747 protein-coding genes, 1 tRNA gene, 10 pseudogenes and 1 riboswitch (1 of these 759 only partly in view) are annotated in these 860494 nt (G+C 64.6%); of the genes and pseudogenes, 409 read left to right on the top strand and 349 right to left on the bottom strand.

The window, feature by feature from the left end; translation table 11 throughout:
• The first annotated feature begins 410 nt into the window (after positions 1-410).
• From P2869_RS31090 to P2869_RS31065, 6 genes are read left to right on the top strand one after another with little or no spacing between them, the layout of a single operon-like run.
• Entirely contained in the window at positions 411-2609 is a 2199-nt protein-coding gene (locus tag P2869_RS31090; RefSeq protein WP_277599010.1) for a VTT domain-containing protein, read from the top strand.
• Between the two features lie 35 nt (positions 2610-2644).
• Complete coding sequence (locus P2869_RS31085; RefSeq protein ID WP_277599884.1) at positions 2645-3430, top strand: endonuclease/exonuclease/phosphatase family protein; 786 nt, start codon at positions 2645-2647, stop codon at positions 3428-3430.
• Between the two features lie 50 nt (positions 3431-3480).
• Positions 3481-3690, top strand: coding sequence for a hypothetical protein (locus P2869_RS31080; protein ID WP_017774181.1), 210 nt, complete (start codon positions 3481-3483; stop codon positions 3688-3690).
• Between the two features lie 32 nt (positions 3691-3722).
• Positions 3723-5318 carry a DHA2 family efflux MFS transporter permease subunit gene (locus P2869_RS31075; protein WP_277599009.1) on the top strand — a complete coding sequence of 532 codons (1596 nt, stop codon included), beginning with the start codon at positions 3723-3725 and terminating at the stop codon, positions 5316-5318.
• Between the two features lies 1 nt (position 5319).
• Positions 5320-7143: an efflux transporter outer membrane subunit gene (locus P2869_RS31070; RefSeq protein ID WP_277599008.1), complete on the top strand. Its 1824-nt coding sequence runs from the start codon at positions 5320-5322 to the stop codon at positions 7141-7143.
• Positions 7140-8240, top strand: a complete 1101-nt coding sequence (locus P2869_RS31065; protein WP_277599007.1) for a glycosyltransferase — start codon at positions 7140-7142, stop codon at positions 8238-8240. Before P2869_RS31070 ends, P2869_RS31065 begins: the two co-directional genes overlap by 4 nt.
• Positions 8241-8258: 18 nt before the next feature.
• Here P2869_RS31065 and P2869_RS31060 read toward each other — a convergent pair whose 3' ends face one another.
• From P2869_RS31060 to P2869_RS31050, 3 genes are read right to left on the bottom strand one after another with little or no spacing between them, the layout of a single operon-like run.
• Complete coding sequence (locus P2869_RS31060; RefSeq protein WP_277599006.1) at positions 8259-8759, bottom strand: YetF domain-containing protein; 501 nt, start codon at positions 8757-8759, stop codon at positions 8259-8261.
• Positions 8760-8815: 56 nt separating this feature from the next.
• On the bottom strand, positions 8816-11881 hold the full coding sequence (locus P2869_RS31055) for an ATP-binding cassette domain-containing protein (protein ID WP_277599005.1): 3066 nt from the start codon (positions 11879-11881) through the stop codon (positions 8816-8818).
• 20 nt (positions 11882-11901) lie between these two features.
• Entirely contained in the window at positions 11902-13713 is a 1812-nt protein-coding gene (locus tag P2869_RS31050; RefSeq protein WP_277599004.1) for a thiamine pyrophosphate-requiring protein, read from the bottom strand.
• Between the two features lie 438 nt (positions 13714-14151).
• On the opposite strand from P2869_RS31050, the gene P2869_RS31045 reads away from it, so the two are divergent.
• From P2869_RS31045 to P2869_RS31010, 8 genes are all read left to right on the top strand, one after another.
• Positions 14152-15474: a glycosyltransferase family 1 protein gene (locus tag P2869_RS31045; protein WP_277599003.1), complete on the top strand. Its 1323-nt coding sequence runs from the start codon at positions 14152-14154 to the stop codon at positions 15472-15474.
• Positions 15471-16115, top strand: coding sequence for an HAD family hydrolase (locus P2869_RS31040; RefSeq protein WP_277599002.1), 645 nt, complete (start codon positions 15471-15473; stop codon positions 16113-16115). Before P2869_RS31045 ends, P2869_RS31040 begins: the two co-directional genes overlap by 4 nt.
• Positions 16112-17428, top strand: a complete 1317-nt coding sequence (gene waaF / locus P2869_RS31035; protein WP_277599001.1) for a lipopolysaccharide heptosyltransferase II — start codon at positions 16112-16114, stop codon at positions 17426-17428. Before P2869_RS31040 ends, waaF begins: the two co-directional genes overlap by 4 nt.
• A 17-nt stretch (positions 17429-17445) precedes the next feature.
• Entirely contained in the window at positions 17446-19209 is a 1764-nt protein-coding gene (locus P2869_RS31030) for a carbamoyltransferase C-terminal domain-containing protein (RefSeq protein ID WP_277599000.1), read from the top strand.
• A gap of 209 nt (positions 19210-19418) precedes the next feature.
• Positions 19419-20405 (top strand): glycosyltransferase family A protein, encoded by a 987-nt coding sequence (locus P2869_RS31025; RefSeq protein ID WP_277599883.1) that lies wholly within the window; start codon positions 19419-19421, stop codon positions 20403-20405.
• A gap of 107 nt (positions 20406-20512) precedes the next feature.
• Complete coding sequence (locus tag P2869_RS31020) at positions 20513-21718, top strand: glycosyltransferase family 9 protein (protein WP_277599882.1); 1206 nt, start codon at positions 20513-20515, stop codon at positions 21716-21718.
• Entirely contained in the window at positions 21708-22679 is a 972-nt protein-coding gene (locus tag P2869_RS31015) for a glycosyltransferase family 4 protein (protein WP_199540642.1), read from the top strand. The genes P2869_RS31020 and P2869_RS31015 overlap by 11 nt, the downstream gene beginning before the upstream one ends.
• A gap of 64 nt (positions 22680-22743) precedes the next feature.
• A complete protein-coding gene (locus P2869_RS31010; RefSeq protein WP_277598999.1) occupies positions 22744-23724 on the top strand; it encodes a UDP-glucuronic acid decarboxylase family protein in 981 nt (326 codons plus the stop codon).
• Positions 23725-23740: 16 nt separating this feature from the next.
• Here P2869_RS31010 and P2869_RS31005 read toward each other — a convergent pair whose 3' ends face one another.
• From P2869_RS31005 to P2869_RS30980, 6 genes are all read right to left on the bottom strand, one after another.
• Positions 23741-25357, bottom strand: coding sequence for a cytochrome c (locus tag P2869_RS31005; RefSeq protein ID WP_277598998.1), 1617 nt, complete (start codon positions 25355-25357; stop codon positions 23741-23743).
• Complete coding sequence (locus P2869_RS31000; protein ID WP_277598997.1) at positions 25342-25935, bottom strand: hypothetical protein; 594 nt, start codon at positions 25933-25935, stop codon at positions 25342-25344. The genes P2869_RS31005 and P2869_RS31000 overlap by 16 nt, the downstream gene beginning before the upstream one ends.
• A 76-nt stretch (positions 25936-26011) precedes the next feature.
• The gene (locus P2869_RS30995) at positions 26012-26653 is read right to left on the bottom strand and encodes a cytochrome c oxidase subunit 3 (protein WP_126875538.1); all 642 of its coding nucleotides are present in this window, start codon (positions 26651-26653) and stop codon (positions 26012-26014) included.
• Positions 26650-28686: a cytochrome c oxidase subunit I gene (gene ctaD / locus P2869_RS30990; RefSeq protein ID WP_277598996.1), complete on the bottom strand. Its 2037-nt coding sequence runs from the start codon at positions 28684-28686 to the stop codon at positions 26650-26652. Before ctaD ends, P2869_RS30995 begins: the two co-directional genes overlap by 4 nt.
• 102 nt (positions 28687-28788) lie before the next feature.
• Positions 28789-29760: a cytochrome c oxidase subunit II gene (gene coxB, locus P2869_RS30985; protein WP_233411380.1), complete on the bottom strand. Its 972-nt coding sequence runs from the start codon at positions 29758-29760 to the stop codon at positions 28789-28791.
• A 494-nt stretch (positions 29761-30254) separates the two neighbouring features.
• On the bottom strand, positions 30255-31490 hold the full coding sequence (locus P2869_RS30980; protein WP_277598995.1) for a zinc-dependent alcohol dehydrogenase: 1236 nt from the start codon (positions 31488-31490) through the stop codon (positions 30255-30257).
• A 260-nt stretch (positions 31491-31750) separates the two neighbouring features.
• Here P2869_RS30980 and P2869_RS30975 point away from each other — a divergent pair, with 260 nt between their 5' ends.
• The 3 genes from P2869_RS30975 (at position 31751) to P2869_RS30965 (ending at position 34030) form a co-directional block, all read left to right on the top strand.
• Positions 31751-31984, top strand: coding sequence for a DUF2795 domain-containing protein (locus P2869_RS30975; RefSeq protein WP_017774160.1), 234 nt, complete (start codon positions 31751-31753; stop codon positions 31982-31984).
• 92 nt (positions 31985-32076) lie between these two features.
• A complete protein-coding gene (locus tag P2869_RS30970; RefSeq protein WP_017774159.1) occupies positions 32077-32607 on the top strand; it encodes a PRC-barrel domain-containing protein in 531 nt (176 codons plus the stop codon).
• 100 nt (positions 32608-32707) lie between these two features.
• Positions 32708-34030 (top strand): cation:proton antiporter, encoded by a 1323-nt coding sequence (locus tag P2869_RS30965; RefSeq protein ID WP_277598994.1) that lies wholly within the window; start codon positions 32708-32710, stop codon positions 34028-34030.
• Positions 34031-34119: 89 nt separating this feature from the next.
• Here the strand turns inward: P2869_RS30965 and P2869_RS30960 are convergent, their stop codons facing one another.
• Positions 34120-34536: a response regulator gene (locus P2869_RS30960; protein ID WP_017774157.1), complete on the bottom strand. Its 417-nt coding sequence runs from the start codon at positions 34534-34536 to the stop codon at positions 34120-34122.
• Between the two features lie 388 nt (positions 34537-34924).
• On the opposite strand from P2869_RS30960, the gene P2869_RS30955 reads away from it, so the two are divergent.
• The 3 genes from P2869_RS30955 (at position 34925) to P2869_RS30945 (ending at position 36844) form a co-directional block, all read left to right on the top strand.
• Entirely contained in the window at positions 34925-35494 is a 570-nt protein-coding gene (locus P2869_RS30955) for a DUF4142 domain-containing protein (protein ID WP_277598993.1), read from the top strand.
• Between the two features lie 131 nt (positions 35495-35625).
• On the top strand, positions 35626-36306 hold the full coding sequence (locus P2869_RS30950; RefSeq protein WP_277598992.1) for a UdgX family uracil-DNA binding protein: 681 nt from the start codon (positions 35626-35628) through the stop codon (positions 36304-36306).
• A 391-nt stretch (positions 36307-36697) separates the two neighbouring features.
• Positions 36698-36844, top strand: a complete 147-nt coding sequence (locus P2869_RS30945; protein WP_017774154.1) for a hypothetical protein — start codon at positions 36698-36700, stop codon at positions 36842-36844.
• 249 nt (positions 36845-37093) lie between these two features.
• Here the strand turns inward: P2869_RS30945 and P2869_RS30940 are convergent, their stop codons facing one another.
• The 8 genes from P2869_RS30940 to P2869_RS30905 form a co-directional block, all read right to left on the bottom strand.
• Positions 37094-38506, bottom strand: coding sequence for an MFS transporter (locus tag P2869_RS30940; protein ID WP_277598991.1), 1413 nt, complete (start codon positions 38504-38506; stop codon positions 37094-37096).
• Between the two features lie 94 nt (positions 38507-38600).
• A complete protein-coding gene (locus tag P2869_RS30935) occupies positions 38601-39548 on the bottom strand; it encodes a hydroxymethylglutaryl-CoA lyase (protein WP_277598990.1) in 948 nt (315 codons plus the stop codon).
• Positions 39545-40738: a CaiB/BaiF CoA-transferase family protein gene (locus tag P2869_RS30930; protein ID WP_277598989.1), complete on the bottom strand. Its 1194-nt coding sequence runs from the start codon at positions 40736-40738 to the stop codon at positions 39545-39547. The genes P2869_RS30935 and P2869_RS30930 overlap by 4 nt, the downstream gene beginning before the upstream one ends.
• Positions 40739-40853: 115 nt before the next feature.
• Complete coding sequence (locus P2869_RS30925) at positions 40854-41786, bottom strand: LysR family transcriptional regulator (RefSeq protein ID WP_126875528.1); 933 nt, start codon at positions 41784-41786, stop codon at positions 40854-40856.
• Positions 41787-42142: 356 nt separating this feature from the next.
• Positions 42143-43501: an MFS transporter gene (locus P2869_RS30920; protein WP_126875527.1), complete on the bottom strand. Its 1359-nt coding sequence runs from the start codon at positions 43499-43501 to the stop codon at positions 42143-42145.
• Positions 43502-43681: 180 nt separating this feature from the next.
• Positions 43682-44197: a hypothetical protein gene (locus tag P2869_RS30915; RefSeq protein WP_277598988.1), complete on the bottom strand. Its 516-nt coding sequence runs from the start codon at positions 44195-44197 to the stop codon at positions 43682-43684.
• 300 nt (positions 44198-44497) lie between these two features.
• On the bottom strand, positions 44498-44977 hold the full coding sequence (locus P2869_RS30910; protein ID WP_199540632.1) for a nuclear transport factor 2 family protein: 480 nt from the start codon (positions 44975-44977) through the stop codon (positions 44498-44500).
• Positions 44974-45654: a TetR/AcrR family transcriptional regulator gene (locus P2869_RS30905; RefSeq protein WP_277598987.1), complete on the bottom strand. Its 681-nt coding sequence runs from the start codon at positions 45652-45654 to the stop codon at positions 44974-44976. Before P2869_RS30905 ends, P2869_RS30910 begins: the two co-directional genes overlap by 4 nt.
• A gap of 234 nt (positions 45655-45888) precedes the next feature.
• Between P2869_RS30905 and P2869_RS30900 the strand changes: the two genes are divergently transcribed.
• Positions 45889-46590: a YceI family protein gene (locus P2869_RS30900; protein ID WP_277598986.1), complete on the top strand. Its 702-nt coding sequence runs from the start codon at positions 45889-45891 to the stop codon at positions 46588-46590.
• Between the two features lie 48 nt (positions 46591-46638).
• Here P2869_RS30900 and tdh read toward each other — a convergent pair whose 3' ends face one another.
• Positions 46639-47667, bottom strand: coding sequence for an L-threonine 3-dehydrogenase (tdh, locus tag P2869_RS30895; RefSeq protein ID WP_017774144.1), 1029 nt, complete (start codon positions 47665-47667; stop codon positions 46639-46641).
• 17 nt (positions 47668-47684) lie between these two features.
• Complete coding sequence (locus P2869_RS30890; protein WP_277598985.1) at positions 47685-48884, bottom strand: glycine C-acetyltransferase; 1200 nt, start codon at positions 48882-48884, stop codon at positions 47685-47687.
• Between the two features lie 180 nt (positions 48885-49064).
• Between P2869_RS30890 and P2869_RS30885 the strand changes: the two genes are divergently transcribed.
• The 3 genes from P2869_RS30885 (at position 49065) to P2869_RS30875 (ending at position 51338) form a co-directional block, all read left to right on the top strand.
• On the top strand, positions 49065-49703 hold the full coding sequence (locus tag P2869_RS30885; RefSeq protein WP_277598984.1) for an XRE family transcriptional regulator: 639 nt from the start codon (positions 49065-49067) through the stop codon (positions 49701-49703).
• A gap of 120 nt (positions 49704-49823) precedes the next feature.
• Positions 49824-50222, top strand: coding sequence for a DUF2471 family protein (locus P2869_RS30880; RefSeq protein WP_126875523.1), 399 nt, complete (start codon positions 49824-49826; stop codon positions 50220-50222).
• A 111-nt stretch (positions 50223-50333) separates the two neighbouring features.
• Positions 50334-51338 carry a tyrosine-type recombinase/integrase gene (locus P2869_RS30875; RefSeq protein WP_277598983.1) on the top strand — a complete coding sequence of 335 codons (1005 nt, stop codon included), beginning with the start codon at positions 50334-50336 and terminating at the stop codon, positions 51336-51338.
• 175 nt (positions 51339-51513) lie between these two features.
• Here P2869_RS30875 and P2869_RS30870 read toward each other — a convergent pair whose 3' ends face one another.
• Positions 51514-52719 (bottom strand): DNA-binding protein, encoded by a 1206-nt coding sequence (locus P2869_RS30870; protein WP_277598982.1) that lies wholly within the window; start codon positions 52717-52719, stop codon positions 51514-51516.
• A 2184-nt stretch (positions 52720-54903) separates the two neighbouring features.
• Here P2869_RS30870 and P2869_RS30865 point away from each other — a divergent pair.
• Positions 54904-56256, top strand: a complete 1353-nt coding sequence (locus tag P2869_RS30865; protein ID WP_126875520.1) for a replication initiation protein — start codon at positions 54904-54906, stop codon at positions 56254-56256.
• A 120-nt stretch (positions 56257-56376) separates the two neighbouring features.
• Here the strand turns inward: P2869_RS30865 and P2869_RS30860 are convergent, their stop codons facing one another.
• Positions 56377-57438 carry a ParB/RepB/Spo0J family partition protein gene (locus P2869_RS30860; RefSeq protein WP_126875519.1) on the bottom strand — a complete coding sequence of 354 codons (1062 nt, stop codon included), beginning with the start codon at positions 57436-57438 and terminating at the stop codon, positions 56377-56379.
• Between the two features lie 24 nt (positions 57439-57462).
• Positions 57463-58125, bottom strand: a complete 663-nt coding sequence (parA, locus tag P2869_RS30855) for a ParA family partition ATPase (protein ID WP_017774135.1) — start codon at positions 58123-58125, stop codon at positions 57463-57465.
• A 1363-nt stretch (positions 58126-59488) separates the two neighbouring features.
• On the opposite strand from parA, the gene arsC reads away from it, so the two are divergent.
• Entirely contained in the window at positions 59489-59848 is a 360-nt protein-coding gene (gene arsC, locus P2869_RS30850) for an arsenate reductase (glutaredoxin) (RefSeq protein ID WP_017774134.1), read from the top strand.
• A 285-nt stretch (positions 59849-60133) separates the two neighbouring features.
• Entirely contained in the window at positions 60134-60424 is a 291-nt protein-coding gene (locus P2869_RS30845) for a DUF1272 domain-containing protein (RefSeq protein ID WP_277598981.1), read from the top strand.
• Positions 60425-60427: 3 nt separating this feature from the next.
• On the opposite strand, the gene P2869_RS30840 is transcribed toward P2869_RS30845, so the two are convergent.
• A complete protein-coding gene (locus P2869_RS30840) occupies positions 60428-60631 on the bottom strand; it encodes a zf-HC2 domain-containing protein (RefSeq protein WP_126875516.1) in 204 nt (67 codons plus the stop codon).
• On the bottom strand, positions 60618-61229 hold the full coding sequence (locus tag P2869_RS30835; protein WP_017774132.1) for an RNA polymerase factor sigma-70: 612 nt from the start codon (positions 61227-61229) through the stop codon (positions 60618-60620). The genes P2869_RS30840 and P2869_RS30835 overlap by 14 nt, the downstream gene beginning before the upstream one ends.
• A 750-nt stretch (positions 61230-61979) precedes the next feature.
• On the opposite strand from P2869_RS30835, the gene P2869_RS30830 reads away from it, so the two are divergent.
• Positions 61980-62129: a hypothetical protein gene (locus P2869_RS30830; RefSeq protein WP_017774131.1), complete on the top strand. Its 150-nt coding sequence runs from the start codon at positions 61980-61982 to the stop codon at positions 62127-62129.
• Positions 62130-62196: 67 nt separating this feature from the next.
• Here P2869_RS30830 and P2869_RS30825 read toward each other — a convergent pair whose 3' ends face one another.
• The gene (locus tag P2869_RS30825; RefSeq protein WP_017774130.1) at positions 62197-62415 is read right to left on the bottom strand and encodes a hypothetical protein; all 219 of its coding nucleotides are present in this window, start codon (positions 62413-62415) and stop codon (positions 62197-62199) included.
• Between the two features lie 428 nt (positions 62416-62843).
• Here P2869_RS30825 and P2869_RS30820 point away from each other — a divergent pair, with 428 nt between their 5' ends.
• Positions 62844-63398, top strand: coding sequence for an NADPH-dependent FMN reductase (locus tag P2869_RS30820; protein WP_126875514.1), 555 nt, complete (start codon positions 62844-62846; stop codon positions 63396-63398).
• Positions 63399-63467: 69 nt separating this feature from the next.
• On the opposite strand, the gene P2869_RS30815 is transcribed toward P2869_RS30820, so the two are convergent.
• From P2869_RS30815 to P2869_RS30805, 3 genes are all read right to left on the bottom strand, one after another.
• Complete coding sequence (locus P2869_RS30815; protein WP_277598980.1) at positions 63468-64547, bottom strand: hypothetical protein; 1080 nt, start codon at positions 64545-64547, stop codon at positions 63468-63470.
• 274 nt (positions 64548-64821) lie between these two features.
• Positions 64822-66981 carry a hybrid sensor histidine kinase/response regulator gene (locus P2869_RS30810; protein WP_277599881.1) on the bottom strand — a complete coding sequence of 720 codons (2160 nt, stop codon included), beginning with the start codon at positions 66979-66981 and terminating at the stop codon, positions 64822-64824.
• Positions 66982-67079: 98 nt separating this feature from the next.
• Complete coding sequence (locus P2869_RS30805) at positions 67080-67358, bottom strand: hypothetical protein (protein ID WP_277598979.1); 279 nt, start codon at positions 67356-67358, stop codon at positions 67080-67082.
• A gap of 418 nt (positions 67359-67776) precedes the next feature.
• Here P2869_RS30805 and P2869_RS30800 point away from each other — a divergent pair, with 418 nt between their 5' ends.
• From P2869_RS30800 to P2869_RS30750, 11 genes are all read left to right on the top strand, one after another.
• Positions 67777-68145 carry a response regulator gene (locus P2869_RS30800; RefSeq protein WP_017774126.1) on the top strand — a complete coding sequence of 123 codons (369 nt, stop codon included), beginning with the start codon at positions 67777-67779 and terminating at the stop codon, positions 68143-68145.
• On the top strand, positions 68138-68761 hold the full coding sequence (locus P2869_RS30795) for a chemotaxis protein CheC (protein ID WP_017774125.1): 624 nt from the start codon (positions 68138-68140) through the stop codon (positions 68759-68761). Before P2869_RS30800 ends, P2869_RS30795 begins: the two co-directional genes overlap by 8 nt.
• Positions 68758-69702 carry a sensor domain-containing diguanylate cyclase gene (locus tag P2869_RS30790; RefSeq protein WP_017774124.1) on the top strand — a complete coding sequence of 315 codons (945 nt, stop codon included), beginning with the start codon at positions 68758-68760 and terminating at the stop codon, positions 69700-69702. Before P2869_RS30795 ends, P2869_RS30790 begins: the two co-directional genes overlap by 4 nt.
• A gap of 269 nt (positions 69703-69971) precedes the next feature.
• The gene (hpnD, locus tag P2869_RS30785; protein ID WP_277598978.1) at positions 69972-70820 is read left to right on the top strand and encodes a presqualene diphosphate synthase HpnD; all 849 of its coding nucleotides are present in this window, start codon (positions 69972-69974) and stop codon (positions 70818-70820) included.
• Entirely contained in the window at positions 70820-72121 is a 1302-nt protein-coding gene (hpnE, locus tag P2869_RS30780) for a hydroxysqualene dehydroxylase HpnE (RefSeq protein WP_277598977.1), read from the top strand. The genes hpnD and hpnE overlap by 1 nt, the downstream gene beginning before the upstream one ends.
• Positions 72118-74196: a squalene--hopene cyclase gene (gene shc / locus P2869_RS30775; RefSeq protein WP_026121300.1), complete on the top strand. Its 2079-nt coding sequence runs from the start codon at positions 72118-72120 to the stop codon at positions 74194-74196. Before hpnE ends, shc begins: the two co-directional genes overlap by 4 nt.
• 5 nt (positions 74197-74201) lie before the next feature.
• Positions 74202-74942 (top strand): phosphorylase, encoded by a 741-nt coding sequence (locus P2869_RS30770; protein ID WP_199540620.1) that lies wholly within the window; start codon positions 74202-74204, stop codon positions 74940-74942.
• 278 nt (positions 74943-75220) lie between these two features.
• Entirely contained in the window at positions 75221-76099 is an 879-nt protein-coding gene (locus P2869_RS30765; RefSeq protein WP_205702991.1) for an AraC family transcriptional regulator, read from the top strand.
• 148 nt (positions 76100-76247) lie between these two features.
• Complete coding sequence (locus tag P2869_RS30760) at positions 76248-76646, top strand: cupin domain-containing protein (protein ID WP_033350785.1); 399 nt, start codon at positions 76248-76250, stop codon at positions 76644-76646.
• The gene (locus P2869_RS30755) at positions 76637-77146 is read left to right on the top strand and encodes a DUF2000 domain-containing protein (protein ID WP_277598976.1); all 510 of its coding nucleotides are present in this window, start codon (positions 76637-76639) and stop codon (positions 77144-77146) included. The genes P2869_RS30760 and P2869_RS30755 overlap by 10 nt, the downstream gene beginning before the upstream one ends.
• Positions 77147-77316: 170 nt before the next feature.
• On the top strand, positions 77317-77820 hold the full coding sequence (locus P2869_RS30750) for a hotdog domain-containing protein (protein WP_277599880.1): 504 nt from the start codon (positions 77317-77319) through the stop codon (positions 77818-77820).
• A gap of 261 nt (positions 77821-78081) precedes the next feature.
• Here the strand turns inward: P2869_RS30750 and P2869_RS30745 are convergent, their stop codons facing one another.
• Both P2869_RS30745 and P2869_RS30740 read right to left on the bottom strand, forming a co-directional pair.
• Positions 78082-79110, bottom strand: a complete 1029-nt coding sequence (locus P2869_RS30745) for a VacJ family lipoprotein (RefSeq protein WP_277598975.1) — start codon at positions 79108-79110, stop codon at positions 78082-78084.
• Positions 79107-81740: an MMPL family transporter gene (locus P2869_RS30740; RefSeq protein ID WP_277598974.1), complete on the bottom strand. Its 2634-nt coding sequence runs from the start codon at positions 81738-81740 to the stop codon at positions 79107-79109. The genes P2869_RS30745 and P2869_RS30740 overlap by 4 nt, the downstream gene beginning before the upstream one ends.
• A gap of 178 nt (positions 81741-81918) precedes the next feature.
• On the opposite strand from P2869_RS30740, the gene P2869_RS30735 reads away from it, so the two are divergent.
• Positions 81919-82524 carry an ABC transporter substrate-binding protein gene (locus P2869_RS30735; RefSeq protein ID WP_026121297.1) on the top strand — a complete coding sequence of 202 codons (606 nt, stop codon included), beginning with the start codon at positions 81919-81921 and terminating at the stop codon, positions 82522-82524.
• A 9-nt stretch (positions 82525-82533) separates the two neighbouring features.
• Here P2869_RS30735 and P2869_RS30730 read toward each other — a convergent pair whose 3' ends face one another.
• From P2869_RS30730 to ispH, 5 genes are all read right to left on the bottom strand, one after another.
• A complete protein-coding gene (locus P2869_RS30730) occupies positions 82534-83187 on the bottom strand; it encodes a response regulator transcription factor (protein ID WP_126875504.1) in 654 nt (217 codons plus the stop codon).
• Complete coding sequence (locus P2869_RS30725) at positions 83184-84713, bottom strand: cache domain-containing protein (RefSeq protein WP_277598973.1); 1530 nt, start codon at positions 84711-84713, stop codon at positions 83184-83186. The genes P2869_RS30730 and P2869_RS30725 overlap by 4 nt, the downstream gene beginning before the upstream one ends.
• A gap of 121 nt (positions 84714-84834) precedes the next feature.
• Positions 84835-85572, bottom strand: coding sequence for an ATP-binding cassette domain-containing protein (locus P2869_RS30720; RefSeq protein WP_277598972.1), 738 nt, complete (start codon positions 85570-85572; stop codon positions 84835-84837).
• 316 nt (positions 85573-85888) lie between these two features.
• Positions 85889-87040 carry an adenosyl-hopene transferase HpnH gene (gene hpnH, locus P2869_RS30715; RefSeq protein ID WP_199540613.1) on the bottom strand — a complete coding sequence of 384 codons (1152 nt, stop codon included), beginning with the start codon at positions 87038-87040 and terminating at the stop codon, positions 85889-85891.
• 12 nt (positions 87041-87052) lie between these two features.
• Complete coding sequence (gene ispH / locus P2869_RS30710) at positions 87053-87997, bottom strand: 4-hydroxy-3-methylbut-2-enyl diphosphate reductase (RefSeq protein ID WP_126875500.1); 945 nt, start codon at positions 87995-87997, stop codon at positions 87053-87055.
• A 488-nt stretch (positions 87998-88485) separates the two neighbouring features.
• On the opposite strand from ispH, the gene P2869_RS30705 reads away from it, so the two are divergent.
• On the top strand, positions 88486-89658 hold the full coding sequence (locus tag P2869_RS30705) for a glycosyltransferase (protein ID WP_277598971.1): 1173 nt from the start codon (positions 88486-88488) through the stop codon (positions 89656-89658).
• A gap of 176 nt (positions 89659-89834) precedes the next feature.
• On the opposite strand, the gene P2869_RS30700 is transcribed toward P2869_RS30705, so the two are convergent.
• Both P2869_RS30700 and hpnA read right to left on the bottom strand, forming a co-directional pair.
• Positions 89835-90407, bottom strand: a complete 573-nt coding sequence (locus tag P2869_RS30700; protein WP_277598970.1) for a hypothetical protein — start codon at positions 90405-90407, stop codon at positions 89835-89837.
• Between the two features lie 135 nt (positions 90408-90542).
• A complete protein-coding gene (gene hpnA / locus P2869_RS30695; RefSeq protein WP_017774105.1) occupies positions 90543-91556 on the bottom strand; it encodes a hopanoid-associated sugar epimerase in 1014 nt (337 codons plus the stop codon).
• A 172-nt stretch (positions 91557-91728) separates the two neighbouring features.
• Between hpnA and P2869_RS30690 the strand changes: the two genes are divergently transcribed.
• The gene (locus P2869_RS30690) at positions 91729-92025 is read left to right on the top strand and encodes an acylphosphatase (protein WP_017774104.1); all 297 of its coding nucleotides are present in this window, start codon (positions 91729-91731) and stop codon (positions 92023-92025) included.
• 100 nt (positions 92026-92125) lie between these two features.
• Here the strand turns inward: P2869_RS30690 and egtD are convergent, their stop codons facing one another.
• From egtD to P2869_RS30635, 11 genes and pseudogenes are all read right to left on the bottom strand, one after another.
• Positions 92126-93094 (bottom strand): L-histidine N(alpha)-methyltransferase, encoded by a 969-nt coding sequence (gene egtD / locus P2869_RS30685; RefSeq protein ID WP_017774103.1) that lies wholly within the window; start codon positions 93092-93094, stop codon positions 92126-92128.
• A gap of 325 nt (positions 93095-93419) precedes the next feature.
• Positions 93420-94298: a FoF1 ATP synthase subunit gamma gene (locus tag P2869_RS30680; protein ID WP_277598969.1), complete on the bottom strand. Its 879-nt coding sequence runs from the start codon at positions 94296-94298 to the stop codon at positions 93420-93422.
• Complete coding sequence (locus tag P2869_RS30675) at positions 94295-95848, bottom strand: F0F1 ATP synthase subunit alpha (protein WP_277598968.1); 1554 nt, start codon at positions 95846-95848, stop codon at positions 94295-94297. The genes P2869_RS30680 and P2869_RS30675 overlap by 4 nt, the downstream gene beginning before the upstream one ends.
• Entirely contained in the window at positions 95832-96584 is a 753-nt protein-coding gene (locus P2869_RS30670; RefSeq protein ID WP_277598967.1) for a F0F1 ATP synthase subunit B, read from the bottom strand. Before P2869_RS30670 ends, P2869_RS30675 begins: the two co-directional genes overlap by 17 nt.
• Before the next feature lie 28 nt (positions 96585-96612).
• Complete coding sequence (locus tag P2869_RS30665; protein ID WP_017774099.1) at positions 96613-96858, bottom strand: F0F1 ATP synthase subunit C; 246 nt, start codon at positions 96856-96858, stop codon at positions 96613-96615.
• The gene (locus tag P2869_RS30660) at positions 96855-97589 is read right to left on the bottom strand and encodes a F0F1 ATP synthase subunit A (RefSeq protein WP_277598966.1); all 735 of its coding nucleotides are present in this window, start codon (positions 97587-97589) and stop codon (positions 96855-96857) included. The genes P2869_RS30665 and P2869_RS30660 overlap by 4 nt, the downstream gene beginning before the upstream one ends.
• Before the next feature lies 1 nt (position 97590).
• Positions 97591-97863: an ATP synthase subunit I gene (locus P2869_RS30655; RefSeq protein ID WP_277598965.1), complete on the bottom strand. Its 273-nt coding sequence runs from the start codon at positions 97861-97863 to the stop codon at positions 97591-97593.
• A pseudogene (locus P2869_RS30650) lies at positions 97856-98140 on the bottom strand (AtpZ/AtpI family protein); the annotation flags it as partial. The gene P2869_RS30655 and the pseudogene P2869_RS30650, both read right to left, overlap by 8 nt.
• Positions 98141-98193: 53 nt before the next feature.
• Positions 98194-98658, bottom strand: a complete 465-nt coding sequence (locus P2869_RS30645) for a F0F1 ATP synthase subunit epsilon (RefSeq protein ID WP_026121295.1) — start codon at positions 98656-98658, stop codon at positions 98194-98196.
• Positions 98659-98690: 32 nt separating this feature from the next.
• A complete protein-coding gene (gene atpD, locus P2869_RS30640; protein WP_233425691.1) occupies positions 98691-100106 on the bottom strand; it encodes a F0F1 ATP synthase subunit beta in 1416 nt (471 codons plus the stop codon).
• A gap of 234 nt (positions 100107-100340) precedes the next feature.
• On the bottom strand, positions 100341-100901 hold the full coding sequence (locus P2869_RS30635) for an Mpo1-like protein (RefSeq protein ID WP_277598963.1): 561 nt from the start codon (positions 100899-100901) through the stop codon (positions 100341-100343).
• Positions 100902-100988: 87 nt separating this feature from the next.
• On the opposite strand from P2869_RS30635, the gene P2869_RS30630 reads away from it, so the two are divergent.
• The gene (locus P2869_RS30630) at positions 100989-101768 is read left to right on the top strand and encodes a Crp/Fnr family transcriptional regulator (protein WP_277598962.1); all 780 of its coding nucleotides are present in this window, start codon (positions 100989-100991) and stop codon (positions 101766-101768) included.
• 71 nt (positions 101769-101839) lie between these two features.
• Here the strand turns inward: P2869_RS30630 and P2869_RS30625 are convergent, their stop codons facing one another.
• From P2869_RS30625 to P2869_RS30610, 4 genes are all read right to left on the bottom strand, one after another.
• Complete coding sequence (locus tag P2869_RS30625; protein WP_126875488.1) at positions 101840-102223, bottom strand: hypothetical protein; 384 nt, start codon at positions 102221-102223, stop codon at positions 101840-101842.
• Between the two features lie 160 nt (positions 102224-102383).
• On the bottom strand, positions 102384-102644 hold the full coding sequence (locus tag P2869_RS30620; RefSeq protein ID WP_126875487.1) for a hypothetical protein: 261 nt from the start codon (positions 102642-102644) through the stop codon (positions 102384-102386).
• A complete protein-coding gene (locus P2869_RS30615) occupies positions 102637-103401 on the bottom strand; it encodes a DNA/RNA non-specific endonuclease (protein WP_277598961.1) in 765 nt (254 codons plus the stop codon). The genes P2869_RS30620 and P2869_RS30615 overlap by 8 nt, the downstream gene beginning before the upstream one ends.
• Positions 103402-103534: 133 nt before the next feature.
• On the bottom strand, positions 103535-104509 hold the full coding sequence (locus P2869_RS30610; protein WP_199540600.1) for a helix-turn-helix domain-containing protein: 975 nt from the start codon (positions 104507-104509) through the stop codon (positions 103535-103537).
• A 103-nt stretch (positions 104510-104612) separates the two neighbouring features.
• On the opposite strand from P2869_RS30610, the gene P2869_RS30605 reads away from it, so the two are divergent.
• Positions 104613-105869: a DUF1479 domain-containing protein gene (locus P2869_RS30605; RefSeq protein WP_277598960.1), complete on the top strand. Its 1257-nt coding sequence runs from the start codon at positions 104613-104615 to the stop codon at positions 105867-105869.
• Positions 105870-106019: 150 nt separating this feature from the next.
• Here P2869_RS30605 and P2869_RS30600 read toward each other — a convergent pair whose 3' ends face one another.
• A complete protein-coding gene (locus P2869_RS30600) occupies positions 106020-106379 on the bottom strand; it encodes a DUF3564 domain-containing protein (protein ID WP_126875484.1) in 360 nt (119 codons plus the stop codon).
• A 276-nt stretch (positions 106380-106655) separates the two neighbouring features.
• Between P2869_RS30600 and P2869_RS30595 the strand changes: the two genes are divergently transcribed.
• The 3 genes from P2869_RS30595 to P2869_RS30585 all read left to right on the top strand — a co-directional run bounded on the left by P2869_RS30595 (position 106656) and on the right by P2869_RS30585 (position 109193).
• The gene (locus P2869_RS30595) at positions 106656-107078 is read left to right on the top strand and encodes a rubrerythrin family protein (RefSeq protein ID WP_017774084.1); all 423 of its coding nucleotides are present in this window, start codon (positions 106656-106658) and stop codon (positions 107076-107078) included.
• Between the two features lie 154 nt (positions 107079-107232).
• Positions 107233-108573 (top strand): heterodisulfide reductase-related iron-sulfur binding cluster, encoded by a 1341-nt coding sequence (locus P2869_RS30590; RefSeq protein WP_277598959.1) that lies wholly within the window; start codon positions 107233-107235, stop codon positions 108571-108573.
• Positions 108574-108611: 38 nt separating this feature from the next.
• Positions 108612-109193 (top strand): DUF3501 family protein, encoded by a 582-nt coding sequence (locus P2869_RS30585; RefSeq protein ID WP_017774082.1) that lies wholly within the window; start codon positions 108612-108614, stop codon positions 109191-109193.
• Positions 109194-109202: 9 nt separating this feature from the next.
• Here the strand turns inward: P2869_RS30585 and P2869_RS30580 are convergent, their stop codons facing one another.
• Positions 109203-109670 carry a GNAT family N-acetyltransferase gene (locus tag P2869_RS30580; RefSeq protein WP_017774081.1) on the bottom strand — a complete coding sequence of 156 codons (468 nt, stop codon included), beginning with the start codon at positions 109668-109670 and terminating at the stop codon, positions 109203-109205.
• A 489-nt stretch (positions 109671-110159) separates the two neighbouring features.
• On the opposite strand from P2869_RS30580, the gene P2869_RS30575 reads away from it, so the two are divergent.
• Positions 110160-111620 carry a PLP-dependent aminotransferase family protein gene (locus P2869_RS30575; RefSeq protein WP_277598958.1) on the top strand — a complete coding sequence of 487 codons (1461 nt, stop codon included), beginning with the start codon at positions 110160-110162 and terminating at the stop codon, positions 111618-111620.
• 38 nt (positions 111621-111658) lie between these two features.
• Here P2869_RS30575 and P2869_RS30570 read toward each other — a convergent pair whose 3' ends face one another.
• The 3 genes from P2869_RS30570 to P2869_RS30560 all read right to left on the bottom strand — a co-directional run bounded on the left by P2869_RS30570 (position 111659) and on the right by P2869_RS30560 (position 115191).
• Complete coding sequence (locus P2869_RS30570; protein ID WP_277598957.1) at positions 111659-112756, bottom strand: FAD-dependent oxidoreductase; 1098 nt, start codon at positions 112754-112756, stop codon at positions 111659-111661.
• Between the two features lie 167 nt (positions 112757-112923).
• Positions 112924-114075, bottom strand: a complete 1152-nt coding sequence (gene yiaY, locus P2869_RS30565; RefSeq protein ID WP_277598956.1) for an L-threonine dehydrogenase — start codon at positions 114073-114075, stop codon at positions 112924-112926.
• Between the two features lie 135 nt (positions 114076-114210).
• Positions 114211-115191, bottom strand: coding sequence for an aldo/keto reductase (locus P2869_RS30560; RefSeq protein ID WP_277598955.1), 981 nt, complete (start codon positions 115189-115191; stop codon positions 114211-114213).
• A 272-nt stretch (positions 115192-115463) separates the two neighbouring features.
• Here P2869_RS30560 and P2869_RS30555 point away from each other — a divergent pair, with 272 nt between their 5' ends.
• From P2869_RS30555 to P2869_RS30540, 4 genes and pseudogenes are all read left to right on the top strand, one after another.
• Positions 115464-115820 carry a YciI family protein gene (locus tag P2869_RS30555; RefSeq protein ID WP_017774075.1) on the top strand — a complete coding sequence of 119 codons (357 nt, stop codon included), beginning with the start codon at positions 115464-115466 and terminating at the stop codon, positions 115818-115820.
• Positions 115821-115957: 137 nt separating this feature from the next.
• Positions 115958-116383, top strand: coding sequence for a YciI family protein (locus tag P2869_RS30550; RefSeq protein ID WP_277598954.1), 426 nt, complete (start codon positions 115958-115960; stop codon positions 116381-116383).
• Positions 116384-116397: 14 nt separating this feature from the next.
• Positions 116398-116799 (top strand): annotated as a pseudogene (locus P2869_RS30545) (VOC family protein); the annotation flags it as partial.
• 92 nt (positions 116800-116891) lie between these two features.
• Positions 116892-118226 carry an RNA polymerase sigma factor gene (locus tag P2869_RS30540; protein ID WP_277598953.1) on the top strand — a complete coding sequence of 445 codons (1335 nt, stop codon included), beginning with the start codon at positions 116892-116894 and terminating at the stop codon, positions 118224-118226.
• 1 nt (position 118227) lies between these two features.
• Here the strand turns inward: P2869_RS30540 and P2869_RS30535 are convergent, their stop codons facing one another.
• A complete protein-coding gene (locus P2869_RS30535) occupies positions 118228-118947 on the bottom strand; it encodes a winged helix-turn-helix domain-containing protein (protein ID WP_277598952.1) in 720 nt (239 codons plus the stop codon).
• Positions 118948-119109: 162 nt separating this feature from the next.
• Here P2869_RS30535 and P2869_RS30530 point away from each other — a divergent pair, with 162 nt between their 5' ends.
• Positions 119110-120534: an MFS transporter gene (locus P2869_RS30530; RefSeq protein WP_277598951.1), complete on the top strand. Its 1425-nt coding sequence runs from the start codon at positions 119110-119112 to the stop codon at positions 120532-120534.
• 382 nt (positions 120535-120916) lie between these two features.
• On the top strand, positions 120917-121390 hold the full coding sequence (locus P2869_RS30525) for a hypothetical protein (protein WP_277598950.1): 474 nt from the start codon (positions 120917-120919) through the stop codon (positions 121388-121390).
• Positions 121391-121569: 179 nt separating this feature from the next.
• Here P2869_RS30525 and gstA read toward each other — a convergent pair whose 3' ends face one another.
• From gstA to msuE, 9 genes are all read right to left on the bottom strand, one after another.
• Positions 121570-122181, bottom strand: a complete 612-nt coding sequence (gstA, locus tag P2869_RS30520) for a glutathione transferase GstA (RefSeq protein ID WP_126875474.1) — start codon at positions 122179-122181, stop codon at positions 121570-121572.
• A 153-nt stretch (positions 122182-122334) separates the two neighbouring features.
• Positions 122335-123252, bottom strand: coding sequence for a LysR family transcriptional regulator (locus P2869_RS30515; RefSeq protein ID WP_277598949.1), 918 nt, complete (start codon positions 123250-123252; stop codon positions 122335-122337).
• Between the two features lie 252 nt (positions 123253-123504).
• Positions 123505-124287 carry an ABC transporter ATP-binding protein gene (locus tag P2869_RS30510; protein ID WP_277598948.1) on the bottom strand — a complete coding sequence of 261 codons (783 nt, stop codon included), beginning with the start codon at positions 124285-124287 and terminating at the stop codon, positions 123505-123507.
• Positions 124284-125657, bottom strand: coding sequence for an ABC transporter substrate-binding protein (locus tag P2869_RS30505; protein ID WP_277598947.1), 1374 nt, complete (start codon positions 125655-125657; stop codon positions 124284-124286). Before P2869_RS30505 ends, P2869_RS30510 begins: the two co-directional genes overlap by 4 nt.
• 69 nt (positions 125658-125726) lie before the next feature.
• On the bottom strand, positions 125727-126782 hold the full coding sequence (locus P2869_RS30500) for a branched-chain amino acid ABC transporter permease (RefSeq protein ID WP_277598946.1): 1056 nt from the start codon (positions 126780-126782) through the stop codon (positions 125727-125729).
• A gap of 8 nt (positions 126783-126790) precedes the next feature.
• Positions 126791-127672, bottom strand: a complete 882-nt coding sequence (locus P2869_RS30495) for a branched-chain amino acid ABC transporter permease (RefSeq protein WP_277598945.1) — start codon at positions 127670-127672, stop codon at positions 126791-126793.
• A gap of 16 nt (positions 127673-127688) precedes the next feature.
• On the bottom strand, positions 127689-128510 hold the full coding sequence (locus P2869_RS30490) for an ABC transporter ATP-binding protein (RefSeq protein ID WP_277598944.1): 822 nt from the start codon (positions 128508-128510) through the stop codon (positions 127689-127691).
• Positions 128507-129610, bottom strand: coding sequence for a dimethylsulfone monooxygenase SfnG (sfnG, locus tag P2869_RS30485; protein WP_017774061.1), 1104 nt, complete (start codon positions 129608-129610; stop codon positions 128507-128509). Before sfnG ends, P2869_RS30490 begins: the two co-directional genes overlap by 4 nt.
• Before the next feature lie 34 nt (positions 129611-129644).
• Entirely contained in the window at positions 129645-130250 is a 606-nt protein-coding gene (gene msuE, locus P2869_RS30480; RefSeq protein ID WP_277598943.1) for an FMN reductase, read from the bottom strand.
• 539 nt (positions 130251-130789) lie between these two features.
• Here msuE and P2869_RS30475 point away from each other — a divergent pair.
• Positions 130790-131854: a sigma 54-interacting transcriptional regulator gene (locus P2869_RS30475; protein WP_277599879.1), complete on the top strand. Its 1065-nt coding sequence runs from the start codon at positions 130790-130792 to the stop codon at positions 131852-131854.
• A 36-nt stretch (positions 131855-131890) separates the two neighbouring features.
• Here P2869_RS30475 and P2869_RS30470 read toward each other — a convergent pair whose 3' ends face one another.
• The 12 genes from P2869_RS30470 to P2869_RS30415 form a co-directional block, all read right to left on the bottom strand.
• Positions 131891-133150, bottom strand: coding sequence for an acyl-CoA dehydrogenase family protein (locus P2869_RS30470; protein ID WP_277598942.1), 1260 nt, complete (start codon positions 133148-133150; stop codon positions 131891-131893).
• A gap of 248 nt (positions 133151-133398) precedes the next feature.
• On the bottom strand, positions 133399-134700 hold the full coding sequence (locus P2869_RS30465; RefSeq protein ID WP_277598941.1) for an FAD-dependent oxidoreductase: 1302 nt from the start codon (positions 134698-134700) through the stop codon (positions 133399-133401).
• On the bottom strand, positions 134697-135992 hold the full coding sequence (locus P2869_RS30460; RefSeq protein ID WP_277598940.1) for an FAD-binding oxidoreductase: 1296 nt from the start codon (positions 135990-135992) through the stop codon (positions 134697-134699). The genes P2869_RS30465 and P2869_RS30460 overlap by 4 nt, the downstream gene beginning before the upstream one ends.
• Positions 135993-136074: 82 nt before the next feature.
• Positions 136075-137625 carry a DUF3138 family protein gene (locus P2869_RS30455; RefSeq protein ID WP_277598939.1) on the bottom strand — a complete coding sequence of 517 codons (1551 nt, stop codon included), beginning with the start codon at positions 137623-137625 and terminating at the stop codon, positions 136075-136077.
• A 65-nt stretch (positions 137626-137690) separates the two neighbouring features.
• Positions 137691-138605, bottom strand: a complete 915-nt coding sequence (locus tag P2869_RS30450) for an ABC transporter permease subunit (RefSeq protein WP_277598938.1) — start codon at positions 138603-138605, stop codon at positions 137691-137693.
• Positions 138602-139573: an ABC transporter permease subunit gene (locus P2869_RS30445; protein ID WP_026121291.1), complete on the bottom strand. Its 972-nt coding sequence runs from the start codon at positions 139571-139573 to the stop codon at positions 138602-138604. The genes P2869_RS30450 and P2869_RS30445 overlap by 4 nt, the downstream gene beginning before the upstream one ends.
• Positions 139570-140724 carry a polyamine ABC transporter ATP-binding protein gene (potA, locus tag P2869_RS30440; RefSeq protein WP_017774051.1) on the bottom strand — a complete coding sequence of 385 codons (1155 nt, stop codon included), beginning with the start codon at positions 140722-140724 and terminating at the stop codon, positions 139570-139572. Before potA ends, P2869_RS30445 begins: the two co-directional genes overlap by 4 nt.
• A gap of 217 nt (positions 140725-140941) precedes the next feature.
• Positions 140942-142063 carry a polyamine ABC transporter substrate-binding protein gene (locus tag P2869_RS30435; RefSeq protein WP_126875461.1) on the bottom strand — a complete coding sequence of 374 codons (1122 nt, stop codon included), beginning with the start codon at positions 142061-142063 and terminating at the stop codon, positions 140942-140944.
• Positions 142064-142155: 92 nt separating this feature from the next.
• Positions 142156-143598 (bottom strand): aspartate aminotransferase family protein, encoded by a 1443-nt coding sequence (locus P2869_RS30430; RefSeq protein WP_277598937.1) that lies wholly within the window; start codon positions 143596-143598, stop codon positions 142156-142158.
• Positions 143599-143626: 28 nt separating this feature from the next.
• A complete protein-coding gene (locus P2869_RS30425) occupies positions 143627-144961 on the bottom strand; it encodes a glutamine synthetase family protein (protein ID WP_017774048.1) in 1335 nt (444 codons plus the stop codon).
• Between the two features lie 31 nt (positions 144962-144992).
• Entirely contained in the window at positions 144993-145793 is an 801-nt protein-coding gene (locus P2869_RS30420) for a gamma-glutamyl-gamma-aminobutyrate hydrolase family protein (protein ID WP_277598936.1), read from the bottom strand.
• 307 nt (positions 145794-146100) lie between these two features.
• A complete protein-coding gene (locus P2869_RS30415; protein ID WP_232833271.1) occupies positions 146101-146322 on the bottom strand; it encodes a hypothetical protein in 222 nt (73 codons plus the stop codon).
• Positions 146323-146708: 386 nt separating this feature from the next.
• Between P2869_RS30415 and P2869_RS30410 the strand changes: the two genes are divergently transcribed.
• The 3 genes from P2869_RS30410 (at position 146709) to speB (P2869_RS30400) (ending at position 149934) form a co-directional block, all read left to right on the top strand.
• Positions 146709-147278 (top strand): cupin domain-containing protein, encoded by a 570-nt coding sequence (locus P2869_RS30410; protein ID WP_026121288.1) that lies wholly within the window; start codon positions 146709-146711, stop codon positions 147276-147278.
• An 82-nt stretch (positions 147279-147360) separates the two neighbouring features.
• Positions 147361-148851 carry an aldehyde dehydrogenase gene (locus P2869_RS30405; RefSeq protein ID WP_277598935.1) on the top strand — a complete coding sequence of 497 codons (1491 nt, stop codon included), beginning with the start codon at positions 147361-147363 and terminating at the stop codon, positions 148849-148851.
• Between the two features lie 120 nt (positions 148852-148971).
• Positions 148972-149934: an agmatinase gene (gene speB / locus P2869_RS30400; RefSeq protein ID WP_277598934.1), complete on the top strand. Its 963-nt coding sequence runs from the start codon at positions 148972-148974 to the stop codon at positions 149932-149934.
• Between the two features lie 49 nt (positions 149935-149983).
• Here the strand turns inward: speB (P2869_RS30400) and P2869_RS30395 are convergent, their stop codons facing one another.
• Positions 149984-151804, bottom strand: a complete 1821-nt coding sequence (locus tag P2869_RS30395) for a sensor domain-containing diguanylate cyclase (protein WP_277598933.1) — start codon at positions 151802-151804, stop codon at positions 149984-149986.
• The gene (locus P2869_RS30390; protein WP_033350758.1) at positions 151801-152829 is read right to left on the bottom strand and encodes an extracellular solute-binding protein; all 1029 of its coding nucleotides are present in this window, start codon (positions 152827-152829) and stop codon (positions 151801-151803) included. Before P2869_RS30390 ends, P2869_RS30395 begins: the two co-directional genes overlap by 4 nt.
• Positions 152830-153587: 758 nt before the next feature.
• Between P2869_RS30390 and P2869_RS30385 the strand changes: the two genes are divergently transcribed.
• Positions 153588-154082 (top strand): cupin domain-containing protein, encoded by a 495-nt coding sequence (locus P2869_RS30385; protein WP_199540574.1) that lies wholly within the window; start codon positions 153588-153590, stop codon positions 154080-154082.
• Positions 154083-154150: 68 nt separating this feature from the next.
• Here P2869_RS30385 and P2869_RS30380 read toward each other — a convergent pair whose 3' ends face one another.
• From P2869_RS30380 to P2869_RS30365, 4 genes are all read right to left on the bottom strand, one after another.
• Positions 154151-154612 (bottom strand): SRPBCC family protein, encoded by a 462-nt coding sequence (locus P2869_RS30380; protein WP_277598932.1) that lies wholly within the window; start codon positions 154610-154612, stop codon positions 154151-154153.
• A 186-nt stretch (positions 154613-154798) separates the two neighbouring features.
• Positions 154799-155890 (bottom strand): TAXI family TRAP transporter solute-binding subunit, encoded by a 1092-nt coding sequence (locus P2869_RS30375; RefSeq protein ID WP_277598931.1) that lies wholly within the window; start codon positions 155888-155890, stop codon positions 154799-154801.
• Positions 155891-156032: 142 nt separating this feature from the next.
• The gene (locus P2869_RS30370; RefSeq protein WP_277598930.1) at positions 156033-157100 is read right to left on the bottom strand and encodes a zinc ribbon domain-containing protein; all 1068 of its coding nucleotides are present in this window, start codon (positions 157098-157100) and stop codon (positions 156033-156035) included.
• Between the two features lie 345 nt (positions 157101-157445).
• The gene (locus tag P2869_RS30365) at positions 157446-157874 is read right to left on the bottom strand and encodes a PPC domain-containing DNA-binding protein (RefSeq protein ID WP_277599878.1); all 429 of its coding nucleotides are present in this window, start codon (positions 157872-157874) and stop codon (positions 157446-157448) included.
• A 245-nt stretch (positions 157875-158119) separates the two neighbouring features.
• Between P2869_RS30365 and P2869_RS30360 the strand changes: the two genes are divergently transcribed.
• Positions 158120-158824: a glutathione S-transferase N-terminal domain-containing protein gene (locus P2869_RS30360; RefSeq protein WP_126875450.1), complete on the top strand. Its 705-nt coding sequence runs from the start codon at positions 158120-158122 to the stop codon at positions 158822-158824.
• Positions 158825-158950: 126 nt separating this feature from the next.
• On the opposite strand, the gene P2869_RS30355 is transcribed toward P2869_RS30360, so the two are convergent.
• From P2869_RS30355 to P2869_RS30280, 16 genes are all read right to left on the bottom strand, one after another.
• Positions 158951-159079 carry a hypothetical protein gene (locus P2869_RS30355; protein WP_017774035.1) on the bottom strand — a complete coding sequence of 43 codons (129 nt, stop codon included), beginning with the start codon at positions 159077-159079 and terminating at the stop codon, positions 158951-158953.
• 95 nt (positions 159080-159174) lie between these two features.
• Positions 159175-160575, bottom strand: coding sequence for an OFA family MFS transporter (locus P2869_RS30350; protein ID WP_017774034.1), 1401 nt, complete (start codon positions 160573-160575; stop codon positions 159175-159177).
• A 300-nt stretch (positions 160576-160875) separates the two neighbouring features.
• Positions 160876-162078 (bottom strand): amino acid aminotransferase, encoded by a 1203-nt coding sequence (locus P2869_RS30345; RefSeq protein ID WP_277598929.1) that lies wholly within the window; start codon positions 162076-162078, stop codon positions 160876-160878.
• A 106-nt stretch (positions 162079-162184) separates the two neighbouring features.
• Positions 162185-162514, bottom strand: a complete 330-nt coding sequence (locus P2869_RS30340; RefSeq protein ID WP_017774032.1) for a hypothetical protein — start codon at positions 162512-162514, stop codon at positions 162185-162187.
• A gap of 63 nt (positions 162515-162577) precedes the next feature.
• The gene (locus P2869_RS30335) at positions 162578-163399 is read right to left on the bottom strand and encodes an alpha/beta hydrolase (protein ID WP_277598928.1); all 822 of its coding nucleotides are present in this window, start codon (positions 163397-163399) and stop codon (positions 162578-162580) included.
• A gap of 61 nt (positions 163400-163460) precedes the next feature.
• Positions 163461-163877, bottom strand: a complete 417-nt coding sequence (locus tag P2869_RS30330) for a DUF488 family protein (RefSeq protein WP_042300758.1) — start codon at positions 163875-163877, stop codon at positions 163461-163463.
• 186 nt (positions 163878-164063) lie between these two features.
• Positions 164064-164372, bottom strand: a complete 309-nt coding sequence (locus P2869_RS30325; RefSeq protein WP_277598927.1) for a hypothetical protein — start codon at positions 164370-164372, stop codon at positions 164064-164066.
• Positions 164369-164731 carry a hypothetical protein gene (locus P2869_RS30320; protein ID WP_277598926.1) on the bottom strand — a complete coding sequence of 121 codons (363 nt, stop codon included), beginning with the start codon at positions 164729-164731 and terminating at the stop codon, positions 164369-164371. The genes P2869_RS30325 and P2869_RS30320 overlap by 4 nt, the downstream gene beginning before the upstream one ends.
• A complete protein-coding gene (locus tag P2869_RS30315; protein WP_277598925.1) occupies positions 164731-165951 on the bottom strand; it encodes a divalent metal cation transporter in 1221 nt (406 codons plus the stop codon). Before P2869_RS30315 ends, P2869_RS30320 begins: the two co-directional genes overlap by 1 nt.
• Positions 165952-165978: 27 nt before the next feature.
• The gene (locus P2869_RS30310; protein ID WP_277598924.1) at positions 165979-166359 is read right to left on the bottom strand and encodes a hypothetical protein; all 381 of its coding nucleotides are present in this window, start codon (positions 166357-166359) and stop codon (positions 165979-165981) included.
• A gap of 243 nt (positions 166360-166602) precedes the next feature.
• Positions 166603-167238 (bottom strand): isoprenylcysteine carboxylmethyltransferase family protein, encoded by a 636-nt coding sequence (locus P2869_RS30305; RefSeq protein WP_277598923.1) that lies wholly within the window; start codon positions 167236-167238, stop codon positions 166603-166605.
• A 171-nt stretch (positions 167239-167409) separates the two neighbouring features.
• Positions 167410-168267 (bottom strand): sigma-70 family RNA polymerase sigma factor, encoded by an 858-nt coding sequence (locus P2869_RS30300; protein WP_277598922.1) that lies wholly within the window; start codon positions 168265-168267, stop codon positions 167410-167412.
• Positions 168264-168737, bottom strand: a complete 474-nt coding sequence (locus P2869_RS30295) for a carboxymuconolactone decarboxylase family protein (protein ID WP_277598921.1) — start codon at positions 168735-168737, stop codon at positions 168264-168266. Before P2869_RS30295 ends, P2869_RS30300 begins: the two co-directional genes overlap by 4 nt.
• Positions 168738-168862: 125 nt before the next feature.
• A complete protein-coding gene (locus tag P2869_RS30290) occupies positions 168863-169312 on the bottom strand; it encodes a nuclear transport factor 2 family protein (RefSeq protein WP_017774022.1) in 450 nt (149 codons plus the stop codon).
• Between the two features lie 181 nt (positions 169313-169493).
• On the bottom strand, positions 169494-170567 hold the full coding sequence (locus tag P2869_RS30285; RefSeq protein WP_277598920.1) for a phytoene/squalene synthase family protein: 1074 nt from the start codon (positions 170565-170567) through the stop codon (positions 169494-169496).
• 299 nt (positions 170568-170866) lie between these two features.
• Complete coding sequence (locus P2869_RS30280; RefSeq protein ID WP_277598919.1) at positions 170867-172687, bottom strand: NPCBM/NEW2 domain-containing protein; 1821 nt, start codon at positions 172685-172687, stop codon at positions 170867-170869.
• A 148-nt stretch (positions 172688-172835) separates the two neighbouring features.
• On the opposite strand from P2869_RS30280, the gene P2869_RS30275 reads away from it, so the two are divergent.
• From P2869_RS30275 to P2869_RS30255, 5 genes are all read left to right on the top strand, one after another.
• On the top strand, positions 172836-173021 hold the full coding sequence (locus P2869_RS30275; RefSeq protein WP_026121287.1) for a glycine zipper 2TM domain-containing protein: 186 nt from the start codon (positions 172836-172838) through the stop codon (positions 173019-173021).
• A 236-nt stretch (positions 173022-173257) separates the two neighbouring features.
• Positions 173258-174646 (top strand): ATP-binding protein, encoded by a 1389-nt coding sequence (locus tag P2869_RS30270; protein ID WP_277598918.1) that lies wholly within the window; start codon positions 173258-173260, stop codon positions 174644-174646.
• 12 nt (positions 174647-174658) lie between these two features.
• Positions 174659-175027 (top strand): response regulator, encoded by a 369-nt coding sequence (locus P2869_RS30265; protein WP_017774017.1) that lies wholly within the window; start codon positions 174659-174661, stop codon positions 175025-175027.
• Positions 175020-175631 (top strand): chemotaxis protein CheC, encoded by a 612-nt coding sequence (locus tag P2869_RS30260; protein WP_042300765.1) that lies wholly within the window; start codon positions 175020-175022, stop codon positions 175629-175631. The genes P2869_RS30265 and P2869_RS30260 overlap by 8 nt, the downstream gene beginning before the upstream one ends.
• A 36-nt stretch (positions 175632-175667) precedes the next feature.
• Complete coding sequence (locus tag P2869_RS30255; protein ID WP_277598917.1) at positions 175668-177101, top strand: HD domain-containing phosphohydrolase; 1434 nt, start codon at positions 175668-175670, stop codon at positions 177099-177101.
• A 49-nt stretch (positions 177102-177150) separates the two neighbouring features.
• Here the strand turns inward: P2869_RS30255 and P2869_RS30250 are convergent, their stop codons facing one another.
• Together P2869_RS30250 and P2869_RS30245 are read right to left on the bottom strand one after the other, a co-directional pair.
• Positions 177151-177405 (bottom strand): hypothetical protein, encoded by a 255-nt coding sequence (locus P2869_RS30250; RefSeq protein WP_277599936.1) that lies wholly within the window; start codon positions 177403-177405, stop codon positions 177151-177153.
• Positions 177406-177633: 228 nt separating this feature from the next.
• Positions 177634-178215 (bottom strand): Lrp/AsnC family transcriptional regulator, encoded by a 582-nt coding sequence (locus P2869_RS30245; RefSeq protein WP_277598916.1) that lies wholly within the window; start codon positions 178213-178215, stop codon positions 177634-177636.
• A 200-nt stretch (positions 178216-178415) separates the two neighbouring features.
• Between P2869_RS30245 and P2869_RS30240 the strand changes: the two genes are divergently transcribed.
• Positions 178416-179432 (top strand): 1-aminocyclopropane-1-carboxylate deaminase, encoded by a 1017-nt coding sequence (locus P2869_RS30240; RefSeq protein ID WP_017774012.1) that lies wholly within the window; start codon positions 178416-178418, stop codon positions 179430-179432.
• Between the two features lie 37 nt (positions 179433-179469).
• Here P2869_RS30240 and P2869_RS30235 read toward each other — a convergent pair whose 3' ends face one another.
• A complete protein-coding gene (locus P2869_RS30235; RefSeq protein ID WP_277598915.1) occupies positions 179470-179982 on the bottom strand; it encodes a DUF1697 domain-containing protein in 513 nt (170 codons plus the stop codon).
• A 265-nt stretch (positions 179983-180247) separates the two neighbouring features.
• Here P2869_RS30235 and P2869_RS30230 point away from each other — a divergent pair, with 265 nt between their 5' ends.
• The gene (locus tag P2869_RS30230; RefSeq protein WP_277598914.1) at positions 180248-181396 is read left to right on the top strand and encodes a porin; all 1149 of its coding nucleotides are present in this window, start codon (positions 180248-180250) and stop codon (positions 181394-181396) included.
• Positions 181397-181562: 166 nt separating this feature from the next.
• On the top strand, positions 181563-185474 hold the full coding sequence (locus P2869_RS30225) for an enterotoxin A family protein (protein WP_277598913.1): 3912 nt from the start codon (positions 181563-181565) through the stop codon (positions 185472-185474).
• Between the two features lie 100 nt (positions 185475-185574).
• Here the strand turns inward: P2869_RS30225 and P2869_RS30220 are convergent, their stop codons facing one another.
• Together P2869_RS30220 and P2869_RS30215 are read right to left on the bottom strand one after the other, a co-directional pair.
• Positions 185575-187053 carry a DHA2 family efflux MFS transporter permease subunit gene (locus P2869_RS30220; RefSeq protein ID WP_277598912.1) on the bottom strand — a complete coding sequence of 493 codons (1479 nt, stop codon included), beginning with the start codon at positions 187051-187053 and terminating at the stop codon, positions 185575-185577.
• 15 nt (positions 187054-187068) lie between these two features.
• Positions 187069-187500 carry a VOC family protein gene (locus P2869_RS30215; RefSeq protein WP_126875432.1) on the bottom strand — a complete coding sequence of 144 codons (432 nt, stop codon included), beginning with the start codon at positions 187498-187500 and terminating at the stop codon, positions 187069-187071.
• Between the two features lie 279 nt (positions 187501-187779).
• On the opposite strand from P2869_RS30215, the gene P2869_RS30210 reads away from it, so the two are divergent.
• The 9 genes from P2869_RS30210 to P2869_RS30170 all read left to right on the top strand — a co-directional run bounded on the left by P2869_RS30210 (position 187780) and on the right by P2869_RS30170 (position 194929).
• Complete coding sequence (locus P2869_RS30210; protein ID WP_017774005.1) at positions 187780-188034, top strand: hypothetical protein; 255 nt, start codon at positions 187780-187782, stop codon at positions 188032-188034.
• Positions 188035-188278: 244 nt separating this feature from the next.
• Entirely contained in the window at positions 188279-188830 is a 552-nt protein-coding gene (locus P2869_RS30205; RefSeq protein ID WP_277598911.1) for an SUF system Fe-S cluster assembly regulator, read from the top strand.
• A gap of 28 nt (positions 188831-188858) precedes the next feature.
• Entirely contained in the window at positions 188859-190316 is a 1458-nt protein-coding gene (gene sufB / locus P2869_RS30200) for a Fe-S cluster assembly protein SufB (protein WP_277598910.1), read from the top strand.
• A 17-nt stretch (positions 190317-190333) separates the two neighbouring features.
• Positions 190334-191149, top strand: coding sequence for a Fe-S cluster assembly ATPase SufC (gene sufC, locus P2869_RS30195; protein WP_051061976.1), 816 nt, complete (start codon positions 190334-190336; stop codon positions 191147-191149).
• Positions 191150-191183: 34 nt separating this feature from the next.
• On the top strand, positions 191184-192509 hold the full coding sequence (gene sufD, locus P2869_RS30190) for a Fe-S cluster assembly protein SufD (RefSeq protein WP_277598909.1): 1326 nt from the start codon (positions 191184-191186) through the stop codon (positions 192507-192509).
• The gene (locus P2869_RS30185; protein WP_277598908.1) at positions 192506-193759 is read left to right on the top strand and encodes a cysteine desulfurase; all 1254 of its coding nucleotides are present in this window, start codon (positions 192506-192508) and stop codon (positions 193757-193759) included. The genes sufD and P2869_RS30185 overlap by 4 nt, the downstream gene beginning before the upstream one ends.
• Complete coding sequence (sufU, locus tag P2869_RS30180) at positions 193756-194211, top strand: Fe-S cluster assembly sulfur transfer protein SufU (protein WP_126875426.1); 456 nt, start codon at positions 193756-193758, stop codon at positions 194209-194211. The genes P2869_RS30185 and sufU overlap by 4 nt, the downstream gene beginning before the upstream one ends.
• A gap of 27 nt (positions 194212-194238) precedes the next feature.
• Positions 194239-194595, top strand: coding sequence for an SUF system Fe-S cluster assembly protein (locus P2869_RS30175; protein WP_277598907.1), 357 nt, complete (start codon positions 194239-194241; stop codon positions 194593-194595).
• 1 nt (position 194596) lies between these two features.
• On the top strand, positions 194597-194929 hold the full coding sequence (locus tag P2869_RS30170; RefSeq protein ID WP_126875424.1) for a non-heme iron oxygenase ferredoxin subunit: 333 nt from the start codon (positions 194597-194599) through the stop codon (positions 194927-194929).
• Positions 194930-194953: 24 nt separating this feature from the next.
• Here P2869_RS30170 and P2869_RS30165 read toward each other — a convergent pair whose 3' ends face one another.
• The 3 genes from P2869_RS30165 to P2869_RS30155 form a co-directional block, all read right to left on the bottom strand.
• A complete protein-coding gene (locus P2869_RS30165; RefSeq protein WP_277598906.1) occupies positions 194954-195799 on the bottom strand; it encodes a carbohydrate ABC transporter permease in 846 nt (281 codons plus the stop codon).
• Complete coding sequence (locus tag P2869_RS30160; RefSeq protein ID WP_026121284.1) at positions 195796-196695, bottom strand: sugar ABC transporter permease; 900 nt, start codon at positions 196693-196695, stop codon at positions 195796-195798. The genes P2869_RS30165 and P2869_RS30160 overlap by 4 nt, the downstream gene beginning before the upstream one ends.
• A gap of 227 nt (positions 196696-196922) precedes the next feature.
• Positions 196923-198155 carry a sugar ABC transporter substrate-binding protein gene (locus P2869_RS30155; protein ID WP_017773994.1) on the bottom strand — a complete coding sequence of 411 codons (1233 nt, stop codon included), beginning with the start codon at positions 198153-198155 and terminating at the stop codon, positions 196923-196925.
• Between the two features lie 250 nt (positions 198156-198405).
• Between P2869_RS30155 and P2869_RS30150 the strand changes: the two genes are divergently transcribed.
• The 4 genes from P2869_RS30150 (at position 198406) to thiM (ending at position 202248) form a co-directional block, all read left to right on the top strand.
• Positions 198406-199179 (top strand): SDR family oxidoreductase, encoded by a 774-nt coding sequence (locus tag P2869_RS30150; RefSeq protein WP_277598905.1) that lies wholly within the window; start codon positions 198406-198408, stop codon positions 199177-199179.
• A 98-nt stretch (positions 199180-199277) separates the two neighbouring features.
• Entirely contained in the window at positions 199278-200369 is a 1092-nt protein-coding gene (gene ugpC, locus P2869_RS30145; protein ID WP_277598904.1) for a sn-glycerol-3-phosphate ABC transporter ATP-binding protein UgpC, read from the top strand.
• Between the two features lie 20 nt (positions 200370-200389).
• Entirely contained in the window at positions 200390-201268 is an 879-nt protein-coding gene (locus tag P2869_RS30140; protein ID WP_277598903.1) for a MurR/RpiR family transcriptional regulator, read from the top strand.
• Positions 201269-201429: 161 nt separating this feature from the next.
• Complete coding sequence (thiM, locus tag P2869_RS30135; RefSeq protein ID WP_277598902.1) at positions 201430-202248, top strand: hydroxyethylthiazole kinase; 819 nt, start codon at positions 201430-201432, stop codon at positions 202246-202248.
• Between the two features lie 21 nt (positions 202249-202269).
• On the opposite strand, the gene P2869_RS30130 is transcribed toward thiM, so the two are convergent.
• From P2869_RS30130 to P2869_RS30115, 4 genes are all read right to left on the bottom strand, one after another.
• Complete coding sequence (locus P2869_RS30130; RefSeq protein WP_017773989.1) at positions 202270-202446, bottom strand: DUF1328 domain-containing protein; 177 nt, start codon at positions 202444-202446, stop codon at positions 202270-202272.
• A gap of 103 nt (positions 202447-202549) precedes the next feature.
• Complete coding sequence (locus P2869_RS30125) at positions 202550-203986, bottom strand: cytochrome P450 (protein ID WP_277598901.1); 1437 nt, start codon at positions 203984-203986, stop codon at positions 202550-202552.
• Entirely contained in the window at positions 203986-204969 is a 984-nt protein-coding gene (locus P2869_RS30120) for a helix-turn-helix domain-containing protein (protein WP_277598900.1), read from the bottom strand. The genes P2869_RS30125 and P2869_RS30120 overlap by 1 nt, the downstream gene beginning before the upstream one ends.
• A complete protein-coding gene (locus P2869_RS30115; protein ID WP_277598899.1) occupies positions 204957-205889 on the bottom strand; it encodes a helix-turn-helix domain-containing protein in 933 nt (310 codons plus the stop codon). Before P2869_RS30115 ends, P2869_RS30120 begins: the two co-directional genes overlap by 13 nt.
• A 325-nt stretch (positions 205890-206214) precedes the next feature.
• Between P2869_RS30115 and P2869_RS30110 the strand changes: the two genes are divergently transcribed.
• The 4 genes from P2869_RS30110 (at position 206215) to P2869_RS30095 (ending at position 210740) form a co-directional block, all read left to right on the top strand.
• Positions 206215-207174 (top strand): MBL fold metallo-hydrolase, encoded by a 960-nt coding sequence (locus tag P2869_RS30110; RefSeq protein ID WP_017773985.1) that lies wholly within the window; start codon positions 206215-206217, stop codon positions 207172-207174.
• Between the two features lie 113 nt (positions 207175-207287).
• Positions 207288-209027 (top strand): FAD-dependent oxidoreductase, encoded by a 1740-nt coding sequence (locus P2869_RS30105; protein ID WP_277598898.1) that lies wholly within the window; start codon positions 207288-207290, stop codon positions 209025-209027.
• Between the two features lie 11 nt (positions 209028-209038).
• Positions 209039-209296 (top strand): DUF2783 domain-containing protein, encoded by a 258-nt coding sequence (locus P2869_RS30100; protein WP_017773983.1) that lies wholly within the window; start codon positions 209039-209041, stop codon positions 209294-209296.
• Between the two features lie 97 nt (positions 209297-209393).
• Positions 209394-210740, top strand: coding sequence for an MFS transporter (locus P2869_RS30095; RefSeq protein WP_277598897.1), 1347 nt, complete (start codon positions 209394-209396; stop codon positions 210738-210740).
• 185 nt (positions 210741-210925) lie between these two features.
• On the opposite strand, the gene P2869_RS30090 is transcribed toward P2869_RS30095, so the two are convergent.
• The 6 genes from P2869_RS30090 to P2869_RS30065 all read right to left on the bottom strand — a co-directional run bounded on the left by P2869_RS30090 (position 210926) and on the right by P2869_RS30065 (position 219880).
• Positions 210926-212068, bottom strand: coding sequence for a porin (locus tag P2869_RS30090; protein WP_277598896.1), 1143 nt, complete (start codon positions 212066-212068; stop codon positions 210926-210928).
• 472 nt (positions 212069-212540) lie between these two features.
• The gene (locus P2869_RS30085; protein ID WP_277598895.1) at positions 212541-213512 is read right to left on the bottom strand and encodes a DUF2242 domain-containing protein; all 972 of its coding nucleotides are present in this window, start codon (positions 213510-213512) and stop codon (positions 212541-212543) included.
• 104 nt (positions 213513-213616) lie between these two features.
• Positions 213617-213922: a HigA family addiction module antitoxin gene (locus tag P2869_RS30080; RefSeq protein ID WP_017773979.1), complete on the bottom strand. Its 306-nt coding sequence runs from the start codon at positions 213920-213922 to the stop codon at positions 213617-213619.
• Positions 213923-214050: 128 nt separating this feature from the next.
• Complete coding sequence (locus P2869_RS30075) at positions 214051-215292, bottom strand: polysaccharide pyruvyl transferase family protein (RefSeq protein WP_277598894.1); 1242 nt, start codon at positions 215290-215292, stop codon at positions 214051-214053.
• 62 nt (positions 215293-215354) lie between these two features.
• Positions 215355-217991 (bottom strand): 2-oxoglutarate dehydrogenase E1 component, encoded by a 2637-nt coding sequence (locus tag P2869_RS30070; RefSeq protein WP_277598893.1) that lies wholly within the window; start codon positions 217989-217991, stop codon positions 215355-215357.
• Positions 217992-218233: 242 nt separating this feature from the next.
• Positions 218234-219880, bottom strand: a complete 1647-nt coding sequence (locus P2869_RS30065; protein WP_051061967.1) for a methyl-accepting chemotaxis protein — start codon at positions 219878-219880, stop codon at positions 218234-218236.
• Between the two features lie 467 nt (positions 219881-220347).
• Between P2869_RS30065 and hisN the strand changes: the two genes are divergently transcribed.
• The gene (hisN, locus tag P2869_RS30060) at positions 220348-221193 is read left to right on the top strand and encodes a histidinol-phosphatase (protein ID WP_277598892.1); all 846 of its coding nucleotides are present in this window, start codon (positions 220348-220350) and stop codon (positions 221191-221193) included.
• Between the two features lie 66 nt (positions 221194-221259).
• On the top strand, positions 221260-221925 hold the full coding sequence (locus P2869_RS30055; RefSeq protein ID WP_277598891.1) for an ABC transporter substrate-binding protein: 666 nt from the start codon (positions 221260-221262) through the stop codon (positions 221923-221925).
• 107 nt (positions 221926-222032) lie between these two features.
• Here the strand turns inward: P2869_RS30055 and P2869_RS30050 are convergent, their stop codons facing one another.
• A complete protein-coding gene (locus tag P2869_RS30050) occupies positions 222033-222566 on the bottom strand; it encodes a GNAT family protein (RefSeq protein ID WP_277598890.1) in 534 nt (177 codons plus the stop codon).
• 274 nt (positions 222567-222840) lie between these two features.
• On the opposite strand from P2869_RS30050, the gene P2869_RS30045 reads away from it, so the two are divergent.
• From P2869_RS30045 to P2869_RS30035, 3 genes are all read left to right on the top strand, one after another.
• Positions 222841-224298, top strand: a complete 1458-nt coding sequence (locus P2869_RS30045) for a diguanylate cyclase (protein WP_277598889.1) — start codon at positions 222841-222843, stop codon at positions 224296-224298.
• A 108-nt stretch (positions 224299-224406) separates the two neighbouring features.
• Complete coding sequence (locus P2869_RS30040; RefSeq protein ID WP_277598888.1) at positions 224407-225135, top strand: dienelactone hydrolase family protein; 729 nt, start codon at positions 224407-224409, stop codon at positions 225133-225135.
• A gap of 194 nt (positions 225136-225329) precedes the next feature.
• On the top strand, positions 225330-226856 hold the full coding sequence (locus P2869_RS30035) for an acetyl-CoA hydrolase/transferase family protein (RefSeq protein ID WP_277598887.1): 1527 nt from the start codon (positions 225330-225332) through the stop codon (positions 226854-226856).
• Positions 226857-226874: 18 nt separating this feature from the next.
• On the opposite strand, the gene P2869_RS30030 is transcribed toward P2869_RS30035, so the two are convergent.
• The 3 genes from P2869_RS30030 to P2869_RS30020 form a co-directional block, all read right to left on the bottom strand.
• Positions 226875-227420 (bottom strand): cytochrome b, encoded by a 546-nt coding sequence (locus tag P2869_RS30030; protein WP_277598886.1) that lies wholly within the window; start codon positions 227418-227420, stop codon positions 226875-226877.
• On the bottom strand, positions 227417-228523 hold the full coding sequence (locus tag P2869_RS30025) for a catalase family peroxidase (protein WP_277598885.1): 1107 nt from the start codon (positions 228521-228523) through the stop codon (positions 227417-227419). The genes P2869_RS30030 and P2869_RS30025 overlap by 4 nt, the downstream gene beginning before the upstream one ends.
• An 89-nt stretch (positions 228524-228612) precedes the next feature.
• Positions 228613-228882 carry a DUF4148 domain-containing protein gene (locus P2869_RS30020; protein ID WP_277598884.1) on the bottom strand — a complete coding sequence of 90 codons (270 nt, stop codon included), beginning with the start codon at positions 228880-228882 and terminating at the stop codon, positions 228613-228615.
• Positions 228883-229249: 367 nt separating this feature from the next.
• On the opposite strand from P2869_RS30020, the gene P2869_RS30015 reads away from it, so the two are divergent.
• From P2869_RS30015 to P2869_RS30000, 4 genes are all read left to right on the top strand, one after another.
• The gene (locus tag P2869_RS30015; protein WP_277598883.1) at positions 229250-230044 is read left to right on the top strand and encodes a transcriptional regulator; all 795 of its coding nucleotides are present in this window, start codon (positions 229250-229252) and stop codon (positions 230042-230044) included.
• Positions 230045-230154: 110 nt separating this feature from the next.
• On the top strand, positions 230155-230676 hold the full coding sequence (locus P2869_RS30010) for an RNA polymerase sigma factor (RefSeq protein ID WP_017773964.1): 522 nt from the start codon (positions 230155-230157) through the stop codon (positions 230674-230676).
• Complete coding sequence (locus P2869_RS30005; protein WP_017773963.1) at positions 230673-231542, top strand: anti-sigma factor; 870 nt, start codon at positions 230673-230675, stop codon at positions 231540-231542. Before P2869_RS30010 ends, P2869_RS30005 begins: the two co-directional genes overlap by 4 nt.
• A 190-nt stretch (positions 231543-231732) precedes the next feature.
• Entirely contained in the window at positions 231733-233571 is a 1839-nt protein-coding gene (locus tag P2869_RS30000; protein WP_277598882.1) for an IlvD/Edd family dehydratase, read from the top strand.
• 20 nt (positions 233572-233591) lie between these two features.
• Here P2869_RS30000 and P2869_RS29995 read toward each other — a convergent pair whose 3' ends face one another.
• Both P2869_RS29995 and P2869_RS29990 read right to left on the bottom strand, forming a co-directional pair.
• The gene (locus P2869_RS29995) at positions 233592-234830 is read right to left on the bottom strand and encodes a serine hydrolase domain-containing protein (RefSeq protein ID WP_277598881.1); all 1239 of its coding nucleotides are present in this window, start codon (positions 234828-234830) and stop codon (positions 233592-233594) included.
• Positions 234831-234915: 85 nt separating this feature from the next.
• On the bottom strand, positions 234916-235782 hold the full coding sequence (locus tag P2869_RS29990; RefSeq protein WP_277598880.1) for a phytanoyl-CoA dioxygenase family protein: 867 nt from the start codon (positions 235780-235782) through the stop codon (positions 234916-234918).
• Between the two features lie 1118 nt (positions 235783-236900).
• Here P2869_RS29990 and P2869_RS29985 point away from each other — a divergent pair.
• Positions 236901-238232 (top strand): sigma-54 dependent transcriptional regulator, encoded by a 1332-nt coding sequence (locus P2869_RS29985; protein ID WP_126875402.1) that lies wholly within the window; start codon positions 236901-236903, stop codon positions 238230-238232.
• Positions 238233-238302: 70 nt separating this feature from the next.
• Here the strand turns inward: P2869_RS29985 and P2869_RS29980 are convergent, their stop codons facing one another.
• The gene (locus P2869_RS29980) at positions 238303-239940 is read right to left on the bottom strand and encodes a mannose-1-phosphate guanylyltransferase/mannose-6-phosphate isomerase (protein WP_126875401.1); all 1638 of its coding nucleotides are present in this window, start codon (positions 239938-239940) and stop codon (positions 238303-238305) included.
• Between the two features lie 264 nt (positions 239941-240204).
• Here P2869_RS29980 and P2869_RS29975 point away from each other — a divergent pair, with 264 nt between their 5' ends.
• Positions 240205-242118: an alpha/beta hydrolase gene (locus P2869_RS29975; RefSeq protein ID WP_277598879.1), complete on the top strand. Its 1914-nt coding sequence runs from the start codon at positions 240205-240207 to the stop codon at positions 242116-242118.
• A 50-nt stretch (positions 242119-242168) separates the two neighbouring features.
• Here the strand turns inward: P2869_RS29975 and P2869_RS29970 are convergent, their stop codons facing one another.
• Positions 242169-242807: a phosphatase PAP2 family protein gene (locus tag P2869_RS29970; protein ID WP_161978058.1), complete on the bottom strand. Its 639-nt coding sequence runs from the start codon at positions 242805-242807 to the stop codon at positions 242169-242171.
• Positions 242808-243615: 808 nt separating this feature from the next.
• On the opposite strand from P2869_RS29970, the gene P2869_RS29965 reads away from it, so the two are divergent.
• From P2869_RS29965 to P2869_RS29950, 4 genes are all read left to right on the top strand, one after another.
• The gene (locus P2869_RS29965) at positions 243616-244428 is read left to right on the top strand and encodes a Crp/Fnr family transcriptional regulator (RefSeq protein WP_033350732.1); all 813 of its coding nucleotides are present in this window, start codon (positions 243616-243618) and stop codon (positions 244426-244428) included.
• Between the two features lie 159 nt (positions 244429-244587).
• The gene (locus P2869_RS29960; RefSeq protein WP_277598878.1) at positions 244588-245751 is read left to right on the top strand and encodes a polysaccharide biosynthesis/export family protein; all 1164 of its coding nucleotides are present in this window, start codon (positions 244588-244590) and stop codon (positions 245749-245751) included.
• Positions 245752-245893: 142 nt separating this feature from the next.
• The gene (locus P2869_RS29955; RefSeq protein ID WP_277598877.1) at positions 245894-248134 is read left to right on the top strand and encodes a polysaccharide biosynthesis tyrosine autokinase; all 2241 of its coding nucleotides are present in this window, start codon (positions 245894-245896) and stop codon (positions 248132-248134) included.
• A 19-nt stretch (positions 248135-248153) separates the two neighbouring features.
• Positions 248154-249173 (top strand): acyltransferase, encoded by a 1020-nt coding sequence (locus P2869_RS29950; protein ID WP_017774707.1) that lies wholly within the window; start codon positions 248154-248156, stop codon positions 249171-249173.
• 53 nt (positions 249174-249226) lie between these two features.
• Here the strand turns inward: P2869_RS29950 and P2869_RS29945 are convergent, their stop codons facing one another.
• Positions 249227-249475 carry a hypothetical protein gene (locus P2869_RS29945; protein ID WP_277598876.1) on the bottom strand — a complete coding sequence of 83 codons (249 nt, stop codon included), beginning with the start codon at positions 249473-249475 and terminating at the stop codon, positions 249227-249229.
• Positions 249476-249916: 441 nt separating this feature from the next.
• Between P2869_RS29945 and P2869_RS29940 the strand changes: the two genes are divergently transcribed.
• From P2869_RS29940 to wbaP, 8 genes and pseudogenes are all read left to right on the top strand, one after another.
• On the top strand, positions 249917-251404 hold the full coding sequence (locus P2869_RS29940) for a hypothetical protein (RefSeq protein WP_277598875.1): 1488 nt from the start codon (positions 249917-249919) through the stop codon (positions 251402-251404).
• An 11-nt stretch (positions 251405-251415) separates the two neighbouring features.
• Positions 251416-252408, top strand: a complete 993-nt coding sequence (locus P2869_RS29935; protein ID WP_277598874.1) for a glycosyltransferase — start codon at positions 251416-251418, stop codon at positions 252406-252408.
• Positions 252405-253049: an acyltransferase gene (locus P2869_RS29930; RefSeq protein WP_126875395.1), complete on the top strand. Its 645-nt coding sequence runs from the start codon at positions 252405-252407 to the stop codon at positions 253047-253049. The genes P2869_RS29935 and P2869_RS29930 overlap by 4 nt, the downstream gene beginning before the upstream one ends.
• Positions 253046-254197 carry an NAD-dependent epimerase/dehydratase family protein gene (locus P2869_RS29925; RefSeq protein ID WP_277598873.1) on the top strand — a complete coding sequence of 384 codons (1152 nt, stop codon included), beginning with the start codon at positions 253046-253048 and terminating at the stop codon, positions 254195-254197. The genes P2869_RS29930 and P2869_RS29925 overlap by 4 nt, the downstream gene beginning before the upstream one ends.
• A gap of 18 nt (positions 254198-254215) precedes the next feature.
• A complete protein-coding gene (locus P2869_RS29920; RefSeq protein ID WP_017774713.1) occupies positions 254216-255154 on the top strand; it encodes a glycosyltransferase family 2 protein in 939 nt (312 codons plus the stop codon).
• Positions 255151-256053: a glucose-1-phosphate thymidylyltransferase RfbA gene (gene rfbA / locus P2869_RS29915; RefSeq protein ID WP_277598872.1), complete on the top strand. Its 903-nt coding sequence runs from the start codon at positions 255151-255153 to the stop codon at positions 256051-256053. The genes P2869_RS29920 and rfbA overlap by 4 nt, the downstream gene beginning before the upstream one ends.
• Positions 256054-256174: 121 nt before the next feature.
• Positions 256175-257257 (top strand): annotated as a pseudogene (locus tag P2869_RS29910) (glycosyltransferase family 4 protein); the annotation flags it as partial.
• 334 nt (positions 257258-257591) lie between these two features.
• The gene (gene wbaP, locus P2869_RS29905; protein WP_199540716.1) at positions 257592-258995 is read left to right on the top strand and encodes an undecaprenyl-phosphate galactose phosphotransferase WbaP; all 1404 of its coding nucleotides are present in this window, start codon (positions 257592-257594) and stop codon (positions 258993-258995) included.
• A 15-nt stretch (positions 258996-259010) separates the two neighbouring features.
• Here the strand turns inward: wbaP and P2869_RS29900 are convergent, their stop codons facing one another.
• Positions 259011-260687, bottom strand: a complete 1677-nt coding sequence (locus P2869_RS29900) for a cellulase family glycosylhydrolase (protein ID WP_277598870.1) — start codon at positions 260685-260687, stop codon at positions 259011-259013.
• A gap of 58 nt (positions 260688-260745) precedes the next feature.
• Positions 260746-261954, bottom strand: coding sequence for a hypothetical protein (locus P2869_RS29895; protein WP_277598869.1), 1209 nt, complete (start codon positions 261952-261954; stop codon positions 260746-260748).
• A 285-nt stretch (positions 261955-262239) separates the two neighbouring features.
• On the opposite strand from P2869_RS29895, the gene P2869_RS29890 reads away from it, so the two are divergent.
• Together P2869_RS29890 and rfbC are read left to right on the top strand one after the other, a co-directional pair.
• Positions 262240-263490 carry a glycosyltransferase family 1 protein gene (locus tag P2869_RS29890; protein ID WP_277598868.1) on the top strand — a complete coding sequence of 417 codons (1251 nt, stop codon included), beginning with the start codon at positions 262240-262242 and terminating at the stop codon, positions 263488-263490.
• Between the two features lie 26 nt (positions 263491-263516).
• Entirely contained in the window at positions 263517-264068 is a 552-nt protein-coding gene (gene rfbC, locus P2869_RS29885; protein WP_026121417.1) for a dTDP-4-dehydrorhamnose 3,5-epimerase, read from the top strand.
• A gap of 313 nt (positions 264069-264381) precedes the next feature.
• Here rfbC and P2869_RS29880 read toward each other — a convergent pair whose 3' ends face one another.
• A complete protein-coding gene (locus P2869_RS29880) occupies positions 264382-264702 on the bottom strand; it encodes a high-potential iron-sulfur protein (protein ID WP_126875387.1) in 321 nt (106 codons plus the stop codon).
• A 503-nt stretch (positions 264703-265205) separates the two neighbouring features.
• Between P2869_RS29880 and P2869_RS29875 the strand changes: the two genes are divergently transcribed.
• Positions 265206-265385 (top strand): hypothetical protein, encoded by a 180-nt coding sequence (locus tag P2869_RS29875; protein WP_126875386.1) that lies wholly within the window; start codon positions 265206-265208, stop codon positions 265383-265385.
• A 53-nt stretch (positions 265386-265438) separates the two neighbouring features.
• Here P2869_RS29875 and P2869_RS29870 read toward each other — a convergent pair whose 3' ends face one another.
• The 5 genes from P2869_RS29870 to P2869_RS29850 form a co-directional block, all read right to left on the bottom strand.
• On the bottom strand, positions 265439-267700 hold the full coding sequence (locus P2869_RS29870; RefSeq protein ID WP_277598867.1) for an LPS-assembly protein LptD: 2262 nt from the start codon (positions 267698-267700) through the stop codon (positions 265439-265441).
• Between the two features lie 136 nt (positions 267701-267836).
• Entirely contained in the window at positions 267837-270131 is a 2295-nt protein-coding gene (gene bamA, locus P2869_RS29865) for an outer membrane protein assembly factor BamA (protein WP_277598866.1), read from the bottom strand.
• Between the two features lie 23 nt (positions 270132-270154).
• On the bottom strand, positions 270155-270538 hold the full coding sequence (locus P2869_RS29860) for a hypothetical protein (protein WP_277598865.1): 384 nt from the start codon (positions 270536-270538) through the stop codon (positions 270155-270157).
• A gap of 41 nt (positions 270539-270579) precedes the next feature.
• On the bottom strand, positions 270580-270957 hold the full coding sequence (locus tag P2869_RS29855; protein WP_042300818.1) for a hypothetical protein: 378 nt from the start codon (positions 270955-270957) through the stop codon (positions 270580-270582).
• A gap of 444 nt (positions 270958-271401) precedes the next feature.
• On the bottom strand, positions 271402-273009 hold the full coding sequence (locus tag P2869_RS29850) for an SH3 domain-containing C40 family peptidase (protein ID WP_277598864.1): 1608 nt from the start codon (positions 273007-273009) through the stop codon (positions 271402-271404).
• 324 nt (positions 273010-273333) lie between these two features.
• Here P2869_RS29850 and ftsH point away from each other — a divergent pair, with 324 nt between their 5' ends.
• The 13 genes from ftsH (at position 273334) to P2869_RS29785 (ending at position 287241) form a co-directional block, all read left to right on the top strand.
• Positions 273334-275274: an ATP-dependent zinc metalloprotease FtsH gene (ftsH, locus tag P2869_RS29845; RefSeq protein ID WP_277598863.1), complete on the top strand. Its 1941-nt coding sequence runs from the start codon at positions 273334-273336 to the stop codon at positions 275272-275274.
• A gap of 207 nt (positions 275275-275481) precedes the next feature.
• On the top strand, positions 275482-276711 hold the full coding sequence (locus P2869_RS29840) for a 4Fe-4S dicluster domain-containing protein (RefSeq protein ID WP_277598862.1): 1230 nt from the start codon (positions 275482-275484) through the stop codon (positions 276709-276711).
• Positions 276698-277156, top strand: a complete 459-nt coding sequence (locus P2869_RS29835; protein WP_277598861.1) for a cyclic nucleotide-binding domain-containing protein — start codon at positions 276698-276700, stop codon at positions 277154-277156. The genes P2869_RS29840 and P2869_RS29835 overlap by 14 nt, the downstream gene beginning before the upstream one ends.
• Positions 277143-278024, top strand: a complete 882-nt coding sequence (locus P2869_RS29830; protein WP_017774731.1) for an FAD/NAD(P)-binding protein — start codon at positions 277143-277145, stop codon at positions 278022-278024. Before P2869_RS29835 ends, P2869_RS29830 begins: the two co-directional genes overlap by 14 nt.
• Position 278025: 1 nt before the next feature.
• Complete coding sequence (locus P2869_RS29825; RefSeq protein ID WP_017774732.1) at positions 278026-278829, top strand: oxidoreductase; 804 nt, start codon at positions 278026-278028, stop codon at positions 278827-278829.
• Positions 278819-280108, top strand: coding sequence for a Ni/Fe hydrogenase subunit alpha (locus P2869_RS29820; protein WP_277598860.1), 1290 nt, complete (start codon positions 278819-278821; stop codon positions 280106-280108). The genes P2869_RS29825 and P2869_RS29820 overlap by 11 nt, the downstream gene beginning before the upstream one ends.
• Positions 280105-280629: a hydrogenase maturation protease gene (locus tag P2869_RS29815; RefSeq protein WP_277598859.1), complete on the top strand. Its 525-nt coding sequence runs from the start codon at positions 280105-280107 to the stop codon at positions 280627-280629. The genes P2869_RS29820 and P2869_RS29815 overlap by 4 nt, the downstream gene beginning before the upstream one ends.
• Entirely contained in the window at positions 280622-280909 is a 288-nt protein-coding gene (locus P2869_RS29810; protein WP_277598858.1) for a hydrogenase maturation nickel metallochaperone HypA, read from the top strand. Before P2869_RS29815 ends, P2869_RS29810 begins: the two co-directional genes overlap by 8 nt.
• Complete coding sequence (gene hypF / locus P2869_RS29805) at positions 280906-283296, top strand: carbamoyltransferase HypF (RefSeq protein WP_277598857.1); 2391 nt, start codon at positions 280906-280908, stop codon at positions 283294-283296. Before P2869_RS29810 ends, hypF begins: the two co-directional genes overlap by 4 nt.
• Positions 283296-283547: a HypC/HybG/HupF family hydrogenase formation chaperone gene (locus P2869_RS29800; protein ID WP_277598856.1), complete on the top strand. Its 252-nt coding sequence runs from the start codon at positions 283296-283298 to the stop codon at positions 283545-283547. Before hypF ends, P2869_RS29800 begins: the two co-directional genes overlap by 1 nt.
• A complete protein-coding gene (gene hypD, locus P2869_RS29795; RefSeq protein ID WP_277598855.1) occupies positions 283544-284683 on the top strand; it encodes a hydrogenase formation protein HypD in 1140 nt (379 codons plus the stop codon). Before P2869_RS29800 ends, hypD begins: the two co-directional genes overlap by 4 nt.
• Positions 284680-285732, top strand: coding sequence for a hydrogenase expression/formation protein HypE (hypE, locus tag P2869_RS29790; protein WP_277598854.1), 1053 nt, complete (start codon positions 284680-284682; stop codon positions 285730-285732). The genes hypD and hypE overlap by 4 nt, the downstream gene beginning before the upstream one ends.
• Positions 285733-286074: 342 nt before the next feature.
• Positions 286075-287241, top strand: coding sequence for a porin (locus P2869_RS29785; RefSeq protein ID WP_026121423.1), 1167 nt, complete (start codon positions 286075-286077; stop codon positions 287239-287241).
• Between the two features lie 121 nt (positions 287242-287362).
• On the opposite strand, the gene P2869_RS29780 is transcribed toward P2869_RS29785, so the two are convergent.
• The 4 genes from P2869_RS29780 to P2869_RS29765 form a co-directional block, all read right to left on the bottom strand.
• Entirely contained in the window at positions 287363-287950 is a 588-nt protein-coding gene (locus P2869_RS29780; protein WP_017774741.1) for a hypothetical protein, read from the bottom strand.
• 52 nt (positions 287951-288002) lie between these two features.
• Positions 288003-288446, bottom strand: a complete 444-nt coding sequence (locus P2869_RS29775; protein ID WP_277598853.1) for a hypothetical protein — start codon at positions 288444-288446, stop codon at positions 288003-288005.
• Between the two features lie 308 nt (positions 288447-288754).
• Positions 288755-289441, bottom strand: a complete 687-nt coding sequence (gene gph / locus P2869_RS29770; RefSeq protein ID WP_277598852.1) for a phosphoglycolate phosphatase — start codon at positions 289439-289441, stop codon at positions 288755-288757.
• A complete protein-coding gene (locus tag P2869_RS29765) occupies positions 289438-290265 on the bottom strand; it encodes an HAD family hydrolase (RefSeq protein ID WP_277598851.1) in 828 nt (275 codons plus the stop codon). Before P2869_RS29765 ends, gph begins: the two co-directional genes overlap by 4 nt.
• 447 nt (positions 290266-290712) lie before the next feature.
• Here P2869_RS29765 and P2869_RS29760 point away from each other — a divergent pair, with 447 nt between their 5' ends.
• Positions 290713-291810 carry a beta-propeller fold lactonase family protein gene (locus P2869_RS29760; RefSeq protein ID WP_277598850.1) on the top strand — a complete coding sequence of 366 codons (1098 nt, stop codon included), beginning with the start codon at positions 290713-290715 and terminating at the stop codon, positions 291808-291810.
• An 87-nt stretch (positions 291811-291897) separates the two neighbouring features.
• Here P2869_RS29760 and P2869_RS29755 read toward each other — a convergent pair whose 3' ends face one another.
• Positions 291898-294333 (bottom strand): TonB-dependent receptor, encoded by a 2436-nt coding sequence (locus P2869_RS29755; protein WP_277598849.1) that lies wholly within the window; start codon positions 294331-294333, stop codon positions 291898-291900.
• A gap of 226 nt (positions 294334-294559) precedes the next feature.
• Between P2869_RS29755 and P2869_RS29750 the strand changes: the two genes are divergently transcribed.
• Positions 294560-295597, top strand: coding sequence for a histidine kinase (locus tag P2869_RS29750; protein ID WP_017774747.1), 1038 nt, complete (start codon positions 294560-294562; stop codon positions 295595-295597).
• Here the strand turns inward: P2869_RS29750 and P2869_RS29745 are convergent.
• The 12 genes from P2869_RS29745 to P2869_RS29690 all read right to left on the bottom strand — a co-directional run bounded on the left by P2869_RS29745 (position 295567) and on the right by P2869_RS29690 (position 307409).
• Complete coding sequence (locus P2869_RS29745; protein ID WP_017774748.1) at positions 295567-296238, bottom strand: response regulator transcription factor; 672 nt, start codon at positions 296236-296238, stop codon at positions 295567-295569. The genes P2869_RS29750 and P2869_RS29745 overlap by 31 nt on opposite strands.
• Positions 296235-297467 carry a pyrroloquinoline quinone biosynthesis protein PqqE gene (gene pqqE, locus P2869_RS29740; protein ID WP_277598848.1) on the bottom strand — a complete coding sequence of 411 codons (1233 nt, stop codon included), beginning with the start codon at positions 297465-297467 and terminating at the stop codon, positions 296235-296237. Before pqqE ends, P2869_RS29745 begins: the two co-directional genes overlap by 4 nt.
• 4 nt (positions 297468-297471) lie before the next feature.
• Positions 297472-297735, bottom strand: a complete 264-nt coding sequence (gene pqqD, locus P2869_RS29735; RefSeq protein ID WP_017774750.1) for a pyrroloquinoline quinone biosynthesis peptide chaperone PqqD — start codon at positions 297733-297735, stop codon at positions 297472-297474.
• Positions 297732-298472: a pyrroloquinoline-quinone synthase PqqC gene (gene pqqC / locus P2869_RS29730; protein WP_017774751.1), complete on the bottom strand. Its 741-nt coding sequence runs from the start codon at positions 298470-298472 to the stop codon at positions 297732-297734. Before pqqC ends, pqqD begins: the two co-directional genes overlap by 4 nt.
• A 51-nt stretch (positions 298473-298523) precedes the next feature.
• On the bottom strand, positions 298524-299450 hold the full coding sequence (pqqB, locus tag P2869_RS29725; RefSeq protein ID WP_017774752.1) for a pyrroloquinoline quinone biosynthesis protein PqqB: 927 nt from the start codon (positions 299448-299450) through the stop codon (positions 298524-298526).
• Complete coding sequence (locus P2869_RS29720; protein ID WP_277598847.1) at positions 299447-300472, bottom strand: alpha/beta fold hydrolase; 1026 nt, start codon at positions 300470-300472, stop codon at positions 299447-299449. The genes pqqB and P2869_RS29720 overlap by 4 nt, the downstream gene beginning before the upstream one ends.
• Positions 300469-301038, bottom strand: a complete 570-nt coding sequence (locus tag P2869_RS29715; RefSeq protein ID WP_126875368.1) for a cytochrome b — start codon at positions 301036-301038, stop codon at positions 300469-300471. The genes P2869_RS29720 and P2869_RS29715 overlap by 4 nt, the downstream gene beginning before the upstream one ends.
• A gap of 82 nt (positions 301039-301120) precedes the next feature.
• Positions 301121-301945, bottom strand: a complete 825-nt coding sequence (locus P2869_RS29710) for a formylmethanofuran dehydrogenase subunit C (RefSeq protein ID WP_277598846.1) — start codon at positions 301943-301945, stop codon at positions 301121-301123.
• Positions 301942-302922 (bottom strand): formylmethanofuran--tetrahydromethanopterin N-formyltransferase, encoded by a 981-nt coding sequence (fhcD, locus tag P2869_RS29705; RefSeq protein ID WP_277598845.1) that lies wholly within the window; start codon positions 302920-302922, stop codon positions 301942-301944. Before fhcD ends, P2869_RS29710 begins: the two co-directional genes overlap by 4 nt.
• Before the next feature lie 111 nt (positions 302923-303033).
• Positions 303034-304785, bottom strand: coding sequence for a formylmethanofuran dehydrogenase subunit A (locus P2869_RS29700; protein WP_277598844.1), 1752 nt, complete (start codon positions 304783-304785; stop codon positions 303034-303036).
• Positions 304782-306164 (bottom strand): formylmethanofuran dehydrogenase, encoded by a 1383-nt coding sequence (locus P2869_RS29695; protein WP_277598843.1) that lies wholly within the window; start codon positions 306162-306164, stop codon positions 304782-304784. The genes P2869_RS29700 and P2869_RS29695 overlap by 4 nt, the downstream gene beginning before the upstream one ends.
• 327 nt (positions 306165-306491) lie before the next feature.
• Positions 306492-307409 carry a HisA/HisF-related TIM barrel protein gene (locus P2869_RS29690; RefSeq protein WP_277598842.1) on the bottom strand — a complete coding sequence of 306 codons (918 nt, stop codon included), beginning with the start codon at positions 307407-307409 and terminating at the stop codon, positions 306492-306494.
• Between the two features lie 14 nt (positions 307410-307423).
• Between P2869_RS29690 and P2869_RS29685 the strand changes: the two genes are divergently transcribed.
• From P2869_RS29685 to P2869_RS29675, 3 genes are all read left to right on the top strand, one after another.
• Positions 307424-308530, top strand: coding sequence for an ATP-grasp domain-containing protein (locus tag P2869_RS29685; protein ID WP_277598841.1), 1107 nt, complete (start codon positions 307424-307426; stop codon positions 308528-308530).
• 14 nt (positions 308531-308544) lie between these two features.
• The gene (locus P2869_RS29680; protein ID WP_277599877.1) at positions 308545-309666 is read left to right on the top strand and encodes a hydantoinase/oxoprolinase family protein; all 1122 of its coding nucleotides are present in this window, start codon (positions 308545-308547) and stop codon (positions 309664-309666) included.
• A 102-nt stretch (positions 309667-309768) separates the two neighbouring features.
• Entirely contained in the window at positions 309769-310359 is a 591-nt protein-coding gene (locus P2869_RS29675) for an aspartate/glutamate/uridylate kinase (RefSeq protein WP_017774762.1), read from the top strand.
• On the opposite strand, the gene P2869_RS29670 is transcribed toward P2869_RS29675, so the two are convergent.
• From P2869_RS29670 to pqqA, 3 genes are all read right to left on the bottom strand, one after another.
• Positions 310322-311065 (bottom strand): (5-formylfuran-3-yl)methyl phosphate synthase, encoded by a 744-nt coding sequence (locus tag P2869_RS29670; RefSeq protein WP_199540493.1) that lies wholly within the window; start codon positions 311063-311065, stop codon positions 310322-310324. The two genes, P2869_RS29675 and P2869_RS29670, sit on opposite strands and share 38 nt — an antisense overlap.
• On the bottom strand, positions 311062-311697 hold the full coding sequence (locus tag P2869_RS29665) for a DUF447 domain-containing protein (protein WP_277598840.1): 636 nt from the start codon (positions 311695-311697) through the stop codon (positions 311062-311064). The genes P2869_RS29670 and P2869_RS29665 overlap by 4 nt, the downstream gene beginning before the upstream one ends.
• A gap of 117 nt (positions 311698-311814) precedes the next feature.
• On the bottom strand, positions 311815-311889 hold the full coding sequence (gene pqqA / locus P2869_RS29660; protein WP_081601853.1) for a pyrroloquinoline quinone precursor peptide PqqA: 75 nt from the start codon (positions 311887-311889) through the stop codon (positions 311815-311817).
• A gap of 465 nt (positions 311890-312354) precedes the next feature.
• Here pqqA and P2869_RS29655 point away from each other — a divergent pair, with 465 nt between their 5' ends.
• The 8 genes from P2869_RS29655 (at position 312355) to rpe (ending at position 321588) form a co-directional block, all read left to right on the top strand.
• On the top strand, positions 312355-313854 hold the full coding sequence (locus tag P2869_RS29655; RefSeq protein ID WP_017774765.1) for a form I ribulose bisphosphate carboxylase large subunit: 1500 nt from the start codon (positions 312355-312357) through the stop codon (positions 313852-313854).
• 70 nt (positions 313855-313924) lie between these two features.
• Complete coding sequence (locus tag P2869_RS29650; RefSeq protein ID WP_017774766.1) at positions 313925-314353, top strand: ribulose bisphosphate carboxylase small subunit; 429 nt, start codon at positions 313925-313927, stop codon at positions 314351-314353.
• A 78-nt stretch (positions 314354-314431) separates the two neighbouring features.
• Entirely contained in the window at positions 314432-315505 is a 1074-nt protein-coding gene (cbbX, locus tag P2869_RS29645; RefSeq protein ID WP_277598839.1) for a CbbX protein, read from the top strand.
• A gap of 21 nt (positions 315506-315526) precedes the next feature.
• Positions 315527-316621, top strand: a complete 1095-nt coding sequence (locus tag P2869_RS29640) for a class 1 fructose-bisphosphatase (RefSeq protein WP_277598838.1) — start codon at positions 315527-315529, stop codon at positions 316619-316621.
• Positions 316622-316728: 107 nt separating this feature from the next.
• On the top strand, positions 316729-317601 hold the full coding sequence (locus tag P2869_RS29635) for a phosphoribulokinase (protein WP_277598837.1): 873 nt from the start codon (positions 316729-316731) through the stop codon (positions 317599-317601).
• 49 nt (positions 317602-317650) lie between these two features.
• Complete coding sequence (gene tkt, locus P2869_RS29630; RefSeq protein ID WP_277598836.1) at positions 317651-319714, top strand: transketolase; 2064 nt, start codon at positions 317651-317653, stop codon at positions 319712-319714.
• 40 nt (positions 319715-319754) lie between these two features.
• Positions 319755-320792: a class II fructose-bisphosphate aldolase gene (gene fba / locus P2869_RS29625; protein WP_199540711.1), complete on the top strand. Its 1038-nt coding sequence runs from the start codon at positions 319755-319757 to the stop codon at positions 320790-320792.
• Positions 320793-320853: 61 nt separating this feature from the next.
• Entirely contained in the window at positions 320854-321588 is a 735-nt protein-coding gene (gene rpe / locus P2869_RS29620) for a ribulose-phosphate 3-epimerase (RefSeq protein ID WP_277598835.1), read from the top strand.
• Between the two features lie 61 nt (positions 321589-321649).
• Here rpe and P2869_RS29615 read toward each other — a convergent pair whose 3' ends face one another.
• From P2869_RS29615 to P2869_RS29605, 3 genes are read right to left on the bottom strand one after another with little or no spacing between them, the layout of a single operon-like run.
• The gene (locus P2869_RS29615) at positions 321650-323032 is read right to left on the bottom strand and encodes a DUF6513 domain-containing protein (RefSeq protein ID WP_277598834.1); all 1383 of its coding nucleotides are present in this window, start codon (positions 323030-323032) and stop codon (positions 321650-321652) included.
• The gene (locus P2869_RS29610) at positions 323011-323610 is read right to left on the bottom strand and encodes a flavoprotein (RefSeq protein ID WP_277598833.1); all 600 of its coding nucleotides are present in this window, start codon (positions 323608-323610) and stop codon (positions 323011-323013) included. Before P2869_RS29610 ends, P2869_RS29615 begins: the two co-directional genes overlap by 22 nt.
• Positions 323607-325697 carry a sigma-54-dependent Fis family transcriptional regulator gene (locus P2869_RS29605; RefSeq protein ID WP_277598832.1) on the bottom strand — a complete coding sequence of 697 codons (2091 nt, stop codon included), beginning with the start codon at positions 325695-325697 and terminating at the stop codon, positions 323607-323609. The genes P2869_RS29610 and P2869_RS29605 overlap by 4 nt, the downstream gene beginning before the upstream one ends.
• Positions 325698-326067: 370 nt before the next feature.
• Here P2869_RS29605 and P2869_RS29600 point away from each other — a divergent pair, with 370 nt between their 5' ends.
• The gene (locus P2869_RS29600; protein ID WP_277598831.1) at positions 326068-326589 is read left to right on the top strand and encodes a dihydroneopterin aldolase; all 522 of its coding nucleotides are present in this window, start codon (positions 326068-326070) and stop codon (positions 326587-326589) included.
• Between the two features lie 226 nt (positions 326590-326815).
• Here the strand turns inward: P2869_RS29600 and P2869_RS29595 are convergent, their stop codons facing one another.
• From P2869_RS29595 to P2869_RS29555, 9 genes are all read right to left on the bottom strand, one after another.
• Positions 326816-327277 carry a hypothetical protein gene (locus P2869_RS29595; protein ID WP_126875351.1) on the bottom strand — a complete coding sequence of 154 codons (462 nt, stop codon included), beginning with the start codon at positions 327275-327277 and terminating at the stop codon, positions 326816-326818.
• A 163-nt stretch (positions 327278-327440) separates the two neighbouring features.
• Positions 327441-327950 carry a formaldehyde-activating enzyme gene (fae, locus tag P2869_RS29590; protein WP_017774778.1) on the bottom strand — a complete coding sequence of 170 codons (510 nt, stop codon included), beginning with the start codon at positions 327948-327950 and terminating at the stop codon, positions 327441-327443.
• A 144-nt stretch (positions 327951-328094) separates the two neighbouring features.
• A complete protein-coding gene (locus tag P2869_RS29585; RefSeq protein WP_277598830.1) occupies positions 328095-329060 on the bottom strand; it encodes a triphosphoribosyl-dephospho-CoA synthase in 966 nt (321 codons plus the stop codon).
• Positions 329061-329117: 57 nt separating this feature from the next.
• Positions 329118-330104 (bottom strand): RimK family alpha-L-glutamate ligase, encoded by a 987-nt coding sequence (locus tag P2869_RS29580; RefSeq protein WP_277599876.1) that lies wholly within the window; start codon positions 330102-330104, stop codon positions 329118-329120.
• A gap of 101 nt (positions 330105-330205) precedes the next feature.
• Positions 330206-331228, bottom strand: coding sequence for a methenyltetrahydromethanopterin cyclohydrolase (mch, locus tag P2869_RS29575; protein ID WP_277598829.1), 1023 nt, complete (start codon positions 331226-331228; stop codon positions 330206-330208).
• The gene (locus tag P2869_RS29570; RefSeq protein ID WP_277598828.1) at positions 331203-332441 is read right to left on the bottom strand and encodes an ATP-grasp domain-containing protein; all 1239 of its coding nucleotides are present in this window, start codon (positions 332439-332441) and stop codon (positions 331203-331205) included. Before P2869_RS29570 ends, mch begins: the two co-directional genes overlap by 26 nt.
• A gap of 35 nt (positions 332442-332476) precedes the next feature.
• Positions 332477-333427: an NAD(P)-dependent methylenetetrahydromethanopterin dehydrogenase gene (locus tag P2869_RS29565; protein ID WP_126875348.1), complete on the bottom strand. Its 951-nt coding sequence runs from the start codon at positions 333425-333427 to the stop codon at positions 332477-332479.
• A gap of 60 nt (positions 333428-333487) precedes the next feature.
• Positions 333488-334513, bottom strand: coding sequence for a beta-ribofuranosylaminobenzene 5'-phosphate synthase family protein (locus P2869_RS29560; RefSeq protein ID WP_277598827.1), 1026 nt, complete (start codon positions 334511-334513; stop codon positions 333488-333490).
• 405 nt (positions 334514-334918) lie between these two features.
• Positions 334919-335311, bottom strand: a complete 393-nt coding sequence (locus P2869_RS29555; RefSeq protein WP_017774785.1) for a 4a-hydroxytetrahydrobiopterin dehydratase — start codon at positions 335309-335311, stop codon at positions 334919-334921.
• A gap of 465 nt (positions 335312-335776) precedes the next feature.
• On the opposite strand from P2869_RS29555, the gene P2869_RS29550 reads away from it, so the two are divergent.
• The 6 genes from P2869_RS29550 (at position 335777) to P2869_RS29525 (ending at position 341539) form a co-directional block, all read left to right on the top strand.
• Entirely contained in the window at positions 335777-337603 is a 1827-nt protein-coding gene (locus P2869_RS29550; protein ID WP_026121427.1) for a methanol/ethanol family PQQ-dependent dehydrogenase, read from the top strand.
• A gap of 209 nt (positions 337604-337812) precedes the next feature.
• Positions 337813-338235, top strand: a complete 423-nt coding sequence (locus tag P2869_RS29545) for a c-type cytochrome (RefSeq protein WP_026121428.1) — start codon at positions 337813-337815, stop codon at positions 338233-338235.
• Positions 338236-338279: 44 nt separating this feature from the next.
• Positions 338280-339188 (top strand): substrate-binding domain-containing protein, encoded by a 909-nt coding sequence (locus P2869_RS29540; protein WP_026121429.1) that lies wholly within the window; start codon positions 338280-338282, stop codon positions 339186-339188.
• 53 nt (positions 339189-339241) lie between these two features.
• Complete coding sequence (locus P2869_RS29535) at positions 339242-340081, top strand: hypothetical protein (protein WP_277598826.1); 840 nt, start codon at positions 339242-339244, stop codon at positions 340079-340081.
• Positions 340082-340135: 54 nt separating this feature from the next.
• Positions 340136-340474, top strand: coding sequence for a carboxymuconolactone decarboxylase family protein (locus P2869_RS29530; RefSeq protein ID WP_026121430.1), 339 nt, complete (start codon positions 340136-340138; stop codon positions 340472-340474).
• Between the two features lie 78 nt (positions 340475-340552).
• Positions 340553-341539 (top strand): LysR family transcriptional regulator, encoded by a 987-nt coding sequence (locus P2869_RS29525; RefSeq protein WP_017774791.1) that lies wholly within the window; start codon positions 340553-340555, stop codon positions 341537-341539.
• Positions 341540-341561: 22 nt separating this feature from the next.
• Here the strand turns inward: P2869_RS29525 and P2869_RS29520 are convergent, their stop codons facing one another.
• Together P2869_RS29520 and P2869_RS29515 are read right to left on the bottom strand one after the other, a co-directional pair.
• A complete protein-coding gene (locus P2869_RS29520; protein ID WP_277598825.1) occupies positions 341562-343778 on the bottom strand; it encodes a glycoside hydrolase family 3 C-terminal domain-containing protein in 2217 nt (738 codons plus the stop codon).
• Between the two features lie 262 nt (positions 343779-344040).
• Positions 344041-344967 carry a LysR family transcriptional regulator gene (locus P2869_RS29515; protein ID WP_277598824.1) on the bottom strand — a complete coding sequence of 309 codons (927 nt, stop codon included), beginning with the start codon at positions 344965-344967 and terminating at the stop codon, positions 344041-344043.
• Positions 344968-345197: 230 nt separating this feature from the next.
• On the opposite strand from P2869_RS29515, the gene P2869_RS29510 reads away from it, so the two are divergent.
• From P2869_RS29510 to cyoD, 7 genes are all read left to right on the top strand, one after another.
• Positions 345198-347225, top strand: a complete 2028-nt coding sequence (locus tag P2869_RS29510; protein WP_277598823.1) for a TonB-dependent receptor — start codon at positions 345198-345200, stop codon at positions 347223-347225.
• Between the two features lies 1 nt (position 347226).
• Positions 347227-347760, top strand: coding sequence for a YfiR family protein (locus tag P2869_RS29505; protein ID WP_199540481.1), 534 nt, complete (start codon positions 347227-347229; stop codon positions 347758-347760).
• Positions 347757-349721: an EAL domain-containing protein gene (locus tag P2869_RS29500; protein WP_277598822.1), complete on the top strand. Its 1965-nt coding sequence runs from the start codon at positions 347757-347759 to the stop codon at positions 349719-349721. The genes P2869_RS29505 and P2869_RS29500 overlap by 4 nt, the downstream gene beginning before the upstream one ends.
• Before the next feature lie 226 nt (positions 349722-349947).
• Positions 349948-350838 carry a ubiquinol oxidase subunit II gene (gene cyoA, locus P2869_RS29495; protein ID WP_033350867.1) on the top strand — a complete coding sequence of 297 codons (891 nt, stop codon included), beginning with the start codon at positions 349948-349950 and terminating at the stop codon, positions 350836-350838.
• Positions 350839-350841: 3 nt separating this feature from the next.
• On the top strand, positions 350842-352854 hold the full coding sequence (gene cyoB / locus P2869_RS29490) for a cytochrome o ubiquinol oxidase subunit I (protein WP_277598821.1): 2013 nt from the start codon (positions 350842-350844) through the stop codon (positions 352852-352854).
• Between the two features lie 2 nt (positions 352855-352856).
• Positions 352857-353465 carry a cytochrome o ubiquinol oxidase subunit III gene (gene cyoC, locus P2869_RS29485; protein WP_126875337.1) on the top strand — a complete coding sequence of 203 codons (609 nt, stop codon included), beginning with the start codon at positions 352857-352859 and terminating at the stop codon, positions 353463-353465.
• A complete protein-coding gene (cyoD, locus tag P2869_RS29480; RefSeq protein ID WP_017774800.1) occupies positions 353466-353798 on the top strand; it encodes a cytochrome o ubiquinol oxidase subunit IV in 333 nt (110 codons plus the stop codon). It begins immediately after the preceding gene.
• A 91-nt stretch (positions 353799-353889) separates the two neighbouring features.
• On the opposite strand, the gene P2869_RS29475 is transcribed toward cyoD, so the two are convergent.
• Both P2869_RS29475 and P2869_RS29470 read right to left on the bottom strand, forming a co-directional pair.
• A complete protein-coding gene (locus P2869_RS29475) occupies positions 353890-354804 on the bottom strand; it encodes an alpha/beta fold hydrolase (protein ID WP_277598820.1) in 915 nt (304 codons plus the stop codon).
• A gap of 76 nt (positions 354805-354880) precedes the next feature.
• The gene (locus P2869_RS29470) at positions 354881-355438 is read right to left on the bottom strand and encodes a TetR/AcrR family transcriptional regulator (RefSeq protein ID WP_277599875.1); all 558 of its coding nucleotides are present in this window, start codon (positions 355436-355438) and stop codon (positions 354881-354883) included.
• A gap of 153 nt (positions 355439-355591) precedes the next feature.
• Here P2869_RS29470 and P2869_RS29465 point away from each other — a divergent pair, with 153 nt between their 5' ends.
• From P2869_RS29465 to P2869_RS29455, 3 genes are all read left to right on the top strand, one after another.
• Entirely contained in the window at positions 355592-355744 is a 153-nt protein-coding gene (locus P2869_RS29465; protein ID WP_277598819.1) for a hypothetical protein, read from the top strand.
• 389 nt (positions 355745-356133) lie between these two features.
• A complete protein-coding gene (locus P2869_RS29460) occupies positions 356134-357684 on the top strand; it encodes a methyl-accepting chemotaxis protein (protein WP_277598818.1) in 1551 nt (516 codons plus the stop codon).
• A 145-nt stretch (positions 357685-357829) separates the two neighbouring features.
• On the top strand, positions 357830-359641 hold the full coding sequence (locus P2869_RS29455; protein ID WP_277598817.1) for a methyl-accepting chemotaxis protein: 1812 nt from the start codon (positions 357830-357832) through the stop codon (positions 359639-359641).
• Between the two features lie 93 nt (positions 359642-359734).
• Here P2869_RS29455 and P2869_RS29450 read toward each other — a convergent pair whose 3' ends face one another.
• Positions 359735-360469 (bottom strand): GntR family transcriptional regulator, encoded by a 735-nt coding sequence (locus P2869_RS29450; protein WP_017774804.1) that lies wholly within the window; start codon positions 360467-360469, stop codon positions 359735-359737.
• A 277-nt stretch (positions 360470-360746) separates the two neighbouring features.
• On the opposite strand from P2869_RS29450, the gene P2869_RS29445 reads away from it, so the two are divergent.
• From P2869_RS29445 to P2869_RS29420, 6 genes are all read left to right on the top strand, one after another.
• On the top strand, positions 360747-361733 hold the full coding sequence (locus P2869_RS29445) for an ABC transporter substrate-binding protein (RefSeq protein WP_033351014.1): 987 nt from the start codon (positions 360747-360749) through the stop codon (positions 361731-361733).
• A gap of 120 nt (positions 361734-361853) precedes the next feature.
• Complete coding sequence (locus tag P2869_RS29440; RefSeq protein WP_277598816.1) at positions 361854-363365, top strand: sugar ABC transporter ATP-binding protein; 1512 nt, start codon at positions 361854-361856, stop codon at positions 363363-363365.
• Positions 363362-364300, top strand: a complete 939-nt coding sequence (locus P2869_RS29435; RefSeq protein WP_199540476.1) for an ABC transporter permease — start codon at positions 363362-363364, stop codon at positions 364298-364300. Before P2869_RS29440 ends, P2869_RS29435 begins: the two co-directional genes overlap by 4 nt.
• Positions 364297-365352, top strand: a complete 1056-nt coding sequence (locus P2869_RS29430) for an ABC transporter permease (protein WP_240658653.1) — start codon at positions 364297-364299, stop codon at positions 365350-365352. Before P2869_RS29435 ends, P2869_RS29430 begins: the two co-directional genes overlap by 4 nt.
• A gap of 60 nt (positions 365353-365412) precedes the next feature.
• Positions 365413-366336: an SMP-30/gluconolactonase/LRE family protein gene (locus tag P2869_RS29425; RefSeq protein WP_277598815.1), complete on the top strand. Its 924-nt coding sequence runs from the start codon at positions 365413-365415 to the stop codon at positions 366334-366336.
• A complete protein-coding gene (locus P2869_RS29420) occupies positions 366333-367889 on the top strand; it encodes an altronate dehydratase family protein (protein WP_199540474.1) in 1557 nt (518 codons plus the stop codon). The genes P2869_RS29425 and P2869_RS29420 overlap by 4 nt, the downstream gene beginning before the upstream one ends.
• Before the next feature lie 65 nt (positions 367890-367954).
• On the opposite strand, the gene P2869_RS29415 is transcribed toward P2869_RS29420, so the two are convergent.
• The 3 genes from P2869_RS29415 to P2869_RS29405 form a co-directional block, all read right to left on the bottom strand.
• The gene (locus P2869_RS29415) at positions 367955-369610 is read right to left on the bottom strand and encodes an amidohydrolase (protein ID WP_277598814.1); all 1656 of its coding nucleotides are present in this window, start codon (positions 369608-369610) and stop codon (positions 367955-367957) included.
• Between the two features lie 31 nt (positions 369611-369641).
• Positions 369642-371258, bottom strand: coding sequence for a DUF3138 family protein (locus tag P2869_RS29410; RefSeq protein ID WP_346833754.1), 1617 nt, complete (start codon positions 371256-371258; stop codon positions 369642-369644).
• Positions 371259-371434: 176 nt separating this feature from the next.
• Positions 371435-372544 (bottom strand): extracellular solute-binding protein, encoded by a 1110-nt coding sequence (locus tag P2869_RS29405; protein WP_277598813.1) that lies wholly within the window; start codon positions 372542-372544, stop codon positions 371435-371437.
• 212 nt (positions 372545-372756) lie between these two features.
• Between P2869_RS29405 and P2869_RS29400 the strand changes: the two genes are divergently transcribed.
• From P2869_RS29400 to P2869_RS29350, 11 genes are all read left to right on the top strand, one after another.
• A complete protein-coding gene (locus P2869_RS29400) occupies positions 372757-373602 on the top strand; it encodes a helix-turn-helix transcriptional regulator (RefSeq protein WP_126875328.1) in 846 nt (281 codons plus the stop codon).
• 391 nt (positions 373603-373993) lie between these two features.
• Complete coding sequence (locus P2869_RS29395; protein WP_277598812.1) at positions 373994-376507, top strand: type VI secretion system Vgr family protein; 2514 nt, start codon at positions 373994-373996, stop codon at positions 376505-376507.
• Positions 376508-376510: 3 nt separating this feature from the next.
• The gene (locus P2869_RS29390) at positions 376511-378460 is read left to right on the top strand and encodes a DUF3274 domain-containing protein (RefSeq protein WP_277598811.1); all 1950 of its coding nucleotides are present in this window, start codon (positions 376511-376513) and stop codon (positions 378458-378460) included.
• On the top strand, positions 378450-379181 hold the full coding sequence (locus tag P2869_RS29385; RefSeq protein ID WP_277598810.1) for a hypothetical protein: 732 nt from the start codon (positions 378450-378452) through the stop codon (positions 379179-379181). The genes P2869_RS29390 and P2869_RS29385 overlap by 11 nt, the downstream gene beginning before the upstream one ends.
• Before the next feature lie 24 nt (positions 379182-379205).
• Entirely contained in the window at positions 379206-379691 is a 486-nt protein-coding gene (locus P2869_RS29380) for a DUF3274 domain-containing protein (protein ID WP_277598809.1), read from the top strand.
• A complete protein-coding gene (locus P2869_RS29375; protein ID WP_277598808.1) occupies positions 379691-380419 on the top strand; it encodes a hypothetical protein in 729 nt (242 codons plus the stop codon). Before P2869_RS29380 ends, P2869_RS29375 begins: the two co-directional genes overlap by 1 nt.
• 39 nt (positions 380420-380458) lie before the next feature.
• On the top strand, positions 380459-380617 hold the full coding sequence (locus tag P2869_RS29370; protein ID WP_277598807.1) for a PAAR domain-containing protein: 159 nt from the start codon (positions 380459-380461) through the stop codon (positions 380615-380617).
• A 95-nt stretch (positions 380618-380712) separates the two neighbouring features.
• Positions 380713-381357 carry a hypothetical protein gene (locus P2869_RS29365; RefSeq protein WP_233425708.1) on the top strand — a complete coding sequence of 215 codons (645 nt, stop codon included), beginning with the start codon at positions 380713-380715 and terminating at the stop codon, positions 381355-381357.
• 39 nt (positions 381358-381396) lie between these two features.
• A complete protein-coding gene (locus tag P2869_RS29360) occupies positions 381397-381654 on the top strand; it encodes a PAAR domain-containing protein (protein ID WP_277598806.1) in 258 nt (85 codons plus the stop codon).
• Positions 381651-383216 (top strand): hypothetical protein, encoded by a 1566-nt coding sequence (locus P2869_RS29355; protein WP_277598805.1) that lies wholly within the window; start codon positions 381651-381653, stop codon positions 383214-383216. The genes P2869_RS29360 and P2869_RS29355 overlap by 4 nt, the downstream gene beginning before the upstream one ends.
• Before the next feature lie 47 nt (positions 383217-383263).
• Complete coding sequence (locus P2869_RS29350) at positions 383264-384817, top strand: methyl-accepting chemotaxis protein (RefSeq protein ID WP_277598804.1); 1554 nt, start codon at positions 383264-383266, stop codon at positions 384815-384817.
• A 36-nt stretch (positions 384818-384853) separates the two neighbouring features.
• Here P2869_RS29350 and P2869_RS29345 read toward each other — a convergent pair whose 3' ends face one another.
• Together P2869_RS29345 and P2869_RS29340 are read right to left on the bottom strand one after the other, a co-directional pair.
• Positions 384854-385891, bottom strand: coding sequence for a LysR family transcriptional regulator (locus P2869_RS29345; protein WP_277598803.1), 1038 nt, complete (start codon positions 385889-385891; stop codon positions 384854-384856).
• 71 nt (positions 385892-385962) lie between these two features.
• Entirely contained in the window at positions 385963-386715 is a 753-nt protein-coding gene (locus tag P2869_RS29340; RefSeq protein ID WP_277598802.1) for an SDR family oxidoreductase, read from the bottom strand.
• 168 nt (positions 386716-386883) lie between these two features.
• On the opposite strand from P2869_RS29340, the gene P2869_RS29335 reads away from it, so the two are divergent.
• From P2869_RS29335 to P2869_RS29325, 3 genes are all read left to right on the top strand, one after another.
• Positions 386884-388428 carry a PLP-dependent aminotransferase family protein gene (locus tag P2869_RS29335; RefSeq protein WP_277598801.1) on the top strand — a complete coding sequence of 515 codons (1545 nt, stop codon included), beginning with the start codon at positions 386884-386886 and terminating at the stop codon, positions 388426-388428.
• Between the two features lie 229 nt (positions 388429-388657).
• The gene (locus tag P2869_RS29330; protein ID WP_161978144.1) at positions 388658-388801 is read left to right on the top strand and encodes a hypothetical protein; all 144 of its coding nucleotides are present in this window, start codon (positions 388658-388660) and stop codon (positions 388799-388801) included.
• Positions 388802-388806: 5 nt separating this feature from the next.
• Positions 388807-389211, top strand: coding sequence for a cupin domain-containing protein (locus P2869_RS29325; protein ID WP_277598800.1), 405 nt, complete (start codon positions 388807-388809; stop codon positions 389209-389211).
• On the opposite strand, the gene P2869_RS29320 is transcribed toward P2869_RS29325, so the two are convergent.
• Positions 389178-390161, bottom strand: a complete 984-nt coding sequence (locus tag P2869_RS29320; RefSeq protein ID WP_277598799.1) for a LysR family transcriptional regulator — start codon at positions 390159-390161, stop codon at positions 389178-389180. The genes P2869_RS29325 and P2869_RS29320 overlap by 34 nt on opposite strands.
• Before the next feature lie 138 nt (positions 390162-390299).
• Between P2869_RS29320 and P2869_RS29315 the strand changes: the two genes are divergently transcribed.
• Positions 390300-391064 carry an SDR family oxidoreductase gene (locus P2869_RS29315; RefSeq protein WP_026121441.1) on the top strand — a complete coding sequence of 255 codons (765 nt, stop codon included), beginning with the start codon at positions 390300-390302 and terminating at the stop codon, positions 391062-391064.
• 101 nt (positions 391065-391165) lie between these two features.
• Here P2869_RS29315 and P2869_RS29310 read toward each other — a convergent pair whose 3' ends face one another.
• Both P2869_RS29310 and P2869_RS29305 read right to left on the bottom strand, forming a co-directional pair.
• Positions 391166-391978: a methyltransferase domain-containing protein gene (locus P2869_RS29310; RefSeq protein WP_277598798.1), complete on the bottom strand. Its 813-nt coding sequence runs from the start codon at positions 391976-391978 to the stop codon at positions 391166-391168.
• A 230-nt stretch (positions 391979-392208) separates the two neighbouring features.
• Positions 392209-393915 (bottom strand): hypothetical protein, encoded by a 1707-nt coding sequence (locus tag P2869_RS29305; protein ID WP_277598797.1) that lies wholly within the window; start codon positions 393913-393915, stop codon positions 392209-392211.
• A gap of 283 nt (positions 393916-394198) precedes the next feature.
• Between P2869_RS29305 and P2869_RS29300 the strand changes: the two genes are divergently transcribed.
• From P2869_RS29300 to P2869_RS29280, 5 genes are all read left to right on the top strand, one after another.
• Complete coding sequence (locus P2869_RS29300; RefSeq protein WP_017774829.1) at positions 394199-395461, top strand: MFS transporter; 1263 nt, start codon at positions 394199-394201, stop codon at positions 395459-395461.
• A gap of 179 nt (positions 395462-395640) precedes the next feature.
• Entirely contained in the window at positions 395641-397152 is a 1512-nt protein-coding gene (locus P2869_RS29295) for a sugar ABC transporter ATP-binding protein (RefSeq protein ID WP_277598796.1), read from the top strand.
• A gap of 30 nt (positions 397153-397182) precedes the next feature.
• On the top strand, positions 397183-398217 hold the full coding sequence (locus tag P2869_RS29290; RefSeq protein WP_017774831.1) for an ABC transporter permease: 1035 nt from the start codon (positions 397183-397185) through the stop codon (positions 398215-398217).
• Between the two features lie 106 nt (positions 398218-398323).
• Entirely contained in the window at positions 398324-399271 is a 948-nt protein-coding gene (locus tag P2869_RS29285) for an ABC transporter substrate-binding protein (protein ID WP_277598795.1), read from the top strand.
• 137 nt (positions 399272-399408) lie between these two features.
• The gene (locus tag P2869_RS29280; protein ID WP_277598794.1) at positions 399409-400707 is read left to right on the top strand and encodes an L-fuconate dehydratase; all 1299 of its coding nucleotides are present in this window, start codon (positions 399409-399411) and stop codon (positions 400705-400707) included.
• Positions 400708-400722: 15 nt separating this feature from the next.
• Here P2869_RS29280 and P2869_RS29275 read toward each other — a convergent pair whose 3' ends face one another.
• Positions 400723-401661: a LysR family transcriptional regulator gene (locus P2869_RS29275; protein WP_126879018.1), complete on the bottom strand. Its 939-nt coding sequence runs from the start codon at positions 401659-401661 to the stop codon at positions 400723-400725.
• Between the two features lie 123 nt (positions 401662-401784).
• Here P2869_RS29275 and P2869_RS29270 point away from each other — a divergent pair, with 123 nt between their 5' ends.
• Entirely contained in the window at positions 401785-403206 is a 1422-nt protein-coding gene (locus P2869_RS29270) for an MFS transporter (RefSeq protein ID WP_277598793.1), read from the top strand.
• 32 nt (positions 403207-403238) lie between these two features.
• Here P2869_RS29270 and P2869_RS29265 read toward each other — a convergent pair whose 3' ends face one another.
• Both P2869_RS29265 and P2869_RS29260 read right to left on the bottom strand, forming a co-directional pair.
• Complete coding sequence (locus P2869_RS29265) at positions 403239-404249, bottom strand: response regulator transcription factor (RefSeq protein WP_277598792.1); 1011 nt, start codon at positions 404247-404249, stop codon at positions 403239-403241.
• A complete protein-coding gene (locus P2869_RS29260) occupies positions 404212-407649 on the bottom strand; it encodes an ATP-binding protein (protein WP_277598791.1) in 3438 nt (1145 codons plus the stop codon). Before P2869_RS29260 ends, P2869_RS29265 begins: the two co-directional genes overlap by 38 nt.
• A 207-nt stretch (positions 407650-407856) precedes the next feature.
• Between P2869_RS29260 and urtA the strand changes: the two genes are divergently transcribed.
• The 9 genes from urtA to P2869_RS29215 all read left to right on the top strand — a co-directional run bounded on the left by urtA (position 407857) and on the right by P2869_RS29215 (position 416687).
• The gene (urtA, locus tag P2869_RS29255) at positions 407857-409131 is read left to right on the top strand and encodes an urea ABC transporter substrate-binding protein (protein ID WP_042300195.1); all 1275 of its coding nucleotides are present in this window, start codon (positions 407857-407859) and stop codon (positions 409129-409131) included.
• 54 nt (positions 409132-409185) lie between these two features.
• Positions 409186-410103 (top strand): urea ABC transporter permease subunit UrtB, encoded by a 918-nt coding sequence (gene urtB, locus P2869_RS29250; protein WP_017774839.1) that lies wholly within the window; start codon positions 409186-409188, stop codon positions 410101-410103.
• Positions 410104-410164: 61 nt separating this feature from the next.
• Positions 410165-411355 carry an urea ABC transporter permease subunit UrtC gene (gene urtC / locus P2869_RS29245; protein ID WP_017774840.1) on the top strand — a complete coding sequence of 397 codons (1191 nt, stop codon included), beginning with the start codon at positions 410165-410167 and terminating at the stop codon, positions 411353-411355.
• Between the two features lie 3 nt (positions 411356-411358).
• Positions 411359-412102: an urea ABC transporter ATP-binding protein UrtD gene (urtD, locus tag P2869_RS29240; RefSeq protein WP_017774841.1), complete on the top strand. Its 744-nt coding sequence runs from the start codon at positions 411359-411361 to the stop codon at positions 412100-412102.
• A 25-nt stretch (positions 412103-412127) separates the two neighbouring features.
• Entirely contained in the window at positions 412128-412817 is a 690-nt protein-coding gene (gene urtE / locus P2869_RS29235) for an urea ABC transporter ATP-binding subunit UrtE (RefSeq protein WP_126879022.1), read from the top strand.
• Positions 412818-412852: 35 nt separating this feature from the next.
• On the top strand, positions 412853-414091 hold the full coding sequence (fmdA, locus tag P2869_RS29230) for a formamidase (RefSeq protein WP_277598790.1): 1239 nt from the start codon (positions 412853-412855) through the stop codon (positions 414089-414091).
• Positions 414092-414116: 25 nt separating this feature from the next.
• Positions 414117-414461 (top strand): zinc ribbon domain-containing protein, encoded by a 345-nt coding sequence (locus P2869_RS29225; RefSeq protein ID WP_277598789.1) that lies wholly within the window; start codon positions 414117-414119, stop codon positions 414459-414461.
• Positions 414462-414540: 79 nt separating this feature from the next.
• Entirely contained in the window at positions 414541-415566 is a 1026-nt protein-coding gene (locus P2869_RS29220; RefSeq protein ID WP_199540453.1) for an aliphatic amidase, read from the top strand.
• A 263-nt stretch (positions 415567-415829) separates the two neighbouring features.
• Positions 415830-416687 (top strand): hypothetical protein, encoded by an 858-nt coding sequence (locus P2869_RS29215; RefSeq protein WP_277598788.1) that lies wholly within the window; start codon positions 415830-415832, stop codon positions 416685-416687.
• A 33-nt stretch (positions 416688-416720) separates the two neighbouring features.
• Here the strand turns inward: P2869_RS29215 and P2869_RS29210 are convergent, their stop codons facing one another.
• Positions 416721-418505: an AAA family ATPase gene (locus tag P2869_RS29210; RefSeq protein WP_277598787.1), complete on the bottom strand. Its 1785-nt coding sequence runs from the start codon at positions 418503-418505 to the stop codon at positions 416721-416723.
• A 144-nt stretch (positions 418506-418649) separates the two neighbouring features.
• Between P2869_RS29210 and P2869_RS29205 the strand changes: the two genes are divergently transcribed.
• Positions 418650-418910: a hypothetical protein gene (locus P2869_RS29205; RefSeq protein ID WP_277596575.1), complete on the top strand. Its 261-nt coding sequence runs from the start codon at positions 418650-418652 to the stop codon at positions 418908-418910.
• Positions 418911-418919: 9 nt separating this feature from the next.
• Here the strand turns inward: P2869_RS29205 and P2869_RS29200 are convergent, their stop codons facing one another.
• The 5 genes from P2869_RS29200 to P2869_RS29180 all read right to left on the bottom strand — a co-directional run bounded on the left by P2869_RS29200 (position 418920) and on the right by P2869_RS29180 (position 422461).
• On the bottom strand, positions 418920-420542 hold the full coding sequence (locus P2869_RS29200; protein WP_277596574.1) for an IS66 family transposase: 1623 nt from the start codon (positions 420540-420542) through the stop codon (positions 418920-418922).
• Positions 420543-420641: 99 nt separating this feature from the next.
• Positions 420642-420995 (bottom strand): IS66 family insertion sequence element accessory protein TnpB, encoded by a 354-nt coding sequence (gene tnpB, locus P2869_RS29195; RefSeq protein ID WP_055347105.1) that lies wholly within the window; start codon positions 420993-420995, stop codon positions 420642-420644.
• Positions 420995-421459 (bottom strand): transposase, encoded by a 465-nt coding sequence (locus P2869_RS29190; RefSeq protein ID WP_277596573.1) that lies wholly within the window; start codon positions 421457-421459, stop codon positions 420995-420997. The genes tnpB and P2869_RS29190 overlap by 1 nt, the downstream gene beginning before the upstream one ends.
• An 81-nt stretch (positions 421460-421540) precedes the next feature.
• A complete protein-coding gene (locus tag P2869_RS29185) occupies positions 421541-421792 on the bottom strand; it encodes a hypothetical protein (RefSeq protein WP_277598786.1) in 252 nt (83 codons plus the stop codon).
• 30 nt (positions 421793-421822) lie between these two features.
• Positions 421823-422461 (bottom strand): hypothetical protein, encoded by a 639-nt coding sequence (locus P2869_RS29180; protein ID WP_277598785.1) that lies wholly within the window; start codon positions 422459-422461, stop codon positions 421823-421825.
• Between the two features lie 904 nt (positions 422462-423365).
• Between P2869_RS29180 and P2869_RS29175 the strand changes: the two genes are divergently transcribed.
• Both P2869_RS29175 and P2869_RS29170 read left to right on the top strand, forming a co-directional pair.
• On the top strand, positions 423366-424769 hold the full coding sequence (locus P2869_RS29175; protein ID WP_277598784.1) for an FRG domain-containing protein: 1404 nt from the start codon (positions 423366-423368) through the stop codon (positions 424767-424769).
• A 370-nt stretch (positions 424770-425139) separates the two neighbouring features.
• The gene (locus tag P2869_RS29170) at positions 425140-425742 is read left to right on the top strand and encodes a hypothetical protein (RefSeq protein WP_277598783.1); all 603 of its coding nucleotides are present in this window, start codon (positions 425140-425142) and stop codon (positions 425740-425742) included.
• A 297-nt stretch (positions 425743-426039) separates the two neighbouring features.
• On the opposite strand, the gene P2869_RS29165 is transcribed toward P2869_RS29170, so the two are convergent.
• A complete protein-coding gene (locus P2869_RS29165; RefSeq protein WP_277598782.1) occupies positions 426040-426294 on the bottom strand; it encodes a hypothetical protein in 255 nt (84 codons plus the stop codon).
• A gap of 106 nt (positions 426295-426400) precedes the next feature.
• Here P2869_RS29165 and P2869_RS29160 point away from each other — a divergent pair, with 106 nt between their 5' ends.
• Complete coding sequence (locus tag P2869_RS29160; RefSeq protein WP_277598781.1) at positions 426401-427852, top strand: IS1182 family transposase; 1452 nt, start codon at positions 426401-426403, stop codon at positions 427850-427852.
• A 298-nt stretch (positions 427853-428150) separates the two neighbouring features.
• On the opposite strand, the gene P2869_RS29155 is transcribed toward P2869_RS29160, so the two are convergent.
• Genes P2869_RS29155 through P2869_RS29140 form a run of 4 tightly spaced genes read right to left on the bottom strand, consistent with a single transcriptional unit; the run spans position 428151 to position 430630 of the window.
• Entirely contained in the window at positions 428151-428945 is a 795-nt protein-coding gene (locus P2869_RS29155; protein WP_126879028.1) for an SDR family NAD(P)-dependent oxidoreductase, read from the bottom strand.
• A gap of 5 nt (positions 428946-428950) precedes the next feature.
• Positions 428951-429448 (bottom strand): SRPBCC domain-containing protein, encoded by a 498-nt coding sequence (locus tag P2869_RS29150; protein ID WP_277598780.1) that lies wholly within the window; start codon positions 429446-429448, stop codon positions 428951-428953.
• Positions 429449-429475: 27 nt separating this feature from the next.
• Positions 429476-429970, bottom strand: coding sequence for an SRPBCC domain-containing protein (locus P2869_RS29145; RefSeq protein WP_277598779.1), 495 nt, complete (start codon positions 429968-429970; stop codon positions 429476-429478).
• 60 nt (positions 429971-430030) lie between these two features.
• Positions 430031-430630 carry an NADPH-dependent F420 reductase gene (locus tag P2869_RS29140; protein WP_277598778.1) on the bottom strand — a complete coding sequence of 200 codons (600 nt, stop codon included), beginning with the start codon at positions 430628-430630 and terminating at the stop codon, positions 430031-430033.
• A 131-nt stretch (positions 430631-430761) separates the two neighbouring features.
• Here P2869_RS29140 and P2869_RS29135 point away from each other — a divergent pair, with 131 nt between their 5' ends.
• Complete coding sequence (locus tag P2869_RS29135; RefSeq protein WP_277598777.1) at positions 430762-431643, top strand: LysR family transcriptional regulator; 882 nt, start codon at positions 430762-430764, stop codon at positions 431641-431643.
• A gap of 648 nt (positions 431644-432291) precedes the next feature.
• Here the strand turns inward: P2869_RS29135 and P2869_RS29130 are convergent.
• The gene (locus P2869_RS29130; protein ID WP_277598776.1) at positions 432292-433254 is read right to left on the bottom strand and encodes a LysR family transcriptional regulator; all 963 of its coding nucleotides are present in this window, start codon (positions 433252-433254) and stop codon (positions 432292-432294) included.
• Between the two features lie 82 nt (positions 433255-433336).
• Between P2869_RS29130 and P2869_RS29125 the strand changes: the two genes are divergently transcribed.
• From P2869_RS29125 to P2869_RS29115, 3 genes are read left to right on the top strand one after another with little or no spacing between them, the layout of a single operon-like run.
• Positions 433337-434557 carry an MFS transporter gene (locus P2869_RS29125; RefSeq protein ID WP_233411427.1) on the top strand — a complete coding sequence of 407 codons (1221 nt, stop codon included), beginning with the start codon at positions 433337-433339 and terminating at the stop codon, positions 434555-434557.
• A 7-nt stretch (positions 434558-434564) separates the two neighbouring features.
• The gene (locus tag P2869_RS29120; RefSeq protein ID WP_277598775.1) at positions 434565-436022 is read left to right on the top strand and encodes a D-aminoacylase; all 1458 of its coding nucleotides are present in this window, start codon (positions 434565-434567) and stop codon (positions 436020-436022) included.
• On the top strand, positions 436019-437263 hold the full coding sequence (locus P2869_RS29115; protein WP_277598774.1) for a D-amino acid dehydrogenase: 1245 nt from the start codon (positions 436019-436021) through the stop codon (positions 437261-437263). Before P2869_RS29120 ends, P2869_RS29115 begins: the two co-directional genes overlap by 4 nt.
• Before the next feature lie 446 nt (positions 437264-437709).
• Here P2869_RS29115 and P2869_RS29110 read toward each other — a convergent pair whose 3' ends face one another.
• Entirely contained in the window at positions 437710-438636 is a 927-nt protein-coding gene (locus tag P2869_RS29110) for a LysR family transcriptional regulator (protein WP_277598773.1), read from the bottom strand.
• Positions 438637-438931: 295 nt separating this feature from the next.
• Here P2869_RS29110 and P2869_RS29105 point away from each other — a divergent pair, with 295 nt between their 5' ends.
• The 10 genes from P2869_RS29105 to P2869_RS29060 are packed head-to-tail and all read left to right on the top strand — an operon-like array spanning position 438932 to position 448234.
• Positions 438932-439846 (top strand): transporter, encoded by a 915-nt coding sequence (locus P2869_RS29105; protein ID WP_277598772.1) that lies wholly within the window; start codon positions 438932-438934, stop codon positions 439844-439846.
• A 55-nt stretch (positions 439847-439901) separates the two neighbouring features.
• Complete coding sequence (locus P2869_RS29100; protein ID WP_277598771.1) at positions 439902-441065, top strand: prolyl oligopeptidase family serine peptidase; 1164 nt, start codon at positions 439902-439904, stop codon at positions 441063-441065.
• A gap of 27 nt (positions 441066-441092) precedes the next feature.
• Positions 441093-442043 carry a VOC family protein gene (locus P2869_RS29095; protein WP_277598770.1) on the top strand — a complete coding sequence of 317 codons (951 nt, stop codon included), beginning with the start codon at positions 441093-441095 and terminating at the stop codon, positions 442041-442043.
• Positions 442044-442055: 12 nt separating this feature from the next.
• The gene (locus tag P2869_RS29090) at positions 442056-442415 is read left to right on the top strand and encodes a Rieske 2Fe-2S domain-containing protein (protein WP_277598769.1); all 360 of its coding nucleotides are present in this window, start codon (positions 442056-442058) and stop codon (positions 442413-442415) included.
• Positions 442416-442446: 31 nt separating this feature from the next.
• Positions 442447-443589, top strand: a complete 1143-nt coding sequence (locus tag P2869_RS29085) for an FAD-dependent oxidoreductase (RefSeq protein WP_277598768.1) — start codon at positions 442447-442449, stop codon at positions 443587-443589.
• Between the two features lie 14 nt (positions 443590-443603).
• Positions 443604-444830, top strand: coding sequence for an MFS transporter (locus P2869_RS29080; RefSeq protein ID WP_277598767.1), 1227 nt, complete (start codon positions 443604-443606; stop codon positions 444828-444830).
• The gene (locus P2869_RS29075) at positions 444827-445642 is read left to right on the top strand and encodes a cyclase family protein (RefSeq protein WP_017774866.1); all 816 of its coding nucleotides are present in this window, start codon (positions 444827-444829) and stop codon (positions 445640-445642) included. Before P2869_RS29080 ends, P2869_RS29075 begins: the two co-directional genes overlap by 4 nt.
• Positions 445639-446235 carry a cupin domain-containing protein gene (locus tag P2869_RS29070; RefSeq protein ID WP_277598766.1) on the top strand — a complete coding sequence of 199 codons (597 nt, stop codon included), beginning with the start codon at positions 445639-445641 and terminating at the stop codon, positions 446233-446235. Before P2869_RS29075 ends, P2869_RS29070 begins: the two co-directional genes overlap by 4 nt.
• On the top strand, positions 446232-447269 hold the full coding sequence (locus tag P2869_RS29065) for a fumarylacetoacetate hydrolase family protein (RefSeq protein WP_277598765.1): 1038 nt from the start codon (positions 446232-446234) through the stop codon (positions 447267-447269). Before P2869_RS29070 ends, P2869_RS29065 begins: the two co-directional genes overlap by 4 nt.
• Positions 447266-448234 (top strand): NAD-dependent epimerase/dehydratase family protein, encoded by a 969-nt coding sequence (locus P2869_RS29060; RefSeq protein WP_277598764.1) that lies wholly within the window; start codon positions 447266-447268, stop codon positions 448232-448234. Before P2869_RS29065 ends, P2869_RS29060 begins: the two co-directional genes overlap by 4 nt.
• Positions 448235-448438: 204 nt before the next feature.
• On the opposite strand, the gene P2869_RS29055 is transcribed toward P2869_RS29060, so the two are convergent.
• From P2869_RS29055 to P2869_RS29045, 3 genes are all read right to left on the bottom strand, one after another.
• A complete protein-coding gene (locus tag P2869_RS29055) occupies positions 448439-449458 on the bottom strand; it encodes an aldo/keto reductase (RefSeq protein WP_277598763.1) in 1020 nt (339 codons plus the stop codon).
• Between the two features lie 80 nt (positions 449459-449538).
• Positions 449539-450405: an NmrA family NAD(P)-binding protein gene (locus P2869_RS29050; RefSeq protein WP_277598762.1), complete on the bottom strand. Its 867-nt coding sequence runs from the start codon at positions 450403-450405 to the stop codon at positions 449539-449541.
• A 64-nt stretch (positions 450406-450469) separates the two neighbouring features.
• The gene (locus tag P2869_RS29045) at positions 450470-451783 is read right to left on the bottom strand and encodes a serine hydrolase domain-containing protein (RefSeq protein WP_346833763.1); all 1314 of its coding nucleotides are present in this window, start codon (positions 451781-451783) and stop codon (positions 450470-450472) included.
• Positions 451784-452000: 217 nt separating this feature from the next.
• On the opposite strand from P2869_RS29045, the gene P2869_RS29040 reads away from it, so the two are divergent.
• The 8 genes and pseudogenes from P2869_RS29040 (at position 452001) to hutG (ending at position 459334) form a co-directional block, all read left to right on the top strand.
• Complete coding sequence (locus P2869_RS29040; RefSeq protein ID WP_277598760.1) at positions 452001-452933, top strand: LysR family transcriptional regulator; 933 nt, start codon at positions 452001-452003, stop codon at positions 452931-452933.
• Between the two features lie 596 nt (positions 452934-453529).
• Positions 453530-454279: an IclR family transcriptional regulator gene (locus tag P2869_RS29035; RefSeq protein WP_026121448.1), complete on the top strand. Its 750-nt coding sequence runs from the start codon at positions 453530-453532 to the stop codon at positions 454277-454279.
• 40 nt (positions 454280-454319) lie between these two features.
• Entirely contained in the window at positions 454320-455093 is a 774-nt protein-coding gene (locus P2869_RS29030; RefSeq protein ID WP_277598759.1) for a transporter substrate-binding domain-containing protein, read from the top strand.
• 17 nt (positions 455094-455110) lie between these two features.
• Entirely contained in the window at positions 455111-455779 is a 669-nt protein-coding gene (locus tag P2869_RS29025; protein WP_017774876.1) for an amino acid ABC transporter permease, read from the top strand.
• Positions 455776-456540, top strand: coding sequence for an amino acid ABC transporter ATP-binding protein (locus P2869_RS29020; RefSeq protein ID WP_017774877.1), 765 nt, complete (start codon positions 455776-455778; stop codon positions 456538-456540). The genes P2869_RS29025 and P2869_RS29020 overlap by 4 nt, the downstream gene beginning before the upstream one ends.
• A pseudogene (locus tag P2869_RS29015) lies at positions 456537-457090 on the top strand (HutD family protein). The gene P2869_RS29020 and the pseudogene P2869_RS29015 overlap by 4 nt, the downstream one beginning before the upstream one ends.
• The gene (locus P2869_RS29010; RefSeq protein ID WP_277598758.1) at positions 457087-458487 is read left to right on the top strand and encodes a formimidoylglutamate deiminase; all 1401 of its coding nucleotides are present in this window, start codon (positions 457087-457089) and stop codon (positions 458485-458487) included. The pseudogene P2869_RS29015 and the gene P2869_RS29010 overlap by 4 nt, the downstream one beginning before the upstream one ends.
• A gap of 28 nt (positions 458488-458515) precedes the next feature.
• On the top strand, positions 458516-459334 hold the full coding sequence (gene hutG, locus P2869_RS29005) for an N-formylglutamate deformylase (protein WP_277598757.1): 819 nt from the start codon (positions 458516-458518) through the stop codon (positions 459332-459334).
• 474 nt (positions 459335-459808) lie between these two features.
• Here the strand turns inward: hutG and P2869_RS29000 are convergent, their stop codons facing one another.
• From P2869_RS29000 to P2869_RS28990, 3 genes are all read right to left on the bottom strand, one after another.
• Positions 459809-460258: a hypothetical protein gene (locus tag P2869_RS29000; RefSeq protein WP_277598756.1), complete on the bottom strand. Its 450-nt coding sequence runs from the start codon at positions 460256-460258 to the stop codon at positions 459809-459811.
• 123 nt (positions 460259-460381) lie between these two features.
• Positions 460382-460843 (bottom strand): DUF6882 domain-containing protein, encoded by a 462-nt coding sequence (locus P2869_RS28995; protein WP_277598755.1) that lies wholly within the window; start codon positions 460841-460843, stop codon positions 460382-460384.
• Positions 460844-460951: 108 nt separating this feature from the next.
• Positions 460952-461578, bottom strand: a complete 627-nt coding sequence (locus P2869_RS28990) for a tyrosine-type recombinase/integrase (RefSeq protein ID WP_277598754.1) — start codon at positions 461576-461578, stop codon at positions 460952-460954.
• A 119-nt stretch (positions 461579-461697) separates the two neighbouring features.
• Here P2869_RS28990 and P2869_RS28985 point away from each other — a divergent pair, with 119 nt between their 5' ends.
• The gene (locus P2869_RS28985; protein WP_277598753.1) at positions 461698-462492 is read left to right on the top strand and encodes a hypothetical protein; all 795 of its coding nucleotides are present in this window, start codon (positions 461698-461700) and stop codon (positions 462490-462492) included.
• A 240-nt stretch (positions 462493-462732) separates the two neighbouring features.
• Here the strand turns inward: P2869_RS28985 and P2869_RS28980 are convergent, their stop codons facing one another.
• The 7 genes from P2869_RS28980 to P2869_RS28950 all read right to left on the bottom strand — a co-directional run bounded on the left by P2869_RS28980 (position 462733) and on the right by P2869_RS28950 (position 469434).
• Positions 462733-463287 carry a hypothetical protein gene (locus tag P2869_RS28980; RefSeq protein WP_277598752.1) on the bottom strand — a complete coding sequence of 185 codons (555 nt, stop codon included), beginning with the start codon at positions 463285-463287 and terminating at the stop codon, positions 462733-462735.
• A gap of 411 nt (positions 463288-463698) precedes the next feature.
• A complete protein-coding gene (locus tag P2869_RS28975; RefSeq protein WP_199541019.1) occupies positions 463699-464667 on the bottom strand; it encodes a quinone oxidoreductase in 969 nt (322 codons plus the stop codon).
• A 49-nt stretch (positions 464668-464716) separates the two neighbouring features.
• A complete protein-coding gene (locus P2869_RS28970; RefSeq protein ID WP_199541020.1) occupies positions 464717-465283 on the bottom strand; it encodes a TetR/AcrR family transcriptional regulator in 567 nt (188 codons plus the stop codon).
• A 477-nt stretch (positions 465284-465760) separates the two neighbouring features.
• Positions 465761-467551 carry an FAD-binding oxidoreductase gene (locus P2869_RS28965; protein ID WP_277598751.1) on the bottom strand — a complete coding sequence of 597 codons (1791 nt, stop codon included), beginning with the start codon at positions 467549-467551 and terminating at the stop codon, positions 465761-465763.
• Positions 467552-467754: 203 nt separating this feature from the next.
• Positions 467755-468129 (bottom strand): SDR family NAD(P)-dependent oxidoreductase, encoded by a 375-nt coding sequence (locus P2869_RS28960; protein WP_277598750.1) that lies wholly within the window; start codon positions 468127-468129, stop codon positions 467755-467757.
• A gap of 29 nt (positions 468130-468158) precedes the next feature.
• Positions 468159-468812 carry an SDR family oxidoreductase gene (locus tag P2869_RS28955; RefSeq protein ID WP_277598749.1) on the bottom strand — a complete coding sequence of 218 codons (654 nt, stop codon included), beginning with the start codon at positions 468810-468812 and terminating at the stop codon, positions 468159-468161.
• A gap of 4 nt (positions 468813-468816) precedes the next feature.
• On the bottom strand, positions 468817-469434 hold the full coding sequence (locus tag P2869_RS28950; RefSeq protein WP_277598748.1) for an NAD(P)H-dependent oxidoreductase: 618 nt from the start codon (positions 469432-469434) through the stop codon (positions 468817-468819).
• Between the two features lie 109 nt (positions 469435-469543).
• On the opposite strand from P2869_RS28950, the gene P2869_RS28945 reads away from it, so the two are divergent.
• Positions 469544-469978, top strand: a complete 435-nt coding sequence (locus P2869_RS28945; protein ID WP_277598747.1) for a helix-turn-helix domain-containing protein — start codon at positions 469544-469546, stop codon at positions 469976-469978.
• 586 nt (positions 469979-470564) lie between these two features.
• Here P2869_RS28945 and P2869_RS28940 read toward each other — a convergent pair.
• Positions 470565-471479, bottom strand: coding sequence for an alpha/beta hydrolase (locus P2869_RS28940; RefSeq protein WP_277598746.1), 915 nt, complete (start codon positions 471477-471479; stop codon positions 470565-470567).
• Between the two features lie 289 nt (positions 471480-471768).
• On the opposite strand from P2869_RS28940, the gene P2869_RS28935 reads away from it, so the two are divergent.
• The 4 genes from P2869_RS28935 to P2869_RS28920 all read left to right on the top strand — a co-directional run bounded on the left by P2869_RS28935 (position 471769) and on the right by P2869_RS28920 (position 475728).
• The gene (locus P2869_RS28935) at positions 471769-473412 is read left to right on the top strand and encodes a histidine kinase (RefSeq protein ID WP_277598745.1); all 1644 of its coding nucleotides are present in this window, start codon (positions 471769-471771) and stop codon (positions 473410-473412) included.
• Positions 473413-473426: 14 nt separating this feature from the next.
• The gene (locus P2869_RS28930) at positions 473427-474068 is read left to right on the top strand and encodes a response regulator transcription factor (RefSeq protein ID WP_026121453.1); all 642 of its coding nucleotides are present in this window, start codon (positions 473427-473429) and stop codon (positions 474066-474068) included.
• A gap of 153 nt (positions 474069-474221) precedes the next feature.
• Positions 474222-474809 carry an AraC family transcriptional regulator gene (locus tag P2869_RS28925; protein WP_126879058.1) on the top strand — a complete coding sequence of 196 codons (588 nt, stop codon included), beginning with the start codon at positions 474222-474224 and terminating at the stop codon, positions 474807-474809.
• 127 nt (positions 474810-474936) lie between these two features.
• On the top strand, positions 474937-475728 hold the full coding sequence (locus tag P2869_RS28920) for an SDR family oxidoreductase (protein ID WP_017774891.1): 792 nt from the start codon (positions 474937-474939) through the stop codon (positions 475726-475728).
• 238 nt (positions 475729-475966) lie between these two features.
• Here the strand turns inward: P2869_RS28920 and P2869_RS28915 are convergent, their stop codons facing one another.
• The 3 genes from P2869_RS28915 to P2869_RS28905 all read right to left on the bottom strand — a co-directional run bounded on the left by P2869_RS28915 (position 475967) and on the right by P2869_RS28905 (position 479211).
• Complete coding sequence (locus tag P2869_RS28915) at positions 475967-477151, bottom strand: methyl-accepting chemotaxis protein (RefSeq protein WP_277598744.1); 1185 nt, start codon at positions 477149-477151, stop codon at positions 475967-475969.
• Between the two features lie 20 nt (positions 477152-477171).
• On the bottom strand, positions 477172-478275 hold the full coding sequence (locus P2869_RS28910) for a porin (RefSeq protein ID WP_126879060.1): 1104 nt from the start codon (positions 478273-478275) through the stop codon (positions 477172-477174).
• A 201-nt stretch (positions 478276-478476) separates the two neighbouring features.
• Positions 478477-479211 (bottom strand): GntR family transcriptional regulator, encoded by a 735-nt coding sequence (locus P2869_RS28905; RefSeq protein ID WP_277598743.1) that lies wholly within the window; start codon positions 479209-479211, stop codon positions 478477-478479.
• A 164-nt stretch (positions 479212-479375) separates the two neighbouring features.
• Between P2869_RS28905 and P2869_RS28900 the strand changes: the two genes are divergently transcribed.
• The 9 genes from P2869_RS28900 to P2869_RS28860 all read left to right on the top strand — a co-directional run bounded on the left by P2869_RS28900 (position 479376) and on the right by P2869_RS28860 (position 489362).
• Positions 479376-479801: a heme-binding protein gene (locus tag P2869_RS28900; protein ID WP_126879061.1), complete on the top strand. Its 426-nt coding sequence runs from the start codon at positions 479376-479378 to the stop codon at positions 479799-479801.
• Positions 479802-479814: 13 nt separating this feature from the next.
• Positions 479815-480843, top strand: coding sequence for an amidohydrolase family protein (locus P2869_RS28895; protein WP_277598742.1), 1029 nt, complete (start codon positions 479815-479817; stop codon positions 480841-480843).
• Between the two features lies 1 nt (position 480844).
• On the top strand, positions 480845-481768 hold the full coding sequence (locus P2869_RS28890) for a VOC family protein (protein ID WP_277598741.1): 924 nt from the start codon (positions 480845-480847) through the stop codon (positions 481766-481768).
• Positions 481769-481833: 65 nt separating this feature from the next.
• Positions 481834-482700: a fumarylacetoacetate hydrolase family protein gene (locus P2869_RS28885; protein WP_277598740.1), complete on the top strand. Its 867-nt coding sequence runs from the start codon at positions 481834-481836 to the stop codon at positions 482698-482700.
• Entirely contained in the window at positions 482697-484310 is a 1614-nt protein-coding gene (locus tag P2869_RS28880; RefSeq protein WP_277598739.1) for a bifunctional 3-(3-hydroxy-phenyl)propionate/3-hydroxycinnamic acid hydroxylase, read from the top strand. The genes P2869_RS28885 and P2869_RS28880 overlap by 4 nt, the downstream gene beginning before the upstream one ends.
• A 108-nt stretch (positions 484311-484418) precedes the next feature.
• The gene (locus P2869_RS28875) at positions 484419-485828 is read left to right on the top strand and encodes an MFS transporter (RefSeq protein ID WP_277598738.1); all 1410 of its coding nucleotides are present in this window, start codon (positions 484419-484421) and stop codon (positions 485826-485828) included.
• A 53-nt stretch (positions 485829-485881) separates the two neighbouring features.
• Complete coding sequence (locus P2869_RS28870) at positions 485882-486829, top strand: PDR/VanB family oxidoreductase (RefSeq protein WP_026121455.1); 948 nt, start codon at positions 485882-485884, stop codon at positions 486827-486829.
• A gap of 92 nt (positions 486830-486921) precedes the next feature.
• Positions 486922-487983, top strand: coding sequence for an aromatic ring-hydroxylating dioxygenase subunit alpha (locus P2869_RS28865; protein WP_017774904.1), 1062 nt, complete (start codon positions 486922-486924; stop codon positions 487981-487983).
• 293 nt (positions 487984-488276) lie between these two features.
• Positions 488277-489362, top strand: a complete 1086-nt coding sequence (locus tag P2869_RS28860) for a porin (protein ID WP_233425715.1) — start codon at positions 488277-488279, stop codon at positions 489360-489362.
• A 68-nt stretch (positions 489363-489430) separates the two neighbouring features.
• On the opposite strand, the gene P2869_RS28855 is transcribed toward P2869_RS28860, so the two are convergent.
• The 5 genes from P2869_RS28855 to P2869_RS28835 all read right to left on the bottom strand — a co-directional run bounded on the left by P2869_RS28855 (position 489431) and on the right by P2869_RS28835 (position 495415).
• Positions 489431-490348 carry a transporter gene (locus P2869_RS28855; RefSeq protein WP_017774906.1) on the bottom strand — a complete coding sequence of 306 codons (918 nt, stop codon included), beginning with the start codon at positions 490346-490348 and terminating at the stop codon, positions 489431-489433.
• Between the two features lie 80 nt (positions 490349-490428).
• Entirely contained in the window at positions 490429-491892 is a 1464-nt protein-coding gene (locus P2869_RS28850; RefSeq protein ID WP_026121457.1) for an aldehyde dehydrogenase, read from the bottom strand.
• Positions 491893-492052: 160 nt separating this feature from the next.
• Entirely contained in the window at positions 492053-493537 is a 1485-nt protein-coding gene (locus P2869_RS28845; protein WP_277598737.1) for a carotenoid oxygenase family protein, read from the bottom strand.
• Positions 493538-493564: 27 nt separating this feature from the next.
• The gene (locus P2869_RS28840) at positions 493565-494224 is read right to left on the bottom strand and encodes a glutathione S-transferase family protein (protein WP_277598736.1); all 660 of its coding nucleotides are present in this window, start codon (positions 494222-494224) and stop codon (positions 493565-493567) included.
• Positions 494225-494242: 18 nt separating this feature from the next.
• Positions 494243-495415: an MFS transporter gene (locus P2869_RS28835; protein WP_277598735.1), complete on the bottom strand. Its 1173-nt coding sequence runs from the start codon at positions 495413-495415 to the stop codon at positions 494243-494245.
• Positions 495416-495599: 184 nt separating this feature from the next.
• Between P2869_RS28835 and P2869_RS28830 the strand changes: the two genes are divergently transcribed.
• Positions 495600-496535: a LysR family transcriptional regulator gene (locus P2869_RS28830; RefSeq protein WP_017774911.1), complete on the top strand. Its 936-nt coding sequence runs from the start codon at positions 495600-495602 to the stop codon at positions 496533-496535.
• Positions 496536-497715: 1180 nt separating this feature from the next.
• On the opposite strand, the gene acpA is transcribed toward P2869_RS28830, so the two are convergent.
• Positions 497716-499305 (bottom strand): acid phosphatase, encoded by a 1590-nt coding sequence (acpA, locus tag P2869_RS28825; protein WP_126879073.1) that lies wholly within the window; start codon positions 499303-499305, stop codon positions 497716-497718.
• A gap of 413 nt (positions 499306-499718) precedes the next feature.
• On the opposite strand from acpA, the gene P2869_RS28820 reads away from it, so the two are divergent.
• From P2869_RS28820 to P2869_RS28810, 3 genes are read left to right on the top strand one after another with little or no spacing between them, the layout of a single operon-like run.
• Positions 499719-501797, top strand: a complete 2079-nt coding sequence (locus P2869_RS28820; protein ID WP_277598734.1) for a hypothetical protein — start codon at positions 499719-499721, stop codon at positions 501795-501797.
• 12 nt (positions 501798-501809) lie between these two features.
• On the top strand, positions 501810-502109 hold the full coding sequence (locus P2869_RS28815) for a hypothetical protein (RefSeq protein ID WP_277598733.1): 300 nt from the start codon (positions 501810-501812) through the stop codon (positions 502107-502109).
• 37 nt (positions 502110-502146) lie between these two features.
• Positions 502147-504282 (top strand): phospholipase C, phosphocholine-specific, encoded by a 2136-nt coding sequence (locus P2869_RS28810; protein WP_277598732.1) that lies wholly within the window; start codon positions 502147-502149, stop codon positions 504280-504282.
• A 17-nt stretch (positions 504283-504299) separates the two neighbouring features.
• Here the strand turns inward: P2869_RS28810 and P2869_RS28805 are convergent, their stop codons facing one another.
• The 3 genes from P2869_RS28805 to P2869_RS28795 form a co-directional block, all read right to left on the bottom strand.
• Positions 504300-505292, bottom strand: coding sequence for a LysR substrate-binding domain-containing protein (locus P2869_RS28805; RefSeq protein WP_346833753.1), 993 nt, complete (start codon positions 505290-505292; stop codon positions 504300-504302).
• A gap of 101 nt (positions 505293-505393) precedes the next feature.
• Positions 505394-506821, bottom strand: a complete 1428-nt coding sequence (locus tag P2869_RS28800; RefSeq protein WP_277598731.1) for a PLP-dependent aminotransferase family protein — start codon at positions 506819-506821, stop codon at positions 505394-505396.
• 171 nt (positions 506822-506992) lie between these two features.
• On the bottom strand, positions 506993-507214 hold the full coding sequence (locus P2869_RS28795; protein ID WP_126879078.1) for a hypothetical protein: 222 nt from the start codon (positions 507212-507214) through the stop codon (positions 506993-506995).
• A gap of 26 nt (positions 507215-507240) precedes the next feature.
• Here P2869_RS28795 and P2869_RS28790 point away from each other — a divergent pair, with 26 nt between their 5' ends.
• Both P2869_RS28790 and P2869_RS28785 read left to right on the top strand, forming a co-directional pair.
• Entirely contained in the window at positions 507241-508473 is a 1233-nt protein-coding gene (locus P2869_RS28790; protein ID WP_126879091.1) for an FAD-binding oxidoreductase, read from the top strand.
• A gap of 64 nt (positions 508474-508537) precedes the next feature.
• The gene (locus P2869_RS28785; protein WP_199540972.1) at positions 508538-509686 is read left to right on the top strand and encodes a branched-chain amino acid ABC transporter substrate-binding protein; all 1149 of its coding nucleotides are present in this window, start codon (positions 508538-508540) and stop codon (positions 509684-509686) included.
• 212 nt (positions 509687-509898) lie between these two features.
• Here the strand turns inward: P2869_RS28785 and P2869_RS28780 are convergent.
• The 4 genes and pseudogenes from P2869_RS28780 to P2869_RS28765 form a co-directional block, all read right to left on the bottom strand.
• Positions 509899-510079: pseudogene (locus P2869_RS28780) on the bottom strand (hypothetical protein); the annotation flags it as partial.
• A 268-nt stretch (positions 510080-510347) separates the two neighbouring features.
• Positions 510348-510740: a hypothetical protein gene (locus P2869_RS28775; protein WP_277598730.1), complete on the bottom strand. Its 393-nt coding sequence runs from the start codon at positions 510738-510740 to the stop codon at positions 510348-510350.
• 82 nt (positions 510741-510822) lie between these two features.
• Positions 510823-513702 carry a filamentous hemagglutinin N-terminal domain-containing protein gene (locus tag P2869_RS28770; RefSeq protein WP_277598729.1) on the bottom strand — a complete coding sequence of 960 codons (2880 nt, stop codon included), beginning with the start codon at positions 513700-513702 and terminating at the stop codon, positions 510823-510825.
• 10 nt (positions 513703-513712) lie between these two features.
• A complete protein-coding gene (locus P2869_RS28765) occupies positions 513713-515275 on the bottom strand; it encodes a ShlB/FhaC/HecB family hemolysin secretion/activation protein (protein ID WP_277598728.1) in 1563 nt (520 codons plus the stop codon).
• A 280-nt stretch (positions 515276-515555) separates the two neighbouring features.
• Between P2869_RS28765 and P2869_RS28760 the strand changes: the two genes are divergently transcribed.
• A complete protein-coding gene (locus tag P2869_RS28760) occupies positions 515556-516659 on the top strand; it encodes a helix-turn-helix domain-containing protein (RefSeq protein ID WP_277598727.1) in 1104 nt (367 codons plus the stop codon).
• Positions 516660-516733: 74 nt separating this feature from the next.
• Here P2869_RS28760 and P2869_RS28755 read toward each other — a convergent pair whose 3' ends face one another.
• The 3 genes from P2869_RS28755 to P2869_RS28745 form a co-directional block, all read right to left on the bottom strand.
• A complete protein-coding gene (locus tag P2869_RS28755; RefSeq protein WP_277598726.1) occupies positions 516734-518032 on the bottom strand; it encodes an SUMF1/EgtB/PvdO family nonheme iron enzyme in 1299 nt (432 codons plus the stop codon).
• Positions 518033-518217: 185 nt separating this feature from the next.
• Positions 518218-518874, bottom strand: coding sequence for a helix-turn-helix domain-containing protein (locus P2869_RS28750; protein ID WP_026121459.1), 657 nt, complete (start codon positions 518872-518874; stop codon positions 518218-518220).
• Between the two features lie 201 nt (positions 518875-519075).
• The gene (locus P2869_RS28745) at positions 519076-519540 is read right to left on the bottom strand and encodes a universal stress protein (protein WP_017774914.1); all 465 of its coding nucleotides are present in this window, start codon (positions 519538-519540) and stop codon (positions 519076-519078) included.
• 312 nt (positions 519541-519852) lie between these two features.
• Between P2869_RS28745 and P2869_RS28740 the strand changes: the two genes are divergently transcribed.
• Together P2869_RS28740 and P2869_RS28735 are read left to right on the top strand one after the other, a co-directional pair.
• Positions 519853-520545 carry a FadR/GntR family transcriptional regulator gene (locus tag P2869_RS28740; RefSeq protein ID WP_033351039.1) on the top strand — a complete coding sequence of 231 codons (693 nt, stop codon included), beginning with the start codon at positions 519853-519855 and terminating at the stop codon, positions 520543-520545.
• 228 nt (positions 520546-520773) lie between these two features.
• Positions 520774-522294 carry an MFS transporter gene (locus tag P2869_RS28735; protein ID WP_277599873.1) on the top strand — a complete coding sequence of 507 codons (1521 nt, stop codon included), beginning with the start codon at positions 520774-520776 and terminating at the stop codon, positions 522292-522294.
• Positions 522295-522357: 63 nt separating this feature from the next.
• On the opposite strand, the gene P2869_RS28730 is transcribed toward P2869_RS28735, so the two are convergent.
• Positions 522358-522948: an acyl-homoserine-lactone synthase gene (locus P2869_RS28730; protein WP_026121461.1), complete on the bottom strand. Its 591-nt coding sequence runs from the start codon at positions 522946-522948 to the stop codon at positions 522358-522360.
• 162 nt (positions 522949-523110) lie between these two features.
• Here P2869_RS28730 and P2869_RS28725 point away from each other — a divergent pair, with 162 nt between their 5' ends.
• Positions 523111-523428 carry a hypothetical protein gene (locus tag P2869_RS28725; protein ID WP_017774918.1) on the top strand — a complete coding sequence of 106 codons (318 nt, stop codon included), beginning with the start codon at positions 523111-523113 and terminating at the stop codon, positions 523426-523428.
• Here the strand turns inward: P2869_RS28725 and P2869_RS28720 are convergent.
• Positions 523412-524116: a LuxR family transcriptional regulator gene (locus P2869_RS28720; RefSeq protein ID WP_017774919.1), complete on the bottom strand. Its 705-nt coding sequence runs from the start codon at positions 524114-524116 to the stop codon at positions 523412-523414. The two genes, P2869_RS28725 and P2869_RS28720, sit on opposite strands and share 17 nt — an antisense overlap.
• 575 nt (positions 524117-524691) lie before the next feature.
• On the opposite strand from P2869_RS28720, the gene P2869_RS28715 reads away from it, so the two are divergent.
• From P2869_RS28715 to P2869_RS28660, 12 genes are all read left to right on the top strand, one after another.
• A complete protein-coding gene (locus tag P2869_RS28715) occupies positions 524692-525645 on the top strand; it encodes a dihydrodipicolinate synthase family protein (protein ID WP_277598725.1) in 954 nt (317 codons plus the stop codon).
• Between the two features lie 262 nt (positions 525646-525907).
• On the top strand, positions 525908-527488 hold the full coding sequence (locus tag P2869_RS28710; protein ID WP_277598724.1) for an aldehyde dehydrogenase (NADP(+)): 1581 nt from the start codon (positions 525908-525910) through the stop codon (positions 527486-527488).
• A gap of 213 nt (positions 527489-527701) precedes the next feature.
• Entirely contained in the window at positions 527702-528643 is a 942-nt protein-coding gene (locus P2869_RS28705; RefSeq protein WP_026121463.1) for an SMP-30/gluconolactonase/LRE family protein, read from the top strand.
• Positions 528644-528936: 293 nt separating this feature from the next.
• Positions 528937-530115 carry an extracellular solute-binding protein gene (locus P2869_RS28700; protein WP_199540966.1) on the top strand — a complete coding sequence of 393 codons (1179 nt, stop codon included), beginning with the start codon at positions 528937-528939 and terminating at the stop codon, positions 530113-530115.
• 193 nt (positions 530116-530308) lie between these two features.
• Positions 530309-531388, top strand: a complete 1080-nt coding sequence (locus tag P2869_RS28695) for an ABC transporter ATP-binding protein (RefSeq protein WP_277598723.1) — start codon at positions 530309-530311, stop codon at positions 531386-531388.
• A complete protein-coding gene (locus P2869_RS28690; RefSeq protein ID WP_017774925.1) occupies positions 531385-532272 on the top strand; it encodes a sugar ABC transporter permease in 888 nt (295 codons plus the stop codon). Before P2869_RS28695 ends, P2869_RS28690 begins: the two co-directional genes overlap by 4 nt.
• Before the next feature lie 227 nt (positions 532273-532499).
• Positions 532500-533279, top strand: coding sequence for an ABC transporter permease (locus P2869_RS28685; protein WP_240658946.1), 780 nt, complete (start codon positions 532500-532502; stop codon positions 533277-533279).
• Complete coding sequence (araD, locus tag P2869_RS28680; protein WP_277598722.1) at positions 533276-535018, top strand: L-arabinonate dehydratase; 1743 nt, start codon at positions 533276-533278, stop codon at positions 535016-535018. The genes P2869_RS28685 and araD overlap by 4 nt, the downstream gene beginning before the upstream one ends.
• A gap of 258 nt (positions 535019-535276) precedes the next feature.
• Positions 535277-535510 carry a hypothetical protein gene (locus P2869_RS28675; protein ID WP_017774928.1) on the top strand — a complete coding sequence of 78 codons (234 nt, stop codon included), beginning with the start codon at positions 535277-535279 and terminating at the stop codon, positions 535508-535510.
• 146 nt (positions 535511-535656) lie between these two features.
• Complete coding sequence (gene epsC, locus P2869_RS28670) at positions 535657-536586, top strand: serine O-acetyltransferase EpsC (RefSeq protein WP_126876930.1); 930 nt, start codon at positions 535657-535659, stop codon at positions 536584-536586.
• A 19-nt stretch (positions 536587-536605) separates the two neighbouring features.
• Positions 536606-537427: an AraC family transcriptional regulator gene (locus P2869_RS28665; protein ID WP_277598721.1), complete on the top strand. Its 822-nt coding sequence runs from the start codon at positions 536606-536608 to the stop codon at positions 537425-537427.
• Positions 537428-537552: 125 nt separating this feature from the next.
• Positions 537553-538542: a DMT family transporter gene (locus P2869_RS28660; protein ID WP_277598720.1), complete on the top strand. Its 990-nt coding sequence runs from the start codon at positions 537553-537555 to the stop codon at positions 538540-538542.
• A gap of 45 nt (positions 538543-538587) precedes the next feature.
• Here the strand turns inward: P2869_RS28660 and folE are convergent, their stop codons facing one another.
• The gene (folE, locus tag P2869_RS28655; protein WP_126876933.1) at positions 538588-539259 is read right to left on the bottom strand and encodes a GTP cyclohydrolase I FolE; all 672 of its coding nucleotides are present in this window, start codon (positions 539257-539259) and stop codon (positions 538588-538590) included.
• 115 nt (positions 539260-539374) lie between these two features.
• Complete coding sequence (locus P2869_RS28650) at positions 539375-540298, bottom strand: LysR family transcriptional regulator (RefSeq protein WP_017774933.1); 924 nt, start codon at positions 540296-540298, stop codon at positions 539375-539377.
• A 137-nt stretch (positions 540299-540435) separates the two neighbouring features.
• Here P2869_RS28650 and pobA point away from each other — a divergent pair, with 137 nt between their 5' ends.
• The 6 genes from pobA to pcaC all read left to right on the top strand — a co-directional run bounded on the left by pobA (position 540436) and on the right by pcaC (position 546130).
• The gene (pobA, locus tag P2869_RS28645) at positions 540436-541626 is read left to right on the top strand and encodes a 4-hydroxybenzoate 3-monooxygenase (RefSeq protein ID WP_277598719.1); all 1191 of its coding nucleotides are present in this window, start codon (positions 540436-540438) and stop codon (positions 541624-541626) included.
• Positions 541627-541949: 323 nt separating this feature from the next.
• On the top strand, positions 541950-542660 hold the full coding sequence (locus P2869_RS28640) for a 3-oxoacid CoA-transferase subunit A (protein ID WP_017774935.1): 711 nt from the start codon (positions 541950-541952) through the stop codon (positions 542658-542660).
• A 16-nt stretch (positions 542661-542676) separates the two neighbouring features.
• Positions 542677-543336: a CoA transferase subunit B gene (locus P2869_RS28635; protein WP_026121465.1), complete on the top strand. Its 660-nt coding sequence runs from the start codon at positions 542677-542679 to the stop codon at positions 543334-543336.
• Positions 543337-543533: 197 nt separating this feature from the next.
• Positions 543534-544937: a 3-carboxy-cis,cis-muconate cycloisomerase gene (locus P2869_RS28630; RefSeq protein WP_277598718.1), complete on the top strand. Its 1404-nt coding sequence runs from the start codon at positions 543534-543536 to the stop codon at positions 544935-544937.
• Positions 544938-544955: 18 nt separating this feature from the next.
• The gene (pcaD, locus tag P2869_RS28625) at positions 544956-545744 is read left to right on the top strand and encodes a 3-oxoadipate enol-lactonase (protein ID WP_126876936.1); all 789 of its coding nucleotides are present in this window, start codon (positions 544956-544958) and stop codon (positions 545742-545744) included.
• Positions 545741-546130, top strand: coding sequence for a 4-carboxymuconolactone decarboxylase (pcaC, locus tag P2869_RS28620; RefSeq protein WP_042300228.1), 390 nt, complete (start codon positions 545741-545743; stop codon positions 546128-546130). Before pcaD ends, pcaC begins: the two co-directional genes overlap by 4 nt.
• A gap of 69 nt (positions 546131-546199) precedes the next feature.
• On the opposite strand, the gene P2869_RS28615 is transcribed toward pcaC, so the two are convergent.
• Complete coding sequence (locus P2869_RS28615) at positions 546200-546448, bottom strand: hypothetical protein (protein ID WP_199540952.1); 249 nt, start codon at positions 546446-546448, stop codon at positions 546200-546202.
• A gap of 171 nt (positions 546449-546619) precedes the next feature.
• Between P2869_RS28615 and P2869_RS28610 the strand changes: the two genes are divergently transcribed.
• Positions 546620-547147, top strand: coding sequence for a DUF6496 domain-containing protein (locus P2869_RS28610; protein ID WP_277598717.1), 528 nt, complete (start codon positions 546620-546622; stop codon positions 547145-547147).
• A gap of 76 nt (positions 547148-547223) precedes the next feature.
• Here the strand turns inward: P2869_RS28610 and P2869_RS28605 are convergent, their stop codons facing one another.
• A complete protein-coding gene (locus P2869_RS28605) occupies positions 547224-548552 on the bottom strand; it encodes an aspartate aminotransferase family protein (protein WP_277598716.1) in 1329 nt (442 codons plus the stop codon).
• Between the two features lie 203 nt (positions 548553-548755).
• Here P2869_RS28605 and P2869_RS28600 point away from each other — a divergent pair, with 203 nt between their 5' ends.
• Positions 548756-550159 (top strand): PLP-dependent aminotransferase family protein, encoded by a 1404-nt coding sequence (locus P2869_RS28600; RefSeq protein ID WP_026121466.1) that lies wholly within the window; start codon positions 548756-548758, stop codon positions 550157-550159.
• Here P2869_RS28600 and P2869_RS28595 read toward each other — a convergent pair.
• The 17 genes from P2869_RS28595 to P2869_RS28510 form a co-directional block, all read right to left on the bottom strand.
• Positions 550140-551750, bottom strand: coding sequence for a methyl-accepting chemotaxis protein (locus tag P2869_RS28595; RefSeq protein ID WP_277598715.1), 1611 nt, complete (start codon positions 551748-551750; stop codon positions 550140-550142). The genes P2869_RS28600 and P2869_RS28595 overlap by 20 nt on opposite strands.
• Before the next feature lie 321 nt (positions 551751-552071).
• A complete protein-coding gene (locus P2869_RS28590; RefSeq protein WP_017774945.1) occupies positions 552072-552686 on the bottom strand; it encodes a LysE family translocator in 615 nt (204 codons plus the stop codon).
• A 123-nt stretch (positions 552687-552809) separates the two neighbouring features.
• Positions 552810-554573, bottom strand: a complete 1764-nt coding sequence (arsA, locus tag P2869_RS28585) for an arsenical pump-driving ATPase (RefSeq protein WP_277598714.1) — start codon at positions 554571-554573, stop codon at positions 552810-552812.
• Positions 554574-554582: 9 nt separating this feature from the next.
• Positions 554583-555428 (bottom strand): arsenite efflux transporter metallochaperone ArsD, encoded by an 846-nt coding sequence (arsD, locus tag P2869_RS31150; RefSeq protein ID WP_346833752.1) that lies wholly within the window; start codon positions 555426-555428, stop codon positions 554583-554585.
• A gap of 18 nt (positions 555429-555446) precedes the next feature.
• Complete coding sequence (locus tag P2869_RS28570; protein WP_277599872.1) at positions 555447-555977, bottom strand: aspartate carbamoyltransferase; 531 nt, start codon at positions 555975-555977, stop codon at positions 555447-555449.
• Positions 555978-555996: 19 nt separating this feature from the next.
• A complete protein-coding gene (gene arsB / locus P2869_RS28565) occupies positions 555997-557079 on the bottom strand; it encodes an ACR3 family arsenite efflux transporter (protein ID WP_199540942.1) in 1083 nt (360 codons plus the stop codon).
• A 22-nt stretch (positions 557080-557101) separates the two neighbouring features.
• Positions 557102-557596: an arsenate reductase ArsC gene (locus P2869_RS28560; protein ID WP_277598713.1), complete on the bottom strand. Its 495-nt coding sequence runs from the start codon at positions 557594-557596 to the stop codon at positions 557102-557104.
• Between the two features lie 13 nt (positions 557597-557609).
• Positions 557610-558083 (bottom strand): ArsI/CadI family heavy metal resistance metalloenzyme, encoded by a 474-nt coding sequence (locus P2869_RS28555; RefSeq protein WP_017774951.1) that lies wholly within the window; start codon positions 558081-558083, stop codon positions 557610-557612.
• A gap of 12 nt (positions 558084-558095) precedes the next feature.
• Complete coding sequence (locus tag P2869_RS28550) at positions 558096-558419, bottom strand: helix-turn-helix domain-containing protein (RefSeq protein ID WP_017774952.1); 324 nt, start codon at positions 558417-558419, stop codon at positions 558096-558098.
• 139 nt (positions 558420-558558) lie between these two features.
• Positions 558559-558750 carry a Flp family type IVb pilin gene (locus tag P2869_RS28545; RefSeq protein ID WP_026121470.1) on the bottom strand — a complete coding sequence of 64 codons (192 nt, stop codon included), beginning with the start codon at positions 558748-558750 and terminating at the stop codon, positions 558559-558561.
• A gap of 222 nt (positions 558751-558972) precedes the next feature.
• Positions 558973-559890, bottom strand: coding sequence for an ABC transporter ATP-binding protein (locus P2869_RS28540; protein WP_042300237.1), 918 nt, complete (start codon positions 559888-559890; stop codon positions 558973-558975).
• 50 nt (positions 559891-559940) lie between these two features.
• Positions 559941-560912 (bottom strand): ABC transporter permease, encoded by a 972-nt coding sequence (locus P2869_RS28535; RefSeq protein ID WP_277598712.1) that lies wholly within the window; start codon positions 560910-560912, stop codon positions 559941-559943.
• Between the two features lie 54 nt (positions 560913-560966).
• Positions 560967-562034, bottom strand: coding sequence for an ABC transporter substrate-binding protein (locus tag P2869_RS28530; protein WP_277598711.1), 1068 nt, complete (start codon positions 562032-562034; stop codon positions 560967-560969).
• An 84-nt stretch (positions 562035-562118) separates the two neighbouring features.
• Positions 562119-564008 carry an allophanate hydrolase gene (gene atzF / locus P2869_RS28525; RefSeq protein WP_277598710.1) on the bottom strand — a complete coding sequence of 630 codons (1890 nt, stop codon included), beginning with the start codon at positions 564006-564008 and terminating at the stop codon, positions 562119-562121.
• Positions 563999-567724 carry an urea carboxylase gene (gene uca / locus P2869_RS28520; protein WP_277598709.1) on the bottom strand — a complete coding sequence of 1242 codons (3726 nt, stop codon included), beginning with the start codon at positions 567722-567724 and terminating at the stop codon, positions 563999-564001. The genes atzF and uca overlap by 10 nt, the downstream gene beginning before the upstream one ends.
• Positions 567724-568377: an urea amidolyase associated protein UAAP2 gene (locus P2869_RS28515; RefSeq protein WP_277598708.1), complete on the bottom strand. Its 654-nt coding sequence runs from the start codon at positions 568375-568377 to the stop codon at positions 567724-567726. Before P2869_RS28515 ends, uca begins: the two co-directional genes overlap by 1 nt.
• An 11-nt stretch (positions 568378-568388) precedes the next feature.
• Positions 568389-569171 carry an urea amidolyase associated protein UAAP1 gene (locus P2869_RS28510; RefSeq protein WP_277598707.1) on the bottom strand — a complete coding sequence of 261 codons (783 nt, stop codon included), beginning with the start codon at positions 569169-569171 and terminating at the stop codon, positions 568389-568391.
• Positions 569172-569226: 55 nt separating this feature from the next.
• Positions 569227-569366, bottom strand: a riboswitch (guanidine-I (ykkC/yxkD leader).
• A gap of 465 nt (positions 569367-569831) precedes the next feature.
• Between P2869_RS28510 and P2869_RS28505 the strand changes: the two genes are divergently transcribed.
• Together P2869_RS28505 and P2869_RS28500 are read left to right on the top strand one after the other, a co-directional pair.
• Positions 569832-569996 carry a hypothetical protein gene (locus tag P2869_RS28505; protein ID WP_017774961.1) on the top strand — a complete coding sequence of 55 codons (165 nt, stop codon included), beginning with the start codon at positions 569832-569834 and terminating at the stop codon, positions 569994-569996.
• Between the two features lie 16 nt (positions 569997-570012).
• Complete coding sequence (locus P2869_RS28500) at positions 570013-570249, top strand: hypothetical protein (RefSeq protein WP_277598706.1); 237 nt, start codon at positions 570013-570015, stop codon at positions 570247-570249.
• Between the two features lie 25 nt (positions 570250-570274).
• Here the strand turns inward: P2869_RS28500 and P2869_RS28495 are convergent, their stop codons facing one another.
• Positions 570275-571027 carry a response regulator transcription factor gene (locus P2869_RS28495; protein ID WP_277598705.1) on the bottom strand — a complete coding sequence of 251 codons (753 nt, stop codon included), beginning with the start codon at positions 571025-571027 and terminating at the stop codon, positions 570275-570277.
• Positions 571028-571281: 254 nt separating this feature from the next.
• Between P2869_RS28495 and P2869_RS28490 the strand changes: the two genes are divergently transcribed.
• The 6 genes from P2869_RS28490 to P2869_RS28465 all read left to right on the top strand — a co-directional run bounded on the left by P2869_RS28490 (position 571282) and on the right by P2869_RS28465 (position 578012).
• Positions 571282-571929, top strand: a complete 648-nt coding sequence (locus P2869_RS28490; protein ID WP_199540932.1) for a glycine zipper 2TM domain-containing protein — start codon at positions 571282-571284, stop codon at positions 571927-571929.
• 91 nt (positions 571930-572020) lie between these two features.
• Complete coding sequence (locus P2869_RS28485) at positions 572021-572506, top strand: SRPBCC family protein (RefSeq protein ID WP_277598704.1); 486 nt, start codon at positions 572021-572023, stop codon at positions 572504-572506.
• A gap of 459 nt (positions 572507-572965) precedes the next feature.
• Entirely contained in the window at positions 572966-574489 is a 1524-nt protein-coding gene (locus tag P2869_RS28480; protein WP_017774966.1) for an oligopeptide:H+ symporter, read from the top strand.
• Between the two features lie 229 nt (positions 574490-574718).
• Positions 574719-576245, top strand: a complete 1527-nt coding sequence (locus P2869_RS28475) for a PLP-dependent aminotransferase family protein (protein ID WP_277598703.1) — start codon at positions 574719-574721, stop codon at positions 576243-576245.
• A 238-nt stretch (positions 576246-576483) separates the two neighbouring features.
• The gene (locus P2869_RS28470; RefSeq protein ID WP_017774968.1) at positions 576484-576924 is read left to right on the top strand and encodes an HU family DNA-binding protein; all 441 of its coding nucleotides are present in this window, start codon (positions 576484-576486) and stop codon (positions 576922-576924) included.
• Between the two features lie 182 nt (positions 576925-577106).
• Positions 577107-578012, top strand: coding sequence for a proteasome-type protease (locus P2869_RS28465; protein WP_277598702.1), 906 nt, complete (start codon positions 577107-577109; stop codon positions 578010-578012).
• Between the two features lie 125 nt (positions 578013-578137).
• Here P2869_RS28465 and P2869_RS28460 read toward each other — a convergent pair whose 3' ends face one another.
• Positions 578138-579310, bottom strand: coding sequence for a porin (locus tag P2869_RS28460; RefSeq protein ID WP_017774970.1), 1173 nt, complete (start codon positions 579308-579310; stop codon positions 578138-578140).
• A gap of 374 nt (positions 579311-579684) precedes the next feature.
• The gene (locus P2869_RS28455) at positions 579685-581112 is read right to left on the bottom strand and encodes a YhjD/YihY/BrkB family envelope integrity protein (RefSeq protein ID WP_277598701.1); all 1428 of its coding nucleotides are present in this window, start codon (positions 581110-581112) and stop codon (positions 579685-579687) included.
• Positions 581113-581524: 412 nt separating this feature from the next.
• On the opposite strand from P2869_RS28455, the gene fdnG reads away from it, so the two are divergent.
• From fdnG to selB, 6 genes are all read left to right on the top strand, one after another.
• Entirely contained in the window at positions 581525-584596 is a 3072-nt protein-coding gene (gene fdnG, locus P2869_RS28450; protein WP_277598700.1) for a formate dehydrogenase-N subunit alpha, read from the top strand.
• A 9-nt stretch (positions 584597-584605) separates the two neighbouring features.
• On the top strand, positions 584606-585541 hold the full coding sequence (fdxH, locus tag P2869_RS28445; protein ID WP_277598699.1) for a formate dehydrogenase subunit beta: 936 nt from the start codon (positions 584606-584608) through the stop codon (positions 585539-585541).
• Positions 585528-586154, top strand: a complete 627-nt coding sequence (locus P2869_RS28440) for a formate dehydrogenase subunit gamma (protein WP_126876960.1) — start codon at positions 585528-585530, stop codon at positions 586152-586154. The genes fdxH and P2869_RS28440 overlap by 14 nt, the downstream gene beginning before the upstream one ends.
• A 141-nt stretch (positions 586155-586295) precedes the next feature.
• Entirely contained in the window at positions 586296-587231 is a 936-nt protein-coding gene (gene fdhE / locus P2869_RS28435) for a formate dehydrogenase accessory protein FdhE (protein ID WP_277598698.1), read from the top strand.
• A gap of 95 nt (positions 587232-587326) precedes the next feature.
• Complete coding sequence (gene selA / locus P2869_RS28430; RefSeq protein WP_277599871.1) at positions 587327-588805, top strand: L-seryl-tRNA(Sec) selenium transferase; 1479 nt, start codon at positions 587327-587329, stop codon at positions 588803-588805.
• Positions 588802-590724, top strand: a complete 1923-nt coding sequence (gene selB, locus P2869_RS28425; RefSeq protein WP_277598697.1) for a selenocysteine-specific translation elongation factor — start codon at positions 588802-588804, stop codon at positions 590722-590724. Before selA ends, selB begins: the two co-directional genes overlap by 4 nt.
• Before the next feature lie 3 nt (positions 590725-590727).
• Here the strand turns inward: selB and P2869_RS28420 are convergent, their stop codons facing one another.
• Positions 590728-591123, bottom strand: coding sequence for a cupredoxin family copper-binding protein (locus tag P2869_RS28420; protein WP_126876964.1), 396 nt, complete (start codon positions 591121-591123; stop codon positions 590728-590730).
• Positions 591124-591210: 87 nt separating this feature from the next.
• Positions 591211-592224: a metallophosphoesterase gene (locus tag P2869_RS28415; protein ID WP_277598696.1), complete on the bottom strand. Its 1014-nt coding sequence runs from the start codon at positions 592222-592224 to the stop codon at positions 591211-591213.
• Between the two features lie 206 nt (positions 592225-592430).
• Here P2869_RS28415 and P2869_RS28410 point away from each other — a divergent pair.
• Positions 592431-592523: transfer RNA gene (locus tag P2869_RS28410), tRNA-Sec, on the top strand.
• Positions 592524-592731: 208 nt separating this feature from the next.
• Here the strand turns inward: P2869_RS28410 and P2869_RS28405 are convergent.
• Positions 592732-593160, bottom strand: coding sequence for a hypothetical protein (locus P2869_RS28405; RefSeq protein WP_277598695.1), 429 nt, complete (start codon positions 593158-593160; stop codon positions 592732-592734).
• Between P2869_RS28405 and P2869_RS28400 the strand changes: the two genes are divergently transcribed.
• From P2869_RS28400 to P2869_RS28365, 8 genes are all read left to right on the top strand, one after another.
• The gene (locus P2869_RS28400; protein ID WP_277598694.1) at positions 593155-593538 is read left to right on the top strand and encodes a GNAT family N-acetyltransferase; all 384 of its coding nucleotides are present in this window, start codon (positions 593155-593157) and stop codon (positions 593536-593538) included. The two genes, P2869_RS28405 and P2869_RS28400, sit on opposite strands and share 6 nt — an antisense overlap.
• A gap of 162 nt (positions 593539-593700) precedes the next feature.
• Complete coding sequence (locus P2869_RS28395) at positions 593701-594015, top strand: hypothetical protein (protein ID WP_152495030.1); 315 nt, start codon at positions 593701-593703, stop codon at positions 594013-594015.
• A 33-nt stretch (positions 594016-594048) separates the two neighbouring features.
• A complete protein-coding gene (locus P2869_RS28390) occupies positions 594049-594663 on the top strand; it encodes a tail fiber protein (RefSeq protein WP_277598693.1) in 615 nt (204 codons plus the stop codon).
• 49 nt (positions 594664-594712) lie between these two features.
• Positions 594713-601864, top strand: coding sequence for a DUF4347 domain-containing protein (locus tag P2869_RS28385; protein ID WP_277598692.1), 7152 nt, complete (start codon positions 594713-594715; stop codon positions 601862-601864).
• 50 nt (positions 601865-601914) lie between these two features.
• Positions 601915-603480 (top strand): TolC family protein, encoded by a 1566-nt coding sequence (locus P2869_RS28380; protein WP_277599870.1) that lies wholly within the window; start codon positions 601915-601917, stop codon positions 603478-603480.
• Positions 603477-604322 (top strand): efflux RND transporter periplasmic adaptor subunit, encoded by an 846-nt coding sequence (locus tag P2869_RS28375; protein WP_033350876.1) that lies wholly within the window; start codon positions 603477-603479, stop codon positions 604320-604322. The genes P2869_RS28380 and P2869_RS28375 overlap by 4 nt, the downstream gene beginning before the upstream one ends.
• Before the next feature lie 14 nt (positions 604323-604336).
• Positions 604337-605800 carry an HlyD family efflux transporter periplasmic adaptor subunit gene (locus P2869_RS28370; protein ID WP_277598691.1) on the top strand — a complete coding sequence of 488 codons (1464 nt, stop codon included), beginning with the start codon at positions 604337-604339 and terminating at the stop codon, positions 605798-605800.
• A 39-nt stretch (positions 605801-605839) separates the two neighbouring features.
• Positions 605840-607951, top strand: a complete 2112-nt coding sequence (locus tag P2869_RS28365) for an HlyD family efflux transporter periplasmic adaptor subunit (protein WP_277598690.1) — start codon at positions 605840-605842, stop codon at positions 607949-607951.
• Positions 607952-608143: 192 nt separating this feature from the next.
• Here P2869_RS28365 and P2869_RS28360 read toward each other — a convergent pair.
• Positions 608144-608581 (bottom strand): annotated as a pseudogene (locus P2869_RS28360) (amidase family protein); the annotation flags it as partial.
• Positions 608476-608868: a transporter gene (locus P2869_RS28355; protein WP_277598689.1), complete on the bottom strand. Its 393-nt coding sequence runs from the start codon at positions 608866-608868 to the stop codon at positions 608476-608478. The pseudogene P2869_RS28360 and the gene P2869_RS28355, both read right to left, overlap by 106 nt.
• 211 nt (positions 608869-609079) lie before the next feature.
• Here P2869_RS28355 and P2869_RS28350 point away from each other — a divergent pair, with 211 nt between their 5' ends.
• The 9 genes from P2869_RS28350 (at position 609080) to P2869_RS28310 (ending at position 619167) form a co-directional block, all read left to right on the top strand.
• Complete coding sequence (locus tag P2869_RS28350) at positions 609080-609946, top strand: MoaF C-terminal domain-containing protein (RefSeq protein WP_277598688.1); 867 nt, start codon at positions 609080-609082, stop codon at positions 609944-609946.
• Between the two features lie 183 nt (positions 609947-610129).
• Positions 610130-610867 (top strand): LuxR C-terminal-related transcriptional regulator, encoded by a 738-nt coding sequence (locus P2869_RS28345; RefSeq protein ID WP_017774993.1) that lies wholly within the window; start codon positions 610130-610132, stop codon positions 610865-610867.
• A 41-nt stretch (positions 610868-610908) separates the two neighbouring features.
• Complete coding sequence (locus P2869_RS28340) at positions 610909-611355, top strand: hypothetical protein (RefSeq protein WP_199540913.1); 447 nt, start codon at positions 610909-610911, stop codon at positions 611353-611355.
• Between the two features lie 194 nt (positions 611356-611549).
• The gene (locus P2869_RS28335; protein WP_277598687.1) at positions 611550-613049 is read left to right on the top strand and encodes an aldehyde dehydrogenase family protein; all 1500 of its coding nucleotides are present in this window, start codon (positions 611550-611552) and stop codon (positions 613047-613049) included.
• A 99-nt stretch (positions 613050-613148) separates the two neighbouring features.
• Positions 613149-614087 (top strand): helix-turn-helix domain-containing protein, encoded by a 939-nt coding sequence (locus tag P2869_RS28330; protein ID WP_017774996.1) that lies wholly within the window; start codon positions 613149-613151, stop codon positions 614085-614087.
• Between the two features lie 387 nt (positions 614088-614474).
• Positions 614475-615923, top strand: a complete 1449-nt coding sequence (locus P2869_RS28325; RefSeq protein WP_277598686.1) for an APC family permease — start codon at positions 614475-614477, stop codon at positions 615921-615923.
• Positions 615924-616077: 154 nt separating this feature from the next.
• Entirely contained in the window at positions 616078-617292 is a 1215-nt protein-coding gene (locus tag P2869_RS28320) for a porin (RefSeq protein ID WP_277598685.1), read from the top strand.
• 171 nt (positions 617293-617463) lie between these two features.
• Entirely contained in the window at positions 617464-618765 is a 1302-nt protein-coding gene (locus tag P2869_RS28315) for an FAD-binding oxidoreductase (RefSeq protein WP_277598684.1), read from the top strand.
• A gap of 33 nt (positions 618766-618798) precedes the next feature.
• Positions 618799-619167: a cupin domain-containing protein gene (locus tag P2869_RS28310; RefSeq protein ID WP_277598683.1), complete on the top strand. Its 369-nt coding sequence runs from the start codon at positions 618799-618801 to the stop codon at positions 619165-619167.
• A gap of 72 nt (positions 619168-619239) precedes the next feature.
• On the opposite strand, the gene P2869_RS28305 is transcribed toward P2869_RS28310, so the two are convergent.
• The gene (locus tag P2869_RS28305; RefSeq protein WP_277598682.1) at positions 619240-619845 is read right to left on the bottom strand and encodes an undecaprenyl-diphosphatase; all 606 of its coding nucleotides are present in this window, start codon (positions 619843-619845) and stop codon (positions 619240-619242) included.
• A 350-nt stretch (positions 619846-620195) separates the two neighbouring features.
• Positions 620196-621323, bottom strand: coding sequence for a sensor histidine kinase (locus tag P2869_RS28300; RefSeq protein ID WP_277598681.1), 1128 nt, complete (start codon positions 621321-621323; stop codon positions 620196-620198).
• 459 nt (positions 621324-621782) lie between these two features.
• On the opposite strand from P2869_RS28300, the gene P2869_RS28295 reads away from it, so the two are divergent.
• The 3 genes and pseudogenes from P2869_RS28295 to P2869_RS28285 all read left to right on the top strand — a co-directional run bounded on the left by P2869_RS28295 (position 621783) and on the right by P2869_RS28285 (position 625465).
• Positions 621783-623480 (top strand): methyl-accepting chemotaxis protein, encoded by a 1698-nt coding sequence (locus P2869_RS28295; protein WP_126877086.1) that lies wholly within the window; start codon positions 621783-621785, stop codon positions 623478-623480.
• 98 nt (positions 623481-623578) lie between these two features.
• Positions 623579-623777 (top strand): annotated as a pseudogene (locus P2869_RS28290) (hypothetical protein); the annotation flags it as partial.
• A gap of 500 nt (positions 623778-624277) precedes the next feature.
• The gene (locus P2869_RS28285; RefSeq protein ID WP_017775005.1) at positions 624278-625465 is read left to right on the top strand and encodes a porin; all 1188 of its coding nucleotides are present in this window, start codon (positions 624278-624280) and stop codon (positions 625463-625465) included.
• A gap of 371 nt (positions 625466-625836) precedes the next feature.
• Here P2869_RS28285 and P2869_RS28280 read toward each other — a convergent pair whose 3' ends face one another.
• The 4 genes from P2869_RS28280 to metC all read right to left on the bottom strand — a co-directional run bounded on the left by P2869_RS28280 (position 625837) and on the right by metC (position 630603).
• Complete coding sequence (locus tag P2869_RS28280) at positions 625837-626988, bottom strand: branched-chain amino acid ABC transporter substrate-binding protein (protein ID WP_277598680.1); 1152 nt, start codon at positions 626986-626988, stop codon at positions 625837-625839.
• Between the two features lie 110 nt (positions 626989-627098).
• Positions 627099-627941, bottom strand: a complete 843-nt coding sequence (locus P2869_RS28275) for a VOC family protein (RefSeq protein ID WP_277598679.1) — start codon at positions 627939-627941, stop codon at positions 627099-627101.
• 9 nt (positions 627942-627950) lie between these two features.
• On the bottom strand, positions 627951-629270 hold the full coding sequence (locus tag P2869_RS28270; protein WP_277598678.1) for an FAD-binding oxidoreductase: 1320 nt from the start codon (positions 629268-629270) through the stop codon (positions 627951-627953).
• Between the two features lie 115 nt (positions 629271-629385).
• Complete coding sequence (gene metC, locus P2869_RS28265; protein ID WP_277598677.1) at positions 629386-630603, bottom strand: cystathionine beta-lyase; 1218 nt, start codon at positions 630601-630603, stop codon at positions 629386-629388.
• On the opposite strand from metC, the gene P2869_RS28260 reads away from it, so the two are divergent.
• Positions 630585-631052, top strand: a complete 468-nt coding sequence (locus P2869_RS28260) for a hypothetical protein (protein ID WP_277599935.1) — start codon at positions 630585-630587, stop codon at positions 631050-631052. The two genes, metC and P2869_RS28260, sit on opposite strands and share 19 nt — an antisense overlap.
• Before the next feature lie 6 nt (positions 631053-631058).
• Here the strand turns inward: P2869_RS28260 and P2869_RS28255 are convergent, their stop codons facing one another.
• Both P2869_RS28255 and P2869_RS28250 read right to left on the bottom strand, forming a co-directional pair.
• On the bottom strand, positions 631059-631706 hold the full coding sequence (locus tag P2869_RS28255; protein ID WP_277598676.1) for a protein phosphatase CheZ: 648 nt from the start codon (positions 631704-631706) through the stop codon (positions 631059-631061).
• A gap of 136 nt (positions 631707-631842) precedes the next feature.
• On the bottom strand, positions 631843-632172 hold the full coding sequence (locus P2869_RS28250; RefSeq protein WP_277598675.1) for an EAL domain-containing protein: 330 nt from the start codon (positions 632170-632172) through the stop codon (positions 631843-631845).
• A 970-nt stretch (positions 632173-633142) separates the two neighbouring features.
• On the opposite strand from P2869_RS28250, the gene P2869_RS28245 reads away from it, so the two are divergent.
• Both P2869_RS28245 and P2869_RS28240 read left to right on the top strand, forming a co-directional pair.
• Positions 633143-634816 (top strand): methyl-accepting chemotaxis protein, encoded by a 1674-nt coding sequence (locus tag P2869_RS28245; protein WP_277598674.1) that lies wholly within the window; start codon positions 633143-633145, stop codon positions 634814-634816.
• Positions 634817-634832: 16 nt separating this feature from the next.
• The gene (locus P2869_RS28240; protein ID WP_017775014.1) at positions 634833-635375 is read left to right on the top strand and encodes a chemotaxis protein CheW; all 543 of its coding nucleotides are present in this window, start codon (positions 634833-634835) and stop codon (positions 635373-635375) included.
• A gap of 89 nt (positions 635376-635464) precedes the next feature.
• Here the strand turns inward: P2869_RS28240 and P2869_RS28235 are convergent, their stop codons facing one another.
• Genes P2869_RS28235 through P2869_RS28200 form a run of 8 tightly spaced genes read right to left on the bottom strand, consistent with a single transcriptional unit; the run spans position 635465 to position 644007 of the window.
• Positions 635465-636541 carry a chemotaxis response regulator protein-glutamate methylesterase gene (locus P2869_RS28235; protein WP_277598673.1) on the bottom strand — a complete coding sequence of 359 codons (1077 nt, stop codon included), beginning with the start codon at positions 636539-636541 and terminating at the stop codon, positions 635465-635467.
• Between the two features lie 12 nt (positions 636542-636553).
• Positions 636554-637363, bottom strand: coding sequence for a protein-glutamate O-methyltransferase CheR (locus P2869_RS28230; protein ID WP_126876991.1), 810 nt, complete (start codon positions 637361-637363; stop codon positions 636554-636556).
• Between the two features lie 58 nt (positions 637364-637421).
• The gene (locus tag P2869_RS28225) at positions 637422-639443 is read right to left on the bottom strand and encodes a methyl-accepting chemotaxis protein (RefSeq protein ID WP_277598672.1); all 2022 of its coding nucleotides are present in this window, start codon (positions 639441-639443) and stop codon (positions 637422-637424) included.
• 52 nt (positions 639444-639495) lie between these two features.
• Positions 639496-640029: a chemotaxis protein CheW gene (locus tag P2869_RS28220; RefSeq protein WP_277598671.1), complete on the bottom strand. Its 534-nt coding sequence runs from the start codon at positions 640027-640029 to the stop codon at positions 639496-639498.
• 18 nt (positions 640030-640047) lie between these two features.
• Positions 640048-642120, bottom strand: a complete 2073-nt coding sequence (locus tag P2869_RS28215; protein WP_277598670.1) for a chemotaxis protein CheA — start codon at positions 642118-642120, stop codon at positions 640048-640050.
• The gene (locus P2869_RS28210) at positions 642117-642533 is read right to left on the bottom strand and encodes an STAS domain-containing protein (protein ID WP_277598669.1); all 417 of its coding nucleotides are present in this window, start codon (positions 642531-642533) and stop codon (positions 642117-642119) included. The genes P2869_RS28215 and P2869_RS28210 overlap by 4 nt, the downstream gene beginning before the upstream one ends.
• Positions 642467-642835 (bottom strand): response regulator, encoded by a 369-nt coding sequence (locus tag P2869_RS28205; protein WP_017775021.1) that lies wholly within the window; start codon positions 642833-642835, stop codon positions 642467-642469. Before P2869_RS28205 ends, P2869_RS28210 begins: the two co-directional genes overlap by 67 nt.
• 8 nt (positions 642836-642843) lie before the next feature.
• Positions 642844-644007, bottom strand: a complete 1164-nt coding sequence (locus tag P2869_RS28200) for a methyl-accepting chemotaxis protein (RefSeq protein WP_277598668.1) — start codon at positions 644005-644007, stop codon at positions 642844-642846.
• A gap of 588 nt (positions 644008-644595) precedes the next feature.
• Between P2869_RS28200 and P2869_RS28195 the strand changes: the two genes are divergently transcribed.
• A complete protein-coding gene (locus tag P2869_RS28195; protein ID WP_277599869.1) occupies positions 644596-645723 on the top strand; it encodes an aminotransferase class V-fold PLP-dependent enzyme in 1128 nt (375 codons plus the stop codon).
• Between the two features lie 91 nt (positions 645724-645814).
• Here P2869_RS28195 and P2869_RS28190 read toward each other — a convergent pair whose 3' ends face one another.
• Complete coding sequence (locus tag P2869_RS28190) at positions 645815-646702, bottom strand: SDR family oxidoreductase (protein WP_277598667.1); 888 nt, start codon at positions 646700-646702, stop codon at positions 645815-645817.
• Between the two features lie 98 nt (positions 646703-646800).
• Here P2869_RS28190 and P2869_RS28185 point away from each other — a divergent pair, with 98 nt between their 5' ends.
• The 24 genes from P2869_RS28185 to P2869_RS28070 all read left to right on the top strand — a co-directional run bounded on the left by P2869_RS28185 (position 646801) and on the right by P2869_RS28070 (position 669889).
• A complete protein-coding gene (locus P2869_RS28185; RefSeq protein WP_277598666.1) occupies positions 646801-647676 on the top strand; it encodes a helix-turn-helix transcriptional regulator in 876 nt (291 codons plus the stop codon).
• A 74-nt stretch (positions 647677-647750) separates the two neighbouring features.
• Positions 647751-648338 carry a TMEM175 family protein gene (locus tag P2869_RS28180; protein WP_017775026.1) on the top strand — a complete coding sequence of 196 codons (588 nt, stop codon included), beginning with the start codon at positions 647751-647753 and terminating at the stop codon, positions 648336-648338.
• Between the two features lie 134 nt (positions 648339-648472).
• The gene (locus P2869_RS28175; protein WP_277598665.1) at positions 648473-648886 is read left to right on the top strand and encodes an ester cyclase; all 414 of its coding nucleotides are present in this window, start codon (positions 648473-648475) and stop codon (positions 648884-648886) included.
• A 10-nt stretch (positions 648887-648896) separates the two neighbouring features.
• Entirely contained in the window at positions 648897-649376 is a 480-nt protein-coding gene (locus P2869_RS28170; RefSeq protein WP_277598664.1) for a MarR family transcriptional regulator, read from the top strand.
• Between the two features lie 45 nt (positions 649377-649421).
• Complete coding sequence (locus tag P2869_RS28165) at positions 649422-649691, top strand: MoaD/ThiS family protein (RefSeq protein ID WP_017775029.1); 270 nt, start codon at positions 649422-649424, stop codon at positions 649689-649691.
• A 73-nt stretch (positions 649692-649764) separates the two neighbouring features.
• The gene (locus P2869_RS28160; RefSeq protein ID WP_277598663.1) at positions 649765-650925 is read left to right on the top strand and encodes an exo-alpha-sialidase; all 1161 of its coding nucleotides are present in this window, start codon (positions 649765-649767) and stop codon (positions 650923-650925) included.
• Positions 650926-651255: 330 nt separating this feature from the next.
• Positions 651256-651933, top strand: coding sequence for a GntR family transcriptional regulator (locus tag P2869_RS28155; protein WP_126877001.1), 678 nt, complete (start codon positions 651256-651258; stop codon positions 651931-651933).
• Between the two features lie 136 nt (positions 651934-652069).
• A complete protein-coding gene (locus tag P2869_RS28150) occupies positions 652070-652855 on the top strand; it encodes an ABC transporter substrate-binding protein (RefSeq protein WP_277598662.1) in 786 nt (261 codons plus the stop codon).
• Positions 652856-652931: 76 nt separating this feature from the next.
• The gene (locus tag P2869_RS28145; RefSeq protein ID WP_026121495.1) at positions 652932-653630 is read left to right on the top strand and encodes an ABC transporter permease subunit; all 699 of its coding nucleotides are present in this window, start codon (positions 652932-652934) and stop codon (positions 653628-653630) included.
• A complete protein-coding gene (locus tag P2869_RS28140) occupies positions 653627-654352 on the top strand; it encodes an ABC transporter permease subunit (protein ID WP_277598661.1) in 726 nt (241 codons plus the stop codon). The genes P2869_RS28145 and P2869_RS28140 overlap by 4 nt, the downstream gene beginning before the upstream one ends.
• An 11-nt stretch (positions 654353-654363) precedes the next feature.
• Positions 654364-655128 carry an ATP-binding cassette domain-containing protein gene (locus P2869_RS28135; protein ID WP_026121496.1) on the top strand — a complete coding sequence of 255 codons (765 nt, stop codon included), beginning with the start codon at positions 654364-654366 and terminating at the stop codon, positions 655126-655128.
• A 25-nt stretch (positions 655129-655153) separates the two neighbouring features.
• Entirely contained in the window at positions 655154-656560 is a 1407-nt protein-coding gene (locus P2869_RS28130; protein WP_267880074.1) for an aspartate aminotransferase family protein, read from the top strand.
• Positions 656561-656573: 13 nt separating this feature from the next.
• Positions 656574-658166 (top strand): gamma-glutamyltransferase family protein, encoded by a 1593-nt coding sequence (locus P2869_RS28125; RefSeq protein ID WP_277598660.1) that lies wholly within the window; start codon positions 656574-656576, stop codon positions 658164-658166.
• 46 nt (positions 658167-658212) lie between these two features.
• Positions 658213-659187: an agmatinase gene (gene speB / locus P2869_RS28120; RefSeq protein WP_277598659.1), complete on the top strand. Its 975-nt coding sequence runs from the start codon at positions 658213-658215 to the stop codon at positions 659185-659187.
• A 159-nt stretch (positions 659188-659346) separates the two neighbouring features.
• Positions 659347-660468, top strand: a complete 1122-nt coding sequence (locus tag P2869_RS28115) for a porin (RefSeq protein WP_277598658.1) — start codon at positions 659347-659349, stop codon at positions 660466-660468.
• Between the two features lie 362 nt (positions 660469-660830).
• Positions 660831-662390, top strand: coding sequence for an acetolactate synthase large subunit (locus tag P2869_RS28110; RefSeq protein WP_277598657.1), 1560 nt, complete (start codon positions 660831-660833; stop codon positions 662388-662390).
• Positions 662391-662431: 41 nt separating this feature from the next.
• On the top strand, positions 662432-663244 hold the full coding sequence (locus tag P2869_RS28105) for an SDR family oxidoreductase (RefSeq protein ID WP_017775041.1): 813 nt from the start codon (positions 662432-662434) through the stop codon (positions 663242-663244).
• A gap of 18 nt (positions 663245-663262) precedes the next feature.
• Positions 663263-664300 carry a sialidase family protein gene (locus tag P2869_RS28100; protein ID WP_126877009.1) on the top strand — a complete coding sequence of 346 codons (1038 nt, stop codon included), beginning with the start codon at positions 663263-663265 and terminating at the stop codon, positions 664298-664300.
• 19 nt (positions 664301-664319) lie between these two features.
• Positions 664320-664835 (top strand): VOC family protein, encoded by a 516-nt coding sequence (locus P2869_RS28095; protein WP_017775043.1) that lies wholly within the window; start codon positions 664320-664322, stop codon positions 664833-664835.
• A gap of 54 nt (positions 664836-664889) precedes the next feature.
• A complete protein-coding gene (locus tag P2869_RS28090) occupies positions 664890-665495 on the top strand; it encodes an amino acid synthesis family protein (RefSeq protein WP_277598656.1) in 606 nt (201 codons plus the stop codon).
• Between the two features lie 27 nt (positions 665496-665522).
• Positions 665523-666401: an alpha/beta hydrolase gene (locus P2869_RS28085; RefSeq protein ID WP_277598655.1), complete on the top strand. Its 879-nt coding sequence runs from the start codon at positions 665523-665525 to the stop codon at positions 666399-666401.
• A gap of 3 nt (positions 666402-666404) precedes the next feature.
• Complete coding sequence (locus tag P2869_RS28080) at positions 666405-668042, top strand: bifunctional 3-(3-hydroxy-phenyl)propionate/3-hydroxycinnamic acid hydroxylase (protein WP_277598654.1); 1638 nt, start codon at positions 666405-666407, stop codon at positions 668040-668042.
• Positions 668032-668361, top strand: a complete 330-nt coding sequence (locus tag P2869_RS28075) for an NIPSNAP family protein (protein WP_017775047.1) — start codon at positions 668032-668034, stop codon at positions 668359-668361. Before P2869_RS28080 ends, P2869_RS28075 begins: the two co-directional genes overlap by 11 nt.
• A 58-nt stretch (positions 668362-668419) precedes the next feature.
• Positions 668420-669889 (top strand): NAD-dependent succinate-semialdehyde dehydrogenase, encoded by a 1470-nt coding sequence (locus P2869_RS28070; protein ID WP_277598653.1) that lies wholly within the window; start codon positions 668420-668422, stop codon positions 669887-669889.
• A gap of 21 nt (positions 669890-669910) precedes the next feature.
• Here P2869_RS28070 and P2869_RS28065 read toward each other — a convergent pair whose 3' ends face one another.
• Positions 669911-670636, bottom strand: a complete 726-nt coding sequence (locus tag P2869_RS28065) for an IclR family transcriptional regulator (RefSeq protein WP_017775049.1) — start codon at positions 670634-670636, stop codon at positions 669911-669913.
• Between the two features lie 301 nt (positions 670637-670937).
• On the opposite strand from P2869_RS28065, the gene P2869_RS28060 reads away from it, so the two are divergent.
• The gene (locus P2869_RS28060; protein WP_277598652.1) at positions 670938-672395 is read left to right on the top strand and encodes an APC family permease; all 1458 of its coding nucleotides are present in this window, start codon (positions 670938-670940) and stop codon (positions 672393-672395) included.
• Positions 672396-672421: 26 nt separating this feature from the next.
• On the opposite strand, the gene P2869_RS28055 is transcribed toward P2869_RS28060, so the two are convergent.
• Together P2869_RS28055 and P2869_RS28050 are read right to left on the bottom strand one after the other, a co-directional pair.
• Positions 672422-673525: an ATP-binding protein gene (locus P2869_RS28055; protein WP_277598651.1), complete on the bottom strand. Its 1104-nt coding sequence runs from the start codon at positions 673523-673525 to the stop codon at positions 672422-672424.
• Complete coding sequence (locus P2869_RS28050; RefSeq protein WP_017775052.1) at positions 673525-674214, bottom strand: response regulator; 690 nt, start codon at positions 674212-674214, stop codon at positions 673525-673527. Before P2869_RS28050 ends, P2869_RS28055 begins: the two co-directional genes overlap by 1 nt.
• 135 nt (positions 674215-674349) lie before the next feature.
• Between P2869_RS28050 and P2869_RS28045 the strand changes: the two genes are divergently transcribed.
• Together P2869_RS28045 and P2869_RS28040 are read left to right on the top strand one after the other, a co-directional pair.
• Positions 674350-674721 carry a hypothetical protein gene (locus P2869_RS28045; RefSeq protein WP_277598650.1) on the top strand — a complete coding sequence of 124 codons (372 nt, stop codon included), beginning with the start codon at positions 674350-674352 and terminating at the stop codon, positions 674719-674721.
• A gap of 244 nt (positions 674722-674965) precedes the next feature.
• The gene (locus P2869_RS28040) at positions 674966-676726 is read left to right on the top strand and encodes an ABC transporter ATP-binding protein (protein WP_277598649.1); all 1761 of its coding nucleotides are present in this window, start codon (positions 674966-674968) and stop codon (positions 676724-676726) included.
• Between the two features lie 60 nt (positions 676727-676786).
• Here P2869_RS28040 and P2869_RS28035 read toward each other — a convergent pair whose 3' ends face one another.
• Entirely contained in the window at positions 676787-678286 is a 1500-nt protein-coding gene (locus P2869_RS28035; protein WP_277598648.1) for a flagellar hook-basal body complex protein, read from the bottom strand.
• Positions 678287-678568: 282 nt separating this feature from the next.
• On the opposite strand from P2869_RS28035, the gene fliD reads away from it, so the two are divergent.
• A complete protein-coding gene (gene fliD, locus P2869_RS28030) occupies positions 678569-679984 on the top strand; it encodes a flagellar filament capping protein FliD (protein WP_277598647.1) in 1416 nt (471 codons plus the stop codon).
• Between the two features lie 96 nt (positions 679985-680080).
• On the opposite strand, the gene P2869_RS28025 is transcribed toward fliD, so the two are convergent.
• Positions 680081-680899 carry a flagellin domain-containing protein gene (locus P2869_RS28025; protein WP_017775057.1) on the bottom strand — a complete coding sequence of 273 codons (819 nt, stop codon included), beginning with the start codon at positions 680897-680899 and terminating at the stop codon, positions 680081-680083.
• Positions 680900-681468: 569 nt separating this feature from the next.
• Between P2869_RS28025 and P2869_RS28020 the strand changes: the two genes are divergently transcribed.
• The 4 genes from P2869_RS28020 to P2869_RS28005 are packed head-to-tail and all read left to right on the top strand — an operon-like array spanning position 681469 to position 688420.
• Positions 681469-682728, top strand: coding sequence for an efflux RND transporter periplasmic adaptor subunit (locus P2869_RS28020; protein WP_277599868.1), 1260 nt, complete (start codon positions 681469-681471; stop codon positions 682726-682728).
• 7 nt (positions 682729-682735) lie between these two features.
• On the top strand, positions 682736-685897 hold the full coding sequence (locus tag P2869_RS28015; RefSeq protein WP_277598646.1) for an efflux RND transporter permease subunit: 3162 nt from the start codon (positions 682736-682738) through the stop codon (positions 685895-685897).
• On the top strand, positions 685894-687441 hold the full coding sequence (locus P2869_RS28010; protein ID WP_277598645.1) for an efflux transporter outer membrane subunit: 1548 nt from the start codon (positions 685894-685896) through the stop codon (positions 687439-687441). Before P2869_RS28015 ends, P2869_RS28010 begins: the two co-directional genes overlap by 4 nt.
• A gap of 22 nt (positions 687442-687463) precedes the next feature.
• A complete protein-coding gene (locus P2869_RS28005; RefSeq protein ID WP_277598644.1) occupies positions 687464-688420 on the top strand; it encodes a DUF535 family protein in 957 nt (318 codons plus the stop codon).
• Positions 688421-688494: 74 nt separating this feature from the next.
• On the opposite strand, the gene P2869_RS28000 is transcribed toward P2869_RS28005, so the two are convergent.
• The 7 genes from P2869_RS28000 to P2869_RS27970 form a co-directional block, all read right to left on the bottom strand.
• On the bottom strand, positions 688495-689496 hold the full coding sequence (locus P2869_RS28000; protein WP_277598643.1) for a YCF48-related protein: 1002 nt from the start codon (positions 689494-689496) through the stop codon (positions 688495-688497).
• A gap of 8 nt (positions 689497-689504) precedes the next feature.
• Positions 689505-691892, bottom strand: a complete 2388-nt coding sequence (locus P2869_RS27995) for an efflux RND transporter permease subunit (protein ID WP_199540873.1) — start codon at positions 691890-691892, stop codon at positions 689505-689507.
• A 38-nt stretch (positions 691893-691930) separates the two neighbouring features.
• A complete protein-coding gene (locus P2869_RS27990) occupies positions 691931-693583 on the bottom strand; it encodes a DUF1302 domain-containing protein (protein ID WP_277598642.1) in 1653 nt (550 codons plus the stop codon).
• A gap of 56 nt (positions 693584-693639) precedes the next feature.
• On the bottom strand, positions 693640-694956 hold the full coding sequence (locus tag P2869_RS27985; RefSeq protein WP_240658952.1) for a DUF1329 domain-containing protein: 1317 nt from the start codon (positions 694954-694956) through the stop codon (positions 693640-693642).
• A 303-nt stretch (positions 694957-695259) separates the two neighbouring features.
• Positions 695260-695934: a cytochrome b gene (locus tag P2869_RS27980; RefSeq protein WP_017775066.1), complete on the bottom strand. Its 675-nt coding sequence runs from the start codon at positions 695932-695934 to the stop codon at positions 695260-695262.
• Positions 695935-695966: 32 nt separating this feature from the next.
• Positions 695967-697421, bottom strand: a complete 1455-nt coding sequence (locus tag P2869_RS27975; RefSeq protein WP_277598641.1) for an aldehyde dehydrogenase family protein — start codon at positions 697419-697421, stop codon at positions 695967-695969.
• A 38-nt stretch (positions 697422-697459) separates the two neighbouring features.
• Positions 697460-698803 carry an aspartate aminotransferase family protein gene (locus tag P2869_RS27970; RefSeq protein ID WP_277598640.1) on the bottom strand — a complete coding sequence of 448 codons (1344 nt, stop codon included), beginning with the start codon at positions 698801-698803 and terminating at the stop codon, positions 697460-697462.
• A gap of 426 nt (positions 698804-699229) precedes the next feature.
• Here P2869_RS27970 and P2869_RS27965 point away from each other — a divergent pair, with 426 nt between their 5' ends.
• From P2869_RS27965 to P2869_RS27945, 5 genes are all read left to right on the top strand, one after another.
• A complete protein-coding gene (locus P2869_RS27965; RefSeq protein ID WP_277598639.1) occupies positions 699230-700222 on the top strand; it encodes a helix-turn-helix domain-containing protein in 993 nt (330 codons plus the stop codon).
• 280 nt (positions 700223-700502) lie between these two features.
• Positions 700503-700823: a DUF4148 domain-containing protein gene (locus P2869_RS27960; RefSeq protein ID WP_277598638.1), complete on the top strand. Its 321-nt coding sequence runs from the start codon at positions 700503-700505 to the stop codon at positions 700821-700823.
• 289 nt (positions 700824-701112) lie between these two features.
• On the top strand, positions 701113-702156 hold the full coding sequence (locus P2869_RS27955; protein ID WP_277598637.1) for an alpha/beta hydrolase: 1044 nt from the start codon (positions 701113-701115) through the stop codon (positions 702154-702156).
• Between the two features lie 14 nt (positions 702157-702170).
• Positions 702171-702695 carry a cytochrome P460 family protein gene (locus P2869_RS27950; protein WP_277598636.1) on the top strand — a complete coding sequence of 175 codons (525 nt, stop codon included), beginning with the start codon at positions 702171-702173 and terminating at the stop codon, positions 702693-702695.
• 149 nt (positions 702696-702844) lie between these two features.
• Positions 702845-703558, top strand: coding sequence for an alpha/beta hydrolase (locus tag P2869_RS27945; protein WP_277599867.1), 714 nt, complete (start codon positions 702845-702847; stop codon positions 703556-703558).
• A gap of 136 nt (positions 703559-703694) precedes the next feature.
• Here P2869_RS27945 and P2869_RS27940 read toward each other — a convergent pair whose 3' ends face one another.
• From P2869_RS27940 to P2869_RS27910, 7 genes and pseudogenes are all read right to left on the bottom strand, one after another.
• Positions 703695-704741, bottom strand: coding sequence for an ABC transporter substrate-binding protein (locus P2869_RS27940; RefSeq protein WP_277598635.1), 1047 nt, complete (start codon positions 704739-704741; stop codon positions 703695-703697).
• Between the two features lie 12 nt (positions 704742-704753).
• On the bottom strand, positions 704754-705890 hold the full coding sequence (locus P2869_RS27935; protein WP_277598634.1) for an FAD-binding oxidoreductase: 1137 nt from the start codon (positions 705888-705890) through the stop codon (positions 704754-704756).
• Positions 705883-707313: an FAD/NAD(P)-binding oxidoreductase gene (locus P2869_RS27930; RefSeq protein ID WP_277598633.1), complete on the bottom strand. Its 1431-nt coding sequence runs from the start codon at positions 707311-707313 to the stop codon at positions 705883-705885. The genes P2869_RS27935 and P2869_RS27930 overlap by 8 nt, the downstream gene beginning before the upstream one ends.
• A 125-nt stretch (positions 707314-707438) precedes the next feature.
• Positions 707439-707735 (bottom strand): annotated as a pseudogene (locus P2869_RS27925) ((2Fe-2S)-binding protein); the annotation flags it as partial.
• Positions 707736-707785: 50 nt separating this feature from the next.
• Positions 707786-708580, bottom strand: a complete 795-nt coding sequence (locus P2869_RS27920; protein WP_017775078.1) for an ABC transporter permease — start codon at positions 708578-708580, stop codon at positions 707786-707788.
• Between the two features lie 26 nt (positions 708581-708606).
• Complete coding sequence (locus P2869_RS27915) at positions 708607-709428, bottom strand: ABC transporter permease (protein WP_277599866.1); 822 nt, start codon at positions 709426-709428, stop codon at positions 708607-708609.
• Positions 709429-709528: 100 nt separating this feature from the next.
• Positions 709529-710620 carry an ABC transporter ATP-binding protein gene (locus P2869_RS27910; RefSeq protein ID WP_277598631.1) on the bottom strand — a complete coding sequence of 364 codons (1092 nt, stop codon included), beginning with the start codon at positions 710618-710620 and terminating at the stop codon, positions 709529-709531.
• A gap of 352 nt (positions 710621-710972) precedes the next feature.
• Here P2869_RS27910 and P2869_RS27905 point away from each other — a divergent pair, with 352 nt between their 5' ends.
• The 7 genes from P2869_RS27905 (at position 710973) to P2869_RS27875 (ending at position 733165) form a co-directional block, all read left to right on the top strand.
• Complete coding sequence (locus P2869_RS27905; RefSeq protein ID WP_126877035.1) at positions 710973-711809, top strand: IclR family transcriptional regulator; 837 nt, start codon at positions 710973-710975, stop codon at positions 711807-711809.
• A gap of 262 nt (positions 711810-712071) precedes the next feature.
• Entirely contained in the window at positions 712072-712461 is a 390-nt protein-coding gene (gene gspI / locus P2869_RS27900) for a type II secretion system minor pseudopilin GspI (protein ID WP_277599865.1), read from the top strand.
• Positions 712462-712471: 10 nt separating this feature from the next.
• Complete coding sequence (locus P2869_RS27895) at positions 712472-713161, top strand: prepilin-type N-terminal cleavage/methylation domain-containing protein (protein ID WP_346833762.1); 690 nt, start codon at positions 712472-712474, stop codon at positions 713159-713161.
• Between the two features lie 258 nt (positions 713162-713419).
• Positions 713420-715687, top strand: coding sequence for a tetratricopeptide repeat protein (locus P2869_RS27890; protein ID WP_277598629.1), 2268 nt, complete (start codon positions 713420-713422; stop codon positions 715685-715687).
• A gap of 85 nt (positions 715688-715772) precedes the next feature.
• Positions 715773-718019: a tetratricopeptide repeat protein gene (locus P2869_RS27885; RefSeq protein ID WP_277598628.1), complete on the top strand. Its 2247-nt coding sequence runs from the start codon at positions 715773-715775 to the stop codon at positions 718017-718019.
• On the top strand, positions 718016-720313 hold the full coding sequence (locus tag P2869_RS27880) for a tetratricopeptide repeat protein (protein WP_277598627.1): 2298 nt from the start codon (positions 718016-718018) through the stop codon (positions 720311-720313). Before P2869_RS27885 ends, P2869_RS27880 begins: the two co-directional genes overlap by 4 nt.
• A 243-nt stretch (positions 720314-720556) precedes the next feature.
• Positions 720557-733165 (top strand): filamentous haemagglutinin family protein, encoded by a 12609-nt coding sequence (locus P2869_RS27875; protein WP_277598626.1) that lies wholly within the window; start codon positions 720557-720559, stop codon positions 733163-733165.
• Positions 733166-733292: 127 nt separating this feature from the next.
• Here the strand turns inward: P2869_RS27875 and P2869_RS27870 are convergent, their stop codons facing one another.
• Complete coding sequence (locus P2869_RS27870; RefSeq protein ID WP_277598625.1) at positions 733293-734624, bottom strand: substrate-binding domain-containing protein; 1332 nt, start codon at positions 734622-734624, stop codon at positions 733293-733295.
• Between the two features lie 319 nt (positions 734625-734943).
• Complete coding sequence (locus tag P2869_RS27865; protein ID WP_277598624.1) at positions 734944-736260, bottom strand: substrate-binding domain-containing protein; 1317 nt, start codon at positions 736258-736260, stop codon at positions 734944-734946.
• A 755-nt stretch (positions 736261-737015) separates the two neighbouring features.
• Here P2869_RS27865 and gspD point away from each other — a divergent pair.
• Together gspD and gspF are read left to right on the top strand one after the other, a co-directional pair.
• Positions 737016-739373 (top strand): type II secretion system secretin GspD, encoded by a 2358-nt coding sequence (gene gspD, locus P2869_RS27860; RefSeq protein WP_277598623.1) that lies wholly within the window; start codon positions 737016-737018, stop codon positions 739371-739373.
• Positions 739373-740590, top strand: coding sequence for a type II secretion system inner membrane protein GspF (gspF, locus tag P2869_RS27855; protein WP_199541036.1), 1218 nt, complete (start codon positions 739373-739375; stop codon positions 740588-740590). The genes gspD and gspF overlap by 1 nt, the downstream gene beginning before the upstream one ends.
• A gap of 47 nt (positions 740591-740637) precedes the next feature.
• On the opposite strand, the gene P2869_RS27850 is transcribed toward gspF, so the two are convergent.
• Positions 740638-741072, bottom strand: a complete 435-nt coding sequence (locus tag P2869_RS27850) for a general secretion pathway protein GspC (RefSeq protein WP_277598622.1) — start codon at positions 741070-741072, stop codon at positions 740638-740640.
• Between the two features lie 128 nt (positions 741073-741200).
• Here P2869_RS27850 and gspG point away from each other — a divergent pair, with 128 nt between their 5' ends.
• From gspG to P2869_RS27810, 8 genes are all read left to right on the top strand, one after another.
• Complete coding sequence (gene gspG, locus P2869_RS27845) at positions 741201-741686, top strand: type II secretion system major pseudopilin GspG (protein ID WP_017775092.1); 486 nt, start codon at positions 741201-741203, stop codon at positions 741684-741686.
• 142 nt (positions 741687-741828) lie between these two features.
• A complete protein-coding gene (locus P2869_RS27840; protein ID WP_277599864.1) occupies positions 741829-742308 on the top strand; it encodes a GspH/FimT family pseudopilin in 480 nt (159 codons plus the stop codon).
• A gap of 43 nt (positions 742309-742351) precedes the next feature.
• Positions 742352-744025: a type II secretion system protein GspL gene (gene gspL / locus P2869_RS27835; RefSeq protein WP_277598621.1), complete on the top strand. Its 1674-nt coding sequence runs from the start codon at positions 742352-742354 to the stop codon at positions 744023-744025.
• Positions 743980-744501: a type II secretion system protein M gene (locus P2869_RS27830; protein ID WP_277598620.1), complete on the top strand. Its 522-nt coding sequence runs from the start codon at positions 743980-743982 to the stop codon at positions 744499-744501. Before gspL ends, P2869_RS27830 begins: the two co-directional genes overlap by 46 nt.
• Positions 744502-744739: 238 nt before the next feature.
• Positions 744740-745486 carry a secretin and TonB N-terminal domain-containing protein gene (locus P2869_RS27825; RefSeq protein WP_277598619.1) on the top strand — a complete coding sequence of 249 codons (747 nt, stop codon included), beginning with the start codon at positions 744740-744742 and terminating at the stop codon, positions 745484-745486.
• Positions 745487-745492: 6 nt separating this feature from the next.
• On the top strand, positions 745493-746041 hold the full coding sequence (locus tag P2869_RS27820) for an RNA polymerase sigma factor (protein WP_017775097.1): 549 nt from the start codon (positions 745493-745495) through the stop codon (positions 746039-746041).
• A gap of 11 nt (positions 746042-746052) precedes the next feature.
• Positions 746053-747063: a FecR domain-containing protein gene (locus tag P2869_RS27815; protein ID WP_277598618.1), complete on the top strand. Its 1011-nt coding sequence runs from the start codon at positions 746053-746055 to the stop codon at positions 747061-747063.
• 306 nt (positions 747064-747369) lie between these two features.
• Positions 747370-747621, top strand: coding sequence for a DUF4880 domain-containing protein (locus tag P2869_RS27810; protein WP_277598617.1), 252 nt, complete (start codon positions 747370-747372; stop codon positions 747619-747621).
• Positions 747622-747854: 233 nt separating this feature from the next.
• On the opposite strand, the gene P2869_RS27805 is transcribed toward P2869_RS27810, so the two are convergent.
• Positions 747855-748703, bottom strand: a complete 849-nt coding sequence (locus P2869_RS27805) for a hypothetical protein (RefSeq protein ID WP_277598616.1) — start codon at positions 748701-748703, stop codon at positions 747855-747857.
• A gap of 94 nt (positions 748704-748797) precedes the next feature.
• On the opposite strand from P2869_RS27805, the gene P2869_RS27800 reads away from it, so the two are divergent.
• Entirely contained in the window at positions 748798-750534 is a 1737-nt protein-coding gene (locus P2869_RS27800; protein WP_277598615.1) for a type II toxin-antitoxin system Phd/YefM family antitoxin, read from the top strand.
• Positions 750535-750557: 23 nt separating this feature from the next.
• Here P2869_RS27800 and gspK read toward each other — a convergent pair whose 3' ends face one another.
• Positions 750558-751559, bottom strand: a complete 1002-nt coding sequence (gene gspK, locus P2869_RS27795; RefSeq protein WP_277598614.1) for a type II secretion system minor pseudopilin GspK — start codon at positions 751557-751559, stop codon at positions 750558-750560.
• A 32-nt stretch (positions 751560-751591) separates the two neighbouring features.
• On the bottom strand, positions 751592-752185 hold the full coding sequence (locus P2869_RS27790; RefSeq protein ID WP_277598613.1) for a hypothetical protein: 594 nt from the start codon (positions 752183-752185) through the stop codon (positions 751592-751594).
• A 561-nt stretch (positions 752186-752746) separates the two neighbouring features.
• On the opposite strand from P2869_RS27790, the gene P2869_RS27785 reads away from it, so the two are divergent.
• From P2869_RS27785 to P2869_RS27715, 15 genes are all read left to right on the top strand, one after another.
• Positions 752747-753895: a TIGR03032 family protein gene (locus P2869_RS27785; protein WP_277598612.1), complete on the top strand. Its 1149-nt coding sequence runs from the start codon at positions 752747-752749 to the stop codon at positions 753893-753895.
• Positions 753896-754024: 129 nt separating this feature from the next.
• Positions 754025-754666, top strand: coding sequence for an adenylyl-sulfate kinase (cysC, locus tag P2869_RS27780; RefSeq protein WP_277598611.1), 642 nt, complete (start codon positions 754025-754027; stop codon positions 754664-754666).
• A gap of 193 nt (positions 754667-754859) precedes the next feature.
• Positions 754860-756503 (top strand): ShlB/FhaC/HecB family hemolysin secretion/activation protein, encoded by a 1644-nt coding sequence (locus P2869_RS27775; RefSeq protein ID WP_277599863.1) that lies wholly within the window; start codon positions 754860-754862, stop codon positions 756501-756503.
• A gap of 83 nt (positions 756504-756586) precedes the next feature.
• The gene (locus P2869_RS27770; RefSeq protein WP_277598610.1) at positions 756587-758410 is read left to right on the top strand and encodes a MotA/TolQ/ExbB proton channel family protein; all 1824 of its coding nucleotides are present in this window, start codon (positions 756587-756589) and stop codon (positions 758408-758410) included.
• A gap of 19 nt (positions 758411-758429) precedes the next feature.
• On the top strand, positions 758430-758840 hold the full coding sequence (locus tag P2869_RS27765; protein WP_042300407.1) for a biopolymer transporter ExbD: 411 nt from the start codon (positions 758430-758432) through the stop codon (positions 758838-758840).
• Between the two features lie 9 nt (positions 758841-758849).
• Complete coding sequence (locus tag P2869_RS27760; RefSeq protein ID WP_277598609.1) at positions 758850-759551, top strand: energy transducer TonB; 702 nt, start codon at positions 758850-758852, stop codon at positions 759549-759551.
• A 123-nt stretch (positions 759552-759674) separates the two neighbouring features.
• Entirely contained in the window at positions 759675-761486 is a 1812-nt protein-coding gene (locus tag P2869_RS27755) for a putative porin (protein ID WP_277598608.1), read from the top strand.
• Positions 761487-761497: 11 nt separating this feature from the next.
• Complete coding sequence (locus tag P2869_RS27750) at positions 761498-762163, top strand: hypothetical protein (RefSeq protein WP_277598607.1); 666 nt, start codon at positions 761498-761500, stop codon at positions 762161-762163.
• A gap of 40 nt (positions 762164-762203) precedes the next feature.
• Positions 762204-762848 (top strand): YbjN domain-containing protein, encoded by a 645-nt coding sequence (locus P2869_RS27745; RefSeq protein ID WP_277598606.1) that lies wholly within the window; start codon positions 762204-762206, stop codon positions 762846-762848.
• Positions 762849-763000: 152 nt separating this feature from the next.
• Positions 763001-763321, top strand: a complete 321-nt coding sequence (locus P2869_RS27740) for a hypothetical protein (protein WP_277598605.1) — start codon at positions 763001-763003, stop codon at positions 763319-763321.
• 46 nt (positions 763322-763367) lie between these two features.
• Entirely contained in the window at positions 763368-764282 is a 915-nt protein-coding gene (locus P2869_RS27735) for a peptidyl-prolyl cis-trans isomerase (RefSeq protein WP_277598604.1), read from the top strand.
• A gap of 24 nt (positions 764283-764306) precedes the next feature.
• Entirely contained in the window at positions 764307-765182 is an 876-nt protein-coding gene (locus P2869_RS27730; protein WP_277598603.1) for a hypothetical protein, read from the top strand.
• Complete coding sequence (locus P2869_RS27725) at positions 765179-765610, top strand: hypothetical protein (protein ID WP_277598602.1); 432 nt, start codon at positions 765179-765181, stop codon at positions 765608-765610. Before P2869_RS27730 ends, P2869_RS27725 begins: the two co-directional genes overlap by 4 nt.
• Positions 765611-765664: 54 nt before the next feature.
• Positions 765665-767092, top strand: coding sequence for a Do family serine endopeptidase (locus tag P2869_RS27720; RefSeq protein ID WP_277598601.1), 1428 nt, complete (start codon positions 765665-765667; stop codon positions 767090-767092).
• A gap of 81 nt (positions 767093-767173) precedes the next feature.
• Positions 767174-767680, top strand: coding sequence for a YbaB/EbfC family DNA-binding protein (locus P2869_RS27715; RefSeq protein WP_277598600.1), 507 nt, complete (start codon positions 767174-767176; stop codon positions 767678-767680).
• 144 nt (positions 767681-767824) lie between these two features.
• Here P2869_RS27715 and acnB read toward each other — a convergent pair whose 3' ends face one another.
• Both acnB and P2869_RS27705 read right to left on the bottom strand, forming a co-directional pair.
• On the bottom strand, positions 767825-770410 hold the full coding sequence (gene acnB, locus P2869_RS27710) for a bifunctional aconitate hydratase 2/2-methylisocitrate dehydratase (protein WP_017775119.1): 2586 nt from the start codon (positions 770408-770410) through the stop codon (positions 767825-767827).
• A 184-nt stretch (positions 770411-770594) separates the two neighbouring features.
• The gene (locus tag P2869_RS27705; protein WP_277598599.1) at positions 770595-772034 is read right to left on the bottom strand and encodes a sigma 54-interacting transcriptional regulator; all 1440 of its coding nucleotides are present in this window, start codon (positions 772032-772034) and stop codon (positions 770595-770597) included.
• 314 nt (positions 772035-772348) lie between these two features.
• Between P2869_RS27705 and P2869_RS27700 the strand changes: the two genes are divergently transcribed.
• The 6 genes from P2869_RS27700 to P2869_RS27675 all read left to right on the top strand — a co-directional run bounded on the left by P2869_RS27700 (position 772349) and on the right by P2869_RS27675 (position 778319).
• On the top strand, positions 772349-773230 hold the full coding sequence (locus P2869_RS27700; RefSeq protein WP_017775121.1) for an MBL fold metallo-hydrolase: 882 nt from the start codon (positions 772349-772351) through the stop codon (positions 773228-773230).
• Between the two features lie 51 nt (positions 773231-773281).
• Positions 773282-774937: a bifunctional protein tyrosine phosphatase family protein/NAD(P)/FAD-dependent oxidoreductase gene (locus P2869_RS27695; RefSeq protein ID WP_277598598.1), complete on the top strand. Its 1656-nt coding sequence runs from the start codon at positions 773282-773284 to the stop codon at positions 774935-774937.
• Between the two features lie 37 nt (positions 774938-774974).
• On the top strand, positions 774975-775778 hold the full coding sequence (locus tag P2869_RS27690) for a sulfite exporter TauE/SafE family protein (protein ID WP_017775123.1): 804 nt from the start codon (positions 774975-774977) through the stop codon (positions 775776-775778).
• Positions 775779-775889: 111 nt separating this feature from the next.
• On the top strand, positions 775890-776666 hold the full coding sequence (locus tag P2869_RS27685; RefSeq protein ID WP_277598597.1) for a c-type cytochrome: 777 nt from the start codon (positions 775890-775892) through the stop codon (positions 776664-776666).
• Positions 776663-777589, top strand: coding sequence for a c-type cytochrome (locus P2869_RS27680; protein ID WP_277598596.1), 927 nt, complete (start codon positions 776663-776665; stop codon positions 777587-777589). The genes P2869_RS27685 and P2869_RS27680 overlap by 4 nt, the downstream gene beginning before the upstream one ends.
• Before the next feature lie 262 nt (positions 777590-777851).
• On the top strand, positions 777852-778319 hold the full coding sequence (locus tag P2869_RS27675) for an MEKHLA domain-containing protein (RefSeq protein ID WP_126877065.1): 468 nt from the start codon (positions 777852-777854) through the stop codon (positions 778317-778319).
• A gap of 74 nt (positions 778320-778393) precedes the next feature.
• Here P2869_RS27675 and mhpT (P2869_RS27670) read toward each other — a convergent pair whose 3' ends face one another.
• The 4 genes from mhpT (P2869_RS27670) to P2869_RS27655 form a co-directional block, all read right to left on the bottom strand.
• Entirely contained in the window at positions 778394-779650 is a 1257-nt protein-coding gene (gene mhpT, locus P2869_RS27670) for a 3-(3-hydroxy-phenyl)propionate transporter MhpT (RefSeq protein WP_277598595.1), read from the bottom strand.
• Between the two features lie 274 nt (positions 779651-779924).
• On the bottom strand, positions 779925-780539 hold the full coding sequence (locus tag P2869_RS27665; protein WP_277598594.1) for a DUF5666 domain-containing protein: 615 nt from the start codon (positions 780537-780539) through the stop codon (positions 779925-779927).
• Positions 780540-780614: 75 nt separating this feature from the next.
• Positions 780615-781406, bottom strand: a complete 792-nt coding sequence (locus tag P2869_RS27660) for a molybdopterin-dependent oxidoreductase (RefSeq protein WP_277598593.1) — start codon at positions 781404-781406, stop codon at positions 780615-780617.
• A 2-nt stretch (positions 781407-781408) separates the two neighbouring features.
• Positions 781409-782002 (bottom strand): cytochrome b/b6 domain-containing protein, encoded by a 594-nt coding sequence (locus P2869_RS27655; RefSeq protein WP_277598592.1) that lies wholly within the window; start codon positions 782000-782002, stop codon positions 781409-781411.
• 230 nt (positions 782003-782232) lie between these two features.
• On the opposite strand from P2869_RS27655, the gene P2869_RS27650 reads away from it, so the two are divergent.
• Positions 782233-783741 carry an HD domain-containing phosphohydrolase gene (locus P2869_RS27650; protein WP_277598591.1) on the top strand — a complete coding sequence of 503 codons (1509 nt, stop codon included), beginning with the start codon at positions 782233-782235 and terminating at the stop codon, positions 783739-783741.
• Positions 783742-783840: 99 nt separating this feature from the next.
• On the top strand, positions 783841-784287 hold the full coding sequence (locus P2869_RS27645) for a YaiI/YqxD family protein (protein ID WP_277598590.1): 447 nt from the start codon (positions 783841-783843) through the stop codon (positions 784285-784287).
• Between the two features lie 19 nt (positions 784288-784306).
• Here P2869_RS27645 and P2869_RS27640 read toward each other — a convergent pair whose 3' ends face one another.
• The 8 genes from P2869_RS27640 to P2869_RS27605 form a co-directional block, all read right to left on the bottom strand.
• Complete coding sequence (locus P2869_RS27640) at positions 784307-784711, bottom strand: DUF4440 domain-containing protein (protein WP_277598589.1); 405 nt, start codon at positions 784709-784711, stop codon at positions 784307-784309.
• Between the two features lie 105 nt (positions 784712-784816).
• A complete protein-coding gene (locus P2869_RS27635; protein ID WP_277598588.1) occupies positions 784817-785134 on the bottom strand; it encodes an H-NS histone family protein in 318 nt (105 codons plus the stop codon).
• 621 nt (positions 785135-785755) lie between these two features.
• Entirely contained in the window at positions 785756-787126 is a 1371-nt protein-coding gene (locus P2869_RS27630; protein WP_277598587.1) for a cytosine permease, read from the bottom strand.
• 229 nt (positions 787127-787355) lie between these two features.
• A complete protein-coding gene (locus tag P2869_RS27625; protein ID WP_277598586.1) occupies positions 787356-788351 on the bottom strand; it encodes a biotin-dependent carboxyltransferase family protein in 996 nt (331 codons plus the stop codon).
• A complete protein-coding gene (locus P2869_RS27620; protein ID WP_277598585.1) occupies positions 788341-789216 on the bottom strand; it encodes an allophanate hydrolase subunit 1 in 876 nt (291 codons plus the stop codon). Before P2869_RS27620 ends, P2869_RS27625 begins: the two co-directional genes overlap by 11 nt.
• Positions 789213-790673: an acetyl-CoA carboxylase biotin carboxylase subunit gene (locus P2869_RS27615; protein ID WP_277598584.1), complete on the bottom strand. Its 1461-nt coding sequence runs from the start codon at positions 790671-790673 to the stop codon at positions 789213-789215. Before P2869_RS27615 ends, P2869_RS27620 begins: the two co-directional genes overlap by 4 nt.
• Complete coding sequence (locus tag P2869_RS27610; protein ID WP_277598583.1) at positions 790670-790915, bottom strand: acetyl-CoA carboxylase; 246 nt, start codon at positions 790913-790915, stop codon at positions 790670-790672. The genes P2869_RS27615 and P2869_RS27610 overlap by 4 nt, the downstream gene beginning before the upstream one ends.
• A 46-nt stretch (positions 790916-790961) precedes the next feature.
• Complete coding sequence (locus P2869_RS27605; RefSeq protein WP_277598582.1) at positions 790962-791741, bottom strand: 5-oxoprolinase subunit PxpA; 780 nt, start codon at positions 791739-791741, stop codon at positions 790962-790964.
• A gap of 271 nt (positions 791742-792012) precedes the next feature.
• Here P2869_RS27605 and P2869_RS27600 point away from each other — a divergent pair, with 271 nt between their 5' ends.
• Positions 792013-792930: a LysR family transcriptional regulator gene (locus P2869_RS27600; protein WP_026121527.1), complete on the top strand. Its 918-nt coding sequence runs from the start codon at positions 792013-792015 to the stop codon at positions 792928-792930.
• A gap of 66 nt (positions 792931-792996) precedes the next feature.
• Here P2869_RS27600 and P2869_RS27595 read toward each other — a convergent pair.
• The 3 genes and pseudogenes from P2869_RS27595 to P2869_RS27585 all read right to left on the bottom strand — a co-directional run.
• Positions 792997-793257 (bottom strand): annotated as a pseudogene (locus P2869_RS27595) (LysR substrate-binding domain-containing protein); the annotation flags it as partial.
• A 9-nt stretch (positions 793258-793266) separates the two neighbouring features.
• Entirely contained in the window at positions 793267-794028 is a 762-nt protein-coding gene (locus P2869_RS27590) for a glucose 1-dehydrogenase (protein ID WP_277598581.1), read from the bottom strand.
• Positions 794029-794068: 40 nt separating this feature from the next.
• Entirely contained in the window at positions 794069-794911 is an 843-nt protein-coding gene (locus P2869_RS27585; protein WP_277598580.1) for a DMT family transporter, read from the bottom strand.
• A 149-nt stretch (positions 794912-795060) separates the two neighbouring features.
• On the opposite strand from P2869_RS27585, the gene gcvA reads away from it, so the two are divergent.
• On the top strand, positions 795061-795951 hold the full coding sequence (gcvA, locus tag P2869_RS27580; protein WP_277598579.1) for a transcriptional regulator GcvA: 891 nt from the start codon (positions 795061-795063) through the stop codon (positions 795949-795951).
• Between the two features lie 61 nt (positions 795952-796012).
• Here the strand turns inward: gcvA and P2869_RS27575 are convergent, their stop codons facing one another.
• The 8 genes from P2869_RS27575 to P2869_RS27540 all read right to left on the bottom strand — a co-directional run bounded on the left by P2869_RS27575 (position 796013) and on the right by P2869_RS27540 (position 806176).
• On the bottom strand, positions 796013-796777 hold the full coding sequence (locus P2869_RS27575) for a lipoate--protein ligase family protein (protein ID WP_277598578.1): 765 nt from the start codon (positions 796775-796777) through the stop codon (positions 796013-796015).
• A 72-nt stretch (positions 796778-796849) separates the two neighbouring features.
• Positions 796850-797923 carry a 2,3-butanediol dehydrogenase gene (locus P2869_RS27570; RefSeq protein ID WP_277599862.1) on the bottom strand — a complete coding sequence of 358 codons (1074 nt, stop codon included), beginning with the start codon at positions 797921-797923 and terminating at the stop codon, positions 796850-796852.
• A 236-nt stretch (positions 797924-798159) separates the two neighbouring features.
• Positions 798160-799281, bottom strand: a complete 1122-nt coding sequence (locus P2869_RS27565; RefSeq protein WP_277598577.1) for an acetoin dehydrogenase dihydrolipoyllysine-residue acetyltransferase subunit — start codon at positions 799279-799281, stop codon at positions 798160-798162.
• Positions 799281-800318 (bottom strand): alpha-ketoacid dehydrogenase subunit beta, encoded by a 1038-nt coding sequence (locus P2869_RS27560; RefSeq protein ID WP_277598576.1) that lies wholly within the window; start codon positions 800316-800318, stop codon positions 799281-799283. Before P2869_RS27560 ends, P2869_RS27565 begins: the two co-directional genes overlap by 1 nt.
• 75 nt (positions 800319-800393) lie before the next feature.
• Complete coding sequence (locus P2869_RS27555; protein ID WP_277598575.1) at positions 800394-801380, bottom strand: thiamine pyrophosphate-dependent dehydrogenase E1 component subunit alpha; 987 nt, start codon at positions 801378-801380, stop codon at positions 800394-800396.
• Positions 801381-801404: 24 nt separating this feature from the next.
• Positions 801405-802610, bottom strand: coding sequence for an NAD(+)/NADH kinase (locus P2869_RS27550; RefSeq protein ID WP_277598574.1), 1206 nt, complete (start codon positions 802608-802610; stop codon positions 801405-801407).
• Between the two features lie 208 nt (positions 802611-802818).
• Entirely contained in the window at positions 802819-804951 is a 2133-nt protein-coding gene (locus P2869_RS27545) for a sigma-54-dependent Fis family transcriptional regulator (RefSeq protein ID WP_277599861.1), read from the bottom strand.
• A gap of 322 nt (positions 804952-805273) precedes the next feature.
• Positions 805274-806176, bottom strand: coding sequence for an NAD(P)-dependent oxidoreductase (locus tag P2869_RS27540; RefSeq protein ID WP_017775153.1), 903 nt, complete (start codon positions 806174-806176; stop codon positions 805274-805276).
• Positions 806177-806452: 276 nt separating this feature from the next.
• Here P2869_RS27540 and P2869_RS27535 point away from each other — a divergent pair, with 276 nt between their 5' ends.
• The 4 genes from P2869_RS27535 to P2869_RS27520 all read left to right on the top strand — a co-directional run bounded on the left by P2869_RS27535 (position 806453) and on the right by P2869_RS27520 (position 810812).
• Positions 806453-807451, top strand: a complete 999-nt coding sequence (locus tag P2869_RS27535; RefSeq protein WP_277598573.1) for an ABC transporter permease — start codon at positions 806453-806455, stop codon at positions 807449-807451.
• 50 nt (positions 807452-807501) lie between these two features.
• Complete coding sequence (locus P2869_RS27530) at positions 807502-808467, top strand: sugar-binding protein (protein ID WP_277598572.1); 966 nt, start codon at positions 807502-807504, stop codon at positions 808465-808467.
• Positions 808468-808587: 120 nt separating this feature from the next.
• Complete coding sequence (locus P2869_RS27525; RefSeq protein WP_017775156.1) at positions 808588-810090, top strand: sugar ABC transporter ATP-binding protein; 1503 nt, start codon at positions 808588-808590, stop codon at positions 810088-810090.
• A gap of 62 nt (positions 810091-810152) precedes the next feature.
• Positions 810153-810812, top strand: a complete 660-nt coding sequence (locus P2869_RS27520) for an aspartate/glutamate racemase family protein (protein WP_017775157.1) — start codon at positions 810153-810155, stop codon at positions 810810-810812.
• Here P2869_RS27520 and P2869_RS27515 read toward each other — a convergent pair.
• Positions 810798-811568 carry a Crp/Fnr family transcriptional regulator gene (locus P2869_RS27515; protein WP_017775158.1) on the bottom strand — a complete coding sequence of 257 codons (771 nt, stop codon included), beginning with the start codon at positions 811566-811568 and terminating at the stop codon, positions 810798-810800. The genes P2869_RS27520 and P2869_RS27515 overlap by 15 nt on opposite strands.
• Before the next feature lie 268 nt (positions 811569-811836).
• The gene (locus P2869_RS27510; protein WP_026121530.1) at positions 811837-812868 is read right to left on the bottom strand and encodes an AraC family transcriptional regulator; all 1032 of its coding nucleotides are present in this window, start codon (positions 812866-812868) and stop codon (positions 811837-811839) included.
• Positions 812869-813026: 158 nt separating this feature from the next.
• Here P2869_RS27510 and P2869_RS27505 point away from each other — a divergent pair, with 158 nt between their 5' ends.
• The 5 genes from P2869_RS27505 to P2869_RS27485 all read left to right on the top strand — a co-directional run bounded on the left by P2869_RS27505 (position 813027) and on the right by P2869_RS27485 (position 817602).
• Complete coding sequence (locus P2869_RS27505; protein WP_017775160.1) at positions 813027-813965, top strand: 3-keto-5-aminohexanoate cleavage protein; 939 nt, start codon at positions 813027-813029, stop codon at positions 813963-813965.
• 136 nt (positions 813966-814101) lie between these two features.
• A complete protein-coding gene (locus P2869_RS27500) occupies positions 814102-815445 on the top strand; it encodes an MFS transporter (protein WP_017775161.1) in 1344 nt (447 codons plus the stop codon).
• A gap of 61 nt (positions 815446-815506) precedes the next feature.
• Positions 815507-816505: an SMP-30/gluconolactonase/LRE family protein gene (locus tag P2869_RS27495; protein WP_277598571.1), complete on the top strand. Its 999-nt coding sequence runs from the start codon at positions 815507-815509 to the stop codon at positions 816503-816505.
• Between the two features lie 52 nt (positions 816506-816557).
• Positions 816558-817349 carry an SDR family oxidoreductase gene (locus P2869_RS27490; protein WP_277598570.1) on the top strand — a complete coding sequence of 264 codons (792 nt, stop codon included), beginning with the start codon at positions 816558-816560 and terminating at the stop codon, positions 817347-817349.
• Positions 817350-817443: 94 nt separating this feature from the next.
• A complete protein-coding gene (locus tag P2869_RS27485; RefSeq protein ID WP_017775164.1) occupies positions 817444-817602 on the top strand; it encodes a hypothetical protein in 159 nt (52 codons plus the stop codon).
• Here P2869_RS27485 and P2869_RS27480 read toward each other — a convergent pair.
• Complete coding sequence (locus tag P2869_RS27480; RefSeq protein ID WP_277598569.1) at positions 817599-818537, bottom strand: LysR family transcriptional regulator; 939 nt, start codon at positions 818535-818537, stop codon at positions 817599-817601. The two genes, P2869_RS27485 and P2869_RS27480, sit on opposite strands and share 4 nt — an antisense overlap.
• 150 nt (positions 818538-818687) lie before the next feature.
• On the opposite strand from P2869_RS27480, the gene P2869_RS27475 reads away from it, so the two are divergent.
• The gene (locus P2869_RS27475; protein ID WP_277598568.1) at positions 818688-819401 is read left to right on the top strand and encodes an SDR family NAD(P)-dependent oxidoreductase; all 714 of its coding nucleotides are present in this window, start codon (positions 818688-818690) and stop codon (positions 819399-819401) included.
• Positions 819402-819458: 57 nt separating this feature from the next.
• Here the strand turns inward: P2869_RS27475 and P2869_RS27470 are convergent, their stop codons facing one another.
• Positions 819459-820568, bottom strand: a complete 1110-nt coding sequence (locus P2869_RS27470) for a lysozyme inhibitor LprI family protein (RefSeq protein WP_277598567.1) — start codon at positions 820566-820568, stop codon at positions 819459-819461.
• A 56-nt stretch (positions 820569-820624) separates the two neighbouring features.
• The gene (locus tag P2869_RS27465; RefSeq protein ID WP_277598566.1) at positions 820625-821512 is read right to left on the bottom strand and encodes a LysR family transcriptional regulator; all 888 of its coding nucleotides are present in this window, start codon (positions 821510-821512) and stop codon (positions 820625-820627) included.
• A 168-nt stretch (positions 821513-821680) separates the two neighbouring features.
• Here P2869_RS27465 and P2869_RS27460 point away from each other — a divergent pair, with 168 nt between their 5' ends.
• The 3 genes from P2869_RS27460 to P2869_RS27450 all read left to right on the top strand — a co-directional run bounded on the left by P2869_RS27460 (position 821681) and on the right by P2869_RS27450 (position 825919).
• Positions 821681-823207 (top strand): MFS transporter, encoded by a 1527-nt coding sequence (locus P2869_RS27460; RefSeq protein ID WP_277598565.1) that lies wholly within the window; start codon positions 821681-821683, stop codon positions 823205-823207.
• A 306-nt stretch (positions 823208-823513) separates the two neighbouring features.
• Positions 823514-824452: an MBL fold metallo-hydrolase gene (locus tag P2869_RS27455; protein WP_233425741.1), complete on the top strand. Its 939-nt coding sequence runs from the start codon at positions 823514-823516 to the stop codon at positions 824450-824452.
• A gap of 282 nt (positions 824453-824734) precedes the next feature.
• On the top strand, positions 824735-825919 hold the full coding sequence (locus P2869_RS27450) for an arabinogalactan endo-1,4-beta-galactosidase (RefSeq protein WP_277598564.1): 1185 nt from the start codon (positions 824735-824737) through the stop codon (positions 825917-825919).
• A 27-nt stretch (positions 825920-825946) separates the two neighbouring features.
• Here P2869_RS27450 and P2869_RS27445 read toward each other — a convergent pair whose 3' ends face one another.
• The 6 genes from P2869_RS27445 to ugpC (P2869_RS27420) all read right to left on the bottom strand — a co-directional run bounded on the left by P2869_RS27445 (position 825947) and on the right by ugpC (P2869_RS27420) (position 833599).
• Entirely contained in the window at positions 825947-827284 is a 1338-nt protein-coding gene (locus P2869_RS27445) for a sugar efflux transporter (protein ID WP_277598563.1), read from the bottom strand.
• Between the two features lie 3 nt (positions 827285-827287).
• Positions 827288-829246: a beta-galactosidase gene (locus P2869_RS27440; RefSeq protein WP_277598562.1), complete on the bottom strand. Its 1959-nt coding sequence runs from the start codon at positions 829244-829246 to the stop codon at positions 827288-827290.
• Between the two features lie 60 nt (positions 829247-829306).
• Positions 829307-830158: a carbohydrate ABC transporter permease gene (locus P2869_RS27435; RefSeq protein ID WP_277598561.1), complete on the bottom strand. Its 852-nt coding sequence runs from the start codon at positions 830156-830158 to the stop codon at positions 829307-829309.
• Between the two features lie 10 nt (positions 830159-830168).
• A complete protein-coding gene (locus P2869_RS27430; RefSeq protein WP_277598560.1) occupies positions 830169-831086 on the bottom strand; it encodes a sugar ABC transporter permease in 918 nt (305 codons plus the stop codon).
• Between the two features lie 64 nt (positions 831087-831150).
• Complete coding sequence (locus P2869_RS27425) at positions 831151-832392, bottom strand: extracellular solute-binding protein (protein WP_277598559.1); 1242 nt, start codon at positions 832390-832392, stop codon at positions 831151-831153.
• A gap of 49 nt (positions 832393-832441) precedes the next feature.
• Complete coding sequence (gene ugpC / locus P2869_RS27420; RefSeq protein WP_277598558.1) at positions 832442-833599, bottom strand: sn-glycerol-3-phosphate ABC transporter ATP-binding protein UgpC; 1158 nt, start codon at positions 833597-833599, stop codon at positions 832442-832444.
• A 254-nt stretch (positions 833600-833853) separates the two neighbouring features.
• Here ugpC (P2869_RS27420) and P2869_RS27415 point away from each other — a divergent pair, with 254 nt between their 5' ends.
• The 6 genes from P2869_RS27415 (at position 833854) to P2869_RS27390 (ending at position 842897) form a co-directional block, all read left to right on the top strand.
• Positions 833854-834879, top strand: a complete 1026-nt coding sequence (locus P2869_RS27415; RefSeq protein ID WP_277598557.1) for a LacI family DNA-binding transcriptional regulator — start codon at positions 833854-833856, stop codon at positions 834877-834879.
• A gap of 238 nt (positions 834880-835117) precedes the next feature.
• Positions 835118-836296, top strand: coding sequence for a glycosyltransferase family 9 protein (locus P2869_RS27410; RefSeq protein ID WP_277598556.1), 1179 nt, complete (start codon positions 835118-835120; stop codon positions 836294-836296).
• A gap of 335 nt (positions 836297-836631) precedes the next feature.
• On the top strand, positions 836632-837459 hold the full coding sequence (locus P2869_RS27405; protein ID WP_114814455.1) for a p-hydroxycinnamoyl CoA hydratase/lyase: 828 nt from the start codon (positions 836632-836634) through the stop codon (positions 837457-837459).
• A gap of 63 nt (positions 837460-837522) precedes the next feature.
• Positions 837523-838974 carry an aldehyde dehydrogenase gene (locus P2869_RS27400; protein ID WP_277598555.1) on the top strand — a complete coding sequence of 484 codons (1452 nt, stop codon included), beginning with the start codon at positions 837523-837525 and terminating at the stop codon, positions 838972-838974.
• 176 nt (positions 838975-839150) lie between these two features.
• Positions 839151-841040 (top strand): feruloyl-CoA synthase, encoded by a 1890-nt coding sequence (locus tag P2869_RS27395; protein ID WP_277599860.1) that lies wholly within the window; start codon positions 839151-839153, stop codon positions 841038-841040.
• A 21-nt stretch (positions 841041-841061) separates the two neighbouring features.
• Positions 841062-842897 carry an acyl-CoA dehydrogenase family protein gene (locus tag P2869_RS27390; RefSeq protein WP_277598554.1) on the top strand — a complete coding sequence of 612 codons (1836 nt, stop codon included), beginning with the start codon at positions 841062-841064 and terminating at the stop codon, positions 842895-842897.
• 110 nt (positions 842898-843007) lie between these two features.
• Here the strand turns inward: P2869_RS27390 and P2869_RS27385 are convergent, their stop codons facing one another.
• The 3 genes from P2869_RS27385 to P2869_RS27375 form a co-directional block, all read right to left on the bottom strand.
• Positions 843008-843967, bottom strand: a complete 960-nt coding sequence (locus P2869_RS27385; RefSeq protein WP_277598553.1) for a PDR/VanB family oxidoreductase — start codon at positions 843965-843967, stop codon at positions 843008-843010.
• A 127-nt stretch (positions 843968-844094) separates the two neighbouring features.
• Positions 844095-845141: an aromatic ring-hydroxylating dioxygenase subunit alpha gene (locus tag P2869_RS27380; protein ID WP_277598552.1), complete on the bottom strand. Its 1047-nt coding sequence runs from the start codon at positions 845139-845141 to the stop codon at positions 844095-844097.
• Between the two features lie 182 nt (positions 845142-845323).
• Positions 845324-846091 (bottom strand): GntR family transcriptional regulator, encoded by a 768-nt coding sequence (locus tag P2869_RS27375; RefSeq protein ID WP_126879145.1) that lies wholly within the window; start codon positions 846089-846091, stop codon positions 845324-845326.
• Between the two features lie 260 nt (positions 846092-846351).
• On the opposite strand from P2869_RS27375, the gene P2869_RS27370 reads away from it, so the two are divergent.
• From P2869_RS27370 to P2869_RS27360, 3 genes are all read left to right on the top strand, one after another.
• Positions 846352-846861 carry a MarR family transcriptional regulator gene (locus tag P2869_RS27370; protein WP_017775187.1) on the top strand — a complete coding sequence of 170 codons (510 nt, stop codon included), beginning with the start codon at positions 846352-846354 and terminating at the stop codon, positions 846859-846861.
• 324 nt (positions 846862-847185) lie between these two features.
• Positions 847186-848391 (top strand): 3-(3-hydroxy-phenyl)propionate transporter MhpT, encoded by a 1206-nt coding sequence (mhpT, locus tag P2869_RS27365; RefSeq protein WP_277598551.1) that lies wholly within the window; start codon positions 847186-847188, stop codon positions 848389-848391.
• 193 nt (positions 848392-848584) lie between these two features.
• The gene (locus P2869_RS27360; RefSeq protein WP_126879142.1) at positions 848585-849730 is read left to right on the top strand and encodes a porin; all 1146 of its coding nucleotides are present in this window, start codon (positions 848585-848587) and stop codon (positions 849728-849730) included.
• Here the strand turns inward: P2869_RS27360 and P2869_RS27355 are convergent.
• Complete coding sequence (locus tag P2869_RS27355; RefSeq protein WP_277598550.1) at positions 849714-850058, bottom strand: hypothetical protein; 345 nt, start codon at positions 850056-850058, stop codon at positions 849714-849716. The two genes, P2869_RS27360 and P2869_RS27355, sit on opposite strands and share 17 nt — an antisense overlap.
• Here P2869_RS27355 and P2869_RS27350 point away from each other — a divergent pair.
• From P2869_RS27350 to nfsB, 5 genes and pseudogenes are all read left to right on the top strand, one after another.
• Positions 850042-851601: pseudogene (locus tag P2869_RS27350) on the top strand (methyl-accepting chemotaxis protein); the annotation flags it as partial. The gene P2869_RS27355 and the pseudogene P2869_RS27350 overlap by 17 nt on opposite strands.
• Positions 851602-851805: 204 nt before the next feature.
• On the top strand, positions 851806-852705 hold the full coding sequence (locus P2869_RS27345) for a LysR family transcriptional regulator (protein WP_277598549.1): 900 nt from the start codon (positions 851806-851808) through the stop codon (positions 852703-852705).
• 184 nt (positions 852706-852889) lie between these two features.
• Positions 852890-853216 (top strand): antibiotic biosynthesis monooxygenase, encoded by a 327-nt coding sequence (locus P2869_RS27340; RefSeq protein WP_017775193.1) that lies wholly within the window; start codon positions 852890-852892, stop codon positions 853214-853216.
• 50 nt (positions 853217-853266) lie between these two features.
• Entirely contained in the window at positions 853267-854328 is a 1062-nt protein-coding gene (locus tag P2869_RS27335) for a zinc-binding alcohol dehydrogenase family protein (RefSeq protein ID WP_277598548.1), read from the top strand.
• Positions 854329-854389: 61 nt separating this feature from the next.
• Positions 854390-855043, top strand: a complete 654-nt coding sequence (nfsB, locus tag P2869_RS27330) for an oxygen-insensitive NAD(P)H nitroreductase (protein WP_277598547.1) — start codon at positions 854390-854392, stop codon at positions 855041-855043.
• An 83-nt stretch (positions 855044-855126) separates the two neighbouring features.
• On the opposite strand, the gene P2869_RS27325 is transcribed toward nfsB, so the two are convergent.
• The 3 genes from P2869_RS27325 to P2869_RS27315 all read right to left on the bottom strand — a co-directional run bounded on the left by P2869_RS27325 (position 855127) and on the right by P2869_RS27315 (position 857801).
• Positions 855127-855609, bottom strand: a complete 483-nt coding sequence (locus tag P2869_RS27325) for a RidA family protein (RefSeq protein ID WP_026121537.1) — start codon at positions 855607-855609, stop codon at positions 855127-855129.
• Positions 855610-855680: 71 nt separating this feature from the next.
• The gene (locus P2869_RS27320; protein ID WP_277598546.1) at positions 855681-856946 is read right to left on the bottom strand and encodes a leucine-rich repeat domain-containing protein; all 1266 of its coding nucleotides are present in this window, start codon (positions 856944-856946) and stop codon (positions 855681-855683) included.
• A 75-nt stretch (positions 856947-857021) separates the two neighbouring features.
• Positions 857022-857801, bottom strand: coding sequence for an SDR family oxidoreductase (locus P2869_RS27315; protein ID WP_277598545.1), 780 nt, complete (start codon positions 857799-857801; stop codon positions 857022-857024).
• 183 nt (positions 857802-857984) lie between these two features.
• On the opposite strand from P2869_RS27315, the gene P2869_RS27310 reads away from it, so the two are divergent.
• Positions 857985-858893 (top strand): AraC family transcriptional regulator, encoded by a 909-nt coding sequence (locus P2869_RS27310; protein WP_277598544.1) that lies wholly within the window; start codon positions 857985-857987, stop codon positions 858891-858893.
• Between the two features lie 40 nt (positions 858894-858933).
• On the opposite strand, the gene P2869_RS27305 is transcribed toward P2869_RS27310, so the two are convergent.
• Both P2869_RS27305 and rbbA read right to left on the bottom strand, forming a co-directional pair.
• Entirely contained in the window at positions 858934-860046 is a 1113-nt protein-coding gene (locus P2869_RS27305; protein ID WP_126879133.1) for an ABC transporter permease, read from the bottom strand.
• Position 860047: 1 nt separating this feature from the next.
• Positions 860048-860494, bottom strand: partial view of a ribosome-associated ATPase/putative transporter RbbA gene (gene rbbA, locus P2869_RS27300; protein ID WP_277598543.1) — the final stretch only. 2340 nt of this gene lie beyond the right edge of the window; 447 of the gene's 2787 nt are visible here — the last part of the coding sequence; the start codon falls outside the window, past its right edge — the gene reads right to left on this strand; it ends in the stop codon at positions 860048-860050.

Raw genomic sequence — 860494 nt, 5'->3', positions numbered from 1 at the left:
GCGAGTCTCCTTGGCCTCGATGGGCGGCAAGCGTTGGGTGTCACGCGTGGGTGTCACGCGGGGTGTCACGTGTTGAGTGCACCCGTCATGTCACGCAGATCGCCTCAGCAAGGCGTGTTCCCTGCGTACCTCCCGTACCGTCTTCACGACCCCACGTGCTGTGCCGAATGCACGCCTGGGCCGTATCCAGGCAATGCCCGCGCTTCATCGTCTCGCGACACCTTCAGTGCCTGCGCCAGCGCCATTGCGAACCCCGCGATCGTGCCCGGGTTGCTGGGGTTACGCCGCACACCCACCCGCAGCACAGCGCATACCCGCCCCTGCCCACCCCGCATGCGAGGAACGCCCCTTGCAACGCGCGCTTTATCTGAACCCCAACGGAACCCTTCGACGGACCCTCTGGAGCCTTCATGCCCTCGTTGTTGCAGCCCGGCACGACCTGCCGTTGCATTCGCCGCGCGCACCGCCTGCGCGTGCTGGTGGACGCCGCCGCGTATTTCGCCGCCGTGCGGCACGCCATTGCGCGTGCAGAGCACAGCGTCTTTATCGTCGGCTGGGACATCGATAGCCGATTGCAACTTGTGCCGTGCAACGGCCACGAACAGCCGCCCGACGGTCTGCCCGCGCCGCTCGCCGACTTCCTCTGCGCGGTCGCAGAGCGCAATCCGCACGTGCGCATCCACGTGCTCGCCTGGGACTTCGCGATGCTCTATGCACTGGAGCGCGAGTGGCTGCCGTCGTACCGGCTCGGCTGGCGCACGCATGCGCGCGTACGGTTCCGGCTGGACGGGCAGCATCCCGTGGGCGGCTCGCATCATCAGAAGATCGTCGTGGTGGACGACCGGCTCGCGTTTGTGGGCGGCATCGACCTCACGCGTTCGCGCTGGGACACACCCGCCCACGCGCCGGACGAACCGTTGCGCCGCAACGCCCATAGCGGACGCAAAGGCCGCCAACGGCGCGCGCAACCCTACGCGCCCTTCCACGACATTCACACCATGTTCGACGGCGAAGCGGCAGAAGCCATTGCCGAACTGGTGCGCGAGCGCTGGCTGCGGGCCTTCGGCAAAACGAAGGCGCAGGCGGCAACGCCAGATTCGCCGCCCGTCGCACCCGCGTCTGCGCACACGCCGCAGCAACACGATGCGTCGTCCAACGCCTGGCCGCCCTTCGAGCCTGCCGACTTCGAGAACGTGGACATCGGCATCGCCCTCACCGAACCCGCGTTCAGCGGCCGGGCGCCGGTGGGAGACATTCGCGCGCTCTATCTCGCGGCCATCGCCGCGGCGCGCGAGAACATCTACATCGAGAACCAGTACTTCACGGCGAGCCCCGTGGGCACGTCGCTGGTCGCACGGCTCACGCAACCCGAAGGGCCGGACGTGGCTGTCGTCGCACCGCGCGCGCAGACCGGCTGGCTTCAAACCATGACGATGGGCGTGCTGCGCGCGCGGCTCTACCGCATGGTGAAGGGCGCCGACGACCACGGCCGCCTGCGCCTCTACTACCCGCACGTCGACGGCCTGGGCGACGGCTTCGTCAACGTGCACAGCAAGCTCATGACCGTGGACGACGAACTGCTCTTCGTGGGCAGCGCGAATCTCAACAACCGGTCCATGGTGCTCGACACCGAATGCAACATCGCGCTCGAAGCGCGCGGCGACCCGCGCATTCGCGCCGCCATCGCGCAGGTGCGCAACCGGCTGCTTGCCGAACACCTCGACGTGTCTCTCGCCGACGTCGAGCGCGCCTTCCAGACGCACGGCCGCCTGCACGCGGTAATCGAAGCGCTGCGCCACGAAGGGCGCGCGCTCGTGCCGTTCGACCCGGAAGTGGAGCCCGAGATAGACCGCCTCGTGCCCGAAGAAGCGCTCATCGACCCCGAAAAACCGGCCTCGCCCGACGAACTCATGCGCGAGTTCGTGCCCGGCGGCCAGAGCCGTTCGCTCTCCGCGCGCCTGTTGGTTCTGGGCGGCCTCGCGCTCGGCGTCGTGGCGCTCGCGCTGTTGTGGCACTTCACGTCGCTGCGCCATGACCTAAACTTCACGGCGCTCACGCAGACCGCCACGGCCATCGGAGACTCGCGCTTCGGCCCCGTGCTGATCGTGGGCGCGTATGCGCTGGCGGCCATTGTGTCGGTGCCCATCACGGTGCTGATCGCGCTGGCCGGTTTCGTGTTCGGTCCCGGCGCGGGCAGCGCCTATGCGTTGACGGGCACGCTGATCGCAGCGCTCGTCACCTACGGCGCAGGCGTCTGGCTGGGGCGCGACGCCGTGCGGCGGCTCGCCGGCGCGCGGCTCAACCGGCTCTCGGAACGGTTGGGGCGCCAGGGGCTGGTCGCGGTCGTGATCCTGCGCGTGCTGCCGCTTGCGCCGTTCACGCTGGTGAATCTGGCTGCGGGCGCCTCGCACATCGGCCTGCGCGATTTTCTGGTGGGCACCGCACTCGGCATGGGGCCGGGCATCGTGCTCGCAACCTCGTTCGCGCATCAGTTGGTGGCCACCGTGCGGCATCCCAGCGCGGGCTCCATCGGGCTGCTCGCGGCCATCGGCGTGGTGCTGGTGGCGCTTTCGTTCGCGCTGCAGCGCTTCTTCACGAGGGGCCGATGAAAGCCGGCACGGAATCGACCCCGCTCGCTGCACCCATGCGCGACGATCCCGCCTCGCTCGCGGGCAACGACGACCACGCACGCGCCGCCGAACTGCGCATCGCCACCTGGAACATCCACGGCGCGACCGGCGCGGACCGCGTGCAGTCGGCCGAGCGCATCGCGGCTGTGATCAGCGAACTGGACGCGGACATCGTCGCGCTGCAGGAAGTGCCGCTGGGCGACGCCAGGGCGCCGAACGCGCTCGACGTATTGCGCGCCGCCACGGGCCTCAACGCGGTGGAGGGGCCGACGCTCGACACACCGCGCCGCCGCTTCGGCAATGCCGTGCTTTCGCGGCTGCCGGTGCACGCCGCACGCACGCTGGACCTCTCGTTCGGGCAGCGCGAGCCGCGCGGCGCGCTCGACGTGGACCTCCGTCATCGCGGCGAAACGCTTCGCGTGGTGGCCACGCACCTGGGCCTCTCGGCGCGCGAGCGGCGCGCGCAGATCCACCGTCTGCTGTCCGCGTTCGACCGCCCCGACCTGCCTGTCATCCTGCTCGGCGACATCAACGAATGGTTCGTGTGGGGCCGCGCGCTTCGCATGCTGGTGGAGCACTTCCGCGCCGCACCCGCGCCGCGCACGTTTCCGGCGCGTTGGCCCGTGTTCGCACTGGACCGTATCTGGATGCACCCGGGCGAACGGCTCATCGACGTGCGCGTGCATGCCAGCCCGCTCGCGCGCATTGCGTCGGACCATCTGCCGCTCGTTGCACGCATCGTGGCAAGCCCGGCGCGCTCGGCTAAGCAACCCGACGAAGCCGGGCGCGCCGCTTGCTGAAGCAACGTCGGGCTTCATTCGTAGACCCGTTCATTTGAAGGAGCGCTGTCATGGCCAATCGCCAATCGAAAGCTGACGAAAACGCACCGCTGCAACCCGGCACCGACAAACAGACCGGCACGGGCACGTTCAAGACCGACGTCTCCGAAACGGACGACGAAGGCACGAACGTGCGCGAAGCCGAAGTGCGCGAGGACGATCTCTCCGAAGTCCGCCCCTCTGAAGGCGAACGCGACGGCGGATCGAGCCAGTCGCATTGAGGCGGCTTGTGATCTCGCGCTAGTTAGAGCGGATGAGTGACGAGCACAACCCTGGACAAAACCAGGGCCACGACGCATGGCGACCCGCTGCGAACCCATGGGTGATCGCCATCGTCGTCACGCTTGCGGCGTTCATGGAGGTGCTGGACACGACCATCGTGAACGTCGCGCTGCCGCACATTGCGGGCACGATGTCGGCGAGCTATGACGAGGCCACGTGGACGCTTACCTCGTACCTCGTCGCCAACGGCATCGTGCTGCCCATTTCGGCGTTCTTTGCGCGGCTGCTCGGCAGAAAGCGCTACTTCCTGATCTGCATTGCGGCCTTCACGGTGTGCTCGTTCCTGTGCGGCATCGCGACGAACCTGGGTCAGCTGATCGTCTTTCGCGTCTTGCAGGGCTTCTTCGGCGGCGGGCTGCAACCGAACCAGCAGTCCATCATTCTCGATACGTTTCCCCCCGAAAAACGCGGGCGGGCGTTCTCGATCTCGGCGGTGGCCATCGTCGTCGCGCCCGTGCTGGGGCCGACGCTGGGCGGCTGGATTACGGACAACTTCTCGTGGCGCTGGGTGTTTCTGCTCAACGTGCCGGTGGGCATTCTCACGACGCTCGGCGTCATGCAACTCGTGGAAGACCCGCCGTGGGAGCGGCGCGCAAGCGGCCGACTCAGCATCGACTACATCGGCATCGGGCTCATTGCGATTGGCTTGGGGTGCCTGCAAGTCATGCTGGACCGCGGCGAAGACGACGACTGGTTCAGTTCGCCGTTCATTCGCATCTTCGCAGCGCTGGCGGCGGCCGGCATGGCGGGCGCGGTGGCGTGGCTCTTGTACACGAAGAAGCCGGTGGTGAACCTGGCCTGCCTGCGCGACCGCAACTTCGCGCTAGGCTGCGCAACGATTGCGGCCTTCGCGATGGTGCTCTACGGCAGCGCGGTACTGGTGCCGCAACTCGCGCAGCAGCAGCTTGGCTACACGGCTACGCTTGCGGGTCTCGTGCTCTCGCCGGGCGCGTTGCTCATTACGATGGAGATACCCATCATCAGCCGGCTCATGCCGCACATCCAGACGCGCTGGCTGATCGCAACCGGCTTTCTGTTGCTCACGGTGGCGCTCGCGTATTCGCACATGCTCGTGCCGAACGTGGACTACGCCACGCTCGTGAAGATGCGCAGCGCGCAGTCCATTGCCATCGGCTTTCTGTTCGTGCCCATCACGACGCTCGCGTATCAGACCGTGCCGCGCGAACTCAACAACGACGCCTCCGCGCTGCTCACCATGTTCCGCAACGTGGCGGGGTCCATCGGCATTTCGCTTTCCACGGCAATGATCCGCGAGCGGGCGCAGGCGCGCATGGCGCATCTTTCTGAACATCTCTCGCCGTTCTCGCAGGACTACCAGGACGCGTTGCAGCGCTCGGCCCACACGATCACGGACCTCACGGGCCAGCCTCCTGCTCAGGCGCTGCAAACCGCCACGGGCCGCCTTTACGAGACGTTCGTTTCGCAGGCCACGATCCTCGCGTACCTCGACGTATTCGCGATGCTCGCCGTGTTCTGCCTGCTGTGCCTGCCGCTGTCGTTCTTCTTCTCCCCGGTGAAAGCCGCCGGCGGGGCGGGTGGGCACTGACATGACGCGGCACCGTTCTTTCAGCGGACAACGAGCGCGGACAAGCGCAGCGGCATGCACGCTTGCAGTTGCCACGTTGCTGCTCGTGAGCGCCTGCACGGTGGGCCCCGACTTCAAATCGCCAACAGCCAACGTGCCCGGCCAGTGGCACGACGTGCAGCGCGAGGCGTCTGCTACGTCGGCGACCTCTGCGGCTTCAGCAACAGCGCCAACCTCGCAGACACCCGACCCGCCGCATGTCGAAGGCGCGCATCCCCATTCGTCGCCCACCACGGATTCGGACCCTGACCCGCGCTGGTGGCACACCTTCCAGGACCCGACGCTCGACGCGCTGATCGATCGCGCTGTCCGCGACAACCCCGACCTCCAGCAAGCCGTGTTGCGCATTGCAGAGGCGCGCTCGCAAGCGCAGTCCGCCGCGGCGCAGGGCCTGCCGAACGTGCGCGCAACGGCCAGCTACACGCGCGAGCAACTCGGCATCAAAGGCCTGCTCGAAGAACAGAACGCCTACAGCGCCGTGAACCGGCTCGGGCAGCGCGGCGGCCCTTCGGTGCAACGCGGCGCGAACCAGTTCCTCGATCAGCTCACGTCGCCGGTGAATCTCTGGCAGGTGGGCTTCGACGCCTCGTGGGAAGTGGACCTGTTCGGCCGCGTGCGGCGGTCTTTGGAAGCCGCGAACGCGCAGACCGAAGCCGCGATGGAAAGCCACAACGACGCACTCGTTTCGCTCGAAGCCGAGGTCGCGCAAACCTACGCGCAATTGCGCGGCGCGCAGCAGCTTCGGCAAATCACGAGCGACCTCGTGAACCAGCAGCGCGAAATCGTGACGCTCGTGCAGAGCCAGGCGAGCGTGGGCATCACGAGCCAGATGGATGTGCAGAACGCTTCGGCGCAACTGGCGCAGACCGCAGCGCAATTGCCGCTCTACGACCAGCAGATTGCGCAGGCGCTCAACGGTCTCGCGTATCTGGCGGGCGAGGCGCCGGGCGCGCTCGATGCCGAATTGCAGACGCCCGGCGCGGTGCCGCCCGTGCCGCCCACGGTGCCGGTCGGCCTGCCCTCCACGCTTGCGCGCCGCCGCCCCGACGTGCGCCGCGCCGAAGCCGAATTGCACGCCGCCACCGCGGACGTCGGCGTGGCCGTCGCGCAGTTCTACCCCGACATTTCGCTCACCGGCCAGGTGGGCACGCGCGCGGGCCACGCAGACAACCTCGCCCGCTGGTCGCATCTGTTCTATTCGTTCGGACCGGCCATTTCGCTGCCTATCTTCGAAGGCGGGCAGCTCGTGTCGAACCTGCGACTGAGCGAGGCGCGCCAGGCGGAAGCGGCACTCGCCTGGCGCAGCGCCGTGCTCGTGGCGCTGCGCGACGTGGACAACGCACTCGCCGTCTATCGCACCGACCAGGCACGCCGCGACTCGCTCAACGACAGCGTGGCGGCCCAGCAAGCCGCATTCGACCTGGCACGCGATAGCTATCGCAAAGGTCTGGTCACGTTCATCAACGTGCTGGACGCGGAACGCCAGCTCGCCCAGGGCAGGCAGCAGGCCGCTCAACAAACCATGCAGGTGACGACGGATCTCGTCGCGCTGTACAAGGCGCTCGGGGGCGGGTGGCAGACGGCGGCGTCCGCGGGTTCGGCGGCGTCAGCAGATCCGGTGCCGTCAGCGCACGCGCCGCAACCAGCGGGCTCGCCGCTGTCGTCACTCTCCGCTTCGCCGCCGCGGGCGGCACAGCCTCCACGCTTCGCGCGATCCATGCCGTCCGCGCAGGCCGCACCGTCCACGCAATCCGCACCGTCTCTCGCATCGAAACCGCAGCCATGACCCTGCCTTCTCCCTCAACGTCGTCCGTGCCGCGCATCACGGTGGTCGTGCTCACGCACAACCGCGTGCACGAAGTGACGGAAACCGTGGCGCGGCTGCTTGCGCTGCCCGAACGTCCGCCCGTGATCGTCGCGGACAACGGCTCCACGGACGCCACCGTCGAAACCCTGCGCGCACGCTTTCCCTCCATGCGAGTCGTTGAGTGCGGCGCGAATCTGGGCGCTGCGGGCCGCAATCACGCCGTGGCCGTCGCCGAAACCGACTACGTCGCCTTCAGCGACGACGACACCTGGTGGGAACCGGGCTCGCTCGCCCACGCAGTGCGCGTGCTGGACGAATCCCCGCAGGTCGCCGTGCTCAACGCGCGCGTGGTGGTGGGCGAAAACGAACGCGCCGACGCCACCTGCGAGCGCATGAGCGCGAGCCCGCTCGACAGCGCGGGCTTACCCGGTCCGCTGCTGACGGGCTACATGGCAGGTGCCTGTGTGTTCCGGCGCGCGGCGTTTCTCGAAGTGGGCGGCTATGAGCCGCGGCTTTTCATCGGCGGCGAAGAAGAACTCGTCTCGCTCGATCTGCTCGCGCGCGGACACGCCATGGTCTATTGCGACCGGCTCGTGGTGCATCACCATCCGTCGCCGGCACGCGATGCGGGTTTGCGGCGTCGCATGCTGGCGCGCAACGCGGCGTGGGTGGCCTGGCTGCGCCTGCCGCTGCCGATAGCGCTCAAGGCCACGCTGAAGGCGCTGCGCGTGCTGCTGCACGAGCGGGCGTTGTGGCGCGATGCGCCGCGGCTCGTGAGCGGCATTGCGTGGGCATGCAGCCGCCGACGCGTGGTGCCGCCCCACGTGCTCGCCATGCGGCGCGCAGTGCGCAACGCCGAACGCACTGCGGACTGGCTCGCGAGCCGCAACGCGGCGTGGCTGCGCACGCGCCGCGCGGCGGGCGGAGGCGCTTCGGATGCTTCGGGCGTTTCGGACGCTCCGAGCACTTCGGGCACTTCGGGCACTTCGAGCACTTCGAGCACTCCGAGCACTCCGGGCGCTCCCAGCACTTCGAGCCATTCGGGCACTTCGACCGCCCCGCACCGGCGCGCCTGATGCCACACGTGGTCTGCGCTACGACGCCTCTTCGTCCTTTCGAATCACGCTGAGCTGGCCGTTACGTTCCAGGATCGCGGCCTCCACGCGCGCGAGGTCGCGTGCGCCGAGCGACTGCCGCACGCTCTCGTAGATATCGGTTTCCGTGATGAGCGCCGCGCCCATCTGCTTCTCGTCGAAGCGCCCCTGGTGGAACACCTCGCGCTCGACGCCTACCACCAACCGCTCCAACGCACGCGAATGCACGCACAGCCAGGCCAGCACGCGATGCAGCACCACGATCACGAGCGACGCCACCGCGGTGGGCACGAACGGCGACGCGCCCACCACGGCGCGGCTCAGAATGGCGCCCAGCAGAATGCCCACCACGTAATCGAACGGCGAGCGCTGGCCGAACGAGCGACGGCCCGAAATGCGCACGAGCACGAGCGCCAGCACGAACACGACGAGCGAGCGCATGCCCATCTGCAACGCGTCGAGATTCCGGCCCTCGCCGAACAACGCCACGAGCGTATTCATATGCCGCCTCCCTTTGCCTCGTTCGAATGGGGTTGCGTGCGTGCTGAGCCGGCACGCTACGCGGAATGCGATACGGGGCGTGCGGTGTGTGCGACGCGCCGTATCGCCTCGATGAGCTGATCCGCGGGCACGGGCTTGGTGAGGTGCGCCGCGAAGCCGGCAGGGACGGCGTTGTCGCTCGGCGTGCCATTCGGCGGCGCATTCTGCGAGCCATTCGGCGAGCCGTTCTGCGTGCCATTCGATGCGCCATTCCGTGTGCCGTTCGACCCCATGCCATTCGACACCATGCCATTCGATGCCGCGCCATGCCCCGCCGTACCCCGCGTACGCGCCGCCATCCCGGCACCAGGAAGCGGCACGGGTGCCTGCACCGCGCCGTCTTCCGTGAGCGTATAGCCCGTTAGCGCGATAGCTGGCAGGCGAGCACCGGCGCGCAGTCCGCGCCGCGCTTCGAGTTCGCGCACGCGGCGCAGCACGTCGAAGCCGTCTTCCCGTTCGAGCACGATGTCGCAGACCAGCACGTCGGGCCATGCGTCCATGTCCTCGCCTTCGAGCATCGCGAGCGTATCGTCGCCGCCCTGCGCGGTCTGCACGCGCGCGCCCATCGAGGAAAGCATGGCCTCCAGTGCGTCGCGCGTCTCCTCCTGGTCGTCGATGGCAAGTACCGCAATACCCTCCAGGGGCTGGGCGTCGAGATGCCGTGCCGTTCCCGAAGGCGCGGATGGCGCCGCCGCCGCGCCCGGAACGCCCGGCACGGCTGTCGAAACTGACGAAGCCGATGAAGCAGACGAAGCCGGCACACCGCCCTGCACGACCGAAGCAACCGAGGTAGCCGACGCCGACGAAGCCACCGGCACATCCACCACCGGCCGCAACGGCAACGTGACCACGTAGGCCAGCCGCGTCTGCACCGGCATCACCGTAAACCCGCCGCCCGCCGAGACGATGGTGGCTTCCAGCTTCCGCGCGCGCTCCTGCGAGAGCTCCGCGGGCCGATCGCCCGCACCCACCACCGTGAGCCACGCCTCGTTGCCGAAGTGGTCCGCGCGCAGTTGCACCCGGCCGCCGCGCGGCGCGTGAGCCAATTCGTTGCGGCACAGTTCGGCCACCACGCCCGCCAGCTTGTCGCGCTCGCCGGTAATGAAAAGGCCCGGCTCCGCCACGAGCGTCGTGAAGTCGGCGCGCTGGCGTGCGGCGTCGGTGCGCACCATCGTCGCCACGTGGGCCACCAGTTCGTCCAGTTCCACCGGCTGCGCCACGAGCCTGCGTTGCGCGCGCTCCAGTTCGCCCTGTTGCTGTTGCAGCGACCACATCTTCATGTACACGCCTTCGCGCGCGAGCAGTGCCTCGTGCGTGCCCTGCTCCACGATATGGCCGTGCTCCATCACGAGAATGGTGTCCGCATCCACCACGGTGGAAAGGCGGTGCGCAATCGTGATCGACGTGCGCCCCTGCGCGAGGCGCTGCAATTCCAGCTGGATGGCGCGTTCGGAGCGCGTGTCGAGCGCCGAGGTGGCCTCGTCGAACACGATGATGCGCGGGTCTTTCAGAATGGCGCGCGCAATGGCAATGCGCTGGCGCTCGCCGCCCGAAAGCCGCACGCCGCGCTCGCCCACCTGGGTGTCGTAGTGATCGGGCAGCCGTTCAATGAAACCGTCCAGCTGCGCCGCGCGCGCGGCGCGCACCACGTCCGCGCGCGTGGCGCCGGGCCGGCCGTAGGCGATGTTGTAGGCAATCGTGTCGTTGAAGAGCACGGTGTCCTGCGGCACGATGCCAATCGCTTCACGCAGGCTGGTCTGCGTGACGTAGCGCAGGTCCTGGCCGTCAATACGCGCCGTGCCCGACGTAGGCTGATACAGCCGGAACAGCAGCTTCACGAGCGTGGACTTGCCCGAGCCGCTGCCGCCCACCACCGCCATCGACGTTCCGGCCCGCACGCGAAAATCGATGTCGTGCAGCACCTGGCGCTGCGGGTCGTAGCCGAAGTCCACGTGGTCGTAGGCGATCTCGCCCGCGTGTATGGCAAGCGGCTGCGCGCCCGGTTCGTCCAGGTCTTCGCCCACGCGCCCTTGCGCCGCGAGAATGCCGAACATGCGCTCCACGTTGACCATCGCGTCGTTGGTCTCGCGAAACACGAAGCCCAGCGAATTGAGCGGCAGACACACCTGGATGATGTACGCGTTCACGAGCACGAGGTCGCCCACGCTCATGCGCCCCACCATCACGTACTGCACGGCGAGCAGCATCACAGAAGCCACGCCGAACGCAATCACCGCACTCTGCCCGATGTGCAGCGTGGAAAGCGCGCGCTGGTTCGCCATGCGCGCCGTAATCCAGTGACCCAGAATGCCCGAGAGCCGCCGCGTCTCCAGCGCTTCCGTGGCGAAGTATTTGACCGTGTCGTAGTTGAGCATGCTGTCCACGAAACGGCTGTCTGTCTGCGCTTCCAGCCGGTTCACGGCACGCTGATGCACGAGCCGCCGCCGCGTGAAGATCACCGTATAGATCGCGTAGACCACGAACGTCATACCGATGATGGCTGTGAACGTCGCGGCATAGCTCGCCATCATGATCGCGATGACCGAGCCGATTTCGATCAGCGTGGGCACGATCGTGAAGATGGCGATGCCGAGCAGATAGCCGATGCCGTCCGTGCCCTTCTGCACGTCGCGCACCACGGCGCCCGTCTCGCGCGTGGCATGAAAGCGTGCGCCCAACCGATGCAGATGCGCGAAGGTGCGCTCCGTGAACGACGCCACCGTGCGCTGCGTCACCACGCTGAACACCACGTCGCGCACTTCGTTCAGCGCGCCGCTGACGAAACGCAGAATCGCGTACGCCAGCACCAGAAAGACGGGAAAAAGCGCAAGCGGCGACGGGTGACTGACTTCGTCCACGATGCGCTTGAGCACGAGCGGCACGCCCACCGCGGCGAGCTTCGCCGCGACCATGAGCGCGACGGAAACCAGCGTGACGTTGCGGTACTGCCAGATGGCGTGGCCGAGATCCACGAAGATGCGGCGGCGCAGGGCGCGCTCCTGCGAGGGCGTGCGCTGTGCCGCCGCGGCGAGCCCCGGGGTGGGGCCCGGCTGAGGAGGGGTGCGCGTACTGTCGCTCGCCATGCCGTGGTCCCGCGCCGGCGTCAGCTGTCGCCGTTATCCTTGTGCCCAGGCAGCACTGAGGCCAGCACCTGCTTCGCCGTGCCTGCAATCACGCTGGCCTCGCGCGGGTCGCCCTTCAGCAGCGTGTGCGCGAAGTGGCGCGCCTGTTCCAGCGTGACGTGCGGCGGCAGCGGCGGCACCTCGGGGTCGCTCTTCACTTCGAGCACCACGGGCCGGTTCGACGCGAGCGCCTCTTCCCAGGCGGGCGCGATCTGGTCGGGCTCCGAAACGTAAATGCCTTTCAGCCCGATCAGCTCCGCGAAGCGGTGGTACGGCACGTTCGGCACCTGCTGCGAAGCGTCGAACTTCGGGTCGCCTTCCATCACGCGCTGCTCCCACGTGACCTGGTTCAGGTCTTCGTTGTTGAGCACCATGCAGATCCAGCGCGGGTCGGCCCACTGCTGCCAGTACTTCGCCACGGTGATGAGTTCGGCCATGTTGTTCATCTGCATGGCGCCGTCGCCCACCAGTGCGATGACGGGCCGCGACGGATGCGCGAACTTCGCCGCAATCGCATACGGCACGGCGGCGCCCATCGACGCGAGGCCGCCCGAAAGCGAGCACATCATGCCGCGGCGAATCTTGAGGTCGCGCGCGTACCAGTTTGCACAGGATCCCGAATCGCTCGTGATGATGGCCTGATCGGGCAGGCGCGGCGAAAGCTCGGTGAAGGCGCGCTGCGGGTTCACGCCGCGGCTCGACTTCGCCGGCTCCAGCGCGCGCTTGTGCAGCGTCTTCCACCACGAGTCGGTCCAGCGTTCGATGCGCTTGCGCCACGTCGTGTCTTCGCGCTCGTGCAAGAGCGGCAGCAGCGCGCGCAGCGTTTCGGCCGTGTCGCCCACCAGGTTGACCTCCATCGGGTAACGCAGGCTCAGCATGTCGGCCTTGATGTCGATCTGCACGCCGCGCGCCTGGCCTTCTTTCGGCAAGAACTCGGAGTACGGGAAGCCCGAACCCACCATCAGCAGCGTGTCGCAGTCGGTCATCATGTCGTAGCTCGGCAACGTGCCAAGCAACCCGATGGGACCCGTGACCCACGGCAACTCGTCCGGCAACACGGCCTTACCGAGCAGCGCCTTCGCCACGCCCGCGCCCAGGCGGTCTGCCACGGCGATCACTTCGTCCGTGGCGCCCAATGCGCCTGCGCCCACCAGCATCGCGACTTTCTTACCGGCATTGAGCACATCCGCCGCGCGTTGCAGGTCGTCTTGTTGCGGCACGACCTTGGGCCGCGAATAGCCCACGCCCGAATGTACCGTTCCGTGCTTGCGGCCCGGCGGCTCGTACGGCAATTCCTGCAGATCGTTCGGCAGCACGAGCGCGGTCACGCGCCGCTCGGCCACCGCGATGCGCACCGCGCGGTCCACGAGGTGCCGCACCTGGCCCGGCACCGTGGCGAGTTGCACGTAGGAGCCCGCCACGTCCTTGAACATCGACACCAGATCCAGCTCCTGCTGATAGTGCCCGCCCAGCGAGGCGCGCGCCTGTTGCCCGGTAATGGCGAGCACGGGCATGTGGTCCATGCGCGCGTCGTAGAGACCGGTGATGAGGTGCGCGGCGCCTGGCCCTGACGTGGCGATGCACACGCCCAGTTCGCCGGTAAATTTCGCGTGCGCGCAGGCCATGAATGCGGCCATTTCTTCGTGTCGCGCCTGAATGAATTCGATCTTCCCGCCCGCGCGATTCAACGCGCCGAACACGCCGTTGATGCCGTCGCCGGGATACCCGTAGATGCGGCGCACGCCCCAGTGATAAAGCCGGTCGACGATGAAGTCACCCACAGTAGCAGCCATGAAACGCCTCCTTTGCCTGACCCAAGCGGCGGGGCAAGAAGCGCTCCCGGTCCTCGCGCGGCATGGCGGGCGCACGGCGGGCGCGGGTGTTTTCGCGGTCGGACAAAACCGGTACGCCGCCCGCTCCTTATTTACACGTGGCGTGTAAGAAGCTCAGCAGCGCAACACGCGCGGTGGAGAGACACGGTGCAAACCGGCGATGGCCTGCGTAGTACTTCGCAGTGACATGCAGGCGTACCGCGTTCATGCCTTCCTCCATGCAGCGATGGGCACACGCCGTGCTGAATCCCTATCCATACACGGCCGTCGATTTCCAAACGCGCGGCGCCGAGCCAAACGTCCCAACGTCCCAACGTCCAAGGGTTCGATAAGGCCCGGCCCGCGCGCTCAAAGCCGGTCCCGTTCGAACACAAGAGAGCCATCCGCGAAGGAGATTCGATGAAAGTCGCCCTCATCAGTGAACACGCTTCTCCGCTCGCCGTAGCCGGCGGTGTCGATAGCGGCGGTCAGAACATCTACGTCGCGCACGTGGCCCGCCAGCTTCACAAGGCCGGCCACCAGGTCGACGTGTTCACGCGCCGCGACCGTGCCCTGCTGCCGCTCGTCTCGAATATGGACGGCGTGCGCGTCGTACACGTGCCGGCCGGGCCGCCCATGCAGTTGCCGAAGGAAGAACTGCTGCCGTGGATGGGCGAATTCGCCGATTTCCTGACAGGTTTCTGCCGCGGCGAGAGCCGGCCCTACGACGTGCTGCACGCGAACTTCTTCATGTCAGGCCTCGCCGCGCTGAAGACAAAGGTCGCGCTCGGCATACCGCTCGTCATGACGTTCCATGCGCTCGGCCGCGTGCGCCGCCTGCATCAAGGCGCGGACGACGGCTTTCCCGACGAGCGCTTCGCCATTGAAGACGAACTCGTGCGCGAGGCGGACACGATCATCGCCGAATGCCCGCAGGACGAGGCCGACCTGATCGACCTCTACGGCGCAGACCCGCAACGCATCGACGTGATTCCGTGCGGCTTCGACACCGCCGAGTTGCGGCCGGTATCGCGCCGCGCCGCGCGCGAAGCGCTGGGCTGGCCGCAGGACCGCTTCACGGTGCTGCAACTGGGACGGCTCGTGCCGCGCAAGGGCATCGAAAACGTGGTGCGCGGCATGGGCGTGCTGCGCCAGCGTTATGAATCGGACGCGCACCTCTACGTAGTGGGCGGCAACGCGGATGCGCCCAACGAAATCGCGACGCCGGAAATCGCGCGGCTGCGCGGCATTGCGCACCAATGCGGCGTGGAAGACAGCACGACCTTTGTGGGCCGGCGCGGGCGCGCGCAACTGCGCTACTTCTATAGCGCCGCGGATGTCTTCGTCACCACGCCGTGGTACGAGCCGTTCGGCATTACGCCCGTGGAAGCGATGGCCTGCGGCACGCCGGTGATCGGTGCGGACGTGGGCGGCATCCGCTCCACCGTGCTCGACGGCGAAACCGGCTTCCTCGTACCGCCACGCGACCCCGATGCGCTCGCGGCACGCATCCATACGCTCGTGCGCAACCCGGCGCTCGCGCGGCGCATGGGCGAAGCCGGCATGGCGCGCGCCAAGACGCAATTCACCTGGCGCGGCGTGAGCGACGCGCTGCTGCGCGTGTACCGCCGCGTGGCCGAACTGCCCGGCGAAGCCGAGCACGTCGGGGCGTCGCGCGAAACGGCCACGCGGGCGATGGCCCAGGCTATGACCCAGGCTGCCAGCGGAGGCTCATTCGCGTGAACGGACTCGATACGCGCCACGCGGCGGTGTTTCTCGACAAGGACGGCACGCTGCTGGAAGACGTGCCGTACAACGTCGATCCGTCGCACATGCGCTTCACGAGCGGCACGCGCGAAGCACTCGCGCTGCTCGCCGCGCATGGGTTCAAGCTGATCGTCGTCAGCAACCAGCCCGGCGTGGCGCACGGCATGTTTGCCCTCACGGCGCTGCGCGGCGTGCAGATGCAGTTGGCCCGCATGTTCGGCACCTGCGGCGCCGAACTCACGGCCGCGTACTGGTGCCCGCATCATCCCGACGGCATCGTCGCGCGCTACACGCGCCACTGCCGTTGCCGCAAGCCCGCGCCGGGCATGCTGCTGCGGGCCGCGCGCGAGCACGCCATCGACCTTGCATCGAGCTGGTTCGTGGGCGACATCCTGGACGACGTGGAGGCCGGCAATCGCGCGGGCTGCCGTTCCATCCTGCTCGACAACGGCCACGAAACCGAGTGGCGGCCCGGCCCTCATCGCGTGCCGCATGCCCGCACCCGCGACCTCTACGGCGCCGCACTCACCATCGTGGAAGCGCGCGCCCGCCAGGAACGCGTGGCGCCGCTTGCAGACATAGCGGACCGCGGGCTGAGCCTGGGGAGCGTGGGATGAACCGCGCGAAGACGTTCACGTTTTCCGTGCTGCCCACCGCGCCGCACGCCTTCGCGCCCGCAGCGCGGCCGGCTGCCGTCTGGGGGCCGGAGGTGCGGCGCATTCTGTGTGTGCGGCTCGACAACCTGGGCGACGTGCTCATGACCACCCCGGCCATGCGCGCGTTGCGCGAGGCCGGGCCGGGGCGGCAGCTCACGCTGCTGGCGTCGTCGGCAGGCGCGCAGATGGCGCCGTATCTGCCCGACGTGGACGAAGTGATCCGCTACGACGCGCCCTGGGTGAGCGGCCAGGCCGAGCCTTCTGCGCAGACGGACCTGCAGATGCGCCGCGCGCTGGAAGCCGGCCGCTTCGACGCCGCCGTGATCTTCACCGTCTATAGCCAGAACCCGTTGCCGGCCGCGCTGATGTGCTACCTCGCGGGCATTCCGCGGCGGCTCGCCTGGTGCCGTGAGAACCCCTACCACCTGCTCACGGACTGGGCCCAGGAAAAAGAGCCCCAGCAGCACGTGCGCCACGAAGTGGAGCGGCAACTCGCGCTGGTCGAGCACGTGGGCGCAACGGCCGCCACCACCGCCACCGCCACCGACACGCGCATGCGCTTCGCCGTAGCGGACGAAGACCGCCACGCGCTCGATGCCCTGCTCGCCACGCACGGCGTGCGTGCCGGCACGCCGTGCGTCGTGCTGCATGCGGGCGCGAGCAGCGCCTCGCGTCGGTATCCGCCGGAGCGTTTCGGCGAAGTGGCCTCGCACATCGCGGCGCAACTGCGCTGCCCTGTTCTGCTCACGGGCGGCGTGGAAGAACGCGAGACGGTGCAGCGCGTGGCGAGCGCCACGCGCGCAAGCGTGCGCCGCTATCTCTGCGATCTCTCGGGCCTGCTCACGCTCGGCCAGCTTGCGGCGCTGCTGGAACGCGCCGCCGTGCTGGTCTCGAACAACACGGGGCCCGTGCATATCGCCGCGGCACTCGGCACGCCGGTGGTGGATCTCTACGCGCTCACGAATCCGCAGCACACGCCATGGCAAACGCCGAGCCGCGTGCTGTTCCATGACGTGGCGTGCCGCTGGTGCTATCGCAGCGTCTGCCCCGAGGGACACCACGCGTGCCTGCTCGGCGTGCCCGCCGCCGAAGTGGCCGAAGCGGCGTTGCAGCTCGCGGCGCCGCGTCTCTCCCCTCCGTCGCCGCCGTCCCCTCCGTCGCTGGCTTCGGCTGCGCGCCCCGCGCCGCGCGACACCACCGGGCCGCTGCCCGTCAAAGCCACCCGCTGGCCCGGCGAAGCCGCCGTGCTGGCCCGGTTCCCGAAAACCTCCTGAACGTCCGGACTCGCGCCATGTACACACTCGGAATCAATGCCGTCTATCACGACAGCGCCGCTGCGTTGCTGCGCGACGGCGTCGTGCTCGCCGCCGCCGAGGACGAGCGCTTCACCCACGTGAAGCATGCCAAGCGCCCGGTGCCTTTCTCGACGTGGCAATTGCCCTACGACGCCATCGACTTCTGCCTCAAGGAAGCCGGCATCACGCTCGCCGACGTCGATCACGTGGCGTACTCGTACGACCCCTCGCTCTTTCCCGGCATGCCGAAGCAAGAGGCGCTCACCATCGAGCTGCCGTTTCACCCCACGAAGCGCAAGCTCACGAACCCGTCGGAGTCCCCATGGGACCCGCTGTTTCTGAGCTACATCGTGAACGCGAAGGCGCAATTGCTCGACGGCGCGCCGCATCACCTCATGAAGCGCTTCAAGGGCGTGGACCGCGAGAACGACTTCCAGTGGCACTTCGTGGAACACCACCTCGCGCACGAGGCCAGCGCATTTCTCGCCGCGCCGTTCGAAGACTCCGCCGTGCTCACCATGGACGGCCGCGGCGAAGGCGTCACCACGAGTCTCGGCAAATTCGTGGACGGCGAATACACGCGTCTGCGGCAGGTGGAGTTGCCTCACTCGCTGGGGCTGCTCTATGAAGCGGTCACGAGTTGGCTCGGCTTCCTGCACTCGTCGGACGAGTACAAGGTGATGGCGCTCGCCGCCTACGGAAAGCCCGCCTATGTGGACTATTTCCGCGGCATCGTGCGTTACCGCAGCGACGGCACGTACACCGTGGACGCGCCGCGCCTCGTCGAACGCTTCGGCCCAGCGCGCGAGCGCGGCGGCCCGCTCGAGCAACGCCACTTCGACATTGCGTGCTCGTTGCAGCGCGTGCTCGAAGAGACCGTATTGCAGCTTGCGAACTGGCTGCATCAGCAGACCGGTTTGCCGAATCTCTGCATGGCGGGCGGCGTGGCGCTCAACTGCGTGATGAATTCGAAGGTGCGTGACCAGGGTCCGTTCAAGGAAGTCTGGGTGCAGCCCGCGGCGGGCGACGCCGGTACGGCGCTGGGCGCTGCGCTCTGGACCGACTGGCGCGAACGCGCCGGCAAGGGGAACGCTGGCGGCGCGGGCAACGAGCGCCGCCACTGGCGCATGGATCACGCGTACCTGGGGCCTGCATGGCCCGACGACGAGATCGAACAATTTCTGCGCTGGAGCAAGCTGCCGTTTCGCCGCCTCGATGACATTGCGGGTGAAACCGCCGCACTGCTCGCGGACGGCAATGTGATCGGCTGGTATCAGGGCCGCACGGAATTCGGGCCGCGTGCGCTGGGCGCGCGCTCCATTCTGGCTTCGCCGCTCGACCCCGGCATGCAGGCCAAACTCAACGAGATCAAAGACCGCGAAGATTTCCGCCCCGTGGCGCCCGTCGTGATGGAAGAGCACGCGGCGGACTGGTTCGTGGGCGCGCGCGTGGCGCCGTTCATGCTGTTCGTGTTCGACATCCGGCCCGACCGCGCCGACCGCATTCCCGCCGTGCGCCACGTGGACGGCACAGCGCGCGTGCAGACCATCAACCGCCGCCAGCATCCGCTCTACTACGACCTGCTCGATGCGTTCCGTCAGCGCACCGGCGTGCCCGTGCTCGTCAACACGTCGTTCAACACGCGCGGCGAGCCGATGGTGAATTCGCCGCGCGATGCGGTCGAATCGTTCTGGACGTCGCCGCTGGATGCGCTTGTGATCGGTCCGTTCCTCGTTACCAAGAACGGGGGCCAACGATGACGCCGCCCGCACGCGGCGCCGTCGCGCCGGTTCAGTTGCGGGCGGTGGAGGCCGAGGTTCAGCCCGGCGTTCGTGCCGAAGCTGGAGCCACAGCCGAGACGGTGCCCACGGCAACGTCGCATGACGCGGCCGGGACGCTTGCAGCCGAGATGCTTGCAGCCCCAACGCCCGCCGCCACCGCAGAACCCCTGCGCCCCGCCGAGCAGGCCATGCCCGCGCGGCCCGACCTCTCGGTGGTCGTGCCCACCTTCAGGCGCGCGGCGTTGCTCGAAAACTGCCTGAACGCGCTGGTGGCGCAAGACTACGATCCCACGCGCTACGAGATCATCGTCTGCGACGATGGGCCGGACGACGACACGCGCGCGCTCGTCGAACGCACCGCCGACGCGGCACGTGCACGCGGCCTTGTGGTGCGCTACGTGCCGGTCACGCGAACCCAGGGCCCGGCGGGCGCCCGCAACGCGGGCTGGCGCGCGGCGCACGCCCCGCTCATCGCCTTCACCGACGACGACACCGTGCCCGACCCGCACTGGCTTTCGGCGGGCCGCGAAGCCATGTCGGCGAGCGGCGCGGCGGCTGCCTGCGGCGACATCGTGGTGCCGCTGCCCACGCGCCCCACCGACTACGAAGCGGACGCAGCCGGCCTCACCGTGGCCGAGTTCGCCACGGCCAACGCGTTCGTTACGCGTGCGTTCCTTCATCAAACCGGCGGCTTCGACGAGCGTTTCACACAGGCCTGGCGCGAAGACTCGGACCTGCAGTTTTCGATCATGCGCGCGGGCGGGCGCGTGGAGCATGCGCGCGGCGCCGTGGTCGTGCATCCCGTGCGGCCCGCGCCCTGGGGCGTGAGCATCGCGCAGCAGCGCAAGGCGCAGTTCGAAGCGCTGCTGTACAGCAAGCATCCGCAGCTATACCGGCAGCGCATTCGCCGCTGGCCGCCGCTGCATTACTACGCGATTGCCGCGGGCGCATGGCTCGCCCTGGCGGGCGCGCTGGCAGGCGTCGTGGAATTGGCGGCTTGCGGCGCCGCCGTGTGGTTCGCGTTCACGCTCGCGTTCTTCGTGCGTCGGATGAACGGCACGAGCCACCGCTGGCGCCACATCGCTGAAATGGCGTGGACGTCCGTGCTCATTCCGTTCCTCTCCCTCTATTGGCGCTTGTACGGCGCGTTCAGGTACCGCGTATGGTTTCTCTGACTCCGCCTGGCTCTTATCGCTCCAGCGCGCAAGCCTCCAGAACGCTCGCGCTGCGTGCTGTTGCACCGCGCCGCGTGGCCGTGTTTCGCGCGCTGCAACTGGGCGACATGCTGTGTGCCGTGCCCGCGCTGCGCGCCATGCGGCGTGCGTGGCCTTCTGCGCAGATCACGCTGATCGGCCTGCCGTGGGCGCGTGCGTTTGCCTCGCGCTACGCGGAACTCGTCGATGAATTCGTGCCGTTTCCGGGCGCGCCCGGCTTCGTCGAACAGGAGCAGACCAGCACCGCGCTGCCCGTCTTCTACGCGCAGATGCGCGCGCGCCACTTCGATCTGGCCATCCAGTTGCACGGCAGCGGCAGCCGCTCAAACGGCGTCGTGTTCAATCTGGGCGCTACCGCGTGCGCGGGCTTCGTGCCGCCCGAAGAAACGCATCAGCTGGCCGGCTGCTTCATTCCGTGGCCCGAGCAGTTGCCGGAGCCGCTGCGTTATCTCGCGCTCATGCATGCGCTCGGCCTGCCCGCCGACGACGCCGCGCTCTCCATTCCCGTGACGCACGCCGACCGCGACGAATACGCGGCGCTGGCCGCAAGCTGCCACATCGAGCCCGAGCGGCTCGTGCTGATTCATCCCGGCGCACAGTTGCCGTCGCGGCGCTGGCCCGCCGTACGCTTCGCCGCGGTGGCCGACGCGCTGGCCGACGCCGGCTACCAGGTGGCCATCACGGGCAGCGGAGCCGAATTGCCGCTCACGGGCGAAGTGCTCGGGGCGATGACGGCGCCCGCGCTGCATCTGGCGGGCAAAACGTCGCTCGGTGGTCTCGCTGTGCTGGTGTCGCGCGCGCGACTCGTGGTGTGCAACGACACGGGCATCTCGCACGTGGCCGCGGCGATGAAGACCGCGAGCGTGGTGGTGGCGTCAGGCAGCGATACGCGGCGCTGGGCGCCGCTCGACAGCGAACGCCATCGCGTGCTCGCGGACTGGCCTGCCTGCCGGCCCTGCATGTATCGCGACTGCCCGTACGGTCATCCGTGTGCGCTCAATGTTTCGGTGGAGAACGTGGTGGATGCGGCGCGCGAACAGCTTGCGCGAGCGGCGCAGGCGCTAGCGGGCGATGCATGGCCCGACGCCGCTGACGCGCAGGATACGGGCGACGATGCAGCGAACGCAGCGACTCCCGCCACCTGCGCCCCGGCATGCGATGCATCCACGCCGGCGACCGAGCGGCTGCACGCGGGCTCGCTGCGCGCAACGTCCACCGCGCTCGTTTCAGCGGCGTCGCCCGCCACCACGAAGGAAGCCCGCCATGTCCGATAACAGCGTTCACCGCGCCGAAAGAAGGCTGCGCGTGCTGACCTGGCACGTGCACGGCAACTACCTCTACTACCTCACACAGGCGCCGCACGACTTCTATCTCGTGACGAAGCCGGGCAACCCGCCCGGCTACGCGGGCCGCGTGGGCGTGCTGCCCTGGGGGCCGAACGTGCACGAGGTGCCGGCCGGCGAAGTGGCGGCCCATCGCTTCGACGTGGTGCTCTACCAGCATCGGCTGCACTGGCAAGACGATCGGCACGCGCTGCTTTCGGGCGAGCAGCAGGCGCTGCCGCGCATCTATCTGGAACACGATCCGCCGCAGACGAATCCGTTCCAGCAGCCGCATTGGGTGGACGATCCGGGCACGCTGCTCGTGCACGTCACGCACTTCAACCGGCTCATGTGGGACAGCGGCAGAACGCCCGCGCGCGTGATCGAGCACGGCGTCGTGGTGCCGCCGCACGTGCGCTACAGCGGCGAGCGCGCGCGCGGCATCGTGGTGGTGAACCACCTCGCGAAGCGCGGGCGGCGCCTCGGCGCAGACGTGTACGCCGCGTTGCGCGAGGAGGTGCCGCTCGACCTGGTGGGCATGCAGTCCGACGAATTGGGTGGCCTGGGCGAGATCGGCAACCTCGATCTGGCGGCCACCATTGCGCCCTATCGTTTCTTCTTCAACCCCATCCGCTGGACGAGCCTGGGCCTTTCCGTCGTGGAGGCCATGACGATCGGCATGCCCGTGATCGGCCTTGCCACCACGGAACTTGCCAGCGTGATTCGCAACGGGGAGAACGGCTTCGTGCACACCGACCCTGCGCAGCTCGTGCAGGCCATGCGCGTGCTGCTGCACGACCCGGCCGAAGCGAAGCGGCTGGGCGACGGCGCGCGTCACACGGCGCTGGAGCGCTTTTCCATCGAACGCTTCGCGCGCGACTGGGACGAGGCGTTGCGCGCCGTGGCGGCGTAGAAGCGGCTCGCTTTAGCGAGAGAAGGCACACACGCGGCGCGTGCCGCGAGCAAGGAGCATGTCGATGAAAGATCCGTTGCGCAAACGCATTCTGGTCACGGGCGGGGCCGGGTTTCTCGGCTCGCATTTGTGCGAAAAGCTTGTGACGCAAGGCCACGACGTGCTCTGCGTCGACAACTTCTACACAGGCACGCGCGAAAACGTGGCGCATCTGCTGGACTGCCCGAATTTCGAATTGATGCGCCACGACATCACGTTCCCGCTCTACGTGGAGGTGGACGAGATCTACAACCTGGCGTGCCCGGCCTCGCCGGTGCATTACCAGCACGACCCGGTGCAGACCACCAAGACCAGCGTGCACGGCTCCATCAACATGCTGGGGCTCGCCAAGCGCGTGAAGGCGAAGATCTTTCAGGCCTCCACGAGCGAGGTGTACGGCGACGCACGCGTGCATCCGCAGACGGAAGACTACTGGGGCCACGTGAATCCCATCGGCCCGCGCTCGTGCTACGACGAAGGCAAGCGCTGCGCGGAGACGCTCTTCTTCGACTATCACCGCCAGCACGGGCTCTCCATTCGCGTGGCGCGCATCTTCAACACGTACGGGCCGCGCATGCATCCCGCGGATGGCCGCGTGGTCTCGAACTTCATGATGCAGGCGCTGGCAGGCGTCCCGCTCACGGTGTACGGCGACGGATCGCAGACGCGCTCGCTCTGCTACGTGGACGACATGGTGGACGCGTTCATCCGGTTCATGAATGCACCCGACGACCTGTGCGGTCCGGTGAACCTCGGTAATCCCGAAGAGATCACGATGCTGCTGCTGGCCAGACGCGTGATCGCGGCGACAGGGTCCACGTCGAAGATCGTCTACCGTCCGCTGCCGGCCGACGACCCGTGGCATCGCCAGCCCGACATCTCGCTTGCTGCCGCGAAGCTCGGCTGGCAGCCATCGACGCCGCTCGAAGACGGCCTGGGTGCGACGGCGCGCTATTTCCGGGCGTGCATCGAAGCGGCACGGGAGATGGGGTCGCACGTGGTTTAAGCGATGGGTCTCGACGTTACTTATGAATCGCCGCGCGCACGGAACGCACGTCGCGCGGCGTTACGGGCGGCGCGTCGTTACCCCACGCGGTGCGCACGAACGTGAGCACGCGGGCCATCTCCGTGACCGTGAGGTGTCCGGCGAACGACGGCATGCGGTGCGGCTGCGGACCCTCTTGCGTGTCCGGGCTGCGTCCGCCTTCCACGAGCAGCCGCACGAGCGACGTCACGTGCGGCGACAACACGACCGGGTTGCCCGCAAGCCGCGGATACTTGTTCGCCACGCCCATGCCGTCCGCCTGGTGGCAGCGCGCGCAGTACGACTGATAGAGGCCCGCGCCGGGCCGCTCGATCTCGCCCGTCTTCAGTGCGCGCACCGACTGCTGCGCGGCGATCGACTGCGGGCTGTAGCGGCCATAAGACTGCCGTGCGGGCAGGCTCTTCAGATACGCGGCAATCGCGTCGAGGTCTTCGTCGTCGAGGTACTGCATGCTGTCTTCCACCACCTGCACCATGCTGCCGAAGGGCGATAGCCCACCGCCGTGGCCTGCTTTCAGAAACGCCGCGATCTGCTCGCGGCTCACGCGGCCCAGCCCGGAGCCCGGGTCGCCCGTGAGGTTCGGCGCGAACCAGTGGTCGTTGGTGCCGCCCGTGAGGTACAGCGGATCGCCTTCGTTGTAGCCGCGTTCCTCGTAAGCCGGCCCGCGCGGCGTGTGGCACGCGCCGCAGTGACCGAGCGTCTGCACGAGATACGCGCCACGGTTCACGAGCGCATCGCGTTGCGGTTGCGGCGCGAAGCGCGAACGCGGCGCAAAGGCCCACGACCACAAACCGAGCGCCCAGCGTTGATTGAACGGAAACGGCAGGCGCGTTGCGGGCGCGGGTAGGGAAACGGGCTGCACGCCGTGCATGAAGTAGGCGTAGAGCGCGTGCATGTCCTCATCGTTGATGCCCGAGAACGAGGGGAACGGCATGGCCGGATAGAGCCGCTTGCCGCCCGGCGCCACGCCTTCGCGCACGGCGCGGGCGAAGTCGTCGTAGGTGTAGCGGCCAATGCCCTCGTTCGGGTCCGGCGTGATGTTGGACGAGTAGATCGTGCCGAACGGCGAGGCCATGCCGAGGCCGCCTGCGAACGGGATGGGCTGCGCGGGCGCGTGGCCGTGCTGTGCGGGCGCTTTGCCCGGCGGCGCGGTGTGGCAGCCGGCGCAGTCGGCGGCTTTGGCGAGATAGGCGCCGCGGGCGATCAGTCTGGTGTTAGCGTCGTCGGCTGGCGTGGACGCTGGGAGAGATGCGGAGGCGGGTGCAACGGTTGAAGCGACTGAAGCGGCTGAAGCGGTTGAAATGGCTGTCGGGACTGCGGATGCATGAGTTGAAGTGTTCTGCGCGGCATCGGCATGGGGCGCTACGGTCGTCGTGAATCCGATCGCCACAACCGCAGCCGCCCGCGCCATCGCACTGCCGCTGTGGCGCAGTGCATCCACGGTCACGCACGGCAATCCGGCACCCTTCGACGAGCACCCACCGCGCGAACGCTGCCGCACGCCGCATGTGCCGCCCACACCCGCACGGCGCCGCGTGCCCTCGCCGGGGTTGCCGGGGTTGTGATTACGCGCCCGCCCTACCACGTCCTGCATGGCGCAACCACCACAACGGCAACGTCTGTCGCTATCAGCGCGAACAGGAACAGCGTGCTCGACAGCGCGCCCACGCGCGCAAGGAACCAGTCGCGCTCGGCCCAACGCGGCGGCATGACGCGGCCCGCGTCGCTGCCGCTCGTCGGTGTCGACGGCGCTGTCGCATATCGCACGGCGTCGTTGTTACGCCGCCAGTTTCGCCACGCCACGAACGTGCCCACTGCGCCGAGGACGAAACACACCACGCTCAGCACCACGACCGCGGCCGACGCCCACCGCATCGACGACGCCACGCCGAGCCCGCCCGTGTAGGGATCGCAGCCCTGCGCCGCGAGCGCCTCGGAAATGCAGGTCTGTCCCACCCACGCCAGTGGCGCTGCGAAGATGCCGACCAGCCACGCGAGCAGGCCGGTGCCGCGCTGTTCACGCGGTGCGCCGCGGCGAGGTTCGTGCCGTTCGCCGCCTGTCATGCCGCTGCCCTGCGCCTGCGTCTGCGTCTGCGCAGCCCCAGGTCTCGCCTTGCCGTGCTGCCGCGGCGGAAACAGGCTGGAGCCATAAGAACCGGTCTTGTCCGACATCACCGTCCCTCCTCCGTGGATGCACCGGCCGCCGCGTGCGGCGCGTCAATGCGCAAATGAAATGCTTGCGGACCGTTCATGTCGCCCCCCTGAACAGATATGGCGTGAGATAGATCGTGCTGAAGATGAAGAGCCACACGGCATCCACGAAGTGCCAGTACAGCGAGCCGATGGTGAGCGGCGCGCAACGCGCGTCGTCGAAATAGCCGCGCGCCGTCCACAGCAGCAGAAATGCCAGCACCACGATGCCCACCACCACGTGTGCCATGTGAAAGCCCGTGAGCGTGAAATAGAGCGAGCCGTAAAGGTGCGTGGTGAGTCCGTACGGATGGTCGTGCCACTCCTTCAACTGAATGCCCGTGAAGACGAGGCCCAGCACCACCGCCACGCCGAGCAGCACGCTGCCCGTTCGCGGACGTCGGCGCCGCACGCAGCGCTCGGCGAACCACACCACGCCGCTACTCGCGAGCAGGATGACCGTGTTCAGGCTGCCAAGGCCGAGCTTCGGCAGGCCCTCGGGCGGCCACGGTCCTTTGTCCAGCACCGCGAGATAGAGATACGAAAAGATCAGATAGCCGAAGAGCGACGCCTCGGTCACGATCATCGTGAGGCAGCCCCACCAGCCGCTCGCGCGCGTGCCGGCGCTGCCCACGGGCAACGTGAGCGGCACGGGAGGCTCGGGCGCGTGCGTGTGCGCGTCTTGCAGCGTGTCGCTCATATCGCGCTCCCGCCGCTGCCTGCGCCCATGACGCGATACGGCTCGCGCTGCACGAGTTGCCGGCGCGGCCACAGCCACACGACGATGGAGACCGCACAGCCCAGCGCCATCAGCCCCGTGAACACCCACGCGCGGAACCCCATGCCCGCGAACACGAGCGCGACGAACACGCCTAACGCAAACGGCGCGTACGAGTCTTCAGGCATCTTGAGGATCACGTCGGGCTGGGCGTCGAGCGCTGTCGTGCCCAGCGCCTCGCGTCCCTCGGAGAGCACGTAGCCGGTTTCGAGTTGCGAGCGTGAGTGACGCGCGTCCGGTTCCTCCATGCGGCTTTCCCACAGCGGATGCCGGCTCGCCACGAAGGGAAGCACCGCGAAGTTGTACGGCGGCGGCGGCGAGGTCACGCTCCATTCGAGCGTGGGCGCGTCCCAGGGGTTGTTGCCCGCGCGCTGGCCGTGACGCAGGCTCACGAATACGTCGATGAGAAAAAGCAGCACGCCCGCTGCGAACAGGAACGCGCCGAGCGACGTGATGAGGTTCACGGTGTTCCAGCCCATGTCCGGCGCGTAGGTGTAGATGCGCCTCGGCATGCCGAGCAGCCCCGCCAGATGCATCGGGAAGAACGCGATGTTGAAGCCCGCGAAGAGCGTCCAGAAACCCCAGCGCCCCAGCCGCTCGCTCATCATGCGGCCCGTGAATTTCGGAAACCAGAAATAGAGGCCGCCGATCACCGGAAACACGTTGATGCCCAGCAGCACGTAGTGCAGATGCGCGACCACGAAGTAGGTGTCTGTGAGTTGCCAGTCGAGCGGCACGGCCGCGGTGAGCACGCCCGATACGCCGCCCACCACGAACAGGAACACGAAGCCCGCGAAATACAGGAACGGCACGCGAAACACGGGGCGGCCGGTCCAGATGGTCGCGATCCACGCGAAGGTCGCCACCGCGCTCGGAATGGAGATCACCATGCTCGCCGTGCCGAAGAACGACAGCGCGAGCGGCGCGATGCCCGTGGCGAACATGTGATGAATCCACACGACGAAGCCGATCACCATCGTGATGACGGTGGAAAGCGCGACCGGCGTGTAGCCCACGAGCGGGCGGCGACAGAACACGGGCAGCGCGTCCGAGACGATGCCCATGGCGGGCAGCACCACCACATACACCCACGGATGCGCGAACACCCAGAACAGGTGTTGCCACAAGAGCGCGTGGCCGCCGTTCAACACGTCGAAGAAATGCGTGCCGATGCGGCGGTCCATCCAGAGCATGAAGAACGCGAGGCTCACCGACGGCACCGCGAGCAGATTGCCCGCCGACGCCGTCAACGTGCCCCACACGAGCACCGGTATGCGGTTGAGCGACATGCCGTGCGCGCGCATTCGCATGAGCGTGACCACGAAGTTCGCGGCGCCCACCGTCGTGGAGATGCCGAGCAGCACCATGCCAAGCGCGTAGACGTCGATGTTCGGGCCGCTTGCGTATTCGAGCCCGGAGAGCGGCACGTAGTTGAACCAGCCGGCGTCCGGAGCCTGGCCCAACGGGAAGCTCGAATAGAGGAAGAGGCCCGCGAAGAGATACAGCCAGTAGGAGAGGGCGTTGAGCCGCGGAAACGCCATGTCGCGCGCGCCCAGTACGAGCGGCCACAGGTAGTTGGAGAAACCGGAGAGCACGGGCGACGCGTAGAGAAAGATCATCGTCACGCCATGCATCGTGAAAAGCTGGTTGTATTGCTCCGGCGTGAGCACGTGCATGTTGGGCTGCGCCAGTTGAACGCGCATGACGAGCGCCTCCACGCCGCCCAGCAGCAGGAACACGAACGCCGTCACGATGTAACGCAGACCGATGGTCTTGTGATCGACGGTGGAAAGCCAGCCGCGCCAGCCGGGCCGCGTTTCCCAGAGTTCAAGCAGACGCTTCTCGCCTGCGCTGCCCGCCTCGATGCGGCCGCGCAGCAGCGGACGCTCGAGCACGGGCGCCGACGTGGCGGCGAACACCGTGGCGCGAGACGCGTGATCGGGCGGGTTTGGCATCGTGTTGCGGCTCCTTCGGGGTGCTTCGGTTTGTGCTTCGGTGTGTGTTTCGTGTTGCTTCGGTTTTGCGTCAGTTGGGTGCCGGGTTACCTGCGTCGTTCGTCATTGCAGCGTGGCGAGATACGCCGAGAGCGCCTCGGCCTCCTGCGCATTGAGCGCGATGGAAGGCATGAGCCCATCCGGCTTGATGCGCTGCGCGTGGCGTATCCAGTCCAGTTGATGCTCGGGCGTGTTGCTCAACGCACCCGCGGCGATGAGCCGCCGCGAACCGAGGTGCGTCAGGTCCGGCGCCTGCGCGCCCGCTGAGGGTGTACCGCGCACCGTATGGCAGCCGGCACAGCGAGCCTCGAAGAGGCGCGCGCCCGCGCGGGCCGCTGTGCTCGTTGCCGCGGCGTGCGGCGCGGCTTGTGCGGACCACCAGGCGTCGAACGCCGCGCGATCTTCGGCCACCACTTCGAACGCCATGTGCGCGTGCTGCGCTCCGCAGAACTGCGAGCACTGGCCGCGATAAACGCCGGGCGCATCGGCTTCGATCCACTGCTCGTTGAGACGGCCCGGAATCGTTTGGGTCTTGCCTGCGAGTTGCGGCACCCAGAACGCGTGGATCACGTCGGCGCTGCGTAGCTCGATCTTCACGGGCTCGCCCACCGGTATGTGGATCTCGTTCGCCGTCGCGAAGTCGCGCGCCGGGTGGGCGGGATCGCGGTAGTCGACCTTCCACCACCAGTCGTAGGCGGTGACCGAGACGGTGAGCGCGGGCGGGCGCGACGGCGCGGCCACGGAATCGAGCGTCACGAGCATGTAGACGAGCGCGCCGAACAGCGCCACGGCCGAGATGCCGGTGCCGATGTAGATCCATTGCATGCCGCCCGCGTCGGGTGGCAAGCGGTTGTTGGCGGCGGGCGCGCGGCGTTTTGCAACGCCGACGACGAGCAGCGCGGCCACAATGACCATCACCGCGGTGACGAGCGCCGCCAGCGCCCAGCCGAGGTACATCGTCGGTCGCGCCGCCGGGCCTGCCGCGTGCAGAAAATAGTTGAGCGGGGCCGCTCGCGCATCGCGTGCGGCCGTCATGCACAGTGCGCTGATTGCGGCGGCAGCAGCGGGAGTTGTGGCCGCCGCAGCCGTTGCGAGCCTCGCCGGTAGTCTGCGTGGCTTGCGACGCACGAGGCGCACCGCTGCGAAGCCACGCACGAAAGCGATGCAGCGCAGCCGCTGCGCACCGCCGTCGCATGCCCCTGCCGTGTTGCCCGTTTGCTTCACTCGCTCCTTCATGCCGCAGCGCCCTCAAGCTTGCATCTCGCTTGCTGCGTTCGGCTCGACGGGGCAGCGCGCATCGCGGCGTGCCGCCGCGTGCCGCCTCTTCATTGCAGCAATTCCCGATGGCAGAGCAAGATTCGGCCCACGGTTGTTGTGCGGCGCGAAGACGAACCGAAGTGCCGCGCGACTCCAGAATTCCCTGTGGCTTGCCGCGCCAACCGGCCGATTTTTCTCGCACGGCGCACGGAAGGATTTGCAAACGGGCAGTACGCGTTACGCGGCCTGCCCGCTCGCGCTTGCCCGGGCTGTCACGGCTCCAGCTTCACCTTGATCCAGCCGGGCTCGCGCACGTCGAAGGCGCGATAGGCGTCGATGGCATTCAGTATCGGCTCGCGCTGCGTGAGCACGCTCACGGGGTCGATGCTGCCGTTGCGCACCAGCTCCACGAGATGCGGCGTCACCGTACGATGGTTGCAGTTGCCCATGCGCACCGTGAGATTGCGGTTCATCGCCTCGCCGACAGGAAAGAAGCGGTCCGAAGGCGGATACACGCCGATGATGGCCACCGTGCCCGCCTTCGCCACAGACGACACCGCCCACACCAGCACCTGCGACGGTCCGCTGCCCGGCCGCCATTGGCGCTTTTCGCCTTCCTCACCGTTCTCACGCCGGGCGGACGCACGCTGCGGCGCGATCTCGTGTACTTCCTCGTCGAACTCCAGCGCGCGATCGCGTTGCGCTTCGGCAGCGGGCCCCTTCTGCGCGCGTTCGGCATCCACGCCTACCGCGTCGATCACGCGGTCCACGCCGATGCCGCCCGTCAGTTCGCGAATCATCTCCACGGGGTTCTCGTTGTCGAAGTTGATCACTTCCGCGCCTTGCGCCCGCGCCATGTCGAGCCGCGATTCGATGCGGTCCACCGCGATCACGCGGCCCGCGCCCATCAGCCTCGCGCTCGCAATCGCGAACTGGCCGACAGGGCCCGCGCCGAATACCGCGACCGTATCGCCGGGACGCACACCCGCCAGTTCCGCGCCGAAGTAGCCGGTGGGGAAGATGTCGGACATGAGAATGGCGCGGTCGTCGTCGATGTCGTCGGGCAGGCGGATCAGGCTTGCGTGCGCGAGCGGCGTGCGCGCGTATTGCGCCTGCAGCCCCTGGAACGGACCCGTGGTTTTCGGGCCGCCGAAAAATGCGGTGCCCGCAAGGCGTCCGTTCGGATTCGCGTTGTCGCACTGCGCCGTGTAGCCCGAGCGGCAGTACGAGCAATAGCCACACGAGATGGTGGATGGAATCAGCACGCGGTCACCCCTGCGCAGGTTGCGCGCGCCGCTGCCCACTTCCTCCACGATGCCTACGCCCTCGTGGCCCAGGATCGTGCCCGGCTGCATGCCGCTGAAAGTGCCGCGCACCATGTGCAAGTCCGTGCCGCAGATGGCACTCGACGTGAGCCGCACGATGGCGTCCGTGGGTTGCTGCATGCCGGGGTCCGGCACGGTATCCAGCCGGATGTCGCCTATGCCGTGAAATACCACTGCTTTCATGATCGCTCCTCCTCGTGAGTGCGGGGTGGTTCATGTTTCGGGTGCAGGTTTCGTGGTGAGGCGAGCAAGCGCGGCTCCTGAAAGCATTGCAATGGGAAGGCGGTTTTGTACCGGCATGGGTGCGCTTCTGTGGCCGCATCAGTCGTCTCTTCAGTGGCCCCCCTCAATGGCGGCTTCGGTGCGCGCGCGAGGTCCTCGTGCAAGGCACGCCCGTTGCTGGATAACGGGTGAGTCCGTCAACTCGACACAAGGAGGCAAGCATGTCCCAACACCCGGCTCAATCGCAGGATCATCGCCACCCCGGACGGCCCAGCCCGATCGCGGTACAGAAAGCACTTGGCGGCGTCGACTACCCCACCACGCGCGAGAAGCTCGTCGAGACGGCCCGGCACCACGGCGCAGGGCAGGACGTGATGGACCTGATCAGCCGTCTGCCGGATCGCAACTACGACAGCCCGGCGTCGGTATCGAAAGAGATTGCGCGGCTGCATTGAAGCCGCAGCCCAGCGAGTACGAAGGCACGAGGTCCAGTGCGGTGCCGCATCACCGCAGCACAGGCGCGGACCCGCAACGTAAGGAGGACATCATGAGCACACTCAATCCACGCGGAACCCACGACGGACCGGGCGCACGCATTGTCGGCAAGGGCAGCGAAACGGCGGAAGGCCCGGGCCCGGAAGTCATGGCCGCCGACACGCTGGAAGGCAACAAGGTCATTAGTTCGGATGGCGAAGATGTGGGCAAGGTGAAGGACATCATGCTGGACGTGCGCAGCGGGCGCATTGCCTATGCGGTGATGTCGAGCGGGGGTTTTCTCGGCATCGGCGACAAGCTGCTCGCCATTCCTTGGAACGCGTTGACGCTCGACACGGACAGCAAGTGCTTCCAGCTCGCCATGCCCGCAGAGCGCGTGAAGAACGCGCCTGGCTTCGATAAGGACCACTGGCCTTCCATGGCTGACCGCAGCTGGGCGAGCTCGGTACATCAGTTCTACGGCCGCGAACCGTACTGGAGCGGTTATGGCGGCTACGGAGGTGTAGGCTCGGACGCCCTCGGCACGGGCGATCTCGGACCGGGTTCGTCGGACGCACCGGAAGCAGGCGGAGTGAAGCTGTAACCGGTGGCGGGCGCCGGCCGGGCTGCGCACGTGGGGTCGTGTGCAGCCGACCGGCGCTTTTTTACGTGCGTGCGGCCCGCGCCGCGCGCTTACCCCGCATATGCACGAAACAGTCTGGTTTCTGATTGTGGGCGGCGTGCTCGTGTTCATGGGCATCGCGACGTCCACGCTCAAACGTCTGCCTGTCAGCGCGGCAATGGTCTACCTGCTGATCGGCTTTCTGCTCGGCCCGCCTGGCATCAATCTGCTGCAACTCGATATCGTGCGCGACGCGCATGTGCTGCGCGTGCTCACGGAGATCGCGTTGCTCGTGTCGCTGTTCGCTATCGGCCTGAGACTGCGCGTGCCGTTCAACAGCGCCATGTGGGTCCTGCCGTTGAGGCTCGGGCTGATCGCGATGATCGTCACGGTGCCGCTGCTCGCGTGGTTCGGCGTACAGGTGCTGAACCTGGCATGGGGACCGGCGCTGCTGCTGGGCGCCATGCTGGCCCCCACCGACCCCGTGCTCGCGCACGACGTGCAAGTGCACAACCCAGGCGACCTGGACCGCGTGCGCTTCTCGCTCTCGGGCGAAGGCGGCGTGAACGACGGCGTCGCGCTGCCGTTTGCACTGGCCGCTCTCGCGCTGTGCGAAGCCGGCGACATGCAGCGGCATGCGCTGCCTTCCATGCCGTTGCTGGTGGGCGAAGCGTTGTGGGGCGTGGCTGGCGCGGTGGTGACAGGCGGTGTGCTGGCGTGGGCGACCATGCATACGGTGGCGTGGCTGCGCACGCGCTACGCCAAAGCGCTGGGCCTGGAAGGCTTCTTCGCGCTGGGGCTGATCGAACTCGCTTACGGCGCCGCGCAGCTTGCGCACACGTATGGCTTCATCGCCGTGTTCGCGGCAGGCGTGACCATGCGGCGCGTCGAGCACCGTGCCAGCGGCGAGCGGCCGCCGCGCGAAGTGATCGGCGCAGTGGATTCGGACGACGTGGATGCCACGGCATCGGACCCGCAGAAAGCGCATGCGTACATGGCCGAATCGGTGCTGGGCTTCACGATCGAAATGGAGCGCATCGCGGAAGTCTTCGTGATGACGGTGGTGGGCAACGTGGTGGCCAACCTGCGCGAGCCGCTCTTCACGTGGCCGTGCCTCGCCGTGGTGGCGGCGCTGTTTTTCGTGGTGCGGCCGCTCGCGGTCATGCTCTCGCTCGCAGGCGCCAAGGCCACGCCCGCGCAACGCCGCTTGATGGGCTGGTTCGGCATACGCGGCGTGGGGTCGTTCTATTACCTCGCCTATTCGCTGGAGCAAGGGCCGGTCAAAACCATTCTGCCGCTCGTGCCGTTCGTGATCGCCACCATCGTGGCTTCGGTGATCGTGCATGGCATATCGGCGACGCCGTTGATGAACTGGTATCGACGGTTGCGGCATGCGTCGCGTTGACGTGCCCGCAAGCGCCTGAATGGCGCGTGGCGGGCGCTTGCGTCACTTTTTCAAAGGCGCTGCAAAGATTCTCAGAACCGGGACGCACGTCATGGCGCAGGCACGCCATCCTGCATGCCGTTGCCGTCACCGGGCGGTGCAGTGGCGCATTCCAGCACGCGCAGCAGAAGGCCCGGCGTAAGGGGCTTCGCGCAATGCGCGTCGAAGCCGGCAGCGCGGGCGCGGAAGCGATCTTCGCTCGATGCGAACGCACTGAAGGCGATCAGCAGCATGTGCCCCGTTTCAGGGTGCGCCCGCAGCCGGCGCGCGAGTTCCAGGCCGTCGAGGCCCGGCATCGCGATGTCCAGCACGACGGCGAACGGCTGCCAGTTCGCTGCGATATCGCAGACGCTCAAGGGGTCCGTCACGGCGCGGCATTCGAAGCCGTCCGCATCGAGCAGCATTTGCAGCGCGTCTGCCGCCTCGCGGTAGTCGTCCACGACGAGCACGCGGCGATGGCTCGCCATGGCCGGACGAAACGCCCGCCACAGAACGACGTCCTCGCCTGCGGCTCTCGCGTGCCCTGGCTGCCGGGTATCCCTCGTGTCTCCTGCCTCTCTTGCGTGTCTTGCGTCTCTTGCCCCGGGGTCGTTCACCTTGGGTCTCCTGCCGGACGGCGTCCGGTTGCTTGTGCGGCAGGCGGCACCGCGTGCCGCTCCGATCGCGTCGGCCTGGGTGCGCAAGCGCCGCGCCCGCGCGAAGAGAGGGCCCGTGCGGTACGACGCTTGCTGTTGCTCATATCGAAGCGCCGCGCGGCTGCTGCGTGTCTGCGGCTCGCCTGCCGTTTTCGACACGCTGCCGTGCCGGCCGTCCGGTCACCTCTCTCGACTCTTAACGCTTACCGCAGGAGGACTCATGAAGCGTCACCTCGCTCTCGCCGCCGTCGCCGCCATATGCGCTACCCCCGTGCTGCTCGACGCCACGCCGGCCTGGTCGCAGACCACCCAGGCGGCATCCACCACGGCCGCCAATCCGCTGCCCGAACCAGACCAGCGCTTCGTGCAGGCGGCCACCCTGTCCAGCTCGACCGAAATCGACGCAGCCAAGCTCGCTTCGGACCAAAGCCAGAACAAGGACGTGAAGTCGTTCGCACGCCACATGCGCCTCGACCATACGAAGCTCACAGTGCAGCTGAAGATGGCGGCACCGCATGGCGTGCAGGTTCCGAAGGACAACAGCGATACGTCCATTCTCGACAGCCTGAAACCGCTGAAGGGCGCGGAGTTCGACAAGGCATACGTGGAGAAGGTGGGCCTGGAAGGACACAAGCAAACCATTGCGGCCTTCAAGGACGAAATCGCGAACGGCCAGAACGCGGACCTGAAGCGCGCGGCACAAAAGGCGCTGCCGACCATCGAGCGACACTACAAGATGGCGCAGGATCTCGCGCAGAAGCTGGGCGTTTCGACGGCGTCGGCACAATGAGCCGCAAACGGCCGCAGGCCGGTTCGCGAACGAGGGGCGTTTGTGCCGTGGATGCGCTCATAGGTCGCGGCGGTGGGGGCAACCTCGCGAGCGGTACGAGCGGCTTGGGCCGCCTGGCCAGGCCCTGAAACATGGCCTCCGGCAACGATGGACCCAAGCCCGCGCAACGTGCTGGGCGCAGCGGCGTGCAAGTGGATCGCGAGCAGCAGCCCGATACGCTCGACGCATGCCGCCGCTGCGCGCTCTGGCACGACGCCACGCAGCCCGTGCCGGGCGCCGGGCCCGCTCACGCGCCCATCATGCTGGTGGGCGAGCAGCCCGGCGACAAGGAAGACCAGCAGGGCATGCCCTTCGTGGGCCCGGCCGGCGCGCTGCTGGACGACGCGCTACAGGCGGCCGGCGTGGCGCGCGACGCCGTCTATGTCACCAACGCAGTGAAGCATTTCAAATGGGAACTGCGCGGCAAGCGGCGCATGCACAAGACGCCGGCGCAGCGCGAAGTGGAGGCGTGTCACTACTGGCTGGAAAGAGAACTCGCCGACGTGAAGCCGGCCGTGCTGGTAGCGCTTGGCGCAACGGCCCTCTCCGCGCTGATGCAGAACGCACACATGCGGCTGCAGGATGCGTTCGGCCGCGTGATGGAGCACGACGGGAAGCTCGTGATCGCGACGTGGCACCCGTCGTATGCCCTGCGCGCGCCAGACCCGGCGACTCGCAAGCGCGCATTCGACGACATCGTGGAAGCGCTGGCGAAGGCGGGCAAGCTGGCGGCACAGGCGAAGGACCAAGGCAAGGGCAAGGGGGGCCGATGAAGGGGCCGCCTTCGGCGCGCTGCATACGGTTTGCACGCGTGTCCGGCGGCAGGCATCCAGGTCCAAAAATCCGGCATCCCGAAAACTCTCACCTCTAGCGTCCGGGCGACCCGGTTTGAACACCGCTCAGGCCCGCCGCGCAAGGCTGTGCGGCGCTCAGCTCCTGGAACGGCTCACCGGTCCCGAAAACCTTCACCTTTGCCGCCAACAGGGCTTCGGCATCACCCACGAAATTTACGGGGGAAAGAACGCGTAAGGCGGTACCGATTCGCCGCTCTTTTCAGCCGACGGTGTGCCGCGCGGCGGCCCTACTCTGCTGAAGCGCGGCTTTGCCCGTTCACCCGCAATGCGGGCATCCACGCGCTTTCGCAACACGCCTCATGGAGATGTCATGCGCCGACTCGTCATTGTTCTGACGTTCGCGGGCCTCACGCAGCTGCAAGCCTGTGCGAGCACCGTGGGCAACCTCGCGCTGGGCGCGGGCATTGGCGCGGTCGCCGCGGTTTCGGCCATGGTGTGCGCCATCGGTTGCCATTGACCTGGCTGTCGACGCATAAAGGAGAACGGGTGCCGGCCGAATCGCCACACCCGTTTCGATCACGCTTCAGGACGCCACCGCGTTCGCTCCGGCGTCACGACGCCCTGAACGATGACGCGCGTCGGAAGCGCACGCGTCTGCATGCCGCCGCCTGTGGCGCGCGCTGATCGACGCAATTCGCACAGGGCGAAGCCAGGAAGCGCGGCACACACAGCGCGCCTCCCGCAAACGCTCACCTTTGCTTCTCTCTCAGGTTCTTCTCGCCGTGCTGGGTGACGCCATGGCGGTGTGTGCGTGCTCTTCGGTTCCTTCGTTCAGGGCGCGGTCGGTACGGTCAGCGTGGTCCGTGCGACGCAGCGTGTGCGGCAGGCCGTACAGCACGATGCCCGCGCAGACAAGACTCATTGCGCCGATCACATAGAGCGCCGGTGTGGTGCTGCCGGTGAGATCGCGCACGCGGCCCACCATCACCGGACTCACGATGCCGCCCAATTGCCCCAGCGTGTTGATGAGCGCAATGCCGCCTGCGGCGCCCGCGCCCGTCACGAGCCTGGGCGGCAAGGCCCAGAACGCGGGAATGGAAGCGATCACACCCGCGCCCAGCACAGCAAGCGCCGCGACGAGCAACGCAGTCTGGTGATCGAAGAAGCCCGCCGCGAAAAATCCCACCGCCGACATGGCAAGCAATGCCGCCACGAACTTGTGGCGTTCGCCGCTCACGTCCGAAAGACGCCCCACGATCACCATGCACGCCGCGCCGCAAATGTACGGCACCGCCGTCAGCAGACCGATGAGCGTGGGGTTGTGCGTGCCCGCGCTGCGAATCAGATGCGGCGCCCAGAAGTTGAGCCCATACGACGCCACCTGAATCAGGAAATAGACGAAGGCCAGCGTGAGAAAGCCCGGCGTACGGATGGCCCCGAGCAGGGAATGACCACTGCTGCCGGGCTGCCGCTGCTGCGCGATGGCCTCGGCGAGTTGTGTCTTTTCGGCGGGCGAGAGCCAGCTTGCATCATCGATACGATCCTTCAGCACGCGCAGCACGAGAAGGCCCAGCGCGATGCAAGGCAAGCCACCCAGCAGAAAGAGCCAATGCCAGCCGCGTACGTTCAGCACACCGTCCATGTGACCCAGCACGAGGCCCGACAGCGGCGCGCCCACCAGCCCCGAAAACGCGGAAGCGAGAAACAGCAGCGACGTGATGCGTCCGCGATGGCTCGCGGGAAACCACAGCGTCAGGTAATACAGCACGCCAGGCGCGAAGCCCGCTTCCATGGCGCCGATAACGAACCGCAAACCGTAGAACTGCCACTCGTTGCTCACGAACACCATGGCCGCCGTTGCAAGACCCCACGAAATCATGATGCGGGCAATCCATCGGCGCGCGCCCACCTTGTAGAGCAGCATGTTGCTCGGCACCTCGAAGAGCACGTAGCCGATCACGAAGAGACTTGCGCCGAGCCCATACGCGGTGTCGGACAAAGCGAGGTCCGTCTGCAGCTGGAACTTCGCAAAGCTGATGTTGATGCGGTCGAAGAATGCGAACAGGTAGCAGAGCATGATGAGCGGCATCAGCCGCCATGCCGCCTTTCTGACGATGTCTGCTATGGCTTTTGCGTGGTGGTCGACGCTGTGTGCGGCAACCGGGCTGGAATGATTCATGGTGTCTCCTTGCCGTACCCCGCGATGCGGGGCGGCTATGCGTGTCGTTATCGGAAAGCGTGTGATGCGTCGTGGTCTCCCGCTGTGGCCTTCATCAAGCGGGCACGGCGTGTGGAACGGGATGCAGGTCGCAGTTGCGGCCGGCCTTTGCGACGTGGCCCGGCACGTCATGCCCGAGCAGCGCAGGCAAGGTGCGAGACAGGGCGATCAGCTTCGGAAGATCGATGCCGGTTGGAATGCCCATCTGCTCGCACATGTTCACGAGGTCTTCGGTGCAGATGTTGCCCGACGCACCCGGTGCAAACGGACAACCGCCCAGGCCGCCGAGCGCGGCATCGAAGCGGCGCGCGCCAGCCTCGTAGGCCGCGAGCACATTGGCGAGACCCAACCCGCGCGTGTTGTGGAAGTGCAGCGTCAGCGCGTGGGCAGGCAATCGGTCGAGCGCGCGTCGCACCATGCGCGCGACCTGGCGCGGGTTCGCCATGCCGGTGGTGTCGGCCAGCGTCACGCCTTCGATGCCCATCTCGCAATACGCATCGACAATCGCGAATACGCGGGCTTCGTCTATCGAACCCTCGAACGGACAGCCGAAAGCCGTGGCCACGGTCGCGTTCAGACGCACGCCGGAGCGCTTTGCGAGCGCCACGATGTCGCCGAATGCTTCGAGCGACGCTTCGCAGCTCATGCGCATGTTGGCGCGGTTGTGCGTCTGACTTGCGGACATGACGAGATTGAGTTCGTCGGCGCCTGATGCCAGCGCACGTTCGGCGCCCTTGAGGTTCGGCACCAGCGCCACGACAATCACGCCGCTATGCCGCCGGATGCCCTGAAACACGGCCTCGCCGTCACGCAGTGCCGGCACGGCTTTGGGCGATACGAACGAGCCCGCCTCGATGCGCGTGAAGCCCGCAGTGGAAAGCGCGTCGATGAGCGCAATCTTGTCGGCTGTTTCAACCCATGTGGGCTCGATCTGCAGACCGTCGCGCGGTGCGACTTCCTGCACGATCAGCGTGTCGTATTGCGCGCTTTCGTAGGCGTTCATTGCACGGCTCCTTCGCGACGCAGCCGCTCGATGTCTTCCTGCGCGAAACCGAGGCCCGCCAGCACGCTTTGGGTGTGCTCGCCAAGCGACGGTCCGCTCCAGCGCATTTCGCCCGGCGTGTCGGAGAGCTTCGGCACGATGCCGGGCATTCTCACCGTGGCGCCGCCCGGCAGCGTCGTGTCCAGCAACATGCCGCGCGCCTGATAGTGCGGATCGCTAACGATATCGGCCACGGAATAGATGCGGCCCGCCGGTACCTCGGCGCGTTCCAGCACGGCGAGCACGTCGGCAATCGAGTGATGCGAAGTCCACGCGACGATCGCGGCATCCAGTTCGGCGCTGCGTGCCACGCGTCCGTCGTTGCGGGCGAGTGCGGGGTCGTCGGCGAGATCGGGTCGACCGATGGCGTTCATCAGCCGCTTGAAGATGGGATCGCTGTTGCCGGCGATCACGACGAATGCGCCGTCTTCGGTGCGATACGTGTTCGACGGTGCGATGCCGGGCAGTGCGCCGCCGCTGCGCTCGCGCACGTGTCCGAGCAGATCGTATTCGGGCACGAGGCTTTCCATGAGATTGAACACGCTTTCCACAAGCGACACGTCCACTACCTGCCCGTCGCCCTGCCCTGTCTTCACGCGCAGCACCGACATCAGGGCGCCGATCACGCCATGCAACGACGCGAGCGAATCGCCCAGGCTGACGCCCGCGCGGGCCGGTGCGCCGTCCGCGTCGCCGGTGGTGTAGCGGATGCCGCCCATCGCCTCGCCGATGGCGCCGAATCCAGGACGGTCGCGGTACGGGCCTGTCTGACCGTAGCCGGAGATGCGCACCATGGTGAGCCGCGGGTTGAGCGCGTGCAGCACGTCCCAGCCGAGCCCGAGCTTTTCGAGCGCGCCAGGACGCAGGTTTTCCACGAGGACGTCCGCTTCGGCAAGCAGGCGCTTGACCACCTCGACGCCGTCGTCGGACTTCAGGTTCACGCAGATCGACTTCTTGTTGCGTGACTGCAGGTACCACCAGAGCGAGGTGCCCTCGTGCAGCTTGCGCCACTTGCGCAGCGGGTCGCCACCATCCGGGGCTTCTATCTTGACGACCTCCGCGCCGAATTCGGCGAAGAGGCGCGCGGCGAACGGTGCCGCGATGAGCGTGCCGATTTCGACCACGCGTATGCCGTGCAACGGACCGGCCATATTGCTGTCTCCCGTGTTTCATCGATGTTGGGAGAGAGACTAGAAGCGCGGCGCGGGTGTGTCCAACCGCAATTCGGCAACGGGCTTTCGCGTTTGACGAACGCTCAGTGAACGCTCAGTGGGCGTTCGGACCTGCGTTGGCTTCCACGGTGCGCAGATGGTCGTACAGCGCGCGGGCCACGGGCGAAAGCCCCGCTTCGTCGCGCACCACGAGAACGAGTTCGCGCTTTGCCCATTCGTCGCTGAGCATGACGGCCGTGAGACCCAGCGGCCGGCCCATGATGCCGTACACGTTCGCCGGCAACACGCCCACGCCCATGCCGGCCTGCACCATCCGGCAGACTGCATCGAAGCCCGGCACGTGAATGCGCAGCTTCAGCGGCTTGCCGCACGCACGCGCCGCGGCATGCGTGCGCGCGTTGATCGAACTCGCGGAATGCAGGCCGACGTGGTCGCTCTCGAGCGTATCGGCGAATGCAATGCGTTCCAGTCCCGCAAGCGGATGGTCTTGCCGCATCACCACGCAAAGTTCGTCGTGGCGGTAGTGCGTGGTGTGAAGTCCGCGCGCATCGGTCTCGCCCGCGCAAATGCCGAGATCGACCAGACTGTCGGCCACTGCTTCTACAACGCCTGCACTGGGGCGCTCCTCCAGATCGATCTTGACCTGCTCGTTGAGCGCCAGAAAGGCGCGCAGATCTTCGGGAAGGAATTCGACGATGGCGGAGAGGTTGGCCATCATCCGCACGTAGCCGCGCACGCCGCTTGCATAGCCGGCCAGTTCGATGCCGATGTTCTCGATGCCTCTCATGACGAGACGCGCGTGGTGCAGCAGCGTCTCGCCGGCGGGCGTAAGCGTCATGCCGCGCGCGGTGCGCTGGAACAGCGTCGAGCCGACCGCCTGTTCCAGTTCGAGCAGCCGCTTGCTGGCGGCGGAGACCGCAATGGCTTCGCGGTCCGCTGCACGTGTGAGGGTGCCTTCCTCATACACGGCAATGAAGAGTTGCAGCGTGGTGAGGTCGAGCCGCTTCAACAGGTTCTTGGGCGCCATGGCGGTACGGATGCGCAACGCGCTTCGGTTCGGACGATGACGCGCATTGTGCACCGGGTTGCCGGCGCGGGTGGATGGAGTGGCGCGGTGGTGCGCGTTCAGAACTGCACTCAGGCTCGCGCGCACATCGCAATGAGGCCCGATTCGCGGGTCCCGAAAAGCCTCACCATTCAATGGGATTCAGGACGTGCCGGCGCGCGTGAATGGTATGGGAGAGAGTGCGTTAACCCCTGAATTTCCAGGGGTTTCCATTGCGGCATGCCGTTGAGGTGAACGCATTTCAGGGCGCGCACCGCACGCTCCCGAAAACTCTCACCTCTTGCCGAAACGGCGCGGGGCACGCGCCGTTGTCGGCCTCAATGCCCCAACGACTCCACTTCGCGCGGAGCCGCTTCGATGGCATGCGGCCGCGCCATCTGTTTGATCAGCAATGCTGCACATGCCAGCAGGCCGGCCGCCGCGATGGTGGCGAACACCCCGGCGAACGTGAAGTGCCGGCGCGTGAGTTCGGCCACGAGGAACGAGCCCGCAATGCCGCCGAAGCGGCCCACGCCCAGCATCCAGGCCACGCCGGTGCCGCGTCCTTCGGTGGGATAGAAGGCGGCGGCGAGCGCGGGCATAGACGATTGCGCAGTGTTCATCAGCACGCCGGCTACGAACACGACCAGCACGAGCAGCCCGATATTGCCCACGGCCTGGCCGATGCAATACACGCTCACAGCCGTGAGCGCGTAACAGGCGGCAACCATCCGGTTCGGATTGAAGCGGTCCATCAACACGCCAAGCAGCACCGCGCCCACCCCGCCCAGCGGGAACAGCGCCGAAATGAGCGTCGCACTCCTGGGCGTGAGGCCAGCGTCCTTGAGCAGGATAGGCATCCAGTTGATTGACGCGTAGAAGATGACGAGGCCCATGAAGTAGGCGAGCCACAGCATCACGGACCCAAGCAGGTACGAGCGCGAGAGCACGACGCCCAGGCCCTTGCCGCCCGTTTGCGGCGCCGCTTCGGTCATCACGAACGACGAGGCGTGCAGCGCATCCGGCGAAATGCGGGCCAGCGCTGCCCGAATGCGTTCGGCAGGACGCCGGTTCGCCACCATGAAGCGCACCGACTCCGGCATCTTGAGCATAAGCGCAACCGCGAGCAGCAGCGGCGCTACGCCGCCCAGCACGAGCACACTGCGCCAGCCGAATTGCGGAATCATCCATGCGGCGAGAAAGCCGCCCAGCGCGGCGCCGAGCGGGAAGCCGCAGAACATCAGGTTAATGACCGTGGCGCGCCGGCGATCGGGACAAAACTCGCCCATCATCGTGACCGCATTCGGCATGGCCGCCCCCAGACCGACGCCTGTGATGAAGCGCAGCACCGTGAGTTGTCCGATGCCGGACGAAAACGCCGAGGCAAGACAGACGAGGCCGAACACGCACACCGAACCGAGCAGCAGCGCCCGGCGCCCCAAGCGGTCCGACAGCGGACCCGAAACGAGCGCGCCGCACGCGAGGCCGAACAGCGCGGCGCTCAGCACGGGCGCGAGGTCCGGTTTGGTCAGGTGCCACTCGGTGAGCAGCGCGGGTGCAATGAAGCCGATGGCCGCGGTGTCGAAACCGTCCAGCAGGACGATCACGAAACACATGAGGAAGATGAGCCACTGAAACCGGCCGAACGGCTGCTCGTTGATGAAGGTCTGTACGTTGACGACCGAGGTGCGATTCATCGCGTGTCTCCCGCTATAGTCGGCGCGGCGGGGCTGCCGCGTCCTTTTTGTGACTTCGCATCAAGATCCGCGTTGCGCGGATTTGATCAGCGTCAAAGTCTCGCATCGGCCGCGGTCTGGAGCAACGGGAAAGCCCGGATAGGGCCTATCCGGAAAAGCGATAGTGCGCGCGCGGTGGCCCTAGAACTTCACCCTCAACTGGAAGCCGAGGGTAAACGGCAGGTCGTCCGAGGGAATGGGCGGAATCACGATGACGTTGGCGCCCACACGCCGGTATTCGAACATCAGCAGCGGCGCCACCACCGGGCCGATGGTGTGGTCGCGCCCCAAGCCCCAATTGCCGTAGTTGTAGCCGGAGATGATGCCGCCCATCACGGCGACGCGCACGAAACCCCAATGCGCGAACTCCGGTGCCCAGACAGCGCCGCCGTACCACGACGGGCGACGCAGCGAGTTGCGAAAGCCGCCTGCGGTGAGCGCCCATTGCTGCCCGGGCCAGCATTCGATGCCGAGGCCGGGGTTGAAGTCCTCGAAATGCTTGTCGGGGTTGATGTGGTAGGAGCCCACCATTGCATCTACCCAGAGGCCGTTCGCGCACCAGCTGGCAGCGCGGGCGCCGCTCGCGGCCAGCAGCAACGTAGCGGCCAGCGCGGCGGCGAGGTAGGTGGGCTTCTTGTTGTTCCGCCTCGAGAGCATGTCTTCTCCATCGCCGGTCTGGTGCCGGCGCGATTCGTTTGTTGTCCGTCAGGGTTCTGTGCCCGAAAAAGAAGGGCGCCAGCTAGCCAACCCAAGTCGCGAACTGTACCGCAACAGGCGGAAAACGCAGTGGAAGACGTGCTCGGGCAAAGCGGCACGCGCGTTGCGCGGCGGTACAGACCTGGGCGCAACCATAAGGGAAAGCGGCGTCAATTCCGTGAAAATCGCTGCGCCGCAACGTGATGTGCTGGTGGGATGCGAGAAAAGCCGCGCGCGGATGAGGCGCGCGCGGAGGCAGCGTTACAGCCCCAGGTCCGACAAGCCGGGGTGGTCGTCGGGGCGACGGCCGAGCGGCCAGTGATAGAGCCGCTCGCTCTCGCGAATGGGCAGGTCGTTGATGCTCGCGTGGCGACGCGCCATGAGGCCGTTTTCGTCGAACTCCCAGTTCTCGTTGCCGTATGAGCGGAACCAGTGGCCGGAATCGTCGTGCCATTCGTAGGCGAAGCGCACGGCAATGCGGTTGCCGCCGAACGCCCACAGTTCCTTGATGAGCCGGTAATCCAGCTCGCGCGCCCATTTGCGGCGCAAGAGTCCCACGATCTGCTCGCGGCCCGTCACGAACTCGGCGCGGTTGCGCCAGACGCTTTGCGGCGTGTAAGCGAGCGAGACGCGCTCGGGGTCGCGCGTGTTCCACCCGTCTTCCGCGGCGCGGACTTTCTGGATGGCCGTTTCCTGCGTGAAGGGCGGAACGGGCGGGCGAGTTTCGGCGGACTGGGTCATGGCGTTTCCTTAGGGGAGGTGGAACGGGCAAGCCGCCGCGACGACGGCTTCGATGGACGTGCGGAACTCGTACTGGTGTCAAGCAGACGTTCGGCGGCGGCACGGGCATCGAGCGCCGTGTCGGCGCTGCCGCTCACGAGCGCCACGCCGATTGCGCCGTCGATCAGAATCAGCCATTGGCGCGCGAGGCGCGCCGCATGGCGACGGTCTCCTGCAATGGCTGCGAAGTAATCGTCGCATTGCTCGCGCACGAAACGCAGTAAGCGCTCCTTGTGATCGCGCGCGACGACGCGGATGGGATCGTCCGGCGAGCCTATTTCTCCGGCCGCATTCAGGAACGCGCAGCCGTGGAAGTCCGGCGAAGCAAACCATTCGCGCAGCACGTCGAACATGGCGAGCAGCCGCGTGCGAGGTGTGCGTGCGCGGCTTAGCGTGCCGTCCACGAACCAGCGCATCCAGCGCTCGTCGCGCCGCGCGAGCGCGGCGGCCACCAGCGCGTCTTTCGATTCGAAATGCGTGTAGAAGCTTTTGCGCGCCGTGCCGGACTCGCGCACGATCGCATCGACGCCCGTGGCGTGAATGCCGCCGGCGTAGATCAGCGCCTCGGCTGCATCCAGAAGGCGCTCGCGAGCGCCTGCCTGGGATGCGGATGGGTCATCGAGCGGTGCGGCTGGCATCTGTGGGTCCTTGCAAGTGTTTCGCTATCTTGATTCGCCACCTTGTTTCGCTACCTTGCATTTCAGGTGGAACGATCATTCTCCATGTGCGCAATGTAGAACGATCATTCTCCGGCGTCAAGTGCCTTGAATACGGAAGGGGATGGGACGGGGTGGTGGCCACGCGGGCGGGCGTCGAGCAGTTGCGCTATGGTGTTGCCCATCACGTCGTTCATAACCGGGATGGAGAAAGGAATGGACCGAACTGTCGTTGCCGGTGCCGCAAGACTCGTTGCGCGCGGCGCACTGGCGCTCGCGTTGACGGCGCCCGTCGTCGTGCTGGACGCCTGCACACCGCTGAGGGTGGTGACGCATAGCGTGAGCACGAAGGAAGCCAGCGTGCCTGCGGGACGCTACCAACTGGACCCGCATCACTGGAATGTGTCGTTCGATGTCGATCACTTCCATTACTCGCACTTTACGATGCGCTTCGACAAGGTGACGGCGCAGCTCGACTGGCGTCCCGAGGGACTCGCCGGCAGCAGCGTGGCGGCCACAATAGACGCCGCGAGCGTGGATACGAACGTGCCGGTGCTCGACAGAATGGTGAAGGGTACGGATATGTTCGACGTGGCTCGCTATCCGCAAATCCGCTTCGTCAGCACACGTTTCGAACGAACGGGCGGATCGGACGGATCGGGCGAGTCGCGCGGCACGCTCACGGGCGACCTCACCATTCATGGCGTAACGCAGCCCGTGACGCTCGATGTGACGTTCAACGGCTACGCGCCGAATCCGCTCACCAAGGAAGCCACGCTAGGTTTCTCTGCACAGGGGCACTTCAGTCGCGCGAAGTTTGGCTTGTCGACGTGGTATCCCGCAGTGGGGGACGACGTGCGCGTTCGCATCGAGGCGGAGTTCGTGAAGCCGGCCGCGGCGGCAGCGGCCGGAAGCTGAATAGCGGAAGAGCGCGGGCCGCACTGGCCCGCGCAGGATCACATCGGATCACTCGGTCCAGTCGAGAATCACCTTGCCGCTTTCGCCGGAGAGCATGGCGGCAAAGCCTTTTTCGTAGTCGTCCACGGCGAAGCGGTGAGTGATGATGGGCGACAGGTCGAGGCCGCTTTGCAGCATGGCCACCATCTTGTACCAGGTCTCGAACATCTCGCGGCCATAAATGCCCTTGATTTCCAGCCCTTTAAAAATGACCTGATTCCAGTCGATGGCCGTTTGCGCGGGGGGAATGCCGAGCAGCGCCACCTTGCCGCCGTGGTTCATCGCTTCAAGCAATGCCGTGAATGCGCTCGGCACACCCGACATTTCGAGTCCCACGTCGAAGCCTTCGGTCATGTGCAGTTCGCTCATCACGTCGCGCAGCGACTCGCGCGATACGTTTACCGCACGCGTCGCGCCCATCTTGCGAGCAAGATCGAGCCGGTAGTCGTTGATGTCCGTGATAACGACGTTGCGCGCGCCCACGTGCTTCGCGATGGCCACCGCCATGATGCCGATGGGACCCGCCCCCGTAATCAGCACGTCCTCGCCAACCAGGTTGAACGAAAGCGCGGTGTGCGTCGCGTTGCCGAACGGGTCGAAGATTGCGGCGAGATCGTCCGAAATTTCAGGCGGAATCTTGAACGCATTGAAGGCCGGAATGACGAGATACTCCGCGAACGCGCCTTCGCGATTCACGCCCACGCCCACGGTATTGCGGCACAGGTGCCGGCGCCCCGCGCGGCAATTGCGGCAGAACCCGCACGTGATGTGTCCTTCGCCGGATACGCGGTCGCCTATCGCGAAGCCGCGCACCTCCTGCCCCATCTCGACGATTTCGCCAACGTACTCGTGGCCCACGTGCATGGGCACCGGAATCGTCTTCTGGGCCCAGTCGTCCCACTTCCAGATGTGAATGTCCGTGCCGCAGATCGCGGTGCGGCGAATGCGGATCATCACGTCGTTGTGGCCCACTTCAGGCTTTTTTACGCGTGTGAGCGTGAGGCCCGGTGCGCGTTCGAGTTTTGCGAGTGCTTTCATGTGCGTTCGGTCCCGTGTCAAACAATGCCCAGCGACTTGCCGACGCGCGCGAAGGCATCGACGGCACGATCGATCTGCTCCGGCGTGTGCGCCGCGCTCATTTGCGTGCGAATGCGCGCGCGGCCCTTCGGCACCACCGGATACGAGAAGCCGATCACGTAGACACCTTCCTTCAGCAAGGCATCCGCCATGCTCGACGCGATCTGCGCGTCGCCGAGCATCACCGGAATGATGGGATGCTCGCCGGGCACGAGCGTGAAGCCGAGTTCGGTCATGGCGCGGCGAAAGTGCGCACCGTTGGCCCGTACGCGCTCGCGCAGTTGCGCGCCTTCTGCGCTTTGAACCAGTTCGAGCACCTTCAGCGACGCAGCGGCAATGCTCGGCGTGAGCGTGTTGGAGAACAGATAGGGACGCGAGCGCTGGCGCAACAGTTCGACGATCTCCTTGCGCGCGGCAACGTAGCCGCCCGATGCGCCGCCCAGTGCCTTGCCGAGCGTGCCGGTAATGATGTCGATGCGGCCCGCCACGCCGCAATGCTCGGGCGTGCCGCGGCCGTGCTCGCCGATGAAGCCCACTGCGTGCGAGTCGTCGACCATCACCAGCGCGCCATATCGGTCGGCCAAATCGCAGATGCCGGCCAGGTTGGCGATGATGCCGTCCATCGAGAACACGCCGTCCGTCGCAATCAGCTTGAAGCGCGCGCCGGCGGCATCGGCTTCACGCAGCTTCGCTTCGAGGTCGGCGAGATCGTTGTTGCGGTAGCGATAGCGCTTCGCCTTGCATAGCCGCACGCCGTCGATGATGCTGGCATGGTTGAGTTCGTCGCTGATCACGGCGTCGGACTCATCGAGCAGTGTCTCGAAGAGGCCGCCGTTCGCATCGAAACAGCTGGAATACAAGATGCAATCGTCAGTCTGCAGGAATGCGGCCAGCGCGCTTTCCAGCTGCTTGTGCACTGTCTGCGTGCCGCAGATGAAGCGTACCGACGCCATGCCGAAGCCGTCGTTGTCGAGGCCTTCTTTCGCTGCTGCAATCAAACGCGGATCGTCCGCGAGGCCGAGATAGTTGTTCGCACAGAAGTTCAGCACGTCGGCACCATCGGCAAGCCGGATGTCCGAAGACTGCGGGCTTGCGATGACGCGTTCGGTCTTGTAGAAACCGTCCGCGCGAATCTGGTCGAGCGTGGTGCGCAAATGGGCAAGGTAGGGTTCACGCATGGACGAAGCTCCTGACAGGATCGCGCCGCGCGAGGCTCGTGGCCCCGGCGGCAGTTACCGGCCGGCCGACTATCCAGCGGCGTAGCGCGCTGCTATAGTCGCCGTCAGTCTTACCGGAAATTTTCGTTTTTCCGAACTATAGTTCGGTATATCGAACAACTCTAAACGATGGGGCATTAAATGGCAAGCTCGGGCAACCGGCGCACGTCCGCGCTTTCAAAGTCATCTGCACCGGCCGCTACAGCGGCACCGGCTACGCCGGCTGTCGCTGCGCCGCCGCGTGTGGGCGAACAGATCCAGCGGCTGCGCAGCGAGCGGCACATGACGCTCGACGATCTGTCGCGGGCCGCGGGCGTATCGAAGTCGATGCTATCGGAAATCGAACGCGACAAGGCGAACCCGACAATCGCTGTCGCGTGGCGGCTCACCAATGCGCTCGGCGTCAATCTCGACTCGCTCTTTGCGCAGCAAAAGGCGCCGGAGGCCATTGCCGTGGCGGGGCCGCACGACATTCCCACGCTGAATGGCCACGACGCCGGCTATCAGTTGCGCGTGTGGGGACCGATCGAACTCGCGGGCCGCTTCGAGTGGTACGAACTGACTTTGCAGCCGGGCGGGGCACTCGTTTCGAGCGCGCACGAGCCCGGCACGCGCGAACATCTCACGGTTCTGCAAGGCACGATGGAAGTAGAAGCGGCTGGCACGAAGCGGCGGCTCAAGTCCTCGGAAACCGCACGTTACGTGGCCGATCAGCCGCACGCCATTCGCAACGCCGGCAAGGCCGATGCACGGGCGCTGCTCGTGGTCATTCACGGGTGAGGGAACTGGGGGAGCGTTCCGAACGGTGCGTTGCGCAGGACGGCCGTTCGCACCTGAGCGCCGAGGTTGCGCCCAATACTGTATGTTTGTACAGTATTGGGCGATCGACCGGAGCAGAACATGAATACCCCGAACGACCACGACCTTGCCGCGCTGCGCTTCCAGTTCGCGGCGCGCGATCTCAACAACATCGTGCGACGTATCGCGTCGCGCTATATCGTCCAGCGCGTACCGCTCACGTGGCGGCTGCTGCACGCCATCGAGGCTGAAGCGCTCGCCGACCTGGGCTTCGCCAGCCGCCATGACGAGGCGATGCTGAGCCTCTTTCAACGTCCGAACGGCCTGTCTTATCCGGAGACTGACGACATAGTCGACTTCGGCGCATCCAACGCGTTGCCGCCAGTGTTCGCATTTGCCGTCGCGGCGTACGAGCGGGCACTTGAGAGTGTGGATCCGTCCGCTTCCACGCGGTCGTCGGCAGCCGGCTCTGCGCGGCGGTTGCGCGCATGGGGCGACTGAGTCCCGTCGATTGGCTTGCAGGGGCGGCAGTTGCCGGTCTCAATATCGAATGCAACTAATGGGAGATAGCCGATGCCTGCGCCGTCCCGTTCTCCAGCTGTAACGCGCGATGTGCAACGCAGCGATCTCTTCGACCCGCACCGTGAAGACTGGCGCCGCGATCCGCACGCCGCATTCGATGCGTGGCTAGCGGGGCAAAACTTCCGCGCTTCATCCGCCGACATTTACCGCGCGCAATGGAGTCAGTTCGTCGACTGGCTCCAGTCCAGACGCATGAATCTCCACACGGTCGACATGCAGACCATCGCGGACTTCGTCGCGGAACGCTCCATCCGAAAGACACAAAAAGCCCGCTATTTAAGGCTCATCGAGCGCGTGCTGGATCATGTCCGCCAGATCGAACATGCATCGACAAACCCGGCGCGGTTCATTGCTCAGGATGCCGATGCAGCATGGCGAACCGCGCGCGACAACGAGCCGACCAGTTTTCTCACTGTGGCCGAGCGCGCCGCGCTGGTGGCATACCTGTTCACGCCGCTTTCCAGCGCCTCGGCGGCGCAACGCTGGCGCGAGCGCCGTGATCGCGCGCTGGTGGCGGTATTCCTGGGCGGTGGACTGAAAACGGGCGAGGCGATGGCGCTTTCCATTAGTTGCGTCACGCGCGGCGCGCCATGGGTCTTGATCGAAGCGGGCAACCCGGAATTCACACGCCGTACACGGCTGTCGCCGTTCAGCGTCGCCGTGCTCGACGCGTGGCTTACTGAGCGCTCGGATGCTCGCCTGCCGGGGCATCTGGTGTTTCCGGCGTCGCCGTCCGGGCGGCCGATGCATAAGGCGACGGTGCTGCGGGCGGTCGACGCTATCGTCGAAACGGCCGGGCTCGCAAACACGCGAGAGGACCGGGCCAGTCCGCAAACGCTGCGCAATACGTTTGCCGCCGATCTGTTCGAAAGCGGCGTGAGCCCCGAACTCGTTGGACAGTGGCTCGGATTTGCGCAGGTGTTGTCGGCGAACCGGCTGCATCGAGCGTGGAAGGCTTGGGTGGATCGAATCGAAGTGGGGACAAGGCGTGCCGATGAGCCCTCGGGGAACCACCGGGGCGCGCCTGGGCGATAGGTGTGCGGAAGCACTGAAGGTCGTCAGCGGCCTACGTTGTTAAGGGGCTACGTGTGCGGAGTCCCGAAAACGCTCACCCTTTTGTTATCAGTGGCTCCCGCATCGGCTCACCAATGAGGGCTCAGCGTACGCGCGCGAAAAGCGCGTGGCCGCGCCGTTCAGGGCAGCAGTGATGTCAGATCGAAGTGGCATGCGCACCGACAGCCATGAATCGCGTGACGGCTTCCAGCCTTGACGCGCCCATGCCCGACGAGTGATCGCATTCAGGACACGACAGCTCGAACTGGTGATCGACCTCGGAAAGCTCGGGTTCACCGTCCTCGCACTTCGGGCAATGAGATGGCAGGGTGACGTGGCCATCCAGCATCGTTCCAACGTCCGCGAGTTCGTCCGTTGTCAGCCGGCCGGCGGTGGCCAGCGTACAAAGAAGCGAGGCAACGCGCGGATCCACGCCATTCTGCGAGCGCAAAGCGGTCAATTCGCGCGTAAGGGCATCGATTTCGTCCGATTGCTCGCGAAGCTGGGCGTCCAGTCTGTCGGCTCGCGCCTTGGCCGCAGAGAGTTGCTGGATGAAATCGAATTCCTTGCGGCTCGCGTCGCGCTGCGCGGTCTGCCAGGTGGCCGCCATCGATCGCAGCGAGTCGAGTTCCACCAGCATCGGCTTGACGCGCCGCTCGGCTTCGGCCACCGCGTCCTTGATCTGCTGCGCGTAGTGCTCAGTGCTTTCGCGGAGGTCGGCATGGAGGGCGTCGATCCGGTCGCGTAGGGTCGCGTTGGTCGCTTGTTCGGTATCGACGCGCTTGCGCAGCGCCTCGTTTTCCGCCTCCAGGCGCCGCGTCGTGCTTTGCAGGTTTTCCTGGTGCGCCGCACCGTGCGTGGTAGAGGCCGCCAGTTGGGCCTCGAGTTCGCGCACACGTGTCCATGCGGCTTCGGCGCGTGCTTCGCTGCGATGAACGTGATCGTCAGCGGCCGCACGTAGAAGGTCCGCCTCGCGAACTTTCTGCTCCGCAGCCGCAAGCACCTGTTGGATCTCGGCGCGCTCACCTTCGAGCAGCGTCTTGGCATGCAAAATCGCTTCCTCGAACAGTGAGCCGAGCAGCTCGCCTGCCCGGTCCTCGAGCGCTTTCGGAATGACACCGGAGCCCACGCGGACACGGGACGCGGTCCGGATGCGTTCCCAGAACGCGTCGATGTCTTTGGGGATGTCGCTCGCACTGCCGGTCTGGGTCAGGTCGCGGACGGCGGCCATCGAGGGACGAATGCCCAGGTCGAAGAAGAGTCGTTTGCAAGCGTGTAGGGACAATTCCTGCCGGCGCGCACCGCTCGCCAGCATGGTTTCTAGCTCTTGGCGTATTGCTAAACGTTCTTTGTCTAGATTCATCCGAGTCTCTGGAAGTCAGATCGTGTAAATCATAACAAATTACGTATCGAATGGTACGGTTTTGCGGCTGAGAAGGGCCTGAGGCATCTTGCAGCCGCTTTTGGATGCTGCGATCGTGCCTCAGGTCAGTGCCTGGCAGTGTTTCCGTGAAACAAAGCTAAGATTAGCGCATAACCGATTGTTTTAAAAAGAAAACTACAGAGGCTTCATTGTTTTGTCACTGTTTCACGAGCCGGGTGATCGTGGGCCGTGTCTTTGACGGCGATTGTTCAGAAGGCTCACAGCTTTTAGCTTGAGAGATATAAAAGTAAACACCCTTGAACCAAGTTAAAAACGTTAACGCCACGGCAAAGGCTTACTGGACAAGGGTTTCCGGGCAATCAGGTGAGATGCTGCGGGACGCCTGGTGAGACAGTACGGGATAAGCCGGTGACGGGGTTCGGGGACGGTGGTGAGGAACTGCGGGAAACGAAGTGAGCGGGTTCGGGAAGGCATCCATTCTGGCTGTTCTACATAGGTGAGACGTTACGGGATCACAATCCGCGGGCGGCCTTTTAGTACCTGAACAGCGATCTGCGATGTGTATCGCACCGAGGTGAGTCTATTCGGGAGTGCGTGCTAACAAGAAAACGGCCGTTCTCCGGACCTTCGCGGGTGGGAAGGTGAAGGATCCCGGGAAGAAACGGACGGCAGAAGTGAGATTTTTCAGGAACAACCCCAGTCTTTGCACAAATATTGGGCATTCGCAGGGTAATGGTGAGCGTTTTCGGGAGTGCTGTGCTGTGTGCGTTGCGCGCCCTCTCGGTGTTGATTTGCGGCGGGCGGCACAACGGTGAGGTCTTACGGGATGGCATGAAAGCCGTTGCGATTATCGTCGCTTCCTGGCCTGACGGGATGGTTGGTGAGCGTTTTCGGGAGTACTTCAAGTGGCAATGGCATGGTGAGGTGAGATTTTTCGGGAGAAAACTCCGCTGCGATTGCCGCAAAGGCCCGGATGGTGGGCGCTGGCGGACCTGTACTTCGTGCTGTCACGCGAGCAAAAGGTGAGACAGTTCGGGGACCGCCAGTCGCCGGTTGGAACGTGGGCGGAGCAATAGGAAACTGGAAACAGGTGAGCGTTTTCGGGAGTGCGGCAGTGGCGCTGGAGTGCTCTCGACGCTGCTAAGTACCCGCCAGGATTAGGGATTTCTCCAGGAAAGCCGAGAGGTGAGCGTTTTCGGGATCGATGTCGATGGTGCTTTGCCGAGGATGCAGTTCTTCCTGGTGCGGCTCCAAAGTGAGGCTTTTCGGGAGCATCGGGACAGTCTTGACGATGTGGAGCGAGCGCAGAGCGCGACTGGGCGCCGCTTCGCTGGACGCTAATGGTGAGACTTTTCGGGACGTGTTTGGAGTGCTGGTGCGCGATTCTGGCCCGCTTTGGGACTCGCTGCGCGCAGGACAGGGTTGTGAAGTAGCGCGGAATCCGCAGAAATCTCCTTGCACATCGCAGCGAGTGTCGTGCTGCTCAACGTTCGATGAGCGGACTGGCCTGTTTTGCGTCCGCCAGGTGGTGGGTGGCGTCTGCCAGTCTTCTTCCCGGTGACGGACATATCAGCCCCTTCATGTAGGCTCATCCTCGACCGTCGGTCGGTCTTTCCGCCACGCTTCGGGGCGTCGCAGGGCGGCACGGAGCCGGTTCAGACGGAAGTATCGGCGGCGGCGCAGACGAGCGGCAGTTAAGGCGTTTATTAAGGCGTTTAGACCGCCTGGCGGCGTCGCGTCCGATGGTTGGGAGCGAAGAGGTTGTCAGAGTCCAATCCGGCCGTGGATGGTCGGACGTCGCGCCGGTATTGGATAAATACCGCCCAAGGCGCGAGCGACGCGGCGGCTCGCGCGAGGCCTTTTGCCGGCGGCATTTCTATCAGGTATCGCGTCGCGAAATTGCCACAGTCTCCAGGGTGAGCGGATACGGGAAGTGAAGGCGTCCGTTTGGCTCACCGTTTAGCCGGCAGGCTTACGCCTGACCCACGAGGCTCATAGCGGCCACGAAACGATCGACTGGATTGAAGGTGAGCGTTTTCGGGACATACTCGCGGTGAGTCGCGGTTCGTAAACGCAGTTCACCGGCAATGGTGAGAGAGGCCCTATGGACGCATATCACCCGTGACGGTATGCTGTCGCGAAAATCTCTCATCGACCCGACGCATGGCCACGAAGCGCGCGAAGAAAACCGATGTGGTGAGCCCCAGCTCAGCCGAATTGCGCAAAGCCGTCGAGGCGATTGCGATCCAGCCCAAGAGCGGCAAGATTACCCTGCTCACCCGCAAGCTGTTCAACGTATTGCTGGCTGTGGCCCAGCAGGCCGACGAGTCGGGCGACACGTACCGCGCGCTGCTGTCCGACATCGTGGCCAATTCGGCGTTCGATTCCAACGACACTGCGCTGGTGAAGGAACACCTTCGGCGGATGGTTTCCGTTCAGGTGGAGTGGAGTCAAGGCACGTCAAGCCAGAAGCCGGGCCGCAAGTGGGGCATCTCCACGCTTATCGCCGACGCGGAAATCCTGGAAGACCCGCAGACACGTCGTGTGTGGGTCGAATTTTCGTTCGCGCCGAAGATCAAGAAAAAGCTCCTCGATCCGGTCCAATACGCCCGACTGAGCCTCCAGTTCCAGAGCCAGCTGCGTAGCAGCGCAGGGCTGGCGCTGTACGAGATCTGCGTCCGTTACCTCACCAATCCGAGTCATCTGACGATGCGCGAGCCGTGGGAATGGTGGCGTCCCATTCTCTCCGGTACGCCGGACACCGAGGCCGGCGATGAAGCCAAGCGCGAATACAAATACTTCAAGCGCGATTATTTGCGTCCGGCGATTGCCGAGGTGAACGCGGTCACCAACATCTTCGTCGAGTTGATCGAGCACCGGGAAGGCCGGCGCGTGGCGGAGATCCAGTTCCGTGTCACCGAGCGCAAGCAACCCATGCTCGCGCTCGACGAGCATCCCAATGTGTTCGACAGCACGCTGGTCGATCGCATGGTGAAGCTCGGCATTCCGCTCAAGGAAGCCCAATCGCTATATGCCGATAGCGAGGAAAACCGGATTCGCGCGGCGTTGCAGATGACCGAACAGCGCATGCGGAGCACCACGTTGCCGCCGGTGCGCAGCGCGGCGGCACTCTTCAAGGACGCCCTGAAGAAGGGTTACGCGCCGCCAGTGGATGCGCTGCCGTCCGCCGGTGGCAAGTCTTCCGGTGGAGCGACGGTGCCGGCCGACGATCTGAAGGCTCGCCTGTTGAGCGAATACGCCGCGTATCGACGTAAGGAGGCTCAGGCGCTCTATGAGGAGCAGGGCTCGGTCGAGCAGGGCCTCGCGCGCGAGACGTTCGAATCAGACGAATTGCCCGGTCTGGGTTCGCATCTTCGTGACGACTGGCGTCGACGTGGGCTGGAGTCAAAGCTGGCTGAAACGGCGTTTTTCGATTGGCTCGCTCGCAAGACGTGGGGCGAGCCGACGGATGGCGATCTGCTTTCGTTCACCTTGAGCCAGTCGAGAGCCGCTTGATGTGGTGACGCTGGTTCTTGCGTCGATGATATTTATCGACGCTCGCGTTCATAACCACTGTTGAGCGCCGACACGCAGGCGCAACGGGCGCCATGAAGGCGCCCGCCGAAAAGTTTGCTTTTACTTCTGCGCCAGGATTTGTTCGATCTGCCGCAGGATGTCGTCGCGCTTCTCTCTAGCCAGACCGCGCAGCCTCAGTTCGAGTCTGTCGTCCCCATACGATTTCAGATCGCCGACCGATACGCCATCCAGCTTCACTTCGAGGCGTTGCGCGTAGCGTTGACGCCCTGCCGGCTTTTGAGTCTCTTGCGCGCTTGCCCTACCCTTCACGATGTCCGCCACCTGGCGCGTACTGAGGTCGTCGGCGAGGATCCGGTTGATGAGGCGTAGTGTGGAGTCGGTTCCGCGTGCTGTGTGATAGCGGCCCACTTGATACGCCATGTTCGAGCCAAAGCGATCGGGTCGCGCCACCATTTCGTGCATGACCGGCTCGGGCAGTTTCGCGATGGACAGTGCGACGGCCACCGTGGACTCATCGAGTCCAAGATGTTCGGCGAGTTCTTTCTGACTCTGGAAATGCTTCTCCTCGATGAAGCGCTTCCATACGACGGCGTTGTCGAAGACGGTTTGCGAATCACGCTGTACGTTGAGGTCGTAGCCGAGCTTGTAACTCTGAATTCCGATCGGCAGATCGATGACGACTGCCTTTACCGTTTCCTTGTTCGCTTCCTTCAATGCACGCACGCGTCGCCCGCCGTCGCTGACGAAGTACGTGCCGGGATTGTCGTAATCCGGAATGACGTGAATGGGCTGTTGTTGACCTTGCTTCGCCAGATTCACGGCTAGCTCGGCGATGGACGATTTCAGATAGAAGTATCGCGGGTTGAAGGGACTCGGCTTGATCGACTTGAGCGCAAGTTCGATGACCTGTCCGGGGCGGTATCCCTGTGCCATGCGCCACGCGCGATACTGCGTTGACTCGCTCGCAATATCCACCTGTTCCGGGTCGTCGGCGACTGGCTTTAGGACAGGCTGACTTGCCCTGCCGACTGATTCGCCGGGTTTCGATTTGTTCTGTACGAGGCCATCGATTGCATTGAGGCGATCGAGCGCAGTGCGCTTTTCGCTACTGGTCGTGTCTGGCCGCGCCTGGAAGCCTTTTGCGAACTGGGATGATTTCATTCAGGGTCCTTTATGCGCATAAAGTCAGGGAAGCATGCTGGCGATTTCGTCCGCACATGCCCGTATTTCGATGCTTGCCAGCTTTGCGCCGCGATCGTTCATTTGCAGGACGGTTTGTCCTAACGCCATCGCCTGCTTGTAGGCCTCGCGCGTGGGGATTTGTGTTTTGAGTAAAGGAAAGCCGAGCTCTTCCAGCGCGCGCTTCAGCTCGCGCGTCAGCATGCGTTTCTCTTCGGTTTTATTGAGCAGGAAGACCGCCCGAAGATCTTCGTTCATCACCTGTGCTTGCTGGATGAGCTTCACCAAACCAACACTCGACCAATAGTCAGCTGGCGACGACGAGGTGGGTATGACGGCGACGGTCGCGGCCAGGAGCACAACGCCTGAGACTTTTTCGGTGATGGAGGGCGGGCAGTCGACCACGATGATGTCGTAGTCGCCGATGAACTTCTTTATCTCACGGTGGATTTGGCCACCGGCCTCCGAGAGGTTGACCACGGGGAACGGGATGCCCGTCTCGCCTTCGGCCGACGCGCTCGCCCAGTGAACCAAGGTGTTCTGCCCGTCAGCATCGACGACCAAAACTCGCTTGCCCCTTTCATGGAACGCAGCGCCGAGATGCATGGCGATCGTGCTTTTCCCGACTCCGCCCTTTTGCTGAGTGACCGCGATAATTTCAGCCGCCAATTCTTACCTCCTTTTCGATGCCGCTGAATTTTACCTTGAAGAAGTTTATTTTCAATGACTTTGTCACGCTGAGGAGGCGGATTAGCCATTTGGACGAGGGTTTATGCGCATAAACGGTGGGGCGAGGCTGGCGCCAAAGGAGGCCCTCATGGAGCGGAGCGGCGTTTATGTCGAAAAGCCCTCCCGTGCGACGGTCGCGTATGGTTGGCGCAGTGGGCCAATCTGCAGGCTGTCCGGGCGTGAACTCGTCGTGCGTGCGCGAACTGGGCATAGCTCCGGCGGCGTTGCGCCTTCCCGCGAAGCGGCTGCCGTAATCCCGCCGCTGCCTAATACCGGGAGGGTCGTGGCTCGTGGCGGTCAACTGTGGGACGCGTGTCTGTCGCCAGCGACCGGTCGAGGCCTTGACACGGCCTCCGAGCGCCTCGCTTTATGCGCATAAACCAAGCCATGAGGAAGAAACGATCTGCGTTTGGAATGGCGTTGGGTCGAGGACAGCCTGCGAGGTATAGGCGCGCGTGACACGGCTTGCGAAGTGCGTCGAGTCTTGCGCCGCTAGAAGCATTCGGGCCAACAACCCCTTCGTTCTAACCTGATTCCTCGCTGCGGCGACCGACACCGACTTCAAGCACTGTGTTGCCCACGCGCACGAGACGAACTCAGCCAGGCTATCGCGCTAGACCGCCCCCCTCTTTCGCGCATATGCAGCGGCGTCGTACTGCCCTGCGCGGTGGAAGTTTCCGGCGCCACATCGCGGTATTGGCGTACGCGGAACATATGGTCAGAAATCGCTTGGCGCTGAGCATTGTCCCGCCACGCGGGCGGCCGATTCCTCGTTCAGGCGGAGTGCGAGTCTAGTCGACGCGGTAAAGCTATCGTGGTCTTACGGCATCAAATCCTGGTCATGGCGTCAGTCGCAAGACCACAGACCAATACACCCGCGCTCCGATTCAGCTATCGCTGGATAGACCGTCTGAGTTCATCATCCGCGTCTCGTTGTCGGACGTACTGATGGCCCTTGGGGTCACTCATAAGAAGATACCTAGGTGCAGAAACAAACCGAATAAAAAAAGATGAAATTACAAGGCGAGATACGAAGAAACTCGTGAAGAATGTGCGCAAGACAGTGCCTCTTCGGCCAGCTGCCTTTCCCTTATCTTCTCCGAATCAGGCGAAAGCCTCCACGCATTGACTCCAACGCGGCAAGCTAGAATTCCGGCACACGAGGCCGCGCGTTAGCACCTCTTATCCCATCGCTCACAACAACGCCGCCGAACGATCAGCGGCCCGATAGCCGTTGCCCTACCGAGGCCAATCCGATCGCCCCTCGCACGCCATCCAGACTCGTCTCAACATCAATCGACCCATGATCACCATCTACCACAACCCCCGCTGCTCGAAATCTCGCGGCGCCTGCGAACTCGTTGCCGGTCTCAGCAACGGCGCACACGAAAAAGTCGAGATCATCGAATACTTGAAACATCCGCTGTCAGTCGTTCAGTTGAAAGAACTGAACCGCTTGCTCGCCTGTCCGGTACGCGACATGGTGCGGACTGCCGAATCCGAGTACAAGGCGCTGAGTCTTGACCGGGAAGGCGTAACCGACGACGAGCTGTATGACGCGCTCGCGAAACATCCTGTGCTGCTGCAGCGGCCCATCATCGTTCGTAATGGCCGGGCTGTGATCGGCCGTCCGCCGGAGAGCGTCAGCGCGCTTTTCGATTGAGTGGGCTTTGACTGAGCGACGACGGTACCCGACGCTCGAAGCTGGCGGAATTCGAGGCCTAAATGGCAGGGGCGCCGAAGAGGCGCTCACTAGACTTGCAGACTTACTGGCAGGGGCTGGGGAGGCGACCGGGGCAATCGGTTCGAACAAGGTCACCGCCAAAAATGCCGTGATTCTCGCGATCGATTAACGGCGGCGGCGCCTCTGACTAACGGCGCAACCGCCGGTCCCCGCGTGCACTAAAAAAGACCGCGTCCAGTGCCCCATCTACTTGAAGAAACGCGAATGCTCGAACTCCGACCATCCTGTGAAGCATGTGGCAAGGCGTTGCCACCCGACTCATCCGACGCGATGATTTGCAGCTTCGAGTGCACGTTTTGCGAAGCGTGTGCGACCACGACGTTACGCAATGTCTGTCCGAACTGCGGCGGCGGCTTCGAACATCGGCCCGTGCGTCCGCGGGCCATGCTCGCGAAGTATCCGGAGAGCACGCAGCGTCGCGATGCGAGCGTCGACCGCGACTCTCATGCTCGTTATCTTCAGCAGTACGCAGCAAAGCCACCGTCGCAGCGCTGATCGTCACTCTCTGCGCCCAGACGACTCATGATCCGCCATGCCGCTCATTTCATGCGCCGCCGTACGAAGCAGCGCAATGTGCAGCCGATAGTTGCGGCACCCGCTGCACGTGGGCAGGTGCATACGGACGGCCAGCCATTCGCCTGCCGTGAGCCGCCTGTCGAGCGCGTCAGAAAGTAGTCGGGTGATGTTTTTACACTTGCCCATGCGCGTCCTCGCCTGAAAGGCCCTTTTCGGTCAGGCACGTCCGCAAGCGCAGCCGTGCGCGGTAGATGAGCACGCTGCAGTGGTTGGCGGTCAGCTCCAGTTCGGCGCAGATCTCGGCAATGTCGAGGTCGAGAAACTCTCGCATCATGAAGACGCGCCCGATGTGCTCGGGCAGATGGTCGAGGCATATCTCGAAGAGCTGCCAGAACTGCTGCTGTTGCAGCACGATCTCCGGCGTCGGCCACGGACGCGGTTTCGCATAGGCCGTCCAGTGTCCGTTGTCCTTGAACAGCTCGCGATCGAGAACGGTATCTTCGTCCAGTTCGGTCTCGAGCGAAGACACGTTCACCGTGCGCTGGCGCATGCGCAACGTATCCACCAGCTTGTGCCGCAAGATGCCGAAGACCCACGTCTTGTGCTCGGACTGCGCGGAGAAGCGGTCCGCGTGCATCCACGCTGCGGTCAGCGCTTCCTGAACGGCATCTTCCGCAGCGGCCGCGTCTCGCAACTGCAACCGCGCGAAGCGGAGCAGGTCGCGTCGCAACTGGGCGAGGTAGACCGGATCGTCCGGCGCCGGCCGAGCGGCAACGGCGGTCATGCGACGTCCCCCACCGGGCGTACTGCGGGCCGCGTGCCTGTTGCAGTGTGGCGCAGTGCGGTCCAACGGCTCGCTTGTGCGGCCGCCCCCAGGCCGCTGCCATGGGCTCCCTCGCATGGGATGGCCGGCAAGACTCGATGCATCTCGTGCTTTGTCATGTCGAGGAATGTGATTGGCGATTGTCGGCCGGGACAGCGCGCTGACGCGTCGGCTGCCGTTCGCCCTATGCCGCGCGACGAGCGCCAATGAGGCCCTGCTGTGTATTGCAGGGCGATCTGGCGTTATGACCCGTCGGACCCGGAGCGCATTTTCTCTCACATTCCGCACCTTATGTGATCTGCGCCCGCATGGGCGCAGTTCGTCAGGGCTATGTCGGCGCAGACGCCTTCAAATGACAGATGCATGACGAAGTTGCGCGAGCCCTCTCGCAGCACTTACAACTGCGGAAATACATCGTTGCAAAACCTGAAACGATGGAGCCCTGCAAGCTGGTGCCGACGCTATTGGCGTGCCTCAATTTCCACGCGGCAAAGCGCGTAGACCCTTGCCCATTGGACTTATCAAGCCGGTCCGCTTCGTACGGCCAAACGGTCATTTACTCGGGAGGAAAAATCTCACCAATTCCTTCGGCGGCCACTATTGCAATTGTCGAGAAAATGTCTTTTCCGCTGGCATGTTTTTAGGTGAACGCTCCGTCGCTATTCTCCAGCCACCGATCAACGTTGATCGACCTAAATCAGGAGCGACACCATGAAACGCATTCTTCTCGCAATCATTTCGTCGGCCGCATTGCTCGCGACGGCAACCGGCGCGGCTCATGCTGCTCAAGCAACGACGCAGAACAATGCGTCGACGTGCCAAGGCCCGGCTTCGTACTGCAACGTGTTTTTCGGGCAGTAACCCCGGTTTCCACCGGGCGGGGATGGCCCATTGATGGCCACCCCAACCGGACCGGCATGGTCGGGCGTCAGGTGAGACCGCCGCCGTCTATGCCATTTCCCGTCCGCCATATCTGCTTGCCGCGCTCCGACAATTCGCCGCAGCTGTGTTCGGCGTCCGCTTCGGTGCCTTCCACAGCCATTTCCCCTCCGGCTTGCTCCTGCGATTTCTGCTTGTGATGCTTGCGGGCAGCCACCCTCTCATCCTGCGATTTGCCGGCGTAATGCCGGGGTGATCCGGAAGCCATCGTCGGTCCTCCATCGGTTAGGGTTTGCGTCTCGGCCGGTATTTCCGCCCCTTCTTCGCCACGTCAGACGAAGCGGTGGCCGAAGGACCAGCAGGACAACAGCGTCGCAAGCCGCGTTCCGAACGTTTCCCCACATCACAACGCCCGGTCAGCATCCGTTGTCGCAGCGGACTGACGCCTCGCCCAGAAGGCCGACGTAAACCCCCATAGGACAAGCCCCTAGCCAAACTTGTCCACAAAGTTATTCAGTGAATCTGTGAATATCTTTCCGTCATGGCGGGTTATCCACCGACAGCTGGCAAATCCTGCGGGACGGCGCCCCCAGACGGCAACACGAAAAAGACGCGCTGCACCTCACCGCCTATGATTGAGAGGCATCTACGTCGCCACTTGTCCCGCTTGTCGGGACCACCCGGGAGGATCTCAACATGGCTTGTCACATTGCAGTGCTGGTCGGTAGCCTTCGTCAGGACTCGTTCAACCGCCAGCTGGCACGCGCCGTCACTTCGCTTTTGCCCCAGGACTTCACGGCGGAATTCGTCGACATCGGCACGTTGCCGCTTTACAGCCAGGATTACGACGCCGACCTGCCCGAGCCCGCGCGTCAATTCAAGGCGCGCATTGAAGCCGCCGACGCGCTGCTGTTCGTGACGCCCGAGTACAACCGTTCGATCCCGGGCGTACTCAAGAATGCGCTCGACTGGGGCTCGCGTCCGTGGGGCAAGAATTCGTGGGCCGGCAAGCCCGGCGCGGTGCTGGGGACGTCGCCCGGGGCGACCGGCACGGCGCTCGCGCAGCAGCATCTGCGCAACGTGCTGTCTTATCTGGACGTGGCGCTACTCGGTCAGCCGGAGATGTTCATCAAACACGACGCGAGTCGCATCGACGCCAACGGCAACATCGTCAACGAGGACACGCGCAAGTTCCTGCAGGGATTCGTCGATCGCTACGTGGACTGGACCACGCGACTGCGCCGCGGTTGAAGCCAGGGGCGTATGCGCGGCGCGCAGGCCCCTCACGTTCCCGCCGTCCTGACCCGTCTGTCGCCCCCGTTACACTGCGCGATTCCCACCGGCACGCTCCCATCCGTGCCGTACCGCGCTGCGGATTTTGTCCCAGGCATCGGCCGGGAAAGTCGTTTCCCAGCCGTGCCGGGCGTCCGCTTCGATTTCGTCCCACGACCGGCCGACGTATCTCACGTCCCGCGCGATCATCACGCCGTAGCGATACGCGCTCTCGTAGTCCTCGAACGGCTGGGTTTCGCGCTCCACCTGCCCGGCGTGGTGGCCGCGAAAGTCTTCCTCGTATTCGACATACTCGTCCGGTATGGGCGGGGCCGCCTTGTCCGGCGAGGGGCGCATTCCTGGCGGCGGTGCGGCTTCGTATCCCGCCGGCGGTTCCTCTTCACGGGCTAGCTGCGTACCGCCGGGCAATTCGCTGGGGGGCGCGGCGGCCGGGGCCGCGGTCGGAAAAACGGCGCCGCACCCCGGCGCACTGGCCGACGCGATAGCGGTGGCCGCCGCGTCGTCGCTCATTCGCACGCTGCCCTCCGGCGGCACGGCAGCGGCTGCCGCTTCGGCTGGCGAACCCGGTTGAGGCTCAGGTGGCGCGGGCGACACGGCTTCACCGTGGGGCGACGTTGTGTGCACCGATTGCTGACGCGGCACCGCAACCGGCCGCAGACCCAGCTCGTCGAGCACCGAGTGCTCGCGCGCCGTGGCGGGGTCCACCGCGCGCTCCGTTCGCTCCTCCCAACCCGGCGGACGCTCCACGACCTCCAGCGCACCGAGCCCCGCCAGGGTATGGGCGGCGAGTTGCGCCTGCGCTTCGCTGTCCGCCTCCACACGAACCAGCACGGCGCCGCGCCGCAGCGCCTCGCGCACCGCTTCGGGTTGCTCGGGGCGGTCGCCGCCGTCGTAGCGTTGGGCACCGGTGGCGAACAGGCTCGCCACGAATCGTTCGATGTTGGCGAGCAGTCCGCCTTCGCCCGCCACGCCGATGCTTTGCGTATCGGCCGCAGCCGGTCCGCGCAGGCCGATGTCCGTTGCCGCGAAGCCGGCCTGCAGCAGTGCGTTGCGCGCCGTTTCGGCTTCGCCGAAGGTCTGGAACAGACTCGTCACGGTGTGTCGCATCGTTTTCTCCTCGGCATGGCGTTATCGGCAGGCGGCACGTGGCCGTCTTGCCGCATGGACTTTTGCAGCATGAACAGAACACATCACTGAAAAAGCATAGGCAACCGATGTGCCGCGTTCCATGAATTGCGCCGCGACTGCGTCAATGCTGCGGGAACAGGAGAAAGCCGGCCGTATCGGCGGCGCGAAAAATTTCCCAGAAACGCCGCTGCCGTTGCGCATTTTTACAAGCGCGGCGCGGTCGCAGCGTCGCGCACCAACACCGGCCGGCATTTCAGTCCGCCGCGTGCGTATGCGACGGCAACTCGCGCTGAATTTCGCGCAGCATTTTCTCGAGCAGTGCGATGTCGAAGGGTTTCGCGAGCAGACGCGCATCTACGTGACGGGCCCGCTCCAGTTCTTCGGCGTAACCGGTCACGAGGATCACCGGCAGCTTCAGCATGCGTTGCTGCACGGTTTCGGCCAGGTCGATGCCGTTCATCGTGCCCGGCATGTGGATGTCGGAAATCAACAGGTCGAAGGGCAGGTGTCCGCCCGTTCGAACCGCGTTGGCCTCGGCTTCGTTGATCAGCTTCAGCGCCTCGTCGGCCTGGCGCGCGCATTGCACGTGGTGGCCCATCATCTGCAGCAGCGCTTCGGTGCCGGCCGCCACTTCGTCGTTGTCCTCCACGAGCAGTACGCGCAGCCCGTGCGCCGCCGCAGCTTCTTCCACGCCCGGCTCGGCGGGCCGCTCGATGTGCGGCAATCCCGAGGCGCGCGGCAAGTAAAGATGCACGGACGTGCCCGCGCCGATCGCGCTGTCGATGGCCGCCAGGCCGCCCGATCGTTCGCAAAAGGCAAACACCTGCGGCAGTCCCAGCCCCGTTCCCATGCCCTTGGGTTTGGTGGTGAAGAGCGGTTCGAACGCGCGCGAGAGCACGTCCGGCGGCATGCCGACCCCCGTGTCCTCCAGCGAAAGCTGTACGAAGTCGCCTGTGAGCGGAAAGCCCTCGCCGGGCCGGAAACTGATGTTGCGTGCCCGCACGGTGAGGCGACCGCCGTTCGGCATGGCGTCGCGTGCGTTCACGGCGATGTTGATGAGCGCGAGTTCGAGTTCGGCGACGTCGACTTCCATAGGCCAGACGTGCTCGTCGATGTCCATCACGAGCGACGCCTTCGCCCCAAGCGACGCCTTCAGCAACGCCCGGCACGCCGGCAGCCAGCGCGCCACGGCAATCGTCTCGCTGTGCAACGGCTGTTTGCGCGCGACGCCCAGCAGTTGCCGCGTGAGCGACTGGCCACTCTTCAACGCGCGCTCCATCGCCGAGAGTTCGTGTTCGATGCCCGGCACACCGCGCCGCCGTGCAATCTGCACGTTGGCCGAGATGATCATCAGCAGGTTGTTGAAGTCGTGCGCGACGCTGCCCACGAGGTTGCCGAGCGCCTCCATCTTGCGCGACTGCCGCCAGGCCGATTCGATCGAGCGGCGCATGGCCGCTTCCGCCTGCCAGCGCTCCCAGGCTTCCTCTTCCGCCGCGAGGCGTTTCAGCGAGAGCCAGATCACGCACCACAGCGCAATCGAGGGCGTGAACATCGAGAGCAGCAGCACGCTCAGGTGGCGGTACCACTGCGCCCAGATGGCCGAGGTGCGATAGCCGCACGCCACGTACACGGGATACGCGCCCACGCGCCGATAGGCGAGGATCAGGCTGTCGTGGTCCTCGGGCGAGCGCATGCGCACCACGCCGGACGTGCTGCCGCGCGCCAGCGCTTCGCCGAGCGGCGATTTTGCGTCGACGGCGTCGTGCGCGTGCGTCGTAGCGGGATAACCGACGAGCGCGGCGCCATCGGAGCGCACGAGGCTCATCGTCATGGGCGATTTGCCGAGCAGCTCGCGGTAGAACGTGTCGAAGTAGGAGGGCCGCATGGCGACCGAAACGATGCCGTCGAAGCCGCCCGATGCGTCCTTGCGCGCGATTCCGGTGTTGAACACCGCTTCGCCGCTCACCGCGCCCTGCATGATCTTGGAGACGTGATCGAGCACCGTGCCGTCGCGAATGCCGATGAAGTCCGGCCGGTTCGCGATGGAAACCTCGGGTGTCGGCCAGAAGGCGCTGGTGGCGAGCAGCGTGCCGTCGCCGCCGAAGATGGAGACGGCAGCCACTTGCGGGTAGCCGCCGCCAATCGATTTGAGCTTCTCGTGAATCCAGGCGCCGCGCGCCCGGACGCCCGCGTCGTCCAACCCTTGAACGAGGTCCACCACGCGGGCATCGAGCGTCTCGTTCATGTCGAACACCTTGATCGCGTGTTCTTCCGCGACGCGCGCAGTGCGTTCGGTGACGTCGGAGGCGTCGGCCTCGCGGGTGCGCAGGTCGTCGTAGGCCATGGTGGCTACGTAGATGCAAGGCAGCACGATTGCGGCGACAAGCAGCGCGATGAGCGTGATGCGGCGCATCGCGAAGTCGTGCTCGGGAACGGCGGGGAAGAGCGGGGCGTCATCTCCTTCCGCCGTGGCGCCCGGACGACCTGCGGGCGTGACGGATGGGTCTGGGGTCATCGTGCGGCGGACCAAAATCGTACCGGAATCGGGTTGAACGTCATCATAAACGAGAAGAAGTATGTGTCTGGCATGACTGCCAAAAGCAAGGCGCGTGCACAGGCCTTGGCCGGCAGTTTTACCGCGCTTTCCCGCGAATCAGCGAAAAATCGCGAAGCGCAAACGTACACAAAAGGATAAAACTTAACCGTATGACAAAAGTGCGGCACAAATCTTTTGGAAAACAGGAAAATCGGGTTGTTTTTGTTTGTCAGATGCTTATTGGCGAGTTGCATTCTCGCCGCTTTAATTTGAAAATCGGCCCCACGATAAAAAACGAACGCGTCCACAACGTCTGGACGCAAGATGCCGCGAGGGCCAGCCCAAAACCACCCGCACCAGCACGGGAAGGCAAGGCAGACGCGGACATTCCGGCGCGGCGCCTCGTGATACGCCGCAGCCGTTCGCGTACAGGTTCCTTACGGGGTTGGCATTCGAACATGCAGGGCGTCGTCTTCCATTGCGGATTCGCAAGCTGCGAACCGTGGGCCGTGTCCCACCTGGCGTCGCGGCGTGCGTGCAGCCTGCGCGATGCGTCCGCGGGCCTTGCAGCCACCTTTCCCCAGCCGTGTAGCTATGCGTGGCGACTAAAGAACGGCCGTTAGTCGCCGTTAACTCGCCCGAACTCATTCCGCATTTGCATTCAAGTCCGCCATGTCCCTCCCCATCGTGATCGCCGACGATTCGCTGCTTGCCCGCAAGGTGCTCACCAAGGCCTTGCCGGAGGACTGGGATGTGGACATCACCTATGCGTCAAATGGTCGCGAGGCGCTTGCGGCGTACCGCGCGGGCAAGGCGTCGGTGATGTTTCTGGACCTCACGATGCCGGACATGACGGGCTATCAGGTTCTGGAGGCGCTTCAGCACGAGGATCTGAATACGTTTGTGATTGTCGTGTCCGCCGACGTCCAGCCGATGGCCCAGGAGCGCGTGCGCACGCTCGGCGCGGCCGCGTTCGTTGCGAAGCCGGTCACGCCCGAAGCGCTGTTGCCGATCCTGAAGGAGTACGGGTTGTATGCCTGAGCCAGTCCTCACCGAAGACCAGCGCGACGCGCTGCAGGAGGTCGCCAATCTGGCGATGGGGCAGGCCGCGACCCGGCTCGCGGTGCTGCTCGACACGTTCATCGAGCTTTCAGTGCCGCGCGTGCGCGTGGTCGACGTGAGCGAAGCGGCCGAGGCGCTGCGCGAGATGACGGGTATAGAAGATGCGGTAACGGCGGTGCGCCAGGGCTTCCGCTCGGAGATTCGCGGCGAGGCGCTCGTGATCTGCCGCAGCGGCGAGGTGAGCGACCTGTGCTCGCTGGTTCAGGACCCGTACGCCAAGTCCGCCTACGAAGCGACGAGCGAAGAAGAACTGGTGTTCGACGTGGCCAACGTGCTGACGGGTGCGTGCGTGTCGTCGATCCTCGACCAGCTCGGGCGTCAGCCCGTGTTTTCGCCGCCTGGACTGCTCGGCGAAGCGATCTCGCTCGAAGAAGTCTTCCAGCCGAACGTGCTGGCGTGGGAAGTGGCGCTGCTCATCGAGGTCAACTTCGCGCTCGAAGACCAGCGCTTCCGCGCGCATCTCGTCATGCTGATGGCCGAGGAATCGATTCGCCACATGAGCGAAGCGCTCGATGCCCTGCTTTCCAGCTTATGAATACGCCTGTAGTCACGCCGTCTTTGTCCGACCTCGTCGTAGAGCGGGTCGGATTCGGCATTTTCGTGCTCGACCGCGACATGAACGTGCTGATGTGGAACCGGTTCATGCAGGACCACAGCGGCCTGCGGCCCGAGCAGGTGATTGGCCGCTCGATCTTTTCGAGCTTTCCCGAACTGCCCCGCGTATGGCTTACGCGCAAGGTGGAAAGCGTCTTCCAGCTGGGCAGCTTCGCGTTCAGCTCGTGGGAGCAACGGCCTTATCTTTTCAAGTTCGACCATGACCGGCCCATCACGGGCGGCGTGGACTACATGCAGCAGGACTGCACGTTCATGCCGCTCATGCGCGAGCGCGAGGTGGTGGCCGTTTGCGTGACCGTCTCCGACGTGACGCACGTGAGCATCGTGCAGCGCGAACGCGAGGAAGCCGTCGCCAAGCTCCAGGAATACGCGGACCGCGACGGGCTGACCGGCATTGCCAACCGGCGCTGCTTCGAAATGCGTCTGCGCGACGAGTTCTCGCGCTGGCAGCGTTACGGCGGCGACCTTTCGGTGCTGCTGTTCGATCTGGACCACTTCAAGAAGATCAACGACCAGTTCGGCCATATGGTGGGCGACACCGTGCTGCGCGTGATGGCGCAGCGCGTGGCGGGCGTCGTGCGCGTGCAGGACACGTTCGGGCGCTTTGGCGGCGAGGAGTTCGCGCTGCTGCTGCCGTGCACGCCGCTGGAAGATGCCATGCGCGTGGCGGAAAAGATCCGTCAGACGATCTGCGATACGCCCGTGGACGTGCAGGGCGACCCGGTGCCCGTGACGGCGAGCGTGGGCGGCGCGGCCGCGCGCAGCGGTGTGTCGGCCTATGAGGCGCTCATCAACGAAGCGGACGCCGCGCTCTACAGCGCGAAACGGCAAGGCCGCAACCGGTCGGTCGCATTCACCTAGGCGTTGCTCGAGTGTGCCGCGAGCGCGCGGAACGACGCCGAGGCGCGATTTGGCGACCGGCTTCACGACGGCATTTCACGATCCGTCCCCGGACCCGTCCGCCCAGCGGCCCGCGATGCCCGTTAAAGGTTGTTATACTTTGGCCCGTTTCCGGCCTGGCTGCCGGTGCCTCGCGCGTGTCCGCGCGCGCGGGCGACCCGCTCCACGATCGCTGTGCTGCGGGCCCGAATTCCTGACCGCCCCTCGCGGGCGCCCCAGCGGAGATCGTCTTGGCCGTTTCCAATCTCGTCGTGGACGATACAGCAACCGATGCCGCTGCCATGTCGTCCGGCAGCTCGTTCTATCTGGCAATGCGCATCCTGCCTGCGGCACAGCGCGATGCCATGTACCAGGTCTACGCGTTCTGCCGCGCCGTTGACGACATCGCCGACAGCGAGCGCCCGCGCGCCGAACGCGCAGCCGTACTCGAAGCGTGGCGCGCCGACATCGACGCCTGCTACGCCGGCACGCCGCGCGCTTCGCTCGCCGCGCTCACGCGGCATATCCACACCTTCGGGCTCAAGCGCGAAGACTTTCACGCGATGATCGACGGCATGGCCATGGACGCCGCCGCCGACATCTGCGCTCCCGACGAAGCCACGCTCGACCTCTACTGCGATCGCGTCGCGAGCGCCGCCGGCCGCCTGTCGGTGAGGATTTTCGGGATGGAGGAAGAGCCTGGGCGGCAGCTCGCGCATCATCTTGGCCGCGCGCTGCAACTCACGAACATCCTGCGCGACATCGACGAAGATGCCGCCATTCACCGCTGCTATCTGCCGCGCGAATTGCTGGCGCGCGAAGGCATTGCGGTGAGCAGCCCGGCCGCCATCGCGGACGACCCCTCGCTGCCGCGCGTCTGCATGACGCTCGCCGAGCGCGCCAAAGAGCACTTTGCCGCCGCCGACGCGATCATGGACACCGCGCCGCGCGCCCAGGTAAAGGCGCCGCGCATCATGTCGGGCGTCTACCGTTGCCTGCTGGACCGCACGCTGGATCGCGGCTTCGACATTCCGCGCACGCGGGTCAGGAAGCCGCGCGCGCGGCTCCTGTGGATCGTGGCGCGCTACGCATTGTTCTGATGCCGAGGCTTGTCCACGTGATCGGCGCGGGCCTGGCCGGTCTGGCCGCTGCGGTCCAGTTGCAGCGGCGTGGCGCGCGGGTGGTGCTGCACGAAGCGGCGGCGCAGGCGGGCGGGCGTTGCCGCTCTTATTACGACGAAGCGCTCGGCGCCACCATCGACAACGGCAACCACATCGTGCTGTCCGGCCATCACGCCACGCTCAACTACGCGCGCGTGATCGGCTCGAGCGACGAACTGGAAGGGCCGCACCGTCCTGAATTCGCGTTCGTGGATCTTGCCGCACGCACACGCTGGACGGCGCAGTTTTCGTCGGGCTGGCTGGCGCGCTGGATCTTCAATGCCGAGGCGCGCGTGCCCGGCGCGCGTCCGCTGGATTTCGTGCGGTTCGTGCCGCTGCTGCTGGCGAAGCCGGGCCGCACGGTGGCGCAGACGTTGCGCTGCGACGGCGCCTTCTGGACGCGCCTCGTCGAGCCGCTGCTGTTCGCCATGCTCAATACCGAGCCGCGCGACGCGACCGCGCAACTCGCAGGCGCACTCGTGCGGGAAACCTTCGCGGCAGGCGGCGACGCGTGCCGGCCACTCGTGGCGCGCGACGGACTGGCGAGCGCGTTCGTCGATCCGGCGCTGCGGCTCTTGCAGCACGGCGGCGCAGTGATCCGGCTCGGCTCGCGGCTGCAGTCGATGGCATTCGACGACCGCCCGGCCACGGCAAGCGGCATGGTTGCCGCGCGCGTGAGCGCGCTGAATTTCGGCGAGGAGATCATCTCGCTCGGCGGAACGGATGCCGCCATCCTCGCCGTCCCGCCGGATGCGGCTCGCGCGCTGGTGCCCGGCATTCAGACGCCGCAGCGGTCCAGCGCCGTGGTGAGCGCGCATTTCGCGGTGGAACCGCCGTTCGGCACGCCCGCGGCCACGAGTCTGCTGAACGGCACGGCGCAATGGATGGTGGCCTCCGACGGCCGGCTCTCCGCGACCGTCTACGCCGCGGACCGCCTGCTCGCGATGCCGCGCGAGGCGCTGGCGAGAGCAATCTGGGCCGACGTCGCGCAGGCCGCGTCGCTGCCCGTGGAGCCGATGCCAGCCTGGCAGATCGTGACGGAAGCCTGCGCCACCTTTGCCGCCCGGCCGGAAGAAGAGACGCGCCGGCCCGGCACGCGCACACGCTGGAACAACCTGATGCTGGCGGGCGACTGGACGGCCACCGGTCTGCCCCCAACGATTGAAGGAGCGATCCGCTCGGGCCAGAAGGCCGCGGACCTCCTGCTTGACGTACCGATTGCACCGATGGAGCGCCGATGAACGATTTGACCCAAGCCCTGCCAATGGACGACTCCGCGGCGGATGCCGCGACCTTGCCGGCAGGTGACGCTGCAAATGAAGCAGCGAACGACGCGGTGAACGACGCCCGCGCGCTGCCGCTTGAAGCCCACGCGCCCGCGCTGGCGTCGCTCGATGCGAGCGTGGCGCGCGCCACCGACGCGATCCTTGCCGCACAGAAGCCCGACGGTCACTGGGTCTACGAACTCGAAGCCGACGCCACGATCCCCGCCGAATACGTGCTGCTCGTGCACTACCTGGGCGAGACGGCCGACGTCGAACTGGAGCGCAAGATCGGCCGCTACCTGCGCCGCATCCAGCTGGCCGATGGCGGCTGGCCGCTTTTCACCGACGGCGCGATGGACGTGAGCGCCAGCGTGAAGGCGTACTTCGCGCTGAAGATGATCGGCGACGCCGAAGACGCCGAGCACATGGTCCGCGCGCGCAATGCGATTCTGGCGGCGGGCGGCGCGGAAGCCGTGAACGTGTTCACGCGCATCCTGCTCGCGCTCTACGGCGTCATCACCTGGTACGCGGTGCCGATGATGCCGGTCGAGATCACGCTGCTGCCCAAGTGGTTTCCGTTCCATCTTTCGAAGGTGTCGTACTGGGCGCGCACGGTCATCGTGCCGCTGCTCGTGCTCAACGCGAAGCGGCCGCGCGCGCGTAACCCGCGCGGCGTGCGTATCGACGAACTGTTCCGCGGCGCGGCCGTCACCACGGGCCTGTTGCCGCGCGCGCCGCACCAGAACGAAGGCTGGTTCGCGTTCTTCCGCGCCGTGGACGGCATTCTGCGCACCGTCGATCCGCTCTTTCCGGGCTATCTGCGCCAGCGCGCCATCGACGCCGCCGTCGCCTTCGTCGACGAGCGCCTGAACGGCGAAGACGGCCTCGGCGCGATCTTCCCCGCCATGGCCAACGCCGTGATGATGTACGACGTGCTCGGCTATCCCGCGGATCATCCGAACCGCGCGATTGCCCGCCGCTCCATCGACAAGCTGCTCGTCATTCACGAGGACGAAGACGAGGCGTATTGCCAGCCGTGTCTCTCGCCCGTGTGGGACACGTCGCTCGTGGCGCACGCGCTGCTGGAGACTGGCGATGCGCAGGCCCGGCAAGCGGCATTGCGCGGCCTGGAATGGCTGCGCCCGCTGCAGGAGCTCGACGTGCGCGGCGACTGGATCTCGCGCCGTCCCGACGTGCGGCCCGGCGGCTGGGCGTTCCAGTACGCGAACGCGTATTACCCCGACGTGGACGACACCGCCGTGGTGGTGATGGCCATGCATCGCGCGGCGGGACTCACGCAGTCGGACGTCGATAGCGAAGCCATTGCGCGTGCGCGCGAATGGATTGTCGGCATGCAGAGCAGCGACGGCGGCTGGGGTGCATTCGAGCCTGAAAACACGCAGTACTACCTCAACAACATCCCGTTCTCCGACCACGGCGCGCTGCTCGATCCGCCCACCGCGGACGTCTCCGGCCGTTGCCTTTCGATGCTCGCGCAGCTGGGCGAGATGCCGGGCACGAGCGAGCCGTCGCGTCGCGCCTACGACTATCTGCTGAAAGAGCAGGAGTCGGACGGCAGCTGGTACGGCCGCTGGGGCATGAACTACATCTACGGCACGTGGACGGCGCTGTGCGCGCTCAACGCGGCGGGGCTGTCGCACAGCGACGCGCACATGACGCGCGCCGTGCAATGGCTCGTGTCGATCCAGAACGACGACGGCGGCTGGGGCGAGGGCGGCGAGAGCTACAAGCTCGACTATCGCGGCTACGAACGCGCACCGAGCACGGCCTCGCAGACCGCCTGGGCCGTGCTGGGCCTGATGGCCGCGGGCGCGGTGGACCATCCCGCCGTTGCGCGCGGCATCGCCTACCTTCAGGCGAACCAGCAGGAACATGGGCTGTGGGACGAAACGCGCTTCACGGCGACGGGCTTTCCGCGCGTGTTCTATCTGCGCTACCACGGCTATCGCAAGTTCTTCCCGCTGTGGGCGCTTGCCCGCTATCGCAATCTCAAGCGCGACGGCGTTGCACGCGTCGCGGTTGGAATGTGACGCCGATGCGCGCACCAACGGTTGCCGCGCCCCAGGAGTCGGCGGGCCTGCCCGTCATCGTGGTGGCCGGCATGGCGTTCGAAGCGCAGATCGCGCGGGGAGAGGGCGTGGAGGCGGTCTACGCGGCGCGCGCCGATCTGCTCGAACGCGCGCTGCGCGATGCGGTGCAGCGCGGCTGCGCAGGCATTCTGAGTTTCGGTACGGCGGGTGGGCTCGCGCCCGAACTCACGCCCGGCACGATCGTCGTGGCGGATGCCGTGGACGGCCCGCTCGGCCGCGTGATGACCGACACCGCGTGGACCCAGCGGCTCGCGGCGGCGCTGGCGGGCTCGCCGCTGGCAGCGCGCTTGCGGCGCGGCATCCAGGCGGCCGTGTCGGCGCCGCTCACGACGGCAGCGGACAAGCAGGCGCTCTACCGGTCCACGGGCGCGCTCGCGGTGGATATGGAATCGCACATCGCAGGCGCCATTGCGGCGGCGCACGGCGTGCCGTTCGCGGTGTGCCGCGCGGTGGTGGACCCGGCGTGGCGCTCGCTGCCGCCCGCCGCCATGGCGGGGTTGCGCGACGACGGCAGCACGGCGGTGCTGCCCGTGCTGCGCGAACTGGCGCGGCGGCCGGCGCAGCTCGGCCCGCTTCTGCAGGTAGCCGCCGACGCCCGCGCGGCACGTGTCTCTCTCGTGCGGGCGCGGCAGGTGCTCGAACGCGCTCGGGCGCTGCGGCCGGTTTCGGTGGGTAGCGTCCGCTGACGGCACGCGGGACTGCGAATGGTGAACGCGTCTTGCCGGTCAGCTGTGCCGCGCCATCGACGCAGATAGCGCGTTTGTGGCGGCCCGCGGCAGGGCGGCCCGCGTAGGGCGGCCCGCGCAGGGAGACCCTTGTAAGGCGACCCACGCAGGACGCCCCATGTGCCGCGCACGCGCCTGGCCGGCCCGCTATATCATCGCTTTTCGCCGTCGCCTGGCGGCGCGGATGCCGCGGCAAGGCTTGTTTCGCAGAGGCACGGAGCGAAGCGAAGGGGAATCGGATGAAGGCAGCAGGAGAAGGGGCCGAAATCGCAGTCGGGACCGAGGCGCGTGCCGAGCCGCGAGTGCAGCCGCAGCGGCCTCATACCGACTGGATCCACCGTGCGCACCAGGGCGACATCGAACGCATCGAAGCCTTTTTTCACGCGCACGCCTACGACATGCACCGGCACGATACCTACGCGATCGGCCGCACGCTGTCGGGCGTCCAGTCGTTCCACTATCGACGCCATTTCGTGCACAGCCAGCCGGGCCGCACGATCGTGATTCACCCCGACGAGCCGCACGACGGCGAGGCCGGCTCCGAGCACGGCTTCCGCTATCGCATGGTCTACGTCGAGCCGGCGCTGTTTCAGCAGGCGCTAGGCGGCCGGCCCCTGCCGTTCGTGGAGGGCGGCATTTCCGACGACCCGCGTCTGTATGCAGCCACCAACGTGCTCCTGCGCGGCATGGATTACCCGCTCGATCCGCTCGAGCGCGACGACGCGATTCTCGATCTGGCACTGGCGCTCGACGCCGTTTCAGGCGCGCGCCGCCTGCGCCAGACGGCGGATTACCACGCGGCGCGGCGGGCTCGCGAATATCTGCACGATGCGCTCGACTGCGCCGTGAGCCTCGATGATCTGGCCGTCGCCACGGGCCGCGATCGCTGGAGCCTGTCGCGCGACTTCCGCGCATTCTTCGGCACAAGCCCGTACCGCTATCTGACGATGCGCCGGCTCGACCGCGTGCGGCAACTGATGCTGCTGGGCCGTCCGCTCGCTGAAGCGGCCGCCGCTGCCGGCTTTGCCGATCAGAGCCACATGACGCGCCACTTCACGAAGACGTATGGCCTGTCGCCGTCGCGCTGGCTGAAGACGCTCGCCGGCATGGGGCGCTGAGCGGACCTGAAGCGGGCCCGATCGAGCGGATCAGGCGGATCGGCTGGCTTCGTCGGGCCTCACCCGCTCGCTTGCACAATCGTTCAAGACGCGTTGCGCTCGCACCGTCTACGCTCGTCCTTCGTCGCATCTGACGAAGGAGACGCACATGACACCCACCGAACACCACGCCCCGGGCAAGGCGGCCTACGCGCCGATCAACCTGGCGGCCAAGCTCGCGCTCATCCATGACCAGTGGCAGCAGCGCGTGGTTGCCGAAATGAACGACTACCAGTTCAAGCTGGTGAAGATTCAGGGCGATTTCCTCTGGCACGACCATCCCGATACCGACGAGACCTTCATCGTGATCGAAGGCACGCTGCGCATCGATTTCCGCGACGGCAGCGTTCACATCGGCGCGGGCGAGATGTTCGTGGTGCCGAAGGGCACGGAGCACAAGCCGTTCGCCGAGGGCGAGGTCCAGATGATGGTGATCGAGCCGCGCGGCGTGCTCAACACCGGCCGCGAAACCAACGAACGCACGGCGAGGAACGACGTATGGATCTGACGAACGAAGATACGGCTGCTAATCCGGCTCCGGCTTCGGCTTCGGCTTCGTCGGTTAGCCCATCGGCGGACCCGGCCGCGTCGGCGCGGGTAATTTTCGATACCAAGATTGCCGTGATTCTCCGGGACGACCTGCCGGTCTGGAAGAAGCTGAACGTCACGGCGTTCATCGTGAGCGGCATTGCGGCGACCGTTGAAGGCGTGGTGGGGCCGCGCTACGTGGACGGGTCGGGCAAGTCGTATCTGCCGATGTTCCGCCAGCCGGTGCTCGTCTACGCCGCCGGCGACGAAGAACTGCGCCGCGCGTTCAACCGGGTGTCCGAACGCGAACTCGACATGTCCATCTTCACGGAAGACCTGTTCGACACGGGCCACGACGACGACAACCGCGCCGCCGTGGCCGCGGTACCCACGGACGAACTGCGGCTGGTCGGCATCGCCGTGCGCGGCGAAAAGGGACGCGTGGACAAGGCGCTCAAGGGTTTGCGGCTACATCGCTAGAGACGGGCGCGGCGAACCTCGCACGGCCCAACGGACGGTTCACCGCAACACGATCGGGGTGGGCTTGTATTGACTAGGGTAAACCCTTATATCTGTTATGATTTAAGCATTAACCTAGTTTGACCCCGAGCATGTGGGGCCGGACCGCTCTGATCGAGGAATGCCAGATGATGAATTTCCACACCCGCAAATGGGTCAAGCCCGAAGACCTGAATCCGAACGGCACGCTGTTCGGCGGCAGCCTGCTGCGCTGGATCGACGAAGAAGCCGCGATTTACGCGATTTGCCAGCTCGACAACCAACGCGTCGTGACGAAGTTCATGTCGGAAATCAACTTCGTCAGCTCGGCGCGCCAGGGCGACATCATCGAACTGGGCATGACGGCGACGCACTTCGGCCGCACGTCCATCACGTTGCGCTGTGAGGTGCGCAACAAGATCACGCGCAAGAGCATCTTGACCATCGAGAAGATGGTGTTCGTGAATCTCGACGAGCAGGGCAATCCGGCGCCGCACGGTCGCGATCGCATCCGCTACGCCGACGAAGCGTTTGCTCGCCAGCTTGAACGGTCGCAGACTGCGGCTCGTGCCGTAGCGTCGGCGCCCGGCGCGCTGCTGGAAGGCGGCGAAGAGGCGGATCACGAGCACGAAGCGCAAGAGGAAGCGGCGCACTGACGGCGCGTGGCGGCGGGCAAGATGACCGCTGCTTGCGCGGGCTCTTTCCGCTGAGGTGTTCCGAGGGTTGGTGAAGGCGAAGGCGAAGACGCCTGAAGTTGCACGCAACAAAAGGCCCTGCAAGACATAAAGCCTTGCAGGGCTTTTTGTTGCGTCGCGCGGCCCGGCCGCGCGGCGAATTCGCTGACGCTAGGGCTGGAGCCGGAGCGGCTGCAGTCGGCCGCACTCCCGGCCAGGCTTCCCGCGTCGCGCTCCGTGCCTTTATTGCCCGGCCGGCGCGCTGGCGGGTGTCGCTGCGCCATCGGAGGCCGCAGCCGGAGCCGCAGTCTCATTCGACCCGGACGCGGCCTTGGCCGGCGCCGCCGTTCCGGCCTTGCCGCTCACGCCTGCCCCGGGCGCGCCAGCGGCGCCCGCTGCCGCGGCGTTGCCTGCTGCCCCTGCTGCTGGAGCGCTTTCCGCCGCCGCGCCACTAGCCGCAGTACCGCCAGCCGCGGCACCGCTAGCAGCACTCACATCAGCCGCACCGCCAGCCGCACTCCCCGCACCACCCGTATCGCCATCATCCGAGGCGCCCGGGTCGCCGTAATCCGGCAGCGCAGGCGGTGCCGACGAGCCCTTCAGCAGCGACTTGCGCTGCTGCGTATAGGCGTCGCGCACAAACGAGTACTTGTCGAGCGCGGCCTGTTCCAGCAGGTTCGACGCGCCGAGCAGGTCGGAGCGCACGCTCACGAACTGCGCGCCATACATCGGGTTGCGTACCGCCGGCTCCATGTAGTTCATCGGATTGAAGCGCACGTCCACGGCGAGGCCCACGCTGTCGCGGAACGAGCTTGGACCGAAGATGGGCAGCACCAGGTACGGACCCGACGGAATGCCCCAGCGGCCGAGCGTCAGCCCGAAGTCCTGCTTGTGCTTTGGCAGTCCCGCCGGCGTCGCCCAGTCGAGCAGGCCGCCCAGGCCGAAGGTGGAGTTGAACGCCACGCGCATGAGGTCTTCGGTGGCGTCCGTGATCTTCAGTTGCAGCAGGTCGTTGGCGAAGTTGCTGATGTCGCCGAGGTTCGAGAAGAAGTTGCTCACCGCCGTGCGAAACGGCTGCGGCGTTACCTTCTGGTAGCCCTTCGCGATGGGCACGGCGATGGCCTGGTCCACCGTGTCGTTGAACTTGAAGATGGCGCGGTTCATCGGCTCCAGCGGATCGCCGGGTTTGCGCTCCGGGCCGGTTGCGCAGCCTGCCGTCAGGGCGGTTGCGCCTACGGCTGCAAGCACCAGTGCGGCGTTTCGCTTCTTCATTGATCGATTCCCTGGAGTTGTTTTGTTTTGCGCGCGCGCTCCACGCGAGGCCTGCCCATCAGCACCGGCTGGAACACCACGGCGCCAATCAGCGTGCAGAAGAGCGCAAGCGCGAGCAGCCGTCCCATGCTCGACGTGCCGGGGTGATGCGAAAGCCACAGGCTGCCGAACGCCGTCGCCGTGGTGGCGGCGCTGAACATCACCGCGTGCGTGAGGCTCGATTGGAGCAGCCCCGTCTGGCCGGAACGCCATGCCATCACGAAGTAGATCTTGAAGGCGACGCCCACGCCCAGCATCAGCGGAAGCGCGATGATATTCGCAAAGTTGAGAGGCATGCCGAAAACCACGCAAAGCTCGAGCGTCACCACGGCCGATACCAGCAGCGGAATCAGCGTGCGCAACACGTCGGCGAAGCGCCGCAACGCGAGCCACAGCAGGACCGTAATGGAGAGCACAGCCCACGCGGCGGCTTGCAGGAACGCCTTGATGATGGTGTTGGCCGAATGGAGGATCGAGATCGGACCGCCAATCGCGCCGGGCTCGGCGGCCTTCACGGCTTGCGCGAAGTTGCGCAGCATGACGTCGTCGTTGGGATCCACGCCGGGTGGCACTTTCGGTGCGACGTCCACGAGCGCGTGGCCGTCCGGCGCCACCCAGTCGCGCACGATGCCGGGCGGCAGCGTGGCGCGCGTGATCTCGGTGGGCTGCAGCAGGTTGGCGAGCTGGCCGAGCGCAAGCCTCAGCGGCTCGGCAATGGCCTTTTCGGCGCGGTCGCGCGTGGCGGCGTCTGCGTTGGCGAGCTTCGTCAGCGTGGCCGAGAGGTGCTTCGCTTCGGCAGCGCCCGCGCCCGGATGCTCGTCGGCGGCGAGCGACAGCTGGTTTGCCGCGCGCTTGAGCGCCGCGACGCGCACGGCGTCGGTGGCGGCCGGTGCCGGGGCTTGCGTGAGCGCGGGCAGAAGCTGCTGGGCGGCGCTCGCGACCAGCATCATCTTCTGCTGCTGGTCGCCGGGAATGAAGCTGGAGAGCGTCGTCGTGCGGCCCACCTGAGGCAGCTTCGAGAGGTGCGCCGCGATGCGGTCCGCGTCCGCCAGCGACGCGCCTAGCACGCTCACGTCGTTGACGGAGATGACCGGCGAGTTTTTCAGCGCGAGCAGCGTGGCCATCGACTCCGTATGCGTATCTTTCAGGTGCAGCGGATTGAAGTCGAACTGAAGACGCGCGAGCAGCGGCGAAGCGCCCACCACCACGACGAGCGTGCCGATCAGCACCGGCTTGCGGTGGCGGTCCAGAAACGCGTCGACGGGCGCAAGTTGCTTGAAGCCCGGCGGCGTGGCCTCGCCCGGCGGCGCAAGCATTTTGATGAGCGCCGGCAGCAGCGTCATGCTGGCGAAATAGGCGACGAACATGCCGACGCCCGCAATACGGCCCAGTTCGGATACACCACGGTAGGCCGTGGGCAGGAACGAAAAGAAGCTCTCGGCCACAGCCACGGCGGCGAGCGTGAGCGGCACGCCCACGGTGCGGCCGGTGTTGACGAGCGCGGCCTCGATGCGGTCTTCGTGGTAGCGCTCCTCGCGGTACTTCACGCCGAACTGCACGCCGAAGTCCACCCCGAGCCCCACGAACAGCACCATGAACGCCACGGAGATCATGTTGAGCGCGCTCACCATCATCAGCCCGAGCGCGGCCGTCACGGCGAGGCCTACCGCGAGCGTCACGAGCACCGCGACGATCATGCGGCCCGAACGCAGCGCGAGCCACAGAATGCCGAGCACCACGAGCAGCGTGATGGCGCCGTTCAGCGCGGCGCCGTCTTCGACGGAGGCGAATTCCTCGTCGGCGAGCGGCTGTTCGCCCGTGAGCCGCACCTTCGCGCCGTAGCGCGTGTCGAGGTGCAGCGCGGCGGCCTGGGCGCGAATGGCCGCCGAGGCGCTCGCGCCCGCGCGCAGCTTCGCGTAGTTGAGCACGGGCTGCACGGTGACGAACGCGTAAGCGGGCTTCGCGGCGGCGTCTTTATCAACGAGCCCGCGCCACGAGAACGCCGGCTGCTGGCCGGCCAGCACTCGGTCCAGCACGTCGGCGCTCTGCGAGAGCAGATGCGCCATGTTGGGCAGCTTCACCTGGCCGATCTGCAGCGGCAGCATCAGGCTCGTCGTGAGCACGCCGGCAAGGCCGGTCAGGCTCGGATCCTGCGCAAGGGCATTCACCAGCGGACGCGCCTGCACGAGCTGGCCGGTGGTGTTGAGCACGTCGTTCACCGGCAGGAACAAGAGGCCGTTGTGCTGGAAAAAGGGACCGCCTGCGGGCTGCGTGACCGAGCTGAACTCGCTCGTATCCTTCTTGAGGCTGGCCGCGAGTTCGTCGGCGGCGGTGTCGGCAAATTCGGGGGCGTCCGCTTCCACCACGACCAGCACGGTCTGGGTGCGTTGCGGGAAGGCCTGGTCGATGGCGTCGCCGAGCGCGGCCCAGTCTTTGTCGTTTTCGATCAGCTGGCTGACGTCGGTATTGATGCGGAAGTGCTGGACAACGTAGATGCTGCTCAGAACGGCGAGTAGCAGGGAGACGGCGATGACCCACGCCGGACGGCGTACGGACCAGGCGACGAGGCGGACGATAAATGGCTTCAGCATATACAGGCGGGGGCCCTGTCGATGGCGGGTTTTCTGGAAAGAGCGCACAAGTATACCGACCCTGCTCCGGCGGGCGCGGCAGCGCGGCACACCGGGCGGTTCGACCAAACTCGGTATACTGGCCCGTTGCGGGTCGCGGTCGACGCGATCCGCACCTCTTTTTAAGTCCGGAACAGCAATGAAACGTTATTTGTCAGCTTTTGTGGCAGCTTTCGTGGTCTCCACCTCGGCTTTTGCCCAGGCCACGCCGGATGCCGTGGTGAAGAACGCCGTGGAAGGCACCGTGACGGCGATGAAGGCCGACCCGCAGGCGCGCGGCGGCGACATGGGCAAGATCACGCAGGTGGTGCAGACGCACTTCGTGCCGTACACGAACTTCCAGCGCACGGCGCGCATCGCGGTCGGCAAGGCATGGGCGACCGCAACCCCTGAGCAGCAGCAACAGCTGTACCAGCAATTCCAGACGCTGCTCGTGCGCACCTACGCGGAATCGCTCTCGCAGCTGCGTAATCAGGACGTCACGTTCAAGTTCCTGCCTTCCAGCACGGCGTCGGCGTCCAAAGATACCGTCGTGCAGTCGCACGTAATCAGCAACGGCGGCGACGACGCCATCGACTACCGCCTGGAAAAAACGGCATCGGGCTGGAAGATTTACGACATCAACATGATGGGCGCGTGGCTGATCCAGGTGTATCAGACGCAGTTTGCCGATCAGATCGCCAAGGGCGGCATCGAAGGGCTCATCAAGTTCCTGGTCGAACACAACGCCCGAACGGCGGGCTGAGCCCCGGGGTCACCGCTTGCGGTCAGCCCCGCGGCGGTGCTCCACGGCGAACTTGATCAGTTCGGCCTGCCCCTCGATATCCAGCTTGCGTTTCAGGTTGAGCCGGTGCGTCTCCACCGTGCGCACCGAGAGGCCGCACTGCTGTGCGATCTGCTTGCTCGACAGCCCAAGCGCGAGCGCATCCAGAATGTCGCGCTCGCGCGGCGTGAGCCGTTCCACCGGCGTCTGCATGGCGGACGCATGAATCATCTTCTTCGCGATGCCCGCGCTGAAGAACGTCTGCCCCGCGAGCACGGCCTCGATGGCGTGCACGATCTCGGTTGCGGGCGAATCCTTCAGCACGTAGCCGCCCGCACCCGCGCGCACCGCCTGCGTCACATATTCGATGTTGTCGTGCATGGAAAGCATCAGCACGCGAATGCCCGGAAAGCGCTCGTGAAACAGGCTGGCCAGCGCGATGCCGTTCATGCCGTTCATCCCCACGTCCATCAGCACGAGGTCCGGTTCAATGGATCCGGCGAGCGCGAGCGCCTCGTCGGCGTTGCCGGCTTCGCCCGCCACCTGCAGGTTGGGCACGGCTTCGAGCCGGGCGCGCAGCCCGTCGCGCACGAGCGGATGGTCGTCGACTAGCACGATGCGGGCGGGGGAAGCGGTGTGGTTCATGTCGAAGTCCCGGTGCGGGAGGGCGGCACAGGCAGGCTCGTGGCCGGTGCTGCGGCATAAGTCGTGGCGGTCGTCGCGGCGGGCTCGCTGTTGGTGTGCCGTGGCGGCTGTGATGACGCAAGAGGTCGTCCGCTGGACCGTTGTTCAGCGGCGGCGCTCACGGGCACGCGCGCGCTGATGATCGTGTGGCCGGGCTGCGAAGCGATGGCGAGCGTGCCGCCCAGCGTTTCGAGCCGCTCGCGCATGTTGCGCAGGCCGATGCCGGCGCGCGGGTCGGCGAGCGCACGCTCCACGTCGAAACCGCGACCGTTGTCGGCAACCGTCAGCGTGACGGCGCTCGATGCCACGTCCAGCGTCAACGCCGCGCGCTTCGCCTCGGCGTGACGCACGATGTTCGTGAGCGCCTCCTGCGCGATCCGGAAGAGCACCGTGTTCACGGCGTCGGGCAAGGCTGCCGCGTGCGTGTGCGCGATCTGCGTGAAACCAATCTCGATGCCCGTCTCTTCCCCCATCTCGCGGCTTAGCTGTTCGAGCGCGGCGGCGAGGCCCAGGTCGTCGAGCATGGCGGGGCGCAGCGCGTGCGAGATGCGGCGCACTTCGCGCAGCGTGTCGCCGAGCCGCGTGAGGCTCGTGGCCAGCGCCGTTTCGGCGGCGGGCACGCGTGTCTCGCCGCGTTCCAGCCGCGCGAGCGCCGATTCGAGCAGCAGTTTCGCCGACACCATCATCTGGCTGATGCCGTCGTGCAGCTCGCGCGAAAGACGCGCCCGCTCGTTTTCCTGCGACTCGACCACCTGCTGCGCGAGGCGCTTGAGCTTTGCGTCCGCGCTGCGGTACTCGCTCACGTTCAGCACCAGCGCGCAGATGGCGATTACGGCCACGCCCGCCAGCGCGATGCCAGCGATCCACGTCATCGTGCGTTCGATGTTGGCCGACGCGTGTTCGTCGATGCCGGCAAGCGTCGCGTTCACGTCGTCCAGATAGATGCCGGTGCCGATCATCCAGCCCCAGCGCGGCAGCGGCACGACGTAGCCGAGCTTCGGCGCGAGCTTGCCCGTGGACGGCCGGTGCCACATGTAGCGTACATAGCCGCCACCGCTGGAGGCGGCCGCGATGAGCCGCTGGATGGTGAGCGTGCCCCCGGGGTCGCGCAGGTCCCAGAGGTCGTGGCCCACCAGATTGGGTTCGCGCGGATGCATGAGCGAGCGGCCATGCATGTCGTAGACGAAGAAGTAGCCGTCTTTGCCGAAGTCCATCTTTTCGAGCCGCTCCAGCGCCCGGGCGCGCTGCGTGACGTCGTCGCGCGCGTCGTCCGTCGCGTTGTCGTAGAGCGGCGCAATAGCGCTGGTGGCCAGGTCGACGTAATGCTTGAGCTCGATTTCCTTGCTGGAGAGGTACGCCGCTTCCATGGTGGCGTGCTGCGTGCGGGCGAGCGCGGTGGCCTGCTGGCGCACGCCAATGCCGATTCCCGCAATTGCCACGAGAAACGGCACCACGGCTAGCAGGAAGATCCTCGTCTTCAGATTCATCGTAGGAAAACACGGCGGCCGCTACGGGGAATCCGGTAGCGGCCTTACGCTGTCACGCGCGTGTAGCAAGGGGAAAGCGAATACTACACCGCCGTGCGCCTGCGGCTGGGCAGCAGTTTTACTAGTGAGTGGAGCCCGTCGATTCGCGCTCTTGCAGGCCATTTGCGCCAGCTAGCGAGTCCCATTGCACGACGAGACCATTGACCATGACGCCGACGCGGTCGGCGAAAGCGAATGACGGCCTAGGCTCGCGCGTGGCGACCAGCGCGGTCTGGCCCGTGGCTTTGAGGATGCGCCGCAAGTCTTGCGCGAAGGCCTCGCGGGCGTCGGGGTCGAGCGGCGCGAACGGTTCGTCCAGCAGCAGCAGTTCGGGTGACGGCGCCATGGCGCGCGCAAGCAGCACGCGCTGCACCTGGGCCGGCGTGAGCGCCTCGGGCAGCGCTTCGGCCAGGTCCGCTATGCCCACCTGGGCCAGCACTTCCGTCGCACGCGGTCCCTGTTGGTCGCCGTCCAGCGCGCCGAGCGCGAGCGCGACGTTCCGCGTGACGCTGCGGTCCGGAAACAGGGTGTCGTCCTGAACCATCATGCCGATACGGCGCCTGTACGGCGGAAGCGCCATGCTTTTCGAGGCGACGGCGTTGCCGTTGATGGCGATAGTGCCGCCGTGGAGCGACTCGAAGCCGGCGATAGCGCGCAGCAATCTCGTCTTTGCGGCGCCGGGTGCGCCCGTGATGCAGCCAATCTCGCCGCGTGCGAGCGTGAGATTAAAGCCGTTGGCATCAGGGCGCGATTTCCTGTGCTCAGGGCAGTTGGTTCCAATGGCGAGTCTTACGGCATTCAGTTCGAGCAGCATGGTCATGGCGTTCAGGGTTTCGGCGGGTAATACGCGATGCATTACCTCAAACGAGACGATTATTCCAAATCGAGAGAAAGCAAATTGTAATGCGTATGGAAAGACCGACCAACTGCTACGAGAGCGAATACTGATCCGACGCGCTGAAATAACGGTTCCGGCAGCGTGCGCTAATGCGTATGAGTTATTCACGCCGCGCCGTATAAATCCATCCGCATAAAACAGGAAGGGCGTAACGGCATGAGCCGTTACGCCCTTCAGCAGTAAATCCGGATAGCGAACGCGCCTGCAGGAACGCGCGCCAACGCGGTGGAGCGCGAACTCAGTGCGCGGCGACCGTCGCCGGCTTCTTCGTTTGCGCAGCGTGCTGGATTTCCTCGAGCTTGATTTCGACGTGCCGCGAGAACACGTATTCAGCGGGACGCTGGCGATCGAGCGGGATGTCGCGCGCGAACGCGCCTTCCGTCTTCGGGCCCTTGAGGCTCACCTTGAGCGCCTTCAGCGGATGCGCGACGGTGTCCATCACCGCCGTTGCTTCGAAGCCGCTGTGCACCATGCAGTCCGCGCACTTTTCATAGTTGCCGGTGCCGTACTTTTCCCACTCGGTGGTTTCCATCAGCTCCTTGAAGGTCTTCGCGTAGCCTTCGCCCACCAGATAGCAGGGACGCTGCCAGCCGAACACCGTGCGCGCCGGGTTGCCCCACGGCGTGCAGTGATAGGTCTGGTTGCCCGCGAGGAAATCGAGGAACAGGCTCGACTGGCTGAACGACCACTTCTTGCCGTTGTTGCCGCGCTTGAAGATCTCGCGGAACAGATGCTTGGTCTTGTCGCGGTTCAGGAAGTGCTGCTGGTCCGGCGCGCGCTCGTAGGCGTAGCCCGGCGAGACCGTGATGCCGTCCACGCCGATGGGGCCGAGCGTGTCGAAGAACGCGGCCACGCGCTCAGGAATCGCGTCGTTGAACAGCGTGCAGTTGATGTTGACGCGAAAGCCACGGCGTTTCGCTTCGCGAATCGCGGCGACGGCCTTCTCGTACACGCCTTCCTGCGACACCGAGTGATCGTGCATGTCCTTGTCGCCGTCCAGGTGGACCGACCACACGAAATACGGGCTCGGCTGATAGTCGTCCATCTTCTTTTCCATCAGCAGCGCGTTCGTGCACAGGTACACGAACTTCTTGCGGCTGATGATGCCCTTCACGACCTGCGGCATTTCCTTGTGCAGCAGCGGTTCGCCGCCTGCAATGGACACCACCGGCGCGCCGCATTCGTCCACGGCTTGCAGACATTCCTCGAGCGAGAGGCGCTGGTTCAGGATGGGGTCCGGATAGTCGATCTTGCCGCAGCCATTGCAGGCAAGGTTGCAGCGAAACAGCGGTTCGAGCATGAGCGCGAGCGGATAGCGCTTGTTGCCCCGGAGATGCTGGCGCGCAATGTAGGCGCCAACGCGGACTTGTTGCAGCAGCGGAATAGACAAGAGATGTCCTCCTTAAACTTCGCGCGCGGCGAGCGGTTGCAGCAGCTTCGACGGCAGCTTGAATTCGACTTTTTCTTCCTGACCCGTCATCGTCGACACCTCGACAGGCCCCAACGCGCGCAGCGCGTCGATTACGTTTTCCACCATTTCTTCCGGCGCCGATGCACCTGCCGTGATCCCGACGGCCTGCGCATTCGCAAACCATTCGGGCTGCACTTCGGAGCCATCGGCGACGAGGTAGCTCGGCACACCCGTTTCGCTGCCGATCTCGCGCAGCCGGTTCGAGTTCGAGCTGTTCGTTGCGCCCACCACGAGCAGCACGTCCACTAGCGTCGAGAGTTCGCGCACCGCGGCCTGACGGTTCTGCGTGGCATAGCAGATGTCGCGCGTGTCCGGGCCCACGATGTCGCTGAAGCGGTTGAGCAGCGCATCGATGATGCCGCGCGTGTCGTCCACCGAAAGCGTGGTCTGCGTGACGTAGGCAAGCGGTGCGTCGAGAGGCAGATCGAGCCTCGCGACGTCGGCTTCGCTCTGCACGAGCAGCACCTTGCCGGGAATCTGGCCGATCGTGCCTTCCACTTCGGGATGGCCCGCGTGGCCGATCAGGATTAGCGTGCGTCCCGCTGCCACATACTGACGGCCCTGCACATGAACCTTGGTAACGAGCGGGCAGGTGGCGTCCAGCACGTCGAGGTCGCGTTCTTGCGCGGCCACCTCGACGCTCTTTGCCACGCCGTGCGCGCTGAAAATAGCCACGGCGCCGTGCGGCACCTCATCGAGTTCCTCGACGAAACGTGCGCCCTTGTTGCGCAGATTTTCAACCACATGCCGGTTGTGGACGATTTCGTGGCGCACGTAGACGGGTGCGCCATGTTTCTGCAGGGCGCGGTCGACAATTTCGATCGCGCGAACGACCCCCGCACAAAAGCCGCGGGGTTGGGCAAGGATGACTCGCATAGGGTGGCGAACTCCGACTGACGCGGGTTTCGAAGAAGCCGCTCAAGCCCTGCCCGAGCCATGCTCGAAGCGGGCTTAAGCGGCTTTATCGCCGCGACCATCATATTAATTGGTGTTTCTGAAAACCGGCAGAACGCCGGCACACCTGGGCCAAACGCGCATTCTAACCTCATCACGCCCGCTTTGCTTCGCGCGCGACATGGCCGGAAATATGCCGCAAGACCATCAGCGGGCGGTGCTGGCGCGGTGCAACAGGCGAGCGGAACCCTTAAACTATGCCGCCCTGTGCGCTGTCGTTCATGGGGCGCGGTATGGGCCTGCGTGGCCGTGCGCCTTACGTCCGTATTACAGGCGAAATTCGGGCGAAATTTCGCGCTCCGGGATTCGGTGTGGCGTGCGGCTCATGCCGCGCATCGGGCCCGCGGACCATGCGAGCCGCGCTGGGCCACGTCAGGGCCTCCTGATCCATCATTCGAGGGCAAAGCCGGATGGCTGTTCTATTTGTGTTGTCGTGCATCTCGCTCCTGATCTGGTGCGTGCTGCTCTTCGCGCGCGGCGGTTTCTGGCGCGAGCGTCCCGCCGCGCCGTTGCCCGTCGCGGAACCGGCCGGCGGCTGGCCCGCCGTGGTGGCGGTCGTGCCCGCACGCAATGAGGCCGACGTGATCGCGAAGGCGGTCACGTCCCTGCTGACGCAGGACTACGCGGGCGCGTTTCACGTGATCGTCGTCGACGATCACAGCACCGACGGCACCGCGGACGCGGCCCGCGCCGCTGCCTTGCAGCTCCAGTATCCGGACAGGCTCACCGTGATCGGCGCGAAGCCGCTGCCCGCGGGCTGGTCGGGCAAGGTGTGGGCGCAGTCGCAGGGCATCGAGGCAGTGCGCACGCTGGGTCTGCCTGCCGACTACCTGCTGCTCACCGACGCCGACATCGGCCATCCGCCCGAGGCACTCACGCAGCTCGTGATGCGCGCGACGGTGGAAAAGCGCGATCTCGTTTCCCTGATGGTGCGTCTGCGCTGCGACACGCTGCAGGAAAAGGCGCTGATTCCCGCGTTCGTGTTCTTCTTCGCGAAGCTCTATCCGTTCGCGTGGGTCAACAATCCGCGCAACAAGACGGCGGCGGCGGCGGGCGGCTGCATGCTGGTGCGGCGCGAGGCGCTGGAAGAAGCGGGCGGCATCGAATCGATCCGCGGCGAACTGATCGACGATTGCAGTCTTGCGGCGCGCATCAAGCATCGCGGCGAGGGGCGTCACGCGATCCGGCTCGATGTGGCGGCGCGCAGCGTATCGCTGCGTCCCTACGAAAGCTGGCGCGAGATCTGGAACATGATCGCCCGCACCGCGTTCACGCAACTGCGTTATTCGCCCTGGCTGCTGGCCGGGACGATGGCGGGCATGACCATCATCTATCTCGTGCCGCCCGTCGTGGCGCTCGCGCTGGGCGCGGCGGCGTGGCCCGCGTGGCTCGCCTGGGCCGCCATGTGCTGCGCCTATGCGCCGATGCTGCTCTATTACCGTTGCTCGATGTTGTGGGCGCCGGTGTTGCCGCTCATCGCGCTGTTCTATGTAGGCGCCACGTTCGCGTCGGCATGGCGCTACTGGCGCGGCAAGGGCGGGCAGTGGAAGGCGCGCGTGCAGGCGCCGGCCCAGGAGCGCTGAAGCGGGGCGGTGCGGGCGCGGCGACGATGACACGGCTCAAGGCCCATTGCACCGCTCGCTGCCGTTGAACGACTCGGGTTGAATGACTCGGGAAAAGAAGGGCCGGCAACATCGGCACGCGTGAACCGGCGACAAACCCGGCAACGCTGGCAATGCGCGCACCGGTCTCGCACGCATCAACGCTGCGTCAACATCATGTACATCTGGATGACCATGTCCGGCGAGAACGTGAATGGCACCCAGCCGTGGCCGGTATGGCGCATCACGAGCAGGCGGTCGCCATTCGACTGTTTCTGCACGGCCATCACGGGGTTCTTCGTCGATACGAACCGCCAGCCCGGCGGTAGACCCGCGGGTGGTTCCGGCGTCATCGAAGCGCGCGCATTCGAAAGCTCTTCTATCAGCTGACCGATCTCCTCGGGACGCAGCGTGACCGTCTGGCCCGCAATCGTCATCGTGATTTCGTTCTGGCTGGGGCGTGCAATTTCGAGCGTCGGCTTTTGCGCGGCGGGCTCGTGGGCCGTCGCCTCGGCTGCTTCGGCCTCGGCGTTCTGCTCGACCGCAGCGGCTGCAGAGGCCGAAGCGCTTGCAGCGACCGATTCGGCGGTCTGCGCGGGAGCCGTGTCGTCGTGAGCGGCGGGCGGCACGGTTGCCGCTTCGGCGGGGCGCGTGGCGCGTGCGGCCACCACGGCTTGAATAAGCTGATCGACGCCCGTGTCGAGCGCGCCGATCTGGTCTTGAAGGTTCATGCGGAGCTTCTCAGGTAAGACCCGCGATTTTAACTGCTGCGTGCACGCCGTGACCCGCCGCCGACCGCCCAACGTTGTAACAGAGGTTTAACAGCGCGTAGAAGCGGGCGGCCCTGCTTGCGGCCCAACGGCCTTCTACTTACCGCTCAGATACCCCGCCTCGCGGAACCAGTCGAGCGCGTCCTTCAGTCCCTCGCGATAAGGCCGCGCACGATAGCCGAGTTCGCGTTCGGCCTTCGCCGAACTGAAGTACATCTTGTTCTTCGACATCCTGAGGCCGTCCACGGTCACGAACGGCTCGCGCTTCGTGAAGCGCGCCACGGCCTCCGCGCCCACGGCGAGCGGATAGAGCGGCCAGCGCGGCAGCGCGAGCGTAGGCGCTTTGCGTCCCGTGAGGCTCGCAATGTCGGCCAGCATCTGTTGCAGCGGCAGATTCTCGCCGCCCAGGATGTAGCGCTCGCCCACCGTGCCACGTTCGAGCGCGAGGAAATGACCCGCGGCCACGTCGTCGACGTGCACGAGGTTGAGCCCCGTATCGACGAAAGCCGGAATCTTGCCGAGCGCCGCTTCGACAATGATGCGGCCCGTAGGCGTCGGCTTCACGTCGCGCGGACCAATGGGCGTAGACGGGTTCACGATCACGGCGGGCAGCTTGTCGTTCGCGATCATGCGTTCCACCGCGCGCTCGGCAAGCACCTTGCTGCGCTTGTAGACGCCGATGGCCTGGTCTGCCGTGAGCGGCGAGGTTTCGTCGGCGGATTGGCCTGAACTCGTGACCTTCAGCGTGGCGACGCTGCTCGTGTAGACGATGCGCTCCACGCCTTCGTGCAGCGCCGCGCGCATGGTGGCTTCGGCGCCTTCCAGATTCGCGCGTTCGATTTCGGCCGGGTTCGGCGCCCAAAGCCGATAGTCGGCGGCGACGTGGAACAGGTAGCGCACGCCGCGCAGCGCGGCACGCATCGAAGCGACGTCGCGCATGTCGCCCACGACGATGTCGGCGTCGAGCGCGTCGAGGTTCTTGCGCGGGCTCGACGCGCGCACGAGCACGCGTACCGCGAAGCCTTTTTGTTGCGCGATGCGCGCGACAGCCGAGCCGACGAAGCCCGATGCGCCGGTCACCAGCACGAGGTCGCGATGTTGATCGCTCATTCGGTAGTCGATTCCTGATGGGTGAAGAGAAGGCGGCAGCGCCGCCGTGTCATGCACGAGCGCAGAAGCGCCGATGCCGTGCGACCGCGAGTGCCCGCGAGTGCCCGCGATTGTACGGCCTTGCGGGCGCGCGACTACAATGCCGGCGTGAAAGGATACAGGAGGCGATGCGATGACCAGTACGGACCTGGATTCGCGAATCGAAACGTACTACGTGCGGGTGCGCGGCGTCGTGCAGGGCGTCGGCTTTCGGCATGCCACGGTGCGTCAGGCGCACGCGCTCGGCATCCGCGGTTATGTGGCCAATCTCGATGACGGGTCGGTGGAGGCGGTCGTGCAGGGGTCGGCGAATCAGGTGGACAGGATGCTCTCGTGGCTGCGTCGCGGACCGCCGTCGGCGCGCGTCACGGAAGTGGCGAGCGAAGAGCGTTACACCGAAAAGCGCTACGAGCGCTTCGAGCAGCACTGAGCGCGAAGGTCACGCGCGCAACCGCGCAGAAGCGCAAGCAGCGGCAGAAGCGCGTGCACGCCGCGCCCCCGCCCGCATTGCTCTTCTTCTTCTCGTCGGGTTACGACACCACGAGCAGGCTCTCTGCGAATCCCCAGTCGCGCTCTATCCATTGACGCCGGCACGTAAAGCCCGCATCGCCCGCAATGGCCGGCACTTCGTCGGCCAGGTACTTGTGGCTGCTCTCCGTCCAGATCGTTTCGCCGGGAGCCATCGTCACGGCGAGGTCCGCCGCGCGCACGTGAGCCGTAACGGGGCGCGTGGCGCGCAGATGCATCTCCACGCTGCGCGCGTCGGCATTGAAACGCGCGACGTGCTCGAACGCGTCGAGCGGAAAGTCGCCGCCCAGTTCGCGATTGATCCGCGCAAGCAGATTCAGGTCGAATGCCGCGGTTACGCCGATGGGGTCGTCATACGCGGCGAGCAGCGTATCCACGGGTTTCACGAGGTCGGTGCCGAGCAGCAGCGCGTCGCCGGGTTTCAGCATGGCGCGGATGTCGCGCAGAAAGCGCGTGGCGGCGAGCCGCGCGAAATTGCCGATCGTGCTGCCCAGAAACAGCACCAGCAGTTGCTCGTTTTCGGCACGGCGCTTGCTCACTTCGGCGAGCCCTGCGAGGTAATCTCGCTCGTAACCCACAATCGAAATGCGCTCGATGTCGCCCAGTTCGCGGCGACATAATTGCAACGCGGTGCGCGAAATTTCAATCGGACAGTACGCGGTAGGGCGCTTGCGGCACAGCGCTTCCAGAATGCGGCGCGTCTTGCGGCCGCTGCCGCTTCCCAGTTCCGCGACCGTCACGCCCGCAGGCAGTTGCGCCACGATGTCGGTGGCGTGCTGCGTGAGCAGGCGCTCTTCGGCGCGCGTCACGCCGTACTCGGGCAGCGTCGTGATGGCTTCGAACAGCGATGAACCCACTTCGTCATACAGATACTTCGACGGCAATTCCTTTTGCGGGCGGCGCGTGAGTCCGGCGCGAACGTCGGCGGCGAAGGCAGCGGAGAAATCTTGCGATAGCGCGGGCAGAGTCATGAGGGCTCCAGTCGGGCGGTGTGCAATGGGTGGCGAAGTTCGTGCGGCTGCGCGTTGCGTGTCGCGCGATGTGCGCGGCAACGGCCGCAGAGTGAGCAGGTGAAGCAAAGCAGGTGAAGCAAGATTCGCGCTTGGGGTCTCCGCCATGCAACGCACGCAGCGGATCAGCGAAAACCAGGCGAACCCCGGGCAGACGTTCTGACGCGGGATGAGAGTGGCAGGACTTACGTTCTAGTGCATGACGCTTGCGAAGTCCATGCAACGTGCACGAAGCCCTACGTTTCGTGGGGGATTGATCTTGCGCGTGCCGCGCAAGATAGCGGCGCTAATCGGCTCGCGCGACGGACGCCCCCGCCGTCAGTTCCACGATGTCCGAGGTGATCTCGTCTTGCCGCACGAGCCGGTAGCGCTGCGTGAGCGCGTCGAGGCGGTCTTTCAGGTTCGCGTGCGCGGACATCATGGCCCGCACGCGCGCTTCGTTCTCTGCCGCCAGCGAGAGCGCAGCGGCCTCGCACAGTTCCGTGTAGACGTAGGCTTCGGCAAGACCTGTCAGCAGCTTGTCGGCAGGAAGTGTCAGCAGCGGAGGCTGCTTGCGCGAGGTCACATGAAAGCGCGCGAAGTCGAACGGAATCAACTGGCGCTGCACGACTTCCGTCTGCGTGGCGAGCGCCGGCCGCGCGTGAATGATCGACACGCGCGTAATGAGCGATTCTTCGAGGCGACGGTAAAGCTCGTCGGTCACGTTGCCAGCAAAGCCGGGCACGTCGTCGGCATGCGTGACCATCGGCGTGGACCACGCGACGAACAAGCCGCGTTCCTCGGCGGTCGTTGCGCCGCGCGTGCCTGTCACGATCAATTCACACGGACCGGACTGAAGCGCGCGCGTGGCCGCATCGAGAATCGGTTCGTTGAACATGCCGACGAAGCCCTGTTCGGAGCCCATCACGATCACGAGGTGCCGACCGCGTGACCGCGCGGTGCCACGCGTTTCGTCGGCTGCCGTAGCGGCGTGCCTGTCGGGCTCCACGCGCAGCACTTCGCCGATGGCCGCCGCCACCGTCGCCGCCGTGGACCGTATGCCTGCCAGGCGGCCCTCTGCCTCGCGAGCGCGTGCCGCCGCGATACCGCGCATGGCCGACACCACCGCCTGCAATTGCTGCGCCGTGCCGATCTGCGCTTCGAGCGCGCCGAGCTTGCCGCTCATGCCGTTGCTCCCTCGGCTTGCGGCGGCGCGTGTTCGCTCACGAGCGCACGCACCGCTTCGACGAGCCGCTCGCGCGTGGCGGCATCCAACGCCGCTGAAGCCACGTTCGCCCCTTCTGCATCGATACGGCCGTTGCCCGATGCCGCGAGCGTCTGCCGTACGCGCGCGGCCACTTCGGCCGGTACGTCGTCGAATACGCCATCGGCGAGCGCGGCGAGAAGCGCTACTTCGTCCACCGTGCGCAGCGGGCTGAAGCGCCGTTGCGCAATGAGCGCGCGAATGCGTTTGCCGCGTTCGATCTGCGCCTTCACGCGCGCGTCCGTAAGGCCGCCGAAGCGCGTGAACATTTCGAGTTCGAGGAACTGCGCGTACTCCAGCCGCAACCGTCCCGACACGTCGCGCAATGCCGCGGACTGCGCCTTGCCGCCCACGCGGCTCACGCTCAGGCCCACGTCGACGGCGGGCCGCTGGTTCGCGGCGAAGAGCGACGAGTCGAGCACGAGCTGACCGTCGGTGATCGAAATCAGATTGGTGGGAATGTAAGCGGCCAGATTGCCTGCATCCGTTTCGGCGATCGGCAAGGCCGTGAGCGAGCCGCCGCCGTGCGCGGCCGAAAGTTTCGCCGCGCGTTCCAGCATGCGTGCATGCACGTAGAAGATGTCGCCGGGATACGCCTCGCGCCCCGGCGGTTCGCGCGTGAGCAACGCGAGTTCGCGGTGCGTGGCGGCGTGCTTCGTGAGGTCGTCGATGACGATGAGCGCGTGCTGGCCGCGGTCGCGAAAGTATTCGGCAATCGAAAAACCCGCGAACGGTGCGATCCATTGCAACCCCGGCGCCGACGCCGCGGACGCCACCACGAACACGCAGCGTTCGGGCGCGCCATGCTCGCGCACGGCTTCGATCACGCGTTGCACGGCGGCGGCGCGCTGTCCCACTGCCACGTACACGCAGATCATGTCCGTGTGCTTCTGGTTGACGATGGTGTCCACCGCGAGCGACGTCTTGCCCGTTGCCCGGTCGCCGATGATGAGTTCGCGCTGGCCGCGCCCCACGGCGAAGAGCGCATCCACGAGCAGCACGCCGGTTTCCACGGGCTCGCTCACGAGATCGCGGTCCGTAATGGAAGGCGCGTTGCGTTCGATGGGATAGCGCGTTGCCGCAACAACGGGCTCGTCGCGATCCAGCGGCACGCCAAGCGGATCGACCACGCGCCCCAGCAAGCCTTCGCCCACGGGCACGTCGAGCACGGAGCCGGTGCGCGCCACCCACGTGCCCGCATGCACGCTCTCGATGTTTTCGAGCAGCACCACGCTGATCGTGTCTTCATCCAGCGTATGCGCGAAGCCCTTGGCGCCGCCGTCGAAGTCGAGCAATTCGTAGAGCGCGGCATCCGGCAGGCCGGAGACGAACGCGATGCCGTCCGCGATGCGCTCGACACGCCCCAGCGCCTGCGCGTGCGGGCCCAGGCGTGCAGCCGAAAGGGCCTCGCGCTGTTGATCGAGCCACGCGCTATCGGCGGCGCCGGGCATGTCGTCAGGAAGCGTTTTCATCGTGAACGGACCGTAGGGTGGTCATGATCGAAGCGAGGTCGTGGCGAAAACTGTTGCGCACCGTGGCGTGCGGCGCCGTGAGTTCCAGCCCCGCGATGAGCGCCCGGTCTTCGCGCACGGCAATGACGACCGGGCGACCCAGCGCCACAGAAAGCGCGGCTTCGCAGGCGTGCTGCTCGTCGGCGGATAGTGCCCGCGGCGCGGCGATGTCGAGCGGCGCGCCGCTTGCGCCCAGCTCCGCGCGAATGGGCTCGGGCAGCGCCTTCACGCCGTCCACGATGCCGCCGATGAAGCCTTCGATGCGCGCGCCGGTCGGCAAGCGGTCGAGCAGACGGCTCGCGATATCCACCGCCAGTTCCGCCGCCCGGCCCGCAGCCGCGCTTTCCTGCACGACGCGCGCGCGTGCCATGTCGGCTTGCGCGTCGGCGCGCAGGCGATCGGCATCCGCATGGGCCGCGGCGAGCAGCGCGGTTTTCTGCGCGGCCACTTCGGTATCGATGGCATGCAACGCCTCTGCGCGTGTTTGCGCGAGCTGCGTGGCGGCTTCGCGTGCGGCGTCGCGCTCGGCTTCGGCATCGTGCTTCGCCGCGTTGGCGTCGTCCATCAGCGCCTGCGCTGCCTTCTGCCGCTGCGCGATGATGTCGGCCACCGGGCGAAACAGAAAGCGCGCGAGCAGCCACACCAGAATGACCGCGTTGACGGTCTGCAGCGCGAGCGTCGTCCAGTCTATCCGCATGACGTGCTGTCTCCGGAGCGGTTCGCCGTCACTTCACGAACGGGTTGGCGAACAGCAGAAGCAGCGCGATGACGAGGCAGTAAATGGCCATCGTCTCGATCATCGCGAGCCCGACGAACAGCGTGCGCGACACGGTGCCGGCTGAATCGGGCTGGCGCGCGATGGCGTCCATGGCGGCGGCCACCGCGCGCCCTTCCGCAAGCGCGGGGCCAATGGCGCCGAACGAAACGGCGAGCGCAGCCGCCGCAATGCTGACGATTTCGATGAGGTTCATGCGTTTCCTTCCTTGTCGTGAGTGTCGTGACGAACCGTGGAATGGGGTGGCCCAGAGGGCTTGTGAGTGGATTCGCTGACTGCCGCGCCGATGAACACCGTCGCGAGCACCGCGAAGATGTACGCCTGCACGGCGCCCGTGAGAAGGTCGAGCGCCATGAGCGGAATCGGCACGATGAGCCCCGCGAGCGAGAGCACGATGCCGATCACGAACACGCCGCTCATCACGTTGCCGAACAAACGCACCACGAGCGAAAACGTGCGCGTGATCTGCTCCACCACGTTGAGCGGAATCATCACCCACGTGGGCTCCGCAAACGTGGCCATGTAGCCGCGCAAGCCGCGCGTGCGAACGCCGTAGTAAAGCGTGGCGAGCAGCACGAGCAACGCGAGCGCGGCGTCCGTTTCGAGGCGCGCCGTAGGTGGTTCGACACCGGGCACGAGCGACGACCAGTTGGCCACCAGCACGAAGATGAACAACGTGCCGATGAGCGGACGATAAGGCGCCGGGTCCACCTGCATGGTGTCGCGAATCTGCCCATCGAGCGTGCTGACGACGAGTTCCACGCACGTCTGCCACTTCGACGGCACAAGCGAAAGGCGCCGCGTGACGAGCAGCGAGAGCACGACGAGCAACGCCATGATGGCCCACGTCACGAGCACGGCAGACGTGATCGGCACCGGTCCGATATGCAGCACCGGCACGGATTCGAGCGGCGAGCGCATGCTCATGTCACGCTCCGCGCCGGTAGAGCGGCCACATCATGGCCTGGCGCGCCAGCAGGAATGCCGCCGCGCCCGAGAGAAACGCCGCGGCGCCGGCGCGCGCGAGCACGAACAGAATCGCGCACGCCAGCGCGATGCGCGCCACCTGCACGCCGAACGCCGCCGCCATCCTGCCCGCGGCGAAGAGCCGCCCGTTCCAGTGCAGCGACGAGAAGTGCAGCACGCCCGCGCCAAACCCCACAGCGGCGCCCGCGATCAGCCAGAAAACGAAGCTAGTCATGATGGTTTCCCTGTTGCCGATGCATCCACTTCCACGCGGACCACAAGCCCGCCGCCGCGCCGATCATCAGCAGCGGCGCGGAGAAGAACACGCGCGTGGCGAAGAAGCGATCGAGCCAGCGTCCGATGAACAAGCCGAGCAATGTGGGCACGACGATGGTCCAGCCCAGAATGCCGATCTGGCCGAGACGGCTTGCCAGCGACGGTTCCGGTTCCGCGCGGCCGCGTGCCTCGCGATTCGCCGCGCTTTTTGCGGCGCGCGCCACGCGGTCTTCGGCGTCGTCTTTGTTGGCGGGCGGCGCGTTGCGAGGATCGTGAGCGTCGGGGGCGGTCATTCAGAGGTCTCCTCGCGAACGGGAATGCCGCCTTCCCCCGATGCACCCGGCCGCAGGAAGCGCACCATCTGGCGCACGGCGCGCGCATGCAGTCGCAGTTCATCGACGCGCGCACGGCGGCGCGCTTCGAGCTGCGCCGCGCGCGTGGCTTGCACGTCCGCTTCCAGTCGTTCGAGCGACTCGCCGGGAATGGCTTCGCGACAAGCGATCTGGATACGGCTGCCGTTGTCGGAGACGATCAGCACGCCGCCGTCCACGGCGCAGAAGTGCTGGACGTCGTCGGCGGTGCGCCAGCGCACGACGGACGCGCGCAGCAGCGTGACGAAGTCCGCGTGGCCCACACGAATGCCGAAGCTGCCGCTGCCGTCTTCGGCGCGCAGCGAGACGATGCCGAGACGATCCACGAGCACGCCCGCGGGCGTGGCGATGGTGAGCGCCAGGGCCGGTGTATCGGTGTTCATGGCGGTGTTCATGCCGGTGTTCATGGCGGTGCTCATGACGCGGCCTGTCGAGTCTGTGGAGACGGTGTGCTTGCGGCGGCGCGTGCTTCCTTTTCACGCGCTTCTTCGAGCGTGCCCACCATGTAGAACGAGCTTTCCTGCCACGTGTCACAGTCGCCCGCGAGAATCGCCTTGCAGCCGGCAATCGTGTCCGCAATCGGCACGGAGCGGCCGGGCTGGCCCGTGAAGGCCTCGGTCACGGCGAAAGGCTGGGTGAGAAAGCGTTGCAGCCGGCGCGCGCGCTGCACGCGTACGCGGTCTTCCGCGCCCAGTTCTTCAATGCCGAGCAGCGCGATCACGTCCTGCAACTCGCGATGATGTTCGATGATCCGCCGCACTTCCGTCGCCACCGCGGCGTGCTCCTCGCCCACCACAAGCGGATCGAGCAGGATGGACGACGACGCGATGGGATCGATGGCCGGGTACATGCCCTCGGCGGCCATGGCACGCGAGAGCACGACCATGCTGTCCACGTGGGCTGCGATGGTGGTAACGGCGGGGTCGGTGAAGTCGTCGGCGGGCACGTAGACGGCTTCGATCGCGGTGACGGATACATTGCCCACGGAGACGATGCGCTCCTGCAACGCGGCCACTTCACTTGCGAGCGTGGGCTGATAGCCCACGCGCGACGGCATGCGCCCGAGCAGGCCCGACACTTCGGCGCCGGCCTGCACGAAGCGAAACACGTTGTCCATCAGCAGCAGGACGTTCTGGTGATGCTCGTCGCGAAAATATTCAGCGATGGTGAGCGCCGTGAGCGGCACGCGCCAGCGCGCGCCGGGCGGCTCGTTCATCTGGCCGTAGACCAGCACGGTGCGCGGCAACACGCCGGAGGTGCGCATATCGAGCAGCATCTCGTGCCCTTCGCGCGAACGCTCGCCCACGCCCGCGAACACGGAGATGCCCTGGTACTGCTCGACCATCGCGTGAATCAGCTCCATCACGAGCACGGTCTTGCCCACGCCCGCGCCGCCAAACATCGCGGCCTTGCCGCCTTGCGCGAGCGGCGCGAGCAGATCGATGACCTTGATGCCGGTGGTGAAGAGGCGCGGCGCGCCAGATTGTGCGGCCAGCGGCGGCGCGTTGCGATGAATGGGACGGCGTGGCGTGTCGGCACCGGGGCGCTCGCCGCCGTCGCGCGTTTCGCCGAGCACGTCGACAAGACGGCCCAGCACGGCATCGCCCACGGGCACTTCGATGGGGCCGCCTTGCGTTCGAACTTCGGCACCGCGCTTCAGGCCCGAGGTGGATTGCAGCGCGAGCGCCCGAACCGCACTGCCGTTCAAATGCGCCTGGACTTCCGCGATGACGGGCTCGGCGCCGCCTGTGTCGATGGAAAGCGCGGAGTCGATAGGCGGCAGCGCTTCAGCGGGGAACGCGACGTCGATCACCGCGCCGCGCACGGCCAGTACACGGCCTGTGGCGGCGGCTGCGTTGACGGTGGGTTCGTCGGACTGCGCTGCAACTGTATTGGATTCGACCGGCACGAAGCTGCCTCGCGAAGACGTCAGGGAATGCTCTGACGATAGCCGCGGTGCCGCCTGGCCGGCTGATCTTCATCAAAGATTGCAGGGGCGCTGCCGACTGAACCGTCTGGCGCCGCTTTCAGTTGCCTTGCCGCGTTGAGCTTCAGCGCTGCCCGTTCAGTGCCCGTGGCGAGCGGCCTGCCCGCGCGGCGGGTTGATGCGCGTGGGGCCGACCCGGGCTTCGATGTCGGCTTGCAGCGAAGGGCGCCATCCGAAGCCGAACAGCGCTTCGGCCAGCACGAACAGGGGACCGATCAAGAGGCCGATCACGTCGTCAGCGAAAGCCGGCTTGCGATGTTCGTAAGCAACGTGGCCGACGAACTGGAAGATCCAGCCCACCACGAAGAGACCGGCACCGACCGCGAGCCACACAAGCATGGTCTGCTGGGCGACCCACTGCCCGAAGGCGACGCATACAACAGAGAACACGGCCATCATCACGCCGAGCGGCACGTCGAGCACGAGGTAATAGAGCGTGGCCGCCCCGAACAGGGCCCACGCGGGGGACACCGTCATCGGCAGAACGCCGAGGTTCGATGCGGGCCGCGCGAGCAGAACGGCGAGCGCGACCACGATCATGGGAATGCCCACGAAGTGGGTCGCAATATTGCGGCGGTCGCGATGGTAGGCGGCGTATTGGGCGAGTTGCGGGGCGAGTTGCTGGGTCAGCGTCTTCACGGGTGTCTCCCTTATGTGCAAGTTCGCTATGATCCCGGGCAGTCATGCAACAGACCTTCGGGTAGCCGACATTTCAGCGCATCTGCCATGAACTTGCCTACCGATTCGAATGATCCCTCGAATGCGTCCACGCCGAACCAGGCGCTTGCTACGGCGCTCGGGCGCAGCCTGTGGTTCCGCTCGGCGCCACAGGCGTTGCAGTCGGCGCTGCTCGCCGCGGGGCGCGAGGTGCGTTTGCTCGCGGGCGAGCGGCTTTTCATGCGCGGCGACGCGGACAGTGGTCTGTATTGCGTGATCGACGGGCTCGTGCGGATCGGCGCGGCGAGCTTCGCGGGGAAAGAAGCGTTGCTTGCCGCGATCGAGCCCGTGAACTGGTTCGGCGAGATCGCGCTGTTCGACGACCGTGCCCGCACGCACGATGCCTACGCCGAGCGCGATTCGACGCTCTTTCATGTGCCTCGCACCGCGTTGCTTGCGCTGCTCGAGGCAACGCCTGCGTGGTGGCATACGTTCGGTTTGCTGCTCACGCAGAAACTGCGCCTCGCCTTTGAAGCCATAGAAGAAGCGGCGCTGTTGCCCGCGGCCCAGCGCGTGGCGCGGCGATTGATGCTGATGGCAGGCGGCTTCGACAACACACAAGCCGAGACTGCGCAGCCCACGCGTATCCTCAAGGTGCCGCAGGAAGACCTGGCCATGATGCTCGCGCTCTCGCGGCAGACCATCAACCAGATTCTTCGTCAGTTCGAGATGCAGGGTGCGTTGAAGCTGCGCTACGCAGAGATTGAAATCGTGGACGCGAAAAAGCTTGCGGCCCTTGCCGACGTGACCGGATCAGACGGGACCGAATCGAAAAAAGGGCGAGCCTGAGCCCGCCCTTCCAACGCCGCAATGGTCTCGTGCTGCAACCGTGTGGCGCATGCTACATACAACTGTCGTTGTTATTCCGTAGCGTTGGTCTTCGTATCGCCACCGGCCTTGGCCGTTGCGCCGGCCTGCACGTTGGCCGATGTACCTTCCGCGGCCGGCTCGGTGGTCTTGCTGGTCTTCTCTTCGACCTTCGCCTTGGTCGCGTGAACCTTCTTCGCTGCGACCTTCTTCACTGCGTGAGCCTTCTTCGTGACGTTCTTGCCTGCTTCGCTGGTCTTTTCTTCGACCTTGGCGGCACCGTCTTGCGCCGTGGTCTTCACGTCGGAAGCCGCTTGCGTGAGGGACGGCGTGGCCTTCAGGTTCGCCTGGGCGCCCGCCGATACGGGCGCGGAAGCTTGTGCGAAAGCGGTCGAAACGAGCAGGGCGGATGCGAGCGCAGCGAAAATCGTCTTCATACTTGACTCCTTTTGTTGGCAGCTGAAAAAGGTCAGCGCTGCCCATTCAACGCAAGCGTGGACACGCAAGTTGACCCTCATGCAGTGACAAAACGTAAGCGAGGCAAGCATTCGTTTCGTAGCGAAAGCGCACGGCTCCAGCAATAAACAGGGATCCTGCCTATTTGAACGGGTTGTTGACCACGCCCGGTTTCGCATCGGGCTCGTCGCCGATCTTTTCCGGCAAGTCCGATTGCGCCTGCAGTGTCTCCACCACGCTATCGAGCGCCTGTTTCAATGCGAGCGCTGCTTTGAGGCCGCGCTTGTCACGCGTAATTTCCAGCGTGCCCGACACCACGACGCGCGTCGTGCCGTTCTCTACCGTGAGTGCGTCGCCTTGAACGTTGAGCACGTCGTCGTCGTTTGCGTATGCCTTAAACACCTTTGAGTCCTCCCGGACGTTGGTCCTTCAGATTCTCCGGAATGCCAGGAAACCGGATGCCGCTCGCCGCTTCAATGTCATGTACGGAGCGAATCTCGTAGCGGTTCGTTGCCACGTTCTGCGTCACGATGGCGAAGGCCATGTCGCGCGACGGCAGGTACACCACCTTGAACAACTCGGTGGGCACGAAGACGCGCGACGGGCCAATGGTCTGCAACTGCGCGCCTGTGAAGAGCGGACCTGTGACGACGTACGCTTCGCCATAGCGGCTCGCGAGCTTGCGCACCGTCGATTCGATGCGCGCCCACAGCCGTTCGTTGTTCTGCCGGTTCTGCGGCACGATGTTGGCGAGCGAAAACGATTCTGCCATTGCCTGCGGATTCCAGCGGTTGCCGGCGGGGCTCATGTGACCGCGGTCGAAGCCGCTGCGCTTATAGTCGGCAAGCGTGGCGCCTTCGCCGGCAGGCAGGCGGTCGTCTTCGAAGAAGCGGTTGGTGCGCGTCATGTCCTGCGCGTCGGCAATGTGCTCGCGCGTGAGATGTTCGGCGGACCAGAGCGGCCCGTGCGTGATACCGGAGTGCAGCACGACGAAATCCGAGTAGCACAAGAGCCGTGCTCTGGGCTCCATCTTCGGATTGGTGAGGCGCGGGAACTGACCTTCGGGAACGAACTGCGTGCAGGGTGAGGACGAAGCGGAGGGCGAGGCAGCGGCGTGAGCCGCAATGGAGAGCAGCAGGCAGGCGAGCAGCTTCTTCATGAGTGGCAGTATCGATGAACGGGGCCGCAAGTATAACGGCGATCATCGGCTGCGCAGCGCGCTGAAACGGTCTGTTTCGTTTGCATTCGGCGAGGCGCTGGAACGGCTCTTCGACATGCCCGCGCATCGCTGTTCAGGCGCGCTTCGTCGCACCTGGTCGCGACTTGCGCCGTTGCAACGACGGCGAGCGTTCGGTGAGATCGACTGTCGCTGCAGCCGCTGTTTTGCCGCTCGCAAATTGACTGCGCCACGAGGCGGGCGTGGTGCCCTTCATCGATTTGAACTGGCGGTTGAAGTGAGAGACGTTGGGAAAACCCGAGCGCAACGCAATGACCGAAACGGGCAGCGACGTGTCGGCGAGCATGCGGGCCGCGTGTCCGATTCGCACGCGCGTGACGTAGCGGCCCACGCTCTCGCCCAGGTGCTGCACGAACCAGCGGTTGAGCGACCGCTCCGAGAGGCTGGCCGCCGTGCTCAATTCGCCGAGCCGCAACGGCTCGGCGAATCTTGCGTCGATCAATGCGAGCACACGATTAATGCGTTCGGGCTCGTGGCCGCTTGGTGTGCCTGGCCGACCGGAGGTTTGCGACGACGCAAACGCATGCGGTGACGCGAGCGGCTCGCCATCGGCATCCGCAAGCAAACAGAGCACGTCGAGCGTAGCGGCGAGGCGTGTGCGCGCATCAGTCGAAAGCAACGCATCGAGGCGTTCACGCATGGCGGCGGCAGCGTTGCTCGCGAAGGCGAGGCCGCTTGCCGAGCGACGCAGCAGGCGACGCAAGGGCTCGTATTCGCGGCAGCAGTCGGCCATGCGCCGCGCCCAGTCGCCGTCGAACCAGATCACGATGGCGACCTGCGGCAGCGAGGCATTGATGGACCGATTCGACGCCCACGTATGCGGCAGATCCGGCGGCACGAGCACGAGGTCGTCTGCGCCGTATTCGCTCACGCTGTCGCCGATGTAGCGCTTGCCGCGGCTGTTCATCGTGAGCGTCAGCTCGTACTCGGGATGGTGGTGCCATTCGAAGGGAATCTTCGGCAGGCGCCGGTGATAGACCCGAATCGAACAATGCTCGCCGAAATCCACGCGTTCGTAGGCCGGTTTCATGTCTGAATCCGCAAAGTCATTGGCCGGATCGTATCACTGCCCGCGCCGTGCGACGCCTATGCTCGTCGCACCCATCTCAACGAGATTCATGAAGGAGACAACCATGACGTCCCTGACGACGCCCCTGAGCATCGACGACCTGCCGGCCGCCATCCGCGCAGCCAAACGCGAATTGAAGGTGGCGCTGCCCAACTACCGCGAGGTGTTCGCCGAGGTGGAGGCGGAAATGATCCGCGAGGCAAACGCAATCGAGGTCCAACGTGCGGCCGGCCAGGCCGTGATTCCCGAGATCGATTTCGCGGACATTGCCGCGGGCCGCGTGCGCGACGAGCAGATCGCGCGCGTGAAGTCGCGCGGCGCGTGCGTGATTCGAGGTGTGTTCGACGCCAGGCTCGTCGAGCAATGGGACGACGAGATCGCGCAGTACGTGGAGCGCAACCGTCTGGACGAGCGCCTGCAACATCGAGCCGAAGACTGCTATTTCGGCAACCTCGCGTCGAGCAAGCCGCAGATTTACGGCGTCTATTGGTCGAAGCCGCAGGTCATGGCGCGGCAGTCGCCGGCGCTCACCACGGCGCGCGTGTTCCTGAACCGGCTATGGCGCGCGCAAAGCGAAGGGCGCGTGCATTTCGATCCCGAACGCGTTCCCGTTTATGCCGACCGGCTGCGGCGCCGGCCGCCGGGCTCGGAATCGCTGGGGCTTTCCGCGCATTGCGATGGCGGGTCTGTCGAGCGCTGGATCGAGAGTAATTTCCGCAAGGTCTATCGGCACGTGTTCGATGGAAACTGGCGCCGTTACGACCCCTTCGATGGCGCGTACCGCACGGAGGTACGCGAAGTGCCGTCGCCTGCGGTGTGCTCGATGTTCCGCACCTTTCAGGGCTGGACCGCGCTCACGCAGCAGGGTCCCGGCGACGGTACGCTGCAACTGGTGCCTATCGCAAACGCGATGGTCTACATCTTGTTGCGCGCACTCCAGGACGACGTAGCCGACGACGATTTGTGCGGTGCAATGCCGGGCCGCGCGCTCTCGATCAAGCCCGAATGGCACGCACCGCTGTTCCGGGCGCTGTCGTCCATCCCGCTCATGCAACCGGGCGATGCGGTGTTCTGGCACAGCGACGTGGTGCACGCCGTGGAAGACGCGCATCGCGGCAAGGGCTACAGCAACGTTATGTACATTGCGTCCGCGCCGGCCTGCGCGAAGAACGACGCGTACCTGAAGCGCCAGTTGCCTGCCTTCATGAAGGGCGAGAGCCCGCCCGACTTTCCGGCCGACCATTTCGAAACCGACTTCGTGGGACGCGCGACGCTGGACGACCTCACGACGCTGGGCAAGGCGCAAATGGGCGTGGAGTGACAGCGCAAAAAAAGGGCCGCCTTGCGGCGGCCTGAATGCGTGGACTACGGCGCCACTCTAAGCGGCCAGACTTAAGAAGCGCTTAAGGTACGCGTTTTCCCCGACGCACAGGCGTCGCAAAAAAACGGGAGGGCAACCGCAAGAGGAAGACTAATCGCCAAAGATCCGGTGTTCGGCCAGCACGTGCTGCCGGTCTACCGCTTGCAGCCGCCAGTAGCCTGTCATCTGCGCACGCGCGCCGGCCGACGACCACGCGGCGTCGCCCTGTGTGGCGCTGATGCGTTGCTTGCGGTCCACGTGCAGCCCGCGCAGCGTGCACAGCGGTTCTGCAACGCTCGGGGCGCACAGTGCAGTGACGTCGCCGGCGTCACGCAACTCGCCCCATTCGGGAAGATCGATCCCTTGATGTGATTCGCGCGACCACCGGTGCTCGTCGGTGTCGAGCCATAGCACAGCGTAGTCGTGATTAACGGTCGGATCGGAACCGTTGATCAGAATGGTCAGGCGCATGGCAGTTCCGTGCGAGGGAGGAAAGGCAGTGAGACTTACCAGTCTATGACAGCGAAAGCGTTATTCAAGGCTGCGGCGACGGCGCTTGTTGCTGCGCTACAGCACACACGACTGAGCGACGTGAGCGTGCAAATGGTGTTCCAGCTATCGGCGGGATTGAAAAACACAATTGGGAACGCGAGGCGCAACTTCTAGATTAAAAGGCACGGTGCGCAAAAGCGCCTGTTCGTGGCGAGCCGCGCGCCGTCCCCCAATACAGACTGGAAGGAGGCACAGATGGCACAGCTCAAGGGCTCGAAGACGGAGGACAACCTGAAGCAGGCGTTTGCCGGGGAATCGCAGGCGAACCGCCGCTACCTGTATTTCGCAGCGAAGGCCGACGTTGAAGGCCAGAACGACGTGGCCGCCTTGTTCCGGTCCACGGCGGAGGGCGAAACCGGCCACGCGCACGGCCATCTCGAATATCTGGAAGCGGTGGGCGACCCGGCGACGGGGCTGCCCTTCGGCTCGTCGCGGCTGAACCTGCAGTCCGCCATTGCGGGCGAAACGCACGAATACACCGACATGTATCCCGGCATGGCGAAGACCGCGCGCGAAGAAGGCTTCGACGAAATCGCGAACTGGTTCGAAACGCTCGCGAAGGCCGAACGCAGTCACGCCAACCGCTACGCGAAGGCGCTCGAAGCGCTCGCGGACTGAGACCGCAAGGCGCCGCGCATATTGCATGGCAGAACGACTGCGGCCACGCCTCGTCCGTGCTCTTTGCGAGCGGACGAGGCGCCGTTGCGCGCGCTGAACGCACGCGAGGCGGCGCACGAAAACACGAGCCTCCATAACTAGAACAGGAGACGTCATGCCCCACAAGGAAGGCAGCCTTGAAGCGCCGACGCGTCATCCGCTCGACTGGCGAAACGAGGCGTTCTACGACGAGGCGCTGCTCGACAAGGAACTGGCGCGCGTATTCGACATATGCGCCGGGTGCCGCCGCTGCGTATCGCTGTGCGGCGCCTTTCCGACGCTGTTCGATCTGGTGGACGCCACAGACGCAGGCGAGGCACACGATGTCGATCCGAAATCGTTCGGCAGCGTGGTCGACCAGTGCTACCTGTGCGACCTCTGCTACATGACGAAGTGCCCCTACGTGCCGCCGCATCAATGGAACGTGGATTTTCCGCACCTGATGCTGCGCGCCAAGGCCATTGCGTACCGGCGCGGCGAAGTGAAGCTGCGCGACAAGGTACTCTCCAACACCGATGCACTCGGGCACTTCGCCGGCATTCCCATCGTGACGCAAGCCGTGAACGCGGTGAACCACACGCCGGCTGCGCGCGGTGTCATGGAAGAGGCGCTGGGCGTGGATCGCAAAGCCTGGCTGCCCGACTTCGCGCCGCGCAAGTTCCGCAGCGCCGCACGCCCCGCCACGGCGACGCGCGTGCAGGACGGCGAACGCACGCCGGGCAAGGTGGCCATCTACGCGACCTGCTACATCAATTTCAACGAGCCGGGCATTGGCCACGATCTGCTCGCCGTGCTCGATCACAACGAGATTCCGTACGTGCTGGTATCCAGCGAAGCATGCTGCGGCATGCCGTTGCTCGAACAGGGCAACCTGGAAGGCGTGGCCGCGAAGAAGGACAAGAACATGCCGGTGCTCGCGAAATACGCGCGCGAAGGCTATGCGCTGATGGGCGCCATTCCGAGCTGCGTGCTCATGTACAAGCACGAGTTGCCGCTGATGTTCCCCGGCGAAGAAGACGTGCTCGCTGTAAGCGAAGCGTTCTGGGATCCGTTCGAGTACTTCGTCTCACGCCATCGCGACGGGCTGCTCAAGACGGACTTCAAGACGCCGCTCGGCAAGGTCTCGTATCACGTGCCTTGCCATGGCCGCGTGCAGAACATCGGCCGCAAGACGTTCGACATGCTCGCGCTCGTGCCCGATACGAAGGTAGACGTCGTGGAGCGCTGCTCGGGGCATGCGGGCACGTTCGGTGTGAAGAAGGAGTTTCACGCGATGTCCATGAAGATCGGCACGCCCGTCTTCAGGGCGATGGCGCAGCCCGAGACCGACTACATCGCGTCCGACTGCGCGCTCGCCGGACATCACATCGCGCAGGGTATCGAGGAAAACAGCCTGCCGGACAAGGCGCAGCTTGCGCATCCGCTCACGCTGCTGCGTCGGGCGTACGGAATCTGAGCGCGCTCACCATTCACGTTCGACACAGAGGGCATTCGATGACTATTGCAAGAGAGTCGCTCCTGACGCTGGAGGCCTACGCGAAGGTGCGCCACGCGATGCGCGGCGACGTGATCGAGCACAAGAAGCGCCGCACTGTCACGCTGGGCAATCACCTCACGTTCCTGTTCGAAGACGAGTTCACCATTCGCTACCAGATTCAGGAAATGCTGCACATCGAGAAGATTTTCGATGAGGACGGCATTCAAGGCGAGCTCGATGCCTACGTTCCGCTCGTGCCGGATGGCAGCAACCTCAAGGCGACCTTGCAGATCGAGTACGAGAACGAGATAGAACGCCGCGCCGCACTGGCGCGGCTGATCGGCGTAGAAGACCACGTGTTTCTTCAGGTGGGCGACGAGCCGCCCGTCTACGCGATCGCAGACGAAGACCTGGAACGCGAGAACGCCGAGAAAACGTCGGCGGTGCATTTCGTGCGCTTCGAATTGAGCGAGGCGTTGAAGGCACGCCTCAAGGCCGGCGCGCCGCTCAAGATCGGCTGCGATCATTCGAACTACCGCGTGCCCACGCAGACCATCGGACCTCCGGTGCGCGATTCGCTTCTGGCCGACCTTGCCTGAGCGCTCGCGTTAGAGGTCTTTGCGGTACATGACGAAGCCGGGCTTCTCGGCGACGCTGTCGTAGAGGCGCATGGCCGTGTGGTTCGTTTCGTGCGTGTGCCAGTACACGCGTGCTGAGCCGCCTGCTTTCGCGGCGTCGTACACCGCGAGAATCAGCGCGCGGCCTACGCCCTTGCCGCGCTCGCTTTCCAGCGTGAACAGATCCTGCAAGTAGCAGACCGGACCCAGCATCGTCGTGCTGCGGTGGAAGAGGTAATGGACGAGGCCGAGCAGGCGGCCGTCGCGCTCCGCCACGAATGCATGCATGGGCTCGTAGCCATCGAAGAAGCGCAGCCACGTTGCGCGCGTAATTTCGCTGGAAAGCGCGGTCTTGCCGTGGCGTCCGTAAAAGCGGTTGTAGCCGTCCCAGAGCGGCAACCACGCTTCGAAGTCTTGCGGGACGACGGGGCGGACGGTGAGGGCTTCAGTCAAGATCATCTCTCCTGGAATGGTTCGTTGTGTGTGGGGCGGGTGTCACTGCGCGGCCGTGCATTGCGCGAGGGCGGCGAGTCTTTGTTCGCTGCTCGCGTTGTCTGTCGTCCTTTCTTTCTTCCGAAGGGTTGCGTCAGCCTGCTGTTGCTCGTGTTCGACGTCGCTCACGCAGGCCGCGAAGTTCGCTTGCGCCGTTTCGACAGGCTTCACAGCGTAGTAGCCCGTCGCTGCTGTCGCGGCGATAGCGGCGCTCACCGTGAGCATCGCGAGGCCACGCGGGCGCGTCTGCCGCTCGCCGCGCCGCAAAGGGGTGGGCTTCCGTGTGCGCCCAGCGCTCTGGGCGTATGTCTCGCGATGAGTTGCCATGCACTGTGCCTCGCCGGGTTGAACGCGTCGCAGCGAAAAAAGAAGAAGCGCCATCGACCTGACTCAGCTTAAAAAAATCGTGGCACCATTGTTAGTCCCACATGGACGGAAAAATCTGGAGCCACAGGCGTGGACTACGCTTTGTTGATGTCGAACTTCGCGCGGCAGGCGGGCCGCAAGCTCACGCAGCAAGACCTGCTGTATGAAAGCCTGCGCAAGGCGATTCTGGATGGCGACATCGGGCGCGGCACGCAGCTCGTGTCCACGCGCGCACTCGCGGAGCAGCTCGGCATTGCGCGCAACTCGGTGCTGTACGCCTACGAGCGGCTCAACGAAGAGGGTTTCATTACAGCGAGCCGTCATGGCTCGTGGGTGAATCGCGTGGGCGCGGCCAACCCTGTGCTGCCGGCCGACCGTAACGACGCAAAGGGCGCGGGGCTATCGCGACGCGTGCTGGCCTTGCCGCCAAGACGTAGCGCCCGTGGGGCGAGCAGCGGCTTTCGGCTCGGCGTACCGGCGCTCGACGAATTTCCGCTCGCGCAATGGCGCGTCGCGCTGGACCGCGCGTGGCGCTACACCGACGCACGCGATCTGGGCTACGGCGATAGCGCCGGCCACCCGGCGCTGCGCCGTGCCATTGCGCAGTACGTGCGCGTTTCGCGGGGCGTGCGCTGCACGGCCGAACAGGTGTTCGTGACAGACGGTACGCAGACCAGTCTCGATCTCTGTGCCCGCATGCTGGCCGATGTGGGCGACAGCGTATGGATCGAGAACCCCGGCTACAACGGCGCGCGCGTCGCGTTTCTCTCGGCTGGGCTCGAACTCGTGCCCATACCCGTGGACGCAGCCGGCATGGCCAGCACGCCCGACGACTGGCAGCGCACGCCGCCGCGTCTCGTCTATTTGACGCCGTCGCATCAATATCCGCTGGGTAGCGTGTTGAGCCTTGAACGGCGCAGCGCGCTCATCGAGCAAGCGCGTGCAAACAGCGCCTGGATCATCGAGGACGACTACGACAGCGAGTTACGCCACAGCGGCCCGCCGTTACCGTCTATTCAAGGCCTGGTTGCCGACGCGCCCGTGGTCTATCTGGGCACGTTCAGCAAGACCATGTTTCCCGCGCTGCGCATCGCCTTCATGGTGGTGCCGCCATGGCTTGCCGCGGACGCGGCCGTGGCGCTTGGCTCGCTCGCGCGCCAAGGGCGCGTGGCGGATCAGCTCGCGCTGGCGGATTTCATCGAAAGCGGCCGGTATGCGCGGCATTTGCGGCGCATGCGGCGCGTCTATCAGCAACGGCGCGCGGTGCTGGTCGAGGCGATGGGCCGGCATATGGCCGGGCTCGTGACGGTGTCCGCGGATGCGGGCGGCATGCACCTGAGCGTGCGACTGGATGCGCCCGTGAACGACGTTGCCGTGAGCGACGCCGCACGCGAGCAGGGGCTGCTTGTTTCGCCGCTCAGCATTTTTTGCCTTCGCGCGGAGGATGCCGCCCGCTACAACGGCTTTTTGCTCGGCTACGCGGAGATCGCGCCGCAGCGCGCGGATGCGCTCGTTGCCCGACTCGCCGACATCATTCGCCGTTTGATGTGAGCTCGAGGCGCGACGCCGCGCCCCGTCTGCGAGACGCGCTATTCGGCGCGCAGCCAGCGCAGCAGCGAAGCGGTGTCGCCGCTGCCTACTGCACGGGCCACGCGCTTTCCAATGGCTGCGCCGAATTTGTACGCGTGGCCCGAGCACGCGGATACCACGAGCGCGCGGCCAATCTGCTCCGCGAAGAAGCGCGTGTCCGCGGTGAACGTGTAGACGCAGGTGCGCACGTTCGTGATCGCGTATTCGTCGATGCGTGCAAGCGGCGGTGAAAAAAGGCTGCGCACCGCCTGGCCTTCGTCAGGCAACGGCTCGCGATTCGTGTCGGCATCGGGATTCACGGTCTTGTGCGAACTCGCTCCGAATTTGAGCCCCAGCGTGCCCACCGGCGGCAGCACGTAGCCGCTCGAGGCGCCGCCAATGTCCACAATGGCCGGCGCCTTGCGCCATGCGGGCTCCAGGTCGGCGGGCGGCTGCACGTAGACCACGACGTTGCGCCACGTCGTCAACGTGCGGACAAGCGAGGGGAAGAGCCGCGTGACCCATCCGCCAGCGGCCACGACGAGGCGGTCTGCCTTGAGCGTGCTGCCGTCGTCGAGCTGGACGGAAGCACTGGCCGGATCGACGGAAAGCGCACGCGTCTGCGTGCGAATTTCCACACCGCGCTTCGTAAGCCACGCAGAGAGATCGCGCGCGATGCCTTCGCACAGCAGCGCGCCGCCTTCGCGGTCGAGCCATGCGTGACGAAACGTGGAGGCATCGAGAAACGGATAAAGACTCGCGGCCTCGTGTGCGCTCAACGCTTCATAGCGAAAGCCGACGCGGTCGAGTCCTGCACGGAACAACTCGGCGTCGTCGCCCACGTGCTGCGAAATGCCCAGCACGCCGCGCCTGGCATAGTGCGAGACACCCAGGTCGTTCCAGAGCGCATCCCACGCTTCGAATGCTTCGTTGATGTTGCGCGCGTAGCCGTCGGCGCTGCCGTACGCGCGACGGATCATGCGGTGCTGATCGCCGGATGCGCCAAGCTTGTTCGGAATCGATCCCTGCTCGACGAGCGTGACGCTGTGGCCGGCTTTCGAGAGTGCCCAGGCGCTGGTGAGGCCGGTAATGCCTGCCCCGAGAACGGTGACTTGCATGGCTGCTCCTTGCTGAAGGCCCGTGCAAGTCTAGCAGTGCAGGTTGAAACGTGGCGGGAACGAGATACTGAATGCGCTAAGCGCGCCGCGCAAAAAAGCACGAAAGGCGGAGAGTCCGCCCTTCGTGTGTCGTGACAGGCCGCTTTGCGACCTGCTTTCAAAGCGGCTTACATCGCAGCCTTGAAGATGCCCACGATATCTTCGTGGCTTGCCTTCAAGGGATTCGTGAGCCCGCACGCGTCTTTCAACGCATTGGTGGCGAGCGTATCGAAGTCTTCTTCCTTCACCTTGAGGTCGCGCAGTCCAGCCGGAATGCCGACGTCGCGGGCCAGCTTGCTGATGGCCTGAATGCAGGCCTGCGAGCCCTCGTAATTCGAGAGTCCCACAACATTGACGCCCATTGCCGCGGCCACGTCACGCAGTCGCTCTGCCGCCACACGCGCGTTGAACGCCTGCACGTGCGGCAGCAGCACCGCGTTGCAGACGCCGTGCGGCAAATCGTAGAAGCCACCCAACTGGTGAGCCATGGCATGCACGTAACCCAGCGACGCATTGTTGAACGCCATGCCCGCAAGGAACTGCGCGTAAGCCATGTTTTCGCGCACGGCGAGGTTGTTGCCGTCCGCCACGGCCGCGCGCAGCGACCCGGAAATCATCGTGATGGCCTTCAGTGCGCAGGCATCCGTGATCGGATTCGCTGCCGTGGAAACGTAGGCCTCTACGGCGTGCGTGAGCGCGTCCATGCCGGTGGCTGCGGTCAGGCTCTTCGGCATGCCCGTCATCAACTGAGGATCGTTGACCGAAAGCACCGGCGTGACGTGCTTGTCGACGATCGCCATTTTGATGTGGCGCACTTCGTCGGTAATGATGCAAAAGCGCGTCATTTCCGAAGCCGTGCCGGCTGTGGTGTTGATCGCGACCATGGGCAATTGCGGACGCGCGGAGCGGTCTACGCCTTCGTAGTCCTTGATCTCGCCGCCGTTGGCCGCCACGAGCGCAATGCCTTTGGCGCAGTCGTGCGGCGAGCCGCCGCCCAGCGAGATCACGCAGTTGCAACCGTGTTCGCGCAAGAGCGCGAGGCCGTCGGCTACGTTGCGTGTGTTCGGGTTTGGACGCGTGCCGTCGTAGACGCAGCTCTGAATCTGCTGCGCTTCGAGCAGCTTCTGCACGCCGGCGACCACGCCGATTTCGTTGAGCACCTTGTCGGTGACGATCAGGGCCTTGTGCAGGCCGTACTCTTTCATCGACTTCGCGGCTTCTTCCAGACAGCCGGCGCCGATCATGTTGACGGACGGAATGAAGAATGTGGAGGCAGGCATCGGTTCGCTCCCTGGCGATAAAGGTGACCTGCCTCGACGTTACGCCGCTCGCCGCGGCGATTTCTGATCCATCGCAAACGACAGACGATTTGACGCAGGGGTTATGCCGCTCGAATACCGCTGCGTCCCGCGTGTTTAAAGGTACCCCGCCACGTGATGCGGCACATAAGGCGCTTCGAGCTTCGCGATTTCGTCCTCAGTGAGCGCGAGCGAGAGCGCCGCAATCGCGTCGGTCAAATGGTGCGGCTTCGATACGCCCACAATCGGCGCCGTTACAGGATGCTTCTGCGCGACCCACGCGAGCGCTACCTGCGCACGCGACACGCCGCGCGCATTTGCAATCTGCGCCACGGCTTCCACGACTGCACGGTCCGCGTTGGCGGTGGCGTCGTAGAGCTTGTGCCCTACGGCGTCGGATTCCTGGCGCTCCGTGGTCTCGTTCCAGTCACGCGTGAGGCGGCCGCGCGCAAGGGGGCTCCAGGGCAGCACGGCGATCTTCTGGTCCGCGCACAGCGGCAGCATCTCGCGCTCTTCTTCGCGATACAGCAGGTTGAGGTGGTCCTGCATGCTCACGAACGACGTCCATCCGTTGAGCCGCGATGTGTAGAGCGCCTTGCTGAACTGCCACGCATGCATGGACGACGCGCCGATATACCGCGCCTTGCCCGCCTTCACCACGTCGTGCAGCGCTTCGAGCGTCTCTTCGATAGGCGTGTGATAGTCCCAGCGGTGGATCTGATAGAGATCGACGTAGTCGGTGCCAAGGCGGCGCAGGCTGTTGTCGATCTCGTTGAAGATCGCTTTGCGCGAGAGCCCCGCGCCGTTAGGCCCCGGACGCATGCGGTTATAGACCTTGGTTGCGATCACGATGTCGTCGCGCTTCGTGAAGTCGCGCAGCGCGCGGCCTACGATCTCTTCGGAGGTGCCGTCCGAATACGTGTTGGCCGTGTCGAAAAAATTGATGCCGGCTTCGATGGCCTCGCGGATGAGCGGACGGCTGCGATCTTCATCGAGCGTCCAGCTGTGATTGCCGCGTTCGGACACACCGTACGTCATGCAGCCAAGACACAGGCGTGACACTTCGAGTCCGGTGGAACCGAGCCTGACATAGTCCATTGCTGTTTCTCCTTGATGAAAGCAGAGGGCAGGGGCAAACGGCGCGGCGAGCGCGATCGTGCCGCGATAAGACGCCGTAAAGGGTTCAAGCCTATAACAGCCGGCTCAGCGCTGCAGGCTGTCGGGCGGGCGGTTATTGGCCTGGGTGACGCATCGCGCGGCGGCGAGTTGCGGTATGCTCAGCACGCATCGTTCTGTTGCGTCCATTCGTTGTCCATCGAAGTTCTCTGCCGTTCCCGTTGACCCGTTTGTGTTGTTCCACTGGAGCTTTCATGGCGTCCTACATGCTACTCATCGCCGAACCGCGCGGGCAGCGCGAAGATCGCACGATGCCCGAGGGCGAAGCGCTCTATCAGCGCATGCTCGACTTCGCCGCGGACCTGAAAGAGCGCGGTCAGCTCGTCATGACGCAATCGCTGCGCTCGGACCGCGACGCAGTGCGTGTGCAGGTGCGCGAGGGTCGTCCGCGTCTCGTGGATGGTCCGTTTGCCGAAGCGAAGGAAATGATCGGCGGCTTCTTTCTCATTGAATGCGCGAGCCGCGACGAAGCAGTTGCCATCGCACAGCAGTGTCCCGCCGCGCAATGGGCCACGGTGGAAGTGCGCGAACTTGGTCCCTGCTTTACCTGACCAGGTATTTACCCTGGTGACACGTCTCGTCACCGTCTTTCGTGTCGATTCGCCTGCGCGTCGTGCGTCGTGTGAATGAAAACGTACCGGCAAGCGCCGGCCATTCATTCAATCGACGAGCCCAAAAGGAGAACGCGATGCGATTCATGATCATGGTGAAAGCGACGGCACAGAGCGAGGCGGGCATCATGCCCGCCGACGACACGGTGTTCGCCGCAATGGCGACTTATCACGAGGAGCTGGCGAAGGCGGGCGTGCTGCTCGATGCGTCCGGCCTGCAGCCCACGTCGAAGGGCTGGCGCATCCGTTATTCGGCGGGCAAGCGCAGCGTGATCGACGGCCCGTTCGTGGAGACGAAGGACCTGATTGCCGGCTACACGCTGATCCAGGTGCGTTCGCGCGAGGAAGCGATGGAATGGGCGCGGCGCTTCCCGGCGCCGTTCGGCGAAGACGCGGATGGCGAGATCGAAGTGCGCCAGCTTTACGAGTTGGAAGACGTCGAACAGAGCGAGGCGATCCAGCGTTTTCGCGAACTCGAAACCACCAGGACCACGACGCGCTGAACAAGGAGCGAACCATGCACAAGCAAATCTTCGTCAACCTCGGCGTTCGCGACCTCAAGCGCGCGATGGACTTCTTCAGTCACCTCGGCTTCACGTTCGATCCGAAATTCACGAACGACCAGGCGGCCAGCATGATCGTCGGCGAGAACATCTTCGTGATGCTGCTGCAGACCGATTTCATGGCGACGTTCACGAGCCGGCCCTTGGCCGATCCGCGAGCGAGCACCGAAGTGCTCGTTTGTCTGTCGTGCGAGAGCCGTGCCGAAGTGGATTCGCTGGTGGAGAAGGCGCTTGCCGCAGGCGGGCGATCGGACCGTGCGCCGCAAGACTACGGCTTCATGTACGGGCGCAGCTTCGAGGATGTGGACGGGCACATCTGGGAACTCGTGCACATGATGGGCGATCCGCCGGCTGCTGCTGACGCAGACAAGAGCAGCGCGGAGAGCCGTGCAGAGAACGGCGCGACCGGGCAATCGCACGAGCAGGCCCACGCGGGCACAGGTGCATCGTGACGGGTGCGGCGACCAGTGCGACGCATCGGGCGATTGAAGCGGTATGGCGCATCGAGTCCGCGAAGGTGATTGCCCACGTGGCGCGTGTGGTGCGCGACGTGGGACTCGCGGAAGAGATCGCGCAGGACGCGCTCGTCGCCGCGCTGGAGCGCTGGCCCGAAACCGGTGTGCCGGACAACCCGGGAGCGTGGCTCATGACCACCGCGAAGAACCGCGCGCTCGACCGGCTGCGGCTTGCCGCGCTGCACGCGCGCAAGCATGAGGAGTTGGGCGCGGACCTCGATGCGCTCGAAGCGCACGTCGTGCCGGATTTCGTCGATGCGCTCGATGCCGCGCGCGAAGACGACATCGGCGACGATCTGCTGCGGCTCGTGTTCACGGCGTGTCATCCGGTGCTCTCTACGGATGCACGCGTCGCGCTTACGTTGCGGCTGCTGGGCGGGCTTACCACCGACGAGATTGCCCGCGGGTTTCTCGTGGCCGAGGCGACCATCGCGCAGCGCATCGTGCGGGCGAAGCGCACGCTCGCTGCCGCGAAAGTGCCGTTCGAAGTGCCGCACGCAGAGGCGCGAGCGCTGCGTCTGGAGTCGGTGCTCGAAGTGATCTACCTCGTTTTCAACGAAGGCTACTCGGCCACAGCCGGCGACGACTGGATGCGGCCCGCGTTGTGCGAAGAGGCGCTGCGGCTCGGGCGCGTCCTCGCGCAACTCATGCCTGAGACGAGCGAAGTGCATGGCCTCGTCGCGCTGATGGAGATCCAGGCGTCACGCCTTCACGCGCGCGTCGATGCGCAAGGCCGGCCCGTGTTGCTCGCCGATCAGGATCGCAGCCGCTGGGACGCGCTCTTGATCCGCCGCGGTCTTGCCGCGCTCGAACGCGCCGAGGCGTTGGGCGGCGCGCTGGGACCCTACGCGCTGCAGGCCGCACTCGCGGCCTGCCATGTACGCGCTCGCACGGTGGAGGAGACCGACTGGCCGCAGATCGTCGCCCTCTACGACGCGCTCGCGCAGGTCGCGCCGTCGCCCGTGGTGGAACTCAATCGCGCGGTGGCGGTGAGCATGGCATTCGGTCCTGCAGCGGGGCTCGAAATTGTCGAACAGCTTGCCGACGATCCCGCGCTTGCGAGCTACCCGTGGCTGCCCGCCGCACAGGGCGACCTGCTCGCAAGACTCGGACGACGCGACGAAGCGCGCGCGGCGTTCGAGCGCGCCGCAGCGATGACGCGAAACCGGCGCGATCAGGAGGTGCTGCTGGCGCGCGCGGCCGGGATGGGAAAAGAGGCGCCGGAGGTCGACCTTGGGACACCCTCGGAAGCAAAGAAGCCGCGTTGAATCACGGCTCGCACGAAAGCGTGCCGAGGCGGCCCTCGATGCCGAGATGCTCTTTCAACGCGTCCCAGCCCGACGGCGTGATTTGCACCGCGCGCGACGACTTCTCGCGCCGCAGCCAGCCATGACCGCACATCACGGCCATGAACTGCACGCCGAGCGGCCCGGCGAGGTGATGCTGCCGCTCCGTCCAGTCGAGGCACTGGCGCGCGAGACCGCACCGCGTCGGCTTCACGGCGCTAACGTCGAGCCCGATACCCGCGAACCATTGGTGCCCGTGCGGCGTCACGTCGAACTGCTTGTCTTCGGTCTCGACCAGCGCGCCGCGGCTCACGAGCGCCTGCGTCACCGCCACGCCCACTTGCCCCGCGAGGTGGTCGTAGCAGCAGCGTGCAAAACGTAGCCGCTGCGCTTGCGGGCTGAGCGGCTTGCGTCGTATGTCGCCCGACGGCGGCACGATGGACGCGAGGTTCTCCAACACGAGCGCCACGTGCGGCCCGCTGAGCCGGTAATACCGATGCCGCCCCTCCGTTTCCACCGCGACCAGCCCGCCGTCGAGCAACCGCGCCAGGTGCGTGCTGGCCGTCTGCGCCGTGACGCCCGCGGCGTAGGCAAGCTCGCCGGCGGGCAACGCGCGACCATCGACGAGTGCGAGCAGTATCTTCGAGCGCGCGGGATCGGCGATCAGGAACGCGGTTGACGCGATGTTCGGTTGCACTTCCATGTCTGTCTCCGTTGCTGTCCTTTGCTGTCCCTTGTTGTCCCGATCACCAGCGAGGTCATGATAGGCCGCCACCGTGCGTGCATGCTTCGATGCGCATCGAAGCGTTGAAGGGCCGGCCGCCACCACACTGGACGCATGTTCCTGTTCGGACCGTTTTGCACGATGGAAAGCCTCCTGACCACCCAGGGCCGCCGCGCCTCGCAGCGCCGCGTGCTCGCCGCGACGAGCATCAGCTATGTCGTCGTGATTCTCGATACGTCGATCGTCAATGTGGCGCTTCAATCGATTGGCACCACGTTCGGTGGCGGCATGGCGGCGCTGCAATGGGTAGTGAACGCTTACACGCTCGCGTTCGCGAGTTTGCTGCTCACGGGCGGCATGCTGGGCGACCGGTGGGGCGCGCGAAAAAGCTATCTTGGCGGACTCGCCGTATTCACCGTAGCGTCCGCGCTCTGCGGCTTCGCCCCCGACATGACGGTGCTGATCGCGGCGCGCGTGCTTCAAGGCGTGGGTGCCGCTTTGCTCGTGCCGTGCTCGCTCACCCTGCTCAACGGCGCGTATCCCGATGCCGGCGAGCGAGCGCGCGCCATCGGCGTGTGGGCCGGTTGCGGCGGCGCGGCGCTGGCGGCGGGCCCGCTCGCGGGCGGCGTGCTCATCGACGTGTGGGGCTGGCGCGGCATCTTCGCCGTGAATGTGCCGATCGGCCTGCTTGGCATCTGGCTCACGCTGCGCGTGGCTCGCGACGAACGACGCGCGACCGCTCGCCATTTCGATGTCGCGGGCCAGATTGCGGCGATCGTCGCGCTAGGTGCGTCGATTGCCGTGCTGATCGAAGGCGGGGCGCTGGGGTGGGGCTCGCCGGCTGTGGTGGCTGGCATCGGCGTGAGCGTGGCGGCGTGGGCGAGCTTCATCTGCATCGAAGCGCGACGGGCACAGCCGATGCTGCCGCTCGCATTCTTCCGCCACGGCGTGTTCACGGGCGCGGCGTTCGCTGCGATGACGACGGCGCTCACCTCGTTCGGACTTGTCTTCGTGCTGGCCCTGTACTTCCAGCGTGCGCGAGGCTACTCGCCGTTGTGGACGGGGCTCGCGTTCCTGCCGCTCACCGTGGTGGTGACGGGCGGCAACGTCGCGGTGGGGCGACTCGTCAAAACCTACGGTGCGCGCTGGCCGTTGACCGCGGGGCTGGCGCTGCAGGCCGCGGGATTCGCCGCACTGGCGCTGCCCGACACCACTGCGCCTTACTGGCTCGTCGCGTTGCCGCTGCCGCTGGTCGGCCTGGGCGGCGGCTTCGTGACGCCCGCTGCCACTGCGGCGCTGATGGACACCGTCGATGCGCGCCGCGCGGGCATTGCCGCTGGCGTGCTGAACTCGGCGCGCCAGGCTGGCGCAGCGCTGGGCGTCGCGGTGTTCGGGACGCTGCTGGCTGTTGAACCGCGTTTCATTGATGGGATGCGGGAATCGCTGTGGGTTTCTTGCGCGCTTTCGGTCGTAGCGATTGCCGCGTGGTGGGGCGGGTGCCACGCGGCGCAGGCGGCGAGCGGGGCGGTGGGTCGAGGTGAACTGACCTCGAATGTCAAAAGTTGATGCGCATAAACTTTTGGTGGCGAGGGCGAGGGCGAGGGCGAGGGCGAGGGCGAGGGCGAGGGCGAGGGCGAGGGCGAGGGCGAGGGCGAGGGCGAGGGCGAGGGCGAGGGCGAGGGCGAGGGCGAGGGCGAGGGCGAGGGCGGTCGGGTGGCGGTGATGCGGTGAAGCCGGCGGAGCAGTGAGCGTAGCGGCCGAGAAGGAAAGGCCGGCCACGTGGAGGGCCGACGCTCGACCGTGAGATCACGCCCGCGCCCTCTACCGTGGCCGTGTCCCACACCTCGTAACACGTCCCAATTGCCCGCTTTATCCACCTTCGGGAAGTGCGTTTGCTACGCTTCAACGATCTAGGCGACGGCCGTCGCCTGTCTTTCCGGAGGCTTTCATGTTGCGAGCGCTCGTCCGTTGCAGTCTGCTTTCCACGCTGTCCGCCGTGTTGACGGCATCCATGCTGGTTGTGCCGTCCGCGGCGTGGAGCGCCGATTCGGCGTCTGCGGCACCTACCGCATCCTCTGCGGCTACCGCCAATTCCGCTTCCACCGCGCAGCCCGCCAGCGACACCTTCCTGCTCACCATCTTCCTGCGCCACGACGAGTCGAAGCCACTCCCCAAGATCAACGAACAACTGCGCGAGCAGGGGTTCTACAAGACGTTTCCGCCGCCCGGCATCGAGGTGGTGTCGTGGTACGTGATGATGGGCGTGGGCCAGGTCGTCACGCTGCGTGTACCCGCCAGCCGCTTGCGCGAGGTGAATCGCGCCATCGAAAACACGGCGTGGGGCGGCTATCGCACCGAGTTCTATCCCACTTACGACTACAAGGCGGTTGCCGAGCACATGCGTGCAACTAACGGTCAATGAGGGGTCGAGCGGACGCGTTGGCGGCTCTCGGGCGACGGGTCGAGCAACATCCGCTTGCCAGACGAACGACGCCCCTGTGAGCGCTCACTTACGCCGTACCTCAAGCGACGCGAGATGAGCAGTCTTCTCGTCGCCCGAAAGCGGAGGCTGCGATCGGTACCGCTGCGCGAAGGGTCCGGCTACGCATCGGGCGCCGCTTCTTCCGCGGCGAGTGCGGCCTTGACCGTTTCTCGCGCGCCGACGCGTTCCATGAAGCGCGCGAGCGCCGGCCAGCTATCGATATCGATCGAGAATCTCGGCAGCCACGACAGCACCGTGTACAGATAAGCGTCCGCCACACCAAAGTTGCCCAGCAGATAGTCTTGCCGCGAGAGCGTGGCGCTGACCGTATCCAGGCGTTTGCATAGCTTCTGCTTGAAAAGCCCTTTCACCGCGTCCGGAATTTCGGCATTGAACAGCGGACTGCAGCCGGCATGAATTTCCGAGGTGATGAAGTTGAGCGTTTCGTGAAGCCGCACGCGCTCCCAGCTTCCGTTCGGCGGCGCGAGTCCCAATTGAGGTTTCAGGTCGGCCAGATACTGGAGTATCGCGGGACCTTCGGTGAGCACGGCCCCGTTGTCGAGCATGAGCGCAGCAACGTAGCCGTTCGGGTTCACCGCGAGGAAGTTCCCACCTTCGGATGTGCGCTTCGTTTTGTTGTTGACTCGAACGAGATCGAACGGCAGACCGAGTTCGCGAAGGACGATATGCGGCGAAAGCGAACACGCGTTGGGAGCGAAATAGAGTTTCATGGCAATGGATCGTTGGTCGTGTCGAGACGGTGCAGGGCGCGATGGTCGGCGCGGCTTGCGTCGTCGCGTGGCGAACTGTCCCTGCAGGCGATCCTATGGCCTTGTCCTGTGCTCCACAAAATTAGAATTCGAGCGAGCCGGAATCAGCTCGCCTTATGACATCGTCGAGATGGCGCGCCTGGGCCGGCGGGCCGCCACGGCGGTTCGTTGCAACTGGTCGAACAGCGCCTGGATCGCGGGTGCGTTGCGGGCGGCTTCGGAACACGCAAGGCCGAACTCGCGGTACATCGGCGTACGCAGATTCAGCACACGCAACCCCTCCCGCTTATCCGGCAACGTCGACTCGGGAACGAGCGACACCCCCACGCCTTCGCGAATCAGCTTGAAAGCCGTCGACCAGTCGCGCACGCAGATGCGAACATCGGACAACGCGAATCCCGCACTTTCCAGCAGCCATTTGCTGTTTCGGCGACACCCGCCTGTGGCGAGCACGTACGGCTGATCTACGAGTTCTTCGAGCGACACCGCGATGCTGCTGGACCGGCGCCCCAGCGGATGGCCGGTCGGTGCCGCCACGACCCATGCATCGCGCCCAAGCACCAGCGCATCACGTTCGGGACCGGCATCCAGAACGACGCCGACATCAATGGCCCCCTCTGCAAGCCATGTTTCGATTTCCTCGTCGGTGCCCTCGAGCGAAATGACCTCAATGCCCGGATACAGCTGCCCAAACGATTGCAGAAAGCTTGGCAACAGGTTCGCAAAGATCGAAGGAAAAGTGGCGAGTCTGATTCGCCCGCCATGCAGCCCGCGTGACGCATCGACGAGCGACTTGATGGACTCCCATTCGGCGACCATGCGTCGCGCCCGCTCGGTCACCTGCTCGCCGATCGCCGTCACGGTGGTGCTGCGCCGGTCTCGCTGAAGCACCTTCACGCCCAGCATGTCTTCCAGTTGACTGATGGCCTGGCTCGCGCCGGATTGCGTCATGCCGACCTGTGCAGCGGCCTTCGAGATTGAGCGGGCGTCAGCCACGGCCAACAGCAGCCGCCAATGCATCAGGTTCATCATGATCGGTCATCCGGCTTATCGTTGAAGACGCGCTGCGGGAGTGACCGTGCGAGTGCATTTTTTCAGGCACTTCAGTTGTCGAGCAAAACTCGTCGGGCCCCCTTCACGCAGCGAGGCTCATTTTCGCATGGCAGCTTTTTTCCGGGATTACACGGCATACGAGTGCGTACCGCGATGCTCGATCATGAACACGCGGCCTGATCGAAATCGAAAGAAGACCTTGAATACAAGGAAACGAGATTGCGTGAGTCGTCACTGAAGGCCGACAGCCGCGTCCACGCCTGCCCGTTTCGCCCCACCCAGATAAGCATCCCGAAGTACGTCCGAGCTTGCAAGCTGCGCCGCCGGCCCTTGCGCCACAACTCGTCCACTTTCCAGCACGTACCCGTACTGTGCGTGCCGTAGCGCGACCGCCGCATTCTGTTCGGCGAGCAGAACGCTCACGCCTTCATCCCGATTCAGTGCCGCCACCACTTCGAAAATCTCTTCCACGACGTGGGGTGCAAGGCCCATCGATGGTTCGTCCAGCAAGATCAGCGAGGGCCGCGCAACCAATGCGCGGCCTAATGCCACCATCTGCTGTTCGCCGCCCGAGGTGTGGCCGGCCAACGCATGGCGCCGTTCCTTTAAGCGCGGAAAAATCGCATACACGCGGTCCACTTCGGTGCCGAGCGCGCGGCGCGTCGGCCTGTGCACGAACGCGCCGATGCGCAGGTTTTCTTCCACTGTGAGATGCGCGAAGCAGCGCCGTCCCTCCAGCACCTGGACGAGTCCACGCTTAGCGAGTGACCACGGGTCGATGTTCGCAACAGATTCGCCGCGGTAGATGATGCGGCCCGCTTCCAGTGCGCCGCGTTCCGCGCGAACGAGGTTCGAGACGGCCTTCAGCGTCGTGGTTTTGCCCGCACCGTTGCCGCCCAGCAGGGCAACGAAACCCCCTTTCGGAACGGTCAGCGATACGTCGCTTACAGCGGGCGCGAGCCCGCCGTACGCCACGCGAATTGCGTCGACCTGGAGGATGGGTGTGTCACTCATGCGCCTACGTCCTTGCTGCAATCGCGTGGTGTGATGCCCTTCTCTTTCGCGTACGCGTTCGCCGATTTTTCGATGATGGGTCGCAGCAACGCGCGGTCCGCCTGCACCCAGCCGCTCACCACGTTCCACTTCGTGCCGTCCCATTGCTGAAAGCGCACCGCACCGCCGCCTTCGTGGTCCGCGCACGAAAGCTTGAGCGGCTGCACGAGACCGTATGCGCCGAGCTGCTTGAGCCGCGCGTCATCGAGTTTCAGATGCTCGAAGCCCCAGCGCACCTGTTCGCCTGTCAGCGGTTTGTTGCCGAAGCGGGCCTGCGCCACGCGCAACGCCTCGACGTTCAGGATGCCGTTGACCACGCCCAGGTTGTAGTACACGGTGCCGAACCGCGCAGGGTCTTTGAGGTTGCCGTTGCCGGGCTTAATGACGTACTGGTTGATGGCCTGAACCACGGGGTAGTCGGTGCCCGATGGATGCGTGGTGATGGAAAGAAAGCCTTTTGCCGCATCGCCCGCGGGCCGCACGTCTTCTTCGGAATTGCTCCAGATGTTGCCGATGATGTGGTTGGCCGGGTACCCCACCTTCTGAGCGGACTTCAGCGCGACCGGATTCATCACGCCCCAGCCGCGCAGAATCACCCAGTCAGGATTGATGCGGTGAATCGTGAGCCATTGGGAGCCCTGTTCGTTGCCCGGATGCGGCACCTCGATCTGCGTCAGCGAAAAACCGTACTTCTTCGCAAGAATGTCGAGCACCGGAATCGTCTCGCGGCCATAGGGCGAGCCGTGATAGAGCACAACGATCTTCTTGCCCTGCAACGCGCCCAGTCCGCCCGACTGCTGTCCGATGTAATTGATGATCGCCGATACCTCGCTATACGGGTTCAACTGAAGCGGGAAGACATACGGAAACACGGCGCCGTCGGTCGAATCCGTACGACCGTGGTTGATCGTGATGAGCGGCAGACGATCCGCCGTAGAGCGGTCCAGCGTGGCGTAGGCGATGCCGACTGAAAGCGGATTGGTGGCCGCGGCCGGCGCGCCGTTCAGGCCGTGCTTCAGACGCTCATAGCATTCCACGCCCTTTTCGACCACATATTCGGTCTCGCACTCGCTCCATGTCAGCTTGACGCCGTTCACGCCGCCGTCGCGCGCGTTGATGAGTTGCAGGTAATCGATGAAGCCGCCGAAGAAGCCGCTGCCGCCGGCCGCATACGGTCCTACGCGATAGCTTTGCAGCGGGAAGTATTGCTCGCCGGCCGCTTGCGCATTCGGAGCATTGCTCAAGGCAAGCGCAATGCCCAGTGCGGCAGTGGCGATTACGTTCGTCAATTGCGCGCGAGTGAAGCGCCGCTGTTTGCTTTTTCCGTTCATTGATGTGGGATCCTTATCGAGTTTGAGATGTGTGAAGGGTGCAGGTAAAAGAGAGCTTGTTCGATCCGGTCAGGCGAGGTGACGCGCCCGCAACCGTTGAAAGGTGGTTTGGAGCAGCCGTGCGAGTCCTTCGGGCTCTCGCACGAGGAAGACGATGATCAACGTGCCGAGTACGATTTTCTGCAGGTTTTGCAGCTGACCCGCTTCGATTCCAACGTGCGACAGTGCACTCGCCGCATTGGAGAGCAGGATGGGCAGCAACACGATGAAGGCCGCGCCGAGCAGATTGCCGCCCACACTGCCCATGCCGCCGATAATCACGATGAACAGCACCTGGAACGACAGGTTCAGATCGAAGCCGTGCGGTTCCACGGTGCCGAGGTAGACGAACGCCCACAGCGCACCGGCAATGCCGATCACGAACGAACTGAGCGCGAATGCATAAAGGCGCGATGCCGCAACCGGAATGCCGATCACGCTTGCGGCGGTGTCCATGTCGCGCACGGCCATCCAGCGCCTACCCAATTCACTGCGCACGAGACGCGCGCCAAACGCGAACAGCAGCAACACCGTGCCCAACACGAAGAGGTAGCGGGACACGGGCGTATCGATCTGCCAGGTGCCGATGGCAAGTCTTGGCGCCGAGAGCACGCCCGACGTATCGTCGTTCGAAAACCAGCTGACTTTCGTGAACAGCCATTCCACGAAGAACTGCGCTGCGAGTGTCGAGACGATCAGATAGAAGCCCTTGATGCGCAATGCGGGCAGGCCGAACAGCGCGCCAACGGCAGCGGTGATGAGCCCGCCGCCAAGGAGTGCCGCCGGCAAGGGCAGCCATGGCACGCGCACGATCAGGTTGTAGGTGGCGTAGGCGCCCACGGCCATGAACGCGGCCGAGCCGAGCGAGAGTTGCCCGGCGTAGCCTGTGACGAGATTGAGGCCGAGCGCCGCGGCTGAGAGCACGAGGAATGGCGTGAGCACGGCGGTCAACCAGTACTCGCTCGCAAACGCGGGCACCACGCCAAATAGAACGGCCGCGACGGCGACGCTTGCAACAAGCGTCCATACGCGCTGGCCGCGCAATTCGGAGATGGAGGGGGGAGAAGGAGCAAGGCGAGTGGACATGGCGGGCCTCACACGCGTTCGACGGCGGGCTCGCCAAAGAGCCCCACAGGCCGCACCAGCAGGCACAGCATCGCGAGAACGTAGGGGAACCAGTTCTCGATGCCGCCGCCTACCCATGCGCCGACGTACACCTCGGCGAGTTTTTCGGTACCGCCTACGATGAGGCCGCCCACAATCGCTCCCACGATCGACGAAAAGCCGCCAATGATCAGCACCGGAAGCGCCTTGAGCACGACGAGCGACAGCGAGAACTGCACGCCGAGCCGCGCGCCCCACAATAGCCCGGCCACGAGGCTCGCGAAGCCGGCCAGTGCCCAGACGACAGCCCACACGCGCGGCAACCGTATGCCGACGGCGAGCGCGGCAAGCGGGTCGTCGGCCACGGCGCGCAGCGAAAGGCCGAAGCGCGTATATCGCGCGAGCAGCGCGAGCACGGTGACGAGCACGCCGGCCGTTGCGGCGGCAAATAGATCGAGCTGGCTGACCATCACGCCCGCGAGCGCGAGCGGCTTGTCGTCGATTCCGATGTCGAGACCATGTACCTGTGCGCCCCACACGAGTTGCGCCGCGCCTTCGAGAATGAAGCTCAAGCCGAGCGTCGCCATGAAGAGCACGATGGGCGCACGGTTCACGAGCGGCCGCAACACGAACCGCCCTACCGCGAGTGCGATGGCGACAAGCGCCGCAAGCGTGATGGCGAATGCGAGCCACGGCGCAATGTGCCGCTCGACGAGGCTCACGAACGTGAGTGCGCCGAACAGTACCAGCGCACCCTGCGCATAGTTGAAGACGCCCGAAGCCTTGTAGATCAGCACGAAACCGATCGCCACGAGCGAATACATGACGCCGGCAAGCAGGCCGCCGGCCAGCACTTCGAAAAAGAAATCCATCGGTTCAATCCATGGGTCAGTGGCGCGTGCCGAGATAGGCGGCGAGCACAGCCGGGTTCGCACGCACCTCGGCGGGCGTGCCGTCGGCGATCTTCTTGCCGTAATCGAGCACTACGACGTGGCTGGAAATGTCCATCACCAGGCCGATGTCGTGCTCGATCAGCACGACTGTCACGCCGAGCCGCGCGTTTGCATCGGCGATGAAACGCGCCATCTCGGCTTTTTCTGCGGCATTCATGCCGGCCATCGGTTCGTCGAGCAGCAAGAGCCGAGGCTCGGCGGCGAGTGCCCGTGCCAGTTCCACGCGTTTTTGTAAGCCATACGACAGCGTGCCGACCGGCGTGCTGCGATAACGGGCGAGATCGAGTGCGTCGATCACGTTATCCGCGTGCTCGCGTTGCTGCACTTCATCGCGCCGCGCGCGGCCTACGCCGAAGGTCTGCTCGATCCACGTGCTGTGCCGGTGCAAGCTGCGCCCCGTCAGTACGTTGTCGAGCACGCTCATCCGCCGAAAGAGCGCGATGTTCTGGAACGTTCGCGCGATGCCGGTGTGTGCCGCGTGGTAGGCGTTCATCCGCGCATACGCGTGGCCCGCGAAGCGGATCGTGCCGCGCTGCGGTGCATACACGCCGTTGATGACGTTCAGCAGCGAACTCTTGCCCGCACCGTTCGGGCCGATCAGCGAGCAGATGGCGCCGGCCTCCACATCGAAACTCAAGTCGGCAATGGCCTGCACGCCATCGAACGACAGCGAAATGTTCTCGAGCGAAAGCAGCGGGACGTCCGCGGCATGTGTCGCGGCCACGCTTCCCGCAGCGGATGAGGGCACCACGTTCATGCCGCCTTTGCCTCGCGTGCCGCTTCAAGCTCACGCACGAGCGGCAAGACCTTCTTCCCGAAATACTCCACTTCCTCGATGAAGTGCAGGAAACCGGCAAGCACAAGATCGACGCCTACTGACTTGAGTTCCACGATGCGTTCGGCAATCTGCTGCGGCGTGCCGATCAGATTCGTGCGGAAGCCGTCGTTGTACTGCACGAGGTCTTCGAAGGTGGACTTCGCCCAGTTGCCTTCGCCCTCGGGCGACGCCTTGCCTGCCTCCTTCACCGCATCGCCGAATGCATGCACGGCTTCCACGTGCGCATGCCGGATGATGTCGTCGAGCACGGCCTTCGCTTCTTCTTCCGTATCGCGCGCGATGACGAAGGCATTCACGCCAATGCGCACCGTGTGACCGTTCTTTGCGGCCTTGCTTTGAATGTCGTCGATCTGGGTCTTCAGGTTTTCCACCGTATTGCCGTTGGTGAAATACCAATCCGAAACGCTTGCTGCGTTGTCGCGAGCGGCACGCGAGCTGCCGCCCTGGAAGATTTCGGGATGCGGCTTCTGAACAGGCTTGGGGCTCAACGTGTATTCGTTGAAGCGATAGAAATCGCCTTTGAACGTGAAGCGGTCTTGCGTCCAGATGCCCTTCAAGGCACGAATGAATTCGTTCGACCGCCGATACCGTTCGTCGTGTTCAAGCCACGGTTCGCCGATCGCCGTGAACTCGCCCTTGAACCAGCCGCTTACCACGTTGATCGCAATGCGCCCGTTCGAGATGTGGTCGATGGTGGCAATCTGCTTGGCGACCACGGCCGGATGCCACGGCCCAGGCAGGATGGCGGCAAGCACCTTGAGCTTCGTCGTGGCGTGCAACAGCGCCTGGCTGAACGACACGGATTCGTGCTGGTATTCGGCGCCGTAGCCTGCCGTGAAGCGGATCTGGCTCAGTGCGTATTCGAAGCCGGCATCTTCGGCCACGCGTGCGAGCTTCTGGTTGTATTCGAGGCTCCAGTCGGTGCGTTGCGGGATCGTGCTCACAACCAGGCCGCCGCTCACGTTGGGCACCCAGTAGGCGAATTTCACGGCGTCGTCGCGGGAAACGGTATCGGTCATCGGAAAATCCTCGTGAAGGCAAATGGATCGGAATTCACGCAGCGGCCGTAACAGCGTGCGCAGGTGAGGGCGTAGAGAAGGAATCTGCACTGGATAGCGAAGACCGCTGCTGTACGAACGGCAATGCTCGCGAAACAGCCAGTGCGAGGCGGTCGCGCAGTGAATCGCTGGCAATGGCGTAGTGATCGAAATCACGTTCGGACGCATAGACGCCAATGGGCAACGTGTGTGCCTGGAAGAAGCTGAAGAGCGGGCGCAACTGATGGTCGATCACGAGCGCGTGCCGCTCGCTGCCGCCGGTTGCGGCGAGCAGCACGGGTACATCGAACAACGCTTCGTGATGCACGAGGTCGAACAGGTGCTTGAAGAGCCCTGTAAACGAGGCGCGATACACGGGGCTGCCCACAACGAGCAGATCGGCGGATTCGATGGCGTCGATATGGGCGCGCACGTCCGGCGTCAGCCGGTCGCGATCCAATGAGGCGGCAAGCTGGGGCGCAATCTCGCCAAGCTCCACGAGATGAGTGTCCGCAGCAAGGCTCGCCGCAAGCGTCGTCACCAGATGCTCCACGAGCACATGGGTGCGCGACGGCCGGCGCACGCTGCCCGATACCCCGACGATTTTCAGTTTTCTGCTCATACGGCTGCGTCCTTGTCGCAAGACAGTGATGGTTCGTCAGGATCACTATGCGAGGAGCATGCCAACGTGAAAGCGACGGACGGGCCGCGTTCGCATGGGGGTTGCCGAGCCGCTGGACAAGGCGTGCAAGCCGAAACGCCGTCTATATCGCGCACCGCGGATTCGTTATGCGGCTGCGTGATGAACGCAGGCGAGCAGCGCCGCTGCATGGCTGCTGCGCCAGGAGCAGCGCTGCTGCTACGCCGTTAAGTGGTGTTTACCGCAGCGAGATGCACCGTGTAACAACCTCGTGCCCCGTTCGAAGCGTCGGCCGGTGCTGCCATAGCAGCAATCCGACTTTGGTTATGGAAACAAAATCGCTTGCCGACGCCGCGATTTGTTCAGAATGACCTGCCCGACATGCACGCGTGCGATGAAAGCAACGCAGCGGCCCATGCACCTTCGATAGACGACAGACCCAGGCCATGAATCCGTCCGTCCACTACCTTGCACACCGCCGGCACGAAGCTGCGCCTCATACCTCACCTTCAGTCATCGCGATGCCCGACAGGCGCTCCACATATGCGAGCCCTGCCGCCGCATCGCCGCGTGCTACTGCACAGGTGTTCGCCGATCCGCGCTCGCTCGCGTTGCTGGAGCGCATCCAGCTCGTCGCGCCAAGTGATGCGAATGTGCTGATCATGGGCGAGACAGGTACAGGCAAGGAACTCGTTGCACGTCACGTGCATCATCTGAGCCATCGGCGCGATGCGCCGTTTATTGCGGTGAATTGCGGGGCGCTCTCCGAATCGCTCGTGGAAAGCGAGTTGTTCGGTCATGAGAAGGGTGCATTCACCGGCGCACTTTCTGCGAAGCCCGGGTGGTTCGAAGCGGCACAGGGCGGTACGCTGTTTCTCGACGAGATTGGGGACCTGCCGCTGCCCATGCAGGTGAAATTGCTGCGCGTGCTGCAGGAGCGCGAAGTCGTGCGGCTGGGTGCGCGCAGGAGCATTCCCGTCGACGTGCGGGTGGTGGCGGCCACCAACGTACATCTTCGCGACGCGGTGGTGGCGGGTCGCTTTCGCGAGGACCTCTACTATCGCCTCAACGTCGTTCAGCTTGCGGTGCCTGCGTTGCGTGAGCGGCCCGGCGACATTCTTCCGCTCGCCCATCATTTCATGCGGACCTATCGCGAGCGGATCGGGCACGGCGCGCGCGACCTGGACGAAGCGGCGCAACGCAAGCTCAGTGCGTACAGTTGGCCCGGCAATATTCGTGAACTCGAAAACGTGGTCCATCATGCGCTGCTGGTTTGCCCACGCGACAGGCTGGGCGAAGCGGATTTGCCGCTGTCCTCGCTCGACGTGCAACGCGTGCGTTGCATTGCGCCGGAACGCGAACCTGAGCGGGCGGCGAACACCGAACGTGTGTTGGAGGCCGCGTTACGTGTGCTTCTCGAAGAAGGCCACGACGGGCTGTTTGAACGGATCGAGAACATGGTGATGCGCGTGGCGTTCGATTACTGCCATCGGAATCAGGTGCAGGCGGCGCGACTGCTCGGCATCAGCCGCAACGTGCTGCGCGCGCGGCTCATTCGTGCGCGAGAGATCGATGCGTTGAAGTAACACGCGGCAACAACATGCGCCGCGTGCACGTCAGTCTCAATCGGCAGTGCGCTTGCTTTGCGCGTTCTTGCCTGCGCCGATCTGCCAGACATAGGGCGGCTCTGTGCCGTTGATCTCCCAGTCACCTACGATCCGCTCCTTGTAGATGAGCGGATTGTGCGACGCCGCCGTGCGTGCGTTGCGCCAGTGGCGGTCGAGCAGCTTCTGCTCGCTCGTGCCCGACGCACCGAGCGCGTTGAACAGGTCCGTTGCCGCAGGCAGTATCAGTTGCGCCACCGCGATTTGCGCTTTCGCCGTCTCCAGTTCTGCGTGGACGTTGGCGTCGTGCTCGGCCTTGCGGTCTTCGCCGAAGTGCGTATCGTAGGCGCGCTGCACCGCTTCCGCCGCGCGCCATGCGGTGGCTTCGGCCGCGTAGACGCGCGCGGTGATCTCGCCCACCACCTGCTGCACCTGGGCGTCATCGCGCACGGCGAGCGCATTGCCGTGGCTATAGACGCGTTTGCGGTTGCGAACCTCCTCGGCCACGTCGCGTACGATGGCGCGCCCCGTGCCGGCAACCACCGCAATCAGCACGAGCTGATAGAACGCCGTCTGATATTTGAAGCGCGTGGAAAAGTCGATGATGTTCGCCTCTTCCACCACGGCGTTTTCGAAGGTCGACGTGCCGCTGCCCGTGGTGCGCTGGCCGAAGCCGTCCCAGTCGTCGCGGTGTCCCACGCCGGGCTGATGTGTGCTCACGGCCGCAATCACGTCGAGGCCGTCTTCGCGGCGCGCATAGACGTCGATCCAGTCCGCGAAGATGCTGCCTGTGCTGTAGTACTTGCGGCCGTTGACTACCCAGCGGTCCCCGTCACGCGACACACGTGTGACGACGTCGCCAATCTTCACGTCGCCCACTTCGGTCCACGCGTTGCCGACGAGGTTGCCCGCCACGAAGCGTTCGAGCCATGCGTCGCGGCTCGCGCCAGGCGCGGCATTCAAGCGGTCTTCGACGAACGCGAAATGGCCGCGTAGCGCCTGCGGCAGCGCGGAATCCGCTTCGGCCAGTTCGATCAGCAAGCGAGTGAGTTGCGGCAGCGAAGCACCGCCACCGCCGTATTCGAGCGGCACGCGCACGGCGCCGAAACCGGCAGCCTTCAGCCAGCCGATCTGCTCGTACGGCAGCGCGCGTGTGCGTTCGCGCTGAAGGGCGCCTTCGGCGATTCGTTTGAAGATGGGGCGAAAACGGACGGCGAGCTGTTCGTAGTCGACGGCGGACGTGGCGGGAAAAGGCGCAGGTTGAGTGAGCTGGTTCATAGGCGAGCCGGTCAGGTGAAGAGGTGAGGCAGGCGATGTACCTGCGGGTCCGCTCTTCTAGCACTGGCTATGCCATGCCGCGCGTTTTGCGCCTTCGCGCGAGGCGTGGCGCGCGACAGGCCGCTTGATCCGGCCGCCGACTCGCGCATAAACGGCTGCGGCGCTGCTGCACGCTGTGCAGTTGTGTTGCGGTGCTGCTGCGTGAGGAGCAACAGCACGGCTGCTGCCGAAGCAGCCGCTTCACCGCTCTACAACCATTCCCTCACCCGGTAATACAACATGCCGAGTTCGAGCGCCGGCTGTCGCCATGCTGGCCCGCCTGGAAAGCGCGCGTGTTTGATCTGCGCGAACAGATCGAACGCGGCGCGCTGCCCGACGATGGCTTGCGTGACGATACGCCCCGCAATACCCGTGAGCGCCACGCCGTGCCCTGAAAAGCCCTGCACGTAGAAGTAATTTGGATCGATGGCGCCGAAGTCCGGTGCACGGTTGCGCGTGACGTCGACGAAACCGCCCCACGTGTGTTGCACCTTCGTGTCGTCGAGCGACGGGAACACACCCACCATGCGTTTGCGAATTGTCTCGGCCAGTTGCGTGGGCGACGCGGCAGCGGAACTCGCACGGCCGCCGAACAGCAGGCGGTGATCTGCCGAGAGCCTGAAGTAATCGAGAAAGAAGTTGTTGTCGCAAATGGCCGCGCGGCTGGGGATCAATGCATCGGCGCGGGCTTTGCCGAGCGGTTCCGTGGCGACGATGTACGACGCGACCGGCGCAATGCGTGCCGCGATGGGCGCCGGCAGCACACCGCCAGGTGCCGCGTTGCAGCACGCCACCACGAAGCGGCAGCGCACTTCGCCCGTTGCGGTGCGCACCACAGGCTTCGCGCCGCGTACCACGTCGAGCACGGGCGATTGAGCGAACAGCATCGCGCCTTCGCGTCTCGCTGCGGCGGCGAGGCCCAGGCAATACTTGAGCGGATGCAGATGCCCGGAGAAGGAATCGTAGACGCCTGCGAGGTAGCGCGGCGACGAAACGTACCTCTGCACCTGGTTGCTGTCGAGCCACTGTAGCCCGCTGTAGCCCCAGCGCGTGGTGGCCGCATCCATCCAGTGGCGCAGATCCGGCACGCGTTTGGATTTCGTCGCAACGGTCACGTAGCCCGGCGTGAACTCGCATTCGATGCCATAGCGTTCAATGCGCTCGCGCACCAGCGCCACGCCTTCCACCGACATCGCCCACGCCGCGCGCATGCCGTCGGCGCCCAACTGCTGTTCCATCACTTCGTCTTTCGCGAAGCCGGTCAGCATTTGCCCGCCGTTGCGGCCCGACGCACCCCAGCCCGCGCGATGCGCGTCAACCACGGCCACCGTGAGGCCGCGCTCGCGACATTCGAGTGCAACGGAAAGCCCCGCGTAGCCCGCGCCGATCACGCACACGTCGGCATCCACGGTGCCTTCGAGCATGGGGTCGTCGGCACCGCGCGGCACGCTCGCTTCGTACCAGGAGTTTCTCGCGAGCGCGTTGGCGCGCGAGTCGAGGCTTGAGGTCATCCGAGCAAATCCTTCATTCGATACCAGGCCATCGCGAGTACGAGGGCCGGCGTGCGCAGCGCGCTGCCGCCCGGAAAGTCGCGGTGGCGAATCTTGCCGAACAGATCGAAACGGCTTGCCTGTCCGTCGATAGCTTCCGCAATCAGCTTGCCGGCAAGCCCTGTCGTGTTCACGCCGTGGCCCGAAAAGCCTTGCGCGAAATAGACCGTGGGCGCAATGCGCCCGAAGTGCGGCGCGCGATTCATCGTGATATCCACGAAGCCGCCCCACGCGTAATCGATCTTCACATCGGCCAGTTGCGGAAAAGTTTTGAGCATATCGCGGCGCATCGCTTCGCCCAGGTTGCGCGGTGCGAGCGTGGAATAGCTCACCTTGCCGCCCCACAGCAGCCGCGTGTCCGGCGCGGGGCGGAAGTAATCGAGCACGAAGCGGCTGTCGCACACCGCGGCCTGTGCGGGCATCAGCGCCTGGGCGCGGGCCTCGCCGAGCGGTTCCGTTGCGATCACGTACGTGCCTACGGGCATGATCTTGCGTGCCACGTCGGGCGCAAGCGCACCGAGGTAGGTGTTGCATGCGAGCACGACAAATTTCGCGCGAACCGAGCCCCGTGCGGTTTCCACCACATGCCCGCCGTTCGCGCTGACAAGTCGCGTGACGCAGCTGTCTTCGTAAATGCGTGCACCGTTTTGCGCGGCCGCGCGTGCAAGGCCCAACGTGTAATTGAGCGGATGCAGGTGGCCGCTGTCGGGATCGAACAGGCCGCCCAGGTAGCGCGAAGACTGCACATACGTGCCCATCTCGCTGCCTTCGACGTAACGAAAACCCTCGTAGCCGAAGCGTCGGGCCGCTTCGTCGCGCCAGTGCTGCAAAGCGAGCACATCGCGCGGCTTGTTGGCGGCGGTGAGGTAGCCCGGCATCAGTGCGCAATCTATGTTGTGCTTCGCGACGCGCTCTTTCACGATGGCGAGCGTTTCGAGCCCCATGTCCCAGATCTGCCGCACTTCGCCTTCGTTCATGTATTGCGCGAACGTGTCGATATCGCAGGCAAAGCCGCCAATCATTTGCCCGCCGTTGCGCCCGCTCGCGGCCCATCCGACTTTCGACGCTTCCAGCACGGCCACGGAATAGCCGCGTTCGGCAAGATTGAGCGCAGCGGATACGCCCGTGAGGCCGGCGCCGATCACGCAAACGTCGGCGTCGATGGAGCCTTCGAGCGAGGGATAGCGCGTGGTGTCGTTGACGGTGGCCGCGTAATACGACGCGACGTGAGGCTGATTGCAGAATGGGAGCATGAGGGACGATGCGAAAGAGGACGCGGCGCCGCAAAAGTGCGGCGCCGCGATTCAGCTACAGGTCAAACTACAACGCAAGACGTTAGAACGAGTAGATGAACTGCGTGGCGATCAGGTCGTTGCTCTTCGTGTACGAACCGTCGTTGCGCAGGAACACGTTCTTGTTGGCCCAGTCGTGGCGATATTCGACCTTCACCGTGATTTGCTGGGTCGGGTAGAACAGCAGGTCCAGCGCTACGTCCTGACGGTTCGCGCCCTTGCACTCGAAGCCGAGGCCGCCGTTGGCCTGCGACGCCGCCAGGCAGTCTGCGCCGATGCCGAAGCCGTTGGCGCTGTCCATGCCGTTGCCGCCCAGCACGATGCCGCCGCCGCCGCCGCCGTTCTTGCTATCCACGAGCAGGTCGTAACGCGCCGTGGCACCCATGCGTCCCAGGCCCGGCACGTTGAACTTGCGGTGCGCGAGGAGCGACAGGCCATACCACTGCGCGTTGCCGCCGTTGAACGCGGCGCGTTGCTGCTGACCGTAGTCGACTTCGGCGTTGTACTGAACGTCTGCGAGCGTGTAGGTTGCGTCGAGTTCGCCGAAGACGTAGTAGCCGGCCGAATTCGTTGCCTGACCGCCTGGGCCGAACACCACCTGACCCGCCGCATTCGTCGCGCTCGAAAGCGTTTGCCGCCCGACATTGAACGACCCGCCGATATCCAGCGCGCTCGACCACGTGTAATCCGCACGCGCCGTGAAGGTCGGAATCTTGTTGCTGGTGGTGATCGGATCGCCGAACGCATTCGTGCCCGTCTGCGTGACCGAGCCATACGTGCGGTACTGCTCGTTGCCGAGGAAGAACTTCCATGCCCAGTTGCCCGACGTGTAGTTCGCACCGATACCGATATAGCTGCCCGGATCCGAGAAGTCATACAGCAGGTTGTGCGTGAGCGTGAGCATCTGGTTCGACTGCTGCACTTCGTAGCCGCCAAAGCTCGGAATCAAGCCCGCCACGAGCGTCGTGGTCGCCGTGAGCGGCACGTTCACCACCGCGGTGTTCAGGATGTTGTTGCCGATGTTGCCGTGCTCGTTGGTGAGCAGCGTGATGCCGTTGCCGCGGTTCGGCATCAAGGTGATTTCGGCGGACGGCGCCATCGGGCCTACGCCAAAGGTCTTCTTGATGTCGAGATAGAGGTCGCCGAACGTGCTGTTGAAGTAGTTGTAGGCGCTCTCGTGATTCGCGAACAGGAACGAAGACGTGCCCGGCGCGCGGTTATACACGTAAGTCGGGTCGATGTAGCCCGTGACGGAAAGACCCGCGATCGGCCCCGTATTTGCAGCGTCGGTGAGCGAATCCACCTTGAGCTGCTGGTTCGCGATCTGCTGCTTCATCTCCGTCACTTCGTCGTTCGTCAGCGTGGCGCGAGCCTTGCCATAGTCCGGCGACGAGATATCGACCGGCGCGGGCGCGGCCGCAGTTGCCGCGCTAGCCGTCGGCTTCGTGGCCAGTTGCGACTTCAGGTCCTTCACTTCCTTTTGCAGCGCGTTCAACTGCGCCTGCAGGGCCCTGATCTGTGCGCTTGTGGAGTCTGCGAGCGCAATACCGGGCAACGCCCCGGCCACGAGCAGACAGATTAGCTTCTTTCTCATCTAGATTCTCCTTATCGTCGGTCGTATCGCGGATAACTTCGGCTTCAATGCGTGCGGCGTCTGCTTCAGGCCGTGCCGAGCGTCTTGCGCGCGGCGGCGGTTCGGGGTTGCGGCGAATCGGTGTCGGAAGGGTCCGAGGGCGAGGGCTGCGCAAAAGCCATCTGCATGTCGCGCAGGCGTCGTCGGTCACGTGCCACCATGAACTGGTTCACGACGATGACGCCGATCGTCACGGCCGTGATGAAGAGCGTGGCGAGCGCGTTCATTTCGGGGTTCAAACCAAGACGCACGCGCGAGAACACCACGAGCGGCAGCGTGGTGGAGCCGGGCCCGGAGAGGAACGCGGAGAGCACGAGGTCGTCGATGGAAAGGGTGAACGAAAGCAGCCAGCCCGAGATCAATGCCTGCGAGATCAGCGGCAAGGTGATCACGAAGAACACCTTGAGCGGCGTGGCGCCCAGATCGAGCGCGGCTTCTTCCAGCGACTTGTTGAGTTCCTTCACGCGCGACTGCACGATGATGGCGACATACGAAACGCACAGCATGACGTGACCAATCCACATCGTGAAGACGCCGCGTCCCTTGGGCCAGCCCAAGATTTGCTCCATCGCCACGAAGAGCAGCAGCAGCGAGATGCCCTGAATCACTTCGGGAATCACGAGCGGAGCGTTGATCATCGCGGTGTACAGCGTGAAGCCGCGAAAGCGCCCGAAGCGCGCCAGCACGAACCCGGCCCACGTGCCGATCACCACCGATGCGAAGGCCGTCATCAGACCAATCTTCAGCGAGAGCCACGCGGCGGAAAGTAGTTCGTCATCCTGAAGCAGTGCCGCGTACCACTTGAACGAGAAGCCGGACCACACCGTCACGAGCTTCGATTCGTTGAACGAGTAGACAACGAGGCTGATGATCGGGATGTACAGAAACAGAAAACCGAGCGCGAGCACGCTCACGGAAAGCGGCTTGTTGGGCTTGATCATTTCGCGTCCCCCAGTTCTTTGACCTGGTAATACTGAAAGACGGCCATCGGCACGAGCAGCAGCATGACCATTGCGACCGTTACCGCGGAAGCCATGGGCCAGTCCATGTTGTTGAAGAACTCGTCCCACATCACGCGGCCCAGCATCAACGTGTCGGCGCCGCCCAGCAGTTCGGGAATCACGTACTCGCCCACGGCGGGAATGAACACGAGCAGGCTGCCCGCGATGATGCCGTTCTTCGAAAGCGGCAACGTGATGCGCGTGAACGCGACCCACGGCTTCGCGCCCAGGTCGTAGGCCGCTTCCAGCAGCGTGAGGTCCATCTTCACGAGGTGCGCGTAAAGCGGCATCACCATGAACGGCAGATACGAATACACCATGCCGATATAGACACCCGCGTCGCTGTGATAGAGCCGCAGCGGGTTGTGGATGAGGCCGATGGCCATGAGCGCGTGGTTGAGCAGCCCGTCGTCTTTCAGGATGCCGATCCAGGCGTAGACGCGAATCAGGAACGACGTCCAGAACGGCAGCATCACGCCCATCATCAGAATGTTGCGCGTGCCCGGGGCCGAGCGCGCGATGTAGTACGAAATGGGGTAGCCGATGAGAAGGCACAGCAGCGTGGATACCGCCGCCATCTTCAGCGAGCTGATGTAGGTGGCGATATAGAGACTGTCCTGCAACAGGAACGCGTAGTGCCCGAGCTGCAGTGCGAAGTGCACCATGCCGTCCTTCACGCTCATCAAGGCCGTGTAGGGCGGAATGCTCATCATCTGGTCGGCGAAGCTGATCTTCAGCACCAGCACGAACGGCAGCGCGAAGAACACCGCGAGCCACACGAACGGCACACCGATTACGGTGGAGCGCCCGGAGGGAACGAAACGCGAAAGTGTGCGCGCAAGCGTAGCGCGTACCGACGCGGTGCTGCCGTTGACCACCGGCAAGGAAGGGGAGGCAGGGTTTCTCATTGCGTCAGCACCACGCCGCTAGCCGGCGACCAGGAGACGAACACGTCGTCGTTGTAGTCGGGCGCACCGTCTTGCATGAGGTGCGAGCTGGAGAGATTGGAGACCACGACTTTGCCGCTCGGCAGGCGCACGTGGTACAGCGAATAGCTGCCCATGTACGCAACATCCGTCACCACGCCGCGCGCCCAGTTGTGCGGTGCCGAGGGACGCTCGCGCGTCACGCGTACACGTTCGGGACGCACCGAAATGCCCACCGGCATGCCGAGCGGCCCGGTCACACCGTGACTCACATACATGCGCGCTTCGAGGTCTTCGCTTTCCACGAAGATGTGGTCGGGCTCGTCTTCCACCACCACACCTTCGAAGAGATTGGTTGAGCCGATGAACTCCGCGGAGAAGCGGCTGTTCGGAAACTCGTACACCTGGTTAGGCGTACCAATCTGCACGATGCGGCCTTCGCTCATCACGGCGAGGCGGCTCGCCATCGTCATGGCTTCTTCCTGGTCGTGCGTGACCATCACGCAGGTCACGTCTACCTTCTCGATGATGTTCACGAGTTCCAGCTGCGTCTTCTGGCGAATCTTCTTGTCGAGCGCGGACATCGGTTCGTCGAGCAGGAGCAGCTTGGGGCGCTTCACGAGCGAGCGCGCCAGCGCCACACGTTGCTGCTGACCGCCGGAAAGCTGGTGCGGCTTGCGCTGCGCGTAGCGGCTCATCTGCACGAGGTTGAGCACGTCGGCCACGCGGTCGCGAATCTCGTTCTTCGGCGCGCCTTCCTGCTTGAGGCCGAATGCGACGTTCGCTTCCACCGTCATGTGCGGAAAGAGCGCGTACGACTGGAACATCATGTTGACGGGCCTGCGGTACGGCGGAAGCGTGGCGAGGTCTTCGCCGTCCACGAAGATGCGCCCGGAGGTGGCCGTCTCCAGTCCCGCGAGCATGCGCAGCAGCGTGGACTTGCCGCAGCCGGAGCTGCCAAGCAGTGCAAACAGCTCGTTTTTCGCGATGCTGAGGCTCACGTTGTCCACGGCGGTGCTGTCGCCGAATTTCTTGACGACGTTTTCGATGCGGACGAACTCGTCGGTTTTCGCTTGCCCGGCCGCGGGCGGGCGCGCCATCTGTGCGGCATTGACTGAAGGCGTCGATTTCATGATGTAACCATTCCTTCCTTGCTGAACCTGCGCAATTGCAGGCGCGAGTGCTCCCACACGAGGCGCGCAAGGCGATTCGCAGGGGGGACTGCTGCGGTAATCGGGGAGACCGCGCGCGTTCGCACGCGCGCTGCCGAACTGCCGGATTGCTGACTTCGCGCGGAAGAGGTGTCGAGCGACGCCTTTTCCGCAAACGTGGATGGTGGTGCGCGTCGGGTTAGTGACCGGTCTTCAGCTGAGCCCAGAGACGGTTTTCAAGACGCAGAATGTCTGCCGGCATCGGCCGCATCAGCGTCATCTTCTTCAACACGTCTTCGGGCGGGTAAACCGTGGTGTCCTGTGCAACGGCGGGCACGACGAACTGGCGAGCCGCGTGATTCGCGGTGGGGTAGAACACCTCGTTCGTGATCGCGGCGTTGACCTTCGGGTCTTCGATGTAGTTGATCCACTTCATGGCCGCTTCGGGATGCGGCGCGTCTTTCGGAATCACCATCACGTCGAACCACAGCAGACCGCCTTCCTTCGGGTTCGAGAACTTGACCTCATACGAACGCTTGGCTTCCTGAGCGCGGCGGCGTGCGATGCCGACGTCGCCAGACCAGCCCAGCGCCACGCAAACGTCGTTGTTCACGAGGTCGTTGATGTAGCCCGACGAGTTGAACTGCGTGATGTACGGACGAACCTGCTTGAGCACCTGGAACGCTGCCTGGTAGTCCGCAGGGTTCGTGCTGTTCGGATCTTTGTGCATGTATTGCAGCGTGGCGGCGAACACGTCTACAGCCTGATCGAGGAACGACACGCCGCAGCCCTTGAGCTTGGAGAGGTACTGCGGATCGAGCACGAGGGACCAGCTATCCACGGGCGCGTTGTCGCCCAGCGCCTTCTTGACGGCCTGCACGTTGTAGCCCACGCCGTCGGTGCCGTACGCCCAGGGCACGCCGTACTGGTTGCCCGGGTCGGCGTCGGCAATCATCTTCATCAGCACGGGATCGAGGTTCGCCAGATTCGGAATCTTCGATTTGTCGAGCTTCTGGTAGACGCCCGCCTGAATCTGCTTGGCCATGTAGTTCGACGTGGGCACCACGATGTCGTAGCCCGAGCTGCCTGCAAGCAGCTTGGCTTGCAGCGTGTCGTCGCTGTCGTAGTTGTCGTACTTGACCTTGACGCCGCTTTGCTTCTCGAAGTTCGGAATCGTGTCCTTCGCGATGTAGTCGGACCAGTTATAGACGTTCAACTCGGTGTCGGCCGCCTGCACCGCCGGACTCGAAAACGCCGCGAGACCGCCGACCACGAGAACCGCCGCACTTGCGACTGCATGACGAAGATGACAAACACGCATGGTTATTCCCCTGAAGGTGAGAGCCGGACGGCGGCTCGCCCCGGTACACCCCCGCGGTGCACCCCATAGGCCGCCGTCCGAAGGTGTGGCAGTTACGAAAGACCCAGTTGTTGCGCCGTTGCGTCGACGGCTTTTTTCGCCTTCGACACGAGTTCGTCGATTTCCTGCCTCGTGATGACGAGCGGCGGCGAAAGCAGCATCCGGTCGCCGGTGGCCCGCATGATGAGGTTGCCGTTGAAGCAGAAGTCGCGGCAAATCGTGCCTACGTCGCCGCCGTTTTCGAAGCGCTTGCGCGTTTTCGGGTCTTGCGCGAGCTGCAGCCCCGCAACGAGGCCCGCACCCGCAATCTCGCCGATCAACGGATGACCCGCGAAGGTCTCGCGCAGCAGTTGCTGGAAGTACGGACCGGTGTCGTTCTTCACGCGCTCCACGATCTTGCCGTCGCGCAGCAGTTTCAGATTCGCGAGCGCCACGGCAGCGGCAACCGGATGGCCCGAATACGTGAGGCCGTGGTTGAACTCGCCGTGCTCGATGATCGCCTTCGCAATGCGCTCGTGCAGACCCACCGCGCCCATCGGGATGTAGCCGCTCGTGAGGCCCTTGGCCATGGTGATGAGGTCCGGCTCGAAACCGAAATGCTGGTGTGCGAACCATTCGCCGGTGCGCCCGAACCCGCCGATCACTTCGTCGGCCACGAGCAGGATGTCGTACTTGCGGCAGATGCGCTGGATCTCCGGCCAATACGTGGAGGGCGGGAAGATCACGCCGCCCGCCCCCTGGAAAGGCTCACCGATGAATGCGGCCACGTTTTCCGCACCCAGTTCGAGAATCTTCGCTTCGAGCTGCTGTGCGCGTGCAAGGCCGAACGCCTCGGGCGTCATGCCGGCCTCGGCTTCGCCGAAGTAGTAGGGCTGGTCGATGTGAACGATGTGCTCGACTTTCGAAGGCATCTGTTCGTGCATGTAGCCCATGCCGCCCAGCGTGGCGCCCGCAATGGTCGAACCGTGATAGGCGTTCTTGCGCGAGATGACGTACTTCTTCGACGGCTTGCCTTGCGTAATCCAGTACTGGTGTACCGTGCGCAGCACCGTGTCGTTGCCTTCCGATCCGCTGTTGCAATAGAAGAAGTGCGTGAACGGTGCGGGCGTGATTTCGGCCAGCAGCGCGGAAAGTTCGATGACGGGCGGGTGCGTGGTCTTGAAGAACGTGTTGTAGTAGGGCAGCTCCTGCATCTGCCGGTAGGCCGCTTCCGCCAGTTCTTTGCGACCGTACCCGACGTTCACGCACCACAGCCCCGCCATGCCGTCGATGATCTTGTTGCCTTCGGAGTCCCACAGATAGACGCCCTGCGCCTTCACGATCACGCGGCTACCCGCGCGATTGAGCGAACCCATGTCCGAAAACGGATGGATGTGGTGCGCCGCGTCGAGTGCACGATATTCCGCGGTGGTGCGTTGCTGCGCGACCTGCGCGCCCGCCACGGGCGCGGCCGGTGCCACTTGTACCCATGCTGCTTCTTCTGTCCGGTAACTCATGTTGCCTCCAATGTGTCTGCGCGTTGTTTTAAACGTGCAGCAGCAGATGTTTGCGTTCCCACGAACTGATCACGCGGAAGAACGCTTCGTATTCGGTTTCCTTCAGCGCTAGATAGGCCTTGACGAACTTCTCGCCCAGCATCGAGTTGAGCGGCTCGCACGCGGCCATCAGCGTGAGACCTTCTTCCAGGTTGCGCGGCAACTGGTACGGCAGCTCGTAGCCGTCGCTCGTGAGCGGGTCGGTGGGCTTGAGGTGCTGCGTCATGCCGAGGTAGCCCGCCGCGAGTGTGGCCGCGATGGCGAGATACGGATTGCAGTCCACGCCCGGAATACGGTTCTCGATACGCCGTGCAGCGGGCGACGAGTACGGAATGCGGAAACCCACCGTGCGGTTGTCGAAGCCCCATTGCACGTTGATGGGGGCCGCCATGAAACGCGAGAGCCGGCGATACGAATTGATGTACGGCGCAAAGATGGGCATGAGTGCCGGCGTGTACTTCTGCAGGCCGGCGATGTAGCCGTAGAACATGTCGGTGGCTTTACCGTCGCTGCCCGTGAAGAGGTTCTGGCCCGTCTCTTCGCTCACCAGACTCTGATGCACGTGCATGGCGGAACCGGGCTCGTTCTCCATGGGCTTCGACATGAAGGTGGCATACATGTGATGGCGCAGCGCGGCTTCACGCACCGTGCGCTTGAAGAGGAACACGCGGTCGGCCAGGTTGAGCGGGTCGCCGTGCAGGAAGTTGATTTCCATTTGCGCGGCGCCCACCTCGTGGATGAGCGTGTCCACCTCCAGGTCCTGCACGTCGCAGTACTCGTAGATGTCCTCAAAAAGCGGATCGAACTCGTTGACCGCTTCGATCGAATACGCCTGGCGGCCCGTTTCGGGACGCCCCGTGCGGCCGATAGGCGGCGCGAGCGGCATGTCCGGGTCCTTGTTCATTTCCACCAGATAGAACTCGAGTTCCGGTGCAATGACAGGCTTCCAGCCCTTTGCCTTGTAGAGATCGAGCACGCGGCGCAGTACACGGCGCGGGGAGATTTCAACGGGCGTGCCGTCGAAATGGACGCAGTCGTGAATGACCTGTGCGGTGGGGTCGACGGCCCAGGGAATGATGCGGATGGTGGACGGGTCGGGCACGCAGACCATATCGGGGTCCGTCACGCCAGTGAGGGTGCCGTCTTCCGGATACTCGCCGGTGACGGTCTGAATCATCACGGCCTGCGGCAGGCGCATTGACTCGCCTGATTCGAACTTGCTGCGCGGAATGATCTTGCCGCGCGCAATGCCGGCCATGTCGGGAATGATTGCTTCGATTTCGGTGATGTGATGCTTTTTCAGAAATTCGTCTATTTCATGCATGATTGTTCTCTCAGTCTTTGTGAGGGCCGGCTCAGACTTTCACGGCGATGGGCGCGTGAAGGTCGGCCCCGATCTGTATTCGGGCAAGCATCCGTTCGCGGCATGCGGCGCCGAACGCACGGAAGATCGCGGTGGAAAGCGCGTCTTCGGCGTGCTTCCATTCGGGATGCCATTGCACGCCGAGCGCAAAGGCACGTGCGCCTTCTACGCTCACCGCTTCGATCAGGCCGTCCGGCGCGACCGCTTCCACCGTGAGGCCTGTGCCCAGCTTCTCGATGCCTTGCCCGTGCAGCGAATTCACACGAGCTTCGCTGACGCCTGAAGCGAGGCGCTGCAACACGCCGCCTGCCGTGAGGCGAATGGCGTGCGCGGGTCCGTACTGCACGTGGAGTTCCTCGTTCTTGTCCTCGCGGTGATCGTCGAGGCCATTCACGGCATGCACTTCCTGATGCAGCGTGCCGCCGAACACGACATTCATTTCCTGGAAGCCGCGGCAGATAGCGAGCACCGGCACGCCCGCTTCGATGGCCGCACGCATGAGCGGCAGCGTGGTGGCGTCGCGCGCCGGGTCGTGCAGCGTGCCCGGCGCGCTGGGGTGGCCGCCGTAACGGTGCGGCTCGACATTTGAATAGCTGCCCGTGAACAGCAGGCCGTCCACCGTATCCAGAATGTCTGCCGCTCTCTGCCGCACACCGAGCGCGGGCAACAGCATGGCGAGCGCGCCGGCGCCGTCCACCACCGCTGCGATGTATTTCTCGCCGGTGACGTGCGACGGGTGCGAACCCATCATGGTTCTATCGGCTGTTACGCCGACCAATGGCTTTTTTTGCATGACTTCACGTTGCCTTTTTATTGCCTTTTTTGTTTCGCCAATAGCGATTAACAAAATAAAGGCGCGACATGACCCCTCGGCTACGCAAATTGCGTAAGCCGCTTCTTGACGGGCACTACAGGCGGTTCGACGCTAGCGAACCGCGCTGCGCGTTTCGATCATGTAGGCTGTCCGCTTCGGTCCAATGTGCGGCGCAATGCAGTTAAAGCGCGCGCGCAACGGACGACCGCATACCGTGGCGTGGACCATCGCACGAGCGAGGCGCCGCAATAGACGGGTGAAGCGAACCGCGAAAGGAGGAGAGGCGCTACGGCAGCAGCGAAGCGACTTCGTCGGTGCGCACGGCGATGAACGCGCGCGCAGACGTAGCGTTGTGACGCCGCACCGAACGACGGGACAGGATGGTGAAGACGGACAGGAACAGGCGAGAGGCAAGCCTGCCGCTACTGCCGTCGGAGATGGACGAGTCACTGCGAAGACACCTCGCATGACTTCGATCCCACCTTACCAGAGGGCCACGGACTCTCACGATTACACTCGACTGACGACGTTGAAAGTATTGAACGCCCCGATCAATGAAACGCACGTAGCGTTTAAGGAATCGGGACATTGGCCGGCTGCCGGGAGCCGTCGCAGATGCAGCATATTGATTGAACCGCGCATTGTGACGACACCGTGATGCCGACCTTGTAGATCAGCATATACGAGCCAAAAACGCCGTCAAATCTTTTTTTCGAAAACCCGACTCAGGGGTTTCCCCGAGGTCGGAATAAATCATTCGCAAAAGGAATGGTGCTCGAGGTGTCCATTATTTCGAACACCTTGCAGGGTTTTCCCAGGCGGAAAACGGGGGAAAGTGATTAGAATATTCAACACTTTTCCAATCCACCCGTCGTGTTCCGACGTTCTCTCATCGTGTCCGAAGCCGCATCCACGTCCACTGAAGTTGCTACCCGTTTGCGTTACGTGCGCAAGAAACATGGGCTTTCGCAGCGCGAACTGGCAAAGCGCGCGGGCGTGACGAACGGCACCATCTCGCTCATCGAACAGAGTCGCGTGAGTCCTTCCGTAGGTTCGCTCAAGAAGCTGCTCGAATGCATTCCGATGAGCCTCGCCGAGTTCTTCACGTTCGAAGTGGTGGAAGACCGCACGGTGGTGTCGCGTCGCGGCGAGATGCCCAATCTTGGCAGCGCTTCCATCGAGTTCTATCTTGCGGGCGCCAGCGTGAAAGACCGCAACATGGGCATCTTGCGCGAGGTCTATCAGCCGCTTTCGGATACGGGCCCCGAGATGCTCACGCATGCGGGCCACGAAGGCGGCGTCGTCGTGGCGGGACAACTCGAACTGACGGTGGACGGTTCCACGTGGCTGCTCGACCCCGGCGACAGCTACTACTTCGAAAGCCGCTTGCCGCACCGTTTTCGCAATCCCAGCGCGGAACACGTCTGCGAGGTGGTGTCGGCGAATTCGCCGCCAACCTTCTGACGTTGCGCCAACGCGGTTCGTACTCGCACGTAGCGTCGTGCTGCGTGCGCTGACGCGAGCCGCCCAACATTGAGGCATCCTGATGGACAAGACGACTCTGGCTTACTGGCAGGACAAGGCCGCGACGCTCGCAATCGAAGGGCGCGCATTCATCGACGGCGAATACCGCCACGCGCAGTCGGGCAAGACGTTCGATTGCGTGAGCCCCATCGACGCGCGTGTGCTCGCGAAGGTTGCCGATTGCGGCGCGGCCGATGTCGATGCCGCAGTGGCCGCAGCGCGCCGTGCGTTCGACGCGCAGGTGTGGGCCGGGCTGAACCCGCGCAAGCGCAAGGCCATTCTGCTGCGCTGGGCCGCGTTGATGCGCGAGCACCTCGACGAACTCGCGCTACTCGAAACGCTGGACGCGGGCAAGCCGATTGGCGACACGACGACTGTCGATGTACCGGGCGCAGCCTATTGCGTCGAATGGTTCGCGGAAGCCATCGACAAAGTAGGCGGCGAGGTCGCGCCCGCGGACCATCATCTCGTGGGGCTCGTGACGCGCGAGCCGCTTGGTGTGGTGGCCGCTGTGGTGCCGTGGAACTTCCCTATTCTGATGGCGGCATGGAAGTTCGGGCCTGCACTTGCAGCGGGCAATAGCGTCGTGCTGAAGCCTTCGGAAAAGTCGCCGCTCACGGCGATCAAGGTCGCGCAACTCGCGAGAGAAGCGGGTTTTCCGGCGGGCGTCTTCAACGTGGTGCCGGGCGGCGGCGAACCGGGCAAGCTGCTCGCGCTTCACAACGACGTGGATTGCCTTGCGTTTACCGGCTCCACGAACGTGGGCAAGCTCATCATGCAGTACGCGGGGCAATCGAATCTCAAGCGCGTGTGGCTGGAGCTGGGCGGCAAGTCGCCGAACATCGTGCTGCCCGATTGCCCGGACATGGACCGTGCCGCCAACGCTGCGGCCGGCGCGATCTTCTACAACATGGGCGAGATGTGTACGGCCGGTTCGCGGCTGCTCGTGCATCGCGACATCAAAGATGCGTTCATCGAAAAGTTGATCGCCGCGGCGCGCAGCTATGTGCCTGGCAATCCTCTTGATCCGAAGGTCTCGATGGGGGCCATCGTGGACCAGGTGCAGCTTGATCGCGTACTGGGCTATATCGAGGCAGGCCGCAAGGAGGCGAAGCTGTTGACGGGTGGCGCTCGCGTGAACGAGTCGTCGGGTGGCTTCTATGTGGAGCCGACCGTGTTCGACACGACGCCCAACGCGAAGATCGCGCGTGAAGAGATCTTCGGGCCGGTGCTCTCGGTCATCACGTTCGATTCCATCGACGAAGCGGTCGGCATTGCCAACGACAGCGACTATGGCCTTGCCGCCGCTGTCTGGACCGGCAATCTCACCACGGCGCACGAAGTGGCCCGCCGTCTGCGCGCGGGCACCGTGTGGGTCAACTGCTACGACGAAGGCGGCGACATGAACTTCCCCTTCGGCGGCTACAAGCAATCGGGCAACGGCCGCGACAAGTCGTTGCACGCACTGGAGAAGTACACCGAGCTGAAGTCCACGCTCGTGCGGCTGCGCTAAAGGATTCGCAAGCCAGCGCGGCGGCGCGTACGCAACGCACCGCCGCGTTCCCAATGAATCCGGCTGCCGGCACGTTGCCCGTGAGGCGGGCACGCGCCGGTCCTCCAATCAGGTCATTCCATGACTGAAATCCTCTATGGCGACGGTGCGATCCGCCGCCCCTCTCTCTACGGTTCTTCTATCGAAAACACTTACGCGGGCGTGCTCTCGTTCATGCGACGCACGTATACGCGAACGCTCGACGGTGCAGATGTCGTTGTCTCCGGCATACCGCTCGATCTTGCCACGACGTTTCGCTCCGGCGCGCGCCTCGGGCCTGCGGCGGTGCGCGCGGCGAGCGTGCAACTCGCGGAACTGCACCCATACCCGTGGGGCTTCAATCCGTTCGACGAACTCGCCGTGATCGACTACGGCGACTGCTGGTTCGATGCGCACAATCCGCTTTCGATCAAGCCGGCCATCGTCGAGCATGCGCGCACCATCCTGAAGTCGGGCGCGAAGATGCTCACGTTCGGCGGCGATCACTACGTGACGTACCCGCTGCTCGTCGCGCATGCGCAGAAGTACGGCCGGCCGCTCTCGCTCATTCACTTCGATGCGCATTGCGATACCTGGGCCGACGACAGCCCCGACAGCCTCAACCACGGCACGATGTTCTACAAGGCCGTGAAGGAAGGGCTGATCGATCCGAAGACGTCGGTGCAGGTCGGCATTCGCACGTGGAACGACGACTTCCTCGGCATCAACTTGCTCGACGCCGCGTGGGTGCATGAGCACGGGCCGCGCGCTGCGATCGAGCGCATTGCTTCGATCGTGGGCGACCGCCCTGCCTATCTGACCTTCGATATCGACTGCCTCGACCCCGCGTTCGCGCCGGGTACGGGCACGCCGGTGGCAGGCGGACTCTCGTCTGCACAGGCGCTCGCCATCGTGCGGGGACTCGGCAACGTGAACCTGGTGGGCGCGGACGTAGTGGAAGTGGCGCCGGCCTACGATCAGAGCGAGATCACGGCGCTTGCCGCCGCGCACATTGCGTGCGATCTGCTTTGTTTGTGGCGGCAGCGCAAGGTGGCTGCACGCTGATGTGATGGCGGGGCGCGGCGGCGTTAACTATTGGGCGCGCCGCCGTGCTTTACTCCACCGGCTCAGCGTCGTCCGAGGCCGGCATGGGCGCCGTGTCGTTCCGTTGCGCCGGCTTCGCCCCGGCCACCTTCAGGCGTTGCACTTCCGGCAGCTGGCAATAGCGCAGCGAGAAACTGCGTCCCTCGGACTTCGCCGCATACATCGCCGCGTCCGCGTTGAGCAGCAGTTCGCGGGCGGAGGAACCATCCTGCGGATACTCCGCAATGCCGATGCTCGCGCCTACGGTCATGCGTTTGCCGTCCACGGGCAGGTCGTCGTCGAGCGCGCGCACGATGCAGTCAGCTAGTTCGGATGCCTGATCAGTTGCCTGCGCGCCTTCCACAAGTACGATGAACTCGTCGCCGCCCAGACGTGCCACCGTGTGCCCGCCCGTCAGTACTTGCTGCAGCCGGCGCGCAACGGCCGTGAGCACGCTGTCGCCCACGGAATGTCCGAACTGGTCGTTGATCTGCTTGAAGCGGTCCAGGTCCACGAACAGCACAGCGAGCCGGTCGTGATGCGTGGCGGCGTGGCGTATTGCCGTCTCAAGCCTGTGCATGAACAGCATGCGGTTTGGCAAACCCGTGAGCATGTCGTGATTGGCAAGATGCACGAGTTCGTGCTGCTTGTCGTGCAGCGCGTTCACCTGTGAGCGGATCTCCCGCCGCATGCGGTCGAAGCAGCGCGCAAGCACGCCGATTTCGTCCGTGCGCCTGAGCGGCAGCGGGTCCATGGTGTGCTCGGAAAGGAAGTGCGTGGCAGCGTGGGTCAGTATCTGCAGCGGTTTCGTGAGCGCGCGGGCGAACAGGATGGCAAGCAACAGGGCGACCGCGCTCGAAAACAGCACCATGCGCACGATCTGGTCGCCCAGCAGATTGGCCCCCGTCAGTACACCCGCGAGCGGCTTGCCAAGACCGAGCACGATGAAGCGATTGCCGGCGGTTTGCCCGAAGGGCCGCCGCACGAAGGCGAGCACTTCGCCCGGCGCCTGCTTGGGATGAGCGAGGCCGTTGAGAAGCAACGTGTCTGTCGTTCGTTCGAAGAGCGGCAGCGTGGCCGGGAAGCTGTCCTGCATGAGGACGCGGCGGCCTTTGTCGAAGCCGAATGTCTTCGATGCATCGGGATGCACGAGGAAGTCGCCCCACTCGTTGGCGAGATACACGTCGTAAGCCGCGGGCAGGTCGGCGCGCAACCGCTCGAACATGGCAGCGAGGTCCACGTCCACTACCACGACGCCCACTACACGCCCGTTCGGCGTCGTGACGGGCGTAGCCAGACGAAGCGTGGGACGGCCTTCGGCATAGTGCGCGCCGCGTTCATGGTTGATGGTGATGGGCCCCACGTACACGCGGCCCGGCGGCAGCGCCAACGTGTCGAACACATAGGCGAACTGTCCTTTCTCCTGAAGGTTCTCGTCCTTGACCTGGGTGGCGCCCCCGCGTTCACGGTCGAAGCGGATGCGTTCCAGGCCATAACGGTCGCGTGAAATGAGCCGCGCCTGCAGGTACTCGGGATGGTGCTTCATGAAGCTCGCGAACACTTGCGAGAGCCGCGTGCGGTCTGGCCCGATGGCGTTGTCGTCTGTCGTACCCGCAACGAGCGAGGACGACGGCATGGCGGCGAGCACGAGCGTGTCGGCGGCCATGTCGTCGATGGTCTGCGAGAAGCGCTGGCCGAGCAGCTCTGTCGAGGTGAGCAGATTGCGGCTCGCTTCGCCGACCAGCATGGTGCGATTGGCGCGGTACGCGTAATAGCCGGTCGATCCGGAGGCGAGCACACCGATCAGCGCGAGCAGAATCGAGAGCTTGAAGGTCAGGCCCGAACGGATCATTGGAAGCGCTCCGGACGGTCGCCCGATACGACGCGGTTCCACAGCGACTCGCGCTCTTCGGTGTTTTCCACCGGCTGAATCCAGACGAGATGCGCGTGTTCGCTCGTGTAGCCCGATGGTTCGGTCAACGTATTGGCAAGCCCCTGACGTTGAGGCAGCAGCACGCTCACGTCCGGTTCGAGCATGTAGTTGATCCATTCGAGCGCAAGCGTGCGGTTCTTCGCTGCGGCCGTCATCGCCCAGCAATCGAGCCACGCGAGCGCACCTTCGTCGGGAATCACGTAACCAACATCGGCACCGGCTTTGCGCAACTGCTCGAGTTGCTGCGTGCCGTAATTGCCGAACATGAGCGCGACCTTGTGCTGCATGAAGAACGCCGTAGCTTCCTCGGGCAGCGTGTAGTAGGTCAGCAGATTGCGGCGCAGCGCCACGAGCTTCAGCGCAATGGTGTGCATCTGCTCGGGGCTTAGCTGGAACGGCTGGGTGTAGCCGAGCGCGAGCGCAGTGAACGAGAAGTTGTGCTGAGCGCTGTTGAAGTCGAGCACCTTGCCGCGGTAGCGCGGATTCCACAGCTCGTTCATCGAGCGCGGAGCTACCGGCACCTGCTTGCGATCGTAGATGAGTCCCATCGACGAATAGGTGAACGGAATACCGTACGCCTTGCCGTTCTGCGTGAGCCCATTGATGGACGAGAGCGCGCGAAAACGCGGCAATTGACGCTGCGTATTCGGCAGACTCGCGAGATCGAGTGGCGCGAGCAGGTTCTCCTGCGTGTAGCGATGAATCTCGGCTGTGTTCGCCGCAAGCACGTCGAACTGCGGAGCCGCGCCCGTATGCAGCTTGCTCCACAATGCTTCGTCCGAGTCGACGAACGTCACTTCAACGTGCGCGTTGTAGCGCGACTCAAAGGTTTTCACGACGTCGCTGTCGGCGTAGCCCGGCCATGCGAGCACACGCAACACGTTGTCGTAGGCGAGCGCGGGCAGGGTCGCGAGCAGGCAACCGGCAAACGCAACCGCAAGCAACAGCGCACGAAGCACCGAGGTGCCGCGCACCAGGGAATGAAGCAGGGCCGCGCAGAACGCGAAGAAGAACGGAGCGGCGAAGGCGTTCGACACAAAACGCGCACGGCTGCCAGAGAGACTCCCGCCTGCGCGCGCCGCCTTGAGCGAAGTGCTGCCCCGGCGGATGCGGCTCGGGCGGTTTCGCGGGCGGGGCAATCGGGAAGGGCCGAGGCCGAGGCGCATTTGTCCGTCCTTTGCAATCACATGCACAAACTCAAAACTGCCTCCCGGGGTATGCCCAGGGGCGTGCTCAATGGCCAAAGCAGACGAAGCCGTATGGGCTGCGGCATAGCGTTTGAAGGTGTAGCAGTGGTGCTGGGCGGCAATCTTCAGATAAAGCTTTTCGCCCGAGAGAGGTTGCCGCGTTGCGGCGCCGTCCCGCGTTTATAGCATCAAATCCGTCTCTTTTGGACGGGTAACAATGTAGCGGGCGCTGCGCAATATCCGAAGTGCTGCCCCTCTTTTAACGGCTTACGCCGCGCGATCTTTAGATGTGGCAAGCACTCGGCGGTAACCGCGGCCGTCGCTGTTAGTGGTGCCAGCTAGTTTGTTAAATGAGGCGGGCGCATTGCGGACGGCACGCTATTTCGTATGATTGTTAACCTCGCGAATGGCCATGGTGTTTGAAGCGTGCTGTGCACGTTCCCAAATGGCGGCCGCGCAGTCACGACGCGAGAGCAAACTGGAAGGGCGAAAGCAACGTCGACGAGGAGTCCCACATGGAACGACCCGGCTTCATCCGGCATTGGACGGAACTGGAAGGCGAAGATAACCAGCACTACGCCGGCGATACCGAACGCATGGCAATCAACGCGCCGCTTGCCCGCAAGTTGGGGCTGACGCGCATCGGCATTCATCACAACCGCTTGTTGCCCGGACGGCGCACGTCGTATCCGCACGCCGAAAGCGCCGAAGAAGAGTTTGTGTTCGTGCTGGAAGGCACGCCGGACGTGTGGATAGACGGCCACTTGCATCGCCTCGAGCCGGGCGATTCCGTGGCGTTTCCCGCGGGTACGGGCATTTGCCACACGTTCATCAACAACACAGACACCGAAGTGCGCCTGATGGTGATTGGCGAGCCGCCGAAGGACGAGAACCGCATTCGCTACCCGATGAACGAGGCGTACGAGGCGACGCGCGCGGACCGATGGACCGACTGGCCCGCCCGCGAGATGGGCCCGCACGATGGCAAGCCGGATCGGGGGCGGTCTTAGGCGGGTTTGAGCCGGCTTGGGCGGGCCGTCGGCGCGAAGACACGCTTTGCGGCCGTCGCGCCGCCCAATTAATGCACCTCGGGGTGCACCGCTGCGACCACCTCGCCCGTTTCGAGCAGCGACTTGAGGTTCGACAGAATGCGCGGCCAGCCGCCCGACACGGCCTTGATGAAGCCGGAATCCGGCAGGTCGCGTTCCATCCCATGCGTGACCGTGAGCCTGGCCGCGTTGAGCTGAGGCTCGATCTCCATCACGCAGACCGAATACCCTTCCTCTTTCAGCTCCGGCCTGAATTCGTTACGCCAGCGCAGGGCGAGCCGCTTCGGCGGGTCGAACGCGACGATCTCGCCGGTGTCGGCTACGCGCCCATCCGGGAACAGCATCTTCCATGAAGCACCGGCTTTCCACTCGGCCTCGATATGCATGCCGAACCAGTACTGCTTCATGAACGCGGGGCTCGTGAGCGCTTCCCAAAGCGCTTCGGGCGAGGTGCGAATGTAGGTGACGTAGACGAAGGTGCTGCCGGCCATGATCGGGCTCCTTTGTGCAGGGAATGAGGTGCGTGCGCGGCACCGTGAGACGTCGGGCGCCATGCCGACGCAGCCGCTGCCGTCGATGGGGATAATATGCAACCATAAGGTTGCATGTCAAGGCACAGGGCCACGAGGTAAGCACAACGCCCCAGCCCCATTCATACAAACGTTTGATCTAGCCTCTCACTTGCACAGCAGAAGCAGACGTTCCTGATTCGTGCAGTTCGTTCTGGGCGGCGCTTTGCGCGTGGCCGCTTGTTGCGGCGCTCCGCTGCCGCCTTCCGCACGTCGGGCGATGCACGCGCGCAGGTGCCTTTCTACGGGCGGATAGTATTGCCAGCCCTTGCCGAGATTCGGCAACTCCAGCTTGACCTGCTTCCATTTCGGATGCCCGTGCTCCTGAAGATTGTCGAAGTTCTCGCAAAGCGAATCGGCGAAGCGGTCGAGATGGAAGACGGTGTCGCGCAGGCCGTAGTCATAAGTCACGAGAAACGCTTTCACGGTGAACGTGGGCACGTCTTCCTTGAGCCAGTTCGGGTAGCTCGACGTGCGGATCGTCGCGGGAAAATAGGCTTGCTGTGCCCGTGCCGTTTCGGGCGCGGAAGGGTCCACGCGCAGAATGCGCAACTGCTGCAGCAAATCGGGGTTCATGTCGGTGAAGAGCTTGGCGGGTTGCCCGGCCACCACCACGGCCACGTCGATCTTCTTCACGATCAGCGCGGCGAGCGCGTCTTCGTTGCTGAAGTGCTGCACGTTCTGTTCGGGAATGGGTTGCCCGAACATCAGCCGGTACAACGTCGTGGCCGACTGCGCCGTGCCGCTGCCTATCAGTCCCACGCTGATGGTCTTGTCCTTGATCTCGTTGATGGTTCGCAACGGCGAGTCCGCGCGCACGAGGAAATGAATCTCCTCGTCGTAGAGCGGCATGATGAGCCGCAGCGGACGAATCGCGCTGCCCGCATCCGCGTTGCCCGCGTTCGCCATGTCGAGATACGCCTGATAGACGTCCGACTGCACGAGCGCGAGCTTCACGCCGGGCTCGTAGCGCATGCGCTGCACGTTTTCCGCCGACCCCTTCGAGGGCATCACCTCCAGATCGATGCCTGCGGGTTGCGCCACCCATTTCGACAGATCCTGACCGATCTGGATGTATGTGCCGCGCTCAGGGCCGGTCACGATCTTGTAGCGCGCCGGCGGCGTTGCGGCCAAAGAAGAAGCCGCGAACAAAGCCGCAAGCGTCAGTGTGAGCCATCGCCCGAGAAGTGTCTTCAGCATGGTTGTCCCCTCATCGTTCAGCGTGGAGCACGCGCGCGCCAAAGCGTGGAAGCGCGGAGCGCAAAGCGTGTTGAAACGGTCGTCGTTTCTTGCGGGGTGCGAGGTGCTGGTGGTGCGAATCGTCGCGGGGCGGCACGTGCGATTACTGCGCAGGCGCGGTGCTGCCGGGCGGATTCGTCGCGTTGTTCGGCGGATGCTTCCAGCCCGATTCCACGATGGCGCGTTGCTGGGCGTCTATGTCGGCGGTGTCGGGCGGGCTGGCTGTGTTCGTTGTCGTGTCGGTCGTCGCTGTTCCCTTGGGTTCTGCACGTGCCGCATGCGCCGCCAGTGCCGGTGCGCTTGCTCCTGCGGCAGCGTGCGACGCCTGCTGTTGCGCAAGCGCTGGCCACGCCGACGCGACAATCGTGCGTTGCAACAGCGCCTTGGCGTCGTTGCTGCCGGAGTCGATGCTGAGCGCAGTGTTCGCGTATTCCCGCACGCAGGGCCACATACGTTTCTGCTCGCACTGGCGCGCGCTGCGCAGCGCCGCGTCGCGACGCACTTCGATCGTGGCGAGGTCACGCTGGAATTGCCGCACGTCTTCGCGTTTCGGTTCCATCGCGGCGGCAGCGTCGAGTGCAATGCGCGCATCGGTGAGATTGTTCGCGGCGAGGCTCGCGCGCGCCGCGCGCAGACTCTCGACGAGATTCGCAAAACGCGGAGCCTGCCTGGCTGAGTCCGCAGTGGCTGTTGGCGCGTTCGCGGTGTTCGTCGCCGGGGCACCGGACGGCGCGCTCTGCGTGGACGGCGTGATGGAGCCCGTTGCAGTACGTGCGACATCGGCCGTATCCGACGGTCTGTCTGGATGATTGCCGCTGAGCAGCAGCACGCTCACGTAGACGAGCGTCAGCGCGGTGACGATCATCGCAGCGCGCATGAAGCCCCAACGCGATTTGCCGCGGGGCGTGGCGCCCGGGCTCTCTGGCGAGGCGAGGGCGTCGGCGTAGGGCGTGGTCGCCGGTGCGGCGGGGGCGAACGCTGCGTGTTGTGCCGGTTGCATCGCGGCGGCCGCCACGCTTGCCTGGGCGGCGGGTGTTGTTTCGCCGGGCCCGGCAAGCGGGTGATCGACGCCGCAATACGGGCAGAACGCGACGTGCTCGCGGAGCGCCGTGCCGCAGCGCCTGCATGATGGTGTGGGGGAACGCTGATGTCGGGCTGTCTGAGTGAACATGCGGTGGTCCTGACGGCGTTGGAGAACGACGTGAGGCATGCTCTGCATCGCGGCAGACGCGTGCGGTAACGCCTGCCGCTAAATCGCCTGCTGGCATCGCCATTGGCATCGCGATTGGCATCGGCACCCACGGTGCCGACGGGGATGGCCGCTCGAACAATATGTGAGGTTTATCGCAGAAGGTCAATCGCCGTTCTCACCTACAGTGTGGGCTCGACCGCTATTCCGGACGACGAAATGTGCCTTCTGCATAGCGCGCTTCGCAGCGAGCCATTTCTAATACGAACACGAACGGCTTCGATGAATGACGCACAATGGTCCGATGAAACCGCGCTCATGTGCCGCTCATTCATCGTGCCGGGCATGACGAACGACGAGTTCGGCGAAGCCCGTGCGCGGATCGATTTCGCGCGAAAAATAATGCTCGGGCAGCAGTGCGACCAGTATCTCCGCGGTGGTGCGAACGATGCAGCCAGGCGCCACGTGTCCACCGAAGACCTCGCCGCGAGCGTTGGCAACGGACATATGCAGATGCGGGCCATCTGGCGACAGCGAGCCCGCGATCGTGAGAATTTCGAGATCGCCATGCAGTGCCGTGGCGTCTTGCGCGCCCGCGTATCGCAACTGCGCCACGCTGAGACTGCCCATGCCCTGAACGACGAACGCGGCCTGCAGACCGGCGTCGCGCAATGCGTGCTGAAGCGCGACACGAACGTCGTCGCCGGGTACGAGGCGTAACGGAGTAAGAGCAGAACTAAGAGGAAGGGCTTGCATCGTTTGGGTCCACGTTGAAGGCGTGCCAATCGGGACGGAACAAACGCCGCTCCTCGCGGCGAATTTCGTCGGATATTTGAACACGTCATCACGCGACGAGCGACCGTCGCGCAGGCAAATGGCTTTCCTGTGACAAAACCGCGAAGCAGATAGAATTCGGCGGGCATCGATTGCATTCGTCATCGCTCGAGGCCGGTCTTGCTCACGGCTTCCTGTTTCCTCCATTCACCATGAAGGACCTTCGCATGAACGAACTGTCCGCGTTTCCCATTACGGCCAGATGGCCCGCACAACACCCCGATCGCATTCAGCTGTATTCGCTGCCCACGCCGAACGGCGTCAAGGTGTCGGTGATGCTCGAAGAAACCGGCTTGCCATACGAGCCGCAACTCGTGAGCTTCGAGAACAACGACCAGATGTCGCCGGAATTTCTCTCGCTCAATCCCAACAACAAGATTCCCGCCATCGTCGATCCCAATGGACCGGCGGGCCGCCCGTTCGGTCTCTTCGAGTCGGGCGCAATCCTCATCTATCTCGCCGACAAGACGGGCCAGTTCATTCCGCAGGACGCTGAAGGCCGCTACGAGACCATTCAGTGGGTGATGTTCCAGATGGGCGGCATCGGCCCGATGTTCGGGCAGGTGGGCTTCTTCCACAAATTCGCGGGCAAGGCGTACGAAGACAAGCGTCCGCGCGAGCGCTACGTCGCCGAATCGCGCCGGCTGCTCGGCGTGCTCGAGCAACGCCTTGCGGGACGCGAGTGGATCATGGGCGACGCCTACACGATTGCCGACATGGCAACGTTCCCCTGGGTGCGTAACCTGGTGGGCTTCTACGAGGCAGGCGACCTTGTTGGTTTTCAGGACTTCCCGAACGTGCGACGTGTGCTGGATGTATTCGTCGCGCGGCCCGCGGTGCAGCGGGCGCTGGACATTCCGAAGCGCAGTTGAAGCCCAGGTGCCGGCAGCGAAGCGTGCTGCCAACGTGCCGCTAAAACAGAAGGCCGGGCATCAGCCCGGCCTTCTGTCGTTTTGCCGCCCGGTGCTTGCCGCTTGCAGCGGAGAAGCAGCGGAAGATCAGCTGAACAGCTTCATTGCCTGCAAGAGCGTGTTCACGACGCCCCACGCCAGCGGAATCAGCACATAGGCCCAGAAAAGCGCCATCAGGGCCTTGTTGGTGGGATGCGGCGCGGCCGTATTGCTCATGAAAGTCTCCTTGTTTGCGGTCTGTGCCGCGTGCGTCTGTGCGGCGTGCGTGTGTTCGTGTGCGCGTTTGTGTGTTCGCGTCGCGCGTCGATCGATTAACGGTCCGCGGCGAGTTGCGCGTCGGTCATGTGATGCCGATCGTCCACACGCTTGACCAGCAGGTTGCAGATGAAGCCCACCACGAGCAGCACGGCCATGATGTGAACCGTCATCGTGTAGGCGTCGGCCTTCGCAACACCGTGCGCCACTTCATAGGCGCGGATGTAGTTGACGAGCACGGGGCCGGCCACACCCGCGGCCGCCCACGCCGTCAGCAGCCGGCCGTGAATACCGCCCACGAACGCGGTGCCGAACATGTCGGCGAGGTACGCGGGAACCGTGGAGAAGCCGCCGCCGTACATCGAGAGAATCACGCAGTAGGCCAGCACGAAGAGCGCGATGTTGCCGGAAGCCGCGAAGCCGGGCACGAAGTAGTAGAGCACCGCGCCCAGTACGAAGAAGATGAAATAGGTGTTCTTGCGGCCCACCCAGTCGGAGGCCGAGGCCCACACGAAACGTCCGCCCATGTTGAAGAGCGACAGCAGACCCACGAAGCCCGCAGCGGCCGCAGCGGAGACGGTGTTCTTGAAGCTCTCCTGAATCATGACGGAAGCCTGGCCCAGAATGCCGATGCCCGCCGTCACGTTGAGGAACAGCACGAGCCAGATCAGATAGAACTGCGGCGTCTTCAGCGCCTGATCGATGTGCACGTGATTGCGCGTGATCATGCGGTGCGAGGTGTCCGGTGGCGTCCAGCCTTCGGGCTTCCAGCCGGTGGGCGGCACGCGGATGGCAAGCGCGCCGATCGACATCGAAATGAAATACGCGATGCCGAGCACGATGAACGTTTCAGCCACGCCCACGCTCGTGTCGCTCTTGAAGTGGTTCATCAGCGCGACGGAGAGCGGTGCAGCGATCATCGCGCCGCCGCCGAAGCCCATGATCGCCATGCCGGTGGCCATGCCGCGGCGGTCCGGGAACCAGCGGATCAGCGTCGAAACCGGCGACACGTAACCGAGCCCGAGGCCGATGCCGCCAATCACGCCATAGCCGAGGTAGAGCAGCACGATCTGATGCAGCCACACACCGATAGCCGAGACGATGAAGCCGCCGCCGAAGCAGCATGCTGCGGTGAACATGGTGCGGCGCGGGCCCACGTGTTCGAGCCACTTGCCGGCGAAGGCAGCGGAAAGGCCCAGAAACACGATGGCGAGCGAGAAGATCCAGCCGAGTGTGGTCAGCGACCAGTCACCCGGCGCCGATTGCGTAATGCCGATCACCTTCGTGAGCGGTGCGTTGAACACTGAAAAAGCATAGGCCTGGCCGATGCACAGGTGCACGGCAAGCGCGGCGGGGGGCACCATCCAGCGTGAAAAGCCGGGGCGGGCAACAGTGGCTTCTTTCGAAAAAAACGCGGGCGAGCCGGCCCGGCCTTCCGGCTCAGAGATGCTGCTCATGGGTGTCTCCTGTAGGTGTGTTCGTCTGGTTATCGGCTCTGTCGCGTTTTTTTGTAGGATTTAAGCGAGGCCGTAATGATGCGCCGACAACGATAGGACCCGGGCGGAGACTTGGCAATATGATACGAAAATGCATAAAAGCGACGGCAAATTGCCGTCTGGCGCCAGCTTGAGGTCGGGTTCGGGGTTCCCCTTATAGGGCCGCGCCATGCCGCACTGCAACGGTACGTATTGAGAAGCGCGCCCGGCGGGATAGGGGAAAGCCCGCTAAAAAGGGCGCGCGCCCAGATACTGAACAGATTAAGCGCTGGTCGAAAGCACCGTTCCGATGGCCCGCGCAACGTATTCGACGTTGCTTGCGTTCAGGCCGGCCACGCACATGCGGCCGGAGCGCAGCACATAAACGCCGTGTTCTTCGCGCAGGCGCAGCACCTGGGGTTCAGTGAGTCCCGTGTAGGTGAACATGCCGCGCTGTGCGAGGTAGCGTTGCCGCATGCGGTCGTCGGCGTGACCCTTCAGGCCTTCGTGAATGGCGTGACGCATGGCGATGATGCGCTCGCGCATGGACGCCAGTTCGCGTTCCCACGACTCGCGCCATTCGGGCGTACCCAGCACGGCGGCCACGATGCGCGCGCCATGCGTGGGCGGATTGCTGTAATTCGCCCGCACGGTGGCCGTGAGCTGACCTTGAACGTTGCGCGCGATATCCGCGGATTCGCAGACCACGCTCAAGCCGCCGCAACGCTCGCCGTAGAGCGAGAAATTCTTCGAAAACGAATTGGCGACCACGAGCGGCAAGCCCGCCGACGCCAGCATGCGGATGCACGCGGCGTCTTCGTCCAGACCCGCGCCGAAGCCTTGATACGCCATGTCGACGAACGGGATCAGCTTGCGCCCGCGCAGCACGGGCACGAGTTCGGCCCATTGATCGTCGGTTAGATCCACACCTGTCGGGTTATGGCAGCACGCGTGGAGCAGCACGATGCTCTGCGCGGGCAGTGTCTTCACCGCTTCCAGCATGTCGCGAAAGCGCAGGCCGCCCGTGTAGTCGTCGTAGTAGGGATAGGTGTTGACGGTGAACCCCGCGCCCTCGAATACGGCGCGATGGTTCTCCCAACTCGGGTCGCTGATCCACACCTGCGCGCCGGGGAAATAGCGCTTCAGAAAGTCCGCGCCGATTTTCAGGGCGCCGGAGCCGCCCAGCGTTTGAAGCGTCGCGATACGGCCGCTCTTGCGTGCCTCGTGCTCTGCGCCGAAGACAAGCGCCTGGGCGAGGTCGCGATATTGGACGTGGCCCGCCATCGGCAGATAGGGGCGCGGCGTGATGTTGCCGAGCAGCGCGGCTTCGGCCTTGCCGGTGGCCGCCATGACGGGCAGCTTGCCCGCATCGTCGAAATAGATGCCGATGCTCAGATTGACCTTGTTCTGCCGCGGGTCGTGCTGAAAATCTTCGTTCAGGCTCAGGATCGGATCGCCGGGATAGGCGGGAATGTGTTCGAACATGACGTCTCCTCGATACGAAACAGTGCGGGCCGATGGGGCGGCGTCGCTGCGCCGCATCGGCTTCATTCAATTGGGACGGTGCGCTGCAACCTGATCGAAGGCGCGCTCATTTAGGCGGCAGCGACCGCACGAATTCGAGCGCCCCGTCGATCAGTTTGCGGCGCAACGCGTCTTTGCCATAGGCCTCCGGCGCGGCCCAGACCCAGCCCGGCATGACGCGGCCTTGCGAGATCATGGGCGCAATGCCCGGCGTTTTCAGCGCCCAGCCCTCGTTGCCTTTGCCGAGGCGTACCAGCATGCCGTCCAGTCGAGCCCCGCACAGCAGGTTGCCGTACAGCATCCACACCCAGCCGCCGAACATGGCCTTTTCAGTGAGCCCGGGCAGCGCGCCCAGCTCTTCGCTCAAGAGTGTCTCGAGACCTCGGTCGCGCGCCATGACGTCTGCCTGACAGGGAAGGGTGGTGGAATGGGGGCAACGTGATGATATCGCGCGGCCCGTTCAGCCTGCAGCCAGCCACTCGCTCACGGTCTGGTTGAACGCTTGCGCGTTGTCCACCATGACCCAGTGCCCCGCGCGAATCGCGCACACCTTGCTGCCGGGCTGTGCAGCCAGCGCCTCGGCCCATTGCGGCGAGTGAAACATGAACGGTTTGCGCGTGCCGTAAACGAACATCATGGGGCACGCGGGCGCGAGCTTCATCATGTTGCGAAACGAGCCGTGGGCGCCGGTCCACTGGATGAAGTACGGGTAGTCCATGTGCGAGCCGATGAAGTTCGCGTCGGATGGCACGCGTAGCAGCCGCGCCATGTACGTCGTCATGCGATCGCCGATTCCGCCACCGACTCGCCACGCAATCGCAAGCCACACCTGGTAGCCCACGATCATGGCCTTGCTCTTCACCGTGAGCGAGTTCAGATACTGCCGCGAGGCCGCGTCGCCCACATCGATGCCGATGATCTTTGCCACGCGCTCGGGGTGGCGCATACAGAACTGATAGCCGAACACGCAGCCCCAGTCGTGCAGCATCATGATGGCCTTGCCATCGCCACAGGTGCGCTCCACGATGTGGCGGATGGTCTCGACGATTTCATCGAGCGAGAACGCCCTGCGCGGCTTCGCGACATCGAAGCCCGGCAGCGTGAAGCGCACGCAGCGGTAGCGTGTCTTGAAGTGCTCGACCTGACGGTCCCACAGGCGATACGTGTCCGGCCAGCCGTGAATCATCACGATGGTCTCGCGGCTCGACGCTTCCGCGCTTTCCCCGTTCCCTTCGCTTTCGACGATCACATCGATGCCGTCTATGACAAGCGTTTCCTTCACGGCGTGTGCTCCCTGATGTTGTTGGTTGTTATGCGGTCCGCTTCGCGCGGCACCGTTGTTTTTAGCTGCCTTTGTTCTTGTGGCCGGCCATGCTCGCGCCGCGTTCCTCCAGCATCGCGCGCAGCACGGAGCGGTGACAGCGCGATTCGTCTTCGCAATAGCAGCCAAGCGAGAAGTTGGTTTGATGCGAGAGCGCTGCGAGCATGTCGAGCAGCCGCGACGAGTCGCCCTTGTTCATTTCGGCGCGAAAGTGCTTCACGAAGGCGGCCCACGTCTTCGCGTCGCCATTGGCCTGGGCCGCCTGGGCCTGCTTTACGAGGTCGGGTTCGGGCGAAAGCTGCGGCAACCACACGTCGTAGTAGTCGCGGCTCGCAAACTCGTCCTTCGGCACGCCGCGCGGTGGCCGGCGCACGGTGCCAAGACGCAGACCTTCATCGGCCTCGCGTGGCTCGCCGAGTCTTACGATGCGTATTGCCATCGGGAATCCTCCTTTCGTTTCTATAGCCAGAGTAGCCGCAGGTCGTCCGCCGTGCCGCGGCTCTCGAAAACGGGCGTTACGAATGTCGATAGATTCGCTATCGACCTCAATCGGGAAATGCCCTATTCGTGCCATATTGTGCGGCCGTCGGCAGAGAGCGTGACTATTTGAGGCGTTGCTGCCGGCTCAGAGACGCACCTCGGCACCGCGAATCAAACGCGGATACCACGGATCGGAGAGGTCCATCTGTTGCCACGCTATACGATACGGCCGCGGGCTGCGCTTGGGACGCAGCGCCGCTGGCAGCAGCGCTGCAATCACGGAAAGCGAGAGGCGTTCGATCAGCGCATGAGGCCCAACGTGGAATTCGTCGACCACCCAGGCATCGCCATTGTTTTCCCGGTGCGCGCAGATGGCTTCGATCCGGCCCACACGCTTGCCATCCTGCGTACGAACCGTGCGTCCCACCATGAGTTCGATGTTCACGAGCGTCATTCGCCTTTCCCCGGCAAACGCACGAGACGCCGGGCAACCCAGCGCTGCCATGCGAGCAGTGGCGTCTCGTTCACGTCGATGTCGATCGCGACGTCAAGGTCTACCGACGTAATCTGCGACCACGGAATGCGGCAACGGCCTGCGTCGCGAGCGCGGCGGAACCGGTTCACGAGCCACGTCACCCAGCGCCCCATACGTGGACCGACGCGATACGCGAGCACGGCCGGCCCGGCTTCGAGCGCAACGAGCCGCGGCGGCCCGTTTTCGCGCAGTTCCACGACGATGCCGTCCACGCGGCCCGTGTTGACGCCGTTGCGATCGATCAGTTGCTTGTCGAGCAGATCGCGCACCAGTTCCATCACGACCCTCCGAGAATTTCGAGGGGCAGCGTCACCACGGCCAGCACGAACGAAAGCGAAACGATCAGGACGACGGAAAGATTCGCGACGATACCGTTGGCGTGCTTACCCACATAGCTTGTGTCGTTCATTAGCACCAGAAACGGAAACACGCTGAACGGCAGGCTTACGGCGGTGAGTGCCATCGAGACGATGGTGACCTTCAGCGGATCGGCACCGCACACAATGGGCAGCGCAGCGAGCAGCAGCGACACCGTATAGGTCAGGCTGAATCCAGCGTTGTCGCGCGGTTTTGCATCTTCGCTCCATCGCCAGCCGAACGCTTGCGCGAGCATGTAGGCCTGCTGCAACGCGATCTCGAGCGTTGCGCCGAACGACGCGATGGCAAGCGACAGCACCAGCAGCACGAAGCCGGCTGTGCCTAGCGTGGGCACCAGCAGAAGCGGCAACTGGTTGTAGTCCTCCACTTGCTGCACGCCTTGAGGCATCAGCACGGTGCCTGCCACGATCAGTACCGCAAGCGCGATCGTGCCGCCAAAGCCCATGCCGAGCGCCGAGATGGCGCGGTTGGCACCGAGCATACGGCGGTCCCATTTGTCCTCGATCGCGCCCGACGAATAGAAGAGGAACAGCGAGGGCGTGATGGAAGCGCCCAGCATGCTGACGGCGATGAACCAGTAATTGGCTGGATCGTGTGGTGGTTGGCGGGGCACTAAACCCGCGGCGACGGCGTGCCAGTCGGGTCGTGCAAACAACGCCGCGACAATGAAACAGCACGTCACGAGTCCGAGCAGCGAGACCCCTTTCTCGATCAGGCCGAATGTGCCTTTCCACAACAGCAGCCAGGCGAGCGCGGCGACCGGCAGCGCCCACCATCGGTAACTAATGGACGTGGCGAGTTCCAGCGCGATGCAGACGCCCCCGATCTCGGCCACCAGCACCAGCAGATTGACGAGCAGCGTTGCCGTGAGCGGCCACAAGAACAGCTTGAAACCAAAACGGTCGCGCATGCCGTCGGCGATCGTATGACCGCTGACCGCGGCGAAGCGGCCCGCCATTTCGGCGAGAAACGCGATGCAGAGCGTGCCCAGCACGAGCGCCCAACCCAGCCGATACCCGAAGCCTGCGCCTGCTTGTGCAGACGTGGACATGGATCCCATCTCGAGGAATCCGCCCACACTCGTCACCACGCCGAGCGATATCTGGAGCAATTTCTTCATCGCTGTACCGGAAGGTCGAGAGACCGGCTAGAGGCCGCGTGCCGTGGCGGGTCGCGCGCTGGCGTCGTCGAGCGTCGCTTTTGCACGCGCGATGCCGCTACGGTCGTGTGCTGTGACGGCGGCATCGGCCTCGGCCAGCGAGCGGATGATTTGCGTGGCCCGCGCGCTCACTTGGACCGCTTGCGGATCACCGTGATGAAACGACGTCTGGATGTTGTCGGCCGTTGTGGCGATGTTGCGTGACAGCGTGCGCAATGCGTTGTGCACGTAGAAGTCAGGTACGTCGCCGTGTAGCGACGCACCGAGCACGAGCGACGCCGAGCGCGCGAACGAAAGTACTGTGCGCAGCTGCCACGATTGCTGCTGTTGCCGCTGTTGTGGCAGTTCGCCGCTGCGGGCGCCGCTCACGAGCGCGATGCATGTCATCAGCAGGCAGACCCGGCAAAGACGATCAGATGGCGGCATGGTGGGCAGAGCGATATGACGTTGCGTCGCATGGACGCGAGCATCCTGTGTGCCTGCCTTATCTGGTGGTGGGTATGTGTGTTGCGGCGCTCCCGCATCTATCTCCGGATCGCGGCAGCACGATTTCGCCTTCGTTGGGGGGATGCCTTGAGGCAGGGCGGCATGAACTGCCGCCACCCCCACGCCTCAAACCACCCCCGGCACCAGCGCCTTCACCCGCCGCGCGTACTCGTCATACGCGGTGCCGAACTGCTCGCGCATGAAGCGCTCTTCCACGATGATGCGATGCACGATCGCGATCAGGACCAGGGCGAAGGCCAGCACCGCGCGCCATTGGCCGATGGCGAGTCCGGTGCCGGCAAACGCCAGCGCGAGGCCGGTATAGATGGGATGGCGAACCAGCCGGTACGGGCCGCCCGTGATGAGTTCGTGATCGGCCTTGACGGTGACCACGCCGCTCCAGTTGCGTCCCAGGTAGACCCGCGCCCACACGGTGAACAGCAACCCGGCCACGGTCAGCACCGCGCCCACTATCCACCACGCCTGCCACTGCGACGCCGGCAGGAAGCGCGCCATGAGCGCCGGCACCCCCACGTGCCGTGCGGTCAACAGTGCGGCCGCGATGAACAGCAGCGCCACGTTCGCCAAACGCGGCAGCGCGGCCTGGCGTCGGACGTTCGCCTTGACGTTGCGCGCCAGCGCGAACCAGGTCGCGAGCCAGGCGGCCCAGAGGGTGGGAAAGAAGGCTGAATAGAATGCGCTCAAGTTCAATTTCGGCTCCCGGCCGGACAAGCGCAGTCGTTGCCCGGCATGCAGTGACATGACTCGAAGATGCAACTCTGGAGAGGCCGGCGCCGATCAGCAGGGCGCGCCCGGGGTCTACGCTGGCGTTGACGAACGACGAGGAGGCTCGACGCGAGCGCGTCCGATGATATCGCAGCGCAGTGAGAACGGGACGAGCGAGGTTTCGTCCCGGGCAGAAGCTTGATGGTCCTAATGCAAATGCCGCAGCTTGTCCGGATTGCGCACCACGTAAATGGCCACCACCTTGCAGTCTTCGATTTCGAGTGCCGTGGTCTGCAATTCGCCGTCGGCTTCCAGCGTGACGAAACCGGGCAGCCCGTTGATGAAGCCCGTGCGCACGAGCGTCGAGCCGTGCTTTCGGAACAGGTCGGCCAGATGCATGTGCACCTTCATCACCTTGTCGAAGCCGAGCACGGGTTTGCCCGCCGCGGGCCGCTTGCCGCCGCCGTCCGCGTGGATGCTCACGTCCGCGGCGAGCATGGCGCCCAGGGCGCTCATGTCGCCACTGCGCGATGCGGCGAAAAAAGCTTCGGCAATTTCGAGCCCGCGCGCTTTTTCCACGCGAAAGCGCGGCCGCGCTTCGCGCACGTGCGCGCGAGCCCGGGCCGCGAGCTGGCGGCACGCGGCGGGCTCGCGCTGAATCGTGCCCGCCACCTCGTCGAAATCGAGACCGAATACATCGTGCAGCAGGAACGCCGCGCGTTCGAGCGGCGAGAGGCGCTCCAGCGCGAGCATCAGCGGCAACGTGACGTCCTCCTGCTCGTCGTCTTCCACAACGGGCTCGGGCAGCCACGGGCCGATGTACGTTTCGCGCTGGTGCCGCGCAGACTTCAACTGATCGAGGCACATGCGCGTCACCATGCGGCGCAGGAATGCTTCGGGCACGCGTACCTCGCTGCGGTCCACGTGCATCCAGCGGATGAACGCGTCCTGCACGATGTCCTCGGCGTCTGCAACCGAACCCAGCATGCGGTACGCCACGCGGATCAGCGTGTGCCGCAGCGGGTCGAAGTCTGCTGCGGGGTCGGTCGCGTCGTGGCCTGTCATCCCGCCACCGCTCGCGCACGGGCCTTCGCCGCCGCCGGATCGACCCACAGGCCGAAGCCGACTGCGAGGCGGTTCCAGCCGTTGATCACGTTGATCATGACCGTGAGCTTCACCTGTTCCTCCTCGCTAAAGTGTTCGTTGAGCGCCGCGCGCGCGTGTTCGAGCGCCGGACCTTCGGAGAGCCGCGTGAGCGCCTCGGTCCAGCCGAGCGCTGCGCGTTCGCGGTCGTCGTAGCAGGGCGCCTCGCGCCAGGCCGACAGCAGGTAGAGGCGTTGTTCGGTCTCGCCTCGCTCGCGGGCATCGGCCGTGTGCATGTTAAGGCAGTTCGCGCAGCCGTTGATCTGCGAGGCGCGCACCTCGACAAGTGCGACGAGGCCGGGCTCAAGGCTGCCGGCTGCGGCGAGCGAGGTGCTCATCCAGGACTTCATCAGCGCGGGGGCGGCGGCGAACGGGTCGAGTCTGGCAGTCATGGTTCCATCTCCTTTCGTGGGGGTTCCCTGACATGACGAGATGGACGATGGCCAGTGTGACATCGGGCCGAAAATTTTTTGGGGGACGGCCTCAGGCCCGCTCGGGCAAGGCTGGCTGGGCCAGTCTAAGCGCCCGGTGTTTCGCGGGCACGCGTCGTGAACGCGTTCCATGCCGCGAGGGAGTCCATGTAATCGCGCCAGTGCGCGATCTTGCGGTTTTCGATCGTGGCGATCGAGCAGAACCGGTTGTCGTATGCGACGCCGGTCGCGAGAATCGTGCCGTGCACTTCGTATTCGAGCACGACCACGCGGTTGTCATGGGTCTTGTGTACGACGAGTTTGTCGGCGCAATGAAGCGCGACGTTGTCGCTGTAGGCCCTGAACCGCGTCATCAAATCGGTGCGTCCTTCAATGATGCGAGGCCAGCCGGGAAAGTCGTAAAGCACCTCATAGACGATGTCGTGCGCGACGATGTCGAAGAAATGCTGGCCGTCGACCAGGTCGCCAAGCGCGCGTCGAACCAGATCGAAGTAGGGTTGGGCGGCATCGTAGACGGCGTATTCGGAAGCGGACATGAGGGGCTCCTGGCTCCTGGCACCTGATAGCTGGCAACGTAGCTCGCGCACTATACCTTGCAGAGCGCGAGGCGCGTGTGACGCCAGTGACGCGAGCGCGGGCCATGCATCGGCGCGCAGTTTTCGATCATGGCGAGCGCGCCGCCGCGATTCGATTACCTGCTTCGATCATCTGCTTCGATTACCTGGCAGGCAATGACCGAGCCTCGATGCTGCGGATGAGCCGGCCCGTCCACGTGCGCAGCATCGTGTTCGAGGGCGCCACGAGCGTGGAGCGCGTCACGATGCCATACACCTGGCTGCGCGGAATTTTCGAGACCTTCGCCGGATCGAGCCACGCGTCGTTGCTCACGAGCAGCAGCAGCGTTTCGAGACCGATGAGAATGGGCCACAGGCAGGCAAGGCGCAGCCGCAGCTGAAACGCGGGAATGGCGAGTGTGTATTCGACGGCGTCGCGGTACAGGTCTAGCGTTGCGCGGACCAGTTCGAGCATGAGCGGCCGCGCGCGCCGCGAGGCATCGGGCAGCAACAGGTCGTGCGGCGTCAGGCCATGGCGCGCCAGCATCGACGCCGGCAGATAACAGCGGCCAATGCGCAGGTCTTTGCCGCAATCGCGCAGCACGTTGGTCATCTGCAGCGCCTTGCCGAAGCGCACGCCACGTTGCAGCGTGGCCGTGCGCTCGCCCTTGAGCACGCCGGGCAGATGCGCGTACGTCATGCGCGTCCAGAACTCGCCCACGCAACCGGCGACAAGGTACGTGTAGTGGTCCAGTGCGTTCGGCTCGCCGAGCGCGGCGATCTGCCCGGAGCGTTCGTCCGGGAACGTGCGCAGATCGAATTCCATGCCTTGCGTGAGCGTCGTGACGATGTCGCGCACGGCGGCGCGGTCCGTTTCGTCCAGTTGCCTGAGCACGGCAAGCGCGGGGGCCACGGATTCGAGCAGCGTCTTTTCGTCGGACTGGGTTTGCTGCGCGCCCACTTCAGTGGCGAGTCGTTGCGTGAACGCGGCTTCGCTCTCTTGCGCACCGTCGCTCGTGCCGTTCACGTGGGCGCGCAGCGCGAGCAGCAGCGCAAGCCGTTGCTCGGGCGGAATCAGCGAGGTGTCGGCAATCGTGTCGGCGGCTCGCGCCAGCAGATACGCGAGCCCGACGGGATCGCGCATGCCTGCCGGCAACACGCGCAGCGTGAGGTAGAAGGAACGCGAGACACCTTTGAGCAGCGGGCCGAGCAGAAACTCCCGGGAAGCAGGACGCATGGATGGGTTCGAATGGTGATGGAAGGGACAGCCGGCAAACCAAGCCGGAATTGTATCCGCGCGCGAGGGTTTCTATCGGTGTGGCTGGTTGGGTGGCGTAATGGAACTTGCCTCGTGGCGGATGGCCGGACGCAAGACGTAGACGCAAGACGCAGACGCAGACGCAAGACGCAGACGCAAGACGCAGACGCAAGACGCAGACGCAAGACGCAAGACGCAGACGCAAGACGCAGACGCAAGACGCAGACGCAAGACGTAGACGCAAGACGTAGACGCAAGACGCGACGAGACGCGTTTCGCTACGGCCCGCCCACCGAGCCGTTCGCACACACCATAGAGGGATCCGCCCACGCTGCCCGATCGCCGGCCTGTCCGCCCGAGCGCGACGTGACCACGAGCCGCAACGTATCGCGCCCGGAGATGTCGACGCGCACCGTCTTCGGCGGCGTGGCAGCGGTAAGCGGACCGCTGTCGTAGAGCAGCACGTTGTCGGCCCAGACCTGGAGCGTTGCGCGGCTCGTGGCGGGCGCATGGCTGTCGAGTCCGATGTCGCTCTGAAACGAGCGGCACCGCCGGCCGAGCCGGTAGACGATCTGGGTGGGGACGCTGACGGCGATGCCGTCGCGATACGCCACGCCGCCCGCCTCAATCGCAGCGGCGGGCCGCGCGCCCGCGGGAAGATGGCGCCGCGCCGTGGCAGGCGGCCATACCTTCACGCCAACCTCGCTAGCCGGCGCATTCGCCGCCGCGCCCGCGCGCGTGGCCATCCAGATCCACGGCTGCGCGGCGAGCGGCCCCGTCACGGCAACGGGATCGCGTCCATCGAGCTGGATGAGTCGCGCGCCCGTGGCCGGTACCGTGACGCTTACGCCGCCGTTTGTGATCGTCAGCGGCGTGCGTGTCAGCAGATCCCACGCCCTTTGCGGCTCATTCAGACCGATACCCGCGAATCGCACGGCCGCCTGTACGGGCGCCGCGCCGCGGTTGAAGAGCGCCACCGCACGTGTGCCGCTTTGCACGAGCGGTTTCGTCCAGACCTGCACGGCGCCGGTGCTGTCGGCTTGATCGAGCACAGCAGGCAGCGCGAGCGCGTCCTGATTCACGGCGATGACACCGGGGTTCGTGAGCAACGCGCGCGTGGCGTCGCTTTGCGTGCGTACGTCGTTGCCCGCGTTCAGCGGGCTCGACATGATGGCCCACATGATGAAGTGCGCCGCGTCCTGATCGGCGCTCAGCGTGTGGCCCACTTCGAGCATGTCGAGATCGTTGAAATAGCCTGGCACGGCCCACGCCACGTCGGCAGCGGCGATATCGACAATCGACTCCACCGACGCAAACCGTTCCGTGATGTCCTGCGAAATGCGCGACGTGTCCGCGTAGGCGGGCGCGTAGAACGCGCCGTCGTCGGCGAACCGCGTGCGCAGCGTGCGATTGTAGCTGTAGGGATTGATGCTCAGATACATGGGCCGCCCCGTTGCGGCGATGCCCGCGCGCATGGCGGCGAACGTGCTGAGCTGGCCGCCGCAGAGGTCGAGCTTGATGTAGTCCACACCCCAATCCGCGAAGGTCTGGGCATCGACGCGTTCGTGCCCGAGGCTTCCCGCCTTCGCGCCTTGCGGCCAGCCTGGGGGATGCCGGTCGGTGGTCATGCCCGCGCACGTGCTCACGTTGCCCGACGTGTACAGCCCGAATTTCAGGCCCTTGCTATGGACGTAGCGCGCGAGGGCGGCAATGCCGCCTGGGAACGCGTGCGCATCCGCATAGAGCTTGCCGGTCTTCGGATCGCGGCCGCCTACCCAGCAGTCGTCCACGGTGACGTAGCGGTACCCCGCCGCGGCCATGCCGTTGGACGCCATCGCGTCGGCCACCGCGCGGATCGTCTTTTCGTCGACGCGGCACGAAAACGCGTTCCACGAGTTCCAGCCCATTGGCGGCAACGCATAGCGCACGGGCGCCGTGGCTACGCCTCGATCGGGCGTGCCAGCGGAGACAGCGCCACTGTCGTGGCCCAATGTGCTGCATGCGGCGAGCAGTGCGGCCAGCACCACGCCGAACGCACGCATGACGACGTGCATTGCGAGCGTCGAATCACCATGAACCGATGTGAAACGTTTGCGCATACGTTGTTCTCCTTGGCTTCATGGCGTGAACGCAATGGGCGCCACCCTGTGAGCAAGCTTCACGCCCATGTCGCGAACCATCAAAAACGATAGAACGGCACGTCGTTTGCTGAATAAGAGACATCCGTTTCAATTCAGGGACAAGACCATGAAACGACTTCTTTTCGTCAGCGTCTGGGCCGCGGCGTTGCTGGCTGCGCCGCTTTCGGGATGCACGCTGGGCGGCGCGGCCGCCGGCGGCTACGTGGGCCACGAGGCGACGCACGGCAGCACCGTAGGTACGGTAGGCGGCGCGGTGGCAGGCGGCATCATCGGACACGAACTCGGCAAGTAGCCTGCGCTGTCTGCCTGCAGTGCACAACGCATGGAGGCGGCCCAAAAAGGGCCGCATTTCATTTCGATCTACTCACTGCGCTCCCCTCCACCATCGCATCACAGGGATTCCCCGCATTCTGTATACGGAACGGCGGCCGTTAACGCAGATGTCGATCACGTTATCGTGCGTGCGCAGGTTCCGCCTCAGCCTTCCGTTAGAGCAGGCAGCCTGTTTGCCAACGCGCTGTTCTCGCCATGCCGGACGTCACCAGAACGCAGTTGTCGGAAGCCATTGTCGAACTCGTCAACTGCGGCGTGTTCTCGGTGGATCACGACATGCGCGTGCTTTCGTGGAACCGCTTCATGGAGTACCACAGCGGACGGCTTTGCGACGACGTGCTGGGGCAGGACCTCTTTGCGCTATTCCCCGACCTGCCGCGCCGCTGGCTCACGAAGAAGGTGGAAAGCGTGTTCGCGCTGGGCGTGTCGATGTTTTCGTCGTGGGAGCACCGGCCGTATCTGTTTCGCTTCGAGCATTCGCGTCCCATTACGGGAACGATCGACGCCATGCGCCAGAACTGCAGCTTCGTTCCCATCGACGACGGAAGCGGAGCCGTAATCGCCGTGGGCGTGACCATCGTGGATGCAACGGACATCTGCATGGCGTATGGCGAGTTGCAGGAGCGCGAAAAGATGGCGACGAACATGCTCGCGGAACTGACGCAACGCAACGAGCAGCTTTCGGCGCTGAACGACGAGCTGGCGCAGGCGCATCAGCAGTTGCTGCAGTCCGAGAAGCTCGCGGCCATCGGTCAGCTTGCCGCAGGCATCGCGCACGAGATCAACAACCCCGTGGGGTTCGTGCTCTCGAACCTGAATACGCTCTCGGGCTACCTCGCCACGTTGACGCGTTACGTGGAAGACGTGGGCGCGGCGGTGGCACGCAGCGGCGACGCCGGTTTGAAGTCCGCCGTGGCTGCGCTCGAAAAGCAGGCGGACCTGGGCTACGTGCGCGACGACGCGCCGGCGCTGGTGGCGGAATCGAAGGACGGGCTCGCGCGCGTGCGCGACATCGTGGTGGATCTGCGCGATTTTTCGCGCGTGGACAGTGCGCATCAGTGGGAATGGGTAGACATTCACCGCTGCATCGAATCCACGCTGAACATCGTGCACAACGAGGTCAAGTATCTGGCCGAGCTCGTGCGCGAGTACGGCGAGCTGCCGCAGGTGCATTGCATTCCGTCGCAGATCAATCAGGTGGTGCTGAATCTGGTGGTGAACGCTGCGCAATCGTACGCGGGGCTGCATGGCGATGGCGCACACCGAGAAGGCCGGCGCGGCACGATCACCATTCGCACCGGCTACGAAGCGAACGAGGGGCGCGGCGTGCCTTTTGTGTGGTTCGAAATTGAGGACGCCGGCTGCGGAATCGCACCGGAGAACCTGAAGCGCATTTTCGATCCGTTCTTCACGACCAAGCCCGTTGGCACGGGCACGGGGCTCGGGCTCTCGGTGAGCTACGGCATCGTGAACGCGCATCACGGACGGATCACGGTAACAAGCGAGCGCGGCGTGGGCACCACGTTCCGCGTTGCGCTGCCGGTGGACGGCGCGGCGGACGCCGCGTTGCCGGCAACAGGCTGATGAGGAGGTGGTATGGCTTTACCCGTAATCGTTGCGGACGATTCGATGCTCGCTCGCAAGTTGTTGATCAAGTCCTTGCCCGACGACTGGGACGTGGAAATCGCGCAGGCGTCCAACGGCGCCGAAGCGCTGGACCTGTACCGCGCCGGCAAGGGCGCCGTGATTTTTCTGGACTTGACCATGCCCGTCATGGATGGCTTCACGGTGCTCGAAAGCATTCGCCACGAAGGCATGGACACGTTCGTCATCGTGGTATCCGCCGACATTCAGTCCGGCGCGGTGGAGCGCGTGAAGGCGCTGGGTGCGATCGGTTTCGTGCCGAAGCCGGTTTCGACCGATCGCATCGTGCCGATTTTGAGGGGGTACGGGCTCTATGAATGAACTGTTTCTCAACGAAGAGCACCGCGACGCGCTCCAGGAAATTTCCAACATCGGCATGGGCAAGGCCGGTGCCGCGCTCGCGGAGCTGCTGGGGGCGTTCGTCACGCTGTCGGTCCCCGACATCAAGCTGGTGAGCGCAGACCAGTTGCGCAACGAACTGATTGCCGCGGAACAGGCGAAAGACGTGCCGCCGCCCGTGCGTCAGTCGTTTCAGTCCGACATTTCGGGCGAGGCCATCGTGCTGTTCGGGCGCGACGGCCGCCGCGAACTCAAGGAGCTGATGGGCTACGAGGACGTGTCGAGCGATATAGAAAGCGAAGTGCTGGCCGACATTGCGAGCCTGCTGGTGGGCGCGTGCGTGTGCAGCGTGTTCGAGCAACTGGGCCGGAGGCTGTCGTTTTCGCGGCCCACGTTCGTGCTGCCCGATGGACTCGTGCGCGCGCTCGGCGAACAGCACCTGGGCCGCTGGGACGTGGCGCTCCTGCTCGAAGTGCATTTCACGCTGGAACGCGGCGGCTTTGTGGCGAAGCTCGTGATGCTGTTGCCCGATGCGGCCATCCAGAAGATGAAGTCCGCGCTCGAACAGTTTCTTGCAGCGCTGTGAAGAGAACCGGAGAACAAGACCACGATGGGGGCGCTCATGACGGCGTATGAAGACAACGTGCACGACGTTTCGGCATCTTCCCTGGCGGGGCCTTTGGTGGCCGAGCAGCCTGCAGCCACTGAAGAAGCGGGCGCAGGCACGGATGCCGCCCGCGTAGAGGCGGTTCTCGTCGACGACAACACGCCGTGCGTGCTGCTCGTGGACGACGAGCCCGGCGTGCTCTCCGCGCTGCGCCGGCTGTTGCGGCCCACGGGCTACCGCGTGTTCACCGCCGAGAGCGCCGCCGCGGCGCTGGAACTGCTTGCGTCCGTGGAAGTGGACGTCGTGGTATCCGACATGCGCATGCCCAACATGAACGGCGCCGAGTTTCTCGCTGCCGTGAAGGCGCTGTATCCCGAGACCGTGCGCATCCTGCTCACGGGATATTCCGAACTGGACTCCGCAGTGCATGCCATCAACGAAGGCGGCGTGTATCACTATCTCAACAAGCCCTGGGACGACCAGGAGCTGTTGCTGACGCTGCGTAACGCCGTCGAGCAGCGCGCGTTGCAGCGCGAGGCCGCACGGCTCACGGAACTCACGCGGCAGCAGAACGAGGCGCTGCGCGAATTCAATACGGAACTGGAAGTACAGGTTCACGCGCGAACCGAGGAAATTCGGCAGACGGTGCTCTTTCTCGAAGACGCGCAGCACGACCTGAAGAACAACTTCGCGACCATGGTGCAGGTGTGCGCGAACATGATCGAGCTGCGCTGCGGCGCCGTGGCGGGACAGTCCACGCGCGTGGCCGATCTCGCGAGGCAGATCGCGCTCGCGCTGGGCATGAGCGGCTTACAGGCACAGGACGTGTTCTACGCCGGCCTGCTGCACGGCATCGGCAAACTCGCGCTGCCCGACGAACTGCTGCGCAAGTCGCTGGACCGCCTTTCGCCGGAAGAACTGCAACTCTTCTATCAGCACCCGCTGCGGGCGCAGATGGTGCTCACGCCCGTGACGCAGCTCGCTCACGTCGCGCAGATCATCCGGCAGCAGTACGAGCGGTACAACGGTCGCGGCGTGCCGGATGGCCTGATTGGCGAAGACATCGTGATGGGTGCGCGCATTCTGGCGTTGGCGCGCGACTTCGAGGGCCTGTGCAGCGGCGGCCTCGTGAAAGACCACGTCACGCCGCAAAAGGCCGCGGCGATGATCCGCTCACAGTCGGGGCTGCGTTACGACCCGCTCGTCGTGGAGCGTTTCTTCTCGGTGCTGGAGGAACGGGCGAAGCAGGCGGGCGGCGACCCGCTGGAGCAGATTCAGAGCGGACAGTTACGCGAGGGCATGCGGCTTGCCGACGACCTGCGCACCGGCCGCGGCGTACTGCTGATGACGAGGGGGAGCGTGGTGAACGCGCATCAGATCGAACAGATCAGGCGCTTCGAAGCGCAGGAAGACAAGCCTTTCACGATCGTGGTTTATCGGCCCGCGTGAAAGTCGAAGGACCGACGGGCCGTGCGTGACTGCGCGGCCCTTGCGCGATTCAGCGCATTGGATGCGGCGGCGCGGCGTCCGTGCTGTCCGTTGTTGCTGCAGAGGCTTTGGACGTTGCAACGGCGCCGTTGCTCTGCACCGATGCCTGGTCCGTCGCTTGTTCCGTCTTAGCTGCGCACACCGCATCGGCGAAACGCTGCAGCGCCGTGAGCGAGCCACACACGCTGTGGTAGCTCTGTTGTCCGATCTGCGCATCGAGCAGCACTTGCATGCCGGCCTTTCGTGCGAGTTCGAGAATGTCCATGAACCGGCTCCCTTGGGCGTCTACGTGTCGTGCACACGCCTGTAATTGGCTTATAGGGTCTGCTCAGTTTGCCTTGCGTGGCTGACGTGGCCGCGCGACAAGGTTGCTTGCGCGTTTGCCATGCCTCGTTAACACCTGGCGCTGCGCCGGTATTCCAGCAGACTGCATGAATCAAGCATAGAGCCGCATACCGCGTGCCGATCCAGTGAACAATGGGCAATAGACAACCTATTTCAGGCCCTGGATGGGGAACGCGGTGGTGGAAAGAATTTCCTTCAACACCATGAACGTGCGTATCTGGCGCACGCCGGGCAGGTAAAGCAGCTGTTCGGCGTGGAGGCGGTTGAAGCTGTCGCTGTCTTTCGTGCGCACCAGCATGAAATAGTCGAATTCGCCGGTGACCACGTGGCACTCCATGCAGCCGGCCACTTTTTGGGCGGCCTTCTCGAAGTCCGCGAACGACTCGGGCGTGGAACGGTCCAGCACCACGCCGATCACCACCAGCATGCCCGCGCCCAGCGCTTTCGGGTCCAGCAGCGCCACGACGCCGCGAATGAGCCCCGCCGCCTTGAGCCGCTCCACGCGGCGCAGACAGGCCGGCGCGCTGAGGTTCACGGTGGCCGCGAGGCTCACGTTGGAGATGGACGCATCGCGCTGCAACACGCGCAGGATGGCGCGGTCGATGCGATCGAGTTCGACCGCGGGCGCCGCGGCGTCTGCACCGCGTGGCACGGCAGTGGCGGCGGTGGTGCGGCGGCGCGTGGTGGATGCGCGACGTGACGAAGAGGCGCGCAATTTCGTTGTCGTCATAAAGACTCCCGTGCAATTTCGTTAAGCAAAGTTGCCCACTACGCTGCGCAAAGTAGGGCAACGTTATTTTTTTCGCAAGCTCATTTCCGCGCGGCTTTTCTAAGATGAACGCTCTGTGCCGGCGTTGGCGCAACCGCCTCTGCGTCACACGCATCCCCTTCCTCACTCGTCATCACTCGCTTACGCATTGGAGCCTCGCGATGAACCTCAAGCGCTTCCCCCGCTATCCGCTCACGTTCGGCCCCACGCCGATCCAGCCGCTCAAGCGGCTATCCGACCATCTGGGCGGCAAGGTCGAGCTGTACGCCAAGCGCGAAGACTGCAACAGCGGCCTTGCGTTCGGCGGCAACAAGACCCGCAAGCTCGAATATCTGATTCCCGAAGCGCTGGCGCAGGGCTGCGACACGCTCGTTTCCATCGGCGGCATCCAGTCGAACCAGACGCGCCAGGTGGCGGCGGTCGCCGCGCATCTGGGCATGAAGTGCGTGCTCGTGCAGGAAAACTGGGTGAACTACTACGACGCCGTATATGACCGCGTCGGCAACATCCAGATGTCGCGCATCATGGGCGCCGACGTGCGGCTCGTGCCGGACGGCTTCGACATCGGCTTTCGGCGCAGTTGGGAAGACGCGCTGGAGAGCGTGCGCGCCGCGGGCGGCAAGCCTTACGCGATTCCCGCGGGCTGCTCGGACCATCCGCTAGGCGGGCTCGGTTTCGTGGGCTTTGCCGAGGAAGTGCGTCAGCAGGAAGCCGAACTGGGCTTCAAGTTCGACTACGTGGTGGTGTGTTCGGTAACGGGCAGCACGCAGGCGGGCATGGTCGTGGGCTTCGCAGCGGACGGCCGCGCGGACCGCGTGATCGGCATCGACGCTTCGGCGAAACCGGAGAAAACGCGCGAACAGATCACGCGTATCGCGAAGCAAACGGCTGAAGCCGTGGACCTGGGCCGCGATATCACCGAACGCGACGTGGTGCTCGACGAGCGCTTCGGCGGTCCTGAATACGGGCTGCCGAACGAAGGCACGCTGGAGGCGATCCGGCTGTGCGCGCGCATGGAAGGCATGCTGACCGACCCTGTCTACGAGGGCAAATCGATGCACGGCATGATCGAGCGCGTGCGAAACGGCGAATTCCCGGCAGGGTCGAAGGTGCTTTATGCGCACCTGGGCGGCGTGCCGGCGCTCAATGCCTACAGCTTCCTGTTCCGCGAAGGTTGAGCGGCGGCATCGCGCAAGACATGGGCGACTTCGCGAGTTATTCGGTCGCCCACGTCGCCAGTGTTTCTATCGTGTTCATGTTGCGCGCCGTTCCCGCGCTCGCAGCCGGAATTTTCAGCTTCGAGCGCGCCATGCCGCTGCCGTAGTGCACGAAGATCTCGCGCGTGCCGAGCGCGATCTCTTCGTCCTGCTGGCCGGTTACCCGTGACAGCGCGTCCGCGGCCGGCGGGGCATCGAGGAAGATCGCCACGGTCCGGTTCGGGGCAGCCGCTTTGAACGGGTTCCCGGCCAGCACGGCCATCAGTTCCGGGCCGGTGCGGATCAGCACACCCACCGGCTTGCCGGCATAAGCTTGCAGCCCGCTTTCTATTCGCGCCTTCACCGCCGCTTCCGCAAGCCGGCTTTCGAACACCACGTTGCCGCTCGCAATGTAGGTGCGCACGTTGGTCAAGCCAACGGATTCGCAGATCGCCCGCAAGTCGGACATCGGCAGCTTGCCCGTACCGCCGACATTCACAGCGCGCAGCAGCGCCACGTATCGCGTCGTCATCTTCCACCTCGGTTTGTCGGTTTTTGCCCACACGTTGGTTCGGACCGGCTGGCCCATCCAACGGACCACCCATCGGCCCGCGTACCGACCGGAGCGGCCCGTGCGGCATCGTGACGCGATTCTCGCCGATTCTGCAAAGGTCCCATCCAGATCCAGCAATATGACCCGTCGAATTGGCCGACTATGCTCGCGGCCGTGGTATCAGTCGGCAAATGTACAAGCTGTTGAGCCGCGAAGAAAATCAGTTGCTTAGGGGATCAAACTTATGAAGAAAATCGCTATTTCAGCGGGTGTCGGTACGCTGTTCACGGTGGCCGCGTCGTCGGCGTTTGCACAAAGTTCTGTCACGTTGTACGGCCTCGTCGATACGGCCATTCGCTATCAGACCAATGCCGGTCCCGATGGCAAAGATCTGATCGGCATGACGGTTGGCCCCGAAACTCACAGCCGTTGGGGACTGCGCGGCACCGAAGACCTGGGCGGCGGCCTGTCGGCCATCTTCCGTCTCGAGAACGGCTTCGAACTGGGCGACGGAAGGCTGCACGTGGCGAACACGCTGTTCAGCCGGCAAGCCTACGTGGGTCTGTCGAGCACACGCTACGGCGCGCTCACGTTCGGTAACCAGTACGCGCCGCTCTACGACACCATGGGCGACATCTTCGACCCGATGACGGTGGGCGACTACTGGCAAGACAGCTGGGCGTACAACGGCATCGGTAACTACCTGACCGTGCCGAACTCGGTGAAGTACACGGCCTCGTACAACGGCCTCTCCGTCGACGCTATCTATGGCTTCGGCAATCACGCCGGCGCGATGGGCCTCGACAGCACGTATGGCGTCGAATTGACGTACGCGCACGGCCCCGCGTCGCTCAACGCAGGCTTCCAGCAGTCTTCGGTGTCCTCGGCGAACGGCAGCGCGATCAACGGCGCGAAGGTCAACTTCCTGCACGTGAGCAGCGCGTATCAGATCACCTCCACGGTGCGGCTCCTCGCCGGCTGGCTGCACGGTCAGGACAAGACCGGCACGACGGACGGCAACATGCAGCAAGCCGGCGCGCCGACCTTGAACGGCCACAGCCCGAACCGCATCGACGACACGTTTTACGTTGGCGCCAACTGGCGCGCCACGCCGCCGCTGCTGATCACCGTGGCCGGCTATTACGGTCACGCGCGCAATGCCGAACGCCTGGACGGCACGCTGGGCTCGGGCGTCAACTATTCCGCCACGATGCTGGCCGAATACTCGCTCTCGAAGCGCACCGAAGTGTATGGCACGGTGGACTTCGCACGGGGCACGGGCGCCTTCGCCGCCGACTACCCGGGCGTGACCAATCCGGCCACCGGCAATGTGGATCGCATCGGCCGCACCAACAACGTCGGCGCGGCAGTGGGTCTGCGGCAGATGTTCTGATGAGCGAGCGCGGGCCAGATTCCCTGCCAGCTTCGCGTGACGCGACGCAAGTTCCGGCCCCGCAATAGTTTGTCTTTTACGTTGCGCTGTACTGCAAGGTCAGGCGCCGTTTCGGGCGCCCGCTGGTCCGGCCTGCGCCGGACCTCGCCTTGCAGGAGAGCGAGCAATGTCGACGCCCATCACCGGTTCCACGGGTCATCACAACCCGACTGTCACCGATGACGCAAACGCTGGCCACACGACGGGCAACGCGCCCGTGAATGGCCGGAACGCGAACGCCCAACCCACTCCCCAACCCACGCCGGCCACGCAGCCCACCACGGCGGCCAATCACTCGACGCTCGGCGCGCTGGCAAACGGCGCAAAGCGAGTGGGCGGCAAAGCGGTGGATGCCACGCGCAACGGCCTTGCCAAGACCGACCCCGTGCTCGCGCCCACGGCCGCCGCCGGCTACGAGCTATGGGCGGCGAGCAACGCGATCGGCGCGGGCTCGGGGCTTGCCAGCACGTTCAGCGGCGCGAATCACGCCACCTCGGCGGCATCCGCGGCGACGAACGGTATCGGCATGCTGCCTTCGGCGCTCGACGTCGCGGCCACCGCGGTGGGCTTCGGCAACAAGGCGTTCAAGCTCGCAGACGCCAGCAAGAAGGCGAAGTCCGAAACGCCCGGCAGCGTGGAGGGACGCGACGCGTCCACGGCGCTCAACCAGGCGCGCGGCAATCTGGCGCGCGCCACGCCCGGCGCGATTCGCGACGTCGGCTTGGGGTCCGCGGGGCTTGCCGGGCGCATCTATACGGCGGCGCACCCGGGCCACTCGATGTACGGCGACAAGGCGGCCTCCGTAACGGCAGACGGCGCGCTCGCCATTCCGTCGGGCGCCATGTATCTCGCAACGGGCGCGCTGCAAAGCGCGAAGGTGGACCGCGGCGTGGACCGCACGCAGGCACTGCGCTCGTCGGTGCTCAATCCGCCCAGTGCGCGCACGGACTCGCAAAGCGAAGCCATGCGCAGGCTGGACGACGCCTTTGCGTCAGGGCATCTCAGTCCCAACGTCTATTCGATTCTGCGCACGCGCAGCGATGCCGAGGTGCAACGCTTCGTCGATAACTTCGCGGCGCTGGGCGCGATCGGTCAGCAGCGCCTCGCGAAAGTGCTGCACTTTCCCGGCGAGCAGATTGCGATGAAAGTGCTCAACATGGGGCGCACCACGAACCTGAACACGGCCAGCATGCGCCGCGCCGCGCGCGAAGAAGTGATCGACGCGTTCATCTCCAAAGAAGTGCGGCCGGGCCGCACGGCCGCGCTTTTCGATGAACTCAAGACCGTGCGCAGCGAGGCGTTGGGCGCGAAGACATCGCCCGACGTGGCCGCGCTTCAGCGAACCATGCAAGACGCCGGCATCGATGCGAGCCAGTTCAGCCCGAATACGCTGAAGGCGATCGCGGCATCGGGGCAGCAGGCCGCGTTCGTTGCGCGCTATAAGGCGCTGTCGCCAGAGGAGAAGACTCGTCTGCAATCCACGCTGCATTTCGGCTCGTGGCGCTTCTGGAAGAGCGACGCCACGCTGCCCACCACGAAGCATCAGCGCTCCGACATTCGCGCCGCGCTCATCAAGCAGTTCGCGGGCGGCGCGAGTCTGGACCGCCTGGATGCGATGAAGGTGCGCTACAACCAGAAGGTGCTGCCGTTGCAGACAGGCCGCACGCACCTTCAACCGGCACCCGTCGATACGATGCGCGCGCACATTCTTGCGCATCAGGACAACACGCTCAGCACGCTCAAGGAAGAAAAGCGCCACGCGAAGATTCAGGTGGGCTACGGCGTGGTCAACGCGGCTGCGGGCGTGGCCGAACTCGCGGTGAACCCTGGCGCTGCCGCGGGCATCAGCGCGACGCGCGCGGTGCTGAGCCCGTTCTATCTCGCCTATGCGGGGCGGCGCGGCGTGGTGGGTGAAATCAACTCGCAGAACGCGAAACCCGTGAACGCCGCGATGCGCGAAGAGGCTTTGCTGCGCGCGTTGCCGCAGGTGCATGAACGCATCGTGACGGGCGGGGCGCAGACGAGCCGCTTGCGTCACCCGCAGCAGTTCCTGCGCGACGAACTCAAGCTCAGCGACGGCGATATCCGCAAAGTGCAGACGCTGGAGCGCGACGGCAAGGGCGCCGAGGCGCGCGCGTTTCTCGCGGAAAAGAACTCGGAGGCAAACGTGCTGATCGCGCTGCGCGTGCTGTCCGAAGAAAGCGCGGGGCTGGGTACGGATGGGCACCAGCAGAACGCGCTGCACTTCATTGCCAACGAAGCCGCGGCGGGCGGAAACGGCACGCTTGCCGCAATCAATCACATGTCCGAGCCGGACGCCACATTCGAGGCGCTGAAGAAGCACCTTGTCGACGACGTTTCGTACAACCCGGCTGCGGGCATCGATACGCTCGCGCACCAGCTTTCGTCAGGCACCGCGATAGTGGACGTGGGCCTCGAGAACAAGGCACGCTACGAAGGCGAGCCTGCGCAAGACATCGCGCGCGATCTGCAACAGCGTTTCGCGCGCGACAATCCGTCGTTTGCCACGCGGCTTTTCACTGCCGATCTGTTCGGCGGCGGCGACCGTGCCATCGCCGCGCGCAACATGCTGCGCGATTTTCGCTTCAGCGAAACGGAAATCTCGCAGCTGCAAGGCATGGGCAAGAAAGATGCGGCGACGTGGCTGGAGGGTCACCTCTTCGGCGAGAACCTGCGGCGCCGCTTTTCCACACAGATGCTCGACCAGGGCGGGCGCGACGCGGCATCGCAGGCGGTGGACCACATGCCGCAACACGAAGCCGACGCGCGCGAGCCGCTCACGTGGCGGCACAACCTGGAGGGCGCGGGCATCAACGTGATCGACAACGCCGGCACGCCGGGTCTCGATTCCATGCTGCACGCGCTGTATCAGCACATGTCGGGCAAGACCGATTCGTCGTCCAGCGCGATGCAGCGCAAGGTGATGGACGCACGGCGCCGCGTGATCGCAGAGGTCACGCAGGGGCAGCCGGGCGCGCACGTCGACGTCACGCAGCATCGCGACGCGATTGTGCGCATTGCGGGGCAGGTGTTCGGCAAGCCGGGCGCGACGGTGAAGATCGTGAATGCGTCGGGACAGGGGCAGGCCGAACGCGTGGGCGCGGGCCGCGACAATCCTCGCGCGCCGGTGGCGGCCGTGCTCTGCTACGACGGGCAAACGGGCCGCACGTTCGCGCTGCACGGCGGCGACGCGGAGCGGCTCAGAACGCGCGTATCGCCGAACGCGCCTGAGGTGCCGATGCCCGCGCTGGAGGAAGAGGGCGCTTTCACGCGGAGTGTTTTCGCGGACCTGGGTATGTCGCCGGCGGCGAGTACCGCCAGCAGTTCCATGTTGAGCCGCTCGACTTCTGCTTCGTCCTCATCCTCGTCCTCGTCGGCGAGCACCGTATCGAGCACCCGGACGCAGCCGCCTGCCGACACCACGATCCACACGCGCGACGACCTGCATCGGTTCGTCACAGGCGGCCGGCCAGTGGGGACGGTTGTGGAGACCGGCCGTTCCGATCTGCTCGCCGATCAGAACCGGCTCTTCGAGTTTCAAGGCCTGGTTTTCCGCGGCGATTCGCGCACGCCGCAGCAGATCAGAACCGACGGTGGGTTTCGCAGCCGCAACGACCTGAACGTGCCCGCCAATCGCCTCGAAGCGCAGGGTCTTGCTGCGGGCAAGGGCGCCACGGGGCAGTCGGGCGTGTCCACCGCGAAGCAGATCGAACATGCGCTGCCCTACTGCAACAGCGGCCAGCGCGACGGGTACGTCTATATCGTCGACACGCGCCGGCTTCCGCCCAACGAACATGCCTACGACATGGCCGGCATCACCATGGAAAACGGCTACAAGAACACCGACGAAACGGGCGGCGAGGTCAACGTGACCCACATTCCGAATTCGGCAATCGTGGGCTGGGTTTCGGTGGAAGACGCCGACGATGTGATCGATCACCCGCAGGGGATCGGCTCCATCGCGAACATCCGCGACAGGATTCATCTGAATCCGGACTACACGAACGCGCAGCCTTGAGGCAGGACGGCAAGCGCAAGCGACGACGCAGTTGAGGCCGGCGCTTGCGCGTTGATGTGACAGGTTGCGGGTTCTACGCGAGCCTCACCGATGCAGCCCGTCACGCGTTCGGTGCTTCACTTCCCGCTTCGGAATGCTGATGCGACGCTTGCGCGTCGTCGTGCGCGGGCGGCTGCATGGTGCGCTTGAGCAGCGTGGCGCCGATCAGCGCTGCCGCCGCGGCCAGCGCGCCGCCGAACATGAACGCAACGTGATAGCCGCCGTTCAGCGCTGTCGTAGTGTCGGCACCCGCTTGCGCAAGCGACGACGTGCGCGCGGCCGCCAGGCTCGCGAGTATCGCGAGTCCCAATGCGCCGCCCATCATGAACGCGGTATTCACCATGCCGGATGCAAGGCCCGATTCGGTGGGCTTCACTTCGCTCATGGCGGCGAGCAGCACGGGGTTGAACGCGATGCCCGCGCCGAAGCCGAGCAGCATCATGCCGGGCAGCACGTCCATGACGAAGTGGCCGTCTGCAGGCGCGCGGGCGAACAGCAGCAAACCCGCGGCGGCCAGTAGCAACCCTGCCGCGAGCGGGGCGCGAATGCCGAAGCGCATCACGATGCGCGCGGAAAGCCCCAGTGAAAAGCCGCCCATGATGAGATTGGCTGGCAGGAACGCAAGGCCCACGCCGAGCGGGCGGTAGTTGAGCACGCGCTGCAGATACAGCGCCGAAATGAAGAACCACGCGAACATGGCCGCGGCCCACATCACGCCCACCACATTGGCCACCGCGATGCTGCGCAGCCGGAACAGGCCGAGCGGCATGAGCGGATGCTGCACGCGCGACTCGATGACGAGAAACGCCGCAAGCAGCACCACGGCGGCGCCGAGCAGACCGAGCGTCTGCGTCGAAGTCCAGCCCGCTTCGTTGCCGTTGACGATGGCGTAGACGGCAAGCATCAACGCAGCCGTCACCGTCACCGCGCCACTCACGTCCAGACGCTCGCCATGCGCGTGCCCGCGACCTGCGGGAATCAACGTGAGACACAGCGCATAGACGGCGATACCGATGGGCAGATTCACCAGAAAGATCCAGTGCCAACTGAGTACGTTCGTGAGCAGACCACCGAGCAGCACGCCGATGCTGCCGCCACCCGCGCACACGAAGCCATACACGCCCATCGCTTTCGCGCGCTCGCCTGGCTCGGTGAAAAGATTCATGATGAGCGAGAGCGACACGGCGGATACCACCGCGCCGCCCAGCCCCTGCACGGCGCGCGCGCAGACGAGCATCGTTTGAGAGTTGGCAATGCCGCACGCAAGCGACGCGAGCGTGAACAACGTGATGCCGCCGAGAAAGAGCCGGCGGTGTCCGTAGAGGTCGCCCAGCCTGCCGCCTAGCAGCAGGAACCCGCCGAACGTGAGCATGTAGGCGTTCACCACCCACACGAGCGAGGTCTCGGTGAAGCCCAGGTCCGCAGCGATGGAAGGCAGCGCCACGTTCACGATGGTGCTGTCCAGCACGATCATCAGCACGCCGAGGCAGAGTACGAGCAGTGCGAGCCACCGCTTGCGGTCTTCGATGTTATGCGTCATTCGTTGGGCTCCTGGCTAGCCTTGTACGACGTCGCCCGCGATCATCCACGGCGCGCCGAATCGATCCACCACCATGCCGAACACTTCGGCCCAGAACGTCTTTTGCAGCGGCATGATTGCGTTGCCGTTTTCCGCGAGCGCAGCAAACACGTGCTGGGCTTGCGCGACGGTGGCGTACGTGAGCGAGAGATGAAAACCCTTCATGCCGTCGTAGGGATAACCGACAGGGCAGTCCGACGCCATCAGAACGGCGCCGCCGTGCAGCACGAGGCGCGCATGCATGATGCGCTCGCTCGTGCCGGGTGCGAAGTTCTCGCAGTCGGCGGTATCGGGCGCGTCGGCGTAGGTCATCATCGCCTCGAGTTCGCCGCCCAGCGTGTGCTGGTAGAAGCGCAGCGCCTGCGCACAGTTGCCGTCGAACAGCAAATAGGGATTGAGCGCTTGCATGAGGTCTCCTCCGTGGCTCCGTGGCTTCGGCCGGTGGGACGTCGAGTCTAGCACTGCACGTCTTGACCGCCGTGTTGCCGCTTCGCGCCGCGGGGCGCGCAATCGCGCGACGTGAAGAGCCGCCCTTCGCGCGACAAGTCGACGCACCGGCGAACGCACAAATCAGCCACGAAGGCGCACGCAATTGACTGCACGGTCCGTGCCGTCCATCATGACCGCACACTTCCACCACACGCTTGCGCAACACCGCGAGCGCCGGGCGTACAAGAGGGACACATCATGGCCGAAATCCTGCTCAGTAACGTCGAAGACAGCGTGCCGGACGAGGAAATCTCCGAATTCCTGCAACGCTACGGCTTTCCCCCTTTCACTGCGATAGAACGTCTCAGCGGCTCGGGCAACATGCCGTCTGCGCTCATCACGTTCGGCGATCTGTCGCACGAGGCGCTGCGCCTGCTCCAGGAACGCGTCCAGAACATCTACTGGAAGAACCACACCATTAACGTGCAGATTCTGACTGACAGGCCGGACTAAGCCTTCGCACGTTTTCACGACTCGCGCCCACCCGTGGCAAGACCCATGCATGTAACAGGGTTTTGCATACGGGTCTAGAATGAATTCCGTTGTCGCGGCGCATGTCGCTATGCGCCCGCACGCATCAATTCCACCATGACGTAGGGGCTATTCCGCTTTACAGCGCGGATCAATAACCCTTTAAACAGGACTGGTTTAGTCCGAATTCTTACGTGTTTGTGCACGTGTTTGCGGAGGCATTTCAATGCTGCGAATGAGCAAGCTGGCGGACTACGCCACCGTCATGATGACCGTGATGGCGCGCGACCCGGACACGATACAGAGCGCCGCCAGTCTCGCTGCCGCGAGCGGCATTCCGGCGCCCACCGTATCGAAGGTCATGAAGATTCTGGCGCGCGGCGGCATGGCGATTTCGCTGCGCGGCGTAAGCGGTGGCTATTTGCTGCCGTACGCGGCACAGCGCATCACGCTTGCGGACATCATCACCGCCGTGGATGGCCCGTTCGGCATGACGGAATGCAGCGCCATGCCGGGGCAGTGCGAGCAGGAGGCCATGTGCGGGGCGCGTGCGAACTGGCAACGCATCAATCGCGTGATATTCGAGGCGCTGCGGCAGGTGTCGCTTGCCGATATGGCCGGCCCCGCGTTGCGTGCCGTGGATATCAGCGCGATTCGCGCGCGCAGCGTGCCGAAGTCGCCGTCCGTCGCGTCAGTCGCGCCAGTCGTGACTTCACGCACGGCCCGTATCGCGGCAGGAGCGCCGCGCGAGGCAGCGGCCCGGACACAGCAGAAATAGCGCAGCAAGAACCGAGCGGAGAACTGGCATGAGTACCGTCACCACGAGAATCGACGATCTGATCCGGCGCGAATACGAGCACGGCTTCGTCACCGACGTGCAGTCCGACACGCTGCCGCGAGGTCTTTCCGAAGACGTAATTCACCTGATTTCGGCCCGCAAGAACGAGCCCGCGTTCATGCTCGAATGGCGCCTTGCGGCCTATCGGCATTGGCTCACCATGACCGAGCCGCACTGGGCGACGGTGCAGCACGCACCCATCGACTATCAGGACATCGCGTATTACTCGGCGCCTGTGGGCGGAGCGGAATCGAAAGACCGGCCCAGGAGCCTCGACGAGGTGGACCCGGAATTGCTGCGCACGTACGAGAAGCTGGGCGTGCCGCTCGCAGAGCGCGAAATTCTCGCGGGCGTTGCCGTGGATGCCGTGTTCGACAGCGTTTCCGTTGCCACCACGTTTCGCAAGAAGCTCGGTGAACTGGGCATCGTGTTCTGTTCGTTTTCAGAGGCCGTGCAGGAACATCCGGATCTGGTGCGCAAGTACCTGGGAACCGTGGTGCCGCACACGGACAACTTCTTCGCCGCCTTGAATTCGGCGGTGTTCAGCGACGGCTCGTTCTGCTACATCCCGCCCGGCGTGCGTTGCCCGATGGAGCTTTCCACGTACTTCCGCATCAACGCGCGCAATACGGGGCAATTCGAGCGCACGCTGATCATTGCGGACAAGGGTTCGTATGTGAGCTACCTGGAAGGCTGCACGGCGCCCATGCGCGACGAGAACCAGCTGCATGCCGCGGTAGTGGAACTGGTGGCGCTGGAAGGCGCGCAGATTCGCTATTCGACGGTGCAGAACTGGTACCCGGGCGACGAGAACGGACGCGGCGGCATCTACAACTTCGTGACGAAGCGCGGCGACTGTCGCGAGGCCAACGCGAAGATTTCGTGGACACAGGTGGAAACGGGTTCGGCCATTACGTGGAAGTACCCGAGCGTGATCCTGCGTGGGGACAACTCGGTGGGCGAGTTCTATTCAGTGGCGCTGACCAACCATTATCAGCAGGCCGATACGGGCACGAAGATGATCCACTTGGGCCGCAACACGCGCAGCACGATCGTCTCGAAAGGCATCTCGGCGGGGCGCGGCAAGAACGCGTATCGCGGGCTTGTGAAGGTGGGCCGTGCGGCGGAGAACGCGCGCAACTACACGCAGTGCGACTCGCTGCTGCTGGGCGATCGCTGTGCCGCGCACACGTTTCCCTACATCGAGGTGAAGAACCCCACGGCGAAGGTGGAGCACGAGGCATCGACGTCGCGCATCGGCGAAGACCAGCTCTTCTACTGCCGGCAGCGTGGTTTGTCGGCTGAAGATGCCGTGTCGATGATCGTCAACGGTTTCTGCAAGGAAGTGTTCAAGGAACTGCCGATGGAATTCGCCGTGGAAGCGCAGAAGCTGCTCGGCGTGAGCCTGGAAGGCAGCGTCGGTTAAATGGGATGGAAAACATCATGCTCGACATCAGCAATCTCAGCGTTGAAGTGGAAGGCAAGCCGATTCTGCGTGGTCTCGATCTGCAGGTGAAGGCAGGCGAAGTGCACGCCATCATGGGCCCGAACGGCTCAGGCAAGAGCACGCTCGCTCATGTGCTGGCGGGGCGGGAGCAGTACGTGGTGACGGGCGGCGAGGTGCAATACGCCGGCCACGATCTGCTTGCGCTTGCGCCCGAAGAGCGCGCACGCGAAGGGCTCTTTCTCGCGTTTCAGTATCCCGTGGAAATTCCGGGTGTGAGCAACGTGTATCTGCTCAAGGCCGCGTTGAACGCGCAGCGCCGGCATCGCGGCGAGCCCGAACTCGACGCGATGGAATTCCTTCAGATCGTCAAGGCGAAGATGGCGCTGATGCAGATGGACGAAAGCCTGCTGTATCGCGCCGTCAACGAGGGCTTTTCGGGCGGCGAGAAGAAGCGCAACGAAATGCTCCAGATGGCGGTGCTGGAGCCCAAGCTCGCGATTCTGGACGAGACCGATTCGGGCCTCGACATCGACGCGCTCCAGCTCGTGGCACGCGGCGTCAACGCGCTGCGTAGTCCGGATCGTGCCATGGTGCTCGTGACGCACTATCAGCGGCTGCTCGACTACGTCGTGCCCGACTACGTGCATGTGCTTTCTCGCGGCCGCATCGTGAAGTCGGGCACGCGCGAGCTTGCACTGGAACTGGAGCGCAAGGGCTATGGCTGGCTCGCGGACGAAGCGGACCAACCCGACCAGCCCGACCAGCCCGACCAGCCTCCGCAACCGGCGCTGGAACAACGCGCGACACGCTGAGCACGGTAAAGACATCGAAACAGGAGTCACAGTCATGAGCGCATCCACGCTCGACCCTTTCCACGCCGCGTTCAAGACGCTGGCGCGCACGCTGCCTGGCGCGGAACTCGGCTGGCTGCGCAGTGCGCGGCGCCATGCGTTGGACCAGTTCGAGGCGCTTGGCTTTCCCACTACGCAACTCGAAGACTGGAAGTACACGAACGTTGCCACTGTCGCGCAGCGGCCGTGGCACTTCACGTCGCCGCGTGGAGACGACGTGGACGTGGCGAGCATCGTGAATGACCTCGTGCTCGACCAAGCCGCAGGACGACTCGTGTTCGTGAACGGACGGCACATTCCCCGCTATTCACGTCTACCCGATCTGCCCGAGGGAACGTTCGTCGGCAGCCTCACGCGCGCGATGCGCGAGATTCCGCAGTGGCTCGAAGCAGTCATTGCGCAGCACGCGCCGCATGACGCATTCGCGGCGCTCAACACAGCGTTCATGAGCGACGGTTATGTCGTCGTGCTACCGCGCGGAGCGCATATCGAAGCGCCGCTGCAGATGCTGTTCATCACCGACGAAGCCGGGCTTGCCATGCATGCGTTCAATGCCGTGCTCGCCGATGCCGGCGCGCGCTGCTCGATTGTCGAACAGTTCGTCGGCGTGGCGGATGACGCCTATCTCGCCAACACCGTGACGAAGATCGTCGCGGCGGCCGAGGCGGACATTCAACATTGCCGGCTGCAGCAGGAGGCACGCACCGCGTTTCACTTCTCACGCGTCGACGTCGCGCAGCAGCAGGCGAGCCGCTTTACGTCGCACTCGTTTGCGTTTGGCGGCGCGCTTTCGCGCACGCAGATCGACACGCGCCTTTCGGCCATGGACGCGCATACGGAATTGAACGGGCTCTACTTCGTGGGCGCGCGGCAGCATGTGGATCATCACACGCGTATCGATCACGAGAAGCCGCACGGCACGAGTCGCGAGTACTACCGCGGCGTGCTGGATGGCGCCTCGCACGGCGTGTTCAACGGGCGCGTGGTCGTGCATCCCGACGCGCAGCAGACAGACACGCATCAGGCGAATCACAATCTGCTGCTCTCACGCGATGCGCAGATCGACACCAAGCCGCAACTGGAAATTCACGCCGACGACGTGAAGTGCACGCACGGTGCGACCGTGGGTCAACTCGACGAGAACCCGCTCTTCTATCTGCGTGCACGCGGCATCGACGAACGTATGGCGCGCGCATTGCTGATCTGGGCCTTTGCGCGCGACAGCGTAGACCGCGTCGGCATGGAGAGCGTGCGGGCCAGGCTCACACGGCTGCTGCTCGCGCGCATGCCGGAAGGTGAGCGTATTCGGGAGATGGTATGAAGCCGATGGAACGCATGCAGGGCGTGGATGAAGAGACCGTGGCGCAGTGGCGGCGCGACTTTCCGATTCTGGACGAACGCGTGTACGACACGCCGCTCGTGTACCTCGACAACGGCGCGACGACGCAGAAGCCGCGCACGGTGATCGAAGCCGAGCGCGCCTACTACGAGCACGACAACGCGAACGTGCATCGTGGCGTGCATCTTCTATCGCAGCGCGCGACAGATGCCTACGAGGGCGCGCGTGCACGCATCGCGCGCTTCCTCAACGCCGCGCGCAAGGAGGAAGTCGTCTACGTGCGCGGCACGACGGAGGCGATCAATCTCGTCGCGCAGAGCTTCGTGCGCCCACTCGCGAAGCCGGGCGACGAAATTCTCATCACCGCCATGGAGCATCACTCGAACATCGTGCCCTGGCAGATGGTCTGCGAGCAGACGGGCGCGGTCTTGAAGGTGGTGCCGATCGACGAAAGCGGCACGCTCGACGTAGACGCATTCGAAAGCATGCTGAGCGAGCACACGCGCATGGCTGCTGTTACGCACGTGTCCAACGCGCTTGGCACCATCAACCCGATACGGCGCCTCGTGGTCGCGGCGCATGCGCGCGGCGTGCCGGTGCTCGTGGACGGCGCACAAGCCATCGCGCACGTGCCGGTGGACGTGCAGGCGCTGGACTGCGATTTCTACGCGTTCTCCGGCCACAAGATCTACGGGCCGACCGGCATCGGCGTGCTCTACGCGAAGGCGGAACGGCTGGAGGCGATGCCGCCGTGGCAGGGTGGCGGCGACATGATTCGCAGCGTGACCTTCGAGAAGACGCAGTACAACGCCATTCCGTGGAAGTTCGAAGCGGGAACGCCCAACATTGCGGGCGCAGTCGGACTTGCGGCGGCACTCGATTACGTGAGCCGTATCGGCATCGAGGCGATCGGCGCACACGAAGCCGATTTGCTCCACTACGCGACCGGGGCCATACAGGGCATTCCACAGGTCAGGCTGATCGGCACGGCTCCCGACAAAGCCGGCATTCTCTCGTTCGTATTTGGAGATGTGCATGCGCACGACGTCGGCACTATCGTGGATCGCTGCGGCGTAGCTGTGCGCGCGGGGCACCACTGCGCGATGCCCGTGATGCAGCGCTACGGTGTGCCGGCCACCGTGCGGGCGTCGTTCGCGCTCTACAGCTCGCGGGCCGACGTGGATGCGCTCGTGCGGGCACTGACCCATGTGAGGGAGGTATTCGGAGCATGAGCGATTTGCGCGACCTCTATCAGGAAGTGATCTTCGACCACTATCGGCACCCGCGTAACTGCCATCCGTTGCCCGATGCAACGCATAAAGCCGAGGGCTACAACCCCCTCTGCGGCGACCGCATCACGCTGTATCTGAAAGTGGAAGACGGTGTGGTCAAAGAGGCCGCCTTTGACGGCGCGGGCTGCGCGATTTCCACGGCGTCGGCCTCGATGATGACGGAGGCGCTCAAGGGCCGCCCGCAGACCGAAGTCGAGACGCTGTTTGGCCGCTTTCACGAGATGGTCACGGCGCCCCCAGGCGAGCCGGTGCACGACGAGGCTGCGCTAGGCAAGCTGGCGGCGTTGGGTGGCGTGCGCGAGTTTCCTGCACGCGTGAAGTGCGCGACGCTCGCCTGGCATACGTTGCACGCGGCACTGCATGGCGAGCGCGACGCCGTCTCTACCGAATAAGACAAGGAATGAAGCGAGGAAAGCACCATGAATGCATTCGACGAAACGCGGCAAGACGAGCTGGCGCAGCCCGGCAATAGCGAACTGCGCAGCCGTGTGATCGAAGCCTTGCGTGGCGTGTTCGACCCCGAGATACCGGTCAACATCTACGACCTTGGACTCGTGTACGGCCTCGAGGTAGACGACACCGCAGGCAAGGTCGCGATCGATATGACGCTGACGGCGCCGGGCTGCCCCGTTGCGCAGACGTTTCCCGCCACCGTTGAAGACGCCGTGTTTTCCGTGGCTGGCGTGAACGACGTTCACGTCGAACTGGTGTGGGAACCGGCGTGGTCGCTCGAACGCATGTCCGAAGCGGCGCGCCTTCAGTTAGGGATGCTTTGAGATGTCACGCTGGGTTGAGGTGGCCGCAATAGACGACTTTCCGCCGGGCGCCGTGCGCAGCGTCGACGTGGACGGTGTTCAGGTGGCAGTGTTCAATCTGGACGGCACCTGCTATGCGATCGAAGACATCTGCCCGCACGACGGCGGCGTGTTGACAGGCGGCGCGGTGGAAGGCGACGAGGTGATCTGCCCGCGACACGGCGCGCGCTTTTGCATCAGAACCGGCAAGGTGCTGGCGCCGCCTGCTTATGAAGATGTGGCCGTGTTTCCGGTGCAGATCGAAGCGGGCATCGTCCAGGTACGCGATGCGCGGTGGGACGAATCGGGCTTCTGAATTCTCGGCTCGTCATTCGCGCGCTTATTTCACCGCGCCCAGCGCCAGCCCCTTCACCAGATACCGCTGCAACCACGCGAACACCACGGAGACCGGCAACGTGGCACACAGCGTAGCGGCCATCACCAGATGCCACTCTACGGTGTATTTGCCGGCCACCATGTCCGTGACCTGCACCGTGAGCGTCTTGTTTTCGGGCGAGCGGATCAACGTGTAGACCACGGCGAACTCGTTCCACGCATTGATGAACGTGAAGATCGCCGTCACCACGACAGCCGGTACTGCGAGCGGCAGAAACACGCGCAGCACCGCCTGCGTGCGGCTGCATCCTTCCAGCCAGGCCGATTCCTCCAGATCGCGCGGCACCGTCTGAAAATACGACGAGAGCATCCATACCGCGAACGCGATGTTGAACGCTGCGTAAGAAACGATCACGCCGATCTTCGAATCCACGAGGTTACCGTCGCCGTAGGGAATCATCGCGGCAAGGCGGAACAGGCCCACCACGAGCAGGATGGGCGAGAGCATTTGCGTAACCAGCAGGAACTGGCGATACGCGCTGCGTCCGCGAAACGGGAAGCGCGCCATCGCGTAGGCCGCGGGCAGACTCACGGCGAGCGCGAGCAGCGTGGAAAGCGAACTGATGATGAGGCTGTTGCGCAGCGCTACGCCGAAGTTCGCGGCGTCCCACATATCCACGAAGTTTTGCCAGTGCCAATGCACAGGTAGCCAGCGCGCCGGGTAGACGAACACTTCGGAGGCGGGCTTGAGTGCGGTGAAGAACATCACGGCGAACGGAAACAGCACGATCGCGATGAGCGGCGCAAGCGCGAGCCAGCACCAGAGCGTGCGTTTGGCCTTGGCGCTCATGCCAGTTCTCCCTGTGCGTTACCGCCTTTCGCCTGGAGCCGCAGGTAGGCCATCGAAAAGACGAACAGCATGGCCAGCATGATGAGCGACACCGCCGCCGCTTCGCCCGGCCGCCCAAGGCGAAAGCCCAGTTCGTACAGATACGTCACGAGAATGTGCGTGCCATTGTCGGGGCCGCCTTGCGTCATCACCCAGATGATCGGAAACGAATTGAACACGTAGATCACGTTGAGCAGGATCGCCATGTTGATGAACGGCTTGAGCAGCGGCAGCGTGAGCTTGCGGAACTGCTGCCATGCGTTTGCTCCATCGATGCGGGCGGCTTCGTAAATATCGGCGGGCACGGAAGACAGGCCGCCCAGCAGGATCGTGACCGTGAACGGAATGGAGACCAGAATGCCCACCGCGATTTCCACTGCAAACGCGAGTTCCGGCGTAGCGAGCCAATGAATGGGGCCGGCGATCAGCCCCAGTCGTTGCAGCGTGACGTTGACCATGCCGTAGTCGTCGTTGAACGACCAGCGCCACACTACGGCGGTCATGGTGAGCGAAACGGACCACGGCAGCATGATGATGGTGCGCGCCACACCGCGCCCATAGAAGTCCTGATTCAGAATCAGCGCGACAGGTACCGATATCAGCACCGTGCCGCCCACCACGCAGCCCGTCCATATCAGCGTTCGGCGCAGCGAATCGGTGAACACGGGGTCGGCGAACACGTTGTAGAAGTTCTGCAAGCCGCTGAAGCCGCGAATCGCGCCGAAACGCGAGACTTCGTGCAGCGACTGGAACACGATGTTGTAGATCGGATAACTGATGATGAAGAGCGCGAGCAGCAGACTCGGCACGATCAGCAGCCACGGCGCGGGTGGCTGCGTGGAAGCGGAACGGCGCAGGCGTGTGCGGCCGGACTGCGACGCGCCAGGTGCGGTGTCCGGGGTTCGGCCGGAAGTCGTGTTGAAGGTCACGTTGCGGTCCTGCGGGTTCCTGCTGACGTTCGGGGTGCGTCGTGCGTTGCGTCGGTCTTCGGGCGGTTGACCGCGATGAGTTCATAGACTCGTCGTGGCAAACCGCCCGGCATTTGCGGCCCGTGCTGCTGGTGCCGCTGGTGCCCTTAGTGCTGTTAATGCCCCAGCGCCTTGTTGGCGTCGGCCGCAGCGGCATTGAGCGCATCAGCGGGCTTCGCCTTGCCCAGATAGATGGCCTGCATCGCGTTGGTGACCGCCTTGGCCGTGTCTTCCCAGCCCGTTACCGTGGGCGCGAAGCGCGCGTTCGGCAGCAGCGCGATGAACGCCTTCGTGTCCGGATCGTTGAAGGCCGGGTCGGTTGCTTCAGCCTTCGTGGTGGGCAGGAAGCCTTCGGTGCTCGTGAACTCCACGCGCGGTTCCTTCGTGAACAGATAGTCGAGGAACTTCCACGCCGTCTTCTTCGCCTTCGAGTTCTTGAACATCACGATCGAATCCGTCACCGCATACGTGGCGCTGTTGGTGCCCACCGGTACCGGCGCAATGCCGTACTTGATGTTCGGCGCTTCCTTCTTCAACTGCTTCGCGAGGAACGGCGCGGAGATCACCATTGCCACGCGGCCCTGCTTGAAGAGGTTCTGCACGTCTTCGCGGCTGTAGCCCGTCACGCCCGGTTCGGTGAGGCCGTCGTCGATCATCGACTTGTAGAGCGTGGCCGCCTTCACACCGGCAGGCGAAGCGAACGCGGCCTTGCCGTCTTTGCCGATCACGTCGCCGCCGTTGGTCCACAGCGCGTAGTACCAGTACACGTCCGTTTCGATTTCTTTGCCTTGCAGGCCGAAGCCGGCCACGCCCATCGCCTTCAGCTTCTTCGAGGCGGCGATCACGTCGTTCCACGTCTTCGGTCCGTTCGGGTAGCCCACCTTCGCGAGCAGGTCCTTGTTGTAGTAGAGCCCGCGCGCCGAGGCCGCGATGGGCAGGCCATAGGTCTTGCCGTTGATAACGCCGGGCGCGAGGAACGGGCCGATGAAGCGCGACTTGAAGTTCGCGTCCATGTAGCCGTCCAGCGGTTCGGCCACGTCGTCTTTCACGAAGTCGAGCAGCCAGCGCGTGCCGACGATGGCGAGGTCCGCGTTGGCGCCGCCCGAAATGTCGGTCTGCAGCTTCTGTTGCAGCGTGTCCCAGTTCACGTCTTCAATCTTGATGGTGGTGCCCGGGTTCGCCTTCTCGAACTGGCGGGCCATCTTCTCGAAGTACGGTGCCGTGGCGTCGCTGTAGTGCGCGACGGTGACGCGGACCGTATCGGCCTGCGCCGCATGGGCGATACCTGCGAACGCGAGCGCCACGGCGAGCCTGCCGAGCGCGGTGGATACACGTGCCTGTAACGACATTTCTCTCTCTCCTGGGTGGGTCCGCTGCCGTAGCGCCGGCGGCTTGGGCTGAATTGTTTGAAAAAATCCTACATGACGAAAAAAAGCTTGTCACGTAGGATTGTCGATATTCGTGGTGGGCAAATTTTGTGACTAACATACTGTAAAAAAGGGGTTTTTGTGCGATGCGGCGCCTGTGGGCAAGTCGCCTGCGAGTGGTCGGTATCCGGCTCGATGCGCACTATGTAGGAAATTTACACGAGGAGCAGCGATGAATCGCGTGGTGCTGGTGACGGGAGCATGCGGCGGAATCGGCAGCGTGCTCACACGGCGTTTTGTGGAAGCGGGCGATACCGTGCTCGCGCTCGATATGAACGAGACGGCGCTCGCGGCCCTCGCGGACACGCTCGATGCGACGCAGGTCACGCCCGTGGTCGCGGACCTGGCCGACGCCACCGCCGTGCGCGAAGCCGTGGCGCAGGCGGTCGCGCAGCGCGGTCCAGTGGATGTGGTCGTGGCGAACGCGGGCGCGGCACTGGCCGGCACGCTTGCCCAGACCGATGCCGCGAGCTGGCAGCACGACGTGCATCTGAACCTGAACGGCACGTATCACACGGTCGAAGCGGTACGCGAATCGATGATCGAGCGTGAAAGCGGCGTGCTCGTGCTGATCGGCTCGGTCAACGGGATGACGGCGCTGGGGCACCCCGCGTATAGCGCAGCGAAGGCGGGGCTCATCAGCTACACGAAGGCGCTGGCTATCGAGCTGGGGCGTTATGGCATTCGCGCCAACATCGTTTGCCCGGGCACCGTGAAGACGCAAGCGTGGCAGGCGCGCGTAGATAAGGATCCCAAGGTATTCGAGACACTGAAGAAGTGGTACCCGCTCGGCGACTTCGCGACGCCCGACGACATCGCAGACGCCGTGCTGTTTCTCGCTTCGCCCATGGCGCGCGTGATTACGGGTGTGGCGCTGCCCGTGGACGGCGGCCTGACGGCGGGCAACCGGCTGATGGCCGCGGAATTGACGCTGGAATCGCTGTAATTCATCGCAGCAAAAGCGTGGTGGTAACGCAGTGCGCGCTCGAGAAGTCCCCGCGCATCGCAGCATCGAATGCAACGCATCACTGGAGAGGTCCTGGAATGGCGGCAGTGCAATTGAGCGGCATCTACAAGCGGTATGGCGAGACGCAAGTGGTGCACGGCGTCGATCTCGACATCGACGACGGCGAGTTCGTCGTGCTGGTTGGCCCGTCGGGCTGCGGCAAGAGCACGTTGATGCGCATGATTGCGGGGCTCGAAGAAATTACGGGCGGCGAACTCACGATTGGCGGGTCGCGCGCCAATACGCTCGCACCGCAGCAGCGCAACGTGTCGATGGTGTTCCAGAGCTACGCGCTCTATCCGCATCTTTCGGTGTACGACAACATCGCGTTCGGTCCGCGCATTCGCAAAGAGCCCACCGAGCGCTTCAAGCCGCGCATCGAAGCCGCGGCGAAGATGCTGAACCTCACGGGCTATCTGGACCGCCTGCCGCGTGCGCTTTCCGGCGGCCAGCGTCAGCGTGTGGCGATGGGCCGCGCCGTAGTGCGTGAGCCGGCGCTGTTCCTGTTCGACGAACCGCTCTCGAATCTGGACGCGAAACTGCGCGTGCAGATGCGCACCGAAATCAAGGCGCTGCACCAGCGGCTCAAGAACACCGTGATCTACGTGACGCACGACCAGATCGAGGCCATGACCATGGCCGACCGCATCGTTGTGATGAACGCGGGCCGCATCGAGCAGATCGGCCGGCCGCTGGAGCTGTACGACCGTCCCGCGAATCTCTTCGTGGCGAGCTTTCTTGGTTCGCCGGCCATGAACTTCGCAACAGGGGAAGTGGTGGCGGGCGACGCAGGCCTCGCGCTGCTGGTCGAAGACGGGCGCCGCATTGCGCTGCCGGCAGAGGCGGCCGTGGCAACCCCCGCGGGCGCGCGCGTCACGCTCGGCATTCGTCCCGAGCACATCGAACTCGCCGGTGAAGACGCAAACCGTGCCGGCGACGTGGCGATGGAGATCGAAGTGATCGAGCCTACCGGTGCCGAAACGCATCTGTACGGGAAAATAGGGGGGAGCACGTGGTGCGTCACCACGCGCCAGCGGCCCACGATAGGCCCCGGCGCGCGCGTGACGTTGAGATTGCCCGCGGCGCATCTGCATCTGTTCGATACGCAGAGCGGTACGCGTTGCACGTAAACGAGAGGAAGCGCAAGAGCTTGGCTGCACCGAACCTGATTCCCCATATCCGCAACGCCCTGACCGGTTTGCGGCCCGCCGAGCGCAAGGTTGCCGAGATGGTGCTCGGCGACGTCGATTTCGCCATGCGCGCGAGCATTACCGAACTCGCGCAACGCGCCGAGGTGTCGGAGCCTTCCGTGACGCGCTTTTGCCGCGCCGTGGGCGCGCATGGACTGCGCGACTTCAAGATGCAACTGGCGCAAAGCGTGGCAGGTGGTTTGCCCTATGCCTCCACAGCGGTGGCGCATGGCGACGACGTGCGCACGCTGCTCGACAAAGTGGGCGAGGCCGCCGTGCAGGGCATCACGCATGCACGCGATGCGCTCGACCCGGCCGCCTTCGAGGCCGCCATTTCCGCGCTCGCGCAGGCGCGGCGCGTCTACGTTTTCGGCGTAGGCTCGGGTTCGGGCCTCGTCGCGCAAGACGCGGCATTGCGTTTGCTGCGCCTCGATATTGCGGCCACGGCGTTTACGGACGGCCATTTGCAGCGCCTTTACGCCGGCCTGATGGAACCCGGCGACGTCGCGTTCGCCATCTCGCATTCGGGGCGCAGCGTGGAAGTGAACGAGAGCATCCAGATTGCGAAGGAGCGTGGCGCGACCACGGTGGGGCTGACGAACGTGGGCTCGCGGCTGGCGTGGCTCGTCGATATTCCGTTGCTGCTGCGCATACCGGCGCCCATCGATCCGAATACGCCCGGCGTGTCGCGGCTCGTGCATCTTTCCATCGTGGATGCGCTTTCGATCGGCGTGGCCTTGCAACTGGGCCCGAAGACGCTCGAGAAGATGCGCCGCGCGAAAGCGCGTCTGACGCACGATGCCGAACCGGTGGCCGGCAGCGCAGACGAAATGCAGTGAGTTTGCGCTTGCGCGTAAAACAGCACGGCGCGGCTTGCGTCGCGCGCGGCGCGCGGTTAGCGTGACGGCGCTTTCAGCGCTGGACGAACGCTGCACGCGTCTGCGTTCACGAACCAGGCCAGCGCGCTCTCTCATATGCATCATTCGGGATGCCAACGACCATGACAAACACACCCGTTCAAGAATTGCCCGACGACATCGCGGCCACCACGTTCGCCGAATTTCGCCGCGCGAAGCCGCTCGTGCATTGCCTCACGAACGAGGTGGTGCAGACCTTCACGGCGAACGTGTTGCTCGCGTTGGGTGCGTCGCCCGCGATGGTGGTGGACGAAAGCGAGGCCACGCAGTTCGCGGCCATGGCGGGCGCGGTGCTCATCAACATCGGCACGCTGTATCCCGCACGCGGCGAAGCCATGCTGGCAGCCATCACGTCGGCCACGCATGCCGGCAAGCCCTGGGTGCTCGACCCCGTTGCGGTAGGCGCGCTCGACTATCGCACCGCCTTCGCGCGCGGCCTGCTTTCGTTGAAGCCCGCGGCCATTCGCGGCAACGCGTCGGAGATCATGGCACTTGCCGGCCGCGATGCACGCGGGCGCGGTGTGGACAGCGCCGACGAATCGCTGGCCGCGTTGCCTGCCGCGCGCGACCTCGCGCGACAAACGGGCGCCGTGGTCGCAGTGACAGGCGCGGTGGACTACGTGACAGACGGCACGCGCGACTATGCCGTAAGCGGTGGCGACCCGCTGATGACGCGCGTGGTGGGCACAGGCTGCGCGCTATCGGCCGTGGTGGCGGCGTTCTGCGCATCGAATCGTGACGCGAATGGCGACCGGCTCGCCGCCGTAGCCACGGCATGCCGAACCATGTCGCGCGCGGGCGAGCAGGCGGTGGCGGCAAGCGAGGGGCCGGGCAGCTTCGTGCCGGCGTTCCTCGACGCGCTTTATCGAATGTCGGCCACGGACGGGGCCGACGAAAGTTGAAGCATCAGGAGGCAGGCGCCCCTAATCCACCACCTTTTTGGCGATAACCAACCCCAGCACCAGAAAGACGATACACAGCACGACAAAGATGCCAAACAGCAATTTGGCGATTGCCGCGGCCCCGGCGGCTATGCCTGTGAACCCCAACAGGCCGGCAATGACAGCAATGATTGCGAATACCAATGCCCATTTCAGCACGATGATTTCTCCTGGAAAGGTGCAGACAAGGTGCAGACATCTGACGCCGGGGAGCCAGCAAGCCTTGTTCCCGAGAAAACGTTTCGCTGCGAAGACGTCGCAACTATCGCAACGTGAGTTTCACCGGCATCGTGCTGGGCACCATCGTGAAGGCCTGCACTTCGTGAATATTCGCCGGGTCGGTGGCCAGTTCCATCGAGAAGTTCGCCATCAGCATGGAAAGCACGAGGCGCATTTCAACACTCGCGAGGTGCCGGCCCGGGCACACGCGCGGCCCGGCGCCGAATTGCAGATAGGCGCGTACGTCGTGGGCGCCGTGTTCGCCTTTGCGGATCCAGCGGTACGGGTCGTAGCGCTGCGGGTCCACGAAATTTTTCGCGTCGAGCATGGCGGGCCGCGCGAGGAAGAACATGCGCGTGCCCGCAGGCAATTCGACATCGCCCACGCGCACGTCTTCCAGCGGTTCGAACGAATGCACGGAGGCCACGGGCCGCAGCCGCGTGGCTTCCGTCGCGATGGCTTCGAACAGGTCCAATTCCTTGAGCGTCGCGTAGTCCGGGCACACCCCGCGTTCGTTGTCTTTACCGCCCGCGTCGAAGATACGACGCGCGTCCTTGTGCAACTGCGTCTGCAACGCCGGGTCTTCGGCGAGGTACGGCAGCGTCCACGCGATGGAATCCGCCGTGGTGTCTTCGCCCGCCAGCAGCAGCGTGAGTACGTTGGCGGCGATCTGGTCGTCGGTGAGTATGGAGCCCGGTTCGTCGCGCATGGCGAGCATCGCTTCGAGCAGATTGCGGGGCGTCTCCGAGGGTTCGTCGCGCATGCGGTCGCGGGCGCGCTGCATCATCTCGCGCACATAGCGGTGCACTTCGGCGAGCGCGTGGTCCACCTTGCGGTCGCGCGGCAGCTTCACGTAGCGCCAGTACGGAAAGAGCGCGTTGATGCGCGCCATCACCGTGGGCAGGATCAGTTCGAGATGCTCCTGAATCACGCCGTGCTCTTTTTCCAGCGTGCGCGGGTCTTCGCCGAAGGCGAGTGCGCTCGTGACGTCCACAGTGAAGCGCTTCAGGTCTTCGGTCATCTCCACCGTTTCGCCGCGTTGCGCAGCGCGTAGCCAGCGCTGGCGCAGGCGCTCGGTGATCTCCGCGAGCGTCGGGTAGAACGCGCGGACGTTCGGAATGGAGAGCGCCTGCATGACCAGCCTGCGCTGCGGCTCCCACGCGGCGCCTTCCGCGGAAAAGAGGCCGTTGCAGCCCATTTCCTCGAGCACGGCTTCAATGGGCTGATAGCGGCGATAGCGATGCGGCCGCTCGCGCATGATGGACTGGATCAGTTCGGTATCGGTCCACACGGTGATGGGGATGTTGCCCACCTGGAAGCGGAACGGCGCGCCCAGTTCTTCGGCCCAGCGTTCGAGAATCAGATGCAGTCGCGCGGGCGAAAGCTGGAGCAGATTACCGACGAGCGGCAGACCCTTCGGGCAGGGCAGGTCGGCGACCTGGCGCCACGACGTGCGAGGTTTGGCTGCGGCGTTCATCATCACTCTCCTGGTTGTTCGCGAACGGAGGCTTCGCGTGCGGCTTGCATGTCGATGTAGCCGAAGCGCCGCGAGAGCCGCTGCGTGGCGGCGCAGAGCGTATGCGCCGGGTTGCCCGTGAGCGCGGCATCGAAAGCACCCGACGGACCCATGAGCGCGACCACGAGGCACACGCTGCCGGTGTGGTCGAAGACGGGCGCGGCCACCGTGCTGATGCCGGGAATGGGCTTGTCGATGGCGGTATCCGCGTCGTTGGTGCGGATTTGCGCGAGGACTTCCGTGTAGTGCGGCGTGGTTTGCAGCGCAGCCGTGGTTGTGGCCGTGTCTGTGGCCGCATTGGTGACCACCTCGCCCGCGAGCCGCAGATCGTCTTGCGGCAGAAGTTGGGCCAACACGTCGTCGTCGAGATGCGCCGCGAACACGCGGCCAATGGCCGTGTTCACGAGCGACATCACCGTGCCTGGGCGCAGGCTCACGTGCAATGGCCGCGGCGATTCCTCGAGCCGCACGACCGTGGGCCCGAGCGGCCCGAGCACGGCCATCGCGACGCTCATGCCGGTGGATGCGGCAAGCGCCACGATCTCCGCTTCGGCCTCGCGCGGCGGCGAAAGCCTCGCCAGCGCGATCAGCCCCAGTTCCAGGCCCAGTGGTCCCGCCTCGAAGCGTCCGGCGCTGTCGCGGCTCAGCAGGCCGATCTTCTGCAGGCTCACCAGATGCGGAAACGCCTTCGCGGGCGGCATGCCGGCCGCGGCCGCGAGGTCGCGCAGCGTGAGCGGCGCGTTGGCCGCAACGAGTGCCGCGAGCAACTCGCCGGTGTTGTCGAGCGATTGAATGCCGCGTTGCTGTCTGGTTTCCACGGCTTCAGCAGTGGCCACGGCTTGCGCCGTTTCGTCGATGCCGGCGCGCGGCTTCTTGCGGGCTGTGGTCGCTGTGCCACCGCGTGTGGCATCGCCATGGGCGGCGTTGGGCGGCATTACGCGACGCATGATGTGTCGAGGGACGAAGATTGAAGCGCGGCGCCAATTTCCAGCGCGGCGGCCCGCATGGCGCGCGCAACGGGGCCGTTCCATTTGACGTCGATGGCGCCCGTTGCGCCGATGGCGGTGAGCGCGAGGCAGAGCTGGTTGTGCGCATCGAACACGGGCACGCAGAGGCTGCTCACGCCAGGCGTGGGCACATTGATGCCGCGCTCCATGCCGCGTGCGCGAATGCCTTCCAGCAGGGCTTCGAATGCGGTCTGCGCGTCTTGTTCGGTGCTGTCGCTGCGCTGTGCTGCACTCGAACCTTCGGCGGATGCGGACTGGCTCGTCCACATCGGTTGCAGGCGTTCGGGCGGCAGGAAGGCGCAGAAGACGCGGCCCGTCGACGTACCCGGCAACGACATTACCGTGCCCACATGCAGGTTCACATGCAGCGGCAAACCGCCATGCTCGTAGCGCACGATGGTGGGCCCCTGCGGACCCGCGATGCAGATTGCCACGCTGAAGCCCGTTTCCTGCGCGAGCGCGGCGGCATGCGGCACGGCGGCGCGAAACGCGGGCTGATGTTCGAGATGCAGCAGCCCCAGTCGCAGCGCGAGCGGCCCCGGCTCGTAGCGGCCCGACAACTCGTCGCGCTTGATGAGCCCGAGACGCGTGAGGCTCACCAGATACGCGTGGGCCTGGCCCGGCGGCAGGTCGCCGCTTGCCGCGAGGTCCGAGAGCGCAAGCGGTCCGCGCGCGTCCGCGAGCGCGCGCAGCAGCCGGCCGCCTACCTCGACGCTCTGAATGCCGCGTTGCGTGCGGGCCGCCGATGCCGATGCCGATGCGGGGGCAGACGCGGCGTTATTCGCAAGGCGTTCGTGTCCCGCATCGTCGCGCACCTTGCGTCGTGCCTGCGCCGTCGCGTTCCTGGCTGGTCTCGTCACGCCGTTTCCGTCCGCTGGAAGAAAAGGTCTCATGTTAACCGAAGGTTTCGGGGTTTCCCGCATGCCGGCGGGCGCCGTAGGGCTGCTGTAGTGCGGTCCCCGGCACCGCGTCTGGAGATTAGCGTATAGCAACAACATTCGTTATTGACAAATAACAAGGCGACGCCCTATGATGGATTCACCCCGACACAACAGCCACTCAACCAGTCCAAGCGGGGCGAGACATTCCCGTCATGCCGGCGCGGCGCTGCCCGCGCGCGCTCATCGGTGTGCTGCGTTGCGGCACGGCCTCTCGCCTCGTTCACGACTTTCACGGAGACAGACGATGGCAAAGGCATTCGCTTCGCAGGCCGACCTGGAGCAGAAGCAGATCACCTTCACGCAGCTTTCTGAAAACGCCTGGGCCTACACGGCCGAAGGCGACCCGAACTCGGGCGTGATCGTCGGCGACGACGGCGTGCTGATCGTGGACACCACGGCCACGCCCGCGATGGCGCAAGACCTCATCGCGAAGATCCGCACCATTACCGACAAGCCCATCAAATACGTCGTGCTCTCGCACTATCACGCGGTGCGCGTGCTGGGTGCTTCGGCGTATTTCGCCGAGGGCGCGCAGCAGATCATCGCAAGCCGCGGCACCTACGAGATGATCGTGGAGCGCGGCGAGGCGGACATGAAGTCGGAGATCGAGCGTTTTCCGCGCCTCTTTGCCGGTGTCGAAACGGTGCCGGGCCTCACGTGGCCCACGCTCGTGTTCGAGCGCGAAATCACGCTGTTTCTCGGCAAGCTCGAAGTGCGCATCGCGCACCTGGGCGCGGGTCACACGAAGGGCGATACGGTGGTGTGGCTGCCCTCGCAGAAGGTGCTGTTCTCGGGCGACCTCGTGGAATACGACGCGGCCTGCTACTGCGGCGACGCGCAACTCGCGCAGTGGCCCGCCACGCTCGAAGCACTGCGTGCGCTCGGCGCGGAAAAGCTCGTGCCGGGCCGCGGGCCCGCGCTCACCACGCCCGAAGACGTGAACAAGGGGCTCGACTACACGAAGGACTTCGTGACCACGCTGCTCGCGCAAGGCCGCGCGGCAGTGGCGAAGCAGATGGACCTCAAGGGCGCGATGGCGCTCACGCGTGAAGCGATGGACCCGAAGTTCGGCAGCGTGTTCATCTACGAGCACTGCCTGCCGTTCGACGTGACGCGCGCCTACGACGAGGCGAGCGGCATCGAGCATCCGCGCATCTGGACCGCCGAGCGCGATAAGGAAATGTGGAAGGCATTGCAGGGCTAAGACCGGCGCGCGAACAACGGCCTCGCGCGCGACTGGCCCGCGCCAGAAGACGTCGCACCGCAACGCGAGGCAGAGCGAAAAAAGCGCGAGGAAGAGAAGGGTGGAGACGAAACATGATCAACTATCAGACGCTGTCGTTCGAGTACAAGCCATGTGCCGAACTACAGCCAGGCAGTGAAGCGAACGTGCATCCGGTGGTGGTCGTGGGTGCGGGGCCCATCGGGCTTGCCACGGCCATCGACCTCGCGCAGCGCGGCGTGCCGGTCGTCGTGCTGGACGACGACTGCACGCTCTCCACGGGCTCGCGCGCCATCTGCTTTTCCAAGCGCACGCTCGACATCTTCGACCGGCTGGGCTGCGCCGAGCGCATGGTCGAAAAGGGCGTGAGCTGGAACGTGGGCAAGGTCTTTCTCAAAGACGAACTGGTCTACACGTTCAATCTGCTGCCCGAAAGCGGCCACCATCGGCCGGCGTTCATCAACTTGCAGCAGTACTACCTGGAGGGCTTCCTCGTGGAACGCGCGCAGGCGTTTGCGCAAATCGATCTGCGCTGGAAGAGCTGCGTGACGGGCATCGAACAACACGGCACGCCGGGCTCGCCGGATGCCGGCGCGACGCTCACCGTGGAAACGCCCGACGGCACTTACACGCTGCGTGCGCGCTACGTCGTGGCGGCCGATGGTTCGCGCAGCCCGGTGCGCAAGCTCATGGGTTTAGACAGCCACGGCCGCACGTTCAAGGATCGCTTCCTGATTGCCGACGTGAAGATGGAAGCCGACTTCCCCACGGAACGCTGGTTCTGGTTCGATCCGCCGTTTCATCCGAACCAGTCGGTGCTGCTGCATCGGCAGCCCGACAACGTCTGGCGCATCGACTTCCAGCTTGGCTGGGACGCGGACCCGGTGCTCGAAAAAACGCCGGAGCGCGTGATTCCGCGCGTGCGCGCACTGCTCGGTCCCGATGCGAAGTTCGAACTGGAATGGGTGAGCGTCTACACGTTTTCGTGCCTGCGCATGGACAGCTTCCGTCACGGCCAGGTGCTGTTCGCGGGCGATTCGGCGCACGGCGTGTCGCCGTTCGGCGCGCGCGGCGCGAACAGCGGCGTGCAGGACGCGGAAAACCTCGCATGGAAGCTCGCGATGGTGCTGGAAGGGCGCGCCACGGACGCGCTGCTCGACACCTACGCCCGCGAACGCGAATACGCGGCGGACGAGAACATCCGCAACTCGACGCGCTCCACGGACTTCATCACGCCGAAGAGCGCGGTGAGCCGCGTGTTCCGCGACGCCGTGCTCACGCTGGCGCGCGACCACGCGTTTGCGCGCCAACTCGTGAACAGCGGACGGCTCTCGGTGCCCGCGGTGCTGCACGAGTCGGTGCTCAATACGCCGGATGTCGAGCGCTTCGCCGGCCAGATGATGCCGGGCGCCGCATGCTGTGATGCGCCGGTGCAGGTGTGCGGCGAATCTTCCTCGGCGGCAGAGGTAAAGGGCGCGTCTGCATGGTTGCTGCACTGGCTTGGAGAGTCGTTCACGGGGCTGCTGTTCTGCGGTGGTGTGGATCGTCTCGACGCGCAGACGCAGTCAGCGCTGCAACGCATCGAACAAGGCGCGGTGCCGACGAAGATCGTCGCTGTGGTGAGCGATGGCGCGAACGTGCCCGAAGGCTTGCCGTCATCGGCCATAGTTTTGCGCGACGTGGAAGGCCTTGCGGCTGCACGTTACGACGCGACACCCGGCACGTTCTATCTGATTCGTCCTGACCAGCACGTCTGCGCACGCTGGCGGCACACGGATGCGGACCGCGTGGAAAGCGCCCTGAAACGCGCACTGTGCGTGGCCGGCACGGCATAAGGAGGAGACAGATGACACTCAACACTCAACCGAACCTCGCGCGCCCCGACGATTTCTACGAGGCGCTGATCGAGATGCATCGCGATCTGGACGACGCGCAGAGCCAGTCGGCCAACGCGCAATTGATCCTGCTGCTCGCCAATCACATCGGCGATTACGAGACGTTGACCGAAGCCATGCGTATCGCGCGCGAAGGTGCGCTGGCGCAGCGGCGCCCCGGTTGCGAGCCGCCGCAGGCGCCCTCCGTGCCGCATCCCATGGCGGCCTGACCCCGGACACAACCGCATTGCCCACGACCAGCGGCGCACCAGACGCCGCATCGAGACAAACCCGGCTCCGGGTTCATCCCTGTTTGGAGAGAGACACATGCCTCAATCGATTGCATCGGACCTCGGGTCCGAGGGAAGCGCGTCGCCCGGCGTCGCGCAGCCCGCCGCTCATGCCCACGACGATGCGCTGTACAGGAAGATCTCGTGGCACATCGTGCCGTTCCTGTTCGTCTGCTATGTCGTGTCGTTTCTGGACCGCATCAACATCGGCTTCGCGCAGTTGCAGATGAAGCACGACCTGGGCTTCAGCGACGCCATGTACGGCCTGGGCGCAGCGGTGTTCTACGTGGGCTACGTGCTGTGCGAGGTGCCCGGCAACATGCTGCTCGCGCGCTTCGGCGCACGGCGCACGTTCACGCGGATCATGCTGCTGTGGGGTCTCGCCTCCACGGCCATGATGTTCGTTTCCACGCCCACGCATTTCTACGTGCTGCGCTTTGCACTGGGTGTCTTCGAGGCAGGCTTTTTTCCTGGCATCGTGCTGTATCTCACCTACTGGTATCCCGCGCGTCGGCGGGCAGCCGTGCTCTCCGTGTTCTTTGCGGGCGTGGCCGTGGCGGGCGTGCTGGGCGGCCTCTTCTCCGGCTGGATCATGCGCGACATGAGCGGCACGCTGGGCCTTGAAGGCTGGCGATGGATGTTCGCCATCGAAGGCGTGCCCGCCGTATTGCTGGGCTTGATGGCGGCTTGGTGGCTCGTCGACGGACCGCAGGCCGCGCGCTGGCTCACTGCGAGCGAGAAGGCTTATCTCATCGCACAGCGCGATGCGGACCATCGCGCGGCAGGCCACGCTCATTCGTCGCGCTCGTTCGCCGATGCGCTGCGCAACCCTCGCGTGTACCTCTTTGCGTTCATCTACTTTTCGCTGACGTGCGCATCGCTCACGCTCAACTTCTGGATGCCGCTGATGATTCGCGACTTCGGCGTGCACGACGTGCTGTGGATCAGCCTCTACACCGTGATTCCCAACGCTGTCGGCGCAGTGGGGCTCATGCTGATCGCACGCCGCTCCGACCGTCGCGGCGAACGACGTTGGCACTTTGCGACGTGCACCGTGGGCGGCGGCATCGCGCTGGCGCTGCTCACGCTGCATCTGTCGAGCCTCGCCGCGATGCTCGCGATTCTCTCTGTTGCAGCCGTGCTGATTTTCGCGGCGCTGCCTATCTTCTGGACCGTGCCGCCCACGTGGCTCACGGGCAATGCTGCGGCCTCCGGCATTGCGATGATCAGCAGCATCGGCATTACGAGCGGCATTGTGAGCCCGTGGGCCATTGGGCTCATCAAGACGCACACGGGCAGCATGGACAACGCGTTGTATCTGCTGGCGCTGCTGCTGTTTGCGAGCGGCGTGGCATTGCTGGTGGGCGTGCGGGCGGAGGATTGAATCGCGGTGCGCGTTTGGCACGGCGCGATTGATCTGCACAACACGCTGCATCAGGAAAAAGGGCGAGGTCCGGTTATCCGGACTTCGCCCTTCCTGCTTCCTGCGGCTTCTCGCGTCCGATGAGCCGAGATTCAAAGCCTCAATACTTCAAAGCTTCAGCGCCTCGAGCCTCAAACGCATAACGCTCAGAACCGGTGACGCAGCCCCACCGTCACGGCGACTTGCTGGTTCGTGTCCGACGTCGAGAGGCCGTTGATCACCGCGTGGATGCTGCTGTTACCCGTGTCGCTCACGTGCTGGTACACGCCTTCCAGGTACACGTCCGTGCGCTTCGAGAGCGCATAGTCGGTCTGCAGCGTGAACTGGTTCCACTTCGGGCTCACGCCTGCGATGCGGCTGTCCGTGTACGTGTACGCGCCCGAGACCGACAGGGCCGGCGTGAGCTGATAGCGGCCGTTCAGTTCGTAGTTGTTGAAGCGTGCGCTGCCGCTTGCGAGCGTGAGACCGCTCGACGTGCCCGATGCCGACGAGCCGATGCCCGTCAGGCTGCTCAGGTGCGTCTGCGTGACGAGCAGACCGACGGTTGCGCCGCCGAAGCCGTAGTTCGCGCCCACGCCCCACGTGCGCTGGGTTTTGGCCGTGAACGTCGCGTCGTCGCTGACGGCGCCGCTCGAATTGAGCGAGGTGCCGCTGTTGTTGAGTTGCAGATAGCCGGCCGCAACGTTGAGCGAGTTCCAGTTGTACGAGACACCGAGGCTATACGCGCGGTTGGTGGCGAACCCGCCCGCATCGTTCGAGAAGCCGTACAGACCGCCGAACTTCAGGCCGCCGTAGTTCACGCTCTGGTACTTCACCGAGTTGCTGACGCGGAACGAGTTGTCGAGGTTGTCGTTATCGAACGGGTGCGCAGCCTGGGTGCCGCCGTAGCCCGTGCCGGTGAGCGCGAGCGGGCCGAGGTAGTCGACCACGGAATCGTACTGGCGGCCCAGCGTGAGCGCGCCGTATTGCGAGCTGGCGAGACCCACGAATGCCTGGCGGCCGAATTCGCGGCTGCCTTGACCGAGTTTGCCGTTGGCGATGCTGAAGCCGTTTTCGAGGGTGAACACGGCCTTGAGGCCGCCGCCCAGGTCTTCGGCGCCGCGCAGACCCCAGCGGCTGCCGTTCACCGCGCCGCTCGTTTCCTGAACGTTGCTGTGGCCACCCTGGTTGTTCGTGTACGTGATGCCCGCATCGATCAGGCCGTACAACGTCACGCTGCTTTGTGCGTGGGCCGTTCCCGCGAGCGCGAGCGTCGCGGTTGCGCTGAGCGAGATGAGTGTCTTTTTCATCGAAACTTCTCCGAAGATCGTTTGCTTGAGTGCTGAATGAGAGGCGACGAGAGCGGGTCCGCGCTGCAGACCGGCCATGCGTTGCATATCCGGCGACCGTCTTCTGCGGACCGCCAGGCCGCGATTAAAGCGCATTGGCTGCGCGGCGCTGTCGGTTTTCGACAACGCGCGCGATTACGGCGCGTTTCGCGGCGCGGCGCGTGTAATGAGGCGCGGTGGCGGGACGTAATCGATGAGGAGAGGGGATTGCTGAACTGGCGTGGTGTGCGTTTAGCCCCTTGCTGCAGGGGCTAAACGCGCGCGCGCCGAAGTGTGTGTGAAAGTGCTGGCGCGGTGAGGGGCACGTTCGGCGCGCACGACTTGCGTCGTGCTTGTGCATGACTTCCGTTACTGGCCGTCGTGCGAGGAAAGATTTGTGAAGAGTGTGAGCGGGATGGTCAGGCGCGTGGCGCTACCCATCCTCTCGCGCGGCTCACTGATTGGCCGCTGGCGCGGCCGGTGCAAGGGGGACGGCGGCGGGTGTGGCGGTGGCGGCGGCCGTGGAATTTGTTGTGGCGGATACGCCCATGAGTGCCGCCGCGGTCGCGATGGAACTCGTGGTGGCGGTGTTGCCGCTGTTGGCAACATGGGTCGCCACGTCGTTTGCCGCATGCGTGTTGCTCGTCGCGACCGAGGTCGAACCGGGCACCGTCACGTTCGCCGGCGCGCTACCGCTTGCCGCTGCCTGCGTTGCAGAGACGCTGCCGGGCGCGGTCGTCTCGACACTCGCTGCTGCGGCCTTCGCTGCGCTTGCCGCGACGGGAGCGGCGACAGCGGCAACCGGCACCGCAGCAGGCGCCGTCACATGCTGCACGAGGGGCGGCGGCAGCGGCGTGACGTCGATTGCGCCGCCCGGCACCGGCGTGGACTGCGCCTCGCTGTGCAGATAGCGGCTCACGAGGTCGAAGAAGCGGTCGTAGAACGTGCCTGACTGAATCGTTTCGCTCGACACCTTCACCATGGCGTCGTTGTTCGAGCGGATAGGCAGCGAGAGCGAACCCAGAATGGAAAGCCCGACGCTTGCCGACGTATCGCTCTTCTTCATTTCGTAGCCGTTCTGCACCGCGTTCGCGTAGACCACGCTCGTATTGGCCGCGTCGCCTTGCGTGCAGACCACGTGGAATTCGATGACCACGTGCGAATCGCTCGCGGGCTGGAAGTTCTTCGTCGCGTCCACGGTGTCCGGGCGCGTCATGGTGGTCATGTAGCCCTGGCTCAGCAGCGCGCGGCGCGCGGCTTCGCAGGTGCGCGCGTTGTCGTTGTCGAAGTTGTGCAGATACGGGCTCGTGCCCGAGTTGAACAACTCTTCGTCCTGGAACTTCTTCTGTGGCGTGGACGAGCACGCGGCCAGCACGGCCAGAAGCGGCAGGAGAAGGAAGGAAGACGCTCGGAAAAACGGGGACATGGTGTGGGAGACCTGCAAGACACATCAGACGGCATGCATTGTAGTGCAGGTGCAGCAAACGCGACGGCAAAGGCCTGGCGGCGCGAATCGCGCGGACCCGCGCGCTAGAACAACGCGCCTTGCTGCTCCGGCACCATCGGCGTGACGTTCAGTTCATCCAGCCGCAGCCGGGCCCGCGCAAGATCGTGAAGCAACTGCCGTTGCAGCCACGTTTCGGCGCCGCCGCCGAACGCCTTGTCGAGCCGCAGCGCCATTTCGGGGGAGATGCCGGCTTTGCCGCTCAGCAGATTGGTGAGCGCCTGGCGGCTCACGCCCAGCACCTCGGCGCAGCGCGTCACGCTCAGATTGAAGCGTTCGAGGCAGTTCTGACGGACGAGAACGCCGGGATGGATGAATTCGCGATCGGACATGGTCGGCAACGATATCGGCGAAAAGGACGATCGTCAACCGACAAGCGCCGCTTGTCGTATGGCCGCCACGCCTTGCGGGGCGTGAGTCCTGGCGAGGGGCTGCGTGCTTATTGAAACGCTCGATCGGATCAGCCAAGGCCCAGGCGCACGGGCTCGAATCCTTTGCGGTAACGGCGGGCGAGGTCCGCGGCGGTGTCGCGCAGCAGGCTGGCGGGTGCGGTCAGCGCGTGGCCAATGCCGTCGGCCATTTCATCGATGCCCACTGCGGCCGGCGCAATCTCTTCGGGCTCCCAGGTCGCTGCGTAAGCCGTCTGCTTGGTTGTCGATTCCCTGGCCGAAGCGCGTTGCAGATTGACGCGGGGAAGCGCGAACGCCATGGCCACGATCCTGCCGTGCAGGCTGCTGCCGCAATACACGCGGCTCTTCGCAATCAGCGCGCAGATGTCCCACACGTTCAACGACGCAAAGACGCTGACCGACGTCGCCGCGCTCAGTCGCGAGGCCAGCCGTTCGTAGCAGGCGTCGTCGTCGTGCCACGGCGCGGCGCCCGCGCGAAACAGCACCACGCCAAGGCCCGTACGGCGCGCCATGCAGTCGATTTCACGGGCGAGGGTGTCGAGCGTCGCGTCGTCGCCGAAGTCGGCACTGAACTGCACGGCGGCGTAGCCGTGCGGGAAAGCGGCGTGAAGCGCCTTCAGCATGCTGCCGGCAGCGCGGCGGCGAATCGTTTTGCCGAACAGCTCGGCCACCATCACGGCCGGGTCGGGCACGAGCCGCGCCTTGATGCCGTGGGCCTGCAAGACGGCGTGCGTCTCGCGGTCGCGCACGCTCACGTCGTTTGCGTCTTGAAGACTGGCGAGCACTTCGGCGCGCAATGCCGGATCGCGCGACGCCAGATCGGCGCCGCCCACGGCATTGAAGATCACGCGATTCAGGTCGCGCTCGCCAGGCGCGCCCAGCGATGCCCGCGAGAGCACATAAGGTGCGAGCGCAGCGACGCCGAACCGCCGTTGCGCCCATGCGCGTCCGTCTTGCTTCCAGGCGTCTTCGCTCGCGAGCGTGGCTTGCACGTCGCCCGGCGGCGCGAGCATGACGGCCGCCTCCCATGCATTGCACGCGAGCAACTCGCCGCCCGCGTGAATCACATCCGGCGCGCGTCCCTTCAACGTGGCGAGCAGCGGACCGATCGCGTGGACGCGATGACCACCGTACTCACGCAGATCGCGGTCGGCGAGACCCGCGAAGTGCACGTCGCGACCCGGCAGCATGCGTTGGGCGACATGCGCAAACAGCAGGTCGCCGAAGTTGTGTCGATCGAAGGCGCCGAACACGATGGTCGGCGCGGGGTGCCGGTTTGCGCTGCGCGACATGCGGGAAGAGGCGACGGCGCGCGGGCAGGCCGCGCGCCGCATGAGTGGCGTGGAAGGCCATGCTACCCGATGAGCGCGCCCTCCACGGTGCGCAGCGCCTCGGTCACGAGACGCTGTTGCTCCTGGCGGTGCGGCCGCATCGACGAATGCGCGCCTGCCGCAGTCGCCGTGCGGCACACGTCGCGCAAACGGCAGCCTGCGGGCAATTCGCGCGATAGGCGCAATACGCGCTCCAGGTCCTCCCGCACGGAACGCCACGCGCCCTGGTTGCGGTCCTCTTCCTGCGCCCAGACGACTTCCGTGAGGTTGGCGAACTTCGCCAGTTCGCTCGCGAGTTCAGCGTGCGGAAACGGATACAGCTGTTCGACGCGGATCAGCGCGACCGTGGCATCGTGCGCCTCGTTGCGCGCGCGCTGCAGTTCGTAGAACAGCTTGCCGCTGCACAGCACGGCTCGCGTCACGGCGTGGGCGTCGGCAATCTCGGTGTCGCTCAGCACGGGCTGGAACGCGCTCTCCACGAACTGTTCGAGCCGCGCATGCGAGGCCGGGTTGCCATAGAGCTGTCCCTTCGGCGACATCACGATGAGCGGCACGGGACGCTGCGCCATGGCCTGCTCGCGCAGCAGATGGAACCATTGCGCCGACGTTGACGGCACCGCCACGCGCAGATTGCCGCCCGCGCACAGTTGCAGGAAACGCCCCAGATAGCCGTTCGAATGCTCCGGTCCCACGCCTTCGTGGCCGTGCGGCAGCAGTACCGCGAGCGCGGACTGGTAGCCCCACTTGTACTCGCCGGCCGCAATGTACTGATCGATGAAGACCTGCGCACCGTTCGCGAAGTCGCCGAACTGCGCTTCCCAGATCGTGAGCCGGCGCTTCGCCTGCACGCTGTAGCCGTACTCGAAACCGAGCACGGCTTCTTCGGTGAGCGGCGAGTTCACGATATCGAACGCGCCTTGCTGCTCGCCGATGTGCTGGAGCGGCACATGCACGCCGCCCATGCCCGGCAGCGCGGCCTGGGCGTGCCACACGGCATGCCGATGCATGAAGGTGCCGCGGCCCACGTCCATGCCCGAGAGGCGAATGCCGTGGCCGTCTTCGAGCAGCGTGGCGTAGGCGAGGTTTTCGGCGAAGGTCCAGTCTGCGGCATTGCTTTCGCTTGCGACCGTGGCTTGCCAGCGCGCCGCGATATTGCGCACGAATTCGTGCAGCCGGAAGCCGGCGGGGGCGCGCGTGAGCGTCTTCGTCAACGACTGAAGGCGCGCGAGCGAGACGGGTTGGAACGACGTACGCGGCGCGCGGTGTGCCATAGCGTCAGCCGGAGCCGCACGATCGCTTTCCGGCTGCTGCGCCTCCAGCTTTCGCAGCGCTTCGTCACGCAGCGCATCGAGCGGCGTGGTGAGCGCAAGCGCGTCGTGATACAGCTCCGTCACCGTGGGATGCACGCCCACCGCGGCCTGCGTGAGCGGCTGCGTGATGGCGGGAATGTCGTGCTCGGAGTGACCGAGGCGCCGGTAGCCGATCAGGTCGACGACGATGTCCGCGCCGTGCTTCATGCGGTAGTCGAACGCGATACGCGCGGCACGCAGCACGTCTTCGGGATGGTCGGCGTTCACGTGGATCACGGGCGCGTCGATCATGCGCGCGATGTCTGTGCACCAGGTCTGCTCGCAGACATCCATGAGGTTCGGCGTGGTGAAACCGATCTGGTTGTTCACGATGACGTGAATGGTGCCGCCCAGCGCGTAGCCGCTCTTGCGCGTGAGGTTCAGCGTTTCCATCACGATGCCCTGGCCCGCGAACGCGGCGTCGCCATGCACGACCACAGGCACGCAGCCCGCACCCTGATGCTCGTCCTGCCACGCGCGCGCCATGCCGCTCACCACCGGATACACGCTTTGCAGATGCGACGGGTTGTGCGCGAGGAACACGTCCACGTTGCCGTGGCGCGTTGCTTTGCGCGCCGTGCTGCCCAGGTGGTAGGCGAGATCGGTCAGTGTGGCCGCGACGTCGGACTCGGGGTCGAGGCACGCCAGCATCTTCTCCGCCGGAAAACCCAGCACGTTGACGAGCGTATTCAGGCGCCCGCGATGCGGCATGCCGAGGAACATCTGCTGCACGCCGTGGCTGCCGGCGTGCTCGATCAGCGCGTCGACGAGCGGAATGAGGCTCTCGCAGCCTTCCAGCGAAAAGCGCTTTGCGTGTTCGTTGCGCGCGGCGACGAGGCGCTCCCACATCTCCGCTTCCACGAGGCGGCGCAGCAGCGCTTTGCCCGCTTCGCTCTGCTCCGGCGCGGTGCGCGGATACAGCAGCTCCGCCTCCATGCGCGAGAAGAGCCAGCGGCGGCGCGCGTCGCTGCGCACGCCGCTCGTGTCCAGCCCGAGCGCGCCGCAGTAGACGCGCTTGAGTTGCCGCTCGAGTTCTTCGACGGTGACGGCGGCCGGAAAACCGTCCTTATCCGAAGGCCGGATCTGGTCGGGGTCGAGCCCATGAAAGGCGGGCGTGAGTTCAGGCACGTCCGCGCGAGAGGCGAGGTCGAGCGGATCGAGGTTGGCGATGCGGTAGCCCTCGTGGCGGTGCGCCTCGATGAACCGCGCAATCTGCAATGCGGGAACCGCCGCAGCGGCCGCGGCATGCTGGGCCGACGAGCCGAAAGAAAACCGCGGAACGGCAACGTGATCGGAATAGTCGTTGGACATGTCTGGTAGGCACTCGAGAGAAACCGTTGATCGGATCTCGTCGTCTGCACCAGAGTCACACGTCCGGTCCGTACGGCGCGCGCGGCGCCGACGCGATACGTCAGCAGGACGGGTGCCCTCGTGCGGGCGGCGAGACAGCCGGAGCGCGCACGCGCGCCCCTTTGCTTCATCTGCGGACCGGCCTCGCGGCCGGCCCGTGTCTCCGTCCTCTTTGTGTATCTGTCAGGTTTGAAACGTTTGCGTCAGCTGCCGAGCAGCAGCGGCCGCGGCGTCACGTCCAGTGCGCCGGCCGTGCTCGCGCCGCGCGTGGTGCGAGCGGTTTGCCAGCGGTCTGACGAAGACGTGTCGTCGAGCTTGAACGCGGCCACCATGTCGGTGAGTTGCGCGGCCTGGTCGCGCAAAGCCTGCGCGGCGGCGGCGCTTTCTTCCACCAGTGCGGCGTTTTCCTGCGTGACCTGGTCCATCTGCGTGACGGCGTGGTTGATCTGCTCGATGCCGTCGCTCTGCTCCTGACTCGACGAACTCATCTCGCTCACGATGGCCGTGACGTGCGTGATGCTCGTCACCACTTCGCGAATGGTCGCGCCCGCTTCTTCGACGATCTTGCTGCCGTTGTCCACGTGGCTCACGGAGTCCTGAATGAGCGTCTTGATTTCTTTCGCGGCCACCGCGCTGCGCTGCGCGAGGCTGCGCACTTCGCCCGCCACCACCGCGAAGCCGCGGCCGTTTTCGCCGGCACGCGCCGCTTCCACGGCAGCGTTGAGCGCGAGGATGTTGGTCTGGAACGCGATGCCTTCAATCACGCTGATGATGTCGACGATCTTGCGCGACGACTCGTTGATGGCGCTCATCGTGTCCACCACGCGGTTCACGGCTTCGCCGCCGCGCGACGCGATCACGGAAGCGTTCGACGCCACCTGGTTCGCTTCACGTGCGTTGTCCGCGTTCTGCTTCACCGTGGACGTGAGCTCTTCCATCGCCGCTGCGGTTTGTTCCAGTGCGCTCGCCTGCTGCTCTGTGCGGCTCGACAGATCCATGTTGCCGCTCGCCACTTCGCGCGAAGCCATCGTGATGGTTTCGGTGCCCTTGCGCACCTTCGCCACGATGCCGTGCAGGTTTTCGGTCATGCGCTTGAGTGCGCCGAGCAGGCGGCCGATCTCGTCGTCGGAGTCGCCCTCCAGCCGGTGCGTGAGGTCGCCCTGCGCGACGGCTTCGGCAAGGCTCAAGGCGCGGTTGACGGGCCGCGTGATGCTGGCCGTGATGACGTAGCCCGTGGCCACTGCAACGAAGAGCGCGGTGAGCGAGAGCAGCACCATCTGGATCTTGGCGTTGTGGCCTTCTTCACGCGCGCGGTCCGAGTCCCTCTGCATCTGGGCCGCCTGGTAGTCCACCATCTTGTCGACGAGTACGTAGTACTGGTCCTGGCGCTGCGCGAGTTCGCCCTGGTAGAGTTCGCGCGCGTCTTGCTGGCGGTTCTGGGCCACGAGGTCGAAGAACTTGCGCACGTCCACGCCGTAGGCGCTGCGTGCGTCGAACTGCTCCTTGTAGAGCGCCTTGCCCTCGTCGCTCGAGAGCAGCTTCTCCAGCTGCGCGTAGGCGTCGGCATTGGCCTTTCTGATGACGACGTAGTCGTCCATGTACTTCTTCGCGGCCTCGGGCGTGGTGGCGAGCAGGAGGTTGCTCAGAATGCCGTTGGCCTTGTAGCCGTTGTTCTTGATCTGGTTGCTCAGTGCGATCAGCGTGTAGCGTTCGCTGACGATGGAGTCCATCTTGGCCATGCTCGAGTCCAGGTGCTGGACACCGACCAGTGCCGTGCCAATCAACAGGGCGATGACGAGGCCGAATGCCGAACTGAGCCGGACCCCGATTCTCAGGTTTGAGATCCTCATGTAACGCAATTCCTATATCAACGATGCTTGAGATCGGCGCAACGCGAACGGCAAGACCCATGCGTGCCGGCCCAGGACAGGCCGGATGCAGAAGACTTGCGATACCGTTGCAAACCGCATAGGGGCAAGGAAGGTGGCGCACGCCGATGCCGACCGCATAAAAGTCGCCGGGGCATGCTGCCGAGGCCCTCTGTTGCCGCAGCGACGGTGTGCAATACCGTCCTTTGGGTCTCCGGCGGGGCCTTGAGCGCGTTTACGGCAATTCGTCGGAAGAATTAAGGGGACACGATCATGTCGTCTACTGCGTCCAACCGGCTGGAATATGCGCTAACGCAGCAAAAGCAGCAAAAAGCGGCAAAACCGGGCGCGGCGTGCCCGCACGCGCACGCACGGGCGGCGGCTATGGGATCATGTGGCGACGCGTCAAGACCGACGGGCGGGCGTGGGGCCCGCCCGCAAGGCAGAGGATGAAAGCCATGACCGGACCGACCGACCCAACTGACCCGAGTGATCCAACCGACCCGAGCGATCCTTATCGCCGCTTTGCGGAAGCCGTACTGCAAGAGACGCGGCGCATCGCGCTCGCCCAGTTCAGGCAACCCCTCGACATCCAGACCAAGGCCGACGAGAGCCCGGTTACCGTCGCGGACCGCGCCGTGGAGGCGCATATTCGTGCCCGCATTGCCGCCGTGTTTCCGGAGCACGGCATCTATGGCGAAGAGCACGGGCAGCAAAACCTCGGCGCGCAGCATGTCTGGGTGATCGATCCCATCGACGGCACGCGCAGCTTCATCAGCGGCATGCCGCTGTGGGGCACGCTGCTTGCGTTGCTCGACGCCGGGCGGCCCGTGTTCGGCGTGATCGACGCCCCCGCGCTGGGCGAGCGATGGATCGGCACGGCCGAAGGCTGCTTTGCTTCAACGGGCGCCGACGCCGGCGCGGCCACGCGCTGCACGACCAGCGGCTGCACGGCGCTCGCGGCGGCCAATGTCTCGGCCACTTCTCCCGACATGTTTTCAGGCGAGGAATACGCGGTCTTCGACACGTTGAGCCGACGCGCGCGGTTTCGCCGCTTCGGCGGCGACTGCTACAGCTACGCGATGCTCGCCGCGGGCCACATCGACGCGGTGGTGGAGGCCGGGCTCGCGCCTTATGACTACCTCGCGGTCGTGCCGGTGATAGAAGGCGCGGGCGGCGTGGTGACGGACTGGAAGGGCCGGCCCCTCGGCATGGGCAGCGACGGCCGGGTGCTCGCCGCCGCAACCGAAGCGCTGCACCGGGAAATGCTCGCGCACACCGCGTTGCTCGCTTGACGCCTATATGACGCTCACGTGCTGCTTGCGTGACCGTTGCATGAACCCCTTGCTCAGGTTGAATCCATGAGAAAACTCTTCGTGAATCCCGTTGTGGCTGTGTCGTTTGCGCTCGTTGCCCTAATCACGTTCAGCAGCGCGGCGCGTGCCCAGGTGGACGACAAGTCGGACCCGCAGGCGCTGATCCGCACCGCCACGCAGCAGGTGCTGGACGAAGTGCGCACACGCAAGATCGAGCCCGACGACATGACGCGCATTCTCGATATCGTGAACCGCGACATTCTTCCGTACATCGATTTTCAGCGCACCACGCGGCTTTCCATGGGCCGCTACTGGCGAACCGCCACGCCCGAGCAGCGCCAGCAGGTGGAAGAACAGTTCCGGCTGCTGCTGATCCATCTCTATTCGGGCGCGCTCGCGCAGCTGAAGCCTGACCAGAAGATTCAGTACCCGCCCATGCACATCGCCCCCACGGACACCGACGTAGTGGTGCGCACGATAGCGGAAACCAACGAGCGGCCCGTGGAGATCGACTATCGGCTCTACCGGGCGCCGCAGGGCTGGCGCGTGTACGACCTCAACGTGCTGGGCGCATGGCTCGTGCAGACGTACCGCCAGCAGTTCAGCGACAAGATCACCGAAAGCGGGATCGACGGGCTCATCGCGTTTCTGAAGGAACGCAACGACCAACTCGCGGCGGGACGCGCGCAGCAGTCACAGCAATCGCAGTGATCGCGGCAATGATTGAGGCTTGCGGTTTGGCCGGGCGGCCGGTGGTGGCTACCGCGATGGGCCGATGGGCCGATGGGGCGATGGGACGACGAGACCACGGGGCGCGATCAGCGCGCGTTGTCGTCCGGCGCGATTTGCGTTTCGTCGGCAAGCAGCGCCCAGCGCTCGTGGTCGCGCCATTCGCCGCCGATGTGCAGATACCGCGGCGAAAGGCCTTCCTGCCGAAACCCCAGCCGCTGCACCAGCGCAATGGAGGCACGATTTTCAGGCTGAATGTTGGCCTCGAGCCGATGCAGCCCGAGATCGCCGAACGCGAAGCGGATCGCCGCGCGCAGCGCTTGCGTCATGAGGCCCTTGCGACCGAATTCCTGCATGCCGTAGTAGCCGAGGTAGGCACTCTGAAAAACGCCGCCAACGATCTCGTTGATGTTGACCACGCCCACCACGCGGCTCGACGCCGCCTCACGTGCAATGAGATTGACGTTCGGCCCCGTCAGGCCGCGGCCGAACCAGGCGTCGAAGCCGGCGTCGTCCGTGAACGAAGCCACCCACGGCAGGTGGTACGACTGGTTCGCGCGGTTGGCGGCGATCAGGTCGGCGGCGTCGGCGCGGGTGACGCGGGACAGTCGGATGGCGCTCATGGGTTTCCTCTTTTTTGTGGCGACGAACAATAGCGCATTGCAGGCCGCGAACAAAATTCGCCGCCCGCACGCAGCGCGCCCCCGCACGCGTGCCGCAGCGCAGCGAGTCCTCAATTCCGTCCGATGCAATGCCGTTATAAACTGACCCGCTCTGCATCTCGACGGGCCGTTTGATCTGATCAATGAATTCCGCAGCGGACCGAACAAACCGACCTGACAGGCAGAGCCCGGCAGACCCAGCCAGGCCCAATAGTCTTCTGAACACGCGTTCCCTATGTCCACGTGCGCCGATCCCAATGACGATGCCAGGCCGCCTGCCGTAGAGGCGTCGGCGAACGCTCGTCCGGCCGATGCCGAGTGGGCCGCGCTGGCCCGGCTCGCGCAAGCGCATTTCGGCGTAGCGGCTGCCCTGCTCACGCGCGCGGGTGGCGACGGGCAGCGTCTGCTGGCCAGTTCGGGCCCGTTGCCCGTGGCGCTGCCGCCTGATCTGTTCGCGCTTTCCCAGGCGGGCGGAAACCTGCTGGACACTGTGGTGGTCGTGCCCGACACGCACGCCGACGAGCGCTTTCAAAGCCGCGCCATCCCCATGCGGGCGGCGGGCGCCACGTCCGACGCTCCGTCGCGCTGGCCGCGCTTCTTCGCCGCCTGCGCAGTTACGGCGTCGAGCGGCCGGCATCTGGGCGCACTGTGCCTGCTCGACCACACGCCGCGCACGTTCGACAACGCGCAGCGCGCGTTTCTCCACGAACTCGCCGGGCTCGCTGCGGACGCCATCGAACGCGTCGAGTCTGTAACAGCGCTGCGCGCACGCGTCGGCGAACTGGAGGCGTGCGCGGAACTCGTGACGCTCGCGCTCGCGGGCAGCGGCACCGGCGTGTGGGACCGCGACATCCCGAGCGGCACCATCCGCTATTCGCTCGAATGGAAAGCCATGCTGGGCTACGCGCCGCACGATCTCACCGATCGCATCGAAGACGCCATCGCGCGTCTGCACCCCGATGACGTGGATTACGTGAGAGCCGCCATGCAGGCGCACTTCGAGAATCAAACGCAGACCTACTCGGTGGAACACCGCATCCGTTGCAAGGACGGGCGCTACAAGTGGATCTGCAGCCGCGGGAAAGTGGTGAGCCGCGACAGCGAGGGCCGCGCGCTGCGCATGGTGGGCACCTCCACGGACATCACGGAACTCAAGCGCGTGGAGGCCGAGTTGCAGGAACTCGCCACTATCGACTTCCTCACGCAGTTGCCCAATCGCCGTCACTTCATCATGCAGAGCGAGGCCGAACTGGTGCGGCTGCGCGGCGTGCGCGGCCACGTGTCGGCGGTGCTGATGTTCGACCTCGATCACTTCAAGGCGCTCAACGACCGCTGGGGCCACGCACTGGGCGATCGCGCGCTCAGTCACTTCGCGGCGCTGCTGCGCGAAGAAGTGCGCGCGGGCGATATTGTCGGACGCGTGGGCGGCGAGGAATTCGCGATGGTGCTGCCGGGCACCCGTATCGAAGCAGCCGTCGTGCTCGCGCAACGCGTGCAGCAGCGCGTGTTGCAGACGCCGATGATGCACGGCGACGTAGCCATCGTGATGACGGTGAGTGTGGGTATCGATTCGATGCGCGCCGACGACACCGGCGCCTACCAGTCGCTCTCGCGCGGCGACGAAGCGCTCTATGCGGCCAAGGCCCGCGGACGCAACCGGATCGAGGTGTATGGCGCAGAGGCGCGTGAGTAGGGGTGCGGCCGCTATCGTGACCCTCGTGGCTTACACGCCTGCGCGCCCTGCCGACGCCGCCTCACCACTTTCGCTATGCTAGCGACTCCCTCAAACAAGGAGCGTCGCATGAAGCCGAATGCAGGTACCACGACGGGAACCATGGTTCCCTTTCGCCGCCCTGACGGTCAGGAACTGCAAGGCTATCTGGCCAAGCCGGAAAAGCCCGAAGGCGCGCCGGCTGTCGTCGTCATTCAGGAATGGTGGGGCTTGAACGACCAGATTCGCGGCGTGGCCGACCGTCTCGCGCAATGCGGCTACATCGCGCTCGTGCCCGACCTCTATCGCGGCAAATCCACGGTGGAGGAAGAAGAGGCGCATCACCTGATGGACGGTCTCAACTTCGGCGACGCCGCCACGCAGGACATTCGCGGCGCCGTGCAGTACCTCAAGCAGCATTCGGAGCGCGTGGCCGTGATGGGCTACTGCATGGGCGGCGCGCTCACGGTGCTCGCGCTGTGCAACGTGCCGGAAGCCTCCGCGGGCGTGCTCTGGTACGGCTGCCCTCCGCTCGACTACGTGGATGCGTCGAAGATCAAGGTGCCGGTAATGGGCCACTGGGCCTCGCAGGACGGCTTCTTCACGCCGGAACTCGTGGACGGGCTCGCAGCGAAGCTGACCGAGGCGAAGGTCGACTTCCAGTTCCACCGCTATCTGGCTCATCACGGCTTCGCCAACGAAACGGCCGTAGGCCCGGGCCGCATCGCCGCCACGCAGTTCGATCCGGTCTGGTCGCAACTGGCATGGGACCGCACGCTGACGTTCCTCGGCCGCACGCTGTGGGCTGCGGCCAAGTAACGCTGTATTGCAGGTCTGAAATCGTTACCGCTTGACGTGCGTCAAGCGGCGGAAGCGGCCCAGCGTCGAACATTCAGGCACTCGACAAAAGCTACGAAGTTACGCCGGCCACGGGCCGCTTCCACCTACTCGCACCACGCGTCGTACCTGGCGGGACCGTCCGGCATCAGAGGATTTCATCTGGAGGACCCGCAATGGGATCGACACGCATTTTGAACACTCAACTCCTCGAACGCGTCATGTCGGCGGAAGACGCCGCGAAGCTGATTCGCCCTGACATGACCGTCGCCATGAGCGGCTTCACCGGCGCCGGCTACCCGAAGGCGGTGCCTGCCGCGCTGGCTCGCCACATCGAAGAGTCGCACGCGCGCGGCGAAGACTTCCGCATTCGCGTACTGACCGGCGCTTCCACGGCGCCCGAACTCGACGGCGCGCTGGCGCGCGTGGACGGCATCCAGATGCGGCTGCCGTACCAGTCGGACCCCACGCTGCGCGAGCAGATCAACGCGGGCCGCATCGACTACCTCGACATTCACCTGAGCCACGTCGCGCAGCATGCGTGGTTCGGCTTCTTCGGCAAGATCGACGTCGCCGTCATCGAAGTGAGCGGCGTGACCGCCGACGGCCAGCTCATTCCGTCCACTTCGGTGGGCAACAACAAGACGTGGATCGAGCAGGCCGCGGGCGTGATCATCGAGGTGAACGAGCAGCAGCCCGAAGGCCTCGACGGCATGCACGACATCTACTACGGCACGGCGCTCCCGCCGCGGCGCAGGCCGATTCCGCTCGTGCATCCGGGCGACCGGATCGGCGAGCCGTGGCTGCACTGTCCGGTGGAGAAGGTCATCGCGGTCGTGAAGACGAACGCGCCGGACCGCAGCAATGCGTTTTCCGAGCCGGACGACGTTTCGCGGCAGATCGCGGGACACCTGATCGAATTCCTGCGCCACGAAGTGCGCCACGGCCGCGTGCCGGGCTCGCTGCTGCCGCTGCAATCGGGCGTGGGCAACATCACGAACGCCGTGCTGGCCGAACTGGGCAAGGGCGCGTTCCAGAACCTCACCGCCTTCACCGAGGTGATTCAGGACGGCATGCTCGATTTGCTCGAGAACGGCACGCTCTCCGTAGCGTCGGCCACCGCGCTTTCGCTGAGTCCCGCCGCCGTGACGCGCTTCGCGAAGAACCTCGACACGTTCCGCCAGCGCATCATCCTGCGGCCGCAAGAGATCAGCAACCATCCAGAACTGGTGCGGCGCCTGGGCTGTATCGCGATGAACGGCATGATCGAGGCCGACATCTACGGCAACGTGAATTCCACGCACGTGATGGGCACGCGCATCCAGAACGGCATTGGCGGCTCGGGCGACTTCGCACGCAATGGCTATCTCTCGTGCTTCATGTCCGCGAGCACGGCCAAGGGCGGCGCGATTTCGCGCATCGTGCCGATGGCGAGCCATGTGGACCACACCGAGCACGACGTGGCCGTGATCGTGACCGAACAGGGCCTCGCCGACCTGCGCGGCCTCTCGCCGAAGCAGCGCGCGTGCGAGGTCATCAAGCACTGCGCGCATCCCGACTATCGGCCCATGCTCATGGACTACTTCGAGCGCGCGAGCCGCGAAAGCTACGGCAAGCACACGCCGCATCTGCTCAACGAGTCGCTGTCGTGGCACCAGCGCTATGTCGAGCAGGGCACGATGCGCGACCCGAAGTGGCCCTGAGCGGCCGTCAACTTCCCGTCAAACCCTGCCTTCTCCGCGCGCCATGCTGGCGAGCACGCCGTCGCGACGTATCAGCCCGTGATACAGCGCGGCGGCGAGGTGCAGCAGCACCACCGCGAACAGCGTGAGCCCCAGCACCGTGTGCAGCGTGCGCAGCGTCGCGTAGAGCGCCACGCTGTGTGGTGCGATAGGCGGCAGATGCCACGGCCCGTACAGCGTGACGGGATAGCCCGCGGCCGAAAGCATCGCCCAGCCGATCAGCGGCATGGCCAGCATCAAGGCGTACAGCGCGAGATGCGAGAGCTTCGCGGCGGCGCGCTGCACGCCGGGCATATCGTCGGGTAGCGCCGGCGTGCCATGCGTGAGCCGCACGCCGGCTCGTACCAGCACGAGCAGCAACAGCGTGACGCCGAGCGGTTTGTGAATGGCGATCAGCACGTCATGCGCGCGCGAGACCGTTGCGACCATTCCCACACCAATGAACAGCATGGCGATGATGGCGGCCGCCATGATCCAGTGCAGCGCGCGGGCCGCGAGGCTGAAGTGGGTGCGCGTGGTCCTCATGAATGGTCTCCCGGGTTGCCCTCGTTGTTCTCGTCGCTCTCGCGCGTGGACGGCGCGGCATGCTGCGCTTCTTCGCGCGTGCGGCGGTTGAACGACACGGAATACGCGGACGAACGCGCGGCCAGCAGCGGGTCGTCCGACGGAGTGATGCCCGCGGGCAGAATGGTGGGATCGAAATTCACGTCGCGGCACGCGCCGACGGCCTGCGGAACGCTGCGCTCGATCACGAGCGTGCCCGCATCGATGTGCGGACGATCAGCTGGCCAGACGCGCGTGGCGTCGTTGACCGGGTCGCCCGGTGCCGCCACCGTCAATATCAAATGCCAGCGCAACGGCCCCGCGGCGAGCCGCTGGGTCAGGTCTTGCGCGAGGAAGCCAGGGTTGTGCGCCACCGTCTGCGCGTCGAGCGCCATGTACGGCAACTCGGGCACCATCGACCACCGCACCGCTTGCGTCTGGCCACTCGCGTTGGTGAAACGGAACGCGTTGACGCTGTAGAACGTGGCGTTCGCGAAGCTCGACGAAGGTTTGTGCGTGGCGATCCACTGGCGCAGTGGTGCTGAATCAGGCGTGGCCGCATAGAAGGCCGCCACGCGCGCCGGGTCGGGCTTGCCCGTAGCGGCAACCGGCTGCAGCGCCTGCAACTGCTGGTAGAACTGCTCGGGCGTGCGTACCGAAAACACCGGCACCGTGTTCATGCCTGTGCGCCACTGCTCCCCATCGTGAAGCTTGAAGAGCAGCGCCATGCTTTTGACCGGCACGCTGTTGTCCGGCGCGCCCGGGTTGCTGCCCGGCATCGAAAAGCGCCCGATGAGCGGCGTCACGCCAGCACGAAAAATTTCCGCGCGGGAAAGCGATTCGCCCGCACCGTTGCTTTCGAAATGGCCCTCGAAACACAGGCCCTTCGCATGATTGCGTCGGTAGCCGGCGTGAGTGCCGCCGTCGGTCTGCAATTGATCGACTACAGCGGTAGCGGAGAGGCGCTTGGGCGTCAGCCAGCCGGCGGTCCAGACGAATGCGCCGCCGGCGAGCAGCACGACTGCGCCTATGGCAGCGAGCCGGCATGGCACGCAGACCGGCGCAGCGTTGAAGGGACTGTTCACGGGTATTCCTCGTTTGAGCAGGGTGGGTGAACCCGTGAACAGCACCCGATGCGGCTTATTCCCGCCGCGGGCGAATTTTGCGCACGTGCTTACTGAGAAGCCGCATCGGACGTGGCGCGATTCGCGACGCCGGGCGCGGCCTGCGGTTGCTGCGCGAGGCGCTGCTGCTTTCTCTGCGCGACGACGTTGGCGAAGATCGGATTGACGTCGGGGTACGAGGTGTCCGTAACGAAATCGAGGCCGTTCTGCTGGGCTTCGATCAACTCCTGATACACCTGCGCGCGCGTCTTGCCTTCGGCGAACACGGCGGTGGAGGCGAGCGCGGCGGCGCAGAGAACGAGCATGGAAGAGAGCTTCATGGTGACTCCTTGAGAGTGGTGCGGATTGCAACGGGCGAACCATGAGCACGGGCCGATATTCCCGGTCCCACCGCGAAAACCATGAAAGGCGAAATAAAGTTGCGAGTCAGGAATAGCGAGGCGATGGGGGCGGTTAACGTTCTCCCCGGAGGCTTTCCCCTGGGCACGGTTCACCTGCGGAGCGAATCGATCGCGCCGGGCCGGAAAGAACCTGAATTGGCCGAAAGGGCCCGAAAGACCTGAAAGGTCGGCAAGGGAATAACGCGCGCCGGATCGTGTTAGCCGGATAAGCATCCCGATCAACGCCCCGACGTGCCCCGATGTGCCCCGACGGGCCACGAACCTTTGCGCCACTACCGCTGCTGCCATGAACCGCACCGATCTGCGCCACGAACCGTCGCTTTCCGAAGCGGACCTGCAAGCGTTCGCCGACGGCCAACTGGCGTCCGCGCAGGCCGATCGCCTGCACCGCTATCTGCAAATGCGGCCTTCGGAGGCGCGCCGCGTCGCGTTCTATGGCCGGCTCAATGCGCAGCTGCAGCATGCTTTTCGTGCCGCCGACGATAGCGACGCAGGCTCCATCGATGGCGCTGCTTTCTGGCGCGCGTGGCTGCGCGCCGCCGCGCGCCGGGCCGTCCGCATGCTTGCAGGTGGGCTCGCCGCGAGCGCGGTTGCAGGCGGTCTGCTGATAGCCGCGACACGCGTGCCGCAAGCCGAACTGGCGGATCTGGCGTTCACGACTTTGCAGCATGCCGCCGCCGATCAGACCAGCAGCGTCGTGCGCGCTTCGGGCGAGGCTGGCGCCACGCTTGCCGGCGTCGCTCCCAATATCTCCAGCGTCGGCCTGTACCCCGTGGCACCGCTTGCTGTGCAGGAAGGCTGGTTCACCCGCGCCTCGGGCTTCGTCTACCGCAACGCAGCGGGCGAGCCTGTCGTGCTGCTGCGTGCCTGGGACCTCACCGCGCAGCCCATGCCGCAGTGGCGCGCCTACCGCCAGGGCACGATGCGCGCGCTCTACTGGACCGACGGCCACACGCGCTACGTGCTGGTGGGCGCGGCCGCAGCACGCGGGCTGATGCACGCAGCCGACGCGCTCACGATGCACAGGTTCAGCGCAGGGCCGGGGAAATCGGCGTACGGTGACGAGGCCGGAAAACCTTAACCACGGCCGCTGGAATAAAACACCGCGAGGCGTGTTTGCCCCGACGTCCGCCGCGTGAATCCGCGTGTAACCCGCGCGTGCACGAGGCCCCAAGCCGCAAAGGAAACACGATGAGTGTCCGCGACGAACTGATAGAACACGTACCGCGCCTGCGACGCTATTCGCGCGCGCTGCTGCACAATCGCGAACTGGCCGACGACCTGGTGCAGGACACGCTGGAGCGCGCCTTGCGCAACGGTCATCAGTTCCAGCGCGGCACGGATCTGCGTGCGTGGCTCTTCACGATCATGCACAACGTCTTCGCGAACCAGATGCGCCGCCCGGCCGGGCGCGCCACGCACGTTTCCGTCGACGACGAAGCGCACACGTTCGAGAACGACCTCGCCGTGCATACGAATCCGTCCAGCGGGCTGGAGGTGCGCGATCTCGACTTCGCCTTGCAGCGTCTGCCCGCCGAGCAGCGCGAGGTGGTGTTGCTCGTGGGGCTGGAGGAAATGAGCTATGCGGATGTCGCGCTTGCGCTCGACATTCCGATCGGCACGGTCATGTCGCGGCTCTCGCGGGGTCGGGAGCGGCTGCGCGCCTTGATGGTGGGCACGCAATCCAGCGCAAAACTGAAGGTGGTGCGATGAACGAACGGCAAACGACGATCAGCGAAGAAGAGATCCACGCGTACGTGGACGGCACGCTCGCGCCCGAGCGCCGCGACGAGATCGATCAGATGCTGGAGCGGCAGCCCGAACTCGCGGACCGCATCAGCCACTACTTCTCGCTCAACAACCTGCTGCACGAACGCTACGACCGCGTGCTCGACGAGCCCGTGCCGGCGCGTCTTCAGTTGCCCGCGAAGCGGCGCTGGCGCGACGCGGCCAACTGGCCGCAGTTCGCGGGTATTGCCGCGGCGCTGCTGGTGGGCGTGGGAATCGGCATTGGCAGCAACTTCGGCAGCAGCATCATGATGGCGGGCCGCATGGGGCCGGCAGCAGGCGAGGCGCCCGTGCGCGACGCGAGCTTCACGCCGGACCCGGGGCAGTCGTTCGCGCGGCAGTCCGCCATCGCGCACGTGGTCTACGCGCCGGAGGTGACGCGCCCCGTCGAAGTCGGCGCCGACCGCGAGCAGGAACTCGTGAAGTGGGTGTCCAGCCGGTTGGGCACCGACGTGCGTCCGCCCGTTCTCACGCGCACCGGCTTCGAGCTGATGGGCGGGCGGCTCTTGCCCAGCGCCGACGGCCCCGTGGCGCAGTTCATGTACCACGACCACAACGGCGAGCGCATCACGCTGTGCATTTCGCGGCGCAAGACGAGCACCAACACCACGGCGTTCAAGCTTTATCAGGACGGCCCCGTGAACGTCTTCTACTGGATCGACGGCGATGTGGGCTACGCGGTGTCGGGCGGCATCAACCGCAAGGAACTGCTCGAAATCGCACACGACGTTTATGCGCAGCTCACGCCCGACGAAGGCGGCGCGCCCAAGGCGGCGAGCGGCGCCAACTGAACCTGCCTCGCCCACGGAGCGCGCCGCTTGCTTTGCTTGCGTCGCGTGCGTCGTTTGCATCGCGTGCGTCTATTGCGCAGCACGAACAGCGCGTTCCGTTTAAGCTTGATGCTTCCTCAGGCGTGCCGTTGCGCGGGAAGCCTTGTTTCCCGTGTGGCGCGCGTCCACACGACAAAACAAGGAGACAAGCGTGTCGAAGCATTCGCCCACTGATCCGGCCAACAACGCTGTAACCGGCGCCTCCCAACCTGACACCACACAGGGCAGACTGCGCAGCCGCCGCTGGTTCAACGACCCCTCCGACCCCGGCATGACCGCGCTCTATCTGGAGCGCTACATGAACTACGGCATCACGCGCGAGGAACTGCAGTCGGGCAAGCCCATCATCGGTATTGCGCAGACGGGCTCGGATCTCGCGCCCTGCAACCGACACCACCTCGAACTGGCCAGCCGCGTGCGCGACGGCATTCGCGACGCGGGCGGCGTGCCGCTCGAATTCCCGGTGCATCCCATTCAGGAGACGGGCAAGCGGCCCACCGCCGCGCTGGACCGCAATCTCGCGTATCTGGGCCTCGTGGAAGTGCTGCACGGCTATCCCATCGATGGCGTGGTGCTCACCACCGGCTGCGACAAGACCACGCCCGCCTGCCTGATGGCCGCGGCCACCGTGAACATTCCCGCCATCGTGCTGTCGGGCGGCCCCATGCTGGACGGCTGGTGGCAGGGCAAGCTCGCGGGCTCGGGAACCGTGATCTGGCACGCGCGCAAGCTGCTCGCTTCGGGCGAGATCGATTACGACGGCTTCATGAACATGGTGGCGTCGTCGGCGCCGTCGGCCGGGCACTGCAACACGATGGGCACCGCGCTTTCCATGAACTCGCTGGCGGAGGCGCTCGGCATGTCGCTGCCCGGCTGTGCCGCGATTCCGGCGCCGCATCGCGAGCGCGGCTGGATGGCTTATGAGACCGGCAGGCGCATCGTGGGGATGGTGGCGGAGAACCTGCGCCCCTCGGACATCATGACCAAGGGCGCCTTCGAAAACGCCGTGGCGGCGGCGGCGGCGCTGGGGGCGTCGTCGAACTGCCCGATTCACATGGTGGCCATTGCGCGGCACATGGGCGTGGACCATTCGCTCGACGACTGGCAGCGCCTCGGGCCCGAGGTACCGCTGCTCGTGGACTGCCAGCCGGCCGGGCGCTTTCTCGGCGAAGCGTTTCACCGCGCGGGCGGCGTGCCGGCCGTGATGCGTGAGCTGCTGGCCGCGGGCAAGCTGGACGGCAGCGTGCGCACCGTGACCGGCCGCACGCTGGCCGAAGACCTGGCGGACGTGCCCGAGCCGGACCGCGAAGTGATCCGCGGCTACGGCAAGCCGCTCAAGGAGGCCGCGGGCTACGTGGTGATGACGGGCAATCTGTTCGAAAGCGCGGTGATGAAGATCAGCGTGATCGACCCGGCGTTCCGCAAGCGCTTCCTCTCCGACCCGGCCCACCCCGACGTGTTCGAAGGCAAGGCCGTGGTGTTCGAGGGCCCGGAGGACTACCACGCGCGCATCGAAGACCCGGCGCTGGGCGTGGACGAACACTCAGTGCTCGTCATTCGCAACTGCGGACCGGTGGGCTACCCCGGCGGCGCGGAGGTGGTCAACATGCAGCCGCCCGCGGCGCTTCTGAAGCGGGGCATCGATACGCTGCCCACTATCGGCGACGGGCGGCAGAGCGGCACATCGGCGAGTCCGTCCATTCTCAACGTGTCACCCGAGGCCGCGGTGGGCGGCAACCTCGCGCTGCTCAAGACCGGCGACCGTATCCGCATCGACCTCAATACGCGCAAGGTGGACGTGCTGATTCCCGAGGCCGAGATGGCCGCGCGCCGTGCTGCGTGGAAGGCGCCGGTGTTGCAGCACAAGACACCGTGGGAGGAGATCTATCGCAGCATGGTGGGCCAGCATGCGACCGGTGCGTGCCTGGAACCGGCCACGCTGTACCTCAACATCATCGAAACGCGCGGCGAATCCAGGCATAACCACTGAGCCATGGCTCCGAGGCGGCACTAACGGATGGGCGCGGCGCCGTAGATGGCGTCGCGCACGTCGGTGCTGAACTGGCCGCGCATGCCTTCGAACGCGGTGTTCGTGAAGGCCACCACCGTGAACTGGTTGATCGGGTCCACGAACCACATGTGGCCGTACACGCCGCCCCATTGAATCGTGCCCGCCGGTTGCGGCGTCTGCGCGAGCGCGGCATCGTGGATCACGCCCCAGCCGTATCCAAAGCCCCAGCCGGGCCCGCGCGTCTCGATGGACGGGGGTACGTGGTTCTTCATCATGAGCGCCACCGTTTCCGGCGAGACGACGGGCGCACCGCCCGTGCGAATGGTCTCGAAGAACTGGAGCAACTCCGGCGCGGTGCCGATCATGCCGCCGCCGCCCGAGGGGAAGGCGTGAGCGTCGAATGCGCGCGAAGGCGAGAAGCGCACCGCGTAGCCCACTTCGGGCGGCAGGAACACGTCCATGTCGTCATGCATCTTCACAGGCGCAGGCGAACTGTTGGCGTAGGGCACGACGAGCGGCGTGCCGGGCGGCACGTGGAAGGTCGTCTGACGCATGCCAAGGGGGTTCGTGACGAGCGCTTCCACCGCCTGCGGCAGCGTCATGTGCGTGACGCGCTCCAGCACCGCGCCGAGCACGTCGATGGCCACCGAATAACGCCATGACGTGCCGGGCGCGTAGACGAGCGGGGCCTTCGCGATGCGGCGCAGGTTTTCGTCGAGATCGAACGGCACGTGGTCGATGCCATCGGAAATGCCGAACTGGTGATACGGCGAATCGGGCGGCTCGTGAAAGCCGTAGCGCAGCCCCGCCGTGTGCGTGAGCAACTGATGGATCGTGATGCGCGGCGCAGTGCTGCGGCCGTCCGACAGCAGATGCGGCGTGAAGTCGGGCAGCCATTTCGTGACGGCGTCGTCCAGCGCAAGCTTGCCTTCTTCCACGAGCCGCATCGCGGCAAGACTCACGACGGGCTTCGTGACGGAGGCAAGGCGAAACAGGCTGTCTTCGCGCATGGCGACGTGCGCCTCGCGGTCCGCGAGGCCTGCGGCGCGCGCGTAGGCGCGTTCGCCGCGGTGCGCCACGAGCACCACGGTGCCCACGATGCGTTGCTCGTCGAGCGCGCGGTCGATGGCGGCGTCGAGCCGCGCGGCCATCGCGAGATGGTGCGTTTGCTCGCGAACAGGCTGCACGCTGTGTTGCACGGGCGCGGACGAAGCGGAATTCGCCTTGACGTCGGACATGCGCGGCTCCTCGTGAAGTGAATGGCGATCAATGTAGCGCCTTCTCGGGAAGCTCGCACGGCAAGCGCGGGCAGCGGCTAAGGGCTTACGTCCGGCTCTGCCGCGCCAGCAGACGCCGCAGCCGTCCCACATAAAACGCCGGATGGTAATAGCGGTTGCGCGCCACGCGTCGTGCCAGCTCGATCACGGCGCCGCCTCGCCAGAGCCACAGCTTGCGACGCCTCGCGGCCGTCTCGTTGGGCCGCTTCAACCAGCTGTGGTCGCGTGGCGCGGCGGGTCGGCGCGAAGGGCCGGCGAATACGAGGATATAGGCGAGCCGTGGGTCCGCGGTCAGGTTGGGGCCTGCGGAGTGCAGCGTGCGGCCGGCGTGAATCACGGCGTCGCCGGGCTGTAGCGGGCAGTACGCCGCGCTGTCCGGATCGAAGTCGCCAATGCATTGCAGCGCGTGAACGCGCGTGTCGCCGCCCAGCGGCTGATGGGGATGCACCCCAAGCTTGTGCGAGCCCGGTATGTAGCGCATGCAGCCGTTTTCGACGGTCGCGATAGTGGTGGGCATCCAGAACGCGATCTGGTCGCGCTCGCTATCGCGTTCGGCCTGATACGCCTCGTCCTGATGCCAGGGCGTTTCGGCCCCGTGAAAGGCCGGCTTGAGAATGGCGTGGTCGAACGCGAATTCCGCGTCGCCGCCCAGCACCTGGCGCGCAATGGCGTAAGCGGATTCGAAGTAGGCGCTGCGGCGCAGTACGGCTGCGTAATTCTGCGGCCGCACGAGTTCCGTCAGGCTGTTCGCGCTGCGTGCATCTTCCGGGTCCACCAGATCGCGGCGTGCGCCTTCCTTGAAGCCCACGCCGCGCGCGAGCAGGTCGCGGATCACGGCGTCCATGATGGCGACGTCGGCCGGTGGGGCGATCGCACGTACGGTGACGAAGCCGCGTTCTTTTAGTTCGTGCAACTGTTCTGTTGAGAGCCTGGTGAAGCCCTCATTCGCACGAACGTCTGTTTCAGTGAGCAGGGTTGCCACGGTGCCCTCGGCAGTCGCGCATCGCCTTCCAGGGTGGATGCGATGCCCGGATACAACGGTCAGTCCGGCACACTGGGGCTGCGACGTAAAAGGCTGTCACAAGCCGGTGGAAACTGTTGCAGGAGCAACAGGATGTAAGCGCCGCTAGCCGGACGGGAAGCGGGCGCAGTAGGGTAGTGCATCGAACGGCGAACTCCCGCGTCGTCACCCTGCGGGCACGACACCGCCGCTTCGCAACGCGCTGATGACCATGGCACCCACTCAAGCCCCGCAGGCCTCGATCATTCCCGATGCCGGCCATCACCGCGGATATTTACCTGTATCAATGTTAATGCGGTATTTATTGCCTGATTTGCAGCGGCATATAAAGCCAGGGGGCTGTATATGTTACGGCGATGCTATTTACGAGGAGGGTCATATTCGGTTCGGTAGCGTACATAAGTACCGGCAGCACGGCTGCAATTATTCTCTCGCCAGCGCGCAGTCAAACTGCGTTGGCGTCCGCTACGGCAATTGAAAGTTCGTTTTCTGCGTACTGGAAATTTAGCTGCCCGCTGACGAAAGCAGCGCCTTCGGCGCAGCGCGTCAGATTGCACAAAAGCCCGCAAAACAAGGGTTGGATAACGGTTCGCAGCCCGCGATGAGGCTGCGGCCCGTGCTTTCTTTGTTGCTCGTATTCGCGACCGCTGCGACTGCGGTTTCGTGAGCGTTTGTTAATGGCGTTTCAAACTATGTCTATAGCAGGCTCGATGAAAAGCGGTGAGCACAACAATTCAAGCGTGGATTTTTTCAATCAACGGCGAGTCGGTAGATATGTTTAGGGTTCTATTTTCGCATGGCAATTTTTACGCTCCTGCATTTGCCGGTCGATTTGCGTTGCCGTGCCGTGAATTCACGAGCGCGCCATTACGGTTTCATGTGGCGCGCTTTTCAATGCGTATTGCGACCCTCATTGAAATCGGCCGAGGTGCTTTTCCTCGTATGAGTCGCGTACGTTCGCGTCGCGCGGCCTTCGCGCGGCGCATGGATTTCAGCATGAGCCTGCGGTCATGAATGCGCCTGCTCGCCGCTCGCTGGTGCTCGTTTCGCGCGCGCCCGCCGACGGGCTCGGCGACGTGCTGCTGCAGCACGGCTGGAACGTGATGATCGCGAACTCCGCGAGCCAGTTGCGGCGCCAGCTGGCGCGCAACCGCCCCACCGTGGGCGTGTTCGACTTCGCGAGCGGCTTCTCGCCGCTCGAAATCGCCACGTTCCGCTCGTCATTCATCCGACGTGAGCCCGGCTGGGTTGGCGTGGTGGGCCCGGGCCAGACGGGAAGCGAAGCGCTGCGTCATGCCATCCACAGCTATTTCTCGCGCTTCGTCGCGCTGCCGTGCGAAACGGAACGGATCGTGGAGGCCGTGGAGCGCGAACACAGCATGGCGATGCTCGAAGACACGCCGCCGCCCGGCGAAAGCATGGACGGCGAGATCGTAGGCGCCTGCGACGCCATGAAAGAACTCTTCCGCTCCATCGCGAAGGTGGCCAAGAGCGAGGCGTCCGTGCTGATTTCGGGCGAGTCCGGCACCGGCAAGGAACTCACGGCGAACGTGATCCACAAGCGTTCGTCGCGGCGTAACGGTCCTTTCGTGGCCATCAATTGCGGTGCGCTTTCGCAGCAACTCGCGCAGTCGATTCTGTTCGGCTACGAACGCGGCGCGTTTACGGGCGCCTGGCAGCGCCGGATCGGGCTTGTGGAAGCCGCGCACGGGGGCACGCTGTTTCTGGACGAGATAGCAGACCTGCCGCTCGACAGCCAGACCATCCTGCTGCGCTTTTTGCAGGAGAGAAACATACAGCGGCTCGGCGGCACGGAACAGATCGACGTCGACGTGCGCGTGATCGCCGCGGCCAACGTGAGCCTGGAGGAGGCCGTGGCCGAAGGGCGTTTTCGTTCGGACCTCTATCACCGCCTCTGCGTGCTCGGCATCGAACAGCCACCGTTGCGCGAGCGCGGCAGCGACATCGCGCTGCTCGCGTGGCACGTATTGGACCGCTACCTGCCCATCGACGGACGGCGCCAGATACGCGGCTTTTCCTCTTGCGCGATCCGCGCGATGTACGAGCACCCGTGGCCCGGCAACGTGCGCGAACTCATCAACCGCATCAGGAGGGCCATCGTCATGGGGGAGCAGCGTGTGATCACGGCCGCGGACCTCGAACTGGAGGACCGCGTGGGGGAGCTGGAAAATACGCTCATGCAGGCGCGGGCCGCTGCCGAGCGCGAGGCGATCGAGGTGGCGCTCATGCGTCACGGCGACCGGCCGCATCGCGCGGCGCGCGAACTGGGCATTTCGCGCGCCACGCTGTACCGGTTGATGGCGAGTCACGGCGCGCGGTGAGACGCGCCGTTGGGCCCTGCATGCCAGCACGATTCGATTCGTACGGCCCGCCGTGAAGCTGTCGCGGCGCTCAACTCGTCTTGACGTTGCGGCCTACGCGAATGCGCGGATTCTTCCGACCTTGCTGCTGTTGCTGGACGTGTGCCTGCGCCTGCATCTGCGGCGCCCCCTGCGCCGGCAGCGTTGACGACTGGGTCGCCGCGGCCTTGTCGAGCCGACCGTAGTTGTCGTCGAAGCGCACGATGTCGTCTTCGCCCAGGTACGTGCCCGACTGCACCTCGATGATTTCGAGCGGCGTCTTGCCCGGGTTGCTGAGGCGGTGCACGGTGCCGAGCGGAATGTAGGTCGACTGGTTCTCGGTCAGCAGGAACGTCTTCTCGCCGCACGTCACCTGTGCCGTGCCGCGCACCACGACCCAATGTTCGGCGCGATGGTGATGCATCTGCAGCGAGAGGCTTTCGCCCGGCTTCACGACGATGCGCTTCACCTGAAAGCGCTCGCCCGAATCGAGCGAATCGTAGTAGCCCCAGGGACGATGCACTTTGCGGTGATTGTCGGCCTCGGGACCGCGCTCCGCGCGCAGGCGCGAAACGATGTTGCGGATCTGCTGGGCATTGCGCCGGTCGGCAACCAGCACGGCATCGGGCGTTTCCACCACCACGACGTCGCGTAGCCCCACGCATGCGACGAGGCGCCCTTGCGAGTGCGCGAACGTGTTGGTGGTGTCTTCGAACATCACGCGGCCGCGGGAGACGTTGCCCGCCGCGTCTTTGGGCATGATTTCCCAGATCGAGTCCCATGAACCCACGTCGGACCACGGCGCATCCATGGGCACCACGACGCCCGGCAGGTTGCCGCATTCCGCGAGCCGTTCCATGACCGAGTAGTCGATGGAGTCGTTGCGGCAACGCGCGAAGTCTTCGGGATGCAACTGCACGAAGCGGCCATTCGAGGTTGCGTTGCGATGCGCTGCCACACAGGCTGCGTGAATGTCGGGGCACAGCGTTTCGATAGCCTTCAGCCACACCGAAGCGCGCACGACGAAGATGCCGCTGTTCCACCAGTATTCGCCCGAGCGCACGTATTGTTCGGCCAGCTCGCGATGCGGCTTCTCCACGAAGCGCTCGATCGTGTAGCCGCCATCCGCGCCAATCGACATGCCCACGCGAATGTAGCCGTAGCCGGGCTCCGCATGACGCGGCAATACGCCGATGGTGGCCACCGCGCCGTTGGCCGCGTAACGCGCGGCGCGCGAAACCGCTTCCTGGAATGCGGCCGCGTTCGGTACCGCGTGATCGGCAGGCATGACGACGAGGATTGCGTCTTCGCCTTTCGCCTCGGCAACGAGTGCTGCCGCGGTCAGCGCAGGCGCGGTATTGCGCGCGCACGGCTCCAGCACGATGCGCGCGCACTTGCCGCACTCGTCGAGTTGCGAGGCGCTGATATGTCGATGAGATTCGCCGCACACGAGCAGCAATTCATCGGATACGGTCCACGACGTTTCGAGACCATCCAGCCGCCGCGCCGTTGCGGCGAGCAGCGACTCTTCCCCGAGCAGCTCGATCAGCTGCTTCGGATACTGCTCGCGCGACAGCGGCCATAGCCTCGTGCCGGCGCCGCCGGCGAGGATCACGGGTTGCACGACGAGGGTCGTGTGCGGGGCGGTGCTGGTCTGTCGTGCGGCTTGTGGCACAAGTTCGGTGCTCATCGACGGGGCTCCATGCTGGCGAAGAATGCGCAATCACCATACGGCGTGAGGGGTTCGACCTCTGTACGGAAGCCAACTTACTGGCCGCCGCGGCGCTCGCTAACCCCCGAGGATGCAGCCAGCAGCGTGCCTGCCGGGCGCCGGCGCGTAAGTGTGAAAACGCACCAACGCATGCATTTTCCTTACCCATACTGCAATGGCAGGGAGGGCTGATGGAGACATCAACGTGACGCCACGCGTCAACCCACAACAGGAAATAAAGACATGAGACCGGTCGTTTTCAACGGACACGCCGGCTGGCTGCATGACGCCGAGGGTGGCGAGGGCGTCGTGCTCTGCAACCCGGCGGGACACGAAGCGATGTGGCTGCATCAGGCGATACGCCATCTCGCGATTGACCTCGCGGCGCGCGGCGTGCCCGTGCTGCGCTTCGATTATCTGGGCACAGGCGATTCCGCCGATACGGGCGACTGGTTGCGCCCCGCTCAATGGGCCGCTGAGGCGGCAGACGCGGTGAACTACCTGAAGCGGGAAACGTCGGTAGAACGCGTCTCGCTGGCAGGCTTTCGCCTGGGCGCCACGGTGGCCGCGCTGACCGCAACGCTCACGCCCGTGGAATCGCTCGTCATGCTGGCCCCGGTGGTTTCCATGCGCCTTTTCATGCGCGAAATGGGCGTGCTGCACCAGACATGGCGTGAAAAAGCCCGTATTTCGCGCGCCGATGCGGTGCCTGCCGCGGGCGCGCACGACATCTTCGGTCATCGCTTCAGCGAAGCGGGGCTTCAGACGTTGCGCGACCTCGACCTCTGCAAGCTCGAAGCGCCGCCCGTGCAACGCGTGCTGATTGCACACAGCGGGCTGCGCGACGGCAGCGCGAATCTCGCGGAGCACTGGAGCGCACAGGGCCTCGACGTGACCTCCATCGCGTTCGAGAACTATCTTCAGACGCTACAGCCGCCGTGGCTCACGGAAACGCCGGACCCCACGTTGCGCCGTGTCGCGACGTGGCTCGCGAAAGACGCCGCGCCGCGCACGCAGCCGGCGCGCGCCGTGAGCTCCGTGCCGCCCGTGCTCGCGCTGCAAGGCGCCGTGGAATCGCCGCTGCGCATCGGCGACGGGCGCCTTTTCGGCGTGCTTTGCGAACCGACCCGGCATCGCGGGCCGCAAGGGCACGGCTCCGTGCTGCTGATTGCCAATACGGGCGCCACACACCACGTGGGCGACGGCCGCTTCGGTGTCGAACTTGCGCGGCAGGTGGCGCAACTCGGCCACGCGTCGCTGCGCATCGACGCCGACGGTATCGGCGAGAGCCTGGGTGCCATGCATACGCGTGTGGCCGGTCAGACTTCCTATGGTGCGATGGCAGCCGACCTTTCGCATGCCGCGAACTGGCTCGTGGACCAGGGCTACGATCATGTCGTCGTGGTGGGCATCTGCGCGGGCGCGTATGCGGGCCTGCGCGCCGCCACGCTGAACCCCGCCGTGCGGGGCCTCGTGCTCGTGAACCCTGCGAGCTTCCTGCTGCCCGAGGACTGCACGATTCAGGGCGCCACGCAGCGTCCGCGAGGGTCGCCGCGCGCGCATCTGCGCTCCATGATTCGCGCGGCGAAGTGGAGCCAGGTCGTACGGGGCGAAGTGCAGCTGCGGCCCGTGCTGCACACGATGTGGCGGCACGCGCTCGCCCAGGTGCAGGCCGCGATTGCAACGCTCTCGCGCGACACGTTCTATACGTCCACACCGAACCACCAGGTGCGTTCGATGTTCAAGCGGCTCGATGCTTCCGGCGTGCGCGTGCGTCTCGTGTTCAGCCTGGAGGACCACAGCCTCGACGAGTTCTACATGTACTTCGGCATCGGCGGGCGCAGCCTCAGACGTATGCCGTACGTGAAGGCGCTCGTCTTTCCCGGCATGGACCACGAGGTGCTCAATCGCGGCGCGCGCGAGCACGTGCTGGCCGCATGCCATGCGGTGTTGAGCGAAGTGCCGGGCGCGCTGGAAGCAGACGGCGCACACGGCGCGCTTTCCGGGGCCGCGACAGACCCCGCAGCGAACGATCCGACCACCGCTGCCGCGCTCGCCGCGCAAACCGCGGCCGTCACGGCGGCCGCGAGCCATGAAGCGCTGGACCTGAACGTGAGCATGAGTTCGAAGCTCTCCAGCTTCGGCAAGCAGGTCTGAGCCGATCAGAAGAAGCACGACGTCAGAAGGAGCATGACGCTCCGTCTCGATCAACGCGCGTCGTCGAACTGCGTTCTGCTCCACTGCGAGAGTTGCGGCGCCTTGTGATCGATCCATATCGACACCGGCGCCACCTTCCCATGGCAGATCACCACGAGCGCCAGCGCGAATGCGGTGAATGGCGTGGGGTCGCGCATCGTCGTGACGTTGCCCGTTGCCTCGCGCGCCTGACGCATCATGATGGGCGCACACGTGGCGAGCGATACGAGCGTGCCGATGGCAAGACCGCTCACCACTTCCGACGTGGAGTGAAATCCGATCAGCACGCGCGAAGCGCCGATAGCAATGGCGAACGCGAACCCCAGCCCGAAGAGACCCATGACCGTGCGCGGCGAATTGCGGCTCGCAAAGAGCGCGAGCAGCGTGGGGTACACGGCGCTCGAGAGCATGGTGTGGCCGCTGATCACAGTGAAGTCGAGTGCGGGCATCGCCATGCCCCAACCGGCGTGGGCGATGCGGCTCGCTGCTACGAGCAATGCGCCCGCGCTGAAGCAGCACGCCCACGTCATCAGCGGCCGCCAGAAGCGCTGCGCGGCGAACCATGCGAGCACGAGTGCCGCGAGCGGCACGGTGAGATACGGATCTCCGAAGTTTGTGAGATAGAGCAGAAGGTGCAGGATGAGGTGCATGACAGCGTCCGTGTTGTCGTTGTCAGGGGCCACGTGCGTTCTTGCTGCGCGGTACGGGACGAGTGCCGCGACGCGTGGGCCGGTGAAGCCCGATGTGTACCACACCTGATGGGAAATGCGACGTGCGCTTTCCCACATCAGTAATTTCGTTATTCATCTGCTTTCATTATTCTTTTAAACGGTAATACTGACGCAAAGTGAAGGCGAATTGCGATATTTAAGCTTCTCTTAAGAACTCATTTTGTTTGGTTCTCGCACCGCTGAATAAGAGAATTACCGTGTGAATTAATGGGAAAAGGCCGGTCGTGCAATATGTCTTGCCCGTCCTTATCGCTTTCATTTGCCTTTTAATGTTTCATCGACGAGACAGTTCGGGCCGCCGGGCAATGTGCCGCAAGCCGTGTTTCATGGCCTCGAAGCAGCCCGGCAAGCCACACGTGATTCCGTGATTCCCCTAATGGCGGGGCATTCCATCTGCATGAACGCAATGCAACAAAATGTAGCTATTTGTATCTACTCATCCATATCCTTCATTTGGCGTCCGGATGGTTCATATATGAGACAGTCGGGCGATGCCGCGTAGAAGCCGTTTCATGGCTTCAGAAAAAAATCGTTGGTAAACAGGGCATTGATTCACATGGCATGCAACTGGCTTTGGGAACGGCGGCAAAACGGAGGATGGTATCCAGACGCCCCGATGCACCGGCAGATCGCCTGGTGCACTGCGGTAACTGCGGTGTAAGCCAGCCTGTCATTTTCACCCTACGCACGCCCACGAGGCGTGTGGCCAGACCCAGTGGAAACGATCATGCCCGACTTGATGACCCAGCAACTCGAGAACCACCTGCTCAGTGCGCTACCCGAGGCCGAGTTCGATGCTCTCTCTCCTCACCTGCAACTGCGGCGGCTGCAAGCCGGCCAATTGCTGTCGGATTCCGGCGAGGCTGTAAAACAGGTGTATTTCCCGGCCACCGCCATTATTTCCATGATTTTTTTGATGGCCGACGGCGCCACCGCCGAAGTGGCCGCAGTCGGAAATGAAGGCGTAGTGGGCGTGCCCGCACTCATGGGCGGATTCGCCATGCCCACACGTATCGAAGTGCGTAGCGCCGGGTACGCGTACGTCATGAGCGCGCAGGCGTTCAAGCGCGAATTCGAACGTCACGGCCTCATTCACCGGCTGATGCTGCTGTACATCCAGGCGTTGCTCACGCAGATCGCGCAAAGCTCGCTGTGCAACCGGCATCACCACATCATGCGTCAGGTGTCCAGCTGGCTGCTGCTCACGCAGGACCGGCTCAAGACCAACGAGCTCGACGTGACGCAGCAACTGATTGCCACCATGCTCGGTGTACGCAGGGAGGGCGTAACCGAAGCCGCCGGCAAGCTCCACGACGCGGGTCTCATCTGCCAGCGCCGTGGTCATATCACCATCCTCGACCGCGACGGGCTCGAAGAGCAGGCCTGCGAATGCTACGGCATCGTCAAGCGTGAATTCGAGCGGCTCCTCAGCGCTGCTGAAGAAGAAAAGAACAGAAGCATCGGCTCCCGAGAATCAATGGCGTTGCCGTCGCGCCCGCGCCTCGACCTTGGCCGGCTGGCCCAGGCCGCGCAATGCTGAGTGCGGGTGCGCGGCGCCTCGCGCATCGGGCTTCGTTCGAAGCGCGCGCCTGACGCCGGCAACTTCCCATTCGAACGTGGATTTTCGATGCCGGCAGTGGCCGGTAGCGGAGAGCATTTCGTCGGGACTGGAGCGCCCGGCGATTACCGGAAGAGCGACATGAGCAGAAAAAACAGGATCATTGCCTGCCTCGTGAGTGGGGCAGTAGCGGGTTGTTCCGCAGTGCCCGGGCCGTACCTCGACCCTTCGCGCATGCAGAAAGAGCCCGAAGCGAGCACGGAAAAGCCGGTCTACCCCGTGCATATGATCGACGCAGGCGTCATTGCGCAGCAGATCAAGTTCGACGAGAGCAATACGCAGGCGCTTCCACAAGAGGTGGCGAGACAGGGAGATTACCGGGTGGGCGCGGGCGACGTGCTCAACATCATCGTATGGGGGCACCCCGAACTCACGGTGAACGGCGGCGCGACGGCTGCCACACAGGGCAACGTGACGGACCCCAATGCGCTGAACGGTCCCACCGGGGCCGGCAATCCGGGCGCGCTCGTGGATCCGAACGGCGAGCGCGTTTCGGCGGATGGCGCGATCTACTTTCCGACCGTAGGCCGCGTGCACGTGGCCGGCATGACAGCCGGGGAAATTGCCGCCACGCTGCGCACGCGGCTTGGCAGCTACGCGGTGAAGCCGCAACTCGACGTGCGCGTCGCGCAGTTCCGCAGCCAGCAGGTGCAACTGGCAGGTGATCTGAAGAACCCGGGCACCATGCCTATCACCGACGTCAAGATGACCGTGGTGGACGCCATTGCACGTGCCGGCGGCGCGCAGCCCGATGCCGATTTGCAGCGCGTGCAGCTCACGCGCGACGGCAAGGTCTACACGCTCGACGTGCAGCGCACGCTGGACCGCGGCGACGTATCGCAGAACATCGTGCTGCGTGCAGGCGACATTCTCTACGTGCCCGACCACAACGCGAGCCGCGTGTTCGTGCTGGGTGAAGTGACGAAGCCGCAAACGCTCTTCATGAACAAGGGCAAGCTCACGCTCGCCGATGCCATTGCGGACGTGAACAGCATCGACCCGCGTGCGGCGCAGCCGCGCCAGATTCTCGTGATCCGGCGCACGCCGAACGATCCGCGCAAGCCAACCATTTATCAGCTCGATATGACGCAGGTGGACGCAATTCTGCTTTCCACTGAATTCGAGCTTCAACCGCTCGACGTGGTGTACGTGGGCACGGCGGAAGTCGCACGCTTCAACCGCCTGCTGGAACAGCTGCTGCCGACCATGACGAGTCTGTACCTCATTTATTCGGTGGGCAAATGAACCACGACACCTGTCGTTTTTGCAAAGCCTTTGCAAATCTGTACCAACCATCCTGCTTTCTTGAGGGGTGACAAACGTGAATACGTCCAGTATCGACGCACGACATCTGGGAGGACCAGGACCGCACGACAGCTCGCCTGACGTGCGTGAAGTACTCCGCCTGCTATCCGACCACTTGTGGACGGTCATCGCCATCGCTGCTGGAACGGTCGTTCTCGCTGCAGCAGTGGTGTTCCTGATGAAGCCCACTTACTCGGCGAACGTGCTGGTGCGCGTGGAGGCGCAGGACCCCAACGCGTTCGGCATTGCGCAGCAAGGCGAGATCGTGGTGGGGCAGAAGCCGCTCGCAACCGATGCGGAAATCGCCATGATGCAAAGCCGCCGGGTGCTGGAGCCCGTGATGCGGCAGTTCGGCTACGAAGTGAGCGTCACGCCGCGCAAGGTGCCGGTGCTTGGCACGATCGCGGAGAAGCTCGCTTCGCCCGGCAAGCCGTCGCGTCCCTGGTTCGGGCTCGATGCGTTCGCCTGGGGAGGCGAGCGCATTCGTGTCGAGTCCGTGCATGTGCCCTATACGCTCGAAAACAACCGGCTGCGCCTGCGCGTCCTCGAAAATGGCCGCTACGTGCTGCTCGATCCCGACGGCAATGCGCTGCTCACGGGGTCCGCGGGCGCGCCCGCCGCCGATGGTCCTGTTTCGATGGTCGTCACGCAGCTCGATGCGCGGCCCGGCACGGAGTTCTACGTTACGCCGCTGAACGAAGTGAATGCGATCAAGCGCTTTTCGAAGGACCTCAAGGTCGTGGAAAAGGGCAAGGAAACCGGTGTGGTGCAGATCTCGTTCGAAAGCAGCGACGCCGCCACGGCCGCGAATGTGGCCAACGCCATTGCGCAGGGCTACGTGGCGGCTACCGTCACGCAACGCCGCGCGAACGACAGCAAGACGCTCGACTTCATCAACCAGGAATTGCCGCGGCTGCGCGATGAACTGAAGCAGGCCGAAACGCGGCTCACCGACTATCGCGCCAAGGTGGGTTCGCTGCAACCGACCGCGGAATCGCAGTCGTACCTGCAGGGCGGCATCGACTTCCAGCGGCAGATCGCGACACTGCAACTGCAACGCACGCAACTGCTCCAGCACTTCCAGCCCGGCAGCCCGCCGGTGCAGAACATCGACCAGCAGCTTGCGCAGTTGAACGCGCAAAAGGCCCAGTTCGATGCGCGCTTCAACAGCATGCCGGAGTCGGAGCGCACCAGCGCGGACCTCACGCGTAGTGCGAAGGTGGCCGAATCGATCTACGTCGCCATGGTCAACAAGGCCGAGGAACTGACGGTACGCCGCGGCGCGACGACCGGTGACGTGCATATCGTGGACGGTGCAGTGCGCCCTGCCGATCCCGTCTCGCCCGACGTGCCGCTCGTGCTGGGTGCGAGTGGCGGCGTTGGCTTGATGATCGGTTCACTCTATGTGTTCACGCGGCGCCGCCTGTTTACGGGCGTGACGGACCCGCGTTTCGTTGAGCGAAGCATGAGCGTGCCCGTGTTCGGGTCGATCCTCTACAGCGCGCAGCAGGCGCGGCTGGATCGTTCGGCATCCGCGGCGGGCGCGGGGGCCGTGGTGGCGGAGCCCGCCATGCCGCTGCTTGGCGCTGAACGCCAGGCGCGCTCGGACGCCGTGGCGTGGCCGCCCGCCGCACAGCGGCTGCTGGCGCGCAGCTTTCCGCAAGACCCTTCCGTCGAGGCATTGCGAGGTGTGCGTACCGCGCTCCACCTCAACGTGCAGGAGACCTCGGACAACATGATCGTGGTGACGGGCCCCACGCCCGGCACGGGCAAGAGCTTTCTCGCTGCGAACCTCGCCGTGCTGGAAGCGGAAACGGCAAGACGTGTGCTGCTCGTGGACGCCGACATGCGCTGCGGCCGCATCGCATCGCTGTTCGATCAGCCGAATGCGGACGGGCTCTCCGAACTGCTTGCGGGGCGCCTCAAGATCAATCAGGCAATACGGCAGACCGGCGTGCCCGGGCTGTCGCTGCTCTCGTGCGGGCGCTATCCGGGCAATCCGTCGGAGCTGCTGATGATGCCGCACTTCCGCAGTCTGCTCGAAGAGTTCAAGCAGCGCTTCGATCTCGTGATCGTGGATACGCCGCCGCTGCTCGCCGTGAGCGACGCGGCCATCGTCTCGCATCGTGCGGGCAAGACGGTGCTCGTATTGCGCTCGGGCACGCAGACCGAGGAAGAGATTGAAGAAACGGTGACCAAGCTGGAACGTGCGGGTGCCTGGGTGGTGGGCGCGGTGTTCAACGCGGTGCCGTTGCGGCGTAGCGAACGGCGCAGCTACAGCTACATGTCCGTCTACTCGAACCATAACCACGTGGCCGCATGAGCCCCTGCATGAGCCCCACATGGAGGGCATCGGTTTGTTGAGAGACGACTTCGAGGACTACGCCCGAGGCATCGGCATTGTGCTCGTCGTGTATGGGCATGTGCTGCGCGGTTTGATGAGTGCGGGCATCGTGCACGCGGACCAGTGGATCGCGCAGACCGACTACGCGATCTACACGTTCCACATGCCCCTCTTCTTCGTTCTGTCCGGGCTGCACGTTGAGCGCAGCCTCAAGCGCGGCCGCCTCGGCTTTCTGACACGGAAGGTGGAGACGGTGGTGTATCCGTATCTGCTCTGGTCGATCCTGCAAGGGCTCGTGCAGTGGGCGGCGTCGGGTGATACGAATCATCCGTTCACGCTCGCGCAGCTCATGTCGATTCTGTGGGACCCGTTCGGGCAATTCTGGTTTCTCTACGCGCTCTTCCTGTGCCAGGTATTCGTATGCGTGACCGGCACGCAGCGCGTTGTACTCGTGCCGTTCGCCATCGTCGCGTATGTGGTCGGCAGCGTTCTGGACTACGGCATTTTCACGACGGCACTCAAGTTCTTCCTGTTCTTCGCTGCGGGCATTTTGCTCGCGGGGCAGTTTCGCGACATCGTGGCGCGCGTGTCGGCGCTCGGCTGGATCGCGCTCGTGGCCGTCATGCTGTGGCTTGCCATCGGCTTCGCGCGCGACCTCGGCGACTACAACGGCATTGGCGCATTGCCGGCCACTACGCTGGGCGTGCTGCTGGTGTGCCAGCTCGCGCTACGGATGAGCGGGTCGGTACGGTTCGCGGCGCTCAAGCTGCTCGGCGTGGCCTCTATGCCGATCTATCTGGGGCACATTCTTGGCGCTTCAGGTGCGCGCGTGGTGCTCATGCATTTGCATGTCGAGAACCTGTATGTGCATCTCGCGGCGGGCATGGCCATGGGCCTCGCATTTCCGCTCGCGCTCTACTTTGTCGCGGCGAGGGTGCGGTTCGAAAAGCGGCTGGGGTTCCCTGCCGTGGGGCCAGACCTGTGGGGCATGCATCGGTCTGCGGGAGCGTTGAATTGAAGCGGAATGCGACGGCAGCAATGCGCGTGCCGCGTTTTTCGCGTGGCCCGGGTTTAGCTGCGCGTGCCGCCGCTACTGCCGTAGCCGAAGACGCGCGCCAGCCACCGGCCCGCGGCCAGCCACGTGGGCGTCTTGAGCGGCGTGCTGTAGGGTACGCCGGACGTCTGCCGCCGTGCAGCGATTTCGTCGCGCGTAAGCATGCGCTCGGTGCGCTCATCGGCGCGCCGGGCCGCTACGCACAGCGCCACGACGACGATGATCGCGAGGACCTGCAGCACGGCGAGAATGATGAGGAAGTACATGGCGCTCACGGAGAAAGGGCTGCGGGTGGGGGCAGCACGGTGCCGACTTCGTTACCGGTAGCGGAATCGACAGCAGAAGTTTGCCACGACCGCATGGCACGCCGGTTCGTCGAACAGTGGCAGATTCGCGGCGCAATTCGACGCGTGGCGCGAAGCGGGAAATTTTGCCGGCCGCTTCCTTCCGTTGGTGCCGTCAATACCGGACCCATTGCTGCGGCGAGTATACGCCCGGCCTGTTGCCGTCCCCATGCGTGTAACGCCCGCGGGTCCTGGTTTGCCGCTCTCGCGCAAAGCCTTGCTGCAAGCCGCTGTATGACCGATTCGTGCCAGGGGGTGTGTTCGACTCCGTACATTACTCGGCATCTTCCGTCGTTACAGTGGTCCGGTAGATGCAGCGCAGCATACCGTTTCAACCCACCTCCATCCTTCACGCCAATCACGATGCTCAAACGGAGTTTGATCGCCAACTATGCAGGGCAGGCCGTGACCGTCGCGCTCGGTCTTGTCATGGTGCCCACCTATGTTCGCCACCTCGGGGTGGAGGCATATGGCCTGATCGCTTTCAATGCCGTGCTGCTCGCCTGGGTGCAGGTGCTCGACTTCGGTCTTTCGCCCACGCTGACACGGGAGCTTGCGCGTATGCGCGACAGCGCGTCGAGGAAGGAAGCACGCCTGCTGTTGCAGTCGCTCGAAAAATTCGTGGCGGGCACGTGTTCGGTCCTGATTCTCTGCTCGCTCGCCGCCGCGCCGTTCTTCGCGGCGGACTGGCTCAACGCGAAGGCGCTGCCGGCAGGTGAAATCAGGATCGCGTTCGTGCTGATGATGTTCACCGTCTCCGCGCGCTGGCTTTCGTCGCTGTATCGCGGCGGTATGGTGGGTATCAACCGCCAGGCCACGCTCAATGTCGTGGTGGTGACGTTCGCCATTATTCGAGCCGTGCTCGTGGTGGCGGTGATATCGGTGTGGCCGCGCGTGGAGGTGTTCTTTCTGTGGCAACTGGGCGCAATCGTGGGCGAGAGCCTCACGATGCGTCTGCTGCTCGGCCGCGCCATCGACGCACCGCTTCTTACGCGCACCTTCTCGCGCGCCGTGCTGATGGCCCGCGCGAAGCTGTCGCTTTCCATCGCGTTTTCCGCGCTTGTGTGGGCCACGTCCACGCAGATCGACAAGCTCATTCTCTCGAAGATCCTGCCGCTTTCCGCGTTCGGCGTATTCAGCATGGCGACGCTGCTCGCGAGCGGCATTTTGCTGATGGCGAGCCCCATCGAGCAGGCGTTCATTCCACGCTTCACGGCAGATAGCGCGAGCGAAAAAGCCGAGGTTGGGCCTGGCTACTTCCTCGCGAGCGAAATCATGATGATCGCCGTGATTCCGGTGGCCACCATCTTCGCGTGCATGCCGGACCTCGTGATGAAACTGTGGTCGGCCAGTGCGCCTTCCACGCCGGAAGCGTGGCGCGTGCTGCAATGCTATGCGGTCGGCAACGCGTGCTCTGCCATTGCGGGATTGTCGTTTCTCGTGCAATACGCGGCCGGCAACCTGTCGCTCCACATCAAGGGCAACCTGCTGTTCATCTCGATTCTCGTGCCGGCGGTGCTGTTCGGCGCGCTTCATCTTGGCGCGCGTGGCGTGGGCTACGCGTGGCTCGCGGTCAACGTTTATCAGTTGCTTGTCTGGGTGAGTATCGTGCATCGCAAGTTTCTGCCCGGCATTAACCTGGCCTGGTACAAGGGGCTGTTTACGCGCGTAGCGGTGGTGGGCCTGCTCGGCGTGGCGTTCCACTACGCGGACCTCTCGCAACAGCCGCGCATTGCCTTGTTCTTCCTGTTGCCCTGCATCTGGCTGTTGATGGTGGCGGCCGCGGTGGCCGTGTCGCCCATTTTGCAGCGGAAGGCCCGCGACCTGGCCGGACGCTTCGTGCTGAACTAAAAGGGACCGCCATGAGCGCATCACACGTCAAAACGCCCGATCAGCCGGTTATCTCGGTAGTAGTCCTATGCTACAACCTGGAGAAATATATCGGCGAATGCCTGGACAGCGTGGTCTCCCAGCAGATCGACGTGCCGTTCGAAGTGATTGTGAGCGACGACGGTTCGAGGGACGCATCTCTCGCCGTCATCGAATCGTTCAAGGCGCGTTACCCGCACCTCATCCGCATCGTGCGGCACGAGCACAACGTGGGCTACTCGCGTAATTTCGCCGACGCCATTGCGCCGGTGCGCGGCGAATACATCGCCTGCATCGACGGCGACGATCTCATGCTGCCCGGCAAGCTGGCGCGGCAGTACGAGTTTCTGGAAACGCAGCGCGAGTTCGGCATGGTCACGCACCGCATGCGCACCGTAAATGCCATGACGAAAGAACCCGTGGACTTCCCGTTGCCGCGCGTGAAGCCGCCGGTGTTCGACGGCGAATACATGATCGAGAACGGCCCCTTCTTCTTCACGAGTTCCACGATGTTCCGCACGGCGCTGCGCAAGCGTTATGCCGTAGACCTCCAACTGGAAGTGGTGGCGGACGTCGCCAATCTGCTGCAGTCGTTTCATGGCACGCAGGCGCGCTATCTGGACGAGGAACTCGGCTTGTATCGCGTGAACCCGAATGGATTCACGTCCACGGTCATCCGCAACCCCGCGCGGCACGAAACCAGCATCCGCGACATGATGCGCACTTTCGAGATGGCCGACGCCATGGGCATGGCAAAAGACGTGACCGATCGGGCCCGGGCCAGGCTTTTCCTGCGCTCGGCCATTCTGTATCTGGAAAACGGCCACTACGAAGCATTCGAGCGCTGCATTGAAACCAGCGTGAAGTTCGCGCGTGTGGGCGCGAAACAGGAAGGGTTGTACGCGATGCGGCGCTGGCCGCGCACGCTGCGGCCGCTATACACCTTCGCGAAGCAGATGGCCGGCCGACAGCCGGTGCGGGCATGAGCGTCCTGACCGGCCCCATTGCCCGCTTCGGCGAACTGCGCGGGATAGACCGGATCAACGCGCTGCAGCTCGCTTACTACCGCGCAAAAACGCAACTCTGGTACGCGCACGCGTTCGCGAAGGTGGGTAAAGGCAGCGCGATTTTCAGGCCGATGCTGCTCGCTAACGTGCATCACGCGTGGATCGGCGAACGCGTACTGATCCGCCAGGGCGCGCGCATCGAACTGATCCTGACGGATCCCGCCGCGCCTCCGAATCTCACCATCGGCAACGACGTGAACATCGAGCAGAACGTGCACATCGTCTGCGGGTCGTCCATCGAAATTCAGGATGACGTCACGATTACCGGAGGGTGCGCAATTGTGGACGTCGAGCATCCGTACGAGGACGTTCACGACCCTGTGCGCATCGGCTGTCGTGTGAGGACGCGCGGCAATCGCGTCGTGATCGGCGCCGGCAGCTTTATCGGCTTCGGGTCGGTGATCCTGCCGAACGTAGCCATTGGACGCCACGCGGTGGTGGGCAGCCATTCCGTAGTGACACGAGATGTGCCGGACTTCAGCGTAGTGGCCGGAAATCCGGCTCGCATCATCAAGCGCTTTGACTGGCAGACGCGAACATGGGAGCGAAGCGAATCATGAACGTACTCATTACCGGCGGCGCCGGATTCATCGGATCGCACCTTGCCAACAAGCTGGCGAAGCAGAACGCCAACGTCACGGTGCTCGACAACCTCTCGCAGCAGATTCACGGCGACGACCCGTATCACAAGTCGGCGCTGTTTCTGTCGCTGGACCCATCGGTGCGTTTCATCGAAGGGTCGGTTGCGAACCGGCGCGCGCTCGAACGTGCGATGCAAGGCCAGGACGCCATCGTGCATCTTGCTGCGGAAACGGGAACTGGTCAGTCCATGTACGAAGTCAGTCACTACGTGGACGTGAACGTGGGCGGCTGCGGCTTGATGCTGGACATTCTCGTGAAGAACCGCGAGAACACGGTGAAGAAGGTCGTGGTTGCGTCGTCGCGTGCGATCTACGGCGAAGGCAAATACCGTTCGCCGGCGGCCGGCATCGTCTATCCCGGCGCGCGCCGCGAAGAGGACCTGCGCGAGGGGCGCTTCGATCATCTGTGCCCCGTATCCGGCGAGCCGCTGGAGTGCTTGCCGACAGACGAGGACTCGAAGATCCATCCGTCATCGGTGTACGGCATCACCAAGTACGACCAGGAACTGATGGTGATGACCGTGTGCCGCTCCATTGGCATCGGCGCGTCTGCACTGCGCTATCAGAACGTCTATGGACCGGGTCAGTCGCTCTCGAATCCCTACACCGGCATTCTTTCCATCTTCTCTACGCGTATCAAGAACGGCCACGAGGTGAGCGTGTTCGAAGATGGGCTGGAAAGCCGGGACTTCGTCTATATCGATGACGTGGTAGACGCCACCCATGCCGCGCTGATTCGTAGCGAAGCGAACGACTACGTGTTCGGCATCGGCTCGGGCGAACGCACACCCGTGATTGACGTGGCCCGCAAGTTGCGCGAACTCTACGGCAGCGACGTGCCCATCAAGGTGACGGGCGCATTCCGGCTGGGCGACATCCGCCACAACTACGCCGACCTCACACGTGCGCGCGAACGGCTGGGCTATACGCCGAAGGTGAACTTCGATGAGGGCATCAAGCGCTTCGCGCAGTGGGTGGACGCGCAGGAGGTGCAGCCGGACCGCTACGAACGCAGCATCGTGGAGATGCAGGCCCGCGGCCTGTATCGCGCAAGCCGTGCGGCTTGAGCCAAGGAGCGCCGGAACATGAACATGGAGCGTACCAGGCGTCGCGTTGGCGTGGTCACGGTGCTGTATCAGTCGGACGCCGTGCTGGAGGACTTCTTTGCGAGCCTCAAAGCACAAGAGGGCGTGGACATGACGCTCTACGTGATCGACAACAGCGCGAACGACAGCGGCAGTGTGCTGGCCCGCAAGCTCGCGGCCGAAGCGGGCATCGACGCGCGCGTGCTGTTCAACAACGCGAATGTGGGCGTGGCGCGCGGCAACAACCAGGGCATTGCGATGGCGCTCGAAGACGACTGCGAGTACGTGCTGCTGGCCAACAACGACGTCGAGTTTCGCGACCCGCAGACCATCGCCCGGCTGATCGAACCGATACGCGACGGCGCGTCGCTCGCCACGTTTCCGAAGATCACGTATCACGGCACCAATCGCATCTGGTGCGCGGGTGGCCGCTTCTGGCCGCTGAAAGCCATTACCACGCACGTGGGCGACGGCGACGAAGACCACGGTCAGTTCGACCACACGCGCTTCTCCGAGTACGCGCCTACGTGCTTCATGGCGCTGCACGCAAGCGTATTTGCACGCGTGGGCATGATGGATGAACGCTATTTCGTCTACTACGACGACGCCGATTTCGTCTGGCGTATGAATCGTTGCAGCATTCACCTGCTGTATGTACCGGCATCGCATGTGGCCCACAAGGTGAGCTTTTCGACGGGCGGCGACGAAACGCCGTTCAGCCTGTTCTACTGCACGCGCAACCGGCTCTACTTCAGCCGCAAGAATCTGCGGTTTCCGTTGTCTGCAGTGGCGCAGGCGTATTCGGTGCTCGCCATGCTCGTGAAGTGCCCGCGCTTCACGCCGGCAGGACGACGCAGCGTGCTGCGCGGCATCGGCGAAGGCATGCGATTGCAGCAGGTGGCGGACGGCATGCCGGCAAACGCAAGGAGAGCGCTGTGAACCGAAAGGGAATCATTCTGGCGGGCGGCTCCGGCACCCGGCTTTATCCGATCACGCATGCCGTGTCGAAGCAAATGTTGCCCATCTACGACAAGCCGATGATCTATTACCCGCTGTCCACGCTGATGGTGGCCGGCATACGCGACGTGCTCGTGATCTCCACGCCGCGCGACCTGCCGTGCTTCCACGCGCTGCTGGGCGATGGCAGCCAGTTCGGCATGAACATCGAATATGCGGAGCAGCCCTCGCCCGATGGACTCGCGCAGGCATTCGTGATTGGCCGTCGCTTTGTGGCGGAGCGTCCTTCCGCGCTGATTCTCGGCGACAACATCTTCTACGGCCATGATCTGGTGAAGCAACTGGAAAGCGCGAACCGGCGTACCGAAGGGGCCACGGTGTTCGCATATCACGTGCACGACCCGGAGCGCTATGGCGTCGTGGAGTTCGATGCGAATTTCAAGGCACATTCGATCGAAGAGAAGCCGAAGGCGCCGCGCTCGAATTACGCAGTGACGGGTCTCTATTTCTACGACCGCCACGTGTGCGACATTGCCGCAGACATTCGCCCTTCCGCGCGCGGCGAACTGGAGATCACCGACGTCAACATGCAATACCTCAGGCGCGAGCAGTTGCACGTCGAGATCATGGGGCGCGGCTATGCGTGGTTCGACACCGGCACGCACGATTCGCTCACGGACGCGACAAGCTTCATTGCAACCTTGCAGAAGCGGCAAGGAATGATGATCGCGTGCCCCGAAGAGATTGCGTGGCGCAAGCGCTGGATCGATCGCGAGCAGCTCGAACGGCTTGCACAGCCGCTTTCGAAGAACGGTTACGGCACGTATCTGATGAATCTGTTGCGCGACCAGGCGGTGCGGCCCGCTACATCGGTTGCATGAGGGCGTGGCCCTCTTTTGCCCGCGAGAGCTTCTGTGCGAATCCGAACCGAAGGGCAATGGGCCGGCCCCTAGCATCGGCAGTGAAGATCAAGCGCGTGCGCCGTTGCGCGGCGCACGTTTCATGGAGGCTTATTCGATGAAGGTCGCGCTTGTTCACGACTGGCTGGTCACGTATGGCGGATCGGAGAAGGTGCTCGAGCAGATCATCGAGTGCTTTCCCGATGCGGACGTTTTCAGTCTCGTGGATTTCATGTCGGACCGTTCGTGCCTGCATGGGAAAAAGGCGACAACGTCGTTCGTGCAAAAGCTGCCATTTGCGAAGCGTCATTACCGCAGCTATCTGCCGTTTTTTCCGCTGGCGATCGAGCAGTTCGATCTTTCCGGCTACGACCTCGTGATATCGAGTTCGCATGCAGTCGCGAAGGGCGTGCTCGTAGGTCCAGACCAGGTGCACGTGAGCTATGTGCATTCGCCTATCCGTTACGCGTGGGATTTGCAGCATCAGTACTTGCAGGAGGCGCGGCTCACGAAGGGCCTGCGTTCATGGCTCGCACGCATCGTGCTGCATTACCTCAGAACCTGGGATACGCGCACGGCCAACGGTGTCGATCTGTTCGTCGTGAATTCGAGCTTCATTGCGCGGCGTGTGGAGCGCGTGTACCGGCGTGACGCAGTGGTGGTGAATCCGCCCGTGGATATCGAGGCGTTCGAGCCGCGTGCACGGAAAGAGCCCTTTTATGTAACCGTTTCGCGGATGGTGCCGTACAAGAAGATGGACCTCATCGTAGAGGCCTTCGCTGCCATGCCTGAGCGCAAGCTCGTGGTGATCGGCGATGGACCCGACATGGAGAAGGTACGGGCGAAGGCCGGACCGAATATCGAAATTCTCGGACACCAGCCTTTCGACGTACTCAAGGACCACCTGCAGCGCGCGAGCGCATTCGTGTTCGCCGCGGAAGAAGACTTCGGTATTTCCGTGGTCGAAGCTCAGGCATGCGGTACGCCGGTCATCGCGTTTGGCCGCGGCGGTGCGCGTGAAACCGTGATCGACGAAAAGCACGCGCATCCCACAGGGCTTTTCTTCGACGAACAGAACGTGGACTCGATTCGCCGCGCCGTGGATCGCTTCGAGGCGAACCAGGAGCGTTTCACACCGGCGAATTGCCGCGCAAACGCCGAGCGTTTTTCGAAGGCAACGTTTCGAAGCGGTCTGCTCGCAGCGGTGCTGGAAGCGAGCGAGTCGCGCAGCCACCTGCCGGCAGGCGAGCGGATTCGTGCGGCACTCGCGCCATCCATGCTGCACCGGCCGGCTTCGCTCGGTGTACTCGATGCACAGATGCTTGCGGAGCCCACCTGAACGCGGCGACGACCGCAACCGTTCGAGTGTGTTGCCGTGTTGCCGTGAAGCATGGGTGTTCCGCGCTTGTCCCTGAGAACCAGAACTGCATGCAAGTAAAGCGAGGGAATTTCAAGTGAACTCAACCGTCAGCGTCGGCTATGCTTCAGCGCCCCGACAGCTCCTGCGCCCGTTCCCGTCCTTGACGAACAAGGCGGCGCTCGCTGCTTCGGACGTGTTGGGCTTCACCGTGGCACTGCTCATTACCACGCACGTGCTCGGCTCGTTTTCCACCGAAGGGCAGCAGAGCGTCTGGGCTTCCATGGCGAAGCACCCCGTGCTGATCTACATGGTTCTCGTAGGAACCGGTACCGCATGGTTCTGGCTACGGTGGCGTCATTACACGTGCCGTCGTCCGTTCTGGCGCGAGATCGAAGAGATCTTCCAGGCGCTGCTCGTGCTCGCCGTGATTCACCTCGCGCTCACTACGCTGACTAAAGGCATGTTCTCGCGCGGCTGGTGGGCATTGACGTGGAGCGGCGCGTTCGTGCTGGTCCCGACATTCAGGGCGTTGACGAAACGCGCATTGGATGCGGCCAATCTCTGGAAGCGCTCCACGCTCATTGTGGGTTGCGGCGAAAGCGCGCTCGAAGCGAAACAGGCGCTCACGAGCCAGCGTTTTCTGGGCGCGGACGTGGTGGCGTACATCGCACCGGACGGCCGCCCCACCGCGAAGGCCCGAGTCGATGCGCCTGTGCTGCACGGCATGACGCCGGCCACGTTCCGCATGCTGCCCGGCACGCAGGTGGTGATCGCACTGGAGCAGGAAGAGGAAGCGTTGCGCAACGCGTGGGTGCGCGGCCTCACGCAGAACGGCGTACGCGACGTGACCGTCATGACGTCGATGCGCGGCGTGCCGCTTTGCAACACCGACATCTCCTACTTCTTCGGCCACGAAGTGATGATGCTGCGCGTGCAGAACAACCTGGAGCGTTTCTCCGCGAAGGTGCTCAAGCGCGTCTTCGACGTGCTAGCGGGCGGCTTTCTCATGCTGATGCTGCTGCCCATCTTCCTGCTGCTTGCAGCGCTCGTGGCGAAAGACGGCGGATCGCCGTTCTATGGGCACACGCGCATCGGCCAGAACGGACGCCGCTTCAAGTGCTACAAATTCCGCTCCATGGTGCGCGATGCGGACAAGGTACTGAAAGATCTGCTGGATCGCGACCCCGTTGCACGCGCGGAGTGGGAGAAGGACTTCAAGCTCAAGAACGACGTTCGCGTCACGCCGGTTGGTGCACTGCTGCGCAAGACGAGTCTCGACGAGTTGCCCCAGCTCTGGAATGTGTTGCGCGGCGACATGAGTCTCGTGGGCCCGCGCCCCGTGGTGGAGAAGGAAATTGCGCGCTACGGCGACGAGGCCGCCTACTATCTGCTCGCGAAACCGGGCATGACGGGCCTCTGGCAAGTGAGCGGACGCAACGACACGGACTACGCGCGCCGCGTGTTTCTCGATGCGTGGTACGTGCGCAACTGGTCGCTCTGGTACGACATCGCGATTCTGTTCAAGACCGTGGGCGTGGTATTGCGGCGGGATGGCGCGTATTGAACAACGGTGCGTCGCTTACTGCGACGCCGTCTGCGCGGCAGGAATCAGATAACGCGGCAACGGTCCCACGTGCCACGTGAAGGCTTCGTCGGATACGGTCACCGTTCGCTGCGCCCCTTGCCAGTCGCGCTCCACATACGAGCCCGGCGGCAGCTTCAACGACACGGTGCGTTCGTCCGTGCCCACCGTCCAGCCCGCAATGATCGAATCGCTGCCTTGCGTGCCGTAGCGATAGGCCTTCACGTCGTCGGTATCCACAAGCGCTGACTGCCAACGACGATTGCCGAGCGTCGTAGCCAGCACAGAAGTGGCGACGAACGCCGGCTTTGGCGAAAGGTCGTGATGCAGTAGTCCGAAGTTGTGCTCGAAGTTGTTCGGGTCGGTGCCGTCGTCGATGAAGTCATACCAGAACAGCACGCGCACGGAATCGTAGCGGCGCGAGAGCAGGTAGCTGCGCGTAATGTTGGCGGCCTGGCTCGTTTCGTCCTGGCCGGGCACCTTGGGATTCACGGGCCAGCCTAGCTCGGTTATCCAGACTTGCAACGGGCGTCCGTCGGCCTTGATGTTGTCCGTGGCGAACCGTTTGAGGTACGGCCACGTGGACGGAATGCTGACTGAGGGGATAGGCGCGCCCTGCGCCGCATAGCCCTTCTCGGGCGTGTTCGGCGTCATGTACGGATGCACGCTGAAGCCGTCCTGGTCGTTGAGCCCGCCGCGTTTCATAAGCGCAACCATGCAGTCGGCGCCCGGACCGCCGCCTGAACCGCCGCCGCCGCACGAAATGACCGTGGCGTTGGGGTTGATCTGCTTGATCTTGTGATACGCGTCCTTGAGCAGCGCGAGGTAGCGGTCGTAGCCGATGCGGTTGAAATCCGGCTCGTTCCAGATCTCCCAGTGCGTGATGGTCTTGCCGTAATGGCGCACCACGGCGTCCACGTAACGCACGAACAGAGCCCGCGCTTGTGGCGTCATGGGGAACGTGGAGCCGTTGAAGAGGTCGGGATAAACGCCGGCATTGCCGTAATCGAGCACGCCGAGCACGGAAAGCCCCAGCTGCGATGCCCGCGCCACGTAGTCGTCGTAGCGGGCCGGGAACGTGAAGCGGCCCGGCGTCTTTTCAATTTCCTGCCAGTAAAGTTCGTCGCGAATCCACGAGAAACCCGCCTGTTTGACGAGCGGCAGCACCACCTGCGGCGAGCCTTGCCCCTGAACGAAGTGCGTGACCACGCCGAAATCCGAGGGGCCTACGCTGTCGCGCGGCGTGACGACAGCCATGTTGACCGATGTGCGCCCCGACGCATCGCCGTCCTGTGCAACGAGTTCGGCATCTACACGGTAAAGTCCGGGCCCCGGTGGCGTGATGTTCACCTGCACCGTCTTGCCTTGTGCCGCTGCGCCAACCATCGCGCGGTACGAAGCCGCAGGCCTGGTGGATAGTCTGCCCTCGTCGTCGTAGGGGAACAGCGTGAGCCGCAGCGTCGCACCGGGCGAGTCGACCACGCCCGCCTGGAACTGCAGCGCTACCGTTTTGCCCGGCGCCGAGATCAATGCATCGGGACGATTCGCCGCACGAAGCTCGGCTGCGTTCGCGCCAGGCAGGCCGGCAAGCGCGAGCGCCAACACGGACGCGCGCAGCGCAAAGGCAAACGGAACACAGACGCGGATACACGAGGCAGACTTTTTCTTCGGCATGGTGCGGACTGCACGGTGGAAAGCCGTGCGGGTTGCAATGGTCGAGGCGAAGCCGCTGCTAGCGGAATGCGTGCCAAGGTGGCGGCGCAGCAGGGGCGGGCTTGAGGCGCCCCAGCAGGCGCATTCGTTGCGGCACGGGCATGCGGGCACGCGCATCGGCAAGCCAGATGGAGAAGCGCGGCCAGTAGCAGATCAGGTACGCCAGCGGCACGAACGATGTCACCATCGTTGGGCCCAGCGTGGCCGTGATGAGCAGCGTCATGAGCATCACGAAACCGTCGCTCGCTGTGAAGCCCAGCACGCCGAGCAGGATCAGCGCGGGGATGAGTCCCATGTCGATGATGAGGCCCGGAATACTCGCGAACGTCACCTCGTTGATGTAGTACACCTCGCGATTCATGTGTACGTAGGGCAGATAGCCGTAGTCGTTGAGCAACTGCTGCGTGGACACACCTTTGATGAGGTCCGAGAACCGCGCATCGAGCAGGAACGGGTATCCGCCCATGCGGTGCGCGAAAGTGGGCACGCCGAAGAAGCCGTGCGCTCTCATGTAGAGGCCGATCGCTCCCATTACGCCGGTGAAGATCGCAATGGCCACCAGCGGGTGAATCGAACGCAGCGAACGGCGCGCAAAGTAGAGCACGGCGAAGATGCCCAGCACGGCCGACGCCTTGGAGAGGCTGATGAAGAGGCCGATCCAGTAGAGCGTCATCATGAACTTGCTGGTTTTCTCGCGCTGCATGAGATACAGCACGAACGACGCAGCCAGCAACGACGAGAAGAAGCCGGCCTCGCGGGAGAAGCCGCAGACGCGCGCGAAATAGAGGATCTCGTAGAAATTCGTATTGGTCTGTGTGGCCGAGTCTCCCCAGAGCATCTTCGACACTTCATCGGGGCCAAGCTGCACCGCAAGACTGTAGTCGGCGTAGTACGTGATGAACTGCACGATGGCGAACAGCACGTTAATGCCCATCCAGAGGTGCAGGTAGTCGATCTTGCGCGCGTACGTGTACATCAGATAACCCACGCAGATCGCAATGGAGACGACACGTGCAGCCGCCATCGGGCTGCTGATCAGGCAGGCCGCCACGGCGATGGCGAGCGGCAACGCCCAGCGGCGCACGGTGGCCAGTGCGAACGAGGCAAAGCCCGGGTCGAGCAGCGGCAGCATGACGTACAGATAGATCGTCACGCCTTTCACCTGCGGATTGAAGATCACGCAGGTGAAGAACATATAGAACAGCATCGAGATGGTGCGGGCGTACATCGGGCTCTCCAGCGGCACCGGCCGTCCGTTGAAAGTGCCAGGTTATGCGACGCCCGAAGGCCGCTCAGTTCGGAACCGTACTTAGCGGTGGGCGGTTGCAGGCCCGGCACACACCGCACTGAAAGCACATGGGGTGCCCGGCAGATGCACGAGAACAATTTCGATCTGCCTGGAGCTAAGTGCGAAATCGTACTGAGCAGCCCCCTTGCGTGATCGCCTAATGCAATCGTGCGCCGCATCATCGCGCCACGCTTGACCGCAATCCACGCTATGGAGCTGTGCCTGATGAATCCGATCACGATGTCGGCCAAAGCCGCCACCGCGACCGCACCAGTCCCCCTCGCGAGCGCCGCCGACAAACCTCATGTGCGTGAGCTGGCTGGCGGAACATTCGCGATAAACGGAAAGTTCGCCTCGCAGCGCATGACGGGCGTGCAGCGCGTAGGCTATGAAATGGCAATCGCGCTCGTGCGATCCGTGCCGGATGGTGCCGATCTGCCGCTCTTCGTGCCGGCCGATGCGCGTGACGACGTGGCGTGGCCCGCGGCCGCATCCGTGACTTCGCCGGAGGGCATCGCTGCCCGCTGGATGAAGCGCGTTTTCAAGGGCGCACTGTGGGAGCAACTGGTGCTGCCGTTTGCATCGGGCGGCCGCACGCTGCTGAGCCTCTGCAACATCGGCCCGCTGCTGGCGCGCCGGCAGGTGCTCATGGTGCACGACGTCGCGGTCTACGATCTGCCCGAAAACTACTCGTGGAAGTACCGGCTCTGGTATCGCGTGGCGTATGCCGTTCTGAAGCGCACAGCGAAGCACATCGTCACCGTGTCCGAATTTTCGAAGCAACGCATCATGGTGCGCCTCGGTATCGACGCGAGCCGTATCTCGGTGGTGCGAAACGGCGTCGATCACTTCGACCGTATCGTTCCGGATGCACGCATTCTTGCGCGGCTCGGTCTGAAGGAAGACGGTTACGTGCTGATTGTGGGCAGCCTCTCCGTGGGGAAGAACCTTGCGCGCGTGCTGGCCGCTGTCGAGCAATTGAGTGAGCGCGATCACGACTGGCAGTTCGTGGTGGCGGGCGGTTGCGATCTGCGCGTCTTCAACGGCAAGGCGAAGGCGGGATTGCAGCCGTCCGACCACGTGATTGCGGCAGGCTTTGTTTCGGATGACGAATTGAAGGCGTTGTACGAGCACGCGGGCTGTTTCGTGTTTCCCTCGCTCTATGAAGGGTTCGGCCTGCCGCCGCTCGAAGCGATGTCGTGCGGCTGCCCGGTGATCGCGTCGCGCGAGGCGTCGCTGCCCGAGGTCTGCGGTGACGCCGCGATGTACTGCGATGCGCGTTCGGTGGAAGACATTGCGCGAAAGATCGCGCGGATGATGAGCGACAAGGCGCTGCGCGAAACGTGGCGTGCGCGCGGGCGCGAGCACGCGAAGCGTTTCCGGTGGGATGCCGCTGCGCGTGAACTGCTCGATGTGCTGGAGCGCGAAGCGAGCGTGCATGCCCGCCGCGACCGCGCCGCGCGCGGGAGGATTTGAAACTCGTCTATACGGAGCAGGCCGAGATGGCTATTGAGGTGAAGGAGACAGCAATTGCGGAGGTCAAAATAATCGAGCCGACGGTGTTCAGCGACAGTCGCGGGCACTTCTTCGAAAGCTTCAACGCGCGGGAATTCGAAGAGAACGTGGCGAGAGGACACGTGTTCGTGCAGGACAACCATTCGCGTTCCACACGCGGCGTGCTGCGCGGACTGCACTATCAGATCCAACGGCCGCAGGGCAAGCTCGTGCGCGTAATGACCGGCGAGGTGTTCGACGTCGCGGTGGATTTGCGGCTGAGTTCGCCGAGCTTCGGCAAGTGGGTGGGCACGCGGCTGAGCGCGAAGAACTATCGGCAGCTATGGGTGCCGCCGGGATTCGCGCATGGCTTCATCGTGCTTTCGCCTTCCGCCGAATTGCTCTACAAAACCACGGACTTCTGGTTCCCCGAGTACGAGCGCAGCCTGCTGTGGTCCGACCCGGAAGTGGGCATCGACTGGCCCAATGGCGCAGAACCCGTCCTGTCGCCGAAGGACGCGGCCGGCCGCTTGCTTTACGAGGCCGAATGTTTTGCTTGAGGGTTCGTTCCGGGCAGCCAGGACGGCAATGGCCGACGGTCGCGTCTCGCGGCCGTCAACCCTGGCCCTAGCCCGCCAGATACTCGATGGCGCTGACCACGAAGGTGTAGGCGCTGATGCAACCGCCCAGCGTGAAAGCGCCGCGCATGAAGTCGCTCATGGAAGTCTCCTGGCAAGGTGTGGAGGCGCCATTAGAGCCGAACAAAAATAAAAACGAAAGACATTAGAAAGAAAAATGTTGGCAAATGGTTGGCTACACCTCATCGCGCTGTTCGACCGACCGTGCGAAAAAACCGGGCGCGTCCCGCGTCTGCTACGAGTTCGTATATGAACTGCACCATCCACCGGAGGCCACGAGCTTCGCGCCGAACAGCACGCAGCCGCCCCACGCATCGCCGCTTTTGCCCTGGAACAGCGAGCAGGTGCCGCAGCGTTGTCCGGCCGCGTAGGCGGGAAAGCGTGCCTTGTCGACGCGTGTGGCGTCTTCCACATAGCCCAGCGATTTCGCTGTGGGGTCGCTTTCGCTCACCTTTTCGTCGGCGGCCCGTGCGGTGCGGCTGAGGATGAGCGCCGGCGCCATGCCGGCGCCCACGACCATGACGTGATGCAGAAAGTGACGGCGCGATGTCTTCATGGGGTGCGTGGTTTTTTGGTGGTGTGAGGAGATGAACGCAAGAGGGGCGACGAGAGTCGCCGTGCCTGCGAGCGGCGATGGCCAGTATGGCAGCGTCGCTGAGAAGGTGCATGCGGATGGGCAAGGCCTTCCAGAAGCACCGCTTCCCGCCGCGCGGCACTCACGTCCGCACAAGCCTGACGACGCCCTGTTTCTCGACGCTCGCCGGAAATTCACGAAAGACCGCAAAAAAAAGGACCCGAAAATCCGGGTCCCTAACATCGGCCCTGGTCCTGGCGGACCGGGGGGCCGAACGGCCGTTGCTGCTCTGGTCTCCACAGGGGAGGAGGGGCGTTGCGGAACAGACCGCCGTGCAAGGCGGGGCAACGCAATGCCCGTCGAATGTAGGGCCACCCACTTAAACGAAACTTAAACGGCGCACCAGGGTATACGTCGGTATGGGAACGGGCATTCGCCGTGCTCCCATCATGCACTTGCGTGTTCAATCCCCTCAGGGACCTCTGATGCCTCACATCGTGCCCCTTCGCGCCGCAAGGCGCCCGCAATCGCGCCACGGCTGGCGCCGGCAGGCGGGCTCCATCAAGGGCGCGGTCGTGCTGGCGCTCGTCCTGGTCGGCCTCGTCGCTTCGCTTGTCGTCGGATTCGGGCTGTTCGGCATCGTGCTGAGGCTCTTCATGCGGTAAGCCTCTGTGCCAATGCCGCGACATTCGAATGAGCGACGTCGCCGTCCGTCTCGTCACGGATAGTTCGTGAATCGCGATTCGGCATCCGGCACGGCAGGCGCGCTATAACCGGCAACGCTCGCGCGAAACTGCTGGAGCAGTCCGTTGTCGATGCGGCTCACGCCGTTCAGTTGCAGCTGCATCAGCAGGCGTGTGCCGCTCGTCGGCGTGTTGGTGCTGCTCGTGTTGGTGTACTTCTCGAAGGCGAGGCTCACGGCCCAGCAGTCGGCCTGGTATTGCATGCCGAGCAGTCCGGCCACGGTACGGTGAACGCCCATGTCGTAATCGATCATGCCTACCGCCGAAACGCGGCGCGAGAGCGGCCATTGGCTCGAGAGCAGAATCTGGTTCACCGCTGCGTCGCCAAGCGTCGCGTTCGCTTTCGCATAGAGGTAGGCCGCGTTGAGCACCTTGCCGTCGGCCGGCTTCCAGCTCACGCCCGACGTAGCCTGTGCGAACGCGTTGTTCGACTGGTCGTATTCCACGGCCTGTTCCACGCTCATGTTGTCGCCCAGGTTGAACGAGGCGCCCGCAATGACGTTGGAGGGACCGGCCGAAGGCGGAATGTCGCCGGACATCGTGACCTGCGTGGTGCGGAAATAGTATTCCTGGGCGAGCACGAAGCGCGCGCGTTCCGCGCCGGTTGCGGCGTCGAGAAAGCGAGTCGTGATGCCTGCCGTCACGCGGTTCATGTCGGACACGCGGTCGCCGCCCACGAAGCGGTTGCTCGTGAAAATCTCCGCCAGCCCGAAGTCGAGCGGCGCCGTGTCGAAGATGGGCGCGAACGTCTGGTTCCGGTAAGGCGTGTAGACGTAGTAGAGACGCGGTTCGAGCGTCTGGATCATGTCGACCCCGAAGAGGCGAATGTTGCGCTCGAACGTTGCGCCCGAATCGAAGCTCAGTGTGGGAACGTTGAAGCTGAACGTCTTCGGCTGGCCTGCAGGGGCATTGCTGCCGATACTGCTGAGATCGTATGACGCGAAGTGCCATTGCACCTTGGGCGTGACGTACCAGCCCGGATGCACGATTGCGTAACTCACGTAGGGGTCGAACGTGAAGCGCGCGCCCTGCGTGGAATGTCCGACGGGAATCGAAAAGCGCGTAGCGTTCGCATCCGCGCCGAAGTCGAACCCCTCTACGTTGTAGCGCGTGTACTTCGCGTCTATTTCGGGCTCGCGGTTGTACGGTGGCGAAGTCGTGAACGACTGCCAGTCCTGCACGCGTGCGAGCACAGACCACGGACCGTGGTTGTACGTCACGCCGGCCTCCTCCTGAAACACCGTCTGCGAGCCCAGCACAAAGGCGTTTTGACCGAGGTCCGTCGGCACCGCGGCATCGGACACGCGGTCGTAGTTCACATACGCGGCAAGCCCGTCGCCCAGCGTCTGCTGATGCTTGAACGAAAACGAATAGCGGTTCGTCTTCGTGATCGCATCGTAGGGCAGGTAGGTGATGGAGAGCGCGCCGGAAGAATTCGCTGTCAGATAGCGATAGTCGGCCGTCAGCAGGGCGCCGCGTTTAGTCATGACGCGCGGCGTGAGCGTCAGGTCGTAATTGGGCGCCAGATTGAAATAGACGGGCAACTGGAAGTCGTAGCCGCTCGACGAACTGAGCGAGAACGTGGGCGGCAGGAGCCCTGTGGCGCGTTCGCCGTTGAGCGGAAACGCGAGCCACGGAAACGCGAAAAGCGGGGCGCTGCCGAAAAACAGCACGCCGTTGTACGCCACGCCCTCGTTCTCGCCCTGGTCCAGATCGAGGCGCGAAGCGCGCAGATGCCACGCGGGACTTTCGACGCAATTGCAGGTGGTGTACGTCGCGTCGTAGGCGGTCTCGCGTTGCGCGTCGATCAGGTCGATTCGTGAAGCGCGGCCCGAACCGTTCGTCAGCGTGAAATGGTAGGCGGGCGTGCTCATCGTGCCCGCCGTCTCGCTTACGTGAAGATGGGCATCCGGCCCGCTGAACACGTCGCCGTCATGCGTGATCTGTACGTGGCCGTAGGCATCGGCCATGTCGGTGTCCACGTCGTAGTGGAGCGCGTCGGCCTTGACCACGGACGTGCCGCTGCGCAAGTCCGCGTTGCCTTTGAGCGCAAGGTCGGTGTTGCTGGTGCCTGTGGCGCTGCTGCCGTCGGTGAATGTTGCAGCCTGTTCGCCGGGTGCGAGCGGATGCTCTACGAGTTCAGGCGCAAGCTGCAGGCCCCACGGGCTGTCGATGCGGTAGGGCAGAGCGGCTTGCGCCGCGAGTTGCGCACACGCCGAGCCTGGCAGGTACGCCATGAACGCGGGCGCGGCGAGCAGCAAATCCAGAGGAAGCCGAAGCGTCCAGATTCTGACGTGGATCCTGCGGCGGTGTAACGATGCGGATTGCAAATCAATGGGCGGGGCAGTGGCGGATGAATGAGGTCCTGACGCGTCAGAACGACGTGCCAATCTGGAACTGGAACTTCTGGTACTGGTCGCCCGCATGCCGCACCACGGGCAGACCGAAGTCGAGTTTCAGCGGACCGATGGGCGAGATCCATTCGAGGCCTATGCCGTAGCTGTAGCGCAGTCCGTTCGCCCCTGTGCTGCTGCCTTCGGAGCCCCACACGTTGCCGCCGTCGAGGAACGTGAACACGCGCAGCGTGCGGTCGTAGCCCGTGCCTGGCAGTGGGAACGTAACTTCGATGTTGCCCACGATCATCTTCGAGCCGCCAATCGGGTCGCCCGTGCTCGTGTCGCGCGGGCCGAGCGAACTGGTCTCGTAGCCGCGCACCGACCCGATGCCGCCCGCGTAGTAGTTCTTGAAGATGGGGTACGCCTTGCCGTTCAGACCATTGCCGTAGCCGCCCTGGAAATTGAAACCCAGCACGAAGCCGCGCGCGAACGAGTAGTAATACTGGCCCTGCACGTCGGCCTTGTAGTACGGCGTGGTGCCGGCGGGTGTGCCGTACTCCGCGTTGGCCTGCGCGTAGTAGCCGCGGCTGGGTACGAGTGCGCTGTCGCGCGCGTCGCGCGACCAGCCGACCGTGAGCGGGATGTTGTTGGAAACGCGGCCGAAGTCCTTCACGTAATCGATATAGGTTTGCGGCGTGGCCGAGTCCGTATCAAGCCGGTCCTGCTCGAAGCCGAGGCCGAAGTAGATCATGTCCGATTCCGAGAACGGAATGCCGAACTTGAGATCGGCGCCGGCCGCGATGATGCGGAAGCTCGAACTGCTCGAGTAGTAGAGCGGCTCCGTCGTGCGGTAATAGACGTCTGTGATGCGCTTGATGCCGTCCACGGTGAAGTACGGGTCGACCTGCGTGACGGTCAGTGTTCGGTACGACGTGGCCGTGTTGACGTTCACCGAGAGCGTGTTGCCGGAGCCGAACACGTTGTCCTGCGTCACGCCCGCGGAAATGATGGGCCCTTCGCCCGAGCCGTAACCGAGGCCCAGCGAAATGGTGCCCGTGGGTTTTTCCGTCACCTTCACGTCCACGTCCACCTGATCGCTCGATCCTTCCACGGGTACGGTCGTCACGTCGACGTCGGTGAAGTAGCCGAGTCGATTGAGACGGTCCTTCGAAAGCGTCAGGCGCGACGAGTCGAACCACGAGCTTTCGAACTGCCGCATTTCGCGGCGAATCACTTCGTCGCGCGTGCGCGTATTGCCTTCGATATTCACGCGCCGCACGTACACGCGGCGCCCCGGGTCCACCTGGAGTGCGAGGGCAACCTTGTGGTGTTCCTGGTCAATCTGCGGCACCGCGTTGACGGTGGCGAACGCGTAGCCGTACTCGCCCAGCTTGTCGACGAGAGCTTTCGTTGCGGCCTGCAGTTTTTCCGACGAGAACCGCTCGCCCGGTTTGATGGCGACGAGCTTGTCGAACTCCGCTTCGCGGCCCAGCAGGTTACCCGTGAGCTTGACGCCAGAGACCGTGTACGGCTCGCCCTCGTGCACCGTGACGGTGAGGTACATGTCCTTCTTGTCCGGCGAAAGGGAGACCTGCGTGGATTCGATGTTGAACTCCAGATAGCCGCGGTTCAGGTAGTACGAGCGCACGTTTTCCAGATCGCCCGTGAGCTTTTCCTTCGAATAGAGGTCGTCTTTCGTGTACCAGGAGAACCAGTTCGGCGTGGACTCCTGCATCTGGTCGCGCAGCACGCTGTCGTCGAAGACCTTGTTGCCGATGAAGTTCACCTGGCGGATCTTTGCGCTCGGCCCTTCGATCACGGCAAAGAGAATGGCGACGCGGTTGCGGTCGATCGGCGTGACCGTGGTGGTGACCTCTGCCGCGTAGAAGCCGCGCGTGAGGTACTGGCGCTTCAGTTCCTGTTCGGCGCGGTCCACGAGCGCGCGGTCGTAGTTGCGGCCCTGCGAAAGCCCCACCGTGCGCAGCGCTTTCGTGAGGTTGTCCTTGTCGAACTCGTGCAGCCCGGAAAAGTCGATCGTGCCGATGGCCGCGCGTTCCACCACGCGCACGATCACGACATTGCCTTCGGTGGCGATCTTCACGTCGTTGAAAAAGCCGGTGTCGTACAGCGCGCGAATTGCTTCGGATGCCTTGTCGTCGGTGAACGTATCGCCCTGTTTGATGGGCAGATAGGAAAACACCGTGCCGGGCTCGGCGCGCTGCAGTCCTTCAAGGCGGATGTCCTGAACGACGAACGGCGTGGTGGCATGCGCTGCGGGCGCTGTGAGGGCACCGATGGCGCCCGCAATCGCGATGTCGACGCGTGGCGTCATGAACCTGGCTAAGAATCTGGACTTCATGTTGACCGATAAGAAGGCGGCAGAAGGTTCGGGTAATACCCGACCGTTTGCCGCACGAACGAATACGCCTGAGAGGCGGGAGGAACGCAGTGCGGGCGCGGCGCATAGCGTTCAGCGGGAATCGAATGGCGCATGTGAAAGGTTGCGGCGTGCCAGCGGGTTTCGTTCTCGCGGTTGAACGCATCCCTATGCAGGGCGTCTTTCGTGTTGAGCAGCCACACTGTCAGTACACCGGGAATGACACTTCGCACCATGGTCAACTCCAGCGACGCAACAAGGCACATCACCGGCCGTCCGCCGGGCGTCGGTAGCGGGTGGCAGCGGGCGGTAGCGGACAGAAGCAGCGCGGCGGACTTTTCTACGCGCTCATCGCTCGTCATCGCCACGCGTGAACGACCTGTAGCGCTCCAACGCAACAGCACTAATTCATCACGGGGTGGGCTGCGAATGCGGCTGGAGCGGGTTGCATTTCGAGCGCGTCGACGAGCTGGCAAAGGCTCCGCGCAGGCAGTGCATACGCCGTCCAGCCCATGCCGGCGTGGCGCAACATGAGCACGGGGCCATCGAAAAGCGGTGTGCGGTCCACGTGCCAGCTGGGGTCCACTTCGAGCGGATAGTTGTGCGAGGGCACGGGCGCCATGGAATGAGCGGGCGACATGCCGGCCCGCAGTTCGACGAGCTTTTCGATGAGCGTGTCCACGTCGGCGGCGCCCAATACGGAAGACCGGCCTTCTATCGTGAAGCGCACCGCAACCGTGCCGGCTTCGTGCACGGGTTCCATTGTCATCAGGTGGTACATGGCAGATGTTCCTGGACGGGGACAGGTAGTCGGCGGCAGTTCACCGTCGAATGAGGCGCAGCATAGTGAAGTTGTTGTTGTGATCGGTTGCCGTTGCGTTACGCAGCGTTAATCGGTTAATAACGCGGCGCGGTCGGCACAGGATCGGCAGAGGGCGGTGTCGCATGGCCCGGCATGCAGTGGAGAGAGTCCAGCAGGGAAGCAGCGTGACGCCAGCCGGCATCACGCATCGCGCTTCCAGGGCGTGCGTCGGCAAGCACAAGGCATTGCGCGGGGAGGAAAGGTAAGGGCTGGTAAGCGGGGGCGAATGCGCCGCGTGGCGGATTGGCTTTCGTGCGCCTGACGGCGAAGCGGCTATCGGCAGACGAGCCGATCATAGGGCGCTTGCGAGGCGCATGGCATCCCTGACGTTCAACGAAGGTTCAACGAAGGTTCAACGAAGGCTCAACTCGCAGGATTGTCCTCATCGCCTTGCGACGGCCCGCCTTCATCGGGCCCGCCGATCACAGAAATCTGAAACGTAGGCGTGCCCGCCAGCGATTCGAGCGACGGGTCTTCGGGAATGCGCGCGAGCAGCGGCAGGATCACGGAGCCGCCAATCACCGCGCGCCGGCTGTTATCGGCGGGACGCAGGCCCCACACGTCCTGATACACCACAGGCACCACTTTCCCGTCGCGCGTGGTGTTGCCGAGGTACAGCATCACATGGCCGCCGATGTAGATGAGCGTGCGCATCGGCACGCCGTGATGCGCGAGGTAATCGAGGCGTTCTGTGGGCGAGGCATCGGAAAGGTCGGTCATGCGGCCGGCGCTCATCTGCGTGGACGAATGGCGCGGCAGCCACACGCCGAACGCGGCGAAGATGCTTTGGAGTTCAGAAGAACAGTCGTTATAGAACCCCGTATTGCCCCAGCCATACGGGCGGCCTATCAGGTTCTTGAGCAGCATCGCGAGATTGCGCGGCGTCGCGGCGAGCGGCATGGGCGCGATCTGCGATGCGTCGAGCGTGGCCGTGCGAATCACGGCGCGGCCGTCGATGTCGCGTGCGGGCACGAGCACGTTCCACGTGCTGGCCGAAGCTGAACCCGCAGCTGAACTCGAAGCAGCGGCTTGCAGCGGCAGCAGGCTGCCCGCAGGCGCATTGAAGCGGAACGTGCCCTGGCTGTCGCTCACGGGCGCGGATGCCGCGATCACCGCGCCCCACATCTTGCCCGCAGCGGCGCGCCAGGCCAGCACGAAGGCGTCGTCCACCGTACCCACGTGATCGCTTTGCACCCAGCCTTGCAGGTCGGGTGTCTGCACGTAACGCCATGCGCCGTCGGCGCTGCTGCCGAGCACATAGAGCGGCGTGCCCGGACGCACCGCCGAGATCTGCAAGTTGTCGAAGGGATAGCCTTCGCCTGCGATGTGCCAGTCGTAGAACGACGGATCCATGGTAGGCAGTTCGCGCACCAGCAGATTGCCCGTCGCGATCGCGCGTTGCGAGCCGGCGTAATGCGGCGCGCCCTCGAACTGCGCCACGTTCATGTTCTTCGCGATGGCATCGATCCATGCACCCGTATGCGGCCGGAAGTTCTGGCCGTAGCCGATATGGCGGCCCGTGCGCTCGCGGTTGTCGAACCAGCTGAGGCGCCGGCGCTGCAATGCGGCAATGGCGTCGCCGCCGTCGCGATAGACGACCTGTTCGATATACGCAGGGTTCCACGGCGAGGGCGCAGTGGCGTTGGCGGCACCGCCGCCCGTGCTGTTGCCTGAGCTAGCACCCGAGCTGGCACCCGAGCCTGTGCCGAAATAGCGCGCGTAAAGCGCCTCTTCATGCGCACGTTGCTGCGCGGCGGAGAGAAAGGGACGGTCGTAAGCCGCGTCGTGCGGGTCGATCCAGTGGTCCACGTTCTGGTCGTACGCGTCCATCGGGAAGAGGCCGACCACGTCATGCGCTGGCGCGGCCTCAACGGCTGGCCGGGCAGGCGGCGCCGCGCAACCGGCAAGCGTGAGCGCGAGCCAGAAGGCGAAAGCGGCGGCGGGCAAGCGCGCCATCGAACGTCGGGCCATGCAGCGGGACAGCGGGGAACGCACGAAATCAAGAGACATGATGCACAGCACGACGAGAACGGGAAGGGAACCGCTGGACAGTAATGCCGCACGCCGACAGCCCGATGAAAGCCGGCTGCGGCGGCACGCCCGTGATTGTGAGGCAAAGGGCGGCGGGCCGCCATGTTGCACGGCGTCCACAGCGTGCTGGGCCTGCTTGATCCACGTCAACGGGGACGGAACACGCTCGCGCGAGGCTTGAGTCTGTTCAGATGCGAAAACGATGGGCGCGGCGTGCTGCCGTCCCGCAGACCGCATCGCTCGCATCACGAGGAGGCGGTAGCCATGCGCAATCACACATTACGGGCAGGATTGGCCGCGGCGGCGTTCGCGGCATGGGCGTACGGGGCGCCCGTCCTTGCGCAGCCCATTCCCGTGAGCGGGGCCAGCGCGGCTAGCCTGGCCGACCTGACGACGGCCTACCAGAACGGCGCGGACGAACCCGCCGTTGGCGCAACCGGCGATTCCGCGAAGGTCCGCACGCTCGCGTACTCCGAATTCGTCGTGCTGGTGGAGAAGGGCGGTATTCGCAGCGTGCGTATCGAAGGGTCGACGCTGAGCGGCAAGCTCGGCAACGGCGGCTCGTTTCGCACCGTCGCGCCGGCCGATCCCGCGCTGATCGACCGCTTGTTGAGCCATCAGGTCCGCATCGAGGCAGCGGCGAACAACGGCATGGGGTTTCTCGACAGTCCGCTCTTCCAGACGCTGTTGATCGGCGTGCTGATGGTGGGCGCGATCCTCTTTACCTCGCGGCAAGGAACCCAGGGCAGCGGCAGCAACAAGGCCGCGAGCTTCGGTCGTTCGCGCGCCCGCCTGATTTCGCCGGATGCGCACCGCACCACGTTCGCAGACGTTGCCGGCATAGAAGAAGCGGCGGTCGAGCTGGACGAGATCGTGCGCTATCTGCGCGAGCCCTCCGCGTTCCTGCGCCTGGGCGGCCGCGTGCCGAAGGGCGTGCTGCTGATCGGGCCGCCCGGCACCGGCAAGACGCTGCTGGCGCGCGCCGTGGCGGGCGAAGCGGGCGTGCCGTTCTTTTCCATTTCGGGCGCCGAATTCGTCGAGATGTTCGTGGGCGTGGGCGCCGCGCGCGTGCGCGACCTCTTTCGCGAGGCACGCCAGCATGCGCCGTGCATCGTGTTCATCGACGAGATCGACGCCGTGGGCCGGCACCGCAGCAGCGGCGCGGGCGGCAACGACGAGCGCGAGCAGACCGTTAACCAGTTGCTCGTGGAAATGGACGGCTTTTCCGGCAGCGAAAGCGTGATCGTGCTCGCGGCGACGAACCGGCCCGACGTGCTCGATGCAGCGCTGCTGCGCCCGGGCCGTTTCGACCGTCAGGTGATGGTGCCGGCGCCGGACACGGCGGGACGCCAGAAGATTCTCGAAGTGCACATGCGGCCGGTGCCCGTTGCGACGGACGTGGATTCGGCCGTCATCGCGCGCGGCACGCCGGGCTTCGCGGGCGCGGACCTCGCGAACCTCGTGAACGAAGCTGCGCTCATTGCGGTGCGCCGCGGTCACGCGCGCGTTTCCATGGCCGATTTCGACGAAGCGCGCGACAAGGTGCTGCTCGGTCCCGAACGCCGCTCGCTCGCAGTCACGGCGCGCGAACGCGAAATGACCGCGTATCACGAAGCCGGGCATGCGCTCGTCGCGCTGCGCTCGCCGTATCAGGACCCGCTGCACAAGGTCACCATCGTGCCGCGCGGCCGCGCGTTCGGCGTCACGCTTTCGTTGCCCGAGCGCGACCAGCATTCGTTCTCGAAGCGCCAGCTGGAAGGGCGCCTCGCGATGATGTTCGGCGGGCGCGTGGCCGAAGAGCTCGTGTATGGCCGCGAGGAAGTCACGACCGGCGCAAGCGACGACATTCGCCAGGCCACGCAGCTTGCGCGCCGCATGGTGACGGAGTTCGGTTTCAGCGACACCGTGGGCGTGGTCTGCTGCGAAAGCGGTGTGGACCCGCATGGCATGCCGGTCGCGATGTCGGCGGCCATGGCGGCGACTATCGACAGCGAGGTGCGGCGCATCACGGGCGAGGCCGAAGCCGAAGCACGGCGCATTCTCGTGGCCGAGCGCGCGGTGCTGGAACGCATTGCTGAGGCGCTACTGGCCCGCGAAACGCTCACGGGCGAGGAGATCGATGCGCTGCTGGACGGTTCGCGTGAGCCGCAGCGTGAAACCCCGGAGGCCGAACACGCGGAACTGGAGCATGCGGAGGCTGCGTGAAAGCGGCTGCATGAAAGTGCCTGTATGCCGGGGCCGCCAGGGCTAACGGGCTGCCCTGGCGGCCCAGCTTGCGCGGCCCGAACGCGAAGCATCATGTTGGTCCACAGGACCCAGGCGCGCCGCCTATACTGAACCGAGCCGGCTCCTTTCGACGGGGGCCGTACTCGTTCGAAGGCGCACGTCCACTCCCTTCACAGGTGCTTCCGCATGACCTCGTCATCGTTCGCACATCGCCCGCCTGCCATGCTCGACGCGAAGGGCCTGACGGCGCTCATCCAGGCCCTCGCCGCACGCGCGTACCGCGTAATCGGACCCACCGTGCGCGACGACGCCATCGTCTACGACGACATTGCCAGCGCCGACGACCTGCCCGCAGGCTGGACCGACTACCAGGCGCCTGGACGCTACGAGCTGGAGCGCCGCACCGACCAGGCGCTCTTCGGCTTCGCGGTGGGTCCGCATTCATGGAAACAGTTTCTGCATCCGCCCGTCGAGCGGCTCTTCACCGTGCGCAAAGACAGCACGGGTCTCGCGTTTGTCGAGCCGGGCGAGGCCAACGCGTTCGAAGGGTCCGACGGGTCTAACGGACGCGCGCCGCAGAAATTCGCCTTCATCGGCGTGCGCGCCTGCGAACTGCATGCCATCGCGATACAGGACCGCGTCTTCCTGGAAGGCTCATGGGTGGATCGCGGCTACGCGTTGCGGCGGCGCGATGCCTTCATCGTGGCCGTGAACTGTTCGCAGGCGGGCGGGACGTGCTTTTGCGCGTCGATGCAAACCGGACCGAAGGCGACGGAGGGCTTCGACCTCGCGCTCACCGAACTGCCTGCCGCCGTGGACGGCACGAGCGGTCGCTTCGTCGTCGAGACCGGCAGTGCGGCAGGCGCCGACCTGCTTGCGCAACTTCCGCACCGCGAGGCAACGTCTGCGGAACTCGACGCGGCCCATGCCGTGGTCGCGCGCACGGCGCGGCAAATGGGCCGCACCATGCGGACGGACAATCTCAAGCCGCTTCTGCAAGAGAACCTGCGTCATCCGCGCTGGGCCGAAGTGGGCGACCGGTGCCTCAGTTGCGGCAACTGCACGATGGTGTGCCCCACGTGTTTCTGCACGACGGTGGAGGACCACACCGACCTGGCGGGCACCACAGCCGAGCGCGTACGCAAATGGGATTCGTGCTTCACGCTGGATTTCTCGTGGCTGCATGGCGGCAGCGTGCGGCAGTCCGGCGAGGCGCGCTACCGCCAGTGGCTCACGCACAAGCTGGCGGGCTGGATCGACCAGTTCGGCACCTCCGGCTGTGTCGGCTGCGGGCGCTGCATTACGTGGTGCCCGGTGGGCATCGACATCACGGAGGAAGTGGCGGCCATTCAGGCCACACCGGGCGCCACGAGCACCGCAGGCCAGGCCAATGGAGACGGCAATGGAAGGCCTTGAGCAGATTCTCGGCGAGCATGCGTTTTTCGCCGGCTTTGCGCCCGCGCATCTGCAACTGGTGGCGGGCTGCGCGCGCAATTGCCGCTTCGACACGGGCGACTACCTCTTTCACGAAGGCGATAGCGCCGACGAGTTCTATCTGATTCGCCACGGCCGCGCCGCGCTCGAAATATCGGCGCCGGGGCAGGCTCCGGTGGTGTTCGAGACGCTGGGCGAGGGCGAGATTATCGGTGCCTCGTGGCTCGTGCCGCCGTACCGCTGGATGTTCGACGCACGCGCCATGGCGCTCACGCGCGCGGTGGGCATCAACGCCGCCTGTCTGCGCGGCAAGTGCGAGGCCGATCACGACCTCGGCTACGAGATGATGAAGCGCTTCCTGCCGATTCTCACGAAACGGCTTCACGCCACCCGCCTGCAGATTCTCGACGTCTATGGAAAACGATGACGCTCGCCTGACGTCGGCCACGCTTGCGCCCAGTACGTGCGATGCATTCGATCCATTCGTGCCGCAGGCGTATCGCGTGGCGGCGCGGCACAAAGAACTGCCTGACGTCGTGACGCTCGAACTCGAGCCGCTCGCGGGCGCGCGGCCCGCGTTCGCGCCAGGCCAGTTCAACATGCTCTACGCGTTCGGCGTGGGCGAAGCGGCCATCAGCATGAGCGGCGACCCGGCGGCACAAGGCGCGTTCGTGCACACCATTCGCGACGTAGGCGCCGTGAGCCATGCGCTCGCACAACTCGCAGCCGGCGCGACGCTCGGTGTGCGCGGCCCTTTCGGTGCGGGCTGGCCGATGCAGGCAGCCGCGGGAACAGACGTGGTCATTGCAGCGGGCGGCCTGGGGCTTGCACCGCTGCGTCCCGCCATCTACGACATCCTCGCGAATCGCAGCCGCTATGGGCGCGTCACGATTCTGTTCGGCTGCCGCAATCCCGCGGGCATGCTGTATCGCCGCGAGCTGGAGCGGTGGCGGCAGCGCTTCGACATCAGCGTGGAAGTGATCGTCGATCACGCGGATGCGCAGTGGTTCGGCCACGTCGGCGTGATGCCGGCGCTCATCGCGCGCGCCGCGTTCGATCCGCGCGACACCACGGCGCTGGTATGCGGTCCCGAGGTGATGATGCGCTTCACCGCGAACGCGCTGCGCGAGCGCGGCGTGCCGGACACGGGCATCTATCTTTCGATGGAGCGCAACATGAAATGCGCGGTCGGCCTGTGCGGCCACTGCCAGTTCGGCCCCACGTTCGTCTGCAAGGACGGCCCAGTCATGCGCTACGACACGATTGCGCGCTATCTCGCCGTGCGGGAGGTGTGAGATGAACGCCGACGCCAACCCGCCGCGCAGCGCAACGAACAAGCGTCCCCGCCTCGCGGTGTGGAAGTTCGCCTCGTGCGATGGCTGCCAGTTGTCGCTGCTCGATTGCGAGGACGAACTGCTGGCGCTTGCCGACGCCGTGGAAATCGCGAACTTCAGCGAAGCCTCCAGCGCCGTTGTGCGTGGACCCTACGATCTCTCGCTCGTGGAAGGGTCCATCACCACCGAACATGACGCGAAGCGCATTCAGGACGTGCGCAAACAGTCGAAATACCTGGTCACGATTGGCGCGTGCGCAACGGCGGGCGGCATTCAGGCGCTGCGCAACTTCGCCGACGTCGACGCCTTCATTGCCGCTGTCTACGCGCGGCCCAGCTACATCAGCACGCTTGCCACTTCCACGCCCATCTCGGCGCACGTGCGCGTGGATTACGAACTGCACGGCTGCCCCATCAACAAGGTGCAGTTGCTCGAAGTGATTAGCGCGTATCTGGCGGGACGCAAGCCCGCCATCGCGGCGCACAGCGTGTGCATCGAATGCAAGCAGCGCGGCAACGTCTGCGTGATGGTGCAGGGCACGCCGTGTCTCGGGCCCGTTACGCATGCGGGCTGCGGGGCCATCTGTCCTTCGTATCGGCGCGGCTGTTACGGCTGCTACGGTCCGATGGAAACGCCCAACATGCCGGCGCTTTCGCGCGAGTGGCGGGCGCTGGGCGCAAGGCCGCGCGATATCCAGCGTGCGCTGCGCACCTTCAATGCCGCAGCCGAACCGTTCCGCGAGGAGAGCGAACGTCATGGCGACTAAGACGATCCGCGTGGATTACCTGGCTCGCGTGGAAGGCGAAGGCGCGCTCGATCTACGCATCCGCAACGGCAAGGTGAGCGAGGCGCGGCTCAACATCTTCGAGCCGCCGCGTTTCTTCGAGGCGATGCTGCGCGGGCGCGGTTATGCCGAGACGCCGGACATCGTGGCGCGCATTTGCGGCATCTGTCCCGTGGCGTATCAAATGAGCGCGGTCCACGCCATCGAGAACGCATTCGGCGTTCGTGTAGAAGGGCAACTGCGTGCGTTGCGCCGGCTGCTCTACTGCGGCGAATGGATCGAAAGTCACGCGTTGCACGTGGTCATGCTGCACGCACCGGACTTCCTCGGCTTTCCCGATGCCATCGCGATGGCGCGCGAGCACGGCGACGTGGTGCGCAAAGGCCTCGCGTTGAAGAAGGCCGGCAACGAGTTGATGCGCGTGCTGGGCGGCCGCGAGATTCATCCGGTCAACGTCAAGGTGGGCGGCTTTCATCGCGTGCCTCGCAAAGCCGAACTGGCGCCCGTGGCCGAAAGCCTGAAACGCGCGCGCGACAGTGCAGTCGATCTCGCCCGCTGGGTCGCGACGTTTGCCTTCCCGGACTACGAGTGCGACTACGAATTCGTCGCACTGCGTCACCGCGACGAATACCCCTTCAACGAAGGGCGAATCGTATCGAGCAAGGGCATCGACATCGGCATCGATGCATTCGAGAGCGCGTTCGAAGAGCGCCACGTTTCGCACTCCACCGCGCTGCACGCATTCGTGAAGGAGCGCGGCGCCTATCTGGTAGGGCCGCTTGCCCGTTACGCACTGAATTTCGACCGCCTACCGCCCGCGGTACGCGAGCTTGCCGCCGAGGCCGGGCTTGAATCGGTATGCCGCAATCCGTTCAAAAGCATCGTGGTGCGAGCCGTCGAACTGGTCTACGCGTGCGAAGAAGCATTGCGCCTGATCGCGGCGTACGAACCGCCGCCGCTTTCCGCCGTGCCCGCCGAGCCGCGCGCAGGCACGGGCTTCGGCTGCACCGAGGCGCCGCGTGGCATCTGCTGGCACCGCTACACGTTCGACGCCGAAGGCACCGTTCTGGATGCGCGCATCGTTCCGCCTACGTCGCAGAACCAGCCGAGTATCGAAGCGGATCTCGCGGCCGTGGCGCAGTCCGTGATCGACGCTTCGGACGACGTGATACGCGACCACTGCGAACGCAGCATCCGCAACTACGACCCCTGTATTTCGTGCTCGGCGCACTTTCTCAAGCTATCGGTGGAGCGGTCATGACGAACGCGGCAGAAATACATGCGCCCGCGCGCACCGTGCGCGTGATCGGCATCGGCAACGCCGATCGCGGCGACGACGGTGTTGGCTCACTCGTCGCCGCGGCACTGGTGGGGCGTTTGCCCGCCGACGTCTCGCTGCTCACGCGCGGCGGCGACATGATGAATCTGGGCGACGACATGGGCGGCATCGACGCGTTGATCTGCATCGACGCTGCCGCGCCAATGGGCGAGCCCGGTCGCATCCGGCGGCTCGATCTGGCCGCGCAGGCGCTGCCGCGCGAAATGCCGTTCGCGTCGAGCCATGCGTTCGGATTGGCGGACGCCATCGCACTGGCCGAAGCGCTGGGCGTCGCGCCGAAAGACATCGTGGTGTTCGCCATTGAAGGCGCGTGTTTCGACGTGGGTGCGCCCGTTACGCCCGCGGTGGCGGCGGCCGTTCCCGAAGCGGCGAGCCAGGTGATAGCCGAGGTGGAGCGATTGCGTAGCGCGAATCGCCCGCCCAGGGAGGCATTCGATGCATGAGACGGGAATCGTGCGCGACCTCGTGCGTCGCGTGCTGGCCGCCGCACTCGAAGCAGACGCCGAGAGCGTGAGCGAAGTGCACGTCTGGCTGGGTGCGTTGAGCCAGTTTTCGCCCGAGCATTTTCGCGAGCATTTCGACGAAGAGGTGCGCGGCACGCTGGCCGAACAGGCGACGCTGAACATCGTCACCTCGCACGATGCCGCGGACCCGAACGCATTGCACGTGGTGCTGCAAAGCGTGGCGCTGAACGTGCCCGACGAGCGGAGCGAGGCTCCGTGAACGGCCCGCTGCGCGCGTTCGCTTGCGCAAACGAAGCCAACGCGGCGATGCGCTTGCGCATCACCGCGACAGGCTCCGTGCAGGGCGTGGGCTTTCGTCCGTTCGTGCATCGGCTCGCGGTGAGCGAAGGCCTGCGCGGATTCGTGCGCAATACGGGCGACGGCGCAGTGATCGAAGTGGAGGGCGATGCGCTCGCGCTGGAACGGTTCCTTGCGCGGTTCGATACGGAATTGCAGCCCCCGGCACAGGTGCGCGAACGCCGGATCGAACGCATCGCGCCTTGCGGCGCCGAGGCATTCGCGATTGCTGCCAGCACGCACGAACGCACGCAGTTCGCCGCCGTGCTGCCCGATCTCGCGACGTGTGCCGCATGTCTCGACGAGATAAGTGACCCCGCCAACCGCCGCTACCGCTATCCGTTCACGACGTGCGTGCATTGTGGCCCGCGTTTCAGCCTGATCGAGCGCGCGCCGTACGATCGCGAACGCACCGCCATGCGGCGCTTCACGATGTGCGCCGCGTGTCAGGCCGAATACGACGACCCTCTATCGCGACGCTTTCATGCGCAGACCAATGCGTGTGCGCAATGTGGCCCTCGGCTTGCGCTGCTCGATGCAAGCGGGCAGCCAACCTGCACGGGTGACGACGCGCTGACCCGCGCCGCCGATGCGCTGCGCGCAGGCGCCATCGTGGCGATGAAGGGTCTGGGCGGTTTCCAGTTGCTCGTGGATGCGCGCAACGACACAGCAGTGCGCTTGCTGCGCGAACGCAAGGGGCGGCCGTCGAAGCCGTTCGCCATCATGGTGCCGGGCTTCGACGCAGCGGCGGCGCTCGCGCCTATCGGCACAACGGAAGCGGCGTTGCTGCGCTCGGCGGCCGCGCCCATCGTGCTGCTGCGGGCTCGCGAAGATAGAGCGGGCCTCGCGCCTTCCGTAGCGCCTTCGCTTCCCTGGCTCGGCATCATGTTGCCGTACACGCCGCTGCATCACTTGCTGATGCAGAAACTCGGTTTTCCCATCGTTGCCACGAGCGGTAACCTGAGCGGCGAGCCGATTCTCTGTGACGAGCGCGAGGCTGTGCAGCAGCTTCGGGGCGTGGCCGACCTGTTTCTGGTGCACGACCGTCCCATCGTGCATCGCGTGGATGATTCGGTGGTGCGTGTCATTGCGGACGAACCCGTCGTTCTTCGGCACGCGCGAGGTTATGCACCGCTCGTGCTCGCGATGCCTGCCGTGAATCAACGCGGCGTATCCCCCGTGCTCGCGCTGGGCGGTCATGGCAAGAGCGCAATGGCAGCGGCAGCAGCAGGCCAGATCGTGCTGGGTCCGCATATCGGTGACCTTGACGGCAGCGCGGCGCGCGCAGCGTTCGCGCGTGGAGTGGACGACATGCTGCAGCTGTTCCCGATGCAGTCACCGGCCATTGCGTGCGACGCACATCCCGATTACTACAGCACGAAGTTCGCTGCGAAGCTTGCGGGCGAGGTGCGGCGCGTGCCGCATCACGTAGCGCACGTGCTCGCCGCTATGGCAGACCGCGGCCTGGCGGCGGAACCCGTGCTCGGCATCGCCTGGGACGGCAGCGGTTACGGCGGCGACGGTACCGTGTGGGGCGGAGAGTTCATTGCGGTAGAGCGTAACCGCAACGGTTACGGTTATCGTCGCGTGGCGCATTTGCTGCCATTCCGCTTGCCGGGTGGCGAAGCCGCAATGCGCGAGCCCGATCGTGCCGCACTCGGCGCGTTGCACGCCGTGTTCGGAGAGGCGATGTGGTCGAAGCGCTCGTTGCCACCGGTTGCAGACACCACGCCCGAGGCTCGGCGCGTGTTCAGTGTCATGCTCGCGCGCGGCGTGCAGGCGCCGCTTACGTCGAGTGCCGGCAGGCTGTTCGATGCGGTGTCGTCCATGCTTGGCCTATGCCGGCGCAGCAGCTTCGAAGGCGAAGCCGCGCTGGTGCTGGAAGCGACGGCGAGCCGGTCGTCGCATGCCTTCGTGCTTGCGCCCGCGGTGCTGCGAACCACCGCGAATGGCGGCGTGCTCATGGCCGACTGGGCGCCAACACTGGCCTCGCTCGTCGAAGCGCGTGAAGCGAACATTGATGCCGCCACGCTCGCCGCGGCCTTCCACGATGCCCTTGCGCAACTCATTGCCGATGTCGTGGTACGGGCCGTTTCGCTCGTTGGTACACGCCATGTTTTGCTTACCGGTGGCTGTTTTCAGAACGAACGCCTTGCCTCGCACGCGCTGGTACGTTTGCGAAATGCCGGCTTCGAAGCGCTCACGCATGGCCGCGTGCCGCCGAATGATGGCGGGCTCGCGGTAGGCCAGGCATTGTTCGCGGCGACGGCACTGAATGTGCTCGATGCAAAGCACGAGGAGAAACGCTGATGTGCCTCGCCGTTCCAGGCCAGATTCTCACCGCCGATGGCGAAGACCCGCTGACGCGCCAGGGCCGCGTCGATTTCGGCGGCATCGTGAAAGTGGTGAACCTGGCCTACGTGCCCGAGGCGATGCCTGGCCACTATGTGCTCGTGCACGCGGGTTTCGCGATTGCCGTGATCGACGAGGCCGAGGCGCTGAAGACGCTGGCCTCGCTCGAATCGCTTGCCGAATTCGACGTTGGAGAGCGCAAGGCATGAAGCACGTCGACGAATGGCGCGATCCAGCGGCGGCACACCACTATGCGGATGCCATTGCGAAGCTCGCCACGCGCCACTGGACCATCATGGAAATCTGCGGCGGGCAGACGCATTCCATCGTGCGGCACAGTATCGATCGCATGCTGCCGCCAGGCATCACGCTGCTGCACGGCCCAGGTTGTCCCGTGTGCGTCACGCCTGCGGGCATGATCGACACTGCCATCGAATTAGCCAGCCGGCCCGAAGTGATCTTCTGCTCGTTCGGCGACATGCTGCGCGTACCGGGTGAAAGCGGCAGCCTGCTGACAGCGAGGGCGCATGGCGCGGACGTGCGCATCGTCTATTCGCCGCTCGACGCCGTGGCGCTGGCGCGTAGTCATCCTGAACGTGTGGTGGTGTTCTTTGCCATCGGCTTCGAGACCACCGCGCCGGCCACGGCGATGGCCGTGCTTCAGGCCGAACGCGAGCAACTGGCGAACTTCTGTCTGCTCGTCTCGCACGTGCTCGTGCCGCCCGCCATCGAAGCGATACTCACGGAGCCGGACAACGGCGTGAACGGTTTTCTCGCAGCCGGCCACGTGTGCACGGTGATGGGTTACGCCGATTACGAGCCGCTCGCGCAGCGGCATCACATTCCCATCGTGGTGACGGGCTTCGAGCCTGTCGATCTGCTGCAAGGGCTCTACCTCTGCATCCGGCAACTCGAAGCAGGCGAGGCGAAGGTGGAGAACGCCTACAGCCGCGCGGTGCGACGCGAGGGCAACACGGCGGCGCGCGCCGCCGTGGCGCAGGTCTTCAGCGTGCAGGCGCAGCGCTGGCGCGGCCTGGGCGAGATTCCCGCAAGCGGCCTTGGGCTTGCGCCGCGCTATCGGCGCTACGACGCACTGACGCGCTTTGCGGACCTCGCCGTGCCCGACGAACACGCAGGCGAATGCATCGCAGGCGATTTGCTGCGCGGCCGGCGCAAGCCCTGCGATTGCCCCGCATTCGGCACACGCTGCACGCCGGAGCATCCACTGGGGGCGACGATGGTGTCGTCCGAGGGTGTATGTGCCGCGTACTACCGCTATCGGCGCGGGGGCGATAGCCTGCCTGCGACCGGACATGAAATGCACAAGGCGACCGACACCCTATGAGCGAATCGTCCTTTCTTTCGGCATCCTGCCCGCTGCCTGCAAGCAGCAAAGACGTGGTGGAACTCGCGCACGGCGGCGGAGGGCGTCTTACCCGTGAACTGATCGAGAGGCTCTTTCGTCCCGCATTCGCGACGTCCGACGAAGACTTCACGCACGACGGCGCGACATTCGACGCCGACGGCGCACGGCTCGCCTTCACCACGGATTCCTACGTCGTGCGCCCGCTGTTCTTTCCGGGCGGAGACATCGGATCGCTCGCCGTCAACGGCACCGTGAACGACCTTGCGATGTGCGGTGCCGAGCCGCGTTATTTGAGCGTGGGGCTCGTGATCGAAGAAGGCTTCGCGCTCGCTACGCTGCAACGGGTGGTCGAATCGATGCGCGCGGCGGCGCTTGCCGCGAACGTGCGCATCGTGACCGGCGACACGAAAGTGGTGGAGCGCGGCAAGGGCGACGGGCTGTACGTCAACACATCGGGCGTCGGCCTGATTCGCGCGCCTGCTCCTGTGGTGCCGCAACGCGTTCGCGCCGGCGACGCCGTGATTCTGAGCGGCGATATTGGCCGCCACGGCATTGCGATTCTCGCGGTGCGCGAGGGGTTGGGCTTCGAAACGGAACTCGCGAGCGATTGCGCGCCGCTTGCGGCCACCGTGCTCGCACTCATCGACGCGGGTATCGAATTGCACTGTCTGCGCGACCTCACGCGCGGCGGTCTCGCAACGGGGCTCATCGAAATTGCGGAGGCCGCGAACGTTGTGATCGATCTCGCCGAAGCCGCCATTCCCGTGCTGGACCCCGTACGCGGCGCATGCGAACTGCTCGGGCTCGATCCGCTCTACGTAGCCAACGAGGGCCGCTTCGTTGCGTTCACGCCTGCCGATGAAGCGAGCCGCACGGTGGACGTGCTGCGCGGCTTCGATCCGCGCGCGACAGTGATAGGACGCGTGGAGGCCGTGCACAACAACCGCCCTGCCGTGCGACTCAACGCCCTGGGCGGCGCACGCGAACTCGACATGCTGAGCGGCGAGCAGTTGCCGCGCATCTGCTGAATTCACGCGATCAGTAGCAGCAAGCATGCGGCAAGCAGCAAGCAAGCCGCGAGGAAGCGAAACGTCATCTACGTTTCGTTTCGTAAAGTGCCCACGTACCCGCTCTTCCTTTCAAGCCCGTCACTGCAATCGCCGTTCGCGAAGCTGGTGCGAACCTTGCGTTCGATACCGCGTGTTCGTCGGCTCGTGGCCACACGTTCCGTGTTGTCACAGCCTCTGCTTCACCACTGCGTCGCACGCGGTTTCGAACTGGTGCAATGGCATGCCCTTGTTTGCGGCATGGCCGGCGCTATCCATGAAAGTCCGCCAGAATTTGCCAAGATCAAAACGGAGCTTGAAAGCATGAAGAAAACCTTGCTGACGTTGACACTCACCGGCGCCTTTGCCGCTTGCGCGCACGCGCAAAGCAGTGTGACCCTGTATGGTCTCATCGACACCGGGCTCACCTACACGAACAACCAGGGCGGCCACAGCGCCTGGCAGATGGCGACGAGTTCCACGCAGAACACCGTGTTCGGCCTGAAAGGCTCGGAAGACCTGGGCGGCGGCCTGCATGCCAACTTCAAGCTGGAGCAAGGCTTCAACCTGAACAACGGCACCCAGGCGTTCCCCGGCGACGGCTTCGGTTCGCAGGCGTGGGTGGGGCTGCAAAGCGATCCGTATGGTTCGCTCACGTTCGGCCGCCAGTTCGACGTGGTCAACGACCTGCTCGGGCCGCTCTCCGCGGAGGCCAACACCTGGGGCGGCAACATGGCCGCGCATCCGTTCGAGAACGACAATCTCGCGGCCAATTCCGTCGTGATCAACAACGCGGTGAAGTACACGAGCCCCACGTTCTACGGCGCGACCTTCGAAGGCATGTACGCGTTCAGCAACAAGGCGGGCGCATTCGCAGACAACCGCGCCTATGGCTTCGCGCTCTCATGGGCACAAGGCCCCGTGAATCTCGCGGCGGGCTATCTGCAGTTCAACAACGCGGGCGGCGGCGTGACGGGCACCACGCCGAACGGCGCGATTTCGCAGGGCGACGGCAGCGCGAACTTCGTGGCGCAGCGTCAGCGCATCTGGGGCGCGGGCGGCAACTACACGTTCGGGCCGGCAACGGTGGGGCTCGTCTGGAGCCACACGCAGATCGACAACATGGCGGGCGTGTTCTCGTTCGGCACGGGCGGCTATCTGCCGCTCGCGGGAACGCTGCGGCTCGACAACTACGAGGTGAACGCCAAGTACGCGATCACGCCGGCGTGGAGCGTTTCGGGGGCCTACACGTACACGGATGGCGCTTACGGCAGCGGCACGACGGTCGCGTATCCCGCGTGGCATTCGGTCATGCTGCAAACCGACTACTCGCTCAGCAAGCGCACCGACGTCTATCTGGAAAGTGTCTATCAACACGTGCGCGGTGCGCCGGCCGGCACCGTGCTGAGCGAAGCGATGATCAATACGCTGTCGCCTTCGTCCACCGGCACGCAGGTGGCGGTGACAGTGGGGTTGCGGCACGCGTTCTAAAGGCGCGGTTTGCAGCCGGACTGCAAGAGAAAGGCCTGCAAACGAAGCGACGGGTCTGCACGGTCACTCATGATCGCCTCATGAAGCCGTGCGGGCCGCCGTATATCTCTTTGCCGCAGCGTTACTTATGCAATTCCGGCGCGCCTGCAAGCGAGTCCTGCAGCTTCGTGACGGCGTCCGCGGTAGCCAGTTGGGCTGCCAGGCCGAAGTTGCGGCGGAATTCGCTGAATTCCGCGTGACCCGTGCCCGTGACCTTCTCTGTCACAACCTGTTGGCCCGCCGGGTCCGTCACCGTGCACGTGAGCGTGACGGAAAAGTCGGTCGGCGGCCATGTCACGAGGCTCGGCGACGAAGACGTCGTCACGATAGTCGGCACGACCACGTAATCCAGATGCCTGGCGCGAATGGTTTCGGCGTCCGGTGCAGCTTTCAGTTTGGTCACGTTCTTGAACACGTGGCCCAACCCGACATACAGCGGCAACTCGAGATCGCGGTACGGGTGATAGCTGACCTTGTCGCCGCCACCGCCCGGCGTAATGACTTCGCGGCCGGCCTCATCGTCGGTGATGACGAGCGCGACGGTTTTGTCGAGTGGCGCCGTCTGGAGTGCAGGCAGCCTGGTGGGATCGCCCGTCAACGAAATTTCATGCGCGCAGCCGGACAGCACGGCGATCAGGCTGGCAACGGCCACGGTGCGAATCATCGTCATTGTTTTAATCCTCGTTCGTGTGGTTGGTGTATTCAAAATTCGAAGCGGCGTCTTATTCGATTGCCTTGCGGAAGGCCGGGTCGGCATATAGCGCACCGAGCAGCTTCTGCACGGCGATCGGATATTCCTCTCTCGCTTTCGGTACGGCGATCATGGCCGCGAATGCGGAATCCCATTGCGTTTGCGCGCTGACGACGTTGTCGTAGCGAATGTCGCCACTGCGCGTCACCACGAAGCGCGCGGCGAGCTTCGCGCCGCCTTGGGCAAGACCTGCGTCGATGTCGTTCGTGATCAAGGTGGCCTTGATTTCAACGTCGCTTTGCGGCGAGAGCTTGCCGGCCATCGTGAGTTCTCGTGTCATTGCGTCCGCCAGATAGTCGCCGAACGAGTTTCCGACAGGCGAGCGCATTGAATCTGCGCGCAGCGGCACGGGGTAGTAATTGGCCGGACCGGGGTTCGAAGAAAATTCGCCAAGCCGCGCATGCGCCGTCGGCATACTCTTCAGGGACTCGATATTGTCGACAGAGGGGGAGTAAGGCGGGGCAACCATTGAACAGGCGCCGAGCAAGACGGCAGGCGCTGCAAGCAACAGGCGCATGCGGCGAATGGGCATGGAGAATCCCTCGTGCGGTGAGCGGTTATTGTTGATCGCCTTGAGGCCGAGGCCGGCCCTGGCTCTTGTGATTTACCGCCCGTATTACGGCCGCATTGTCCGAATCTTTAGTTTTCGTTCTGGACCACTTCGCATTGCGATGCGAAGCGCATAGACATGCAAACATGCGGCGTCTGCGTGAGAAATGCCCCTTACTGCTCCGACACTGCCCTCGCCCGCGCCAGTAACGCGGGCAACATCTCGAACGAATCGATGAGTCCGTCGCAGGGCAGGGCCTGCGCGCCGTTCGGCCCTGCGTAACCGTAGGTGACGATGAAGACGGGTATGCCCGCGGCCTGCGCGGCCGCTACGTCGACGGGCGAGTCGCCCACGAGCACCGTGTTCGCGGCGTCCGCGCCGAGCAGTTCCGCCGCATGCCATAGCGGCTCGGGCGCGGGCTTCATGTGGGGAATCGAGTCGCCCGCCACGAGGGCATCGAGGTGGCGGGAGAGGCCCGTCAGCGCAAGCAACGGCGCCGCGAGCGACCGCGGCTTGTTCGTGACGCAGGCAAGCGCATACCCCTCGCGCTTCAGTGCGGCGAGCCCTTCCGTCACGCCGCTATAGACCGTGCCGAGGCGCCCGTTCACCTGCGCGTAGTAGTGGTGAAACACGGGCTCGGCGCGCCCTGCGCTCAAACGCCGGTCGAGGTGCGCGGCTTCGAGCGAGCGCCGCACGAGTGCCGGCACGCCGCGGCCAATCAGACCGCGTACCGTCTCCAGCGTCAGCGGTTCGGCGCCGAACTCGGCCAACATGAAATTGACGGCGGCGGCGATGTCCGCCGCCGTATCGACCATCGTGCCGTCCAGATCGACGAGCACTGCACGTGTCGGGCCGCTCATCGGCGTACCGCCGGGTTGCCTGTGATTCCAGCGGGCGTGGCAAAGCTCGCGGGCCTGATCGCGGCGCCTGGGAACAGCGTGTTGCCGTGCCAGCGGCGCAGCGTGGCCAGATCGACGATCGTGCACGGCTCGTGCGTGGCATGCAGCGCGAGCGGCTGATCCGGGTCGCCCAGATGCGGCAGCACGCGCAAGGCGTCGTCGAAATCGTGATGGGCCGTGTAGGCCGTAGGCGTCACGATGGTGGGAATGCGCGCGGCGCGGGCGGCACGCAGGCCGTTCACCGAGTCTTCGAAGGCGATGCAGTCGTTGCCGCTCAGGGCGAGCCGTTGCAGCACGTCGAAGTAGACGTCGGGCGCGGGCTTCTTCACGGGCGTGGTGTGGCCGTCGCAGATGGCGGCGAAGCGGTGGCGCCAGTCGGTGCCGAACGGCGTGCAGAGCAACGCGTCCAGATTGCCGGGCGTCGTGGTGGTGGCGATGGCCACGGGCACGCCGGCGGCGTTGGCCTCATCGATGAGACGCGCAATGCCGGGCCGCAGCGGCAGGCCGCCATCGCGCAGAAGCGCCGCGTAGTGGCGCGTCTTGATGGCATGCACGGCGTCGATCACTTCGCTCACACGCGAGCCCGCGGCCTCTTCAGGGTCGGTGATGCGCCAGTAGTGAAGCAGCCGTTCCTTGCCGCCTGCGACGGAAAGCAACCGCGTATAGAGCGGTTCGTCCCAGTGCCAGTCCAGCCCGGCCTCGGCGAAGGCCGCGTTGAAGGCCTTGCGATGAGCGGCTTCGGTGTCGGCGAGTGTGCCGTCAACGTCGAAAATGAGCGCTTGCATGGGCTGGTCCTGTGAGGGTCCCGCTGGCGGGGGGAGTCCCGTCGGTAGTCCGGTCGGCAGTTCGCGGCGGCGGCTGCGAGCGTGGGTGCAAGCCGCGAGACATGGGCCGGCAGATGAGCCGGTTCATTGACCGGTTCATTGGCCGATTCATTGGCCGATTCATGAGCCCGACAATAGCGAAGCAGCGCGGCGATGTGAATTCAGACATTCTTTCGTTGCCGATAAGCCGGGGCTTATTTCGGGAAGTTCTCCCGTTTAGCCTCCATTGCCAAACTGCGTGCCGATGGGCTAACTTGGACCATTGAGCTTCGCCGCGCGCGGTCGCGCCACACAACCGCGCGCAACGCTTCCGATACGGACAAGGAGAACAAGATGCTGGAGACACGCTGTTCCTTCCCTCCCTTGAAACCCGCTGCTGCAGAACGAGCCCATCCCGCAAGGCGCCGCGTGCGTCCGCTGACGCTGGCCGTTGCGTTTGCGCTTGCGGCCGGCACGGCGGTAGGGGCTGCGAGTGCTAACGCAGCCGGTGCAGCCGATGCGTCGGCGCCCACGGCCTACGTCACTTCCGAGAAGGCCGGCGTTGGCGTGATCGACCTGAATCAGATGACGCTCGCGAAGACCTTCCCGGTGGGCGCGGACGGTCCGCGCGGCCTGAGCCTCAACGCGGACGGCACGCGCCTGCTGGTGGCGAACAAGAACACGCGCGACCTTGCCGTGATCGATACGGCCACGGGCAACGTCGTGAAGCGCGTGAAGATCGGCAAAAACCCCGAGTATGTGCGCGTGCACAACGGCTACGCCTACGTGACCTACGAACCGGGCGAGGACGGTGGTCCGCCCAATGGAAAACCCGGAAAACCCGACAACCCCGGAAAAACCGGCAAACCGGCTGCGGAAGACGACGACGCGAACAAGCCGCCCGCCGAAATCGCCATCGTCGACATGAAGACGTGGCGCGTGATCCGCTCTGTCACGAGTGGCCACGAGACCGAAGGCATTGCGTTTTCGCCGGATAGCGACGCGATGCTCGTCACCAACGAAGGCGACGACACCGTGTCGGTCTACCACGCCCGCACGGGTCAACCCATTCGCACGGTGAAGCTCACGGCGGGCGGCCGGCCGCGCGGCATCACGGTGTCGCCGGACGGCAAGTATTACGTGGTCACACTCGAATCGCTGAGCAAGTTCGTGGTGCTGGACGCGCACGACTTCAGCGTGGTGAAGACCGTGGACACGAAGCTCGGGCCATACGGCATCACGTTCGGCCCCGAAGGGCAGCGGCTTTTGGTGGCCGCCGCGCGTGACAAGACGCTGCAGGTGTTCGACGGCCACAGCTTCGAGCACGTTACGGACGTGCCCATCGGGCAGCGCTGCTGGCACTTCAGCTTCACGCCGGACGGCACGAAGCTGATGCTGGCCTGCGGGCGCTCGGACGCGGTCTACGTGCTCGACGCGAAGAGCTATCAGCCCATCAAGCAGATCGGCGACCTGCCGCTTGCCTGGGGCATCGTCACGTGGCCGCGCAGCGACGGCACGATCGACTGAAGACGCATCACGGCATCAAAGCTCACGCGTGCCTCACACGCGTGAGCCTGTCGCTCCACGCATGCCAGGCACGCATGCTCCTGCCGCCTACTTCCACGCGTATCGCAGTCCCACCCACATGCCGCGCGGCGCACCGGGTCCCACGAACTGTTCGTTCACCGGGTTCGCACCGTCGAACGTGTGGCCGGGCCCATTGAAGAAGTTTTCGCCCAGCACGCCGTAGCTCGCATAACGCTTGTCGAGCAGGTTCGTCACCGTGGCGAACAGTTGCAGCTGCTTTGTGGCCTGCCAGGTCGTATCGAGGTCGATCAGGAAGTAGCCCGCAATCTTGCCGTTCACGTCCTGGTTGTTTTCGTCGCCCTGCGCGTAGATGCTGCCGCGCCACGTCAGGTTCGTGCCGATGTTCCACTTCGGCAGCGGCTTGTAATCGAGCCGCAGTTTCACGGTATTTTGCGGAATGCCCGGAATATGGTCGCCGGACTTCACGGTGATGTTGCCCGACGCATCCGCGCTCGAATTGCTCGCGCTGTTTTCAGTCCACGTCGAGCGATAAGTGGCGTTCACGTAGCTGTAGCTCGCGGTCACGGCGAACGGGCCGAACTCGCTGCGCCCCGCGAGTTCCAGGCCCTGGCGCCGCGTTCTGCCGACGTTCTGGAAGAAGCCCTGGTTGCTCGATGCGCCGTTGCTGCTCACGAACTGGATGTCGTTGTCGAGCGTGGTGCTGTAGACGGCCGCACTCCACGTGGTGCTCGCGCCGATGCGTCCGCGCGCGCCCACCTCGAACGTCTTCGAGATCACCGGTTCCAGCGCCGGGTCCGCCACGAACTCATTCGGCAGCGAGCAGGGCGCGGCAGGGTCCGCGCAGGCGAGTTCGATGGCCGTAGGCGAGCGCATGCCTTCGTTGTACGTGGCGTAGGCCGTGAAGTTGCGCGTGGGATTCCAGTTGATGCCCACGGCGGGATTGAAGCGTGAAAACGTGTGGTGGCCGTCGAGCTGCGGCTGGATGCCGCTTTCGTCGCCGATGGTGGCAGACGCCCAGTTGTAGCGACCCGCCAGCGTCAGCGCCCATTGCTTCGTGAGCGAGAGCGTGTCGCTGAAGTAGACGCCGTAGTTGGCCGAATGCGTTCGCGCGTCGGTCTGCAGCGCGAAGTCGCCAATGCCCACTGTCGCACGCGTCGACGTAAACGCGGCGTCCTGAGATGAAGACGTGTAATGCGAGTTCGAGAGATCGGCCGACACGCCCGAAACGAACTGGTTGTCCATGCCCGCGAGTTTGCCGAGCAGCGTGAGTTGCAGGCTGCCGCCGTAGCTGCCCGTAGAGACGATGGACTGGACGTTCGTGGCCTCCAGCGTGTTGACGGTGCCGTCCGCGTTCAGCGACCCGAAGTCGGGGTTGTTGTTGCTGCTGAGGTTGCTGTTGCGGAACTGGCGGAAGTAGGCGTTGCCGCTCAGCTCCACGTTGTCGTTGAAGAAGTGATCGCCCGAAAGCGTGGCGTAGCCCACGCTGTTCTTGTTTTCGTCCGGGAACGTGTACGGTTGCGCGGGGTTGCTCAGGAACGAGCGCGGAATCGTCTGGCTGCCGTGCAGGTCGTTGTCCGCGCCGCCAGCGGAAAACGAGAGCGTGGTGTCGGCGTCCGTGTAGCGCAGCTTGCCGAAGGCCTGGCGCACGCGGCTGGCATTTTGCGCGGCCCACCCGTTGTCGTTCGCGGCGCCGGCGGTCACGTAGTAGTCCAGATTCTGGCCGATGGTGCCGCCCTGTTCGATCTGCGCGGTCTTGCGGCCCCACGAGCCTACCTGCACTTCGGCTTCGCCGCCGGGGCTCGTCTTGCCGTTCTTGGTGGTGATCGCAATGGCGCCGCCCAGCGTATTGAGCCCGTAGGTGGGATTGGAGCCGGGAATGAGCTGGATGGTGTCGATGGCCTGCGACGGAATCAGGTCCCAGTTCACGATGTCGCCGAAGGGCTCGTTCACGCGCACGCCGTCCACGAATACCGAGAGCCCTTGCGGCGTGCCCAGCAGCGGCGACGCCGTGAAGCCGCGGTAATTCACGTTCATTTGCCAGGGGTCGCCCTGGGCGTCGGAGATATCGACGCTCGGCAGATTCTTCGCGAAATAGTCGATCAGCGTGCTGCGATGCTGCGCGTCGATGTCTTTGGCGTGCACCGTTTGCACGTTGGCGGGCACCTGGGCGAGCGGCGTGCCGATGCCGAGTAACGGCGTGGTGCCCACGACAACGACGGGCGCGAGGGTGGTTTCGGGGAGCGGTGTGTTTGCCGCGCTGTTGCCAGCGTCGTTGCCAGCGCTATTGCCCGCGTTGTTGCCCGATGCGTTTGGCGCCTCAGCTGCGGCAGCGGGCCGAGAAGCAGCGGGCTGAGAAGCAGCCGTTGCCGCCGCGGGTGTGGCCTGCGCCCACGCCGCCCCCGGAAGACCCGTCAGCGCACCCGTGATGCACGCGCCAAACACACCAAGACCGGCGCGCCGCATGCGCAGACGCCTGCGGCGCAAATGGATGGGAATGCTCATTGTCTCTGCTCCACCTGTTCGATGTCTTTTGTTGTTCGCCACAGATCATTGCCACGCGCGATGTCTGCGTGCTGAAAGCTTCGCACAAGGCATGGCATGCAGAACCGGGAGCTTTTCCTGATCTTGCCCGGAACCCTTCCCGAAGCCATAAAAGGCCGCTAAAAGACGTCGAAAGCGCCTGTAAAACAGTGCTCGCGCGCGCATGGGCTGAGTACAATCGAGCGGAATGGCACACGACCCAACCGACCTGTCTAGCGTTCCCAAGGCTCCTGATGCGAGCCCGCAGCCGTCACGTTCCGTTGCGTGGCGCGATCTGCTTTGCGTTGTCGTCATCACCGTGGTCGCGTGGCTGCTCGCCATGATGTTCGACTTCAGCGAACTGACCTACCGCTTCACGCGCCACCTCGAACGCTTTCAGCTGGACGAATTGCCCGCCACGTTATGCGTGCTCGCCGTGGGCCTTGCGTGGTTCTCGTGGCGACGCTATCGCGAAACGCAGCGCGAACTGGCGCGCCGCCGCATGCTGGAAGAAGAGGCCGAGCGGCTGCTCGCGGACAACCGGCGTCTTGCGAATCAGGCATTGGACGCGCAGGAGCAGGAACGCCGGCACCTCGCGCGCGAACTGCACGACGAGTTGGGGCAATACCTGAATGCGATGTCGCTGGACGCCTCGCGCGTGCGCGACCTCTCGGGCGAACGCGAACCCGAGATTCATCGCATTGCGCTTGCGCTCGTGCAGAGCGCGGGTCACGTCTACCGGCAGATCGGCGGCATGATCCGCAGGCTGCGGCCTATCGGGCTCGACGAATTTGGCTTGCCGAGCGCCCTGGAACATTGCGTGGACGGCTGGCGCGAACGGCTGCCGGACGCGTCGTTTTCGCTCACCATCGAAGGCGATTTCAGCGGACTCTCCGACGTGCTCAACATCACGCTCTACCGGCTCGTGCAGGAAGGGCTCACGAACGTGTCGAAGTTCGCGCGCACGTCGCGCGTGGAGATCTTTCTCGTGCGGGCGCCGCGCGATGCGGCGGCGGGACAGGTGAGCGAGGGCGCGCAGGGCGACGACGAGATCATCGTCTCGATGGCGGACAACGGTCCGGGCACGGACCTGGGCGAGCCGCGTGCGGGGCTCGGGCTCATCGGCATGCGCGAGCGCGTGGAAGCGCTGGGCGGCGAGTTTCAGCTGGCGAGCAAACCCGGCGAAGGCTTTCTGTTCTGCGCGCGTCTTCCGGCTCAGGCGGGGCTCGCCGGCCCCGTGAATTGAAGGCCCTGAAGGCCCAGGCGGCTTGCCATCTGCGCGAGCTGTACGCCGTTGTCGGCGCCGAACTTCTGGCGAATTACCGACTGGTGATTCGCCACGGTCTTTTGCGAAAGCCCCAGCTTTTCCGCGATGCTCTGCAACGTGTAGCCCTGCACGAGCAGCCGCAGTACTTCGAATTCGCGCGCGGAGAGTTGACGCCCCGGCGGACCTTCGCTGAATGCGTGGCGCAACGCGAGCGTTTGCGAAATATCGGGGCTCAGATAGCTCGCGCGCCTCGCCACTGTGCGCACCGCTTCCACCAGCACGTCCGGTGCGCTGGCCTTCGTCACGTAGCCGAGGGCGCCCGCATCCAGCGCGCGGCGCACGAAGATGGCTTCCTCATGAACGCTGAAAATCAGCACGCGCGCATGCGGTTCGCGTGCCAGCATGCGGCGCATGGCTTCAATGCCGCTTGCACCCGGCAACGACACGTCCATCACCACCACGTCCGGTTGCAGCGTGCAGAAGCGCTGGTAGGCCGCAGCGGCGTCGGCCGCTTCGCCGCATACGTTCACGTCGGCGTTGAGTTCGAGCAGACGCCGGTAGCCCTCGCGCACCACGGCGTGATCGTCGACGAGCAGGACGGAAATGGCGTTCTCGGTCATCGCACGGCTCCCGCGGTATCCGATGTGTGGTCGGTGTGCTCCGTCTGCGCGGCCAGCGCCCGCGAGTTGGCGTCGTTGCGAAACAGGATGGGTTGCTCGCGCAGGGCCGATATTGGCGTCGATCGGGCCACTGCCGCTTCGCGCACCACGCTCACCACTTTTTCATGCAACGGAGACTTGTCGCAGACCGGATCCGCATTGGCCGCGTCGCCCGTGAGCAGATACGCCTGGCAGCGGCAGCCGCCCAGGTCTTTCTCTTTTTCGTCGCAACTGCGGCACGGCTCTTTCATCCACGACGTGCCGCGATAGTGATTGAACGCGTCGCTCTCGTACCAGATGCTGCGCAGCGGTTGTTCGGTCACCTTCGGGAAGACGAGCCCCGGCAGATCGCGGGCCGCGTGGCAGGGCAGCGCGGTGCCGTCCGGCGCCACGCCCAGAAACACCGCGCCCCAGCCGTTCATGCAGCGCTTGGGGCGCCGTTCGAAATAGTCGGGTACCACGAAGAAAATCTTGCAGAGGTCGCCATGGGTTTCGCGATAGCGCTGCACCACGGCCTCCGCCTCTTCCAGTTGTTCGCGCGTGGGCATGAGTTGCGCCTGGTTCGCCTTGGCCCAGCCGTAGTACTGCGTGTTGGCGAGTTCCAGGTACTCGGCACCCATTGCAAGCGCCATCTCGATAATGCGGTCCACGTGCGGCAGGTTGTAGCGATGCAGCACGCAGTTGAGCACCATCGGAAAACCGTGTGCCTTGATGAGGCTCGCCACACGCCGCTTCAGATCGAACGTGCGCGTGCTGGAAAGGAAGTCGTTGAGTTCCTGCGTGGAGTCCTGAAACGAGAGCTGAATGTGATCCAGGCCCGCAGCCTTCAGGTCGCCGATGCGCTTGTCCGTGAGCCCGATGCCGGAGGTGATGAGGTTCGTGTAGAAGCCCAGCTTGCGTGCTTCGGCCACGAGCACTTCGAGGTCGTCGCGCAGCAGCGGCTCGCCACCGGAGAAGCCCAGTTGAGCCGCACCCAGCGCACGCGCTTCGCGCAGCACGTCGAGCCACTGCGCCGTATCCAGTTCGCGATTGTGTGCCGCGTAGTTCACCGGGTTCGAGCAGAACACGCAATGCAGCGGGCAACGGTAGGTGAGTTCGGCAAGCAGCCACAGCGGCGGCGGCACGTCGGGCGCCGCGGTTTGCGAAGCGGCGGCAGCGGGAGAGGCAAAGGCAGCAGCAGGTTCGTTCATGACACTACTCCAGCCAGCCGCGCCGCTGCGCTTCGGCCACGAATGAGCGGACTTCGCCGCCGATGTCCGTGGCGTTGAAGGCCTGTTCGAGATCGGCGATCAGCGTGTCGATGTTGCGCGTGCCGTCGCAGCGCTTCAGGATTTCGGCGGCGCTCTGGTTCAACTTCACCATGCCTTCGGGGTACAGCAGCACGTGCGCGTTTTGCGCCGGCTCCCATTGCATGCGGAACAGCGTTTTCAGCTTCAGGTTGTGCGCTTCGTCAGTCATTGCGGGAAGGCCTTTTCGATCGAGTCCAGCATCGTCCAGAGAATGTCGAGCTTGAATTGCAGTATCTCGAGCGCCCGTTCCTGCTGGTCGCGCCGCGTGAAGTGGTCGAGCGTGACTTCGAGGCCGTGCTCCACGTCGCGCTGCGCACGCGTGATGCGCGAGCGGAAGTAGTCGAGACCCACGGCGTCGATCCACGGGTAATGACCGGGCCACGTGGCGAGACGGTCGCGATGGATCTGCGGTGCAAACATCTCCGTGAGCGACGAGCACACCGCTTCCTGCCACGGCGCGCGGCGCGCGAAATTCACGTAGGCGTCCACGGCGAAACGCACGCCCGGCGTGACGAACCGCAGCGACCACAGGTCGTCGCGCGAAATACCGACGGCGTCTGCCAGGCGCGCCCACGTTTCGATGCCGCCTTCGTCTTCGCCGTAGCCGTCGTGGTCCAGAATGCGCTGCATCCAGCGACGGCGCGTGGCGCGGTCGGGGCAATTGGAGAGAACGGCGGCGTCTTTAAGCGGAATGTTGATCTGGTAATAGAAGCGGTTGGCCACCCAGCCGCGAATCTGCGTGGGCGAACAGCCGCCGCTGTTCATCTTCACGTTGAACGGATGATGAATGTGGTACGACGTGCCCTTCGCGCGCAACTGCTCTTCGAATGCCTCGCGGCTCCAGGCGGGCAGCGTGGGATCGACCTCGCGTACCGGCGCTGTGCCGTAGGTGTCGTTGATGTTCATGCCGTCTCCGTTTGATTTCGTCTGGTCAGGGCGCTCAACGCATTCAAACCCTCAAAGTTCGAACGCCATGCCGTCATACGCGACTTCGATTCCGTGGTCCGCAAGCTCGCGCCGCTCCGGGCCGTCTTCCACCAGAATCGGGTTCGTGTTGTTGATGTGGATGAGCACCTTGCGCGGTTTGCCCGTGCCGCTGCCGATCGAATCGAGCACCTCGATCATGCCGCCTGGCCCCGATTGCGGCAGATGGCCCATGTCAGCCGAGGTCTTCTTCGAAAGTCCCAGCCGGATCATTTCGTCGCCGGTCCACAGCGTGCCGTCCACGAGCAGCAGGTCGGCTTCGCGCATGGCGGCCAGCACGTGCGGTTCGATTGCGCCCAGCCCCGGCGCATAGAACGCCCGCTTGCCCGACTGCGGATTGATGAACGTGAGGCCGATGTTGTCGCCGCGTTCCGGCGCATTGCGATGCGGCGAGTACGGCGGTGCCTTGCTCGAAAGCGGCAGCGCTTCGATCTGCAAGCCCGGCAGCGCCGCGACGGAAAAGGCGCCACCGTCCAGCGCGATGGGGTGATGCTCCACGCCGCAGTAATGCGAGAGCATGGGGCCAATCGGAAAGCCCGTGCAGAGGTCTTGCCACACGGCCTGCGTGGCGTAGAGCGGCAGCGGCGTATCGCGTTCGCGCAACATCACGAGGCCCGTGACGTGGTCGATCTGCGCATCGATCACGAGCGCGGCGGCAATGCCGCTGTCGCGCACACGGCGCGCCGGTTGCAGTTCGGGATGCGCCGCGATCTGCGCGAGCAGGTCCGGCGACGCATTCACGAGCAGCCAGTCTTCGCCGTTCGCGCTCACCGCAATAGACGACTGCGTGCGGCGCGTCGCCTTCACCGTGCCGCGTCGCACGCCGTCGCAATTGCGGCAGTTGCAGTTCCATTGCGGAAAGCCGCCGCCTGCGGACGATCCGAGCACCTTGATTTTCATGTGGCGTAGCGCAGCGTGCGCTCCTCGCGGTTGGGTTCGGCAAACAGGCGTTCGATAGCGCGCGCCACGCGCCGGTGCAGCGCAGGGTCGCTCGCGAGATGGCCCGCGCCCGGCACGCATTCGGTCTGCACATGCGGCACGGCACGCGCGAGACGTTGCAGATTCTGCGGCGGACACACGGGGTCGCGGCTGCCATGCACGGCGGCAATCGGCACACCGGCCTTGCCCGCGCGACGCGCCAGCGCCAGCAGCCGCGTTTCGCCCAGCCAGCAGCGATGTACGAGATAGTGCGACTGCACGCGGTACTTCGCGACAAGCCGGTCTGCACGAGCGGGCGTGACGCGAGGCGTTCGCGTGGCCGAAGCCACGGCGCCGCGTCCGCACGAACGCGCGAGCACGACGTTTTCGTAGTCGCGCCACGCGAGCGCCACGGCGCGTTGACGTGCGTGGCTCACGCCGTATTGAAGCAGCGCGTGGCAACGACGCAGCAACGCGTGAGGACGCGTGCAATGCGCAGCGGACGCAAGCTTCGTCCACTGACGCGGAGCACGATGGCGCGAAGTCACGAAGAGTCCGCGCACTTCGCGTTCCGACGCGAGAAAGAGCCCGCGCAGCACGACCCCACTTAGCGATTCGGGATGCCGCCCCGCGTAGGCGAGCGCCAGCGCCGCGCCCCACGATCCGCCCAGCACGCCCCAACGTTCGATGCCAAGGCGCACGCGAATGGCTTCCATGTCGGCGATCAGCGCGTCGGTGCGGTTGTGGCGCACGCTGCCGCGCGGCTTCGATGCGCCCGCGCCACGCTGATCGACCAGCACGATGCGATGGCGCGAGAGATCGAAGAGCCGCAGCGCGCCCGGCTGGCTGCCGCTGCCGGGGCCACCATGCAGCACGGCCACGGGCAATCCATCAGCGGCGCCCGCAACGGCATAGCGCACGCGGTGTCCGTCGCGCGTGCGCAGTGTTTGCGACACCTGCGACGATGGCGACCGTGAACACGGCATCATGGCGGCCACGCTCATGGCAGCATTCTCGCCATCAGGTTGTCGCGGTCGATGAACTGGTGCTTGAGCGCGCCGGCAATATGCAGCGCGACGAGCACGATCATCGCGTAGGCGATGTAGCGGTGCGCGCCGAAGAAGAGGTGGCGCAGGCCAGCGTCGTCCCAGCCCCAACGCGGCAGCGCGAGGCCCCAGAAGCGCGTGCCGTAGCTGTTGAACGACGAGCCCAGATAACCGGTGACCGGCATGGCCACCATCCCGACATATAAAAGAACCTGCGTGGTGCGCGCGGCGGCGCGTTGCCACGGTGGCATCGGCGGAAGCGGCGGCCGGTTACGGGCCGCGCGCACCAGGATGCGCAGAAGCACCAGCAGGAAAACCGTCAACCCGAGCGACTTGTGCAAGTTGATCAACGTGGCCTTCACGGGCAGCCCTTTGGGCAGGCCGACCATGTACAGGCCCAGCGCGAGCAGGGCGATGATGGCGAGCCCGATCAGCCAGTGCAGCACGATCAGCGAGCCCGCGTAGCGACGCGGTTCGCGCAAACCGGTGGATTGGCGTGCAGCGGGAGAATGCGCCGTCGTCATCCCGATGTCTCCTATCGTTTTTGGGTTGTGCTTTCGTTGTCGAGGTGTTCTGCCGAACACCCCTCCTTTACCGCGCGCAGGCTCAGCCGGGAATCAGTATTTCTCCCCTGCCGTCCACGGCGAGGTCGCCGGTGTAGCGCGCCGGCAGCCGCGCGGCGCTCCACGCGGAAAAAGGCGCCATTTCGCCTGCGAGGCTGCGCACCAGCAGCGACCAGAACACGCCGAAGCCGCGCCCGCCGCCCGCAAAAGTGGGTGGCAAACGCTGCGGTTCGCGTGCGAGCAGCAGCGTGCCGCGCCGCATACCGTACGCATAATGCGGGCCCAGTTCGCCAGCTATGCAGACGGTGCCCGCCACGAGCCGCGACGCTGCAAATTCGCCTGCGTTGCCGCCCACCAGCACAACGCCGCGCCGCATGCGGTCGGCAAGGCGCGCGCCCGCGTTGCCGTGAATGGCGAGCGTGCCGCCCGTCATGCCGTCCATGTCGCCGGGTAGCGCGCTGGCCGCGAAGTCACCGGTGTTGCCGCTTACGGTGAGCCGGCCGCCACGCATCTCGCAGGCCGTGAAGTGACCCGCATCGCCGCCGACGCTCAGCACGCCGCCCGCCATGCGGTGGCCCGCGTAGTCGCCTGCCGCGCCCTGCACGACGAGGTGCCCGCCATTCATCGCGACGCCGAGCCTGTCGAGCCACGGGCCTGCGCCTTCGATCATCAGCGTGGGGCCGCCTGCATCGCTTTCGCTGCGCGCCACGTCGAACAGATCGCCTACGGCGCACGCTTCGTTGCCCGCATGCAGCACGATGCGTTCGATCTCGGCGAGCGGTTTGCCGTCGAGTAATTCGGGCAGCAGCGGCGATGCATCCACGCGAAAGCCGGGCGCCTTCTTCACACGCAGGGTCGTGGTGCTCATGCGTGGCTCCCGTCCAGTCCCGCTGCAAGGGCGTGCAGATGGAAGTGATAGGGCCCGAGCTTGCCGCCGTAGTTGCCCGCCGAAATGCGCAGCATGCCCGCCGCGCGGCCACGCGCGGTGGCGGCCACGATGCCCGTCGTCATTGCGGCGGCCACGTCGGCTTCCGTGAGTCCATCGATCACGATTTCCAGCACACAGCCCACTTCGTCCGTGAGTTCGCTGCGCGGCGAGAGGCCCACGAGCGTGGGACAGAACGCGTCGTTGGTGGAGGCAGTCGCGCCCCGATACTTCGAGCCCACCTTCGACCCCGAGCGCACCACGCCGCCCGGAAACGGCATCACCACGTTCGGCAGCTTGCACATCGCGGCCACGGCGGCTTCGGCGGCGGCGAGGGCGGCGTCGGTGTCGGTGGCAAGCAAAAGCAGATTGCCGCCGCCCACGGCTTTTACCGTGGGCGCCGTCTCTTCGCAGACGAACTCGCCATCCATCACCGGCACGCGCCAGTAGCGCGTGGTGCCGATCATCTTCGCAATCTGCCAGCCGTCGCCGAAGAAACGCAGCGTGCTGCCAAGCGCCGCGTTGTCCGAAAGCGGCGCGCGGTTCGTGGCGCGGTCGATACCGCCATACACCGCCGTGGTCGGGCACGTCAGCACGCATTGGCCCACGCGCCGCTCCACCTGCTTCGCCAGTTCCTTCGACGACACCGCGAACAGCAACACGCTCACGCCCGGCCGCCCGTCGGGCGTTTCGTCGGGCGCCAGTTCGCGTTCGATACCGGCCTCGCAGCCGCAGCCGATCACCGAGGTCGCGAAGCCCGTCATGGAATGCGCGGCGTGGTGCGCCCACTGCGGCGTGTGCGCCGTCACGACGAGCCGCGTGGCCTTCATCGGGAAGGCTTCGGCGAACGTCCTGTCGATCAGCGTGCCGTTGATCGTAAGGGGCGCGGTGTCGGTCGTCGCGGGCTGTTCGTGCTCCATCTCTCGGCGCCTGGTTGGTTGCGTGATGCTGACGTGATGCTTGCGTGAGGTTGCACTTGCTGCGCGTTCAGCGCGGGTTCGCGTGGTTCAACGCGGGGTTCAACGCGTAGTTCACCGGTTTTCCGCCTCCTCTGCGGAGAAGCATTCGACCGGCAACAGCTTGCCTCCGCGGCAGCACGCACACGCTTCGTCGTTGCTGATCGCGGCGTGCGCGAAGTTCGTGGTGAGATTCGCGTCGCTCCACGCGCGCAGGGTCTTTTCGATGCCACGGTCGTAGTCGGGCGTCACGAAATGGATGCCGCCCGTGGGCACCGAAACGAGCGTGCCGTCGCGCGCTACGAGATGACCATCCTTGAACACGTAGGCCGGCGACGTGAACATGCGTTCGCGGTCGTCCTGGTTGCGATAGACGGCGATATCCGCCGCCGCGCCTTCGCCCAGGTGGCCGCGATCGCGCAGGCCCAATAGCTTCGCGGGGCCCGCGCGGGTGATGATGGCGATTTCGTACAGCGAGAATTCGCGCTTCAGTTCGCGCAGCGCGCTGGCCACCTGTGCCTCGGGGTGCAGCTTCGCGAGTTGCTCGTCGCGAAACGACTTGTCCATCAAAAGGCGAATCAGGTGCGGGTAGCTCGTGAACGGGCCGCCGTTCGGGTGGTCCGTAGTCATCGAAACGCGCCACGGGTCGTCCACGAGCAGGAAGATTTCGAGCCCGATGATCCATTGCAGCGCGTTCACGTAGCTCTGTTCACGATAGCGGAACGGCACCACGCCGCAGCCCGCATCGCATTCGATGTCGCCCATCACCCACTTGTGCGGCCGCGCGAACGGCGCGTTGCGGAACTGCATCATGGTGTCGCCGGAAGCGGTGACGGTCTGCCCGAAGATCACCTGGCCCACGTCGATGGTCACGTTGGGCCGCGCGTTCACGGCCTCGGCAATTTCGCGCGCGCCCGACGAAAACTTCTGCGGCCCTTCGGTGCCGTAGCTGTGGAACTGGATGTGCGTGAGGTGGATGGGCAGGCCGTCTGCTGCATCCATGGTCTTGATGGTGGACGCGAGATTGCCCGGCACGCCCAGGTTGCTCGCGTGCACGTGCAGCGGATGCGGCACACGCAGTTCAGTGAGCGCGCGCGTGAGCGTGCGCAGCACGTCGCGCGGCGTGACGCCGTAGTGCACATGCGCTTCGTCCACGTCGAGCGCGCGCTGGTTGAACTTGAACGCCGAGATGCCGCCGGGGTTGACCACCTTCACGCCGAGCGCCTTGCTTGAGTGCAGCGTCCAGCCCACGTAGTCGCGAATGCGTTCGGTGCCGGCGCCGGAGGCCAGCAGTTGCAGGAACAGTTCGTCGTTGCCGAGCATCACGTAGGCGCCGTGATCGATGATCGGCGTGTCGCCCATTTCCAGATGCGCGTGGCGCGCGTTCGAAGCCATCATGGCGGGCTCGAAGGCCGCGGTGTAGCCCATTTCCGCGTAGCGGTAGCCGGTGGCGAGCGTGCCCGGCGTGCAGACGCCGCACGAGGGCAGGCGCAGGTAGCGACCTTCGGCATCGCGCGTCGGTTCGAGCACTGCACTGCCGTTCGCCTCACACGCGCGCGCACGTTCGGCTTCGCGCGCAAGGTCGGTGCGATGGTCTTCGGGCAACAGCAGGCGCGAGATGTTCGTCTTGCCGCCGCCGATGTGCGAATGCAGGTCGATGCCGCCCGCCATCACCACCATGCCTTCGGCGTCGTATTCCATGTCGGCGGGCACGTGGTCCGGCACGTTCACGATGCGGCCGTCGCGAATCGCGATGTCGCGACGCTGGCCGTTCACCCCGTTGATCGGGTCGTAGACCGTGCCGCCTTTGAGTCGGATGAGGCTCATGAGGCTTCCCCGTCTGCGGACGCGGCGAGTTTTGCCAGCAGTTGTGTGGCCACGGCATGCACCGAAGGCAGCGCGGCGCCCCGCGCGGCGGCAAGCGGCATGACCACGGAGCTATCCACACGAAAGAGATGCCCCGTGTCGTCGATGCCCGGCGTCGCGACCGGAATGAACACCGTGGCGCCACCGCGCGCCTTCGCCGCCTCCGCCAGCGCCGGGTGCCCGAGCACGACGGCGGGCACGTCGGCCTTCAGCGTGGAAGGCAAGGCGTGCATCGCGAAGCTCGTCACCCACAGCAACGCATCGGCCTCGTTGGCGGCAAGCAGCGTTTCGGTGCGATAGCGGTACGGGTCGTAGTCGAGCGTGGCGCCCCCTGTTTGCGAGGCCGCCGCCGAAACGCGTAGACGCAGCGGCAAGCCCGAAAGCCACGTCACAGCCTGGTTCACGGTGAGCGCGCCGTCGTCGCCGCTGAGGGGCAGGCAACCCGCGCGCGTGGTGAGATTCGCGGCCTTCGCGATGCGGTTCAGCGCTTCGATCAGCAGCGCCGCATGCGGGTGCGGCAGCGTGGCGGGTTCGTAGACGAACACGGTGTAGCGGGCCGCTGCAATGCGCGCCTGCAATGCGGCGAGGGCGTTGGCGGCGGCGCGGGCGTCGGCCGGAAAGGTTTCGGGGCGGCGGCCGTTCACGAGCGCAGACCAGATGGCGAGCGTATCGAACGGGTCCGCGTTAGCGAGCAGCGTTTCGCTTTGCGTGTGCGTGAGGCCCGCTGCGGCGGGGTCCGGCGCGCAGCCTGCGAACACGAATTCGCGTGCCATCGAGGTGCCGCCGAATGCGCGCGCAAAGAATCGCGGATAACGCTGCGAGGGCTCGCACGCGAAGAACACGACGAGGTCAGCGCGTGCGCGCACTTCGGAGAGCGTGGTGAAGAACGCGCCGCGGTCCTGGAATGCGAGCGTGGCGGGCGTGAGCGCGTCGCCGTGCAGATGATCGAGCGTGGCGCCGCAGTGGGCCGCGAGCGTGTAGAGCGCGCGTGCGCCGGCTACGTCGGTGGCGAGCCCGCCGAAGAGCGGACGGCGCGCGGCGCCGAGCACCGCCGCCGCACGTGTGAGCGCGGCATCGAGCGACGTTTCCTGGCCGTCCACGATGGCCGGTGTCGTTGCGTCGCTCGCGCCATAGGTGGCGAGCGCCTGCGCAAGCCGCGGACAGTCGTGACCGGACACGGCGAGCGTGCCGTCGCGCTGCGCGCTGACCGTGAGGTCGTCGCAGAGCAGCGGACAGAACGGACAGGTCCAGTCGTGCGTGTCGTGGGTGACGCGAGTGGGCGACGCGGCAGACGGCCCGCCCGCATCGGCCGACGAAGATTCGTTGGGCGAAAGAGGCATGGCGCCGTTTTAGCAAGGTCCATGCCGAAATGTGTGCTTTCGAACTGAGCGCGCTGGGGGGCGTAGGCAACGCTGCGCAGCGTTGCGCATGAAATTGCGCGGACGTGCCTCGTCTTATGTGCGGGCGAGGTATGTGCGGGCAAGGCAATGCCCCGGCACCCGATGCGCCGCGAATACGCGTTTTGCAGGGCCGTTTTGCAGTGCATCACGTCGCAGCGTCTTCGAGCGGGTGTTTCTGGAATGAGCAGCCAGGGCGCGTGCGTTCCAGCATCGAACAGGTTGTGTGTCGTTGCGGCACACAGTGTCACTGCAAGGGCACGCGCTGACTCACCGGCTTGCCGTCTCCTTACAGCGCAACGCGTCTGTATGCGCTTCGTCGTCTGGCATGGAATTTGTGTGATCTGCCCGCGCGCGGATGGCAGGCGTGCATGGCGCGAGATCGCGGGGCTGTACGCGGCCATCGTGAAGCGCGGACGCGACGAGCCACGCAGTGGCACCCGCGCGTTCGGCGCGCACGAGGTCTTGCGCATCGCGAATGCCGCCTGCGCCGATGACCGTGGTGTGCGCCGGTACGCTCGCGCGGATGCGCTCGAAGGTGCGCAGATCGGGGCCTTCATAGCTGCCGACCTGATCGAGCGTCATCGCGATCACGCGCTGTGGCCACCAGGTTGTGGTGGTGTGGGCAGCGTTGGGTGGGAATAAAGCGGATTCCGAAGTGGTTTGCGAGAGATGTTCCGCGCCGGCAGCGAGCAGTTCGCCTGCGCGGTGATCGAGCGAAAGGATGGGCGAGTGCCCGGCGTCTTCGGCTTCGCGTAATGCGTGGATGTCGCGCAGCGACTCGGAGCCGAACACGGGCACGAGGGTGGCGGGTGTGGTGGTTGTGGCCGGCGACGTGGCGGCCGTGTTGTGCGCAGCGTCTGCGTGGTGAATGGCCGCGAAGAGGGCGCGCATCGCGGTGTAGTCTGCGTAGCCCGCGTCGAGCCAGATCTCGGTGCCGGGCAACGCGCGGCGCAGCGCGGCGAGCGTTTCGACGTGCGCGCCGTGCCCGAGGATGGCGCCGAGGTCGGCCACGTAGAGGGTCTGCGGGGTCTGCGCGCCGCTCACGGCGAGCAGCGCGCGAGCCACGGCAACGGGCTCGCTGGTAGCGGCGAGCGGCGACTCAATGGGCCGATAGGCACTGCGTTCGCCGCGCACGGCGCGCACGGCATGGCCGTCGAGCAGATCGAGAACCGGTATCACGAGCATAGGGGCGTATTCCTTTGACCAGCATCTTTGTCTACGAGTATCTCACCGGCGGCGGTATCGACCCCGAGCTGGCCGGCGCAGGCAGTCTCGCCGATCTGAGCGCGCTGATCGTGGAAGGCCGCGTGATGCGCGACGCGCTCGTGGCGGACCTGCACGCGCTGGGCGGCATCGAGGTGACCTTCGCAAGTTCGCCGTTCGAGAACGTGGCGCCGGGGCACGCGCATTGTATGGCGCGGTCCGGCGAAACGATGACGGACTTCGTGGCCCGCGTGGCGCGCGACCACGACTACACCTGCGTGATCGCGCCCGAATGCGACGGGCTGCTGCTGGGGCTGCACGACGCGGTGAGCGCATCGGGCAGCGCGCGCTGGCTGGGCTGCACGCCGGAGGCCATTGCGCTCGCCACCAGCAAGCGGGCCACCGCGGCGCGCCTTGCCGCGCACGGCATTCCGGCGACGCCGGCTATCGAACCAGGCGAACCGGGCGAACCGGGGGAACCAGGCGAAACTTCGCACCTCGCATCGACCGATGCCGGCCACGCAGACGCTGGCCGCTGGGTCGTGAAGCCCGACGACGGCGCAGGCGGACTCGACACCTTCGTCTTCGACCGCTTCAGCAACGCACGCGCCGAATACCTGACGCGCCTTGCCGACGGACGCAACCCCGTGCTGCAGTCGTGGGTGGAAGGCGAGCCGCTCAGTCTTTCGCTCGTCTGCAGCGAGCACGGCGCGGAGCTCATCAGCATCAACCGTCAGCGCATCGGCCTCAACGAACGCGGCGCCGAGGCGCACACGCCGCAGATTGTGGAGTTCGACGGCGTGCAGGTGGACCGCATCGACCGCTCCGGCGAGCGCGGCCGGCAGCTTGCTGCGCTCGCGCGTCGTGTGGGGCAGGCCGTGCCGGGGCTGCGCGGCTTCGTCGGCATCGACGTGGTGTGGAACCCGGAGCGCGGGCCCGTCGTGGTCGAGATCAACCCGCGCCTCACGGTGGCCTATGCGAGCCTGAGCGACGCGCTCAATCGCAACGTGGCCGCCGAACTGCTCGCGGCGCACGGCGTGCCGGTGAGGCGCGGCGCCGCGCGGCAGCCGTCGCGCGCGCAACCGTGCGGAGTGCAGCCTTGAGCGCCGTGCGCGACATGGTGGCGGCGCCGCGCGGCGCCGTATTCGGCTGGGACGTGGGCGGCGCGCACGTGAAGGTCTGCGCTGTGGATGCCGCGGGCGCCGTGCTCGACGTCGCGCAATGGGCCTGCCCGCTCTGGCAGGGGCTGGATCATCTGGAACACACCATCGGCCTCGTGCTCGAACGCTGGCCCGAGGCGGCCATGCCCGCTGCACGCCACGCGGTGACGATGACGGGCGAGATGGTGGATCTCTTTCACGACCGCGCCGAAGGCGTGCGCGAGATTGCCGGCACGCTGGCGCGCCGGCTGGGGCGCAACGTGCGCTTCTACGCGAACGACGCCGGTTGGTTCACCGAAGCGCAGTGCGCGGCGGGCTGGCGCAGCGTGGCCTCCGCGAACTGGCTGGCCACCGCGCGCTGGGTGGCCACGCGCGTGCCGGACGCGGTGCTGGTCGACATCGGCAGCACGACGACGGACATCGTGCCCATCGCGGGCGGCCACGTAGCGGCGCGCGCCACCACGGACGCGGGCCGGCTGGAAACCGGCGAACTCGTCTACCAGGGCGTGGTGCGCACACCGCTGTGCGGCGTGGCACATCGCATCGAATTCGGCGATGCGCGCGTGAACGTGATGAACGAATGGTTCGCGACGACGGCGGACGTCTATCGCGTGACGGGCGAACTCGAACCGCTCTACGACCTGCATCCGAGCGCGGACCACGGCCCCAAGACGGTGGCCGCGAGCGAGGCGCGGCTTGCACGCATGATTGGCCGCGACGCGCACGAGGCGACGCACGAAGCGTGGCGCCGCTTCGCGTTGCAGTGGCGCGAGCTTCAACTGCGCGAAATAGGTGCGAATCTGGCGCGCGTGGTGGCGCGTGTCGTGGCATCAGAGCCCGGGCTCGCGAAGGCGCCGCTGGTGGGCGCGGGCTGTGGGCGCTTTCTCGTGGCGGCGCTCGCGCGCGACGAGGCGCGCTCCTATATCGATTTCGGCGGGCTCGCGGGCGTGCCCGAGCATTGCGCGGATTGGGCCGCCACCTGCGCGCCGAGCGTGGCGGTGGCGTTGCTCGCCTCGCAGGGCATGACAGAGGCATCGGAGAACACAGAGGAACACGAGCGCCTGCGCGGCGCAGCATGAGCCGCGGCGACAGCCCAACGTGGGGGCAGAGGCCGGGACAGAGGCCGGGACAGAGAAGCGCAGCAATCAGATGAATCGAACGCGAATGCGAGGACAACCGTCATGTGGGTGGTCAAGATCGGGGGCAGCCTGAGTCACGAGCCGGCGCTGCGCACGTGGCTCACCGAACTGTGCGAGCTGGGCGGCGGGCGGGTGGTGATCGTGCCCGGCGGCGGCGATTTTGCGGACAAGGTGCGCCAGTATCAGGGCGAGTGGCATTTCGACGACCTCGCCGCGCACAACATGTGTCTGCTCGCCATGACGCAGTACGCCATCCTGATGCAGGGCGTGCTGCCTGAACTCGTGCTGGCGTCGAGCGAGGCGAAGATCCGCCGCGCGCTGCGCGACGGGCACGTTGCCGTGTGGGTGCCCACGGCGCTCATGCGCGACACGCCGGACGCCATGAGCAACTGGGACACCACGTCCGACAGCCTCGCCGCGTGGCTCTCCACCATGCTGAACGCGGAGCGGCTGATCGTGGTGAAGTCGTGCCCGATAGGCGATGGCGAACCGCTCGAAACGCTGGCGTCGAGCGGCGTGGTGGACCGTCGTTTTCTGGACTACGTGAACGAAGCCAACTACGTGGTCGAACTCTTCAACAAGGACAACGCCGCGCTCATGCGCGAACGTCTGCTGAATGTGCCGGTGAGTTGAGGGGGCGCGTCATCTCGGCGGGGCGATGCAGCGCGCTCGCCCATTGCGCGACGCGCTGCGGGTCGAGGCGCGAGCGCCGCCCGTCGGCGCAGAGCGCGGTGCGAAAACCCGCTACGTCGGGCGCGAGTTCGCGAATCTGCGCAAGCTGCGCCCAGCCCAGCGCGCCCGCAATGCCGCACAAGGCACCGCGCGAACGCGCAAGCCGCAGCCAGCGCGCGAGCGTGCCGGTGTCCACGTGGTCGAACAGCGTGAGGCCGTCTTTTCCCGCGGTGTCGAACATCAAGCCCGTGAAGCCGAGCGTGGCCGCGTGTTCCACCAGTTCGTTATCCACACTTTCCACGCCGCCGTCGCAGAGCAGCACGGGCACCACCGTGGCGGGCAGCGACGCAAGTTCGTCGAGGCAGCGGCGTGCGGCCGGCCCGGGCGTCACGCCCACCTTCACGTAATCCACGCCGGCGTCGGCCACGTCGATGACGCGCGCGGCGATTTCATCGAGCGCGTCGGGCGGCACGTCGCCAATCGTCGCGCTGATCGGCTTCACCGGATACTGCGCGCGCAGCCGGCTCGCAATGTGCGCGATGGCGCTTGCGGGCAGGCCACCCAGTGCGCCGTCGTTCGGCTCCTTGAGGTCGATCAGTTCCGCGCCGGCGCGGGCGGCTTCAAGGGCCTCGTCTTCCGAGCGGACGCTCGCGAGCAATGCGGTCATTGCAGTTCTCCGTGGTGCGGGTGGGGATCGAGATTGCCCGCGGGTTCGGGGGTGTTGCGGCCGGGCTCGCGCGCCGCGTTGGCCCGGTGGCGTGCGACGGCCGCCGTGAGCCAGGCCCAGGCGGCGCGTTCGGTATCGCCGGCGGTTTTGTCGATGGCGATTTGCAGGTACGCCATTTCGCGGTCCACCTTGTCGGCGGGCAGCATGGCAAGGCGGCTCACCAGAATCGCGCCTTCCACCACGGCGGCCTGCGCGCGGTTGAAGCCTTCAAACGGCGCGTGTTCCTCGCGGTGCACGCAACGCATGCGGAGCACGGGGCGCGTGGGGTCGTCGCTCATGTCCTCGAGTTCGAGTTCGGCATGCGAGAGCGAATCCGCCAGCCGCACGCTGTTCACGCGGCTCGCGGCAACGGTGGGCCAGTCGGTAGCGAAACGCGTGACGCAACCGGCGAAGACGCGAACGTCGGTTGTGAAATTCACGACTGCCGCGCGCGTGGCGACGATGTTCTCGAGCGTGGCGGAGGGCCGGAACGGGGCGAGGATCACGAAGCCGCCCTCGTAGCGGATGCCCATGGGCGCAACGTGAGGCCGGCCGTCGGGCGCCGCCGTGGTGACGATCGTTTCGAAAATCATGTGGGAACGTATGTCCAGGCGGAGCCTGCGCCGGCGGCGGCACGATTCAAAAAATAGAAAGCCCGTGAAAAGGGCCGCAGAAGGGGTACAGAGACCCGTTACGCGGCCCGTGCGGGCTTATCGCGTAGCGATATACATCGTGATTTCAAAGCCTAGACGCATATCGGCGTAGCTGGGGGTGGTCCATTGCATCCTTGTATCCCTCCATGTGAATGATTCAGGGAAATCACCATGTGCCGGCGTGATGCCGGACACCACGGCATGCGGCGTCACGCAAGCTCCGTGCCGGAAACCCTGACAGTACGCCTGCGCTGCCAATCGCCCGTGGCGACACGTGGCGATATGCAACGCACGGCATCCGCCGGCGTAAGACAACACAAGAGCTAGCCAGACCATAACGTTATAGCCCATTTGCGGCGGTGTGCCGGAAACGCAGCAAAGTGCTCCATCGTTTTTTTGCGGCGCATTTTTACGCTGTCACGCCGGCTTTCATTCACATACCAAAAATCCATTTGGCGATGCGAGATCAATAAGGGATCGCTTAACCCTGGCGAATTAAATCGTGAATTTTCAATGCGTGCGCGGTTGCCTACAGTGCGTCCCATGCGCTGCGTTTTTTTCGGAGCGCCTCGCCAACCAGGCAACCAGGGATACGCCATGAACGACTTCAGTCAAGCAGCGATCGAGTCCGCACGTGAACCACGCAATGCGCGCAATCCGCGCGAACGGTACGCCGCGGGCGTCATGAAATACCGCGAGATGGGTTACTGGCAACCCGACTACACGCCGAAAGATACCGACGTGATCGCGCTCTTTCGCATCACGCCGCAGCCGGGCGTGGATCCGGAAGAGGCTGCGGCGGCCGTGGCCGGCGAATCGTCCACGGCCACGTGGACAGTGGTGTGGACGGACCGCCTCACCGCCTGCGACATGTACCGCGCCAAGGCGTTTCGCGTGGAGCCGGTGCCCGTTTCGCGCGCCGACGAACCACAGTACTTCGCGTACATCGCTTACGAACTCGACCTGTTCGAAGAGGGCTCCATTGCGAACCTCACCGCGTCGATCATCGGCAACGTGTTCGGCTTCAAGCCGCTCAAGGCGCTGCGCCTGGAAGACATGCGCATTCCGGTGGCGTATCTGAAGACCTTCCAGGGGCCGGCTACCGGCATCGTGGTGGAGCGCGAACGGCTCGACAAATACGGTCGCCCGCTGCTGGGCGCCACGGTGAAGCCGAAGCTGGGTCTCTCGGGCAAGAACTATGGCCGCGTGGTGTACGAAGGTCTCAAGGGCGGGCTCGACTTCCTGAAGGACGACGAGAACATCAACTCGCAGGCCTTCATGCACTGGCGCGATCGCTTCCTCTTTTCGATGGAAGCCGTGAACCGTGCGCAGGCCGAAACGGGCGAGGTGAAGGGCCATTACCTCAACGTCACGGCGGGCACGATGGAAGAGATGTACGAGCGCGCCGAATTCGCGAAGGAACTGGGCTCGTGCATCGTGATGATCGACCTCGTGATCGGCTGGACCGCGATTCAGTCCATGGCGCGCTGGGCCCGCAAGAACGACATGATCCTGCACCTGCACCGCGCGGGGCACAGCACCTACACGCGCCAGCGCAATCACGGCATCTCGTTTCGCGTGATTGCGAAGTGGGTGCGCATGGCGGGCGTGGACCATGTTCACGCGGGCACCGCGGTGGGCAAGCTGGAAGGCGACCCGCTTTCGGTGCAGGGCTATTACAACGTGTGCCGCGAAGCGCACAACGAGGTCGATCTGTCACGCGGGCTGTTCTTCGATCAACCGTGGGCGGGGCTGCGCAAGGTGATGCCGGTGGCTTCGGGCGGCATTCACGCGGGGCAGATGCATCAATTGATCGACCTCTTCGGCGACGACGTGGTGCTGCAGTTCGGCGGCGGCACGATTGGCCACCCCGGGGGCATTCAGGCCGGCGCGACAGCCAACCGCGTGGCGCTGGAGGCCATGGTGAAGGCGCGCAACGAAGGCCGCGACATCCTCAACGAAGGGCCCGACATTCTGGAAGCCGCTGCGCGCTCATGCACGCCGCTCAAGCAGGCGCTGGATACGTGGCGCGACGTGACGTTCAACTACGCGTCCACCGACACGCCCGACTTCGCCGCCACGCCCACGGCTGCATGAATCGCGCGAGCGACGTTCGTCACCTGACGCGGTTCTTGCTTCATCACTTCATCTGCACACGAGGTTTGCCATGCGCATCACACAAGGGACGTTTTCTTTTCTGCCCGAACTGACCGACGAAGAGATCAGCGCACAGATCAACTACGCGCTGGGCCAAGGCTGGGCGTGCTCGGTGGAATACACGGACGACCCGCATCCGCGCAACACCTACTGGGACATGTGGGGCCAGCCCATGTTTGACCTGCGCGACGCGGCCGGCGTGATGCAGGAAGTGAAGGCATGCCGCGCCACGTTCCCGCAGCACTACATCAAGGTGAATGCGTTCGATTCGGTGCGCGGTTTCGAGACCATGCGGCTCTCGTTCATCGTCAATCGGCCGGCGCATGAGCCTGGCTTCCGCCTCACACGCCAGGAGGCACAGGGTCGCGTGCAGCGCTACGTCATGGCGAGTTATGCGAGCGAGCGGCCCGAGGGCGAACGCTATGGCGCACAGGAATGACGTGACGGTTCGGGTTTGCTCCGAACGCGGCGGCAACGCGACGTACCGCTGAACAAAGAACCTCTCAGGGAGACAGCAATGACGGTGGAGGCAACCATCGAGCAGCAGGCCGGGCAGCGGGTCGGGCAACACGGCGAGGAGCGCAGCGTTTCGGCTGCGGGAGCGCAGATCGCGCGTCATGAACCGGCTGAAGCCGCGCAGGCAGCCAACACCGCGAATGCCGCGGAAACCGCCCGCGTAAACCTCGCCGCGCTCTATCGCGATTCGGGTATTGGCGACGTGCTGGCCGAACTGGATCGCGATCTGGTCGGCCTCGTGCCCGTCAAGACGCGCATTCGCGAAATTGCGGCGCATCTGCTCGTGGAACGCGCTCGCGATGCGCTGGGGCTTGCCGGTTCGCCTCCCACGCTGCACATGTGCTTCTCCGGCAACCCCGGCACCGGCAAGACGACCGTTGCCATGCGCATGGCCGAGGTGCTGCATCGGCTCGGCTACATTCGCCGCAACCATCTGGTGTCCGTTACACGCGACGACCTGGTGGGCCAATACATCGGCCACACCGCGCCGAAAACGCGCGAGGTGCTCAAGCGCGCGATGGGCGGCGTGCTGTTCATCGATGAAGCGTATTACCTGTATCGCCCCGAAAACGAGCGCGATTACGGGCAGGAGGCCATCGAGATCCTGCTGCAGACCATGGAGAACCAGCGCGACGACCTCGTCGTGATTCTCGCGGGCTACGCCTCGCGCATGGAAGTGTTCTTCGAGAGCAACCCGGGCTTTCGCTCGCGCATTGCACACCACATCACGTTTCCTGATTACGACGAGGCCGAGCTGCTCGAAATAGCAGACCGCATGCTCGCCACCATGCATTACCGGTTCGACGCCGATTCGCGTGAGGCCTTCGCCGACTATCTCGCCATCCGCACACGCCAGCCGGCCTTCGCGAACGCGCGTTCCGTGCGCAACGCGCTGGACCGCGCGCGCCTGCGCCAGGCCAACCGTCTTTTTGCCGCCGCCATGCAAACCGATGCGCCTCTCGATGCTTGCGCGCTCACGCTGATTGCCGCCGCCGATGTGCGTGCGAGCCGCGTGTTCAGCGAGCCGATGTCAGCCGCTCACGGTGAAGGCCATGCCGGCGCGCCCCCGGGTTAACGACACCATCAGGAGAGCGCCATGCTCGACGGACGAACCACCCTCTCGAAGTTTCTGATCGATACGCTGGACCGTGAGCCTTGCCCCGCGCAGGAGGCCGGGCTCTCGGCTTTGCTCATCGACGTGGCTGCTGCCATCAAGGCGATTTCGGCGGTACTCACGCGCGGCGCGCTGGGCGGCCAGTATGGTTCTGCGCAAAGCGTGAACACGCACGGCGAAGAGCAGAAGAAGCTCGACGTCGTCACCAACGAGATCTTCGTGCAGCAATGCGAGTGGGACGGCCTGCTTGCGGGAATGGTCTCCGAGGAAATGGAGGAGGTCTACGCCATTCCGAAGGTGTACCCGCGCGGCGAGTATCTGCTGGCGCTCGATCCGCTGGATGGTTCGTCGAACATCGACATCAACGGCGTGGTGGGCTCCATCTTCTCCGTGCTGCGCAATACCGGCGAGCCGCAGGCGCAGGTGGGCGAAAGCGCATTCCTGCGGCCGGGCCGCGAGCAGGTGGCGGCGGGCTACGCCATCTATGGACCCTCCACGATGCTCGTGCTTTCCGTGGGCACCGGCACGCATGCGTTCACGCTGGAGCGCGACGTGGGCAACTTCGTGCTCACGCATTCGAACATACGGATTCCGGAAGAAACCGCGGAGTTCGCCATCAACGTGTCCAACGAACGGTTCTGGGAGCCGCCCGTGCGCCGCTACGTGCAGGAATGCAAGGACGGCCGCACAGGCTGCCGCGAACGCGACTTCAACATGCGCTGGATCGCGTCGATGGTGGCGGAGGTGCATCGCATCCTGATGCGCGGCGGCGTGTTCATGTACCCGCGCGATTCGAAGACTTCAGCGATGGAAGGGCGCCTGCGTCTGCTTTACGAGGCCAACCCCATGAGCTTTCTCGTGGAGCAGGCGGGCGGAAAAGCCATTACGGGCCGCGAGCGCATTCTCGACGTGCAGCCGCGCCGGCTGCACGAACGCGTGCCGGTGATCCTCGGCTCGAAGCAGGAAGTGGAGCGCATTGGGCGCTACCACGGCGAATACGACCGCGGCGAGGACAAGCCTTTCACGTCTCCGCTCTTCGGTACGCGCTCGCTGTTCCTGCCGGATTTCACGGCTTGAGCCTGTCTTGAGCGCGGCTCGCCGCTGCTTGGCGCATGCGGTTATGCAGCGCGGCGCGAGCGCGCCATCCGCCGAATCGAATAACACTGCTATCCGGAGACAGGCCCATGTCGGTCAAACATCCCATCATCGCGGTGACGGGCTCCAGCGGAGCCGGCACCACGACCGTAATGAAGAGCTTCGCCCATATTTTCAGGCGCGAACACATCCAGGCGCAGATCGTGGAGGGCGACGCCTTCCACCGTTACGACCGCAACGGCATGCGCGAGGCCATGAAGCAGCGCGAGCACGAGGGCATGCTGAACTTCAGCCACTTCGGGCCGGAGGCGAACCTGCTCGAAGAACTCGAGTCGCTGTTCGTGAGCTACGGCGAAAACGGCACGGGCAAGCTGCGCCACTACGTGCACGACGAAGGCGAATCACGCCTCTATCAGCAGGACGCCGGCACCTTCACGCCGTGGGAAGACGTGGAAGCCGAGACGGACCTCATGTTCTACGAAGGCCTGCACGGCGCGGCCGTGACGGACAAGGTCGACATAGGACGCCATGCGGACCTGCTGGTGGGCGTGGTGCCCATCATCAACCTGGAGTGGATCCAGAAGCTGCATCGCGACCAGAACATGCGCGGCTATTCGCACGAAGCCGTGGTGGACACCATCCTGCGTCGCATGCCCGACTACGTGAACTACATCTGCCCGCAGTTCTCGCGCACACACGTGAATTTCCAGCGCGTGCCGACCGTGGACACGTCGAACCCCTTCATCGCAAGGGAGATTCCGCAGCCCGACGAGAGCTTCGTGGTGATTCGCTTCGCGCGGCCGAAGGGCATCGACTTTCCGTATCTGCTCACCATGCTGCACGACTCGTTCATGTCGCGTCCGAACGTGATCGTGGTGCCCGGCGGAAAGATGGGCCTTGCCATGCAGCTGATCTTCACACCGATGATTCTCCAACTGCTCGACCGGCGCGCGCGTGCTTGAGGGTGCATGAGCGCGCCTGCAGGCATGCAAAAACTCAGGGAGAACTCCGATGAGTGCTGTTGCAGAACCCGTTGCTGCCGCCGCGCAGCAACAGATGGCCGACGCGCTGCGCTTTCTCGCCATCGACGGCGTGGAGGCTGCGAAGTCGGGCCACCCCGGCATGCCGCTCGGCATGGCCGAGATTGCCGTTGCGTTGTGGCACCGGCATCTCAAGCACAACCCGCGCAACCCGGCCTGGCCGGACCGCGACCGCTTCGTGCTCTCGAACGGGCACGGCTCCATGCTGCTTTACGCGCTGCTGCATCTGACGGGCTACGACTTGCCTGTCGATGAACTGAAGCGCTTCCGCCAGTTGCACGCGAAGACGCCGGGGCACCCCGAGGTGGGCGTGACGCCAGGCGTTGAGACCACCACCGGGCCGCTCGGCCAGGGCCTTGCCAACGCCGTGGGCATGGCCCTGGCCGAAGCGCTGCTCGCGCGCGAGTTCAACCGGCCGGGGCATGCGATTGTCGATCACCGCACCTACGTGTTCGTGGGCGACGGCTGTTTGATGGAAGGCATCTCGCACGAGGCGGCGTCGCTCGCGGGCACGCTGCGGCTCGACAAGCTCGTGGTGCTCTACGACGACAACGGCATTTCCATCGACGGCCACGTCGTCCAGTGGTTCGCCGACGACACACCCGCGCGTTTCGCCGCCTACGGCTGGCACGTGGTGCGTGACGTGGACGGTCACGACATCGACGCCGTGGACGACGCGCTGAACGAAGCGGCGAAGGCGGGGCGTCCCGCGCTGATCTGCTGCAAGACGCTGATCGGCAAGGGTTCGCCCTCGAAAGCGGGCACGCACGACGTGCACGGCGCGCCGCTGGGTGCGGACGAGGTCGCGGCCACACGCCGCGCGCTTGGCTGGCCGCATGCGCCCTTCGACGTACCCGGCGACATTCGTGCGCGCTGGAACGCACGCATGCTCGGCGAGGCTGCGGAGGCCGACTGGCGTCGCCGTTTCGAGTCGTATCGCCAGCACTATCCGCACGAGGCCGCCGAATTCGAGCGCCGCGTGCGTGGTGAGTTGCCGGCGCAATGGCGCGACGCGGTGCGCGCGATGCTGCGCGACACCGACAGCGCGGCACAGACGGTGGCCACACGCAAGGCCTCGCAGCAGACCATCGCGACACTCGCGCGAGTACTGCCTGAATTGCTGGGCGGCTCGGCCGACCTGACGGGCTCGAATCTCACAGACTGGAAGGGTGCGGTCGACGTGCGTATCGAAGCGAGCGGACCTTCGGCGGAGCTGAAAGGCGGCAACTACATCCACTACGGTGTGCGCGAGTTCGGCATGAGCGCGGTGATGAACGGCGTCGCGCTGCATCGCGGCTACCTGCCGTTCGGCGGCACGTTCCTCACGTTCTCGGACTACGCGCGCAATGCGCTGCGAATGGCTGCGTTGATGAAGACGCGCGCCCTCTTCGTGTTCACGCACGATTCCATTGGTCTGGGCGAAGACGGACCCACGCATCAGCCCGTGGAACACGCGGCGAGCCTGCGTCTGATTCCAGGCCTCGACGTCTGGCGCCCCTGCGATACGGTGGAAACCGCGCAGGCGTGGGCGAGTGCCGTGGAGCGAGAAGGGCCTTCGTGCCTGCTGCTGAGCCGCCAGAACGTGCCGTTCGTTTCGCGCAGTGCGGAGCAGATCGAAGCCATTGCGCGCGGCGGCTACGTGCTGCGTGACTGGTCTGCGCCTTCCACGGCGCAACGCGTCGTCCTGATTGCTACGGGTTCCGAAATGGCGCTTGCACTGAATGCTGCCGCGCAACTTACGGACACCGGTATTGCCGCGCGCGTGGTGTCGATGCCCTCTACCACCGTGTTCGACCGTCAGCCTGCCGCGTGGCGCGATGCCGTGCTGCCGCCCGGCGTGCCGCGCGTGGCCGTGGAGGCCGGCGTGCGCGCGTTCTGGCGGCAGTACGTGGGCCTCGAAGGCGGCGTGGTGGGCATCGACTCGTTCGGCGAATCCGCACCGGCTGCTGCGTTGTTCGCGCATTTCAACCTCACCGCGCAAGCCGTGGCCGACGAAGCCCGCCGCGTCGTGCACGTCGTGCGCGCCGCGCCATGATCCGCTTCCCCTATCCATGAACCTCGACGAGGAGTGAATGATGGCTCTTATCGCATTGCGCCAGCTACTGGACCACGCAGCCGAGCACGGCTACGGCGTGCCCGCCTTCAACATCAACAACATGGAGCAGATTCACGCGATCATGGCCGCCGCGCAGTCCACGGCGAGCCCGGTGATCCTGCAGGCGTCGTCGGGCGCGCGCAAGTACGCGGGCGAGCCGTATCTGCGGCACCTCGTGCACGCTGCCATCGAAGCGCATCCCGACATTCCCGTCGTGCTGCATCAGGATCACGGCGCGAGTCCCGCCGTGTGCCAGCAGGCCATTCGCTCGGGCTTCACGTCGGTGATGATGGACGGCTCGCTGCTGGCCGACCAGAAAACGCCGGCCACGTACGACTACAACGTGGACGTGAGCCGCCGCGTGGTGGAAGCCGCGCACGCCGTGGGCGTTTCGGTGGAGGGCGAGCTGGGGTGCCTCGGTTCGCTCGAAACCGGCGAGGCCGGCGACGAGGACGGCGTGGGCGCACAGGGCAAGCTCTCGCGCGAACATCTGTTGACCGACCCCGAGGAAGCGCGGCAATTCGTGGAAGCAACGGGCGTGGACGCACTCGCCATCGCGATCGGCACTTCGCACGGTGCGTACAAGTTCACGCGCGAACCCACGGGCGACATTCTCGCCATGGACCGCATCGCCGAAATTCACGAGCGCATTCCGAACACGCATCTCGTGATGCATGGTTCCTCGTCGGTGCCGCAGGAATGGCTTGCCGTGATTCGCGAGTACGGCGGCGAGATTCCCACCACGTACGGCGTGCCTGTGGAAGAGATTCAGCGCGGCATTGCGCACGGCGTGCGCAAGGTCAACATCGACACCGACATCCGGCTTGCCATGAGCGGCGCGATGCGCAAGTCGATGGCGAGCGCGCGGTCCGAGTTCGATCCTCGCGTGGCGCTGAAAGCCGCCACGGCCGCGGCTGCGGCGGTGTGCGTGGAGCGCTTCGAGGCGTTCGGCTGCGCCGGGCAGGCGGCGCGCATCAAGCCGTTGACGCTCGATGCGATGGCGCGCCGTTATCACTGAGGCGCGCACGTCGAGCGTCGCATCCAGCGTTCATTTCAGTCATCAACCGAAAGAGGCCGCCATGCGCGAATTCCTGATTGCCCCCTCGCTGCTCTCGGCGGACTTCGCGCGTCTTGCCGACGAAATTCGCGACGTGACGGCCGCCGGCGCCGACTGGATTCATCTCGACGTGATGGACAACCACTACGTGCCCAACCTCACGGTCGGGCCGCTCGTGTGCGCGGCGATTCGCCCGCATACGCGCGTGCCCATCGACGTGCATCTCATGACGTCGCCCGTCGATCCGCTTGTCACGGCGTTTGCCGAGGCGGGCGCGGACACCATCAGCTTTCATCCGGAGGCTTCGCATCATGTGCACCGGACCATCGAGCTCATCAAGGCAAGCGGTGCGCGCGCGGGGCTGGCGCTCAACCCGGCGACGCCGCTTGCGGTACTCGACCACGTGCTGGAGCGGCTCGACGTGGTGCTCGTCATGTCGGTCAATCCGGGCTTCGGCGGCCAGGCATTCATCCCGCAAACGCTCGACAAGCTGCGCAGCCTGCGCGAGAAAGTGGCGGTGACGGTGGCACGCACGGGGCGGCCCATCGCCATCGAAGTGGACGGCGGCGTGAAGGCCGCGAACATCGCGGAAATCGCGGCGGCGGGCGCGGATGTGTTTGTTGCAGGTTCGGCGGTGTTCGGCGCGAACGATTACGCGAAGGCGATAGGCGAAATGCGGGCGGCGCTGGCTGGCGTCCAGGAAGGCGAACGGATGGGCGGCATAGCGAACGAAGTGCTCGAACCTGCCGTGCGGTGATGCGGCTGTACCTGGCGATGCGCGAGGCGTTGGCTTGGGCTTAAGCGAAGCCCCGTGCCGCCTACGCCTTCTTCCTCGTGCTTCCCGGCGCCTGCCACACGCATAGATCGTCTTCTGGCTTGTCTACCGCGCAGCCCCAGTCGAGCGGCTGGTCCTGGTCGAAGCGCTTGCCCAGTTGCCAGGCAATCTGCGCGCGCGCCAGCTGCACGCCCATGTAGAACGCGTGGCCGCCGTCGGTTTCCAGACCAAGCTGCGGATACAGATCGAACGGGTCCACAGCGCGCCGCTGCCCGTCGCGGTTATAGACGTGGATACCTTGCGTGCTCACCTGCACGCGGAAGTTCGGATCGCGTACGCCTTGCGCGATTTCGTCGATTTCCGCCGGGCTATAGGGAAAAGGGCGTTTTTCATGCACGGTGGCGAGCCGTGCGTCGATTCCCTTGGGCAACACCTGCGCCGTGCGTGCCGCGTGCATCACGCGCCGCGCCACGTCGGCTTCGCGCACGGCGCGCCGCGCGTGCTGGCTCACTGATGTAGTGAGCACGGCAGCGATGCGCAACTCTGCCGCCATGCCGAACAGCACCGCGTTGATGCCGCTCGTGTCGGCCTCGGTGAGTTCCGTCACGTTGCCGATGCCCATCATGATCGCGACATCGGGGTACCGCTCGCGCAGCCGCACATAGCGCGCAATGGACGTGGCGAGGCCGAACGGAATGGGATCGAGTATCGGATCGGCGAGAAACGGGCGGCCACGTGCGGTCATCGCTTCGATGGCGGCGTCGAGCGAGGCTTCGTCAGCGGGCTCGCGCGCCACGAGTATCGGCGTGGACGGCACTTCGTCTGCCACCCAGAGCGTGTCGGCGTTCAGGCTCATCAGGTAGTCCGCGCCGGCGCGGCCACCGCGCACGAGTTCTTCGGTGCGCATGGAATCCACGCTCACGCGATAGCCCTGCGACTTGAGCAGCCGCACGGCGTCTTCCAGATGCGGAAACGGCGTTTCGGGCAGGCAGCCGATGTCGATAACGTCCGCGCCCTGCGCCGCGTACTCCTTCGCACGTGCGGCGATGCCGTTCAGATCGAGGCGCGGCGCATCCACGATTTCCGCGAAGATTTCGGTCTCGTAGCGCGTGAGGTCGAAGGGCTGCGCCTTGCGGCCGAAGAACTGCGGCAGGTCTTTCACCTCTTCGGGGCCGCGCTCCACGGGCACGCCGTAGTGCTGCGTCAACACATCGAGGTCGCCGCGGCAGCGGCCCGGCACGATCACGCGTTGCGCGGCAATGGGCGCGGGCACGCGGCGCAGGATCAGGTCGGCCGTCATGAGCGCGGCCACCTGTAGCCCGATTTCGCGCACTTCCCAACTGAACGGCGCGGGCGTCATGCTTTCCAGCACGTTCACGAGGCTCTTTTCGGCGAGCCGCCCGGTCAGGAAGACGATGTGTTCCATGCGAGGTCGAGCGTGGCGAGGCGGGCGTCGAGCGCTATCTTCAATTCGTCGAGCGAGCGTGCCACGGTGGTGAACTCGAAGCGCGAGAGGCGCTCAACGTTCTCGAGTTCGATGGCGCGCGGCCGCAATTCGACCCATTCTGTGGGGCTTTGCGTGATCACCGTGGGTTCGGTATCGCATGCAAAGACAATGCCCGGAATGCACTGCTTGCCCGCCTGCGCAAACATGTTGGTGGGCAGCGTGTCCGAGATGCCGAAGGCGCACTTGGCCACCGTGTTGCTCGTGGCCGGTGCGATTACCACGGTGTGGTATTCGCCGTGATAGAGCATGCCCACGGGCACGCCGCTCGCGCTGTTGTCGCGCAGTACGCGGTGAAAGTGCTCGCGCAGCTTCGGCACGGTCCAGCCGTAGAGCGGCAGCACTTCCTCGCCCGCGGCGGAAAGAAAGATGTCCACGCCCGGCAACTGCTGCGCGAGCGCGATGGATTCCTGAAGCATGTGGCCCGACCCGGTCACGCACCATGCGAAGCGCGAGTCCAGCGCGAAAGTGGCAAGGTCGCGCGTGGAAGGGCGACTCATGCGTTGCCAGGGGGCATCGAGCCGTCGTGCGACAGCGGAATGTGCAGCCTTCGCATCTTGCGATACAGCGTATTGCGGCTGATGCCCAGCGACCGCGCCACGTTGCTCACGTTCCAGCGGTGTTTCTCCAGCAGCGAGAGCACGGTTTCGCGTTCGTTCAACTGAATGGCGTTGAGCGCGGAGAGGTCCAGCACCTCGTCGGGTTCCGCATCGAATTCCGGCTCGACGGTGCGCCTCAGCACGGCAGGCTCCGAACTGGGCGCGCGCTGCGTGACTTCGGCGGGCAGGTCGGCCAGCCGGATGCACTTGCCGTCGCACAGCGCGATGGCCATTTGCAGCACGTGCCGCAACTGCCGGATGTTGCCGGGCCAGTTGTACGAGAGCAGGGCCTGTTCGGCGTCGGGCGCGAGTTCGGGCGGGTTGTCGGTTTCGCCTGCGAGCAGGTGGTGGATCAGCGGCAATTTGTCGAGCCGTTCGCCCAGCGACGGCAGCGTCAATTCCACGCCCTTCAGGCGATAGTAGAGGTCCGCGCGGAACTGGCCTTCCTGCACGAGTTCGAGCAGATTGCGGTGGCTCGCGCTGATGAGCTGGAAGTCCACTTTCACGGTGGTTTCGGCGCCAAGCGGCGTGACTTCCTGCTCTTCGATCACGCGCAACAGGCGCGCCTGCAACGCGAGCGGCATGTCGCCAATTTCGTCCAGAAACAGCGTGCCGCTATTGGCCTGCAGAATCTTGCCGCGCCGGCCTTCGCGCTGTGCGCCCGTAAACGCGCCGGCACGATAGCCGAACAGTTCGCTTTCGATCAGCGTTTCAGGCAGCGACGCGCAATTCACCGGCACGAACGGCCCCGCTGCATGCGGGCTCACGCTGTGCAGCGCATGCGCGAACACTTCCTTGCCGCTGCCCGTCTGGCCACGCAGCACAATGGGAATCTTCCGTTGAATGACGCGCACACCCAGTTGCACCTGCGACGCCATACGCGGGTCGCCGAATTCGAGGTGTGCCACCTTTTCGAGATGCGGCTCCGGCGCCGTGCGGTTTCCCGCGCTTTGATTGCTGCCGCTTGTGCCACCGCTTGCGCCGCCGCTTGCATGGCTCGCACTCGCCGCGGGGCGAGCGTTCGGATCGGTCATGAGTACGCGCGTTGCGCGCGCCGCGTTGCTCTGCGGGCTTTGCGCCACGAGGAAGAAACGGTTGGTGGCGTTCGCGCTGTACACCGTGACCGGATGGAACGAGCCGCGAATGCTGCGCGCAATCATGTCTTCCAGCGACGCGTTGAACGCTTCCTCGATACGCTTGCCGCGCAGTTCGTCGAGCGAGCGGAAGCCGAGCTGGAAGAGCGCGCTGCGGTTGGCGGCGAGCACGGTGCTGTCGTCGGCCACGGCGAGTTTGCCCACGTGCAGCGTGCCCACGAATTCGGGCCGGCTGTGGAAGTGGATCATGTTCGCGTGCCGATAGCGTGCGTCGAGCAGACGGTTTTCGATCATCTGCCGCGACATGCCCACGAGCACGAGCGAATGCTGCTGCAGCAACCGCGAACGGCTCGTCACGTCGAGCACACCGGCCACTTCGCCCTTGTCGTCGAAGATGGGCGCGGCCGAACACGTGAGCCCCGTGTAGCGCGGATAAAAGTGCTCGTGCTGGCACACGGCAATGCAATCGCGTTCTGCGAGGCACGTACCCATGCCGTTGGTGCCCGCTTCGCGCTCGCTCCATAGCGCGCCCACGCGAAAGCCGTCTGCGGCGACAGACTCCGCGAACGGCACGGAGGACACCTGATGAAGAATGGCCCCTTGCGCATCCACGAGTACGACGGCGAGTTCGGGATCGGCAAGCTGCTGGTAGAGCGTGGTCATCTCGAGCTTCGAGCACGCAATGAGATCGCGCAGCGCTTCGCGGCGCGAGCGCAATTCGTAGTCGGTGAGCACCGGCGGGGTGACGAAGCGGGACGGATCGAGGTGGTACTCGTTCATGCAACGCGCCCACGATTGCGCCACGGACTCGCTCATGGGCCGTGTAGGCAACTGATGGTTGACGACGTTGAGAACTTCGCGGGCGTGCATACTGCTGTCGGCAAGCAACGGCATGGGACTTGTCTCCGTGGCGTACGCACTCATGCCGGCTGGTGGAGCCGGCGCGCGCGCCGCCTTATCGATAATGTTCGTCCACTTGTTGCACTGCGGTTTCTCGCGCCCGCATGCGCAGCCAACGGCCATGCATCATGAATCTGGGTTCTATCTGTACATGGCCGCTTAAAAAACTCTACGCCGGATGGCGCTCCCGTTCAATAAGCAGTCGCACGGGGGACGCACAGTGTGCCCGATTTTTGCTCTTTGCTGTTCAGCCCATAGTCGGGCCTGCAAAACGAAAGTCGCTGTGCCAGGTTTGGTACAGAGTGCTTCGCTTTTCCGGGAACTGTCCCTTTTCAACGAGCCGCGCGCGGCGGAGCAGCACAACATGAATCGTATCGAAAGCCTTCGCCTCGTGAATCTTGCCGACGCCGCAACGGACAGCCACGTGCACCTGCGCTCGCAGGCGACTGAGGCGATGCCGGAGCAGATGGACATTGTGTTCGTCGAAAACTTCGTGGCCCCAACCATTATTGGAATAGACCGCGAGGAAAAGGATGCTGCCCAACCGGTACGCATCAACCTTGCCATCGGGCTGCCGCGCATTCGCGCGTGCACGACCGACCGCATAGAAGACACCGTGAATTACGCAGCGGTGCGTGAGGCGCTGCTCGCGCTGCTCGCCACGCATCGTCTGACGCTGCTCGAAGCGCTCGCAGAGGCCGTGGCGCAGCTGTTGATCGGCGAATTCGGCGCGGCGTGGGTGCGCGTGTCGATTGCCAAGCCGGCCAAGTTCGACGACGTGACGGCTGTGGGCGTGCAGATCGAGCGGCGGCGCAGCGGTTCGGATGCGCCGCGCATGAGTCTGGAAGGTTTCGCGTCGCTTGGCGCGGGGCTCGTGCCCAACTGAGGCGGGCGAGCCGCGCACGGCATACAGGGCCGGCTCGCCGCATTTCGGCACGTGTTAGCAGACACGCATCAGCAGGTACGTATCAGCGCGCCTCGTCCGCTGCGTTGCAGCAGCACGCGCCGGCAATGAGCGCCGACAATGCGGCTCACGCGGGGCGTCCCTGCATTTCGCCCCGCAGTGCGTTCTCCGCAGTGAGCCCTCGCAGTGGTCTTCGCAGTAAGTCCTGCTACTTCGCCGTGGCCCCTGCGGCAGATGCCGTGGTCTGCGAGCCTAGCCCGCAGGCGTGATAGGCGTTGGCCTGCAGCGTGCGGAATTTCTTCGTCTGGCGCTTCGCTTCATCCACGCGAAACTCGGCGCCGCCTTCGCCACCCAGCGTGGCGTACTTCGCGAACGTGGACTGGTCGATGAAGTCGTTATACGGCAACGCGGTCGCCATCTTGTCGATCACGCACGAGCACTTGTAGACGTTCACGAAGTCGTGTCCGTTCTCGTCCATGCAGGAGAGCACGTACTCCACGCGGCCTTCGGTCGGGTAGTCGTAGCCGCCTGCCGGCGCCTTTGCCTGAGCCTGTGCATCCTGCGGCGGGGCTGCGGCCTGCTGGGCAGCGCCGTTCTGCTGTGCCCATGCCAGCGGTGCGAAGAGCGTCACGCACGCGCCGGCCAGCAACATACGGGATCGTCTCGTCATCTGTTCCCCCTCAATGGCTGGCGTGCCGGCTTAAGCAACGTGCAGCAACGTGCAGCCGCACCGGCAACGCAACATGCCGGGAACCGTGGCTGGACGTGGCCCAGGCGATTCCCGGCTTCTCACTTCCTGACTTCCACCACGTGCGTGGCGGGCGCGGTTCGCTTCAACCCGCTGCGAACGGATGCGCCACGCTCGCCTTCTTCGACACCACCTCCGCCGCTGTGGGCTGCCCGGCCACGGCACGCTGGATCGCCTCGCGGGTGGCCTTGTAGTTGAACTCCTGGATCTTCTTGTCGTCGTCGGCGAGCCAGTGAATGAACACGCCCACGCAGATGAACAGATCGTCCGCTTCGTCCTGAGGAATCGTGCCGTCCTCCACGCTGTCCGCCACGGCGAGCGCCACTGCGTGCTGTGCCGGGCCGAACATCTGCACGGCCTGCTTCGCGCCCTTGATCGTCACCTTGTTGAACATCACCGTAGGCGGCTTGGTCACGAGGTTCGGCGCAACGACGGCGAGCAGCGACGTGAAGCCGTCCTTGTTGTTGGTCAGCGCGTTGCAGAACGCCGTTTCTGCAGCTGAACCTCGCGGTCCGATGAGCAGGTCGATGTGCGCGACTTCGTTACCGTCGCCGACCAGCGACTCTCCTATCAGGACGCGATTGATCTTGGCCATGCTGTTCCTCCATGAGTGAATGGATCTGCTGACTGCGTGGTTGCCGTCTGCATCGTTGGTTTGAGGTCCCCGAGCGTGCAGGAGCGTGGTGAAGAACGGTGGCTTTAGCTATCACTTTCCGTGCCAGTTCGCGCGCCGCGACGCTCATGTCTCGTCGCCGCGCGCAGCCGGTGCACGCACCCAGCCTTGCGGCGCGAGACGGCCCGCCACGAACAGCGTGGCGACAGTCAGGTCGGCGCTCGTGCCGGGATTGATGCCGCGCGATTTCAGTTCGGTATCCCATGCATAGAGGTCACGCAATGCGCTCTGGTCTGGCGTTTGAGTGGCCGCCGCGCGCCAGCGGCCGTGCTGCGCGCGTGCCGCAAGCGTGACACTCTGCGCCAGCGCCATGCCGTGTTTGCGCACAATGTGCGAATCGGGATGGCTCGCGAGGAACGTGAGGAACACGTTGAGCGTGACCAGACGCGGTGCCTCGGCGGGCATTTCGTCTACGGCGGCAAGGCCCGTTTCGAAGATGTCCGCGAAGCCGTTCGCGTACTGCCGCGCAATGCTGTCGCGCTGCGCGGCCAGTTGCATGGCGGCGCGCAAATCGACGGTGGGGGCGTCGTGGACGGATTGCTCCGGCGCGTCGCCCAGACCGCCGGGATTCGCAAGCGCGATGGCGCGATAGGCGTCGCGTGCGTCGTCCACGGTGAGCTGCGCGAGCACGCGTTCTGTTGCAGCGCGCCAGCGCTGTGCGGTGAGCGCTTCGCCCCTGGACTCGTCTGGTTCGTCGCGTTCGTTGAGCGTGGCAGTAAGCGAGGCAGCAAGCGAGGTAGCAAGCGAGGCAGCAAGCGGCGCGACGAGCAGCACGATGCCCAGGTTCGTGTTGCATCCCGCCACTTCGCGCGTGCGTGCCACTGCGTCGAGAATCCGCTTGCCCACAGGCGCGCCGTGCGCGAACAACGGACCGGCGGCGGCTTGCGCACTGGCCAGAAACTGCGCGGCCGTCATGCCGTGCCCCGCGCTTTCCACGCTGACGTTGCCGGGCTTCGGCGTTTCCACGTCGAGCCGGCACGCGGCAAGAAACGCCTCGCGCGCAAGGTCGAATGGCGTGGGCGGTGAGGTCATGGTGTGTTTGATGGCGCGTTATGTGGCACGTGGTGGCACGTGCGGTGGCGCGCACCCTCACGCGGCCGGCGACGCCGCCAGCGGCGGCGCGTCGCCTGGCTCGTTCGCACGCGCGAGCGCGGCGCGGCTCGCGGCGAGCTTGCGGTCGAGCAGGTCGTCGACGAGCGCCGCCGCGAGGTCGACCGTGGTGACCGATTGCAGCCCGCGCCACGCCGCCACGCCGTTCACTTCGAGCACGAGCGGGCGGTTCGCGTCGTCGGGATTCGGAATGAGATCGACGCCCGCGTAGTCGAGCCCGAGCGCATCGGCCGCGTGTATGGCGGTGCGCGTCAGCGCCGGGTCGAGCGACTCGGGCTCGCAGCGTCCGCCCTGCGCGAAGTTATGGATCCAGCCGCGGCCGCCCACGCGCCGCATCGCGGCCACGGCCCGCCCGCCGATCACCATCACGCGCCAGTCGTAGCCGGGCCGCGCGCCTTCCACATAGCGCTGCAGATACGCGACGTGCTGATAAGGGGCTAGCGACGGCAGCGGCGTGAGCGCTTCCACCTGCGCGCCTCGCGCACCTGACGTACGCTTCGCGCCCAACCGCTTGAGCCCGCGACCCTGCGATCCGAACAGCGGCTTGAGCACGACCTGGCGCCCCGCGGCCGCCTCGCGCATCAACACGCGCTGCGCAAACGCCGTGGATTCGCCGGCCCACGTCGCGGGCGTCGCGATGCCGTTGCGGTGCAGCAGAAAACTCGTCATCGATTTATCGACACTGCGCTCGATGGCGCGCGCGTCGTTGTACACGGGCACGCCGCTTTCGCGCAGCGCGTGCAGAATGCCGAGCCGCAGCGTGACCTGCTCGAAGCTGCCGCCCGCAATGCCGCGCACGAACACCGCGTCGGGCAGCGTGTGGCCATAGCCGGGCAGTGCGAGGCCGTGCGGCGCCCACGTGGTGTCGATGCGGCATGCCGCGAGGTCGATGCAACGCGCCTCCACGCCGCGCGCGCGGAACGCGTTCTTGAGGCGGCCCGTGTGCCAGCCGGTCTCGTCGGTCATGATCGCGACGCGCACGCCGTGATGCCCGCCATGCGTCAGCCGCGGCGGTTCGGAAAGATTTGTCGTATCGGAATCGCTCATGCTGTCTTGCTTTGCCTGCGTCATTGTTCGCGCCATTGCTCGGTGAGCACGGCGGCATCCACGCGTCCGCCGCGATACGTGGCGCCGCTTTCCAGGCTGCTCACCCACGCTTCGGCGGGCGCGAAGAGGGCCGGGTCGATCTGGTAGAAGTCGTAGTTGAACGACTTGAAGACCTCCGCGAACGGGCGGCCGTAGTCGCGCGAGCACGACGACGGCAATTCGGCGGCGAGGCGCTTCGCCACCGCGTCGTGTTTCACCGTGAGATGCACGCGGCCGCCGTAGAGAATGGCGTCGTTGGTGCGGCCCATGGCTTCGATGCCGTCCGGCGCAGGCGGCGGCAATGGCGCGCAGCCGCTGCCTTCTACCACTTCGTCGAGCGGCACGCCGAGCACGTGCACCTTGTGCATTGCCACTTCCACGACGCGTGCAATCACCTGCACCGTTCCCGCCGCGGACGAAGTGGGCGTGACGATGAGCGTGAGCCGGTCAGAGGCGAGGCCGCAGTCGCGCAGCACCTTGTCGACGATCACCTTCGGCGGCAGCCGGTCCACTTCGAGCACGAGCACGCCGCGGTCGTGCCGGTCGCGATAGCCGAGTTCGCCGAAGAGCGGCTCTTTCACCGCCAGCGCGCGCGCCGGCCCCGAGCCGAGCGAGAAAAACTTCTTGCCACCCGTTTCTTCCTTCGACGCCGCAAGGCTCCACCCCGCGTACTGGCTGCCGAGGCACGCGAGCACCGGCGACGACGTGTGTACGTCGATCATCGTGGGCCACAGCGGTTCGCTGCCGAAGTCGCCGTGCACCGCCACGCGGCCGAGGCCGCCCATGCAGATGCGCGCCACCAGCACGCCCGCTTCCACGCTGCCGCGCGCATCCACGCCGGCATCCACGATCACCGTGCCGTCGTCGGTGTGCGAGACGGCCACGCCGTAGTACGCGGCGTCGCCCACTAACTGCGCGACGAGCGCTTCGCTGCGGGCATTGACGCTCAACGCGGGCGCCGCCGCGGTGCCGGCCGTTTCAGGAGTGGCAGTGGATGAAGGCATAGTCGGGCTCGTGGCAGGTTTCGATACGTTCGAGAACGGCGTCACGCTGAAGCGTCAGCGCGCGATGCACCTCGGCAAGCGCGGGCGCGCGCACAACCAGCGTGCAGACCGGCTGCCCGGCTTCGACGAGCGTGCCGGGCATCGGCACGTCGCGGCACGCGGGGTCGTGCAGACACGCGTCGCTGAACGCCTGGGACGCGACGAAGCGGCGCGGGGAAAACAGCACCTGTTGCCCGGCGCGCCAGGCGGCATGCGCGGGTGCGGGGTCGGGCAGCTTTCCACGCCGGCAGGCATCGATATGACAGGCGAGCAGCCCGCGCGGCCACGCGTGCGGCCAGACGGCTTCGTAGAGCGTCATGGTGGACGAGGGGCGCGCGTTGATTTCGAGCACCTGGATGGCGTCGCCGTCCAGCAGGAAGTCGCAGCTGTTGATGCCGGTGAGGCCCGCGTGGGCGCACAGCGCGCTCACGGCCTCGTGCACCTGGGCGGCCACGCGCGGCGGCAGATCGATGGGGCCGATGGCGCCCGCATGCACGAACGGCAGGTTGCCCAGCGCGCAGGTGAGCTGCTCCGCGAAGCCGAGAATGGACACCTCGCCGCGCGCGCCGATGAAAAGCACGGAGAGCGAACGCCCCGCGCTGTGCCGCTGGAAATAGCCGCGCTTCTCGCTGCTGAGACTAAAAAGCGCGCCGCGGTCGAGCGAATCCGCCGCTTCGATGTGTGTGCCGCCGCAACCGTGCGCGCGCTTGAAGAGCCACCCGTGCAGTACCTCAGGCACCGTGAACGAGACGGCGGGATGCGCAATGTGCAGCGCGTCGAGCAGCGCGAAGAAGCGTTCGGGCTCGCGCACGGCGGCCGTTGCCTCGGCGCTGTTGCCGATCAGGCGCGGCAAGCCGGGCGCATCCAGAAGCTCGCGTGCGAGCGGTTCGATGCCGCTCGTGCCGATCCAGCCCAGCAGATTCGGCAGCCGCGTGACGCGTTGCAGCGCATCCACGAGCCGCGCGCCGTCGATGCACAGCCCGTTGCTCGCGGGGCCGCTCACGTCGAACCAGATTGCCGATGCCTCGCGCGTGTCGCGGTCGCCGAAGAGGTCGAGCGCGGCCACGCGCAGCCCGGCGCGCGCCGCCGATTGCGCGAGCATGCGCGCCGACAGCCCGGCCACCGCCACGAAGGGCGCTTGCGAGGACGAGGGGCGCGCAATCGTGTGGGCCATATCGGGCGTTGGTGCGTTCCGGGTGAGCGCGGCGTTCAGCCGAGCTCGCCCGCCACCGCGCGGGCCTCGGCGAATGCTTCGGGAAAGCCCAGATATACGGGCTTGCCGGCCGTGCGCATCCGCACGAACAGACGGTGCTCCACCTGGTACTTCACGTTGCCGATGGCGAGTGCGCCGATGCCGATGGCGCCGTCCGCGGTCGTGCCCGGCGTGGATGCGCCCGGTGCGGACGCGAGCGGCTTGCCGTCGTTCATCACGTTGACGCCCGCAATGCCTTCGGGCGGCACGGCGTTGACGTCCGCGGCGATCAGAAGACGCTTCGCATGCCCGAGGTCTTCGGCGCTCACCACCTGGATGCCCGCAATCGCGGTGGCGAGCAGGATTTCGGTATCGGCCAGCGCCTGCCGCAGCGCCTGCGGCGTCGCGGTGGAAACGCCCGTGGTCTTGATGCCGAAGCGTTCGTTGATCTCGTCGCTCACGCGCGTGGCGCGCGCGGCGTCCACGTGGCTCGCGATGGCGACGTCCGCGCCCAGCGAGGCCGCCATTGCCGCCGCCACGCGGCCCACCGCGCCGGTGCCGCCCGCAATCAGCACGCGCTTGCCGCCCAGCTCCATGCCGAACTCCTTGCGCAGGTGCCGCTCCACGAGCGCGACGAGCGCCGCGGCGGTGGTGTACGAGCCGCTCGGGTCGGCGAACACGGAGACTTCGAACGGCGGCACCATCGCCTTGCGCGCGGTGTCGAGCATGTCGGCGGCGAGCATCACGTCGCGTCCGCCAATGAAAATGCCGGTGCGCGACACGCCCTTCGGGCCGCGCGAAAAGATGGCGTCCTGCGTCAGGTTCGTGACCATCGTGCCGTCCACGTTGCAGTACGGGACGATGACCTGGTAGCCGGCGTCGGCGGCCATGTTCACGTCGAACGGGCTCATTTGCGGCGTGGCCGTGAACATGTGCAGGATGTAGGGCCTTTCAATCGGGTCGGACATGGCAGCGGGCTCGTTGGAGTGTTGAATTCGGTGTCTGGCCGCGGGGGCGGGAGGGCGTTGTCATGCCGCGTCCACGCGCGGTTGCCGGGATTCGGCGGCGCGTACCGTGGCCCCGCGATTGCGTCCGCCCACGATCGCGCAGTCGATGTGCGGCATGCCGCGCGTCGCCTCGCGCGCCGTGGCGAGCGCGAGTTCCGCGTCGCGCGCGGAGCCAACAATCGCGAAGCCCGTGGGTCCCCACGACGTTTGTCCGATGCCGGCCGGGCGTTCCGCGGCCACGGCGCGAACGGCGCGCTCCACGTCGGGGCTCGTGAACACGCCGCCTTGCACGGGCGCGAAGTATTCGCCGATGGTCTGCTGCATGTCCGTGACGCCGCGCGCGAACGGCGCGAAGTTGGCCTCGGCGGCGCCCGGCAGGATCTGCATCAGCACGACGTGGCACAGGTGCGCCGCGAGTTCGCGCGGAAACGGCGCGAGCGCGGCAAGCCCGCGGCGCTCTTGCGCGCCGTGCAGGCCTTCGCGCGAATGGTCGGTGACGAGCAGCACGCGCCAGCGGTCCGGAAACGGCTGGCGCGAGATCAGCGGCGCAACGGCGTTGCGCGGCGGCTCGCCTGGGCCCGCGTCGAGCAGCAGGCCGCCGGAATCGAAACCCAGCACGCCGATGCCCGAGCGCATGCCGCGTCCCAGCAGTGTCGCCAGCTCCGCGCTCGTCGCCTCGCGCCCGGCGAGGCGCACGAATGCGGTACCCACGGCCAGCGCGAGCTGGGTGCCCGAGCCGAGACCGGTATGCGCGCGCGGTGTGCGGCGCACGTGGATGGCAAGCGTGACGGGTCCATAGGCGGCCTTCAAGCGTTCAAGACAGATGGCGATGCGCTCGCGTTCGGCTTGCGTCGCCGCGCCTTCTATCTGTTCGTGTTCCGCATGCCGTGCCTCGATCTGCGTCCCCTCGCCGTCGATGACGAGCCCGAGACTGCCGAACGCGCGCCCGAGCGAAGCGCTCGGGTCCAGGAAACCCAGATGCAGACGCGCGGGCGCATCGACCGTCACGCAGGCCTGGGGTGGAAGGCGGCGAATGTGAAGCGGCATCGCGGGTGTCCTGAGAGGGGTTGCAGGGCGGCTGGCGACAGCTCTGCCGCAGAACGGCCATCGCGCTGCGACAGGCACCGCGCCCGGGGGCTCGTGGCCGACGCGGGCGCGGCGCGGCTGGCGACCCCCGAAGCAGAACGCGTACCAGCGTGCTCGCGCCCGTCTGGCGGGGCGCGAGCGGCAGGCCGGCGGGCGTGCCGGTGTGCTCAGGTGTGAACGGGGCTCGACGCTTTGCGTCGGGCGAGGCGCACTATGTCACCTGGGTTTGAGCCTGGTGGACGCGTGCCTCGCATCAGGCTCGTGGCGGGTTGAGGCTGGCTTGAATCAGGCCCGACCCAGGCCGGACCTTGGCCGGACCCTGGCTTGAACCTGGCTTGGACCTCGCGCGACTCAGCCATCGTTCACTCAACTCCCAGCCTTCGGCGCGTCGTACTTGATATAACGGAAGCGTTGATCGTCGGCGGGCGTGCCTTCCAGCGGACCGCCTTCCAATGCCGGCTGCCACTGGATGAACGACTCCATCTTTTCGGCGAGCGCGAAGTCCTTGTCCGTGATTCCCTTCGCGCTATGCGTCTTCAGCTTCACGGTGACGAACGCATAGGAGACAGTCAGGTCGGGGTGGTGCCACGCCGCTTCGGCCAGATGCCCGACGGCGTTCACCACCATCAGCGTGCCCTTCCACCCTTCGGTGCGGTATTTGCGCCGCAGCCATCCGTCTTCCAGATACCAATGCTGCAGTGTGCCAACGAGGCGCTGCTGCACTTCCTCGTCGCTATAGACGTGCTCTGCTTTTGCCATGACGGTCGCTCCACGAAAGGTTGAACGGACTGCTCCGGCAGCAGTGCAAGCGCCACGCCACGATGCTTCGCGCATCGCGCCGGGAGGTTGCGGGGCAGGCGCGCCGCACACGTATGCCGGAATTGACACAGTATGTGCCGCGCACTGCGTCGCAGCCAGGCGAGCACGTGACAGGCGCGCGTTCTCCTCGCCGTGTTCCGCCCGCGCGAGACGAAGGCAGTGCGGTCTGCGCGGCACGCAGCAGCGGCCTTGCCGCGCGGACCGCGTGGGTTACGTCGGGGTCACCGCGAAATCGCGCTCCATTTCCGGCATGGAATATGCGTCGGGCCGTCTCGCGTGTTGAAGCCCGGCATCGATCGGGCGCGCTCGCATATCGTTACCCCCATCGAGAAGGCGCGCCGATGCGACCAGGTAGCGTGGGCCATTCTTGAGTTCAGTGAACAGCAAGACAATTCTGGAGGGGACATGAACTTACGCACCTTGGTTTTGGGGCTTGCCGTCGTAGCATCGGCGGCCCTGAGCTCTATCGCTGCAAATGCCGATCCGCAGCTGGACGGCCTGATCAAGAACCCTGCGAACTGGGCGGCTCAGGCGGGCGATTACGCCAATCACCGCTATAGCCCGCTCAAGCAGATCAACGAGAACAACGTGGGCAAGCTGCAGGTCGCGTGGACCATGTCCACTGGCGTGCTGCGCGGTCACGAAGGCTCGCCGCTCGTGATCGGCGACACGATGTACATCCACTCGCCGTTCCCGAACAAGGTCATCGCGATCAGCCTGAAGGACCAGACGTTCCTGTGGCAATACCAGCCCAAGCAGGATGATCAGGTGGTGTCCGTGATGTGCTGCGATACGGTGAACCGCGGCCTCGCCTACGGCGACGGCAAGATCTTCCTGCAACAGGCCGACACCAAACTCGTCGCGCTGGACGCGAAGACGGGCGACGTCGTGTGGACGGCCACGAACGGCAATCCGAAGGCGGGCGAAACCAACACCAACGCGCCGCACGTGTTCGGCGACAAGGTGCTCACCGGCATTTCGGGCGGCGAGTTCGGCGTGCGCGGCCGTCTGATCGCGTACGACATCAAGACCGGCAAGATGGTCTGGACGGCGTACTCGACGGGCCCGGACAACGAGATCCTCGTGAACCCCGACAAGACCATGACCTGGGCGGACGGCAAGATGGTGCCGGTGGGCGCGGACTCGTCGGTGAAGAGCTGGAAGGGCGATCAGTGGAAGCTGGGCGGCGGCACGACGTGGGGCTGGTATTCGTGGGACCCGAAGCTGAACCTGGTCTACTACGGCACCGGCAACCCCGGCACGTGGAACCCGACGCAGCGGCCCGGCGACAACAAGTGGTCGCTCTCCATCTTCGCGCGCGACCTCAACACGGGCGAAGCGAAGTGGGTCTACCAGATGACGCCGCATGACGAGTGGGACTACGACGGCGTGAACGAAATGATCCTCGCGGATCTCACGATCGACGGCAAGAAAGTGCCCGCCATCGTCCACTTCGACCGTAACGGCTTCGGCTACACGCTGAACCGTGCCACGGGCCAGTTGCTGGTCGCGCAGAAGTTCGACCCGGCCGTGAACTGGGCCGACCGTGTGGACCTGAAGACGGGGCTCCCGGTTCGCAACGTGGCGTACTCCACGCAGCAGGCAGGCGCGGATCACAACGTGAAGGGCATCTGCCCGGCCGCACTCGGTTCGAAGGACCAGCAACCCGCAGCGTTCGATCCGTCCACGAGCCTCTTCCTCGTGCCGACCAACCACGTCTGTATGGACTACGAGCCGTTCGACGTCGATTACGTGTCCGGCCAGCCGTACGTGGGCGCCACGCTGTCGATGTACCCGGGCCCGGGCGAGAAGGGCGCGATGGGCAACTTCATCGCGTGGGATGCGGCGAAGGGCAAGATCGTCTGGTCGAAGCCGGAGCGTTTCTCGGTGTGGTCCGGCGCGCTGGCTACCGCAGGCGGCGTCGCGTTCTACGGCACGCTGGAAGGCTACATCAAGGCCGTGCGCATCAAGGACGGCAAGGAACTGTGGCGCTTCAAGACGCCGTCCGGGATTATCGGCAACGTGTTCACCTACCTCTACAACGGCAAGCAGTACGTGGGCGTCTACTCGGGCATTGGCGGCTGGGCCGGCATCGGCATGGCAGCGGGCCTGCAGAAGTCGACGGAAGGCCTCGGCGCGGTGGGTGGTTATCGTGAACTCGCGAAGTACACGGCGCTCGGCGGCACGCTCTTCGTGTTCGCGATTCCGGGCGGCGGCACGACGAGCGAGTAAGCGGCGTGCCTTTGCATGAAGTCGAAGTAAGTCAGTCGAAGTAACTCAGTTGAAGTAAGTCAGACCCGCGGGGCAGACCCCGCGGGTCACGAGCAAAGACGGGAAGCGGACGCCGCCGGCCCGCCGCGAGACCCACCTCCCATCATCACATCGAGCAGTTGCATAGACGGCTGCATCAAGGTGTTTAGAGAGAACCAGGAGACATACGCATGAAAGGAAGATCAATCTTGTTGCTGGCAGCGGTTTCTTCCGCAGCAGTCTTGCTACCGGTTGCATACGCCCAGAACAACAGTGTTCAGGTTGCCCAGGTGGCGTACAAGGTGGTGGATGGCAACAAGGTCGACAGCAATACGCTGCAGGGCTGGAAGACCTGGCGCGCGCTCGACTGCGAACGCTGTCACGGCGCACAGCAGCAGGGGCTCGTCGGACCGTCGCTCGTGGATGCGTTCAAGACGCTCGACAAGACCGAATTCCATCGCACTGTATTCGGCGGCCGCGTCGACAAAGGCATGCCCGATTTCAGTTCGAGCCAGATGATGCAGAAGAACTGGGAGAACCTCTACGCGTATCTGAAAGGGCGCTCGGACGGCCAGATCAAGCCCGGCGACCTGAAAGCCATCGATTCGAACTGACGGCCGCAAAACGGCGACCTCGTTTCCATTCACCGGAGGTTTCGATGCGTCATGGCAAACGGATGCAGCTGCACGCCGCGCTCACGGCGGCAGCCTTGTGTTGCGCTGCGCTCGCGAGCGCAGCGGTGCGTGCCGATGGGCCCGCGTTGCCCAACAACGACGGCGCGGACGGCGTGCTGAGAGTGTGCGCCGACCCGAACAACATGCCGCTCTCGAACAACAAGGGCGAAGGGTACGAGAACAAGATCGCGAGCCAGATGGCGAGCGACTTCGGCTACAAGCTCGAGTACACGTATTTCCCGCAGCGCATCGGCTTCGTGCGCCATACGTTGCGCGAGAAAGACGACAATACGGGCCGCTTCAAATGCGACCTCATCATCGGTGTGCCGAAGGGGTATGACATGACCTCGACGACGCAGCCGTACCTGCATTCCACCTACGCGATGGTGTTCGCGAACCGGCCGGAACTGGCGAACATCCACACGCCTGACGACCTGCTCAAGCTGCCGCCCGACGAACTGCACAAGCTGCGCTTCGGCATCTTCACGCAGACGCCCGCGGTGGACTGGCTGCTCGCGCACAACCTGATCGACCAGGCGGTGTCGTACCAGGTGCAAAGCGGCGACCCGCAGAACTACCCCGGCGAAATGATCGAACACGACCTGCGCGCAGGCAACGTGGACGTGGCGTTCCTGTGGGGGCCCATTGCCGGCTACTTCGCGAAGCGCGCCGGCGACACCGTGAAGATCGTGCCGTTCCCGGCCACGCCCGGTATCCGTTTCGACTACGAAATATCGATGGGCGTGCGTTACGGCGAAAAAGACTGGAAGGACAAGATCGACCAATGGATCGGCGCGCACCACGACAAGATCGACCAGATTCTCACGAGCTACGAAGTGCCGCTGCTCAAGCCCGCCGGCACCCAGGCGGGCAACTCGACCGCGTCGCCATGAGGGCGGCGCGAGTGGGGGCGTTGGATGCTTCGTTGCGTGACTCGTGGCGTGACATGACGCGTGGGTTGCGGGTCGCGACAGTGGCGATGGTGGCCGTCTTCGCCGCGCCGCTTCTCATTACGGCGAGCACGGCGCAGGCGGCGCAGGGGGGGAAGTCGGACCCCATTACGCCCGCGGAGCGGCTCATCTTCATGACGGGCCATCTGCAAGGCATCGCGCCGCAAACGGAACTCGACTACACGATGGCGAGCCCGGATGCGAAACCGTCTGGCGAAGATCGCGTGCGCGTGCTCGTGACGAGCCCGAACAACGCGAAAGGCGACGCGCAGGTGTCCGACGGCACGGGCGCCGTGCCGCTGCCGAACAGTGGGCTGGAGTGCAACCCCGTGATCATCTATTTCCTCGAACACGACATTGCGGAAATGGAACGGCTCACGGGCGGCAAGAAGCGCTACTTCCAGAAGCGCTTGCGCCTCGCGCTTGCCGCGGGACCAAGCGTCGAGACCGTGAAGCGCGAAGTGGACGGCAAGCCTGTTACTGCGCAGCAGATCGTCGTGCAGCCGTATCTCAACGATCCGAACGCGGCGCGTTTTCCCGAGTACACCGGCAAGCGCTACACGTTCCTGCTGGCCTCGGCGGTGCCGGGGCAGGTGGTGCAGATTCGCTCCGAAGTGCCCGGTAACAACAACGACTTCGCGCATCCGGTGCGGGTCGAGACGCTCAGTTATCAGGCGGAACTGCACAAGCTGGCGCCAGCGCCCGGCGCGCCGGCCAGTGGCACGAGTACTACACCGACCGCCACGCCAACTGCCGCGCCAACCGCCGCACCCGCCAAGCCGCAGGCGAATGCACCAGCTAACGCACCCGCCGATGCAACTCACGCCAGCCGCTAGGGCTTCGGCGCGCGTCATTGCTCCACTGAACGCCTACTGGAAAGGTCTCGCATGCTGATCGACACGAAGGACTATGCAGCGAAGCTCACCGCCGCACTGGGCGCGCTGGGCAGCACGGTGCCCGCTACGATCGCAGGTTTCGAAGCGCTGGACGGCGCCCCAGCCCGCAAGGGCGTGCTCGACGCGAAGACGCGTGAGCTGATTGCACTCGCCGTTGCCGTCACCACGCGCTGCGACGGCTGCATCACCGTGCACAGCGCCGCGGCCGCGAAAGCGGGCGCGACGAAGGACGAAGTGGCCGAAGCGCTTTCAGTGGCCATGGCGCTCAATGCAGGTGCCGCACTCGTCTACTCGGCTCGCGCATTCGACGCCTTCGATCAGCAGGGCGGCTGAATCACGGGCCGATCCAAGGGTTGATCTGCGCGCCGCCGTTCATCCACAGCCTCATGTCTCGCCGCGGACCGTATCGTCGTGAATTTCGTTCGTTCGCTGACCTTGCGTCAGCTGCAGATCTTCCTCGTGGCGAGCCGCTACGCAAGTTTCGCGCGCGCGGCGGAAGAGCTGCATCTCACGCAGCCCGCCGTTTCCATGCAGATTCGCCAGCTGGAAGAAACGGTGGGCCTGCCGCTCTTCGAACGGATTGCACGCAAGCTCTCGCTCACGGAAGCCGGCGAGAAACTCACGCATCACGCGAGCCGCATTCTGGGCGCGATCAAAGACGCCGAAGACACGATGACCTCGCTCAAGCAGGCCGACAGCGGGTCGATCGCCGTGGGTATCGTGAGTTCGGCCACGTACTTCGCACCGAAGCTGCTCGCGCTCTTTTCGCACCGCTACCCGAAGGTGGACGTCAACTTTTCGGTGGGTAATCGCGATGCGCTGCTGCGCATGCTGCAAGACAACGCCATCGACCTCGCCATCATGGGCCGTCCGCCCGCGGAACTCGACGTGGTGACGGAGCCGCTTGCTTACCATCCGCAGGTCATCATCGCGCCGCTCACGCATCCGCTCTGCGAAGCGCGGCGCTTCGATCTGCAGGAGCTGCGCGGCGACACGTTCCTGTTGCGCGAGCCCGGATCGGGCACGCGCATGGCCGCAGAGGAGATGTTCCGCAAGCACCTCTTCACGCCGCGCAAGGTCGTGACGCTCGGCAGCAACGAAACGATCAAGCAGGCCGTGATGGCGGGCATGGGCGTGAGCCTCATCTCGCTGCATACGCTCGCGCTGGAATTGCGCACGCGGGAAGTGGCGACGCTCGATGTGAACGGCACACCGATCGAGCGCACCTGGCATGTCGTGCATCTGCGCTCGAAACAGCTTTCGCCCACCTGCACGGTGTTTCGTCATTTCCTGCTGGAGCACGCGGCGCAGTGGCTCGAACACGAATTCGCGCCGCTCTCGCCCTTCACGAACGCGCCGGCGAAGCCGCCGGCGCGCGTGAAGTCGGAAGAAGCGTAGCCGCCGCGTTATTGCCTTTCGCTTACCGGCTCTGCAAGCGGATGTCGCGCGACGAAGCGCCCACGTACACGGCGCTGCCCGCCACGTACTTCCACTTGTTGCTGGACGTGTCCCAGATGCTCTGGAAGCGCTCCGGAATCACGACGTTCACCTGACGTGCTTCACCCGGGTTCAGATAGACCTTGTGCCAGCCTACGAGGCGCCTGGGCGGCTCGCCGTTGTAGTTGACGCCCAGATACACCTGCGGCACTTCCGCGCCCGCCATGTGGCCGTCGTTCTTCACGGTGAAGCTCGCAATGAGCGTATGGTCAGGCGCCTTGCGCACCGAGAGGCCCGAGTACGAGAAGTGCGTGTACGAGAGGCCATAGCCGAACTCGAAGAGCGGGGCGATGTTCTTCGCGTCGTACCAGCGGTAGCCCATGTCGAGCTTCTCGGCGTAGACCGGGTCGTTCGGGAACGTGCCGTCCTGGCCCCACGTCGGCGTGTCCTGATCGCGCACGGGGAACGTGACGGGCAGCTTGCCCGACGGATTCACCTTGCCGAACAGCACGTTCGCAATGGCCTGACCGCCACCTTCACCCGGATACCAGGCTTCCACGATGGCCTGCACCTGGTCCTTCCACGGCATGAGCACCGGGTTGCCGCTCTCGATCACGACGATGGTGTGCGGGTTCGCCTTCGCCACCGCTTCCACGAGCTGGTCCTGGTTCGACGGATTGCTGAGCGCGAGGCTCTGCAGTTCGCCGAAGTCCTCACCCGAGGGCTGCGTGACGACGACGATTGCGACGTCGGACTGCGCCGCCAGCGCCGTGGCCTGATCGATTTCCTGCTGCGTATAGGCACGGAACGGCGACTGCTGATCGCTGTTGCCCGCGAAGCTGACCTGCGCCGTGGGCGCAAGCTGCTGGATCGCCTTCACGATCGGCACGTTGAGCGTGATCCACGGGTTGGGCCACCAGTTGCAGCCTGTCGACGTACCGAACGTGAGCCCGCCGCAGCCTGCGAACGCGCCAGTCACCGGATGCCGCGTATCGCCGGAACCGCCGCCCGTGATAACCGCTGCGTCCGCGTGACCGCCAATCACCGCAACGCGCTTGAGGCTTGCCGCCGCGAGCGGCAACTGCGCGTTGTCGTTCTTGAGCAGCACCATCGACTGTTCCTCGGCCGCCTGGGTGAACGCCGTGGCCGCGGGGAAGTCGATTGCGCCGCCGGCCTTGGGCGGATCGTCCATGATGCCGGTGCGGATCATCACGTAGAGCTTGCGGCGAACCATGTCGTCGAGACGCGCCTCGGTGATCTGATGGCTCTGCAGCGCCTGGCGAACGAGTGCGGGCGTGAGGTAGACCGTGGGCCCCACGTCCTCTTCTTCATCTAGGCCGGCGTTGATCGCGGGCGCCGTGCTGTGCGCCGCACCCCAGTCGGACTGCACCTGGCCCTGGAAGCCCCATTCGTTCTTCAGCACGTCGGTGAGCACGTGCGGGTTCTCGCAGGCATAGGTGCCGTTGATGCGGTTGTAGCTGCACATCACGTTGCCGGGACGCCCGGCGCGCGCCGCGATTTCGAACGGCAGCAGATAGAGTTCGCGCAACGTGCGCTCGTCGATCGTGTCGTTGCCGCCCATGCGGTTGTGTTCCTGCTCGTTGCCCACGTAGTGCTTGATCGTGGCGATCACCTTGCTGTTCTGCGTGGCGATGGTGCGTGACGCGAGCATTTCGCCTGCGAGCACGGGGTCTTCGCCGAGGTACTCGAACATGCGGCCGCCGCGCGCCTCGCGGGCGAGGTTGGTGCCGCCGCCCAGACCCATGCCGAAGCCCTGCGCGCGCAGCTGTTTCGCGATCTGCGCGCCGAAGGCGTAGGCAAGATGACGGTCCCAGCTTGCCGCTAATGCGATGGTGGCGGGGAACGTGGTGCTGGGTAACTGCGTGCTGCCGGAACCCGTGGCCGAATCGACCATGTTGAGGTCAGGAATGCCGAGGCGCGGCACGCCCTGGATGAAGCCCGCGCCGCCATTCGGCACGTCGCTCATCTGATATTCGGAGTGAATGAGCTGAAGCTTTTCGTCGAGCGTCAACTGCTTCAGCAGTACTTCGGCACGCCAGTGCGCGCCGTTGTCGGCGATTGCTGCGGGAAACGATGCGGTGAACGGATTCGTTGCGATGTCGAAGTCGTTCTGGCCCGCGTGGGCGCCAGCGGTCGCCATCGCCAACAGCAGCGCCATTGGCCAACGTTTGACCTGCATGTCTCTCTCCATGAGTGTGAACTACGGTGGTACCGATCACACCGATCCGGCTCGTATCCGGACAACTTTTCGAGACGCGAGACAGTACCGGCGACGTTGATGCCCCGTGAATCGCGACAGTGCCGCAGCGCTTTTATGCGTGCGGCCCGTGGCGGCCGGCGATGTGGCTACGGTATTTCATGTAGCCAAACTCCGTGTTTACTCATGGTATGGAAGTAAGCTCACTACAGGCTCACTACGTGGTCGGGGTTTACCCGGCGCTTCAGGTACGCAGGTCGGGGTGCGCGTGGGCGAGGTCGGTCACCCATTCCGTGAAGGCACGAATGCGCGAATTGAGGTTCTGCCGATGCGGGTAAAGAATGGAAAGCGGTGTGGAAGGGCAACGGTAATCGGTCAGTATTTCCCGAAGGTGCCCTTGCGCGAGCAGTTCCGTCACCATGAAGCGCGAGGGCTGGATGATGCCGTAGCCTTCCACGCCCGCGGCGATATATGCAGAGCCATCGTTCACGGCGAGCAGGCTTTCCATCTGCACGGTGATGGTCTCAGGGGCATTCAGGTCCTTCGGGTTCTTCAGGAATTCGAAGGGAAACGTGCGGCCCGTGCTGGACGATATGTAGTTCACCGCACGATGTTGCGCCAGGTCTTCGAGCGTAGCCGGCGTGCCGTATTCCTCGAGATAGGCGGGAGACGCGCACACCACCATGCGCGCATTGCCGATGCGCCGCGCCACGAGGCTCGACTCTTCGAGCGAGCCCATGCGGATCACGCAGTCCACACCGTCCTGGATCATGTCGATGTTGCGGTCCGAGAGCCCGAGGCGCACGTTGATGTGCGGATACGCGCGGTAAAACTGCCCTAGCGCGGGAATCAGCAAGGTGCGCGCGATGGTGCCCGAGGTGTCCACGCGCACGGTACCCGTGGGGCTGGACCGTTTGTTCGAGAGCGACGATTCGGCGTCCGATATCTCCGCGAGAATGCGCACGCAGCGTTCGTAGTAGAGCGCGCCGTCTTCGGTCACGTTCACCGAACGCGTGGTGCGATTGAGCAGGCGCACGCCCACGTGTTCTTCGAGCGAGCGGATCAGATTGCTCACGGTGCCGCGCGGCAGGTCCAGCATGTCGGCGGCCTTCGAAAAGCTTTTGGATTCGACGACGCGGGTAAAAATTTCCATTGCCTGGAGACGGTCCATGCAGGTTCCTCGAACAGTGACGGGGTGCGTGATTGTGCGGTCCGCCTTGCATGCCGTGCGGTGGACGGACGCGCACATTGTACGGGGCCGGAACTGCGAGGCGCTCAAATGCGGGATGACCCGGGTTTGAGCGGCGTTCGAGTGCCGTAATGGCGGCATCTCCTCAAGTTTGCGGCCGTTTCTGTCGATATCCCGGACAGAGACAGAACAACCTTCCGTAATCCCAGGCGATGCCCCACGATTCCACAAAACTCCGCATAGTCATCGCCGCGGTATGTTGCGCTACACACATCTTCCTGGTGAATGACAGCAGGGCGGAGGAGTCGGCGACTCCTCCGTCCGGCGACGCTTCGGCCGTGCTTGCCACGATGCCGCTCGAAGCGTTGATGCAGATGACGGTGACGTCGGCATCGAAGTTCGAACAGCGAGTGAGCGATGCGCCCGCCGCGGCCGTGGTGCTCACCGCAGCCGACATCCGCGACTTCGGGTGGCGCACGTTGGGCGATGCGCTGGCGTCGCTGCCGGGCCTTTACGTGAGCTACGACCGCAATTACGCGTATCTCGGTGCACGTGGCTTCTTGCGGCCTGGCGACTACGACAGCCGCTTTCTTGTGCTGATAGACGGCTATCAGGTCAACGACGCTGTCTACGACGAAGCGCCCATCGGCACCGAGTTCCTGATCGACATGGACCTCGTGGAGCGCATCGAGTACGTGCCGGGCCCAGGCTCTGCCGTGTACGGATCGAACGCGTTCTTCGGCGTGGTCAACGTCATCACGAAGAAGGGCAGTGACATCAACGGCACGCAGGTGGCCGCCTCAGCCGGTAGTTTCGGCGAGAAGCGCGGACGCGCGACCTGGGGCTGGCATGGCGCGAACGGCGCGGACATTGTGCTGTCGGCGAGCGCCTACGACCGCAATGGCCAAAGCCTCTACTACCCCGAGTTCGACACGCCCGACCAGAACCACGGCGTGGCAGTGGGACTCGACTATGATCGCGCGCAGCAGTTTCTCGCGAAGTTTGCGTATCGCGAGTTCTCGCTGGAGATCGCTCACAGCAACCGCACGAAGGGCGTGCCCGATGCGCCGTTCGGCGCGCAATTCAACGCGCCGTACAGCCTCACGGACACGCAGAGCTTCGTCAACGCGGCCTGGCATCATCCGCTTGCGACAGGCGTGGAGTTGAACGCATCGGCGTACTGGGGACGTTACGACTACCGCAGCCCCGTGTACGTGATGGGCGACCCGCCGGAACTGAACATCGACGGCGATCATGCTCTCTGGTACGGCACCGACGTTCATACGGTCGTCACGACGATTGCGCGCAACAAGATCGTGTTCGGCGCGGACTTTCGCCGCAACGCGCGGCAGGACCAGTACAACTTCGACGTGAACCCGTACCAGCAGGTGCTCGACGATCACCGTTCGAGCAACCGCGCCGGGACTTACGTGGAAGACGAAGTGCAGTTGCCCGCGGGTTTCGAACTCAATGCGGGCTTGCGCTACGACTACGAAACGATAGCGAAAGGCAACCTGAGCCCACGTATTGCGCTCATCTACAAGCCCACCAACCGCGATACGTTCAAGGCCATTTATGGTCGTGCCTACCGTGCGCCGAATGCTTACGAGCTCTACTACGCCACGTCCGGCGACGGCGGGCAGCTCGCGAATCCGTCGCTGAAGCCCGAACACATCACGACCACGGAGCTTGTCTATTCGCGCGACCTGGGATCGTCGGCGCGGGCCACGCTTTCGCTCTTTCACTACGACATTGCCGACCTGATTTCGCAAACCACGGACGCGGGCACGGGTCTGCTCGTCTTTCGCAATCTGAATCACGTGGAGGCGAACGGAGCGGAACTCAGCTACGAACAGCAGACCGCGGGCGGCATTCGCGTGCGCACGAGCTACTCGTGGCAACTCGCGCGTGACGAGGCCACGGAAAGCGTGCTGCAAAATTCGCCGCGCCATCTCGGCAAGCTCAATATCGTCGTGCCGCTGGCGAGCGACCGGGTACGTGTGGGCGTGGAGGCGCTCTGCAGCGCGTCGCGTCTCACGCAGGCGAGCCGCACAGGCGGCTATTGCATCGGCAACGTCACGATCGGCTCGTCGAAGCTCGTGCCGCACAGCACGGTGTCGTTTTCCGTCTATAACGTGACGGACAAACGCTACGCGGATCCGGCCGGACCGGCGTTCACGCAGCAGGCCATCGCGCAGGAAAGCCGCACGTTCCTGTTCAAGCTGGTGTACGGGATGTGACATGCGCAAGACTGTCCGAGCCCTGCTGATCGCCTGCGTATTCGGGAGCGCGTTGTTCTGGCGGTCGGAGAGCCACGCCCAGGTCGACGAAGCTGCGTTGAAGGCTGCGTTCATCTTCAACTTCACGGTATTCGTGACGTGGCCGCCAGGTGCGCTCGCCGATGGGCACGTCGTGGTCTGCGTGGGCGCGGGCGCCAGCATTACCCCCGCGTTGCAGAAACTCTCGGGCCGGGCGGCCAACGGTGTGACGTGGGTGGTGCGGGTGATCGAGCCTGGCGAGAGCGGTGCGAACACCTGCAACGTGGTGGTAGTCTCGGGCGCTGATGCGGCCACGCGGGCATTGCGTTCGCTCGCCGCCGCGCGCCAGCCGGTGCTCGTGATCGGCACCGACGAAGAGGCGGCGCAGGCGGCCCCCGGCATTCTGTTGTTTCGCGAGGGTGACCACGTGCGGTTCGATATCGACAACAGCCAGCTTGTGCGGCGTAACCTCATGGCGAGTTCGAGGCTGCTTTCGCTGGCAAGGAGCGTTCAGTGACGACGCAACCGGAGGTTCGTCCCACGGATTCAAGCTGGCGTGTGCAACTCGCCGGTGTCGTCACGGCGCTCGTCATCGCGATGATTGCGCTTGCGTTGTACCAGGGCCTCTCGATGGAGCACGAGCTGCGCGACAACGCGCGCCTGCAAGCGGCCATCGTTGCGCAGAACGCCGCTGCACCCATGATGTTCAACGACCGTCAGGCCGCGCAGGAAACGTTGAGCGCACTGCGTATCCTGCCGTACATCCGCAGCGTGGCGATTCTCGACAAGGACGCGCACGTGTTCGCCTCGTACGGCCCCGAGGTGACGGTGCCGCGCACGCTGCAACCCTTCATCGCGGCCGAACGCGACGGCAGCACCTTCGGCTTACGGTCGGTCACGGTCAGCGCGCCCATCACGTACAACAGCGGACACTTCGGCGACGTGGTGCTGGTGGCCTCCACGGGGCAGATCCTCTCGCGCTTCGCGAGCTACGTGACGCTGCTCGTGCTGGTGTGCCTCGCATCGGTGGCGGCCTCCGGCATCGTGATGCGGCGGCTCAAGGAACGCATGTCGAGCGCGGAAAGCCAGCTTGCGTGGCTCGCCAATACGGATCCGCTCACGCATCTGCCCAATCGCCGCGCGTTCTACGACGAACTCGGCACGCGCCTTGGCGTGCCGGTGCGGCAGCGCACGCCGCTCACGCTGATGCTGGTCGATCTCGACAACTTCAAGATCGTCAACGACACGTTGGGGCACGGCGCAGGCGACGAACTGCTCGCCGCGGTGGCGCGCGAACTCAAGGCGGCGGTGGGCCGTCACGATCTGGTGAGCCGCATCGGCGGCGACGAGTTCGCAATTCTCGCCGTGGACCGCGGCAGTCCCCAGCGCAGCGCCTCGCTTGCGGTACGCGTGGTCGAACATACGCGGCGCGCTTTTCGCGTGGCGGACGTGGAGCTGCACGTGAGCGCGAGCGTGGGCTACAGCCGCTATCCCGACGACGCGCAGCGTCTCGCCGACCTCGTGAGCAGCGCGGACACGGCGCTTTACGTCGCGAAGAGCCAGGGCAAGGGTCAGGCTGTTGCGTTCCGGCCGGAGATGACCGAGGCCGCGAAACGGCGCGCACGCCTTGAGCGCGAGTTGCGCGATGCGCTCAACACCGACGCGTTCTACGTGGTCTATCAACCGAAGTTCAGCTGCGGCGCCGGTGCGATGACGGGCGTCGAGGCACTCGCGCGCTGGCATCACCCGCAGGAGGGCGAAATCTCGCCGGCCGAATTCATCGCGGTAGCGGAGATGAGCGACCTGATCGCGACGCTCGGGCTGCACGTGCTGGAAACGGCGTGCAACGACATCGCGCGGCTCAATCGCGACACGGGCGTGGCGCTCGAAGTGTCCGTGAACGTGTCGGCACGGCAGTTCAGGCATCCGCAGTTCGCGGAGCACGTGTTTTCGGCGTTGCAGGCGAGCGGACTGGATTCGTCGCTGCTCGAACTCGAACTCACGGAAAGCATGCTGATGACCGACGTGGACGACAGCGTACGGCTGCTGCGCGAATTCCAGTCGAACGGCGTGCGCGTTTCGATCGACGACTTCGGCACGGGGTATTCGTCGCTCTCGTATCTGCGCACGCTGCCCATCGATCAGCTCAAGGTTGACCGCAGCTTCGTCAAGGGGCTGCCGCGCGAGGGCAGGGAGATCGTGGAGGCCATCATCTCGATGGCGCACAGCTTCGGCCTCGAAGTGGTGGCCGAAGGCGTGGAGACGTGGGAGCAGTTCGCGTTGCTGCGCGACATTGGCTGCGACCTCGTGCAGGGGTATCTCACCGGCAGGCCCGTGCGGCTGGACGTGCTCACGGCCGACATCGTGCGCGAAAGAGCGAACCCGCCGCACCGCGCGAGCCGCGACTTGCGCGTGGGAGCGCAAGTCGTTGCGAAAGCTGCGGATCGTACGCCGCCGCTTCCTGAACAGCAGAACTGAATTCCATCAGTTTCTTGTCCGGACACAAGCTTACTGTTTGCTGTCATCGGCAAGACTTGACGTTTTCTTGTTGGACGTCAAGGTAATTTCCCGCCCGTTTCAATAGAATCCGCCGCTTACGACACGGGCGCGTTCGCGCACGCGCAACGTGTGGCGCACCCGCTGTCGTTCCCGCCGATCCGACCAGATCACCCAATCAGACCATACAAAATTCCAGGCATATCCGATGGCCAGAGCTATCTTGAAGCGGGCGTGGACCTTCGCTGCAATTGGAGTGGGCACCTGCCTTGCCGGCTGCAGCAATCTCGATGTTCTCGATCCCAAAGGCAGCGTAGGTGCTGCGGAAAAGTCTCTCATCAGCACGGCCACGTTCACGATGCTCATCGTCGTTGTGCCGGTCATTCTGCTCACGCTGCTGTTCGCATGGCGCTACCGCGCGTCGAACCGCAATGCGACCTACGCGCCGAAGTGGGCGCATTCCACGGCCATCGAAGTCGTCATCTGGACCGTGCCCACGATCATCATTCTGTTCCTCGGCGTGCTCACGTGGCGCACGACGCACGAGCTCGACCCGTACCGGCCGCTCGAATCGTCGGTGAAGCCGATCAACGTGGAAGTGGTCGCGCTGGACTGGAAGTGGCTCTTCATCTATCCCGATCTGGGCATCGCCTCGATCAACCAGCTGGCCTTCCCCGTCAACACGCCCGTGAATTTCCGCATCACGTCGGATTCGGTGATGAACTCGTTCTTCATCCCACGGCTGGGCAGCCAGATCTATGCAATGGCGGGCATGCAGACGCGTCTGCACCTGGTGGCCAACGAGGTGGGCGACTACGCGGGCGTGTCGGCCAACTTCAGCGGCAAGGGCTTTTCGGACATGAAGTTCCGTGCGCTCGCCACCACGCCTGAGCAGTTCAACGCGTGGGTGGAGCAGGTGAAGCACGCGCAGGGGCGTCTCGACATGAACGCCTACGGCACGGTCGCGCAGCCTTCGGAGAAGAATCCGGTCGAGTACTTCTCGTCCGTGGATCCGCGGCTCTTCCATAACATCATCGCGAAGTACAACAACGGCCACGTCCTCGACACGAAGGACGAGGCCTGCGGGACGAAGGGGTAAAGCATGTTCGGAAAACTCACGCTCGAGGCGATCCCGTTCGATCAGCCCATCATCATGGGTGCAGGCGCCTTCATGGGCCTTGCGGTGATCGTGGTGCTGGCTGCGCTCACCATCACCAAAAAATGGACATGGCTGTGGACCGAGTGGATCACCACGGTGGACCACAAGAAGCTCGGCATCATGTACATCATCGTGGCCACGCTCATGCTGCTGCGCGGCTTCGCGGATGCCGTGATGATGCGTCTGCAACTGGCGCTCGCCTATCATTCGCCGGGCTACCTGCCGCCGCATCACTACGATCAGGTGTTCACGGCGCACGGCGTCATCATGATCTTCTTCATGGCGATGGCGCTGATGGTGGGCCTCTTCAACCTGATCGTGCCGCTGCAGATCGGCGCGCGCGACGTGGCCTTCCCGTTCATCAACTCGCTGAGCTTCTGGATGACGGCGGTGGCCGCCATCCTGATCAACGTCTCGCTCGTGATCGGTGAGTTCGCACAGACGGGCTGGCTCGCGTATCCGCCGTTGTCGGAATTGCAGTTCAGCCCCGGCGTGGGCGTGGACTACTACATCTGGAGCCTGCAGCTTTCAGGTGTGGGCACGCTGCTGACCGGCATCAACTTCTTCGTGACGATCGTGCGCATGCGCGCACCCGGCATGACGTTCATGAAGATGCCCGTGTTCACATGGACGGCGCTGTGCTCGAACGTGCTGATCATGGCGACGTTCCCGATTCTCACGGTCGCGCTTGCGCTGCTGGGTCTGGACCGCTACCTCGGCATGCACTTCTTCACGAACGACGGCGGCGGCAACGCCATGATGTACCTGAACCTGATCTGGGCGTGGGGCCACCCCGAGGTGTACATCCTCGTGCTGCCCGCGTTCGGCATCTACTCGGAAGTCATCGCGACGTTCGCGAAGAAGCCGCTCTTCGGCTATCGCACGATGGTGTACGCCACGTGCGTGATCATGGTGCTCTCGTTCCTCGTGTGGCTGCACCACTTCTTCACGATGGGTTCCGGCGCCGACGTGAACGCGTTCTTCGGCATCATGACGATGATCATCGCGATTCCAACGGGCGTGAAGATCTTCAACTGGCTCTTCACGATGTACCGCGGGCGCATCGAGTTCACCACGCCCGTGTTGTGGACCATCGGCTTCATGATCACCTTCACCATCGGCGGCATGACCGGCGTGATGATGGCGATTCCGGGCGCGGACTTCGTGCTGCACAACAGCCTGTTCCTGATCGCGCACTTCCATAACGCAATTATTGGCGGCGTGGTGTTCGGTTACCTTGCCGGCTTCCATTACTGGTTCCCGAAGGCCTTCGGCTTCAAGCTGGACGAGAAGCTCGGCAAGCGCGCGTTCTGGTTCTGGTTCACGGGCTTCTATGCCTCGTTCATGCCGCTCTACGTGCTGGGCTTCATGGGCATGACGCGACGCCTCAACCACTACGACAATCCCGCATGGCATCCGTGGTTGATCGCGGCGGCGTTCGGCGTGGTGCTCGTGGCCATCGGCGTGCTGCATCAGATTGCGCAAGTCGTGCTCGCCGTGCGCAACCGCAACCGTCCCGACTATCGCGACGCGACGGGCGACCCGTGGAATGGCCGCACGCTCGAATGGGCCACGTCGTCGCCGCCGCCGGTCTACAACTTCGCGGTGATCCCGACGGTGCGTGAACTGGATGCGTTTGCCCACATGAAGGAAACGGGGCATGGCCTCGGCGTCAAGGCGTCGTCGTATCGCGACATCCACATGCCGTCAAACACGGGCGCGGGCTTCTTCGTCGCCGTGTTCAGCCTCGCACTCGGCTTCGCGCTGGTGTGGCACATCTGGTGGCTCGTGATCGCGTCGCTCGTCGCAGTGGCGGCAACCGTCATCATTCACAGCTTCGGCGACAACGACGGCTACATCATTCCCGCGGCGAAGGTTCGCGAGATCGAAGATGAAATCCGCCGCCGTGCGGAAGGTGAAGAACGCGGCCTCGTGCCCGAATCCGTGGAGGCCTGAGCATGGCACACAACACGCTTGTCAACGGCGCGCACGATCTGGCCGCCGATCATCCGCCGTCACACTCGGTGTTCGGCTTCTGGCTGTACCTGATGACGGACTGCGTCATCTTCGCGTCGCTGTTCGCGGTGTTCGCCGTGTCGTCGCAGCAGTTTGCGGGCGGCCCGAGCGGCAAGGACCTGTTCGACATTTCGGGCGTTGCGCTGGAAACGGCCGCGCTCCTGTTGAGCAGCATCACCTACGGCTTCGCGATGCTGGGCGCGCACAAGCAGCAACGCGGCGCGGTGCTGGGCTGGCTCGCCGTCACGTTCGTGCTGGGCCTCGCGTTTCTCGGCATGGAAATGCGCGAGTTCTCCGCGCTGATCGCAGAAGGCAACGGACCGGGCCGCAGCGCGTTCCTGTCGTCGTTCTTCACGCTGGTCGGCACGCACGGCCTGCACGTGTTCATGGGCCTCGTGTGGATGGTGGTGCTCGCCGTGCAGGTCATTTCGCGGCCCACGCTGAACGAGCGGGAGATCCGGCGTCTTACGTGCCTGAGCCTTTTCTGGCACTTCCTCGACATCGTCTGGATCTGCGTTTTCACCTTTGTCTATCTCGCGAGCGTACTTTAAATGGCTCATTCGCATTCGGCTCATACGGAAGGCGGGCACGGCAGCTTCGGCAGCTACGTTGCCGGGTTCGTGCTCTCGGTGCTGCTCACGGCAGGAGCGTTCGGCATCGTCATGAAGGGCGCTCTGCCCGCCCATAGCGCGCTGATCGCGCTTGCGGGGCTCGCGTTGGTGCAGATCGTCGTGCACCTCGTGTTCTTCCTGCACATGAACGCGTCGTCGGGTCAGCGCTGGAACGTGATGGCGTTCAGCTACACGGTGCTTACTGCAGTCATCCTCGTGTTCGGCACGATGTGGGTGATGCACAACGTCAGCGTCAACATGATGTCGCGATAAGCGCATCGCAACCGGAGGGCCTTTGTAGAAGGCTCTCCGGCTTTTTTCTCCTCTTCCTCTCCGTCTCTTCCCCCTTCCGCGTCTTCTCCAGCTACGCGAAGAAGCGCGTGAGTTCCGAGGCAACGGCCGCGGGCTGCTCTTCGGGCAGGAAGTGCCCGCAATGTCCGATGGTCACGCCCTCTACGTTCGCGGCACAGGCTTCGAGCGGAGCAGCCATGTTCGGAATGGAGCCCTGATCTGCGCTCAGTGCGACCACGGGCATCTGCAGCTTGCCTTTCGCACTGAGTGCGCGATTCTGGCGTGCCGATTCATCCGCCGCGCGATAGTAGGCGAGCCCCGCACGCAAGCCGCCTTCACGCGTAAAGACGCGCGCATATTCGTCCATGTCGGCTTCGGAAAACGTCTGTGGGTTTGCGGTCTTGCGGCGCAGAAACCAGTCGAGGTAGGCGCGCTCTTTTCCTTCGATCAGCAACTCCGGCAGGTCCGGTATGGCATGAAACGCGAAGTGCCAGGTGCGCCACGCGCGCTCGGGTGCAATGGGCAGGGCGTCGGGCAGCGTGATGCCGGGAATGCCGGCATCCAGCAGCGCGAGACGCATGACTGTGTCGCCGAACAGCGCGGCATAGGGATACGCGACCCAGGCGCCCACGTCGTGTGCCACGAGGTAGCAGCGCTGCACATCGAGCTTGCGAAGCAGCGCGTGCAATCTCGTGGCGAGTGTTTGCGTGTCGTAGCCATCGAGCGGACGATCGGAGTCGCCCTGGCCCGGCAGATCCGGCGCGACGACTCTGTAGCGCGTGGCCAGCAGCGGCATGACCTTGCGCCATGCGAACCAGCTTTGCGGATAACCCGCGAGCAGGACGACCGTCTCGCCATCCACCTTGCCGCCGGTGACGTAATGAAGCCGGATGCCGTCGACCATTTCGAAGCGATGCTCGAACCCATCGAGCTGTGTGTCCGGTAGCGAAGCAGGACCGGGGTCGACGATACGCGCTGAGGTAGACATGATGGACTTTCCTGATGGTTGCGTGAGTGGTACGTCTGTATAGGAAATGAACATTTCCAAATAAGGCAAAAAAATTTCAGGCCAACAGCTTCAGCGCCTGATCGGCTGCTGCCAACATGTCGTTGCGCGTGCGCCCCGACTTGCCGATCAACCGGAAGCCCTGGAGCACGGCAAGCAGCACGCGAGCCATGGCCGTCACGTCGATATCCTGCGCGACCGAGCCGTCTTCCTGCCCCTGCCGGAGCAACTGGCGCAGCAGGTCTTCGCTACGTCGCATGGCGGCTTCGACCTGTGCCGCAATTTCATCGTCGAAGGTGGCGAGCGCCGTGGCACTGGAAACGACGAGGCAACCGCGCCGGCCTTCGCTGCCGTGCGACGACTGCGCATAGAAGTGCAACACCGCGCGAATCTTCTCGTACCCGCTCGGTTGCCGGTCGAGCAGCCTGCGCAGCCCGGCATTGCGTGCCTCTACGTAGTGCGCGAAGGCCGCGAGGAAAACGCCGCGCTTGTCGCCGAATGCCTTGTAAAGACTGCCCGCGGTGAGTCCGGTCGCCTCGCTGAGGTCGCCCACGGAGGTGGCGTGATAACCGCGCTCGCGAAAGACGCGCACGGCGCCGTCGAGCACCGTGTCCATGTCGAATTCGCGCGGACGGCCGGGGCCGCGCGAGGAAGTGGGGGAAGCGGACGGGGAAGTCATGCGGCGATTATAGGAAATGATTGTTTCCGAATCAACACATGAACTGGCGTGGGCCTGCTCCCATTCGTGCGCGCAGGACGATTACGCCGCGTGACCGTCGGCCATCTGGCTCATCGCCACGTTGACCTGCTAGCCGGCGCACGCGGTTTCGACGGCTGTATTGAGCGCGAGAATATGGGGCTGGAAGGCGATGCCTTCGATCACCTGGAAAAGGCGATCGTCATCGCTTTATTGAAGCCGTGAATAACGGCTGGCTGTGTTCAAACTTGAGGGCCGTGCAATGCAATAACGGATTATTTTTTCAGGGCGATATCGTTTTAAAGTGGCGATATGCAGCGGCGTGCAGCGGCAACTGAAATGGCGCCAGACATTTAAAATCGCGCCTGATCCACGGCCCTGCGACCATTGAGCCCGAACGTTGGAGCGCGGGGTGTTGCTTGATTCAAGTCAATCACCCGGGTTTTCTGGCTGAAATAATCCAGTGCGGAACACTTCGCTGCCTTGACTCATGAAGCATAAGGATTTGATGCAGGAAAGCGGATCCAATATCGATATCGCAAGATAAGATCCGGGCACGAAACGGACAGAACATCTTCGAAACTACGGCGGAATTCAGCATGTATCTGGGAAATATGAGAATCGGAGTGCGCCTTGGCGCGGGCTTCGGCTTTGTCCTGTTGCTCATGACGGCTTTGATCGTGGTGGGACTCGTTCGGCTGACGGGCATCGGCAATATCAACGACAGGCTGGTAGGCACCGAATGGGTCAAGGCCGACGCGGCCCACACCATCGATGTGCTCACACGTGCGAACGCTCGCAGCACCATGGAGCTGTTCGTCACGACGGACGCGAGCAAAGTTGCCGCGATATACGAGCGTATCGAAGGCAACAAGAAGGCGATTACCGATGCGCTGAATACGCTCGGCACGCTGGCCGAAGGGCCCGAAGAGAAGGCGCAGCTCGAAGAGACCACTGCTGCGCGCGTCGCCTACGTGAAGTCTTTCAGCGAGGTCGCGCAGCAGCTCAAAGACGGCAAACGCGACGAAGCTACCGCGACGTTGAACGGCGCAACGCTGCCGGCGCTGGATACGCTCCAGGCGCACATCAAAGACATGGTCGACTGGCAGACCAGACTCGTCAAAGCGAGTGCCGAGCGTGGCCGGCAAGACATCGACTCGGCACGGCATCTGATGGTCGAACTGGGCGTGGCGGCTGTCTTGATGGGCATTGGCTTCGCGTGGGCCATTACGCGCTCTATTACGCATCCGTTGGGCGAGGCGGTGCGCGTGGCGCGTACCGTGGCCTCGGGCGATCTTACGAGCCACATCGAAGTAAGAACGAACGACGAGACCGGCCAGTTGCTGCACTCGCTCAAGGACATGAACGAAAGCCTCAAGCAGATCGTGCGCAAAGTGCATCACGGCGCGGACACGATCGCCTCTGCGTCGAGCCAGATCGCGAACGGCAACCTCGATCTGTCGTCGCGCACGGAAGAGCAGGCGAGTTCGCTCGAAGAAACGGTGGCGTCCATGGAGCAGCTCACCAGCACCGTCAGGCAGAACGCGGACAACGCACGGCAGGCCGATCATCTGGCGCGGTCCGCGTCCGAGGTCGCGGTGAAGGGCGGCACCGTGGTCCGGCAGGTGGTGGATACGATGAACGACATCAAGGTGTCGGCGGGCAAGATGGTGGACATCATCGGCGTCATCGACGGCATCGCTTTTCAGACCAACATTCTTGCGCTGAACGCGGCAGTGGAAGCGGCACGCGCGGGCGAAGACGGACGCGGCTTCGCCGTTGTGGCAGGCGAAGTGCGCAACCTGGCGCAACGCTCAGCGGCAGCGGCGCGGGAAATCAAAGACCTGATTGGCGGTTCAGTGGCCAACGTGGATATGGGCGGCGAACTGGTCGCCCAGGCCGGTGCGACGATGGACGAAATCCTGCACAGCGTGCAGCGTGTGACCGACATCATGGGCAACATCACGGCGGCGAGCGAAGAGCAGAGCCTTGGCATCGAGCAGATCAACCAGGCCATGGGCCAGATGGACCAGGTAACGCAGCAGAACGCCGCGCTCGTGGAAGAGGCTGCTGCCGCAGCGGGCTCCTTGCACGAGCAGGCGAACCAGCTTGCGCTCACGGTGGGCGCTTTCAAGGTGGAGAGCGGCAACCCAGTGGTCGCTTAATCAGCGCGTTTCGCGAGCCGCATTACATCGACCCAACACTGGTTCGATACACAAGTTTTTCCCCTTCGTGCCGATAAACCGTCCGGAGATCTTTTTTCCGGAAGTCAGTCACCCATCGTCACGAATAAGAAAGGAAAAACTCAGCATGCTTGCATCGATCCGAGCGCGCATTCTCGCGACCTGTGTCGCTATCGTCGCCACGGCGCTTATTGTTACCGGCGGTCTTGTCTATGTCGTGGTCAAGCAGCACAACGACGAGACCATCAACGAGAACCTGAAGTCGACGCTCGCAGGCCAGGCGCTCGCCATCGACCAATGGATTGCAAGCCGGGCGAAGCAGGTGGGCGTGCTGGCCGACGCGGTGCCCGTGGGCGAGGGCGACCCGATGCCGTCCCTGCGGCTCGTCATGCAGTCCGGCGGTTTCATTGCGGTGACGATGGGTCTGGCCGACAAGACGGCTTACTCGCCCACGCCGCTGCCGGCCGGCTACGATCCCACGGCGCGGCCCTGGTACAAGCAGGTGGTGGCCGCAGGCCATCCCATCGTGACCAGCATCTATCGCGATGCGGTGACGGGCAAGCCCACGTTCTCGTTCGTTGCGCCCGTCATGCGTGACAGTTCGATGAAAGGCGCCATCGCCGCGGGCGTGCTGCTGGAGGGCGTGAGCGGCATCGTGGCCGCCATTCATCCCACGCCGGCAAGTTCGGCGTTTCTCGTCGACAAGAGCGGCAATCTGCTGGCCCTCGGCAAGACCGATCTCATCATGAAGCCGGCCACCGATCTTTCGCCGGACCTCACGGCCCAGGCGCTCGATTCGCTGCAGTCGGCCGACGCGCCCATCGAAGTGACCATCGACGGCGCAACGAAGCTGCTGCGCGCCGAGCCGATTGCCGGCACCGACTGGCGCCTCGTGCTGGCGCTCGACAAGTCGGACGTGACGGCCGGCATGCGCGCCGTGGCCGCCACGACGCTCGTCTGCATCGTCGTCATCGTGCTGGTGGCGGCGGCGCTGGTGGGCGCGCTCACGAATGCTGCGTTCCGGCGCATCCTGCTCGTGCGCGACGCGCTCAACGACGTGAGCAGCGGCAGCGGCGATCTCTCGAAGCGCCTGCCCGCAGAGGGTAACGACGAAGCCGCGCAGATCGCGCGCGCCTTCAACCTGTTCACCGGAAAAATCAGCACGACGCTGTTGCAGATTCGCGAGAGTAGCGAGTCGGTGCGTGTGGCCAGCTCGGAGATTGCGCAAGGCAACCAGGATCTGTCGAGCCGTACCGAGCACACCGCGTCGAGCCTCGAGCAAACCGCTGCCGCACTCGAAGAGATTGCGGGCACCGCACGCAACTCCGCAGATGCGGTGGCGCAGATGAGCCAGCTCGCGGCATCGGCCTCCGGTGTCGCGATGCGCGGCGGCCAGGTGGTAAGCGAAGTGGTTTCCACGATGAACCAGATCACCCAGGCCTCGACGGAGATTGCGGACATCATCGGCGTGATCGACGGCATCGCCTTCCAGACCAACATCCTCGCGCTCAATGCGGCGGTGGAGGCGGCGCGCGCCAGCGAACACGGCCGCGGCTTCGCGGTGGTGGCCGGCGAAGTGCGCGCGCTTGCGCAGCGCAGCGCGCAGGCGGCGCGGGAAATCAAGACGCTGATCGAGTCGTCGGTCGGGAAGATCGAGGCGGGTTCGCGCCTCGTGCAGACCGCGGGCACGACGATGGACGAAATTGTGGAAGGCGTGCGCGGCATTACGAACGTGATCGGCGAAATCAGCGTGGCGACGAACGAGCAGAGCACCGGGCTCGGTCAGGTCAACCAGGCGCTTTCGCAGCTCGATCATTCGACGCAGCAGAATGCGGCGCTGGTGGAGCAGTCGGCGGCATCGGCGGCGCTCTTGCGCGAAGAGGCCGAGAGGCTCGCTCAGGCGGTGGGTGGATTCAGGCTTGCGGGGGCGCGGGGTTAAGCGAACGGCCAACGTATCGCTGACGGATCACTAACGGATCACGAAGCACGCGCGGTGCTTCCAGGGCTCAAGGGCGGCACAGGCCGCCCTTTTTCATTCCTCGCTCTCGAACAAATCCACGTGTGCATCGAACACACGCTGCTGGCGCTGTAGCGCATCGTCGAGATGAGCGAGCAGGGCACGCTCGGCGGCATCGGGATCGTGCCGCACGAGTGCGTCGATCACCTGCTGGTGCTGCGCGAGCGTGAGCGCGCCTTCTTCGGGCTCGCGGGCCGTGACGTAGCGCACGCGGTCAATCGGCGCGCGCACCAGTTCGATCAGCTGGAGCGCTTTCGGCAACTGCGCTGCACTGCCCACCGTCGTGTGAAAGCGGTTGTCCTGGCGGATCGATTCCACCGAATCGCCGCGTTCCACGGCGCGCCGGTGCATTTCCTGAATGTCGTGCAGCAGATGCAGCTCACGGTCGCTGATGCACTCGGCAGCACGGCGAATGCTGGCGCTTTCCAGCACGCGCCGCAGCAGTGCGCTTTCGGCGAACTGCTCGCGGCGCACGGGCGCGACGAACGTGCCGGACTGCGCGGCAATCGTCACCAGTTCTTCCCGTGCGAGCTGCTGAAGCGCTTCGCGCACGGGCGTGCGGGAAATGCCGAGCGTCTCGCTGAGCGCGCGTTCGAAGATCACATCCCCCGGCAGGATCGCCATAGTCACAATAGCTTCGCGCAACAGCTTGTAGATTTGCGTGGAAAGCGGCTGCGCGCGGTCTAGGGCCGGCTTGCCGGGCAGCACGCGTGCGATGAACTGCTGTGGATCGTTACGTTCTGATTTCATGGGGGCAGGGTAATGCGGCCGGCGACGGAAGACAAAAAAATGCTCGTGGAAATGCTCACAGCGAGCCGTTCAACTAGTATATTAGTTGCCTGCTGCGACCGTTAGTGCCATCGGCACAGTCGCCGCCACCGGTCACGCCTTCCCGCCGCGTCGCCGTCCGCTGCCGGCCTGGCCAAGCTTCATCAGGCAACACACGCGGCAATGCGCGTGTCCGCACATAACAGAAAGGAGACAGCAAGTGCGTTCGTTACTCGCTTCAGCAGTTCTCGGACTCTGCATGGCCGGCGCTGTCGGCATGGCGTATGGGCAGGCCGCCACCGGCAACACCTCATCCATGAAAATCGCGCTTTCCAACAACTACGCGGGCAACAGCTGGCGGCAGACCATGTTGAAAAGCTGGGCCGAGGTGGCAGACCCGGCCGTGAAGTCCGGCGTCGTGGCGGCGGCCCCCACCTTCACCACCGCGGAGAACCAGGCCACCGAGCAGGCGCAGCAGATCCAGAACCTGATCCTCCAGGGCTACAAGGCCATCGTGATCGACGCCGCGTCGCCCACCGCGCTCAACGGTGTCATCAAGCAGGCCTGCGGAGCCGGCGTGACGGTGGTCACGTTCGACGGCATTGCCACCGAACCCTGCGCCTATCGCATTGCCGTGGACTTCCACAAGCTCGGCTCCATGCAGGTGGATTACATGGCGAAGCGCCTGAACGGCAAGGGCAACCTGCTCGAAATTCGCGGGCTGGCGGGCGTTTCGGTGGACGACGAAATTCATCGCGGCATCGTGGACGAACTCAAGAAGTATCCGGGCCTCAAGGTTGTCGGCTCGGTGCATGGCGACTGGACGCAGACGGTAGCGCAGAAGCAGGTGGCCGGCATTCTGCCCACGCTGCCGAAGATCGACGGCGTCGTGGCGCAAGGCGGCGACGGCTACGGCGCGGCCAACGCGATCAAGGAAGCCGGTCGACCCACGCCCATCATCATTCTCGGCAACCGCCAGGAAGAACTCGCCTGGTGGGCGGCGCAGCGCAAGACGGGCAACTACGACACGCTTTCCGTCACCATTCCGCCGGGCTGCTCGACCTTCGCGTTCTGGGTGGCGCAACAGCTGCTCGCGGGCAAGAAGCTGCCGCACGACGTCCAGATGCCGCTGCTCGAAGTGCAGGCCGACCAGCTCGACAGCGTGCTCGCGAAGACCCCGCAAGGCGGGCTCGCGAACAAGCTCTATACGCGCGACGAAGTGCTCAAGGTGGTGGACGCGAAGTAGGTTGCCGTCAGGCGTGAAGCGCGGCGCGCAGTGTTCGTCATGCGCGCCGCAGCATCGCAAAACACGTCGCAAAACGTTGCAGGCGGCACCGCGAAAGACACGACACCAGGGAGTCGGGCATTGAACGATCCAGCTGTATCGAACGCCACGCCGCAGCACGCCGAGGTGCTGATCCGCCTTGCCGGCATCGGCAAGACGTTCGGGCGCGTGAAGGCGCTCTCCAACGTAAGCTTCGATTTTCGCGCGGGCGAGTGCGTGGGCATTGCCGGCCACAACGGCGCGGGCAAGTCCACGCTGATGGCGGTGCTGACGGGCGTGTTCCTGCCCGAAGAGGGCACCCTTGCCATCGATGGTCGCGAGGTGAGTCACTACGATCCCAACGCCGCGCGTGCCGCGGGCGTGCGCTGCGTGTTTCAGGAGCTATCGCTTTGCGCGAACCTGAGCGTGGCCGAGAACATGACCATCGTGCATCCCGGGCTGCACGGCGGCGACTGGCGCAAGCGCGCCACGCGCCTCATGCGCGAACAGCTCGACGCGATCTTTCCGGGCCACGGGCTGAAGGGCCATGAATTGATCGGCGACCTCACGCTCACGCAGCGTCAGATGGTCGAAATTGCGCGCGCCTTCACGGTGACGGGCGACCCCGTCAAGCTCGTGATTCTCGACGAGCCTACCTCGAGTCTGGACGCGCACACGGCCCAGCAATTGCTCGCATACATCCGCCGTGCGGGCGAGCGCGGCATCGCCACCATTCTCATCAGCCACATGCTGGGCGAGATCGCCGAAGCCGCGCACCGCGTGCTCGTGATGCGCGATGGGCGCGTGGCCGCCGTGCTGCCGCGCGAGTCGATCACGCACGACGCGATCATTCGCGCGATGGGCCAGCACGTGGACGTCGAGCCCGATGCCGCCGCCGCGCAAGGCGCACGCAGCGCCGCCTCGCAGGGCGTGGCCGCCTGGCGCTGGGCGCTCGGCGCGCATCGGCAATGGAACATCGAAGCGCCACGAGGCGAGGTGATCGGCCTTGCGGGTCTGGCGGGCCAGGGGCAGAGCGAGGCGCTGCTCTCGATCTACGAAGTGGCCACGAAAAGCCATGAGCGCGTGGCGTTCGTAGCCGGTGACCGCGCACGCGACGGCGTGTTTCCGCTGTGGTCCATCGCGCAGAACCTCGACATTCGCTGGCTGCTCGACCGCATGAAGAATGGCACTGCGCGGCGACCGGGCTTGCCCAGTTTGATCGACGGACGCGCCGCGCAGGATGTGGCCGACGCATGGCGCGAACGCATCGGCATTCGCGGTGCGCCGATGAAAGCCAACATCCTTTCGCTTTCGGGCGGCAACCAGCAGAAGGTGCTGTTCGCACGCGCACTCGCTTCGGATGCCCAACTGATTCTCATGGACGACCCCACGCGCGGCGTCGACATCGGCACCAAGCGCGACATCTACCAACTCGTGCGCAACGAGGCCGCGCGCGGCCGCACGTTCATCTGGTACACCACCGAGAACGACGAATTCGCCTACTGCGACCGCACCTACGTGTTTCGCGCGGGCGGCATCACGCGCATGCTGCTCGCGCACGAATGCAACGAGCAGTCGCTGCTGGCGGCCAGCTTCGAGGAGGCCCACGCATGACGCTCACGCTCGACCGGGCGCGTCTGCGCGCGTTGCTGCCCGCGTTCTCGCTGGTGGCGGTGCTCGTGCCCATCTTCTTTCTGCAGCCGGCTACGTTCAGCTACTTCGGCCTGGGGCTGTTGCTGAATCTGGCCGTGCCGCTCGTGCTGGCCACGCTCGCGCAACTTGCCATCATCACCGCGAACGACCTCGATCTTTCGATTGGCCCGTTCGTGAGCCTCGTGGCCTGCATCGGCGCCACGCTGCTCGTGAACCAGCCGCTTATCGGCGTGGCGGCGCTCGCGGGCTGCGTGGTGCTGTATGCGGCCGTGGGCGCGCTCGTGGAGATGCGCCAGATTCCGTCCATCGTCGTCACGCTCGGTCTTTCGTTCGTCTGGAACGGCCTGGCGGTGCTGCTGCTGCCTTCGCCGGGCGGCACGAGTCCGGCGTGGATCAGCACGGTGATGGGCTATCAGACGCCACTCGTTGCCGCGCCCATTCTGTGGTCCACGGTGATTGCCGTGGCGGGGCATCTGCTGTTGATGCGTTCGTCGGTGGGTGTGCGTTTGCGCGGCGCGGGCGGCAATCCGCGCGCGATGAGCCGCTTCGGCTGGTCGCTTGTGCGCAGCAAGGCCACGCTCTATGCGGTGGCGGCGCTCTTCGGCGTGCTTTCGGGACTGTGTCTGCTCGGGCTCACCACGTCCGCGGATGCCAACCTCGCGTTGCGCTACACGTTGATGTCCATTGCCGCGGTGATTCTGGGCGGCGGCGAATTCGTGGGCGGCCGCGTTTCCGTGATCGGCGCCGTGCTGGGCGCGGTGACGCTTACGCTGGCGGCGTCGTTCCTCGCCTTTCTCAATGTGTCGTCGGACTGGCAGATCGCCGTGCAGGGCGCGATTCTGATCGTCGTGCTCTCGCTGCGCGTGCTGTTGCAACAACGGGGAGGCGAACAATGAGCGGCGCCCAGGAAACCCGCCGCGAGGTGGAGCCCGTGCCGGCTGTTCATCACGCGCGCGACCCGCAGCACGAACGCGACGAATCCAGTGCAGGCACGCCGCTCTCGCAACTGGCTTCTCGCTTCAAGCCATCGCAGGCGCCGTGGCTCTGGTCCGTGGTGGGCGCGGTGCTCGTGTGGCTCGTGATCGCGGGCGTGTTCGGCTTCGGGATTGCGGGCAACGTGGTCGCAACGGCGCTCGTGTTCGCTATCTTCATGGTGTTCGTGGGCCTCGGCCAGATGCTCGTCATCACGGCGGGCCCCGGCAACGTCGATCTTTCGATCCCGTCGGCCATCGCGTTGAGCGGTGTGGTGGGCGTGCAGGTCATGAAGAGCCAGGACAGCATGATCGCGGCGGGCATTGGTGTGGCGCTCGCCGTGGGCGTGCTGATCGGCCTGGCGAACTATCTGCTGATCCGCCTGCTGCGCATTCCGCCCATCATCGCCACGCTCTCGTCGAGCTTCATCGTGCAGTCCGTCGCGATTACGCAAAGCCGCGACATGCCGCCTCCGCCGCCGGCGCTGCAGGCTTTCTCGCACGATCGCTTCATCGGTTTGCCGAACGTCGCGTGGCTCGTGCTCGTCATTTCGATCGTGCTGGCGCTGCTGCTCTATCGCACGGTGTTCGGCCGCGGTCTCTCGGCGCTTGGGCAGAACGCGCGTGCGGCGTGGCTTGCCGGCGTGAAGGTGGAGCGCGTGCGCTGCCTCACGTACATGTTGTGCGCCACCTTCGCCGCGCTCACGGGCCTGCTGCTGGCCGCCGTGTCGGGCGGCGCGGCGCTCGACATGGGCGTGGAGTACATGCTGATTTCCGTCGCGGTGGTGGTGATCGGCGGCACGCTGGTGACGGGCGGCCGCGCATCCGTGGCGGGCGTGTGGGGCGCCTCGATGTTCCTGTTCCTCACCAACGCCATGCTCAATGCGCTGGGCGCCGGTGCCGGCGTGCGCTCGGTGGTGTACGGGCTCCTGATCATCGCCGTGGTGGCGCTGGCGGGCGGTCGGCCCGCGCGCTAGCCATCTTGTATGCACGCTGTTTTGCCATTTGCTACAAAACGACAGAACGAGGGTCCAACAATGCAACCCAACGAATACGAAGTCCACGACGCCCGCTTTCGGGCGCTGCTGCAACCGAACGCACAGTTCGAAAAGCTCGCGGGCGGCTGCATGTGGGCCGAAGGGCCGGTCTGGTTTCCCGCCGCCGAATTCCTCGCGTGGAGCGACATTCCGAACAACCGCATGCTGCGCTGGGTGCCCGGCGCAGGCGTGGGCGTGTTCCGCGCGTGCTCGAATTTCAGCAACGGCAACACGCTGGACCGCGAAGGCCGTCTCGTCACCTGCGAGCACGGCACGCGGCGCGTGACGCGCACGGAGCACGACGGTCGCATCACCGTGATCGCGGACCGCTACGAAGGCAAGCGGCTCAATTCGCCGAACGACGTGATCGTGCGCTCGGACGGCTCGATATGGTTCACCGACCCCGACTACGGCATCCTGAGCGACTACGAGGGTTACCGCGCACCGAGCGAAATCGGCAACTGCAACGTGTATCGCGTGTCGCCTGAGAATGGCGCGGTGACGCCCGTGGCCGACGACTTCGCCAAGCCCAACGGCCTCGCGTTTTCGCCCGACGAATCGCGGCTCTACGTGGCAGATTCGGGGTCGTCGCATATCGAAGGCGGCCCGCATCACATCCGCGTATTCGACGTGAACGCGAACGGCACGCTACGTAACGGGCGCATCTTCGTCGACGTGGCCCCCGGCGTGCCCGACGGCATGCGCGTGGACGAGCACGGCAACGTCTGGACCAGCGCGGAGGACGGCATTCACTGCTACGCGCCGGACGGCACGCTGCTCGGCAAGATTCTTGTGCCGGAGACGGTGGCGAACCTCGTGTTCGGCGGCCCGAATCGCAACCGGCTGTTCATTGCGGCGAGCACGTCGCTGTATTCGCTTTATGTCGGCGTGCGCGGCGCGGCCACTTATGGAGACCGGTCATGACGCCCTCTGAAATCGCTGCGCCTCGCAACCTCGCGAAGGCGCTGATCCTGCTCGACGCACGCGACGACGTGGCGATTGCACGCGAGCAACTGATGCCCGGCGCGCGACTGGACGACGAAGGCAACGTGGCGGGCCTGATTCCGCCGGGCCACAAGGTGGCGCTGCGCGACATCAACGCGGGCGCGCCGGTGCGCCGCTACGGCCAGATTATCGGCTTTGCGAGCAAGCCGATTCGCCGCGGCGAACACGTGCACACGCATAACCTTTCGATGGGCGACTTCGAGCGCGACTACGCCTACGGCGAGGAAGCGCACGAAACCGCGATGGCGGCGCAGCCCGCCACCTTCCTCGGTATTCGCCGCGACGACGGCCGCATTGCCACGCGCAATTACGTCGGTATCCTGACTTCGGTGAACTGCTCGGCCACGGTGGCGCGCGCCATTGCCGATCACTTCCGCCGCGACATTCACCCTGAAGCGCTCGAACACTATCCGAACGTGGACGGCGTGGTGGCGCTCACGCACGGCCAGGGCTGTGCGCTCGACGCCGAAGGCGAGCCGCTCGCCGTGCTGCGCCGCACGCTTGCGGGCTATGCGCGGCATCCGAACTTCTACGCGGTGCTGATCGTGGGGCTGGGCTGCGAGACGAACCAGATCGACGGGCTCGTCGCGTCCGAGCATCTGGAGCGCAGCGCGCGGCTGCGCACGCTGACGATCCAGCAGACGGGCGGCACGGCGCGCACGGTGGCCGCCGGCATCGAGCAGGTGCAGGCGCTGCTCGCGGACGCGAATCGCGTAACGCGCGAGCCCGTGGAGGCGAAGCATCTGATGGTGGGCCTGCAATGCGGCGGCTCGGACGGCTACTCGGGCATCACGGCGAACCCGGCGTTGGGCGCGGCCGTGGACCGGCTCGTCGCGCACGGCGGCACGGCCATTCTTTCGGAGACGCCTGAAATCTACGGCGCGGAGCATCTGCTCACGCGCCGCGCCATTTCGCGCGAAGTCGGCAAGAAGCTGATTACGCGCGTGCGCTGGTGGGAAGCGTATTGCGCGCGGCTCAACGCGAACATGAACAACAATCCGTCGGCGGGCAACAAGGCGGGCGGGCTCACCACGATCCTCGAAAAGTCGCTGGGCGCGGTGGCGAAGGGCGGCACGACGCGGCTGGTCGAAACCTACGAATACGCCGAACCCGTACGCGCGCATGGCCTCGTGTTCATGGATACGCCGGGCTACGACCCGGTCTCCGCCACGGGCCAGGTGGCGGGCGGCGCGAACCTCATCTGCTTTACGACCGGGCGCGGCTCGGCCTATGGATGCGCGCCGTCGCCGTCGCTGAAGCTGGGCACCAACAGCACGCTGTGGCAGCGGCAGGAAGAGGACATCGACGTGAACTGCGGCCGCATTCTGGACGGCGAGCAGACCGTCGATCAGGCCGGCGAAGAGATCTTCCGGTTGATGCTGGCCACGGCGTCGGGGCAACGCACGAAGAGCGAACTGCACGGGTACGGACAGAACGAGTTCGTGCCCTGGCAGTTGGGCGCGATCATGTGAGCGCGAAGCGGCGCTGTGTTGGGGCCTGCGTTGAATCTGCGCAGGACTGTCTTCGCGAGCTTCGCTTACTCCACTGCGCCGTAGACCGCTTTCCCCTCGAACACCGTCATCGCGACATCCACCTGCGCGACTTCGTGCGGCAGCACCGTGCGCAGGTCTTGCTCCAGTACCGCAAACGATGCCGGCCGCCCCGCGGCCAGCGTGCCCAGTGCATCGTCAAGGCGCAGGCTGAACGCCGAGTGGTACGTATAGGCCTGCAACATCGTGTCGAGGTCCACGCACTGCGCGGGCAGAAACGCGACGGCGCGCGGGTCGCCGAGCGTCGCGCGCCGCATGGCGCTTTCGAATGCCACGAGCGGGTTCTGCGTGGAGACCGGCCAGTCCGAACCACCCGAGAGCATCGCGCCCGCGCGCTGCAATTCCGCGAACACGTACTGCCGCTCCATGCGCGCGTCGCCCAGCAGCGACGTATAAAGCTGCCGCAATGCAGGCTCCATGTTGGCCCAGACCGCCTGAATGGACGCAATTGCACCGGTCTCGCGAAAGCGCGGCACATCGCTCGCGTCGATGAGTTGCACGTGCGCGAGCTGCGCACGGCGGTCACGTAGATGGGCTGGGCCGCGCTCGCGGTTCAGCCCATCGAGCGCGTCGAGCGCCATGCGCACCGCTCGATCGCCCACCGTGTGGAAGTGCAGATCGAAGCCCGCTGCGTCGGCGGCGAACACCGCTTCGCGCAACTGCGCGGGCGCCCAATGCGCTTCGCCTGCGTGCGGTGCGTCGGCGTAGGGCGCGAGCAGCGCCGCGGTATGGCTTTCCACCACACCGTCGATGAAGATCTTCGCCGTGTGGGCGCGAACGCGGTCCGTGGAGCATGACGCGCGCCAGTGCTTCATCTTCTCGATCTGCGGTGCGAGTGGCAGCGTGGGCGACACGAGCAGACCAAGGCTCACGTGCGCGAGCAGTTCGCCTGCGTCGTCGGCACGCTTATAAGCCTCGACGAGACGTTGGCCCACCATCGCGTCGAACCATCCCGTCACGCCGAAGCGGTGCGCCTGCTGCAATGCCTTGCGCAACGCCGCTGCGGATTCCACCGGGCTCATTTGCGGCAGGTAAGAGAAGAGCCGGTACAGCGCGGCTTCATGCACGAGACCATTCGGCTCGCCGTTGGCGGCGCGGCCGTAGATGCCGCCTTCGGGGTCGGGCGTGGAGGCATCGATACCGAGCAGGCGCAGCGCCGCCGTGTTGAGGCAGCCCGAATGCACGTCGTAGCCGATCAGCAGCAGCGGACGGTCGGGCACCATTGTGTCCAGCGCTTCACGGTTCAATCGCTCGCCGAGTGCTTCCAGCACGACGTTGCCCGCCACCACCCACGTGCGCTGCGGATGCGTCTGCGCGCAATGCTGTACGGCGGCTCGGATGCCCTCGAAGGTCTGGATGCCGCCCAGGTCGGCGTCGCAGGTCAGCTGGAAACCGTCTACCGGATGCGCGTGCGAATCTGTGAACGAAGGCACCACCATGCGGCCGCGCAGGTCGGTGGCCGCGCCGCCGCGAAACGCGTCGGGTAGCTGCGCGTGCTCGCCCACCCAGGCCACGCGGCCCGCGCGCGTCACCATGCAGTCCACGTAGCGCGGATGGGTGCCGCCCGTGTAGACGGCGGCGTTGTAGAAGGTGTGATCGCGGTAGCTGGAGCTTGTGGCGTCGAGTTCGGAAACGAAGGTCATAAGCGATAGCGGTTAGAACGAATCAAGCAAATCAGAACGAATAGAGGAACTGCGCGGCGAGCAAATCATTGCTGCGCGAATAGCTGCCGTCGTTCATCAGGAACACGGGGTGGTTCGCCTGGTCGTGGCGGTATTCGAGCTTCACGGTGATCTGGTCGGTGGGGTAGAACAGCAGGTCCGCGGTGAGGTCGTAGCGGCGCGCGCCCTTGCATTCCGTGCCGTTTGTCGTGGAGGCGCGCCAGCACGCCGGGTCGAGGCCGAAGCCGCTCGTCGGGTTCACGGACGGCACGGACCCGGAGAGCCCGTAAGCAATGTTCGGCGCGCCGCCGCCGTTGGCGGAGTTGTCGAGATAGTCGAAGCGCAGCGTCGCGCCCATGTGGCCCAGCCACGCGCTCGTCCACTTGCGGTGGCCTTGCAGCGACAAGCCGTACCAGCGCGCGGTGCCGCCGTTCCATGCACCCTTTTGCTGCTCGCCGTAATCGAGCTGTGCGTTGAGTTGCAGCTTGTCGCGTGTGTAGGTGAGGTCGGTTTCGATGTAACGCATCATCCCGAACGGCGACGACGAGTTGCACTGGTAGCCGTACCCGCTCGCGCACGGCGAGAGCAGCGTGCTGCGGCCAACCATGCCGGCCACGCCGATGTCGAGCGCCGTGGAAGGCACGCTGTCGTAGCGCACCACGAGCGAGGGCAGCCAGTTGCTGTGCGACGTGTTGTTCGGGCCGGAGGCCACGGTGCCCGCCGTGTGCAACTGCTCGTTGGCAACGAACACCTGCCAGAAGCGCGTCATGGTGGCGTTGTTGCCCTTTACGCCCACGCCCAGGATGCTGCCGGGCTCGCTGAAGTCGAACAGCAGGTTGTGCGTGAGTGTGACCATCTGGTTCGAAGGCTGGAACTCGTAACCGATGGGGCTCGGCACGAGGCCCGCCACGAGCGTGGTGAGCGAATTGAGCGGCACGGTGGCGTCGGCCTGCGTCACGATGTTGTTGCCCACGCCGCCGCGCTCGTTGGTGAGGCCATTGCCGGCACCGCGATTCGGCTCGATCACGAGTTCCGCGGCAGGCGCGAGCGGTCCCACGCCGAAGGTCTTCTTGATGTCGAGATAGACGTCGCCGATCGTGCTCTCGTAGTAGTCGTAGACGCCCGCGTTGTGGTTCAGGAACTGGAAGCTGCCCGCGCCGCGCGCACGGTTGTAGAGGTAGACCGGGTCGATGTAGCCCGTCACGCTCAGGCCCGCAATGGGACCGTGCGTGGCGGCGTCTTCGAGTGCGTCGGTTTTCAGCGAGAGGTTGTTGATCTGCTCGCGCATCTGGCGCACGTCGTCGTTCGCGAGCGTGGTGGTTTCGGACGCGATCGGGGTGGGCTGTGCCGCTGCGGGCGCTGCGTTTGCCGAAGCCGTTGCCATTGTCGAAGCCGCAGGCGCTGCTGCCGTTGCCGCCGCCTCGCCGTGCGTATTCGGCCTCGATTGGCTCGCGCGCTGCTCGGCCTTGAGCGTTTTTACCTCGGCCTGGAGTTCGGCGATCTGTGCGCGCAATGCGCCAAGCGCTGCGTCGAGCTTGTCTGCCCTGCCGGCGGCGTCGCCCGTGCCGGCCGCGTGTGCCGTGGCCTCGAATGTGAGGGCGGCGATGAGTGCCATTGCCTTGAGTTTCACGGTAAAGGTCCCGTAGAAATGAGCGTAAATGAGCTGTGGAAAATGAGCCGTAGAGACGAGCCGGCCCTGGCCGCGTGCTGGCGCAGGCGGCAAAGGGAAGGCGAGCGGAATCGAGAGTGGTTGAGGCGCTGTGTGTCGTGTTGTCAGCGCGAGGCGCCTCGCGCCATGCGCCGGCGCTAGTCGGCCTTGTACTGCTGCCAGAGCCGCGTGATGAGGCGGTTGAGGTCCGTGGGCAGCGGCTTGACGGGTTGCAACTGCGCGAACCGCTCGGCGGTGGGGAACACGGCAGGGTCGGCCAGCACCTCGTGCGGCACGAGGCGGTTCGCGGACGGCACGGCCGTGGGGTACGACGTGTCGTTGGTCAGGTTCGCGCTCTCCTGCTCGGAGATCACGAAGTTGATCCACTTGAGCGCGGCCTCGGGATGCGGCGCGTCTTTCGGAATGGCCATCACGTCGAACCAGATGGGGCTGCCTTCCTTCGGCAGCACGTACTGGATGTGATACGAGCGATGCGAGTCCAGTGCCGCGCGCCGCGCGACGTTGACGTCGCCTGACCAGCCGAACGCGATGCAGACGTCGCCGCCCGAGAGGTCCGAGATATAGCTGCCGGTGCTGAACTGCGAGACATAAGGGCGAATCGCCTTGAGCACGCCGAGCGCATCCTGATAGTCGCGCGGATTGGTGCTGTTCGGGTCGCGGTGCATGTACATGAGCGCGGCGCCGAACATGTCGCGCGGCGAATCGAGCAGCGAGATGCCGCAATGCTTGAGCTTTGCCGCATTGGCCGGATCGAACAGCAGCGCGAGGCTGTCGAGCGGCGCGTCTTTGCCGAGCGCTGCTTTCACGCGCTCCACGTTGATGCCGAGGCCGTCGGTGCCCCACGTCCACGGAATGCCGTAGTGGTTGCCGGGGTCGTCGGCGCTGAGCATGGTCATGAGCCTGGGGTCGAGCAGCGTGTAGTTCGGCAGCTTCGTCCGGTCGATAGGGCGGTAGACGCCGGCCTGCAGCTGTTTCGTCCAGAACGCGTCGGAGGGCACCACCACGTCGTAGCCCGCGTTGCCCGAGAGCAGCTTCGCCTGCAACGTTTCGTTGCTGTCGAACTCCTGGTAGACGACATGGATGCCGGTCGCCTTCTCGAAGTTGGCAACGGTTGCCTTGCCGATGGAGTTGCCCCAGTTGTAGACGTTGACGACTTCGGGCTCGGCATGGGCGCCCGCGCAGAGCGTGGCGGTGAGCGCCAGTGCGACCGTTTTGAAGCGCACTCCGAACAGATTTTTCGCTTTCACTTTTTTCTCCATCCCGCGTTGACCGGCTGCGTGGTTGACGGTGTGCTTGACCGTTGAATGCAGTGTACGAACGCGAAAAAGGCACGTCTGTCCCCGTCACGGGGGGACAGACGTCATGGGTCGTCCTGCCTTCTCAGGCGGCGTCCTCATAGGCGACCCGTTTTTGTCGTGGTATGCATGCGCGAAACAACGCTGGATCAAGAGGCAATCCTATGAATTGTGCCGACGTGCGGGAGACCGGCTCGCCCACGAGCGCCACCATTGCGCTGCCGCGCTTGCCCGAACTGCCGCAGCTCGTGAACATGGTGGACGCGCTTGCGCCCGTGCTGAGCGCGGTGGGCACGCCGGAGTTCGTCGCGAGCCTGTACGAGTGCGTGGTGCGTTTCGTGGACTGCGACGCGCTGCATCTGGAGCGCAGCAGCGCCGATTCGCCCGCCTTCGAGGTGGACTGGATCGGCAGCCACGGCACGCGGCCCGACGACATCCGCCGCATCATGCAGGTCTACTTCGAGCGCTTCGTGCAGCGCGACAAGGCCGTCATGCGGCAGGAGCGCGGCGAAGACATCACGCTCACGCAGATCTCGGTGTACGGCATAGAAGACGGCGAGCTGCGCCACAAGGTCTACGACGCCGGCGACATTCACGACGAGTGCATGCTCGCACGCACCGCGCAGGGCGAAAGCTATCTGATCTCGGTGTGCCGCTCGCGGCGGCTGCCCGCGTTTTCGATTCGTGAGCTGAGCGTGCTACGGCAGTTGGGTCATCTGCTGTTGCCGCTGGCGGCGCTGCATGGCCGTGTGCCCGACGCGGCGCAAGGCGGCGCGCCGGCCCGCTCCACGGGGTCGGATGCGCTTGCCGCGTATTTCGCGCAGCAGCGCGTGAATCTCTCGTCGCGCGAGGCGACGGTGTGCCGCGCGTTCCTGCAGGGCATGACTACGGATTCGGTGGCCCGCGCGCTGGGCGTCAAGCAATCGACCGTGGAAACTTACGCGCGGCGCGCGTTCGCGAAGCTCGGCGTGGCCTCGCGGCGGGAGTTGCTGGCGTTGGTTTATGCGTGAATCGAGGGAGGAGCCGGTGCTTGGGGGAACGCGTGATCGAAACCGGGTCGCCGGTATGCGCGCAGGCGATCATCGAAGACGATGGGATTTTTACGTGCGCTCGTAGCGAGAAGACGATTGACTAGCCGCAATTTGCCTGCGGCAGCCCGCCGTTCCCGTTTGGTCGCGTTCCCGTGCAGGCACGGGCTGTGCCGGTAAAAGCGGCGTGGGACGCGCATCAATACATATCCTTCCCCACACGCCTCGTTGCATGTCGATGCCTCGCAGATTGTTTACGCGTCCCACATTACATTGCAAACAATAGTCAAGCCCCATAGACGCGTGGCGCCCTGTTCCGGTATGACTGGCAGCTGATCTGTCATTCATTTCCTGCCGGACAGGGAGAGCACCGTTGACTCCTGCAACAGCGTATTCCGATGCCGCCGCACGCGCGGGCATCACCATCCACCCGTTCTACAGCCTGGACCTGAAGGGCACACCAGCCGCCGCGCTCGCGGACGTCTACGCGTTCGATGGCGAGCGCGGCATCGGCGAGCCGACGAAGTACACGATCCAGTTCACCCATCCCCGGCACGACCTGTCGCGTAGCGATTTCCTGCACCGTGTGGGCGCGTTCGTGATCCAGCCGCCACCCGTGGACCGCTGGAGCCAGCCCGAAGAGGCGCGGCGCGTGCAGGGCGTCGTCACGGCCTTCGCGCTGAAGGCCAGCAACCGCGACCAGTCGCTCTACGAGATCGTGCTCGAATCGCGTCTCGCCCTGCTGCGCAACGCTCCGAAATGCCGGTTCTTTCTGGACATGTCGATTCCGGAGATCATCGAACAGGTTCTTCGCGAACATCACTTCGACAGGCTGCTCGCCGGTTTCGAGTTCCGGCTGCACCGCACGTATCGCAAGCGCAGCTTCGTGATGCAGTGGGGCGAAGACGATCTGGCATTCATCACCAGGCTGTGCCGCCGCTCTGGCATCTGGTTCGTGTGCGACACCGGCGAGCGCTGCGAGATGGTGCGCTTTGGCGATGACTACGCGTTCTACCGCAGGGACCCCGCCCGCCTGACCGCTGCCTACCGGCCCCTGAGCGGACTGGAAACCGGCGGCGTCGAGTCGGTCAGCACACTCGAAATGCGCGCGAAGAGCGTGCCCGCAAAACACACGGTACGCACGTTCAGCACCGAAACGCCGGTTTCGGAGCCGGTGGAGGCGGCCAGCCCCATCCACAATGACCCCACCACCTACGGCGAGGCCTATACGTGGGGCACACCGGACCTGAGCGAACAGGAAGCGAAGGAAGAGGCGCAGCTACGGCGCGAGGCGTCGCTGGCTGAACAGATCGGGTACCACGGCCAGTGCGACATGCTGGACCTGACGCCCGGCAGTGTGCTCAAGCTCTCGAACCACACACTCCCCGACGCGAAACACGGGCTGCTCGTGGTGCGCACGACGTGCCGGGCCGCGCGCAGCGAACCGTATCACGTGAAGTTCGACGCGATTCCGTCCGACCGCCAGTACCGGCTGCCGCTGAAGGAAGAGACGTGGCCCAGGATTCACGGGGTCATCACAGGCACGGTTGCCTCGTCGGGCGGCTGGCGCGACCCGTATCTGGGCGGACAGGGCGACTACATCGTCCATATCCATTCGGACCGCGACAGGCGTGTTCCTGGCCTGCAAAGCTGCCCGATGCGGCTGGCGAAGCCCTTCGCCGGGCCGGACCAGACCGGCTTTCACTTCGGTCTGATCGAGGGAACCATCGTCACCATCGGCTTTCTGTGGGGCAATCCCGATCTGCCCTATATCAGCCAGGTGCTTCATACGGCACAGCACACGGACCCGATTGTCGCGGGCGTGCCCTGGGGCACGCGCAACACGATCCGTACGCGCTCGAACAACACGCTGGAGATGGACGACCGCGAGAACCGCGAGCGTATCAAGCTGGCAACCGAGCACGGCAAGACACAGCTGAACCTGGGCTATACGGTTGACCGTAACCAGAAGGAAAGAGGAGCGGGCTTCGAGCTGCGCACAGACCAGAAAGGACACGTGCGCGCGGGCGGCGGTGTGCTGGTATCGGCCGACATGCAGGAGAAGGCGCTGGGCCTTCAGACCGACATGACGGCCGCCACGAACCAGTTTGCGCTCACGCAGGCGCAGGCCCAGGGCATTGCCGAAGCGGCCACCGTGGCGAAAGCGGACGTGGCGGACCTGAAGGCGGAAAACGCGTGGCTGAAGGAGGAACTGGCAGACCTGAAGAAGGCTGTCATTGCGCTGTCCGCACCGCACGGCATTGGCCTCGTGACGCCGGACCGCGTGATGGTTTCGGCGGGCAAGGACGTGAGCGTGGCGACCTCTTCACGGTTCAACGCCACGGCGCTGCGCAACGTGGCGGTTGCGGCGGGCGAGGTGCTGTCGCTGTTCGCGCACCGGCTCGGCATCAGGATGTTCGCGGCGCGCGGGAAGGTACAGATACAGGCGCAGTCCGACGCGATGGAACTGGTGGCGCAGAAGAACGTGCAGATCACGAGCGCGGACGGCACGGCTACGGTCAATGCGGCCAACGGTGTCGTACTGAGCGGCGGCGGCACGGCCTATATCAAGGTGCACGGCGACCACGTGGAGATCGGCGGGGCGGGCAGCCTGATCCTGAAGGTGCCGGACATCAGCAAGCAGGGGCCGGGGGCGCTGTCGCTGCCGGTGCCGAAGTTTGGGCGGATGGATGTCGCAAACGACGAGCGGTTCATCCTGAGCGACGGCATCACGGGCCGCCCTGTCGCGAACCGCCCCTACAGGATCGAGCTTGCCGATGGGCAGATCGTTGAGGGCATCACGGGTGAGCAGGGCGAGACCTCGCTGAGCCGCAAGGACGTTGCCCAGGGACTCAAGCTCACCCTGCCGAACCACAAGGAAGTCTGATTCATGAACGACAAGACCAATCCGCCCGATAGCGCGGCAGACAGTGCCGATGCGCCGAAGCCCTACCGGCATTCAATCGCCACGCGCGTCGTGCCGATGCAACGCGATCACCTGGGGCGGCCGTACTGGGAGTCCTATCACACGCCGTCGAGCTTCGAGGTGCGCGCCGAGTGCCGGATACCGCCGCACATGCCGGGCGTCATCATCTTCGTGCATGGTGTCAATTCCACGGGCGAGTGGTATGACGCGGCGGAACAGGCATTGTGCGATGGATTGAATGACCGGCTGAACCGGCCGGAAGGCACAAAGCTGATAGCCAACACCTACACGGACGAACCCGAGCGGGAAGGCTATGCCCGAATACGTCGAATAAAGAAGGTGGGAAACTCACCGGTCATCCGCTTCTACTGGGGTTATAAAGCGAAGGATGGTGAGGAACGCAACTGGCGCATCCCCCTTCGTAATCCGAACGATTTCGATTTCTGGGCTCCCGAGTGCACGAACCAGAAGGGGCCGTGGTACTGGGGCGGTGGTCCTTTCCAGAACGGCACCAACAATCTGCCGCAACTATGGAGCGACGAGGGCATGAAGCGCCACATCATGGACTTCGACCTGGAGATCCTCAATCCTGAACTCGATCGCCAGATGCAGGACGCGCCGCCGCGTACCTACTACGCGCACGCGGCCCAGCGACTGGCGGACCTGATCGATCGGATTCGCGCCGAGTGCCCGCGCGATACGGTGACGGTGATGTCGCACAGCCAGGGAACGATGATCGCGATGGCCGCCACAGCGCTTTGCCAGAAGCGCGCACCCGATGCGCTGTTCGTGATGAACTCGCCGTATGCGCTTGACGACAAGATCACTGACGCTCTTACTGCTGGCATGTTTCGCCCCACTGCGGAGGCGCGTGTCCAGACCTTACGCAACATCGCGAATCGCATCAGGAGCGAACGGCGGGTATTCACGGATGCGGAACTGAAGCAGTTGCAGTGCGGCGCGTCTGAAGACATGGACTTCTGGCGACCGGATAACAGGCGCAAATCGGGTCCGCACGAGCGCGACAATCACGGCAGGCTGTACGTGTATTTCACGCCGCATGACAGGGTCATGGGAGCCACGCCGCTGCAAAGCATCGGCTGGCAGGGTTTGCCGGACAAACTGCTCTCGGAACTGGGCGATACGGTCAAACAGCGCATGCTGGCACGTGGCACGCCCGTGGGCGACGCGCCCGGTGTAAAGAAGTTCGGCACGCTGCCCCTGATCCAGAAGCCCGTGCCCGGTGTCAAGCCCGACGCGTTCTGGAACGGCAACCGGCAGACGCCGCTGGGCGAACTGTGGGTAACACCCCATCCGGACAAGACCGTCGCGGTCAACGCCGAACAGGTGCCACACCCCGTCACTGCTGAGGAGATGAAGACCTTCGAGGATTCACGCGTGGTAGCGCCTGAAATGGGCAAATGGGTAAAGAACCCCATCGACCCGAACAGGGGGCAATACGCGGACCCGGATTACCGTTTCTTTCGCTCGATCTATCAACCGGAGTGGAAACTGGATGCCAACCCGTTGAGCCCCATTGGCGTGAGTCTGGACAAGCAGACCCAGGATGAAATGCTCCAGCAGCATGACCACTATCACGCCGAGCCGCCCAACCATAGCACCGTACCGGAGCGGCAGGACTTCATGCGCCGGGTGGTGGCGTACGACCTGCCGGTGGGCTTCTGCGACGCCTACGAAAGGCCGGCGTTCTGGACCCGCCTGATGCAACTGGCGGACTGGACCCTCGGATACGACACGTACTTTCAGACGGGCGTACCTAAAACGGTCGAGAAGCCGAAAGCGATTGACTGGGACACAGCCAGCGGCCTGAATGAAGCCGCGATAAAGAAGCTGAACGCCCAGGCGAAAGGACTATCGTCCACCAAGCGCGAGGATATCGTTTATGGCGACTAGCCGAATGCGCTGTGCAATTGCACTGGCAACCGTGACGGTCGCGCTGCAAGGTTGTTCCGGGAAACCCCAGGAGCCGTATGTTTTCACGCTTGGGGATTTTCTCGATGCAAAGGAACTGCCTTACGATTCGCCGCCACAGGTCATTTACCGGATTGACGATCACCGCTTCGTGACGCTTGAACATTACCGGGACTGCAACTACGGTCAGGCTTATTACAACGATACGCGCGCGGGCATAAAAACGGGTCTCGGCAGAGCGAGCGTCGAGGACTATCAGGGGCGGCTCATCAATGCCGATTCAACGGGCAGAAATCTGGCGTTCCCGTCCGGTGCTCCGCCTGGTTTAGGTACGTCCGATCATGGAGTTGAGGTCGGTTTGCTGTATTCGACTGATGGCGGAAAGACATTTGCCGCGATGGGCTATATGAAGCATAGCTTTAATCCATTTGAAGACTCGAAAGACTATACGGTCGCAGTGACGAAGGACAGCCTGTTCATTTCCCAAAGCATCAGTAAAACAGCAGATGCCGTTGAAGTTGACCGTTATCCGCTTTTTCCTGGTTTCGTTTATGAGGCGAAGGAAAAACTTCCCGAAGGAAAACACATAGAGTTCGACACGAAGATGCCAGATGGACTGCGCACGCCATCCGGACAGGACCGCATCATTTGCGATCCGTCGATCAAGCCTACCAATCCCGACGCACCGCTGGCTCCGCAGTGAGGCATCGGGACCGATTACAAAGCAGTGACCAACATCATCATGAAACCCCCCGTATGCCTGGGCGATGCGACAACGCACGGCGGCGTTGTCAAGACCGCATACCGTTATGTACGCTCGATTTATCAACCGGAGCGTACCGTGACGACGGAGGACATTTACAGCTCGACGCGCACGACCCGTCTTGAAACACAGGACGAAATGCTGGAAAGACTCGACACCTATCTCGCCGAGCCGCCCAACCACAGCACGCTGCCGCAGCACGAAGCTTTCATGCGTCGCGTGGTGGCCTACGATCTGCCGGTCGGCTTTTGCGATTCGCATGAGAGGCCGGCGCTCTGGACCCGCCTGATGAAGCAGGCCGACTGGACGCTGGGCCATGACGATTACTTCGGGTCCGGCGCGCCTCAAAGCATCATCAAGCCGCCGCATATCGATTGGGATACGGTCGCCGAAGAGCAAAGCAGGGCCGAAACCGAACAGCTCAGGCAGCAACAATGGAAGGGGGCTTGATGAGATACGTCGCTGCCACAATCGCGCTGGTCGCTCTCGTGCAGGCGTGCACGGCGCAGCCTCCAGTGCGCCCGGTTTTCAGACTTGCAGATTTTTGGAGTTCGAAGCTCAAGGAGTTGCCGTATGACTCCCCGCCCCAGGTAATCTACCGGATCGATGACCACCGGTTTGTAACGCTGGAGCATTATCGGGATTGTTATCACGGGGACTCGTACTACAACGACACCCGTGATGGCATCCGGAAGTACCTAGGGCGAGGCCTGTTCGAAAACTTCCAGGGGCGCGTCATTAATGCCGATCCGTCCGCAACGAATATCGTTTTACCGCTCGCCTATCCACCGAGAGCCTTTTGCGGTAACGGCGAAAAAGGCTGCGTCGTGCCTTTATGGTATTCGACAGACGGCGGGAAAACCTTCCATTCCAAGGTGTACATGGATCACAGCTTCAACGCGTTTGAGGACTCGAAAGACTATACGGTAGCGGTAACAAAGGACAGTCTCTTCATTTCTCAAAGTATCAGCAAAACGACAGACGCCGTTGAAGTTGAGCGTTATCCGCTCGTTCCTGGTTTTGTTTATGGAACGAAGGAAAAGCTTCCTGAAGGAAAGCGCATAGAGTTTGATACCAAAATGCCAGCCGGATTGCACACGCCATCCGGCCAGGACCGCATCATCTGCGATCCCTCGATCAAGCCGACCAATCCCGACGCTCCGCTGGCTCCGCAGTAAGGCGTCGGGCTTGATTACACAGCACCAGGAAACATCATCATGAAACCCCCCGTATGCCTCGGCAATGCGACCACGCACGGTGGCGTCGTTAAAACCGCATCTTCAACGTTCAACCTCGATGGCAGGAAGGTCGCGCTGTGGCGCGACATCGTGTCGTGCCCGCAGCACGGCGATAACCCGATATGGAAGGGGGCTTGATGAGATACGTTACAGCCACAATGGCGCTTGTCGCCCTCATGCAAGGGTGCACTGCACAGACGCCGGAGCACGCGAGCTTCGGACTCGGAGATTTCATGAGTTCGGCGCTCAAGGAATTGCCGTACGACTCCCCGCCCCAGGTCATCTACCGGATTGATGACCACCGGTTTGTAACGCTGGAACGTTACCGTGATTGCAACCACGGAGAAACCTACTACAACGACACCCGTGCCGGCATCCGGAAGCACGTGGGTCGAGGCCTGTTCGAAAACTTCCAGGGGCGCATCATTAATGCCGATCCGTCTGGAATGAACATTGTTTTGCCGCTCGCATATCCGGATGGACTGATTTGTGGCAATGGCGAAAAAGGCTGCGTCGTGCCTTTCTGGTATTCGACAGACGGCGGGAAAACCTTCCATTCCAAGGTGTACATGGATCACAGTTTCAACGCGTTTGAGGACTCGAAACGATACACGGTCGCCGCCACCCAAAATAAGCTCTTTGTAGCTCAGGTCGATTACGGAGACGAGAATGGCGATCCTTATGTGACAGAGTATCCGCTAGTTCCTGATATCGACCTGAGCAAGCCATATCCCCCAGGAATCCACGGCTCTACATTTATGGCCTCGAAGCGACCAGGCATTTTTTCAAAGCTCAAGACGCCTTCGGGCCAGGACCGGATCATCTGCAATCCCTCCATCAAGCCGACCAATCCCGACGCGCCGCTGGCTCCGCAGTAAGGCGTCGGGCTTGATTACACAGCACCAGGAAACATCATCATGAAACCCCCCGTATGCCTTGGCGATCCAACCACGCACGGCGGCGTCATCAAAACCGCGTCGTCAACGTTCAACCTCGATGGCAGAAAAGTCGCCCTGTGGTACGACATCGTGTCGTGCCCGCAGCACGGCGATAACCCGATCATCGAATGCGCAGAGGGCTACAGCGAAGACGGCCGCAAATGGGCCGTCCATCTGTGCCGCACGCAGTGCGGCAGCCAGGTCATCGCCCGCAGCACGGGAATGAACATCGAATGAGCCGGACGTGGGTTATTCCGGACGTGGCCGAGCGCGATTACGACCGGCTGCCGTCGATCTGGTGGTGCGTGGTCGCCTTCATCATCATCCAGACCGCAGGCATTCTCATCACCGTACTGACGTGGGAGCAGGGCAAGCCGGTCATGTCCGGCCTCTTCTTCGTACGCGCCCTGCTGATGCCTCTGCTGGTGTGGGGCGCGGTGTGCGGGATCATCTATTCCGGGTACGAAGATTCGATCGGTTGCGCGGACTGGTGGAATTTCCTGTGCCGCAGCGCGCACGTGGACTGGCGCTACTGGACACAGGCGCATGTCGCCATCGTGCGCAGTATTGCGCTGACGCCCGAGCCGGAACTGGCCGAACGCCTGCTCGGCCTCGAAGGCAGTCCGCCGGCCAATCCAGGCGCGGTTCTGTCGTTGCCGGCAGTGGACGGCGCAGCCGGGGTATCGCGTCTTTCGCTGATCGTCGAGCAACTGCTCACGCCGTTCGTAAGCAGCGTTTCGCGGCTTGCACAGAGCCGGACGGTCGAAGTCATCCTGCAATCGGCGGCGAAGGACGACCTCACCGAGCTGCGCACCGTATGGCAGAAGCTGAACCTGTCTGACCTGGTGCAGTTTGGATGGCTGCCCTGCGATGCCGGGCACACCCGTATCGAGACATGGTTCGAAGAAGGCTGGAGCGCCGATTTCCGGCTACTGGTCGCCTGCCAGCTCCACGAGGAAGATGCGGAACCGTCGTGGTCGGAAGCCGCGGTGGCGATGCTGCTGACCCGACCCAGCGTGATCGACAGCTTCAAGGGAAAACTGCGGCCACAGGCGCGCCTGTTCCGGCCCATTCCGACGCCCGCCGATTCGGTGGAGGAATCGCTCGGGACACTGCTGGCTGCTGGACAGACGCCACGCGCGCGAATCCGGAACGGCTGGCTGGGCGGTCTGTCACCGCAGGGCCGTCATGCGGTGACCGGGGCGGTGCGCGAATCGGGCCTCGACCTGCAGGTGCATGACCTGGATTGCGCGACGGGTCGACCCGGACCGGTGAGCCCGCTGCTGCTCCAGGCACTCGCCGCACAGATGGTGGCTCATGGGCAGGGCACCCAACTGGTCGCCGCGCCGGCTGGCCAGCGGCTGACGCTGAATCTCGTCGGCGTGAATCCTTCGCCGGTGCCGGAGGTCGAGCCGCCCTACATGCGCATGCTGAGCCTGTCGGTCACGGCTGGCGTGAGCTGCGTGCTCGTCCTGATGATGTTCCTGCTTGAGGCGGCGGGGGCATCGCCGGCATGGTTCTGGATGTGCATGTCGGGCTTCTTTCTGATGTTTCTGATCCAGGCCGGTGGTTCGATACTGCGGCGTCGCCTGCTGGATGACGACTTCCGCCGTGCGCTGTGGCGTTCCGGCGCGCGCGCGTTAGTGAGCGTTAGTGAGCGTGACCTGTGGCGGGAAATCGAGCACCGTTGTCGCACCAGGAACACAGCGCCTGCTCCGATCCCGGCCGCTTCGTCCGGGCCGCTTTCCTGCTGTTCCCGCCCCCCGCCGTGCTCAAGCCCTGAAGATCTGCGCCGTTAACGAGGTTACCGGAGCAGTTATCTGACAACTTTAGGACTTGCCGCAGCATGCGCAACATAACGGTTCGAACCAGCCTCCTCGTCGTACTCGTCATCTTCGGTTTGATGATTGTCGTGGGCGGCGTGATGGGCGTCGTCGCGTTGAAGGTGGCGAACGGCAACGCCCAGCGCCTGCACGAGCTCGCCAGCCAGACGATTCTCGCTAACGACGGCTACAAGGACAGCACGCGCACACGGGCCGCGATGGTGCGGGCCTATTCCGCGCTCAAGGAGCAGAACGACACCGCCACGCGCGATTCGGCGCTGCAAAGCGCAAAGAAGACCTTCGACCTTTCCGCGGCGGAAACCCAGGCGCTGCGCCAGGCGCCTGCCATCGAAGGCGTGCCGGACGACCTGAAGCAGCAGCTCGTGGATTCGTCCACGCAGCTCGCCGCGGTGCTCGCGCGCGCTTCGGACGCGCTGCGCAACGGCGACACGGCGGCCTACGCCGACATCAATGGCCGTGACATCACGCCCGCGGGCGCGGCCTATTCGGCAAGCGTCGAGAAGTTTCAGCGCCTTGCGAACCAGCTTTCGCAGGACACGCTCGCGCAAGGCAACGTGACCTACGCGTGGATTGTCGGCATGGTCTTCGTGGGCGTGGGGCTCGCGCTCGCGCTGATCGTCGTGACGCATTTCGCGTTGCGGCGCACGGTGTGCGCGCCGCTGGCCGAGGCAGCGGGGTTGCTGGATCGCATGGCGTCCAACGACCTGACCGTGCGCGTGCCGGAGGCCGGCCGCAACGAGATCGGCCAGTTGTTCGCCGCCATGCTGCGCATGCAGTCGGGCCTCTCGCACACGGTGGCCGGCGTGCGCGACAGCTGCGAGGAAATTCACCGCGCGGCGCGCGAGATCGCGGCAGGCAACCTCGACCTGTCGAGCCGCACCGAGCAGCAATCGGCGTCGCTCGAAGAGACGGCAGCCAGCATGGAACAGCTGACCTCCACGGTGAAGCAGAACGCGGGCAATGCGTCGCAGGCAAGCGCGCTGGCCACGGGCGCCGCGGACCTCGCGCAGCGCGGCGGCGACGTGGTGGGCCGCGCGGTGCGCACCATGAGCGACATCAGCGGCAGCTCGCAGAAAATTGCCGAGATCACCGGCATGATCGACAGCATCGCGTTTCAGACCAACATTCTCGCGTTGAACGCCGCCGTGGAATCCGCGCGCGCGGGCGAGCAGGGACGCGGCTTCGCGGTGGTGGCAGGCGAAGTGCGCGCGCTCGCGCAGCGCAGCGCGAAAGCGGCGCAGGAAATCAAGACGCTGATCGCCCAGTCCATGGACGACGTGCGCAACGGCAACGACCTCGTCACGCAGGCGGGCCAGACGATGAACGAGATCGTGGACGCCGTGCGCAACGTGGCCACCATCATGGGCGAGATCACGACCGCGACGACCGAGCAGACCACGGGCATCGAACAGGTGGGCCTCGCCGTGGGCCAGATGGACCAGGTGACCCAGCAGAACGCGGCGCTCGTGGAAGAGGCTGCTGCGGCGGCCAGTTCGCTGGAGCAGCAGGCGCTGTCAATGAAGGAGGCGGTTTCGGCGTTCCGGTTGGCCAGATAAGGTGAACGTGCGGGCCGCTTTGCCGCGGCCCGTCGCTCACGCTGCCAGTCTGTTCGACGGCGCGGCTGCGTCGTCCGCGTTGAAACCCGTCAGGCAGTTCAGGTCGAGTGCGCGGATCTGCTCGGTCATGAAGTCGATGAACACGCGAATGCGTGCCGGTAGGTGTTGCCGGCTCAGATAGCAGATGTAGTGGCCGCGGTCGTCGGGCGTGTGCCTGGGCAGCGCCGCCACGAGCTCGTGGGACGCAAGGTGCTCGCGTATCTGGTAGCCGGCCATCTGAGCCATGCCCCAACCGTTGAGCACCGCCTGTAGCACCAGGTCGGCATCGTTGAAAGTGAGGCGCGCCGTCGGCATGTACTTGCGCACGCCGCCGTCCACCTTGAACTCCCATTCGAATACCCGGCCGTTGGAAAAACGGAAGTTGATGCATTCGTGCCGACTCAGGTCTTCCAGCTTCTGCGGCAGGCCGTGCCTGGCCACGTAGGATGGCGCGGCGCACAGTGCCATCTGCATCGGAATCAGCTGCTTCGCAATGATGCTGGAGTCTTCGATGCGCCCGTTGCGGAAGGCGACGTCGATGCGGTCCGACACGAAGTCCGTCGGCCGGTCGTCGAGCAGCAGATCGATGACGATGTCGGGATAGCGTTTCGTGAACGTGTCGAGCAGCGGTGCGACGACCTTCCGGCCGAAGCCCACCGTCGAGCTGATACGTACGAGCCCGCGCGGCGGCCCTTGACGCAGTTCGAGCATGTCGTTCATGGCTTCCACGATGTGCGTGACGCCCTGATGGCAGTTGTCGAAGAAGCGTTGGCCTTCGCGCGTGAGCTGGGTTGTGCGCGTCGTGCGCAGAAAGAGCCGCGTGCTCAGCTGAGCTTCCAGCTTCTGCACGTTGCGGCTCACTGCCGACCTGCCGATTCCCAGACGTTCGGCGGCGCGCGTGAAGCTGCCCTCGTTCGCCACCGCCATGAACGCGAGGATGCCCGCGTAGCTCGCGCCGAAGCTGGCGGAAAGCGCCTCGCTGCGAGCGGGCAAGTCGAGACGAAAGTCGCGTTTCGATGTGTCCGATTCACTCATTTCCGCTGCTCCCAGACAGGTCGACAGGTCGTTCATCCCGATCGTGTTCGGGGCCATGCGAGGCGAGGGCGTCAGCCTTTTCGCGCCTGCGCGAGCCACGCTTCGAGGCTGATGCCGCCAAGGCGCGCGTTGCCGAGCGGCACGAGCGACTTCTCTTCGACGTGGCCGCCGTAGTAACGCGCATCGCGATCGGTTACCACTGGCCGTGCGTCGCCCACCGACTTCAGATAGCGCGCGACGATCTGCGCAAACGGCGCGCGGTCCGGCCCGGCGATTTCGACCGTGCCGTTGAGCGGCGCCTCCAGCACAATCTGCGCGACGATAGCGGCGACATCTTCGGCGGCAATGGGTTGAAAGAGGCCGTCGCCGATGCGCACCGTGCCGTCAACCGTGCCGAAGTCCGCAATGCCGCCGATGAACTCCATGAACTGCGTCGCACGCACGGTGGTGTACGGCACGCCCGACGCTTCGATGGCCGCTTCCTGGGCGACCTTGGCCACGAAATAGCCGTTCTCCGGCATGCGGTCGCAGCCCACGATGGAAAGCGCGACGTGATGGCGAACGCCCGCGGCGACCTCTGCCTTGCCGAGATTGCGAGCCGACGTGCGGAAGAAATCGAGTACGGCCTGCGGCTCCCATGACGGCGCGTTGGCCACGTCGACCACGACGTCGGCGTCGGTCAGCACGTCGGTCAAGCCTTCGCCGGTGATGGTATTGACGCCCGTGCGCGGCGACGCGGCGATCGCCTCATGGCCCTTCTCGTTCAGCAACGTGACGACGCGCGAGCCGATCAGGCCCGAACCACCAATGACGACGATCTTCATGTGAGTTCTCCAGTTGGGAAGCAATGGAAGGCGCAATGGCGAGGCCCGTTACACCGTCGCATCGCGTGAGACTTATTGTGGAAGAATCATGTCCTGGCTATAAGGGCCAAGAATTGTCGATTGGCCTGGTCCATGTCGTTTTTGCCTCCTGTCACCTGCGAACCGGTCATGAGTGCGTCATCTGCCCCTTCCGCTTCAGCTTCGCTCACCATCGAGATCGATCGGCGCCATCAGTTGCCGATCTACCTGCAGATATGCGAGCGCTTCAGAGCCGCGATTGCCGCGGGGCATTTGCGGCCCGGCGACCGTGTGCCCGCGTTGCGGGGCCTTGCCACGCAACTCAACACAGCACGCGGCACGGTCGAACAGGCCTACACGATTCTCGTGGACGAGGGGTATCTGCAAATGCGCGGCGCGGCGGGCACGTTCGTCTCGCCGTCTTTGCCGGCGTCGCTGATGCGTCCGCCGCGTGGGCGAACCGGGCCGAGTGCGCAGTGGGCCGCGGACAACGGCACGGCGGGTGAGCCTGGTGAGCCGGACGAGCCGCAGGAAGCGCAAGCGCAGCCGCGCCAGCCGCCCATCGCGGTAGCCATGAGCGGGCAGCCGCGGCCGCTGCAGCCGGGGCTGCCCGCGCTCGACGCGTTTCCGCGCAAGGTCTGGCACCGGCTCGTTTCGCAACGCGCGCGTAGTGGCGAACGCGCGCTGCTGGCCTACCCGGACCCGGCCGGTTACCGGCCGCTGCGCGAACACATCACCACGTACCTCGCGCTGTCGCGCGGCGTGACATGCCGGCCGGAACAGGTCTTCGTGACAGGCGGCTACCGCTCGACACTCGAACTCGTGTTGCGCAGTCTGGCGCGCCCGAACGACCGCGTATGGTTCGAAGATCCCGGCTATCTGCTGGCACGCAGCTTTCTCTCCGAAACCGGCGTGCAACTCGTGCCGGTGCCCGTGGACGCCGACGGCATCGACGTCGAGCGCGGCACGCAACTGGATGCGCAGGCGCGCTTCGCACTCGTCACGCCGTCGCATCAGAGCCCGCTCGGCCACACGCTCTCGCTGCCGCGGCGCATCGCGCTGCTCGATTGGGCCGCGAGGGCGTCGAGCTGGATCGTGGAAGACGACTACGACAGCGAGTTTCGTTACGTGGGCCGTCCGCTGCCGGCGCTGAAGAGCCTCGACCGGCGCGATCACGTGATCTATTGCAGCACCTTCAGCAAAGTGATGTTTCCCGGGCTGCGCCTTGCCTACGCGGTGGTGCCGGAGCGCGCGATCGAGCGCGTCACGCACGTGGCGTGCAGCATGAACGCCGGTTCGCCGACGCTGCTGCAGGCCGCTGCTGCGGATTTCATCGCGCAAGGGCACTTCGCGCGACATCTCAAGCGCATGCGCGCGCTGTACCTGGAGCGCCGCATGCTGATCGTGCATGCGCTGCAGCAGGCATTCGGTGAACGGCTCGCCGTGGATTTGCCGCCCGGCGGAGTCCAGTTCGCGGTGCAGTTCGCACCCGGTGCGGGCGGCCCTATCGACGACGTCGCCGTTGCCGCGCGCGCCAGCCAGGCGGGCATCGCCGTGGTGCCGCTTTCCATCTGGTATGCGAGCGGCCGTACGGAGCGAACGCCACGCGGTCTCGTCATGGGATTCGCGAACATTGCCGATGCGAGCGAGGCGCGCCGCCTCGCGCAGACATTGCGCGCATGCCTGGACGGCTGAAGTGCGTTGCGAGGGGGCGCTTTGTCGAGGCGCTCCTGGCTCCTCGCGAGGTCCGCTCGTCTTGTCCCCTGGTTGATGATTGGTGCCGAAGCGGCAACAGAGTGCGCGCCTTGCGGGCTCTACTCACCCGCGTGCCCAGAGCCTACGATGCCTGCCATGCATGCCCTGCGCGGCATCTCCCCCGGCGCAGGCTCAACCAGCGAGCACACGCCGCTCACGAGAGGACTTCATGACCCAACGTCTCAACTACTTCCCGCCCCCGGCAGAACTATCCGGAAAGCTCGTGGAGCTGGACGCGCTGAACGTGGCGTTGTGCGTCACGCCCGGTTCGTTCGACACGATGTTCGGGCTCGACAAGACTCGTCAGGAGTGACCCCCATGAAAGCGATCGTCTTCGCTGCGGCGGCCCTGATGTCGTCATGGGTTGCGGCTGTACAGCCGGCCCTTGCCGCGCCGCAGGCCAAAGTCACGCTGCTTACCACGCAACCGTTGCCCGAGTATCCCGGCAAGGAAGCCCAGATGATCGTGGTGGACTATCCGCCGGGCAGTGTGGATCCGGTTCATCGTCATCATGCGCACGCGTTCGTCTACGTGCTGGAGGGCAGCATCGTGATGGGCGTCAACAACGGCAAGACGGTGACGCTCCATGCCGGCGACACCTTCTACGAAGGTCCCGACGACGTTCACACGGTGGGACGCAATGCCAGCAAAACGAAGCCCGCAAAGTTCGTCGTATTCCTGATAAAAAATCAGGGCGCGCCGATTCTCACGCCCGAGCAGTAGTCACGCGGTGTGTCAGGCCCGGCCTGACCTGGCCGGGCCGTAATTTCGCGATCCCACGGCGCCACCCCGCCAAACGCCTCGGCCAGAAAATCGATCATCGCGCGGATCTTCGCGCTGAGATGCCGTCGGCTCGGGTACAGCGCGAGTACGTCGATATCGGGCAAGCGGTACTCCGGCAAGATCTGAACGAGCTTGCCGGCGCGCAGGTCGTTGCCCACCAGAAACGTGGGTTGCCAGATCACGCCTTGTCCCGCGAGCGCCGCCGCGCGTGCGGTATCGCCGTTGTTGCTGCGCATGTTGTAGTTGACCTTCACGGCGTGCGCGTGGCCTTTGCTGTCGATGAGCTGCCACTCGTCGCCCGTGGATGCGTACAGGTAGCCGATGCATTGATGCCCGGCGAGGTCGGCTGGCGTTACCGGGTGTCCGCACCGCTTCAGGTAATCGGGCGACGCGCAGACGATGTTTCTCGATGTCGCGAGCTTGCGCGCGGCGTGGTTCGTCGAGCCCGTGCGGGAGATGCGAATGGCGAGGTCGTAGCCTTCATCGACGATATCGACCACGCGGTCAATCAGTGCAACGTCGAGTTCGACGCGCGGATACCTGCGCATGAACTCGGGCCACAGCGGCGCCAGATGCAGAATGCCGAAGCTCACAGGCGCGTTGATGCGCAGCCGTCCGCGCGGTTCTACCGACGCCGACGACACGAGCCCTTCGGTTTCCACCACGTCGTCGAGAATCGATTTGCAGCGCGCGTAAAGCGTTTCTCCGCCTTCGGTGAGCGAGAGTTTGCGCGAGGTGCGATTGATGAGACGGGTGCCGAGATGCGCTTCCAGTTCGTTCACGTAGCGCGTCACGTTGGCGGGCGAGGTTTCGAGCGCATCGGCTGCGCGCGTGAAGCTGCCGCGGCTGACTACAGTCACGAAGACTTCATAGGCGCGCAGTCGGTCCATATCCGTCTCCGATCATTCAAGGATGCTGAATGATATACCCACGTTTTATGCCTTCTTGCGCCGGTTGCCCACGCCTATAGTGCTGCTCACCGGCCGGGGCATGGGGCTCCTGCCAGCACACTGCAGCAGGAGATGAACATGCAACGTTTGACAGGAAAAGTCGCCATCGTGACCGGCGCCAGCGCGGGAATTGGCCGTGCCACGGCGAAACTGTTTGCCGCGGAAGGCGCAAAGGTGGTGGTGGCGGCGCGCCGCGAATCCGAACTCGAAACGCTGGTTGACGAGATTGCCCGCGAAGACGGCGAGGCCGCGTTTCTCGCGGGCGACGTGCAGTCCGAGGACTTCGCCAAAGCATTGGTCGAACTCGCCGTGAGCCGCTTCGGTCGCCTCGACATCGCCTATAACAACGCCGGCACGCTGGGCGAAATGGGCCCGACCACGGGGGTGTCCGAGGCGGGCTGGTCCGCCACGCTCGCCACCAATCTGACGAGTGCCTTCCTCGGCGCGAAGCATCAGATTCCGCAGATGGTGAAGCAGGGCGGCGGATCGGTCATCTTCACGTCCACCTTTGTGGGCTATTCGTTCGCGTTTCCGGGTACTGCGGCCTACGCGGCGAGCAAGTCCGGCTTGATCGGCCTCACGCAGGCTCTCGCTGCGGAGTACGGACCGCAAGGCGTGCGCGTCAATGCCGTACTGCCCGGCGCCGTGGATACGCCGATGTACCGCGGCATGAACGACACCGCCGAGTCGCAGGCCTTCGTGACGGGGCTGCATGCACTCAAGCGCGTGGCACGGCCGGAGGAGCTGGCGCGCTCGGTGCTTTATCTCGCGTCCGACGATTCGTCGTTCGTGACCGGTACCGCTTCGCTCGTGGATGGCGGCGTGTCGATTACGCGGACCTGATACGCGCTTCGCGATATCGATTGGGGGCTTCTGCGTTTGCTTATGTCTCTGCCTCTGCTTTGCCTTGCTGCGCAGCGCCCCGCCCCGCCCCGCAGTGCCCTTTATCCCATCGCCACGATCACATGCGCCTGAATCTTGCCGGCCACCGGGCCGTTGCCGTAGCGGTCGGCAAGGGCCTGGGCGGCGCGCTGCGTAGCGAACTGAAGCAGACCGGCGTCGCGTGCCTCGATTTCGTTGCGCAGCGGCGTGCCTTCGCAATAAGCGATGGCGACGTCGTGTGCCGAGGCCGCGCAACTCAGCTTCTCGTGCGTCTCGATCTGGATCGTGGTGAACCCTGCTCGACTCAGGTCGTCGCGAATCAGCGCGACGTCGTGATAGCCGTGCGGCGTGCGGGCGAGAAACCGCGGCGGGTCGTGCGGAAACACGGCGGCGAGTGCCTCAGTGATGACGTGGGCGAAGGCGTTTTCTTCGATGCGGTCCCACACGTTGAAGACGAACCGACCGCGAGGCTTGAGCACGCGACGCGCCTCGGCGTAGCCCGCTGCGCGATCGGGAAAGAACATCGCGCCGAACTGGCAGCAGACCACGTCGAACGCAGCATCTTCGAACGGCAGTTGAAGTGCGTCGGCCTGTTTCCATTCGATGCGGCTGTCGGCGCCCTGCCGCTCGGCGGCATAGTCGAGCATGGGCTGGTTGAGGTCGGTCACGACATAGCGTGTGGTTGCGTCCAGCCTGGGCGCAAGCGCGCGCGTGACCGCGCCGCTGCCCGCCGCCGTTTCGAGCACCGAGCGAGGCGAGGCAGCCGCGACAAGCGCGGCCAGGTCGGCGGCGTAACCCTCGAAGATGAGGGGCACCATCAGCGTGTCGTAGAACTTCGGGATGGAGCCTGAAAACACCTTGTCGCGCTCGGTCATGACGCCTCCTGTGAAGGCTTTCGATGATGCCGTCGAGCATGCGCCGTGGCGCGGGCATGGGCGGCCCATGCGCCATGGTGGGCGCCCGCATGGGCCGCGTCAATTTGGGTTTTGGAGCTGGGTTTTGGCGCGGTGCCGCGGCGGGCGCGGCGGCGCGAGCCTGACCTGCGCTCGCGAGTCGACACGTCCCTGCACGGCGTGCGGCCGTGCAGGGACGGCGGGAGAGGGCGTTAGCGGTCTGCGCTGTCGCCGGAGTCCTCAGCTTGCATGAGCGCGTTATCCGACGTGACGAACATGCCGTTGGCAGTGGCCGTCGCGAAGACGATGGCTCGCGTGCCCATCACGTAGTAGGCCGTGCCGCTCACGGGCGTGGCCGAGCCGGTATTGAGCGCGAAGCTTGCCGAGGCGCTCGTCAGAATGAACGGCGCCGAGCTGGCCTGCGTCCAGGTGGCGGCTGTGAGCGTGGGCGTCGCGGTGGGCGTGTTCTTCGCTGCGAAGTCGAAGTCGAACTCGCCCTGAACCGATGTGGGCGCCGACATGGCCCATCCCGACCCGCTCGGCACGATGCATTCGCCCAGCATGCCGCCGCCTACGCCAGGTACGAAGCCGCTCAAACGAACCGGCTGGCCTGCGGCGCAGGTGACGCCCGCGCTGTTGCTCGTCGCCGTGGGGACCGCCACGCCGTTCCACACGGGCGCGGCACCGCTCGCGGCCAGCACCGCCGAGAAGTTCGTCAACACGTTGGTCCCCGTGTTCACGCCGCCGCCTTGCATCGAAAACGCGCTGCCGCCCGTTACGAGCGCGCTCGACACGGTGCCCAGCTTGCCGGCCAGTTGCCAGGTCTGCGTGCCGTTCGTGATGGTCAGCTTGATGAGGCTGCCGCGAATGCTGCCCTTCACGTTGCCGTCGGTGGAGGTGATGGTGCCGTCGCTTGCAACCGTGAGCGCGGTGTCGGCGAAAACCGCTGCCGGCGTGACGTTCGTGGGTGCGCTCGTGATGCTGGCCGCTGTCAGCTTTGTGCCAAGTCCGGTTTCGGCCACGAGCGCCTGAAGCTGATACGCGCCGGCCGGCACCACGGATGAGGCCGCTTCCACGGCGTCGCCCGTGGAGAGTTGCGGGCCGAACACGTCGTCGGAGCTGATGGCTTGCTGAAGCGTGGTGAGCGCTGTCGTGCAATTGCCGCCGAGTGCGGCGGCGGCCGAGGCGAGCGTCGTCGAATTGCCTGAGGTCAGGTTCGACGCCGCGGCGATGGCAGCGGCAAGGTTCGTTGTCGAGGTGATCGTGGTGGACGGGGTGCAGAGATTGTCCCCCACGGCCTTGATCGCCGATGCAATGACGAGAATGTCGCCGCGATAGGTGCGCAGCGTCGTGCGATAGCTGCTGTGCGTCAAGGCCGCGTACGAGCCGCCGTTCACCTGCGCGTAGACGGCGAGCGCGGACGTGGTGACGGGCGTGATGTCGAGGTCGGGCAACTCGTTCGCGCTGAGCTTGCCGGCTGCCACGATAGTGGCGCCGGAGCCCAGGTAGCTGGAGAGCACGAGCGAGGTTTGATTCGGATCGGTCGCGTTCGCGAAGATGGGCGCGGCGGTGGAGGGCACGTTCACGCTGCCCGTGAATGTGCCGTCGGCGCCTGCCGTCACGGTGCCGATGACGGTTGCGCCCGAGTCGCCTTGCGGCGCGCCGGACGTAAAGACGATGCGCGCGTTCGCAATCGGGCTGTCGATGGCCGCGCCGCTCAGCGCCGCCGCTGCAACGGGCGTGGGGTTCGACGCGGTCGTTCCGCTGCTGCTGCCGCCACCGCCACCGCCGCCGCAGGCGGCAAGCACGGCCATGGATGCCGCGACGGGCAGCCAGATCAGGCGTCGAGCAATGTCGCCAGACGGCGATTGAAAACGCAAACGATTGCGTAAGCCTGCGCACTGCAGGGTCTTGATCATGGAGTCATCCTCCTTGTTATGGATACCCTGGGTAACGGCACCCTTTTTTAGAACTTCAATTAGTGGGACGAATAAAGATCGCGAGGCAGCTATCGCTACTGCGCGATACAAGGCCACGCGCATTTCCGGCAAGTTGCCGTTCATTTCGCACAAGGTTTTCTGCGCCGCTGCTGTCGATTCCCGTTCGCCCCATTCGTCGTCGTAAGAAACCGATGCGAACCTGACGAGTACCCGACGAACATCCGACCCGCACCCGACCCGCACCCGACCCAAGGGAGGCCCCATGCCGCAGCAAAACGAGCAACCGGTTTCCAGCGCGACCGGCTCCAACCCCGATCCCCGGCGCTACCGCTGGACCATCGTGATCGCCGGCGCCGTCATGACCTGCGTCGCGATTGGCGCGATGTTCTCGCTCGCCATCTTTCTCGCGCCCATCACCGCCGACACGGGCTGGTCGCGCGCCGGCATTTCGAGCGGCATGACGCTCAACTTCCTCGTGATGGGCGTAAGCGGTTTCGGCTGGGGCGCGCTCAGCGACCGGCTCGGCGCGCGGCCCGTGGTGCTGGCGGGCGCGGGATTGCTGGGACTGGCGCTCACGCTCGCCAGCCGTGCCCAGTCGCTCATGCAGTTTCAACTGGCTTACGGCGTGCTGGTCGGCATGGCCGCGAGCGCGTTCTTCGCGCCGATGATGGCCGCCACCGCGGCGTGGTTCGACCGGCAGCGCAGCCTCGCGGTCTCGCTCGTATCCGCCGGCATGGGCGTGGCGCCGATGACCATTTCGCCGCTTGCCCGCTGGCTGGTGTCGGCCTACGACTGGCGCACGGCCATGTTGCTGATCGGCGTGCTCGCGTGGGTGACGTTGTTGCCGGCGGCGCTGCTGGTGCGCCGTCCGCCTGCCGTGCCCGCTGCGAGCGCCACGGCAGGCGTGCCGCTCGCCGAGGCCGAAGGCATGCGCGGCGTCGACGCACTACGCACACGCCAGTTCCTCGCACTGGGTCTGACCTACTTCGCCTGCTGTGCCGCGCATTCGGGTCCCATCTTCCACATGGTGAGCTACGCCATGCTCTGCGGCATCACGCCGATGGCGGCGGTGAGCATCTACAGCGTGGAGGGGCTGGCAGGTCTTGGCGGCCGCCTGTTGCTCGGTGTGCTCGCGGACCGCTTCGGCGTGAAGCCTGTGCTCGTGGCTGGGCTGCTCGTGCAGGCCGTGGTGATCAGCGGTTATCTGTTCGCGCGCCGGCTGGAATCGTTCTATGCGCTCGCGCTGATTTTCGGTGCGGCTTACGGCGGTGTCATGCCGCTTTACGCGGTGCTTGCACGCGAGTACTTCGGAACGCGAATCATCGGGACGGTGCTGGGCGCGGCGACGCTGCTCTCGAGCATCGGCATGGCGCTGGGGCCGGTGGTGGGCGGCTGGATCTTCGACCTCTCCGGGCGCTACACGTGGCTTTATCTCGGCTCGTCGCTGGTGGGGCTGGGGGCTGTGGCTATTGCACTCGTGTTTCCGCCGCTGCCGGACCGCGAGCGGTCGGCGCAGTTTGCATAGCGCTGCGGCGTTGCACAACGACTTGCACGACCCGCGCAGCGGCCGGCCGCCACGCCATTTCCAATGGCCTGGATTTTCGCGCGCTATGCCGTCCTATCAAGGATTCCCGCAGCTTGAGCCGCTGCCATACCGCGTCGTAGAATCGCTGCACATTGCCTTGGGGGAGCCTCATACGCGCCATGATCCCGCTCATCTCCGTTACGAAGCTCAGCAAGAGTTTTCCCGGCGTGAGGGCGCTTCATGAAGTGCAGTTCGAACTCATGGCCGGCGAGGTGCACGCGCTGATGGGCGAGAACGGCGCGGGCAAATCGACGCTCATGAAGATTCTCGCGGGCGTTTATACGCGCGACAGCGGCGACATGCTCTACGACGGCCAGCCCGTCCACTTTCAAAGTCCGCGCGAAGCGCAGGCGCTCGGCATCGGCATCATTCATCAGGAACTCCAACTGATGAATCACCTCACCGTCGCGCAGAACATGTTCATTGGCCGCGAGCCGCGCAAGGGTTTCGGCCTGTTCCTCGACGAAGACCGGCTCAATGCGCAGGCACGCGAAATTCTCGCGCGCATGCACGTGAAGATCGATCCGCGCGCCATTGTCGACACGCTCACGGTCGCGAAGCAGCAGATGGTGGAAATTGCGAAGGCGCTGTCGTTCGATTCGCGCGTGCTCATCATGGACGAACCCACCTCGGCGCTCAACGACGCCGAGATTGCCGAACTCTTTCGCATCATTCGCCAGTTGAAGAGCCGCGGCGTGGGCGTGATCTACATTTCCCACAAGATGGATGAACTGAAGCAGATTGCCGACCGCGTCACGGTAATGCGCGACGGCGAATATGTGGCGACCGTGAGCGCGCAGCAAACGAGCGTGGAAACGATCATCGGCATGATGGTGGGCCGCACGCTGACCGACGTGGAGCCGCCCGACAGCGCGGCCAGCAAGGGCCAGGTGGCGCTCGAGGTGAAACGGCTGAATGCCGGCCCGCTCGTGAAAGACGTGAGCTTCACGCTGCATAAGGGCGAGATACTGGGCTTCGCCGGTTTGATGGGCGCGGGCCGTACCGAAGTGGCGCGCGCGGTGTTCGGCGCCGACCCGATAGAGTCCGGCGAGATCGTGGTGAAAGGTGCGAAGGCTACCATCAGGCGGCCCAGCGACGCCGTGCGCCACGGCATCGGTTACCTCTCCGAAGACCGCAAGCGCTTCGGGCTCGCCACCGGCATGGACGTCGAATCGAACATCGTGATGTCGAACCTGCGCAAGTTCCTTGTGTTCGGCTTCTTCCTGCGCCGCGCGCAGATACGCAAGACCGCATCGCATTTCATCCGCCTGCTCGCCATTCGTACGCCTTCGGCCGCGCAGGAAGTGCGGCTGCTTTCGGGCGGCAACCAGCAGAAGGTGGTCATTGCGAAATGGCTGGAGCGCGACTGCGACGTGCTGTTCTTCGACGAACCGACGCGCGGCATCGACGTGGGCGCGAAGACCGAGATCTACAAACTGCTGCGTGCGCTGGCAGCGCAGGGCAAAGCGATCGTGATGATCTCGTCGGAGTTGCCCGAGATTCTGCGTATGAGCAACCGCATCGTCGTGATGTGCGAGGGCCGCATTACCGGCGAACTCTCCGCGAATGAAGCAACGCAGGAGCGCATCATGCAGCTCGCCACCCAGCGCGAAACGTTGAAAGCGGCGTAAGCAAAAAGAACTTCATGAGAGGTCCATGACATGACAGTGCCTACGGAAAGTTCAGCGCTGGGCGACGAGCGGCGGCCAGCGGGGCTGAAGGCGCTCAGGGCGCGTATCTTCGCGCCCGCGGCGCTGCAGAAGATGCTCGCGTTCGCAAGCCTGATCCTGCTGCTGCTGTTCTTCAGCTTCGCGTCGCCGGCCTTCATGCAGATGGACAACATCCTCGGCATTCTGCAGGCCACAGCGGTGAACGGCGTGCTCGCCATTGCCTCCACGTTCGTCATCATCACGGGCGGCATCGATCTTTCCGTGGGCACCTTGATGACGTTCACGGCCGTGATCTGCGGCGTGTTCCTCACGTACTGGCATCTGCCGATGTGGATCGGCGTGCTGGCCGCCATCGGCACGGGCGCACTGTGCGGCACCGTGTCGGGCACGCTCACGGCGAAGATGAAGATTCCGCCGTTCATCGCCACGCTGGGCATGATGCTGTTGTTGAAGGGGCTGTCGCTCGTCATCTCGTCGGACAAGCCCATCTATTTCAACGACACCGAAAACTTCTACATGATCTCGCAGGACTCGCTGATCGGTTATCTGCTGCCGAGCGTGCCCGTGCCGAACGCGGTGCTGATCCTGTTCTTCCTCGCCATCGTGAGTTCCATCACGCTCAATCGCACGGCGCTTGGCCGCTATACATTCGCACTGGGCAGCAACGAGGAAGCGGTGCGCCTCTCGGGCGTGAACGTGGACCGCTGGAAGATCGCGATCTACGGCCTGGGCGGCGCGATTTGCGGCATCGCCGGTTTGCTCATTGCCTCGCGTCTCAATTCGGCGCAGCCCGCGCTCGGGCAGGGCTACGAACTCGAAGCCATTGCGGCGGTGGTGATCGGCGGCACCTCGTTGAGCGGCGGCTCGGGCACGATTCTCGGCACCATCATCGGCGCGTTCATCATGAGCGTGCTGACCAACGGCCTGCGCATCATGTCCGTCGCGCAGGAATGGCAGATCGTGGTGACGGGCCTCATCATCATTCTCGCGGTCTACGCCGACATTCTGCGGCGCAGAAAACGGTGACGCGCGCATCGTTCATCTGAACAAGGAAAAGACTCGAAGATTGGGAGCGGTTCAATGCGCCCACATACGGCTGGAGGTTGATAGTCCACCTTAGGAGGAGATGTCCATGTTGAGAACGAAAAGAAGAGTGATCGGCGTCGCGGCCGGGATCGGCGTGCTCGTTGCAGGAGCAGGCATGGCGCGTGCGGAGGAGCCCTATATTCCGCTCATCTCGAAGGGTTTCCAGCATCAGTTCTGGCAGGCCGTGAAAGCGGGCGCGGAAGAGTCGGCGAAGGCGCACAACGTGCGCATCACGTTCGAAGGCCCGGAAACCGAGGCCATGGTGGACAAGCAGATCGACATGCTCTCCGCCGCGCTTGCGAAGAAGCCCCAGGCGCTGGGCATTGCGGCGCTGGACAGCAAGGCCGCGATTCCGCTGCTCAAGCGCGCCCAGGCATCGAAGATTCCCGTGATCGCGTTCGATTCGGGCGTGGATAGCGACATCCCGCTCACCACCTGCGCAACGGACAACCTCGCGGCCGCAGGCCTCGCCGCCGACAAAATGGCCGCGATGATCGGCAATGCCGGTGAGGTGGGCGTGATCGTGCACGACCAGACGAGCCGCACAGGTATCGACCGGCGCGACGGCTTTCTCAACGAGATGAAGGCGAAGCACCCGAACGTGAAGATCGTTTCGGTGCAGTACGGCGGCGGCGACCACTTGAAGTCCGCGGAAATCGCCAAGGCCATGATCGAATCGCATCCGAATCTCAAGGGCATCTTCGGTGCCAACGAAGGGTCGGCGGAGGGCGCGGCCATTGGCGTGAAAGAGTCGGGCAAGAAGCTCGTGCTGATCGGCTACGACTCGGGTAAGGAGCAGAAGGACGACATCAACTCGGGGCTCATGGCGGGCGCCATTACGCAGAACCCGGTCGGGATCGGCAAATGCGTGGTGGACTCCGCCGTGAAGGCGCTGAAGGGCGAGAAGCTGCCGAAGAAGGTGGACACCGGCTTCTACTGGTACGACAAGAGCAACATGAGCGACCCGAAGATCGCCGCTGTGCTCTACGACTGATCGCCTTCGCTGAACAGGCGGCACGAGAGGAAGGGCGGCTCGCCCTTCCTTTCCTTCGAATGGCACGCCATCCGCATCCGCCCCGTGCGGCGGCTTGCGGCTGATCGACTACTACGGTTGTTGCGGAGAATGCCCAGATGACGACGATTACACGGCTGTCCGTGCGGGACATCCGCTTTCCGACTTCGCGCTCGCTCGACGGCTCCGACGCGATGAACGCAGCGCCCGACTATTCGGCCGCTTACGTCATGCTCGAAACCGATTCGACGCAAGGCTTCACAGGGCACGGACTTACCTTCACGATCGGGCGCGGCAACGAAATCTGCGTCAGTGCCGTGCAGGCGCTGGCGCCGTTGATTGTCGGCAAGTCGCTCGAACAGATTGCGGCGAACATGGGCGCGTTCTGGCGCGAGTTCACTTCGGACAGCCAGTTGCGATGGATCGGCCCGGACAAGGGCGCCATTCATCTGGCCACAGCGGCCGTGGTGAATGCGGTGTGGGACCTGTGGGCGAAGGCCGAAGGCAAGCCCGTGTGGAAGCTGCTGGTCGACATGCGCCCCGAGGAACTCGTGCGTTGCCTCGACTTCCGTTACGTGACCGATGCGATCACGCCGCACGAGGCCATCGCGCTCTTGCATCGCCATGCCGCGACGAAAGGCGAGCGCGAACAGGAGATGCTCGCGCACGGCTACCCCGCGTACACCACGTCCGCAGGGTGGCTGGGCTACGACGACGACAAGATCCGGCGGCTTGCGCGCGAAGGCATTGCGCAGGGCTGGACGCACTTCAAGCAGAAGGTGGGCGGCAATATCGAAGAAGACGTGCGGCGCGCGCGCATTCTGCGCGAAGAAATAGGCGAGCGCTGCAAGCTGATGATGGACGCAAACCAGGTGTGGGACGTCGATGAAGCCGTGACGAACATGCGGCGCCTGGCCGAATTCGACCCGTGGTGGATCGAAGAGCCCACGAGCCCCGACGACATTCTCGGCCACGCGGCCATTCGCCGGCGCATTGCGCCCATTGGCGTGGCCACCGGCGAGCACTGCCATAACCGCGTGATGTTCAAGCAACTGCTGCAGGCACAGGCCATCGATTTCTGCCAGGTGGACAGCTGCCGCCTGGGTGGCCTGAACGAAGTGATCGTCGTGCTGCTCATGGCCGCGAAATACGGCGTGCCCGTGTGTCCGCATGCGGGCGGCGTGGGGTTGTGCGAGTACGTGCAGCACATATCGCTCTTCGACTACATCTGCGTGTCGGCGTCGCTGGAAAACCGCGTGCTCGAATATGTGGACCATCTGCACGAGCATTTTGTCGACCCGGTGGTGATCCGTAATGGCCGTTATGTGCCGCCGCAGAAGCCAGGCTACGGCATCGAGATGCACGCGGCGTCGCTCGAGCGGCATCGGTTTCCGGATGGGCCTGTGTGGCAGGCGTGAGCGGTGTTGCCGGGCTTACCTGCTTGAACGGCCGCTTGAATCCGCCGGGCTGCCGGCACCAAACCGCTCCACCACGAAATCGATAAAACTGCGGAGCTTCGGCGACGTCTGCCGCTCGCGCAAATACAGCAGATTGAGCGGCCTTTCAGGCGCCGGAAAGGCCGGCAGCACTTCGACCATGCGCTTTGCGCGGATATCGTCGCCCACCAGAATGCTGGGCAGCATGGCGATGCCGAGGCCGCCCAGCACGGCGCGGCGCAACGCCTCGGCGTTGTCGATCCTGAGCTTGCCGTCGATGGCCACGCTCACCTGCCCGTCTGGTCCGTGAAAGATCCATTCGGGCTGGGTGGCGTGCCATTCCGAGCGCGGCGGGAACGCGTAGGTCAGACACTGATGCGAGGCCAGCAACTCAGGCGTGGAAGGCGCGCCATTCGCTTCGAGATAGGCGGGCGATGCGCAAAGCACCAGCCGATATGAGGCGAGAGGACGCGCCACCACATCGGGATTGCGCAGCGTGCCGATGCGAATGGCCGCTTCGAAACCATCGTCGATCAGGTCCGAAAGCGCGTCTGTGGCCACGATATCCAGCTTCACTTCGGGATAGCGGCTGCAATAGTCCGCCATGGCGGGAATCAGGCATTCGTTGCTGAAGACCACGGGCGCCGTCACGCGCAGGCGTCCGCGCGGCGTCGCGAGATGGTCGAGCGCAAGGCGTTCCGAGTCGTCCACGAGTCCCAGAATTTCGACGCACCGCTCGTAATACGCCTGGCCGAACGCGCTCACCTGCTGCTTGCGCGTGGTGCGGTGAATCAGGCGCGTGCCGAGCCGCGCCTCCAGCGCCTGAAGATGATTGCCGACCATGGTCGGCGACAGATCGCAGGCCACCGCAGCCCCCGTGAGGCTGCCGGTTTCGACCACGCGCACGAAGACGGTCATCGCTTTGAGAAGGTCCATTGCCCAATATTAGTGGGTTCTGTTGCAAGCTGCCCTGCGTTTATCCAGCCGCACTACGGGAATAGAGTGGCCGTGCACGATGAGCGGATCGCCCGGTCCGCATCGTTTTTTGCGCAGACCACGATGCATAGCGATCTCAACTCGTTCAACCCGTCACCACGGCTCGCCTTGCTCGCGACGAGCCTCGGCTTCGTCATCATCTGTCTCGACGTGACGGTCGTGAACGTCGCGCTTGCGCGCATTCGCGAGAGCCTTGCCATCGATGCGACCGCGCTCGAATGGGTCGTCAACGCTTATACCCTCGCGTTTGCGAGTCTTCTGCTCAGTGCCGGCGCGCTGGCCGACCGGCTCGGCGCGCGGCGCGTGTTCGTGAGCGGCTTTGCGGTGTTCACGTGTGCGTCCGTGGGATGCGGTTTGTCGTCTGGCGCGGCGATGCTCGTCGTCTCGCGCGTGTTGCAGGGCGTGGGCGCGGCGTTGTGCGTGCCGTCGTCGCTGGCGTTGCTGGGCGCTGCGTTTCCCGAGGCGCAGGCGCGCGCCAAGGCCGTGAGCATCTGGGCCGGCACGGCGGCGCTCGCGCTGGGCGCGGGGCCGCTGGTGGGCGGCGTGCTGGTGGACCGTTTCGGCTGGCAGGCCATCTTCCTGATCAACGTGCCGGTTGGCGTGGCCGGTATCTGGCTCACCCTGGCCCATGCGCCGGATACCGTTCGCCAGGCTGCGCGCCGCATCGATCTGTTGGGGCAGACGCTCGCGGTCGTGACGCTCGCGGCACTCACGTATGCCGTCGTGGAAAGCGGCAGGCTGGGATGGACGAGCTTCACCGTCATGACGGGGCTCATCTGTTCGCTCGCCATGGGCGTGCTCTTTGTGATCGTGGAAGCGCGGCAGGCGCAACCGCTGCTGCCGCTCGCGCTCTTTCGCCATGCCGCCGTCAACGTGAGCGCGCTGACCGGTCTCTCGCTGAACTTCGGTTACTACGGGCTCATGTTCGCCATGAGCCTGTTTTTCCAGAACGTGCGCAACGACACGCCACTCGAAACGGGCCTCGCGTTCCTGCCGATGACCGCGGTCGTCACGGTCGCGAACATCGCCTCGGGCGCACTCACCGCGCGCTTTGGATATCGGCTTCCGATGATCGCGGGGCAGGTGCTGGCGGCAGCAGGGTATGGGTCGCTCGTGTTCGTTCACGCGGATAGCGGCACGCTCGTTGTCTCGCTGCCGTTGCTTGCGGTGGGCGTGGGCGTGGCACTCGCCGTGCCGTCCATCAACACGGCGGTGTTGGCGCATGTGGGTGCATCTTCGTTCGGCATTGCGTCCGGCGTGTTGAACACCGCGCGTCAGATTGGCGGCGTGCTGGGCGTGGGCGTGTTCGGCTCGCTGACCGGCGTGGCGGCGCGCGAGTGGGTAGGTGGATTGCACGTTGCGGTGGTGCTTGCGGCAGGGGTGACGCTATTCACTGCGGCGATTGCCGCGGTGGCGTTGGGGGTATCGCGGCCAACGGCCCGCGCAGGCGCGTGCGCCACGCGGGCAATTCGCAGCGTGGATTAGGACGACGGCAGGCCCACGGTTGCGACCCGACGCTACGACCGGTCCAGTGTCTTCACCACCAGCGCCGCCGCAGCCGCACGCGTTTCCACATGCAGCTTGCGGAACAGATGTTCGAGGTGCTTGTTCACCGTGCGGGCCGCCATGCCCAGAATGTCGCCAATGTCGCGATTGGTCTTGCCTCGCGACACCCATAGCAGCACCTCGGCCTCGCGCGCCGTCAGCCCGAAGCGTGAGACGAGCGCGTCGCGGTGCGCGGCGTCGTCCACTTCAGTCAGGATGACGATCCATTCGCCCTGCTCGGGCGCGGGCGCGACGGTTGCCGAGCGCCGCACGTCGCCCTCCGTGAATTCGTGCACGGCCTTGGTGGGGCACCCGCGCGCGAGCCAGTCTGCGAACCAGCCGCGCAGTGTGGGCGGCAATCGCGGCTGCGCGACGGCCTCGCCGGACGGTTGCCCGTCGCGCGCGCGATAGGCTTCGATCTGGCGCGCGGCCAGCGGGCTCTGCCAGCGAATCGTGCCGTCTGCCGCGACGACCAGCGCCGCGCGCGTTTCCAGCGAAAGCGCCGCATTCGCATAGAGCTGCGCGCGCGAGCGTCGCACGTGCGCGCCGATGCGCGCGCAGACCTCCTCGGGCCGCACCGGCTTCGTGACGTAGTCGATGCCGCCCACGCGAAAGCCGCGCACCACGTGCTCGCTCTCGGTCAACGCCGTCATGAAGATCACGGGCAGATGCTCGTGCCGGCTGTCCTGCTTCATGCGGATGCAGGTTTCGAAGCCGTCCATGCTGGGCATCATCGCGTCGAGCAGTACGACGTCGGGCGTCACGCGCGCGAGGCACTTCAATGCCGCCTCGCCGCTCAGCGCGACGAGCACCGCATAGCCGTGCGCCTGCAACGTATCGGAGAGGAATGCCAGGTTGTCGGGCGTGTCGTCCACGATCAGCACGACGGGACGGTTGCCGAGCCACGCGGGCGGATCACCCACGTCGGCGCGAACATCGCTCACGTCATGCAGTGCGGCTGCCGGGCAGTCTGTCGAGTTCATTCTCTAGATCCCTTAGCTGAAAGCGCTCCGCCAGTGCGCGCAGGGCGTCAACCTGCGCGTGCAAGGCAGGGTAAGCGGCACGTGCCGCGTCGAGCTGTTCGACCACGCCTTGTACGTAGCCCACATCGAGGTGCGCGCGTATGCGTTGCAGAACCGGCTCGGGCAGCGCGACCCGTGACTCGGTGCGGACGGGGCCCGCGGCGTCGGCGAGGGCTGGCACAGGCGAGGCGATCCATTCGATTGCGAGCAGTTGCGCGAGTTTGTCGAGCAGCACGTTCACCTGCAACGGCTTCACGAGATAGCCGGCACAACCGGTGGCGCTGGCGCGTTCGCGGTCGTCGGCGAATGCGTTGGCCGAGAGCAGCACGATAGGCGCGCTCGACAACTGGTTTTCGCCGATGAGCCGGCTCGTCTCGTAGCCGTCCATGAGCGGCATCGAGATGTCCATGATGATGGCGTCCGCCGTGTGCGTGCCGAGCCAGCGCAGCGCCTCGGGCCCGCTTGCTGCTTCGGCCACGTCGAAGCCGAGCGGCGTGAGCAACTGCGCGACGATGCCGCGCTGGTCCGCCAGGTCGTCCACCACGAGAATCGTGCGGCGTGCGCCCGCATAGCCCTGAATGGCCGCGAGTTCGGTGCGCGCGTCTGCAGCGCTGTGCACGGCGGGCGCGAACAGCTTCACTACGAAGCGCGTGCCGCGGCCCACCTCGCTTTCTACTTCGAGGCTGCCGCCCAGCGCATGGGTCAGCAGGCGGCAGATCGTGAGGCCGAGCCCTGCGCCGTGATCGTGCGCGTGCGCCGCTTCGCCGCGTTCGAACGGCAGAAAGAGCCGTTCCATTTCGGCGGCGGGAATGCCGGGGCCGGTGTCGACCACTTCGAATTTCAGCGTATCGAGCGCGTGGCTCACGCGCAGCGTGACGGTGCCCGCAGACGTGAAGCGAATGGCATTGCCGATCAGATTGGTGAGGATCTGCCCCATGCACTTCTGGTCGGACTTCACGGTGGCAGGTAGCCGCCCGATGGTCTGCACCTCGAACGACAACGCTTTTTCCAGCGCCTGCGGGCGCAGCATGGACGTGACGTGCGCAACGAAGTCGGCAAGCGGCACTTTCGCGATGTTCAGTTGCAGCTTGCCAGCCTCGATGCGCGCCACGTCGAGCAACCCGTCCACCAGCGCAAGCAGGTGCTCGCCGCTGCGGTGAATCGTGCGCACGGCGTTGTAGCGCAACGGCGAGAGTTCGTCTTTCGCCTGCAGCAGCAATTGCGCGTAGCCGAGGATGCTGTTGAGCGGCGTGCGCAGTTCGTGACTGAGGCCGGAGACATAGCGGCTCTTCGCCTGGTTTGCGGATTCGGCGGCGGCCGTGGCGCGCTTCAGTGCGGCATCGGTCTTCTGGTGCGCGTCGATTTCCTGCATCAAGAGTTCGTTTTGCCGTTGCGATTCTTCCTGCGTGACGCGACGGCTTTCGCGCTCCAGCACAAACCACCAGGCCGCGATGCAGCCCACGAGCGAAAGCGCGAAGAAGATCTTGAGGAAACTGCCTGCAATGGCTTGCCCCGCAGGTGAATCGGCAGCGGCGAGCGACGTGATGCTTTGCGACCAGATCAGATAGAGCACGCTGGCCAGCACCGTGAGCATCGCGAGCACGAGGCTCGCGTAGTGGATGAGCCGCATTGCAGCCGGCCCGAGCCGTGCACGCGGAAATACGCGGTGCAGGGCGAGATCGACCTGCGTGGCAAGGCGCGCATGCGGCTTGCAGCGGTCGTGGCAGCGCGAGTCGAGCGAACAGCAGAGCGAGCAGATGGTGCCGCCGTAAGCGGGGCAATACGCGGTGTCGTCGGGCTCGAAGGTGTTTTCGCAGATCGCGCAGCGCAACGACGTGGCGTCGCCCGTGGGCTGCGCGGCGCGCGCGAGGTAATAGCGTCCGCGCGTGGCGATGGCGAGTACCGGCGCACAGACAAACGCTACGCCGAACGCGATGAACGACGACATGGCTTCGCCCAGCGCGCCAAGCGCGCCGCCGTGGGCCAGCATGCCGACGGCCGCGGCAATCAGCATGGCGCCTACGCCAACCGGGTTGACGTCGTAGAGATGCGCGCGCTTGAACTCGATGTAGCGCGGGCTGTAGCCGAGCGGCTTGTTGATGACGAGATCGGCGAACAGCGCGCCTATCCAGGCGATCGCCACGTTGGCGTACAGCGAGAGCACTTTGCCGATAGCGTCGAACACGCCCATTTCGACGAGCAGCAGCGCAATCATGACGTTGAAGACGAGCCACACCACGCGCCCAGGGTGACTGTGCGTGAGGCGCGCAAAGAAGTTCGACCACGCGAGCGAGCCGGCATACGCGTTCGTCACGTTGATCTTCAACTGCGAAACGATGACGAACAACGTCATGGCCGGCAGCGCCCAGTTGGCGAGGCCCATGCGGTCGAGCAACTGGTGATAGGCCACCAGATACATCTGCGTAGGCTGCGCGGCGTGCGCGATATCGACTTCGTACTGGATCGCGACGAACGCGAGAAAGGCGCCGCCCAGCATCTTGAGCGCGCCGGGCACGATCCAGCCGGGCCCTGCGGAAAGCAGCGCGAGCCACCAGCGCGTGCGGTTCTTTTCGGTAAGCGGCGGCAGGAAGCGCAGGTAGTCCACCTGTTCCCCCACCTGCACGATCAACGCGAACACCACGGTTGCGGCCTGGCCGAACGCGATGAGGCTGAACGCGCGGCCTTGCGGAGCAAAGCCCGCGAAGGTGGTCCATTCGGCGACGAGACCCGGGTGGTGCCACAGCACCGCGGCGTAGGGCAGCACGAACAGCACGAGCCAGAGCGGCTGGGTCCAGCTTTGCAGACGGTTGATGAGCGTGATGCCGAACATCACGATCGGAATCACGACGAGCGAACTCAGCACATACGCGATGGCAAGCGAGATATGCAAGTACAGCTGCAGCGCGAGCGCCATGATCGCGGCTTCGAGCGCGAAAAAAATAAACGTGAAGATCGCGTAGAACAGCGACGTCACCGTGGAGCCGATATAGCCGAAGCCCGCGCCGCGCGTGAGCAGGTCCATGTCCACGCCGTAGCGCGCCGCGTAATAGCTGATGGGCAGGCTCGTCAGATAGATCAGCACCGAGACGGCGGCGATGGCCCAGAACGCGTTGGTGAACCCGTAGTTGATGACGAGGCTGCCGCCTATCGCTTCGAGCACGAGAAACGACACCGCGCCAATCGCCGTATTCGCGACGCGCAGTTCCGACCAGCGGCGGAACGAACGCGGCGTGAAGCGTAGCGCGTAGTCTTCGAGCGTTTCGTCGCCGACCCACGCGTTGTAGTCGCGCCGAACCTTGACGATGCGCTGCGTGCCGGGCGGGCGTACTGAACTCTGGTGCATCGGGTGCATCTGGGACATGAGGATGATCCGGATTGGTGCCCCACAGGTGCCGCATGGGCCGGCAAGCGGCGGGAGCCATGCCCGGAGCAAGTTACATTCCAGTGCGATAGCCGGGAATACGTCAATCGACGTATTTCGATCGTCAATTTGGCTTCCTACATTGCGTCCAACCCTCGAAACCCGTCCGCAGCACCTGCGCTGCGGGCCCACGACAAGGAGAACGTGATGTCCGCAGACGATCGAATCGACGACGACGCCAACATGCCTTCGCCGCTGCGCCGGCGCCTGCTGAGCGGCCTCGCCGCTGCCCCGCTCATGGCGCTCGGCTTGCCGCGCACCTCGTTCGCGCAGGTGCCGCCCACGGCCAAGGTGAACACCACGCACCTCGCCGTGACCGACACCACGGTGACCGTCGGCCAGTTGCACTCGGCAACGGGCACGATGGCTATTTCGGAAACGGGCTCCATTCAGGCGGAGCGGCTCGCCATCGAACAGATCAACGCGATGGGCGGCGTGCTGGGGCGCAAGATCCAGATCATCCAGGAAGACGGTGCGTCCGACTGGCCGACCTTCGCGGAGAAGTCGAAGAAACTGCTCGAAAACGATCATGTGGCGACCGTGTTCGGCTGCTGGACCTCGGCCTCGCGCAAGGCCGTGCTGCCCATCTTCGAGAAAGACAACGGGCTGCTCTACTACCCCACGTTCTATGAGGGCCTCGAACAGTCGAAGAACGTGTTCTACACGGGCCAGGAAGCCACCCAGCAGATTCTCTGGGCGCTCGACTGGGCATCCAACACGAAGAAGGCCAAGACGTTCTTCCTGATCGGCTCCGACTACATCTGGCCGCGCACGTCGAACAAGATCGCGCGCCGCCATATCGAACAGCACCTGCACGCGAAAGTGGTGGGCGAGGAGTATTACCCGCTCGGCACGACCGAATTCAATTCGCTGATGAACAAGATCAAGCTGGCGCGCCCCGACTGCATCTTCGCAACGGTGGTGGGCGGCTCGAACGTGGCCTTCTACAAGCAGTTGAAGGCCGCAGGCATCACGCCGCAGAAGCAGTTCCTGCTCACGCTTTCCGTGACGGAGGACGAAGTGCTCGGCATTGGCGGCGACAACTTCGCGGGCTTCTATTCGTCGATGAAGTATTTCGAGTCGCTCGATAACGACAACAACAAGAAGTTCGTGGCGGCATTCAAGGGGCGCTACGGCCCGAAGTCCGTGATCGGCGACGTGACCCAGGCCGCGTACCTCGGTCCGTGGATCTGGAAGGCGGCCTGCGAGCGCGCGGGCAGCTTCGATGTGGACAAGGTGGTGGCCGCTTCCGCGGGCATCGAGTTGCCCAATGCGCCGCAGGGCTACGCGAAAGTGGACCCGAACCATCACCTGTGGAGCCGCTCGCTGATCGGCGAAGGGCAGGCGGACGGGCAGTTCAAGGTGGTCGCGCAATCGGCCCAGCCGATTCAGCCCAATCCGTTCCCGAAGGGCTACATGTAATCCCGCAACCCGCCACTGCGCGGCGGCTGCGCGCCGCCGCGCGAGGAGCGTTCGATGTCCGCTACCGACATTCTCAACATCACGCTGATGCAGGGCTTCGCGGGTCTGAGCCTCTTCAGCGTTCTGCTCCTGATGGGGCTGGGGCTCGCCGTGATCTTCGGCCAGATGGGCGTCATCAACATGGCGCACGGCGAATTCATGACCATCGGCGCCTACACGGTCTACATGTTCTCGTGGTTCGCGCAGAACGTGTGGCACGCGTTCACGCCGGTCTACTTCTTCTTCGCCATCGTGGCGGCCTTCGTGCTGGCGTTCGCAGTGGGCTGGCTCGCCGAATGGGCGTTGATTCGCCATCTCTACCGGCGCCCGCTCGACACGCTGCTCGCGACCTGGGGCTTGAGCCTCGGCATGCAGCAGGTGTTTCGCTCGACCTTCGGTCCGAAAGAAGTGAGCCCCGCGCTGCCTGACTGGCTGATGGGTTCGTGGGAACCGGCGCCGGGTCTCGACATTCCGGTGAGCGGCATGTTCGTGATGGGCCTTGCGCTCGTCATGACGGGCGGCCTGCTGCTCGCGCTGTACCGCTCGCGTTGGGGGCTGCGCGTGCGCGCTACCGTGGCTAACCGGCCCATGGCGAACGCGGCGGGCATCAACACGCGCCGCACGGACCGCATGACGTTCGCCATTGGCTGCGGTATTGCGGGCGTAGCGGGCGCGGCGTTCACGGCCATCGGCTCGACAGGGCCTACGAGCGGCTCGCTCTACATCGTCGATTCGTTTCTTGTGGTCACGTTCGGCGGCGCGGCGAGTTTGCTGGGAACCGTGGCGTCGGCATTCGGCATCGCGCAGATGCAGTCGATCAGCGAGTTCTTTCTCTCGGGGTCCATTGCGCGTGTGCTCACGCTGCTGACGGTTGTGGTCATTCTGATGCTGCGCCCGCAGGGGCTGTTTGCCTCGAAGGTGCGGCGCGCGTGAGCGCAGGGAGGCCTGCGCTGCGCTGAAGCCTTCATCGATTCACTTGTACGGAGAGAGGCACATGGAACCCATCCAACCCGCAGCGGGCGGCGTATCCGGCCCGAATGCCAGGTCTGCCCCATCCGCGCGCCCCGGCCCGGCGCGCGGCGGCTGGCGCGCAGTGGCCGCGCGGCTCGATGCGTCGGGCTATGCGGGCATCGTGATACTCGCGCTGCTCATCGTGGTCGTGTTTCCGCTTGCACTCGACACGTTCCGCCTGAACCTGATGGGCAAGTACCTGACGTACGCGTTCGTCGCGGTCGGCCTCGTGATCGCGTGGGGCTACGGCGGTGTGCTGAGCCTCGGGCAGGGCGTGTTCTTCGGGCTGGGCGGCTATGCGATGGCGATGTTCCTCAAGCTGGAAGCATCGGACCCGGTGGCCACGCGCACGCAGACCACGCCAGGCATTCCTGACTTCATGGACTGGAACCAGGTCACTGCATTGCCCGTGTGGTGGAAGCCGTTCCACTCATTGCCGTTCTCGATTCTCGCGGTGCTCGTGGTGCCCACGGCGCTCGCGTTCGTGATCGGCTACGCGATGTTCAAGCGGCGCGTGGGCGGCGTGTATTTCGCGATCATCACGCAGGCGGTGGCACTCATTCTTTCGGTACTCATCATCGGGCAGCAGGGCTATACCGGCGGCGTGAACGGCATGACCGACCTGCGCACGCTGCTGGGCTGGGACATTCGCACGGACCACGCCAAGCTCGCGCTGTACTTCGTCAACGCAGCGCTTCTGATCGGTGCGCTGCTGGCCTGCCGATGGGTGCAGCGCGGCAAGCTGGGCACGCTGCTGCTCGCCATGCGCGACAAGGAAGACCGTGTGCGCTTTTCCGGCTATGACGTGGCGATGTTCAAGGTCTTCGCGTTCTGCTTCGCGGCGCTGCTGGCAGCCATTGGCGGCGCGATGTTCACGCTGCAGGTGGGCTTCATGTCGCCGTCGTTCGTGGGCATCGTGCCCTCGATCGAGATGGTGATCTATGCGGCGGTAGGCGGCCGCATGTCGCTGGTGGGCGCGGTGTACGGCGCGATTTTGGTCAACCTGGGCAAGAGCTGGTTTTCCGAAAGCTTTCCGAACCTCTGGCTCTATCTGATGGCCGCCATGTTCATTGGCGTTGTGATGGTCTTTCCGAACGGCCTCGCGGGGCTCTATGAAGAGCACGTGAGACCGCGCGTGCGGCGGCTGCTCGGGGCGGAAAACAAGGAGGCGTGAGTCATGAGCAATACCGATTTTCTGCTGGCGATCGAAGACCTGACCGTGTCGTTCGACGGCTTCAAGGCCATCGATTCGCTGAACCTCTATATCGAGTCCGGCGAGCTGCGCGTGGTGATTGGACCGAACGGCGCGGGCAAGACCACGTTGCTCGATCTTATCTGCGGCAAGACGAGGGAAACGGCGGGCAGCATCAAGTTTCGCAACGAGGAGATTACGAAGCTTGCCGAGTTTCGCCGCGTGCGCAAGGGCATTGGTCGCAAGTTCCAGACGCCCTCCATCTACGAGAACCTCACGGTGGCGCAGAACCTGGAGGTGTCGTTTCCGCGTGGTCGGTCTGTGTTCGGTGCGCTCGCTTACCGCGCGGACGACGAAGTGACGGACCGCGTGTGCGCGGTGGCCGAGGAAATCGGCCTTGCTGCGTCGCTTGATCTTGAAGCCGGCCTGCTGTCGCATGGCCAGAAGCAATGGCTCGAAATAGGCATGCTGCTCATGCAGGATCCCGAACTGTTGATGCTTGACGAGCCCATTGCGGGCATGAGTGTGCGCGAGCGCGAACTGACGGCCGAGCTGCTGGACCGCATCTGCCGCAACCGCTCGATGATCGTGATCGAGCACGACATGGCGTTCGTGGAACGCATCGCCCACAAGGTCACGGTGATGCATCAGGGCAAGATTCTCGCGGAAGGGCCCATGGCGCAGGTGCAGGCCGACCCGCGTGTGATCGATGTCTATCTTGGCCACTGAGTTGGCGTTGAACGGAGGACAGATCATGCTCGAAGTAGACGACCTTGTTGTGAGCTACGGCCAGAGCGAGGTGCTGCACGGTATCGGCTTTTCCGTCGGAAAGGGCGAAAGCGTGGCGGTGATGGGCCGCAACGGTATGGGCAAGACGACGCTCTTCAAGGCGCTGATCGGCATGCTGCCGGCCAATCGCGGCACGGTGCGCGTGAGCGGTGCGGATGTGTCGAAAGACGAGAGTTATCGCCGTGTGGCCAAAGGCATTGGGTATGTGCCTCAAGGGCGGCAGATTTTCGCCTCGCTTACCGTGGAGGAGAACATTCGGACGGGGCTCGAAAACGCGGCGTCTCAGCAGGTGCCCGACGATCTCTACGCGCTTTTTCCTGTGCTGTTCGACATGCGCCGGCGCAAGGGCGGCAATCTCTCGGGCGGTCAGCAACAGCAGCTCGCCATTGCGCGCGCGCTCGCCACCGACCCGAAGGTGTTGCTGCTCGATGAGCCTACCGAAGGCATTCAGCCGTCGGTCATCAAAGACATCGCGAAAGCGCTGAACCAGATTCGCGCAACGCGCGACATCGCGATCGTCGTCTCGGAGCAGGTATTGAGCTTCGCGCTCGACGTGGCTGACCGGCTGTTCGTGATCGAGGGCGGGCGCTTCGTGCATCAGAGCACCCGCGACGCCGGCGACACGGGTCGCATACGCGAATACCTCTCTGTTTAGCCCCTAACAAGTACGTGGATCAAGGAGTGATTGCAATGGCTGAAACGCTCATCAAGGTCGATCTGAACCAGTCCGCCTATGAAAACGAACAGGTTCACAACCGCTGGCACCCGGACATTCCGATGGCCTGCTGGGTGAACCCCGGCGACGATTTCGTTCTGGAGACCTACGACTGGACCGGCGGTTTCATCAAGAACGACGACAGCGCCGACGACGTGCGCGATATCGATCTCTCGATCGTCCATTTTCTGTCGGGACCGGTTGGCGTGCATGGCGCGGAGCCGGGCGACCTGCTCGTGGTCGATCTGCTCGACATCGGTGCGAAGTCCGACAGCCAGTGGGGCTTCAATGGCTTCTTCTCGAAAACGAATGGCGGCGGCTTCCTGACCGACCACTTTCCGCACGCGCAGAAATCCATTTGGGATTTCCACGGGCTCTATACGAGTTCGCGCCATATTCCGGGCGTCAACTTCGCGGGGCTGATTCATCCGGGGTTGATCGGCTGCCTGCCCGACCCGAAGCTGCTCGAAACGTGGAACGCACGCGAGACGGGGCTGATTGCGACGGCGCCCGAGCGCGTGCCGCCGCTCGCGAATCCGCCGTTTGCCGCAACGGCGCATATGGGCAAGCTGGCCGGCGAGGCGCGCGACAAGGCCGCTGCCGAAGGCGCGCGCACTGTGCCGCCGCGCGAGCACGGCGGCAATTGCGACATCAAGGACCTCTCGCGCGGATCGAAGGTGTTCTTCCCCGTCTACGTGGACGGCGCCGGCCTCTCAGTGGGCGACCTGCATTTCAGTCAGGGCGACGGCGAGATCACGTTTTGCGGCGCGATCGAGATGGCCGGCTGGGTGCACATGCGCGTGAACCTGATTAAAGGCGGCATGGAGAAATACGGCATCCGCAATCCCGTGTTCCAGCCAAGCCCGATTACGCCTGCCTACAACGACTATCTGATCTTCGAAGGCATTTCGGTGGACGAACAAGGCGGCCAGCACTACCTCGACGTGACGGTGGCGTATCGCCAGGCGTGCCTCAATGCCATCGAGTATCTGAAGAAGTTCGGCTATTCAGGGGCGCAGGCGTATTCGCTGCTGGGGTGCGCGCCGGTGCAGGGGCATATCAGCGGCGTGGTGGACATTCCGAACGCATGCGCGACGCTGTGGTTGCCTACGCAGATCTTCGACTTCGATATCCGCCCGAACGCTCAGGGACCGGTTCGTCACGTGCAGGGCGGTGTGGACATGCCGTGCTCGCCGGATCTCGTGAAGTCATGAACCGCTGATTGATTCGGAGCCCGATATGCCGATCTACGACTTCGAGTGCGCAAATTGCGGGCCGTTCGCCGTCATGCGACGCATTGCAGACCGCGATATGCCCTGCCGTTGCACGGATTGCGGCGGCGAGGCATCGCGCGTGATGACCGCGCCTGCGCTCGCATTGATGGCGGGCGCGAGCCGCATCGCGCAGGCAACCAACGAGCGTGCGGCTCACGCGCCGCGCCAGTCCGCGGACGGGCCGCCGCTTCGCCACCGGCCTGGCTGCAGTTGCTGCTCCAGTGGCCGCACGCCGCTTGCCGGTGCGAGCGCGCAGACGTCGGCAGCACTCAAGCGGCCGGCGGGGCGCCCGTGGATGATCAGTCATTAGCCGCTAACCACTAACCACAGCGCGAGCCGTTGCGACGGGCCGCGCACCCGGATTACGCGTCTTCAAGGAGAAACGAGTCATGCGACATGGTGATATTTCGAGCAGCCGTGACTGCGTGGGTGTTGCGGTCGTCAACTACAAGATGCCGCGCCTGCACACGAAAGCCGAAGTGCTGGAGAACGCGCGCAAGATTGCCGACATGGTGGTCGGTATGAAGCAGGGGCTGCCTGGCATGGACCTCGTCGTGTTCCCGGAATATTCGACGCACGGGATCATGTACGACCGTCAGGAGATGTTCGACACGGCGGCCACGATACCTGGAGAGGAAACCGAAATATTTTCGGCGGCGTGCCGCAAGGCCAACGTGTGGGGCGTATTTTCACTGACCGGCGAACGGCACGAAGCCCACCCGGACAAGGTGCCGTACAACACGCTGGTGCTCATCGACAATCGCGGCGAGATCGTGCAGAAGTATCGCAAGATCATGCCGTGGACGCCGATAGAAGGTTGGTATCCCGGCGACCGTACCTATGTGACGGAAGGGCCGAAGGGCATCAAGATCAGCCTCATCATTTGCGATGACGGCAACTATCCGGAAATCTGGCGCGATTGCGCGATGGGTGGCGCGGAACTCATCGTGCGCTGCCAGGGGTATATGTATCCCGCCAAGGAGCAGCAGGTGATGGTCGCAAAGGCCATGGCGTGGATGAACAACACGTATGTCGCGGTAGCGAACGCGACCGGGTGGGACGGCGTGTATTCGTACTTCGGTCATTCGGCGATCGTCGGCTTCGACGGGCGCACGCTAGGCGAATGCGGCGAAGAAGAAATGGGTGTGCAGTACGCGGAGCTATCGCTCGGCATGATTCGCGACGCGCGGCGCAACATGCAGTCGCAAAACCATCTGTACAAGCTGCTTCATCGCGGCTACACGGGAACGCTTCATTCCGGCGACGGCGCCGACGGTGTGGCCGCATGCCCGTTCGGGTTCTACCGGAACTGGATCGAAGACCCCGAAGGCACGCGGCGCGCGGTGGAGGCACTCACGCGCACCACGCCCGGCACGGCGGAGTGCCCGATAGAAGGTATCCCGCACGGCGAGTAGAGCCTTGGCCTCGGGCTGCGCAACGCTGGCGCAGGTTCGTTGCGTGCGGAGAAGAGCGGGCGGATTTCCGGTATCGGCCACAAAACGCCACTCAGCGGGGTTGTCGGTCTGACGCTAGAGTGTCGGCTTCACCTCACATCCCGGCCGCTCGTGCGCGGCGAAGTCCGGAGTAGTTCTCGGCCAAGCTGGACGTTTCGCCATCGGTCAACGCCCGAGCGTCCGATCGGTCTATCATTCGAGGCGTATCGACTCTGGAGCGGTTTATGGTACGCCAGCTTGATTCCGACGATTTTCGCGCCCGCCGAAAGGTGCTGGAATCCGACGATTTTGCTTCGACGGATGGCGAGCCCGATCCGCCGCCCTCTGATTTGATCTCGGAGGAAGCGTGGGACGGAATCATGACCTTACCCGACGACGTCGCGATCCGAACGACAAGTCACTTGGGTGAATGGGTCGCGCTGCTTTACCACCTGTGGGGGGGATGGGTGGAGTCCTTCCCGCGCCGATCGATCATCGTGGATGCGATGCTAGATTGCGCCGATGACTTTTCCGCGGCGCTCTTCAACCTAGTCCACGGCTATTACAAGCAGGCGATCGGCGCGCTCAGAAATGCACTGGAGACAACGGTCCTCGCGTGCGAGTGCTCCTTGTCGGGATCAGCGGATACGTGGCACGCGTGGCAGAGTGGCGAAGAGATCGCGTTTCGCAAGACACTGCCGAAGCTCGCCGCCACCGCCAAGTTCACTGAGCTTGAGGCGCGCGTGCGTTTGCTGACCGGCGGCGGCCTCTTTCCAGAGGCCGAAAATAAAGATGGGATCGCATGGGTCCGGAACCTCTATCAACGCTTGAGCAACTTCTCGCACGCGCGAGGCGACTCGACCAACGGCGTCCTGTGGCAAAGCAACGGCCCGGTTTACAGCGAACAGGGCATGCGGACGTCCTGCCATCTGTATCTGGAAACCTACGCCTTGCTGGTGCTATTGCTGAAGGTGACGTGGAGACGATTCCGGGTGCCGGGCGCGTCGCGGCACCTGTTTAAGCTTTCCAGCCTCCAAGTATTTTGTCCTGAGCCCTTCCCACGCGTCTGTGAGGCGTATGCGATGGCCATTGACCGGATGTGAGGCACCGGCGACAGCGGGAGGAGCTGCGGAGCATTACGCGATGCCGTAGCGGTACTCCCGTTTCAAGAATGCCTCCGGGCCGCCCTCAAGCGCAAGCAACTTCCCGCGGTGTTCGAGATTCTCGATTGTGACGCTTACGATCTTGGTGGACTTGTCGCCTCCCATTTCCAATACGTGAATCAATTCCGCGTCACCATTTACCACAAAGTTAGCGTTGTGTGTGGCGAAGATGATTTGCCTGTTAAGCTTCGCCTTCTTAACCAGTTCGACTAAGTAATTGGCTATAAGAGCACTATCCAAGTGTGCCTCGGGCTCGTCGATTACAATGGGGGTGTTCCCCAGTAACAGCAAGATAACGATGACGGTCGTACATCTTTGGCCGAATGATGAACTCTCGACTGGCTTGCCATCGTATGAGACGCGAATCCTGCCGAAGGCTCGATGATCCATCAAAAGCTTCTCCGCCTCGACCTTCAGCAGCTCAAAATTCAGTTCGCTGGAAAAGTGATCACGCAATAGCTTGGCAGTACTCCTTTCCTCAGGTAGTTTTGAGAGGAAGTCCTCTGGCGTGGTAAGGCTCTTGAGATCGACACTTGACAGCATCGTGTGGAGGTGATCGATACGTGGTGCTTGCCCACCGCCCTGTTCCACTCGCTCCTGTATGCGCTTGAGCATTGCCTGCTTAAACTGCGCATCATCAAATTCATAGCGCAGCTCGATAGGTTTGACTTCCTTTCCTAGGCGCGACAGTGTGTCATTGAGTGGCATGAGAAGCTTTGTCACAACGCCAACGCGCTCGGCGATTAGCTCGCGTCGGCTCTTGAATTCGGCGAGGTGCTTCTCAAGTTCCGATGCCTTTGCTTTTTGCGCAGGAAGCTCCTGCTCGATCTGAGCGATGCGCTCATTGGCTTTCCCAACGTCAAGCAGGTTTTCCTGCGACAGCCCGCGGCCTTTGAGGAAGTCCTCGAGTTTCTGGGTGAGCGCGCCTACTTGCTCCGTCAAGGTCGTCTCGCGCGCGGAAGCATCAGCCAGCTGGGGGCGAGCCTCGACTGGAACAAGGAGCTCGTCAATGGCCTTTTGAATGGCGAAAAACTCCGTCTCGTAAAGATTCGGTGTCTCAGAAGGGGGGAATTTTTGCTTTTGGCATGCAGCCCTGAGCTCTTTGAGGAGCGATTCCAACCGCGAGCGCCAGGTCCTAAGCCCTTGCAGTTCCTTGTTGGAGGTGCCCAAGTCTGAATTAAGTTGAGTATATTCAGGATTTTGGAAGGAAGCGATAAGAGCCCTATCAGTAGCCAGTTCTTTTTCGGCGTTGGCTAGCGTGGTGGCCAGCGTATGATGCTCTGCCAGTCGCTGGCCATGCGCCTCAGCCTCATCAATGGCTGATTGAATCGCCTCATCGACAGCGGCAAGCTTCCCCTCAGGGTCGCGCTTTGATAAGCGCTTGAATATCGCCTCGGTGAAACCATGGGGAGCGACGGCAAATTGCTCGATCTCGTTTTGCTGCAGGAACTCAACGACCTTCTGTTCCGCGTCGCCGTCGATGGTGACGCAGCTTGCAATGTCAGTCATCTTCGCTGGCGTTAGGCTGTTGTCCTCAAAAAATTTTGTCCGGCCCGGATCAAGTTTCTCATGTAGCAGATTGAGGAGCGTGCTCTTGCCCGAGCCGCGACCACCGATGAGGCAGGTGAGGTAGGCACTGAAGACAATCTCAGTTTTCCCGCGAAAGCAGAAGGGGTCAGGTTGACTTCCAGACACGGTGTTGCTTACAAGCTTGGCATCATCTGGGAAATTCAGTACGACGTTGCGAATCGCGAACAAGGGCTCTAGGGGTTTTTCAGCTGAAATTTCAACGCGACTGATCGGTTCATAGTAAGCGCTAAATCCGCCACACGTCGTTAGGTGACGTGTTACCGGGTAACATATTTCAGATCGATAGTTACCGGGTAACGAAGGAGATGCGAGATGACGCAAACGACGGCGCAGCGGCAAGCGGCTTATCGGGCAAGGCGCGAGACGGCAGGCAAGGACGGCAACGGTGATCGGCGTCTGGATATGTGGGTGAGCACGGAAGCGAATCTTGCTCTGACGCGGTTAGCTCGCCGTTACTCGGTAACGAAGCGCCAGATGCTGGAGCGGTTGATCGCACGGGCCGACGACGCGATCGTGCGCCGACTCGATCCCGATTCGGAACAGTGGGACCAATACTTCGGCCCGGCGCGATAGGGACCGGAGTTACCCGGTAACGGCTTGCTGTCGAGCGAAGTTGAACGGTAGCAGGTCGCTAATATCGGCGTCCGGCGCACGCTGCGGCAATTGCGTCAGCACGTGCAGCAGATAGGCGTGAGGATCGACGCCGCAGGCTCGACACGTGAGCATCAGGCTATAGACCATCGCGCTCGCTTTTGCGCCGTCGACCGTATCGCTGAAGAGCCACGACTTTCGTCCGGTCACAAAGGGCCTGATGTCGCGCTCGATGACGTTGTTATCGATTGGGGACCGGCCGTCCTCGACATAACGGCTCAGATACCGCCATTGCCTGAGACAGTAGCCGATCGCCTCGCCCAGCAGGCTCTTTGGCAGAACCTTCGGCGCGAGCTCGTCGAGCCAGGTCTTAAAGGCATTGAGCAACGGCACGCTGTGCTGCTGGCGCAGGCGGTACCGGTAATCGGCCAGCGTCTCGCCTTCGGGCAACGTCTGCTTGGCGAGCGTCTCGACTTGATACAGCGCCTGGAAGAATTCGAGCGCCTTCGTGATGCGCGGGCTCGGTTTGTTCTTCTGTCCTTTGAGCGCGTCCGTGAACATCCGGCGTCCATGCGCAAGGCATCCGAGGTGCGTGGCCGATTTAACCGTTCGCCACGCAGGCCAGCCGTCCGTCATCAGCGTGCCCGCGTAGTCTCCGAGGAATTCCTTCGGGTACTGCTGGCCACGCCCCGGCTGGTACTCGAACAGCACCACCGGCTGCTCGCTATCCTCGGCGCTTCGGTAGACCCACATATACGAGGTGGACTGCGCGTTTCGGCCGCTTTCCTTCAGGACCTGGACGGTGGTCTCGTCGCCGTGAATCAGCCACTGGCTTAGCAGAATCTTCTTGAGCGCCTCGAACAGGCGCGTGTAGTGAAGCTCGGCGGGGCGGATGATCCAGTTCGCCAGCGTGCCGCGGCCGACCGCGATGTTCGAGCGCGCGAGCACGTCTTCCATCCGGTACAGCGGTGTGCCGTCGACATACTTGCCGGCCGTGACGGCGGCGATCATCGAGGCACTGGCGTGACTGCCCGGCAAAGGCTGCGCCGGCATCGGCGCGACCACGATCGGCGTGTGCGTGCCATGACGCTCGCAGTGCCGACACGCGTACTTGAAACGCGCGTGCTGCAGCACAGAGACCTTGACCTCCATGTGCAACTGTTCGCTGATTTCCTCGCCCATCCGATGCATGGCCTTGCTGCAGCACGGACAGATCTTCTGCTCCTCGGGCAGGTCGTACTCGATTCGCTCGCGCGGCAGATCCGCGGGCAGCGGCTTGCGGCCACGCTTGCGCGGTTCCGGCTGACCGGGTTCCGGCAACCCGGTATCGGGCAGCGCCGACACATCGCCGTCGTCCTCGTCGGCCGGCTCGGCTTGGGCTGCTTCCTCGGCCTCGTTGAACACGCGGTCGCGGCGCTTCTCGCTCTTGGGCGCGTACTGTCGGGCCAACGCGAGACGATATTGCTCTTCGAGCGCATCCAGGCGCCGGGTCAATTCGTCGATCCTGGCGTCACGCTCGGCAATGACCTGCGCATCGGCCGCCACCCGTTCCTCCAGCTTGTGGATATAGGCCTTGGCGGTGCGCGGAAGTCGGGGGAGATCGGGAGGAGACATGCGCTCAACGATAGCGGATCGCCGAGCCAAATAGGTTTACGCGAATTTGTAACAGCTAAAGCCGCCGTTGTTTACCGGCAACGGCGGCGATACCCTGCTTCAGCTCGCGTGGCAGTACTGCCGCGCTGGGTGGCGGCGCACGGCGTCGATATCGACGCCGTCGAGCAGCAGGTGAAGCTGCTCGGCCGTCAGTTCGATCACGGCTTGCTGACGGCGGGGCCAAACGAAACGGTCGGCCTCGAGGCGTTTCAATAGGAGCCAGAATCCGGCCCGGTCATACAGCAGAAGTTTCACGCGATCGCGTTTGCGGTTGTGGAACGCGAAGACGGCTCGCGCAAGCGGATCGAGCTGCATCGACTGCTCGACCAGCGTGACGAGGCTGTTGATGCCGGCACGGAAGTCGATGGGCTCGCGGTGCAGGTAGATCTGCAGGTCCGCGTCGAAGCGGAACATCAGCGCGTCCCCAACGCTTCGATCATCGCCTTCACGAGCGCGCCATCGTGTGCGGCGCATTCGAGCTGCAGCGTCACGCCGTTGGGCAACTGCGCTGATAGTCGCGCCGGCGTCATTGCCTTCGCCGAGTCGTACCTGTGAGACGTTCGCCGTACGTTCGCCGGCTCGGGGTTCGTGCGCATCGGCGCCACTTCGTCGACCGTGACGACCGGCACGAATGCGGACGGCAACGGCTCGACGCTCGCCGTCGCAGCAGCGGCATTCGTGCGTTCGCGCAATTGAATCCACTTATGCAGCTGGTTCGCGTTCACCCCAGCCTTCAACGCCAGTCCGGCAATTGACGCGCCCGGTTGCCGGCAGGCGTCAATCAGCTTGCGCTTACCCTCGGCGTCAAACTTGCGCTTGCCCGTCGCCGTCACGCCCGTCACCCGCAGCGGAAGGAAATCAACTTCGTTCTGTGTCATCGGTTGCGTCCGCAAGTTGTAGTTGCGGACGCAAGCCTGCGCTCGTTCAGCTTTCGATTCTAGGTGGGGTTAAATTCGCGCTTACGGTTCATAGATCGTTTGTCGCAGGCCTTCAAAAGTTGGATCGGCTTTGATCCAAGTGATGCGGTTGCTCGGGAATACGCCATAATCAGCAATCTTGTGGGCGTCGCTGCCCGAAATTGCCGGCTTGGGCTTGCCACCCATCGTCTTGACGAAATTGGCTAGGAACTTGCGATTCTTGTCGGTCTCGCGTCCAAGGAAGAGGTCGATATTATCTGGGTTGCGTGTCTCAAAGATATCCGCCGACTGCATGAAGTAGTTGTCGTCGTGCGGATGCTTCTCCTAATCAAGTTCCGCCAGCCCGTCTGATGTATCGTAGGGCATTATCACTAGGCAAGTATCCGGCGGAATTCGTTTGATAGCATCGCACAGCGATTCCCGAGTCACCAATGCTGTCATGCTCCCAAGCTGGAGCAGTTTCTCCTCGTTCTTGAGATCAGCCTCTTGGAATCCATGAATCTTCGCCTTGCTTGGGTCGAGGCTGCGCGCGTATTCAATTAATGCCTCATCGGACAGCGCGCGGGCATAATTGTTGCTTGAGCGGATTTGAAGCGCTGACTTGAAGTCGTTGAGATTCTGCGTCGTCAGCGCGTCAGAGAGGAGCACATGGATGTTGAGGCGAAAATCCACTGGGGCCTCAATGCGCAATTCCATGCCCGGAAATATTGCCTTGGGAACTTCAAATTTGCGCCCTGCCAAGCGCTCCTTGATGGCTAGATAGCCGTCGAACGTCCAGTAATCCATGATTCCGAAGACCGCGACATCGCTTTCGACTATTTTTTTTATCAGTTGATCAAGGATCTTCTCGCGCTCCTCTGACGGTAGCTTCTTGATATTGGTCCCTTCGTTCCAGTGGAACGAGAACGGCGTGTGAATATGCAAATCCCACTTGCGCCACGCCGAACCCCTCGGATCATTCATACCAGCCCCCTTTCTGATACTTGTTCGCGGAACAGTCTCCCAGCGCATGCGAGCAACAGGCAATTAACGATTTCGCCACGCCGCCAACGGCAATATCAGAATTATGCCTGATGCGGCTGCGGGATGATGCTGATCGGACTTGCATGATTTCATCTGCCGTCGAACGCGGAATCCGAACAGTTTTCCGAGGAGAGGCCACGTGAAACCTGTCCTGGGTCTCGCGCAGTCGAAAGGCTGGGATGGCGAATGTTCAACGCGTACGGGGAAACGACTGGCTGTTGGGCACTCAAGAACGGCCGTCTATTCAACGGTGATCCGAATGACGGCAACGGGTCGATGACGGCCAGAAGGGGATCGATCTCTGGCGAGCATTCTATGCAGTCAGCATCGACCGGCGTCGGCCAATATAAGACATTCAACACACGTCGCGGGATCGGCGAGAATCGCTGCGAGCCAAACATAATTCCGCGCGGCCACGTCCACTGACCAGAGAAACGTTTGCCAGCGATTCGGTGCAGATTATCTGCCGCCCGAGGCGAGCCAAAAGGTGGGGAATCTCGCTTGGATTCCTTGAAAATATGCCGCTCCACGCACTTCGTATCCCCGGAAAACGGTACGTGCGGTTGGTATATCTACGGTGGCGAGTACTCAACCGACGCTAACTTCTATCAGCCCATGAGCGGCCGTTCAGCGAGCCGAGGTGGGCGCCCAAGTACAATGACGGTTTGTAGCTGGCGACGCACAAATAGGTCACTGCCCGACTATATACCGGCCGGATGAGCGACGTTCCTTTCGTCGTTGGATAGAAGGAACGTCGCTTCTGCGAAATGAATGAACATACAAATGCGGGTGCGACTGTGCTTCGCGTTGAACGACAGAGTAGACAAAGGAGTGGGGACACACAGTGGAAAGCTTCAACTACATCTCCTTCGGTAACTGGGAATGCATCGAGGGAAACGTCAATCGCGTCGTCATGGGCCGGGGGCGCATGTTCGAGTACACGCCGTCCGACACCGAAAAGCGGCTTGAAAGCCTCGACTCGACGGCGATCGCCTTTCTCGAAAAATTGCCGACCTTTCTGTGCAGCGAGACCAAATCAAATCAAAACACCGTCTCCATGCTCATCAAGTACGGTCGGATTTCCGGCATCACGCCCGGCCCGAAGGAAGTGTCCACCACTTTCGAGACATTGATCGATTTCGGCGAGGTCGAATTCGACAACGTTAAGGAAGCCCGGGAGGTCTTCGGCGCGGATCGGTTTCAGCTCCATCGCACTCACTGGGCAGTCCGCGAAGGTGACGCGCGGGAGGTGCTGGACCGATTGACAAAACTTAATCCCGCTCTTGCTCCTCACCTCGCGGAGCAAGACATGCCCGCTGATGACGGCGCAGAGATCCAGCCTCCGCCACGCGACAAGAAGATCCTCGGTGTCGCCGACAGTGTGGAGTCCTTCCTCCAACTGCTCTACGGCTCGCCGGGAAGAGCCAAGACTGAGACCTTCTTCCGAGGTCACAGTAATGCTCGTTATGAGCTAACGCCGTCATTGCTGCGCAAATGGGACAACGGCGACTGGCAGTTTATGCCGAGCGAGGATCGACTCTGCAAGGAGCTACTGATTGCGCATCACGATGAGTTCAGCGGCGATCAGTTTTGCTTCGACCGGCTTGTGCGCATGCAGCATTACGGCTTGCCTACGAGGCTGCTTGACATCTCCGGCAACCCACTGGTGGCGCTCTTCTTCGCCTGCTCCTTTGAGCCGGACCAACCGGAAATTGACGGTGAGGTCATCGTCTTTCAAGTCTCGTCGGAGCTGGTGAAATACTATGACTCGGATACCGTCAGTTGCCTTTCAAATCTCTCCAACCTGACGTATGCCCAGAAGAATGAAATCGATCTCAGCCTCGGCAAAGAAGACTTCAATGAAACGGATGTCGCCGGAAAGTTGCTCCACCACATTAGGTCCGAGAAAGGCTTTTTCGAGGGGCGAATCATCCCGGACGATTTAGGGTCCATTGTGTGCGTGAAGGCCAAGCGCACCAATACGCGCATCAAATCGCAGTCCGGCGCCTTCCTGCTCTTCGGGCACGAGGCGACGCTTCCCGATGCCGGCCAAGGTGGGATCGAAATCAGCCGGGTCACCATCCGGGAGAAGGCGCACATTCTCGAACAGCTTGACCGAATCAATATCAATGCAACGACCGTATATCCCAGCATCGACCAAACCGCTGTTCATCTGCGGGATCAGCATCGGTCCCCGCGACCTGTCAAAACAGACACTAACGCTGCGCCCAACAATTCTGAAACCTAACGGGACAACTAGGAGCTAACCGTCTGCTGTCCTTGAGATGGTGGAGCGAACCGAGGTTTGACGTGCCCCGCCCGGCGAAAGGTCGCTTGCCGGGCCAACTGCGATCGTTCAAGCCTGTCGCCAAATGGACGTTCGAGCCGTCTAATAATTACCAGGTGTAATCGCAATGTTCCCCAGCTCTCTTACATCGCATTTTCACGAAAAATCTCATGAATGGTTCCAGTATCCGCGGAACGAGGCTCCGGCCACGACGTTTTTGCGCCGCATTGCGGAGATATGCGAATCGATATCTCACTGTGAGGTAATTTTTTTGAAGGATGATGATAGATTTTCGGGATCTCGGTCATCCGAATCTCTTCGGCTTTTTGTCATGTCATCATTTGCCATGATGATGAGTCATTTTGAGATGTTTCAAAAAAATCAGTTTGCACAGTTAGTAGATACGCAAGATTTCATGGTGGACTCCGACGATATGGCACTGGCCAAGAGGCTGGAAAAGGAGGGCTGTGCCGTTACATTGCATCGAATACTGGTGGGTCGCGGCTCTCCTCGTGAGCCAGGGCAGATAATCGCTGACTCTCTAGGTTCTTGGCACAATCCGTCCCGCGTAAATCAGTATTTTCAGATTATATTCCCGAAACTCAATGTCTATTCAAAACCGGCAATAGCCGAACTCGATCTAATGTGGCAGCTCCGACATTCTATCGTCCACACGGGCGGTGTGGTGACGCGAGAAGATGCAGTTAAAGTCTCGCAACTACGAAAATTCGAAGATCGTAAGCTTGTCCTAGAGGGGGAATTCATTATGGAGGCGGGGAGACGGCTGCACATGATCGTGAAACATGCGACAAGCCTACTTGAAACCGCGGTGCGCGACAGGTTTATTCGTCCAGAGGATGGTGAAGATTATGAACAAATAATTCAAGGTATCATTGGTTGCAACTCTTCCAATCATAAATGGTTGGAGGTGTGAACGCCATGCTTCATAGAAGGATGAGCACTTGTCATCCGACGGATCTTTTCGAATGCCTGTTATACCTTGCAAGCAGCCATTAAACTCCGTGAGGTCGAAGGGCGGCAATGGGTCGGGTCACGCCTTTTGCATCGCGAGCACGCCCGTGACGATCGCCGCGCACGGTCGTGGGGCTCTGGTCGGCCAGAAGAAGCCTTTCACGGTTCGTGGCACTTCATCATTCAGGCGACCGCTCCTGGCCGAGGTTGTGTAAAAACGCACGCAGAACGCCTCGAACGAGAACACTACCCCTTCAGTTCACGCCGCCTCGATCCAAATAGGTTCGGCGGGATGGTGCTCTTGAATTACGGCAACTGCGCGCGCCATTTCCTTGGCGTCTCCCGCGCGAGCATGACCCACAAAATGGGTGACGAGTGCTCCTGTAGAGCGAAGCACCGAAATTTCTTCCTCAGTTAGCACGCCCGCGTCCACCCACAATTGATGGTCTTTGTTGTTGCGCCATAGACTCTCGAATGCGGCAACCCCGGTCTTCGAGCATGCAAAAAACACCATCTCCGTCTCCATTGTGTCGCGACTAGCCAAGTGTCGAACGCATATATTGCCCGGAATTGAGATCAATCACCTAGACTGAATCAACCTGTTAGCGCGAGAGGCGGAGATGGGGCGATTTGTCGAAGGTGCAAGCCGCAATCAGGCTGCGTTGCTGCCGGAATGTCTCGAAGACTTTATCGCCGAAGACAATCCTGTCCGGATAGTCGACGCGTTCGTAGACGAGCTCGATCTGGCTTCCATGGGCTTCGAAGGCACCACGCCCGCGATCACGGGCCGACCGTCGTACCATCCGGCCGTTCTGCTCAAGCTCTACATCTACGGATATCTCAATCGCGTGCAGTCAAGCCGGCGTCTGGAACGGGAGTGCCAGCGCAATGTTGAACTGATGTGGCTGACCGGCCGCCTCGCGCCGGACTTCAAGACGATTGCCGAGTTCAGGCGCGGCAATGGCGCCGGCATCCGCAACGTATGCCGACGCTTCGTGATGATATGTCGCGACCTGAAGCTCTTCACGCAAGCGATCGTGGCCATCGACAGCAGCAAGTTCAAGGCAGTCAACAGCCGTGACAATAACTTCACGCCGAACAAGATTGCGAAACGACAGGAGCAGATCGAGCAGAGCATCCAGCGCTACCTCGACGCGCTGGAAACAGCAGATCGCACCCAATCTGCCGAAGTAGAAGCGAAGACCGAGCGACTACGGGAGAAGATCGAGACGCTTCGCGAACAGATGCGCGACCTGGATCGTGCCGGGGAACTCCTGAACGATCTGCCAGAGAAACAGGTCTCGCTGACTGATCCCGACTCACGCTCGATGATCTCGCAAGCCAAGGGTACAGGTGTGGTCGGCTACAACGTTCAGGTCGCCGTCGATACCCGACACCATCTCATCGTGACACACGAAGTCACGAACGTTGGCAGTGACCGGACGCAGTTGAGCCCGATGGCAAAGGCCGCTCGCGATGCCATGGGCAAGAGGAAGATCAAGGCGCTGGCAGACCGTGGATACTTCAGCGCACCGGAAATCAAGGCTTGCGACGACGCGGGTATTGCGGCAATGGTGCCCAAAACGCAAACCTCGGGTGCAAAGGCAGACGGACGATTCGACCGAGCCGACTTCATCTACATCGCCAGTGATGACCAGTACCTGTGCCCGGCGGGTCAACGCGCAACTTACCGATACACATCGCTTGAGAGCGCCAATCTGCTGGAAACGCATACCTACTGGAGCAGTGCCTGTCCGCGCTGTCCGCTCAAGAGCCAATGCACACCAGCTGACTACCGGCGCATTCGCCGGTGGGAGCACGAAGCGGTGCTAGAGGCAATGCAGCACAGGCTGGATCGCCAGCTTGACGCAATGACGATCCGACGCCGAACGGTCGAACACGTGTTCGGCACCCTCAAACACTGGATGGGCTCGACCCATTTCCAGACGCGCGGGCTTGGTCATGTCGCTGCCGAAATGAGCTTGCACGTTCTGGCATACAACCTCAAGCGAGTGATCAGGATTCTGGGATTTGCAGACGCGATGCGGGCGATGAAGTTGACCGGCGCGTGAACTCCGGCGCCGACACCTCTAACTGACATCGCGCGATCTGGCGAGCGGTCCGCGTCCCGGTGCTACGCGATGGCACTTCCACCGGGCCGCTCCTGGCCGACTGGTCCGCGCGTTTTTACACGGCCTCGGCCAGAAGGCGGACATGTCCGAGGCTCACTCGGAGGCGGCCAGATGGCTATTACACTCACCGGGCCGGCCGCGACTGTTATGCCGCGAGGCTTCTCACGTAAGACGGTCTAAAGAGAAAAGCGGGCATGATCGCGCCGATAGGTTGCGACCAGGCGGGCCGGCCGTTGTCTCATCCGATTGTCCGAACCACACCCCCATCGACCCGCAACGCTGCACCCGTCGTGGCGGACGCCTGCTCCGAGCATGCGTACACAACCATGTTTGCAACTTCGTTCGTCGTGGCGAAACGGTTGATCAGCGATGTTGGCCGCGAAGTCTTCAGGAACTGTTGTTCAGCCTGCTCTTGCGTGATTCCCTGCTCTCGCGCGGTCGCCTTCATCCAGTTCGACAGGATTTCCGAACTGGTCGGGCCGGGAAGCACGGCATTGACGGTCACGCCCGTGCCGGCAACCAGTTCAGCCAGCCCTCTCGACACCGCGAGCATCGCGGTCTTGGTCACGCCGTAGTCGATCATTTCTTTCGGGACATTCAGGCCAGACTCGCTACTGACGAACACCACGCGCCCCCAGCCCTGCTTCGCCATTTTCGGCACGTAATGGCGGGCGGTGCGAACACCGCTCATCACGTTGAGCTGGAAGAGGTCGAGCCATTCGCGGTCGTCCTGTGCGAAAAAGTCGTTCAGCCGCGCTGTCCCTGCGTTGTTGACAAGAATGTCGGCGACCGGCGCGTGTGCAAACAAGGTCGCGCAGCCTTCGGGCGTCGCAACGTCGGCGGCAACGCCAGTCAGTTCCGCGTCCGGCAGGATCGCGCGCATTTCGCGCAGCGCGGCATCGACCCGCTCCTGGGTTCGGCCGTTGACTACGACCGCAGCGCCTGCCCGCGCCAGGCCCTCGGCAATTGCGCGGCCGATTCCCGCTGTAGAGCCCGTAACGATTGCCTTGCGGCCGTTGAGTTCGATCTTCATGGCGCTTATCTCCGTTCTGCTTCTGCTTCGGCCGCTCGGGCGAGGCATTCAACCCATTCCTGGTGATAGCGATACAACGCGCCGGGATTCCTGCTGCCGATCAGCTCCACGAAGAACTGGCCTTGCTGCGTCTCTTCGGTCAGCAGATGACAACCATCCCGGGTCGGCGTGATCACCCAGCCGTGATAGGCGCTCGACCCGGTTTCGTCGCCATCGACGGTCGTTGCCCACGCCAGCCGGCGGTTCGGCACGCACTCAGTGACGACGAGCGACATGGGATATCCGACCGTCACGCGGCTGTAGCGTGTGCCGAGCGCGAGTTCCGGTTCGCCGGACATGATCCTGACCTGATCCTCGGCCGGAAAATAGCGCGACCAGTGCTCGGCGTCGACGAGGAGTTTCCAGACCGCTTCGGGCGGGGCTTTCACGTCGATGTCATTGAGCGCGTAAATTGCCGAGATACGCGGGTCATAGCGTTCCGGCCAGTTAACTTTGTCGATCATGTATCGGACCTCCGTTTTTCGGTAGGGTTAGCTGCGGGAACGCTCACGCGCCGTGGCGACTTCGGCGAGATTCCTGAGCAGCTTTTCGTGGGTGAGCCAGAACACGTCAGGTGCCTGCTTTGCGAGCTCCAGCCAGTGCGGTCCCTGCATCGTCTCCTCGGTCCACAGATGGCACCCACTTGCCGTGGGCGTGATGATCCAGGCGTGGTAGGCCCGGGACGTACTGGAAACCTTTGGATAGCCGCCCCACGCAATGCGGGTCATCGGCTCGAACTCCTGCACGGACGCGAACACATCCTGGCCGGCAAGATTCGTCTCGAATCTCGTACCCAGGCCAAAGCGATCGTCGCCGTCAAGCGGCTGCACGTGTTGAACACCGGGATAGAAAGCGGGCCACGACCTGAAATCGGTCAGCAGGGACCAGATCGTCTGGACGGACGCCGGGACCTCGAGCTCGTTGGTGAAATGGATCGGAGAGCGGCTCGGTTTCATCTCCTCGGGCCACTTGATTGTTTCGTACATGGCGATTCCCTTATGGAACAGCGGTGGACTCGAATGCTGCGCAGGCGTGAGAGGCGCGAGCTACTCAGGCCTTACGAGATCCTTGAAGATGAGCGGCGCCCACTCGCGGCCCCTTGCCTGTACGAGCGAGCCGCCTTCCCGGAGTGCACCCAGCCAGACCGGCGCAAAGCCGAGCCGTTCAGCGAGGTGGGCTACCGGTGCCGCCGCTCCCTCGTCGTCGCTGGATAAAAACACGACGCGCCGGCCGCCGCCGACTTTGGGGTTGGCCGCCAGCACGTGTGCAGGCAGATGATTGAATCCCTTGACGAAGCGGGCACCCGTGAAGGCGCGCGCAATGACGGCCGATGACGGCAAGCCTCCCAGTTCCTCGACCGGCACCCCGAACGCGTTCGTCGCGTCGATGAGGGTTTTGCCCTGCCAGTCCGGCAGGACCTCAGCGACGTTGCGGTGCTCCCAGAACGGCACCGCGAGGATCAGCGTGTCGGCCTGCACGGCGTCCTGCAACGTCTTGGGAGTGACCTTTGGGCCGATAGCCTGTGCTTCCGGCAGCAGCGCATCGGGCGCTCGCCGGCTGGCTACTGCGACTTCAATGTTTTGCCGCGCGAAGGCGCGTGCCAGCGCCTGACCCACCGCGCCGAAACCGATGATCGAATAACTCACGATCTTTCTCCTGCTTTGAGTTAGCTCGAGGAGAATAGTAATTTCGGCTCAATCGAATGATAATTTCTGCATTTGATATAGAACTTATTCCATATTGGAATAAGTTCCGAATGCACATAGCGGGGTCGCGGATGGATCGGTTTCAGGAACTGAATGCATTTATCGCCGTCGTGGAGGCAGGGGGCTTTTCCGCAGCCGCTCGACGGCTTGGCGAGTCGCAGTCCGCCATCAGTAAAGCCGTGAACGCGCTGGAGAAACGCCTCGGCGTGGCACTGCTTCATCGCAGCACGCGCAAAGTGACACTGACCGATCAGGGGCAGCTGTACTACGAGCGTATGGGTCCACTGGTGGACGAGATCCAGGTGGCGGATAACGAGCTGACCAGCACCACGCTCGACGTTTCAGGCCTCATCAGGATCGCGGCACCCTCGACGTTTGGCCGACTGCACGTGTTGCCGCTCATTCCCGCATTGCTGGCGCAACATCCTGGCTTGCGGATCGATATGGTTCTTTCCGACGCCGTACGCGATATGGTGGAAGACAGGATCGATCTTGCGATTCGCGTGAGTCCCGTTGAAGAGCCCGATTCGGTGATGCGCCGTGTGGCTGCCACCTCGCTTGTGTGCGGCGGATCTCGCCGTTACTTTGAAAAGTTCGGTGTACCCCGTACGCCTGCCGAGCTCAAGGACCACAACTGTCTGGTCTATGGCGAGATGACGGAGTGGCCGTTCGCAGGGCCCGAAGGCCAGTTCAATGTGCCAGTGCGCGGCAATCTGTCGTCCAACAGCGTGGAGACGATTCTTGCGGGCGTGCTGGCCGGCGTCGGCATTGGCATGTTTCACCGCGCTTCGTTAGTGGGCGAGTTTCGGCACCCGGATATCGTCACCGTACTCGATGACTTCGTGCGGCAGCCCAGGGAGGTCAGCCTTGTCTGGCCCAAGCGACGGTTTGTGCCTACCCGCGTACGCACTGCCACGGATTTTCTGGCAGATGCGCTCGCACAACGGATTTAGCTCCACGGCGATTGGCAATTCGAGATCACGATCAAGATCGCCGTTCACTGTGCCATCACTGATGCCGATGTGCTCGCGCTACGGTGCGTCATCGCTCCATAACGCGTGCTGTCAGCGAGGCTCATTGTTTCGCGACACTGCACACTTTCGCCGGCAACCTGCCAGGAGAGTGCTCGCGGGAAGTCAGCTTCCCGAGTCAGTTTTCATGTCTTCACTTCACGACGAACGGCCGGAATGGATGGGTGACGCGACGATCATCGCTACGGTCGCGAACGACTGTATAGGGTCGTGTTATGCCTCTTGCGTCGAACGCGCAGCCGAGGCGATTGCCGCGCTCGGTTGCCGGACTCTGGTCGGCGGCAGCTTGGGCCGTTCGACATCGTCCCTGACTCGTCGGCAATTCGGTTCGTCGCCTTTTCTTGCATCGGCCCGGTCATCCCTCTTAACGGCGGAAAACCCTGATGGAACCTTCTATGGCATGCGCTCGATGGGAGGATCTTTGCGTTCGGTATCCAATCAGACATCCTCACGAGCCGAGGTCTCTTCACCGGTAGACAACCGGAGTCACTCCGGCCTGATAGCCGCGCGAGTCGCTCAGTTGGACCATACCGACAGGTATCTATCCAAATTCTGCACCGCCGAGTCTTTTCAGCTTTCCTTCTGCCGCCCCAACGAAGAATAGCCACCAAGCGCCTGCATCGACCTTATGAGAACGTCCGCGCTTTGCGGCGGCGGTCGCGAGCTATTGGTCAACGCATACACCCAGTTTTCCGTCGGCGACACGATGGGCCGCATCTGCACCTTTCCTGCTGATGCACCTGCTTGCGCCGTGAAGCCATCGACAACTGCGATACCCACGTTCGCTTCGACCAGCGCGCGCGCCAGCGCGTATGTCTTCACCGATGCCTTGATTTCGGGTTCGATGCCATCGAGCCATCCCATGACGGTGACGCCCAGTGGCGAAGCGGTATCGAGCGCGATAAACGGCTGGCCCGCGAGATCGGCGGGTACCGCTGGGCGGTCAAGCACCCTCTTTGGCCACCAGTCCGGTGGAGCGATGACATACAGGTCGAAATTGCAGACGGGCGTGGTCACGAGATTGGGCTGAGAGATTGCCTGCATCGTGAAACCCATATCGATCTCGCCGATCAGCAGCCAGTAGATCATCTCGCGTGTAAGCGACGAGACCAGCATGCACTGTGCGTTCGGAAACGCGCGGCCCCAGTCCGCCAGCGCATAGGGCACCAGATGATGGGAAAGCGAAGACGTCGCGGCAATCCGCAACGGCGCTTCCTTGCCCGCCGACAGGTTCGCCACGACCCGGTGAACGCGCGCGAGCTGATCGTCGAGCGGCTGCAACTCTTCCTGCAAACGCAGCGCCTCGGGCGTCGGCACCAGTTTGCCTTTCGACCGCACGAACAGTGCGAACCCGAGCGTGCGCTCCGCGTGCTGGAGCATTTTGCTGACGGCCGGCTGCGAGATGTTCAGCACCCTGGCTGCGCCGACCGCGCTGCCCGTCTTCATGATGGCGGAGAATACTTCGATGTGTCGAAGGCGCATGCGGGCTCCTTTTCGTGTGCAAAAAGTATATAGCCTGCGGTTATAGCCCATCGATTTTGTCTCATTCGACGGTCTTGCCATCCAGCTTCTATAGTCGTTTCCAACCTATACGCGATCGCACCAGGAGACGCACATGGAAGCACAAGCGGTCAGTCCCGCATACACACGGATGCAGAAAACGGTTTGTCTCGCCGCCTTGTTCCTCGCATGGGCAATCGGCTATTCCGACCGGATCGTGATGAGCACCGCGATTATCCCGATCAGCCGGGAATTCGCACTCGACGCCGGCCAGGCCGGTCTGCTGCTCAGCGTGTTCTACGTCAGCTACGCCGTGATGCAACTGCTCGGCGGCTGGCTCTCGGACCGCTACGGTTCGCGCATTGTTGTCGTCATGTGTGTGGCGTTATGGTCGCTGTTTACAGGCCTGACGGGACTGGCGTGGTCGTTCGGATCGCTACTGGTGATCCGTTTCATGTTCGGCGTCGGCGAGGGATTTTTTTCGCCGGCCAGTTCGGTAACAGTCGCTGAGACGTTTCCGAAGCCGGAACGCGCGCGTGCCAAGTCGTTTCTTATTTCGACCGTCTTCCTTGGCAATGCCGCAGGCTCAGCAGGCGTCGCGCTGGCCGTCGTGTATCTCGGCTGGCGCAGCGCATTCCATATTCTCTCGGTCGTCGGCCTGGCTGTCGCCGTGATGCTGTGGCTCGCGCTGAGGGGTGGCATGGCGGGCCAACGCGGCAGGATGGCGGCGCGTCCGAAGCACCAGCTGCGTGAACTTCTCCGGCGTCCGGACGCACTGAAGCTGACTTTCATCTGGTTCGGCACCAGCATCGTCTATATCGGGATGATTTCGTGGATGCCGTCCTATCTGCTGAAGGCTTATCGCATCGATCTGCTGCATGTCGGCATTGCATCGACCATTCCGTATCTGATCGCGTTTCTCGGCACGAACGTCGTCGGCTGGCTGCTCGACCGCCACGGCAAGGGGCGTGAAAAGCACTTCATGATGGCTGGCGCACTCGGTTCCGCAGTGTTTCTCGCGCTGATGATCTCGACGACGTCTATCACGTTGCTCGTGGCGTACTGGACGCTCTGCCTGTTGTCGTTCAACTTCGTCTATGCCACGGTGTTCTCGATTCCACTCAAGTATTTTCCGGAGCATCTAATTGGCAGCGCAACAGGCCTGATGAATTTCGGCGGCCAGATTGCCGGCTCACTCGCGCCGTCCGTGATGGGTGCGTTGATCGTCGCGTTCCACGGCAGCTATCTCGTCGCGCTGTCGTTTCTGGTGTCGAGCGCGCTGCTTGCTTTCATCGTTGCCACGACGTGGCGCGCGCAGCCGCGTCTGTCCGCCTGAGCCAGCCATGTACATCCATTCCGAACTCGACCTTATCGTCCACGGCGGCATGCTGATCGACGGGACGCGTGCGCCCCGCACGCGAGCCGACATCGGTATCAGAAACGGACGAATCGCCGTTATCGGCAACCTCGCTGATTGCAACGCCACCAAACGGCTCGATGCAAGCGGAAAGATCGTCGCGCCAGGCTTCATCGATTCGCATGCTCACGACGACCAGGCGGTGCTTGCACAGCCGGACATGACGGCCAAGATCTCGCAAGGCGTGACGACCGTCGTCACCGGAAACTGCGGAATCAGCATTGCGCCGTTTCGCGACGATACGCCGCTGCCTGCGCCGCTCAATCTGCTCGATGCCGGCAACAGCGAGCGCTACGCAACGTTTGGCAGCTATCTCGCTGCGCTGCGCAGCGCGCCGTCTGCGGTGAACGTTGCACCGATGGTCGGCCATTCGACGTTGCGTGTGCTGACGATGGATACGCTCGATCGTCCCGCACGCGACTTCGAAATTACCGCGATGCGCGAACTGCTTGAGGAAGCGCTGGCGGCAGGTGCAATAGGGATATCCACTGGCACGTACTACCCGCCCGCGGCTCACGCACCGACCCAGGAAATCATTGACGTCTGTCGTCCGCTCACCGGCACCGGCGCGGTCTATGCCACGCATATGCGCGACGAAGCGGACGGGTCGATGGAATCTCTCGAAGAGAGCTTCCTGATTGGGCGCGAACTGGGCTGCCCGGTCATCATTTCGCATCACAAACTGTTGCGGGCGTCGAACCATGGCAAGTCGGCCGTGACGCTGCCGCGTATCCGGCAGGCGATGCGCTGCCAGTGCGTGGCGCTGGACTGTTATCCGTATAACGCCAGTTCCACGATGCTGCATAGCGATCCCGCGAAGCTCCGCGAACGTATCGTGATCAGTTCGAGCGAGCCGCATCCTGAGCAGGCTGGGCGGGAACTCGGCGAGATTTCTGCCGGGTGGGGCGTCTCCAGGGAAGCAGCGGCCGCGCGGCTCCAACCCGCGAACGCGATCTACTTCGGCATGGACGAGGGCGACGTGCGCGCGATCCTCGCCTTCGATGAAACGATGATCGGCTCGGACGGCCTCGCCGTCGGCGCGCGGCCGCATCCACGTCTGTGGGGTGCATTCCCGCGCATTCTCGGGCACTACAGTCGCGATCTGCGGCTGTTCGATCTCGAGACGGCGGTATGGAAAATGACGGGTCTGACAGCCAGGAATTTCGGACTCAGCGGGCGCGGCACGTTGGCGGTGGGCAATCATGCCGACGTCGTCGTGTTCGATCCCGCGACGATTCGCGACGTCGCCAGTTACGAAAGACCGATCCAGGCGGCCGAGGGCATCGAGGCCGTGATCGTGAACGGTGTGCTGACATGGCGCGATGGCCTGCATGCCGGCGCGCGCGCCGGGCAGGTCATCACGCGCAGGGTGTGCGCTTCATGAAAGTCCTCGTGATAGGCGCAGGCGTCATCGGGTTATCGACCGCTTACTACCTGCAGACCGATGGCCACGACGTGACCGTCGTCGACAGCAACAGCGGCGTCGGCACGATGGCGAGCTACGCCAACGGCGGGCAGCTGTCGTACAGCTACGTGGCGCCGCTCGCCGGACCCGGCGTGCTCGGCAAATTGCCGGCGTGGCTGTTGCGCGCCGACTCGCCGGTGCGCTTCAGCCCGGCGCTCGATCCGGATCAATGGCGGTGGTGTCTGAGCTTCGTGCGCGCGTGCAGCCAACGGCAAAGCGACCTGACGACGCGCCGTCTGCTGGGCCTGGCGATGTTCAGCCGCGCACTGATGCATGAGTTCGTTGCCCGCGAACCGGATATCGCCTTCGACTATGCGAATAGCGGCAAACTGGTGCTTCATCGCGACTTTGCTTCATTCGACAAGGCACGCCGACTGCTCGACTACCAGCGAACACTGGGCTGTGAGCAGCAGGCCATGACCGCAGATGAATGCGTAGACGCAGAACCGGCCCTGGCGCATATGGGCAGGCATCTGGCGGGCGGCATCTACACGGCAAGTGAGGAGAGCGGCGACTGCTATCGCTTCTGCGTCGGTCTTGAGCGGCGTTTGCGGCGCGAAGGTGTGCGGTTTCGCTTCGCCACGCAAATTGACGCTCTTCGCGAAGATGGCGCAGGCCGGATCGGCGCTTTCGCCGCAGGGGAAATGCTGGACACCGAGCACATCGTGGTGGCGGCGGGAACGGCCAGTGTTGCGCTGCTGCGGCCGCTGCGCATCCGGGTGCCGCTCTATCCGCTGAAGGGTTACAGCCTGACCGTGAAGGTAAGAAACCAGGCTGCGGCGCCGTCGATCAGCGTGACCGATTTCCAGCGCAAGATCGTGTATGCCCGTCTTGGCGACCGGTTGAGAATCGCCGGCATGGCTGATCTGAATGGGCAGCGGGCAACCATTGATCCATCGCGTGTGGCCACGTTGAGAACTGAGGTGGAGGCGGCGTTTCCCGAGGCCGGCCACTACGCATCGGCTGAACCGTGGGCCGGTCTGCGGCCCGCAACCCCTACGGGCATGCCGATACTCGGGCGCACGCGATATCGGAACCTGTGGTTGAACGTCGGTCATGGCGCGTTGGGCTTTACGCTGGCGCTCGGCAGCGGTAAAGGGGTGGCCGACAGAATTGCTGGCCGGGAACACAAGTCTGCTGTGGACGAGTTTTTGTTGTGAACGAATGACTTCGACGAGCAGGACGGTGCTTACCGCAATCCAGGTCCTCACCCTGTGGGTGCCAGGAAGAGAGTCGCCTGCAACGAGCGAAAATCACGCGTATCGCCATTTCAGCCGGGTGGGTGGCCCGGCCGCTTACCGCGAGTGCGTATAGGCCAGGCATTAGTGCAGCGGCTAGTCGCGCTAACCGACGCTACGGCTGCGCAGGCAGGTTGAACGGCTGGCCCGGCACGTGTGCCCAGCTGGCCAGCACGCGTGCACCGTCCGGGCCCGCTGTTGTCGTGTGCGAAGCATAGGCGGGCGACTGGAAGGACTCGCCCGCGTGCACGACGCGTGTCGGGTGGCCGTCCACCTGCACGGTTACTACCCGCTGAAATATTACCTACGAACGGGAACATAACGTTTTCATCGGTGCAGTCTCCTGCGTGGACGCCGCTCGCGATGAGCTAAACGATGCCATGACGTGCGCGGTCCATTGTCGACACGGCCTCTTTCAGCAGCGCGCGCAACCACGTGAGACCCGGATCCGACGTGCGATGCTTGTGCCATTGAACGGACTGCTCCATCGTGGGCACGGCGACCGGTACGTCGCGCAGCACGATGGGCAGGCTGCGCGAAGCCGCTTCGGCAAGCCGCCGGTGCATGGTGGCGATGCGGTTCGTACCGATGAGCAGATGCGGGGGCGAGAAGAAGCTGTACGTGCTCGCCTCCACGCGTCTCTCGACGCCGAGCCGCTGCATGAACCAGGCTTCGATCGCTGTCTGCCCCTCGCCCACCTGCACGACGATATGCCCGGCCCCCATGTAACGCTCATTCGTCATCTCGCCCTTTGCGAGTGGACTGTGTTCCCACACGACACAGCAGAACGTTTCCTCCAGCAGCACCTCGGCCGGATGCTCGGTCGAGCAATACTCCTTGGGAATGATGAGCAGGTCCGCTTCGCCGCGCTCCAGCACGCGGTGCGGATAGGCGACCTGCGGGCGCAGATCGAAACGGATGCCGGGTGCCTGCTCGTAGGCGAGCCTGAACAGGTGCGGAATCAGCGTCGTCATCGTGTAGTCGGACACGAACAGCCTGAACAGTCGATTGGCCTGCGCGGGCACGAATTCGGGCTGCGCTGCCACCGTCGCATCGACACGCACGAGGATGTCGCGCACGGCGTCTTTCAGTGCCTCGGCACGCGGCGTGGGCTCCATCTTGCGACCCACCTGCACGAGCAGTTCATCGTCGAAGTATTCACGTAACCGCGCAAGCGCGTTGCTGGTGGCTGACTGGCTCAGGTGGATTTTCTCGGCGGCGCGGCTGATGTTCTGCTCGCTCAAGAGCGCGTCGAGCGCGACAAGCAGGTTGAGGTCGAGCTTGTTGAACCGCATGCGTGCTGTCTCCGTGCTTCTATTCTTGTCGCGGTGTGAGGGCGGCACCAGGGTTTTGCCTGAGAGTATTCACACCATCGATATCGCGCATGGATTGAATCCATTTCTCCAATACGTCCGGCTATCTTAACCTACGTCACATCTCGACGCGATCACGCATGCATTGCATCGGGAGGCCAGCGTCAAGGCACTTTCAGCGTGCACGTACCGCGCGTACGTGCACTGTGCACACCACGCTTTCCACTACTAAAGAGACGCCGCGCGGCACGAGCGCCGCGCAGGTTGAGGAGACAGCATGTTGAAGAATCCGGTCGCAAGGGCCATCGGCTGCGCCGTGTTGGCCGTCGTTTCGATGAACGAAGCGCAGGCATTCGAAGGCGGCGTTTCGCCGTATCCCGCGGGCGCGGTGGCCACGAATTTCGCCAATCTTCCGCCCATTCCGGGCCTGTTTGCGCTGGAGCAGTTCAACTACAGCTTTGCGAACGGACTCTACGGCAACGACGGCAAGAAGCTGCCCATCCCGTTTCATTCGTCGGTGTTTTCCGAGACCACGCGTCTGCTCGTGGCGTATCCGTTTCATTTGCTGGGCGCGAACGTCTACTCGCAGCTCGTCATTCCGGTCGTCTCGCTGCATACCAGCGTAGCGGGGCAATCGGGCACGCAGAACGGTCTTTCCAACATCACGCTGACACCGGTGCTGGTGCAATGGAACGTGTCGCAAAACCTTGCGATTGCGTCGGGCATCGACGTCGCGTTCGAGACGGGTTCCTACAGCCCCGTGAAGGCGAGCGTGGCGGTGGGCTACACGTCGGTGCAGCCGGTCTTCTCCATTCGCTACAACGTGCCCAACGGCATCGACATCGGCATTGCCAACCGCCTGCTGCTCAACGCAAAGAATGGCACGACGAACTATCGCTCCGGCGACGGCTATGTCGGCGAGTTCGAGGCCGGTTGGAACTTCGGCCCGTGGAAGCTCGGCGTGGTGGGCGCGTATCTGAATCAGTTCAGCGACGACAAGGCAAATGGCGTGAACGTGGGCAACCGCATGCGCACGTTCGGCATCGGCCCCTCGCTCGTCTACGACGCGAGAAGCTGGAATATCAACCTCAATTATCAGCAGGGCTTGTATGCCGCGAATACGTCGAAGAGCAACAACGTGTGGCTGAACATCGCCATTCCCTTGTGGCCGGGCTTCGGGCGCAAGGGGTAGGCACGCTCACGCGCGTCGTCGCAGGCAATACGTCATTTCAACGAAGGCAATCCGTATGTTTCGCTACTTTCCTACCAACTACGTCTGGAATCTGTCCGTCGATCTCGCCATCGAAATGGGCGCGCGCATGGGCGAAATCGAGGACATGTGCGCGCCGCTGCAGGAGGCGTCACGGCAGCCCGATGCGGAAGGCACGCGCGCGTTTCGCGAGGCCTGGGTCAAGACTGCCGACCGCCTGTGCGACCTGGCGTGTGAAGACGAAGCGCGAGGTCGGCTGCTCTCCGCGGGCGAGAAATACCGGCGTGCCGCGATGTATCTCATCACGGCCGAGCGCATGCTCGCGCACGATGCGCCCGGGCGCATCGACCTGTACCGCCGTTCGCTCGATACGTTCGACCGGGCCATCGCGCTGACGGGCGAAAACTGCGAGCGCGTTGCCATTCCATACGGCAACGGGCACCTCTCCGGTCTGCTCGTGAAGGCGGAGCAGGCCGATGGCGCGCCCAGCCCGCTCCTCGTGCAGGTGAACGGGCTCGATTCCACGAAGGAGATGAAGTACCTCGTGGGCCTGCCGGCATGGCTCGCGCGGCGCGGTGTGTCGTCGCTCGTCGTCGATCAACCCGGCACGGGCGAAGCGCTGCGGCTTCATGGCCTGCATGCGGTCTACAACAGCGAGGTCTGGGCGAGTCCCATCGTGGACTGGCTCGAAACGCGCGACGACGTGGACGCAAAACGGATCGGCATGGAGGGCGTCTCGCTTGGCGGCTACTACTGTCCGCGCGCGGTGGCCTTCGAGCCGCGCTTCGCGTGCGGCGTGGTGTGGGGTGCCAATCACGACTGGCGCGACGTGCAGAAGAAACGCCTGCAGCGCGAAGGCAACTTCCCCGTGCCGCATTACTGGAAGCACGTGTGCTGGGTCTGGGGCGCCAAAGACATCGACGACTTCATGCGCATTGCCGAAAACGTGCATCTCGACGGCGTGGTCGAGCGCATCAAGGTGCCGTTCCTCGTGACGCACGGCTCGAAGGACTCGCAGATCCCGGTGGCCTGGGCGCATCGCACCTACGAGCAGCTCGTGAACAGCCCGAAGCGCGAATTGAAGATCTTCACCGAACGCGAAGGCGGCGTGCAGCATTCGAGCTTCGATAACTCCATCAACGCGGGGCACTTCATTGCCGACTGGGTCGCCGAAACGCTCGGCGGACGCACCGCACGCTGATCCACTTTTCTTTAGAACGCCTATCTCATGAACATCATCGGACTCGATACGCTGGTCTTCGGCGTGGACGACGTTGCCGCCTGCGGCCAATATCTGATCGACTACGGCCTGTTGCCGGTGCGCCGCGACGCAACGGGCGGGCGCTTCGAAGCGCTCGACGGCACGGGCATCGAAATCGCGCATCGCGACGATGCGCGCCTCGCGCCCTCGCTCGGCACAGCGAGCATGCTGCGCAAGACGGTCTACGGTGTGGCCGATGCCGCGACGCTCGATGCGATTGCCGGCGAACTGCGTCGCGACCGCGAAGTGCGCACGCTTGCCGACGGCTCGATCGAATCGGTGGACGACATGGGCTTTGCCATCGGCTTTCAGGTCACGAGGCGCCGTCCGCTTGCGCTGCCCGCCGAGCCCGTGAACGCGCCTGGCGCGCCGGCGCTGCGCGCGCCGAACGTGGTCGGCGTGCGCGACGATGCCGCGCTTACACCGCGTACGCTTTCGCACGTCGTCTACTTCGTGCCGGACGCCGCGCGCGCCGAGGCGTTCTACGTCAAGCGGCTCGGCTTTCGCTGCACGGACCGCTTCACGGGCGTTGGCCCTTTCCTGCAACCGGCCGGCACGCTCGACCATCACACGCTGTTCATGATCGAGACGCCGCCGTTCATGAAGGGCTGCGAACACTTCACGTTTCATATGGGCGGCCCCACCGAGGTGCTTCAGGCAGGCACGCGTTTCGTCGCGAAGGGATACCAGTCGTTCTGGGGCCCGGGGCGTCACCGCTTCGGCTCCAACTGGTTCTGGTACTTCAACAGCCCGTTCGGCTGCCACGTGGAGTACGACGCCGACATGGACCTGCACGATACGGCGTGGACCGCGCGCGAGGCGCCCCTGGGCGCGGATACGTCGCAGCTCTTTCTGTTCCAGCATCGCGAGAACTGGGCGCCGGGCGCGGCGCCGCCGCCCGCCGTCAAGGCGGATTGAGCGGGCACCGCCATGTCCGGCCCATTGCTTTCCATTCGGCTTGCGAGCGTCGCCGATCTGCCCGATCCCGGCGCGCGCGGCTTCGATCCCGACGGCACGGGACGCGACACGCTCTTCGTCGTGCGCCGCGGCGAGGCGCTGCACGCGTGGCGCGACGCATGCCCGCATTTCGGCGACACGCCGATGGCCTGGCGCAAGGACGCCTATCTGAACGGCGACGCCACGCGCATCGTCTGCCATGCGCACGGGGCGCAGTTCGACATGGCGAGCGGCGTGTGCCTGCTCGGCCCGTGCCTCGGCCAGCGGCTGAATCCTGTGCCGATAGAAGTGACCCGCGACGGCGAGATCATGCTGATCCGGCACGAGACATGACTCATCACATAACACCCAAGGAGACACCCAGATGACCACCCCTATCCAGCGCGTCCTCGTCATCGGCGGAGGCTTCTCCGGCATGGCTACGGCGATTCAGTGCGCGAAGCTCGGCATGACGGTCGATCTCGTGGAGATCGACGAGGGCTGGCGCTCGTATGGCGCGGGCATCAGCATCGGCGGCCCGACGCTGCGTGCGTTGCGCACCGTGGGCGTGCTCGATGCCTTCTTCGAACGCGGCTACGGCGGCGACGGCGTGAACCTGTTCACCGCCGCGGGCCAGCCGATCGGCACGTTGCCCACGCCGCGCGTGGCGGGCGACGATGTGCCCGGCGGCGCGGCCATCATGCGTCCCGCGCTGGCCGGGATTCTCGCCAATGCGACGCGCGCGGCCGGCGTGCACGTGCGGCTCGGCTGCACGTTCTCGCAAATCGCGCAGCGCACAGACGGCGTGGACGGCGGCGTGGACGTGACCTTCACAGACGGCACGCGCGGTACCTACGACCTCGTAGTAGGCGCCGACGGCCTCTACTCGACGGTGCGGGCCGCCGTGTTCCCGGATGCGCCAAAGCCGCGCTACACGGGCCAGGGCGTGTGGCGCGCGGTCGTGCCGCGTCCGGCGGAGATCGTCTGCGCGACGATGTGGCTCGGGCAGAAGGTGAAGGCCGGCGTCAATCCCGTTTCGCAGGAAGAGATGTACGTCTTCGTCACCGAAGACCGGCCGACGAACGAGCACATCGATCCCGCCCACTGGCCGCGCATGCTCTCGGATCTGCTGGCGTCGTTCGGCGCGCCGCTGGTGCAGTCCATCCGCGCGCAGCTCGGGCCGCAGTCGCGCTGCAACTATCGTCCGCTGGAAAGCCTGCTGCTGCCGCAGCCGTGGTTCAACGCACGCGTGGTGCTGGTGGGCGACGCGGTACACGCCACCACGCCGCATATGGCATCGGGCGCGGGCATCGGCATAGAAGACGGCATCGTGCTGGCCGAGGAACTGGGGCGCGGCGCGACAGTGCAGGCGGCATTGCAGGCTTTTCAGGCACGGCGCTGGGAGCGCTGCCGCATGGTGGTGGAAAACTCGGGGCGCCTCGGCGAGATCGAGATTACCGGCGGCGACAAGGCCGAACACACCCGCATCATGCACGAGACGCACCAGCGTCTCGCGCAGCCGATCTGACGACGGGAGTCGCGATGGAAACGAACCTTTCTGCGACACACGCGGCGCATGCCGCGCACGTCGACCTCCCGGGCGGCACCGATGCGGACACGGATTCAGCAGCCCGGTTACGCACATCCGGGATTGTTGTCCTGATGGTCTCGCACTGTGCCGGCATGGTCGATCTGGTTGCCTTGCCGGTATGGGTGGGCACCTTGATCGGCGCATACCGGCTCGATGCAGAACAGGCCGGGCTGCTCGCCACGCTCTTTCTGGCGGGCGCCGTGGTGGCCAGCCTGTTCTTCTCGCCGCGCCTGAACCGTTTGCCGGCGCGCGTCATGGCGACGCTCGGCTTCGGCGTGGCGACGCTCGCGTTTGTCGGCGTCGTCGCGATAGACGGCTATGCGGCGATGGCGGTTCTACACGCGGTGGCCGGTATTGCCGTGGGATGCGGCTTGAGCTTTACGCACGGCACGATTGGACGCAGCCGCCATCCGCATCGCCTGTTCGCTATTGCGGGGCTCGCGCTCGGTGTGTTCGCGATCGCGTTTCTGGGCGCGACGCCTGCCTTGATCGCGCAACACGGCGGTCCCACGCTGTTTCGCGTCTTCGCGGGCGTCATGGGTGTGGCGACGGTGGCCTGCGCGCTGGCATTTCCGTCCGTTCGCGCGCAACGCAGCACGACGACGGTGGCCGAGCCGCGCTTCGAGCGCGCGGTCTGGTTCGGCATGGTGGGCGTGGGATGCATGGGGCTCACGCAGTCGATGCTCTTCAGCTTCGTGCAGCGCATCGGGCTCGACCACGGCTTCGGCTTCGGCGCGGTGACGGGCACGCTGATCGCGCTCGGCCTCGTCAACCTGTTTCCGGCGCCTGTGGCGGGGTTGCTCGAACGGCGCATTGCCGGCCGCAGGGTGGTGCAGGCCGGCCCCATCGTGCAGGCTGTGCTGGCGTTGATCATCACGCAGAGCGCGACCTTCGGGCCGTATGCAGCGGCCACCTCGGTCTTTGCCGCCGTGATGATCTTCACCCACACCTTCGCCTTCGGCATGCTCGCCCGCATCGACCGTACCGGACGCGCCGTTGCCGCGACGCCGGCCATGCTGATGACGGGCGCCGCGGTCGGGCCGCTCCTGGGCGGCACGCTCGTCAAGCACTCGGGCTACGGCAGCCTGGGCGTTGCGGCGGTCGTGATGGCGGTGGCGGCGGTGTTCTGCTTTTCACGGCTCGAGAGCCGTCCTGATTCGCAAGGAGTCAAGGCATGAAGCCCGTTCGCCGGTTTGTCGATCTCTCCATCTATCTGGAGAACGATGTGCTGTCCGATCCGCCGCCGCTCGCGCCGAAGATCACGTACCAGAAACATGCCGACACGTTGCCCGAGTTCATGGCCATGCTGCCGGGCACGAAGCCCGAGGACTATCCGGACGGCGAGGCTGCCGCCGCGGAATGGGTCACGCTCACCACGCACAGCGGCACGCATCTGGACGCGCCCTGGCATTTCCATTCGACCATGGACGCGAAGCTCGGCGAGGCGCGGCCGTCCATCACGATCGACGAGGTGCCGCTGGAGTGGTGTTTCCAGCCCGGCGTGAAGCTCGATTTCCGCCATTTCCCGGACGGCTACGTCGCGAGCGCCGCCGATGTCGAGGCCGAGCTGGCACGTATCGGCCACACGTTGCAGCCGCTCGACATCGTCGTCGTGAACACGCGGGCCGGCTCGCGCTATGGGCACGGCGATTACGTGAACGCAGGTTGCGGCATGGGCTACGAGGCGACGCTGTATCTGCTGGAGCGCGGCGTGCGTCTGACGGGCACCGACGCCTGGAGCTGGGACGCGCCGTTCTCCTATACCGCGAAGAAGATTGCGCAGACGGGCGATACGTCGCTGATCTGGGAAGGGCACAAGGCCGGACGCGACATCGGCTATTGCCATCTGGAGAAACTGCACAACCTCGAAGCGCTGCCGCCCACCGGCTTCACGATCAGCTGCTTTCCGCACAAGATTCGCGGCGCTTCGGCGGGCTGGACGCGTGCCGTCGCGATTTTCGATCAACCCAATGCGGAGCCCGCGGCATGAGCTTTCCCACCATTCGCCGCGTCGTGACCGGCCACGACGCCAACGGCCGGGCGATCGTCGTGTCCGACGGGCCGTTGCCTACCGTTGCAGAGATTGCCGCGATTCCCGGCACGGTGTTCCACGAAGTCTGGAGCACGTCGGAAAGTCCGGCTGTGGTGAACAACGGCTCCGATCCCACCGTCGGCGCGCTCATGTTGCCGCCGCCCAGCCAGGGCACGCGCATGCGCTTCGTCGACATTCCGCCCGACACGCCGGAATTTCTCGCGCACGGCGCCGCGAACATGCATGCCGCGTTCAGCCAGATAGGCGATGCCGATGCGTCCACCGTCCAGGCCGATTCGCCGCATCCGCTCATGCACCGCACGGAGTCGATCGACTATGGCGTCGTGATGGAAGGCGAGATGACGTTGGTTCTGGACGATGCCGAGGTCGCGTTGAAGCCGGGCAGCGTGGTGATTCAGCGTGGGACCAACCATGCCTGGGCGAATCGTTCGGGGCGTATGTGCCGGATGCTGTTCGTATTGATCGATGGCGTCTACGACCCGGCCATCGCCGCCGCGCTCGCGAGCAGGGCGCAAGGGGAGACGCAATGAAATTCAGTTCGTTGCCGGATGGCGTGGATGGCGCAAACGGCCGCCTGCTGCTCGTGTCGCGCGACCTTCGTTATGCGGCGGACGCCACGCCGATTGCGCCGACGTTGCTCGATGCGCTGCAACGTTGGGACGCAGTCGCGCCGCTTCTCGAGGCACGTTACGACGCGCTCAATGCCGGCGCCTTGCCCGAGGCGCGCCCGTTCGATCCGCGGGCCTGCGCCGCGCCGTTGCCGCGCAGCCCGCAATGGTGCGACGGCTCGGCGTTCCTCAACCACGGTCGCCTGATGGAACAGGCGTTCAATACGCCGCCCATTCCCGAGTTCGATACGGTGCCGGTCATGTACCAGGGCGCGAGCGACGACTTTCTTGGGCCGCATCAGGACGTGCCTTTGCCTGACGAAGACCACGGCATCGACTTCGAAGGCGAGTTCGGCGTGGTGGTGGCGAACGTGCCGATGGGCGTGTCGCCTCGCGATGCGCTTCGGCACGTCCGCCTCGTCGTGCAGCTCAACGACTGGAGCCTGCGCGCGTTCGGGCCACGCGAGATGAAGAGCGGCTTCGGGTTTCTGCAGGCCAAGCCCTCCACGAGCTTTGCGCCCGTCGCGGTCACGCCGGACGAACTGGGCGAGCATTGGCACGACGGCCGCGTGCATCTGCGTTTGCATGTGGACTGGAACGATCGCTGGTTCGGGTATCCGCATGGCGGTGAAATGAACTTCGGTTTCGGCGATCTCATCGCGCATGCCGCGCGCACGCGCAGGCTGTCGGCGGGGACGATCGTCGGCTCCGGGACGGTGTCGAACGTGGACCGCCACGCAGGGTCCGCATGCATTGCCGAGCGGCGCGTGATCGAAATGATCGACGAAGGAAAGGCGCGCACGCCGTTCATGCAGTTTGGCGACCGGGTTCGCATGACGGCTCGCGACGACGCGGGCGGCGCGCCGTTTGGGTCGATCGACCAGCAGGTGGTGCGTGCGCTTGGCGGCGCAGAAGAGGTCGCGAATGAGGTCGCAACCCAGGCGCCGCGATCATGAGAGTGCTCGTCACGGGAGCCGGCGGGTTCGTCGGGACCGCGCTCGTCCACCGGCTGCTGCGTGAAGGCATCGCGCAGTGCGGCGATGTGTCGGAACTCGTGCTGATCGATCGGCAGATGGGGCTGGCGCAAGGCGATGCTCGCGTTACCGCGGTTGCCGGCGATTTCGGCAGTCCGCAGGTGCTCGAACCGCTCCTGGCGAAACCGGTGGACGTCGTCTTTCATCTGGCAAGCGTGCCGGGCGCGCAGGCGGAAGCCGAGCCAGCCGTGGGCGACAGCGTGAATCTGTGGGGCATGCTCGCGCTGTTCGAACGTCTCGCGAAGCAGGCGGTGCGGTGCGAAGGACGGGCGGCGCGCGTCGTCTACGCGAGCAGCGTCGCGGTGTTAGGCGAACCGTTGCCTTGCTCCGTCGATGAGCACACAGCGCCACAACCGACCATCAGCTACGGCACGCACAAGCTCGTCGGCGAACTGCTCCTCGCTGACTGGACGCGCCGCGGCATGCTCGACGGCCGCTCGCTGCGTTTGCCGGGCATCGTGGCGCGGCCGGAGTTGTCGTCGGGGCATGGGTCGGCGTTCATGAGCCAGCTTTTTCGCATGGCGCAGCGCGGCGAGGCCTATACGTGCCCCGTTTCGCCCGCGGCCACCGTATGGTGGATGTCGCGAAGATGCAGCGTCGACAACCTGCTGCACGCCGCGCGCATGCCCGCGGTGCATCTGCATGCGGGGCGAGTCTGGACGCCTCCGGTATTGCATCTGTCCGTGGGCCAGATCGTGGAGGCCTTGCGCCGGCGTTTCGGCGCGTTCGAGATCGACTACGCGCCGGTGGATCGCATCGAACAGCGCTTCGGAAGGCAACCGCCACTCACGGACGGCCGCGCGCTCGCGGCCGGTTTCAGGGACGATGGCACGATCGACGCGCTCGTAGAGGCAGCGCTCGAGGGGGAAGACGGAACCCTGAAATAGATGAGTGTTTGTGTTGACGCGACCGAACGTTAGATTCAGCGCCACTCAGCAAAGGGTGCTGGCTTTATGGGTCGCGGCGCGACCTGGGGCGGGTTAAATAGCGCTGCCCTGGCCCGGAAGTGGATATGTCGCACGCGCCTCATATCCCGTTGCCACCGTTCAGGGTCGTACAGTCACGTCTGCTCTCTACCGTGCTGTTGCTGATCACCGGGGAACGCGATCCCGGTCATGGAAGTGTTGCATCCAATGCGGAAACGGCATTGGCGTCGCAGAGACCTCATCGAGGCGCGTGAGCTGTTCAGGGGTCAGCAGAAGGTTTTGCGCATCGAGATTTTCCGCGAGTTGCTCCGGCGTTCGAGCTCCGACGATGACAGAAGCAATCTGCTCGCGCGCGAGTAGCCACGCCAGTGCGACTTGCGCTGGCGTAGTCGCCAGTTCGTTGGCCACTTCACGCAGTACTTCAAGGATTGGCGCGGCCCTGACTGCATCAACGGGCGGAAAGTCGAGTTTCGCACGGCGCCCCGCAGTCTCACGCGTCGGTCCGTACTTGCCGCTCAGGTAACCGCCGGCGAGCGGGCTCCAGACCAGCAGGCCCAGCTTGTTTGCTGCAGCGACAGGCATGACTTCGTGCTCGACGTCGCGACTCGTCAGCGAGTAGTGAACCTGATTGCTTGCAAGCGGTATGCGATCTGTGCGGGTCGTTATGCCGAACGCCCGCTCGATATCAGCAGCGCTGAAATTGCACACGCCGATGTGACGCACCTTGCCCTGTGTAACCAGGTCATCAAGAACACGAAGCGTTTCATCGAACGGCACAAGTAAGTCGCGATCGTGCAGTTGGAACAGGTCGATGTGATCGCGGCCGATTCTCTTCAGACTTGTCTCCACCGTGCGCATGATGTGCGAGCGGCCCAACCCCACGTCGTTATGGCCGGAGCCGGTGCGCAGCCGGACCTTGGTCGCGACGAGCATCCGGCTTTCGTCGAGGCCCAGCGCGCGTAGAACCTCCCCCACAACTTCTTCGGAGCGGCCCTGTGAGTAAGCGTCCGCCGTGTCGATCAGGTTGACGCCGCGCTCCACGGCCATCGCGACAAGCCGGGCGGCCTGACCGCTGTCCAGTCCGGCAATGTCGCTCCAGACGCCTGCGCCGGCACCGAACGTCATTGCGCCCAGGCTCAGCCGTGAGACGCGCAGGCCGGTTCTACCCAGTGTGCTGTATTCCATCGTGTATTCCTTGTGTGTACGGCAATGAGATGCAATGGCCTGTCCACGCGCAGTTGCCCGCGTCAGCCCATCGGCTCCGTTCAGACGGAACGTGACACAAGCTCGCCCAGAACCGTATCAAGCTCGACATCACCGCGGACTATTTCGTCAGGATTGCTCTCGAAATCGATCCAACCTTCGTTGAACCCATCCAGCATGCGCATCCGTGGCAGCGGATATTTCATGCCCTGCGAGCGGAAGAGCGCCTCCCAGGTCTGCCTGTCGACCACCTCGGCGCGGACGGGGCGACCGAGCACGCGAGCGAATGTCGACGCGAGGTCGTTGGGCGATACCCGGCGCGGGCCTTCGAGCTCGACGACGCGTACGCCGCTCCACGTCTGCTGGAGAAGTTCGGCCGCAACTCGCCCGACGTCTGCGGTCCCAACCATCGGTACGGGCTTGTCGAGCGGCTGCAGGTAACTGGCGATAACACCGTCGTCACGCGCGGACGCGACGTCCCATGCCGCGTTTTCCATGAACCAGCCCGGCCGCAGGAAGGTCACCGGCATTGGCATCTCGCACAACGCCTGCTCCATCAACGTGCGCTGCGTGAGCAAATTGCTTTCGTGCGCCTGAGCCCCGATCGTCGACAGGCAAACCACTTTTTCGGGTCGTGCCTTCACAATCGCCGTCGACACGGCGTCGATCACCGCCCGCGCCTCGGGAAATCCAGGCTCCGGATCGAACTCGGAAGGAGGCAAGATGAAAACACCCCTTGCGCCTTCGAACGCAGCGGTGAGCGACGAAGCGTCGTCCATGCGAGCCGTCGCGAGTTCGCAGCCGCGTTCTGCCCATGCTCCCGCTCGTGTGACGTCGCGCACAACGCCACGCACCGGTTGACCTGCCGCGAGAAGCCGGCGGGCAACTGCGCCGCCGACCTTGCCCGTGATTCCCGTAATCGCAAACATTGCTCGTTCTCCTTACATGGGTAAATAAAGGTGGCGCCTCGCCGAAGCAGCGGCCGCGAGGCGCTCAGGCGCGCGGCAAACCGTCGTAAAACGCCCGCTCGAATTGCCCGTAGAGATTCACCACGCGGGCATCGTAGAAAGGCAGCATCTGTGTAAAAAGCGATCCGGCGACGCGCTTGACGGGATCCACCCAGAAGTACGTGTTCAGCAGCCCGGCCCAGCTCACGCTGCCCGCACTGCGTCCGTGTGGTCCGGGCTGGGTGTTGATGTCGAACGACAATCCCCACTTGTGCGCCGCGCCCGGAAACTGATCGAAGCTGTTCGACCACGACGGTTGGGCCGTCTCCATTTCGGTAACCTGCAGATCACCGATGTGGTTGCGAAACATCATCGCGACAGTGTCGGCATGCAGCACGCGCTCGCCGCGATACGTGCCGCCGTTCAACAGCATCTGCAGGAACGCCATGTAGTCGCGCGGCGTACTGAACAGTCCACCACCGCCCATGAAGAACTCGGGGCGCTGGTTGATCTCGAACGGCTCGGGCACCAGTAACCCGTCTGCCTGACGCCTGTGCATGGTGGCGACGCGCTGTTTTTGCGCACTGCCGATCAGGAAGCCCGTGTTACGCATGCCCAGCGGTTCGAAGATGTGCTCGCGGAAGTAGACCTCCAGCGACTGGTCCGTCACCGCTTCGACCAGCTTGCCGATCCAGTCCATGCCGATGCCGTACTCCCAGCGTTCGCCGGGCTCGAACTCGAGCGGCGCCGCGAATGCGCCGTTCATCGAGTAGCCGATGTCGGGCATGCCCGTCGCCTTCTCGTATTGGCTCAGCCTGTCGCTCCAGATGCTGTATGTGAAGCCGGAGGTATGCGTCAGCAGGTGACGCACCGTGATCGCGTTACGCGCGGGGCGCAGCTTCGGCTGTCCTGAAGCGTCGAACCCCTCGAGAATCCGGGGCGCCTTCAACTGCGGGAGGATCTCACCCGCAGGCTGATCCAGTCGCAGCTTGCCCTGTTCGACGAGTTGCATGCACGCGGTGGCGGTAATCGCCTTGGTCATCGACAGGAGCCAGAAGATGGTGTCAGGGCCGATGGTCTCCCGACCATGAATATTCGCCCGACCGCGCGCTCCCTCGTACACGATCCCGCGTTCCGTCGCACCCATGGCGACAACACCGGCTACCGTGCCATCGTCGACGGCCCCTTGCAGGCATTGATCGATCGATGTGCAGGCCGGGTGATGGATCAGCGCTGCGTCCCCTGTCGAACGGCGTGGCGCCGCCTGTGCATGACGGCTTGCGAACCCGCCAAGCGTCGCGACGGCCAGCAGGCTCGACGCCCCTTTCAAAAGATGACGCCGATTCAGTCGAGCAGTCATTTTGCGTTCCTCTCCGAATGAATGATGTTTCGGTGAGGCGCATTCTGCGGAAATGCCGCTCGAAACCAAATGACATGGATGGCATTAGATAAGTGACACTGGGTCACTAATGAGGCATGGTTACAACCTGTATGCGGCGTGGCCGTCCGGTGCGATGATGCTGGGCTGTTCTTAAGCCGATCGCTTGCTATCCCTCACCCGTAGTACGCGCGAGACCATGAAATCCAGTAGCGAGAAGTTGTCCGGCGGCATTAGCGTGTTCGCTGCGGTAGTCGATGCAGGGACCTTTGCGGCCGCTTCGGAAGTCTTAGGCATGTCGCCGCCAGGCGTCAGTCGGGCGATTGCGAGGCTGGAGAAGAAATTGAAGATCCGGCTCTTCAACCGAACGACACGGTCCGTCTCCCTGACAGAAGAGGGCCGCCGCTTTTACGAGCAGGTCATGCCCCACCTCGCAGGACTGGAGGAAGCAGCCGCTGCCGCGGCAGGTGGCGCGTCGGCTGTGCGCGGAAAGCTGAGAGTCAATCTGGATCCCGTTTTCTACCGGATCATTCTCGGGCAACGGCTTGATGAGTTCATGGACGCGCACCCCGAGCTCGAAATCGAGTTCATTGCGCGAGATAGTCTGGGCGACCTCGTCATGGACGGCTTCGACCTCGCGCTACGATTCGGCGAGCCCAGGACATCCACCCTGATCGCCCGAAAACTGCTCGATAGCGGCATTGTGACGGTCGCGGCGCCGTCGTATCTCGCCCGTTGGGGATGCCCTGCCAAACCGGAAGAACTCGAAAGCGGCCACCACAGATGTCTTGAATTTCGTAATCCGCAGACGGGCAAGCCGTTCCCGTGGGAATTCCATCGCAGGCGAAAACGCATCCTGGTCGACACCCGAGGTCGCCTCACGGTCAACGATCCTGGCGCGCTTCTCAATGCATGTCTCGCCGGCTCAGGAATTGCACAGATGCTGCTGCTTGGCGCCGAGCATCTGATTGCCGAGGGTCGCCTGGTCAATCTGTTTCCGGAATGGACAGACGAGCGGTATCCCTTTTACGCCTACTACCCGTCGCGGCATCATCTGCCGGCAAAGACGAGGGCTTTTCTCGACTTTGTTATCGAGCTGACCAGCGATAACTGCCGCATCGGCACGAGCTAGTGCTGCTGCGGCGAGTTGGCGAGGCGAGGTAAGTCGGCCGGTTACCGGTCGTCAGCGGTCGTCCATGTTTATGCCGCGAACGTCGACTGTTGGCCGGCTACCGCCCGACCAAAGAGCGCGACGAACATCGCCGGGCGGCCGCGCGACGCGACAGGCATAACACGACCCTGAGCCGCTGGTCGCTCGATCATGATTTTGGCGTCGGGTAATGAAATACACCGGTCATTCGACCGCAGGGCCGAAATCTAAAAAATCACGGAACGCGATGTCATGATGGCCGCGCCCTGATCAAACGACGCGTCAAACGAGGCCATGTGTTGGAAGAAACCATCGCTGCTTTCCTCCGACCAGTCGACTAGCCCCGCGAGTGTTTCAAGCTGGCAGCTCCAAACTCAAAGGAGCTAACAGTGCCTGGCGCCGTGCGATCGAGGCGACGTTGGCATTGCGGTACTGCTGCGGCCGAGCATCGTTTTAGGTGCGAGATAGCGTAAACCCTGGCTCATAATTCCCATTGAATGGGAATCGCATTTTTGTCCAGCGGGAGCGACGTGGCATTCTGCGTCATCGGAATCGCATCTCGTCGGGCAAAACTCAACGTGAAACAGGAATCCAGCGTCATCGGCGCCGAGCGCCTGCTGCTCGTACTTGCTGCGCTCGCGAGCCACGGCAAGGCCATGTCCGTGAAGGACATGCTCGGCGTGACCGGCCTCGCGCAAAGCACGCTCTATCGCCAAATCGCGCTGCTTAAGCGCTGGGGCTTCGTGACGGAAGACGCGGGCTGCTATGCCCCTGGTCCTGTGAGCCTGCAGCTCGCACTCGGCTTCGACATCAATTCGATGCTGGTCGAAGCGAGCCGCGACGGCATGGCGGAACTCTCGCGCGCGACGCAGGAGAGCGTCGGGCTCATCATCGCCGTGAACGACCAGGTGATCTGCCTCGAGATGGTCGAGAGCACGCACTCGCTGCGTTGCTCGTTCGAAAAAGGCCGCGCGGTGCCGTTGCGCGCAGGTGCGTCCGCTAAGTCGCTGCTCGCCTTCATGGCGCAGAAAACGCGCAACGAAACACTGGAGCGCCAGTTCGCCGGCGACGACGCGGCGCGGGCCGCCCTCGAAACGGAGCTCGAGCGCATTCGCGCGCGCGGTTACGCCGTGAGCGACAGCGAAGTCGATCCCGGCGTCTGGGGCGTGAGTGCGCCCGTGTTCCGGCGCATGTCGCGCGGCGCGGGCGCGAGCGCATCGATCACGCTGATGGCCCCGTCCTCGCGCGCCGCGGGCCGCGAACAACAACTCGCTGACTGGACCGTGCGCACGGCCAACAGCATCTCCACCCGACTGCAATCTGCCTGAACCTCACCCAACGACGACCACACACTCTGGAGCCCACACCATGAAACTGAAAAGCCTTCTTTCCGCTGCAACCCTTGGCATGGCGCTGATGACCGCGATCTCGCCCGGCACGGCGTCCGCGCAGGATTCGAACGTGCTCAATGTTGCGACCGACGCCACTTTCCCGCCGATGGAATTCGTCGACAAGGGCCAGCGCACCGGCTTCGACATCGACATCATGAACGCGCTGGCCAAGACTATGGGCAAGCAGGTGCAGTGGACCGACATCGACTTCAAGGGGCTGATTCCGGGTCTCGTGGCGCGCCGTTTCGACGCAGCAATCTCAGCCATCTACATCACGCCGGAGCGCGCGCAGGTTGTTGACTTCACGCAGCCGTACTTCGCGGGCGGTCTCTCCGCGCTGGTCAAGGCGGACTCGCCGATCAAGACCCTCGCCGATCTCAACGGCAAGAAAGTAAGCGTGCAGGTCGGCACGAAGTCAGTCAATTTCCTGCGTGACAACTATCCGCAGGTGCAGCGAGTGGAGGTGGAAAAGAACCAGGAGATGTTTGATCTCGTTGGTATCGGCCGCGCCGATGCCGCCGTCACTGGCAAGCCCGCCGCGTATCAGTTTGTGCGCACGCGCCCCGGTTTCCGCGTGCTCGACAAGGAGTTGACGACCGAAGCGTACGGCATCGCGGTGCGCAAGGACGAACCGCAACTACGAGACCAGATGAACGCCGCGCTCGCGAAGATCAAGACGGACGGCACCTACGACGCCATCGTGAAGAAGTGGTTCGGCACGAGTGCCAGCACTGCGGCGAACGCCAAGTAATCCGGCGGGCCTGACTCATGCAACTCGACTTCACGCCGGCGTTCGCCGGTTGGGCCGACATCGCGCACGGCGCGCTGGTCACAGTTGAAGTGACCGCCGCCGCGCTCGTGCTCTCGTGCCTGCTCGGCCTCCTGATTGGCATCGGCCGGCTCTATCCGCAACGGCGGCTCGTCTACGGCTTTTGCACCGGCTACCTGATCTTCTTCCGCGGCACACCGCTGCTCGTGCAGCTGTTCCTGCTGTTCTTTGGCCTGCCGCAGTTCAACATCCTGCTCCCCGCGTTCGTCTGCGGCATGCTCGGGCTCGGGTTGTATTCGGCGGCCTACGTCTCGGAGATCGTGCGTGGCGCGATCCAGTCCGTGGATCGAGGACAGATGGAAGCGGCGCGCTCCATCGGCATGTCGTCGGGACAGGCCATGCGCGCGATCATTCTGCCGCAGGCCATCGTGCGCATGATCCCCCCGCTCGGCAACGAGTTCATCGCGCTGATCAAGAACTCGGCCCTGGTGTCGCTACTGACGATTGACGACCTCATGCACGAAGGCCAGAAAATCATCAGCGTGTCCTACCGGTCGCTCGAAGTGTATATCGTGATCGCGCTCGTGTATCTCGTGCTCACGCAGGCGACCAACTTCATTCTTCATCGCGTCGAGCGGCGGCTGCGCGCAGGAGGCATGGTGCAATGAGCAGCGTTCAACCAATCGTCAGCATTCGCGAACTCACGAAGTCGTTCGGCGCGCATCGCGTATTGAACGGCATCGACTTCGACATCCAGCCGAGCCAGGTCGTGGTCGTGATCGGGCCGAGCGGTTCCGGCAAGAGCACGTTCCTGCGCTGCTGCAACGGGCTGGAGCAGCCCGAGCGCGGCACGATCGATATTTGCGGCCACCGGCTCGTCGATCACGGCACTGTGCTAAAGGAACGCTCGCTCAACGCACTGCGCACCGAAGTCGGTATGGTGTTCCAGTCGTTCAATCTGTTCCCGCACCTTTCGGTGTTGCACAACATAACGGTGGGTCCGCGAATGCTGCGCGGCACTTCGAAAGCCGATGCAGAGGCCGCCGCGCTCGCCTTGCTCAAGAAGGTGGGCCTTGAGCACAAGGCGCATGCAATGCCCGCCAGCCTCTCGGGCGGCCAAAAGCAGCGCGTCGCCATCGCGCGGGCTCTGGCAATGCAGCCGCGCGTCATGCTTTTCGACGAACCGACTTCGGCGCTCGACCCCGAGCTCGTGGGCGAAGTGCTGCAGGTGATGAAGCTGCTCGCCTCCGAAGGCATGACCATGCTCGTCGTCACGCACGAGATGGGCTTCGCGAAGGAAGTGGCGGACGTCGTGGTCGTGATGGACGGCGGTGAGATCGTCGAAGCGGGGCCGCCCGCGCAGATTTTCTCGACGCCCACGCAACCCCGCACGCGCTCTTTCCTGCAGGCGGTGCTGTCGCGCGCATGAACCCGACTTTGATACGCGGCGCCGCGCTCGCGGCGGCGCCGTGGAAGAACGGCGGCGGCCTCACGCGCGAAGTCGCGTCTTGTGCGCACGCCTGGCGCGTGAGCATCGCCGATATCGATTGCGACGGGCCGTTCTCGCGCTTCGAAGGCGTCGATCGGCTGTTGATGGTTCTCGACGGCGCAGGGATGACGCTCCGCGGCGTAGGTGTCCTGGGTGCGTTCGACGTTGCTCGCTTCGCCGGCGAGGCGCCGGTGACGGCGCACCTCGCAAACGGCCCGGTGCGGGTGTTTAACCTGATGACGTACCGCGGCGCGGCGCGGCGCGCGCGTCGGTCGACATCGTGCGCGCGCCTGGGCGCCGGACCTTCGCCGCTGACACGGCGTTGCTGCTTTGCGCTCAGGGATCGGTCGAGGTGCGTGCCGGCCCGGCGTGCATTGCGCTGACGCCACTCGACACGCTGCGCATCGACCGGGCGAATCCCGTCGAGATCGCCATACAAGGAGACGGCGTGCTGGTGTGCACGTCGCTGGATACGGAAGCCAACTCTTGAATTCATCTCCGAAATCGCTCTTTGCAGCGCATGCGCTGCTGCCGGACGGCTGGCGCACCAACGTACTGATCGAGTGGAACGACGCGGGTACGCTCATCGCAGTTACGCCCGACACGACCCCCGCGCCGGTGGATGCCGTGCGCGCAGCGGGGCCGGTCATTCCGGGCATGCCGAACCTGCATTCGCATGCGTTTCAGCGCGCCATGGCCGGCCTCACGGAATACCGCGCCAATCCCACGGACAGCTTCTGGAGCTGGCGCGACCTGATGTACCGCTTCGCCGCACGCATCACGCCCGAGACGCTCGGTGCGATAGCGCGCTGGCTGTATGTCGAGATGCTCAAGGCGGGCTATACGTCCGTCTGTGAGTTCCACTACGTGCACCACGCGCAGGACGGCGGCCGTCACGCGCATCCGGCCGAACTCGCGCAGCGTGTCGTGGATGCCGCCTGCGAAACCGGCATCGGTATGACGATGCTGCCGGTGCTCTATCAGTACAGCGGTTTCGGCGCACGACCGCCGCGCGCTGACCAGCGCCGCTTCATCAACGCGACCGACGCCTTTCTGGAGCTTCTCGGCACGCTGCGCGCCGCGCGTCCGGAGCATGGCGCGCTGCGTTACGGAATCGCGCCGCACTCGCTGCGCGCGGTATCGGGGGATTCATTACGCGCCGCGCTCGAGGGACTCGACGCAATGTCGCCCGGCGCGCCAGTGCATATCCACATTGCCGAGCAGACCGCGGAGGTCGATGACTGCGTTGCGGCGCTCGGCGCTCGGCCCGTGCAATGGCTGCTCGAGCGTTTCGATGTCGGCGCGCGCTGGTGTCTCGTGCATGCGACGCACGTCGACGAACGCGAAACGCTCGCGCTCGCGAAGAGCGGCGCGATTGCAGGCCTGTGCCTTACGACCGAAGCGAATCTGGGCGACGGCCTGTTCCCCGCAAGCGACTATCTCGATGCAGGAGGCGCATTCGGCGTCGGCTCGGATAGCCATATCGGCGTGGACTGGCGCGCGGAACTGCGCCTGCTCGAATATGGCCAGCGGCTGGCGCGGCGTCAGCGCAACGTGCTGGCCTCGCCGCAGGCATCGCATGTCGCCGACCGTCTGTTCCAGGGCGCGCTTGCGGGCGGCGCACGTGCGACCGGCCGCGCGGCCGGCGCCCTCAAGCAGGGCGCGCGAGCGGACTGGATCGTGCTCGATCCTGACCATCCCGATCTCGCGGAGCAGACCAGCGCGACGTGGCTGTCGTCCACCGTCTTCTGCGAGCACGGCGAAACACCGGTGCGCGACGTCTTCGTCGGCGGCGAGCGCGTGATCCACGAGCGCCGTCATCGCGACGAAACCAGGCTTTACGCGGACTATCGCCGGGCGTTGGCGCAGCTTCTCGCCGACGCCTGAGCGCAACCGTCAACCGATCCCGGGCATCATGAACGATCTTTTCTCACTCGAACGCGGCGACGCGCCGCTGATGATTTCCATTCCCCATCTGGGCACGCAGATCCCGGATGCGCTGCGCGACCGGTACACCGATATCGCGCTGACGGTCGCTGACACCGACTGGCATCTGGACCGCCTCTATGGATTCGCCCGCGCCCTCGGCGCCACGATTCTCGGTGCGCGCGTGTCGCGTTACGTGATCGACCTGAACCGGCCGTCGAACGACGAAAGCCTGTATCCCGGGCAGACGACCACGTCGTTGTGCCCGACCGAAACCTTTCGCGGTGAGCCGCTGTATCGCGAGGGCCGCGCGCCGGACGCGGCGGAGCGCAATCGCCGAGTGGCCACGTACTGGCAGCCGTATCACGACGCCCTACATGAAGAAGTGACGCGCCTGCGCCGACAGCATCGCAACGTGCTGCTGTGGGAAGCGCACTCGATAGCGAGCGTGCTACCGCGCCTTTTCGAAGGCAAGCTGCCGGACCTGAACATCGGCACCCAGGATGGCCGCACCGCCTCGCCTTCCGTGCAGGAAGCGGTGCAGCGCGTCGCCGCGGCGAGTCCGTTCACGTGGATTGCGAACGGCCGCTTCAAGGGCGGCTTTATCACTCGGCACGCCGGCGCGCCGCAGGACGGCGTGCATGCGGTGCAACTGGAGATGTGCCAGTCCACCTATATGAGCGAGGACGCACCGTTCGACTATCTGCCCGAAGTCGCGAAGAAAGTGGAGCCGGTGGTACGCGGCATGGTGAATGGTGCGCTCGATGCAATCGTCAAGCTGACTCCGAGCGCCTCGCGGGCGAAATGAGCGCGATACTTCCTGCCGCGGGATCTCTTGGAAGTACATTCTGAACACCACGAGCGCCAATCCGACCGAGCAGGGACGCTCTGGCCAATACACGCTTGCAGAACTTCACCAGCGCTCGGAGCAGGCGCGCGTATTCCGAATGCGGAAGTGAAAGCCCAGTAGCGTCGAAGAGAGTGAAGCGCATTGAAAAGTGCTGCGGCCCCGTGACTACGTCGGCTAAGGTCGACAGCTCAGGTCGACGCTCTGTGCTGAAAGATCGCTTGTTGGCTTGACGAGACCCCTGAATGTCTCGCGCCTCAATCGAGTGAAGGTCCCTTTTTTGGCCGACCAGAGCCCCACGACCGTGCGCGGCGATCGTCGCGGGCGTGCTCGCGATGCAAAAGGCGTGACCCGACCCGGAGCGGACCGTCAAAATTCCCGGAAGCAGACGTTCGATAGTGTGGATCGGCAAGTTGGCTGGATTGTTGGGTGCCGTCAATGGAGAATGATGACCTTTCCGCCATTGCGCTCAAAATCAGAGCGGGTCGTACGACTGACTTCCTGTGCTAACGATTCGCGGTGAAAGATGTCCCGAAAGAACAGTTTTGGTCGCTGATACGCTTTCCTGAACTCTTGGAACGAGATGCCTTTGACGCTTGGAGTTACTTTTTCAACACGCGCCAGCCATGAGCACTTGAGGTCGGACCGCTTAAGGGCGGCGTTTACTCGGTGTTCAACTACCAGGTAACCGTCTGGGCCATCTGCTATTGCTCGGAACTCTTCTGTCGTTACCTGAGTAACAACGATTTCCGGTCGATCTGTGCTCGTTAAAGACACCCATCCGAGACTCACCATGTCGGTGTCAGCAGAAAATTCAACGATGGGGAATTGCTTCGCGCTGGTGTTCGACTGTAACCATACGATTGTGTCGTAGATAGTGGTCATGGCGCGAAATGTCCGAATTAAGAAGCACAACCGTTGTCAACGATCCGAGAGATGAAGTCGAACGGCAGAAATTGGCCGCCAATTGCCCTCTGCGGTCGGCAGATACTTGGGCGACGTTGCGACTCAGGGGAATTGGTGGATTGAGTGGATCAGAACATAATGCTGGTTCGATCCATTGGGGATTCGGTAAGCGCCGTGCGCAGCGAGAACAGAACATGACAATGCAGCAATTTCCCATGCCATCGTCTGATCGCATTGGATTGTGGCTTGTTTGAACATTTCAAAGCCAGTTAAGTCATATAGCGCCTGTGTTTTTCTGGATGCATCCCGAACATCCATTGAAAGACGTTCATCCGACCATGACCAACGATAGCGCTGTTTGTCGAGAGAGTGCGTTCCCAATGGCAATATGGACGCCTCTGCGGTTGGAGCTTCACCGACGAAGAATGTCAGAAGACACGACGCAAAATCCACGACGAAACGCTCATTGCCTCCGATGCCGAACGAATTGGACAGAACCGCCTGCTTTGCGTGGAGTTCAGCCAGAGCGCGTTCTAAGAACGCAGCAAATTCTTCGTCTTTCACAGGTCTTTGTTTGGTTTGGGACGGCGTCATTGTCGACGATCTTCGCACTGCTGTCGAACGGCCGTTTATGGCCGCGCAGCGACCCGACGCCGTCCGGCCTACGTCCCCTCACACGTCGGTTTGCTCAGCCATCTCGAGCGCATCATCGACCTCAACTCCGAGGTATCGAACCGTGCTCTCTAGCTTCGTGTGTCCGAGCAGTAACTGTACTGCCCTCAGATTTTTTGTGCGACGGTAAATCAGCGACGCCTTGGTCCGGCGCATCGTATGCGTTCCGTAAGCTGCATCATCCAGTCCGATCGCTCGTATCCAGCGATGGACCAGTCGAGCGTATTGTCGGGTCGACAGGTGCAGCGAGTCGTGGATGCGACCCGGAAACAGATAGTCGCCGCCCGAAAGCGCTGCGGCTCGCATCCACGCCTCTACGCTCGTACGTGTCTGCTCGGTAATCTCGAACTGCACCGGCCGCTGCGTCTTCTGCTGCATGATCGTCGCCCGCGCCGCGACGCGCGAGCCCAGGCATATGTCCGAGACGCGCAACCGCGTGAGATCGCACGCTCGTAGCTTGCTGTCGATCGCAAGATTGAACAGTGCCAGGTCTCGCGTCTTTCCGGCGAGCTGTGAGCGGATACGAATCGCCCAGATCTCTCTAAGCTTAAGTGGTGGCTTCTGGCCTGTCAGTCTTCCCTCGTTCCACGGCACGCGCCGCGCGTTGCCGACACCAATGGCTTCCATGACGATTCTCCTTTCGACGGAAGGAGAATCAGTCTGCGCCACTCAGCGGCGGAGGAAGTCCGCCCCCTTGCAGACCTCGGCCATTCTTACTAGCAGCCATTGAGGGCGTGATTTGACGAATGCTTCACTGCTACAGCCAATTGAAGCGCCCGTCAGATTCGGGCGGACGCGCACGCGAGGTGAAATATACTGTCTCGACCGCCGCCGATATGGACACCAGTGGAGCAGCAATGGGTCATATATTCAAGATTCTTTCCGGAGTCGATGCGGGCAAGGGCATGTATTGCTTTTCGTCCGACCTGCTGGATGGGTGCCTCGCGTTTGCCCGCATGGCAGAGTCGACAGAAGATCTGGATCAAGTCTTGCACGCGAATACTGCGGCAATTTTTTTTGCCGGCTCCTATATCGAGGCACGATTGAACGAACTTATCGAGCAAATGTCCTCGGACACAGGGGGCGAACCGAACGTTCCTATCGCATTTTGGCGCACACTGAACGATGGGAAAAGGTCTCATGGCACTCGCGATAAATGGAATCTCATAGCATCTGCAAGCGGTGGCCAATTATGGGATTCAGGTATCGAACCGTTCCAGTCGCTCGACATTGTGACAGCGTTGCGCAATGAACTTGTCCATTACAAAGGCGAGATCGGCGAGGGGACAAAACCGCGCATAAAAAAACTACAGTACTTAAGCGAGAGATTCAAAGGCCCGGGCAATGACGTTCTTCTAGCGATGAAAGTCGGCAGCTGGACGCACGACTTGCTGACGTGCGGAGGGCTTGGCCGGTGGGTCTGCGAAACCATTGAGCCGATCGCTAGGGAATTCGACGAGCTGCTCGTCGGCAAGCGTCCCGAAGTTCTGAAGGCCGACCCTCCGCTTTCGGATCTTTCCGGTCTACCGAGCGGCGATTGACAACGATCCAGGCTTGTTGTCGAACGGCCGAAGATGGCCGAGGCTGTGTGAAAACTCCTGCCGAACGCACCGCCTGACAAACTCGGCTCGCCAGATCGCCGCATACGGGCTTCGAAGCGGTTCGGGAGGGGTAAAGCGACACCCGAAAACCGAGCGCTTTCGCGTTTTCACACAGCCTCGGCCGGATTGTGACTACGCGCCGTTCGGCCTCCGTGCGTCATACGGCGGCATGTTCGACTATCAACTCGCGAACTGGACCCGTTCCGCGTTGTCAATGCATTCCATGCATCGCTGGCCAAATGGTTGCGCCAGAATGCCGCGTTTGAATTCCGCCATAAAGGATGTGCCATCTTTGCGCGCCTGCGCATGGGCTTTCCACAAGAATCCTTGAATCAGTCTGAACGGCTCCGTTCTGTAGTACACGAACACTTCGAGCGGTGCGTGAAGTCCTGGCACCCATCCCTCGATCACGAGAACATCCATCGTGGCGCCGTTAGTCTGAGTGACGGTTCCCTCTCGTCCAGACGACCACCCCGAGCCGGAGGTAGCTTGATCTCGGGCTGACTGCGCGTTTGCAACTGCTTCGTGTTGGGTGGCTGCGGGATACGGAACTGCTGTGGGACTTTCGTTATCCCAGTAGACGACATACGGTACGGTCGACTCGCCGGGCGCTAGAAGATGCTGCACATGAATCGCGTGGCTGAATGCGTAGCCCATGTAGAAGGCCAGGCGCTTTTCATCAATCGCCGCTTTCCGCAGCCGTTTGCTGCCAAAAACGTCCCCGAGTCCGAACATATATTCCCCGCATTTTGGTCAATTAGCGGATTGTCGTCGATTTTGGTGCCACCGTCGAATGACCGGAGCTGGCCGGCCAGCGTCCGACGACCGAGCGGAGTGATCGTCGCGGAGACGGCCTCTCATGCAACGGGCATATAGCGACCCGTTGCTGTCGCTCAAGCCGTGGTAGGCCTAAGGGCGGGTATCAGAGCGGAACGGTCATTCCGTATCGTTGCTCGACGACAAGTCATCGCCTCTCCTGCCGTTGGCTACTGGGCAGCTAATAGACGCTTTGTCGCCCTTCGCACCGTCATAGCCTCGAGTGTCAGATACCGTTGCGAGTGAACGAGTTGCACGTTTTGCATAACGAAACAGCAAACTCAGACCCCGATCAGTATGTTCGCTGCTCGGTGTCTCCTGCCGGTCAAATCATGGAATAAGCAGCAACTTGCCAGAAGTCTTACGGCTCCACATATCGGCTTGAGCTTTTGCCGCATCTGCCAACGGGTATACGCCGCCATTGTGTACCTTGAGAACCCCTTTACGCACCCAACTGAACAGCTGCGCTGCATGCGAGCGCAGCAACTCCGGGGTCCGAATATGGTTCGCGAAAGAGGCATATCCGATCTTGATGCTCTTGGGTAGCCGGAACAGCTCTATCGTCGCATCTGCTCCTAGAACCGGTCCGTACCAGCAAAAGGTACCTGAATAACGCAACACGTCAAGCGACGCCTGGAATGTCGTCGGTCCCGAGCCATCGTACACCACATGCACGCCGTGTCCTCCCGTAATGTCCATCACGGCATTAACGAAATTGCCCTCGCGATCCACAATTACATGATCCGCACCGGCGGCTTTAGCTAACGCAGCCTTAGATTCCGACGAAACACGGCCAATGACTGTACCGCCACGCAACTTGATGATTTGAGCCAACAACGAACCTACGCCCCCGGCGGCGGCATGCACCAGTGCGATATCGCCCTGCTGGATCGGATAGAAGTCGGTGGCGAAATGACTGGCAGTGAATCCATTCATCATGAGCGACGCCGCGACACGGTCGTCAATGTCGTCTGGCACCAGCGCTAGCGCAGCCGCCGGCAGCACGACCTTTTCCGCATAGCTGCCTGGCGCATATGCCCAAGCCACACGCTGACCGACCTTAAGATCGGACACGCCCTCACCCAGTGCCAGCACACGTCCCGCACCCTCCACGCCAATTATTTTAGGATTGGGCATGTTGGTCCATGCCATTCCTTGGCGAACTCCAATATCCATGAAATTCACGCCAGCCACAGCGATGCCGACCAGCACTTCATCCGGACCAGGAACCGGATCATTTCGCTCGACATACTCAAGCATGTCTACATCGCCAACGCCGTTCATCACCACTGCTCTCATCACACCCTCCAATACTGGAATGATTGTTCCATTAAAAGGCAAAAAATTTTCACATCAAGACTCGCATCGCCAACCGGCCTATGGATGCCAATTCCGGATCGCTGGCACCTCCGCGTGCCGACAACCGAATAGCAGCAATATTTGCAACCAGAAAGCTTGCAGCCTGTTCGGCGTCAACTTCCCGTGAAACGTCACCTTGTGCCTGGGCCTCCTGCACCCTTTTTGTCAGCGCCTTGAGCAAGAATTTACCGATCCCTTCGCGCAATTTCGTCAGTTCCGGCTCCGAGTCTCCGAACTCGCTGATTGAACCCACACCCAAACAGGGCCGACGGGCCTCATGCACGACGCGATTCATCATCGCGCGCAAACCGTCGATGGCCTTGTGACCTTGATTCAGCGCGTCAAGGTGCGCCTGACGTTCGGTGTCACCGTATCGCTTTACTGCTGCGCAATAGAGCCCCCACTTGTCGCCAAATGTGTCGTACAAGCTTTGTCGACCGATCCGCATTGCTTCGACCAGCATGCCGGCCGAGGTGCCTGCATAGCCATGCGAGCGAAAGACGTCGATTGCGGCATCTAGGACCTGGTCAATATCGAACTCTTTGTTTCTAGCCATGAGGCCATTCTATCGATACTGGAACAAACGGTCAAAATAAGATGATGTTTCGGGCTGGTTGACTGGAACTTGTATCCGGCCGCGCAATTACAAGCAAATTTTGCGCCACTTGGCCGGTACTCCAGCGTAGCGTAGACTCGTTCGATGGCGGAGAGAGCTGACATTCAACTACGCAGGTTTGCGAGTGTCAGCAATGGGATGTGCATCTGCTCCACAGCCCCACATCACCGAATGCCGGCTTTGGCCGACGTCCTTCCATCCCGCATCCGGCAGGTTCCGAAGTAAACTGACCATCGGTATGGCGTCTTTCTGTGCTGCGTGAATGGCAACTATTGGCCGACCAGAGCCCCACGACCGTGCGCGGCGATCGTCGCGGGCGTGCGCGCGATGCAAAAGGCGTGACCCGACCCACAGCGGTCTGTGGTCCGAATGGACGTCGCGCGACCGCTGTAACTCGATGAACGGACATCCAAAAGGTCACGACTGCACCGGCGTGAAGCCGTCGGGACTCCAGTCCTCGCTCCCGACCCCGTGATGGACGAAAAAGAATCCCGCGGGGTCGTAGCGGCTCTTGATCGCTTTCAGCCGCGCATAATTCGCCCCCCAAAACGCTTCGCGCCAATCTTCGCGGAAAAAATCTGTTTCCGAAAGATAGGAACCGCTTTGCGATGACAATGCTTTAATAACGCCCGCGGCTTTGGCCACACGCTCGGCTTGGCTATGGGCCTCTGTCATGTCAGGCGGTGGGATCGGGAGACCCGCAAACGGCGGTGGACCGCCCGCAGCCACGATCGCCAAGGCGAAAGCATCAGCAACTTTCGGATTCATCGCGCACTGACGTGCGTGTTCCTTCACCTCCGTGGGGGCGCCCGCGAGTCCCTTGTTGACATGCAGTTCCACGGCCTGAAATTGGGCGGCGGCCATGAGCGCTCCAGCAAATTGACTGCGTTGGGTTGGTTCGAGAAGCGTCGCGGGCAGCCATTGTGACTCGTAGCCGTACAGGAATAGTGAGGCCTGGTCTCCATCTCCTCGCCACCAACCGTGCTGGGTAGTCGCTCCAGCCCGCGGGTCGCGTACCAGTCCCGGGTTGGACTTGAGATCCCACCAGCGGCGTGCGGGACCGGCGCCGATCTGAGGCTCGTCGTTGAAGGTGAAATCTGCCGATGAGGATCGTACCCAATCGATGAAAGGTGCCCAGACCGATTTGGCCTGTCCGTCGTTGAGGCCCTGACATACCATCGACACGTGGACTTCGTCTTCGTGAAAAACAAGCTGCTCGCCCCATTGGGGGTTGAACAGGTTTTCGGCGTAGTGATCAACGAGCCGTTCAACCAGCCGTCCGTAAGCCTCACGCGATGACGCCTTGATCCTGAACTCGGCCCAACCAAAGTGCTCGGGCAGATCGTGGGTCTGCAACGTGACCCGGGTCACCACACCGAAGCTGCCGCCACCTCCGCCTTTCAGCGCCCAGAAAAGATCGGGCTCCCGCGATGCGTTGACCGTACGGACAATGCCGTCAGCGGTGACGATCTCGGCTTGGAGCAGGCTCGCGGCCGCTAATCCGTAACGCTTCGAGAACGATCCGAAACCGCCGCCCTGCACGAGGCCGGCCACCCCCACGCTCGCACAGCCGCCGCCCTGGACGTATCGCCCCGCCTGGGTGGTGACGGCAGTGTAGACGTCGATCCACATGCAGCCGGCCTCTGCAGTCACAGCCGGCGTCGGAGGCATCGAAGAACCCAATGGAACGAACGCATCGTGCAACTCGATGCGGTTCATCGCGCGTGTCCAGATCAAAAGGGAATCCGGCGCGTTCGAGCCGCCAAGGTAACTATGGCCCCCGCCCTTCACCACCAGACGTAAATTGTGTCGACGGACGAAATTGATGCCCGCAACCACGTCCGAGGTAGAACGGGCCGCCACAGCGTAGGCGCTCGCGCGGGGCGCCCATCCGTCGAGCCAGCCTGAGACCTGGGTGCCCCCGGGATCGTCGCCGAGCGCGATCGGGTTTCGCGCTTCCCCCAGGCGAGCGAGACAGTCGGGTGTGCGGGGCGCTTGCGCACAGGTCTGCCAGATGGTCGTCGGCCGCAACAAATTTCCACTGACTGCGCGACTCAGCGCCTCCCACTCCTCTGCCACCGGCCACTGAGGGTCGCCAGGCCGGACGCGGGCCGCTCCAGCAACGGCTGGAATCACGTCGGCAAAGATCGTGGTGGTGGGAAGGAAAGGCAGGGCGGCAGCGCCCTTCAGAAGGCATCGTCTCTTCATGTCGTCTCTATTTCTTATCGGGAGGCCAGTAGTTTGGCGAACCTTCTTTTCTGGATTCTAAAGCGAGTCTGGTTGGCTCCATCGGCCGAATAACTGAATGACCGCCACCAAAGATAGAAGCGACATTCAACTGTCAGGGCGACGCCAGAAATGAATGGCCGCTTCATGGCCGACCAGAGCCCCACGACCGTGCGCAGCGATCGTCACGGGCGTGCGCGCGATGCAAAAGGCGTGACCCGACCTTGCACCGTGCGCGTCAGCTTCGGCCCTTGCACGCCCGCATTATTGATGAGCGCGTCGATGCGCGGTTCCTTTTCGGCCAGTTTTGCTGCGTTCCGCACGCTCGTCAGGTCTGCGAGGTCAAGCGGCAGGAATGCGAGATTCGCTTCAGGGGTCTTCAGACGAATCCGGCTAATAGCAGCTTCCGCCTTCGCCTCATCGCGGCACGCGAGAAGCACCCTCGCTCGCCGTGCCGCCAACGTACTCGCTATTTCAAGGCCTATGCCGGTGTTGGCGCCGGTGACAATAATGGTCTTGCCCGATTGATCGGGTACATCAGCATGGGTGAATCCGCTCATGGCGTGAACCGTGTCGAGACGTTATTGCGTCAATGGTTAGCAATGCCTGGCGCGGCACGCACGAACTTCCTGTCGGTCACCTGGTCGACCAGGAACTTCGCAAGGTTGCCTCTGGAGAGCTTCGTGCTGAGTCTGGTTTTTCCATACCAACCCACATCCACGTGGCCATCGGCGGGACCATCCTTTAGGTTCGGAATGCGTACCAGTGTCCAGTCCAGGTCCGAATTGGCGATCAATTCGCCAGTCGCCTTGATGTCCTCATACCCCTTGCGCGCGATAACCTTGAACAACAGCGCGAACGCATGGGTTTTGAAGGCAAAGCCATCCTTGGGATCACGATAGGCAGCCGTAGAAATCTGGATAAGACGGCGCACGCCCGCGTGCTTCATCGCGGCGATGATGTTGGTCAAGCCGCGCATGATCGGCTTATCGCCCTGCACCTTGAGACTGTTGGCACCAAGGGCGCTAATGACCGCATCGGCACCCTGAACGCACTTTGCAATGGCACGCTGGTCTTTGAGGTCGCCGACAACGATTTCTGCCCTTGCCGCGAACGGCGCGAGTTTCTTTGCGTCGCGCGTATAGACCGACAGTTTGTAGCCCTGCGTCAAGGCTTCCTCGATGATGTGCCTTCCGGTCGGCCCGGTCGCACCGAACAGCGCGATGGTTTTTTTCCCGGCCATGAGGTCACGCAGCCTTCGCCAACAAGGCTTTGATGGCCGTTTCAGTGTTGGCGATTGCGGCCTTCACCGCATCGGGGCCGAAAACCGTGCCTTCGACACGCACAACCTCAACGTCGGTCAGGCCGATGAAACCAAGCAGATGCAGCAGATAGTTAGTCTGAAAGTCGAACGGTGCCCAGGCCCCTTCCGAGAACACGCCGCCGGTAGCGGTAACGAGATAGACCTTCTTGCCGGTCAGCAGCCCCTTCGGCCCAGTATCGCCGTAGCCGAAGGTGACGCGCGGCCAGGTGACGTGATCGAACCAGGCCTTGAGCTGCGAGGGCAGACCGAAGTTGATCATGCCCGAACCGAGCACGATCACATCGGCGAGCTTCAACTCATCGACCAACTCTTGCGCGACCTTCACCGCCTCGACCTGTCCCGGTGTGCGATCTTCGGGTGCCGTGATCCGGCCCTGGATGTAGGCCGGCGTGATGTGCGGCGGCGGATTCGCGGCAAGGTCGCGCACGGTCAGCGGACCGCCCGAGCGGGCCTGGATACCATCGGCGATTTCGGTGGCAAAGCGGGTGGAAAGGCTGTCGGCCCCGCGCGGGCTGGAAGTGATAAGTAGGGCATGGCTCATGACGGCTCCTAGGTATAAAATAAGAACTAGGTAATCCGTCGATTCTGAATTACCTATTCATACAAAGGATCGTATGGCCCCTGCCATTTCCCCACAAGAAGGCACATGCATGTCACTTAGTCACACCGAGCTACCTGCCGATATGCCTGCACCTGACGCTGGCGGCTGCCTGGCAACCCGTGAGATCCTGGATCGCATCGGCGACAAGTGGAGCCTCTACATTGTCGCCATGCTGGCTAATGGCCCGCGGCGCTTCAACGAATTGAAGCGCGGCATCGACGGCATTTCCCAGCGGATGCTGACACTCACCTTGCGCGGACTGGAACGCGACGGACTGATAACGCGAACGATGTATCCAACGATTCCTCCTCGCGTCGATTACGAACTCACTGACATGGGAAGAACGCTGTTGAAGCCTGTCATGGCGTTGGTCAACTGGGCGAGTGAGAATCAAGTCGCCATCGCCGAGGCGCAGAAACGTTTTGACGAGGCGCCGGAGCCAGATCTGGTCTCGATTCAGGGCGTTGTCTACCAGCGTCGATAGACGGGTCCAGACCGTAGGCTTGTGCCAATACAGCGGCGAAATCCAGATGCCGGCTCCCGTTGGGACCTGTTCCAACGCGGATCTTTCGTGGGCTGAAAAGGCGCTGCATGTTCCGATCTATCCAACCATGAGTCGGCCACGACCAATCGGAAAAGTCGCATAGCCTGACTTGGGTGTCCGCTCCCTGAGCCAAACGGGACGCCTCAACGTCTCGCCGTTGACGCAAACCAATGACGCTTCATGGCCGACCAGCGCCCCACGACCGTGCGTGGCGATCGTCACGGGCGTGCGCGCGATGCAAAAGGGCATGACCCGACCCACTACGGTCAGACGCCCCCCTCCAAAGCGGTCAGTCAGTCGAATCACGGTTTTGCGAGCTGGAGCACCTTAAAGCGGCCATCGGCAAGCTCACACAACCGGCCAACAAGAGGCTGACCTGCATCGCCAGCGTCACCGTCAGGTCGGAGGCCGCGTTGATGGACCAAGCCTCGCCTTCTACAAAACGCTGCATCAGATCGGGCGGCCAGGTGCGCACTGTTAGCCGACACTGGTTTGCGAATGGCAGCGAACCAGTCGTCCGAGGCGCCTATTTAATGAAATCCTGGATTGCGGTGACGGTGGCCTTGGGGTTTTCTTCCATCAGCCAATGGCCCGAGTCGGGGATGACGGCGCCCTGTACGTTGCTGAAGGCCGCCTTGGCGACAACGGCCATTTCCGGACCGAAAGATTTCTCGCCGCCGACGGCCAGGACAGGGATCGGCAGCGGGCCGTTGGCCAGGAACGCCTGGTTGTCGACAGCGTCCTGATCGAACGCATGGAACTGCTCGAAGCCGTCGTGCATCGCATTCGGCCGGGCGTAGAGCCTGGCGTAGTGGACGCGGCTCGCTTCATCGAAGTTCTTGGGGTTGGCGGAGAAGTCATTCCAGAACCGGTCGAGGTAGATCCGCTCGCGACCCTTGACCAGCCGTTCCATGTCGGGTCCGCCAAACCGGAAATGCCAAAGGAGAGGATTCTTCAGAATCTCTTCCCAAGGGCCGACGCCGGGAATCGGGGCGTCCATCAGGACCAGATGCGTGACGCGTTCCGGCTGCTCGGCGACGAACGCGAAGGCGACCATGTTGCCGATGTCGTGGGCGACGACGTCGACTTTGTCCACGTGCAGCGCGTCGAGCACATCGGCCACATCGTGCCCCTGATTCTTCTTGTCGTAGCCGGTGGCTGGATGGGCGGAAAGGCCCATGCCGCGCAGGTCGGGTACGATCACCGTATGGGTTTTGGCGAGCGCGGCGGCGAGCGGTTCCCACATGTCGCCGCTCTCGCCATAGCCGTGCAACATGACCACAGCCGGCCCGTGTCCCCCGACGCGGACAAATATCCGGGTTCCGTTCGCGGCGATCGTTTCGGTTCGGAAGCTGCTCGGGTAAGGCGTCACGCCAGCCGCACAAGGTTGCGCGGCAAGTACTGAGCAGCATGCAATCAGGGACGCGAGCATTCGGATCATGATGAGCACCTTTGGGCCTGGTTGGTGGCGCTAACGATAGGTGCCCGCCGGATCGGCGGCTTGAAGAAACGTATCGAACTTGTCGCTCGATCCGCTGCCGTCAAGTTCCGAATGCGCTGCACGGCGCTAGCCGCGGGAGGATTGGCGGCCTGCGGCCATAATAGATTCGTTCAAGTTCGTGCATGAGCGGTCGGCTATGATCGGTTTTGTCACACGGTCGACCCAGATTTCTAATCGTGTGCAGTGACCTCATCACTTCACCGCGCCTCGATCGGAACAAGGGTGCCACATGACAACGCAGCTCGAAAACGCGCACGTCTCCATGCAAGATACGGAGCAAGGTAACGCCACGTTGACCGGCGACCTTCAATCTTGGGAGCGAAGCTTCCGCATCGCGATCGACACCATTCCCGGGTTGGCCTGGTTCGGCAGCGCCGATGGGCCGGTCGAATTCTTGAACAAACAGTGGTGCAAATACACGGGCATTGCGATGGACGATGCGTTGGGCTGGGGGTGGACCCGCACCATTCATCCTGAGGATTTTCCCCGCCTCGAGGCCCAGTGGAGCGATGCACTGATGCGCCGCCTGCCGGGTGAGCTCGAGGCACGCGTGCGCCGGTCCGACGGCGAATATCGCTGGTTTCTGTTTCGCTACGCGCCGCTACAGGACGATACGGGCCGAGTGCTCAAATGGTACGGGGCCAACATCGACATCGAAGCACGCAAGCTCGCTGAGAAGGCGTTGCAGGCGTCGGAGCAACTGGCTCGCGCGCAGGTCGATGCCCTCAAGAGTTCCCTCGATGCCCTCGCGATGGAACCGGACCCGAATCGGCTCGTCGCGCACAGCCTGCGGACCTTGTCTCGGCAATTCGACGCGCACAGCATGAGCGTATGGCGCCGCGATCCGGCCGACGGCACGGTTGGGCTGGCATACGCTTTCGAAGACGGTTACGTCATACCCAACACCGACTCGCGGTTCGCCGGGCTGGATCTGTCGCTACCGATGGACGAGGCCTATCCGTGGCCCGAAGTGTTCCGTTCCGGAAAGGCGAACGTTATCGAGGATATTCGGGCCGTTCCGTCCTTTCCCTTGTGCGACAGGCTGATCCCGCTCGGTATCGTCACGGTTCTTTTAGTGCCGATGGTCATCGCCGGATGTTTGGAAGGCGCCATCGGACTTCGCTTCAAGCAGCGCCGCGCCTTCCGGAGCGAGGAGGTCGAACTGGCCCAGGCACTGACCAATCAGACCACCCTGATGATCCGGTTGGCCGAGTTGTCGGCGCAAGGCCGGGAAACCGCGATTACGGCGGAACGCAACCGCATCGCGCGCGATATTCACGACACGCTGGCACAAGGCCTGACTGGCGTCATCGTCCAGCTAGAGGCTGCAGAAGACGCCAGCCGGCGCGGCCTCGGGCGCGACGCGGAGCGGCACGTCACATCGGCGCGCAATCTGGCGCGAGAAAGCCTGAGCGAGGCCAGGCGGTCTGTTGCGGCGCTGCGTCCTCAGCCTCTCGAGGAAGGCGCCGTCACCGATGCCCTACGCGTGCTCATCAGGCGGTTGACCGATGGCGTCGCACTCGACGCCGATTTCCGCGTTCTAGGCGTGCCCCGGGCGCTTCCGCGCGACTGGGAAGACAACCTGTTCCGGATCGCACAGGAGCTCGTGACCAACGTGCTTCGCCATGCCAAGGCGTCTTGTATCGCCGTTACCCTTGCCTTCACCGAAGAGGACGTCCGGCTCGAATGTGCGGACGACGGCTGCGGCTTCGATTCGTCCGCGAAACATGAGGGCTTTGGCGTAATGGGCATACGCGAGCGTATTGACGCCATGGGGGGCCGCATGAAGTTGACGAGCTCGATCGGTCGCGGCACCGAGGTGTCGATCCGCCTGCCAACCCCTTCTGTGGTGTCCGGCGTGCCACGAGCGTGACGATGGAGCTATCGATGTCTGACACGAATCAGCAGCCGGCACCCATACGCGTTCTCATTGCCGACGACCACGTGACGGTTCGAGAGGGGCTGGCAGCGATCATCGGGCGGCAGCCGGACATGGTCGTGGTCGCGGAGGCCACCAACGGCCAGCAGTGCGTCGACCGATGGCTCGAGTGCCGTCCCGACGTGACCTTGCTGGATCTGCGCATGCCGATTCTCGACGGCGTGGGCGCGATAGAAGCGATTCGCCGCGCTGAACCCTCGGCCAGGTTGATGGTCTTGACCACGTTCGACAGCGATCACGACATCTCCCGGGCCATCATGGCAGGAGCCAAGGGATACATGCTCAAGGACGCTCAGCGTGAGGAACTGTTGGAATGCATCCGCAAAGTTCACGCCGGCAAGACTCAGATTCCTTCGTTCCTCGTTGCAAAACTCGCAGCCGGTGTCAGCGGCGAGGCGTTGACGAGTCGCGAACTCGAAGTCCTCTCCATGCTGGCGGGCGGGTGCAGCAACAAGGACATCGGGGCGCGCCTCGGCATCGGCGAAACGACTGTCAAGTCTCATCTGCGCAGCATCTTCAGCAAACTGCAGGTCCTGAGCCGCACGGAAGCGGTGGCGGTGGGTAGCAGGCGCGGCCTTATCCGGTTGTAGATTTTGGGACTTCGCACGCCTCTAGTTCGAATGGATGAGGCCCGTATGATCCGTTAGCGCGGTACGCGTGCCCGTCGACCGATCAATAGATTGCGGACGCGATCGGCGCGATAGTGTGGCCCGGCGGGAGTGAATCTCTCCAACTCGAGGGCAATGACCATGCGCGCGTCGGTTGAAAACGAGAATGTCGTTTCGATTGTCACTGAGCTTCTCCAATGTGCAAGCCGGGTGCTCGAGCGGGATGGACAGAGCGCCAGGAAGGAAATCCAGCGGGCGCTGGATCTTCTCCTGGCCTGCCAGGCGAACAACACGGGAATCCAGCCGCGCAATACTGAATATCGCGCCCAGGGGTTGGCGCTTTGGCAAGCGCGACGGGTCATCGATCATGTCGCGGGCAATCTCGAGACGCAGATTCGAGTTGAAGAGTTGGCGAGCGTGACGCGGCTCAGCAAGAGCCATTTTTTCCGGGCGTTCCGGCTTAGTTTCAGCACGTCGCCGCACGCCTACATTCTCACGCTGCGGCTCGCACGCGCGAGAGAGATGCTGATGGCAAGCGACGAGCAGATCAGTCGCGTGGCCGCGGCTTGCGGATTTGCCGATCAAGCGCATTTCTCGAGGATCTTTCGGCGGGAAATTGGCTGCGCGCCAGGATTGTGGCGGCGCGAGCAGCGCCGATCGTCCATCGCCGACAGGGCGAGTTCGGCGCCCGGCGCCGCGCCCCGCGTCGCGCGGGCATGCTAACCGGCAAGTTCGATACATTCGACGAAAGCCGGACACCCGCTGAGCATCTAAACGTATCCCAGCAATCTACACTGGGCCGCACTCGTGCATCTCGCGGCCTCTATTCACGAGGTCCAGGAGAAACGACATGGATATGCAATTGAAGAATCGGCTGGCGCTGGTGACCGGCAGCACCGCCGGCATCGGTCTTGCCATTGCACAAGGACTCGCCGCGGAAGGCGCGCGCGTCATCGTGAACGGCAGGACGCAGGAGGCGGTCGACCGGGCTGTGCGGTCGATTGCGGAGGCGACGGGTAACAAGCCGCTCGGTTTCGCCGGCGATCTGAGCGATGCCGCCCAGGCCGAGGCACTTGTGCGTGCGTTCCCGAACGTGGAGATTCTCGTCAATAGTCTGGGCATTTTCGAGCCCAAGCCGTTCGAAGAGATCCCCGACGAGGACTGGCGCCGTTTCTTCGACGTGAACGTGCTCAGCGGCGTGCGCCTCGCGCGTATGTATCTTCCCGCGATGCGGCGCGCCGACTGGGGGCGCATCATCTTCATCTCCAGCGAGAGCGGTGTGCAGATTCCGGTCGAGATGGTTCACTACGGCGTGACCAAGACCGCGTTGCTTGGCGTGTCGCGAGGTCTGGCCGAGACCGTCGCAGGGACCGGTATTACCGTGAACAGCGTTCTACCGGGGCCGACCAAGTCACGAGGCGTTACCGACTTTGTCGATGCGTTGGCACAGGGTGACGAAAAGACATTCGAGCAAGTCGAAAAGGAGTTTTTCGAAAACATTCGGCCGACGTCCCTCATCAAGCGTTTCGCCTCGCCCGAAGAGGTCGCGTCGATGGTAACGTATCTCGCCAGCCCGTTGGCTTCGGCGACGACGGGGGCAGCGTTGCGTGTCGACGGTGGCGTCGTCAAGAGCGCTTTCTAGTGTTTTATCCGCACCCCCAATGGCGGGAGATGGCCGCTCTCGCTCATCAGTCATGCTGAGTTATGTTGCGCTTACCGAAGGTTCGCCTGGAAGAACTGAAGGGCCATCTGATCGAGTTGTGTATGGAAGGCGGCCCGGTGAAACCCGACAGCATCGACGCACAGTGCCGGCGCGCCCGCGCGCCGGGAAAATTCGCGATGCGGTGATTGCCGCCCATCCGCTTGCGGGCCAGCGGCGTCTAGTCGAGTTTCCACGCGCCCACCGCTTCGGCAAGCGTGCGGGCGCGTTCGTTGAGATCCTCGGTGGTAGTCATCAGATGCTGCACCATCCCGGCGTTCTGCTGTGTGACCGCATCAATGTCCTTGATGGCCTCGTTGAGTTGCCGCACGCCGTGGCTTTGCTCGCTTGCCGAGCGGCTCATGGCGTCGCTGAGTTGCGCGACTTCGTGCGCGGCGCTCACCACTTCGTCCATGGCGCTGCCCACGTCGGTACATAACCTCGCGCCCTCGGCAATCGTGCCGCGCGCGCTTCCAATCAGCGCTTCGATTTCGCGCGCCGCCTGAGCGCTGCGTTGCGCGAGGCTGCGCACTTCGCCGGCCACCACCGCGAACCCCTTGCCTTGATGACCGGCGCGCGCGGCTTCCACGGCAGCATTGAGCGCCAGGATGTTGGTCTGGAACGCGAGTTCGTTCACGACGGACACCACGGCGCTGATCTGCTGCGAATCGCGGGCAATTGAATCCATCGAATCGATCACAGCACGCACGCGCGTGCGGCTGGCATGCGCCAGTTCCGATGCTTGCCCGGCGAGCCGGTTGGTCTGCTCGGCCACCTGCGCGCTGCGCTGCACGCCTTCGCTGATCTGCTGCGTCGTCGCCGCGGTTTGCTGGATGGCCGCTGCCTGCGATTCGGCGCCGCTCGACAGGCGCGCGTTCTGAGTGTGCAGGCGACTCGCGCAATCGTCGACGGCCGCCGCTTCGCGGGTCACGGCGCTCAGCGTTCCGACGAGCCCTTGCTGCATCTGGGCGAGTGCGGCGAAGAGGCGCCGTGCCTGGGTGCGCTCATCCACGACAATGGCTTCGCGCAACTCGCCGAGCGCAATCGCGTGCACGGTTTGCATGGCATGGTCGAGCGGCCGGACCACCTTGGCGCCGAGCCAGCGCCTTCCGGCAAACGCAAGCACGACGCTCGCGAGAGCAAGCGCCGCGAAGCTCCAGAGCGCGACGGCTTCAAGGCGATGCACGCCGGCAACGTAGGTTGCGAGCGCACCCTCGGGCGGCGTGCTCGCCGCGCTGGCCGCCGCTTCGGCGAGCGTGGCATACGCGTAGGCACACGCCGCGCCGCCGGCAGCAATCGTCAGCGACATCGCAAGTCCCGCGCCGACGATCAGCGTGAGCGCGGCGGGAATGCGGACGTTCCTCATCTCGATCTCGGCCTCCGGCGTCAGAACTTGTGTACCAGACCGGCGATCTCGGTCGTGATGTTCTTGCCTGCGCCTACGGCGATGCCGGGTCCTGCGGCGTCGGCCACGGTGAATGCCGTCGTGCCGTGATTGCGCACGCCCGCCACGCCGGCGTAGAAGCCGGTGCGCTTCGAGAACGGATAGTCGTAGCGCAAGGCCCATGAGAGCGCATGCCCGTCGCCGCCGGAGCGAAGCCAGTACTGCCCGAAGCTTGCCAGCAGCGAGCCGCCCACGACATGACGAATCAGGGCATTCACTTCATAGAAGTCGTGATTCGGTGTTGCGTAGGCGCTTGAAATCGACGTGCTCACGCCCGTGGCGTTGCGGTGCATTTGATAGAGCGCCGCGGTTTTCACCACGCCGAAGTCGTATGACGCGCCGATCAGATAGAAGCGTCCCGTGCCGACAGGCGTCGTTGCGCTGAGCGTGGCGCGGGGTGCGAAGCGCTGCTGCAGATAATCCGCGTCGGCGGAAAACGCGCCGGCCTTGAAGCTCACGCTGGCCGAAAGCGTGTCGCCGAGCGAAGCCGGCATGCCGCCCGATCCGTTCGCGCCACGCGCATAGAGGGCGCGCAGCGTGAAGCCCGCCATTTCCGGCGACGTGTAGCGCAGCGAGTTGGCCGTGCGCGCCGAGGGCACGAATACGTAATTGTTGGTGGCGTTACCCCAGGCGAGCGCATTGAGTTCGCCGAGCGAGTACGTCACGTAGGTCAGGAACAACGGCGTGTAGTTGTTGCCGGCCTGGATCTGGCCGAACGGGCCCTGCACGCCTACCCACGCCTCCCGGTTGAACAAGGTCGTGCTGTTGGCCATGGCGCCCGAATTCGAATTGAAGCCGTTCTCCAGCTTGAAGACCACGTTGTAGCCGCCGCCGATGTTCTCCTTGCCGAGCAAGCCCCAGCGCGAGGGCGCAACGGAACTCGTCGCTTCGCGCACGACGGTCTTGCCGCCTGCGTTGGCGGCCTGGATCGCCGTATCGATGATTCCGTAGAGCGTGACGGCCGACTGGGCGTGGGCGCTCGTCGCGTTGAGCGCGGCAACGGCGGCAAGGGCGGCGGTGGCGAGTGGGGCAAATTGCGGCTTCATGTCGTCTCCTGAACGGTGCCGTCGGGATGCGGCACTCTCTGAGGGCAGGAGTTTTGTGTATGAAGCAATCGAAGTCAATAAAAAATATACAAAACTATAGAAAACACCAGGTTGTATATTTGACGTGAAATCCGCGGACGAACGGCTGCCGCGCCCGGGGCGACGGGGCGCGGCAGTACGGCAGGCAAGACGGGAGGGCGGTCAGCGGGAAGGCGGGAACAGATCGGCGTCCGCGAGGATGATGTCCGCTGTCTGGTGGTAGTGCGTGGTGAGGAGCTTGATGGCGAGCGCCGCGTCGCCGGCTACGACCGCGTCGAGCATGGCTTTGTGCTCGGCGCCTTCGTGGCGTCGCGGAAACACTCGCCGCACGGAAAGCTGCCGGTAGCGGTAGAGCTGGTCTGCAAGCTGGTCGCAAAAGCTGATGAGCCAGCGTGACTGGCACCCGCCGATCAGCGCGCGATGGAACTCGCGGTGGCGGCGCTCCCACTCGGGGTTCTCCTTGTACTCGGTTTCGCTGAGCGAGCGCGGCACCTTGGAGAGCCGGTGGTAGGCCAGCACAACGGCTTCTTCCCACTCCACCGAGCGGCTCGCGAAGGCTTCGCGCAGCGCGACTTCCTCCAGCCAGCAGCGCGTTTTCGTGATTTCCTGGAGGTCGCTCGCGCTGATGCCCGCTACCGCGAAGCCACGCTGGTCGCGCCGTTCCACGAGTCCATCCGACGTCAGGCGATTGAGCGCCTCGCGAACGGGGGTCTGTCCGGCCTGGTACTGCTCGCAAAGGAACTCGATCTGCAGCCGGCGTCCCGGCTCCAGCTTGCCGTCGAGCAGGTCTGCGCGGATGCGGTCGTACAGGTTCGTGGCGAGCGTGGCGGCGCTGGCGTGGGCGCCGCCCGCGCCTGCGGGCGTTACGGGAGAGATCGCTGTGCGTGACAACTTCACACCTTCAGAGGTTTCGTCTGGCGCAAAGTATATCTGATCCGCGCGCGGTTCCGGTGCGATATGAATGTTTTGGGGTTTTCCCTTGGAAAATACATAAAAACGTCGACATGAGGGTTTTGTATATATTATGATCGGCAACAGGTCGAATCGCTGGAGGCATAGGAATGGAGACATTGACGCTGGATCAAGCCAATCGCATCGTCGCGGCTGCGTTGCAGGCGGCCCGCCGCGACGGATTGCGGCCCATGGCGCTCGTCGTGCTGGACGAGGCGGGCCAGGTGAAGCTGGTGACGCGCGAGGATGGCGCCACGCCGCTTCGCGTGGATATCGCGCACGGCAAGGCCGCGGCGGCGTTCGGCATGGGCATCGCATCGCGCACGCTGCACGAGCGCGCCAGCGGCAACCCGGTGTTCTTCAACGCCATCGCGCCCGCGTGCGGCGGCAAGTTCATCGCGCAGACCGGCGCGGTCGTGATCGTCGCGCCGAACGGGCAGACCATCGGCGCGATAGGCGCAAGCGGCGGCACGGGGGACGAGGACGAAGCCATCTGCATCGAAGGTCTGCGCGCAGCGGGCTTCGCGCACCGTTGACGCGAGCCGAGCCATGCAAGCCGCTTACCGCTGCGCGTGCCACGGCATCGACATCCATGCGCACGTCGTGCCCGCCGAATTTCCGCGCTATCTGGGCGCGAGTGTGCCGCGCGACTGGCCGTCCATGCAGCCGGCGCACGCCTGCCACCGCCACGTGGTGATCGACGGCAAGATCTATCGCACCGTGTCCGACCTGTGCTGGGACACGGATAAACGCCTTGCCGACATGGACAGCCAGAACGTGGCCGTGCAGGCGATCTCGCCCATGCCCGAGTTGCTCTCCTACTGGATGGCGGCCGCCGATGCGCTGCCGCTGTTGCAGTACCTCAATGACACGATCGCAGGCATGGTGGAGGCGAGCAGGGGGCGACTCGTCGGGCTCGGCGCGGTGCCGCTGCAGGACGTGGACGCGGCGATCCGCGAACTCGAACGGCTGATGGCGATGCCGGGTGTTGCGGGCGTGGAAATTGGCAGCAACATTAATGGCGCGCCGGTGGGCGCTCCGCAGTTCGACGCGTTTTTCGAAACCTGCGAAGCGCTTGGCGCGGCGGTATTCGTCCATGCGATCAGACCGGCTGGCAAGGAGCGTCTCGTCGGTCCCGCGCAGCTGGTGCAGGCGCTCGCTTTTCCATCCGACGTCGGGCTCGCCGCCGCTTCGGCCATCACGTCTAACCTGATCGTGCGGTATCCGAAACTTCGTATTGGTTTCAGTCACGGCGGCGGTACCCTGGCTTCGCTGCTGCCCCGCCTCGAACAGGCCAGCCGCGTTTTCGCGCCGCTGCGCGAGACGCTTCAGGCTGCGCCGCGCGAGCAGGCACGCGGCCTCTGGTACGACTCGCTCGTGTTCGATCCGGCCACGCTGCGCCATCTCGTCGAAACGTTTGGCGACACGCGCGTGATGCTGGGTACCGATTACCCGTTCGCGTTCCGCGAGCACGATCCCGTGGGCGGCGTAGTCCGACTCGGGCTCGACGCCGCGGCCGCCGAACGGCTCATCTATCGCAACGCCCGGGAATTTCTGGGCATCAGCAACGGAGCATGACATGACGCAGTGCCTCGTCACCGGCCTGAGAGGCATCGAGATCGGCGTACCGGATCTCGAACTGGCCGCGGCCTTTTACGCACACACCTGGCATCTCACCGAACTCACGCGACGCCCGGAAAAAGTCTACTTTCGCGGCACGGGTGCCGCACACCACATCCTCACGCTCGCGCAGAGCGAACGTGCCGACGTGCGCGCCATCGAGTTCAGCGTGGCCGACGTCGCGCACCTCGATACGCTCGCGCAGTCCATCGTCCTGCATGGCGGCACCGTGATCTCCGGTCCCGCACCCACGACGATGCCAGGCGGCGGCTCGATGCTCGAAGCACTTGATCCGCAGGGGCGCGTGCTGCGCTTCATCGCAGGCGCGCGCAGTCATGCGGATACGCAAAGCGTGAAAGACCGTCCCATCAAGATCACGCACGTCGTGCTCAACAGCGAGAACGTGGCGGTCGCGCAGGTGTTCTTCGAAAATGCGCTGGGCTTCAGGCTGTCCGACCGCACGCGCATCATGGCCTTCATGCGCTGTTCGAGCGATCACCACAGCATCGCGCTCGCAGATGCGCAGGAGAACACGCTCAATCACATCGCTTTTCTGATGCCGGACCTCGATTCCGTGATGCGCGGTGGTGGCCGTATGAACGACGCGGGCTATCCGGTGGAATGGGGCGTGGGGCGCCACGGGCCGGGCAACAACGTGTTCGCGTATTTCCTCGGGCCCGCCGATTTCGTCATCGAATACACAGCCGAGGTGCTACAGGTGGACGACAGTTATCGCACGGGCGGACCGGACGACTGGAAGTGGCCGCCGGGGCGCATCGATCAGTGGGGCGTGGGGCGCGCGCCGTCCGATCGCCTCAAGACCGCGCAGAAAACCATCTTCTTTCGCCCGCCGCAAGGTGTTGCGGCACTGAGCGACAACTGAGCGGCATCTGCCCTGAAAGAACGTTTCCCTCAACCGATTGATTCATCCGATAGCTCGAATACATCATGAAACTGGTTACTTTCCGATCGGGCGACACCACGCGCCTGGGTGTTCTGGACGGCGAGCACGTCGTCGATCTCAACAAGGCCGACGCCCGCGTGCCGGCGGATCTGCGCGCGGCGCTCAAGGCCGGCGTGGACCTCAACGCGGCCGCGCAACGTGCTATCGCGAGCGGCGAGCATCGCGCGCCCTACGCGTCGCTCGACCTTGCGCCCGTCGTGCCCGAGCCGGGCAAGATCGTCTGCCTCGGCCACAACTTTTACGATCACGCGAAAGAGGGCGGCAATCTGAAGCCCGTTTATCCGCTCATCTTCTTTCGCGGCGCGTCGTCGCTGATCGCGCACGAAGACCCCGTGATCCGTCCGCGTGTGTCGGAAAAGCTCGATTACGAGGCCGAACTCATGATCGTGATCGGCAAGCGCGCGCGCCACGTGAAGCGCGAAAACGCGCTCGACTACGTGTTCGGCTACGCGTGCTTCAACGACGTTTCGGTGCGCGACTATCAGAAGCGCACGACGCAGTGGACCATCGGCAAGAACTTCGACGGCACGGGCGCCTTCGGGCCGTGGCTCGTGACCGTCGACGATCTGCCGCCGGGTGCCGAAGGCCTCACGTTGCGCCTCATTCTCAACGGCCAGGTGATGCAGCAGGCCAGCACGAGCGACATGATCTGGGGCGTGGCCGAAACCATCGAGCTGTTGACCGAATGCCTGACGCTCGAACCCGGCGATGTGGTGGCGATGGGCACGCCCGCGGGCGTGGGCTGGGCGCGCGATCCGTCGGTGTGGCTCAAGCACGGCGATGTCGTGGAAGTAGACATCGAACGCGTGGGCCGTCTGCGCAACACGGTGCAGGACGAAGCGGGTGCGTGACGATGGCGACGAGTAACCATTACGAAGTGATCGTGGTCGGCTTCGGGCCGTCCGGCGCCGTGGCAACCGCTTTGCTCGGGCAGCTTGGCCGCAAGGTACTGTGCGTGGACCGCGCGCGCGAGGTGTACGACAAGCCGCGCGCCATCGCCGTGGATCACGAGATCATGCGCGTGTTCCAGGGGCTCGGCGTGGTGGACCGCATTGCCGAACACATCGCCGTGTTTCCGCCTTCGGAGTACTACGGCGTGGACGGCCAGCTCATCAAACGCATCGACACGGTGCCCAAGCCCTGGCCCCTCGGCTACATGCCGACCATGGTGTTTACGCAGCCGCCGGTGGAAGCCGCGCTGCGCGAGCATGCGAGCGCCTATGCGTCGGTGGAGGTGGCGCTCGGCACGGAACTCGTGGACTTCGAACAGAGCACGCACGGCGTGAGCGTTCAGTTGAAGGACGACACGGGTGCCGCGCGCGCGGTCACGTGCGATTACCTGATTGGCTGCGACGGCGCATCGAGCACGGTGCGCACGCAACTCGGCATCGCCTACGAAGACCTCGTGTTCGACGAGCCGTGGCTCGTGGTGGATGTGCGCGTGAACGAAAGCGGCCTTGCGAAGCTGCCGAAGGTGGCGGTGCAGTACTGCGAGCCATCGCGGCCGTGCACCTATGTCGTCGGGCCGGGCGCACACCGTCGGTGGGAAATCATGCTGATGCCCGGCGAAGACCCGCGCGAGATGCAGACCGAGGCACAGGTGTGGAAGCTGCTGTCGCGCTGGCTTTCGCCTGAAGACGGTCAACTGTGGCGCGCCGCGAGTTATCGCTTTCATGCGCTCGTCGCGCAGGAATGGCGGCGTGGGCGCATTTTCATTGCCGGCGACGCGGCGCATCAGCAGCCGCCGTTCATTGGTCAGGGGATGTGCCAGGGCATTCGCGACGTGGTGAATCTCGTCTGGAAGCTCGACGCCGTGATGAGCGGCACGGCCCAGCCCGCGCTGCTCGACAGCTACGCCGAGGAGCGCGGCCTGCACGTACGGCAGCTCACCACGCGCATCAAGGAACTCGGCAAGGTGATCTGCGAGCGCGACGTTGCTGCAGCACGCGAGCGCGATGCACGCCTCTTGCGTGAAGCGGCCGGCCAGATCAAGACGATTGCGCGCCAGGACATCGTGCCGAAGCTCGAAGCGGGTTTGCTTGCGAGCGCCGCGCATGCTGCCAACGGCACGCTGTTTCCGCAGCCGCGCGTGCGTGTTGATGCCGTGGTTGCCGACGGTGGCGATGGCGCCAATGCGGCCTTGCTCGATACCGTGGTGGGCGGCCATTGGCGCATCGTCACGCTGGGTAGCGAGCCGGTTTCACAGGCGGCGCGCGATGCCGCGCAGCGCATCGGCGCGCAGCTCGTCGAACTCGTGCCGGACGGCGACGCGAATCGGGCGGCCGCATGGCCCGGCGTGCATCGGGTCGTGGAAGTGGATGGCGTGCTCGCGGCCTGGTTCCGGCGCAACGAATGCAGCGCGGCGATCGTGCGTCCCGACCACTACGTCTACGGCGTAGCGAGCGATGCGGCGACACTCGCCGCATCGCTCGAGCAACTGGAGGCAGCGCTGCACGGATGACACCTCGCAAGCGGAGCGCGGCCTTCATCATGCCCGCTCCCCGCATGCACCCACCGGTGAAGCCGCCCTCAAGAGGCGGCGCCGACACTACACAACACGGAGACAATCTTGGCAACGTCCATCAACGCTCGCGAGGAACTGGCGCTCGCCCCCATCGGGAGGTTTCATATAACCTTCGCGATTCTGGTCGGATTCATCATGTTTTTCGACGGATTCGATCTCTTCAATGCGGCTTACGTCATCCCGCTCGTCAGGAAGTCGTGGCAACCGTCGCCGGCGATGATCGGCGTCATGCTCTCGAGCGGTATCGTCGGGCTCTCGATCGGATCGGTGGTTCAAGGATTGCTGTCGGATCGATTCGGGCGTCGACGCGTGATGTTGCTCGCACTCTGGTTGTTGACGGCGGCGAGCGGCGCGCTGGCAACCGTGGCTCACACGCCGCTGGCTTTCGCTCTACTTCGTCTCGTACTGGGAACAGCCCTTGGGATGGTCACGCCGCTGGCGCTCACGTGTATCAACGAGTGGGCGCCGCGAAAGCACGCGAATACTTACGCCACCTGGGTTTTTCAATTCGGCTTCTCGGCGGGCGGGATATTCGCAGGGGTAGCAGGAATTCTTCTTACCCCGCGTTTCGGCTGGCAATCCCTCTACTACATCGGGATCCTGTCTGCCGTTGTCGCCGCTGTCGCGACCATCTGGCTTCCCGAATCCATTCAATACCTGCTAATTCGCCGGCGCTTTGACGAGGCGCGCCAACTTCTTTCGCGACTGCGGCCCGAGCGCAGCGAGCTATATCGCGATGCGGTGTTGGCGACTGCGGTCAAGGCCACCCGTGTTGGCTCGATTGCAGATCTTGTCGGGCCGTTGTATCGCAGAAATACGATCGTGCATTGGATCACCGGCTTTCTTAGTCTCTTTTGCATCCATGGCCTCACCGGTTGGCTACCGTCGCTCGTCGTGAATCGTGGTGAAGGCGTCACGTCGGCGTTCGCGTACGGAACGCTCGTCATGACCGCGTCTGTCGTGGGCGGCATCTCCATGGGATGGCTGGCCGACAAGCTCCAGAGCCGTATCCGCGTCATGATCGTGGGATATATCGCCACTGCGGCTTCGATGGGAGCGGTGGCATTTTCTCTTTGGCAAGCGCCGGCACTCGTTGCAGTCGCGGTCGCGTCGACCGGCTTTTTCATGTTCGGCTCGCAGGCCGTACTGAATAACTATCAGGCGATGTGCTATCGGACCGAGGTGCGAGGCACGGGAATCGGCATCGCGATCGGGTTGAACCGCGTGGGCGGCATTCTTGGACCCTTCATCATTGGGCTTGTCGTTTCGATCAATCCAGACCCGAGCTACACCTTCGGCGTGTTCTGTGCCGCCGCGGCGCTGTCGGCCCTCGTGATCGCCCTCGGCCGCACCGAGATCACGGCAAGGCGATCGAGCGATATTGCGAGCGCCGACAGTTCGGCACCTTCGGTATCGACCATGCCCGGTTCCGCACAGCCGAATGGTTCAAAGTGATCCGCGTTGTTGTGTCGCGTTGGTCGGACAGGCATATCGAATTGGAAAATTCAATGAAAGTCAAAGTAGTGTCGAAGCGGTTCGACGCCAAAGATATCTGTGTGCTTGAACTTGCCGATCCGGCGGGCAACGAACTTCCATCGTTCTCGGCGGGGGCACATATCGATGTCCACGTTGGTGCCGGCATGATTCGGCAGTATTCCCTCTGTAATTCGCCAGAAGAGAGAAATCGCTATCGACTCGGTGTACTGCTCGATCCGAACTCGCGGGGCGGGTCGAAGGCGATACATCGCCTTAATGAGGGAGATGTCCTCGAGATTAGCGAGCCAAAAAATCACTTCCCTCTGGCCCACGAAGCCTCGCATTCGGTACTCATGGCCGGTGGTATTGGCGTAACGCCAATTCTCTCCATGGCAGAGAGCCTTCTCCGTATTGGAGCCTCGTTCGAAATGCACTACGCGACGCGAGATGCTGAGCGAACGGCGTTTCGCGATCGAATGAGTGCAGAGGACCTGTCTTCCCGTGTTTGTGTGTATCACGACGACGCCCCCGAAAGGGAGCGCCTTGACATCCGGCGCGTGGTCGACAAGCCTGGCCCGAAGACACATCTGTACGTCTGCGGACCCGGCGGCTTCATAGAAAAAGTCATACAGGAAGCGCAAGCAGCGGGCTGGGACCACGCGAACATACATCGCGAGTACTTCACGTCGACTGAATCCGGCTCCGGGCCGTCAACTGCTTTCAACGTAAAAATCGCAAGCACGGGAAAGGTCGTTCCCGTCTTGCCGGAGCAAAGCATAGTTGAGGCGCTTGCCGCCGAGGGTATCGATATTCCGACTTCATGCGAGCAAGGCGTTTGCGGTACATGCCTTACGCGCCTGATTGCCGGTCATCCCGATCATCGTGACATGTACCTCACTGATGACGAGCGCGAGGCAAACGATCGGATTCTGCCGTGTTGTTCCCGCTCGAAGAGCGACCTTCTGATACTGGATCTGTGATGCGTCGACAGGGCGCCAATCTCGTTAGTGAAGAGGGCAGGTAGTCCTTTCTGGCCGTCAACCGTAAAGCGATTGAATTCGGAGAGTGGGATATGAAATTTCTGAAAAACACGTGGTACCCCGCGATGTGGACAAAGGACCTTGAACCGGGTTCAATGGTCGGCCGAACCATCATCAACGAACCCGTGCTGTTCGCCCGCAAGCCTGACGGGTCGCTCGCTGCGATGTCGGACGTGTGCCCGCACCGATACGTGCCGTTGTCTCTTGGCAGGATGCTCGAGGACGGAAGGGTTCAATGCGTGTACCACGGGCTTGAGTTCGACTCTTCCGGCCATTGCGTTCGCAATCCGCATGGCGAGGGGAAAATCCCGACCGGGCTGTGCACAAGAACGTATGCCGTTCAGGAGAAGCACACGATTATCTGGATCTGGATGGGCGAGCAGACGCCGGATGTCGCGACGATTCCCGATTTCAGTCTCATGGATGACGCGGACGATGGAATGTCGCGCGGGCGAGACAGCATGGTCATCGAGGCCAACTATCTGCTGATCGCGGACAACCTGCTGGACCTGAGTCACGCGAATTTCCTGCATGACGGCATTCTTGGCCTGCCGGAGCATAGCAGCGCGAAGATCACTGTGGACCAGACCGGCAATACCGTGCGAACCGGAAGATGGATGCCGGATGTGCCTGTCGCGCGCCTGCACGATCTTCTGTTCAAGCGCGATGGCAAAAAGGTCGATATGTGGAACGATATTCGCTGGGACGCGCCCGGTTGCCTCATTCTTACCCATGGTTTCGCAACGCCGGGTTGCGATCGTGCGGACGCGTTCGAATTTCGGGCCGTGCATCTGCTGACTCCGGAAACCGCGTGCCGCACGCATTACGCGTATGGCATTGTGCGAACGCCAACGGCGGACGAACCGGAGGTGCAGGCAGAGGTCGCGGAGACTCGTCGGTTCGTTTTCGAACAGCAGGACAAGGTCGTCCTGGAGGCTCAACAGCGTCGACTCGGAAACCGCTCCTTTTCCGACGCAAAACCGGTGCTGCTCTCGGTCGACGCGGCGTCGGTCAGAATGCGACGGATAGTGGACAAGTTGATCGCCGATGAAGAACGGTTGTCGATCACGGCGGGGGAGAAGACTGCCGTTTAAGGTCGCAGCAGAACGAGCGATTGCCGTTGTTGCTGTAGTCGCGCCGGATCGGAAGACGGCTTGATTGCACGGCCATGCGGTTCCTGTTAAGCCAGGCGAGAGCCGTCCGGAACTGCAATGGGCCGGGTGTCCGTATTGCGTGCAAAGTCCGTCGCTTCGTTCTGAACGGTGAAAGGAGCGATCGTTCCGATACCCTGCCGCGGCGGCGAAATTGCGTCGGCAGGGCGATGCCCGTGGGCGAGGTGTTTGTTATTTAACTAGTACAACGAAATAAATATATAAATGGAGACAACATGAAAAATTGCGGTATGGCGGGAATCGCGGCCATGGCGATCGGCGTGCCATGTATCGCTCACGCGCAGGGAAGCGTAACCCTGTACGGAATCATCGATACGGGTATCGAGTACGCCAGCGTCAGTGGGAAATCGACAACGAGGCTCGAAAGCAGTCCGGTGTATCCCACCCGTTGGGGTTTGACAGGTCGGGAAGAGTTGGGCGGCGGGACGGCCCTGATATTCAAGCTCGAAAACGGGTTTAACGTCGACAACGGCACGTCTCTTCAGAACGGTGCGTTGTTCGGCCGGGAGGCATGGGTTGGCATCAAGAACAATCTCGGCCAGATACAGTTTGGCGTCAACTACACGCCATTTCATACCACGTTGGTTACCTATTCTTTGGGTGGAATCGATACTTTGGCGTGGGGTAACGCCGCAAACAATTTCGTTCTGCCCGTCACGCTGAGAACCAATAATTCTGTTCGCTACGTTTCCCCCGCAATGGCAGGTTTCACGCTTAGAGCATCGTATGCGTTAGGAAGCAATGGGGCTACGAATCTTCCCCGAACCTTCGGGAACACTATGGCTGTGGGAGTCAGCTACTCGCTAAAGAGTTTCTCGGCGGACGTTGATTTCATGACACAGGTTTATAGCACGGCCACCACACCAACGGCGGCGTCGCAGACGCAGACTGGAAACTACGCCCTCTTTGCGGCGAAATACGATTTCGGGCTGGTGCAGGCAGCCGTCCTGTTCGAAACGCATCGCGGGGGTTCTGCTCTGGGTTCGGCGGCCAACTACGCCAACGTCAACAACAATTTCTACGAAGTCAGCCTGGTCGTGCCGATCAAACTGAGTGGCTTGATGTTCAGCTTCGGACAATATAAGAATCTGGCCAATAGCGCCGGAAATGCAACGTCGTATGGCGTTCGGTATGACTATCCGCTCTCGAAGCGAACGGCCGTGTATGCCGGGGTGGCAGCGGTTGTGAATGGCAGTGCGGCTTCGTTCACCGTCAACGATTCGGCTGGCGCGGGTGTTTCCGTGGGTACGCCGGGTCACAACGTCGTAGCCGGGTTGATCGGCATGAGCCATAAGTTTTGAAAGAGCCGGGCGTTTCACGGCCGCTTCCCCATGAAGCGGCCTTTTTCAATGCGCAGCCGTAGACGCCGTCATTGAGGATGCGGCGCCCACAGCGGAAAGGCGAGATTCAGCCAGACGTTGCTGCTTTTCGACGTATTGGCCGCATACACGCCTTGCTGGTAATTCATGCTGATGTTGTACCAGCGGCCGTCGTATGCGATGGACGGGCCGACGGCAAAACTTCGGTACCGGTTGCCGCCCGTGGCGACCGTCACGCCGTTGAGCTCGTCGTCGCCGAACTGGTTCACGTAGGCGCCCACCACCCCCAGCTTCCACTTGCCGAAGTTCCATCCCGCCTGAAACTCGCCGGCATAGCCCGTGCCCGAGCGGTAGCCGGTGTCGCCGTTTTTCTGGTTGATCATGAGGCGGCTGGACAGCCCGACGTCGATACCGTTCGGCACGTTGTAGCGGATCGACAGCACGGGCTGTATCGACAGGTATCCCTCGGCCACGCTCGTCTTCGTCGGGCTGTAGGAGCCCGTTTCGAAGGCGAAGTCGAGGCCGGGCGAAATCGCGAAATTGGGCGTGACGTCCCATTTCAGGATCACCGGTGACACGGTGACGTTGGACAAACCGTTCTGCGTCGACTTGTTGCCGGCCACGTCGGTGTGCAGCCATACCACCGGCACGACGAGCTGCGAGTACACGTTCGCGCCCAGCACGGTCACCGGATAGGCGACGAGCACGCGCGTCGTTTCCGAGAACGCCGACGAATGAAACGGAACCGGCAGCTTCCTGCCGTCGTTTCCGTAAAGTCCGTTCGCAAAGCTGTAGTTGAACTGCTCGAGCGCGAAGATGCCCGGTATGGGCGGCATCGAGCCGATGTTGGTGCCCGCCGCGCCGGCCGGATAAGGCGCGACGTTGCCCTCGAAAGCGTGCGCCTTGCCCGCGAAACCTGCGGCCGCGATGGTGCCCGCCGCGACGGCGGCGATCGTTCTCGTGTTCATGTCGTCTCCTCGACAGTCTTGTTGATGTAATGGCCCGGGCGGTGTCGTGAGTGAACACGCGCCCGGGAGGTGAAACGGCTTCAGAAGGGGTAGTGGCGCGGTGCGGTCTGCAGCGTCAGCCAGCGCAGATCGGTGAAAGCGTCGATGCCGGCCTGACCGCCGAAGCGGCCCCAGCCGGATTCTTTGACGCCACCGAACGGCATCTGGGCTTCGTCGTGCACCGACGCGCCGTTGACGTGGCAGATGCCCGTCTGGATGCGCTGGGCCACGCGCCAGCCGCGCGCGACGTCGCGCGTGAACACGGCCGAAGACAAGCCGAACGCTGTGTCGTTCGCGTATGCGATCGCGGCTTCTTCGCCCGCTACGCGCACGATTGCCTTGACGGGCGCAAAAGTCTCTTCGTGGTAGATCTTCATCGCAGGCGTGACGCGATCGAGCAGCGTGGCCGGCATGAGCACCGTGCCGGCCTTGCCGCCGCAAACGAGCGTTGCGCCCTTGGCCAGCGCATCGTCGATCAGCGCGTTGCAGCGATGGACCGTGGTCATGTCTATGACGGAGCCCAGCACGACCGCGCCGTTACGTGTATCGCGCGGGTCGCCCGCCGGCAACGACGCGGCTTTCGCAGCCAGGCGGGCGACGAAGTCGTCTGCGATGGCGTCGTCCACGACGATGCGTTCCGTGGACATGCAGATCTGGCCTGAATTGGCGAACGCACCGAAGGCGACCGCGGCCACGGCATCGTCGAGGTCGGCATCGTCCAGCACGAGGGCCGGCGCCTTGCCGCCCAACTCCAGTACGGCCGGTTTCAGGTAACGGGCGCAGGTGAGCGCAATAAGGCGGCCGACGCGCGTGGAGCCGGTGAAGTTGACGCGACGCACGGCAGGGTGGCCGATCATTGCTTCCACGACGGCCGCTGCGTCGTCCGGGGCGTTCGTCACGAAGTTCACCACGCCGGCCGGCAGCCCGGCATCCTCCAGTGCTTCGACAATCAGGCTGTGCGTTGCGGGACACAGCTCGCTTGCCTTGAGCACGACGGTGTTCCCGCAGGCGAGCGGCACGGCGATTGCCCGCACGCCGAGAATGACGGGCGCGTTCCATGGGGCTATGCCGAGCACCACGCCCGCCGGCTGGCGCACGGCGAGAGCGAGATTGCCGGGCAGGTTCGAAGGGATGAGTTGCCCTTCGATGCGCGTAGTGAGGGCGGCCGCCTCCTGCAACATGTCGGCGGCCAGCTGCACGTTGAACGAGGCCCACAGCGCAGTCGCGCCGGTTTCCCCGGCCATGGCCGTGGCGAATGCGGGGGCTCGCGCGCGCAGCACGGCGGCCGCGGCGAGCAGCAGGGCGCGGCGCTCGCCTGGGCTGGATGCCGACCACGCGGGAAAGGCGTCGGCGGCACATTGCACGGCGCTCATGGCGTCTTCGGGCGTTGCTGCGGCGGCCACCGTCGCCACGGCGCCGTCCAGCGGATTGCAGCGCTCGAAGGTCGCGCTGTTGCGTGCGGGCCGCTTCTCGCCGCCGATGATCAATTGAACTCTCGTGGGCATGTGCTTGATAGTTTCGGTGTGGGTGGAGAGGACATGAGCGCCCCTCGTTGCACGCGAGAAAAAGGCGTGCGTGTAGCCACGCGCAGGCGAGGCTGCGCGGTCCAGAGAAGCGTGGAATGATCGCGAGGCCGATGAACGGCCTCGGGGCCGTCTGCGGTGTTTATCGGGCGAGCGCTTTAGCGCTCACCCATTGGCCGTGGAATCCTTCGTGCACGCGGCACGGGAATTTCACGACGGCGACGGGGCCGGCACTCAAGCGCAGCGCATCCAGAATCACGAGGTCGGTCCGGTTTTCCGCGCGGCGCCCTACCATGCTGAGCAGCCACCCGTCGCCTTCGGCTGCGTCGGCACTGCGCGGCACGAAGTGGGGCTCTTCGGGGGACGAGTCCGCGCCGGCATACCAGAAGTCGAGCTTGCCGGCCGCTTCGTCGAGGTGCGCAAGACACGTGAACGGCGGTCCTTTGGGACCCCACTGCAGCATCGGTCCCAGGTCTGTGTTGGAGGTCCCGAACCAGTAATGCCGCGTGCGTTTCATGGCGTAGCGCGGGTCGATGGTCGGCATTTCGCCTACATGCTCGATGAACCGCTTCACTTCGAAGCCGTCGTGCGGGAGGCTGAGTTCCAGCGTCCAGCGCTCTCCGAACGGCGGCTTTTCCTCTGCCGACGGGTCGTGCAAATCAGGAAACTGGCTGAGCCATCCGGACTCCGTAATGAAATGTTCGAGATGAAGCCGCGTGCCGTGCGGACCGTCCTCTTCCCATGCGTTGAACGTGTGCGTCTGAAAAACCGGCCGCGCGCTCCTGAACCAGCGGATCTTGCCGACGCCTTCGCGGCGCGGGATTACGGCGACCCAGGTGGTGCGGGTGTTGTCCCAGTGCCAGTACGGCTCGCCGCGCTGGATGCGCGCGAGTTCGCTCGTCATCGGGCAGATGACGAAAGCGATGTAGTGGCGCGACACGAGCATGTCGTGAACCATCGAGCAATAAGGCGCCTTGAAGCGTTCGGTGCGGGTCAACGAGCCTTCGGGGGCGATCGTGTAAATCTCGATCCACGGGTCCGGTACGCCTTCTGTGTTGTAGCCGAACGCGATGCACTCGCCCGTCTCGGGGTCCAGCTTGGGGTGCGCCGTGAACGTGCGGCTCTTGAGCGCGCCGTTGAAGTCGCGTTCGCCGAGCGTTTCGAGCGTCTCGGGATCGAGTTCGTAAGGGCGGCCCGACTCCTTCAACGCGTAGAGCTTGCCGTGATGCCAGAGCACCGAGGTGTTGGCCGTGTTGTTGTCGCAGCCGGCTACTTCCGGCGAATCGGTAAACGAGTTGCGATAGGCGCCGAACAACGCGCGCCGGGCCTGTCGTTCCCGCTGGAATTTTTCCGTGCGCACGTAGCGCGTCTTCAGATCCGCGTGCCCGTTCTCGAAGCGCACGCAGTGCACCATGCCGTCGCCATTGAGAAAGATGTCCTTGCCGTGCAGCGGCGGATAGCAGTGGTCGGCGCTGTTGCGGAAGTACGCTCCGTTCAGGGCGGCCGGAATCTGGCCGATGACTTCCAGATCGTGCACGTCGGCTTCGATGCGCACAGGGGCGGCGTAACCGCGGAACACGATATCGTCCGGAAACTGCAGACCGGGGGGAAGCGCAGTGGAATCCATGAATGGCTCTCTGTGGTGATGGGTAAATCAGACGAACATCGCGAGCATGCCGAGCGCGTCGGCGGGGCGCGGCACGCTGAAGCTGACGTCGCGCCAGTCCGACGCGGCCGGGCGCGCGAGACAGCGTTGGTGCCAGTCCTGTAGCCGGGGCCACGGGGCGAGCGAGATCGCGCATTGAGGGGCGAGGTCCATGACCGTTGCCACGTTGAGATCGGCTACGGTGAAGCGCTCGCCGAGTAGCCAGGGCTGCCGGCTCAAGTGCTGGTCGAGCACGGTCCATGGGCGTGCCAGCTTGCGCAGCGCGATCGCGGCCTCTGCTTCGCGGCGTCCTTCGGGGGCGAACAGTGCGCGGTTGACACTGGCGAGCAAGAGCGGCTTCTCCACCTCCGTCACGACCCAGAAGCTCCACTGCGTGGCGAGCGCGTCTTCGCGCCAGTCTTTGGGCCCCACGTCGTCGCCGTAGCGGTGGGCGAGGTACAGATTGATCGCCATCGATTCGTAGATCACGAAGTCGTCGTCGCGCAGCACCGGCACGCGGCCGTTGGGATTGATGGCGAGGAATTCCGGCGTGTGGGTGCTGCCGTCGAGGAAGTCGACCGGCTCGTGCCGAAAGGCAACGCCCAGTTCCTTGAGCATCCAGATCGAGCGATGAGCGCGCGAGGCCATCGCGCCGTAGAGCGTGAGCATTCGTCGTCTCCTTGTCGTTCAGGCTTGCGCGCCCGCGAGCGTTGCGCGGTGGCGCATCTGGCTGCGCACTTGCGACATCAGCGCGACGGCCAGCAGCGCCATGGCGCATGCCACCGCGCCAAGACCGGCGTAGCCGGCGGTCTGCACCACGACACCGCCGAGTGCAGGACCGATGCAGGAGCCCGCCATCGTCATCGCCGGGGTGGCCGCGGCAGCGCGGCCCGTGCTGTCCATCCGGTTCATGAGGCCGAAGAGGAACGTGTGCGTGAAGATCACGACCGACACGAACAGCGACGACGCGATGGCGTAAGGCCAGAACGTGGCGCTGTTCGACAGCGTGAGGGCGAGCGCGGCCTGCACCATGGGCCCGGCCGCGCCCACCGCTACCGACGAGACGCGCCGTTGCCACCAGGCCGCGAGCAATCCCGGCAGCAGGTTGACGAGTCCCATCACGATCAGCACGCCGTGAACCTTCTCTGCGCCAAAGCCGTGGGCGATACCGATGCGCTCCATGAAGCTGAACACCATGGCCTGGGTGAGCGTCAGGCAGATCACCACGCCGATCAGCAGCCGCGCAGCGGCCGGTACCTGCGTGGACGATTCGTGCGTAGTTGCCGTGTCGGCACGAGGCACTTTCGGAAACGCGACGAACGACACCAGTGCCACGAAAACCATCAGGGCCGCAAAGATTTCGAAGAGGAAGGTGGACCCTCCCTTTGCGATCCAGCCCGGCATGATGCCGAGGAACAGCAGGGCGAAGAGCCCCATGGCCGCATTCACGAGGCCGAACATGCGATGAGGATTGGCGCTGCGCCCGATACACCCGTGCGTGAACGACAGGGCCGTTCCCACGCCGAAGCCTGCGCTGGCGTGACAGAGCGCAACGGCCGCGAAGCTTTCCGGCGCCATCGGCCAGTAGCTTGCCAGCGCGAAGCTCGCAGCTGCGAGACCAAAGCCGCAACTCGTCGCGAGGCGATGCGCAAGGCGGTTGAAGAGGCGCGCGCTGATGACGCTGGCAACCAGCGCGCCGAGCATGAACAGCGTGACGGTGAGACCCGCCTGAGCCGGAGGGAAGCGATGGTGCTGCATCAGAGCGCCAACCCACAGCGGCAAGGCCACCATGTCGATCATGCCGATGACGTGGGCCAGGGTCAGGACGGCCCGGCCTGCGGGCGTGTCGGGGGTGCTCATGCGCGTCTCCATGGTGGACCGCCGTCTGGAAGCGGTCTTGTTGTTGTCCGGTGCCGTGACCGGATGGGTGCAGGAGCAGATGTTAGGAAGGTGCAGCTACAAAGAAAAACACTTCTTATCGTTGATTTGCATCAACGCTATCGATACCTTTGGAGGCTCTCCGTTACTCCACCTACGGTGTTTCATGCGCCTCGATCGATTCGACCTCAATCTGCTCATTGCGCTGGAGGCGTTGCTGGAAGAACGCAATGTCACGCGCGCCGCGGCCCGCATGCACGTGGGGCAATCCGCAGCCAGCGCCGCGTTGGGGCGCCTGCGCGATCACTTCGGTGACGAGTTGCTGATGCCGGTGGGACGCCGGCTCGTGCTGAGTCCTCTCGCGCAGACGCTTGTCCAGCCGGTGCGCGACACGCTGCGCCAGGCGAGAGAAACGCTTGCGTACCGCACCGGGTTCGATCCGGCACAGGCGCAATGCCGCTTCCGCGTGGGTGCGTCGGACTACGTCACGACCGTGCTGCTGGCTGGGCTGATGCAGACCTTGGCCGTTGAAGCGCCAGGCGTGGTACTCGACATCCGCAATCCGCCGGCTTCGCTGGAAAGCGCGATGGAGCAGGCCATGGTCGACCTGCTCGTCATGCCGCAGCAATACGCGCGGCCGTTGCCTTTTCCTCAGGAGGCTTTATTCGAGGACGAGCATGCGTGTCTGCTCTGGTCGGGACACGTGTTGGCGGATCAGCCAATGAGGTTCGAAGACTACGTGGGGCTCGGGCACGTAGCCGTGCGTTTCGGCGACGCACGCAGCATGACGTTCGAGGACTGGTTCCTGCCGCGCTACGGGCAACAGCGGCGCATCGAAGCGACGGTGGACAACTTCAGCACGCTCGGTTACCTGGTAGTGGGAACGCAGCGCGTGGCGACGCTTCACTGGCGCATGGCCGTGCACTTTGCGCAGCATCTGCCCGTCGTGGTGCGAGACGTGCCTGTCGATATGCCGCGCGTGGTCGAGACGATGGTCTGGCCACATCACCTTGACCAGGACCCGGCGCACGGCTGGCTGAGGAGGCGGATCGCGGAATTCGCCGCGACGTTGCCGGCGCCGCGCGGTCAGTCCGGCGTGTAGTGGTCGCGCGGTGGTCGCGCGTGCAGGCGAGGGCAGTCCGCTGGCCGATACTTTTTGCAAGGCGCTGTCGAAGTCGATTGGTCGGTGATGGCGTTATTCCGCAATAACGTGTTCCGGCTATACGGCGGGATAACGAAATTGAGGGGCTTTCTTTCAATCCGTACAACATCGTGGAGCGTGCCGGGCTGATGTTGTTCGAGGGTAGTCCAGAACATCGTCAGTACCTGCTTGTACGAAATTTTTTTGGGGGCACCGATGTCAACCGATAGCTGACCAGACTTGCGTTAAAGCGATAGCCGACTTCTAGCGTCAAGTTTCGCTTTATTCGTCACGCTTGTCGAATAAAGCAAAAGCAGACAAAAAGTAAGCCATAAGTTGATCGTCAGGTTAAGTGTGTGGCCCGGTGCGGTAGACGCTGAATAAACCAAAAACACGTAATAATTTGCGGAAATAAAGCAAAAGGTGGAGTTGATTGAATTTCGACGCAAGATGTTGATTTGTAGTGGTGTTTTATGTGAGCAATTTACTGAATAAAGCAGATATTGAGCGTTCTGCGATCGTAACGCGCTGGTGGCAACGCTCCAACGGGTTCTTAAGCAAAATGTGGTGCCCCCGAGCTTCGGCAGGGCGGGTTTCCGAATTACGACACAAGAGAGCCACATCGAGGCGCATGCTGCCACGCCAGCAAGGCAAACGAATCTTGCGAAATGCCTCTCCAAGATGAAGCGCGGCACTTCGTCGGTCATGGGCCAGGTGGAGCGCGCTCTTGTCCATGTGTTCTACTTGTCGAATGCAGACCTGGAAAATCAGTTTCATCAAAAGCTGCCACTACAAAGCGCTGATTGTCAACGATAGAGAAGCTGAAGTCGGCTGTCCGCTTCCGGCCGCGCCCCGACCGACGATACCGCCTCGACTCAAAAGTAAACGCGAGGCCATCGACGACTTGTTTCATCGAGTACGACAAACGTTGGATCAAAGTCCGGCATCCTGACTAGAGCGTAAGGCGCTGCAAGGCCGACACGAGGGGCCGGTGCACCGAATCGCACCGGCCCCTCGCACAGCCAGTTCAGCCGGGCCCGAAGGCTGACCAGAGCGCCCTCGACGGCTCAGTGTCCATTGAGACTACGTTCCCAGTTGCTTTGCAACGGACGCGTCACCATGCAGACCCCTTGATCGAATATCAAGGCGCTCGAGTAAAGTCGAACGCGTTGGTCAGATCGCCCGTGGCTGGGCGGAAGCCCGCCAATGGCTTCAGGTTGAACCGCCTGGTAATGAACTTCAGGATTGAAGCCGTATCGTAGTAGGTGTGGTCGACATAACCCTTCTTCGCGTAAGGCGAGATCACGACGGCAGGAATACGTGAGCCGGGGCCCCAGCGATCGCCCGCGGGCGGTGCGACGTGGTCGAAGAAGCCGCCAAATTCGTCTGTCGTCACGATGATCGCCATATGCGCCCATTGCGGACTCTTCTGCAACGTGCTTATCACGTTGGCGAGGTCGGCATCGGCACTTTGCACGTCGGAGTAGCCGGGGTGCGCATTCAGGTTGCCCGCGGGCTTATAGAACGACACGGCAGGCAAGGTTCCGTTTGCCGCATCGCTCAGCATGTTCGTGGCATCTTGCAGGTGGTTTGCACGTTCGGCTTGCCCCTGCGGCGTGGTCGGGTCGAAGCGGCTGTAATAGTTGAATGGCTGATGATGAGGCTCGAAATCCGGTTGGCCCGGCGTTTCCGTCCAGATCAGCTTGTAGTTCTTGCTGTCACGTACGGTGAGGCCTTCGACCAGCGCATTGTTCCATTGACCGGCATACCATTTCCAATTAACGCCTGCCGTGGTCAGCGTGTCGCCGATGGTGGTGAATTTGCTGGAGTCGATCGGCGGCAGCACGGCGGAGCCCTCGTAGGCGTCGCCAGCGGGATTGGCCAGCCGTACATCCTGCCCGGGCGCCGAGGGCGCTGCACTTGGCTGATAGGGCGGTAGGATCGTATTGACCGCATAGCCGTCGGGGGTCACTGAGCCATCGTGAACAAATTTGACTTGCCCCTGATTCGCACTGGTCGGTGAGGTCGGATCGATCTGAAGCGCTTTGCCACTGGCGTCCACGGTCGCAATCTCGCTCGCCGGCGCGTTGGGGTAGGTTGGGGCGCAGGCGCACACGAGGTATTGGTGATTCAGGAAGGAGCCGCCAAACGCGCCCTGGAAAAAGTTATCGGCCAGCGTGTATTGCTGGGCGAGCTTATAAAGGCTCAAGCTCGAACCGTCGTAGTAGCCCATGACGTAGCCACCGCGGTTCGAGTAGGTGGCGAACATGTTGTTGGCGCCGCCATTGATCTGCATCTGGTGTTGATAGAAGCGATGGACAAGGTCTGGCCCGACCACGCTCATGGTGCTGTTGATCGGCGCCGCGTCCAGGCGGAAAGGCGCATTAGGCAAGGTGCTGACGAGACCCAGTGATGGATCGGTCTCACTTCCCCAGACGGCAGGCAGTTTCGTCAGCACGGTTTTGCCGTCGAAATTGACCTGGGCGTTCGAAACCGACACATTAGCAATGCCGTTCGCACCGGGGAAGTTGCCGAACAGATTGTCGAACGAGCGGTTTTCCAGATAGACGACCACAACGTTCTGGATCTTGTCGATGCTCGTCGCGGCCTGCGCAGTGGCAGGCGTGTCATTGCTAGAGCCGTTGCAGCCAGCCAGAGATACGAGCAGGACCGATGCAGCAACAGCGCTGCGAACAGCAAGGGTCAACGCTCGCAAACGATTCGCTTCCATGGTTAATGCCTTATTTTCTAGAAATAGTAAATGAGCGTGGCGATACTGCCCTCGCTCCCATCACCCCAAAGTGGACAAAAACGCCAAGCAGAACGGACGAATTAGCCGCGACGGCGAAGCTTATGCGTCGACCGTGACAATTTCGCAAAAAAACATTGGGGGCTGTGAATAAATATGCAAACCTCCGGCTGAGCCGGGAATCCGAATAGTGACTACAAAATAAACTGATTCCTCTATCAGAATATTTTGATCACAACGCATTTTGATATTGTGCCTTCCGGAAATGTGGCTAATCACGAAGGCCTAATATCCATATAGGCAAGTTTCCGCAAAAAGAAATACTGATATCGCATCGCCCCTTCAGAATCCGGACGGTTCTCCGGGTACGTCCGGACATTCCGATTGGGGGATACATGCAGAAGACGACTCTTGCACGACTGCTGTGCGCGCTGACCTTCGTCGCCGTGCTCGGTGCGTGCGGCAGCAGCGCGGACGGCACGGGCAATTCGGGCAACCATAGCAACGGCAATTCCACGACGCCTGCGCAGCCCACGGCGAACCGCGCGCTCGTCATCGAACTCGACGGCTTCACTTACGCGGCATTGTCCACGGGCATCGCCAACGGTTCGCTGCCCAATCTCGCGAAACTGCACGCCGCGCCTGCGTATAGCGGCGGCGTCAACGGCACGCCTACGCAACAGCCGAATCTCGACACGCCCGGCTGGGCCACGTTATTGACGGGCACGTGGGGCAATCGCCACCAGGTGCTGTCGGATCTGCCGAATCAGGCGCTTCAGGCGCCCACCGCGTTCGAGATGCTGAAGGCCGCGCATGCGGGCGCGCTCGGTGTGGCGGCCGGTTCGGCAGGACTCGCATCGCTGCTCGCGGCCGATCGCAACGCCGGCAACCTCGATACGCTCGCGAACTGCCAATCGGTCGACAGCTGCGTGACGCAGCAGAGCGTCGCGATGATCGACAACGGTTACGCGCTCGTCGTCGCGCAGTACCACTCGGCGCAGGACGCGGCATTGAACTACGGTCTCGGTGCGGCGGCCTACGCGGCCACGCTGAAGCAGCTCGACGCGGCCGTGGGCGCGCTCGTCGCTGAAACGGCGAAGCGGGCGAATGAAAACTGGCTGATCGTCGTCACGGGCGGCCACGGGTTGAACGCGGCGGGCGGCAACGATGGCCTGCCGCTGTTGCCCGAATCGACCACCTTCGTCGCGATGAACCAGCCCGACAACGGCCGGCTCGGCGGCACCACGCCGCCCACGTCGCTCGCCGATCTCCAGAAGCACGCGAGCATTGCCGACATCGCGCCGACCGTGCTCGCGCAGTTCCACGCGCAGCCGGCCTCGTCCGCCTACGGCATGGACGGCGGCGAGATCATCGGCGCGCAGCCCGTATCGCAGCTCGCCGCAACCACGAGCGCCGATGGCCAGAGTCTCGTGCTGTCGTGGGTGGCGCCCGCGACCGGCTCGATCACGCTGTGGCGTGCGGGCAAGCAGATCGCAACGCTGCCCGCCGGCACCACGAGCTACACCGACAGCCAGCTTGGCCTGACCGCGGCCGGCACCTACAGCTTCGACTACGTGGTGACAGCTGGCGGCGCGTCGGTCGCAGGCATCGAGCAGATCGCGTTCGTCCCGCCACCCCCACCGCCGCCCCCGCTTGCGACGACGCTGAAGAACGGCCTCGCGTCGTACTACCCGTTCGGCGCGCTGCCGGGTCTCGATTCACAGAACGCAAGCACGATGAGCCCGTTCGCTTCCGACGCGAACGGCGGCTCGCTGGCTACCGATCCGTTCGGCGGGCAGGGGTTGCAGGTGACGACCCAGACCGTCGATGCCAGCGGCTACGACGGCTACAAGCTCGTGCAGAACGCCGATATCGCGACGCAGCCGCAGTTCACGATCGGTATGTGGCTGAAGACGCCGTGTAGCGACGTCGTCAGCTACGGCACGCCGGTCTTCGCCAACAAGAACTGGCAGAGCGGCAAGAACCCGGGCATTGCGATCGGGTTGTTCCCGCAGGCGTCCGGTGCGTCGTCGGGCACCTGCAACATCCAGTACAACGCGGGCGACGGCACGAAGCGCAACGACCTGAAGACGATGAGCGTGACCGCCGGCAAGTGGGTGTACGCGGCCTTCGTGATCGACACCGTCGGCAGCACGATCACCGCGTACACGTTCGACCCCGTGATGGGCGAGCAGAAGCAGAGCACGCCGCTCACCGTGTCGCTCGCCGCGCTGCCGGGCCTCGGCACCAAGACCTTCGGCGTGAACGAAGACGGCACCGGCCAATACCACATGCTTGCCTGCGGCCAGCCGGCCAGTGCCTACAGCGGCGGCTACACCGTGGGCGCATGCACGACCGTTGCGCCGAACGTCGAAAGCTTCTCGGACATTGCGATGTGGAACCGCGTCGTCACGGAAGCGGAGCTGCAATCTATCGCGGGCTCGGGCAAGCCGCTCTCCTCGATTCTTCACTGACGGAGTGCCCACATGAACGCGATTCCTCTGCGTCGCCGCGGCGGCACCTGCCGCATCCGTACCGTGCTCGCCGTCTGCGTGCTGGGTGGGCTGAGTGCGCTTGTTGCCGGATGCGGCGGCAACGCCTCGGACAACGCTACCCCGAGCGCCGCAAACGCAAACGCGAACGCGAACGCCGCGCTGGCGGGTGCCGGCGCGGCGAGCGCACCGGTACCAATCGTCGCGCTGCCTGGTGCCGGCCCATGCCCTGCATCCGGCACGACCGCGCTGCAGTCGCCTTCACTGAATTCCCAGTTGCGCTGCGCGCCGTGACGCGCACGCCTTTGCGAGACGACCTCTTTTCCCGATCATGACGCTCATCGACCGCCGTTCGTTTCTCCGTGCCGCTGCTGCCGGCACGGCCTTCGCCATGTTTCCGCCCGCGATCCGGCGCGCGCTCGCGATTCCGGCCCACAACCCGACCGGCACGATCAACGACGTCCAGCACGTCGTCATCTTCATGCAGGAAAACCGCTCGTTCGACCATTATTTCGGCACCATGCCCGGCGTGCGCGGCTTCGGCGATCGCCTGACGATTCCGCAGCCGGGCGGCGCGTCCGTCTGGCAACAGGGCGACGGCGCGCGCACCTTGCTGCCGTTCTATCTCGACAGCACGAAGGGCAACGCGCTGCTGGTCGGCGGCGCGCACTCGTGGACCGACGCGCATGCGGCCTGGGACAACGGCCGGATGACTGCGTGGCCCGCCTCGAAGGGCGAGATGTCGATGGGGTATCTGCTGCCGTCCGACCTGCCGTTCCACTTCGCGCTGGCGAATGCATTCACGATCTGCGACGCGTATCACTGCTCGTTGCACGGCGGCACGAACTCCAATCGCATCTTCCAGTGGACCGGTACGAACGGCCCGACGGGGTCCAATACGGCGGTGGTGAACAACAACGGCTGGGACAGTCTCGGCGCGTCCGCCACGGGGCTGTCGTGGACCACGTATCCGGAACGCCTGCAGGCGGCGGGCGTGAGCTGGAAGGTCTACCAGAACATGCCGGACAACTACACCGACAATCCGCTTGCCGGTTTTGCGACCTTCCGCAAAGTCAACGAGACCGTGCCGGGTTCGCCGAATGCGCCGTATTCGTCCGCGATGGAAGCGCTGTCGCCGCTGTACAAGGGCATCGGCAACACGATGCCCGACGGCGGCTTCCTGCAGGCACTCGCAGACGACATCGCGGCCGGCCAGATGCCGCAGGTGAGCTGGATCGTGTCGCCGGCGGCGTACAGCGAGCATCCGGGTGTATCGACGCCGGGGCAAGGCGCGTACTACCTGCAGCGTCTGCTGGACACGCTCACCGCGAACCCGGACATCTGGAGCAAGACCGTGCTGTTCGTGAACTACGACGAGAACGACTGCTTCTTCGATCACATGCCGCCGCCGAACCCGCCGTCGCGCAACGCGGACGGGACGTACGCGGGCAAATCGACCGTGGCCACGCAGTACGAGTATTTCACCGTGCCGAACCCGCCCGGCGACGAGTCGCCGCTTGCGCCCGACGGTCGCCCGTACGGCCCGGGCCCGCGCGTGCCGATGTTCGTCGTCTCGCCGTGGAGCACGGGCGGCTGGGTCAACTCCGAAGTGTTCGACCATACGTCGGTGCTGCGCTTTCTCGAGCAGCGCTTCGGCGTGCAGGAACCGAATATCAGCGCGTGGCGCCGTGCGGTGTGCGGCGATCTGACCTCGGCCTTCAACTTCAGGAATCCGAATGCGAGCCCGGCGACGTCGCTGCCGGCGCCGAGCAAGGCTACGGCCGATGCGCAGAACACGCAGCAGAGCCTGTTGGGCGCAGTGCCTGTGCCGGTGGCCAGTGCGCAGCAGATGCCGACGCAGCCGCAGGGCACACGCCCGTCGCGCGCGCTGCCGTATGAGTTGCACACCAGCGCGAATGCCGACGTCGCGGGCGGCCTGCTCTGGCTGACGTTCAGCAATACGGGCACGGCGGGCGCGGTATTCCACGTGTACGACAGGTTGCATCTGGACCGCGCGCCCCGCCGTTACACGGTCGAAGCAGGCAAGCAGATTTCGGACGCCTGGAAGGCGGTTGCCGACGACGCGGGCAACTACGACCTCTGGGTGCTCGCACCGAACGGCTTTCTGCGCGAATTTCGGGGCAATGTGGCGAAGGCCGCGAGCGGACCGGCGGCGGAGATCCGCGTCTGCTACGACCCGGCGAACGACGCCGTGTACCTGACCATCATGAACGTCGGCAATGCGACGAGTCAGGTGACCGTCACGTCGAACGCGTATCGCACGGATGGACCGTGGACCTACGCCGTGCCCGCCGGCATGCAGGTTGAGCCGTACTGGACGCTCGCCGCGTCGAGCGGCTGGTATGACTTCACGCTAACGGCCGAAAACGGCCTGGCGCGGCGCTATGCCGGCCGTGTGGAGACTGGGAAGGACAGCATCACGGACCCGGCGATGGGTTCGGCCTGAGGAAGACTGGGTAAAACTCACGCCGGTTCGCCGCAGCCCGCGACATTGGCGATGAATGCCGAGATGAGCCGCGTGCCGGCACGCGCGTCGAGGTAATACAGGTACTCGTGCATGGACGGCATGTCGTCGACGATGGCCACCGCGCGCAGATCCGGATGCGCGCCCACTTCGCCGCGCGGCATCAGCGTGCAGCCCATATCGCACCGGACTGCCTCGCGCACCGCCTCGCGGCTGCCCAGTTCGATCGCGTTCGGAGGCAGGTCGACGCCCGCCTGCTTCAGGACGTGCTCCATGAGTGCGCGTGTGCGGGAACCCGATTCGCGCAGCAACAGGGCGTGTCCGGCCAGTTCCGCGAGCGAGATCGCGTCGCGCAATGCAAACGGATGAGAGGCGTGCACGACAGCGACGAGCGGGTCGTTCGCTATCGTGCGCCGCACGAAGCGCGGATCGTCATTCAGTTGCGACGACACGGCAATGTCGACGCGAAAATCGGCGAGTGCGTCGAGCACCTGTTGCGAGTTGCCAATTTCGATATTGATCCTGACGCCCGGGTACTGACGTCGGAACGCGGCTATCGAAGGCAGGATATAAAACGGGCCCGTCGTGCCGACGCGCAAGGTGCCGGTGCGCAACTCCTGTTCGTTGCGCAGCGCGAAGTCGATGTCGTTCTTGATCTGCAGCATCTGGCCGATCATCGGCATCAACGCGGCGCCCATGTCGCTCAAGTCGAGACGATTGCCGCGGCGATAGAAGAGCTCGACGCCATAATGACGCTCGAGTTGCTGGATGCGCGAGGTGATGGTGGGCTGGCTCACGTCGAGGCGCTTCGCAGCGGCGGTCACGCTGCCTTGACGAGCGGTTTCGTAGAAAGCGGCAGCAAGCAGCGCGAGCATGGTAGGGCCAAGGGAAAAATGCGTGGATATTACCGGGGACACATGACAAATGGATGCCAGCTGAATGTAAGGGTATGTCCGTGGCGGATCAGTCAGCCTGTCGATCACGTCCGACATCGCGGTAGCCAGCAGCACGCATTCCGATCGGCTTCGCGCTCGCGCCGCTCAGCGCCGGGACGGACAGGAACGGTGCCGCCAGACATCCTTCTGGCGCATCCCTAGATCGTGCCGTACAGCGCGCGCGGCCGGTCGCGCAGCGTACGCGACAGCACGTCCAACGCACGCGCGAGTTCTTCGCGCGACGTTGCACACGCAAGGTTCACGCGCACGCCGTGCTCGATCGTCTGGCGATCCACCGCGAACGCCGACGCGGGCATCGTGTTGACCCCACGCGCCAATGCATTCGCCGCGAAATCGTCCGAGCGCCATGGCTCCGGTACGCGCAGCCATATGAACATGCACGCGGGGTCGCTCTTCAGCAGGTCCCTCGGCAACAGCTCCCGCGCAAGTTCCTGGCGCGCCTGCAGTTCGGCGCGCTGCGCCTCGAGTATGGTCTGGGCGGTGCCGTCTTCGATCCACCGCGTGGTGACTAGCGTGGAGAGCGGAGCGGGCATCCACGCCGTCGTGCGGACCGCTTCGGCCGCGAGCGCCGCGCCATGCGGCGGCGTCAGCAGATAGCCTACGCGCAGGCCCGGCGCGAGAATCTTCGACGTCGAAGCCACATGGAAGGTCAACTCCGGGCACAGGCTCGCGATGGTGGGCAGCCGCTTGCGCAACAGCGGGCCATAAACGTCGTCCTCGATGATCGCGACGTGATGACGGCGCGCGATGTCGACGAGCGCGATGCGCCGCTCGAGGCTCATCGTGACCACGCCTGGATTCTGCAGGTTCGGCACCGTGAAGATCGCCTTCACGCGCATCCGCTTGCACGCGTCTTCCAGATGTCCGGGCAGCAGGCCGTCGTCGTCGCTTGGAATGCCGACCAGCTCGAACTGGAAGACAGGCGCCAGCGCTTTCAGCCCGTAGTAGGTGAGCTTGTCGGACAGGATCACACCTTCGTGTCCCATCAGACTGCTCAACACCGCATAGAGCCCGTGCTGCGCGCCGCTCGTTACGACGAGATTGTCCGTGAGCGGCGCGAAGCCGGGCGCCGCTATCCATTGGGCGCCGGCGGCACGCGCCCAGTCCGGTCCCTGGGGCGGCTGATACTCCTGGGTTTGCGCGAAGCGCGGGTCGCGCGCGATGGTTCCCATCGTGCGTGCAAGCTGCGCGAGAAATTCGCCGGTCGCGGGGCGGTTGACGGTGAGATCGATCACCGCGTTCGTTTCGCCGCCCGCCGCACTCGTGCCGCGCTGCTGCGTCGTCTTGACGGCGGGCATCGCACCGCCGGTCACGATCGAGCCGCGCCGCTTGCTTGCCACGATCAGTCCGCGCGCCTGCAGCTCCTTGTACGCCCTCGATACCGTCGACACGTTGATGCCCAGTTCCAGCGCCAGATCGCGCTGTGGCGGCAGCCGGCTGCCGGGCGGATAGCGCCCATTGCGCACCTGTTCCTCGAGGTTGCGCGACACCTCCAGATAAGTCGCCTGCCGTCCTTTTGTCTGGATCTTACCGTCTTGATTTGTGTGGTTATCGTCAGCTTTCATGCAAGTAGTGGCTCCATACAAAACTCCGTCGGCCTGTTCAGCAGGTAGTCGTGGCAGGGGGCGCGATCGGGCAGCGAGTGCGGCGGCTGCGCGACACGTGCGGCCATGGTGTGCACAATTCAGCCTGATATCCCGGTGCCATGATCCGGATTGTCCTGGAAACGTTGGCTCTCACACAAACGAATTAAATTTGCACACAAAATTTTGTTGTGTGAGTATGGACTCAAGGTTTTGTCCGGCCACGTCAACGACGCAACACGCACTGTAGTACAGGAGAAGACGCTCGTGATGGATCAGCACCCTCTCGTTCGCGCGCAGGTCGACGCCCGCCGCGTTCGGGCCTTCGTCACGCAGTCGCGCGCGCCAGACGGCAACAGCTGCCGACGCTTCCATGAATCCGCTACGTACGGGGTGAAATGATGGCCGACGTTGCTGTGATCGGTGCAGGCTTTGTCGGCTTGTCCTGCGCACACTGGCTGCTTCGGGACGGGCACCGCGTCACGCTGTTCGATCCGCAAGGCCCGGGCGAGGGCGCATCGTACGGTAACGCCGGCACGTTCGCGAACTACGCGTGCATCCCGGTGAACAATCCGGATGTCTTCCGCAATCTGCCACGTTTCCTGTTTTCGCCGCAGAGTCCGCTGCGGATTCGTTGGGGGTATCTGCCGAGGCTTACCCCGTGGCTTGCGCGTTTTCTGCTGAGCTCGACACCGCGTCGCTATGAACGGAGTGCGACGGCGCTCGCCAGCCTGCTGTCGCGCGCTTTCGAAGGCTATCGCGAGATGCTCGCGACCGATGCGCTCGCGAGCTTCGTGCGCGAAGGCGAATGCCTGTACCTGTACTCGAACGAAGCGTCGTTCCAGGCGGCGCAGCGATCGCTCGCGCTACGCCGCTCGCTTGGTGTGCAGTTCCAGACGCTCGGCCGCGAGCGTATCCAGCAGCTTGAGCCGAATCTCGCACCGATCTTCCTGCACGGCACGCTCTTCTCCGGAAGCTGGTATCTGAGCGATCCGCGTGCATTCCTGCAGGCATTGCACGCGGCGATGACGCGCCAGGGCCTCGTACACGAGCGCGTTGCGATCGAACGGGTGGAACCGCGGCCGCATGGCGTGCGGCTTGTTGACACCACGGGCCGCGTGTTCGATGCGGCCCGCACTGTTATCTGCGCCGGCGCCTTGTCGAAGCGATTCGCGCGGCAATGCGGCGACACGGTGCCGCTCGATACCGAACGCGGTTACCACGTGCGCTTTCCCGGCACGTCGAACCTGATTTCCCGCCCGTGTGGCTGGGCCGAACGAGGCTTTTACATGACGCCGATGACGGGTGGCATCCGCGCCGCGGGCACCGTTGAACTGGGCGGCTACGGGCCGGAACGCAACGCGGCGCTGCTGAATCTGCTCAGAACGTCGGCGCGCGAGGCGCTGCCCAGCCTCACACGACCGGACGCGGATTGGCTGGGCTTCCGGCCCACTTTGCCGGACGGTCTGCCGGTGATCGGACCGTCGAGCGCGTCGAGGCATGTCGTGTACGCGTTCGGGCATCAGCACGTCGGCGTTACGCTGGGCGGAGTGACTGGCAGCGTGGTGGCCGATCTGGTGGCCGGTCGCGCGAGCCCGATCGATCTGCAGCCCTACAGCCCACGCCGTTTTTGAACCAGGCAGCTTTCGCGGGCCTCGCTTTCAACCACCGCAACAGCCATCACAAAGAGGAAACACCATGAACCGCCGCAACCTGGTATCAGCACTCGCGCTTGCCGCGCTGTGCGTCAACGCGCCGTCGTACGGCGCGGATCCCGAGATCGTCAAGATCGGTTTCGCAGGACCGCTTACCGGACCGGTGGCGCGGGTCGGCAAGGACCTGCAGTACGGAGCGCAGCTCGCGCTGGACGAGGAAAACGCGAAGCACCCAACGGTGGCCGGCAAGCCCGTCAAGTTCGTGCTCGACGTGCAGGACGATCAGGGCGACCCGCGTATGGCGATCCAGGCCGGGCAGAAGCTCGTGGACGACGGCGTGGTGGGCGTGATCGGCCACTACAACTCCGGGTGCAGCATTCCGGCCTCTGCGATCTATCACACCGCCAACGTTGCGATGATCACGCCGGGCTCCACCAATCCTGCGCTCACGCAACAGGGTTTCGCGAATGTGTTCCGCACGATGGGCAACGACGGCGTGGGCGGCGTAATCGCCGGACGGTTCGCAGTGGAGCAGTTGAAGGCGAAGCGCATCGGCATCATCGACGACCGTACCGCGTTCGGTCAGGGGCTTGCCGACGCCTTCGCGAAAGGCGTGAAGGAGGCGAACGGCAACGTTGTGGACCGCGAGTTCACCAACGACAAGGCCGTGGATTTCCGCGCGATCCTGACGACGCTGAAGCAGAAGAACATCGATATGATTTTCTTCGGCGGTCTGGACGAGCAGGGCGCAATGCTGGTCAAGCAGATGCGCTCGCTCGGCATGCCGACGCAACTGTTCGGCGCGGGCGCGTTGAAGAGCAACGCTTTCCTGCAGATCGCGGGCAGCTCGGGCGAGGGCACCCAGGACCTGGAGCCGGGCCCGGCACTCGACAAGCTGCCGTCCGCGCAGGATTTTGCGAAGCGCTACAAGGTACGTTTCAATCAGGATGTCGAGCTGTATGCGCCGTTCGCCTACGACGCCGCGCTGGCGATGATCAAGGCGATCCAGCAGGCCAACTCGATTGATCGCGCGAAGATCGTCGCCGCGCTGCCGAAGGTGACGGTGACGGGCGTGACGGGCAAGATCGAATTCGATCCGTATGGCGACCTGATCAAACCGCCTTACACGCTGTTCCAGGTGCAACAGGGGCAGTGGAAGAGCCTGCGGACCGTGGGAGGCAATGGCGCCTGACGGGTTCTCGCACGAAAACGCCAGCATCGCGCGCCTGACTGCGGCCGCCTGCCGAGGCAGGCGCGCGAGCCGGGCCCTGGTTGCGTGCAGACAGCCGGTCGCCGGCACTGACAAAGCCAACACCCGCTTCGGCGCGTCGCTGTCCCCGCCGGGCGATGTGTGAATCATATAGCGTGGTTCATGTACGAAGTCCCGGACAGCTCCGGGAACATCTACGGTGCGACGGGACATTCATCCGAAACCTTGAACACATCAACCGCGTGCCTGAGAAGGCTTGCCTGTTCGTTCATCGAGTGGGCAGCGGCTGATGCCTGCTCAACCAGCGCAGCGTTCTGCTGTGTGACCTCGTCGAGCTGCTCCACTGCCGAATTCACCTGCTCGATAGCTGCCCCTTTGGTGCGCAAACCGACCCGCGATCAGCTCCAGTGTGGACGTCTTGCCTGCGCCTGCGTAGGCCTTGATCTTGAGCATCTCGCCGGCTTCCGCTGCGGCGAGCGCTATCTGCTGTTCGTTGGTTGGCGAGAAGGTAGTCATGGGACTGGTGAGACTGGGATGACCCGGACATTCTTGCCCCCAATGCCCGCGCTGGAATGAACAAATCCTGCACAAAACGCACTGCTTTCGGGCCGCCGGCGAGGAATTGCGACCGGCGGCCCGACCGTCATGCGAGAGCGGCTAGAACCTCCTGCGACAACGGGTCGGCAGTGGCGTGCAGCGTGTCGACACGTGCACTGCCGGCCACCAGTCGGCGGGGATCGATCCTGATGAGATCGACTGTTTTGCCTCCGCGCGCCGGTTCAGGCGAAGTCGTGTAACGGTTGCCCCGCGCGATATGGTCGTGGATGTTCGGCGACAGGCGGTACCCGAAATCGCCCGTTGCGTCGCTGGCGACGAGGCCCAACGCGCTGAGCGGCAACGAACGGAGATCGTTGTCGAGCACCCGGTTGAGGACGACGTCACGAACTGCGGCCGAGGCAACGGGACTGGCGTATTCCGTGTCCGTGTGCCGCAGTTGCAGAATCGCGAGCCACGGCTCTCGCGCCGTAAAGACCACGGTATTCCATGACGCTGGGTCTGCCGGTTTCGTCCGGGTAGAGCGTGGTGAAGTTGGGTAGCGCAGCGCTACCCAACCTCACTCAATTGCCGTTACGCAACCCATCTGGCAAACGAATGCCGGTGTCGATCACCTCGAGACCCGGCACAGTGGCGGGCACGAGATTGCTGGCCGTATTGAATGGGCCATCCGTGCCTGCAAACTGATCGCCTCGGGCGCCGTTCGCCGCAGCGGATGACTGCATGTCCGACGTTGCTCCATACATCGGTGACGTGCTCGACACGATTGCCTGTGCCCAGGCAAGCACGCCCCTATACCCGGCGGCGCCTTCGCCGGCCGGGGCATTTGACGAAGCGGGCGTGCCGGGCGTATCTGTGGCACCTGATGTACCCGAAGGACGGGACGGGCTCGTCGGTATGACTGTCGGCGGGATCGTGACCGGTGCAGCGCTCGCGTAGACGAAGTGGTTGCCGGCCGCGATCGTCGATGGCGCGTTGCTGGCCATGGTCGCCCCGTACACGTCGGCGCCGCCGGAGATCAACCCGCCAACGGCGTTGCTCGAGGGGCTGGCCGAATAAACCAGCCAACGGCCGTTCGGCGTGGATAGCGCGTTGGTGCCCGCATTGTTGACGAAGCTCGTGCCGGCGAGCGAGAGGGCGTCGCCGCTTGAGCTCGAGGTGAGTCCCGCGTTGAGCGTCAGCACATTGCCCGCCACCAGGCTCAGTCGGCCGGCCACCGAAACGGCGCTATTCACGGTGATGTCGTTCGTCGCCTGCAACGTGATGCTGGAGCCCGCACCGGCGGCCACGGCCAGTTGAGCAGGGCTGACGGTTACATCGGCCATGCTGCCGCTTGCCAGGTTGCCGAGATTGGACGGATCGGCCACCAGCCAGACCATACCGTTCTGGCCTTGCGAAAGAACGACGTAGTTGCCATTGGCGAGCGGGTTCACGCCGTAGGACCCATCCCCGGTGGGACGGCCGACGTAATCACCGGCGGAACTGCCGACGAGCGAGTTCGTGCTGGAGACGACACCCACGACGCCGCTCGTGCCGCTGCCCCAGGTTACGGCGCCCGTGCCGGCGCTCCATCCGCCGCTGTCCACTACATAGTTGCCGTTGGCGAGCGCCGTGATGCCGTAGGCGCCGACAGAATCGTTAGCGACGCTGCCGACGAGCGAATTGGCGCTGGAGACGGTGCCGGTGACGCCGCTCGTGCCGCTGCCCCAGGTCACGGCGCCCATCCTGCCGTTCCATGAGGAGCTGTCGACCACGTAGTTGCCGCCGGTCAGCGCTTTCACGCCGTTGTTGCCCACCTGGTCACCGGCATGACTGCCGGCGAGCGTCGAAATCAGCGCGCCGGTGCGGCCGTCGTAGAGATAGACGGCGCCCGCAGTAGAAGCCCCGAAGTTGTCTTGCGGCGAACTGACGACGATGTTCCCGTTCGACAGTTCGGTCACGCCGCCGCTGCCGTGTTGGTTGCCCGCCGCCGCGGCCGGATCGGCAAGATCCAGATAGAACATCGACGAGGTGGGACTCGCGTCGATCACGATGTTGGCCGGGTCGTACAGGATCTGGCCGCCGGCGCCCACGCTGACGGTACCGGCCAGATTGAGCGTGCGTTTGGACGATACTTCGACGAAGCTGTCGTTGCCCGCGCGCGTCTGCCCGAAGTAGTTCGTGGTGCCATCCGACCAGACCGTGACGTGCGCACCGTCGCCGCCCGTCAGCGTTGTCGTGCCATTCACCGCGACGCTCTGTGCGTTCGCGATGTCCGCATCCTGCCCGTGCGCACCGCCGCCCACGCGCAGGCTGCCGTTGTTACCCGTGGCGAGCTGCGCCCCGGCTAGCGTGACCGTCTGGCCGGCCACGGTCAGATCGGTCGTGCCCGTGAGTGCGCCCGAGATGAACGTATGCTCGCCGCCGTCAACCCGCACGCTCTTGCCGCTGACACGGCCACCGGCTGTCTGGACCAGCGCGTACGTCGCGGCAAGGTTCGCCGCGTCGGCGCTGATCGTGCCCGACTGCAGCACGCTGCGCGCGCTCACGTCGACCTGCCCGCCGGTCAGCGTGCCGCTGTTCTGCGCGACGCCGGTGGTCGAATCGCCAAGCAGCCTGATCGTGCCGCCCTCGTTATCGACGTGGGCGGCCTCGATCACGCCGCTATTGTTCACGACGGCTGAAATCAGGCTGTTCGCGGCCTTGGCCGTGAGGACGACCGTGCCGCCGTCGGCTTTGATCAATTGCCGATTCTCGGCGAGCGCGTCGAGCGTACCCTGGTTCACCTTGATGCCGATCAGGCCATCGCCCGCGAAGTCGAGCGTGATGTCGCTGCCGGCGGCGAGCGCCACCGTGCCCAGCCTGGCGGCGATTGTGCCTTGGTTGCTGACTTGTCCCCCGAGCAGCGCGACGTAATCGCCGTTGATCGCCCCCTGGTTGACGACGCTGCCGGCCGTGCCCGTGAAGCGGAAGTTGCGGTTCATGAAGTCCGCGTCGGTGATGTTCTGCGTCGAGGCGACGAGCCCCCCGACGTTCACCTGCGCACCCTTGCCGAACAAGATCCCGTTCGGGTTGACGAGAAAGACCTGGCCGTTTGCGTTGAGCTTGCCGTAGATGGCGGAGGGGTCCGAGCCGAGTACCCGGTTGAGCGCGATGGACGACTTGTTCGGTTGAACGAAGTTGACCGTCTCGGGCGCCGCGACATTGAACGAATTCCAGTTGATAGCCAGGCTCTGACTACCCTGGCTCACCGTCATCGCGCTGCCGGCTTGACTGATCGTGCCGGAGCCCGCGCTGACCTGCCCGCCGACGGGCAGTCCATAGGCGTTGAGGGCCACGAGCGACACGATGGCGAGGGCGGCAGCCTTGAGCTTGCTGCCCTTGCCATGGGTCTTGGCGGTTTCGGGTACGGCGACCCAGGCATTGACGGTCTGATTCCAGACCAGACGGTAGGCATGGTTCATGGAATTCTCCTTAGAAGTATTTGATCGCTTGCAGCCAAGCGCGCGGGCTGCGGTCTCCGTCCGAGGTCGGGCGTGAGCCGGTGCGCCAGGCGACATCGGCCCGGATCAGCAGATTGCGCGGCAAGGTGTACGAAAGTCCGATGCCGGCGCCGGAGAGGCGGCGCTTGTTCGCGCCGTCCGCGGTTATCGGCTGATGGTTCAGGTACCCCTGGGCCGCGTCGAAGAAGGCGCTGGCCAGCCACCTCGAGCCGATCGCATAGCGCAACTCGAGCGTGCCGAGCCAGGCGTCGTCGCTCGGCGACTCGTCGCCCGAATAGGCGCGCACGGCGCCTTCGCCGCCGAGCACCATCTTTTCCGAACTGTCGAGATTGCCCATCGCGTGCTGGGCGCGCAGTGAGGCGTAGAGCGAGAAACGACCGGGCAAGCTTTGCAGCCGGGAAAGCGCGAAGTTGAGCTTGTGGTAGCTGCCTTCGGTGTCGTGGCCGGCAAGGTCGAGCGCGCGCGTTTGCGCGTCGGGCGTCAGATTGCCGACCGAAAACGTCGCGCTCCATGCGGTGAAGCCGCCGCCCGCAAGTTGATCGAGGCGATCGCCCGAGACGCCCAGGTTCACGACGTTGACGATCTTATGCGACGAGGTGACGGTCGCATCGATGTCGTCGGTCAACGCCTTGTGGTCGAAGTCGAGCTGGACGTTGAGGTTGGTGAGGCGGCTCCGTACGACGGGATGAAGCACATAAAAGCTGCTGATATAGGCAGTGCCGTGCGCGTGCAGCGAGTCGAAGTCGCTCCCTAGCCGGTAGTGCATCGCGGAGAAGGCCGCCCCCAACTGGGTGCCGGCCGAGTTGACCGGCAACTGATAGGCGGCGCGGCCGTACTGCAGGCCGGTTGATACGACAGTATCGAGGGCGAGGAAATCGCCCATATGCAACGGGTCGGCGAGCACGACACTGCCGTCCAGGCGCGGGTGGCCGGTATAGCGATCGCCGTAGTTGTCGATGCCGAGGCTGCCGCTGACAGGCGGCGCGCCAGCGACGCGCACGTCGAGATCGGTCATGCCGACCGAGGCGCCGGGGCTGAGGGTCGAGCTTACCCGCACGCCCGGTACATCGCTGAGCAGCAGCAGGCTTCGTTCGAGATCGGGGCCGTTCAGGGCTTCGCCTTGCTTGATTGCCGACAGGTGTTTGGCGACCCTCGCTTCGGAGAGCCGCGACGTGTCCTCGATCGTAACTTTGCCGACACGGCCCTCGAGCACGGCGATTTCCACGGAACCGTCCTTGATGTCCTGGGCCGGAAGGTAGGCGCGCGCGAGCAGATGGCCGCGATCGTGGTAGTAGCGCGTAATGCGCTGGGCCAACTCGTCGAGTTGCGCGAGCGTCAGTTGCTTGCCGATCGAGTCGCTGACGAGTGCCAGGAGCTTGTCCTCGGAGTACGCCGTGATGCCGGTGATGCGCACGCGCGTGACGGCGATCTGGGTGGTCGTATCAAGCGTAAGAGCTGGTCTCGCCGGGGCTTCGGGCAGTGCCTCGCTCGACCGGGGTGCCGCTTCGGGTACTGGCGCCGTGTTGTTGAGCAAGGTGCCGGCGTTAGGTAAAGGGGCGGCATAAGTCGCGCTGGCTGCCAGAGCGAATGCTGGCCACGACAAGGCAGTTCGCAAACGAGTCCTGCGGAAATGTGTACTGGAGATTGGAGGCACGCTTGTTCCTTCGCTGACGGTCCGAGTTGTAACTAGTTGTAAGAGTCGGCGCAGGGTAGCGGAACTTTCCGAGCGCAATTAACCGCCTGTCCCAGGCGTGCAGGGTTTCCGGACGCAAACGTTTTAATCGTCGCGTTTGGGTGAAACCTGCGAAATAGCCTTGCGCATCGGATTTGAACTGTTTAGCATCGCGCGTCGCCTTCAGGAACCGCCGGGCCGCCGCTCCGACTTCATGTCTCATCACCCGCTATGGCGCGGCAGCGCCCCGACGCTCGCTAACGGGATCGCCCATAGTCATTTCGATGTCGAAAACGAGCCGATTTCGCGGCAACTGCTGGCTTGGCGCGAGCGAGTCGGCCATGTCATCGATGCCGTGCCGTCGCGCGAGCGGATCGAGCGGCCGTTTCGTGGGTCGATTGAACGCTACGATGTAGGCGACATCGTCCTCACGGATTGCCGTTCAGACGAACTGCTGCTTGAACGCGCGATCGCCCGTATTTCACGTGACAACGTTCGGAGTTTCGTTTTTCATGTGTTCCTCGCCGGCGGTGTCGAGTCGCTCGGGGTGCATTCGGGTGCACGGCGTAGCACAGTCAGGCAGGGCGGCATTCTCGCGCTGGACATGGACCAGCCGATCCGAATGCTGCGAGGCGCCGTCAGGGTCGTAACGCTATTTGTGCCGGGCGCGCTGTTGCAGCAGACCGTGGCCGATCCGGCGGCGCTTCACGGCCGCGTGCTCGAGTGGCACAAGCCCCACGCTGGGTTCGTCGTCGAGCATGTCGCGGCTCTCGCTGAAGAGCTTCCTTTCATGCCTGCGATCGAGGCCCGCCACCGCCTTGTCGATGCAGTGCGATTGTTGGGCGCTGCGTTCGTGCAGGACGCGGGTCTTGCTGGCGATCGGCACGCGGCGGCGCGGGGTGCGATGTTCGATCAGACGCGCCGCTACGTGCGTGCCAACCTTGAAAACCCGGAACTTTCGCCTGAACATTTACAGAATGCACTCGGACTGGCGCACTCGACGCTGTACAGGCTATTCGAGCACGAAGGCGGAGTCGGAACTTACATTCGCCATCTGCGTCTTCGGCGTGCGGTGGACGAATTGGTTCAATACCCCAATCTTCCAGTGAAGGACATTGCTTACGCGATGTGTTTCAAAAGCGCTCAGGATTTCAGCCGGGCGTTTCGTCGAGCCTACGGTATGACGCCGCGAGATGTGCGAGCGACGGATCGCCACTGCTTGTTCGACGAGAAAGTCGACGCGTAGGCCAACGAAGCATTAGCCGGAGTGCCCTCAAGGAACGGATTATTTCGTCCGCTACCGAAGAATCAGCTTATGGTTTACTTGTCACACGCGCTCACGCACCTGAACCCCGCATACACGTACTGATAACGCGGCTGAAACCAGTTGCGAAACGTGGGCCGCAGCATGCAGCGCGCGGTTCGCGCGGAGCCGCCCTTGAGCACGTAGTGCTGGCCATCGAAGAAGTTTGCCGAATAGCCCAGGTAGAACGGGAACGGCTCGAAGCCGGGCAGCGGTTCGAACAGCGTCGAGGTCCATTCCCAGCCGTTGCCGTGCAACCCTTCCGCGCCGAACGCGCTGCGACTTTCGGGGAAGGCATCCACCGGTTGCGGGTCCCAGCTGCGGAAATCGAAGTTGCCGCTGGTGGGCTGATCGATGCCGTGCGCGGCGCGCTGCCATTGCGCTTCCGTCGGCAGCGATTTGCCGCGCCATCGTGCATAGGCACTTGCTTCGGCGTGACTCACATACGCGGGCCATGCGGGCGGCAGGTCGATTTCGTCGAACATGGTGCGTAGGGTCCAACCGTCGCCGGCTTGCGACCAGAAGACGGGATGTTCGATCTGCTGCGCTTCTTTCCAGGCCCAGTCCTTGTCGTTCCACAGGGCGCGCTCGCGGTAGCCGCCGGCCTCCACGAACGCGCGATATTCGCCGTTCGTAACCATGTAGCGGTCGATCTCGAACGCGGGCACATCGATACGCGCTTCGCCGAATTCGTTGTCCCAGCCGAACCGGCCGCCTTCGCGCGGCATGCCGAGAATTGCCGTGCCCGCAGGCACATGGACCATTGAGGGCGACAGGGTGTGAGAGCCGTCGCGATTGCCTGCGTGCGCGGCATCCGACGGCGCATGCTTCTGGTCGAGCGGCAACTGATGCAGCATGTACGCGAGCGTTTCGACGTGCATCAGCCGGTGCTCGATCGCCACGTTCAGCAGTTGCGCGGGCGAACTGGTGTGGATGGCGCCGCTGCCCAGATCGAAGGCGTGCAGGCGGGCGTCGATCTGTTCGCGGGCGCGCTGCGCGTAATCGAGTACGACATCGAGCGCGGGCCAGTCACTGGGCACGTCGGTGGGCAAGCCGCCATCTACCGGGTCGATGCCGAACGCGAACAGCGCATCGAGCTTCGGATCGAAGGAAGGCAGATCGAACAGGCGTTCGCTGAACAGATTGCGATCGAACGCTTCCAGGTGCCCGATGTAGAACACGATGCGGTGCCGTTCGCCGATGGGCCGTTCGTAGAGAAAGTCGCACTTCACGGCGGCGAACAACGCATCGCTCACGCGGCGCGCTTCGAGAAGACGTTGGACGAGCGGGTGAATTTCAACTGCGTCGCGGTTCATTGCGCCGGCTCTCCTGAAGGGAAGGTCGTGAAACTGTACCGTCTTCGCAGAACACGTGCCACGTCACGCGACAGCGCCGCGGCCTCGTGACGAGGTGCGCGGCGCACTGGATGGTGTGGAACGGAAAGGCCCCGGAAGCAGGGCGGACGGCCGCGTCGAGACGTGAGCGGCCTGTGCGGAGCGGCTTAGATTTGCCGCAGCCCTTCAATGTCGACGATGCGGATGAACTTGCCTTGCGTGTCGATCAGGCCGCGCTTTTGTAATCTCGACAGGGTGCGGCTCACGGTTTCGAGCGTCATGCCGAGATAGCTGCCCATGTCTTCGCGCGTCATGCGCAGGTTGAATTCCGCGGACGAATAGCCGCGCTGCGCGTTGCGTTCCGAAATGTCGAGCAGGAACGCGGCCACGCGTTCGTCTGCGGAAAGCGAGCCGAGCACCATCATTTGCGCGGATTCGCGAATCAGCTGCTCGCTCATGAGCCGGTGCAGACGTTCCTGCATGGCGCTGACTTCGCGGCACATCGTCTTGAGCGCGCCGTAGGGAATGATGCAAACGGAGCTGTCTTCGAGCGCGATGGCGCTGCACGCGTGACGGTCTTCGCTGATGCCGTCGAGGCCGAGCGCCTCGCCTGCGAGGCGCAGGCCGGTGACCTGCTCGCGGCCGCCGCGGTGCGCCATGACGGTCTTCAGCGAACCGGACCGCACAGCATAGAGACTTTCGAACGGGTCGCCGATGCGATAAACCGCTTCGCCGCGCCGCACGGCGCGCGCCGTGCAGATCAGCGATTCGAGCTTCGGCATTTCGTCGGCGGCGAGGCCCTGCGGCATGCAGAGCTGACGCATCGCGCAGGTGGAGCAACGGGCGGCTGTGCGGGACGGCGTGGATGCCGCCACGTGCGTGGTACGGCGCACGGTGGTTTGCGGAATAGCGGTCGGGGTCAGCATGGCCTGCTCCTGGGAACGTTTGAAGAATTTTCCCATCGCACGCCGATGTTGATCAGCGACAAATCGACGCGCACCCGCCGCGCGGCCCTTTGCGCGAGGTCACACCTCCTGCACGCCGCTCGCGGCGGATGGAATCAGGAGCACGGGCAGGTTTGCCTGGCGCACGCAGTGTTCCGCGATGCTGCCGAGAATCAGACGGCGGAATCCGCGGCGGCCGTGCGTGCCCATTACCACGAGGTCGGCATTGAACGCCTTCGCGCGCGCGAGGATCAGCGTGGGCACGTCGTCCAGCGACGACGCTTCGCCCGTCGCCAGTTCGCCCGCCACGCCCTTCGCGCGCATGGCTGCGCCAAGCTCCGCGGTGAGCGTCTTGCCTTGCTCGATCATCTGCGTGCGCAGGATCGACGGGTCGTAGCCGGGGGCCTCGAAGTAGAGCGGCGTGTTCTCGATCACATAGAACGGCTGCAATTCGGCGCCCGTCGAGCGGGCCAGTTCGAGTGCGGCGTCGAAGGCACGGCGGGATGTTTCGCTGCCATCGACCGCGACGAGAATGCGTTTGTACATGAGGAACCTCCACGTTGACAGGAAAGGACGCCGGGCAGCTTAAACGATCGCGCGGCGCGCCGCATCGAAAGACGCCTGAAAGCAGGATGTCAATTCGCCGCTTGCCAAGTTGAACCGCGCGGCCGGCGTCGCTCTCGGGTGCGTGCGTTCGGGCTTCGGGCAGCAAATCGATCGACATGAGCGCATCTTTGCGCATGAGCGCGCCCGGGTTTGCCTTACAATCGACACCAATTTTTGACAAGCTGGCGGCTGTACGCCGCTGTTGCTTCGACCCGCCCCCCCGACCACGACAGGCGACCCCCACAAGCGACCATGGCGAGCGAACGTAAGGCGACCGGTCTGCCGGAACAGATCTACACGGACATTCTCAACCGCATTCTCGAAGGCGAGTACAAGGAGGGCGACCGGTTGCCCACCGAGCACGCCCTCGCCGAGCGTTTCGAGACGTCGCGGCCCACCGTGCGCGAGGCGCTGGCGCGGCTGCGCGCGGACGGCATCGTGGTCACGCGGCATGGTTCGGGAACCACCGTCGCGCGCCGGCCCGATCCCGATGTGCGTCGCTTCGCGCCGCTCGAAACGCTCTCGGACATTCGCCGCTGCTACGAATTCCGTGTCGTCACCGAGGCTGGCGCCGCAGCGCTTGCGGCCCAGCAGGCGGAGCCCGAAGACATCGAGGCCATCCAGCAGGCATGGGACGACCTCGAGCGCGTGGTGGAAACGCAGGGCATCGGCGCGAAAGACGACTTCACGTTCCATCTGGCGGTGGCCCGCGCTTCTCGAAACCAGTTTTTTATTACGGTAATGTCCTTCATCGAAGAACAGATCGTGTTCAGCATGAATCTGTCGCGCAACCTTTCGCTGGTGAAGACGATCGAGCGTCAGCGCATGGTTCAGGCCGAGCATCTCGCGGTGCTCGAAGCCATTCGCCGTCACGACGCGGCGGGCGCGGCCGATGCTATGCGTCGCCATCTGGAGAACGCACGAGACCGGATGTTCGGTTCGTGATCGCATGGCGCGGCCGGTTTTCCGGTGCGCCAGCCTGTCCGCAGGGTTCGGTCCGCGGGCTTGCCCGGGGACCGGTCCATTGGGTCGGTTTCCCGGTTCACGCCCCCGGCCTGTTCTTTCCCTTGCGTCTTTTTTTGCGTCTTTTCCGCGCTCTATTTGCGCCGCCCTGAAGTGACTTCGTCTGCCTCCACTCCCGCCTCCCTGCCTTTTCGCCACGCGCTGCTCGCCATGCTGGGCATCGGTCTCGTCAACATGCTGGTCGCGCTCGACCAGACCGTGGTGAGTACCGCGCTGCCGTCCATCGTCGCCGAACTGCACGGCTTCGAGTACTACGCGTGGATCGCAAGCGCCTATCTGCTCGCCTCCGTCGTCACGGTGCCGGTGTTCGGGCGGCTGGGCGACTACTTCGGCCGCAAGCGCTTCGTGCTTGCCGCGGTGATCGTGTTCACGGCGGCCTCGGTGTTGTGCGGCCTTGCCACGAGCATGCCGTTCCTCGCCATCGCCCGCGGGCTGCAAGGCGTGGGCGGCGGCATGATGGTGGGCACCGCTTTCGCGTCCATTCCCGACCTGTTTCCGGATGCGCGCGCCCGCGTGCGCTGGCAGGTCGTGATGGCGGCGGCGTACGGCATCGGCACGGCGGCGGGGCCGTCGCTCGGCGGATGGCTGAGCGAGCATTTCGGCTGGCGGTCCACGTTCTTCGTCAACCTGCCGGTGGGCGCGCTCGCGTTCTACTTCATCTGGGCGCATCTGCCGTATTGCCGCCGCGAACGCACGGGCGAGGTGCGCATCGACTGGGGCGGCGCAGTGTTGGTGGCGCTGGTGCTGGGCTGCTTTCAGGTGTTCATCGAGGCGGTGCCGAAGGACGGTTTCACCACGGGCAACCTGATTCTCGCGGCCGTGGTGGCGGGCGGCGCGGCGGCACTGCTCGCCTGCGAGCGGCGCGCGACGCATCCCATCATCCCGCTCGACCTCTTTCGCGACGCGCAGATCGTGACGCTCTTCATGCTCTCCACGCTCTCGGGCTTCGTGATGTTCTCGCTGATCTTCTTCGCGCCGCTCCTGTTGCAGGGCGGCTTCGGGCTTTCGCCGCAGCAGGCCGGTCTGCTCGCTACGCCGATTGCCGCGTGTATCGCCATTGGCAGCCTCATCAACACGCGCGTCGTGATTCATCTGCCGAAGCCGACGCTGATCCTCTCGATCGGCTTTGCCTTGCTTGTTGCGGCCTCCGCGGGTCTCGCGCTCGCGACGCGGTCCACGCCGCACCTGTGGCTCGAAGTGGCGATGTCGGCCGTGGGCATCGGCCTCGGCTTCATTCTCAATAACCTCAACGTCTTCGGCCAGGAGATTGCCGGGCAGGAGCGTTTCGGCATCACCACGGCGCTGCTGCAATCCACCCGCATGGTGGGCGGCATGCTGGGCACGAGCATCGTGGCGACCATCGTGAACCGGCATTACGCCTCGGGCGTGGAGGACGCGCTTCAGGTGCTCGACAAGCCGGTGGCGGCGCGCTGGCAGCCGGAGTTGGCCGATCCGCGCATTCTCATCGACGAAGGGTTGCGCGACAGTCTGCTGAACCAGCTGCGTGCGGCCGGGCTGGACGGGCCCGCGCTCATGGAGGCCGTGAGGCACATCCTCGTGCAGTCCATTCACATCGGCGTGGTGTTGACCGGCTGCGCGGCGCTTGCGGCCGTGTTGATCGTGCGCCGCATTTCGCACATCACCTTTCGGCGCGCTCCGCGAGCCAGCTGAGCGGTTTTCACGACGGGCGGCTGCTTGCAGCGGCAGCCGCCCGTCTCGATTGTCAGACCACCGTCATGCTGCCGCCGCCATCGGTCCGAACAGTGCCACGCGGGTTTGCGGACTCACCGCGATGTCGAGTGCGATGGCGTTTTCCGTGCCGATGCGCATGGGCGGCCCAAGCCGCGCCAGCTCGATGCCGGTGCGGCGCAGCAGACGCTCGATAGGCGTCGTCGTCACCGTGACGTAACGCGTAATGCCCATGCGGTCCGCGAAGGTCACAAGGGCGTGGATGGCGTGCATGGTCACGTCGGCGAAACCGAAAGACTGGTCGCCGCCCGCCTCGATGGCAAAGCGGCTCAGCTCCCAGATGGTCCGCCCCGTCGGCGCGGCCTTGCCGGCCAGCAGTTGCGGGAAGGTGTCGCGCAGCATGTTCGGCCCTTCGGTGGGCATCAGACGCCAACATCCGCGTACCTCGCCCGCCGGCTCCTGAATCAGCATGTAATGCGGCCCGAGCGCGTCGTAGCCGTCGATCTCCATGCCCGCAATGGTGGGGATATCCCAGCCCATGCGGTCGCGGAAGACACGAGCCCTGAGCCGGTACATCTCGTTGATATGTTCGTTATCGAATTCCTGCCGCAAACCAATCCGGATTGTTGCTTGCATGATGTTCTCCCGACACGTGTTGATGGCCTAAATACGTGTCGAAAGTTATGCATTTTGGGTAGAAAAACTACCTACCTACCTGGATAGGTGCGCGCGTGCGCGCAAGTGCGGAGAATCGGTCCGGCAGCAATTAATCAACAGGCATAACGGGCAGGGACCACCATGGAACTTCTGGAAAATCACTGGCAACCCGCGACGGGACAGGTACGGACGACGGCCGAGCTCGCCTCGGCGATCGACCGCGTTCAAATCATTGCGTACCGCAAAAGAAAGAAGGAAAGCCAGCGGCGTTTCTGGGCGCGCTTTGGCGTGACGCAATCGCGTGGAAGCCGCTTTGAATCGGGTGCGGAAATTCCCGCGCCGGTATCGATTCTGCTGGGACTTTATTTCAACAAGACGATCTCGGACGGCGATCTGGGCAGGGCGGAGCGCATGCTGTTCCGTCGTGATTCGGACGGCTCGATCAGCCCGGATCTATAAGGCCCAGCTGGGTGGCGATCACGGCGGCCGCCCGCCGTGAATTGACACCGAATTTCGCGCGAATGTTTTTCATGTGGAAATTCACCACGGCCTCGGAGCAATTGAGGATGTGCGAGATTTCCCACGTGGATTTGCCGAGCGCAGTCCACTTCAGGCATTCGCGCTCGCGCGGCGTGAGCTTGGGAATGAGCGTTTGCGCATGCGCACTCAAATGGCGTTGACTCGTGTCGATCACGAGGTCGCGCATCAATACGAGGTTCGGCAGTGCAGTGTCGATGTGCTGCCAGAACTTGTCATTCGGATTCGAATCGTTCACGAAGCACAGCATGCCGGCTTCCTGACGCGGCCCGTGAATGGGTAGCGTCACGCCGGCGCGCAGCCCATGCGCGCTCGCTTCTTCGTACATGGACTTCTGCGGCGTCGTGGCGAACAGATCAGGCGACCATACGAGCGGCGACGAATGCGTCGTGCAGTGCGAGACGGTTGGATCGATATAGGCAAAACCTTGGTCTGTATAGGCTTGTCGCCACGACGACGCGTAGTTGCTGCGCACGTAGGCATCCTCGAGGCGCATGCCCGGGCGCGGCAGGATGGCGAGCAGAACCTGACTGAAGCCCCACGAGCCGGCGAGACCGGCAACGGCGTCGAACCATTGCGTCTCGTCGGATGCGGCCAGTATCGGCGACATCTGCTCAATGAAATGTAGCGGCACGGTATTACTCTCGATTCGCGGCTGGCCAATGCCGCAGGCGGCGCGGGGAGGGTTGCGCCCCCCTCTTCGGTTGTAACAATTTATCACTAAATTTCAGCGGGGTCGTTTTTGTTCCTCGTATTGACGTAACCGACCTGCCTCCGCTTGCGTGACAGGTCGTGCCGGAGCGGTCATGGCGCGGCACAGCGCCGCCACGCGGGACCGCGGCGCAACTGGTATGGGCGTTGCAGATATTTTTGCCCGTGATTATTACAGGGCCGCCACACCGAACGCGCAAATCCCTCGCGGGAAATCCCGGAATGTTGCGCACGGGAGACGTCTGTTTAAAAACGCGACCTGCGGATTAGATCCTTAAAAAGAATATTTTGCTTTGATCGCGGCTCAATATTCCGTTCACGGAGTTAATCACCTGCGGGGTTTATATATTCTTCGGTGTTTCGCCCATATTCCGAAGCGGCCCGCGCGCGTCGCTGGTCGAGGATAAACTTGTTTGACAACTGACGAGCGGAGGTGCCACACTGCGGCATCCCGAACACGCTGGCCGAGGTGTCATGAACGTCTCTCCGATCGTCGAAAGCGAATTCGCCGCCACGGTGATGGCCGTGCCGCCGCTGGCCCGTCGCGTCGACTACACGCTGGACGCGGCGCAGAACCTCAAGCTGATCCGGCACATCGAGGCGGGCGGCGTGCGCACGCTGCTGTACGGCGGCAACGCTAACCTGTACCACGTGCCGGTGAGCGAGTATCGCGAGTTGCTAGACATGCTCGCAGACAGTACCGCCGAAACCACCCGCGTGATTCCGGCCATCGGGCCCGACTACGGCAAGATGCTCGACCAGGCCCGCATCCTCTCGCAGACGCCGTACCGCACCGCGATGGTGCTGCCGCTTGGCGGGTTCACCACGCCGGAGGGCGTCGAGATCGGACTTACGCGCATTGCGGACATTGCCGGCATTCCGCTCACGCTATATGTGAAGAGCGAAGACTACGTGGACGTCGATACGCTCGCGCGGCTCGTCGACAGGGGCACACTGATTGCGGTCAAGTACGCGGTCGTGCGCGACGATCCAGGTGATGACGCCTGGCTGAGGCGCTTATTGCAGAGCGTGAGCCGGGCCAAGGTGATTTCGGGCATGGGTGAGCGGCCCGCGCTCGTACATGTTCGCGACTTCGGGCTTGCTTCGTGGACCACCGGTTCGGGCTGCATCGCGCCGCGCGCCGTGATGGCGCTGCTGCGTGCCGCGCAGCAAAACGGGCTCGGCGAGGCTGCGGGAATCTACGATGCCTTCATGCCGCTGGAGACGCTGCGCGACGAGATTTCGCTGATCCGCGTGCTTCACGATGCTGTCACGTTCTCGGGCATTGCCGACATGGGCGCCATGTTGCCCTTGCTCAGTTCGACGCCGGCCTCGGATCATGCGAATATCCAGGCGGCGGCGCAGGCGTTGCTTGCGTTCGAGCAGGAGCAGGGCTGGATTCACCCGGGCCAGTCCCGGGTTCACTGACAACGGCTCGGCTGCCGGCTGTGTCCGCATGGACACGAGGCCGGCATAGTACGAGCCGATGGACCGATTCGGCACGCCGGGTGCGCTGGTAAGCAAGCGCCTGCAACGCAGACGCACGGCACCCGCGGCGCTACCGGTCCTGCCCGGGTGGTCACCACGCATGGCCAACCGGCACAACCCTCTTCCACACACTACGCGCCAGGCGGGCATGGCGGTGCCGTGACAGGTACCGCGGCCACCGGCGCTTCACAGGAGTTTGACGATGCAGATTACCGGAGAGATGCTGATCGGCGCGAGCGCCGTACGAGGAACGAAGGGCACGTTGCGTGCCTTCGACCCCGCGCGCAATGCCGAAATCGAGCCCACGTTCGGCGCGGGCAGCGTCACGGATGTGGACCGCGCGTGCGATCTGGCCGCACAGGCCTTCGACTCCTATCGCAGCGCGCCGCTCGAAACGCGGGCGCGCTTCCTGGAAGCCATCGCCGAGAACATCCTCGCGCTCGGCGATACGCTGATCGAGCGCGCTCAGGCCGAGTCCGCCTTGCCGCGCGCCCGTCTTGAAGGCGAGCGCGGACGCACCGTCGGTCAATTGAAGCTGTTCGCCTCTCTCGTGCGCGAAGGGCGCTGGCTGACGGCCACGCTGGATTCGGCGATGCCCGATCGCAAGCCGCTGCCGCGCTCCGACCTGCGCATGCAGAAGATTCCGGTGGGCCCGGTGGCGGTGTTCGGCGCCAGCAACTTCCCGCTCGCGTTTTCGGTGGCGGGCGGCGACACGGCTTCCGCGTTCGCGGCCGGCTGCCCGGTGGTCGTGAAGGCACACCCGGCGCACCTCGGCACGTCCGAACTCGTGGGCCGCGCAATCCAAAAGGCCGTAGCGGACTGCGGTCTGCACGAAGGCACGTTCTCGCTCGTGATCGGTGCCGGCAATGAAATTGGCGAAGCCCTGGTCGCGCATCCCGCGATCAAGTCGGTCGGCTTCACGGGCTCGCGCCGCGGCGGTCTGGCGCTGGCCGATATCGCGTCGAAGCGCCGCGAGCCGATTCCCGTCTTCGCGGAAATGAGCAGCATCAACCCGGTGTTCGTCATGCCCGGCGCGCTGGCCGCACGCGCAGACTCGATTGCAACCGGCTTCGTGGAATCGGTCACGCTGGGCGTGGGCCAGTTCTGCACGAATCCGGGTCTCGTCATCGTGCTCAACGGACCGCATACCCAGGGCTTCATCGACGCCGCCGCTCAGGCGCTCGCGAAGAAGGGCGCGCAGACCATGCTGACCGCGGGCATCGCCGCCGCGTATCGCGAAGGCGTGGCGCAGCGTGCCGAAACGAGCGGCGTGAAGAGCGTGGCGCAAGGCACGACGAGCGACGCGTCGTGCTCCGCGCTGCCCGCGCTGTTCACGACCACGGCGGCCCAGTTCCTCGCCACGCGGGCGCTGGAGGACGAGATCTTCGGGCCGACGTCGCTGATCGTGACGTGCGCCGACGTGAGCGAAATGACGAAGGTGGCCGAGCAGATCGAAGGCCAGCTCACGGCCACGCTGATGATCGAACCGGACGACTACGAACTCGTGCGCGGTCTGCTGCCCACGCTGGAGCGCAAGGTGGGCCGCATTCTGGCGAACGGCTATCCGACGGGTGTCGAGGTCTGTTACGCGATGGTTCACGGCGGACCGTTCCCGGCCACGAGCGACCCGCGTGCGACCTCGGTGGGTGCGACCGCGATCGATCGCTTCCTGCGTCCGGTCTGCTATCAGGACCTGCCGGCCGAGCTGCTGCCTGAAGCCGTGCAGGACGGCAATCCGCTGAAGCTCTGGCGTCTGCGCGACGGTCAGCTCGGACGCGACTGAGCGGACGGGGAGAACCGGGAGAGCGCCGTGTAGCGCGTTGCGGCGGTGACATCGGAGTTGCCGCCGCGATTCCTCGGTTCGCGTTCCTCGCGCCGCTTTGCCGACCCGCTTCTCCAGCCCGCTTTGCAGACCCGCTTCTCCGGCCTCGTTCGCGGCCGTATCGCAACGCTCCCCGCCACGGGCGTTGCATCGCGCCCAAGCTTGCCTCTCACCATGACCGACCACCCCAGCCGCCGCTACCCCGACCCCGCCATCCGCGTGCTCGATCCGCGCTTCACGGCGCTGCGGCTCGCGTCGGCGTCGGTGGAGTGTCTCTATCAGGGCGCGCGCTGGTCCGAAGGGCCGGTCTGGTTCGGCGATGGCCGCTACCTGCTGTGGAGCGACATTCCCAACAACCGCATCCTGCGTTGGGACGAGGAAACGGGCGCCGTGAGCGCCTTTCGCCAGCCGTCGAACAACGCGAACGGCAATACGCGCGACCGCGAAGGCCGGCTCGTCACGTGCGAGCACCTCACGCGCCGCGTCACACGCACGGAGTACGACGGCACCGTCACCGTGATCGCCGACCGCTATCGCGGCAAGCGCTTCAATTCACCGAACGACATCGTCGTGAAGTCCGATGGATCGATCTGGTTCACGGACCCCACCTTCGGCATCGACAGCTATTACGAGGGCGAGAAGCAGCCGTCCGAACTGCCGGCCTGCGTCTATCGCGTCGATCCGCACTCGGCGGAGGTAACGGTCGTGATCGACGATGTGGCGGGCCCGAACGGTCTCGCCTTTTCGCCCGACGAGTCGCTTCTCTATGTGGTCGAGTCGCGTTCCGAGCCGCGCAAGATTCGCGCGTTCGACGTGAGCGGCGACGGCCGCACGCTGTCGAACAATCGCGTTGTGATCGATGCCGGCCCCGGCACGCCCGATGGCTTTCGCGTGGACATCCACGGCAACCTCTGGTGCGGTTGGGGCATGGGTACCGACGAACTCGACGGCGTGCGCGTCTTCACCCCGCAGGGCGAGGCCATCGGCCATATCGCGCTGCCCGAGCGCTGTGCGAACGTCTGCTTTGGCGGGCGCCACCGCAATCGACTCTTCATGGCGGCGAGCCACGGCCTTTACGCGCTTTACGTGAATACGCAGGGCGTGAAGGGCGGTTGAGCCAAGGGGTTTCGCTGCCGTCAAGTTGCCAAACAAGTAAAGGTTTCCACTACCACGCCGCAGTGCGATCCGCTCGCGGGGATTAAACGGAAACCCTTGCTGGTAAAGGTTTTGTGCGCACTCCAGCGGTCTCGTGCAGCCCCATCCGGTTCGGATAATTTGCTTGACATCGACGCGCCGCGTTCGTTATTTTGCGGTAACCGGGGACCGGTGGCAGGGCGCCGTGCGAACCTGCCGCGCCTCATCCGCACCGTCCGCGGCGTCCATATCAAGAGAACAACCGAGGAGATGCGATGACCTTTTCTGGCAGATTGTCAGTCAGGCTGCTGGCAGCATGTGCCGTCGCGGTGGCCGCAGTGGCCGCGCAGGTTCCTGCCGCGCAGGCGGCGGACGCTGTGACGCTGAACATCGTGGACGTGGCGGGCGACCTCCAGCTCACGCAAAAGGGCTTCGAGGCGTTCAAGGCGAAGTATCCGAACCTGGTCTCGAACATCACGTATACCAACGCGCCCGCGCCGCAACTGCCGGGCAAGATCAAGGCGATGCAGGCGGCGGGCCGCTCCGACATCGACCTCGTGCTGACCGGCACCGACGCACTCGCGGCCGGCATCGAACAGAACCTCTGGCTCAAGCTCCTGCCCGACCAGGCCTCGGTGTTTCCTGGCGTGCTGGACCGCTATGCGCCTGGCCCCCGCAAGATGCAGGACCTGGCGCAGGGCTTCGGGCTCGAAGTCGCGTACATGCCGGCGGGGCCGCTCATCGAGTACAACCCGGCCAAGGTGAGCAATCCGCCGAAGACGCCCGATCAACTGCTGCAATGGTGCAAGGCGCACCCCGACCGCCTGATCTACGCGCGTCCGGCCAATTCGGGTCCGGGCCGCACCTTCCTGATGGGCCTGCCCTACGTGCTGGGCGACAAGGACCCCATGGACCCGATCCACGGCTGGGACAAGACGTGGGCCTTCCTCAAGCAGCTGAATGACTGCATTCCGTACTACCCGGGCGGTACATCGGCAGTGATGAAGGAACTGGGCGAAGGCACGCGCGACATGACCGTGACGGTGACGGGCTGGGACATCAATCCGCGTGCGCTCGGCATCGTGCCGGCCGACTATCGCGTGCAGGCCTTCGACAACATGACCTGGGTGAACGACGCCCACTACATGGTGATCCCGAAGGGCGTGCCGAAGGAAAAGCTGGACGTGCTCTTCAAGCTGATGAACTTCATGCTGGAGCCGGCGCAGCAGGCACTGACCTGGGACGACGGCTACTTCTATCCCGGTCCCGCGGTGAAGGGCGTGACGCTCGAACAGGCGCCGGCGCACAGCCAGGACGTGCTCAAGAAGTACGGCCGGCCTGAGTATCCCAAACTGATCGCCGACCATCCGCAGGCGCTGCCGCTTTCCGCGCAGGCCATGGTGGCGGCGTTCCAGAAGTGGGACCGCGAGATCGGCGCACAGAAGACCAAATAGACCGGCAAGGCGTCCAGCGTGGCGCTATTGTCGCGACATCGATACGGGTGGCCGGCGCGGGTGGTATCGCCAGCGCTGGCCGCGCCGAGCAGACCAGGGCCAAGGGCCAGTCTCAAGCACCAGTCTCAAGCACCAGTCTCAAGGATCTGGACCCAGCCGTCCCCATACCGGACGGAAAGACGAGGAACGCACGATGAATCGTCACTTTGAGGAACTGCGTCTCGAATCCGTGAGCCGCAGCTTCACCAGCACAGAAGGCCATGCGGTGGCGGCCTTGCAGGGGCTCGATCTGAATATCCGCCGCGGCGAGTTCATCGCGCTGCTCGGGCCGTCGGGCTGCGGCAAGTCCACGGCGTTGAACTGCATCGCGGGACTGCAGCCGCTTTCGGGCGGCGGCATCTGGCTCGACGACCGGCGTATCGACGTGCTGCCGCCCGAGAAGCGCGGCTTCGGCATGGTGTTCCAGAACTACGCGCTGTTTCCGCACATGTCCGTGCTCGACAACGTGGGCTTCGGTCTCAAGATGCGCGGCGTGGCGAAGGGCGAAACGCAGCGGCGCGCGCGCGAGGCGCTGCAACTCGTTCAACTCGTGGGACACGAGCGCAAGCTGCCGGGGCAGTTGTCCGGCGGCCAGCAGCAGCGCGTGGCGATTGCGCGCGCCATCGTGATCGAGCCGCCGCTCGTGCTGATGGACGAGCCGCTCTCGAATCTCGACACGAAACTGCGTATCGAGATGCGCGCGGAGATCCGGCGCATTCATAGCCAGCTGGAGCGCGCGACCCTCTACGTGACGCACGACCAGGACGAAGCGCTTTCGATGGCAGACCGCATCGTCGTCATGAAAGAGGGCGTCGTGCAGCAGGTCGCCACGCCGAAAGAGGTGTACGGGCGGCCGAAGAATCTGCACGTCGCGCGTTTCATGGGCTATCGCAATGTGGTGCCGTTCACGCTGGAAGCCGCCGAGGGCGAGCGGGTGCGGCTCGCAAACAGCAGCGTGCAACTGGTCGGCACGCCGATGGAAGCGTTCAGCGCCAAGGCCGTGAGCGTTGCGCTGAGACCCGAGGACATCGAGCGTGCCGCCCCCGGCGCCGAGAACGCCTTTGACGCCGAAGTGGAAACCGTCGAATACGGCGGCCGCGATTCGCTGATTCGCGTGCAGACCGCGTTCGGCGCACTGTGGGCACGGCTGGCCGGCGAATTTTCGGATGGCGAGCGCATCAGGCTGCGCGTGCCGGCCGCTCGCACGCTGGTCTACGACGTGGAGGCGCCATGAACGCGAACGCTGCCACGCTACCCACAACTGCCGCAGCGCCCAGTGATCCGAAGCGCTGGCTCGTCACGCCCGCGCTTGTCTTCATCGTCGCGCTGTTCATCTATCCGTTTGCGTACGGGCTCGTGCTGTCGTTCCAGCCGATGAATGGCGGCGGCATCTGGGCCAACTACGCCACGTTCTTTTCCGACACCTCACTCTGGCCGACGATTCTCGTCACGCTCAAGCTCGCCGTGCCGGCCACGCTCATCAACGTCGGTGTGTCGGTGCCGGTGGCGTTTGCGCTGCGCCGTCCGTCGCCGTATCAGAAGCTCGTTACCACGCTGCTCGTGATTCCGGTCACGCTCGGCACCGTGCTGATCGCGGACGGCATGCTCACCTACTTCGGCCCGAACGGCTGGTTCCCGCAGACGCTGCACGTGCTGCATCTCTATGCCGACGAAGTGCGGCTCACGCACAACTACTGGGGCGTGTTGATTTCGCTCGTGGTGTCGGGCTTTCCGTTCGCGTTTCTGCTCACGCTCTCCTACGTCACGGGCATCGACCCGACGCTCGCGAGCGCGGCCGCCACGCTCGGCGCCGGGCCGTGGCAGCAATTCCGCCGCATCTATTTCCCGCTGCTCGTGCCCGGACTCACGATGGCGGCGTGCCTTTCGTTCGTGCAGGCGTTCTCGGTGTTTCCGTCCGCGGTGCTGCTCGGCGCGCCTGCGGGGCCGACACGCGTGATGTCGATTGCCGCCGCCGAGGCCGCGTTCGAGAACTACGATTACTCGCTCGCTTCGGCCGTCGCCATCGTGATGGGCTTCGTGCAGTTGATCGTCGTGGCCGCGATGCTGGGTGCGCGCCGCTTTTTCTATCGCGGACCCACCACGGGAGGAAAAGGCTGATGACGACCGATCGCGAGGCGAGGCACGCGTGGCGCCGCTCCGTGCCGCGCGAGCTGGCATCGAATGCCGGCGCGGCGGCGTCGTCGCCTGCCGCCATGAACCTGTCCGCGAGCAGCGAGGACGACAGCGCATCGCGCAACCACGGCCGCCGTGGCGAGCAGCCGGCGAGGCGAGGGCCGCGCGCGAGTCTGCCCGACCTCGTATGGAAAGCGCTCGTGTGGGGCGCGATGGCGTTCTTCCTGCTCAACGTGCTGCTGCTCATTGCCACCGTGGCGATCAACTCGATCGCGACGCGCTGGTTCGGCACGCCGCTGCCGCAAGGGTTCACGCTTCACTGGTACGCGCAGGCCTGGTCCGACTTCCAGTTGGCGAGTGTGCTGTGGGTCACGGTCGAAGTGGTGGGCGCGGTCGTGCTGCTTTCCATCGTGCTCGGTGTGCCGGCGGCCTACGCGCTCGCGCGCGTGCAGTTTCGCGGCAAGCGGCTTGCCATGCTCGTGTTCCTGCTGCCGTTGATGGTGCCGCCTGTCACCTACGGCATTCCGATGGCCACCGCCATGTACAAGTTCGGTCTCGCAGGCACGCTGAGCGGCGTGATTCTTGCGAACCTCGTGCCGGCGCTGCCGTTCGTGATTCTCGTGATGACGCCGTTCATCGAACAGATCGACCCGAACCTCGAAGCCGCTGCACGCATCTTCGGCGCGAACACGTTGCGCTATTTCCGCTACGTGCTGCTGCCGCTCCTCGTGCCGGGTATGCTCGCGGCGGGTCTGCTGGTGCTGGTTCGCACCATCGGCCTCTTCGAACTCACGTTCTTCACGGCGGGGCCCGCCACGCAGACGCTCGTCGTCGCGCTCTATTACGCGGTATTCTCGACGGGCGTGCGGGCGCCGCAATCCATCGACGCCATGGCCATGATCTACATGGCGATCACGCTGATCTGGGTGATCATCGCGCTGCAGTTCGTGAGCCCGACCCAGATCGTTTCGCGTGTGAAGGAGAGAAAGTGACGAAGAGAAAGACCCCGGAAACGCTGCGCAGCCACCGTTGGTATGGCGTCAACGACCTGCGCTCGTTCGGCCATCGTTCGCGCACCTCGCAGATGGGCTACAGCCGCGAAGAATACGCAGGCAAGCCCGTTATTGCGATTCTCAATACGTGGAGCGAAATCAATCCGTGCCATACGCACTTCAAGCAGCGTGTGGAGGAAGTGAAGCGCGGCATCTGGCAGGCCGGAGGCTTTCCCATCGAGCTGCCGGTGCAGACGCTTTCCGAGCCGTTCCAGAAGCCCACCACCATGCTCTATCGCAACTTCCTCGCGATGGAGGTGGAAGAGACGCTGCGCTCGTATCCCGCCGACGGCGTCGTGCTGATGGGCGGCTGCGACAAGACGACGCCGGCGCTGCTGATGGGCGCGATATCGATGGATCTGCCCGCCATCTTCCTGCCGGCCGGCCCGATGCTGCGCGGCAACTGGAACGGCGTGACGCTGGGCTCCGGCTCGGACACCTGGAAGTACTGGGCCGAACTGCGCGCCGGACATATCACCGAAGACGACTGGCAGGGCGTGGAAGGCGGCATTGCGCGCTCGCCGGGCCACTGCATGACGATGGGCACGGCGTCTACCATGACGAGCGCGGCCGAGGCGCTCGGCTTCACGCTGCCGGGTTTCGCATCCATTCCCGCGCCCGATTCGCGGCACGCGCAAATGGCGGCGAAGACGGGCATGCGCATCGTCGAGATGGTGTGGGAAGACCTGAAGCCTTCGGACATTCTCACGGCAGGCTCCGTAGATAACGCGGTGACCACATGTCTCGCGCTGTCGGGGTCGACCAACGCGATCGTGCACATGATCGCGGTGGCGCGCCGCGCGGGCATCGAACTTACACTCGACCGCTACGACGACATTTCGCGCCGCACGCCGGTGCTCGCCAACATCCGGCCGACGGGCGAGTACCTGATGGAAGACTTCTTCTATGCGGGCGGCCTGCGCGCGATGCTGAAGGAACTGGGCGATCTGATCGACGGTACGCAGAAGACAGTAAACGGCAAGACAATCGGCGAAAACATTGCAGACGCGCAGGTCTTCAACGACGACGTGATCCGCCGCCGCAGCGCGCCGCTCCTGCCCGACAACGGCCTCGCGGTGCTGCGCGGCAACATTGCGCCGAACGGCGCCGTCATCAAACCGGGTGCGGCCGAACCGCATCTGCTCGTGCACACGGGCCGCGCCGTGGTGTTCAAGGACTACAACGACATGGCGGCGCGCATCGACGACGAATCGCTCGACGTCGACGAACACAGCGTGATCGTGCTGCAACACGCGGGTCCCGTCGGCGCGCCGGGCATGCCCGAGTGGGGCCAACTGCCTATTCCGAAGAAGCTGTTGCAAAAGGGCGTGCGCGACATGGTGCGCATCTCCGACGCACGCATGAGCGGCACGAGCTACGGCGCGTGTGTGTTGCACGTGGCGCCGGAGTCGTTCATCGGCGGACCGTTTGCGCTGGTGCGCGACGGCGACCTCATCGAACTCGACGTGCCGCAGCGCAAGCTGAACGTGCTGGTTTCCGACGAAGAACTGGCGCGCCGCAAGTCCGAGTGGGTGGCGCCGCCGCCGCGCTTCACGCGTGGCTACGGCGCGATGCATCAGATCCACGTCATGCAGGCCGACAAGGGCTGCGACTTTGATTTCCTGCAACGAGGCGGTGCAGGTGGCGCGCAGAATGCAGGCGAACCGGAGATCCACTAAGCGCGCAAGAGACATGACGTCCTGGTACTTTTCCTGATGGCTTTGCGCCCTACCACCCGTGCCTTTGTTCGCGACTTGAACAGCTCGCGGTAATTTGCTTTTTTCCTTGGATCGCCAATTTTCTTGAGAGTATGATCCTCTTTCGACAGTTGGCGCGTGCGTAGTCAACGGCCTCATCGAGCGGCCGGGTGTGGGTTTCACGGCAGTTCCCGACGCGCCTTTTGAACCAGACAAGGGCAGTCAGGGCGGGTGACACTCATGCACTTCGACGCTGCATTCACGCATCGCGGCTATCTGCTGAATTGCGCCCCGGCGCGTGCCGGCGACGGCAGCTGGCAACCCTACGTGGTCATTTCACGCTCCAGCGACGGCGAACTCGTCGCTAACCGCTTCTTTCCCACCGACCTGCGCTTCACCGACGAAGCCGCCGCCATCGCCCACGCGCGCGACTGGGCCGTGCGCTGGATCGACGCCAGCAGCATAACCATCTGAGGCGCGCGAAGGCGCGTCTTTCCGCTTGCATCGCACGTCGACACGACGCGCGCATGCCCCGCCCGTGCGGCGATTCACGACAAAACGCGGTAATCTCTGGGGACACTTCACTTTTCGCCGTGCCACGCGCGGCTGTCGTTGTCACCATGTCAAATCCGTCTTCTTCGAACTGGGGCCTGGAGCAGATCGTCGCGGAGCTGCGCGCGTCGCGCGAGGAACTGCATCGAACGCGCCACCCGCGCGGTATTCGCGAATTGCCGTCGCGCGAGGCGATGGTCGGCATCGTCAACGGGCTGCGCGCAGCGCTCTTTCCCACGCACTACGGCGCGCCCGATCTGACGGACGAAAGCGTCGACTATTACGTTGGACACACGCTGGAAAGCACGCTGCGACTGCTCGCTGAGCAGATTCGCCGCGCGCTGCGCTTTTTGCCCGAGCATGCGGAGACACCGAACGAATTGCTGCGCGTGCGTGCCTTCGACGTGGCGCGCGAGTTCGGCAAGCAGTTGCCCGGCATTCGCGCGCTGCTGGTCAGCGACATTCAGGCCGCCTATGCCGGCGACCCGGCCGCGCAGCACATCACCGAAATCCTGCTGTGCTACCCGGGCGTGCTCGCGGTCACGCATCATCGGCTCGCGCATGCGCTGCACCGGCTCGGCGTGCCGCTGCTCGCGCGCTTCATCAACGAGATTGCGCACTCGGCCACCGGCATCGACATTCACCCGGGCGCGCAGATCGGCCCCAGCTTTTTCATCGACCACGGCACGGGCGTGGTGATCGGCGAGACCGCGATCATCGGCGAACGCGTGCGGCTCTACCAGGCGGTGACGCTCGGTGCGAAGAGCTTTGCGGCGGACACCGACGGCACGCTCGTGAAGGGCAACGCGCGGCATCCGATTGTCGAGGACGACGTCGTGATCTATGCGGGTGCAACGATTCTGGGCCGCGTCACGATCGGTCGCGGCTCGGTGATCGGCGGCAACGTGTGGCTCACGCACAGCGTGCCGCCGGGCAGCAGCGTGACGCAGGGCAAGGCGCGCGAAGTGGAACGCAACGAAGCAGGGCGGCCGACGTGAACGGTCCGCATGCGTGGCCATGAAACGCGCGCCATCAGGCCGCGTGCGCATGCTGCGCAGCGCGATTGCCGGCGTCGAGGCCACCGCCGCCGCCACGTCACACACGTTCGCACGGCACTCGCACGACCACTTCGGCGTAGGCGTCATCACGCACGGCGGGCATCGCTCGGCGAGCGGGCGCGGACCGGTGGAAGCGCGCACGAACGACGTCATCACCGTGAATCCCGGCGAGGTTCATGACGGCCGCCCCTTCGACGAACGCGGTCGCACATGGCAGATGCTGTACTTCGAGCCGTCGCTCGTCTTCGATGCCGCGCGCGAGCTTGCGGGCACGAACGCATGCAACCTCGAATTGACGCGTCCCGTCGTGTACGACCCTCGATTGAAAAAGCTGTTCGAGCGACTCTTTGCGATTGCCACCGATCCTGTGGCGTACCCCGACGCACTCGTTCGCGACGAGGCATTGGCCGCGTTCTTCGAATGCGCGATCGAGTCGCACGCTACGTTGACGCCCCGACGTCTCGCGCCCGGGTCGGTCGCGCACGCCAAGGCCCGCATCGACGACGATCCCTCGGCACCACACACACTCGCAGCGCTCGCCGCGGATTCCGACATGAACCGCTTCCAGCTGCTGCGGGCATTTGCACGCGACGTCGGCATGACGCCACATGCCTATCTGGTCCAGCGCCGCGTCATGCTGGCGCGGCGTTCGATTGCGTCTGGCCTTGCACTTGCCGATGCGGCCGCCAGTGCAGGCTTCGCGGACCAAAGCCACATGACGCGCGCGTTCGTGCGCATGTTCGGCGTGACGCCGGCCGTCTACGCCGGTGCAGTGCGATAAGCAGCCACGTGGGCTGCGGTACGTTGCACGCGGTACGTCGCACCCTCACGCTGCAATTTCGTTCAAGACCCTCCACGACGCTGGACCCTAAGCTGCGCTCCATTCCCTGTCATGGAGCGCGCAGCATGAATTCGAGGCACGTGGGCTATCTGTTTTGCGGACTCGCGATGATCGGCGTGGGCAGCACCGTAGTGGTGAGCCGCGAGATTGCGGCGGGGCTCGCGCCGTTCTCGGCCACCGCGTTGCGTTTCGCGATCGCGTTTCCATTGTTCCTCGCGATCATGCGTGTGCGCGGCGTGCGCTGGCCGCGTCTGGATCTGCGCGATGCGTTGCTGGTCTTCGCGCAAGCCGGCGCGGGCAGCGTCGGTTATACGGTCCTGCTCATTAGCGGAATGAAGCTCGCATCTGCCGCCGATGCGGGCGTGATTGCGGGCACGTTGCCGGCGGTGTCGGCACTCGTGGCGGTGGTTGCGCTGGGCGAGCGGATGAGCGCGGCGCTTGCCGGTGCCGTCGCGCTCGCGACGGCGGGGGTGCTCGTGTGTACCGTGCCGCTTCCAGCGTTGAGTGCGGCCGGCACGTCGTGGATTACCGTGGGCAACGAACGCGCTCCCGAGGCGCTCGCGGGCAATGCGCTCGTGTTTGCCGCGGTGGTGTGCGAGGCCCTGTTCATCCTCATCAACCGGAAGCTGCGCGCAACGGTGACGCCGTTGCAGTTGTCCGCATTGATGAGCGGGATCGGCTTCTGTGTCGCCATCGTGCCGGCGCTGTTTGAGGCGCCCTGGCGTGCTGCCTTCGACGCGCCTGCGGTAATGGGCGTCGTCTACTACGCGCTGGTGCCCACGGTGGCGGGCTTCATGCTTTGGTACGCGGGCTCGGAGCGCGTGACCGGCGGCGAGGCCAGCGTGACAACTGCGCTCGTACCGGTGTCGTCGCTCGTGTTCGCGGCGCTGCTGCTGCACGAGACGATCAGGCCGGCGCAACTGGCCGGCATGGCCTGCGTGCTCGGCGCCATCTTGCTTGCCACGGTGGGACGTGCGCGGCAGCGCAGCACGGCGCAAGGCACTACGTCGGGCGGGACGCCGCTGCATGCGGCGCCACGCGAAGCGCGCGATTAGCGGGACCAGTGCGACCAGCGGGATCAGCGCGAGCCTCGCGCCGCCTCACGTATTGGCGATACTCGTTCCCACCGGATTACCGACGATGGAAAGGAATTCGCGACGCGTCGAGGGATCGGTGCGGAAGGTGCCCAGCATGCGCGACGTGACCATTTCCACGCCGGCCTTATGCACGCCGCGCGTCGACATGCATTGATGCGACGCTTCGAGAATCACGCCCACGCCGCGCGGCTGTAGCACCTCGTTGAGCGTATCCGCGATCTGCACCGTCATCTTTTCCTGGATCTGCAGGCGCTTCGCAAACGCGTCCACGAGCCGCGCAAGCTTCGAAATGCCCACCACGCGACGATCCGGCAGATAGGCCACATGCGCGCGCCCGATGATCGGCACCATATGGTGCTCGCAGTAGCTCTCGAAGCGGATGTCCTTGAGCACGATCATTTCGTCGTAGCCGTCCACTTCGGCAAACGTGCGGGCCAGAATCTCGCGCGGGTCGGTGGCGTAGCCCGCGAAGAATTCCTCGAAGGACCGTACGACGCGCGCCGGGGTATCCACGAGACCTTCGCGCCTGGGGTCGTCTCCGGCCCAGCGCAATAGCACGCGCACCGCGGCTTCGGCTTCTTCTCGTGTGGGCCGCGGCTCGGCGCCGTTTTTCGCCGCACCGGTGTCTTGCTGTGCGGGTTTCGCGTGACTTGCGGTCCTCGTTGCGTCGGTCATCCATCCACTCCTGTCTGCTGGTCCATCTGGCGTTGCGCCGTTGGGGTGTCGGCCATTGTTCCACGTTTTGTGTCCGTGCGTGCCTGGCGAAAGCCCCCACCTGGACGCCCGGACGTCATTTGGGCCACTCGTCCATGGCGTCGTTGAAGAGTTCGGAGACGACGCTGCGCAGCCATCCCGTGCGCACGTCGTTGTTGAATTTGCGATGCCAATGCTGCTTGAGATCGAAGCGCGGCAACGGAATGGGCGGCTCGACGAGCTTGATGGACGCGTGTTCGGCCACGTACGCGAAGCCGATGGCGTGCGGCACGGTGGCGACGAGATCCGTGCGCGCAAGAATGAAGGGCAGGCTCATGAAGTGCGGCGTTTCCAGCACGGCGCGGCGGTGCAGGCGCTTCTTTTCGAGGAAGCGTTCGAGCACTTCCTGGCTGCGGCCCTCGGCGCGCACCACGGCGTGGCCGAGCGAGAGGAATTGCTCGAGCGTGAGCTTCTCGCCCACCTGCGGATGGTTGCTGCGCATGAGGCAGATGAAGCGGTGCGTGAAGAGACGCTGCTGAAAGAAGTTGCTCGCGGTGAGATCGGGAAAGTAGCCGACGGCGAGATCCACGTCGCCCGATTCCAGTCCGCGTTCCACCTGGGCCGGCGGCAGCGAGACCGAACGCAGGCTCGCACGCGGCGCGCGCTCGGCAAAGAGTTGCAGCAGACGCGGCAGGAACACGATCTCGCCCACGTCCGAAAGCGCGAGCGAGAACGTGCGCGTGGTCGTGGCCGGGTCGAAGTCCTGAGCTTCCAGCATGCCTTTTTCGATACGCACGAGCGCGTCGCGTGCGGCCGGGATCAGGGCGAGCGCGCGCGGCGTGGGCTCCATGCCGCGCGAGGTGCGCACGAAGAGCGGGTCGCCGAAGTATTCGCGCAGGCGTCCCAGCGCGGTGCTGACGCGCGGCTGGCTTACGCCGAGGCGCTCGGCGGCGCGGCTCACATTGCGCGTGTCCTCCATGGCAACGAGGTACGGAATCAGGTTCAGGTCGAGGTCGGTCATCGGCAGGGTGAAGCGTGGCGGGCGGCGCGGCACTATCGTGTTCGCGTATACAAGCTATGCCCGGAATGCGGTTGCCGCATATTGGGGAAAGCGCCGACAATCGCTCCACCATTCGAAAAATTGTTCAGGAGACGAACATGCGCACCCAGGTTGCCATCGTCGGCGCAGGCCCGGCGGGCTTGCTGCTTTCCCATCTGCTGCGGCGCGAAGGCGTCGATTCGATCCTCGTGGAGGCGCAGTCGCGCCAGTACTGCGAGCAGCGCATTCGCGCCGGCGTGCTGGAGCAGGGCACCGTCGATACGATCAACGAAGCGGGGCTCGGCGCGCGCATGCAGCGCGAAGGGCTCGTGCATCACGGCATCGACCTGCTGTTCGGGCGCAAGTGCCATCGCATCGACATGACGGGGCTCACGGGCGGCCGCGCTATCACGATCTACGGCCAGCACGAGGTGGTGCGCGACCTGATCGACGCCGCCGACGAGCACCGCCACCAGATGTTCTTCGAAGCGAGCGGCGTATCGCTGCACGGCCTCGCAGGCGATGCGCAGCGCGACCGCCCCGAGGTGCGTTTCACGCACCAGGGCGTGGAGCAGCGCATCGAGTGCGACTACATTGCGGGCTGCGACGGCTTTCACGGCGTGTCGCGCAACGCGATTCCGGCCTCGGTGCTGCGCACCTACGAGCGCGTTTATCCGTTCGCGTGGCTCGGCATTCTGGCCGAGGCCGCGCCCAACGCCGCCGAACTGGTCTATGCCCATCACGAGCGCGGTTTCGCGTTGTACAGCATGCGTTCGCCCACCATCACGCGGCTCTATCTGCAATGCGCACCGGACGAAGATCTCGCACAGTGGTCCGACGACCGCATCTGGTCCGAACTGAAAACGCGTTTCGAAAACGACGGCGGCTGGCAGCCCGCGGAAGGCGCGATCCTGCAAAAGGGCGTGACGCCGATGCGCAGCTTCGTGGCGGAGCCGATGCAGTACGGCCGGCTGTTCCTTGCCGGCGACGCCGCGCACATCGTGCCGCCCACGGGCGCGAAGGGCATGAACCTCGCCGTGGCCGACGTGCGCGTGCTCTCGAAGGCGCTGGCCGCGCGCTATCGCGACGGACGCACGGACCTGCTCGACGCCTATTCGTCCACGTGTCTCGAACGTGTCTGGCGCGCCGAGCACTTCTCGTGGTTCATGACGAACATGCTGCACCCGTCGGCCGACGACACGCCGTTCGTCAATCGCCTGAAGATGTCGGAACTGAACTACGTGACGAAGTCCGAGGCGGCGGCGCGCTCGCTCGCGGAAAACTACGTGGGCCTGCCGTTCGCTGCGTAAGCGGATTGCTGCCCGTATCAGACGCGTATCAAGTATCAAGACAGAGGAGGCCGTCCCGCGAGGACGGCCTTTTTGCTCATGGAAGCCCCTGCCTTGACAAGGCGCGTCAGCGCCTCCGATAATGCGCCGAGATGTTCGTTAATCGAATCGTAGTTCTTTATGCGAACAACGACGCGAGTCGAACACTTCCAGCGCACGCTGCCGCTTCTTGTGAATCAGCAGCGTGATTCGCGGTTGGAGCGGTGCCCGTGTAGTGAATGAGCGGCGCCGCGCAGCAACGTCGGGCGCCGCCCGGAATGGCATGGAATGGCCGAGGACCTGGCATGATCAACAAGATTTTCGAGTCGCTTCAGTCGGCCGTGGCCGACATTCACGACGGCGCCACCGTGATGATCGGCGGCTTCGGTACGGCGGGCATGCCGTCGGAACTGATCGACGCGCTCATCGAGCAGGGCGCGCGCGAACTCACCATCGTGAACAACAACGCCGGCAACGGCGACACCGGTCTCGCGGCTTTGCTGAAGGCCAAGCGCGTGCGCAAGATCATCTGCTCGTTCCCGCGGCAAACGGATTCGTGGGTGTTCGACGGCCTCTATCGCGCCGGCGAAATCGAACTGGAACTGGTGCCGCAGGGCAATCTCGCGGAACGCATTCGCGCGGCGGGCGCGGGCATCGGCGGTTTCTTCACGCCCACGGGCTACGGCACGAAGCTGGCCGAAGGCAAGGAAACGCGCCTGATCGACGGCAAGCACTACGTATTCGAATCGCCGCTGCATGCGGACTTCGCGCTCATCAAGGCGTATAAGGGCGACCGCTGGGGCAACCTGGTCTACCGCAAGACGGCGCGCAACTTCGGGCCCATCATGGCGAGCGCCGCGAAGGTCGCCATCGCGCAGGTTTCAGAAGTCGTGCCGCTGGGCGGGCTCGATCCCGAAGTGATCGTCACGCCCGGCATCTTCGTGCAACGCGTGATCGAGGTGCCGCAGGCGGCGCACGCCGCGCAACGGTCGCCACGGTCGCAACAGGCAGCCTGAAGGACGGAGACACTTCATGAAACGACTTACCCGCGATGAAATGGCGAAGCGCGTCGCGCGCGATATTCCCGAAGGCGCCTACGTGAACCTCGGCATCGGTGTGCCCACGCTGGTCGCGAACCATCTGGATGCCGACAAGGAAATCTTCCTGCACAGCGAGAACGGTCTGCTCGGCATGGGCCCCGCGCCCGCGCCGGGCGAAGAGGACGACGAACTCATCAACGCCGGCAAGCAGCACGTCACGCTGCTCACGGGCGGCGCGTTCTTCCACCATGCCGATTCGTTCGCGATGATGCGCGGCGGCCATCTCGACTACTGCGTGCTCGGCGCGTTCCAGGTATCGGCGACGGGCGACCTCGCGAACTGGCACACCGGCGCACCGGATGCGATTCCAGCCGTGGGCGGCGCGATGGACCTCGCCATCGGCGCAAAGCAGGTCTTTGTGATGATGGAGCACCTCACCAAGCAAGGCGAAAGCAAGATCGTTCAGACGTGTTCGTATCCGGTCACGGGTGTGGGCTGCGTGGACCGCATCTATACCGATCTCGCCGTGCTCGATGTGACGCCCGAAGGCCTGGCGGTGCGCGAGATCTTCCCGGATATCGGCTTCGACGAATTGCAGCGTCTGACGGGCGTGCCGCTCATCGACGCCACGCAGGGCCGCCGCGCGGCCTGAACGCGCGGCGCGTCACTGCCCGCGGCGGCGCGCACGAGCAAGTGGTCAGCGCGGTCAGCGCACGGCAGTTGGGCGACAATGAGCGTCACGCTGCCGTCTGCGTGGCGGTCTTGGCGATCTAACCGACGCTTCGCCTGCCGACGCATCCGCACGGCGCCGCCACGCTCCATCCGACTGCCAACGGGATTTCCGTCACCATGCCCGAACGTCTCGAACGTATCGAACGCCTGACCGGCCTGATCTGCGGCACGCAGGCGATGAACGACATCTGGTCGCCGCGCGCCACGTTGCAGCGCATGCTCGATGTCGAAGCCGCGCTCGCACGGGCGTGCGCCGCGCACGGCGTGATTCCGCCGCAAGCCGTGGCGCCCATCGTCGCGGCTTGCCAGGCCGATGCACTTGATGCCGAGGCCCTCGCCCGCGATGCCGCGCTCGGCGGCAACCTCGCCATTCCGCTCGTTCGCCAGCTCACGGCGCGCGTCAAGGCCGCCGATGCCGAAGCCGCGAAGTACGTCCATTGGGGCGCAACGAGCCAGGACATCATCGACACGGCCACCGTGCTGCAACTGCGCGCCGCGCTCCACCTGATCGACCACACGCTGCAATCCACCTGCGCGGTGCTCGCCAACCTCGCGCGTGCGCATCGTGCGACGCCGGCGGTTGGGCGCACGTGGCTCCAGCAGGCGCTGCCTATCACGCTCGGCCTCAAGTTCGCGCAATGGCTCGACGCCTTGCTGCGCCATCGCGACCGCCTCGCTGCGCTGCGCGAGCGAGCGTTGGTGCTGCAATTCGGCGGCGCGGCGGGCACGCTGGCGAGTCTGCGCGATGCGGCTTCGGCCATAAGCGCATCGCTCGCGCAAGAACTGCAGCTCGCGCAGCCCGCGTTGCCGTGGCACACGCAGCGCGACCGCATCGCGGAGGCCGCCTCGTTCTTCGGCATGTTGATCGGCACGCTCGGCAAGATTGCGCGCGACATCTCGCTGCAGATGCAGACCGAGATCGGCGAACTCGCGGAGCCTGCGGCGGCCGGCAAGGGCGGATCGTCCACCATGCCGCACAAGCGCAATCCCGTGGGTTGCGCCGCCGTGCTCACCGCCGCGACGCGCGCGCCTGGGCTCGTGGCCACCGTGTTGGCCGGCATGGTCCAGGAGCACGAGCGCGCCCTGGGCGGCTGGCAGGCCGAGTGGGACGCGCTGCCCGATCTCGCGCGGCTGGCGGGCGGCGCGCTCGCGAACATCGAACAGATCGCCTCGGGGCTCGAAGTGGATACCGCGCGCCTTGCCGCGAATCTCGACGCCACGCACGGGCTGATTCTGGGCGAGGCCGTGATGCTCGCGCTGGGCGATCGCATCGGCCGGCTCGATGCGCATCATCTCGTGGAGAAGGCATCCAAAGCCGCCGTGCAGGCGCGCCGGCCGCTCTTCGACGTGCTTGCTGAAGACCGCGCCGTCACGCGTCATCTCGAAGCCGCGCAGCTGCGCTCGCTGCTCGACCCGGCCCATTACGCAGGCGAGGCGCAGGCCTTCGTCGATGCCGTGCTTGCGCGGCATGCGGCCTGGGCGCCGCCGTCATCCGTGGCTGCGTCGAACGAACAACCCTGAAAAAAGGAGTAGCGATTCATGCCGTACGCCACCGTAAATGGCACGAAGCTGCACTACCGCGTCGACGGCGAGCGCAGCGACGCGCCCTGGCTCGTGCTGTCGAACTCGCTGGGCAGCGACCTTTCCATGTGGACGCCGCAGGTCGCCGCCTTCGCGAAGCACTTCCGCGTGCTGCGCTACGACACGCGCGGCCACGGCCATTCCGACGTGCCGCCGGGCCCGTACACCATCGAGCAACTGACGGGCGACGTGGTGGGCCTACTGGATGCGCTCGACATCGAGAAGGCGCATTTCTGCGGCGTCTCGATGGGCGGCCTGACGGGCGTGGGCCTCGCCGCGCGGCACAGCGCGCGCATTGGCCGCGTCGTGCTCTGCAATACGGCGGCGAAGATCGGCTCGCCCGAGGTGTGGGGCCCACGTGCCCAGCGCGCGCGCAGCGAAGGCATGGCGGCGCTCGCCGACGCCGTGCTCGCACGCTGGTTCACGCCGGCGTTCGTCGCGCGCGAGCCGCTCGTTTTCGCGTTCATTCGCGATGTCTTCGTGCATACCGACAACGAAGGCTACGCGTCGAATTGCGATGCGCTCAACGCGACCGACCTGCGCGGCGAAACGTCCGCCATTCGCACGCCCGCGCTCGTCATCTCCGGCACGCATGACGTGGCCGCCACGCCTGCGCAAGGCCGCGAACTCGCGGCATCGATTGCCGGTGCCCGCTACGCCGAACTCGACGCCTCGCACATTTCCAACATCGAGCAGGCCGACGCGTACACGAAGACCGTGCTCGACTTCCTCACGGAGCAGGCATGAACGACGACGAACGCTATCAGGCCGGCATGGGCGTGCGCCGGGCGGTGCTGGGCGACGCGCACGTCGACCGGTCGCTCGCAAACCGCACGGAATTGACCGAGGAATTCCAGAACTTCATCACGCGTTATGCGTGGGGCGAGATCTGGACTCGCGAAGGCTTGCCGCGCCATACGCGCAGCCTGCTCACCATCGCGATGATGGTGGCGCTCAACCGGGGCGAAGAACTCGCGCTGCATCTGCGCGCCGCGAAGAACAACGGCGTGACGCGCGACGAGATCAAGGAAGTGCTGCTGCAGACCGCGATCTATTGCGGCGTGCCGGCAGCCAATTCCGCGTTTCACCTGGCGGACCGCCTCTTCCGCGAAGAGGACGAAGCGAAGTCCTGAAGACGTCGCCGGCAGGCAGAGCGGCCGGCGCTGCCTGCGGTGCCGGAGCGTCGATCAGTACGCCTGCGCTCACGCTTCGCGATTGTGCTCCGCGACGTACTGGCGCAGGCTCGCAACGAGCGCTGCCTCGATGGCGCGGTGATCCGCGTTGCTGAGCGAGCCCGCCTCCTGTTCGTCGCCGAACAGCGTGGGCGGCGCGTCGTACACGCCCACCTCGTGGCCTTCGCGAAACACGCGTATTTCATGGCCGTTTTCGCTGTATTCGGCCATCCAGTGCGCGCCGTCGATGTGCGTTCCTGCCCGAATCGATGTTTTCATGATGTCCTCCGCGGAGTCGCTCGTTCACGCCTTGCGCTTCGCATGCGCGCCGCGTGCCTTGGCACCTGCCGCCACGATACGCCGTCGACGCTCCGAACGCACCCTCCAGCACAGGCCGGGCATATCCGTTGCTCGCTTGACTGATGCCAACAGCCACTCTGGAGGACTGTCATGCCTGAAAAGAAAACCATGGAACGAGCCCGCAGCGCGAAGCGCGCGGGCAAGGCGCCCAGCACCCAGGCGGGCGCGTTCGTGAAGGAAGAAATCGACCACGTGCGCGAAGGCAAGCACGGCGTGAAGTCGGCGAAGCAGGCCGTCGCGATCGGTCTTTCGAAGGCGCGGCGCGCCGGCGTCGACATGAAGCCGCCTGCCCAGGGCAAGACGAGCACGGCGACGCGCAAGAAGGCCGAGAAGGACTACGAGGCCGGCCACAAGCCCGCGTCGAAGCGGGCGAAGAGCGCGAGCACCGAATCGAAGACGAAGCGTTCGCGCACCACCGCCGCGGTGCTCAAACGCGAGAGCGGCGAGGGCGCCTCGCATCGCGCGATGTCGAAGCAGTCGCACTCGGCCGCGAACCGCCGTTCGGCGTCCAGCCGCTCGGCCGCCGCGAAGAAGGCGGCGCGCACGAAGGGCGCCGCGGGGCGTTCAGCGGCCGCAAAAAAGGCGGCTCATACGCGAGCCGCCCGGACACATCACTGAAGCTTGAGTGAAGCGTTTCGAGTGAAACCGCCTCCGCGGCGCCTGATGAGCCACCAGGCGCCGCGGCTATACAGCCTCAATCCACGCTGGCGAGCGCCTCGCGCACAGTGCCGAAGAGCGTGTCGATCTGTTCCTCGCTCACGATCAGCGGCGGCGAGAAGGCGAGGATGTCGCCCGTGAAGCGGATCAGCACGCCGGCTTCCAGACACTTGAGGAACGCCTGATAGGCCCGCGCGCCCGGGGCGCCGTCGCGCGATTCGAGTTCGACGCCCGCCACGAGCCCGAGGTTGCGAATGTCCTTCACGTGCTTCGCATCGCGCAGGCTGTGGGCCGCGGCTTCGAACTTCGGCGCGAGGGCGTGGGCCCGCGCGAACAGGTCTTCGCGCCGATACAGATCGAGCGTGGCCACGGCCGCCGCCGCCGCCGCGGGATGCGCCGAGTAGGTGTAGCCGTGGAACAGCTCGATGGCGCCCGGCGCGCCGCTATTCACCACTGTGTCGTGGATCTGGCGGCTCGCGGCGACCGCGCCCATCGGAATGGCTGCGTTGTTGATCGCTTTCGCGAGCGTGATGAGGTCCGGCGTCACGCCGAAGAACTCGCTGGCCGTGGCCTTGCCGAGCCGGCCGAAACCCGTAATGACTTCGTCGAAGATCAGCAGGATGCCGTACTTCGTGCAGATCTCGCGCAGCCGCTGCAGATAGCCCTGCGGCGGAATCAGCACGCCGGTGGAGCCCGCCATGGGCTCGACGATCACCGCGGCGATGGTCGACGCATCGTGCAGCGCGACGATGCGCTCCAGTTCGTCGGCCAGATGCGCGCCCCATGCCGGCTGGCCCTTCGAGAACGCGTTGTGTTCGAGGTTGTGTGTGTGCGGCAGGTGGTCCACGGCCGGCAGCAGCTGGCCCGAGAACGTCTTGCGGTTCGGAGAAATCCCGCCCACCGAAATGCCACCGAAGCCCACGCCATGGTAGCCGCGCTCGCGGCCGATCAGCCGCGTGCGCTGGCCTTCGCCGCGCGCGCGGTGGTACGCCAGCGCGATCTTGAGCGCCGTATCCACCGACTCCGAACCCGAATTCGTGAAGAAGATGCGGTCGATGCCGGCCGGCATCAGCTCCGCCACCTTGCTGGCCGCTTCGAAGGCGAGCGGGTGGCCCATCTGGAACGTCGGCGCGTAGTCGAGCGTGTTGAGCTGCTGGGTGATGGCGGCAATGATCTCTTCGCGGCCGTGACCCGCGTTCACGCACCATAGGCCGGCGCTGCCGTCCAGCACCTGGCGGCCGTCGGTGGTGCGGTAGTACATGCCTTTGGCCGACTCCAGCAGGCGCGGTGCGGCCTTGAACTGGCGATTGGCGGTGAAGGGCATCCAGAAAGACGCCAGATCGTCGATGACAGGGCGCGAAGTCATGGTTTTTTCTCCTCGAACAGGTAGCGAAACTGTAGCGCCCAGAGTTAAATGTCGGCATATACAGTTCACGTACTGCGCTGATAACTGTGCTGGCCGATCTGCGCGGACTGTGTTGGTTTCCAGCCGCGTGTCCGCGCCTGGCGAACCCTTCCCCAACGAACTCAACTCAACCCAGCCGCCTTTGCCGCCGCTGTGCCGTGACGATGATCGAACTTCAACTGGAGCGCGGCCGCCGCACGGCGCCCACGCTCGTAGACCAGGTGGTGCAAGGCTTTGCCGCGGCCATCCAGGCGCAGACGCTGCGTGCAGGCGCGCTGCTGCCTTCCGTGCGCCAGCTTGCGCAGACGCATTCGCTTTCCACCTTCACCGTGACCGAGGCCTACACCCGGCTCGTGTCGATGGGCCTCGTCGTTGCCCGGCGTGGCTCGGGCTACCGCGTGGCGCCGCGCGCGCAGGCCGCGCGGCCCAGCCCGGCCGGCTGGCAGCCGCCCAGCCTCACGGCGACGTGGCTGCTCTCGGACGTATTCGCCGATCACTCCGTGCCCATCAAGGCCGGCTGCGGCTGGATGCCGGCCGAATGGATCAACGAAGGCGGCCTGCGGCACGCGCTGCGTGCCATGACACGCGTGCCGGCCGCGCGGCTTGGCGACTACGGGCACCCGTACGGTTTCGCGCCGCTGCGCGAGCGCCTCGCCGAGCAACTGGACCGCCACGGGCTGCCCGTCGAAGTCTCGAACGTGCTGCTCACGCACGGCGCCACGCAGGCGCTCGACCTTGTCGTGCGCACGCTGCTGCGTCCGGGCGATGCGGTGGTGGTCGAAGATCCGGGCTACTGCAATTTCCTGCAGATCCTGAAGCTTGCCGGCCTCGCCGTGCACGGCGTGCCGCGTACGCCGGCCGGCATCGACGCCGACGCGCTGGAGCGCGTGGTGGCCGCGCACGCGCCCAAGGCGCTCTTCGTCAACACGACGCTGCAGAATCCGACCGGCGCCACCTTCACCATGGCCAACGCGTTCCGCGTGCTGCAAATCGTGGAACGCCAGCAGATGTGGGTGATCGAAGACGACGTGAGCCGCGAGCTGGCGCCTGCGGGCGCGCCGATCTTCGCCGCGATGGAGGGCCTGCAACGCGTGCTCTACGTGGGCGGTTTTTCGAAGACCGTCACGCCCGCGCTGCGCTGCGGCTACGTGGTGGCCGAGCGCGACGTGCTGCGCGAACTGGCGCGCACGAAGATGGCGGTGGGGCTGACGTCGTCGGAGGCCATCGAGCGCATTGTCGACAAGGTGCTCGTGGAAGGGCGGTACGCGCGGCACGTCGAAAGCGTCAACGAACGGCTGAAGGCTGCGCACGCGACCGTGGAAGAGCGCCTCGACGCACTCGGGCTCGACGTGTTCCACCGGCCGCGCGCGGGGCTCTTCGTGTGGGCGCGACTGCCCATCGAACCCGGGCGCGCCGCCGAAGTGGCGACCGACGCATTGCGCGCCGGCATCTGGCTTGCGCCCGGTTCCTACTTTCGTCCCGACGATGCCGCGAGCGCGTGGTTCCGCTTCAACGTGCCGTATTCCACGGACGACGCGCTGTGGAAGTTCATCGCGTCGGTGCGGTAAGCCGCGGCAGGTGCGACGTGTGCGATGCGTGGCGCGAGCCGTCCGTATTGAACACGGAAACGGCCGCGCTCAGACGCTGCGCCTGATCTTCAAGCGCACTCGCCGCCGCGGCCGCCTGTTCCACCAGCGCCGCATTCTGCTGCGTCACCTGGTCCATCTGTGCGACGGCGCGATTCACCTGGTCGATGCCCGTGCTTTGCTCCGATGCCGCCGCCGCGATCTCGCCCATGATCGAACTCACGCGCGTAATGGCGTTGACGATCTCGGACATCGTGGAACCCGAGCGCTCCACGAGTTGCGAGCCGGATTCGACGCGTGCTGTGGAGCTGTCGATCAGCGTCTTGATTTCGCGCGCCGCAGTCGCGCTGCGCTGCGCGAGCGAACGCACCTCGCTTGCCACCACCGCGAAACCGCGCCCTTGCTCGCCGGCCCGCGCGGCTTCCACCGCCGCGTTGAGCGCGAGGATGTTGGTCTGGAACGCGATGCCCTCGATCACGCCCACGATGTCGCCCACCTGGCGCGAATCGTCGACGATCTGATGCATCGTGCCCACTACCTGCTGCGTGAGTTCGCCGCCTTGCGCCGCGAGGTCCGAGGCGTTGCGGGCGAGCGAGCTGGCCTGCGTCGCGTTGTCCGCGGTTTGCTTCACGGTGGAGGTGAGTTCTTCGATGCTCGCCGCCGTCTGCTGCAACGAGGCCGCCTGCTCTTCGGTGCGCTGCGAGAGGTCCGCGTTGCCCGACGCGATTTCGCTCACGCCCGTATTGATCGATTCGGTGCCTTGGCGCACCGTGTTCACGGTGCTGATCAGCGATTCCTGCATGCTGCGCAGCGCTGTGGCGAGGCGTCCCATTTCGTTCTCGCCGGTCGTGGCGATGCGGCCCGTGAGGTCGCCGGCGGCGATGCGCTCGAACTGCGCGACCGTTGCGTCGACTGGACCCACGATTGCGCGGACCAGCACGATGCGCGCAATCCAGACCAGCACGAGCGAGAACGCCATGCCCACGGCCACCGCGATGCACACGGCGTAGAAGCGCGCGTGCGCTTCCTGGTAACGCTGCGCGCCATGATCGATCTGCAGCTTTTCGAGCGTGAGCATCGCCTTTTCGTAGGCGCTATAAAGCGAGGGCAGCTTGTGGCCCTGGAGCTGCTGGAACGCGTTGCGGTCGCCGGCCTTCAGTGCCGCGAGCGCGGGTTCCGCGCCTTCGTGCAGGAACGTGTTGCGCTTGTCCTGCATGTCTTTGATGAGGCGCTGCTCCTCGTCGCCTGTGCCCGCAATGCTCAGATAGTGGGAGAGACGCTCGTCCGAGTTCTTCTGGTACTGATCGAAGCGCTGCAGGACGGCCGCGGCGCCCTTTTCATCGTTCAGATCGACGAGCGACGCGTAAGTGGCGAGCGCGAGGCGCAGCCGCAGCAACTGGCCGGAACTGCCTTCCAGGTCGGCCACGGCTGGCGTGTCCACCGTGTACATCTGCTGCAGCGAGAGATTGCTCGCGCGTAGCGACAACAGGCCGGCCGCCGCGCCAACCAGCAGCGCGAGGCCGAAGAAGGCCACCATCCAGGTGAGCCAGGCACGAATCGACAGCTTCTTCAACGTGGTCTCCTTTCACATTCGTCGATGTATTTCGCGATGCGCCGCGCAACGGCACGACAACGTGCCGCGGGCAATGGCCTGCCATGGGCGCGATGGCGGCCTTGCTGATTCTGTGTTGCGGGGAAGCTGTTAAGAGAAGTCTGAATACGGGATATCGACATTCGTCCGACAAAACTTGAGGACGGCGGCGCGGGACTGGCCGAAGCGGCGAGAGGATGGGGAGGGGGGAATAAAGCAGAGCCGCAGCGCAGGGCCAGGCAGAAACAAGACGGCAGAAACGAAACAAGACGGCAGAAACGAGGCGGCAAAAGCCGCCATCGTTCAGCCGAGCAGATGCAGCGCGGCGGGATACATCGAAGCCACGAGCAGCAGCGCCATGACCACGTTGAAGACGCGCAGCCGCCGCGAGTCCGCGAGAAAGCGCCGCAATGCCGTGCCGAACGCGGCCCACAGGCAGATGCACGGCAGACCGATCACGTAGAAAAGCGACGCCATGATCACCGCGTTCACGCCGAAGTCTGCGGAGAGGCGGATGGTGGTGGCGGCGGTGAGCACCATCATCCATGCCTTCGGGTTGATCCATTGAAACGCGATGGCCTCGTGAAAACGCATGGGACGACGCTCGCCCTTGCGCACCTGGATCTCGCCCGAGGTGCCGATCTTCCAGGCGAGATAAAGCAGATACGCGATGCTCGCCACTTCGAGCACGCTATAGAGCATCGGGAAACGCCGGAACGCTTCGCCCAGCCCGAAGCCGACAGAGAGCATCAGCAACACGACGCCCGCGCTAATGCCGAGGATGTGCGGCAGCGTGCGGCGAAAGCCGAAATTGACGCCGGAGGCCAGCAACATGGTGTTGTTGGGACCGGGCGTGATGGTGGTAACGAGCGCGAAGAGGATGCCGGCGGGCAGCGCGCTCAGGAGTTCTGCGGACATGTGGGGCTGCTCCTGGCTTGTTGGCGATTTCGAGCCAGTTTAGCGGCAGGAGCCAGTACGGTACCGGTACAGATTGACGGATGGTGAGCGGTACGGATCAAGGATCAGGCGATGATCGACGCGCTACGTGGCCGCCCGCGACGTGATCACGTGTTCGAGGCCGGTTGCCCCGACCGGTGCCTCGGCGAGCCACGGAATCAGTGCGGTGCGCTGCGCCAGATCGTCCGCCACGCGGCGCACGAACGGCACCTCGTAAGTGCCCCGCTGGCACAGCATCGGGTCGGTCGTGCCGCTCGCCAGCAACGACTGGTTGATGACCCACGCGTACGGCGTGATTCCCGCCCGCGCGAGGTCGGCGCTCAGGCGCTCCGCTTCGTGAACGGGCGTCGCTTCCGGCAACGTGACGATCAGGATGCGGCTGTAATCCGGGTCTCGCAGGCGCGGCAGCAGTTGACGGACCGACTCCGGCATGTCGCCCTGGGTGCGCATTACTTCGCGGTGGTAAGCCTCGGCTGCGTCCAGCAGCAGAATGGTGTGCCCGGTCGGCGCGGTGTCCAGTACCACGAAGCCGGACTTGCCTTGATCGACCGTGCGCGCGAAGGCCCTGAAGACGGCGATTTCCTCCGTGCAGGGCGAGCGCAGATCTTCTTCGAGCATCGCCCGGCCGCCCGCATCGAGGTGCGATGTCGCTTTCGCCAGCACCTCTTCGGTGTACTGCTGCACTTCGCGCGCCGGGTCGATGCGCGTGACGCTCAGGCGAGGCACGACGCCATCGACAGTGGCGGCCACGTGCGAGGCCGGGTCGGTAGTGGAGAGGATCACGTCGTGTCCGCGGCCGGCCAGCGCAACGGCGATCGCGGCCGCTACCGTGGTCTTGCCCACGCCGCCTTTGCCCATCGTCATGATCACGCCGTGGCCCGCAGCCGACAGTTCGTCGACGAGGCCGCCCAGACCCGGCGGCAAGGCGGTGTCGGGCATCCGGCGTTCGGTCGGCATGCGCACGCGTTCGGGATGCGCCATGTCGCGCAGCGCATCCAGCCCGACCGTGCCGCGCGGCAGAAACGGAATGCGCGTCTGCGGCAGGCCCGCCAGCTCGCGCGGCATGTCGGCCAGCGCCTGTTGCGCGCGCTGGGCCATGGCAGTTGCAATCGCGTCGTCGTTGCGGTCTGTAGCAAAGAGGCCGTTGATTGCCAGCACCTGGTTGCGAATGCCGAGTTCGGCCAGTTCGTGCCGCGTGCGATTCGCTTCGCGCAGCGCGGCGACTTCGGGGCGGCTCACCAGCACGACCGTGGTTTGCGCTGCGCTCGACAGCCGTTCGACGGTCGCCGCGTACAGCGCCTTCTGCTTCTCCAGCCCCGCCAACGGCCCGAGGCACGAGGCACCTCCCGTCGACGACGAGATGAACTCGTTCCACGCCGAAGGCAGCGTCAACAGGCGCAGCGTGTGGCCGGTCGGGGCGGTGTCGAAAATCACGTGATCGAAATCGGCCGTTGCGGCGGGGTCGCCGAGCAGTTTGGAGAATTCGTCGAAGGCCGCTATCTCGACCGTGCACGCCCCGGAAAACTGCTCTTCCATGTTGCGGATCGCCGCGGCAGGCAAGACACCGCGATACGGTTCGACCATGCGTTCCCGGTAGGCCTGCGCGGCCGCTTCCGGATCGATGTTCAACGCGAACAGGCCCGGCGCGCCCGGCACCGCGGTCGGCAGCTGACTCAGACGGACGCCGAGCACCTCGTCGAGATTGGAGGCCGGGTCCGTGCTGACAATGAGCACCCGCTTGCCGGCATCGGCCATGGCGAGGCCCGTGGCACAGGAAAGCGATGTCTTGCCGACGCCGCCTTTACCGGTGAAGAAGAGATATCGGGTCTGCGTTTCGGGAAGGGACATGAGCGCTCCCTAGCAGCAGCCCGACCCCGGCGTGCAGCAGCTGCCGGCCTTGATGTGCGGTTTTTCCGCCGTCGTCAGCGCAATGCCGAGTTTTTGCGCGAGTTGCTGGCGCGACGGATACATCCCCGTCGACACGATATGGCCGTCGACCACGAGGATCGGCAACCGCTCCATGCCGGCCTCCATTTCCTTGACCACGGCGGCGTTGGCGGCGAACGCCTGCGGCGCCTGGCCCAGGTTATAGCGGGCCACTGTCACGCCGTGCGCCTCGACCCACTTCAGATCGGCGGCGAATTGCGCCAGCACGGGGTCGACGTCCACGCCGCAAACGCCGGTCGAGCAACACATGGCGGGATCGAACACTTCGAGTTTCTTCATGGCAGGCACCTTGGAGCAATCGGGATTCAGCGGTCTCCACAAGCACGGGTGCGTCTGCGGGCAGAGATGCGTGAATTCAGGCAGACCGCGGATCGCTTCGGGAATGTGGGTTCGCTCGATGCGAGTGAATCCGCGCCGCGCGAAGAACGTGTGGGCGGGTTCATCGTTCGGAATAAGGTAAAGCGCTTTGAGCGATCGCTTTTGCGCTAGCGCAATGGAAGCGTCGACAAGGCGCGTGCCGAGGCCGGATGCGCGCAGCCGCGGGTGAACGGCGACCGAACGCAACAGGGCCGCATCGCCGGCTTGCTCCAGTCCCGCCACCCCGACGATGGCGGCGTCGCGCACGGCGACGTGGAAGCCGTCGAGGCTTTGCGCCGTGAGGTCGCTGGCCGGTAGCCCGCAGGTATCCAGCAACGCGAGGACGCCGTCGAAGTCCGTGGCGGCGGCCGGGCGAATTTCGTCATCAGGTGTGCTCATGCCGACGCTCCTCTACGTTCACTGCCCCGACATGTCCGCCGGATGGTGGTGCATTGCGCCCGCGTCGTGCCCTGCCATCGCGTCGTGCCCATGATCGGACAACTGCGCGTCGAACCAGTCGTGCAGCGCGGCCACGAGACGAGGCTGCTCGCTGCGATACACGATTTCGCCCCCGTCGCGCACGTCGCGATAGTCGATCTTCAACTCCCCAGGCTGTGCCGTACGCAATACGGCGAGGCCGGGCATGTCGTTGCCGTGAATCTGCTCCGGCGCCCCGAAGTCACCCGCCGAAAACCGACGGGCGATCGCGGCGAGATGCCCGCGGATCAGCTCGGCCTGTTTCGGGTCGGGATGCTTCGTGACGACGCGCTGGATGCCGCCATCGGCCGTCTTCGTAAAGATGTGGGTGGTTGCCGCGAGCGAGAACGGCATCACGTCCGCACCGTGTTGCGCGACTTCTTTCTGGCGCGCCGTGACGTCGGCAAGGGTGAGCGGCGCAACAACCGCCGTGCCGAGCAGTACGGCAACCGATGCCGCGAGGCCTTTCATCCGACGGTTCGCGAATATCTTACGCACGCTCGTACCACTCCTTTGAACGGTTGACGATACGGACCACGAGCAGCATGACCGGTACTTCGATCAGCACGCCCACCACCGTGGCCAGCGCCGCGCCGGAATTGAAGCCGAACAGGCTGATGGCGGCCGCAACCGCCAGCTCGAAGAAATTGGATGCGCCAATGAGCGCCGACGGGCAGGCCACGTTGTGTTTCTCGCCCACTGCGCGGTTGAGCCAGTAGGCAAGCGCCGAGTTGAAGAACACCTGGATCAGGATGGGCACCGCGAGCAGCGCGATCACCAGAGGTTGATCGAGGATGGCTTCGCCCTGGAACGCGAACAGCAGCACGAGCGTGGCGAGCAGCGCCGTGATGGACCAGGGGCCGATCTTTGCCATCGCGGCATCGAATGCCGCCTGGCCTCTCGCGAGCAGCGCCTTGCGAAGCATCTGCGCAAGCGCGACCGGGATCACGATATAGAGCACCACCGAAGTGAAGAGCGTCGCCCATGGCACGGTGATGGCCGAGATGCCGAGCAGCAGGCCGACGAGCGGTGCAAAGGCGACCACCATGATGCTGTCGTTGAGCGCCACCTGCGAGAGCGTGAAGAGCGGGTCGCCCCCGGTCAGCCGGCTCCAGACGAACACCATCGCCGTGCAGGGCGCGGCAGCCAGCAGGATGAGGCCCGCAACGTAGCTGTCGAGTTGCGCCGCAGGCAGCATCGGTGCAAAGAGATGCTTGATGAAGAGCCAGCCGAGAAACGCCATCGAGAAGGGCTTGACGAGCCAGTTCACGACCAGCGTGACGCCGATTCCCTTGATGTGCTGGCGGACCTCGTGCAGCGAGCCGAAGTCCACCTTGACGAGCATCGGGATGATCATCACCCAGATCAGCAGGCCCACCGGCAGGTTGACCTGGGCGTATTGCATGCGGCCAATGGCCTGGAAAACGGCCGGGAAAAACTGTCCGGCGAGGATGCCGGCAACGATGCACAGCGCGACCCAGACGGTGAGGTAGCGCTCGAAAAAGCCGATGGGCGGCTTGGCCGGTGGCTTCACAGGGGGCTTGTTCGAAGCGGTGACGTTGGTGGCGGTCATGAGGCGATTCGCAAAAGAAGGCTCAGCTTTTCAGGATGTCATCCAGCGCATGCTGAAGCTCGGCATCGTTCAGACGATCCAGCGGAAGGGCGAGCAACTGCAGCATGCGATAACCGATGGCCTCACGCGTGAGTTCGAACGCCTGCCGTTTGCCTTCGTCGCCGCCCGGCGCATTGGACGGATCGGCGTAGCCCCAATGGACCTTGACGGGGCTTCCTGGCCAGAACGGACATTGTTCCGCGGCCGCGCTATCGCACACCGTGATGACGATGCGCATTCGAGGCGCGCCGTCTGCCGCGAATTCGTCCCAGCTTTTGCTGCGATAGCCCTGGGTATCGACGCCCGCGTTTGCGAGCGCTTCCAGCGCAAACGGGTTGATACGGCCGCTCGGCGCGCTGCCGGCGCTATAGGCGCGCACGTCCTTGCCGAGCTTGTGCGCCCAATGGTTCAGCATGCCCTCGGCCAGTACGCTGCGTGCCGAATTGTGGGTGCAGAGAATGAGTACGTTGATGGTCATCGCGGCCATCGCCTCATTGCTCGCCAGCGGCGGGTGCCGCGGCCGCGCATGAGGTGTTGCCACGCGGGGCGCAACAGGAAGATGCGCCTGAAGCCGGCAATTGCCGGTTGCTCTCGCCGTAGACGAGCGCGCTGCCGAGGCTATGAAAATGCTCCCAGGCGATGCCCTGCGGGTCTACGATCCAGTGCTTGTCGCTGCGCGCATAGCAGCAGGTGGTTTCGCCCTGGTCCAGCAAGGCCATGTCCGCAGCCTGGGCGCGCTGCGCGAGTTCGGCGAGTTCGTCGGCGTGGTCCACCTGGAAGCCCAGATGATCCACGCCGGCCTTTGTGCCGCGCGTCGAAATGGCGAAGTTCACGCGGGGATCGTCCAGCATCCATTTCGCGTAGTCCGTTTCGATCCGCGCGGGTTCGGCGGCAAACAGCTTCGTATAGAAAGCGACACTGGCTGCAAGGTCCTCAACGTGGACGTGGACGTGAAACCGCTTCATGAACGTTCTCCTTCAGCATTTGCAGGAATCGGCGCCGGGCGTGAGGCACGTCTCGCCCTGGCAACAGTTTTCGGTCAGAAAGCCGAGCAGCGCATTCATCTGCTCGAAGGCGGTTCGATAAATCAGGCTGCGCCCATCGCGTTCCTGCGTGACGAGCCCCGCGTGCATCAACTCCTTCAGATGAAAGGAGAGTGTCGCGTTGGGAATGTCCAGTTGCCCCGCGATGGCGCCTGGCGTGAGTCCTGCCGGACCTGCCACCACCAGCATGCGGAACACGCGAAGCCGAAGCGCGTGAGCGAGCGCCGCCAGGGCGCGAATGACATCGTTTTCTTCCATATTTCCAATATAGTCGAAATTAAAGGCGGACGCCAGCAAATGATGAAGCGATGAAGAGCCGATCCGCTAAAGGCCGCGCTCTCGCCAGGCCGCACGTGGACGAAGCCCGTGCAGCCCGGCGCGCATCAAATCATCCCGTTCAGCTGGAGCTGCCGGAGTTCTGCGCCGCGGTCACCTGCGTGAACAGGTTCGTAAAAAGCGCACCGATGTTGTTGCTAAAGGCCACGCCGACAGCCGTCAGCGCCACCGCCACAATGCCCGCCATGATGGCGTATTCCATGGCGCTTACGCCGCGCTCGTCGCGTGCGAAGAGGCTCAATGCGTGTTTCATGGCTGCAACCCCCAGGATGTCTCTGTTTGGGTGCCCTGCGGTGTCGCCGCATGACGCGGATACCGTGTGGGCCTCGACGATTCTATCGGCGGCATACCGGAAGAAGTTTTCGAAATCAGCTGTCCTGATAGAACCGCGTCCGGTGGGCCGACAAACCGCTTATCGGCGGGGCTGCACAAAACTTGAGCGAGTGAAGTGTTGCAATTTGCGGCGCGCCTGTGCTCACTCCACCTCGTCGTTGACGTCCGTCATGCGGATCATGTGCGGGCTCACGCGCGCTTCGTCCTCGGGCGATTCGTGCGATTGCGGCGGGTGAATCAACGCGTCGAGCCTCGCGCGTGTGGCGAGAAATTCCGGCGACGTGAACTGCTCGTAGCTGCGCGGCCGTGGCACGGGTACTTCGATCAACTCCTGCACCTCACCCGGATGCGCCTTCAGCACGAGGATGCGGTCGGCGAGAAAGATCGCTTCGTCCAGGTCGTGGGTAATGAACAGGATCGTGATGTCGACGTTGCGCCAGATGTCGAGCAGATGCGCCTGCATCTTCGCGCGGGTCTGCGCGTCGAGCGCGCCGAACGGCTCGTCCATGAGCAGGATGCGTGGCCGGTTCGCGAGCGCGCGCGCAATCGCCACGCGCTGCTTCATGCCGCCCGAAAGCTGATGCGGGTACGCGTTGGCGAATTTCTCGAGGCCCACCAGATCGAGCCATTGCAGCGCTTCGCGTTCCGCTTCCGCCGCGCCCTGGCCGTTCATGCGCAGCCCGAACATCACGTTCTTCTTCACGGTGAGCCACGGGAACAGCGTGTAGCCCTGGAACACCATGCCGCGGTCGGCGCCGGGACCATCCACGGCTTTGCCGTTCACGCGCACTTCGCCGCTCGTCTGCGTTTCGAGCCCCGCGAGAATGCGGATCAGCGTGGACTTGCCGCAACCCGACGGCCCGATCACGCAGACGAACTCGCGCCGGTGCGTCGTGAAGCTCACGTTGTTGAGCGCGACGTGCTCGCCTTGCGGCGACGCGAAGCGCTTGCCCAGATTGCGAACCTCCAGCACGGGTTCGCGGGCCTTGAGGCGCGCAAAGCGCGCCCGTACCGCATCGGACTGCAGGAGGTAGTCGGGTATGGATTGCGGGGACAGCATGTTGCGCTCCTTGAGAGTCGATGCGAATACAGCGAACCGTGCAGCGAACCTCACGCCTTGAGCGTACGGTCCCACGGAAACAGCTTGCGGCCGAGTAGCGCGAGCACGAGGTCCGTGCCGAGGCCGATGATGCCGATCATCATGATGGCCGCGTAGACGTTGTCGAAATGCTGGTAGCGCGCCTGCTGCGTGATGTACCAGGTGATGCCCGAACTCGTGCCCACCAGTTCCGCGACGATCAGATAGGTCCACGCCCAGCCCAGCAGAATGCGCTGATCGCGGTACAGGTCCGGCAGGATGCCGGGCACCACCACGTGTGTGAGCAGCTTGATGCGCCGCGTGCCGAGCGTCATCGCGGCTTCCAGCAGCCCGTATTCGAGCTTGCGCGTGGTGTTGGCGATGATGAGCACCTGCTGAAAGAGCGTGCCGATCACGATGATGGCGATCTTCGGCGCGTCGTAGATGCCGAGTATCGCGACCATGAGCGCCCCGAACGCGGGCGCCGGCAGATAGCGGAAGAACTCGAAGAACGGCTCCTGCAGTCGCGCGAGCGCGCTATATGTGCCGCACACAATGCCGAGCGGCACGCCGATTACCGACGACACCACGAAGCCCCAGAAGATCACCTGGACACTGTGCCAGAGGCTCTGGTGCAGCCACACGCCGTCCTGGCCCGCGGGCGGCGTGGTGAACGCCGTATAGAACGCGCGCAGCACTTCGTGCGGCGCCGGCAGATAGACGGGATTCGCGCTCACGCCCACGGGCAGCGCGGCGTGTGTTTGCCGCGCGTGCTCCAGTTCGTCGGCGAACACGGCCTTGTCCACGCGCATGCCGGGCTGGAAATAGTCCACGCTGCCCGGGGTCGTGATGAGCATCTGCGGATGCCAGATGAACGGCACATAGCTCACGATGCACCACACGATGAGCGGCAGCAGGAACGAGCCGGCGCCCAGCATCCACTTCGCGCGCGGCGGCAGTTCGCGCCGCACGGCAAACCATCCCGTCTGACTCATTCCGGCCATGGCGTTCTCCAGCAATGTCCTTTGGCGGCCACGGGCGCAGCGCCCGTGGCCGTGTTACTTCAGCGCCGCCGTCAGCGACGGATCGATATACGCATTCACGTCCTGCGGCGTCTTGTACACCGCGTACTTCACGTTGAACGCATCGGCGGTGTGGCTCGAGCCGTACAGCGACTTGAAGCCGTCGCCCTTCACGTAGGCTGCGCGCGCTTCGGGCAGCGTGAGCAGCTTCGTTCCTTTGAGCAGCGGCAGATATTGCTCCGGCTTCAGGCCCACGCGATTCGCCATGATCTTCACGGCGTCGGCTTGCGTGGCCGGATCGCCGATGTAATGCACAACGCGGTACCAGACCTTCGCGAGCTTTTCCCAGTCCGCGCGATGCGAAGCGAGGCTCACGGGGTTCACGGCGAGCACGTCGTAGATGAGCCCCGGTTCGTCGGCCGACGTGAACACCGGACGCGAACCCGGCACCTGACGCAGCGCTTCGCCCGCGTTCGGCTGCCAGGCGGCGATGGCGGAAACGTCCGCAGAGGCGAGCACCTGAGGCGTCTCGTTGGTCTTCGCGTTCACGAGCGTCACGTCGCCTTCTTTCATGCCGCTGCGCTGCAACGCGTCGAGCAGCAGTAGATGATCGACCACACCGAACTCCACGCCGATCTTCTTGCCCTTCAGGTCTTTCAGCGTGCGCGCAGGCGGCTTCGCGACCACCATGTCGTTGCCGTTCGAGTAGTCCGTGATGAGCGCCATCACGTTCTTCGCGCCGTTCGCGCCCATCGTGAGCGCGTCGCCGTTCGTGACGAGCACGGCGTCGAGCTTGTTGGCGGCGTAGGCGTCCATGGAGGCGGCGTAGTCGAACCATTCGAACTGGACGTCGAGGCCGGCTTCCTTGAACCAGCCCTTGTCGATGGCGACTTGCCATGCGACCCAGCCCGGCCAGTCGCTGTAGCCCACGCGCAGCGGCGCGGCCGCAGCGGACTGCGCCGCGGCGGCGAAGAGCCCCGTGGCGAGGGCGGCGGCGCCGGCCGCACGCGCGAGCCACCGGCATACCGAGCGCTTCGCGAGAACCGCGGCGCTCGTGGCGGCTCGCGAGGGCGAGCCGGATGCGATTGCGAACTTCGTCTTCATGGGTGATCTCCAGGCAGGATGGTCAACGGCTTGCTTCAGTGAATCGGTGGGTTTGGTCTCGTTTCTTTTCGGTGACGGTGCGGCTCATGGCGTTTCGGCGGCACTCGCGCTCTCGCGGGCGGGCGGCTCAGCGGTCTGCGAAACATGACGCCGATAGGCGCGCCAGCCGCCGAATGCGCTGATGTCCTCGGCGCCTGCGAGCGCTGCGTTCTCGCACAGGAAGCCCTGCACCGTGCTGCCGTCGGCGAGCGTGAGTGTGCCGATGCCGAGCGGCGCGCGAATGCCCGCCACGAACGAGCCATACGCGGCCACTGGCATGTCCCACACCTCGACTTCGATAGCTGTGCCGCCTTCGCTCACGCGAACGAGGCCGGGCTTCGCCGGCGTGCCGGCCGTGGCGATGGGCAGCGCGTAGAGCCGATAGGCGGGCGCCGTCGACATGGTCGCAACGAGCCGCGCGCCGCGTTCTGTGAGCTGCTCATTGAGCGGCTCGCCGCTCAGATGCGCGCCGACGACGGCAACGCGGACGGTGGCGACATGCGTCGATTGCGGTTCGACGCGTGTGTCAGGCGCCGACGCCTCTTGCGTTTCACCCAGCCACGCCCGCGCAAGCGCAAGCAGCGCCACGTCGTCGTGAGCGCGGCCCACGAACGTCACGCCGAACGGCAACCCCGCATGCGCACCTTCGGCGCACACGCCCGCAGGCACCGCGAGCGCAGAGAGATCGAGCAGATTGACGAAGTTCGTGTAGTAGCCGAAGCGCGCGTTCACACCGATGGGGTCGGCTTCGAGTTCCGCAATCGTCGCCGTGGTGGGCGACGTGGGCGTGACCATGACGTCGATCTGCGTCCAGACCTGTTCTGCCTGCAAGCGTAGTGCGGCGAGGCGGTCGAAGGCGGTGAACGCGTCGGCGGCGCTCCAGCGTGCCGCGCCGCCGATAATCTGCCGCGTAACCGGATGCAGCGCGTCGGGCTGCGCTTCGAAGAACGCGCGGATGGCGGCGAGTCGTTCCGCGACCCACGGTCCTTCGTAGAGCAGTCGCGCGGTGGCGAGGAACGGCTCGAAATCGATTTCCACGAGTTCGGCGCCCGCGGCTTTCAGCTTGTTCAGCGCGGCATCGAATGCGGCGGCGTACGAGTCGTCGCCGTAGAACGCGAGTTGCGCCTGGCGCGGCACGCCGAAGCGCCCGCCACGCAGCGTGGCGGGCGCGAATGCGAAAGCGCTGGCGGAGGGCTGCCAGGCGCGCGCATACGGGTCGCTATCCGCCACGCCGTGGGCCACGTCGAATACGCGTGCGGCGTCGCTGGCCGACTGCGCGAAGATCGAGACGCAATCGAGCGACCGGCACGCGGGCACCACGCCGAGCGTGCTCAACACGCCCTTGGTCGGCTTGAGGCCCACGAGGCCGTGAAACGCCGCGGGCACGCGCCCGGAGCCGGCGGTGTCGGTGCCTAACGAAAACGCCGCGAGCCCGAGCGCCACCGCCACGGCGCTGCCCGAACTGGAGCCGCCCGACGCGTAGCGCGGGTCGAGCGCGTTGCGGCACGCGCCATAAGGCGAGCGTTGGCCCGAGAGGCCCGTGGCGAACTGATCGAGATTCGTCTTGCCCACGGGAATCGCGCCCGCCGCGATCAGCCGCTCCACCACCGGCGCGCTGCGTTCCGGCGTGTACGCGTAGGCGGGGCAGCCGGCCGTGGTGGGCACGCCTGCGAGGTCGATGTTGTCCTTGATCGCGAAGGGGATGCCGTAGAGCGGCAGCGTTGCGGGATCACGGCCCTCCAGGCGCTGCGCGTAAGCCATCATCTCGTCGCGCGTGAGCGCGCGAATCCAGACGTGGTGCGTGTCCTCGCCCGATGTGCGCGCGGCGAGCGCGTCCACCAGCTGTGCGGGCGTAAGACTGCCGTCGAGATAGCGGGCGCGCAGCGACGCTATCGACATCGACTCAGCCACTTCGGATTGAACGTTCACTTGCATGTGGCCTCCTCGCCGGTCGCGGTTGCGGTTGCGGTTGCGCTTGTGCTTGTGGTTGTCTCGACGCAAGGCGCGGCGGCACTCGCTATCTGCAGCACCATCAGCCGCTGGCCGGCGACCACGGCATCGCCTGCCGCGCAGCCGATGGTTTCGATCACGCCGTTCGCAGGTGCAGCCACGGCGACTTCCATCTTCATCGATTCCACGATCGCAACGTCTTGCCCTTCGGTCACGCGTTCGCCCTCGGCGACCAGCAGCTTCCAGACGCTGCCCGACACGTCGGCGGCAATCGCGCGGCGGTCGTCGGGCAGAGCCGCTTCATCCGCTGCATCGCCTGCGACGCCGTTCGCATTTGCCTCGCCCTCCGCGGCGTAGTCCGCCTGGCCCGCGGCGCGCCACCGCTCGCGCTCGGCTTCGAAGGCGGTTTGCTGGCGCGACTTGAATGCCGCAATGGACTCCGCTTCGTCCTTCAAAAAGCGTTCGTACTCGCCCAGATCGAACACCGACTCTTCGATGCGTAGCGACCGGCGTCCCGCGATGAAGTCGCTGCGCCATTCGGCGAGTTCCGCCTCGCTGACTTCGAAAAAGCGGATCTCGTCGAAGAAGCGCAGCAGCCACGGCTTGCCCGCGACGAACTCCTTCGTGGTGCGGTAGCGGTTCCACATCTGCACGGTGCGTCCGACGAACTGGTATCCGCCCGGGCCTTCCATGCCGTAGACGCACAGATACGCGCCGCCGATGCCCACGGCGTTTTCGGGCGTCCACGTGCGCGCGGGGTTGTACTTGGTGGTGACGAGCCGATGCCGCGGGTCCGCGGGCGTCGCAACAGGCGCGCCGAGATAGACGTCGCCCAGCCCGAGCACGAGGTAACGCGCGTCGAACACGATGCGCTTCACGTCGTCGATGCTTTCCAGCCCATTGATGCGGCGAATGAACTCGATGTTGCTCGGGCACCAGGGCGCATCGGGCCGCACGGACTGCATGTAGCGTTCGATCGCAATGCGCGTGGACGGGTCGTCCCACGAAAGCGGCAGATGCACGATGCGGTTGCGCACGCGCATGGCGTCCACGGCGGGCAGCGCGGCCTCGGCTTCGCGCAGATGGTCGAGCAGCCGCTCGCGCGAGAGCGCCGCGCTGTCGAAATGCACCTGCAACGAGCGGATGCCGGGCGTGAGGTCCACGATGCCGGGCAACGGGTTCGCGGCGAGCCAGTCCATCAGCGCATGCACGCGAAAGCGCAGCTTGAGGTCGAGTACGGGCGGCCCATATTCGATCAGCAGATTGCGGTCGCCGGAGCGGCGATAGACCACGCCGACGCCGTCGCCTGCGTGGTCGTCGCGGTGGAGTACGCAGTCGTGTGCTGCGTTCGGCTTCGTGCCTGACGATGTAGATGCGGATGCAGATGCGGATGCAAGTGCCGACGCAAGAGCGGATGCATCTGCGGGCACAAACCGCACCGTATCCCCCGGGCGCAGCTGGCCGAGTTTCCACAGGTCATCGCCGATCACCGTGACGGGGCACACGAAGCCGCCCAGGCTCGGGCCGTCGGGGCCGAGAATCACCGGCATGTCGCCCGTGAAATCCACGGCGCCAATCGCATACGCGTTGTCGTGAATGTTCGACGGATGCAGCCCGGCCTCGCCGCCGTCCGTGCGCGCCCATTGCGGCTTCGGGCCGATCAGGCGCACGCCTGTGCGGCTCGAGTTGTAGTGCACGGTCCAGTGCGCCTCGTAGAGCATCGCGATGTCGTCGGGCGTGAGGAAGTCGGGCGCGCCGTGCGGGCCGTCCAGCACGCGCAGCTCCCACGCGTGCGTGAGCACAGGGACGCGCGTGGGTGCGAGCGTGGCGCCGGGCTCGCCGTGGCCCGCGTGCGTGCCGACGTGCAGCACGTCGCCTTTACGCAGCGCGCGGCCCGCGTGGCCGCCGAACTGACCGAGCGTGAAGGTGGCTTTGCTGCCCAGATAGTCGGGCACGTCGAGGCCGCCCTTCACGGCGAGGCACGCGCGCATGCCCGCGCCTGTCACCCCGCCCAGCTTCAACACCGCGCCTGCGGCTGCGCGCGTCACGGTCCAGAACGGCGCTGGCTCGCCGTCGAGCGTGGCAGCGAGCGCCGCGCCGCCCAGCACGAACAGCGTCTCCGTATTGAAGCGCAGCGTGGCGCCGACCATCGTGAATTCGAGCCCCGCGGCATCAGGCGCGTTGCCGAGCAATTCGTTGGCAAGCTGGAACGAGAGGTCGTCCATGGGCCCCGACGGCGGCACGCCGATGTCCCAGTAACCGAGCCGCCCTGGCAACTGCTGCACCGTGGTCTGCACGCCGCCGTCGAGCACGTCGATGGTGTGCGGCGCGAAGTGGAAGCGGCCGAGAAAGCCCGTGGTCTGCTCGCCGCTCGCGAACGTGGGCGAGCCCGCAATCGCGCGCAGGTAGTCGAGATTCGTTTCGATGCCGTAGAGCCGCGTTTCGGCGAGCGCGCTGCGCAGCTTCGCGAGCGCGGCTTCGCGCGACTCGCCGGTCGCGATGATCTTCGCGAGCAGCGGATCGTAGAACGCGCTCACCTCCGTGCCGGCATCGACCCAGGTGTCCACGCGCACATCGGCGGGAAACGCGACGTGCGTGAGCGTGCCCGAGCCGGGCTGAAAGTGCCTGTTCGGGTCTTCGGCGTAGACGCGCACCTGAATGCTTGCGCCACGCGGCGCCTGCGGCGCTTTTACCGCTTGCACCAACGTGGCGAGCGGCGCCAACGTGCCTTCGGCCTGGCGGATCATCCACTCCACCAGATCGACGCCCGTCACTTCCTCGGTCACGCCGTGCTCGACCTGGAGCCGCGTGTTGACTTCGAGAAAGTAGAACGCGCGCGTGGTGACGTCGAACACGAATTCGACGGTGCCCGCGGAGGCATAGTCGACCGACTTCGCAAGACGCACGGCGGTGGCATGCAGGGCGGCGCGTTCTTCGTTCGAGAGCCCCGGTGCCGGCGTTTCTTCGATCACCTTCTGGTTGCGCCGCTGCACCGAGCAATCGCGCTCGCCGAGCGCGATGACGTTGCCCGCGCCGTCGCCGAACACCTGCACTTCGATGTGGCGCGCGTGCTCCACGAACTTTTCCAGATAGACGCCCGCGTGCGCGAAGTTCGCTTCGCCAAGGCGCGCCACCGATGCGAACGCCGCCTCCAGTTGCGCCGCGTCGCGGCACAGCGACATACCGATGCCGCCGCCGCCCGCGGTGCTCTTGAGCATGACGGGGTAGCCGAGCGTGGCGGCGGCGTCGAGTGCCGCCGCCGCATCGGCAAGCAGGCCGGTGCCGGGCAGCAGCGCCACGCCGCTCGCTTGCGCGAGTTCGCGCGCCGTGTGCTTGAGGCCGAAGCGCCGCATCTGCTCCGGACGTGGGCCGATAAAACGCAGCCCTGCCGCTTCGCATGCCTCGCCGAACGCCGCGTTTTCCGAGAGAAAACCGTAGCCCGGATGAATGGCCTGAGCGCCCGTGCGGCGCGCCGCATCGAGTATCGCGGCGGCGTTGAGGTAGCTCGCGGCGGCGGGCGCGGGCCCGATGCAGACGGCTTCGTCGGCCTGCATGACGTGCATGGCGTGACGGTCGGCTTCCGAATACACGGCGACCGACGCGATGCCGAGCCGCTTCAGCGTGCGGATCACGCGGCAGGCAATCTCGCCGCGATTCGCGATGAGGACCTTGTCGAAGGTTTTCTGAAGCGTATGTGCCATCACGCGCTCCAGATCGCGAGCCGCACGGGCGTCGGGTTATAGCCGTTGCACGGGTTGTTGAGTTGCGGGCAGTTCGAGATGAGCACCGTGACGTCCTGCTCCGCGCGCATTTCCACGTACTTGCCCGGCGCCGAGATGCCGTCTTCGAACGTCAGCTTGCCAAGCGGCGTGACGGGCACGTTCATAAAGAAGTTGATGTTGCTCACGATGTCGCGCTTCGTGAGCAGCGCGCCCGCGCCGCACGTGCAATGCGTGATCGCGTTGAGGAAGCTGTCGCGGCAGTTGTGCATGTGGCGCTTTTCGAGCGCGTAGCGCACGGTGTTGCTCTCGGCCGCGCAGGCGCCGCCCAGCGTGTCGTGACGGCCACAGGTGTCCGCAACGATGGTGAGCAACGCGTTGCCGCGATTCGACATCAGCACGCTGCCCGCCGTGAGGTACAGGTTGCGTTGCGCGCGAATGGTGTCCTGCGCGCTGTAGCGTTCGTGCGGGTCGGCGCTGCTGTAGAAGAGCGTGTCCACGGCCTGGTTGCCTTCCAGGTCGATGATGCGCAGCGTCTCGCCGCGCTTCACGTCGTGCAGCCAGGGCTCGCCTGCGGGCAGCGTGAAGTCGTAGTGGGCATGGCGCAGATCGAGCGCGCTTTCGATGATCGGCATGGCGGCGCTCCTTACGCGAACAGACGGTCGGTGTTGATGAAGCCGCGAGTGTTCTCGGGGCACGCGGTGCGGCACGGGTCGTCGGCGGGGGCGGATGCGTCAGCGGCATAGGCGCGGTACGCGATCACGCGCACGGGCTTCGGCTCGTATTGCGTGCGCGGGTCGAGCGGATGCGGCGCCGTGGAGAACGCTGCAAGCGTGTTCATTTCGAAGCGCAGATCGAACGTGCTTCCCGCCGGCGAATGGCCCGGCACGAATTCGAGCGCGCCGTCGTCGCCCACGGCGACCTTGCTGAAGAAGTTCACGTTGGCCACGAGGTCGCGCTCGCCAAGGCCGTACTTCGCAAGTTCGAGCACGAGGCTGTCGCGGCCGTTGCGGATCATGTCGTTGCGATGCGTCTGATAGCACGCGGTGCCGTACTTCTGCGCGAAGAGCGCGGCATCGCCTACGCCGCCGAGCGGATCGTGCCAGCCGAGCGTATCGGCCGTGATCGAGGCCATGACGCGCCCCATGTCCGAATACAGCACGTGGCCGCGCGTGAGGTGCGCGGTGTGCTGGGCCTTCAACGTGTCGGCCATGTTGTAGCGTTCGAGCGGATCTTCCTGGCGATAGAACACGGCAGCGAGATTCGCGCCGCCTTCCATATCGACGATGCGCAGCGCGAGGCCGCGGCGCACGACGGCGGACCAGTGGGTGCCCGCGGGAATCACGGTTTCCCACAGCGGCGTGATGGCGGGGAGGGACGTGTCTCGCGCAGCGGGCAACGCGGCGTCGGCGGGGAGGCTGGACGGCATGGAGGCTCCTGGGTCGGATTGGACAAAGCGTGAGAGGGCGACGAACGACATCGCGACCTCCCGGGCTTTTATCCCTCCGTGGAGCCTCGGCGCCGCCTTGCAGGAAGGTGGAGACGAGACCGGATTGCTCTCGGACCAGGCGTCGTGTGTGCGGCTTGCGCGGCGGTCACGACCGGAACCCTAGCGATCCTAAGATGATGCAAATTGCTTCGCACCTCTCGCGGGGTAACTTAGCGAGTTCTGTGCCAGAGGTGCGTGCGGAAGCCGCTATAGACGCGCGCAGGCCCTACAGGGCAAGCGTTGCGCCGCATGTGTGCGTGCGCACGGCACGCGCGTTGAAGGCCGTTTGCAAGCCGCCGTGCGCGTTCACGAAGCGGCGCGTGCACCGAGGCAAGGCGCAAAAGGCACCACGGCGAGGCACCACAGCGAGGCACGATGCCCGGCGCACCTGCGAGGCGGGGAGGGGTTCAAGACCCCGCAAAGCCCCGCCAGGCGGGCGATTCAGCCATTGTTGTGGAACAGCAAACTATGAATTCAGCGCTGCCCCGTTGATGCAAATCGGGAAATGCTCCAACTTACGCATCAACGGGCGGCCAGAAGTGGTAGCCCCGCTGAACCGATCAACCTGACTCAATCGCATTTGCGGACGTGGAGCATGAGATGGATATCGTCGATCTCGCCCGGCAGGCTGGCATGACGGTCGTGCTCGATGCGCGCATCGGGCGCGAGGAATACCGCACCGTGCATGGCTCTGTCGCGGCACTGGAGCGGTTTGCGGAACTGGTGGCCGCGTCGCTCGAATGCGAGTCCGCCCGCGAAAACTGATTGCAAGGAGAAGGCCATGAGCTTCGACGACTCGACTTTCCAACGCGCCAACGTCGCGCGCCGCGTGCACGATGACAGCGGAGAACTGCGGAGCGGAGAACTGCGCCGTGCGCATGCCGAAGTGCGTACGGATAGCAGCAACGCGACACGCGCGGCCGTGCCTGCACGAAACTGGGCATGGGCCAACAGCAACGACACGTACGACTGGATGGATTCGCATACGCCGTCTCCGTCGCCGGATCTGCTGAACTGACCGCCTTACAGACTGACGTGTACGGCTATGCGACTTCGGCGGACGTTGCGACGTCCGCCACGTCCAGCTGATAGCCGCGCGCATACACGGCACGCAGCTGCACCCCACGCGTGCCGTTCAACTCCAGCTTCTTGCGCAGTTTGTAGATGTGCTGTTCGAGCGTGCGTCCCACGATGTCGTCCGAACTGCTCCACACCGCGCCGGCCATCTGCCGGCGACTCACATACTCCCCGCACCGCGAAAACAGGATCCACGCCACGGCGAACTCGCGTGGCGTGAGGTCGATGGTCTGCGTGCCGATGTGCACCGTGCACGTGCGCCGGTTGAGCGCATACGCGTCTACGACGAGCCGATCGTCTGTGTGGGTGGGCCCCGCGCTGCCACGCGTGCGTCGTAGTGCGAGATGCACGCGCAAGACGAGTTCGCGCGAATCGACCGGGGAGAGCACCACTTCATCGGCGCCGGCATCGAGCAGTTGCTCGGCGGCGTCGATGCCGCCGCGGATGCCCACCGCGATGAGCGGCACGCGCGAATCCTCGTGACCGCTGCGCTGCGCGAGGGCCGGCGGTGACGATGCCGCGTCGCCTTGCGCGTCCATCAGGATCGCGCTGAAGGTCGGTTGATTCGATGCAGCGGCGCGCGCGAGCGCTGCGCTGTCGGCGAAATGGACGCACGTGGCGCCGTCTTCGCCGAAGCACGCACTGACGAGGCCAAACAGGCTCGCGCTGCCTGTTACGACGGCGAGCCGCACGTTGCGGCACAGGGAAGGTGGGTGCATGGCGTCGCGCCTCGTTGTCGTTATGACATGCCCACACAACACTCAATGGGGCGGCGTTATTCCTCGCACGTTTCTCTCTTCGATGAGCAAGCGAGGCGCCTTCATCAGACCCGCGCGATGGGCGGCAAAAGACTTTACACACTGTTACTCGGGACCACGAAAAATCGGCGGCGCCTTTCCCTATACTCCGCGCATCATCCGTTACGCCCGCGGGCGCGGGCACCACCGCTACGGCAGCACATCGAGTACAGATCATGAAAAACACGCGTTCAGTCAGGCTTTTTGTTGGGACCGTTGCCATCGCGGCAGGCGCGGCACTTGCGCTCACCGGATGCGCCGTGCCGGGACCGTCGCCTTATGGATCGTCGTACGGCGGCGGGTACCAGGCGCAACCGGCGTATGCCCAGCCTCAGCCGGCTTACTCGCAGCCGGGGTACGTGCAGCAGCCGTATGCACAGCCGGGCTATCAGCAGCAATACGACACGCAGGGCTACCCTCAGCAGCCTGCGCCGCAGCCGTATCCGCAGCAGCCTGCCGCGGGTTATGGTGCGCAATACGGTGTGGTGTCGAGCATCCAGCCGCTCGTTTCAAACGGCGGTCCGGCGAGCACGGGCGGTGTGGTCGGCACGGTGGCGGGCGCGCTGGTGGGCGGCGTGATCGGCAACCAGTTCGGACGCGGCCACGGCCGCGACGTCGCGACCGTGGTGGGCGCACTGGGTGGCGCGGTGGCCGGCAACCAGATCGGCCAGCAATACAGCAATAGCACGTCGACGCCGTCGGGCTACCGCGTCGTGGTGCAATTGAGCGACGGCTCGTCGCGCGCGTTCGATGTGAGCAACCCCGGCGATCTGCGTCCTGGCGACCGCGTGCAGATCAACGGCAATCGCATCGACCGTTACTGATTCCGTCTGGGCCTCGCCGGCACGGACCGGGACCTCCATGTGCTTCGCGCCGGTTCAGAATAAGAACCGGCACACGACCACGGAGGCTGCCGTGCGCAACAGCCAGTACGCGTTCACGACGACATGGCGCATCCACGCGCCGTTGCAGGCGGTGTGGGCCGCCATAGAAGACTGCGCGCGGTGGCCCGAATGGTGGAAGAGCGTGGAGCGCGTGGAAGCCATCGAGGCCGGCGACACACGCGGCATCGGCGCATTGCATCGCTACACGTGGAAGGGCGCGCTGCCGTACCGGCTCGTGTTCGACATGCGCGTGACGCGCATCGAGCCGCTCGTCGCACTCGACGGTTATGCCACGGGCGCCGTGGAAGGCGCTGGCCGGTGGCGTTTTTCAGAGCAGGACGGCGTGACGGTCATTCGCTACGAATGGCAGGTACGCACCATGCGGCCTTGGATGAACCTCGTGGCTCCCCTCGCCCGGCCGCTCTTCCAATGGAATCACGACCACGTGATGCGCGAGGGCGGCAAAGGGCTTGCGCGCTTGCTTGACGTGCCGCTTATTGACATCGAGCACGGCTGAATTTCGCGGGCTACAATCCGGCGCCGGGATAACCCTGGGTGATCGAAGCGTCTATCGTCTGCAGAATCGCTGCGCTAGCGGCGCGGCATAACCTTTCTCATCGCCTGCATTTTCCCTGCAATACCCTTTGATTTGCAGCCCTGTTGCGCGCAGCGATCCTGCGTGCGGCACCTCGCAACGGCACACCCTGATCGGGGCGTTCGCCTGCAGACCTGAAAAATGAACCGCACTTCCACTTGCACGAAACGCTTTCGCGTGTCGCCACGCGACGAATGTCGGTCACGCAGCCGGCATGGCCTCGGGCCTCCTTCCTGCCTCGCTTTTTCTCCTGCTTTGTCTTCTTCGACGCGCAAGCGCAAATGAGCGCTCCGGCGTGATGCCGGCTGCGCCATTTCTTCACGCATGGTCCGGGCGGTCAGCCCCGGGCGTCGTTGCAATTGCATCCACACGAGGTACCCGATGAATCAACCTGTTTCGCAAATGCGCTCGTTCTCGACGGTCTTTCTGATCGAGATGTGGGAGCGTTTCGGCTATTACGGCATGGCCGCGCTGCTCGTGCTGTTCATGGTGGACAAGCTCGGTTTCGCCGACGGGCACGCCAACCTCACCTGGGGCGCCTTTACGGCGCTGGTCTATGCGGCGCCTTCTATTGGCGGCTGGATCGGCGACAAGGTGCTGGGCGCGCGGCGCACGATGATCTTCGGTGCAGCGGTGCTCGCCGTGGGTTATCTGATGCTCGCCATGCCCGACGACAGCCTCGACCACATGTATGCGTCGCTCGGTGTGATCGTGGTGGGCAACGGGCTCTTCAAGGCGAACGCCGCCAACCTCGTGCGTCGCATCTATGAAGGCGACGAAGCGCGCATCGACAGCGCGTTCACGATGTACTACATGGCGGTGAACGTGGGCTCCACGGTATCCATGCTCGCTACGCCGTGGATCAAGGACCACTGGGGCTGGCACGCCGCGTTCGCGGTGTGCTGCGCCGGCATGGTGCTTGGCGTGCTGAATTTCGCGCTCATGTATCGCACGGTGGCGCACGTGGGTTCGGCGCCGGACGCGCAACCGCTCAAGCTCGCGCGCGCGGCGGCGGTGGCGCTGGGCGGCATCGCGCTCGGGCTTGCCACCGTGTTCGTGCTCCAGCACAAGGCGATTGCCGTGGCCTGCGTCTATGCGGCGGGCGTTGCGATTCTCGCGATCTTCGCGTGGATGCTTGCGCGCTGCGAACGCGCCGAACGCGCGGGGCTGATCGCGGCGCTCGTGCTCACGTTGCAGTCCATTCTGTTCTTCATCTTCTATCAGCAGATGTCGACCTCGCTCACGCTGTTTGCGCTGCGCAATGTCGACCCGCTGTTCTCGATTGCGGGCGTGCCGTTGTTTTCGTGGAGCGCCGCGCAGTTCCAGGCGCTCAACCCGATCTGGATCATGATTCTCTCCCCGCTGCTCGCCACGCTCTACACACGGCTCGCCAGCAACGGCCGCGACGTGCCGGTGGCGGGCAAGTTCGCCGCGGGCTTCGCGGTGGTGGCCGCGGGCTTCTTCGTCTTCGCGGTGAGCGGCCGGTACGCCGTGGAGGGCCGTGTGTCGTCGTGGTTCATGGTGTGGGGCTACGGACTCTACTCGCTCGGCGAACTGCTCGTGAGCGGCCTCGGGCTCGCGATGATCGCGCGCTACGTGCCCGCGCGCATGAGCGGCTTCATGATGGGCGCGTATTTCGTCGCGACCGGTGTTTCGCAGTATCTGGGCAGCGTGGTGGCGAATTTCGCGCAGATGCCTTCCGGCGAACTCGATCCGCTGACCTCGTTGCCGCTCTATACGAAGCTGTTCTGGGGGCTCGGCTGGCTCGCGGCGGTGGGCGTTGCGATTGCGGTGGTGCTGCTGCCGCTGATGCGGCGGCTTTCGTCTGAACATCATCGGTCGTCGAACGGTGCGCGTGCGCAGGCCGACGAGCGGCGCGCTGCCGCGTCGGCTGCGTTGGACTGATGCGTGTAGCGCTGCGGCGGCTGCGTCGGTTTGCCCTCGTGCATTGAGGGCGGACGTAGATTGCGATTCAGCTTCGGTTTCAACCTGGAAGGCAGAAAGCCCCGCATGTCGGGGCTTTTTTGCGTCGGGCTGTCCGGCTGCCGGTCACCTGCTTCACGGGTCGATCGCGAGTGCGGTCTGCCAGAATAGCTGCCTTGAAGACGAGGAACCGGGGAGCGGAGGAGTCGCGATGGACATTCACGTCACCGTAGAAGGACGCCACGACCTGGCAGGGCAGATCTACAGGCAGTTGCGCGCGGGAATCGTCGAGGGACGGCTCGCCGGCGGCACGCGTCTGCCTTCCACACGCGACCTCGCGGTGCAACTGGGCGTATCGCGCAAGACGACTCTGGACGTGTTCGAACGGCTGCTCGCCGAAGGCTATCTCACTGCGCGCGCCGGTTCGGGCACGTTCGTCGCAATGGGCCTGCAACGGCTGCCGTCCGAGCCTTCTGTGCAGGTGCGGATGGCCGGAGGCGTCCGCGCGCCTCATGTGTCTCATGCGTCTCGTGCGGGCCACGAGCGCCCGGGCGCAGGAACGCTCGCGAAGGCCGCGCCCGTGTGGGAGGCGCTATCGCAAACGCAGCTGTTACCGCGTTCCGATCGACGTCTGCGCGTCGATTTCATGGGCGGCGTGACGGACAAGTCGCGCTTTCCCTTCGACGTCTGGCGCCGTTGCGTGAACCAGGCGCTGCGCGCGCAGGCCCGCGGCGTGGGCGCCTATCGGGACGCGGCGGGTGAGCAGGAATTGCGTCTCGCGATTTCGCGCTATCTCGCGTTCAGCCGCGCGGTGGCGAGCAACTGGGAGGACGTGATCGTCACGCAGGGCGCGCAGCACGCGCTCGATCTGATGGCGCGCGTCGTGCTGCGCCCGGGCGATGTCGCGGCGATCGAAGACCCCGGCTATCCGCCGGCGCGTGCCTGTCTGCTCGCGGCGGGCGCGAAGGTCGTGCCGGTGCCGGTGGATGACGAAGGGCTGATTGTCGAGCGGTTGCCGAAGAACGCCCGGCTCGTCTACGTGACGCCTTCGCATCAGTTTCCGCTCGGCATGCCGATGAGCCTCGAGCGTCGCGTCGCCTTGCTCGAATGGGCGCAGCAACGCGGCGCCGTGATTATCGAGGACGACTACGACTGCGAGTTCCGTTTCGAAGGGCGTCCCATGGAGCCGCTCAAAAGCCTGGATCGCAGCGCAATCGTGGCCTACGTGGGTACGTTTTCGAAAACCATCTTTCCCGAACTGCGCGTGGGATACGTGGTGCCGCCGGCGTCGCTGGCGCAGCCGCTCGTCACGGCGCGCAAGGCAACGGACTGGCACGGCTGCACGCTCACGCAGCGCGCGCTCGCCACCTTCATGCTCAACGGCGACTTCGCGCGGCACCTGCGCCGCATGCACAAGGAGTACGCCGCGCGGCGCGCAGCGTTGCTCACGCATCTGCGAGGACCGCTTTCCGAGTGGTTAGCGCCGATCATGCCGACCACCGCGGGCATTCATCTCGCGGCACGGCTTAACGCTTCCGTCGACGAGGCGGCGCTGGTGCGTGCGGCCGCCGACGTTTCGCTCGGCATTTACGGGCTCACGCCGTTTTATGTGAAGGCGCGCCCCGACCAGGGGCTTATGTTCGGCTACGGCGCGATGGACGTCGCCCATATCGACGAAGGACTGGATGCGCTCGCCGCGCTGATGCCGCGCCTCGCGCGTTCGCGTAATGGTGCGTAACGTGGGCGCGCGCATCGAGAAAAGTGCCTTGGCAAAGGGGTGGCGCAGCCGCCATGCCGCGTTTACCCCATAAAAAAGGCGCTAAAACGCACGCCATAGTCTGCGCCGCGCAACAACTTGCGCCTCGCCCCCACAAAAGATTCGCGCAAAACGCTGGAGCGCTTGTAGAATCCGCCGTTGAAGAGCCCGCATGGCGCGGTGCCTTCATGATTCATTGACCAACACTGGTAGGAGAAACATGCCGACTTCCGCAAAGAAAGTGGCCAAGAAGGCCGCTGCCCCGGCCAAGAAGGTTGCCGCGAAGAAAGTGCCCGCAAAGCAGGCTGCAGCTAAGAAGGTCGCCGTGAAGGCGTCCGGCGCTCCGTCGCCGATCAAGGACACCTTCACGAAGGCCTCGCTGGCTGCTCACATTGCCGAGCGTGCCGCAGTCGAAGTGAAGTCCGTGAAGGCCGTGCTTGGCGCACTCGAGGACACCATCCTCGGTTCCGTGCACAAGAAGGGCGCAGGCGAGTTCACGCTGTCGGGTCTTCTGAAGATCGTCGTGCAGGCTGTGCCGGCGAAGAAGAAGCGCTTCGGCAAAGACCCGTTCACGGGCGAGGAACGCTGGTTCCCGGCGAAGCCCGCTTCGGTTCGCGTGAAGGCACGTGCGCTGAAGAAGCTGAAGGACGCAGCAGCCTGATAATGGCTGCGCCGGCGCATCGTCGCCGGCATGCTTGACGCAATCCCCGCCGGTGCATGCCTGCGGGGATTTTTCTTGGCCGGTGTCGCGCGCGTGAGGCAAAGTCCCTCGGAGCGGGCCTCGGGATCGCGGTGGCGCGGCGGTACAATGCCGTGATTATTGGCTTTTGGCAGGGCAGATTCATGACTTACTGTGTGGCGATGTGTGTGGATGAGGGACTCGTGTTCCTGTCGGACACGCGGACCAACGCGGGCGTCGATCACATCAGCACGGCGCGCAAGATGTCGGTGTTCGAGCAGCCCGGCGAGCGGGTGCTCGTGCTGATGGGCGCCGGCAATCTCTCGCTGACGCAAGCCGTTCTGCACGTGCTGAAAGAGGCCGCTCCCGCGGGCCGCCCCACGCTCTGGACGGCGTCCAGCATGACCGAGGCTGCACGCGTGGTGGGCGACGCCGTGCGCGAGGTCCACCAGCACGAGGCGCGCTCGCTTCAGGAGTTCGGCGTCGATTTCAATTGCAGCTTCATTCTGGGCGGGCAGATCGCTGCGCCGCGCGGCGCGGGGGAAGGTTCCGCCGACGTGGGCGTGAGCCTCGCGCAGCGTCCGCGCCTTTTCATGATCTACGCGGCGGGCAACTTCATCGAAGCGTCGGACGTGAATCCGTATTTCCAGATTGGCGAATCGAAGTACGGCAAGCCGATCATCGACCGCGTGCTGAAGCCTTCCACGCCTCTCGACGAGGCCGCGAAGTGCGCGCTGATCTCGATGGATTCCACGCTGCGCTCGAACCTCTCGGTGGGGTTGCCGCTGGATCTGCTGGTGTACGAAGCGAATGCGCTGCGCGTGACGCGCTTCGTCACGATCGACCATGACAACGCGTACTTCGAGATGATCCACCGCACCTGGGGCGAGCAGCTGCGTCAGGTGTTCGCGGAGATTCCGGACCCGGCGTGGGAGAGCCCCGAGGGTGTTCCGCTGCAGCAGCGTGGGCGTGCGCCGCTCGTGCTGCCCGCCGCGGGCGCTGCGCGCGAGGTGCCTGCGCAGCCGGCGCAGACGCTTGCGCAAGCGGAGACGGTGAAGTCGCGACGCTAGCAGCGCGGCTACGCCGGAGACGTTTGCCGGGGCCTGCAAGATGGGCCCGGAAAAGAAAAAGCCAGCCGAAGAGGCTGGCTTTTTTGCTGCGGCAGTGTTTCGCCGCAGCTTCGCACGAAGTTCGATTAGAACTTGTGGCGGATACCCAGGCTGACGATTTCCGACGAGCGAGCGTTGGAGTCGTAGCCGTAGTCGGCGACGGATGCGAACACGCCGTTGCCCGATGCGTGCTGGTATGCACCAACCAGGTACACGTCCGTACGCTTCGACAGGTTGTAGTCACCACCCAGCGAGATCTGGTGGTAGGTCTGCGAGAAGTTGCCCTTGCCGTGCGTGTACGTGTAGCCGAGGCCGATCAGGGCTGCCGGCGTCAGTTGGTAGTTCAGGAAGCCAGCGCCAACGTCGTAACGTTGCGTTGCCGTGAACGTCGAGTAGCCGTCCGGCTTGTACTGAGCGTTGCTGTAACGCAGGCCGGCCGTGAACGGGCCAACCACGTATTGCGCGGCCACCGAAGCGATGTTGATCGACTTGGCCGATGCAAACGCGCTGTTCACCGACGAATCGAACGTCGCATCCGACGTCACGCCCGAGCCCCAGCCTGCAGCGGTACCGGCGCTGGTCCCCGTCGCCGCGACGAAGCCACGGCCAGCCAACGTGCTTGCGTTGTCCATGACGATGTAGCCGGCAGCAACGCTGAACGGACCGTTCGCGTAGGTTGCTGCAGCCGACCACGTCTGGCCCGAACCCGTCGAACCTGCCACGCCGCCGAACGCGTAGAACGCTTCGAACTGGAAGCCGGCGTACACGGGCGACGTGTACTTGATGGCGCTGTTGGTACGCGAGCTGTTGTCGTTGTTGTCGACGTCGCCCGGGGTCGTGAACGTGGAACCCCAGTAGTTGTCGGCCGTCAGCGGCTGAACCAGGTCGACCAGCGGGTCGTACTGGCGGCCCAGCGTGAACGTACCGTACGCGTCGTGCGTCAGACCAACGTATGCCTGACGACCGAACATGCGACCGCCTTGACCGAGGCGACCGTTGTTGATGTCGAAGCCATTTTCCAACTGGAAGATCGCCTTCAGGCCACCGCCCAGGTCTTCCTGACCCTTCAGGCCCCAGCGGTTACCTTGCAGGTTGCCGCCGAGCAGGTGGTACAGGCTGTTGTTGTTCGAGTCTGCGTTGTGCACGTACTGGAACGACTCGTCGATCACGCCATACAGCGTGACACTGCTTTGAGCATGCGCTGCGCCGGCAACGCCGAGCAGGGCCAGCGAGAGGGTCGAAAGTGTAAGCTTTTTCATCCATTTCTCCACGCAGATGATTGATTTGTTGTTGCGCGATGGAGAATAACGCAGGGCATGCAACGGCAAGAACTGAAAAAAATTGAGTGTAGCCAAAATGTAACAACGTTCACAAAGCCTTGTATATAAAGCGTGTTCACGATAATTGCGGAAGTCGCAACACTGTGTACCATTTCTACATTATTGTTGTTTTGCGCACAGTGACGCCCTGAAATTGGTCAGGCAACTCGCGTAAATGAAAGTCGAATGAAATGAATTCGATGGCGCGCGCCGCGACTGCATTAAGAAGCCGCTGACAAACCGCGGCAAGCCGTTTCGCGGCCGATCCGGCCGGCCGCGCCGAAACTGATCTGTCTCAAGACGCGCCGGCGTCCTCAGCGTTTGCGTGACAACGTCGGCTGGGCGTCGTCGGTATCGCTGCCGTTGGAAGGAGTGAGCTTGCCATGGACGGGGTGTCGGCCGCCGGCCAGGCGGTTCCTGGCCGCTGTCATGAACAGCGCAGCGCCCGTGGCAAGCAGGACCGACGTCCAGGGGTGCTGCTTCACGTATCGATTCGCCGCTGCAGCGGCGCGGCCTGATTGAACGATGGCGTCGGCGGCTGCTCGCGTTGCCTTGCGCTCCATGCCGACTGCCGTCCGACCCACGCGTACTACGCGCGCCGGGAAGCGTTCTTTGTTGTCCTTCCGATATAGCGAGGCGGGATGCGCATCGCCGTTGGAGACATGCGGGGCCATCGCGATACGGCTCCCCGAATCTTTCGCTGACCCACGTCGCCCCGTTCCTTCAGCCGCCACGGTCGCCTGATCCGTCACGCGCGCCGCGGCTCCATCCGGCTGTCGCAACCTGTCGGCAACCGTGGAGGCCGCAAGCACGGACGCCAGCTTGGCACGGCTACCGGGCGGCAGGTTGTCCTGGCTGCCCCAGGCGCCGCGCGGATCGTGCAGCCGTCCGCGTGCCGCCGCGAACTCGGCGCCGAGCAGCAGCACCGCTGCCGAGAAGTACAGCCACATGAGCAGCACCGCGAGCGACCCCGCCGCGCCGAACGCGCTCGCCATGCCCGCGTGCGCGAGATACAGCGCGAAGAGCTTCTTGCCCGCCGAAAACAGCACGGCGGCGACTGCACCCCCCACAATCGCGTCGCGCCAGCGCACCGGCGCGTCGGGCAGAAACTTCAGCAGCGCGGCGAAGGCCACGGCGAGCACGAGCAGCCCCACGCCGAGCTGCAGCAGGTCGCCGATCACGACATACGGCGAAGCCGCCCACAGCATCTCGCCGACGAACGTGATAGCCGTGTCGAGCACGAGCGAGACGATCAGCAGAAATGCGACGCCGAGCACGAGGCTGAACGAGATGAGCCGCACGCGCACGAGGGCGAGCACCGTCGAAGGCCGCGCCCCGACGGGCGGCGGCCATACGATGTTGAGCGCCATATTGAGCGACGAAAAGGTGGCCGAGGCGCCAATGGCCAGCATCGAAAACGAAATGATGGCCGCCACGTCGCCCGCGCTCTTGCTGCGATGAGCGTTCTCGACGATGGTCGTGATGGCCGCGGAGGCGTCGTTGCCGAGCACCATGCGCACCTGGTCGAAGAGTTCGCTGCGGGCGGTATCGTTACCGAAGAACCAGCCTGCCACCGCAATCACCATCACGAGGGTGGGCGCGAGCGAAAAGGCCGAGTAGAACGCGATGCTGGCCGCAAGGGAGGTGCAGCGATCGTCGGAGAACTTCCTGAACGCGCCGATCGCCCACGAGGCTTCTTTGCGCGCGGCGGACTGAATCCGGTCCGGGGAAAGCGTGTCCATGGTGCTCCTTCACGGCGAGTCAGGGCGCGCCGTCCAATGGTCTTGCACGAGTCCAGAGCAAAGCGGAGACCTAAGGGTGTCCGCACACTCCACTGTATATAAGCGGCAGGAGCACCGCCTTGATGCCATGCAGGCATGCACGTCGCGCAGCAGCCCAGACCGATGAGCTGCTGCGCCGCCCGTCCCGCGCTCCAGCCATTTTGCTGCACGACAGCAGCGGCCTGCCCAAAGCACGCACCACGCCCGCCCAGCGGGCGTGCCGGTGAAAACACGTGTGTCTTTGTGTCGTGCTATCGTTCGGCCCGTCTCGCCTGGCCGCCGCACCGCTTCGCGCGTGCCGCGTTCCTGACGCTCCTGTAAGAGACGACCTATACTTTTGATTCACACTCAATAACCAGAAGCCGAGGACGACATGTTGCAAATGTCCCGGCGCCAGTTTCTGAAGATCACCACAACCACGCTCGCCGGATCGAGTCTTGCGCTTATGGGCTTCTCCCCAGAGCGCGCGGTTGCGGAGGTTCGTCAGTACAAACTGGCGCGTACCACTGAAACCCGCAATACCTGCCCGTACTGCTCCGTGGGCTGCGGCATCCTGATGTACGGTCTCGGGGACGGCGCCAAGAACGCCACCGCGAGCATCATCCACATCGAGGGCGACCCGGACCACCCCGTCAATCGCGGCACGCTGTGCCCGAAGGGCGCGAGTCTCATCGATTTCATCCACAGCCCGAGCCGTCTCAAGTACCCCGAGTACCGTGCCGCCGGTTCGGACAAGTGGCAGCGCATTTCGTGGGAAGACGCACTCGATCGCATCGCGAAGCTCATGAAGGCGGACCGCGACGCGAATTTCGTCGAGGCCACCGCGGACGGCAAGAAGGTGAATCGCTGGCTCACCACCGGCATGCTGGCCGCGTCGGCGGGCAGCAATGAAGTGGGCTATCTGACTCACAAGACGATCCGCAGTCTGGGGATGCTCGCGTTCGACAACCAGGCGCGTGTCTGACACGGCCCGACGGTGGCAGGTCTTGCCCCGACGTTTGGCCGCGGCGCGATGACGAACCATTGGGTCGACATCAAGAACGCAGACGTAATCCTGGTGATGGGCGGCAATGCAGCCGAGGCGCACCCATGCGGCTTCAAATGGGTCACCGAGGCGAAGGCGCACCGCAAGGCGCGCCTGATCGTGGTCGACCCGCGCTTTACGCGCACGGCGTCGGTGGCGGACTATTACGCGCCCATTCGCACCGGCACGGACATCGCATTCCTCGGCGGGGTGATCAACTACCTGCTGACGAACGACAAGATCCAGCACGAGTACGTGAAGAACTACACGGACTTCACGTTCGTCGTGCGCGAAGACTTCGCCTTCAACGACGGCATCTATTCCGGCTACGACGCGCAGAAGCACGCCTACGCGGACAAATCGTCGTGGGACTACGAGCGCGGCGACGACGGCTTCGTGAAGGTCGACGAGACGATGCAGCATCCGCGTTGCGTCTATAACCTGCTCAAGCAGCACTACTCGCGCTACACGCCCGAGATGGTGGAGAAGGTCTGCGGCACGCCGAAGGACAAGTTCCTGAAGGTGTGCGAGATGCTTGCCACGACGGCGCAGCCGGGCCGCGCCGGCACGGTGCTCTACGCGCTCGGCTGGACCCACCACTCGGTGGGCGCGCAGATGATCCGCACGGGCGCCATGGTGCAATTGCTGCTGGGCAACATCGGCATTGCGGGCGGCGGCATGAACGCGCTGCGCGGGCACTCGAACATCCAGGGCCTGACGGACCTCGGCCTGATGTCGAACCTGCTGCCCGGCTACATGACGTTGCCCACCGAAGCGGAGCAGGACTACGAGGCGTACATCAAGAAGCGTGCGCAGCAGCCGCTGCGTCCGAACCAGCTCAGCTACTGGAAGAACTACCGCGCCTTCTTCGTGAGCTTCATGAAGTCGTGGTGGGGCGACGCGGCCACGGCCGACAACAACTGGGGTTATGACTGGCTGCCCAAGCTCGACAAGTCCTACGACTTGCTGCAGGCGTTCGAGCTGATGCATCAGGGCAAGATGAACGGCTTCATCGCGCAGGGCTTCAATCCGCTCGCGGCGGCGCCCAACAAGGCGAAAAACGCGGCGGCGCTGGCCAAGCTCAAGTGGCTCGTCATCATGGACCCGCTCGCAACAGAAACGTCGGAGTTCTGGAAGAACTTCGGCGAGTACAACGACGTGGATTCGTCGGCCATCCAGACCGAAGTTTTCCGTCTGCCCACCACGTGCTTCGCCGAGGAAAACGGCTCGCTCGTGAATTCGGGCCGCGTGCTGCAATGGCACTGGAAGGGCGTGGAGCCGCCGGGCGAAGCGCGCAGTGACCTCGAAATCATGTCGGGGCTGTTCCTGCGTCTGCGTGCGGCCTACGGCAAGGACGGCGGCAAGCTGCCCGATCCCATTGTGAAGCTGAGCTGGCCCTACGCCAATCCGGCAAGCCCCACGCCCGAAGAACTCGCGAAGGAGTTCAACGGCAAGGCGCTTGCTGACCTGCCGGATCCGAAGGACCCCACCAAGGTGCTCGTGAAGAAGGGCGAGCAGCTGGCAGGCTTCGCGCAACTGAAGGACGACGGCAGCACCTCGAGCGGCTGCTGGATCTTCTGCGGCTCGTGGACCCAGGCCGGCAACCAGATGGGCCGGCGCGACAACTCGGACCCGACCGGTATCGGCCAGACGCTGAACTGGGCGTGGGCCTGGCCCGCGAACCGGCGCATTCTGTACAACCGCGCATCGTGCGATACGGCCGGCAAGCCGTTCGATCCCACGCGCAAGCTGATTGCGTGGACCGGCGCGGCGTGGACCGGCGCCGACGTGCCGGACTACAAGGCCGACGAATCGCCCGAAACGGGCATGGGTCCGTTCATCATGAACCCCGAAGGCGTGGCGCGCTTCTTTGCCCGCGACGGCATGAACGAAGGTCCGTTCCCCGAGCATTACGAGCCGTTCGAGACGCCGCTCGGCTACAACCCGCTGCATCCGCAGAACGCGCAGGCCACGAACAATCCGGCCGCACGCGTGTTCCCGGATGACCGGGCGTCGTTTGGCAAGGCTAAGGACTTCCCGCATGCCGCAACGACATATCGCCTCACCGAGCACTTCCACTTCTGGACCAAGCACGCGCGGCTCAACGCCATCGTGCAGCCGCAGCAGTTCGTGGAGATTGGCGAAGAGCTGGCGAGCGAGGTGGGCGTGGTGGCGGGCGACCGTGTGAAGGTATCGAGCAACCGCGGTCATATCGAGGCGGTGGCAGTGGTGACGAAGCGCATCAAGCCGCTCATGGTGGACGGCCACAAGGTGCACACAGTGGGCATTCCGCTGCATTGGGGCTTCACGGGCGTGGCGAAGCCGGGTTATCTCGCGAATACGCTGACGCCGGCAGTCGGCGACGGCAATTCGCAGACGCCCGAGTTCAAGTCGTTCCTCGTGAAAGTCGAGAAGGCTTAAGGGGCGGACATGGCACTGCAATCACTCGATATCAAACGCCAGTCGGCCACCACCGTGCAGCCTCCGGCTGTGCGCGAGCCCGTTACCGGCACCGTGGCGAAGCTGATCGATGTCTCGAAGTGCATCGGCTGCAAGGCCTGCCAGACGGCGTGCATGGAGTGGAACGACCTGCGCGACGAGGTAGGCACCAACGTCGGCGTCTACGACAATCCGCGCGACCTGACGGAGCACTCGTGGACCGTGATGCGGTTCTCCGAATACGAGAACCCGAACGGCAACCTCGAATGGCTGATCCGCAAGGACGGCTGCATGCACTGCGAGGACCCGGGCTGCCTGAAGGCCTGCCCTTCGCCGGGCGCGATCGTGCAGTACACGAACGGCATCGTGGATTTTCACGAGGAGAACTGTATCGGTTGCGGCTATTGCGTAACGGGCTGTCCGTTCAACATTCCGCGTATCTCGAAGCAGGACAACCGCGCGTACAAGTGCACGCTCTGTTCCGACCGCGTGGCCGTGGGCCAGGAGCCCGCGTGCGTGAAGACCTGTCCGACAGGCGCCATCGTGTTCGGCACCAAGGAAGACATGAAGCAGCACGCGGCCGAGCGCATCGAGGATCTCAAGGAGCGCGGCTTCGAGCACGCGGGCCTCTACGATCCGCAAGGGGTGGGCGGCACGCACGTGATGTACGTGCTGCATCACGCGGACCAGCCTTCGCTCTATCACGGCCTGCCGGACAATCCGAAGATCAGTCCGCTCGTGCAGTTGTGGAAGGGCGTGGCCAAGCCGCTCGCCGTGGCCGGTATGGCCATTGCGGCGCTGGCCGGGTTCTTCCACTACACGCGTGTTGGTCCGAACGAGGTGACGCCGGAAGAGGAAGCGTCCGCACGCAAGGAAGCGGAGCAGTTGAGGGGCGAACGACGGGAGCGTAGCGATGAAACAAACTGATCCCAACCTGATCGTGCGCTACACGCCGAACGAGCGCACCAACCACTGGATCACCGCGATCTCGTTCGTGCTGCTGGCGATTTCGGGCCTCGCGATGTTTCATCCGTCGATGTTCTGGCTCTCCGCGCTGCTCGGCGGCGGGCAGTGGACGCGCATTCTGCATCCGTTCATCGGCGTGGTGATGTTCGTGTCGTTCCTGGTGCTGGCGCTGCGTTTCTGGCACCACAACTATCTGGACGAAAGCGACTACCAGTGGCTGCGCCAGATGAACGACGTGCTCGCTAATCGCGAGGACAAGCTGCCGCCCATCGGCCGCTACAACGCCGGACAGAAGCTGCTATTCTTCGTGATGGTGGCCTGCCTGCTGCTGTTGCTTGCAAGCGGTGTCGTGATCTGGCGGCGCTATTTCTCGTTCTACTTCCCGATCGAAGTCATCCGTCTTGCCGCTGTCGTGCATGCCGCGAGCGCGTTCGTCCTCATCATCGGCATCGTCGTGCACGTGTATGCGGCGTTGTGGGTGAAGGGCTCGCTGGGGGCGATGGTGCGCGGTACGGTCACGCTCGGGTGGGCGAGAAAGCATCATCCGCGCTGGTTCCGCGAGAGCATCAAGTAAGCCGGGCACCGCGCCGGTACCGCCGGTTTTTAGAGGCGGCCGGCCGGTGCATCGTAGGCCGCCGCCCCCGCAAGGGCGGCGGCTTTTTCATTTGAACTCTATGGCGCGCACGCGCCGTAGAGGGTTTGAAGAGGGATTGTTGTGGTTCAACGCATTCTTGAGCCGGGCCAGATCGAAGCGCTGGACCATACCGCCATTGCCCGCATCCGTTTGCCCGAACGCGCCACGCTCTTCGCCACGCGCGCGGCGCGTCTGCGCAAGCTCGCCGAGGGCAATCCGATTGCCGGCTACGTGCGCCTGATGGCCGTGCTGGTCGACGCGCAGCAGAAGGTGCTGGAACAAGGCTTCTCGGCGCGCATGCCGTCGGCGGACGCCATCGCCCAGGCGCAGCAGCACAGCATGCCGCTCGTGCCCGCGCTTTCGCCGGAACGCGATACGGCATGGCACGACGTGCTGCATCAATTGCTCGATAGCGTGGAAGCGGCGGGCCAGGTCACGCCGACGCTGGCCGGCGTGCTCTCTGCACTCCGCGCGATGCCCGCGGACGAACTCGAACGCCAGGCCGACGCGATGCTCGCGCAGCGCTTCAACGAAGTGGCGCCCGCCACGGCGCCGTTCATCATGGCTGCACTGCAAGTGGTGTGGACCGATCTGGCGAGCCGGCTCGACGAGCGCGACATTCCCTATGTCGATACGCCCGGCGTCTGCCCCGTCTGCGGTGGGCAGCCGGTGGCGAGCGTCGTGCGCGTGGGCGGCCGCTACCAGGGCTACCGTTACCTGCAGTGCGGCTTGTGCGCAAGCGAGTCGCACATGGTGCGCGTGAAGTGCTCGAACTGCGGTTCGACCAAAGGCATCGCTTATCACGGCATCGAAGGCGTGAGCGAGGCGCTGAAGGCCGAGTCGTGTGACGAATGCCATACCTACCGCAAGATCGGCTATCAGGAGAAAGACTTCGACTTCGAGCCGCTCGCTGACGACCTCGCGAGTCTCACGCTCGATCTGCTGATGAACGAAGCCGGGTACCGGCGCAGCGGGCCGAATCCGCTGCTGTGGCCGGAAGTGCCGTCGGACGAATGACGGCTGGCCAGGACGGGCAAAGACAAAACACGGAGAAGCGGGGCGTGGGCGAAGTGGCAGAGCATCAATCGGGCGAAGAGCGGGATGAGGGTGGCATGAGCGGCTGCACGAGCGGCGGGCGTGACCTCAAGGCGCGGCTCGCGTCCATTCCCTCCGTGGAGCGCGTGATCGCGTCGGCTGCGGCGCAGCCGCTCGTTGCCGAATATGGCCGCACGCAGGTGCTTGCCGCGATTCGCGAGACGCTCGATAGCTGGCGCCGCGACGTCCAGGCCGGCAAGCCGGCAGCCGCCGACAATGCGCCATTCGACGAGACCCGCGCCACAGCCGCGGCAGCGCGGGTGCTTGCCGCACGCGCGCAAAGCCGTCTGCGCAGCGTCTTCAATCTGACCGGCACGGTGTTGCATACGAACCTGGGCCGCGCGCTGTTGCCCGACGAAGCCGTGCGTGCTGTCGTGCGTGCGCTCACGCAGCCCATGAGCCTCGAATTCGATCTCGCCACCGGCCGCCGGGGCGAACGCGACGACCTGATCGAAGCGCTTGTCTGCGAACTCACCGGCGCTGAAGCGGCCACCGTCGTCAACAACAACGCGGCCGCCGTGCTGCTCACGCTTTCCGCGCTGGCCACGAAGAAGGACGTCATCGTCTCGCGCGGCGAACTCGTGGAGATTGGCGGGGCGTTTCGCATTCCCGACATCATGAGTCGTGCCGGCGCGAAGCTGCGCGAAGTGGGCACGACCAACCGCACGCACCTGCGCGACTACGAAGAAGCCATCGGCCCACGCACGGGGCTGCTGATGAAAGTGCATTGCAGCAACTACGCGATCTCGGGCTTCACGAAAAGCGTCGAACTCGATGAACTCGCGCCACTGGCCCGCCAGCATGAGTTGCCGGTTGCGGTCGACCTGGGCAGCGGCACGCTCGTCGATCTCGCGCAGTTCGGCCTGCCCGCGGAGCCTACCGTGCGCGAGACCATCGAAGCCGGTGCCGACGTCGTGACGTTCAGCGGCGACAAACTGCTCGGTGGCCCGCAGGCCGGTTTGATCGTGGGTCGTGCCGACCTCATCCGCAAGATCAGAAAGCATCCGTTGAAGCGCGCGCTGCGTGTGGGCAAGCTCACGCTCGCTGCGCTCGAACCGGTGCTGCAGCTTTACCGCGCGCCGGAGTTTCTGCGCGAGCGGCTCACTACGCTGCGCCTGCTCACGCGGCCGGGCGAAGAGATGCGCGCGAGCGCGGAACGCGTGATGCCGGCGCTGCAACGCGCGCTGGGCGACGCGTATAGCGTGAGCGTGGAGCCGATGTTCAGCCAGATCGGCAGCGGCGCATTGCCCGTGGATGTGCTGCCGAGCTTCGGGCTCGTCGTGCGTAGCGGCGGCGTCCTGGCTGCAACGCATCCAGCTGCAGGCAAGCGTCCAGGCCGTGGCCGCGCATTGATGAAGCTCGAAGCTGCGCTGCGCGCGTTGCCGCGGCCGGTGATCGGCCGCATTGCCGATGATGCGCTGCATCTGGACCTGCGTTGCCTCGAAGCCGCGGACGAGGCGGCGTTCGTCGCGCAATGTGTGGAGTTGCGTCTGTGATTGTCGGCACGGCAGGCCATATCGACCATGGCAAAACCACGCTGGTGCGTGCGCTGACGGGCGTGGATACCGACCGGCTGAAGGAAGAAAAGGCGCGCGGCATTTCCATCGAACTGGGCTACGCGTACACGCCGCTCGCGAACGGCGACGTGCTCGGCTTCATCGACGTGCCGGGTCACGAGAAACTGATTCACACGATGGCGGCGGGCGCGTGCGGCATCGACTTCGCGCTGCTCGTTATCGCCGCGGACGACGGCGTGATGCCGCAAACGCGCGAGCACCTCGCGATCCTGCAACTGCTCGGCGTAACGCGCGGCGCAGTGGCGTTGACGAAAGCGGATCGCGTGGATGCCGCAAGACGCGAGCAGGTGCGCGCCGAAATCGCAGCGTGGCTCGCGGGCGGCCCGTTTGCGGACATTCCCGTATTCGAGACCTGCGCGACGATACCGAACGATCCCGGCGTAGCAGCGCTCGACGTATATCTGCGCGATACGGCCATCGCGTTCCGTGCGCGTCGCGACGACGGCCTGTTCCGCCTCGCTGTGGACCGCGTGTTCACGCTCGCAGGCCAGGGCACGGTCGTGACGGGCACTGTCTTCGCGGGGCGCGTAAGCGTAGGCGATACCCCGACACTCGCGCCCGCGGGGCGTGCCGTGCGCGTGCGCAGCATTCACGCGCAGAACCGCTCCGCGGATGTGGGCCATGCGGGCCAGCGTTGCGCGCTCAATCTGGCGGGCATCGACAAAGATGCCATCGCGCGCGGCGACTGGATCGTGGATAGCGCGCTCGCCAGCGCGTGCGAACGCATCGACGTCGAACTCACGTTGCTCGACGATGCGGATCTCACGCTCAGGCACTGGTCGCCGCTGCACGTGCATCTCGGTACGCTGCATCGCGTCGCAAACGTTGCACTGCTCGAAGGCGACACGCTGGCGGCAGGGCAGACCGCGCGCGTGCAACTCGTCTTCGACACACCCGTCTGCGCGTTGCCGGGTGACCGCCTGATCGTGCGCAACGCCCAGGCCACGCGAACCGTGGGCGGCGCGCGCGTGCTCGACCCGTTCGGCCCTGTGCGCAAGCGGCGCACGCCCGAGCGAATGGCATGGCTCGACGCATTGCGTAGCTGGCTCGATACCGGGCGGATCGAACCGCTGCTCGACTGCGCGCCGCGCGGCCTGACGCGTTCGATGCTGATGCGTCTGACGGGTTTGCCCGCGAATCTGCTCACGTTACCCGTCCATGCCATCGAGGTGCCGCTCGCGGGCAAAGACGGCGACGACGCGGTCATCATCACGCGCGGCCACTGGACACACATGCGCGAGCAGACGGTGGCCGCGCTCGAGGCGTTCCACACGCGCTTTCCCGACGAACAGGGCCCTGACAGCGCGCGTTTGCGGCGCATGTCGGCGCCGCTCGCCACCGATGCGCTGTGGCGTGCACTCGTCGATGCCGCTGTACGCGATGGCCTCATCGCGAGGAGCGGCCCGTGGCTGCATCTGCCTTCGCACAGCGTGGCGCTGGATGCTAGCGAGGAACGGCTTGCCGGCGTGCTGCGACCGCTGATCGCCGCCGGTCGTTTCGATCCGCCCTGGGTACGCGATCTGGCTCGTACAACGAACGAACCCGAGGAAAAGGTCCGCGCGCTGCTGCGCAAGCTGGCGCGGCTCGGCGACGTGTACCAGGTCGTGCGCGATCTTTTCTACCATCGCGACGTGGTACTCGAACTGGCCAGGCTCGTTGCCGGACTCGCGCGCGAACACGGCGGCGCGGTGAGCGCGACGACATTTCGCGATGCCACCGGGCTGGGCCGCAAACGCGCCATCCAGATCCTCGAATTCTTCGACCGCATCGGCTACACGCGCTTTCACCGCGATCTGCATCTGCTGCGCGCCGACAGCCGCCTGCACGAACTGCTTTGATGCCTACTTCACGACGATCACGCCTGTCATGTGCGGATGAATCGAGCAGAAGTACTTGTAGGTGCCCGGGGTGCTGAAGGTGAAGGAAAACTTGTCGTCCGAATCCATGGGCGGCGACTTGAACGTGCGCGGGTTCGCGTCGTTGACCACAGTGTGCGCAATGTCATCGCGATTCACCCACGTGACGGTGGTGCCTTTCGTCACCGTGAGCGTGGCCGGGCTGAACGCGAAATTGTCGATATTCACCGTATTGGGCGACGGTTTGGCCGCGTCTGCGGCGAAGGCCGCGGGTGCGACGGGAAGCAGCGCGAGCGCGGCGCACAGGAGCGGTACGGCTGGCGTCATGACGTTGAATCGCCGAACCATGCGCGACGCCACGGCTTTCACGAAGGACTTCATTGGTTTCTCCAGGATTTCTTGAGTGATGGACGGCACGTAGCCGTTCAAGGCAATGCGACATAAGGGCGATATCGACGCGAGTAGCGCTCACGCCCCAAGCGGCGAATCGACCAGCGCCAGGTCCGTGCGGCCCGGCACGAAATTCACCGTGCGTACGCCGAGCACAGCGTGCAAACGGTCTTCGGGCACCTTCATCGGACCCGGCCCGGGACCGACGCCAGGCGCTGCGATGGGAAACGCCGTCGACATCGCCGAATGGAAGCTCACGTTGCCTTCCACCTTCTGGAGTACCTGGTGAATGTGGCCGTTCAGCACCGTGACCGAACCGAAGCGCTTGAGGTAGCCGAGCGCCTGTGCGCTGTCGTCCGTGCCCCATCCCCATTCCGGATACAGCGACCACAGCGGAATGTGCGTGAACACCACGATTGGCGTGCTGCTCGTGCGGCCACGAAGATCCCGTTCGAGCCACGCCAGTTGCTCCGCGCCCAGCGAGCCCAGGCCGCCGCTCTTCAGGTTCAGCACGTTGACGAGTGCGACGAAGTGCACACCGTTTTGATCGAAGCTGTACCAGCCCTTGCCGCCGGTGCCCTTCGAAAAGCGCTCGAAGAAGGGCTGGCCGTCGTCGATCAGCACGTCGTGCTCGCCGGGAATGTAGTGCACGTCGAGCCCTGCGCCACGCACGATCTGCTCGGCCGTATCGAATTCGGCGGGCCTCGAAAGTTGGCTCACGTCGCCGGTATGAAGCATGAAAGCGGGAGGGCGAGGCAAGGCCTTGATCTTGTCGATGGCTTCCTGAAGCGTGTTCTCGGGCGCGGGGTTCGGCTGCTTGTTGAAGCCGATATGACTGTCGCTGATCTGCACGAATGTAAGGGCGCGTTCGTCGGAGGTGGCACCCCAGGCATCGCCGACGATGCCCAGCGTTCGCGGTACACCGCCGCTCAAGGTCCACACCACGCCTGTGCCGGCCCACGCCATGCAGGTGAGGGCACGGCGGCGCGCCTTGCCGTGCCCCGTGAGATTGCCGGGCGGGTTTCCCAGGTCGTCGCCATGGCCCGCGTCCATGCGAGCGGGTGCGCGGTCGGGCATTTTGTCGTCGTTCATCGTCGCTTCCTCCGGTCTTTCCGGTTGAGGGAGACAGCCCGCGTGTGCGGCGTCTGACTGTGATACCGGAGGAGTGCGCAGATTATTCCCGGCGCGCACATAGACAGGCAGCGTGCGATAATTCGGCGCTCGCAGGCGGACCGCATTCAAGGCGCGGCTTATGGCCAAACCGGATTCGACCACCGTCGCCTGCAGTTCTCTCCGAAGGAAGGCATTCGTATCCGGTGGTGCGGCTGGGCTTCAAACCCAGTAGGGGACGTCAGCCGTTCCCTTGTAGGTTCGACTCCTGCTGCCTTCCGCCCGACGGGTGTTCCGGGCTATTCCGATCGCTTCCGCTGTTGTCCTCCAGGCGGCTGCACCGCCTCACGAAGAATTTCGTTCTCCATGGTTTTTTCCCGAGCCGGCGTTGCTGCGGACGATTCAGTGCTCGGAAGGCTGGTCACTGGAGACGATGGTGTCCGGCACATTGAGCGCAGCAATACGCCCCAAAAAAAGGTAAAAAACCATTCAATTAATCGTCGCAGCGGCCGATAACGCATATAGAACCTTTTTCGTCGAAAGGCCGCAAATGTCGATCAGGGTATTTACGTAGGAGGCGTCGTATGGGCGCGGTTGCGACGGCAGTATCTCTAGACTAATATCCACATCGCCTTGATCAGTTTTCCCGGGTCGATCGACACAGTCTTTCCATCGATTGGCTGAGTTCGTCCGTGCAAGGAAATGAGATGTCAGATGGCCGATAGCATCGATGGCGCTCTGGCCGCCACGCAACAAGGCGTGGAAGATGCTGATCGTGTGCGCATCAGGCCTGCGAACGATCGTGACTGTGCCTTTCTGTATATCGTTTTCGAAAGCACGCGCGCGCAGGAATTCGCCCACGCAGGCTGGAGTGCGGAGCAAATCGCGGCATTGCTTGCCGATCAGTTCTCGATGCAAGACAGGTATTACCGGCAGCATTATCCGCACTGCCGTTTCGACGTCATCATGCTTGGCGAGAATCCGATCGGGCGTCTTTATCACCATTGGGGCGGCAGCGAAGCGCGCCTGGTCGACATCGCACTGTTGCCCGTTCATCGCGGCGCGGGCATCGGTACGCGGCTCATGCGCGCGTTCGTGGCGCAGGCGGCGGCACGGGAGATGCCCGTGATGCTGTACGTCGAGATGAACAATCCGGTGCGAGGGCTTTATCGTCGGCTCGGGTTCGAGCCGACGGGCGAGAACGGGATTTACATGCAGATGCGGCGGCCCGTCATGCCGTTCGATGATGCGGATGTGACGGACATCGAAGGACTCGCGCAAGGCGATGTGAGCTAGCGCGTATGCGTTTCAGCGTTCGATGAGCGGCTCGCTTGCGGACGGCTGCATGAAGTGAAGGATGCGACGGTAACAACATAGATCACGGCCGGCAATACCGGCCAGATACATAACGAACAACGAGCGAGGGCTTGTTTGCTGTCCATTCCTACCCATGCCGAGTTGCTCGATGCCATCGGGCAGCGTTTCACGTTTGGCGCCGCCGACGGGCAAACCGTCGACGCGGTGCTGTTGCATGCGAACGCCGGCATTCCCATGAATGACAGTTTTGTCTGCTACGCGGCGATGTTCGAACTTCCCGCGGGCGTTTCTCTTCCGCAGGACGTTTATCGCATCGGTTCACCCGCTGGCCGAGCGTGGGATTTGCTCGCCACGCCGACGCGGCCCACCGAGGACGGACGATCGACGCTCACTGTCGTTGTGCACGCTCGTGCCGACGAGCTGGCCAAGGCGGCCGGTTCATCGGACGTGACGTAAGGCGATTTACCTTTCTTCGACAGGAGGCGTTCGATGAGTGATCCTTATTTGGGCGAGATCCGCATGGTGGGCTTCAACTTTGCGCCGACCGGTTGGGCTCAGTGCCAGGGGCAATTGCTGCCCATTTCGCAAAACCAGGCATTGTTCGGGCTGCTCGGCACGTACTACGGCGGCAACGGCGTGTCGAACTGCCAGTTGCCGAACCTGCAAGGGCGCACGCCCGTGGGCATCGGGCAGGGGTTGGGATTGTCGAATATCGATATCGGCGAAGTCGGCGGGACGGAGAACATCGCGCTCACGACGGAGAACATGCCGCAGCACACGCACGTGGCGACGGTCTCGGGCGGCGGCGCCGTGACGGGTGCGATTTCGATCCCGGCGACGACGTCGACCCAGGGCGAAGGCGGTGTTCCGGGGCCGACCACGGTGCTCGGGCCATGCAACGCCGGGGGGCGGCCTGCATCGCTATACAGCACGGCGACCGACAACGTGACCAGCCTGAAGCCGTTCAACGTGAATCTGCAGGCCAGCGCGTCCACCGTTCAAAACAGCATCATGGGGGGCAGCGTTCCATTCGCGTCGCGTAATCCGTATCTCGGCATCAACTTCATCATTGCGCTACAAGGGGTCTTCCCCTCGCGCGGGTAACAGAGGAAGGGCGCGCCGCGCTGCGGCGCGCTTCAAAGGACATCAAGCGATGAAACTCGCCGCCAGCCTCACGAAGCTTCTCGCCGCGATCCGCGGATCCGGCGCGAGCACGCGCAGCGCACAGCCTGCGTTGCCCGCGCCGCTCATCGTCGCGCTCGAGCCGCGCATCGTCTATGACGCGTCCGCTGTTGCGATCGGGGCGGCCGTGACGGCCGCTCAGCATCCGGCTGCGCAGGCGAATGTCGGCGATGCCGGTTCCGCACACGCGTCCGCGCAGACCGGCGTCGCTGAAGGGGCGGCGGGCCACGCGCCGGCGTCCAACGCGGCAGCGTCGATGCGCGCCGTGCAAGGCAACATGAACGAGGCGTCGAACGGCGTCGCGGGCGATTCCGCCGCAATGCGTGCCGTGCATGGCTTCACCGATACGGCGGCGCAGTCCGGGGATCGTCAGGTTGTCTTCGTCAATTCGAACGTCGCTAACTATCAAACGCTGCTCTCCGGCGTGCCGCAAGGAACGCAGGTCGTCATTCTCGATACGTCGAAGGATGGCCTCGTGCAAATCGATCAATACTTGCAGCAGCACCCGGGCGTCAGTGCGATCCATCTCGTCTCGCACGGGTCCGACGGCAACGTGCAGATCGGCAGCACGTGGCTCAACGCGGGTGACATATCGGCGTATAGCGCCGAGCTTGCGCAGATCGGCGCAGCCATGAAGCCCGGCGGTGACTTTCTGATTTACGGCTGCGACGTCGCTCAAAATGCGGACGGCAAGGCGCTCGTGCAGCAGATCGCCTCGGTGACGGGGCTGAACGTGGCGGCATCGACCGATGCGACAGGCGCAGCTGCGTTGGGCGGCGATTGGTCGCTCGAATATGATGCGGGCGCTGTGCATACGTCGGTGATTTTTTCATCGGCGGCTGAGCAGCAATATGGCGCATTGTTAGCAGTGACGAATGAAACGTATGACAGCGAACTCGGCTACGTTACGCCAGGTGGCGCATCGGGCGTTACGTCGTTTTCGCTCGGCGCCTTCACCTACACGATGGATCAGGCCGTCGAGTTTGCCGTCGACAGTACGACCGTCAATCAAGGCGGCACGCCGCCGTTGACCACGGGTTCGACCGATGGGGTGCTGTTCGGCAATGTGCAGGGCACCCAGTTGACGTCGATGACGATGACGTTGACGAACGGCGACAAGATGGCTGTCCAGAGTTTCGATGTCGACACGTTCGGCGGAGCGGTGACCATCGAGGGACTGAATTCGTCCGGTACCGTTGTCGCATCATTGCCAATCAATGGTTCCACGAGTCATGTGGATCTTTCGAGCATCGCGGGATTTGCCGGTATTACCACCCTGAGATTGCGCGAGACGGACGGCTTTTTCCTGACGCCGACACTCAACAACTTCACCTATGTCGATCTGTCGTCGCCGCCGGTCGTGACGGCTAGCGGCGGCAGCACCGCTTTCGTCGAGGCGGATAACACGGCATCGACGCCCGTGGCAGTCGATAGCGGGCTGACGTTGACCGATGGCGATGCGACCACCGCGAAGCAGGGCACGGTCAGCATTACGGGCAACTTCTCGAGCGGCCAGGATGTGTTGGCGTTCACCAACACCAGCGCCGCGCTATACGGTGACATTTCCGCCACCTACAACGGCAGCACCGGCGTGCTGACGCTTACCTCGGCAAGCGGCACGGCATCCATCACGGCATGGCAGAACGCCTTCCGGGCGGTCACCTACACCGATACGGCGGTGTCACCGAACACTTCGACACGTACCGTCAGTTTCACGTTGACGAGCGACGCCTATTTGTCGTCCAGTAACACGGTCACAAAAAACGTGACCGTCGCGGCAACCGATCAAACGCCGATCGTCGCGACGACGGGCGGCACGACGAACTACGGCGACGGGGGGGCGGCCGTCACGATCGACAGCGCCGTCTCGGTCAGCGATTTGGACAACACGACGCAATCGTCGGGCACCGTATCCATCTCCGGCGGCTTCCATAGCGGCGATACGCTCTTGTTCACGAACAACGGCTCCACGATGGGCAACATCACGGCCTCGTACAACGCGGCGACGGGCGTGCTGACGCTGACGTCCGCCGGGGCGACGGCCACCGATGCTCAATGGGGGCACGCGCTGTCGGCGGTCACCTTCTCGAGTTCGAGCACGACGCTCGGCGCGCGGACGATTTCCTTCGCGACGAGCGACGGCACGAAGACGAGTACAGCGGCAACCGATACGGTCAATGTCGTGAACCCTCTTCAACTGACGGCGGATTCAGGTTCGGCCGCATTCGTGGCCGGCGACAACACCGCGTCGACGCCGGTAGTCGTCGATCCGGGGTTGACCGTGACCGATTCGGCCACCGGTACGCTGTCATCGGCGACCGTCACCATTTCGGGCAACTTTACGAGCGGCGAAGACTTTCTGCAGTTCACGAATGACGGCTCGACGATGGGTAACATCACCGCGGCCTCGTTCAATCAGATCACCGGAACATTGACGCTCACTTCGGCCGGCTCGACGGCAACGCTCGCGCAATGGCGCAGCGCGCTCGATTCGATCAAATACACCGATGTGGCGGTGACGCCTAATGCCCTTACGCGCACCGTGAGCTTCACGGCGGTGGACAGCGCCGGCAACACGAGCAGCACGGTCACGCGCGACGTAACCGTGACGGCGACCGATCAAACGCCGATCGTGACGACGACGGGGGGTACGACGAGCTACGTGGGCGCGTCCTCGGCCGTGAGGATCGATGGCGGCATCTCGGTCAGCGATTTGGACAATACGACGCAATCGTCGGGCACGGTGTCGGTCTCGGCGGGGTTCCACAGCGGCGATACGCTGAGTTTCACCAATGACGGCTCGACGATGGGCAACATCACGGCCTCGTACAACGCCGCGACGGGCGTGCTGACGTTGACGTCCGCCGGGGCCACGGCCGATATGACGCAGTGGGCTGCAGCGCTGAAGGCCGTCACGTTCTCGAGCACAAGTACGACGTACGGTAGCCGGACGATCTCGTTTGCGACGAGCGACGGTACGAAGACGAGTGCCGCGGCGACCGACACGGTGAACATGACGGCGCCGCCGGTCATCACAACCGACTCGGGGTCGGCAGCATTCGTCGCGGGCGACAACGCGACGTCGACGCCGGTGGCGATCGACTCGGGCTTGACGGTGACCGACGGCAGCGCGACGACGTTTGGCTCGACGACGGTCGCGATCACCGGTGGTTTCCACAGCGGCCAAGACGTGCTCGCGTTCACGAACGATGGCTCGACGATGGGCAACATCACGGCGTCGTACAACTCGGCAACGGGTGTGATGACGCTGACTTCATCGGGGGCGACGGCAACGCTGGCGCAATGGCAGAGTGCGTTGCGTTCGGTGACCTATACGGACTCTCTGGTCACGCCGAACAATGCGACGCGTACGATCAGCTTCTCGGCCGTCGATGGGGCAGGCAATACTAGCGCCACGGCGACGCGCACGGTGACGGTCACCGACACCGATCAAACGCCGATTGTGACGACGACGGGCGGCACGACGAACTATGTCGGGGGCACCTCGGCGGCGACGATCGACGGCGGTATCTCGGTCAGCGATCTGGACAACACGACGCAGGCGAGCGGGACGGTCTCGATCGGCACGGGTTTCCACGCAGGCGACACGCTGACGTTCGTCAACACGAGTTCAGTGACGTTCGGCAATATCGTCGGTTCGTACAACTCGGCCACGGGCGTGCTGACGCTAACCTCCTCGGGGGCGACGGCCACCGATGCGCAGTGGGCGAGCGCGCTGTCGGCCGTGACGTTCTCGGCGGGTTCGAATGCGACGCCGGGCAACCGCACGATTTCTTTTGCGACGAGCGACGGCACGAAGACGAGCGCCACGGCAACGGACACGGTCGCTGTGCTCGGTCCGCCCACGATCGTGACCGATTCGGGCTCGGCTGCTTTCGTGGCGGGCGACAACACGGCATCCACCCCGGTGGCCATCGATTCGGGGCTGACACTCACTGACGGCGCGGCCTCCACGCTGTCCTCGGCGACCGTTGCGATCACCGGCAACTTCCAGTCGAGCGAAGACGTACTCGCTTTCACGAACACGAGCGCAGTGACGTACGGCAACATCGCCGCGTCGTACAACGCGGCCACAGGCGTGTTGACCCTGACGTCCTCCGGCCATTCGGCGACGCTGGCTCAATGGCAGGCCGCACTCGATGCCGTGACTTACACCGACACGGCTGTTACGCCGAACAACGCGACGCGCACGATCAGCTTCACGGCGGTCGACACGGCCAGCGTCACGAGCAATACGGCGACGCGCACGGTCACCGTGACGGACACCGACCAAACGCCGATCGTTACCACGACAGGCGGCACGACGAGCTACGTGGCAGGCACGTCGGGCGCGACGATCGACGGCGGCATTTCAGTTACCGACCTCGACAACACGACGCAATCGTCGGGGACGGTCTCGATCGGCACGGGTTTCCACGCAGGCGACATGCTGACGTTCGTCAACACGAGCTCGGTGACGTTCGGCAACATCGTCGGTTCGTACAACTCGGCGACGGGCGTGCTGACGCTGAGCTCCTCGGGTGCGACGGCTAGCGACGCCCAGTGGGCGAGCGCGCTGTCGGCCGTGACGTTCTCGGCAGGGTCGAGCGCAACGCTGGGCAACCGCACGATTTCGTTCGCGACGAGCGACGGCACGAAGACCAGTGCGGTGGCGACCCACACAGTGGACGTGGTGGGTCCGCCCACGATCGTGACCGATTCGGGCTCGGCCGCATTCGTCGCGGGCGACAACACGGCATCCACCCCGGTGGCCATCGATTCGGGGCTGACACTCACTGACGGCGCGGCCTCCACGCTGTCCTCGGCGACCGTTGCGATCACCGGCAACTTCCAGTCGGGCGAAGACGTACTCGCGTTCACGAACACGAGCGCAGCGACGTACGGCAACATCGCCGCCTCGTACAACGCCGCCACAGGCGTGTTGACCCTTACGTCCTCCGGCCATTCGGCGACGCTGGCTCAATGGCAGGCTGCACTCGATGCCGTGACGTACACCGACACGGCCGTTACGCCGAACGCCGCCACCCGCTCGATCAGCTTCACGGCGGTCGACACGGCCAGCGTCACGAGCAATACGGCGACGCGCACGGTCACCGTGACGGACACCGATCAAACGCCGATCGTCACTACGACAGGCGGCACGACGAACTACGTGGCGGGCACGTCGGGCGCGACGATCGACGGCGGCATTTCAGTTACCGACCTCGACAACACGACGCAATCGACGGCAACCGTTTCGATCGGCACGGGCTTCCACAGCGGCGACACGCTGACATTTGCCAATACGAACACGACGACGTTCGGCAACATCGTCGGTTCGTATAACTCAGCGACCGGTGTGTTGACACTCTCGTCGGTCGGTGCGACCGCCACCGACGCCCAATGGGCGAGCGCATTGTCGGCAGTCACATTTGCCACCGGCCCGAACACGACCTCGGGCGACCGCACGATTTCGTTCGCGACGAGCGACGGCACGAAGACCAGCGCGGTCGCATCCGATACGGTGCACATCGCTGCGCCGGTCATCACGACCGACGCCGGATCGGCGGCTTTCGTGGCCGGCGACGGGACAGCCTCCACACCCGTCGCCGTCGATTCGGGTCTGACGATAACCGACGGCAGCAGCAACACCCTCAGCTCGGTCACGGTCAGCATCTCGAGCGGGTTGCATAGCGGCGAGGACGTGCTGGCATTCACGAACGACGGCGCGACCATGGGCAACATCGACGCGTCGTACGACGCGATGACGGGTGTCATGACGCTCACCTCCGCCGGCGGCACGGCCACACTGGCGCAATGGCAGAGCGCGCTGCGGTCGGTGACCTATGACGATACCGCGCTCACACCCGACCGCACGACGCGCACGGTGAGCTTCCAGGCCATCGACGGCGGGAACAATACGAGCGTAGCGGCGACACGGACGATCACCGTGACCGATACCGACCAAACACCGGTCTTGACCGTCAGCGGCAACGTGTCGTTCACGGCACGAGGCATCGGCTCGACACCGGTGGCGGTGGCCCCGCAAGTTACGATCAGCGATCTGGACAACACGACGCTTGCGTCGGCTCAAGTGTCGATCACGGGCGGATTCGACTCGTCGAACGATACGCTCGCTTTCACGGGCAACGCGGCGACGGGCAATATCGCGGCGAGCTACAACGCCGCGACGGGTGTGCTCACGTTGACCTCCGCCGGCGGCACGGCGACGATCGCGCAATGGACCGCGGCCCTTCAAGCGGTCACGTACTCCGATCGAGCACAAAACGCAGGCAGCAGCCGGACGGTGACCTTCACGGTCAACGACGGTGTGAAGTCGAGCGCGGTGGCCTCCAACACGATCGCGATCACCAACGCGCCCTTGTTCCCGCCGATTCTGCCTTCCCCGCCGCCAACGATCGTCGATACGCCGGGGGCATCGCATACTTCGCAGTTCACGGGCGACGACAATACCGCGCCTCCGGACGTGCTGGACGAGTTCGATCAATCGTTGCCGATCGGTTCGGTGCCGGTCGTCACGACCATGACGTTCATGGATCCGAACGCGCCGGCGAATATGCATTCGCTCGATCATGCTTCGGTGCCGCGCTTCGATATGACGGCGCTCAACGCTTTGATTTCGGTTTCGCCCGTCGACGCGCCGCTCGCGCTGCCCGACGTTTCGATCACGATTGCGCCGAACGACCCGTTCTCGGTTGACGTTGCGACGTTGCTGCCGCCGTCCGAAGCGATGCACGGCGGCTCCGACGTCACGGTGCAACTCGCCAACCGCCGCTCGTTGCCCGGTTGGATTCACTACGACGCGGCGAACGGCGTGCTGCGCGGCGAGCTGCCGCCGGGCGTCGAGGACGTGCATATCGTCGTTCAGACGCGCGACGCATCCGGCCACGAAACGCGCCGCGAAATCGTGCTCGCGCCGCACGGCCAGCACGTCCAGCACGGTATCGCCCATCCGAAGACGCCTGGCCATGCAGCGCTGGTTGAACCGACCGTTGCACGTGCGGCGCGCCCCGTCGGCAAGCCTTCGCTCGATCAGCAGTTTGCGCAGGCGCACGCGGCGCTGCATGTTACGAATCCAGGCGACGCCGCGCGTCGCGTATGAATTCCCGTCATCCGTCTAGACCAATGAGACTACAACCGACAGTTGCCGAAATGATGCCTACGCCCGCGTTGGCGCCCGCCGCAAACGCCTCGTGCGAAGCCCGTTCCAAACGCGCAATGCGTCCGACGCTGATCGCGATTTCGGTGGCCGCTTTGTGGCTGTCGGGCTGCTCGATCAAACCGACGCCGTTCACCGACGTCGAGCGCGCGCAAAGCGCCCAGGCCGATCGCACGGCGATGTTCGCAGACCAGCCGCCGATCACCGGGCCCGTGACGCTCGAAGAGGCCATGGCGCGCGCGATCCGCTTCAATCTCGATCATCGCCTGAAGATGATGGAAGAGGCGCTGGCGCAGAAGCAGCTCGACGTGGCGAACTTCGACATGCTGCCCCGGCTGACCACGGCGGCCGGCTACACGAACCGAAATCATCCGCTCGCCTCCGAATCGATTTCGCTGCAAACGCACCAAGTGTCGTTGGAGCCGTCGTACTCGACCGATCAGAACGACCGCACCGCCGATCTGACCTTCTCCTGGAACGTGCTGGACTTCGGCGTCAGCTACTTCGAGGCCAAGGAGCAAGCCGACCGCGTGCTCGTCGTCGAGCAGCGCCGGCGCAAGGTCGTGCAACTGATGATGCAGCAAGTGCGCGAAGCCTACTGGCAAGCGGTAGGCGCGCAGCGTCTCGAGAAAAGCGTCGGGCCGCTGCTCGGCCAGGCCCGGCAAGCGCTCGAGGACTCGCGCAAGTCGCAGCAGGAAGGCTTGCGTTCGCCGCTCGACACGCTCGCCTATCAGCACGCGCTGCTCGACATCATGCGTCAGCTCGAAGCGGTGCGTGACCAGCTCGACGAAGCGAAGCCGCGGCTCGCCTCGCTGATGAACATCGCCCCCGGCACCGATATCACGCTCGCGCCGCCCGAGGGCTTCTCGGTTCCGACGTTCGACATGCCGATGGACCGTATGGAAGAGACGGCGCTCGAGCGCCGGCCGGAACTGGTCGAAGCGAGCTACAACGAACGCATCAGCATCAACGAGACGCACAAGGCAATCGCCAAGCTGTTGCCCGGCATCGAATTCCAACTGGGCGCGCACTACGACAGCAACAGCTTCCTTGCTTATCACGCGTGGCGCGCGGCCGGCATCAACGTGAGCTGGAACTTGCTCAACTTGCTCAACGCCAGGAACATTCGCGGCATGGCCGACGCTCAGCGCGACGTTGCGCGGGCGCAGCAGCTCGCACTGTCGATGGCGGTGCTCACGCAAGTGCACGTCGCGCGTGCGGAGTTGAGCGCGAAAGAGCGCCAGTTCGATCTGTTCAAGCAGATCAACGACGTCGACGGGCAAATCCTGCAGCACACGCACAACGCCACGATCGCCAATGCGCAAGGCAAGCTCGAGGAGATTCGTGCTGCGACATCCGCGATGATGTCGGAGCTGCGCCTGTATCAAAGCTACGGTGAGCTGGAAAGCGCTTACGGTCAGATGCTGGCGACGCTCGGGCTCGACCCGCTGCCGGCCGAAGCCGGCCAGGGCGATTTGAAATCGATCGAGCAATCGATCGACCAGGAGCAAACGCGCTGGGCCCAATTCGGCCACGCGGATGGAGCAAGAACGCAATGAATCGATGGTGCATGGCAGGGCTGCGCAGCGCGGCCTTGATGGTAGTGGGTTTCAGCTGTTTGGCCGGTAGTGCGCGAGCCGCAGGACCGCAAGCCCCAACCGCGGCGCCGGCGTTGCCGAATGCGTCGACGACGCCTGCGGCGCCCGGCGTTTCCTCGGCCGCTCGCGCCGACGACGACGGCCGTATCCGCGTTCAGCTGGTCGCGCGCGATCAAGTCGACGTGTCGAGCGAAATCAGCGCGAAGATCGCCTCCATGCCGTTTCGCGACGGCGACGCGTTCCGTGCGGGGCAGACGCTCGTCTCGCTCGATTGCTCGCTCTACGCGGCGCAACTGCGCAAGGCTCAGGCCGAAGCCGAAGCGGCCGTGCAGCTCAAGCGCGTCAACGATCGCCTTTCGCAATTGCATTCGATCGGCGAGATCGAAGTGCAGGAAGCCGATGCCAAAGCGAAGGCCAGCGCGGCCGAGGTCGCCTACATGCAGGCGACGGTGCGCAAGTGCGGCATTGCCGCGCCGTTCGACGGACGCGTCGTCAAGCGCAGCGCCTCGGCCCAGCAGTTCGCCGAACCGGGCAAGCCGCTCCTGACGATCGTCGACACGAGCCGCCTCGAACTGAAGATGATCGTGCCGTCGAAGTGGCTGGCCTGGCTCAAGCCCGGCCACGCGCTGACGGTCAGCGTCGATGAAGTCGGCAAGAGCTATCCGGCCACGGTGGCCCGCATCGGCGCGCGCGTCGATCCCGTTACGCAGACGGTAGACGTGACGGCCGCGCTCGCTGCCCACACGCCCGAGCTGTTGCCCGGCATGAGCGGCTGGGCGCGCTTCGCCGCCGCCGGTCGTTAGATGGTAGCCGCGCGATGAACGCCCCGCTGCGGATCGAAGCGAGCGCGCTCGCCCTCCTATGGCAATTGTCGGCGCGCGCACGCGAGGCGTCGAGCGAGGAGACGCTTGGTTTCGTCGTCGTCAACGAAACGCTTTCGCTCGTACCGTACCGGCAGGCGGCATGGTGGCGCGCGCCGGCGCCTGTGCCCGGCGCGGTGGCCGCGGTGTCGGGCTTGCCGCAAAGCGATCCGGGCGCGCCGTATGTGCAATGGCTCGGCGAAGTATGCCGAGCGCTGGAACGGCGTGTGCATTCTGCGTCGCCCGCGGCGTCCACCTCGCAACCTGACCCGGCGATGGCGGCCGGTGGCGAAGCGCACGTGAACGTGGCCGCGGACGCGCCGGCGCAGAGCGCCGACTCGCCGCCGCCCGCATGGCCGCGCGTTTTCACGGCCGATAGCCTGCCCGATGCGCTTGCGGCCGAATGGGACGCCTGGTGGCCGACGCACGCGCTGTGGGTGCCGCTCGTCGATCGGACGGGCCGCTCGTTCGGTGGGGTGGTTTTCGCGCGCGAAGAACCGTGGACGCCTGTCGACGAAGCGCTTCTCGCCGAACTCGCGCGCGTCTGGTCGCATGCGCTCGCGGCGTTTTCTCCCCGGGCTTCGTGGATACAGCGCGCCAAACTGGCGCTGAGCGTGGGTAAATACCGGCGTCGCATGCTCGTGGCGCTCGCCTGCGCGCTTGTCGTGCCGGTGCCGCTCACGGTGCTCGCGCCCGCCGAGGTCACGGCGAAAGACCCGTTCGTCGTGCGCGCGCCGCTCGACGGCGTCATCGACCATTTGTTCGCGCAACCGAACCAGCGTGTCGCAGCCGGCGCCCCGCTGTTCGCGCTCGATTCCACCGCGCTGGCTTCGCGCTATGCGCTGGCGAATAAAAACTACGCGACGGCGCAGGAAGAATATCGGCAGACCGCGCAGCTCGCCGTCACCGACGACAAGGACCGGCTGGACATGGCGCTGCGCAAGGGCAAGCTCGATCAAAGCGCGGTCGAACTCGACTACACCGCGCGCGAACTGGCGCGCGTGAGCGTCAATGCACCGCGCGCCGGCGTCGCCGTCTTCTCCGATCCGAACGATTGGAACGGCAAGGCGGTGTCCATCGGAGAAAAGGTGATGCTGCTGGCCGATCCGGCGCATGTCGAGCTGACGGCCTACGTGCCTGCCGCGGACAATGTCGACGTCGTGCCGGGCGCGAGCGTCACGCTCTATCCGAAGAGCTCTCCGCTCGCCTCATACGATGCGCGCATCGATACGGTGGCCTATCGCGCCGAGCCGACGCCCGAGGGTGTCGTCGCGTATCGCCTCAAGGCGACGTTCACGGGCAGCGTCAAGCCGCCGCTCGGCGTGATGGGCACTGCGCGCATTCACGGCCGATGGGTGCCGCTCGCCTACTATCTGTTGCGCCGCCCGCTGGCGACCGCGCGGCAGTGGCTCGGCTGGTAAGCCGCGCACGGCCTCCGCTTTCACTGACGCAGCGCACTAATGGCACGCCTTCCGTCCCTACGCCAGGAACTGAGCCTCACGTCCGGCGCGGCCACGCCGGAAGGCGCACCCACGTGGATGCTCCACGACCCCGCGGGGAATCGTTTCTTCCAGATCGGCTGGCCCGCGTTCGAGATGCTCTCGCGTTGGCCCCTCGACGACCCCGAGGCGATCGTGGCTTCGGTCAACGCCGAGACCACGCTCCATCTGACGATGGACGACTTCGAGTCGCTCGTGCGCATGCTGCACCATCAGCATTTGCTCGTTGCGACGAGCCCGGCCGATACGGGCCGGCTCGCGAGCGCCGCCGCGGCGCATAAGCTCTCCCACGCGATGTGGCTGCTCAAGCATTACCTGATGATCCGCGTGCCGCTTTGGCGCCCGATGCCGTTCCTGCGGCGCTTCGCTCGCTACGCCGAAATCGCCTATCGGCCGGCGTTTTGGATGGCCGTGATGCTGATGGCGCTGACCGGCCTCGTGCTCGTGTCGCGCCGCTGGGACGAGTTCATCCACACGTTCCATGCGTATGCCGACCTGCGCGGGCTGATCGCGGTTGGGGTGGCGATCGGCTGCGCCAAGGTGCTGCACGAGTTCGGACACGCGTTCACGGCGCATCGCTACGGTTGCCGCGTGCCGACGATGGGCGTCGCGCTGCTCGTGATGGTGCCGGTGCTCTATACCGATACGACCGAAGCGTGGAAGGTGCCGGGGCGCGCCGAGCGGTTGCGGATCGGCGCGGCCGGCATGCTGACGGAGCTGGCGTTGGCCGCTTTGGCGACGTTGGCCTGGAGCGTGTTGCCCGACGGGCCGCTGCGCGCCGGCGCGTTCCTGCTTGCGACGACGACATGGATCGGCACGCTGACGATCAATGCAAGCCCGTTCATGCGCTTCGACGGCTATTTCCTGCTGTCGGATTGGTTCGACATGCCGAATCTGCATGACAGGGCGTTTGCGTTCGGCCGCTGGTGGATGCGCGAGCGGCTGTTCGGTTTTCGGGATCCGCAGCCCGAGCCGTGCGCGCCCAAGCGCCGGCGCTTCCTGATTGCCTTCTCGTTTGCGACCTGGCTGTATCGGCTGGTCGTGTTCTTCTCGATCGCTCTCGTCGTCTATCACGCGTTTTTCAAGGCGCTGGGCTTGATGTTGTTCTTCGTCGAATTCGGCTGGTTCATCGCGCGCCCGATCGTGCGCGAAATCGCGGCGTGCTGGCGTCGCCGCACCGATCTGCATTGGCGGCGCGAGACGCGGCGCACCGCGTTCATCGGCGTGCTGCTTCTCGGCTTCTTCGTGCTGCCGTGGCACGGCGGCGTCAGCGCGCCGGCCGTGCTCGGGCCGTCGCGCGCGCAAGGGCTTTATGCCCCCGAAGCGGCTTACGTGACGGAGCAGGCGCCGATCGCGCGCGACGGGCAGCGCGTTCATGCTGGCGATGTACTCGCGGTGCTGGCGTCGCCCGATCTGACGCATCGGCTGCAAGCGGCGCGGACCGATGAAGCGCTGCTCAACTGGCAAGTCGAGCAGCAATCGTTCGACGGCCGCTTGCTCGAGCAGGGCGTGGCGCTGCGACGGCGCTGGGACGCCGCGCGCGAAACCGTGGCGGGACTAACCGCGCAAGTCGCGCAATTGACGCTGCGCGCACCGTTCGACGGCGTCGTGCAAACCGACGATGAACTGGCGCCGGGCACCTGGTTGCCGCGCGGCGAGCACGTTTTCGATGTCGTTGGGCCGATCGGCGTGAAGGGGGAGGCATTCGTCGGCGAAGACGACGCTGCGCGCGTCGCGGCCGGCGACCGCGTCGACTTCGTGGCGTCGTTGCCGGAACTCGGGGCGGTGCGTTGCCGCGTGACGGCGGTCGACCGCGTGAACGTGGCGACACTCGACACGCCGTCGCTCGCGAGCGTCTACGGCGGCCCGCTGCCCGTACAGCAGCAGCCCGGCACGCATCAACTGGTGCCGCTCACGGCCATCTACCGGGTGCGGATCGACGAATGTCCGGCCAACGAGGCCTGGCCACGCGAGATCGACGGCACGGCAACCATCGGCGGGGCGCGCCAAAGCTTCGCATGGCGCGCGCTGAAGCATCTAGCGTCGGTGTTTCAGCGGGAAGGGGGAGCGTAAGCACCTCCGAGGATTCGCGCGCGATGCACGGCGCGCGGAACGCCTGTCATGCAGTACCCGGTTTCCCCCGTAAACGCCGGGATTGGCTTATCGAGGTAGCCGCAGATGCTTTGACGCGAAGTATGGCTAGGATCATGGCGAAGCGCCGGCATACGTCGCGATGCCGGCGCGGTGGAACGTCCTTCGGATAGCTCACGACGTCGGACCGCCAACGGAGATCGGTGGTCGTCGATCGGACCAGGGCGTAGCCCGCTCGAGCTGCACCGCAAGCGAAAACAGCAGCGACTCTGCGGCGAACGCACCTGCGAAATGACTGCCGACGGGCAGCCCCTTTTCGTCCCAGTAAAGCGGCACCGACATCGCCGGTTGTCCCGTCGCATTGAACCAGGCCGTGAACGGCGAAAACCGGTGGGACCGATCGATGACTTCGCTCAACGATTGAGCGTCGTCCACTGTTGCAAGCTCGGCCGGCGGCGGCGGCGGCATGGCGAGCGTGGGCGTCAACAGCACGTCGTAGCGCTCCATCAAGTGACCGAACGTGTGTCCCGATGCGTGCCGTCGACGTTCGGGCCGTGGTCGTTGCTCAGCTGCCGCTCGAGGTAGCCGCCGAGGCCGGCGGTGAACGGGCCGATGTGCTGGCCGATCGCGAACACCTGCCGGAACCCGGTGCCGCTGCGGTAGTTCGTTGCGTGGTTCGTCGTGTTCTGATCGATCTCGATGCTGGTCGAGATTTCGAATCCGCTGTTGGTGATGTACGTCGCGCCGATGATCGGCGAGAAGGTCCAGTGGTTGACGCCCGGGTTGAAGAGGCGCGTGGCGCGATAAGAGCCCGTCGGCCGGGCGCGGCAGCTACGATGGGCGAGGCGTAGGGCAGGAGGGTGCGCTGCATGGATTTTCGGGCCGTCGGCGATGGTCACCGGCGATCTGGCGCAAACAAAAAAAGTTGGCAATGCGTTTTTACCCCGGACACACGAACGCCGTTTCGTGACTGCATCGACGGCGTGTTGCAGCCGTTGTCATCCTTCTGGTCGATGCCGCGCGCGGCGACGCGTCTGTAGAGTGGATGCCTGTGCCGCCGTTCAATGGGCGGTGCGTGTTCAGCCTTCGTCCACAGGAGCCCGCTTCATCATGACGTCCCAACCCGCGTTCATCCAGGTCGGCGCGCTTGCCGACGGCTTTGCGCCCAATAGCCACATTCTTGCGCCCGTCGGCGATCTCGAAGGACGCACACTGGTGTTGACCTTCGCAGATGGAGGCGTCGACACGCTGCATTTCGACACCGCGCAATCGGTGGAGGTCGAACGTGTCCCGGCGGGGGCCGCGCAACCGGCACAACCGCGCGAACGGCATGCGTGCCGCGTGACCTCGCTGCGCGCGGGCATCTACTTCGTCGATTACATCGGCGCCGACGAGCCGCTCGTGGACGCGGACGGCCAATCGCGAGCGTCCAGCACCAGCTATGTGCTGGACCTGGGCAAACAGCTTTGCACGGTCGTCGTGGGCGTGCTGCCGGGCGAAAAGGAAACGCGGATCGACGCATTCACGCGCGTCGAGCGCGCAATGGAGCTGACGGGCGTGCAGGCGCAGATACGTCATGGCCGCATCGGTGCCGATACCGGCACCCAGGACGCCGCGCTCCATGCGCCCACCGCGGAGTTGATCGGCATGCGCAACCTGTATATCTACAGTGCGACCGAGCGCTACGAGCACATCTATCTGAACGACAACTTCTACGCGTGGCAGTGTCTGTCTGGCGTGGAGGCGGGGCTGGGCGATGTTGACCGTTGCCACACGATCGGTATCGACACCGCGCTGTATCTGTTCATCTGGCGCGAGAAGATCGTGCCGACACTCGGCGTCGTGATGATCGACCTCGAGCGCATGAAGACCGACGGCAAGATCTTCGGCTATCACGGCAACCGCTTCGACGCGCTCTCCAATTTCCCGGTCGGTGCGCACGCCCAGGTGCTCAACGTCACGCGGCATCCCGAATGAACACGTCATCCTGACCGGTGGGCAAGGGGCGCCGGTAAGCGCGCTGGCCCGCGAAACCCGCCACAGCGCGAGGCGATCCATTGGCGAAGGGAAGGGGATTTGCCAATTAAGGCTCACGGCTTCGGGGCGCCGGTCACTACTATCGGTAGGGCAAAGCCTCGACTGGCTCATGAAGGAGACGTCATGATCTGTGACCCCGGTATTCGCCCCTACCCCGCTGTGCGGCACGCCAGGCGCGAGGATCATGCGCTCGAAGCCGCCGTGGCCACACTCGCCGGACTCGTGCGGCCCGGCGCCACGGTGTTCTACCGGATCGGCAGCGATCGCCAGCCATCGGGCTTCGAACTGTTCGGCCTGGCGGAGGGCATGCATCGCACCTATCTGCAGCGCTATTGCCTGCTCGACCCGTTACATCCATCGCGCTGTGTCCAACAGCAAGGCAGCGTGGTCACGCTCGCCGGTGAACTGCCCGAGACGCTGCGCGGCAAGTCTGTCTACTGGCAGCGCTTCTTGCGGCCGCATCACGTGGTCGACGTGATGGAAGTACTCTTGCGAGCCGACGGCCATGTAGTCGGCGCATTTTCGCTGCTGCGCTTCGCGCCCGAGGCGCCGTTTTCCCGAACGGAGGTGGAAAGCGCGAATGCGCTTGCGCCGTTGCTCGAAGTCGCGCTGGCGTCCAGGCTGCGCCGCGAACCGGCGCTGTGTCTCTCCCAGGCCGGGCCCGAGGCGGCGGACCGCGCGGCGCGTCTTACGCATCGCGAGGAACAGGTCGCGCGGCTGGTGCGCAACGGGCTCTCGAACAAGCAGATTGCCCGCGATCTGGCGCTCGCCCAGCCCACGGTCAAGACGCACCTGCTGCGCATGTTCCGCAAACTCGGCGTATCGAGCCGCACCGAACTGGTCGGTGTGCTGTTCCATTGACGAAGCCCGCCGCGACGGCCGGTATTTCTGCGTTGCGCGCAATGAACCCCGTCTCGTCCCGGCAACCGACCGCTGGCCGGAGGCCGGACGAGTCGGCACTGCTGCTCTACGCGGTGGCCGCGGTGGCGGTCAGGCCGGCGGGCGTGCCGGCGTGGTTCCGGCGCTGCCCCGGCGCGCTTGCCGCCGTGATCTCTCACGAGGAGGACGTGGCAGACATTCTGTTGCGCTTGCCGGATAGCTGGAATGTCGTAGACGGTGCACGCTGCGAGGGTCTGCACGACGAAATCGACGTGCTGGCTGTCGATCCGCGTTTTCGCCGCGGGCTGGTGCATGCGAGTTGCGCCATCGTGGCTCACGACGACGGCACGCGGTTTGTCCTGCTCATGCAGGTGAACGCAGCAGACTCGGTGTTATTGCCGCGCCGGCTGTTCCGCGGGCGCCGCACGTTTGAACGGTGCGTGTGGCCCGCTCGCCGGGCCGATCGTTGAGTTGCCCGGCCCGCGCCGGCGCGCCGCCCGTCGCGGTTTACCCGCAATTCCCGCGTATCTGCCGATTTGCGCTAACGCGCGTCGCGCCGACTCTTTAGAGTCGGAGGGCTGCAATCGGTGTCCGATCCGCGAACGCTGCGGGTCAAACGCACACCGGGCACGCCACTTCACCCCAGAGTCGAGAGATCAACGATATGAGCAGCGATGCGACAGTCGCCCTATGCGACGCCGTCCGTGCATTCGTCGGACGGGAACACGGCCTCTTTATCGACGGCGCCATTGGCCTCGCCCATTCGCCGCGCCGGTCAAACGTATTCGATCCCGCGACGGGTCATGTACTGACCACGGTGCCGGATGCCGATGCGACCGACGTGGACCGGGCCGTGGCGAGTGCGCGCACCGCGTTCGAGGCGCGCGTGTGGCGCGGGCTGCGGCCTGCCGATCGCGAGCGCATCCTGTTGCGTTTCGCAGACGTGCTGGAGGCGCACGCCGAGGAACTCGCGCAGCTGGAGACCCTCAACCAGGGCAAGTCGATCAATGTTGCCCGCGCGATCGACGTGGGGGCCACGCTCGAGTACGTCCGCTATATGGCCGGATGGGCAACCAAGATCGTGGGCGAGACGCTCGACGTGTCGATTCCATTTCCCCCTGGCGCCCGCTATACGGCGTTCACGCGGCACGAGCCGGTGGGCGTCGTGGCCGGTATCGTGCCGTGGAATTTTCCGATGATGATCGCGGTCTGGAAGCTCGTTCCCGCGCTTGCCGCCGGGTGTTCGGTCGTCATCAAGCCGTCGCCCGAAACACCGCTCACGGCGTTGCGGCTTGCCGAACTGGCCATCGACGCGGGCATCCCGGCGGGCGCGTTCAACGTGGTCACAGGCGGCGCGGAATGCGGGGCGGCGCTTGCGGCGCATCCAGGCGTCAACAAGATTTCGTTTACCGGTTCGACGCCCACCGGCAAGCGGGTCGGCACGGCGGCCGTGCAGAACATGACGCGTTTTTCGCTCGAACTCGGTGGCAAGAATCCGGCGGTGATGCTGGCCGACATCGACGTCGATCAGGCCGTGCAAGGAGCACTTGCGGGCGGGTTCCTGAACCAGGGGCAAGTGTGCGCGGCCGTGTCGCGCATCTATGTGCATCGCAGCAAATATCGGCAGGTGGCCGAAGGGCTGGCCGACTGCGCGAACGCCATGACGATGGGCCCCGGCCTCGACCCGTCTGCGCAGATCAATCCGCTGGTTTCGGCGCACCACCGCGCGCGCGTGGAAGACCACCTTGCGCGCGCCCGCGCCGAGGGGCTGCGATTTCTGGCCGGCGGCGCGCGAGCCGAAGAGCCGGGCTATTACGTGCGGCCCGCCGTAATCGCCGATGTTCCGCCCGACGCGGCTATCGTGCGCGACGAAGTATTCGGCCCCGTGCTGGCGCTCGCACCGTTCGACGATGTGGCCGAAGCCTTGCATCTGGCGAACGACAGCCCATACGGCCTCGCTGCAAGCCTTTGGACCAACGATCTGCGCGCGGCGATGAATCTCGTTCCGCAGATGGAGGCGGGTACCGTGTGGGTGAATTGCCATGTGCCGCTCGATCCCGCCATGCCGTTTGGCGGTTACAAGCAGTCCGGCATTGGCCGCGAGTTTGGCCGGCATGCAATCGAGGGTTTCACCGAGACGAAATCGGTCTGTATTGCGCACTGAACGTAGCGCGTCGGCATTGGCTATACGAAAGTCCTAAAGACCTTGTCGCAATCCGAATTTTGATCGGGCACGATGCCTGGTGTTTCGCAGGAGAGGATGATGGAATTTCGGATTGCCGCCCTCGCCGACGCCCACGATCTATCACATGCCGTCAACGGTTGGGAGCAGGTTTATCGCCAGCTCACGCCCGGCCGCTTCGAAGGCACGCTGTTTCAGGTGAACAGCCCGGGCTTCCAGTTCTTCCAGGAAGCGACCAACCGGCGAGTCGTGCAGGCGGGCGTTTCGCCGAACGGCCTCTCGTCTATAGCCGTGCCGCTGACCGCGCCCATGCAGGGCACGTTCCAGGGGCAGCGTGTCGATGGCTACGCCATCATGGCGCTCGGCACGCACGAGGAGTTTCGCCTCTACACCCCGGAGTCGATGCATTACGCCGTTGTCAGCCTGGCGGCCGGAACGATGGAGGAACTCGTCGGGATCACGGTCGGCGACGCTGCCGTGCGTCAGTTGAGGAAGCACGTGTTGCCCGTGCCCGGCGAACGCGTTGCCGTTCTGCGCGAAGGTCTGACGCGCTATTTCGAGGCCGCGGCACGCAATCCGGCCGGCTTCGTCAACCCGTCGGCCACCCGACTTTTTCAGGATGAGGTGGTGAGCCTCATGCTCGGTCTTCTCGAAGCCGCCACCGAGGAGACGCGCGACCTGACGCACAGCACCTACAGCGAAATCGTGCGGCGTTGCGAACGCCTGATCCAGGAGCAGGCCGACCAGCCTCTCACGGTGCTGGACTTGTGCCGCCATCTGCGCTGTAGCCGCCGCACGCTTCAGACGAGTTTTCAGCGCGTCGCGAACGTCACGCCGGTCGAATACCTGCGCTCCATCCGTCTCAACGCGGTGCGCCAGTTGTTGCGCTCGACAGCGGCGGGCGAATTGCTGATCGGCGACGCCGCCGCCCGCTGGGGGTTCACGCATCTCAGCTACTTCGCGCGGGAGTACCGCGACCTCTTCGGCGAATTGCCCTCGCAGACGCCGCGAAAGAATTGACGCGACGTGCTGCGCGCACGTCGAAACGCTGCGTGCGCCGTGCGCTGCATGATCCAGGTGTCCCTTCATCAAGATTGCATCTGGCGCGGCGCGATGTGGTGTCGTGTCCCAGCGCTCTCACATGGCCCGGCATTCGTATGAATGCCGGGTCGCCTTGCCCATCCCTCGCTCGATCACGCTACGGCATGGTGCAGCCCGCTCTCATGGGAACGCGTAAACCCCAGGCATGCGACGTCTTGCCAATCTGTGCTGCCGGACTCGACTTTTGGCTTCATACATTGCCATCCACACGGCGGGCTATCGTCCGGTCCAGTCGGACCGCAGACGAGCGGCCCCGATGCCGTGCACCACGACAGCAGACAGGCCATTCCATCGGGAGCGAATCAAATGAGTGTCGCAATGGACCCTACACCTTCGACCGAGCTACGCAAGGGCGCGCTCGGCCTCGGCTTCATCGTTTTCTTCGTCATCTCGGCCGCGGGCCCGCTCGTCGCGATTGCGGGCGGCTTCCCCATCGGCATCATGCTGGGCAACGGGGCCGGCACGCCGACGCTGCTCATTGCTACCGTGCTGATCCTGCTGATGTTCGCCGCGGGCTACACGGCGATGTCGCGCTACGTCACGAACGCCGGCGGCTTCTATGCCTTCACGGCCCGCGGGCTCGGCGCAACCGCGGGCGGTGCTGCGGCGTTTCTCGCGCTGCTCGGCTACAACACGATGCAGATCGGGCTCTACGGCATGTTTGGGGCAGTGGCGTCCGGCTTTCTGTCTGCGCGGCTCGGCATCACGGTACCGTGGTGGGCATGTTCGCTCCTCGCGCTGGCCAGCATAGCGGTGCTGGGCTACCGGCAAATCGACCTGTCGGCGAAGCTGCTGTCGCTGCTCGTGTTCGGCGAATACATTGTCGTGCTGATTCTCGACGTGGCGATCCTCAAGTCGGGCGGCGCACACGGCATCACGTTTGCGTCGTTCACGCCGCACGTATTTCTGAGCGGCACGCCTGCCATCGGATTCCTGTTCTGCTTCGCGAGTTTCGTCGGCTTCGAAGCCACCACGATCTATAGCGAGGAGGCGAAAGACCCGCGCCGCACGGTGCCGCTTGCAACGTATATCTCGGTGCTGCTGATCGGCGGCTTCTACGCCTTCTCGCTGTGGTGCATGGTGATTGGCGCGGGCGCCGGCGAGATCGTGAAGACCCTGAACGCACTGTCCGACCCGACGACGTTTCTCTATTCGCTGTCCGATCACTACGCCAGCCATGCGCTGACCGACGCGATGAGCGTGCTGTTCATCACGAGCGTCTACGCGGGTCTTCTCGCTTTCCACAATTCGGCGGCGCGCTACTTCTATGCAAGCGGACGCGAAGGCCTGTTGCCGGCATCGCTCGGGCACACGCATGCCTCGCACAGCAGCCCACACGTTGGCTCAGTATTGCAGACCGTCATTGCCGCGTGCGTCGTCATCGCGTTCATCGTCGGCAAGTCGGACCCTGTGCTCACGTTGTTCTCGTGGCTCACGAATCTTGCGACGCTTTGCATCATCGCGCTGATGGTGCTGTCGTCCGCGGCCGTGCTCCGCTTCTTCGCACGCACGGCGCAGCACGAGGAAGGCGCGTTGCGCGTCTTCGTGTTCCCGGTGCTTTCGGGCATTGCGCTCCTCGCTGTGCTCGTGCTCGCCATCATCAACTTCCCGGTTCTGACGGGCGCAAGCGTCGGGCTCTCGTATGGGCTCACCGTGTTGATGCCGGTTTTCGCGGTCGCTGGAATCGTCAGCGCCCGCCGGCTCAAGGCGCGCAATCCACGCGCGTTCGACGCACTCGGCAACTCGCGGCTCTAGCGCACGCGTAGCCGCGGTTCATTCCCACATTTTCCTCACCGGCTGAGGGCGCTTTGCGCCGCTCAGAGGGACGGGTGTTGCCCGACGTTCGACACGCTCCAGATCGCAGTGCATCCCGGCCACAGGATTCTTGATAAGACATAGGAGGTAGCAAATGAAAGTTAAAGCGAGATATGCCGCCGCGTGCGTCATGCTGTTCGGCGCAGCAGTTCACGAGGCACACGCACAAAGCAGTGTGACGCTGTACGGATCGGTGGATGCAGGGGTGCTGTATTCGACCAACCAGCAGGTCACCGACGCGAACGGCGCCGTGCACGGCGGCCATGCCGTGCAGCTTGGCGGCGGCTATCTGATGCCGTCGAGGTGGGGGCTCATGGGCACCGAGGATCTGGGCGGCGGCCTTAAAGCAACGTTTGCACTCGAGAACCAGTTCCTGACCGGAAACGGCGCGATGCTGCAGAACGGCGCGCTCTTCAGTCGCCAGGCGTGGGTGGGTCTGCGAGACGACCGGTACGGCACCCTTAGTCTTGGGCGGCAATACGATTCGTACTCCGACTTTCTCGGCGTATATGCCTCGAGCAACGCCTGGTCGACGCTCTACGGCTCGCATTTCGGCGACGTCGATAACCTCAACGAAGCGTTCAACATGAACAACGCGATGAAGTTCACGAGCGTCGACTTCAGCGGGTTCACGTTCGGCGGCACGTTCAGTCTTGGCGGCCAGGCCGGGGACTTCAGCGCACGGCGCGGCTACGCGCTTGCTGCGGCCTATACCCATGGCCCCGTGTCGGTGAGTGCCGGCTATCTCGATCTCAATAATCCGCTCGATGCGGCACTGGGCGGAGCCTCCGGCTACATTGGCGACTTTGCCTGCAGCAACGCGGCCGCCATGTACTGCAACCTGCAGAATGCGCGCGCCATGAAGGCGGCAGGTATCGGCGGGTCGATCACGCTAGGTGATGCGATGGTGGCGCTCGTCTATACGCACACGAAGCTTGAAAACAGTGCGTACTTCGCGAGCAGCGCCCGCCCTGACGGCGCGGATGTGACGTTCGATATCGCCGAATTGAACACCACATACAACCTCACGCCGACATGGACGCTCGGGGCTGCGTACATCTTCAACCGTGCGCACGTTGAAGGCGGCGGGTCGACTCGCTTCCATCAGGTCAACCTGGGCGCGACCTACGCGCTGTCCAAGCGCACGGCACTGTACGGCGTTGCGATCGGGCAGGTGGCCTCCGGGCAGGGACTGGGCATCAACCCTGCAACGGGCGGCACGACAGATTACGCCCAGATTCCGAATCTCGTGAACAGCAATTCGAATCGCCAGCTCGCGTTAATGGCGGGACTGAGGGTGATGTTCTGAGACGTCGGATCCTGTGCGGGAAACAACAACGCGAGCAGAACACGTTCGTTTCGGTTGAGCGCCTGCCGATTTGTGATAACGGCACGCGCTCTGTCTGCTTAAGATCGTTTGCCACCAGGATTGTGCGGGTCATTGCAGGCCCGCACGTTTTCGAAACAGACGGGACACGCAATGCACACGGATGAAACGCCGACGTACTACACGGCAACCAGGAAATACGATTTGAGTTTCCCGTCGCTCGAGGGCGATATTGAAGCAGACGTGGTGATCGTAGGCGGTGGATTCTCGGGCATTCACACCGCGCTCGAACTGGCGGAGCAGGGCGTGACCGACACGGTCGTGCTCGAAGGGCGCTACCTGGGATATGGCGGCACGGGGCGCAACGGTGGACAGGTCATGGCCGGAATCGGACACGATCTCGATGCCATTAAGGCCGACGTGGGCAAAGAAGGTCTGCACGCGATATTCGCATTGAGCGACCTCGGGCCGCAGATCATGCGTGACCGTATCGCTAAATACAACATCGATGCGGACTTCCGCAGCGGATACGGCTATCTCGCCTATAACGCGCGCCAGGCGAAGACCCTGCGCAGCTGGGAGAAAGAATTCAAGTCGCTCGGTTCTCCGTACGAAATACGTTTTATGGAAGGGCGCGACGTCAGGCAGATCATTGGCTCCGACGTCTACGAGGCTGCGCTGCTGCATATGGGCGGCGGGCATGTGCATTCGCTCAATCTGCTGCTTGGCGAGGCGAAGGCGATTTCGGAGATCTACGGCGTGAGGATCTTCGAATACAGCCCTGCACTGGAAGTGACTTATGGCGACCGGATCAGAGTCAGAACGGCAAAGGGATCGGTAAGCGCGCGCAAGCTGGTGTGGGCCGTAGACGGATTCAATAACCGGATCGAGCCGGAACTGCATCGCAGCACGATCAACGTGTACGCGTTCAACTCGGTAACAGAACCGTTGAGCCGGGAACTGATCGAGCAGATCAGCCCGATTCGCGGCGCGTATAGCGATATCCGGCCGATCATCAATTACTACCGCGTGACGAACGATAACCGGCTGATGTTCGGTTCGTCGACGCAGGTGATCGAACGCGTCCCCACCGATCTCAAGCAATGGAACCGGCGCTTGATGCTTGAAGTCTTTCCGTACCTGCACGACGTCCGTATCGATCTCGCATGGGGCGGTCCTATGGCTACAACGCGCAACCTGTTTCCGCAGATCGGCGCTCTGCCCGGACACGCCAACGCGTTCTTCGTACAGGGCTATTCCGGCTTCGGCGTCACGCCGAGCCAGATTATCTGCAAGATTCTGGCGGAGGGCATCCTGGGCGGCTCGGAGCGTTATCGGCTGATCAGCGCAATAAGCCGCGCGGGAATTGGCGGTAAAGACCGCTATCGCGCCTTGCTCGTCAGCCTGGGCAAGGCGCTTCACCAGATGTCCGGCTACTGGAATGGACGCCGTTGAGTTCCATCCTTGTTCTGATACAGGATTTTCATCATGAGTCTGACCATCATCGATCGCAACATGACGATCGCGCATCTTCATCCGTGGGGCAGTCTGAGCCAGCTCGGTGCCGAAATTCTGGAAGGGGGAGACGTGCAGGCGTATGGCAGCGCGACGTACGGCGCGCCCACCGATGCCATCAACGCGGGCTATTTCGGTACGTCGAAGGGCACATACCGCCTTGTGTACCCGTTCAGCGAACAGGCAACGATCCTGCAGGGAGAAGTGCGTATCACCGACGAGTCCACCGGCCAAAGCGCGCTATTCCGTACGGGCGATTCCTGGTTTATGGAAAAAGGAACGCCTACGCTGTGGGAAGTGTTGAGCGACAGTTTTACGAAGCACTATCTGGCGTTTTCGTGATCGGGCAGGCCGTTGCGGGCGGCCGGCCTGTTCATGACGGAGTGTAGTGAGCGGGTTCGCGTGGACGCGCAGTTATGGGCGCAGCCATCCTTGATCAATCGGCCAGGCGAGCGTTTTGCGGTACACCACAACGCATGCTCGCGTAAAGGCCGATCCCCATGAGCTCCAGAGTGCCGAACTCAGAACGTATGTGATCCAGGCCACGCTGGCCGCGCCGACCATGTCGAACGGAAAGTGCACGCCGACAAACACGCGCGACCACGCCACCGCGATATCGACGGCAAGAATAAACAAGCCAGGTAGTCGCAGCCCGCTGTAGAGAAAAGTGAACGACACGGCTGAGAGCAGCGTAACGTGATCGCTCGGAAACGACGAGTCTGGCGCGTGCGCCAGAAGCGTGTGTCCCAATCCAGTCACGAACGGTCGAGGGTGATACCAGACCATACCGATCAACTGGTTGATGCCTAGTGCGACAAAGCCAACGAGGCTCGCGCGAACGGCTATTTCACGCCTCTCGCTGCCTGCCGCCAGCCACATGCAGGCGAGCGTGACCGGGGCGATCCAGATTGCGTAGTTGGCGAGCAGCAAACCAGCTTCGGTCAGCCAATGCGGGGTAGTTGGCGTGGCGTTGAGCCGAAGAAAAATCGCTCGATTAAATGCTTCGATCGGTTCGGTCATGGAATTTTGCAGCATACGTTAACGGAACATCGTCATTGGGGTGATCGCGAGGTCAATGAACCTCATCCACACCTGGCGCGTCGTCGCTGGGCAGAAGGCAAGCCTACAGGGCGTACCTTAAGAACGGATTAAGGCAACGATGCCGCATCGCCCGCGAATGAGCGACCTTTCTGCGTTCCATTGGTCTGTGACTTCACCGACTCCAGGGGGCAGGTGCCCACCCGTTGTCATTTAAACCGGGGGCACACGGGTCATCGCCTCGGCCGCCGAGCTCGCGCAAAGCTTTTACGCGCAAGCCGCCTCCATCGCCGGATCGCCTCGACCTTCCACGCTGCGTCGGATCATCGCCCTCAACCGGAAAGCGAAGGCGAGCACGGCATATGCACGGTGAAGCTGGTTCCGCGTTCCGATGATGCAACGGCTATGGTTCCCTGATGCGCCCTGACAATGCAGCGGCAGATATAGAGGCCGAGTCCAATGCCCGCAGCGCTTCCGCTCCGCTCCGGCGAATTCGCCCTCGTGAGCGGATCGAACAATGTGGGCAGCGCTTTCTCCGGGATGGGATTGCCTTCGTTGGAGACGACAATGGTCACGTGTCCCTCGCGGCCATCGGCTTCGACGACAACGCCGCCAGAACCATAGCGAGCCGCGTTCGTCAGCAGGTTGACCATCAACTGGCCGATCCTGGCGCCGTCCCAGCGGCCCCGCAGATCGCCCGCAAGACGCACGTCGATGGTGGCGTCAGGGTAGGACGCCCGCACTTCGTCCGCGGCGTCGCCACAGATACGCCCAATATCCTGCGACGCAAAACTGATCGGCAGCGTGTCGCCCAGTCGTGCACGGGTGAAAATCAGCAGATCGTCGATCATCTGCTTCATGCGCGTTGCGCTGCGCTGGACGAACGCAATCGCCCGTACGCTGCTGGAAGACAGACCGTTGTCATGCAGCAGTACTTCGCCTGCATTCAGTATCGCCGCCAGCGGCGAGCGCAGGTCGTGGGCCAGCACGCCGTTAAACAGGTCGCGGCTGCGCTCGGTCTGGGCCGCATAGTGCCGCACCGATTCAGCCAGGACCTGATCAACCGCTTCATTGAAGCGGATCATTTCCTGAAACGCCGCGGCACCTTCGGGCGAGGTCGTGTGCCAGTGACGCAGCACCGTGGCGCGCAGGGCGCGGAATTCCGCCACCACGTCGTTGATACCGAAGCCATGCGCCAGGCGGTCCTCCGCGTGATGGTGTGCCACGCGGTTGAACTCCGATTGCGGGGCGCGATCGTCGCCACGGGATTTGGCTTCCTGTTGCGTCGCGTTCTGTGCAGTTCGCATGTCCGCTGCAATTGCCGTCAGAATCTCGGCAGCAGAATTTCGTAACTGGCTTTCGGAAAGAAGCGTGTCCTCCTGGCTGATGGCCAGGGCGTATTCCGCCCAGGCGTCGATCAAACCGTCAAGGTCGGCCTCAATGAAGTCTGCAAGTTTCATTTGACTGTCCCTCTACAGGTACGCGCGTTGCGAATGGTCGTGCGTCACGGTTGAGCGTTTCGGGACGACCCAGCCGTGCCGTTCCGGGATACGAGTTTACCTGTATTCGGCTGCGGCATATGCCACCGCTCGTGCCCCCTGCGCGACGGAGCCGGCAGATCGCATGGCCTGCGCCTGCGCCGGCTTCTTGCCGCGGACGATAGCCGTCCGGGCGGCGAAGCGACAGCAGCGCCGTTTGCGGCGTGGGATAAGTGCCAGAACAGGTCTTCGGAACACTGGGCGTCGACACGTTACCGGCAGGCCTTGATCGGTAGCAGGCGCCGCTGCAGCGCTTCAACCGGGCGATTCCGTATTTCTGGTAAATGAGCACAGCGCTCTGGCGGCAAGGGTTTACCCTGCTATCAGTTCAGGTAGACCGGACAGGACCGATATATGGACTGTCACCCTGGAGATATGAACATGAAATATTTAGGTTCGCTACGTATTGGCACCCGCCTTAAAGTGGGCTTTGGCATTGCCCTGCTTCTGTTGCTGATGACAGGCGGCCTCGCCATGTTGCAGGCCTCAAGAATCTACGGAGGGACGCGTGAGATCGCCGGAAACTGGCTGCCCAGTGTTCAGACGCTGGGCGATATCCGAGCCTTGGCGAACGGCGTACGCCGGGCTAGCTTGCGATCGATTATGGAGAGCGATGTAACGGCAAAGCAAAGTCAGCGCGCCCAGCATGACGCTGATCTGTCGTCTTTTAACGCCGCGATGGCCGCGTACGAGAAGCTGGTGTCCTCGCCCGAAGAACAGCAAATTACGGATAACCTAAAAAATGCGTGGTCCGCATACATGACGTCTGACGCGAAACTGCTTGAGCTTTCCGAATCGGGCGATGCCGGGTTCGCTGCGGCCAGAACACTTGCAACAGGCGAGTCGGCGAGGCTTTTCACTCAGGCACTGCGGCTGATCGAGCAGGACGTAAAGCTAAATCGGGCTGGCGCAGCCGACGCCAAGGCAGAAGCGGAGGTCAATTACCATACGACGATCGTTTTAACGGGCGTTCTGTGCGGGGCTGCGCTGCTGTTGTCTGTTGTGGTGGCATGGCTGATTACCCGTTCCATCGTCACGCCACTGGGTCGGGCAGTCGGCATTGCTGAGACCGTTGCGCGGGGCGATCTGACGTCCGACATCGAAGTGTCCGGTACCGACGAAACGAGCCAACTGTTGCACGCGCTGAAAAACATGAACGAGCGTCTGCTGGACGTTGTGAGCCGCGTCCGCTCAAGCAGCGAAAGCATCGCTAGCGGTTCCGCCCAGATTGCCGCAGGCAATACCGACCTGAGCCAGCGTACCGAAGAGCAGGCTGCATCGCTGGAGGAAACGGCGGCAAGCATGGAACAGTTGACTGCGACGGTCAAACAGAATACCGAGAACGCCCGTCAGGGTAACGCGCTCGCCGGCAACGCATCGGAGGTGGCGGCCAGAGGCGGGCAGGTGGTGGCACAGGTGGTTGATACCATGCACGACATTTCCGCCAGTTCGGCCAAGGTTTCCGAAATCATTGCGGTCATCGAGGGCATCGCGTTTCAGACGAACATCCTGGCGCTGAATGCCGCGGTTGAGGCCGCGCGGGCTGGCGAGGAAGGCCGCGGTTTCGCCGTCGTGGCGAGCGAGGTGCGCGGCCTCGCGCAGCGTAGCGCGTCGGCGGCCAAAGAAATCAAGGAGCTCATCAACCAGTCGGTGGCCAAGGTGGAGGCCGGCACGTCGCTCGTTGACAATGCGGGCGCCACGATGAAGGAAGTGGTCGACTCGGTCAAACGTGTCACTGACCTCATGGGGGAGATCGCATCCGCGTCGGTCGAGCAGCATACCGGTATCGAGCAGGTCAACCAGGCGGTCATACAGATGGACGAAGTCACGCAGCAGAATGCGGCGCTTGTCGAGGAAGCTTCCGCCGCTGCGCAGTCGATGGCATCGCAGTCGAGCACCCTGCGCGAACTCGTTTCGATCTTCCGCCTGCCGGACTCCATCGCAGGTTCTGCGAGCCTGCCTGTGCGCGCGACTGTGGCACAGCGGCGGCCGGTATCGACGGCGAGGAACGCTGTCCGGCACAGAAGCGAGACGCCGCTTGTCGCGAACGAAAGCAAGCCGGCCTGGCAGGCGTTCTAGCGTGCGTTAGCCACTTTTGGCGGTATGAAAAGAGCCAACCGCAGCGCTACCCGACTGATGTGTCCGACAAAAAGTGGGGTTTCGCGGCACCTTATCCGATGCTGACGGACATCAGTGCACCGTAGCGCAAGTACGAACTGCACGAGATGTTCAATGCGTTGCGCTGGAGAGTGCGTGCAGGGCCGCCAGGGCCAGCTGGCGGTTGATACCTTGGGGCAATTGCCGGCTGTGCATGTGACACCTGCCAACGACCAGGAGCGTGCGCACGTTGGTGAGCGTGCGCGTCAGGTTCAGCAGGCCGCAGCAAATCGCATATTGCATCACGTGCGCGCTGCCGCCATGACCGACGACCGTGAGCCGACGGCGTGCGCATTCTGTCCATGATGGGCTGTCTTTCTCGCTGGTCTTTTCGTTCGCAGCGCTGCCGGCGCTGCTCGCCATTCCCATGTTCGACGACGACCTCCGTACCGGCATCGTGCTCGGTACCGTCATGGCGCAGCCTTGGGAAGAGGGCGGCGATGCCGAAGAGGCACTTCATGAGTTGTTCCTTGTGGCGCCTTGATGTGCCGGTCATCGATTGTCGTCAGCACGACATATGCCAATGGCCTCAATGCGCCCTCCTTCCAGTAAGTTCCCGCTCGCGACAGATTGGTTGCTATTTATCAAGGTAGCCTGAGATAGCCCTGCCTCGTTGCATGGCAGCAACCGACAGATTCCGCTCCGATGCCACCATACTCGCCGTCCGCCGATGCGGTTTTGTTAACGCAACGAAACTTTAATAACAGGGAGAAAGCTCCATGAAAAGCAACCTCAAAAAAACCCTAGTCGCCTTCGGTGTGTTGGGTGCATTCAGCGCGGCAGCGCATGCACAGAGCAGCGTGACGCTCTATGGCTCGCTCGACGCGGGTCTTGCCTATGTGAATAACGCTGGCGGGCACAGCCTGTGGGCGCAGTCCAGTGGCCTGATGTCCAATACGTACTTCGGCCTGAAGGGCGCGGAAGACTTGGGTGGTGGCCTGAACGCGATCTTCAAGCTGGAATCCGGATTCAACCTGAATAACGGCCAGTTCAGCCCCGGCTATTTCACGGGTCAGTCCTCGGGCATGTTCACGCGCCAGGCTTACGTCGGCGTGCAAAGCCGTGACTACGGCACCGTCACGCTGGGTCGCCAGTACGACACCTTCACCGACTACCTGTCGCCGCTTGGACTCGCAGGTCAGGCCGGTGGCATCAACCTCGCCGCCCACCCGTTCAACAATGACAATATCGGTGCCGAGTATTCGTATCTGAATGCGCTCAAGTATCAGAGCACCAATTACGCCGGCTTCAGCTTCGGCGGCATGTACAGCTTCAGCAACCAGGCCGGTGCCTTTGCCGACGGTCGTCAGTGGAGCGTTGGCGCGGGTTATAACCGCGGGCCTCTGAAGGTTGCCGCTGCTTATAGCCAGATGAGCAATCCGGGCGTCAATGCCAATATCGCATCCAATTCCGTACTCAATTCCGGTCTGTTCACTGTGAATGGTACGAGCAGTGGGCAACTGGCCGGCGTGCAGCGCACGGTCGGTGTCGGCGCCAATTACGCGTATGGTCCGGGAACGGTTGGGCTGCTGTGGACTCACACGCGCCTGCAGGACCTTGGCAGCGTCGGTTCGGGCGTGAACATGCGCTTTGACAACATCGAGCTTAACGGCACCTATGGTTTGACGCCGGCGCTGGCGCTCGTGGGCAACTACACGTATACGTGGAGCCGCCTGTCGTCCGGCGACACGGGGCTCAGCCCGAAATGGCATTCGGTCACACTCGGCGCCGACTATTCGCTGAGCAAGCGCACCGACGTGTATCTGGCGAGCGTGTACCAGCATTCGTCGTCTGAGAACGTGAACGGCGTTTCGTTCGCTGTCCCGACCTCGATCGGCGGCATCATTCCGTCTTCGAGCACACAAAACCAGGTGGCTGTGACCACCGGCATTCGCCACCGCTTCTAAACCGGTGTGAGCAGCGCTACCCCGGGTCGGCGTAGCGCTTGCGACGGGCACGTCAGCCAGGTTCACGGCAGACGTGCCCGTTTTGCATCATCAGCTCCCTGTCGACCTCCCGTTCAACGGTGGGCAGATGCATCGTAGTGCCTGCAATGGCGGCATTTATCCCAGGAGCTGCTCGTCGCGGGAGCTGATCTGCGCGGTTAGCGTAGTAATTCCGGAGGGCACGTCAGTTTCCGCCTGGCGCCGAAGTGCGACTGGGGGAGTGGCATTGAGGCGGGCCAGCAAATGCACGGTCTCAGGCCGAGGCTCCCCGGCCAGGTAGCGTTTCTTGAGGGCGTCTCAGCCGTCTGGTCGTACGGCTCTGCGCTGTCCAGTCAGCGGGCCGAACTCGTCACCGTTTGCCACGCGCCGTTCTTCACCTGATACAAGGTGCAGACCGCATGGTTCAGGTCGCCTTTGCGGTCGAACGAGACCATTCCCGTCAGGCCGTTGAAATCGAGCCCCTTCAGCGCCTGAGAGATGTTTGCGGGCTCGAAGGATTTCGCTGCCAGCATTGCTGCAATCGCCATTCGTGTGCCGTCGTACGCGAACGGCGAGTAGGGAAGCGGGTCGCTGCCGAAACGCGCCTTGTACCCGTTCGCGAAACCACTGCCGCCCGGCAGGCTTTGCAGCGAAGGCCCGTTTTCCCAGGCCATTGCCCCATCGGCTGCCGTTCCCGCCAACTTCAGGAAATTGGTGTCCGCAACCCCTCCGCCAGCCAGAAACTGCGCATCCACTCCGAGCTGCTTCATACGCTTGACGATTAACGCACTCTGCGTGTCGAGCCCGCCGAAGAACAGCAGATCCGGGTGGAATGACTTGATGTGGGTGAGTTGCGCGCTGAAATCTACCGCCTTGTCGTTCGTGTATTCGCGGTCGACGATCGTGCCGCCGGCGGCGTTTACCGCGCGGACGAATTCGTCTGCTTCGCCTTCACCAAACGCAGTCCGGTCATCGAGCACCGCAATGCGCTTCGCCTTCGTTACCTTCACGGCATAAGCACCCGCGTTGCCGGCATTCTGCGCGTCGGTGGCGATGATGCGAAACACGTTGGCATAGCCGCGTCCCGTAATCGCCGGATTCGTCGCGGACGGCGTGATCATCGGAATTCCCGCACGTTCGTATAGCGTCGAGGCCGGCAACGTCGTGCCGGAATTGAAATGGCCTATCACGACGGCCACGCCGTCATCGACGAGCTTCTGCGCGACCTGCACGGCGGTACGAGGGTCGCTCTGGTCGTCTTCGTGAACAATTTCCAGGTGCACGTCGTTTTCGCCGATTCTCAGGTGTCGTGCGTTCGCTTCTTCAACCGCCATTGTCACGCCGTTCAAGATGTCTTTTCCGTAGCCGGCGCCTTCGCCGGTCAGCGGGCCGACAACGCCAATCTTGACCGTGACGGGTGACGCGTACGCAAGGTTGCCCGACACGCCGACGATAAAGCCCGTCAAGAGGGACGACAGCAACCGTGACTTTCGTTTGAAACACATGGTCGACTACTCCGTTTGAGTGGTTAAAAATCGGACTACTAATTGTTGTCGCGCGATTGCTGCCGAACGATTCCAGGCCCGGATCGAACTCCGGGCGCGAATTGCGTCACTCAGGCATGGGCTGCATTTCCGCGCTCGACAAAGCGCAGCACCGCTCCGTGCGCAACAGATCCGTCCACCACCACATCGCGCGCGCTTCGCGTGGACTCGATGCCGGCACGGCGCAGTACATCGACGAGCCGGTCCAGCGACTCGACCGTGAACGCAAGCTCGGAGAACTTCGGCCCTGCACGGAACGCGTCTTCGTGCGCGGCATGTTCGATTCGAACGTCGACATTCCCGCAGCGGATCAGGCAGCTCGTATCGGCGAGGCACATCGCGCTCGCTGCGAGCACGCGTTCGTATCGATCGACCGTCGTTGCAAGCTGGGCGGCCTCAACCGAAATCGTTATCCCCGCAAGGCCCGTTACGCCATTTGCATGCAGCGTGCCGCCGGGCGGATAGACGAGTTCCGGCGTCAGATGTTCGCACGCAAACACGCGGCCGCCCGGTGTGTATGCGACGTCGACCTGCGTGATCCGGAAGCTCGCATCCGCAGTGCCGCTATCCGTTGAGACGGGCCGCGAAAAACCCACAGGCGGCTCTGCCGGAACGCCGGCCGCACGCCAGTCGCGATACAGCGCGTCCGCGCTGTCGGTCGCGACCACCATGGCGGCGGCGCCATCGCCGCGCTCAAGAAAGTCCGAGAAGAACGCCGTGACAGGATGTGGCCGGCGAACCGTCAGCAATTCGAGATAGCAGCCGGCGAACATGGCGCAATGGTTCTCGGAGCCCATGGTGTGGTAACCGCGCGGCGTGAGGGAGAACCCCATCCGCACGAAGTCGTCGCGCGCGGCATCGAGATCGCGCACGGCGATGACGAAATGATCGATGCCGGACAGATGTCGTGTCATGGGAGGTGCCTAATCGCGGTGGTCTTTCCAGCGGTAATAGAGCATCGCGCCGATCGCAACTCTCCTGACGAGCGCGTGCGCCGTGATCGTCCGCAGCGTGGAAAACGGCAGCTTCGATGCGCGCTCGTCCCCCGTGAGCGCGACATCCGCAAGCTCGGGGCCGACCGCGGTCGATAGTGCGACGCCGCGCCCATTGCAGCCATACCACGTGTACAGCCCATCATCGAGCCGCACGAAGCGAGGCATCCGGTCCGGGGTGACCGCGAAGTCGCCATGCCAGAGATATTCGAAACGAATCGGCACATCGTTCAGTTGCCCGAACATCCGTCGCACTCGCGCACCAATGCGCAGCGGCAGCCGGCGTTCATAACCCATCGGCACGACGAGCGCGCCTCCGGTTACAAGCCGCCCCTCGTGATCGAAACGTGCGAAGTGAAGATCTGACTGCGTATCGGACATCGCATGATCGAACGGCAGGATCGTGGCGCGCACATCTGTGGGCAGCGGCTGGGTCGCCATCTGATACGAGCGCATGGGCAGCAGCGCGTTCGCGATGCCGGGCCACGGCGCGTGGGCGGAGCGCCCGCTGTAGCTGTGCGTGGCAATGACGACCCGGCTCGCATGCACGGACGCATCGCCGTGTGCCGCCACCCAGTGAGCACCCTGCCGCGTCAGCGACGACACGGGTGTGTGCGTATGGATGCAAGCGCCGGCGTCCTGCGCCGCGCGCGCCAGTCCGCGGACGAATGCGAGCGGGTTCAGGTGCCCGCCGGTCGGGTTCTGCCAGCCGCCGTGCCAAAACGACGAGCCGGTCAATTCTGCGGTACGGTCGCGATCCAGCAGTTCTACATCGACACCGCGACGCCGCCACTGGTCGACGCGCGCGCGGGCGAGGCCGAGGCGGCTCGCGCGGTGTGCAGGTTGTATCCATCCCGCCTGCACGGCCGCGCACGCTATCCGGTGCCGACGCACGAGATCGAACACGGTATTCGCAGACTCGCCGATCAGCGCGACGAGTGCTTCGCCCTTGTCCGCGCCGTATTCCGCAACGATCGCATCCGGATCGGCGCGCGTCATGGCCGGAATCACTTGCCCGTTGTTGCGGCCCGACGCGCCCCATCCAATTTCCGTTGCCTCCAGCACGATGACCCTGGCTCCACGCTCTGCCGCATGCAGCGCAGCGCTGAGGCCCGTGAAACCCGCGCCGATGACCAGCAGGTCCGCGAAGTACGTGCCGGCCGGCAGCGGTGTGGTGGGCACGGCGGGAGCAGATGTGGCCGCCCACAGCGATGGAGGCATGCGGCTCGGGTCGAGACTCGCGTCAGACATGGCAAATCCCCCGTGTGGAAGGGTTCCGGTGCTTTTGCATGAATATGTTTTCCGGAAAATGGTTCGTTTCCCTGAACTTTCGTGAGGCCGGTTCGCATCCGTTTCTACAGCAGACTCAAAGCTGCGCTTGCGCGTTGCGCAACGCTTCGCGCATGTCGGCGATGAGGTCGTCAACGTTTTCCAGGCCAGCGTGGATCCGCAGCACGTGGCCGCGGTGCGGCCAGGGGCGCACGGACCGGCGCAGGACAGGCTCGGACAACAACGCCAGGCTCTCGAAGCCGCCCCACGAAAGCCCGATGCCGAACAGTCTGAAGCTGTCCATCAGGGCCGCGAGCGCGGCACGTGGCATCGGCTTGAGCGCGACGCCGAACAGTCCGCTCGCGCCCGTGAAGTCGCGCGTCCAGAGCTTGTGGCCCGGATCGTCGGGCAGCGCAGGATGCATGACGCGCTCGATCAACGGATGCCCGACCAGACTCTGTGCGAGTTTCACTCCATTGGCCCAATGCTGCCTCAGACGCACATCGAGTGTCCTGATGCCGCGCAAGGCGAGATAAAGATCATCCGGGCCTGCGGTCTGGCCGCAGTCGTGCGCACCCTTCGCCAGAGTGGGCCATGCGGCTTCGGTTGCTGTCGCTACACCGAGTAATGCGTCCGAGTGGCCGACGATGTATTTCGTTGCGGCCTGAATCGAAACGTCCACGCCATGACCCAGCGCGTTGAAATAGAGCGGGGAAGCCCATGTGTTGTCCATGATTACCGTTGCGCCTGCGCTCTTGGCGACCTCGGCCATAGCCGGAATGTCGAGAACCTCGAAGGTCCATGAACTTGGCGACTCGACGAAGACGACGCGTGTATTCGGTCTGAAGTCTGCGCGGATACCGGCGCCCGCCAGCGGGTCGAAGAAAGTCGTTTGGATACCGAACCGTGTCAGCACGTTCTCCGCGAACTGACGCGTCGGTCCGTATACGGCGTCGCTCATCAGCACGTGGTCGCCGCTCCGGACGAATGCCAGCAAGCTCAGGGCGCACGCGGACAATCCCGATGGGAACACGATGCTGCGATAGCCGCCTTCCAGGTCCGCGACCACCTGTTCGAAGGAGCGTGTGGTCGGCGTGCCGAAACGTCCGTAAGACGCTGTGGGATTGCCGGGCTCCTTGCGGCTGTCCCATTCGGCAAGCGATGCGGCGACCACTGTCGATCCCCGATGAACGGGCGTGTTGACCATCCCCGAGAAACAGGCGGGATTCCGCCCGCCATGGACGAGGCGGGTTTGCACAGAAGATTTGCTTGCGTGGACAGCCATGCGTTTCCTTGTTGAGTCTGAAGCCCGCACGCGAGCAACCGGCGAGCGACTGCCTGCCAGCAGCCGTGCTCGCCCGGCTCCCACATATCGGACAGTGCGGTCGATGGAGGAATCATATCGCTCTGACAGGAGAAGCCAATTTCAATATTTTTTATAGCTTCGCCGCTTTGGAGAATTTTTTTCTAGCTGCTGGGCGCGCCGATCAACATGCGGTCGTCCCAAACGCGGCGCCCACGTTGTTGCTGAACGCGATGCCTGCCTCGACGGGCACGGCGAGTGACGTCGACGTCGTGCTGATCAGCGATGGCGTTCCGCCGTTGCCCACCTCCACCCTGTCCGCGAACGTGAGCGAAGCGGACCGAAACCGATGGTTCGAGGGTCGCCTCCTGCAACGCGACATGGATGGCACTGCAGTTTCGGCAATGTCGGAAGATGCGAGCGTGAGTGCCGCTTCTGCGTTTGAATTGCGCCGTATGTAACGGCAGTCAGAACCCGAGGCTTGCGAGCAGATCGTCAACCTCAGATTCGTTCAGTTTTTCCAGCGCCGGGCGCTCACGTTGCTGAGATGGTTCGCCCCCTATCGATGGCTGAACCTCACCCGACGCAGCGATGCGCGCAAGCGTTTCAGGCGCCACGTTTTCGAGCAGCACGGCAAGCAGTTCCCTTTCGATCACAAGGATGATGTCCAGGACTCTGCGGATCACTTGTCCCCCCAGATCCTGAAAGTCCTGCGCCATGAGAACTGTGAGCAATTGGGTATTGGTCGAACTGGCCGTGTCCGACACCTTCGAGAGGAATGCCCTCGTGTCGTTCAACAGACGAGGCACCTTGTCGCCTCCGCCAGGCACGGCGTACCACTGCGCCCATCGGGCGCACAGCGCTGCGGCCAGTTTCTCCAGCTCATCCTGAAGCAGTCTGGCCGAGTCGATCGCGTTCAGCGTGCAATCGGCACGCTGCTCGAAAACAGAGGCCACGTATTGAAGACCATCGCGGGCTTCGGGTACCACCTCTGCGGCAAGCAGCACGCGCCTGTCGAGACCGAGTTCGCGCAGCGAATCGTGCAGCACGCGAGTCAACTGCCCAACCCGGGAAAGCGTCCGTTCGTTCGCTTGAGCATCGGCAGCGCCTTGCATATGAGTCTCTATTGACGGTTTCATTTCTACATCGCGCTTTCGCCGCGACATCAAGAATTTTTCGGATTGTCACCCAGGCATCGCCGCGTCTGGACGTTGCCCATGGCGGTTGGCGGATTTCGACGCTAACACATCGTTATCCCTCGGCGAAAGAAACGGCCATTACCTGCGCCTCGTCCGTGTCCCGCTTTCCGGAACGCATGCCCGTTGGCACGACATCTACAAGATTGCATGACGCAAGAACGCGGTGGAGGTCACGCTCCGGTTTCGGCTCGCTGAACAGATAACCCTGAACTTCGTCGCATCGTTCGATGCCAAGCAGTCCAAACTGGGCAATCGTCTCCACGCCTTCAGCCGTGCTGCCTATGCCGAGACTGCTACACATGCCCGTGACAGCGCGTACGACGGCGAGTGATTCAGGCCGCTGCTCAATCCCGCTCGTGAACGCCCGGTCGATCTTTAGCATGACACTCGCTTTCCTCTTGTTCGAAGCGCCACCCGCCAGGCACTTCAGCAATTCCTGGATGAACGGCGCTTGCGATTACATCGACAGCAGCGTGTGGAGCCCAAAAAAAAGCCCGCCGTGGCGAGCCGAACCATATCTATGGAGATATGGAGGAGACAACCCTTCAGAAGATGCAGCGCTGGTGGATCGGAATCTCCCACACAGCCAGATGCACCTGATTATCAGGAGACCATCCGGAAACAACTTGACGCATATCAATTGAGACGAACGTGACGCAGGAGGGGCATCTGATGGCTGGCCAGCCCGGAAGCGGCACTCCAGTGACTGTGCTCCGTGAGGAAACACTGACAGCGCGCCGGCCGTAGGGGCTACGCGGCGGCCAAGCAGACGATCATGAGCCACGCGGCACGAGACCTCATCGATCTGGAGGGACTTTCGAGACGGAACGTTCCAACCGAAACCTCTCGCGCATTAGCTTGAGAGACGCTCTGGTTGTCTCGCAAACCCATCCTGCCGCCGTCCATAACAGCGCAAGCCAAACGTGGCGGCACTTTCCCGCAACTCGCTTGTTTTAACCCGTTAGACCATTTTCAATAAAAAGGCGAGCGCACAGGACGTACTAAAGGAGGGCGCGTCCAATTTGCCGTTTTTCAGCCTCGCCTGATTATTTTCCTTATTGAAATTGTAATGATGCAGATTGCATTTCGAGCGGGGAAAAGGTGTCAATACGATCGCCTCTGACGCAACGGCCAGGGAATTTGCGCAAACACAGGTGGTAAATTATTCCTCTCCAGGCGTTACAAAGAATTTTCCGGATCAGGGATTAAGGCGTAGTTGTCTCTAACCGATATCCACGTTTATACGCGGGGCTCGCATGACCGAGATGAGCGTGATGCTCGCGATTTAATCCGTCCCCGAAGTCGCGACTGACGTAAGCCCTGCTGAATCCCTTTTCCAAGGACACTTTCATATGCTTGGCAATATCAGGATAGGCATCCGCCTTGTAGCCGCCTTTCTCGTCGTCGCTTCGGCCAGCGGTATCGTTGGCATGGTAGGCATCAGCAACGCCGGCAAGATCAACGATCTTGCCGATCACATGTACAGCAACGAAGTGCTCGGCGTGTCTTACATCAAGGAAGCCAACATCGACCTGATTTACATCGGACGAGCTCGCGGCAACGCGCTGCTGGCTACCACGACGGAAGAGCGCGCGAAGTATCTCGACATAATGAACAAGTCGGTCGACTTGTTGAAAAACAACATGGACAAGGCGCGCCCGCTCATGACCTCGGAAAAGGGCAAACAACTGCTGAACAGCTTTTCCCGAACCTGGGACGCCTACCTGCGCGACCAGGCGACGCTCGTCACGCTAATCAACGCGAGCAAACTGACCGCGCGCGATCCCGCGCTCACGGCGGCGATGGCAACGGTGCGCGAAAAGGCCACCGTGCTGGACGACACAATGACCGACCTCGCTCAGGTGAAAGAGGCCGCCGCGAAGCAGGCATCCGAAGACACCACCGCGCTGTACGAGCAAAGCCGCTCGCTGATGATCGGCACGATTGCGGCTGCTCTGGCGTTGGGCGTGCTGCTCGGCTTCCTCATCAGTCGCGGCGTCAGCAAGCCGCTGAGGCAGGCGTTGGAGGCCGCCAACCGGCTCGCCGAGGGCGACCTCACGGTTCGCATCGAATCGAAGAACAAAGACGAGGTCGGGCAACTGCTGCGGGCGATGCAAAACATGATCGCGAGGCTGTCCAACGTGGTTGGCGAAGTCAATAGCGGGGCGGAGGCACTGGCAGGCGCGGCCGAGGAGGTCAGCGCGACCGCGCAATCGCTGAGCCAGGCTTCGAGCGAACAGGCGGCCGGCGTCGAGGAGACGAGCGCGTCGATCGAACAAATGACGGCATCGATCACACAGAACACCGATAACGCGAAAGTGACCGACGGTATGGCGCAGCAGGCCGCGAAAGAAGCCGCGCACAGCGGGGAAGCGGTCAAGGCAACGGTCAGCGCCATGAAGCAGATCGCGCAGAAGATCGGCATCATCGACGACATCGCTTATCAAACCAATCTGCTGGCGCTGAACGCCGCCATCGAAGCGGCGCGCGCGGGCGAACACGGCAAGGGCTTCGCCGTGGTGGCGGCCGAGGTGCGCAAGTTGGCCGAGCGCAGCCAGGTGGCCGCGCAGGAAATCGGCACTGTGGCGGGCTCGAGCGTCGAACTGGCCGAGAAGGCCGGCGCGCTGCTCGATTCGATGGTGCCCAACATCAAGAAGACCTCGGAACTGGTGCAGGAGATCACTGCCGCGTCGGAAGAGCAGTCGTCCGGCGTTGGGCAGATCAACGTGGCGGTCAGCCAGTTGAGCCAGACCACGCAACAGAACGCCTCCAGCTCCGAAGAACTGGCAGCGACCGCGGAGGAGATGAGCAGCCAGTCGGAGCAGTTGCGGCAGGCAATGACGTTCTTCCGCCTGGCAGCGGGTGCCAGCACGACGCGCGCGAGCGATGCCGGCAGCGCCCGCAGCTCGACGGCGCACACGCGTGCGCGCAGCGCCGCAAAGCCGGCCGGCGGCCTGGCGTTGGCGCCTGGGCTCGCGTTCGTCAGCACGGAGATGCCCGACGAATCACAATTCGCGAAGTTCTGATGGGGGGAGCCGGATCATGAATCAGACTCCCGCTTCTGCCGAACCGCGGGCGCAGGTCAACGCGCCCGAGACCGTGGACATCGCCGAGCCAGCCCAGGTGCTGACTTTCATGCTGGCCGGCGAAGCCTACGGGCTTGGCATTCTGTCGATCAAGGAAATCATCAGCTACACGGCGATGACAACCGTGCCGATGATGCCGGCGTTCGCGCGCGGCGTCATCAATCTGCGTGGCGCGGTGGTGCCGGTCATGGATCTGCTGGCGCGCTTCGGCAAGCCCTCGTCCGAGGTGACGAAACGCACGTGCATCGTCATTGTCGAAGTGCAGGTTCAAGGCGAACGGCAGGATATCGGCATCGTGGTCGATGCTGTCAACGAGGTGCTCGATATCCCGGCCTCGGACATCGAACCGCCGCCCGCGTTCGGCTCGTCTGTCCGAACCGAGTTCATTCAAGGCATGGGCAAGGTGCGCGGCCGGTTCGTCGTCCTGCTCGCCTTGCAGCACATGATGTCGGCAAACGACATTGCTGCGCTCCAGAGCGCGGCCGAAACCGCACATTGAAATAGCAGGCACCATCGAGCCGCAACGGTGAATGCCGTTGCGGCTCGATGCGCTTACACGTTGAAGTGGTGTGCCGCGTCGCGCCGCGCTCAAGCGCGGTGAGCTTGCACCAGCACGATTTCCTGACTGATCGCGGATAACGGGATGACCTTGTCGACGCCACCGCGTTTGATCGCTTCCCGAGGCATGCCGAACACGACGCAGCTTTCTTCGTCCTGCGCGAGCGTACGTGCGCCGGCGACATGCATCTCGGCAAGCCCGGCCGCGCCATCATCGCCCATGCCGGTCATGATGATTCCGAGCGCACTGCGGCCCGCGCTGCGGGCGACCGAGCGAAAGAGCACGTCCACCGAGGGGCGATGACGATTGACGAGCGGCCCGTCGATGACGTCGACGAAATGTTGTGCGCCGCTGCGCCGCACGGTCAAATGCTTGCCGCCGGGCGCGATCAGCGCGCGTCCTTGCGTCACGCGATCGTTCGGCTCGGCTTCCTTGACCTCGATCTCGCAAATCCGGTTGAGACGCTCGGCAAAAGCAGCCGTAAACTTTTCCGGCATGTGCTGCACGACTACGATGCCGGGGGAGACGCGCGGTAGCGCCGTCAGTACGACTTCGAGCGCCTGAGTGCCGCCCGTCGACGTGCCGATTGCCACAATGCGTTCGGTCATTTGCGACAGCGCGCCCGGCATGCCCGGCGGCAGCACCACATCCGCCGTATGTTTCGGGACCGGCACGGCCGGGGGATGCCGGCGGGCGAGCCGTGCCGCATTCACGCGCGCTGCGGCGCGAATCGTCGTGGTCAGCTCGTCGGCGGCTTCCAGCAGAAACTGCTTCAGACCCAGTCGCGGCTTGGCGACTACCGACACGGCGCCTGCCGCCATGGCGTCGATGGTCGTGCGGGCGCCCTTTTCGGTGAGCGTGGAACAGATGACGACGGGCGTCGGCCGTTCCGCCATGATCTTCTTCAGGAACGTAATGCCGTCCATGCGCGGCATCTCGACATCGAGCAGGATCACGTCCGGCCAGCCGTGCGCGAGACGGTTCATCGCGGCGATCGGATCCGGAACCGCATCCATTACCTCGATGCCGGCCGCTGTCAGCATGCCGGAAACCACCTGTCTAACGACAGCGGAGTCGTCCACGATCAATACGCGGATTCGAGTCATCGGCGCCTCCCCTCAATGCCCGGCGCGGCCGGGTTTGCGAAAGATCGAAGGGGAAACCGGGATCAGGTCGACCCCGAGATCGTGCAGGCTTTCCGAGTGCCCGATACAAAGATATCCGTCGGGACGCAATAGCGATGAGACGCGCTGAACCACCTCGCGTTTCGTCGCCGCGTCGAAGTAGATCATGACGTTGCGCAGGAACACCACATCGAAGCGCCCCAGATCGGGCAATGGCGCGACAAGATTGGCCTGTGCGAAACGCACCTGTTGGCGCAGCCCGCGTTCGACGAGCAGCGTTCCTTCTTGTGCACCCGTTCCGCGCAGGCAAAACCGTTTCCGGTAATCGACCGGCATCTGGCGCGCGCGAATATCGGGGTAATGCCCGCGCTGCGCGGCCTGCAGCATGCGTGTGCTGATATCTGTGCCGACCACTTCGAAAGGCCGTCCCGCAAGCCGGTCGGCCAGCACCATGGCGATGCTGTATGCCTCCTCTCCACTGGAGCAGGCCGCACTCCAGGTGCGGAACACCGGTGCCCGGACTTCGGATGCAACCGTGCCCAGAAAGTCGAAGTGCTTAGGTTCGCGAAAGAAATAGGTTTCGTTCGTGGTCAGCAAATCGATTGCGATCTGCCGCTCTGCGCGATGCGCGTCGCTGGAAACCAGCGCGAAGTACGCGCCGTAGCTGTCGAGCTGGCAGGCCCGCAGGCGCTTGGCCAGCCGGCCGCTGACGAGTGCCTTCTTTGCCGGCGCAAGACTGATTCCCGCTGCATCGAAGATGAATGACTGGAACTGCCTGAACTCGGAATCGGTGATGGTTTCCATCTGCCCTCGCTATTGCGCGTCGTCCGGCATGCGGCAGAGCGCATGCCGGTGGCGCCGATCAGTAGGAAACGAACTGCGCTTCGTCGAGATGGAACGCCGGCTCGTCGTCGCTCTCGTGCGCCGCATGCAGCGGCATCTGGCGGAGCGACGCGCGAGGTTTGGCGATCGTGGCGACGGGCGCTGCCGGGGTGCGGTGTGCCGCAGCGGGGCGGATGGTTTTACCGGAACGAATCTTGAAAAAGCTCATCGTCTGCTGCAGTTGCGTGGTCTGGGTATTCATCGTTTCCGCCGTCGCAGCCAGTTCTTCGGAGCTCGAAGCATTTTGCTGAGTGGTTTGACTCAGTTGCGCAACAGCGCTGTTGATCTGGTTGACGCCCGCGGATTGCTCTTCGGACGATGCCGTGATTTCCTGCACGAGGTCGGACGTCTTGCGGATGTTCGGCACCATCTGGTCGAGCAGATGTCCCGCCTTTTCCGCGAGTTCGACACTCGAAGCCGCCACGTTGCCGATTTCCTGCGCGGCCACCTGGCTGCGCTCGGCCAACTTGCGCACTTCGGCCGCCACCACGGCGAAGCCCTTGCCGTGTTCGCCCGCGCGCGCCGCTTCGATGGCGGCATTCAACGCCAGCAGATTGGTCTGGTAGGCGATGTCGTCGATGATGCCGATCTTCTGCGCGATCTGCTTCATGGCGCCGACCGTCGCCCTGACTGCATCCCCGCCTTCGTTCGCTTCGTTGGCTGCCTTGCTCGCCATACCGTCGGTCACGCGCGAGTTCTCGGTGTTCTGAGAGATCGATGCGGTCATCTGCTCGAGCGAGGCACTCGTTTCCTCGACGCTGGCGGCCTGCACGCTGGCGGCTTGAGAGAGTGACTGCGCTGCCGCGCTGACTTCTTCCGACGCGTTCGCCAGCGACATCGCTCCGCCGTTGACCTCGTCCACCACTTCGGCCAGCTTGGTCGCCGTGCTGTTCACGCTCTCGCAAAGCGCCTTCAACTGCCCTTCGAACGCGGTGCTGGCCGTTTGCGTCAGGTCGCCGCCTTCGATGGCCTTGAGCACGCGGCTCGCCTCGTTAAGCGGCTCGATCACGGCGTCGAGGGTCTGGTTGATGCCTTCCACGATGCGACGGAAATCGCCCTGGTGCGCGCTCGCATCGGCGCGCGTTTCGAGCCGGCCGGCGCGAGCCGACGCGACGAGCGCGGCCGTGTCGGTGATGAGCGCCTTCAGATTGCGGCGCACCTGCTCGATCGTTTCGTTTATGAACGCCTTCTTGCCGGGGAACTGTTCGAGCGGCGCTTCGAAGTTGCCGCGTCCGAATTCGGCCACGCAGGCCATCGCCTTTTTCTTCACCGCGATGTGCCCGCCGACCATCTTGTTGATGCCGTCGGCCATGGAGCGGAACGCACCGTCGAAATTCTCGGAGGCGATCATCACGTCTATATCGCCCTTGTCGTGCTCGGCCGACATCCTGTTCATCTCCGCGATGATGCCGTTCAGATTGCGGCGCACCTGTTCGATCGTTTCGTTGATGAACGCCTTCTTGCCGGGGAACTGCTCGAGCGGCGCTTCGAAGTTGCCGCGCCCGAATTCGGCCACGCAGGCCATTGCCTTTTTCTTCACCGCGATGTGGCCGCCGACCATCTTGTTGATGCCGTCGGCCATGGCACGAAAGTCTCCCTTCACATGGGAGAGGTCGATCGTCACGTCGATGTCACCCTCGTTGTGACTCTGCGACATCCGCGTGAGCTCGTCGTTCAATGTGCGCAGCGTGGTTCGCGTTTCGTCGAGCGCGGCGATGAGCGCATCGCTCGCCAGGTGCTCGTGGGGCGTCGCGACGTTGACCTTGCCGGACGCGATCTCGAGCGCCATCTGGCGCGCGAGCGCGATGCGGCGTGCCGCGGCGCGGTCGAATGCCGTGCAGGCGACGACGGCGGCCAACCCGATAGCGATGGACAACCCGATCGTGACGACCGGCGGCAGAGCATGCAATGCGCCGAGGATAGCGATGATGGCGAGTGCAATTGCGCTCGTTGACGCGCACAGCCAGAGGCGGCGCGAGGCGAAGGAATGGCTGGAGTTCATGATGTTTCCTGGAAGACGGGCGAAAGCGAAGAGCGGATTCAATACAGCGGTTCTATGCGAGCGCGGAGGCTGCAAGCTGCCGCTCTCCTGCGAGCGCGGCCAGTTCGTCGATCGCGAGAACGTCCTCGACGGAAAGCAGAATCACAAAGCGATCGCGCACCTTCGCCATGCCGGCGATGAAATCGGTGCGCATTTGCGCGCCGAATGCCGGCGCGGGTTCAATGTCGCTCGCTGTGATGTCGAGCACTTCGCTCACCCCATCGACAACGACGCCGATCACGGGAATTTCACTGCTCGTGCCCAACTCGACGATGACGATGCAGGTGCGTTTGGTAACAGGCGTGGGCTGTCGCCCGAAGCGCGCCTGCAGATCGACGACCGGCACGACGGCGCCGCGCAGATTGATGACGCCCCGCACACAGCGCGGCATCATGGGCACCGGCGTCACCTCGTGGAATTCGATGATTTCCTTGATGGTCAGAATGCCGATGCCGAACATCTCCCCGCCAAGCAGAAACGTGAGGTATTGCGCCAAGCGCTGTGCTGCGTCCGGCGAGGGGATCTGGGGCTGTGTCAAGCGAGTCATGGGGCGGGTCCTCAGGGCCTAACAGGTTGCGAGAGCCGGGCTCCCGGAGTTCGACCCCATGGGTCCGGCCATTGCCATCAAATCGGCGATGTCGAGAATCAGGGCGACGTCGCCGCTACCAAGGATGGTCGAGCCGCTCACGCCGCGCACTTTGCCGAACACCTTCGACAGCGGTTTGATGACGGTTTGCCCTTCGCCCAGGAGCCGATCGACAAGCAGACCGAAACGTTGCCCGGCATGCTTGACGACGACGATGTTCGGGCGCGAACTGACCGGACCCTCCAGTTCGAAACGCTCACGCAGCCGAATGAAAGGCAGCACCTGCCCACGCAGATCCGTGTAGTCATGCACGCCGCTCGACGAGAATTCGACGCACTCCTCGACGGTATCCAGCGGCAGGATGAAGATCGAATCGCCGACGCAAACCTGAAAGCCGTCGATGATGGCGAGCGTGAGCGGCAGCCTCACCGAAATCGTGGTGCCGAGCCCCGGGCGGCTATCGATGCCGATGCTGCCGCGCAGCGCGTTGATGTTGCGCTTCACCACGTCCATGCCGACACCGCGCCCCGACAGGTTCGTGACGCGTTCGGCGGTCGAAAAGCCCGGCTCGAAAATGAGCGCATAGACTTCGTCGTCGGAGAGTGCGGCATCCGGTGGGACGAGCCCGCGCTCCACTGCCTTCGCGAGGATGCGATTCCGGTCGAGCCCGCCGCCATCGTCGCTCACTTCGATCACGATAGAGCCGGAATCATGGAAGGCATTCAGCGTCACCGTCCCTTGTTCCGGCTTGCCGCGCGCGCGGCGAATGTCCGCCGGCTCTATGCCGTGGTCCATCGAATTGCGAACGAGGTGCGTCAGCGGATCGCCAATCTTTTCGACCACCGTCTTGTCGAGTTCCGTGTCCTCTCCCTCGACGATCAGATCGATGCGCTTGCCGAGTTCCTGCGCGACGTCATGCACCACGCGGCGAAAGCGGTTGAACGTCGCGCCGATCTTGACCATGCGCAGCTGCAGCGCGCTGTCCCTCACTTTCTGGATCAGGCCATTGAGCGTTGCCGCGGATTCGCGCAGCTCGGTGTTCTGCGTCTTGCGTGCGGCAAGCTCCGTGCTTGCCGATGCCGTAATCAGTTCGCCGACGAGATCGATCAGGTGGTCGAGCTTGTCCGCGTCAATGCGAATCGAGTGTGAGTCGGCGGATTTGTTCTCGCGCGCGGCGCCGCTGCTGCGCGCAGGCGCCGCGGCGGCAGCCGTTGCGCTCTGGCCCGGCAAGGCGTCCTCCACCCTCGAGACGGCGTCGGCTGGCGATTCGGCCACCGGCTGCATCGGTGCGGCCGGTGGCATTGCGATTTGCTCGCTATCGGTCTGGATTTTCAGCTCGCAGTCCTCACGGACGAACTCGAATGCCCCTTCGATAGCTTGCCGACCCGCGTCGCTGAGCAGCTCGATTTCGAACCCGAGAAAACAGGCTTCGGGATCGAGCACGTCGAGCGACGGAACGCGGTCGCCATTCGCGCACACCTGGGTGACCTCGCCGAGCCGGGCGAGGTAGTGGATGATCGAGAGCGGGTCCATCCCGTTGCGCAATACGGGCTCGCCGCATTGCAGCGAGACAAGCCAACGCTGCATGCCTGATGCCGCGACCGCTTCAGCACGGTCGTCCGTTGCGATATCGGACTTCGGTTGCGCCGTATGCTGCGGCGCCGAGAGATAGCGGCCCAGCGCATCGACGAGCGGCTGCGCCTGTGCGAGCAGCGCCTCGTCTGCGCAATTGCCTGTTTCCGCCGTGAGCTCCACGAGCAGGCCGATGTGATCGCCGCACGAGAGCAGCAACGAGATCAGTGATTCATCGATGCCGATCTCGTTGTCCCGTACGCGGTCGAGCACGCTTTCGACCACATGCGTGAACGCTACGATGCCGTCGATGCCGAAGAGTCCAGACGATCCTTTAATCGTATGCGCCGCGCGGAAAACGGCGTTGATTTCGTCGCCCGGGTCGGCGCTCTCGCGCATGCTGAGCAGGCCGCTTTCCATCATCCCGAGCAGCTCGCGGCTCTCGGCGATGAAGGTCTGCAGTGCGTCGTCGATATTCATAAAGCTTGCTCCTGAAGCGCCGAAAGCGTTTGGGCCGGCGATTGCGCCTGCGTCAGTGTCTGGGGCAGGCCGAGCAGCGCGAGTGTCGTTAGCACGACATCACTTGCAGCGACGAATTCACAGACCTGTTGGCGCTCCGCGGCACGGCGCTGCGCGGCGATGAGCAGTTGCACGCCGGCGCAGTCGATCTCGAGAACGGCCGACAAGTCGAAGCGCACGCAGCCGCTGCGCTCCAGCGCATCGAGCATGAACTCCTTGAGTTCCGCGGCGTGATAGATCGTCATCGGCACGTCGATCGGCGCGGTATAGGTGGCATCCATCGCAATGACTCCGGCTTCTTCGCGATTCAAGGCAACACCAGCTTTTCGACGGCGGCGAGCAATTGAGGCGGCTGAAACGGTTTGACGACCCATGCCTTGGCGCCGGCCAACTGACCTTCCCGCTTTTTCGTGTCCTGGCTTTCCGTGGTCAGCATGACGATCGGCGTGAACTTATAGGCGGGCATCTGCTTGACCGCCTTGATGAAGGCGATGCCGTCCATGTTGGGCATGTTGAGGTCGCTGATCATCAGATGAACCTTTTGTCCATGCAGCTTCGTCAGTGCATCTTTGCCGTCACATCCTTCAATGACTTCGTAGCCCGCGCCTCGCAGCGCGATCCCGACGACTTGCCGTACCGACGCGGAATCGTCGACGATCATGATGGTCTTAGCCATGGTGGTCCTCAAAAGAAAGTAATGTCGGAGTTCGACGCTGATGCTTGCGTTTGGGTCTGGGCGTGCGTTTTGGCATGCACGTCGCCTCGATGCAGCGCACGCTCTTCGGCCATTGCATAGGTGCGCTCCAGCTCACCGAGCAATTCCGCGGCGTCGAGTGTCGGCATCTCAGCACCGGCTTTGTATTGCGCACAGTGTTGGTCGACGACAGACGGAAGGCGCTCGATGTTGGCCTTCACGTGCTGCATGATCTGACTCACGCGGTCCTGAAACTGCAACTGGACCAGCGCTTCGTATACTTCGGCCTTGATGCTGCGGCTCTCGCCGCGCAGTAGTTCGGTATCCGATTCAAGCGAGGAGGTGAACTCGCGAAATCGAACCAGGACCTGCTCGATCGCGTGTTGAGAGTCGGACATGGCGACGGTATCGTGCTCCGCTGTCTGCTCGGCGGCGTTGCATGCCGAGACGATCGCGTGCCGAATCGTCTCGATCTTGGCGGCGATGCTCACGCCCGTTTCACTCGATCTGCGCGACAGCGCGCGAACCTCCTGCGCAACGGTCGCGAATCCGCGCCCCACGTCGCCCGCATGCGCTGCCTCGATAGCCGCATTGATCGCAAGCAGATTCGTTTGCTGGGTGACGAGCTTGATCGCTTCCACCATGTCGCGCAGTTCGTCGACGAAGCCGTGCAGCCCCTGCACCTGGGTGAGCATGGCGGTCTTGCTGTCCACCGCCGCGCGCAGCCGTTGCACGACGGCCTGCAACTCGAGCTCGCTCGATGCGTAGACGTCGTTGCCCCCCGATGTCCCGTCGCGGTTTGTCGAAACGCCGAGCACGGTGTCGAGCCGCGACGCGATACCGCCGAACCGTCCGCTCAGCGCAGTGATCGCTTCTTCCATCTGCGCGCGCGACGATTCGATGTGCCGGGCCCAGACGGGCGCAAGTTCGTCGCTGAACGCGCGCTGGCTATCGAAGTACCGTAATAGCTGCTGCAAGACGCGCACGCTGGCGTTTCGCTGCCGCACGCCGGCCACGATGCCGGCGATTGCAAGCCCCGCGCCGACGGCGGCACCGCCGACGCTGAACGACGAAAAGGCGAGGCAAGCCAGTGCGCCGGCACATCCGAGAAGGGGGGCTGCCAGCCAGGCCAATCTATCTTGCGTATGCGTCATCGGGTTATGGATAATCTTTGAACGGCACAAGAAGTAGTGCGGCTCGATATTCGGGAATACTCAAATAGCGATATGAGCGCGTTTACGTTCGCTGAAGTTTTTTCTTGATGGGGGGAATCGAGAATGCAGAGGACGGCGCTTAAAATGGATGCGTTCAACGCTTGAGCACAGCGTGGTTTTGTTTCTATCTCAGTCGTCTGAAGAAAGGTTCTGCTCCGCACGGAGGCTGAACTGCCGGCTCCGTGCTTATTTCGTCGACGGATACTCTTTTTGTTATCCGGGCGAATTAGGGATGGCTGCGTCTGGGCAGTAATATCTACCCATCGGTTGCGCCCCTATTAAAGGTGCAAAACCTTAAACGCGTGTTTCAAAAAAACGATCTAATTTGAATAATGATTTCTGCGGGAGAGGGTTGATCTATATCAAGTGGGTATTCCGTGGGCTGACACTTGCCGTGGACGTCGCACGCTCGTTTTGAAGTCGAGGAGGGGGCAAGGGCTCCATGGAAACCCTGCCAACAAGCCGCAGCCGTCTGTGAAAAAGTGCGACATACTTGCGGGTATTGTCCACTCCTTACCGGAGGCGAGCGTGCCAGGTTTACTTCCCGATGTCGACCGCGAGGGCCTCCTCGAATATTCAGTCGTTTACACCGATCGCTCTATCAACCATATGTCGCAACGCTTCCAGGGAGTCATGCGCGACATATCCGGTGCGTTGAAACGGGTCTACAACGCGAAGTCCGTCGTGGTGGTCCCGGGCAGCGGGACCTTCGGCATGGAAGCCGTGGCCCGGCAGTTTGCGACCAACAGGAAGTGTCTGGTCATCCGCAATGGCTGGTTCAGTTTCCGCTGGTCGCAGATCTTCGAGATGGGAGGCATTCCCGCCGAATCGATCGTGATGAAGGCGCGTCCCGTTGAACCGGGAAGGCAGGCCGCCTATGCACCTGCCCCCATCGACGAAGTGGTTGCCGCGATCAGGGAAAGCAAGCCCGATCTGGTCTTTGCTCCGCATGTCGAAACCGCCTCTGGCATGCTGCTGCCCGATGCCTATCTGCGCGCCGTGGCCGACGCCGTGCACGCCGTGGGGGGCATGTTTGTGCTGGACTGCATCGCGTCTGGCGCGGTCTGGGTCGACATGCAAGCCACGGGCGTGGATGTCCTGATTAGTGCACCGCAAAAAGGCTGGAGCGCGTCGCCTTGCTGCGCGCTGGTCATGCTCGGTCCGGTGGCCCGCGAAAGAATCGAGGCGACCACCAGTACGAGCTTCGCCTGCGATCTGCGCAAATGGCTGCAGATCATGGAGGCCTATGAGAACGGCGGGCACGCCTATCACGCCACGATGCCTACGGACAGCCTCGCGAAACTGCGCGACGTAATCAAGGAAACCGAGGCGTATGGCTTTGCCAAAGTGAGAGCGGAGCAGCTCGAACTCGGCGCGCGCATTCGTTCGCTGCTGGTTGGTAAAGGTTTCAAAAGCGTGGCGGCCGAAGGCTTCCAGGCACCGGGTGTCGTGGTCAGCTACACCGACGACGACGGCATACGATCCGGCAAGAAATTCGCGGAGGCCGGCTTGCAGGTGGCAGCCGGCGTTCCTCTGCAATGCGACGAACCCGAAGACTTCAAGACCTTCCGCATCGGATTGTTCGGCCTCGACAAACTGCATGACGTCGAAGGCGCGGTCGCCAGGTTCGCCGACGCCTTGAACCGCATTCTTTGACGCTGTTGAATGTCTGGACTAAGGCCGTAGCCCGCCCGGGCCATCGGCCTTGGTGCGGTGGACAGGGATGCTGTGCAGGTTGGCGCCGTAGCTACTGATATCGCCCCTGGTCCAGGTCCGATATGAGCGACGGCCCGGTTGGCTGCCAACCGAGGCGAGCCTGAGTCAACGCGCTGGAGGCCGGCATGTCCATTCCGACGAACATGGCCATCCAGCCGAAATGGGCTTGCGCCTGCTCCGGCGCGATCGACACGACAGGCAGCTTGAGGCCGCGCCCGAGCGATTCGGCGATGTCGCGGCTGCTGACACCCTCTTCTCCCACCGCGTGATACCGCGCGCCTCGTTCCGCCTTTTCGATCGCGAGCCGATAAAGCCGTACGACGTCGGATAGATGCCCTGCCGGCCAGCGGTTGCGGCCCTCGCCGACATAGGCCACGGCACCTTTCTCACGCGCGATCGCCACCAGGACCGAAATCAGTCCTTGCTTGCGCGTGTCATGCACTTGCGGCAACCGCATCACCGACACGTTCACGCCCGCGTCGAGCAGGGTGTTTCCTGCGATCTCCGAGCCGATGCGCGGATTGGGATGGGTCGTGTTGAAGACGTCCTCGCGCGCGAGTTCGCCGTGCTCACCGATGCCCACGCCCGTACCCGACGTGATGAGAAGCGGCCGATCCGAGCCGGTCAGCACCGAGCCGAGCGCAGCGATCGCGCGCTTGTCCTTTTCGCAGTTTTCAACGAAGCGTGAAAAGTCGTGGTCGAACGCGAGGTGGATCACGGCATCGGCCTTCGCGGCGCCGCGTTTCAGGCTTTCGACATCTTCAAGCGTGCCATGGTGGGGCTCGGCGCCAGCCTCTCTAAGCGCCTGTGCACCGGCTTCCGAACGGGTCATTCCGGTGACCTGGTGCCCGGCCTGAATCAGTTCGGGAACGAGGGCCGAACCGATGAAACCGGTCGCGCCCGTCAAAAAGATTCGCATCGTCAACTCCTCTGGTCTTGACCTCCTGAACTATCTGTCGATTTTTTATTCCGTTAAAGTAGTGACGTTATCCCGGTAAAACGACTAACAGGAATCTCATGCCGGTCACCCAGCCCACATCGCTCGGCGACTTCTTGAAGAACCGCCGCACGCGGCTCGATCCCGCGAGCTTCGGATATTCGGGGCGTCGGCGCACGCCGGGTCTACGCCGCGAGGAAGTGGCGCAGCGGGCGAACATCAGTTCCACCTGGTACACGTGGCTCGAGCAGGGGCGGGGCGGAGCGCCCTCTGCAAACGTACTCGAACGCATTGCCGGCGCGCTGATGCTCACGAACGCCGAGCGCGAACATCTGTTCATGCTCGGGTTGGGCAGACCACCGGAAATCCGATACCCGGCCGTCCGCGACGTCAATCCTCGGCTGCAGCGCTTTCTCGATTCACTGCAATCCAGTCCCGCTATCGTCAAGAATCCTGTTTGGGACGTTGTCGCGTGGAACCGCGCCGCCGCCGTCGTGCTGACCGACTACGGCGCACTGCCGCCCGACGGACGCAATATCTTGCGTTTCCTGTTCGGCAATCCGCGCGTGCGGGCGGTGCAGCATGACTGGGAGAGCGTCGCGCGTTTTGTCGTGGGTGCGTTCAGAGCCGACGTGGCGCGTGCGGGCCTCGTTTCGGAGGCCGGCAAGCTCGTCGATGAGTTGTGTGGGACAAGCCCTGAATTCGAAGCGTTGTGGCGTGAGAACGATCTGCACAACCATGCCGATGGTGGCGTGAAACGTCTGTTGCACCCGAAGCTGGGGCCGATCGAGCTCGAGTACTCGGCATTCTCGGTCGATGGTCGGCCGGATCTTGGCATGATCGTGTACACGCCGCTCGACAACCACACGGCTGAACGTATCAAAGTGCTCGCGAACAGTGTGACGCTGGGCGAGCACGCATCCACCTCCGGGTCTGCCAGCCCCTCATCGGATTAGATCGACGCCGGGGTTTCCCGGCGTTTCGCTTGTGGACAGGCAATGAACACCAATAACGTTTTCAGGAACTCCATATGAGAGCCGAAAGACTGCAGGCCTTCACCGACGGCGTCGTGGCGGTCATCATCACGATCATGGTGCTTGAAATGCACGCTCCGCACGACGCGACGTTTCAGGCGCTGCTGGCGCTGTGGCCGACATTCACGTCCTATGTTCTCAGCTTTATTTATGTCGGGATTTACTGGAACAATCACCATCACTTCGCCCACCTGATCCAGGACGTCACGGGCGGCATCCTTTGGGCCAATCTCGGCTTGCTGTTCTTTCTCTCGCTGATTCCGTTTACGACCGCATGGGCCGGGGAACACGGCTTCGCGCCGCTGCCCACGGCGCTGTATGGGGTATCGCTGCTCACCAGTGCGCTCGCCTGGTACGTGCTCCAGATCACGATCATGCATGCCCAGGGTAAAGCGTCGGTGATGAGGCAGGTTCTGGGTGCCGACTGGAAGGGTAAGGTTTCGCCCGTGCTTTACCTCGCCGGCATCGCACTGGCCTTTGTTGCACCCGCCGCGTCCTACTTTCTGTATGCGCTCGTCGCAGCGATGTGGATCGTTCCCGATCGCCGGATCGAAAGATTTCTCAGGGAGATCGCGCGCAGCTAATCTCACTCACTGTCCATGGTCGAGAACGTTGAGTGGCTCCAACGGGGGGCGGAGGCAGAAAGCGGTTCGCTCTTGATATATACAGCTGTGCTGTATAGTATGCCGATACCGCTATTTCTCGACAGGCACCCAGCATGGACTCGAATCACCCCAAACAGGTAGGAATGCGCTTCAACCGCGAAGTTATCCAGGACGGGAATCGTGAATCGTTCGACGCTTTAATGGCGCCCGATTTCGTTAATTGGTCTGCGCCTGATGCTGCGCTGCGAGGCGCCGAGACCATGTGGAAGACGTTCGACACGCTATTGCGTCCCGCGCTTGCAGACATGCAGGTTCACGTTCATGACCAGCTATGCGAGGGCGACAAGGTCGCCACGCGAAAGACCATCACGGGTCGTCATGTGGGGCCGCTGTTCGGTATCGAGCCAACGGGGCGCACCCTCTCGATCGACGTCATCGACATTGTTCGCGTGCGCGATGGCCAATACGTGGAGCATTGGGGCGTCAACACGCTGGCCGCCGTCATTGCGCAATTGCAGAAGGCGTGAAGTTTTCGATATGGGTAAATCCTCTCCGAAGACTTCGCCGGCATCTGCACGCGGTGCCGCGCTTCTCGCCGAATCGGTTCGCGACGTTGTAGGCCGCCTCGTGCGAGCGGTGCGCGAGCAGAGCGGAACGCAGTCGAATGCCCAGAACGAAACGCTTGGCTTTCTCGAACGCACGGGGCCGGTCAGCATTGCGATGCTGGCGGCCGGTAGGGGCGTGACGCATCAGACCATGCGCCTGATCGTGATGAAACTGGTCGATCAAGGACTTCTGAGCCTGGTGCAGGATGCCGAAGATGGTCGCGCTTATCTCGTGCATATGACCCCGGCTGGCCGGGCACAACTTAAAAAAGACAGGGCTGCGCGAACGGAGTGGCTGACGATGCAGCTTCTGTCGAGAACGAATGAGGAAGAGCGCGAGCTTTTGAAACATGCAGTTCAGGTGTTGGACAAGCTCACGCGTGAGTCGGCTTCGAACGAACGGATCGCCTAAACTACAGAACCAGCGGCCGCGGCCATTCCTGCGCCGCTACCCGCCATGGCGCATATCTTCTTCGCCGCTTCGATCCAGCGGCATATCGCAACGCCCGAGCGCGAGATCGATGCAAGCACGCTGGGCGAAGCGCTCGAGGCCGTCTTTACGGCGCAGCCTCCGCTGCGCGGCTACATACTTGACGACCAGGGCTCACTGCGGCGGCATCTCGCCGTGTTCATCGACGGCCGGCCGGTGCGCGACCGACAACATCTGTCCGATGTGCTCGGCGAGGAAAGCCGGGTCTACGTCGTACAGGCACTCTCGGGCGGATAGAGCGAGCGATCCGTACCCGAGCACCCAAAGCAGGCGCTGAAGCAGCGACGCCGCCTCGCAGGAGACACCCGACATGAGTGATCGATTGCTTGTCGCAACCCGCAAAGGTCTGTTCGTTCTGAAAGCTGAGGGCAAGGGCAACTGGAGTCTCGGCGAGCCGCATTTTGTTGGCGAACCGGTGAGTATGGTGCTGCCCGATCCGCGCGACGGATCGCTCTATGCCGCGCTCAATCTCGGCCACTTCGGCGTGAAGCTGCATCGTCGGCGCGCGGGCATGGCCGGGTGGGAAGCGTGCGCGGTCCCCGTTTACCCGCCGCAACCTGCCGACGAGACGCGCACCGGCGACGGCGCGAGCGGGACGGCAGACACCGGCGCGGACCATGCGAGCGCCGCGACGCCCAGCCCGCCGGCCCCTGCCTGGACGCTTCAGCAAATCTGGTCGCTGGAAACGGGCGGTCCGGACGAGCCGGGCGTCTTGTGGGCCGGCACGATTCCAGGCGGGCTTTTCCGTTCCGACGATCATGGCGACACGTGGGTGCTCAACCGCGCGCTGTGGGATCGGCCGGAGCGCCGCGAATGGTTCGGAGGCGGCTATGACGCTCCGGGGATTCACTCCGTCATGGTCGATCCGCGCGACAGTCGCCACGTGACAGTCGGTGTGTCGTGCGGCGGCGTCTGGCAAACCGCCGACGGCGGCGCGACCTGGCACCCCACTGCCGAGGGCATGGAGGCCGACTACATGCCGCCGGAGCGGCGCGGCGAGGCCAACGTGCAAGACCCGCACCGCGTCGTGCAATGCGCGGCGAACCCCGAGGCGCTCTGGGCACAGCATCACTGCGCAATCTTCCGCTCGACCGACGGCGCGGCGCACTGGCAGCGCATCGAAGCGCAGCCGTCGAGCTTCGGCTTCGCAGTGGCCGTGCATCCGCGGGAGCCGGACACCGCCTGGTTCGTGCCCGCAGTGAAAGACGAGTGCCGGATCCCGGTGGACGGCCGGTTCGTCGTCACACGCACCCGCGACGGCGGCCGCACGTTCGAGCGTTTCTCGAACGGGTTGCCGGTCGCACCGGCGTATGACCTCGTATATCGGCACGGGCTCGCGGTAGACGACTCCGGCACACAGCTCGCGATGGGGTCGACAACGGGATCGCTATGGACATCCGGCGATGGCGGCGAAAGCTGGCAACTGGTTTCGGCACATTTGCCGCCTGTTTATTGTGTCCGGTTTGAATGAGGGCGACGGGCGGCCGCCACAGCAGTAAAGATTCACCGCGTGCCGGCCGCCTCTCCGGGGCGATGCCATGCCGGCGCGCCGCTCCCCCATCTCCGTCTTCACCAGGGATCATCAGGGATATCCCCTACTCGACACGATTTTTGGCGACTTATAGTGCATCCATAGATACAAATATCCACTATTACAAAATACTTTCATGAAGCAATTCGATAGCCGGCGAGATGGCAGACGGCATGCACGTGCAGGTCAAGCAAGCCACGCAAGCAGAGAAGTGGGCCGCCACTGGTGCGTTGCCTGCGACGTGCTGCGTCTCGCGCAACGCGGCAACCCATGAACATGGACACGCGCCCCCAATCGCTGCTGGGCCGTTTCCCTGCTACGGCGGAGGAAGAGGCTTACGCATATGTGCTTTACCGCATTCGTATGGGTACGTTCAAGGCCGGCGACCGGCTCGTTCCCGAAGAGATCGCCGCGGAAATCAAAACGAGCCGCATGCCGGTGCGCGAGGCGTTTCGCCGGCTTGCAAGCGAAGGCCTGGTCGTCATTCGGCCGAATCGCGGTGCGGTCGTGCGCGGCCTCGATGCGGACGAGATGGAAGAAGTGTTTGGCATGCGCGGCGTGCTTGAAGGACTGGCCGCGCGCATGGCATTGCCGAAGATCACGCCTGAGCACATTGCCGAACTCGCGCGACTGATCGATGCGATGGAGCGCGTCGAGTCCGACGTCCAGCAGTGGGTCACTGTCCACCGCAGTTTCCACGAGTACCTTTGCCAGCTATGCGGCCGTCAGCGTCTCGTCGCGCAAATCGCGGGTCTGCATGCAGTGGTGGAGCCACACATGCGGCTATGGCTGGGCCTGGATGACAAACCGATGACGTCGCGCGACGAACATATGACGCTCATCAGCGCTATCAAGGCGGGCGATCCACTGATGCTCGAATCGGCCGTGCGGGAGCACATCGAAGCGACCGTGCCCGCCCTGCGCCGGTGGATGACCACCGGGAACTGAATCTCTTCGCAAAGCCTGAAAGGCTTTCGTCAAAATTGATAAGAAGTGCTACAGAAATATGATTTTCAAGGTGTGGCTTTAAACCCGCAGTCATTTCAAAAGCGATCTTTTCTGGGGTATCGATATGAAGCGAGGTATGAAGAAATTTCTACTGCTCATGGCTTTCGTGCTGGGCGCAACGAACGTTCACGCCAGGGAGTGGAAGGACATCCGCATCGGCTTCGAGGGCGCTTACCCGCCGTTCTCGTCGATGCAGCCGGACGGCACGCCCGTTGGATTCGACATCGACATGATTCACGCGCTGTGTGCGCAGATGCACGCGAACTGCACGCTGGTGCAGATTAGCTGGGACGGCCTGATTCCGGCGCTGCTGGCGGACAAAATCGACGCGATCGTCGCGTCCGTCGCGATTACCGCAGAACGCAAGCAGAAAGTGGCGTTCACCGAGAAGTACTACAACACGCCGCGCCGGCTCGTCGTCGCGAAGAACAGCCCGATCAAGGATGCGACGCTGGCTGAACTCAAAGGCAAACGCGTCGGGGTGCAGCGCGGCACGCTGGCGGACAAGTATGCAACCGCGTACTGGGTGCAGAACGGCGTCCAACTGGTCCGCTATCCGACGCAGGACGAGGTGTATCTCGATCTGCGCTCCGGTCGCATCGACGCCGCTTTGCAGGATGCAACCGCTGCGTACTCGGCGTTCCTCACGAAGCCCGAGGGTGCCAACTTCAAGTTCGTCGGCGCGCCCATTGTCGGGACGACGCCCGAGCAGAAGACGCTGTTGGGCGAGGGCTACGGCATTCCGGTCCGCAAGTCCGACGACGATCTGCGCGTGCAATTGAACCAGGCGATCAACGCCATTCGCGCCAACGGTGTCTATCAGTCGATCGAGAAGAAGTACTTCGATTTCGACATTTATTGACCGTCTCGAAGCCGGCGGCGTGAAGGCCGCCGGCATGTTCGACACGCGTGGTCCTGAGAGGGGCTGAAGGAAAGTCATGTCAGAGCTGCAGAGATATCTACCTGCATTGCTGAGAGGCGCCGAGGTAACGCTCGTGCTCGCGCTGCTCTCCGTCGTGCTGGCCATTTGCGTGGGAATGGCGGGGGCAATGGCCAAGCTGTCGCCATCGCGTTTTCTGGTCTCCGTGGCCACGGCCTACACGACGCTGATTCGCGGCGTGCCCGAGTTCGTCATGATGCTGCTGGTGTTCTACGGCGGCCAGATCGTTCTGAACCGGATTGCGGCCGCTTTCGGCCTTCACGCGCCAGACGTCAACGCCTTCGCGACCGCGGTGCTCACCATCGGTTTCATCTTCGGTGCCTACTACACCGAGACGTTTCGCGGCGCGATTCTCGGCGTACCGGCCGGTCAGATGGAGGCCGCCCGCGCATACGGTTTTTCCAGATGGCTCGCGTTTCGCCGCATTCTGTTTCCGCAGATGGTGCGCCTCGCGTTGCCCGCGGCACTCAACAACTGGCTCGTGCTGTTGAAGACCACTGCCATTGCATCGCTGATCGGTTTGCAGGACGTCATGTTCATCGCGGACCAGGCCGGCCGCACGACCCAGGCGCCCATGACGTTCTATCTCGCTGCATGCGCCGTCTATCTGCTGGTGACGTCGGGTTCCACCGCGTGCCTCGCAAGAACACGTGTGCGATTGAACCGGGGCGTGCGTGAAGGGAGTCTGCACCGATGAACTACGAAGAAATGGCTCCACTGGTTGCCGCCTACGCAAACGGTCTTTGGGTCACCATTCAACTGACGGTGTACTCGCTGGCGCTCGGTCTCCTGATCGCCATTCCGCTTGCAGTGTTGCGTGTGTCGCCCAACCGTCTCGCGAGCGGAGCGGTGGCGGCGTATACATGGTTCATGCGCGGCACGCCGTTGCTTGCGCAGCTCATGATCGTCTACTACGGGTTCGGTCAATTCCAGTGGGTGCAGGACGGGTGGCAACGCGGCAATCCGGTGCTGTTGCTGCTGCGCGACCCATTCAGCTGCGCCATGATCGCGCTCACTGCGAACACCTGTGCGTACACGGTGGAGATTCTCGCGGGCGCCATCAGGACGACGCCATACGGAGAAATAGAAGCCGCGCAGGCCTACGGCATGAGCCGGGTGACGGCGTGGCGCCGCATTCTGCTGCCCTCTGCGTTGCGCAGGTTCATTCCGGTTTACAGCAACGAAATCATTCTGTTGCTGCACGGCACGTCGCTGGTGAGCGCCATTACGCTGATCGACCTGACAGGTGCCGCACGCGATTTCTACGCGAACTATTACGCGCCGTTCGAGGCGTTCATTTCCGTCGGGACCGTCTATTTCGGGCTCACCACCCTCTTCACGTTCCTGATCCGACTGACCGAACGCAGATACCTCGCGCATCTGCGGGCACAACCGTTTATCAAACTGGCCAGAGGCTAGAGCCACCTCACATGAACGCACTATCTGTCGAGAATCTTCACAAGCGGTACGGCGAAAACGAAGTATTGAAAGGAGTTTCGTTGGCCGCGAAGCAGGGCGACGTGATCAGCGTGATCGGCTCGTCCGGTTCGGGCAAGAGCACGCTCCTGCGGTGCATCAACTTTCTGGAATCGCCTTCATCGGGCCGCGTGACGTTGAGTGGCGGCGAGGTGCGAACCTCCATGGACAGGAATGGCCAGATCCGCATTTCAGACCCGGCGCAATTGCGCAAGATGCGCACCAAGCTCGCGATGGTGTTTCAGCACTTCAATTTGTGGGCGCACATGACGGTGCTGGAGAACGTCGTCGAAGCACCGCGGCACGTTTTGAAACTCAGCAAGGCGGAGGCCACCGAACGTGCGAAGCGCTATCTCGAACAGGTAGGAATGTCGCGCTTTGCAAATGCCTATCCGGCCCATTTGTCCGGCGGGCAACAGCAGCGCGTCGCAATTGCCCGCGCGCTTGCGATGGAGCCGGAGGCATTGCTGTTCGACGAGCCGACGTCAGCGCTCGACCCCGAACTCGTGGGCGACGTGCTGAAGGTGATGCGCGACCTCGCGGAAGAGGGCCGCACGATGATCGTGGTCACGCACGAAATGGGTTTTGCGCGCGAGGTGTCGAATCACGTCATGTTCCTGCATCAGGGCGTGGTGGAGGAAGAAGGGCATCCGCGCGAAATATTGAAGACACCGAAAAGCGGGCGTCTGCAGAAGTTCCTGTCCGGCGCAGTGAAGTAGCACGGCGGGCGGCAAACACACAGTCATTCATTCGTGGAAGAGACGACACCGGGAAGATCCCATGCAAAACCTGAAACAGAACGACATTGATCATTATCTTCACCCCTATACGAATCTCAGCCTGCATCGTGACGTTGGCCCGATGGTGATCGACCGTGGCGAAGGTGTCTACGTCTACGACACGGAAGGCAAGCGCTATATCGAAGCACTGAGCGGGCTGTTCTGTGCGTCGCTGGGTTTTAGCGAGCAACGGCTCGCCGATGCGGCGGACAGGCAGATGAGAAAGCTGCCGTTCTATCACGCGTTTGGACACAAATCGTCGGAACCTTCCATCCTGCTTGCCGAGAAACTGATCTCCATGGCGCCGGTGCCCATGTCGAAGGTGTTCTTCGCGAATTCGGGATCGGAGGCCAACGACACTGCGGTCAAGCTGATCTGGTATTACAACAATGCGATCGGACGACCGAACAAGAAGAAGATCATTTCGCGAGTGCGTGCCTATCATGGTGTGACGATCGCATCGGCAAGCCTCACGGGTTTGCCGAATAACCACCGCGACTTCGATCTGCCCATTGACCGCATATTGCACGCGGACTGCCCGCACTACTATCGCTACGCGAATCCGGGCGAAACCGAGGAGCAGTTCGCGACGCGCTGCGCCGAGTCGCTTGAGCAATTGATCCTGAAAGAGGGCCCCGAAACGATCGCAGCGTTCTTCGCGGAGCCCATCATGGCGTCCGGCGGCGTGATCGTTCCGCCCGCCACGTACATGGAGAAGATTCAGGCGGTCCTGAAGCGCTACGACATTCTGCTCGTGGCCGACGAGGTTATTTGCGGCTTTGGCCGCACAGGCAACATGTTCGGCTCGCAGACGTACGGCATGCGTCCCGACATGATCGTGATGGCCAAGCAGCTTTCGGCCGGCTACCTGCCCATTTCCGCGCTGATGGTGAACGATGCGATCTATCGCGGGCTCGTTTCGGAAAGCGAGAAGATCGGTACCTTCGGCCACGGTTTCACGTATAGCGGCCACCCGGTGTGTGCCGCCGTTGCTCTGGAGACGCTACGCATCTACGAAGAAGACGGCGTTCTCGAACACGTACGCAGCGTGATGCCGCATTTCCAGCAGCGCCTCGCCGAGCTTGGCACGCATCCCCTCGTCGGCGAGGCGCGGGGTGCGGGGCTGCTTGCGGCCGTCGAGCTGGTCGCAAACAAAGAGACGAAGGAGCCGTTCCCGCCTTCCGAAGGGGTGGCGACGTATGCGGGCGCGCGCGCGCTCACGCATGGCGTGATTACGCGCGCGCTGGGCGACACGTTCAACTTCTGTCCGCCGCTCATCATCACGCACGATCAGATCGACCAGATGTTCGACGGTTCGAAGAAAGCGCTGGACGATACGCTCGCGTGGCGGCGGTCGCTGGCTCATCGCTGAGTTTGGGGGATACATGAGGGATTTCGAACAGCCGGGCCGCTCGCTCGTCATGTCCACGGAAGGAATGGCCGCGACTTCGCATCCTGCTTCCACGCTGGCCGCAGTCAGGATTCTCGAAGCAGGCGGCAACGCGATGGACGCCGCAATTGCCGCGTGCGCCGTGCAATGCGTCGTGGAACCGGGGTCAACCGGGATAGGCGGTGACTGCTTCGCGCTTTATTCGCGGCGCGGCAGCGACGACATCGTCGGCTTCAACGGTTCGGGCTGGGCGCCGGCAGCGGCCAGCGTGGAGTCGCTTCGTGCGCTGGGCGTGTCTACTATCGAGCGCCATTCGCCGCATGCGGTAACGGTGCCTGGCGCCGTGGATGCGTGGGCCACACTGGCGCGCGATCACGGTTCGCTGCCGCTCTCTGAACTGCTCGCACCGGCCATCAAGCTGGCGCAAGACGGTTATGCAGTCGCACCGCGCGCGGCTGCGGACTGGGCGCATCAGGCGCAGTTGTTGTTGCTGGACGAAACGAGCCGGCGTCACATGTTGATAGACGGCGAGTCGCCGCGTGCCGGTACCGTGCACCGTCAACCGCTGCTTGCCCGCACGTTTGAGGCGATCGCTCAGTCCGGCGCGCGAGCCTTTTACGAAGGGTCCATCGCCGAAGATATCGTTGCGCGTTTGCGCAGCATGGGCGGCCTTCACACGATGAGCGACTTCGCGAAGTTTCACGGCGAATACGTCAAGCCCATCAAGGCGAGCTTTCGCGGCTACGAGGTGCACGAATGTCCGCCGAACGGGCAGGGCATCGTCGCACTGTTGATTCTGAAGATGCTCGAACAGTTCGAAGCCAACGACGATCCGCTCGGCGCCGAACGGCTGCACCGCGAAATCGAAGCAACGCGTGTGGCCTATGCACTGCGCGATGCGCTGCTGGCCGATCCGCGTAGCCGGCAGATGGACGTGGACGAACTGCTGTCCGATGCATCCATCAGTGCGTTGCGCGCGCGTGTCGGCGCAGGCGACGCCGTGCACGACAGGCCGCTTGTAAAGCCCGCCGAACACAAGGACACGGTCTATATCTGCGTGGTCGACAAAGAACGCAACTGCGCGAGCTTCATCAATTCGCTGTTTCATCCGTTCGGCAGCGGCATCATGGCGCCCGAAACCGGCGTCATACTGCACAACCGCGGGCAGAGCTTCTCGATGGAGGCTGGGCACCCGAATGCGATTGCCCCGCATGCAAGGCCCATGCACACCATCATCCCCGGCATGGTGACGCGCGACGGCAAGGTGCAGATGACGTTCGGCGTGATGGGTGGCCACTATCAGGCAATGGGGCATGCGCATTTTCTGTCGAAGGTGCTCGACTATGGCCTCGACATGCAGACGGCCATGGACCTGCCGCGCCTGTTCCCACGGCCCGGCACGCGTCTGGTGGAAGCCGAAAGCACGTTGCCGGCTGCGGTGCGCGAGGCGTTGACGCGACGTGGTGTGGAACTGGTTGCGCCGAACTGGGCGATTGGCGGCGCGCAGGCCATCCGCATCGATTGGGATGCCGGCACGCTGATCGGTGCTTCCGATCACCGCAAGGACGGATGCGCATTGGGCATCTGACACGCGCCGTCATTCGCGGCGCCGACACACAACGGCGAGATACATAATGGAAAAGCAGCAAGTCTTGCGCGGCGACGGCGCAATTCGCCGCGAGTCGCCGTATGGCTCTTCGAAAGAGAACACGTACGCGGGTGTCGTGTCGTTCATGCGTCGCCTGTACACGAAGGACCTGACCGGCATCGACCTCGCGATCACCGGCGTGCCGCTCGATATCGCCACGACGAATCGCCCTGGCGCGCGGCTCGGCCCACGCGCGATTCGTGCCGCGAGCAGTCAGCTCGGCGTATTGCTGCCTTATCCGTGGGGTATCAATCCGTTCGACGACTACGCGGTGATCGACTACGGCGATTGCTGGCTGGACGTGCACAATCCGTCCACCGTCAAGGAGGCCATTGTTGCCCACGCCCACGCCATACTCGCCGCGGGTTCGAAAATGCTGACGCTGGGCGGTGATCACTACATCAGCTACCCGTTGCTCGTGGCTCATGCGCAGAAGTATGGCGAGCCGTTGTCGTTGATCCATTTCGACGCACATTGCGACACGTGGCCCGACGATCAACCGGACAGCCTCAACCACGGCTCGATGTTCTACAAGGCTGTGAAGGAGGGACTCATCGATCCAGAGCACTCCGTGCAAGTCGGCATACGCACGTGGAATGACGACTTCATGGGCGTCCACGTGCTCGACGCACCGTGGGTGCACGAATACGGCGTCAAGGCGACGGTCCAGAAGATTGTCGAAATTGTCGGCGAGCGGCCCGCCTATTTCACGTTCGACGTCGACGGTCTGGATCCGGCGTTCGCGCCGGGTACCGGCACACCCGTACCCGGCGGTCTCTCCACGGCGCAGGCGTTGTCGATCATTCGCGGGCTGACGTCGATCGATATGGTGGGCGCAGACGTAGTCGAAGTGGCGCCTGCATACGACCATGCGGACATTACCGCGCTCGCGGCGGCACACGTGGCGAGCGAATTGATCTGTCTGTTCCGGCACCGGGCACGCGAAGCGCAAGGCCGGTGAGCGCGTGCGGCTAGAACGCTGCTGAATTCCGGGCGGTCGGCATCGCCCGGAAGTTTGCAATCGTGTCAGCAATAAATTTAGGTATACAAAATATTCAGACATAAATGTCGCGCGCTTCTGATCGACTTCCCTTGACCACGCAACGACGGAGAAAAAGCAATGAAATGGATAGCATCGACCACGTTGGCATGTGCCGCCGGCATGTGCAGTAACGCCTTCGCGCAGAGTTCGGTGACGCTCTACGGTGTCATCGATGAATCGATCCAGTACACGCACAACACAGGCGGCGCGAGTAACGGAATCAAACTGCAGTCCGGGCAGATGTCCATCAGTCAATGGGGCTTGCGAGGTACGGAAGACCTGGGCGGCGGGCTGAGTGCACTGTTCAACTTGCAGAACGGTTTCAACGTCAACAACGGCAAGATGAACTCCGGGTTACTGTTCGGCCGCAAGGCTTATGTCGGACTGGCGGGTGCGTTCGGCACAGTGACGATGGGCCGTCAACAGGATACGTTGCAGGATCTCGTTTTACCCATTCAGGGCGACAATTTTCTCGAGTACTTCACCGCGCCGGGCGACGTGGACAACGCGGACGGATCGGTGCGCAACAGTAACGCCGTCAAATGGACGAGCCCGTCGTGGGGCGGGCTGCAGGCCGCCGCGATGTATGGGTTCGGCGGGGTGGCCGGTTCAGTGGGCTCGGGGCAGGCATACAACGCGGCACTCTCCTATAGCCGCGGACCCCTGACGATAGCGGGTGGCTACGCGCACATCGACAATGGCAACACGGTGTTGTCGAAGCGCGGCACGAGCAGCGCTGACAGCATCTTCCTTTCGCCGGTCAACAATGCCTACGCAACGGCCAGCGGGATCAACATCGCTCGCGCGGGCGCAACGTACGCAGTGGGTTCCGTCACGCTGGGCGGCTACTACAGCTACGCCGAGTATCTCGCCGATGGAAACTCGACCTTCAGGAATGCAGAACGCTACAACAACGGTTCAGTGTTTGCGGCCTGGCAGGCTACGCCGGCGTTGTTGTACGAGGTTGGGTACAACTACCTGAAGTCGCACGGCGATTCATCCGCAACGTATCAGCAAGTCACGCTGGCTGCCGACTACGCACTCAGCAAGCGCACGGACGTGTACGGCACGATGAGCTACGGCCATGCGTCAGGCAACAACGGCGCGGGCGCGGCGCAGGCGGTGATATCCGACGCCTACGTGGACGGAGGGAAGGCAACGCAGGAACTCGTGATCGTGGGCGTACGGCACCGGTTCTAGTCCGCTATGGGAAGTGGGCGCCGGCGTGCCCTGCACATGTCGGCGCCGCTACGGCGCGGGCGCTTTGCGGCGCATGCAGGCTGGGCATCCGTCTTCGTCACAGCCAGGGGCAGTGTCCGTGCCTTCGTATGGGCTAAGCGTGTACAAGAATCCCACTAAACGGTATTGTGGATAGTTCACCATGTTGGCATAGACGACGGATGGTGCTCACTTAGCCTTCTATGAGATCGAAAAATGTGGGTGATTGAGCGTCAGATCAAACTCCATGGGCTCGATGATTGATTTTTGACAAATCTCCAATTGCGGGATTATAGTCACGCCAACCGAACCAAACCGAGCGTGACCGCATGGAGACACCCAACATGGCCCCCGACCAACGCAACGGCGCATGCGTCGTGCTGGAGACCGCGCGCGATTCGGGCGTGAACGTCTGCTTTGCCAACCCCGGCACGACTGAAATGCCGTTCGTCCGTGCGCTCGATCTGGTGGCCGGCGTGCGGGCCGTTCTGGGGTTGTTCGAGGGCGTCTGCACAGGCGCGGCGGATGGCTACGGCCGCATGGCGGGCAAGCCCGCCATGACGCTGCTGCACTTGGGACCGGGGCACGCGAACGGTATTGCGAACCTGCACAATGCCCGCCGCGCCCGCACGCCCATTCTCAACATCGTCGGCGACCACGCACGCGCGCATCTGCAGTACGACGCGCCGCTCACATCCGACATCGAATCGTTGGCCCGTCCCGTGTCCGTCTGGTACCGCAGCGTGGCGACCGAAGCCGACCTCGGCCGTGATACGAACGACGCCATCGCCGCGACCATGGGCGCCCAGCGTGGCGTCGCGACGCTCGTGCTGCCCGTCGATCTGCAATCCGTGAATTCGCCTGCATCGAACCCGTCAGGCATACCGAAGATTGCGACACCGTCGTTCGACCCCGCAAACGTCGCGGCTGTCGCGGATCTGGTGGCTGCAGGCGCGCCGATCACGTTTCTGATGGGCGATCGCGCGCTCTCCGCTCGCGGTCAACGGGCCGCTGCCCGAATTGCAGCGGCTACGGGATCGACGTGCTTCAGCGAGACATTCCCCGCGCGGACAGAGCGGGGCGGCGGCCTGCCCGACATCGACCGGCTGCCCTATTTCCCGGAGCCGGCGCGCGAAGCACTGGCCGGGCGCCTCGTCGTGCTCGCCGGTGCGCGCGCGCCCGTCACGTACTTCGCCTACGAAGGCATTCCGGGCGAGCTTGCGGCGCCCGAGAATATTCTCACGTTGGCCGCGCCAGGCGAGGCCGCCGACGAGGCGCTGGAGGCGCTGGTTCAGCGCATCGAAGCGGCAGCCGGCGTGCCCGGCGTGGAAACGGGCCACTGGCCGGTGGATGCCGGCCCGCTCACGCCGCAGGCCGTGGGACGCATTCTTTCGAATGCATTGCCCGACAACGCGATCGTTTCGGTGGAAGGCGGCACCTGCGGGTATCCGTTCGTGACGGCATCGGCACGTGCTCGTCGGCACACCATTCTGACCAATACGGGCGGCGCAATCGGTCAGGGTTTGCCGGTTGCGTTGGGTGCCGCGGTGGCGTGCCCGGATCGTCGTGTGTTCGCGCTGCAGTCGGACGGCAGCGCGCAATACACGATCCAGTCGCTGTGGACCATGGCGCGGGAGCGCCTGCCCATCGTCATTCTGATTGCGTCGAACAGACGTTACGGAATCCTTCAGACCGAACTGAAGCGCAGTGGTTTTCCCGACGACGCCCCGAACTCGCGTCGCCTCACGCTGCTCGACGATCCCCCCATCGACTGGCTTTCGCTTGCGCGCGGCTACGGCGTGCCGGCCGAAGCAGTGAGCACCACGCAAGCGCTCGAACAGGCTCTTGCAAGCGCGCTCGCGGACACGGAAGGGCCGCGGCTCATCGAGATGCGCCTGCCTTGAATCTCAACTTCACTACTTCCTGAATCTCTACGGGTTTCGTCATGGATCTGCAACTCAAAGGAAAGGTCGCCTTCATTACGGGCGGCAGCATGGGGATCGGCAAGGCGGTCGCACTCGAACTGGCTCGCGAAGGCGTCAACGTTGCCATTGCGGCTCGCCGCATGGAGCATCTCGACAGCGCGGCAGCGGAAATTCGCGAGGCGCTCGCGTCGGCCGGCGACAGTGTTGGCGCGATTCTGCCGGTCAGCGTGGACACCACGAGCATGGCTTCGGTGGAAGCGGCGATGGCGGCAACCGTCGAACGCTTCGGGCGGCTCGACATCCTGCTGAACGGCGCCGCGCATCCGGGCGGCCTCGTGCGGGCAGAACTGGAAAACGCGGATCCCGACGGGTTGCTGCAGGACATCGACATCAAGGTGGTGGGCTATCTGCGCTGTGCCAAGGCCGCGGCGCCGTATATGCGTCGCAACGGCTTCGGCCGGATCATCAACATCGGCGGGCTGACGGGCCGCGGCAGCAAGCAGCTTTCCGGCATGCGCAACGTTGCCGTCGTGCACATGACGAAGACGCTGTCGGACCAGTTGGGCCCTGACGGCATCACGGTGAATACGATTCATCCGGGGGTGGTGGAGACTCCGCACATTCACGAGCTTTATGAGAAGGAAGCGCAAAAGCAGGGGCTCACAGCCAGTCAGGTGGAGGCCAACTACGTGAAAGCCACGCCGATTCGCCGTGTTTTGCAGCCCGAAGAAATGGGCTGGATCGTGGCGTTTCTCGCCTCGCCGAAGTCCGGCTCCATCACCGGCGAATCTGTGGGCTGCGACGGCGGCCTCACGCGCGGCATTTTCCTTTGACACGAGGAGTATCGATTCATGACCGCAACTGTACTGGTCGCAACGGCGGGGCAGGGCATTCTGCGCTCCAATGACGATGGCAAGACCTGGCATCGTCTCGGGCTCGAAGAACCCATCGAGTTCGACGGCATCGTTCGCGCGCTTGCCGTGGACCCTTCGACGCCCTCGCGCATCTACGCCGGAGCGGACTCGGGCTTGTGCATCAGCGACGACGGCGGTGCGCACTGGCACCGGCCCACAAACCTGCTGAACGGCCTGACGGTGTGGTCCATCGCGATCGACCCCAACCATCCTTCCGTGCTCTATGCCGGTACGGGCGCGCCCTCGCGTGCAGCGCTCTACAAATCGACCGACGCCGGGCTCACATGGACGCGTGCGACGCCCGAGTTCCCCGAGTTCTGTTCCGGCGTTCATCGTCCACGGCTGCTCACCATCTGTGTCGATCCCGATAACAGTCGCGACGTCTGGTTCGGCCTGGAAGAGGGCGGGGCCTGGCGCAGTCGCGACGCGGGCGCGAGCTGGACGCGCATCGACGGTCCCGGTACGGCGATCCGCAACAGCGACATTCACGCCATCGCCGTGTTGCCCGCCACAAGCGACAAAGCGAAGACCACGGTGCTGCTCACCGTCAACGCTGTCTACGTGAGCGAGGACGACGGCGAGACATGGAACGGAAAACTTTCGCGTGAGCGCTTCGACGGCCTCTACTACACGCGGACCGTTACGCAACTGCCGGGGCCGGACGGCGATCTGCTCATGGCGATCGGCGACGGCACACCCGGCAGCCGCACACGCATCTACCGGTCGCACGACCGCGGTCACGAATGGATCGAGATGGAACTCGACATGCCGCCGAACTCGACGTTCTGGGCCTTCGGCGTGCATGCGGCGCAGCCGCAGCGGGTCTATGCAGGCACCAAATACGGTCATCTTTTCTGCTCGCACGACGGTGGCCGCCGCTGGACAAAGCAATGGCGCGAATTCAGCGAGATCACGGCGGTGGCGTGGACGCCATTCGAGGCACCGCTTGTCGCTCATGTCCAGTCGACGCACTGATTGAAGAGGGAGACCAGCCATGACGCCTTCGGAAATCGAGGAACGTGTGCGTGCGGCGAATGCATCGGGGTTGCCGCTGCGCACACCGCAGATTCAGAGAACGCACCTTTCGCTCTTCGTGCGCGACCCCGTCACCTCGAGCGAATGGTATGCGCAAGTGCTCGGTATGGCCGAGACGGCACGCAGCGAACAGTGGGTGTTCATGTCGTTCGGCAAGAAGCACCACGATATCGCGCTGATTCGCGCGGCCTCGGACGCTGAACTCGGCACGATCGGCCTGCAGCACTATGGCCTCGAGATTGCCGGCGACATCATGGAACTGCGTCGCCTTTACGGCATGCTGCTGCGGCGCAAGGTGCCCATCGTGAAGATCACAGACCACAAGGTGGGTATCGGCGTGTACTTCACGGACCCGGACGGAAACCGGCTCGAATTCTTCTGCGAGACAGTGAAGGACGACGAAGAAGGAAAGCGCGTGTTGAACCGGCACCACGCGCCCAGTGATCCGACGCAGCTGGAACCGTTGTTCGAATAAGCGCGCGACCGATGTGCCGCACACGTCCCGCCAATAACTTTCGGAGTACTTCAGATGAGCAAGACCGCCAATTTCGAAACCTATCATATTCGCAAGTGGTATACGCAGATCGAAGATACGCTTGCCAACGAGTCCGGTGAACTGGCCGACGGCGAACCGCTGCGCAAGATCGTGATCGCGGCGGTCATTCATAACCCGTACGCCGGGCGCTTCAGCCAGAACCTCGAAGAACTCGTGAACCCCTCGCCGGCATTGGGTGCCGAATTTGCCCGCCGAATCCGCGAGCTGAGTGGCGAGCGCAATATCGAGAGCTATGGCAAGGCGTGTCTCGTCGGCTCGACCGGCGAGTACGAGCACGGCAACGCATTGCTGACGGCGATATTTGCCGAACCGGTGCGTGAGGCGCTTGGCGGCGGCAAGGCGTGGGTGCCGTCCACCGGCAAGCGCGGGGGCATCAACACGGTCATCGACGTGCCGCTCGCACACAAGGACGCGTTGTATGTCCGCTCGCACTACGACACCGTCACGTGTCTCGTCCCCGACGCTCCTGGCGCCGACGAAGTGGTGGCGATCTTCGCCTTCGCGACGCGCGGCCGTCTGCATGCGCGGCTCGGTGGTCTGAAGTCCTCGGAGATTGTCGGCAAGGACGGGCTCGTCTAAGCGGATCGATGCCCTGGAGAGCGAGCGATGAATACCTTGCCGGTGCAGGAAGGCTGGATTGTCAACGACGGGCTGCGGCTGCGCCATATCAGCTGGGGACGCGAGGATGCGCCGCCCGTCGTGATGCTGCACGGTCTGCGCAGCTATGCGTACACGTGGGAGCCCGTGGCCGCAGCGTTGGCCGATAGTTACCGTGTAATCGCGCTTGACCAGCGCGGCCGCGGTTTGAGCAACTGGGACCCGCAGCGCAACTATTACGCCGAGGCCTATGCCCGCGATCTCGAAGTGCTCGTGGACGCGCTCGGGCTGCGCCGGTTCGTGCTCGTCGGTCATTCGATGGGCGGCGCCAACGCGTTCGTCTACTCGGGCAAACATCCTGAGCGCCTGGCTGGGCTCGTGGTTGAAGACATGGGGCCTGGCGCGTCGGCAAGCTCCCAGGGTTCGGAGCGCATCAGACGCGAACTGCGCGACACGCCCGATGCCTTTAATTCATGGGATGAGGTCCGCGCATTCTGGCGCCGGCAGCGCCCCAACATTTCGGACACCGCACTGGAGTCGCGCGTTGCGCACTCCCTGAAGACCGGCGAAAGCGGCCGCATCGTCTGGCGGCATGACGCCGCCGGCATCGCGGCGGCGCGCCTTGCGGCAACGCCGGCGCAACTGGTTGATCTGTGGCCGTTCGTGACGGGGCTCACGATGCCGACGCTCGTGCTGCGTGGAAGCGATTCGGATTTTCTGTCCGCGGCGACGCTGGAAAAGATGGCGGCGGCTTCGTCGCAGATCTGCACCGTGAGCATTCCGCAGGCAACGCACTACGTTCACGACGACCAGCTTGCCGCATTCAACGTGGCGCTGCGTGCGTGGCTCGATCATCTGAACGACGCGGTATGGCGCGAGGGGGCCTGAGCGGTGAAGACGGACAACACATACAGGCCGTCGGTCGTCATCGTGGGCGCCGGGCCCAATGGTGTCGCGATGGCGAACATGCTGGGGCTGTACGGCATCGCCACCGTGGTGATCGAAAAGACCCCGCAAATCGTGGAGTTTCCGCGCGCGGTGGGCATCGACGACGAAGCGCTACGTCTGTTCCAGACCGCAGGACTCGCAGACGAACTCTGCCGCGACATCATCCAGAACGTGCCGCTGCGCATGTTCAAGGCGAACGGACGATGCTTTGCCGACATCCGGCCTTCGGGGCGCGAATTCGGTTGGTGGCGGCGCAACATCTTCATGCAGCAGCTTGCGGAAAAAACCTTGCGCGCGGGGCTCGCGCGCTATCCGCACGTCTCGCTTCGCTTGAGTGAAGAAGTGGTGGATCTGCAGCAGGACGACACAGGCGTGACGCTGCACGTTCGCCGCGTAGACGGTGAGACGTACGCGCTGGAAGCCGACTATGTCGTGGCCGCGGATGGCGGTCGCAGTCCGCTGCGCGAGATGCTGGGCGTGAAGCTGGAAGGCACGACCCATCCCATCAAATGGGTGGTGACCGATGTCAGGAACGCGGACATGGACCAGCCCTGCACGGCACTCGTGTGCGATCCGCGCCGGCCCAACGTCTGTGTGTATCTGCCGTTCAACTACCGACGCTGGGAATTCCTCGTCTTTCCTCACGAGAACGAGGAAGAGATCGCCACGCCTGCATCGATCCGACGATTGATTGCGCCGTACGTGAGCAACGTCGACGAGATCGAGATCGTGCGCGCGCGAACCTACACGCACCATTCGCGCATCGCCAGTCGATTTGTCGTGGGCCGTGTCGCATTGATCGGCGATGCGGCGCATCTGACACCGCCCTGGATCGGCCAGGGCCTCAACGCGGGTCTGCGTGACGTCGGCAATCTGGCGTGGAAGCTGGCCGGCGTCGTGCAAGGGCGCCTGCGGCCCGAGGTGTTGCATACCTACGAGTCCGAACGGCTCGATCACGTGCGCGCCATGATCAGTCTTGCCGACACCTTCGGGGCCATGCTCATGCCCACGAATCGCGTGGCGGCCTGGCTGCGCGACAGTTTCTTCAGCCTTGCGCGCTTCGCGCCTGCTCTGCGCAACTACGTGTTGCAGATGCGGTTCAAGCCCATGCCGAGCTACACGAACGGCGTCGTGTTGCCGGGCACTTTGGGCACTTCTGTCGCGACGGGCAGGATGATCGTTCAGCCCGACGTGGAAACCGCGGACGGCGTGCGTCGAAAACTGGACGACGTACTGGGTCCGTGGTTCGCCATCATCGGCTGGCGTTGCGATCCGCTCGCGCATCTGTCGGCTGACGACCGTAGCTACTGGCATGCGCTCGGCGTGAAATTCGTTCAGGTGAGTCGTTCGCGCAGCGGGGTGTCCGGTGAAGACCGCATGGACAGCGCATATGGCAGCGAGTGTGTAGAAGACGTCGATAACGTATTGGCGGAGTGGTTCCATCAGCACCCAGGGCCTATCGTGCTCGTACGCCCTGACCGTTACGTCGCGGCGCAGACTGACGTGGCAGGGTTGGCCGATCTGGCCAGCCGCTTTCAGGCGTTCGCGTCCCCACAGCTGGAGGAAGCCGATGTTTGTTGAACAGCGTATCTACACGCTCGTGCCGGGCGGCACAGCGGAATATTTGAGGCTGTACGCGGAGCACGGCCGCGAGGCGCAGGAGCGCATTCTTGGCACGATGCTCGGTTGCTTCACGACCGAGGTCGGCCCGCTCAACCAGCTTGTGTATCTATGGGGCTTCGAGTCGCTTCAGGACCGCACCGAACGCCGCGTGCGACTGATGGCCGACGCTGCATTCAGAGATTTCCGCGGCAAGGTGCGCCCTCTGCTCGTGCGGCAAGAGAACCTTATTCTCAAGCAGGAAATCGGTGGCGTGCTCGCGCGCCGTCCGCCTCAGTAGTGTCTGGTTTTAGCCTGCGTGATCGAGGTGCTTACATTGAAACCCGCTGAATACGCCTATGCCAACGAATGTTTCTGCATCGCCGGCGCATGAGTCGGCCTACCCGTCGCTTTGCTTCTATATCGACGGTGTTTTCCATGCCGCCGGCCATCGCCGCACGCGTCCTGTGTTCGATCCCGGAACGGAGCAGGTCATCGGAGAACTTCCGCTCGCCGATACCGACGACGTTGCGTGTGCCGTGGATGCCGCCCATCGCGCGTTCGAGCGGTGGAAACGCGAGTCGCCACTCGCGCGTTCCGACATTCTGCGCAGGGCAGCCGCGTTGATCCGCGAACGTGCGGTCGAGATTGGTCGCCATATCACGATGGACCAGGGCAAGCCGTTGCAGGAGGCGATAGCGGAGGTGGCATCGTCTGCCGAGCATCTTGAGTGGCATGCCGAAGAGGGGCGGCGCATCTACGGGCGCGTCGTGCCGGCCCGCTCGCCCGACGTGCAGCAGACGGTGCTGCGCGAACCGGTTGGCGTGTGCGCCGCGTTTTCGCCGTGGAATTTTCCGTTCAACCAGGCATTGCGCAAGATTGCGGCCGCGCTCGCCTCGGGCTGCACGCTGGTGTTGAAGGGACCGGAAGAAGCGCCCAGCGCGATCGTCGCGCTGGCACGCGTCTTTCATGACGCGGGGCTGCCACCGGGCTGTCTGAACGTGCTGTGGGGCGTGCCGTCCGAAGTATCGGCGCAACTCATCGAATCTCCGAAGGTGCGCAAGATCTCTTTCACGGGATCGGTGCCCGTCGGAAAGCAACTGGCTGCGCTCGCGGGTGCGCACATGAAGCGCATGACGATGGAACTGGGCGGACACGCGCCCGTGATCGTCTGCGACGACGCCGACGTGGCGCGCGCCGCCGCCATGCTGGCCGCCTACAAGTTTCGCAACGCCGGGCAGGTATGCGTTTCGCCCACGCGTTTCTTCGTGCAGCGCCGCGTGTACGAGCGCTTCGTCTCCGCATGGCTCGACGCGATGGCGACCATTCGCGTGGGCCACGGCCTCGAGCCCGGCGTCACGATGGGCCCGCTCGCACATGCACGGCGGCTTGCCGAAATGGAAGCCTTCGTGAGCGATGCGAAAGCAAAGGGCGCGGAAATCGCGGCGGGCGGCACGCGGCTCTTCAGTCGCGGCCATTACTTCGCACCGACTGTTGTGCTGGCGCCTCGCTCCGATACACGGTTGATGTGCGAAGAACCGTTTGGTCCCATTGCGGCGCTCGTGCCGTTCGACGAACTCGACGCGGCGATTGACGAAGCGAACAGGCTGCCTTTCGGGCTCGCGTCTTATGCGTTCACTACGTCGTCGCGCAACGCGCATCGCATCAGCCGAAACCTGGAGGCGGGCATGGTCAACATCAACCACTTCGGCATGGGCCCGGCGGAGATTCCATTCGGCGGGGTGAAAGAGAGCGGCTTCGGTAGCGAAGGCGGAACGGAGACCTTCGACGGCTATCTGGTCACGAAATTCGTTACGCAGCTTAACTGAACGACGACGCGTGTCGACGGTTCAGATGGCCTGCCCGATGCGCGTGGCCGCGTCGACGAGCAGTTTGCCGAGCACGCTCTGGTCGAACAGCGAGAAATGCTCTTCACGAAACACGAGCGACACGCTGCTGTTGATGTCGCCGTTGCTCGCGGCAGCAATGGGCGCGGCAATACCGACGAACCCCTGGTCCAGTTCGCCGCGCGAAAGGCAGTAACCGCTCTCCACGATGTGCTGGCAATGCCGCCAGAATGCGGTCCAGTCTTCGAATTCACCCATTTCCGCGCGATGTCGTTCATGTAAACGTTTGAGCCGGGTACGCGACATCGAGGCGACGATGGCTTTCGAAGACGCACCATGAAAGAGCGGCATGATGCGTCCGCGCCCGAAACCGAGTTGCAGGTTTTCTACGCCCGTTTCGTGCAGGACGTTGATGATCTGTTCGTCGTACAAGGTGGACACGAGTGCGTCGCCGCCCGTCAGCTGCGCGAGTTTCTGCACCACAGGTGTGGCGGCCATAAGCATCGGGTCCGACTGGCGCATGTTGTAGTCGAGATGGATGATGCGCGGCCCCAGCGTGTAGGCGCCGTTGTGGCTCACGAGCAGGCCGACGGAGACCAGTTCCTTAACGTAGCGGTAGCACGTGGTTCGCGAGAAACCCATGTGTTCGGCGATGCCTTCTGCCGTCATCGACATGGCCGAAGACGAGAAGACGTCAAGGATGGAGAGCATTTTGGTGAGGCTCGACATGAACGGTCCGTAGCGAAATGTATTGTGCAGAAAGGCCGTAGCAAGGGCGGCTGCGGTCAGTTTCGACCTTACCCGGCAGGCTCATATTGCGGGATTTCAGCAGGGAAATTTCGATTTATGGCGTGGTAGTTTATCGCCAATCCTGCATTGTGCCGATTCGGGATAACAGCGCGAAAAATGGACTTCTAATATCGGGTTCGTGTAGCCGGATCGTCAGCGGGCGCTTCGCCTCGCTCTTCGGCAGCGGATCTGCGGGCGGTGCGCTGGCCCGACTATACCGACACATGACGGAGGAGACGTAATGCTTCAGCAGACGCAGGCCCCGCATCCCGGGCTCAGGCAAGGTGCCTTGAGTATCGGATTCATCATCTTTTTCGTCGTCTCGGCGGCGAGCCCGTTGAGCGTGCTGGCGGGCGGCTTTCCGATCGGCATCATGCTCGGCAATGGACCCGGCACGCCCGCGCTGCTGCTCGTGACGCTTGGCATTCTGCTCACGTTCTCGGCCGGCTATACCGCGATGGCGCGCCACGTCACGAACGCCGGGGGTTTCTACGCGTTTTCGTGCCGCGGCCTGGGTGGCCTTCTGGGTGGTGGCGCAGGCATGCTCGCCATGTTCTGCTACAACATTCTGCAGATTGGCGTCTATGGTCTCTTCGGCGCGGTTGTTTCGGACACCGTTTCAACGGCTTTCCATCTCGTGTTGCCCTGGTGGGTCTATTCGTTCATGGCGCTGGCGAGCGTCGCGATACTCGGGTATCGGCAGATCGATCTGTCGGCGCGCCTGCTCTCCGTGATGGTGACCGCCGAGTATCTGACCATTCTCGTGCTCGACGCGTGCATCCTGCTGAAAGGCGGCGAAGCGGGCGTCAATCTGGATGCCTTCAAACCCGCGGCCGTATCGAGCGGTTCGCCTTCTATCGGGCTGTTGTTCTGCTTCGCCGCGTTCATCGGCTTCGAAGCGACCACGATCTACGGCGAGGAAGCACGCGACCCGAAGCGCGCCATTCCCATTGCGACATTTGCGGCCGTGCTGCTCATTGGCGCGTTCTATTCGCTTTCGCTGTGGGCCATGGTGGTGGGGGCCGGCGCGAACAAGATCGTTCCTGCGCTGCAAGCCATGCAGGATCCGACTACGTTCATCTACGGCCTTTCCGACCGCTATGCGGGGCATGGCCTCACGCAGGTGATCCGTGTGCTGTTCATCGTGAGCATCTACGCCGGGTTGCTCGCCTTTCATAACTCCGCGGCCCGATATTTCTTTGCCAGCGGACGCGACCGTTTGTTGCCGCAAGTGCTCGGACGTGCACACGGGCGACATCAGAGCCCGCACGTCGGCTCGCTGCTGCAATCGTTCATTGCAGCGGTTGTGGTGGGCATATTCGCGCTGCTGCACGCGGACCCGGTGCTCCAGTTGTTCGCCTGGCTCTCGAACGTGGCGACGCTATGCGTGATCCTGCTCATGGCGATTACCTCGGCAGCCGTGATCGGCTTCTTTCGTCGGCGCTCGGGAATTCATTCCGCCGCGCGCGAGAGCTGGGTACGTACGCAGGCATTGCCCGCCGTCTCGTGCGTGCTGCTGACTTACGTGCTCATTACAGCGATCAGGCACTTCGATGTGTTGACGGGCGCGAGCGGCTGGCTGGCCGACGCGTTGTGCTCGCTCGTGCCGCTCGCGGTGCTGCTCGGTGTGGCGTTGGCCGCGCGGTTGCGTCGGGTATCGGTGGAGCACTATCGGCGGCTGGGCACGTACACGCCTTAAACAGGTTCCGCACGCTGCACGCGGTATCACGGTTCGGGAAGTGGCGCGCGCGGAATATCGATTTCGAAGATACTGCCGCCCACGCTCGACTGAACGTAACGCACCTCGCCGCCGTGAGCCATGGCGATGGCTCGCACGACGGACAAACCGAGCCCGGATCCTCCGGACTCCCGCGAGCGCGATGCGTCGCCGCGTGTAAAGGGATTGAAGGCGTGGCGTGCGAATTCCGGGGTGAGGCCAGGGCCTTCGTCCTCCACGCGCAGCACCACATGTGTGTCGCGGGGCTCCACCTCGACGCGGAGCCGGCCAGCATGCGCATAGCGACGTGCGTTATCGAGCAACGCGAGCAACGCCTGCCGGATTCGCGGACCGTCGCAACGCAGGATGACGGGCACGATATGGAGTTCGACGCGAAGGCCGGCTTCCTCCAGCGCCGGGCGGATCGAATCGACGGCGTGCTCGACTTCGGCGCCGATCTCGGTTGGCTCGATGCGCATTTGCATGCGGCCGCTGTCTTGCAGCGTGACGACACGCAGGTCTTCCACCAGACGCGAGAGGCCCTCCACCTGAAACAGCAACCCACGGAACAGCGCTTCGTCGGGGCGGAATACCCCGTCGCTCAAGCCTTGCAGGCGACCCTTCAGGATGGTGAGCGGCGTACGCAGTTCGTGCGCGATGGCCGCGTTCCAGGCCGCCATGTCGGCGGCCATGTCCTGCAGTTTCATTGCCATCGTGTTGAAGTCGTCTACCAGATGCGCCGTTTCGCCGAGCGAGCGATCGCCTGGCACCGCGCGCGCGGCGAGGTCGCCTGCCGCGATGCGGCGTGCGCCCTCCGCGAGCGAATTGAGCGGAGCGAGAATGCGCCTCGCGAGGCGCAAGGCAATGATGACCGCGACGATAAGCGCCACGAGCAGCAGCGCGGCGAAGATCAGGTAGTCCGGCGCCTGCGGGATGAGCATGTCCTCGGGCGGGCCCGGCGGCAGAGGTATGAACGTATAGAGCAAACCGTAGATCACGAACGAACCCACGAACGCGATCAGCGTCGTGATGACCGCGACGAGCCCCATCGACATCACGATCTGCCGGCTCAGCCGGTTGCGCTGCGGCATCGGCCCTTCTTGAGTCGGCATCAGCTTTCCATGAGCCGGTAGCCGACGCCGCGCACCACCGACATCATGCCTGGTGCACCGCCCTGGTCGAGCTTCTTGCGCAGGTTGCAGACGTGGCTGTCCACAGTGCGTTCCAGCGCGTCGCCACCGGGCAGGCAGGCGTCCACCAGTTCGCCGCGGCTGAATACGCGGGTGGGCGACTTCGCGAGGTGGGCCAATATCCGGAACTCGGTCAACGTGAGCGCAAGCGGCGCTTCGCCGGCCTCGCTCACCACCTTGGCCACGTATCGCTCGGTATCGATTTCGAGCTTGCCGGCGCGTAGAAGCCCTGGCGAGCGCGAAACGCCGACGCGCCGCAACACGGCCCGCACGCGCGCGACGACTTCCACGGGATTGAAGGGTTTGACGATGTAGTCGTCCGCGCCAAAACGCAGGCCCTGCAGGCGGTCGATGGCCTGATCGAGCGCCGTCAGCATAATGACGGCCGTATTGCTGCGGCGACGCAATTCGACGAGCACTTCCCAGCCGTCCTTCTTCGGCATCTTGACGTCCAGCAGCACGAGGTCCGGCTTCAGTACGGGGTGCACATCAATGGCGGTTTGCCCATCGGTCACGCGGTAGGTGCGAAACCCTTCGCGCACGAGGTACGCGTCGAGTATTTCGGCAATTTCCGGTTCGTCTTCCGCAATCAGGATCAGCGCATTGTTCATGCTTCTATCTCGGGTCTCGACAGCGCGCATTCGGCTGCTTACGCCTGTAATGCTGGCACAGGGCGGGGCGCCGGTTAATGGTCTCCACGGAATCTCAATGGTATCTCAACACTCTTTGGCGGCCACGCGCCTAAGATGGGCGCACGCCTGTATAGCGGTCAATGCGTGGTACGAAATACGGCAGGACTGCTGCGGCAGGTCAGACAAAATATCGGAAAAACGATACGAGGTGCGGGGATGCGATTTCGCAGGCGGGATGGTGTCGTTGTCGAGGCCAGCCGGTGGTTTTTTCCTGAAAAGCACCCTCGGGTTCAGTTTCGCGGCGGCAAGTGGATGATCGCGACGCCCGACGGGTGGCGCGAAGTGAAGGCAGGCGACTGGATTCTGACGGATAGCACCGGCAATTCGTGGCCCATGTCGAACCTTTCGTTTTGCCAGGTATATGAGCCGATGCGTGAACCGATGCGTGAGCCAATGTGCGAGCCGAAGCGCGACCCCGAAGTCTGATGTTGTTTGCCTGAGGCTCCGGGCGTTGGTCCGTGAGTATCGGGGCCTCCCTGGCCAGCCCCGCGGGTTGGCCTTTTTTCTTTGTGCGTCCGGATCGCCATAGCCGCTATATGGGTGCGCTGTATGAGCGGCCGTGGCGTGAGTCTTCATCGAATCTCCATCGAACCTCCATGCGCTGTGGCGACAGCCAACCGAAGATGCACGTGCTGACGAAACGCGTCAGTTCGTCAACCTGAGGTGTTCCATGAGTCGCCACGCGCCTGCTGCACGGCACGTTGTCCTGCGTAGAGTACTTGCGCTTTTCAAGCCCTATTCGCTTCAGTTTGCCGTCGTGCCGGCATTGATGGTGTTCGCCTCCATTGCGGGCGTGGCCAATCCCTTCATCATCCGGCGCATCATCGACGAAGCGCTTCCGCAAGGCAATTTCCGGCTTCTCCTGGGTCTTGCTGCGGTGTTGGTCGCCATCGCGGCGGCTACGGCCGTGGCGAGCACCATTCAGACATTCGTTTCGACCCGGATCGGGCAAGCCATCATGCACGACCTGCGTGTGCGCGTGTATGGGCATCTGCAGAATCTGTCGTTGTCGTTCTTCACGAACACGCGGTCGGGCGAAATTCAGGCACGCATTGCCAGCGATATCGGCGGTCTGCAGGCGCTCGTCACGCACACCGCGGTCGAGGCCGCCCGGAATGCAAGCGTGGTCGTCATGACAGCGATCGCCATGCTCGTGCTCGACTGGCGTCTTGCGCTGCTCTCGTTCGCCGTCATACCGGGCCTTGCGTGGCTGCAATACCGGATCGGCCTCATGCGTGAAGCTATCGTGCACGAGCAGCAGGCACGCATTGCCGATTTGTCGTCGACCGTCCACGAGTCGCTGTCCGTTGGCGGCATCGTGCTTGCGCGTACCACGGGTCGTCTTCGTCATTTGCTAGGCGGATTCACCCGCACGTCGCGCGACGTGGCGCACCTCGAGGTGCGCTCGCACTCCGCGGGGCAGTGGGAATGGAGCCTCGTCTACTTCGCGCTCTCCGTGTTGCCGGCACTCACGCTGCTTGCCGGCGCGGCCTTCATGGATTTCGGTATGGCAATGACCATTGGCACGCTGGTGGCGATGATCACGTTGCAGGAGCAATTGTTCTGGCCGCTTGAAGAAATTCTTGCCGCGAGCGTCGAATTGCGCACCGCCCGCGCTCTGTTTGCGCGCATCTTTGAGTACCTGGAAAAACCCGTTGGCATCACGGAACGTCCGCATGCCGTGACGCTGGTGCGCACCGCGATGCGCGGCAACGTGCGCGTTGAAAACGTGACGTTTCGCTACGAAGGCAGCGACGTACCGGCGATTCGCGATGTCAGCATCGACATCCCCGCAGGGTCCCACGTGGCTATCGTCGGACCCACCGGTTCGGGCAAGACCACGCTGGCCTATCTGCTGGCGCGTCTGTATGACGTGGAGGGTGGAAGCATCACTTACGATGGCGTCGATGTGCGCGATCTGAGCTTTGCATCGCTGACGGAGATGCTCGGCGTAGTCACGCAGCAGCCGTATCTGTTCAACGCATCGGTTGCAGACAATCTGCGTTTCGCGAAACCGGACGCCACTGACGATGAACTCATGGCCGCCGCGCGCGTGGCCCAGGTCCACGACCTGATCGCCTCGCTGCCTCAAGGTTACGCGACACGCGTGGGCGAAGGCGGCTATCGCTTTTCGGGCGGCGAAAAGCAGCGCCTCGCGCTTGCGCGCACCGTGCTGCGCAATCCGCCTGTTCTGCTGCTGGACGAAGCCACCAGCGCGCTCGATACGCGAACGGAGCGCCTGCTCGCAGAAGCGCTCGCCGCGCTGGCGAAGAATCGCACGACCATCACCATCGCACACCGGCTCTCGACGGTGCGCGACGCGGACCAGATCATCGTGCTCGACAAGGGGCGCATCGTCGAGCGCGGCGACCACGACAACCTGGTCGCGCGCGCCGGCATGTATGCCGAACTCGTTGGATCGATGAGTTGAATTTCCGTCGTTCCTGCGCGCGTTTGCGGCAGGAACGACTCGCGCACGTCTTGCGGCGCATTAGATGTTCATGAGCGTCTGATCGACCATGCGCTGTGTCTTGATGGTCTGCGCATTCGCCTGGTAATTGCGCTGCGCGGTGATCAGCTTGACCAGCTCGTTCGTCAGATCGACGTTCGAGTTTTCGGTTGCCCCGCCTTGCAGCGTGCCGTGGTTCGTCGAACCCGGTGCCGATATTTGCGCGACGCCGGAAGACGACGTCTCCTGAAACTGGTTGTTGCCCAGATTCACCAGTCCGTTCTGGTTCGCGAAGTTGGCGAGCGCGATCTGGCCCAGCGCCATGGTCTGTCCGTTCGTGTACCGGCCTGTGAGCGTGCCGTCGTTGCCTATCGTGAAGCTCGTGAGCTGTCCCGCCGAATAGCCGTCCTGCGCCAGCGCGTTGATGCCGTCCTTGCTGCCGAACTGCGTTGTGCCGCCAAGCTTCAGCAGCAACGGTTGCGGCGTGGCGGAACCGTTGCCGTTCGTCACGGAGAAGTTGAACACAAGCGCCGTGGTGGTCGGTTTTCCAGAAGCGTCTACCGTACCGGTCAGATTGCCCGACGTATCGAACTTCGCGCTGCCGATGGGCGTGCTGGGCACGTTGCCCGGCTGGCCTGCGTACACGTCCCACATGCCGGCGCTTTTCCTCACGAAATACATCGACACCTGTTGCTGGCCGCCGAGCGAGTCGTATACGGGCACCGATGTCGAGAAGTTGTACGTGGCGCTGTCCGCGGCGTTGAAGGCAATCGGGTTGGGCGTCACGGTGACCTTGTCGCCCGCTGCCGCGACGCCGGTGAGCGTGACGGTTTCACCCATGCCGAGTTTGATCGGCGCATTGGCGGTGTAGCTCAGTCCCGTTTGCGATGCGCCGGCGCTGGACGTCAGGTTATAGGTGGTGGGGCTCGTGAAGGTCAGGGTCCACGTGTCCGCGTTGGTGCCTTGCGTGCCGTCCGTGATCGTTGCGCCTTTGCTCGCGAGCGCGCCCGAGGCGGTGACGGTGGGCATGCCGAGCTTGAGCGCATCGTGCGCGTTCAGGTTGAGGCTCGCCGTGATGGTGCTCGTGGCGGTGGGCGCAATGTTCGTCGTCGGCACCTTCAGCGCAACCGTGTTCGCGGTTTCCACGATGCCGTTCGCGTTGGCCGCATAACCCATCAGCTTCAGGCCGTCCGCGTTCGTGACGAAGCCGTTGCGGTCGAGCTGGAACACGCCGTCGCGCGAGTAGGTGAGCGCGCCGTTGTTCGACATCTGGAAGAAGCCGTTACCGTTGATGGCAACGTGCAGCGCGACGTTGTCCGTGGTGATGGTGCCTTGCGAGAAATTCTGTTCGACACCGGCGAGCCGCGAACCGAGTCCGATCTGGTTGTGCACCGCCGTGGCGACCGAATTTGCATAGATGTCGGCGAACTGCGCCTGGCCGTGCTTGAAGCCGGTTGTGTGCGCGTTCGCAATGTTGTGGCCGATCACGTCGAGGTCTTTCGATGCGCCTGCCAGTCCGCTCAGTCCTTGCTGGTAACCCATGATGGTCTCCGTTTCCAGTTGAAGCCGCCCGCGTTGGGATGATGCTGGCGACCATCGAAGGCCGGCCGCCCGGCTGCGAACATGCTGAGGTGGAACGCAGCGGCGCACAACGGCGTTCATGGAATCTCGACGGTATCTCGACGCGCAGGCGTCGCGCGTTGCATGAGAGGCGGGTCAGAAGGCGAAATTCATCAGATATCCATAGAAACTCGACGGAGCCTCAACTGAAGCATGCGTCACTAGCGGGAGCAGGAACACACACCGCCTGACAGGAGCATGCGCATGACGACGACCGCCCCTTCCTCGAGCGATACCGGCGCATTGATCCGGCAAGCAACGCAGTCCGTGATCAGCGGCGCGACCCGCTCGTCCATCGACGTCGATACGCTGGTGGCCGCGCTCGTCACCGCGAAGACCGCGGGCCAAGCGGGCATGCTCAGCCGGAAGCAGACCGCGGACAACGTGGAGCTTTCGGCGGTGGGGAAGCTTCAGGCTGCGCTTGCCTCGCTGCAATCCGCGTTGCGCGGCTTCACAGACGGCACGGCGCTCAACGCGCTCACGGTGGCCGTGAGCGGAAGCGGTCTGAAGGCGACGGTCAAGACGGGCGCGGCGACCGGCACGTACAGCGTGGCGGTGACCAACATTGCAACCGCCAACAAGATTTCGTCGCAGGCGTTCGCGCGCGATGCGAGCCCTGGCAGCGGCACGCTGACGGTCGGCGTGGGCAGCCGCACGATGCAGATCAACGTTGCCACGGGCAGTTCGCTCGCGAGCGTCGCGAAAGCGATCAATGCGGCCGCAGACAACCCGGGTGTTTCGGCCGCTATCGTCACCGCGACGGACGGCCAGCATCTCGTGCTCACGGCAAGGCAGACCGGCGCTGCAAGCACGATTTCGATATCGGCGGGCAGCGGTCTCAGCGCGAAGCTCAATACGTCGGCCTTTACGCAAATCACTGCGGGAAAAGACGCGAAATTTTCCATCGATGGCAATACCGTAACCAGCGCAAGCAACACCGTCGAGGGAGCGCTGACCGGCATCACGCTCGCACTGACCGCAGAGGCCGTGGGCACCACGCAAACCGTTTCGGTCGAGCGGGATACGACAGCGTCAACGAAGACCATTACCGATTTCGTCGCCGCCTACAACCACTACATCGCAACGGAGAAGAGCCTGACCTGGGATGCGTCGCAGCCTTTGGCTTCGCGCGCGGGGCCGCTGCTGGGCGATGCGATGACCAACGCCATCACCAATCGGTTTGGCAGCCTGATCAGCGGCGGTGTCGCCGTTGGAGGGCGAACGTACAGCCTCTCGTCCATCGGCATCGACCTGCAACATGACGGTACGCTTGCCGTGAACGCCACAACGCTGCAAAAGGCGCTGGCGGGCGCGGGCTCCGCGATGTCGGCGTTGTTCAACTCGACGAACGGCATCGGGGTGAAGCTGAATACGTTCATCGATACGTACACGAGGCCGAGCGGCACGTTCGATCAACGCACGCGCACATTGAACGCCGACCTGGGCAAGCTGACGGACCATATGACGCAGCTCAAGCACTACCAGGACACGCTGAAAGCACAGTACAACGCGCAGTTTCAGGCGCTCAACGTGCTCATGACCACCATGCAGAACAACACCCGCTATCTGAACCAGCTGTTCGGCGGGGCCGGCATGCCGGGGACGCTGCATCGCCGGTAAGGCGATGCGGGTTCAATAGAAGCGGAGCAAGAAAAAAACGACGCTCGCAGCACGTGAGCGGCGCGCGGTGTCCCCGCGTGCCGCCGTTTTTTGTGCTTACTGCAAGAGCTTCAACACCTGCTGCGGCAGCGAGTTCGCTTGCGCAAGCACCGAGATACCGGCTTGCTGCAGCACTTGTGCCTTCGAAAGATTCGCCGTTTCCGAAGCAAAGTCCGCGTCCACAATTTGCGCCCGCGCGGAGTTCAGGTTGGTCGATTGCGTCTGCGTGTTGCTGATGGCCGACTGGAACGTGTTCTGCGTTGCGCCCAGCGTTGCCTGGAAGTTGTTGACTTGCGAGAGCGCTGCGTCGATTGCAGTAATGGCGTTCTGCGCGCCCGAGGTGGTCGAGATATCGACACCCGAGACACCGAGGCCTGCCGCGTTCCAGGTGGTCGAGCCGAAACTGGCGGTGATCGTCTGGTTCGCCGACGCGCCGATCTGGAAGTTCACGCTGCCCAGACCGCCGAGCACGGCCTGACCGTTGAACGTGGTCTGCGTCTGCACCCGGTTGATTTCCGTGAGACGCGTGGCCACTTCGGTTTGCAGGTTCGCTTGCGCTGCCGAGCCGAGCGAGCCGTCGCCCGATTCCACGGCCAGCTGGCGAATGCGCTGCAGGTTGGCCACGGTCGACGAGATGGCACCGGAGGCCGTTTGCACCATCGAAATGCCGTTGTTCGCGTTCATCACGCCTTGATTCAGTGCATTGATGGCAGCGGTCTGGCTGGTGGCGATGGCGAGGCCGGCGGCGTCGTCCGCGGCGGTGTTCACACGCTTGCCCGACGACAGGCGGTTGATCGCTTGCGACAGGGCGCTTTGTGAACCGGAGAGGTTTGTCTGCGTCGTCAGCGACAGGATGTTGGTATTGATATTGAGCATCGGTGACCTCTTGAAAGTAAGAGATGGATAACGTGCGGTCAGGTTGCCGGCGATGGAAATTGCATCGTTATCGAGCAACCTTTCTCCGTTATCGGCCGATGGTTATTTTTATTTAGGATCGTTAACCAAAAAATGCCGAAAAAAATACCGGCCTGTGGCCGGTGAAAAAAAGAGCTGTTGCTCTTGAGGAAGCGGGCCAATTATTTCAGCCGATTATGGACGTTTAATCGAGATTCGATGGATGGCATTTGAATACGAAAAATCCGTGCAACTGCCCTGTCTCCATTGAATCTCAACAGTATCTCAACACAATATGGGCGCTGCGCTCCGATGATCTAGCCGTTCCTCGCGCATATGCGGCATCGCATCGAGATTGCGGATTTTGTGAAAGCACAGATGCAAACCCACATGCGAGCGCGAGAAATGAATTGAACGCTGTTTGCACAAGGCTCCGGCCAGACCCTCGGAGTGCCAGGAGCCATTTGGCCGACCGCTTTCCGGGTCGGCTTTTTTTTCAGGCAGATGAAGTGCCTGAAAACCTGTGAAGTACTGGAGAGAACGTGTTCTACATGAAAGGCAAGCGCATCGCGAAGGGCGTGGCCGCTGCGGTGGTGCTGATGTCCCTCGCTGCATGCAAGGATCCCGGTGACGCCGCGAATAGAGGCGCCGCACAGGAAAGTCCGCGCGCGCAGGTCAGTGTGGTGATGCTGCGTGCGCAGGCGGTGCCGCTTACCACCGAACTGTCGGGACGTGTGGTGGCCGCGCTCGAGGCCGAGGTTCGTCCGCAGGTCACAGGCATCATCCAGAAGCGTCTTTTCCGCGAAGGCGGCGAGGTGAAGGCCGGCGACGTGCTGTACCAGATCGACCCGGCGACCTATCAGGCTGCGTACGACAGCGCACGTGCAGCGCTCGTGAAGGCCGAGGCCGCGGTGCCCGGCGCGCTGGCGAAGGCCGACCGCTATAGCGACCTCGTCAGGCGCAACGCCGTCAGCAAGCAGGAATACGAAGACGCGGCAGACGTGCTCGCGCAGGCCCGCGCCAACGTAGCCGTTGCCAAAGCCGCCGTGGAGACGGCGAGAATCGCGCTCGACTACACCACCATCCGCGCGCCGATCTCGGGCCGCATCGACCGGTCTTCGCTCACGCCAGGCGCGCTCGTCACGGCGGGTCAGGCCGTAGCGTTGACCACCATCCGCCAGATCGATCCGATCAATGTGGACCTCACGCAGTCCAGCGCGAGTCTGCTCGCGCTGCGCGAGGCAATCGAATCGGGACGTCTTCAGTCGGTGGGTTCCGGTGTAGGCGTGAGGCTGAAACTCGAGAACGGCACGCTTTATCCGCACGTCGGCAAACTCGAATTCGCCGAATCGAGCGTGAACCAGGCGACGGGCACTTACGTCCTGCGAGCCGTGCTGCGCAATCCCGCGCGTCTGCTGCTGCCCGGCATGTACGTGCGGGCATGGGTCGACGAGGGCACTGCGCCCCACGCGTTTCTGATCCCGCAGCGCGCAGTGAGCCGGGGCCTGCGCGGCGAGGCCACGGCGCTCTTCGTGCGCAACGGCAAGGTGGTGGAGCAGACCTTGACCGGCGCGCGGCAGGTCGGCAACGACTGGCTCGTGCAGACTGGCGTGGCCGATGGCGACCAGGTGATCGTGGAAGGCAGCCAGCTCGTAAGAGAAGGCGACGCCGTGACGACGGTGCATGTCGAACTCGACAAGGCGACGGGCGCGGTTCGTCCCACGCGTGCCGTAGCTCGCGCGGATAACGCCGATTCGCCGGGCGCCCCACGCCCGGCGCTGATCCGCGACCGGCAGGCAAGCCGAAGCTGAGGGCGCGATGTCGGAATTCTTCATCAGGCGCCCCGTATTCGCGTGGGTCATCGCCATTGCCGTCATGCTGGGCGGGCTGCTTGCATTGCGAACGCTGCCTGTCGCGCAGTATCCCGAGATTGCGCCCACCACCATATCGATCAGCGCGTCTTACCCCGGCGCCGATGCGCAGACGGTGGAGAACTCCGTCACGCGCGTGATCGAGCAGGGCATGACGGGTCTCGACCATCTTCTGTACATGTCGGCCACCTCCAGCGCCACGGGCGAGGTGGAGATCCGGCTCACGTTCACGCAGGACGCCAACGCCGACGTGGCGCAGATGCAGGTGCAAAACAAGCTGCAACTCGTCGTCTCGCAGTTGCCGCAGATCGTTCAGAGCACAGGGCTTTCCGTGACGAAATCGTCGGCGGCCTTTCTGATGGTGATCGGCTTCGCGTCCGTGGGCGGCAAATTGTCGTCCGCCGATCTGGACGACTACGTGGGCAGCACGCTCAACGAGACCATCAAGCGCGTGCCCGGCGTCGGCAACACACAGTTGTTCGGCTCGGGCTACGCGATGCGGATCTGGCTCGACGCCGACAAGCTGGCGCGCTATGCGCTGATCCCGAGCGACATCGAGACTGCACTTAGAGCGCAGAACACGCAGGTATCGGCGGGGCAGCTCGGCGCCCAGCCGGCGCGCGCCGGGCAGCAGCTCAACGCCACCGTCACGGCGCGCAGCCGCCTGCAAACGCCGGCGGAATTCGGCGACGTCATCGTGAAGAGTGCGGCAGACGGTGCGATCGTGCGCCTGCGAGACGTGGCGCGCGTCGAGATTGGCGCGGAGAACTACACCTATGTCTCGCGCTACAACGGCATGCCGGCGTCGGGCCTTGGCATCAACCTCGCCACGGGCGCCAATGCCGTCGATACCGCGAGAGCGGTCAAGGCTGCCATCCACGCGCTTTCCGGCACGCTGCCCGCAGGCGTCAAGGTGTTCTATCCGTACGACACCACGCCGTTCGTGACGCGCTCCATCGACGAAGTGCTGAAGACCCTGGCCGAAGCCGTGGTGCTCGTGTTCATCGTCATGCTCGTGTTCCTGCAGAACGTGCGCGCCACGCTGATCCCGGCGCTGGCCATTCCCGTGGTGCTGCTCGGCACGCTCGGCGTGCTCGCCGTGTCCGGCTATTCGATCAACACGCTGACGATGTTCGCGATGGTGCTCGCCATCGGCCTGCTGGTGGACGACGCCATCGTCGTGGTGGAGAACGTGGAGCGCGTGATGGCGGAGCAGGGGCTTTCCGCACGCGAGGCCACGCGCAAGTCGATGGGCGAGATTACGGGCGCGCTGATCGGCATTGCCACGGTGCTCTCCGCCGTGTTCGTGCCGATGGCGTTTTTCTCCGGCGCAACCGGCGTGATCTATCGCCAGTTCTCTATCACCATCGTCACGGCCATGCTGCTTTCCGTGCTCGTGGCGCTCGTGTTCACGCCGGCGTTGTGCGCAACCCTGCTCAAACGCCGCGATGCAAACCACAAGGGCACTCACAACGGACGCGGCTTTGGCGCCTGGTTCATGCGTACCTTCGAACACGGCTCGCTCAAGTATCGCGAGGGCGTGCGGGGCGTCATGGCGCGCGGCACCCGGTTCCTGCTTCTGTTCGTGGCGCTTCTCGTTGCGCTCGCGTGGCTCTTCACGCGGCTGCCCGGGTCGTTTCTGCCCGTGGAAGACCAGGGCATGGTGATGACGTCCGTCCAGTTGCCGGTGGGTGCCATGAGCGACCGCACCGCCCGCGTGCTCGACGAGGTCACGCACTACTACCTGCACAACGAGCGCGACGCAGTGGAAGGCGTCATGACGATCGAGGGCTTTGGCTTTGGCGGCTCGGGGCAGAACGTGGGGCTCGCCTTCGTGCGGCTCAAGGACTTCGACCAGCGGGGCTCGAAGCGGCTTTCGGCCGAGGCTGTCGTGCAGCGTGCCACCGAAGCGTTCGCGCGTATCAAGGACGCGCAGGTGTATGCGCTGCTGCCGCCCACCATCGAAGGCATGGGTACCTCGAACGGGTTCGATCTCTATCTGGAAGACAGCAACGGCGCCGGGCGCGACCGCTTGATGGGCGTGCGCGACCAGTTGTTGAGCGCGGCGGCCCGCAGCCCGCTGCTCGCGAATACGCGCCCGGCCGGCCAGGAGAACGCCCCGCAATTCGCCGTGGACATCGACGAGGAACAGGCGAGCGCGCTGGGCGTGAACCTGCACGACATCAACACGACGCTCTCCATCGCGTGGGGTAGCGACTACGTGAACGACTTCATCGACCGGGGCCGGGTCAAGAAGGTCTATCTGCAGGCCGACGCCGATTTCCGCATGCAGCCGTCCGACCTCGGCAGCTGGTTCGTGCGCAACGCGGGTGGCGCGATGGTGCCGTTCTCGTCGTTCGCGAGCGGCCGGTGGACGTCCGGTCCCCTGCAACTGGAGCGCTACAACGGCAGCGCCGCTGTGGAAATTCAGGGCGAAGCGGCGCCGGGCGTCAGTTCCGGCACGGCGATGAAGGAGATGGACCGCATTGCCGCGCAACTGCCTGCAGGCTACCGCCACGAGTGGACCGGGCTGTCCTGGCAGGAGCGCCTCTCGCGCAATCAGGCGGCCGCGCTGTACGCCATGTCGGTGCTCGTCGTGTTCCTCTGCCTCGCCGCGCTCTATGAAAGCTGGACCATTCCGCTTGCCGTCATGCTGGCCGCGCCCATCGGCATTGCGGGGGCCGTGGTGGCCGCGCTCGCCTTCGGTCAGACCAACGACGTCTATTTCAAGGTGGGGCTCTTGACCACCATCGGGCTTGCGGCGAAGAACGCCATTTTGATCGTGGAGTTCGCGCTGGATCGCGAGGCCCGCGGCGCCAGCGCCGCTCATGCCGTGCTCGAAGCGGCCACGCAGCGGCTCCGGCCCATTCTGATGACCTCGTTCGCCTTCATTCTTGGCGTCGCGCCGCTCGCGTTTGCCACAGGCGCAGGCTCCGGCGCGCAGAACGCGATCGGCGTGGGCGTGATGGGCGGCATGGTTGCCTCCACGGTGTTGGGCACGTTCTTCGTACCGCTGCTGTTCGTGGCGGTGCGCATGGCGTTCCCGGCCGCGCGAATGGACGACAACGAGGAAGACAACAAGGACGACGACAGGGATGGTCCGCGATGAACGCCATCACATCGATCGTCATGAGCGTGACCGCGACACGTCATGCGCGCACGGCGGTGACGCTTGCAAGCGGTCTCGTGCTCGCCGGGTGCGCCGTGGGCCCCGACTATCGGCAACCCGAGATGGCTGTGCCCGATAAATGGGCCAGCGTCGGCGCCATGACGCCCGCCAGCCGGCCCGAACTCGCGCAGTGGTGGACGCGGCTCAACGATCCCTTGCTCGATGCGCTGATCGACGAAGCGGTTGCCGGCAATCTCGACGTGGCCACGGCGCGGGCGAAGGTGCGCGAAGCGCGTGCGCTCTATCGGCAGGCGGCGGGCACTGCGTGGCCGTCTTTGCGGGCAAGCGTTTCCGGAACGCGCTCCGGGGGACCGGGCCGCATGTCGCCGGGCGCTTCTTCCACCACTTCTTCCACCACCAACATCAACTCAGGCACGGGCAACGCAGGCGACCTGTTCCAGGCAGGCTTCGACGCAAGCTGGGAACTCGACCTGTTCGGTGCGAACCGGCGGGCCCAAGAGGCCGCGAAGTACGGCGTCGACGCGGCGCAGTGGGGGCTCAGTGCAGCGCTCCTCACGCTGATCGGCGATGTGACGTCGTCGTATGTGCAGGCCCGCGGTTATCAGGCGCGGCTCGCATTGGCGCGCGACACGGCTGCATCGCAGGAGGAAACAGCGCGCATCACGCGCCTCAAGTTCGAGGCAGGGGCTTCCTCGGGGCTCGATGCAGCCAACGCGGCGGGGCAGGCGCAAAGCACGCGGGCCGCCATTCCTGCCTTCGAGGCCGCTTATGCGCAGACCGTGCATGGCCTTTCCGTACTGACAGGCCAGCCGCCGGAGGCGTTGCTCGACCGCATGGAACAGCCGGAGCCGCTGCCCACGCCGACGCTGCCCGTCTCGCTCGGCGTGCCCGCAGACGTGCTGCTTGCGCGTCCCGATGTGCGTCTTGCGGAGCGTCGGTACGCGCAGTCCACGGCCAAAGTGGGGCAAGCCGAGGCCGCGCGTTACCCGAGCGTGAGCCTCACGGGAAGTCTCATAACCTCGGCCACGCGGCCGGGCGACCTGGGCCAGCGCTCCTCGATCGGCTGGGCGTTCGGACCTTCTCTCACGGTGCCGCTCTTCAACGGCGGGCGGCTCAAGGCCGGTGTCGAAGTGGCGCAGGCCGAGCGGGACCAATCCTTCATCGCGTGGCGTGCGGCCGTGTTGAACGCACTGAAGGACGTGGAAGGCGCGAGCGTCGCGCTGTACCAGGAGAACGAACGCATCGCGGCGCTGCGCGCCTCCGCTGCCTCGTACCGCACCGCCGCGGATCTGGCTCGCCTGCTGTATCGCGCCGGCTCCACGAGCTTTCTCGACGTGCTCACGGCAGAGCGCTCGCTCTATCTGGCCGAGGACGCGCTGATCCAGAGCCGGGTGCTCTTCACGACGCACTACGTCGCGTTGAACAAGGCGCTGGGCGGCGGCTGGAAGGGACACATCGATACGTCGACGCCGGAAGTGGTCGACGCCCACACGGGCCCGCATCTCGACACGACGCGGGACTGACCTCACTACGCGAGACACCAACATGCTCGTCGCACACGCATTGCGTTTTCTCCCCGAGTTCGTTCCAGGCAGCGATCTGAAATCGCGGTTCAGAAGAGTGCGCATCTGGATGTATGCGGCGCTTCACCCGCGCGCCGCCTGTTGCTGGTTCAACGCGCTCGCGGAGCACCGGGTGCTTGCCGATATCGCGCGGCACGACCGGCGCTTTGCGGAGCGGCCGTTTCATGGGCTCGCGCAGTTGCATCTGGGCGCGCTTGAGCGTGTAGCGATGATTCGGGACCACCATGTCCTGATGGAACGCCTGCTGGGCGACGCGCTCACGCGGCGTATCTACCTGATGGGCGAGCACGTCGTGCTGGCCGCGTGTCCGCCGTTCTCGATCGTGCTGAAGAGCGTGACGCGCTGCCGGCGCGAGGGACTGTTGACCGTCGCATGCACGGACACCGAAACCGGCGTCGATCTCGCATGGGCCACGCTCACGCTCGAAATGCGATATGACACGCGCACGCCGGGGCTCTTCATCGGTGGCCTGCAGGGGCCGGGCGGTGAGCACCGCGAGCGCGTGCGCATCGCCACGCGGGCGAGCCATGGGCTGCGCCCGAAGGCGGCGGTCATGGAGGCGATCGGCGCGTTGTGCGAGCTGCTGGATATCCGCTCGCTCACAGCGGTGGCGCGCTCGGCCCATGTATCGAGTGCAGGCACCGACGCGTTTCGTTCCGACTACGACGCGTTCTGGCAAGAGTTGGGCGGAACGCGAGCGGGGGACCGTTTCGCGTTGCCGCTGGTGCCGCCGCATCGCTCGATCGACCAGGTGCCGTCGAACAAGCGGGCGGCGTTCCGGCGCCGGCAGACATTGATCGCGCAGATGAAGGAACAGCTTCGGTACTGCGTGGAGCGCGTGAGGCACGAGAGCTCGCCGCGCAGCGATCCGCCCGCACGGAAGGAGACGGCGCAGACACTGGCGTATGCGGTGCAGTGAGCGACGCGAAAGCGCTGTCTGCGCGACGTGGGCGCAGGCGCTTCTTTCGCTTCCGCCGTCGCGCCTGATGTGCCTTATTTTGCGAGTGCCTGGATGGGTGCGTCGGCCACTACACCTTCTCGCGAATACAGCACGGCATGACAGGACGCATCGAAGGCCACGGCCGTCAACGGCAAGCGGTCCTGGCGCACGTTGGAGGCAAACGACGCTCCGCCATCGTCGCTGTGCACGACGAGACCATCCAGACCCACGCCGACGATGGTCGAGCCGCACAGCACGAGCGACGTGATGGACGACTTGCTCTGCGTTTCCACGCGTTGCCACGTTTCGCCGTGATCGGCGCTCTTGTACAGCGAGCCGCGCAGGCCGCCGACGAACAGCGTGCCGTCGGCAGCGGCTGCGCCGGTCCAGAACGATCCCTTGTAGCCGGTGCTGAGGTAGCGCCAGTGCGCGCCGCGATCGTCGGAACGCAGCACCATGCCGCGTTCGGCCGGCGCGTAGAGCCGGTTCTGTGCATCCACGAAGAGGCCTTGCAGATTCAGGTCCGCGCGTTGCCCCTCGCCGGGGGAGGGCAACGTGACTGCTCGCCAGTGCGCTCCGCCATCCGACGTTTCCAGCGTCAGCGACCACAGGCCGACGGCCACACCGTGATCCGCGTCGAAGAAGTGGACCGCGAACAGCGGACGGTCGGTCTTCGTGTCGCTGCGTTGCAGTTGCCAGGTTTCGCCGCCGTCCGTGGTGCGCAGCACGACGCCCCAGTGGCCCACGGCCCAGCCCTGCCGCGCATCGACGAACGAGACGGAGGTCAACGTGACGTCCACCGGCACGCGTTTCGCCTGCCGGTGGGTCTTGCCGCCGTCATCGGAGAGCAGAACGACACCATGGTCGCCCACCGCGACGATGCGCGAGCCGGCTGTGGCAGTGCCCAGCATCGTGGCCGAGGCCGCATACGGCACGGAGGCGGCCGGTGCAGCCAACGGTGCGGGTGGCGCGTTGTCCGTCGTCACGGCGGCCAGGGCGACGAGCGGCAAAGACAGAAGCGCCGCGCAGGCGAGAGCGGAGAGGCGAGAAGTCATGGCGGCGTTCAATGATGTTGGAGTCCGGTTGCGTGCACGGGGCGGCGGCGCGGGAAGAGCTTTTCGAGCCAGACGACCATGGCGGGCAGCGCGGTCATCGCCATCACCATGTTCACCATGAACATGAAGGCGAGCAGCTTGCCCATGTCGGCCTGAAATTTCAGCTGCGAGAACGACCACGTCGCCACGCCGATGGCGAGCGTGATGGCCGTGAAAATGGTGGCTGTGCCCACTTCGAGAATTGCGTGCTCGATGGCCTTCACGGTGGGCTGGCCGTTGGCCACGTGCAGCAACAGGCGGTTGTAGATATAGAACGCGTAGTCCACGCCGATGCCCACCGCGAGCACCATCACAGGCAGCGTGGCTACCGTGAGGCCGATCTGTAGTTCCTTCATGAACCAGTAGCCCACGAAGGTGCCCACCGTCAGCGGCAGACAGCACGCGATAACAGCGCGCAGATCGCGATAGACCAGGAACACCAGAATCACGATGGCCGCGTACACGTAAAGCATCATCGGCAGTTCGCTTCTGGCCACTTCGTCGTTGATGGCGGCCAGCACGCCGGCATTGCCCGAGGCGAGCCGCATGCTCACGCCCGGCGGCGCGCTGGTGGTGCGAAACGCTTTCACCGCGTCGATGACGCGCTGGATCGTGGTGGCCTTGTGGTCGGTGAGGAAGAGGTTCACGGCGGTCATGCTGCAGTCTTTGCGCATCGTGCCGCGCACGCGCGCAATTTCCGTGGAGAGCGCGGCGTAATTGGCAGGGTCGATGGGCACCACGCTCATCTTCGGATTGCCTTCGTTATAGCCTTCGTTGTAGAGCCTCAATTGTGCGGAGTAAGACGCTGCGGAAAGCACGCCGTCCACGTGCTGCATGGCCCACGTAAAGCGGTCCTGGTAGAGGCCGATGTTGACGTTGTTGCAACTCTCCGGCGGCGCTTCGAAGATCACCGTCAGCCAGTCGAGGCCCGTATCGAAGTTGCTGGAGATAGCCACGGCGTCGCGGTTAAAACGTGCATCGGCGCGTAGTTCGGGAGCGCCTGGCTGCAACGTGCCCACCACGCGATCGCGGCCTTGCCATACCGCCACCGCGAAAACGCAGGCGGTGAGCGCCAGCACGACGAGCGCATTGCGCGGTTCCGCCACGCGAGCCACCACGCGCAGCCAGGACGCCTGGTGTTCGCGGCGAACCAGCGCCTTGTCTGCGTAGGCCTTGCTCACGTTGAAGAAGGAGGCCGCCACGGGCAGCATCACGAGGTTCGTGACGATCTTGTACGCCACGCCGAGCGAAGCCGCGATGGCCAGCTCCCGCACCATCGGAATGGGGATCAAGAGCAGCGTGATGAACGAGACGAACGCCGTGACGAGCGCGAGCGTGCCGGGAATCAGCAGTCCGCTGAAGCTGTCGCGGCACGCGTCGAAGTTGGAATGCCCATGCGAAATGCCGCGCACGATGTAGTTGATCTGCTGCACGCCATGCGACACGCCGATGGCGAACACAAGAAACGGCACGAGCACCGCGAGCGGATCGAGCCCGAAGCCGAGCAGGCGCAGCGTGCCGAACTGCCAGACCAGCGACGTGAGCGAACACAGAACGGGGAGCAGGGTAAAGCGCAGCGAGCGGCAGTACCAGTACACGGCGGCGGCCGTGAGCAGCAACGCAATGGCGCAGAACTTGAGCACGGAACGCGCGCCGTCGGCGATGTCGCCTATCTGCTTGGCGAAACCGATGATCTGGATTTCGAAGTCGCCGTCTTCGAACTTCGAACGAATGCGCTGTTCGAGCAGATGGTTGTAATCCACGTAGTCGAGCTTGGCGCCGTGGGCATCGTATTCGAGCAGCTCGGCGGTGATCATCGCGCTCGTTTCGTCGCGCGAGACCAGCGTGCCGACGAAGCCGCCTTGTCTTGCCGCGCGCCGGATATTGCCGATGGTTTCGCTATCGAGTTGCGCGGGCGTGATCGTGCTGTCGATCAGCGGGTCCGCGCGAAAACCGTCCTCGGTAATTTCATTCACGAAGCTGTTGGGCGTCCACAGCGACTGCACGCCCAGCCGTTCGATGTTGGGCAGGAAGATGACCGCCTGCGTCACGTCGTAAAGCCGCTTGAGCGCCGCGGCATTCCAGATGTTGCCGTGGCGCGCCTTGACGACGATGTTCAGGCGGTTCGCTCCCAAGGTGTCGTTGCGATATTTCTCGAACGTCTGGATGTACTCGTGCCCGACGGGCATCTGCTTGTCGAAGCCCGCATCCATGCGCAACTGCGTGGCGAACCACGCCATGACGAGCGTGAACACGGCGAGGGCGGCAAGAATGAGGCGCCGGTGAGAAAAGACGAATGCTTCGAAGCGGAGCACGGCGCGTTGCAGCGCCGTGGTGGTGTCGGGCGGAGTGGGCATGGCGCGGGAACGGTTTGCTTGAGAGGGGACGGCTTCGGTCAGAAGTTGCGCGACAGCGTGAGGCCGACGAAATTGCGGTCGCGATATGGCTGGTCGAATACGCTCTTGCCGCCGAAGAATGCGGAGTAGTTGATAGCGGCCTGCCAGTTCGCCGGGTTCTGGATGAACGTCACGACGAGATTGACCGACTTCGCGCCTTCCATGAACTGGCCCACGGCATTCGGTGTTCTACCGCTCACGGCCTGGAAGTAATAGACCTCGGGAATCACCTGCCAGCCCGGAATCAGTTTGCCGTCGTACACCCAGCTGAAGTCCAGGTTATAGCCCCACGACGTTTTCGTGCCCACGGGCTTGGGCGTGCCGTTGGCGCTGTACTCCTGGCCCCATCCCCATGCGCCTGCGGAAATCGGGTCGTTGCCGTAGTACTGCTTGAGGCCCGGGTAGCTCACCACCACGGCCTCGGCCATGAGCGTGGCGGTGTCCGCCCCCAGCAGCTTCAGGATGGTGTGGGCGTTGCTGGGCGTGAGGCTCAGCATGCCCGTAAGGTGCCACTGAAACTTCTTTTCGTTGGCCCAGCAGTTGCCGTTGTTCGACGCGCAGCCGCTCACGGCCGGGTTGAGCGCGACGGCATCGCGCGGGCGATACGACAGTTCGGTGCCGATGGCCCAGTCGCCTATCGGCATGTTCGCGCTGATGCCGAAGAGGCGCCGGTCTTCGGCATACGCCCAGCCCGAATGGCCCGTGCCGCCCGCGTTCGTGCTGAAATTCGGCGACTTGTCGTTGTAGCTCATCACGTAGAAGCCGAGATTCACCGGCGTGCCCGCGGGCTGCCAGCGCAGCGCGGTGCCCCATTGCCCGCCGTTCTTCGGCTTGACCTCGATGAGCCCGTAGGCGTCGTGGCCCCGGCCCATGCCGTTGGCGAACGACCAATAGCTGCCCGAAGGCGGCAGGTAATTGCCGTTCCAGTTGCTCTGGATATAGGTCTCCAGATTGAGCCCGTGGCCGAGGCCCGTTGCGAAGCTCGCGATAGGCGCGGGAAGCACCGCTTCTTTCAGCTGCGTGCCCGGCTGCGAGAGGCGCATCACGTCGATGGCATTGGTGGCGTTGATGCCGCCCGGCAGGAACAGGCTTTCGCCCCAGCTGATGACCTGATTACCCACGCGCACGCGCGCCGTTTCGCCGAACAGCTGAAACGACTTGCTGACCCAGAGGTCGAGCAGGCGAGCCTTGAAACGCAGGTCCGAACTCGCATCGGACGCCTGGCCGCTCGTGAGATACGACGGCGTAGCCGGGCTCAGGTAGCCGGTGGTGTGCGTGGCCGTGAAGTCGCGTATCCAGTTCACGCGGCCGAGGAAGGTGAAGTCGTCCGGCATCTTGAGCAGCAGTTCGTGACTGCCTTTCAGGTACGTCGTGAACGCATCGCCTTTGGCGTAGTTCAGGTTGCCCTGATCGCCCATGGAAGACGTGGGCGCGAGGCAGCCGGCCGGGGCGCCTGCTCCGGTCGCGCCCGCCGTAATGAGATCGCAGGCGGGCGACTTGGCGCGTATGCCGGTACCTACCGAGATGGTCGAATCGAAACTGCCTCTTACGTCGCTGAACTCGAAGTCGGCCGCTTGCGCGCCGACTGCTGAAAGCAGACCGCAGACGGATGCGGCGGCCGTGCGCATGCGAATCCCCTGGACACCGGACATGGTTGATCTCCTTGGCTTGTCTGTTTGTTGTGGGCGCTGGAACGATTTGGAACGACTCAGCGCTCGCTGATGGCGCGCAGGTTTTCAGCGGTGTAGAAGTCGGCGCGCATGCGCGGCCCCGTGGGTTCCGTGAAATAGCGGACGTCCTTGCCGACGCCGGCCGCATGCGTATCGAACACGTAGCGGCCTTCGGCCAGGTTGTTCTGCACCATGGCCATCACGTCGCAGGTGCCGGTTTCGTAGACGGGAATGAGGAAGCCTTCGCGCATCTTGGCAAGCTTGTCCTGACCGTCGAAGTCGTCCATCAGCACGGGGGCCCAGCTGTCTTCGTCCAGGTACACCACGCGCCGCGGGGCCGAGTGCCGCATGCCGGCCTTCACCGTGGCTTCGACCACCCACACGCGATGCAACTCGTAGCGGCGATGGCTCGGCGCGATGAAGTTGTTCTGGGCGATGTCTTCGAACTTCGACTGGAAGTCGAAGGCGCCGAAGTCGTTGTAGGGCACGTAGATTTCCTTCTTGCCCACGAGCTTCCAGTTGAAGCGGTCCAGCGCGCCGTTGAACACGTTCGGTTCGTCGAGCGTGTACTGGTTTTCCATGCCGATCTGCGGCGCGTCATGCGAGTAGGCCGGCATGCGGCGCACGCGGCGCTGGCCCGGGAAGTAATAGAAGGTCTCGTTTTCCGGCTGGTTCAGATACTGCGTGATGGCGAGTGCCTGGCCCGCGAGCGCCGTGGGCGAGAGATAGGCGAAGTACACATAGAACTCGACGGGCGGGTAGGACGAGAGCGCGTGCGATCCTTTCTCGCCCCACGGAATGAAGAGGGTCTGCTCGGACTCGGCACGAATCCATTCGCTGCCGCCGCGGCGTGGCGACACGGCCGTGATGGTCTTCTTGTAGTCGATGCCCACGCCGCGATAGCGCAGCTTCGCGTTCCACATGGCTTCCACGCCGGTGGATGGAATGGGGAACGGGTAGCCCGGTACGGTGGCGTCCTTGATGCTCCAGCCGTCGTCGTTGAGTTTGGCCGTACCCACGTTCTTGCGCGTGTTGGCCGCAACGAAGTCGGGCACGCCGCAGGTGCGGTGCGAAGGGTAGACGTCCATGCGATAGCCCTTCGTTTGCCGGATCATGGCGGCCTCGCCGGCGGAAAGGTGGTCCGCGTATTTATCGACGTTCGAGGCATCGATGGAAAAGAGCGGCTTTTCGTCCTTGTGCTTCCAGTACGCGAGGCGCAGCTTGCCCCATTCCCAGCCGGGCAACGGCGCTTCGGCGCCTTGCCACGCGGGAATGGTGCCGTCCTTGTTGGCTTCTTTTTCCGCGCCCGATGGCGTGAGCCGGTCCAGTGCGGCGGGGTCCGCGCCCACGGCCATGCCGGTGCCGAAAAGGAGGCTGGCGGCGAGCGTGGCGCTCAGTGTGGTTTTCAGGGTGGTGCTTGCACAGGCGGTGCGCCGGAATCGTTTTGTCTTCATGTCGTTTCCTCGAGTGAGTTGAATCGCTTTCAATGCTTGCGGATGGAGTGGGCGCGATCTGCACATGCGTGGGAACGACCGGCATTTCGCGGACGAACGCATCCCTCACGAAGCCGGCCTCAAGGCGGAGAGACTCCAGCCTTGAGCGCGGTGCTTCGTGATTTCGGGATCGCTTCGGAAGTACGGGAACGGCTTGCGGCGGGGCTAACGGTGGTTGGGCTGAGTGGCGGCAGTGGGCGCCCCGGTGGCGGGTTCGTCGTGCTGCGCGAGCGGCAGCATGCGTTTGAGCACCGCGTCTTTACGCACGAAGTGATGCACGAGCGCAGCGCCCGCATGAATCACGACGAGCGGCCAGGCCACCCATTGGCCGATGAAGCTGTGCACGGCCCACATCACGTCTTCCAGACCCGTTACGGAGAGACCGAAGATCGACCGGATCCACGCCGCGAACGCCGTGTTCCGGCATGCGGGAATGACGAAGAAGCCGAAGTTCGTGGGGTCGTAGGTGGTCATGTAGCCTGAAACGGGCATCAGAATCAGCAGGGCGTAGAGCGCCCAGTGCGCCACGTCTGCTGCGCGGTTCTCGATGCGCGAATGCGAAAGGTGACGCGGCACGATGCCGAAGATCCGCCATAGCAGGCGGGGCAGCGTGAGAAACGCGATCGTGATGCCCAGAATCCAGTGGATGTTGAGAATGGGCACCACGCGCGCTGCGTTCGGCGTGGTGCCGAAGAGGGCGGGCTTGATGCTCGTCTCCGGGTCGACGAACCAGATGACGTAGTAGACGACCACATACGCGGTAATGAACGCCGCGGCGGTCAGCCAGTGGAACAGCATCGAGACATTGCCGTAGGACTCCAGCGTGTTTCTCCAGCGCATGGCGGTCTCCTTTGTCGAGGGTGGCGAAAAGCTCAGGAGGGCAGTAGAACCGTGATCACTTTCTCTTCGGTGTAGGCGAGCGCGCCGGTGATGCCGCCTTCGCGGCCTATGCCGCTGCTTTTGAGGCCGCCCCACGGAAGATTCGCATCCAGCGGGCTCCAGCAGTTCACGCCGACCGCGCCCACCTTCACCTGATGCGCGACGCGGTGCGCGCGCGTGAGATCGTTGGTCCAGAGCGTGGCCGCGAGTCCGTAGTCCGAATCGTTGGCGATGGCCACGGCTTCTTCTTCGGTATCGAACGCGATGATCGTGCCGACCGGGCCGAAGATTTCCTCTCGCGCGATGGTCATGCCGTTGTTCGCGCCGGCGAAGACAGTCGGTTTCACGAACCATCCCTTCTCGGGCTGGGAGACGCCGCCCACGAGCAGCTCAGCCCCTTCGTCGAGGCCGGCCTGAATGTAGCGGTTCACGCGTTCGAATTGCTGCTGCTTCGCGAGCGGTCCCATCTGCACGCCGGGCTCGCGCGGGTCGCCCACCTTGATGGTGGCCGCGGCTTCGGCCATCGCTGCGGCGAAGCGCTGGACGAGGCTGCGCTGCACGAGAATGCGTGAGCCCGCGGCGCAGACCTGCCCCTGGTTCACGAAGATGCCGAGGGCGCAGCCGCGCACGGCTTCGTCGAACGGCGCGTCTTCGAATACGATCTGCGGACTCTTGCCGCCCAGCTCCAGCGTCACGCGTTTGAACTGCGCGCCGGCAATGCGCTGAATGGTGCGGCCGGCTTCGGGGCTGCCCGTGAAGCTGATCTTCGCGATGTCCGGGTGCTCGCATAGCGCCCGGCCCACTACGTCGCCGCGCCCCGTGACCACGTTCACGACGCCATCGGGAAAGCCGGCTTCCTTGCACAGCGCGGCGAGATGCAGCGCGGACTGCGGCGTTTCTTCTGCCGGCTTGATGACCACCGTGCAGCCCGCGGCGAGCAAGGCCGCAAGCTTCCAGGTGGTAATCATGAGCGGCGCGTTCCACGGCACGATGGCGCCCACCACGCCGACGGGCTCGCGCACGGTGTACGAAAGCGTCCTGTTTCCCATGTAGCCCGCGGTGGGAATGGTCCGGCCTTCCAGCTGGTTTGCCCAACCCGCCGCGGCACGCAGGTTGGCGACAGCGTTCGGCACGTCCATCATGCGCGGCTCGATGGGCGAGCGGCCAATCGCGTGGGCGTCCATGTCGGCGAGCAGCGTCGTGTCGCGTTCGACCAGATCGGCGAGCCGGATCAGAAGACGCGCGCGCTGTGCGCCGTCCAGCGTGCGCCATGCACCACCGGACAATTGCGCGCTGGCTGCGGCGACGGCGCGTTGCACGTCTTCGGCGGTGCCTTCTGCGGCGCTCGCGTATTCGCGTTCGTCAACCGGATTCAGGAGGCGCATGCGGCCGCCGTCGGAGGCATCGGCCGGTGCGCCGTTAATGAAGTGCTTCAGGTTCTGGCTCATGCTCATGAATTCATTGGGCGTAGAGAACGTTGGCCGCTTTAGCGGACGAACGGCACTTCCTTGAAGGCGGCATCGAGCGCGGACACGATGCGGTCGATCTCGGGCCGCTGGATCACGAGCGGCGGCGACAGGATGATCTTCGTGCCTACCGGACGCACGATCGCGCCGTTGCGGCGCGCCACTTCCGCGACGTTGTAGGCGTAGCCCGACATCGGGCTGATGGGCTCGTGCGTGGCCTTGTCGTTGACGAGGTCGATGGCGAGCATGAGACCTTTGCCGCGCACTTCGCCAATGGCTTCGAAGCGATCGGCGAACGGCTGCAATGCTTCGAGCAGATAGGCGCCCTGCTTGCCGGCGTTGCCGGGCAGATCTTCGCCCACCACGATGTCGAGGCTTGCGAGTGCGGCGGCGCAACCCACGGGATGGCCCGCATACGTGTAGCCGTGCATGAGTTGCCCGGAGAAGTCCTGATTGGTTTCGAAGGCCAGCGCCACGCGGTCGTTGAATACCGTGGCGCCCAGCGGCACGTATCCGGAAGACAGGCCCTTGGCGAAGCACATGAAGTCCGGCTTGACGCCCCAGCCGCGCACGCCAAAGAGGCTGCCGGAACGGCCGAATCCCGTGACCACTTCATCGGCAATCAGCAGGACGCCGTACTTGTCGCATACGGCGCGCACTTTGGGCCAGAAGCTTGCGGGCGGCACGATCACGCCGCCCGCGCCCTGAACCGGCTCGGCGATGAAGGCGGCGACGGTGTCCGGGCCCTGGAACTGGATCTCGCGGTCCAGCAGATCTGCACACAACGTCGACAGTTCTTCCGGGTCGCTCGTGAACGGATTGCGATACACCCAGGGGTTCTGCACCTGGAAGCAGCCGGGGATGAGCGGCTCGTAGTTGCGGCGGAAAACGGCGTTCCCATTGACCGATGCGCTCAGGAAGTGACTGCCGTGGTAGCCCTCTTTGAGCGAGATGAATTTCGTGCGGTCTTTCTGACCCAGGATTTTCCAGTACTGGCGCGCCAGCTTCAGCGCAGTTTCGGTGGAGTCCGAACCGTTGGAACTGAACACCACGCGCTTCATTTCTTCGGGCGCGAGCACTTCCATCAGACGTGCGGAAAGCGCTTCGGCGGGCGGGTTCGACACGCCGTCGAACAGCTGGAAATACTCGAGCTGATCGAGCTGCTTCACGATGGCCGCCTTGACCTCGGGGCGGTTGTGCCCCACGTTGACGTTCCACAGTCCGCCCACGCCGTCGACGAAGCGGTTGCCGGATTCGTCGAAGACGTAGCAGCCGTCGCCGCGAACAATGCGCAGAGGCTTGCGTTCCTTCATCGCAGCGGGGTGCATCATGGGGTGCCAGAAGCGGGCGTTTTCGTAAGTCATCGTGTCTCCGTGCAGTGCATTGAAGCGCCACGAGGCGCAACGGGTGTGCTCGAGCGGGCGTGAGGCGGGTGCTATGCCCGACGCTCGCCGTGTGAACGAAGTTTCATTGCGAACACCGGCCCGGCGGTATCCCAAATGAGCAAGTTCGAAGGTCGCTTCGTGTGTCGAGGTCGCCTCAACGGCTGCGAAGTGAAGTGCCGTTGTCACCGCGCTGGTGCCTGTGCACTCTTTTGCGCCAAGGTGGCCCTGCGTGCACGCGCGCAAGGCGTGCAGCGCGACGGGTTATCCCTGGTAGAACGTCGCGAATGCAGGTGGGCACAATCACGGCATCCCCGATGTTGGCTGGCACGGTCTGTGCATCGACGTTTAGGAATGCGTCGGAGTGATTCTTTGGGAACCCGTTCATACAACAGGTAATTCAACGTCATGAATCAAAGCATCAACCGATTCCAGGACGTGCATATGCATGCCTGTGCCGTGCGGGACTGGAATCAGACTTATAGCCAGATATCGGCGGGGCCGCTGGAAAGCTCGTTGATGCAACTGAAAAGCACGCGCACTCATGTGTTTCGCGAGCGGATCAGCCAGCGTGTCGTGCAGCACGGTGAAGCGCCGAAGGGCAAGATGTGTTTCGCGATTCCTACAGCCGTGTCGGGCGCAATCCGCATGCAGGGCCGCGAGGCTGACGAGAACAGCATCTTCGTGCTGCGTGGCGGTGAAGAATTCATGTTCCATATGCCGATGGGTATGGACATGCTCTCCATCACGTTCGACGGCGAGCTGTTCGAAAGCGCGCTGGAAGCTACGCCTTCGCCGGGCGACATCCGCACGCTGTTACGGCAGCCTGTCATCAAGGTGCCGTCAAAACGGCTCGCACAATGCCGTGACCAACTGCTGGCGCTCTTTTTGAGCGCGCTCGCGATGGACCCGTTGGAGTCATCGGGCGCATCAGGCGCATCTGACGCAGCGGGTTCATCTAGCGACGGGCCGGACCTCGAACGAAGTCTCGAGCAGGAGATGCTCGACGGTCTGCTCCAACTGTTGACGGACCCGACATGTGACCGCCACCAGCGCCCGGGGAGTTCGACGCAAAGCTTCATCGTGGACAAGTGCCATCGGTTGACCGTATCGGACGCCGCGAACGCACCGAGCGTGATCGAACTGTGTCAGCGGTTGCAGATCAGCAGGCGCACCGTGCAGAACAGTTTTCGCACCGTGGCGGAAACGACGCCGGTGAAGTATCTGCGCTCTGTGCGGCTCAACGGCGTGCGCCGCGAGTTGATGGCAACGCGCGCCAGCGACCTCGCCATTGGCGACGCCGCCGCCAACTGGGGCTTCTTCCATATGAGCCATTTCGCCGCCGACTATCAGGAACTGTTCGGCGAATTGCCTTCGCAGACGAGACGGGGCGGCCGCTAGTCGTAGCCGTTTGTCTGTCGCGCGCCAGGCCGCGCAACCCTTTCCTCACATCCCGATGCACGGCGCCGCCCGGCGCCGCTTTGTATCGTTGTGTATCCGCGGCAAAAAAAGACAAGAACGCATACATAAACGCCGCTTCGCGGAAACAAGCCGGATACGTCGAGCGATTCAAATACACCCATGCCAGTTGGCGATGCCGCAAAGCGGCCCTCACGCCAACCGGATACCGGGCGCCACGCGGGTGTGGCGTGAATCAACTCGATACTCACAGGTGAAAACCATGAAGCTCGTCCAGTCGCTGATCGTTGCCGCTGTTGTCGCCGTTCCCGCCGTTTCGTTTGCTCAATCCAGCCAGCCGATCACGCGTGCGCAGGTTCGGGCGGAACTCGTTCAACTCGAGAAGGCCGGCTACAACCCGGCGGATGACTACACCCAGTACCCCGCGAACATCCAGGCAGCCGAAGCCCGCGTGAGTGCCCAGAACCGCGACGCGGCCGCGGCTTATGGTCCCGTTATCACCGGTTCCTCGTCGTCGGGCTCGCGTGCGACCTCTGCGCAAGACACGATTCCGGGGCTCGAGCCGATCTACGCGCACTCCTGAATCGTGCGTGTCGGTTCAGAGCGATGCGGTCCATGGCGTGAGGGATGCCCGATCGCCGGACAGCATGCCTATGTACGGTCCGGTGTTCGAGGCGAGCGCTCTAATACCAAGGTATAGGTGCCTCATGACAAGGCGTGCGCCGCTTCTCGCCGCGATGAACATCGCGCATTAGACCTTCTCCTTGAGCTTCGACCATCAACGGCGATCGCGTTTGAGAAGAACGCAGATCGGCAGACCTGCCGCGGCTCGCGGCATGACGAACTAACTCATCTTTTTTGGGGATACGACTATGTCTGATCAGATCGACGCGCGGCGTCGCCGCGTATTGGGTACCACCATCGCCGGCCTTGCCATGCTGGGTTCGGGACTGAGCGAAATGGCGCGCGCGCAATCGGCCCCGGCCGCAGCGGGTTTGGCCCCCGCCGGAGGGGGCGCGCTATTCGGCACGCTGCGCCAGGTGGATGCCAACCGGCTCAGCATCGGATACGTGGAGGCAGGGCCGGCGAACGGTCCGGTCGTCATCCTGCTGCATGGGTGGCCCTACGATGTTTTCAGCTTTGCCGAAGTGACACCCATACTCGTCTCGGCCGGTTATCGCGTGCTCGTGCCGTACCTTCGCGGCTACGGGCCGACGCGATTCCTGTCGGCAGATACGCCGCGCAACGGTCAGCAAGCCGTCGTCGCGGTCGACGTCATCGCGTTCATGGACGCTTTGAAAATCAGGCAAGCGGTGATTGGCGGGTTCGACTGGGGCGGCCGTACCGCCGACATCGTTGCGGCGCTTTGGCCCGAGCGGTGCAAGGCGCTGGTTTCCGTGAGCGGCTATCTGATCGGCAGCCAGGAGGCAAACAGGAAGCCGCTGCCGCCGCAGGCCGAACTGGCCTGGTGGTATCAGTTCTATTTCGCGACCGACCGCGGCGAAGCAGGCTATGCAACCAACCGCTTCGAATTCAACAAGCTGATCTGGCGCCTTGCCTCGCCGCAATGGCATTTCGACGACGCAACGTTCGCGCGCTCGGCCGAGTCGTTCAACAACCCCGACCACGTCGCCATCGTCATCCACAACTATCGCTGGCGTCTGGGTCTCGCGCAGGGCGAATCGCAATACGACGAACTCGAGAAAAAGCTCGCTACGTCGCCCGATATATCGGTGCCCACCATCACGATGGAAGGCGACGCCAATGGCGCACCGCATCCGCAGCCTTCGGCGTACGCGAAGAAGTTCACGGGCAAGTACCAGCATCGAAACATCAGCGGCGGCATTGGGCACAACTTGCCGCAGGAAGCGCCCCAGGCATTCGCCGACGCGATTCTCCAGGTCCAGCATCTGTAATGCGGGAGCGCAGGATGAAATCGAAATGGCGCAGCATCGGCGCGTTGCTGGCGGGTGGCCTGCTCGGGCTCACGGCATTGACGAGTGATGGCGCGACTGCTGACGACACGCAAACGACAGCGGCCGCGTCGCCCATTTACGGCGTGACGATTCCAAAGGGCTATCGCGAATGGCAGATGATCGCGCCCGCGGCGGAAGCGGCGCCGCTCGACGAGTTGCGCGTGGTGCTCGGCAACGAGACAGCGATCAAGGCCATCAGGAATGCCACCTTGCCGTTTCCGGACGGGACGATTCTGGTCAAGCTCGCTTACCGGAAAAAGCAGTCCGATGCGTTCGCGCCCGCCACGGTGCCGGGCCAGCCCACGACGGTGCAGGTCATGGTGAAAGACGCGAAGCGCTACGCGTCCACCGGCGGATGGGGGTTCGGGCGTTTCATCAACGGCGTGCCGGTCGATAAAGCCCAGCATGAGACGTGCTTCGCGTGTCATGCCGCCCGCGTGAAGAACCGCGATTACGTGTTCACGCGTTTTGCGCCGTGATGGCCGGACAGGGCACGACCTGGCGAGATAACCGTTGTAGCGCGCCGACCCGTTTTTCCAACCTGAAACGAGAGATGAAAATGATGTCCAAATTTTTTGGCGGCTTTCTAAAGTCCATGCTGATCATTGGCGCCGTTGCCACGGGAACGATGGCGCACGCCGAAGGCACGAAGGACTTGAGCAACACCACGGTGGTGCTGACGCACGGCGCGTTTGCCGACGGTTCGAGCTGGAGCCGCGTGATTCCTGTCCTCGAGGCGAAAGGCTTGCACGTGGTGGCCGTGCAGAATCCATTGAGTTCTTTGAACGACGACGTCGCGGCAACGAAACGTGTCGTGGATGAGCAGCCGGGCCGGGTCGTTCTCGTGGGGCATTCGTGGGCCGGCGTGGTCATCAGCGAGGCCGGCAACGACGACAAGGTCAAGGCGCTCGTCTACGTTTCGGCCTTTGCGCCGGACGCCAATCAATCGATTGCCGATATCACGAAGGACTTGCCCGCGCCGCCCTGGTCGAAAGAGCTGCACAAGGATTCCGCAGGCTATCTGACGCTCTCGGACAAGGCGATCCACCAGTTCTTCGCGCCGGACCTGCCGCTTGCCGGGCAGCGCATCGTGGCCGCCACGCAGGGGCCCTGGTACGCGGGCTGCCTCGACGAGAAGGTCACGCATCCGGCCTGGCGCGACCGGCCGTCCTACTTCGTGGTGAGCACCGAAGACCAGATGATTGCTCCCGCGCTGCAGGAGCGCATGGCGAAGGCCATTGGCGCTACCGTCACGCGTGTGCATGGCAGCCATGTTTCGCTCGTGAGCCATCCGCAAGCCGTTGCAAACGCGATTATCGAAGCCGCCGAACGTGCGGAGTAGCAGGTGAAGTCACACGCGTAACAAGCGCGTACGGCCTTGATGCGCGCGTGGCGAGTTGCGCGTGGGACTCGCCACTCGCCACGCGCAACTCGCCACGCGCGCTTTGCCGGCAGTGGGGCCGGCCCGCCGTCGCTGCTTACTGCTCGATTTGCCGGTTCCAGCGCGAATCCCACTGCGCGCGGTGCGCGTTGATCACGTCCCAGTCCACCACCGTCACCTTCTTCACGAGCTGGTCCAGGTCGCCGAGGCTCCTTTGCATGTCGGGCGGCATGGTGGCGTTGCGGTTGGTGGGAATCTGCTTGCCGGCCACCGCGGCTTTGCTTTGCGCGGGCGCAGAAAGCAGGAACTGCGCGAGCTTCTGGGCAAGCTGCGGGTCAGGGTTGTTCTTCACGACGCACAGATCCACGAGCAGCAGCACCGCGCCTTCCTTCGGGTTCACGTAGGCCACGGGCAAGCCCTTGTCCTTCAGGTCGCCCACGGCGGTAGGCGTGAGCGGAAAGAGTCCTGCTTCGCCGGTCTGAATCATCTCCGAGAGCTTCGCCGAGTTCGGAATGTATTCGACAACGTTCGGCCCTACCGTGCTCGGCCACTTCGTGAAGGCTGGCTCCACGTTGCTTTCGCTGCCGCCCATCAGGCGATTGATGGCGAGAAAGCCATGCAGCCCGAACGTGCTGCTCGAAGCCGACTGGAACACCACTTTGCCCTTGTATTTCGGGTTCGCGAAGTCGAGCCACGAAGTGGGCGGCGCCCAGCCTTTGTCGGCGAACACCTTGGTGTTGTAGCCGATGCCGGTCATGCCGAGTTGCACGCCCGCGCCCATGTCGCCCTTCATGCGCGCGAAGGGATAAAGCTCCTTGAGCACGGGCGAATCGTCCAGCTTCTCGCACACGCCCATGCTGACCGCGCGCGCCATGACGCCGTCGTCGAGGAACGCCACGTGAATCTGCGGGCTGTTGCGGTTGGCGAGCAGCTTCGCGAGCACGTCGGAGGACGTGCCGGGCACGACCACCACCTTGACGTTGTTGGCCTTCTCGAAGTCGGGCAGCACCTGGCTCGTATAGGCCTTCTCCATCGGACCGCCGTTCATGCCGATGTAGATCGTTTTCGTCTGCGCCGAGGCGAGGGTGGAACAGCCGAGCGCAACGAGGGCGGCCAGCGAGGCAAGCGTGCGTGTGAATTTCATCGTGTGAACTCCTTATTTGACGGGGAGAGCGGCATGAACAGAAGACTGCGTGAAGCGGCCGATGGCGAATGCGTCGATGGGCGTGCTCGTCGCGCCTTCGGTGACGAGTTCGGCCAGCACCTCGCCCACGCCCGGCGCGAGCAGGAAGCCGCCGCCCGAAAAGCCGAAGGCGTGCAACAGGCGCGGCGTGGTATGGCTGGGTCCGATGATGGGGTTGCTGTCCGGCGTTTCGCCTTCCACGCCGCTCCACGTGCGGATGAGGAGCGCGTTGCGCAGCCCCGGCAGCAGCGCGCAGGCGTCGCGCATGACGGCGCGCGTGGTGTCGGTGGAGGGCTGGGCGTATTCGCCGTCGCCGTGTCCGCGCCCGCCGCCGATCACGCAGTTGCCGCGCTCCACCTGGCGCGCGTAGACGCCGCCGCCGTAGACGCCGAGGTTGTGCCGGATGAAACGCGGCAGCGGCTCGGTCACCCACATGTTCGGATAGATGGGCTTCATCGGCACGGTTTCGCCGAAACTGCCCGCCACCGTATTGGCCCAGGCGCCCGCGCAGTTGATGAGCCAGTCGGCGCTGACGCGTGCGTCGCCCGCTCGCATCTGGAAGCGGCGTCCGTCGAAGCCGAGGTCGGTTAGCGCCGTGTGCTCCTGCATGTGCGCTCCCGCGCGGCGCGCCGCCGCCGCGAAGCCCGGCGAAACGAGCCGCGGATTCGCGTGGCCGTCGCTTGCGCAGAGCGAGCCGCCAATGGCGGCGCGGCCGAGCCACGGGTAACGGCGGCGAAACGCGTCGCCATGCATGACCTGCGACTCCACGCCGTATTCGCGCGCCATCGCGGCCCACGCGTGAAGCGCGTCGAGGTCGCTATCGCGCCGCGCGAGACGCAGGTGCCCCGACACGACGAATTCCCCGTCTATGCCAATCAGCTCCGGCAAGCGGTTCCACACGCGCCGCGCGCGCACCGCGAGCGGTAACTGCTCGGCGGTGCGGCCCTGGGTGCGCACGCCGCCGTAGTTCACGCCGCTTGCCTGCGCGCCGCAAAAGCGGCGCTCGAAGAGCCCGACGCTCACGCCCTTGCGTGCCAGCGCGAGCGCAGCCGATGCGCCCACGAGCCCGCCGCCCGCAATCACGACCTGGAAGTGGCGCGTGTCACTCATCGTGTGCTTCCTCTTCCACGACCTGGACGCCGTCTTCGAACAGCATCGGCGAAATCGGAATGGGTTTGATGGGCGCCTGGCTGCGCAGGCGGCCCACTTCATGCAACGGTTTGCCCGTTTCCGCAGCGAGGAGCGCCATGGCCGATTCGCCGCACATGCGCCCCTGGCAGCGCCCCATGCCGATGCGCGTGAGCGCCTTCAGGCGATTCACTTCGGTGGTCGCGCCGCTGCGAATGCAGCTACGCAACGTGCCGGCCGTCACTTCCTCGCAGCGGCAGATGGTCAGGTCGTCGGGCCAGTTCGCGGCGCAGTGGCTGGGCGGCGCGAACGCGTGTTCGATGCCGGCGCGAAAGCGCGAGATGCGCGCAAGGCGCTTTTCCAGCGCCGCGGCAGTGGGCCATGGCGCGCCCTGCGGCGCGGCCATGCCGAGGTCTTCGAGCACCGCGAGCGCGGCGCGGCGGCCGCCGAGTTCGGCGGCGTCGGCGCCTGCAATGCCCGCACCGTCGCCGGCCAGGTAGACGCCTTTGACGGAACTGCGTCCGGCGACGTCGCGCTCGGGCAGCCAGCAGCGGTTGAGCGAGTCGAACACGAAGCGGCAGCCCGCGAGATCGGCAAGCTGCGTTTCGGGACGCAAGCCGTAGCCGAGGCCCACGGCGTCGCACGCGATTGCATGCGCTGTGCCGTCCGCGGTGCGCCAACGGAGGGATTGCGCGGCGTGCTCGCCGTCGATCGCATCGAGCGACACACCGTGTTCGACGCGTATTCCGTGTGCCTTGAGCCAGCCCAGGTAATACAGGCCTTTCGCGAACGTGCCGGGTTGGCTGAGCAGCTTCGGCGCGGCGGCAACCTCACGTGCGAACGGGCTCGTATCGAGCACCGCAGCCACCTGCGCGCCCGCTTTCGCGTACTGGTAAGCGACGAGATAGAGCAGCGGCCCGGTGCCAGCGAACACGGTGCGCCGGCCGATCGCGCAGCCTTGCGATTTCAGCGCCACCTGCGCGCCGCCGAGCGTGTAGACGCCGGGCAGGGTCCAGCCCGGCAGGGGCACGATGCGATCGGTCGCGCCGCTCGCGATGATCAGATGCGACCACGGCACGCTCGCTTCCCGGCCCTCGCGCAAGGTGTCGAGCCGCCCCGGCTCGCATGACCAGGCGAGCGTGTCGGGCCGATAGTCGATCTTCTGCAGCAGGTCGGCCATGGCGCGATGGAGCGCGTCGGCCTTCTTTGCTTCGAAGCCGTAGAGCGCGGATTTCGGGCGCGAGAAGCCTGCGTTCGCTGCGGGCTGGCGATAGATCTGCCCGCCCCAGCGGGCGTTTTCGTCGATCACGACGGGACGCAGCCCCGCGGCCGCGAGCGTTTGCGCGGCGCGCACGCCCGCAGGCCCCGCGCCGACAATCACGATGCGCGCCGACGCCGTGCTCATTGCGCCTCCGCTTCGTTTGATGCGTCGGTAGCTGCGTCGGTAGTTACGTCGGTAGTTGCGTTGTTTGCCGCTTCGTTGTCCACGTCGCTGTGCGCTTCGTTGTCCACGTCGCTGCGCACGTAGTTGCGCGTCAGCACACGCATGCCTTCACGCAGCGGTGTCGAGCACGCGCGCAGCCGCATGCCGTCTTCGCTGCGCACCCAGCAGTCCTGGCAAGCGCCGATCAGGCAGAAGCCCGCACGCGGCATGTCGCTGAATTCGCTGCGGCGCACGTGCCGCTGCTGCGTGAGGATCGCGGTGAGCAGCGTGTCGCCCGCAAGCGCCTGCACTGGCACGCCGTCGAGAAAAAAAGTGACGCTCGCGCGCGCCGTTTCGGCGACGCGAACGAACTGCGGTAAGTGATGCGGCGTGACGATGCTCATGAGAAGTCGGCGTGTAGCAGCGCGTAGGCGAAGGAGAAACCGGGCGGCGTTCAGTGCTGCCCGATCAGGATGCGGTTGAGCCCGTAGACGCGGTCGAGCAGCAGCATCGCGCCCGCCGTGATGCCGATCACGAGCGCGGAAACGGAGGCCATCATCGGGTCGATGGATTCCGTCGCGTACATGTACATGCGCACGGGCAGCGTGACGGTTTGCGGCGACGTCACGAAGATCGACATCGTTAGTTCGTCGAAGCTGTTGATGAACGCGAGCAGCCAGCCGCCCGTGATGCCGGGCACGATCATGGGCAACGTGATGCGGCGAAACGTGGTCCACGCGTTCGCGCCGAGCGAGGAGGCCGCGTGTTCAATGCTGCGGTCGAGGCCGCTCACCGACGCCAGCACGAGCCGCATCACGAACGGCGTGATGACGATCATGTGCGCGAGAATCAGCCACGCGAACGAACCGGTCGCGCCAATCAACGCGAAGAAGCGCAGCAGGGCGATGCCGAGCACGAGCCCTGGAATCACGAGCGGCGAAAGCAGCAGCGCGTTCAGGAAGCTGCGCCCGGGAAAACGCGCACGGCCGATGGCGAGCCCCGCAGGCAGCGCGATGACGAGCGAAAGCGTGGCCGACGCGAAGGCGAGCTTGATGCTGTTGAAGAACGCGGTAATGAAATCCGGGTAGTCGAGAATGGCGCGGAACCAGCGCAGCGAGAGCCCGTGCGTGGGCAGCGTCAGCGTTTCGTCGGGCGTGAAGGCCACCAGCACCACGATGACGAGCGGCGCCAGCACGAACAGAATGACGAGGCTGTGGAACGTAAGGGCGAGCGGTCCATTTTTGCGCATGATGAGTGTCCTGGCAACGCGCGGCCTCAGCCCATGCTGCGGGCGTAGCGGCGTTCGAGCACGCGGTAGTAGGTGAGCATGACCACGAGATTGGCGACCAGCAGCAGCACGGCGATCGTCGCGCCGAGCGGCCAGTTCATCGAACTCAGAAACTGGTCGTAGACGGCGGTGGCCGCCACCTTGAGTCGACGGCCGCCCAGCAGGCCCGGAATCGCAAACGCGCTGGCGGAGAGCCCGAACACCATGAGGCTGCCCGAGAGAATGCCCGGCATCAGTTGCGGCAACACGATGCGGCGCAGCGTCGTGGCGGGCGACGCCATCAGCGAGAGCGCGGCGTTTTCCGTTTGCGGGTCGAGCCGCTGCAGCGCGGTCCAAACCGGAATCACCATGAACGGCAGCATGACGTGCACGAGCGCGATGACGATGGCGAAGGTCGTGTATTCGAGCTTGAACGGCCCTGCGCCGAAGAGCCCGAAGAACTGGTTCACGATGCCGTTTGTGTTGAGCAGCATGCTCCAGCCGAACGCGCGCACCACCACGGAAACCAGCAGCGGCGCGAGGATCACGAGCAGGAAGACGGAACGCCAGGGGTCGCGCATGCGCGACAGGATGTAGGCCTCGGGCGTACCGATCACGACGCACAGCAGCGTGGTGAGCGCCGCGATGCCGAAGGTGCGCAGAAAGATCGTGTGGAAGTACGACGAGCCGAGCACTTCCCCGTAGTTGTGCAGATCGAACGCGGCAATCGGGCCGACGGACGGATCGAAGCGATAGAACGTGAGCGCGAAGGTCATGGCGAGCGGCACGAGCACAAGCGCGGCGAACAGCAGCAGCGCGGGCGCGCTCATGAGCCAGAGCGGCAGGAACGCGTGCCAGCTGGCGCGCACGGTGGCGCGCGGTGCGGGCTGGCCGGCGGGCTCCTGGGTCGGCCGGGAAGCCGGCAGCGTGCTAGACACGGGCGCTCTCCTGCTGGATGAAGCGGATGGCGTCGCTGTGCCAGTCGATGCCCACCTGGTCGCCTTCGGCGAGCGGCTCCTTGCCTTCGTTCTGGCAGCACACGAGCATTTCGCCCGCGCGGCTGTCGAGCCGGTAGAGCCATTGGCTGCCGAGGAAGAAGCGGCTCGTCACGCGGCCCGCAAGACGGCCCGAGCCCGTTGCGCACAGCCGCAGCTTTTCGGGGCGGATGCAGAGCGTGATGGCGTCGCCTACGCCCACGGCACGGCCGCGCTCGGGCAACTGTGCCGTCGATCCCGTTTCCGCCAGATCGTTGCCGAGGTCCACGCGTATCGTGTCGCCCTCGCGCGCCACCACGCGCCCCGCCAGCATGTTGGCCTTGCCGATGAACTGCGAGACGAAGTCGTTCTCGGGGCGTTCATAGGCGCGATAGGGCGTATCCACCTGGGTGATGCGGCCGTTCTCCATCACCACCACGCGGTCGCTGATCGAAAGCGCTTCGGACTGGTCGTGCGTGACCATCAGCGTGGTTGTGCCGATCTTGCGCTGGATGGCGCGCAGTTCGAACTGCATGTCTTCGCGCAGCTTGGCGTCGAGGTTCGACATCGGTTCGTCCAGCAGCAGCACGGGCGGCGCGATCACGATGGCGCGCGCAATCGCCACGCGCTGGCGCTGGCCGCCCGAAAGCTCGCGCGGAAAGCGGTGCGCGTACGCGTCGAGCCGCACGAGCGAGAGCGCCTCGCGAATGCGTTCCTTGCGCTCGGCACTGGCCACGCCGCGCATCTCGAGGCCGAAGCTCACGTTCTCGGCCACGCTCATGTGCGGAAAGAGCGCGTAGCTCTGGAACACGATGCCGAGGCCGCGCTTGTTCGGCGGCGTATGCGTGATGTCGCGGCCGTCGAGCGTGATGCGCCCGCGCGTGGCTTCCACGAAACCGGCAATCATCTGCAGCGTGGTGGTCTTGCCGCAGCCCGAGGGGCCGAGCAGCGAGACGAACTCGCCTTGTTCCACCGCGAGGTTGATGCCGGTGACCGCGTGCAGGTCGCCGAACGATTTCGAAACATCGGTCAGGGTGAGGAACGACATGGTCTCGCCTTCCAGTGCAGTGAATGCATGGGTGCGCTCGCACCCGCTGAACCAGTTTGCATTGCGTTGGGGCGACTGTAGCCAGCCAAATTTCCCGCCGTCAATTTTGAATTCCATTCGGCGAGAGAAATTTGGCATATATTCCATTTAACGGAACGGCCAATGCTGACTCGCGAGTTGAGATTCCGGCCAGTGATCTCCGGGAAACCCCTAACGAAGCTGGAATGACTGCGCAGATATAGGTTTGTGCATCGATTCCCGGCGAGAAGGCCCGCTCTCTACCCGCGCCGGCAGGTATTCCGCAGAGTGGAATATCAAACGCAATGTGGCGGCAACAGAAAGGAAAAATGGAATGCAGGCAGACGAAGCAAAAAGCGCCGGCGTATTGCAGCGCGCATTCGCGGTGATCCGGGCGCTGGGCGAGAGCCAGGCGGAAGGCAGCCGCGTGACCACGCTCGCGAAAGCCGTGGGGCTGACCCAGGCGACGGTCCATCGCCTGCTGCAAGGGCTGATTGCCGAGGGCGTGGTCGAGCAGGACGAAAGCACGAAGCGGTATCGGCTGAGCGTGGACTTCTTCGCGCTCGCGGCGCAGGCGAGCAACCCGAGCAACATGCGTACGCTGTGCCGCCCCGCGTTGCTGCGGCTGTGCGCGAGCCTCGGCGACACCATCTTCCTGCTCGTGCGGAGCAGCTTCGACGCCGTCTGTCTCGACATGTGCGAAGGGCCGTTTCCCATCCGCTCGTTTACCGGAGACATTGGCGGACGTGTGGCGCTGGGCGTGGGCCAGGGCAGCCTCGCGATTCTCGCGTTCCAGCCCGAGGCGGAGCGCGAGGAGATCATCCGCTTCAACGTGCCGCGCCTGCGTGCCTATGGCGTGCTCGACGAGGTGTATCTGCGCACGGAGATCGAACGCGTGCGCAAGCTGGGTTACGCGGGCCGCAATACCGGCGTGCTCGAAGGCATGGCGGGCGTAGCGGTGCCCATCTTCGACCGCAACGGCTGCGCGGTCGCGGCGTTAAGCGTCGGTACGCTGGCCGCGCGTTTGACCGATGACCGGTTGCCCACGGTCGTCGAACTGCTCAAGCGTCAGGCCGAGCAGATCGGCCCGCAAACCAATCCGTTCGACGTCGCGATGCGCCGCCCCATGCATGGCCTCACGCGCGCCCTGACGACGCAGCCGCTGGCGTAGGCGTTCCAGGTCCGGGCTTAAGCCCAGGCGCGGGTCCAGAAACCCTGCACGAAATGGTCCGTAGCATCGGACACGGTTGTGCCACACGTTCTGTTTAAGGTCTCGCCGTCGGGCCGCGCGGGGAGACCTCATGAACGTGCATGCACCGGAACAGGCTGACGCGAAAACGGGCGGCGTCAGTACAGACGGGAAGAAGAACGCGCCTCGCGTTGCGCACGCCGCGCGCGCTGCGCGCCATGCGTCACGCGTTTTGCAGAGCCGTCTGGCGAACCATCCGCCGCGCACCGCGGCCACCGGCTTCACCCTGATCGAAGTGCTGATCGCGCTCGCCATCGTGGCCGTGGCGCTGGGCGCTGTGACGCGCGCCATCGGCGCGCTCGCAGCGGACACCGACAGCGCCCGCGGCCACCTGCTCGCGCTCTGGAGCGCCGACAACGCGCTGAGCGCGATCCGCATCGCGGCCGCCTGGCCCCAGCCTGGGCGCACCACCTTCGCGTGCCCGCAGGGGCGCTATGCGTTCGTGTGCCGGCAGACCGTGACGACGCTCGGCAGCCCGCTCGTGCGACAGGTGACGGTGAGCGTCTATGCATCGGCCGCGAGCGCGAACGTGCTGGCCGAAGTCGTCACCGTCGTGCAGAACGAGGCGCGCTAGCGCAATGCCGATGAGAACCGCGCGTGCCACGATCGCGACGACTGCGCCGCGTACCACACAGTCCAGACGCCGCGCGCGCGGCTTCACGCTGATCGAGATGCTGGTCGCCATCGCGCTGCTCGCCGTGATCGCGCTGCTCTCGTGGCGCGGCCTCGACGCGACCATCCGCGGCCGCGACGACATCGCGGCCAATCTCGGCAGCACGCGGCTGCTCGGCCGCTACTTCTCGCAGTTGCAATACGACCTCATGAACCTCGTCACGCCCGACGAAGTGTTCGGCCCGCCCTTGCGCATGCGCTCCGGCGAACTCGTGCTCGTGCGCCACCTGGGCGTAGGCGGCGGCCCGACGTTCGTGCAGGTGGTGCGCTATCAGCTGAAGGGGCGGCAACTGATACGCAGCGCCTCGGCGCCGCTCGCGTCGCTGGCAGCACTCGCCGACGCGCTTCACCACATGGACGACTTCGCGCGTGTCGTGGTGAGCGACGACGCACGGTCGATGAAGCTCGCGGTGTGGGTCGCGCCTGCGGGATGGACGACGAGTCAGGCGGTGGTGGAAAAGACCTACGCCGAGTTTCTTGCGCAGCACGGCGTCAGCAACATCACCTCACGCGGCATGCCGTTGCCGCGCGGCGTGCAGTTTTCCGTGACGCTCGGTTCGCCGCCCGTCGAGTATCTGCGGATGATCCCGATCGGGCAGTAAGCGCCCGGCTCATCGTGCATCTGCAATGGCGGATGACTGGCTGTAGAAACAGCTAAACCCCCCCCGCGTCAATGATGCACGGCGCATCAATGATCGCCTGCATCTGCCGCCACGCTGCCGGCCGGCAAAATGGTCCGTAACTTTCGTCACACGCCTGTTATTGCTCGTCCGCTAGTCTGCCGCTGGAAACGGGCGGGCGACACGCCGTTCCCGATGGTGCGACAGCAACGCGACGCGTGACACGACGAGGGGGCGAACATGGAGGTCGAACACCCGCAAGACGCTGGAGCGGGCGCAGCGGTGGTCAATGCGGCCACGGCACCGCGCAGCGCGGCGAGCCTCGCCCGTGCACGCGACTGGCACGCGGCGGGCCGGTTCGACGACGCAGCGCGCGAATACGAAGCCGTGCTCGCGAGCAATGCCGGGAACGCCGAAGCGTTGCATCTGTACGGCGTGCTGCAGTACCAGCGCGGCGTGGTGGCCGAAGCCGAGTCGCTGATTCGCCGCGCGATTGCGCTCGGCACGGACACGGGCACGGCCACGCGTGCGCACTCGGACCTCGGCGCGATCCTTGCCGACACCGGCCGCGCTGCCGAAGCGTTCGACCAGTTCGACGCCGCTCTGCGCGCCGACCCCGGCGACGTTCAGACGCTCGTGCGCAAGGGCAACACGCTGCTCGGCCAGCGGCGCTACGAACTCGCGCTCGCGGCGTTCGACCGCGCGCTCGAAGTCTCGCCGCTCACGCTCGACGCGCTCTGCAATCGCGGCAGCGCCCTGCGCGCGCTGGGCCGCCATGCCGAGGCCGTGGACACCTACGACCGCGCACTCATGGTGGACCCGCGCTCGTTCGAATCGTGGTTCAACCGCGGACTCGTGCTGCGCGACCTGCAACGTCCCGCCGATGCGCTGCACGCGTTCGATCGCGCCATCGCCATCCGTCCTGGCCTTGCCGTGATGCTCTCGGCGCGCGGCCAGACGCTCGTGGACCTCGGGCGCCTGGGCGAAGCGCTCGCGGCCTTCAACGAAGCCATCGCGATCCAGCCCGGCCTCGTGGACGCCATCTACAACAGCGCGGTGGCGCTCGAACGTCTGAACCGTCCAGACGAAGCCATTGCCCGCTGCGAACGCGTGCTCGCGCTCGAACCCGGCAATGCGCAGGCGCACGCGTGCCGGGGCAACGCGTTGCTGCAGCTGCGGCGTTACGACGAAGCGCTCGCCAGCTACGACGCCGCATTGCGCCTGCGTCCGGAGGCCGTCGAATTCCAGTGCAATCGTGGCACGGCATTGCGTTATCTGCGGCGCTACGAGGAAGCGCTGCAAAGCTACGACGCGGTACTGGCCGTCGACAGCCGGTTCGGCGAGGCCTGGAGCAACCGCAGCAGCGTGTTGCAAGACCTGCACCGCTACGACGATGCGGCGGCCTCGCTCGACCACGCCATGGCGCTGCGCCCCGACCATGCGACGAACTGGTTCAACCGCGGCAACCTGCACTACGAGACAAACCAGCCCGACGAGGCACTCGCTGCCTACGGCCGCGCAATCGAATTGAATGCGGACTACGTGGACGCCCATTTCGCGCGCGCGTCGCTGTATCTGATCGAAGGCGACTTCGCGCGCGGCTGGGGCGAATACGAATGGCGCCTGCGCGATGCGCTGCTTGCGCACCACTACCGTCCGTTCGCGCAGCCGCTGTGGCGTGGCGACGAACCGCTCGAGGGCAAGACGATCCTCGTTCACGCAGAGCAAGGCTTCGGCGACACGTTGCAGTTCTGCCGCTACGCGCCCTTGCTGGCGGCGCGCGGCGCACGCGTGGTGCTCGAAGTGCAGCCGGCGCTGAAGGCGTTGATGGCCTCGCTGGAGGGGCCGGCGCAGGTGGTCGCGCGAGGCGAACTGCTGCCCGGATTCGATTACCAGTGCCCGCTGCTGAGTCTGCCGCACGCGTTCAACACGACGCTCGAAACGATTCCGCGGCACACGCCGTATCTGCGCGCGGACGCGCAGCGCGTCGAGCAATGGGCGAACTTGCTGGGCGCCCGCGCTGAAAAACGCCTGCGCGTGGGCCTCGCCTGGGCTGGCAATTCCGAGCACAGGAACGACCACAACCGCTCCATCGACTTCGCGCGGTTCGCGCCGTGGTTCGAGCTCGACATCGAATGGGTGAGCCTGCAAAAAGCGGTTCGCGAGCGCGACGAGGCGTTGCTTGCGCACGCGCCGGTGCTGCGTTTCGACGACGAACTCGGCGACTTCGCCGACACGGCGGCGCTCATGGCATCGCTCGATCTCGTGATCTCCGTAGACACCGCCGTGGCGCATCTGGCCGGTGCGCTGGGCCGGCCGCTCTGGGTGCTGCTGCCCGAGCCGCCCGAGTGGCGCTGGATGCGTGCTCGCGACGACAGCCCCTGGTATCCGGGCGCACGGCTCTTTCGTCAGCCGGCGCCGGGGCAATGGGCGAGCGTGATCGACGCGGTCAAGGCCGCGCTCGTGGAAAAGACCGCGCAGGCTTTCGCGGATGGCGAGCGCGCCTGAACCGGTCGAGGCGTCACAGCAAAGCGCGGTAGAGGGAAACAGATGGGAAACCGCAGCACCGACAGGGGATAACAGGGGCCACACAATGACATCGAACGGGGAAGGGACGACGCTCGCGATGCTGGCCAGTTCACCGCACACTCGCAGGCCCGACGCCGCAAAGCTCGATCAATTGCTGCTGCGGGCCCGCAAGGCGCATCACGAGGGTGCGCTCGACCAGGCCGCGAGCGCCTATGGCGATCTGCTCGCGCTCGCGCCCGATCATCCGGAAGCGCTGCATCTGCTCGGCGCGCTGCGTTTTCAGCAAGGCCAGTTGAACGAGGCCGAAGACCTGATGCGGCGTTCCATCGCGCGCCAGCCGGTTCCGCTTGCGCTTGCGAATTACGCCGCGGTGCTCGTGGGGCTGGGTCGCGAGCAGGAAGCGTTGACGCGTCTGGACGAAGCGCTGGCCATTCATCCCGCGCATCAACGGTCGCTGTTTCAGCGCGCGGGGCTGCTCGCGCAGTTGGGTCGCTACGATGAAGCGCTCGCGTCGTACGACCGTCTGCTGGAGTTGAGCCCCGCTTTTGCCGACGGCTTCGTGAAACGCAGCACAACGCTGCGCGTATTGGGCCGGCTCGACGAGGCGCTCGCGGGCTGCAATCGTGCGCTCGCCATCGTGGGCCGCTCGTTCGACGCCTCGCGCGAACGCGGTCTCGTGCTGCGCGCGCTGGGCCGCTTTCGCGAAGCGTCCGAGAGCTACGGCCACGCGCTCGCCGTGATGCCCGGCAACGTCGAAGCGATGTTTCTGCGCGGCGTGGCGTTCCTCGATCTCGGCGAGCCGGAGAACGCGCTCGCGGACTTCAACGCGGCCATTGCGGCGAACCCCGGTTTCGTCGATGCGATCTACAACAGCTCGGTGGCCCTCGAACAACTGGAACGCCACGAAGAAGCCATCGACCGATGCGACCGCGTGCTCGCCATACAGCCCGATCACGCGAAGGCGCTCGCCAACCGCGGCAACGCGGCGTGCAGCGTGGGCCGCAACGGCGAGGCGGCGGCGAACTATCAGCGCTCGCTCGAACTGGAGCCGCAGAGCGTGGGCGTGCTCTGCAACTACGCGAGCGCGCTCATGCGCATCAACCGCTACGGCGAAGCGAGAGACGCCTGCGACCGCGCGCTCGCACTCGAACCCGACTACGCGCATGCGTGGTTCACGCGCGGCAGGGTGGGGCTCGAAACGCACCGCTACGAGGACGCGCTCGAAGACTTCGACCGCGTGGTGTCGATCGACCCGGCCCACAAGATCGCGCACTTTCATCGCGGCAACGCGCTGCGTTCGCTGCGTCGTCACGACGAGGCGAACGAGGCCTACGTCAACGCCATCGCGATCGACACCGACTACGCCGAGGCGCACTGCATGCGCGGCTTCCTGTGCCTGGCCATCGGCGACTTCGAGGCCGGCTGGCGCGAGTACGAATGGCGCTGGCGCGACACGCAGCTCGACGGCAGCCGGCGCGATTTCGTGCAGCCCAGGTGGACGTACGGCATGCCGCTGGAAGGCCAAACGATTCTGCTCTACGCGGAACAGGGACTCGGCGACACGTTGCAGTTCTGCCGCTACGCGCCGCTCGTGAAGGCGCTGGGCGCGAAGGTCGTGCTCGAAGTGCCCATCGAACTGAAGGGACTGCTGGCGAGCCTCGACGGCGTGGACACGATCGTCGTGCGCGGCGGCCCGCTGCCGCCGTTCGATCTGCATTGCCCGCTGCTGAGCCTGCCGCTCGAATTCCGCACCGACCTCGCGACGATTCCCGCCAGCGTGCCCTATCTGCGCGCCGAAACCGAGCGTGTCGAACTGTGGAAAACGCGGCTCGGGCCGGCGCAACGGCCGCGCGTGGGCCTCGTGTGGTCGGGCAATCCGCTGCATCTGAATGATCGCAACCGGTCGATGGCGCTCGCGGAACTGCTGCCGATGCTGAGCGACGCATTCGAATGGGTGAGCCTGCAAAAGGTGGTGCGCGACGAAGACAAGCCGACGCTTGCCGCGAGCGCGATTCGCCACGTGGGCGATCAACTCGCCGACTTCGCGGACACGGCTGCGCTCACGCAACTGATGGATTACGTGGTGAGCGTGGATACGTCCGTGGCGCATCTGGCCGGTGCGCTGGGCCGCCCGCTCGCGGTGCTGCTGCCGCACACGCCGGACTTCCGCTGGCTGCTCGATCGCGACGACAACCCCTGGTATCCGAATGCGCGGCTCTTCCGCCAGGCCGAGGCGGGCAAATGGGCGCCCGTGGTGGAGGCCGTGCAGGCGGCCTTGCCGGATCTCGTGAACGGAGGAGGCACGCCATGACAGGCCCGCAGACGCAACAGCGCGACGCCCCGTTTCAGTTCGCGCCCGACTCAGGCTTCTCCACGAACCAGCAGGCGATACGCGCCGCGCTTCAGGACGCGCTGCGCAATGCCCGCGCGCGGCTCGAAAAGAACGACCTCGCGAGCGCGCGGCGTCTCTACGAAGGCGTGCTCGCCATGGCGCCGGACAACGTCGAGGCGTTGCATTTGCTCGGGCTCGTCTGTCTGCGCCAGGGCGATGCGGCGCGCGCCGAGCCGCTGATCGCGCGTTCCATGCGCTTCGGCCTGCGCCAGCCGTGGAACTTCGCGAATCACGCCGCGGCGCTCGTCGGCGTGGGGCGTCATCGCGAAGCGCTCGCCGTGATCGACGCCGCGTTGAAGATCGACCCCACGCACGCGCCATGCAATGCCGCGCGCGGCGACGCGCTGCTCGGGCTCGAACGGTTCGAGGAAGCGATTGCGGCCTACGACGTATCGCTGCAACGCGAGCCCATTCAGCCCGCGGCCTGGTGCCGGCGCGGCGCCGCGTTGCGCGGCATCGGCCGGCCCGCCGACGCGCTCATCAGCCTCGACCGCGCGCTGAAGATCGATCCCAACGATCCGGCCACGCATCTCGAACGCGGCCACGTGTTGCGCGAACTGGGCCGCCGCGACGAGGCGCTTTATCACTACCAGCTCGCTATCGTCGTGTGCGGGAAGACGCCGGCGCTCATGCATGCCGCAGGCGTCGTGCTGACGGAGATGGGGCGTGCGTCCGAGGCCGTCGCCATGCTCGACGAAGGGCTGAAGCTGGCCCCCGACGACGAACCGTTGCTCTACGCAAGCTGCGTCGCGCTCGACATGCTGCATGCGCGCGACGAACTGCTGCGGCGCTGCGACCGTCTGCTTGCACGCAATCGCGACAACGCACTGGCCTGGGTAGGCCGCGGCAATGCGCTGCTGGGCCTGGATCGCCACGAGGAGGCCGCAGAGGCCTACGGCGAGGCGCTGCTGCGCGCGCCGCAACACGTGGACGCCTTGCGCAACCGCGCCGCGGCTTTGCGCGCGCTGGGCCGCTACGAAGAGGCGCTCGACTACTACGAGCGCGCGCATGCCGTGGCCGGGCCGCATCCCGAGTTGCTCTACAACCGCGCCGTCACGCTTCAACAGCTCGGCCGCTACGACGAAGCGATGGCGAGCCACGCCGAAGCGGCTCGCGCACCCGCCGATACGGCACAGGCGCTGTACACGAAAGCCGTCGCCCTGCAGCAGTTGGGCGAGCACGAAGCGGCGCTGAAGCAATACGAGGTGGCCTGCGAACGCGACCCGCATCACGGCGCGGCGCGTCGTTCAGAAGCGTATTGCCGTCTCTTGATGGGCGACTTCGAAACCGGCTGGCAACAGCACGAATCGCGCTGGCACGCCACGGACGTGCTGCTGAACCGGCGCCACGCCGACCGTCCGCTGTGGCTCGGCGTGGAGCCCGTGGCGGGCAAGACCGTGCTGCTGCATGCGGAGCAGGGCTACGGCGACACGCTGCAGTTCTGCCGCTACGCGCCGCTCGTGGCCGAGAAGGGCGCGACGGTGCTGCTCGAAGTGCCGAAGGCGCTGGCAAGCTTGCTGGGTTCGCTGCCCGGTGTGAGCCGCATCGTCACCGAAGACGACGCGACGCCCGCGTTCGATCTGCAGTGTCCGCTGATGAGCCTGCCGCTCGCGTTTCGCACCACGCTCGGCACGGTGCCCGCCGCCACGCCGTATCTGCGTGCCGATGCGCAGCGGCGCGCGGTGTGGGCGCAGCGCGTGGAAGCGCTTGGGGCCGCCGGGAAGCCGCAGCGGTTGAAGGTCGGCCTCGCGTGGTCGGGCAATCCGCGGCACAACAACGACGAGAACCGGTCGCTGCCGTTCGATGCGCTGCGTCCGCTGCTCGCGCTCGATGCCACCTTCGTGTGCCTTCAGCCCCAGGTGCGCGAGCGCGACCGCGAGGCGCTGGCGGCGAGCGGCATCGTGAACTTCGGCGACGCGCTCGCGGACTTCGCTGACACGGCCGCGCTCGTCGAAGCGCTCGACGTGGTGGTGACCGTGGATACGTCCGTCGCCCACGTGGCCGGTGCCGTGGGCCGGTCGGTCTGGATTCTGCTGCCGCGCTCGCCGGACTGGCGGTGGCTGCTCGAACGCGAAGACAGCCCCTGGTACCCGACCGCGCGACTCTTCCGTCAGACGCGGCCCGGCGACTGGCCCGAGGTGATCGCGCGCGTGCAGCAGGCGTTGATGGAAGCCGGGCAGGCGCGCGGCCAGGCGGCGAACCTCAGCCTATGACCGGCCATTGTCAAAAAAGCTACGAACCTTTTCGGGCGGCGCGAATGCTCCGTAACACCCGCCATCGCGCTGCCATCGCGACTTCGTATTTTCTGTTGATTCAGGTGGCGCGATGCCCAACGCATGCGCGGCCTGTCATCGGGGAACAGGGTAAATCGCAGGTGCGGCTTCGCGTGGCGCCGGAATGGGCGTGAAGGGACGCGACGGGCGGGGCCGCCCACTTCTTAGGCTTCGGGGTGAAGAATGGCAGCACGCGCACGCGTCGTACGAGAACATAACCCGCAGGGTTCGCAGACGGTCCTGACATCCGACGTGCGGCCGCTGTGCCGCGCGGTGGCGCTGATGCTGGCCGCAGGCTTCACGGCGCATGCGCATGCCGCGGGCATCGTGAACCTCGGGCAGGCCACGGTGCGCAACGCCGCGGGCGGTGTGGGCGGTGCAGGAGGCAGCGGCGCAGGCGTGCCGAACCTGGGCGTCTCGGCGCAGCAGGCATTGCAGGCGAGCCAGCCGTCCATTCGCAACCTGGGTCACGCGGCCCAGGCCATCGCGGCGCAGATCGCCGCGCAGCAGAGCGCAGCGGCGGCGGCCGCAGCGACAGCCTCCACGGTGCCGAACGGCCTGACGCCGGGCGGCCTTCAGGTGGCGGCGGGCGTGAGCAGCGACCCGAACAACGCGCTCCTCTGGTACAACGCCAACGCGCCGACGCAAACCGTGGACAGCAGCGGCCACGTCAACGTGGACGTCAAGCAGACCGGCCAGAACGCCGTGCTGACCTGGCAGACCATGAACGTGGGGCGGCAGACCACGCTCAACTTCGACCAGTCCTCCGGCACGCAAACCAACGGCGCGAACAACTGGGCCGTGCTGAACCGCATCGAAGACCCGAGCGGGCGGCCCAGCCAGATTCTCGGCAACATCACCGCGCAGGGCTCGGTGTACGTCATCAACCGCAACGGCATTCTGTTCGGAGCGGGCTCGCAGGTGAACGTGCATTCGCTGGTGGCGTCGTCGCTGAACCTGCTCGATACGAAAGACGAACTGGTGCAAAGCGCCGCCGGCATCGTTGCCAGCAACAAGCAGTTCCTGAGTCTTTCGGCGGGCACGACGGGCGGGCTTGCTTATCCCGAGTCGGGCAATTCGACGGGCGTGCAGGGTTCGACCGGAAAGCCCAACGAGATTCTGGGTTTGGGCAATCAGGTCACGACGGGGCAGGCGTACCAGGCGCCGGGCGACGTGACGATCGCGCCCGGTGCGTCGATCACGACGCACACGAACGGCACGGTCACCGACGGCGGCTTCGTGATCGTGGCGGCGCCCAACGTGACGAACGGGGGCAGCATCACGGCGACGGCCGGGCAAGTGGTGCTGGCTGCGGGCGTGGGCGTGAGCGTCAAACCGAACAAGTCGGGCGTCACGGCTAATCCGCAGATCCTGCTGCCCGAGCTGAGCGGCCAGATCTTCACCGTCCAGAATGGATCGACGATCGACATCACGCCCGCCGGCACGCTGACGAACACGGGCATCGTTCAGGCCGCGCGCGGCAATGTGAACCTGCTGGGCAGCAGCGTGCAGCAGAACGGCGTGGTGGGCGTGACCACGAGCGTCAACACGCCGGGCAGCATCACGATCTCGACCATCGACGAGTTCGAGTCCAACGACCCGACGGGCAAAACCTACTCTGGCGGCTCGACGCCTCCCACGGGCGACGGTGTGTTCACGGGCGCGCACCGCGCCGGCTTTCTGAGCTTCGGCCCCGATGCGGTCACCGCCGTGATGCCCGACAACGATGGCCAGACCGCCACCTCCACGCCGGGCACGGTGTTCACGGCCGGTAACGTCTCGCTGACGTCGGGCTCGGTCTGGTTTCAGGGCGGCTCGCTGATCGAAGCGCCGGGCTCGAGCGTCTCCGTCAACGCGCTCACGCAGTCCGCCGTGGGCTATGCCACGCCACCGGGGCAGACGGCGGTGCCGGGCCGCATTTATCTGGACAGTGGCGCGATCATCGACGTCTCGGGTCTTGCCAACGTCGAACTGCCCATCGCGCAGACGCTCGTTACGATTCCGCGCCTCGGCCAGAACGAACTGGCCGACTCGCCGCTGCTGCGCGACGGCTTTTTGTTCGGCCTCAAGAACGTGGTGGTGGACAGCACGCTCACGGGCACGCGCAGCGACGGCGTGCAGTGGGTGGGCAGCCCCATCCTGAATCTCTCGGGATACGTGAACCTGATTCCGCGCACGGTGGACCAGTTGCTCACCAACGGCGGCACCGTCACGCTCACGGGCAACGAGGTCATGACGGCCACGGGTTCGTCCATCAACCTCAACGGCGGCTACGTCCACTACGACGGCGGCATGGTCAACACGACACGGCTCGTGGACGCGAACGGCGCCATCGTGCCCATCGGCGAGGCCAATCCCTACGACACGTATCTGGGCATTGCCGGCGCGTTCACGGAAACGCACCCGCGCTGGCAGGTCACGAAGACCTGGTACAACCCGCTGCAAAGCGGCACGGGTTACTACGAGCCCGACTTCATCGTGGGCGGCAACGCCGGCACGCTGGACGTCTACGCCGCGCAGTCGCTCGTGCTCGACGGCGATATTTCCGCGCAGGCGTTCGGCGGGTCCAAACAGACGCAGGGCAACAGCTTGCCAACCGGCGGCACGTTCAACCTGGCCGTCGATCCGAAGCTCACCACGAGCGGGCAAGTCATCGCGCTCACACTGAACAATTCGGCGGCCGCGCCCTCGGGCGAAACAAGCCTTGTGATCCTGCAAAACACGGCGCCGCAACTGAACGGTCTCGTGCCCGGCTTCTCCATCGACACGCCGATCACTGCCGCAACGCTCGGCACGACGTCGGCCACCGACCCGAACAACCTGCTCGCCACGATGGTGCTGCCGGCCGATACGCTCAGCGCAGGCGGCTTCGCCAACGTCAACATCGCGAGCGACAAGCTGAACGGCAAGGGTTTTGTCGTGGCCGAAGGCACGACGCTCGCGTTGCAGCCGGGCGGCTCGCTCTCGTTTTCGGGCACGCATCCGGGCAGCACGACGATTGCCGGCGAGGTCTCTATTCCGTCGGGCAAGGTCACTGTTTCGAACGGCGGCAGCATCACGGTCACGTCTACCGGCACCATCGATGTGGCCGGGCAGTGGGTGAACAACGGCGTGCAGACCGCGCCGGACACGACGCCCGGCAACAGCGAGTTCATCAACGGCGGCAGCATCAGCCTGACGGCAGGCGGCCGTCTCGATCTGCAACCGGGCAGCGTGCTCGACGTCTCGGGCGGCGGCGAGATGCAGGCCAACGGCCAGTTGCTCATGAACAACGGCATTGCCGCGGGCAAGGGCGGCAGCGTGTCGCTCGTCACGTTCGACAACTACCTCGCCCAGGTACCGGCCGACCCGTACCTCGCCATGGACGGCACCATCAAGAGCTTCGGCTTTTCGGGCGGCGGCACGCTCACGCTGGGCGCGGCCGGGTTCCAGGTGGGCGGCGACACCTCCGCGGCGCATCCGTGGGACGTGGTGCTGCCCACGGACTTCTTCGCGAACCAGGGTTTCGGCAACTACGTGCTCAATGCGCTGTACGACAGCACCGTGGCCGCCGGCGCCACCGTGCGGCTCACGCAGCAGAACACCGTTCCCGATGCCGTCGCGCTGCAAGGCGCCGCAAGCGGCACGAACCTGTCGAGTGCCGGCCTCACGACCGTCGGCACCTTGGACGCGTACCACCGGCAGGCCACGAGCCTCGTGATGACGGGCGGCGGCTACCTGCCCGTCTTCGACAACCTGTTCAATCAAGGCACCCCGGTTCCACCGGTGCAGATTCCCACGACGGACGGCGCGGTCGGCACCGTGAGCGTGGGCCAGGGTGCCTCGATCGTGGCCGATGCGGGCGCGAGCATCGGCCTTGGGTCGCCGGTGCAGGTTACCGTGCTCGGCTCGCTGATTGCACCGGGCGGCTCGATCACGTTGAGCGCGGAGTCGAAGGTGGGCGCGCTCCATACCGTGACGGGACAGGCCGCGCCGCCAAACGGCTACACGAGCCCGAGCCAGTCGGTATGGCTGGGCCCCGACGCATTGCTCGACGTGTCGGGCGTCGCGCTCACGAATCCGCTCGCCGCGCCGGTCAAGAACGGACAGACCACGGTCACGCCGAACACGGGCAAGGTGCTGCCGGGCGGCTCCGTGATGATTGCCGACGACTCGGGATACATCGTGGCCCAGGCGGGTTCAAAGATCGACGTATCCGGCACGGCCGCCAGCTTCGACCAGTTGCAGGCGAACGGCACGTATGCTTCGCAGCCTGTCTGGAGCGACGCGGGTTCCATCACGCTGGCCGCATCGAGCGGGCTCATGTTCGACGGCACGCTGAAGGCCCAGCCGGGCGCGAGCCAGGCGCAGGGCGGCACGCTCACGCTGCTGCCCGAAGGCAACACGGCCAGCGCCCTGGTGTTGCAGCAGAGCGGCACCTTCGTTCCTGCGGGGCTCGCGCCGGGCCAGAGCATTGTCGACGTGGCCGGCGTATTGCAGGGCGGCGGCAACGGCACCGCAGCCGCCAAGGGGCCCACCGGCGTGATCCAGTTCGCCACGGACCGCCTGACCGGCTCGGGCCTCTCGACCTTCATCGTGGGCGACAGCACGTCGCCTTCGCCCGTGCCCGTCGCGTTCGTGGGCGACGTGGGCATTTCCGTGTCGAAGGCGGTGCAGATCTATACCAACCAGATCGCCGCGCTCAGCAACAGCCAGCTTGGCCAGTTGCAGTCGAGTACCGCGGATTCGTCGGGCAACTACACGTTGCCTACGGTCGCTTCGGTGTTGGGCAATCAGAGCGGGACGGCTTCGCTCGGCTCGACCGTGACGATAGACGCGCCGTATGTGGCGCTGGTGGGGCCCACGCTCATCAACCCCGCGGCCGTGCCTGCGGCCAGCGCGTTGTCGGACGCGACGCTCAACGTGAACGCGTCGTTCATCGACCTCGAGAACCAGGTTCAGCTCAACAACGTCGGGCAGGCCAACTTCACGAGCAGCGGCGACATCCGGCTCAGTTCCACCAGTTCCGTTAACACCGCCCTGCAAGCGGGCCAGCTTTATACCGCCGGCAATCTCACGTTCAAGGCGGCGGACGTCTATCCGGCGACGGGCAACACCTTCATTCTCGACGCGGTGGGTCCGGCGCCCACCACCATCACGTTCGAATCGAACGGCACCTCTGGTGTGCCGCTCTCGGCAGGCGGCACGCTGCTCGTGGACGCAACGAACATCGTGCAGGGCGGCACGGTGCGTGCGCCTTCGGGCACGCTCGTGTTCGGCGTGGGCGACCCGTCGAACAGCGCGACGAAGACGCAGTTCAACAACCTGACGCTCGTCGCGACGGATTCGGTGACGTTCGCGGGCGGCAGCGTCACGTCGGTATCGAACGGCAACACGGTGATTCCGTACGGTGCGACGGTGGACGGCGTGGAGTGGCAGTTCAGCCCGGTGGCCAACAGCACGACGGCCGACGTCACGGCGCCGCCCGCGAAATACATCGGCGTGAACGGCGGCAGCATTGCGTTGAACAAAGGCGCGACTATCGACCTCTCGGGCGGCGGCGATCTGCAGGCCGCCGAGTGGGTGCCGGGCACGGGCGGTACGCGCGACGTGCTCTCGCAATACAACCTGAGCTACGCGAACAGTGCGGCGGGCACGGCGGTGCCCGTGAACGTGGGCGCGACGAACGTGTACGCCATCGTGCCGGGCGCCCAGTCGCCGGTCGCGGCTTACGACCCGGTGTTCGCGCAGACGCTTCAGCCTTCCACCAATGGGAATGGCACGGCCGGCACCACGACGACGAGCCTCGGCGTGGGCCAGGCCGGTACGGGCAGCGCCGTGGGGCAGGCTGTGTACCTCTCCGGCGTGCCGGGGCTGGCGGCGGGCGTCTATACGCTGCTGCCGGGCAAGTACGCCACGCTGCCGGGCGCCTATCGCGTCACGGTATCGAGCAGTGCCGGCAACGTCGCGCCGGGCGCGAGCAAGGTTCTGGCCGACGGAACCGTGGTGACCGCGGGCTACTTCGCCGACGCGCTCTCGGGCAGCCGCAGCGCCACGCCTACGGTGTTCAACGTGCAATCGGGCGCGGTGTGGCAGCAGTATTCGCAGTACACGCTCACGGGCGCCAACACCTTCTTCCCGTCACTTGCCGCGGGCAAGGGCAACGTCACGCCGCCGCTGCCCGTGGACGGCGGCCAGCTCGTGCTCGCCGCGACGAACGCGCTCGCGCTCGGTGCCACGCTCAACACGGCCGCCGGCCAGGGCGGCGCGCCGGCCGAAGTCGACATCGCTTCGCAGGACATTCAGATCACCGGCAACGGTGCTGCCGCGCTGCCAGGCTACCTGCAGATCAGCGCGGCCGATCTGGATTCGCTCGACGCGGGGAGCCTCCTGATCGGCGGCACGCGCACCGCGACGACGAGCGGCATCACGATCAGCCCCATCGCGAACAGCGTGGTGGTGTCGGACAACGGCAGCAACGCGCTCTCCGGTCCTGAAATTCTGCTCGTCACGAAAACGGACGCCACGGGCACGGATGCGAACGCCGCGAACGGCCTGCGCGTCGATGCCGGCAGCGCGATCACGGCGTCGGGCAACTATCCCGCCGCGAAAGATGCGCCCATCACGATCGCGGGCGACGGCGCGTTGCTGCGCGTCTCGAACGGTGCGATGACCACGGTCACGCGCACCGGTGCAACGGGCACCGGCAACCTGACAGTAGGCGCAGGCGCGACGCTGACGGGCGGCGCGGCGCTCACGCTCGATTCGTCCGGCGACCTCAAGGTGGACCCCACAGCCGTGCTCTCGGCGAAGGCCATCATGGCCGACGGTTCCGCCATCACGTTCACGGACCGCACGGGCGCCGCCGCGGCCAACCTGCCGGGCTTCGTGCTGGACCCGGCCGGCATCGCGCAACTCGCCAACGCGGACCAGGTCATTCTGCGCAGCGCGGGCGCGATCAGCTTCATCGGCAACGTGAACGCGACGTTCGGCAACAGCGTGGACTTGAGCGCAGGCACGTTCGCGAGCGACGGCGGCAACGCTGTGCTCAACGGCCAGCAGGTTGCCTTCACGAACGAAACCGGCGCGACTTCCTCCACCGCCACGGCCGGCACCGGCACGCTGACCGTGAACGCGAAGGAAATCGACTTCGGCACCGGCGACAAGAACGTGAGCGGCTTCGGCGCCGTCACCATGAACGCGACCGCGGGCATCGCGGGCCAGAACACGGGCACGTTCGATTTCGGCGCGCTGCCCGTTACGCTCAACGCGCCCGTGTATCTCGCGGATACGAGTTCGGCAGCCACCATCAAGACCACCGGCGTGTTGAGCCTCAACAACGCGGCGGGCACGGCGTTGACGCGCACGCCCGTGGGCGGCGCGTGGAGCTTCGTGGGCGGCACGGTGCTGGACAACGGCGCGACCATTGCCGCGCCCGCGGGCAACGTGAGCCTTGAAGCGACGAGCGGCAACCTCACCATCGGCAGCGGTTCGACCGTGAGTTCCGCAGGCGTTTCGAAACAGTTCTTCGACGTAACCGAATACGCGCCGGCCGGCACCATCACGCTCACGGCCGACGCGGGCACGGTGGACGTGCAACCCGGCGCGACGCTCGACTTCTCCGGCGCGAAGGGCGGCGGCGCGGCGGGCAGCCTCACGCTCTCCGCGCCGCAGCAGGTGGTGAACCTGAACGGCGCGCTCAAGGGCGGCGCGGCAAGCGGCTTCGCGGGCGGATCGTTCTCGCTCAACACCGGCGGCGCCGCGAACCTGGACAGCCTCGCGCAGACGCTCGCTTCGAGCGGCGTGAACAGCGCCATCGCGATACGCACGAAGGCCGGCAACCTCACGCTCTCACCGGGCAATACGCTGACGGCGCAGACGGTCTCGCTCACGGCCGATGGCGGCGCGGGCAACGCGAGCGATACGGCCAACGGCAACGTGAACATTCTTGGCACGATCAACGCTTCGGGTAAGGCGGGCGGCGAGATCGACCTGTATGGGCGGAGCGGGGTGGATGTGGAGGGGGCGTTGATTGCCCGCGGGTCGGATGCGAACCAGCGCGGCGGTAAGGTCAATATCGACACGAGCGCGGTATTCGATCCGGCTGCGGCGAACCCGTACAACACGACCTACGGCTACGAGAACATCGACCCGGCGAACGCCGGCCTCATCAAGGTGGGAGCCGGCGCGTTGATCGACGTGTCGGGCGGCACGGCAGGCGGGCTGTCGGGCGGCACCGTGAACTTCCGCGCGCCGCTGCTCGTGAACGGCACGGTCAATGTGCAGTTGCCTTCGGCGTTCAATAGCGGCGCCGGCATCGTAGGCTCGCGCGCCACCACGCTCGAAGCGTATGCCGTGTGGAGCACGACCGACGCGACAACGGGCGCGCAACACTTCGACAGCGTAGTGGACCCGGCGGGATGGTTCGACAGCCAGGGCCATCTGCTTGCGGGCACGTTCACGGCACAGGGCTCGAATGGCGCAAGCTTCACGTTCACGCCCGATTCGAACGGCGACGGCCTGGGCACGCTCACGAACACATCCACAGGCGCGCAGTATCAGTTGACGGACGCCGGCCAGCTTTACACGGGCGTGAAGTCGGACACGTTCACGGGCTTCGGTGGGCTGGACAGCATGTACTTCGCACCGGGCACCGCGAATACCACCCACCAGACGTTCTACGGCTATGCCAACGGCGATGCGAGCGCTGCCGTGCCGGGCACGCTGATGGGCTTCGTCGAGCAAGGCTTGAACGGGCTGGCCAATCCGTTTGCAGGCACGAGCATCCAGAACGCGCGCGTGGTGCCGGGCATCGAACTGGACAACCCGACTCCTGCCATCAACGGCGGCGACATCCTGGTGCTAACGAACTGGAACCTGGGGGCGGGCTCGTCGGCGAGCAACCTGGCGTTCCGGTTCAATGGTCAGGCACCGGTCATCACGTTCCGTGCGGATAACGACGTCAAGGTCAAGGCGAGCCTCACGGACGGGTTCTTCCAGATTGCCAATCCGATTGCGGCAGGCGGCAGCATTACCGTGCTGCCTATCGATCAGTACGGCACGTACGCGGCAGCGAAGTACCAGTACAACGCGGCGGGTGGCTCGTTCCAAGGAACCGGCGCGGCGGGGTCAGGGCTGGCCTACTACGCTATCTCGGGGTTTGTCTCGGGGCCTGCCGATATCACGGCAGCCGACCCGCAGGCGTTGCAGGAGTATTACGCGTTGTATTCGGCGTATGCGAAGTTTCTGGATCAGACGCTTCCTGCCAACGTTGCGAGCCCCTTTAACGTAGATCCGCACTTTAGCTACCTCCAACTGTTCTATGCAGAAAGGAACTGGGCTGTTGCGTTGCCAGCCCCCGCCGCGCCACCTTTGCCGTCGACTCAATCGGGCCTCGACAGTTATGCCGTGCAGTACGTCCAGTATCTAGCGCAATACACTTCCTATATTTCGAACCTGGCGGCGAAGTTGGGCCCGAACAATTTGTCGTTGGGAGTTCGCTTGCCTGCTACTCCAGCTGCCGTGCTGGGCATAACGCCGATCACGGCATCGAGCATCCCTCAACCGGTGCCGACCGACAACACCCCGTCGCCCACTGCCACGGCAGCGAACCCCGTTCCGCTGCTGTCCGCATCGCTGGCGGGAGGATCGAGCACGTCGTTCCGCCTGGTGGCAGGCGCCAACACGGCGAGCGCCGACCCGCTCGCCGTTCAAGCGGCCTCCGTATTCGGCAACGCCACTGGCGGCAGCGTGACGCTCGACGCACACAGCGAGTACGTGGACACGAACGGCCGCACGTTGGTGACGCCCACCATGATCCGTACAGGCACCGGGTCGATCGACGTGGCGGCTGGCAACAACGTGTCGCTGTTCGATACGAATGCGCCAGCGCCTACACCGGCCGATACGAACGCCCTCGTCATTCCGGGAGCGATCTACACTGCCGGGGCGCCGACAAGCAACAATTCCAGCGTGGGGTCCACTGTGACGGTCGTGCGGGGCGGCGGGGCCACACAGGACATCCTGGTCTCACCCACCGTCACGCCGGATTCGGCAGGCGACATCACGATCCGCGCGCAAGGCAACGTCAACGGCATGGAGTACGTGACCGACACGAACGGCTCGGTCACGGGCCAGGCGGGCAACAACATCAGCCAGTTCTGGTGGCAATGGATGGAGGTGACCGCGAACCCGACGGCAGATGCTACGGGCGCGCCGAGCACGCTGCTGCGTAGCACGTCCATCAATTTCGGCGCGTTCGACCAGGGCGTAATGAGCGTGGGGGGCAACGTATCCGTTCATGCGGGCAGCAACGTATCGGACCTCGCTGTGTCGTCGCCCACCACCTGGTATCTCGACCAGACCGGGACGCCCGTTACCGTGGGCGGCGGCAACCTGAGCGTGAGCGCAGGCGGCAATATTCTGAGCGGCGACTACTTCGTGGCGAAGGGCACGGGAACGATCACGGCCGGTGGGCGCATCGGATCGGACTTCAGCGTGAACGCGCGGCAGAGCAACCAGGCAGCTGTCGCAGTATCGACAATATTGGCGGCCCAGGACGGTGTGTTCAACGTGACGGCGCGCCAGGGTGCCGATATCGGCGCGGTCCTCGATCCTTCATACGCGAGTACCTTCAATCAACCGGGAGGATCCCCCACCGCTTCCATCACCCTGCTGGGCTACAAGCAGTACGCGGATGGCCAGGGCTACTCGGCGACTTCCGCCGTCAACGTGCTCTCGACAACAGGCGACGTCCAGTTCGGCACGCTTGGCGGTCTGCTGACGGGCGCGGAGGGTACGTTGCCCGCCAGCGTGAACCTCACCGCGTTCGACGGCGGCATCGACGTGGCGTCAGGCGGCACGCTGTACCCGTCCGCGGTGGGTCAGTTGAATCTGATCGGCAACCAGTCGGTGAACATTTCCAATGCAGCCGCTTTGACGGGAGCCGCCCTTTCCGCCAATTTCGTGATGTCGGACGCCGACCCGTCGCAGATGCCTTCGCCCACGCAGCCGCAGGCAAAGCCGGGTGCGCACGCCGTGAGTCCGTTGCATGCCTCGGACACGGAGCCAGCCCGTATCTATAGCCTTAACGGCAGCATCGTAGATGGCATTGTGAATGGCGTTTCCGGCACGTCGGGTTTTTATACGCAACGGCTCTTGCTTTCGGTAGACAAGCCCGCCCTGATCCAGGCCGGGCAGGACATCGTCAATCTTGCGTTCCAGGGGCAGAACCTGCGCGGCTCGGACGTGACGCGCATCGTCGCCGGACGCGACATTTTCGATACGCCGCTTGCAGCTAACACCGGCCAGGTTTATCCGTTGCTCGTGCTGGGCGGCCCCGGCACGTTCGACGTGGAAGCCGGCCGGAACATCGGACCCCTGACGAACCCGGCACAAGTTCGTGCCGCCAACATCCAGGGCGTCAATCTCCCGACCGGTATCGATGCCGTAGGCAACACGAACAACCCGAACCTGCCGCACGAAAGCGCGAATATCAACGTGCTGTTCGGCGTGGGGCCTGGTGTCGCGCTGGCGAATTTCGTTTCGACCTATATCGATCCGGCCAGCTCCGTTGCCGGCGTGCCCAGCACGACGCCAGCGCTTATCGCGTTCATGGAGCAATACGATGCCGGACTGGGCATCGACACGGGACTGCAGAAAGACCAGCAGGCCGCACAGGCGAGGGTAGGCACGCTCACGGCGGACGAGGCCTGGAAGCAGTTCCAGGCGCTACCGTCGTATGTCCAGCAGTTGTTCGCCGAACAGGTGTTGTTCAATGTGCTGACCCAGGTGGGGCAGGACTACAACAATCCGTCGAGCCCGTACGCCGGTAAATACGCGCGCGGCTACCAGGCCATCAACGCGCTGTTCCCGGCGTCGTTCGGCTACACGGCAAACAACCTGGAAGGCGGTAGCAACGGCGCGAACAAACTCGCGAGCACGGGTGATCTCGACATACGGAGCACCACGATCCAGACCCAGCAGGGCGGCAATATTTCCATTCTGGGTCCTGGCGGGCAAGCGCTCGTGGGCAGCACGTCGGCTCCGCCGCAGATCACGGACAGCCAGGGCAACGTCCTGGTGGGCCCTGGCATGATGGGCATTCTGACGCTCGAGCAGGGCAACATCGACATCTTCACAGACCGCAGCGTGCTGCTCGCCCAGAGCCGGATCTTCACGGAGCAGGGCGGCGACCTGACCATCTGGAGTTCGAACGGCGACATCAACGCCGGCAAGGGGGCGAAGACCTCGGCCGACACGCCCGCGCCGCAATACGCATGCGACCCGAACCATTACTGCATCGTGGATGCGCGCGGCGAGGTGACGGGCGCGGGCATCGCGACGTTGCAGTCCGTGCCGGGCGCGCCGCCGGGCAATGCGAACCTGATTGCGCCGCGCGGCACGGTGGACGCGGGCGATGCCGGCATTCGCGTGTCGGGCAACCTCAACGTGGCGGCGCTGCACGTAGCGAACGTGGACAACATCCAGGTGCAGGGCACGTCGCTCGGCGTGCCGGTGACGCAGGCCGTGAATACGGGTGCGCTGACGGCGGCCAGTTCGGCGGCATCCGCGGCGAGCCAGATGGCGCAGGACCTCGTGAAGAACAACGCGTCGGGCGTGGGCCAGCGGCGCTGGGCTATCTCCGTGCAGGTGGAAGGCTTCGGCGACGCCGGCGACGACAGGAAGCGCAAGCGCGAGCAGGTGGGGTATGACGCGTCGAGCGCGGTGTCTGTCGTCGGATTCGGGCCAGTGGCGCCGGCTCAACGCTCAGGGTTGACGCAGGAAGAGCGCGAGCGGTTGGGGAAGATCTGATGGTGTGTTGACTCTGATCGCCGCTGCCGAGGTGAGGCGTCTGCAACGGTCGCTGCGATACAAAAAGACGCGGCCCGATGTTTCGGGCCGCGGCGACGTACAAAGAACGGCTCAGGTTTGCGGCGCATTAACGGCCGGATACACCGTTCGCGGCAACACAGACGGTCGAGTTGCCGATATCGAGGGATTGGCCCCTCGTGTTGCTCAGGAAGTCCGCGACGATTGCGGACCGGAAGCTCGCCGGTACGATGTCGAAGCCGTTGCCGTGCGCGATGGATGCATACGAAGCCAATGTGTAGTGATCGGTCAGGAAGTCGACCATAGCCTTGGTAACCGCAGCGCTCGCATAGCACTGGCTCACGATGAGCTGGCTTGTGCCCGAAACCGGATAGCCGGAAGCGGGGTTGGCCAGGGCCGCGTAGCTGGCGCCGGAGACAGGCGCCCACTGCGTCGGATTGGCTGCCGCAGTGCCTGTCGGGGCCGTGATGCTGCCCAGCGCTGTCGTCGCATTGGCCGCCGTCGGCGCGTAGTACGTCGAGTTCCTCGCATTGCGAAGGCTCGCGACCTGAAGCTGCGAAGACGCCGACGAGCTGGACGGAGCCAGGAACGTGTTCGTATAGGCCGGGCTCAGGTAAGCCACGGCGGCCGGCGAACCCGACGAGCTTTGGATCGTCAGCAGCGCGGAACGCACGCCGCCGTTACCCGTGGCCGCGACGAAGTTCGACGGCACGCCGCTCGGGAAGGCGGAGATGTTGGCGAACGTGAGCGAATCGACGAACGTGACGCCGCCGGCCGTGTTGGCGGTCGTGCAGACCGCGGCCAGGTGGCGCGTCAGCAGTTCGGTCGTGCCGCTGCCGACCGCATCGTAGACCACCCTGATCGGCAAGTTCAGGCTGTACGTGGCGTCCGTCTCGGGGTTCGTCACCTGGTTCCAGTTCGTGAGCTTGCCCGAGAAGATGCCGCACAGGTCGTCGTCGTTCAGCGCAATGCTGTGCGCCTGGTTCGGAGTAGTCTGCGGCGTCGTCGTGCTGGTCACGGCCGGCGCGTTGACGAGGGGGATCGTGATCGGCGTGACGACGTACGGAATCTGGATTAGCGGGCCGCTGGCCATGCCGACCGTGCTGCTCTTGTAGTTCGTGACCTGCGCCGTGGAGAGGGCTGCGTCGCTGTCCGCGAAATCCACCGTGCCCGTCACGGTGGAGCCGAAGAACGACGGCGCGTTGCTCAGGAACGCGTTCTGGCCGGCAGCCGAGCCGACCGCGTAGTACGTGAAGGTGGCTTCGCTGGTGCCGAAGAGGCCGATTTCCGTGTTGGGCTGGCTGACGCTGCCCATCAGCGGCGCGACGAGCGACGAGCCGCCGCCTAGCACGATGGGGCCGGCAGCCATAGCGGCCGTGGCGCTCACGCTGGAGAGAGCAAGTGCCATGACCTGGCAGATCTTGCGTTTGCTGGGGTTCATTTAATTTCCTTGAACGAAGACAGATTGGAGCGCCTGTTGCCGGGACTTCTTCCGGCAAGGGGATGCGATGCGGGGTGTGGATGGCTCGTGCCGGAAGCCGAGAGTCTTGCGAACCGGTCACGCCTTTGAAGCGTTACTGGCACGCAGCGGCATCAGTTGGAGAGAGTTGTGACGCGCACTCCGGCCGGCACATCGACACGCTCGTGAGCTGCGACCAACCATCTGCCGTATCGGTCAAGCACAAAAACGCACGTCGCGCCCCGGAACCTCCGGGGCGCGACGTGTCGGTATCAGCAGGAGACGCTAACGCGTCGCCGGCTTAGCGGCCCTTGCCGCTGCACACCGTCGAGTTGCCGATGTTCAGGTTGTTGCGATTAGCCGTCAGGAAGTCGCCGACGATCGCGCTCTGGAAGCCCGACGGTACCGTATCGAAGCCGTTGCCATGAACGACCGAGGCGAACGTAGCGTTCGTGTAGTGGTCGTTCAGGTAGTCCGTGACAGCCTTCGTCACGTTGGCGTCCGCATAGCACTGGCTCAGGATGATCTGGCTCGTGCCCGAAACGGGATAACCCGAAGCGGGGTTGGCCAGGGCCGTGTAGTTGGCGCCGGAAACGGGCACCCACTGGGTCGGATCAGCGGCTGCAGTGCCGGTCGGGGCTGCGATGCTACCCAGCGCCGTCGTTGCGTTGGCGGCCGTCGGCGCGTAGTACGTGCTGTTCCGCGCGTTGAACAGGCTCGCCACCTGCAGCGCCGGCGAAGCCGACGAGCTGGACGGAGCAAGGAACGTGTTCGTGTAGTCCGGGCTGATGTAAGCCACGGCGGCGGGCGAACCCGACGAGCTTTGGATGGTCAGCAGCGCGGAACGCACGCCGCCGCTACCCGTGGCGGAGACGAAGTTCGAGGGCACACCGCTCGGGAAGGCCGAGGTGTTGGCGAACGTGAGCGAATCGACGAACGTGACGCCGCTCGCCGTGTTGGCGGTCGTGCAAACCGCGGCCAGGTGGCGCGTCAGCAGTTCGGTCGTGCCGCTGCCGTCAGCACGGTAGACCACCTTGATCGGCGAGTTCAGGCTGTACGTGGCGCTCGTTTCGGGGTTCGTCACCTGGTTCCAGTTCGTGAGCTTGCCCGAGAAGATGCCGCACAGGTCGTCGTCGTTCAGCGCAATGCTGTGTGCCTGGCTCGGCGTGGTTTGCGGCGTCGTCGTGCTGGTCACGGCCGGCGCGTTGATGAGGGGGATTGCAATCGGCGTGACGATGTACGGAATCTGGATCAGCGGGCCGCTGGCCGTGCCGACCGTGCTGCTCTTGTAGTTCGTGACTTGCGCCGTGGAGAGGGCCGCGTCGCTGTTGGCGAAGTCCACCGTGCCCGTCACGGTGGAGCCGAAGAACGACGGTGCGTTGCTCAGGAACCCGTTCTGGCCGGCGCCCGAGCCGACGGAGTAGTACGTGAACGTGGCTTCGCTGGTGCCGAAGAGGCCGATTTCCGTATTGGCCTGGCTGACGCTGCCGATGGTCGGGGCCACGAGCGACGAGCCGCCGCCTTGCACGAGCGGGCCGGCGGCCATAGCGGCCGTGGCGCCCACGCTGGAGAGAACGAGTGCCAGGACCTGGCAGATCTTGCGCTTGCTGGATTTCATGAGATTTCCTTGAACGAAGATAAAGGGAATGCCTGTTGCCTGATGACGAGACGAGTACCGCTTGATTGCCACATTGCGGCGACCGGTGTCCGGTGTGAACCGCCGAATTACTCTAGGTGAAATCTGGAAAGAATTTGTGAAACTTTTATAGCGAATGGTACGGACCATTTTTGAAAATCGGCTGTACCCCATATGGGATCTGGCAAGAGCGATTGAGAGCCGCAGCGAGCGGAAAACAAGCCGAAGACAGGCAACAAAAACCCGAGAAAGAAAACCCCCAACCGCCCGAGCAGCAAGCGAGGCGTACCCGTGCCCGCAACGGCAAAGCCCCTACCGCCCTTCCACGTCAATTTGATGGCAGATGCTACGGACCATTTATGTCACGTCTTGAAAAGCCTCGCCGTTCCACGATTCGCCATTTATAAAAAAGCGAATTTCGGCGCAAAAAATTAAACCACGCAATGCGGCCTGAATATAAAACGTCGAAACGTCTATATGACAGAAGCGAAAATCGAATCCGCCGAAAACGATTTAATGAAATCCACCCAACCCCCGCAAAAAATGTTGCCCACCATTCGTCATAATTCTGATCCACTTCGCTGCTTAGTCTTTGCCGGGCGAATCCGTCCGGCATGAGGCGCGCCGGGGACCCGACGAACAGACGAGGCCATGCGGGGTGTGCTGTGGAGTATCGATGCACGCGGCAGACGCGTTCGTCGCCGCCCGCCTGTTGCTCCGGCATCGAACCCAGCTCTATGACAAGCACACGCTCACGCTTCGGTCGCTTCGGTTGTTCCCCCGCAGGTTTCGCGATTCTGTTGACCGGTCTGGTCGCCGCGCGGTTTGCCTTCGCGCAGGTAAGCCTCAACTTTTCGAATGCCGACGTGGCGCAGGTGGCCAGGGCCATCGGCGCCGCCACCGATACGACGATCATCGTGGACCCGCGCGTGAAAGGGCAGCTCAATCTCGTCTCGGACAACCCCGTCAGCAAGGAGCGCGCGCTCAAGACGCTCGAAGCCGCGCTGCGCATGCAGGGCTTCGCGCTCGTACGCGACCACGGCATTCTGAAGGTGGTGCCCGAGGCCGATGCGAAGCTGCAAGGCACGCCCACCTACGTCGGCAACACGCCGCGCGCAAGCGGCGACCACGTCATTACGCAGGTGTTCCGCCTGCGCAACGAATCCGCGACGAATCTGCTGCCCGTGCTCAAACCGCTCGTGAGTCCCAACAACGTGATTGCGGCCTACGCGAACGACAACACGCTCGTCGTCACGGACTACGCCGACAACGTGCGCCGCATCGCGCAGATCATCTCGGGCATCGACGCGAGCACGTCGCAGCGCGTGGCCGTGGTGCCGCTCAATCACGAAAGCGCCATGGACCTCGCGCCCGTCGTGCAGAGAATGCTGGACCCGAGCACGACGGGCAACGCCGATGCCACGCTCAAGGTGTCGGTAAGCGCAGACCCGCGCCTCAACGCATTGCTGCTGCGCGCCACCGACCCTGGCCGCGTCGCCGACGCCAAAGCGCTCATCGCGCAGCTCGATGCGCCGACGCGCGTGCCCGGCAACATGCATGTGGTGCGCCTGCAAAACGCGAGCGCCGTGGATCTCGCGAAGGTGTTGCGCGGCATGCTGGGTCTCGCCAGCGATACGGGCAGCGGTTCGCTGGGCACCTCTTCAGCGAAAAGCTTCAGCGAGAGCAACGGCGGCATGTCCGGCAAGAGCGGCGGCTCGGGCACCGGCACGAACGCATCCACGGGCACGGCGGGCCTGCCGCCGCTGCCGGGCACGACCGACAGCGCATCGGGCTCGACCAGCGGCGACACCACCACGGCGCGCGGCGGCCTGATTGCGAGCGCGATGGGCGGCGGCGCGGAGTCCGCGGCGAACGGCATGATTCAGGCCGACGCCGCCACGAACTCGCTCGTCATCACCGCGCCCGAGCCGGTCTATCAGAACATCCGCAACGTGATCGACCAGCTCGACGTGCGCCGCGCCCAGGTCTATCTGGAAGCGATGATCGTGGAGATGAGCGCGACCTCGGCCGCGAATCTCGGCGTGCAGTGGCAGGGCGCCATCCAGTCGGGCAACGGCAACAACGCGCTGTATGGCAGCACGAATTTCGGCACGTCGACGAGCCAGAGCATCGTGGACCTCACGGCGCAAGGGCAGACCCTCGGCCAGAATCTCTCCACCGCGACGGCCACCACGCTGCTCAACAACGGCATCAACATCGGCCTGCTGCACAAGTTCGGCAACTTCTTCGGGCTCGGCGCGCTCGTGCAGGCGCTGGCGACCGTGAGCAACGCGTCGATTCTCTCGTCGCCGAATCTCATCACGCTCGACAACGAAGAAGCGCGCATCGTCGTGGGCTCCAACGTGCCGGTGCAAACGGGTTCGTATTCGACGGCCACGGCTGTTTCGAGCACGGGCGTCAACGCGTTCAACACGTTCGACCGGCAGGACGTGGGCATCGTGCTGCACGTGCGTCCGCAGATCACGAAGGGCGGGGTCATCAAGCTGCAGATCTATTCGGAAGACTCGTCGGTGGACCCCACCTCCGTGAACAATCCCGGCGGCGTGACCATCATCAAGCGGTCGGTGCAGTCGACGGTGCTCACTGACGACGGCGAGATCATCGTGCTGGGCGGCCTCATTCAGGACAATTACTCGGACGGCAACAACAAGGTGCCGTTCCTCGGTGATCTGCCGCTGATCGGCTCGCTCTTTCGCGCGGAGAACAAGAGCCGCACGAAGACCAACGTGATGGTGTTTCTGCGGCCCGTGATCCTGCACGACGGCGAGACCACCGCGAGCATTTCGGGCAGCCGCTACGACCAGCTGCAACAACAGATGAGCGACTACCGCTCGGACAACCGCATCGAACGCGACCGCGACATCCCTGCGCTGCCGCCGCGTCCGCCGGGCCCGGAGCAGGGCGTGGCCCCGGCCGAGGGCCTCTTCGATCTGCAGCGGATGAAGCGGCCGTCCGGGAGTGGCGATGGCGGTTCCGCTCCCGCCTCGGACAGCGTGACCGGTGCAGCGGCAGCAGCAGGTGCCTCGGGTGCTTCCGGTACTGCAAGCGCTTCAGCGACAACAGGAGCCCCATGATGTCTGCGTTCCGCTACGAAGCAATCAACCCCACGGGCAAGACCTTGCGAGGCGTGCTGGAAGCCGATAGCGCGAAGGCCGGGCGCAGCCAGTTGCGCGCGCAGGGTTTGACGCCGCTCGTCGTCGAACTGGCCGCATCGCGACTGCACGGCGAGCGCAACCAGCGGCTCGCGCTCGGCAAGAAGCTTTCGCAGCGCGAGCAGGCCATCGTCACGCGACAGCTTGCGAGCCTGTTGATTGCGGGCCTGCCGCTCGACGAATCGCTTTCGGTGTTGAGCGACCAGGCCGAGCGCGACTACGTGCGCGAACTGATGGCCTCGATACGCGCGGAAGTGGTGGGCGGCCACTCGTTTGCGAATGCGCTCTCGCAGCATCCGCGCGATTTTCCCGACATCTATCGCGCGCTCGTCGCCGCGGGCGAGCATACGGGCAAGCTCGGCGTGGTGCTCTCGCGCCTTGCGGACTACATCGAGCAGAGCAACGCGCTGCGGCAGAAAATTCTGCTCGCGTTCACGTACCCCGCGGTCGTCACGGTGATTGCGTTCGGCATCGTCACGTTTCTGTTGAGCTACGTGGTGCCGCAGGTGGCCAACGTATTCACGAGCACCAAACAGCAATTGCCGTTTCTCACGGTCGCGATGCTCGCGCTCTCGGGTTTCGTGCGGCACTGGTGGTGGGCTGCACTCGGTGGGCTCTTCGCGGCGGGGTGGCTCACGCGCAAGGTGCTTGCGCTGCCGGGCCCGCGGCTCGCGTTCGACCAATGGCTGTTGACGGCGCCGCTCGCGGGCCGGCTTGTGCGCGGCTACAACACCGTGCGCTTCGCGAGCACGCTCGGCATTCTCTCGGCGGCAGGCGTGCCGATTCTGCGTGCGTTGCAGGCCGCCGGCGAAACGCTGAGCAACCGTGCGATGTTCGGCAAGGTGGAAGACGCCATCGTGCGCGTGCGCGAGGGCTCGTCGCTCTCGCGTGCGCTCGGCAATACGAAGACGTTTCCGCCCGTGCTCGTGCATCTGATCCGCTCGGGCGAGGCGACCGGCGACGTGACGACGATGCTCGACCGCGCGTCCGAAGGCGAGTCGCGTGAACTGGAGCGTCGCACGATGTTTCTCACAAGCCTGCTCGAACCGCTGCTGATTCTCGCGATGGGCGGCGTGGTGCTCGTGATCGTGCTCGCGGTGATGATGCCGATCATCGAACTCAACAACATGGTGCAGTGATGAACGGCGCACCTGCCGCACGCGGTGGCATGCAGCGGCATGCAGGTTCAACGCACGAACGCGCTCGGGCTTTGGGCGTCCGGCAATCTGATTTCGCGCTGCAAGCCGTTGCTTTCCACCACGATGGAATGCGCGCGTACTTCAGCGAGTTTCGCGGCGTGGCCGACTGTGCCGCCCAGACGCACGACACGCGCCGCCTCGCCGCCCTGGCTCACGATGGCGGCGGCATGGTGTGCGTCGAACGAGAGGATGCCGAGCAACTGGAGGGTGTTGTGCGCGTCGGCGTCGGGCGAGGCACCGAAGAGCGTCGTGCCCGCGGATACGTCGAGCGGCGCGGGTGGAGGCGTGATGGCCGGTGCGGCTGCTGCCGGCGCGCTGAATACGCGCATCCACCAGAGCACCACGGCGATAAACAGCGCAGCCGCTACAGCCGTGGCGAGCATGGGCGCAACGGCGAGGCGAGTCAGGGGCAGGCGAATCATGGTGGAAGTCCCGGGCGGCAAGAAGGAAACCGACGAAGCGAACGAGCGATTGAGCGGCGCGTGCACGAAACGCAGCACATGCCGACATTTTTTGACGCGAGGGTGAAGAGATGATGACGCGACCCGCAATGACTCATTCAACGCATGCGTGCACACCGCGTTCAGCGCGGCGGTACCAAAGCGGCCAAGGCAACCCGCGCAGCCAGCGCGGCTTCACCCTTATCGAAATCATGGTGGTGATCGCGATTCTCGGCATTCTCGCCGCGCTCATCGTGCCGAAGATCATGAGCCGCCCCGACGAGGCGCGGCGCGTGGCGGCGAAGCAGGACATCGGCACGGTGATGCAGGCGCTCAATCTGTACCGGCTCGACAACGGGCGGTATCCGTCGCAGGACCAGGGGCTGCGCGCGCTCGTGGAAAAGCCCTCGGTAGACCCCGTGCCCAACAACTGGAAAGACGGCGGCTACCTGGAGCGCCTGCCCAACGACCCGTGGGGCAACGCGTATCAATATCTGAATCCCGGCGTGCACGGCGCAATCGACGTGTTCAGCTATGGCGCCGACGGCAAGGCAGGCGGAGAGAACAACGATGCGGACATTGGTTCGTGGCAGTGAAGGCAGAGAGGGCAGAGAGGGCAGTGAGCGCGCGGGCGCTGGCATGCGCGGCTGCGGTGGCGCGATAAACGCGCTGCCGTTCGTGCACGATGGCCGCTTGCCGCACGACGGCCGCATGGCGTCCACGCGCGCAGTGCCAGGCATGCACCGCATGAGCACGACGCAACGTGCCGCAGGCTTCACGCTGCTCGAAATGCTCGTGGTGATGCTGATCGTCGGGCTGCTCGTGGCCGTGGTAACGCTCGCGCCCTCCAGGAACCGGCGCACCGATCTCGCCGAAGAAGCGCAGCGCCTGGCGAGCCTGCTTGAATCCGCAGGCGACGAAGCACAGGTGCGTTCCACACCGATCGCGTGGCAACCCGTAAATGGCGGCTATCGCTTCTATCAGCGCGCCGAAAACGGCGCCTGGCAACCCATGACCGACGACCTGTTCCGCGCGCATCGCTGGAGCGCGAGCGTCACGGGCGTGTCCATCCGCTATACGGGCGGCGCCGCGATTTCGCGCGTGGTGCTGGGCGCGGAGAGCATCGACGTGCCTGTCACGATTGCGCTCTCGTCCGGGTCGGTGCAATGGCTCGTGGTGGGCACGGGCATCGGCAACTTCGTGGTGCGGGCACCGTGAACGGGCGCGCGGGCATGCAACTGGGCTTCACGCGAGGCGTGCGATGACGAGTCTCGTCGTGCTGCTGCCCTCTATTCAAGCTATCGACGCGAAGCCGCTCGATATGCAGGCCTGGCACCGCGTGCGGGTGCGCTATGCGTTATTCGATCGCCGCGAGCAGATCGTTCACGCGGACGCGTGTTTGCCCGATGCGTTGCCGAAGGCGCAAACCGCCGTGCTGATTTTCTCGGCGCGCGACACGCTGTTGCTCGAAGCAAGCCTGCCGCCTGTCGCCGGGCCGAAGCTGCGCAAGCTGCTGCCCAACGTGGTGGAAGAATTTTTGATCGACGACGCGCAGCGCAGCCATATCGCCGTTGCGCCCGCGCAGAAGGGCGAGGCAAACCGCGCGCTGGCGGTGGTGGATCGCGAGCGGTTCGGGGCGGTGGTTCGATGGTTCGCGGCGATGGGCTATGGACGGGTGCGGGCGGTGCCGCTGGTTCACTGTTTGCCTGCGCCGGCAGACGGATCGCACGACGAGGCGGCTGAGGAGGCAGAGAGGGCCGAATTGGCCGAAGCGAGGCGCGAGCCTGGACTCGAACTCGAAGACGAGGACGCGCGGGAGGCATCGCCACTCGCAAGCCAGACGGAAGCACGCGATGCCAGACGCCATGCAGGCGTGTTGATCGTACGGCGTGCGTCGGTCGAACGCGTGGACCAGGTCACGCAGATCGAGGCCGAAGCTCAAGCAGCGGCACAGGCCGTCGTCGTTCAGCACGCTACACCGGCACACACCACGTACGCGGCATACGCCAACGGGCACGCGGATATCGACACCGAACCGCTCCACGACGCGGGCGCCCCTTCCGCGGAGCAAGTGGACCACGTCGAACTCGCGATTCGCCAGGGGCGCACCGGCTTCGGCATGGAAGTACGCGCCGACCGTCTCGACACGACGATTGCAGAACTCGCGCGGCGCGGCACGCTGCAAGTCTGGGTGTTGACCGCCTCGGGCACGGCAGACGCCGCGAACGTGCCGCAAGCGCATGACACAGGCACGCCAGACAACGCGCACAGCGCGGCGCAAACGAACGCCGGTCATCACGGCGATCCGGCAAACCCGTCGCGAACCGCGGCGCACACCGCTTTCCCACTCGCCGCACAAAGCTTTGCCTGGGACCATCTCGCGCGCAATGCGCTCGCGTGTCCGTTCGACCTGTGCCAGTTCGAATTCGCGAACGCGGGTCGCGGGCGGGCAGGTGATCGAGGCGCACTGCGCCCATGGTGGCCGGCTATCGCGCTTGTCGCGGCATCGCTCGTGGTTTCGATGGCGGCCATTAACGTTCAGTGGCTGCAACTGCGGCACCGGCAAGACGCATTGAACGCGCGGATGACCGAGCTCGTGAAAACCGCGTTCCCCGGCATCACGCTGATTCTCGATCCGTCCACGCAGATGCAGATCGAACTCAAGCGGCTGCGTAGCAGGGCTGGCGAACTGCGCGCCGACGACTACCTGGTGCTGGCCGCCGCGCTCTCGCGGGCGCTGGGCCCCATTTCGTCGAGCGCCATCGCCACGCTCGACTACAGCGACGGCGCGCTCGCCGTCACGTTCAAGCCGGACACGACGATCGATAGTGACGGCCTGCGCCGGCGTCTGCTCGCACAAGGCGTCGCCACGAAGGAAGACAACGGCAAATGGATGCTCGGCTCGCTCAACTCCACGCCGCGCGCGCCGCGCTGAGCGGATGGTTCGAGGCCCGCGCGCCGCGCGAGCGCGGGCTGCTCGCGGCGGGCGGCACGGTGCTGCTCGTCGCCTTCGTCTACACCGTGCTGTGGGAGCCCGCATACGAGGGGCGCGCGCGCATCGCGGCCAGCCTGCCGCGGCTCGATGCCCAACTCGCGCAGATGCAAGGGCAAACAGACGAAGCACGGCGCCTGCGTGCCGCAGCGGCCGTGCACGCGCCGCAAGGCAGCGCATTGCGCGACGCGCTGGCGGCCTCGCTCACGCAGGCGGGCATGGCCGAGGCGCGCGTCGTCGCGACGGGCGACAACGTACAGATCGACGCGAAAGCGGTGCCTTTCGCCGCGTGGATGACGTGGCTCGACCAGGTGCGCCGCGAGCAGCACGTGCGCGTCGTCAACGCGCATGCAAGCGCCGAATCGCGTGTCGGGCTGGCGACCGTTTCGGCCACGCTGCAACCGGCAGCGCGGCAGTAAAGAGCGATGCCGCTCAAAAAAGCGGCTCGCCACAGGCGCGTCTCGCCACTAACTCGCCTCGTCACCAACGCACGCGCTGCTTCATCGTCCCCAGGCCCCACGCTCTCACCTTCGCTCCACGTCACCGGACTGTCACAGTCTTTACCTATCGTATGACGTTCGCATTTTTCCGGCGGGCGCCATTCGTTCGGGGCAGGCGCCATCTGCCGGGCGCATCCTCTTTTCCGGCCATTGACTCATGAGACGTTCATGGACGCCTACCGGTGTCCTGGCGCTGATCGCATGCCTGATGTTTGCCGCTTTCACGGCGCGTTGCGCCGAGGCGCAGCAGGCGGGACGAGACAGTCGAGCGGCGGGTGCAGTCCGTTTCGATCTGCCCGCGCAGCCGCTGTCCCAGGCCTTGCAAGCGTTTGCGCACGTCACGGATCTGGTTGTACTGGCGCCCGCGCCGTTGCTGGAAGGGCGCACGAGTAGCGCCTTGAGCGGGGACTACGCGCCGCGCGATGCGCTCGAGCACCTGCTGGCCGGCACCGGATTGCGCGCGGAATTCACGGGGCCGGACGAGGCGATCATCGTGGCACAGCCGGAAGGGGCGGCCTCGACGCCGCCCGCCGCTGCAGGCAGCGAGCCGGCAAGCGCCGCGCCGCCGACGGACGGCATGAGCGGCAACGACGAACAACGCGCCTACGCAGCCACGCTGCAGGCGCGCATGACTGACGCGCTGTGCGCGCAGCCCGCGACCGTACCGGGCAGTTACCGGCTGGTGGCGCAACTGCGTATCGACGACAAGGGGACGGTAGTGGCGGTCAACCTGGTGGCATCGAGCGGCCTCGCCTCGCGCGACGCGGCCATCGTGCGCGCACTGCGGCGGATGAGGCTCGATTCGGCGCCGCCCGCGGGCGTGCCCGAGCCCGTCACGATCCTGTTGCGGCCGGTCGGCAGCGGCGTGCATTTTCGCTGCCCGCAGCCGGACGAACGGAACTAGTCCGCCATGGCCGACAGCACCCGCTCCCAGTTGAGGAAGCTTCTGGCCTCGCGCTACGCGTATCTGGTGAGGCGTCTCGAGCGCGTGACGGGATCGAAGGACGGCGCCACCGACGCCCTGCACGAAACGTGGCTGCGTCTGGAAAACGCGAACGTCACGACGCAGGTGGCCAACGCGGACGCCTACATTCTCGGCATGGCCAACAACGTCGCCATCGACCAGCATCGGCGCGAGCGCCGGCACCTGCACGACGACGACGTCGAAACCCTGATGGACGTGCCCGACGAACTCGCGGACCCCGCGCGCATCGTCGAGGCGCGGCGCAAGGTGGAAGCCCTGAAAGACGTGCTGCGCGGCCTCACGCCGCGGCGTCGCGCCATTCTGATCGCGGCGCGCGTGGACGGCCTGCTGAACCGCGAGATCGCGGAGCAGTTCGGCATTTCGCTGCGGCTCGTGGAAAGCGAGTTGAGCGCGGCCCTGAAGTATTGCCTGCAGCGCGTCCAGGAGGCGGGCGACGCCTACCCCGGTTCGCGCAGCGGGCCCCGTAAATTTTGAGCCTCATTGCAATGACCAAAGCTGAAGCCGATTCCGTCGACCTCGCGCAGGAAGAAGCGCGCGCGTGGCTGCTGCGCCTGCGTTCGGGGCACGCAGGCCCGGCCGATGCCGCGGCGTTCGGCGAGTGGTGCGCCGACCATCCGCAGACGGCTCAGCTGTTGCGCGAAACGTGGAGTTCGTTGCGCTCGGCGGCAGCGGAGATCGCGCAGGAAGAGCGGGCGTCGGGCCGGTCGTGGGCCGGCGTGGCGCGGCGCGAGCGTGCCGTGCGGACCGGCCGGCGCGCCTTCGTCGGCTTCGCGGTGGCGGCGGGCGCGTCGTGGCTCGCGCTGCGTCCGCCCATGCAGTTGTGGCCGTCGCTGGGCGACATGGCCGCGGACTACTACACGGGCACGGGCGAGCAGCGCCGCATCGCGCTCTCGGACCGCGTGAGCGTCGAACTGAATACGCAGACGCGGCTCGACGTGCTGCCCACGCGCGTGGCCGCGCGCGGCGTGGAACTGGTGGACGGCGAAGCCGAATTCGACGCGGCTGCGCCTGCCGCCGGCCGCGTCGCGCCCATCCAGCCGGTGACGGTTGTGGCGGGCAAGGGCCGCATGCAGGCCCAGGTGGCGCGTTTCAACGTGCGCCGCACGGGCGCCGAGGTGTGTGTGACCTGCGTATCGGGCTGGCTCGTGCTCGACCATCCCGTGCAGCGGGCGCGCGGCGACCTCACGCTGCGCGCAGGCGAGCAGATCATTTACGACGACCGCCACGTGCGGCCCGTCACGCGCACTGATGCAGCGGCCGTCACCGCGTGGCGCCGCGGCGTGCTGGTGTTCAACGGCGTGCCGCTTGCCGAGGTGATCGACGAGATCAACCGCTACCGGCCCGGCAAGGTCGTGCTGCGCAACGCGGCGCTGGGCCAGAACCGCATTCAGGCGCAATTCCCCATTACGCGGCTCGACGACGTGCTCGACATGATGGGCCGCCTGTACGGCGCGCGCGTGATGCGGCTGCCGGGCAATATCGTGCTGCTGAGCTGAACGCAACCGGCGTGCGCTGCGGTTCGAACGTGTGCCGCGTAGCGGCGTGCACTTCGCGCTTTGCGGGTTACACCCCGCTCCATCCGACCTGATCTATGAGGGCCTCTGGAAAGCGGCCCGGCCACGTCGCAGCTGCGGGCGGGTAGCCTGACGGCCTGCGCACGTCGTGCGCGCGTCTTGCGTGTACCGCGGGCGCAGGACGGTGCGCCAGGGCCTCGTGCGGTTTCGCATGACGGAGGAAGGCAAGGGCACTAGGGGCGCTCGCCACGCGCGAGCGGGTTCATCTCAGCGTGAGCGGTGGCGGACATGAAAGCATCGCAACTGCATGACTCTTCTCGCCACACGCACGCGGCTTCTGCGCAGATTCGCGACGGGGCCGTGCGCTGGGTGCTCTGGTTGCGCTCGCGCGACGCGAATGAGGCCGACCGCGAAGCCTTCCGGCGCTGGCGCACGCAGAGCGACGACCACGCGCGCGCGGCACGCGACATCATCTGGCTCTGGAGGATGCTCGGCATGCTGGGCCGCGACGCCGCGGACTGGGCGTCGCCCATTCACTGAACCGCGCTTCACTGAGCCGTTATTTGCCGCGCCGTTGTGCCGCGAGCCGCATGTAGGGGCCGCCCGCGCGGGCTGAGGCGTCACTTCGCCCCTTCGCCCCTTCGCTGTTTGCTGCACTTGTTGTGCTTGCCGCAGTCATCGCCCATGCGCGTGCCCGCGTGCATTCGAACGTTCGTCTGCGGGTTAGCGCGGCTCGCTTCGACCTAGTTTATGTAAGCGATGCCGCGTGCGCTTCAGGTGGACGCCGGGCCGTCTGAGGCGTTGGCGCGAGCGGCGGACCAGGCTGCGTCGAGCGGGTCGTCGGCGGGGCGATACGGTTCGAGCAGAAAGGGAAAACGTTCGGCGAACGGTGCGGATTCTTGCAAGGAGACGATATGGTTGATCATCCATTGCAGCAGATCGCTTCCCTGCCGGATCTGGGCCGCGCTCCAGGCCGGCATCGTCGAAAACAGGGCGGCAAAGCCGCTCCAGCGCGAAGGCCGGTCGCTGGCAGCGGGCCGGATGTAGGTGTTCAGGCACACGTCGGTGCTTTCGTTGAGCGCGCCGACGAAGAGGCCATTCGGCGTGGGCACGCCCACCTGCTGCCACTTTTGCGCGAGCGCGAGCGCACGCACCACGCGCGCGAGCACGAAAGCCGTGTCCGTTTCGCTTCCGATATCCGCTACCGACATCACACCATTGCGCTGCATGCAGCGCGCCACCGCGTGAGGCCGGATCGTGTTCGACGCGAAGCTGCGCAGCACGAGATCGGGCACGGCGAGGTCGAGCTGGAATTCGCGCAGCCCGTGCTCCGCGCTCATGGTGGAGAAATTCAGGAAGAGGCCTTCACGTTCACCCACGGTGCCCACGTAGGGTTCGAGTCCGAGCCGAATGAGCTTCGGCGCGATCTGGCGTTCGAGCAGCCGCATCAGATTGCGGCGATTGCGCGTGCCGCTGAATTGATCGATGGCGCGCGTGATGACGTCGGCAATTTCCCCGCGTCGTTCTTCGGCGAAGAGGCGTGGGGAGCGGTTCAAATCGAACTTCGCGCGGCCATGCGCGACACGTGGATCGACAAACATGCCGGGTTCTCGCGGATCCATGGCAGGCGGCGTGCTGCGCCCGCGGAGCAGGCAGGATAGCACGCGTGCTTTTTTAGTCGGGTGCGGCGCAAGGCGACCTGGCGCGCAGCCGTGCATGCAGGCAGTGACGAAACAGGGGCGAGGGGAAGACGTGATACGCACGATCATGGAACGCTTTGTCGAGCAGAGCCCGATGGCCGTCATGACGAGGCTGGTGTTGCAGGCCGCGGTGCACGGGGAGTGGATGAGCGACGCGGCCCGACGCGGCGCTGCGGCGCTGCATGAGCCGACACATGAGCCTATGCACGAGCCCATGCACGAGCAGACGCGCGAGATGCTGTTCTCGCTCGCGGTGAAAGCGATGACGTCCATTCCTGCGCCGCATGGGCAGGCCGGTGCGGCCGCGAGTTTCGGCGCGGCACTTACGGCCTTGCACGACAGCGTGAGCCGGCTTCGCAGCGACTGGGGCCGCACGCTTGTGAAGGACTGCGCCGAGCTGCTCGCGCCGGCCGCTTCGCCGCGAGGGCGCGAACGCCCTGCAACCGTAGCGGGTTTTCGCGTGCGCGTGCTCGATAGCACGCTGGTCTCGCCCGTCGTGGCGTGCATGGCGCCTGCGGGCGCGTGCGGACGCGCCACCGTGAATGCCGTCGACACCAGCAACACCGCAGCGGCACCGCGAGCGTTGCCCGTCTACGATCCCGACCTCGCGATGGTGGTGGATCTCCTGCCGTACGAACGCGGCTTCGTGCACGAGCGAGGACTGGCCGCGAAGCTCCTGGAATCGGTTCGCGCGGGCGAGCTATGGATCATGGACGGCCGCTTCGGCGCCAATGCCGTGCTGGCCGGCTGGCCGCGCGGCGGCAGCGCGTTCGTCGTGCGCGAACATGCCTGCATGCCGGTGCCGTGTAGCGAACTCGAGCCGGCTCGCGCAGTGGCGTTGATCGACGGCGACGCGGTGTACGAGCAGCGCGTGAGTCTTTCCGATGGCTGCGGGGCCTCGCTCGTATTTCGGCGCATCGAATGGCGGCGTCACGAGGCGCGCGACGGTGCGCAAACCTCTGTCGTCGTGCTGACCAACGTGCCCGCGGCGCAACTGGACGCGGCACGCGTGATCGAATTGTCGTGCCGGCCGTGGAGCGAGACGTTGCCGCTGCCGCTCGACGTCATCTTCGATGGCGGTACGCTCGCCGCAGTGCCGCCGCGTGCGGCGCTGCTGGCGGCAGGCATTGCCGCGCTCGCCTGGAACGCCCTCAGCGCGATGCTGGCCGCCGTGAGCGGCGCGCTCGAGCTCGACGAACGCGATGTGAGCCGTCTGCCTGCGTATATCGCGGCGGGCGTGGAGGCCACCTACGCGGGCATGATGATCGCGCTGCCGCCCGAAGGCTGGGGCCGCTACGATCAGCTCACCGCGACGGAGCTGGGCGAGATCGTGCGTCACCTCGCCATTCACGTGGACCCGCGCAGCGAGCGCAGAAAACGCCGCGAAAACAAGGTCTCTGCGCGCGCCCAGGCGAGGCTTCGCAACGCGACGCTCGATAGCCTCCTGCGCGACAAGGCCGACTTCAACGTGGCCGGGCCGCTGAAGCTGCGCACCATCGCCATGGCCACGCGCGACTTCAGCAGCAACCCGTCGAAGGCACTGCGCGATGCCGGCGAAGCGCTCGTGATGGTGACCAAATACAACCGGCCCATCGCGCTGCTCGTCTCGATCGAAGACTGGAACCGCCTCGTCGGCGAAGTGCGCGAGACGAGTCTTGACCGGCTCTCGCTCGGTTATGCGTCGGCGTTGGCGCCGGGATTGGCGAATCTGCCGCCCGCGGCGGTTGCGATGGGCGAACCTTCGTTGAACTGATCCGCAGGCGTCAGGCAAGCGCGCTACGCCGCGACGCGGTGCACCCAGATCACCGCGGTCCACGAGAAGTTACCCACGCCGTAGCGCGCAATCAGCGTGTCGATGCGTGCATTGATACGCGCCGAGTGAATCCGGCAATGCACGATGAAATAGCCGCTGTTTACGCCGACCATCGCGCCGTCGGGCAGCGCGGTACTGCCCGATGTGGGCGCGAGCGTTTCGGCGACGTCGCCCGTGCTCACGAAGTACGCGGTACCGCGGCGCTCCACGAGCCGATGCGCCTGGCTGCGCGAGAGCGTGGGAATGGCCGCGACCAGCACCGGTTCGCTCGCGGTGTTCACGTTCACGCTGGTGAGGTCGGGCAGCACGGTGAGAAAGGGCGCGAGGGCCTGGATGGTCTTGTCGTCGTAGCCGGGAATGCGCGTGAGATCGTCGACGGAAACCACTTGCAGCGGCCACTCCGCCGAGCCGTTCGACTCGCTCAGCGAACGCACGAGGTACGCGGCCGTCTGCTGCGCGAGCGCGGAATTGAGTCCGAGTTCGCCCAGCAACCGACGGTAGGCGAGTACGCCCTCCGCATTGGGCTGCCACGGTTGCCCCGGCGCCGCGCGTGCGACGAGGTTCATCACGTTGAACTTCGCCTGCGCATCTTCCACGTCGCCCGAAATGGAGGCGTGCGCAAGCTCGCTATTGAGCGTGGCGGCTTCGGGCGGCAGGAAATCGCCCAGTTGCACGTCGCTTACCGGTGCGGACCACGACTGCCCCAGGTACGTCACGTTCGACGTCGCGCTCTGCGCGCGCAACACGGTACGCGCCCATTCCACAGCGGCACGCTCCGACCACAGGGTTTGCGCAGTGAGACGCTGGTTCTCGACGTCGCGGGTGGCCACCTGTTCGCGCCACAGCACGCTTGCCGCGAGCGTGGCCGCAAGCGCGACGACGAGCAGCACCGTAATGATCGCGATGCCGCGTTCGCGGCGCGGACGCTTCAATCGTGCTGCGCGATGGTCGGCGTCGGAGTCCATGTGCAGGTGCCCACGGTGGTGAAGGGAGCGCGTCAGGCTTCGAACGCGAGCCACGCGTGAACGATGCTCGCATGCGCGGATGACGATATGCCGAACGCCGTCGCAAGACACGCGGCGGGAAGCACGAGCGCGTTGGGCCGGCTGCCGAGTGCCATTTCGGCGAGCGGACGAAGTAATGCATCGATGGCCCCGGTGGTCCACAGCGCCGCGACAAACAGCGCGCAGCACATCGCCATGCTGACCAGAAAGAAGCGCAGCGCGACGGCGCGGCGGCTCGTGAACGGCGCGCGATGATGCTGCTGGTTCACCTCGATGATGGCGATGCCGCTCGCAATGGGCACGATCGCCATGGTCGCGGCCCAGAAGAGCGGCTGGTCGCTGTGCGGATTAATGACAAGCAGAATGCCGATGGCCCAGAACGGCGGCGCAAGCAACGTGAGCGCGACCCACGAAAGCGACTGCCACGCGAGCCACGGCGTGCGCCAGCGCAGCGGCAGCCGCCGGTCGTCGTGCGAAAGCGACCCGGCAAGTGGGGCGCGCGCATGAACCGAGGTGGCGAAGGCGCCCGTGAACCTCGCCAGCAACCAACGCAAAAGCCAACGCAAAAACCCCGTGGTGATCAACATGAACGTTCTTGCCCTTCTGCTTTTCCCTGTATTGGATAAGACGTAGCAAAGCGGGCTATGCCGCAGCTTATTGAGGTCGCGTCTTTATGCGTAATCGCGTAGACGTCATATGGCTGTCATTTGCGGCGTCGGTTTTGAACGCCGTTTCCCAGAGTGTGATTTCTTCCACGTGCGCTGCCGGAGTGCGTCCGGCACCGTAATTCAAGGCTCGTTGGCGGCCTCCACGTCGCTACGAATTATTCGGGTAGCTGTCACAAAAACTTACGATGGAAAGACGACGATTGATTTCTTCAGCACAGGCGCCAAAGCGATTCGCACAAAAAAATATGCGGTATTGAGTCGCCCAATGCGTCCAGGAAGATAAGAGCCACGGCTTGCCATTCGGTGCGCAGCTATTCAAGGCGAAAGCGGATTGCCCGCCATTCGCCAAAAAGGTTTGCGCGCACAACCGGACCGGGCGTGGATACCGTAGACCAGGCGGTGCGGGCCATCCGCTGCCGCGAATGCGGGTAGCGGCCTCGTTCGTGAGGCGCGCCGCGGGGCATAAGAGGCGCGAAAAGCGTGGAACAGATCGAAGAAGGCGAGGGCGTCGATATACCGGCACGGGGAACCGATAGTGCGTCTGCCGGGGGCAGTGTCGACGAACCGTTCATCAACCTGCGCGACACCGGTCGGTTTCTCGACGTGCTCGCGTCGCTCAAATGCTCGCTTGCGCTGAGCCGCCGCCCGTCCGGCGTCGCGCTGCTCGGTGTGGAAAACGGCGTGCCCACGCTTTCTGCGTGCCTGCTGCCGCGCTCCATGGGCATGACCGTGAGCGGCAACCGCCTCGCGGTGGCCACCATCCACGAGTTGATGATCTTCGCGAACGTATCGAACCTGGCGCCGCTCTACCCGGGTCGCCCCGGCCATTACGACGCCGTGTTCGTGCCGCGCGTTTCGTACTACACCGGCGACCTCGATCTGCACGACATGGTGTTCGACAAACACATCGTGCTTGCCGTGAACACGCGCTACTCGTGCATCAGCGTGATAGACGGCTACTTCAATTTCACGCCGATCTGGCAGCCGCCGTTCGTCACCGACTTCGGTCCCGACGACCGCTGCCACCTCAACGGCATGGCATTTCACGACGGCAAGGTGCGTTACGCGACGGCGCTCGGCGAAACCAACACGCCGTTCGGCTGGCGCAAGCAGATGGCAACAGGCGGCATCGTGATGGAGGTGCCGTCGGGCCGCATCGTCGCGTCCGGACTTTCCATGCCGCATTCGCCGCGCCTGATCGGCGGCCGGCTCTTCGTGCTGGAAGGCGGGCGTGGGCACGTGCTGGAAATCGACCCGGCCAGCGGCGCGAAGCGCGTGATCGCCACGCTGCCGGGTTTCACACATGGCCTCGCCGAATACGGCGGCGTGCTGTTCGTCGGGCTTTCGCGGCTGCGCGACAAGCGCGGCTCGCAGGGGCTGCCTATCGAGGGCGAATCTGCTGCGCTCGTGGCGGGCGTTGCGGCGCTCGATGCCCGCACGGGCGAAGTGCTGGGCACGCTGCAATTCGAAAACGGCGTGGACGAAGTGTTCGACGTGCAGGTGATGCCCAACATCCTGCGCGGCGAAATTCTGGGCCCGCGGCAATGGGCCGAAACGCCTTCCATCGCGACGATGAAAGGCGGCTTCTGGCAGCAGCGTCCGCGCGAAGAAGACGAGCCGCCAACTTGACACACGGCGGGCGGCGCGCAGGGGGTTCGATGCCATGCGATGCGTTGCGACACAAAAAATATGCGGGATACGTGCGGGCGTTTCGTCATTGTCCTTAGAGACCGATTCTGGTGAGACCGCTGGGCGAATGTGAGCGGACGCAAAACGCGCGAGGCGAAGATCACGATGCAAACAACAGGGTGGGACGAAGGCGACGCGAGCGGCGGCGTGCTGTGGATGACGGGCCTGCCCGGCGCGGGCAAGTCCACGCTTGCGCAGGCGCTGCATCGTGAGTTGCGCGGGCTGGGCGTGCGGTCGGTCGTGCTGGATGGCGACCATCTGCGCGGCGGCTTGAATCGCGATCTCGGTTTTTCATGCCGGGACCGCTTCGAGAACGTGCGGCGCGTGGCCGAAGTCGCAGCGCTCTTTGCCGATGCAGGGTTGATCGCGATCGTCGCGCTGGTATCGCCGCTTGCCGCGATGCGGACGCAGGCGCGAGCGCTTGTGGGGCAGTGCTTTCGCGAGGTGTATGTGAACGCGCCGCTCGAAGTCTGCGAGGCGCGCGACCCGAAGGGGCTGTACAGGAAGGCGCGGGCCGGGCACCTGCCGGAGTTCACAGGCATATCCGCACCGTATGAAGAGCCAGGACAAGCGGAACTGACGTTAGACACGGCAAACGCTCCACTCGCTGTGTGCGTGAGCGATCTGTTGCAGTACACGTTGGCAGAGTTTTCGGACGTCGCCGCAACGCAGCCTGACCTGCGGCGTTATCTGAGTCTGGCAAGCCGATAGAAGAAACCTGCTGAATCGTGTCCCGTGCTTCGGCCATGAAGATCAGGGTTACTAAACAAGTATCACGAATCTGAAACATTGCTGTGTTACCTGGCGAGCGCAGACCGAAGGAATCGCCCGGCACACAGCGGTCCAGTTTGACAAAGGGGAATGGCGCATGCCGCCAACAGTAGACGGGGAACGACTGGAACGGATGCGGCACGGCGGGCGACACTGCCTGGCGGGCGTCGCGCTGGTAGGCGGCTTGAGTCTCGGCTCGGCGGCACGCGCGGCCGATGCCGCACCGCCGGCGCAACAGGCAACTCAGCCAGCAACGCAACCAGCAGTGCAGCCGGCCACGACCGCACCGCAGACCTTCGACGTGAACGAGTTCATTGTGCGCGGAAACACCACACTGTCGAGCCTCGATATCGAGAAGGCCGTGTACCCGTTCGAAGGGCCGGGGCGCACGCTGGCGGACGTCAATGGCGCGCGCGAGTCGCTGCAGAAGGTCTATCAGGACAAGGGCTATCAGTCCGTCGTGGTGGAGTTGCCGCAGCAGCAGGTGAAGAACGGCGTGATCGTGCTGCAGGTGGTGGAGGCGAAGGTGGGGCGCCTGCGCGTGGAAGGTGCGCAATACAACTCGCCGCAGAACATTCGCGACGCCGTGCCCGCACTCGCGGAAGGCACCGTGCCCGACTTCAACCAGGCCCAGCAGCAACTGGCAGACCTCAACCGTTCACAGGACCGCCAGGTGATTCCGGTGCTCAAGCCCGGCGCGCTACCGCAGACGCTGGACGTGGACCTGAAGGTGGACGACCACAGCCCGCTGCACGGCACGTTCGAACTCAACAACGACAACAGCCCCGGCACCTCGCTGCTGCGCACGAGCGCGACGCTCAGCTACTCGAATCTCTGGCAGCTTGGGCACGTGATTTCGGGCACGTATCTACTGGCGCCCCAGCATCCCGACGACGCACGCGTCTACTCGTTCTCGTACCTCGCGCCGTTCCGGGACTCGCACTGGAGCCTGCTGGCCACCGTGCTGCATTCGGACAGCAACGTGGCGTCCGTGGGCGGCACGAACGTACTCGGCAAGGGCACGACGTTCGGTCTCACCGCGATCTACACGCTGCCTTCCACGGACACCTACGCACAGTCCGCGAGCGTGGAGATAGACCGCAAGCACTACGACGAGAACGTGAGCCTGGCAGGCCAGGGCGCGTCGAGCGCGCCGCTCACGTATGTGCCGGTCACGTTCTCGTACAACGGCCAGCTTGCGCTGAAGCAGTCGCAAACGGCGTTCTCCGCCTCGCTCACCACGAACATTCGCGGCGTGGGCAGCGACTGGAACGCATGGGACAACAAGCGTTACAACGCGACGCCCGACTTCGTCTACGGCAAGTTCGACGTCAATCACACGCAGCGTTTTGCCAACGACATGCAGGCCAACGCGCACGTCAGCGCGCAGCTTTCGAACTCGCCGCTCGTGTCGAGCGAGCAGTTCGCGGCAGGCGGCATGAACAGCGTGCGCGGCTACATGCAGGCAGAAGACACGGCGGACAGCGGCGTGATCGGTTCGCTCGAATTGCGCAGCCCTTCGCTTGCGAAGTACCTGGGCAGCAACGTCAACGAGTGGCGTTTCCACGCGTTCGTCGATGCCGCGCACCTCTGGCTGTTGAGCCCGCTACCCGAGCAGACCTCGAGCTTCAACCTGCTCAGCGTCGGCTTCGGCACGCGCGTGCAGATCTTCAAGTATGCGAGCGCGGATTTCGAGGCCGGCTGGCCGCTGAAGGCGGGCGTCTATACGCGGCAGTACAGCCCGCGCTTCGATTTCTACGTGCGGGTGGGGTTCTGATGAACGCGGCCCGCATGCACCACCTTGACCGGTTTCCATCTGTCGTGCCGGCCGTTGCCGCCGGCTTATCGGGGAGCAAGACTGTGAAGCGAGCGTTATTTCTCTTTCTGTCGGCCGTGACCGTGCTGTTGGGTTGCATGCCGGGCGTAGCCAACGCGTGGTGGCAGAACGACTGGTCGTATCGCAAGGCGATCACCATCGACACGAGCCCGAAGGGCGTGAATGTATCGGAGTCCGCGGGACGCATGCCGCTGCTGATCCGACTGCATTCGGGCAACTTCCAGTTCGACGGCCTGCAAGACAGCGGCGCCGACATCCGCTTCGTCGCGGCAGACGACAAGACGCCGCTCAATTACCAGATCGAACAGTACGACCCCGTGTTGGGCGTGGCGCTGGTCTGGATCGACGTGCCGCAGATGCCTGCAGGCGCCGCGCAGTCCATCTGGATGTACTACGGCAACAAGAAAGCGCCCGACGGCAGCAAGCCCGCGGAGACGTTCGACGCGGACTACACGCTCGTGTATCACTTCAACGGCGCGTCGGGCACGCCGCCCAAAGACGCCACGGCCTACGCGAACAATGCGCAGAACGCGCCGTTCAAGACCATCGAAGACGGCGTGATCGGCAAGGGCGCGCAGTTCGACGGCAGCACGCCGTTGAATCTGCCCGCGAGTCCGTCGCTGGCCGTGAGCGCGGGCGGCAGCTTCACGTTCAGCGTGTGGGCGAAGCCTGCGGCCCTCGCGCCGAACACGCTGCTCTACAGCCGTCGCGACGGCGCGAACGCGCTTCTGATCGGCCTCGACAACGGTGTGCCGTTTGCCGAGGTGGATGGCAGTGCCGCGCCCGTGCGCGTGGCCGCGACTGCGCCCGTGGCCGTGGCCGTGGCGCAGTGGACGCATGTAGCCGTGACCGCAGACGGCAAGAACCTCACGCTCTACGTGAACGGCAAGCAGGCCGCGCAGGCGGCCGCCACGCTGCCCGCACTGGCGGGTGCCGCCGCCGTGGGCGGTGACGTGGCCGGTGCGGGCAGCGTGCCCGCCGGCTTCGCGGGTTTCAACGGATCGATGGACGAACTGCGCCTCTCGAAGGTGGCGCGCTCGCCCACGCTCATTTCGCTCGATGCCCTGTCGCAAGGCTCCGAATCGAAGCTCGTGGGCTACGGTGCCGACGAAAAGCAGTCGGGCTTCGGGTTCGGCTACTTCGGCATCATCGTGCAGTCCGTGACGGTGGACGCGTGGGTTGTCATCGCGATCCTGCTGGGCATGGCCGTCGTTTCGTGGATCGTGATGTGGACGAAGGCCGGCTACGTGGGCACCGTGGACCGCGCGAACAACTACTTCGTGCAGCGCTTTCGCGAAGTGGCGGGACGGCACCTCACGGGCCTCGCTCACGTGGATGAAGCCACCGACGAAGGACGGCGCCTGCGCCAGTCGTCGCTGTACCGGCTCTACAAGGCTGGCGTGCAGGAAATTCATAGCCGCGTCGACGAAACCGGCCGCACGGTGATCACGAGCGAATCCATCGAAGCGATTCGCGCCTCCATGGACGCCACGCTCGTACGCGAAAACCAGCGTCTTTCGAAGTCGATGGTGCTGCTCACCATCGCGATTTCGGGCGGCCCGTTTCTCGGTCTGCTGGGCACGGTGGTGGGCGTGATGATCACGTTCGCCGCGATTGCCGCAGCGGGCGACGTGAACGTGAACGCCATCGCGCCGGGTATCGCCGCTGCGCTGCTCGCCACCGTGACGGGCCTCTTCGTCGCCATTCCCGCGCTCTTTGGCTACAACTACCTGCTCATTCGCAACAAGAATGTGACGGCGAACATGCAGGTGTTCGTCGACGAGTTCGTGACGCGCCTTGCCGAAGCGCATCGCAGCCATCGCGATCACGCGGTGCTGGCCGACTGACTGCGACGAGGAGAACGCCATGCAGGTTCAGGACGACGACAAGCCCTACGACGACATCAACATCACGCCGATGCTCGACCTGGCGTATGTGCTGCTCATCATCTTCATCATCATGACCACGGCTTCGGTGCAGGGCATTCGCGTCGATCTGCCGAAGGCGAGTTCGTCCACGAGCCTCGCGAAGCCGAAGACGAAGGCGATCACGGTGTCCGACTCGGGGCAGATCTTTCTCGACGCGTACCCCGTCACGATGGACGAACTCGAGAGCCGGCTGCGTACCGAGAAGGCGACCAATCCCGACGTGCCCATCGTGCTCAAGGGCGATGCCACCGTGCAGTACCAGCGCGTGATGGACGTGCTTGATCTGCTGAGACGCCTCGATCTTTCGCAGGTGGGGCTCGTCACGGGCAAGGCGAAGCAGGGCGGCTAGGAACGCGCAATGGAAACCACCTACAACGGCGGCGCGCCTGGCAACGGTCCGGGCCGCTACATCAAGCCGGTTCTGATCGCGCTCGTGCTGCTGGGCCTGGCAGCGCTCGTCTGGCATTTCGCGAGCGACACGGCCGGCGTGAAGCGCGTGACGGCACCGCAGGTGACCACCGTCATTCCGCTGCCGCCGCCCCCGCCTCCGCCGCCGAAACAGAAGCCGCCGCCCGAGAAGATCAAGGACGAGGTGAAGACGCCCGTGGACCGGCCGACCGTTGCGCCGAAACCGGCCGAAGCACCGAAACCTTCGGATAACCAACCGAGGCAGATGACGATGAATGCGCCGGCCCAGGCGGGCACGGACAGCTTCAACATCGGCGCGGGCGACGGCTCCGGCATGGTGGGCAGCGGCGGCGGGGGCCGCTTTGGCAACGCGAGCTACAACACCTACATGGTCTACGTGCTGCAACGGGCGATCGAGCAGGACAAGGGCGTGCAGGAGGCGGGCGGCAGCCGCTTCACGGGCAGCCTGAATCTCTGGATGGAGCCGACCGGCCGCATCACGAAGGTGACCATCGCGCAGTCCACGGGCGACGCGAAGATCGACGCGGCCGTGGTCGCAGCCATCGAAGCGCTCGGGAAGGTGGATGAAGCACCGCCGCCATCCACGACGTGGCCGGTGCTCGTGAAGCTGCAGGGGCGCAAGCCGGCCTAGCGCGGGCACGAACGAAAGAGCCAGGCGGGCAACGACAGACGTAACGACATACGGCATTCGAAAGCGGCAGGCACCGTCGACCCGGCGGTGCCAGGCAAAACAACAGGTATGTGGAGAGCATTGATGATTCGCACGAACAAGATTCGGGGTAGCGGGTGGAGCGGCGGGGGCATGCCGGTGCGGCGCTCGCGCATGAGCGCCGCGCTCTTCACGCTGGGCATGACGTGCGCTGCGGGCGCTCAGGCGCAGTCGCTCGAAACGCAGGCCGCGCAGGGCGCTGCCGCCCCCACCGAGAACACGGTGATCAACCTCATCAACCTGCTCGTGAAGCGCGGGGTGCTCACGCAGCAGAATGCCAACGACCTCATCAGCGAGGCGCGTTCCGAAGCTGCGCAGGCGAGGGCTGCGAACGCCGCGCGGGCGCCGGCTGCGGCTGCGGCGGTCGTCAATGCGCCCACGCAGCCGGGCGACGTGGCTGTGCCTTACGTGCCGCAGGTGGTGCGCAACCAGATTCGCGACGAGGTGAAGCAGGAAGTCATGGCCCAGGCGAAGGCCGAGAACTGGGCGCAGCCCAACGCGCTGCCGGACTGGATTTCACGCATCAAGCTGGACGGCGACCTGCGCGTGCGCGACGAGTACCACTTCTACGGCAGCCGCAACGCGAATAACGTGACCAACTTCGCGGCCATCAACCAGGCGGGCGGCTTCGACATCAATCCGAACACGAACACCACGCAGTTGCCGACGCAGAACACCACGCAGAACCGCAACAACCTGGAGCGCTACCGTGCGCGGCTCGGCATCACGGCGCTGCTCTCGGATCAGCTCACGGCCGGCCTGCAACTCGCAAGCGGCAACGACAATGGTCCGGTGACCACCACGGCCACCGCGGGCGGCGGTTTCGGCAAGAAGAACATCTGGCTCAACAAGGCCTATTTCTCTTACACGCCCACGGCGTGGGCCAACGTGATCGCGGGCCGTTTCGACAATCCGTTCTTCGCCTCCGACCTGCTGTTCTCGAACGACCTGGAGATGGACGGCTTCGCATCGAACTTCCATTACGCGCTGCCGGCGAACCAGGACGTGATGCTGTTCGGCACGCTCGGCGTGTTCCCGATCCAGTACACGGCCGAGAACTTCCCGTCGAACAGCACAAACAAGGTGGGCAGCGACACCAAATGGATGTTCGGCGCGCAGTTCGGCGCAGACTGGAAGATCAACGCGCAGAACCGCCTGAAGGGCGCCATTGCCTACTACGACTTCCAGAACATGCGCGGCACGCTCTCGTCGCCCTGCGCGCTGTATCTGGGTGCAACGAGTTGCAGCACTGACAACGAAGCCCCAACGTTCATGCAGGGCGGCAACACGCTCATCGCGCTGCGCAACATCGTGCAGAACCCGAATCTCGCGCCGGGCCTCACGCCCCAGCCGCAAGTGTTCGGCCTTGCCTACAACTATCGCCTCTTCGACATCAAGGCGCAGTGGGATACGGTGATCGCAGACCGCTTCAAGCTGCGGCTCGACGGCGAATTCGTGCGCAACCTGGCCTACGACGAGAACAAGGCCTTCAGCGCGGCCTCGCTGCCCGTGAACAACTACGAGGCGACCACGGTGAATGCGTCGCGCTCGGACTACCGCAGCGGTCCGAACGGCTTCCTCGCGAAGGCCACCATCGGCGAGCCGGAACCGAAGACGAAGGGCCAGTGGAATTTCTCCGTGGCCTACAAGTACCTGCAGCCGGACGCCACGCTCGACGCCTTCACGGACCCCGACTTCCACCTGGGCGGCACCAACGCGCGCGGCTACATTCTGGCCGCGGCCTACGCCGTGGCGCGCGACACGTGGTTCACCGCGCGCTACCTGAGCGCGAAGGAAGTGTATGGGCCGCCGGTGTCGATCGACGTGCTCCAGCTCGAACTCAACGCGCGGTTCTGATGGAGCGAAGCATGAAACGAACTCGTCACGCGATGATCGCGGCGGGCCTGGCGGGCGGCCTGTTCTTCGCCGCGACCGGTGCCGGCGCGCAAAGTATCGAAGACAAACTGCGCAGCCAGCTGCGCTCCACCACGCAGGAATTGCGTCAGCTTCAGGACAACCAGACGCAGTTGCAGGCCGACAAGACCGCGGCGGAGCAGCAACGCGACCAGGCACTCGCGCAGGTCAAGGACCTGCAGACGCAACTCGCTGCGGCGAAGGGGCAGTCGGGCGCCGAAGCGGAAGCGCGGCGCGCCCTGGCCGAAGAACGGGCGAGCCACACGCGGGACACGCAGCAACTCGCGAAGTACAAGACGTCCTATGAAGACCTGCTCGCGGTGACGAAGACGCGCGACGCGCAGCGCACGCAATTGCAGAACGATGTGAAGACGCGTGACACGCAACTGCAAACATGCGAAGCCCAGAATGCGGACCTGTACCGCGTGGGTCACGAGATTCTGCAGGCGTACGAGCACGTCGGGATCGGCACGTTTCTCTCGTCGCGGCAGCCGTTCGCGGAATCGGCGCGCGTGAAGTACGACGACATCGCGCAGCGCTACGGCGATGCGCTCTATGCGGGCAAGTACGACCCGGCGGCGCGTCCGGCGGCGGCATCGGCGCCTGCCGGTGGGCAATGAGCATGCATTGAGTACGCAACACGCCACTACGAGGCCACTCATGACGAAGGAAGATCACATGGACAAGGACAACAACAACGCCGTCGCGAACGAAGAATGGATCGAGGCTGTGAGCATCGAACAGCTTGCGCAGGTGTTTCGCGCGGCCGGCTATCGCGTGACGATGGCGGAACAGAACGGCGCGGTGCAGTTGATGAGCGCGAGCCAGGGTGTCGGCTTCGCGGTGCGCTTCGGCAACGTGGCGGCAGGGTTCGCCGTGCCGGATGCGGCCTCGCGAGCGGGCTCACAAGCGGTCGCGCAAACGGCTACGGACGCGCTGCGTTATCTCGACTACACGTTGAGTTGCGTGCTTCAGGTGCAAGGCGAGTTGCCCGCGGACCTCGTTGCAAGCTGGAACCGTACGAAGCGGTTCGCGCGCCTCGCGAATCACGGGCCGTTTCTCGCGCTCGAGATGGACGTGGTCGTGGCGGGCGGCGTGAGCGGCCGCTACCTGCGCTCCACCATCGAGTTGTGGGATCGCCTGATTCAGGAGTTTCTGCTCCATCTTCGCAATCGTCCCGCGATGGCCGCGCAAGAGGCCGCGGCCCGCCAGGACACGGCGGATGCTGCGAAGGGGAACGCGGCGGTGACGCAATCGGCGGCGGATGCGGGCCCGGCCGCTGACGCACAGGCGACGCTGCAATGACGGCGTCGGCTCACGTTGGCGTAATCGGTGTAATGGGCGCAATCGGTGCAGCGCTGCGCGGGTTATTCCCGGGCAGCTTGCGACGCAGAAGGGGTGATCGGCTGGTCGCCGTGCAGGATGCGCCCGCAGAGTGGACCGAATACGCGGGCTGCGTGTCCGAACGAGTGCGTGCGCTGCTCGACGACTCTGCTGAGGCCACACAGCGCTTTCACGCGTTGTGGGCCGCGCAGCGCGGCGCAGCGGACGCGAATGCCGATGCGCGCGGCGCAAGCTTGCGCCTGAAGATATGGCTCGAAAAGCATGGAAGCATCGAGCGCGTCGAAATGGCATCGCCCTGCGAGCCCGCGCTCGAAGCAGTGCTACGAACGGCACTCGTTTCAACGCGTATGGGTGCGCCACTGCCGCGCGGGATGAGGCAACCCATCGTGATGCAGTTGAACGTGGCTGCGGCGAATTCGGCAGGGGACAGGTAAAGCAATCGTGTTCGGGAACATCGGTCAGGTCGTCCCAGGAGAAAGCGTGAAGAAACTCGCAATGCTTGCAGCAATGGTTCTGTTCGGCACGCCGCTGGTCGCGCTCGCCGGCAACGACGTGGTCGCGAATGCGGCACAGATCTCGGTCACACAGGACGATGTCGAAACGCTCGTCAAATCGCTGAGCCCCGAAGGGCGCACGCGCCTCGCCGCGGACCCCGCCGCGATGGATCGCCTCGTGCGTTCCGCGCTCGAACAGAAGGCCGTGCTGGCCGAAGCAAAGGCCAAGGGCTGGGAGGCGCAGCCTCAGGTGCAGGCGGCGATCGATGCCGCACGGCGCGACGTGATCGTGCGCACGTATCTGGCGTCGGTGAATGCGCCTCCGTCCGACTATCCCTCGGACACCGATCTGCAAGCCGCCTATAACGAGCACCAGAACGCGTTCGCCGTGCCGCGCGCACTGCACCTCGCGCAGATCTACATCGCCGTGCCGCCGAACGCGGATCAAGCCACCATCGACAAAGCCGGCAAAGAGGCCGCTCGTCTGGCGGGGCTTGCAAGGGGCCGCTCTGGAAATGGCGCCAGCGGCAGCGTAAAGAACAACGACTTCGCGTCGCTCGCAAAGGCGAACTCCGAGGACAAGGCGAGCGCTGCAAACGGCGGCGACATGGGCTTCGTGCCCGAGACCATGCTGCTGCCCGCCGTGCGTGACGCCGCGAACGCGCTCAAGCCCGGCGAGGTATCCGCACCGGTGCGTACGCAAACGGGCTTTCACGTGCTGAAGCTGATCGATACACGGCCCGCAGGCGTGCGTCCGTTCGCCGAGGTGAAGGAGCAACTCAGGGCGCTGCTGCGCGCACAGCGCACGCAGCAAAACGTGCAGGCGTACCTCACGAAGCTCGCAGGCAACGCGCCCATCAACGAAGACGCGCTGAAGAAGGCGCTCGCAGCGGTGCAATAGAGGCGCGGGCATATGGTACCCACGATGGCATCCACGGCGCGGCAATCGTCAACCACGGCACAGGCCACGACCCAGGCAACCCAGGCATCAGGCGATGCTCGCCACGCGCGCGACGGTGTCGAACGCGCGCTACCTGGCGAGCCGGGCGCATGGCGTATGCAGGGCGGTGCCGCACTCGCGCGCTGCCCGCTGTGCCGGGGCGCGCTGAGCCAGGTGCCCGGCATGCCGGAGTACGTGCGCCACAAGAGCGCCCGCCGCGCGGCGCAATGCGTGCTTTCCACCGCGCGTTATCAGCCCGACGAACTCGCCGTGAACGGCTCGCGTAACGCGGTGATCTCGGCCATGAACCGGCGGCGCTTTCTGGAAGGCTGGGAGCGCCACTATCTGGCGATGCGCGTGACGTGGCCGCCGCTTTCCATCGCGCGATTCACGACGGTGCTTTCGTGCGCGGACGTGCTCGACCTGTGGTCCTACCCCGAACTGCGCGAGGCGGACGTGCCTGCCGTGCTGCTCGTGCTCGCGGGGTTCCTGCGCGTGCCGGAAGAGGATGCGTTCGTGCAGCCGCGCGTGACGGACCTAACGGACGTAACGGAAGTAACGGAGCGGGTGGGCAGCGAGGCGCGCTGGGTGCGCTTCTGGTTCGGTGCGAACGTGCACGATGCGGCGGACCTGTGGAAACCGCAGGACACGCCGCCCGCGCTCTTTCGCGTCGACTATCGCGACGCGAAATCCACGCCGTTTCCCACTGGAGCGCACGTGCTCGCGTGCACACGTGTGGGCGATGCGAGTGACCCGTGGCACCGTCAGCCGGATGCGGCACCCATGCTTTCGGTGAGCGCCGACGAGCGTCGTGCCGTTGCGCACTACGTTGCGCGCTCGCACGAATATCGAATGGAATGAAGGCGTACGCGCTGCATGAGGTGCGACTGGAGAGCGAGATGAACGGATGGCGGCGGATGGGGGCGATGCTCGTGTGTGCGGCGTTGAGCGCGGCAGCGGTGCCGGTGAGGTTGGTGCACGCCCAGGCTTCGCGTGCGACCGCTGCCGATGCGGCTTCGTCGACGAAACCGGTGTGTGTGGATGCCGAAATTAACGGACAGCGCGCGCCTTCCATCGACTGTCTGAATGCGCAATTACGACCGAAGCCGAACGCGGCCGAAGCGGCGCAGGCTGCCTCGCCCACGGCCGCGGAAGCGAATGCGAAGGGACCGTCGAACCGCGTGGGTACGTTCAATCTCTCCACCGAACGCAACCGTTTCGGCTCGAACTGGGGCAAGTCGGTTACGCCGCAACGGCCGGCTGCGCCCGTCAATGTGCCGCCGAAATGAAGGTGTGCGACGAAGCCTCAATCACGGCAACGAATCAAGGCAACGAGGAAAGCGATGGCGAATTCGCGTAGCGGCGAACCGGCTGAACGAAGCGCGCTGACGGTGGCTGTGCTCGCGCTTTCGCTGGCCGCGAGCGTGGCGTGCGCCGCGGGCGAAGGTGGGGCCCCGGGCCTCGCGTCGCGCGAAGCAGCTGTTGCGCTCGCCATGCCGAACTTCGCCGCGCTCGTCAAACGCTATGGCCCGGCGGTGGTCAACATCAGCGTGACGCGCGAGGTCACGCAAATGGGCATCCAGTTGCCGCCCGGCGTCAGTCCTGGCAATCCGCTTGCGCCGTTTCTCGCGCGGCGCGTGATCGGCAATCGCGAAGAGGTGAGCCTGGGGTCGGGCTTCATCGTGAGCGCGGACGGCATCATCCTCACCAACCGCCACGTGGTGGGCGACGCGAACACGGTGGACGTGAAGCTCACGGACAAGCGCGAGTTCAAGGGCAAGGTGATCGGCAGCGATCCGGTTTCAGACGTCGCCGTGGTGCGCATCGACGCGCGCAACCTGCCCGCCGTCGTGACCGGCGACCCGGCGAAGATCGACGTGGGCGACTGGGTCATGGCCATCGGCTCGCCGTACGGTTTCGCGAACACGGTTACGCAAGGCATTGTCAGCGCGAAGTCGCGCTCGCTGCCGGGCGAGACCTACATCCCGTTCATTCAGACCGACGTGCCGATCAATCCCGGCAATTCGGGCGGTCCGCTGTTCGATCTGAACGGCCGCGTGGTGGCCATCAACTCGATGATCTATTCGAAGACGGGCGGCTACCAGGGGCTTTCGTTCGCCATTCCGATCGACGTGGCGCTCGACGTGAAGGATCAGTTGCTCAAGACGGGCAAGGTGACGCGCGGTCGTCTCGGCGTGGCGGTGCAGGAAGTGAGCCAGGCGCTGGCGCGCTCGTTCGGGCTCGCCACGCCCGACGGCGCGCTGATCAGTGCCGTGGAGGCCGGTGGTCCCGCTGCGCAGGCGGGACTGCAGGCGGGCGACGTGGTGCTCGCCGTGAACGGCAACCGCGTGGCCGATTCGGCGGACCTGCTCGGCACCATCGCGAAGATCAAGCCGGGGCAGCCGGCCGACCTGCTCGTGTGGCGCGCGGGCAAGGGCAGTCACGTCGCGGTGACGGTGGGCGCGCTCGACAGCGCCGTGGCCGCGAACACGGGCGAGGCCGATGCCGCGCCGCTGGGGCTGGCGTTGCGTGCGCTGAATGTGCGCGAGCAGCAGCAACTCGGCGTCGATCATGGTTTGCTGATCGAAGGCGCCAACGGTCAGGCCGCGCGGGCGGGCCTGCGCAGCGGCGACGTGGTGCTCTCCGTGAACGGTACGCCGGTGGCGAGCATCGGCGCGCTGGCGAGCGAGATTCGTGGCGCGCATGGGCCTGTTGCGCTGCTCGTGCAACGCGGCGGCACGCGGCTGTATCTGCCGGTCGATCCGGGTTGAGGGGCGTTCACCCGGCGCTCACCCAGTGCTTACTGGCGCAGTGCGAGGCATGGAATGGAACGAGAGGACGTTGGCGTGTTCATGAAACGACAGCGAAGGGCTGCGTGGCGGGGCCTCATCGAGGCATGCGCCGTGACGGCCTGCGCGTGGCTCGCACAGACGCACGCATGTGCGCAGACAGCGGACGCGGCTGCGTCGGTGCCTCCGTCGGTGCCTCCGTCGGTGCCTCAGGCGTGGCTGCGTTACGCCCAGCTTGTCAGCACGCAGTTCCAGACCTCGCTTGAAGCCGACAACGACGCTTCGAAGCAACTGCATCAGTACCTCGAAGAGCGCATCGTGAACGCAACGGCCGATGCACCGCCGCCTGCCATCGTGGTGCGCGCATGGATCGGCGAGAGCGGCGCGGTGAGCAAGCTCCAGTTCGATTCGCTCGGCAACGACGCAGCCGATGCGGCATTGCGCACGTTGCTGATCGAGCATGCGCTGCCGGAGCCGCCACCGGCTGACATGCTGCAACCGCTGCGCGTGCGGCTGCGGCTCGTGGCGAATCCCGAGGCGGGGCCGGAGGGGGCCAGTGCGGCTCGATGAGTGCGCCGAAATCCTTTCCTGATCCTTTCCTGACGCGATCCGGCACGGCACAAAAAAAGGCGCCGCAGGCATTCAGCCTGCGGCGCCATCTCCATCGCCTATCGCGCTACGACACGAACAACCCGTCGTAGCCTGGCAGCGCGCTTACACCGTCACGGTGTCGGCCACTTCCTTGAAGTCTTCGATCTGGTCGAAGTTCATGTACTTGTAGATCTTGTCGCCGTTGGCGTTGATCACGCCGATGTCGGCCATGTACTCGTCTTTGGTCGGAATCCGGCCAAGGCGCGAGCAGATGGCCGCCAGTTCCGCGGAACCCAGGTACACGTTCGTGTTCTTGCCCAGACGGTTCGGGAAGTTGCGGGTCGAGGTGGACATGACCGTCGCGCCTTCGCGCACCTGTGCCTGGTTGCCCATGCACAGCGAGCAGCCCGGCATTTCGGTGCGGGCGCCGGCCGTGCCGAACACGCCGTAGTGGCCTTCTTCCGTCAGCTGCTTCTGGTCCATCTTGGTGGGCGGGGCCACCCACAGCTTGACCGGAATGTCGCGCTTGCCTTCCAGCAGCTTCGACGCGGCACGGAAGTGACCGATGTTGGTCATGCACGAGCCGATGAACACTTCGTCGATCTTCGCGCCGGCCACGTCCGAAAGCGTCTTCACGTCGTCCGGATCGTTCGGGCAGGCCACGATCGGCTCGTGAACGTCGGCGAGGTCGATCTCGATGACGGCGGCGTATTCGGCGTCCGCGTCCGGTTGCAGCAGTTTCGGGTCGGCCAGCCACTGCTCCATCGCCTTGATGCGGCGTTGCAGGCTGCGCGCGTCCTGGTAGCCCTGGGCGATCATCCACTTCAGCAGCGTGATGTTGCTGTTGAGGTACTCGATGATCGGTTCCTTGTTCAGGCGCACCGAGCAGCCCGCAGCCGAACGCTCGGCGGATGCATCCGACAGTTCGAACGCCTGCTCGACCTTCAGGTCCGGCAGACCTTCGATTTCGAGAATGCGGCCCGAGAAAATGTTCTTCTTGCCTTGCTTGGCGACCGTCAGCATGCCCTGCTTGATCGCGTAGAGCGGAATCGCGTTGACGAGGTCACGCAGCGTGACGCCCGGCTGCATCTTGCCCTTGAAGCGGACCAGCACCGATTCCGGCATGTCGAGCGGCATCGTGCCCGTGGCGGCGGCGAATGCCACGAGACCCGAACCCGCCGGGAAGCTGATGCCGATCGGGAAGCGCGTATGCGAGTCGCCGCCCGTGCCCACGGTGTCGGGCAGCAGCATGCGGTTGAGCCACGAGTGGATCACGCCGTCGCCCGGGCGCAGCGCGATGCCGCCGCGCGTGCTGATGAAGTTCGGCAGCGTCTGGTGCGTCTTCACGTCGACCGGCTTCGGATAGGCGGCGGTGTGGCAGAACGACTGCATGACGAGGTCGGCCGAGAAGCCGAGGCACGCCAGGTCTTTCAGTTCGTCGCGCGTCATCGGGCCCGTGGTGTCCTGCGAGCCGACCGAGGTCATCTTCGGTTCGCAGTACGTGCCGGGGCGCACGCCCTGGCCTTCGGGCAGACCGCATGCGCGGCCCACCATCTTCTGGGCGAGCGAGAAGCCCTTGCCGCTGTCGGCCGGCTGATGCGGCAGGCGGAACAGCGTGGACGGCGGCAGACCCAGCGCTTCACGCGCCTTGGCGGTCAAGCCGCGGCCGATGATCAGCGGAATGCGGCCGCCGGCGCGCACTTCGTCGAACAGCACGTCGGACTTCACCTGGAATTCGGCAATCACTTCGCCGTTCTTCAGCGCCTTACCTTCGTACGGGCGCAGTTCGACCACGTCGCCCATTTCCATCTTCGAGACGTCGAGTTCGATGGGCAGGGCCCCCGCGTCTTCCATCGTGTTGTAGAAGATCGGAGCGATCTTGCCGCCCAGGCACACGCCGCCGAAGCGCTTGTTCGGCACGTAGGGAATGTCTTCGCCCGTGAACCACAGCACCGAGTTGGTAGCCGACTTGCGCGAGGAGCCGGTGCCCACCACGTCGCCCACGTAGGCCACCAGGTGACCCTTTTCCTTCAGCGATTCGATGAACTTGACCGGGCCGCGCTTGCCGTCTTCTTCCGGCGTGATGCCGGGGCGCGCGTTCTTCAGCATTGCGAGCGCGTGCATCGGGATGTCCGGGCGGGTGGTGGCGTCCGGCGCGGGCGAGAGGTCGTCGGTGTTGGTTTCGCCCGTTACCTTGAAGACGGTGATGGTCAGGCTTTGCGGCACTTCCGGACGGCTCGTGAACCATTCGGCGTCGGCCCAGCTTTGCATCACGGCGCGCGCGTTGGCGTTGCCTTTCTCGGCCAGTTCCTGGACGTCGTGGAACTGGTCGAACATCAGGAGGGTTTTCTTCAGCGCGTTGGCGGCGACGGCGCCCACTTCGGCGTCCGAAAGCAGCTCGATCAGCGGGTGGATGTTGTAGCCGCCCAGCATCGTGCCGAGCAGTTCGGTGGCGCGGGTGCGCGAGATCAGCGGGCACGCCGTCTCGCCCTTGGCCACGGCAGCGAGAAAGCCGGCCTTTACGCGGGCGGCTTCGTCCACGCCGGCGGGGACGCGGTGGGTGATCAGGTCGACCAGGGTTTGCTCTTCGCCCGCGGGGGGATTCGTCAGCAATTCCACCAGTTCGGCGGTCTGCTGAGCCGTGAGCGGGAGGGGGGGAATACCGAGCGCGGCGCGAGCGGCCACGTGAGCGCGAAAGTTTTCAAGCATGAGGGCCTGCTGATAGGACGTTTCAGGGGAAGTCTTGCCAGGCGGCTCCGAGGGCTTCCGGGGCACTGTTTCGATGGGGATTCTAGTCTTGGTACGGCGTATCGTCAATTATCTTATATCTTATATAAGACTAATCGGCGAACAGCGGGGGCCCCCGACGGGCGCTCCGGGTGGAAAAGGGTGTTCAGCCCGCGCCGAGCGACTTGAGCCTGCGGTACAGCGTGCGTTCGCTGATGCCGAGATGCGCGGCCAGTTCGCTGCGCGAGCCGGTGAAAGCGGCGGCCACGCTGGCGAGTTCGGCATCGGACAGCTTGCCGCGCGCAAACCCAGACGCAGTCGCCGGCACCTGCGGCGGCGCGGCGGGCGTGCGGATGGCGTCGGGCAAGTCTTCCGGACGGATCACGCCGTGGTCCGCCAGCAGGTTGGCGCGTTCCAGCACGTTGCGAAGCTCGCGGATGTTGCCGGGCCATGCATACGCGCAAAGCAGCGCCAGCGCTTCGGGGTCGATCGAGGTGGCGATCGACGTGGTGCGGGCGTCCGCGCCGCGCGCGGATGCAATACGTCGCAGCATGGCCGCGGCGAGCAGCGGGATATCTTCGGCGCGTTCGCGCAGCGCCGGGAGCCGGATCGGAAACGCGCTGATGCGAAAGTACAGGTCCGAGCGAAACTGCCCGTCCGCCAGCATCTGTTCGAGCGGCTTGTGCGTAGCCGCCACGAGCCGGAAGTCGGCGCGCTGCGTTTCGACGCCGCCCACGCGCCGGAACGCGCCCGTCTCGATGAGGCGCAGCAGCTTGACCTGCATCGCGAGCGGCACGTCGCCGATCTCGTCGAGGAACAGCGTGCCGCCCTGCGCCGTTTCCACGAGCCCCGGCTTGCGCGCCGAGGCGCCGGTGAACGAGCCCTTCTCGTAGCCGAACAGCTCGCTCTCGAACAGCGTTTCGGTAATGCCCGAGCAGTCCACCACCACGAACGGCCGGTTCGCGCGCGGGCTCGCCGCGTGCAGCGCATGCGCGAACAGTTCCTTGCCCGTCCCCGATTCGCCCAGCAGCAGCACCGGCAGCATCGACGTTGCGACCCGGTGCAGCTTCGAGATCGCCTCGTTGAACGCGGGCGCGCGCCCTACGAGACCATCGGCATCCGGCTGCGCGGACGCGCTGCGCACGGTCGAAAGACGCTCGACGTACGCGACGATCTGCTGGTGCGCGTCGAAGATGGGCCGCAGTTCCACGTCCACGTGCTCCGGGCCGCGCGGCGTGTGGTGCACGTGCAGGACGCGGTCGGCGCTGCGCGTCGCCGCCGCCCGCTTCATCGGGCAGTGTTCGCCGGCGAGGTCGCAGGGCACTTCGTAGTGGTGCGAGACCTGGTAGCAGCGACGCCCCACGTGCGGCTGCCCCGAGGTGCCGAATTGCTTCTGGTAGGCGCTGTTGGCCGCGAGGATGCGGTACTCCGGATCGAGCACGATGGCCGGCTGCGCGTCGTATTCCAGGTAGCCGACGAGCGCCGCAACCTCCGGCGAGCCGGGCTGGCCGGGCGCGGCGCCGCCAGGCTCGGCGCCCCCGGGCTCGGCGCCTCCAGGCGAATCCACGTGGGCCGTGGACGACGAGGGGGAAAGGGAAAGGGGCATGGCGGCACTCCGTGGCGGGGTGGACGCCACTATACGCGGCAACTGCCATGTCTGCCATTCACTGCCACCAACTGCCATCGAGTGCCATTTGGCAGTTCCGGGCAGGTCATGACGGTTCGCCTGCCGCGCGCACGGGGGCTTTCACTACCTCGAACAGCGCAATAGAGGCGCAGATAATTTGTTAAAAATCAGCGGCTTGATGTCGCGCGGCAAATCAGGGCGAACGCCTGGCACGAACCTTGTCTAGGCTCTCGCGCAGTTTGCCGGACACCGGCGAAGTGCCGCGACCCCGTCCGTCAACTGGAGCCCCCGCCATGACCCCCAGCACGTTTGCTGTCGAAGGATTCTTCGACCCCGCCACCTGGACCATCAGCTACCTGCTGCTCGACCGTGAGACGAAAGACTGCGCGCTGATCGACAGCGTGCTCGATTACGACCCGAAGTCCGGCCGCACGCGCACCGACTCCGCCGACCGCCTCATCGCGCGTGTCGAAGCGCTGGGCGCGCGCGTGCAGTGGCTGCTGGAAACCCACGTGCATGCCGACCATCTCTCCGCGGCCCCGTATCTGAAGGCCCGGCTCGGCGGCCAGATCGCGATTGGCGAGCAGGTCAAGACGGTGCAGCAGGTGTTCGGCAAGCTGTTCAATGCCGGCCCCGGCTTCGCTGTCGACGGTTCGCAGTTCGACCGGCTGTTTGCCGACGGCGAAACCTTCGAGGTGGGGCGCGTGCAGCTGCGCGCGCTACACACGCCGGGCCACACGCCCGCCTGCATGACCTACCTCGTGAGCGACGGCGACGACCACGCCGCGTTCGTGGGCGACACGCTCTTCATGCCCGACTACGGCACCGCGCGCTGCGACTTCCCGGGCGGCGACGCGTCCACGCTGTTCCGCTCGATCCATCGCATCCTGAGCCTGCCGCCGCAGACGCGGCTGTACATGTGCCACGACTATCAACCGGGCGGCCGTCCGCTGCGCTACGAAAGCACGGTTGCCGAGCAGCGCGAGCACAACATCCACGTGCATGAAGGCACCACCGAGCAGGCGTTCGTCGAAATGCGCCACGCGCGCGACGCGAAGCTCGACATGCCCGTGCTGATCCTGCCTTCGGTGCAGGTCAACATGCGCGCCGGCCATCTGCCGGAGCCGGAAAGCAACGGCGTGTCGTACATCAAGATTCCGCTCAACGTGTTGTGAGGCGCGGCGGGCATCGGCTAACTCATTAACGAAGACAGCGAAGAGACAGTCATGGACATCAAAAAACTCAGCGACGCCGTCGCCGTATCGCCGCAGGTGCACGTGGCGGACCTGCCGGCGCTGCGCGCGGCCGGATATCGCACGGTGATCTGCAATCGCCCCGACGGCGAGGGCGCGGACCAGCCCACCTTTGTGGAGATCGAGTCGGCCGCCCGCAAGGAAGGTCTCGCCGCGTACTACCTGCCCGTGGAGTCGGGCAAGGTCAACGACCGCGAGGCCGCGCAGTTCGGCAACTTGCTGCAGACGGTGCCGGGGCCGGTGCTCGCGTATTGCCGCAGCGGCATGCGCTCGGCGTCGCTGTGGGCGCTCTCGGGCGCATCCGGCTATTCGTTCGGCCAGATCGTTGCGGCCGGCAGGGCAGCGGGCTACGACCTGGGCGCCCTGGCCAGCCGCCTCGGCGACAGCGGCGTAAGTGCTGAAAAGTGCTACGACGTCGTTATCGTCGGCGCCGGTGCGGCCGGTGTGGCGACGGCATCCAGCCTGCTCGCGCGCGACGCGAATCTCGACATCGCCGTGATCGATCCCGCCGACATTCACTATTACCAGCCCGGCTGGACGATGGTGGGCGCCGGCGTGTTCAAGCCCGAGACCACCGCGCGCCGCATGGTCGATGTGCTGCCGCATCAGGTGCATTGGATCAAGGCGGCGGTCGCGGCGTTCGAACCGGAAAACGACGCCGTGGTGCTGGAAGGCTGCCGCAAGATCCGCTATCGGCAACTGGTGGTCTGCGCGGGACTGAAGCTGGACTGGAACGCAATCGAAGGCTTGCCGCAGACGCTCGGCAGCAACGGCGTGACCTCGAATTACCGCTACGACCTGGCGCCGTACACGTGGCAGCTCGTGCAGCAGTTGAAGCGCGGCCGCGCGCTCTTCACGCAGCCGCCCATGCCGATCAAATGCGCCGGCGCGCCGCAGAAGGCGATGTACATGTCGTCCGATCACTGGCTGCGCTCGGGCCGGCTCGGGCAGATCGAGGTCGAGTTCTTCAACGCCGGCGCGGTGCTGTTCGGCGTGCCCGACTACGTTCCGGCGTTGATGAAGTACGTCGAGCGCTACGACATCGGGCTCAATTTCGGTCTCAACCTGAGCGCCATCGACGGTCCCGGAAAGCGCGCGATGTTCACGCGCGCGCTACCGGGCGGTGAAACCGAGCAAGTCGAAACGACGTTCGACATGATTCACGTCGTGCCGCCGCAAAAGGCGCCCGACTTCATCCGGTCGAGCCCGCTTGCCGACGCGGTGGGCTGGGTGGACGTGGACCCGGCCACGCTGCGGCACAAGCGGTACGGCAACGTCTTCGGCCTTGGCGACACGACCAACACGACGAACGCGAAGACCGCCGCGGCTGCGCGCAAGCAGGCGCCCGTGGTCGCGCACAACGTGCTGGCCGCGCTGCGCGGGCGGCAGGAGCTGGCGAACTACGACGGCTACGGCTCGTGCCCGCTCACCGTGGAGCGCGGCAAGATCGTGCTCGCCGAATTTCTCTACGGCGGCAAGGTGGCGCCTACGTTCCCGAAGTGGCTGATCGACGGCACGCAACCGTCGCGGCTCGCGTGGCTGCTCAAGGACCGCATCCTGCCGCCGCTCTACTGGCGCGGCATGTTGAAGGGCCACGAGTGGCTCGCGCATCCGCGGCTGGCCGACTGAGCAGCCAGCCGTTCTTCATGATTGTTCCGGGATCCTGATGGTTATTTCGTTGATTCTTGGCGCGATGGTGGGCGCCGTGCTTGGCTTGACCGGCGCGGGCGGCGGCATTCTCGCCGTGCCTGCGCTCGTGTTCGGCATGGGCTGGCCGATCCAGCAGGCGACCCCCGTGGCGCTCGTGGCCGTGGCGGGCAGTGCGGCGGTGGGTGCGCTGGAGGCCTTTCGCAAAGGGCTCGTGCGCTATCGCGCCGCGTTCTTCATGGCGGCACTCGGCGTTCCGGCTACGGCGGTGGGCGCGCGTCTTGCCCACGCGCTGCCGCAACGTCTGCTGCTCGCGGTGTTCGCGCTCGTGATGCTCGTGGTCGCGGTGCGCCTGCTGCGTCAGACGCTTGCGCACGGCAATTCGCCGCCGCCCGACTCGGCACTCTGCGTGGCGCACGTCAATCCGGCGACCGGCCGCCTCGTATGGTCGTGGACGACAGGTGCCGCGCTCGCCGCTGTCGGCGCCGTGACCGGGCTGATGACGGGACTGCTCGGCGTAGGCGGCGGCTTCGTCATCGTGCCGATGATGCGCAAGCTCACCGACGTTTCCATGCACGGGATCGTGGCCACCTCGCTGATGGTGATCACGCTGGTGGGCGGGGGCGGCGTTATCACGACGATGCGCCATGGCGCACCGCTGCCGCTCGACGTGGTGCTGTGGTTCAGCCTTGCGACGGCGGCCGGCATGGTGGCGGCCCGCATCGTGTCGCATCGCCTCTCGGGGCGGCACGTGCAGTTCGGCTTTGCCGCCATCCTCATCGCCGTGGCGTTGGGGCTGGTGGCGAAGGCCGCGTTTTACTGATCGTCACGAACGCGCTTCTGCGAGGAGGCAGAAGCGCCTTGAAGGCAGCAACAGGCGCGAGTGCAGTAGCGGCAAAGACCGACAACAAACAGCACGAGACGAGGAGACAGGATGAGACGCACGATCACGCTTTGGGCGTTATCGGCGGCGGTGGCGTTCGCGTTCGTATCGCACGAGGCGAGCGCCACTGGCACCGACACACGTACCGATCAACCCACCGATAAGCCCACCGACACCACACCACAATCGCCGCTTGGCTGGACGATCGCAACGAGAGGCACGGCCAAGGGCATCCCCGCATGCATCAGCTGTCACGGTGCGCATGGAGAAGGTAATGCAGCCGCAGGCTTTCCGCGGCTTGCCGGCGCCGGCGAGGACTATCTCGACGCGCAGCTCGCCGCATTTGCCGACGGCAGCCGTCCCAGTACCGTCATGCAACCGTTCGCGCGCCTCATGTCAAAGGAGGGTAGAACGGCTGTTGCGCGCTATTTCAGCCATCTTCCCGCGCCTGAAACCGCGCGCCGAACCGATACCGCTGACGCCGCACCATCCGATACCGGCGCGTGGCTCGCCACACGCGGGCGCGGTCAACAGGGGGTGCCTGCGTGCGCGCAATGTCACGGTCCGGGCGGGGCGGGCGTAGGCAGCGCATTTCCTCCGCTCGCAGGTCAGCCTGCCGCATACATCACGGCACAACTACACGCATGGAAGGCCGGCAAGCGCCCGCCTGGTCCAATGGCGTTGATGCCGAACGTCGCGAGCAAGCTGTCGGATGCCGACATCGGTGCCGTTGCCCGCTATTACAGCGAACAACCTGGGGAACAACGCGGTGAACAACGCGGTGAACAACCCACCCAACAAGCGTCGGTCACGACCGGCGCGAAATGACGGAGACGAGCATGAGGCGAATCTGTAGAACCTTCGTCACGCTGACGGCGTTGGCCGTCGCCATGGCCTGTGGCCCGCATGCGGCTCGTGCCGCGGATACAGTCCACGCGCCCGAGGCGCGGCCTGCTCAACCTTTTCAACCGCCACCCGAAGCCGACATGCCCGGCGGCGAATTCGGCAAGACGGTGAAACTGGGCGAGCAGATCTTCCTGCACACCGGCCAGTTCGCGGGCAAATACGTGGGCAACTCGCTCAACTGCGTGAACTGCCATCTCGATGCGGGGCGCAAGGCGAACGCGAGCCCGCTGTGGGGCGCTTACGTTTCGTACCCGGCTTACCGAAGCAAGGACGGCCGTGTGAACACGCTGGCCGAGCGGATGCAGGGCTGCTTTCGCTACAGCATGAACGGCAAGGCGCCGCCGCCTGGAGACCCGGTGCTCGTGGCGCTCGAAAGCTACGCGTACTGGCTCGCCAAGGGCGCGCCGGTCGGGGAGAAGATTGCCGGGCGCGGCTATCCGAAGCTCGCGCCGCCAGCGCAGAAGGCCGACTATGGGCGCGGCGCGCAGGTCTACGCGCAGCACTGCGCGTTGTGTCACGGAGCGGACGGTCAAGGGCAAAGCAGCGACGGAAAGACCGTCTTTCCTCCACTGTGGGGTAGCCGCTCTTTCAACTGGGGCGCGGGCATGCACGAGATCCAGAACGCGGCGGGATTCATCAAGGCGAACATGCCGTTGAGCCTTGGCGGCACACTCACCGATCAACAGGCATGGGACGTCGCGCGCTTCATGGACAGTCACGAGCGCCCGCAGGATCCGCGCTTCAAGGGTTCGGTCGAAGAGACGCGCAAGGCATTTCACGACTCGCCCAATTCCATGTATGGCGTGACCGTGGAGGGGCACGTGTTGGGTACGGGGAGTCGGTGAGGTGGTGAGGTGGTGAGGTGGTGAGGTGGTGAGGTGGTGAGGCGGGCAAAGCCTGAAGGCGGTTGCCCGCCGCGTGCGGCAGGCAGGAACGACGGGTGCCGGCGTCTGCGCTGTTTTCGACCTCAAAACGGCTTTTCCCATACACTCGACGGCGGCCATTTCGGACGCGCCGCCTTTGCGCCGACGCTCCCCGGCGCCATGTGCCATGCGGCCTGCGCCGTGCCCCTTCCGCGTACGCACCCGATTGCAGGAGCCTTCCCCGATGTCGTTGAGCACCGATGCAGACTTCTTCCGCCTTCTCGCCGGCAGTTACCAGCGTCTTCTCGGTCAACCCCTCGTTCCCGACGGCATGAGCGCATCCGAAGGCGCGGCGTGGCTGTACGCCGCGGCGCCGTTCGGCATTCTTGCGCACAACGCCCAAGCCGACCCCGTGTTCGTCTACGGCAACCAGCGTGCGCAGGCGATTTTCGGATACGACTGGGACGAACTCACGACGCTGCCTTCGCGTCTTTCGGCGGAACCCGTGGAGCGTAGCGAACGGCAGGCATTCCTCGACCAGGTGACCCGCGACGGTTTCGTGTCGGGCTACCGCGGCGTGCGCATTACCAAAGCGGGCGTGCGCTTCTGGATCGAACATGCGACGGTGTGGCAACTCACGGATTCGGCCGGGAACTATCGCGGCCAGGCCGCGATGATCCCGGAGGTGCGGGCCATCGACGGGGCCGCGTAGGTATTGGCATTCGAATCAGGACGGGGAGCCGATGAGGCCTTTGCAGGCCCCACGTCCGCACAGCGTGCGCCCCTTCACGCGCGCTGGGCACCCAGTGCGCCGCGCTGCACGAACGACCCCGCGACGCTGAGTGCGGCGGCCGCCGCGATGACGACGAGCGGAATGCTCGCGCCCACCAGCATCGACGGGCTCTGGCCGAGCGCGAAAAGCTGCCCTGCCACGAGCGGCCCGAGAATCGAGCCGAGACGACCCACCGCGACGGCTGCGCCCACGCCCGTGCCGCGCACCTCGGTCGGGTAGGCGTGACCCGCGAGCGCGTACAGCACCGACTGGCCGCCCACGATGAAGAATCCGCAGAGCAGGCCGCCCACGGCGGTGGAACTTGCCCCGCTCGCGCTCGCGAGCACGCCAAGCGCTGCCACGATGCCGATGTACATGCCGATCACCGTGCCGCGCCGGCCGAAGCGGTCCATGATCGTCGCGATTGCAACCGCCCCTACGCCGCCACCGATGTTGAACATCATCAGCACGAGATTGGACTGCACGCGCGAGAGGCCGCGCGCAAGCACCATGGAGGGCAGCCAGTTCATCAGGAAGTACAGCACGATCAGGGTGCCCAGGTAGCTGATCCACAGCGCGATCGTGGTTCGCGCGCGGCCCTGGCGCCAGAGCGCTTCCGTCACGCCCGGCGTGCCTTGCTTCGTCGCCGCCGAAACCTTCGACGCTTTCGCCGCCATGAACTGCTGCGACTCGCGCAGGAACAAGCCCAGCAGCGGCACCATGACGATGGGCCCAAGGCCGCCGACGTAGAACACATGGCGCCAGCTCGCGTCTGCCGTACCCAGCATGCCGATGACGGCTGCAATGGCGGCGCCGAACGGCATCCCGCAGTACATCGCGCCCACGGCGGTGCTGCGCTGCTGCGGCCCCGCGGCTTCCGAACACAGCGCAATCAGGTTAGGCATGGCCGCGCCGAGGCCAAGGCCCGTGAAGAGGCGCGCGACGAGCAGGCTTTCGAAATTCCAGACGGCTGTGGTGGCGAGCGAGAACAATCCGAACAGCGCCACCGACCACATGAGCACGCGCTTGCGGCCGAAGCGGTCCGCCAGCCGGCCGCCCAACGCAGCGCCCGGCAGCAGCCCGATGGCGCCGGCACTGAACGCCCAGCCCATCTGCGCCACGGCGAGATGGAACTCCTTGGCCATGCGGGGTCCGGCTACGCCGGCGGATTGCAGATCCAACCCTTCGAGCAACGCGATCGCCAGACACAGTGCGACCGTTCCCTTGCTGATCGTGCCGCCTTCTTCGGCACGACGGTTTCGTGACGTCATAAAAAGTCTCCAGATATAGTCGTGAGCCGCTCTTCCGGCGGCTGGATGAAGCGATGCCGTGTATCGCCGAGGGGGCGATGCGCGGCGCGCAGGGGCGACGGCTGCACACCGAAACCCATCACGGAGGGGCGGACGTTTTGCCGCAGCCCCGTGATTGGAGCCGAGTCTAGGACGCGGCCCGCTGCGCGCTCAACCTTTTCCTGGAAATGTGCATCTCGTGCACACGATTGATTCCTTTGACTTTTTTGACGCCACTTGGCTGCAGCCGCCGGGCTCACATCGGAGGCGCGACGCCGTCCTTCTCCACGACGATCTGGTTGCCGCTGTAGGCGCCGCCCTTTGCCTGCGTGGCAATCACGAAAACGTGCTTGCCCTTCGTCAGTTCGTCGCGCGTGGCGGGAATGAGTGTGACGACCGGCGCGGTGGTCGGCACGGTGATGGTGTTGGTGCCGCCCTTGTATGAAAGCTTGAGTTCGCGGCCGCTGGTGGCTTGCACGACCGTGTCGACGTTCGCGTTCGTCATCGAGCTATTCGCGCCGAGGTCCCACGCGTAGTGACCTTCCCCCGCGCCTCGCGCCGCTTCCGGAAACACGAGCACCTCTTTCGCGACGAGCTTGCCGTCTTCGCCGGGCGTCGCTGCCGCGCCGACGTAGCTGCCGGGCTTGATATCCGCGAGTTGTACGGCCTTCACGGCGTTGACGTGCGTCGCGTCTTTCAGGTCGATGCTGACCGTGTCGCCGCTGCGGCGGTGTACCACCAACGAGCTGCCCGAGAACGATTCGATCGTGCCTCTGATGCGTTCGGGTTTATCGGCGGAAGACTGCGCGAACGCGGCTTCGGCCACGGTCAGCATGAGCAGGGAAACGGCGAGAGTGCGGCGGATGGACATGAAAACTCCTGATGCAGTGAAGAAAGGTGACGATTGACGTCGAAGCGGGCGGACCCGGGAACCTGCTGCGCGGGCTCAGGACCCTCCAAACCAGTTGTAGCCCTGGTTCTCCCAATATCCGCCCGGGAATTCGTTCGTGACGGTGATGGCCACGATGTGTTTGGGGTTCTTGTAGCCGAGCTTGGTGGGGATGCGAAGCTTCATCGGGAAGCCGTACTTCGCGGGCAGCGTGTTGCCGTCCCAGGTCAGCGTGAGCAGCGTCTGCGGGTGAAGCGCAGTGGGCATGTCGATGCTGGTCCAGTAGCCGTCGGCGCAGTGAAAGGCCACGTACTTCGCCGTGGTGTCCGCTTCGGCTCGCGACAGGAAATAGGAAAACGGCACACCGCCCCATTTGCCGATGGCGCTCCAGCCTTCGATGCAGATATGTCGCGTCACCTGGCTTCGTTGCGGCAACGCGCCCAGTTCGGCAAGGCTCCAGACGGACTTGCCTTTAACCCGTCCCGTCAGCTTGAGGCGATACGTTTCAGCATCGACCTCCGGCACCTGATCGATGTCGTAGTAGGCGTTGAACGGGAACGGACGCGTGATCATCGACTCCGGGTAGGTCGGCGCGAGCGTGTGCGGATCGAACAGCAAGGCCTGCGCCTCGTCGTTCAACCGCGACACGCGACGCAACATGGCCTCCACCGCGTTGCCGGATTTCAGTTCGCAACCGGAGAGCAGCATCAACCCACCGAGCGAGAGCATTCTTCGGCCGAAGAGCCGCCGCGCAGGCGACCCGAGTTCGCGTTGGGCCTCTTTGATGATGGCGGCCGCGTCCGGCGCATAAACGGAAGCGGGCGACGCGTTGTTTTTCAGGTTACCCATGCTCAGCGCCCCCGAATCATCGTCAGCAGAGAACGCGGAACGATGGCGACCATCGTCACGTGTACGACAAAGAAGCCGACAAGCCCGCTCATTGCCGCAAAGTGCACCACGCGTGCGTTGTCGAATCCGCCCATCAGGCGGCTCAAGAGCGGCAACTGCACGGGTTTCCAGACAGCGAGACCAGACAGCACGACAAGCGCGATGTCGGCAACGACGAGCAGATACGCGAGCTTCTGCACGGCGTTGTAGCGGCCCAGGTGGTCGTGCGTGAGTTGGCCGCGCAGGGCGGCAAGGAGGTCCGCCCTCAAGGCGCGGACCGTGAGCGGAAACAGCGTCCGGCGCAAGCGTCCCGTTGCAATACCGATCGCGAGCCAGGCGAGGAAGTTGGCGACGAGCACCCACATGATCGCGAAGTGCCAGAGCAGCGCGCCTCCCAGCCAGCCGCCCAGCGTGATGGCTGGGGCAAACCTGATGGCGTGAAAAATGGGGGACGCGTTATAGACCTGCCAGCCGCTCATGCACATACCGATCACGCAGACGGCGTTGATCCAGTGGAAGAGGCGAACGTAGGCGGGATGGATGAGATCGCGGTTCAAGGCAGCCCCAAGGGCGATAACGGTGGGTTGAAGCTGCGGTAAACGGCAGCGAGGCACGGAATATTCCGGTTCCGCGGCATGGGGCCCATCGCGCTGACGCAGCGACCGGACCTCGGTGAGCGACAGAATCTCACCTCGTCGGGTCGCACAACATCGGTCAAATGACCGATCTTGCGTGCGCGCCGCGTCGCGTATGATCGGGCGCAGTTCCTCTCCACTTCTTGTGATCCATGCCGACGTTCGACCCGCAAACAAGCTCGCCCCCGCTGCGCGTATTCGATTGCGTGAGAGCGCTCGCCTTCATTGGCGACCTGAGCATGGGCCAGCCGACCGACCATTCGCTGCGCACCGGATGGCTGGCAGCGCGCCTGGCGCACGCGGCGAGACTCGATGCATGGGCGTGCGATACGGTTCGTGAGGTGTCGCTGCTGCGCTGGTCGGGGTGCACGGCGAACGCAGCGGGCTTTGCGGACGTGTTCGGCGACGACATCGCGATTCGCCTCGCGATGCTCGAAGGCCGGTCAGGCTGGGCCGAGCGGCTTGAGGCATCGGGCGGCGCCGGTGCCGTGATGCTTCCGCTTGCGCAAATCCACTGCGAGGTGTCGGGCGAGGTTGCGCGCATGCTGGGTCTTTCGAGCGTGACGGAAACCGCGCTGCGTCACATCTTCGAAACATGGGACGGCGCGGGCCTGCCGGGGCGTGTTGCGCGCGAGAGGGTGCCCATGCCGGTGTTCGTCGTGGCGCTTGCGGGAGACCTCGAGATTTTCGGCCGCACGTATGGCATCGAGCAGGCGCTCGGGCTGATCGGTCAACGGTCTGGTGCGCGATATCCGGCGCGCCTCGTCGAGACCGCGGCACGTCAGGCGGCCGGCTGGCTGGCAGAACTGGAGCGCGCGTCGCTCACCGATTTCGACGCTGCGCTGATGACGTCCGATATGGAGCAGACCACGTCGGCTGAACTCATTGCCGACGTGATCGATCTGAAGCTGCCGTGGATGACGGGATTTTCGCGCACGGTCGCGTCCACTGCGGCGGCGTGTTGCGCCCGGCTCACGCCGGACAAAGCCGCGCACGCGCGTGTTTATCGGGCGGGATTGCTGCACGGCATCGGCAGGGCCGCCGTGCCCAACAGCGTGTGGAACATGGCGACGCCCTTGCCCGCGAGTGCCTGGGAAAAGGTGCGGCTGGTGCCCTATTGGACGGCGCGCGCCGGCAAGCAGACCGGCGCGCTTGGCGAAGCCGCAGAACTGGCGTCGTATGCCTATGAACGGCAGGACGGTTCGGGATATTTCCGCGGCGCGAGCGGGCAGGCGTTGACGCTGGAGGCTCGCGTGCTGGCGGCATCGGTGGCATGGGTCGCGTTGCGCTCGGCGCGGCCCTGGCGCGCCGCACTCGGCGCCGATGCCGCCGCGCAAATGCTGCGCTATGAGGTGGCGGCCGGCAGATTGAGCGACGACATTGTCGACGCGCTGGTGACGGAGGAGGCGCCCGTCGTCCGGCGGCCCCTGCGGTACGCGAGAGGTGGGCAACACGGCCTGCAACACGGCCCGCAGCTCTCGCCGCGCGAGATCGACGTGCTGCGCGTGATCTCGCGCGGCGCGAGCAACAAGGAAGCCGCGCGCGAGTTGACGATGAGCCCGAGCACGGTGCGCACTCACGTCGAAAACGTGTTTCGCAAGCTCGAATGCTCCACGCGCGCGGCGGCCACGCTCAAGGCGTCGGCGATGGGTTTGCTTTAGCCCGCTTCGCACAGCCGTCGCAGTTGCAGCACATCACAATCGCGACGTGGCGCGCCGGGCGGTAACATGGGGCCTTCTTCCTCTATCGGACATACCTCGATGCAAGTGCTGGTTGATGCAGACGCCTGCCCGGTTGTCGTCAAGGAGATGCTGTTTCGGGCCGCACGGCGCGTCGAAGTATGCGTGACGCTGGTGGCGAATCAGTATTTGCGCACGCCGCCTTCGCGCTTTATCAAGGCGCTGCAGGTGCCGGCCGGCTTCGACTCCGCCGACGAGCGCATCGTGCAGTTGGTCACGCACGGCGACCTGGTGATTACGGCGGACATACCGCTGGCGGCTGCGGCGCTCGAGAAGGGCGCTTACGTGCTGGACCCGCGTGGAAGCTGGTTCAGCCGCGAAAATATCGAGGAGCGTCTCACCATGCGCGAGGTCATGGATCAACTTCGCAGCTCAGGCGTGGGGACGGGCGGCCCGGCGCCGTACACCGCAAACGACAGCAAGGCGTTCGCCGGACAACTGGACCGCTTCCTCGCACGCCATGGCTAACGTAGGGCAGAACCGTCTTTCAAGCATCCAGCACCAATGGTCCGAATGAATTGTCGATCAGCACTTTCCATTCGCCGTCTTGCAGTCTGCGAAAAACGGTCGTGGCGACGAGTTCTCTCACGGAACGCTTCCCGCCTGATTCCTCGTACTCCAGCGTCCAGCGAGAGAGGAACAGCGCAACGCCATCGGCCTCGATAACGTGGGTTTTGAGTTGCTTCGCGCTCGCGCCGGACTTCACCGCGAATTCGAAAAATTCCCTGAATGGGCCGCGTCCGCTAATCGTTCTTCCCGGCTGCGAGACGACAACGGCTTTCTCGTCGTAAAAATCGAGAACACGATCGACGTCGCATTCGTTGAACGCCCTGTCCAGCAGTTCCACCACGTGCTGCGGACTTCTCGCGGTTATCGGTTCGGCTCCAGCCATGCGATGACTCCACTCGCGTTTTGTTCCGGAGAAAACACGGAGTAAAACACGTGTTCGATAGTCCCGTCTTTTATGACCGCCGCCGTGCGCCAGACCGCATTTGCGCTAACGGGAATTCGGCCGCGCGAGCGGACTGCCCGCGAATGGGTCATTCGCCCAGTCCGGGCCTTTTTTAACGGGCGGCCGCGAAACCGGCTCCGATGACAATTCAAAGTGCTCGAGGGACTGCCCGGCGCTAATCGCCTGCTTCAACCATTGAGGCATGGGCCCCTCGCCGCTCCAGCTGTCGCCATTCGCGCTGCGATAACGCTCAACCTTCGTGTCAGCAGCGATTGCTGAGGCCAGATCATCCGGGCTGATCCCGAACTCCTCCATGCGGTGACGGAGGTAGGCAATCATGCTGTCTCGCTTGCGTTCATCCATGAAACTTGCTTCCTTTCAAACCGGACTCGGTATTTTTCTCGATTGCACGCGGCAACGCGCGACAGGCAAGGCCGCCTCGCAGGCAGTTCGCCGTCGCCGCATTCAAAATAGTGCCATAGGTACTGACCGAACTCGCCGTGGCTGGGCGCCTGGGAGCGCGGCAAATAAACGGACCAATCTCGACGCCTCGACACGGCGCAGGCTCGTGTCGTCAGGCCTCCCCCGCGTTCCGCAGTGATTGAAGCTGTGGATTTTGACCGACCGGATGCGCCAGATACGCCCGGGTTGGCTTGCGATGGGAGGGGAGTCGAACGGTTGAGGGCGGGATTTGGCCTGGATCGGACCCACCGATCGGGGGTGTCCGGGGGAGTCGCGTCTCGCCGACCGTGCGAGACATCATACGCTGGTCGTCAGCGGGATTGCGCTGAGGCTTGCGATTTCATTTTTTGACCGGCACGCGGCCGGTTGATTTGGTGTCGCGCAAGCCGTTTTGGCTGAAGGTCCGTGCTGAACGCGGCGCCGCAATTGCCGCCAAATGAACGGCAATCGCGGCAGTCCTGTGGAAAGGAAAAAGAGCCCGGCTGTCTTTATCTTCCTGTCTTTATCGCCCGGTCTTTATCGTCAATAACTGCCCGTATCCTCTCCACGCACGAACCACGTCCTTTTCGCCGACGCCAGCATGCCCCGGTAGACGAGCCACGACACCACGAAGGTGGCCGGCGCGGAGAGCGACTGCACGGCTCCCTGCATGTTCATCAGCACGAGGCCGGCGAAAGCCCCCGCGAACCAGGCGGCCAAACCGCCCGGGTTGAACGCGGGGACATGCGAATCGCGGTACTCGATGGCATCGCCCACCAGTTCGTCATAGCGCGCCGACAGGATGTGCGCGAGCGCCACGCCCACCCACGCCACGACGAAGATGCCCTGGTACGCGAGTGCCTGCAGGATCTTCGAAAACACGTCGGCCATCATCAGCGCATAGACCACGACGCCCACCACCAGCGCCCACGCGAACTTCGGCGCGCGCAGGCCGACCACCTTTTGAAAGAACGCCTGCATGTTGATGGCCGCGAGATAGTAGTTCGCCGTGTTGATGCGCGACTGCGTGACCCACACGAACAGCAGACCCCAGATGCCCATCAGCTTGAGCAGCGCCAGCACCACGGAGACTTCGGAGAGCGTGCCGAGCCCCGGCGTCGTGCTGACCAGATAGATGCCCACCGCGCCGTTCAACAGGAACGTGACCAGATAGAACGGCATGCCGAAGTTGAAGCGGCCATGATAGACCGCGTCTTTCCTGCGGCCGAAACGGGCGTAGTCGAAGGTGAACATCATCAGTACCCAGACGCCCATGTAGTACACGAAGCAGTTCCACCAGCCGTTGGCGGGCACCGTGCCTTTCGGGCCGAAGTCGAGCCATGCGGCGTTGTAGCCATATTCGTGGGTGGTCAGCACGACCGCGGCGACGAGCCCGAGCAGATAGAACGGCAACAGCACGCCGTTGAACTTGTCGAGCCAGTGCTGCACGCTGCCGAACACCAGCGGCACGCTGTAGCAGACCACGATCAGCGCGGCCCATCGGTAATCGAGCACGGGAAAGAGGCTATGCGCCGCCACCGCTATGACGGAGCCTTCGAAGACCGCGTAATAGATGGCGGTCGCGAAGAAGATCAGGGTGGCGAGCGCCGCGCCCGAGCTGCCGAACAGCACGCGTGAAAACAGCGCAACGGAGAGCCCGGTGCGCACCGCGTAACGGCTGATCACGGCGTTGACGAGACCGTACGACACTACGGAGAGCGCCATGCCGATCAGCGCATTGCGCGCGCCATAGGTCAGCGCGAGCGTGGCGCCCACGACGATGTAGAACACGGCGCTGCATACCGCCCACCACGCCATGGTGAGCGAGAACGCCGGCATGCGGGCGCTGTCCGGAATGGCAGCGGTCGATAGATCGAGGTCGCCTCCGGCGACTTCCTGCGTCAGATTGGCCATCAACGTGCTCCTCAATACACTGCGGGGTCCAGGAACGGCGGCGCCGAAGCGAGCGTGCGGTGACGCCGCGGAGAGAACAGAAACTGCGTGGGTCGTGCATCGGTCGAACGGGCGCACGGGTCCGCGCACGCCGCGAGGCGGCGTACGGTGATTGGAAACGTGCGTTAGAAAGCGCTAGAAAGCGAGCCGCCGTGCGACACACGCGGCTCGCAGCGAACCGCTTTGCGCGCTACCGCAGCAGCACTTCGCGCAGGCGTGCGAGCCGCAATTGCGCGTCACGCCGTGCGGCGAGCGCCTGCGACATGGTGGCCGGCACGAAGTGCGCCTGATGGTTCGGCTGCATCTGGCCAATCAGGTCCATGTCGGCGCTGATGACGGTGCCGATGGTGGCGTAGCCGCCACCTGAAACCGCATCGCGATGCAGGATGATCGGCTCCAGTCCGGCCGGCACCTGAATGGAGCCCACCGGATAGCAGGCATCCACGATATTCGACGGATCGGCGCCCGCGCCGAACGGCTGCTCGCGCGGCCTGAAGTCGAGCGGCCGGCCTTGCTTGTAGCGATAGCCGATGCGATCGGCTTCGGGCGCCACCACCCAGGTGTCTTCGAAGAACGTCGCGGCGGATTCGTCGGTCAGCCGGTGATGGTAGAGGCCCGGCAGCACGCGCAGTTCGACTTCGCGGGCGAGCGGCGTGCGCAGCGGTGCGGGCAGTTCCGTGCCTTCGCGCGCCGGTCCCCGCTCGCGGCCCACCGTGAGCCGGTCGCCCTTCTGCAGGCGCCGCCCTTCGTGTCCACCGAAGGCGCCGAGTGCATAGGTGGAGCGGCTGCCCAGCACCACGGGCACGTCGATGCCGCCGGCCACGGCCAGATACGCGCGTGCGCCGCCTCGCACGTAGTCGAACGTGAGCGTGCTGCCCGCCTTGATTCGCAGCGCGACATTGCAGGCCTGCGTCACGCCGTCGATCTTCGGCAGCATGTCGGCGCCCGTGACCGCGATCAGCGTCTCCACATGGAACAACAGTTGCGGACCCAGCAGCGTGCATTCGAGCGCCGCGGCGGATTCGGGGTTGCCCACCAGCAGATTGGCCGCGCGCAGCGCATATTGGTCGAGCGCGCCGGAAGGCGGAATGCCGACGTGGTAATACCCTTGCCGGCCGGTGTCCTGCACCGAGGTGGCAAGGCCGGGCTTGACGACTTCGATGGCGAGGCGGGAATCAGTCGGCATGGAGCACCTCGACCAGTGAACGGTTGTACGCGTCCGGGTCGCGCAGAAAGGATTCGAGCGAGAAATTCACGTCGCGCACGCGCAGTGAGAACGTGCCGGCTTCCACGGCGGCCACGGCTTCGTCGTAGGCGGCGCGGTCGATGGGCTTGAACTTCACGATGTCGCCAGGCCGGAAGAACACCATGAAGTCGCGCAGATAGTCGAGCCGCTGTGCCGGGTCGAAGATGGGCGCCGGCGTCACGCCGAACATCTGATAGCCGCCCGCGCCGCGCACCGAATAGATGCAACCGAAGCAGCCGCCGTGACCCACCGTGAGCTTCGGCGTATCGGTGCGGGGTCGCACGTATTTGGGTACCTGGAGTTGCCGCGCGCGCTCGACCATCTGGAACATGAACGGCAGACCGGCCACGAAGCCCACCATCGAGACGAACCACGGCGAGCCGGAATGGGCGGCGATGAAGTCGTCCACGCTTGCTTTGCCGTTGATCCGCGCTGCGTATTCCAGATCCGTCGAACTAGGATCCTGATGACGCTCGCGAAAACGCATCAGCGTTTCGTGCGTCCACGGGTCGTTGTACAGCACGGGAATTTCGATGATGCGGGTGGCGATGTTCAGCTCCGCGTCGCCGGTTTGTGCCTCGATTTCCTTGAGCAAGGCGAGCAGCGACTCGGGGTCGATCACGTCGGGGTCGTAGCGCACCTGGTAGGACGCATTGGCCGGGCAGATGTCGACGATGCCCGGCACCTCGCGGCGCTGCAGTTCGCGGGTGATCGCCGTGCCTTTGAAGAAGGCGTCGAGCGACATTTCCTCGCTGATTTCCACGAAGATGAATTCGTCGCCGCCGAACGTGTAACGGGTCGTCATGCGGCCTCCTCGTGGTTGACCGGCGTGGCGGCCAGTTGTTCGCGCGAGGCCGCGAGCCACGTTTCCAGATAGTTCGTGTGATAGCGGCCCGCGCGCACATCGTCGTCGGCGAGTAACGCGCGATGCAGTTGCGCCGTGGTCTTCACGCCGCGAATGTGCAGTTCGGAAAGTGCCCGTTCGAGGCGCGCGAGCGCGGCGGGGCGGCTCTCGTCGGAGACGATCAGCTTGGCGAGCAGCGAATCGTAGAACGGCGGCACCACATAGCCCTGGTAGAGCATGGAGTCGATGCGCACGCCCGGGCCTGTCGGCCACACCAGTTCCTCGATGCGTCCGGGGCTCGGGCGGAAATCGTGCGCCGGGTCTTCCGCATTGATCCGGCATTCGATGGCCGCGCCGCGCATCACGATGTCGCTCTGGCTCAGGCGCAAGGGTTCGCCGTCGGCGATACGCAGCGTTTCCCGCACGAGATCGACGCCGGTAATCGCTTCGGTCACCGGATGTTCGACCTGGATGCGCGTATTCATTTCGATGAAATAGAACTCGCCGCGCGTGTCGTCGAACAGGTACTCCAGCGTGCCCGCGCTACGGTAGCCCACCTGCCGCGCAAGCCGCGTCGCGGAGGCGCACAGCGCGCTGCGCAGCGCCGGCGTGAGCGAAGGCGAGGGCGCTTCTTCCATGATCTTCTGGCGGCGCCGTTGCAACGAGCATTCGCGCTCGAACAGATGGACCACGTCGTGCCCGTCGCCCAGCACCTGAACCTCGATGTGCCGGGCGCGCGCGATGAAGCGTTCGAGATAGACGCCGCCGTTGCCGAACGCGGCCTGCGCTTCGCGCTGCGCAAGCGGCAGTTCGGCATCGAGCTGGGCGGCGTCGTGCGCGACGCGAATGCCGCGTCCGCCGCCGCCGGCCGCGGCCTTGATCATCACCGGATAGCCGATGTGCCCGGCGATGCGGCGCGCTTCGTCGAGCGAGAGCACGACGCCGTTGCTGCCCGGCACGGTGGGAACGTCGGCACGCTGCGCCGTTTCGCGCGCTTTGGCCTTGTCGCCCATGGTCGCAATCACGCTGGACGAAGGGCCGACGAAGATGAGGCCGGCCGCCTCCACCTGCGCGGCGAATGCCGCGTTCTCGGACAGGAAGCCATAGCCCGGATGAATCGCGTCGGCTCCGCACTGCTTCGCTGCGTCGAGAATGGCCGATGGATTCAGATAGCTCTTCGCCGCGTGCGACGAGCCGATGTGAATGGCCTCGTCGGCCATGCGTGCCGCGAGGCTCTCGCGGTCGGCGTCGCTCACCACGGCGACCGCCCGCATGCCCAGTTCGTGCGCGGCGCGAATCACGCGCACGGCGATCTCGCCGCGATTGGCGACCAGTACCGTGCGAATGCGCCTGGGTTGATAGAAGGCGGTGCGAACGGCGGGGGCGTCCGACGAATTCACTCTGCTCATGGCGCTCATTCCTCGATCCGCATCAGAACCTGACCCGCGTCGACGGGCTCGCCGTCGTCCACGAGAATTTCCGTGACGCGGCCCGCTATGCCCGCTTCGACGTCGTTGAACTGCTTCATTACTTCAACGAGTCCCACTACCGTCCCGCTTTCCACCGTCGCACCGGCTTCGACATAAGGCGCGGCGTCGGGCGACGGGCGCCGATAGAAGGTGCCGGGCAGGGGACTGACGATCTCGTGTTGTTGTGCCATCTCGGGGCTCCTCATCGTTGTTGTGGGCGGCGCACGTCAGTGCATATCAGCGCGAAGCCGCGTATTGGGGGGCTGCGACCCGGATGTCGTGGCTCACCAGCGCCGCGCGCGTGGCTTCGACGAGTTTGAGCGCACCGGGCGTGTCGCTATGAATGCAGACGGAGTCGAAGTCGATCTCGATGTCTTCGCCGTCCACCGTCCTGACCCGTCCTTCCACGCATGCGCGCAGCACCTTCGCCGCCACCTGCGCCGGGTCGAGCCTGCCCACGCGGCGCGTGAAGACGATGGAGCCGCTACGGTCGTAGTCGCGGTCGGCGTAGAACTCGCGGACCACCGGCTGGCCGAGTTCGCATGCGATCCGGTAGGTCACCGACGCCTCCATGCAGTAGAGCAGCAGTGTGGGATCAAGCCGCCGCAGCGTTTCGACCAGCAGGCGCGACAGACCCTCGTCCTGCGCGGCGAGCATGTACAGCGCGCCGTGCGGTTTCACGTGTTGCACGCTGACGTCGTGAAGGCGCGCGAACTCGCGCAGCGCGCCGAGCTGGAAAACGATGTCGTTGACGAGCGCCTGCGGCGTCTCGGTGAGCGTGCGGCGGCCGAACCCCACCAGGTCGCGAAAGCCGGGGTGCGCGCCCACGCCCACGCCCGCCTGTTTGGCGAGCTGGACCGTGCGCGCCATGATGTTGGGATCGCCGGCGTGAAAGCCGGTCGCGATGTTGGCCGAGCTGATGAGCGGCATGATTTCTTCATCGACGCCGTCGCCAATCGTCCAGGAACCGAAGCCTTCTCCCATGTCGGAATTCAGGTCGACGCGGTGTTTCTTCATGCTGGATCTCTCTCCTCGATCAAAGCTGCGCTCGCCCCGCAATGCGTGCGAGCGCTCCGTCGAGAAGAACATTAGCCGGTCGCCGGTCGCCAAAATAGTTCTATTTTTGGATGGGACGCTATCTGTTTTTTCGATGGCACGCGATGCGCATGAATGGGCGTGAGGGCCTGTCAGCAGAGGAGGGGCGACAGGTGAATACCCTGACCACGCCAATTTTTTTGGCGGGAATACGATATGCCGCGCCCCAATATCGATTTTTCGGATGCGCACCATGGCCTTGACGCTTCGGCAACTGAAGTACTTCGTCGCGACCGCGGAACTCGGGCAGATCTCGCAGGCCGCCATTCAACTGACGATTTCGCAGTCGGCGGTGACGAACGCCATCAAGGAACTCGAAGACGACCTGGGCACGCAGCTCTTCATGCGCACGTCGGCGGGCGTGACGCTGACCACGACGGGGCGGCGCTTTCTCAACCACGCCTATACGATTCTTGCCTCCGTGGACGAGGCGATGCGCATTCCGAACCTCGAAAGCACGCTGACCGGCACGTTGACGCTGGCGGCCAGCTACACGGTGCTCGGCTATTTCCTGCCGCATCACCTGCAGCGAATGAGCACGCTGTATCCGCGATTGACTATCCAGTTGCACGAACTGAATCGCGAGTCGATCGAGGAGGGTTTGATCACCGATCGATACGACATGGCCGTGTTGCTGACCTCGAACGTCGCCAATCCGGAACTCACGCTGGAGCCGGTGATTCATTCGCCCAGGCGTCTGTGGCTGTGCGCGCAGCATCCCTTGCTCAAGCGCGAAAACGTGACGCTTGCCGACGTGGCCGCCGAACCCTTCGTGATGCTGACCGTCGATGAAGCGGCGTACACGGCGCTGCGCTACTGGAACGAAACCCCTTACCGGCCGAACGTGAAGCTGCGCACCTCGTCGGTGGAAGCCGTGCGCAGCATGGTGGCGAACGGCAGCGGCGTGGCGATTCTCTCGGACATGGTGTACCGGCCGTGGTCGCTGGAGGGACGACGCATCGAGACCATGCAGCTGCGCGACCCCGTGCCGCCGATGAGTGTGGGACTTGCGTGGCGCAGGAACGCCGAACTGAGCCCGGCCATGCATGCGGTGCGTGAATACTTCCGGCATACGTTCATGGAACCGCGGCCGCTGATTGGTGGAGGTTGAGCGTTGCGACTGAGCGATGACAACTGAGCGAGCGATGTTCGCCGCGCCCTTCAAGCCAGGCCGCTTCTATCCCTTCAGCACGAGCGACGTTTCCGGGTATTGGCCGCAGATGAAGTCGACGAAGGCGCGGACCTTCGGTGGAGGAAGGCGTCGCGACGTATGCAAAACCCAGAGCGCCGTTTCCACGCCGGAGACCGTGCCCCACTGCACCAGCTCGCCGCGCGTGAGCTGATTCCACGCGATGGACTGCGGCAGGAGCGCCGCGCCGGCGCCGGCCACCGCGGCGTCGCGGATCATGAGGAACGACGAAAGCCGCAGCCGTGGAATGGCATCGCCTCACTTCCCGCCCGTCACATCGAGAAACGTGCCCGTGACAAACGAAGCCTCGGCACTCGCCAGCCACAGAATGGCGCGCGCCACCTCTTCGGGCTGACCGCCTCGGCCCATCGGGATGGAGTCCTTCACGCGATCCACGCGTCCCGGCTCGCCGCCGCTTGCGTGCATCTCGGTGTAGATGTGCCCGGGCCGAACGCAGTTCACGCGTATCCCGTCGCGCGCCACTTCTTTCGCGAAACCGGTCGTGAAGGTCTCCAGAGCGCCCTTCGACGCAGCGTAGTCCACGTATTCGTTTGGACTGCCCAACCGCGCCGATGCCGACGACACGTTGATCACCACGCCGCCCCTTCCGTCGTGACGCCGCGACATCCGCTTCGCCGCCTGCTGCGCGCACAGAATCGGCCCGATCGCATTGACCGCGAAGATGCGCTGCATGCGCTCGAAGGCGAGATCTTCCAGCCGCGACTGCCGCGCGATGATCGCGGCGTTGTTCACCAGCACGTCGATGCGGCCGAAGTCGCGGTCGATTGCGGCAAATAGCTGGGCCACCTGCTCCGGGTCCGCGCTGTCTGCGCGCACGGCGAGCGCGCGGCGGCCCAGCGCTTCCACGTCGGCGGCCACCGCACGCGCGGCGGATTCGTTGGAGACGTAGCTGATCGCCACGTCGTAACCCTGTGCCGCTGCAAGACGCGCGGTGGCCGCGCCTACGCCGCGGCTGCCGCCGGTGATCAGGATGAGCGGCGCTTGTGGAACGGTATTCATCGAACGAACCTTCATGGAAAGTGGAAAGAGGAGAGAGACGTCAAAGCCCCAGACACACGGCGCCGGCCGCGACGACCACGCAGGCGAGCCAGCGTGCTGTGCTGACCGCTTCGCGCAGAAACACGCGACCAATCAGCACCGCGAACACCACGCTGGTCTCGCGCAACGCCGAGACGGCGCCCATCGCGTCCGACTGCAGCGCCCAGATCACAATGCCGTACGCCGCAATCGAAACGAGGCCACCCACGAGCGACAAGCCGACCGAGAGCGGTTCCACGCGTAGGGGCGCCCAAAGCGGCGCGAGCCCGCGCGTCGCGACGAACAGCACGGGCATCAGCGCGTAGAAGAGGAACATCCAGGCGGTGTAGCTGAGCGACTCCGCGTTGGACAACCTCACGCCGATACCGTCGATCACGGTATAGACCGCGATGGTCGCGCCGGTGGTGAGCGCCGCGAGCGCGCCCGCGCGCGACACGTGACGCCCCTGCAACGCGATGGCGATGATGCCGCCCGACACCATTGCGATGCCGAGCGCGTGCAAGGGGCCAATTGCTTCATGTGCGAAGAGCGCTGCGCCGAGTGTGACGAGCAGCGGCGACGACCCGCGCGCGATGGGATACGCCAGCGCCAGGTCGCTGCGGCGATACGAGCGCACGAGGCTCACGTTGTAGAAGATGTGCACGAGCCCCGACGCGACGATGTAGGGCCACGAGGCGCGGGCGGGCAGCGGATTGAACAGGACGACGAACGCGGAGACCGCCGCGATGGCGATGCTCATCCACGTCATGGACCAGAACCGGTCGCGGTTGCCGTGCAGCATCGCATTCCAGCTGGCGTGGAGCATGGCCGCAAAGAGCACGATACCGCCGGTGTAACTGAGCATCTGGATGTTGTTGAGCAGGGACGGGAGACGAACGGAGTGGGAGGCGAATCGGCACTACACAAAGAAGGATATCTATCTTGTTGGGGCCCAACAAACCAGATAAATTGCCGGATTGAGTTAGAAAAACTCTCTTGAAAAGGGCTTTCTCGATGAAACGGGTCTTGCCTCCGCTCAACGCCTTGCGCGCCTTCGAGGCCGCGGGCCGCCTCGGCAGCTTCAAGCAAGCCGCCGCGGAACTGCACGTGACGCAAGGCGCGGTAAGCCAGCACGTGCGCCTGCTCGAAACGTGGCTTGGTGCGCCGCTGTTCGAACGGCACAACCGGCGCGTGAAGCTGACGCCCGCGGCGAAGGCTTATCTGGAGAGAGTGGGTCCGTTGTTCGAGCAGCTCGCGCAGGCGACGGCGAGATACGGTGTGCCGGAAACAGTGTCGCGCACGCTCTCGGTGAACGCGCCCGCCACGTTCGCGTTGCGCTGGCTCGTGCCGAGGCTCGCCGGTTTCCGGGCCGGGCATCCCGACGTGGAGGTCAGCGTCGAGACGTCGAACGGGCCGCTGGAGAGTCTGAAAGAGGACTACGACGTCGTGATCCGGGGTGGTCCGGACACGTTCTACGGCTACGCGATGCGGCCGTTTCTCTCCGAGGAGCGCCTGCCGGTCTGCAGCCCCGCGCTATCGCAACGGCTGCCGCTTCGCTCGCCGGGTGATTTGCGACAACACACGTTGCTGCACACGTCGAGCCTTCCGCGACTGTGGCCCGACTGGCTGGCAAGTGCCCGGATTCCCGACTTGAAGCCGGCCGCCAGCTTGACCTTCGACCACTTCTATCTGACCTTGCAGGCGGCCATCGACGGCATCGGCATCGCGATGGGGCCCACGGCGCTCGTAGCCGACGATCTTGCTGCGGGCCGGCTGGTCGCACCGTTCAGCGAGCCCCGCCTGCCGTCGCGCAGCTATTGCACGTACGTGGCGGACGCGAAGGTTGGCGATGAACGCGTCGTGCTGTTCCGGTCGTGGCTGGAGCAGGAGGGCGGGGTGGGCTGAAAGGGCTGCCTGAGAGGGCTGCCTGAGAGCGTTGCCTGAAGCGGGCGGCTTGCGCAAGCGCTCAACCCGCACGCGAGTCGCCCGGCGCCACGGCCTCGCTCACGCAGGCCCGAAGCGCCGACATCACGCGCGCGTCGATCTCCCCATCCAGCGCGGCGCCGCCCGTCGCGGCGAGCGCCTGCTGCACGCTCACCACACACTCGGGCAGGTAGTGCCGTCCGCTGCCGATGGCCGCTTCGAACGCATTGGCGCGCGCGTTGATTTCCGCGGGGTCGGCGCTCACGAGCAACACCGCGTGGGCCAGCACCACATTGAGCGGCGCCGACGCCCCTTGCGACGCCGCCTCCAGCCTGCGCCAGTATTGCGCGGTGCCCGCGATCTTGCGCGCGTCGTCCGGCGGCCCCGAGGCCAGGTTGAAGCGCCCGTCGCAGAACGAGCCTTCCACGGCCTGCCAATGCGTGCGCACCCCGAGCGAGCCGAGCGCATGGCGCAGGATCTCGCACAGGTGCCGATACACGGCCTCGGAAAGCTCGCCCACCGTGCCGCGCACCCGATACGCGAGGCTCAGGTTGACGATGCCCGGCCCCTGCGGCACGAGCCCGCCGCCCGACATGCGCAGAAAAACCGGGCAGCCACGCTGCGCAAACTCGGCGCGTGCGCGCTCCAGCGCCGCGAAGCGCTGGTAGCTGCGCGGCACCACCAACGACGGCGGCAATTGCCAGAGGTGCGCGACGCAGCGGCCATCGGCCGCCATCGCGAGCAAATCCCGCTCGGCGGCGAGCGGGTCATCGGTGGCGGCGGGAACCTCGACAAGATCGAACGGCATGGGCGCGGGCCTGGGTGACATCTGTGAATGACGCCAATGAGTGACGCCAATGAGTGACGCTACTTCGTCACCTCATGCCGTCATCAGTTCCGCCGGCGACACGATGATCTTCACGTTGTTCTCCTTGTGGTGGACCAGTTGTTCGAAGCCCTTGTCGACGATGTCTTCCAGCTGGATGCGGCCGGTGATGAACGGCGTCACGTCGATACGGCCGTCGGCGATGAAGGCGATCACGTCCGCGAATTCGCCGTTGTAGGCGAGCGACCCGATTACCTGCTTTTCCGTGGCAACGAGGTCGAAGAAATTGAAGCTGCTCGGTTCCTCGAAGATGCCGACCATCACGCAGGTGCCCGCTTTACGGATGGTGTCGATGGCAAGCTTCGCGGTGTCCTTGTGGCCGATGCATTCGAAGCTCACGTCGGCACCCAGGCCGCCCGTCACGCGACGGATTTCGGCCAGTGCGTCGCAGGCCGACGGATCGATCACGTGACTCGCGCCCACCGCCTGAGCGCGCGCCTTGCGTGCCGCCGACATTTCCAGCGCGATCACCTGTGCCGCCCCGGCCGCGCGTGCGCAGGCAATCGTGCACAGGCCGATGGTGCCCGCACCCACGACCACCACGCTCTTGCCGAGCAGGTTGCCCGCCTTCTTCACCGCGTGCATGCCCACGGCGAGCGGCTCGATGAGCGCGCCGGCCTCGGTGGGGAAGTTGTCGGGCAGCTTGTAGAGCAGATTGGCCGGCACGTTAACGAGTTCGGCGAAGGCGCCGTTGTTCATCAAGCCGGTGAACGCCAGGTTCTCGCAGATGTTGTACATGCCGTGCGTGCAGTAATAGCAGTGGCCGCAGTGCTGGCAGGCATCGGCGGCCACGCGCTCGCCCACGGCGAAGCCCTGCACGCCCGCGCCCAGCGACGCGATCTCGCCGCAGAACTCGTGCCCCAGGATGCACTGGCCCTGAATGCCGGTGAGCGGATGCGGCGTATCCACGGGGATGAACACCGGCCCGGCCAGATACTCGTGCAGGTCGGAGCCGCAGATGCCGCACCAGTGCACGCGAATCTGCACCCAGCCTTCGGGCGGCGCGGCGGGCAGCGGAACGGTTTCCACGCGGATGTCGTGGCGGCCGTGCCAGACGGCAGCGCGCATGGTGTCGTGGGTAGAGGCGGTGGAAGAAGTCGAAGCGGTCATGGCGGGTTTCCTTGAAGTGGGGGCGTCGCCCGCATCGCGTCGCACGTTGCACGTCGGGCTTCGCGCAACGTGCAAACGTGTGTGAGAGCAGGCGGAAAAGCGAAACGAAGTCCGGCCGCCTTGAGGTTCAAGGCTCAAGACAAGGCCCAAAACAAGGCCCAAAACAAGGCCCAAAACGGCCGGACGGGAAGACCTCAGCTACCAGACAGATGCCGTTGCAGCGCGGCGTTCACCTCGCTGGCTTTTTCGAGCATCGCCATGTGGCCGGTGGCGTCGAACAGCACCACCTGTGCGCTCGATGGCGCCTTGCTCGCCTGGGCGGAGGGAATCACCTGATCTTCCTTGCCCCAGAACACGAGCACGGGCTTGCCGAACTGTTCGAGTTCGTCCGCGAGCACGGCCGACTGCCTGCCGTCGGCGAACAGCGCCGCGCCCAGTTCCGCGAGCAAGGGCTCGACGCCATCCATGCGCTTGAACTTCAGCATGTCGTCGATCATCTGGCGGCTCACCAGCTCCGGGTTGGCGAACAACTGCTCTAGCACGGGCTTCAATTCGCGGCGCGACTGCGCCTGAACGAAGCCGTCCGTATAGCCGCTATTGATGGCCGTATCGAAGCCAGCCGGGCTCACCAGCGCCAGGCTCGCCACCTGCGCCGGCGCGGCGGCGGCCATCTGGATGGCGATGGCGCCGCCCATCGAGTGCCCGACCAGGTGCGTGGGGCCGTTCACGTTGGCGGCGCGCAGGAACTTCAGGACGAAGTCGGCAAGCGCGGCGATGGACGCGCCCGGCAGCTTCGCCTCGCTCTGGCCGTGGCCCGGCAGGTCGAGTGCGATCACCGGGTGCCTCTCGGCCACCGCGTCGAGGTTGAAGAGCCAGTTGTTCAGGTCGCCGCCGAAGCCGTGAATGAACAGCACCGGCGTGCCTTCGTCCGGTCCGCGCTTCGCGTAGCGCACGCGGATGCCGTCCACGTCCGCGTATTGGAACTGCGGGCCGGCGTCTTCGTCGTCGCTGTCGGCGGCGGGCACCTCGTAGGCCGCGATGTAGGCGTCGATCTCGGCGTCGCTCACGTCGTTGTCCGCCAGCACCGCGAGCAGCGCCTTCACCGGCAGCGTCTCGCCGCTTTGCGCGACGATGCGGCGCAGCAGCCCGGCGTCGGCGGCTTCCACGGCGTTGGAGATCTTGTCGGTGTCCACGTCCACCAGCGCTTCGCCCACTTCGATGCGTTGGCCTTCCTTGACGAGCCAGTCCTGCACGGTGCCTTCGCGCATTTCGAGGCCCCACTTGGGCATGACGATGGGAATGATGTGACCGGCCATCAGCGGTTTCCTCCCTGGCTCTTGCCATTCGCGTAACCGACAGTGCGGCGTGCCGCTTCCGCAATCTGCGCGCTGCTCGGGATGTAGAGGTCTTCGAGCGCCGGAGAGAACGGCACGGGCACGTGCGGCGGCGCGACCATTTCGATGGGCCCCTTCAGTGCCTTGAAGAGCTGCTGCGCGACCTGCGCCGAAATGTCGGTCGCGATGTTGCAGCGCGGGCTTGCTTCGTCCACCACGACGAGGTGGCCCGTGTTCTCCACGGATTCGAGCACCGTGTCGATGTCGAGCGGCGACAGCGTGCGCAAGTCGATCACCTCGGCCTCGATGCCTTCTTTCGCCAGCGCCGCGGCCGCATCCAGCGCGCGATGCACCATGAGCCCGTAGGTCACGATGGACACATGCTTGCCGTCGCGCACCACGTTCGCCTCGCCGAACGGAATGGCATACGAGTTCTCCGGCACGTCGCCTTCGAAGCCGTAGAGGTTCTTGTGCTCGCAGAAGATCACCGGGTCGTTGTCGCGAATGGACTGGATCAGCAGACCCTTGGTGTCGTAGGGCGTGCTGGGGCACACCACCTTCAGGCCGGGGATGTGCGTGAAGAGCGGCGTGAGCATCTGCGAGTGCTGGGCGGCTGCGCGAAAGCCCGCGCCCACCATGCAGCGGATCACCACCGGCGTTTCCGCCTTGCCGCCAAACATGTAGCGGAACTTGGCGGCCTGATTGAAGATCTGGTCGAAGCACACGCCCATGAAGTCGATGAACATGAGTTCGGCGATGGGGCGCATGCCGCAGGCCGCAGCGCCGATCGCGGCGCCCACGTAGGCGCTTTCGCTCAACGGCGTGTCGAGCAGGCGGTCGCCGTGCTTCGCGTAGAGGCCTTTCGTGACGCCGAGCACGCCGCCCCAGGCGTCCTTTTCGCCCTCGGCGCCGGCGCCGCCGACAATGTCTTCGCCGAGCATGATCACGCTCGGGTCGCGGGTCATTTCCTGGTCGATGGCTTCGTTGATCGCCATCTTCATGCTGAGTTTGCGGGCCATGATGCGGTTGTCCTTTGATTCGTCGCGGTCGTTGCGTTCGGTGCGTTCGTTGCGTTAGTCAGTCAGCCGGGCGGGTCAGTACTTCACGTAGACGTCGGTGAGCAGGTCGGCGGGCTGGGGCAGCGGCGCCGCCTTCGCTTCCTGCACCGCGCGTTCGATGAGCGCGGCCACCTCGCGGTCGATGTCGTCCAGTTCGCCCTGCGTGAGCACGCCGGCTTCGGTCACGCGCGCCGCGAAAATCTTCAGGCAGTCGCGATGGGCGCGGATGTTGTCGAGTTCGCCGGGCGCGCGGTAGGTCTGCGCGTCGCCTTCGAAGTGGCCGTAGAAGCGCACCATCTTGCATTCGAGCAGCGACGGCCCGCCGCCTTCGCGCGCGCGGCGAATCACTTCGCCTGCGGCTTCGTGCACGGCGAAGAAGTCGGTGCCGTCTACGGTCACGCCCGGAATGCCGAAGCCCGCGGCGCGATCGACGTAGCTGTCCACCGCCGTGGCGTAGTCGCGAGACGTGGCCTCCGCGTAGCCGTTGTTTTCGATGACGAAGATCACGGGCAGATTCCACACGGCCGCCAGATTCAGGCTTTCGAGGAACGTGCCCTGGTTCGACGCGCCGTCGCCCGCGAACGTGATGCCCACTTCGCCCTTGCCGCGGAATTTCGCGGCGAGCGCCGCGCCGCAGATGAGCGGCGCGCCCGCGCCCAGAATGCCGTTGGCGCCCATCATGCCCTTGGAAAGATCCGCGATGTGCATGGAGCCGCCTTTGCCGTTGCAGGAGCCGCCCGTCTTGCCGTAGATCTCTTTCATCATGCCGATCACGTCCACGCCTTTGGCGATGCAGTGGCCGTGGCCGCGGTGCGTGCTGGCAATGCGGTCGCCGTCGTGCAGGTGATGCAGGATACCCACGCCCGCGGCCTCTTCACCGGCGTAGAGGTGGACGAAGCCGGGAATGTCGCCGCGCGAGAAATCGACGTGCAGGCGCTCTTCGAAGTCGCGGATAGTGCGCATCCTGCGGTAGCAGTCGAGCAGTTCATTGCGCTGCAGTGGCAGGGAAGGTTTCGCAGTCATGCTGTCTCCTTGGTCGGTTTTGTTTCACTGGTGCGAGGGAAAAGGCAGAGGCGCGGCGCTGGCGGACGCGAGCGCTGATGCGAACGGCGGCGCGCGCAACAAGCCGTGCGTGGCGGCATGGCGCAGGCATTGGGCGACGTCGACGGAACGGAAGGCGCGTTCGCGCAGCGTGATCGTGAGGCGATCGTCGGGGCCGAACGTGATCTCGCGTTCGCCGTCCAGTGCCACCACGCCCGAACGTTGGCGCACGCGGGCCGGCTCGCCGTCTGTGAGGCGATGCCAGCCATGGATGGGCACCGGCTGCAGCAGGCCAGGCGCGATGGCGGCGTGCAGATGGAAGAGTGGTTGGGCCGGTTCAGATTCAGATGACGGCGCGCGCGAGTCACGTGAATCGCGTGACTCAGCGGAATCGCGTAAGGCGCGTGGCCCGGCCGATTCACGCGGCGCCACTTCGACATGCAGCCCACCCGCCTCGCGGCGGCCCACCGGCGCGAGCATGCCGCCAATGGACGACAGGCCGATCGCTTCCGGATCGGCAAAGGCCAGGTAGACGGCGGCGAGCGAATCGGTGCGCCATAACGCCTTCGCGCCGATGTAGTGTTCGTGCGCGATGGCCACGTCCACGAGCGCGATGTCGTGCCGCACGGCGCCGTTGGCCGCGTTCAACGTCACGTCGAGCCGCTTGTTGTAGACGAGTGCCGTATCCGCCGCGATGCGGCCCGTGGCGTAGAGGCCCACTGCGAGGCCAGCAAGCGTGGCCTCGCGCAGTTCGGGATACGCGTTGTTGGTGCCGGTGGAAAGCCCCGCGATGGGCACCTGCCCGCACTCGCGCACGACCGCGCGGTGCGTGCCGTCGCCGCCCAGCACGACGATGGCCGCGACCTGCGCTTCGCGCAGCAGGCGGGCGGCGAGAAACGTGTCGTCGACACGTGCTGTCGTGGGCATGGCGAGCCATTCCAGCTGGGGCCACGCGTGCGTGCTGGCCGCGGCTGCCCGCTCGCGCGCCAGGTGTCGTTCCAGCATGGGCCGCAGGCCTTCGCGGTCCGGCATCATCAGCACCTGCGTGACGCCGCATGCGCCCAGCGCCGCCATGGCGCGCAGCACGATGTTGACGCGGTCGGCCAGTTGCAGACTGTTGGCGTTCGCCACGACGCGCCGAATGTCGCGCGCCGATACCGGATTGGCGATGATGCCCACCGCTTGCGGACGAACCGGGGCGGGTTCGCGCATGCCTGTCTCCTGTCTGTTTGTACTGACAGGCGTATCTGCAACAGGTATGCCAAGCCGAATCACGGCCGGCGAGACGCGAGATTTACGGGATTACCCCGAAAAACAGCAGGCGAAAAAGGCGAGCGGGCGACGTGCCGGTGACAGGTGTCACAGCATCAGGTGCATCGCAGTAGACAGGCGTATCGCGGTGCCGGGTGAGCCTGCGCTGTCAGCTTGCGCTGCGGCGCGTTGGCATGGGCGATGCCGATGGCGTTTGCGTTGGCTCGAGGCCGGCGCTATCGCTGCGGTTGGGTGACTGGATGCCGTAGCGCGCCATGCGGCGGTACAGCGTCATGCGGCTCATGCCGAGCTGGCGCGCGACGGCGCTCAGGTTCCAGCCGCAGACGCGCAGATGCTGCACGAGCAGCATGGCTTCGGGGGGCAGGGCTTGCGGTTCCTGTTCGTGCGCCTGGTGGGACCGATGTGCGGTCGCATCCGGGGCCGCATATTCGTGGGCAGTCGAGGCGCTTCCTGCCGCGGCAGAGGCGGAGGGGGAGGCCACGGCCGAGGCAGCCAGCGCCGACGGCCCACCGATGCCCTCCGGCAGATCGCTTGCCTCGATGTGCCTGCCGCTGCACACCGCGCGCGCATATTCGAGCGCGTTGCGCAATTCGCGCAGATTGCCCGGCCAGCGGTGCCGGTGCAGTTGCGCGCGGGCCGGCTCGGAGAGCGTGAAGCCAGGCTCGCCCTCCGGCACCGCAAGAAACTTTTCGACCAGCCAGTCGAGGTCGCTCCGCTCGCGCAGCGGCGGCAACACGAGCCGCGCGCCGTTGAGCCGGTAATACAGGTCTTCGCGGAAGCCGCCGCCGCTGATCAACTGGTCGAGCGGATGGTGGGTCGCCGAAATCACGCGCACATTGACCTTGACCGGACGCGACGCGCCGATCGCCAGCACCTCGCCTTCGGCCAGTACGCGCAGCAGACGCGATTGCAGTTCTCTCGGCATGTCGCCGATCTCGTCGAGGAACAACGTGCCGCCGTCGGCTTCCTGAATCAGTCCGCGCCTTGCTTTCGGTCCCGCGCCCGAGAAGCTGTTGGGCAGGTGCCCGAACAGTTCGCTCTCGATCAGCGTTTCGGGAATCGCCGCGCAGTTCACCGCGATGAACGGGCCGTCGCGGCGCGCGCTCGCCCGATGCAACGCGCGCGCGAGGTATTCCTTGCCGCTGCCCGTCTCGCCGTTGATGAGCAGATTGATGGGCGCATCGACGAGCCGTGCGGCACGCTGCAATTGCTGCTGCAGAGCCGCATCGCCGCCGCATAGCGCGGCCAGTTCGGCGGGGATCGGCGCGGTCACGCTCTGCGGCGTGCAGGGCGGCAGACGCAGCATCGGCGGCATGACGCTCAAATAGAGCAGCCGTCCGCTTCTGCTGAGGCGCACGATGCGCTGCTCGCTGGGCCGCGAATAGACGAAGCGGCCCAGTTCCTCCGGGCGCGCGTCGAAAAGCGTGTCGAATCGCATGCCGAGCAGGGGTGTGCCCATGGACCCCGAGCCTGGGCCGGAGCCCATGGACGCCACGCCCGGTTCGGCCGTCAGCATGTGCTGCGTGCGGTGGTTGTGGCCCACGATGCAGCCATTGGCGTCGAGCGCGATCAGGTACTCCGGATTGACGTCGATGAATTCGGAGGCCGGGCTCAGCTTGAGAATCCAGTCCTGCCTGTGCCGGCGCAGGAAACAGGCGTCTTCGATCCGGCTCGCGTAGGTGCGCACGAGGTACAGCGCGAGCATCTGGCTGTCCTTCGCTTGTGGCGAACTGAGCGCGGAAATGTCGAGGATCGCGTTGAGCTGGCCGTGCGAGTCGAACAGCGGCGCGGCGGTGCAGGTGAGCGGAATGTGCGTGGCGTCGAAGTGATCGGCCTGATGCACAGTCAAGGCCTGGCCCGTGGCCAGCGCGGTGCCCACCGCGCAGGTGCCGGCGCCGTTCTCGCTCCATTCGGCGCCGAGATAAAGGCCGGCGCGGCGCAGCCCTGCGTCCGCGGCGGCGTCGCCGAGATAGTCGACGGTGACGCCGTCGGCATCGGTCAGCAGCACGACGTAGCCCATCTGGGCCACCTGGCCGTACAGGCTTTCCAGGCCATAGCGGGCGATGCGCGCGAAGTCGTCGATACGCTGCTGATGCTCGCGCAGCCGCGTCTGCGGCACGATGCGCGCTTCCTGCATGCGGGTGGGATCGAGGCCGTACTGATGCACGCACCGTTGCCACGAACTGCGGATGATGGCGTCGTGCATGCGCGCGGCGACTGGCGACTGGCCGGTGGTCGTCAAGACCACGGTTTCGATGTGATCGCGCTGGCGCACGTCCATTGGCACGTTCATTGTCGTCTCCTGAGTCCGTGACCCGCGGCCGTGACATGTGAGACCGGACACCATCGAACCGGGACGCACGCCGGACGCTTATTGCGGCGGCGCGTGAGAGTACGACCCCAGGCGCGCCCATGCTTTCGAGTTCAGGCAGCTAATGTACCACCGTCGCGATAGGGCTTTTGTCATGGCAAACCACAGCATGCCTTGCGGGATGCTGTGGCGCGGCGGGGGGCCGGGGGCGGGAGGAAAGGGCGGGAGAGGGGGAGAGGGGGGAGAGGAGGCGAGCGGGGGCCGCAGGATTGCTCGCGGCGGCCCTTCTACGTTATTTGCCGAAGCGCTTCGCCTCTTCGCGCCAGTAATGCTGCTGTTTCCAGCCCAGCAGGCGCTTGAGCTTTTCATTGCTGAGCAGCGTCTCGAATTCGCCCAGCTGCTTCTTCACCGGCACGCCCGGGTAGTAGCGATCGAGCAGCGTGCGCGTGGGCAGGTCGGACGATACGTCGTCTGCCGCCACGTTCATGACCTCGAAGCCCAGCCCGTCTTTTTCGATCGCGAGCCGGCTCGCCTCGGCGAGGTCGCGCCCGTCGATGTAGCTCCACGCAATCCGTTTGCGCAGCGCCGGGTCCTGGTTCCAGGTGGAGAACTTCGCGTAGTCCTCGGGATCGAGCACGTTGCCGATGCGGAAGCAGTAAATGTCCGAACCGGTGCGTGCGTGGAACGCCTTCGCCGTGACTTCGTTCACCACCTTCGACGTGGCATAGCTATCCATCGGATCGACGGGATACGTCTCGTCCAGCGGGAAATACGCGGGATCGCGATGGCGGTGGGCGAACACCACGCCGTAGGTCGTCTCGCTCGACGCCACGATCACCTTGCGAATGCCGAGCTTCGAGGCCGCGTCGAGAATGTTGTAGGTGCCCATGACGTTGATGCGGTAGACCTCGTTGTCGGTCGTGATCATGATGCGCGGAATGGCCGCGAAGTGGACGATCGCGTCGATGGGCTTCGGCTCCAGGTCGTCGGCGAACTCCACGGGCGCCGTGCTTGACGCGAGCGCATTGAACACCTGGCCCGCGTCCGTGATGTCGGCAATCAGCGTGCGCACCGTGCGCTTTGGCATCGGCACGCGGTCGAGATTCATTACGTCGTAGCCGTGCTGGACCAGGTTCTCCACTACCCACTTGCCGGCCAGGCCGCTGCCGCCGGTCACTATCACACGCTTGGTCATGCGCTCTCTCCTCCAGATCGGGTTCAAGGGACAGACGCCCATGCGCCTGTTCTTTCACGCAGCGTAGCGAGTTCCATGCCGCCAAGTCTGTGACGCTCGTCATAGCGTGAGTCGTGTCTTGCGCACAAAACCGACCACAGGCCCGCATTTTTTTCGGCGCTCTTGAGGGATAACCCCGATCCCGTTGTATGACGCCCATCACAGTTTCGCAACCGGACCTCCCCGTACTCTTTGCGCATTGAAGGAAGTGCAAGAACACGATCAAGGAGACATGCGTTGAAAGCCATTCCCACCCGCGTCGAGGCGCATACCGAATCCCGCCAGCTCGCGACCGTGCGAGCGTGCCTCGGTGTGCGGGAATTCAACATATTCGCGGTGCTGATTGCCGTGGGGGTGCTGATCAGCCTGTGCTCTCCTTACTTCCTCACCACCAACAATCTGATGGGCGTGTTCCGCTCGTTTTCGCTCACCGCGATCATGGCGATCGGCATGATGCTCGTGATCGTGACGGGCGGCATCGACCTTTCTGTCGGCTCGGTCATGGGTTTGTCGTCGCTCATCACAGCGCTCGCGTTCCAGCATGGATTCAATGCGTTCGTCGCCGTGGCGGCGGGGCTCGCCACCGGTGTGGTGGCCGGTGCCGTGAACGGCCTGCTCGTGACGCGCGTTCAATTGCCGCCCTTCATCGCAACGCTCGGCACACTGAGCATCGGGCGCGGCCTCATGTACATCATCACCAAAGGCGTGCCCGTTACGCCGGACGTGCCGGACGGCTTCACGTATCTCGGCCAGGGCTACGTGGGCTTCATTCCGGTGCCGGTGGTCGTGATGGTGGTGCTGGCGGCGTGCTTTTCCGTCGTCATGCGGCGCACGCGTTTTGGCCGCCACGTCTACGCGACGGGCGGCAACGAGACCGCGGCGCACTTGAGCGGCGTGCGCACGCACCGCGTGAAGTTTCTCGTCTATCTGCTCTCGGGCGTGATCGCCGCACTTGCGGGCGTCATCAGCTTCTCGCGTTTCGTATCGGCCGAACCGGCTGCGGGCTTCGGCGCCGAACTGGACGTGATTGCCGCAGCCGCAATTGGCGGCGCGAGCCTTTCGGGCGGCGCCGGCAGCGTGGAGGGCGCGGTGATCGGCGCGGCACTCGCCGGCATCATCACCAACGGGGTGGTGTTGCTCAACATCGATACCTACGCACAACAAACCATTACGGGTTGCGTCATCCTGATTGCGGTCAGCATCGACATCTGGAGACTGCGCCGTAAGGCGCGATAGCAACATCGCGCAGCTTGGCTCATCAATCTTATAAACCTGGAGACAACACAATGAAATCCCGTCTGCTTCGCAAGGCGATCGTCAATGGCGCAAGCATCGCACTGGCCGCGGCCGCGCTGGGCACGGTGCTCGCGCAACCGGCATCTGCCAAGGACCCGCAGTCCATTTCCGTTGCCGTGATCCCGAAGGTGGCCGTGCCCTTCTTCGACGACTGCAACACGGGCGCAAAGGAAGAAGCGAAGAAGTACAACATCAACTACCAATGGGTCGTGCCGCAGAATACGCAGGGCTCGACGCAGGTACAGATCATCGAAGACCTGATGGCGCGCCACGTGGACGGCATCGCGATTTCGGTGAACGAACCGAAGTCCGTGGAGAACGTGATTCAGCAGGCGAAGCGCAACGGCATCAAGGTGCTCACCTACGATTCGGACTCGCCCAAAAGCGGCCGCTCCATGTATATCGGCACGAGCAACGTGGCCGCTGGCGCGACCATGGCAGCCACCATGGCCAAGGCCCTCAACGGCAATGGCGAAGTGGCGATCATCACGGGCCAGCTGGGTGCAGTGAACCTGAATGAGCGCATCACGGGCATCAAGCAGGAACTCGCGAAATATCCGGGCATCAAGATCGTGGAAACGCAGGGCACGGACGACGATCTTGCGCGCGGCGTGTCGGTGGTCGAAACGACGCTGCGTGCGCATCCGCAACTGAAGGGCATCTTCGGCGTGAGCCAGGTGGGTGGCCCCGCCGTCGCGAAGGTGCTCAGCACGCGCGAATTCGGCGACAAGAAGGGCAAGCTCGAAGTGCTGGCCTTCGACGACCTGCCGGATACGATCAAGGGCGTCAAAGACGGCCTGATTCAGGGCATCATCGTGCAGCGGCCGGTCACGATGGGACGTCTTGCCGTAGATCACCTCTACGCGCAGATTCAGGGCAAGGAAACCAGCGCGCAGGACATCGACACGGGCGTGACGGTGGTGACCAAGGCCAATCTGGGCACCTACACCAAGTAACGCCAGCTATCGGTAAATGTCGCACCACGAAGAAACACGGGCCGCTGCGCATAGCGGCCCGTGCATGATGCGAGTCGTATCTGCAGATACCGCTTGAGAAGCATGCTTGAGAGACACGCGATGACCCCCTTTCTCGAAGTCCGCAACATCTCGAAAACCTTTCCCGGCGTACGGGCGCTCAATCGCGTCAGCCTGCACGTTACGCGCGGCGAAGTGCTCGCGCTTGCGGGCGAGAACGGGGCGGGCAAGAGCACGCTCATGAAGATACTGACCGGCGTGCTGCAACCGGATGCCGGCGGGCAGATTCTGGTGGAGGGGCAGCCCGTCGTGCTGGCGGATAACAACCACGCGCGCGAACTGGGCATTGGCATCATTTATCAGGAGCTTTCGGTTGTCGACAACCTGAGCATTGCCGAAAACATCTTTCTGGCCCGCGAGCCGCTCAATCGCTTCGGCTTCATCGATCGTGCACGCATGAACGCACAGGCGAGCGAACTGCTGGCCAACATCGGTATGACGCTCGACCCGCGCCGGCTCGTGAGCGGTCTCAGCGTGGGGCAAAAGCAGATGGTGGAAATCGCGAAGGCGGTGTCTTGCGAGCCGAAGATTCTCATCATGGACGAGCCCACCGCGTCGCTCAGCCATCATGAAACGCGGCTGCTGCTCGATCTCATCAAGCGGCTTCGCGAGCGCGGCATCGGCATCGTGTACATCTCGCACCGGCTGGAAGAGTTGTTCGAACTCGCAGACCGGGTGACCGTGCTGCGCGACGGATCCACCGTGGCGGACGCCGCAATGCGCGACGTGGACCGCGAATGGCTGGTGCGTGAAATGGTGGCGCGCGAATTGAGCGAGCTTTACGCGAAATCGGAATCCCACGCGACACGCGAAATCGTGCTCGAAGTGCGCGGCCTTTCGCTGCGCACCCGCAGCGGCGCGGCCGGCTGGATTCGCGATATCTCGTTCAGCGTGCATCGCGGCGAGATTCTCGGTATTGCAGGGCTCGTGGGCGCGGGGCGCACCGAGATCATGGAAATGATTTTCGGCATGCGCCCGGCGACGGGCGAAGTGCTCATCGATGGACGGCCTGCATCGATTGCCAGCCCGCACGACGCCATCGCGCATGGCATCGGCTTCGCAACCGAAGACCGCAAGGCGCAGGGGCTCGTGGCCGGCATGAGCGTACGCGAGAACTTCAGCCTTACGCATCTTGAAACCTACTCGCCGCTGCAATTCGTCAAGCGCGCGCAAGAAGATGAACGCTGCCGCCAGTTCGTTCGCGAACTCGGCGTGAAGACGCCTTCCATCGAACAGAAGGTCGTCAATCTCAGCGGCGGGAACCAGCAGAAGGTCGTGCTCGCCAAATGGCTGGCGCGCCACCCGCGCCTTCTGATCGTGGACGAGCCCACCCGCGGCATCGATATCGGCGCCAAGGCCGAGGTGCACGCGGTGCTCGCTCGACTCGCGGCGCAAGGCGTTGCGATTATCGCGATCTCTTCGGACCTGCAGGAAGTGCTTGCTATTAGCGATCGTATCCTCGTTGTGCGCGAAGGCCGTGTGAACGGCCTGTTCGAGCGCGACGAAGCCACCCAGGAACGCGTCATGGCGGCCGCTACTGCCTGATACATTTGCCACTCCGCGTTTGCCATTCCGCATTTGCCATTCATTACGGAAACCTGAAAGACATGACCACCATCGTCGTCGTACACACCGGCCCCGTTACCGTGCAGCCGCTCAAAGACCAGTTCAACCAGCAACTTCCCGATGTCCGCATGATCAACATCGTGGACGACAGCCTGCTCAACGACGTGCGCGCGGCGGGGCATCTGACGCCCGAAGTCACGGCGCGCCTCTACACATACATGGCCAACGCGCAGGCCATGGGTGCCGATTACATCCTGAACGCGTGCTCGTCAGTGGGCGAGGCGGTGGACGTGGTGCGCGGTATGGTGCGCACACCCATCATGAAGATCGACGAGACGATGGCCGAGGAAGCGAGCCGCCTCGGCTCGCGCATCGGTGTGGTGGCGACGGTAAAGACCACACTGGAGCCCACCGTGCGGCTCATCCGCAAAAAGGCGCAGGAGGCCTCGCGCGAAATCGCTGTAGTGGAGCGCGTGGCGGAAGCGGCATTCGAAGCGCTGCTCGCAGGCGATACGGCGCGCCACGACGAGATTCTGCGGCAAACCATTCTCGAACTCGCCGAGACGGTGGACGTTATCGTACTCGCGCAGGTTTCGATGGCGCGGCTCGTGCCATCGCTCGGCACGACGCGCGTGCCGGTGCTCTCGAGTCCGCAAAGCGGTGTGGCGGCGCTGCGGCAGGCACTTTCACGCGCCCACTAACGGCACCTTGATGTCGTGGTGCGTGCCCTTCACGGGCGGAGGCGCCGTCTTCACGGCAGGCGTTTCCGCTTCGGGCAGGTATTGCGCGATGAACGCGGGCGTCAACACGATCTTGCGCTGATACGTGTCGACCAGACCTTCGTTCTTGAGGTCGCTGAAGTGCCGGTTCACCGACTCGCGCGAGGTGCCGATAAATTCGGCGAGCTTGTCTTGCGGTATCGAGAGGTCGATGAGTATGCCGGTACCCACGCCCGCGTGAACGAACGGACTGCCGATCTGGCGCGCGAACATCGAAAGAATGTTGATCAGCCGTTTGCGCACTTCGTGCAGCGAGAGGCTTTCGATCAATTGCTGCGCTTCCTGCCAGCGCTGATGATGGCTGCGCAGCACGAACTGGCTGATGACGGCGTAACGGTCGAGCAGGTCTTTGAAGTCCGCCTTGTTGATGTAGCAGATGCGGCAATCCGTGAGTGTTTGCGCGTAATGCGAATAGTTGGTTTCGTTGAGCACGTCGCCGTCGCCGAACAGCATGCCGGCCTTGATGAACGACAGCGTGATTTCCTGCCCGTCTTCGGTAATGCGATAAAGCCGCAGGTGACCCACCTTGAGCAGATAGACGTAGTCGCTGCGTTCGTCCGGCCGATAGACGAGGGCATTCTTGCGCAGGATGCGATGATCGCTGAATGCCGGCATCACCTCTTCAAGGCAATTCTTTTCGATGAGCGAGAGAAGCTCGCTTTTTCCAACGAACCACATCGCATGTCTCCTTTCTGTCCGTTGCGTGTTCCGGACGCGTTTCGTCATTGCAGCGTTCGGGGCGCGATCCCGTGGCTTTTCCGTCTGGCTGCGGCGCGCACGAGGGGCGCAATGAGGGGCACCACGAAGGTGCCATGAAAAAGGTGCCAGGAAGGGCGCCACATCGATTTGGCATCATAGCGCGCTCTGCGGCCACGCGCTAAACCGGGAATTTTCTTATTGTGCGGCGCGGTATCGCGCCCGTGCCTGCTTCTCATGTGAGCAGGCGCTAGTCCTGATCCCGAATTTCGCCTGCCCCTTTGCCCGTCCACCGCTTGAGTGCCCTGCGGAAATTTGCCGTGTCGCTGAAGCCGACCAGCATGGCGACGTCGTCTGTGCTCAGCTTGGTGGTCTTCAGGTATTCGGTGGCGAGCGAGCATCGAACGTCGTCCACGATGGCGACGAACGACGTTCCTTCCGACGCGAGGTGCCGTCTCAGCGTGCGGCTCGTCATCTTCAATGCGGCGGCCACGGTTTCCATGCCGGGAAATTCGCCGGGCTTGCGCATCAACACCTGATACACCTCGCCCGAAACACCGGACGACGTTTTCGCTTGCCCGATGAGCCGGTCACACGTTTCCTGCAGAAGGGCGGCAGAATGCCGGTGCGCGAGATGCGGCTGCAATTCGAGTATGGCGCTGTCGTAAATGAGTTCGCATTCCGGCGTACCGAATTCGCACGGGCAGCCCAGGTACTCTTCGTAGATCGTTGCATACGAGGGCTCCGGGTACGAGAAGCGCGCAAGCAGCGGCGGACACTTGCGGCCCGCAACGTCCTGCAGGTGCGTGACGTGTTGCGTGTACTGCTGTTCCAGCAGGAATTGCTGGACGTGATGCGGAAAGTGCGACGAGAACGCGTCCGGGAACGTCCATACCGAAGTCTTCGGGTACTCCGTCCATTCAATGGTGAGCGTCGGCGTGGCGAGCCGATGGTATTTCACGCCGAGCCGAAAGTAATCTCGCAGCGAAAGGCACGACATCAACGCATACCCGTACATGCCGTAGGCGGCGAGATGAAGACGCGCTCCGGTTTTGAAGGGCGTGCGCGGATCGGACGACATTCTCACCGCGTTCGCGCACACCGTCGCGTACTGCCGTACCGATGTCATGACCGAGGCGTCGTAGATCTCGTCCGGCGCAACGCCGCTTCCCCGCAAACTCTGCTCCGGCGCGATGCCTTGTTCCGCGAGCACTTCGACCAGCGCCGCAATCTTGTAGGGCGCGTAAATGCGCTCGTTCAATAGCGGATATCTCGACGCCACGGTGTCTCCTCCCGGTGTCCTGATGGGACATCAGCTTGTCCGTAAATGACCTTCCGCGGCCGATCGTATCTCACTACTATCCATTGCGTCACGCTTCTTTCTTGCGGATCGCGCGTTGTGATCGCTGCGCATCCGGCCCTACCTGGAAGACTGCTTACATGAGCATTTCAAACAGCAAGGTCATCATCACGTGTGCCGTCACCGGTTCGGCCCATGTGCCTTCGATGTCGGAATATCTGCCCTTCAAGCCGGCGGACATCGCGACGCATGCCATCGAGGCCGCGCAGGCCGGGGCCGCCATTCTTCACCTGCATGCACGCAACCCCGAAGACGGGCGTCCCACGCCTTCGCCCGAAGTCTTCCGCCAGTTCGTGCCCGCAATTGCTGCGCAAACCGATGCGGTCATCAATATCTCGACGGGCGGCAGCACGCGCATGACGTTGGAAGAGCGGCTGGCCTATGCGCGTGTGGCGAAGCCCGAGATGTGCTCGCTCAACATGGGCTCGATGAACTTTTCCCTGCATCCCGTGGCGGCCAGGATGACGTCGTGGCGCTTCGACTGGGAGAAGGAATACGTGGAAGGCATGGAGGACATGATCTTTCGCAACACCTTCCGCGACATCAAGAACATCCTCACCGAGTTTCGCGATTACGGCACGCGCTTCGAGTTCGAGTGCTACGACGTGGGACATCTCTATAACCTCGCCCATTTCGTCGACAGCGGCCTCGTGAAGCCGCCGTTCTTTATTCAATCCGTCATCGGCATTCTGGGCGGCATTGGCGCGGACCCCGAGAACCTCAGCGTGATGCGCTCGACAGCGGACCGCCTGTTCGGTCGCGAGAACTATCAGTTCTCCGTACTCGGTGCCGGGCGGCACCAGATGTCGCTCGTGACCCTGGGCGCGATTATGGGCGGCAACGTGCGTGTGGGTCTGGAAGACAGCGTGTATCTGGCCAAAGGCGTAAAGGCGAAGTCGAACGCGGAGCAGGTGCGCAAGATTCGCCGCATTCTGGAAGAGCTTTCGTTCGAAATCGCGACGCCGACCGACGCGCGGGCCATGCTGGGGCTCAAGGGGCGCGATAGCGTTTCGTTGTAGTTTCGTTGTAAACGGACGGCCCGCGTTCGTTGGACGCGAAGCCCGATTACCTTTCTCCTGCACCCTCTACGTCGCCCGTATCAGAGGCGACGAGAGGGCATAACAAGAACGCGCAGGACAATTTCTGGAGACATCGATGACCGACATTGCCGCTGACCATAGTCTGGGAGAGACGCATCGGATTGCCACGCGCAAGGCGATGGCGAGGCTTCTTCCGTTGATGTGCGCGATCTACTTCATGTCGTTCATCGACCGCACGAACGTCGCGCTCGCCAAGAGTGCGCTGGCCGCGGACCTGGGTATCGATGCGGCGGCTTATGGCCTTGGCGCAGGCATTTTCTTCATCGGTTACGCGTTGCTCGAAGTGCCGAGCAATCTGGCCGCGCATCGCTTCGGGCCGCGCAGCTGGATTGCGCGCATCGCGGTGACGTGGGGCGCGCTGTCCACGGCGATGATGTTCGTACAGGGGCCAGGGTCGTTCTATCTTCTTCGCGTGCTGCTAGGCGTGGCTGAAGCGGGGCTCTTTCCGGCACTCATGTACATGGTGACGCTGTGGTTCGCGCCCAAGGACCGCGCGGTGGCGGTCGGATGGATCTACACGGCGCCCTCCGTCGCGCTCATCGTCGGGAACCCGCTTGGCGCGGCGCTCATGCAGCTTGGCACGGTTAGCGGAATAGGGAGCCTTCACGGCTGGCAATGGATGTTCCTGCTGGAAGGCGTGCCCACCATCGTGGTCGGCATCATGCTGTTTTTTACGCTGCCGAACCGGCCTTCGGAGGTGAAGTGGCTGTTGCCGAAGGAAGCGCAAGCGCTCGAGACGCATGCCGTCATCGACACGCACGGCCACGCCGATCTCACGTCGGCAGACTGGATCGCGGCGCTCAAGCGCCCCACCACCGTGCTCATTGCGCTCATCTATTTTCTGAACCAGGTGGCGTTTGTGGGCCTGTATTTCTTCACCCCGTCGATCGTGGCCCAGATGCATGTGAAGTCGCCGTTGTTGGTGGGCGTGTTATCCAGCAGTGTCGGCATCGGCTTTCTGATCGGCGTGCTGACGCTGCCGCGCATACACCGGCGTATCAGCAACGAATGCGGCTTCCTCGGCGTGTTGACCGCGGGCGTGGTGGTCAGCGCATGCGCCTTCATTGCGACGAAGAATCAGGCGATTCAAATCACGCTGCTTGGCATTACCGGGTTCTTTGCGGGCGGCATTCTGCCGTCGTATTGGGCGGTCGCGATGAAATGGCTGCAGGGTGTGCAGGCCGCTGCGGGTCTTGCCTTCATCAATACGATCGGGTTGCTGGGCGGCTTCGTCGGTCCCTATCTTTTCGGGCTTACCGAGACCGTGACGGGTAGAAGCGATTCCGGCTTCAACGTGGTGGTGGTTGCTTCGGTACTGGGGTTGCTTCTGGTGCCGCTGCTCGCCAAAGCGATTCACGCCGCGGAGCGTCCCGTTGCGACTGCGGGCGTTGCGGGCTAGTTGAAAGTCTTGACGTGCAAAGGAGATGTGACGAGCGGAACCACTACACGGAGGATAACGAATGAATCCGATCAAAGACTTCGTGGTTGACGTTGCGGCTCTTCGAACCATAGGCACGCAGCTGCAACGTCCCGAATGCATTCTTGCGCAGCGCGATGGCTCACTGCTGACGGCCGATGCGCGCGGCGGGATTATGTACATCGATGCGTCGGGGGAGCAGAAGCTGGTTCTGCCTGCCAACGTGGATGCCTCGGCTATCGGAGATGGCTTGACGAGTGGGTCCTTGCCTAATGGTCTCGCCCTGGACGCTCAAGGCAACGTGATCATCGCGAACATTGGTACGGATCGCGTGGAACGGCTTATGCGTTCGGGCGAAATGCGCGTTCTGCTCGACAAAATCGATGGCAGGCCGATGGGAAAGGTCAACTTCGTATTGAGAGACAGCAAGGATCGCCTCTGGATCACGGTCTCCACGCGCATCAATCCGTGGCCCGACGCGATTCGTTCGAATCTTGCGGATGGCTACATCGTGCTGCTCGACGAACGCGGCGCGCGCATCGTCGCGGACGGGCTCGCGTTTACCAACGAGATTCGCTTCGACGCGCGCGAAGAATGGCTATACGTGGCCGAGACCACGGCGAAGCGCGTCAGCCGTTTTCGCGTGCTGGACAACGGCGAACTCGGTCCTCGAGAAATCTATGGTCCGAGCCAGCTGGGCGCCGGCCTGATCGACGGAATCGCGTTCGATGCGTATGGAAACCTCTGGTGCGCGATGATTTTCGCGGACCGCCTGATTGCCATCGATCCGGGCGGCGACATTCACACGCTGCTCGACGATGGCGATAAGAACGCCACCGCGCGCTTCGATGCAGCGTTCGCAACCGGCGAGATCGTGCCGGGGAAAGTCATGGAGGCGACGGGTGGCACGATCGCGCCATGGCTAACCAGTGTGACCTTCGGCGGACCGGACCTCAAAACCGTGTACCTGGGCAGCCTGAAAGGCCAATCGATTCCGTACTTCACTTCACCCGTTGCCGGGCTGCCGATGATTCACTGGTGAGCCGCAAGACGGGTTCTGTGGGGCAAGCAAAGATACTTCGTTGGTGTGAGACATGAATACTTTCGAGCTACTGAAACCGGTGCCGGGCCTGCGCGTGCTCATTTCCGGCGCGGCGACCGGCATTGGCGCCGCCATTGCAGAGGCATTCACGCAAGCAGACGCGCAAGTCTATGTTTGCGACGTGAATACATCGGCTATCGAAAAAGCGAAAGCGCGCAATCCGAAGCTTCACGTGGGTGTTGCGGACGTGAGCAGCCGTGAGCAGGTGGACAGCGTAATAGACGATGCGAGCAACAAACTGGGAGGACTCGACCTCCTGATCAACAATGCAGGCATTGCCGGGCCGACAGGCGAGGTGGAGTCGATTCAGCCGGAAGAATGGGAGCGAACCATTTCAACCAACCTCAACAGCCAGTACTACTTTCTGCGCAAGGCGGTACCGCTGCTGAAAGAGACGTCGGACTGCCCCGGCATCATCGCGATGTCGTCCGTGGCGGGGCGATTGGGCTACGCGTTTCGTACACCGTATGCGTCGACGAAGTGGGCAATTGTCGGGCTCGTCAAATCGCTGGCTGTCGAGTTGGGACCCAGCAACATCCGCGTCAATGCGATTTTGCCGGGCGTGGTGCAGGGCGAAAGAATGGACAGGGTGATCGCCGCGCGAGCCGAATCGACAGGCGTTTCGTTTGAGGAGATGAAAGCGCAGTACCTCAAAAAGATTTCGCTTCGGCGCATGGTGACCGTGGACGACATCGCTGCCCTGACGCTCTTTCTCGCGTCGCCGGCGGGCCGCAATATTTCAGGGCAGGCGATCAGTGTGGATGGCAATGTCGAGTATCTTTGAATGATTCGGGTGGCAGAACATTGTCGTTTTATAACATGGATGATTTAACGGACTGAATGACTGCGCGACTCGCGCCGATATCGCGAGAATATCGATGTCTAAAGAGAATGTTTATCAGATCGTAGAGGGCCGTCATGGGCGCTTTCTCGTCAATCCGCACAAGAAGATCGACTGGGGACGCTTGCCGCTGTCGCCCGACAACTTTCGCACCGGCTTCAGCATTCAAAGGGGGGCACCCGATCATCGGGCCTAATCCCGCCACAGTGCCTCCCGCTGCCGGCACACACCCAGCACGAGCTGCCGTAACCAGCGATGAACCGGGTCGGCCTCGAGCCTCGGATGCCACATCTGCAAGACCGTGATCTGTGCGGTTTCAACCGGAAGCTCGAACGTGTAGATCGCCTCGGGGGCCTGCGATTCGCCGTGCTCCAGTCGATTGCGCACGAACGACGCGGGCACCAACGCGATCAGATCGGAGGCACACGCAACGGCCAGCGCGGCCGGAAAGCCCGGCACCACGGCAACGACCCTTCTTTTCAGCCCTGACGCGGCAAGAGCGTCGTCCACCGGTCCAGTGCCTTGTCCACGGCGCGACGCAACGACGTGACCGAAGGCAACGTACCGTTCCGGGCTCACGTTGCGTTCGCGTTCGAGCGGATGCCCCTTCCTCACCACGGCAAGAAAGCGGTCGCGAAACAGCGCCTGCACGCGTACCTCCGGTCCCATTTCGCTCAGCACGCCGATCTCTAGATCGGCCAGACCTTCTCGCAAATGCAGCGCTGTTTTCTCTGCCTTGGGCGCAAAACGTATCTGCACGAGCGGCGCGATGGCCGTGATCGCCGTGATGAGCGGCGCGCCGAAGGCTTCCACGAAACCCTCGTTCGCGCGAATGGTGAAGGTGCGCTGCAACGTCGCGAAATCGGGTTCGGACGCGGAGGGGCGCAGTACCCCGCGCGCCTCGTTCACCACATCGCGCGTGCGTTCGCGAAGCGCTTCTGCATGCAGCGTCAGCACCATGTTGCGACCCGCGCGAACCAGCAGCGGATCGCCCGTGGCCTCGCGCAGACGCGTCAGCGTGCGGCTCATGGCTGACGCGCTCAATCCCAGCCGGCGCGCAGCGCCCATCACGCTGCCTTCCGCGAGCAATACATCGAGTGCAACAAGCAGATTCAGATCGGGTTCGGCCATGCGGGCTCCTGGCAGCGTGGGGCGAGACATCGCGTTTGGTGCATTTTATAAGTGCACGCGCCGCGTCTTCCGCCACGTGTGCGGCGCCCATATAGTGCTTGAGACGTCACTGATCAGCGCAATTCTGCTTTCACTCTCAGGAAACGACTCATGCAAGACTCGACGACAAAGACGACACAAAAGACGGTTCTTCTCATCGGCGCATCGCGCGGGCTGGGTTTCGCGATGGCGGAGGAATACCTCAGGCGCGGCTGGCACGTGATCGCGACAGGCCGGGCAGGCTCCATGGAACGGCTTCTGCAAGCGGCAGAAGCGTCGCACGGCGCGCTCGAAGTCGAGACAGTGGACATCACGATTGCCGGGCAGGTCGAGGCGTTGCATCGTCGTCTCGATGGCCGGCAAGTGGACGTGCTGTTCGTGAATGCCGGAGTCAAGAACGACGACGGCGAAACGATCGCCGACGTTTCCACGGAAGAGTTCGTCCGCGTCATGGTGACGAACGCGTTGAGCCCGATGAGGGTGATCGAAGCGCTTCAGGATCTCGTGCAGCCCGCCGGAACGATAGGTGTCATGTCGTCAGGGCAGGGCAGTGTCACCAACAACGTGAACGGCAATTACGAGGTCTACCGTGGCAGCAAGGCCGCGCTCAACATGTTCATGCGCAGCTTCGCCGCACGCCACCAGCACGATGCGAGGACACTGTTGCTGATGGCGCCCGGCTGGGTACGAACGGACATGGGTGGCCCGCAGGCGCGCTTGAGTATCGAAGAGAGCATTCCGAATCTCGTCAGTACGATGGAGGCTTACGAAGGCCATTCGGGATTGCATTACCTCGACTATCTCGGCAGGGTCGTGCCGTGGTGAGCGGTTGACGCCCGGAAGGCTTCTTCTGCCGCGCGGCCAGCCCTGCCTCCCAACGCCTCACGGCATGATCCGAACGGGCACGGTGTCACTGCGACAGTCCTTGCGCTCCGATGCAAACAGTTTCGGAAACTCGCGTTTGTCGCTCGCGACATTGGTGTAGTAGCGCACTTCGCTTTTGTTTTCGTCGATCAGATAAAGGAGCGCGGCCCACAGATGTCCGTGCTCGTCGTAGGCGATCGAAGCGTGGCTGTCGCACGCAATGCCGCGCACGAACATGCCGACGACGCTCACCGGTTTGCCGTTCAAGGTTGCGTGATCGGGTGTTCCAACCACGTCGGCCGCATCGACGAACTTCGGGTAGTCGTCGCCCACCATGGCGCGAAACGCCTTGTCGAGTTCCGCGGAGGGCAGCACGGAGCGGGTCACCAGATCCGGCGCGACGTTCGGGTCGTGTTCCGCGGCCACGTACGTGCCGCCGTAGGTCACGTTGAGCCCTGCGCCGCAGGTGGCCGAATCGCCTTTCTGTTCCACCTGCAGGCGGTTCAGTACGCGCCGGAAGGTGAGTTCGCATCCTTCCGTGTCGCTTGCGTCGTCGCCACGATAGCGTGCGGCATCGCTCGTCACGAGGCTGGCTTTGCCGGACAGTTCGCCCGTATCCGCGCCGGACGATGCGCTGAGGTCGAACGCGAACCCTCGCTTGCCGAGCTGACTGATGACGAGTTTCGACGGCGCATTGCCGTCGGCGTCAACGCGCCACCAGTTCCCGTTCCAGCGAAACGACCGCCCGCCCGCTCTCAGCACGGTGGTGCGTTCGCTGTATTCGTACCGCAGGCAACTATCGTCATGGCAGCGGTTGCGCTCAGCGAGCCACGCGCGCTGGTCGGCCTTCCATGCGTCGGCGTCCTGCGTCGTGGCCAACAGATGCGCGTATGCCTCGCTCATCTCGTGGTCCATGCGCGAGAGCGTTGGATCGGCGCAGAGTCGACGTTCCACTGCGGATGCTGCCTTCGAACAATCGAATCCCGCTGCTGCGGCCAGCGATGGCAGGACGAAGAGCACAAGAGCGGCCACTATTGTTCGCGCACGTCGTGCATGGGCAAGAAAGGCGGCAACTGTGCCAACGGCGTTGTCGTGTTTCGCTTGAACGGGTTGGGACGTGTGTTGCATTCAATCTCCTACGAGGTGCATTGAGTTTTTCCTGACCGTACTATTTCGTTTCGCTGTCACGCTTCTACAAACAACCGCTCGCACATGAAGTCCACGAACACGCGCAACTTTGGCGACAGTTGCCGGCTGGAGGGCCAGAGAACCGAGAACTGGCCGGGCGGAATGGCGAGATCGTCCAGCACGGTGACAAGCGAGCCGCATGCGAGCGCGTCGCGCACGAGGAAGTCCGGCACGAAGCCGATTCCGAAGCCTGCGATCACGGCACCGCGCAGGGCCTCCATGTTGTTGCACGTCATCGACGTACGCAACCTGGGCGGCTCGTCGTCGTCGCCGAACGTCCAGGGCTGCAGCCGGCCGGTGGTGGGAAACCGGTAGCGCACGCAGTCGTGCTCGACCAGTTCCGCGACCGTGCGCGGCTGGCCCATACGTGCCACGTATTCGGGCGAGGTGCATAGCACGAAGCGAAACGGGCCCAGCCGGCGCGACATCAGGCTCGAATCGGTGAGCAAGCCGCTGCGAATCACCGCGTCGAAACCGCCTTCCACGACGTCGACGATCCGGTCGTTGAAATCGAGATCGAGTTCGACGTCCGGATAGCGCGCGCTGAATGCGGGCAACACCGGCAGCAGAAAGCGGTAGCCGATCACGGGCAGGCTCACCCGCAGCCGGCCGCGCGGCGTCTGCGCGGCCTTTGAGAGCATCGCTTCGGCGTCGCGCAATTCTTCGAGAATGCGATGGCAGCGCTCGTGAAAGTGCTGCCCTTCGTGCGTCAGGCTCACGCGGCGTGTGGTGCGGTGAAAGAGCCGCACGCCGAGCGACGCCTCCAGCTTCGCAATGGCCTTGCCGACCGCGGACGCGGAAATGCCGAGCTTGCGCCCCGCCTCCACGAAGCTGAGCGTTTCCGCGGTTCGTACGAATGCGACGATGCCGTTCAAGTTGTCCATGCCGGTTCGACTCCCCATGGCCCGTTTCCATTGCGGAATGCCGCTCCGCAATTTACGGAACGGTGCCTTGTTTTTCGCCCATTGAATCCGGATTATCGTTCGTCGCTCAGCCGGATGCATAGCGTCGCGGTATGTCGCGATGTGCCGGCATTCCATGAGGAATCGACGATGGATACCACCTGCTCTTCCGGCCTCGCGAGGCGCACCGTCGTGCTGGCCGCCGTCTGCGTTGCCGCGCTCGCCATGCCGCTATCGTTTTCCGCGGGTGCGGTCGCAACGCCCGCGATCGGTCTCGACCTGGGCGGCAGCCCGGCCGCGATGAACTGGATCACCAACGCGTTCATGCTCACGTTCGGCAGCCTGCTGATGGCGGCCGGTACGCTTGCGGACCGGTTCGGCCGCAAACGGCTTTTCGCCTGCGGCGTGGCCGGTTTCACACTGAGTTCGCTTGCGCTTGGCTTCGCGCCTTCGGTGCTCGCGGTCGATCTGCTGCGCGCCGCGCAGGGCGTTGCCGCTGCGGCGACGCTCGCGGGCGGCACCGCAGCGCTGGCTCAGGAGTTCGACGGCCACGCGCGTACCCGTGCGTTCAGCCTGCTGGGCACCACGTTCGGAATTGGCCTTGCGTTCGGGCCGGTGCTTGCGGGCTGGCTGATCGCGGAGTTCGGCTGGCGCGCGATCTTCTCGACAGGCGCGCTTGCCGGCGTGCTGTCGCTGACGTTCGGCGTTCCGCGCATGCACGAGTCGCGCGATCCTCACGCACGCCAGGTCGATTGGGCCGGCACCATGACGTTCACGGCCGCGCTGGCGTGCTTCACGTACGGCGTGATCGAAGCGCCGTCGAGCGGCTGGATGTCGACGCCTGTCGTCTCGTCGCTCTGTGCGTCTGTTGCGTTCGCGGTGGCGTTCGTCATCGTCGAGCTGCGAAGCGAGCGGCCGATGCTCGACGTGTCGCTGTTTCGCTATCCGCGCTTCGTCGGCGTGCAGGTCTTGCCCATCGCGACGTGCTATTGCTACATCGTGCTGCTCGTCGTGCTGCCTTTGCGCTTCATCGGCATCGAAGGCTACGACGCGATTCAAGCCGGCTGGCTGATGCTCGCGTTGTCGGCGCCCATGCTGGTGGTGCCGTTCATCGCCGCGACGCTCACGCGCTGGATGTCGGCGGGCGCCATTTCGGGGCTCGGACTCCTGATCGCGGCGGCGGGGCTGCATGCGCTAGCCGGCGGGCTGCGCACAGGCACCGGGCTGGCCGCCATCACACCGATGATCGCAATCGGCGTAGGGGCCGCGCTGCCGTGGGGGCTGATGGACGGGTTATCGGTCAGCGTGGTGCCGAAGTCGCGAGCGGGGATGGCAACGGGCATCTTCAGCACTACGCGCGTAGCGGGCGAGGGTGTCGCGCTCGCCATCGTCAATGCGCTGCTCGCCGCACTCGCGCAGCGCAGCCTGCACGCGGCTGCGCCAGCGGTGGCGCCCGGCACCCTCAACGAGGCTGCCGCGCGGCTCGCGACAGGCGACCTTGCACACGCGGCGGCGAAGCTGCCCGAGATCGCGCAGGCGACGCTTCACGCAGCCTACGATTCAGCGTTCGATCAGCTTCTCGACGGCCTGACGCTCATCACGCTGCTCAGTGCGCTCGCGGTGTTTGCGTTTCTGGGCAGAGTCCGCGCGCAAGACGAACCGGTGACGGCGAAATAGGGCGGCGCGCTCGCAGTCTGTCAGCCGCCCATTGAACGGATGCTGAATAGTTCTGAAGACGGGGCGAGCCATCTGCCGGTGAAGAGCCGCCAACCATGCGCTGTGCTTGCTGTCAAAGGGGGCGTTCAGAACGCTTAATTTCGCGTCCGCGTGAGCGGCAACCATAATCGATGGCGTCGATAGCAGGAAATCGCATTCCTTCACTTCTTTCCAGCCCTTCACGCTATGAAGATGTCTCTTACGCCTGCAAGCCGCGCTCCGTTATTCCGTGCATTCGCTGCGTTCGCCGTGTTTGCCGCCGCGGTGATGCTGTCGCTTCTGCATGCGCCGCCCGTACATGCCGCTGCGCCTCAGGTCCGCACGCAGGCGCCCGGCTTCTATCGCATGATGCTGGGCTCGTACGAAGTCACTGCGCTGCTCGACGGGACGCACGACTTTCCCGTGGAAACCGTGATGACGAACGTCTCGCGCACGGATACCGATCACGACCTCGCCAGCGACGATCTCTCGCTGCCCGTGCAGGGTTCAATCAACGCGTTTCTCATCAATACCGGCAGCCAGCTCGTGCTGATCGATACGGGCGCGGGCGTGCTATATGGCGATTGTTGCGGGCACCTGCTCGCGAACCTGCGTGCAGCAGGCTACCGCCCCGAGCAGGTCGACCTCGTGCTGCTCACGCATATGCACAAGGATCATGTGGGCGGCGTGATGCTCGATGGGCAGCGCGCTTTTCCGAATGCAGTCGTGCGTGCGTCGCGCCGCGAGGCCGACTACTGGCTCGACGCGAACAACAAACGCACGGCGCCGGCCTTCCTGAGTTCGTTCTTCGACGCGGCCGCGCAGTCCGTTGCTCCGTACATTGCCGCGGGACGCTTCCAGCCGTTCGATGGCGACGCCACGCTTGCGCCGGGCATCCGCGCGCTCGCGGCGCCCGGCCATACGCCGGGCCACACCGCCTACGTGGTGCAAAGCGGGAAAGAGACGATGCTCGTGTGGGGCGACGTCATCCACGTTGCTTCTATTCAGCTGCGCGACCCCGCCGCGACGGTCGAATACGATTCGGACGCGACCGCCGCGCAACAGACGCGGCACGATCTGCTCGCACTTGCCGCGCAGCGACACTATGTGATCGGCGCGGCGCACATCGCGTTTCCGGGCCTGGGCCACGTGAGTCCGGACGGTGCGGGCTACCGATGGATTCCGTTGAACTACGACGGGGATCCGGCAAAGCATATGGCGCAGTGAGTGTGCAGACGATTCGCGTGTCGGCAACCGGCACGCCAGGCATGCCACGTGTGTGTCGTCGGCGCGTGCGCCGACCTTCATGCCGCATGTGTGCGCTGCGCCATCCCGGCCGGCTCAGGGCCGTAGCCGCGCGGCCACATAGTGAACCTGCGTCGCCATCTTTGCCTCTCAGGACGTCCTTTTGATAGCCTTGGCAGGCAGTTCGCCGTCCAGAAATTTAAGCGCTTAAATTCGGCGACTGTCCCATCGGATCCGTCATGCAGGACAACTGGAGGAAGACACATGAAGAGAAGATCGATGCTGTCGTGGATGGCCGCCACCGCGGCGCTCGCGGGCTTCGATGCCGCGGTGCCGCGTTTTGCCGGCGCGGCGCAAAGCAGCGCGTCACAGGCGGTTCGGCCTTTCGCCATGGGCGCTGACGTCTCGACGCTGCTCGAACTCGAAGACCACGGCGCCTGCTATTACGACCACGGCGCGGCGCAGGACTGTCTGCTGATTCTGCGTCGGCACGGCGTAGATTCGATTCGCCTCAAGGTGTGGAACGATCCGGGCAATCCGGCGTTTTACCCCGCGAATCAAAGCTCGCCTGCGGGCTACAACAATGCGCAACACGTTTGCGTTCTGGCGCGCCGCGCGGCCGCGCTGGGCATGCGGATTCTCATCGACTTCCACTACAGCGACTGGTGGGCCGACCCCGGCAAGCAATACCCGCCGCACGCGTGGGTGGGCAAGAGTCTGGCCGAGACGTGCGATCTGTTGTCGGCCTACACGTCCGACGTGCTGCGCATGCTGCGGGCAGTGGGCGTGCGGCCCGAGTGGGTGCAGATCGGCAACGAGATCACGGGCGGCATGCTCTGGCCGCTCGGCAAATACGATCAGTGGGACAACCTCGCCCAATTGCTGAAGGCCGGGCACGACGCGGTGAAGTCCGTGGACGAGCGCATTCAGGTCATGCTGCATCTCGACAGTGGCGGCAACAATGCGACGAGCCGCTGGTGGTTCGACAGCGCCACGCAGCGCGGCGTGACCTTCGACCTGATCGGGCTTTCGTATTACCCGCAGTGGCAGGGCACGCTGGATGCACTCGGCGCCAACCTGAACGACCTCAGCGCGCGTTACGGCAAAGACGTGATGGTGGTGGAAACGGCGTATCCGTGGACGACGAGCGATGGTGATTCCGAACCGAACTCGATGACCAACACGGGTTCGGTCAACTATCCGCCCACGCCGGAAGGGCAGGCGCAGTTCGTGGGCGCGCTTGTCGATCTCGTCAAGGCGGTGCCCGGCCATCGCGGCAAGGGCGTGTTCTGGTGGGAGCCGGAGTGGACGCCGGTGCCGGGCGTGGGCTGGAAAGTGGGTGCCGGCGATCAGTGGGACAACAACACGCTGTTCGACTTCCACGGCAATGCGCTTTCGTCGCTGAACGCGTTCCGCGCGCGGCAGGCCGTGGAAGGCGGCCGCGGGTAGCCGCAGGTCGCCGCAGTTAGTGGCCGGTCAGTCCTCGCGCGCGGCTTGCCGCCGCGAGGGCACCAGAAGCCAAAGCCTTCGCGCGACAGCGCACACGGCGCGCAGTGGTTGCCGCTCGAGCAGTTGTCGCACGGGCAAGTCGCCGGCGGCAAGCAGCACGAGCGCGCAGAGCGTGAGGGCCGCGCACATCAGAAACGCCGCACGGTAACCGAGGGTGCCGACGATCGTTCCCGAAAGGACGCCCGAAAGAATGGAACCCACGCGCGCCGCGTTGAAGAAGAGCGCGGTGGCGGCGCCCGTCTGCCGCGGCATGAGGTCCTGGATGTAGGTCATGCCGAGGCACGACGTGATCGCCACAACGGCCGCGCTCAAGACCTGCAGCGGCACGACCATGCCGGGTCTCGACGCCGCCGCGAGCGCGACGAAGTACAGCGTATGAAGCACGGCGGCCGCCGTGAGCCAGCGCGGCTTCGAAAGCTGCGGCGATTTCGCGCCGAGCCACAGCATCATCGGTATTTCGAGCAGTGCGCCGAGACCCAATGCCGCCGAGACTTCGAGCCGCGTGCCGTTCAAGCCGTGCACGATGAAAAGCGGCAGCACGATCATGGTCGCGTTCGCGGCGAGACCAATCAGCGTGAGCGCGAGCAGGGCGCGGATGATGACGTTCGGGCCAGCCGGTTGCGCCGCGGCGTGCGTTTTGCTTGCGTCGGCGGCTGCGTGCGGCGCGTCGTGCTCCACCGCCGCCTCGCCTTCGCGCAGCGTGACACGGTGCCGTGCCGGGGCAATCTCGGGAATGCGGAACACGAGTACGGCGCTGGCCGCGAAGCTCGCCGCCGCGAAGGCGAACAGCCCGAGGAAACCGGTCTGCGCGAGAATCAGCGCGCCCACGGCCGGGCCGAACACCCACGCGGCGGACAGCAGCGTACGCAAGGCGGCCAGGGCGAAATCGGCCTGTGCTGAATCGTCGAGCGGCAGCACGGAACGGCCGAACGCAAACACCTGCGAAAGCGAGGCCGCGCCCGTGCCGAGCAACGCCACGCCAATCACGATGAGCGCCGTGTAGTCGCGCACGAAGCACAGGCCAAGGTAGCCGAGCGCCGCGGCTACGAGCGAGCCGATCAACGGCACGCGGTGCTTGCCGCGCCGGTCCGACCATCGGCCCGCGGCGGTGCTCGCCACCACGCCGCTTGCCGAAATGAGCGTCATGAAGAGGCCGAGCCGCAACGGCGACATGCCCGCTTCTTCGATACCGAAGAGCGACAGATACGGCGCCGTAAACGACAACGCCACGCCGAGCAACAGCATGGCGACTGCAAGCGGTACGAAGTGCGGAATCCGCGTCAGGCGGACAAAGCGCGAGCGCAACGGTCAATCGTCCTCGATCCAGGCGGCGACGCCGACAGGTTCCACCTGCGGGCCGCCCAGCACGAAACGCGCGCCGTGCGGGGCGGGTACGGCGTGCGGTTCGTCGCTGTAGTTGATGGCGAATCGGAGCGGTCCGCGGGTGCGCAGCCGCAATCCTTCGGGCAGCAGTATGGACTCGATGCCCGCATCGCGCACGCAGCGTGCCACGATGGCGCGCAGCATAGCCTGATCGAAGCACGCCGTCACGAGGTTCACGCGGCCGTGGCGCAGCAGCGCCGGCACGCCGTCGTCGAACCGGGCGAGCACGTCGGCGCCGGTGCCGGGCTGGGCATGGTCGCGCCAGCGCAGCCCGTGTCCCTCGGTGCCTTCGAAGCGAATGGCGGGGCGAATGGACGGCCGCAGCGATTCGACTTCCGCAATGCGAACGGGCAGCACGCCTTGCAGCTTGCCGGGCGGCAACCCGGGCGCAATGGCAAAGCTGCCGGTCTTCGAGCCTGTGCGGGGCCCGAAAATCCAGTGGCTCGCCCCGTGTTCGATCTGCGCGATCACGCTGTCCGGCAGGATCGGCAAGGTTGGGGCGACAACGAGCCGGTAGCCGGCAACGTCGGCATGCGCCGACACGATATCGACGTCGAGGCCCAGCGAACGCAACGCGCTGTACCACTCGAACACGTGATGCTGATAGTCGAAGTCCGCGCCGTGCGGTTGCGCGGCCACCATCCAATCCGCCTCGTAATCGAACAGCAGCGCGACGGGTGCGTGCTTCTTCACGTCATGCGGCGCGCCGAGCGCTCGCAATTCTTCCCCTACCTGTGCTACTTCGCGACCGCCTTGCGAGAGCGTGTTGTCGGGTGCATGAAGGCCCGAGTGCATCTGTTCCTGTGCATAGGGGCACTGGCGCCAGCGGAAGTACGAGACCAGTTCCGCGCCGTGCGCGAAGGCTTCCCAGGTCCAGAGCCGCACCGCGCCCGGCCGCGGCACCGGGTTCCAGGGCGCCCAGTTGACGGGCCCCGCCTGCTGCTCCATGACCCACATGCGGCCTTTGCCGATGCCGCGATAGAGATCGTGGCTGAACGCCGACACATCGGGATGCCCGGTGCGGGCCCAGCGGTGCTTGTCCGCCTCCGCGAGCGGCAGCACCTCTGTGCGCGGCACGGGGTAGCTGTCCCAGGCGGCGACGTCGAGACCATGACGCGCGAACACGTAGTGATCGAACGCCGTGAAGAAGCCCATGAAGTTGTGCAGCAGATCGCGCCCCGGCGCATGGGCGCGAATGAGTTCGGCCTGCAACGCGTGGAAGCTGGCCACTTCGTCGGACTGAAAGCGGCGAAAGTCGAGTACGTGCGACGGATTGAGATCCGTGGGTGTGCACTGCGGCAGCTCGATCTCGTCGAAGTGCCGGTATTCCATGCTCCAGAACACGTTGCCCCATGCCGTGTTCAGCGCACCGATCGTCTCGTAGCGGCCGGCAAGCCACTGTCGAAAGCGTTGCAGGGCCGCCTGCGTGTAGGTGGGCACAGTGTTGTGACAGCCCAGTTCGTTGTCGGTTTGCCACGCCACCACGGCGGGGTGATCGCCGTAGCGCCGCACCATTTCGCCGACAATGCGCGCGCAGTGCTCGCGATAGATCGGGCTCGATAGGTCGTAGTGACGCCGCGAGCCGAATTGCATCACGGTGCCGTCGCGCGTCACAGGCAGAATCTCCGGATGCTGGTCCACGAGCCACTTTGGCGGCGAGGCCGTCGGCGTGCCGAGCACGATTTTCAGGCCGTGGCGCGCGAGCGTTTCGATGGCGTCGTCGAGCCATGCCCACTCGTAACGTCCCGGCTCCGGTTCCATGCGGCTCCATGCGAATTCGGCGATACGCACGCGCGCAATGCCAAGCTCCGCCATGCGCCGCGCGTCGCTCTCCCATTGGTGCGCTGGCCAGTGTTCCGGGTAGTAACAGACGCCGAGTTGCATTGAAGTCGTTCCTTGCATCGTTGTTGAGTGGTTATGCGGCAAGAGCTTGCCGTTCGCGTGTCAGCCCTTGGTCGCGCCGAACGTGAGGCCTGCCACAAAGTGCTTCTGCATGGCGAAGAACATCGCTACCGAAGGCAGCGCCGCAAGCACGGAACCCGCGGACACGAGGTTCCACGCCGTGGTCCATTGCCCGCGCAGCGCAGCGACGCCCACGGTGATGGGCGCGGCGTCGTCGCCTTGCGTGAGGCACAGCGCCCAGAAGTAGTCGTTCCAGACGAACGTGAAAACGAGAATCGCCAGCGCGGCAAGCGCGGGCCGTACGAGCGGCAGCACCACGCGCATGTAGATGCTCCATTCGCTCGCGCCTTCGATGCGGGCCGCTTCGATCAACTCGTACGGCAGTTCGCGAATGAAGTTGCGCAGAAAGAGCGTGCAAAAGCCGGTCTGAAACGCGGCGTGAAAGAGCACGAGCGCCCACACCGTGTTGTAGAGATTCAGCCCGAGCATCAATTCGCGCACCGGAATCATGAGGATCTGGATGGGCACGAAATTGCCCGCTACGAAAAGCCCCAGCAGCACGGCGTTGCCGCGAAAGCGGTAGTTCGCCAGCGCATGGCCCGCCATCGAGGCGAGAAAGATCGACGCCGCCGCGGCGGGCAGCGTAATCAGGCAGCTGTTCCAGAAGTAGTGGAGCATTGGCGTCTGCGTGAGCGCCGTGCCGTAGTTTTCGAAGAAGGCGAAATGCTTCGGCCAGCCCCAGTAGTTGCCTGCGGAAAGCTCGTCGGTGGAGCGCACCGAAGTCACGAGCACTGCGATGAGTGGCACGAGCCAGAGCAGCAGCGCAACCGGCAGCGAGAGGCGATAGATGAAACGCGGCGCGGGACGCCACCGTTGCACGGGCATCGGATACATGGCGGATTCCTTACGATTCGACGCGCACGAGGCGGCGCAGTTGCCAGACGATGTAGACCAGCATGATCGCGAAGAGCACCACGGCGATGGCCGCCGAATAGCCTTCGCGGTAGTACTTGATGGCCTGGTCGTACATGAAGTACGCGAGCACGGTGGAACTGTCGAAGGGTCCGCCGCCGCTCATCACGGAAATAAGGTCGAAGCTGCGCAGCGCGCCGATCACGGTGAGCACCACGGCCATGAAGGTGGCAGGCCGCAATTGCGGCAGGATGACGTGCCACAGCAGCGTGAAGCCGCGCGCGCCTTCCATGCGCGCTGCCTCGATGATCTCGCTGTTGATGCCGGTGAGCCCCGTGAGATAAAGAATCATGCAGAACGGTATCTGCGGCCACAGCGCGGCGAAGATGATGCCGTAGGTGACGTAGTGTGGATCGCCCAGCACGGGAATGCCGTGCCCCACGATCAGTTTGAGCAGGCCGAACGTGGGCTCGTAGAACCAGGAGAACACGAGACCCACCACGACGCCCGGCAATACGAACGGCGCGAAGAACAGCGACTTCACGAGCCGGATGCCGAACACGTTCTGGTTCAGATACAGCGCAAGCGCGAGTCCCGCGGGCGGCGCGAGCAGAAACAGCACGAGCCAGATCAGATTGTTCTTGAGCGCGACGTAGAACGTGTCTGACGCGAACAGCTCGCGGTAATTGTCGAGCCCGGCGAAGGTCCTCGCCGTCATGCCGTCCCAGTGGTGAAAGCTGAGACTGATGCTGCTCGCAATCGGATAGATGACGAACACGGCGAAGAGCGCGAAGCCGGGCAGCAGGAACAGCAACGCGGCACGCGTGCGCCGCTGGCTGAGCGGCACCCGCTTGCGCGCGGCGGAGCGCGGCGCTTGAGAACGCGACCGATGAATGGCGGTAAGCGACATGAGTGAGATTCCAGCGGTTCATGAACGGAGCGATGCGCGCATCGCTCCGCCGGTTGCTGCGCGGCTACTTCTTGTAGATGCGCTTGCGCGTGGCTTCGAGCCGCTGCAGGATCGAATCGATCTGCGTCGGGTCGGAGAAGAACTGCTGCATGGCCTTCATGCCTTCATCGGCCATTTCCTTCGTCATGTCGCGGTCGTAGAACTGCGCGATGCCGCCCGTCGTACTGGAGAGCGTCTGGAAACCGACCTTCGAGATGGGGTCCTGCGGCTCGGGCGCTTTGTTGTTCGACGGCAACTGGCCCCAGCCCTTCGCGAGTTCGCCGTTGATTTGCGGCGTGCCCATGAAGGCGAGCAGGCGCCGGGCGTCGGCCTTGTTCTTTGCTTTCGCGGGCACGATCAGCACGTTGACGGGACCGTCTTCGGCCACAGGCACCGAGGCATCGATCACGGGGAAGCGGAAATAGCCCATCTCGTTGCGCGTGGCCGCGGGCAAGCCGGCGGAGAAGAAGGTGCCCATCAGCATCATTGCGGCCTGGCCGTTCACGAGCAGCGGACCGACCGAATCGACGTCGTACGAGAGTGCGTTGTCGATGAAGTACTTGTTGTCGATCAGCGTCTTCCACGCTTCGTACACGTGCTTCACGCGCGGGTCCGTATAAGCGACGTCGCCGGCCATCAACTGCTGGTGAAACGCGTATCCGTTGATGCGCAGGTCGAGGTAGTCGAACCACGCGGCAAGCGTCCACGAGTCGCGTGCGGCCACGGCGATGGGCGCCACGCCCGCGGCCTTCAGCTTGCGGCAGTCTTCGAGGAACTGTGCCCAGCTTGCGGGCTCGCCTGAAATGCCGGCCTTCTGGAACAGGTCCTTGCGATAGAAGAAACCGTAGGCGTCGTAGCCGAGCGGCAGGCTGTACTGCTTGCCGGCATAACTCGACGACTGCTTGACCGAGGCATAGGTCTGGTTCCAGTCGTTTTTCTGCCAGTCGCTGCTGAGGTCTGCGAGCAGGCCGCGCTTCGCGAAGTACGCCATGCGCTCGCCGTTGTGCCAGCTGAGCACGTCGGGCGGGTCGGTGGCGAGCCAGCCGGAAATCTGCACCTTGTAGGCTTCTTCGCCCACGTAGGTCACCTTCAGGTCGATATCGGGATTGGCCTTCCTGAATTGATCGAAGGCTTCCTGCCAGGTCGCGCGCTGATTGCCGCGCGCCGAAACGTCGACGGTGAGCGTGCCTGCATCCGCCACCGTAGCTGCTGTGAAAGCAGCGCCGGCGAGGCAGGCCAGTGCGAGCGCACGTGCGTTGAGCTTCATCTCGTTGTCTCCTTCAGTTGGTGTGTTTTACGTGTGGGCTGCTTTTCTCTTACGCGACGGCCAGCACCTCACGGCTCTGCAAAACGGCTTTGCCTGCTGCGTCGAACAAATGGCACAAGCCCTCGGGTAAATGGAACGATTGCCGGTCGCCTTCACGCAGCGGCGACGTGCCCGGCGACTTCGCGAGCAACGGCGCGCCGCCCGGCTGGTCGAGATGCACGTAAGCGGCCTCGCCCAGTTGTTCGACGAGCAGCACCGTGCGCGTGATCGTGCCGGCCTGCGCGGCGTCGCGCGGCGGCATGGGCGAAAGGTGTTCGGGGCGAATGCCCAGCGTGACGCGTTCGCCTGCGGCGAGCGTTCGTTGCGGCCTGCGATCGTGCAGCGTGACAGCCTCGCCGCTGGCGTCGAGACGCAGTTCGATGGTGTCGCCGTGCGCCGCGGCAATCGTGGCGGGCAGGAAGTTCATGCGCGGCGAGCCGATGAAGCCGGCCACGAAAAGGCTGGTGGGGCAATGGTAGAGATCGAGCGGCGCGCCGATCTGCGCGATGCTGCCTTCGCGCGCCACGTCTTCGCCGGAGCGCAGCAGCACGATCTTGTCGGCGAGCGTCATGGCTTCCACCTGATCGTGCGTCACATAGACCGAGCTGGCTTCGCGAAAGCGCCCGTGCAACCGGGCGATTTCGATGCGCGTCTGTCCGCGCAGGGCTGCATCGAGATTCGAGAGCGGTTCGTCGAAGAGGAACACTTTCGGCTCGCGCACGATGGCGCGGCCAATGGCAACACGCTGGCGCTGTCCACCCGAAAGCTGCTTCGGGCGACGCTCCAGCAGTTCTTCGAGTTGCAGCACGCGCGCAGCTTCCTGCACGCGGCGGTGAATTTCGTCCTTCGGCGTGCCTGCAATGCGCAGGCCGAAACCGATGTTGTCGAACACCGTCATGTGGGGAAAGAGCGCATAGCTCTGGAACACCATCGCGACTCCGCGTTCCGCTGGCGGCGTTTCGTTCATGCGCTCGCCGCCGATCAGGAGTTCGCCCGTGGTGAGTTCTTCGAGCCCCGCGATGATGCGCAGCAGCGTGGACTTTCCGCAGCCGGACGGCCCGAGGAACACACAAAACTCGTGGTCGCCGATGTCGAGGTTGACGTCCTGCAAGACGGGCCGGTGCTGGCCGTACTGCTTTGAGACATGGCGCAGCGAAATGGTGGTCATCGCTTGCTCCCGGACAGCGGGGCGCTGCGCTGCATCGAATAACTCGCGCAATTTGCGCTGCGATTTAAGCGCTTAAATTTTTGTGTTGCAAAGTTCAGCAGCGGCCGTACCATGTCGTCTCCTGCAAGTCGTTGTGGAGCAGAACTTAGCGCAGCGATTTCAGCGGTGCAACTTTTTGAAACGCCATCCCAGCATATGAGTAACGCTATGACCACGTGCGTGGCGCGATTTCCCGAGCGTGGAGCGCGCACGCGATGGTGACCCTGGCCGAAGTCGCGCGGCGCGCGAAAGTAACCGGCGCGACCGTGTCCAACGTGCTGCGCAATCCGCAGAAGGTGAAGCCCGAAACCGTCGAACGCGTGATGGCCGCCATCCGCGAACTCGGCTACCGGCCGAATCTCACCGCGCGTGCGTTGGCGCAGGGCCGTACGTCCACGCTCGCGCTCATGCTGTCCAACATCGCCAATCCGTTCTACCCCGAGTTCGTGCTCGCGGCCGAACGCGAGGCGCGCAAGCGCGGCTATTTCCTGCTGGTCTGCAATACCGACGACGACCCCGCCATCACGCGCGCCTACCTCGACCAGATTGCGGGCACGCTCGCCGCCGGCGTGATCGTGATGAACACGGACCTCGCCGAGCGCGAATTGATCGAAGTGGCGGGGCGCGGCGCGGCCGTGGTGCTGTGCATGTGGGAGCACGTGCAGCCCTCGCGCGCGTTGCCCTGCGTGACGGTCGACTTCGCCGCGGCGGGTGCGCTCGCCGCCGGCCACCTCTCGGAACTCGGGCACCGCAAGTTCGGCGCGCTCGTGGGCGAGGGGTCCGGTGGCCCGCAAACGGTGCGCGTGGCGGGCTTCGAGAGCGGACTCGCGGCGCGCGGTCATGCGGCGAAGTCGCTTTTCGTGGCGCGCACGCGCGATTCGATCGAGGGCGGCTACGAAGCCGCCATGGCGCTGCTGCGCAAGCACCCCGCGGTGACCGCGCTCTTTGCGACGAACGACTTGATGGCCATCGGCGCAATGCAGGCCGCGGCGGATCTCGGCAAACGCGTGCCCAACGACCTTTCCGTGATCGGCATCACGGATATCCAGCTTTCCCACCAGTTCCGCCCGGCGCTCACCACCGTGCGTTTTCCGACCGCGGAGATCGCCGCGCGCTCCATTACGCTCGCGCTCGAAATGGTGGAAGGCACGCCGCCGACGCAGGAAATGTACGCAGTGCGTGGCCCCGAACTCGTGGTGCGCGAATCGACGGGGCCCGCGCCATCGCGGCGACGCAGTTGAGCCGGCGCGGTTGAGGCGGCTTTTATCCGCATCGCTCACCCGCTGCTCCTTTCCAGATGACAAAAATGTGGCGGTTTGCTGTCGGCGCCGACCACGGGAAATTTGTGTTTGTCGTATAGTCGCGCGAGCGCATCAGAAGTCGGTAATCAACACGCGACACATACGCGATGCGCCACGCGGACCCAACGTTTTCTGCGCGACAGGACGACATCCGCGGCATTCTGGAGAAAGCGGATGGATGAACAGACCAACGGGGTGTGCGATGGCGGCTTTGTTTTCTGAGGCCGCTCCACCAGAGACCATTCTCGTCATCTGTACGGCCCGCATCGGCGACGTGGTGCTCACCACGCCCGTGGTGCGCGCCTTGAAGACGAAGTGGCCGGGCGCGCAGATCGACATGCTGATTTTCGAGGGCACGGGTGGCGCGCTCGAAAATAATCCCGACATTCGGCGCGTCATCGCCGTGCGGCGCAGCGCGAATCTCGATGCGTGCCTCGGTGTGGTGCACAAGCTATGGCGCCGGTACGACCTGGCCTGCTCGCTGAAGACGTCGAGTGTGGCCATGCTCTGCTGCTGGATGGCCGGGCGCAAGCGGGTGGGCGTGGTGGCCGCGTCGGGCAGGAGCTGGACGCGCCGGCGGCTGCTGCATCGGTTCGCCGTGGAGCATGACGCGTCGATCCATGTGGTGGAAAGCGGTGCCGCGGTGGCGGAACTGCTCGGCATTTCGCCTTCGTTCGAAGTGGTGCCGCCCGCAATGAGCGGCGCGCCTGAGCAGCGGGCGCATCTCGATTCGCTGCTCGCGCCTGCGGCCGGCAAGCCGTATGTGGTCCTCCAGACGTTTCCCAAGTACCAGTACAAGCGTTGGCACGTGGAAGGTTGGGCCTCGCTCATCCGCTTCGTGCGCTCGCACGGCTACGCGCCCGTGCTCACGGGCGGCGCGGACGCGGAGGAAGTCTCGTACGCGAACGAAGTGGCAAGCCACGCGGGCGTCGAGGTGATCGATCTCGTCGGCAAACTGAGCTTCGGTGCGACGGCGGAAGTGATCCGCCATGCGAGCCTGTTCGTCGGCCCGGATACTTCCACGACGCACGTGGCCGCGGCGACCGGGGTGCCCACCATCGCGCTCTTTGGCCCCTCGAACCCGATGCGCTGGGGCCCCTGGCCGAAGGGCTGGACAGGTTCCACGCCGTGGACCTTCGTCGGCTCTGCGCAAAGAGGCAACGTGTGGCTGATTCAGGGCAACGGCGGCTGCGTGCCGTGCGAGCAGGAGGGCTGTGAGCGCAACCTCGCGAGCCGCAGCGACTGCCTTTCGACGCTCGGGGCACACCGCGTAATCGACGCGGCCGCCGCGCTCCTGCGTATCGCGCAGGACGTGCGCATCAAGATTCCCGTTTTCGCGGAGCGCGTTGTGGCGTGACGGCTGTTTTGAGATTCGCTTGATGCCGGGTTGATGCCGGGTTGATGCCGGGTTGATGCCGGGTTGATGCCGGGTTGATGCCTGGTTGAGGCCCGCCCAGTGCGCCCTAAGCTTTTCCGCACACGTACAAAATACTTCCCATACGCCTTGCGCCCCGCTTTGCCGGGGCGTTTCGTTTTGCGTCCTTGCCGACGCTTCCATGACGCAGCAAACGGAGGGTTCGCACCCGATTAGGGGTTTGTCCCAAGGCGCGTCGATGGCGCTTTACATATCAGGTAGCCTGATAGTAAATTGGTGGCAAGTCGCAATCGCGGCATTGTTCATGGAGAGAAACGATGAGTTACGAAGGTCGCTGGAGCACGGTCAAGGTGGTGGTAGAGGGCGGCATCGCGTGGGTGACGCTGAACCGGCCGGAAAAGCGCAACGCAATGAGCCCCACGCTCAATTCCGAGATGACCAACGTGCTGGAGACGGTGGAGCTGGACCCGGAAGCCCAGGTGCTCGTGCTGACGGGCGAGGGCGACGCGTGGACGGCTGGCATGGACCTGAAGGAATACTTCCGCGAAGTGGATGCCGGCCCGGAAATTCTTCAGGAAAAGATTCGCCGCGACGCGAGCCGCTGGCAGTGGCAACTGCTGCGCATGTATTCGAAGCCCACCATCGCGATGGTGAACGGTTGGTGTTTCGGCGGCGGGTTCTCGCCGCTCGTGGCCTGCGACCTCGCCATCGCCGCGGACGAAGCGGTGTTCGGCCTCTCGGAAATCAACTGGGGCATCCCGCCGGGCAACCTCGTCAGCAAGGCCATGGCCGATACGGTGGGGCACCGCCAGGCGCTCTACTACATCATGACGGGCGAGACCTTCACCGGCCAGCAGGCGGCGCAAATGGGCCTCGTGAACAAGAGCGTGCCGCGCGCGGAACTGCGCGAAGAAGTGCGCGCGCTGGCCGCGAAGCTGCTCGACAAGAATCCCGTGGTGCTGCGTAACGCGAAGCATGGCTTCAAGCGCTGCCGCGAACTCACGTGGGAGCAGAACGAAGACTACCTGTACGCCAAGCTCGATCAGGCCAATTACCGCGACCCCGAAGGCGGCCGTGCGCAGGGCCTCAAGCAGTTCCTCGACGACAAGAGCATCAAGCCCGGCCTGCAAAGCTACCGGCGCTAAGACGCCATACCGGACGCAACCGGACAAGACCAGAGCAGACGAGACCTGAGCGGAGACATCGAAATGCACGAGGTGAGCTTGTTGATCGACGGCGTGTCGCGCGGCGCGTCGGACCATGGAACGTTCGAGCGGATCGGTCCGGCGAGCGGGCAGCCGGTGTCGCGCGCAGCGGCCGCCACGCTGGCCGATGCGGACGCCGCAGTGGCCGCCGCCGCGCGCGCCTTCCCGGCGTGGTCCACGCTCGGGCCCACTGAGCGCCGCAAGCGGCTTGCCGCTGCGGCCGACCTGATGGACGCCCGCGCCGCCGACTTCATCGCCATCGGCACCGCTGAAACAGGCGCCATGCCGAACTGGTACGGCTTCAACGTGATGCTCGCGGCCAACATGCTGCGCGAGGCCGCGGCCATGACGACGCAGATCGACGGCGCCGTGATTCCCTCCGACGTGCCCGGCAGTCTCGCCATGGCCGTGCGCCAGCCCTGCGGTGTAGTGCTCGGTATGGCGCCGTGGAATGCGCCCGTGATTCTCGGCACGCGCGCACTCGCCATGCCGCTCGCGTGTGGCAACACGGTGGTGCTGAAGGCCTCCGAGGGCTGTCCCGGCGTGCATCGCCTGATCGGCAGCGTGCTGCACGATGCGGGTCTGGGCGACGGCGTTGTGAACGTGATTACGCATGCCGCCGCGGATGCGCCCGCCATCGTCGAACGTCTGATCGCGAATCCCGCCGTGAAGCGCGTGAACTTCACGGGCTCCACGCGCGTGGGCCGCATCGTGGCCGAACTTTCGGCGCGTAATCTGAAGCCGGCGCTGCTCGAACTGGGCGGCAAGGCGCCGGTGCTCGTGCTCGACGACGCCGACCTCGACGCCGCCGTGCAGGCCGTCGCCTTCGGTGCGTTCTTCAACCAGGGGCAGATCTGCATGTCCACGGAGCGGGTGATTGTCGACCGCAAGGTGGCGGACGCTTTCGTCGAGAAGCTCGTCGCGAAGGCGCGCACGCTGAAGGCCGGCGACCCTGCCGCGCCGGGCGTCGTGCTCGGCACGCTGGAGAGCGTGGGCGCGGCGCAGCGTATCAAGGCGCTCGTGGAAGACGCACGCGCCCACGGCGCCGCGCTGCCGCTGGGCTGCGAGGTGACGGGCGCGGTGATGCAGCCTGTTATCGTGGACGGCATGACGCCTGCCATGAAGCTCTACGCGGACGAATCGTTCGGGCCGGTTGTTACGGTGCAGCGCGTGGACGGCGACGACGAAGCGCTCGCCGTCGCGAACGACAGCGAATACGGTCTCTCGGCCGCGGTGTTCAGCCGCGACATCGCGCGCGCGATGCAGGTGGCGAAGCGCATCGAGTCGGGTATCTGCCACATCAACGGCCCGACGGTGCACGACGAGGCGCAGATGCCGTTCGGCGGCGTGAAGGCAAGCGGATACGGACGGTTCGGCAGCAAGGCGTCCGTGGCGGAGTTCACGGACCTGCGCTGGATCACCGTTCAGACCGGCCCGCGTCACTATCCGATCTGACCGGGCCGCCTCGTTCCGACCGGTTCGGACCAGACCCGGTCGGGCAGACCCGGTCAGGCAGACCGTACTCGTCTGCACCCAAGAACATAACAACACGACGAATCTGCATGCCGGCACGTGAGTGCACCGGCCGGCATGCAGACAGGAGACACGCCTTGGATGCGTATGCAAGCCCTTTGGGCACAGGCGCCGGCGGCCCGCAGCCGTTGGCGGACGTGCCGTACCGGTCAGTCGCGATCGGTTCCACGCCGCCGCGCATCGAAACGCGCGACGGCTGCTGGTACGTGCGCGCGGACGCGCCGCTCGGCGACTATCCGCGCTGCCTTACCGACCGGCTCGCGAGCGGCGCCGCGCGCCATCCCGACCGTTTGCTGGTGGCACGGCGCGGCGCCGACGGTCAGTGGATCGGCATCACCTACGCGCAGATGCTGGCGCGCGCGCGGGCCATCGGCCAGGCGCTGCTCGACCGCGGTCTTTCCGCGCAACGGCCGGTGGCCATTCTCTCGGGCAACGACCTCGAACATCTGCAGATGGCATTCGGCGCGATGTGGGCCGGCATTCCGCATGCGCCCATTTCGCCCGCGTATTCGCTGGTGTCGAGCGACTTCGGCAAGCTGCGGCATGCGTTCGAACTGCTGACGCCAGGGCTCGTGTTCGCGTCCGACGGCGCCGCGTTCGCGCGCGCCTTCGACTCCGTGGTGCCGCCTGACGTGGAGCGCGTGGTGGCCTCCGCGCCCGCCGGCATGCAAGGCGTGACGCATCTTTCGTCGCTGCTCGATACGGTGCCCACCACCGTGGACGCCGTGCAGTCCTCGCTCACCGCCGACACCATCGCGAAATTTCTCTTCACGTCCGGCTCCACGCGGCTGCCGAAAGCGGTGCCCACCACGCACCGCATGCTGTGCAGCAACCAGCAGATGCTGCTGGAAACGTTCCCGCAATTCGGTCTGGAGCCGCCCGTGCTGGTGGACTGGCTGCCGTGGAACCACACGTTCGGCGGCAGTCACAACGTGGGCATCGTGCTCTATAACGGCGGCACGCTCTACATCGACGACGGCAAGCCCGTGGCCGGCAAGTTCGACGAGACGCTGCGCAATCTGCGCGAAGTCGCGCCCACGGTCTACTTCAACGTACCGAAGGGCTGGGAAGAACTGACCATCGCGCTCGAACAAGACGCGCAGTTGCGCGCCACGTTCTTTTCGCGCGTGAAGATGTATTTCTTCGCGGGCGCGGGGCTCTCGCAGGCTGCGTGGGACCGGCTCGAACGCGTGACGCAGCAGTATTGCGGCGAACGCATCCGCATCATGGCCGGGCTCGGCATGACGGAGACGTCGCCCTCGTGCATGTTCACCACCGGGCCGCATTCGGGCGCGGGATATATCGGGCTGCCTGCGCACGGTTGCGAGGCGAAGTTCGTGCCCGTGGACGGCAAGCTGGAGGCGCGCTTTCGCGGCCCGCACGTCATGGCCGGCTACTGGCGCGCCACGCAGGCCGAACAGCACAACGTGTTCGACGAAGAAGGCTACTACCGCACCGGCGACGCCGTGCGCTTCGTGGACCCCGAGCATCCCGAGATCGGCATGATGTTCGACGGCCGCATTGCGGAGGACTTCAAGCTTTCGTCGGGCACGTTCGTGAGCGTGGGACCCATGCGGGCACGCATCGTGTCGACGGGCGCGCCCTACGTGCAGGACGCCGTCATCACGGGCATGAATCGCGACGACGTGGGCGCGATGATCTTTCCGCGTCTGGACGACTGCCGGCGCCTTGCGGCTTTGCCGCCCGACGCGGATGCGCGCGCCGTGCTGGCGGCGCCCGCCGTGCGCGTGTTCTTCGCGGATCTGCTGGAACACCTCAACCGCAGCGCAACGGGCAGCGCGACGTTCGTCACGCGCATGCTGCTGCTCGACGTGCCGCCTTCGCTCGATCTCGGCGAGATTACGGACAAAGGCTCGATCAACCAGCGCGCGGTGCTCACGCAGCGCGCGGCGCAGGTCGAAGCGATGTATGCAACGGATGCTGCCGATGCCGGCGTGATCCTCGCCAGCCACGCTGCGCGCGCCTGAGTCTGCGCGAAGGTCTGCACGATGAGTCTCGATTACCGCGCGCCGTTGCGCGACATGAATTTCGTGATCGGCGAGTGGCTCGATGCGCCATCGCTGTGGCGCACGGTGCCGCAGTGGGCCGATCTCGATCTTTCCACGGCCCAGCAGGTGCTGGATGAAGCCGCGCGCTTCGTTCAGGAACGCATCGCGCCGCTCAACGCGAGCGGCGACCTGGAAGGCTGCCGCTTCGATAACGGCGAGGTCGCCATGCCGTCGGGTTTTGCCGAGGCCTACGGCGAATACGTGGAGGCCGGCTGGCCCACGCTCGCGCTCGATACCGATTGCGGCGGCCAGGGCCTGCCTCAACTGCTCGACGTCGCGTTGCAGGAAATGCTGGCCGCCGCGAACCACGCGTGGCTCATGTCGCCCGGCCTCACGCACGGTGCCACCGCGTGCCTTCAGGCGCACGGCTCCGAGCGCGTGCGGCGCGACTTCCTGCCGAAGGTAGCGAGCGGCGAATGGCTCACGACGATGTGCCTGACCGAGCCGCAGGCGGGCAGCGACCTTGGCCTGTTGCGCACCCGCGCCGTGCCCGACGTTTCGGGCGACGGCTATCGTCTCAGCGGCACGAAGGTTTTCATCACCGGCGGCGAGCACGACATGACGGAGAACATCGTGCATCTCGTGCTCGCCCGCTTGCCCGATGCGCCGCCGGGCACGAAAGGGCTTTCGCTCTTTGTCGTGCCGAAGTGGATCGATACGCCCGCGGGCCGCGAACGCAACGGCGTGCTGTGTGAAGGCATCGAAAAGAAGATGGGGCTCAAGGCGAGCCCCACCTGCACGATAGCGTTCGAAAACGCGCTGGGCTGGCTGGTGGGCGAGCCGCATCGCGGGCTCGCCTCGATGTTCGTGATGATGAACGCGGCGCGCCTGCAGGTCGCGATGCAGGGCGTGGGGCATGCGCAGAGCGCGTGGCAGCGGGCGTCGGCGTATGCGCTCGAACGCGTGCAGGGGCGGGCGGTGGCTTCGTCTTCGGCTGCCGATGCGCGTGCTTCGGCGCCCATCGCATCGCATCCTGCGATACGGCGCTTGCTGCTCGACGGTCGCGCCATCGTGGAAGGCGAGCGCGCCATCGGCTACTGGGCAGGGCATTGGCTCGACGTGGCCGCGCATCATCCGGATGCCGCGGCCCGGCAGGAGGCTGCAACGCTCGCGTCGCTGCTGACGCCCATCACGAAGGCGTTCTTCACGGAGAACGGGTTTGCCGGGGCGTCGAACGCATTGCAGGTGTTCGGCGGCTACGGCTACATCCACGAATACGGCATCGAACAGACCGTGCGGGACAGCCGCGTATCGATGCTGTACGAAGGCACCAACGAGGTTCAGGCCATCGACCTGCTCGCGCGCAAGGTCATGACCGATCGCGGCGAGGGCTTGCAGATATTGCTTGCTCATCTGCGCGCGGAAGCGTCGCGCTGCCGCGAGAGCGTGGACACGGCGGATACCCGCACGGCCTCGGCAGGCGAGCGGCTCGACACGCTGTGCGCAGACGTGGAGCGGGTGACGCGCGACCTGATACGCGCGGGCAAGGACGACACCGAGCTACCGTACCGCGTGGCAAGCGACTATCTCGCGCTGCTCGGCTGGCTTCTGCTCGCGTTCGCGTGGGCGCGCACGCTGCGTATCGTGAGTGCGGCGAGTGCGGCGAGTGCGGCGAGCGGCGCGGCTGCAGCCGGCGGCGCCGATCCGTTCTACGCAGAAAAGCAGGCAACCGGCGCATATTTCTTCGACTATCCGCTTGCCGCGTTTGCGCATCGTCTCGCGCTCGTCGAGGCGGGATGCAAGGCGGCGTTACCCGCTGCAGCGTACGTTGTTTAATGCCGGATAGCGCTGACGTGTTGCGCTGAATACGCGCTGAACGCGAGGCCACGCGTTCAGCGCATCCTCATCTTCTGCCCGGGCATGGCCTCAAAGAACCTCAAAGGACCTCAAAGGTCCAGCACCAACATCGGCGTGAGCGCGCGCGAACAGCACGGCAGCATTTGATCGTTGGCCGCGCGTTCTTCATCCGTGAGATAGACGTCGCGGTGATCGGGCGTGCCGGACAGCACGCGCGTGAGGCAGGTGCCGCACACGCCTTGTTCGCACGAGACGGGTACCTCGACGCCGCATCCCCGCAATGCTTCCACGATCGACGTGCCCGCCGGTACATCCACCACGCGCCCCGAGCTTGCCAGCGAGACCTGGAAGGGACCGTCATTGCCCGCAGCGCCAGCCACCGAGCTTGTCGCCCCGGCAGCGAAGTATTCGCGATGCACGTTGCCGCTCGCCCAGCCTGCCTGTGCGGCAGCCGCGAGCACGGCCTCGATAAAGCCCGCGGGCCCGCACACGTACAGGTGCTTGCCGGGCTCAGGACCCGCGAGCACCTGCGCGAAGTCGATACGCTTGCCCGAGGAATCGTTGTCGAAATAGCACTGCGCGCGATGCCGGAACGGCGGCGTCTCCAACCGGTCGAGAAACGCGGCGCGCTGCGGCTCGCGCGAGCAGTAATGCAACTCGAACGAGCCGCCCGTTTCGTGCAGATGCGCGGCCATGCTCATGAGCGGCGTGATGCCGATGCCGCCTGCCAGCAGGATGCTGTGCGTGGCCTGCGCCTCGAGCGGAAAGTGATTGCGCGGCTCGCTGATCTCGAGCGTCGTGCCCGGCACGCAGGCATGCATGGCAACGGAGCCGCCGCGCGAAGCCGGCTCGCGCAGCACGCCGATGCGGTACACGTCGCGCTCCGTGGGACTGTTGCACAGCGAATACTGGCGAACGAAGCCGCCGATGTGGACGTCGATGTGCGCGCCCGCCGTGAAGGGCGGCAGCGTCGTGCCCTGGGCGGGTGCGAGTTCGAAGAGACAGATGTCCGTGGCGACGGCGAGTTTGCGGGTGAGCGTGACCTTCATAGTCGTTTTTCCGGGGCAAGCAGAGGCCGCCGCGCGAACACACGAGTGCGTTCGCGCGAGGCGGTGGTGCATCGAATCGTGAATAGTGCGGCGGTGCTGCGATGAACCTGGGCGAACTCGGGCGAAGTCAGGCGACTTGAGCGCTCGCCGCCCGCTCTTCGTCGATCAGCCGGTCGAGCACACGTCGCGACTGCACGCCGCCCGCGTCGATGTTGAGCTTCAGAAGCGGACGGTCCGGCCACGCCAGCAGATTGCGCTGCTGTGCTTCGAGCATCTCCAGGTCTTCCGCGAAGATCTTGCCCTGGCCCGTGCGCAGGCTATCGGTGAGCGCGGCATCGTGTACGGCGAAACTGCGCGCCATGCCCCAGAAGTACCAGATCGAAGTCTCGGTCTCCGGCGTGATGAAATCGACGACGATGCTCGATGCCTTGTCGCTCGCGTCCGCTTCGTAGCCGCCCTTGCCCGCGTGCGCGACGCCCACTTCGATCATCACGTGGCTGGGCGGCGTGAAGTGGCAGATCTGCCAGCGGTCGCACGGTACGTTGTCGGCCATGCCTTTGGCGCGCAATGCGGCCGCCCAGAACGGCGGCGGCAGGATGCCGTGCATGAAGCGGCTCGTCGTGACCGTATCGCCGTTCACCTTCGTTGCGGGCGGCGCTTCCTCGATCTCGGGCTGCCCGATGCTCGTGGCGTGCACGTAGGTCTCGTGCGTGAGGTCCATGAGGTTGTCGATCATGAGGCGGTAGTCGCATTTCACGTGGTACAGGCCGCCGCCATAGGCCCAATCGGGGTGCCCGGCCCATTCGAGGTGATGAATGGAGGCCGGGTCGGCCTTGTCCGCGTCGCCGGGCCAGACCCAGATGAAACCGTAGCGTTCGACAGCGGGGTAGCGGCGAACCGCGGGAATGCCGCCTACGCGCTGGCACGGCATGCTCACGCACTTGCCCTCGGCGCCCATCGTGAGGCCGTGATAGCCGCAGACGAGCTGGCCGTTGCGCACTGTGCCGAGCGAAAGCGGTGCGCCGCGATGCGGACAGAAGTCTTCGAGCGCGGCTATCGCACCGCTCGCGTCGCGAAAAAACACCATGCGTTCGCCGCAGATCTGCCGGCCGAGCGGTTTGCCGTCGATTTCATCCGGCGTACAGGCGACATACCACGTGTCTTTCAGGAACATTCGTCTCCTCCTCGGCGTGTTCTCACGCCCTAAGCTGGGTGACCCGCGGGTCATTCACGAGTCAGATCCGACAGGCGCAGGCAAGCGCCGCAATCGACCGGTGCGCGGCGCCGGCCCTGCAGTCGGGACGGCGTAGGCGCGTTATGGGCGCGTCATTGGCGCGAAATGGACGCGAAATGGGCTTAGCCCGCGTCGCGTCGAATCAGGTTGCCCCCCGTGAGCTTCGTCATCGCGCGCTGGTTGTCGAGCACGCGCTTCAGGTTCTCGTGGGCGATCTGCGAGTGCTCGCGCATCAGCGCCTCGGCGCGCGCGCCCTGGCGCTGTTCGATGGCATCCAGTACGGCGCGGTGCTGCGATTGCGCGACCACGAGCGTCTCTCGCGCGCGCGGGTCGAGCGACTGCACGATCACGAACGCACTCGCGGAGGCAAACGGCAGCGTGGCGACCTTCTCGATCTGCCGCGCCACGACTTCACTGCCCGCGGCTTTGCCGAGCAGGCGATGAAAACGCATGTTGGCGTCCACGTAGTGCGAGAACGTAGTGTCGGTCAGCTTGCCGACCAGGAGCGTATCGATCTCGTCAACACAGTCATGCAGCTCGCGCAGCATTGCGGCGGACACGCCGCGTTCGGCTGCGAGCCGCGCGGCGAGTCCTTCGAGCGTGCCGCGCAGTTCGATGGCGTCGCGTATCTCGGCTTCGGAAAAGGCGCGCACGGCGAAGCCGCCCGTGAGAATCGGTTCGATGAGCCCTTCTTCCTGAAGGCGGATCAGCGCCGCGCGAACCGGCGTGCGCGACACGCCCAGCCGCTCCACCACCCACAGTTCGGAGATGCGCTCGCCCGGGGTGAGTTCGCCGCCCAGCACCAGTTCGCGCAGACCCAGCAGCGCGCGCACGGTCTGCGAGGTCGTGGCGGCCTTGCTGTCGAGCGCGGGGTCGTCGGTAATCGCCATGTTCTGCGTCGTGAAAGGAATCGATTGGTGCTAATTGTATACAGCGACGCGAGTGAATCAAGAGAGAATCCGCTAAATACCGGGTAAACGAGAAGAGTGGGTGCGAGAATTCGTCTTTCCTGTATACAACAAGGTTTCCTCCGCGCACCCGACGTGCTCCTGCCGTGCTCAACCGCGCGACTCGACGCCGCGATTACACCCATGCCGCCGCCCCGCGCTCGTGAGGTAAGATGGCCCGCGATTTACATTCCGGTCCATCCATGAGTTCGACATCCGCCAAGCCGGCAAGCGCCGGAAACACGAAGGGCACGAAGAACCCCGCACGGTCCGCCGCGACGAAGCCGAAGACACGGCCGCCGCAACGGCTCACCTACGTCATCGGCAACCTGGACCGGTTGCTGCGCCGCCAGATGACCGAAGCGCTCGCGCCGCTCGGCATCACGCTCGCGCAATACACGGCGCTTTCGGTGCTCGAGGCGCGCGGCGCGCTTTCCAACGCGCAACTCGCCGTGCGGTCCTTCATCACACCGCAGTCGGCGAACGAGGTCATGAGCGTGATGGCGAGCCGCGGGTTCGTTACGCGCGAGGCCGATCCGAACCATGGGCGCGTGATCCTGCTGAGCCTCACCGATGCCGGGTCGGCCATGCTGCGCGAGTGCGAGCAGGTGCTGCGTCCGCTGGAGCGCCGCATGCTGGGCGATCTCGGCGCCGAAGACGTGGCCCAGATCCAGCGCACCATGGAGACGTTCGCGCGCAACCTGCGCGATTGATCTTTTCTCCACTGTCACTTCTCTTTTTGCCGCGTTTTTCAGGGGCTCTTGCGGGTTAACACCGGCACCGCCGCCCTTGAAATCTCAGGTAGCCTGTTATTAAATCATCCCGTCCCCTCGTTGCATGAAGGTGTCGTCCGAAGCGTGAAGGCGACCCTTTGATGAGGCGGACTTTTTTTCGGTTGCTTAATCAGGCTTCCTGATACTTTGAGTTGCGGCGGCAATACCGCGTCGCCGCCATCAGCGAGCAGCCGGCACCCGCTGTTACGAGAACGATATTCGCCCGTGCACCCACCAGCGCAGCACGCGGCCTTAGGAGACGAGATGAACACTTACGTTGCGCAGAGAAGCACGCCGGCGACCACGCTCGGCCTGTGCTTCGCCCTGGCCCTGCTCGAAGGATTGGACCTGCAGTCGGTGGGCGTGGCCGCGCCGCGCATGGCGCACGAATTCGGGCTCACGGTTGCGCAGATGGGTCTCGCGTTCAGCGCCGGCACCTTCGGTCTGCTGCCCGGCGCGATGCTGGGCGGACGGTTTGCCGACCGCATCGGCCGCAAGCGTGTGCTCATCATTTCCGCGTGCCTGTTCGGCTTGCTCTCCATCGCCACCGCGCAGGTGTCGAGCTTCCCGATGCTTGTGGTCGTGCGGGCGCTGACCGGCCTGGGGCTGGGCGGCGCGCTGCCGAACCTGATCGCGCTTTCGTCCGAAGCGGTGGAACCGCGGCTGCGCAGCAGCGCCGTGGCCACCATGTATTGCGGCATTCCGCTCGGCGGCGTGATTGCATCCGTGATCGGCGTGCTGCTGGCGGGCGATACCGAGTGGCGGCACATCTTCTACGTGGGCGGTGCCGGGCCGCTGCTGCTCGTGCCGCTGCTTATCGGTCTGCTGCCGGAGTCGCGCGCGTTCCTTGATGCATCGACGTCGGGCATGGAGCGCCCCGGCGTGACGCACACGCTGTTCGGCGGCGAGCGCACGGGCCCCACGCTCGCGCTGTGGATCAGCTACTTCTGCACGCTCATCGTGCTGTACTTCCTGCTCAACTGGCTGCCCTCGCTGATGGCCGCACGCGGGCTTGGCCGTCCGCAGATCGGCATCGTGCAGATCTTCTTCAACGTGGGCGGCGCGCTGGGCGCGCTCGGCATCGGCATGTCGCTGGACCGTATGCGGCCCACGCGTGTGGTGGGCGGCATGTACCTCGGCATCGTGCTTTCGCTCGCGGCGCTTGCCGCTGCGCCCGACCTCGCCATGCTTTCGGCAGCGGCGTTTGCGGCGGGCATGTTCATCGTCGGCGGGCAGTCGGTGCTCTATGCACTGGCCGCCATGTATTACCCCACCGTGATGCGCGGCACCGGCGTGGGCGCGGCGGTCGCGGTGGGCCGGCTCGGGTCGGTCGTCGGACCGCTCGCGGCGGCTACGCTGCTCGCGGCGGGCAAGAGCGCCACGGTGGTGATCGGCGCGAGCATTCCAGTCACGCTGGTGGCGGCCGTGGCGGCGTTGCTGCTCATCCGTCGCCCGCAGGCACGCGATTGATACGCAGCCACGTTCGCGCTCGTCGGCAACGCTTTCGCAGGTCATCCCAGGCGCAACCAAAGACGCAACTACCGAAGCAACTAAAGACGCAACTACCGAAGCAACTAAAGACGCAACTAAAGAAGCAACTAAAGAAGCAACCTCGCACGCGCCACCAGAGCGCGACATCAATCAGGATTGGAGACACATCAACATGAAAAGACTCAACGGTCTGCTGGGCGCAGGGGCTTGCTGCGCGCTTGCTGCAACGACGACGGTGCATGCGCAGTCGAGCGTCACGCTGTACGGCATCATCGATACGGGCGTCGAATTCGTTTCGCACGCGAACGCGGCCGGCGATCACGTGGTGCGCATGCCTGGTGTAACGGGCGAGATGCCGTCGCGCTGGGGACTGCGCGGCACCGAAGACCTGGGTGGCGGACTCCAGGCGGTCTTCACGCTGGAAAGCGGCTTCAACGTGCGCGGCGGCGATCTGGGCCAGGGCGGACGCCTGTTCGGCCGGCAAGCCTGGGTGGGTCTGCGTAACAGCTACGGCACGCTCGCCTTCGGCCGCCAGTACATGATGACCTACCTCGCACTGCAAGGCGCGGACATCATCGGGCCGGACATCTACGGCCTCGGCTCGTTCGACGCCTACGTGCCCAACGGACGCGCGGACAACGCGGTCACCTACATCGGCTCGTACAAGGGCGTCACGCTGGGCGCGGGCTATTCGTTCGGACGCGACGGCGCCGGCACGGGCAATTCGCCTGGGCAGGGCACATGCGCGGGCCAGGTGCCGGGTCAGGCGGTGCAGTGCCGCGACTGGTCCGTGATGCTCAAGTACGACGGCGCGTGGTTCGGCGCTGCCGCTTCCTATGAGGAACAGCGCGGCGGCACCGGCGCTGCCGCCAACTTCTTCGACGGCGTGGCGCCCGTGGCCTTCACGAGCAGCGCCGACAAGGACGCCCGTGCGCACGTGAGTGCCTACGCGAACGTGGCGGGCGTACGCATCGGCGCGGGCTGGGTTGGCCGGCATGTGAGCACCGATTCGGCCGCGGCCCCGGGCGCGCATTCCAACCTGTTCTTCCTTGGCGCCTCGTATGCCGTCACGCCGTTCCTGACCGTCGACGGCGAAGGCTACCGCATCGTCAACGCCGCCCACGACACGCGCGCCACGATGGCTACGCTGCGCACCACGTACTCGCTTTCGAAGCGCACGGCGGTTTATGCGCAGACCTCGTATCTGTGGAACAGCGCGAAGGCGAAGTACGCCGTGAGCGGCGGCGGTGCGGGTACGACGCCGGGCGCGGGCATGGGGCAGCTGGGCGCCATGGTGGGCGTCAAGCATCTGTTCTGACGAATGTCGAGAAGAGATGCGGCGAAGAGAATTTAACGGGTAACCAGGGTAGTCGGCGTGCCGCCTGTGTGTGCGGCGCGCCGTTCAGTTGCCGCAAAACTTCACCGTTCCGCGAATTCACTTCATACGAAAAGAGCAAAGTCAGCGCGGTCGCGTTGCGTTTCATCATTTCGTTTTCCCACGCAAACGATTGCGTGATTTTTTTACTAAACGGTTCGGAATCTTTGTCGATAACAGATAGGAAGCGGCCACCCGTGACTAGAGCCGTCCGCTGTTCAGATCTGACGTTAGTAACGACAAAGGGAAACTTGATGAACTGGAATCGCATGACCGTGCGGGCGAAACTCGCAACTGCCTTCAGCGTGCTGGTGGGCCTCGTATTGCTCGTCTCCGGCTTTTCGCTCAATGCTTTACGAGACTCGAACAACAATTTCGCGCAATACGTGCGTGGCGTGAACGCGCGGGCGCTGGCCGCCGCGCAGATCCGGCAGGCCGTGGACCGGCGCGCTATCGCGGCCCGCAATCTCGCACTCGTCACGAAGCCCGCCGACGTCGACACCGAGAAGGCCGCCGAAGCGCAGGCTCAACAAGACGTGCAGAGCAGTCTGAAACAGTTGAACGATCTGATCGCGGCGAGCGGCGATGCGACCGACAAGGCAAAGAGCCTCGCAGATGAAATCAACCGCGTGGAGAGTCAGTACGGCCCGGTTGCGGTCGACATCGTCAATCTCGCGTTGAACGGCAAACACGACGAAGCCGTCGCGGCCCTGAACGAGCGCTGCCGGCCCTTGCTCGCGCAACTCGTCAAGGCTACGGACGCATTCGCGGACTATACGAAGTCGCGTTCCGAGGAGCGCGTGACTGAAGCCGAGAACCAGTACAACCGGCAGTCTGCGCTGCTGATCGGCGTTTGCCTCCTGACCGTCGTGCTCGCGGTGGCGGCCGGCCTGCTCATTACGCGCAGCCTCACGCGCGCATTGGGCGCAGAGCCCGACGTGCTGGGCGACGTGACGCGGCGCGTCGCGGCTGGCGACCTGAGCCCGGTGAACGGTGCGGCCTCGGCGCCGCGCGGCAGCGTGCTCGCGTCGATGGGCGAGATGCAGGCGAGCCTCACGAAGCTGATCGGCGAAGTGCGCATGGCTGCGGATGGCATTGCCACGGGCGCGAGCCAGATCGCCTCGGGCAATCAGGACCTGTCTTCGCGCACGGAGCAACAGGCTTCGTCGCTGCAGGAAACGGCGGCGAGCATGGAGCAGCTGACGTCCACCGTGAAGCAGAACGCCGAGAACGCCCAGCAGGCGAGCGCGCTGTCCACCAATGCGTCCGGCGTGGCGCAGAAGGGCAGCGAGGTGGTGGGGCAGGTGGTGGGAACGATGGCCGACATCAGCTCGAGTTCGTCGAAGGTGGCGGAGATTACCGGCATCATCGAAGGCATCGCGTTCCAGACCAACATTCTTGCGTTGAACGCGGCGGTGGAAGCCGCGCGTGCCGGCGAGCAGGGGCGAGGCTTCGCCGTCGTGGCGAGCGAAGTGCGAAGCCTCGCGCAGCGTTCGTCGAGCGCGGCGAAGGAAATCAAGGATCTCATCGGCGCTTCGGTGCAGAAGGTGCAGGAGGGCGCGGCGCTCGCGGGCCAGGCCGGCGAGACGATGGCCGAAGTCACCCAGGCCGTGGCGCGCGTGAACGACATCATGGGCGAAATCGCCGCGGCTTCGGGCGAACAGAGCCGCGGCATCGACCAGGTGAGCCAGGCCATCTCGCAGATGGACCAGGTCACGCAGCAGAACGCCGCGCTCGTGGAAGAGGCGGCCGCGGCTTCGCAGTCGCTGGAAAATCAGGGCGCGCAGTTGACGCGCGCGGTGTCGTTCTTCCGCGTCGGAGGGGCGGCTTAAAGCAGATTCGGCACACTCGGCAGATTCGGCACAGGTCCGCCCGCTGCGCGTTTCGCGACGCACTTGTATGATGCGTTCGCGACGCGGCGGCGCCATGCCGCTGCCGCCTCGCGCTCTTGCAGGCTCCGCGCACGGCACCCACCCGTGTGCACCATGCAAGAGCCCGAACCGGCGGCGCAAGCGGACATGATCAGACTCGAAGACCTTCTCATCTTTCTCACGGCTGCGGACAACGGCAGCCTTTCGGCCGCGGCGCGCCAGCTCGACCTCGCGCCCGCCGTGGCGAGCGCCGGGCTCAAGCGGCTCGAAACGGAGCTGGGCACGCGGCTGCTCGCCCGTTCCACGCGCAGCCTGCGCCTCACGCCCGACGGCGAGCGCTACATCGAGTACGCGCGCAACGTCATCGAGCAGGTGGAGGCGGGCCGCAATGCCGTGGCGCATGGTCGCAAGATGATCGGCGGCACGGTGTCGCTTTCCGTGCCGTCGGACCTTGGCCGCCATGTGCTCGCCGGCTGGCTCGACGCCTTTCAGGCGCAGTACCCGGCCGTGTCGCTCCAGGTTCGTATCGGCGACCACGTGGCCGACATGTTCCGCACGCCCATCGACCTCGCGATCCGCTACGGCGTGCCCGAAGACTCCACGCTCGTCGCGCTGCCGCTCGCGCCCGAGAACCGGCGCGTGCTGTGCGCCTCGCCGGCCTATTTCGCGCGCCACGGGCATCCCGCCACGCCCGCCGACCTGGCTCGGCACAACTGCCTGCGCTTCACGCTGAGCGATCGCCTGCACGACCGCTGGACCTTCTTCAGGAATGGCGAGCCGACTGTCGTCACCGTGAACGGCAATCGCAGTTCGGACGACGGCGAACTCGTGCGGCGTTGGGCGCTGGCGGGCCTGGGCATTGCCTACAAATCGCGGCTCGACGTGCTGAAAGACCTCGAATCCGGCGCGCTGGAAGCGGCGCTGCCCGGCTTCGACGGCGAGAGCGCGCCGCTTCACCTGGTGTGCGCGCATCGCACGATGCTCTCGCCCACCGTCAACGCGCTGCGCGACTTTCTGCTGGAGCGCATTGCGTCGTACGCCGGTTGACGGCTGCCTGACGGCCAACTGAGCCGAACCTGACGGCAGGCTGAGCGCAGGCTGGCCTGAACGTGACCGCCGCGCCACTTTCAACGATTCTTTGAAACTGATATCGCGACTCTCCACTGGGTGAAGCGCGCGTCATGGCCGATGATCTGGTCCGAGGCGAGGGGTTCGCCTGGCAGGAGCAGGCATGGTCATCGCGATTGCGCGTTTTCAGTTGAGGGCAGACAAGGCTGTGTCGTTCGAAACGGCATGGCGCGAGGCAAGCGGATTTCTCGTGCGCAAGCGCGGTTATCTCGGCCATCGCTTCGGCCCGCAATGCGAAGACCGCAGCTGCTACGTGCTCGAAATCGAGTGGGACAGCATCGACGCCCACAGCGCGTTTCTGCTGCACGCCGATTTCCGTCCGTTCCTGCAAGTGCTCTGGCCGCACTTCGCGGCGGACCCGGAGCTGTTCCATTTCGAACCGCTTGAACCACGCGAACCACTTGAACCGGTGACAAGCCCGCACGCGTAAGCGCGGCGGGCTGCCCGCACCGCGCCGACCTTTTGAAACGGAGTGCAACGATGAAAGCGATGGGTTATTACCGCAACCTGCCGATCAGCGATCCCGAATCGCTCGTCGATCTCGAATTGCCCGACCCGCAGCCGGGCCCGCACGATCTGCTGGTGGAGGTGCACGCCGTCTCGGTGAATCCCGTCGATGTGAAGGTGCGCGCCGGCAAGGCGCCGGAGCCGGGCCAGCCGAAGGTGCTGGGCTGGGACGCAAGCGGCGTGGTGCGCGCAGTGGGTTCCGACGTGACGCTCTTCAAGCCGGGCGAGCGCGTCTGGTATGCGGGTTCACTGCTGCGGCCGGGCACGAACAGCGAGTTGCATCTCGTGGACGAACGCCTGGTGGGCCGCATGCCGCAGACGCTGAACTTTGCCGAGGCCGCCGCGCTGCCGCTCACGTCGCTCACTGCCTGGGAGCTTCTGTTCGATCGGCTCGGCGTGCCTGAGGGGGAGGCTGAAGCAGCGGTTAATGTAGCGGCCAACGCAGTGGCCAACGCAGCGGCCGGGCCGGCGCAGACGCTGCTCGTGATCGGCGCGGCCGGCGGCGTGGGCTCCATCCTCGTGCAGCTTGCCCGCAAGCTCACGGGGCTCACCGTGATCGGCACGGCGTCGCGGCCCGAAACGGTGCAGTGGGTGAAGGACCTGGGCGCCCATCACGTGATCGACCATACGAAGCCGCTCGCCGAGGAACTCAAGCGCATCGGTTTTCCGGGCGTGGATCTGATTGCGAGCCTCAACCAGACCGATCGCCACTTCGACCAGATCGTCGAAGCCATTCTTCCGCAGGGCCGCGTGGGCCTGATCGACGACCCCGAGCTGTTCGATTTCCGCAAGCTCAAGGCGAAGAGCGTGTCGCTGCACTGGGAGCTGATGTACACGCGCTCCATGTTTTCCACGAAGGACCAGGTTCGCCAGCACGAGATTCTGGATCGCGTGGCGTCGCTGATCGATTCGGGCGTGTTGCGCACCACGCTCAACGAAACGCTCGGCCCCATCAACGCCGCGAACCTGCGCCGCGCGCACGCGCTGATCGAGACGAACCGCGCGCGCGGCAAGATCGTACTCGAAGGGTTCTAGGCCTTCTTTATCCCTTATTTCCCGCAGCCTTTACTTCAAGCCTCATAGCAAGGAACAACAAATGAACATCGCCCATTACGCCAGAACGCGTCACTCCACGAAGGCCTTCGACGCCACGCGCAAGATCCCCGACGAGACCATCGCGCAGTTGCGCGAACTGCTGCGCTTTAGCCCCTCGTCGGTGAACTCGCAGCCGTGGCATTTCGTGATGGCCTCGACTGACGCCGGCAAGGCGCGCATCGCCAAAGCCGCGCAGGGCGGCTACTCGTACAACGAGGCGAAGATTCTCAACGCGTCGCACGTCGTGGTGCTCTGCGCGCGGACCGAAATGAGCGACGCGCATCTGAATGCCGTGCTTGGCCAGGAAGAGCACGACGGACGCTTCGTCGCGCCGGACGCACGGGCGGGGCAACAGAAGACGCGTCAGTCGTACGTGGACCTGCACCGTTACCAGTTGAAGGACGCGCAGCACTGGATGGAAAAACAGGTCTACCTCGCACTCGGCTCGCTGCTGCTGGGCGCCGCCACGCTGGAAGTGAACGCATGCCCGATGGAAGGCTTCGACGCGCAGGTTCTCGACCAGGAACTGGGCCTGCGCGAGAAGGGCTTTACGAGCGTGGTGGTGGTGGGCCTTGGCTACAGCGCCGAAGCGGATTTCAACCGCAAGCTGCCGAAGTCGCGCGTGGCGGCTGAATCCGTGTTCACCGATCTGTGATGCCGACAGCTGTGATGCCGACAGCGGTGATGCGGACAAGGCGCGCCGCTCCGGAACGGGCGGCGCGCACGTAACGAAGGCGCTTACGCGATCTCCACTTCCGCCTCGATTTCCACGGGAATATTGAAGGGCAGTTCCGCCATGCCCACCGCGCTGCGCGCATGCATTCCGCGGTCGGGGCCGTAGAGATCGAGTATCAGGTCGGAGAATCCATTGATGACGGCGGGCTGGCTGTTGAAGCCCGCCGCCGAATTCACCATGCCGAACACGCGGCCCCATGCCACGACGCGATCGAGGTCGCCGATGGTTCGCTTGAGACTGGCGAGAATCGAAAGCGCCGTGAGCCTCGCCGCGGCATAACCCTGCTCGACGGTCAGATCGCGGCCCACTTTGCCGAGCGGTGCGGCGAGCGAGCCGTCGGGGTTTTGCGGCCCATGCCCGGAAATGAATACGCGGCTGCCCACCACGCGTGCGAAGGCGAACGGCAGTTTGACGCCTTCGGGAAGGTGGATGGGAGCGGGCAGGTACAGGCCGCGCGCCTGCAATGCTTGTTCGATGTTCGGCATGCTGATTTCCTCTGTTGTCTGCGTTGAGATGCGGTTTGAGATGTGGTCGCGCCGGTATTCCGTGCCAACCGTCACCACACCACGCGCGTGTTCGGCAACGCTGCCTTCAGCGCATCGACGTTGGTCGCCTTCGTGCCGTACAGCACGAGTTCGCGCAGGTTCGTCAAACCCTTGAGCGCATCCACGTCCTCCACCGGCGTATTGGCCAGGTAAAGCTCCTGCAGGCCGTGCAGGTTCTTCAGCGCATCCACGTTGCGCACCTCGGTGCGAAAGAGGTTCAGGTCCTGCAGGCCCGTGAGGCCTTTCAGCGCGTCGATGTTCTCCACTTCGGTGTCGGCCAGGTTGAGGCGCTGCAGGCTCGTGAGCCCCGCGAGCGCGTCGATCTTCGTGACCGGCGTGCGCGCCAGCACGAACGTGTCGAGCTGCGCGAGGCCGTGCACCGCGTCGATGTTGTCTACCTTCGAGCCGTCCAGTACCAGCGTTTTCAGCCCAGGCATGCCGCTCACCGCGTCGATGTCGCGTACCGGCGTGTTCGCGAGATAAAGCGCCTGGAGGTCGTGCAGCTTCCTCAACGCGCGAATGCTTTCCACCTGCGTTTCGTTGAGGTCGAGGGTCTTGAGCGCGGTGAGTCCGGCGAGCGGTTCGATGTTGCGGACGTTGCGCGCGCCGCCCAGCTTGAGCGTATCGAGTTGGGTGAGGCTCGCGAGCGCGTCGAGGTCGCGCACCTGGGTGTCGCGCAGATCGAGTTGCCGCAGGTCGGTCAGGCTTTTCAGCGCGCCGAGGTTCGCCACGCGGGTGTCCCAGAGATTCAGCGATTGCAGGCCCGTCAGCGCCTTGAGCGCATCGATGTTCTCGACGTTCGTGCGGTGGAGCACGAGCCGCTTGAGCGAGCGCATGTCCTTGAGCGGATCGAGGTTCCAGACAGCGGTGCCGGAGAGGTCGAGCGCTTCGAGGTTCGGCAGCGCGGTGAGCCCGTCCACGCTGTCGAGCCCGGTATTCGCAAGGCTCAGGTCCAGCTTGCTATCGATCTTCGCAAGCTGCGGCAGCGCGGCGGCCACCTGAGCTGCCGACAGACCCGGCTTCGCGCGCAGCGAGAGGCATTCGCCGTCGGGCGAACTGGCCGGGCCGCCGTTCTCGCTGCATCCGCCCGTGAAGAACCCCAGCTCGTTCAACGCGCGCAGGTCCGCCTTGCCGTGCCACGGACGCCAGAGCGCGAGCAGCACGACGATCAACAGCGCGATGCCGCCGCCGATGGCCCAGCGCCGTGTGCGGCGCGGTGCATCGGTGCCCGGGCTTTCTTCGGTGGGCGGCGTGTGGGAAGGTGGGGTGGTCGCCACGGCAGTCTCCGCGTGTTCAGGGTTGCCCCTTTATACACGAAGCGTGGCGCCCTCCGGCGAATGCCCGGCAGCGCTTTAGAGCGCCATGCCGCCCGATACCTCGATGCGCTGCGCGTTCACCCAGCGCTGGTCTTCCGAGAGCAGCGACGCGATGGCAAGGCCGATGTCGTCGGGCAAGCCCGGGCGGCCCAGCGCCGTCATGTCGGAGACGAACTTGTTGACCTCGGGGTTGTCGCGCACCATGCCGCCGCTGAAGTCCGTGGCGACCGCGCCCGGCGCCACCACGTTCACGGCGATGCGACGCGGGCCGAGTTCCTTGGCGAGATAACGCGTGAGCACTTCGACGGCGCCTTTCATCGACGCATACGACGCGCTGCCCGGATAGCTGACGCGCGTGAGCCCGGACGAGACGTTCACGATGCGCCCGCCGTCGTTGATGAGCGGCAGCAGCTTTTGCGTGAGAAAGAACACGCCCTTGAAATGGACGTGGTAGAGGCTGTCCAGCGCGTCCTCGGTCACTTCGGCGAAGGGCGCGTGGTGCGACGTGCCCGCGTTGTTCACCAGGTAGTCGAAGCGCTGCACGCCCAACTGGCCGAGCGCCGTGCGAACCTGGCCCACGAACGCGTCGAAGCTCGCGACGTCGCCCGTATCGAGCGGTAGTGCGATGGCCTGCTGACCCGCCTCGGCGGCGAGCGCCACGACCTTGTCCGCTTCGGCCCGATTGGCGCGGTACGTGAAGATGGACGGCACGCCGCGGCGGGCAAGCTGGAGCACGGTGCTGCGCCCGATGCCGCGGCTGCCTCCCGTGACAATGGCGATTTTCGGGGCGGCGGGATTCGATGGTCCTGCTGACATGCTGCACTCCTCGTCTGGCTGGAAAGGCGCCAGCATAGGACGCAGCGGCCGCGAACCAAATGCCGGAACTCGCCGCGTTCTTGCCTGATCCTGCCCGATGACGATCAGGCGCCTGCGAGCCGCCCGGCTCCGCAGTAACATGCGTCCCAATGCCTGCCCGAAGGCTTACCCCGAGGTTTGTTCATGTCTCACGCTCTCGCCGAACTCCTCAAGCGCCAGACCGACGCTCAACTGCCCGGCAAGGCGAGCCCGTTCGCCACGGCCGTCGATGGCCTGATCCTGCTGCGCTCGGACCACGAGCGGCACCCCTCGCACCACATCATCCAGCCGGCGCTTTGCGTCGTGGCGCAGGGCGCCAAGCGCACCACGTTCGGCGGCCGGCACTACGAATACGGCGCGGGGCAGGCGCTCGTCGTGAGCGTCGAAATGCCGGCGTTGAGCCGCGTGGTGAAGGCGAGCCCCGCCGAGCCTTACCTGGGCCTTGCCGTCGAATTCGATCCGGCCGTGATGCGCGACGTGCTGGCCTGCCTGGACACCCCGCCCACCCCGCCTGCTCCCGCCATGTCGCAAGGCAACGTGGGCCACGGCGTGTTCGTCACCGACTTCGACGGCCCACTCGCCGACTGTGTACTGCGTCTCGTACGCCTGCTCGACACGCCGAAGGCCATTCCCGTCATCGCGCCGATGGTCATGCGCGAGATCTGCTACTGGCTGCTCGTGGGGCCGCACGGCAACGAAGTGGCGAAGGTCGTGCTCGCCAACAGCCACGCGGAAAGGGTGGTGAACGCGATCCACGTGTTGCGGAACCAGTTTTCGGAAACGCTGCGCATCGAAGACCTGGCGGCCGTGGCGCAAATGAGTCCGTCGGCGTTTCATCGGCAGTTCAAGGCGCTCACGTCCATGACGCCGCTGCAGTACCAGAAGCAGCTTCGTCTGCTCGAAGCGCGCCATCTGATGGTGAACGGCGCGGTCAACGCGGAAGCGGCTGCGTATCGCGTGGGCTACGAAAGCCCCTCGCAGTTCAGCCGCGAATATTCGCGCATGTTCGGCGCGCCGCCCAGGCGCGACGTCGTGGCCCTCAAGCCCGCCTGAAGCCCGGCTTGAGCGTTCGCAAGCACCGCGCTCCGGGCGCTTACTTCAAGAAACCGCGGAACTGCCGCAACGCCAGCGCAAACATGGCGAGCCCGATGCCCGCGAGCGCGAGAAACTGAGGCCACACGGCACTGAACCCCGCGCCGCGAAAGAGGATGGACTGCGCGAGGATCACGAAGTGCGTGTTCGGTGCCGCGAGCATGATGGTCTGGATGATCTGCGGCATGCTCTCGCGCGGCGTGACGCTGCCCGAAAGCACCTGAAGCGGCACGAGAATCAGGATCACGAGCAGCGCGAACTGCGGCATCGATTCGACCACAGTGGCGAGCGCAATGCCCATCGCCGTGGTGGCGAAGAGGTCGAGCGCGGCGCCCGCCATGAAGAGCCAGCGCGATCCTTCGATGGGCACCTTGAGGATGCCTTCCACGACGAACAGCATCGACAGGCTCGACACCACGAGCACCACGAGCCCCATCGCGGCGATCTTGCTCAACATGATTTCGATGGGCGTGACGGGCATGACGAGCAGATGCTCGATGGTGCCGTGCTCGCGCTCGCGGATCAGCGCGGCGCCGGTGAGAATGACGGCGAGCATGGTGATGGCGTCGATGATGCTCGTCACTGACCCGAACCACAGGTGCGTGAGGTTCGGATTGAACCGCACGCGCACGTTCAGATCGACAGGCGGCGGCGCCGCGGACCGATACCGCTGCATGAACTCCGTAATCTCGCCGTGCACGATGTTCTGCACGTAGCCGCTGCCGCTGAACGCCTGCGTCATGCGCGTGGCGTCCACGTTGAGCTGGATGGTGGGCGAGCGGCCCGCCAGCAGGTCGCGCTGGAAGTTGGGCGGAATGTCCAGCGCGAAGGTGTCCGCGCCGATGTCCATGCGGCGGTCCATCTCCGGCGGCGTGATCATCGAGGGCGGCGTGAAGTAGGGCGGATAGAACGCACCGCCGATGCGCTCCGAAAGCGGCGACTGGTCTTCGTCCACGATGCCGATGGCCGCGTTGTTCAGCACGTCGGGAATCGCGGTGGCCTCCGCATAGACCGAGAGCGTGAACGAGTAGATGATCAGCACGACCAGCACGGGGTCGCGTGCGAGGCCGCGCAGTTCCTTGATGCCGAGTTGCAGGATGTTGGCGAGGCGCATGTCAGCGGGCCTGTTTCTTCAGCAGCAGCGCGCTGGCGGTGAGTACGACCACGACGGCAATCGCGATGGGCACGAGCGAGCCGCCCAGCACTTCGATGCCAAGCCCCTTGGAAAACGTGCCGCGCGCAATCGTCACGAAATACGTGGTGGGGAACACGGTGCCCACCAGCGCGGCGGAGCCCTGCATGGCCGAGACCGGGTTGATGATGCCGCAGAAGTTCACGGCGGGCACGAGCGTGAGGATGGTGGTGCCGAACACGGCCGCCACCTGGCTGCTGATGAACGACGAGATGAAGATGCCGATGCCCGTGGAGGCCGTCACGTAGAGCAGCGACCCCAGCATGAACATGAGCAGGCTGCCCTTGAACGGCACCTGGAACACCGTGAGCGTGACGAACCACAAGAGCATGGCGCTGATCATCGCGAGCGCGACGTAGGGCGCCTGCTT

Source organism: Paraburkholderia sp. SUR17, assembly GCF_029536165.1.
Taxonomy (GTDB): domain Bacteria; phylum Pseudomonadota; class Gammaproteobacteria; order Burkholderiales; family Burkholderiaceae; genus Paraburkholderia; species Paraburkholderia kururiensis.
The sequence above is the reverse complement of the archived record's forward strand: the minus strand, read 5'-3'. Positions and strand labels throughout refer to the sequence as shown.

What these genes read in the sequence shown, in the direction of transcription:
- P2869_RS30015 (WP_277598883.1), top strand. Translation starts at nt 229,250, where the DNA reads ATGAACCGCACCGATCTGCGCCACGAACCGTCGCTTTCCGAAGCGGAC.
- P2869_RS28695 (WP_277598723.1), top strand. Translation starts at nt 530,309, where the DNA reads ATGAATCGTCACTTTGAGGAACTGCGTCTCGAATCCGTGAGCCGCAGC.
- P2869_RS30300 (WP_277598922.1), bottom strand. Translation starts at nt 168,267, where the DNA reads ATGACAGGCCACGACGCGACCGACCCCGCAGCAGACTTCGACCCGCTG.
- P2869_RS28600 (WP_026121466.1), top strand. Translation starts at nt 548,756, where the DNA reads ATGATCGAACTTCAACTGGAGCGCGGCCGCCGCACGGCGCCCACGCTC.
- egtD (WP_017774103.1), bottom strand. Translation starts at nt 93,094, where the DNA reads ATGACTCTGCCCGCGCTATCGCAAGATTTCTCCGCTGCCTTCGCCGCC.
- P2869_RS27915 (WP_277599866.1), bottom strand. Translation starts at nt 709,428, where the DNA reads ATGAGCGCGCCCGCGCTGCTGCTGTTCGCCGCGCTTGTGCTCGTGCCG.
- P2869_RS30360 (WP_126875450.1), top strand. Translation starts at nt 158,120, where the DNA reads ATGAACGAACTGTCCGCGTTTCCCATTACGGCCAGATGGCCCGCACAA.
- P2869_RS28530 (WP_277598711.1), bottom strand. Translation starts at nt 562,034, where the DNA reads ATGAAGACGAAGTTCGCAATCGCATCCGGCTCGCCCTCGCGAGCCGCC.
- P2869_RS30350 (WP_017774034.1), bottom strand. Translation starts at nt 160,575, where the DNA reads ATGAGCAGCATCTCTGAGCCGGAAGGCCGGGCCGGCTCGCCCGCGTTT.
- P2869_RS31030 (WP_277599000.1), top strand. Translation starts at nt 17,446, where the DNA reads ATGTACACACTCGGAATCAATGCCGTCTATCACGACAGCGCCGCTGCG.
- P2869_RS30705 (WP_277598971.1), top strand. Translation starts at nt 88,486, where the DNA reads ATGGCTGTTCTATTTGTGTTGTCGTGCATCTCGCTCCTGATCTGGTGC.
- P2869_RS28075 (WP_017775047.1), top strand. Translation starts at nt 668,032, where the DNA reads ATGTTTGTTGAACAGCGTATCTACACGCTCGTGCCGGGCGGCACAGCG.
- P2869_RS28710 (WP_277598724.1), top strand. Translation starts at nt 525,908, where the DNA reads ATGCAGATTACCGGAGAGATGCTGATCGGCGCGAGCGCCGTACGAGGA.
- P2869_RS29455 (WP_277598817.1), top strand. Translation starts at nt 357,830, where the DNA reads ATGCTTGCATCGATCCGAGCGCGCATTCTCGCGACCTGTGTCGCTATC.
- P2869_RS30960 (WP_017774157.1), bottom strand. Translation starts at nt 34,536, where the DNA reads ATGGCGAGCCATCGCCGCGTGCTCGTCGTGGACGACTACCGCGAGGCG.
- P2869_RS28335 (WP_277598687.1), top strand. Translation starts at nt 611,550, where the DNA reads ATGAGCAGCGATGCGACAGTCGCCCTATGCGACGCCGTCCGTGCATTC.
- P2869_RS31025 (WP_277599883.1), top strand. Translation starts at nt 19,419, where the DNA reads ATGCCCGCGCGGCCCGACCTCTCGGTGGTCGTGCCCACCTTCAGGCGC.
- P2869_RS28660 (WP_277598720.1), top strand. Translation starts at nt 537,553, where the DNA reads ATGAATTCGAGGCACGTGGGCTATCTGTTTTGCGGACTCGCGATGATC.
- P2869_RS30825 (WP_017774130.1), bottom strand. Translation starts at nt 62,415, where the DNA reads ATGGCTTCCGGATCACCCCGGCATTACGCCGGCAAATCGCAGGATGAG.
- P2869_RS29050 (WP_277598762.1), bottom strand. Translation starts at nt 450,405, where the DNA reads ATGTTTGCGATTACGGGAATCACGGGCAAGGTCGGCGGCGCAGTTGCC.
- P2869_RS30940 (WP_277598991.1), bottom strand. Translation starts at nt 38,506, where the DNA reads ATGAATCATTCCAGCCCGGTTGCCGCACACAGCGTCGACCACCACGCA.
- P2869_RS28635 (WP_026121465.1), top strand. Translation starts at nt 542,677, where the DNA reads ATGAAACGACTTACCCGCGATGAAATGGCGAAGCGCGTCGCGCGCGAT.
- P2869_RS29600 (WP_277598831.1), top strand. Translation starts at nt 326,068, where the DNA reads ATGAATCGTATCGAAAGCCTTCGCCTCGTGAATCTTGCCGACGCCGCA.
- P2869_RS28200 (WP_277598668.1), bottom strand. Translation starts at nt 644,007, where the DNA reads ATGACGCATACGCAAGATAGATTGGCCTGGCTGGCAGCCCCCCTTCTC.
- P2869_RS28095 (WP_017775043.1), top strand. Translation starts at nt 664,320, where the DNA reads ATGACGCCTTCGGAAATCGAGGAACGTGTGCGTGCGGCGAATGCATCG.
- P2869_RS30230 (WP_277598914.1), top strand. Translation starts at nt 180,248, where the DNA reads ATGAAGAAAATCGCTATTTCAGCGGGTGTCGGTACGCTGTTCACGGTG.
- P2869_RS29115 (WP_277598774.1), top strand. Translation starts at nt 436,019, where the DNA reads ATGAAAGTCCTCGTGATAGGCGCAGGCGTCATCGGGTTATCGACCGCT.
- P2869_RS29855 (WP_042300818.1), bottom strand. Translation starts at nt 270,957, where the DNA reads ATGTACCACCTGATGACAATGGAACCCGTGCACGAAGCCGGCACGGTT.
- P2869_RS30890 (WP_277598985.1), bottom strand. Translation starts at nt 48,884, where the DNA reads ATGCGTGAACCCTACCTTGCCCATTTGCGCACCACGCTCGACCAGATT.
- P2869_RS27895 (WP_346833762.1), top strand. Translation starts at nt 712,472, where the DNA reads ATGAGAACCGCGCGTGCCACGATCGCGACGACTGCGCCGCGTACCACA.
- P2869_RS30835 (WP_017774132.1), bottom strand. Translation starts at nt 61,229, where the DNA reads ATGACCGCCGTTGCCGCTCGGCCGGCGCCGGACGATCCGGTCTACCTC.
- P2869_RS29785 (WP_026121423.1), top strand. Translation starts at nt 286,075, where the DNA reads ATGAAGAAAACCTTGCTGACGTTGACACTCACCGGCGCCTTTGCCGCT.
- gspF (WP_199541036.1), top strand. Translation starts at nt 739,373, where the DNA reads ATGTCTGCGTTCCGCTACGAAGCAATCAACCCCACGGGCAAGACCTTG.
- sufU (WP_126875426.1), top strand. Translation starts at nt 193,756, where the DNA reads ATGAGCGATTTGCGCGACCTCTATCAGGAAGTGATCTTCGACCACTAT.
- P2869_RS28900 (WP_126879061.1), top strand. Translation starts at nt 479,376, where the DNA reads ATGGAGACATTGACGCTGGATCAAGCCAATCGCATCGTCGCGGCTGCG.
- P2869_RS28455 (WP_277598701.1), bottom strand. Translation starts at nt 581,112, where the DNA reads ATGGACACGCTTTCCCCGGACCGGATTCAGTCCGCCGCGCGCAAAGAA.
- P2869_RS30905 (WP_277598987.1), bottom strand. Translation starts at nt 45,654, where the DNA reads ATGCCAGCCGCACCGCTCGATGACCCATCCGCATCCCAGGCAGGCGCT.
- P2869_RS30040 (WP_277598888.1), top strand. Translation starts at nt 224,407, where the DNA reads ATGAAGCCGAATGCAGGTACCACGACGGGAACCATGGTTCCCTTTCGC.
- ugpC (WP_277598904.1), top strand. Translation starts at nt 199,278, where the DNA reads ATGGCGGCAGTGCAATTGAGCGGCATCTACAAGCGGTATGGCGAGACG.
- P2869_RS27405 (WP_114814455.1), top strand. Translation starts at nt 836,632, where the DNA reads ATGAGTTACGAAGGTCGCTGGAGCACGGTCAAGGTGGTGGTAGAGGGC.
- P2869_RS27455 (WP_233425741.1), top strand. Translation starts at nt 823,514, where the DNA reads ATGCTGTCGCTTCTGCATGCGCCGCCCGTACATGCCGCTGCGCCTCAG.
- P2869_RS29690 (WP_277598842.1), bottom strand. Translation starts at nt 307,409, where the DNA reads ATGCTCGTGATACCGGTTCTCGATCTGCTCGACGGCCATGCCGTGCGC.
- P2869_RS30570 (WP_277598957.1), bottom strand. Translation starts at nt 112,756, where the DNA reads ATGCAAGTCACCGTTCTCGGGGCAGGCATTACCGGCCTCACCAGCGCC.
- P2869_RS28840 (WP_277598736.1), bottom strand. Translation starts at nt 494,224, where the DNA reads ATGCTCACGCTCTACGGCGCGATGGCCTCGCGCGCTCATCGCTCGATC.
- P2869_RS30465 (WP_277598941.1), bottom strand. Translation starts at nt 134,700, where the DNA reads ATGACCTCAAGCCTCGACTCGCGCGCCAACGCGCTCGCGAGAAACTCC.
- P2869_RS30345 (WP_277598929.1), bottom strand. Translation starts at nt 162,078, where the DNA reads ATGTTCGAACACATTCCCGCCTATCCCGGCGATCCGATCCTGAGCCTG.
- P2869_RS28650 (WP_017774933.1), bottom strand. Translation starts at nt 540,298, where the DNA reads ATGACCGACCTCGACCTGAACCTGATTCCGTACCTCGTTGCCATGGAG.
- P2869_RS28180 (WP_017775026.1), top strand. Translation starts at nt 647,751, where the DNA reads ATGAGAGCCGAAAGACTGCAGGCCTTCACCGACGGCGTCGTGGCGGTC.
- P2869_RS29285 (WP_277598795.1), top strand. Translation starts at nt 398,324, where the DNA reads ATGTTGAGAACGAAAAGAAGAGTGATCGGCGTCGCGGCCGGGATCGGC.
- P2869_RS27995 (WP_199540873.1), bottom strand. Translation starts at nt 691,892, where the DNA reads ATGCCCACTCCGCCCGACACCACCACGGCGCTGCAACGCGCCGTGCTC.
- P2869_RS30745 (WP_277598975.1), bottom strand. Translation starts at nt 79,110, where the DNA reads ATGAAGAAGCGAAACGCCGCACTGGTGCTTGCAGCCGTAGGCGCAACC.
- P2869_RS28895 (WP_277598742.1), top strand. Translation starts at nt 479,815, where the DNA reads ATGCAAGCCGCTTACCGCTGCGCGTGCCACGGCATCGACATCCATGCG.
- P2869_RS30395 (WP_277598933.1), bottom strand. Translation starts at nt 151,804, where the DNA reads ATGATCCGTTCGGGCCTGACCTTCAAGCTCTCGATTCTGCTCGCGCTG.
- P2869_RS27865 (WP_277598624.1), bottom strand. Translation starts at nt 736,260, where the DNA reads ATGAAATCCAGCAAGCGCAAGATCTGCCAGGTCCTGGCACTCGTTCTC.
- P2869_RS27485 (WP_017775164.1), top strand. Translation starts at nt 817,444, where the DNA reads ATGTCTAAAGAGAATGTTTATCAGATCGTAGAGGGCCGTCATGGGCGC.
- P2869_RS30760 (WP_033350785.1), top strand. Translation starts at nt 76,248, where the DNA reads ATGACACCCACCGAACACCACGCCCCGGGCAAGGCGGCCTACGCGCCG.
- P2869_RS27920 (WP_017775078.1), bottom strand. Translation starts at nt 708,580, where the DNA reads ATGCGCAAAAATGGACCGCTCGCCCTTACGTTCCACAGCCTCGTCATT.
- P2869_RS28720 (WP_017774919.1), bottom strand. Translation starts at nt 524,116, where the DNA reads ATGTCGCCGATACTGGCCGCATCCGACGAGACGCAATGGTTCGACGCC.
- P2869_RS30980 (WP_277598995.1), bottom strand. Translation starts at nt 31,490, where the DNA reads ATGAAAGCAGTGGTATTTCACGGCATAGGCGACATCCGGCTGGATACC.
- mhpT (WP_277598595.1), bottom strand. Translation starts at nt 779,650, where the DNA reads ATGACGTCACGAAACCGTCGTGCCGAAGAAGGCGGCACGATCAGCAAG.
- P2869_RS28155 (WP_126877001.1), top strand. Translation starts at nt 651,256, where the DNA reads ATGAACATGGACACGCGCCCCCAATCGCTGCTGGGCCGTTTCCCTGCT.
- P2869_RS27390 (WP_277598554.1), top strand. Translation starts at nt 841,062, where the DNA reads ATGAGTCTCGATTACCGCGCGCCGTTGCGCGACATGAATTTCGTGATC.
- P2869_RS28675 (WP_017774928.1), top strand. Translation starts at nt 535,277, where the DNA reads ATGCACTTCGACGCTGCATTCACGCATCGCGGCTATCTGCTGAATTGC.
- P2869_RS27695 (WP_277598598.1), top strand. Translation starts at nt 773,282, where the DNA reads ATGGACATCAAAAAACTCAGCGACGCCGTCGCCGTATCGCCGCAGGTG.
- gstA (WP_126875474.1), bottom strand. Translation starts at nt 122,181, where the DNA reads ATGAAACTCTATTTCGCTCCCAACGCGTGTTCGCTTTCGCCGCATATC.
- P2869_RS30500 (WP_277598946.1), bottom strand. Translation starts at nt 126,782, where the DNA reads ATGTCCACTCGCCTTGCTCCTTCTCCCCCCTCCATCTCCGAATTGCGC.
- urtE (WP_126879022.1), top strand. Translation starts at nt 412,128, where the DNA reads ATGCTCGAAGTAGACGACCTTGTTGTGAGCTACGGCCAGAGCGAGGTG.
- P2869_RS28185 (WP_277598666.1), top strand. Translation starts at nt 646,801, where the DNA reads ATGCCGGTCACCCAGCCCACATCGCTCGGCGACTTCTTGAAGAACCGC.
- P2869_RS28730 (WP_026121461.1), bottom strand. Translation starts at nt 522,948, where the DNA reads ATGCAAGCAACAATCCGGATTGGTTTGCGGCAGGAATTCGATAACGAA.
- P2869_RS30425 (WP_017774048.1), bottom strand. Translation starts at nt 144,961, where the DNA reads ATGCATGAAATAGACGAATTTCTGAAAAAGCATCACATCACCGAAATC.
- P2869_RS30800 (WP_017774126.1), top strand. Translation starts at nt 67,777, where the DNA reads ATGTCCCTCCCCATCGTGATCGCCGACGATTCGCTGCTTGCCCGCAAG.
- P2869_RS31075 (WP_277599009.1), top strand. Translation starts at nt 3,723, where the DNA reads ATGAGTGACGAGCACAACCCTGGACAAAACCAGGGCCACGACGCATGG.
- P2869_RS28045 (WP_277598650.1), top strand. Translation starts at nt 674,350, where the DNA reads ATGGGCGCACGCCTGTATAGCGGTCAATGCGTGGTACGAAATACGGCA.
- P2869_RS28475 (WP_277598703.1), top strand. Translation starts at nt 574,719, where the DNA reads ATGGACATTCACGTCACCGTAGAAGGACGCCACGACCTGGCAGGGCAG.
- P2869_RS29370 (WP_277598807.1), top strand. Translation starts at nt 380,459, where the DNA reads ATGAAACCCCCCGTATGCCTCGGCAATGCGACCACGCACGGTGGCGTC.
- P2869_RS28150 (WP_277598662.1), top strand. Translation starts at nt 652,070, where the DNA reads ATGAAGAAATTTCTACTGCTCATGGCTTTCGTGCTGGGCGCAACGAAC.
- P2869_RS30795 (WP_017774125.1), top strand. Translation starts at nt 68,138, where the DNA reads ATGCCTGAGCCAGTCCTCACCGAAGACCAGCGCGACGCGCTGCAGGAG.
- P2869_RS30550 (WP_277598954.1), top strand. Translation starts at nt 115,958, where the DNA reads ATGCGATTCATGATCATGGTGAAAGCGACGGCACAGAGCGAGGCGGGC.
- gcvA (WP_277598579.1), top strand. Translation starts at nt 795,061, where the DNA reads ATGAAACGGGTCTTGCCTCCGCTCAACGCCTTGCGCGCCTTCGAGGCC.
- P2869_RS28125 (WP_277598660.1), top strand. Translation starts at nt 656,574, where the DNA reads ATGAGGGATTTCGAACAGCCGGGCCGCTCGCTCGTCATGTCCACGGAA.
- P2869_RS29515 (WP_277598824.1), bottom strand. Translation starts at nt 344,967, where the DNA reads ATGGACCGTCTCCAGGCAATGGAAATTTTTACCCGCGTCGTCGAATCC.
- P2869_RS30095 (WP_277598897.1), top strand. Translation starts at nt 209,394, where the DNA reads ATGCCTCAATCGATTGCATCGGACCTCGGGTCCGAGGGAAGCGCGTCG.
- P2869_RS30075 (WP_277598894.1), bottom strand. Translation starts at nt 215,292, where the DNA reads ATGTCGCGCAGCGCAAACCGGCACCCCGCGCCGACCATCGTGTTCGGC.
- P2869_RS28275 (WP_277598679.1), bottom strand. Translation starts at nt 627,941, where the DNA reads ATGACACGACATCTGTCCGGCATCGATCATTTCGTCATCGCCGTGCGC.
- P2869_RS29100 (WP_277598771.1), top strand. Translation starts at nt 439,902, where the DNA reads ATGTTTCGCTACTTTCCTACCAACTACGTCTGGAATCTGTCCGTCGAT.
- P2869_RS28110 (WP_277598657.1), top strand. Translation starts at nt 660,831, where the DNA reads ATGGCCCCCGACCAACGCAACGGCGCATGCGTCGTGCTGGAGACCGCG.
- P2869_RS27990 (WP_277598642.1), bottom strand. Translation starts at nt 693,583, where the DNA reads ATGTCCGGTGTCCAGGGGATTCGCATGCGCACGGCCGCCGCATCCGTC.
- P2869_RS27640 (WP_277598589.1), bottom strand. Translation starts at nt 784,711, where the DNA reads ATGGCTGGAGCCGAACCGATAACCGCGAGAAGTCCGCAGCACGTGGTG.
- yiaY (WP_277598956.1), bottom strand. Translation starts at nt 114,075, where the DNA reads ATGCCTGCCTCCACATTCTTCATTCCGTCCGTCAACATGATCGGCGCC.
- P2869_RS29420 (WP_199540474.1), top strand. Translation starts at nt 366,333, where the DNA reads ATGACGCCCTCTGAAATCGCTGCGCCTCGCAACCTCGCGAAGGCGCTG.
- P2869_RS27340 (WP_017775193.1), top strand. Translation starts at nt 852,890, where the DNA reads ATGGTCATCGCGATTGCGCGTTTTCAGTTGAGGGCAGACAAGGCTGTG.
- P2869_RS28570 (WP_277599872.1), bottom strand. Translation starts at nt 555,977, where the DNA reads ATGAAAGGCCTCGCGGCATCGGTTGCCGTACTGCTCGGCACGGCGGTT.
- P2869_RS30900 (WP_277598986.1), top strand. Translation starts at nt 45,889, where the DNA reads ATGGACCGAACTGTCGTTGCCGGTGCCGCAAGACTCGTTGCGCGCGGC.
- P2869_RS28375 (WP_033350876.1), top strand. Translation starts at nt 603,477, where the DNA reads ATGAATCGATGGTGCATGGCAGGGCTGCGCAGCGCGGCCTTGATGGTA.
- P2869_RS29075 (WP_017774866.1), top strand. Translation starts at nt 444,827, where the DNA reads ATGAAGCCCGTTCGCCGGTTTGTCGATCTCTCCATCTATCTGGAGAAC.
- P2869_RS28390 (WP_277598693.1), top strand. Translation starts at nt 594,049, where the DNA reads ATGAGTGATCCTTATTTGGGCGAGATCCGCATGGTGGGCTTCAACTTT.
- P2869_RS27325 (WP_026121537.1), bottom strand. Translation starts at nt 855,609, where the DNA reads ATGCCGAACATCGAACAAGCATTGCAGGCGCGCGGCCTGTACCTGCCC.
- P2869_RS30030 (WP_277598886.1), bottom strand. Translation starts at nt 227,420, where the DNA reads ATGAGGACCACGCGCACCCACTTCAGCCTCGCGGCCCGCGCGCTGCAC.
- P2869_RS30090 (WP_277598896.1), bottom strand. Translation starts at nt 212,068, where the DNA reads ATGAAAAAGACACTCATCTCGCTCAGCGCAACCGCGACGCTCGCGCTC.
- P2869_RS29840 (WP_277598862.1), top strand. Translation starts at nt 275,482, where the DNA reads ATGACCTCGTCATCGTTCGCACATCGCCCGCCTGCCATGCTCGACGCG.
- P2869_RS27520 (WP_017775157.1), top strand. Translation starts at nt 810,153, where the DNA reads ATGACCACCATCGTCGTCGTACACACCGGCCCCGTTACCGTGCAGCCG.
- P2869_RS27430 (WP_277598560.1), bottom strand. Translation starts at nt 831,086, where the DNA reads ATGTCGCTTACCGCCATTCATCGGTCGCGTTCTCAAGCGCCGCGCTCC.
- P2869_RS30405 (WP_277598935.1), top strand. Translation starts at nt 147,361, where the DNA reads ATGGACAAGACGACTCTGGCTTACTGGCAGGACAAGGCCGCGACGCTC.
- P2869_RS30455 (WP_277598939.1), bottom strand. Translation starts at nt 137,625, where the DNA reads ATGAGAAAGAAGCTAATCTGTCTGCTCGTGGCCGGGGCGTTGCCCGGT.
- P2869_RS27800 (WP_277598615.1), top strand. Translation starts at nt 748,798, where the DNA reads ATGCAGGCAGTGACGAAACAGGGGCGAGGGGAAGACGTGATACGCACG.
- P2869_RS29755 (WP_277598849.1), bottom strand. Translation starts at nt 294,333, where the DNA reads ATGAGCATTCCCATCCATTTGCGCCGCAGGCGTCTGCGCATGCGGCGC.
- P2869_RS31050 (WP_277599004.1), bottom strand. Translation starts at nt 13,713, where the DNA reads ATGGCTGCTACTGTGGGTGACTTCATCGTCGACCGGCTTTATCACTGG.
- P2869_RS29165 (WP_277598782.1), bottom strand. Translation starts at nt 426,294, where the DNA reads ATGGTGTTTTTTGCATGCTCGAAGACCGGGGTTGCCGCATTCGAGAGT.
- P2869_RS27615 (WP_277598584.1), bottom strand. Translation starts at nt 790,673, where the DNA reads ATGAGCGCCATGAGCAGAGTGAATTCGTCGGACGCCCCCGCCGTTCGC.
- P2869_RS27495 (WP_277598571.1), top strand. Translation starts at nt 815,507, where the DNA reads ATGAATCCGATCAAAGACTTCGTGGTTGACGTTGCGGCTCTTCGAACC.
- P2869_RS30820 (WP_126875514.1), top strand. Translation starts at nt 62,844, where the DNA reads ATGGCTTGTCACATTGCAGTGCTGGTCGGTAGCCTTCGTCAGGACTCG.
- P2869_RS30290 (WP_017774022.1), bottom strand. Translation starts at nt 169,312, where the DNA reads ATGTCCGCTTCCGAATACGCCGTCTACGATGCCGCCCAACCCTACTTC.
- P2869_RS29825 (WP_017774732.1), top strand. Translation starts at nt 278,026, where the DNA reads ATGAACGCCGACGCCAACCCGCCGCGCAGCGCAACGAACAAGCGTCCC.
- P2869_RS30675 (WP_277598968.1), bottom strand. Translation starts at nt 95,848, where the DNA reads ATGAAAACGCTTCCTGACGACATGCCCGGCGCCGCCGATAGCGCGTGG.
- P2869_RS28480 (WP_017774966.1), top strand. Translation starts at nt 572,966, where the DNA reads ATGAATCAACCTGTTTCGCAAATGCGCTCGTTCTCGACGGTCTTTCTG.
- P2869_RS27435 (WP_277598561.1), bottom strand. Translation starts at nt 830,158, where the DNA reads ATGTATCCGATGCCCGTGCAACGGTGGCGTCCCGCGCCGCGTTTCATC.
- P2869_RS27570 (WP_277599862.1), bottom strand. Translation starts at nt 797,923, where the DNA reads ATGCGCGCTGCCGTCTGGCACGGCCGCCACGACATCCGCGTGGAAACC.
- hypD (WP_277598855.1), top strand. Translation starts at nt 283,544, where the DNA reads ATGAAGCACGTCGACGAATGGCGCGATCCAGCGGCGGCACACCACTAT.
- P2869_RS30370 (WP_277598930.1), bottom strand. Translation starts at nt 157,100, where the DNA reads ATGTTCACTCAGACAGCCCGACATCAGCGTTCCCCCACACCATCATGC.
- P2869_RS30970 (WP_017774159.1), top strand. Translation starts at nt 32,077, where the DNA reads ATGAGCACACTCAATCCACGCGGAACCCACGACGGACCGGGCGCACGC.
- P2869_RS29000 (WP_277598756.1), bottom strand. Translation starts at nt 460,258, where the DNA reads ATGACCACTATCTACGACACAATCGTATGGTTACAGTCGAACACCAGC.
- P2869_RS28145 (WP_026121495.1), top strand. Translation starts at nt 652,932, where the DNA reads ATGTCAGAGCTGCAGAGATATCTACCTGCATTGCTGAGAGGCGCCGAG.
- P2869_RS28910 (WP_126879060.1), bottom strand. Translation starts at nt 478,275, where the DNA reads ATGAAGCCGCAATTTGCCCCACTCGCCACCGCCGCCCTTGCCGCCGTT.
- P2869_RS27550 (WP_277598574.1), bottom strand. Translation starts at nt 802,610, where the DNA reads ATGCGCGAACCCGCCCCGGTTCGTCCGCAAGCGGTGGGCATCATCGCC.
- P2869_RS29300 (WP_017774829.1), top strand. Translation starts at nt 394,199, where the DNA reads ATGCCGCAGCAAAACGAGCAACCGGTTTCCAGCGCGACCGGCTCCAAC.
- P2869_RS29640 (WP_277598838.1), top strand. Translation starts at nt 315,527, where the DNA reads ATGCTCGACGGACGAACCACCCTCTCGAAGTTTCTGATCGATACGCTG.
- P2869_RS27625 (WP_277598586.1), bottom strand. Translation starts at nt 788,351, where the DNA reads ATGCCGACTGATTCCCGCCTCGCCATCGAAGTCGTCAAGCCCGGCCTT.
- P2869_RS27480 (WP_277598569.1), bottom strand. Translation starts at nt 818,537, where the DNA reads ATGGCCGAACCCGATCTGAATCTGCTTGTTGCACTCGATGTATTGCTC.
- P2869_RS28970 (WP_199541020.1), bottom strand. Translation starts at nt 465,283, where the DNA reads ATGGCTAGAAACAAAGAGTTCGATATTGACCAGGTCCTAGATGCCGCA.
- P2869_RS30270 (WP_277598918.1), top strand. Translation starts at nt 173,258, where the DNA reads ATGCCGGACGTCACCAGAACGCAGTTGTCGGAAGCCATTGTCGAACTC.
- P2869_RS27375 (WP_126879145.1), bottom strand. Translation starts at nt 846,091, where the DNA reads ATGGCGATTACCGACGACCCCGCGCTCGACAGCAAGGCCGCCACGACC.
- P2869_RS27400 (WP_277598555.1), top strand. Translation starts at nt 837,523, where the DNA reads ATGCACGAGGTGAGCTTGTTGATCGACGGCGTGTCGCGCGGCGCGTCG.
- P2869_RS27585 (WP_277598580.1), bottom strand. Translation starts at nt 794,911, where the DNA reads ATGCTCAGTTACACCGGCGGTATCGTGCTCTTTGCGGCCATGCTCCAC.
- P2869_RS31005 (WP_277598998.1), bottom strand. Translation starts at nt 25,357, where the DNA reads ATGCAGGACGTGGTAGGGCGGGCGCGTAATCACAACCCCGGCAACCCC.
- arsD (WP_346833752.1), bottom strand. Translation starts at nt 555,428, where the DNA reads ATGAGCACACCTGATGACGAAATTCGCCCGGCCGCCGCCACGGACTTC.
- P2869_RS30450 (WP_277598938.1), bottom strand. Translation starts at nt 138,605, where the DNA reads ATGATCAAGCCCAACAAGCCGCTTTCCGTGAGCGTGCTCGCGCTCGGT.
- P2869_RS30590 (WP_277598959.1), top strand. Translation starts at nt 107,233, where the DNA reads ATGCCCCACAAGGAAGGCAGCCTTGAAGCGCCGACGCGTCATCCGCTC.
- P2869_RS30460 (WP_277598940.1), bottom strand. Translation starts at nt 135,992, where the DNA reads ATGCTCCCATTCTGCAATCAGCCTCACGTCGCGTCGTATTACGCGGCC.
- P2869_RS28950 (WP_277598748.1), bottom strand. Translation starts at nt 469,434, where the DNA reads ATGAGCCATGCCCTACTTATCACTTCCAGCCCGCGCGGGGCCGACAGC.
- P2869_RS30805 (WP_277598979.1), bottom strand. Translation starts at nt 67,358, where the DNA reads ATGCAACTCGCCAATAAGCATCTGACAAACAAAAACAACCCGATTTTC.
- P2869_RS31060 (WP_277599006.1), bottom strand. Translation starts at nt 8,759, where the DNA reads ATGAATACGCTCGTGGCGTTGTTCGGCGAGGGCCGGAATCTCGACGCG.
- P2869_RS29965 (WP_033350732.1), top strand. Translation starts at nt 243,616, where the DNA reads ATGCCCGACTTGATGACCCAGCAACTCGAGAACCACCTGCTCAGTGCG.
- nfsB (WP_277598547.1), top strand. Translation starts at nt 854,390, where the DNA reads ATGAACATCGCCCATTACGCCAGAACGCGTCACTCCACGAAGGCCTTC.
- P2869_RS30020 (WP_277598884.1), bottom strand. Translation starts at nt 228,882, where the DNA reads ATGAAGCTCTCTTCCATGCTCGTTCTCTGCGCCGCCGCGCTCGCCTCC.
- P2869_RS29190 (WP_277596573.1), bottom strand. Translation starts at nt 421,459, where the DNA reads ATGACACAGAACGAAGTTGATTTCCTTCCGCTGCGGGTGACGGGCGTG.
- P2869_RS27675 (WP_126877065.1), top strand. Translation starts at nt 777,852, where the DNA reads ATGTCGTTGAGCACCGATGCAGACTTCTTCCGCCTTCTCGCCGGCAGT.
- P2869_RS28705 (WP_026121463.1), top strand. Translation starts at nt 527,702, where the DNA reads ATGACCGACCACCCCAGCCGCCGCTACCCCGACCCCGCCATCCGCGTG.
- P2869_RS30750 (WP_277599880.1), top strand. Translation starts at nt 77,317, where the DNA reads ATGAATTTCCACACCCGCAAATGGGTCAAGCCCGAAGACCTGAATCCG.
- P2869_RS29710 (WP_277598846.1), bottom strand. Translation starts at nt 301,945, where the DNA reads ATGAGCACCACGACCCTGCGTGTGAAGAAGGCGCCCGGCTTTCGCGTG.
- P2869_RS27905 (WP_126877035.1), top strand. Translation starts at nt 710,973, where the DNA reads ATGCAGGCAGACGAAGCAAAAAGCGCCGGCGTATTGCAGCGCGCATTC.
- P2869_RS30005 (WP_017773963.1), top strand. Translation starts at nt 230,673, where the DNA reads ATGAACGAACGGCAAACGACGATCAGCGAAGAAGAGATCCACGCGTAC.
- P2869_RS28545 (WP_026121470.1), bottom strand. Translation starts at nt 558,750, where the DNA reads ATGAAACACGCATTGAGCCTCTTCGCACGCGACGAGCGCGGCGTAAGC.
- P2869_RS28205 (WP_017775021.1), bottom strand. Translation starts at nt 642,835, where the DNA reads ATGGCTAAGACCATCATGATCGTCGACGATTCCGCGTCGGTACGGCAA.
- P2869_RS30860 (WP_126875519.1), bottom strand. Translation starts at nt 57,438, where the DNA reads ATGAAATCATCCCAGTTCGCAAAAGGCTTCCAGGCGCGGCCAGACACG.
- P2869_RS27870 (WP_277598625.1), bottom strand. Translation starts at nt 734,624, where the DNA reads ATGAACCCCAGCAAACGCAAGATCTGCCAGGTCATGGCACTTGCTCTC.
- arsB (WP_199540942.1), bottom strand. Translation starts at nt 557,079, where the DNA reads ATGACCGCCACCAACGTCACCGCTTCGAACAAGCCCCCTGTGAAGCCA.
- P2869_RS30975 (WP_017774160.1), top strand. Translation starts at nt 31,751, where the DNA reads ATGTCCCAACACCCGGCTCAATCGCAGGATCATCGCCACCCCGGACGG.
- P2869_RS29185 (WP_277598786.1), bottom strand. Translation starts at nt 421,792, where the DNA reads ATGCAGTCGGCGGATATCTTTGAGACACGCAACCCAGATAATATCGAC.
- P2869_RS28665 (WP_277598721.1), top strand. Translation starts at nt 536,606, where the DNA reads ATGAAACGCGCGCCATCAGGCCGCGTGCGCATGCTGCGCAGCGCGATT.
- tnpB (WP_055347105.1), bottom strand. Translation starts at nt 420,995, where the DNA reads ATGTTCCGCTTCGACGCGGACCTGCAGATCTACCTGCACCGCGAGCCC.
- P2869_RS30240 (WP_017774012.1), top strand. Translation starts at nt 178,416, where the DNA reads ATGAACCTCAAGCGCTTCCCCCGCTATCCGCTCACGTTCGGCCCCACG.
- P2869_RS28920 (WP_017774891.1), top strand. Translation starts at nt 474,937, where the DNA reads ATGGATATGCAATTGAAGAATCGGCTGGCGCTGGTGACCGGCAGCACC.
- P2869_RS29475 (WP_277598820.1), bottom strand. Translation starts at nt 354,804, where the DNA reads ATGTCTACCTCAGCGCGTATCGTCGACCCCGGTCCTGCTTCGCTACCG.
- P2869_RS30530 (WP_277598951.1), top strand. Translation starts at nt 119,110, where the DNA reads ATGGAAAGCCTCCTGACCACCCAGGGCCGCCGCGCCTCGCAGCGCCGC.
- gph (WP_277598852.1), bottom strand. Translation starts at nt 289,441, where the DNA reads ATGAGCGGCCCGACACGTGCAGTGCTCGTCGATCTGGACGGCACGATG.
- P2869_RS27825 (WP_277598619.1), top strand. Translation starts at nt 744,740, where the DNA reads ATGAGACGTTCATGGACGCCTACCGGTGTCCTGGCGCTGATCGCATGC.
- P2869_RS28815 (WP_277598733.1), top strand. Translation starts at nt 501,810, where the DNA reads ATGAACGCGATTCCTCTGCGTCGCCGCGGCGGCACCTGCCGCATCCGT.
- P2869_RS29340 (WP_277598802.1), bottom strand. Translation starts at nt 386,715, where the DNA reads ATGAAGATCGTCGTCATTGGTGGTTCGGGCCTGATCGGCTCGCGCGTC.
- P2869_RS29200 (WP_277596574.1), bottom strand. Translation starts at nt 420,542, where the DNA reads ATGTCTCCTCCCGATCTCCCCCGACTTCCGCGCACCGCCAAGGCCTAT.
- P2869_RS28280 (WP_277598680.1), bottom strand. Translation starts at nt 626,988, where the DNA reads ATGTGTTTCAAACGAAAGTCACGGTTGCTGTCGTCCCTCTTGACGGGC.
- P2869_RS27715 (WP_277598600.1), top strand. Translation starts at nt 767,174, where the DNA reads ATGAAACGACAGCGAAGGGCTGCGTGGCGGGGCCTCATCGAGGCATGC.
- P2869_RS30610 (WP_199540600.1), bottom strand. Translation starts at nt 104,509, where the DNA reads ATGAAACCGGCCTACGAACGCGTGGATTTCGGCGAGCATTGTTCGATT.
- P2869_RS27545 (WP_277599861.1), bottom strand. Translation starts at nt 804,951, where the DNA reads ATGGACGTGCGCCAGCGCGATCACATCGAAACCGTGGTCTTGACGACC.
- P2869_RS30260 (WP_042300765.1), top strand. Translation starts at nt 175,020, where the DNA reads ATGAATGAACTGTTTCTCAACGAAGAGCACCGCGACGCGCTCCAGGAA.
- acpA (WP_126879073.1), bottom strand. Translation starts at nt 499,305, where the DNA reads ATGGAAGCGAATCGTTTGCGAGCGTTGACCCTTGCTGTTCGCAGCGCT.
- rfbC (WP_026121417.1), top strand. Translation starts at nt 263,517, where the DNA reads ATGGCTATTGAGGTGAAGGAGACAGCAATTGCGGAGGTCAAAATAATC.
- P2869_RS29335 (WP_277598801.1), top strand. Translation starts at nt 386,884, where the DNA reads ATGAGTGCGTCATCTGCCCCTTCCGCTTCAGCTTCGCTCACCATCGAG.
- P2869_RS28220 (WP_277598671.1), bottom strand. Translation starts at nt 640,029, where the DNA reads ATGACTCGCTTGACACAGCCCCAGATCCCCTCGCCGGACGCAGCACAG.
- P2869_RS29835 (WP_277598861.1), top strand. Translation starts at nt 276,698, where the DNA reads ATGGAAGGCCTTGAGCAGATTCTCGGCGAGCATGCGTTTTTCGCCGGC.
- P2869_RS27755 (WP_277598608.1), top strand. Translation starts at nt 759,675, where the DNA reads ATGATTCGCACGAACAAGATTCGGGGTAGCGGGTGGAGCGGCGGGGGC.
- P2869_RS28490 (WP_199540932.1), top strand. Translation starts at nt 571,282, where the DNA reads ATGAAAAACACGCGTTCAGTCAGGCTTTTTGTTGGGACCGTTGCCATC.
- cyoA (WP_033350867.1), top strand. Translation starts at nt 349,948, where the DNA reads ATGGCCAGAGCTATCTTGAAGCGGGCGTGGACCTTCGCTGCAATTGGA.
- P2869_RS29970 (WP_161978058.1), bottom strand. Translation starts at nt 242,807, where the DNA reads ATGCACCTCATCCTGCACCTTCTGCTCTATCTCACAAACTTCGGAGAT.
- P2869_RS28000 (WP_277598643.1), bottom strand. Translation starts at nt 689,496, where the DNA reads ATGACTTCTCGCCTCTCCGCTCTCGCCTGCGCGGCGCTTCTGTCTTTG.
- P2869_RS29945 (WP_277598876.1), bottom strand. Translation starts at nt 249,475, where the DNA reads ATGTACTTCCTCATCATTCTCGCCGTGCTGCAGGTCCTCGCGATCATC.
- P2869_RS27760 (WP_277598609.1), top strand. Translation starts at nt 758,850, where the DNA reads ATGGAAACCACCTACAACGGCGGCGCGCCTGGCAACGGTCCGGGCCGC.
- cyoC (WP_126875337.1), top strand. Translation starts at nt 352,857, where the DNA reads ATGGCACACAACACGCTTGTCAACGGCGCGCACGATCTGGCCGCCGAT.
- P2869_RS28100 (WP_126877009.1), top strand. Translation starts at nt 663,263, where the DNA reads ATGACCGCAACTGTACTGGTCGCAACGGCGGGGCAGGGCATTCTGCGC.
- P2869_RS28060 (WP_277598652.1), top strand. Translation starts at nt 670,938, where the DNA reads ATGCTTCAGCAGACGCAGGCCCCGCATCCCGGGCTCAGGCAAGGTGCC.
- P2869_RS27565 (WP_277598577.1), bottom strand. Translation starts at nt 799,281, where the DNA reads ATGGCCGGTCACATCATTCCCATCGTCATGCCCAAGTGGGGCCTCGAA.
- P2869_RS29895 (WP_277598869.1), bottom strand. Translation starts at nt 261,954, where the DNA reads ATGTACGCCCGCACCATCTCGATGCTGTTCTATATGTTCTTCACCTGC.
- P2869_RS29780 (WP_017774741.1), bottom strand. Translation starts at nt 287,950, where the DNA reads ATGACGATGATTCGCACCGTGGCCGTTGCCAGCCTGATCGCCGTGCTG.
- fae (WP_017774778.1), bottom strand. Translation starts at nt 327,950, where the DNA reads ATGGCCAAGATCAATCGCGTCCTGATAGGAGAGTCGCTGGTCGGCGAC.
- P2869_RS30055 (WP_277598891.1), top strand. Translation starts at nt 221,260, where the DNA reads ATGAGAAAACTCTTCGTGAATCCCGTTGTGGCTGTGTCGTTTGCGCTC.
- P2869_RS27470 (WP_277598567.1), bottom strand. Translation starts at nt 820,568, where the DNA reads ATGCAACACACGTCCCAACCCGTTCAAGCGAAACACGACAACGCCGTT.
- P2869_RS29665 (WP_277598840.1), bottom strand. Translation starts at nt 311,697, where the DNA reads ATGATTTTCGAAACGATCGTCACCACGGCGGCGCCCGACGGCCGGCCT.
- P2869_RS29940 (WP_277598875.1), top strand. Translation starts at nt 249,917, where the DNA reads ATGCTCAAACGGAGTTTGATCGCCAACTATGCAGGGCAGGCCGTGACC.
- P2869_RS29980 (WP_126875401.1), bottom strand. Translation starts at nt 239,940, where the DNA reads ATGAGCACCGAACTTGTGCCACAAGCCGCACGACAGACCAGCACCGCC.
- P2869_RS29850 (WP_277598864.1), bottom strand. Translation starts at nt 273,009, where the DNA reads ATGGCCCGACGTTCGATGGCGCGCTTGCCCGCCGCCGCTTTCGCCTTC.
- P2869_RS28830 (WP_017774911.1), top strand. Translation starts at nt 495,600, where the DNA reads ATGCGCCTCGATCGATTCGACCTCAATCTGCTCATTGCGCTGGAGGCG.
- P2869_RS28470 (WP_017774968.1), top strand. Translation starts at nt 576,484, where the DNA reads ATGCCGACTTCCGCAAAGAAAGTGGCCAAGAAGGCCGCTGCCCCGGCC.
- P2869_RS29225 (WP_277598789.1), top strand. Translation starts at nt 414,117, where the DNA reads ATGCCGATCTACGACTTCGAGTGCGCAAATTGCGGGCCGTTCGCCGTC.
- P2869_RS28605 (WP_277598716.1), bottom strand. Translation starts at nt 548,552, where the DNA reads ATGACTTCGCGCCCTGTCATCGACGATCTGGCGTCTTTCTGGATGCCC.
- P2869_RS29675 (WP_017774762.1), top strand. Translation starts at nt 309,769, where the DNA reads ATGTGGGTGGTCAAGATCGGGGGCAGCCTGAGTCACGAGCCGGCGCTG.
- pcaD (WP_126876936.1), top strand. Translation starts at nt 544,956, where the DNA reads ATGCCGTACGCCACCGTAAATGGCACGAAGCTGCACTACCGCGTCGAC.
- P2869_RS27360 (WP_126879142.1), top strand. Translation starts at nt 848,585, where the DNA reads ATGAAAAGACTCAACGGTCTGCTGGGCGCAGGGGCTTGCTGCGCGCTT.
- P2869_RS30525 (WP_277598950.1), top strand. Translation starts at nt 120,917, where the DNA reads ATGTTGCGAGCGCTCGTCCGTTGCAGTCTGCTTTCCACGCTGTCCGCC.
- P2869_RS28965 (WP_277598751.1), bottom strand. Translation starts at nt 467,551, where the DNA reads ATGAAGAGACGATGCCTTCTGAAGGGCGCTGCCGCCCTGCCTTTCCTT.
- P2869_RS30945 (WP_017774154.1), top strand. Translation starts at nt 36,698, where the DNA reads ATGCGCCGACTCGTCATTGTTCTGACGTTCGCGGGCCTCACGCAGCTG.
- P2869_RS30655 (WP_277598965.1), bottom strand. Translation starts at nt 97,863, where the DNA reads ATGACTAGCTTCGTTTTCTGGCTGATCGCGGGCGCCGCTGTGGGGTTT.
- P2869_RS28685 (WP_240658946.1), top strand. Translation starts at nt 532,500, where the DNA reads ATGGCGTTCTTCCTGCTCAACGTGCTGCTGCTCATTGCCACCGTGGCG.
- selA (WP_277599871.1), top strand. Translation starts at nt 587,327, where the DNA reads ATGAGCGGCTGCACGAGCGGCGGGCGTGACCTCAAGGCGCGGCTCGCG.
- P2869_RS30810 (WP_277599881.1), bottom strand. Translation starts at nt 66,981, where the DNA reads ATGCGCCGCATCACGCTCATCGCGCTGCTTGTCGCCGCAATCGTGCTG.
- P2869_RS28890 (WP_277598741.1), top strand. Translation starts at nt 480,845, where the DNA reads ATGACGCAGTGCCTCGTCACCGGCCTGAGAGGCATCGAGATCGGCGTA.
- P2869_RS27380 (WP_277598552.1), bottom strand. Translation starts at nt 845,141, where the DNA reads ATGTTCCTGAAAGACACGTGGTATGTCGCCTGTACGCCGGATGAAATC.
- P2869_RS30910 (WP_199540632.1), bottom strand. Translation starts at nt 44,977, where the DNA reads ATGACCCAGTCCGCCGAAACTCGCCCGCCCGTTCCGCCCTTCACGCAG.
- fba (WP_199540711.1), top strand. Translation starts at nt 319,755, where the DNA reads ATGGCTCTTATCGCATTGCGCCAGCTACTGGACCACGCAGCCGAGCAC.
- P2869_RS28010 (WP_277598645.1), top strand. Translation starts at nt 685,894, where the DNA reads ATGAACGCCATCACATCGATCGTCATGAGCGTGACCGCGACACGTCAT.
- P2869_RS27630 (WP_277598587.1), bottom strand. Translation starts at nt 787,126, where the DNA reads ATGGCCAATCTGACGCAGGAAGTCGCCGGAGGCGACCTCGATCTATCG.
- P2869_RS31010 (WP_277598999.1), top strand. Translation starts at nt 22,744, where the DNA reads ATGAAAGATCCGTTGCGCAAACGCATTCTGGTCACGGGCGGGGCCGGG.
- urtC (WP_017774840.1), top strand. Translation starts at nt 410,165, where the DNA reads ATGGAACCCATCCAACCCGCAGCGGGCGGCGTATCCGGCCCGAATGCC.
- P2869_RS29930 (WP_126875395.1), top strand. Translation starts at nt 252,405, where the DNA reads ATGAGCGTCCTGACCGGCCCCATTGCCCGCTTCGGCGAACTGCGCGGG.
- P2869_RS29220 (WP_199540453.1), top strand. Translation starts at nt 414,541, where the DNA reads ATGCGACATGGTGATATTTCGAGCAGCCGTGACTGCGTGGGTGTTGCG.
- P2869_RS27830 (WP_277598620.1), top strand. Translation starts at nt 743,980, where the DNA reads ATGGATGCTCGGCTCGCTCAACTCCACGCCGCGCGCGCCGCGCTGAGC.
- P2869_RS27560 (WP_277598576.1), bottom strand. Translation starts at nt 800,318, where the DNA reads ATGGCCCGCAAACTCAGCATGAAGATGGCGATCAACGAAGCCATCGAC.
- P2869_RS28005 (WP_277598644.1), top strand. Translation starts at nt 687,464, where the DNA reads ATGCTCGTCGCACACGCATTGCGTTTTCTCCCCGAGTTCGTTCCAGGC.
- P2869_RS27440 (WP_277598562.1), bottom strand. Translation starts at nt 829,246, where the DNA reads ATGCAACTCGGCGTCTGTTACTACCCGGAACACTGGCCAGCGCACCAA.
- P2869_RS27665 (WP_277598594.1), bottom strand. Translation starts at nt 780,539, where the DNA reads ATGTCCATCCGCCGCACTCTCGCCGTTTCCCTGCTCATGCTGACCGTG.
- P2869_RS28215 (WP_277598670.1), bottom strand. Translation starts at nt 642,120, where the DNA reads ATGAATATCGACGACGCACTGCAGACCTTCATCGCCGAGAGCCGCGAG.
- P2869_RS27880 (WP_277598627.1), top strand. Translation starts at nt 718,016, where the DNA reads ATGACAGGCCCGCAGACGCAACAGCGCGACGCCCCGTTTCAGTTCGCG.
- P2869_RS30150 (WP_277598905.1), top strand. Translation starts at nt 198,406, where the DNA reads ATGAATCGCGTGGTGCTGGTGACGGGAGCATGCGGCGGAATCGGCAGC.
- P2869_RS27345 (WP_277598549.1), top strand. Translation starts at nt 851,806, where the DNA reads ATGATCAGACTCGAAGACCTTCTCATCTTTCTCACGGCTGCGGACAAC.
- P2869_RS29820 (WP_277598860.1), top strand. Translation starts at nt 278,819, where the DNA reads ATGGCGACTAAGACGATCCGCGTGGATTACCTGGCTCGCGTGGAAGGC.
- P2869_RS30885 (WP_277598984.1), top strand. Translation starts at nt 49,065, where the DNA reads ATGGCAAGCTCGGGCAACCGGCGCACGTCCGCGCTTTCAAAGTCATCT.
- P2869_RS28025 (WP_017775057.1), bottom strand. Translation starts at nt 680,899, where the DNA reads ATGCTCAATATCAATACCAACATCCTGTCGCTGACGACGCAGACAAAC.
- P2869_RS30285 (WP_277598920.1), bottom strand. Translation starts at nt 170,567, where the DNA reads ATGCGTCCTGCTTCCCGGGAGTTTCTGCTCGGCCCGCTGCTCAAAGGT.
- P2869_RS28255 (WP_277598676.1), bottom strand. Translation starts at nt 631,706, where the DNA reads ATGCAAGGCGCTGCCGATGCTCAAGCGAACGAACGGACGCTTTCCCGG.
- P2869_RS30210 (WP_017774005.1), top strand. Translation starts at nt 187,780, where the DNA reads ATGGCCGAAATCCTGCTCAGTAACGTCGAAGACAGCGTGCCGGACGAG.
- P2869_RS29090 (WP_277598769.1), top strand. Translation starts at nt 442,056, where the DNA reads ATGTCCGGCCCATTGCTTTCCATTCGGCTTGCGAGCGTCGCCGATCTG.
- P2869_RS30730 (WP_126875504.1), bottom strand. Translation starts at nt 83,187, where the DNA reads ATGAACCACACCGCTTCCCCCGCCCGCATCGTGCTAGTCGACGACCAT.
- P2869_RS27815 (WP_277598618.1), top strand. Translation starts at nt 746,053, where the DNA reads ATGACCAAAGCTGAAGCCGATTCCGTCGACCTCGCGCAGGAAGAAGCG.
- P2869_RS28170 (WP_277598664.1), top strand. Translation starts at nt 648,897, where the DNA reads ATGGGTAAATCCTCTCCGAAGACTTCGCCGGCATCTGCACGCGGTGCC.
- P2869_RS28055 (WP_277598651.1), bottom strand. Translation starts at nt 673,525, where the DNA reads ATGCCGACTCAAGAAGGGCCGATGCCGCAGCGCAACCGGCTGAGCCGG.
- P2869_RS27410 (WP_277598556.1), top strand. Translation starts at nt 835,118, where the DNA reads ATGAACAGACCAACGGGGTGTGCGATGGCGGCTTTGTTTTCTGAGGCC.
- P2869_RS30535 (WP_277598952.1), bottom strand. Translation starts at nt 118,947, where the DNA reads ATGGAAGTGCAACCGAACATCGCGTCAACCGCGTTCCTGATCGCCGAT.
- P2869_RS28300 (WP_277598681.1), bottom strand. Translation starts at nt 621,323, where the DNA reads ATGAAACTTGCAGACTTCATTGAGGCCGACCTTGACGGTTTGATCGAC.
- P2869_RS30295 (WP_277598921.1), bottom strand. Translation starts at nt 168,737, where the DNA reads ATGACTGCCAGACTCGACCCGTTCGCCGCCGCCCCCGCGCTGATGAAG.
- P2869_RS28885 (WP_277598740.1), top strand. Translation starts at nt 481,834, where the DNA reads ATGAAACTGGTTACTTTCCGATCGGGCGACACCACGCGCCTGGGTGTT.
- P2869_RS29085 (WP_277598768.1), top strand. Translation starts at nt 442,447, where the DNA reads ATGACCACCCCTATCCAGCGCGTCCTCGTCATCGGCGGAGGCTTCTCC.
- P2869_RS28870 (WP_026121455.1), top strand. Translation starts at nt 485,882, where the DNA reads ATGAAAGTCAAAGTAGTGTCGAAGCGGTTCGACGCCAAAGATATCTGT.
- P2869_RS30605 (WP_277598960.1), top strand. Translation starts at nt 104,613, where the DNA reads ATGACGTCCCTGACGACGCCCCTGAGCATCGACGACCTGCCGGCCGCC.
- P2869_RS28990 (WP_277598754.1), bottom strand. Translation starts at nt 461,578, where the DNA reads ATGGAAGCCATTGGTGTCGGCAACGCGCGGCGCGTGCCGTGGAACGAG.
- P2869_RS30880 (WP_126875523.1), top strand. Translation starts at nt 49,824, where the DNA reads ATGAATACCCCGAACGACCACGACCTTGCCGCGCTGCGCTTCCAGTTC.
- P2869_RS28330 (WP_017774996.1), top strand. Translation starts at nt 613,149, where the DNA reads ATGGAATTTCGGATTGCCGCCCTCGCCGACGCCCACGATCTATCACAT.
- P2869_RS28850 (WP_026121457.1), bottom strand. Translation starts at nt 491,892, where the DNA reads ATGCCCACGAGAGTTCAATTGATCATCGGCGGCGAGAAGCGGCCCGCA.
- P2869_RS30165 (WP_277598906.1), bottom strand. Translation starts at nt 195,799, where the DNA reads ATGAGCGCCAAGGCCAAACGCACGCTCTGGTGCTGGCTCGCGCTTGCG.
- P2869_RS28715 (WP_277598725.1), top strand. Translation starts at nt 524,692, where the DNA reads ATGAACGTCTCTCCGATCGTCGAAAGCGAATTCGCCGCCACGGTGATG.
- P2869_RS27645 (WP_277598590.1), top strand. Translation starts at nt 783,841, where the DNA reads ATGCAAGTGCTGGTTGATGCAGACGCCTGCCCGGTTGTCGTCAAGGAG.
- gspL (WP_277598621.1), top strand. Translation starts at nt 742,352, where the DNA reads ATGACGAGTCTCGTCGTGCTGCTGCCCTCTATTCAAGCTATCGACGCG.
- P2869_RS28140 (WP_277598661.1), top strand. Translation starts at nt 653,627, where the DNA reads ATGAACTACGAAGAAATGGCTCCACTGGTTGCCGCCTACGCAAACGGT.
- P2869_RS30325 (WP_277598927.1), bottom strand. Translation starts at nt 164,372, where the DNA reads ATGACGCTCGTGAACATCGAACTCATGGTGGGACGCACGGTTCGTACG.
- P2869_RS29650 (WP_017774766.1), top strand. Translation starts at nt 313,925, where the DNA reads ATGCGCATCACACAAGGGACGTTTTCTTTTCTGCCCGAACTGACCGAC.
- P2869_RS28855 (WP_017774906.1), bottom strand. Translation starts at nt 490,348, where the DNA reads ATGAACACGAGAACGATCGCCGCCGTCGCGGCGGGCACCATCGCGGCC.
- P2869_RS30225 (WP_277598913.1), top strand. Translation starts at nt 181,563, where the DNA reads ATGTCGACGCCCATCACCGGTTCCACGGGTCATCACAACCCGACTGTC.
- P2869_RS29470 (WP_277599875.1), bottom strand. Translation starts at nt 355,438, where the DNA reads ATGGACACGGTGCTCGACGGCGCCGTGCGCGTCTTTCGCGAGCGCGGT.
- cbbX (WP_277598839.1), top strand. Translation starts at nt 314,432, where the DNA reads ATGACGGTGGAGGCAACCATCGAGCAGCAGGCCGGGCAGCGGGTCGGG.
- P2869_RS30280 (WP_277598919.1), bottom strand. Translation starts at nt 172,687, where the DNA reads ATGCGCAAACGTTTCACATCGGTTCATGGTGATTCGACGCTCGCAATG.
- thiM (WP_277598902.1), top strand. Translation starts at nt 201,430, where the DNA reads ATGACAAACACACCCGTTCAAGAATTGCCCGACGACATCGCGGCCACC.
- P2869_RS29355 (WP_277598805.1), top strand. Translation starts at nt 381,651, where the DNA reads ATGAGCCGGACGTGGGTTATTCCGGACGTGGCCGAGCGCGATTACGAC.
- P2869_RS29215 (WP_277598788.1), top strand. Translation starts at nt 415,830, where the DNA reads ATGGTACGCCAGCTTGATTCCGACGATTTTCGCGCCCGCCGAAAGGTG.
- P2869_RS28270 (WP_277598678.1), bottom strand. Translation starts at nt 629,270, where the DNA reads ATGTCTGACGCGAGTCTCGACCCGAGCCGCATGCCTCCATCGCTGTGG.
- P2869_RS27885 (WP_277598628.1), top strand. Translation starts at nt 715,773, where the DNA reads ATGACATCGAACGGGGAAGGGACGACGCTCGCGATGCTGGCCAGTTCA.
- sufC (WP_051061976.1), top strand. Translation starts at nt 190,334, where the DNA reads ATGCTCGACATCAGCAATCTCAGCGTTGAAGTGGAAGGCAAGCCGATT.
- P2869_RS27930 (WP_277598633.1), bottom strand. Translation starts at nt 707,313, where the DNA reads ATGAGCACGGCGTCGGCGCGCATCGTGATTGTCGGCGCGGGGCCTGCG.
- P2869_RS27335 (WP_277598548.1), top strand. Translation starts at nt 853,267, where the DNA reads ATGAAAGCGATGGGTTATTACCGCAACCTGCCGATCAGCGATCCCGAA.
- P2869_RS29320 (WP_277598799.1), bottom strand. Translation starts at nt 390,161, where the DNA reads ATGGACCGACTGCGCGCCTATGAAGTCTTCGTGACTGTAGTCAGCCGC.
- P2869_RS31065 (WP_277599007.1), top strand. Translation starts at nt 7,140, where the DNA reads ATGACCCTGCCTTCTCCCTCAACGTCGTCCGTGCCGCGCATCACGGTG.
- P2869_RS29460 (WP_277598818.1), top strand. Translation starts at nt 356,134, where the DNA reads ATGAGAATCGGAGTGCGCCTTGGCGCGGGCTTCGGCTTTGTCCTGTTG.
- P2869_RS27515 (WP_017775158.1), bottom strand. Translation starts at nt 811,568, where the DNA reads ATGTGGTTCGTTGGAAAAAGCGAGCTTCTCTCGCTCATCGAAAAGAAT.
- P2869_RS28735 (WP_277599873.1), top strand. Translation starts at nt 520,774, where the DNA reads ATGCTGGGCATCGGTCTCGTCAACATGCTGGTCGCGCTCGACCAGACC.
- urtB (WP_017774839.1), top strand. Translation starts at nt 409,186, where the DNA reads ATGTCCGCTACCGACATTCTCAACATCACGCTGATGCAGGGCTTCGCG.
- gspK (WP_277598614.1), bottom strand. Translation starts at nt 751,559, where the DNA reads ATGGACTCCGACGCCGACCATCGCGCAGCACGATTGAAGCGTCCGCGC.
- P2869_RS27985 (WP_240658952.1), bottom strand. Translation starts at nt 694,956, where the DNA reads ATGGCCGTGGGCGCGGACCCCGCCGCACTGGACCGGCTCACGCCATCG.
- P2869_RS30385 (WP_199540574.1), top strand. Translation starts at nt 153,588, where the DNA reads ATGGAACGACCCGGCTTCATCCGGCATTGGACGGAACTGGAAGGCGAA.
- P2869_RS29315 (WP_026121441.1), top strand. Translation starts at nt 390,300, where the DNA reads ATGCAACGTTTGACAGGAAAAGTCGCCATCGTGACCGGCGCCAGCGCG.
- P2869_RS28415 (WP_277598696.1), bottom strand. Translation starts at nt 592,224, where the DNA reads ATGAACGACGACAAAATGCCCGACCGCGCACCCGCTCGCATGGACGCG.
- P2869_RS28250 (WP_277598675.1), bottom strand. Translation starts at nt 632,172, where the DNA reads ATGCTAAAGATCGACCGGGCGTTCACGAGCGGGATTGAGCAGCGGCCT.
- P2869_RS28515 (WP_277598708.1), bottom strand. Translation starts at nt 568,377, where the DNA reads ATGCCGATCATCGAAAGCGCGCTCGATCTGCGCCATGCCCACTACGAC.
- P2869_RS29605 (WP_277598832.1), bottom strand. Translation starts at nt 325,697, where the DNA reads ATGCCGTTGCTTGCCGACAGCAGTATGCACGCCCGCGAAGTTCTCAAC.
- P2869_RS29345 (WP_277598803.1), bottom strand. Translation starts at nt 385,891, where the DNA reads ATGAGTGAATCGGACACATCGAAACGCGACTTTCGTCTCGACTTGCCC.
- P2869_RS28050 (WP_017775052.1), bottom strand. Translation starts at nt 674,214, where the DNA reads ATGAACAATGCGCTGATCCTGATTGCGGAAGACGAACCGGAAATTGCC.
- P2869_RS30870 (WP_277598982.1), bottom strand. Translation starts at nt 52,719, where the DNA reads ATGAATCTAGACAAAGAACGTTTAGCAATACGCCAAGAGCTAGAAACC.
- P2869_RS30380 (WP_277598932.1), bottom strand. Translation starts at nt 154,612, where the DNA reads ATGGCCGGCAGCACCTTCGTCTACGTCACCTACATTCGCACCTCGCCC.
- msuE (WP_277598943.1), bottom strand. Translation starts at nt 130,250, where the DNA reads ATGAGCAGAAAACTGAAAATCGTCGGGGTATCGGGCAGCGTGCGCCGG.
- P2869_RS30365 (WP_277599878.1), bottom strand. Translation starts at nt 157,874, where the DNA reads ATGCAAGCCCTTCCTCTTAGTTCTGCTCTTACTCCGTTACGCCTCGTA.
- P2869_RS30925 (WP_126875528.1), bottom strand. Translation starts at nt 41,786, where the DNA reads ATGGCGCCCAAGAACCTGTTGAAGCGGCTCGACCTCACCACGCTGCAA.
- P2869_RS30255 (WP_277598917.1), top strand. Translation starts at nt 175,668, where the DNA reads ATGACGGCGTATGAAGACAACGTGCACGACGTTTCGGCATCTTCCCTG.
- P2869_RS29775 (WP_277598853.1), bottom strand. Translation starts at nt 288,446, where the DNA reads ATGCCGACGGCGCATGCGCGGCTTGGCGAATTTTCTTCGAACCCCGGT.
- P2869_RS29435 (WP_199540476.1), top strand. Translation starts at nt 363,362, where the DNA reads ATGACGCTCACGCTCGACCGGGCGCGTCTGCGCGCGTTGCTGCCCGCG.
- P2869_RS30755 (WP_277598976.1), top strand. Translation starts at nt 76,637, where the DNA reads ATGGATCTGACGAACGAAGATACGGCTGCTAATCCGGCTCCGGCTTCG.
- P2869_RS29360 (WP_277598806.1), top strand. Translation starts at nt 381,397, where the DNA reads ATGAAACCCCCCGTATGCCTTGGCGATCCAACCACGCACGGCGGCGTC.
- P2869_RS29295 (WP_277598796.1), top strand. Translation starts at nt 395,641, where the DNA reads ATGATCCCGCTCATCTCCGTTACGAAGCTCAGCAAGAGTTTTCCCGGC.
- P2869_RS30125 (WP_277598901.1), bottom strand. Translation starts at nt 203,986, where the DNA reads ATGATGAACGCCGCAGCCAAACCTCGCACGTCGTGGCGCCAGGTCGCC.
- P2869_RS27805 (WP_277598616.1), bottom strand. Translation starts at nt 748,703, where the DNA reads ATGGATCCGCGAGAACCCGGCATGTTTGTCGATCCACGTGTCGCGCAT.
- P2869_RS27745 (WP_277598606.1), top strand. Translation starts at nt 762,204, where the DNA reads ATGACGAAGGAAGATCACATGGACAAGGACAACAACAACGCCGTCGCG.
- P2869_RS28935 (WP_277598745.1), top strand. Translation starts at nt 471,769, where the DNA reads ATGACAACGCAGCTCGAAAACGCGCACGTCTCCATGCAAGATACGGAG.
- epsC (WP_126876930.1), top strand. Translation starts at nt 535,657, where the DNA reads ATGTCAAATCCGTCTTCTTCGAACTGGGGCCTGGAGCAGATCGTCGCG.
- P2869_RS30580 (WP_017774081.1), bottom strand. Translation starts at nt 109,670, where the DNA reads ATGATCTTGACTGAAGCCCTCACCGTCCGCCCCGTCGTCCCGCAAGAC.
- P2869_RS28315 (WP_277598684.1), top strand. Translation starts at nt 617,464, where the DNA reads ATGCACACGGATGAAACGCCGACGTACTACACGGCAACCAGGAAATAC.
- P2869_RS29325 (WP_277598800.1), top strand. Translation starts at nt 388,807, where the DNA reads ATGAAAGCGATCGTCTTCGCTGCGGCGGCCCTGATGTCGTCATGGGTT.
- P2869_RS29060 (WP_277598764.1), top strand. Translation starts at nt 447,266, where the DNA reads ATGAGAGTGCTCGTCACGGGAGCCGGCGGGTTCGTCGGGACCGCGCTC.
- P2869_RS27700 (WP_017775121.1), top strand. Translation starts at nt 772,349, where the DNA reads ATGACCCCCAGCACGTTTGCTGTCGAAGGATTCTTCGACCCCGCCACC.
- P2869_RS31070 (WP_277599008.1), top strand. Translation starts at nt 5,320, where the DNA reads ATGACGCGGCACCGTTCTTTCAGCGGACAACGAGCGCGGACAAGCGCA.
- cyoB (WP_277598821.1), top strand. Translation starts at nt 350,842, where the DNA reads ATGTTCGGAAAACTCACGCTCGAGGCGATCCCGTTCGATCAGCCCATC.
- P2869_RS27590 (WP_277598581.1), bottom strand. Translation starts at nt 794,028, where the DNA reads ATGAATACCGTTCCACAAGCGCCGCTCATCCTGATCACCGGCGGCAGC.
- P2869_RS27540 (WP_017775153.1), bottom strand. Translation starts at nt 806,176, where the DNA reads ATGACCAAGCGTGTGATAGTGACCGGCGGCAGCGGCCTGGCCGGCAAG.
- P2869_RS29720 (WP_277598847.1), bottom strand. Translation starts at nt 300,472, where the DNA reads ATGAGCGTGGCCGCCATGATGCCGTGTTCACGGTCGCCATCGTCGCAG.
- P2869_RS30505 (WP_277598947.1), bottom strand. Translation starts at nt 125,657, where the DNA reads ATGAACGGAAAAAGCAAACAGCGGCGCTTCACTCGCGCGCAATTGACG.
- P2869_RS27555 (WP_277598575.1), bottom strand. Translation starts at nt 801,380, where the DNA reads ATGACTGCGAAACCTTCCCTGCCACTGCAGCGCAATGAACTGCTCGAC.
- P2869_RS28225 (WP_277598672.1), bottom strand. Translation starts at nt 639,443, where the DNA reads ATGAACTCCAGCCATTCCTTCGCCTCGCGCCGCCTCTGGCTGTGCGCG.
- P2869_RS30315 (WP_277598925.1), bottom strand. Translation starts at nt 165,951, where the DNA reads ATGAAGAAATTGCTCCAGATATCGCTCGGCGTGGTGACGAGTGTGGGC.
- P2869_RS30375 (WP_277598931.1), bottom strand. Translation starts at nt 155,890, where the DNA reads ATGCTGAAGACACTTCTCGGGCGATGGCTCACACTGACGCTTGCGGCT.
- P2869_RS30735 (WP_026121297.1), top strand. Translation starts at nt 81,919, where the DNA reads ATGAAACGTTATTTGTCAGCTTTTGTGGCAGCTTTCGTGGTCTCCACC.
- P2869_RS30065 (WP_051061967.1), bottom strand. Translation starts at nt 219,880, where the DNA reads ATGAGGATCTCAAACCTGAGAATCGGGGTCCGGCTCAGTTCGGCATTC.
- P2869_RS28540 (WP_042300237.1), bottom strand. Translation starts at nt 559,890, where the DNA reads ATGCTGTCCCCGCAATCCATACCCGACTACCTCCTGCAGTCCGATGCG.
- P2869_RS28810 (WP_277598732.1), top strand. Translation starts at nt 502,147, where the DNA reads ATGACGCTCATCGACCGCCGTTCGTTTCTCCGTGCCGCTGCTGCCGGC.
- P2869_RS30625 (WP_126875488.1), bottom strand. Translation starts at nt 102,223, where the DNA reads ATGAAGACGATTTTCGCTGCGCTCGCATCCGCCCTGCTCGTTTCGACC.
- P2869_RS30955 (WP_277598993.1), top strand. Translation starts at nt 34,925, where the DNA reads ATGAAGCGTCACCTCGCTCTCGCCGCCGTCGCCGCCATATGCGCTACC.
- P2869_RS28295 (WP_126877086.1), top strand. Translation starts at nt 621,783, where the DNA reads ATGAAATATTTAGGTTCGCTACGTATTGGCACCCGCCTTAAAGTGGGC.
- P2869_RS28980 (WP_277598752.1), bottom strand. Translation starts at nt 463,287, where the DNA reads ATGTTCGGACTCGGGGACGTTTTTGGCAGCAAACGGCTGCGGAAAGCG.
- P2869_RS29020 (WP_017774877.1), top strand. Translation starts at nt 455,776, where the DNA reads ATGAGCAGCGTTCAACCAATCGTCAGCATTCGCGAACTCACGAAGTCG.
- P2869_RS28385 (WP_277598692.1), top strand. Translation starts at nt 594,713, where the DNA reads ATGAAACTCGCCGCCAGCCTCACGAAGCTTCTCGCCGCGATCCGCGGA.
- P2869_RS29860 (WP_277598865.1), bottom strand. Translation starts at nt 270,538, where the DNA reads ATGACGAGCGATGAGCGCGTAGAAAAGTCCGCCGCGCTGCTTCTGTCC.
- P2869_RS27465 (WP_277598566.1), bottom strand. Translation starts at nt 821,512, where the DNA reads ATGGACAACTTGAACGGCATCGTCGCATTCGTACGAACCGCGGAAACG.
- P2869_RS29635 (WP_277598837.1), top strand. Translation starts at nt 316,729, where the DNA reads ATGTCGGTCAAACATCCCATCATCGCGGTGACGGGCTCCAGCGGAGCC.
- P2869_RS27810 (WP_277598617.1), top strand. Translation starts at nt 747,370, where the DNA reads ATGAAAGCATCGCAACTGCATGACTCTTCTCGCCACACGCACGCGGCT.
- P2869_RS29170 (WP_277598783.1), top strand. Translation starts at nt 425,140, where the DNA reads ATGTCATCATTTGCCATGATGATGAGTCATTTTGAGATGTTTCAAAAA.
- P2869_RS29505 (WP_199540481.1), top strand. Translation starts at nt 347,227, where the DNA reads ATGCGCAAGACTGTCCGAGCCCTGCTGATCGCCTGCGTATTCGGGAGC.
- P2869_RS27955 (WP_277598637.1), top strand. Translation starts at nt 701,113, where the DNA reads ATGTCTGATCAGATCGACGCGCGGCGTCGCCGCGTATTGGGTACCACC.
- P2869_RS29180 (WP_277598785.1), bottom strand. Translation starts at nt 422,461, where the DNA reads ATGAATGATCCGAGGGGTTCGGCGTGGCGCAAGTGGGATTTGCATATT.
- P2869_RS27975 (WP_277598641.1), bottom strand. Translation starts at nt 697,421, where the DNA reads ATGAGCCAGAACCTGAAGCACTTCATTAACGGCGCACCGGCCGATGCC.
- P2869_RS28930 (WP_026121453.1), top strand. Translation starts at nt 473,427, where the DNA reads ATGTCTGACACGAATCAGCAGCCGGCACCCATACGCGTTCTCATTGCC.
- P2869_RS28795 (WP_126879078.1), bottom strand. Translation starts at nt 507,214, where the DNA reads ATGGAAGCGTCGGCAGCTGTTGCCGTCTGGCGCGCGCGACTGCGTGAC.
- P2869_RS30770 (WP_199540620.1), top strand. Translation starts at nt 74,202, where the DNA reads ATGCGCGCACCAACGGTTGCCGCGCCCCAGGAGTCGGCGGGCCTGCCC.
- P2869_RS28960 (WP_277598750.1), bottom strand. Translation starts at nt 468,129, where the DNA reads ATGAGCGGATTCACCCATGCTGATGTACCCGATCAATCGGGCAAGACC.
- P2869_RS28345 (WP_017774993.1), top strand. Translation starts at nt 610,130, where the DNA reads ATGATCTGTGACCCCGGTATTCGCCCCTACCCCGCTGTGCGGCACGCC.
- P2869_RS28465 (WP_277598702.1), top strand. Translation starts at nt 577,107, where the DNA reads ATGACTTACTGTGTGGCGATGTGTGTGGATGAGGGACTCGTGTTCCTG.
- P2869_RS28135 (WP_026121496.1), top strand. Translation starts at nt 654,364, where the DNA reads ATGAACGCACTATCTGTCGAGAATCTTCACAAGCGGTACGGCGAAAAC.
- P2869_RS29135 (WP_277598777.1), top strand. Translation starts at nt 430,762, where the DNA reads ATGGATCGGTTTCAGGAACTGAATGCATTTATCGCCGTCGTGGAGGCA.
- P2869_RS30355 (WP_017774035.1), bottom strand. Translation starts at nt 159,079, where the DNA reads ATGAGCAATACGGCCGCGCCGCATCCCACCAACAAGGCCCTGATGGCG.
- P2869_RS27750 (WP_277598607.1), top strand. Translation starts at nt 761,498, where the DNA reads ATGAAACGAACTCGTCACGCGATGATCGCGGCGGGCCTGGCGGGCGGC.
- P2869_RS28640 (WP_017774935.1), top strand. Translation starts at nt 541,950, where the DNA reads ATGATCAACAAGATTTTCGAGTCGCTTCAGTCGGCCGTGGCCGACATT.
- P2869_RS29715 (WP_126875368.1), bottom strand. Translation starts at nt 301,038, where the DNA reads ATGACGACGGCGCATTCTCCCGCTGCACGCCAATCCACCGGTTTGCGC.
- P2869_RS31085 (WP_277599884.1), top strand. Translation starts at nt 2,645, where the DNA reads ATGCGCGACGATCCCGCCTCGCTCGCGGGCAACGACGACCACGCACGC.
- P2869_RS27840 (WP_277599864.1), top strand. Translation starts at nt 741,829, where the DNA reads ATGCACCGCATGAGCACGACGCAACGTGCCGCAGGCTTCACGCTGCTC.
- P2869_RS27690 (WP_017775123.1), top strand. Translation starts at nt 774,975, where the DNA reads ATGGTTATTTCGTTGATTCTTGGCGCGATGGTGGGCGCCGTGCTTGGC.
- rpe (WP_277598835.1), top strand. Translation starts at nt 320,854, where the DNA reads ATGCGCGAATTCCTGATTGCCCCCTCGCTGCTCTCGGCGGACTTCGCG.
- P2869_RS31045 (WP_277599003.1), top strand. Translation starts at nt 14,152, where the DNA reads ATGAAAGTCGCCCTCATCAGTGAACACGCTTCTCCGCTCGCCGTAGCC.
- P2869_RS29950 (WP_017774707.1), top strand. Translation starts at nt 248,154, where the DNA reads ATGGAGGGCATCGGTTTGTTGAGAGACGACTTCGAGGACTACGCCCGA.
- P2869_RS27850 (WP_277598622.1), bottom strand. Translation starts at nt 741,072, where the DNA reads ATGATTCGCCTGCCCCTGACTCGCCTCGCCGTTGCGCCCATGCTCGCC.
- P2869_RS29145 (WP_277598779.1), bottom strand. Translation starts at nt 429,970, where the DNA reads ATGTACGAAACAATCAAGTGGCCCGAGGAGATGAAACCGAGCCGCTCT.
- P2869_RS30320 (WP_277598926.1), bottom strand. Translation starts at nt 164,731, where the DNA reads ATGGAACTGGTGCGCGATCTGCTCGACAAGCAACTGATCGATCGCAAC.
- fliD (WP_277598647.1), top strand. Translation starts at nt 678,569, where the DNA reads ATGACGACGACCGCCCCTTCCTCGAGCGATACCGGCGCATTGATCCGG.
- P2869_RS30815 (WP_277598980.1), bottom strand. Translation starts at nt 64,547, where the DNA reads ATGCGACACACCGTGACGAGTCTGTTCCAGACCTTCGGCGAAGCCGAA.
- P2869_RS28065 (WP_017775049.1), bottom strand. Translation starts at nt 670,636, where the DNA reads ATGTCGAGCCTCACCAAAATGCTCTCCATCCTTGACGTCTTCTCGTCT.
- P2869_RS29870 (WP_277598867.1), bottom strand. Translation starts at nt 267,700, where the DNA reads ATGGCGTACCTGCCAGGCTCGGCGTGTGCGCAACTCGCGGCGCAAGCC.
- gspD (WP_277598623.1), top strand. Translation starts at nt 737,016, where the DNA reads ATGACAAGCACACGCTCACGCTTCGGTCGCTTCGGTTGTTCCCCCGCA.
- P2869_RS28985 (WP_277598753.1), top strand. Translation starts at nt 461,698, where the DNA reads ATGCTTCACTGCTACAGCCAATTGAAGCGCCCGTCAGATTCGGGCGGA.
- P2869_RS30595 (WP_017774084.1), top strand. Translation starts at nt 106,656, where the DNA reads ATGGCACAGCTCAAGGGCTCGAAGACGGAGGACAACCTGAAGCAGGCG.
- P2869_RS30830 (WP_017774131.1), top strand. Translation starts at nt 61,980, where the DNA reads ATGAAACGCATTCTTCTCGCAATCATTTCGTCGGCCGCATTGCTCGCG.
- P2869_RS28740 (WP_033351039.1), top strand. Translation starts at nt 519,853, where the DNA reads ATGGCGAGCGAACGTAAGGCGACCGGTCTGCCGGAACAGATCTACACG.
- P2869_RS29105 (WP_277598772.1), top strand. Translation starts at nt 438,932, where the DNA reads ATGTTGAAGAATCCGGTCGCAAGGGCCATCGGCTGCGCCGTGTTGGCC.
- P2869_RS28320 (WP_277598685.1), top strand. Translation starts at nt 616,078, where the DNA reads ATGAAAGTTAAAGCGAGATATGCCGCCGCGTGCGTCATGCTGTTCGGC.
- P2869_RS29095 (WP_277598770.1), top strand. Translation starts at nt 441,093, where the DNA reads ATGAACATCATCGGACTCGATACGCTGGTCTTCGGCGTGGACGACGTT.
- P2869_RS30690 (WP_017774104.1), top strand. Translation starts at nt 91,729, where the DNA reads ATGACCAGTACGGACCTGGATTCGCGAATCGAAACGTACTACGTGCGG.
- P2869_RS29890 (WP_277598868.1), top strand. Translation starts at nt 262,240, where the DNA reads ATGAATCCGATCACGATGTCGGCCAAAGCCGCCACCGCGACCGCACCA.
- fdxH (WP_277598699.1), top strand. Translation starts at nt 584,606, where the DNA reads ATGGCACTGCAATCACTCGATATCAAACGCCAGTCGGCCACCACCGTG.
- P2869_RS28020 (WP_277599868.1), top strand. Translation starts at nt 681,469, where the DNA reads ATGAAAGGCAAGCGCATCGCGAAGGGCGTGGCCGCTGCGGTGGTGCTG.
- P2869_RS28975 (WP_199541019.1), bottom strand. Translation starts at nt 464,667, where the DNA reads ATGAGAGCAGTGGTGATGAACGGCGTTGGCGATGTAGACATGCTTGAG.
- P2869_RS29365 (WP_233425708.1), top strand. Translation starts at nt 380,713, where the DNA reads ATGAGTTCGGCGCTCAAGGAATTGCCGTACGACTCCCCGCCCCAGGTC.
- P2869_RS30600 (WP_126875484.1), bottom strand. Translation starts at nt 106,379, where the DNA reads ATGCGCCTGACCATTCTGATCAACGGTTCCGATCCGACCGTTAATCAC.
- P2869_RS28790 (WP_126879091.1), top strand. Translation starts at nt 507,241, where the DNA reads ATGGCCGACGTTGCTGTGATCGGTGCAGGCTTTGTCGGCTTGTCCTGC.
- P2869_RS28510 (WP_277598707.1), bottom strand. Translation starts at nt 569,171, where the DNA reads ATGCCGTCCAGCCTCCCCGCCGACGCCGCGTTGCCCGCTGCGCGAGAC.
- P2869_RS28190 (WP_277598667.1), bottom strand. Translation starts at nt 646,702, where the DNA reads ATGCGAATCTTTTTGACGGGCGCGACCGGTTTCATCGGTTCGGCCCTC.
- P2869_RS27705 (WP_277598599.1), bottom strand. Translation starts at nt 772,034, where the DNA reads ATGCCCCTTTCCCTTTCCCCCTCGTCGTCCACGGCCCACGTGGATTCG.
- folE (WP_126876933.1), bottom strand. Translation starts at nt 539,259, where the DNA reads ATGACCGACGCAACGAGGACCGCAAGTCACGCGAAACCCGCACAGCAA.
- P2869_RS28285 (WP_017775005.1), top strand. Translation starts at nt 624,278, where the DNA reads ATGAAAAGCAACCTCAAAAAAACCCTAGTCGCCTTCGGTGTGTTGGGT.
- P2869_RS30305 (WP_277598923.1), bottom strand. Translation starts at nt 167,238, where the DNA reads ATGTCACTGCATGCCGGGCAACGACTGCGCTTGTCCGGCCGGGAGCCG.
- arsC (WP_017774134.1), top strand. Translation starts at nt 59,489, where the DNA reads ATGATCACCATCTACCACAACCCCCGCTGCTCGAAATCTCGCGGCGCC.
- P2869_RS31000 (WP_277598997.1), bottom strand. Translation starts at nt 25,935, where the DNA reads ATGTCGGACAAGACCGGTTCTTATGGCTCCAGCCTGTTTCCGCCGCGG.
- P2869_RS27460 (WP_277598565.1), top strand. Translation starts at nt 821,681, where the DNA reads ATGGATACCACCTGCTCTTCCGGCCTCGCGAGGCGCACCGTCGTGCTG.
- P2869_RS27940 (WP_277598635.1), bottom strand. Translation starts at nt 704,741, where the DNA reads ATGAAATTCACACGCACGCTTGCCTCGCTGGCCGCCCTCGTTGCGCTC.
- sufB (WP_277598910.1), top strand. Translation starts at nt 188,859, where the DNA reads ATGAGTACCGTCACCACGAGAATCGACGATCTGATCCGGCGCGAATAC.
- P2869_RS29610 (WP_277598833.1), bottom strand. Translation starts at nt 323,610, where the DNA reads ATGAGTCGCCCTTCCACGCGCGACCTTGCCACTTTCGCGCTGGACTCG.
- ctaD (WP_277598996.1), bottom strand. Translation starts at nt 28,686, where the DNA reads ATGCCAAACCCGCCCGATCACGCGTCTCGCGCCACGGTGTTCGCCGCC.
- P2869_RS30790 (WP_017774124.1), top strand. Translation starts at nt 68,758, where the DNA reads ATGAATACGCCTGTAGTCACGCCGTCTTTGTCCGACCTCGTCGTAGAG.
- arsA (WP_277598714.1), bottom strand. Translation starts at nt 554,573, where the DNA reads ATGTCCCTTCCCGAAACGCAGACCCGATATCTCTTCTTCACCGGTAAA.
- P2869_RS30615 (WP_277598961.1), bottom strand. Translation starts at nt 103,401, where the DNA reads ATGAAGAAGCTGCTCGCCTGCCTGCTGCTCTCCATTGCGGCTCACGCC.
- P2869_RS29695 (WP_277598843.1), bottom strand. Translation starts at nt 306,164, where the DNA reads ATGCCTCTTTCGCCCAACGAATCTTCGTCGGCCGATGCGGGCGGGCCG.
- P2869_RS29280 (WP_277598794.1), top strand. Translation starts at nt 399,409, where the DNA reads ATGACGACGATTACACGGCTGTCCGTGCGGGACATCCGCTTTCCGACT.
- P2869_RS27980 (WP_017775066.1), bottom strand. Translation starts at nt 695,934, where the DNA reads ATGCGCTGGAGAAACACGCTGGAGTCCTACGGCAATGTCTCGATGCTG.
- acnB (WP_017775119.1), bottom strand. Translation starts at nt 770,410, where the DNA reads ATGCTTGAAAACTTTCGCGCTCACGTGGCCGCTCGCGCCGCGCTCGGT.
- P2869_RS28610 (WP_277598717.1), top strand. Translation starts at nt 546,620, where the DNA reads ATGCCTGAAAAGAAAACCATGGAACGAGCCCGCAGCGCGAAGCGCGCG.
- waaF (WP_277599001.1), top strand. Translation starts at nt 16,112, where the DNA reads ATGAACCGCGCGAAGACGTTCACGTTTTCCGTGCTGCCCACCGCGCCG.
- P2869_RS29450 (WP_017774804.1), bottom strand. Translation starts at nt 360,469, where the DNA reads ATGAAATCAGAACGTAACGATCCACAGCAGTTCATCGCACGCGTGCTG.
- P2869_RS27385 (WP_277598553.1), bottom strand. Translation starts at nt 843,967, where the DNA reads ATGAAGGTCACGCTCACCCGCAAACTCGCCGTCGCCACGGACATCTGT.
- tdh (WP_017774144.1), bottom strand. Translation starts at nt 47,667, where the DNA reads ATGAAAGCACTCGCAAAACTCGAACGCGCACCGGGCCTCACGCTCACA.
- P2869_RS27725 (WP_277598602.1), top strand. Translation starts at nt 765,179, where the DNA reads ATGAAGGCGTACGCGCTGCATGAGGTGCGACTGGAGAGCGAGATGAAC.
- P2869_RS30420 (WP_277598936.1), bottom strand. Translation starts at nt 145,793, where the DNA reads ATGCAAAAAAAGCCATTGGTCGGCGTAACAGCCGATAGAACCATGATG.
- P2869_RS29975 (WP_277598879.1), top strand. Translation starts at nt 240,205, where the DNA reads ATGAGACCGGTCGTTTTCAACGGACACGCCGGCTGGCTGCATGACGCC.
- P2869_RS28325 (WP_277598686.1), top strand. Translation starts at nt 614,475, where the DNA reads ATGAGTGTCGCAATGGACCCTACACCTTCGACCGAGCTACGCAAGGGC.
- pcaC (WP_042300228.1), top strand. Translation starts at nt 545,741, where the DNA reads ATGAACGACGACGAACGCTATCAGGCCGGCATGGGCGTGCGCCGGGCG.
- P2869_RS27450 (WP_277598564.1), top strand. Translation starts at nt 824,735, where the DNA reads ATGAAGAGAAGATCGATGCTGTCGTGGATGGCCGCCACCGCGGCGCTC.
- P2869_RS28040 (WP_277598649.1), top strand. Translation starts at nt 674,966, where the DNA reads ATGAGTCGCCACGCGCCTGCTGCACGGCACGTTGTCCTGCGTAGAGTA.
- P2869_RS28400 (WP_277598694.1), top strand. Translation starts at nt 593,155, where the DNA reads ATGCAAGACAGGTATTACCGGCAGCATTATCCGCACTGCCGTTTCGAC.
- P2869_RS30700 (WP_277598970.1), bottom strand. Translation starts at nt 90,407, where the DNA reads ATGAACCTTCAAGACCAGATCGGCGCGCTCGACACGGGCGTCGATCAG.
- P2869_RS28835 (WP_277598735.1), bottom strand. Translation starts at nt 495,415, where the DNA reads ATGAGCACCCCCGACACGCCCGCAGGCCGGGCCGTCCTGACCCTGGCC.
- P2869_RS28090 (WP_277598656.1), top strand. Translation starts at nt 664,890, where the DNA reads ATGAGCAAGACCGCCAATTTCGAAACCTATCATATTCGCAAGTGGTAT.
- P2869_RS29305 (WP_277598797.1), bottom strand. Translation starts at nt 393,915, where the DNA reads ATGATCAAGACCCTGCAGTGCGCAGGCTTACGCAATCGTTTGCGTTTT.
- P2869_RS30085 (WP_277598895.1), bottom strand. Translation starts at nt 213,512, where the DNA reads ATGTCCCCGTTTTTCCGAGCGTCTTCCTTCCTTCTCCTGCCGCTTCTG.
- P2869_RS30935 (WP_277598990.1), bottom strand. Translation starts at nt 39,548, where the DNA reads ATGAACGCCTACGAAAGCGCGCAATACGACACGCTGATCGTGCAGGAA.
- P2869_RS29670 (WP_199540493.1), bottom strand. Translation starts at nt 311,065, where the DNA reads ATGACCGCATTGCTCGCGAGCGTCCGCTCGGAAGACGAGGCCCTTGAA.
- P2869_RS28550 (WP_017774952.1), bottom strand. Translation starts at nt 558,419, where the DNA reads ATGGAAGAAAACGATGTCATTCGCGCCCTGGCGGCGCTCGCTCACGCG.
- P2869_RS31015 (WP_199540642.1), top strand. Translation starts at nt 21,708, where the DNA reads ATGTCCGATAACAGCGTTCACCGCGCCGAAAGAAGGCTGCGCGTGCTG.
- P2869_RS28555 (WP_017774951.1), bottom strand. Translation starts at nt 558,083, where the DNA reads ATGAAGCGGTTTCACGTCCACGTCCACGTTGAGGACCTTGCAGCCAGT.
- P2869_RS29540 (WP_026121429.1), top strand. Translation starts at nt 338,280, where the DNA reads ATGCGTCATGGCAAACGGATGCAGCTGCACGCCGCGCTCACGGCGGCA.
- P2869_RS30845 (WP_277598981.1), top strand. Translation starts at nt 60,134, where the DNA reads ATGCTCGAACTCCGACCATCCTGTGAAGCATGTGGCAAGGCGTTGCCA.
- P2869_RS30330 (WP_042300758.1), bottom strand. Translation starts at nt 163,877, where the DNA reads ATGGCAATACGCATCGTAAGACTCGGCGAGCCACGCGAGGCCGATGAA.
- P2869_RS30445 (WP_026121291.1), bottom strand. Translation starts at nt 139,573, where the DNA reads ATGAGAAACCCTGCCTCCCCTTCCTTGCCGGTGGTCAACGGCAGCACC.
- P2869_RS29585 (WP_277598830.1), bottom strand. Translation starts at nt 329,060, where the DNA reads ATGACCTCACCGCCCACGCCATTCGACCTTGCGCGCGAGGCGTTTCTT.
- P2869_RS30495 (WP_277598945.1), bottom strand. Translation starts at nt 127,672, where the DNA reads ATGGATTTCTTTTTCGAAGTGCTGGCCGGCGGCCTGCTTGCCGGCGTC.
- P2869_RS29580 (WP_277599876.1), bottom strand. Translation starts at nt 330,104, where the DNA reads ATGACCGACGAGACCGGCTGGCACACGGGCCGCCTCAAGAACGCGTTC.
- P2869_RS27600 (WP_026121527.1), top strand. Translation starts at nt 792,013, where the DNA reads ATGGCCTTGACGCTTCGGCAACTGAAGTACTTCGTCGCGACCGCGGAA.
- P2869_RS28690 (WP_017774925.1), top strand. Translation starts at nt 531,385, where the DNA reads ATGAACGCGAACGCTGCCACGCTACCCACAACTGCCGCAGCGCCCAGT.
- P2869_RS29875 (WP_126875386.1), top strand. Translation starts at nt 265,206, where the DNA reads ATGCCTCACATCGTGCCCCTTCGCGCCGCAAGGCGCCCGCAATCGCGC.
- P2869_RS30665 (WP_017774099.1), bottom strand. Translation starts at nt 96,858, where the DNA reads ATGAACCTCATCGAAATCGTCAGCATTGCGGCGGCTGCGCTCGCCGTT.
- P2869_RS29700 (WP_277598844.1), bottom strand. Translation starts at nt 304,785, where the DNA reads ATGAGCCTCATCCGACTCAAAGGCGGCACGGTCTACGACCCGATCAAC.
- P2869_RS30070 (WP_277598893.1), bottom strand. Translation starts at nt 217,991, where the DNA reads ATGTCCAACGACTATTCCGATCACGTTGCCGTTCCGCGGTTTTCTTTC.
- P2869_RS27635 (WP_277598588.1), bottom strand. Translation starts at nt 785,134, where the DNA reads ATGGATGAACGCAAGCGAGACAGCATGATTGCCTACCTCCGTCACCGC.
- hisN (WP_277598892.1), top strand. Translation starts at nt 220,348, where the DNA reads ATGAAAGCCATGACCGGACCGACCGACCCAACTGACCCGAGTGATCCA.
- pqqC (WP_017774751.1), bottom strand. Translation starts at nt 298,472, where the DNA reads ATGAACATCAACGACACCTACGGCACAGCGCCGGTACGCGAGGTCGAT.
- P2869_RS29040 (WP_277598760.1), top strand. Translation starts at nt 452,001, where the DNA reads ATGAAATCCAGTAGCGAGAAGTTGTCCGGCGGCATTAGCGTGTTCGCT.
- P2869_RS28420 (WP_126876964.1), bottom strand. Translation starts at nt 591,123, where the DNA reads ATGAAGTCCTTCGTGAAAGCCGTGGCGTCGCGCATGGTTCGGCGATTC.
- P2869_RS29810 (WP_277598858.1), top strand. Translation starts at nt 280,622, where the DNA reads ATGCATGAGACGGGAATCGTGCGCGACCTCGTGCGTCGCGTGCTGGCC.
- P2869_RS29155 (WP_126879028.1), bottom strand. Translation starts at nt 428,945, where the DNA reads ATGAAGATCGAACTCAACGGCCGCAAGGCAATCGTTACGGGCTCTACA.
- P2869_RS27650 (WP_277598591.1), top strand. Translation starts at nt 782,233, where the DNA reads ATGCCGACGTTCGACCCGCAAACAAGCTCGCCCCCGCTGCGCGTATTC.
- P2869_RS30035 (WP_277598887.1), top strand. Translation starts at nt 225,330, where the DNA reads ATGGGATCGACACGCATTTTGAACACTCAACTCCTCGAACGCGTCATG.
- P2869_RS30720 (WP_277598972.1), bottom strand. Translation starts at nt 85,572, where the DNA reads ATGACCATGCTGCTCGAACTGAATGCCGTAAGACTCGCCATTGGAACC.
- P2869_RS30105 (WP_277598898.1), top strand. Translation starts at nt 207,288, where the DNA reads ATGATCAACTATCAGACGCTGTCGTTCGAGTACAAGCCATGTGCCGAA.
- P2869_RS29560 (WP_277598827.1), bottom strand. Translation starts at nt 334,513, where the DNA reads ATGCCGCTTCACATTCGCCGCCTTCCACCCCAGGCCTGCGTGACGGTC.
- P2869_RS28630 (WP_277598718.1), top strand. Translation starts at nt 543,534, where the DNA reads ATGCCCGAACGTCTCGAACGTATCGAACGCCTGACCGGCCTGATCTGC.
- P2869_RS29900 (WP_277598870.1), bottom strand. Translation starts at nt 260,687, where the DNA reads ATGCCGAAGAAAAAGTCTGCCTCGTGTATCCGCGTCTGTGTTCCGTTT.
- P2869_RS28535 (WP_277598712.1), bottom strand. Translation starts at nt 560,912, where the DNA reads ATGGCCGGAATGAGTCAGACGGGATGGTTTGCCGTGCGGCGCGAACTG.
- P2869_RS29070 (WP_277598766.1), top strand. Translation starts at nt 445,639, where the DNA reads ATGAGCTTTCCCACCATTCGCCGCGTCGTGACCGGCCACGACGCCAAC.
- P2869_RS29800 (WP_277598856.1), top strand. Translation starts at nt 283,296, where the DNA reads ATGTGCCTCGCCGTTCCAGGCCAGATTCTCACCGCCGATGGCGAAGAC.
- P2869_RS27790 (WP_277598613.1), bottom strand. Translation starts at nt 752,185, where the DNA reads ATGTTGATCACCACGGGGTTTTTGCGTTGGCTTTTGCGTTGGTTGCTG.
- pqqE (WP_277598848.1), bottom strand. Translation starts at nt 297,467, where the DNA reads ATGAACGAACCTGCTGCTGCCTTTGCCTCTCCCGCTGCCGCCGCTTCG.
- P2869_RS29290 (WP_017774831.1), top strand. Translation starts at nt 397,183, where the DNA reads ATGACAGTGCCTACGGAAAGTTCAGCGCTGGGCGACGAGCGGCGGCCA.
- P2869_RS28820 (WP_277598734.1), top strand. Translation starts at nt 499,719, where the DNA reads ATGCAGAAGACGACTCTTGCACGACTGCTGTGCGCGCTGACCTTCGTC.
- P2869_RS29520 (WP_277598825.1), bottom strand. Translation starts at nt 343,778, where the DNA reads ATGCAGGTCAAACGTTGGCCAATGGCGCTGCTGTTGGCGATGGCGACC.
- sfnG (WP_017774061.1), bottom strand. Translation starts at nt 129,610, where the DNA reads ATGACCGATACCGTTTCCCGCGACGACGCCGTGAAATTCGCCTACTGG.
- P2869_RS29680 (WP_277599877.1), top strand. Translation starts at nt 308,545, where the DNA reads ATGGTGGCGGCGCCGCGCGGCGCCGTATTCGGCTGGGACGTGGGCGGC.
- P2869_RS29025 (WP_017774876.1), top strand. Translation starts at nt 455,111, where the DNA reads ATGCAACTCGACTTCACGCCGGCGTTCGCCGGTTGGGCCGACATCGCG.
- P2869_RS28160 (WP_277598663.1), top strand. Translation starts at nt 649,765, where the DNA reads ATGAGTGATCGATTGCTTGTCGCAACCCGCAAAGGTCTGTTCGTTCTG.
- P2869_RS30585 (WP_017774082.1), top strand. Translation starts at nt 108,612, where the DNA reads ATGACTATTGCAAGAGAGTCGCTCCTGACGCTGGAGGCCTACGCGAAG.
- P2869_RS30560 (WP_277598955.1), bottom strand. Translation starts at nt 115,191, where the DNA reads ATGGACTATGTCAGGCTCGGTTCCACCGGACTCGAAGTGTCACGCCTG.
- hypE (WP_277598854.1), top strand. Translation starts at nt 284,680, where the DNA reads ATGAGCGAATCGTCCTTTCTTTCGGCATCCTGCCCGCTGCCTGCAAGC.
- P2869_RS30185 (WP_277598908.1), top strand. Translation starts at nt 192,506, where the DNA reads ATGAAGCCGATGGAACGCATGCAGGGCGTGGATGAAGAGACCGTGGCG.
- P2869_RS28785 (WP_199540972.1), top strand. Translation starts at nt 508,538, where the DNA reads ATGAACCGCCGCAACCTGGTATCAGCACTCGCGCTTGCCGCGCTGTGC.
- P2869_RS27945 (WP_277599867.1), top strand. Translation starts at nt 702,845, where the DNA reads ATGGCGCACGCCGAAGGCACGAAGGACTTGAGCAACACCACGGTGGTG.
- P2869_RS30920 (WP_126875527.1), bottom strand. Translation starts at nt 43,501, where the DNA reads ATGAATCGCACCTCGGTCGTCAACGTACAGACCTTCATCAACGAGCAG.
- P2869_RS29425 (WP_277598815.1), top strand. Translation starts at nt 365,413, where the DNA reads ATGCAACCCAACGAATACGAAGTCCACGACGCCCGCTTTCGGGCGCTG.
- P2869_RS28505 (WP_017774961.1), top strand. Translation starts at nt 569,832, where the DNA reads ATGGATATCGTCGATCTCGCCCGGCAGGCTGGCATGACGGTCGTGCTC.
- P2869_RS27775 (WP_277599863.1), top strand. Translation starts at nt 754,860, where the DNA reads ATGCGGCACGGCGGGCGACACTGCCTGGCGGGCGTCGCGCTGGTAGGC.
- hutG (WP_277598757.1), top strand. Translation starts at nt 458,516, where the DNA reads ATGAACGATCTTTTCTCACTCGAACGCGGCGACGCGCCGCTGATGATT.
- P2869_RS29445 (WP_033351014.1), top strand. Translation starts at nt 360,747, where the DNA reads ATGGCCGGCGCTGTCGGCATGGCGTATGGGCAGGCCGCCACCGGCAAC.
- P2869_RS29350 (WP_277598804.1), top strand. Translation starts at nt 383,264, where the DNA reads ATGCGCAACATAACGGTTCGAACCAGCCTCCTCGTCGTACTCGTCATC.
- P2869_RS30220 (WP_277598912.1), bottom strand. Translation starts at nt 187,053, where the DNA reads ATGACGCATAACATCGAAGACCGCAAGCGGTGGCTCGCACTGCTCGTA.
- P2869_RS30490 (WP_277598944.1), bottom strand. Translation starts at nt 128,510, where the DNA reads ATGAACGTGGTGCCCTCATCCGCTGCGGGAAGCGTGGCCGCGACACAT.
- P2869_RS28560 (WP_277598713.1), bottom strand. Translation starts at nt 557,596, where the DNA reads ATGACCATCAACGTACTCATTCTCTGCACCCACAATTCGGCACGCAGC.
- P2869_RS30765 (WP_205702991.1), top strand. Translation starts at nt 75,221, where the DNA reads ATGAAGGCAGCAGGAGAAGGGGCCGAAATCGCAGTCGGGACCGAGGCG.
- P2869_RS28070 (WP_277598653.1), top strand. Translation starts at nt 668,420, where the DNA reads ATGCCAACGAATGTTTCTGCATCGCCGGCGCATGAGTCGGCCTACCCG.
- P2869_RS28955 (WP_277598749.1), bottom strand. Translation starts at nt 468,812, where the DNA reads ATGGCCGGGAAAAAAACCATCGCGCTGTTCGGTGCGACCGGGCCGACC.
- P2869_RS28105 (WP_017775041.1), top strand. Translation starts at nt 662,432, where the DNA reads ATGGATCTGCAACTCAAAGGAAAGGTCGCCTTCATTACGGGCGGCAGC.
- P2869_RS27605 (WP_277598582.1), bottom strand. Translation starts at nt 791,741, where the DNA reads ATGAAGAAACACCGCGTCGACCTGAATTCCGACATGGGAGAAGGCTTC.
- P2869_RS28800 (WP_277598731.1), bottom strand. Translation starts at nt 506,821, where the DNA reads ATGAAAGCTGACGATAACCACACAAATCAAGACGGTAAGATCCAGACA.
- P2869_RS30215 (WP_126875432.1), bottom strand. Translation starts at nt 187,500, where the DNA reads ATGCAAGCGCTCAATCCCTATTTGCTGTTCGACGGCAACTGTGCGCAG.
- P2869_RS29375 (WP_277598808.1), top strand. Translation starts at nt 379,691, where the DNA reads ATGAGATACGTCGCTGCCACAATCGCGCTGGTCGCTCTCGTGCAGGCG.
- P2869_RS31055 (WP_277599005.1), bottom strand. Translation starts at nt 11,881, where the DNA reads ATGGCGAGCGACAGTACGCGCACCCCTCCTCAGCCGGGCCCCACCCCG.
- P2869_RS31020 (WP_277599882.1), top strand. Translation starts at nt 20,513, where the DNA reads ATGCTGTGTGCCGTGCCCGCGCTGCGCGCCATGCGGCGTGCGTGGCCT.
- P2869_RS29260 (WP_277598791.1), bottom strand. Translation starts at nt 407,649, where the DNA reads ATGTCCCAGATGCACCCGATGCACCAGAGTTCAGTACGCCCGCCCGGC.
- P2869_RS30930 (WP_277598989.1), bottom strand. Translation starts at nt 40,738, where the DNA reads ATGGCCGGTCCGTTGCACGGCATACGCGTGGTCGAAATCGGCACGCTC.
- hpnA (WP_017774105.1), bottom strand. Translation starts at nt 91,556, where the DNA reads ATGAGCGATCAACATCGCGACCTCGTGCTGGTGACCGGCGCATCGGGC.
- P2869_RS30120 (WP_277598900.1), bottom strand. Translation starts at nt 204,969, where the DNA reads ATGCGTCGCGTAATGCCGCCCAACGCCGCCCATGGCGATGCCACACGC.
- P2869_RS29275 (WP_126879018.1), bottom strand. Translation starts at nt 401,661, where the DNA reads ATGGACCTTCTCAAAGCGATGACCGTCTTCGTGCGCGTGGTCGAAACC.
- P2869_RS30205 (WP_277598911.1), top strand. Translation starts at nt 188,279, where the DNA reads ATGCTGCGAATGAGCAAGCTGGCGGACTACGCCACCGTCATGATGACC.
- P2869_RS30630 (WP_277598962.1), top strand. Translation starts at nt 100,989, where the DNA reads ATGAACTTGCCTACCGATTCGAATGATCCCTCGAATGCGTCCACGCCG.
- P2869_RS28310 (WP_277598683.1), top strand. Translation starts at nt 618,799, where the DNA reads ATGAGTCTGACCATCATCGATCGCAACATGACGATCGCGCATCTTCAT.
- P2869_RS30915 (WP_277598988.1), bottom strand. Translation starts at nt 44,197, where the DNA reads ATGCTCTCGAGGCGGAACAACAAGAAGCCCACCTACCTCGCCGCCGCG.
- cyoD (WP_017774800.1), top strand. Translation starts at nt 353,466, where the DNA reads ATGGCTCATTCGCATTCGGCTCATACGGAAGGCGGGCACGGCAGCTTC.
- P2869_RS28745 (WP_017774914.1), bottom strand. Translation starts at nt 519,540, where the DNA reads ATGTACAAACGCATTCTCGTCGCGGTCGATGGCAGCGAAACATCCCGC.
- P2869_RS29150 (WP_277598780.1), bottom strand. Translation starts at nt 429,448, where the DNA reads ATGATCGACAAAGTTAACTGGCCGGAACGCTATGACCCGCGTATCTCG.
- P2869_RS29510 (WP_277598823.1), top strand. Translation starts at nt 345,198, where the DNA reads ATGCCCCACGATTCCACAAAACTCCGCATAGTCATCGCCGCGGTATGT.
- P2869_RS29160 (WP_277598781.1), top strand. Translation starts at nt 426,401, where the DNA reads ATGGGGCGATTTGTCGAAGGTGCAAGCCGCAATCAGGCTGCGTTGCTG.
- P2869_RS27310 (WP_277598544.1), top strand. Translation starts at nt 857,985, where the DNA reads ATGTCTCACGCTCTCGCCGAACTCCTCAAGCGCCAGACCGACGCTCAA.
- P2869_RS27960 (WP_277598638.1), top strand. Translation starts at nt 700,503, where the DNA reads ATGAAGCTCGTCCAGTCGCTGATCGTTGCCGCTGTTGTCGCCGTTCCC.
- P2869_RS29750 (WP_017774747.1), top strand. Translation starts at nt 294,560, where the DNA reads ATGGCACACGACCCAACCGACCTGTCTAGCGTTCCCAAGGCTCCTGAT.
- P2869_RS30045 (WP_277598889.1), top strand. Translation starts at nt 222,841, where the DNA reads ATGTCCACGTGCGCCGATCCCAATGACGATGCCAGGCCGCCTGCCGTA.
- P2869_RS29570 (WP_277598828.1), bottom strand. Translation starts at nt 332,441, where the DNA reads ATGGCCCACACGATTGCGCGCCCCTCGTCCTCGCAAGCGCCCTTCGTG.
- ugpC (WP_277598558.1), bottom strand. Translation starts at nt 833,599, where the DNA reads ATGACCACCATTTCGCTGCGCCATGTCTCAAAGCAGTACGGCCAGCAC.
- P2869_RS28805 (WP_346833753.1), bottom strand. Translation starts at nt 505,292, where the DNA reads ATGTCGGACGTGATCGACAGGCTGACTGATCCGCCACGGACATACCCT.
- P2869_RS30175 (WP_277598907.1), top strand. Translation starts at nt 194,239, where the DNA reads ATGAATGCATTCGACGAAACGCGGCAAGACGAGCTGGCGCAGCCCGGC.
- P2869_RS27890 (WP_277598629.1), top strand. Translation starts at nt 713,420, where the DNA reads ATGGAGGTCGAACACCCGCAAGACGCTGGAGCGGGCGCAGCGGTGGTC.
- P2869_RS28750 (WP_026121459.1), bottom strand. Translation starts at nt 518,874, where the DNA reads ATGCGTCAGCTCTGCATGCCGCAGGGCCTCGCCGCCGACGAAATGCCG.
- P2869_RS29555 (WP_017774785.1), bottom strand. Translation starts at nt 335,311, where the DNA reads ATGGCAAAAGCAGAGCACGTCTATAGCGACGAGGAAGTGCAGCAGCGC.
- P2869_RS29925 (WP_277598873.1), top strand. Translation starts at nt 253,046, where the DNA reads ATGAACGTACTCATTACCGGCGGCGCCGGATTCATCGGATCGCACCTT.
- P2869_RS29935 (WP_277598874.1), top strand. Translation starts at nt 251,416, where the DNA reads ATGAGCGCATCACACGTCAAAACGCCCGATCAGCCGGTTATCTCGGTA.
- P2869_RS29880 (WP_126875387.1), bottom strand. Translation starts at nt 264,702, where the DNA reads ATGAAGACATCGCGCCGTCACTTTCTGCATCACGTCATGGTCGTGGGC.
- P2869_RS30235 (WP_277598915.1), bottom strand. Translation starts at nt 179,982, where the DNA reads ATGACGACGCGATACGTGGCGCTGCTGCGCGCTGTGAATGTCGGCGGT.
- P2869_RS27355 (WP_277598550.1), bottom strand. Translation starts at nt 850,058, where the DNA reads ATGCGATTCCAGTTCATCAAGTTTCCCTTTGTCGTTACTAACGTCAGA.
- P2869_RS29400 (WP_126875328.1), top strand. Translation starts at nt 372,757, where the DNA reads ATGAATTGTGCCGACGTGCGGGAGACCGGCTCGCCCACGAGCGCCACC.
- P2869_RS29385 (WP_277598810.1), top strand. Translation starts at nt 378,450, where the DNA reads ATGGCGACTAGCCGAATGCGCTGTGCAATTGCACTGGCAACCGTGACG.
- P2869_RS28495 (WP_277598705.1), bottom strand. Translation starts at nt 571,027, where the DNA reads ATGCACCCACCTTCCCTGTGCCGCAACGTGCGGCTCGCCGTCGTAACA.
- P2869_RS30555 (WP_017774075.1), top strand. Translation starts at nt 115,464, where the DNA reads ATGGCGTCCTACATGCTACTCATCGCCGAACCGCGCGGGCAGCGCGAA.
- P2869_RS27575 (WP_277598578.1), bottom strand. Translation starts at nt 796,777, where the DNA reads ATGCCGTTCGATCTTGTCGAGGTTCCCGCCGCCACCGATGACCCGCTC.
- P2869_RS28925 (WP_126879058.1), top strand. Translation starts at nt 474,222, where the DNA reads ATGACCATGCGCGCGTCGGTTGAAAACGAGAATGTCGTTTCGATTGTC.
- P2869_RS30100 (WP_017773983.1), top strand. Translation starts at nt 209,039, where the DNA reads ATGACACTCAACACTCAACCGAACCTCGCGCGCCCCGACGATTTCTAC.
- P2869_RS30050 (WP_277598890.1), bottom strand. Translation starts at nt 222,566, where the DNA reads ATGAGCGCCATCCGACTGTCCCGCGTCACCCGCGCCGACGCCGCCGAC.
- P2869_RS28940 (WP_277598746.1), bottom strand. Translation starts at nt 471,479, where the DNA reads ATGATCCGAATGCTCGCGTCCCTGATTGCATGCTGCTCAGTACTTGCC.
- P2869_RS28370 (WP_277598691.1), top strand. Translation starts at nt 604,337, where the DNA reads ATGAACGCCCCGCTGCGGATCGAAGCGAGCGCGCTCGCCCTCCTATGG.
- P2869_RS29920 (WP_017774713.1), top strand. Translation starts at nt 254,216, where the DNA reads ATGAACATGGAGCGTACCAGGCGTCGCGTTGGCGTGGTCACGGTGCTG.
- P2869_RS30725 (WP_277598973.1), bottom strand. Translation starts at nt 84,713, where the DNA reads ATGAATCTGAAGACGAGGATCTTCCTGCTAGCCGTGGTGCCGTTTCTC.
- P2869_RS29390 (WP_277598811.1), top strand. Translation starts at nt 376,511, where the DNA reads ATGAACGACAAGACCAATCCGCCCGATAGCGCGGCAGACAGTGCCGAT.
- P2869_RS30995 (WP_126875538.1), bottom strand. Translation starts at nt 26,653, where the DNA reads ATGAGCGACACGCTGCAAGACGCGCACACGCACGCGCCCGAGCCTCCC.
- coxB (WP_233411380.1), bottom strand. Translation starts at nt 29,760, where the DNA reads ATGACGGCCGCACGCGATGCGCGAGCGGCCCCGCTCAACTATTTTCTG.
- P2869_RS30660 (WP_277598966.1), bottom strand. Translation starts at nt 97,589, where the DNA reads ATGAGCATGCGCTCGCCGCTCGAATCCGTGCCGGTGCTGCATATCGGA.
- fhcD (WP_277598845.1), bottom strand. Translation starts at nt 302,922, where the DNA reads ATGGAGCACGAACAGCCCGCGACGACCGACACCGCGCCCCTTACGATC.
- P2869_RS29430 (WP_240658653.1), top strand. Translation starts at nt 364,297, where the DNA reads ATGAGCGGCGCCCAGGAAACCCGCCGCGAGGTGGAGCCCGTGCCGGCT.
- P2869_RS28915 (WP_277598744.1), bottom strand. Translation starts at nt 477,151, where the DNA reads ATGAGGAACGTCCGCATTCCCGCCGCGCTCACGCTGATCGTCGGCGCG.
- P2869_RS29030 (WP_277598759.1), top strand. Translation starts at nt 454,320, where the DNA reads ATGAAACTGAAAAGCCTTCTTTCCGCTGCAACCCTTGGCATGGCGCTG.
- P2869_RS29615 (WP_277598834.1), bottom strand. Translation starts at nt 323,032, where the DNA reads ATGGAACACATCGTCTTCCTGACCGGGCGGCTCGCCGAAAAGAGCCTC.
- P2869_RS27530 (WP_277598572.1), top strand. Translation starts at nt 807,502, where the DNA reads ATGAAATCCCGTCTGCTTCGCAAGGCGATCGTCAATGGCGCAAGCATC.
- P2869_RS28365 (WP_277598690.1), top strand. Translation starts at nt 605,840, where the DNA reads ATGGCACGCCTTCCGTCCCTACGCCAGGAACTGAGCCTCACGTCCGGC.
- P2869_RS28350 (WP_277598688.1), top strand. Translation starts at nt 609,080, where the DNA reads ATGACGTCCCAACCCGCGTTCATCCAGGTCGGCGCGCTTGCCGACGGC.
- P2869_RS27910 (WP_277598631.1), bottom strand. Translation starts at nt 710,620, where the DNA reads ATGTCGTTCCTCACCCTGACCGATGTTTCGAAATCGTTCGGCGACCTG.
- P2869_RS28380 (WP_277599870.1), top strand. Translation starts at nt 601,915, where the DNA reads ATGATGCCTACGCCCGCGTTGGCGCCCGCCGCAAACGCCTCGTGCGAA.
- ftsH (WP_277598863.1), top strand. Translation starts at nt 273,334, where the DNA reads ATGCGCAATCACACATTACGGGCAGGATTGGCCGCGGCGGCGTTCGCG.
- P2869_RS30010 (WP_017773964.1), top strand. Translation starts at nt 230,155, where the DNA reads ATGAGTGTCCGCGACGAACTGATAGAACACGTACCGCGCCTGCGACGC.
- P2869_RS30245 (WP_277598916.1), bottom strand. Translation starts at nt 178,215, where the DNA reads ATGACGACAACGAAATTGCGCGCCTCTTCGTCACGTCGCGCATCCACC.
- P2869_RS30515 (WP_277598949.1), bottom strand. Translation starts at nt 123,252, where the DNA reads ATGATGAACCTGATGCATTGGCGGCTGCTGTTGGCCGTGGCTGACGCC.
- P2869_RS27490 (WP_277598570.1), top strand. Translation starts at nt 816,558, where the DNA reads ATGAATACTTTCGAGCTACTGAAACCGGTGCCGGGCCTGCGCGTGCTC.
- P2869_RS30275 (WP_026121287.1), top strand. Translation starts at nt 172,836, where the DNA reads ATGAAACGACTTCTTTTCGTCAGCGTCTGGGCCGCGGCGTTGCTGGCT.
- P2869_RS27500 (WP_017775161.1), top strand. Translation starts at nt 814,102, where the DNA reads ATGACCGACATTGCCGCTGACCATAGTCTGGGAGAGACGCATCGGATT.
- potA (WP_017774051.1), bottom strand. Translation starts at nt 140,724, where the DNA reads ATGAAATCGACGCCTTCAGTCAATGCCGCACAGATGGCGCGCCCGCCC.
- P2869_RS28500 (WP_277598706.1), top strand. Translation starts at nt 570,013, where the DNA reads ATGAGCTTCGACGACTCGACTTTCCAACGCGCCAACGTCGCGCGCCGC.
- urtD (WP_017774841.1), top strand. Translation starts at nt 411,359, where the DNA reads ATGAGCAATACCGATTTTCTGCTGGCGATCGAAGACCTGACCGTGTCG.
- P2869_RS29045 (WP_346833763.1), bottom strand. Translation starts at nt 451,783, where the DNA reads ATGACTGCTCGACTGAATCGGCGTCATCTTTTGAAAGGGGCGTCGAGC.
- P2869_RS30110 (WP_017773985.1), top strand. Translation starts at nt 206,215, where the DNA reads ATGGCAAAGGCATTCGCTTCGCAGGCCGACCTGGAGCAGAAGCAGATC.
- P2869_RS30680 (WP_277598969.1), bottom strand. Translation starts at nt 94,298, where the DNA reads ATGAGCGGCAAGCTCGGCGCGCTCGAAGCGCAGATCGGCACGGCGCAG.
- P2869_RS29415 (WP_277598814.1), bottom strand. Translation starts at nt 369,610, where the DNA reads ATGACCTTCGTTTCCGAACTCGACGCCACAAGCTCCAGCTACCGCGAT.
- P2869_RS28085 (WP_277598655.1), top strand. Translation starts at nt 665,523, where the DNA reads ATGAATACCTTGCCGGTGCAGGAAGGCTGGATTGTCAACGACGGGCTG.
- P2869_RS30250 (WP_277599936.1), bottom strand. Translation starts at nt 177,405, where the DNA reads ATGGACATTCTCGAACTCGCACGAAAGGCCGGCATGCAAGTGCTGCTC.
- P2869_RS28230 (WP_126876991.1), bottom strand. Translation starts at nt 637,363, where the DNA reads ATGGAAACCATCACCGATTCCGAGTTCAGGCAGTTCCAGTCATTCATC.
- P2869_RS27305 (WP_126879133.1), bottom strand. Translation starts at nt 860,046, where the DNA reads ATGCGCCTCGCCAACATCCTGCAACTCGGCATCAAGGAACTGCGCGGC.
- P2869_RS30510 (WP_277598948.1), bottom strand. Translation starts at nt 124,287, where the DNA reads ATGAGTGACACACCCATCCTCCAGGTCGACGCAATTCGCGTGGCGTAC.
- P2869_RS27965 (WP_277598639.1), top strand. Translation starts at nt 699,230, where the DNA reads ATGAATCAAAGCATCAACCGATTCCAGGACGTGCATATGCATGCCTGT.
- P2869_RS28175 (WP_277598665.1), top strand. Translation starts at nt 648,473, where the DNA reads ATGGACTCGAATCACCCCAAACAGGTAGGAATGCGCTTCAACCGCGAA.
- gspG (WP_017775092.1), top strand. Translation starts at nt 741,201, where the DNA reads ATGACTCATTCAACGCATGCGTGCACACCGCGTTCAGCGCGGCGGTAC.
- P2869_RS30475 (WP_277599879.1), top strand. Translation starts at nt 130,790, where the DNA reads ATGCCCGACAGGCGCTCCACATATGCGAGCCCTGCCGCCGCATCGCCG.
- P2869_RS27730 (WP_277598603.1), top strand. Translation starts at nt 764,307, where the DNA reads ATGGCATCCACGGCGCGGCAATCGTCAACCACGGCACAGGCCACGACC.
- P2869_RS27765 (WP_042300407.1), top strand. Translation starts at nt 758,430, where the DNA reads ATGCAGGTTCAGGACGACGACAAGCCCTACGACGACATCAACATCACG.
- P2869_RS28860 (WP_233425715.1), top strand. Translation starts at nt 488,277, where the DNA reads ATGAAAAATTGCGGTATGGCGGGAATCGCGGCCATGGCGATCGGCGTG.
- P2869_RS27425 (WP_277598559.1), bottom strand. Translation starts at nt 832,392, where the DNA reads ATGAAGCTCAACGCACGTGCGCTCGCACTGGCCTGCCTCGCCGGCGCT.
- P2869_RS29535 (WP_277598826.1), top strand. Translation starts at nt 339,242, where the DNA reads ATGACGCGTGGGTTGCGGGTCGCGACAGTGGCGATGGTGGCCGTCTTC.
- P2869_RS30265 (WP_017774017.1), top strand. Translation starts at nt 174,659, where the DNA reads ATGGCTTTACCCGTAATCGTTGCGGACGATTCGATGCTCGCTCGCAAG.
- shc (WP_026121300.1), top strand. Translation starts at nt 72,118, where the DNA reads ATGAACGATTTGACCCAAGCCCTGCCAATGGACGACTCCGCGGCGGAT.
- P2869_RS28755 (WP_277598726.1), bottom strand. Translation starts at nt 518,032, where the DNA reads ATGAACCGCGACGCAGTTGAAATTCACCCGCTCGTCCAACGTCTTCTC.
- pobA (WP_277598719.1), top strand. Translation starts at nt 540,436, where the DNA reads ATGCGCACCCAGGTTGCCATCGTCGGCGCAGGCCCGGCGGGCTTGCTG.
- P2869_RS29745 (WP_017774748.1), bottom strand. Translation starts at nt 296,238, where the DNA reads ATGACCGAGAACGCCATTTCCGTCCTGCTCGTCGACGATCACGCCGTG.
- P2869_RS31080 (WP_017774181.1), top strand. Translation starts at nt 3,481, where the DNA reads ATGGCCAATCGCCAATCGAAAGCTGACGAAAACGCACCGCTGCAACCC.
- P2869_RS29655 (WP_017774765.1), top strand. Translation starts at nt 312,355, where the DNA reads ATGAACGACTTCAGTCAAGCAGCGATCGAGTCCGCACGTGAACCACGC.
- P2869_RS28590 (WP_017774945.1), bottom strand. Translation starts at nt 552,686, where the DNA reads ATGTCCGCAGAACTCCTGAGCGCGCTGCCCGCCGGCATCCTCTTCGCG.
- P2869_RS31090 (WP_277599010.1), top strand. Translation starts at nt 411, where the DNA reads ATGCCCTCGTTGTTGCAGCCCGGCACGACCTGCCGTTGCATTCGCCGC.
- speB (WP_277598659.1), top strand. Translation starts at nt 658,213, where the DNA reads ATGGAAAAGCAGCAAGTCTTGCGCGGCGACGGCGCAATTCGCCGCGAG.
- P2869_RS27475 (WP_277598568.1), top strand. Translation starts at nt 818,688, where the DNA reads ATGCAAGACTCGACGACAAAGACGACACAAAAGACGGTTCTTCTCATC.
- P2869_RS30865 (WP_126875520.1), top strand. Translation starts at nt 54,904, where the DNA reads ATGGCCACGAAGCGCGCGAAGAAAACCGATGTGGTGAGCCCCAGCTCA.
- atzF (WP_277598710.1), bottom strand. Translation starts at nt 564,008, where the DNA reads ATGCAAGTGAACGTTCAATCCGAAGTGGCTGAGTCGATGTCGATAGCG.
- P2869_RS30740 (WP_277598974.1), bottom strand. Translation starts at nt 81,740, where the DNA reads ATGCTGAAGCCATTTATCGTCCGCCTCGTCGCCTGGTCCGTACGCCGT.
- P2869_RS27660 (WP_277598593.1), bottom strand. Translation starts at nt 781,406, where the DNA reads ATGGGTAACCTGAAAAACAACGCGTCGCCCGCTTCCGTTTATGCGCCG.
- P2869_RS29125 (WP_233411427.1), top strand. Translation starts at nt 433,337, where the DNA reads ATGGAAGCACAAGCGGTCAGTCCCGCATACACACGGATGCAGAAAACG.
- P2869_RS28165 (WP_017775029.1), top strand. Translation starts at nt 649,422, where the DNA reads ATGGCGCATATCTTCTTCGCCGCTTCGATCCAGCGGCATATCGCAACG.
- P2869_RS28240 (WP_017775014.1), top strand. Translation starts at nt 634,833, where the DNA reads ATGAATCAGACTCCCGCTTCTGCCGAACCGCGGGCGCAGGTCAACGCG.
- P2869_RS27620 (WP_277598585.1), bottom strand. Translation starts at nt 789,216, where the DNA reads ATGACGACCCGTTACACGTTCGGCGGCGACGAATTCATCTTCGTGGAA.
- P2869_RS29565 (WP_126875348.1), bottom strand. Translation starts at nt 333,427, where the DNA reads ATGTCCGACCCGATTGAAAGGCCCTACATCCTGCACATGTTCACGGCC.
- P2869_RS28460 (WP_017774970.1), bottom strand. Translation starts at nt 579,310, where the DNA reads ATGAAAAAGCTTACACTTTCGACCCTCTCGCTGGCCCTGCTCGGCGTT.
- sufD (WP_277598909.1), top strand. Translation starts at nt 191,184, where the DNA reads ATGAGCGCATCCACGCTCGACCCTTTCCACGCCGCGTTCAAGACGCTG.
- P2869_RS28615 (WP_199540952.1), bottom strand. Translation starts at nt 546,448, where the DNA reads ATGAAAACATCGATTCGGGCAGGAACGCACATCGACGGCGCGCACTGG.
- P2869_RS29960 (WP_277598878.1), top strand. Translation starts at nt 244,588, where the DNA reads ATGAGCAGAAAAAACAGGATCATTGCCTGCCTCGTGAGTGGGGCAGTA.
- P2869_RS30470 (WP_277598942.1), bottom strand. Translation starts at nt 133,150, where the DNA reads ATGAACCAGCTCACTCAACCTGCGCCTTTTCCCGCCACGTCCGCCGTC.
- P2869_RS30170 (WP_126875424.1), top strand. Translation starts at nt 194,597, where the DNA reads ATGTCACGCTGGGTTGAGGTGGCCGCAATAGACGACTTTCCGCCGGGC.
- P2869_RS27610 (WP_277598583.1), bottom strand. Translation starts at nt 790,915, where the DNA reads ATGGCACAACAACACGAGATCGTCAGTCCCCTGCCCGGCACCTTCTAT.
- uca (WP_277598709.1), bottom strand. Translation starts at nt 567,724, where the DNA reads ATGGCACATACGCTTCAGAAAACCTTCGACAAGGTCCTCATCGCGAAT.
- P2869_RS29595 (WP_126875351.1), bottom strand. Translation starts at nt 327,277, where the DNA reads ATGACGAGACGATCCCGTATGTTGCTGGCCGGCGCGTGCGTGACGCTC.
- mhpT (WP_277598551.1), top strand. Translation starts at nt 847,186, where the DNA reads ATGAACACTTACGTTGCGCAGAGAAGCACGCCGGCGACCACGCTCGGC.
- P2869_RS28945 (WP_277598747.1), top strand. Translation starts at nt 469,544, where the DNA reads ATGTCACTTAGTCACACCGAGCTACCTGCCGATATGCCTGCACCTGAC.
- P2869_RS27950 (WP_277598636.1), top strand. Translation starts at nt 702,171, where the DNA reads ATGAAATCGAAATGGCGCAGCATCGGCGCGTTGCTGGCGGGTGGCCTG.
- P2869_RS27415 (WP_277598557.1), top strand. Translation starts at nt 833,854, where the DNA reads ATGGTGACCCTGGCCGAAGTCGCGCGGCGCGCGAAAGTAACCGGCGCG.
- P2869_RS29130 (WP_277598776.1), bottom strand. Translation starts at nt 433,254, where the DNA reads ATGGGCTATAACCGCAGGCTATATACTTTTTGCACACGAAAAGGAGCC.
- pqqB (WP_017774752.1), bottom strand. Translation starts at nt 299,450, where the DNA reads ATGAAAATCAAGGTGCTCGGATCGTCCGCAGGCGGCGGCTTTCCGCAA.
- P2869_RS27370 (WP_017775187.1), top strand. Translation starts at nt 846,352, where the DNA reads ATGAGTTCGACATCCGCCAAGCCGGCAAGCGCCGGAAACACGAAGGGC.
- P2869_RS28015 (WP_277598646.1), top strand. Translation starts at nt 682,736, where the DNA reads ATGTCGGAATTCTTCATCAGGCGCCCCGTATTCGCGTGGGTCATCGCC.
- P2869_RS29985 (WP_126875402.1), top strand. Translation starts at nt 236,901, where the DNA reads ATGAATGCGCCTGCTCGCCGCTCGCTGGTGCTCGTTTCGCGCGCGCCC.
- P2869_RS30965 (WP_277598994.1), top strand. Translation starts at nt 32,708, where the DNA reads ATGCACGAAACAGTCTGGTTTCTGATTGTGGGCGGCGTGCTCGTGTTC.
- P2869_RS28440 (WP_126876960.1), top strand. Translation starts at nt 585,528, where the DNA reads ATGAAACAAACTGATCCCAACCTGATCGTGCGCTACACGCCGAACGAG.
- P2869_RS30340 (WP_017774032.1), bottom strand. Translation starts at nt 162,514, where the DNA reads ATGGCGCGCGACCGAGGTCTCGAGACACTCTTGAGCGAAGAGCTGGGC.
- P2869_RS30840 (WP_126875516.1), bottom strand. Translation starts at nt 60,631, where the DNA reads ATGGGCAAGTGTAAAAACATCACCCGACTACTTTCTGACGCGCTCGAC.
- P2869_RS29310 (WP_277598798.1), bottom strand. Translation starts at nt 391,978, where the DNA reads ATGACCGAGCGCGACAAGGTGTTTTCAGGCTCCATCCCGAAGTTCTAC.
- ispH (WP_126875500.1), bottom strand. Translation starts at nt 87,997, where the DNA reads ATGCGAGTCATCCTTGCCCAACCCCGCGGCTTTTGTGCGGGGGTCGTT.
- P2869_RS28210 (WP_277598669.1), bottom strand. Translation starts at nt 642,533, where the DNA reads ATGGGTCGTCAAACCGTTTCAGCCGCCTCAATTGCTCGCCGCCGTCGA.
- P2869_RS28725 (WP_017774918.1), top strand. Translation starts at nt 523,111, where the DNA reads ATGGAACTTCTGGAAAATCACTGGCAACCCGCGACGGGACAGGTACGG.
- P2869_RS27970 (WP_277598640.1), bottom strand. Translation starts at nt 698,803, where the DNA reads ATGACTTACGAAAACGCCCGCTTCTGGCACCCCATGATGCACCCCGCT.
- P2869_RS29205 (WP_277596575.1), top strand. Translation starts at nt 418,650, where the DNA reads ATGACGCAAACGACGGCGCAGCGGCAAGCGGCTTATCGGGCAAGGCGC.
- P2869_RS29545 (WP_026121428.1), top strand. Translation starts at nt 337,813, where the DNA reads ATGAAAGGAAGATCAATCTTGTTGCTGGCAGCGGTTTCTTCCGCAGCA.
- P2869_RS28245 (WP_277598674.1), top strand. Translation starts at nt 633,143, where the DNA reads ATGCTTGGCAATATCAGGATAGGCATCCGCCTTGTAGCCGCCTTTCTC.
- P2869_RS27525 (WP_017775156.1), top strand. Translation starts at nt 808,588, where the DNA reads ATGACCCCCTTTCTCGAAGTCCGCAACATCTCGAAAACCTTTCCCGGC.
- P2869_RS28115 (WP_277598658.1), top strand. Translation starts at nt 659,347, where the DNA reads ATGAAATGGATAGCATCGACCACGTTGGCATGTGCCGCCGGCATGTGC.
- hpnE (WP_277598977.1), top strand. Translation starts at nt 70,820, where the DNA reads ATGCCGAGGCTTGTCCACGTGATCGGCGCGGGCCTGGCCGGTCTGGCC.
- P2869_RS30430 (WP_277598937.1), bottom strand. Translation starts at nt 143,598, where the DNA reads ATGAGTTACCGGACAGAAGAAGCAGCATGGGTACAAGTGGCACCGGCC.
- P2869_RS29830 (WP_017774731.1), top strand. Translation starts at nt 277,143, where the DNA reads ATGGAAAACGATGACGCTCGCCTGACGTCGGCCACGCTTGCGCCCAGT.
- P2869_RS29765 (WP_277598851.1), bottom strand. Translation starts at nt 290,265, where the DNA reads ATGCAAGCGCTCATTTTCGACGTTGACGGCACACTCGCCGACACCGAA.
- P2869_RS29080 (WP_277598767.1), top strand. Translation starts at nt 443,604, where the DNA reads ATGGAAACGAACCTTTCTGCGACACACGCGGCGCATGCCGCGCACGTC.
- bamA (WP_277598866.1), bottom strand. Translation starts at nt 270,131, where the DNA reads ATGACGCCACGCGTCGACATCGCGATTGCGGGCGCCATCGGTGCCCTC.
- P2869_RS28235 (WP_277598673.1), bottom strand. Translation starts at nt 636,541, where the DNA reads ATGACTCGAATCCGCGTATTGATCGTGGACGACTCCGCTGTCGTTAGA.
- P2869_RS29120 (WP_277598775.1), top strand. Translation starts at nt 434,565, where the DNA reads ATGTACATCCATTCCGAACTCGACCTTATCGTCCACGGCGGCATGCTG.
- P2869_RS30645 (WP_026121295.1), bottom strand. Translation starts at nt 98,658, where the DNA reads ATGAACACCGATACACCGGCCCTGGCGCTCACCATCGCCACGCCCGCG.
- tkt (WP_277598836.1), top strand. Translation starts at nt 317,651, where the DNA reads ATGAGTGCTGTTGCAGAACCCGTTGCTGCCGCCGCGCAGCAACAGATG.
- P2869_RS29065 (WP_277598765.1), top strand. Translation starts at nt 446,232, where the DNA reads ATGAAATTCAGTTCGTTGCCGGATGGCGTGGATGGCGCAAACGGCCGC.
- fmdA (WP_277598790.1), top strand. Translation starts at nt 412,853, where the DNA reads ATGGCTGAAACGCTCATCAAGGTCGATCTGAACCAGTCCGCCTATGAA.
- P2869_RS28770 (WP_277598729.1), bottom strand. Translation starts at nt 513,702, where the DNA reads ATGAACCATGCCTACCGTCTGGTCTGGAATCAGACCGTCAATGCCTGG.
- P2869_RS29815 (WP_277598859.1), top strand. Translation starts at nt 280,105, where the DNA reads ATGACGAACGCGGCAGAAATACATGCGCCCGCGCGCACCGTGCGCGTG.
- P2869_RS29550 (WP_026121427.1), top strand. Translation starts at nt 335,777, where the DNA reads ATGAACTTACGCACCTTGGTTTTGGGGCTTGCCGTCGTAGCATCGGCG.
- P2869_RS27315 (WP_277598545.1), bottom strand. Translation starts at nt 857,801, where the DNA reads ATGTCAGCAGGACCATCGAATCCCGCCGCCCCGAAAATCGCCATTGTC.
- P2869_RS29270 (WP_277598793.1), top strand. Translation starts at nt 401,785, where the DNA reads ATGCATAGCGATCTCAACTCGTTCAACCCGTCACCACGGCTCGCCTTG.
- speB (WP_277598934.1), top strand. Translation starts at nt 148,972, where the DNA reads ATGACTGAAATCCTCTATGGCGACGGTGCGATCCGCCGCCCCTCTCTC.
- P2869_RS28305 (WP_277598682.1), bottom strand. Translation starts at nt 619,845, where the DNA reads ATGACCGAACCGATCGAAGCATTTAATCGAGCGATTTTTCTTCGGCTC.
- P2869_RS29055 (WP_277598763.1), bottom strand. Translation starts at nt 449,458, where the DNA reads ATGGAATACAGCACACTGGGTAGAACCGGCCTGCGCGTCTCACGGCTG.
- P2869_RS27680 (WP_277598596.1), top strand. Translation starts at nt 776,663, where the DNA reads ATGACGGAGACGAGCATGAGGCGAATCTGTAGAACCTTCGTCACGCTG.
- P2869_RS29265 (WP_277598792.1), bottom strand. Translation starts at nt 404,249, where the DNA reads ATGAACTCGACAGACTGCCCGGCAGCCGCACTGCATGACGTGAGCGAT.
- P2869_RS27720 (WP_277598601.1), top strand. Translation starts at nt 765,665, where the DNA reads ATGGCGAATTCGCGTAGCGGCGAACCGGCTGAACGAAGCGCGCTGACG.
- P2869_RS27820 (WP_017775097.1), top strand. Translation starts at nt 745,493, where the DNA reads ATGGCCGACAGCACCCGCTCCCAGTTGAGGAAGCTTCTGGCCTCGCGC.
- P2869_RS30950 (WP_277598992.1), top strand. Translation starts at nt 35,626, where the DNA reads ATGGCCTCCGGCAACGATGGACCCAAGCCCGCGCAACGTGCTGGGCGC.
- P2869_RS29995 (WP_277598881.1), bottom strand. Translation starts at nt 234,830, where the DNA reads ATGTCCGACGTCAAGGCGAATTCCGCTTCGTCCGCGCCCGTGCAACAC.
- P2869_RS29330 (WP_161978144.1), top strand. Translation starts at nt 388,658, where the DNA reads ATGACCCAACGTCTCAACTACTTCCCGCCCCCGGCAGAACTATCCGGA.
- P2869_RS29110 (WP_277598773.1), bottom strand. Translation starts at nt 438,636, where the DNA reads ATGCGGTTCAACAAGCTCGACCTCAACCTGCTTGTCGCGCTCGACGCG.
- P2869_RS28035 (WP_277598648.1), bottom strand. Translation starts at nt 678,286, where the DNA reads ATGGGTTACCAGCAAGGACTGAGCGGACTGGCAGGCGCATCGAAAGAC.
- P2869_RS30155 (WP_017773994.1), bottom strand. Translation starts at nt 198,155, where the DNA reads ATGTCGTTACAGGCACGTGTATCCACCGCGCTCGGCAGGCTCGCCGTG.
- P2869_RS30435 (WP_126875461.1), bottom strand. Translation starts at nt 142,063, where the DNA reads ATGCGTGTTTGTCATCTTCGTCATGCAGTCGCAAGTGCGGCGGTTCTC.
- mch (WP_277598829.1), bottom strand. Translation starts at nt 331,228, where the DNA reads ATGCCTTCATCCACTGCCACTCCTGAAACGGCCGGCACCGCGGCGGCG.
- P2869_RS27875 (WP_277598626.1), top strand. Translation starts at nt 720,557, where the DNA reads ATGGCAGCACGCGCACGCGTCGTACGAGAACATAACCCGCAGGGTTCG.
- P2869_RS28700 (WP_199540966.1), top strand. Translation starts at nt 528,937, where the DNA reads ATGACCTTTTCTGGCAGATTGTCAGTCAGGCTGCTGGCAGCATGTGCC.
- P2869_RS28865 (WP_017774904.1), top strand. Translation starts at nt 486,922, where the DNA reads ATGAAATTTCTGAAAAACACGTGGTACCCCGCGATGTGGACAAAGGAC.
- P2869_RS30080 (WP_017773979.1), bottom strand. Translation starts at nt 213,922, where the DNA reads ATGTCCGATCGCGAATTCATCCATCCCGGCGTTCTCGTCCGTCAGAAC.
- P2869_RS28845 (WP_277598737.1), bottom strand. Translation starts at nt 493,537, where the DNA reads ATGGATTCCACTGCGCTTCCCCCCGGTCTGCAGTTTCCGGACGATATC.
- P2869_RS28340 (WP_199540913.1), top strand. Translation starts at nt 610,909, where the DNA reads ATGAACCCCGTCTCGTCCCGGCAACCGACCGCTGGCCGGAGGCCGGAC.
- pqqD (WP_017774750.1), bottom strand. Translation starts at nt 297,735, where the DNA reads ATGACTGACGAAGCGCACAACCTGAAGCTGAAAACGCTGTTCCGCATG.
- P2869_RS27505 (WP_017775160.1), top strand. Translation starts at nt 813,027, where the DNA reads ATGAGCATTTCAAACAGCAAGGTCATCATCACGTGTGCCGTCACCGGT.
- P2869_RS27935 (WP_277598634.1), bottom strand. Translation starts at nt 705,890, where the DNA reads ATGAGTGACACGCGCCACTTCCAGGTCGTGATTGCGGGCGGCGGGCTC.
- P2869_RS30670 (WP_277598967.1), bottom strand. Translation starts at nt 96,584, where the DNA reads ATGCGGATAGACTGGACGACGCTCGCGCTGCAGACCGTCAACGCGGTC.
- P2869_RS27685 (WP_277598597.1), top strand. Translation starts at nt 775,890, where the DNA reads ATGAGACGCACGATCACGCTTTGGGCGTTATCGGCGGCGGTGGCGTTC.
- urtA (WP_042300195.1), top strand. Translation starts at nt 407,857, where the DNA reads ATGTCCGCAGACGATCGAATCGACGACGACGCCAACATGCCTTCGCCG.